Source organism: Mesorhizobium sp. C395A (assembly GCF_030323205.1).
GTDB lineage: Bacteria > Pseudomonadota > Alphaproteobacteria > Rhizobiales > Rhizobiaceae > Mesorhizobium.
On sequence record NZ_CP100473.1, the window covers coordinates 4474391 to 5379351 of the forward strand.

846 protein-coding genes, 5 tRNA genes, 18 pseudogenes and 1 riboswitch (2 of these 870 running past the window's edge) are annotated in these 904961 nt (G+C 63.3%); of the genes and pseudogenes, 438 read left to right on the forward strand and 431 right to left on the reverse strand.

The features are described 5' to 3' along the window. The 3 genes from NLY37_RS21850 to NLY37_RS21860 form a co-directional block, all read left to right on the forward strand. A protein-coding gene (locus NLY37_RS21850; protein WP_023730214.1) for an MFS transporter crosses the window boundary here: on the forward strand, positions 1-290 show its end. Its footprint begins 952 nt before the window's first position; only the last 290 of its 1242 coding nucleotides appear in the window; its start codon lies beyond the left edge, outside the window; the stop codon is at positions 288-290. Between the two features lie 354 nt (positions 291-644). Next, positions 645-1751: an efflux RND transporter periplasmic adaptor subunit gene (locus tag NLY37_RS21855; RefSeq protein WP_023687741.1), complete on the forward strand. Its 1107-nt coding sequence runs from the start codon at positions 645-647 to the stop codon at positions 1749-1751. Further along, the gene (locus NLY37_RS21860; protein WP_023742154.1) at positions 1748-4951 is read left to right on the forward strand and encodes an efflux RND transporter permease subunit; all 3204 of its coding nucleotides are present in this window, start codon (positions 1748-1750) and stop codon (positions 4949-4951) included. The genes NLY37_RS21855 and NLY37_RS21860 overlap by 4 nt, the downstream gene beginning before the upstream one ends. 30 nt (positions 4952-4981) lie before the next feature. Here the strand turns inward: NLY37_RS21860 and NLY37_RS21865 are convergent, their stop codons facing one another. The 8 genes from NLY37_RS21865 to hemC form a co-directional block, all read right to left on the reverse strand. Next, positions 4982-5617, reverse strand: coding sequence for a LolA family protein (locus NLY37_RS21865; protein WP_023742153.1), 636 nt, complete (start codon positions 5615-5617; stop codon positions 4982-4984). Positions 5618-5673: 56 nt separating this feature from the next. Next, the gene (locus NLY37_RS21870) at positions 5674-5937 is read right to left on the reverse strand and encodes a YMGG-like glycine zipper-containing protein (protein ID WP_023670477.1); all 264 of its coding nucleotides are present in this window, start codon (positions 5935-5937) and stop codon (positions 5674-5676) included. A gap of 188 nt (positions 5938-6125) precedes the next feature. Continuing rightward, entirely contained in the window at positions 6126-6842 is a 717-nt protein-coding gene (locus NLY37_RS21875; protein ID WP_286440193.1) for a glutamine amidotransferase, read from the reverse strand. A gap of 14 nt (positions 6843-6856) precedes the next feature. After that, the gene (locus NLY37_RS21880; protein WP_023702389.1) at positions 6857-7336 is read right to left on the reverse strand and encodes a tellurite resistance TerB family protein; all 480 of its coding nucleotides are present in this window, start codon (positions 7334-7336) and stop codon (positions 6857-6859) included. Positions 7337-7413: 77 nt separating this feature from the next. Further along, the gene (locus NLY37_RS21885) at positions 7414-9015 is read right to left on the reverse strand and encodes a heme biosynthesis protein HemY (protein ID WP_023742151.1); all 1602 of its coding nucleotides are present in this window, start codon (positions 9013-9015) and stop codon (positions 7414-7416) included. 10 nt (positions 9016-9025) lie between these two features. Beyond that, complete coding sequence (locus NLY37_RS21890; protein ID WP_023742150.1) at positions 9026-10516, reverse strand: COG4223 family protein; 1491 nt, start codon at positions 10514-10516, stop codon at positions 9026-9028. A gap of 112 nt (positions 10517-10628) precedes the next feature. Next, positions 10629-11342, reverse strand: coding sequence for a uroporphyrinogen-III synthase (locus NLY37_RS21895; RefSeq protein WP_023742149.1), 714 nt, complete (start codon positions 11340-11342; stop codon positions 10629-10631). 1 nt (position 11343) lies between these two features. After that, positions 11344-12267, reverse strand: coding sequence for a hydroxymethylbilane synthase (hemC, locus tag NLY37_RS21900; RefSeq protein ID WP_023683914.1), 924 nt, complete (start codon positions 12265-12267; stop codon positions 11344-11346). A gap of 122 nt (positions 12268-12389) precedes the next feature. On the opposite strand from hemC, the gene tsaD reads away from it, so the two are divergent. Both tsaD and NLY37_RS21910 read left to right on the forward strand, forming a co-directional pair. After that, entirely contained in the window at positions 12390-13475 is a 1086-nt protein-coding gene (gene tsaD, locus NLY37_RS21905; RefSeq protein ID WP_198024951.1) for a tRNA (adenosine(37)-N6)-threonylcarbamoyltransferase complex transferase subunit TsaD, read from the forward strand. After that, a complete protein-coding gene (locus tag NLY37_RS21910; protein ID WP_023742147.1) occupies positions 13472-14488 on the forward strand; it encodes an NAD(P)H-dependent glycerol-3-phosphate dehydrogenase in 1017 nt (338 codons plus the stop codon). Before tsaD ends, NLY37_RS21910 begins: the two co-directional genes overlap by 4 nt. Here the strand turns inward: NLY37_RS21910 and NLY37_RS21915 are convergent. Next, positions 14485-16251, reverse strand: a complete 1767-nt coding sequence (locus NLY37_RS21915; protein WP_023742146.1) for a DUF7056 domain-containing protein — start codon at positions 16249-16251, stop codon at positions 14485-14487. The genes NLY37_RS21910 and NLY37_RS21915 overlap by 4 nt on opposite strands. A gap of 242 nt (positions 16252-16493) precedes the next feature. Here NLY37_RS21915 and NLY37_RS21920 point away from each other — a divergent pair, with 242 nt between their 5' ends. After that, the gene (locus NLY37_RS21920; protein ID WP_156933942.1) at positions 16494-17342 is read left to right on the forward strand and encodes a methyltransferase domain-containing protein; all 849 of its coding nucleotides are present in this window, start codon (positions 16494-16496) and stop codon (positions 17340-17342) included. A 54-nt stretch (positions 17343-17396) separates the two neighbouring features. On the opposite strand, the gene NLY37_RS21925 is transcribed toward NLY37_RS21920, so the two are convergent. The 4 genes from NLY37_RS21925 to NLY37_RS21940 are packed head-to-tail and all read right to left on the reverse strand — an operon-like array spanning position 17397 to position 20742. After that, entirely contained in the window at positions 17397-18020 is a 624-nt protein-coding gene (locus tag NLY37_RS21925; protein WP_023742144.1) for a class I SAM-dependent methyltransferase, read from the reverse strand. A gap of 2 nt (positions 18021-18022) precedes the next feature. Continuing rightward, entirely contained in the window at positions 18023-18514 is a 492-nt protein-coding gene (locus tag NLY37_RS21930; protein ID WP_031246265.1) for a GtrA family protein, read from the reverse strand. 4 nt (positions 18515-18518) lie between these two features. Beyond that, positions 18519-19523, reverse strand: coding sequence for a glycosyltransferase (locus NLY37_RS21935; RefSeq protein WP_023742142.1), 1005 nt, complete (start codon positions 19521-19523; stop codon positions 18519-18521). Further along, positions 19513-20742 (reverse strand): glycosyltransferase family 2 protein, encoded by a 1230-nt coding sequence (locus NLY37_RS21940; protein ID WP_023742141.1) that lies wholly within the window; start codon positions 20740-20742, stop codon positions 19513-19515. The genes NLY37_RS21935 and NLY37_RS21940 overlap by 11 nt, the downstream gene beginning before the upstream one ends. A 388-nt stretch (positions 20743-21130) precedes the next feature. On the opposite strand from NLY37_RS21940, the gene NLY37_RS21945 reads away from it, so the two are divergent. The 4 genes from NLY37_RS21945 (at position 21131) to NLY37_RS21960 (ending at position 23123) form a co-directional block, all read left to right on the forward strand. Continuing rightward, complete coding sequence (locus NLY37_RS21945; protein ID WP_023742140.1) at positions 21131-21427, forward strand: YciI-like protein; 297 nt, start codon at positions 21131-21133, stop codon at positions 21425-21427. Positions 21428-21516: 89 nt separating this feature from the next. Then, positions 21517-21942 carry an EVE domain-containing protein gene (locus NLY37_RS21950; RefSeq protein WP_023742139.1) on the forward strand — a complete coding sequence of 142 codons (426 nt, stop codon included), beginning with the start codon at positions 21517-21519 and terminating at the stop codon, positions 21940-21942. Next, a complete protein-coding gene (locus NLY37_RS21955) occupies positions 21897-22595 on the forward strand; it encodes a class I SAM-dependent methyltransferase (protein WP_084558985.1) in 699 nt (232 codons plus the stop codon). Before NLY37_RS21950 ends, NLY37_RS21955 begins: the two co-directional genes overlap by 46 nt. 105 nt (positions 22596-22700) lie before the next feature. Further along, positions 22701-23123, forward strand: coding sequence for a DUF1761 domain-containing protein (locus tag NLY37_RS21960; protein WP_023742137.1), 423 nt, complete (start codon positions 22701-22703; stop codon positions 23121-23123). A gap of 15 nt (positions 23124-23138) precedes the next feature. Here the strand turns inward: NLY37_RS21960 and gcvA (NLY37_RS21965) are convergent, their stop codons facing one another. Then, positions 23139-24059, reverse strand: coding sequence for a transcriptional regulator GcvA (gcvA, locus tag NLY37_RS21965; RefSeq protein WP_023683901.1), 921 nt, complete (start codon positions 24057-24059; stop codon positions 23139-23141). Between the two features lie 134 nt (positions 24060-24193). Here gcvA (NLY37_RS21965) and NLY37_RS21970 point away from each other — a divergent pair, with 134 nt between their 5' ends. Then, positions 24194-24433, forward strand: coding sequence for a hypothetical protein (locus NLY37_RS21970; RefSeq protein WP_023670491.1), 240 nt, complete (start codon positions 24194-24196; stop codon positions 24431-24433). A 183-nt stretch (positions 24434-24616) separates the two neighbouring features. On the opposite strand, the gene NLY37_RS21975 is transcribed toward NLY37_RS21970, so the two are convergent. After that, entirely contained in the window at positions 24617-25153 is a 537-nt protein-coding gene (locus NLY37_RS21975) for a L,D-transpeptidase family protein (protein WP_245264527.1), read from the reverse strand. A gap of 145 nt (positions 25154-25298) precedes the next feature. Here NLY37_RS21975 and NLY37_RS21980 point away from each other — a divergent pair, with 145 nt between their 5' ends. Continuing rightward, complete coding sequence (locus NLY37_RS21980) at positions 25299-25982, forward strand: response regulator transcription factor (RefSeq protein WP_023670493.1); 684 nt, start codon at positions 25299-25301, stop codon at positions 25980-25982. A 177-nt stretch (positions 25983-26159) separates the two neighbouring features. Continuing rightward, positions 26160-26615, forward strand: coding sequence for a cyclic nucleotide-binding domain-containing protein (locus tag NLY37_RS21985; RefSeq protein WP_023730228.1), 456 nt, complete (start codon positions 26160-26162; stop codon positions 26613-26615). Positions 26616-26774: 159 nt separating this feature from the next. Here the strand turns inward: NLY37_RS21985 and xth are convergent, their stop codons facing one another. From xth to tesB, 6 genes are all read right to left on the reverse strand, one after another. Further along, positions 26775-27581 (reverse strand): exodeoxyribonuclease III, encoded by an 807-nt coding sequence (xth, locus tag NLY37_RS21990; RefSeq protein WP_023742136.1) that lies wholly within the window; start codon positions 27579-27581, stop codon positions 26775-26777. 196 nt (positions 27582-27777) lie between these two features. Further along, positions 27778-28458 carry an outer-membrane lipoprotein carrier protein LolA gene (locus tag NLY37_RS21995; protein WP_023670496.1) on the reverse strand — a complete coding sequence of 227 codons (681 nt, stop codon included), beginning with the start codon at positions 28456-28458 and terminating at the stop codon, positions 27778-27780. A 138-nt stretch (positions 28459-28596) separates the two neighbouring features. Further along, positions 28597-31266: a DNA translocase FtsK gene (locus tag NLY37_RS22000; protein ID WP_023742135.1), complete on the reverse strand. Its 2670-nt coding sequence runs from the start codon at positions 31264-31266 to the stop codon at positions 28597-28599. Positions 31267-31611: 345 nt separating this feature from the next. Further along, entirely contained in the window at positions 31612-33042 is a 1431-nt protein-coding gene (locus tag NLY37_RS22005) for an ammonium transporter (protein WP_023670498.1), read from the reverse strand. A gap of 31 nt (positions 33043-33073) precedes the next feature. Continuing rightward, positions 33074-33412, reverse strand: a complete 339-nt coding sequence (locus tag NLY37_RS22010) for a P-II family nitrogen regulator (protein WP_023670499.1) — start codon at positions 33410-33412, stop codon at positions 33074-33076. A gap of 218 nt (positions 33413-33630) precedes the next feature. Next, on the reverse strand, positions 33631-34506 hold the full coding sequence (tesB, locus tag NLY37_RS22015; RefSeq protein WP_023705020.1) for an acyl-CoA thioesterase II: 876 nt from the start codon (positions 34504-34506) through the stop codon (positions 33631-33633). Between the two features lie 112 nt (positions 34507-34618). On the opposite strand from tesB, the gene NLY37_RS22020 reads away from it, so the two are divergent. After that, positions 34619-35875, forward strand: a complete 1257-nt coding sequence (locus NLY37_RS22020) for a ubiquinone biosynthesis hydroxylase (RefSeq protein ID WP_023705021.1) — start codon at positions 34619-34621, stop codon at positions 35873-35875. 22 nt (positions 35876-35897) lie between these two features. On the opposite strand, the gene plsY is transcribed toward NLY37_RS22020, so the two are convergent. Together plsY and NLY37_RS22030 are read right to left on the reverse strand one after the other, a co-directional pair. Next, a complete protein-coding gene (plsY, locus tag NLY37_RS22025; RefSeq protein ID WP_031246262.1) occupies positions 35898-36536 on the reverse strand; it encodes a glycerol-3-phosphate 1-O-acyltransferase PlsY in 639 nt (212 codons plus the stop codon). A gap of 16 nt (positions 36537-36552) precedes the next feature. Further along, the gene (locus NLY37_RS22030; protein WP_023706709.1) at positions 36553-37083 is read right to left on the reverse strand and encodes a hypothetical protein; all 531 of its coding nucleotides are present in this window, start codon (positions 37081-37083) and stop codon (positions 36553-36555) included. Positions 37084-37485: 402 nt separating this feature from the next. On the opposite strand from NLY37_RS22030, the gene NLY37_RS22035 reads away from it, so the two are divergent. The 9 genes from NLY37_RS22035 to NLY37_RS22075 all read left to right on the forward strand — a co-directional run bounded on the left by NLY37_RS22035 (position 37486) and on the right by NLY37_RS22075 (position 48801). After that, positions 37486-38457 (forward strand): substrate-binding domain-containing protein, encoded by a 972-nt coding sequence (locus tag NLY37_RS22035; protein ID WP_050587743.1) that lies wholly within the window; start codon positions 37486-37488, stop codon positions 38455-38457. Between the two features lie 70 nt (positions 38458-38527). Next, positions 38528-40054, forward strand: coding sequence for a sugar ABC transporter ATP-binding protein (locus NLY37_RS22040; protein WP_023742134.1), 1527 nt, complete (start codon positions 38528-38530; stop codon positions 40052-40054). Between the two features lie 17 nt (positions 40055-40071). Further along, on the forward strand, positions 40072-41058 hold the full coding sequence (locus tag NLY37_RS22045; protein WP_050588435.1) for an ABC transporter permease: 987 nt from the start codon (positions 40072-40074) through the stop codon (positions 41056-41058). Position 41059: 1 nt separating this feature from the next. Continuing rightward, positions 41060-42040 (forward strand): sugar-binding transcriptional regulator, encoded by a 981-nt coding sequence (locus NLY37_RS22050; protein ID WP_023742132.1) that lies wholly within the window; start codon positions 41060-41062, stop codon positions 42038-42040. Continuing rightward, positions 42030-43025 (forward strand): aldo/keto reductase, encoded by a 996-nt coding sequence (locus tag NLY37_RS22055; protein ID WP_023742131.1) that lies wholly within the window; start codon positions 42030-42032, stop codon positions 43023-43025. The genes NLY37_RS22050 and NLY37_RS22055 overlap by 11 nt, the downstream gene beginning before the upstream one ends. 77 nt (positions 43026-43102) lie before the next feature. Next, the gene (locus NLY37_RS22060; RefSeq protein WP_023742130.1) at positions 43103-44827 is read left to right on the forward strand and encodes a glycerol-3-phosphate dehydrogenase/oxidase; all 1725 of its coding nucleotides are present in this window, start codon (positions 43103-43105) and stop codon (positions 44825-44827) included. Further along, the gene (locus tag NLY37_RS22065) at positions 44824-45666 is read left to right on the forward strand and encodes a class I fructose-bisphosphate aldolase (protein ID WP_023742129.1); all 843 of its coding nucleotides are present in this window, start codon (positions 44824-44826) and stop codon (positions 45664-45666) included. The genes NLY37_RS22060 and NLY37_RS22065 overlap by 4 nt, the downstream gene beginning before the upstream one ends. Further along, positions 45659-47197 (forward strand): FGGY-family carbohydrate kinase, encoded by a 1539-nt coding sequence (locus NLY37_RS22070; RefSeq protein WP_023742128.1) that lies wholly within the window; start codon positions 45659-45661, stop codon positions 47195-47197. Before NLY37_RS22065 ends, NLY37_RS22070 begins: the two co-directional genes overlap by 8 nt. Next, positions 47194-48801, forward strand: coding sequence for a GMC family oxidoreductase (locus tag NLY37_RS22075; RefSeq protein ID WP_023742127.1), 1608 nt, complete (start codon positions 47194-47196; stop codon positions 48799-48801). Before NLY37_RS22070 ends, NLY37_RS22075 begins: the two co-directional genes overlap by 4 nt. A gap of 12 nt (positions 48802-48813) precedes the next feature. Here NLY37_RS22075 and NLY37_RS22080 read toward each other — a convergent pair whose 3' ends face one another. Both NLY37_RS22080 and NLY37_RS22085 read right to left on the reverse strand, forming a co-directional pair. Further along, positions 48814-49170, reverse strand: a complete 357-nt coding sequence (locus NLY37_RS22080; protein ID WP_023742126.1) for a YciI family protein — start codon at positions 49168-49170, stop codon at positions 48814-48816. Then, positions 49167-49382 (reverse strand): hypothetical protein, encoded by a 216-nt coding sequence (locus NLY37_RS22085; RefSeq protein WP_023698372.1) that lies wholly within the window; start codon positions 49380-49382, stop codon positions 49167-49169. The genes NLY37_RS22080 and NLY37_RS22085 overlap by 4 nt, the downstream gene beginning before the upstream one ends. Positions 49383-49601: 219 nt before the next feature. On the opposite strand from NLY37_RS22085, the gene NLY37_RS22090 reads away from it, so the two are divergent. Next, positions 49602-50027 (forward strand): OsmC family protein, encoded by a 426-nt coding sequence (locus NLY37_RS22090; RefSeq protein ID WP_023683888.1) that lies wholly within the window; start codon positions 49602-49604, stop codon positions 50025-50027. A 209-nt stretch (positions 50028-50236) separates the two neighbouring features. Here the strand turns inward: NLY37_RS22090 and NLY37_RS22095 are convergent, their stop codons facing one another. The 6 genes from NLY37_RS22095 to NLY37_RS22120 form a co-directional block, all read right to left on the reverse strand. Continuing rightward, entirely contained in the window at positions 50237-50866 is a 630-nt protein-coding gene (locus NLY37_RS22095; RefSeq protein ID WP_023742125.1) for a YceH family protein, read from the reverse strand. A gap of 241 nt (positions 50867-51107) precedes the next feature. Continuing rightward, positions 51108-51887: a succinate dehydrogenase iron-sulfur subunit gene (locus tag NLY37_RS22100; protein ID WP_023670510.1), complete on the reverse strand. Its 780-nt coding sequence runs from the start codon at positions 51885-51887 to the stop codon at positions 51108-51110. Between the two features lie 40 nt (positions 51888-51927). Then, complete coding sequence (sdhA, locus tag NLY37_RS22105) at positions 51928-53757, reverse strand: succinate dehydrogenase flavoprotein subunit (protein ID WP_023706721.1); 1830 nt, start codon at positions 53755-53757, stop codon at positions 51928-51930. 1 nt (position 53758) lies between these two features. Further along, positions 53759-54157 carry a succinate dehydrogenase, hydrophobic membrane anchor protein gene (gene sdhD, locus NLY37_RS22110; RefSeq protein ID WP_023683885.1) on the reverse strand — a complete coding sequence of 133 codons (399 nt, stop codon included), beginning with the start codon at positions 54155-54157 and terminating at the stop codon, positions 53759-53761. After that, positions 54157-54576 (reverse strand): succinate dehydrogenase, cytochrome b556 subunit, encoded by a 420-nt coding sequence (gene sdhC / locus NLY37_RS22115; protein WP_023683884.1) that lies wholly within the window; start codon positions 54574-54576, stop codon positions 54157-54159. The genes sdhD and sdhC overlap by 1 nt, the downstream gene beginning before the upstream one ends. A gap of 239 nt (positions 54577-54815) precedes the next feature. After that, positions 54816-55286, reverse strand: coding sequence for a hypothetical protein (locus NLY37_RS22120; protein ID WP_023742124.1), 471 nt, complete (start codon positions 55284-55286; stop codon positions 54816-54818). A 252-nt stretch (positions 55287-55538) separates the two neighbouring features. Here NLY37_RS22120 and NLY37_RS22125 point away from each other — a divergent pair, with 252 nt between their 5' ends. After that, a complete protein-coding gene (locus NLY37_RS22125; RefSeq protein ID WP_023687709.1) occupies positions 55539-55910 on the forward strand; it encodes a hypothetical protein in 372 nt (123 codons plus the stop codon). 37 nt (positions 55911-55947) lie between these two features. Here the strand turns inward: NLY37_RS22125 and NLY37_RS22130 are convergent, their stop codons facing one another. Beyond that, complete coding sequence (locus NLY37_RS22130) at positions 55948-57144, reverse strand: GGDEF domain-containing protein (RefSeq protein WP_023742123.1); 1197 nt, start codon at positions 57142-57144, stop codon at positions 55948-55950. A gap of 163 nt (positions 57145-57307) precedes the next feature. Here NLY37_RS22130 and NLY37_RS22135 point away from each other — a divergent pair, with 163 nt between their 5' ends. After that, positions 57308-57619 (forward strand): hypothetical protein, encoded by a 312-nt coding sequence (locus tag NLY37_RS22135; protein WP_023670517.1) that lies wholly within the window; start codon positions 57308-57310, stop codon positions 57617-57619. A gap of 106 nt (positions 57620-57725) precedes the next feature. Here NLY37_RS22135 and leuC read toward each other — a convergent pair whose 3' ends face one another. From leuC to rplS, 7 genes are all read right to left on the reverse strand, one after another. Continuing rightward, positions 57726-59135: a 3-isopropylmalate dehydratase large subunit gene (gene leuC, locus NLY37_RS22140; protein WP_023670518.1), complete on the reverse strand. Its 1410-nt coding sequence runs from the start codon at positions 59133-59135 to the stop codon at positions 57726-57728. A 278-nt stretch (positions 59136-59413) separates the two neighbouring features. Then, complete coding sequence (locus tag NLY37_RS22145) at positions 59414-60049, reverse strand: class I SAM-dependent DNA methyltransferase (RefSeq protein ID WP_023742122.1); 636 nt, start codon at positions 60047-60049, stop codon at positions 59414-59416. 58 nt (positions 60050-60107) lie between these two features. Next, entirely contained in the window at positions 60108-60914 is an 807-nt protein-coding gene (locus NLY37_RS22150) for an amino acid ABC transporter permease (RefSeq protein ID WP_023742121.1), read from the reverse strand. Positions 60915-61156: 242 nt separating this feature from the next. Beyond that, positions 61157-61957, reverse strand: coding sequence for a transporter substrate-binding domain-containing protein (locus tag NLY37_RS22155; protein WP_023742120.1), 801 nt, complete (start codon positions 61955-61957; stop codon positions 61157-61159). A 237-nt stretch (positions 61958-62194) separates the two neighbouring features. Beyond that, entirely contained in the window at positions 62195-62692 is a 498-nt protein-coding gene (locus NLY37_RS22160; RefSeq protein WP_023683877.1) for a MarR family winged helix-turn-helix transcriptional regulator, read from the reverse strand. Next, on the reverse strand, positions 62689-63117 hold the full coding sequence (locus NLY37_RS22165) for an organic hydroperoxide resistance protein (RefSeq protein WP_023670524.1): 429 nt from the start codon (positions 63115-63117) through the stop codon (positions 62689-62691). The genes NLY37_RS22160 and NLY37_RS22165 overlap by 4 nt, the downstream gene beginning before the upstream one ends. Before the next feature lie 153 nt (positions 63118-63270). Continuing rightward, positions 63271-63831, reverse strand: coding sequence for a 50S ribosomal protein L19 (gene rplS / locus NLY37_RS22170; RefSeq protein ID WP_023687704.1), 561 nt, complete (start codon positions 63829-63831; stop codon positions 63271-63273). 326 nt (positions 63832-64157) lie between these two features. Between rplS and NLY37_RS22175 the strand changes: the two genes are divergently transcribed. Continuing rightward, positions 64158-64910 carry a sulfite exporter TauE/SafE family protein gene (locus NLY37_RS22175; protein WP_023683874.1) on the forward strand — a complete coding sequence of 251 codons (753 nt, stop codon included), beginning with the start codon at positions 64158-64160 and terminating at the stop codon, positions 64908-64910. Here the strand turns inward: NLY37_RS22175 and trmD are convergent. After that, a complete protein-coding gene (gene trmD, locus NLY37_RS22180; protein ID WP_023726048.1) occupies positions 64892-65590 on the reverse strand; it encodes a tRNA (guanosine(37)-N1)-methyltransferase TrmD in 699 nt (232 codons plus the stop codon). The genes NLY37_RS22175 and trmD overlap by 19 nt on opposite strands. Then, positions 65587-66186, reverse strand: coding sequence for a ribosome maturation factor RimM (rimM, locus tag NLY37_RS22185; protein ID WP_023715860.1), 600 nt, complete (start codon positions 66184-66186; stop codon positions 65587-65589). The genes trmD and rimM overlap by 4 nt, the downstream gene beginning before the upstream one ends. A 96-nt stretch (positions 66187-66282) precedes the next feature. Here rimM and NLY37_RS22190 point away from each other — a divergent pair, with 96 nt between their 5' ends. Then, positions 66283-67221 (forward strand): tyrosine recombinase XerC, encoded by a 939-nt coding sequence (locus NLY37_RS22190; RefSeq protein ID WP_023742119.1) that lies wholly within the window; start codon positions 66283-66285, stop codon positions 67219-67221. Between the two features lie 74 nt (positions 67222-67295). Then, the gene (locus NLY37_RS22195) at positions 67296-68357 is read left to right on the forward strand and encodes a TraB/GumN family protein (RefSeq protein WP_023742118.1); all 1062 of its coding nucleotides are present in this window, start codon (positions 67296-67298) and stop codon (positions 68355-68357) included. A gap of 862 nt (positions 68358-69219) precedes the next feature. Here the strand turns inward: NLY37_RS22195 and lpdA (NLY37_RS22200) are convergent. The 11 genes from lpdA (NLY37_RS22200) to mdh all read right to left on the reverse strand — a co-directional run bounded on the left by lpdA (NLY37_RS22200) (position 69220) and on the right by mdh (position 81167). Further along, positions 69220-70626 carry a dihydrolipoyl dehydrogenase gene (gene lpdA / locus NLY37_RS22200; RefSeq protein ID WP_023742117.1) on the reverse strand — a complete coding sequence of 469 codons (1407 nt, stop codon included), beginning with the start codon at positions 70624-70626 and terminating at the stop codon, positions 69220-69222. 91 nt (positions 70627-70717) lie between these two features. After that, positions 70718-71473 (reverse strand): SDR family oxidoreductase, encoded by a 756-nt coding sequence (locus tag NLY37_RS22205; RefSeq protein WP_023742116.1) that lies wholly within the window; start codon positions 71471-71473, stop codon positions 70718-70720. Beyond that, positions 71470-71976: a hypothetical protein gene (locus NLY37_RS22210; RefSeq protein ID WP_023736766.1), complete on the reverse strand. Its 507-nt coding sequence runs from the start codon at positions 71974-71976 to the stop codon at positions 71470-71472. Before NLY37_RS22210 ends, NLY37_RS22205 begins: the two co-directional genes overlap by 4 nt. After that, the gene (locus NLY37_RS22215) at positions 71973-72710 is read right to left on the reverse strand and encodes a DUF4241 domain-containing protein (protein WP_050588431.1); all 738 of its coding nucleotides are present in this window, start codon (positions 72708-72710) and stop codon (positions 71973-71975) included. Before NLY37_RS22215 ends, NLY37_RS22210 begins: the two co-directional genes overlap by 4 nt. 16 nt (positions 72711-72726) lie before the next feature. Continuing rightward, entirely contained in the window at positions 72727-74019 is a 1293-nt protein-coding gene (gene odhB / locus NLY37_RS22220) for a 2-oxoglutarate dehydrogenase complex dihydrolipoyllysine-residue succinyltransferase (protein WP_023742114.1), read from the reverse strand. A 47-nt stretch (positions 74020-74066) separates the two neighbouring features. Continuing rightward, on the reverse strand, positions 74067-77054 hold the full coding sequence (locus tag NLY37_RS22225) for a 2-oxoglutarate dehydrogenase E1 component (RefSeq protein ID WP_023742113.1): 2988 nt from the start codon (positions 77052-77054) through the stop codon (positions 74067-74069). A gap of 127 nt (positions 77055-77181) precedes the next feature. After that, the gene (gene sucD / locus NLY37_RS22230) at positions 77182-78087 is read right to left on the reverse strand and encodes a succinate--CoA ligase subunit alpha (RefSeq protein ID WP_023683867.1); all 906 of its coding nucleotides are present in this window, start codon (positions 78085-78087) and stop codon (positions 77182-77184) included. A 12-nt stretch (positions 78088-78099) separates the two neighbouring features. Then, positions 78100-78591, reverse strand: a complete 492-nt coding sequence (locus NLY37_RS22235; protein WP_023683866.1) for a DUF1579 family protein — start codon at positions 78589-78591, stop codon at positions 78100-78102. Between the two features lie 2 nt (positions 78592-78593). Beyond that, complete coding sequence (locus NLY37_RS22240; protein ID WP_023683865.1) at positions 78594-78965, reverse strand: cupin domain-containing protein; 372 nt, start codon at positions 78963-78965, stop codon at positions 78594-78596. Between the two features lie 6 nt (positions 78966-78971). Beyond that, positions 78972-80165 (reverse strand): ADP-forming succinate--CoA ligase subunit beta, encoded by a 1194-nt coding sequence (gene sucC / locus NLY37_RS22245; protein WP_023683864.1) that lies wholly within the window; start codon positions 80163-80165, stop codon positions 78972-78974. A 33-nt stretch (positions 80166-80198) separates the two neighbouring features. Beyond that, on the reverse strand, positions 80199-81167 hold the full coding sequence (mdh, locus tag NLY37_RS22250) for a malate dehydrogenase (protein WP_023670541.1): 969 nt from the start codon (positions 81165-81167) through the stop codon (positions 80199-80201). A gap of 233 nt (positions 81168-81400) precedes the next feature. On the opposite strand from mdh, the gene NLY37_RS22255 reads away from it, so the two are divergent. After that, the gene (locus NLY37_RS22255; protein WP_023683863.1) at positions 81401-81829 is read left to right on the forward strand and encodes a GNAT family N-acetyltransferase; all 429 of its coding nucleotides are present in this window, start codon (positions 81401-81403) and stop codon (positions 81827-81829) included. Between the two features lie 205 nt (positions 81830-82034). Here NLY37_RS22255 and zapE read toward each other — a convergent pair whose 3' ends face one another. Together zapE and NLY37_RS22265 are read right to left on the reverse strand one after the other, a co-directional pair. Further along, entirely contained in the window at positions 82035-83219 is a 1185-nt protein-coding gene (gene zapE, locus NLY37_RS22260) for a cell division protein ZapE (protein WP_023683862.1), read from the reverse strand. Positions 83220-83249: 30 nt separating this feature from the next. Further along, positions 83250-83789, reverse strand: coding sequence for a protease inhibitor Inh/omp19 family protein (locus tag NLY37_RS22265; protein WP_023687689.1), 540 nt, complete (start codon positions 83787-83789; stop codon positions 83250-83252). Between the two features lie 441 nt (positions 83790-84230). Between NLY37_RS22265 and NLY37_RS22270 the strand changes: the two genes are divergently transcribed. From NLY37_RS22270 to NLY37_RS22310, 9 genes are all read left to right on the forward strand, one after another. Then, complete coding sequence (locus tag NLY37_RS22270) at positions 84231-84845, forward strand: hypothetical protein (protein WP_286440234.1); 615 nt, start codon at positions 84231-84233, stop codon at positions 84843-84845. A 37-nt stretch (positions 84846-84882) separates the two neighbouring features. Beyond that, complete coding sequence (locus tag NLY37_RS22275) at positions 84883-85044, forward strand: DUF1328 family protein (protein ID WP_023683859.1); 162 nt, start codon at positions 84883-84885, stop codon at positions 85042-85044. 74 nt (positions 85045-85118) lie between these two features. Beyond that, complete coding sequence (gene dapF, locus NLY37_RS22280) at positions 85119-86003, forward strand: diaminopimelate epimerase (RefSeq protein WP_023683858.1); 885 nt, start codon at positions 85119-85121, stop codon at positions 86001-86003. Further along, a complete protein-coding gene (mtaB, locus tag NLY37_RS22285; RefSeq protein ID WP_023683857.1) occupies positions 86003-87322 on the forward strand; it encodes a tRNA (N(6)-L-threonylcarbamoyladenosine(37)-C(2))-methylthiotransferase MtaB in 1320 nt (439 codons plus the stop codon). Before dapF ends, mtaB begins: the two co-directional genes overlap by 1 nt. Before the next feature lie 12 nt (positions 87323-87334). Beyond that, complete coding sequence (locus NLY37_RS22290; protein ID WP_286440238.1) at positions 87335-87631, forward strand: hypothetical protein; 297 nt, start codon at positions 87335-87337, stop codon at positions 87629-87631. 53 nt (positions 87632-87684) lie between these two features. Further along, positions 87685-89304, forward strand: a complete 1620-nt coding sequence (ftsY, locus tag NLY37_RS22295; protein WP_502882114.1) for a signal recognition particle-docking protein FtsY — start codon at positions 87685-87687, stop codon at positions 89302-89304. A 61-nt stretch (positions 89305-89365) separates the two neighbouring features. After that, positions 89366-90037: a septation protein A gene (locus NLY37_RS22300; RefSeq protein WP_023710236.1), complete on the forward strand. Its 672-nt coding sequence runs from the start codon at positions 89366-89368 to the stop codon at positions 90035-90037. A 60-nt stretch (positions 90038-90097) separates the two neighbouring features. After that, the gene (locus tag NLY37_RS22305) at positions 90098-90718 is read left to right on the forward strand and encodes a pyridoxamine 5'-phosphate oxidase family protein (RefSeq protein WP_023742110.1); all 621 of its coding nucleotides are present in this window, start codon (positions 90098-90100) and stop codon (positions 90716-90718) included. Between the two features lie 58 nt (positions 90719-90776). Beyond that, positions 90777-91322 (forward strand): NADPH-dependent FMN reductase, encoded by a 546-nt coding sequence (locus tag NLY37_RS22310; RefSeq protein WP_023742109.1) that lies wholly within the window; start codon positions 90777-90779, stop codon positions 91320-91322. An 83-nt stretch (positions 91323-91405) separates the two neighbouring features. Here the strand turns inward: NLY37_RS22310 and NLY37_RS22315 are convergent, their stop codons facing one another. Continuing rightward, positions 91406-91612: a tautomerase family protein gene (locus NLY37_RS22315; protein WP_013528835.1), complete on the reverse strand. Its 207-nt coding sequence runs from the start codon at positions 91610-91612 to the stop codon at positions 91406-91408. 165 nt (positions 91613-91777) lie between these two features. Then, on the reverse strand, positions 91778-92698 hold the full coding sequence (locus NLY37_RS22320) for an SMP-30/gluconolactonase/LRE family protein (protein ID WP_023742108.1): 921 nt from the start codon (positions 92696-92698) through the stop codon (positions 91778-91780). A 284-nt stretch (positions 92699-92982) separates the two neighbouring features. Here NLY37_RS22320 and NLY37_RS22325 point away from each other — a divergent pair, with 284 nt between their 5' ends. After that, entirely contained in the window at positions 92983-93150 is a 168-nt protein-coding gene (locus NLY37_RS22325; RefSeq protein ID WP_023742107.1) for a hypothetical protein, read from the forward strand. A gap of 183 nt (positions 93151-93333) precedes the next feature. On the opposite strand, the gene NLY37_RS22330 is transcribed toward NLY37_RS22325, so the two are convergent. From NLY37_RS22330 to ccmA, 4 genes are all read right to left on the reverse strand, one after another. Further along, complete coding sequence (locus NLY37_RS22330; RefSeq protein ID WP_023742106.1) at positions 93334-93915, reverse strand: DsbE family thiol:disulfide interchange protein; 582 nt, start codon at positions 93913-93915, stop codon at positions 93334-93336. Then, entirely contained in the window at positions 93912-94103 is a 192-nt protein-coding gene (gene ccmD / locus NLY37_RS22335; protein ID WP_023742105.1) for a heme exporter protein CcmD, read from the reverse strand. Before ccmD ends, NLY37_RS22330 begins: the two co-directional genes overlap by 4 nt. A 122-nt stretch (positions 94104-94225) precedes the next feature. After that, positions 94226-94891 carry a heme exporter protein CcmB gene (gene ccmB / locus NLY37_RS22340; RefSeq protein WP_023742104.1) on the reverse strand — a complete coding sequence of 222 codons (666 nt, stop codon included), beginning with the start codon at positions 94889-94891 and terminating at the stop codon, positions 94226-94228. A gap of 229 nt (positions 94892-95120) precedes the next feature. After that, positions 95121-95729, reverse strand: coding sequence for a heme ABC exporter ATP-binding protein CcmA (ccmA, locus tag NLY37_RS22345; RefSeq protein WP_023742103.1), 609 nt, complete (start codon positions 95727-95729; stop codon positions 95121-95123). Between the two features lie 285 nt (positions 95730-96014). Between ccmA and acnA the strand changes: the two genes are divergently transcribed. The 3 genes from acnA to NLY37_RS22360 all read left to right on the forward strand — a co-directional run bounded on the left by acnA (position 96015) and on the right by NLY37_RS22360 (position 100916). Beyond that, positions 96015-98705, forward strand: coding sequence for an aconitate hydratase AcnA (acnA, locus tag NLY37_RS22350; protein ID WP_023742102.1), 2691 nt, complete (start codon positions 96015-96017; stop codon positions 98703-98705). A gap of 434 nt (positions 98706-99139) precedes the next feature. After that, positions 99140-99919 carry a DUF1223 domain-containing protein gene (locus NLY37_RS22355; protein WP_023683845.1) on the forward strand — a complete coding sequence of 260 codons (780 nt, stop codon included), beginning with the start codon at positions 99140-99142 and terminating at the stop codon, positions 99917-99919. Between the two features lie 610 nt (positions 99920-100529). Continuing rightward, positions 100530-100916 carry a DUF2794 domain-containing protein gene (locus tag NLY37_RS22360; protein ID WP_023742101.1) on the forward strand — a complete coding sequence of 129 codons (387 nt, stop codon included), beginning with the start codon at positions 100530-100532 and terminating at the stop codon, positions 100914-100916. Between the two features lie 120 nt (positions 100917-101036). On the opposite strand, the gene NLY37_RS22365 is transcribed toward NLY37_RS22360, so the two are convergent. The 4 genes from NLY37_RS22365 to NLY37_RS22380 form a co-directional block, all read right to left on the reverse strand. Then, positions 101037-101618 (reverse strand): GNAT family N-acetyltransferase, encoded by a 582-nt coding sequence (locus NLY37_RS22365; RefSeq protein WP_023698867.1) that lies wholly within the window; start codon positions 101616-101618, stop codon positions 101037-101039. Positions 101619-101735: 117 nt separating this feature from the next. Further along, positions 101736-102476, reverse strand: a complete 741-nt coding sequence (locus NLY37_RS22370) for a Bax inhibitor-1/YccA family protein (protein ID WP_023742100.1) — start codon at positions 102474-102476, stop codon at positions 101736-101738. Positions 102477-102715: 239 nt separating this feature from the next. Beyond that, entirely contained in the window at positions 102716-105265 is a 2550-nt protein-coding gene (locus NLY37_RS22375) for an ABC transporter permease (protein ID WP_286440275.1), read from the reverse strand. Beyond that, a complete protein-coding gene (locus NLY37_RS22380; protein ID WP_023742099.1) occupies positions 105265-105966 on the reverse strand; it encodes an ABC transporter ATP-binding protein in 702 nt (233 codons plus the stop codon). Before NLY37_RS22380 ends, NLY37_RS22375 begins: the two co-directional genes overlap by 1 nt. 86 nt (positions 105967-106052) lie before the next feature. On the opposite strand from NLY37_RS22380, the gene NLY37_RS22385 reads away from it, so the two are divergent. Then, the gene (locus NLY37_RS22385; RefSeq protein ID WP_488377138.1) at positions 106053-106715 is read left to right on the forward strand and encodes an arylesterase; all 663 of its coding nucleotides are present in this window, start codon (positions 106053-106055) and stop codon (positions 106713-106715) included. 273 nt (positions 106716-106988) lie between these two features. Continuing rightward, on the forward strand, positions 106989-107585 hold the full coding sequence (gene thpR, locus NLY37_RS22390; protein WP_023671722.1) for an RNA 2',3'-cyclic phosphodiesterase: 597 nt from the start codon (positions 106989-106991) through the stop codon (positions 107583-107585). Here thpR and NLY37_RS22395 read toward each other — a convergent pair. Continuing rightward, positions 107489-108016: a low molecular weight protein-tyrosine-phosphatase gene (locus tag NLY37_RS22395; protein ID WP_033003073.1), complete on the reverse strand. Its 528-nt coding sequence runs from the start codon at positions 108014-108016 to the stop codon at positions 107489-107491. The genes thpR and NLY37_RS22395 overlap by 97 nt on opposite strands. A 104-nt stretch (positions 108017-108120) precedes the next feature. Between NLY37_RS22395 and NLY37_RS22400 the strand changes: the two genes are divergently transcribed. From NLY37_RS22400 to NLY37_RS22420, 5 genes are all read left to right on the forward strand, one after another. Next, positions 108121-108417 carry a 4a-hydroxytetrahydrobiopterin dehydratase gene (locus tag NLY37_RS22400; RefSeq protein WP_023715750.1) on the forward strand — a complete coding sequence of 99 codons (297 nt, stop codon included), beginning with the start codon at positions 108121-108123 and terminating at the stop codon, positions 108415-108417. A 119-nt stretch (positions 108418-108536) separates the two neighbouring features. After that, positions 108537-108899, forward strand: coding sequence for a YkvA family protein (locus NLY37_RS22405; protein ID WP_023671719.1), 363 nt, complete (start codon positions 108537-108539; stop codon positions 108897-108899). 314 nt (positions 108900-109213) lie between these two features. Then, complete coding sequence (locus NLY37_RS22410; RefSeq protein WP_023671718.1) at positions 109214-109717, forward strand: invasion associated locus B family protein; 504 nt, start codon at positions 109214-109216, stop codon at positions 109715-109717. 110 nt (positions 109718-109827) lie between these two features. Continuing rightward, a complete protein-coding gene (gene rlmN, locus NLY37_RS22415) occupies positions 109828-111060 on the forward strand; it encodes a dual-specificity RNA methyltransferase RlmN (RefSeq protein WP_023742097.1) in 1233 nt (410 codons plus the stop codon). Further along, positions 111057-111524, forward strand: a complete 468-nt coding sequence (locus NLY37_RS22420) for a hypothetical protein (RefSeq protein WP_023730266.1) — start codon at positions 111057-111059, stop codon at positions 111522-111524. Before rlmN ends, NLY37_RS22420 begins: the two co-directional genes overlap by 4 nt. Here the strand turns inward: NLY37_RS22420 and NLY37_RS22425 are convergent. Further along, a complete protein-coding gene (locus NLY37_RS22425) occupies positions 111496-112137 on the reverse strand; it encodes a LysE family translocator (protein WP_023742096.1) in 642 nt (213 codons plus the stop codon). The genes NLY37_RS22420 and NLY37_RS22425 overlap by 29 nt on opposite strands. Before the next feature lie 188 nt (positions 112138-112325). On the opposite strand from NLY37_RS22425, the gene NLY37_RS22430 reads away from it, so the two are divergent. From NLY37_RS22430 to NLY37_RS22440, 3 genes are all read left to right on the forward strand, one after another. Then, positions 112326-113558: an argininosuccinate synthase gene (locus tag NLY37_RS22430; RefSeq protein ID WP_023742095.1), complete on the forward strand. Its 1233-nt coding sequence runs from the start codon at positions 112326-112328 to the stop codon at positions 113556-113558. A 140-nt stretch (positions 113559-113698) separates the two neighbouring features. Further along, positions 113699-114118 (forward strand): hypothetical protein, encoded by a 420-nt coding sequence (locus NLY37_RS22435; protein WP_245270973.1) that lies wholly within the window; start codon positions 113699-113701, stop codon positions 114116-114118. Positions 114119-114303: 185 nt separating this feature from the next. Continuing rightward, entirely contained in the window at positions 114304-114612 is a 309-nt protein-coding gene (locus NLY37_RS22440) for a hypothetical protein (RefSeq protein ID WP_023726018.1), read from the forward strand. Positions 114613-114712: 100 nt separating this feature from the next. Here NLY37_RS22440 and NLY37_RS22445 read toward each other — a convergent pair whose 3' ends face one another. Continuing rightward, complete coding sequence (locus NLY37_RS22445) at positions 114713-115510, reverse strand: lytic murein transglycosylase (RefSeq protein WP_023671711.1); 798 nt, start codon at positions 115508-115510, stop codon at positions 114713-114715. 294 nt (positions 115511-115804) lie between these two features. Between NLY37_RS22445 and NLY37_RS22450 the strand changes: the two genes are divergently transcribed. From NLY37_RS22450 to NLY37_RS22480, 7 genes and pseudogenes are all read left to right on the forward strand, one after another. Then, the gene (locus NLY37_RS22450; RefSeq protein WP_023742093.1) at positions 115805-116902 is read left to right on the forward strand and encodes a zinc-binding metallopeptidase family protein; all 1098 of its coding nucleotides are present in this window, start codon (positions 115805-115807) and stop codon (positions 116900-116902) included. A 62-nt stretch (positions 116903-116964) separates the two neighbouring features. Next, on the forward strand, positions 116965-117564 hold the full coding sequence (locus NLY37_RS22455) for a DUF1236 domain-containing protein (protein WP_023742092.1): 600 nt from the start codon (positions 116965-116967) through the stop codon (positions 117562-117564). A 147-nt stretch (positions 117565-117711) separates the two neighbouring features. Continuing rightward, complete coding sequence (locus NLY37_RS22460; RefSeq protein WP_023745438.1) at positions 117712-118662, forward strand: CPBP family intramembrane glutamic endopeptidase; 951 nt, start codon at positions 117712-117714, stop codon at positions 118660-118662. A gap of 383 nt (positions 118663-119045) precedes the next feature. Further along, complete coding sequence (gene ffh / locus NLY37_RS22465) at positions 119046-120641, forward strand: signal recognition particle protein (RefSeq protein ID WP_023702591.1); 1596 nt, start codon at positions 119046-119048, stop codon at positions 120639-120641. Positions 120642-120648: 7 nt separating this feature from the next. Further along, on the forward strand, positions 120649-120975 hold the full coding sequence (locus tag NLY37_RS22470; RefSeq protein WP_023671706.1) for a chorismate mutase: 327 nt from the start codon (positions 120649-120651) through the stop codon (positions 120973-120975). 105 nt (positions 120976-121080) lie between these two features. After that, positions 121081-121482 carry a 30S ribosomal protein S16 gene (gene rpsP / locus NLY37_RS22475; RefSeq protein WP_023671705.1) on the forward strand — a complete coding sequence of 134 codons (402 nt, stop codon included), beginning with the start codon at positions 121081-121083 and terminating at the stop codon, positions 121480-121482. A gap of 87 nt (positions 121483-121569) precedes the next feature. Next, positions 121570-122414, forward strand: a pseudogene (locus NLY37_RS22480) (acyl-CoA thioester hydrolase/BAAT C-terminal domain-containing protein). An 87-nt stretch (positions 122415-122501) separates the two neighbouring features. Here NLY37_RS22480 and NLY37_RS22485 read toward each other — a convergent pair. The 3 genes from NLY37_RS22485 to NLY37_RS22495 all read right to left on the reverse strand — a co-directional run bounded on the left by NLY37_RS22485 (position 122502) and on the right by NLY37_RS22495 (position 123869). Further along, a complete protein-coding gene (locus tag NLY37_RS22485; protein WP_023683830.1) occupies positions 122502-122765 on the reverse strand; it encodes a YMGG-like glycine zipper-containing protein in 264 nt (87 codons plus the stop codon). Positions 122766-122917: 152 nt separating this feature from the next. After that, positions 122918-123445 carry an SRPBCC family protein gene (locus NLY37_RS22490; protein WP_023742091.1) on the reverse strand — a complete coding sequence of 176 codons (528 nt, stop codon included), beginning with the start codon at positions 123443-123445 and terminating at the stop codon, positions 122918-122920. Positions 123446-123458: 13 nt separating this feature from the next. Continuing rightward, complete coding sequence (locus NLY37_RS22495) at positions 123459-123869, reverse strand: DoxX family protein (protein ID WP_023687655.1); 411 nt, start codon at positions 123867-123869, stop codon at positions 123459-123461. Positions 123870-124225: 356 nt separating this feature from the next. On the opposite strand from NLY37_RS22495, the pseudogene NLY37_RS22500 reads away from it, so the two are divergent. Beyond that, positions 124226-124626: pseudogene (locus NLY37_RS22500) on the forward strand (ACT domain-containing protein). Between the two features lie 3 nt (positions 124627-124629). Here NLY37_RS22500 and NLY37_RS22505 read toward each other — a convergent pair. Together NLY37_RS22505 and NLY37_RS22510 are read right to left on the reverse strand one after the other, a co-directional pair. Beyond that, the gene (locus NLY37_RS22505; RefSeq protein ID WP_023742090.1) at positions 124630-125082 is read right to left on the reverse strand and encodes a GNAT family N-acetyltransferase; all 453 of its coding nucleotides are present in this window, start codon (positions 125080-125082) and stop codon (positions 124630-124632) included. A 180-nt stretch (positions 125083-125262) separates the two neighbouring features. Further along, a complete protein-coding gene (locus NLY37_RS22510; protein WP_023671698.1) occupies positions 125263-126297 on the reverse strand; it encodes an aspartate-semialdehyde dehydrogenase in 1035 nt (344 codons plus the stop codon). Positions 126298-126720: 423 nt separating this feature from the next. Here NLY37_RS22510 and NLY37_RS22515 point away from each other — a divergent pair, with 423 nt between their 5' ends. The 4 genes from NLY37_RS22515 to NLY37_RS22530 all read left to right on the forward strand — a co-directional run bounded on the left by NLY37_RS22515 (position 126721) and on the right by NLY37_RS22530 (position 130677). Beyond that, positions 126721-128589: a DEAD/DEAH box helicase gene (locus NLY37_RS22515; protein ID WP_353621606.1), complete on the forward strand. Its 1869-nt coding sequence runs from the start codon at positions 126721-126723 to the stop codon at positions 128587-128589. A gap of 296 nt (positions 128590-128885) precedes the next feature. Continuing rightward, positions 128886-129608: a DUF805 domain-containing protein gene (locus tag NLY37_RS22520; RefSeq protein WP_023730273.1), complete on the forward strand. Its 723-nt coding sequence runs from the start codon at positions 128886-128888 to the stop codon at positions 129606-129608. Between the two features lie 195 nt (positions 129609-129803). Continuing rightward, on the forward strand, positions 129804-130229 hold the full coding sequence (locus tag NLY37_RS22525; protein ID WP_245270971.1) for an SRPBCC family protein: 426 nt from the start codon (positions 129804-129806) through the stop codon (positions 130227-130229). A gap of 70 nt (positions 130230-130299) precedes the next feature. Further along, entirely contained in the window at positions 130300-130677 is a 378-nt protein-coding gene (locus NLY37_RS22530) for a MarR family winged helix-turn-helix transcriptional regulator (RefSeq protein WP_023683823.1), read from the forward strand. 8 nt (positions 130678-130685) lie between these two features. Here NLY37_RS22530 and leuB read toward each other — a convergent pair whose 3' ends face one another. The 5 genes from leuB to leuD form a co-directional block, all read right to left on the reverse strand. Next, positions 130686-131789, reverse strand: a complete 1104-nt coding sequence (leuB, locus tag NLY37_RS22535) for a 3-isopropylmalate dehydrogenase (RefSeq protein ID WP_023742087.1) — start codon at positions 131787-131789, stop codon at positions 130686-130688. 149 nt (positions 131790-131938) lie between these two features. Continuing rightward, the gene (locus NLY37_RS22540; RefSeq protein WP_023742086.1) at positions 131939-132289 is read right to left on the reverse strand and encodes a VOC family protein; all 351 of its coding nucleotides are present in this window, start codon (positions 132287-132289) and stop codon (positions 131939-131941) included. A gap of 13 nt (positions 132290-132302) precedes the next feature. Next, positions 132303-132686: a RidA family protein gene (locus NLY37_RS22545; protein ID WP_023742085.1), complete on the reverse strand. Its 384-nt coding sequence runs from the start codon at positions 132684-132686 to the stop codon at positions 132303-132305. 307 nt (positions 132687-132993) lie between these two features. Beyond that, positions 132994-133917 carry an Ivy family c-type lysozyme inhibitor gene (locus NLY37_RS22550; protein WP_023742084.1) on the reverse strand — a complete coding sequence of 308 codons (924 nt, stop codon included), beginning with the start codon at positions 133915-133917 and terminating at the stop codon, positions 132994-132996. Positions 133918-133981: 64 nt separating this feature from the next. Next, entirely contained in the window at positions 133982-134587 is a 606-nt protein-coding gene (gene leuD / locus NLY37_RS22555) for a 3-isopropylmalate dehydratase small subunit (protein ID WP_023694556.1), read from the reverse strand. A gap of 162 nt (positions 134588-134749) precedes the next feature. Here leuD and NLY37_RS22560 point away from each other — a divergent pair, with 162 nt between their 5' ends. Further along, positions 134750-135175: a GNAT family N-acetyltransferase gene (locus tag NLY37_RS22560; RefSeq protein ID WP_023694557.1), complete on the forward strand. Its 426-nt coding sequence runs from the start codon at positions 134750-134752 to the stop codon at positions 135173-135175. 145 nt (positions 135176-135320) lie between these two features. Beyond that, positions 135321-136052 (forward strand): DUF72 domain-containing protein, encoded by a 732-nt coding sequence (locus NLY37_RS22565; RefSeq protein ID WP_023742083.1) that lies wholly within the window; start codon positions 135321-135323, stop codon positions 136050-136052. Between the two features lie 207 nt (positions 136053-136259). Here the strand turns inward: NLY37_RS22565 and NLY37_RS22570 are convergent, their stop codons facing one another. Genes NLY37_RS22570 through NLY37_RS22585 form a run of 4 tightly spaced genes read right to left on the reverse strand, consistent with a single transcriptional unit; the run spans position 136260 to position 141259 of the window. Continuing rightward, on the reverse strand, positions 136260-137426 hold the full coding sequence (locus tag NLY37_RS22570; RefSeq protein WP_023742082.1) for an NAD(P)/FAD-dependent oxidoreductase: 1167 nt from the start codon (positions 137424-137426) through the stop codon (positions 136260-136262). A gap of 23 nt (positions 137427-137449) precedes the next feature. Next, positions 137450-139045 (reverse strand): sensor histidine kinase, encoded by a 1596-nt coding sequence (locus tag NLY37_RS22575; protein WP_023710262.1) that lies wholly within the window; start codon positions 139043-139045, stop codon positions 137450-137452. Beyond that, the gene (locus tag NLY37_RS22580) at positions 139033-139728 is read right to left on the reverse strand and encodes a response regulator transcription factor (RefSeq protein WP_023742081.1); all 696 of its coding nucleotides are present in this window, start codon (positions 139726-139728) and stop codon (positions 139033-139035) included. The genes NLY37_RS22575 and NLY37_RS22580 overlap by 13 nt, the downstream gene beginning before the upstream one ends. A gap of 4 nt (positions 139729-139732) precedes the next feature. After that, positions 139733-141259, reverse strand: coding sequence for a DUF4153 domain-containing protein (locus tag NLY37_RS22585; RefSeq protein ID WP_023742080.1), 1527 nt, complete (start codon positions 141257-141259; stop codon positions 139733-139735). Positions 141260-141691: 432 nt separating this feature from the next. Here NLY37_RS22585 and NLY37_RS22590 point away from each other — a divergent pair, with 432 nt between their 5' ends. Continuing rightward, the gene (locus NLY37_RS22590) at positions 141692-142573 is read left to right on the forward strand and encodes an HpcH/HpaI aldolase/citrate lyase family protein (protein ID WP_023742079.1); all 882 of its coding nucleotides are present in this window, start codon (positions 141692-141694) and stop codon (positions 142571-142573) included. A 63-nt stretch (positions 142574-142636) separates the two neighbouring features. Continuing rightward, positions 142637-142843 (forward strand): DUF1737 domain-containing protein, encoded by a 207-nt coding sequence (locus tag NLY37_RS22595; protein ID WP_023699283.1) that lies wholly within the window; start codon positions 142637-142639, stop codon positions 142841-142843. A gap of 161 nt (positions 142844-143004) precedes the next feature. On the opposite strand, the gene NLY37_RS22600 is transcribed toward NLY37_RS22595, so the two are convergent. Continuing rightward, a complete protein-coding gene (locus tag NLY37_RS22600; protein WP_023673918.1) occupies positions 143005-143427 on the reverse strand; it encodes a metallopeptidase family protein in 423 nt (140 codons plus the stop codon). A 228-nt stretch (positions 143428-143655) separates the two neighbouring features. Here NLY37_RS22600 and NLY37_RS22605 point away from each other — a divergent pair, with 228 nt between their 5' ends. From NLY37_RS22605 to NLY37_RS22615, 3 genes are read left to right on the forward strand one after another with little or no spacing between them, the layout of a single operon-like run. Then, positions 143656-144708, forward strand: a complete 1053-nt coding sequence (locus tag NLY37_RS22605) for an ImuA family protein (protein WP_023694564.1) — start codon at positions 143656-143658, stop codon at positions 144706-144708. Further along, a complete protein-coding gene (locus NLY37_RS22610; RefSeq protein WP_023742078.1) occupies positions 144650-146128 on the forward strand; it encodes a DUF6504 family protein in 1479 nt (492 codons plus the stop codon). The genes NLY37_RS22605 and NLY37_RS22610 overlap by 59 nt, the downstream gene beginning before the upstream one ends. Beyond that, positions 146125-149397, forward strand: coding sequence for an error-prone DNA polymerase (locus tag NLY37_RS22615; protein WP_023672121.1), 3273 nt, complete (start codon positions 146125-146127; stop codon positions 149395-149397). Before NLY37_RS22610 ends, NLY37_RS22615 begins: the two co-directional genes overlap by 4 nt. Before the next feature lie 120 nt (positions 149398-149517). On the opposite strand, the gene NLY37_RS22620 is transcribed toward NLY37_RS22615, so the two are convergent. The 4 genes from NLY37_RS22620 to NLY37_RS22635 form a co-directional block, all read right to left on the reverse strand. Further along, on the reverse strand, positions 149518-149760 hold the full coding sequence (locus tag NLY37_RS22620; RefSeq protein WP_023672122.1) for a Trm112 family protein: 243 nt from the start codon (positions 149758-149760) through the stop codon (positions 149518-149520). A gap of 30 nt (positions 149761-149790) precedes the next feature. Beyond that, positions 149791-150462, reverse strand: a complete 672-nt coding sequence (locus NLY37_RS22625) for an LON peptidase substrate-binding domain-containing protein (RefSeq protein WP_023672123.1) — start codon at positions 150460-150462, stop codon at positions 149791-149793. Positions 150463-150573: 111 nt separating this feature from the next. Beyond that, the gene (trxA, locus tag NLY37_RS22630) at positions 150574-151581 is read right to left on the reverse strand and encodes a thioredoxin (protein ID WP_023672124.1); all 1008 of its coding nucleotides are present in this window, start codon (positions 151579-151581) and stop codon (positions 150574-150576) included. Between the two features lie 80 nt (positions 151582-151661). Beyond that, entirely contained in the window at positions 151662-152159 is a 498-nt protein-coding gene (locus tag NLY37_RS22635; protein ID WP_023672125.1) for a prolyl-tRNA synthetase associated domain-containing protein, read from the reverse strand. Between the two features lie 216 nt (positions 152160-152375). Between NLY37_RS22635 and NLY37_RS22640 the strand changes: the two genes are divergently transcribed. From NLY37_RS22640 to NLY37_RS22665, 6 genes are all read left to right on the forward strand, one after another. Then, positions 152376-152450: transfer RNA gene (locus NLY37_RS22640), tRNA-Gly, on the forward strand. A 413-nt stretch (positions 152451-152863) separates the two neighbouring features. Then, entirely contained in the window at positions 152864-154459 is a 1596-nt protein-coding gene (locus NLY37_RS22645) for an ATP-binding protein (RefSeq protein ID WP_084558979.1), read from the forward strand. 12 nt (positions 154460-154471) lie between these two features. Continuing rightward, positions 154472-156559, forward strand: coding sequence for a Druantia anti-phage system protein DruA (locus tag NLY37_RS22650; protein ID WP_245270970.1), 2088 nt, complete (start codon positions 154472-154474; stop codon positions 156557-156559). Between the two features lie 241 nt (positions 156560-156800). Next, entirely contained in the window at positions 156801-162983 is a 6183-nt protein-coding gene (locus tag NLY37_RS22655) for a DEAD/DEAH box helicase family protein (protein WP_031246249.1), read from the forward strand. After that, a complete protein-coding gene (locus tag NLY37_RS22660) occupies positions 162983-164698 on the forward strand; it encodes an NERD domain-containing protein (RefSeq protein WP_023742074.1) in 1716 nt (571 codons plus the stop codon). The genes NLY37_RS22655 and NLY37_RS22660 overlap by 1 nt, the downstream gene beginning before the upstream one ends. A gap of 2 nt (positions 164699-164700) precedes the next feature. Then, positions 164701-165669 carry a hypothetical protein gene (locus NLY37_RS22665; protein ID WP_023742073.1) on the forward strand — a complete coding sequence of 323 codons (969 nt, stop codon included), beginning with the start codon at positions 164701-164703 and terminating at the stop codon, positions 165667-165669. Here NLY37_RS22665 and NLY37_RS22670 read toward each other — a convergent pair. From NLY37_RS22670 to NLY37_RS22685, 4 genes are all read right to left on the reverse strand, one after another. Further along, on the reverse strand, positions 165650-168511 hold the full coding sequence (locus NLY37_RS22670; RefSeq protein ID WP_023742072.1) for a DEAD/DEAH box helicase: 2862 nt from the start codon (positions 168509-168511) through the stop codon (positions 165650-165652). The genes NLY37_RS22665 and NLY37_RS22670 overlap by 20 nt on opposite strands. After that, positions 168508-171417 (reverse strand): hypothetical protein, encoded by a 2910-nt coding sequence (locus tag NLY37_RS22675; RefSeq protein WP_023742071.1) that lies wholly within the window; start codon positions 171415-171417, stop codon positions 168508-168510. Before NLY37_RS22675 ends, NLY37_RS22670 begins: the two co-directional genes overlap by 4 nt. A gap of 614 nt (positions 171418-172031) precedes the next feature. After that, positions 172032-172976 (reverse strand): hypothetical protein, encoded by a 945-nt coding sequence (locus tag NLY37_RS22680; protein ID WP_023742070.1) that lies wholly within the window; start codon positions 172974-172976, stop codon positions 172032-172034. 484 nt (positions 172977-173460) lie between these two features. After that, on the reverse strand, positions 173461-175947 hold the full coding sequence (locus tag NLY37_RS22685) for an adenylate/guanylate cyclase domain-containing protein (protein WP_198024947.1): 2487 nt from the start codon (positions 175945-175947) through the stop codon (positions 173461-173463). A 72-nt stretch (positions 175948-176019) separates the two neighbouring features. Between NLY37_RS22685 and NLY37_RS22690 the strand changes: the two genes are divergently transcribed. The 7 genes from NLY37_RS22690 to NLY37_RS22720 all read left to right on the forward strand — a co-directional run bounded on the left by NLY37_RS22690 (position 176020) and on the right by NLY37_RS22720 (position 187859). Further along, entirely contained in the window at positions 176020-177273 is a 1254-nt protein-coding gene (locus NLY37_RS22690; RefSeq protein WP_023742068.1) for a YcaO-like family protein, read from the forward strand. Positions 177274-177560: 287 nt separating this feature from the next. Then, on the forward strand, positions 177561-178019 hold the full coding sequence (locus NLY37_RS22695) for a hypothetical protein (protein ID WP_031246247.1): 459 nt from the start codon (positions 177561-177563) through the stop codon (positions 178017-178019). A 209-nt stretch (positions 178020-178228) separates the two neighbouring features. Continuing rightward, the gene (locus NLY37_RS22700) at positions 178229-179692 is read left to right on the forward strand and encodes a hypothetical protein (protein WP_023742066.1); all 1464 of its coding nucleotides are present in this window, start codon (positions 178229-178231) and stop codon (positions 179690-179692) included. Positions 179693-180257: 565 nt separating this feature from the next. Beyond that, a complete protein-coding gene (locus NLY37_RS22705; protein WP_023742065.1) occupies positions 180258-181979 on the forward strand; it encodes an adenylate/guanylate cyclase domain-containing protein in 1722 nt (573 codons plus the stop codon). Between the two features lie 938 nt (positions 181980-182917). Next, positions 182918-183523, forward strand: coding sequence for a hypothetical protein (locus NLY37_RS22710; protein WP_023742064.1), 606 nt, complete (start codon positions 182918-182920; stop codon positions 183521-183523). 563 nt (positions 183524-184086) lie between these two features. After that, positions 184087-186858 carry an MFS transporter gene (locus tag NLY37_RS22715; RefSeq protein WP_286440321.1) on the forward strand — a complete coding sequence of 924 codons (2772 nt, stop codon included), beginning with the start codon at positions 184087-184089 and terminating at the stop codon, positions 186856-186858. Beyond that, positions 186855-187859, forward strand: a complete 1005-nt coding sequence (locus tag NLY37_RS22720) for an ABC transporter substrate-binding protein (protein ID WP_081731694.1) — start codon at positions 186855-186857, stop codon at positions 187857-187859. Before NLY37_RS22715 ends, NLY37_RS22720 begins: the two co-directional genes overlap by 4 nt. Before the next feature lie 2311 nt (positions 187860-190170). Here the strand turns inward: NLY37_RS22720 and NLY37_RS22725 are convergent. The 4 genes from NLY37_RS22725 to NLY37_RS22740 all read right to left on the reverse strand — a co-directional run bounded on the left by NLY37_RS22725 (position 190171) and on the right by NLY37_RS22740 (position 195352). After that, positions 190171-192303, reverse strand: coding sequence for a phage/plasmid primase, P4 family (locus NLY37_RS22725; protein ID WP_023742061.1), 2133 nt, complete (start codon positions 192301-192303; stop codon positions 190171-190173). A gap of 436 nt (positions 192304-192739) precedes the next feature. After that, positions 192740-192985 carry a helix-turn-helix transcriptional regulator gene (locus tag NLY37_RS22730; RefSeq protein ID WP_245270969.1) on the reverse strand — a complete coding sequence of 82 codons (246 nt, stop codon included), beginning with the start codon at positions 192983-192985 and terminating at the stop codon, positions 192740-192742. 88 nt (positions 192986-193073) lie between these two features. Further along, positions 193074-193862, reverse strand: coding sequence for a hypothetical protein (locus NLY37_RS22735; protein WP_156933937.1), 789 nt, complete (start codon positions 193860-193862; stop codon positions 193074-193076). Positions 193863-194059: 197 nt separating this feature from the next. Further along, positions 194060-195352, reverse strand: coding sequence for a tyrosine-type recombinase/integrase (locus NLY37_RS22740; protein ID WP_031246244.1), 1293 nt, complete (start codon positions 195350-195352; stop codon positions 194060-194062). Between the two features lie 551 nt (positions 195353-195903). On the opposite strand from NLY37_RS22740, the gene NLY37_RS22745 reads away from it, so the two are divergent. Then, the gene (locus NLY37_RS22745) at positions 195904-197931 is read left to right on the forward strand and encodes an SAM-dependent methyltransferase (RefSeq protein WP_245261215.1); all 2028 of its coding nucleotides are present in this window, start codon (positions 195904-195906) and stop codon (positions 197929-197931) included. 20 nt (positions 197932-197951) lie between these two features. Here NLY37_RS22745 and NLY37_RS22750 read toward each other — a convergent pair whose 3' ends face one another. Next, positions 197952-198632: a redoxin domain-containing protein gene (locus NLY37_RS22750; protein ID WP_023742056.1), complete on the reverse strand. Its 681-nt coding sequence runs from the start codon at positions 198630-198632 to the stop codon at positions 197952-197954. A 19-nt stretch (positions 198633-198651) separates the two neighbouring features. Further along, the gene (locus NLY37_RS22755; protein WP_023742055.1) at positions 198652-201936 is read right to left on the reverse strand and encodes an adenylate/guanylate cyclase domain-containing protein; all 3285 of its coding nucleotides are present in this window, start codon (positions 201934-201936) and stop codon (positions 198652-198654) included. A 289-nt stretch (positions 201937-202225) separates the two neighbouring features. On the opposite strand from NLY37_RS22755, the gene NLY37_RS22760 reads away from it, so the two are divergent. Beyond that, positions 202226-203989, forward strand: a complete 1764-nt coding sequence (locus NLY37_RS22760; RefSeq protein ID WP_023742054.1) for an adenylate/guanylate cyclase domain-containing protein — start codon at positions 202226-202228, stop codon at positions 203987-203989. 20 nt (positions 203990-204009) lie between these two features. Here the strand turns inward: NLY37_RS22760 and NLY37_RS22765 are convergent, their stop codons facing one another. The 3 genes from NLY37_RS22765 to NLY37_RS22775 form a co-directional block, all read right to left on the reverse strand. Next, positions 204010-205353, reverse strand: coding sequence for a hypothetical protein (locus tag NLY37_RS22765; protein ID WP_023742053.1), 1344 nt, complete (start codon positions 205351-205353; stop codon positions 204010-204012). A 29-nt stretch (positions 205354-205382) separates the two neighbouring features. Next, positions 205383-205901, reverse strand: coding sequence for a GNAT family N-acetyltransferase (locus tag NLY37_RS22770; protein WP_023742052.1), 519 nt, complete (start codon positions 205899-205901; stop codon positions 205383-205385). Positions 205902-206038: 137 nt separating this feature from the next. Then, on the reverse strand, positions 206039-206860 hold the full coding sequence (locus tag NLY37_RS22775) for a hypothetical protein (RefSeq protein ID WP_023742051.1): 822 nt from the start codon (positions 206858-206860) through the stop codon (positions 206039-206041). 298 nt (positions 206861-207158) lie between these two features. Here NLY37_RS22775 and NLY37_RS22780 point away from each other — a divergent pair, with 298 nt between their 5' ends. After that, a complete protein-coding gene (locus NLY37_RS22780; protein ID WP_023742050.1) occupies positions 207159-208574 on the forward strand; it encodes an adenylate/guanylate cyclase domain-containing protein in 1416 nt (471 codons plus the stop codon). 15 nt (positions 208575-208589) lie between these two features. On the opposite strand, the gene NLY37_RS22785 is transcribed toward NLY37_RS22780, so the two are convergent. The 7 genes from NLY37_RS22785 to NLY37_RS22815 form a co-directional block, all read right to left on the reverse strand. Beyond that, entirely contained in the window at positions 208590-209069 is a 480-nt protein-coding gene (locus tag NLY37_RS22785) for a class I SAM-dependent methyltransferase (RefSeq protein ID WP_023672134.1), read from the reverse strand. 147 nt (positions 209070-209216) lie between these two features. Next, complete coding sequence (locus NLY37_RS22790) at positions 209217-210398, reverse strand: ABC transporter permease (RefSeq protein ID WP_031193182.1); 1182 nt, start codon at positions 210396-210398, stop codon at positions 209217-209219. Beyond that, positions 210395-211393, reverse strand: a complete 999-nt coding sequence (locus NLY37_RS22795; RefSeq protein ID WP_023672136.1) for an ABC transporter permease — start codon at positions 211391-211393, stop codon at positions 210395-210397. Before NLY37_RS22795 ends, NLY37_RS22790 begins: the two co-directional genes overlap by 4 nt. Positions 211394-211395: 2 nt before the next feature. Continuing rightward, positions 211396-213294, reverse strand: coding sequence for an ABC transporter substrate-binding protein (locus tag NLY37_RS22800; protein ID WP_023672137.1), 1899 nt, complete (start codon positions 213292-213294; stop codon positions 211396-211398). Then, positions 213291-215186: an ABC transporter ATP-binding protein gene (locus tag NLY37_RS22805; protein WP_023672138.1), complete on the reverse strand. Its 1896-nt coding sequence runs from the start codon at positions 215184-215186 to the stop codon at positions 213291-213293. Before NLY37_RS22805 ends, NLY37_RS22800 begins: the two co-directional genes overlap by 4 nt. A 151-nt stretch (positions 215187-215337) precedes the next feature. Continuing rightward, positions 215338-216678: an adenylate/guanylate cyclase domain-containing protein gene (locus NLY37_RS22810; protein WP_023672139.1), complete on the reverse strand. Its 1341-nt coding sequence runs from the start codon at positions 216676-216678 to the stop codon at positions 215338-215340. 303 nt (positions 216679-216981) lie between these two features. Beyond that, positions 216982-218160 (reverse strand): DUF3095 domain-containing protein, encoded by a 1179-nt coding sequence (locus tag NLY37_RS22815; RefSeq protein ID WP_031246242.1) that lies wholly within the window; start codon positions 218158-218160, stop codon positions 216982-216984. A 74-nt stretch (positions 218161-218234) separates the two neighbouring features. On the opposite strand from NLY37_RS22815, the gene NLY37_RS22820 reads away from it, so the two are divergent. Next, positions 218235-219323 carry a glycosyltransferase family 4 protein gene (locus NLY37_RS22820; protein ID WP_023742047.1) on the forward strand — a complete coding sequence of 363 codons (1089 nt, stop codon included), beginning with the start codon at positions 218235-218237 and terminating at the stop codon, positions 219321-219323. Continuing rightward, a complete protein-coding gene (locus NLY37_RS22825; RefSeq protein ID WP_023742046.1) occupies positions 219320-220078 on the forward strand; it encodes a polysaccharide deacetylase family protein in 759 nt (252 codons plus the stop codon). The genes NLY37_RS22820 and NLY37_RS22825 overlap by 4 nt, the downstream gene beginning before the upstream one ends. 1 nt (position 220079) lies before the next feature. Here NLY37_RS22825 and NLY37_RS22830 read toward each other — a convergent pair whose 3' ends face one another. From NLY37_RS22830 to NLY37_RS22840, 3 genes are all read right to left on the reverse strand, one after another. Next, positions 220080-220934: an MBL fold metallo-hydrolase gene (locus NLY37_RS22830; protein WP_023742045.1), complete on the reverse strand. Its 855-nt coding sequence runs from the start codon at positions 220932-220934 to the stop codon at positions 220080-220082. A 111-nt stretch (positions 220935-221045) separates the two neighbouring features. Beyond that, on the reverse strand, positions 221046-221513 hold the full coding sequence (locus tag NLY37_RS22835) for a cyclic nucleotide-binding domain-containing protein (protein ID WP_023672144.1): 468 nt from the start codon (positions 221511-221513) through the stop codon (positions 221046-221048). Between the two features lie 34 nt (positions 221514-221547). Next, positions 221548-224262, reverse strand: a complete 2715-nt coding sequence (locus NLY37_RS22840) for an ABC transporter transmembrane domain-containing protein (protein WP_023672145.1) — start codon at positions 224260-224262, stop codon at positions 221548-221550. A 266-nt stretch (positions 224263-224528) separates the two neighbouring features. Between NLY37_RS22840 and NLY37_RS22845 the strand changes: the two genes are divergently transcribed. Next, positions 224529-225200, forward strand: a complete 672-nt coding sequence (locus NLY37_RS22845; RefSeq protein WP_084558991.1) for a class I SAM-dependent methyltransferase — start codon at positions 224529-224531, stop codon at positions 225198-225200. Here the strand turns inward: NLY37_RS22845 and NLY37_RS22850 are convergent. From NLY37_RS22850 to NLY37_RS22870, 5 genes are all read right to left on the reverse strand, one after another. Continuing rightward, positions 225178-226326 (reverse strand): glycosyltransferase family protein, encoded by a 1149-nt coding sequence (locus NLY37_RS22850; RefSeq protein WP_023742043.1) that lies wholly within the window; start codon positions 226324-226326, stop codon positions 225178-225180. The two genes, NLY37_RS22845 and NLY37_RS22850, sit on opposite strands and share 23 nt — an antisense overlap. Next, on the reverse strand, positions 226323-227567 hold the full coding sequence (locus NLY37_RS22855) for a glycosyltransferase (RefSeq protein ID WP_023687620.1): 1245 nt from the start codon (positions 227565-227567) through the stop codon (positions 226323-226325). Before NLY37_RS22855 ends, NLY37_RS22850 begins: the two co-directional genes overlap by 4 nt. Position 227568: 1 nt before the next feature. Further along, positions 227569-228783, reverse strand: coding sequence for a glycosyltransferase family protein (locus NLY37_RS22860; RefSeq protein WP_023742042.1), 1215 nt, complete (start codon positions 228781-228783; stop codon positions 227569-227571). Positions 228784-229013: 230 nt separating this feature from the next. Then, positions 229014-229274, reverse strand: coding sequence for a hypothetical protein (locus tag NLY37_RS22865; RefSeq protein WP_023742041.1), 261 nt, complete (start codon positions 229272-229274; stop codon positions 229014-229016). 100 nt (positions 229275-229374) lie between these two features. After that, on the reverse strand, positions 229375-229815 hold the full coding sequence (locus tag NLY37_RS22870; protein WP_023685065.1) for an Lrp/AsnC family transcriptional regulator: 441 nt from the start codon (positions 229813-229815) through the stop codon (positions 229375-229377). A gap of 146 nt (positions 229816-229961) precedes the next feature. On the opposite strand from NLY37_RS22870, the gene rocF reads away from it, so the two are divergent. Beyond that, positions 229962-230897 (forward strand): arginase, encoded by a 936-nt coding sequence (gene rocF, locus NLY37_RS22875; RefSeq protein WP_023742040.1) that lies wholly within the window; start codon positions 229962-229964, stop codon positions 230895-230897. Beyond that, positions 230894-231950, forward strand: a pseudogene (gene ocd / locus NLY37_RS22880) (ornithine cyclodeaminase). The gene rocF and the pseudogene ocd overlap by 4 nt, the downstream one beginning before the upstream one ends. 6 nt (positions 231951-231956) lie before the next feature. Here the strand turns inward: ocd and NLY37_RS22885 are convergent. Then, positions 231957-232958 carry a LacI family DNA-binding transcriptional regulator gene (locus tag NLY37_RS22885; protein WP_023742039.1) on the reverse strand — a complete coding sequence of 334 codons (1002 nt, stop codon included), beginning with the start codon at positions 232956-232958 and terminating at the stop codon, positions 231957-231959. Positions 232959-233182: 224 nt separating this feature from the next. On the opposite strand from NLY37_RS22885, the gene NLY37_RS22890 reads away from it, so the two are divergent. Both NLY37_RS22890 and NLY37_RS22895 read left to right on the forward strand, forming a co-directional pair. After that, complete coding sequence (locus NLY37_RS22890) at positions 233183-233854, forward strand: winged helix-turn-helix domain-containing protein (protein ID WP_023742038.1); 672 nt, start codon at positions 233183-233185, stop codon at positions 233852-233854. Positions 233855-233911: 57 nt separating this feature from the next. Beyond that, positions 233912-235300, forward strand: a complete 1389-nt coding sequence (locus tag NLY37_RS22895) for a HAMP domain-containing sensor histidine kinase (protein ID WP_286440350.1) — start codon at positions 233912-233914, stop codon at positions 235298-235300. A 308-nt stretch (positions 235301-235608) separates the two neighbouring features. Here NLY37_RS22895 and NLY37_RS22900 read toward each other — a convergent pair whose 3' ends face one another. Further along, entirely contained in the window at positions 235609-236478 is an 870-nt protein-coding gene (locus NLY37_RS22900) for a helix-turn-helix domain-containing protein (RefSeq protein ID WP_023742037.1), read from the reverse strand. Positions 236479-236584: 106 nt separating this feature from the next. Here NLY37_RS22900 and NLY37_RS22905 point away from each other — a divergent pair, with 106 nt between their 5' ends. From NLY37_RS22905 to NLY37_RS22925, 5 genes are all read left to right on the forward strand, one after another. Beyond that, positions 236585-237853, forward strand: coding sequence for an ABC transporter substrate-binding protein (locus NLY37_RS22905; RefSeq protein ID WP_023742036.1), 1269 nt, complete (start codon positions 236585-236587; stop codon positions 237851-237853). 203 nt (positions 237854-238056) lie between these two features. Then, a complete protein-coding gene (locus tag NLY37_RS22910; RefSeq protein WP_023726710.1) occupies positions 238057-238917 on the forward strand; it encodes a carbohydrate ABC transporter permease in 861 nt (286 codons plus the stop codon). Further along, a complete protein-coding gene (locus NLY37_RS22915) occupies positions 238914-239750 on the forward strand; it encodes a carbohydrate ABC transporter permease (protein WP_023742035.1) in 837 nt (278 codons plus the stop codon). The genes NLY37_RS22910 and NLY37_RS22915 overlap by 4 nt, the downstream gene beginning before the upstream one ends. 12 nt (positions 239751-239762) lie before the next feature. Continuing rightward, positions 239763-240842, forward strand: coding sequence for an ABC transporter ATP-binding protein (locus NLY37_RS22920; protein WP_023672165.1), 1080 nt, complete (start codon positions 239763-239765; stop codon positions 240840-240842). Positions 240843-240871: 29 nt separating this feature from the next. After that, the gene (locus tag NLY37_RS22925; RefSeq protein ID WP_023742034.1) at positions 240872-242905 is read left to right on the forward strand and encodes an aldo/keto reductase; all 2034 of its coding nucleotides are present in this window, start codon (positions 240872-240874) and stop codon (positions 242903-242905) included. A 178-nt stretch (positions 242906-243083) separates the two neighbouring features. On the opposite strand, the gene NLY37_RS22930 is transcribed toward NLY37_RS22925, so the two are convergent. Further along, complete coding sequence (locus tag NLY37_RS22930; protein WP_023742033.1) at positions 243084-243512, reverse strand: Lrp/AsnC family transcriptional regulator; 429 nt, start codon at positions 243510-243512, stop codon at positions 243084-243086. A 150-nt stretch (positions 243513-243662) separates the two neighbouring features. Between NLY37_RS22930 and NLY37_RS22935 the strand changes: the two genes are divergently transcribed. Then, positions 243663-244766 (forward strand): saccharopine dehydrogenase family protein, encoded by a 1104-nt coding sequence (locus tag NLY37_RS22935; protein ID WP_023742032.1) that lies wholly within the window; start codon positions 243663-243665, stop codon positions 244764-244766. A 161-nt stretch (positions 244767-244927) separates the two neighbouring features. Here NLY37_RS22935 and NLY37_RS22940 read toward each other — a convergent pair whose 3' ends face one another. The 5 genes from NLY37_RS22940 to NLY37_RS22960 form a co-directional block, all read right to left on the reverse strand. Continuing rightward, complete coding sequence (locus NLY37_RS22940; protein ID WP_023742031.1) at positions 244928-245794, reverse strand: glycosyltransferase; 867 nt, start codon at positions 245792-245794, stop codon at positions 244928-244930. A 206-nt stretch (positions 245795-246000) separates the two neighbouring features. Then, positions 246001-247389, reverse strand: a complete 1389-nt coding sequence (gene lpdA, locus NLY37_RS22945) for a dihydrolipoyl dehydrogenase (RefSeq protein WP_023742030.1) — start codon at positions 247387-247389, stop codon at positions 246001-246003. A gap of 233 nt (positions 247390-247622) precedes the next feature. Next, positions 247623-249026 carry a dihydrolipoamide acetyltransferase family protein gene (locus NLY37_RS22950; RefSeq protein ID WP_023742029.1) on the reverse strand — a complete coding sequence of 468 codons (1404 nt, stop codon included), beginning with the start codon at positions 249024-249026 and terminating at the stop codon, positions 247623-247625. A 2-nt stretch (positions 249027-249028) separates the two neighbouring features. Beyond that, positions 249029-250042: an alpha-ketoacid dehydrogenase subunit beta gene (locus tag NLY37_RS22955; protein WP_023742028.1), complete on the reverse strand. Its 1014-nt coding sequence runs from the start codon at positions 250040-250042 to the stop codon at positions 249029-249031. 2 nt (positions 250043-250044) lie between these two features. Further along, on the reverse strand, positions 250045-251274 hold the full coding sequence (locus NLY37_RS22960; protein ID WP_031246240.1) for a 3-methyl-2-oxobutanoate dehydrogenase (2-methylpropanoyl-transferring) subunit alpha: 1230 nt from the start codon (positions 251272-251274) through the stop codon (positions 250045-250047). A 509-nt stretch (positions 251275-251783) separates the two neighbouring features. Between NLY37_RS22960 and holA the strand changes: the two genes are divergently transcribed. After that, positions 251784-252827, forward strand: coding sequence for a DNA polymerase III subunit delta (gene holA, locus NLY37_RS22965; protein ID WP_023740157.1), 1044 nt, complete (start codon positions 251784-251786; stop codon positions 252825-252827). Between the two features lie 266 nt (positions 252828-253093). Here holA and NLY37_RS22970 read toward each other — a convergent pair whose 3' ends face one another. The 5 genes from NLY37_RS22970 to mnmE form a co-directional block, all read right to left on the reverse strand. After that, complete coding sequence (locus NLY37_RS22970; protein WP_023742026.1) at positions 253094-253981, reverse strand: ParB/RepB/Spo0J family partition protein; 888 nt, start codon at positions 253979-253981, stop codon at positions 253094-253096. A gap of 62 nt (positions 253982-254043) precedes the next feature. Beyond that, a complete protein-coding gene (locus tag NLY37_RS22975) occupies positions 254044-254841 on the reverse strand; it encodes a ParA family protein (protein WP_023672118.1) in 798 nt (265 codons plus the stop codon). Between the two features lie 48 nt (positions 254842-254889). After that, a complete protein-coding gene (gene rsmG, locus NLY37_RS22980; protein ID WP_023742025.1) occupies positions 254890-255522 on the reverse strand; it encodes a 16S rRNA (guanine(527)-N(7))-methyltransferase RsmG in 633 nt (210 codons plus the stop codon). Beyond that, positions 255519-257393: a tRNA uridine-5-carboxymethylaminomethyl(34) synthesis enzyme MnmG gene (mnmG, locus tag NLY37_RS22985; RefSeq protein WP_023742024.1), complete on the reverse strand. Its 1875-nt coding sequence runs from the start codon at positions 257391-257393 to the stop codon at positions 255519-255521. Before mnmG ends, rsmG begins: the two co-directional genes overlap by 4 nt. 330 nt (positions 257394-257723) lie before the next feature. Next, positions 257724-259046 (reverse strand): tRNA uridine-5-carboxymethylaminomethyl(34) synthesis GTPase MnmE, encoded by a 1323-nt coding sequence (gene mnmE, locus NLY37_RS22990; RefSeq protein WP_023742023.1) that lies wholly within the window; start codon positions 259044-259046, stop codon positions 257724-257726. A 36-nt stretch (positions 259047-259082) separates the two neighbouring features. Between mnmE and NLY37_RS30950 the strand changes: the two are divergent. Further along, positions 259083-259259, forward strand: a pseudogene (locus tag NLY37_RS30950) (DUF255 domain-containing protein); the annotation flags it as partial. Positions 259260-259516: 257 nt separating this feature from the next. Here the strand turns inward: NLY37_RS30950 and yddG are convergent. From yddG to hemE, 4 genes are all read right to left on the reverse strand, one after another. After that, the gene (gene yddG, locus NLY37_RS23000) at positions 259517-260443 is read right to left on the reverse strand and encodes an aromatic amino acid exporter YddG (RefSeq protein ID WP_023742022.1); all 927 of its coding nucleotides are present in this window, start codon (positions 260441-260443) and stop codon (positions 259517-259519) included. Positions 260444-260610: 167 nt separating this feature from the next. Next, positions 260611-261876 carry a transcription termination factor Rho gene (gene rho / locus NLY37_RS23005; RefSeq protein ID WP_023672113.1) on the reverse strand — a complete coding sequence of 422 codons (1266 nt, stop codon included), beginning with the start codon at positions 261874-261876 and terminating at the stop codon, positions 260611-260613. A gap of 163 nt (positions 261877-262039) precedes the next feature. Then, positions 262040-262582: a protoporphyrinogen oxidase HemJ gene (gene hemJ / locus NLY37_RS23010; RefSeq protein ID WP_023742021.1), complete on the reverse strand. Its 543-nt coding sequence runs from the start codon at positions 262580-262582 to the stop codon at positions 262040-262042. Next, positions 262582-263613, reverse strand: a complete 1032-nt coding sequence (gene hemE / locus NLY37_RS23015; RefSeq protein WP_023742020.1) for a uroporphyrinogen decarboxylase — start codon at positions 263611-263613, stop codon at positions 262582-262584. The genes hemJ and hemE overlap by 1 nt, the downstream gene beginning before the upstream one ends. A gap of 283 nt (positions 263614-263896) precedes the next feature. Between hemE and NLY37_RS23020 the strand changes: the two genes are divergently transcribed. The 5 genes from NLY37_RS23020 to dnaQ all read left to right on the forward strand — a co-directional run bounded on the left by NLY37_RS23020 (position 263897) and on the right by dnaQ (position 267755). After that, complete coding sequence (locus NLY37_RS23020; protein ID WP_502882083.1) at positions 263897-264835, forward strand: pyruvate, water dikinase regulatory protein; 939 nt, start codon at positions 263897-263899, stop codon at positions 264833-264835. A 58-nt stretch (positions 264836-264893) separates the two neighbouring features. Beyond that, positions 264894-265493 carry a Maf-like protein gene (locus tag NLY37_RS23025; protein WP_023742018.1) on the forward strand — a complete coding sequence of 200 codons (600 nt, stop codon included), beginning with the start codon at positions 264894-264896 and terminating at the stop codon, positions 265491-265493. After that, a complete protein-coding gene (locus NLY37_RS23030; protein ID WP_023742017.1) occupies positions 265486-266313 on the forward strand; it encodes a shikimate dehydrogenase in 828 nt (275 codons plus the stop codon). Before NLY37_RS23025 ends, NLY37_RS23030 begins: the two co-directional genes overlap by 8 nt. Positions 266314-266340: 27 nt before the next feature. Further along, a complete protein-coding gene (gene coaE, locus NLY37_RS23035; RefSeq protein WP_023742016.1) occupies positions 266341-266925 on the forward strand; it encodes a dephospho-CoA kinase in 585 nt (194 codons plus the stop codon). 125 nt (positions 266926-267050) lie between these two features. Next, on the forward strand, positions 267051-267755 hold the full coding sequence (gene dnaQ, locus NLY37_RS23040) for a DNA polymerase III subunit epsilon (protein ID WP_023672106.1): 705 nt from the start codon (positions 267051-267053) through the stop codon (positions 267753-267755). A 262-nt stretch (positions 267756-268017) separates the two neighbouring features. Here the strand turns inward: dnaQ and secB are convergent, their stop codons facing one another. Both secB and NLY37_RS23050 read right to left on the reverse strand, forming a co-directional pair. Continuing rightward, positions 268018-268518, reverse strand: coding sequence for a protein-export chaperone SecB (gene secB, locus NLY37_RS23045; RefSeq protein WP_023672105.1), 501 nt, complete (start codon positions 268516-268518; stop codon positions 268018-268020). A 138-nt stretch (positions 268519-268656) separates the two neighbouring features. Beyond that, the gene (locus NLY37_RS23050; protein ID WP_023742015.1) at positions 268657-269157 is read right to left on the reverse strand and encodes an FxsA family protein; all 501 of its coding nucleotides are present in this window, start codon (positions 269155-269157) and stop codon (positions 268657-268659) included. Positions 269158-269353: 196 nt separating this feature from the next. On the opposite strand from NLY37_RS23050, the gene NLY37_RS23055 reads away from it, so the two are divergent. The 4 genes from NLY37_RS23055 (at position 269354) to NLY37_RS23070 (ending at position 272121) form a co-directional block, all read left to right on the forward strand. Next, positions 269354-270058 carry a Tim44/TimA family putative adaptor protein gene (locus NLY37_RS23055; protein WP_023672103.1) on the forward strand — a complete coding sequence of 235 codons (705 nt, stop codon included), beginning with the start codon at positions 269354-269356 and terminating at the stop codon, positions 270056-270058. A gap of 79 nt (positions 270059-270137) precedes the next feature. Beyond that, entirely contained in the window at positions 270138-271238 is a 1101-nt protein-coding gene (gene mltA / locus NLY37_RS23060) for a murein transglycosylase A (RefSeq protein ID WP_023742014.1), read from the forward strand. Next, entirely contained in the window at positions 271235-271753 is a 519-nt protein-coding gene (locus tag NLY37_RS23065) for a Smr/MutS family protein (protein WP_023742013.1), read from the forward strand. The genes mltA and NLY37_RS23065 overlap by 4 nt, the downstream gene beginning before the upstream one ends. After that, complete coding sequence (locus NLY37_RS23070; RefSeq protein ID WP_023742012.1) at positions 271753-272121, forward strand: helix-turn-helix domain-containing protein; 369 nt, start codon at positions 271753-271755, stop codon at positions 272119-272121. Before NLY37_RS23065 ends, NLY37_RS23070 begins: the two co-directional genes overlap by 1 nt. A 95-nt stretch (positions 272122-272216) precedes the next feature. Here the strand turns inward: NLY37_RS23070 and NLY37_RS23075 are convergent, their stop codons facing one another. From NLY37_RS23075 to NLY37_RS23090, 4 genes are all read right to left on the reverse strand, one after another. Then, entirely contained in the window at positions 272217-272423 is a 207-nt protein-coding gene (locus tag NLY37_RS23075; protein WP_023672099.1) for a hypothetical protein, read from the reverse strand. A gap of 284 nt (positions 272424-272707) precedes the next feature. Then, a complete protein-coding gene (locus tag NLY37_RS23080) occupies positions 272708-273325 on the reverse strand; it encodes a transglutaminase-like cysteine peptidase (protein ID WP_023698094.1) in 618 nt (205 codons plus the stop codon). Positions 273326-273517: 192 nt separating this feature from the next. Beyond that, on the reverse strand, positions 273518-274795 hold the full coding sequence (locus tag NLY37_RS23085) for a polyhydroxyalkanoate depolymerase (protein WP_023742011.1): 1278 nt from the start codon (positions 274793-274795) through the stop codon (positions 273518-273520). 252 nt (positions 274796-275047) lie between these two features. Further along, a complete protein-coding gene (locus NLY37_RS23090; protein WP_023742010.1) occupies positions 275048-275407 on the reverse strand; it encodes a septal ring lytic transglycosylase RlpA family protein in 360 nt (119 codons plus the stop codon). 310 nt (positions 275408-275717) lie between these two features. On the opposite strand from NLY37_RS23090, the gene NLY37_RS23095 reads away from it, so the two are divergent. Further along, positions 275718-275903 carry a hypothetical protein gene (locus NLY37_RS23095; RefSeq protein WP_023742009.1) on the forward strand — a complete coding sequence of 62 codons (186 nt, stop codon included), beginning with the start codon at positions 275718-275720 and terminating at the stop codon, positions 275901-275903. Positions 275904-276225: 322 nt separating this feature from the next. On the opposite strand, the gene NLY37_RS23100 is transcribed toward NLY37_RS23095, so the two are convergent. From NLY37_RS23100 to NLY37_RS23115, 4 genes are all read right to left on the reverse strand, one after another. After that, the gene (locus NLY37_RS23100; protein WP_023742008.1) at positions 276226-277029 is read right to left on the reverse strand and encodes an ATP-binding cassette domain-containing protein; all 804 of its coding nucleotides are present in this window, start codon (positions 277027-277029) and stop codon (positions 276226-276228) included. Positions 277030-277036: 7 nt separating this feature from the next. Then, positions 277037-277813, reverse strand: coding sequence for an ABC transporter permease subunit (locus tag NLY37_RS23105; protein ID WP_023742007.1), 777 nt, complete (start codon positions 277811-277813; stop codon positions 277037-277039). Beyond that, a complete protein-coding gene (gene ssuD / locus NLY37_RS23110; protein WP_023742006.1) occupies positions 277810-278979 on the reverse strand; it encodes an FMNH2-dependent alkanesulfonate monooxygenase in 1170 nt (389 codons plus the stop codon). Before ssuD ends, NLY37_RS23105 begins: the two co-directional genes overlap by 4 nt. Before the next feature lie 69 nt (positions 278980-279048). Continuing rightward, positions 279049-280002 carry a sulfonate ABC transporter substrate-binding protein gene (locus NLY37_RS23115; RefSeq protein WP_023742005.1) on the reverse strand — a complete coding sequence of 318 codons (954 nt, stop codon included), beginning with the start codon at positions 280000-280002 and terminating at the stop codon, positions 279049-279051. 282 nt (positions 280003-280284) lie between these two features. On the opposite strand from NLY37_RS23115, the gene NLY37_RS23120 reads away from it, so the two are divergent. Next, a complete protein-coding gene (locus NLY37_RS23120) occupies positions 280285-280572 on the forward strand; it encodes a GIY-YIG nuclease family protein (RefSeq protein ID WP_023710330.1) in 288 nt (95 codons plus the stop codon). 136 nt (positions 280573-280708) lie between these two features. On the opposite strand, the gene NLY37_RS23125 is transcribed toward NLY37_RS23120, so the two are convergent. The 4 genes from NLY37_RS23125 to tauA all read right to left on the reverse strand — a co-directional run bounded on the left by NLY37_RS23125 (position 280709) and on the right by tauA (position 283789). Continuing rightward, the gene (locus NLY37_RS23125) at positions 280709-280891 is read right to left on the reverse strand and encodes a hypothetical protein (RefSeq protein ID WP_023672089.1); all 183 of its coding nucleotides are present in this window, start codon (positions 280889-280891) and stop codon (positions 280709-280711) included. Positions 280892-280972: 81 nt separating this feature from the next. After that, positions 280973-281833, reverse strand: a complete 861-nt coding sequence (locus NLY37_RS23130; protein ID WP_023742004.1) for an ABC transporter permease subunit — start codon at positions 281831-281833, stop codon at positions 280973-280975. Then, positions 281830-282621, reverse strand: coding sequence for a taurine ABC transporter ATP-binding protein (locus NLY37_RS23135; RefSeq protein WP_023742003.1), 792 nt, complete (start codon positions 282619-282621; stop codon positions 281830-281832). The genes NLY37_RS23130 and NLY37_RS23135 overlap by 4 nt, the downstream gene beginning before the upstream one ends. 154 nt (positions 282622-282775) lie before the next feature. After that, positions 282776-283789: a taurine ABC transporter substrate-binding protein gene (gene tauA / locus NLY37_RS23140; RefSeq protein ID WP_023742002.1), complete on the reverse strand. Its 1014-nt coding sequence runs from the start codon at positions 283787-283789 to the stop codon at positions 282776-282778. Between the two features lie 232 nt (positions 283790-284021). Here tauA and NLY37_RS23145 point away from each other — a divergent pair, with 232 nt between their 5' ends. The 6 genes from NLY37_RS23145 (at position 284022) to NLY37_RS23170 (ending at position 289615) form a co-directional block, all read left to right on the forward strand. Continuing rightward, positions 284022-284183 carry a hypothetical protein gene (locus NLY37_RS23145; RefSeq protein ID WP_023706948.1) on the forward strand — a complete coding sequence of 54 codons (162 nt, stop codon included), beginning with the start codon at positions 284022-284024 and terminating at the stop codon, positions 284181-284183. 415 nt (positions 284184-284598) lie between these two features. Beyond that, the gene (locus tag NLY37_RS23150) at positions 284599-285069 is read left to right on the forward strand and encodes an RrF2 family transcriptional regulator (RefSeq protein WP_023742001.1); all 471 of its coding nucleotides are present in this window, start codon (positions 284599-284601) and stop codon (positions 285067-285069) included. Positions 285070-285085: 16 nt separating this feature from the next. Beyond that, a complete protein-coding gene (locus tag NLY37_RS23155; protein WP_023692935.1) occupies positions 285086-286453 on the forward strand; it encodes an FAD/NAD(P)-binding protein in 1368 nt (455 codons plus the stop codon). Between the two features lie 226 nt (positions 286454-286679). Beyond that, on the forward strand, positions 286680-288113 hold the full coding sequence (locus tag NLY37_RS23160) for a pyridoxal-phosphate dependent enzyme (RefSeq protein WP_023687574.1): 1434 nt from the start codon (positions 286680-286682) through the stop codon (positions 288111-288113). Next, on the forward strand, positions 288110-289291 hold the full coding sequence (locus tag NLY37_RS23165) for a trans-sulfuration enzyme family protein (protein WP_023681210.1): 1182 nt from the start codon (positions 288110-288112) through the stop codon (positions 289289-289291). Before NLY37_RS23160 ends, NLY37_RS23165 begins: the two co-directional genes overlap by 4 nt. Positions 289292-289423: 132 nt before the next feature. Then, on the forward strand, positions 289424-289615 hold the full coding sequence (locus NLY37_RS23170; protein ID WP_196813750.1) for a hypothetical protein: 192 nt from the start codon (positions 289424-289426) through the stop codon (positions 289613-289615). Positions 289616-289654: 39 nt separating this feature from the next. Here the strand turns inward: NLY37_RS23170 and NLY37_RS23175 are convergent, their stop codons facing one another. The 3 genes from NLY37_RS23175 to NLY37_RS23185 form a co-directional block, all read right to left on the reverse strand. After that, a complete protein-coding gene (locus NLY37_RS23175) occupies positions 289655-289960 on the reverse strand; it encodes a UBP-type zinc finger domain-containing protein (protein ID WP_023672079.1) in 306 nt (101 codons plus the stop codon). Continuing rightward, positions 289960-291627, reverse strand: coding sequence for an FAD-dependent oxidoreductase (locus NLY37_RS23180; RefSeq protein ID WP_023741999.1), 1668 nt, complete (start codon positions 291625-291627; stop codon positions 289960-289962). The genes NLY37_RS23175 and NLY37_RS23180 overlap by 1 nt, the downstream gene beginning before the upstream one ends. Before the next feature lie 235 nt (positions 291628-291862). Further along, a complete protein-coding gene (locus tag NLY37_RS23185; protein ID WP_084558972.1) occupies positions 291863-295054 on the reverse strand; it encodes an amino acid permease in 3192 nt (1063 codons plus the stop codon). A 414-nt stretch (positions 295055-295468) separates the two neighbouring features. On the opposite strand from NLY37_RS23185, the gene NLY37_RS30815 reads away from it, so the two are divergent. Continuing rightward, a complete protein-coding gene (locus NLY37_RS30815; RefSeq protein ID WP_348626557.1) occupies positions 295469-296128 on the forward strand; it encodes a hypothetical protein in 660 nt (219 codons plus the stop codon). 47 nt (positions 296129-296175) lie between these two features. On the opposite strand, the gene NLY37_RS23200 is transcribed toward NLY37_RS30815, so the two are convergent. Continuing rightward, complete coding sequence (locus tag NLY37_RS23200; protein ID WP_023672073.1) at positions 296176-296475, reverse strand: DUF1236 domain-containing protein; 300 nt, start codon at positions 296473-296475, stop codon at positions 296176-296178. A 206-nt stretch (positions 296476-296681) separates the two neighbouring features. Here NLY37_RS23200 and NLY37_RS23205 point away from each other — a divergent pair, with 206 nt between their 5' ends. The 3 genes from NLY37_RS23205 to NLY37_RS23215 all read left to right on the forward strand — a co-directional run bounded on the left by NLY37_RS23205 (position 296682) and on the right by NLY37_RS23215 (position 297814). Then, positions 296682-296912: a hypothetical protein gene (locus tag NLY37_RS23205; protein ID WP_081731077.1), complete on the forward strand. Its 231-nt coding sequence runs from the start codon at positions 296682-296684 to the stop codon at positions 296910-296912. 48 nt (positions 296913-296960) lie between these two features. Continuing rightward, a complete protein-coding gene (locus tag NLY37_RS23210) occupies positions 296961-297269 on the forward strand; it encodes a DUF1236 domain-containing protein (RefSeq protein ID WP_023672071.1) in 309 nt (102 codons plus the stop codon). A gap of 200 nt (positions 297270-297469) precedes the next feature. Continuing rightward, complete coding sequence (locus NLY37_RS23215) at positions 297470-297814, forward strand: low affinity iron permease family protein (protein WP_023672069.1); 345 nt, start codon at positions 297470-297472, stop codon at positions 297812-297814. 100 nt (positions 297815-297914) lie between these two features. Here the strand turns inward: NLY37_RS23215 and NLY37_RS23220 are convergent. The 9 genes from NLY37_RS23220 to NLY37_RS23260 form a co-directional block, all read right to left on the reverse strand. Then, positions 297915-297999 (reverse strand) — tRNA-Leu (locus NLY37_RS23220). 299 nt (positions 298000-298298) lie between these two features. Continuing rightward, positions 298299-298919 carry a 2,3-bisphosphoglycerate-dependent phosphoglycerate mutase gene (locus NLY37_RS23225; protein ID WP_023672068.1) on the reverse strand — a complete coding sequence of 207 codons (621 nt, stop codon included), beginning with the start codon at positions 298917-298919 and terminating at the stop codon, positions 298299-298301. Positions 298920-298946: 27 nt separating this feature from the next. Further along, positions 298947-299768, reverse strand: coding sequence for a 4-hydroxy-tetrahydrodipicolinate reductase (gene dapB, locus NLY37_RS23230; RefSeq protein WP_023741996.1), 822 nt, complete (start codon positions 299766-299768; stop codon positions 298947-298949). Next, positions 299765-301624, reverse strand: coding sequence for an ABC transporter ATP-binding protein (locus tag NLY37_RS23235; protein ID WP_023741995.1), 1860 nt, complete (start codon positions 301622-301624; stop codon positions 299765-299767). Before NLY37_RS23235 ends, dapB begins: the two co-directional genes overlap by 4 nt. Before the next feature lie 278 nt (positions 301625-301902). After that, positions 301903-302922 carry a glucokinase gene (locus NLY37_RS23240; protein WP_023741994.1) on the reverse strand — a complete coding sequence of 340 codons (1020 nt, stop codon included), beginning with the start codon at positions 302920-302922 and terminating at the stop codon, positions 301903-301905. 168 nt (positions 302923-303090) lie between these two features. Continuing rightward, positions 303091-304173, reverse strand: coding sequence for a penicillin-insensitive murein endopeptidase (mepA, locus tag NLY37_RS23245; protein ID WP_502882084.1), 1083 nt, complete (start codon positions 304171-304173; stop codon positions 303091-303093). Between the two features lie 46 nt (positions 304174-304219). Beyond that, on the reverse strand, positions 304220-305149 hold the full coding sequence (locus tag NLY37_RS23250) for an SDR family oxidoreductase (protein ID WP_023741992.1): 930 nt from the start codon (positions 305147-305149) through the stop codon (positions 304220-304222). Further along, positions 305146-306300: a tRNA epoxyqueuosine(34) reductase QueG gene (gene queG, locus NLY37_RS23255; RefSeq protein ID WP_023741991.1), complete on the reverse strand. Its 1155-nt coding sequence runs from the start codon at positions 306298-306300 to the stop codon at positions 305146-305148. The genes NLY37_RS23250 and queG overlap by 4 nt, the downstream gene beginning before the upstream one ends. After that, on the reverse strand, positions 306281-306973 hold the full coding sequence (locus NLY37_RS23260) for a glutathione S-transferase family protein (RefSeq protein ID WP_023672063.1): 693 nt from the start codon (positions 306971-306973) through the stop codon (positions 306281-306283). Before NLY37_RS23260 ends, queG begins: the two co-directional genes overlap by 20 nt. Positions 306974-307142: 169 nt before the next feature. Here NLY37_RS23260 and NLY37_RS23265 point away from each other — a divergent pair, with 169 nt between their 5' ends. Beyond that, the gene (locus NLY37_RS23265) at positions 307143-307949 is read left to right on the forward strand and encodes an undecaprenyl-diphosphate phosphatase (protein ID WP_023692943.1); all 807 of its coding nucleotides are present in this window, start codon (positions 307143-307145) and stop codon (positions 307947-307949) included. 142 nt (positions 307950-308091) lie between these two features. Here NLY37_RS23265 and NLY37_RS23270 read toward each other — a convergent pair whose 3' ends face one another. Both NLY37_RS23270 and rsmI read right to left on the reverse strand, forming a co-directional pair. Further along, positions 308092-308469, reverse strand: a complete 378-nt coding sequence (locus tag NLY37_RS23270) for a YraN family protein (RefSeq protein WP_023692944.1) — start codon at positions 308467-308469, stop codon at positions 308092-308094. Continuing rightward, complete coding sequence (gene rsmI / locus NLY37_RS23275; protein WP_023741990.1) at positions 308462-309370, reverse strand: 16S rRNA (cytidine(1402)-2'-O)-methyltransferase; 909 nt, start codon at positions 309368-309370, stop codon at positions 308462-308464. Before rsmI ends, NLY37_RS23270 begins: the two co-directional genes overlap by 8 nt. A gap of 171 nt (positions 309371-309541) precedes the next feature. Here rsmI and NLY37_RS23280 point away from each other — a divergent pair, with 171 nt between their 5' ends. Next, positions 309542-309727 (forward strand): hypothetical protein, encoded by a 186-nt coding sequence (locus tag NLY37_RS23280; protein ID WP_023672059.1) that lies wholly within the window; start codon positions 309542-309544, stop codon positions 309725-309727. A gap of 79 nt (positions 309728-309806) precedes the next feature. Here NLY37_RS23280 and NLY37_RS23285 read toward each other — a convergent pair. From NLY37_RS23285 to rph, 6 genes and pseudogenes are all read right to left on the reverse strand, one after another. After that, positions 309807-309941, reverse strand: a pseudogene (locus NLY37_RS23285) (EamA family transporter); the annotation flags it as partial. Positions 309942-310130: 189 nt separating this feature from the next. Beyond that, on the reverse strand, positions 310131-310454 hold the full coding sequence (locus NLY37_RS23290; RefSeq protein WP_023702417.1) for a low molecular weight protein tyrosine phosphatase family protein: 324 nt from the start codon (positions 310452-310454) through the stop codon (positions 310131-310133). A gap of 6 nt (positions 310455-310460) precedes the next feature. Then, complete coding sequence (gene hemW, locus NLY37_RS23295; RefSeq protein WP_023702416.1) at positions 310461-311618, reverse strand: radical SAM family heme chaperone HemW; 1158 nt, start codon at positions 311616-311618, stop codon at positions 310461-310463. Further along, on the reverse strand, positions 311618-312265 hold the full coding sequence (gene rdgB / locus NLY37_RS23300) for an RdgB/HAM1 family non-canonical purine NTP pyrophosphatase (protein ID WP_023692946.1): 648 nt from the start codon (positions 312263-312265) through the stop codon (positions 311618-311620). The genes hemW and rdgB overlap by 1 nt, the downstream gene beginning before the upstream one ends. After that, on the reverse strand, positions 312265-312675 hold the full coding sequence (locus tag NLY37_RS23305; RefSeq protein WP_023728747.1) for a VOC family protein: 411 nt from the start codon (positions 312673-312675) through the stop codon (positions 312265-312267). Before NLY37_RS23305 ends, rdgB begins: the two co-directional genes overlap by 1 nt. A 190-nt stretch (positions 312676-312865) precedes the next feature. Then, positions 312866-313582, reverse strand: a complete 717-nt coding sequence (rph, locus tag NLY37_RS23310) for a ribonuclease PH (RefSeq protein WP_023672052.1) — start codon at positions 313580-313582, stop codon at positions 312866-312868. A gap of 148 nt (positions 313583-313730) precedes the next feature. Between rph and hrcA the strand changes: the two genes are divergently transcribed. The 3 genes from hrcA (at position 313731) to NLY37_RS23325 (ending at position 316509) form a co-directional block, all read left to right on the forward strand. Then, complete coding sequence (hrcA, locus tag NLY37_RS23315; protein WP_023681233.1) at positions 313731-314816, forward strand: heat-inducible transcriptional repressor HrcA; 1086 nt, start codon at positions 313731-313733, stop codon at positions 314814-314816. A 36-nt stretch (positions 314817-314852) separates the two neighbouring features. After that, on the forward strand, positions 314853-315053 hold the full coding sequence (locus NLY37_RS23320; protein ID WP_023672050.1) for a hypothetical protein: 201 nt from the start codon (positions 314853-314855) through the stop codon (positions 315051-315053). A gap of 106 nt (positions 315054-315159) precedes the next feature. Then, complete coding sequence (locus NLY37_RS23325; protein WP_023741989.1) at positions 315160-316509, forward strand: PQQ-dependent sugar dehydrogenase; 1350 nt, start codon at positions 315160-315162, stop codon at positions 316507-316509. 23 nt (positions 316510-316532) lie between these two features. Here the strand turns inward: NLY37_RS23325 and NLY37_RS23330 are convergent, their stop codons facing one another. Next, positions 316533-317438 carry a hypothetical protein gene (locus tag NLY37_RS23330; RefSeq protein WP_023741988.1) on the reverse strand — a complete coding sequence of 302 codons (906 nt, stop codon included), beginning with the start codon at positions 317436-317438 and terminating at the stop codon, positions 316533-316535. Between the two features lie 178 nt (positions 317439-317616). Here NLY37_RS23330 and NLY37_RS23335 point away from each other — a divergent pair, with 178 nt between their 5' ends. The 3 genes from NLY37_RS23335 to NLY37_RS23345 all read left to right on the forward strand — a co-directional run bounded on the left by NLY37_RS23335 (position 317617) and on the right by NLY37_RS23345 (position 320197). Beyond that, positions 317617-318234 carry a LysE family translocator gene (locus tag NLY37_RS23335; RefSeq protein WP_023741987.1) on the forward strand — a complete coding sequence of 206 codons (618 nt, stop codon included), beginning with the start codon at positions 317617-317619 and terminating at the stop codon, positions 318232-318234. Positions 318235-318412: 178 nt separating this feature from the next. Continuing rightward, complete coding sequence (gene cysK, locus NLY37_RS23340) at positions 318413-319387, forward strand: cysteine synthase A (protein WP_023692952.1); 975 nt, start codon at positions 318413-318415, stop codon at positions 319385-319387. A gap of 183 nt (positions 319388-319570) precedes the next feature. Continuing rightward, positions 319571-320197 carry a glutathione S-transferase family protein gene (locus NLY37_RS23345; RefSeq protein ID WP_023741986.1) on the forward strand — a complete coding sequence of 209 codons (627 nt, stop codon included), beginning with the start codon at positions 319571-319573 and terminating at the stop codon, positions 320195-320197. 9 nt (positions 320198-320206) lie between these two features. Here the strand turns inward: NLY37_RS23345 and NLY37_RS23350 are convergent, their stop codons facing one another. Together NLY37_RS23350 and NLY37_RS23355 are read right to left on the reverse strand one after the other, a co-directional pair. Continuing rightward, entirely contained in the window at positions 320207-321451 is a 1245-nt protein-coding gene (locus NLY37_RS23350) for an RNA polymerase sigma factor (RefSeq protein WP_286440414.1), read from the reverse strand. 7 nt (positions 321452-321458) lie between these two features. Then, the gene (locus NLY37_RS23355; RefSeq protein WP_023681239.1) at positions 321459-321827 is read right to left on the reverse strand and encodes a YciI family protein; all 369 of its coding nucleotides are present in this window, start codon (positions 321825-321827) and stop codon (positions 321459-321461) included. A gap of 235 nt (positions 321828-322062) precedes the next feature. On the opposite strand from NLY37_RS23355, the gene NLY37_RS23360 reads away from it, so the two are divergent. Then, positions 322063-322323, forward strand: a complete 261-nt coding sequence (locus NLY37_RS23360) for a hypothetical protein (RefSeq protein ID WP_245270838.1) — start codon at positions 322063-322065, stop codon at positions 322321-322323. Then, positions 322239-322532 carry a RidA family protein gene (locus NLY37_RS23365; RefSeq protein WP_245270836.1) on the forward strand — a complete coding sequence of 98 codons (294 nt, stop codon included), beginning with the start codon at positions 322239-322241 and terminating at the stop codon, positions 322530-322532. Before NLY37_RS23360 ends, NLY37_RS23365 begins: the two co-directional genes overlap by 85 nt. On the opposite strand, the gene NLY37_RS23370 is transcribed toward NLY37_RS23365, so the two are convergent. The 3 genes from NLY37_RS23370 to NLY37_RS23380 all read right to left on the reverse strand — a co-directional run bounded on the left by NLY37_RS23370 (position 322495) and on the right by NLY37_RS23380 (position 323565). Next, the gene (locus NLY37_RS23370) at positions 322495-322749 is read right to left on the reverse strand and encodes a hypothetical protein (protein WP_031246056.1); all 255 of its coding nucleotides are present in this window, start codon (positions 322747-322749) and stop codon (positions 322495-322497) included. The genes NLY37_RS23365 and NLY37_RS23370 overlap by 38 nt on opposite strands. Positions 322750-322810: 61 nt before the next feature. Further along, entirely contained in the window at positions 322811-323236 is a 426-nt protein-coding gene (locus NLY37_RS23375; protein ID WP_031246054.1) for a thiol-disulfide oxidoreductase DCC family protein, read from the reverse strand. A gap of 179 nt (positions 323237-323415) precedes the next feature. Next, positions 323416-323565 (reverse strand): hypothetical protein, encoded by a 150-nt coding sequence (locus tag NLY37_RS23380; RefSeq protein ID WP_196813601.1) that lies wholly within the window; start codon positions 323563-323565, stop codon positions 323416-323418. 345 nt (positions 323566-323910) lie between these two features. Between NLY37_RS23380 and ku the strand changes: the two genes are divergently transcribed. Both ku and ligD read left to right on the forward strand, forming a co-directional pair. Beyond that, a complete protein-coding gene (gene ku / locus NLY37_RS23385) occupies positions 323911-324777 on the forward strand; it encodes a non-homologous end joining protein Ku (protein WP_023741367.1) in 867 nt (288 codons plus the stop codon). Positions 324778-324788: 11 nt separating this feature from the next. Further along, a complete protein-coding gene (ligD, locus tag NLY37_RS23390; protein ID WP_023741366.1) occupies positions 324789-327299 on the forward strand; it encodes a DNA ligase D in 2511 nt (836 codons plus the stop codon). A gap of 110 nt (positions 327300-327409) precedes the next feature. Here ligD and NLY37_RS23395 read toward each other — a convergent pair whose 3' ends face one another. Further along, a complete protein-coding gene (locus tag NLY37_RS23395) occupies positions 327410-328129 on the reverse strand; it encodes an ArsR/SmtB family transcription factor (protein WP_286440427.1) in 720 nt (239 codons plus the stop codon). Positions 328130-328198: 69 nt separating this feature from the next. Here NLY37_RS23395 and NLY37_RS23400 point away from each other — a divergent pair, with 69 nt between their 5' ends. The 3 genes from NLY37_RS23400 to NLY37_RS23410 all read left to right on the forward strand — a co-directional run bounded on the left by NLY37_RS23400 (position 328199) and on the right by NLY37_RS23410 (position 329185). After that, entirely contained in the window at positions 328199-328402 is a 204-nt protein-coding gene (locus NLY37_RS23400) for a DUF1127 domain-containing protein (RefSeq protein WP_023741364.1), read from the forward strand. 85 nt (positions 328403-328487) lie between these two features. Next, positions 328488-328844, forward strand: coding sequence for an NIPSNAP family protein (locus tag NLY37_RS23405; protein ID WP_023692959.1), 357 nt, complete (start codon positions 328488-328490; stop codon positions 328842-328844). Beyond that, positions 328841-329185: an antibiotic biosynthesis monooxygenase family protein gene (locus NLY37_RS23410; RefSeq protein ID WP_023741363.1), complete on the forward strand. Its 345-nt coding sequence runs from the start codon at positions 328841-328843 to the stop codon at positions 329183-329185. The genes NLY37_RS23405 and NLY37_RS23410 overlap by 4 nt, the downstream gene beginning before the upstream one ends. A 196-nt stretch (positions 329186-329381) precedes the next feature. On the opposite strand, the gene mbfA is transcribed toward NLY37_RS23410, so the two are convergent. Further along, positions 329382-330365 (reverse strand): iron exporter MbfA, encoded by a 984-nt coding sequence (mbfA, locus tag NLY37_RS23415; protein ID WP_023741362.1) that lies wholly within the window; start codon positions 330363-330365, stop codon positions 329382-329384. Positions 330366-330528: 163 nt separating this feature from the next. Between mbfA and NLY37_RS23420 the strand changes: the two genes are divergently transcribed. Continuing rightward, entirely contained in the window at positions 330529-330849 is a 321-nt protein-coding gene (locus tag NLY37_RS23420) for a hypothetical protein (protein WP_023681249.1), read from the forward strand. Between the two features lie 110 nt (positions 330850-330959). On the opposite strand, the gene NLY37_RS23425 is transcribed toward NLY37_RS23420, so the two are convergent. The 4 genes from NLY37_RS23425 to NLY37_RS23440 all read right to left on the reverse strand — a co-directional run bounded on the left by NLY37_RS23425 (position 330960) and on the right by NLY37_RS23440 (position 333117). Then, the gene (locus NLY37_RS23425) at positions 330960-331331 is read right to left on the reverse strand and encodes an endonuclease domain-containing protein (protein ID WP_023687538.1); all 372 of its coding nucleotides are present in this window, start codon (positions 331329-331331) and stop codon (positions 330960-330962) included. 96 nt (positions 331332-331427) lie between these two features. Beyond that, positions 331428-331799 carry a hypothetical protein gene (locus tag NLY37_RS23430; protein ID WP_023681251.1) on the reverse strand — a complete coding sequence of 124 codons (372 nt, stop codon included), beginning with the start codon at positions 331797-331799 and terminating at the stop codon, positions 331428-331430. A 313-nt stretch (positions 331800-332112) separates the two neighbouring features. Next, positions 332113-332460, reverse strand: a complete 348-nt coding sequence (locus tag NLY37_RS23435) for a hypothetical protein (protein WP_023741361.1) — start codon at positions 332458-332460, stop codon at positions 332113-332115. Between the two features lie 276 nt (positions 332461-332736). Continuing rightward, positions 332737-333117: a hypothetical protein gene (locus tag NLY37_RS23440; RefSeq protein WP_023741360.1), complete on the reverse strand. Its 381-nt coding sequence runs from the start codon at positions 333115-333117 to the stop codon at positions 332737-332739. A gap of 67 nt (positions 333118-333184) precedes the next feature. Here NLY37_RS23440 and NLY37_RS23445 point away from each other — a divergent pair, with 67 nt between their 5' ends. Continuing rightward, a complete protein-coding gene (locus NLY37_RS23445) occupies positions 333185-335896 on the forward strand; it encodes an Hsp70 family protein (protein ID WP_156933911.1) in 2712 nt (903 codons plus the stop codon). Positions 335897-335908: 12 nt separating this feature from the next. Here the strand turns inward: NLY37_RS23445 and lepA are convergent, their stop codons facing one another. Continuing rightward, on the reverse strand, positions 335909-337714 hold the full coding sequence (lepA, locus tag NLY37_RS23450) for a translation elongation factor 4 (protein WP_023687530.1): 1806 nt from the start codon (positions 337712-337714) through the stop codon (positions 335909-335911). Between the two features lie 141 nt (positions 337715-337855). Beyond that, positions 337856-338227 carry an endonuclease domain-containing protein gene (locus NLY37_RS23455; protein WP_023741357.1) on the reverse strand — a complete coding sequence of 124 codons (372 nt, stop codon included), beginning with the start codon at positions 338225-338227 and terminating at the stop codon, positions 337856-337858. A gap of 195 nt (positions 338228-338422) precedes the next feature. Here NLY37_RS23455 and NLY37_RS23460 point away from each other — a divergent pair, with 195 nt between their 5' ends. From NLY37_RS23460 to msrA, 3 genes are all read left to right on the forward strand, one after another. After that, a complete protein-coding gene (locus NLY37_RS23460; RefSeq protein ID WP_023741356.1) occupies positions 338423-339124 on the forward strand; it encodes a DUF1223 domain-containing protein in 702 nt (233 codons plus the stop codon). A gap of 79 nt (positions 339125-339203) precedes the next feature. Further along, entirely contained in the window at positions 339204-339488 is a 285-nt protein-coding gene (locus NLY37_RS23465) for a hypothetical protein (protein ID WP_023681258.1), read from the forward strand. Between the two features lie 111 nt (positions 339489-339599). Beyond that, positions 339600-340325 (forward strand): peptide-methionine (S)-S-oxide reductase MsrA, encoded by a 726-nt coding sequence (gene msrA / locus NLY37_RS23470; RefSeq protein WP_023741355.1) that lies wholly within the window; start codon positions 339600-339602, stop codon positions 340323-340325. A gap of 245 nt (positions 340326-340570) precedes the next feature. On the opposite strand, the gene NLY37_RS23475 is transcribed toward msrA, so the two are convergent. Together NLY37_RS23475 and NLY37_RS23480 are read right to left on the reverse strand one after the other, a co-directional pair. Further along, positions 340571-341575 carry a cytochrome d ubiquinol oxidase subunit II gene (locus NLY37_RS23475; protein ID WP_023714440.1) on the reverse strand — a complete coding sequence of 335 codons (1005 nt, stop codon included), beginning with the start codon at positions 341573-341575 and terminating at the stop codon, positions 340571-340573. Positions 341576-341683: 108 nt separating this feature from the next. Continuing rightward, on the reverse strand, positions 341684-343045 hold the full coding sequence (locus NLY37_RS23480; protein WP_023741354.1) for a cytochrome ubiquinol oxidase subunit I: 1362 nt from the start codon (positions 343043-343045) through the stop codon (positions 341684-341686). Between the two features lie 269 nt (positions 343046-343314). On the opposite strand from NLY37_RS23480, the gene NLY37_RS23485 reads away from it, so the two are divergent. Further along, entirely contained in the window at positions 343315-344241 is a 927-nt protein-coding gene (locus NLY37_RS23485; protein WP_023741353.1) for an ABC transporter ATP-binding protein, read from the forward strand. After that, a complete protein-coding gene (locus NLY37_RS23490) occupies positions 344238-344999 on the forward strand; it encodes an ABC transporter permease (RefSeq protein ID WP_023681263.1) in 762 nt (253 codons plus the stop codon). The genes NLY37_RS23485 and NLY37_RS23490 overlap by 4 nt, the downstream gene beginning before the upstream one ends. A gap of 33 nt (positions 345000-345032) precedes the next feature. Here NLY37_RS23490 and NLY37_RS23495 read toward each other — a convergent pair whose 3' ends face one another. After that, positions 345033-346064, reverse strand: coding sequence for a phosphatidylglycerol lysyltransferase domain-containing protein (locus tag NLY37_RS23495; RefSeq protein ID WP_023696073.1), 1032 nt, complete (start codon positions 346062-346064; stop codon positions 345033-345035). 163 nt (positions 346065-346227) lie between these two features. Here NLY37_RS23495 and NLY37_RS23500 point away from each other — a divergent pair, with 163 nt between their 5' ends. The 3 genes from NLY37_RS23500 (at position 346228) to NLY37_RS23510 (ending at position 348966) form a co-directional block, all read left to right on the forward strand. Then, positions 346228-347400: a flavin-containing monooxygenase gene (locus NLY37_RS23500; RefSeq protein WP_023741352.1), complete on the forward strand. Its 1173-nt coding sequence runs from the start codon at positions 346228-346230 to the stop codon at positions 347398-347400. 403 nt (positions 347401-347803) lie between these two features. Continuing rightward, positions 347804-348289, forward strand: a complete 486-nt coding sequence (locus tag NLY37_RS23505; protein ID WP_023741350.1) for a MarR family winged helix-turn-helix transcriptional regulator — start codon at positions 347804-347806, stop codon at positions 348287-348289. Continuing rightward, a complete protein-coding gene (locus NLY37_RS23510; protein WP_023741349.1) occupies positions 348286-348966 on the forward strand; it encodes a GNAT family N-acetyltransferase in 681 nt (226 codons plus the stop codon). The genes NLY37_RS23505 and NLY37_RS23510 overlap by 4 nt, the downstream gene beginning before the upstream one ends. 118 nt (positions 348967-349084) lie before the next feature. Here NLY37_RS23510 and NLY37_RS23515 read toward each other — a convergent pair whose 3' ends face one another. Continuing rightward, entirely contained in the window at positions 349085-349309 is a 225-nt protein-coding gene (locus NLY37_RS23515) for a hypothetical protein (protein WP_023673272.1), read from the reverse strand. Between the two features lie 240 nt (positions 349310-349549). On the opposite strand from NLY37_RS23515, the gene NLY37_RS23520 reads away from it, so the two are divergent. The 4 genes from NLY37_RS23520 to NLY37_RS23535 all read left to right on the forward strand — a co-directional run bounded on the left by NLY37_RS23520 (position 349550) and on the right by NLY37_RS23535 (position 352966). Beyond that, positions 349550-349891, forward strand: a complete 342-nt coding sequence (locus NLY37_RS23520; protein ID WP_023673273.1) for a hypothetical protein — start codon at positions 349550-349552, stop codon at positions 349889-349891. A gap of 4 nt (positions 349892-349895) precedes the next feature. Next, positions 349896-350606: a phosphatase PAP2 family protein gene (locus NLY37_RS23525; RefSeq protein WP_023741348.1), complete on the forward strand. Its 711-nt coding sequence runs from the start codon at positions 349896-349898 to the stop codon at positions 350604-350606. A 288-nt stretch (positions 350607-350894) separates the two neighbouring features. Next, on the forward strand, positions 350895-351164 hold the full coding sequence (locus NLY37_RS23530) for a helix-turn-helix domain-containing protein (RefSeq protein WP_023673276.1): 270 nt from the start codon (positions 350895-350897) through the stop codon (positions 351162-351164). An 80-nt stretch (positions 351165-351244) separates the two neighbouring features. Then, entirely contained in the window at positions 351245-352966 is a 1722-nt protein-coding gene (locus NLY37_RS23535) for a SulP family inorganic anion transporter (protein ID WP_023741347.1), read from the forward strand. 18 nt (positions 352967-352984) lie between these two features. Here the strand turns inward: NLY37_RS23535 and NLY37_RS23540 are convergent, their stop codons facing one another. Further along, positions 352985-353842, reverse strand: a complete 858-nt coding sequence (locus NLY37_RS23540) for an SMP-30/gluconolactonase/LRE family protein (RefSeq protein ID WP_023741346.1) — start codon at positions 353840-353842, stop codon at positions 352985-352987. 115 nt (positions 353843-353957) lie between these two features. Between NLY37_RS23540 and NLY37_RS23545 the strand changes: the two genes are divergently transcribed. Continuing rightward, a complete protein-coding gene (locus NLY37_RS23545; RefSeq protein WP_023741345.1) occupies positions 353958-354728 on the forward strand; it encodes a helix-turn-helix domain-containing protein in 771 nt (256 codons plus the stop codon). Between the two features lie 83 nt (positions 354729-354811). Beyond that, positions 354812-356188, forward strand: a complete 1377-nt coding sequence (locus NLY37_RS23550) for an adenylate/guanylate cyclase domain-containing protein (protein WP_023741344.1) — start codon at positions 354812-354814, stop codon at positions 356186-356188. 50 nt (positions 356189-356238) lie between these two features. Here the strand turns inward: NLY37_RS23550 and NLY37_RS23555 are convergent, their stop codons facing one another. The 3 genes from NLY37_RS23555 to NLY37_RS23565 form a co-directional block, all read right to left on the reverse strand. Then, entirely contained in the window at positions 356239-357066 is an 828-nt protein-coding gene (locus tag NLY37_RS23555) for a C40 family peptidase (RefSeq protein ID WP_023741343.1), read from the reverse strand. Positions 357067-357107: 41 nt separating this feature from the next. Beyond that, positions 357108-358046 (reverse strand): CHAD domain-containing protein, encoded by a 939-nt coding sequence (locus NLY37_RS23560; RefSeq protein ID WP_023741342.1) that lies wholly within the window; start codon positions 358044-358046, stop codon positions 357108-357110. Between the two features lie 85 nt (positions 358047-358131). Then, positions 358132-358629 carry a CYTH domain-containing protein gene (locus NLY37_RS23565; RefSeq protein WP_023681278.1) on the reverse strand — a complete coding sequence of 166 codons (498 nt, stop codon included), beginning with the start codon at positions 358627-358629 and terminating at the stop codon, positions 358132-358134. A 92-nt stretch (positions 358630-358721) separates the two neighbouring features. Between NLY37_RS23565 and NLY37_RS23570 the strand changes: the two genes are divergently transcribed. From NLY37_RS23570 to NLY37_RS23585, 4 genes are read left to right on the forward strand one after another with little or no spacing between them, the layout of a single operon-like run. Continuing rightward, positions 358722-359426, forward strand: a complete 705-nt coding sequence (locus NLY37_RS23570) for a CerR family C-terminal domain-containing protein (protein ID WP_023681279.1) — start codon at positions 358722-358724, stop codon at positions 359424-359426. Beyond that, the gene (locus tag NLY37_RS23575; RefSeq protein ID WP_023681280.1) at positions 359423-360376 is read left to right on the forward strand and encodes an HlyD family secretion protein; all 954 of its coding nucleotides are present in this window, start codon (positions 359423-359425) and stop codon (positions 360374-360376) included. The genes NLY37_RS23570 and NLY37_RS23575 overlap by 4 nt, the downstream gene beginning before the upstream one ends. Beyond that, entirely contained in the window at positions 360373-361293 is a 921-nt protein-coding gene (locus tag NLY37_RS23580; protein WP_023681281.1) for an ABC transporter ATP-binding protein, read from the forward strand. Before NLY37_RS23575 ends, NLY37_RS23580 begins: the two co-directional genes overlap by 4 nt. Continuing rightward, entirely contained in the window at positions 361290-362426 is a 1137-nt protein-coding gene (locus tag NLY37_RS23585) for an ABC transporter permease (protein ID WP_023681282.1), read from the forward strand. Before NLY37_RS23580 ends, NLY37_RS23585 begins: the two co-directional genes overlap by 4 nt. A 4-nt stretch (positions 362427-362430) precedes the next feature. Here NLY37_RS23585 and NLY37_RS23590 read toward each other — a convergent pair whose 3' ends face one another. Genes NLY37_RS23590 through NLY37_RS23600 form a run of 3 tightly spaced genes read right to left on the reverse strand, consistent with a single transcriptional unit; the run spans position 362431 to position 364414 of the window. Further along, on the reverse strand, positions 362431-363030 hold the full coding sequence (locus tag NLY37_RS23590) for a DNA-3-methyladenine glycosylase (RefSeq protein WP_023726779.1): 600 nt from the start codon (positions 363028-363030) through the stop codon (positions 362431-362433). Positions 363031-363047: 17 nt separating this feature from the next. After that, positions 363048-363428 carry a nuclear transport factor 2 family protein gene (locus NLY37_RS23595; RefSeq protein ID WP_023741341.1) on the reverse strand — a complete coding sequence of 127 codons (381 nt, stop codon included), beginning with the start codon at positions 363426-363428 and terminating at the stop codon, positions 363048-363050. 8 nt (positions 363429-363436) lie between these two features. Beyond that, on the reverse strand, positions 363437-364414 hold the full coding sequence (locus tag NLY37_RS23600) for a threonine ammonia-lyase (protein ID WP_023673293.1): 978 nt from the start codon (positions 364412-364414) through the stop codon (positions 363437-363439). A 193-nt stretch (positions 364415-364607) separates the two neighbouring features. On the opposite strand from NLY37_RS23600, the gene NLY37_RS23605 reads away from it, so the two are divergent. Both NLY37_RS23605 and NLY37_RS23610 read left to right on the forward strand, forming a co-directional pair. After that, entirely contained in the window at positions 364608-366629 is a 2022-nt protein-coding gene (locus NLY37_RS23605) for a hydantoinase/oxoprolinase N-terminal domain-containing protein (protein WP_023741340.1), read from the forward strand. 123 nt (positions 366630-366752) lie between these two features. After that, the gene (locus NLY37_RS23610) at positions 366753-368924 is read left to right on the forward strand and encodes a malate synthase G (RefSeq protein ID WP_286440462.1); all 2172 of its coding nucleotides are present in this window, start codon (positions 366753-366755) and stop codon (positions 368922-368924) included. Positions 368925-368955: 31 nt separating this feature from the next. Here NLY37_RS23610 and NLY37_RS23615 read toward each other — a convergent pair whose 3' ends face one another. Both NLY37_RS23615 and NLY37_RS23620 read right to left on the reverse strand, forming a co-directional pair. Further along, positions 368956-370488 (reverse strand): YifB family Mg chelatase-like AAA ATPase, encoded by a 1533-nt coding sequence (locus NLY37_RS23615; protein WP_023687500.1) that lies wholly within the window; start codon positions 370486-370488, stop codon positions 368956-368958. Positions 370489-370738: 250 nt separating this feature from the next. Beyond that, positions 370739-371803, reverse strand: coding sequence for a glycosyltransferase (locus tag NLY37_RS23620; RefSeq protein WP_156933909.1), 1065 nt, complete (start codon positions 371801-371803; stop codon positions 370739-370741). Positions 371804-371987: 184 nt separating this feature from the next. On the opposite strand from NLY37_RS23620, the gene NLY37_RS23625 reads away from it, so the two are divergent. Beyond that, on the forward strand, positions 371988-373061 hold the full coding sequence (locus NLY37_RS23625) for a glycosyltransferase family 2 protein (RefSeq protein WP_023741338.1): 1074 nt from the start codon (positions 371988-371990) through the stop codon (positions 373059-373061). Between the two features lie 92 nt (positions 373062-373153). Here NLY37_RS23625 and gshB read toward each other — a convergent pair whose 3' ends face one another. The 3 genes from gshB to NLY37_RS23640 all read right to left on the reverse strand — a co-directional run bounded on the left by gshB (position 373154) and on the right by NLY37_RS23640 (position 375626). After that, positions 373154-374107, reverse strand: coding sequence for a glutathione synthase (gene gshB / locus NLY37_RS23630; RefSeq protein ID WP_023741337.1), 954 nt, complete (start codon positions 374105-374107; stop codon positions 373154-373156). A 135-nt stretch (positions 374108-374242) separates the two neighbouring features. Beyond that, the gene (locus NLY37_RS23635; RefSeq protein WP_023741336.1) at positions 374243-374617 is read right to left on the reverse strand and encodes a GtrA family protein; all 375 of its coding nucleotides are present in this window, start codon (positions 374615-374617) and stop codon (positions 374243-374245) included. Between the two features lie 4 nt (positions 374618-374621). Beyond that, a complete protein-coding gene (locus tag NLY37_RS23640; protein WP_023741335.1) occupies positions 374622-375626 on the reverse strand; it encodes a glycosyltransferase in 1005 nt (334 codons plus the stop codon). A gap of 124 nt (positions 375627-375750) precedes the next feature. Between NLY37_RS23640 and NLY37_RS23645 the strand changes: the two genes are divergently transcribed. The 8 genes from NLY37_RS23645 to NLY37_RS23680 all read left to right on the forward strand — a co-directional run bounded on the left by NLY37_RS23645 (position 375751) and on the right by NLY37_RS23680 (position 384936). Next, the gene (locus NLY37_RS23645) at positions 375751-377550 is read left to right on the forward strand and encodes a hypothetical protein (protein ID WP_023741334.1); all 1800 of its coding nucleotides are present in this window, start codon (positions 375751-375753) and stop codon (positions 377548-377550) included. Between the two features lie 100 nt (positions 377551-377650). Next, positions 377651-379000: a putative bifunctional diguanylate cyclase/phosphodiesterase gene (locus NLY37_RS23650; protein ID WP_023681311.1), complete on the forward strand. Its 1350-nt coding sequence runs from the start codon at positions 377651-377653 to the stop codon at positions 378998-379000. Positions 379001-379169: 169 nt separating this feature from the next. Then, positions 379170-379937, forward strand: a complete 768-nt coding sequence (locus NLY37_RS23655; protein ID WP_023741333.1) for an SDR family NAD(P)-dependent oxidoreductase — start codon at positions 379170-379172, stop codon at positions 379935-379937. 5 nt (positions 379938-379942) lie between these two features. Beyond that, entirely contained in the window at positions 379943-380887 is a 945-nt protein-coding gene (locus NLY37_RS23660; protein WP_031246042.1) for a 2-dehydro-3-deoxygalactonokinase, read from the forward strand. Positions 380888-380909: 22 nt separating this feature from the next. Then, positions 380910-381551, forward strand: coding sequence for a 2-dehydro-3-deoxy-6-phosphogalactonate aldolase (locus NLY37_RS23665; RefSeq protein WP_023741331.1), 642 nt, complete (start codon positions 380910-380912; stop codon positions 381549-381551). Beyond that, positions 381551-382426, forward strand: coding sequence for an SMP-30/gluconolactonase/LRE family protein (locus NLY37_RS23670; RefSeq protein WP_033003011.1), 876 nt, complete (start codon positions 381551-381553; stop codon positions 382424-382426). Before NLY37_RS23665 ends, NLY37_RS23670 begins: the two co-directional genes overlap by 1 nt. Positions 382427-382529: 103 nt before the next feature. Further along, entirely contained in the window at positions 382530-383591 is a 1062-nt protein-coding gene (locus NLY37_RS23675) for a D-alanine--D-alanine ligase family protein (protein WP_023703813.1), read from the forward strand. Between the two features lie 241 nt (positions 383592-383832). Further along, the gene (locus NLY37_RS23680) at positions 383833-384936 is read left to right on the forward strand and encodes a low temperature requirement protein A (protein WP_245270833.1); all 1104 of its coding nucleotides are present in this window, start codon (positions 383833-383835) and stop codon (positions 384934-384936) included. Between the two features lie 18 nt (positions 384937-384954). Here NLY37_RS23680 and NLY37_RS23685 read toward each other — a convergent pair whose 3' ends face one another. The 4 genes from NLY37_RS23685 to NLY37_RS23700 form a co-directional block, all read right to left on the reverse strand. Beyond that, a complete protein-coding gene (locus NLY37_RS23685) occupies positions 384955-385242 on the reverse strand; it encodes a DUF1330 domain-containing protein (RefSeq protein WP_023741329.1) in 288 nt (95 codons plus the stop codon). A gap of 13 nt (positions 385243-385255) precedes the next feature. Next, positions 385256-385969: an orotidine-5'-phosphate decarboxylase gene (gene pyrF, locus NLY37_RS23690; protein WP_023741328.1), complete on the reverse strand. Its 714-nt coding sequence runs from the start codon at positions 385967-385969 to the stop codon at positions 385256-385258. After that, the gene (locus NLY37_RS23695; protein WP_023741327.1) at positions 385966-386562 is read right to left on the reverse strand and encodes an NADPH-dependent FMN reductase; all 597 of its coding nucleotides are present in this window, start codon (positions 386560-386562) and stop codon (positions 385966-385968) included. Before NLY37_RS23695 ends, pyrF begins: the two co-directional genes overlap by 4 nt. A gap of 121 nt (positions 386563-386683) precedes the next feature. Further along, positions 386684-387154: a LysE family translocator gene (locus NLY37_RS23700; protein WP_084558927.1), complete on the reverse strand. Its 471-nt coding sequence runs from the start codon at positions 387152-387154 to the stop codon at positions 386684-386686. On the opposite strand from NLY37_RS23700, the gene NLY37_RS30820 reads away from it, so the two are divergent. Beyond that, positions 387106-387399 (forward strand): LysR substrate-binding domain-containing protein, encoded by a 294-nt coding sequence (locus NLY37_RS30820; protein ID WP_353621651.1) that lies wholly within the window; start codon positions 387106-387108, stop codon positions 387397-387399. The two genes, NLY37_RS23700 and NLY37_RS30820, sit on opposite strands and share 49 nt — an antisense overlap. 95 nt (positions 387400-387494) lie before the next feature. Here NLY37_RS30820 and pmtA read toward each other — a convergent pair whose 3' ends face one another. The 7 genes from pmtA to NLY37_RS23735 all read right to left on the reverse strand — a co-directional run bounded on the left by pmtA (position 387495) and on the right by NLY37_RS23735 (position 395503). Continuing rightward, positions 387495-388100, reverse strand: a complete 606-nt coding sequence (pmtA, locus tag NLY37_RS23705) for a phospholipid N-methyltransferase PmtA (protein WP_023741324.1) — start codon at positions 388098-388100, stop codon at positions 387495-387497. Positions 388101-388217: 117 nt separating this feature from the next. Then, the gene (gene dnaJ, locus NLY37_RS23710; RefSeq protein WP_023681322.1) at positions 388218-389348 is read right to left on the reverse strand and encodes a molecular chaperone DnaJ; all 1131 of its coding nucleotides are present in this window, start codon (positions 389346-389348) and stop codon (positions 388218-388220) included. A gap of 219 nt (positions 389349-389567) precedes the next feature. After that, positions 389568-391484 (reverse strand): molecular chaperone DnaK, encoded by a 1917-nt coding sequence (gene dnaK, locus NLY37_RS23715; protein ID WP_023673200.1) that lies wholly within the window; start codon positions 391482-391484, stop codon positions 389568-389570. Between the two features lie 371 nt (positions 391485-391855). Continuing rightward, the gene (locus NLY37_RS23720) at positions 391856-392854 is read right to left on the reverse strand and encodes an LLM class flavin-dependent oxidoreductase (protein ID WP_023673201.1); all 999 of its coding nucleotides are present in this window, start codon (positions 392852-392854) and stop codon (positions 391856-391858) included. A 22-nt stretch (positions 392855-392876) separates the two neighbouring features. Continuing rightward, positions 392877-393080, reverse strand: a complete 204-nt coding sequence (locus NLY37_RS23725) for an arylamine N-acetyltransferase (RefSeq protein WP_023741323.1) — start codon at positions 393078-393080, stop codon at positions 392877-392879. A gap of 82 nt (positions 393081-393162) precedes the next feature. After that, entirely contained in the window at positions 393163-394332 is a 1170-nt protein-coding gene (locus NLY37_RS23730) for an AI-2E family transporter (protein ID WP_023741322.1), read from the reverse strand. Positions 394333-394441: 109 nt separating this feature from the next. Next, a complete protein-coding gene (locus NLY37_RS23735; protein ID WP_023741321.1) occupies positions 394442-395503 on the reverse strand; it encodes an LLM class flavin-dependent oxidoreductase in 1062 nt (353 codons plus the stop codon). 234 nt (positions 395504-395737) lie between these two features. Between NLY37_RS23735 and NLY37_RS23740 the strand changes: the two genes are divergently transcribed. Continuing rightward, positions 395738-396166, forward strand: coding sequence for a DUF6481 family protein (locus NLY37_RS23740; RefSeq protein ID WP_023673205.1), 429 nt, complete (start codon positions 395738-395740; stop codon positions 396164-396166). Between the two features lie 85 nt (positions 396167-396251). On the opposite strand, the gene sugE is transcribed toward NLY37_RS23740, so the two are convergent. Next, positions 396252-396566 (reverse strand): quaternary ammonium compound efflux SMR transporter SugE, encoded by a 315-nt coding sequence (gene sugE / locus NLY37_RS23745; protein WP_023681326.1) that lies wholly within the window; start codon positions 396564-396566, stop codon positions 396252-396254. A gap of 204 nt (positions 396567-396770) precedes the next feature. After that, positions 396771-397037 carry a hypothetical protein gene (locus NLY37_RS23750; RefSeq protein ID WP_032889372.1) on the reverse strand — a complete coding sequence of 89 codons (267 nt, stop codon included), beginning with the start codon at positions 397035-397037 and terminating at the stop codon, positions 396771-396773. Between the two features lie 71 nt (positions 397038-397108). Between NLY37_RS23750 and NLY37_RS23755 the strand changes: the two genes are divergently transcribed. The 4 genes from NLY37_RS23755 to NLY37_RS23770 all read left to right on the forward strand — a co-directional run bounded on the left by NLY37_RS23755 (position 397109) and on the right by NLY37_RS23770 (position 400355). Beyond that, positions 397109-397918: a transglutaminase-like domain-containing protein gene (locus NLY37_RS23755; protein WP_023673208.1), complete on the forward strand. Its 810-nt coding sequence runs from the start codon at positions 397109-397111 to the stop codon at positions 397916-397918. A 112-nt stretch (positions 397919-398030) separates the two neighbouring features. Then, a complete protein-coding gene (locus NLY37_RS23760; RefSeq protein ID WP_023741320.1) occupies positions 398031-398984 on the forward strand; it encodes a cation diffusion facilitator family transporter in 954 nt (317 codons plus the stop codon). Between the two features lie 78 nt (positions 398985-399062). Then, the gene (locus NLY37_RS23765) at positions 399063-399467 is read left to right on the forward strand and encodes a GFA family protein (protein WP_023687478.1); all 405 of its coding nucleotides are present in this window, start codon (positions 399063-399065) and stop codon (positions 399465-399467) included. Between the two features lie 81 nt (positions 399468-399548). Next, on the forward strand, positions 399549-400355 hold the full coding sequence (locus NLY37_RS23770; RefSeq protein ID WP_023687477.1) for a class I SAM-dependent methyltransferase: 807 nt from the start codon (positions 399549-399551) through the stop codon (positions 400353-400355). Positions 400356-400553: 198 nt separating this feature from the next. Here NLY37_RS23770 and NLY37_RS23775 read toward each other — a convergent pair whose 3' ends face one another. After that, on the reverse strand, positions 400554-401807 hold the full coding sequence (locus NLY37_RS23775) for a DNA recombination protein RmuC (protein ID WP_023741319.1): 1254 nt from the start codon (positions 401805-401807) through the stop codon (positions 400554-400556). 103 nt (positions 401808-401910) lie between these two features. Between NLY37_RS23775 and def the strand changes: the two genes are divergently transcribed. The 6 genes from def to truA all read left to right on the forward strand — a co-directional run bounded on the left by def (position 401911) and on the right by truA (position 405514). Beyond that, positions 401911-402441, forward strand: a complete 531-nt coding sequence (gene def / locus NLY37_RS23780) for a peptide deformylase (protein WP_023673213.1) — start codon at positions 401911-401913, stop codon at positions 402439-402441. A gap of 105 nt (positions 402442-402546) precedes the next feature. Continuing rightward, on the forward strand, positions 402547-402834 hold the full coding sequence (locus NLY37_RS23785) for a PDZ domain-containing protein (protein WP_023741318.1): 288 nt from the start codon (positions 402547-402549) through the stop codon (positions 402832-402834). Next, complete coding sequence (locus NLY37_RS23790) at positions 402831-403256, forward strand: type II toxin-antitoxin system VapC family toxin (RefSeq protein ID WP_023703800.1); 426 nt, start codon at positions 402831-402833, stop codon at positions 403254-403256. Before NLY37_RS23785 ends, NLY37_RS23790 begins: the two co-directional genes overlap by 4 nt. A 37-nt stretch (positions 403257-403293) precedes the next feature. Beyond that, complete coding sequence (fmt, locus tag NLY37_RS23795) at positions 403294-404244, forward strand: methionyl-tRNA formyltransferase (RefSeq protein WP_023703799.1); 951 nt, start codon at positions 403294-403296, stop codon at positions 404242-404244. Then, positions 404241-404747, forward strand: a complete 507-nt coding sequence (locus NLY37_RS23800) for a GNAT family N-acetyltransferase (protein WP_023741317.1) — start codon at positions 404241-404243, stop codon at positions 404745-404747. The genes fmt and NLY37_RS23800 overlap by 4 nt, the downstream gene beginning before the upstream one ends. A gap of 11 nt (positions 404748-404758) precedes the next feature. Then, a complete protein-coding gene (truA, locus tag NLY37_RS23805) occupies positions 404759-405514 on the forward strand; it encodes a tRNA pseudouridine(38-40) synthase TruA (RefSeq protein ID WP_023741316.1) in 756 nt (251 codons plus the stop codon). Here truA and NLY37_RS23810 read toward each other — a convergent pair. Together NLY37_RS23810 and dapE are read right to left on the reverse strand one after the other, a co-directional pair. Next, the gene (locus NLY37_RS23810) at positions 405511-406116 is read right to left on the reverse strand and encodes a hypothetical protein (protein WP_023741315.1); all 606 of its coding nucleotides are present in this window, start codon (positions 406114-406116) and stop codon (positions 405511-405513) included. The genes truA and NLY37_RS23810 overlap by 4 nt on opposite strands. 2 nt (positions 406117-406118) lie before the next feature. Beyond that, positions 406119-407309 (reverse strand): succinyl-diaminopimelate desuccinylase, encoded by a 1191-nt coding sequence (gene dapE / locus NLY37_RS23815; protein ID WP_023741314.1) that lies wholly within the window; start codon positions 407307-407309, stop codon positions 406119-406121. Between the two features lie 115 nt (positions 407310-407424). On the opposite strand from dapE, the gene NLY37_RS23820 reads away from it, so the two are divergent. Beyond that, positions 407425-408438, forward strand: a complete 1014-nt coding sequence (locus NLY37_RS23820) for a 2-dehydropantoate 2-reductase (protein ID WP_023741313.1) — start codon at positions 407425-407427, stop codon at positions 408436-408438. A gap of 66 nt (positions 408439-408504) precedes the next feature. Here NLY37_RS23820 and NLY37_RS23825 read toward each other — a convergent pair whose 3' ends face one another. Genes NLY37_RS23825 through dapD form a run of 3 tightly spaced genes read right to left on the reverse strand, consistent with a single transcriptional unit; the run spans position 408505 to position 410552 of the window. Then, positions 408505-409275 (reverse strand): hypothetical protein, encoded by a 771-nt coding sequence (locus NLY37_RS23825; protein WP_023673220.1) that lies wholly within the window; start codon positions 409273-409275, stop codon positions 408505-408507. 21 nt (positions 409276-409296) lie between these two features. Then, positions 409297-409701, reverse strand: coding sequence for a DUF805 domain-containing protein (locus tag NLY37_RS23830; protein ID WP_081725464.1), 405 nt, complete (start codon positions 409699-409701; stop codon positions 409297-409299). After that, complete coding sequence (dapD, locus tag NLY37_RS23835; RefSeq protein WP_023741312.1) at positions 409698-410552, reverse strand: 2,3,4,5-tetrahydropyridine-2,6-dicarboxylate N-succinyltransferase; 855 nt, start codon at positions 410550-410552, stop codon at positions 409698-409700. The genes NLY37_RS23830 and dapD overlap by 4 nt, the downstream gene beginning before the upstream one ends. A gap of 148 nt (positions 410553-410700) precedes the next feature. On the opposite strand from dapD, the gene NLY37_RS23840 reads away from it, so the two are divergent. Then, entirely contained in the window at positions 410701-411546 is an 846-nt protein-coding gene (locus tag NLY37_RS23840; RefSeq protein ID WP_023681343.1) for an LOG family protein, read from the forward strand. 80 nt (positions 411547-411626) lie between these two features. Here NLY37_RS23840 and NLY37_RS23845 read toward each other — a convergent pair whose 3' ends face one another. Further along, positions 411627-412346, reverse strand: a complete 720-nt coding sequence (locus NLY37_RS23845; RefSeq protein WP_023687469.1) for a pyrimidine 5'-nucleotidase — start codon at positions 412344-412346, stop codon at positions 411627-411629. 175 nt (positions 412347-412521) lie between these two features. Between NLY37_RS23845 and NLY37_RS23850 the strand changes: the two genes are divergently transcribed. From NLY37_RS23850 to NLY37_RS23860, 3 genes are all read left to right on the forward strand, one after another. Next, positions 412522-413283 (forward strand): GGDEF domain-containing protein, encoded by a 762-nt coding sequence (locus tag NLY37_RS23850; RefSeq protein WP_023681345.1) that lies wholly within the window; start codon positions 412522-412524, stop codon positions 413281-413283. Between the two features lie 177 nt (positions 413284-413460). Beyond that, entirely contained in the window at positions 413461-413631 is a 171-nt protein-coding gene (locus NLY37_RS23855; RefSeq protein WP_023741311.1) for a hypothetical protein, read from the forward strand. Then, positions 413628-415067 (forward strand): GMC oxidoreductase, encoded by a 1440-nt coding sequence (locus NLY37_RS23860; protein ID WP_023693003.1) that lies wholly within the window; start codon positions 413628-413630, stop codon positions 415065-415067. The genes NLY37_RS23855 and NLY37_RS23860 overlap by 4 nt, the downstream gene beginning before the upstream one ends. Positions 415068-415249: 182 nt before the next feature. Here the strand turns inward: NLY37_RS23860 and phhA are convergent, their stop codons facing one another. Continuing rightward, positions 415250-416086: a phenylalanine 4-monooxygenase gene (gene phhA, locus NLY37_RS23865; protein ID WP_023741310.1), complete on the reverse strand. Its 837-nt coding sequence runs from the start codon at positions 416084-416086 to the stop codon at positions 415250-415252. A gap of 139 nt (positions 416087-416225) precedes the next feature. On the opposite strand from phhA, the gene NLY37_RS23870 reads away from it, so the two are divergent. From NLY37_RS23870 to NLY37_RS23880, 3 genes and pseudogenes are all read left to right on the forward strand, one after another. Next, positions 416226-416702, forward strand: a complete 477-nt coding sequence (locus tag NLY37_RS23870; RefSeq protein WP_023732755.1) for an Lrp/AsnC family transcriptional regulator — start codon at positions 416226-416228, stop codon at positions 416700-416702. Between the two features lie 111 nt (positions 416703-416813). Next, positions 416814-418282, forward strand: a pseudogene (bchE, locus tag NLY37_RS23875) (magnesium-protoporphyrin IX monomethyl ester anaerobic oxidative cyclase); the annotation flags it as partial. A gap of 169 nt (positions 418283-418451) precedes the next feature. Beyond that, entirely contained in the window at positions 418452-418850 is a 399-nt protein-coding gene (locus NLY37_RS23880; RefSeq protein WP_023687463.1) for a RidA family protein, read from the forward strand. Positions 418851-418892: 42 nt separating this feature from the next. On the opposite strand, the gene argB is transcribed toward NLY37_RS23880, so the two are convergent. After that, the gene (argB, locus tag NLY37_RS23885) at positions 418893-419786 is read right to left on the reverse strand and encodes an acetylglutamate kinase (protein WP_023693007.1); all 894 of its coding nucleotides are present in this window, start codon (positions 419784-419786) and stop codon (positions 418893-418895) included. 77 nt (positions 419787-419863) lie between these two features. After that, positions 419864-420205, reverse strand: coding sequence for an amidase family protein (locus NLY37_RS23890; RefSeq protein WP_023741309.1), 342 nt, complete (start codon positions 420203-420205; stop codon positions 419864-419866). 302 nt (positions 420206-420507) lie between these two features. Between NLY37_RS23890 and NLY37_RS23895 the strand changes: the two genes are divergently transcribed. The 5 genes from NLY37_RS23895 (at position 420508) to NLY37_RS23915 (ending at position 424955) form a co-directional block, all read left to right on the forward strand. Beyond that, complete coding sequence (locus NLY37_RS23895; RefSeq protein ID WP_023693009.1) at positions 420508-421047, forward strand: sigma-70 family RNA polymerase sigma factor; 540 nt, start codon at positions 420508-420510, stop codon at positions 421045-421047. Beyond that, the gene (locus NLY37_RS23900) at positions 421044-421766 is read left to right on the forward strand and encodes an anti-sigma factor (protein WP_023741308.1); all 723 of its coding nucleotides are present in this window, start codon (positions 421044-421046) and stop codon (positions 421764-421766) included. Before NLY37_RS23895 ends, NLY37_RS23900 begins: the two co-directional genes overlap by 4 nt. 224 nt (positions 421767-421990) lie before the next feature. Further along, a complete protein-coding gene (locus NLY37_RS23905) occupies positions 421991-422548 on the forward strand; it encodes a fasciclin domain-containing protein (protein WP_023693011.1) in 558 nt (185 codons plus the stop codon). Between the two features lie 212 nt (positions 422549-422760). After that, a complete protein-coding gene (gene msrB / locus NLY37_RS23910) occupies positions 422761-423255 on the forward strand; it encodes a peptide-methionine (R)-S-oxide reductase MsrB (protein WP_023693012.1) in 495 nt (164 codons plus the stop codon). Positions 423256-423407: 152 nt separating this feature from the next. Then, positions 423408-424955: an FAD-dependent monooxygenase gene (locus tag NLY37_RS23915; RefSeq protein ID WP_031208456.1), complete on the forward strand. Its 1548-nt coding sequence runs from the start codon at positions 423408-423410 to the stop codon at positions 424953-424955. A 118-nt stretch (positions 424956-425073) separates the two neighbouring features. On the opposite strand, the gene NLY37_RS23920 is transcribed toward NLY37_RS23915, so the two are convergent. After that, entirely contained in the window at positions 425074-426675 is a 1602-nt protein-coding gene (locus NLY37_RS23920) for a DHA2 family efflux MFS transporter permease subunit (RefSeq protein WP_023696025.1), read from the reverse strand. Between the two features lie 21 nt (positions 426676-426696). After that, a complete protein-coding gene (locus NLY37_RS23925; RefSeq protein WP_023693015.1) occupies positions 426697-427878 on the reverse strand; it encodes an HlyD family secretion protein in 1182 nt (393 codons plus the stop codon). Positions 427879-428024: 146 nt separating this feature from the next. Between NLY37_RS23925 and NLY37_RS23930 the strand changes: the two genes are divergently transcribed. Next, complete coding sequence (locus NLY37_RS23930; RefSeq protein WP_023673241.1) at positions 428025-428768, forward strand: TetR/AcrR family transcriptional regulator; 744 nt, start codon at positions 428025-428027, stop codon at positions 428766-428768. A 66-nt stretch (positions 428769-428834) separates the two neighbouring features. On the opposite strand, the gene yihA is transcribed toward NLY37_RS23930, so the two are convergent. The 6 genes from yihA to rpmH all read right to left on the reverse strand — a co-directional run bounded on the left by yihA (position 428835) and on the right by rpmH (position 433689). Continuing rightward, on the reverse strand, positions 428835-429494 hold the full coding sequence (gene yihA, locus NLY37_RS23935) for a ribosome biogenesis GTP-binding protein YihA/YsxC (protein WP_023741307.1): 660 nt from the start codon (positions 429492-429494) through the stop codon (positions 428835-428837). Next, positions 429491-430129, reverse strand: a complete 639-nt coding sequence (locus NLY37_RS23940) for a CatB-related O-acetyltransferase (RefSeq protein WP_023741306.1) — start codon at positions 430127-430129, stop codon at positions 429491-429493. Before NLY37_RS23940 ends, yihA begins: the two co-directional genes overlap by 4 nt. 319 nt (positions 430130-430448) lie before the next feature. Then, positions 430449-431015 carry a fasciclin domain-containing protein gene (locus NLY37_RS23945; RefSeq protein ID WP_023741305.1) on the reverse strand — a complete coding sequence of 189 codons (567 nt, stop codon included), beginning with the start codon at positions 431013-431015 and terminating at the stop codon, positions 430449-430451. Between the two features lie 340 nt (positions 431016-431355). Further along, the gene (gene yidC / locus NLY37_RS23950; RefSeq protein WP_023741304.1) at positions 431356-433170 is read right to left on the reverse strand and encodes a membrane protein insertase YidC; all 1815 of its coding nucleotides are present in this window, start codon (positions 433168-433170) and stop codon (positions 431356-431358) included. A gap of 14 nt (positions 433171-433184) precedes the next feature. Further along, on the reverse strand, positions 433185-433538 hold the full coding sequence (gene rnpA, locus NLY37_RS23955; RefSeq protein WP_023672264.1) for a ribonuclease P protein component: 354 nt from the start codon (positions 433536-433538) through the stop codon (positions 433185-433187). Between the two features lie 16 nt (positions 433539-433554). Further along, positions 433555-433689 carry a 50S ribosomal protein L34 gene (gene rpmH / locus NLY37_RS23960; protein WP_008833937.1) on the reverse strand — a complete coding sequence of 45 codons (135 nt, stop codon included), beginning with the start codon at positions 433687-433689 and terminating at the stop codon, positions 433555-433557. A gap of 367 nt (positions 433690-434056) precedes the next feature. Between rpmH and NLY37_RS23965 the strand changes: the two genes are divergently transcribed. Both NLY37_RS23965 and NLY37_RS23970 read left to right on the forward strand, forming a co-directional pair. Further along, on the forward strand, positions 434057-435589 hold the full coding sequence (locus NLY37_RS23965; protein WP_023728827.1) for an ATP-binding protein: 1533 nt from the start codon (positions 434057-434059) through the stop codon (positions 435587-435589). 195 nt (positions 435590-435784) lie between these two features. After that, positions 435785-435861 (forward strand) — tRNA-Arg (locus NLY37_RS23970). 296 nt (positions 435862-436157) lie between these two features. On the opposite strand, the gene NLY37_RS23980 is transcribed toward NLY37_RS23970, so the two are convergent. Continuing rightward, a complete protein-coding gene (locus NLY37_RS23980; protein ID WP_023741303.1) occupies positions 436158-436706 on the reverse strand; it encodes an autotransporter in 549 nt (182 codons plus the stop codon). Positions 436707-436836: 130 nt separating this feature from the next. Between NLY37_RS23980 and NLY37_RS23985 the strand changes: the two genes are divergently transcribed. Continuing rightward, positions 436837-437565, forward strand: a complete 729-nt coding sequence (locus tag NLY37_RS23985) for a GntR family transcriptional regulator (RefSeq protein WP_023714481.1) — start codon at positions 436837-436839, stop codon at positions 437563-437565. A 30-nt stretch (positions 437566-437595) separates the two neighbouring features. On the opposite strand, the gene NLY37_RS23990 is transcribed toward NLY37_RS23985, so the two are convergent. Both NLY37_RS23990 and NLY37_RS23995 read right to left on the reverse strand, forming a co-directional pair. Next, a complete protein-coding gene (locus tag NLY37_RS23990) occupies positions 437596-438486 on the reverse strand; it encodes a sigma-70 family RNA polymerase sigma factor (protein WP_023741301.1) in 891 nt (296 codons plus the stop codon). Between the two features lie 32 nt (positions 438487-438518). Then, the gene (locus NLY37_RS23995; protein ID WP_023681378.1) at positions 438519-438827 is read right to left on the reverse strand and encodes a hypothetical protein; all 309 of its coding nucleotides are present in this window, start codon (positions 438825-438827) and stop codon (positions 438519-438521) included. A 146-nt stretch (positions 438828-438973) separates the two neighbouring features. Between NLY37_RS23995 and NLY37_RS24000 the strand changes: the two genes are divergently transcribed. After that, entirely contained in the window at positions 438974-439339 is a 366-nt protein-coding gene (locus NLY37_RS24000; RefSeq protein ID WP_023687448.1) for a VOC family protein, read from the forward strand. Between the two features lie 53 nt (positions 439340-439392). After that, positions 439393-440241, forward strand: coding sequence for an alpha/beta hydrolase (locus NLY37_RS24005; RefSeq protein ID WP_023741300.1), 849 nt, complete (start codon positions 439393-439395; stop codon positions 440239-440241). Between the two features lie 85 nt (positions 440242-440326). On the opposite strand, the gene NLY37_RS24010 is transcribed toward NLY37_RS24005, so the two are convergent. The 4 genes from NLY37_RS24010 to NLY37_RS24025 all read right to left on the reverse strand — a co-directional run bounded on the left by NLY37_RS24010 (position 440327) and on the right by NLY37_RS24025 (position 443655). Then, the gene (locus tag NLY37_RS24010) at positions 440327-441313 is read right to left on the reverse strand and encodes a Gfo/Idh/MocA family protein (RefSeq protein WP_023741299.1); all 987 of its coding nucleotides are present in this window, start codon (positions 441311-441313) and stop codon (positions 440327-440329) included. A 78-nt stretch (positions 441314-441391) separates the two neighbouring features. After that, on the reverse strand, positions 441392-441967 hold the full coding sequence (locus NLY37_RS24015; protein ID WP_023681381.1) for a YceI family protein: 576 nt from the start codon (positions 441965-441967) through the stop codon (positions 441392-441394). Between the two features lie 68 nt (positions 441968-442035). Continuing rightward, on the reverse strand, positions 442036-442614 hold the full coding sequence (locus tag NLY37_RS24020; protein ID WP_023741298.1) for a cytochrome b: 579 nt from the start codon (positions 442612-442614) through the stop codon (positions 442036-442038). Positions 442615-442764: 150 nt separating this feature from the next. After that, positions 442765-443655 (reverse strand): LysR family transcriptional regulator, encoded by an 891-nt coding sequence (locus tag NLY37_RS24025; protein ID WP_023687444.1) that lies wholly within the window; start codon positions 443653-443655, stop codon positions 442765-442767. 96 nt (positions 443656-443751) lie between these two features. On the opposite strand from NLY37_RS24025, the gene NLY37_RS24030 reads away from it, so the two are divergent. Beyond that, on the forward strand, positions 443752-444747 hold the full coding sequence (locus NLY37_RS24030; RefSeq protein ID WP_023741297.1) for an aldo/keto reductase: 996 nt from the start codon (positions 443752-443754) through the stop codon (positions 444745-444747). A 148-nt stretch (positions 444748-444895) separates the two neighbouring features. Here the strand turns inward: NLY37_RS24030 and NLY37_RS24035 are convergent, their stop codons facing one another. The 8 genes from NLY37_RS24035 to infC all read right to left on the reverse strand — a co-directional run bounded on the left by NLY37_RS24035 (position 444896) and on the right by infC (position 451983). Next, positions 444896-445498: a nucleotidyltransferase family protein gene (locus NLY37_RS24035; RefSeq protein WP_023725578.1), complete on the reverse strand. Its 603-nt coding sequence runs from the start codon at positions 445496-445498 to the stop codon at positions 444896-444898. Between the two features lie 146 nt (positions 445499-445644). Then, positions 445645-448053, reverse strand: coding sequence for a phenylalanine--tRNA ligase subunit beta (gene pheT, locus NLY37_RS24040; protein ID WP_023741296.1), 2409 nt, complete (start codon positions 448051-448053; stop codon positions 445645-445647). A gap of 2 nt (positions 448054-448055) precedes the next feature. Further along, on the reverse strand, positions 448056-448502 hold the full coding sequence (locus NLY37_RS24045) for a GFA family protein (protein WP_023741295.1): 447 nt from the start codon (positions 448500-448502) through the stop codon (positions 448056-448058). After that, entirely contained in the window at positions 448499-449596 is a 1098-nt protein-coding gene (pheS, locus tag NLY37_RS24050) for a phenylalanine--tRNA ligase subunit alpha (protein WP_023696008.1), read from the reverse strand. Before pheS ends, NLY37_RS24045 begins: the two co-directional genes overlap by 4 nt. A gap of 251 nt (positions 449597-449847) precedes the next feature. Further along, positions 449848-450249: a 50S ribosomal protein L20 gene (gene rplT / locus NLY37_RS24055; RefSeq protein WP_023672281.1), complete on the reverse strand. Its 402-nt coding sequence runs from the start codon at positions 450247-450249 to the stop codon at positions 449848-449850. A gap of 39 nt (positions 450250-450288) precedes the next feature. Continuing rightward, positions 450289-450492: a 50S ribosomal protein L35 gene (gene rpmI, locus NLY37_RS24060; RefSeq protein WP_006201248.1), complete on the reverse strand. Its 204-nt coding sequence runs from the start codon at positions 450490-450492 to the stop codon at positions 450289-450291. A 184-nt stretch (positions 450493-450676) separates the two neighbouring features. Further along, positions 450677-451315 carry a methyltransferase family protein gene (locus NLY37_RS24065; RefSeq protein ID WP_023681388.1) on the reverse strand — a complete coding sequence of 213 codons (639 nt, stop codon included), beginning with the start codon at positions 451313-451315 and terminating at the stop codon, positions 450677-450679. A 131-nt stretch (positions 451316-451446) separates the two neighbouring features. After that, positions 451447-451983, reverse strand: coding sequence for a translation initiation factor IF-3 (gene infC, locus NLY37_RS24070; RefSeq protein ID WP_023744911.1), 537 nt, complete (start codon positions 451981-451983; stop codon positions 451447-451449). Positions 451984-452230: 247 nt separating this feature from the next. On the opposite strand from infC, the gene NLY37_RS24075 reads away from it, so the two are divergent. The 4 genes from NLY37_RS24075 to NLY37_RS24090 all read left to right on the forward strand — a co-directional run bounded on the left by NLY37_RS24075 (position 452231) and on the right by NLY37_RS24090 (position 455710). After that, entirely contained in the window at positions 452231-453001 is a 771-nt protein-coding gene (locus NLY37_RS24075) for an alpha/beta hydrolase (protein WP_023741294.1), read from the forward strand. Positions 453002-453007: 6 nt separating this feature from the next. After that, the gene (locus NLY37_RS24080; RefSeq protein ID WP_023741293.1) at positions 453008-454150 is read left to right on the forward strand and encodes a benzoate/H(+) symporter BenE family transporter; all 1143 of its coding nucleotides are present in this window, start codon (positions 453008-453010) and stop codon (positions 454148-454150) included. A gap of 117 nt (positions 454151-454267) precedes the next feature. Continuing rightward, the gene (locus NLY37_RS24085) at positions 454268-454753 is read left to right on the forward strand and encodes a DUF2852 domain-containing protein (protein ID WP_023672286.1); all 486 of its coding nucleotides are present in this window, start codon (positions 454268-454270) and stop codon (positions 454751-454753) included. Positions 454754-454951: 198 nt separating this feature from the next. Then, positions 454952-455710, forward strand: coding sequence for a M48 family metallopeptidase (locus NLY37_RS24090; RefSeq protein ID WP_023681391.1), 759 nt, complete (start codon positions 454952-454954; stop codon positions 455708-455710). An 18-nt stretch (positions 455711-455728) separates the two neighbouring features. On the opposite strand, the gene NLY37_RS24095 is transcribed toward NLY37_RS24090, so the two are convergent. Further along, positions 455729-455947 carry a hypothetical protein gene (locus NLY37_RS24095; RefSeq protein ID WP_023672288.1) on the reverse strand — a complete coding sequence of 73 codons (219 nt, stop codon included), beginning with the start codon at positions 455945-455947 and terminating at the stop codon, positions 455729-455731. Between the two features lie 109 nt (positions 455948-456056). On the opposite strand from NLY37_RS24095, the gene NLY37_RS24100 reads away from it, so the two are divergent. The 6 genes from NLY37_RS24100 to NLY37_RS24125 all read left to right on the forward strand — a co-directional run bounded on the left by NLY37_RS24100 (position 456057) and on the right by NLY37_RS24125 (position 461762). Further along, positions 456057-456716, forward strand: a complete 660-nt coding sequence (locus NLY37_RS24100) for a phosphoribosylanthranilate isomerase (protein ID WP_023741292.1) — start codon at positions 456057-456059, stop codon at positions 456714-456716. A 90-nt stretch (positions 456717-456806) separates the two neighbouring features. Further along, the gene (gene trpB, locus NLY37_RS24105; RefSeq protein WP_023681393.1) at positions 456807-458057 is read left to right on the forward strand and encodes a tryptophan synthase subunit beta; all 1251 of its coding nucleotides are present in this window, start codon (positions 456807-456809) and stop codon (positions 458055-458057) included. A gap of 2 nt (positions 458058-458059) precedes the next feature. Next, positions 458060-458899 (forward strand): tryptophan synthase subunit alpha, encoded by an 840-nt coding sequence (gene trpA / locus NLY37_RS24110; RefSeq protein WP_023693067.1) that lies wholly within the window; start codon positions 458060-458062, stop codon positions 458897-458899. A gap of 101 nt (positions 458900-459000) precedes the next feature. Then, entirely contained in the window at positions 459001-459927 is a 927-nt protein-coding gene (gene accD, locus NLY37_RS24115; protein ID WP_023672292.1) for an acetyl-CoA carboxylase, carboxyltransferase subunit beta, read from the forward strand. Between the two features lie 62 nt (positions 459928-459989). Then, the gene (locus tag NLY37_RS24120) at positions 459990-461315 is read left to right on the forward strand and encodes a bifunctional folylpolyglutamate synthase/dihydrofolate synthase (protein WP_023741291.1); all 1326 of its coding nucleotides are present in this window, start codon (positions 459990-459992) and stop codon (positions 461313-461315) included. Between the two features lie 27 nt (positions 461316-461342). Further along, positions 461343-461762: a VOC family protein gene (locus NLY37_RS24125; protein WP_023687435.1), complete on the forward strand. Its 420-nt coding sequence runs from the start codon at positions 461343-461345 to the stop codon at positions 461760-461762. A gap of 438 nt (positions 461763-462200) precedes the next feature. Here the strand turns inward: NLY37_RS24125 and NLY37_RS24130 are convergent, their stop codons facing one another. From NLY37_RS24130 to NLY37_RS24190, 13 genes are all read right to left on the reverse strand, one after another. Next, positions 462201-462482, reverse strand: coding sequence for a cupin domain-containing protein (locus tag NLY37_RS24130; protein WP_023681396.1), 282 nt, complete (start codon positions 462480-462482; stop codon positions 462201-462203). Positions 462483-462612: 130 nt separating this feature from the next. Continuing rightward, a complete protein-coding gene (gene trxA, locus NLY37_RS24135; protein ID WP_023672297.1) occupies positions 462613-462936 on the reverse strand; it encodes a thioredoxin in 324 nt (107 codons plus the stop codon). Positions 462937-463008: 72 nt separating this feature from the next. Continuing rightward, positions 463009-466530, reverse strand: coding sequence for a double-strand break repair helicase AddA (gene addA / locus NLY37_RS24140; RefSeq protein ID WP_023741290.1), 3522 nt, complete (start codon positions 466528-466530; stop codon positions 463009-463011). Continuing rightward, the gene (gene addB / locus NLY37_RS24145) at positions 466527-469664 is read right to left on the reverse strand and encodes a double-strand break repair protein AddB (RefSeq protein WP_286440518.1); all 3138 of its coding nucleotides are present in this window, start codon (positions 469662-469664) and stop codon (positions 466527-466529) included. Before addB ends, addA begins: the two co-directional genes overlap by 4 nt. Next, a complete protein-coding gene (locus NLY37_RS24150; RefSeq protein WP_031197320.1) occupies positions 469661-470365 on the reverse strand; it encodes a nucleotidyltransferase family protein in 705 nt (234 codons plus the stop codon). Before NLY37_RS24150 ends, addB begins: the two co-directional genes overlap by 4 nt. Before the next feature lie 14 nt (positions 470366-470379). Further along, positions 470380-471891, reverse strand: coding sequence for a tRNA (adenosine(37)-N6)-threonylcarbamoyltransferase complex ATPase subunit type 1 TsaE (gene tsaE / locus NLY37_RS24155; protein ID WP_023681400.1), 1512 nt, complete (start codon positions 471889-471891; stop codon positions 470380-470382). A gap of 8 nt (positions 471892-471899) precedes the next feature. Further along, the gene (locus NLY37_RS24160) at positions 471900-474464 is read right to left on the reverse strand and encodes a sensor histidine kinase (protein ID WP_023741288.1); all 2565 of its coding nucleotides are present in this window, start codon (positions 474462-474464) and stop codon (positions 471900-471902) included. Between the two features lie 308 nt (positions 474465-474772). Next, positions 474773-476173: an adenosylhomocysteinase gene (gene ahcY, locus NLY37_RS24165; protein ID WP_023681401.1), complete on the reverse strand. Its 1401-nt coding sequence runs from the start codon at positions 476171-476173 to the stop codon at positions 474773-474775. Between the two features lie 207 nt (positions 476174-476380). Further along, entirely contained in the window at positions 476381-476671 is a 291-nt protein-coding gene (locus NLY37_RS24170; protein ID WP_023672303.1) for an HPr family phosphocarrier protein, read from the reverse strand. After that, positions 476668-477069, reverse strand: a complete 402-nt coding sequence (locus tag NLY37_RS24175) for a PTS sugar transporter subunit IIA (RefSeq protein ID WP_023672304.1) — start codon at positions 477067-477069, stop codon at positions 476668-476670. The genes NLY37_RS24170 and NLY37_RS24175 overlap by 4 nt, the downstream gene beginning before the upstream one ends. A gap of 164 nt (positions 477070-477233) precedes the next feature. Then, positions 477234-477695 (reverse strand): HPr kinase/phosphorylase, encoded by a 462-nt coding sequence (locus NLY37_RS24180; RefSeq protein ID WP_023741287.1) that lies wholly within the window; start codon positions 477693-477695, stop codon positions 477234-477236. Positions 477696-477707: 12 nt separating this feature from the next. Next, positions 477708-479489 carry a sensor histidine kinase gene (locus NLY37_RS24185; RefSeq protein ID WP_023741286.1) on the reverse strand — a complete coding sequence of 594 codons (1782 nt, stop codon included), beginning with the start codon at positions 479487-479489 and terminating at the stop codon, positions 477708-477710. An 85-nt stretch (positions 479490-479574) separates the two neighbouring features. Beyond that, complete coding sequence (locus tag NLY37_RS24190; protein ID WP_010912942.1) at positions 479575-480276, reverse strand: response regulator transcription factor; 702 nt, start codon at positions 480274-480276, stop codon at positions 479575-479577. 346 nt (positions 480277-480622) lie between these two features. On the opposite strand from NLY37_RS24190, the gene NLY37_RS24195 reads away from it, so the two are divergent. The 4 genes from NLY37_RS24195 (at position 480623) to NLY37_RS24210 (ending at position 484802) form a co-directional block, all read left to right on the forward strand. Further along, the gene (locus tag NLY37_RS24195; protein ID WP_023741285.1) at positions 480623-482233 is read left to right on the forward strand and encodes a phosphoenolpyruvate carboxykinase; all 1611 of its coding nucleotides are present in this window, start codon (positions 480623-480625) and stop codon (positions 482231-482233) included. An 85-nt stretch (positions 482234-482318) separates the two neighbouring features. Continuing rightward, positions 482319-482753 (forward strand): alternative ribosome rescue aminoacyl-tRNA hydrolase ArfB, encoded by a 435-nt coding sequence (arfB, locus tag NLY37_RS24200; protein WP_023672309.1) that lies wholly within the window; start codon positions 482319-482321, stop codon positions 482751-482753. Positions 482754-482911: 158 nt separating this feature from the next. Further along, on the forward strand, positions 482912-483541 hold the full coding sequence (locus tag NLY37_RS24205; protein WP_023741284.1) for an alpha-ketoglutarate-dependent dioxygenase AlkB family protein: 630 nt from the start codon (positions 482912-482914) through the stop codon (positions 483539-483541). Between the two features lie 124 nt (positions 483542-483665). Further along, positions 483666-484802: a phosphatase PAP2 family protein gene (locus NLY37_RS24210; RefSeq protein WP_023681407.1), complete on the forward strand. Its 1137-nt coding sequence runs from the start codon at positions 483666-483668 to the stop codon at positions 484800-484802. On the opposite strand, the gene coaA is transcribed toward NLY37_RS24210, so the two are convergent. The 9 genes from coaA to hisB form a co-directional block, all read right to left on the reverse strand. Continuing rightward, positions 484789-485748 (reverse strand): type I pantothenate kinase, encoded by a 960-nt coding sequence (gene coaA, locus NLY37_RS24215; RefSeq protein WP_023672313.1) that lies wholly within the window; start codon positions 485746-485748, stop codon positions 484789-484791. The two genes, NLY37_RS24210 and coaA, sit on opposite strands and share 14 nt — an antisense overlap. A 132-nt stretch (positions 485749-485880) precedes the next feature. Further along, complete coding sequence (locus NLY37_RS24220; RefSeq protein WP_023681408.1) at positions 485881-486204, reverse strand: phosphoribosyl-ATP diphosphatase; 324 nt, start codon at positions 486202-486204, stop codon at positions 485881-485883. An 8-nt stretch (positions 486205-486212) separates the two neighbouring features. Then, positions 486213-487019, reverse strand: coding sequence for an imidazole glycerol phosphate synthase subunit HisF (hisF, locus tag NLY37_RS24225; RefSeq protein ID WP_023687423.1), 807 nt, complete (start codon positions 487017-487019; stop codon positions 486213-486215). After that, entirely contained in the window at positions 487016-487852 is an 837-nt protein-coding gene (locus NLY37_RS24230; RefSeq protein WP_023741283.1) for an arginase family protein, read from the reverse strand. Before NLY37_RS24230 ends, hisF begins: the two co-directional genes overlap by 4 nt. After that, positions 487849-488595 (reverse strand): 1-(5-phosphoribosyl)-5-[(5-phosphoribosylamino)methylideneamino]imidazole-4-carboxamide isomerase, encoded by a 747-nt coding sequence (hisA, locus tag NLY37_RS24235; protein ID WP_023694622.1) that lies wholly within the window; start codon positions 488593-488595, stop codon positions 487849-487851. Before hisA ends, NLY37_RS24230 begins: the two co-directional genes overlap by 4 nt. A 3-nt stretch (positions 488596-488598) precedes the next feature. Continuing rightward, positions 488599-488889, reverse strand: coding sequence for a DUF1330 domain-containing protein (locus NLY37_RS24240; RefSeq protein WP_023710435.1), 291 nt, complete (start codon positions 488887-488889; stop codon positions 488599-488601). Between the two features lies 1 nt (position 488890). After that, positions 488891-489541: an imidazole glycerol phosphate synthase subunit HisH gene (gene hisH / locus NLY37_RS24245; RefSeq protein WP_023710436.1), complete on the reverse strand. Its 651-nt coding sequence runs from the start codon at positions 489539-489541 to the stop codon at positions 488891-488893. Position 489542: 1 nt separating this feature from the next. Beyond that, a complete protein-coding gene (locus NLY37_RS24250; protein ID WP_023741282.1) occupies positions 489543-490019 on the reverse strand; it encodes a DUF2628 domain-containing protein in 477 nt (158 codons plus the stop codon). 4 nt (positions 490020-490023) lie between these two features. Beyond that, a complete protein-coding gene (gene hisB / locus NLY37_RS24255) occupies positions 490024-490623 on the reverse strand; it encodes an imidazoleglycerol-phosphate dehydratase HisB (protein ID WP_023741281.1) in 600 nt (199 codons plus the stop codon). A 257-nt stretch (positions 490624-490880) separates the two neighbouring features. Here hisB and hslV point away from each other — a divergent pair, with 257 nt between their 5' ends. The 5 genes from hslV (at position 490881) to NLY37_RS24280 (ending at position 495104) form a co-directional block, all read left to right on the forward strand. Continuing rightward, positions 490881-491432 carry an ATP-dependent protease subunit HslV gene (gene hslV, locus NLY37_RS24260; RefSeq protein ID WP_023672322.1) on the forward strand — a complete coding sequence of 184 codons (552 nt, stop codon included), beginning with the start codon at positions 490881-490883 and terminating at the stop codon, positions 491430-491432. Then, positions 491422-491949, forward strand: a complete 528-nt coding sequence (locus NLY37_RS24265; RefSeq protein ID WP_023741280.1) for a GNAT family N-acetyltransferase — start codon at positions 491422-491424, stop codon at positions 491947-491949. Before hslV ends, NLY37_RS24265 begins: the two co-directional genes overlap by 11 nt. 4 nt (positions 491950-491953) lie before the next feature. Then, positions 491954-492553, forward strand: a complete 600-nt coding sequence (locus tag NLY37_RS24270) for a DUF2585 domain-containing protein (protein ID WP_023695986.1) — start codon at positions 491954-491956, stop codon at positions 492551-492553. A 4-nt stretch (positions 492554-492557) separates the two neighbouring features. Next, on the forward strand, positions 492558-493871 hold the full coding sequence (gene hslU / locus NLY37_RS24275) for an ATP-dependent protease ATPase subunit HslU (protein WP_023741279.1): 1314 nt from the start codon (positions 492558-492560) through the stop codon (positions 493869-493871). Between the two features lie 276 nt (positions 493872-494147). Next, positions 494148-495104: a DUF1402 family protein gene (locus tag NLY37_RS24280; protein ID WP_023741278.1), complete on the forward strand. Its 957-nt coding sequence runs from the start codon at positions 494148-494150 to the stop codon at positions 495102-495104. A 162-nt stretch (positions 495105-495266) separates the two neighbouring features. Here NLY37_RS24280 and NLY37_RS24285 read toward each other — a convergent pair whose 3' ends face one another. The 3 genes from NLY37_RS24285 to NLY37_RS24295 form a co-directional block, all read right to left on the reverse strand. Next, the gene (locus NLY37_RS24285) at positions 495267-496496 is read right to left on the reverse strand and encodes an NAD(P)/FAD-dependent oxidoreductase (RefSeq protein WP_031246034.1); all 1230 of its coding nucleotides are present in this window, start codon (positions 496494-496496) and stop codon (positions 495267-495269) included. 4 nt (positions 496497-496500) lie between these two features. Next, positions 496501-496815 carry a MocE family 2Fe-2S type ferredoxin gene (locus NLY37_RS24290; protein WP_023672328.1) on the reverse strand — a complete coding sequence of 105 codons (315 nt, stop codon included), beginning with the start codon at positions 496813-496815 and terminating at the stop codon, positions 496501-496503. A gap of 85 nt (positions 496816-496900) precedes the next feature. After that, positions 496901-498004 (reverse strand): fatty acid desaturase family protein, encoded by a 1104-nt coding sequence (locus NLY37_RS24295; RefSeq protein WP_286440534.1) that lies wholly within the window; start codon positions 498002-498004, stop codon positions 496901-496903. 174 nt (positions 498005-498178) lie between these two features. Here NLY37_RS24295 and NLY37_RS24300 point away from each other — a divergent pair, with 174 nt between their 5' ends. The 12 genes and pseudogenes from NLY37_RS24300 (at position 498179) to NLY37_RS24355 (ending at position 507718) form a co-directional block, all read left to right on the forward strand. Further along, complete coding sequence (locus NLY37_RS24300) at positions 498179-499210, forward strand: LacI family DNA-binding transcriptional regulator (RefSeq protein ID WP_023672329.1); 1032 nt, start codon at positions 498179-498181, stop codon at positions 499208-499210. A 372-nt stretch (positions 499211-499582) separates the two neighbouring features. After that, complete coding sequence (locus NLY37_RS24305) at positions 499583-500524, forward strand: sugar ABC transporter substrate-binding protein (RefSeq protein WP_023684065.1); 942 nt, start codon at positions 499583-499585, stop codon at positions 500522-500524. A 161-nt stretch (positions 500525-500685) separates the two neighbouring features. Continuing rightward, positions 500686-501762 carry an ABC transporter permease gene (locus tag NLY37_RS24310; RefSeq protein WP_023687413.1) on the forward strand — a complete coding sequence of 359 codons (1077 nt, stop codon included), beginning with the start codon at positions 500686-500688 and terminating at the stop codon, positions 501760-501762. Positions 501763-501764: 2 nt separating this feature from the next. Further along, complete coding sequence (locus NLY37_RS24315; protein ID WP_027049093.1) at positions 501765-502547, forward strand: ATP-binding cassette domain-containing protein; 783 nt, start codon at positions 501765-501767, stop codon at positions 502545-502547. Between the two features lie 113 nt (positions 502548-502660). Then, positions 502661-503656 carry an inositol 2-dehydrogenase gene (iolG, locus tag NLY37_RS24320; RefSeq protein ID WP_023672333.1) on the forward strand — a complete coding sequence of 332 codons (996 nt, stop codon included), beginning with the start codon at positions 502661-502663 and terminating at the stop codon, positions 503654-503656. A 30-nt stretch (positions 503657-503686) separates the two neighbouring features. Next, positions 503687-504481: an SDR family oxidoreductase gene (locus NLY37_RS24325; protein WP_023687411.1), complete on the forward strand. Its 795-nt coding sequence runs from the start codon at positions 503687-503689 to the stop codon at positions 504479-504481. A 72-nt stretch (positions 504482-504553) separates the two neighbouring features. Next, positions 504554-504817: a type II toxin-antitoxin system Phd/YefM family antitoxin gene (locus NLY37_RS24330; protein ID WP_023741275.1), complete on the forward strand. Its 264-nt coding sequence runs from the start codon at positions 504554-504556 to the stop codon at positions 504815-504817. Next, positions 504814-505225 (forward strand): annotated as a pseudogene (locus NLY37_RS24335) (type II toxin-antitoxin system VapC family toxin). The gene NLY37_RS24330 and the pseudogene NLY37_RS24335 overlap by 4 nt, the downstream one beginning before the upstream one ends. A gap of 258 nt (positions 505226-505483) precedes the next feature. Further along, positions 505484-505609: a hypothetical protein gene (locus NLY37_RS24340; protein WP_280938682.1), complete on the forward strand. Its 126-nt coding sequence runs from the start codon at positions 505484-505486 to the stop codon at positions 505607-505609. An 89-nt stretch (positions 505610-505698) separates the two neighbouring features. Then, positions 505699-506790 (forward strand): 3-deoxy-7-phosphoheptulonate synthase, encoded by a 1092-nt coding sequence (locus tag NLY37_RS24345; RefSeq protein ID WP_023741272.1) that lies wholly within the window; start codon positions 505699-505701, stop codon positions 506788-506790. Positions 506791-506865: 75 nt separating this feature from the next. Beyond that, positions 506866-507225 (forward strand): ArsR/SmtB family transcription factor, encoded by a 360-nt coding sequence (locus NLY37_RS24350; RefSeq protein WP_023741271.1) that lies wholly within the window; start codon positions 506866-506868, stop codon positions 507223-507225. Next, positions 507203-507718, forward strand: coding sequence for an SRPBCC domain-containing protein (locus NLY37_RS24355; RefSeq protein WP_023741270.1), 516 nt, complete (start codon positions 507203-507205; stop codon positions 507716-507718). The genes NLY37_RS24350 and NLY37_RS24355 overlap by 23 nt, the downstream gene beginning before the upstream one ends. Before the next feature lie 115 nt (positions 507719-507833). Here the strand turns inward: NLY37_RS24355 and NLY37_RS24360 are convergent, their stop codons facing one another. After that, positions 507834-508469 (reverse strand): LysE family translocator, encoded by a 636-nt coding sequence (locus NLY37_RS24360; protein ID WP_023741269.1) that lies wholly within the window; start codon positions 508467-508469, stop codon positions 507834-507836. A 126-nt stretch (positions 508470-508595) separates the two neighbouring features. Here NLY37_RS24360 and NLY37_RS24365 point away from each other — a divergent pair. Next, positions 508596-509293, forward strand: a pseudogene (locus tag NLY37_RS24365) (helix-turn-helix transcriptional regulator). A gap of 8 nt (positions 509294-509301) precedes the next feature. On the opposite strand, the gene NLY37_RS24370 reads toward NLY37_RS24365, so the two are convergent. After that, complete coding sequence (locus NLY37_RS24370; RefSeq protein ID WP_023741268.1) at positions 509302-510411, reverse strand: Gfo/Idh/MocA family protein; 1110 nt, start codon at positions 510409-510411, stop codon at positions 509302-509304. 317 nt (positions 510412-510728) lie between these two features. On the opposite strand from NLY37_RS24370, the gene NLY37_RS24375 reads away from it, so the two are divergent. From NLY37_RS24375 to phnN, 9 genes are all read left to right on the forward strand, one after another. Continuing rightward, on the forward strand, positions 510729-511574 hold the full coding sequence (locus NLY37_RS24375) for a MurR/RpiR family transcriptional regulator (RefSeq protein WP_023672343.1): 846 nt from the start codon (positions 510729-510731) through the stop codon (positions 511572-511574). Between the two features lie 152 nt (positions 511575-511726). Then, positions 511727-513661, forward strand: coding sequence for a bifunctional 5-dehydro-2-deoxygluconokinase/5-dehydro-2-deoxyphosphogluconate aldolase (locus NLY37_RS24380; RefSeq protein ID WP_023741267.1), 1935 nt, complete (start codon positions 511727-511729; stop codon positions 513659-513661). 33 nt (positions 513662-513694) lie between these two features. Next, positions 513695-515545, forward strand: a complete 1851-nt coding sequence (iolD, locus tag NLY37_RS24385; RefSeq protein WP_286440548.1) for a 3D-(3,5/4)-trihydroxycyclohexane-1,2-dione acylhydrolase (decyclizing) — start codon at positions 513695-513697, stop codon at positions 515543-515545. Between the two features lie 145 nt (positions 515546-515690). Next, a complete protein-coding gene (iolE, locus tag NLY37_RS24390) occupies positions 515691-516608 on the forward strand; it encodes a myo-inosose-2 dehydratase (protein ID WP_023695973.1) in 918 nt (305 codons plus the stop codon). Between the two features lie 9 nt (positions 516609-516617). Further along, positions 516618-516866: a hypothetical protein gene (locus tag NLY37_RS24395; RefSeq protein ID WP_023672345.1), complete on the forward strand. Its 249-nt coding sequence runs from the start codon at positions 516618-516620 to the stop codon at positions 516864-516866. 193 nt (positions 516867-517059) lie between these two features. Beyond that, positions 517060-517872 carry a 5-deoxy-glucuronate isomerase gene (gene iolB / locus NLY37_RS24400; protein WP_023741266.1) on the forward strand — a complete coding sequence of 271 codons (813 nt, stop codon included), beginning with the start codon at positions 517060-517062 and terminating at the stop codon, positions 517870-517872. Positions 517873-518026: 154 nt separating this feature from the next. Beyond that, a complete protein-coding gene (locus NLY37_RS24405) occupies positions 518027-518734 on the forward strand; it encodes a DUF1045 domain-containing protein (RefSeq protein WP_023741265.1) in 708 nt (235 codons plus the stop codon). A 34-nt stretch (positions 518735-518768) separates the two neighbouring features. Beyond that, positions 518769-519923: an alpha-D-ribose 1-methylphosphonate 5-triphosphate diphosphatase gene (locus NLY37_RS24410; protein WP_023741264.1), complete on the forward strand. Its 1155-nt coding sequence runs from the start codon at positions 518769-518771 to the stop codon at positions 519921-519923. Further along, positions 519920-520549 carry a phosphonate metabolism protein/1,5-bisphosphokinase (PRPP-forming) PhnN gene (gene phnN, locus NLY37_RS24415; protein ID WP_023741263.1) on the forward strand — a complete coding sequence of 210 codons (630 nt, stop codon included), beginning with the start codon at positions 519920-519922 and terminating at the stop codon, positions 520547-520549. Before NLY37_RS24410 ends, phnN begins: the two co-directional genes overlap by 4 nt. A gap of 2 nt (positions 520550-520551) precedes the next feature. On the opposite strand, the gene NLY37_RS24420 is transcribed toward phnN, so the two are convergent. From NLY37_RS24420 to NLY37_RS24430, 3 genes are all read right to left on the reverse strand, one after another. Then, positions 520552-521538: an ABC transporter permease gene (locus NLY37_RS24420; protein WP_023672350.1), complete on the reverse strand. Its 987-nt coding sequence runs from the start codon at positions 521536-521538 to the stop codon at positions 520552-520554. Positions 521539-521582: 44 nt separating this feature from the next. Beyond that, positions 521583-523121 (reverse strand): sugar ABC transporter ATP-binding protein, encoded by a 1539-nt coding sequence (locus NLY37_RS24425; protein ID WP_286442939.1) that lies wholly within the window; start codon positions 523119-523121, stop codon positions 521583-521585. Positions 523122-523243: 122 nt separating this feature from the next. Continuing rightward, a complete protein-coding gene (locus tag NLY37_RS24430; RefSeq protein WP_023672352.1) occupies positions 523244-524206 on the reverse strand; it encodes a sugar-binding protein in 963 nt (320 codons plus the stop codon). 582 nt (positions 524207-524788) lie between these two features. Between NLY37_RS24430 and NLY37_RS24435 the strand changes: the two genes are divergently transcribed. After that, on the forward strand, positions 524789-525892 hold the full coding sequence (locus NLY37_RS24435; protein WP_023743543.1) for a LacI family DNA-binding transcriptional regulator: 1104 nt from the start codon (positions 524789-524791) through the stop codon (positions 525890-525892). A gap of 146 nt (positions 525893-526038) precedes the next feature. Beyond that, positions 526039-526293, forward strand: a complete 255-nt coding sequence (locus tag NLY37_RS24440; protein ID WP_198024972.1) for a hypothetical protein — start codon at positions 526039-526041, stop codon at positions 526291-526293. A 358-nt stretch (positions 526294-526651) separates the two neighbouring features. Here the strand turns inward: NLY37_RS24440 and NLY37_RS24445 are convergent, their stop codons facing one another. The 13 genes from NLY37_RS24445 to NLY37_RS24505 form a co-directional block, all read right to left on the reverse strand. After that, a complete protein-coding gene (locus tag NLY37_RS24445) occupies positions 526652-527125 on the reverse strand; it encodes a hypothetical protein (protein WP_286440555.1) in 474 nt (157 codons plus the stop codon). Positions 527126-527780: 655 nt separating this feature from the next. Next, positions 527781-528692, reverse strand: a complete 912-nt coding sequence (locus tag NLY37_RS24450) for an ABC transporter permease (RefSeq protein ID WP_023710456.1) — start codon at positions 528690-528692, stop codon at positions 527781-527783. Next, complete coding sequence (locus tag NLY37_RS24455; protein ID WP_286440557.1) at positions 528689-529789, reverse strand: ABC transporter permease; 1101 nt, start codon at positions 529787-529789, stop codon at positions 528689-528691. Before NLY37_RS24455 ends, NLY37_RS24450 begins: the two co-directional genes overlap by 4 nt. Beyond that, positions 529786-531309, reverse strand: coding sequence for an ABC transporter ATP-binding protein (locus NLY37_RS24460; protein ID WP_023742252.1), 1524 nt, complete (start codon positions 531307-531309; stop codon positions 529786-529788). Before NLY37_RS24460 ends, NLY37_RS24455 begins: the two co-directional genes overlap by 4 nt. A gap of 3 nt (positions 531310-531312) precedes the next feature. Next, on the reverse strand, positions 531313-532410 hold the full coding sequence (locus NLY37_RS24465; RefSeq protein ID WP_198024952.1) for a BMP family ABC transporter substrate-binding protein: 1098 nt from the start codon (positions 532408-532410) through the stop codon (positions 531313-531315). Between the two features lie 26 nt (positions 532411-532436). Beyond that, entirely contained in the window at positions 532437-533816 is a 1380-nt protein-coding gene (locus tag NLY37_RS24470) for an amidohydrolase (RefSeq protein ID WP_023742254.1), read from the reverse strand. A 1-nt stretch (position 533817) separates the two neighbouring features. Then, complete coding sequence (locus tag NLY37_RS24475; RefSeq protein ID WP_023742255.1) at positions 533818-534477, reverse strand: glutathione S-transferase family protein; 660 nt, start codon at positions 534475-534477, stop codon at positions 533818-533820. Next, entirely contained in the window at positions 534474-535319 is an 846-nt protein-coding gene (locus tag NLY37_RS24480) for an aromatic ring-hydroxylating oxygenase subunit alpha (protein WP_023742256.1), read from the reverse strand. Before NLY37_RS24480 ends, NLY37_RS24475 begins: the two co-directional genes overlap by 4 nt. Next, on the reverse strand, positions 535316-535969 hold the full coding sequence (locus NLY37_RS24485) for a Rieske 2Fe-2S domain-containing protein (RefSeq protein ID WP_023742257.1): 654 nt from the start codon (positions 535967-535969) through the stop codon (positions 535316-535318). The genes NLY37_RS24480 and NLY37_RS24485 overlap by 4 nt, the downstream gene beginning before the upstream one ends. A gap of 157 nt (positions 535970-536126) precedes the next feature. Further along, positions 536127-536360 carry an acylphosphatase gene (locus NLY37_RS24490; protein WP_502882085.1) on the reverse strand — a complete coding sequence of 78 codons (234 nt, stop codon included), beginning with the start codon at positions 536358-536360 and terminating at the stop codon, positions 536127-536129. 297 nt (positions 536361-536657) lie between these two features. Continuing rightward, positions 536658-536734: transfer RNA gene (locus tag NLY37_RS24495), tRNA-Arg, on the reverse strand. A 164-nt stretch (positions 536735-536898) separates the two neighbouring features. Then, positions 536899-537801, reverse strand: coding sequence for a DUF1003 domain-containing protein (locus NLY37_RS24500; protein ID WP_023742259.1), 903 nt, complete (start codon positions 537799-537801; stop codon positions 536899-536901). A gap of 430 nt (positions 537802-538231) precedes the next feature. Next, positions 538232-539200 carry a D-alanyl-D-alanine carboxypeptidase family protein gene (locus NLY37_RS24505; RefSeq protein ID WP_023689149.1) on the reverse strand — a complete coding sequence of 323 codons (969 nt, stop codon included), beginning with the start codon at positions 539198-539200 and terminating at the stop codon, positions 538232-538234. Positions 539201-539449: 249 nt separating this feature from the next. On the opposite strand from NLY37_RS24505, the gene NLY37_RS24510 reads away from it, so the two are divergent. From NLY37_RS24510 to NLY37_RS24525, 4 genes are all read left to right on the forward strand, one after another. Beyond that, positions 539450-541261: a methyl-accepting chemotaxis protein gene (locus NLY37_RS24510; RefSeq protein WP_031246303.1), complete on the forward strand. Its 1812-nt coding sequence runs from the start codon at positions 539450-539452 to the stop codon at positions 541259-541261. A 236-nt stretch (positions 541262-541497) separates the two neighbouring features. Next, a complete protein-coding gene (locus tag NLY37_RS24515; protein ID WP_023703725.1) occupies positions 541498-542589 on the forward strand; it encodes a hypothetical protein in 1092 nt (363 codons plus the stop codon). 269 nt (positions 542590-542858) lie between these two features. Next, positions 542859-543479, forward strand: a complete 621-nt coding sequence (locus NLY37_RS24520; protein WP_023671222.1) for a nucleoside triphosphate hydrolase — start codon at positions 542859-542861, stop codon at positions 543477-543479. 85 nt (positions 543480-543564) lie between these two features. Then, the gene (locus tag NLY37_RS24525; protein WP_023683605.1) at positions 543565-543936 is read left to right on the forward strand and encodes a hypothetical protein; all 372 of its coding nucleotides are present in this window, start codon (positions 543565-543567) and stop codon (positions 543934-543936) included. Between the two features lie 25 nt (positions 543937-543961). On the opposite strand, the gene NLY37_RS24530 is transcribed toward NLY37_RS24525, so the two are convergent. The 3 genes from NLY37_RS24530 to NLY37_RS24540 form a co-directional block, all read right to left on the reverse strand. Then, positions 543962-544666, reverse strand: a complete 705-nt coding sequence (locus NLY37_RS24530) for a glutathione S-transferase family protein (RefSeq protein ID WP_023671224.1) — start codon at positions 544664-544666, stop codon at positions 543962-543964. Positions 544667-544818: 152 nt separating this feature from the next. Beyond that, a complete protein-coding gene (locus NLY37_RS24535) occupies positions 544819-546027 on the reverse strand; it encodes a beta-ketoacyl-[acyl-carrier-protein] synthase family protein (protein WP_023671225.1) in 1209 nt (402 codons plus the stop codon). Between the two features lie 5 nt (positions 546028-546032). Beyond that, on the reverse strand, positions 546033-546287 hold the full coding sequence (locus tag NLY37_RS24540) for an acyl carrier protein (protein ID WP_023671226.1): 255 nt from the start codon (positions 546285-546287) through the stop codon (positions 546033-546035). Between the two features lie 235 nt (positions 546288-546522). Here NLY37_RS24540 and NLY37_RS24545 point away from each other — a divergent pair, with 235 nt between their 5' ends. The 5 genes from NLY37_RS24545 to NLY37_RS24565 are packed head-to-tail and all read left to right on the forward strand — an operon-like array spanning position 546523 to position 548879. Next, positions 546523-547344: an urease accessory protein UreD gene (locus tag NLY37_RS24545; protein WP_081726189.1), complete on the forward strand. Its 822-nt coding sequence runs from the start codon at positions 546523-546525 to the stop codon at positions 547342-547344. Positions 547345-547374: 30 nt separating this feature from the next. Further along, a complete protein-coding gene (locus NLY37_RS24550) occupies positions 547375-547677 on the forward strand; it encodes an urease subunit gamma (RefSeq protein WP_023671228.1) in 303 nt (100 codons plus the stop codon). A gap of 10 nt (positions 547678-547687) precedes the next feature. Then, positions 547688-547942, forward strand: coding sequence for a DUF1272 domain-containing protein (locus NLY37_RS24555; protein ID WP_023671229.1), 255 nt, complete (start codon positions 547688-547690; stop codon positions 547940-547942). A 29-nt stretch (positions 547943-547971) separates the two neighbouring features. Further along, positions 547972-548565 carry a HupE/UreJ family protein gene (locus tag NLY37_RS24560; RefSeq protein ID WP_023671230.1) on the forward strand — a complete coding sequence of 198 codons (594 nt, stop codon included), beginning with the start codon at positions 547972-547974 and terminating at the stop codon, positions 548563-548565. 8 nt (positions 548566-548573) lie between these two features. Further along, positions 548574-548879: an urease subunit beta gene (locus NLY37_RS24565; protein ID WP_023671231.1), complete on the forward strand. Its 306-nt coding sequence runs from the start codon at positions 548574-548576 to the stop codon at positions 548877-548879. A 26-nt stretch (positions 548880-548905) separates the two neighbouring features. Here NLY37_RS24565 and NLY37_RS24570 read toward each other — a convergent pair whose 3' ends face one another. After that, entirely contained in the window at positions 548906-549403 is a 498-nt protein-coding gene (locus NLY37_RS24570; protein ID WP_023671232.1) for a hypothetical protein, read from the reverse strand. Between the two features lie 123 nt (positions 549404-549526). Beyond that, a complete protein-coding gene (locus NLY37_RS24575) occupies positions 549527-549889 on the reverse strand; it encodes a hypothetical protein (RefSeq protein ID WP_023671233.1) in 363 nt (120 codons plus the stop codon). 180 nt (positions 549890-550069) lie between these two features. On the opposite strand from NLY37_RS24575, the gene ureC reads away from it, so the two are divergent. The 8 genes from ureC (at position 550070) to NLY37_RS24615 (ending at position 556297) form a co-directional block, all read left to right on the forward strand. Next, positions 550070-551782: an urease subunit alpha gene (gene ureC, locus NLY37_RS24580; RefSeq protein ID WP_031242430.1), complete on the forward strand. Its 1713-nt coding sequence runs from the start codon at positions 550070-550072 to the stop codon at positions 551780-551782. 92 nt (positions 551783-551874) lie between these two features. Continuing rightward, complete coding sequence (locus tag NLY37_RS24585) at positions 551875-552468, forward strand: hypothetical protein (protein ID WP_023742262.1); 594 nt, start codon at positions 551875-551877, stop codon at positions 552466-552468. 42 nt (positions 552469-552510) lie between these two features. After that, positions 552511-553116: a glutathione S-transferase family protein gene (locus NLY37_RS24590; protein ID WP_023742263.1), complete on the forward strand. Its 606-nt coding sequence runs from the start codon at positions 552511-552513 to the stop codon at positions 553114-553116. After that, the gene (locus tag NLY37_RS24595; RefSeq protein WP_023742264.1) at positions 553113-553715 is read left to right on the forward strand and encodes an urease accessory protein UreE; all 603 of its coding nucleotides are present in this window, start codon (positions 553113-553115) and stop codon (positions 553713-553715) included. Before NLY37_RS24590 ends, NLY37_RS24595 begins: the two co-directional genes overlap by 4 nt. Continuing rightward, positions 553708-554379, forward strand: coding sequence for an urease accessory protein UreF (locus tag NLY37_RS24600; protein ID WP_023742265.1), 672 nt, complete (start codon positions 553708-553710; stop codon positions 554377-554379). The genes NLY37_RS24595 and NLY37_RS24600 overlap by 8 nt, the downstream gene beginning before the upstream one ends. After that, positions 554376-554834, forward strand: a complete 459-nt coding sequence (locus NLY37_RS24605; RefSeq protein WP_023689160.1) for a DUF3995 domain-containing protein — start codon at positions 554376-554378, stop codon at positions 554832-554834. The genes NLY37_RS24600 and NLY37_RS24605 overlap by 4 nt, the downstream gene beginning before the upstream one ends. After that, positions 554831-555463 carry an urease accessory protein UreG gene (gene ureG / locus NLY37_RS24610; RefSeq protein ID WP_023689161.1) on the forward strand — a complete coding sequence of 211 codons (633 nt, stop codon included), beginning with the start codon at positions 554831-554833 and terminating at the stop codon, positions 555461-555463. The genes NLY37_RS24605 and ureG overlap by 4 nt, the downstream gene beginning before the upstream one ends. A 66-nt stretch (positions 555464-555529) precedes the next feature. Further along, complete coding sequence (locus tag NLY37_RS24615; RefSeq protein WP_023742266.1) at positions 555530-556297, forward strand: class II aldolase and adducin N-terminal domain-containing protein; 768 nt, start codon at positions 555530-555532, stop codon at positions 556295-556297. 295 nt (positions 556298-556592) lie between these two features. Here the strand turns inward: NLY37_RS24615 and NLY37_RS24620 are convergent, their stop codons facing one another. Continuing rightward, a complete protein-coding gene (locus tag NLY37_RS24620; RefSeq protein ID WP_023671242.1) occupies positions 556593-557225 on the reverse strand; it encodes an HAD family hydrolase in 633 nt (210 codons plus the stop codon). A 220-nt stretch (positions 557226-557445) separates the two neighbouring features. Here NLY37_RS24620 and NLY37_RS24625 point away from each other — a divergent pair, with 220 nt between their 5' ends. Next, positions 557446-558405 carry a sugar-binding transcriptional regulator gene (locus NLY37_RS24625; protein ID WP_023742267.1) on the forward strand — a complete coding sequence of 320 codons (960 nt, stop codon included), beginning with the start codon at positions 557446-557448 and terminating at the stop codon, positions 558403-558405. A gap of 36 nt (positions 558406-558441) precedes the next feature. Here NLY37_RS24625 and NLY37_RS24630 read toward each other — a convergent pair whose 3' ends face one another. Beyond that, positions 558442-558627 carry a hypothetical protein gene (locus NLY37_RS24630; protein WP_023742268.1) on the reverse strand — a complete coding sequence of 62 codons (186 nt, stop codon included), beginning with the start codon at positions 558625-558627 and terminating at the stop codon, positions 558442-558444. 110 nt (positions 558628-558737) lie between these two features. Between NLY37_RS24630 and NLY37_RS24635 the strand changes: the two genes are divergently transcribed. The 10 genes and pseudogenes from NLY37_RS24635 (at position 558738) to NLY37_RS24680 (ending at position 569219) form a co-directional block, all read left to right on the forward strand. Beyond that, positions 558738-559646 (forward strand): LysR substrate-binding domain-containing protein, encoded by a 909-nt coding sequence (locus tag NLY37_RS24635; RefSeq protein WP_023671245.1) that lies wholly within the window; start codon positions 558738-558740, stop codon positions 559644-559646. Positions 559647-559758: 112 nt separating this feature from the next. Further along, entirely contained in the window at positions 559759-560100 is a 342-nt protein-coding gene (locus NLY37_RS24640; protein ID WP_156933952.1) for a hypothetical protein, read from the forward strand. A 242-nt stretch (positions 560101-560342) separates the two neighbouring features. Next, entirely contained in the window at positions 560343-561653 is a 1311-nt protein-coding gene (locus NLY37_RS24645) for an ABC transporter substrate-binding protein (protein WP_023671248.1), read from the forward strand. Between the two features lie 119 nt (positions 561654-561772). Further along, the gene (locus NLY37_RS24650; RefSeq protein WP_023671249.1) at positions 561773-562645 is read left to right on the forward strand and encodes a carbohydrate ABC transporter permease; all 873 of its coding nucleotides are present in this window, start codon (positions 561773-561775) and stop codon (positions 562643-562645) included. An 11-nt stretch (positions 562646-562656) separates the two neighbouring features. Next, positions 562657-563481, forward strand: a complete 825-nt coding sequence (locus tag NLY37_RS24655) for a carbohydrate ABC transporter permease (protein WP_023671250.1) — start codon at positions 562657-562659, stop codon at positions 563479-563481. Positions 563482-563531: 50 nt separating this feature from the next. After that, a pseudogene (locus NLY37_RS24660) lies at positions 563532-564535 on the forward strand (ABC transporter ATP-binding protein). Further along, positions 564532-565302 (forward strand): L-iditol 2-dehydrogenase, encoded by a 771-nt coding sequence (locus NLY37_RS24665; RefSeq protein WP_023742270.1) that lies wholly within the window; start codon positions 564532-564534, stop codon positions 565300-565302. Before NLY37_RS24660 ends, NLY37_RS24665 begins: the two are co-directional and overlap by 4 nt. Positions 565303-565348: 46 nt before the next feature. Continuing rightward, positions 565349-566827 (forward strand): mannitol dehydrogenase family protein, encoded by a 1479-nt coding sequence (locus NLY37_RS24670; protein ID WP_023742271.1) that lies wholly within the window; start codon positions 565349-565351, stop codon positions 566825-566827. A gap of 11 nt (positions 566828-566838) precedes the next feature. Beyond that, positions 566839-567498, forward strand: coding sequence for an HAD family hydrolase (locus NLY37_RS24675; RefSeq protein WP_023683588.1), 660 nt, complete (start codon positions 566839-566841; stop codon positions 567496-567498). Positions 567499-567632: 134 nt separating this feature from the next. After that, positions 567633-569219 (forward strand): FGGY-family carbohydrate kinase, encoded by a 1587-nt coding sequence (locus tag NLY37_RS24680; RefSeq protein ID WP_023714530.1) that lies wholly within the window; start codon positions 567633-567635, stop codon positions 569217-569219. A 53-nt stretch (positions 569220-569272) separates the two neighbouring features. Here NLY37_RS24680 and NLY37_RS24685 read toward each other — a convergent pair whose 3' ends face one another. The 7 genes from NLY37_RS24685 to NLY37_RS24715 form a co-directional block, all read right to left on the reverse strand. Next, entirely contained in the window at positions 569273-570364 is a 1092-nt protein-coding gene (locus tag NLY37_RS24685; RefSeq protein WP_023742272.1) for an ABC transporter ATP-binding protein, read from the reverse strand. A gap of 2 nt (positions 570365-570366) precedes the next feature. Further along, positions 570367-571413 (reverse strand): NAD(P)-dependent alcohol dehydrogenase, encoded by a 1047-nt coding sequence (locus NLY37_RS24690; protein ID WP_023714532.1) that lies wholly within the window; start codon positions 571411-571413, stop codon positions 570367-570369. Between the two features lie 15 nt (positions 571414-571428). After that, a complete protein-coding gene (locus NLY37_RS24695; protein WP_023714533.1) occupies positions 571429-572241 on the reverse strand; it encodes a carbohydrate ABC transporter permease in 813 nt (270 codons plus the stop codon). A 26-nt stretch (positions 572242-572267) separates the two neighbouring features. After that, a complete protein-coding gene (locus NLY37_RS24700; RefSeq protein ID WP_023742273.1) occupies positions 572268-573134 on the reverse strand; it encodes a carbohydrate ABC transporter permease in 867 nt (288 codons plus the stop codon). A 98-nt stretch (positions 573135-573232) separates the two neighbouring features. Next, positions 573233-574504, reverse strand: coding sequence for an ABC transporter substrate-binding protein (locus NLY37_RS24705; protein ID WP_023693095.1), 1272 nt, complete (start codon positions 574502-574504; stop codon positions 573233-573235). A gap of 229 nt (positions 574505-574733) precedes the next feature. Then, positions 574734-575651 (reverse strand): AraC family transcriptional regulator, encoded by a 918-nt coding sequence (locus NLY37_RS24710; RefSeq protein WP_023671262.1) that lies wholly within the window; start codon positions 575649-575651, stop codon positions 574734-574736. A gap of 94 nt (positions 575652-575745) precedes the next feature. Then, complete coding sequence (locus NLY37_RS24715; protein WP_023742274.1) at positions 575746-576555, reverse strand: helix-turn-helix transcriptional regulator; 810 nt, start codon at positions 576553-576555, stop codon at positions 575746-575748. Positions 576556-576668: 113 nt separating this feature from the next. Between NLY37_RS24715 and NLY37_RS24720 the strand changes: the two genes are divergently transcribed. The 6 genes from NLY37_RS24720 to NLY37_RS24745 all read left to right on the forward strand — a co-directional run bounded on the left by NLY37_RS24720 (position 576669) and on the right by NLY37_RS24745 (position 583063). Further along, positions 576669-577805 carry an ABC transporter ATP-binding protein gene (locus tag NLY37_RS24720; RefSeq protein WP_023700452.1) on the forward strand — a complete coding sequence of 379 codons (1137 nt, stop codon included), beginning with the start codon at positions 576669-576671 and terminating at the stop codon, positions 577803-577805. Beyond that, positions 577786-578949 carry an ABC transporter substrate-binding protein gene (locus tag NLY37_RS24725; protein WP_286440580.1) on the forward strand — a complete coding sequence of 388 codons (1164 nt, stop codon included), beginning with the start codon at positions 577786-577788 and terminating at the stop codon, positions 578947-578949. Before NLY37_RS24720 ends, NLY37_RS24725 begins: the two co-directional genes overlap by 20 nt. A 57-nt stretch (positions 578950-579006) precedes the next feature. Continuing rightward, the gene (locus NLY37_RS24730; protein ID WP_023693099.1) at positions 579007-579870 is read left to right on the forward strand and encodes an ABC transporter permease; all 864 of its coding nucleotides are present in this window, start codon (positions 579007-579009) and stop codon (positions 579868-579870) included. Continuing rightward, the gene (locus tag NLY37_RS24735) at positions 579870-580682 is read left to right on the forward strand and encodes an ABC transporter permease (RefSeq protein WP_023742276.1); all 813 of its coding nucleotides are present in this window, start codon (positions 579870-579872) and stop codon (positions 580680-580682) included. The genes NLY37_RS24730 and NLY37_RS24735 overlap by 1 nt, the downstream gene beginning before the upstream one ends. A 28-nt stretch (positions 580683-580710) precedes the next feature. Beyond that, positions 580711-581472: an SDR family NAD(P)-dependent oxidoreductase gene (locus NLY37_RS24740; RefSeq protein ID WP_023700449.1), complete on the forward strand. Its 762-nt coding sequence runs from the start codon at positions 580711-580713 to the stop codon at positions 581470-581472. A gap of 187 nt (positions 581473-581659) precedes the next feature. Beyond that, positions 581660-583063, forward strand: coding sequence for an MATE family efflux transporter (locus tag NLY37_RS24745; protein WP_023742277.1), 1404 nt, complete (start codon positions 581660-581662; stop codon positions 583061-583063). Between the two features lie 52 nt (positions 583064-583115). Here the strand turns inward: NLY37_RS24745 and NLY37_RS24750 are convergent, their stop codons facing one another. The 8 genes from NLY37_RS24750 to speB form a co-directional block, all read right to left on the reverse strand. Continuing rightward, complete coding sequence (locus NLY37_RS24750; protein ID WP_023742278.1) at positions 583116-583919, reverse strand: ABC transporter permease; 804 nt, start codon at positions 583917-583919, stop codon at positions 583116-583118. Next, complete coding sequence (locus tag NLY37_RS24755) at positions 583916-584770, reverse strand: ABC transporter permease (RefSeq protein WP_023742279.1); 855 nt, start codon at positions 584768-584770, stop codon at positions 583916-583918. The genes NLY37_RS24750 and NLY37_RS24755 overlap by 4 nt, the downstream gene beginning before the upstream one ends. Beyond that, positions 584767-585804: an ABC transporter ATP-binding protein gene (locus NLY37_RS24760; RefSeq protein ID WP_023732671.1), complete on the reverse strand. Its 1038-nt coding sequence runs from the start codon at positions 585802-585804 to the stop codon at positions 584767-584769. The genes NLY37_RS24755 and NLY37_RS24760 overlap by 4 nt, the downstream gene beginning before the upstream one ends. 183 nt (positions 585805-585987) lie before the next feature. Then, positions 585988-587076 carry an ABC transporter substrate-binding protein gene (locus tag NLY37_RS24765; RefSeq protein WP_023742280.1) on the reverse strand — a complete coding sequence of 363 codons (1089 nt, stop codon included), beginning with the start codon at positions 587074-587076 and terminating at the stop codon, positions 585988-585990. 68 nt (positions 587077-587144) lie between these two features. Then, on the reverse strand, positions 587145-587792 hold the full coding sequence (locus NLY37_RS24770; protein WP_023742281.1) for an amino acid ABC transporter permease: 648 nt from the start codon (positions 587790-587792) through the stop codon (positions 587145-587147). Continuing rightward, positions 587789-588445, reverse strand: a complete 657-nt coding sequence (locus tag NLY37_RS24775; protein WP_023671277.1) for an amino acid ABC transporter permease — start codon at positions 588443-588445, stop codon at positions 587789-587791. Before NLY37_RS24775 ends, NLY37_RS24770 begins: the two co-directional genes overlap by 4 nt. A gap of 6 nt (positions 588446-588451) precedes the next feature. Further along, positions 588452-589246, reverse strand: coding sequence for a transporter substrate-binding domain-containing protein (locus NLY37_RS24780; protein WP_023742282.1), 795 nt, complete (start codon positions 589244-589246; stop codon positions 588452-588454). A gap of 83 nt (positions 589247-589329) precedes the next feature. Continuing rightward, positions 589330-590391 carry an agmatinase gene (gene speB, locus NLY37_RS24785; RefSeq protein WP_023736903.1) on the reverse strand — a complete coding sequence of 354 codons (1062 nt, stop codon included), beginning with the start codon at positions 590389-590391 and terminating at the stop codon, positions 589330-589332. 212 nt (positions 590392-590603) lie between these two features. Here speB and gcvA (NLY37_RS24790) point away from each other — a divergent pair, with 212 nt between their 5' ends. The 8 genes from gcvA (NLY37_RS24790) (at position 590604) to NLY37_RS24825 (ending at position 599591) form a co-directional block, all read left to right on the forward strand. Continuing rightward, positions 590604-591572, forward strand: coding sequence for a transcriptional regulator GcvA (gene gcvA, locus NLY37_RS24790; protein ID WP_023742283.1), 969 nt, complete (start codon positions 590604-590606; stop codon positions 591570-591572). 168 nt (positions 591573-591740) lie between these two features. Beyond that, the gene (gene pncB / locus NLY37_RS24795; protein ID WP_023683568.1) at positions 591741-593045 is read left to right on the forward strand and encodes a nicotinate phosphoribosyltransferase; all 1305 of its coding nucleotides are present in this window, start codon (positions 591741-591743) and stop codon (positions 593043-593045) included. Between the two features lie 191 nt (positions 593046-593236). Further along, entirely contained in the window at positions 593237-594679 is a 1443-nt protein-coding gene (locus tag NLY37_RS24800; protein WP_023742284.1) for a hypothetical protein, read from the forward strand. Positions 594680-594831: 152 nt separating this feature from the next. Beyond that, on the forward strand, positions 594832-596136 hold the full coding sequence (locus tag NLY37_RS24805; protein ID WP_023689191.1) for an ABC transporter substrate-binding protein: 1305 nt from the start codon (positions 594832-594834) through the stop codon (positions 596134-596136). 158 nt (positions 596137-596294) lie between these two features. Continuing rightward, positions 596295-597176 (forward strand): branched-chain amino acid ABC transporter permease, encoded by an 882-nt coding sequence (locus NLY37_RS24810; RefSeq protein ID WP_023742285.1) that lies wholly within the window; start codon positions 596295-596297, stop codon positions 597174-597176. Further along, complete coding sequence (locus NLY37_RS24815; RefSeq protein WP_023742286.1) at positions 597173-598135, forward strand: branched-chain amino acid ABC transporter permease; 963 nt, start codon at positions 597173-597175, stop codon at positions 598133-598135. The genes NLY37_RS24810 and NLY37_RS24815 overlap by 4 nt, the downstream gene beginning before the upstream one ends. Further along, positions 598132-598857, forward strand: a complete 726-nt coding sequence (locus tag NLY37_RS24820) for an ABC transporter ATP-binding protein (RefSeq protein WP_023739692.1) — start codon at positions 598132-598134, stop codon at positions 598855-598857. The genes NLY37_RS24815 and NLY37_RS24820 overlap by 4 nt, the downstream gene beginning before the upstream one ends. Continuing rightward, positions 598854-599591, forward strand: a complete 738-nt coding sequence (locus NLY37_RS24825; RefSeq protein WP_023736901.1) for an ABC transporter ATP-binding protein — start codon at positions 598854-598856, stop codon at positions 599589-599591. The genes NLY37_RS24820 and NLY37_RS24825 overlap by 4 nt, the downstream gene beginning before the upstream one ends. Here NLY37_RS24825 and NLY37_RS24830 read toward each other — a convergent pair whose 3' ends face one another. Together NLY37_RS24830 and pncA are read right to left on the reverse strand one after the other, a co-directional pair. After that, on the reverse strand, positions 599592-600959 hold the full coding sequence (locus NLY37_RS24830; RefSeq protein ID WP_050588439.1) for a sodium:proton antiporter: 1368 nt from the start codon (positions 600957-600959) through the stop codon (positions 599592-599594). It lies immediately after the preceding gene. Positions 600960-601044: 85 nt separating this feature from the next. Next, positions 601045-601659 carry a bifunctional nicotinamidase/pyrazinamidase gene (pncA, locus tag NLY37_RS24835; protein WP_023695900.1) on the reverse strand — a complete coding sequence of 205 codons (615 nt, stop codon included), beginning with the start codon at positions 601657-601659 and terminating at the stop codon, positions 601045-601047. A 283-nt stretch (positions 601660-601942) separates the two neighbouring features. Between pncA and NLY37_RS24840 the strand changes: the two genes are divergently transcribed. The 6 genes and pseudogenes from NLY37_RS24840 to NLY37_RS24865 all read left to right on the forward strand — a co-directional run bounded on the left by NLY37_RS24840 (position 601943) and on the right by NLY37_RS24865 (position 609237). Then, on the forward strand, positions 601943-602806 hold the full coding sequence (locus NLY37_RS24840) for an FAD binding domain-containing protein (RefSeq protein ID WP_023742288.1): 864 nt from the start codon (positions 601943-601945) through the stop codon (positions 602804-602806). Positions 602807-602817: 11 nt separating this feature from the next. Next, positions 602818-605780: pseudogene (locus NLY37_RS24845) on the forward strand (molybdopterin-dependent oxidoreductase). Next, on the forward strand, positions 605777-607318 hold the full coding sequence (locus NLY37_RS24850) for a hypothetical protein (protein ID WP_023742290.1): 1542 nt from the start codon (positions 605777-605779) through the stop codon (positions 607316-607318). Before NLY37_RS24845 ends, NLY37_RS24850 begins: the two are co-directional and overlap by 4 nt. After that, positions 607318-608202, forward strand: coding sequence for a UPF0280 family protein (locus NLY37_RS24855; protein ID WP_023742291.1), 885 nt, complete (start codon positions 607318-607320; stop codon positions 608200-608202). The genes NLY37_RS24850 and NLY37_RS24855 overlap by 1 nt, the downstream gene beginning before the upstream one ends. Then, positions 608195-608779, forward strand: a complete 585-nt coding sequence (locus NLY37_RS24860; RefSeq protein WP_286440592.1) for an amino acid synthesis family protein — start codon at positions 608195-608197, stop codon at positions 608777-608779. The genes NLY37_RS24855 and NLY37_RS24860 overlap by 8 nt, the downstream gene beginning before the upstream one ends. Further along, positions 608776-609237, forward strand: coding sequence for a MarR family winged helix-turn-helix transcriptional regulator (locus tag NLY37_RS24865; protein WP_023671294.1), 462 nt, complete (start codon positions 608776-608778; stop codon positions 609235-609237). The genes NLY37_RS24860 and NLY37_RS24865 overlap by 4 nt, the downstream gene beginning before the upstream one ends. A gap of 4 nt (positions 609238-609241) precedes the next feature. On the opposite strand, the gene NLY37_RS24870 is transcribed toward NLY37_RS24865, so the two are convergent. Then, the gene (locus NLY37_RS24870; RefSeq protein WP_023742292.1) at positions 609242-610357 is read right to left on the reverse strand and encodes an aminomethyl transferase family protein; all 1116 of its coding nucleotides are present in this window, start codon (positions 610355-610357) and stop codon (positions 609242-609244) included. A gap of 69 nt (positions 610358-610426) precedes the next feature. Next, positions 610427-611197 carry an ABC transporter substrate-binding protein gene (locus NLY37_RS24875; RefSeq protein WP_023742293.1) on the reverse strand — a complete coding sequence of 257 codons (771 nt, stop codon included), beginning with the start codon at positions 611195-611197 and terminating at the stop codon, positions 610427-610429. A gap of 197 nt (positions 611198-611394) precedes the next feature. Here NLY37_RS24875 and NLY37_RS24880 point away from each other — a divergent pair, with 197 nt between their 5' ends. Further along, a complete protein-coding gene (locus tag NLY37_RS24880) occupies positions 611395-612285 on the forward strand; it encodes an SGNH/GDSL hydrolase family protein (RefSeq protein WP_023689203.1) in 891 nt (296 codons plus the stop codon). 22 nt (positions 612286-612307) lie between these two features. Here the strand turns inward: NLY37_RS24880 and NLY37_RS24885 are convergent, their stop codons facing one another. Both NLY37_RS24885 and NLY37_RS24890 read right to left on the reverse strand, forming a co-directional pair. Continuing rightward, on the reverse strand, positions 612308-613990 hold the full coding sequence (locus NLY37_RS24885; RefSeq protein ID WP_023742294.1) for a hydantoinase B/oxoprolinase family protein: 1683 nt from the start codon (positions 613988-613990) through the stop codon (positions 612308-612310). A gap of 1 nt (position 613991) precedes the next feature. Continuing rightward, positions 613992-616076, reverse strand: a complete 2085-nt coding sequence (locus tag NLY37_RS24890) for a hydantoinase/oxoprolinase family protein (protein ID WP_023742295.1) — start codon at positions 616074-616076, stop codon at positions 613992-613994. Between the two features lie 219 nt (positions 616077-616295). Between NLY37_RS24890 and NLY37_RS24895 the strand changes: the two genes are divergently transcribed. From NLY37_RS24895 to NLY37_RS24915, 5 genes are all read left to right on the forward strand, one after another. After that, on the forward strand, positions 616296-617123 hold the full coding sequence (locus NLY37_RS24895; protein ID WP_023700427.1) for a ferredoxin--NADP reductase: 828 nt from the start codon (positions 616296-616298) through the stop codon (positions 617121-617123). A 218-nt stretch (positions 617124-617341) separates the two neighbouring features. Then, positions 617342-618391 carry a deoxyribose-phosphate aldolase gene (gene deoC, locus NLY37_RS24900; RefSeq protein WP_023703681.1) on the forward strand — a complete coding sequence of 350 codons (1050 nt, stop codon included), beginning with the start codon at positions 617342-617344 and terminating at the stop codon, positions 618389-618391. Between the two features lie 226 nt (positions 618392-618617). Beyond that, complete coding sequence (locus NLY37_RS24905) at positions 618618-620990, forward strand: aldehyde dehydrogenase family protein (protein ID WP_023742296.1); 2373 nt, start codon at positions 618618-618620, stop codon at positions 620988-620990. A 292-nt stretch (positions 620991-621282) separates the two neighbouring features. Beyond that, entirely contained in the window at positions 621283-622014 is a 732-nt protein-coding gene (locus NLY37_RS24910; protein WP_023693125.1) for an SDR family oxidoreductase, read from the forward strand. Positions 622015-622160: 146 nt separating this feature from the next. After that, on the forward strand, positions 622161-623006 hold the full coding sequence (locus NLY37_RS24915; RefSeq protein ID WP_023742297.1) for a fumarylacetoacetate hydrolase family protein: 846 nt from the start codon (positions 622161-622163) through the stop codon (positions 623004-623006). A gap of 81 nt (positions 623007-623087) precedes the next feature. Here the strand turns inward: NLY37_RS24915 and NLY37_RS24920 are convergent, their stop codons facing one another. Together NLY37_RS24920 and NLY37_RS24925 are read right to left on the reverse strand one after the other, a co-directional pair. Beyond that, positions 623088-624107 (reverse strand): LLM class flavin-dependent oxidoreductase, encoded by a 1020-nt coding sequence (locus NLY37_RS24920; protein WP_023711345.1) that lies wholly within the window; start codon positions 624105-624107, stop codon positions 623088-623090. Positions 624108-624189: 82 nt separating this feature from the next. Beyond that, on the reverse strand, positions 624190-624387 hold the full coding sequence (locus tag NLY37_RS24925) for a hypothetical protein (protein ID WP_155923605.1): 198 nt from the start codon (positions 624385-624387) through the stop codon (positions 624190-624192). 60 nt (positions 624388-624447) lie between these two features. Here NLY37_RS24925 and msuE point away from each other — a divergent pair, with 60 nt between their 5' ends. From msuE to NLY37_RS24950, 5 genes are read left to right on the forward strand one after another with little or no spacing between them, the layout of a single operon-like run. Continuing rightward, complete coding sequence (gene msuE, locus NLY37_RS24930) at positions 624448-625005, forward strand: FMN reductase (RefSeq protein ID WP_023683545.1); 558 nt, start codon at positions 624448-624450, stop codon at positions 625003-625005. 55 nt (positions 625006-625060) lie between these two features. Beyond that, complete coding sequence (locus tag NLY37_RS24935) at positions 625061-626437, forward strand: LLM class flavin-dependent oxidoreductase (protein ID WP_023683544.1); 1377 nt, start codon at positions 625061-625063, stop codon at positions 626435-626437. A gap of 24 nt (positions 626438-626461) precedes the next feature. Beyond that, entirely contained in the window at positions 626462-627310 is an 849-nt protein-coding gene (locus NLY37_RS24940) for an ABC transporter permease (protein ID WP_023711343.1), read from the forward strand. A 42-nt stretch (positions 627311-627352) separates the two neighbouring features. After that, positions 627353-628351 carry an ABC transporter substrate-binding protein gene (locus tag NLY37_RS24945; RefSeq protein WP_023732650.1) on the forward strand — a complete coding sequence of 333 codons (999 nt, stop codon included), beginning with the start codon at positions 627353-627355 and terminating at the stop codon, positions 628349-628351. 24 nt (positions 628352-628375) lie between these two features. Then, positions 628376-629140 (forward strand): ABC transporter ATP-binding protein, encoded by a 765-nt coding sequence (locus NLY37_RS24950; RefSeq protein WP_023671311.1) that lies wholly within the window; start codon positions 628376-628378, stop codon positions 629138-629140. A 48-nt stretch (positions 629141-629188) separates the two neighbouring features. On the opposite strand, the gene NLY37_RS24955 is transcribed toward NLY37_RS24950, so the two are convergent. The 3 genes from NLY37_RS24955 to NLY37_RS24965 all read right to left on the reverse strand — a co-directional run bounded on the left by NLY37_RS24955 (position 629189) and on the right by NLY37_RS24965 (position 630313). Continuing rightward, entirely contained in the window at positions 629189-629524 is a 336-nt protein-coding gene (locus NLY37_RS24955) for a hypothetical protein (protein ID WP_245259937.1), read from the reverse strand. A gap of 147 nt (positions 629525-629671) precedes the next feature. Beyond that, positions 629672-629747, reverse strand: a tRNA-Ala gene (locus tag NLY37_RS24960). 173 nt (positions 629748-629920) lie between these two features. After that, positions 629921-630313, reverse strand: coding sequence for a TIGR02300 family protein (locus tag NLY37_RS24965; protein WP_023671313.1), 393 nt, complete (start codon positions 630311-630313; stop codon positions 629921-629923). A 206-nt stretch (positions 630314-630519) separates the two neighbouring features. Between NLY37_RS24965 and aroA the strand changes: the two genes are divergently transcribed. From aroA to NLY37_RS24985, 4 genes are all read left to right on the forward strand, one after another. Then, positions 630520-631878, forward strand: coding sequence for a 3-phosphoshikimate 1-carboxyvinyltransferase (gene aroA, locus NLY37_RS24970; RefSeq protein ID WP_023671314.1), 1359 nt, complete (start codon positions 630520-630522; stop codon positions 631876-631878). 240 nt (positions 631879-632118) lie between these two features. Beyond that, positions 632119-632763 (forward strand): (d)CMP kinase, encoded by a 645-nt coding sequence (cmk, locus tag NLY37_RS24975; protein WP_023671315.1) that lies wholly within the window; start codon positions 632119-632121, stop codon positions 632761-632763. Between the two features lie 204 nt (positions 632764-632967). Then, on the forward strand, positions 632968-634665 hold the full coding sequence (gene rpsA, locus NLY37_RS24980) for a 30S ribosomal protein S1 (protein ID WP_023671316.1): 1698 nt from the start codon (positions 632968-632970) through the stop codon (positions 634663-634665). Positions 634666-634912: 247 nt separating this feature from the next. Then, positions 634913-635734 (forward strand): MOSC domain-containing protein, encoded by an 822-nt coding sequence (locus NLY37_RS24985; RefSeq protein ID WP_023742298.1) that lies wholly within the window; start codon positions 634913-634915, stop codon positions 635732-635734. A 136-nt stretch (positions 635735-635870) separates the two neighbouring features. Here the strand turns inward: NLY37_RS24985 and NLY37_RS24990 are convergent, their stop codons facing one another. From NLY37_RS24990 to NLY37_RS25005, 4 genes are all read right to left on the reverse strand, one after another. After that, the gene (locus tag NLY37_RS24990) at positions 635871-636578 is read right to left on the reverse strand and encodes an SDR family NAD(P)-dependent oxidoreductase (protein WP_023742299.1); all 708 of its coding nucleotides are present in this window, start codon (positions 636576-636578) and stop codon (positions 635871-635873) included. Between the two features lie 188 nt (positions 636579-636766). Beyond that, positions 636767-638347: a 5-guanidino-2-oxopentanoate decarboxylase gene (locus NLY37_RS24995; protein WP_023742300.1), complete on the reverse strand. Its 1581-nt coding sequence runs from the start codon at positions 638345-638347 to the stop codon at positions 636767-636769. Then, positions 638344-639012: a TetR family transcriptional regulator C-terminal domain-containing protein gene (locus NLY37_RS25000; RefSeq protein ID WP_023742301.1), complete on the reverse strand. Its 669-nt coding sequence runs from the start codon at positions 639010-639012 to the stop codon at positions 638344-638346. Before NLY37_RS25000 ends, NLY37_RS24995 begins: the two co-directional genes overlap by 4 nt. Beyond that, the gene (locus NLY37_RS25005; RefSeq protein WP_023742302.1) at positions 638982-639854 is read right to left on the reverse strand and encodes a dimethylarginine dimethylaminohydrolase family protein; all 873 of its coding nucleotides are present in this window, start codon (positions 639852-639854) and stop codon (positions 638982-638984) included. Before NLY37_RS25005 ends, NLY37_RS25000 begins: the two co-directional genes overlap by 31 nt. 226 nt (positions 639855-640080) lie before the next feature. Between NLY37_RS25005 and NLY37_RS25010 the strand changes: the two genes are divergently transcribed. The 9 genes from NLY37_RS25010 (at position 640081) to NLY37_RS25050 (ending at position 648148) form a co-directional block, all read left to right on the forward strand. Continuing rightward, complete coding sequence (locus NLY37_RS25010) at positions 640081-640896, forward strand: ABC transporter ATP-binding protein (protein WP_023742303.1); 816 nt, start codon at positions 640081-640083, stop codon at positions 640894-640896. Positions 640897-640948: 52 nt separating this feature from the next. Then, positions 640949-641749, forward strand: a complete 801-nt coding sequence (locus tag NLY37_RS25015) for a transporter substrate-binding domain-containing protein (RefSeq protein WP_023742304.1) — start codon at positions 640949-640951, stop codon at positions 641747-641749. A 208-nt stretch (positions 641750-641957) separates the two neighbouring features. Next, entirely contained in the window at positions 641958-642623 is a 666-nt protein-coding gene (locus NLY37_RS25020) for an ABC transporter permease (RefSeq protein ID WP_032893169.1), read from the forward strand. After that, positions 642623-643432 (forward strand): ABC transporter permease, encoded by an 810-nt coding sequence (locus tag NLY37_RS25025; RefSeq protein WP_023725951.1) that lies wholly within the window; start codon positions 642623-642625, stop codon positions 643430-643432. The genes NLY37_RS25020 and NLY37_RS25025 overlap by 1 nt, the downstream gene beginning before the upstream one ends. A 114-nt stretch (positions 643433-643546) precedes the next feature. Beyond that, positions 643547-644548, forward strand: coding sequence for an Ldh family oxidoreductase (locus tag NLY37_RS25030; RefSeq protein ID WP_023742305.1), 1002 nt, complete (start codon positions 643547-643549; stop codon positions 644546-644548). Positions 644549-644826: 278 nt separating this feature from the next. Next, positions 644827-646020, forward strand: a complete 1194-nt coding sequence (locus NLY37_RS25035; protein ID WP_286440615.1) for an IS256 family transposase — start codon at positions 644827-644829, stop codon at positions 646018-646020. A 111-nt stretch (positions 646021-646131) separates the two neighbouring features. Beyond that, positions 646132-646413 carry a hypothetical protein gene (locus tag NLY37_RS25040; protein ID WP_023671327.1) on the forward strand — a complete coding sequence of 94 codons (282 nt, stop codon included), beginning with the start codon at positions 646132-646134 and terminating at the stop codon, positions 646411-646413. A 197-nt stretch (positions 646414-646610) separates the two neighbouring features. Continuing rightward, on the forward strand, positions 646611-647063 hold the full coding sequence (locus NLY37_RS25045; RefSeq protein WP_023742606.1) for a DoxX family protein: 453 nt from the start codon (positions 646611-646613) through the stop codon (positions 647061-647063). Between the two features lie 104 nt (positions 647064-647167). Further along, on the forward strand, positions 647168-648148 hold the full coding sequence (locus tag NLY37_RS25050; protein ID WP_023742605.1) for a complex I NDUFA9 subunit family protein: 981 nt from the start codon (positions 647168-647170) through the stop codon (positions 648146-648148). 15 nt (positions 648149-648163) lie between these two features. Here NLY37_RS25050 and NLY37_RS25055 read toward each other — a convergent pair whose 3' ends face one another. Next, positions 648164-649534 (reverse strand): cytochrome P450, encoded by a 1371-nt coding sequence (locus tag NLY37_RS25055; RefSeq protein ID WP_023742604.1) that lies wholly within the window; start codon positions 649532-649534, stop codon positions 648164-648166. A gap of 210 nt (positions 649535-649744) precedes the next feature. On the opposite strand from NLY37_RS25055, the gene NLY37_RS25060 reads away from it, so the two are divergent. The 3 genes from NLY37_RS25060 to gyrB all read left to right on the forward strand — a co-directional run bounded on the left by NLY37_RS25060 (position 649745) and on the right by gyrB (position 655638). After that, the gene (locus NLY37_RS25060; RefSeq protein WP_023742603.1) at positions 649745-650314 is read left to right on the forward strand and encodes an NADPH-dependent FMN reductase; all 570 of its coding nucleotides are present in this window, start codon (positions 649745-649747) and stop codon (positions 650312-650314) included. 76 nt (positions 650315-650390) lie between these two features. Further along, positions 650391-653021, forward strand: coding sequence for a caspase family protein (locus tag NLY37_RS25065; protein ID WP_023742602.1), 2631 nt, complete (start codon positions 650391-650393; stop codon positions 653019-653021). Positions 653022-653166: 145 nt separating this feature from the next. Next, entirely contained in the window at positions 653167-655638 is a 2472-nt protein-coding gene (gene gyrB, locus NLY37_RS25070) for a DNA topoisomerase (ATP-hydrolyzing) subunit B (protein ID WP_023732636.1), read from the forward strand. 231 nt (positions 655639-655869) lie between these two features. Here gyrB and NLY37_RS25075 read toward each other — a convergent pair whose 3' ends face one another. Then, the gene (locus tag NLY37_RS25075) at positions 655870-657312 is read right to left on the reverse strand and encodes a hypothetical protein (RefSeq protein WP_023736882.1); all 1443 of its coding nucleotides are present in this window, start codon (positions 657310-657312) and stop codon (positions 655870-655872) included. 331 nt (positions 657313-657643) lie between these two features. Between NLY37_RS25075 and NLY37_RS25080 the strand changes: the two genes are divergently transcribed. After that, a complete protein-coding gene (locus NLY37_RS25080; RefSeq protein ID WP_023700421.1) occupies positions 657644-658561 on the forward strand; it encodes a membrane protein in 918 nt (305 codons plus the stop codon). Positions 658562-658652: 91 nt separating this feature from the next. Here the strand turns inward: NLY37_RS25080 and NLY37_RS25085 are convergent, their stop codons facing one another. The 10 genes from NLY37_RS25085 to NLY37_RS25130 form a co-directional block, all read right to left on the reverse strand. Beyond that, positions 658653-660050, reverse strand: coding sequence for an NAD(P)(+) transhydrogenase (Re/Si-specific) subunit beta (locus NLY37_RS25085; RefSeq protein ID WP_023671337.1), 1398 nt, complete (start codon positions 660048-660050; stop codon positions 658653-658655). A gap of 6 nt (positions 660051-660056) precedes the next feature. Continuing rightward, positions 660057-660482: a proton-translocating transhydrogenase family protein gene (locus NLY37_RS25090; RefSeq protein ID WP_032885960.1), complete on the reverse strand. Its 426-nt coding sequence runs from the start codon at positions 660480-660482 to the stop codon at positions 660057-660059. Continuing rightward, the gene (locus NLY37_RS25095) at positions 660482-661759 is read right to left on the reverse strand and encodes a Re/Si-specific NAD(P)(+) transhydrogenase subunit alpha (RefSeq protein WP_023742601.1); all 1278 of its coding nucleotides are present in this window, start codon (positions 661757-661759) and stop codon (positions 660482-660484) included. Before NLY37_RS25095 ends, NLY37_RS25090 begins: the two co-directional genes overlap by 1 nt. Before the next feature lie 101 nt (positions 661760-661860). Beyond that, positions 661861-662085, reverse strand: a complete 225-nt coding sequence (locus NLY37_RS25100) for an aa3-type cytochrome c oxidase subunit IV (protein WP_023742600.1) — start codon at positions 662083-662085, stop codon at positions 661861-661863. Between the two features lie 164 nt (positions 662086-662249). Continuing rightward, complete coding sequence (locus NLY37_RS25105; RefSeq protein WP_023671341.1) at positions 662250-662399, reverse strand: DUF3096 domain-containing protein; 150 nt, start codon at positions 662397-662399, stop codon at positions 662250-662252. Positions 662400-662498: 99 nt separating this feature from the next. Then, on the reverse strand, positions 662499-663269 hold the full coding sequence (locus tag NLY37_RS25110; protein WP_023742599.1) for an N-acyl amino acid synthase FeeM domain-containing protein: 771 nt from the start codon (positions 663267-663269) through the stop codon (positions 662499-662501). Positions 663270-663435: 166 nt separating this feature from the next. After that, complete coding sequence (locus tag NLY37_RS25115) at positions 663436-665751, reverse strand: putative bifunctional diguanylate cyclase/phosphodiesterase (RefSeq protein ID WP_023714564.1); 2316 nt, start codon at positions 665749-665751, stop codon at positions 663436-663438. 91 nt (positions 665752-665842) lie between these two features. Beyond that, positions 665843-669313 (reverse strand): indolepyruvate ferredoxin oxidoreductase family protein, encoded by a 3471-nt coding sequence (locus NLY37_RS25120; RefSeq protein WP_023746549.1) that lies wholly within the window; start codon positions 669311-669313, stop codon positions 665843-665845. 221 nt (positions 669314-669534) lie between these two features. Continuing rightward, the gene (locus NLY37_RS25125; protein ID WP_023671345.1) at positions 669535-670065 is read right to left on the reverse strand and encodes a hypothetical protein; all 531 of its coding nucleotides are present in this window, start codon (positions 670063-670065) and stop codon (positions 669535-669537) included. Beyond that, positions 670058-670669, reverse strand: a complete 612-nt coding sequence (locus NLY37_RS25130) for a CGNR zinc finger domain-containing protein (RefSeq protein ID WP_023683519.1) — start codon at positions 670667-670669, stop codon at positions 670058-670060. The genes NLY37_RS25125 and NLY37_RS25130 overlap by 8 nt, the downstream gene beginning before the upstream one ends. An 89-nt stretch (positions 670670-670758) precedes the next feature. On the opposite strand from NLY37_RS25130, the gene NLY37_RS25135 reads away from it, so the two are divergent. The 5 genes and pseudogenes from NLY37_RS25135 to NLY37_RS25155 all read left to right on the forward strand — a co-directional run. After that, complete coding sequence (locus NLY37_RS25135) at positions 670759-671664, forward strand: branched-chain amino acid ABC transporter permease (protein ID WP_023683518.1); 906 nt, start codon at positions 670759-670761, stop codon at positions 671662-671664. Between the two features lie 197 nt (positions 671665-671861). After that, a complete protein-coding gene (locus tag NLY37_RS25140; RefSeq protein ID WP_023671348.1) occupies positions 671862-672467 on the forward strand; it encodes a TRAP transporter small permease subunit in 606 nt (201 codons plus the stop codon). Further along, on the forward strand, positions 672464-674242 hold the full coding sequence (locus NLY37_RS25145; RefSeq protein ID WP_023742597.1) for a TRAP transporter large permease: 1779 nt from the start codon (positions 672464-672466) through the stop codon (positions 674240-674242). The genes NLY37_RS25140 and NLY37_RS25145 overlap by 4 nt, the downstream gene beginning before the upstream one ends. Before the next feature lie 33 nt (positions 674243-674275). After that, positions 674276-675304: a zinc-dependent alcohol dehydrogenase family protein gene (locus NLY37_RS25150; protein ID WP_023742596.1), complete on the forward strand. Its 1029-nt coding sequence runs from the start codon at positions 674276-674278 to the stop codon at positions 675302-675304. Between the two features lie 168 nt (positions 675305-675472). Further along, positions 675473-675847: pseudogene (locus tag NLY37_RS25155) on the forward strand (helix-turn-helix domain-containing protein); the annotation flags it as partial. Between the two features lie 216 nt (positions 675848-676063). On the opposite strand, the gene NLY37_RS25160 reads toward NLY37_RS25155, so the two are convergent. Continuing rightward, positions 676064-677173 carry a TRAP transporter substrate-binding protein gene (locus tag NLY37_RS25160; protein WP_023671351.1) on the reverse strand — a complete coding sequence of 370 codons (1110 nt, stop codon included), beginning with the start codon at positions 677171-677173 and terminating at the stop codon, positions 676064-676066. A gap of 294 nt (positions 677174-677467) precedes the next feature. Here NLY37_RS25160 and NLY37_RS25165 point away from each other — a divergent pair, with 294 nt between their 5' ends. Further along, positions 677468-678241 carry a gamma-glutamyl-gamma-aminobutyrate hydrolase family protein gene (locus tag NLY37_RS25165; protein WP_023742594.1) on the forward strand — a complete coding sequence of 258 codons (774 nt, stop codon included), beginning with the start codon at positions 677468-677470 and terminating at the stop codon, positions 678239-678241. A gap of 10 nt (positions 678242-678251) precedes the next feature. Here NLY37_RS25165 and NLY37_RS25170 read toward each other — a convergent pair whose 3' ends face one another. The 5 genes from NLY37_RS25170 to NLY37_RS25190 all read right to left on the reverse strand — a co-directional run bounded on the left by NLY37_RS25170 (position 678252) and on the right by NLY37_RS25190 (position 682782). Then, the gene (locus NLY37_RS25170; RefSeq protein WP_023671353.1) at positions 678252-678662 is read right to left on the reverse strand and encodes a hypothetical protein; all 411 of its coding nucleotides are present in this window, start codon (positions 678660-678662) and stop codon (positions 678252-678254) included. 82 nt (positions 678663-678744) lie between these two features. Next, the gene (locus NLY37_RS25175) at positions 678745-679728 is read right to left on the reverse strand and encodes a 2-hydroxyacid dehydrogenase (RefSeq protein ID WP_023742593.1); all 984 of its coding nucleotides are present in this window, start codon (positions 679726-679728) and stop codon (positions 678745-678747) included. Further along, positions 679725-680747 (reverse strand): LacI family DNA-binding transcriptional regulator, encoded by a 1023-nt coding sequence (locus tag NLY37_RS25180; protein ID WP_023671355.1) that lies wholly within the window; start codon positions 680745-680747, stop codon positions 679725-679727. Before NLY37_RS25180 ends, NLY37_RS25175 begins: the two co-directional genes overlap by 4 nt. A 65-nt stretch (positions 680748-680812) precedes the next feature. Continuing rightward, a complete protein-coding gene (locus NLY37_RS25185; protein WP_032889662.1) occupies positions 680813-681697 on the reverse strand; it encodes a DMT family transporter in 885 nt (294 codons plus the stop codon). A gap of 182 nt (positions 681698-681879) precedes the next feature. After that, on the reverse strand, positions 681880-682782 hold the full coding sequence (locus tag NLY37_RS25190) for a LysR family transcriptional regulator (RefSeq protein WP_023694713.1): 903 nt from the start codon (positions 682780-682782) through the stop codon (positions 681880-681882). Positions 682783-682910: 128 nt separating this feature from the next. Between NLY37_RS25190 and NLY37_RS25195 the strand changes: the two genes are divergently transcribed. Further along, a complete protein-coding gene (locus tag NLY37_RS25195; RefSeq protein ID WP_023711335.1) occupies positions 682911-683699 on the forward strand; it encodes an alpha/beta fold hydrolase in 789 nt (262 codons plus the stop codon). On the opposite strand, the gene NLY37_RS25200 is transcribed toward NLY37_RS25195, so the two are convergent. Beyond that, positions 683696-684103: a DUF2000 family protein gene (locus NLY37_RS25200; RefSeq protein ID WP_023742592.1), complete on the reverse strand. Its 408-nt coding sequence runs from the start codon at positions 684101-684103 to the stop codon at positions 683696-683698. The two genes, NLY37_RS25195 and NLY37_RS25200, sit on opposite strands and share 4 nt — an antisense overlap. Before the next feature lie 46 nt (positions 684104-684149). Between NLY37_RS25200 and NLY37_RS25205 the strand changes: the two genes are divergently transcribed. Then, entirely contained in the window at positions 684150-685013 is an 864-nt protein-coding gene (locus NLY37_RS25205; protein WP_023711333.1) for an AraC family transcriptional regulator, read from the forward strand. Positions 685014-685023: 10 nt separating this feature from the next. On the opposite strand, the gene NLY37_RS25210 is transcribed toward NLY37_RS25205, so the two are convergent. Further along, entirely contained in the window at positions 685024-685494 is a 471-nt protein-coding gene (locus tag NLY37_RS25210; RefSeq protein ID WP_023671361.1) for a MarR family winged helix-turn-helix transcriptional regulator, read from the reverse strand. 421 nt (positions 685495-685915) lie between these two features. Here NLY37_RS25210 and NLY37_RS25215 point away from each other — a divergent pair, with 421 nt between their 5' ends. Both NLY37_RS25215 and NLY37_RS25220 read left to right on the forward strand, forming a co-directional pair. Continuing rightward, positions 685916-686968, forward strand: coding sequence for a CobW family GTP-binding protein (locus NLY37_RS25215; RefSeq protein ID WP_023683509.1), 1053 nt, complete (start codon positions 685916-685918; stop codon positions 686966-686968). A 249-nt stretch (positions 686969-687217) separates the two neighbouring features. Then, positions 687218-688192: a WD40 repeat domain-containing protein gene (locus tag NLY37_RS25220; RefSeq protein WP_023742591.1), complete on the forward strand. Its 975-nt coding sequence runs from the start codon at positions 687218-687220 to the stop codon at positions 688190-688192. Between the two features lies 1 nt (position 688193). Here the strand turns inward: NLY37_RS25220 and NLY37_RS25225 are convergent, their stop codons facing one another. Further along, on the reverse strand, positions 688194-688646 hold the full coding sequence (locus NLY37_RS25225; protein WP_023742590.1) for a hypothetical protein: 453 nt from the start codon (positions 688644-688646) through the stop codon (positions 688194-688196). 155 nt (positions 688647-688801) lie between these two features. Between NLY37_RS25225 and NLY37_RS25230 the strand changes: the two genes are divergently transcribed. From NLY37_RS25230 to NLY37_RS25245, 4 genes are all read left to right on the forward strand, one after another. After that, positions 688802-690187 carry an aspartate aminotransferase family protein gene (locus tag NLY37_RS25230; protein ID WP_023742589.1) on the forward strand — a complete coding sequence of 462 codons (1386 nt, stop codon included), beginning with the start codon at positions 688802-688804 and terminating at the stop codon, positions 690185-690187. Positions 690188-690252: 65 nt separating this feature from the next. After that, positions 690253-691638, forward strand: a complete 1386-nt coding sequence (locus tag NLY37_RS25235) for a glutamine synthetase family protein (RefSeq protein WP_023742588.1) — start codon at positions 690253-690255, stop codon at positions 691636-691638. Positions 691639-691757: 119 nt separating this feature from the next. After that, entirely contained in the window at positions 691758-692993 is a 1236-nt protein-coding gene (locus NLY37_RS25240; protein WP_023742587.1) for a putative DNA modification/repair radical SAM protein, read from the forward strand. 2 nt (positions 692994-692995) lie between these two features. Continuing rightward, positions 692996-694462: a UdgX family uracil-DNA binding protein gene (locus tag NLY37_RS25245; RefSeq protein WP_023742586.1), complete on the forward strand. Its 1467-nt coding sequence runs from the start codon at positions 692996-692998 to the stop codon at positions 694460-694462. A 276-nt stretch (positions 694463-694738) separates the two neighbouring features. On the opposite strand, the gene NLY37_RS25250 is transcribed toward NLY37_RS25245, so the two are convergent. The 4 genes from NLY37_RS25250 to NLY37_RS25265 all read right to left on the reverse strand — a co-directional run bounded on the left by NLY37_RS25250 (position 694739) and on the right by NLY37_RS25265 (position 699539). Continuing rightward, positions 694739-696019 carry a glycerate kinase type-2 family protein gene (locus NLY37_RS25250; RefSeq protein ID WP_023703652.1) on the reverse strand — a complete coding sequence of 427 codons (1281 nt, stop codon included), beginning with the start codon at positions 696017-696019 and terminating at the stop codon, positions 694739-694741. A gap of 168 nt (positions 696020-696187) precedes the next feature. After that, the gene (locus NLY37_RS25255) at positions 696188-696694 is read right to left on the reverse strand and encodes a heme-degrading domain-containing protein (protein WP_023711326.1); all 507 of its coding nucleotides are present in this window, start codon (positions 696692-696694) and stop codon (positions 696188-696190) included. Positions 696695-697002: 308 nt separating this feature from the next. Continuing rightward, positions 697003-698319 carry a guanine deaminase gene (gene guaD, locus NLY37_RS25260; RefSeq protein WP_023742585.1) on the reverse strand — a complete coding sequence of 439 codons (1317 nt, stop codon included), beginning with the start codon at positions 698317-698319 and terminating at the stop codon, positions 697003-697005. 2 nt (positions 698320-698321) lie between these two features. After that, positions 698322-699539, reverse strand: a complete 1218-nt coding sequence (locus tag NLY37_RS25265) for a urate hydroxylase PuuD (RefSeq protein WP_023742584.1) — start codon at positions 699537-699539, stop codon at positions 698322-698324. A gap of 134 nt (positions 699540-699673) precedes the next feature. Here NLY37_RS25265 and NLY37_RS25270 point away from each other — a divergent pair, with 134 nt between their 5' ends. The 3 genes from NLY37_RS25270 to NLY37_RS25280 all read left to right on the forward strand — a co-directional run bounded on the left by NLY37_RS25270 (position 699674) and on the right by NLY37_RS25280 (position 702890). Beyond that, the gene (locus tag NLY37_RS25270) at positions 699674-700594 is read left to right on the forward strand and encodes a LysR family transcriptional regulator (RefSeq protein WP_023671373.1); all 921 of its coding nucleotides are present in this window, start codon (positions 699674-699676) and stop codon (positions 700592-700594) included. A gap of 107 nt (positions 700595-700701) precedes the next feature. Further along, positions 700702-701643 (forward strand): LLM class flavin-dependent oxidoreductase, encoded by a 942-nt coding sequence (locus NLY37_RS25275; RefSeq protein WP_023742583.1) that lies wholly within the window; start codon positions 700702-700704, stop codon positions 701641-701643. Next, positions 701640-702890, forward strand: a complete 1251-nt coding sequence (locus NLY37_RS25280) for an LLM class flavin-dependent oxidoreductase (protein ID WP_023742582.1) — start codon at positions 701640-701642, stop codon at positions 702888-702890. Before NLY37_RS25275 ends, NLY37_RS25280 begins: the two co-directional genes overlap by 4 nt. 12 nt (positions 702891-702902) lie before the next feature. On the opposite strand, the gene xdhC is transcribed toward NLY37_RS25280, so the two are convergent. From xdhC to uraH, 4 genes are all read right to left on the reverse strand, one after another. Then, positions 702903-703922 (reverse strand): xanthine dehydrogenase accessory protein XdhC, encoded by a 1020-nt coding sequence (gene xdhC / locus NLY37_RS25285; protein WP_286440651.1) that lies wholly within the window; start codon positions 703920-703922, stop codon positions 702903-702905. Positions 703923-703996: 74 nt separating this feature from the next. Beyond that, positions 703997-706363: a xanthine dehydrogenase molybdopterin binding subunit gene (xdhB, locus tag NLY37_RS25290; RefSeq protein WP_023742580.1), complete on the reverse strand. Its 2367-nt coding sequence runs from the start codon at positions 706361-706363 to the stop codon at positions 703997-703999. Beyond that, positions 706363-707844, reverse strand: coding sequence for a xanthine dehydrogenase small subunit (xdhA, locus tag NLY37_RS25295; protein ID WP_023742579.1), 1482 nt, complete (start codon positions 707842-707844; stop codon positions 706363-706365). The genes xdhB and xdhA overlap by 1 nt, the downstream gene beginning before the upstream one ends. Positions 707845-707847: 3 nt before the next feature. Further along, positions 707848-708222, reverse strand: coding sequence for a hydroxyisourate hydrolase (uraH, locus tag NLY37_RS25300; RefSeq protein WP_023742578.1), 375 nt, complete (start codon positions 708220-708222; stop codon positions 707848-707850). Between the two features lie 184 nt (positions 708223-708406). On the opposite strand from uraH, the gene puuE reads away from it, so the two are divergent. From puuE to NLY37_RS25320, 4 genes are read left to right on the forward strand one after another with little or no spacing between them, the layout of a single operon-like run. Further along, positions 708407-709825, forward strand: a complete 1419-nt coding sequence (puuE, locus tag NLY37_RS25305) for an allantoinase PuuE (RefSeq protein ID WP_023742577.1) — start codon at positions 708407-708409, stop codon at positions 709823-709825. A gap of 32 nt (positions 709826-709857) precedes the next feature. Then, positions 709858-710715, forward strand: coding sequence for a bifunctional allantoicase/(S)-ureidoglycine aminohydrolase (locus NLY37_RS25310; protein ID WP_373420145.1), 858 nt, complete (start codon positions 709858-709860; stop codon positions 710713-710715). After that, positions 710712-711212, forward strand: a complete 501-nt coding sequence (locus tag NLY37_RS25315; protein ID WP_023695961.1) for an ureidoglycolate lyase — start codon at positions 710712-710714, stop codon at positions 711210-711212. The genes NLY37_RS25310 and NLY37_RS25315 overlap by 4 nt, the downstream gene beginning before the upstream one ends. Positions 711213-711215: 3 nt before the next feature. Further along, a complete protein-coding gene (locus NLY37_RS25320; RefSeq protein WP_023742576.1) occupies positions 711216-711809 on the forward strand; it encodes a nucleoside deaminase in 594 nt (197 codons plus the stop codon). 10 nt (positions 711810-711819) lie between these two features. Here NLY37_RS25320 and NLY37_RS25325 read toward each other — a convergent pair whose 3' ends face one another. Then, a complete protein-coding gene (locus NLY37_RS25325; protein ID WP_023671384.1) occupies positions 711820-712131 on the reverse strand; it encodes a BrnA antitoxin family protein in 312 nt (103 codons plus the stop codon). Positions 712132-712140: 9 nt separating this feature from the next. Beyond that, positions 712141-712366: pseudogene (locus NLY37_RS25330) on the reverse strand (BrnT family toxin); the annotation flags it as partial. A gap of 179 nt (positions 712367-712545) precedes the next feature. Between NLY37_RS25330 and NLY37_RS25335 the strand changes: the two are divergent. The 9 genes from NLY37_RS25335 to NLY37_RS25375 all read left to right on the forward strand — a co-directional run bounded on the left by NLY37_RS25335 (position 712546) and on the right by NLY37_RS25375 (position 723580). Further along, on the forward strand, positions 712546-714531 hold the full coding sequence (locus NLY37_RS25335; RefSeq protein WP_023742575.1) for a CocE/NonD family hydrolase: 1986 nt from the start codon (positions 712546-712548) through the stop codon (positions 714529-714531). Between the two features lie 154 nt (positions 714532-714685). Continuing rightward, the gene (locus NLY37_RS25340) at positions 714686-716272 is read left to right on the forward strand and encodes an ABC transporter substrate-binding protein (protein ID WP_023671387.1); all 1587 of its coding nucleotides are present in this window, start codon (positions 714686-714688) and stop codon (positions 716270-716272) included. Between the two features lie 16 nt (positions 716273-716288). Then, the gene (locus tag NLY37_RS25345) at positions 716289-717248 is read left to right on the forward strand and encodes an ABC transporter permease (protein WP_023671388.1); all 960 of its coding nucleotides are present in this window, start codon (positions 716289-716291) and stop codon (positions 717246-717248) included. A 9-nt stretch (positions 717249-717257) separates the two neighbouring features. Further along, entirely contained in the window at positions 717258-718082 is an 825-nt protein-coding gene (locus NLY37_RS25350) for an ABC transporter permease (RefSeq protein ID WP_023671389.1), read from the forward strand. Further along, complete coding sequence (locus tag NLY37_RS25355) at positions 718082-719737, forward strand: ABC transporter ATP-binding protein (protein WP_023671390.1); 1656 nt, start codon at positions 718082-718084, stop codon at positions 719735-719737. The genes NLY37_RS25350 and NLY37_RS25355 overlap by 1 nt, the downstream gene beginning before the upstream one ends. 64 nt (positions 719738-719801) lie before the next feature. Next, positions 719802-720641, forward strand: coding sequence for an alkaline phosphatase family protein (locus NLY37_RS25360; protein ID WP_023683484.1), 840 nt, complete (start codon positions 719802-719804; stop codon positions 720639-720641). Between the two features lie 287 nt (positions 720642-720928). After that, positions 720929-721495 (forward strand): sigma-70 family RNA polymerase sigma factor, encoded by a 567-nt coding sequence (locus tag NLY37_RS25365; protein ID WP_023742574.1) that lies wholly within the window; start codon positions 720929-720931, stop codon positions 721493-721495. Positions 721496-721509: 14 nt separating this feature from the next. Next, entirely contained in the window at positions 721510-722178 is a 669-nt protein-coding gene (locus NLY37_RS25370; RefSeq protein WP_023742573.1) for a hypothetical protein, read from the forward strand. Then, entirely contained in the window at positions 722168-723580 is a 1413-nt protein-coding gene (locus NLY37_RS25375; RefSeq protein ID WP_023742572.1) for a S8 family serine peptidase, read from the forward strand. Before NLY37_RS25370 ends, NLY37_RS25375 begins: the two co-directional genes overlap by 11 nt. A 26-nt stretch (positions 723581-723606) precedes the next feature. Here the strand turns inward: NLY37_RS25375 and NLY37_RS25380 are convergent, their stop codons facing one another. Continuing rightward, a complete protein-coding gene (locus tag NLY37_RS25380; RefSeq protein ID WP_023696898.1) occupies positions 723607-724953 on the reverse strand; it encodes an NAD(P)/FAD-dependent oxidoreductase in 1347 nt (448 codons plus the stop codon). 166 nt (positions 724954-725119) lie between these two features. Then, positions 725120-726142, reverse strand: a complete 1023-nt coding sequence (locus tag NLY37_RS25385) for a substrate-binding domain-containing protein (protein ID WP_023742571.1) — start codon at positions 726140-726142, stop codon at positions 725120-725122. A 364-nt stretch (positions 726143-726506) separates the two neighbouring features. Here NLY37_RS25385 and NLY37_RS25390 point away from each other — a divergent pair, with 364 nt between their 5' ends. The 5 genes from NLY37_RS25390 (at position 726507) to NLY37_RS25410 (ending at position 733116) form a co-directional block, all read left to right on the forward strand. Continuing rightward, entirely contained in the window at positions 726507-727862 is a 1356-nt protein-coding gene (locus NLY37_RS25390) for an ABC transporter substrate-binding protein (RefSeq protein ID WP_023668892.1), read from the forward strand. Positions 727863-728097: 235 nt separating this feature from the next. Next, positions 728098-729111 carry a carbohydrate ABC transporter permease gene (locus NLY37_RS25395; RefSeq protein ID WP_023668891.1) on the forward strand — a complete coding sequence of 338 codons (1014 nt, stop codon included), beginning with the start codon at positions 728098-728100 and terminating at the stop codon, positions 729109-729111. 1 nt (position 729112) lies between these two features. Continuing rightward, positions 729113-730267 (forward strand): carbohydrate ABC transporter permease, encoded by a 1155-nt coding sequence (locus NLY37_RS25400; protein ID WP_023742570.1) that lies wholly within the window; start codon positions 729113-729115, stop codon positions 730265-730267. A 5-nt stretch (positions 730268-730272) separates the two neighbouring features. Then, positions 730273-731937 (forward strand): beta-galactosidase BglA, encoded by a 1665-nt coding sequence (bglA, locus tag NLY37_RS25405; RefSeq protein ID WP_031246394.1) that lies wholly within the window; start codon positions 730273-730275, stop codon positions 731935-731937. A gap of 66 nt (positions 731938-732003) precedes the next feature. Beyond that, positions 732004-733116, forward strand: coding sequence for an ABC transporter ATP-binding protein (locus tag NLY37_RS25410; RefSeq protein ID WP_023668888.1), 1113 nt, complete (start codon positions 732004-732006; stop codon positions 733114-733116). A gap of 72 nt (positions 733117-733188) precedes the next feature. Here NLY37_RS25410 and NLY37_RS25415 read toward each other — a convergent pair whose 3' ends face one another. From NLY37_RS25415 to NLY37_RS25425, 3 genes are all read right to left on the reverse strand, one after another. Further along, on the reverse strand, positions 733189-733422 hold the full coding sequence (locus NLY37_RS25415; RefSeq protein ID WP_023694259.1) for a DUF680 domain-containing protein: 234 nt from the start codon (positions 733420-733422) through the stop codon (positions 733189-733191). Between the two features lie 71 nt (positions 733423-733493). Beyond that, positions 733494-733697, reverse strand: coding sequence for a DUF680 domain-containing protein (locus tag NLY37_RS25420; RefSeq protein ID WP_023742568.1), 204 nt, complete (start codon positions 733695-733697; stop codon positions 733494-733496). Between the two features lie 66 nt (positions 733698-733763). After that, a complete protein-coding gene (locus tag NLY37_RS25425; protein ID WP_023668885.1) occupies positions 733764-733970 on the reverse strand; it encodes a DUF680 domain-containing protein in 207 nt (68 codons plus the stop codon). 498 nt (positions 733971-734468) lie between these two features. Beyond that, positions 734469-734670, forward strand: a riboswitch (cobalamin riboswitch). A 117-nt stretch (positions 734671-734787) separates the two neighbouring features. On the opposite strand from NLY37_RS25425, the gene NLY37_RS25430 reads away from it, so the two are divergent. The 8 genes from NLY37_RS25430 (at position 734788) to NLY37_RS25465 (ending at position 742628) form a co-directional block, all read left to right on the forward strand. Further along, the gene (locus NLY37_RS25430; RefSeq protein ID WP_023668884.1) at positions 734788-736035 is read left to right on the forward strand and encodes an aromatic ring-hydroxylating oxygenase subunit alpha; all 1248 of its coding nucleotides are present in this window, start codon (positions 734788-734790) and stop codon (positions 736033-736035) included. A 37-nt stretch (positions 736036-736072) separates the two neighbouring features. Then, positions 736073-737173, forward strand: coding sequence for an FAD-binding oxidoreductase (locus tag NLY37_RS25435; protein WP_023690258.1), 1101 nt, complete (start codon positions 736073-736075; stop codon positions 737171-737173). 161 nt (positions 737174-737334) lie between these two features. Beyond that, entirely contained in the window at positions 737335-737757 is a 423-nt protein-coding gene (locus tag NLY37_RS25440) for a PqqD family protein (RefSeq protein ID WP_023696905.1), read from the forward strand. Between the two features lie 152 nt (positions 737758-737909). After that, positions 737910-738959, forward strand: a complete 1050-nt coding sequence (locus tag NLY37_RS25445; RefSeq protein WP_023742567.1) for a hypothetical protein — start codon at positions 737910-737912, stop codon at positions 738957-738959. Then, positions 738956-739699 (forward strand): glycosyltransferase family 2 protein, encoded by a 744-nt coding sequence (locus NLY37_RS25450; protein WP_023742566.1) that lies wholly within the window; start codon positions 738956-738958, stop codon positions 739697-739699. The genes NLY37_RS25445 and NLY37_RS25450 overlap by 4 nt, the downstream gene beginning before the upstream one ends. A 33-nt stretch (positions 739700-739732) precedes the next feature. Next, a complete protein-coding gene (locus tag NLY37_RS25455) occupies positions 739733-740485 on the forward strand; it encodes a glycosyltransferase family 2 protein (RefSeq protein ID WP_023725907.1) in 753 nt (250 codons plus the stop codon). Then, positions 740470-741162, forward strand: a complete 693-nt coding sequence (locus NLY37_RS25460) for a glycosyltransferase family 2 protein (protein ID WP_245260052.1) — start codon at positions 740470-740472, stop codon at positions 741160-741162. The genes NLY37_RS25455 and NLY37_RS25460 overlap by 16 nt, the downstream gene beginning before the upstream one ends. After that, entirely contained in the window at positions 741162-742628 is a 1467-nt protein-coding gene (locus tag NLY37_RS25465; RefSeq protein WP_023742565.1) for a nucleotidyltransferase family protein, read from the forward strand. The genes NLY37_RS25460 and NLY37_RS25465 overlap by 1 nt, the downstream gene beginning before the upstream one ends. 45 nt (positions 742629-742673) lie before the next feature. Here the strand turns inward: NLY37_RS25465 and NLY37_RS25470 are convergent, their stop codons facing one another. The 6 genes and pseudogenes from NLY37_RS25470 to NLY37_RS25495 form a co-directional block, all read right to left on the reverse strand. Continuing rightward, complete coding sequence (locus tag NLY37_RS25470; protein ID WP_023703620.1) at positions 742674-743414, reverse strand: FAD-binding oxidoreductase; 741 nt, start codon at positions 743412-743414, stop codon at positions 742674-742676. After that, positions 743411-744022: a molybdopterin-dependent oxidoreductase gene (locus NLY37_RS25475; protein WP_023742564.1), complete on the reverse strand. Its 612-nt coding sequence runs from the start codon at positions 744020-744022 to the stop codon at positions 743411-743413. The genes NLY37_RS25470 and NLY37_RS25475 overlap by 4 nt, the downstream gene beginning before the upstream one ends. A 134-nt stretch (positions 744023-744156) precedes the next feature. Next, positions 744157-744384, reverse strand: a pseudogene (locus NLY37_RS25480) (PDZ domain-containing protein); the annotation flags it as partial. Between the two features lie 7 nt (positions 744385-744391). Beyond that, entirely contained in the window at positions 744392-745165 is a 774-nt protein-coding gene (locus tag NLY37_RS25485) for an MBL fold metallo-hydrolase (RefSeq protein ID WP_031246393.1), read from the reverse strand. Then, a complete protein-coding gene (locus NLY37_RS25490) occupies positions 745165-746331 on the reverse strand; it encodes a diphosphate--fructose-6-phosphate 1-phosphotransferase (protein WP_023742561.1) in 1167 nt (388 codons plus the stop codon). Before NLY37_RS25490 ends, NLY37_RS25485 begins: the two co-directional genes overlap by 1 nt. A gap of 99 nt (positions 746332-746430) precedes the next feature. Next, entirely contained in the window at positions 746431-747198 is a 768-nt protein-coding gene (locus NLY37_RS25495; protein ID WP_023668871.1) for a L,D-transpeptidase, read from the reverse strand. Between the two features lie 229 nt (positions 747199-747427). On the opposite strand from NLY37_RS25495, the gene NLY37_RS25500 reads away from it, so the two are divergent. From NLY37_RS25500 to xylB, 3 genes are all read left to right on the forward strand, one after another. Then, on the forward strand, positions 747428-748051 hold the full coding sequence (locus tag NLY37_RS25500; protein ID WP_023742560.1) for a LysE family translocator: 624 nt from the start codon (positions 747428-747430) through the stop codon (positions 748049-748051). 24 nt (positions 748052-748075) lie between these two features. Then, positions 748076-749401, forward strand: a complete 1326-nt coding sequence (locus tag NLY37_RS25505; RefSeq protein ID WP_023742559.1) for a tetratricopeptide repeat protein — start codon at positions 748076-748078, stop codon at positions 749399-749401. An 81-nt stretch (positions 749402-749482) separates the two neighbouring features. Next, positions 749483-750937 (forward strand): xylulokinase, encoded by a 1455-nt coding sequence (xylB, locus tag NLY37_RS25510; RefSeq protein ID WP_023742558.1) that lies wholly within the window; start codon positions 749483-749485, stop codon positions 750935-750937. 191 nt (positions 750938-751128) lie between these two features. Here the strand turns inward: xylB and NLY37_RS25515 are convergent, their stop codons facing one another. Next, positions 751129-751491, reverse strand: a complete 363-nt coding sequence (locus tag NLY37_RS25515; protein WP_023689938.1) for a nuclear transport factor 2 family protein — start codon at positions 751489-751491, stop codon at positions 751129-751131. 113 nt (positions 751492-751604) lie between these two features. Between NLY37_RS25515 and xylA the strand changes: the two genes are divergently transcribed. Beyond that, positions 751605-752930: a xylose isomerase gene (gene xylA / locus NLY37_RS25520; protein ID WP_023684279.1), complete on the forward strand. Its 1326-nt coding sequence runs from the start codon at positions 751605-751607 to the stop codon at positions 752928-752930. A gap of 204 nt (positions 752931-753134) precedes the next feature. Then, the gene (locus tag NLY37_RS25525; RefSeq protein ID WP_023668865.1) at positions 753135-753338 is read left to right on the forward strand and encodes a hypothetical protein; all 204 of its coding nucleotides are present in this window, start codon (positions 753135-753137) and stop codon (positions 753336-753338) included. A 61-nt stretch (positions 753339-753399) separates the two neighbouring features. Here NLY37_RS25525 and NLY37_RS25530 read toward each other — a convergent pair whose 3' ends face one another. After that, on the reverse strand, positions 753400-754380 hold the full coding sequence (locus NLY37_RS25530; protein WP_023668864.1) for a GlxA family transcriptional regulator: 981 nt from the start codon (positions 754378-754380) through the stop codon (positions 753400-753402). A 78-nt stretch (positions 754381-754458) separates the two neighbouring features. Between NLY37_RS25530 and bcoG the strand changes: the two genes are divergently transcribed. The 7 genes from bcoG to NLY37_RS25565 all read left to right on the forward strand — a co-directional run bounded on the left by bcoG (position 754459) and on the right by NLY37_RS25565 (position 762202). After that, positions 754459-755382, forward strand: coding sequence for a 3-dehydrocarnitine:acetyl-CoA trimethylamine transferase BcoG (gene bcoG / locus NLY37_RS25535; protein ID WP_023742557.1), 924 nt, complete (start codon positions 754459-754461; stop codon positions 755380-755382). Between the two features lie 14 nt (positions 755383-755396). Beyond that, positions 755397-756020 (forward strand): HD domain-containing protein, encoded by a 624-nt coding sequence (locus NLY37_RS25540; protein WP_023742556.1) that lies wholly within the window; start codon positions 755397-755399, stop codon positions 756018-756020. A gap of 2 nt (positions 756021-756022) precedes the next feature. Further along, the gene (locus NLY37_RS25545; protein ID WP_023742555.1) at positions 756023-757117 is read left to right on the forward strand and encodes a carnitine 3-dehydrogenase; all 1095 of its coding nucleotides are present in this window, start codon (positions 756023-756025) and stop codon (positions 757115-757117) included. Between the two features lie 5 nt (positions 757118-757122). Next, on the forward strand, positions 757123-758286 hold the full coding sequence (locus tag NLY37_RS25550; protein WP_023684275.1) for an acyl-CoA dehydrogenase family protein: 1164 nt from the start codon (positions 757123-757125) through the stop codon (positions 758284-758286). Positions 758287-758289: 3 nt separating this feature from the next. Beyond that, positions 758290-760368 carry an acetate--CoA ligase family protein gene (locus NLY37_RS25555; RefSeq protein ID WP_023742554.1) on the forward strand — a complete coding sequence of 693 codons (2079 nt, stop codon included), beginning with the start codon at positions 758290-758292 and terminating at the stop codon, positions 760366-760368. Continuing rightward, positions 760361-761143, forward strand: a complete 783-nt coding sequence (locus NLY37_RS25560) for a carnitinyl-CoA dehydratase (protein WP_023711294.1) — start codon at positions 760361-760363, stop codon at positions 761141-761143. The genes NLY37_RS25555 and NLY37_RS25560 overlap by 8 nt, the downstream gene beginning before the upstream one ends. A 123-nt stretch (positions 761144-761266) precedes the next feature. Next, a complete protein-coding gene (locus tag NLY37_RS25565) occupies positions 761267-762202 on the forward strand; it encodes an alpha/beta hydrolase (protein ID WP_023742553.1) in 936 nt (311 codons plus the stop codon). 6 nt (positions 762203-762208) lie between these two features. On the opposite strand, the gene NLY37_RS25570 is transcribed toward NLY37_RS25565, so the two are convergent. Together NLY37_RS25570 and NLY37_RS25575 are read right to left on the reverse strand one after the other, a co-directional pair. After that, positions 762209-763072 carry a hypothetical protein gene (locus NLY37_RS25570; RefSeq protein WP_023742552.1) on the reverse strand — a complete coding sequence of 288 codons (864 nt, stop codon included), beginning with the start codon at positions 763070-763072 and terminating at the stop codon, positions 762209-762211. A 6-nt stretch (positions 763073-763078) separates the two neighbouring features. Further along, on the reverse strand, positions 763079-764671 hold the full coding sequence (locus NLY37_RS25575; RefSeq protein ID WP_023742551.1) for an ABC transporter substrate-binding protein: 1593 nt from the start codon (positions 764669-764671) through the stop codon (positions 763079-763081). A gap of 501 nt (positions 764672-765172) precedes the next feature. Here NLY37_RS25575 and NLY37_RS25580 point away from each other — a divergent pair. The 5 genes from NLY37_RS25580 to NLY37_RS25600 all read left to right on the forward strand — a co-directional run bounded on the left by NLY37_RS25580 (position 765173) and on the right by NLY37_RS25600 (position 775022). Continuing rightward, positions 765173-767125, forward strand: a complete 1953-nt coding sequence (locus NLY37_RS25580) for a hypothetical protein (protein WP_245270986.1) — start codon at positions 765173-765175, stop codon at positions 767123-767125. A 10-nt stretch (positions 767126-767135) separates the two neighbouring features. Then, on the forward strand, positions 767136-770993 hold the full coding sequence (locus NLY37_RS25585) for a DUF7929 domain-containing protein (protein WP_023742549.1): 3858 nt from the start codon (positions 767136-767138) through the stop codon (positions 770991-770993). Positions 770994-771370: 377 nt separating this feature from the next. Then, positions 771371-772048 (forward strand): ribulose-phosphate 3-epimerase, encoded by a 678-nt coding sequence (gene rpe / locus NLY37_RS25590; protein ID WP_023742548.1) that lies wholly within the window; start codon positions 771371-771373, stop codon positions 772046-772048. 494 nt (positions 772049-772542) lie between these two features. After that, positions 772543-773280, forward strand: a complete 738-nt coding sequence (locus tag NLY37_RS25595) for a GntR family transcriptional regulator (RefSeq protein WP_023694237.1) — start codon at positions 772543-772545, stop codon at positions 773278-773280. A 230-nt stretch (positions 773281-773510) separates the two neighbouring features. After that, a complete protein-coding gene (locus NLY37_RS25600; protein ID WP_031246392.1) occupies positions 773511-775022 on the forward strand; it encodes a malonate--CoA ligase in 1512 nt (503 codons plus the stop codon). Between the two features lie 74 nt (positions 775023-775096). Here the strand turns inward: NLY37_RS25600 and NLY37_RS25605 are convergent, their stop codons facing one another. From NLY37_RS25605 to NLY37_RS25630, 6 genes are all read right to left on the reverse strand, one after another. Next, positions 775097-777151, reverse strand: a complete 2055-nt coding sequence (locus NLY37_RS25605; RefSeq protein ID WP_023742547.1) for an ABC transporter ATP-binding protein/permease — start codon at positions 777149-777151, stop codon at positions 775097-775099. 71 nt (positions 777152-777222) lie between these two features. After that, positions 777223-778335 carry an NAD(P)/FAD-dependent oxidoreductase gene (locus NLY37_RS25610; protein ID WP_023834395.1) on the reverse strand — a complete coding sequence of 371 codons (1113 nt, stop codon included), beginning with the start codon at positions 778333-778335 and terminating at the stop codon, positions 777223-777225. A 9-nt stretch (positions 778336-778344) separates the two neighbouring features. Next, positions 778345-779520: an N-acetylglucosamine-6-phosphate deacetylase gene (gene nagA / locus NLY37_RS25615; protein ID WP_023742546.1), complete on the reverse strand. Its 1176-nt coding sequence runs from the start codon at positions 779518-779520 to the stop codon at positions 778345-778347. Continuing rightward, positions 779517-780548 carry an SIS domain-containing protein gene (locus tag NLY37_RS25620; protein WP_023742545.1) on the reverse strand — a complete coding sequence of 344 codons (1032 nt, stop codon included), beginning with the start codon at positions 780546-780548 and terminating at the stop codon, positions 779517-779519. Before NLY37_RS25620 ends, nagA begins: the two co-directional genes overlap by 4 nt. Then, positions 780545-781327, reverse strand: coding sequence for a GntR family transcriptional regulator (locus NLY37_RS25625; protein WP_023668847.1), 783 nt, complete (start codon positions 781325-781327; stop codon positions 780545-780547). The genes NLY37_RS25620 and NLY37_RS25625 overlap by 4 nt, the downstream gene beginning before the upstream one ends. Beyond that, the gene (locus NLY37_RS25630) at positions 781324-782202 is read right to left on the reverse strand and encodes a glucosamine kinase nucleotide-binding domain-containing protein (protein ID WP_023742544.1); all 879 of its coding nucleotides are present in this window, start codon (positions 782200-782202) and stop codon (positions 781324-781326) included. The genes NLY37_RS25625 and NLY37_RS25630 overlap by 4 nt, the downstream gene beginning before the upstream one ends. A 198-nt stretch (positions 782203-782400) precedes the next feature. On the opposite strand from NLY37_RS25630, the gene NLY37_RS25635 reads away from it, so the two are divergent. The 6 genes from NLY37_RS25635 (at position 782401) to NLY37_RS25660 (ending at position 789197) form a co-directional block, all read left to right on the forward strand. After that, positions 782401-783348: an N-acetylmuramic acid 6-phosphate etherase gene (locus NLY37_RS25635; protein WP_031246390.1), complete on the forward strand. Its 948-nt coding sequence runs from the start codon at positions 782401-782403 to the stop codon at positions 783346-783348. A 10-nt stretch (positions 783349-783358) separates the two neighbouring features. Beyond that, positions 783359-784618 (forward strand): ABC transporter substrate-binding protein, encoded by a 1260-nt coding sequence (locus tag NLY37_RS25640; protein WP_023668844.1) that lies wholly within the window; start codon positions 783359-783361, stop codon positions 784616-784618. A 241-nt stretch (positions 784619-784859) separates the two neighbouring features. After that, positions 784860-785789 (forward strand): carbohydrate ABC transporter permease, encoded by a 930-nt coding sequence (locus NLY37_RS25645; RefSeq protein WP_023702499.1) that lies wholly within the window; start codon positions 784860-784862, stop codon positions 785787-785789. Positions 785790-786016: 227 nt separating this feature from the next. Continuing rightward, complete coding sequence (locus NLY37_RS25650) at positions 786017-786856, forward strand: carbohydrate ABC transporter permease (protein WP_023668842.1); 840 nt, start codon at positions 786017-786019, stop codon at positions 786854-786856. Positions 786857-787106: 250 nt separating this feature from the next. After that, the gene (locus NLY37_RS25655; protein WP_023732573.1) at positions 787107-788168 is read left to right on the forward strand and encodes a Gfo/Idh/MocA family protein; all 1062 of its coding nucleotides are present in this window, start codon (positions 787107-787109) and stop codon (positions 788166-788168) included. A gap of 30 nt (positions 788169-788198) precedes the next feature. Beyond that, on the forward strand, positions 788199-789197 hold the full coding sequence (locus NLY37_RS25660) for an ABC transporter ATP-binding protein (RefSeq protein WP_023668840.1): 999 nt from the start codon (positions 788199-788201) through the stop codon (positions 789195-789197). A 26-nt stretch (positions 789198-789223) separates the two neighbouring features. Here NLY37_RS25660 and NLY37_RS25665 read toward each other — a convergent pair whose 3' ends face one another. From NLY37_RS25665 to NLY37_RS25690, 6 genes and pseudogenes are all read right to left on the reverse strand, one after another. Then, positions 789224-789658 carry an ROK family protein gene (locus tag NLY37_RS25665; protein ID WP_280799750.1) on the reverse strand — a complete coding sequence of 145 codons (435 nt, stop codon included), beginning with the start codon at positions 789656-789658 and terminating at the stop codon, positions 789224-789226. Positions 789659-789729: 71 nt separating this feature from the next. Then, positions 789730-789789, reverse strand: a pseudogene (locus NLY37_RS25670) (hypothetical protein); the annotation flags it as partial. 150 nt (positions 789790-789939) lie between these two features. Continuing rightward, positions 789940-790743, reverse strand: a complete 804-nt coding sequence (locus NLY37_RS25675) for an alpha/beta fold hydrolase (protein ID WP_023694228.1) — start codon at positions 790741-790743, stop codon at positions 789940-789942. Then, positions 790740-791576, reverse strand: a complete 837-nt coding sequence (locus NLY37_RS25680; RefSeq protein WP_023694227.1) for a sugar phosphate isomerase/epimerase family protein — start codon at positions 791574-791576, stop codon at positions 790740-790742. Before NLY37_RS25680 ends, NLY37_RS25675 begins: the two co-directional genes overlap by 4 nt. Next, the gene (locus NLY37_RS25685; protein ID WP_023694226.1) at positions 791576-792655 is read right to left on the reverse strand and encodes a Gfo/Idh/MocA family protein; all 1080 of its coding nucleotides are present in this window, start codon (positions 792653-792655) and stop codon (positions 791576-791578) included. The genes NLY37_RS25680 and NLY37_RS25685 overlap by 1 nt, the downstream gene beginning before the upstream one ends. Positions 792656-792671: 16 nt before the next feature. Then, a complete protein-coding gene (locus NLY37_RS25690; RefSeq protein ID WP_023742542.1) occupies positions 792672-793907 on the reverse strand; it encodes an ROK family transcriptional regulator in 1236 nt (411 codons plus the stop codon). 139 nt (positions 793908-794046) lie between these two features. Between NLY37_RS25690 and NLY37_RS25695 the strand changes: the two are divergent. Continuing rightward, a pseudogene (locus tag NLY37_RS25695) lies at positions 794047-794226 on the forward strand (ATP-binding cassette domain-containing protein); the annotation flags it as partial. A 77-nt stretch (positions 794227-794303) separates the two neighbouring features. On the opposite strand, the gene NLY37_RS25700 reads toward NLY37_RS25695, so the two are convergent. Beyond that, positions 794304-794570: an oligopeptide/dipeptide ABC transporter ATP-binding protein gene (locus NLY37_RS25700; protein WP_353621653.1), complete on the reverse strand. Its 267-nt coding sequence runs from the start codon at positions 794568-794570 to the stop codon at positions 794304-794306. A gap of 68 nt (positions 794571-794638) precedes the next feature. Beyond that, positions 794639-796084: pseudogene (locus NLY37_RS25705) on the reverse strand (ATP-binding cassette domain-containing protein); the annotation flags it as partial. Between the two features lie 191 nt (positions 796085-796275). Between NLY37_RS25705 and NLY37_RS25710 the strand changes: the two are divergent. The 8 genes from NLY37_RS25710 to NLY37_RS25745 all read left to right on the forward strand — a co-directional run bounded on the left by NLY37_RS25710 (position 796276) and on the right by NLY37_RS25745 (position 804765). Then, positions 796276-797634, forward strand: a complete 1359-nt coding sequence (locus NLY37_RS25710; protein WP_023738074.1) for an LLM class flavin-dependent oxidoreductase — start codon at positions 796276-796278, stop codon at positions 797632-797634. 15 nt (positions 797635-797649) lie between these two features. After that, on the forward strand, positions 797650-798426 hold the full coding sequence (locus NLY37_RS25715) for a DUF427 domain-containing protein (RefSeq protein ID WP_023738075.1): 777 nt from the start codon (positions 797650-797652) through the stop codon (positions 798424-798426). A gap of 35 nt (positions 798427-798461) precedes the next feature. Continuing rightward, entirely contained in the window at positions 798462-800105 is a 1644-nt protein-coding gene (locus NLY37_RS25720; protein WP_023703589.1) for an ABC transporter substrate-binding protein, read from the forward strand. 37 nt (positions 800106-800142) lie between these two features. Next, on the forward strand, positions 800143-801102 hold the full coding sequence (locus NLY37_RS25725) for an ABC transporter permease (RefSeq protein ID WP_031195253.1): 960 nt from the start codon (positions 800143-800145) through the stop codon (positions 801100-801102). Further along, complete coding sequence (locus tag NLY37_RS25730; RefSeq protein ID WP_023742540.1) at positions 801099-801980, forward strand: ABC transporter permease; 882 nt, start codon at positions 801099-801101, stop codon at positions 801978-801980. The genes NLY37_RS25725 and NLY37_RS25730 overlap by 4 nt, the downstream gene beginning before the upstream one ends. A 98-nt stretch (positions 801981-802078) precedes the next feature. Next, entirely contained in the window at positions 802079-802564 is a 486-nt protein-coding gene (locus NLY37_RS25735; RefSeq protein ID WP_023694218.1) for a hypothetical protein, read from the forward strand. 165 nt (positions 802565-802729) lie between these two features. After that, positions 802730-804169, forward strand: coding sequence for an aldehyde dehydrogenase family protein (locus NLY37_RS25740; RefSeq protein WP_023742539.1), 1440 nt, complete (start codon positions 802730-802732; stop codon positions 804167-804169). Positions 804170-804183: 14 nt separating this feature from the next. Further along, the gene (locus NLY37_RS25745) at positions 804184-804765 is read left to right on the forward strand and encodes a DUF1349 domain-containing protein (protein ID WP_023732560.1); all 582 of its coding nucleotides are present in this window, start codon (positions 804184-804186) and stop codon (positions 804763-804765) included. A 19-nt stretch (positions 804766-804784) separates the two neighbouring features. Here the strand turns inward: NLY37_RS25745 and NLY37_RS25750 are convergent. Then, positions 804785-805562, reverse strand: a pseudogene (locus NLY37_RS25750) (helix-turn-helix transcriptional regulator). Between the two features lie 109 nt (positions 805563-805671). On the opposite strand from NLY37_RS25750, the gene NLY37_RS25755 reads away from it, so the two are divergent. From NLY37_RS25755 to NLY37_RS25775, 5 genes are all read left to right on the forward strand, one after another. Next, positions 805672-807831: a hydantoinase/oxoprolinase family protein gene (locus NLY37_RS25755; protein WP_023742538.1), complete on the forward strand. Its 2160-nt coding sequence runs from the start codon at positions 805672-805674 to the stop codon at positions 807829-807831. A gap of 12 nt (positions 807832-807843) precedes the next feature. Further along, complete coding sequence (locus tag NLY37_RS25760) at positions 807844-810048, forward strand: hydantoinase B/oxoprolinase family protein (protein WP_023742537.1); 2205 nt, start codon at positions 807844-807846, stop codon at positions 810046-810048. After that, positions 810045-810530 carry an acetone carboxylase subunit gamma gene (locus NLY37_RS25765; protein ID WP_023742536.1) on the forward strand — a complete coding sequence of 162 codons (486 nt, stop codon included), beginning with the start codon at positions 810045-810047 and terminating at the stop codon, positions 810528-810530. Before NLY37_RS25760 ends, NLY37_RS25765 begins: the two co-directional genes overlap by 4 nt. A 101-nt stretch (positions 810531-810631) precedes the next feature. Then, on the forward strand, positions 810632-811459 hold the full coding sequence (locus NLY37_RS25770) for an SDR family NAD(P)-dependent oxidoreductase (RefSeq protein ID WP_023742535.1): 828 nt from the start codon (positions 810632-810634) through the stop codon (positions 811457-811459). Positions 811460-811747: 288 nt separating this feature from the next. Continuing rightward, positions 811748-813031: an O-antigen ligase family protein gene (locus NLY37_RS25775; protein ID WP_023689977.1), complete on the forward strand. Its 1284-nt coding sequence runs from the start codon at positions 811748-811750 to the stop codon at positions 813029-813031. A gap of 10 nt (positions 813032-813041) precedes the next feature. On the opposite strand, the gene NLY37_RS25780 is transcribed toward NLY37_RS25775, so the two are convergent. The 3 genes from NLY37_RS25780 to NLY37_RS25790 all read right to left on the reverse strand — a co-directional run bounded on the left by NLY37_RS25780 (position 813042) and on the right by NLY37_RS25790 (position 816428). Next, a complete protein-coding gene (locus NLY37_RS25780; RefSeq protein ID WP_023742534.1) occupies positions 813042-814133 on the reverse strand; it encodes an acyltransferase family protein in 1092 nt (363 codons plus the stop codon). 177 nt (positions 814134-814310) lie between these two features. Further along, positions 814311-815534, reverse strand: a complete 1224-nt coding sequence (locus NLY37_RS25785; protein WP_033003147.1) for a polysaccharide biosynthesis/export family protein — start codon at positions 815532-815534, stop codon at positions 814311-814313. A gap of 216 nt (positions 815535-815750) precedes the next feature. Beyond that, the gene (locus NLY37_RS25790; protein ID WP_023668816.1) at positions 815751-816428 is read right to left on the reverse strand and encodes a sugar transferase; all 678 of its coding nucleotides are present in this window, start codon (positions 816426-816428) and stop codon (positions 815751-815753) included. A 607-nt stretch (positions 816429-817035) separates the two neighbouring features. On the opposite strand from NLY37_RS25790, the gene NLY37_RS25795 reads away from it, so the two are divergent. Next, positions 817036-817308 carry an exopolysaccharide production repressor protein gene (locus tag NLY37_RS25795; protein ID WP_023711266.1) on the forward strand — a complete coding sequence of 91 codons (273 nt, stop codon included), beginning with the start codon at positions 817036-817038 and terminating at the stop codon, positions 817306-817308. Positions 817309-817355: 47 nt separating this feature from the next. Here the strand turns inward: NLY37_RS25795 and NLY37_RS25800 are convergent, their stop codons facing one another. The 6 genes from NLY37_RS25800 to NLY37_RS25825 form a co-directional block, all read right to left on the reverse strand. Then, positions 817356-819191, reverse strand: coding sequence for an ABC transporter ATP-binding protein (locus tag NLY37_RS25800; protein WP_023711265.1), 1836 nt, complete (start codon positions 819189-819191; stop codon positions 817356-817358). Between the two features lie 5 nt (positions 819192-819196). After that, positions 819197-820165 (reverse strand): phosphoenolpyruvate carboxykinase (ATP), encoded by a 969-nt coding sequence (locus NLY37_RS25805; protein WP_023715553.1) that lies wholly within the window; start codon positions 820163-820165, stop codon positions 819197-819199. After that, positions 820165-822081 (reverse strand): lasso peptide isopeptide bond-forming cyclase, encoded by a 1917-nt coding sequence (locus tag NLY37_RS25810; protein ID WP_023742532.1) that lies wholly within the window; start codon positions 822079-822081, stop codon positions 820165-820167. The genes NLY37_RS25805 and NLY37_RS25810 overlap by 1 nt, the downstream gene beginning before the upstream one ends. Positions 822082-822084: 3 nt before the next feature. After that, positions 822085-822492, reverse strand: a complete 408-nt coding sequence (locus NLY37_RS25815; protein WP_245260050.1) for a lasso peptide biosynthesis B2 protein — start codon at positions 822490-822492, stop codon at positions 822085-822087. Beyond that, a complete protein-coding gene (locus NLY37_RS25820) occupies positions 822485-822754 on the reverse strand; it encodes a PqqD family protein (RefSeq protein WP_245259933.1) in 270 nt (89 codons plus the stop codon). Before NLY37_RS25820 ends, NLY37_RS25815 begins: the two co-directional genes overlap by 8 nt. A gap of 164 nt (positions 822755-822918) precedes the next feature. After that, complete coding sequence (locus tag NLY37_RS25825) at positions 822919-823071, reverse strand: lasso RiPP family leader peptide-containing protein (RefSeq protein ID WP_023684233.1); 153 nt, start codon at positions 823069-823071, stop codon at positions 822919-822921. A 483-nt stretch (positions 823072-823554) separates the two neighbouring features. Between NLY37_RS25825 and NLY37_RS25830 the strand changes: the two genes are divergently transcribed. The 9 genes from NLY37_RS25830 (at position 823555) to NLY37_RS25870 (ending at position 834199) form a co-directional block, all read left to right on the forward strand. After that, a complete protein-coding gene (locus tag NLY37_RS25830; RefSeq protein WP_023729643.1) occupies positions 823555-824679 on the forward strand; it encodes a nucleotidyltransferase family protein in 1125 nt (374 codons plus the stop codon). A 145-nt stretch (positions 824680-824824) separates the two neighbouring features. Beyond that, on the forward strand, positions 824825-825847 hold the full coding sequence (locus NLY37_RS25835; RefSeq protein WP_023742531.1) for a glycosyltransferase family 2 protein: 1023 nt from the start codon (positions 824825-824827) through the stop codon (positions 825845-825847). A gap of 214 nt (positions 825848-826061) precedes the next feature. Beyond that, complete coding sequence (locus tag NLY37_RS25840) at positions 826062-826370, forward strand: hypothetical protein (RefSeq protein WP_488494595.1); 309 nt, start codon at positions 826062-826064, stop codon at positions 826368-826370. Positions 826371-826491: 121 nt separating this feature from the next. Next, positions 826492-827391 (forward strand): endo-1,3-1,4-beta-glycanase ExoK, encoded by a 900-nt coding sequence (gene exoK / locus NLY37_RS25845; RefSeq protein ID WP_023742530.1) that lies wholly within the window; start codon positions 826492-826494, stop codon positions 827389-827391. Between the two features lie 55 nt (positions 827392-827446). After that, entirely contained in the window at positions 827447-828778 is a 1332-nt protein-coding gene (locus tag NLY37_RS25850) for a UDP-glucose dehydrogenase family protein (RefSeq protein ID WP_023668805.1), read from the forward strand. 31 nt (positions 828779-828809) lie between these two features. Beyond that, positions 828810-829889 (forward strand): glycosyltransferase, encoded by a 1080-nt coding sequence (locus NLY37_RS25855; protein ID WP_023742529.1) that lies wholly within the window; start codon positions 828810-828812, stop codon positions 829887-829889. Between the two features lie 217 nt (positions 829890-830106). Beyond that, positions 830107-831348, forward strand: coding sequence for a glycosyltransferase (locus NLY37_RS25860; protein ID WP_023742528.1), 1242 nt, complete (start codon positions 830107-830109; stop codon positions 831346-831348). 221 nt (positions 831349-831569) lie between these two features. Then, entirely contained in the window at positions 831570-832739 is a 1170-nt protein-coding gene (locus NLY37_RS25865; protein WP_023738095.1) for a glycosyltransferase, read from the forward strand. Beyond that, the gene (locus NLY37_RS25870; RefSeq protein WP_023742527.1) at positions 832736-834199 is read left to right on the forward strand and encodes a lipopolysaccharide biosynthesis protein; all 1464 of its coding nucleotides are present in this window, start codon (positions 832736-832738) and stop codon (positions 834197-834199) included. Before NLY37_RS25865 ends, NLY37_RS25870 begins: the two co-directional genes overlap by 4 nt. A 225-nt stretch (positions 834200-834424) precedes the next feature. Here NLY37_RS25870 and NLY37_RS25875 read toward each other — a convergent pair. Continuing rightward, positions 834425-835591 (reverse strand): annotated as a pseudogene (locus NLY37_RS25875) (polysaccharide pyruvyl transferase family protein); the annotation flags it as partial. A 177-nt stretch (positions 835592-835768) separates the two neighbouring features. Between NLY37_RS25875 and NLY37_RS25880 the strand changes: the two are divergent. The 6 genes from NLY37_RS25880 to NLY37_RS25905 all read left to right on the forward strand — a co-directional run bounded on the left by NLY37_RS25880 (position 835769) and on the right by NLY37_RS25905 (position 843404). Beyond that, positions 835769-836941: a glycosyltransferase gene (locus NLY37_RS25880; RefSeq protein WP_023742525.1), complete on the forward strand. Its 1173-nt coding sequence runs from the start codon at positions 835769-835771 to the stop codon at positions 836939-836941. Between the two features lie 42 nt (positions 836942-836983). Then, complete coding sequence (locus tag NLY37_RS25885; RefSeq protein WP_023694195.1) at positions 836984-837979, forward strand: glycosyltransferase family 2 protein; 996 nt, start codon at positions 836984-836986, stop codon at positions 837977-837979. Further along, entirely contained in the window at positions 837979-838923 is a 945-nt protein-coding gene (locus NLY37_RS25890) for a glycosyltransferase family 2 protein (RefSeq protein ID WP_196813759.1), read from the forward strand. The genes NLY37_RS25885 and NLY37_RS25890 overlap by 1 nt, the downstream gene beginning before the upstream one ends. Further along, positions 838913-839863 (forward strand): glycosyltransferase family 2 protein, encoded by a 951-nt coding sequence (locus NLY37_RS25895; RefSeq protein ID WP_023742524.1) that lies wholly within the window; start codon positions 838913-838915, stop codon positions 839861-839863. Before NLY37_RS25890 ends, NLY37_RS25895 begins: the two co-directional genes overlap by 11 nt. A 75-nt stretch (positions 839864-839938) precedes the next feature. Then, positions 839939-840835 (forward strand): UTP--glucose-1-phosphate uridylyltransferase GalU, encoded by an 897-nt coding sequence (gene galU / locus NLY37_RS25900; protein WP_023668795.1) that lies wholly within the window; start codon positions 839939-839941, stop codon positions 840833-840835. A gap of 190 nt (positions 840836-841025) precedes the next feature. Further along, a complete protein-coding gene (locus tag NLY37_RS25905) occupies positions 841026-843404 on the forward strand; it encodes a polysaccharide biosynthesis tyrosine autokinase (protein ID WP_023742523.1) in 2379 nt (792 codons plus the stop codon). An 89-nt stretch (positions 843405-843493) separates the two neighbouring features. On the opposite strand, the gene NLY37_RS25910 is transcribed toward NLY37_RS25905, so the two are convergent. Both NLY37_RS25910 and NLY37_RS25915 read right to left on the reverse strand, forming a co-directional pair. After that, entirely contained in the window at positions 843494-844195 is a 702-nt protein-coding gene (locus NLY37_RS25910; RefSeq protein ID WP_245259932.1) for a metallophosphoesterase family protein, read from the reverse strand. 71 nt (positions 844196-844266) lie between these two features. Then, positions 844267-846174 carry a propionyl-CoA synthetase gene (locus NLY37_RS25915; protein WP_023742521.1) on the reverse strand — a complete coding sequence of 636 codons (1908 nt, stop codon included), beginning with the start codon at positions 846172-846174 and terminating at the stop codon, positions 844267-844269. A 218-nt stretch (positions 846175-846392) separates the two neighbouring features. Between NLY37_RS25915 and NLY37_RS25920 the strand changes: the two genes are divergently transcribed. The 4 genes from NLY37_RS25920 to NLY37_RS25935 all read left to right on the forward strand — a co-directional run bounded on the left by NLY37_RS25920 (position 846393) and on the right by NLY37_RS25935 (position 849449). After that, a complete protein-coding gene (locus tag NLY37_RS25920; RefSeq protein WP_023689998.1) occupies positions 846393-847190 on the forward strand; it encodes a DUF2259 domain-containing protein in 798 nt (265 codons plus the stop codon). Positions 847191-847735: 545 nt separating this feature from the next. After that, the gene (locus NLY37_RS25925; protein WP_023684213.1) at positions 847736-848023 is read left to right on the forward strand and encodes a PqqD family protein; all 288 of its coding nucleotides are present in this window, start codon (positions 847736-847738) and stop codon (positions 848021-848023) included. Then, complete coding sequence (locus NLY37_RS25930) at positions 848023-848457, forward strand: lasso peptide biosynthesis B2 protein (RefSeq protein ID WP_023668789.1); 435 nt, start codon at positions 848023-848025, stop codon at positions 848455-848457. The genes NLY37_RS25925 and NLY37_RS25930 overlap by 1 nt, the downstream gene beginning before the upstream one ends. After that, positions 848454-849449 carry a phosphoenolpyruvate carboxykinase (ATP) gene (locus NLY37_RS25935; RefSeq protein WP_023694189.1) on the forward strand — a complete coding sequence of 332 codons (996 nt, stop codon included), beginning with the start codon at positions 848454-848456 and terminating at the stop codon, positions 849447-849449. Before NLY37_RS25930 ends, NLY37_RS25935 begins: the two co-directional genes overlap by 4 nt. 8 nt (positions 849450-849457) lie before the next feature. Here NLY37_RS25935 and NLY37_RS25940 read toward each other — a convergent pair whose 3' ends face one another. The 15 genes from NLY37_RS25940 to NLY37_RS26010 all read right to left on the reverse strand — a co-directional run bounded on the left by NLY37_RS25940 (position 849458) and on the right by NLY37_RS26010 (position 863984). Beyond that, entirely contained in the window at positions 849458-850483 is a 1026-nt protein-coding gene (locus tag NLY37_RS25940) for a nucleotidyltransferase family protein (protein ID WP_023668787.1), read from the reverse strand. A gap of 448 nt (positions 850484-850931) precedes the next feature. Beyond that, positions 850932-851918, reverse strand: a complete 987-nt coding sequence (gene dhaK, locus NLY37_RS25945; RefSeq protein ID WP_023694188.1) for a dihydroxyacetone kinase subunit DhaK — start codon at positions 851916-851918, stop codon at positions 850932-850934. Positions 851919-851940: 22 nt separating this feature from the next. Next, positions 851941-852366: a hypothetical protein gene (locus NLY37_RS25950; protein ID WP_023668784.1), complete on the reverse strand. Its 426-nt coding sequence runs from the start codon at positions 852364-852366 to the stop codon at positions 851941-851943. A gap of 10 nt (positions 852367-852376) precedes the next feature. Beyond that, a complete protein-coding gene (gene ptsP, locus NLY37_RS25955) occupies positions 852377-853963 on the reverse strand; it encodes a phosphoenolpyruvate--protein phosphotransferase (protein ID WP_023742519.1) in 1587 nt (528 codons plus the stop codon). Further along, a complete protein-coding gene (locus NLY37_RS25960; RefSeq protein ID WP_023738107.1) occupies positions 853947-854249 on the reverse strand; it encodes an HPr family phosphocarrier protein in 303 nt (100 codons plus the stop codon). Before NLY37_RS25960 ends, ptsP begins: the two co-directional genes overlap by 17 nt. 21 nt (positions 854250-854270) lie before the next feature. Continuing rightward, positions 854271-854660 carry a dihydroxyacetone kinase phosphoryl donor subunit DhaM gene (dhaM, locus tag NLY37_RS25965; RefSeq protein WP_023690004.1) on the reverse strand — a complete coding sequence of 130 codons (390 nt, stop codon included), beginning with the start codon at positions 854658-854660 and terminating at the stop codon, positions 854271-854273. Beyond that, positions 854657-855259, reverse strand: coding sequence for a dihydroxyacetone kinase subunit DhaL (dhaL, locus tag NLY37_RS25970; RefSeq protein ID WP_023742518.1), 603 nt, complete (start codon positions 855257-855259; stop codon positions 854657-854659). Before dhaL ends, dhaM begins: the two co-directional genes overlap by 4 nt. Positions 855260-855329: 70 nt before the next feature. Continuing rightward, a complete protein-coding gene (locus tag NLY37_RS25975; RefSeq protein ID WP_023742517.1) occupies positions 855330-856973 on the reverse strand; it encodes a dihydroxyacetone kinase subunit DhaK in 1644 nt (547 codons plus the stop codon). A 64-nt stretch (positions 856974-857037) separates the two neighbouring features. Beyond that, positions 857038-858051, reverse strand: a complete 1014-nt coding sequence (locus NLY37_RS25980; RefSeq protein ID WP_023742516.1) for an ABC transporter ATP-binding protein — start codon at positions 858049-858051, stop codon at positions 857038-857040. After that, entirely contained in the window at positions 858044-859156 is a 1113-nt protein-coding gene (locus NLY37_RS25985) for an ABC transporter ATP-binding protein (RefSeq protein ID WP_023742515.1), read from the reverse strand. Before NLY37_RS25985 ends, NLY37_RS25980 begins: the two co-directional genes overlap by 8 nt. Positions 859157-859158: 2 nt before the next feature. Then, complete coding sequence (locus tag NLY37_RS25990) at positions 859159-859362, reverse strand: hypothetical protein (RefSeq protein WP_023742514.1); 204 nt, start codon at positions 859360-859362, stop codon at positions 859159-859161. A 214-nt stretch (positions 859363-859576) separates the two neighbouring features. Then, positions 859577-860527, reverse strand: a complete 951-nt coding sequence (locus NLY37_RS25995) for a carbohydrate ABC transporter permease (protein WP_023711245.1) — start codon at positions 860525-860527, stop codon at positions 859577-859579. Further along, on the reverse strand, positions 860524-861471 hold the full coding sequence (locus NLY37_RS26000; protein WP_031198535.1) for a carbohydrate ABC transporter permease: 948 nt from the start codon (positions 861469-861471) through the stop codon (positions 860524-860526). The genes NLY37_RS25995 and NLY37_RS26000 overlap by 4 nt, the downstream gene beginning before the upstream one ends. A 229-nt stretch (positions 861472-861700) precedes the next feature. Beyond that, the gene (locus tag NLY37_RS26005) at positions 861701-863032 is read right to left on the reverse strand and encodes an ABC transporter substrate-binding protein (RefSeq protein WP_023742513.1); all 1332 of its coding nucleotides are present in this window, start codon (positions 863030-863032) and stop codon (positions 861701-861703) included. A 268-nt stretch (positions 863033-863300) separates the two neighbouring features. Continuing rightward, positions 863301-863984 carry a PIG-L deacetylase family protein gene (locus tag NLY37_RS26010; RefSeq protein ID WP_023742512.1) on the reverse strand — a complete coding sequence of 228 codons (684 nt, stop codon included), beginning with the start codon at positions 863982-863984 and terminating at the stop codon, positions 863301-863303. Positions 863985-864010: 26 nt separating this feature from the next. Here NLY37_RS26010 and NLY37_RS26015 point away from each other — a divergent pair, with 26 nt between their 5' ends. The 5 genes from NLY37_RS26015 (at position 864011) to nhaA (ending at position 871175) form a co-directional block, all read left to right on the forward strand. After that, complete coding sequence (locus NLY37_RS26015; protein WP_023694178.1) at positions 864011-864901, forward strand: DMT family transporter; 891 nt, start codon at positions 864011-864013, stop codon at positions 864899-864901. Positions 864902-864942: 41 nt separating this feature from the next. Next, positions 864943-867405 carry an ATP-dependent helicase HrpB gene (gene hrpB / locus NLY37_RS26020; RefSeq protein WP_286440726.1) on the forward strand — a complete coding sequence of 821 codons (2463 nt, stop codon included), beginning with the start codon at positions 864943-864945 and terminating at the stop codon, positions 867403-867405. Between the two features lie 235 nt (positions 867406-867640). After that, on the forward strand, positions 867641-868966 hold the full coding sequence (locus NLY37_RS26025; protein WP_023743182.1) for an ActS/PrrB/RegB family redox-sensitive histidine kinase: 1326 nt from the start codon (positions 867641-867643) through the stop codon (positions 868964-868966). Between the two features lie 86 nt (positions 868967-869052). After that, positions 869053-869616 carry an ActR/PrrA/RegA family redox response regulator transcription factor gene (locus NLY37_RS26030; RefSeq protein ID WP_023672848.1) on the forward strand — a complete coding sequence of 188 codons (564 nt, stop codon included), beginning with the start codon at positions 869053-869055 and terminating at the stop codon, positions 869614-869616. A gap of 371 nt (positions 869617-869987) precedes the next feature. Then, positions 869988-871175 carry a Na+/H+ antiporter NhaA gene (gene nhaA, locus NLY37_RS26035; RefSeq protein ID WP_031246575.1) on the forward strand — a complete coding sequence of 396 codons (1188 nt, stop codon included), beginning with the start codon at positions 869988-869990 and terminating at the stop codon, positions 871173-871175. Positions 871176-871228: 53 nt separating this feature from the next. On the opposite strand, the gene NLY37_RS26040 is transcribed toward nhaA, so the two are convergent. Continuing rightward, positions 871229-871729: an MmcB family DNA repair protein gene (locus NLY37_RS26040; protein WP_023692665.1), complete on the reverse strand. Its 501-nt coding sequence runs from the start codon at positions 871727-871729 to the stop codon at positions 871229-871231. A gap of 337 nt (positions 871730-872066) precedes the next feature. Then, on the reverse strand, positions 872067-872237 hold the full coding sequence (locus NLY37_RS26045; RefSeq protein WP_023685143.1) for a hypothetical protein: 171 nt from the start codon (positions 872235-872237) through the stop codon (positions 872067-872069). Between the two features lie 165 nt (positions 872238-872402). On the opposite strand from NLY37_RS26045, the gene NLY37_RS26050 reads away from it, so the two are divergent. Next, on the forward strand, positions 872403-872723 hold the full coding sequence (locus NLY37_RS26050; protein WP_023807719.1) for a hypothetical protein: 321 nt from the start codon (positions 872403-872405) through the stop codon (positions 872721-872723). 381 nt (positions 872724-873104) lie between these two features. On the opposite strand, the gene cueR is transcribed toward NLY37_RS26050, so the two are convergent. Beyond that, on the reverse strand, positions 873105-873521 hold the full coding sequence (gene cueR, locus NLY37_RS26055; protein WP_023672853.1) for a Cu(I)-responsive transcriptional regulator: 417 nt from the start codon (positions 873519-873521) through the stop codon (positions 873105-873107). A 238-nt stretch (positions 873522-873759) separates the two neighbouring features. Between cueR and NLY37_RS26060 the strand changes: the two genes are divergently transcribed. Beyond that, the gene (locus NLY37_RS26060; protein ID WP_023692663.1) at positions 873760-874377 is read left to right on the forward strand and encodes a L,D-transpeptidase; all 618 of its coding nucleotides are present in this window, start codon (positions 873760-873762) and stop codon (positions 874375-874377) included. 182 nt (positions 874378-874559) lie between these two features. Here the strand turns inward: NLY37_RS26060 and NLY37_RS26065 are convergent, their stop codons facing one another. From NLY37_RS26065 to NLY37_RS26090, 6 genes are all read right to left on the reverse strand, one after another. Continuing rightward, positions 874560-875129 (reverse strand): NifU family protein, encoded by a 570-nt coding sequence (locus NLY37_RS26065; RefSeq protein ID WP_023685140.1) that lies wholly within the window; start codon positions 875127-875129, stop codon positions 874560-874562. 187 nt (positions 875130-875316) lie between these two features. Further along, on the reverse strand, positions 875317-875808 hold the full coding sequence (locus NLY37_RS26070) for a universal stress protein (protein WP_023672856.1): 492 nt from the start codon (positions 875806-875808) through the stop codon (positions 875317-875319). A 101-nt stretch (positions 875809-875909) separates the two neighbouring features. Beyond that, positions 875910-876977 (reverse strand): tryptophan--tRNA ligase, encoded by a 1068-nt coding sequence (trpS, locus tag NLY37_RS26075; RefSeq protein ID WP_023672858.1) that lies wholly within the window; start codon positions 876975-876977, stop codon positions 875910-875912. Positions 876978-877149: 172 nt separating this feature from the next. Then, positions 877150-878757, reverse strand: coding sequence for a murein biosynthesis integral membrane protein MurJ (gene murJ, locus NLY37_RS26080; protein ID WP_023743186.1), 1608 nt, complete (start codon positions 878755-878757; stop codon positions 877150-877152). A gap of 76 nt (positions 878758-878833) precedes the next feature. Beyond that, positions 878834-881629 carry a [protein-PII] uridylyltransferase gene (locus NLY37_RS26085; protein WP_023743187.1) on the reverse strand — a complete coding sequence of 932 codons (2796 nt, stop codon included), beginning with the start codon at positions 881627-881629 and terminating at the stop codon, positions 878834-878836. A gap of 33 nt (positions 881630-881662) precedes the next feature. Next, positions 881663-882505: a glycosyltransferase family 25 protein gene (locus NLY37_RS26090; protein ID WP_023743188.1), complete on the reverse strand. Its 843-nt coding sequence runs from the start codon at positions 882503-882505 to the stop codon at positions 881663-881665. A gap of 176 nt (positions 882506-882681) precedes the next feature. On the opposite strand from NLY37_RS26090, the gene NLY37_RS26095 reads away from it, so the two are divergent. The 3 genes from NLY37_RS26095 to NLY37_RS26105 all read left to right on the forward strand — a co-directional run bounded on the left by NLY37_RS26095 (position 882682) and on the right by NLY37_RS26105 (position 886554). After that, on the forward strand, positions 882682-885189 hold the full coding sequence (locus tag NLY37_RS26095) for a heavy metal translocating P-type ATPase (protein ID WP_023743189.1): 2508 nt from the start codon (positions 882682-882684) through the stop codon (positions 885187-885189). 43 nt (positions 885190-885232) lie between these two features. Beyond that, positions 885233-885616: a CopM family metallochaperone gene (gene copM, locus NLY37_RS26100; protein WP_023743190.1), complete on the forward strand. Its 384-nt coding sequence runs from the start codon at positions 885233-885235 to the stop codon at positions 885614-885616. Positions 885617-885708: 92 nt separating this feature from the next. Further along, the gene (locus NLY37_RS26105; RefSeq protein WP_023743191.1) at positions 885709-886554 is read left to right on the forward strand and encodes an aldo/keto reductase; all 846 of its coding nucleotides are present in this window, start codon (positions 885709-885711) and stop codon (positions 886552-886554) included. Between the two features lie 28 nt (positions 886555-886582). Here the strand turns inward: NLY37_RS26105 and NLY37_RS26110 are convergent, their stop codons facing one another. From NLY37_RS26110 to mutS, 4 genes are all read right to left on the reverse strand, one after another. Then, a complete protein-coding gene (locus tag NLY37_RS26110) occupies positions 886583-887131 on the reverse strand; it encodes a hypothetical protein (protein WP_156933985.1) in 549 nt (182 codons plus the stop codon). A 128-nt stretch (positions 887132-887259) separates the two neighbouring features. Beyond that, complete coding sequence (locus NLY37_RS26115; RefSeq protein WP_023743193.1) at positions 887260-887820, reverse strand: TetR/AcrR family transcriptional regulator; 561 nt, start codon at positions 887818-887820, stop codon at positions 887260-887262. Between the two features lie 66 nt (positions 887821-887886). Then, positions 887887-888351, reverse strand: coding sequence for a nuclear transport factor 2 family protein (locus NLY37_RS26120; RefSeq protein ID WP_023743194.1), 465 nt, complete (start codon positions 888349-888351; stop codon positions 887887-887889). A 67-nt stretch (positions 888352-888418) separates the two neighbouring features. Continuing rightward, positions 888419-891148: a DNA mismatch repair protein MutS gene (mutS, locus tag NLY37_RS26125; protein WP_023743195.1), complete on the reverse strand. Its 2730-nt coding sequence runs from the start codon at positions 891146-891148 to the stop codon at positions 888419-888421. A 165-nt stretch (positions 891149-891313) separates the two neighbouring features. Between mutS and NLY37_RS26130 the strand changes: the two genes are divergently transcribed. The 3 genes from NLY37_RS26130 to NLY37_RS26140 all read left to right on the forward strand — a co-directional run bounded on the left by NLY37_RS26130 (position 891314) and on the right by NLY37_RS26140 (position 896116). Next, positions 891314-892495, forward strand: a complete 1182-nt coding sequence (locus tag NLY37_RS26130; protein WP_031200463.1) for a glycosyltransferase family protein — start codon at positions 891314-891316, stop codon at positions 892493-892495. Positions 892496-892638: 143 nt separating this feature from the next. Next, positions 892639-894918 (forward strand): NADP-dependent malic enzyme, encoded by a 2280-nt coding sequence (locus NLY37_RS26135; RefSeq protein ID WP_023685127.1) that lies wholly within the window; start codon positions 892639-892641, stop codon positions 894916-894918. A 124-nt stretch (positions 894919-895042) separates the two neighbouring features. Then, positions 895043-896116, forward strand: coding sequence for a sensor domain-containing diguanylate cyclase (locus tag NLY37_RS26140; protein WP_023743196.1), 1074 nt, complete (start codon positions 895043-895045; stop codon positions 896114-896116). A gap of 71 nt (positions 896117-896187) precedes the next feature. Here the strand turns inward: NLY37_RS26140 and NLY37_RS26145 are convergent, their stop codons facing one another. Next, positions 896188-897180 carry an adenosine kinase gene (locus tag NLY37_RS26145; protein ID WP_023743197.1) on the reverse strand — a complete coding sequence of 331 codons (993 nt, stop codon included), beginning with the start codon at positions 897178-897180 and terminating at the stop codon, positions 896188-896190. Between the two features lie 215 nt (positions 897181-897395). Here NLY37_RS26145 and NLY37_RS26150 point away from each other — a divergent pair, with 215 nt between their 5' ends. Next, positions 897396-898298 carry a DMT family transporter gene (locus tag NLY37_RS26150; protein WP_023743198.1) on the forward strand — a complete coding sequence of 301 codons (903 nt, stop codon included), beginning with the start codon at positions 897396-897398 and terminating at the stop codon, positions 898296-898298. A 202-nt stretch (positions 898299-898500) separates the two neighbouring features. Further along, positions 898501-899202: a sulfate transporter family protein gene (locus NLY37_RS26155; protein ID WP_023692652.1), complete on the forward strand. Its 702-nt coding sequence runs from the start codon at positions 898501-898503 to the stop codon at positions 899200-899202. A 5-nt stretch (positions 899203-899207) separates the two neighbouring features. On the opposite strand, the gene NLY37_RS26160 is transcribed toward NLY37_RS26155, so the two are convergent. From NLY37_RS26160 to NLY37_RS26185, 6 genes are all read right to left on the reverse strand, one after another. After that, positions 899208-900206: a proline racemase family protein gene (locus NLY37_RS26160; protein ID WP_023743199.1), complete on the reverse strand. Its 999-nt coding sequence runs from the start codon at positions 900204-900206 to the stop codon at positions 899208-899210. A 12-nt stretch (positions 900207-900218) separates the two neighbouring features. Beyond that, positions 900219-901022, reverse strand: a complete 804-nt coding sequence (locus NLY37_RS26165) for an isocitrate lyase/PEP mutase family protein (RefSeq protein WP_023732504.1) — start codon at positions 901020-901022, stop codon at positions 900219-900221. A 76-nt stretch (positions 901023-901098) separates the two neighbouring features. Then, on the reverse strand, positions 901099-901917 hold the full coding sequence (locus NLY37_RS26170; RefSeq protein WP_023743200.1) for a hypothetical protein: 819 nt from the start codon (positions 901915-901917) through the stop codon (positions 901099-901101). Between the two features lie 176 nt (positions 901918-902093). Further along, positions 902094-902753 carry an HAD family hydrolase gene (locus NLY37_RS26175; RefSeq protein WP_023725825.1) on the reverse strand — a complete coding sequence of 220 codons (660 nt, stop codon included), beginning with the start codon at positions 902751-902753 and terminating at the stop codon, positions 902094-902096. Then, the gene (gene dut / locus NLY37_RS26180) at positions 902754-903239 is read right to left on the reverse strand and encodes a dUTP diphosphatase (protein ID WP_023743202.1); all 486 of its coding nucleotides are present in this window, start codon (positions 903237-903239) and stop codon (positions 902754-902756) included. 84 nt (positions 903240-903323) lie between these two features. Further along, positions 903324-903794 (reverse strand): Lrp/AsnC family transcriptional regulator, encoded by a 471-nt coding sequence (locus NLY37_RS26185; RefSeq protein ID WP_023690042.1) that lies wholly within the window; start codon positions 903792-903794, stop codon positions 903324-903326. 114 nt (positions 903795-903908) lie between these two features. On the opposite strand from NLY37_RS26185, the gene NLY37_RS26190 reads away from it, so the two are divergent. Then, positions 903909-904163, forward strand: a complete 255-nt coding sequence (locus tag NLY37_RS26190) for a DUF6356 family protein (protein WP_023685117.1) — start codon at positions 903909-903911, stop codon at positions 904161-904163. Positions 904164-904178: 15 nt separating this feature from the next. Beyond that, positions 904179-904961, forward strand: partial view of a class II glutamine amidotransferase gene (locus NLY37_RS26195; protein ID WP_023743203.1) — the 5' portion only. The gene runs 12 nt beyond the window's last position; only the first 783 of its 795 coding nucleotides appear in the window; it begins with the start codon at positions 904179-904181; the stop codon falls past the right edge of the window.

Genomic DNA, 904961 nt, shown 5'->3' on the forward strand with positions numbered 1-904961 from the left:
TGGCCCTTGCCGGCCTCGGCGCCACCGACATGTTCAGCGTCTATATCCGGGAGACGCTGATCCAGCTGTGGACACCCGACGAGGTTCGCGGCCGCGTCAACGCCGTCAACCAGGTCTTCGTCGGCGCCTCCAACGAAGTCGGCGAGTTCCGCGCCGGCACCATGGCGGCGCTGATCGGCACCGTGCCGGCGGTGGTGATCGGCGGCGTCGGTGCGATTGCCGTCGCCGGACTGTGGGCGGTGCTGTTTCCGCAACTCCGAAGGGTGCGGCATCTCAACAGCCGCAACTGATCGAGTAAGCCGCTGGATCCGGTCCAAATCAGCTTGCGCCGATGACGGCTGAGATGGGTCGGAAGCGGACGGGCCGGTACTGGGCGAACTAGCCAGATGGCGGGGCAGCCACAGGGTGGACATTTCAGTCCATATGGAAAATGATCATGTTGCCATGCACAATACTGCAGTGCTCTGGTCTCGACGAGAAACCTTAAATATAGAAGAGAACCACCCGACCTCCGGGTCCAGCGAGCGGGGACGCAAATGGACACTTCAGGGAATCGGCAATCGCATCGCGACGCAAGCGGGCGACCCAGCCGATGGGCCGGCTGGCTGGCCCGCGCCGCCGTCCCAGTGGCATTCCTGCTCGGTATGGCTTTCAGCAGCAACGCGTTTGCGCAGGACCAGCAGCTGCCCGTGGTGACGGCGGCCAAGCCGGTGGTGCGTGAAATCGTCGAAGACGACGAGTTCGTCGGGCGCTTCGAAGCCGTCGACGAGGTCGCCATCCGTTCGCGCGTCAGCGGCTATCTGGACAAGATCAGCTTCCAGGACGGCGCACTGGTCAACAAGGGCGACCTGCTCTTCACCATCGACCAGCGTCCGTACCAGGCGGCCTACGATGCCGCCAAGTCGCAAGTGGACGTCGCCAAGTCCCTGCTCGAATTCTCCAAGATGCAGCTGGATCGCGCCGATGAGCTCGCCAAGACCGGCAATATCTCGGCCGCGACGGTCGACGACCGTCGGCGGGAATACCTTTCGGCGCAGGCGCAGATGCAAGGCGCGACGGCTGCGCTGACGACGGCCAACCTGAACCTGGAGTTCACCGAGATCAAGGCGCCCTTGTCCGGCCGCATCGACCGCCGGCTGGTGTCGGTCGGCAACCTCGTGCAGCCGGATTCCACCTTGCTGACGACTATCGTCACGCGCGATCCGATCGACTTCTATTTCGACGTCGATGAGCGCCTGTATTTCAGCTACGCCCGCGACGCGAAGGAGCGCGGCGGCAGCATGCAGGAAGGCGCCGGCGGGCTCGAGGTGGTGGTTCGCGTCGCCGACCGCGCGGAGGCGGTATTCAAGGGCAAGCTCGATTTTGCCGAGAACCGGATCGACAACGCGACCGGCACCATGCGGGTGCGTGCAAGGTTTGCCAACGCCGACGGCGTTCTCCAGCCAGGCATGTTCGGGCGCATCAACGTGCCGGGGTCGCTGCCGCATAGCGGCGTCCTGGTGCCCGACGAGGCGGTCGGCGCCGATCAGGATCGCCGCATCGTGTACCTGGTGGATGAGGCCGGGATGGTGTCGGCGAAGCCCGTGCGCACCGGCCCGCTTCTCGACGGCTACCGGGTGATCCGCGCGGGCCTGACCGGCGACGAGACGATCATCGTCAACGGGCTGATGCACGCCAGGCCCGGCACCAAGGTGAAAGTCGAGATGGTGACGTTGCCGCCCAAGGTCGAGACCGCCGGGTTGCAGCAATGAGGTTCGCCCATTTCTTCGTCGACCGTCCGATCTTCGCATCGGTGGTTTCGATCGTCCTCCTGATCCTCGGCGGGATTGCTTATACCCAGCTGCCGATCGCGCAATATCCCGAGATCGCGCCGCCGACCATCGTCGTTCGCGCCCAGTACCCGGGCGCCGACGCCGAGACGGTCGCAGCGACGGTGGCAACGCCGATCGAGCAGGAGATCAACGGCGTCGAGGGCATGCTTTACATGTCGTCCTATTCGTCCGGCGACGGGGCGATGGCGCTGACCATCACCTTCAAGCTAGGCACCGATCTCGACCAGGCGCAGGTGCTGGTACAGAACCGCGTGTCGGTCGCCGAGCCGCGCCTGCCCGAAGAAGTCCGCCGCCTCGGCATCACCACCATCAAGAGCTCGCCCGACCTGATGATGGTCGTGCACATGCTGTCGCCCGACAATACCTACGACCAGCTCTACGTCTCGAACTACGCCCGCTCGCGGGTGCGCGACATACTGCTCAGGTTGGACGGCGTCGGCGACCTCATCATCTTTGGCGAACGCGAATATTCGCTGCGCATCTGGCTCGATCCGGAAAAACTGTCCGCCCTGGGGATGACCTCGGGCGATGTGGTGCAGGCGCTGCGCGACCAGAACGTCCAGGTGTCGGGCGGCTCCATCGGCGCGCCGCCGACCAATACCGGCACGGCGTTCCAGTACACGGTCACCACGCAAGGCCGCTTCAACGACGCACGCGACTTCCGATACGTGATCGTCAAATCGGCCGAAGACGGCCGCCTGATCCAGCTGCAGGACGTGGCGCGCATCGAGCTCGGCGCCAAGGATTACGTCACCAACTCCTATCTCAACGGCAAACCGGCGGTGGCGCTCGCCATCTTCCAGCGGCCAGGCACCAATGCGCTCGCCGCAGCCGCGGAGATCCAGGACAAGATGAAGGAGCTTTCCCAGGACTTCCCGAAGGGATTGAGCTACGACATCGTCTACAATCCGACCGAGTTCGTCGCCGAGTCGATCCAGGAGGTCTACAAGACGATCCTCGAGGCGATGGTTCTGGTCATCATCGTCATCATCGTCTTCCTGCAATCGTGGCGCATGGCGATCGTGCCGATCGTGGCGATCCCCGTGTCGCTGATCGGCACGCTGGCGGTGCTTTACGCCGCCGGCTTCTCCCTCAACATGCTGACGCTGTTCGGCCTCGTGCTGGCCATCGGCATCGTCGTCGACGATGCGATCGTCGTGGTCGAGAACGTCGAGCGAAATATCGCCAGCGGGCTGGCGCCCAATCCGGCGTCGCATCTGACCATGGACGAAGTCGGAACGGCGGTCATCGCGATCTCGCTGGTGCTGATAGCGGTGTTCGTGCCGACAGCCTTCATTCCCGGCATTTCCGGGCAGTTCTACCTGCAGTTTGCGATCACCATCGCGGTGTCGACGGCGATCTCGGCATTCAATTCGCTGACGCTCTCGCCGGCCTTGGCCGCGCTGCTGTTCAAGCCGCACCACACTGCTGCGGCGCCGCCGCGCTTTTTCCTGGCGCGGTTCGGACGGGCGCTCGCCGACGGCTTCAATGGCGGCTTCGACAAGGTCGCCCATTGGTATTCGAGCATCGTGCGCGTGCTGGTCGGCTCGCGGATAGCGATCGCCGCCACGCTGGCCGTTTTCGCGGCCCTCATCTACGCCACGGTCTATATGGTGCAGACGGTGCCGCGCGGTTTCATTCCGTCGCTCGACCAGGGCTATGCGATCGTCGTCGTCCAGTTGCCGGACGGCGCCTCGCTATCGCGGACCGATGCGGTCATCCAGCAGGCGTCGCAGATCATCCAGAAAACGCCGGGCGTCGACTACGCGGTCGCCTTCGCCGGCTTCTCCGGCGCCACCTTTACCAATGCCAGCAACGCGGGCGTGATCTTCGCCAGGTTCAAGCCGTTTGACGAGCGACTGGAAGCCGGCCAATCGGCGACCCAGGTCATCGGCAATCTGTTCGGCAGCCTGCAAAGCATCAAGGAAGCCTTCATTATCGCACTGCCGCCGCCGCCGATCCGCGGCGTCGGCAATGCCGGCGGCTTCAAGCTGCAGATCCAGGAGCGCAACAGCGCCGACATGCGGCAGATCCTGGCGCTTGCCTATGAAATTGCCGGCAAGGCCAACAAGACGGCGGGGCTGACCGGCGTGTTCACCACCTTCTCCGCGTCCAGCCCGCAATTCTTCCTGGCGATCGATCGCGACAAGGCGCGCATCCTGAACGTGCCGATCCCCAACATCTTCGAGACGCTGTCGATCAATCTGGGCACCGCCTACGTCAACGACTTCAACGCTTTCGGGCGCGTCTACCAGGTGCGCGCGCAGGCCGACCAGGCGTTCCGCCTCGATCGCGCCGACATCTTGAAACTGAAGGTGCGCTCGGCGACCGGCGCGCTGGTTCCGCTGGGCACGTTGATCGAGATCCGCGACGTCACCGGCCCGGCGCTGGTCCAGCGCTACAACATGTACGTCTCGGTGCCGCTGCAGGGCAACGCCGCGCCCGGCGTTTCCACCGGCGATGCGCTTGCCAAGATGGAAGCGATCACGGCACAGACGTTGCCGGCCGGTACCTCCTACGAATGGACCGAACTCGCCTATCAGGAGCGTAACACCGGCAATGCCGCTGTCTATATCTTCGGACTGTCGGTGCTGTTCGTGTTCCTGGCGCTGGCGGCGCAATATGAAAGCTGGGTGCTGCCGTTCGCCATCGTGCTGGTGGTGCCGCTCGGCGTGCTCGCGGCGTTGCTCGGCGTGTCGTTCCGAGGGCTGGACAACAACATCCTCGTGCAGATCGGCCTAATCGTGCTGATCGGACTTGCCGCCAAGAACGCGATCCTCATCGTCGAATTCGCGCGGCAGGCGCAGGAACGCGGCCTGTCGGCCGCCGAGGCTGCCGTCGAAGCCTGCCGGCTCAGGCTGCGGCCGATCCTGATGACCGCCTTCTCGTTCATCCTCGGCGTCGTGCCGCTGATGATCGCGACGGGCCCGGGCGCCGAAATGCGCCAGTCGCTCGGCACCGCGGTGTTCTCCGGCATGCTCGGCGTCACCTTCGTTGGCCTGTTCCTGACGCCGGTGTTCTACGTCACGCTCAGGTCGCTGTTTTCACGGCGCAATCCGCATGCCGAGGCCGAGCCTTCGGCACCGGCAGAGGTGCCGTCCGAGACGGCCGCCGAGTAGTGTTACACGGGCAGTTCGTGGCGCTGCCGACTATTTCGTTTTGGTGTTGAATTCACGGTTTGCGGCATAGTCGATAGTGAAGGTGCCCGCAGGAGCGCGAACGCCCTGCTTCACGTTGGATATGGTGACTGTCGAGGTAAGGCCCCTCTCGTCAGTCAGGGTCCATCTGCGTAGATCGAGCGATTCCCTGTCAAACACCATAGTGATATTCGAATTGCCGAAGGCCGACTTGTCGGCCAGCCTGATGATCACCTGGGCGCCATCGTCCTTGATACTTTTGAGGCGATTGCCGGAAAAGTTGACCTGATTGTCGAGGAGCAGCTTGAGCGGCGTCTTCGAGAGAGCATAAAGCCGCGATGTCTTGAGCTTCTTGTTATAGACCACCAATGATTTTCCATCTGCAATTACGCTGACCCCTGATTGGCCTGCATAGTTGAACCGGATCTTGCCCGGCCGCTGGAGGAAAAATTTCCCTTTGGTCCTTTCCGCTCTTGGGCCCGACTGGACAAAGTCCCCGGACATGGACTTTACCGATGAGAAGTGATCGGCAATCGTCTTCGCTTCTACAGGTGCGGCCAAGGCCGCGGTCGAAAGTTCGGCGTTTATCGCGACAGCGCTGACAACGGCGAACCAGAAAGCCAGCAGTCTTTTGCTGTTATATGCCATTCAGTTATCCTACCCCGAGCAGGCGCGTGATCGAAAGAGATCACGCGCCTTTGAGATCAGTAGCCGTCCGGGCACTGAGCAACGTAAACTCGACCGTTCCGACCGCGATATCTGCACTGGCCGGCTTCGCTGGCGTGCCCGATGACCGCCCCGGCCAGCGCTCCGACCGCACCGCCAACAACCGCCCCTTTTACCGGGTCGCCGGCCACTGCTGCGCCTACAGCTGCGCCACCCAAACCACCGACGGCAGCGCCTTGTTCGGTGCGGGAGCATGCCGCGAGCGGAATGAGTAGGCTTAAAATGAGCAGCGTCTTCTTCATTGGTTCTCTCCTGGGGCCGTTATTAGCCGAAGCTTAAATGCGCCACGGAGTTTTTCGATCCATCGGAGTGTTTGGGGCGCAATCCAAATCTGCGGGAACGGGCTAAGGTCCCGGATCCATCGTACACGTCTCCCAGAGGTAAGTCGTCTTTGGGCAAGCTCGGCCGTTCAGAGTAGTTGGATTTTGCTCTATCCCTCAGTAGGCTTGCCGAAGATCAGGCTCAAAAATTCGCTCAGCCAGCGCTTGAGGTGTATATCCCAGATCAGCCGGCCGCCGAGATGGTCGCGGCCGGGCTGCGCGCCGGGCAATTCGAAGCGGTGTGCGCCGCGCACCACCCAGCGCTGCATCATCAACCGGGTCAGTTCGCCATGGAACTGGATGCCCCAGGCATTGTCGCCATAGCGAAAAGCCTGGTTGGGGTAGGTTTCCGCCGTCGCCAGCAGCGTCGCATCCCTGGGCAGCGAAAAGCCTTCGCGGTGAAACTGGTAAACCATGTCGGGCCAGGGCAGCAGCTTTTTGCCGGCTTCGGTCGGCTTCAGCGGATACCAGCCGATCTCGACCAGCCCCTCGCCATGCCCCTCGACCTTGCCGCCGAGATGATTGGCCAGCATCTGCGCGCCAAGGCAGATGCCGAGGAAGGGCCGGTTCTCCTTTAGCGGAACATTGAGCCAGTTGGTCTCGCGGCGGACGAACTCATCTTCGTCATTGGCGCTCATCGGCCCGCCGAACACCACGGCGCCGGCGTGTCCCTCGAGCGACTCCGGCAGGCTGTCGCCGAGAGGCGGCCGGCGGATGTCGAGGTCGAAACCTTCCTCGAGCAGCATGTGGCCAACCCGGCCGGGGCTCGAAGTCTCCTGATGCAGCACGATCAGGATTTTTGGTTTCGAGCTCGGTCTGGGCGGCATGGAAAGGCGGAATCCTATTCGTCGCTCGACGTCCCGCTGGCGCCGGGCGCGGCGGCCGCCGCCTTGCGGCGCGCCTCGACGCGATCCTGGCGCTCGACGCCGATCAGTTCGGCGACGCGCCAGACGGTGTTGTCCTCCAGTTCATGCAGTTCGCCGTCGGCATAGACGATTTCCCACATCAGGCCGATGAAAGCCTTGCGCGCCTCGGCGTCGAGATGGCGCTTCAAGACGCTGGTGAAGGCATAGAGGTCGATCGCCTCATTGTCGGCGCGCTCGCCGGCGGCAGCCAGTGCATCGAGCTCGTCGCCGCTGATCGAATAGCTCTGCGCCAGCACCTGCTTGAACCGCTCCCACTCGACATCCTGGCGCACGCCGTCGGCATTCATCACATGATAGAGCAAAGCCGACGCCGCAACGCGCGGATCGTCCGCATTGGCGCGAGCCCCAGCCCCGGAGGGCAGGTCTTTCAGAAAGGCCAGGACGCGTTCGAACATGGTGCTCACTTCACTTTATTGGAGCATGATCTTTTCCAAAAACCGCTATCCACTTTTTTGGGATCATGCTTCAGGGATCAAAACAGGCGGAAGCGGCGCGGTGACTTGTCGGCTTCGTCGTCGGGGTCGACGCCAGGGTCGTCGGGCAGCCGGGCCAGTTCCTCGGCAGGTTCGACGGGTTCGGCATCGGGCGGTATTGCGGCGAAAGCGGCGGAAGTGACCGGTGTGACCTGGTCGTCGCCCACAGCAGGCTTCGGCTCGATCGGCGCCTCGCTGATCGTCCTAGCGATGGCGGGATGATCGATCACTTCGGCTTCCTTTGCCGGTTTGGCAGGTGCCGCAAGCACCGGCACATCGGCTTCGTCTTCATGGCTGTCGATGAGCTGGCCCAGCCGCTCCATCGGCGCGCGCCAGGCGAAAGCATCGAGCTTGCCGCTGACCGGCGATACCGGCGCCCAGCGTTCGGAGACGACGCCGTCGGCGACCCAGGCCGGATCGCGCGGCGCGCGGACCGCCTTGGACAGCAATTGCCTGATCTTGCCCTGGTCGCCGGTCTCTGCCTCCTCGATATCGGCCAGCAGCAGGTAAGCGCCTTCCCGGCGATCCATGCGGATCGCGGCTTCCGCCTCGCGGCGGGCGGTGGAAAAATCCTGCGCATCGAGCGCGGCGCGCGCCACCGTCATCGACGATTCGGCATTGTTGCGCTTCAGCTCCTGCAGCTTCTTCGCCCGGTTGAGACGATCGACCACGGCATCTCCCGGCCTTGCATGGGTGTAGAGCTCGGCGATCTCGGGATGCGGCTCCGCCTTCCAGGCTGCCTCAAGGATCTTCGAGCCTTTGCGCACATCGTTCTGTTTGAACAGAAGATTGGCGGCTGCAACCGCGGCCGGCGCGAAATCGGGCGCGAGCTTGTTGGCCTCGAGAGCGGCTGCCTTGGCTGCATTGGGGTCGCTGTCGGTCAGCGCCTGCGCCTTGGCGGTCAACAGCACAGCGCGGCGGCGATTGGCGGCGTCGCGTTCGATCTGCCTGGTCGACTTCTGCGCCTCCACCAGCTTCAGCGCGCCGTCCCAGTCGCCGCGCCCGGTCAGATCTTCCAGCGTCGATTCGGCGGCCCAAGCCAGTTGCGGCGCGACGGAAGCGGCGCGCCCGGCATAGTGACGCGCCGCGTTGCGGTCGCCGAGCCGCTCGGCTTCGAGATAGAGCCCGCGCAGGCCGAGCAGCCGCATTTCGGGGTCGTCGAGCATGGCCTCGAATTTTTCGCGCGCGCCCTCATGGTCGCCTTCGAGCAGCGAGGCTTGCGCTTCGAGCAGCTGGATCAGCGGCTCCTGGTCGGAGCGGATCAGTTTGGCGGCTTCCTTGGACTTCTTGCGGGCCAGCGCGCCATCGCCGGCGCCGGCTGCGATCATGCCGGTCGACAGCGCCTGGTAGCCGCGGTCGCGGCGGCGGACGCGGAAATAGCGCGAGATCGTGTACGGGCTGTTCCACAGCGACTTGATCAGCCACCAGACGATCATCACCGCTGCGACGACGGCAACGATCGCCACCGCCGCCACCATCAGGCTGACCTGGTATTGATAACCGTTGAAGGTGACAACCATCTCGCCGGGACGATCGGCCAGCCAGGCAAAGCCGAGACCGAGCGCGAAAACGGCGGCGAGAAAGATGAGAATGCGGATCATCGTGTCGTCCTCATGCCTTCATCGCACCTGCAATCAGCGCGTCGACCTGCGTCTCGACGTCGATGCGCGCCTTCAGTTTGCCGGCAAAGTCGGCGCCGGCAGCCTTGACTGGATCCGGCAGCGTTGCGTATTCGCTGAGCGCCTTGGCGTAGTCGCCCTGATTGACCGCCACTTCGATGCGCGCCACGGTTTCCGGCGCGCCGGCGCCTTCGACGGCGCCGATCGGCCGAACCTTGACCAGCGATTCGGCGCTCGACAAAAGGTTCTGGAAGAAGCCGGCATTTTCATCGACCGGCGTCGCCGCCGCGACCATCGCATTGGCCGCGGCATCGGCCTCGCCGGCGATCTCGGTGCGGGTCGGGACGCCCTTTTCAGCGTAGGGACGCAGCGCCGCAATCTGCGGTGCATCGGGCGAGATCGCTGCGAAGGTCTCCAACTCGGCGGCGAACGGCGCGCCGCGGTCAAGCGCCGCCTTCAAGGCCGAAGCGGCGATGGCCATCGCGATCTTTGGCTGCGAGGCCTGCGCATCGACCTTGCCGGCGAGCTGCGTCACCGACTGCTCCAGCTCGGCGATCTTGCCTTCCTGCGTCTTGGCTGCCTCACCGGCCGATTTCACCAGTGCGTCGAGGCCCGCCAGTCTTTCATTGAGCGGCGCGAGATCGACGGGCGCTGCACCACCGGCCTGGCCAAGGGCGGCAACCGCCGTCTCGATCTGCTTGACCTTGTCGCCAAGCGCTGCAAGCCCGGCATTGTCGCCGGCGCCGCCCTTTTCGACCGCCGATTTCAGCGATGCGACATCGGCCTTGACCTGATCCAGCGCCGAAGACAGCCCGTCGACCTTGGCGGTTGCGGCGCTATTGCCGCTGGCTTCCCTGAGGTCGGCGATTTCGCGCTTCAGCGAAGCGATCTCGCCATTGACGCCGTCGAGCGAGACCGTGCCCGCCCCTGAGCCCGGAGCGCCAAGCATGCCGGCAAACTGCAGCCCGCCGGCGGCAGCCAGCGCGATGACACCGCCGATGATGCCGGCGGCAATGCCGCTCGTGCGCTTCGGTTGCGCGGCCATGGGCTGGTTCCCGGCTGTTCTTGGGGTTTCCTTGGGTGCACCCGGCTTGGGCGAGGCATCCTCGAAATTGTAGTCGGAGGTTCTGGCGCGCGGTGGCGCATCCGAAGCGGTGGGATAAGGCTGCTCCGCCTGGGTGAACGCCTTGGCATCGGCGCTTTCGGGAGCGGCCTGCGCCGCGGCGTCGGAGTGCTCCCACGGCTCGAGATCGGCTTGATCGGCATGAACGGGCTCGTCAGGCGTCTCCGGCTGCGCATTGGCCATGGCAGCCGCATCCTCGGCCGCAACCGATTCTGCCGGGCCCCCGACGTCATCCGAGTTGGCGACATCCGTCTTGGCGGCATCCGCATCGGCAATGCGCGAGACAGCGCCGGGTTCGAGTTCGATGGTCACCGGCTCGCGGCGGCTTTTCGAATGTCGCATCTTCGGCGTCTTGACCATGCCTGGGCTCCGCAATCCTGCTTCGTCTGGGCGCCCGACGGCGCGTGATGGTTTGAAAAATGGTCTAGCACATCATCATCAGGTGAAAAGGGGCGGCGTGATGACACGGGGCTCAGTCGCCGCGGTGCAACAGCTCAAGCAGCGCCTCCTCCTGCGGTTCCCGCGCCATGCGTATTTTTTTGCCGGCGGCATTGTCAAATGCCGCTGCCACGCGCTCGGAGAGCGCAAAAGCCTGCATGTTTTCAAAGAGATCGCGCAGTCCCGCCCGGTTGGTCAAGGCCTGCAACGCTGCCGCCGCCTTGGCTGAATAGAGCAGCACCGCGTCGACCGCCTGATCGGACAGGCGTGCACGGATTTCATCATCGAAATAATCGAGCGAAATCGTGTCGTAGGTTTCGACGGTGCGGACCTCGACGCCGGCCTTTCGCAGCCGCGCCTCGAATGCCGGAAACCGCACGCGCCCTGTGAGATAGACGACCGCCTTGCCGGAAAGGCCGGCAGCAATCGCCTCGGCCAGCCGCTCGGCGTCGCCCGCCCCTTCGCTGACCGACAAGAACCCTGTCGAACGTGCCGCTTCAGCCGTCCTGCGTCCGACGGCATGGCAAGGCAAGGCGGCGAGCGCACGAATGAGTTCTTTCGGCGCATGCCGCACCGCATTTGCGCTGGTCACAGCGACGGCCACGGCATTGTCGCTCGCAGCATCGGCGCCAACCCGCAGTGTCACCGTTTCGGTCAGCGGCAGAAGGAGCGGCTCAAATCCCAATTCCTGCAGCCGCCGCATGGTTCGCGACGCCCCAGGTTGCGGCCGCGTCACCAGGACACGCATATCAGACCCAGCCGTCGAAGAAGGTTTCGCCCGCTTTGACCCGCACCATCCTGGCCGCGTCCGTGCCGATGTCAGCGGCATCCAGCGCCAAGCCTTCGGCCTTGACCTCATGCGATTGCGTGCCATCGGGCGAAATGATCAGCCCGGCGAAAACCAGCCTGCCGCCCGATATCGTCGCATAACCGGCGATCGGCGTGCGGCAGGAGCCATCGAGCGCCGCCAGGAAGGCGCGCTCACAGGCCAGCGCCTGGCCTGTCGGCACATCATGGATGGCCACCAGCATCTTTTCGACCTCGCTGTCGCCGATGCGGGTTTCGATGCCGATTGCGCCTTGTCCCGGCGCCGGCGGAAAAGCATCGAGCGGCATCAGATCGGTGACGACATGGCCGAGCCCGAGCCGCTTCAGCCCGGCATAAGCGAGGATCGTGCCTTCGGCGACGCCTTCCTCCAGCTTGCGCAGCCTGGTCTGCACATTGCCGCGGAACATGACCACGTCTAGGTCCGGCCGCATGCGCCGGATCAGCGCCTGGCGCCTGAGCGAAGACGACCCGACCTTGGCGCCTTGCGGCAAATCAACAATGCGCTCCACCGCCTTGCCGATGAAGGCGTCCCGCGCATCCTCGCGCGGCAGGAAGGCGGACAGCTCCAGCCCGACCGGCAGCACTGTCGGCATGTCCTTGGAGGAATGCACGGCGATATCGATCGTGCCGGCCAGCAGCGCCTCTTCGATTTCCTTGGTGAACAGCCCCTTGCCGCCGGCTTCCGACAGCGGCCGGTCCTGGATGCGGTCGCCGCTGGTCGAAATGACGACGACCTCGAAGGCTTCCGCCGGCATGCCATGCGCTTCCATCAGCCGCGCCTGCGTCTCATGCGCCTGGGCGAGCGCCAGCGGGCTGCCGCGTGTTCCTATTTTCAAAGTTTGCATGGCGCGCGGTCCGTGATAACCCCCGGCTGGCTTTGCGTTTCCGGCGCTCTCCCTGTAGCGAGGCCCGCCTCTACTAACTAGGAAAGTCCGGCGACACAATCTCTGGAGATAGCGACGAATTGATCCGCGTTCTGGGCATTGAGACGAGTTGCGACGAGACCGCCGCCAGCGTGGTGACGCTGGACGGCGATTCCGTGCCGGTGATTGCGTCCAACATCGTGCTCAGCCAGATCGAGGAGCACGCCGCCTTCGGCGGCGTCGTGCCGGAGATCGCCGCGCGTGCCCATGTCGAGGCGCTGGACGGCATTGTCGAGGCCGCTCTTGTGGATTCGGGCGTAGCCCTGGCCGACATCGACGCCATTGCCGCCACTGCCGGCCCCGGCCTGGTCGGCGGGCTGATCGTCGGCCTGATGACGGCCAAGGCGATTGCAGCGGCCGCCGGCAAGCCGCTGATCGCCATCAACCATCTCGAAGGCCACGCATTGACCGCAAGGCTGACCGACGGGCTCGACTTCCCCTATCTGCTGCTGCTGGTCTCCGGTGGCCACACCCAGATCGTCGCCGTGCGCGACGTCGGCGACTACCAACGCTGGGCGACGACCATCGACGACGCGCTCGGCGAAGCTTTCGACAAGACGGCCAAAATGCTCGGCCTGCCCTATCCCGGCGGCCCGAATGTCGAAAAGGCGGCAATCTCGGGCGATGCGACGCGATTTGCCTTTCCACGGCCGATGAAAGGATCTGCGCAGCCCGATTTCTCCTTCTCCGGCCTCAAGACCGCCGTGCGTCAGGCGGCCACCGCCATCCAGCCGCTCAGCGAGCAGGATGTCGCCGACATCTGCGCCTCGTTCCAGGCGGCGGTAGCCGATGCGCTGGGCGACCGCGTGGCCCGCGCGCTGGCCCGCTTTCGCGACGAATTTCCGGACAAGGCCAAGCCGGCGCTGGTCGTTGCCGGTGGCGTCGCCGCCAACAGAGCGATCAAGGCGACGCTGCAGAAGCAGTGCGCCGAGGCCGGCTTCGCCTTTGTCGCGCCGCCGCTGAAGCTTTGCACCGACAATGCGGCGATGATCGCCTGGGCCGGGATCGAGCGGTTGCGGGCTGGCCTGTCGCAAGAGAACGGCTTCGATTTCGTGCCGCGTTCGCGCTGGCCGCTGGACAGCATTTCGGCGCCGATGGTCGGCTCCGGCCGGCGTGGAGCGAAAGCATGAGCGCCGGCAACACAAGCGGCAGGGACAGAACCGGCTGGCGCGTCGCCGTGCTTGGCGGCGGCGCCTGGGGCACGGCGCTGGCGCTGGCGATGCTGCGCGCCGGTCACGATGTCCGGCTCTACGCCCGCGACGAAGAGACGGTTTCCGCGATCCGCCGCGGCGAGAACCCGCGTTATCTCCCCGGCATCGCCATTGAAACAGGCATTGCGGCGACGAGCGATATCGGCACGGCCCTGACCGATGCCGATTGCGCGCTGGCCGTGGCGCCGGCGCAGGCGCTGCGCGCCATGCTGACGACGGCAAAGCCCCATATGCCGAAAGGCATCCCGCTGGTTCTCTGCGCCAAGGGCATTGAGCGCGACACCGGCGCGCTGCTGTCGGCGATCGTTGGTGAGATTCTGCCCGAAACTCCGGTTTCGGCCCTGTCCGGTCCGAGCTTTGCTGCCGACGTCGCCAGGGGTCTGCCGACCGCTGTCGTGGTTGCTGCACGCGACGACGCCTTGGCGGCCGAGCTTGCCGCGCGCTTTTCGGCGCAGAATCTGCGCTGTTATTCCAGCGACGATTTGATCGGCGTCGAGATCGGCGGCGCTTTGAAGAATGTCTTCGCCATTGCCGCTGGCGCCGTCACCGGCGCCGGGCTCGGCGCCAGCGCGCAGGCCGCCATGGTGACGCGCGGCTTCGTCGAACTGCGCCGCATCGGCGCGTCCTTCGGCGCCAAGCCGGAGACGCTGATGGGGCTTTCCGGCCTCGGCGACCTTTTGCTCACCTGCTCTTCCGCCCAGTCGCGCAATTTCGCCTATGGGCTGGCGCTGGGGCAAGGTAAGCCCTTGTCCGGACTGCCGCTCGCCGAAGGCGTGCCGACGGCGGCGATCGCCGCCCGCATCGCCACCGAGCGCGACATCGACGCGCCGATCATCGCTGCGGTGTCGGCGATACTGGACGGCACGATCACCATTCGGCAGGCTGTCACGGCATTGATGACCCGGCCGCTGAAGACCGAAACCGGTATTTAATTGTAAACTCCCGTGAACAGCTCGGTATTGTCCCCGCCAGGCACGATGCGGTTTTCATAGTGACCTTCCGGCAGCAGCAGTGCCTCGGCTGGACCGTTGCGCAGGACAACGTCGCTGGTACCTGCCTCCAAGGATAGGGGCGAAGAATGCGAGGTGCCGTTTATCTCGACCTCGCCGTCTGCAAGCTCCCCGCTGGTCGTGTACAGGCTGTATCGTCCGGCGACAGGCACCTTGAAAACGACCGGACGACCGGAATAGAGGCGACGACCAGCCATTCTGACGTTGGGAGCGATCTGAACGTAGCTGTCGCGGATGAGAGGCGCGATCACGGTATCGATTAAATCCATGCGATATGACCAGAGGACCATCTTGGGCGGGGAATCCGAGAGAACTTTGTAGGCTTCCGATTGCCTGCCTTCCTGCAATGTTTTCAAGACATAATGCTGGTCGAGCCAGAGTGTGGAGGGCTCCTGTCGATTGGGCAGCATGGCGATGCCGTCGAAATACTTCTCATCCGGTGCGAGCAAAGATTCCGCGCGCGAGACCAGTTCAAGCTGGGTCTGATTGTTGAGGCGTAGGTAAACGACATTGCTCGCGTAGCTCATGGCGATGGCTGTGATCAGCACCGCGAGGACAGGAACCCGGTAGCGCGCGTGGGTTGCGGTGCTGTCGAGAAGCTCCAACGACCAGAGCGCAACGAACGGCAACGCCATGATGAAGACATAAGGCCAGGGCTGGTCGTGCGTGAATACCAGCACCGTGATGACGAGTGAAAAGATCAGCGCAATTCGCCTTCGACCATCGAGTTTCATGATCCGCATCAGTGACAGGGCCATACCGGAGAAACAGATCCCGTAAAGAAGGGCGTTCCGCGCCAGTGTCTGTAACACGAACTGCCTCAGTCCCCCGTAGTCACCGCCTCCACGCGTCGCAATCTCGACCGGGCCAAGTATAAGGTTTTTGGCCGCGAGAACAGGGGCGCCTCCACCGAAGATCAAGCAATAGACCATTATCGGAACGGCCCATCCAAGCACGAGCCACCCTCCGCGAACCGCCCCTGTTGCGTAGCGTCTCATCAAGGCTGCGTCAGCAACAAGGCCGATGCCGAGCGCAACGTTGAAGTAGACCGATTTCTGAGTGATGACGAAGGCAAGGCCACTTAGCATGCCGGCGACAACAAGCTGCCTTGCCCTCAACCCAGGTGCGCGCAGGACAACCAGCAACGCCGCCACGGCGAAGAACACTGCCGGCGGTTCGGCGATGGTACGAAAGATGCGCTCCATGAAATTCGAAAAGCACAGGAGAACGAGGACGATCGTCAAAGCGCGCACGCGATCCTCGCCCAGAGCGCGAGCGCATGCGTAGATCAAAGAGATCGTCCCGCAGGCCAGCAACGCAGTCTGCATGCGGCCAGCAAGCAGAATCGACGTGGCATTCCAGCCGATCAGATGAGCAATCTCATAAAAAGCCGCATAGCCGACCGCCTTGGGATGCCAGATCGTATCGAACAGGCCGTTGGAGAAATATTTCGCCCATCCGAGTTGGACGAATTCATCCATGACGAAGCGGATGTTCCAAGCCAGAACGAACAGCAAGATGATCTTGAGTGCGATCAGGATATGCAGAAAAGTTGTTGTTGGGCGCTGCCCGAGAGCGAACAGCTTGTTTGGTCCCGGCTCCTGCGTATTCAAGACAACCCCCTCGATCGTGCCCAGGCAGACCAACGCCAGGCGTGCTGCCTCGCTGGGCGCAACGCCCTTCATCCTCAGACAACAACTTCGAGGCCGGCAGCTCCGCTTGGCGAAGCATGGTTCCACCGCGGTTAATTTTCCGAGACTGTGCGGAACTGAAGCCGTCGCGCTTCGGATTCTTGCAGCGCTCCGCTCCAGCCTGTCTATACGCAGCGGACTTTAGCCGCTGTTAGCCTTTTGCTTGTTAAGAAGGGTTATGTTCAAACACGGCAGCCAGCCTTCTGCGACAATGCGGAGGCTTGAAAGGACATCGCGTGCTACAACCCAAGATGGCATCGGGCCTCGTCTGCCCAGTCTGCTATTCCAGGCTTGGCACAAGCCCGGCTGCCTTGACCTGCGAATCTTGCCCTGCCGCCTATCCCGTGCACAAAGGCGTTCCGTTCTTTGTCGAGTCGGCGGTGAGGGAGGGCTTCGACGCTAGCTTCCATAAAGAGGCGTATGACGGTACCAGCACGCGCGCCCGAATGTACAATTCGCTGAAGCAGGTCATCACCAGCGAATATTCACCTCACGACACGCTGAATTCGTTTCTTGCGTCGATACCTCAGGGCTCGATGGTCGTGGAGTTCGGCTCCGGCGCACGGCGCGTCCGCCCCGATGTCCTCAACATTGACCTGTTCCCCACCCCGAACGTCGATCTGGTTGCTAATGTCGAGCACACGCCGCTTGCGAGCGATTCCATTGACGTCGTCATTCTGGACAGCGTGATCGAGCATGTTCCCAATCCGGCAGCGGTCGTCGATGAAGTGTTCCGTGTCCTGAAGCCGGGCGGAACGCTGCTCTGCATCAACCCTTTCTTGTTCCCCTATCACGGCTATCCCGCCCACTACTGCAACTTCACAAAGGATGGGATCGAGCAGCTTCTGCAGCGGTTCGCAAGGGTGGAGGTCCAGACGCATCAAGGACCGACAAGCGCGATCGTCAACATCCTTTCGGAATATATCGGCGTTGTTATCGGTCGAGAGAACCGAACCCGCTACATGATAGCGAAAGCCGCAATCCTGACGCTGACATTCCCGTTGAAGTTTATCGATAAATTTCTGGTCGATCGCCCGGAGAGTCACCGGATCGCCAGCATGCTCAGCACCATCGCGACCAAATAGCGTGTCGTTGATCCGCGCTTACCGCCTCGTGACACGCCGGGATCCACCCATCTGCTACCAGCTGAGCAGTTCACAATAATTCGGCCGGTCCGGTGATGCCGATACTCTCTTTGCCGTCGGGAAATGCCGCTTTGCCATGGCCGCGAAGTCCGAACGCGAAAACAAGACGACATGCTTGTCTCCGGTAATGTGCCGGTCCGCAAGAAGCGACAAGGTGGCGCGTATTCCACCAGGCTCGATGTCCTTGAGGATAATCTTCCGGCAGGCCCAGCGTTCGCAACTGTTGGCCAGCGATTTGAAGAACGCCTCGCGCCGATCCACCGGTACATGATGAATGACGTCGGAAATCGTGACGACATCGTAAGACCCTTGCACGCTGGAAAGGTCCGTCGCGGGCAGAAGTTCGACCTTCGCCCGATTTGCGTTGCTTAGAAACGCACCGATCGAAGGGGCGAGATCGCACATCGTAATCCTCAGGTCGGGGCGCCGATCGAGCAGCCGGTCGACGAGCGCTCCATCGCCGCCGCCGATATCCAAAACCTTCGCGCCGTTCGGCAATTCGCGATCGAGAAAATCCGCGATTGCATTGAGATTGACGAAAACGCGACGGTAGACGTCTCCGACCGGCTTGAAATGGCGGCCAAGAGCCCTGCGCATGATCTGACCTGGCGGTAGCATTCTTATTCCTCGTTTCCGGAAAATTGTCGTGTGGTTGAGCGAGATGCTGTCGGCGCGGTGGCGGACCGTAGACTGAACCGTGACAAGATAGCCAAATGCGCAACCACAACGTTCCAGATGAGTAACGCCACGGTGGCGATCGGAGACGCGATCGCAACACCAAGGCCAAGCCAGGAACAGAGAAGCACCATCATGGCTACCGAGATCGGGTAGGCCGCAGCCACGCCTGCCGCAAAACGCGCAAATGCCTTGAAGCGCAGCGGTTTGCCGAAGGTGAACCAGCTGTGCAGAGCGTAGCCGGTCGGCGTCACCGCCAGGAATGAAATCATGATGCCCAGCAGGTAGTGCCTGCCCAGCTGATCGACCGTAATCATGATGACATTGTGCGCAATTGCGCATATCGCTCCCACCACAATGTACCGCCGTCCCCGTTCCAGAAGCGGTCTTTCGCTCTGGTCCACTTGGATGTCGGCGATCCTGACAGAGCTGGACATCGCCTCAGAAAGCTCCTGTCAGTTTCGCGCGAAGCCGGCACATGACACGCTCACGCAGCCGCGAATCGCGCAAATAGCGCCTCAATCCCGTCGGCCCGAGCGACAGCATAATACGAGCGGCTCGAAGCAAGGCCTTCAAGTCGCCGGCTGACGCAGCCGCCAGCGACACATTAACGCTGATCGATGCCCGAGCAGCAGATTCGATCCGGCGCCGGCTGCGCGCCGAAAGCCGGTCCAAATGGCGCTCCAGGACAGTCTGCATTTGCGAACGGAATTCGTTCGCATCGCGCGATCCGGTTACGGTCAGCGAATCGCCATGAACCCGGAAGGCCGTGGTTATCTCCTGGTGATAAATGACGGGTCCGGCAACGGCGAGCTTCGCCCATATATCCCAATCAGCCGTATACCAGAGCCTCTCATCCATACCCCCGCATGCCAGCCACGCATTCCGACGAAATATCGGAGCAGGCACGGACACGAAATTCTGTACGAGAAGCCGTTCCAGCAAGAAGTCGGATTCGAGCACCTTGTCGCTCGGCAAGGGACAGTTCCAGCATCCCATTCCCCGGCCGTGGCGGTCGACGATCGCAGTCGGGGCCAAGTGAAGCGCTGCTTCGGGCAGGTCCTCGAGCCAGCGTCGCGTGGCCTCGATGCGCCCGGGCAACCAAAGGTCGTCTTGGTGGAGTATGCAGACATAGTCGGCGGCGGCCAGCTCAACGCCCAGATTGGTCTTCGACTGCCAGGGCGCTAGATCCTTTCGCCGCAGCAGCCCGAAGGCCGGCCGGTGGAGAAATCGCTCGACAATGGCGGAAGTAGCGTTTGTCGGGCTGCTGTCGATAATGATTATCTCCAGGCCATCGCTCGGCTCTGCAGCAAGCGAGTCAAGTGTCGCTCCAATCCATGCCGCCCCGTCATGGACCGGCATGACAACCGACAGAAAAGGCTTTGCGGCCGCGCGGCTTGCCGCTTGAATTTCCGCTCGCAAGGCTGCTGGAGGGCTAGAGCTCACGTCTGCTACTCAACGTATCAAGCAGCAATTTGAGCACGAAGCCGGACAGCACCATCGACATGCCGGCCACGCAGATGGTGGTGACTACAAAGGTCAGGTGCACCGATTGCTCCATGGGGCCGCCAACAAGAATCCAATGTAGCGCGAGTGACACATCGGCCGCGAAGCCGGTTGCCGCGAGTACGCCACCGGAAAAAACCAGCCATTCCAAAGGCCGGCCGCGCGTCAGCCACGGCACAATTCGACCGCTGTAGACCGGGTGGTAGATGGCGATTGCCACCTTTGCCAGCATACCGAACAGGATCGCTGAAAGGCCAATCAACGTCGCCATGGCCGAAAGCGCGACGAAGTGAATTCCAAAGTACCATCCGCCGATGCGAACAGGCCCAGCCGCGAGAACGGCAAGGCCGGCAATGCCAGCGATCAACAAGGTCAGCCCAGGCACGAGATACATGGTATCGGGCGCATGGGCTATGATCAGCCGCAGATGTCGCCAACCGTCCCGGAAGGAACGCAGATGCGGCGCGCGGTTGCGCTTGTCGGGGTAGAGCTTGATCGGCACTTCACGAATGGCGAGCCCAGCGCGATGCGCATTGATGATCATTTCCGAAGCGAATTCCATCCCTGGCGAGCGCGCGCCGATTTTTAGAAATGCCTCGCGCGTGAAACCGCGCATGCCGCAATGGAAGTCGCGGACCGGAGAGTTGTGCAAACAGCGAGCGATGGTGGAAAGGACAGGATTGCCGAGGTAGCGATGCAACGATGGCATGGCGCCCGGCTGGATCCCGCCGGCGAACCGGTCGCCCATCACAAGTTCCGCACCCTGTTCCAACGCATCGACGAAATCGCCGAGCTGGCTCCAATCGTAGGAATCATCGGCATCCGCCATGATGAGATATTTGCCTTCGGCCGCTTCGACCGCGGCACTGATTGCCGCGCCATAGCCCTTTACCGGCTGATGAACGACCCGCGCTCCCAGCTTTTGCGCAATCTCCACCGACTTGTCCGCGGATCCATTGTCGCCAACGACGACTTCCCCCTTGACGCCGCGCATCGAGAAGGCATTGAAGGCTTTGCGAATGCAAATGCCGAGCGTCAGTTCCTCGTTCAGGCAAGGAATGATTGCAGAGACGAGAACACGCTCGGTCCCCATGCCGGCCGTGAAAGCAAGCGCGACGTCGTCGATCCGAACCGTCGTGTTGCGCGCGATGCTCTCCATTGCGACCTCTATTCAGGCGTTCTGAGCAGACCAGCCCATTTCACAATTGACTTGCTGGAGTGTTGCGTATCGAAAATTGATTATTTTTGAATTTACGAAATACTCGGTAGTGTATTTATAGGCGGCGGCAAGCAAAGCTGGTGCGCTGTTGTGGTGCGCGACGCAGCCTGTCGCCTTCGTCCACTCTTTCGGCGAAGCGGGTTGCGTTTGTGATTTTCATCAACCCAGGACTGTCAACTATTTCAACGCCTTGGCTTGAGCCATAGCGGAGATTCAATCCGTCGAGAGATCGTCATTTGGCATTGACCCGAAGCCAGCATAAAAGCAAAACCGCGATTTCGGCAGTTCAAGCGAGCTGTTGTCGCAATCCCGAAACGGAGTTTTAAAAATGCTGTTTGCGTTGATTTGCAAGGACAAGCGGGGCAGCCTGCAGGTGCGGGTCGATACGCGGCCGGTCCACGTCGCCTTTCTCGAAGGCCTGAACGCCGACAACAAACTGGCCTTTGCCGGCCCGTTCCTCGACGCCGAAGGCAAGCCCAACGGCAGCCTCGTCGTCGTCGAAGCGCCCGATCTCGCCGGTGCGCAGGCGCTGTCGGCTGCCGACCCCTATGCCAAGGCCGGGCTGTTCGAAAGTGTCGAAATCCGCCAGTGGAACTGGACCTTCAACAAGCCGGCGGTTAGTTAGTTCCGACGGCGCCTAGAGCGATCCCAGGAAAAGTGTGTAACGGGTTTCCGTCCGGAATTGCGCAAAAAAATAGTAGTTGGAGCAAAGACATGAACTACTGGCTGTTCAAATCCGAACCTTCGGTCTTCTCCTTCGAGGCGCTGAAGGCCAAGGGCAAGGCCGGCACGCAGTGGGACGGCGTGCGCAACTATGCAGCGCGCAACAACATGAAGGCGATGCACATCGGCGATCTCGGCTTCTTCTATCACTCCAATGAGGGGCTGAACGTCGTCGGCATTGCCGAGGTCTGCGCGCTTGCCCATCAGGATACCAGCACCGACGATCCGCGCTGGGAATGCGTCGACATCCGAGCCTTCAAGGATGTGCCGAACCCGCCGACGCTGGAACAGGTCAAGGCCAATCCGAAACTCGCCGAGATGGCTCTGGTGCGGCTTGGACGGCTTTCCGTACAGCCGGTGACGCCGGCCGAATGGAAGGAAGTCTGCCGCATGGGCGGCCTGACGCCGGCTCCGTGAGGGTCCTCACGCCGAACAGCGCGAAAAAGTTCATTCTCGACAACACGGCGCTTATGTCGCCGCCGCATGTGCCGGAGATTGTCGTCAATCTTGCCGACGAAGCGCATGACCTCTGGCAGCGCACGGAGAACGAGCTGATCGAAATCGGCCTGCCGCCGCCGTTTTGGGCCTTTGCCTGGGCCGGCGGTCAGGGCCTTGCCCGTTACGTGCTGGACAATCCGTCGGATGTGCGGGGCAAACGCGTGCTCGACTTCGCCTCCGGCTCCGGCCTTGTCGCCATCGCCGCCGCCAAGGCGGGTGCGGCGCACGTGATCGCCGCCGACATCGACCCGTTCTGCGAAACGGCGATCCGCCTCAATGCCGAGGCCAACGGCGTTGCCATCGAGTTTTGCGGCACGGACTGCATCGGCACCGACGCCGGCTGGGACGTGGTGCTGGCGGGCGACGTCTTCTACGACAAACCCTTCGCCGACACGCTGATGCCGTGGTTTTCGACACTGAAGGCGCGCGGCGCTGACATCCTCGTCGGCGATCCGGGCCGCTCCTACATGCCGAAGGCGGGACTGGAGCCGCTCGCAGTCTACGAAGTGGCGGTGACGCGGGCGCTGGAGGACGCCCTGGTCAAGCGCACCACGGTGTGGCGCTTCGCTTGACGGCATTGCCGAACAGGCGTTCCATCGCGCATTGATTTGAAGAATACGCATGTCGTTATCCCAGAACCGTCAGGCTTTGGGCTGCATGCTTGAGGGGAGGACTTTATGGATTTTTCAGTGGTGAACTGGCTGGCGGTGGTTGTCGCGGCCGTCGCGGCGTGGCTGTTTGGCGCCGTCTGGTACACGGCCCTCAGCAAGCCTTGGGTGAGGGCGGCCAGGATCGATCCGTCAACGTCAAAGAAATCCATATTGCCCTTCATCATCTCCTTCATCGCCGAGCTGATCATGGCGCTGGTCTTGGCCTTGGTCGTCGGCGCGATGACCGGCGGCGAGCCGGTCCTTGTCGCAGGGCTGGTCTTCGGCTTCGTCCTCTGGCTGGGTTTCGTCGCCACGACGCTGATGGCCAACCATCGCTATGAGAATTTCGGCTGGGACCTGACCCTGATCGACGGCGGCCACTGGCTCGGCGTGCTGTTGATCATCGGCGCGGTGATCGGCTGGTTCGGGGCGCCGGTCGTCGCCAGCTGAGGCCTGCAGAAGTCGTCAGGTCTGCGTCCTGGCGACTTCGTCGAGGATCCATTCGCGGAAAGCGATGATGCGCGGATCGTTGGCAGTGCTCTCGGGATAGACCAGGAAGTAGCCGAACTCCGGCCCCACGCGCAGACCGAGTTCAAAGGGCTGCACCAGCCTTCCCTGGGAAAGGTCGTTTGCCACCATGGCGAACTCGGCGAGCGCCACGGCATTGCCGTCGAGCGCCGCCTGCACGGCATCGGTAGAGGTTCCAAACACGATAGTCCGACTGTCGTCGAAATCGTTGATGCCGGCCGCCGCCATCCACATGCGCCAGTTCGGCCATGTCACGCCTTGGCGCGACCATTCGATATGGGCAAGCGTGTGGTTGAAGAGGTCGCGCGGTTCGCGCAGCGGCGGGCCGGAGGTCAGCAGGCTCGGGCTGCACACCGGAATGAGGATGTTGTCGAACAGGCGATGGGCGCGAAGCCCCGGATACTTGCCGACCCCGAACCGGATGCCGACATCGACGTCGTCGAGTTCGAAATCGCGCACTTCGTAGCCGATGTCGAACCTCAGCTCGATACTGGGCTGAAGTTTGCGAAAATCGTCGACGCGCCGCATCAGCCATTTTGACGCGAACTGCGCGTCGAGCGTCACCTTCAGCAATGCCGTGCCGCGCGTCAGCTTGCGCGCCCGCGACACCGCCCGGTTGAGCAGGTCGAGCGCATCGATCGAGGCCTCGAACAGCACCGTACCTGCCTCGGTCAACCGGATGGTACGACTGGTTCGCGTGAACAGCACCAGCCCGAGCTGATCCTCGATTTCCTTGATCTGGTGGCTGACCGCCGCCGGCGTCAGCCCGAGCTCGTCGGCAGCGCGGGTGAAATTGAGGTGGCGGGCGGCGGCTTCCAGAGTCCTCAGCGCGCGCGTTCCGGGCAACAGACGGGACATCACCGTATCCTCAAATAAAACTTGACGATCCGAAAAGAACTACTCGTTTCTCGCATGGATTTCAATGCGGCATGATGCATCCATCGAAACACCATCAAGCCGGATTTGATATCCGGCGGAACACGGAGCGCATCATGTCCATCTTCGTTTTGAACTCGCCAGCAGCTCGCTCGAACTGGTTGCATGCCGTAACGGACTGGCTTCGCCAGGCGAAAGTCGCCATCAACCTGCCGCGCCAGGACGTGGAGGACCTTTCGGATCGCCAACTGCGCGATGTCGGCGCGCAGCGCAAGGACGTGACGCGGGCCGTGGACCGGGAACTCGGCCGGCTTGGATTGCTGGACACTGGGTGGCAGAAGCCGAGAAGGCGTTAGGCAATGGTGAGTAGTGAGTAGTGAGTAGTGAAGGATTGAAACGACGCCGAGACCATCCTACTCCCTACTCCCTACTCCCTACTCCCTACTCCCTACTCCCTACTCCCTACTCCCTACTCCCTACTCCCTACTCCCTACTCCCTACTCCCTACTCCCTACTCCCTACTCCCTACTCCCTACTCCCTACCTCACCACCCTCACCACCGTCCGGTCCGACACCAGCGGCAACAGCCGCGCCATTGTCCGCGCTGTCACCGCCACGCAGCCTTGCGTCGGTGTGAAGCCTGGGCGCGCCAGATGGAAGAAGATGGCGCTGCCGCGGCCGCGCCGGCGCGGCGCCATGTTCCAGTCGAGCACAAGGCAGGCGTCATAGAGGCGGTCGTCGCGCCGCATTCGCTCATGGCTGGCGCCATAGGGGATTTTCACCGGCCGGTTGTAGTTGCGGTCGTCCGGCACCTCGCACCAGCCGAGATCGGCGCCGATCGGCGCCATCGCCAGCTGGGTTTTGCGGCCGGCCGCGAAATGATCGCCCCGAAAATATCCTGACAAAATCCGCATCTCGCCAAGCGGCGTCGCACCGTCGCCTTCGCGCTTATTGGCCGAGATGCCGCCGCGTCCGAGCGCACAGGCAAACACCTTGCTGCCGGCCTGCAATATCCCCTGGCTGGGGTTGCCCGGCCTCGCCCGAACCACCAGCACACGCAGCCTTTTCGGCAAAATTGCGCCGGCTGCATTGCGATCGCGTTTTTTCTTGTATGATCGTGTCACGGAACAAATCACTGTGATCGGACTGTTGCGCCGGTCAGCTTCCGCATAAATGGGAGGCGGTCAACTGAAAATTCTTTTCAAAACAATGGATTGATCCATGACATCACGTACCATTCTGATCGTTGACGATGATGACGACCTGCGCGGAACCCTCGTCGAGCAACTGGCCCTTTACGAAGAATTCGACGTCTTGCAGGAAGCGACCGCCGCCAAAGGCGTCGCCGCGGCGCGCGGCGGGCTCATCGACCTGCTCATCATGGATGTCGGACTGCCCGACATGGATGGCCGCGAGGCGGTGAAGATCCTGCGCAAGGGCGGCTACAAGGCGCCGATCATCATGCTGACCGGCCACGATACCGATTCCGACACAATTCTGGGCCTCGAGGCCGGCGCCAACGACTATGTCACCAAGCCGTTCCGCTTCGCCGTGCTGCTCGCCCGCATACGCGCACAACTGCGCCAGCACGAGCAGAGCGAGGACGCCACCTTTTCGGTCGGGCCCTACACGTTCAAGCCCAGCCAGAAGCTTCTGATCGACCAGCGCGGCGGCAAGGTGCGGCTGACCGAGAAGGAAGCCTCGATCATCAAATATCTCTATCGAGCCGACCAGAAGGTGGTGACGCGCGACGTCCTGCTCGAGGAAGTGTGGGGCTACAATTCCGGCGTCACCACGCACACGCTGGAAACTCACGTCTACCGGCTGCGCCAGAAGATCGAGCGCGATCCTTCCAATGCTGAAATTCTTGTGACAGAAAGCGGCGGCTACAAGCTGGTTCCTTAAACTTTTCATTGTTCGATAAGCGGTCGGGGCGGGACTGTTTCGGGGAGGATCCGGCTGGGGGAGCCTGGATCGGCCCGTTGCGCAGATTGAAGTGTTAGAGCGTCCTTTGCGCGTTCAATTGGACACGCGGCGCTCTAAGGGAGGGATTGGACTGACCGTTCGGGGACGCAGCTAGAGATGGCGCTGGATGACGACATCCGCATCCTGTCCGCCGTGAAGCTCTTTGAGGGTTTCACGCAGGAACAGCTGCGCCTGCTCGCCTTCGGCGCCGAAGCCACCCATCTGCAGGCCGACCGCAAGCTGTACCGCGAGGATGACGAAGCCGACTCAGCCTATATCGTGGTCAGTGGCCGCATCGTGCTCTACCGGGAGCAGGATGGCGACCGCATCCCGATCGGCACCGCCGGCCCCGGCACGATCCTCAGCGAACTGGCGCTGATCGCCGACTCAAGACGGCTGACCAGCGCCTCGGCCGAGACCGATTCGGAAGTGATAAGGTTGAGCCGCAAGATGTTTCGCCGCATCCTGGAGGAATATCCCGAGGTGGCGGTGAAACTGCACCAGCGCATCCTCGATGATTTCCAAGCCATGATCGCCCGCATCGAGAAGCTGGCGCCAAGGTTTGGCGGGTAGGTCCCCGCGACCGCGCTGACGCTTGGGTGTGTCGAGATTCAGGTCAGGCCGAGTCGAAAATGGCTGATACCGAGAACCGGAGCGGGGCGTACTCAAAGTACGCACCGGAAGCGCAGGTATCGGCCATTGCAGGCCGGCCTCACCTGAATATCGGCACGCCTAATCCAGGTCGAACCGCGCAATCACCGGCACATGGTCCGAGGGCCGCTCCCAGCCACGCGCCTCTCGCAGGATCTCATAGCGGGCAAAGCTCGGCACCAGGTTCGGTGACGACCAGACATGGTCGAGCCGGCGGCCGCGGTTCGAGGCTTCCCAGTCCCGCGCGCGATAGCTCCACCAGGTGTAGAGCTTCTGCTCTGGGGGCACGTCGAGCCGCATCAGGTCGACCCAGTCGCCGGCGATCCGCATCGCGTCGAAATTTTGCGTCTCGACCGGCGTGTGGCTGACGACGTTGAGCAATTGCTTGTGCGACCAGACATCGTGCTCCTGCGGAGCGATGTTGAGGTCGCCGACCAGGATCGAGGCCGACACCTCGTCATGCGCGGCGCGGATGGCGTTCATCTCGGCAACGAAATCGAGCTTGTGGCGGAACTTGCGGTTGATCTCCGGATCGGGCTCGTCGCCGCCGGCCGGCACGTAGAAATTGTGGACCAGGATTGCCTTGCCGCCGGCCTGCACCTTGACCGACAGATGCCGGCTGTCATCGATCTCGCAGAAGCGCCGTTTCTCGACAATCTCGATCGGCCGCCGCGCCACCGTCGCAACGCCGTGATAGCCCTTCTGGCCATGGAATGCGATGTGCTCGTAGCCGGCCTTGCGGAACGCCTTTTCCGGAAACAGCTCGTCGGGAACCTTCGTCTCCTGCAGGCAAAGCACATCGGGCGCCTGCTCCGTCAGCAGCCGCTCGACGATCGGCATGCGCAGGCGCACGGAGTTGATGTTCCAGGTGGCGATGGAGAAGGGCATGCGGCGGTCCGAACAAGGTCGCCGATCTACTGCCAGCCTAGCGCCACAAACACAAGCCAGCCTTTGCGGGCGGCGGCTCTGATTCAGGTCAGGCCGAGTCGAATGGCGGTCTCCGAGAACCGGAGCGGAGCGTACTTAAACCACGTGAGCACCGGAAGCGCAGGAGATCGCCATTGGCAGGCCGGCCTCACCGCATCTAGCGCTGGTTGGTGTTCAGCTCGCGGTTCGCCGCATAGTCGATGGCAAAGGTGTCCGCAGGGAAGCTGACGCCTTCCTTGGTGTTGTAGATCATCACCGTGGTGTCCTTGCCCTGCGCGTCGGTGATGGTCCACTGGCGCAGATCATAGGATTTCGGATCGAACATCATAGTGATCTTCGAATTGCCGAACACCGACTTGTCGGCAAGCTGGATGGTGGTGAGGTCGCTCTCTTCCTTGATCGATTTCACGCGGCCCCCCGAGAGGTCGATCTTGGTGTCGAGCAACAGCTTCAGCGGCGTCTTCGACAACGGATAGAGATCGGACGTTTTCAGCCGCTTATTGAGGATGACCACCGACTTGCCGTCGGAAATCACCCGGAAATTCGACTTGCCGTCATAGTTGAAGCGAATCTTGCCTGGCCGCTCAAGGAAGAACTTGCCGCCGGTCTGCTGGTTGTTGGGGCCGAACTGGACGAACTCGCCGCTCATCGATTTGACCGAGGAGAAATGGTCGGCGATCTTTTGCGCCGTCGGCGGCACTGCCGCCTGCGCCGAGGCCAAGAGCTGGAACCCCGGCACGACGTTGATGGCCGCGGCGCCGGCAAGCATCAGGCCAAGGCCGAGCAACTGGCGACGGTTTGGAGCGAAATCGCTGATCGCGGAAAGATCGTTTTTCATGCCGGTCACTCTCGTGTGGTGTGTGTCTCGTTGCAGTCGGTGGACCCCCAGTTAGACTTAAGTTTGGCGGGCCGGACAGCGCTCAGTCGCTGTAACGCGCCAAAAGGTTCAAGGTTGCCGCCGGGCCGTATCGGCTGATCAGAACTTGTCGTCCTCGGTCGGCACCAGGATTTCGCGTTTGCCGGCATGGTTGGCCGGGCCGACAATGCCTTCCTTCTCCATCTTCTCGATGATCGAGGCGGCGCGGTTGTAGCCGATGCCGAGCCGGCGCTGGATATAGCTGGTCGACGCCTTGCCGTCGCGCAGCACGACCGAGACCGCCTGGTCGTAGGGATCGTCGGAATCCTCGAAATTGCTGTTGCCGCCACCGCCAGCGCCGCCCTTGCCCGACGGCTCGTCATCGTCCTCGCCGTCATCCTCGGTGATGGCGTCGAGATATTCGGGCACGCCCTGCAGCTTCAGATGGGCGACGATCTTCTCGACCTCGTCGTCGGCGACGAACGGGCCGTGCACGCGCTGGATGCGGCCGCCGCCGGCCATGTACAGCATGTCGCCCATGCCGAGCAGCTGCTCGGCGCCCTGCTCGCCCAGAATGGTGCGGCTGTCGATCTTCGACGTCACCTGGAAGGAGATACGGGTCGGGAAATTGGCCTTGATGGTGCCGGTGATGACGTCGACCGACGGACGCTGCGTCGCCATGATGACATGGATGCCGGCCGCGCGCGCCATTTGTGCCAGGCGCTGCACCGCGCCTTCGATGTCCTTGCCGGCGACCATCATCAAATCGGCCATCTCGTCGATGATGACCACTATGTAGGGCATTGGCTCGAGATCGAGGTTCTCGGTCTCGTAGATCGCCTCGCCGGTCTGGCGGTCGAAGCCGGTCTGCACGGTGCGCGAGATTTTTTCGCCCTTCTTTTCAGCCAACTGCACGCGCGCGTTGAAGCCGTCGATGTTGCGCACGCCGACCTTGGACATCTTGCGGTAGCGGTCCTCCATCTCGCGCACCGTCCATTTCAACGCCACCACGGCCTTCTTCGGGTCGGTGACCACCGGCGTCAGAAGGTGCGGGATGCCGTCATAGACGGAAAGTTCGAGCATCTTCGGGTCGATCATGATCAGCCGGCAGTCCTGCGGCGTCAGCTTGTAGAGCAGCGACAGGATCATCGTGTTGATGGCGACGGACTTGCCGGAGCCGGTGGTGCCTGCGACCAGCACATGCGGCATCTTGGCGATGTCGACGATCACCGCCTCGCCATTGATGGTCTTGCCCAGCGCCAGCGCCAGCTTGGACTTGGTCGTCTCGAAATCGCGGCTGGCCAGGATCTCCCGGAGATAGACGGTCTCGCGCTTGGCATTCGGCAATTCGATGCCGATGGCGTTGCGGCCGGGCACCACGGCGACGCGGCAGGCAATCGCGCTCATCGAGCGGGCGATGTCGTCGGACAGGCCGATGACGCGCGACGATTTGATGCCGGGCGCCGGTTCCAGTTCATAGAGCGTGACGACGGGGCCGGGCCGTACCGCGATAATCTCGCCCTTGACGCCGAAATCCTCCAGAACGCCTTCGAGCAGGCGCGCATTCTGCTCCAGCGCGTCCTTGGACAGGCTGGCGTCGCGCACCACGTTCTTCGGCTCCGACAGGAAATGCAGCGACGGCATTTCGAATGTTTCCGAGCCGATCAGCGAGGTCTGCGCCTCGCGCTGGACGCGCGCGCCGGGAGCGGGACGCGGCGCAGGTGCGGCGACGCGGGTCGCCGCATCTGACCGGAAGTTCTGCACCTTGGCGTTCGGCGCGGCACGGCGCTGGACCGGCTCGTCGTCGAGTTCGACCTCCTCGTCGCCATTGCCGAAACCGGCATCGAGGACGTCGTCATCGTCCGGATCGACGGAAACGCTGCGGTCATTGACCATGGCGGCGAAGAATTCCGGCTCGACGCGGGCGCGGCCATCCGGGCTCATCCGCGCTTCGGCGAATTCCGCCGATTCGACCCGTTCGGCGGCGCGGCGCCATGCGGTGGAGCGCTGCTCCATCTCCGGCTCGAACTCGTCGCGCTCCTGCTGGCGGCGCACAGCCCGGCGATGCATCCAGGCGCGGAAAGACAGCCACCAGTGGGTAATGGCGCCGAGCGCCAGTATCCCTTCGTCGCCCTCGTCGTCGTCTTCGTCGAAGAGCAGGTCGTCCTCTCGGGGATCGGGCTCCGCGGTGCGCTCCATGACGGCAAAGCCGTTCTTGCGCGCAATCAGCGCCGAGCCATAGGCAAACAGCCACAGCGCCGGCGCAATGAGCACCATGGCAATGATGCTGGCAACGATGCCGGTCGGGTAGCCGCCAATGACCAGGCCCGGAATATTGAGCACCATGTCGCCGAACACGCCACCGAGGCCGGTCGGCAACGGCCACGTCTTGGGCGGCACCACGCAGCCGGCCATCGCCGCCGCGAGCAGCGCGAAGCCGAACCAGGCAAGGCCGCGCTTCGGCAGCCTGTCGACGCCGCGCGCCGAAAACAGAAGAAAGCCCCAGATCACCGCCGGCACCAGGGCGGCAACCGCGGCAAGGCCGAAGAACTGCATGGCGAGGTCGGAGAATACCGCGCCCGCATAGCCCATGGCGTTGGTGACGATGTTGTCGGTGGCGTGCGAGAAGCTGGGATCGGCGACGTTCCAGGTCGCCAGCGCCGCGACGCCAAAGGCGACCAGCGCAAACAGGCCGGCGCCGACCAGCCGCCCGACCTGGCGCCGCGCGAATGCCTGGATGCCGTGCCCCGTATCGGTTAGCGCGAGCGGTGCTGAAGCCCCTGAACGCATGCTTCGTTCCCCGTCTGTCATGGACTGGCCGGGCGCATGACGCACTCCGGCAGATTCGGATGTCAGACTATCGGGGGGAAGTTAAGGCCGCATTAACTATACGGCAGCCGGAGCCACGATCTTGCTCACTCCACTGTAGGCAGTCTCAACAGTTCAGAACCAATCCGGTCGACGTCTCCCCGCCGGCGGCCATCACTAGAACGTGATTGCGCAGGGATCGAGGCCTGCCAGCACGGTTGCCAAAAAGAGAGGCCCGGAATGACCCGGGCCTCAAAGCGTGAACTCCTTTCGGGAGCGTCACGACGGGATGGGAGAATGCGGGGCGGCCGAGCCGCCCCGCAAGGCTTACGAGTGGTAGGCCGCTTCGCCATGCGAAGTCAGGTCGAGGCCTTCGCGCTCGGCGTCGGCTGTCGGACGCAGACCGATGATCAAGTCGACAACCTTGTAGAGGATGGCGCTGCCGATGCCCGACCACAGCAGAGTTACCAGGACGCCTTTGCCCTGCGCCAGGAGCTGCGTGGCCGTGCCGGCATAGCCGGCGGCGAAGTCGGCCGTCGAATAGTCGACGATGCCGGCGCCGCCGAGGGCGGGATTGACCAGAATGCCAGTGCCGAGCGCACCGATGATGCCACCGACGCAGTGGACGCCGAAGACATCGAGGCTGTCATCATAGTCGAACGTGTTCTTCACCACCGAGACGAAGAAGTAGCAGACGAAGGTGGCGACGATGCCAAGCACGATAGCGCCCATCGGGCCGGCAAAACCTGCAGCCGGCGTAATCGCGACGAGGCCGGTGACCGCGCCCGAAACAGCGCCGAGCATGGAGGCTTTGCCGCGCAGCAGCGATTCAAGCACGATCCAGGCCACTGCCGCCGCCGCCGTGGCGACGAAGGTGTTGATCATCGCCAGCACCGCATAGGCGTTCGCTTCGAGGTTCGAACCGGCGTTGAAGCCGAACCAGCCGACCCACAGCAATGAAGCGCCGACCATGGTCAGCGTCATCGAGTGCGGCGCCATGATGTCCTTCTTGTAGCCGATGCGCTTGCCGATCATCAGCGCGCCGACGAGACCGGCAATGCCCGCATTGATGTGAACGACCGTGCCGCCGGCGAAGTCGATGGCGCCGAAGCTGAAGATCAGGCCGGACGGGTCGGCATAGGCGCTCGGGCCGCCCCAGAACCAGACCATGTGCGCGATCGGGAAGTAGATTAACGTCACCCATAGGATAACGAAAAGGATCAAGGCGGAGAATTTGACGCGTTCGGCGAATGCGCCGACGATCAGGGCGGGCGTGATGCAGGCGAAGGTCATCTGGAAGACGACGAACACCAGTTCAGGAATGGCGACGCCCTTGCTGAAGGTTTCCGAAAGCGTCGATACGTTGACGCCGGAGAGAAACATCTTCGAAAGGCCGCCGACGAAGGCGTTGCCCGGGGTGAAGGCGAGGCTGTAGCCGTAGAAGACCCAGATGATCATGACCACGCTGGTGATGGTGAAGACCTGCATCAGCACCGACAGCATGTTCTTGGTACGAACCAGGCCGCCGTAGAAAAGCGCAAGGCCGGGAATGGTCATCAACAGCACCAGCACGGTGGAAATCATCATCCACGTGGTGTCGCCCTTGTCGACAGTAAAAGCCGGCGCTGCTGGCGCTGCCGCCGCGACGGCGGGAGCCGCCTCCTGCGCGAAGGCAGCAACCGTGCCCAATGCTCCGAGCGCTAAGGAGCCCAGCAGCGCGGAGCGTGCCACTGACTTCAAGGTGGAAGGTATATTCATTGAACTCTCCATTGGAATACGTGTTCGCCGCTCAAAGTGCGTCGGTGTCTGTTTCGCCGGTACGGATGCGCACCGCCTGATCGATGCCGAAGACGAAGATCTTGCCGTCGCCGATCTGGCCGGTCTTGGCCGCCGCCGTGATGGCTTCGACGGCCTTGTCGACCAGGTCTGTGCTGACCGCGACTTCGATCTTGATTTTCGGCAGGAAACTGACCGCGTATTCCGCCCCGCGATAGATTTCCGTGTGTCCCTTCTGACGCCCGTAGCCTTTGACTTCGGTGACGGTCAGGCCCTGGATGCCGACGGCGGTGAGCGCTTCGCGCACCTCGTCGAGCTTGAACGGCTTGATGATTGCCATCACGATTTTCATAAGGTTTCACCCTTTGCTGTTGCGGTCCCCCGCGTTTGCACACCTTCACCGATCCCAAAAAGCCCGGAGAGTGCCCAACAGGATTCAAGCTCCGTGCCAGTTGCCGAAGCAGGGTGTTAACTCATTGTAAATAAACGGATTGCTCGAGTCCCGGCGGCACGGTGCGCACTGTCAACGGACAGTCACTGATTAAAAAGTAGGCAATTTTTCGAAAATGCCTATTCGGCAGGCGGCCGTTTCAGCCGGATCAGGCCTTCCTGGGCAACCGAGGCGATCAGCGTGCCGTCGCGGGCAAACAGCGAGCCGCGGGTGAAGCCGCGCGACCCCTGCGTCGAGGGGCTGTCCTGCGTGTATAGGATCCAGTCATCGAGCGGATGGCTGCGATGGAACCACATCGCATGGTCGAGGCTCGCCGCCTGGATGTCGCGGTCGAAAATGGCGCGGCCGTGCGCAAAGGTCGAGGTGTCGAGCAGCGTCATGTCGGAGAGGTAGGCAAGCACCGCCGCCTGGATGCCGCGGTCGGCCGGCACCGGGCCGGTGGTGCGGATCCAGATGTTCTGCTGCGGCTCCAGCTTTTCGCGGCTGGTGTAATGCTCCAGCATCACCGGCTTCATCTCAATCGGCCGGTCACGCTCCCAATAGCGCTTGATGCCGTCCGGCACCGCCTCGCCGAACTTGCCCAGCAATTCGCGCTGCGACAACAGGCTGTCGGGCGGCGGCACGTCGCGCGGCATCGGCAGCTGATGCTCAAGGCCAACCTCATCCTGCTGGAACGAGGCTTCCAGCGAAAAGATCGCCTGGCCGTGCTGGATCGCCACCACGCGCCGCGTGGTGAAGGAGCCGCCATCGCGGATGCGGTCGACCTCGTAGACGATCGGCACCTTGGTGTCGCCGGGCCGCATGAAATAGCCGTGCAGCGAATGCACGTGGCGCTCGGGCTCGACGGTGCGCTGCGCGGCGACCAGCGCCTGGGCGATGGTCTGGCCGCCGAAAACGCGCTGCCAGTCGAGCTTGGGACTGCGACCACGGTACAGATTGTGTTCCAGCTGCTCGAGGTCGAGAATGCTGAGAAGCTCGTCCATGGCCGCCGTCATGCTTCGTGACCTCGCCGTAAGATGCTATGGCGGTTTCCGACAGGAATGGCGGGCAGTCAAGGCCGGAATGCCCCAGTGGGCGGGGATGGTCGAGACTTCGAAAGGAATTGACATGGCGAACCGCAACACGGACGCAAAAACCCCGCTCGACGTGCTGGTCGCTGGCGCCGGCTATGTCGGCCTCGCGGCCGCAGTGTCGCTGAAACAGGCGCGGCCGGGCCTGGCTGTCGCCGTCGTCGATGCCGCGCCCCCCGGCGTCTGGCAAAAGGATGGCCGCGCCTCGGCGATCGCCGCCGCCGCCTGCCGCATGCTCGACCAGCTCGGCGTCTGGCAGGAAATCGTCGGGCAATCGCAGGCGATCACCGAGATGATCGTCACCGATTCGCGCACCGCCGATCCGGTGCGTCCGGTGTTTCTCACCTTCGATGGCGAGGTCGCGCCGGGCGAACCGTTCGCCCACATGGTCGCCAACAAGGACCTGAACGGCGCCTTGCGCCGCCGCGCGCAAAAGCTCGGCATCGACATCATCGAAGGTGTCGCGGTCGCATCGTTCGACGGCAATGGCGCCGGCATCACCGTGCATCTGGCCGACGGCGCGGCGATTGAGGCGCGGCTGCTGGTCGCCGCCGACGGCGTCAATTCCAAATTGCGCGACATGGCCGGCATCAAGACGGTGAAATGGGAATATGGCCAGTCCGGCATCGTCTGCACGGTGGCGCATGAGCGCCCGCACAATGGCCGCGCCGAAGAGCATTTTCTGCCGGCCGGCCCGTTTGCAACGCTGCCGCTCAAGCCGACCGAGGACGGCACCAACCGTTCGTCGCTGGTCTGGGTCGAACGTTCCGAGGATGCCGAAAAGCTGGTCTCGGGCGACGACCTCGTCTTCGAGCAGGAGCTTGAATTGCGCTTCGGCCTGAAGCTCGGCGAAATCCGCGTCACCGACAAGCCGCGCGCCTGGCCGCTCGGCCTGACCATCGCGCGCGCCTTCGTCGCCCCGCGCGTAGCACTTGCCGGCGACGCCGCGCACGGCATCCACCCGATCGCCGGCCAGGGCCTCAATCTCGGCTTCAAGGATGTGGCGGCCCTTGCCGAAGTGGTGGTCGAGGCCGATCGCTTGGGACAGGATATCGGCGCGCTCGACGTGCTCGAGCGTTACCAGCAATGGCGCCGCTTCGACACCGTGCAGATGGGCGTCACCACAGATGTGCTGAACCGGCTGTTTTCCAACGACATCGGCCCGCTGCGCCAGCTCCGCGACATAGGCCTCGGCCTTGTCGAACGGATGCCCAGGCTGAAGGAGTTCTTCATCCGCCAGGCGTCGGGGTTGTCCAACGGCACACCACGGCTGCTCAAGGGTGAGGCGATTTAGACCGGGAATGAGTGCCGCTTTGTCATAGACGCGGCTCGGCTCCTGACATCAGCCGCGCAATGTTGGCGCGGTGGCGCACGATCACGTAGATGCCGCCGGCGATGACCAGCAACCGGTAGGGCAATGGTTGTTCCATGCCGCCGACGAGGGCGATCGCGGTGAGCGCCGCCAGCATCGAACTCAGGGACACAATTCGGGAAACTGCCAACACCACGGCAAATGCCGTCGCCGCGCCTAGACCCACAGGCCAGGACATCGCCAACAAAACACCCAACCCCGTCGCAGCCGATTTGCCGCCGGTGAAATTCAGCCAGATCGAACGGCTATGCCCAAGCAAAACAGCGAGTCCGGCCAGGCATACAACCCGAGGAGCCCAAACGGGCATATCAGATATTGCCGACGGCGGCGTTGCGGAAGACCAGAAACAAAACCAACGGGCAAAGATGACCGCTGCCGCCCCTTTCAGCACGTCCACCAGAAGCACCACCAATGCTGGCCATTTCCCGAGTGTGCGCAATACATTTGTCGCACCGGTGGGCTTGGAGCCGTGCTCCCGGATATCGATGCCCTTAAGCAGTTTCCCCGCCAGATAGCCGGCAGGCGTAGAGCCGATAAGGTAAGCGGCAGCCGATCCTACCACGCTCGCTATCCAGAATGACATGCGCCCGGGCTGTTTCTCAGTTGACCTCGAAACCCAGCTTCTGCCGCAGTCGCAGCATGCGTTGGTCGGCGACCTTGAAACTCTGCTCGCCGCTCTTGGCAACACGATCCAGCATCTGCAGCAGATCTTCGCGCTCATGCGGATCGAGGCGCTCGCGCAGGAAGGGCGCCAGTTTGTCGATGACGATCGTCGGGTCGTCGATCTGCGCCGCGGCCCATTTGGCGTAGACGACGGCTTCATCGGTCTTCTTCTGGTTGTCCGCAATCTGCGAGATCACCTCGCGGATGACCGTTTCACGCTTCGGCAGGATCGGGCCGTGCTCCGCTGCCAGTGCGGTGATCAGCGTTGCCGCCGCCACCACCGGATCGTCGATCGCCGTCAGCGGCGACAGCGCCGCCTGCTTGCGCAGCTTCTTGCGCCTTATGTTGCCCTGGACGCGGCCGACGACGTCGGCGACCTCGCGCGCGGCTTCGTTCATGGCCTTCATGCGATACCACCAGAACGCCCCGGCTCCCAGCACGCCGAGAATAGCAATCAGGAAAGGCATGTCGAATTCCCCCGAAAATTGCGGCGACGATAGGAGAACTCCGGCGTTGCTTCAACACGCAAGAATTGTATCTGATGAGAAAACAGAGCTGGCCCCCTAATCATCCAGACGCCGAGATCGGACGTCCTGTGTTCAGGTCGCTCGTCACGGGCACTAATGACGCAACCGCTTGGCGATAACGCCGACTTCGCATCCACCCCACTCTACCTGCAAGATATTTCACATACTGAAATTTCGTTCGCCATCATTGACATGGCACAAATCCCGCCGTATTCAACCCCGCCAGAGATTTCATTTTATGAAATTTCTTGCAAAGCTGATGCGACGAGGCTTTCATCGTCGGGGAACCCGGAGGAGAGAATGAACAGGATTGGGCTGGTGGGCGCGCTGAGCGCCGCCGTGATGACGTTGACCCTGGCGATGCCAGCGTCGGCAGAGAGCAAGTTTCAGTGCAAGCCGGATGAGACCTACGTGATGAACGTCATGGTCTCCGCGCATCCCTATTGGGTGCCGGTCTATCAGGGCTTCAAGCAGGCGGCTGCGGCGATGGGCTGCAAGACAGTGTTTTCGGGCACGCCGGACTATGACATCGCCAAGCAGATCGCTTCCTTCGAACAGGATCTGATCAAGAAGCCGGCCGGCGTGCTGCTGCACCCGATGCAGGCCGATCCGTTCATCGAGCCGATCAACCGCGCCATCGAGAACGGCACCACCGTCGTCACCTTCGCCGCCGACTCGCCAAAATCCAAGCGCGTCTCCTACATCACCTCGGACAATCTGGCGGAAGCCAAGTTTGCCGCCGAGGAGATCGTCAAGCAGGTCGGCGACGACGCCGAATATGGCGTGCTTGAGAACCCCGGCCAGAGCAACCACGATCTGCGCGTCACCGCCTTAATCGACTATCTCGCCAAGAACTATCCGAAGATGAAGCTGGTCGGACGCCAGGCCTCTAACCAGGACGCCAATGTCGCCAACAAGGCGGTGGCCTCGATGCTGCAAGCCAACCCGAACCTCAAGGCGCTTTGGATTCCGGAAGCCGGTTCAGCCGAAGGCGCGGTCGCGGCCGTTCTCGAAGCCAAGGCCAAGGTGCTGATCATGCACGCCGACATCACCCCGGCGACGCTAGAGCAGATCAAGGCCGGCAACATCCACATGGCGCTGAGCCCGAACCAGGGAATGCAGGGTTATCTCGGCTTCGTCGCCACCTTCATGGCGGCGCATCCGGAACTGATCGACCCGTTCAACGACTACAAGACGTCGGGCCACAACCCGATGAGCATCCCCTTCGCCGATAACGGCTTTGCCGTCATCACCAAGGAGAATGCCGACTCGTTCGACCTGAACAAGTACATGCAGGGCCGCGATCCCAGCTAATCGCGTCCATCAGGCAATCGCGCCATCCGGCGCGGTTGCCTTATCCCTCCCTGAGCAGGTGAGCACACAAGTGGAAATCCCGGCCCTCCTCAAAATATCCGGCCTCCGCAAATCGTTCGGCCCTGTCCGTGCGTTGCGCGATGTTGGTTTCGAGCTGCGCGCCGCCGAAATCCACGCCATTGCCGGCGAGAACGGCGCCGGCAAGTCGACGTTGATGAAGGTGATCGACGGCATACTGCCGCCCGACAGCGGCGACATCCAGATCGATGGCCGCTCCGTTTCGATCCCCTCGCCGCTGGCGGCGCAAAAGCTCGGCATCGGCTTCGTTCATCAGGAGATCGCGCTCTGCCCCGATGTCTCGGTGGCCGAAAACATCTTCATGTCGATCACCAACGCCAGCAAGGCGCTGCTGATGAATTACCGCGACCTCGAGAAACGTGCGACAGCCATCCTGGCGCGACTTGGCAACATCGATCCGACCGCGATGGTGCGCAGCCTTTCGATCTCCCAGCAGCAGCTGGTCGAGATCGCCAAGGCGCTGACGCTCGATTGCCGCATCCTCATCTTCGACGAGCCGACCGCCGCGCTGACCGAGCGCGAGGCCAAGAAGCTGTTCGAGATCATCCACCAGCTTGCCGGCGAAGGCATCGGCATCATCTACATCTCGCACCGCATGGCCGAAATCTTCGAAAACTGCGACCGCGTCACGGTGCTGCGCGACGGCCGGTACATCACCACGCTCGACATATCGGCGACGACGCCAGAACAGGTGGTGGCGTCCATGGTCGGCCGCGTCATCGACAGCCTCTATCCCGAGAAGCTGCGCGGCGACGAGCGGTCCGAGGAAATTCTGCTCGAGGTCAGCAACCTCTGCGAGACGACCACCTTCCGCGACATTAGCTTCCAGTTGCGCAAGGGCGAAATCCTCGGCATTGGCGGCCTGATCGGCGCCGGTCGCAGCGAGATCGTTCGGGGTATCTGCCGGCTGGAGGGTCAGGTGACCGGCAATGTCAGCCTGCATGGCAAGCCGCTGTCGCTGACCCATTATGGCGACAGCATCGCCGCCGGCATCGTCTACCTCTCCGAGGACCGCAAGGGTGACGGGCTGTTCCTCGACATGTCGATCGCCGCCAACATCTCGGCGCTGGCGGTGGATCGGATCTCGACGCGCTTCGGCCTCATCAACGACCGCCGCGAGAAGCAGCGGGCGGAAACCATCGGCAGGCAGCTGTCGCTGAAATGCGGCCATGTCGGCCAGCCGGTTTCGACGCTCTCGGGTGGCAACCAGCAGAAGGTGGCGATCGCCAAGATGCTGTCGGTCGACCCGAAGGTGATCTTCCTCGACGAGCCGACGCGCGGCGTCGATGTCGGCGCCAAGGCCGAAATCCACCGGATCCTGCGCAAGCTGGCGCGCGACGGCGTCGGCATCGTGGTCATCTCGTCGGAACTGCCGGAACTGATCGGTGTCTGCGACCGGGTGCTGATCGTACGCGAGGGACGCATCACCGGCGAGGTCACCGGCGCGGAAATGACCGAAGAAAACATCATGGTCCTGGCATCGCTTGCCGATGACGGCCGGCAACGGAGCGCCGCATGAGCATCGTGGGGGAAAGCATGGACAGCGTGACGCCGCCGGCCCGCATCGAGTTCGGTGAAAGGCTTGGCGGCCTGATCAGGATGCGCGAGACCGGTCTGATCCTCATCATCGCCGTGCTCTTTGCGGTCATGTCGTTCGCATCGCCGTACTTCCTGACCTGGGACAATATGCGGGCGATGGCGATGGCCTTCGCGGTCGAGGGCATCGTCGTCGTCGGCATGACGATCCTTCTGATCTCAGGCGGCATCGACCTTTCGGTCGGTTCGGTCACCGCACTCGCCATGGTCATTGCCGGCCTGCTCTTCCTCGGCGGCGTCGACCCCTGGCTGGCATCATTGATTGCAATAGCGGCCTGTGCAGGCATCGGCGCCTTTATGGGCTTCTTCGTCACCAAGGTGGGATTGCACCACTTCATCGTCTCTCTGGCCGTGATGGTGATTGCGCGCGGGCTCTGCCTGCTCGGCACCGGCGGCCGCCCGCTCGGGCTCTATACCCTGCCGCCCGAGTTCAAATTCATCGGCCAGGGCGCCATTGGCGGCATTCCGGTCGTCATCATCATCTTCATCGTCTTCGTCATCCTGTCCGACTTCATGCTGCGCCGCACGACGATGTTTCGCAAAGTTTTCTACACCGGCAGCAATGAGAAGGCCGCCGCCTATTCCGGCATCCGTACCAAGAAGGTCGTGTTCCTGACGACGACGCTCTGCTCGACCCTGTGCGGCTTTGCCGGCGTGATCTACATGGCCCGCTTCGGCTCGGCCCAGCCGACCTTCGGCGCCGGCATGGAGCTGAACGTCATCGCCGCCGCGGTGATCGGCGGCGCCAGCCTCACTGGTGGCTCCGGCACCATTCTCGGCGCCATCCTTGGCACCATCCTGCTCTCCGTCGTTTCAAGCTCGCTCGCTCTGCTCGACGTGTCCGTCTATTGGCAGGACATCATCCGCGGGTCCATTCTGCTGACGGCGGTCACCGCCGACTACCACTTCAACAAGCGGCGGGGCTGAGATGGCGGACGGCAGGGAAGATTTCGAGGCGATCCGGCAGATCCACACCGTTCTGGTGCTGCACTTCGTCGACGGCATGAAGCAGAACGACATTGCGGCGGCGCTCAACCTTTCGGCGTCGAAAGTCAATCGGCTGATCGCGCAAGGGCGCAAGCTCGGCATGCTGAGGATCGCGGTCGAGAGCCCGTTCCAGCGCCTTGTCGACATCGAAAAGCAGCTGATCGAGGTCGCGCAACTGGCAGCCGCGATCGTGACGCCGACCGTGGCCGGCAGTCCCGACAGCACGCTGCAGCAGGTGGGGCGCGCGGCGGCCAACCAGTTGCTCGAGACCTTGCGCGACGGGGACGTCATCGCCATTACCGGCGGCAAGGCGATCAGCGCGCTGGTCGAAAACCTGCAGCCCGAGCGCGCCTTCGACGTCACCGTCGTGCCGCTGACCGGCGGCGTCCAGGGCAAGCACTATACCGACGTCAACCATCTGGCGACGCGGCTGGCCGAACGCCTCGGCGGCACCAGCATGCTCTTGCATGCGCCACTCTTTGCCGAAAGCCGCGAGCAGCGCGATCTCCTGCTGGACATGGCCTCGGTGCGCGAGATCTTCGACCTGGCGCGCAAGGCGGCGATCGCGCTGGTCGGCGTCGGGTCGATTCAGACGCCGGGATCGAGCTACTACGACCTCCACCCAGGCCTCGATCCCGACCGCGAAAAACTCGCCGCCAGCGGCGCGGTCGGCGAGTTCCTTGCGCATCTGATCCGCGACGACGGCACGCTGGCCGACTACCCGCCCAATGACCGCCTGGTGGCGCTGGCGCCTTCGGAACTTGGCCGCTGCCGGTCGGTGATGGGGGTGGCCAGCGGCGCCGAAAAGATCTGGCCGATCCGTGCCGCGCTTCGCGGCAACTATCTCAAATCACTGGTCGTCGACGAAGAGACGGCCAATGCAGTCCTGAGCAATGCGGGGAGCATACGCAATGTCGCCTGAAATGTTGACGCGCACCATTGGCGCGTCGGGAATATCCGCCTCCGCGATTGGCCTCGGCACCTGGGCCATTGGCGGCTGGATGTGGGGCGGCACCGATGAGGCGCAGTCGATCGACACCATCCGCGCCTCGATCGACGAAGGCGTTTCGCTGATCGACACCGCGCCGGCCTACGGCAAGGGGCTGTCCGAGGAAATCGTCGGCAAGGCGATAAAGGGTCGCCGTGACAAGGTCGTCCTTGCCACCAAGCTTGGGCTGGTCTGGCATACCAAGAAGGGCAACCACTTCTTCGACTATGACGGCGCGCCGGTGCATCGCTATCTCGGTGCCGACTCTGTCGTCTACGAAGTCGAGCAGAGCCTGCGCCGCCTCGGCACCGACCATATCGACCACTACATCACCCACTGGCAGGATCCGACCACGCCGGTCACTGAAACGATGGAAGCGCTCGACCGCCTCAAGACCCAGGGCAAGATCCGCTCCATCGGCGCCAGCAATGTCAGCGTCGCCGATGTGAAGGCCTATCTCGCGGCCGGCCAACTCGATGCGGTCCAGCAGGAATACAGCATGGCTGCGCGTGACATGGAACAGGATCTCTTGCCCTTCTGCGCCGGGAACAACGTGTCGGTGCTCAGCTATTCGTCGCTGTCGCTCGGTCTGCTCTCGGGCAAGATCGGTCCCGACCGCGTCTTTACCGGCGACGACCAGCGCAAGGATAATCCGCGCTTCTCGCAGCCCAACCGCCGCAAGGCGGCAGCGCTGATGGAAGCGATCAAGCCGAGTGCCGAGGCGCACGGCGCCAGCGAGGCGCAGGTGGTCATCGCCTGGACGCTGCAGCAGCCCGGCATCGCCTTCTCACTCTGCGGCGCGCGCAGCCCGCAGCAAGCCAGGGAAAACGCGCAGGCTGGCCGCATCAAATTGTCGGGACAGGAGATCAACCAGATCAGTGAGGCCGCCAGCCGCCATCTGACCAATCTCGACGCCTGACCGCCACCAGTAACCCGAACCAAGTTGAGCTGCCGTCCACCGGACGGCAGAACGGCCCAACCTTGCCCGGCAAAGCCATGCCTGATCAGAGAACCGTCATCCTCGACACGATCCGCCGCAACGGCGCGTTCGATGTCGTCGTCATGGGCGGCGGCATAAACGGCATCGGCGTTTTCCGCGAACTGGCGCTGCAGGGTCTCCGAGTTCTGCTGGTCGAACGCAACGATTTCTGTTCGGGCTGCAGTGCGGCACCCTCGCGCATGATCCATGGCGGCCTGCGCTATCTCGAGAATGGCGAGTTCGGCCTGGTGCAGGAATCGCTGCGCGAACGCGACGCGCTGCTGGCCAATGCGCCGCATATGGTGCGGCCGCTGCCGACGACAATTCCAATCCGCTCCGTCTTCTCCGGGCTGATGAACGGCGCGGCAGGCTTTCTCGGGCTTTCGGAAACGCCTTCCAGCCGCGGCGCGCTGGCGATCAAGGCAGGCCTCGCGCTCTACGACTGGACGACGCGCAAGCGCCGGGTGCTGCCGCGCCACAGTTTCCGTGGCGCCAGGGCGACCTTCGCGCAATGGCCGACGCTCGATCCCAAACTGCGCTTTTCCGCTACCTATTACGACGCCTGGATCAGCTACCCCGAACGGCTCGGCATCGAATTGCTGCTCGATACCGCACGCCTGGCGCCCGTCAGCCTCGCGCTCAATCGCGCCGAGATCGCGCGCGCGGGCTCCTCCTTCGAGCTCACCGATACGGTGGGTGGTGAAGGCTTCACCGTGACCGCCAAGGCGATCGTCAATGCGAGCGGCGCATGGCTGGATTCGGCGATCGCCCGGCTCGACGCCTCCGAAAAGCCCGCGGCGCCCCTGGTCGAAGGCACCAAGGGCTCGCACCTCATCCTCGACAACGAGCCGCTCTACCGTGCGCTCGGCGGTCACATGATTTTCTTCGAGAATGCCGACGGTCGCGTCTGCATCATGTTTCCCTATCTCGGCAAGGTGCTGGTCGGCTCGACGGATATCCGCGTCAGCGAAGCTGGGCGCGTGCGCTGCGAACCGGCCGAGACCGACTACATATTGGCGGCGGCGCGGTTGGTATTCCCGTCCATTCCGGTCCGTGCCGCCGACGTCGTCTTCACCTATAGCGGCATCCGGCCGCTGCCGAAGAGCGACCATGCCTTCACCGGCAGGATATCGCGCGGCCATTCCGTGCATCGCATAGCCGGCGGCATCCCGCAATTCTGCATGATCGGCGGCAAGTGGACGACCTTCCGCGCCTTCGCCGAACAGGCGGCCGACGAAGTGCTGGCCGAGCTTGGCCGCGAGCGCATTCGCGGCACGCTGGCGCTGCCGATAGGCGGCGGCCTCGGTTTCCCCGCAGATCCGGCATCGATGGCAGCCGATCTCGCCGGTGAGTTCGCGATCAGCACCGACCGCGCCGCGTATCTCGTCGATCGCTACGGCAGCGGCGCGCGCGACATCATCCTGTTCTGCCTCGGGCGTCCCGACGACATCAGGCTCGACGACAGGACCGAGACCACGGCGGCCGAGATCGTCTATCTCGCCCGACATGAGTTCGTGACCTGCCTCTCGGATGTTGTCTTGCGCCGCACGTCGCTTGCCATTGCCGGCGACATCTCGATGGTATCAATCGAACGGATCGCCGATGCGCTAGCCGCCGAGCGCGGCTGGAGCGATCCGCACCGCGACGAGGAGATAAAAAGTCTCATCGCCGAACTCGACACCTATCACGGCGTCTCGCAAGAGATGCTCGACCAACGCACGAATCCCAGGAGCAGAACATGAAAGTCAGCGCCAAGGCCCGGATGAACCGGATGTTCACCAACGGCAATTGCCTCGACGTGGCGCTCGATCACGGCGTCTGCAATGAACCGGGGTTTCTCGTTGGCTTGGAGGACATGCCACGTGTCATCGACACGCTGATCGGGGCAGGGCCAGACGCGTTGCAGCTCGCCTATGGCCAGGCCGATCTGCTGCAATCGCGGCCGGACAAGGACAAGCCGGCGCTGGTCATGCGCATCGACATGGGCAACCCTTACAATGCACAGCGCCACCGGGTGATGTGGTCGATGCTGCAGAACCATGACGAGCCGATCATCGGCGCGCTGGAAATGGATGCCGCCTGCGTCGTCGTCAATCTGTTCATGCTGCCCGACGAGCCGGAACTGTTTCGCCAATGCGTCGAAAACATCGCCAAGGTCCGCGCCGCCTGCCATCGCTACGGCATGCCGTTGATGATCGAGCCGCTGGTCATGCTGCCCAACGATATCAGGGGCGGCTACCAGGTCGATGGCGACGCCGAAAAGATCGTGACGCTGGTGCGGCTCGCCGCCGAAATGGGCGCCGATATCATCAAGGCCGACCCGACCGAGCGAGCTGAGGATTTCCACCGCGTCGTCGAGGCGGCGCGCGTACCGGTGCTGGTGCGTGGCGGCGGCAAGGACGATCTCAAGACGGTACTGGCAAAATCGTCGGCCCTGCTCAGGCAAGGCGCCAAGGGGCTGGTCTATGGCCGCAACATCTATCAGCATGCCAACCCGAAGGCGGTGGTCAACGCGCTGATGGCGATGATCCACAACGACGCCGGCGGCGAAGAGGCTTGGGACATCTACAACAATGGCTGATCAAGCCGCCTATCTGCTCGGCCTCGACGCCGGCAACACCATCATCAAGGCGGTGCTGTTCGATCATACCGGGCGGCAGCTCGCCATGCACGCGGTCGCCGGCCGTTCGCACACGCCGCAGCCGGGCTATGTCGAACGCGACCTCGGCGGCATGTGGGCCGATGCGCGCGACGCCATACGCGCCTGCATTGCGCAGGCCGGCATCGATGCCCGCGAGATCGCCGCCGTCGGCTGCGCCGGCCATGGCAACGGCCTTTATCTGGTCGACCGTGCCGGCGAACCGCTGATCGGCATCCAGTCGCTCGACACCCGCGCCGCCCGCATGGCGGCGTCCTTGGCGTCGCGCAATGCCGAGGCACTGCACGCCATCTGCCTGCAAAAGCCGTGGCCGGCGCAGACGCCGACCTTGCTGGCCTGGGTCAAGCAGCATGCGCCCGACCTTTATGCCGCAACCGGCACGGCGATGCTGTGCAAGGATTTCATCACTTTCCGCTTGACGGGCGAGCGCGTCAGCGATGTCTCCGACATGTCCGGTTGCGGCCTCGTCCGCATGCCCGAAGGCGTCTATGATTCCGAGCTTCTCGCGCTCTACGGCATCGAGGACGCGCAGGCCAAACTGCCTCGATTGCTCGACAGCGCCGACATCGCCGGCGCGGTCACCGCGCAAGCGGCTGAAGAGACCGGACTGGCGGAAGGCACGCCGGTCATCGCCGGCTATTTCGACGTCGTCGCCAGCGCCATGGGAGCCGGCGTCGTGCGTCCCGGCGAAGCCTCTGTTATCGCCGGCACCTGGTCGGTCAATCAGGTCTTCTCCACCGCGCCGGTCGTCGACCCAGATGTTTTCATGGTGGCGCGCTTCGGTCCCGGCCGTTTCGTCAACATCGAATCCAGCGCTACATCGGCCGCCAATCTCGAATGGTATGTACGCGAACTCGTCGAGCGCGGTGCCCATTATGACGATCCGTTCGGCCACTGCAACGCGGCTGTCGGCGCGGTGACGCCAACCTGGGACGATCCGATGTTCCACCCGTTTCTCTACGGGTCGGGACAAGGGGCGGAGTTCCGCGCCGGCTTCTACGGCCTCGCCGGCTGGCATAGGGAAGGCCATATGCTGCGCGCGCTGTTCGAGGGCGTGATGTTCGAGCACCGGCGCCACATCGATGTTCTGAAGGACGCCGGTGTCAGCTTCGACAAAGCGGTCCTGTCCGGCGGCGGTTCGCGCAGCGAGCACTGGCCGCAGATCTTCGCCGACGGGCTTGGCGTGCCGATCACCGTCCCTGAAGCACGCGAGACCGGCGCACTTGGTGCGGCGATCGGCGCCGGGGTCGCGGCCGGCCTGTTCGCCGACTATGAGGCCGGCGTCGACGCCATGACCCGGTCAAGCGCCGCCTACCGTCCGAACCCGGCCATGCAGGACCATTACAACAGGCGTTATCGCGCCTATTGCGGCCTTGCCGATACGCTGCGATCGTTCTGGGCCGAACACGCCGCAGAACCGAGTAGAACACCGCCGAGTAAACCACCGCAATGACCCAACGGCTCGATGGCGACTACGACTACATCATTGTCGGCGCAGGCACCGCCGGCTGCGTGCTGGCCAATCGCCTGAGCGAAAACCCGGCGACGCGCGTGCTGCTGCTCGAGGCCGGCGGCAGCGACAATTATCACTGGGTGCATATCCCGGTCGGCTATCTCTATTGCATCGGCAATCCGCGCACCGACTGGATGATGAAGACTGCCCCCGAAGCCGGCCTGAACGGCCGCTCGCTGGTCTATCCCCGCGGCAAGGTGCTGGGCGGCTGCACCTCGGTCAACGGCATGATCTACATGCGCGGCCAGGCGGCGGACTACGATGGCTGGCGGCAGATGGGCAATGTCGGCTGGGGCTGGGACGATGTGCTGCCCTACTTCCTCAAATCCGAGGACCATCATGGCGGCAAGACCGAGCTGCATGGCTCCCGCGGCGAATGGAAAGTGGCGCGGCAACGCCTGTCGTGGCCGATCCTGAACACCGTGCAGGAGGCGGCCAAGGAATTCGGCATCATGCCGCGCGAGGATTTTAACGACGGCGACAATGAGGGGTCCGGCTTCTTCGAAGTCAACCAGAGCAAGGGCGTGCGCTGGAACACAGCCAAGGCATTCTTGCGCCCGGCGCTGCGACGGCCGAACCTCAGGCTGGTCGTCAACGCGCATGTCGAGACGGTGTTGTTCGAGGGCAAGCGTGCTATCGGCGTTTGTTATCGCGTCGGCGGCCAAACCATCGAGGCAAAGGCCAGGAGCGAGGTGCTGCTGACCGCCGGCTCGATCAACACGCCGAAACTGCTGGAGCTTTCCGGGGTCGGCGAGCCGGATCGCCTCGCCGCGCTCGGCATCGATGTGGTTCACGCCAGCCCCGATGTCGGCGAGAACCTTCAGGACCATCTGCAGATCCGCACTGTCTACAAAGTGTCGTCGGCGCTGACGCTCAACACGCTAGCCAACAGCCTGAGCGGCAAGGCGAAGATCGCGCTGCAATATGCCTTTGGCCGCTCGGGACCGATGTCGATGGCGCCGAGCCAGTTCGGCATGTTCTCGAAATCCGATCCGTCGATGGCGACGCCGGACCTGGAGTACCACGTCCAGCCCTTGTCTACCGACCGGCTGGGCGACCCGCTGCACCCGTTCCCGGCAATCACCATGTCGGTCTGCAATCTGCGGCCCGAGAGCGTCGGCTCGGTGCACGCTACGACGCGCGAGCTGGCCGTGCAGCCGGAGATCCGGCTGAACTACCTCTCTACGGCGCGCGACCGCGAGATCGCGCTGCGTTCGGTGCGCCAGGCGCGCAGCATCATGACCGCCAAGGCTCTTGCCGGCTTCCATCCGGAAGAAATCCTGCCTGGTCTCGCCCACCAGTCGGACGAGGACCTGCTGCACCAGATCGGCTCGATCGCCACGACCATCTTCCACCCGGTCGGCACCTGCCGGATGGGCATCGATGACCGCGCCGTCGTCAGCCCGGACCTGCGCGTGACCGGTATCGAGGGGCTGCGGATCATCGACGCGTCGATCATGCCGCGCATCGTCTCCGGCAACACCGCCTCGCCAGTGGTGATGATCGCCGAGAAGGCGGCGGATATGATCCGCCGGCCTGCATGACGTCGCCGCCGCCTATGACCCCGGCACGTCGTAGATCGCCCTGACTTCGACGGTGCCGATTTCAGCCAGCGGAATTTTGCAGGCGATCTCCAGCGCCTTGTCGAGAGTGTCGGCTTCGATCATGACGAAACCAAGCAACTGCTCCTTGGTTTCGGCAAACGGACCGTCAGTGATCAGCCGCTTGCCTTGGCGCCGCCGCACCGTCTTCGACGTCTTCACCGATTGCAGCGCCTGCGCGATGATCAGCTTGCCTTGCTGGTCCAATGACCGGTCATAGGCCATCGAATCGGCGTCGAGTTTGGCCAGACGCTCCGGCGTCATGGCATGGAGGTCCTTTTCCTCGCCGTAGACCAGACAGACATATTTCATTTCCAGCTCCCTTGCTGTGACGAACCATAGGTGATCACGGCGCCGGCGGCATCCTTGCCGGCAGCAGCGTGGTCGAGCACGCAGACCGCAATGCCGATCACGGCGACCGCAGCAAGCAGCCGGCCGAAGCCGGAAGGTCGCGAGCACTCGATCTCGTGTAGACGCGCGCTTTTGTCGGCGTCGTTCCAATGGGCAGAAAACAGATTGTTCATCTTGGATCTCCATCCGCCACGAGAATCCGTGGACGCTCGCAGGACGGCCGGCGCCGATGCAAGTCGACATTTTTGCACGCACATTTTTTCAGAAGAATTTGCAGGGCACGCCGGCGTCGCATCCGGCCGAAACAGCGCGGTGGTCTTCCCCGGCCGCCGCGCTATAGTTGGAGGGAACGCCGCGTGGCCGGCGCTGTCGCTGTAATCAAGGAGAATTCTATGGACCGTACCGCAAACGCCGTCTGGAAAGGCAATCTGAAGGAGGGCACGGGCACGCTCGACAGCCAGAGCGGCACTTTGAAAGGCACGCCCTATTCGTTCAAGGCTCGCTTCGAGGACGAGAGCGGCAAATCCGGCACCAATCCCGAAGAGTTAATCGCCGCGGCACACGCCGGATGCTACGCCATGCAGCTGTCGCATTTCCTGGCCGAGAACGGCACGCCCGCCACCGAGCTCGACGCCAAGGCGGTGGTGACGCTGGTCCCCGGCACCGGCATCACCGGCAGCGCCATCACCCTGGTCGGCAAGGTGCCAGGAATCGATGCGGCGAAGTTCAAGGAACTGGCCGAGAAGGCCAAGGCGGAGTGCCCGGTTTCGAAGGCGCTGGGGGCCATCGCAGTGTCGCTCGACGCGAAGCTGGGGTGATCCGCCGATTTTGCCCGGGGTAGCGATTCTTCGCGCCCCCCTCTGCCCTGCCGGGCATCTCCCGGGGAGATTGGAAGCTCGGTAGCTGGCACTTTCTTTCGACGTTCGTGATTGGCGAAGGCCGGCGTGACATCTGATCTCCCCACTTGAGGGGGAGATGGCCGGCAGGCCAGAGGGGGGTGCTGTCCCACCAACGTTTCGGATAACTATTAGGCGCCCAGCGCATCAAGCCGGGCGCGAAGGGCTGCGACTTCCTGCTCCAGAGCCTCCAATCTCGCTTCCAGGTCGGAAGCAGGCAAGGCCGGCGCGCTCCGCTGCACCGATAACGCCGCGACGTCCACCGGTCCTGCGAGCAGATGCACGTAGCGGTCCTCGCGCTGGCCTGGCCCGCGCGGTATTTCCTGGATAAGCGGCGGTCGGCGGCCGATCAGCATGTCGAGTTCAGCGCGCAGGTCTTCGATCGACGAAAACCGCGCCATGCGCTCAGCTCGCGCCAGCAACTCATGCGCCGTCTGCGGCCCGCGCAGCAAAAGCAGGCCGATCACCGCAGTCTGCGGCCTCGTTAGCGAGAAGCGCTGCGCCATCTGATGCTCATAGCGCTCGACGCGCGAGCCGAACATCTGACGCACCAGCCCCTTCTGCTCGAGCAGCTTCAGCGTCCGATGCACCTCTGTCGGCTCGAGCGCCATCACAGGCTCGCGCGCCGTCTTCTGGTTGGCGGCTACAAGTGCTGCATTCAGCGTCAGCGGATAGACATCCGGCGTCAGCTCCTTCTTCTCGATCAGGCAGCCGAGCACACGGGCTTCGACCGGATTAAGGATTGGAAGCTCTTCGCTCATTGGGTTGAGTATCCTTTCTAGCGCCGGCGAGACAGCGCCCCCCACTCTGTCCTACCGGATATCTCCCCACGCGGGGGGAGATCGGCAGCTTCGCCGACAGCGCGCCATCCTTCAACCTTGGAGATTGGCGAAAGCCGCGATGACGGCCAATCTCCCCACCCGTGGGGGAGATGTCCGGCAGGACAGAGGGGGGCGCGAAGGATCGCCGCGTCCGAGATTGCCGCGAGCGAACTCGCCTCAACTAAACCCGCCGCTCCACCATCATCTTTTTGATTTCGGCAATCGCCTTGGCCGGGTTGAGCCCCTTCGGGCAGGTCTGGGCGCAGTTCATGATGGTGTGGCAGCGGTAGAGCCGGAATGGGTCTTCGAGATCGTCGAGCCGTTCGCCCGTGGCTTCGTCGCGGCTGTCGATCAGCCAGCGATAGGCCTGCAGCAGCGTCGCCGGGCCGAGATAGCGGTCGCCGTTCCACCAATAGCTCGGGCACGAGGTCGAGCAGCAGGCGCATAGGATGCACTCGTAGAGCCCGTCGAGCTTTTCGCGGTCCTCATGGCTCTGCAGCCATTCCTTGGCTGGCTCTGGCGACACTGTCTTCAGCCATGGCTGGATCGAGGCGTGCTGGGCGTAGAAATTGGTGAGGTCGGGCACCAGGTCCTTGACCACCTGCATATGCGGCAGCGGGTAGACCTTGACGGCGCCGGAAATGTCGTCGCAGCCCTTGGTGCAGGCCAGCGTGTTGGAGCCATCGATGTTCATGGCGCAGGAGCCGCAAATGCCTTCGCGGCAGGAGCGGCGCAACGCCAGCGTCGGGTCGATCTTGTTCTTGATCCAGAGCAGCGCATCGAGCACCATCGGCCCACAATCGTCCATGTCGACGAAATAGGTGTCGATGCGCGGGTTCTCGTCATCGTCGGGCGACCAGCGGTAGATGCGGTATTCCCGCAGGTTGGTGGCGCCCTCCGGCTTCGGCCAGGTCTTGCCCGGCTGCACCTTGGAGTTCTTGGGAAGCGTTAGTTCGACCATTACCTCAGGTCCTTTCGGATGACGAGCTTCGGCACCATGGTCAGTACACCCTGGCCTTGGGCGCGATCTTGGCGAGGCTGATGCCGCCGTCCTTTTCCGCCACCAACGGTTCGGTGTGCACGGGACGATAGCTGAGGCTCACCTGGCCGTCCTCGCTTAGCCGGGCCAGCGTATGCTTGCGCCAGATAATGTCGTCGCGGGCCGAGAAATCTTCGCGCGCATGCGCGCCGCGGCTCTCCTTGCGCGCCTCGGCGCCGTAGACCGTGGTGATGGCGTTGGCCATCAGATTTTCCAGCTCCAGCGTCTCGACCAGGTCGGAATTCCAGATCATCGAGCGGTCGGAGACTTTCAGGTCCTTGAGCTCGGTCCATATCTGCGAAATGCGCTTGCAGCCGTTTTCGAGCGACTCCTGTGTGCGGAACACGGCGGCGTCTTCCTGCATCGCCTTCTGCATTTTCTCACGCAGAACAGCGGTTGGCGTCGAGCCATTGGCGTGGCGCAGCCGGTCGAAGCGGTCCATGATCTTTTCGACCGAGGCTTCGTTGGGCGAAGGGATCGCCGAATTACGGTCGATGACCTGGCCGGCGCGGATTGCGGCGGCGCGGCCGAACACCACCAGATCGATCAGCGAGTTCGAGCCCAGCCGGTTGGCGCCGTGCACGGAGGCACAGCCGGCCTCGCCGACCGCCATCAGCCCGGGTGACACCCGGTCAGGATTCTCGACCGTCGGGTTCAGCACCTCGCCCCAGTAATTGGTCGGCACGCCGCCCATATTGTAGTGCACCGTCGGCAGCACCGGGATCGGCTCCTTGGTCAGGTCGACGCCGGCGAAAATCCTGGCCGATTCCGAAATGCCCGGCAGCCGCTCATGCAGCACGGCCGGATCGAGATGGTCGAGATGCAGGAAAATATGGTCCTTGTTCTTGCCGACCCCGCGGCCTTCGCGGATCTCCAGCGTCATGCAACGCGAGACGACGTCGCGCGACGCCAGGTCCTTGGCCGACGGCGCGTAGCGCTCCATGAAGCGCTCGCCCTCGGAATTGACGAGATAGCCGCCCTCGCCGCGCGCGCCTTCGGTGATCAGGCAGCCGGCGCCGTAGATGCCGGTCGGATGAAACTGCACGAACTCCATATCCTGCAGCGGGAAGCCGGCCCGTGCCGCCATGCCGCCGCCGTCGCCTGTACAGGTGTGCGCCGACGTCGCCGAGAAATAGGCGCGGCCATATCCGCCGGTCGCCAGCACCACCATCTTGGCGGAGAAGCGATGGATGGTGCCGTCGTCGAGGTTCCAGGCGACGACGCCGGTGCAGGTGCCGTCCGGTTCCATGATCAGGTCGAGCGCAAAATACTCGATGAAGAACTGTGCATTGTTCTTCAGCGACTGGCCGTAGAGCGTGTGCAGGATGGCGTGACCGGTGCGGTCGGCGGCAGCACAGGTGCGCTGCACCGGCGGGCCGTCGCCATAATTCATCATGTGTCCGCCGAACGGCCGCTGGTAGATCTTGCCCTCTTCGGTGCGCGAGAACGGCACGCCGTAATGCTCGAGCTCGTAGACCGCCGCCGGTGCCTCGCGCACCAGATATTCCATGGCGTCGACGTCGCCCAGCCAGTCCGAACCCTTGACGGTGTCGTACATGTGCCACTGCCAGGAGTCCGGACCCATGTTGGACAGCGACGCGGCAATGCCGCCTTGTGCCGCCACCGTGTGCGAGCGGGTCGGGAACACTTTGGTGATGCAGGCCGTGCGCAGGCCCTGCTCGGCCATGCCGAGCGTGGCGCGCAGGCCGGCGCCGCCGGCGCCGACGACCACCACGTCGAACTTGTGGTCGACAAAGGTATAGCCGGTGGCCGATTTCGCGTCCTTGGCCAAATCAGCCTCCGAATGCCAGTTTGAGCAGGGCGAAGATCGAGGCGACGCCGACCGCTATGGTGAAAAACGTGCTGAGTGCGATCAGCGCCAGCTTCATGCCTTCGGCATGCACGTAATCCTCGATAATGACCTGCATGCCGACACGCATATGGGTGAGACCGGAAACGAGCACCAGCGCCAACACCAGCGCCACGAACGGACTGGCGAGCGCCGCCCGCACCTCGGCGAAGCCGGCGCCATTGAGCGCGATCAAGAACCCGACGAAGAACAGTATCAGCGGGATGTTGGCAATGGCCGTCAGCCGCTGTCGCCAGAAATGCCCGGTGCCTTCGCGGGCCGAGCCCAGACCGCGGACCTTGGCCAGCGGCGTGCGCATATCGTTGTTGTTCGTGCCGCTCATCACAAGGTTCCCCGCGCCATGTAGCCGGCGACCCAGATCAGCAGCGTGAGCAGGATGGAACCGGCGAGCGTCGCCCAGGCGATCTTCGATGCCGTGTGTTTCTCCAGCCCGGCGCCGGTGTCCCAGACGAGATGGCGCACGCCGCCCAGCATGTGGTGCATCAGCGCCCAGGTGTAGCCGAACAGGATGAGCCGGCCGAGCCAGGTGCCGAAGGCCCAGTTGATCCAATCGAAAGCGCCTTGCGAACTCGCCGCCGCCATCAGCCACGCGGCGACCAGCAGCGTGCCGAAATACAGCGCCCCGCCAGTGATGCGGTGAATGATCGACATCGTCATGGTGATCGGTGGGCGGTAAATCGTCAGGTGCGGCGAGAGCGGCCGTTCACGTCTGGCGGTTCGGGTGGCTGGTGATTTGCTCATGGCTGCCCCAGTTCGATGTCCGGAGCCGCGGTGGAAAGCGGCACTTACCGCCTCGATATATGACTTCAGACAGCCGGTTTCTAATGCTCTTTTTGCACCGCGTCAAAGCCGGAAAATCGTTTTGAAAACGTCATTTAGTCTGACAAAGGCTGCTGTTTCGCTTCAATCGATTTGGCCACCGTCGAAAGCCGGCGCACCGTTCGCTGCAGTGCGGCATTTCCTTTGCAATCGACGCCAGGCTATCGTTTGCAGGTCTGTGGTGTCGAGCCCCTCTTCATCACCAGCGCCTCGCGCGCGTCGATCACGATTGCGTCATGCGACGCGGCTTCCTGGTAGCGGCTGGACTGGTTGGCGGGTGATGCGGCAAACTCCTCGGTCGTGCCATCGGGCCTGACAACGCGCAACGCCGTGCCGAGGTTCTGGATGGTGATCATGCCGCCATTGCCGCATCTGTAAGTTGCCGTGCCGACAGCAGACCGCGGCGCGGTAAGGTCGGTGACGATCTTGGCTGAAGGTGCGGCAGGCGCTGTCGGAGCCGTTGCGGAAGCCGGGGGCGCCACAGGTGCGGCGGACTGCTGAGCCGGCACGGGCGCGACAGTGGGTGGTACGGTATTCACCGTCGTCGGCGCGCCGTTCTGCGGCACGCAGGCTGCGGCAGTCAGCAAGGGGATCGACAACAGCGTCACCCGAAACGTCCGGCGTAACGCCATATGCTGTCCTCCTGCGCGGCTAACTAGCCGCGATGTTCCACCAAGATCAAGCTCACCCGACGTCAGCGTAGTAGTGTGCGTCGCGGCCGATGGTGCGGGCAAGCATGGCCGAATGATGACGCCCGGGTTTCCATCCCGTCGGATATTAACCATGTTTGGCGAGAGATCGCCGCCGGATGCGCCTGCCCTCTTAACAAAGGTTAAGAAAAGGTTAATTTCCGATTCGATCGGGTCCACAGCAGAGAGGACACCATGCTTTCGAATTCAGGAAGAGCGCGCCTTGCGGCGCTTGTGCTGGCGACAGCCAGTCTCGGCTTCGCCGCCCCGGCAATGGCCTGGTCGCGCCATCATGACCGCGTCTATGCCGATTCCCTAGGCAATCTCGTCATCGACAGCGCCGCCGGCTACAAGCGCATCATTGTCGGCCAAGGCAGGCTGGCCAAGAAATTGTCCGACTACACCAGCGCCGGGCAGCCGGAAGCGGAACCGGAAGTCCTTTATGAAGACGAGGCGGATCACATCTCCAGGCGTGGCTGCTACCAGCCGCCGGTGTTCGTGAAGGGCCGCTCCTATATGTACGGCCTCTCCGATGGCGAAATGCCCAACCTCAGCCCTTGCCGCTGATGATCCGGCACGGCCGAGAGGCCGTTTAAGCGAGACGCTAACCGACGCTGCCTGTATCCGGGATGAACACCGTTTCCGCCCGCTCATAGGACAATCGCACGCTGTCGCGGCCGTTCTTCTTGGCCTTGTAGAGCGCTTCGTCGGCGCGCCGCACCAGCGGCTCCAGCCCTTCGTCGCCGGTGCGCGCCGCGACGCCGAAGCTCGCGGTCACCCTGGTGCCCGGCGGCAACCCGTTGACACTGCCGGCCGAATAGTGCGTGCGCACGGCTTCGGCAAACAGCCGCGCCGTGGCAAGATCGCTCAGCGACAGAAGCACAGCGAACTCCTCGCCGCCGATGCGGCCGGCAACCGCACGCGTGCCGGCGGCCGCGCGAAGCTTGGCGGCGAAGTCGGCGATCACCTGGTCGCCCGCGGCATGTCCGTATTTGTCGTTGAGCGCCTTGAAGTGATCGAGATCGGCCAGCACCAGCGCGACCGGCACCTTGGTAACAGCGCAATGCTGCAGCACCAGCAAGGCGCGCTCCTCGAAACCCCTGCGGTTGAGCAGGCCAGACAGCGGATCGGTGTGCGTCTCGGTCTTCAGCGCCTTCATCACGTCGAGCGCAGCTGCCGAGAACAGGCAGAGCGCGATCAGCAACGACAGCAGCGCGTGCGTCAAAAGCGCCGTCGTCCAGTAGGACGAGCCATAAAACCCGTCATAGCTGGTGAACGGCCCGTGCGAGATGACGACGAGCAGCGTGCGGCCGATGAAGTTCAGCCCGGACAGCAGCGACAATACGAACAGGATTTTTTCCGTCGGGCCGTTCTTGCGCACGGCGCGCAGCTCGGCGGCGACCAGCAGGCTGAGGCCGCCAAAGCCGAAATTGATCGACAGGATGCGCCAAGTTAAGTCCGGCTGGACGAACAGGAACCAGCAGAATGCGACCATCCCGCCACCCGCCAGAATGCCGATCGCGATATAGGGCACGCGTCTGCCGTAGCGCGAGATGATCGCACCGACGAGGCAGCAGGCGGCGAGCGTGAAGCAGAGGTTGGAGACCAGCTTGGTCAGCACCATGCCGCCGGGCAGCGTGAAATACTGTAGCAGGAAGCCGGGCGCGGACACGCAATAGCTCGCGCCGAGCACAGCCAGATAGGGCCGGTGGCGCTGGTAGAACCACAGCACGAGGAACGCCGCGCCGAGCGCCAGCGCGATCGTCGGATTGAGCAGCGCTATGAACAGGCCGGTGTCCAAAGGACGGTGACTTCCCCGCTTGGCGTCAGGGAAGACCTTAGAGCGCAAGCCCCAACAAGCGGTTAAGCCAGGACGAATATGCAAGTCGCCACTCATGAAGCTGCTGCACGGAACCGGGGCCTGAGGCAGGCGTTTCGTGACAGCAATCAAGGAGAAGTTATTCATGGCCGACACGATCACGCTGACCGACCACGAAGCAATTCGCTCATGGGCCGCAGGGCGCGCCGGATTTCCGGCGATCGTCGATGTATCGCCCGAAACCGGAACGCAGCCGTTGCTGAGGCTCGTCTTCGGCCAGCACGCCTATCAGGACCAGGATCAGCCTGAACGCCCGGTCAACGCAGGCGGCTACGAGCTGGTCGAATGGGACGAGTGGTTCAAGATCTTCGACGAGCGCGAACTGGCGCTGGTGGTCGCGGCCGACGAACCCGGCAGCCGGGAGGAATTTCATGAAATCATCCGGCGTGCCGGCTAGGGCATATACCCCAAGGGTCTTAGAGCGGCGTGCATTAAACAAAACCCCGAACGGTTTTGCCGTTCGGGGTTTGCATAAGCTCAGATCAGGCTTGAAACAGTCTGCGCTATTTCCAGTCGCGGATGTCGACGAAATGGCCGGCGATCGCCGCCGCCGCCGCCATCGCCGGCGACACCAGATGGGTGCGGCCCTTGAAGCCTTGCCGGCCCTCGAAATTGCGGTTCGAGGTCGAGGCGCAGCGCTCATGCGGCTTCAGCCGGTCGTCGTTCATGGCCAGGCACATCGAGCAGCCCGGCTCGCGCCAGTCGAAACCGGCGGCAATGAAGATCTTGTCGAGACCCTCGGCCTCCGCCTGTTCCTTGACCAGACCGGAGCCCGGCACGATCATCGCATCGACATGCGCACTCACCGTCTTGCCTTCGACCACCTTGGCCACCGCACGCAGATCCTCGATGCGGCCATTGGTGCAGGAGCCGATGAAGACGCGGTCGAGCGTGATGTCGGTGATCTTCGTGCCCGGCGTCAGCCCCATATAGTCGAGCGCGCGGATCTTTGACGTCCGCTTGTTCTCGTCCGTGATCTCTTCCGGATTGGGAACGACGCCCTGCACCGAAACGACGTCCTCGGGCGAGGAACCCCAGGAGACGATCGGCGGCAGCTTGGCCGCGTCGAGCACGATCACCTTGTCGAAATGCGCGCCCTCGTCGGACTGCAGCGTCTTCCAGTATTCGAGCGCGGCGTCCCACGACGCGCCCTTCGGCGCGCGCGGCTTGCCCTTGACATAGGCGAAGGTGGTTTCGTCGGCCGCGATCAGGCCAGCGCGCGCGCCGCCCTCGATCGACATGTTGCAGATCGTCATGCGGCCTTCCATCGACAGCGCGCGGATCGCCTCACCGGCATATTCGATGACATAGCCGGTGCCGCCGGCGGTGCCGATCTCGCCGATGATGGCGAGGATAATGTCCTTGGCGGTGACGCCTTCCGGTAACTGGCCATCGACACGCACCAGCATGTTCTTGGCCTTGCGCTGGATCAGCGTCTGGGTCGCCAGCACATGCTCGACCTCGGAGGTGCCGATGCCATGTGCCAATGCGCCGAAGGCGCCATGCGTCGAGGTGTGGCTGTCGCCGCAGACGATGGTCATGCCGGGCAGCGTGAAGCCCTGCTCCGGCCCGATGATGTGGACGATGCCCTGGCGGATATCGTTTTCGGAGTAATATTCGACGCCGAAATCCCTAGCGTTCTTGGCCAAGGCCTCGACCTGGATGCGGCTTTCCTCGTTCTTGATGCCGAACTTGCGCTCGGGCGAGGTCGAGACATTGTGATCGACCACGGCTAGCGTCTTTTCCGGATGCCGGACTTTTCTGCCGGTCATGCGCAGGCCTTCGAAGGCCTGCGGGCTGGTCACTTCGTGAACGAGATGGCGATCGATGTAGAGCAGGCAGGTGCCATCGTCCTGGCGGTCGACGACGTGGTCGTCGAATATCTTGTCGTAGAGGGTGCGCGGTGCGCTCATGTGCGTAAATCCGTCGATTTGCAAAAAAGGGGAGGGGCAGACGCGCCTAAGCCTTCGGCCCAGCGAAAGCGGCTTAGCTAAGTCGGCTGGTGAGCGCGCCGGAAATGCGCGAAGAGAAACGCGACGGCAGGCGTTTTCTGTCCTGCAGCACGAAACCCTTATAGGCCGGATCGCCAAAAAGCTCTTCCATGGCGTGGCTCATACCAATGTTTTGGCTTTTCGGCAATTGCGGCGTGTTTCCCCTTCTCCCCTTGTAAGAGAAGGGGAAGGGGCGGCGCTCAAAGCACCTCGAACACAAAAGTCTTTACCAACGCATCCGGCTCGGCGATCGCATAGCAGCGGAACCATGGGCTTTGCTCGACCGGCCGCCATTTCCCGGCCCGTTCCAACTCATCGAACACGTCCTGGAAGCCGCCGCTGTCAAACACCTGGTCGCGCACGGTGAAGATGGCGTGGCCGCCTTTTCTGGTGATGCGGACAAGCTCGTGCAGGCCGGACGCCGGCGCATGGCTGATGGTGAACACGCCAGTCGAGAAGAAGGCGCGGAAATGCCCGTCTGGCCAGGGCAGCGGCCCGCCGAGCATTGCCTGCTTCAGATCGCCATAGGCATTGCGGCTGCCGGCGATCTTCAGCATGTCGTCGGAGAGGTCGAGCCCGGCAATGTCGTGATAACCCAGCGCCTTCAATGACGGGCCCGACAGGCCGGTGCCGCAGCCGGCGTCGAGCAGCGGTCCTTCGCTCACCTGCACATGGCGCGCCACCCAGGCGGTGATCAGGAACGGCAGCAGATAGCCTAGCGAAGCGGTTTCGCTGTCATAGGTCGCGGCCCAGTCCGCATAGGCCTTGGCCAGCCCTTCCGGCGTGTCGGCCGAATAGACGGTGCCCAGCGCCGCATTGGCCTTGTCGATCGTCATCGCCTGCATCCTCCGGAATCCTGTCCTCCGCGATCGTAGCCGTGCCCGCGTCGGACTTCTATTCCTGCTGCGCCCGCCGCAGTCGTTGCTCCAGCCCCCGCAGCACCAGCGACAGGCTGACGGTGAGGATGAGATAGATATAGGCGACGATCGAATAGGTCTCGAAGAAGCGGAACGAGCCGGCGGCGTAGATCTTGCCCATCTGCGTGATGTCGGCGACGCCGAGCACCGAGACCAGCGAGGAATCCTTGACCATGGCGACGAAGTCATTGCCGAGCGGCGGCAGGATGGTGCGGATCGCCTGTGGGAAGACGATCAGCCGGAAGCGCTGCGTGCGCGTCAGCCCGAGCGCCTTGGCAGCCTCGATCTGGCCTTTCTCGACCGACTGGATGCCGGCGCGGAAGACCTCGGAGATGAAGGCGGAATAACCGATGGTCAGCGCCATGATTGCACGCCACAACAGCGACACGTCGCGCACCAAAAGCTCGCCGAGATACCCGGCGTTTTGCAGCGGCGCGGTCAGCGCATTCCACGCAGCCACGAAGGCCGGCGCGCCGGCGAAGGCGATCCAGAACAACAGCACCAGGATCGGCACGCCGCGGATGATCTCGACATAGAAACGAGCGATCTGCCTGAGCCAACGCGACCCCGACAACGCCATCAGCGCAATGCCGAGCCCGACGGCGGAAGCCAGCGCGAAGGCGACCACGGTGACAAGAATGGTGATGCCGATGCCTTTGGCGACGGTGGCAAAAACCTGGGCGTAGAGATCGCTGGCGGCAATGCAGAGCGCAGCCACGATGGCGAGCGCGATCGCAGCGGCAAGCCACCAGGGAAAATCGGGTTTTGAGGTTGAGGCGAGCATCAATGCCCAACGCTGGTGAACAGCTGCGCTCGCAAGATCTGCCGATCTCCCCCCTTGCGGGGGAGATGTCCGGCAGGACAGAGGGGGGTGCTGTCCCTCCAACCTGTCAAACGGGTACAGTCACAACCTTTGGCCTCTTTGGAAAAGCTCAAAACAAAAGGGAGGCGATCCTTCACACCCCCCTCTGCCCTGCCGGGCATCTCCCCCGCAAGGGGGGTCAGCGGCCGTCGCGCCAAGACGGCCTACTGCCCCATCTTGTAGTCGAGAAACCACTTCTTGTTCAGCGCCTCGATCGTGCCGTCGGCCTTCAGCGCCGCGATCGCCGCGTTGACCGGCTTCACCAGGTCCGAGCCCTTCGGGAAGATGAAGCCAAAATCCTCGGTGCCGAGCGGGCCGCCGATCAGCTTGAGCTTGCCGCCGGAGGCATCGACATAGCCTTTGCCGGCGGTGCCGTCGGTCAGGACGACATCGACGTCGCCGGATTTCAGTGCCTGCACCGAAGCGCCGAAGGTCTCGAACTGCTTGATGCGCGGGTTCTGCTCATTGCCGTCGAGCACGCTGTAGACGGCGGTGTAGAACGGCGTCGTTCCGGCCTGCGCGCCGATCAACCCGTCCTTGAAGGCGGCGAAGGTCTTGGCGTCGGTGAAGCGGCTTTCATCGGCGCGCACCAGCATGAACTGCTCCGAACGCATATAGGGGTCGGAGAAATCGACCTTCTCCTTTCGGTCGTCCTTGATGGTGATGCCGGTCATGCCAATGTTGTACTGGTTGTCGGAAACCGCCTGGATCATCGCGTCCCAGGAGGTGTTCTGGTACTCCACCTTGAAGTTCAGCCGCTTGGCGATTTCGTCCATCGCGTCATACTCCCAGCCGATCTGCTTGCCGGTCTTGGCGTCGATGAACTGCAGCGGCGGATAGGCGTTTTCCGTCACCACCACGACCTTCTTGCCGCCGAGATCGGGCAGCGCATCGGCCGCCCATGCAGCGACGGGCGCGAGGAAACAGGCCGCGAGGGCGGCCAGCAGCAGCTTCAATTTGGTCATGACACGCTCCAGGATGAGGAGCCCGCTTGCAGCCGGGCTCGCATGAAAATCCAGGCGCGACTTTAGCCGTCCGCAGACGGCTTGCAAGCTGGTCCGGTGCTCAGCGTCGGGTGAAAGCGGATTCCGATGCCTTCAACCAACGCGGTTTTAGAACGCCCCGTGGTCGGAATTTATTCCGTGATTGCGCCGCCGGCAAACCAGGCCCCTCCTGGACACGGGAACCCGTCAGATGACGGATCAGGATGGTGACGTAGCCTCACGCAGCTTGGCGACAAATCCGGTCAAGGTCCGGTGCAGCGACTTCAGCTCCTCGACTTCCAGCGGCATGGCGCAGGCAAGGCCCGCGGATACGTCCTTGATGCGGGCGCGCAGCGCCTGGCCCTTGGCAGTCGGTTCGACCAGCACGCGGCGCTCGTCGGCCGGATCGCGACGGCGGGTGACGAGACCAGCCGCTTCCATCCGCTTGAGCAGAGGCGTCAATGTCGCCGAATCCAGCCCCAGCGCCTCGCCGAGTTCGCCGACCGTGCTCGGCGCATGCTGCCACAGCGCCAGCATCGCCAAATATTGCGGATAGGTCAGGCCGAGCGGGTCAAGCAGCGGCCGATAGAGCTTGGTCATCAGCCCGCTCGCCGAATAGAGCGCGAAACAGAGCTGCTGGTCGAGGCGCGGAACGGCGATCCTCCCGGCGGTGTCCGCCGGGACTTCGCTGGCCCTGGTTTCGGTCTTCGTCGTCATGCTGCCTTTGCCGGAAGCGCCACGGTCGAAAGCGCCACCTCGACATTGCCTTTGATCGCATTGGAATAGGGGCAAATCTGATGCGCGGCCGATACAAGCGCTTCCGCCGCCGCCTGATCAAGGCCTTTGGTCTCGGCGGCCAGTGCGACACCAAGTTTGAAGCCTTCACCATTGGGAAGCAGGCTGACCGTGGCGCTCACCGCCGCATCGTCCAGCGGCAGCTTCTGCTTGCGCGCGACGAAGCGGATGGCGCTTTCGAAGCAGGCGGCATAGCCGACCGCGAACAGCTGCTCGGGATTGGTGGCGCCACCCTGTCCGCCGAGCTCCTTCGGCAAAGCGAGGTCGACCTTCAGCAGGCCGTCGCTGGTCTCGCCGTGGCCGGCGCGGCCGCCTGTGACGCGAGCCTGTGTGGTGTAGAGTGCCATGTCAGTTCTCCATTTTATTTGTACACTATCATTTAGTGTACAAGATAATTCGGGTCAACAGCCATGGCCAAACTCTCGGCCGGCAATCGTTCACAGTCTGGTGAAACGAAAAAAGGCGGCCGAAGCCGCCTTTTCAAAATCCTTGGACCAGGTTTATTCGGCCGGGGTCGCTTCCGCCGCCTTTGCAGCCTCGTCGGCGGCCTTGGCGGCTTCGTCGACGGCCTTCTTCTCGGCAGCTTCCTTGGCGGCCGTCTCGGCGGCCAGCGCCTGGGCAGCGGCAACCTTCTCGGCTTCGATGCGGGCCTTCTCGGCGTTCAGCGCGTCGCGTTCCTCATCGTTGAGCTTGCGGGCGCGCACGCCGGTGTTTTCCGAAATACGGGCCGACTTGCCGCGACGGTCGCGCAAATAATAGAGCTTGGCGCGGCGCACCTTGCCGCGGCGCACGATCTCGACGCCTTCGACCATCGGCGAGTAGACCGGGAAAACGCGCTCGACGCCTTCGCCGTAGGAGATCTTGCGGACGGTGAAATTTTCCTGGAAGCCGGCGCCGGCGCGGGCGATGACGACGCCCTCATAGGCCTGGACGCGGGTGCGGGTGCCTTCGGTCACGCGGACCTGGACGCGCACGGTGTCGCCGGGCTGAAACTCGGGAAGCTTGCGCTTGGCTTCGATCTTGGCGGCCTGTTCGGCCTCGAGCTGACGGATGATATCCATCTCAATAGTCCACTTCTTGTTCTTCCGACAGTCAGAGCGTCCGACACTCGCCTTGCAGTTCCATTGACCGCTCGGCTATGCCCTTTGTCCCCGAGACATCTTGTCTTCGAAACATTGGGCAGGGGCGACTACACCGTCATTGTTGACGGGTCCGGGAGATTTTTCTCGCCAGTACGGGCGGGCACATACAGCTATTTCACTGACTTGTCACGCCTTGGCCCTGTCTTTTTTGGCCGCATGCCACCACGCAATCGTCCAGTGCAGGGTTGCGCCGGCCCTTCAAGCTTCCTAATCCGGGAGCAGCACACTTGTCCGGCGGCCTCACAATGTCTGTTTTCGACGCAGTCCTGCTCTTCCTCGCGGGTTTTCTGTCAGGCGCCGTCAACGCGGTTGCCGGCGGCGGCACCTTCATAACCTTCGGCGCCATGACGCTGGCCGGCCTGCCGCCGATCGTCGCCAACGCCACGTCCTCGGTGACGCAGTTTCCCGGTTACATCACCTCGACGCTGGCTTACTGGACCGACATCAAGCATTTCTGGCGCGGCGCGCTGCTGCTTTGCCTGATCTCGGCTTTGGGCGCGCTGGCTGGTGCGCTCATCCTGCTGGCGCTCTCAAATCCGTCGTTCCGCGCCCTCGTGCCGTGGCTGCTGCTGGCCGCAACCGCCTTGTTCGCCGCCGGGCCGTGGCTGAAACCAACGCCGAAGCCTGGGCATGAAGCCACGGTCGGCTCTCTGGCCGGTTCGCTGGCGCAGTTCGCTACCGCCATCTATGGCGGCTTCTTCGGCGCCGGCATGGGCGTCATGATGCTGGCGACGCTCGGCCTGACGCAATCCGGCGACTATCACCGGCTGAACGCGCTGAAGAACATGCTGGCCGTGGTCATCGCCGCCGTTGCCATACTGGTCTTCGTTTCCGGCGGCGTTGTTGCTTGGCCTCAGGCAATCGTCATGATCCCCGGCGGCGCGCTTGGCGGCTATGCCGGCGTCTGGATCGCCAAGCGCGTGCCGCAAAACGCAGTACGCGGCTTCGTCATCGCCGTCGGCCTGTTTCTCGCCGTCTACTATTTTGCCAAGGGCTGAGCGGCGAGCAAATCCGGCCGGCGCTCCCTGGTCAGCTTCTCGGACTCGGCGCGCCGCCACGCGGCGATCTTCTTGTGATTACCGGAGACCAGCACGTCGGGGATGGGGCGGCCTTCGAACTCCTGTGGCCGCGTGTAATGCGGGTGTTCGAGCAGGCCGTTCTCGAAACTTTCTTCCTCGCCCGACACCGCATTGCCCATGACGCCGGGCAACAGCCGCACAACGGCGTCGAGCAGTACGAGCGCCGCCGGCTCGCCGCCCGACAGGATGAAATCGCCGATGGAGACCTCTTCCAGTCCACGCGCCTCGATCAGCCGCTGGTCGACGCCCTCGAACCGGCCGCAAACGATGACGGCGCCTGGCCCGCCAGCCAGTTCGCGCACGTGCGCCTGCGTCAGCGGCTTTCCACGCGGGCTCATCAGCAAACGCGGCCGCGGATCGCCCGCCGGCGACGTGTGGTCGATCGCCTTGGCCAGCACATCGGCGCGCATCACCATGCCGGCGCCACCGCCGGCCGGCGTGTCGTCGACGGTGTGATGGCGATCGCTGGCGAAGTCGCGGATCTGGATAGCTTCCAGCGACCATGTCCCGACTTCGAGCGCCCGTCCGGCCAGCGACAGGCCTAGCCCGCCCGGAAACATCTCGGGATAGAGCGTCAGCACCGACGCCTTGAACGTCACCGGTTGCCTCCGGCTTCGCGCGGCCCGCGCGGTCGGCCCTTCGCGTCGAAATCTTCTTCGCGCGGCGCGTCGCCATCCTCATCCTCGACAAGGCCGGCGGCTGCCGGGTCGACGCGGAGAAAACCTTCGGCGATCGAAACCTGAGGCACGGCGGCCTGGGTGAACGGGATCAGCACGCCTTTGCGCCCGCCGAGGGTAACGTCGAGAATGTCGCCGCCGCCGAAATTATGCACCGCCACCACCTTGCCGATGACCGCGCCCTTATCGTCGCGGACTTCAAGTCCGACGAGATCGGCGTGGTAGAATTCGTCCTCCTCGCCATCGTCGGGCAGCATCGAGCGGTCGACGAACAGCTCGGTTCCGGCCAGCGCCTCGGCGGCGTTGCGGTCGGCAATGCCCTTGAAGCGCACCACCACGACGGTGTTGGCGGGCCTGATGTCGATGATCTGGAAGGCGCGGCCGTCCTTGGCATAGAGCGGCCCATAATCGGCCAGCGCCATCGGCTCGCCAGTGAAAGTCTTCACCCGCAATTCGCCCTTGATGCCGTGGGCGGCGCCGATCACGGCCATTTGCACGGGGTTCTGGGGCTTCGACATGGCTGATATCCTTTGCCCTGCTCTAACGCCCTACCGGCGTCATTTCAATGACAGGTTCTTCACCGCTTCCTAACCCGGCTGCCTGACAATGGCGGCATGCAGGAATTTCTCATCCCGGCAAAACCCGACCTCCAGGCAGCGCGCGAAAGCTGGCTGAAGATGCTGGCGCGCGAGCGCCGGCTGTCGCCGGCGACCGTCGAAGCCTATGAGCGCGACACGCGCCAGTTCCTGCATTTCCTCACAGGGCATTGCGGCGGCTCGCCTGGTCTTTCCGACATCGCCACTCTGCGCCCGGCCGATCTGCGCGGCTTTCTTGCCGCGCGGCGCAACGCCGGCGCCGGCGCCCGCACGCTCGGACGCGGCCTCGCCGGCATCCGCTCGCTGCTGCGCTTCCTCGAACGGCGGGGTCTCGCCAATGCCGCCGGTGCCGCGGCGTTGCGCGCGCCGCGCCAGCCGAAATCGCTGCCCAAGCCGCTGACCGCCAGCGATGCCAAACATGTCGTGTCGGTGGACTGCCAGCTGGCTGAAGAGCCTTGGATCGCCGCCCGCAACGCCGCCGTGCTGACGCTGCTTTATGGATCGGGCCTGCGCATTTCCGAAGCGCTGGGCCTCAGCGCCGCCGACCTGGCATCGGAAGCCGACACCGTGCTGCGCGTCACCGGTAAGGGTGGCAAGACACGGCTGGTGCCAGTGCTGCCGGTGGCGCTCAGGGCAATCGCCGAATACCGAAAACTTTGCCCCTATCATCTCGACCCCAAGGGCCTGCTGTTTCGCGGCGCCCGCGGCGGGCCGCTCAACCCGGCCATCGTCCAGCGCGACATGGCCAGGCTGCGCTCGGCGCTGAACCTGCCCGACACTGCGACACCGCACGCGCTGCGCCATTCCTTCGCCACGCATCTGCTCGGCCGCGGCGGCGACCTGCGCACCATCCAGGAGCTTCTCGGCCACGCCAGCCTGTCGACGACGCAGGTCTATACCGGCGTCGACACGGCAAGGCTGCTCGAGATTTACGAATCCGCGCATCCCCGCGCGTGACACTGTATAAGTCCAGGACAATTTCCCCACGCCCGTTAACCGTTTCGCCGCTTTTCAGCTCTAGAACCGCAACCATGAAACGCGCCATTGCCATCGCCGACCGCGCCGCCCTTGTGTCGCTGAAGCTGCTCGTCGCGCTCAACGCCCTGTTTTTCCTGTCTTTCCTCATCGTGCTGCTGCTTGCCATGGGCAGGGCGCATGCCGAAGCCCCGGCCTGCGCCGGCGCCGATCTGCTGTCGGCCCTGCAGAAGGAAGACCCCGCCACCTATGCCAGGATCGAGACGGAAGCAGCAGCGACGCTGAACGGCAAGGGCCTGTTGTGGAAGCTGGAGAAATCAGGCGAAAAGCCATCCTTCCTGTTCGGCACCATGCACATGACCGACCCGCGCGTGACCACTCTGCCGCCGGCAGCCAGGAAAGCCTATGACGCTGCCGGCACCATCATCATCGAGACCACCGACGTGCTCGACAAGCAGAAGATGATGGAGGCCATGCTCAAGGAACCCGAGCTGATGATGTTCACCGACAACACGACGTTGTCGTCGCTGTTGTCGCCGGAGGATGCGGCGGTGGTGAACAAAGGGCTCGATGCACGCGGCATTCCGCCGGCGAGCGTCTCCAAGATGAAGCCGTGGCTGCTGTCGGCCATGGTCGCGCTGCCGGTCTGTGAGGTCGCCCGTCAGGCAGGCGGCGCACCGGTTCTCGACGTCAAGCTGGCGCAGGACGCCAAGGCTAATGGCAAGCCGGTGGAAGGGTTGGAGACCGCAGCCAGCCAGCTGCGCGCCATGGCCTCGCTGCCGCTTGCGTTCCACATCAAGGGGCTGGTCGAGACCCTGAAGCTCGGCGACAAGATAAACGACATCAACGAAACCATGATAGTGCTTTACCAGCGCGGCGACACCGGCACCTTCTGGCCGCTGTTGCGTTCGATCTCGCCCGACGAAGACGACGCAGGTTACGCCGAATTCGACCGGACGATGATCACCGGCCGCAACAAGGTCATGGCCGACCATGCCGCACCGATCCTGGCCAAGGGCAATGCCTTCATGGCCGTCGGCGCCATGCATCTTCCCGGCCCCGAAGGCCTGGTCGAGGATTTTCGCAAAGCCGGCTATACCGTCACCGCCGTCGACTGAGCAGCGCCCGTCTGAATACCGAATCACGTAAGCCCGGCTCTGTCCGGTGCGCAACTGATTCGCAAAGCGAAGGCGGTTGGCCCTATTTTTGGCGGAAAAGGCCAGCTAAGCTCGTTCTACCTCGTTCGTGATTGATTTTGCGGGGGAAAATACAGGCCACAAGCGGTTGCGAATCAGAATTTTCCTGCGTTCGTCAATTTGAAGGCCTAGTATGAACCCGTTCAACGGTTGCGCGTTGAGGGGTGTTGATTGATGCTTTTCATCCACGGAGGACACTTTTATGGCGAACCCTAACGATCCAGCGCCCAGGTCGGGTGGTGGCAGCGGCTGGCTGATTGCGCTGGTCGTCGTCATCCTTGCGATTGTCGCGTACTATGTTTTCGGCAGAAGCGGCGAACATCCTGCACCCGCAGAGCCGCCGGCAGCCAGCACACCGGCGCCCGCACCTGCACCGGCTGAGCCGATGAAGCCCGCCGAACCGGCTCCCGCACCAGCCCCTGCTCCCGCACCGGCTCCTGCGCCAGCCCCGGCACCCGCGCCTGCTCCGGCGCCGAGCCCGTAATCTGGCCAACTGATCTGGCATCTTGTTCCAGCCAAGAACGGCCTGCTGAAAAGCGGGCCGTTTTGTTTGGGGCACCTATCGGCGAGCGTCGCGATTCTTCACCGCCCCCTCTGTCCTGCCGGACATCTCCCCCTCGAGAGGGGAGATCGGCAGTTCACGAACAGCGCCAGGTTAGAAACGTGAGAAACTTGAAAGCTCGCGACGCGGCGGTGAAGTCCAATCTCCCCCCTTGCTTGAGGGGGAGATTGCCGGCAGGCCAGAGGGAGGCCAGAGGGGGGGTGCTGTCCCTCCAGTGTTTCCTTAAATATGGATCGGCTTGAAGAACGTCGCCAGCGCTGCTTCCTTCACCGCTTCCGACATTGTCGGATGCGCGTGGCAGGTGCGGGCGAGGTCTTCGGAAGAGCCGCCGAACTCCATCAGCACCGCCGCCTCATGGATCATCTCGCCGGCGCCGAAGCCGACAATGTGGACGCCGAGCACGCGGTCGCTGGCTTTGTCGGCGAGGATCTTCACGAAGCCGTCTGTGTGCAGCATGGCGCGCGCGCGGCCGTTGGCGGTGAACGGGAATTTGCCCATCTTGTAGTCGATGCCGGCCTTCCTCAGCTCTTCCTCTGTCTTGCCGACCGAAGCGATTTCCGGGCTGGTGTAGACGACGCTCGGGATGACGTCGTAGTTCACATGGCCGGCCTGGCCGGCAATGGTCTCGGCCACCGCCACGCCTTCGTCCTCGGCTTTGTGCGCCAGCATCGGTCCGGCGATGACATCGCCGATGGCGTAGATGCCGGCGACGTTTGTCCTGAGATGGCTGTCGATCTTGACCCGGCCGCGCTCGTCGACCTCGACGCCGGCTTCCTTCAGTCCAAGGCTGTCCGAATATGCGCGGCGTCCGGTCGAGATCAGCACCGCGTCGGCCTCGATGGTCTCGGCCGCCCCGCCCTTGACCGGTTCGAAGGTGACGGTCGCGCCCTTCTTGGCCTTGGCAACGCCGGTCACCTTGGCGCCGAGCTTGAACTCGAAACCCTGCTTCGAAAGCAGGCGTTGGAACTGCTTGGAAACCTCGCCGTCCATGCCGCCCAGGATGGTGTCGAGGAATTCAACCACGGTGACCTTGGCGCCGAGCCGCGCCCATACCGAGCCAAGCTCCAGCCCGATGACGCCGCCGCCGACCACCACTAGATGGCCAGGCACTTTCTCCAGCGACAGCGCTCCGGTCGACGACAGGATCACCTTCTCGTCGATGCCGACCTTGACGCCGGGAATGCCGGCGACATCGGAGCCGGTGGCAATGACGATGTTCTTGGTCTCGATCTCCTCGACCTTGCCGTCCTCGCCCGACACCGACACTTTGCCGGCGGCGACCACCTTGCCGGTGCCGCGGAACGAGTCGATCTTGTTCTTCTTGAACAGGAAGGCGACGCCGTTGACGTTGGCCGAAACGGTCGCATCCTTGTGCGCCATCATCTTCTTCAGATTGAGTTTCGGCGCCGGTATCTCGACGCCCAGCGTATCGAAGGAATGGCCCGCTTCGGCGAACATCTCCGAGGCATAAAGCAGCGCCTTGGACGGGATGCAGCCGATGTTGAGGCAAGTGCCGCCGAAGGTCGCGTTCTTCTCGACCACCGCGACCTTCAGCCCGAGCTGCGCCGCCTTGATGGCGCAGACATAGCCGCCCGGTCCCGATCCGATGATAACGACGTCATAAGCCATGATGGGTGTCCTTCTTGCCTAGAGGATGATGCCGAAAAGTGTGAAGCGGTTTTCGGAGAACATCATGCTTTATCCCTTTGATTTGTGGCCTTCAGCGGCCGCCGCTGACATTCAGGATCGCGCCCGTCGTATAGGACGCCTCATCCGACAAAAGATAGAGAACCGCATGCGCGACTTCATCCGCCGTGCCGGCCCGTTTCATCGGCAGCATGTCACGGAACCGCGCGACCCGGTCCGGCTGGCCGCCCGAAGCGTGGATCTCGGTGTCGATAATGCCCGGCCGTATCGCATTGACGCGCACGCCTTCGGTCGCGACTTCGCGCGCCAGCCCGAGCGTGAACGTGTCGATCGCCGCCTTGGACGCAGCATAGTCGACATATTCGCCGGGCGAACCGTGTATCGACGCCGCCGACGATATATTGACGATGGCGCCACCCTTGCCGCCATTCTTGCTCGACATGCGCCTGACCGCTTCGCGCGCGCACAGAAACGAGCCGATGACATTGATGCGCATCATGCGCTCCAGCCGCGCCAGGCTCATCTCGTCGACGCGCGCCTTGACGTCGACGACGCCGGCATTGTTGACCAGCGCGTCGAGCCGGCCATAGGCGCGATCGACGGCTTCGAACATGGCGACGATGTCGGCTTCGACGCCGACGTCGCCCTTGACGGCAAATGCCTCGCCACCCGCCGCCTCGATTTCGTCGACCAGCGCCTTGGCGGCAGCCTCGTTCGAGGCATAGTTGACCGCGACCCGGTAGCGCGCCTTTGCCGCAAGCCGGCAGGTGGCCGCGCCAATGCCACGACTGCCGCCGGTGACCAGAAGCACCTTCTTGGACGCGCTCATTCCTGGCAACCTTTCAGCAGAAACACGTCCCATGGCAGTTTTGAGAAACCGTTCGGGCCGAAGGCCGTCGACATCTGCAGCGACGGCCCGAGATCGGGGAAGATCAGGCTCTGCGGCGCGTCCGTGCCTTCCGCCGCCAGGAGCGCGATGTTGCCCTTATCGTCGGCGCTGTAGATGACGCCATGCCAGACCGTGCAGGCGGCAAGCTCGTCACCGGTGACGTCGCCGGTCGGGCATTTGTACATCAGCGACCCTTGCGGTCGCGAAACACCGGATGTCCACATGACAATGCCGTCGAGAACGATGCCCTTGTCGAGCACCATCTTGAACGAGTTGGTGACGGTGACCGCATCCGTCGTCGGCCGGAAATCAATGCCGGCCTCGCTTTCGGCATCGCCATAGACAGCAAGCGCCAGCGGGCAGGCGGCATGCGCCTCGTAACCCGCTGCGAGAACAGCCAGCCCGGCCATAAATCCGATCATTGGCGAAGCGATGTTTGTCATGAATTGCTCGGGCTGCTCTCGCGGCCGTCGGCGTTTTCGATTACCTCGAAATCGGTCATCAAGACCAGCGGCTCGCCGGCCGCATCCAGTCCCCAGAAGGAATAATAGTTCCCATCACCGAAGCCAGTGTCGAACATGGCTATATTGAGCGGATTTCCATCAACCGGATTATCCATGCGGAACTTGTCGAACGAGCATGCAACGTCAGCAAGATAGCTGTCGAGTTCCTCCTGCTCGGACATCAGCGTCAGAACCGACTTGTCCATGAACGAAGCAACATTATCATCGACAATAAATCCAGACTTCCAGGACGATGTGCCGACGTCGCGGACGAAGGCAGCCAACTCCCACCGCACCGGCAAGCCAGTGCCAAACCGCAATACCGCTGCAGCAACACGGCCTTGCGCCTCAAGCAACGTGACTGGATAGCATCCCGGCCTGACCTTACGGCTAAACACAGGCCGTTCCAGCCCGGTAATCAGTGGATCGCAAGCGATGATTTCGCCGGTCGGTAGCTCAAGCTCACCGATCGCGGTGACGATGATCTTCCGCTCCGCCATTTCGGCTTCGCTGAGAGCGAAGACACCGAGATTGCTGCTCGCCGGCGCCGAATCCCATTCAGTCGATGTCGCCGGCGGAGAGATGGCGGCGGAAGCCGCCGGCCGGGAACGCCTCAATACTCTACCCGCTACTCGACCCAGCTTGAACCCAAACCGCGCCAGCCAGCCGCTCATGACGGATCAGCTCCGATCACAAATCAAGCACCAGCCGTTCGGGATCCTCCAGGCTATCCTTGACGCGGACCAGGAAGGTCACGGCTTCCTTGCCGTCGACGATACGGTGATCGTAGCTCAGCGCCAAGTACATCATCGGCCGGATCACGATCTGGCCGCCGACCACGACCGGCCGGTCCTGGATCTTGTGCATGCCCAAAATGCCGGACTGCGGCGCATTGAGGATCGGCGTCGACATCAGTGAGCCGTAAACGCCGCCATTGGAGATGGTGAACGTACCACCCTGCATGTCGGCGACCGAGAGCTTGCCGTCACGCGCGGCGATGCCCAGCCGGCCGATATCCTTCTCGATCTCGGCAATCGACATTTGGTCGGCATTGCGCACCACTGGCACGACGAGACCCTTTTCGGTGCCGACGGCAACGCCGATATGGGCATAGTTCTTGAAGATGATGTCGGTGCCGTCGATCTCGGCATTGACCGAGGGGATTTCCTTCAATGCGTGCGTAACCGCCTTGGTGAAGAAGCCCATGAAGCCGAGCTTCACGCCGTGCTTCTTCTCGAAGATGTCCTTGTACTTGGTCCTGAGCGCCATCACCGCTGACATGTCGACCTCGTTGAAGGTGGTCAGCATGGCGGCGGTCGACTGCGCTTCCTTGAGCCGGCGCGCAATGGTCTGGCGCAATTTGGTCATGCGCACGCGCTCCTCGCGCGACGCATCGTCGCCCGAAGACGGCGCACGCACCGCGACCGGAGCCGGTGCGGCCTTCGGAATTTCGGCCGGCTGCGACGGCGCGCCCTTGGAAATCGCGTCGAGCACATCGCCCTTCAGCACCTGGCCGCGCTTGCCCGAGCCAGAAACCTGGTCGACCGACAGATTGTTCTCGGCGATGAGCTTCGCGGCAGCTGGCGCCGGCGGCATTGTGCGCGGCTCGACCGGCCCGGCATCGCCGGCGATCTTGGCGGTCTCGGCCGCGGCCTGCTTGGTCGTATGTGCCGCGTCGGGGCTCGACGCCTGCGACACAGCTTGCGGCTTGGTCTCCTGCTTGGACGCCGGGGCGGCGGCAGCGCCTCCAGCCGAGATCGAACCCAGCAACGCGCCGACGCCGACGGTCTCGCCTTCCTTGGCGGTGATCTCGCCAAGCGTGCCGGCGGCGGCGGCAGGCACTTCCACCGTCACCTTGTCGGTTTCGAGCTCGACCAGCGGCTCGTCGACGGCAATGGCATCGCCGACCTTCTTGAACCACTTGCCGATGGTCGCCTCGGTGACGGATTCGCCGAGAGTGGGAACGCGGATTTCGGTAGCCATTGTGCTGTCCGTTTCTTCTCTGTCTGTTCTATTCGTCGGGTTTTGTTCTATTCGCCGAGCGCGTCTTCGAGCAGGGCAGCGAGCTGCGCCAAATGCTTCGACATCAAGCCGGTCGCCGGCGATGCCGCCGCTGGCCTGCCGGTATAGCGCACCCGTTGATGCTTGGCGTCGATATGCGCCAGCACCCATTCCAGATAAGGGTCGATGAACGACCATGCGCCCATGTTCTTGGGTTCCTCCTGGCACCACACCATCTCGGCATTGCGGAAGCGCGACAGTTCGGTGATCAGCGCCTTGGCCGGGAACGGGTAGAGCTGTTCGACGCGCAGGAGATAGATATCGTTGATGCCGCGCTTCTCGCGCTCCTCGTAGAGGTCGTAATAGACCTTGCCCGAGCACAGCACGACGCGGCGGATCTTGGAATCCTTGGTGAGCTTGATCGCCTGGTTCTGCAACAGCTGGGCGTCGTCCCACAAAAGCCGGTGGAACGAGCTTTCGCCCGAAATCTCCGGCAGCGTCGACACTGCCCGCTTATGGCGCAGCAGCGACTTCGGCGTCATCAGGATCAGCGGCTTGCGGAAGTCGCGCTTCAGCTGCCGGCGCAGTATGTGGAAGTAGTTGGCCGGCGTCGTGCAGTTGGCGACTTGCATATTGTCTTCGGCGCAGAGCTGCAGGAAGCGCTCGAGCCGGGCCGAAGAATGCTCCGGACCCTGGCCTTCATAGCCATGCGGCAGCAGGCATACCAGGCCTGACATTCTGAGCCACTTGCGCTCGCCCGATGAGATGAACTGGTCGAACACCACCTGGGCGCCGTTGGCGAAATCGCCGAACTGCGCTTCCCAGAGCGTCAGCGCCTTCGGCTCGGCCAGGCTGTAGCCATATTCGAAGCCAAGCACCGCCTCTTCCGACAGCATCGAGTTGATGACTTCGTAGCCGGCCTGCGCCGCCGACAGATTGTTGAGCGGGATGTAGCGGGTCTCGTCGCGCTGGTCGTAGAGCACGGAATGGCGCTGCGAGAAGGTGCCGCGTTCGGAATCCTGGCCGGAGAGCCGGATCGGATTGCCGTCGAGCAGGATGGCGCCGAAGGCCAGCGCCTCGGCCGTCGACCAGTCGATGCCTTCGCCGGAGTCGATCGCCTGGCGGCGGTTTTCGAGGAAGCGGATGATGGTCTTGTGCGCCTCGAAACCCTTCGGCACCTCGGTCAGTTTCTTGCCGATGTCCTTCAGCACCTTGACCGGCACGGCGGTCTTGCCGCGACGCTGTTCGTCCTGGTTGTCGGCGGTGCGCAGGCCGGACCAGGCGCCGTCCAGCCAGTCGGCCTTGTTGGGCTTGTAGTGCTGGCCGACTTCCCATTCGGATTCCAGATGGGCGCGCCAGTCGGCCTTCATCTTTTCGAGTTCGGCCTGGCTGATATGGCCCTCGGCGATCAGCCGCTCGCCATAGATCTGCACCGTCGTCTTGTGGTTGCGGATGTTGGCGTACATGATCGGCTGGGTGAAGGCTGGCTCGTCGCCCTCATTGTGGCCGAAGCGGCGGTAGCAGAACATGTCCACCACCACCGGCTTGTGGAACTTCATGCGAAATTCGATCGCCACCTTCGTGGCATGCACCACCGCTTCAGGGTCGTCGCCATTGACGTGGAAGATCGGCGCCTCGATCATCTTGGCGACGTCGGACGGATAGGGCGACGAGCGCGAGAAGCGCGGATTGGTGGTGAAGCCGATCTGGTTGTTGATGATGAAATGCAGCGTGCCGGCGACGCGGTGGCCGCGCAGGCCCGACAGGCCGAGGATTTCGGCGATCACGCCCTGGCCGGCAAAGGCGGCGTCGCCATGCAGAAGCAGCGGCAGCACCTTGGCGCGCTCTTCCAGCGGCACGATCTCCTCGCGGCTGCGGCCGAACAGATAGTCCTGCTTGGCGCGCGCCTTGCCCATCACAACCGGATCGACGATTTCCAGATGCGAGGGATTGGCGGTCAGCGACAGATGCACCTTGTTGCCGTCGAATTCGCGGTCCGACGAGGCGCCGAGATGGTACTTGACGTCGCCCGAGCCCTCGACCTCGTCAGGAGCGGCCGAGCCGCCCTTGAATTCGTGGAAGATGGCGCGGTGCGGCTTGGCCATCACCTGGGACAGCACGTTCAGCCGGCCGCGATGCGCCATGCCGAGCACGATCTCCTTCATGCCGAGCTGGCCGCCGCGCTTGATGATCTGCTCCAGCGCCGGGATCAGGCCTTCGCTGCCATCGAGGCCGAAGCGCTTGGTACCCTTGTACTTGACATCGATGAACTGCTCGAAGCCCTCGGCCTCGACCAGCTTCTGCAGGATCGCCTTTTTCCCCGTAGCGGTGAAGGAAATCTCCTTGTCGGCGCCCTCGATGCGCGCCTGGATCCAGGCCTTCTCCTCGGGATCGGAAATGTGCATGAACTCGACACCGAGCGTCGAGCAATAGGTGCGGGTCAGAATTTCCAGCATCTGCCGGATGGTGCCGAATTCGAGGCCGAGCACATTGTCGAGGAAGATCGGCCGGTCGTAGTCGGCTGCGGTGAAACCGTAATTCTCCGGCGACAGCTCGTTATAGTCCTCAAGCGGCTTGGCGATGCCGAGCGGGTCGAGATTGGCATGCAGATGGCCGCGCATGCGGAAGGCGCGGATCATCATGATGGCGCGCACCGAATCGCGCGTCGCCTGATGCACGTCGGCATCCGACAGCACGACGCCATTGGTGACCGCCTTGTCCTTGACCTTCTTTTCCAGATGCTTCTCGACGATGCCCCAATTGCCGTCCAGCGCCGACACCAGTTCGCCATTGGCCTGCAGCGGCCAGGAGGGCTTTGCCCAGGAAGCGCCCTTAGCGTTCTTGCGCACATCGCCGGCGTCGTCCTTCAGCCCGGCGAAGAAGTCCTGCCATTCGGGGTTTACCGACTCTGGATCATCCTCATAGGACGCGTACAGCGCGCCGATATAGTCGGCATTGCCGCCATACAGGAAAGAGGTGAGCGAAAATTGGTCGTTGGCCTGATCTTGTCTTGCCATTTTTGTCCGCGGAGCCTGGCTCCGTCTCCTTTTCAAAAGCGAATAGGGAGTAGCGAATAGCGAGTAGGGATTTTCCCGGGTCGCGCCGTTACTCTCTTTTCCCTATTCGCTATTCACTACTCGCTACTCACTTAGCCTTGATCGCCTCGACCAGTGTCGTGCCCAGACGCGCCGGCGATGGCGATACTTTAATGCCGGCCGATTCCATCGCCGCGATCTTGTCTTCCGCGCCGCCCTTACCTCCGGAAATGACCGCGCCCGCATGGCCCATGGTGCGACCGGCCGGCGCGGTGCGCCCGGCGATGAAGCCGGCCATCGGTTTCCTGCGGCCGCGCCTGGCCTCGTCCTTGAGGAACTGCGCGGCGTCTTCCTCGGCCGAACCGCCGATCTCGCCGATCATGATGATCGACTTGGTCTCGTCGTCGGCGAGGAACATTTCGAGCATATCGATGAACTCGGTGCCTTTGACGGGGTCGCCGCCGATACCGACGGCGGTGGTCTGGCCGAGGCCGACATTGGTGGTCTGGAACACTGCCTCATAGGTAAGCGTTCCCGAGCGCGAAACAACGCCGACCGAGCCCTTGCGGAAGATGTTGCCGGGCATGATGCCGATCTTGCATTCGTCGGGGGTGAGCACGCCGGGGCAGTTCGGGCCGATCAGCCGCGAGGTCGAGCGGTCGAGCCGCGCCTTGACCCTGACCATGTCCATCACCGGAATGCCTTCGGTGATGCAGACGATCAGCGGGATCTCGGCTTCGATGGCTTCGAGGATGGCTTCGGCGGCGCCCGCCGGCGGCACATAGACCACCGAGGCATTGGCGCCGGTCTTTTCCTTGCCCTCGGCAACGGAAGCGAAGATCGGCAGGTTTTCGCCCTTGGCGCCGGTCCAGGTCTCGCCACCCTTCTTGGGATGGATGCCGCCGACCATGTTGGTGCCGTGATAGGCCAGCGCCTGCTCGGTGTGGAACGTGCCGGTCTTGCCGGTCAGGCCCTGAACCAGCACCTTGGTGTTCTTGTCGATGAGAATGGACATCGGAGCCCTTTTCTAAAAACCGTTGATCGAGGAAGGCGAAACGCGCCGGTAGACGCCGCTCACCATGTCTTGCCAGCTGTCGCTGCCGGCAGGTTTGAGATGCAGTCGCATCCGGTAGGCATCGACATTGTCGAAAATATACGTCACGCGTGCTGAGCCACGCGGCGACGACCGCTCCAGAACCAGCTCATCGCCGTTCCACGTTCCTGTGGCCGGCGTGGGCGGCACAAAACCCATGGAGTCGAACTGGTGCATGGTGAAGAGCCTGTTTGGCTGGTCGAAGCCGAACACGCTGTGCGAGCCGAACGAGACCGTGCCGTCGCGGCGCTGGCGATAGCGCTGGACAACGAACAGTCCGCCGAACTGTGGCTCTGCCAGCACGTCCGACGTCGCCGGTCCGCCATCGGCCCACTGCGTTTCCGCCACCTCTTCCTCGCCGCGCCACGCGCCGACCAGCGCCTGCAGGCGCTGGTGATCGGCCGAGAGCGAGGAGAACGCGTTCATGATCAGAGCCGCTTCACGTCGGAGACGGTGAGGTCGCTCTTGGCGTTGCCGGTGTTGAGCGTCGTTGCCGGTTCGAACATCAGCACCACCGGCTCGGCGGTCAGCGACCGCGGCCGGTGCTCGACGCCGCGCGGCACGACGATGAAATCGCCCTCGCCGAGCTCGACCGGACCGTCGCGGAAATCGATGGCGATGCGCCCGCGCAGGACGAGGAAGGCTTCGTCCTCATGCTCATGCGCATGCCAGTCGAAGGTCTCGCCGAACTTGGCAACCTTCGCCTGGCTGTCATTGACATCGCCGGCGATGTGCGGATCGAAGACCTTGGTGATCTTCGCGTCCGCCGCCTCGACGAGGTTTATCTTGCGTGGAGGCATTCGCCTTCAGCCCTTCACCGCCGCCACGATCTTCTTGGCTGCGTCGTCGAGATCGTCGGCCGACACGACGTTGAGGCCGCTGTCGTTGATGATCTTCTTGCCGAGTTCGGCGTTTGTGCCTTCGAGGCGCACCACCAGCGGCACTTTCAGGCCGACTTCCTTGACCGCGGCAATGACGCCCTCGGCAATGATGTCGCACTTCATGATGCCGCCGAAGATGTTGATCAAAATGCCTTCGACCGCCGGGTCCCTGGTGATGATCTTGAACGCTGCCGTCACTTTTTCCTTGGACGCACCGCCGCCGACATCGAGGAAGTTGGCGGGTTCCGCGCCATAGAGCTTGATGATGTCCATCGTTGCCATGGCAAGGCCGGCGCCATTGACCATGCAGCCGATATTGCCGTCGAGCGCGACATAGGCGAGGTCGTATTTCGACGCCTCGATCTCCTTCTCGTCCTCTTCGGTGGTGTCGCGCAGTTCCATCAGTTCGGGATGGCGAAACAGCGCATTGTTGTCGAACGACACCTTGGCGTCCAGCACGCGCAGCCTGCCGTTCTTCATCACGATCAGCGGGTTGACCTCGAGCAGGCTCATGTCCTTCTCGACAAAGGCCTTGTAGAGGATCGGGAACAGCGTGCCGGCATCCTTGGCGGCATCGCCGTTTAGTCCCAGCGCTTCCACCAATATGTCGACGTCGATGGTCGTCACGCCTGCCAGCGGATCGATGGCGCGGGTGATGATCTTGTCCGGTGTGTCGTGGGCGACGCCTTCAATGTCCATGCCGCCCTCGGTCGAGACGACGAAAGCGATGCGGCCGAGCGAGCGGTCGACCAGGATCGACAGATAAAGCTCGCGCTCGATGTCTGCGCCGTCCTCGATATAAAGACGGTTGACCTGCTTGCCGGCGGGGCCGGTCTGCTTGGTCACCAGCGTGTGGCCAAGCATCTCATTGGCGTTGGCAACGACTTCGGCAACCGACTTAGCCATCCGCACGCCGCCCTTTGCGTCGGGCGACAGTTCCTTGAACTTCCCCTTGCCGCGGCCACCGGCGTGGATTTGGCTCTTCACCACATAGAGCGGGCCGGGAAGCGCTTGTGCCGCGGCTTCCGCTTCGCTTGCCTTGAACACCGGCACGCCTTCGGCCACCGGCGCGCCAAACGACTTCAGCAGCGCCTTGCCTTGATATTCATGGATGTTCATCTGGATGGTCTCCGGATCGGCTGCTTTGGGGGATTACTTCGAGGCGAGGTGCGGGGCGATCTTGACGCAAGCCTCGGTCAGGCCCTGCACTGTCGCCACCGAAGCGTCGAACATCTTCTGCTCGGCCTTGTTGAGGTCGATCTCGATGATGCGCTCGACGCCGCCGGCGCCGATGACAACGGGAACGCCGACATAGGTGCCCTTGACGCCATACTGGCCCGAGAGATGCGCAGCACAAGGCAGCACGCGCTTCTTGTCCTTGAGATAGGATTCGGCCATCGAAATTGCGGAAGCCGCCGGCGCGTAGAAGGCCGAGCCGGTCTTCAAGAGGCCAACGATCTCGGCGCCGCCGTCACGGGTGCGCTGGACGATCTGGTCGAGCTTTTCCTTCGAGGTCCAGCCCATCTTGATGAGGTCCGGCAGCGGAATGCCCGACACCGTGGAATAGCGGATCATCGGCACCATGGAATCGCCATGGCCGCCGAGCACGAAGGCGGTGACGTCCTCGACCGAGACCTTGAACTCCTCGGCCAGGAAATAGCGGAAGCGCGCGCTGTCGAGCACGCCGGCCATGCCGACGACATGGGTCTTGGGCAGGCCGGAAAACTTCTGCAGCGCCCAGACCATGGCGTCGAGTGGGTTGGTGATGCAGATGACGAAAGCCTTGGGTGCGTATTTCTTCAGCCCGGCGCCGACCTGTTCCATGACCTTGAGGTTGATGCCCAGCAGATCGTCGCGGCTCATACCCGGCTTGCGCGGCACGCCGGCAGTGACGATGCAGACATCGGCGCCCTCGATCCCGGCATAATCATTGACGCCGGTCAGCCGGGAGTCAAAACCGTCGACCGGCGAAGACTGCGCGATATCGAGCCCCTTGCCTTGCGGGATGCCCTCGGCAATATCGAATAGCACCACGTCGCCGAGGTCCTTGAGGCCGATCATGTGAGCGAGCGTGCCGCCGATCATGCCGGAGCCGATGAGCGCTATCTTGTTGCGTGCCATGTGAGGAAATTTTCCCTTTATCTGTGACGACGCCCAAATCTCTGGTGATCTGGTTGACGGCGTCGAGGAAGAGGCCGGAATGCTGTGATCTCAGCGAGATTTCGCGGCATCCAGTAGACCTGGTGGAAAATATATTCAATCGATTATTTTCGAGTGAATGATTTCAATCGGTTAGAAACATCGGGTTTTACGTAAACGTCAAAGCCTGTAAGCCGACTTGAGAGGTTTACACAATGAGCGTGGAAATCAGAAGACTATATCCAGGCGATGACGCCCTTGTGAAGCGCATCGCCGAAGACGTGTTCGATGAACTGGTACGGGCCGACAGACTGTCCGCCTACCTCGCCTCCTCAGGTCATATGATGATTGTGGCACTGGCCGATGGCGTCGTCGTCGGCCAGTGTGCTGCCGTCATCCACCGCCACCTGGACAAGGTCAGCGAACTCTACGTCGACGAGGTCGGCGTCTCACCCGCCTACCAGCGCCATGGCATCGCGCGAAAGATGCTCGACGCCATGTTCGCGCTCGGCCGCGCGCAGGGATGCGGCGAAGCCTGGTTCGGCACCGAATCGGACAATGTTCCAGCGCGCGCGCTTTATGAATCGCGCAAGGAGGTGCATGGGCCGGCGGGGTCGTTTGTGATGTATGTGTACGAGCTTTAGGCGTCGGCGGGACAGCGCCCCCTCTGCCTTGCCAGGCATTTCCCCCACGAGGGGGGAGATCGGACGTCACGCGACCTTTCGCCAATCTCCAATGGCCGCAGGAATGAGCGGAGCGCCGAAACCGCCAATCTCCCCCCGTGTGGGGGAGATGTCCGGCAGGACAGAGGGGGGCGAAGGATCACTACATAATGACCTCTTGGAACCCTCAGACCTGCGCTTCCGCGTTGTCCTTCTGCCGTTCCGCCCAGTCCTCCAGCCAGTCGCGGCTCTGCATTTCGATCAGGCGCGAGGCCGTGCGCTCGAATTCGAAGACCTCGTTGCCGCGCCTGGCCGTATAGAGCTCAGGCGGCGAGGCGTCGGCGCTTACCACCAGCCGCGTGTGATGATCGTAGAGCGTGTCTATCAGGAGGATGAAGCGCTTGGCCTCGTTGCGCTTGCCTTCGCCCAGCACCGGCACGTGATCGATGAAGACGGTCGAGAAGCGGCCGGCAATGGCCAGAAAATCGCGCGCGCCGAGCGGCTTTTCGCAGAGGTCGGCGAAGGAAAACCGCGCCGCATTGCCGGCAGCAGCCGGTATTCTCACCTGCCGCCCCTTGAGCGTCAGCGCGGTCTCGGCCGTCGGCGCTCCACGCGTCATCGCCTGCCAGGCCTCGTCGAGCACACGGTCGGCTTCGGCATCCGCCGGGGTGACATAAACCGGCGTGCGGGCGAGCTTTTCCAGCCGGTAGTCCTTGTCGGCATCGAGCGTCAGCACATGGGCGTGGCGCTCGAGAATGCTGATGAAGGGCAGGAAGAGTTGGCGGTTCAGCCCGTCGCGATAAAGATCCTGCGGCGCGACATTCGAGGTGGCGACCAGAACCACGCCATTGGCGAACAGCGCCGAAAACAGCCGCGACAGGACCATCGCATCGGCAATGTCGGTGACCGAAAACTCATCGAAGCACAGCACCCAGGCCTGTTCGGCAAGCTGAAGCGCGACCGGCGGGATCGGGTCGTCCTCCTTGACATCGCCGTTCTTGCGCGCCTGCCGGTGCTTCTGGATGCGGTCCTGCACATCGGCCATGAAGTCGTTGAAATGAACGCGGCGCTTGCGCCTGACCGGCAACAGCTCGAAGAACATATCCATCAGCATGGTCTTGCCGCGACCGACGCCGCCATGGATGTAGAGGCCCTTGACGGCCTCGCGCGTCTCGCGCTTGCGGGCAAACAGCCAACCGAGCGCGCTCGACTTGTGCGCCAGCCGCTTGACCGAGATCTCGTCGGTCAGCCGGTCGAGCGCGGCGGCGATGCGCTCCTGCGCAGGATCGCGCTCGATGGCGCCGGTTGCGACCAGATGGTCGTAGCGCTGCCTGACGGTCGCATGGGTCTGGAGGCCGTCACGCAGATGCATCGGTCACGTCGCTGTCTAGGGATAGGCAGCCTATCTTGTAAGCGATATCGGCAAGCCGTTGGTAGTCTGGCCGTCGAATTTCGAACCGCCCGAGGAATAGAGCCGCGCCAGCGTGCCGCCATTCTCGTCATAGAGCGTCAGCTGCTTGCCGGCGACGTTCCACGATTTGATGCCGTCGATGGGCGGCGGGCAATGCAGCGGCCCGGCGCGGAAGCCGGCGCCGAATTTGGTCTGCGGCGTCGCCACCTTGCAGCTCTGTCCGGACACGCTGGCGTTCCAAACGCCGGCAACGCTCGCAGCGGTAAGGTCGGAGGCTCCGGCCGGCGCCGATCCGTCCGGCGGCAGCGAGGCGACCTGCGCGCCTGCCGGCGCGGTCGGGAATTGCGACGGGTCGGTGGTGCCCGGCGCTGCCGGGGGAGGCAGCTGGCTTCCGCTCACCGTGCCGGCGGGCGCCGGCTGCAGCGGGGCGGGCTGCTGGTCATCCATCGATGAAAAACGCGAGGTCGAACAGCCGCTCGCAACGAGCGCTGCCAGCGATACGGCCATCAGCCCGCTTCTCGAAAAAATCATTCCAACCTCCGTCGGATCCGGCTGGGGGGAAGCCGTCCGCACAATCTCACCCCTCACCAAGATGGAGAAGGTGGCGAAATTTCAACCCGATATGGTTAAAATAGGGTTTGCACCACGAATTGTTGTAAATTTGTCGCAAAATGGCTGGCGCACAAAAGGCATGTCTTCGCTCTAGCGCGGTTCCAACCGGTACATTGGTTGCGAAAGCGGCACCGGAGCCCGCAGCAGTCGGCGCATCGGCGGTCGAGCGCAAATGCCGGCGCAAAACTGACTGAAGCGCTTGAGGCGCAAGGCCTGGGTGAGCGGTTTCGCGCCTTCCGTCCGGGCGAGATTTGGGACGTTCCCGAGATCGAGCGCGGCTGAAGTCTGCATTTGGCCGTTTACGGCACTGCCGTTTTAGCCGATGGTCTATCGCAACAGGGGGAACAGATGAAATCAATCTTGGCAGTTTTGATCGCGCTGGTAATTTCGACGCCGGCCGCTTTCGCGGGTGAAATCACCGATCGCGCCGCTGAAGCCGAAAAGGCACTGCAGGCGGGTGATGGTGCCGGCGCGCTGGACAAATTCCGCAGCGCCGAGGACGCTCTGTGGCAAGCGATGCCGCTTGGCGTGCAAAATGTGAAGCACATCATGTCGGCCAGCGGGTTCGGGGCCTACGCCGAGCGCCCGAACCATGTCTACAAGCCGGGCGAAGAGATTGTGCTTTATATGGAGCCGGTCGGTTACGGCTACGGCTCGGATGGGCTCGGCAACAACCAGATCGCGCTTTACGTTGACCTTACCGTGCTTTCCCAGTCGGGCGAGAAGCTGGGAACCGTCGAAAAGCTTGGCCGGGTCCAGCTCGCCTCGCGCTCGCATAACCGAGAGATGTTCTTCAAATTAAACGTCTCCCTGGATGGCGTTCCCCCGGCAAATACCGCGCGGATTTCCTCATGCACGACGAGAACTCGCAAAAGACGGCGCCTTTCACGACCGACTTCGAGATTGCCGAATAGCGCGCCCAGTCGGAAAGAGCATCGCGGCAACGGAACCAGAGCGCCGCAGATGCGTTCTTAAGCCGGCTGCAGGCCAGTCAATTTGCGAGGCATTGTCCATGATCAAATGGATCATCATTCTTCTCATCGTTGCTGCCGCCGCCAGCCTGCTCGGCATGCCGGCGCTGGCCGGTGCCGCCGCCACCGGCGCGCGCGTGCTGATCGGCATCGTTCTCGTCATCTTCCTGCTGATCGTGCTCGGCGTTTTCGCGGTAACCTAAACGCAGCCCACACTGGTAATTCCCGCCCGTTTCCGCCATATAGCGGCGAAACGTACAGGAAATTACCTCAGATCATGGCAGGCACTGCCCCCTTCGCCAAGATGAACGGCATCGGCAACGAAATCATCGTCGCCGACATGCGTGGCCGTGCCGATAGGGTCACGGCGGCGTCGGCTGTCGCGCTGAACGCCGATGCGGCGACCAGGTTCGACCAGATCATGGCGGTCCACGATTCGCGCACGCCGGGCACCGCCTTTTACATCGACATCTTGAATTCCGACGGCTCGGGCGCGCAGGCCTGCGGCAACGGCATGCGCTGTGTCGTCCAGGCGCTGGCCGCCGAAACCGGCCAGAAGACTTTCACCTTCGAGACCCGCGCCGGCATCCTCAACGCCGTCGAACATGCCGACGGCACCATCTCGGTCGACATGGGCACTCCGCGCTTTGGCTGGCAGGACATTCCGCTGGCCGAGGAATTCCGCGACACCCGCATGATCGAGTTGCAGATCGGCCCCATCGACGCGCCGGTGCTGCATTCGCCTTCGGCTCTCTCGATGGGCAACCCTCACGCTATCTTCTGGGTCGACAACGATGTCTGGTCCTACGAACTCGAGCGTTTCGGCCCGCTGCTCGAAAACCATCCGATCTTCCCCGAGCGCGCCAACATCACCATCGCCCAGGTAACGTCGCCGGAGACGATGATCATCCGCACCTGGGAGCGCGGCGCCGGCCTGACCAAGGCTTGCGGCTCGGCCGCTTGCGCTTCCGTCGTCGCCGCTGCCCGCACCCGGCGCACCGGCCGCAGCGTTACGCTGATGACGCCCGGCGGCGGCTCGCTGCATGTGGAATGGCGCGACGACGACCACGTCATCCTGACCGGCGCTGCCGAATGGGAGTTTTCCGGCAATTTCGATCCGTCGACCGGCACCTGGGCCCGCGACACCGAAAGCGCGGCCTGATGTCTGCACTTGCCGATACCAAGGGCCCCAACTCCCAAGGCATAGACGTCGTCACCTTTGGCTGCCGTCTCAACACCTATGAATCCGAAGTGATGCGCCGCGAGGCCGAAAGCGCAGGTCTCGGCGCGCTCAAAGGCGGCGCCATTATCTTCAACACCTGCGCCGTCACCGCCGAAGCGGTGCGCCAGGCCAGGCAGTCGATCAGAAGGGCCCGCCGCGAAAATCCGGCGGCGCGCATCATCGTCACCGGCTGCGCCGCGCAAACCGAACCGCAGAATTTTGCCGCCATGGACGAGGTCGACCTCGTGCTTGGCAACGAAGAGAAGCTGAAGGCCAACTCCTACCGCGCGCTGCCGGATTTCGGCGTCAACGACACCGAGAAGGCGCGCGTCAACGACATTTTCTCGGTGCGCGAGACCGCCGGTCATATGGTGGACGCCATCGAGGGCCGGGCGCGCGCTTTCGTGCAGGTGCAGAATGGCTGCGACCACCGCTGCACCTTCTGCATCATCCCCTACGGCCGCGGCAATTCGCGCTCGGTGCCGATGGGCGCCGTGGTCGAGCAGGTCAAGCGTCTGGCCGGCAACGGCTATGCCGAGATCGTGCTGACCGGCGTCGACATGACCTCTTTCGGCGCCGACCTGCCGGGCGCGCCGAAGCTGGGAAAGCTGGTGAAGACCATCCTGAAGCAGGTGCCTGACGTGAAGCGGCTGCGGCTGTCCTCCATCGATTCGATCGAAGCCGACGACGATCTGCTGGACGCCATCGCCACCGAGCCCAGGCTGATGCCGCATCTGCATCTGTCGCTGCAATCAGGTGACGACATGATCCTGAAGCGCATGAAGCGCAGGCATTTGCGCGACCAGTCGATCCGCTTCTGCGAGGATGTGCGCAAGCTGCGCCCCGAAATCGTCTTCGGCGCCGACATCATCGCCGGCTTCCCGACCGAGACCGAGGAAATGTTTCAGAATTCGATAAAGATCGTCGAGGAATGTGGGCTGACGCACCTGCATGTCTTCCCGTTTTCGCCGCGCGAAGGCACGCCCGCCGCGCGCATGCCGCAGGTCCGCCGCGAATTGGTCAAGCAGCGCGCGGCCCAGCTGCGCGCCGTCGGCGAGGCCGCCTATCGCCGCCATTTGTCGTCGCTCCCGGGAACGCGCCAGTCGATCCTGGTCGAGCGCGACGGCCTCGGCCGCACCGAAGGGTTCACGCTTGCCGCGCTAGGCACAGGCGCGCCGGGCGAGATCGTCGAGGCAGACATCACCGGCCATGATGGGGCGCGCCTGATAGCCTCGCCCCTCACTGCCCGCGCCGCCTGAGACGATTGAAGCATGGCCGGTTTTTTCAAGAACATATTTTCGTTCGGCAAGAAGGAAGGCGTCGAGGAGCGCATCGACGAAACCGCTCCCCTGCCGCCGATCAAATGGGATGCGCTTGAGGCGCTGAAGCCGGCGGCCGAGCAGGTCGTTCCGGAGTTCTTGAAGCGCGAGGAGCCCGAGCCGCCGACGCCCCACCCTCCCCTCGATGGGGAGGGTCGCCACGAAGTGGCGGAGAGGGGTGAGAGCGCCGACGCCGGCGCCACTCACCCCCAAGCTTCGCTTGGGGCCTCCCCCATCGAGGGGAGGTAAAGCCTGCGCCGCAGTCGGCGCCAGAAGAACCGAAGCCCGAACCCGCGCCGACCATCCCGCCCGCGCCGGAACCGGTCGTCCCATCCGAGCCGGAACCGTTGCCGGAGCCCGCGCCGGAAGAAGCCCCCGAACCTGAGACGCCTGCCGAGCCGCCGGAGCCCGAGGAAGTTCCCGCGCCGCCGGCTGTTCCGAAGCCCGCGCCCGAACCGCAGCCGCAAGAAGTTCCGGCCGCACCGGCCAAGCCGGAGGTTGAACCAGCGCGCCCGGAGAGGCAGCCGGAACCGGCCCCCGTTGAAGTACCAACGCCTGCCGAGGAGCCGGCCGAAGCACCAGCGCCGATCGAAGTGCCGCAACCGTCCGCGCCTCCCGCACAGCCTACCTCAGAGGTCAGCGCCGCCCCGCCTGCCGGCACCTTCTCCCCGTATAGCCACGGGGAGAAGGACGAGGCGCCCCACCCTCCCCTCGGTGGGGAGGGTCGACGCGAAGCGGCGGGGTGGGGTGACAGCGCTGACGCCAGCGCAAATCACCCCCACCCCCAAGCTTCGCTTGGGACCTCCCCCATCAAGGGGGAGGTAAAGCGCACGTCGGTTGAAGCTGTACCCGCGCCGGTCGAAGCCAAGACCATCGTTGCCGAGCTAGCGCCCGCGCCGGCCCCGCAACCTTCGCCACAGTCAAAACCAGCTCCCGGCAAAGTCACCGTAACCAAAAAGGTCGAGCAGAAAGCCGAGCCGCAAAAGGCGCCCGAACCGGCGCCGCGACGCTCCTGGTTCCAGCGCATGCGCGACGGGCTTGCCCGCTCCTCGAAAGAACTCACCGGCAACATCGCCGGCGTCTTCACCAAGCGCAAGCTCGACGAGGAGACGCTGCAGGATCTGGAGGACGTGCTGATCCGTGCCGATCTGGGCATGGAAACAGCCTTGCGCGTCACCGATGCCCTCGCTGCCAGCCGCTACGGCAAGGATGTCTCCGACGCGGATGTCCGCACCATCATGGCGGCCGAGGTGGAGAAGGTGCTGGCCCATGTCGCCATGCCGCTGGAGCTCGACCTGTCGCACAAGCCGCATGTCATTCTGGTGGTCGGCGTCAACGGCACCGGCAAGACCACGACCATCGGCAAGCTCGCCGCCAAACTGACCGATGGTGGCCTGTCGGTGATGCTGGCCGCCGGCGACACGTTTCGCGCTGCAGCCATCGAGCAGCTGAAGATCTGGGGCGAGAGGACGAAGTCGCCGGTCATCGCCTCGAAGATAGGCGCGGATGCCGCCGGCCTCGCCTACGACGCTTTCGAACGCGCCAAGGAGGCCGGCTCCGACGTGCTGATCATCGACACCGCCGGCCGGCTGCAAAACAAGACCGAACTGATGGCGGAGCTGGAAAAGATCGTGCGCGTGCTGGGCAAGCTCGATCCGGAAGCGCCGCATACCGTGCTGCAGACGGTCGACGCCACCACCGGCCAGAATGCGCTCAATCAGGTCGAGATCTTCCGCAATGTCGCCGGCGTCAACGGCCTGGTGATGACCAAGCTGGACGGCACGGCGCGCGGCGGTATTCTGGTCGCGATCGCGGCAAAGCACAAACTGCCGGTCTACTTCATCGGCGTCGGCGAACAGGTCGACGACCTCGAACCATTCTCGGCCAGCGAATTCGCCAGGGCGATCGCGGGCGTAGCGTAAAAAGCACGATCCCGAAGAGCTGCAGGCTTTTTTGGACAAGATCATGCGTCAGAAGGAAGTCATGAACCCTCCCATCCTCGAACGCGACCCGTCCGACCCGCGAAAGAAGAAAGAAAGCGTCAATCCGCTGCTCAAGCTGGTGCTGGAACTCGGGCCGCTGATGGTGTTCTTCTTCGCCAATGCACGCGGCGCCTGGCTGGTGCAGAAATTTCCTGTCCTGGCCGAATTCGGCGGGCCGATCTTCGTCGCCACCGGCCTGTTCATGGCGGCGACGGCGGTCGCGCTGATCGCCTCCTGGCTGCTGCTGCGCACCTTGCCGATCATGCCGATGGTCTCGGGCGTCGTCGTCTTCATCTTCGGCGCGCTGACGCTCTATCTGCAGGACGACGTGTTCATCAAGATGAAGCCGACCATCGTCAACACCCTGTTCGGCGGCGTGCTGCTCGGCGGTCTGTATTTCGGCCGATCGCTGCTCGGCTATGTCTTCGATTCGGCCTTTCGCCTCGATGCCGAAGGCTGGCGCAAGCTGACTTTCCGCTGGGGCCTGTTCTTCCTGTTCCTGGCTCTTGCCAATGAAGTGGTGTGGCGGAATTTTTCCACCGACTTCTGGGTTACCTTCAAGGTCTGGGGCATCATGCCGATCACCCTGTTGTTCACCTTCAGCCAGATGCCGCTGATCCTGCACCATTCGATCGAGGATAAGGCCGAGAAGGTGGAAGAAGCCGGCAAGTAGAGCAATTCCAGGAAAAGTGTGAAGCCGTCCGGAATTGCGTCAGAATAAACGGAGACGGCCATGGAATTCGTCACCACGCGCGATGAACTGAGGACGATCTACAAGACGCCGCGGCCGACCGACACCTCGATGCGCAAGGAACTCAGGGCGCTCGACGGCCACTGCCGCTCTTTCATCGGCAAGAGCCCTTTCGTGCTGATCGGTTCTTCCGACGGCGCCGGCAATGCCGACGTGACGCCGAAAGGCGACAGGCCCGGCTTCGCCCTTGTCCTCGACGACAAGACCATCGCCATTCCCGACCGGCCCGGCAACAACCGGCTGGATACGCTGGAAAACATCCTGCTCAACCCTTCGGTCGGGCTGCTTTTTCTCATCCCCGGCATGAACGAGACGCTGCGCATCAATGGCGACGCCCGCATAACCGTCGATGCCGGTTTGCGCGAGCGCCTCACCGTCGACGGCAAGCAACCGCAAAGCGTCGTCGTGGTGAGCGTCAAGGCCGCTTACATGCACTGCGCCAAGGCCTTCATGCGCTCCGAATTGTGGAAGCCGGACAGCTGGCACGACCGCGCGACGTTGCCGACGCTCGGTCAGATCCTGTCCGATCAGATGGCGCATGCCGAAACTGCCGACGATTTCGACCGCTCGCTGGACGAAGCCTACAGCAAGACCCTGTGGTAGATTTCGGGTACGATTCGCCATTGCAGTCCTTTGCCGGTTTCCCTAGCCCTGTTTCCCCGTGATCGAACTCCTCGCCATCTCCGGCAGCCTGCGCGCCGCCTCGACCAATTCGGCGCTGCTGGCGGCGCTGTCCGCGAACGCGCCTTCGGATTGCCGCGTAACTGTCTATGACGGGCTCGGCCTGCTGCCGATCTTCAACCCGGATGACGAAGGCGAGCGCACACCGGCCGAGGCCACGCGGCTGATCGAGGCCGTCACCGGCGCCGACGGCATCATCGTCTCCTGCCCCGAATATGCCCATGGCGTGCCGGGCGGCATGAAAAACGCGCTCGACTGGCTGGTCTCACGCGACGCCGCAGTCGAGCCCGCCATGCTGGCCCACGCCTCCGCGCGCTCGCTCTATGCCCGCGCCGCGCTGGCCGAGATCATGCGCACCATGTCGTTCGCGCTTTGTGAGGACGCAGTGCTGGAGATCGCCTTGCTCGGCAAGAAACCGCCGGAGATGGAAGCGATCCTGGTAGAGGACGAGAACCTGCGGGCCATGCGCGAAGCGGTGCAGGTTTTCGCGAGTTTTATACGCGCAAACGTTGCCTCGTCATCCTAGGGCGGAGCAAGGAGCGAAGCGACGCGGCGCAGACCCTAGGATGACGAACGAAAGGGTGCGGCGCACCCCAACGTGCCGCTGTGCTACCCCTTCCGCAACGTCTCGACATCAGTCTTGCCGACATACCAGTCACGCGCATTGACCTCTTCGAACACCACCCAGACGTCGTCATTGCTAAGCCCGGTGGCGTCCATGATGGCCGCCGTGACCTTTTTGGCGATGTCGGCCTTCTTGCCAGCGGGATCAGCGGCGATCACTTCCTTGACGATGCGGATGTTGACGAATGGCATGACGTCCTCCCCTTGAATTGTGTCTGATACCGCCGCCGCTGGGCGGCTTCGAAATCCGCTCCGGCGAACCACTTGGCGGCGGTTCCGGCGGCCGCCGCGCAACAGGCGCCGCGGACATGCGCAGAAACGCCATCAAGGGCCGCCAGAGAAGCGTTTCCAGCAGCCTCAATACGTCTTCGCCCCGTTCACCATCAGCCGCACCATGTAGAGCGACGTGGTGCCGGCGATGTAGAGGCAGTTCAGCTTGTTGCCGCCGAACACGCAATTGGCGGTCACTTCCGGCACCTTGACCTTGCCGATCAGCGTGCCGTCGGGATCGTAGCAATGGATGCCGTCGGCGGCACTGGTCCAGATGCGGCCGGCCTCGTCGAGCCGGAAGCCGTCGAATAGGCCGGCCGTGCAGTCAGCGAACACCTTCCCGCCCGAGACCTTCTTGCCGTGCTTGCCGACGTTGAAGACCCGCATATGCGCGGGGTTCTGCGCGCCATGGGTGCGGCCGGTGTCGACGACATAGAGCTGGCTTTCATCCAGTGAAAAGGCAAGCCCGTTCGGCCGGACCATGTCGGTGATGACGGCCTCGACCTCGCCCGTATCCGGATCGACCCGGTAGACATTGCAAGCGCCGATCTCGCTTTCGGCCTTGTCGCCCTCATAGTCGGTGTCGATGCCGTAGCTCGGATCGGTGAACCAGATCGAGCCGTCGGATTTCACGACCGCGTCATTGGGCGAATTCAGCCGCTTGCCTTTCCATTCGGCCGCGATGGTGGTGACGGAACCGTCATGCTCGGTGCGGCTGACGCGGCGGCCGGAATGTTCGCACGTCACCAGTCGGCCCTGGCGGTCGACGGTGTTGCCGTTGGAATTGCCGGAGGGCTGACGAAAGACGCTCACATTGCCGTCGGTCTCGTCATAGCGCAGCATCCGGTTGTTGGGGATGTCGGACCAGACGACATAGCGGCCGGCGGCGAACCAGGCCGGCCCTTCCGCCCACTGACATCCGGTAAACAGCTTTTCCACCTGGGCGTTGCCGTTGAACAGCCGCGCGAAACGCGGATCGTGAATTTCGTAATAGTCTGCGGTCGCCATGCATTTCCTCCGGGCATCACGTGACGCGCGGATCAAGCCAGCCTGCGGGCGCGATGGCAAGGTGGCGCAGGCGCAATTGTAAGACAAAAGGTGCCCGGCCGGCATGGCCCGCCAGCCTGTCCGGCCGTTTATGGTGCTGTAGCGCTGTATTAACCCGCTATGCGCCCTGTGCAATGGTGCATTGCAACATCTTCTTTTTGCATCGCACCATTCCTATGTCATGGTGCGAACGACCAAGGGAGGAACAATTCACCGCTGATACGCGGTACGAAAGGACCCTTGCTATGGCTTTTGACAACCTCTTCTCCCGCGCGCGCACCTCGATGGCCAAGCGCCGCCACTACAACCGCCTCGTCGCGGAAATCGAAAACCTGACGAGCCGCGATCTGGCCGACCTGCGCGCCGACCGCTCGGAAATGCTCTACCAGGTCCACAAGCAGATCTACGGCTGAGCTTTCGGACGTCAGCGGGGCACCGCCCCCTCACCCGGATTGCCAAACCGAATTGCATGAGCAATTCGGACAATCCGACCTCTCCCCTCGGGGAGAGGAGCTAGCCTGTGCCGATGCTTCCCTCTTCTCCCCGCGGGGATAAGGTGGCCGCGTAGCGGCCGGATGAGGGGCATGGCGCCAACGTCAGCCCGGTACCGCGAGCGCTTTTTCAATCTGCGGCAACAGAACATCCCTCGCCGACTCCCCGGTCAGCGGCCCGACATGCTTGTAGGCAATCTTGCCGTCCTTGCCGATGACGAACGTTTCCGGCACGCCGTAGACGCCCCAGTCGATGGCCGTGCGGCCAGCCTCGTCGACACCTATCGCCTGGAATGGATTGCCGAGATCACCAAGGAACCGGCGCGCGTTTTGCGCTTGGTCCTTGTAGTTTAGCGCGGCCATGACGAAGCGCTTGTCCTGCGACAGCGCCAAGAGCACCGGATGCTCTTCCCGGCACGGCGCGCACCACGATGCAAAGACGTTGACCAGCGTTACCTTGCCGGCGAAGGCTTTCGAATCCAGCCCGGGCAGGTTTGACCCTTCCAGCGCCGGCAGGTTGGTCTGCGGCGCCGGCAGGCCGATCAGCGCCGACGGCACTGCCGCCTCGTCGCGTCCCGACAAAAGCTGCGACAGGAACAATCCGGCGAGGCCGAGAAAAACCAGCAACGGCAACAGCACGATCAGGCGGCGGCGCGGCGACGCCGGCGTTTCGCTTTCCGTGCTCATGGCTTGCTGGCCCCAGTGCTGGCCCCAGTACCGGCTTTGTCCGAGCGACGCCGCACGCCGGCCGCTTCGAGGTCTGCCAGTTCGCGCTTGCGGGTCCGCTGGTCGAGCAGGATCCAGCCGATCAGCCCGGCCAGCACGATCGCCGTGATGCCATAGGCGGCCGCGACATAGATTGCGTGTGCACTCATGCGATTCGCTCCCCTTCCACCGTCACTTCGTCGTGCTCGATCATGGCCTTCCCATAGCTTTGCGGCCTTCTTAGCTTTGCGGCTGGGGCTTCGCAATTGATCGTCGCGCCGGAGCGGTCATATCAATCCGTTCCATGCCGCAGCGCCAGCGCCGCCGCCACCGGACCCAGCACGGCAAGAAACAGCGTCAGCGCGGCAAGAATGAGGAAGGGCTGCAGGAACGGATCAGGGTCGGCCACCGCGCCGTAGCTCGCCGACACCCCGAAGATCAGCACCGGGATGGTCAGCGGCAGCACCAGCACCGAGATCAGCAGCCCGCCACGCGGCAGCGCCACCGCCACCGCCGCCCCGACCGCGCCGATGAAAGTGATCGCCGGCGTGCCGACCAGCAGCGTGAGCGCGGTGGCGCCGATGCTGAGCGGCTCCATGTTCATGAACAGGCTCAGCAGAGGTGCCGCAACCACCAGCGGCAGAACGCTGCCCGCCCAATGCGCCAGGCACTTCACCAGCACCGTCAACGTCAGCATGTGGCCGTCATTGCCCAGCACCAGAAGATCGAGCGAACCGTCTTCGCGATCGGCCTGAAACAGCCGGTCGAGGCCGAGCAGGCAGGCGAGCAGAGCGCCGATCCAAAGGATCGCCGGACCGATGCGGCCCAGCAGCTTCAGGTCCGGCCCGACACCGAAGGGGATGGTGGCGATGACGGCGAGGAAGAAGATCACGCCGGTGAGCGCTCCGCCGCCGGCACGGATTGAGAGACGGACGTCGCGCAGGAAGAGGGCTAGCATTGCCAAGCCGCGCCTGCGGTTTGATCGCCATCTTGCCGAATGTGGCGTTCCTTCACACCCCCCTCTGTCCTCCCGGACATCTCCCCCGCAAGGGGGGAGATTGGCAGCTCCACTGCTGACGCCTTTTTTTCAATGCCGGTGATTGGCGAAAGCCGGCATGACATCTGATCTCCCCCCCTGCGGGGGAGATGCCCGGCAGGGCAGAGGGGGGTGGGCGGGAATGCCGGCATCACCCTGTTGCTCCCATCCTCAATTCCTTCGCCCCATCCAATCCGAGCGGCAAATGCGTCGCCGCGACAATGATTCCACCTTCTGCGCAATGCCTCGCCATCAGCCCCGCAAACCGCGCCTCCGAAGCCTTGTCCAGTCCAGCCGTCGGCTCATCCAGCAGCCAAAGCGGCTTATGACTGACCAGCAATTTCGCAATCGCCGCGCGCCGCCTTTGCCCGGTCGACAGATAGCCGAAAGGCAGGTGGCCGATGCCGCCGAGACCAACCGTCTCCAGCGCCTCTTCGACACCCGACTGCCCATCGCCGTTGAAATCGCGCCAGAAGCGCAGATTCTCCGCCACGCTGAGCGCCGTCTTCATTGCATTGAGGTGGCCGAGATAGTGGATCGCCGAAGCGATCGTCGGAAACGTCTCGCCGCCGCCCTCGATGCGCACGTCGCCTTGCGCCTTCGGCAGCAGCCCGGCGATGACCCTGAGCAGCGTCGATTTGCCCGAACCGTTCGGCCCGGTGACGACCAGCACCTGGCCCTTGTCGAGCGCAAAACCGATGCCGGAAAAGACCGTCTCGCCGCCGCGTTCGCCGCCCAGATTTTCGGCAATCAGCCGCATGCCTGCCCGTCCCGAAAACTTTACCGCGCGATAGCTGCCGCATCGCACAAATTTGCTCCGCAACTGTCTAGAACTATTCCAGAAAATTCTCTATATGCGGGACATCCGTGCCAGCGGTCGGCACGGGAACAGAATTTGCGCCGAACCAGCGCACGCGCCGCCTTGAACGGCTCGGGTTGGCTGGGAACGGACAGCGGAAATGGCCGTACCCGCACCTTTGCGCGTGATTGCATGCCCATCGGCGTCCGTTCCCTTTCAGGCTGAACAGACAAGGACGGACCGCACGTGTCAAAATCCCTCGACAGTTTCAATTGCCGCCGCACCCTCACCGTGGGTGGCGCGGACTATGTCTATTACAATCTGGTCGAGGCCGAGAGGAACGGCCTCACCGGCATTGCCCAGCTGCCTTATTCGATGAAGGTGCTGCTGGAAAACCTTTTGCGCAATGAAGACGGCCGCTCCGTCACCAAGGACTCTATCCAGGCTGTGGCCGGCTGGCTGACCGACAAGGGCACCGCCGGCGTCGAGATCGCCTATCGCCCCGCGCGTGTCCTGATGCAGGATTTCACCGGCGTCCCGGCGGTGGTCGACTTGGCCGCCATGCGCGACGGCCTCAAGGCGCTCGGCGGCGATCCGCAGAAGATCAATCCGCTGGTGCCGGTCGACCTCGTCATCGACCACTCCGTCATCGTCGACGAATTCGGCACGCCACTGGCCTTTGCCAGGAATGTCGAGCTCGAATATGAGCGCAACGAAGAGCGCTATAAATTCCTGAAATGGGGCCAGCAGGCGTTCCGCAATTTTCGCGTCGTGCCGCCCGGCACCGGCATCTGCCATCAGGTCAACCTCGAATATCTCGGTCAGGTCGTCTGGACCAACACGGAAGACGGCGAAACGACCGCCTATCCCGACACCTGCGTCGGCACCGATTCGCACACCACTATGATCAACGGCCTTGGCGTCCTCGGCTGGGGCGTCGGCGGTATCGAGGCCGAGGCGGCGATGCTCGGCCAGCCGGTTTCCATGCTGTTGCCCGAAGTCATCGGCTTCCGCCTTACCGGCAAGCTCAGGGAGGGCATCACCGCCACCGACCTCGTACTGACCGTCACCCAGATGCTGCGCAAGAAGGGCGTCGTCGGCAAGTTCGTCGAGTTCTTCGGCCCGGGCCTGTCCAACATGACGCTGGCCGACCGCGCCACCATCGGCAACATGGCGCCCGAATATGGCGCCACCTGCGGCTTCTTCCCGGTCGACGGCGAGACCATCCGCTACCTCACAATGTCGGGCCGCGAGGAAAGCCGCATCGCCCTGGTCGAGGCCTATTCCAAGGCGCAAGGCATGTGGCGTGACGCCGGCTCGGCCGACCCTGTCTTCACTGACCTGCTCGAACTCGAGCTCGACAGCGTCGTGCCGTCGATGGCAGGTCCCAAGCGCCCCGAAGGCCGCGTTCCGCTCGAAGGCATTCCGGCCGGCTTCGCCAAGGCGATGGAGACCGAGTACAAGAAGGCTGCCGAAATCCACAAGCGCTATGCCGTCGGAGGCACCGACCATGATCTCGGCCATGGCGATGTCGTGATTGCCGCCATCACGTCCTGCACCAACACCTCCAACCCGAGCGTGCTGATCGGCGCCGGCCTCTTGGCGCGCAACGCCAACCGGCTCGGCCTCAAGCAGAAGCCGTGGGTGAAGACCTCGCTGGCGCCGGGCAGCCAGGTGGTCGCCGAATATCTGGAAAAGTCCGGCCTGCAGAAGGAGCTCGACCAGATCGGCTTCAACCTGGTTGGTTTCGGCTGCACCACCTGCATCGGCAATTCCGGCCCGCTGCCGGCGCCGATCTCCAAGACCATCAACGATAAGGGCCTGATCGCCGCCGCAGTGCTCTCCGGCAACCGCAACTTCGAAGGCCGTGTTTCACCTGACGTGCAGGCGAACTATCTGGCGTCGCCGCCGCTGGTGGTAGCCCATGCTTTGGCCGGCACCGTCACCAAGGACCTGACCACCGAGCCACTCGGCGAAGGCCGCGACGGCAAGCCGGTCTATCTCAGGGATATCTGGCCGAGTTCGGCCGAGATCCAGGAGTTCATCGAGAAGAACGTCACACGTGAGCTGTTCGCCCGCAAATATGCCGACGTCTTCAAGGGCGACGAATACTGGCAGAACGTCAAGGCGCCGGAAGGCCAGACCTATGCCTGGGACGACAACTCGACCTATGTGCAGAACCCGCCCTATTTCGCCGGCATGACCTCCGGTTTCGGCAAGATCGGCGACATCAAGGGCGCGCGCGTGCTCGGCCTGTTCGGCGACAAGATCACCACCGATCACATCTCACCGGCGGGTTCGATCAAGGCCGCTTCCCCGGCCGGCAAATACCTCACCGACCATGGCGTCGGCGTTGCCGACTTCAACCAGTACGGCACAAGGCGCGGCAACCATGAGGTGATGATGCGCGGCACCTTCGCCAACATCCGCATCCGCAACCATATGCTGGGCGAGAACGGCCGCGAGGGCGGCTACACCATCCACTACCCGTCGAAGGAAGAGGAATCGATCTACGACGCGGCGATGAGGTACAAAAAGGAAGGCGTGCCGCTGGTCATCTTCGCCGGCGTCGAATACGGCAACGGCTCCTCCCGCGACTGGGCAGCTAAAGGAACGAATCTCCTCGGTGTCCGTGCCGTCATCGCCCAGTCCTTCGAGCGCATCCATCGCTCCAACCTGGTCGGCATGGGCGTCATCCCCTTCGTCTTCGAGGAAGGCACCTCATGGGCCTCGCTCAACCTCAAGGGTGACGAGCTGGTCGAGATCGACGGCATAAGCACCATCAAGCCACGCCAGACGATGATCGCCAAGGTGACCTATGGCGACGGCACCGTGAAGAACGTGCCGATCATCTGCCGCATCGATACGCTGGACGAACTCGACTACTTCAAGAATGGCGGCATTTTGCAATACGTGCTGCGCGATCTGGCCGCGTAGCGGCCAGGGCTTAGGCAGTAGGGATTGGGCGGTAGCGGGGAACGACATCCCCTACTCCCTACTCCCTACTCCCTACTCCCTACTCCCTACTCCCTACTCCCTACTCCCTACTCCCTACTCCCTACTCCCTACTCCCTACTCCCTACTCCCTACTCCCTACTCCCAGTCTTTCCAAAGCATTGCCCGACCCGATCGAAGCCCCGCCCTGTACGACAGGAGTAAAAACCGGCTGGGCTCAGCAAGATCTGCCCCACGCTCCTGATGCCATGCTCCCGATCGAACCGGGCGGTGAAGTGCTCCCCCTGTGATGGCCATACCCATGGTTGCGGCAGCAAAAATTTCACCGCAACGTGACTTCCCGTTGACTGTCGCTTCTGCCACAAATCTGGGCAACCAGAACAAGGCCGGCGTCACCGGCGGGAATCGGAACGATCATGGCACCTCGACACCCTCTGCGGCTTGCGGCTTTTGCGCTGGCCTTCTCGGCGCTTGCCGGGACCGGGTTCGCCGAGGAATCGGGAACGACCCAGACCGACAAACCGCAGATTGACAGGCCCTTGGGCGTGGTCGAGCTGTTCACCAGCCAGGGCTGCAATTCCTGCCCGCCGGCGGACGCTTTCTTTGCCGAGCTGGCGGCCAAGGACAACGTCGTCGCGCTCGCCTACCACGTCAATTACTGGGACTATCTCGGCTGGCAGGACACGCTGAGCAGCAAGGACAATACCGACCGGCAATATGACTATATGCGCGCCTTCGGCACCCGCTCCGTCTACACGCCGCAAGCCGTCATCAATGGTCGCAGCCATGTCAACGGCGCCAGCCGCAAGGAGGTCGACGGCGCGCTTGCCCGCATGGAGAAATCCGGTGAAGGCATGCGGGTCAGCGTCAAGGTCAGCCGCACCAGCGATCGCGTCATGATCGATGCCGGCGACGCCGGTAGCGGCCCCAGCGACGCCCATGTCGTCATCGTCTATTTCGAACCACCGCAGACGGTGACCATCGCCAAGGGCGAGAACACCGGCCGCAGCATGACCTACTGGAACGCCGTCACCGGCATCCAGACCGCCGGCATGTGGCACGGCAAGGCGCAGCGCTACGAATTGCCGATGACCGAGATCGCCAAGAAAGGCGGCTGCGCCGTGCTGCTGCAATCGGTTGGCAAGGACGGCCTGCCGGGGCCTATTCTGGGCGCGGCGTTTATTCACAAGCCTTAAGAGGCTGGTCCATACCTTTTGATATCGGCGGGACAGCACCCCCCTCTGGCCTGCCGGCCATCTCCCCCGCAAGGAGGGAGATTGGCAGCTTCGCCACATCCGCCATCCTGTCCCACGTTTGAGATTGGCGAAAGCAAACGCGAAATCTGATCTCCACCCTTGCGGGGAGATGTCCGGCAGGACAGAGGGGGGTGTGAAGGATCACGACGACAAGTGTCTGGCGCCGCCCAACAAAAAAACCGACGTCAGCTTGCTTCTGACGTCGGTCATTTAGGCTTTGGGATCGTCGCACCCGGTCTCTCCCTGAGGAAAGTCCGAGGTTGGTTCGATCCGACGCAGACCCGTGGGCGGGGGGCTTGGGGTTTACGAGCCGGTGCCGGACCGAACCGTCTCAGGCAACGCCGGTAAATTCGTCGGACATTGGGGCATGAGCGCGGATAAAAAAGGGCGGAAATGTGGCGAGGCATCACCAATTCAAACACCGCGTTTTATAAAAGTGACTGGACGTTGCGAAAACAGCGCGGTCCCGGGATGGTTAGCCGGGCCTTGCAATTCCACGGCGAACACGCCAACTTCTGCAAGCGAGATTCATTTTCAAAGGGATCGCGGGATGACCGATCGCAGCGGTGGGACGGAGGATGGGGACGCATTCGCAATATTGATCCCGCTGCACGAGGCGCGACGCGAACGCCTCGACCAGCCGGTCCGTTTCGACCGGCGTGAACTCGATGAGATCCTGAGGCTGTACGGACGCATGGTCGCCGCCAACGAATGGCGCGACTATGCCATCGATCATCTGTCTGATCGGGCTGTGTTTTCAGTCTTCCGCCGGGCCAGCGAAGTGCCGCTGTTCCAGATCGTCAAGGATCCGAAACTGGCGCGCCGGCAAGGCGCCTTCGCCGTCATCGCCGCCGGCGGCCGAATCCTCAAGCGCGGCCAGGAACTCGGTCGCGTGCTCAACGTCTTCGATGCTAAGCTGAAGATTGTCCAGGCCTAATTGAGAATTGGGGAATTGAAGAATTGAAGAATTGAAGAATTGAAAAAAGAGGATGTAGCGGTCGAAATACCGCCGGGTTTGTTGCTATTCAAATCCTCAATTCTTCAGTTCTTCAACTCCTCAATTCCCGCTCCTCAGGCTCTCACGAAACTTCCGCTCCGGCAGCGAATGCGGATCGGGCGGAACCGTTGCGCCGCCATTCAGCGACAGCTGCATGAACACCGTGTCAAGCCAGCGCCCATGCTTGTAGCCGGAGCCTTCCAGGCGACCGGAATGGCGAAAGCCGAGCTTTTCATGCAGCCGCACCGAGGCGCTGTCTGCATGGCCGTCACCGATCACCGCGACGATCTGGCGAAAGCCCGCCATACGGCAGGCTTCAATCAGCGCCTGCATCAGCAGCAGCCCGACGCCCTGGCCCTTCGCATCAGGCGCGACATAGACGGAATCCTCTACGATGAAGCGGTAGGCCGGGCGCGGCCGGAACGCGCCGGCATAGGCGTAGCCGAGCAGCGCGCCATCTCGTTCCGCCACCAGATAGGGAAAGCCCCCCGCCGTCAGGCTGTCGAAGCGCCCACCCATCTCAGTGCGGCTGGGCGGCTCGAGCTCATAGCTCGCGGTGCCATGCGTCACGGCATCGCCGTAGATCTCGGTGATTCGGCCGAGGTCGCCTTCCAAGGCCGCGCGGATGGAAATAGTGCTCATGATTTATGCAGACGATTCATCTGCCTCCATGACAGCAAAGGCCGGCACAAAAGAAAAGGGCGGCCGTTGGCCGCCCTCTTGATATCAGCTGGTCCAGTTGCCTGATGGGAAGACCGCCTAGCGGCGATCGCCCATGAACTGCAGCAGGAACATGAACAGGTTGATGAAGTCGAGATATAGCCTCAACGCGCCCATGATCGCCTTGCGGCCGGCAACGTCGGCCTGATCGCCTTCGTAGTACATTTCCTTGATGGTCTGCGTGTCATAGGCGGTGAGCCCGGCGAAGATCAGCACGCCGAGCGCCGAGATGGCGAAGCCGAGCGCCGACGACTGCAGGAAGATGTTGATCAGCATGGCGATCACCAGGCCGACCACGCCCATGACCAGGAACGAGCCGAACGCCGAAAGGTCGCGCTTGGTCGTGTAGCCGTAGAGCGACAGCGCGCCGAAGGCGGCCGCCGTGGCAAAGAAGGTCTGAGTGATCGAGGCGCCGGTGTAGACCAGGAAGATGGTCGACAGCGACAGGCCGACCAGGCCCGAATAGACCCAGAAGGTGGTTTGCGCCGCGGCCACGCTCATCGACTGGATCCTGAACGACAGGAAGAAGACGGCGGCGAGCGGAGCCAGGATGACCACCCAGCGGAAGGCGCTGGCATAGATCAGCGTGCCGAAAGCGGTCAGCTGTCCGTCGCCGGTGACGGCGAGCTGGAAAGCGCCCCAGGCGGCGACGCCGGTGATGAGGAGGCCAAGCCCCATCAAATTGTAGACCTTGAGCATGTAAGTGCGCAGGCCTTGGTCGATGTCGGCGCGCGCGCCCGGCACGGCCGAAGTCTGGTAGTTGCGAATGGGCTCAGCCATTGGAATCCTCTGTTGCTTCTGCCCCGTACGGTGTCAGGCCCTTTCGGACCTGGGCGCCGCTGGCGGGGCTCCAGCATGCCTGTGGCGAAATATGATGGTTCTTGACGTCAAGAACAAGACCGTAACGGGCTGCAACGCTTGGTGAATCTCCGGAAGCCGGTTTTCTTGGGCTTCCATGACTGCACATTACCAAGATTTAATCGGAAACGGCAGATTCGGCCAACCTTGCCGTTTGGGGCCTAGAGGTCGCGCAGCACCGGCGCCGCCTTGTGCCCGAGCACCCGCCAGGTGCCGGCAAGGCCGATGCCGACCGTGATCACCAGCGCAAACACCAAGGTCGCCACTGCCACCTCCGGCATGAAATGCGACGGCAGTGTCATGATGCGGGCAACGATGTACCAGGCGGAGACGCCGCCGGCAGCCAACGCGAACACCGCGGTGGCCAGGCCGATCAGCATGTATTCCAGCGAAAACGCCGCGATAAGCGTGCGCCTCGTGGCGCCCAGCGTCTTCAGCACCACGGCATCGTGGATGCGGGCGCGATTTCCCGCGGCGAGCGCGCCGGCAAGCACCAGCACCGAAGCGATCAAGGCAACGCCGGCCGCGGCCCGGATCGCCGTGCCGAGCTGGCCGACCAGCCGGTTGACGACATCGAGCGCGTCCTTGACCCGAACTGTCGTCACCGCCGGGAAGGCGCGGGTGACGGCGTTCAGCAGGCGGGCATCCTCTGCTGCCGTGGCATCCTTTTCGGTCAGCGTCGCCAGCCAGCCATGCGGGGCGCCGGCAAAAGTGTTGGGCGAGAACACCATGACGAAGTTGATGCCCATCGTCTCCCATTGCACCTCTCGGAAATTGGCGATCCTGGCCGTCACATTGCGTCCGAGCACATTGACGGTGACGGTATCGCCAAGCTTCAGGCCGAGCGCCTTGCCTTCATCGTTGGAGAACGAAACCAGCGGTTCGCCGCTGTAATTCTCCGGCCACCAGATGCCTTCGGTCAGTGTCGCATTGGCCGGCTGTTTGGCGTCGTAGGTCAGGCCGCGATCGCCGCGCAGCACCCAGGCGCCTTCCGATGGCACATTGGCCTTGTCGACACTAACGCCGTTCAGCGCCATCACCCGGCCGCGCAGCATCGGCACCTTGACCAGCGTTCCCTTCGGCGCCTCTTTGCCGATCAATGTCGAGAAGGCATCGACCTCGCTATTCTGGATGTCGACGAAGAAGAAATTCGGCGCCCGTTCCGGCAGACTGCCGGAGATCTGCTGCCTGAGATTGCCGTCGATCAGCGCCAGCGTCACCAAAAGCGTCAGCCCGAGCCCGAGCGACAGCACGACGGACGGCGTCAGCGCGCCGGGCCGGTGGATGTTGCCGATGGCGAGCCGAAGCGCGACCGAGCGCACACGCGGGCTTTTGCGCGCCACCCACTGCACCAGAGCACCGACCAGGCGCAACACCAGAAAGGCAAAGATCGTCGCGCCGACGAAGATCAAGGCGATGCGCCGGTCGCCAGAAAACAGGATGGCCAAAGCCGCCAAAGCGAGCGCGATGCCGACCGCCGTGGCAAGATAGGGCAGGCGTGGAAAGCCTCGGCCCTCAAAACCCATTTCGCGAAACAGCGCGGTCGCCGGCACATCGCGGGCGCGGCCGAGCGGCAACAGCGCGAAGGCCAGCGTCACCAGCAGCCCGAACAGCGCGGCAAGAGCCAGCGCACCGGGATAGAAGCCGCCTTCAGCCGGCACCGGAATGACCGACTGGAGCGCAGCGCTGGCTGCAAACGGCATGGCGGCGCCGAGGATGAGGCCAAGCGCGATGCCGAGGCCGGCGATCATCAGGATTTGCACGAGATAGACGGTGAAGACGAAGCCGCCCGAGGCGCCAAGGCTCTTGAAGGTGGCGATGACGCCGCGCTTGCCGTCGAGATAGGCGCGCACCGCATTGGCAACGCCGACGCCGCCGACCACCAGCGCCGTCAGCCCGACCAGCGTCAGGAATTGCGAGAAGCGCTCGATGTTGGCCGACAGCGCCGGCGCCGCATTGGAACGCGTGCGGATCGACCAGCCGGCTTCAGGGAAATCGCTCGCCGCCCGATCCTGGATGGCTTTGAGATCGGCTTGGCTGGCGCCGGCCGGCAGCCGAACCTTGTAGGCATTCTCGACCAGGCTGCCCGGCTGGATCAGGCCGGACGCGGCAAGCCCCGCGGTCGAGACCATCAGCCGCGGCGCGAAGCCGAAACCGTCCGACACCGCATCCGGTTCGCTCACCAGCCTGGCCCGCAATTCGAATGTCGCGCTGCCGACCTTCAGCCGGTCACCGATCTCCACATTCAGCCGGTCGAACAACAGGTCGGGCGCGGCGGCGCCAAAGACGCCTGATTTCTCGCCGAACAAATCCTTTCTGCCAAGCTGCGGCGCGGTCTCGATCGCGCCATAGAGCGGATAGGCGTCGTCGACGGCCTTGGCCTCGACCAGCGCCTGGTCGGAGCCGTCTTCCAGCCGCGCCATCGAGCGCATATTGGCGCTGTGCGACACAGTGCCGAGGCGGTCGAGGAAGGTGCTTTCGGCTGGCGTCGCATCGCGCTGGTTGAGCTGGAAGCGCAAGTCGCCGCCAAGCAGCGTCTGGCCCTGGTCGGCAACGCCTGCGGTGATCGCCTGCGCCACCGAATTGACCCCGCCGATTGCAGCGACGCCGAGCGCGATGCAGGCAAGGAAGATCATGAAGCCGGACAGTCCGCCGCGCATCTCGCGCAGCGAAAAGCGGAACGCGAGCTTCAGCGTCTGCGACAGTGGCATCAGGCCGGCACCTTGACCTGCGCTACCGGCGCATCCTCGATGCGGCCGGAGCGCATCGACACCTGGCGCGAGCAGCGCGCCGCAAGGGCCGGATCGTGCGTGACCAGCACCAAGGTCATGCCGCGCTCGGCCGCTTTGGCGAACAAAAGGTCGGCAACCTGCCGCCCCGTCGCCTGGTCGAGATTGCCGGTCGGCTCGTCGGCGATGAGAATGCGCGGCGACGGCGCCAGCGCGCGGGCGATCGCCACGCGCTGCTGTTCGCCGCCGGACAGCTCGCCCGGATAGTGGGTGACGCGGTCGCTCAAGCCCACCGCTGCCAGCTCGCGCGCGGCGACGCCGAACGGATCGGCATGGCCGGCCAGTTCCAGCGGCACTGCGACATTTTCGAGCGCCGTCATGTTGGGAATGAGATGGAAGGACTGAAAGACGATGCCGATGTTTCGGCCCCGAAACGATGCGATCTCGTCCTCGCTTTTGCCGTTCAGCAATTCGCCGGCGATCCGCACCGTCCCCGAATCGACCTGCTCCAGCCCGGCAAGCACCATCAGCAAGGTCGACTTGCCGGAACCCGAAGGGCCGACGATGCCGGTCGCCTCGCCGAGCGTCACGTCAAGGCTGACGCCTTTCAGCACATGCACGGACGAAGCCCCTTGGCCCAGGGTCAGGGATATGTCTTTCAGCGCGATGACGGCTTCTGTCACAATTAAAGCGTCCTATATCAGGATGAAGGCTCTGCTTGCCGGAAGCCGCCGCCGGAAGAATTCCTCGGGTATATGGGGCCTGCCACATGTCTTTCAAACGCAAGATATCTTTCAAACGCTTGAATGCCGCAGGGCTCGTCCTTTTCGTCACCCTTTGCGGCGCCATTTCGTCCGTGCGCGCCGAGACGTTCACCATCGTCGGCTTCGGCGACAGCCTGATGGCCGGTTTCGGCCTCGGGCCTGGCGATGGCTTTACCGACAAATTGCAAGCTGCGCTGCGCGCCAAAGGCCATGACGTCACCGTAGCCAACGCCGGCGTTTCAGGCGACACCTCGAGCGGCGGCTTGGCGCGGCTTGACTGGTCGGTGCCGGATGGGACAAGGCTGGTTATCCTCGAACTCGGCGCCAACGACATGCTGCGCGGCGTCTCGCCCAGCATTACGGAAAAGAACCTGGACGACATGCTGGCGAAGCTGAAAGCGCGCAAGATCGCGGTGCTTTTGGCCGGCATGCGCGCCGCTCCCAATCTCGGCGCCGACTACCAGAACGCCTTCGATGCGATCTACCCAAAGCTGGCCGCGAAATACGATGTGCCGCTCTATCCGTTTTTTCTCGATGGCGTCGCCGGGCAGTCCGGCCTGCAGTTGGAGGATGGCCTGCATCCCAATCCGAAGGGCGTCGCAGCGATGGTCGAGCGCATCATGCCCGCCGTGGAGAAGGCGATTGCGGCAGTTGAGGGTGGCGGTTGAACGCCGGCCTGACGAGAATAACGCGGCGTTCGCCTCGCGCGAACTTTGAAACAAAAGACCGGGCTGCCGATGACCCGAGTCATCCATGCTGCGCTCGAAGAGCATATGCAGCATCTGGGTAATGCAAGCGCCGAGGCGGCACGGCAATAGTGCTTATTCATCGCTTGGAGGCGCCTGTTCGTAAAAATGCCTGCAACCAACAAACCACTTGCCCCGTTTGACTATCGATGATTCGCTAGGGGCACAGTTCGATTCGAGGAAGGGAGGCTCACCATGCCGCGTCTTTTCACCGCCCTCGAAATACCCCGTGACGCCGCTCTTTCGCTGTCCCTGCTCAGGGGCGGCCTGCCCGGAGCCCGCTGGATCGATGTCGAAAACTACCATCTGACGCTGCGCTTCATCGGCGACGTCGAAGGCCATATCGCCGACGAAATCGCCAACGCGCTCGACCGGGTGCACCGCCCATCCTTCTCGCTCACCCTGTCCGGAGTTGGCGCTTTCGGCCAGAAGAAGCCGCACGCCGTCTGGGCCGGCGTCTTCGCCTCGCCCGACCTTTCGGCGCTGCAGAGCGAAATCGACCGCATCTGCCAGCGGCTCGGCCTGCCCGCCGACCCGCGCAAGTTCACCCCGCATGTTACGCTGGCACGCTTGCGCAATTCGAGCCCGCTCGACGTCGCCCAGTACCTGTCGGCGCGCGGCAATTTTGCGACGCTACCGTTTCGCGTCGGCCGCTTCGTGCTGATGTCGTCGCGCGATTCGGTCGGCGGCGGTCCCTACATTGTCGAGGAGGCGTGGCCGCTCTCCGGCGTCGACGCCCGCGCCACCAATCTCGTCGCCAGCGCCTCCGACGCTTCGCGGATCATGCGGTAGACCGAAGCGAACGCTTCGGCCCCGTCATAATAGGGATCCGGCACGTCGCGGGTTTTGCCCTGCGCAAACTCTGCCAAGAGATGAATACGTTCGCGCGCACCGGCCGGCGCCAACGCCTTGAGGTCGCGGACATTCTGCCGATCCATGCCGAGGATCAGGTCGAAGCGCGAAAAATCCCCCGGCCTGACCTTGCGTGCCCGCTGCCCTGATATGTCGAGGCCGTGGCGGGCCGCAATCGCGATCGAGCGCGGGTCGGGCGCTTCGCCGAGGTTCCAGCCGCCGGTCGCCGCAGAGTCCAGCACGATGTCGTCCAGCACCATGTCGCGGCCGCGTTCCGCCAGCACGGCGCGAAACACGCCTTCGGCCAGGGGTGAGCGGCAGATGTTGCCGAGGCAGACGAAGAGTATGGAATTTATCGGCTTTACGCTCATTCGATATGCGCCGTTCGTGCATTTGGAAGCCCAAAACGCAAAGGACTTTTGGGCGACTTGCATTATGGTGAGGGTCGATATCTGGGATAGCACGGGAAATCATCATGACGAGAGAGAAACTCAGCAACGACGCCATCGCCGGCGCACTGGCCGAACTGGCCGGCTGGTCGCAGGCAGCCGATGGCGCCTCCATCAAGCGCAGCTTCGACTTCAAGAATTTTTCCGAAGCCTTCGCCTTCATGACCCGCGTCGCGCTGGCCGCCGAGAAGATGGACCATCATCCCGACTGGTCGAACGTCTACAAGACTGTCGACGTGACGCTCAACACCCATGATGCCGGTGGTGTCACTGCGCTCGACATCGCGCTGGCCAAGAAGATGAATGGGTATGCTGGCGGCTGAACGCTGGGGCGGCAACGCCAAATCGGCGCCATCCTCTTGCAGTGGACCGGGACTTTCACCACATTTTCCGTGGCGGCCGCGCGCAACGCGTAGCGCGACGGCCGGCAAGGAGAGGATTGATGGCGCAGCAGCCCGGTTTTGATTTCTTCGGCTTCGGCAGCAAGCTCGGCGACGAGAGTGAAGTGCGCGCCAAATTCTGGCGCACGGCCAAGAAGGCCGCCCGGCAGATTCCGTTCATGGAAGAGGTCGTCGCCGGCTATTATTGCGCGCTCGACAGGAAGACGCCTTTGCGTGCCAAGGGCATATTGCTGGCAGCGCTTGGCTATTTCGTGCTGCCGGTCGACGTCATACCCGATTTCGTCTTCGGCCTCGGCTTCACCGACGACATCGCCGTGCTGACCGCCGCGATCTCCACGGTAAGCGCCCATATCACCCCTGCGCACCGCAAGGCCGCCAAGGAGGCGATCGCCGACAAGAGCTGAATCGGCGTCGCGTTGGCAACTGGGTTCAGAAGAAATCCTCCGCTCAAACAGGACGATAGCGGCTTGGCTTCGGGTTCCGCTGCGGCCGTTGGAAAAGTCAAACTCTTGCCGCTTTCGTGGCCTCCAAGTCGCCGCAGGGACATTGCGAAAGCCGTTTTTTCAAGAAGCGGCGCGGAAATGGCGGTGGTTTCCATGGGTGAATGTCCTTTTCCGAGGGAAATTCACCGTTTGGTAACCCAGATTAAATCAAAATGAAGCGACGGGCAGGACGCCAAGCCGGCCTGCCCCGCACCATTTGGAATACGGGAAAAGCGATGCGCGGATTGATTGCACTAGTCTCGAGCCTGGTCCTGGTGGCTTTTGCCGCGCCGGCGCTGGCGCAGCAGGCGACCAAGATCGGCCAGCACAATGCCTGGGGCACCTACAGCTACCAGGCGCAGGGCGGCAAGGTCTGCTATGTGCTCACCGTGCCGACCGACAAGCAGCCGCCGACGCTCGATCACGGCGACATGTTCTTCTTCGTCAGCCAGCGGCCGGGCCAGCAAGTGTCCTACGAGCCGCAATTCATCGCCGGCTACACATTCCAGGAAGGCTCCAAGGCCACCGTCACCATCGACAAGAAGACGTTCTCGATGTTCACCCGCGGCAAGTCGGCCTGGGTCGAGAACGCCGCCGAAGAGCCGGTGCTGATCGCCGCCATGAAGACCGGCACCGACATGAAGGTCTCGGCGAAGTCTGGCCGCGGCAATCCGACGACCTATGTGTTTTCGCTGAAAGGCATCTCGGCCGCGCTGACGTCGATCGCCAAGTGCAAGTAGGCTGGCGCGGTTCCCGCCGCATGACTCTCGCCGCAACCTGTGCTATGCGCCGCGCTTCTTTTCGGCACGATGGATGAAATCGGCCGCAATTCGCTTATATTGGCGCTGATATGACCCTTTCCTTCGATCTCACCACTGAGGGCGCACGCGACGCGTGGCGCGCTCGCGCCACGCCCGAGAAGCCGTCGCTGATCGGCCTGACCCGGGCCGAGCTCGGTGAAGCCCTTGTCAGTGCCGGCATCGTGCCCGAGCGCCAGGCGAAAATGCGCGCCCAGCAGCTCTGGCACTGGATGTATGTGCGCGGCGTCTCCGATTTTGCCGGCATGTTCAACATCTCCAAGGATCTGCGCGCCGAACTCGACAAGCATTTTACCGTCGCCCGGCCCGAAATCGTCGAGGAGCAGATTTCCTCCGACGGCACGCGCAAGTGGCTGTTCCGCCTTCCGCCGCGCGGTGCCGGCCGTCCGGTCGAGATCGAGACCGTCTACATTCCCGAAGAAGGCCGCGGCACGCTCTGCATCTCCTCGCAGGTCGGCTGCACGCTGACCTGTTCGTTCTGCCACACCGGCACACAGAAGCTGGTGCGCAATTTGACGGCGGAAGAGATCCTGGCGCAATTGCTCACCGCCCGCGACCGGCTGGGTGACTTCCCCGACCGCGACACACCCGACGGCGCCATCGTCCCGGCCGAGGGCCGCAAAGTTTCCAACGTCGTCATGATGGGCATGGGCGAGCCGCTCTACAATTTTGAAGCCGTGAAGAAGGCGCTGCTGATCGCCTCCGACGGTGATGGGCTTTCGCTGTCGAAGCGCCGCATCACGCTGTCGACCTCCGGCGTCGTGCCCGAGATCTTCCGCGCCGGCGAGGAGATCGGCGTCATGCTGGCGATCTCGCTGCACGCCACCAATGACGATTTGCGCGACCTGCTTGTGCCGATCAACAAGAAGTATCCGCTGAAGGAACTAATCGAGGCCTGCCGCGCCTACCCGGGCCTGTCCAACGCCAGGCGCATCACCTTCGAATATGTGATGCTGAAGGACGTCAACGATTCCATCGAGGACGCCAAGGGGCTGATCAAGCTGCTGAAGGGCATTCCGGCCAAGATCAATCTGATCCCGTTCAACCCGTGGCCGGGCACCAACTACCAGTGCTCGGACTGGGAAACGATCGAGAAATTCGCCGACTACATCAACAATGCCGGCTATGCCTCGCCGATCCGCACGCCGCGCGGCCGCGACATCCTGGCCGCCTGCGGCCAGCTCAAATCCGAATCCGAACGCATGCGCAAGGTCGACCGCCTGGCGCTGGAAGCCATGATGATTGCGGGGCATGGCGAGGCGTGAGCCGCCTCTTCGCCTATATCCTCCGTTTCGCTGTCATCCTGTTCGGCTATGTCGTCGCCTCATTGGCGGCGAGCGCCTTTCTCAACGTGCTGTTCATGGCTTCCGTCGGTTATAAGCCGGACGATGCGCACCCGATGATGGCCACGGCGCTCTATTTTTCGATTCCGTTCGTGGCGCTGTTTGTCGCCTATTTCGCTTTCATACCAGCGGTGGTCGCAATCCTGATCTCCGAGGTCCTCAGCCGCCGCGACTGGCTGTTCTATGCACTCGCGGGCGGCGTCGTGGCCGCGGCCTTCCTCGGCTTCGTTCATCAGAACGTGGATTTCGACGTCACGAAACCGCACGCCATCGCCGCGGTGATCGGCTGCGGCATGGTCGGCGGCATCTTCTACTGGCTAAGCGCCGGCCGCTGGGCCGGAAGCTGGTGGCAGGCCGCTACTTCGCCTGAGCGGTCAGGATCTTGAGCGCGAAGGCCGAAAACACACCGGCAAAGAGATAGTCTACCACCCGCGTCACCCGCGGGCTGGCCTTCATCGCCGCCGAAAACCTTTCCGCGGCAAAAACCATCGGCGCCGTCACCGGGATCGACAGCACGATGAACATGAGGCCGAGGAAGAACAGTTTTCCCGGCGCGTTCGGATCGTGAGCCGAGACGAACTGCGGCAGAAACGTCATGAAGAACAGGATGATCTTCGGGTTGAGCAGGTTGACGCGGAGTCCGGCGGCCCAGCTGCGGAACAGCGAAATCTGTGGGCCATTCTTCTTCTGCGGTGAAAACGCCGAGCCCTTGGTGATCGCCTGCCAGGCCAGGAACACCAGATAGGCGGCGCCGAAGATTTTCAGCACCAGGAAGGCCATCGGCGAGGCGACGATCAGCGCCGAGATGCCGACCGCCACCAAAGTTGTATGGATCAGCGTGCCGAACAGAGCACCCGCCAGCGAGGCAAAGCCGGCGGCGCGGCCCTGGCTCAGTGTGCGCGAGACGAACAGCGTCATATCCGGCCCCGGCGTGATCGCCAGGATCATGGTGGCGATGGCGAACTGGATCAGTGTTGTGGTGTCGGGAATGAAGGACATCGGTGGCCCCTGGCGAATGATCGTCGGTCTATAACGCAGCCTCCCCGCTCACGCCAGCAACTGACTGGCGTGGCATCTGGTCCAGCGGCTGCGGCGGCCGGCGCCCGTTCATCCCTTGCGCTGGCCGGAAATGCCGTGATACCTCGCCCGCGAAACTCACGCGCGGAACCGCCAAAATGTCCCCAGCAATGCCCAAGACAAAAGACGTCAAGAAGGTCGTGCTCGCCTATTCCGGCGGTCTCGACACCTCCATTATCCTGAAATGGCTGCAGACCGAGCTCGGCGCCGAAGTCGTCACCTTCACCGCCGATCTCGGCCAGGGTGGCGAGCTGGAGCCGGCGCGCCAGAAGGCTGAGATGATGGGCATCAAGGATATCCGCGTCGTCGATGTGCGCGAGGAATTCGTCTCGGATTTCGTCTTCCCGATGTTTCGCGCCAACGCCGTCTATGAAGGCACCTACCTGCTCGGCACCTCGATCGCCCGCCCGTTGATTTCCAAGCACCTGGTCGAGATCGCCCAGGAGGTCGGCGCCGATGCCATTGCGCACGGCGCCACCGGCAAGGGCAACGACCAGGTGCGTTTCGAGCTGTCGGCCTATGCGCTGAATCCCGACATCAAGGTCATCGCGCCGTGGCGCGACTGGTCGTTCAAGTCGCGCACCGACCTGATCAACTTCGCCGAGCAGCACCAGATCCCGGTGGCCAAGGACAAGCGGGGCGAGGCGCCGTTCTCGGTCGACGCCAACCTTCTGCACTCCTCTTCCGAGGGCAAGGTGCTGGAAGACCCGTGGAGCGAGCCGCCGGAATTCGTCCACCAGCGTACCGTTTCGCCGATGGAGGCGCCGGACGCGGTCACCGAGATCGAAATCGAATTCTTGAAGGGCGACCCGATCGCGCTGAACGGCAAGAAACTCTCGCCGGCCGCCATGCTGACGGCCCTCAACGATCTCGGCCGCGACAATGGCATCGGCCGGCTCGATCTGGTCGAGAACCGCTTCGTCGGCATGAAATCCCGCGGCGTCTACGAGACCCCCGGCGGCACCATCCTGATCGTCGCCCACCGCGCAATCGAATCGATCACGCTCGACCGCGGCGCCGGCCACCTCAAGGACGAATTCATGCCGCGCTACGCCGAGCTGATCTACAACGGCTTCTGGTTCTCGCCCGAGCGGCTGATGCTGCAGGCGATGATCGACAAGAGCCAGGAAGACGTCGAAGGCACCGTGCGCCTGAAACTCTACAAGGGCAATGTCATGGTCACCGGCCGCAAATCCAAGAAGACGCTCTATTCCGACGCACTGGTCACCTTCGAGGACGATCGCGGCGCCTACGACCAGAAGGACGCCGCCGGCTTCATCCGCCTCAATGCACTGCGGCTGAGGACGCTGGCGGCAAGGAGCCGCAAGGGTGAACCAAACTAGTGTTCCAGGAAAACCCGGCGGTCACGCAGGGTTCTTATTTGGTACCTCTAATATAAGAGGTCAAGCTGGCTGACATGGTTTCCGTTTGACCTTTTAAAAGCCTCATCTAAATTCCTTCGCGGGACGGAGGGATTCTGATCGTGAAAAATGCCATTTTTCTCCTGCTTGCGGCGGCCATCGTCTTTACCGGATGCCAATCCTCGCAGGCCACGAAACGCGAGCAGGACGGGTGCATCTCCGCTGTCCATTTGTGGAGCATCACGTTCAAGCACGAAATCGCCTCTTTCATGGGCGTCTCGCAGGAGCGCATGCCGGCCCTGTTCTGCCAGCGCATCACCGAAGGAGTACGCAGCGGGCGGATCAGCTACTCCGATTTGAACAGAGTGCAGCTAGACCTGCCGACCGAGATATGGCTGGTCATCAAGGGCAAGTCAAAGGCGGCTGCCAGGGCCGCGCCGGTGCTGCGCAACTCCAAATTCCGGAGCTGCAAAGGTACTGAAGGCGCCTTCGAGGTTCCTATTTCCCAGAAGTGCCCGTTGAGCGGCTACGCACATTATTGAGAGCCCAGGCGCTCAGCCGGCATTTGCGCCAACGATCGAGCAATTCGAGAAAGAGCATGCCCGACTTTGTCCGTAACTGCGTAAAAACAAAGAAATAGAGCGGCGGCAAAGAACTCAGTGCTTTTCCTGCTTGATCTTTTCGGGCCCTTATCTAGCCTCCTCACAATCGATGGGGGCAGCTGACAATGAAGCCGTGGTTTGTGGCCCTGCCTGCAATGGTCGTCATGCTGGCCGGTTGCCAGACTGGGCAGGAGCAAGTGAGTCAGGATCCCGAGGCGGCATTCGATCGCTGCGTCAGCAAGGTGGCCATATCGAATATATCGGCCAAACACGAGATCGCCGCTTTTATGGACGTTTCCCTGGAGCGCATGCCGCCACTGCTGTGCCGCCGCCTTGTCGATGCCATGAAGACCGGCCGGCTGACCTTCTCCGACATAAACCGCCTCCAGTTCGACCAGTCCACGGACATCTGGAAGGTCATAAAAGGCGGGTAGCCGCTTGGCTGCTGAACGGTTTGACCGCCAAACGCTCCAGTCCTTGCAGAAAAGCCCGGCGCATGGCCGGGCTTTCCGTTCTTCGATCTGGATATTTCTGTCAGCCGCCGTCGATCGCGTCGGCGATCTGGGCGATGGCCTGCTGGTAGACGCTGGCGGAATTCCAGCCGGCGATGGCCCCCATATTCGCACTCGCGCTCGCACCCGCCCGCCAGCCATGAGCCTTGAGGAAGTTGGCCGTCGAAGCCAAGGCCGTCGCCTTGTCGCGCAGATTTCCGTTGCCGACGCCATACTTCAGGACATTGCCGGGCAGGAACTGCGTATGGCCGATCTCGCCATGCGCAGCCCCAACCGACGAGGCGCTCAGCGCGCCGCGATCGACCAGCTTCAGCGCCGCAATGGCATGCGGGTAAAAGAACCCCGGGCGACGGCAATCATAGGCAAGCGTCAGAATGGCGGAGACCGTGTTCTGGTTGCCCAGGGAGGCTCCGAAGCCGGTTTCCATGCCCCAGATGGCCAGCAACACGCCCGGCGACACGCCGTAATTGCTCTCGATCCTGTCGAACATCGCCGCATTCGACTTCTTCAGCGCACGGCCCCTGGAAATGATCGCAGCTCCGCCACGGCGCTTCATGAAGGCGTCCACCGAACCGCTGAACGCCTTGTGGATGGCGCGGTCGACGGAGATTGTCTTTGTCGCGTAGCTGGCACCGGCCAGAGCAGCCAGACCCTTCCCGCCGACACCTTCGGACCTGGCCTGCGCGGCAAAGTCCTGCTTCCACGCTTCGAAGCCCGCGCCGGTCTTGCCGCAGCTGGCCGCCGCCTGCGCGCCCGTCGCCAGCGCAAGTACCGCGACCACCGCGGCAGCAATAATCTTTCCCTTGGCAAGCAATGCCATGCTTTTTCTCCTGATTGCCTGAATCACGTCCCGGTTGCGAACTTGCCAGCGAAACGCGCCATTGTCACCGTACCCCCGGCGCTACCCTGGCCAATGCAGCGGAATTTGCTTACGATCAAGTGCTTATTGTGGCCGAAACGCCCGGGCGCCGGGCAGGCGAATTCGCTGCTCGGGTAAAAAGAGGTGACGGGGGCATGGAACGGCGGCCCGTGGCGGGCGTTTGGGCGAGGCGCCGCTCCGCACCATATTCCTCCTCTGACGCCATACGCCAACGCCTGACGCATCGAGATCGACATGAAACTGTTCGACTGCCCGCATTGCGGCCACCGCCTCTACTTCGAGAATGCGCAGTGCCTGAATTGCGGGAGTCTCGTGCTTTACGATCCCGAGCATGCGCGCTTTGCCTTGTCTGACGTCGACGGCATCTTCCACTGCACCAATGCGGATGAATGCGCCTGCAACTGGATGGCCGAACCGGGCCATACCTACTGCCGCGCCTGCTTGCTGAACCAGCTGATCCCCGACCTCTCCGTCGACGGCAACCGCCGCCGCTGGATTCGCGTCGAGGCGGCCAAGAAGCGCGCCGTCTATTCGCTGCTCGCCTTCGGCCTTCCGGTCGCGCCCAAGCACAAGCACGGCGACGAAATCGGCCTCGCCTTCGACTTCATTGCCGATCCGATCGGCGGCGGTCCCGGCGGCGAACGCATCCTTACCGGCCACGACAACGGCCTGATCACGCTCAACGTCGCCGAGGCGGACTCGGCCGAGCGCGAGCGGCGTCGCGTCGAGATGGGCGAAAATTACCGCACGCTGCTCGGTCATTTCCGTCATGAGCTTGGCCATTACTACTGGGACCGGCTGATCCGCGACGAGCCGCAACGGCTCGATGCCTTCCGGGCGCTGTTCGGCGACGAACGCCCCTACTACGAGCAGGCGCTGAAGGCCTATTACGCCAATGGCGCTGCGCCCGACTGGCAGCAGAACCATATCTCCGCCTATGCGACGTCGCATCCATGGGAAGACTGGGCCGAGACCTGGGCGCACCATCTCCACATCACCGACACGCTGGAGATGGTGCACGCGCTGAATTTTCCACTCGGCCAGCTTGAGACGATGGAGACCAATGTGCTGCCGCAAGGCGACACCGGCGGCCGGTTGCAGGCGGCGCCCGCGGAACCTGACGCCGTGCCCGAGCCGTTCGAAAAGATTCTCGCCCGCTGGCTGGTACTCTCGGAAGCCTCCAACTCGATCAACCGCTGCATGGGCCTGCCCGACCTTTATCCCTTCGTCATTTCGGACGTGACGGCGCAGAAACTCAGCTTCGTGCATGAGCTTTTGACCGGTTTGCCGAAAGAAACCGGAACAAATCGTGAGCTGGCGTCGGTATTTTAGCCGGAACGCATGCGTTCTGGTTTCGTTTGGTGTCGCGAGGGACCATGAAAGGGAGAGAAACCATGAGACGCATATTGTTTCCGGCCGTCGCCGGGGCGCTTGTCGCGATGTCGGGTGTGGCACTCGCCGATACCGCCGTCTCGGCCGTCACCGATCTTAATGTGCGCGCCGGCCCCGGCCCGCAATATCCTGTGATCGGCGTGCTCGCCGCCGGCCAGTCGGCGACGCTCAATGGCTGCATCGAAAACAGCAAATGGTGCACCATTGCCGAAGCCGGAGGCCAGGGCTGGGTCTATTCCGACTATGTCACGGCCGATTTCGGCGGCAACCGGGTCGTTCTGACACGCCGCCCCGCCGACGCCGCCATCACCGTGGTTACACCGCCGCAGGATGATTATCCCGATACCTATACCGGTGCGATTCTGTCCGACGACGGCCCCGTCGACGCCATCGACAGGCCACCGGCGGAAGTCGGCACCTATGTCAGCACGCACCGGCTCGATCCTGTCTATCTCGAGGGCGAGGTGGTGACCGGTGCCACCTTGCCCGACACGGTCGAACTGCGCGAAATCCCCGACTACCGCTACCGCTACGTCTATGTGAATGGCCAGCAGGCGCTGGTCGACCCACAGACACGGCGCATCATGTACGTCGTGCGCTGATTTTGCCTGGAAAGAATGACAAGTGAACTCGTGCCGCCCTCCTGCCGAGGCTGAGGGCGGCAAAAGGGTCGCTGAACAGCAGCAATTGCGCGAGAGCCGACGATCCCCTAGATCATGCGATCCGATGCGTTCGGCAGAGGAACTCGCGTGATATCAGATCCAGCCGCCTTCGAGCGCTATAGCAACACGGCCACCGAAAAGACGAACCTGCCGCGGCTGATAATTGGAACGGCAGTCGTCGTCCTGTTCTGGGTGGCGATCACCCTGGTTGTGGTGCTTGGCGGCACCTATGTCGCGATCGTCTGGCATGTATTGCCGGACGATCCGCGCGGGCCGCTTCAGGGCTTTCTGGCCTCGCCCATCGGCATACTCACCGCACTCACCTCGTTTACCGGCATCTGGCTCGGCCTCTGGCTTGCCATGCGTTTCGTCCATGGCGAGCCGCTCTCGGCGCTTTTCGGCGCCAGTCGCCGCGTGTCCTTGTCGGGCTTCCTCAAGGGCCTGGTCGCGGTGCTGATCACATCGGCGCTTTCCGAAATCCTGCTCTACTGGCTACAGCCCGAAATCGCCCGCGGCACGATCAACCTGTCGACCTGGCTGCTGTTCCTGCTCCCGATCGTGGCGCTGACCCTGCTGCAGACCTCGTCCGAGGAGATGCTGTTTCGCGGCTATCTGCTGCGCGGCCTGGCCAGGCGCTTCGAGAGCCCTTACGTGTGGGCGCTATTGCCCGCTTTGCTGTTCACCTCCTTGCATTGGAGCCCGGGCTCGACCGCCGCCATCAACGCCTGCGTGCTGGCCTCGATCGCCGCCTTCGCCTTGCTGTTGACGCTGGTGGTTTATGTCACCGGCAATCTCGGCGCCGCCTTCGGCGCCCATCTCGGCAACAATCTCACCGGCTTCCTGCTGATCTCGCATCAGGAGAACTACAATTCCTTCGCCCTGTTCAACGCCAAGCCGCTGGAAGGTCCGGACTGGACGACGACGGATGCCGTCATCATCGCCGCCATCGGTATCGTCTGCACCTTGCTGACGATCCTGCTGCTTCTGCACCCGCGCTCGCCGCTGAAGGTTACGGCCGACCCTCGGGATGCAGGGTGAACTAAACAGGGACCGATCCAGAGACCGGGAAGCTGCCCTTGTCTTGACTCTTCGGCCGATTTCCTGTCTACAGCCCCGAAATCCGCGACGAGTATCCCTCCGAGCAAGCCGACCAGGACGCCAAAACCTTTTGAGGTGGGTGCTGTAAACAGATCCTGGAGGCCAACACCCGGCAGCGCTGAGCGCCCCCGGGTGCTTTTTGGTTTTGAGCTTTGCTTGGATGAGCGGCGCGAACGCACTACCTCTCGGGCACCATCGGGGTGCCTGAGAAAAAGGAAACGGAATGTTTGAATCGCTGCAGGAGCGCACAAGAGGCGTGGAGGGCCATCGGCCCGACAGGGATCACCATGAATCCAAGGCGCTCTCGCGCGGCGGGTTGACCAATGTTTGAATCACTTCAGGAGCGCCTTGGCTCCATCCTGAACGGCCTGACCGGCCGCGGCGCGCTGTCGGAGGCTGATGTCTCGGCGGCGTTGCGCGAGGTGCGCCGTGCGCTGCTCGAAGCCGACGTTGCGCTGGAAGTGGTGCGTTCCTTCACCGACAAGGTGCGCGAGAAGGCCGTCGGCGCGGCTGTCGTCAAGTCGATCAAGCCCGGACAGATGGTCGTCAAGATCGTCCATGACGAGTTGGTCGACATGCTCGGCGCCGAGGGCGTCGCCATCGACCTCAATGCGCCGGCGCCGGTCGTCATCATGATGGTCGGCCTGCAGGGCTCCGGCAAGACGACGACCTCCGCCAAGATCGCCAAGCGCCTGACCGAGCGCCAGAACAAGAAGGTTCTGATGGCCTCGCTCGACACGCGGCGGCCCGCGGCGCAAGAGCAGCTGCGCCAGCTCGGCGAGCAGGTCAAAGTCGCGACCCTGCCTGTCATTGCGGGCCAGAACCCGGTCGACATCGCCAGGCGCGCCGTCCAGGCAGCCAAGCTCGGCGGTCATGACGTCGTCATCCTCGACACCGCCGGCCGCACCCATATCGATGAGCCGCTGATGGTGGAGATGGCCGACATCAAGAAAATGTCGAGCCCGCACGAAATCCTGCTGGTCGCGGATTCGCTGACCGGCCAGGACGCCGTCAACCTTGCCAAAAGCTTCGACGAGCGCGTCGGCATCACCGGCCTGGTGCTGACCCGCATGGACGGCGATGGCCGTGGCGGTGCCGCGCTTTCGATGCGCGCCGTCACCGGCAAGCCGATCAAGCTGATCGGCACCGGCGAAAAGATGGACGGGCTGGAGGAATTCCACCCCAAGCGTATTGCAGACCGCATCCTCGGCATGGGCGACATCGTCTCGCTGGTCGAAAAGGCCGCCGAAAACATCGACGCCGAGCAGGCGGCGGCGATGGCCAAAAAGATGCAGTCGGGCAAGTTCGACCTGAACGACCTTGCCGGCCAGCTTCAGCAGATGTCGAAAATGGGCGGCATGGGCGGCATCATGGGCATGATGCCCGGCATGGGCAAAATGAAGGACCAGATGGCCGCCGCCGGCCTCGACGACAAGATGTTTGGCCGCCAGCTAGCCATCATCTCGTCGATGACCAAGGCCGAACGCGCCAATCCGGACATGCTGAAACATTCGCGCAAGAAGCGCATCGCCGCCGGCTCAGGCACGGATGCGGCCGAGATCAACAAGCTCTTGAAAATGCATCGCGGCATGGCCGACATGATGAAGGCGATGGGCGGCAAGGGCAAAGGCGGCGGCTTGATGCGCGGCATGATGGGCGGCCTTGCCTCCAAGATGGGCCTCGGCGGCATGATGCCTGGCGGCATGGGCGGCCCTGGGGGCATGATGGGCGGCGGCATGCCCGACCTCTCCAAGATGGATCCCAAGCAGCTCGAAGCCTTGCAGAAGCAGATGCCCGGCCTTGGCGGCATGAAGGGCCCGCCCACCCCGAGCGGCGGTGGCCTGCCCGGTCTGCCCGGCGGCATGAAGCTTCCCGGCCTTGGCGGCGGTGGTCTGCCCGGCCTCGGAAAGAAGAAGTGAGGACGCTATGAACGAAGAAAAAGACATGGCCGACGCACGCACCATCCTGGCCGGCTATCGCGCCTCGATCGACAACATCGACGCCGCCCTCATTCATATGCTGGCCGAGCGCTTCCGCTGCACCAAGGCGGTCGGCGTGCTCAAGGCCGAGCATGGCCTGCCGCCCGCCGACCCGGCGCGCGAGCAGGAGCAGATCACCCGCCTTCGCCAGCTGGCGAAGGACGCTCATCTCGACCCCGATTTCGCGGAAAAATTCCTCAACTTCGTCGTCCGCGAAGTGATCCGCCATCACGAGCAGATCGCCGCGTCCAACGGCGCAAGCAAAACCGGCTAACAAAGTGCATGTCGCCCAAAAGTGCGCAGCGGTTTTGGGACAACGACCTGCACCAGACAAAGCCATTAACCCAACACTGACATCAGAAATTTTAGGAGAAATGAAATGCCCTTGAAGATCAGACTGGCCCGTGCGGGCTCGAAGAAGCGCCCTTACTACCACGTCGTCATTGCCGACGCCCGTTCGCCGCGCGACGGCCGGTTCATCGAGTCGATCGGCTCGTGGAACCCGCTGCTGCCCAAGGACGGCGAGCGCGTCAAGGTCGACGCCGACCGCGTCAAGCATTGGCTGTCGCACGGCGCCCAGCCGACCGACCGCGTGCTGCGCTTCCTCGATGAGGCCGGCCTCCTCAAGCGCGAAGCCCGCTCCAACCCGAAGAAGGCCGAGCCCGGCAAGAAGGCGCAGGAACGCGCCTCTCTGCTGAAGAAGGCCCAGGAAGACGCTGCCGCCGCCGTTGCCGCCGCTGCTGCAGCCCCGGCCGAAGCGGAAGCCGCCACCGCCGAATAAGCATCGCGTCATCGCATCGACAAAACGGCGGGCCTGTGCCCGCCGTTTTGCTAATGTGCGGCGATGTCATATGCGTTCGAACGAAAGATGACTGAGCGGACCGTCACGGAAGAGACCCTTTTCGGCGGCGTAGCCGGAACGCTGTTGCGATGCGCCGGCGCCACGACAGGCGTCGTCGTGCTCAGCGGATCGAGCGGCCGCATCGACGTCACCCGCGCCCGGCTCTTTGCCAAGGAAGGAGCATCCGCTCTCGCGCTGCAATGGTTTGGCGGCGAAGGTCAGGTGCCCGGCATTTGCGAGATCCCGCTCGAAACGTTTTTCGCGGCGACCGACTATCTTGTCCAGATGGGATGCCGGCGCATCGTCTATGTCGGGACCTCGAAAGGCGCCGAGGCCTCCCTGCTTGCGGCGGCTCACGATCCACGCATCGGCCTCGTGGTTGCGATCAGCCCGACATCGGTGGTCTGGGGCAATATCGGGCCGGCCGCGACGGCGTCAGCTGGCCGGAACGATCGTCGTGGACGCTCGAGGGGATTCCTTTGCCGTTTGTCCCAAGCAATCCCGCTTGGAACGCTGAGTATGTCGATGGTCTGGTGTCCTACCGGGGGCTCTTCCTACGTGCCTTGCAAACCTTCAAGGACGCAGCGGCCAAGGCTGCCATTCCCGTCGAAGCTATTTCAGCCGACATTGTTCTGGTTGCGGGCGGCGACGACGCGCTATGGCCATCGCTGGATTTTGCCCAGTCGATCGTTCGGTGTCGCCAGGACACCGCAATGACCACCTGCCTCGTCTCAGTGCCCGACGCCGGCCACCGCATTCTGCTGCCGGGCGAAATCACGCCGCGCTCGAGGCTGCATGCCCATGGCGGCAATGACGACGTCGACACGCGCCTGGGCCGCCTGGCTTGGGAGCATATCCGGGGATTGCTGTAGCGCAGGCAGCCATGGTCCAGCTGCCTTGGGCAACAGCGAAACCGGCGATCTATAGCCGCCGGTTTCCGATGTTGGACCTGGCTGTGTTCAATAACCGTCGGGGCAGCTGGCGATATAGGTGCGCCCGTTGCGGCCGCGGTAGCGACATTGACCGCTTTCGCTGGCACGGCCGATCAGCGCGCCGGCCACGGCGCCGACGGCGCCGCCGACGACGGCGCCCTGAACCGGATCATTTGCCACAGCTGCGCCAACCGCCGCGCCGCCGAGGCCGCCGACCGCGGCACCCTTTTCGGTTTGCGAGCACGCACCCAGTGCGGTCGCCAGTACCAGAATGATCATCGCTTTTTTCATTGTCGTTCCTCTCTCACGCGGATCGCCGTCCTCGCCGCCACGGCTCTAACTCCCAGACAGCTGATTTGATCCCGAAGACGTGAGAGATCCCGGTGCGCGCGCCTGTCACATTCGTAACGACCGCCGCCGAGCTTGTTGAAATGCAGGACGTTTTACCTTTCAGTGGCCTTCTTCAGATTGGCGAGGCCAGCCTCGAAATCCTTGCCGATCAGCGTATCGAAATTCATGAAGAGGCCCAAAAGCTTGGCAATGAAGGGCCGGCTGCCGCGCATTGCCCAGGTGACTGCGGTGGTGTCGCCCGAGGGCTTCAGGGTGAAGTCGACGCTGTTGTTGGCCCGGAACGGCTTCTCGAAGTCAAGCTTCAGCGACACGAGCGAGGATGGCACGGAATTGACGATCTCCATGCGTCCCTTGCCGGCCTTGGCATTGCCTTCCCAGGCGTAGGCGGCGCCCTTGCCGGTATCAGCGCCCGACAGCGTGCGCTTCATCAGCGGGTCGAGCTTTTCGTAGGGTGACCATTCCGGCCAGTGCTTGAAATTGTTGATCAGCGGAAAGATCGCTTCCGGCGCGGCCTTGATGCTGGCGGTGCGGGCGGTGACGAAATCATTCGACCTCGTCGCCGCATAGATGAGCACGGCGGCGATGATGACGACCAGGAGGATGAGAATGGTGCTGAGCATGTTTTCTCCTCGCTTAACGGCTGAACGGGATCAGGGCGCGCACGCTTGGGTCGCGCAGATAGAGACCGCCCCACAGGATGATGCCGAGATAGACGCTAAACAGCGTGTGCGAAAACAACGGGCTGCCGACGCGCATGTTTGTGGCGATGGCGCCGCCGAGATAGCCGGTGAGCAGGATGGCGCCGAGCACCGAGGTGCGGGGCAGCGCATAGAGCGCGGTCGAGATCAGCCCGATAATGCCGAGCGTGCGCGCAACATTGACATCGGCCGGCCAGCCGAGCGGCACCATGGTCTGGGTGACGACATCGAGCGGCGGCAGCTTGATGACCCCGTCGAAGATCATGAACAGGATGATGAGGCCGCTGAGCACGCGGCCGGTCCACAGGGCGCCCGATGAGACGGGCATGGTTTGAGAAATACTCACGGGTGTTCCCTCCTAAGCGGTTCGAGCCGTTTGCCGGCTTCGGACCAAGGACGAGCGATGGGGCGGCGATCCTACAGGGTGCGGATTCTTTTTGGATAGCAGCAAGCAAAAGCCGCTGCGTGGCGATCCTTCACACCCCCCTCTGGCCTGCCGGCCATCTCCCCCGCAAGGGGGGAGATTACACGCTCGACCGCTTCGGCAATGCTCCATGAATGAGCGGAGCATCGAAACCGCCGATCTCCCTGCTTGCGGGGGAGATGCCCGGCAGGGCAGAGGGGGCGCTGTCCCTCCACCTTGACGGACTATCGACATCCACCAGTCACGGCTATTGATAGGGCTGGGCGAGAGACGAGCGAATGGCTGGCGAGACTGATCTGAAAATGCTGCTGGCGGCGATGACGCCGGAACTGCTTCCCGGCGTCCATGTCTTCGCCACCCTGGTCCCCGGTGCACCGGTTCCCGAGACGCTCAATCCGGTGATGCTGTTTCGCGAGAAGGAGGGCACGACGCTGATCTTGCCCGAAGACCAGGCCGCCGGGCTGCAGTCCGCCTTCCGCTGCCGCATGATCACCCTGAACGTCCACTCCTCGCTGGAAGCCGTCGGCTTCCTCGCCGCCATCCCGCCCGGCTGGCCGCCGCCGGCATGGGCGTCAATCCGGTCTCTGCTTTCTATCATGACCATCTGTTCGTGCCCGCTGAGCGGGCCGAGGAAGCGATGGAGTTATTGCGCCAACTGGCCAAGGATAGCGCCGGCTGAGTATCAAGCGCGACGCACGTAGAGGATATCCGGCAGGCCTTCTTCGTTGGTGGTGCCCTCGCCGAACACCTCGGGGCGAAAGCCATGGCGCTCGTAGAAGCGACGCGCGCCGGTGTTGGCCTGGAAGCAATGCAGTTTGACGATCCGTAGCGCGGCGGTCGCTTGCACCAGCAGCCGGCTGCCGATGCCTTGCCCCGTCCAGGCGGGGTCGAGATAGAGCTGTTCCACCCAATCGCCGCTCAGGGCAATGAAGCCGACAATGCCGGTGCCGGCCTCGGCGACCGTCACCTGCTGCCGGGACAGCACGATCTCGCGGATGAAGGCAAGATCCTCATCCGGCGTGTGGATGACCGGCATCCAGGAGAACGAACCAAGTGCGGCCCGCATGACAATGGCGATGGTCGCGGCATCCAAAGCCGTGGCGGGGCGCAGCACGATTTTGGTGGGATCGTTCAAAGGCTTTTCTCAACAGAGGTCAGCGCTGCCCTCATCCCCCTGCCGGGACCTTCTCCCCGTGAACGGGGAGAAGGAAGGCTTCGGCCGAAGGCCGAGCCCGCGACTGCGGGCCGCCGGCTTTCCGGCGCCCCCGCGGGGGGCCCGCCGCGGCAGCGGCGATACGGCCCGTGAGCGAATAAACTATGCCGCCTTCTTCTTCGGCTGGATCAGGCCGCGCTCGACCAGCAGCTCGGCGATCTGCACCGCGTTCAGCGCCGCGCCCTTGCGCAGATTGTCGGAGACGATCCACATCGACAGGCCGTTGTCGATGGTCGAATCCTCGCGGATGCGCGAGATGAAGGTGGCGTCCTCGCCGGCCGATTCCAGCGGCGTGATGTAGCCGCCATCCTCGCGCTTGTCCAAGACCTGGCAGCCTGGCGCTTCGCGCAGGATATCGCGCGCCTCGTCGGCGGTGATCGGCTTTTCGAACTCGATGTTGACGGCTTCGGAATGGCCGATGAACACCGGCACGCGCACACAGGTCGCCGTCAGCTTGATCTTGGGGTCGAGCATCTTCTTGGTCTCGGCGACCATCTTCCACTCTTCCTTGGTCGAGCCGTCGTCGAGGAAGACGTCGATGTGCGGAATGACGTTGAAGGCGATGCGCTTGGTGAACTTCTTGACCTCGACGCCATCGGCGACGAACACCGCGCGGGTTTGTGTAAAGAGTTCGTCCATGCCTTCCTTGCCGGCGCCGGATACCGATTGATAGGTGGCGACGACGACGCGCTTGATGGTGGCAACATCGTGCAGCGGCTTCAGCGCCACGACCAGCTGCGCCGTCGAGCAGTTCGGATTGGCGATGATGTTCTTGCGGGTGAACAGCGAGATCGCATCCGGGTTCACTTCCGGCACGATCAGCGGCACGTCCTGATCATAGCGGAAGGCCGACGAGTTATCGATGACGACGCAGCCCTGCTTGCCGATCTTCGGCGACCACTCCTTCGAGACGTTGCCGCCGGCCGACATGATGCAGATGTCGGTGTCGGAAAAATCATACTGGTCGAGCGTCTTGACCTTCAGCGAACGGTCGCCGAACGACACTTCGGTGCCCTGGCTGCGCCGCGAGGCCAGCGCCACGACTTCGCTTACCGGAAAGCCGCGCTCTTCCAGTATGTTGAGCATTTCGCGACCCACATTGCCCGTGGCGCCGACTACCGCAACCTTGAAACTCATCAGAAATCTCCTGTCCCTCTCCGCTTGGTTTTTGGAGAAAACCCGCCGGCCAATGCGGGTTTCGTCCCCCGGGCCGGACCCGGGAGAGGGTGGTTAGGCCAAGGGAATCACACCGTTTTGGTGGTGGTTTTGGCCATAGTTTTGCTGGAACGGTAAGACGCGCCAACGCGCCCGGCCCCATGATTGTGGCCGGGGAAGTCGAATGCAAGAAGAGCCATCAGAAGGCCGCGCATCGAAAATGATCCCGTTCGATGCCGGCTTTTACGCGGTTTGCGTCAGGAGTCAATTGCGGCCAGGCACACGCCTGCCCTGTACAATAGCGGCCGCAAGAAGTACGAACGCCCAAATAGTGTTTGGCTGGCGTGCGTCAGCCCCGGCATGTGCTCCATGATGAGCCCAGACCCTGAATTCCGAAAGAGTGAGATGTCCAATTTCGAAGCTATTGTTCCTGCGCTGGCAGAAGCGCTGGAAAAACGCGGCTATACCGAGCTGACGCCAGTGCAGAAGGCCGTGCTGGAGCTCGGCGAGTCCGACGCTCTGGTGTCGGCGCAGACCGGCTCAGGCAAGACCGTCGCCTTCGGCCTCGCTTTGGCGCCGACCCTTCTTGGAAGCGCCGAACGTTTTGACCAGGCTGGCGCACCGCTGGCGCTGGCCGTGGCGCCGACGCGCGAGCTCGCTTTGCAGGTGATGCGCGAATTGCAATGGCTCTACGCGCCGACCGGCGCCACCGTCGCGTCCTGCGTCGGCGGCATGGACATGCGCTCCGAACGGCGCGTGCTGGAGCGCGGCGCCCACATCGTCGTCGGCACGCCCGGCCGCCTGCGCGACCACATCACCCGCAACTCCCTCGACATGTCGGCGCTGAAAGCCGTGGTGCTGGACGAGGCCGACGAGATGCTCGACCTCGGCTTTCGCGAGGACCTCGAATTCATCCTCGATGCCGCACCGGCTCAGCGCCGCACGCTGATGTTTTCGGCCACCGTGCCGCGCTCGATCGCCACGCTGGCGCAAGGCTATCAGCGCGACGCCGTACGCATCTCGGCCGGCGGCGAGGAAAAGCAGCATCTCGATATCGAATACCGGGCGCTGAATGTCGCCTATCCCGACCGCGAGAACGCCATCATCAACGTGCTGCGCTTTTACGAGGCGAAGAACGCGCTGGTGTTCTGCAACACCCGCGCCGCCGTCAATCATCTGACGGCACGCTTCAACAACCGCAATTTTTCCGTCGTCGCACTGTCGGGCGAGCTCAGCCAGAACGAACGCACCCACGCGCTGCAGGCGATGCGCGACGGACGCGCCAAAGTCTGCATCGCCACGGATGTCGCCGCGCGCGGCATCGACCTGCCCAATCTCGAACTGGTCATCCATGCCGATCTGCCGACCAATCCCGAAACGCTGCTGCATCGCAGCGGCCGTACCGGCCGCGCCGGCCGCAAGGGTGTCAGCGCGCTGATCGTGCCCAACGGCGCCCGCAAGCGCACCGAGCGCCTGCTGCAGAATGCAGGGCTGAAGGCGACATGGGCGAGCCCGCCCTCGGCCGACGACGTGATCAAGCGCGATGACGAGCGCATCCTTGCCGATCCAGTCTTCGACGAGCCGGTAGCCGAGGACGAGCGCGGTTTCGTCGACACGCTTCTGGCCAGGCATGGCGCCGAACAGATTGCGGCCGCCTTCGTGCGCCAATGCCGCGCCAGCCGCTCGGCGCCCGAGGAGCTTACGGATGTCGCACCGTTCACGCCTTCGCGTGACAAACCGGCGGGCGAAAAATTCGAGCGCCGCGATGAAGCGCCAAGCCGGCGCGACGACTTCGGCGACAGTGTCTGGTTCTCGCTGTCGATCGGGCGCAAGCAAAATGCCGAGCCGCGCTGGCTGATCCCGATGCTGTGCCGCACCGGCAACATCTCCAAGCGCGAGATCGGCTCCATCAAGATGCAGCAGGATGAGACCTACGTGCAGATCGCGGCCGACTGGGCCGATCGCTTCCTCGCCGCCGTCGGCCCCGACAAGAAATTGCAGGGCAACATTGCGGTGAAGCGCCTGGACGGCACGCCCGACCTGTCGCGGGCCGGCTACCAGGCGCCGAAGCCCGACAAGAAGCCGCATCGCGGCAAGCGCCCGTTCGAGGCGCCGCAAAGCGCACACAAGCCGAAATTCGAGAAGCGGGAACGGCCCCCGGCGATGCAAAGCCTTGGGCCGGGAAACCGAAATTCGACAAGGCTGGACCGCCGAAGAACAAGAAACCGAAGAAGCGGCCGGTTTGAGGCTCTTATCGGCCAATTACAGATGTAGGCGCTGCCCCTCATTGCCCTGCCGGGCGTTTCTCCCCGTATAGTGACGGGGAGAAAGGGCTGACCGCAGCCTTGGCGCTCTCTTGCAACGTTGGCGATTGGCGGAATCGTCGATAACAGCGACCCCTCTCCCCGCCACTATACGGGGAGAGGATGCCGGCAGGCAGGTGAGGGGCAGCGCCAACGCACCGGAAAATAAAGCAACTCATGCCTGAACCGTTCGCCCTCCATTTCGTCCACCCCCTTGCAGTCCGCCGCAACTTTGAACAGTCTGTGCCTGCACGGGGGCGAGGCTAAATGCGCGGCGAAGTTCTTCACTATGACGAGGCCCAGGGTTTCGGCTTCATCACCGGGGCGGACGGCAACCGCTACACCTTCGCGCGCGAGGATCTGCGCCGTGATACCGTGATCGCGAACGGCGCTGTGGTCGAGTTTCTGCCGGCAAGCGGTCAGGCGCGCGACGTTTTTTCAATCCGCGCCCAGCCCGCCAGTCCCGCCACCGCTGCGCCAGCGGCAAGCGCCGCGCCGCCCAAGGCGGCTGCCGCTTCAGCCGCCCCACAGCATTTCGGCCGCCTGGCGGAAGACGGCGCGGTTCGCGATAGCGGACTGCCGGGTTATTTCTGGCGAGGCGTGACGCGCAACTACATCAACTTCGCCGAACGCGCCCGCCGCAAGGAATTCTGGGGCTACTGCCTGTTCTGGACCGTCAGCTTCATCCTGGTCGGAATTGCCGGCGCCCTCGCCGACCAGGCCGTCGGCAATTTCGATGCCGGCAACTGGCCGATTGTGATGATCGGCGTCTGGGGGCTGTTTTGGCTAGCGACGTTCCTGCCCTGGGTCGGGCTCGTCGTGCGCCGCTTGCACGACATCGGCCTGACCGGCTGGCTGGCAATACCTTACTTCGCAATCACCTTCATGTTCGCTCCGGCTACGCTGATCCTCGCGCTGATACTCGGATTGATCCCGACCCAGGCCCACGAAAACCAGTGGGGGCCGGTGCCTAGAGGAGGCGGAGCCTAGACCCGCACCAAGAAATGAGCAGCCGGCTGTTTGCGGACAGCCGTGCTATAACAATGGCTTAGGTCGCAGCCGGGAAGGCAGCTGCTGTTTTGACCGAACGAACGAAATATTTCTCTTGCCATTTAGTCTGTGCACAGACAATCTGTGCAATCATCAAATCGACGATCGAAAACGGATGGCGGAGCCAAGACAAATGTGGACCAACGAGTACACCGCAATTTCCCCCTTTCGGCGCAGGCCATCTGGAACGCGCTCAAGGCGCTGCACGAAGGCCGCCTCACCTACGAAGGCTCCGATACCTTCGTGCTGCACGGCCCGTTCGCCAAGGGCACCCGCGTCTCTGTAACGCCCGTCGGGCAGGACACCTTCGAATCGACGATCGTCGACCTCGTCGACGCTGTAACCTATGCCGACGAGACCTCGTTCGGCGACACGAAACTGCTGTTCAGGCATACGCTGACGCCGGTCGAGGGTGGCACTCAAGTGACTCATCGCCTCGAGATTTCCGGCCCATCGGCCGCCGAGGTCGGACCAGAGCTCGGGCCGCAGATCAGCGGCGATTTCGACACTTCGATGGCTAAACTGTTCGAACAGGCAATGGTGTTGGCGAACGGTGGCTGATCAAGGGGATCTGAACACGCGCTTCAGCGGACCATCCGAGAGCCCCGGCTTGCTGCTCTGGCGAACCACCATGCGCTGGCAGCGCGTCATGACGGCGGCGCTGGCCCCGCTTGACCTTACCCATGTCCAGTTCGTGCTGCTGGCTTCGGCGATGTGGCTCGGCCGATATGGCGAGCCGCCCAACCAGGTCCAACTCGCCGCGCAGGCCGGCACCGAGGTGAAGATGACGTCGGACGTCGTCGCCCGGCTTGAGGCAAAGGGACTGATTGTGCGGGACACCGACCCGCGGGATTCCCGCGCCAAGGTGATCCGCGTCTCCACGACGGGGACGGCCGCAGTCCAGCGCGCTATCGTCGCCGTCGAAGCCGCCGACGCTGCTTTTTTCTCAACCGTGGATGAGGCGCAACTCGTCGGCCTGCTGAAACGGCTGGCCGGCGAGATCCGCTGAGTCGGCCGCTAAGCCAGGAACTTGGCGATGATGGCATCGCCCATTGCGACAGTGCCGACTTCGGTCATGCCCTCGGACAAAATATCCTTCGTCCGGAGCCCGTCGTCGAGCACGGCGGCTATTGCGCCTTCGAGCTTGTCGGCCTCATCGACCATGCCGAAGGAATATCGCATGCACATGGCAAACGACGCGATCATGGCGATCGGGTTGGCGATGCCCTGTCCGGCAATGTCGGGCGCCGAGCCATGCACCGGCTCGTACAGCGCCTTGCGCTTCCTGGTCTTCACATCGGGCGCGCCGAGCGAGGCCGACGGCAGCATGCCGATCGATCCGGTCAGCATGGCGGCGATGTCGGACAGCATGTCGCCGAACAGATTGTCGGTGACGATGACGTCGAACTGCTTTGGCCAGCGCACCAGCTGCATGCCGCCGGCATCGGCCAGCATGTGGTCGAGCTTGACGTCGGCATAGCGAGTCTTCTGGGTCTGGGTGACAACCTCGTTCCACAGCACCCCGGATTTCATGACGTTGCGCTTTTCCATCGATGTCACGTGGTTCTTGCGCGTGCGCGCCAGCTCGAAGGCGACGCCGGAAATGCGCTCGATCTCGAACGTGTCGTAGACCTGCGTGTCGATGCCGCGCTTCTGGCCGTTGCCGAGATCGATGATCTGCTTCGGCTCGCCGAAATAGACGCCGCCGGTAAGCTCGCGCACGATCAATATGTCGAGGCCCTCGACGACTTCCTGCTTCAGCGAGGACGACGCGGCCAGCGCCGGATAGCAGATGGCGGGCCGGAGATTGGCGAACAGCTCCATATCCTTGCGCAGCCGTAGCAACCCGGCCTCGGGACGCACCTCGTAAGGCACCTTGTCCCATTTCGGCCCGCCGACGGCGCCGAACAGCACGGCGTCCGCAGCCATCGCCTTTGCCATGTCGGCATCCGAAATCGCCGCGCCATGCGCATCGTAGGCGCAGCCGCCGACCAGACCCTCATCGGTGACGAAATCACTGCCGAGCTTGACGTTCATGGCTGCGATCAGCTTCTTCACCTCGGCCATCGCCTCGGGGCCGATGCCGTCGCCGGCGAGCAGGAGAAGATTTTTCGAAGCCATGGAGAACCGTCCCAACACTGTTTGGAGAAACCGCGGCCTTGCTAAACGCCAAGAGCTTGCGGCGCAAGGGGATGAAGAACGCTACGACGGCGCCCGCCTCTCAGAACCTGGGTTCCTCGCCCTCGACAGAGGCGGGGGAGAGGAACAAATCACTTATGCGACAAAATATTCACCAACCGGCCGAACGGATCGCGCAGATAAAACCGCCGTACGCCCCACGGCTCGTCGGCCGGACCGTATTCGACGGCAAAGCCGGCGGCCTTCATGCCCTGCAGCGCCGCATCGACATCGTCGACCTCGACGGAGAGGTCCGGCACCGGCGTGCCGGAGCCGCCCTGGGCCATGAAGCTGATCTGCACCTGCATCCGTTCGTCGGACCCGTAGGTGACGATCCAGCCCTGATCCATCAGCACATCGAGGCCAAGCACGTCCTGATAGAAGCGTTTCGCCGCCGCCGCGTCCTGCGTCCCGATATTGGCTACGATGCGCCGGACCGTCATGGCTTTGGCCTCCTCAAGCCGTGCGCTGCAGCGCCGTGACTTCGATCTCGATCTTCATTTCCGGCTTGTTGAGCTGGCACACGATCATCGTCGCCGCCGGCCTGATCTCGCCGAAAGCCTCGCCGAGGATGGGGAAGACGACGTCCGCGATGGCCTGGTCGGTGATGTAGTAATGCGCCCGCACCACATCGGCCATGTCGAAGCCGCCATCCCTCAGCGCCTCGGCGATGGTCGCCAGGCAATTGCGCGTCTGCGCCTCCACCGTTTCCGGCATGGTCATCGTCGCATAGTCGTAGCCGGTCGTTCCCGACACGAAGCACCAGTCGCCCTGCACCACCGCGCGCGAATAGCCGGCGGTTTTTTCGAAGGGCGAACCGGTGGAGATGAGTGTGCGCATGGAGCCTCGCTGTGGTTTCGGACACTTTGCAGGGAAAGGGCCGGCTAGGCCATGGGCCAAGTCAGGTGCAAATCTTGGTCGTCGGCGGGACAGCACCCCCCTCTGGCCTGCCGGCCATCTCCCCCTCAAGGCGGGAGATTAGCAGTTCGGACGCCTTTCTCGCTTTCCACATTTGCGATTGGCGAAAGCCAGAGTGACGTCTGATCTCCCCCCTTGAGGGGGAGATGCCCGGCAGGGCAGAGGGGCGTGTGACGGATCGCGACGAAACAAGCATGAACACCGAGTGTTCGCCGCGCTGCCGCGAACTCTAGTTCCCCGACTCCTGCGCCTTGTCCATTGCTTCCTTCACATCCGCAGGCCAGGTCTTCACCGGCGGCCAGGCCTGCGGCTCGCCATTGTCGCCGCGCCGGGCGAAGTAGAGCGTGTGCTTGGCCGGGTCGACCGCCATGAAACCGTCATTGCTGCCGCATGCGTGCGGCACGCAGCCGGTGGCGTAGAAGGGGCCCGACGCCATCTTTTCGGTGCCGCCGCCGACCAGCAGGCTGGTTGCCATGTCGGGCATGGTGTCGCCGAGCAGCGTCTGCGCCGCGTTGTAGACGGCCTCATTGTGGAAGGCGTCGATGATGTTCTGGTATTTGGCCGGATCGACGTCCTTCCAGTCCGTACCCGGCTCCGGCGCGTAGGTCAGGTCGCCCGAGATCGTCAGCCCGTCGCTGGGCGACCATTGCAGCGCTTGCTTCGTATCGCCCGGCAACAGATACGGCACGAAATAGATGGCGTTGTCGGCCACCGCCGCCGGCGGCGCCCCGCATTCGTCCTGTTCGACCTTGAGGCTTTGTATCTCGCCGCCTTCCGGCTTCCAGACGATGACCTTGGCCGGGCCGCACTGGTTGCCGCCGTCGCCGACATCGACCAGCGCCACGTCGACGCCGCCGACCTTGACTGTTCTGTCGAAGAACACGTCATAATTGCTGGCCAGCTGCTTGCCGTCATAGGCCAGCACCTTCTCGCCATCCTGCTCCGGCTGGGTGATGGTCAGCTGCCCGCCCTCGAACGGGACCGGCCCCTGGCTGTCATCGTCCGCCAGGGCCGCATTGTTCGACGCGCCCAGATCGGCGGCGGACGGATCTTCTGCCGGCACGAGTATCTTGTCGGTCTGTGCTTGCGCGCCGGCCACCGGCATCAGCATCCACGCCAGCGCGCAGGCGCCGGCAAGAAGAAAACGTGTCATGACTGTCCCCTCCGTTCAGCCGCCACGAACCCGGCTTTGTGGCGGCCGGGCCATCTCGTACCACTCAGGCCCAAGGACGCTCGGCAGCGTTCTTCTTCTCGAACGAGGCGATGGCGCCGGCCTTCTCCATGGTCAGGCCGATATCGTCGAGACCGTTCAGCAGGCAGTGGCGCTTGAAGTCGTCGAGGTCGAAGGTGACCACGCCGCCGTCGGGGCCGCGGATTTCCTTGGCCTCGAGGTCGACCGACACCGTCGCATTGGAGCCGCGCGAGGCGTCGTCCATCAGCTTCTCCAGGTCTTCGGGGCTGACGGTGATCGGCAGGATTCCGTTCTTGAAGCAGTTGTTGTAGAAAATGTCGGCGAACGACGTCGAGATGACGCAGCGAATGCCGAAATCGAGCAGCGCCCACGGCGCGTGTTCGCGGCTCGAACCGCAGCCGAAATTGTCGCCGGCGACCAGGATCTGCGCCTTGCGGTAGGCCGGCTTGTTGAGCACGAAGTCGGGGTTTTCCGAGCCATCGTCCTTGTAGCGCATTTCGGCGAACAGGCCGCTGCCGAGCCCGGTGCGCTTGATCGTCTTGAGATAATCCTTGGGGATGATCATGTCGGTGTCGACATTGACGATCGGCATCGGTGCGGCGACGCCGGTGAGCTTGGTGAATTTTTCCATGGCTTTTGCCCGTTCTTGATCGAATTCGTTGCGTCAGGGTTTGCTGCGCCCGGTTTACACAAAGCCGCCGGCAAATAAAAGGCAACTGTTGGTGCGCGGCCCGATCGAAAGATCGGCGGCAAACGTCTTTAAAACCGGCCGCCGCTGGTGCACCTTGCGCCCATGACCACACAATCGAATATTATCTATGCCAGTGAGCCTGAGCTCGACGTCGCTGAATTCCGCCGCGTGCTGGTCGAATCCACGCTCGGCGAAACACGCCCCGTCGATGACGACGCCCGGCTGCAAGCGATGCTTTCAGGCGCGAACCTGGTGCTCACGGCGCGGCTCGACATCGAAGGCAGGCCGCTGATCGGCGTTATCAGGGCCATCACCGATTTTTCCTGGGTGTGCTACGTCTCAGAGCTCGCCGTGTCGCAATCGGCGCAAGGCGTCGGCATCGGCAAGGGCCTGATGGACGAGGCCCGCCGGCAGCTTGGGCCTTCGGTCGCCATCAGCCTGATCTCGATGCCCGACGCCGTCGGCTTCTACGAGCGTATCGGCATGAAGCGCATGGCCGACGCGTTCTGGTTCTCCCGCGAGGGCTGACGCCGCATCGGGCGCAATTGCCGACCGGGTTGGGCAGTCAAGGCGGGCAAGGTTATCGGGCAATGCGGAACGGTGTTCTGGACCCTGCTGAGCAACGCCTCCTTGCCGCCCTTGACCCGCGCTTCATCCGGTCCACATCCCCAGCATGGGAAATCGCCGATCTCTCATAGGCACCGCCGGCTGGGGAATTCCGTCTCGATACAAGGCTGAGTTTCCGCAGTCCGGTTCGCATCTCGAACGTTACGGAAAACGCTTTCCGGTCGTCGAGATCGACACCTCGTTCTACAAGCCGCACCGCCGCGAGACCTATGAGCGCTGGGCTCACGCCGTGCCGGAGCACTTCCGCTTCGCGGTCAAGGCACCGAAGAGCATGACCCATGAGCATCGCCTCGCCGATTGCGAGGGGCTGACAGAGGACTTTCTCGGGCAGGTCGAAGGTCTCGGCGAAAAGCTGAGCGTGCTTCTGGTGCAGCTGCCGCCGAGCTTGCCCTTCGAGCCGGAGGTCGCCGGCGGTTTCTTCGACATGTTGGGCAAGCGTATCCGGGCAAGGCTGGCATGCGAGCCGCGCCATCCCACCTGGTTCAGTGCCGAGACGGACGCACTGCTGGCCGGTCACCAGGTCGCCCGGGTCGCCGCCGACCCGGCTTCGGTTCCGGAGGCAGCAGGGCCGGGTGGCTGGCCCGGCCTTGCCTATTTCCGCTGGCACGGCGCGCCGCGCATCTACCATTCGGGTTACGATACCGAAACGCTCGACCGGTTTGCGCGGCAAGTGGAAGCAACGGCCGCTTCCGGTGCCGAGGTCTGGGGGATTTTCGACAACACGGCCGCCGGGCATGCACTGGGGAACGCGATGGCTGTCAGTGCGATGGTTGCTTAGACGCTCGCGGGACAGCACCCCCTCTGGCCTGCCGGCCATCTCCCCCGCAAGGGGGGAGATCAGATGCCGCGACCGCTTCGCCAATCGCCGACGTTGCAAGAATGGCGCCTTCGCCGAAGCTGCCAATCTCCCCCCTTGCGGGGGAGATGCCCGGCAGGGCAGAGGGGGTGGGCGGGAACTCGACAGAGCGATCCTATTCCGCCCGCCTCAAATCACGTTCAATTCCCGAAACGCCCGCCCTTCGACCACCCGTTCGTACCCAAACGCCGAGCAATCCACCGTCCGATACCCGCCATGCACCAAAAGCTCCGCCAGCGCCTTGCCGACGGCCGGCGCCTGCTGCAGCCCATGCCCTGAGAACCCGTTGGCGAAGATGAAATTCTCGACCTCGGGATGCGGTCCGATCACCGCGTTCTGGTCGAGCGTGTTGTAGTCGTAATGGCCTGCCCAGGCGCGGGTCGGCTTGATCGCCTCGAAGGCGGGGATGCGGGTTGCCAGCACGGGCCAGATCACCTCTTCGAACAGCGGCCAGTCGACGTCGAAATCCCGGGGGTCGGCGGGGCCATCGCCCTCCTCCGGCTCGGCGCCGCCGGTGAGATAGACCGAGCCTTCAGGCCGGACATAGATGCCGGATGGGTCGACCAGCAGCGGCATGTCGGCGTATTTTGCCCGCGCCTCGAAGACGAAAACGTTGCGCTTGCGCGGCTCGACGGGCAGCACGAGTCCCGCCATGCCGGCCACCTTGCCGGCATTCGGCCCGGCGGCATTGACGACGATGCCGGCTTGCAGTCTTTCGCCGTTGTCGAGGTCCACGCCGGTGACGCGGTTGCCCTGCCTCTCGATGCCGGTGACGTCGGCGGCGATGAAATCGATTTGTCTGTCGCGCAGCGCCTTGCGGAACAGCGTCAGCATCGCATGAGCGTCGAACCAGCCCTCGCCGCTGCGGCCGAAGGCGCCGGCGCTGATGCCTTCCGTCGACAGCCACGAAAAGCGCTTTGCCAGCTGGTCGGCATCCTCGAGCAGAATGTCGGCGCCCTCGGCGACCTGTGCTTGGTGGTTGGCTTTCAGGATCGGCAACCCGGCCTCGCCGGCCAGGATGAGATAGCCGCCTTCGCGAAAACCGATATCGGCGTCGGTGCCGAAGGTCTCCTTCAGCCGCCGGAACAGGTTTAGCGTGAACTGCGACAGCCGGATATTTTCCGGAATCGAGAATTGCTGACGGATCGAGGCCATGGACAGCGTCGTTGCCGCATGGGCGAATTGCGGGTCGCGTTCGATCAGCGCGATGGAGCCGGAAAAGCCTTCCTCGCGAAGGTAGTAGGCGACCGAGGAGCCGACGATGGCTCCGCCGATGATGACGGTGTCGTAGCGCACTTTGTTCTCCGATCCACCAGCCCTCACGCGGCTGGCAAGGAAATCTCGAAGCGCGTGCCGCGCCCGGAGTCAACCAGCGCGATCGTGCCATCATGCGCTTTCAGGAGGGCCAGCACGATGCCGAGGCCCATGCCGGTGCCGCCGGACTCGCGCCGCGTGGTGAAAAACGGCTCGAAAATGCGCGCCCTGTTGCTCGGCGAAATGCCGGCGCCATCATCGCTGATCGCAATCGTCACTTTGCCGTCGGCGCTGGCAGCCGCCAGCAAAACCTGGGTCGCGCCGTGCCTGGCGGAATTGTCGATCAGGTTGGCAAGCACGATCGCCGCATTCTCGGCCGAGATGCGCAGACCGGTTTCGCCGCCCGTCTCGATGGTCACAGCCAGCCTGCCGTCCACCGGCAGCAATGCCAGCGCCGCATCGAGCGACGTGCTTTCGCCGCTCGGCGCCAGGTTTTCCGCGCGCGCCAGATCGAGCAGGCGCCGTACCAGCAGATTGAGCCTTCCGGCATCGTTGACGATGTTGCCGGAAAACCGCTTGCGCTCTGCCGCGTCCATCGCCTCGCCGGAATCGCGCAAGAGTTCGGCCGCGCCCTGGATCGCCGTCAGCGGCGATTTGAGCTCGTGCGAGACATGGGTGGCAAAGGTCTGGATCGAGTCGGAGCGCGCCTGCAGCTTTTCGGCCATGTCGAGAAAGGCCGCGGACAGCTCGGCCATTTCGCGCGTGCCGTGATGGTCGAGCGGCCGGATCGCGTCGCGGTCGCCGGCGGCGATGCGCCTCGTGCGCTCCATCAGCGCGTAGATCGGCCGGCTCACGGTGCGCAGGAACACCAGCGCGATCAGCAGCATGCCGAAGAGCATGGCGATAGCCGCCAGCGTCACCTTGCCGCGCTCACCATAGAGATGCTTGACGATGTTGTTCGGCGTTCGAGACAGGTAGATCACGCCGGCGACATGGCCGTCGACCGCGATCGGCATGGCGACAAAGACGCGAACTTTCGTGCCGCGGCTGACCGAATAGAGGGGCGGTGGCGGCTGGTCGGGAATTCTTTGTCTCAACACGCTGGCGTAGTGGCCGGCAAGGGCGGTGCGCACCTCTTCGACATTGGCCAGCGATAGTCCGACCTCGTCGCGCCCGGCAATGACGACGCCATGCGGGTCAAGCAGCCGGAAGCCGGCCAGGGTGGTTTTCTGCGTGGTGTCCAGAATGCCCGACAGCCGCGCGCCGATCGCTGCAAAGGCCGGATCGGTGGCGGCAGCGACGCCGGCGGGCCGGGTCGGCAGCAAATAGTCGGAGGCGAGATCGAGGGTAGGCTCGATCGGCTGGTAAGGCGTGTCGTCGCCGCGGCTGGCTTCGCCGCTGTCAGCCTGCATCGGCACCCCAAGCTTCTCCGGGGCAATGGCGGCGTCACTGATATTCTGCGCATAGATGGCGGCGATGACCGCGCCTTGTGCGATCAACTCGCCCTCGGTCTGGCGGATCAGCTGGTTTTCATAAAGCCGGAAGAAGAACAAGCCGACCAGCGGCAGCGCCAGCACCATGATGAGGATGGCGAGAACCACCGTGGCCAGCCTTGGCCGCCATTTGGTGCCGATCCATTTGGCGTCGCTCAGGCGCCGCATCGGCCGAGCCGGAAACCAACGCCATGCACGGTTTCGATGGCGTCGAGACAGCCCGCCGCCCCCAGCTTGGCGCGGATGTTGCGGATGTGGCTGTCGACGGTACGGTCGGCGACATGGATGTTGGCGGCATAGGCGCTGGCGACCACCAGGTCGCGCCCCAGCACATGCGCCGGCCGCGCCAGAAATCCCTTCAGGATCGAGAATTCGATCGCCGTCAGCGCCAGCGCCTTGCCGTCGAAACTGGCGCCGTGGCTGGCCGGCACCAGGCTGAGCTTGCCATGCGCAAAGGCCCTGTCATCGGCCGGATCCGGCGCCAGCGGGCGGGCGCGACGCAGGATGACATTGACGCGCGCCACCAGTTCACGCGGGCTGAACGGTTTCGTCACATAGTCGTCGCCGCCCATCTCCAGTCCAAGGATACGGTCGATTTCTTCGTCACGCGCCGACAGGAACAACACCGGCACATCGGAGCGCTGCCTCAGCCGCCGGCAGACTTCCAGCCCGTCCATCTCCGGCATGCCGATATCGAGCACGACGAGGTCGGGCTCGCGGCCTTCGATCGCCTGCAGGGCGGCTGCGCCGTCAGCGACGGCCTGCGTCTTCATCCCGGCCCTCTCCAGCGCAAAGCAGATGATCTCGCGAATGTGCGGATCGTCGTCGGCGACCAGGATCTGATGCGGCATGGATCTAACGGTCCGGCACTGAAGGTTGCGAGGGCTGGGTAGGTGGAGGAAGCACGAGCGGACCTCTCTTGTCGAGAACCTGCAGGAGCCTCCAGCCGCGAAAGCTCCAGGCGCGCCACTGCTTCTGCTCGGCGATAGTGTCGTCGATCATCATTTGGTCGGCCAGACAGGTGGTTTGGTTTCCGAATTGGTGCATGTAGAGGCGGTCCAGCGCCGGCATGGCGGCAGCGCCGAGCGAGCGCAGATATTCGGTATCGATAGGCGTGCCGTCGCCGGTCATTTCAAGGGAATGGTCGACATTGAAATTGGCGCTCATTGCGGCGAAGTTGATGAAGCAGCAGGCATAAAGCGTCGCCGATAACGTCGCAAGATTGGCGGAGAGCAGCCATTCGTTGGATTTTCCAAGCGCGATGCGGGCAATGATCAGTACAAGCCCTGACGCCACCAACCCCATCCAGACGAAAGCCGCGATGCGCCAGTAGGTCAGTGCATAGACGCCGATATAAAGATCGAGCCTGAGAATCGACGAAATGACCAGCACGATGTTCTGCGCCACCCAGGCATAGACCAGTCGGCGGATCAGCGGATCGCTTGACGTTTCGCTGCCCGGCCGCAGCGCCGCCAGCACGAAGCCGGCGGCCAGCAGCGCGGTGGCGATCAGCGGATAGGCGCCGCGATGCGCATAAGCGGCATAGCTCAACCCGTCGGGAAGGGCGACCCCGCCCCAGAGATAGGCGGCGTCGAGCCCGGTCTGCAGCGCAAACAGGCCGTTGAAGACGATCAGCGCGCGCAGGATCGCGGCCTTGCCGAAGACGACGTCCTCGATCGTCGTGGCGGGTTTGGTCGCAGCCGGTGCGGCCACGGCTGCAGGCGGCGCCAAAGGTGGAAGGCGGCGCAGCAAGCGCGGCAGGCGAGGCCGCAGGAAAGCCCAGACGCCGGCGAGCACGAACAGCCAGAAGACGATCCGCGCCAGCTGGATGAGATCGAGCAGCTTCATCAGGTCGATCAGTGACAGCCAGTATTCGATGACCGGATTTGCGGCGCCGAACGAGAACAGGAACACCGCGCCCAGCGTCACCGGCATCACCCAGACGATGATGGACGCCAGGCGGATGCGGCGGCCGCCAAGCCGGCGCACCGTGCGGCGCCATTGGAAAAAGTCACGGATAAGGCGCAGCGGCGCCGCCAGCAGGAACAGCGCGACCTGGCCGGCAATGCGGGCGATGCCGTGCCGTAGCCGCCCGGACAGGGACAGCGCAAACACCACCAGCGCCACGACAGCTATCGCCACCGACAGCGGGCTGACGTTCTCGGCTAGCGGCAGCAGCGCGACGAACAAAGCGGCCGGCTTGAGCCAGGGTCGGGTGGAATTCAGCGCGGCAGGATGCACAGCGACCACCGCGCCGGCGATCAGGATGGCAAACAGCAGCACCGTGATCCCGGCGGGCTGGCCGTAAAAGAAAAAATCCGCCAGCGCGACGAGCAGGACGGCGATGCCGAAGCGGCTGGAAAAGCTTGCAAACGATGTCATGCGCGGATTTTCCTGATGGGCTGGGTCCGCTCGGCCGGTGGGCGGATAAAAGGGAGCAGGCTCGCTTCCAGGTAAGGGCGGGCCTCCGTCCGGGGCGGATCCACCAACCACCAGCTTTCGCTGCGCAGGCGATAGGGCAAGGACCAACGGTTTCGCTGTTGCATGCCGCTGTTGTGGTGGCTGCGCATGGATACGGCAGGGCGCAGCGGAGGAGGTTTTCCGCAGGGATGTGCAGTTCTCGTGCAGGACCTGCGCTTCCAGCCGAGGCGCTGCCCGCCATCTTTCCGGACGTTGGCGCTGTCCCAGCCAGGCTCCTTTCCTCTCCCTCCGCGGGCAGGCAAGGGGCAGCGCAAGCTTTCGCGGTTGGCTCGATATCAGGAACCGGTCGCCCGCACTCTTGCCTCACCCGCCCCCACGCGGCATAGATCGGCCATGACAAGCGAACCTTACCGCCCGCGCCGCTCAGTGCTTTACGTCCCCGCCTCCAACGACAAGGCGCTGGCCAAGATCGCAACGCTTGCCTGCGATGCCGTGATCATCGACCTCGAAGACGCCGTCGCGCCCTCAGACAAGATCGCCGCGCGGGACAGATTGGCCGGCATTTTCGCCAGCCGACCGAAACGCCGCTGCGAAATGATCGTGCGCGTCAACGCGCTGTCCAGCGAATGGGGCAACGATGACCTGCTGGCCGCGGCGAAATTCGTTCCCGACGGCATCCTGTTGTCCAAGGTCGCCACGCCTCGTGACATCCTCGAAGTCGGCGACGTGCTCGACGATAATTTTGCCCCCGACAGCGTCAAGCTCTGGGCGATGATCGAGACGCCCAAGGCCATTCTCAACATCGGCGCCATTGCCGAACTCGGCCGCGACCCGGCCTCGCGCCTAGTTTGTTTCGTTGCCGGAACGAACGATCTGGTCAAGGAAACCGGCATTCTGGCGACGCCCGACCGCCGCTATCTTGTGCCCTGGCTGATGCAGATGGTGCTGGCGGCGCGGGCCGGCAGCATCGACATGCTCGACGGCGTCTCCAACGATTTTCGCGACCTCGACGCGTTTGCGCGCGAATGCACGGAAGCCGCTGCCATGGGGTTCGATGGCAAGACGCTGATCCACCCCGCCCAGATCGAAACCACCAACCGCGCCTTTGCCCCCGCGCCCGAAGCCCTTGCCGAGGCGCATGCGGTGAAAGAGGCTTTCGCCTTGCCCGAAAATGCCGGCAAGGGCGTGATTGCGCTGGATGGCAGGATGGTCGAACGGCTGCACCTGGCGCAAGCCGAAAAACTGCTGGCGAAGGCCGCCGCCATCGGCGCATGATTGCCTAAGCCGGCTTCGGAATATCCCGCCCTACAAGACAGAACTTGCGACAGGACCTGACCCATGAGACTCTACCGCTTTCTGTCCGCCCCCGATGATTCCACCTTCTGTCACAAGGTAACCGCGGCGCTGAACAAGGGCTGGCATTTGTACGGCTCGCCGACCTACGCCTATGACAAGAAGACCAAATCGATGCGCTGCGGCCAGTCGGTGGTGAAGGATATCGACGGCCAGGAATACGGGCCGGATACCAAGCTGAGCGACTGGTAGCTTTGCCAGGCACCGACGCAGGCTGTGTCGAGATTCAGGTCAGGCCGAGCCGAGAACGGCGGTTTCCGAGAACCGGAGCGGAGCGTACTTGAAGTACGCGAGCACCGGAAGCGCAGGAAGCTGCCGTTCGCAGGCCGGCTTCACCTGAATATCGCACAGCCTTACTCCGCCGCCTCTTCGAGCTTCTCCATATCGTCGTCCGACAGGCCGAAATGGTGACCGATCTCGTGGATCAGCACATGGGTGACGATGTCGCCCAGCGTCTCTTCGTTCTCGGCCCAGTAGTCGAGGATGGCGCGGCGGTAGAGGGTGATGCGGTTCGGGCCTTCGCCGGTCTGCGGGTTCCAGCGCTCGGCGATGCCGCGGCCCTCGAACAGGCCGAGCAGGTCGAACGGCGTCTCCAGCGACAGATCGTCCATGATCTCGTCGGTCGGGAATTCGGCGATCATGATGACGATCTCGCCGGTCAGCTTGCGAAAATCGTCCGGCAGATGTGCGTACGCCTCCAGCGCCAGAAACTCGATCTCCTCGATCGAAGGCGAGAGTTCATCGTGCCAGGTGCGGGTCTTGTAGATGCGGGCCATGCTTTGTCCTTTGATCCGGCATATAGGCTTTCCCTCCGGACTCGGCAAATGGACGGGTACCTGGCCAATGACTGTTTCTTTGCGCCGAATGGCTGCGACCAAAGTCCAAGGTTGGCCTCGCCACCTTTGATCAAGGAATAAATTCCTTCTGACTCCGCTTGACTCTTCCGGCACCCTCTGGAATCTATAAGAACATAACAGGAACAATTATGAGAGAAATTGACCGTCATGGCGACATCAGCCGTGGCGCGGGAGACTGTTTTTGCCCTGCGCCGCCAGATCGCGAAGATCGAGGGAACGCTGCCCGAGCGCCTGGCCGCGCCGGCCGGCGAGCGACCTCGTGCGCGCGCTGACAGCGCTATCGGCGGTGCGCCCGAACCTAATGCCGATGTCACCATCATCCGGCGCGGGCTTGCCGTGGCTTCGCCGAATGCTTTCCTGGCGACCGGCGTCGAGCACCTCGATGCGGCGCTGAGCGGCGGCCTGCCGAAAGCCGCCTTGAGCGAAATCCATGGCCTTGAGACCCGCAATGCCGGGGCCGTCGCCGGCTTTGTGCTGTCGCTGGTCAGCCTGATCCTCAAGGGCCAGCCCTTGCCCGTGCTGTGGATCGGCACATCGGAGATTTTTCGCGAGGCCGGCTTTCCCTATGCCAGGGGATTGCAGGGCATGTTCGGTATCGCACCGGAGCAGTTGCTGTTTTCCGAGGCGCCGAAACTCACCGATGCGCTGTGGGTAGCCGAGGAGGCCGCCAAGATGACGGCGCTCGCCGCAATCATTCTCGAGATCCGTGGCAGCCCGCAGCGGCTCGACCTCACCGCGACGCGCCGGCTGCACGCGCGCGCCCAAAACGCCGGCCGGCCGGTGTTCCTGCTGCGCCAGGCCGGCGAAGCCGAGCCGACCGCCGCCCCGGTGCGCCTCATCGTGTCGGCTGCACCAGCGAAATCGCGCCGGACGATCGCCGGGCCGCTTGCCGGCTCGATCGGCCACCCTGCCTTCACCGTCAGCATCGGCAAGAGCCGCACCGCTCTGCCTGGACAATTCACACTGGAGTGGAACCCCGATGAACACGCATTCGAAGAAAGAAAGCCCCGCGAAAAACGGGCAGAGAATTCTGTCGCTGTGGTTCCCGCATCTGGCGGCAGAACGGATCCTGCGCCAGCGCCTGGGACGGTCGTGGCGTTCCCGGCCTTCGGATCATCTGCCGCCATCTCACCCACCGCTCGTGATCAGCCATCGCGACCGCAACGCCCAGCGCATATCGGCCCTCGACGAGCGGGCTGAGGCGCTGCATCTGAAGCCTGGCATGGGCATTGCCGATGCGCGCGCCATGCATCCCTCGATCGACATCGTCGAGGCCGATCCGGACGCCGATCGCCGGCTGCTCGAAGGCCTCGCCGACTGGTGCGATCGCTATACGCCGCTGGTGGCGCTCGACGGTACTGATGGCCTTTATCTCGACGTCACCGGCTGCACGCATCTGTTCGGCGGCGAGCGCGCCATGCTGGACGACATCCTTGCGCGGTTTTTCCAGCAGGGTTTCGATGTCCGCGCCGGGTTGGCCGCGACGCCGGGTGCAGCCTGGGCGGCGGCGCGCTTCTGCGGCAACCGCATCGTTGTCTCCGGCGAGGAGGAAGCGCTGCTCGCCCCCTTGCCGCTGGCGGCACTGCGCATCGAGGCCGATATCCGCGCCAGCTTGGAAAGCGTCGGCCTGTGGACCGCCGGCGCGGTCATGGCAGCGCCGCGCGCGCCGCTCGCCCGTCGCTTCGGCGCGACCTTGCTGTTGCGGCTCGACCAGGCGCTCGGCCGTCTCGACGAGGCGGTATCGCCGCGCCTGCCCGTGGCCCCGCTTTCGGTCGAACGCCACCTGGCCGAGCCGGTCGTGCTGACCGCCGAGATCGAACGGCTGGTGCTCTTGCTGGCGGTGACGCTGAAGGCCGATCTCGAACGCCGCGGCGAGGGCGCAAGGATGCTGGCGCTGCTTTTGTTTCGCGTCGACGGCGCCGTCAGCCGCATCGCTGTCGGTACCTCGCGACCGTTGCGCGAACCCAAGCTTATCCAGCGCCTGTTCCATGAGCGGCTGGCCGCGCTCGAACAGGACATCGATGCCGGCTACGGCTTCGACCTGGTGCGGCTTTCGGTGCTGGCGGCCGCCGGCTTCGACATGCAGCAGGCCGATTTGACCGGCGAGACCGAGGATGACGGCGCCGACATGGCACTCTTTGCCGACCGCATCCGCGCCAGGCTCGGCGACAGTGCGGTGCTGAAACCGGTCGCCCTCGAGAGCCATCTGCCGGAGCGCGCCATCGCCACCATCCCGTTCTCGGAAGCGCCACAACGCAAAACACCGCTCAGGAAGCCGGGCTCGAAAGACGCGCCGCGCGCAACCATCTTCCCGCCGGAACGGCCGATCCGGCTGTTCCGTTCGCCCGAGCCGATCGAGGTGCCGGCCACCGAAATGCCTGAGGGTCCGCCGATGAATTTCCGCTGGCGCCGCGCCCTCTACCGGGTCGCGCGCGCCGAGGGGCCGGAACGCATCGCGCCGGAATGGTGGCGTGAAACGTCAAGCGATCCGCTCACATCGACGCGTGACTATTTCCGGATCGAGGATGCCGACGGCCGCCGCTACTGGCTCTACCGGCAAGGCCTCTATGGCAACCCGCAGGTGCCGCCGCGCTGGTTCATGCATGGGGTCTTCGCATGAACGCGCTGACCGTCATCCCCTATGCGGAATTCGGCATCCAGTCGAACTTCTCCTTCCTGCGCGGCGCCTCCAAGCCGGAGGAGCTGGTGGTGGCGGCCAAATTCCTCGGCTTTTCCTCGATCGGACTGGCAGACCGCAACACGGTGGCCGGCGTCGTGCGCGCCTGGCAGCAGGCCAAGGTCGAGAAGCTCGCCTATCACCCCGGTTGCCGCCTGGTGTTCGGCGACGGCACGCCGGACATTCTCGCCTATCCGCAGAACCGCAAGGGCTGGGGCCATCTCTGCCGCATGCTGACGCAAGCCAATTTGCGCGATGAAAACGAGAAGGGCGCGACCCTTCTCCAGCGCAGCGACCTGCTCGAATGGGGCGACCTGCTGTCGCTGGCGGTGCTGCCGGATCTCTCGGCGAATGCCGACGATCCCCTGGCATTGGTCCGTCAACTGAAAGACCGTTTCGGCGCTAATTTGCGGCTAGGCATGGCGCCGGATTATCGCGGCAATGACCGTTTCCGCATCGAGCAGGCGGCGGGCATGGCGGACATCGCCGGCGTGCCGCTGATGGCGACCAACGACGTGCTTTATCACAGCGCCGAGCGCCGCTCGCTGCAAGATGTGCTCACCGCCATCCGCCTCAATTTGCCGGTCGCCGAGGTCGGGCTGGAGCTGACGGCCAACGCCGAGCGCCATCTGAAGCCGCCGCTGGAAATGGCCCGTCTCTTCCGCCGCCATCCACCGGCGCTGGCCGAGACGCTGCGCTTTGCCGGCGAACTGACCTTCTCGCTCAGCGACCTCCAGTACAATTATCCCGACGAGCCGACGCAATCAGGGCTTGGGCCGCAGGCCGAGCTAGAGCGTCTGGCCAGGGAGGGGGCCGCCACGCGCTATCCGGCGGGCGTCCCCGCTTCCGTCTTGCAGCGCATCAGTGAGGAGCTCGCTCTGATCGAGCGTCTGAATTATGCGCGCTATTTCCTGACCGTTTACGACATCGTCCAGTTCGCCCGCAATGAGGGCATTCTGTGCCAGGGCAGAGGCTCGGCCGCCAACTCGATCGTCTGCTACTGCATCGGCATCACCGAGGTCGGCCCCGAGCGCATCGACACGTTGTTCGAGCGCTTCATTTCCGAGGAGCGCAACGAGCCGCCCGACATCGACGTCGATTTCGAGCATGAGCGGCGTGAGGAGGTGATCCAGTACATCTACTCCAAATACAGCGCCAAGCGCACCGCGCTGGCTGCCGCCGTCATCAGCTATCGCGGCCGCTCGGCGCTGCGCGAGGTGGCCAAGGCCATGGGCCTATCGGACGATGTCCGCATTGCGCTCTCCAGTTCGATCTGGGGCTGGTCGACCTCGGAGCTCGGCGAGAAGGAGGCGCATGCCGGCGGCCTCGACCGCAACGAGACCTCGACCCGTCACGTGATCGCCCACGCCAACGAGATCATGGGCTTTCCCCGGCATCTGTCGCAGCATGTCGGCGGCTTCGTCATTACCCGCGACCGGCTCGACGAGATCGTCCCCATCGTCAAGACGGCGATGGAGGCGCGCAAGATGGTCGAGTGGGATAAGGACGATCTCGACGCGGTGAAGATCCTGAAGGTGGATATTCTGGCGCTTGGCATGCTGACCTGCCTGAAGCGCGCCTTCACCTTGCTCACCGACCATTATCCGAAGGCCCGGGATGATTACGGCCGACCCTATGTGCTGGCCACCCTGCCGCCGGAAGAGAACGACGTGTACGACATGATCTGCCGCGCCGACACGCTCGGCGTCTTCCAGATCGAATCGCGCGCGCAGATGTCGATGCTGCCGCGTCTACGCCCGCGCGAATTCTACGACCTGGTCATCGAGGTGGCGATCGTGCGGCCCGGCCCGATCCAGGGCGACATGGTGCACCCCTATCTGCGCCGTCGGCAGGGCAAGGAAGCGGCTGAATATCAAAAGCCAGAGCTGGAGGCTATTCTCAAGAAGACACTCGGCGTGCCGCTGTTTCAGGAACAGGCGATGAATATTGCAATCGTCGCCGGTGGTTTCAAACCCGGCGAAGCCGACGAACTACGCCGCGCCATGGCCACCTTCAAGCGCACCGGCACCATCGGCAATTACCGCCAGCGCATGATCGACGGCATGGTCGGCAAGGGATACACCAAAGACTTCGCCGAGCGCTGCTTCAAGCAGATCGAAGGCTTCGGCGAATACGGCTTTCCCGAAAGCCACGCCGCCTCCTTCGCTTTGCTCGTCTATGCCTCCTGCTGGTTCAAGACCTTTTATCCCGACGTGTTCTGCGCCGCGATCCTGAATTCGCAGCCGATGGGGTTTTACCAGCCGGCCCAGCTGGTGCGCGACGCGCGCGACCATGGCGTCGATATCCGCGACGTCGACGTCAATTTTTCCGACTGGGACTGCACCCTGGAGAAAGCCCAATTCGATCCGGGCCGCATCCTGGGGCGCCATGCCGAAATGCGCGGTGTCATCAAGACCCGGTACGCCGTCCGGCTTGGCTTCCGTCAGATCAAGGGCTTGGCCGAGAAGCGTATGGAAGCTTTCACCGCGCGGCGCGGCGCCGGCTATACAAGCGTCAGGGATGTGTGGCTGCGCTCGGGCCTCGATGTCGGCGAAATCGAAAGACTGGCGCAGGCTGACGCCTTCCGCTCGCTCGGCCTCGACCGTCGTGAAGCCTTGTGGGCGGTGCGCGCGCTGGATGGCAAGAGCGCCGCCGAACGGCTGCCGCTGTTCGACCAGCCGGCGATCCGGCTGCGCGAACTCGAGCCCGAGACAAAACTGCCGACAATGCCGCTCGGCGAGCACGTCATCCACGACTACCGCGCGCTCGGCCTGTCGCTGAAGGCGCATCCGGTCGCCTTCCTGCGCGAGCGGCTCGACCGCGCCGGCGTCATTCCCAATGCCAATCTCGGCTCGGTGCGCGACGGCAGGCGGGTCTCGGTCGCCGGCCTGGTGCTGGTGCGGCAGCGGCCCGGCAAGGGCAATGCGATCTTCCTGACGCTGGAAGACGACAAGGCCGTCGCCAACGTCATTTTCTGGGAGCGGACCTTTACCCGTTTCCGGCCCATCGTCATGGGCGCGCGCTTCGTCAAGGTCACCGGCAAGCTGCAGTCGGAATCCGACGTCATCCACATCGTCGCCGAGAAGATCGAGGATTTGACGCCGTGGCTGACGGTGCTGCTGGAAGAGATGACGCCGGCTGCCCGGCCCGACATTGCCACCCTCTCGGACAAAGCTGAAAGGGTCATGCCCAAGGGGCGGAATTTTCAGTAGGCAAGTGCAGGGCGGTCGGGAGCCCATGACATTAATGCCGGCAAGGGCAGAGGGGGGCGCGAAGGATCGCCAACAGAATGGCTTCTTAGGCTGAGGTCCGTTTGAACCACCCCTGGCCCTTCAGCCCGGCCCACCCAATCGCGGCGGCGACAGCACGTCTTCCGCCGAAATAGTCCGCGCCTCCGAGGGCAGCATGATCGGGATGCCGTCGCGCACGGGATAAGCGAGCTTGGCAAGCCGCGAGATCAACTCGCCGCGCACCGGGTCCCAGGCCAGCGGCCCCTTGGTCAGCGGGCAGGCCAGCAGCTCCAGCAATTTTGGATCGACATTGACCGACTTGCCGTCACGCCCATCCGCAGCCATTGGATCCCCCTTCAGCCATCGGCTCAGCCCTTATTGCAGGCTGGAGCCAAAGTCCTCATTCTCGCGCGCCAGCGCCATTTCGGTGATCGCGATCAGCGTCTCCGCGCGGGCTTTCAGGTCGGGCGCCTCCAGCAGCGCCTGTTTCTCGGCCGGTCCGTAGGGCGCCATCATCGACAGCGCATTGACCAGCATGGTGTTCTCGGCGCGGCTGACGCTTTCCCAATCGGCTTCGAGATCGTTGGCCTGCAGATAAGCGCGAAACGCTTTCAACAGCGCCGGCCGGTCGACCTCGCTTGCCGCCTGGTCTTCGGCAAGATCGGTGAGGAACGGCGCCAGCTTGCATTTCCGGAAAGGCGTCTTCACCGGCAATTCGCTGGTGATGCGGAAACGGCAGACGCCCTGCAGCGAAACCAGATAGCGGCCGTCGCCGCTCTCGGCCATCGAGATGATGCGCCCGGCGCAGCCGACATTGCACAGTTCCGGCTCCCCGTCGGCGCGCAACGCGCCATTGAGGCTGGGCTGGACGATGCCGATCAGCCGCGCGCCGGCGATCGCCTCATCCACCATCTGCAGGTAGCGCGGCTCGAAGATGTTGAGCGGCATGCGCCCGCCCGGCAGCAGCAGCGCGCCGGCAAGCGGAAACACCGGAATGGTTGCCGGCAGATCCTTGCCGACCCGGTAAAATGCGTTTCCGACCTGCACCTTCACTCCTCCGACCCGCTTCGGGCGCGATGTTATCGGCCTAATCTGGCGCGGCGGCCGCCGACCGCAAGGCCCGACAGCCACGCCCCGGCAATTTGGCCGGCAAACGGCTCAGGAAAACAGCAGCGACGACAATTTGCGCCGTGCCGCCAGCGTCGCCTCGTCGGTCATGCCCCAGGCCTCGAACAGTTTCAGCAGCTGCGCCCTGGCGCCGTCCTCGTTCCACGTCCGGTCGGCTTTTATAATCGCCAGAAGATTGTCGGCCGCCGCATGGCGCTCGCCCTTGGCGTTCTGGATCATGGCGAGGTCGAAACGCGCCTGGTGGTCGCCGGGATTGGCGGCCAGTCGCTGCTCGAATTCAGCTGGATTGCCAAGTGCTGCCGCTTCCGCAGCCAGCGTCATCTTGGCACGCAGCGCGGCAAGTGCCGGCGCATTTTTCTTGGCCTCCGGCGCCGTTGCCAGCAGCGCCTCGGCGCCGTCGCTGTCGCCGGCCTCGAACAGAAGCTCGCCCAGCCCGGCAATCGCCTCGATCGTCTCCGGCGCTTGCGCCAGGATGGCGTCGTAAATGTCGGCTGCGGTCTGCGCATCGCCCGCCGCATGCGCTTCCGCCGCCGCGGCCAGTGCTTCGGCCACCGGCGGCGCACCATTGCCCTTGCCGCCGACCTTGGTGATGAACTCGGCGATCTGGCTCTCGGGGATGGCGCCCATGAAGCCGTCGACAGGCTGGCCGTCCTTGAAGGCGATGACCGCCGGGATCGATTGGATGCCGAGCTGGCCGGCGATCGAGGGATGATCGTCAATGTTCATTTTGACCAGCTTGACCTTGCCGCCGGCGGCCTTGACCGCCTTTTCCAGAAGCGGCGTGAGCTGCTTGCAGGGCCCGCACCACGGCGCCCAGAAATCGACCAGTACCGGCTGTTTGCGCGATTCCTGGATGACGTCGGCGGCGAAAGTGGCGGTCGTGGTGTCCTTGATCAGCTCGCCAGCGGCAGGTGCTGCGCCGGGTGTCGGGCCAAGTGCCGACTTGGCCGGCTCGGCGCCGCCATATTGCACGGACGTGGTGTACTGGCCAGAATTGCCGCCGAATTGGCCGCCAAACGGATTGTTGTTGTCGCTCATGTCGTCGCCCTTCCGATCGCGCCCAGCGGAGCAGCGCGACGTCCTTAACTAGAGGTCAGTTTTCGCCATCCATGTGGCGATCAAGCCGAGACTTTCAAGATAGCAGCATCATGTCCGGTTGCCTCGACGAATCTGATGAGGTCGGCGGACGCGATCGACGTCGTCGCCTCATTGGTCAGCGGATGCGCGTTGACTGTCGCATGTGCTATCAAATCCTGGTCGAGCACCACTTTGACCCGTCTTTCGGTGTCGTTGATCAGCCCGAACACGGTGACCGCGCCCGGAATGACACCGAGCAGCTCCATCAGCATCTCCGGCTTGCCGAACGACACCCGGCCGGCGGCGCCGATCATCGTGTGGATCTGCTTCAGGTCGACGACCGCCTCCTCGCCGACGCTGACCAGGAAGAAATTGTCCTTCTTGTCCTTGAGAAACAGATTTTTCGTGTGCCCGCCCGGTATCTCGCCGCGCAGCGACTGCGAATCGGCCACCGTATAGAGCGGCGGATGGCGCACGGTCGACACTGATATGCCGAGATCGGCAAGAAAGGCGAAAAGCTCGGCTTCGGTCTTCGGCATTGGTGGTCTTCCCCTGTATCGGCGCGCGGCAAAGCCGTTTACGGCCAATGATGCCGCCGAGACAAGACCGTCATGCGGGAAGTCGATGAACCACCCGCGTGGCCGACAAGGTTCCGCCAAGCGATTTGGCGCGACCAAAAAGCCCGTCATTTCCCTGTTGCAATCGCCGCGCTCTTCAGCCATATAGGCCCGGCTTGCGGCCAAAGGGCCGTGTGAGCGGGTGTAGCTCAGGGGTAGAGCACAACCTTGCCAAGGTTGGGGTCGAGCGTTCGAATCGCTTCACCCGCTCCAAATCTTCTTTAGATTTGAAAAGCTTAAAGGGCCCGGGTAACCGGGCCTTTTTGCTGTCTGGGGCTGGGGAGTGTTGGGGGGAGCGCTCTTCAACATAATTCACGCGAGGTGGTTATCGCCGACGGCAAGCGGGGAACGCGATGTGTTGGCCCAGCGACGACCTAAGCTCGCTGATCGAAACCGCTTCGTGTTGAATAGCGGCCGACTAGTTCTACCCACTCAAACCGGACATGCGACACATACGGTTTCGTTGAATGACCTGCATATTCGCTCCGTTCCGGTCGATGACAATTTGGACCAGGGGGGCAATAGTGCATCCAGTTCCGGTTCGCCTAAACTGCCGATACGCGAACAATGCCGTATAAGACCTGTTAGCTGCGGCAGCAGTCGATGGAACCTGGGAGGGACTGCCAATGGCGAGAGTTGGAGGCATTACCGGTGTCGAATCGGTTTTGTTGGCTCAGCGCAAATACGCAGACTCGAAACACAGGGAAAGCCAAATAGGCCTGACAATACCCGAGGCCTTTGTTCGCGGCATCCGACATATCGGCTATCGCAGCAATGTCGACGCTATCGCTGAACTAATCGACAATTCCATCCAGGCCTATTCACAGCGTGTCGACCTCGTTTTTGGCTACGAAGAGGGCGGCTCACTCAAAAAACCTTCACAGGTAGCGGTCATCGACGATGGGCACGGAATGGCGCCCGAAATGCTCAGGCTCGCGATGATGTGGGGCGGGACCCACCGTGAGAATGATCGCACTGGTCTTGGCCGCTACGGTTATGGCTTGCCGTGTTCAGCGGTCAGCATGGGGCGACGTTTCACTATCGCCTCCAAGGTGTCCGCGGGCCAACTCTTCGCTGTTACGCTGGATCTCGATGCCCTAGATGCTGGGAAATATCGCAATTCCGGAGGAGATGTTGCGCTTCCATCTCCTCTACGAGCAAGGCTCCCGGCCTTCATCCACGAGCACCTAAGACGCACTTTCCCTCAGGGATGGCATTCCGGGACAATTGTCCTCATCGAGAAACTCGACCGGCTTGATTGGGCCACAACGCTGGGGATGCGAACCAACCTTATCCGACATTTCGGAGTGACTTACCACAAGTTGACCAACGGGACTTCGATTCATGTTGACGGTCATCGCGTTCCTCCAATTGATCCTCTGTTCCTGACCCCCGGATGCGAGTTGCACTCGCTAGACGAAGATCGGGCACAACCGCTCGATCGGATTGATATCAAGGTCCGAAATCTTGCCGCAGCCAACCAGGAAGGCTGGATTTCTCTTCGTTATGCGTGGCTTCCGCCGACCTTTGGCGCGGTCGACAAGACACGCGACGCTGTGGGGCTCAACGCGAACGCCCGCTTTCCAATCCTCAAGGACTATCACGGGTTAATCTTCAGTCGGAATGGGCGGATCATCGACGTTCAGTCTCGCGCGCCCTGGACGCTGTTCATTAATAACGATCGTTACATCCGTGTTGAGGTGGAATTCTCCGCTTCGCTCGATGAGATGTTCGGCGTCACGACGTCCAAGCAGCAGGTTTCCGTGTCCTCTGCTGTTTGGGATGCACTCCGCCAGGCCGGCTTGCCAAAAGCGATCGAACAACTCCGCGGGAAAGTTCGATCGGCAAAACTGGAAGGACGCAGTGTTGACGGTCCGCCGGTGGATCCGACGAGCCCGGAGGAGCCAACCAAGCCACCGGTTCTAGTGCGGAACCGTCGACCTGGGCGGGCGCTTGCACTGTTCACCCGAGATACCGCCAGCCTTGTCCTCAGTCCCAGCGACAGGCATCCGCTTTTCAACGGGACGGCTTCAACAATCGAGACCGCTCAGGCGCTTCGGGCGCTCGTGGGCCACATTGTCGATCGCGCAAGTTCGTCAGGAGGCCGCCATCGATCCGATTATGAGTGCCTGCTTGACGATTGGTCAGATGGGTTGGGATTCGCGCTCACTCCCATCACAAAGGCGCCTCAAATAGCAGGCAGCGCAGATGATACGCGCTAGGCGCACTAGCGCATGGCGCGCATTTTTGGCATGAGCGGAGTGGACAGCGAAGCGACTCATGGCAAAGGGGATTCGAACGGAATGTCGGAGCGCAAGGATAGTATTGCTCCAGGTCGATTCCGCGCCTTCTCTCCCTTCCTAGCGCCCGATGAGCGCAAGGAACTCTATTCGCTCCTCAAGTTAGGCGAAGGTACTCCATCGAGCTTTGCCGATGCACTTAGATCACTTGCTCGCCGCTACATCGACGATGGTCTTAGTGCGAAGCTCCGGACAATTTGCCTCCTAATGGCGGACTTGTTCGAGCAGGGATGGCGAATTGCCATCGATGAAAGCCAAATCCTCTTTGAACCCCCTGGCATTGCGCGGACTGACGGGCAGACGGTCGAAGACGTCAAAGCTCGGGTCAGGGCAGCGTTGCAGAGCGCTCGACAGCGGCAACTCAGGGAGCCACCGGTCGCGGCCTTCCTTCGGCGCATGGAACGGCGGACGGCCCGGCCTCCCGGCGTTAGAAGCTCGATCCTCGATTTGGTAGATAATGGCGCCGATCTCGCCATGGAGTTGCGGCGCGTATCGGAACGACCCGAAGCCGAACGAAGCGAAGCGCTTGCCAACGTCGTCGATCCTGTCGTCGAAATTTGCCAGTCTGGCGCCAAGTGCAGCGATACCGGTCTACCACTGATCGATATCTGGCGGTACTTCCGCCATACTTGGGCACACGAGTATCGCCCCGTCCCCGGTCGACAACTCCTTATCCTTGTCCGCAATGCAGCACGTCGAAATCGCCCTGTCATTGGCATCGCCATGCTGGCGAGCCCGGTGATGCGAGTAACAGTTCGAGACAAGTGGATAGGATGGTTGCGAGAAGAGTCCGAGACACGGCTACGCGCTGGCAACTGGGAACCACCGGTGTTCGCGGCGGCGTTGCTCGCCCGTCTCGAGGAATCGATCGCTGCCGTTCGATGGGACGATCTCGCGACCGCCGTCGAGATTGCCGAGCCAGCCGAAAGCACGGTTCTTCGACTTGAGCAGAAAGCATCGGGCGCTGCTTTCGCGCGTGAGTTGCAACTCCGTGCGCATTACGAGATTCAGCGGGAGGCGGGCGACAAAATCAGGCCAATGCGCGGAGCGTTGAAACACGTTACGCAAGACGCTGATTGGCTTGGAGCATCACAAGATCTTCTATTCGTTCGCAAACGCGCCGAACTCCTGTCGCAACTTCTCTTCGCGAAACAGATGTTCCGAGCCGCCGGCCTAAAAAGTGATCCATCCGCTGCGCTCGAACAGTTACTTGCGGCACGCAGTGGGCAGCGCGCCATCGATATTGTGCTCACGGAATTCCGGAAAGCCGGCCTCTCAAGCCGTGTTGCCGATGTCAGCGTTTGCGGCGCTATCCATCCTTACAACGAAATCCTCGGTGGAAAGCTTGTGGCGCTGCTGCTCGCGTCGCGCGAGGTTCATGAGGCCTATTCCGATCGTTATGGTTCGCAGATCAGCGTAATCGCATCACAGATGGCAGGCCGTCCGATCTTGAAGCCTGCAGACCTTCGCATACTCACGACGACGAGCCTCTATGGCATCGGGTCGAGTCAATACAATCGACTTTCGCTAAAAGCGGCCGATCATCCGGGGATTCGCGCGAATGTGTGTTGGAGGGCGATCGGCAAGAGCCTTACCGGCGGGTTCGGCACGCTCCATCTCGGCTCTGAAACTGCCCAGGCGCTTCGCCTAATGGCGCAGACCCGACACGTATCCCGACGCGTCAACAATCGGTTTGGCGAGGGTACGAGCCCGCGCCTGCGGGAAATCCGGGAGGGCTTGGACGCGCTGGGCGTGGCCAGCGACTCCATTCTCAACCACGCAACGCCCCGCCTCTTCTACGCATGTGAACTCGGAACCAACTCTCGCGAAGCGCTCTTCGGCATGGAGGCAGCGAATTTCCGTCCTGAAACAACAGCGGCGATTGGCGAGGCCTGGCGGCGGCGCTGGCTCGCCGGCCGATCGCAACGCGAGAAGACGCTCGAAACCATGGCTGATCTCGGACCGGCCAGTGTGCAAGCTAGTCTCCGTCCAGCGAATATTGTTCTATGGGAGCAAGGTTGATTTGGCAGAAGGAGCGCGGGAGCTCGCCAACATTTGTTGCTGGTTTTCGGGTGTATTCTATCGGTCTCATGCAGTTTGCTTTCAAAGCACTCTTAAAACCTACAAATTAGAATCAATAGTCAAAATACGGTGCCACATGGAAAAGTTTACCGGACAGTAGTCACAACTTTGCGGCAGTGTTAACGTGTCCAGAAGCTCCGATGTCGCTGGAGCTGAAATAAAAAGAATATGGGGGGATTGGGTGCGGACCGAGATTGCCGACATGCGCGAGGCGCTTGCCTCCTACATTGAAGCGACTTACCACCTGTCGCACCCCAAACTTGTCAGCCTGCGCCACCGCCTTCTGATGGAAGGTGGGATTGCACAAACTCCTTACATCGAAAGTACGCCGACATATGTCGGGGATCGTGCATTCTCTACTCTCAATCTCCCCCAAGACATTCGGGACTTCCTGACCGACCTGGCGTCAAAAGACTCTGGGCAACTTCTCTTCAACCCTCCTTACGAGCATCAGGCGCAGGCTCTTGAAGCAACGATGCGCGACGACTCCGGCGGGACGGGCATTGTCGTTACCACCGGTACCGGGTCGGGCAAGACCGAGAGTTTCCTTCTGCCAATACTGGCGCGGCTAGCTGACGAGGCCGCTCATCGGCCTGATCGTTTCGCAACCCGTGCGGTCCGCGCGCTGCTGCTCTATCCGATGAACGCACTGGTCAATGATCAACTCGGCCGCCTGCGAACGTTGTTTGGCTCGTCTGCAGTTCGGGGGTGGTTCACGTCTTCGGCCGGACGGCCAGCCAAGTTCGGTCGCTATACAGGGCGAACGCTTTATCCAGGCCTTCGCAACGGCAAGCGTGATCAGGCTCGGCTCAAAACGCTTGAATACTATCTAAAGATCGAAGACAGCGCGCGTGCGGGGAACGAGGGGGACCAGAAGCTTGTTCGCACACTCAGCGGCAAGGGCCGCTGGCCCTCCAAGCCCGACAGCGCCGTCGGCGCATTTGACGGCCTACGCGATTGGTACGGCAATGCCGGCCAACACTGGTCGGATGCCAACGGCGATCCGCTGCGCGCCAACGAACGGGCTGAGGATCCTGAACTGCTGACCCGGCACGAAATCCAGGAAGCCAGCCCCGACCTACTCGTCACCAACTACTCAATGCTCGAGTATATGCTGCTCCGCCCGATCGAACGCGAGATATTCACAGACACCCGCGGTTTCTTCGAAGCGCACCCGGACGAGAAGTTCTTCCTGATCTTGGACGAGTCGCACCTTTACCGAGGCGCCAACGGCACGGAGGTCGCCTATCTAATCCGCAGGTTGCTGGATCGGCTTGGTCTTCCAGTAGACCGGGTCGTGTTCATCGCCACCAGCGCTTCTTTCACGAACCCCGAGGCGGCCAAGGTGTTCGTTGCCAAGCTGACCGGCCTCACGCCGGCTTCCGTGACGACGCTCGTGGGCGAGAAGCGCGCGGTCACGCCCGCAGGGCCGGGGCCGGCCGACCTCGCTAACGCGTTTGCCGCGGTCCCGCTCAAAGCACTCCAATCGTCCGTGCTCGGTGAACGGTCGGCGGTGCTCACACCTATCGCAAAGCTCGCGCCCAATGCAGTAGGCGCCCCCGTCACGCTCCGGCGGATGGACAGCGGTGCGAAGGAAATTATCGCCAGCGTCCACGGTCTTGATCCCATAGGGGATCGTATCGAGGAACAAGTGCTCGTGCCCCCCGGCGGCAGCGCCCAAACGGAGCAGCCTTTCCTCGTCGTTGACGGCGTCTCATGCTCGGATGGCACCGTTGCGGTACGCCGGCACTATGATCTTGGCACTGCGACGCCGGAGAGATTCTCGCCGGCTAGCGACGATCTGCCTGCTGCCCTAAATGAATTGCTTGACGGGCTCCCGGTGATAGGCCGGTTGCGCAACATAACGTCAGGAGCCGTGTCGCCTTCCGATCCAGTTAAGGCCGAAGGTGCCGCTTGGGCGTTTTCCGACCTGCCACCGGTACTATTCCCGAATTCGTCTGGTCCGATCGCCGTAGCGGCGGTCGATGCGTTGCTCGAACTCGCCTCGCTCGCCAAGCCGAGCCCCAATGACCCGCCAATCTTGCCCGCCCGCATTCACATGCTCTTTCGTGGGCTTCCCGGCCTGTGGGCGTGCGTGAACCCAGATTGCAATCAAGTCGCAGAAGATGAGCGCGGCGGCCCGACTGGAAGGATCTATGCGGAGCCGCGCCAGAACTGTGACTGCGGCAGCCAAGTCTATGAGCTTCACAGCTGCCGCTCATGCGGGCTCGCGGTGGCGCGGGCGAGCATAGGAGCGCCCGCTGGCACCGAACATCTCTGGCAGGACAATGGTCGCGCCTATGCCGGCGAAACGGGACTAATCGAGCCGGTCCATGTCTGCTTGGAAGACCCGATGCCGCAGACCGCGAACATGGTGCGCGCCAACTATCTGGATCTGAGGTCGGGCCGTATAGACGGCGCGGGGCAGTTTGCGCGTGAGGTATGGCTGCCGCCGAAACTCGGCCCCAAGCAACTCTTCGACAATTGTCCCCGTTGCGATGCGCCATGCGGCGATGGCCAGTTGAATGGCATCTCGGATTTGCAGACCAAGGGAGACCAACCCTTCCAGGAATTGATCTCGGTCCAGGTGCTTGAGCAGCCGCCCCGTCCGCAAATCCAGACGGCGCTCCAGGGTCGTAAGGCGCTGGTCTTCTCTGACGGACGACAAACAGCCTCGAGGTTAGCCGGCACGCTGAAAACTTTTTCGTTCCGAGATAGTCTGCGGCCGCTGCTGTTAGCCGGCATGGCTTCGCTCAAGCACCCCACTTACAAAGCTTCGCTCGACGATGCGCCGCTAGCAGTCGCGCTAGGCGCCGCCAAGCATCAGGTTCGATTGCGCCCTATCGGAGATGATGGTGGCCGCATGGATTGGGCCGGCAAGGAGGCGCTAAGGCTTGTCAACGACGTTGATGCGGAGAGCCAAGATTTCAGCGGGCTCACCGGCCAGACTTCCGAGCATCACACGCCGCTTTCAGTCTTTAAAAGTATCTACTCGGTGCTCCAAGACAATCATACCGGTCTCTCCCCTCTCGCGCTGGCGACGCTCAGGCCCAAGCTCACAAAAACTGACCAACGGAAGCTCAGCGAAGGGCTGAAGCTTCCGACCATTCCGGGGTTGGGTGATGACGAGGTGCGCACGGCACTCGTCGAACTCTGGTTATGGCAGGCGACGCGCAAGCATGCGATCAAACTTCAGCACACGGACCAGACGCTTGTAGGTGCTCACGGCTCGTCGACCATCCGCGAGTGGAACGGCAAGTTCTCGCGAAAGATTGCGAAGATTCTTGAAGACCGTGGTCTGAAGGTCTGGCTGAAGGGCGACTATCTCGAAACCTGTGAGCCCACGCTACGCGAAGTGTTCGCATCGGGAGCGACCGGTACTTATTTCATCCAAGCGGGGAAGGTCGCCCTCGAAATCAGCGACAAGACCGAGTGGATCCGTTGCGAGCGTTGTACCGCAGTCTCCCCCCGGAATCCTCTGCTGGGCGACAGATGCGGCTATTGCACCGGGACTGCCAAGCTCATCGATCCGGCCAACGATGCGGTGTTCCGTAGCCGGAAGGCTTTCTACCGGCGGCTTTGGGAGAGGCTGACAGACGAGAACGACGCCTATGCTCCGCACCAACTCGTGGCCGAAGAGCATTCGGCAGCCCTGAACGACAGCGGCCAGGCAAACGCAATGTCGCGGAACGAAGCCTATGAACTACGGTTTCAAGACATTCCTATCGAACAGGACGGTCAGACGAGTTCGCCCATCGACATCCTGAGTTGCACCACCACGATGGAGGTCGGTATCGATATAGGCGGCTTGACTGCGGTCTCGCTTCGTAACGTGCCACCGGGCCGCGCCAACTACCAACAGCGCGCCGGTCGTGCCGGCCGCCGCGGCGCCGGTCTTTCGACCGTGGTCATGTTCTGCGGCGCGGATAGCCACGACCAGAGCTTCTTTCGAGATCCGGCGCCGATCGTCGCCGGGCCGGCGCCCGACCCAATCCTCAATCTCAATAATCCTGTGATCGCCAAACGTCAGGCCTTCGCCTACCTGATCGGGCGTTTCCAACAGGACCGGATCGACACGGTGGGTGCGAGTTCGGACGTATTCTCCTCGCTCGGCGGGGTTACTGCTTTTTTGACTGGCGCCAGGGATGTTTTTTCACTCGTGGGTTTCACGCAATGGATAGCCGATCATCGCGGTGGGCTGCGCGCTGATCTTGACCGGTTGTTCACGGCGTCGTGCCGGACCCTCGATGCGAACGAGTTGCTCAATAGTTTCCCGAACGCGCTCGAAAAGGCCCTGACGCAAGTGCCGGAGGCCGCGCCGCCTCCCAAGATGGCCTCCGTCGCCGAAAGTGACAACGACACTGAAAATGAGGGCATGGAGGACAGTGCCGACGAGGACCATAGGGTCAATGACAACGGCAAGCTCCTCGATCGGCTGTTTGATGCTGGTTTGCTTCCCAAGTACGCCTTCCCGACCGATGTAGCGACATTTAGCGTGTTCGAAGATGGAACGGACCCTTGGAATCCGAAACGGCGCTACTCGCCTCAGCAAGGCTTGAATGCCGCGCTCAGTCAATATGCGCCGGGGCGCGAAGTCTGGGTCGATGGCAAGCGCTATCTATCGCTCGGGCTTTACTCCGAACGCGATGAGGAGCGCGTCGAAGCCTATCGTAACAGGCAACTCTACTTCCAGTGCCGGGTTTGCAACTACGCCGATCTGCTCGAATGGGATAAGGGCCATACCGAGCAGACCCGTGACTGCCCCGCGTGCAGCGGTCGGGCTACGCTGGGACCAGGACGACGCTGGGTGCGCCCAACCGGATTCTCGCACCCGCCAAGCGTCGCCGCCAATCCGCCCGATTTCGAACCTGGCATGCCCTTGCGGCCGACCCGTGCGACCCTTGATGCGCTCCAATTCGCGCCCTCCGCGCACATAGGAGGTGAGCGCTGGTCGATCGGAACCGGATGGGAGGGTTGGAGCGACAGCAAGACTCTGGTCGTAACCAATCGGGGCTCGCTCAGCGCGGCAAAGCCTGGTTTCAATTATTGTACGCAGTGCGGGCGCATTGAGCCGGCTGAATTCGATCAAACCTTGCGTCAACTCGGCAGTGGCCAGCCCCACAATCGTCCGCGGCCCAATCGTCCCAAGGAGCCAGATCAGTGCAGCGGGCAGGTCGCAAAGATCGTCCTCGGCAACGAGTTCGACACCGACGTCGCCGTGTTTCGCCTGGCACTACCGAGGGCTTGGCAACTTAACCCTGACCGGCCGTCGACAACGATCGCCGCGCGTTCGGCGGTCGAGGCGCTAAGACGTGCTGCTTGTAAGCTCGATGATCTCGAGCCAAATGATATTGACGGCGATTTCCGCTTCGCGCCGAGCGATGGCACCAGCCAATTCATCGATCTTTACCTTTATGATCAGGCAACTGGCGGGGCCGGCTTCGTCAAGGCAGCTGCACGCGATCCGCAGCGTCTAGTCAACGTTGCGCTTGACCTTCTCGATCAATGCAATTGCGATGATAGTTGTTACCAATGCCTGCGCTCGTACAAGAACCGCTATGAACATGCGCTGTTCGACCGGCGAATCGGCGCCGACTTGCTGCGTGCCTGCTTCAAGGGGAAGCCTCTCGGGATCGAGCCGGCGCGCGAGGATTATGCACTCGACCGGCTCTGTAATGATCTGATCGAAAGCGGTGCGAAGGTTACGCGAGCCGATGGCGGTTTGATCGATGCCGACGGCCAGGTCATTTGCTTGTCGCACCCGTTCCTGGAAACTGAGCCTTGCTCGCCGCGAGCACGAGCGCTTGCAGAGGGGAAGGACACGATCGCCGTCGATATCCTCCTAGTGTTGCGCGCGCTGCCAATAGCGTCGAATGTTGCTCTGTCGGTGCCGAACGTCGATCCAACCGTCGGTCTCAAGGCGGATCCCGATGGTGTACCTGAAGTGACGCCGGCCATGGTTGTTGCCGGTGACCTGGCGCCAGTTGGCGCTGTGCCACGCTTCACCGTAGCGGGTGCCGAACCTGGTGACATCCTGTTCAGGCTCAACGCCAACACGCTCAGCGGCAAAAATGGCGACGGCGCAGGTGGCGAGGTGGCCAAAGGGACAATGTGCCTGTTCCGTCCGATCAGCGGGGAGCCGAGCAGTAAGGATGTTTATCTGGTCCGCCGGACCGACGGTAAGGCATTTGGCGCGACCAGCGATAGCTGGACAGTCGGTATCCCGCAGCCGGTGAGCAATGGAGGCGGCGTGCGCGTGCGTTACCGCGCATCATCCAAATATGATCTGGAATGTCCAAGCGAACTGATCATGGCGCCGGACGCGGTCGAGCCGATCGCGTTGTTTGTGAGGGCGCTCAACTGATGGCGCAGTTCATCCCTTCGATAGATCCCGACACGATGGAACATGGCTCGGAAGCCGACATCGCGCGAGTAATGCAGACGAGCCTCGGCACTGGCTATATCGTCATGCACTCGCTGCCATGGGTGAATCCCGCACGCGACGATATTGGCGAGCCGGCGCGTGAGGGCGAGGCCGACTTCCTCGTCCTTCACCGGCAATACGGTCTGCTCATTCTAGAGGTGAAAGGCGGCGAGATCACACTCAAGGGCCGGCAATGGTATCGGCATGTAAAAGCGGGACTCAATGAGATTAAGGATCCGGTGCGCCAGGCGCGGGGCAGTCTAAGGACGCTCAAGAAGCGGATCGAGCATATCTGCGGCAAGGCGACTTCCGACCAGACATGGATCTCGGTCGCAGTAGCCTTTCCGCATTGCCTGTTCAAGGACTATCCCCCTGCCGACCTACCCGCTGAGGCGGTCATCACCATGGACGACCTTGATGATATCGAGACTGCAATCCTACGAGCCTTCAAAGCGGGCGGTGGGGGAAAAAAAGAACTGTCGGTCCAGCAGTTCGATGCGGTCCGCCGCGCGCTTGCGCCCGAATTTCGCGTCTACGAGCCGCTTCGGATCAGTGTCGACGCGACCGCCGAGACGCTAGCACGCCTTACGAGCCAACAACTGCGGGTACTCCGCGGATTTGACGCCAATCCGCGGGCGATCATCGAAGGTGTCGCAGGATCAGGAAAGACGCTGCTCGCCATACAGCGCGCACGTTCCTTCGCCGCAAAATACTCTTCAGTGCTCTTTAGCTGCTTCAATGCTGAACTCGCCAAATGGGTGCGCGAGGAGATGGCGGACGATCTCGTCGAGAATGGCGGCAAGATCATCGTCGCCCACTTTCACCGCCTCGCCGCCGATCTATGCAGACAGGCAGGGGTTGACTTCACGGTGAACACCCAGGATCCCGCGCGTTGGTGGGATGAAATTGCGTCCGACCGGCTAGCTGAGGCTGCCATGGAACTTTATCCCGACGGCCAGCCCTTTGCCGCGATCGTCATCGATGAAGCGCAGGATTTTTCACCCAGTTGGTGGGATGCGCTTGAATATCTCAGGGATAGTAAAGGTCCGATCTGGGCCTTCCTCGACAAGGCGCAGAGTTTGCGGCGCGATCCCATTGAGCCTCCGATCGATGGCGCCTTCCGCTTCGCGCTCGATGTGAATTGCCGCAACACCCGCCGGATCGTTGCCTGCGCCAACGTCGCCACTAGAATTGCGAGCGAATCCTTCGAACTGGCTCCGCTCGGGCGTCCGCCCAAAATGATCGTCCCGCAGAACCCCTCTGCAATCAGTGGATTGGTCCAGCAGGAGGTTCGTTCTCTTCTGAAGGAGCATCGACTCGAGCCACGCCAGATCGCAATCATCGGGCCCGCGAGCAAGGCCAAGGGACCGCTCGCCAACGTCGCCGCGATAGACGGCGTGCCGCTCGTGGAGGAGGCCGGCCAATGGCGCGAGGGCAAGGGTGTGCTGTGCAGCACCGCGCGAAGCTTTAAAGGGCTTGAGGCCGACGTGGTCATCCTCTGTGATTTCGCCGGGCTCGGCACGCTGTTCACGGTGAGTGACCTCTATGTCGCACTAACCCGCGCCCGTTCGCACCTTGTAATCGTCACCCGTGACCGCGCTGCCAAAGAAAGCCTAGATGGTGCGCTGGCAGCGGCCGTCGCGGTGGGTTCCTAAAAATGAACGAATTCAAAGACTGGGCTTCCGCGATCGGAATGGAAACCGATGATAAAGGGCTGCCCTCGCTCGGCACGGTGATCGGCCACATCCGGGGCGCCGTCGTCGAGACGGGATTCGTCAGCCGCGGGCGCATCACCAATGGATTGAAGGAGGCTTATCGACCGTTCGCGATCGACGAGACGGCGCTCCGATCGGTCGTTGACGAGGCGCTCCGCATTCTCCTGCTGAGCGGTGACGTCGACGAGTTCACCACCGGTGCTGGCCGCGGCTATGCAACCACCCCGCCGCGACGGGTTCATTGGGGCAGCGATCAGGTCGCGCTACTCGGCGGTGCGGTTGGGGCGGATTCCCACGCAAGCGTTCGCCGGTCGCCAGCCTCCAACGCAGATGAGGCGACGATTTCCAGCGCGCTGGTTGATGAACTCGGGCGGCCCGAATGGCGGTCGGCTCTGGTAGAAATAGGCGCCGCAGATGCATCAGAGGAGGGCGCCTCAGCGCTGTTCGCTTTCGCACAAACGCTAGCCGCCAGCGGGGAGCGCTGTTCGCTAGACGAACCCCAGACGGTCGCGGTTTTGGGCGGCCGAGGCCGGTACTTCGGCCAAGGCGACAGCGCGCCACTTTCAGGCCGCTGGCAGCGCGTTGCCGGTGACGGCTGCTTCCCGGCCGTGATCACATCAGGCTATGTCCGGCGCCAAGTGGTGCTGAGTGTTTTGGGTGGCATGGCAACTCTGTGGGAGCCGCAATCACGGGATCTGTGGAATTGGGTCGCCGTTGGTGCGACATTGGCTGCGGGCGACCCGGCGCTGAGTTTTGATCCCTCTACTGGCAGACTCGACTTCCTGACACCGCCACCGCGGCAAATAGAGCGTGCGGCGCTGCTGACCGGCACGCAACTCGGCTCCTGGTCCTGGGAGATTGACGCGAACAGTTACGCAGTGATCGCCGGCCTTATCGACCCTCGTCGCTAGACGTCCGTGGCGCGATCCAGAACATCCGCATGTTTGTCAGGTGACCGGCATCCTGCATGGCTTCCTCCAGGCCCTCAAGTCGGCTAACACGCGCGGTCCAACTGGTTTCAGCGAGTTCAAGCGCCAAAGCCGCCCCGCGCTGCGCGGCTTTGTTGAACTCATGTGTGGAGTCGAGTCCCTGGGCCGCTGTCAATTCGCTGCGCGCGGCATCGATCAGATTGTTGGCGTCTGCCCGCACAGCGAAGCGTCTCCTCTCGACCGCGTTCCGTACAGCCGCCACGGCTCGCGCCAAACAATCGTGCCGGAGTTTCCCTAGACGATTGGTGGCCATCGAGCGAGCAACCTTAAGACGCTCCCCCGATAGAGACGTCCGCAGCTTGCCGATCTGCCGCGCAACTCTTCCGTCATGGATCGGATCGAGCAGGGCAGAGGCCGCTACGTCCGCCATGACCATATCGTCGCCATCATCGACATAGACGGTGAACAGCATTTCGGGCGGCGCCAAATCGATCATCCAGCGTCGGTCTGCCTGAAACTGCGCCAGCGCATTTCGCCCCGCTTGGTTGCGCGCGTCCTGCTCGGGCTTGGACGCCTTCGAAGGGCTGAGCCCCAGGATCGTTTCGAGATCCAGACTGATCGCGTTGCGCAAATCCAGTTCGGCGGTCGCGACCAGCAGCCGTCGCCCTACCCATTGAAGAGCAGGATGGCCAACTGGATATTCGGCGACAAACTCAGTCATTATGTTGGTCGATGGCGTTTGCATCTCGAACGCTGCGATCGCGCTGTCGTGGAGCGTGCAGCCGTGGTCAAAAAAATGCAGTTGCCGCTTTTCCGGATCTTTATGGACGACATGTGTGCGGGGCGGACATTCGATCGCGGCGCGCCGCGTGATATAGGCTTGGCGGTACCAGGCATTTCGGGTGTCGAGATCTGGTAGGGTTAGATCACCAGGGCCTGGCTGTTTTTTGTACCACATGGTGCTGAAGCGCTGGTCGCCCATTCGGGCGCCGCGCACATCGAGATAGTCTTCGCGCGCGATCTTGATCATCGTCTCAGCCGCGCGCTCGCGCGTTGAATACCAGTTTGGAATACTATCCTCGACCTCGGCCATGGGCGCCGCGTAAGGTCGGCTGCGGTAGCGCGCTTCGCAGCGCGTTGCGATCGCCGTGCGGGGAGACGGCGGTAGCCGCGTCGCCTGAAGCCATGCGTCATAGCTCTCGCCGAGTATCTTGGCCTCGCGCGCCGCGTCGTTCCAGCTAGCGCCGCCGCTTCCGTCGGCGGCGGCTCCGATCGCCTTACTGATAAGCTCCCACTCAGACTCGTCGAAAACCTCGCTCTTCCGGAACACCCCGGTTCCTTCGAGCACCTCGAGGATCTGCTCCTCGATTGATTCATCGATGACAATCGGCGTGATTGCGATACGGCGGTTGGCGGCCACTCCCTTGGTACCGAGGCGGTCTATACGGCCGATCCACTGCTGGATGTCGTGCGGAGACCAGGGTAGCGCAAAGAAGATGATCTCATCGGCAAACTGGAGGTTATGTCCCTCGCGCGCCGCGTCGGCGGCGACGAGCACAGTCGCCTCGCCACTGATGAAGTCGTCGAGCGCGTCCTTGAGACCTGCAATCTGGACCTCAAGAACTTCGGCGGCGCCGATCGAGCGCCGCTTCTTGGCGACCTTCACATCGGCGAGTTTTTCGATCGCGTCGCGCAGATAGTCGGTGGTGGGATTATCTTCGGCAACGACCACGACGCGCGCTTCGGGATCGCGGGCATGGACGCTGCGGAGATGGTCGATCAGCGCATCGAGCTTGGCGTCACCAAATTCCGCCCGCAAGCAACTGTCGATCCGCTGCCACGCGGTCTGGAGCGCCGGCGAACTGCGACGCAGCGTGCTCAAGCGCTCGCGAAGAGACACGGGGCTTCTGCCTCCCACCTGTAGAAGCAGTTCGCGTCGGATGTCGAGATTGCTGCTCTTGGCAGCATCGAGGTAGCCCCGCGTCGTCTGGGCGCGTTCGACGTCGCCATCTGTTGGAGCAAGCCGCACCGGTTGGTAGATTCGTTTGGGCAGCGCATCCGGATAGTCGGTTCGGGCAGTGCGGATGAGATGGCGATAGAGACCGTAAGCCTCTTCGACCGCTCGCCGCGTGCCTGCTTCCTGAAATTGGTTGCCGTAGCGATCGATCGCCAGCGCCTCGCGTTCAGCTAACACTTTCAGGATGTCGCCATCCTCCGCTTTCGCAATCCGGTCGGCCTCGGGCTCAAGCAGCGCCATTAGTTCTCGCCGGGTGGCGGCAAGGTGGAGCGCAGGTGTCGCGGTGAGCGCAACGACATTGGGGATAATCCGCGACGCCGCGATGAGGTCGCTCCGGACTTGCGCCTGGAGCTTGGTGAACTCATCCACCAAGAGCAAGTCGATCCTGGTGGCGGCGATTTTCCCTCCTGCGAGTAGACGGCTCGGGCGCACGAGCCGCATGACCACATTTCCAACGGCGCCACCTTCCTCACCGCTTTCCAGCGCAAGAACGTGGCCGCGGCAGAGCAACTCCTCTTCCCATTGTGAGACAAGATCGTCGGGTACGACCAGAGCGACATTAAGCGGCCGCGGGCTTTGCGCTGCGAGGGCGCGCATGACCATAATCGACTGAATGGTCTTACCGAGTCCGACCTCGTCCGCGAGGAGCCAACGACACGCAGGGGCTGTGACCATCCTGTGTACGCTGTCGACCTGATGCGTATAGGCAATTGCGCCGACGCCGATCGCGCCAAGCAGCGCCTGGTCGCGATCGATCCGGCGTGCCTGAGCGTGGAGCCCAAGAAGCAGGCGGTGGAACTCGCTCATCCGATCGCCTCGACGGTTTCGGCACTGAACCGTAGGGCCGCATAGCGGAGCGCGCGCGACACGAAGGGATCGGCGGCCATTGCATGGACCGCTACGTCGACATCGTCGCACGCAGCAGGCGAAAGCCACAGGTGAAGAGCACCCGCTGCCGCCTCGGGATTGAGTTGGCCGCGAGGCAGCGCCCATTTCTTGGTCCAGGCGACGAGATCCTCTGCCAGTTCGGCTACGCTCAAGTCACCATAAGATCGACGGTCCAATTGCCGACCGCCCTCGGAGGGCGCCAGCAACCTGGCTAACGCCGGTCGCCGAGTCGCCCGGAGAGCGTCGGCTGCGGCGCGCTCCCAGTCCTCGGCCGGGCTGCCGAAGTCGCAATCATCCTCGTCGACATCAAGGAGCGCACGCTTCTCATGAAGTTCGATCACGCTCTCGCTAAACGCCGCGTTCAGTGCTTCGTCCATCGCGCCGTCGATCGGCTCGGCATTGACTAACGGCCATTCTGGATCAAGAAGCTTCGCGTGGCGGCGGAAGGACCGAGCAAAGATATCCCTATCGTACTCTGTCGTGCTTTCCGGGACTGTCGCAAGCCCGCGCTCCAAAGCAATGTGCCACAAGGCTGCATGCGGATCGGACGTACTAGAAAGTGTCGCCTGCTCGGCGAGCGACCAAGAGCGACCGCAGAGACTAATGACTAACGGCTCCTCAAACTGGCGGACGATCCGGGTTTTGGCGGCGATCGCCGAGAGCGAGATGCAACGCGCACGCGCCCAGGCCACGCGCGCACGGGCGATGTCTCCCACGCCGCGACCGCGATCAAACATGCGCCGCGACCCGACGTCCTCGCCAAAATGCGCCGTGAAGTCGCCAAGATCAAAGGTGTTTGAAGTGAAAAGTTGGATTGGATCGGCAATTCGCCCATCGGCCAGTTTGAGGCCAAAAGCGGCGGCGCCTCGGCTCGGCAATTCTATCGCGGAGGCACGCGCGAAGCGATGTGGATGGTGTGCAGTGGCTGTGACCAACTCGGTTTCGAAATCCCCGCCGACTAGTTCAGGCGTGCCATCAACCCATTCAACCGAGGCAGCGGGGCGCTCGAGGTTGATCTGAAGCGTGATCGAGCGGGCAATTGATATCCGCAGCGATCCATGGCCCGCCTCTAAGAGCTTGGCGCGGATACGATCCTCATAGAGAGGTGCAAGCAAGGGCGATGCGCTGGGCACCGTCATCGGCAGCGTCGTCAGACAGTCACGGCCTCGCGCGATGAGGCGCCCACCGATTTCGAGTTCGGCGGTAATTGTGATGTCGGTCAGAAGCAGGCGGCTTTCGACACGCAATTGCAGACGACGTTCGATGAACGCCTCAAAGGCAGCGTCGCGCTCGAACAAAATCAGGTCTGCGACCCCAGTCTCTCCAGGCGAAGCAGCCTCGCTACGAAGCCCTGGTCGGCCCGCCAAGCCTGAAACGGCAGGAATCCGCTCTCCGGCGCGCAGGTGCTGCGGTTTGAACTGCTCGTCTGGATCGCGTTCGGCGCTGTACAGCAGAAAGGGACGATGAGGGCGAACAACCCCTTGCGGCGCGCCGATGGCATCCAGCGGGTGCCGTGAGAGAAATGATCGGCTCTGCGCGCTGAGTAGCTTTTCGCGTTCCAGGATGGCACGATGGTCTGAGTACGCGAGATTGGCTTCGTAAACTGTATAGCCACCGGCGCCGCCAAGTCGCCGAAGCCCGTCCAGCATTATTCCTCCCGCCTTGGTCGCAATCCAGACGAAGCCGGACGTACCGGTGAGCACATCGAAGCGCTGCTCGGCCCGAGTGCGATCGCTATTGGGATCGAACAGCAGGTTCTGGTTCCAGTCGATGAGGCGCGCAGCGAGGGCCGCAGCAGCATCGCTGCCTACCCCAAAAACGTCCGCCGCGCCGGGATAAGCGGGATCATCGTTGGCGGGAACTGCCTTCAACGCCAACTCGAAAGGTCCGGCACTCAACGCATTGTCGGGATGGAGTAAGCCGCCCACGCCCCATAAGCGTGGCCGCCACCCTGCCGCGCGCGCGGTCGCGCGCGCTTCCTCTAGGAGAACGGGCGGCAAGCTTGGCCAAGTCACAAATAACCGCAGAACCGACGAGTCGTTCGACAGGGTTAACCGGCCGGGCGTTTGCTCGGCCCGAATGGTTGTTTTTGCGATACGGGCACGCAGCCGCGCGGCCTTAGCGGCTAAGAAGGCTTCCGGTTTGGCCCCAATTGCATCGCGTAGCCGCGCGTAGCTGGCGTCGGAAATAATGCTTCCGCGGTTTTCCGCAAGGAGCGCATCGAGCACGCGGCCTGTGGGGGCTTCGAATCGGAGCCAATCTGTGAGTCGCGCGCCCTCAACTGCACTTGCCCAGGCACGCAAGCTCGGAAAATTGATCGCACGTCCCGTTCCGGGCAACGCCGCGACGGGCGCGCGGGCCAGGAGGCGGGTGACAGGCCCAATGAGGTCTATTGGTAGAAGCGCATTTGCGATCGGCCAAGCGATAATCGAAAAGTGAGAACTGAACGCGCTGACCGACGGACTGGATATCTTGTAGCGCGCGGCGATAGTGTCGAATGCCTCGCCGATCTTGGCGCGCTGAGCCATGGTGATGGCCAAGCCAAACGCCTCTTCGAGCTTCGCCCAATATTCCGTTCCAACGCCCTCGAAGCGAAACCCGATTTCCGCAGCGACTGCGCACACGAACAACGGAACTCGTGCGATAAGGCGGTTGAGATCCGCAGTGGGTGCGATCGGCTGTAGTCTATCAAAGGCTTCGGGCCAAAGCGCAGCGTCATCCACCGCTTCAATGAGTGTGACATCTCGGATTTTCTTTTTGTTGAGAGTAACGAGCGCCATCCTCAACTGTCGCTCGAAACCATCGATTTCTCCTAACGAAAACATCCTCGCCCATTCCCCCGAGTCTACACTATTCCCCAGCCGTCATGGTTTACGAATGGCGCGTTCTTGTCGAGCCGAAATGGCTGGCCTGGAAGAGGATTGCACAACAGTCGCGAACTACGCCGCCATCTCCACCAATAGACGTTCCTAAGGGCAGCGATCCTCAAGAAAAGTGGCCCCGTCCCAAGTCCACGCGATCGCCGTCGGAATGGCCCTGCGCCACTGCGATTCGAATGAAAATATTGGTAGCTTCAGATTCATAGAAAAAGCACGGCATCACCATGGTAATAGATATGGCAGATTTATTGACCGCTCCGAGGTTCAGCACAAATTCAACCTTTCAGGGTTGGGAGAAGCAATTCAGAAAGCTGTCTTGTTTCAGGGATCTCGCACGGTAGTGCTTCCAAGGTGACTCGCGCCGCCTGTCTGCTCGTGATCGCTTAAGCGTCAGCGTCCAGCAGCAAGCCTGTTGGTGCAGGCGTCTTGCCAGCACGGGTCTCCGGGGAGCGCCGAAGCGCGGCCGCGCCTTTCTTCAGGCCATGGCCCTCCTCGGCAAGGAAACCCGGCGGGAGGGTCAGTGCGGCAGGAACGACGCTCAATGCCTCCTCGATATATGATCAGGAGCGCAGTTGCTGCTCGATCTCGCGGGCAAATTTGACTTGGCTCCAGCCCAGTTTTTTAAGTTCTGGAATCTGGGGGTGCAGCGGAAATTTGTGCAGCACACGCAGCGTCATCAGGGCGGCATTGCATGTCAACTGAATGGTAACGTTGGCTACGTCTGGAAACTCCTCGCACAGCGCGGCGATTTCGGCCGCGTCGTTTGCAGCCAGCGTCATCCGGTGGTCTCCTTCCTCATCGAATTCGAACAACCACTCGATCGAAGCACTCGATGGATGAACGATAGCGCAGAGCCGGTGGTAGAGGGACACAGCCCCAGGAAGCGCCTTCTCGACCAAACGGACGTAGTCGACGTTCGCCTTAGCAGTGAACGCCGGGTTGCTCTGGGGCTTCCTCCCTGTCCAACCCGCATGGATATAGTGATCGAGCGCATGCTCGACGGCGGAGCAATCAACAAGTTCAGTACCGAATTGTCCACCAAGCATGCGGGATAGAGTGCGGTGACGCTCGGCGAGCGTGCCGGCGACGTTGAGTAGTCCATCAACGCTGTCACCTCCATTTTCTACAAGGCCGCGCAACGCACCCGCGAATCCGAGGTAATTTGCGGCGTCATGCATGTGGCAGAGGGCATCAGCCCAGCGCATGATCCGGATCAGCGCCGTCACGGCGGCAAGATGGGACTTCTCCAGCAGATCAAGCGCTATGAAGTGGTTTATCTCAGCGAGAGAAAGGTTCCCAGCATCGACCTGATCCCGAAACCAATCATCGTCGAGGAACGAATAGCGATGCTTCAGCGCCCGCGGCAAGATCTGGTCCAGCAGCGGAAAATACGATGCCGAACCACGAAACAGCTTCGTTCTGGTTAAGTTGGAGAGCAAAGGGGCTATCTCGATTTCGTTGAGGATTATTCGGCGAATATCGACACTAGAAGCTATTCTCTTCATTGTCGCTGGCACGTATCTCGCGAGGGTCTTCCCACAGATCTGCCATCAACGCGCGCGTGGCGAGAGAGCGCCGGCCGCATCGGGCGCCGATCGCCGCCTCTGCCGGCCATGCTTGCAGTTCCAGTGGCAACTGCCCAAGGCACCGTTGAAAGCGGTTACTGGGCTGTCCGGTCGGACAGTAGAAGTTTCTAAGCAGCGGGCAATTGCGGCAGCATACTCTATCAAAGGTTAGGGTGCCGGCCTGCAAAGCCGCGCGGTAGGCCCGGTCCCGTTGGGCCGGAAGCCGCTCCGGGGCGCGCAGGGGGAGCGCCGGCCAAGTTTCGGTACTAGTGTGATCGCCCGATGACCGTTGAGACCATAAAGCGCGGAAACTACGTGCGCTCTTATCGAGAGCTCAGAGTATAGGCTTCTCATTCCGGCAAGCCTCCCCGTCCCGGGTCAAAAACGCTGCCACCGGTTTCGACGGCCTAGTGCGGCTGATGGATCAAGGGAGCTTGTGCATGTGCACATCTACCAGGTATAGCCGTGCCAGGTCACGCCGGTCGTCGTCGCGCTTGATTGGGAAGGCGCCAAGAAACCAGTCCAAGATGTCCTTCAGACTCGGTGCTGCAGGTCCTGCCCAGGCTGCGGCAATAGACTGCTCCAATTGCATCAGAGCCGCGCGAGCTTCGTCTGTTCTGCCCAGCCTGCAGAGGGCGGCCGTCTTCCAACCGGCGGTGTCGACTATTGCGTTTCTGGACTGATCGGCCGCTTCGATTGCGCCTTCGAAGTCTCCGGCAAAATAGCGGATTACCGCGATGTGCGACCACTGATAATCCAAAAACATGGATGTCAGATCCATTGCACGCTCCAGCAGACGCGACGCAGAATCGACGCGGCCCATGAACGCCATGCCCAAAGCCGCCGACACCAGGGTCTTCGGACTGTTGGGGTTGAGTTCGGCGGCCAGTTCGTAGTGCACTTCCGACTGTTCGAAGTGTCGGGTCATGGCTGTCGACCAGGCGACGACCAAATGATTGCGTGCATCCAGGGGATCGAGCGCCACGGCGCGTTGCGCCAGCTCGGCAGCCCTCTCCGTTATGGAAGGATCGGCAGCAATGCCCGGCCGGATGAATTGTCTCGCATTGTGGATGCTGGCCAAACTTGCGTAGGCAGGGGCGAAGTTCGGGTCAGCAGCGATCGCGCCTTCGAACAGCCGTTGGGCTTCGTCTTCGGCATCTGGCGTCCAGCGAGTCAGCAAGTCCTCGCCGCGCAACCAGGCATCATAGATATTGAGATTTTGCGGTAGGCCCCTGACCTGGCGCGACAGCCGGTCATGCGAAAGGTAAACTTCCAATGTGGAAGCAATCCTTCCGACAAGCTGCTTCTGCAAAGCGAGCCAGCTTCCGAGCGAAAAACGAAACGAATCGCTCCAAATGACCTGGTTCGTGTTGGGATCGCTTACCGAGACGATCAACTGCATGTCGTCCTGGTTGTCCACGCATTGGGCTGCCAGGAGGTAGTCCGTGTCGGGGCTTTCGATCGCAGTATCTTTCAGCTCGATGACTGTGAACTCCCGAAATTTGGACAGATTGGCGATTAGTTCGGAGCGGAATCCCCAGACCAAAAGAGAGAGTTTTTTTGTTCGAGCCTCAAATTTTGCAACCGCAAGCGTTGGCGCGGGTCCGCTCGGCCGAGGTGGTTTCTTTCTCCTCGACAATAGCGGCTCCGGACCCTTGAGGGCCTCGGCCAAAGCCGTCGTCTCCATGCTCGGCAGCAACTGATATCGTTCGCGCAGAAGGTCGCGAAGATTTTCGTAGACGCGCATTGCGGCGGCGACATTCTGCAGTTCCGCATGGTGGCGGATGAGGCAGCGCGCAGCGCGCTCATGGCTGGGCTCAAGCACCAAGAGGGCATTTGCTGCCCTGCGCATTGCAGGTTCGCGTATCTCGAAGCGTTCCAGCATGGCCTCCAAGGCCTCCAATGCGTGGTCACGCCAGTTGTGCCTGGTGACGCTCAGCCAGGCGCTGAACAGGTCGCTGGTGTCTTCCAGGCCAAACAGGATAGCATCGGGCCAGTCCGATCGTCTGAGCAGCAGCTCGTCGATCTTGCCCTCTCCAAGATCCTTCAACATGCGAACAGCATCGACGGTTATGCGCGACGGGCTCAACCCGATAATATTTCCGCGCCTGAGAATTCCTGCCGCCGAATTGCCCGCAATTGATCTTTCAGCGATCTGCAGGCAATTCGCCATCGCACGCCGCGCGGCTACCGGACTTCGTTCTGGCCAGATCAAGGTAGCCAACCGGTCATACACCTCCTGAAAATTACTGGACAGTGCGAGATATCCGATCAGGGCCTGCACTTTCGGGGAACGCAATGCGATTGCTTCGCCATCTTCCCGGTAAAGGCCAAGCCCATCGATAACCGAAATCAGTCGCTGATGGCTGTTATCCGGGACATCCGCGAGGTTGGAGGCAACCACGTTGTAGAGCGTCAGCGGCTCTGGCATGTTCTTCAAAGCGGGCCGACCGGCGAATCGAAAACGCCAGCGCCCAGTGTTGCGGGCGGCCCAATAGACGTCCTGGGTCACACACACACCGCCTGACTCGGCCATGGCCTGCACCCGGGCGGCCACGTTTATCGCATGGCCGAATACGTCGCCGTCACGGCGATGAACCTCTCCAATATGCAATCCGATCCGGAATCGACTGTGGAACGCTCTCCTGTCCAGTAGGTCAGCCAGGCAACCCTGAATGAAAATTGCGTAGTCGATGGCGTTCGATACACCGTCGAACAGTATCAGGACCCCGTCGCCTGTCGTCTTGATGAACTCGGCACCGAATTCCTCGCAATGGGTTTGGAAGAGTTGGAAACACTGCGAAACGAGATCCAGCGTTCCAAGTTCATCGGCGGCGGTTAGCCGGCTATACTGAGCCAGGTCCGCAAACAGGATTGAATTAAGGGTCGCTCGCTCCGATCTCGCTTGCATAGTCGCGCCCATGCCCCTCGAATGTGTTATTCTGCTCCCCAATGCGCGCTTAGTCGACGGTACAACGAAGTGATGGCGAATGCTTTCATTGACGGCTCCAGCGAACTCGCCAGGGTGGACGAGTTGTTCGACGTGATTGACCTGCCTGTGGCGGATGTTCCGGCTCATTTCGCCATCGCAATCCCTAAGGATGCTCTGTTGCAAATGCCCGCAGCACCGCGCGCGGCAATGCCCGAAACGGGTCGGCTGGCGAGCGGCCGAGGATTGAGTATCGACGATTGCCGGGCGAGTTGCCTTGGCGAGGCAGCCGAACTCTTCAGTTGCTGTTCGTGGGGTGACGAGCCGTTGATCACCGCCACAGTCGACGAGATCGGATCGGCGGCAATCGCTCCTGAAAGCCTGAACGGCTTCAGTCCCGATCAAATCGCCGCCCGCGCTGTGTGGAACAAGGAAAATAACGGCTTCGATTGGCGACCGCGGATCAGGCATCAATCTGCGGTGCTGGATTGGCTTAGGGTTGAGAATGCATTTGGCGGCGATGAGGCGTTCATACCGGCAGACTTCGCCTTTATTGGACGGCGAGAGGCTGGCGATGAGGACGCGATGGCCGTCGGCGATAGCAGTGGTTGCGCAGCAGGGACTACCGCAGACGCTGCGAAGCTTGCGGCTATCTTGGAGCTGGTCGAGAGGGATGCGACCGGCAGGTGGTGGTATGGCAGAAGGCAGCGCCAGACCATTGATTTGTGCTGCCTTTTGGGCATCGAAACGCTTGTCGACTGGCTGTTGAATCGCGGACGCCGAACTTGGCTCTTCGATATTACCTCAGATATCAATATCCCGGTGGTGGCTGCCGCTTCTGCAGAACCGGACGGCAAGGATGTCTCGCTGGGGTTTTCTGCTGGCCAAAGCCAACAATCAGCAGCTGCAGCCGCCTTGACGGAAATGCTTCAGATGGAGATTTCGCTCGCGGCTGGGCGTACGCTTGGTAACAACGTTGGAAATTGGCAGCGATGGCGAGAGAAAGTCTCAATGGTAACGCGGCCTCTGAAAATGGCCTCGGTCCAACATGTCGCGCCAAATCGATCTCCTCCTGCGGTTGAGCAAGGGCTGTCAGACGTACTTAACGCCTTGGCGCACAGTGGAATCGATTTGTGGTTTGCCGAAATGACACGAGCGGAATTCGGCATTCCCGTCTTTCGCGCTATATCGACCCGCCTTTGTCACTACAGGCCACGGTTCGCAAAAGCCCGTCTCCTTGCCCGCGATAGCCGCGATTTAAGCTATGACGCCGATTCGCCAGCAGACCAGCCGCTGCTTTTGATTTAGTCTTTTAGCGGCAGCCGTGAGCGGTCGGTCCGCTATCCGAACGCGTTTGGCGGATGGCTGCGGCAGACACCTAACAAGGGGCGGTCCGGGCCGTCCGACCATTTCTTTGTTCTAGGCGAGTCGACCACGTGGAAGGGCTAGTTGCGACCCGAGCCGGCCGGACCGATCGGTTCATAATGCAATTTAGGTCCTCGTGGTCCAGCCCAAGGGGGACTCCCACATCGTCTCACTTGCGAGATCCCTTGATCCGGCGCATAGAATGGAAGGCTAGGCTGGGAGGCACGTTTATGGCACGGCTATACATTAAGGACAACGGCGATCCAACTCGCCCGAGCAAGGATGGATATTCCAATTTCGCCCTGAACGCGATCTTAAACAATGGCAACTTTAAGGCGTTTGTCGGCGCTCAAGACGATGACCGGGCTGATCTGGTGCAACAACATGCGGGCAACGATTCGAACGGTTTAAAATGCGTTGTTACTCACCTTTTGATTGGTGGAGGCGAGGAACCTATCGACCATGACAATTGTCTGGTTGAGATAGTGGAAGACTTACAGAAGAAGGGTTCAAAGTCCAAGCACAACATCTCGCTGCCTAAGCAATGGACAAGCGGGGTTGAGATCCCAAAGATCGCCTACCTGGATAAATACGTCACCGCGATTGTTGAGATCGTCAAAGACGAGAAAGATCCGGTCAAGGCAAGAAACTTCCTCTTCGGGTTAATGCTTCTCACACGTTGCAGATAGCACGTGCGCCAGCGCCGCAAGCGGCACGCTGGTGCAACTTCCGCCGTTGTGGAGCCTTTGACCTGGTCATCGAAGGTGGGCCGATGAGAAGGCGGAGCAGTATTGCCGGCGCATTGGTCGCGCTATTGGTTGGTAGTCTCTCTTCTGAAACGGTTGCTCGCGCAAGACAATGCCCTGCGAGCTTAGATCAGATCGTCATAACACAATCCTTGATCGTGACATTGCTCGATTGGCCAAACTTATTCTCGAAGACCGATTTTAGTTTCGCCCACACCATCGATTCCATTCTGGCGAGCCTCAAAGTTGACCCAGATGCCAATCGCATCGGCTTCGTGCAAACTCTCCTCGACACTTACGACATTGACCAGCAGAACAACCCCGACAGTATGCTGCCCATGGCCATCGAAAAGCGGCGCAATAACGATATCCCGAGCGCTTATATGCTCTTGGATGCCAGTTCCGGGCTACAACCCGTCGCTCTGGTCAATCGCTTCGACCGCGCCCCGCGCGACGGGGCGAACTGCGGCGAATACCGGATCGTGTACGCGATGAAGTACCGGTTGCGGACAGGAGGGTGGGGGCGCTTCTTCCTCAACTTTGAGGCAGTGCTACCCAATCCTGAACGCGAGCGCGGGATTGCCGGCTGCATGCCGGTTGCCGAATTCTGGAGCGGTCTGTCTGGGAAATCCGAAGAGCAAATGGCGGCCGATCTTGAAAAATTTTACTACGAAGGTTTAGGATCCGGCTTTGTCGCGACGGTGCTGGCCAAGAACTACGGCATACCGGACGGGCAAGTTCGCGGCAATGCTAACCTTAACGGCGCAGAGCACTGGCAGTTGCGTGAATGGAAGATTGTGCCTCCTTCCAAGACCTCCGGCTCGGCCTTCCGAATCGAAACCGTGAAGAACAATGCCTTGGCAGAGTTTTACCGCGATGACAGTAAAGGCGCGATAAACGGGAAAGCGCAGGAGCATCAACGCATAGACTATCAGCGGGCCTTTGTTGATCAGAACCTGCATCAACTCTTCAGTCCCGAGCTAACATCATCGCCCGCGCCGGGCGACGATTCGGCGATAACGGCCTACATGCTTGGTCTGTTGAACGATTTTGGTGCCGCAATCGACAACCGGTTCAACGAATTTCAGAGCATATCCTCGAACTCCGAGGACGATCCTGAGTTGGAAGCCTCAGGGCTCAAGCCGAGAATTGACGCGGCACTTTCCCAGTTGGGCCTTTCATCGAAAGGCGTCTCATCAGACGAGGCCCTGGCAAGGGCGGGAGCGATTACGTGCGGGGGTTGCCACGCGTTTTCGAATGGCAAGACGGTGGGACACGTCGCCGGTAGGGAGATTAGATGGCCCAACAGCCTCGGTTTCGTTCATATCGACGAAAATGGGAACACCTCTCCGGCGCTCCGGGAATGGAACCTGCCATGGAGGCGGCAAAAGCTATATGAAATGCTTTGCACTGAGCCAAAGTTGCCGGAGCCCGGTTTCGAGGAGGAGCTTGTCTTGCGGAATGAGTTGGCAGAGTTGCTCACCGCGCTGATCGAGAAGAAAACGTCGTTAGACGGCCAAGAAACGGATAACCGATTCCGTTCGTTGGTCGATAGGTTGACGAGTATTGATCTCGAAAAGGAGGGTTACTTCGTCCGTTACCGCCGCACGCACTAGCAGTGGATCACTCCATTGCACCCCCCGGGCCGCTAGATGTTTTTGCCGATGCTCCCCGAGGCGGTCGGGTGGCGCCCCGAGGCCCAGCCGCCAGGGGCGGCTCGTCCACGCGCCGCCCCGGCTATTTGTGGTCAGGGCGGATAAACTCTTTGATCTCGCCAAGCCGGCGCCACGGGTGTGGCAGCTAGTCGGGGCCTTTGCAAACTGCTTCCGGCGCGGGCAGACAAATCTGCCAGTCGCGCGCGCGATCAGACGAACCCACGTCGCGTGCGGCTGTCATGCGCGATTGCTGGCTCCCAAGCGAGAGCCCGGTCCGGGCGGTCCGGCCATTTCCAATTCTAATCGCGATCCAAGGTCAGAGACCGAAGTGAGAGTTAGATAGGATCAGAATTGATTAGAGACCGGACCGGCCGGACCGATGAGCTCTCGCTCGGCCGCCGCCTCTGGATATGGACCATTGCAAGGTCGCCACCGTGCCTGGCGCCGGCCCGATTCCCTCGCGAATGGACTTCTCGGAGGGGCGCAAATACCATCCGCACAGCCGGTTGTCGGAGGTCTGCCCAAATTGGTCAAAGAAAGCTTCACCCGCCGATTGGCCGCCATTGTCGTCGCCGACGTGGTCGGATACTCGCGGCTGATGGAGTCCGATGAAGCAGGCACGCTGGCCACGCTCAAAGACCGCCGGACCTTGATCCTGCAGCCCATGGTGCGCGCAAGGGGTGGCCGCATCGTCAAGCTCATGGGCGACGGCGTGCTCATCGAATTCGCCAGCGCGGTAAACGCGGTGAGCGCGGCGATTGAGCTGCAACGAAAGATGTCGGAAGCCAATACGGACTTGCCCGATCGGCGCCGCATTGTGCTCCGCATAGGTATCAATCTGGGGGACGTCATCGGCGAAGGCGCCGACATCTATGGGGAGGGCGTCAACATCGCCGCGCGGCTCGAGACGCTGGCGGAGCCCGGTGGCATATGCATTTCCGGCAAGGTTCACGACGAGGTACGAGGCAAGGTCGACGCCGCCTTCGAGGACGCGGGCGAACGACAGCTCAAGAATATCAGCACGCCGGTCCGCGTCTATCATTGCGGACCTAGCGTCGAGCCAATGGCAACCCAGACGATCTCACCCGTTTCCAACAAGCCGTCGATAGCCATCCTGCCGCTGGACAACCTCAGTGGCGATCCCGGCCAGAAATACCTGTCAGACGGCATCACCGAGGACATCATTACCGAGCTGTCCCGATTCAAGAACCTTTCCGTAGCCGCTCGTCATGCCTCGTTTCAGCTTGGCGGCAAAGGCCTAGCCGTGCGGGCTGCGCGCGATCTCGGTGTGAACTTTGTTGTCGAAGGTAGCGTGAGGAAAACGGGCGAGCGGATACGCATAACCGTGCAGCTGATCGACGCCGACACTGGCAACCACGTCTGGGCTGAACGATTTGACCGCGAAACACACGACATTTTCGCGGTGCAGGATGAGGTCGTCTCGGCGATAGTTGCGACGCTCGAAGGGCATATGATGAGCACCGCCGTAGCGCAACTGCGCAAGAAGCCCACGTCGAGCTGGACCGCCTACGACTTCTTCATGCGAGGTAGAGAAGTCGCCCGCCGGGCCAGCGACAGGGAAGCTGCACCCTTCTTCGCTCGTGCAATTTCCATCGATCCGGGATTTGCCCAGGCTCATGCCTGGCTCGCAATCGGGCACCTCGGCAGCTACTGGGCCGATGCCGATTCATCGACTCTGGAAGAGGCCCGCCTTGCCGCGCAAAGGGCCTTGGAACTGGACAGCAACGATGCGGCCGTCCAGCAGGCCAACGCGATGGTCGCGCTCTGGCTGGGACAGCACGAACGTGCGAGCATGCACTTCAACCGCGCCGTCGATCTCAATCCCGCTGACGCGGAGATACGCGCCGACCGGGCGGAAGGGATGCGATTTGCCGGCCAGCCAGAACAGGCGTTGATCGAGATCGACGATGCGCTGCAGAGGAGCAAATTTTCACCGAATTGGTTCTGGTGGATTCGCGGTGGGATCTTGATCGACCTAGAGAGATACGACGAAGCGATCGCCGCCCTCGGCAATATCGCACAGAAGGAATACGGCGCCTGGCTTCAGCTTGCCGCCGCCCACGCCCAACTTGGCCATGCATCCGAGGCTGCCCACGCCTTAGCGATGGGACGGAAACTCAAGCCAAACCTCTCTTTGCGAGATGTCGTCGCGATGAGCCCGTATGCGCACAGGGAAGCGGGCGATCCGCTGTTCAACGGATTGCGGAAGGCCGGTCTAGCGGCGTGAAGCGGGCCACCGCTGTTCGAACGGCTGTCTCGGCGCCCCCCATTTGCCCAGCTTACCCCTGTAAGGGTTAGGGTGATTGGCCGCAAAGCCCGTTGATCCTGGCGTCTTGCCGGCACTGGACCGGTATTCGGGGAGCGTCGGGGGAGCAGGCCGCGCTTTTTTACCGGCCATGGCCCTCCCGGTCAACATAGACCTGGGGGAGGCTCAGCGCGACTCCTGAACGCGGCAATCGCGACGAGATGGACGCCAGTCCGCCTGCCGCCAGAACAGCGAAACGCGATGAACCACCACTCGTTCGTCCACCTAGCTTGCCACGACGTGCTACTGGCGGCCGCTTTCTTGAAGATCGCGTTCCAGTCGGCAGCCAGCGCGTCGAGCGTATGGCGTGGCGTTCTGGAACTCGTCCGGCTTCAGCACGGACGCTGCAGGTGTAGCCGCCGAGTGCGGCCCATTTCCTCTGGGGTCCCGCACTTGATGATCAGGCGCCTTGAGCCCGTAGTAGAGGTTTAGATCGGGCAAAACGCGCACCGCGAACGGATCAGAAGGCAGGAATGCTGATTAACGAATGCCTGAAAGGGAGGCTCGCTGTACAAAGCAAGCTATGGGCGACCTCGCCAAGCTGGCGTTCTCCCGGTTCGTTTCCTCGGGCGGTGCACGAGGCGGGCGCCACCGGGCGAAGGCTCCGAATGATCTCGTATGGGCGTTGTGTTCGAGTGTCGACGGGCTCCTCTACGATGTGTATTCTAGTTCCGGCAGCTTGCCGCGGCTTCGAGCACGCGAGGGGCGGAGCCGGCGAGTAATAGCGATCTTTTGTTTTATGCCTGCAGCATGCCGCCTATTTACGGTCTGGAGGGGGAGCAATGCAATTCTGCCGAGAGACCGACCGCGATCTGAATGGGTGGTTCAATTTGCGTATAAACGGCTAAGGATTTGCGACAATGCTCACTGTGAGCGAATTGGGACTCTTCATCGGTCCAGCTCTCCTGGCAGCAGTCGTAACGGCCGGGGTGAACATTTTCCAAAAAAAGCGAGAGCGCATTGAGACAAAATTGGTCTCGGTACTGCTTGTTGCTACACATCTGGAAGATTATGCCTACGCGTGCGCGACTTTCACTTTCATGAGCCACGAAGCGAGACCTGTTAATGAGAAAGTGGCCATCCCTGCGCTCAACGCGTGGCCACTTGATGTGCACTGGGGGATATTACCCGCCATTCCTGCATCTCAGGCGGCTGGAATTCGAATGGAAGTTACAATTGCCACTGGAATGACGGCGGCGACCTCCAACGAAGACGAACTAAGTGTTTGGCAGGCCCGCCGTCTTCGCTGCGAGCTGGGTCTCAGAGCCTGGCAGGCCGCGCGAGCGCTCCGCCAGAAAGCAGGCTTGCCTTTGATCCGTCCAGAAGCGCTTCGCTGGAACATCATAGAGTACCTTTGGCTTGAATACGGAAAGGCGATCCGCGAGCTACGCACGAGGGGGATGTGGAGCGCACAAGAAGAACCACTAAATTTTCCGGATCTCGGTTACTCGTCGGCGGCCTCCTAGTTGGGAGGAGGGTTTTGGCAGGCCCTTCAATCTGTCCTCATGCGCAGGTAGCGGGAAGCGCCGCACGCAATGCTTGCAGTTCCAGGGGCACCTGCCCGAGTCGTCGGTGAAAAGTGGATCCTGACTCCTATCCCACGGTTCCGCGCCCGCTACGGCGGTCCGATCGATCGCTTGCCCTATGGCTCTGCATCTGAGCGCCTTGAGTGCAGCGCCGGTGCTTTTCGGAACGCCACGCTACGCAAATGCCGTAGGTAGCCGCGACGCGGACTTTTCAACAGTATCGACCCAATGCGGACGTTTGCTTCCGGAACGGGGCCAAGGTCCCTGGTTTGCAACCAGCCCTTCGCTGTCTTCCTAATGGAGGGCGTGCTAATGGTTAACTAGCTTGGGGATGAGATCGATTTCGCATTTGATCGCTGGCGCGTGGGCGCCGAGCTGGCAAACATCTAGTAGTAATCCTGGAGGCGATCCCCGCCGCCTCGAAAGCGAGCAAGACGACATCACGACGAAGTAATCGAGGGATAGTTAACCGCCATAGGGCCGCGATAACGGCAGGGGCACAAATGACATTTCTGGTGCGCGTTTGGCTGGCGTTGACGGTTGTTCTGGCAATTGTGGTTACCATCTTAGCGGTGCTGGTTAAGCTACAGAACGAGGCGGTGTATTCGCAGCTTGTGCGGCAACGACTTTCGGTCATTGCAGCGGCAACCGCCGCCCCCTTCCGGTCAGTCTCGGAACTTGGTCTCACGGTGGCGACGGTGCGCAATGCCCAAGAGCTGCTGAACCGGGCTTGGCAGACCGACCCCACGATTTCCAACATTGTTCTGCTTGATGCAGCCGGCGGAGTTATCCTTTCTGTGCCGGATGCTGCTGTTCCATTTAGCGGGCGCCAAATGGGTCGCGCGATGGAAGAGGGCTCCAACAGCCAGTGGGGTCTTGAGACTGCGACCGCGCTGATCAGCGGTGCCACCATAAAGGACGAGAACGACGAGCGGGCCGCTGCATTGGCAGTTATCTACCCGATGAACGAATTGCGGACCCACAATCGCCTTATCAGTTCGCAAATTTGGCTGTCCGCGCTGGCGCTTCTGACCGGATTCTCGACCCTAGCTTACGCCGCATTGCGCTATCGTCTGCGTTCGGCCATCCGCACCCTCGACGACATCGCCAGCCATGCCGAAGACGACAGCACTTTGACTGCCGGCGACTTTGCCGATTTTCGAGCGACGCTCGCCGCAGGCACCGCAAAATACCGTTTGGCAACGACAAAACTTGCTGCGCTTATTGGAGCAGAGCGCGCGGAAGCTCCACCTGCGTGGCCACAGGGTGCCGACGTCATCTCGGTTCCCGATAGCCCCATGGCTGTCACGGTGTCGCGACGGCTTACGGCGCTCATAGCCGTCCTGGTGCTGGGGATTACCGTATCGCTCGGCACTGTCGCCTACCGCAGCATCGATGAGTCCTTTGCTCCCGAACTCGACAAGCGCACGAGGCTTATTGGCAGCATTGCCAATGATGCTATTGCCCGCACGCTAAAGGCGGGTGTGCCACTCGATATGATGGTCGGTGGACGCGAATTCTTCTCGTCCCTGCTTCGCGACTTTCCAGAAATTTCCTACTTCGCGCTGGTCACCAACCGACCCATTTTGGAGATGGGCACCCGCCCGTCCACCACGACGTCGGTGATGCTACAGGCAGGGACCGTCGTACCGATCGTCGTCGACAACAAGCTGGTGGCCAATGTCGTCGTAATCAAGAACGCGGGATACCTTTCGCGTGAATTCCGCGATCTGATTCTCGACCTCCTGGTGGTGACGCTGGTGACAATCCTGTTGGCGGTTGAACTGGTCTCCTTGATGACCAATCACTCGCTAACCGGACCGTTGACCCGCCTCGACTACATCCTGAAGCTGCAGGCGGCCGGCGATTTCTCCCACCGCATCCTGGTGAGCGGGATTAGCGCCGTCGATAGGCTGGGCCAAGCCCTTTCCTTGCGGGCTGAGCGGCTTGCGGCAATGATGGCAGCCGCCCAGGAGCTACCCAAGGGCACCCGTGCCGTGCAACTGGAACCGGACTTCATTATCCCGGCTGGCCGGCCGCTCATCATGAGATTTTGCAGTCTAGGCGATGTGCGACTTCCGCTTTTCCTCATCGCCGCGGCTGACTCATTTCCACTGTCGTTCTTTTCGCTTTATGTCCGGGATGCCGACAATCCGCTGACTTGGCTCAACCCAGGCATCGTTATCAGTTTGCCGCTCGCCGCCTATCTCACAGCCATTGTCTTCGGTTCGCCCTATGCGCGTCCGCTGGCGAAACGCTTCGGGCACCGCAACCTGTTCCTGTTTGCTTCCATCCCAGCGGCCCTCTCGAATTTCGGGTTCTTCATTTCCACCAATGTGCTCGAAATTATCTTTTTCTGTGTGTTCAGCGGCATTGGCTATGCTTTTGCTTCACTCTCTTGCCAGGACTACGTGATCGACGCTGCCCCAAAGGAACAGCGGGCCCAAGCGCTAGGGCTGTTCCACGTGGCGATGTTTGGCGGCTTCTATGCTGGAACGGCACTGGGGGGCGTGGTTGCCGACCGTCTGGGCGAGCGCAGCGTATTTCTGGTTTGTGCCGTCTTGATCGTTATCTCCGCAGCGATGATCTTGCGCATGCTCCCTGGCCCCACCCACGTTTCGGCGCTCACCGAGCGGGGCGGCCGCTCTAAGCTGCGGCAGTTGCTTGGAACAATTGCTGATGGCCAGTTCGCGACCCTGCTGTTTGGCATTATCTTGCCCCAAACGATCCTCGATCAGGTCTTCATCTCCTATCTCCTGTCGCTGCAGATGAACGCGTTGGGCGCCTCCACGGCCGATACCGGACGCCTGATGATGATCTACTTTCTGATGGTGATCCTGTCAGGGTCACTGTATGGGCGACTGCCTGCCGGCAGGATCTCGGCAGTGGGCATCACTGTCGCCGGAGCATTGCTTGGCGGAGTGACGCTGCTCGCAGCAGCGGCAGTTACCAACGGCTGGACAATGGTCGTTGCCGCAATCGGCACCGGCCTTGGCTACGGCCTGGTGAGCGGGCCGCAGACGGCCACGGTGATGGAACTTGCGGAAGGAAGGCTGGCCCATATCGGTTCGGAAAGGGTCCTTGGCGCTGTCAGGGTCATGGACCGAATTGGCAGCGTTGTGGGCCTTGTCGCGATCGCCGGCGTCGCTGGCAGTTTTGGCTATTCCGCCGCAATGGGCTTCATCGCCATCTTGGTGCTGGCCGGGGTTGGCTCGTATCTCATCTACCACGTGGCAAGCCACAGCTTGCCGATCATCGCAGGGAGGAAAGCATGAAATTGACATACCCTATGTTGGCCGGGGCCGCGCTAGCTTCTTGCCTCGTTCTTCCGCCTCGGGTCGAGGCGGCGGAGAAGACCGTTGTGATGATAACGTGGCTGGGCTGCGAGGATGTCTGCAAGGGCCTCAAGGACTCGCTTGAAGAAAAGAAAATTGATGTCAGCTTCGTCGTCGACGATGCGGCACAGGACAAGAGCAAGCTGCCCGACTTTGTCAAGGATGCACGCGACCGCAAGGCTGACGTGGTGGTCACCTGGGGCACCAAGACTACTCTAGGCATGGTCGGCACGTTGAAAGACCAGCAGAACAGCGATCTTCTCAATGACATCCCCGTGGTGTTCACCGTGGTAGCCGATCCGATCGGTGCGGGTATCATCGAAAGCTACGAAAAGACTGGCCGCGCCAATGTGACCGGTACCCGAAACCGAGTTCCCGAAAGCGTCAACATTAAGAGCATCAAGCGCTACCTGCCGAGCTTCGATCATCTCGGCCTCCTGTTCGACCGCAGTGAGCCCAACTCGGTGAAAAAGACGGAGGAACTGACGGCTTTGTCGGAAAAGATGAAGTTCAAATTCGACGCATTGCCCCTGCCGGCGCTTGCCGATGGAACTCCGGATCCAGCCAAGCTCCCCCAGGCTGTCGCTCAGCTGAAGGCGGCCGGCGTGCAATTCGTCTACTTGGGCTCGAGCACCTTCCTTGAAAAGAATGCGGACGTCTTCACCGATGCTGCCGTGGCAAATGGTCTACCGGTGCTCAGCCCCTATGAGCATCTGGTCAGCGAATCCCGGGCGCTGATGTCGGTGGCCGCCCGCGACTACGACGTCGGCAAGCTGGCCGGCGAGCAGGTGGCCAAGATCCTGGCGGAGGGTGCCAAGCCTGGCGACATGCCTGTCGTCGCCATGGAGAAGTTCGCCTATCTGGTTAACATGAAGGTAGCTAAGAAACTCAACTTGTTTCCACCTGTCGAGTTCCTGCAATTCGTTGAGAAGGTGGAGTAACGTTACGACAAAACCAGGGCAAGCAGCGGGGCGAAGGGAACCGGGTCGCTTTGGCGCACGTTCGATTCTGTAACACGATGAATGTCGGCAAATGGCGGATAGTGTTGAAAAAGTCCCACGCACCGCAAAGTGGCCCCTGGGGTCTTTGCGGAACGCCATTCTAAACTGCCCAGACGCGAAGCGACTATCGCCGCACCGCGACGCCCAGCGCGGTCGCCGGCAATGTCCGCTTAAAGGCAGTGGCACAGTTAACTTTAATGACCGAGGTGGTGCGCAAAGCGGTCATATGCGGCACCGCCTTCGGCATCATCCGTGTCCAAGACCTACTTCGGTGCGGTGCCGGGCATTACCCGTTGCGATAGCGCTCGCCTAGGTAGTCGTTCGGTAGCTGGCGAAAAAAGAGTCGGTCCGCCCGGTCCGACCATTTTTCTTATTCTATCGCGGTGCAGAGAAGACGTCGTAGAGAGCTGAGAAGAAGAGTAGTAAGAGGAAGAATTGCTTCTATGTCGGACCGGCCGGACCGGGCCTCTAGCTGAACCGCTGGGCTTCCGCCCTCTCGACTACAATGGGCGGGTCGGCACGCACGCGTCGCAACGCGTGCCGGTCGTGGGATGCAATCCCCAGCGTCGCCTGCGCGACGCTCGCCCCGCTGTCTGCACTGTCCGTGACGCGACCGTCGGGCGACGGTGTGCAAACTCGGCTTCTGTGGGCGGGGCACTGTCGGCGCCGCGGGGCGCAGAACCGACGGTGTGCGTTGCCGTGACGATCAGGGTGAACGCGTCCCAAGGTCGCCCTGAGCGAGCAAGCCGAATCGCTTCCAGCTCGGTGATGGCGATGGTCCTGCCTGGCGCCTGTCTCGACGCTGTCCGCCGACAGTGTCACCTTTGTTGGCCGGACAACCGCCAGAGCGCCCCGGCGTGGCGCTATGCGGCGGGCGTTAGCACCATGGCGCGTCGTTCGGGAGGCCCCCGGTCAAAAAAATTAAGGCCAGGCACGATTTTGCGGGTCCCCTCCTCGGCAATCGCGACCGGCTAGAGGGCAGTCCGCCATGATCGGAAGTCGGTCTGACCAGGAACATGTCCATTTGTCCGAGCGAGCGGCCAGACAAGCCCCAGCAGGGCGCCCCCAACGCGTGGTTTGAAAACCGTCTCGGTATCTTTGGGCGTGGAAAAATCACTGCGGCTTGCCGCTGCGCCCTTGCCACTGGAGAGGAGGCCGGTCCCTAAAATGAGACCGGCCCCAGCATCGCTTGATAGGCTCGCCCGTCATCGAACGAGTTTTTGATCAAACGTCAAAGTTATCGGGACGTTTGTTCATCGCAGCCTCTTGCGAAAGGGCGAGGATATGATGGACCGCCATCGGGTCTAGCGTCGATTGGACCCAGGTGCGAAACGTGTGGATGCCGAATAGTGTCCACTCCATTGGATCATCCGCGAGGACAACGATGGTGTAGCTTCGCCCATCTGCTGTGACTTTGAACCCTGAGAAGCCGTCTCCTCCGAGGGAATTTCGCGATCGGAGAGGGGTATTGTCTCGGATTGCCCATGAAACTTCACGGACGCGCTGAGCAGGGAAGTGATCATGGAACCGCTCCCACTCTTCTCGGTCTTCGGTTCGGCCACGAGCAAGTCGGAGATCTGTGTTTCGAGAACGTTTGCCGTTCATTTGTATGCTCCTTGCGGTGCCCCGACGACCATTCGTCGGGTCCGGGAGCGGTTTGCCATAAGGCCGTAGAGAGTGCATGGGCGCCAACGCCGAGCGCTCCTTTGCGGTTAGCGCGACGAGCGGTCGACGGGCCGACGCTCGTGGGACGAGACGCACCGATGTCATGACGCTGAGCGACAGGAAATCAAAATGCGGACGGAGGAAACAGGTCTTCTCGTGAAGCTTCACGGCATGCCGTGGTCATTCTCGGACTCGGAGAGAATCTGTACCAGCCGGAAAAATCACTTGGCCGGGCGGCTTTGGCCACGCTCCCAATGCTCTCCTGCTGGTGCGGCTTTCAAGATGCTGATGTGTTCTCCCTTCTTCGCGTTGTCGGCGTGCAGCGCCGGGCTCGGCTTCTATCGCTACGAACGGCTCTGCGGATGTACCCGCAATACCCAGTGCCCCGGGCGCCGGCCAAAGCGCGCCGGCCAAAGGGGATCTCGTATTCGCCGTGGCAGGACTCGCCTTCGACAGCCCAGCTCTCGGGGGGAGAAGTAGCAGGTTATGCGCCTTATGCGGACGCCCTGGTTTGCGAATCAAGAAAAGACCTGGCGGTGCTCTCCCTGCTGGGAGAAACATCGTATGCGCATTATCCGCATGCCCCTCAGAACGGGTAGTCGTCAACCACCGACCGAGCGCTTCGCACCGCGGCGCGGGCGTCGGCGGTCAGCCTCAGCCCAATGAACCCGCGTTTTCCGCCGGTGTCGTCATGCCGCTCGCCGCGATCCTTCAAACTTGAGCTGAACTTCTTCTTGGATATGGCGCGTTCGTTAGCCGCTCGGCACCAGAGCATATAGCTGTCGAAGAGGTCAGCGACGGGTTCCTTGTGGGTCAGCTCGCGGTCGCAGCACTCGCTGATCCATCGGCCCAGTAGGTCTTCATCCTGCAGATACTCCTGTGTAGCGGCCTTGACCCGAGCAGGTCGGTCTAGTCCTTGGGCGCGCCACTTGCCATATCCATCAATCATCCAACGGAGGATGGCGGGGGCCTCCTCGCGCAGCTTTTCTTCCAGATTCCGGTCGACGTTGTTTTCAGGAATGGTGAGCGTAAACGGCAGCAGGTGGATACGCCGCCGGATCGCCTCGTCTACCGTCGTGAAACCCGGCCGATGGTTTCCAGCGATCAAAAGCTTGAACTGCGGGGCATACTCGAAGAAGTCCTGCCGCATGAAGCGGGCCTTGATCGGATCGCCTCCAGTCATCTGCTTGATCCTGGCCTCCGCCCATCGCCGACCTTCCTCGGTCTCCTGCACGGTGACGAGCCTCGCGCCGCGAAGGTCGGCCAGTTCGGTCGGGTGCTGCGGCTGGCTGTTCGCGGTTAGCGTGTCAGTCGCGGTGGATGTGCCGTAATCGCCCAGGATGTATCGGACCGTGTTTACGAACACCGACTTACCATTGCGACCTGTGCCCCAGGCAAAGAATAATGCATGCTCCGAAGTTTCGCCGCACAGAAAGTATCCGCACATCCGCTGGAGATAGCCGATGTACTCCTGATCGCCGTCGGTCACTTCCGAAAGGAAGCGGAGAAAACGTTCTGGCACACTCCCTTCGGCTGCAGGGCCGACGCGGGTCATCTTCGTGCAGTGTGCACTCGGATCGTGTGGGAGCACTTCGCCGGAATCAAGCTGGATCATACCCTCTGGCGTGTTTAACACCCTCAGGTCCGCGTCCCAGATCTCTGCCGGCACCGCCAGGCGCCGGTCGGAGCGCGCAAGGCGTTCCATGGCGGCGCTGGTGCTCGCTAGGCAGAGCCTATAGGCGTCAGAAGGCTTCTTTACTCGGCGGGCCGAGTCGCGCGCCAAGTGGCGAACCCGGTCATAAACTTCCAAGGTCTTGTCCTTCACCCACCGCTGGCCACCCCAGACGAGCCACTGATCCCATTCCGGGACGTAGCGAATCGAGCTGTGGTGCGCTTCGGCAAAGGTCAATGCCAAGTGCTCTTGGCTGAATGCCGGCGCACCGTCGACACCTACAACGCGAGGCGCCGGCTCAGTGTTTAGTATTGCCTCCGCGAGCGCCCGCTGCGCCGCACGGAACATGTCCTGCTGGCGGCTGGCATGACCTCCGATCGGCCACTGGGCGTTCACCAGAAAGGAGAGCGCGAGCTCCAACGGGGCGCCGCTCCGGATACACTCTCCCGCAAAGGCAAGAGAAGCCTCGCTCTCGGTATATCCCGCCTCGTCAAGCGGGACCCTGATCGCCTGGCCATCGCCGCTCAGCCTAACGTCCTTCGGTCCCCGCACACCCAGCCGCGCCTGCATCCGGGCCAAATCTGTCGGCAGATTCTCCAGGTCAGGCACCGGGTCCACATCTGCAGGTGTCAGGTGAGACAACTCGTGCAGCAGATCACGCTGCATCGGGCTCGGGTCCGCTCCGCGGATCTTGTCTGCGAAGTTCGGATGGAACGGCTCGTTGTCTCTTGCCGGCACCGGCTGGGCTGTTGCCGCAGAAAAGGCTGCGAAGTGCTCAAGGGAATACGCGCGGTCCGGATTGTGTGAAATGATGGTCGCGATCCGGCCGGTCTTGTGGTTTACGCAGCCCGGAAGCCGCATCATCCGATTCGCGTTTGCAACACCATCGACCTTTACCAACATCGGCGATGTCGCATTGCGCAGCCAGGTGATCAGGGCCTCATTGGCGGATTTAGCTTCCGGTAAGTCGGCTGCCGATTCGACCAAGTCCCAGTGCGCCTGAATGCCGCGACCACTGTCCACAATCATCGTGGGCAGCAGCGGCATGCCGGCTATTACTTCCAGCGCATGTCTGCGGGCGGCCTCGTGGTCCTCGCCTACAGGGTCAAGATCGACCTGAAGCCGGGTACGGAACGCGATCTCAGCTTCCTTGGGCGGGTTTCCGTTCCGGGGTGTCCACCCTTCGGGCGGCGCATTGTTGACGACGTAGATATGATCGCCTTCCAGGTTACTTGCCTGAGCCCAAGCTCTGCCTGGTCGATGTCGTTAAAAACGCGGCAGTAGGTCGATCGCTGATTCGGGCCGGCCCGTTTATCGATTCTTACAAGGGCCAGCGGCAGGCGGCTTGTGAGAAACGCGCGCAGGCTGCCTCCTTCAGGTGAGTCGCTGTTTTCCGAACTCAGCTCGCTGAGGGCTTGCCGCCCGTCCACGTCTCTGACCTTTCCATTCGACAGGCCGAGGTGCCCGACTTCCGACCTGGGGCTCATCGTGCGCCTTTGGCGGCACGAACCGCGCGCTGCCTGCGCTCATCTATCCCCTCGAAAGAGTCCCGGGCGTCCAAGCGCAAGGCCATCCACTGATCGATTTCCCGTTCAAGGAAAGCAATCTTGTGCGGGCCGAGGGGCACGGGCCTTGGAAAGGTGCCTGCTGCGATCTTGCGGTAAATGTGCGTTTTTGAGAACGAAATCCGGTCAATGACCTCGTCCATACTTATAAAGCGATCTGCCACCTTCACCTCCAGTAACCGGTTACTGGGCGGCAGATGCGTTGGAAAACGAGTTTAGGGCAAAGGCGCTAACGCGGCGATTATGTCTGGATTAACGCGGCCGCATAGCAACTGAGCATTGATCGAGTGTGTATCTGTGGTCGATGAGTCGAGCGACCTCGTATACCAACATGAGGGAAAGTGCCGAAGCCTTCTTGCCTGGCCGCGCCGGCGCGGCCTTGCGTGCTGCCTTTTGTTTTTCCCTTAAATTCTTCGCTAGCTTCATGCCGTTGTCGGTGACGGACGCATTCTGTTCCCATTGATCGCTCCAAGGCAGATCAGTCTCGGTTCGGACGTAGTCGAACAGGACGCCGGTCAACGCCTTCAGACCACTTGTCTTAACGCGAATTTCCCTACCCTCGTCATCCTTCACCGGCTGACGACTGGACCTATCCGTGCTCCTCAGGATAAGGCCTTCATTCGCCTTCAACCCGGCAACAGCTTTCCTAAGCAAGCCTGGCAGGTCACGACCATTGTCCATCTGCTCATATGACCCATCCAGGACCAAGTCGATCATGGCCAGGTTGACCGTCGAACTCTCCAAGGCGAGCAGTGCTGCTTCCAATTTTTTCAGCAGCGCTTTGTTTGCCTTTCTCTGGCGCGGGGCATCGCCCGTTACCGCCAACGCGTCTCCGTGAGCCTGTTCAGCCCGCTTGATGGCCTCGAACAGCCTTCTCTCTTTGCCGACTAAGGGTGTATCTCTCCCCGGGTCGCCTTTCGGGTCGGGTCGCCGAACGCGGCGTGCAACCTCAAACGCGTGCTGCAATGTAATTGTCGTGGTCTCTCCATGAGATGTTGCACCATACTGATTTTCCCCAACCTCATCATTTTTTTCTGTCAAGTCGATCCTCCGGCTGCCAGTGATGGACGTTCGGCCGGGTCCTGTCGGACGGTCGATGCTGGCTGACAATCGCATCTAATAAGCTTTCACGGATGTGCAAGAGACCGGTGATGCTTTGGTAGTTCAGGTGTTGAAGGCCATCGACCTGTCCGCTCCGCTCCAGCCATCACCGTGGGTTCGCCGCCGGCTTTTCCGCTCTAGGCGGTCGCCAGTCGCCCTTCGCCGCCACGCATAACGACGGTCAGCAGGTGCTCCGCATAGGCTTGCAACGCCCGGCGCTTCTCCTCCAGGTAATCATGCTTGTTATAGGTTTTCTGCAGGCCCGGCTTGGCATGGCCGAGCACGGCGTCCCGGATTTCTTGGTTAAAGCCGAGGTGCGCCAACCGCGTCTCGCAGGTCACCCGGAAATCGTGGATTCGGTAGTGCTGGAGGATGGCCTCAGGCTTGCCCAGTTCCTTCCGCAGATATTCCTGGGCCAGGTCATCCAGCGCTCGCTTGCCCTGGGAGAAGCCGGCAACCGGAACACGACCATGCCGCGACGAAAAAACAAAGTAGTCGTTGGCGCCGGTCCAAACTGGCAGCCGCTCGAACAAAGCCCAGAGCGGTGCCGATATCGGCACGATGTGTTCGCGACGGCTCTTGAAGCGCTCCTTGCCAAGGTCCAGCCACCGATTGTCTGTATCGATCTCAGAACGCTTGCAGAAGGCCCACTCCGCCCGGCGCTGGCCTGTAAGCATGAGTGTCTGATAGAGCGAGCCAAACGGATAACGCAAATCGTCCGCGGCCATCCAGATCGAACGGATTTCGACGTCGCCAAGCGCACGTCCGGCCTCCGTGTTTCGCGCCAGATCGTTTCGCTTCATGCCGCTAAGTGGGTTGTTAGCGATAAGCTCGCGGTCGGCCGCCCAGTTGAAGATGCGCGACATCTGCTTGCGGACCTCGCGCGCCGTTCCAATCCGGCCGCTTGCAACAATGTTGTCGATGATTTCGTGCACATCGGATCGCCGGATATCCGCAATCGGCGTGTCGCCCAAATGCGGCACAACGTGCAGGCGTAACACCCGCTCGACGTTCGGCCAGCTCGATATGGTCCTTGCTGCGTCCTGCCTGATGTGTCGCTCCAATACCGCCGCGAATGTATTCGCCCGCCGCTCTCGAACGCTAGAGGCCAGCTCGGCTCTCGGATCTGCGCCGGCGCCGGCCTTGCCTAAGATCGCCCTGGCACGTTCTCTGGCGTCGGCCAGGGTGATCACCGGCCATCTGCCAAGCGTGATACGATGTTGTTTTCCGGCTAAATGGCGACCGGATTCGGCCAGACCACCCTCGCCGAGGACCCTGTAGATAACCGAGAACGATTTTGCGCCATGGTCAGAGACACGCAGGATCAAGCCGGGGCATAGATCGTCACCGATCTCCAGTCGCCCTGTTTTGGGCGGCGTCATGCGTTCAAGTATCTGGTTCGTCAGTCGCTTCTTGCTCGTCGTAGCCATTTGCTCCCCCGGGCGTTCGGGTTTATGAGTTGATCGTCCACCGGGTTTCCGAGGGGAGCCGCAAGGCGCGGTTTTCGACGGAACTCCGTGGGACAGAGTGTTCCGCTCCCCAGGGTGCTGGACAATCATTTTCTGGCTGAATAGGTTACGGCTTGTTACGAGAAGTGTCGTGGAATCAATGGGTTGCCAAGGTTGGGGTCGAGCGTTCGAATCGCTTCACCCGCTCCAGTTTCCTCTAGGGGAATCAAGCGATGAAGAGGCGCCTTTCGGGGCGCCTTTTGCTTTTTCCAGACCGGCGATGTAAGCGCGTTGCGGGACACTTGTTCTCCCTCAGAACCAGGCGCGGGTAGTACGGCGTGGCGCATAATCCCTTGGTTTCCAGTTCGGCGAACGGCGGCAGCGCATCCGAAGCGCTTGCTTGGCTGGCGTTGCGGAACGCCGCGTCCGAATGCGGCTCAGGCTCGCGCTTGGTCGACCCGCAGCCCCTGCGCGCACTCCCGGCGGGACGCAAGTGGGCGCATGAGATTGCCAAGGTAATCTTCGATGGCCTCATGGCAGGAAGCCTGTCGGTGCCGGCACAATTGGCTGCCGGATGGGCGAGGTTCGGCAGCGCAACCACCGCGTTGATCATCGAACTCGGCAAGATCTGGGACAATCCCGCAGCAGCTCGCCGCGTCCAGTACCAGCTTGAGCAAATGCTTCTCGAAGCCGACGATCTTGCCGCGCCGCGCAGGCTGGCGCGAACGCTCGGAGTTCGCGTCGACGCTCGCAATCCGACCGCGACCGAACTGCCGGAAGGCATCGATCAGATCTATGCCCATCTGATGCTGGATGGCCGGATCGAGGCTGTCGTGCAGTTCGGTGCACTCGGGACGGTGACGAGCGATCATTGGATTGAATTGATCCTGGATGTAGTGCCTGCTGAGCGGCTTGCGGGAGGATCGCCTGCACCGCAAAAGGGCGCCGGCGCGACCACGTCAAACACGCCTGCAGCCGAGGTATCGTTTGCCATGGCGGGAAGCGAGCCCGATCAGGACAGCCACTTCGGCAAACTCGCGCAATTGGCCGCACAGGCGCATGACCTGGTTCGGTCGAGCGCTGAACCGTCAGAGCCTGTTACGCCGCGCCGCGCACGGGTCGCGGACAAGCACGACAAGGATCGCACGGCGTTCTGGAACAGCTATTTCGCGACCGAGGATCCCTGGAACTACAGCTCGCTCTATGAGCAGGAAAAATATGAGCGGCAGATCGAGATCCTGCCTGCCGGTCCCATCGGCCGGGCGCTTGAGCTGGCCTGTGCGGAGGGCCATTTCACGCGGCAGCTGGCGCCGCGCGTGGGCCATCTGACCGCAACCGACATCTCCGCCATAGCCATCGAGCGAGCCCGCGCCCGATGCAACAATCAGGCGAATGTCGAGTTCGGCGTACTCGATTTCGCTGCCGACACGCTGCCGGGTGAGATGGATCTGATCTTCTGTTCGGAGGTGCTCTACTATCTGGACGATCTCGCCGAGTTGCGGCGCATCGCCAAGAAATTTGCCGAGGCGTTGGCGCCTGGCGGTAGTTTCATCAGCGCACACGCATTCGTGCTGCGTGACAATGTCGAAAAGACGGGCTTCGACTGGAACACATTCGGTGCCCAGGCGATCTCCGAGACGCTGGCAGCGACCGAAGGCCTGGTGCTCGAGCAATCGATCCAGACCGAGCTCTACCGCATAGACCGCTTCCGCCGCCTATCGCCGGGCGATGTGGCGACGGACCCGGTGATCGATCATGTGCCGATCCGCGCGCCCATCGAAATCGGCGTCGCGCGAAATATCGTCTGGGGTGGGGCGCGAGCCTTGCGCCGCGACGTCGCACGTAACGAGCAGCGCCGGCATATCCCTGTCCTCATGTATCACGGCGTTGCCGATGAAGGTCCGGCCGCGCTCGCTCGCTTTCGGCTCACGCCCGCCGCATTCGCCAGCCAGATGGGATGGCTGCGCGCCAATGGCTTTCACGCCATTGGCTCCGAGCAGCTGGAAGCATCCATCGCCAACCGTCAGCCTTTCGTCGGCCGCCCGGTGCTCATCACTTTCGATGACGGCTTCCAGAACTTCGCCGACCATGCCTGGCCGATCTTGCGCGCCAACGACCTGAACGCGGAAGTGTTCCTGGTGACGGACCTGGTGGGCGAAAGTGCAAAGTGGGACACCGACATCGGTCCGCCGACGCCGCTTATGGGCGCCGGGACGGTGCGACGCCTCGCTGCCGAAGGCGCCTTCTTCGGCAGCCACATGGCGACGCATCGCGCCATAGATGGTCTGTCGAGCGCTGACCTGGCCGCCGAGCTCCTGCGCTCTCGTCTGTTCATCGAACGCTGGACCGGCCGGCCAACCAGGGCGTTCGCGGCCCCCTTCTCCGTCACCGACCGACGGCTTGGCCGGCTGGCTAGGGAGTGCGGCTATCGAGTAGGCTTCGGCCGCAGGCACGGGCCGGCGGACCTCCATAGCGATCTCATCGACCTTCCGCGCATCGAGATTCGCGGCGACCGCTCGCTCGATGACTTTGTCGCCACTGTCGAGGCCGTGCTCGGATAAACGGTGAACTTGTCAGTTCATTATTGGGCGACTTGCGACACGGCTGACATCAGCTCCTTCGGGTTTGGGGCGCCAAACATGTATCGCCCACCCTCCGGGACCTCCGTGAAGCTCCAGCGGACGATCCCCTGCCGGTCCAGCAGGAACTGACCAACCAGTTGTCCGTGTCCCGTGGCCATCATCTGCTCGTCGGCTTCGGTCAGTTCGTAGTGGTCCTTCTTGTCGAGGATTGCGGCGGCTGTCATCGGATCCGTGGGACCGGGCAATTCGCCAGGTATGTCGACCCGCATGTCCTGTGCCGCTGCCATCGCGACCTTGTACGGCCAGTTCGTCTCGTTCTCGGTGAATTCGAGATTGGGCAGTCCAAAAGCACGATGTGAAGCGCGTTCCGGGTCCGACGCCGCAAGCAGGTTCGGCATTGGATGGTAGCGGAAATAGAGCCGCGCCCGTTCGATCGGCGTGTTGACCACCGTCAGGCTCTCCACGCCCTTTTCGCGCAGCTCCGGATCGAGACGCGCCTGAGCGGCGATGTGGCGCCGGCAAAACGCACAATGCAGACCTCGAAACAGGCCGACCAGCACCGGTTTTTGCCCGCGAAAGTCGTCAAGCGCAATCTTGCCTTCCTGGGTAATGGCGTCGAGTATCAGGTTCGGCGCCCGGTCGCCCGGTTGAAGCGGTATCAATCCACTAGGCGCGGACATGTCCAACCCCCTATCCCGGCTAGTCGAGAAAAGGCAGCACCACAAGCGCTTCCGGGTCGAGCCCGTGCTGGGCGCATATACCCTGCGCCAGGGAAAAGTAGCGTTCGGCCTCGGCCAGATTGTCGAGGTCGAGATTAAGCGTTGCGAGTCCATCATAGCACGGAAACAGCAGTTGGGGCTCGCCCGTTTCGCGGGCTACCTCCAGTGCTTCGTGGAACAAGCCGATCGCCAGTTCCGGATGGCCGTTGCACTGGTGGATCTGCCCAAGCACGATCAACGGCACTGGCAGGTGCTCGCGCTGGTCGAGCGCCCGGTCAATCTCGATGGCCTTCTCGGCAGCAGGCACGCCCTCCGTTGGACAGCGATCCGTGAAAGTACAACAAGCTACCGCCAGATTGGCGAGGAGGCGCGCCTGGAAACCCAAATCGCCAATACGGCGCGCCACTTCAAGACCGCGCCGACAGACCTCCATCGCCTTCGCCGGATCGATGGTCGTGTAGAGCACCCCGAGATTGGTGTAGCCGCGGCAGGCCGCGCCCAGCAGACCGGCGGCTTCGGCCAATTCAATGCTGCGCTCAACCTCACGCACGGCTTCATGGTTTCGCCCAAGGCGAGCCAGCGCAACAGCCTTGGTATTAAGTGCCTCGGCGGTCACGAGGGTGGCATCATCGGAGACATGTTCCGTTGTCAGAGAGCGTACGCAATCCAGCGCCGCGTCTGCCCATTTTGCCGCGAGAGTGTGATCTCCGCTGCGGAACGCCTGTCGGCCACGTTCTTGCCAGAGATGCGCCTGCTCGATCGGGGCATCCGCTCCATCGAGGAGCGCTGCCGCTTCAGCGTAGCGCGATTCCGCGTCGTCCCGCTTGCCCACGTCCCAAAACAGCCGACCGATCTTGCGCAAAACGCGCGCCGCCGCGACACGATCGGCTGACTCGCGATAGGCCTGCAGCACCGCCTCGTAGTGGCGGTGTGCAATCTCGCGGCGGCCTGCCGGGCCGCTCAAATCGGCAATGCGCTCTGCAATTGCCAGTTTGAGCGGTGTTTGCCCGATCGCGCCCAACGCAGTCAGTGCTCGCTCGTAGAAACGAAGGGCGTCGTCATTGGCGTATATCATGCGAGCGCGATCTCCCGCCGCCTGCAGGTAATGCGCGCCCCTCTCCCGCTCGGCGCTCTGAGCGAAATGATGACCGAGCACGGCCAGATCCTCGAACCGTTCCGGCTTGTCGCCGCACAGTTGCTCCAGGGCGGCACCTACCCGGCGGTGGATGTCGGTCCGGCGTTGCAGGAGCAGATTCTGGTAGATCACGTCCTGCAGCAATGTTTGCGTAAAGCGGTAGCTTTGCGACGAGACCGAGCCTGATCCGGCAACTTCCTCGATGATTTCCGCATCGCAAAGCAGTTCGCAGCCCGCTTCCAGTCGGCCGGGGTCGGCTGCCACGGCTTTCAGAAGCGTGGCATCGAAGCGCGGGCCGATTACCGCGGCTTCCTGGGCCAACCGGCGCACCTCTTGCGGCAGCCGGTCGACGCGAGCAAGCAACATTGCCTGGATCGTGGCGGGGATGCCGGTTGCGACTTCGCCTGCCACGGTCCGCCATTGCTGGCCCTCGCGCACCAATACACCGCGATCGATAAGGCCGCGAACGATCTCCTCCAAGAAAAGCGGGTTGCCGCCCGCGCGCTCGAGGATCTGGTCGAGAAGCCCTCTTGCGGCGTTTACCCAGTTATCGCCGAAAAGCGCCGCCACCAGGCGGCGTCCGTCATCGCTGTCGAGCGGCGAAAGCCTGAGCGCTGTGTGGCTGACCCGACTTGAGTCGAGTTGGTCGTTGTCCGACGCCGGACGATGCGTGACCAGCAACATCAGCCGCGTGCGTTCCAGTCTGTCCATCACGAAACGCAGTGCCTCGAGCGAGACGGAGTCGGCCCAGTGCAGGTCTTCGACGACAATCAACAGCGGCGACAACGCAAGCCGCCATTCCATGATTGTGCGGACCGCGTAGAGAATTTGCCGCCGCAGCTGCTCGGGCTCGACATGCTGCAAGGTGGCATGGGGGTCGCCGAGGCCAAGCACATGGTAGAGCAAAGGCATCAGCCGCTTCGCCTCCTCGCCCTGCAGGCCGAGATCGGCAAGCAAGGCTGCGAGCTTGCCCCGCATTTCGTCCCCATTGTCGTTTTGCATCATCCCGGCAGCGCTGCGCACCACTGCACCCAAGGCGCCAAATGATTGTTCACCCAGCGGTGAGCACGTGGCCTGCCGCACGGCGACGTTGCGAAAACGATCCTCGTCGCCGACGCGGTCGACGAACTCCTTCACCAACCGCGACTTCCCGATACCGGCTTCGCCGACGAGGCGGACAAGCTGGGCCGAGCCGCCGCACGCCAAGTCAAGGCTCGCCAGCATTCTGTTGAGCTCCGCATCACGACCTATTATGGGCGCACTGAGGCCGAGCGCCTCGAGCCCGCGCGCTGCACGCGGCGCCGCAAGCGGTGCATCCAGTCGGTGGACGAGCACACTGCCAGCCTTGCCGCGAAAGACGACATCGCCCAGCGACTCGTACGAGAAGGCATGCCGGGTCAGCCTGTGCGTGAGTTCGCCCACCAGCACCTCACCCGGTGCAGCCAGCGATTGCAGGCGTTGCGCCGTATTCACCGTGTCGCCGGTCACCGAATAGGATTTGGCGGTGCCGATGCCCAATCCGCCAGTAACGACCGGACCCGTGTTTATGCCTATGTGGAGCAGCAGCGGCGAGCCGGAGTGGCGGGTGCTTTCACCGAGCCGCGCCGTCCGGGCGATCATGTCGAGAGCGGCTCGAAGCGCACGTTCCGGATCGTCCTCATGCGCGACCGGCGCACCGAACAAGGCGAGCAGAGCGTCGCCGATGAATTTGTCGACGAAACCACCAAAGCCTTGCACGGCCGCCGTCAATTCCTTGAACAGTTCGTTCTGCAGCGCCTGCATGACCTCGGGGTCGAGCTGCTCGCTGAGTGTCGTGAAGCCGCAGAGATCGGCGAACAGCACCGTTACCGTTCGTCGATCGGCGTCGGAGACGGAATGCGGCCCCTCTTCGCTTTCGATGTTCGGCGACGGAGCTCGAGAGGGCTGCGCAATGGTGCGGCTTGGTGTCGGAGCAGGCCGTTCGGCAGCTTTTGCGGACGCACCCACGCTTGCCCCACATTTAGGACAGAACTCGAAATCAGGTGCGCAGGCGTAGCCGCAACTGGCGCATGGCACGGGCTGGCGGCGGCCACACTTCGGACAGAAGGCGTAACCGCCCTCGATCTCGAAACCGCAGCCAGAGCAGTTCATGGACACCTCACCAGAGCATGATGCCGAAGAGTGTGAAGCGGTTTTCGGACGACATCATGCTCTATCTCTTTGACCTTGGGCCATGACGCGTGATCTCGCCACGCTCGTCACGGCCGGGGTATTCACAAGGATGAACCGATAGTCGTCAACCGGCAAGCGGCAGCACAAATGGGCATCGGTCTGGGTTGGCGGTGGAGCACTGCCGATACGGGCGGCCGCGTGGCCGTGATTTGCGAAAATTCCCTCGTCCCGCCGTCTTCCTGCTATGATGGAGATGAGGAGGCGACCCATGAGCGAGAACCGTAAGCTGGCCGCAATCCTGGCTGCAGATGTGGTCGGATACAGCCGGCTCGCGAGCGCGGACGAAGATCGTACCTTGGCGCGGTTGCGGGCACTGCGCAGCGACCTGATCGATCCGATCATTGCAGTGCACCACGGGCGGGTTATCAAGCGTACCGGAGATGGGGCACTGGTTGAGTTTCGCAGTGTGGTCGATGCCGTGCGCTGCGCCGTTGAGATTCAAAACGGTATGGTTGAGCGCAATGCCGGCGTACCGCAGGAGCGCCGCATCGAGTTCAGGATAGGCATCCATCTGGGCGACGTGGTCGAAGAGAGCGATGGCGACCTGATGGGTGACGGCGTCAACATCGCCTCGCGTCTGGAGGGCGTTGCGGCGCCCGGCGCCATCTGCCTGTCCGAGGATGCCTATCGCCAGGTCAAGGCCAGGCTTGACCTCTCGGTCAGCGATCTCGGCAGCACACAGCTCAAGAACATCGCCGAGCCGATCCGAGTGTATTCGCTGCAAGTCGGCGCCGGGGCCAAGGTGGCCGCGACCTCGCAAACCCCGACGAGCCCTCCGGCTGCGGCAGCGCCGCCGAAACTGTCGATCGCCGTGCTGCCGTTCGCCAATATGAGCGGTGATGCCGAACAGGACTACTTCGCCGACGGCATCTCCGAAGACATCATCACGGCGCTGTCCAAACTGTCACAGCTCTTCGTCATCGCTCGCAATTCGTCGTTCATCTTCAAGGGCCAGAACGTCCATGTGCAGGATGTCGGCACGAAGCTCGGCGTGCGCTATGTCCTTGAAGGCAGCGTACGCAAGTCGGGGAACAAGGTACGCATCACCGCGCAGCTCATCGATGCAATTTCAGGCGGCCATCTTTGGGCGGAGCGGTTCGATCGCGATCTGACCGACATATTCGCCGTGCAGGATGACGTGACGCAGCACATCGTCGGTGCGCTGGCGCTCAATCTGACCGAGGATGACCGTCTGCGGCTGGCGCCCGAACACCAGCGCAACCCGGAGGCGTATGACTGTTTCCTGCGGGGCCGAGAGCTGTGGCACCGGCTGACGAAGGACACGAACGTCGCGGCCCGCGAGCTCTTGCAGCGGGCCATCGAACTGGACCCGAAATTTGCCTCTGCCCACGCTTTCCTAGCCCTCACGTACGGGCTCGATTACCTCAACAGGTGGGGTGCGTCGGACTCGATGGCGCAAGCGGAAGAGGCAGCAACGCGAGCGGTAACGCTGGATGACAGCGATCCCTGGGCGCACTGGGCGCTGGCATCGGCCAAGCTTTACACACGACGGCACGATGAAGCCATCAGCGAGGTCGAGCGCGCGATAGCCCTCAATCCGAACTTCGCCGAAGCGCACGTCGCCCGCGGCGAGGCGCTGTATTATTCGGGTAGACCCGCGGAGGCGCTAGAGAGTTTCGCCCGGGGAAAGACCTTGAACCCATACTTTCCGGATGTGCTTCTGCACTTCCAGGCTTTGGCATCGTTTCAACTGGGAAGGTACGAAGAGGCCGTCGACCTCTTGCTGCAACGGCTGGCTCGCAACGCTGTCACTGACGTCTCGCGTGCGCTTCTGGCGGCATGCTACGGCCATCTGGGCCGTTTGGAGCAGGCCCATGCGGCATGGCAGGACCTGCTTCGCGTCAATCCCGCCTATTCGCTGGAACACCGTCGCAAAGTCTTGCCTTACAAGAACCCTGCCGATTTCGAACTCATGGTCGAGGGGCTCCGCAAGGCCGGCGTGGTGCAATGACGGGCTAAAGCCCGGCCGGATCAGAGGCCTGAGGCCCGGCCGATCTTGCGCCATCGGGCGTTTTCGCGAACCGGTTTCAGGTCATCGGTCGTCTCGGCAAATGTCCGCAACCGGTATTGCCGCAGCAGGTCCGGGAACAGCGCCCCTTCCGGCAGTCCGGCAAGCTGCTCGCGGACCGAGATTTGTTCATCGATGACCCGCATGCCCCAGGCATTTTCCCGAACCTGCAGCTCGGCGGCCAGATCGCGCTCTTCTGGCGCGTTTTCATCAAGCGCAGCCAGCAGGATCGAGTGAAAAAGCGCGACATAGCCAATCTGTCTCAGGCCGCCCACAACCCGCACGCGCGGCAATATGGCAAGGGCAAGGACCATCAGGAACAAGTCCGGCAAAAGCATGCCGTCCAGCAGTGCCTGCTGGAGATGCGGCCGCTCGAACGGGATGGAAAGACCATGCGGCCTGTCAGGCTCGATCAGCCGCCCGTTCTCGAGGACGAGCTTGCGCACGCGCTGCTCGCGGATGCCCCAGAAATAGGCCGTGGCATTGGGCAGGAACCTGCCAAATGGGCCCGATGCGGCTTCTTGCAAGGCATGGTCGAGACGCCGGCGCCTTGCGGGCTCGAGGAGCAGCCTGGAAAGAAGACTGCCTTCATCTTCCAGATGCCGCGCCACGACAGTCGCGGCCAGCCTATCATCGATGAAAACCGGCCGGGCCATGCCGGAACGATCCCAATCGGCGACCAGATGCTCGTTGAGTTCTGTCAGCGCATCGGCAGCTGTTGCAAATACCTTGTCCTGGCTGGCAAGCAGCGTGCCGAGCCAGCTTCTGGCATCCGTCTCATTGCCCACCGTTTCGAGCGCGCGCCCGTTGAGGGCGACGGGACCGGCCGCGCAGGCGCTTTTGCGGCACAGTTTGTGGCGGCCCATGCCAAACAAATTGACCTTGTCGTCGCCGACATCCAGCCATCCCGGCCCCTCCCGGCCGGTTGTCTCCATGGTCATGGTCGTTCCCATGAAGCCGAAAAAAGCCGACAGCCCGTTTTCGACCGCGCCGAGCCAGGCAAGCAGCAGGGCATCGAAGGTGATGCGATCCATCAGAAGCAGGCAGTGCAGGCCGGACTGGATAACCGGTCTGTGGTCGAATTCGTCGAGGGCCTTGCCGATCGCTTCGGGCTGCACGATCGCACCGAGGCGCTGCTGCAGGACGTCGCGCAGGATCGAGCGGGCAGCAATCGACGGGGCCGATCCAGGCCTTGCCACCGGCCGCCACAGATGGCGGGCATAATCGGAAACCGGTGCATTCCAGTTCTGCTCGATGTCACGCACGACCTCCGGGCAGAGCAGCGACAGCACGGCCAAAATGTCCACCGGAGGCGCAGGGGCAGGGACGGCGGTCATCAGAACCGCAGCCGGGCCATGCTCAGGAGGTCGTGGTACTGCCCGTCGGTAAAACCGGCCTTCACATGCCGTCCCTCGACCTCGAAGCCGTGGCTTGTGTAGAGACGGATGGCCGGTTCGTTGTCGGCATAGACAGTCAACTCGACCCGCTTCAGGGCGCGCCAATTGTCGGCCACGTCAAGCAGCGCGCCTAGGATGGCAGAGCCGATGCCTCTGCCGACAAAACCATCGTCAAGACCGATATTGATCTCGCCGATATGCGAGCGGCGCGGCGAACCCTGCGCGACCAGGCTGCCATGGCCGACGACCTTGCCGTCCAACTCGGCAACGATCCAGGTGGTTTCCGGGCCGGACTTGGCGATGCGCCGCTGCACCTGCTCCACCATCTCGAACGGCATCCTGAGCGTGCCCCAGCGGAAGCCCGGCATGTTGAAGATAGCGCAAAGCGCCTCGGCATCGCTTGGCCGGACGGCCCGGAGCTGCGGCTGGATTTTCTCTAGGGGTGGCGTGCTGGTCATGGCTTTTCCGGCTACAGCAATTCCAGGAAAAGTGTGAGCGGTTTTCCGTCCGGAATTGCGTCAGAACAAAGTGACAGAGGCAATATGCCCGGCACGATGCACCGAACGTCACCTGAAAATCCAGCCGTCTCTGCTACCTATGCCGATTGCGCGGCAAAATGCCGGGGGGCGGCGTAGAGTTTGAGGATACCGCTGATGCCGATCCAGCCGAAAAGGGCGAGCCAGCACAATGTCCCGGCCGCCGTCCAGTCGATCCGGTGCACGGCGGCGTCGGTGATGACGAGGCCAAGGACGGCAAGCAGGCCAACCAGAAACTGCGCCAGGCCGAGCACCAGCAATTCCTCACGCGGCGCACTTCTCCAGACGAGATAGGTGCCGCCTGCACCCGCGAGGAAGATGGCGCTGTAGACCTGGGCGTGAAAAGCATCGATCGGCCATGGCCAGAAGCCACCGAATGTCAGGGGAAACAGCAACAGGCCGACGCCGTAGGCCCCGAGGATCGTCATTTCCACCGGTAGGTAGGCGCGCCATGCGGGGTTCAAGATCACGCCTCTTGCAGAAGGGCGGGCCCTTGCCCGCCACAGGAACAGCCCGGATACCGCGGCTGACGCAAGATAGACCAGAAACCAGAGCCAGGGGGCTTTGCGCTCGAAGTTGAAATAACCGAGATTGATGAACGAAGCCGCCGACACGATGACGGTGAAGATGAAGGCCATGACCAGCACGAGCCTGCCGGGCGACCAGCGATTCCAGACCAGCAGCGCCCCCATCACTGCCATTTCGGCGGTGTAGAAGCCGCCGAGGAAGCGGGCATTGAACGGCGTGACGGCCCAGGGCCAGCGCGGCTTGACCAGCGCAGGCGCGAAAAACAGGCCGGCCCCGACGATCAGGACGATGATGACCCCCGCCGAGAAAAGGCGCAGGGCCGCCGGAAATGGCGGGTTGTCGCGTGTCGGCATGGAGAAAACCCCAGAGATGAATGCCCCATGGGCTATCATAGTTTGGAATTCAACAAATGGAAATTGACCTGTCACCAGGCTTGTCCATTCGAATGGCCGTACGGTCCGTTTAGCAGTATGATGGAGCGTTCGGGTCGAAGATCGGTCCGGCCAACACGCCTAGAGCCGGATGATTTCAGGTCTGTCCGACCTGAAATCTGAATCCGCCTCTGAATCAGGAAGAGCATGATGTCGTCCGAAAACCGCTTCACACTTTTCGGCATCATGCTCTAGCGGCGCAATTTCCGGAGCCTGCACGATGACCGAAGCTCAGGATCTGTTCTCGCTTCTGCGGCAATCGACCGATGTCGATCCGCAGGCAATCGACGCAATCCGGCAAACCATCGCCGAGGGCAAGGACCGCGAACTTTGCCGGATCAATGCGCTGGCCTTCGCCAGCAAGCATGGCCTCGACGAGGAACGCACCATAAGCGCCTTTCTCCATGCGGCGCGGGTGGGCATCTTCGACATTTCCTGGAATGTTCTGTGCCCCGGCTGTGGCGGCGTGCTCGACACCAACGCCACGCTGAAAACCATGCAGAAGGACGAATACACCTGCGCGCTGTGCTCCCAGGGCTATTCGCCGACCCTCGACGAGATGGTCGAGGTGACATTCACCGTCAGTCCCCGCGTGCGCAGGATTGCCGCCCACAATCCACACGAACTGCCGTTGGTGGAATATTACCGCCAGATCTACTGGGCGTCCGGGGCCGATCTGCCGGACGAGGATCTGGCGGAAAAGATGGAAGCGTTCTCGCTGGAAGATATCGAGCTTGCGCCCGGTGAAAAGGCGGTTCTGCACATCCAGCTTCCGCCCCAATTTATCATCGTCTTCGAGCCGGTCACACATTCGGCCCAGTTCATCGACGCGAAGGGCGAACCGGCAAAAGAGCGGCGAAACCTCTCTCTGGCCTTCGACCGCGACCATGTCCAGAGCCAGACGCTGGAGATGCAGCCCGGCCCATTGCGCATTTCGCTGGAAAACAGGACCGACGCGCGCGTGCTGCCGACGGTCTTCATCGCCTGCCCGGTATTGCATGATTTCCTGGGCAAGCGCCGGCCCTTCGTGACCGCCAAGCGCCTGCTCACCAACCAGACGTTCCGGGATCTCTATCGCACGGATACGCTCGACATCAACCAGCGCCTGAAGATCACCAGCCTGACCTTCCTGTTCACCGATCTGCGCGGATCGACCGAGCTTTACGAGCGGGTGGGCGATCTTTCAGCCTTCGATCTCGTGCGCGAGCATTTCCAGGTTCTGCACGAGATCGTCGCGGCGGAGGCAGGCGCGGTTGTGAAGACGATCGGCGATGCGGTGATGGCGACCTTCGCGACGCCTGACCGTGCGATTGCCGCGGCGCTGCGGATGCGCGACGCCATGCGGGCGCTCAATGACAAAAGCGGGCGCGAGGACCTTCTGCTCAAGATCGGTGTTCATGCCGGCCCCTGCATAGCCGTGTCCATGAACGAGCGGCAGGATTATTTCGGCCAGACGGTCAACATTGCTTCGCGGGTCCAGAACCTCGCCAACGCACAGGCGATCTTCGCCACGCGTGCGGTGGTCGACGATAATCTCACCGCCGATCTGTTGCACAGGAACGCGCTGACGCCCGTGCCGCACGAGGTCTCGCTGCGCGGCATCGAGCGGGAGATTGCGGTTTATACGATCCCCTGAAGAGTTCTCTACCGCTCACACGCGCTTGCAGAGGAAATAACGGTCGGCGGGCTCCGAAGTGGGCGCCGGGAGGTGTTGCAGCAGCGGGTGATCGAGCGGCGTGCCACTGACCGCGAAGCCGCCGACGCGAAGCAGGCTCGCAATCAGATCGGGAAGCCAGGTAGCGGTCACTGCATCGCGATCGTCATAGCCGGTGCCAATGTCGGCATGAACAAGGGCGGCTTCGATGCCAATGAACTTGCGGCCCGTCTCGCGTATTTCGCCGAGCACGAGGTTTTCAGCTTCGGGAATTGAGCTAGTGTGCGCGCCAACTTCGCGGTCGAACACCACGATCCGGCGCCCGGGCAGAAGCTCGCGCAGATGGTGGAATGTCCGGCCATTGCCGAGGCCGAGCTCAAGCACAAGCCCCTCCATCTTCGCCACCTCGGGGCAGATTCGATTGAGAATGTCGCGCTGCGCGGTCATCCTGCTGATGAAATTATCGAGGCGACTCATATGCGATTGTGTGTCCTGAACCAGCAGCCCCGATCGAGGCTTGCTGCATATAAAGGCGAACGACGAACCCTGCAATAACGCAACCGGCCGCCGACAAGCGTCATACCGGGTGGAGTGTTCGGCAGGCCGGGCGGTGGAACAGCGATATCACTTGTAGGGGTCCGCGGCGTCCCGCAAGCCGTCGCCGAGGAAGTTGAACGCCATGATGACGAGGATGACGGGCAGCATCGGCAAAAGCAGCCATGGATAGAACGCGATCACGCTGACGCTGCGCGCCTCGGTGAGCAGGATGCCCCAGCTGGTTATCGGCGCCCTCAGGCCGAGCCCGAGGAAGCTCAGCGCCGTTTCGCCCAGGATCATGCCAGGGATGGAGAGCGTCGCCGTCGCGATCAGATGCGACATGAAGCCGGGAATGAGATGCCGCCTGATGATGCGGCTGCTTCCGGCGCCCATCAACTGCGCCGCCAGAACGTAATCCTCCTCGCGCAAGGCCAGAAGCTTTGAACGCACGGCTCGCGCCAGTCCGGTCCAGTCGAGCAGCCCGAGGATGACGGTGATGCCGAAATAGATCAGGATCGGACTCCACGTTATCGGCATGATCGCCGCCAGGGCCAGCCATAGCGGAATGCTGGGAATCGATTGCAGGACTTCGATTATCCGTTGGACGATCAAGTCGAAGATACCGCCGTGATAGCCGGCCAGTCCGCCGATGACGATGCCGAGCAGGAAGCTGAAACTGATGCCGACGAGGCCGATAGTCAGTGAAATGCGTGCGCCATAGATCATGCGCGAGAGCACGTCGCGCCCCAGCCTGTCGGTGCCGGCCAGAAACAGCTGCCCGTTTTCGGCAGGACAGACAAAATGCCTGTCACCTTCGATCAGGCCCCAGAACCGATAAGTGTCGCCCTTGCAGAAGAAACGGAGCCGTTGAACGTCGTCGTGGTTCTCGATGTAGTTCCGCTTGAGCGTGTCCATATCCAGCGTCATCTGGCGGCCATAGACGAACGGCCCGACGAACTCGCCATTGTGGAACAGGTGCACGTGCTGCGGCGGCGCATAGATGTAGTCCATGTTGCGCGAGTGCAGATTGTAGGGCGCCAGGAACTCGCAGATCAGTATCCCTAAATACAGCACTGCCAGGAATATGCCGGATATAAGCGCAAGCCGGTGTTTGCGGAATTTCCACCACATCAGCCGCAACTGCGATGCCTGAAAGACCTTCGATTGCTCCGGCGTCATCGCCTCGACCGACTGCAGGTCGAAAGGCGCGCCGGAAATGTAGTGTTGCAGTGGAGCACCCGGAGCGGGCAGCGGCGAGTCCTGCTTCATTTGGTGCTGCCACCCTGCAAACGAATTCGTGGATCAAGCAGCGCCAGCGCCAGGTCGGAAATCAGCACGCCGATAACCGTCAGGAAGGCAAGGAACATCAGGAATGACCCTGCCAGATACATATCCTGGCTTTGCAGCGCCTTGATCAGCATCGGCCCGGTCGTTTCCAAAGACAGAACGATAGCCGTGATCTCAGCGCCGGAGATGATGGCCGGCAGGATCGAGCCGATGTCGGAAATGAAGAAGTTGAGCGCCATGCGCAGCGGATATTTGACCAGCGCCTTGAACGGATGCAGGCCCTTGGCGCGCGCCGTAACGACATATTGCTTGTGCAGTTCGTCGAGCAGATTGGCGCGCAGCCGCCGGATCATGCTCGCCGTGCCGCCGGTGCCGATGATCAGGACCGGGATCCAGAGATGGGCGAGGATCGACTTCGCCTTGGCCCAGCTCATCGGCTCGCCGAGATATTGCTGGTCCATGAGGTGGCCGATGGACGTGCCGAACCAGATGTTGGCGAAATACATCAGGATCAGCGCCAGCATGAAATTCGGAATGGCAAGGCCGAGAAGGCCGAAGAAAGTCAGGCCGTAGTCGCCCCAGCTGTATTGATGCGTGGCGGAGTACATGCCGATCGGAAAGGCGATGAGCCAGGTGAAGATGATCGTGACGAAGGAAACCAGCACGGTCAGCCACATTCGGTCGCCGACGACGTCGCGAACCGGCAGCTCATATTCGAAGGAATAGCCGAAATCGCCGTGCAGCATCCCGCCCACCCAGTAGAAGTAGCGAATGACCGGCGGCTGGTCGAAACCATATTCCTTGCGCATCATCTGGATGCGGTCGGAATCCACCGCTTCGCCCTGGGCCCGAAGCTCAGCGACATAGCTGTCGAAATAATCGCCCGGTGGAAGTTCGATGATGGTGAACACCAGCGCCGATATGACCAGCAGCGTTGGAACCATCACGGCGATGCGCCAGACAAGATATCGAAGCACGCTCAGGAGCCTCCAAGCCAGAATGTGTCCAGCAAATAGACACCGAAATAGGAGGTCGGGTCGTAGCCGTAGAGTGCTTTGTCAGGCAGGTTGCGCAGCCGCGAGGATACCAGAATCGGCTGAAGTGTTTCGTTCACCGTACCGATGGAGAACACCTGATCGGTGTAGATCGACAGCATCGAGTTCCAGATTTCGGCGCGCTCGCTGGATTCGGTCGATCCGTTCCAGCGCTTGAGCAAAGCCATCAACTCGACCACTTCAGGAACATCGGGCGCCTCACCCATCTTGCCATGCGACAGATAGTAAGCGCCCCAGAGCGGCCATTGCAGCTGGTCGTCGATGGTGGGGGCCAGCTGGTATGGATTCATGTCGGCGGTCGGCACGCCATTGTCGATGCCCGACGACATCGACATCAGGATCTGGCCGCCAAGCGCACGGCTGCGGAAGATGTCGCGCTGCGAAGTACGGATGAACAAAGCGATGCCGATCTTGCGCCAGTGATCGGTGATGAGTTCGAGCGCATCGGTTTCCAGCGTGCTTTCGCCGGCCGTTTCCACGATGATCTGCGCCGGGCGTCCATCGGGAAGTAGCCGCAGGCCGTCATCGTCACGGGCCTGAAGCCCGACCTCGTCAAGCAGTGCATTGGCCTGGTCGGGATCGTGGGCGACCCAGGCTTTCGCGAATTCCGGCCGGTAGAGCGGGCTCTCCGGCAAGACCGTATCGGCGCTTTCCTGCGCCAATCCGTAGAAGACGGCCATGTTGATCTCGCGCCGGTCCACAGCGAGCGAAAGGGCGCGGCGCACGCGCACGTCACGCAAAAGGCCGCGCCACACCGGGTCGGCACAATTCAGATTGGGCATGAGCGCCAGCCGCGAACCCTGTGTGCGTTTCCACAGATGCATCTTCACCGGGTAGCGCTTCTCCGCGTCCTTCAGGAAGGAGTAATCGCTGAAGTCGATTCCCATGCATTGCAGGTCGCTCTCGCCCGCACCGGTCTTGGCGGAGATGATCGCCGACGAGCTGACATTCATGATGATCCGGTCGACATAGGGCAGTTGCCGGCCGTTCTCGTCTGTTCGATGAAAGAACGGGTTGCGCTCGAAGATGAACTGCTCGGCCGGCGGCTTGGTCCGGTTCTGCCAGGGGTCGAGTGTCGGCAGATCCGGGTTCTCCGGGCGATACTGCCGCGACATGCGGATGTGCAGCAGCGTCCATTTTGCGGTCCGGTTCTCCTTCATCAGGCCGGCGAGCCGGAATGGATCCTGATATTTCTTGTGGAACTGCTTGAGATAGGCGGCTGGCAAAACAAGCGGTGTCGGCGAAGCAGCGGCAAGTTTGGGCAGGAAGTCGGGATTGGGCGCGTCCCAACTGTAGCGCACCGTCAACGGATCGACGATCTCGAAACGTGGCGGCTTGCCGTCCGCCAGCAGGGCAGGGGCGAGCCCCCCTTGCGAAAGCTCATCGTTCAGCCAGACATCTTCCCAGCAATAACGAAAATCCTCCGGCGTCAGCAGACTGCCGTCTGACCATTTATGGCCTTCACGAATCTTGAACGTGAAGACGCGATCATCCTTTACGTCGAAACTTTCGAGAATGTCGGCCTGAAAGTTAAGCTTTTCGTCATAGCCGACCAGCCGGGAATACCCGTAGATCGTCATCATCCGGATATCTTTCTGGCTGCCGATGATCGTACGCAGCGTGCCGCCATACTGGCCGGGCTGCCGGCCCATCGCCGCGAGGTTCAACGCGCGCGGGCTTTTGGGCAGGCGCTCCGCGAGTGGCGGCAGAGCCCTGGCTTTCAGCTGCGGCTGAAGAAAATCCGGCTCCAGATCGCCGGCGCGCGCCGTGCCCGGCAGAAATGCCGAAGCCATGAGACCAAGGACAGTGCGGCGGCTGATCAATGGCGTAACTCGCTGACATCGGCCGAACGTCGGGCCAGCACGAGATGGCCGCCGCCGAGATCGAGCGGCGACAGCATATCCTCTTCGCCCTCGTCGCGGAATTGCGGGCCCCATGCGCTGGTGTCGGAAGCGCCGCCGAGCTTCAGCGTCTTGAAATCCATCGGCCGGTCGAGATCGGGGAAGGGGACTGCGGCGAGCAGTGAGCGCGTGTAGGGGTGGATCGGTTTCCTGAGCAGAATTTCGCGCGGCGCAAGCTCGACGATACGCCCGCCGCACATCACCGCGATGCGGTCCGCCATGTAGTCCACCACCGCCAGATTGTGGGATATGAACAGGTAGGTCAGGCCCAGTTCCTTCTGCAGGTCCTTCAGAAGGTTCAGGATCTGCGCCTGCACGGAGACATCGAGCGCCGAAACCGGCTCGTCGCAGATCAGCAGTTCAGGCCCCAGCGCCAAGGCGCGCGCAATGCCGATACGCTGACGCTGCCCGCCGGAGAAGCTGTGGGGATAACGCTGGATGAAGCGCGGATCGAGCCCGATTGCCTGCATCAGGCTCTTGACTGTGGCTAGCCGGGACGCGGCATTGCCACGTTGATGGATTTCCAGCGGCTCGCTCAAGATGTTTTCCACGGTCATGCGAGGCGAAAGCGACGAGACCGGATCCTGGAAAACCATCTGGAGTTTCGCCCGCAGCAAGCGCAGGGCGTCTCCCTCGGCTTCCAGGACGTCGATCGGTCCGTCGCGGCCGTTGAAGATCACGGAGCCGCCGGTAGGGGTGACGGCCCGCATCAGGATCTTGCTGACGGTGGTTTTGCCGCAACCGCTTTCGCCAACCAGGCCCAGGCACTCACCTCGCCTGATGTCGAAGCTGACGCCGTCCACGGCGCGAACAGAGGTCTGATGGCTCCCGCTGAACCATCCGGAGTTGCGGATGGTGTAGACCTTTTTCAGATCCCTGACCGACAGCAGAATGTCGTCCGGCCCCTTCGCTTCCGGCGCCGTCTGCTTGCCCAGCAGGGTCCCGACATTCACCGGCACCTCGCGGAGCGCCTTCAGTCTTTCGCCAGGCTTCAGGTCGAAATGCGGAACGGCTGCCATGAGGCCCTTCAGGTAAGGGTGGCCTGGCCGGCGGAATATTGCCTCCACAGGGCCTGCTTCCATGATCTCGCCATGGTACATGACGACCACCTCGTCGGCGACATTGGCGACCACGCCGAGGTCGTGCGTGATCAGCAGCATTGCCATGTTGAGCTTGGTCTGGAGCCCACGAAGCAATTGCAGGATTTGCGCCTGGATGGTGACGTCCAACGCCGTCGTCGGCTCATCGGCGATCAACAGAGCGGGCCGGCAGATAAGCGCCATGGCGATCATAGCGCGTTGCCGCAATCCTCCCGAAAGTTCAAATGGATACATGTCGTAGGCGCGCTTGGGATTGGGAAACCCGACGAGGCCGAGCATTTCCTCGGTCCGTGCCTTGCGCTCCGTCCGATCCATGTGCGTATGAATCTGCAGGGATTCGCTGACCTGGTTGCCGATCGTGTGCAGCGGCGACAGCGATGTCATCGGCTCCTGAAAGATCTTGCCGATGCGGCTGCCTCTCAACGCCCGGATTTCGGGTCCGTCTCGCGGCATCTGCAGGATATCCTGCGTCGTGCCGGGCTTTTTGGGATCGGAAAACAGGATACGGCCGCGAACATGGGCCGTGTTCGGCAAGATGCCCATCACGGCCTGGCTGAGAACCGATTTTCCGGAACCGGACTCACCGACAAGTGCGGTGACCTTGCCGGGCAGGACGCGAAGATTTGCCCGCCTGACGGCATGCAGCGGTCCCCCGACAATGGCAAAAGAGATGCCAACATCCTCGATCCGCAGCAGATCAACGCCTGCATCCATTCCCACACCAGCCCCAATCTGGCGCCTCCCGACCGGCCCCAAAAAGCAAGACTAGCGCATTGTCAGCGCAGAGCAACTTGGATTCGAAACGAATTCCCCGGCGACCGGCGGCCGGACAGCATACCAGGGCGTCCAGATCGGATGGTGGTGACTACTGGAGCTTCCTCCGGTCGCCCGCCGACAGCCGCGCGGCATCGCGATGAAGCAGCATGACCTGCTCGGCGTCCGATATCCGATCGTGAAACGGCTGCAGCGCAGCGTCTTCATCGAGTGCGAGAGCACCCGACAGATCGGGTGAAAGCACCGTCAGCTTCTGCTTGCTGCCCGCCAGTTCCTCCTCGCCGAGCGTCAGCCAGCTGTTGGCCCCGCAATAACCGGCGAAGTCCTTGCTGGCGAGAACGCTGTGCGGATATTTCTTAGTCAGGGTCTGGAGACGCTGGACCTCGTTTACAGCCGAGCCGAAGACGGAGAATGTGAGTCGGTCGGTAAGCCCGACATTGCCGAACATCACATTGCCGACATGCAGGCCGATACCAAATTTTATATCGCCCAGTCCTTGCTCTTTTCTGCGCAGATTGAGCTCCATCATGCGCATGCTGGCCTTGTGCGCAGCCGCAAGAGCAGCCTGGCAGGCGATCTCTGACTGCGCCCGGTGCCTTTCGCAGGGGTAGACGGCAATGAATCCATCCCCCAGGAAACTCATGATCTGCCCGCCTTTGCGATTGAAAGGTGCTGCGATGGCATCGAAAAACTGGTTCAGCGTATCGATATAGACTTCGCGGCCGGAGGTTTCGGCGAGCCTTGTCGACCCGCGCATATCGCCCATCACCAGCGCGGCCCGGATTGTGTCGCCCTCGCCGCGCTTGATCTGGCCGTCCAGCACGCGCCTGCCGGCGTCACCGCCGAGATACGTGGTCATCATGTTGTCGGCGAGCTTGGTGAGCACCGCCATCTTGCTTGCTATGGCGAGATGGTTCTGGATCCGCAGCAGCGCCGAAATCATGCTGTCGCTGAAGCCTGAAGCACTGTCGGTGGACCAGGACCCCAACATGCCCTGACTTGTATCGCCGTTGAAGGGATGGACGAAAGCCATGTAATCGGTGACGCCCATAAGCCTGAGCTCATCGAAAACAGGAAACTCCGACCGCACCGACGGGTCGAGCCGGCGCCGCAGATGGTCGAGCTTGTTGCTGAGCAGATGGTAGTATGGGCTGGTCAGGAATCTGTCGGAATGGACGCCGTTCTCACTCCGGAAGCCTTCCACTTCCAGGCCTTGGCCGCGAATCCAGGTGAAACCGAGCGCGTCATAAAGCGGATGCAGCATCGAAAAGCTCAAATGCACCCGCTTCAGCGGCAGGCCGGCAGCAGCCAGCCGTTCACAAAAACCCTTGACCAATGTTTCCAGGTCGTCGCCCGCCAGCGCCGATTGGGTCAGCCAATCGGCAACCTTATCCATGAGAATGTTGGAAATTTCTGCTTGCGCTGTGCTCATGCTATCTCGAAACCCGTCGAAGACGAGCCATCTCCTTTGATCCGCAAAATTCTCGAAGTCAATGAAGCCGGCTTCGGGGCAGAAGCCGGCGAAGGATATCCCGAATGACTGTCCTTGCAGGAAGCAAGCAGACGTCGACCGCACAAATCACCTGCAACACTATGTGGCGAGGCTGCCGGCGAAGTGCAATCCCGATCCTGACATTGCGCAAATAATTGGTCGGCTCAGGCACCGTCGGGCTCGCCGGGTTTCAAGAACCATGGCCGAGGCGCATTGCGGAAAATCGATTTCCCCAAGCCGTCATCAGACCGGCGCCTTCGCCTTCAGGCTTGCGGCAGCCATTGCATAGCCGCCGGCGGCGCCATCGATGAAGTGAACATGATCGCGCTGCAGCGGCGAGATGACGAGGCATGTCATCAAGGCCGACTTCTGGCGGTGCAGGCCATAGTTGCAGATGCCGGCCTCTTCCGCCTGTTCCAGCCGGTTCTCGATCCGCTGCAACACATCCGCGTCGACGTCGATGGTCATCTTCAAGCCGTCGTCGAACTTGCGGAAATCCGAATTGCTGGCCACCTCGCGTTTGTAGACCTTCGGGTCGAAACCGCCGATCGTCCAGCCCAATTTGTCGGTGACGGCCGTAAGCGTCATCAGGAAGATCACCCACAGCTTGGCCAGCCACCGCCGCCCCGGCGGCGCCGTGGCCCGTGCCTCGACATCGAGACCGGCGGGCAAGAGACTATAGGCCGGACCGTCCACCGGCACCGGGTGGCCATCGCGCTCCTGCCTGCCGGCAAGGGCGATGATGTCGGAAGCCAGAAACTGGAAACCACGCAAGTCGCGCGATGCCCCCGGTACGGCTATGATCGAGACAATTTCGCCATGCCGGGCTTCGATCGGGTTCCAGCGGCAGGAGAGGCCGGTCAGATCCGGCCGCGCGCCGGCCGGGGCGGGGTCGACGCGGTAGCGCCCGGCTTTCATTTCGGCTTCCGCCCAACTGCCGCCGCCGCCGGCGAACATGGCATAGAAGGCTGCTTCGGAGGCCTGGAACCTCGCCACGCGAACGTCGAGGCCTTGCGCTCTTATGTCCTTTATCGGCACGATTGCGGCACGCAAGGTCAGGTCCAGTTCGTCCGCCACCCATCTCTGGACAGAAGCCAGCGCGTTACGGGCGATCTCCAGCGCCGAGCCGGGAAACGCCACGAGCGCGCCGTCGCCGCCGAAGACGAAGGGAAGATCTTGCCGGCCCAGTGCATTGAGCAGCGCCGAAATGACGCTGGCGCCGGCCATATTGACGGTTTTGTAGCGCCCGGCTTCGATCGCCTTGGTCGAGCCGACGATGTCGGCGGTGGCCAGCGCCCAGCCATCGGGGAGAGGCCGATAGTTGTCGATATCGGCAACGCTTTCGAACTTTGCGAAGACCGGCAAAGAAGCGACGAACGGGTCGGACGCGACAGCTGTTTCCATAAGCATCAGATAGCACATTCCAGCGCTTGAAGGTGAAGTCGATCATGCCTCGAAATTGACTTGGGCAGGCTTTGCGATGATAGGATCGCGCGATGCGAATTGCCTTCTACGCCCCGCTGAAGTCGCCCAATCATCCCGTTGTCTCCGGCGACCGCCAGATGGCACGGATGCTGGTCCAGGCGCTGCAGCATGGCGGGCATAGCGTCGAACTGGCATCGGAGTTGCGCTTCTATCTACGCCAGCCGGAACCGAAAAGTTTCGATGCGCTCATGATCGAGGCCCGGGACGAAGCCGCGCGACTGACAAGGCTTTGGGACCGTGACGGCAAGCCCGATCTCTGGTTCTCCTATCATCCCTACTACAAGGCGCCCGACCTGATCGGGCCCGAGCTGGCGTTGGCCTTTGCTGTCCCCTATGTGACGGCCGAAGCCTCCTATTCCGAACGGCGCAACGCCGGTTCGTGGGCCGATAGCCAGGCATTGGTGGCGCGAGCCATCGAGCAGGCGGCGCTGAACATCTGCTTCACGCAAAGGGATCGCCAGGGGCTGGCGGATGCTGTTCCCCACGCCGCACTCGGTATGCTTTCACCCTTCATCGACACATCGGCATTCCACGAAATGCCGGTACTGGATTATCCGACGCGCCTCGTGACCGTCGCCATGATGCGCCCGGGCGACAAGGTCTTGAGCTATCGCATGCTGGCGCAGGTGCTCGGGTTGATCGGCCACCTCCCCTGGACGCTGTCGGTCGTCGGGGACGGACCTGCCCGTGACGAGGTAAAGGCGCAATTCGCCGGCTTGCCCGCCGACCGTATCGAATGGCTTGGCGCGATTGAGCCGGTCGCCGTGCCGGATGTCCTCTATCGCGGGGGAATCTACGTCTGGCCGGGTTACGGCGAGGCCTATGGCATTGCCTATCTTGAAGCACAGGCCGCCGGCCTTCCGGTGGTGGCTCAGGACATTGCCGGCGTGCCGGAGGTCGTGCGGCATGGCCAGACCGGGTTTCTCACCCCGCCAGGCGATGTGGCGGCGTTCGCTTCCGCAATTGCAAGGCTTCTGGCCAATAATGATGAAAGAACCATCATGGCTGCAGAGGCCAGACGTTTCGTTCTCGAAGAACGCTCTCTCGGTGCTGCAAAGGCCCGCCTGGCCGAACTTCTCAAGATGATCCCGTTGTCATGACATCCGACCCGACTTGGCAGCCCCTGGTGGACGAGCTGGCGCACCGGCAACGGGCGGGCCGCAAGGCAGAGTTCTGGCTGCGCGACGATGACGCCGTGGATCCGACGCCGGCGCTCGATCGGTTGCTCGACCTCACCGGTGACTTCGCGGTGCCGGTCACTCTGGCCGTCATTCCGGCCCGGACCGACGGGAGGCTTGTCGTCCGGCTTGACGCGGCGCCGCATGCCACGGTCGCCATTCATGGCTGGGCGCACCGAAATCATGCGCCCGAGGGTCAAAAAAAGCAGGAGCTTGGCGCGCATCGGCCACGCGAGGTGGTGCTGGATGAGCTGGCCGGCGGGCTGTCGCGTGTAAGCGGCCTGCACGGCGCACGTGCGGTTCCGATGCTGGTGCCGCCCTGGAACCGGATCGACGCCGGCCTGGTACCCGACCTCCGATCGATAGGATTTGCGGCATTGTCGGTGTTCGGGCCGCCAAGGCCGGCTTCCCTGGCGGTCATCAACAGCAATGTCGACATCATGGATTGGCATGGCACGCGCGGCTGCCGCGATCATGGTCTGTTGGTTCAGGCCATCGTCGCGCAATTGCAGCGTGCATTCGGCGGCGGCGAACCGGTCGGCCTGCTCACCCACCATCTCGTCCATGATGAATCGGCCTGGCTTTTCCTCGAACGGCTGTTCACGATCACCGCGCGGGCAGAAGGCTGCGCATGGCTTCCGATCAGCACACTGACAGAACGCAGCGCCGGAAAATAGCTCAGCGCTTTTTGTTCACTGAAGTTGGAAATGTGAGCGTCTGGCCATCCCGCGCCGCAAAAGCGCCGGCAAATCTGTCTTTGGCCAGTTTCTCCATCTCGTCCAGCTCATCGTCGGTGCGTGCCGGATCGTGGTGAAACAGCGCAAGCCCGCGCGCGCCGGCCGCCTCGCAGAGCTTGACGCCCTGTTGCCATGTCGAGTGCCCGTTGCCGCGGTAGCGCTCCATTTCCTCCTCGGTGTAGGTGCAATCGTAAATGACGAGGTCGGCATTCTCGATCAGGCCGAGCACCGCCGGATCGAGTTTGCCCGGCTCGTGCTCGGTGTCTGTGATGACCGCCACGACGCGGCCCCCCCATTCGACCCGGTAGCCGATGCAGCCGCCCGGATGGGTAAGACTACCGGTCCGCACAACAACTCCTTCGCGCGGCCGAAGCACGTCTCCGGATGCGAAATCGCGGCAGTCGAGGCTCGCCTTGCAGACACCGAGTGTCACCGGAAACCATGGCGGCCGAATGAATTCATCGACCATCTGCCGCGTCGTCATGCGTCCAGCGAGATGCCCGGACCAAAGCGTAACTTTGATGCCTCGTTCATAAATAGGCTTGAAAGCCGGCAGCCCGATGATGTGATCGTAATGGCAATGGGTAAAAAACAGGTCGAAATCGGTGACGCCCGACGCTCGAAGCGTCCTGCCCGCAGACCGCAGGCCGGAGCCCGCGTCGAACAGAAGCGTATGCTTGCCGCATTGCATCTCGATGCAGATCGTGTTTCCGCCATAGCGAGCAAATTCTGGCCCCGACACCGCAATGCTGCCGCGCACGCCCCAGAACCTGACAAGGAAGAAATCGTCGTCCATGCACCCTTTCGCCCATCGTAGCCAACCAACTGCTGCCAGAGTCGTTCCAGGAAAGGTGTGACACGGTTCCGGAAACTGCATCAAAACAAAGAAACAGAGCGGCTCGCCGCTTCAGTGCAACTGTGAATCGCTCTCGGCCGTTCGTGCGTCGATCAGGTCCGCGGTCGTACTGCTTAGCCTATCGGCAAGAACCCGCAATATTTCGATGGTCATTTCGGGAAACTCCTTCATAAGCCTCAGGAAATGGTCCTTGCGGATTCTCAAGGCCTCCAGCTCACTTGCCGCTTTGACGGTGGCAGTACGGGAGCTGTTGCACAATATGGCAATCTCGCCAACGATCGAATTTGGCAGCAATTCGGCAACTTTGATCGGGCCATTGTCGGAATCGACCAGAATATCCGCGCTGCCCGAAAGGATGACATAGGCCGCGTCTGCCTCGTCGCCCTGCCGGAAAAGAATCTGGCCGGCACTGTAGTTCACGCGATCGGACGTGAACGCGAGCAGCTTGAGCTTTGTCGGCTCGATGCCAGAGAACAAGGGAACGCGTTGCAGCATTCCAACTTCATCCTTGAGCAGCATTGTCGCAAACCTTCCTGAATTCGCGTTTGCCAGACTATGACACAAGTTCCTTGAAGATACCGTTTCCCGCCAAGAGTGTCTCGTGTGTTCCGTCTTCCACCAATTGGCCTGAGTCAAAGACCACAACCCGATCGAACATCGCCGCCATTGCCGGATTCGTCACCACCCACACAATTGCCGGCGAATGGCCGTCGCGTCTGGCTTCGTCGAGCACATTCCGCAACACTTTGTCCTGCACGCGCTGGTCGAGCGCTGACAGCGGCCGATTGAGAATGAGGAAATCGGGACGCTTGAGCAAGGCGCGGGCAACATCGAGCTTCTGTCGCTGTCCGCCGGTCAGCCGCCTGCCGGCGGCGCCGACGTTGAAGTCCAGGCCGACATCCAGAAGCTCGGCATAAAGTCCCAGTTCGTCAAGAATATCATAGACGATGGAGCGAATACGGTCCGGCGCGTCGGGATGGTTGTTGCCGACACGCCCGAACAGGACGTTGTCCATGACGGTGGCCGCGGCGATGTATTTGGCAGGATCAAACCGTTCGACAGCTTTCTCCAGCTCGGCCGGCAGGTTTTCATAGAACTGGTTGCGTGCAGCGATGATCTTGCTCATCAGCTCGTCGGTCAACAGGCCGAAGCGATGCCGGGGCTCGATATAGGCAAAGCTTAAGGTGACCATCATGGCGCGGTCGTTCTCCGAAACCGCATCGTAGGGGCGATTCTTGAGCCGTTGCAGCAAGGTTTCGTAGGCGGGTATCTCCTCGGCGCTCATGAAGGCGAGCTGCTGGAAGAACTGATGTTCGGGCGGCAGGTCGGCAAACAGCTCGATCGCCTGTTCGGCGATCTCCATGCCCATTTCGTAGAGCGTGCGGTCGAGGCCGGCTTGCTTCAGCACGGAAGCAAAATAGGGATTGGACGCCAGTGCCTTGTGAGCCAGTTCGGGGCCGGCCGCAGCGCCGAAGAGCAGGTTCTGGCCGATCGTCGCTTCCTTGTTGTAGGCGCCCGGTTCAAAAGGAACCACCAGCGCGCTCAGGCCTTCTTCCTCCAACCGGGTTCGCAGCGCCGCACGCAATTCGACGATCCGCCCGGCAAGCTTCGTGTGGCGCTTGAGGTCGGCCGAAGAGCGCAAGCCTAAATCCAGAATGTCGCGCGACAGAAGAACCGCGTCGAGCACCCGGCGCACGGCTTCAAAGAGGTCGTGCGGGCCGGTGGCGCCGGCAGAGGCATAGTTGATCCAGTCGCTGCGGATATCGAGATCCGGATTGCCCGACCGGCGCGCCTCGTCGATATTCCAACGGTGCTGGTCCGCCGCGGCGCCGTCATATGTCACCGATGTCAGCGGCGCATGCTTCAACCCGTAGAGCAAATTGTCGCGCAGGCTTGCCTGGAACAGGAAAACATCCGACGAAGCGTAGGACATGCGCCGGCCGGTCACGGCTTCGGGGAGATCGAGCAAGTCATCGGAGCCCGAAACGATCCTTCCACTATCCGGCCAGGTCAGCCGCGCAAAGGCTTCCGCAAGCGCCTCCGCTCCCCCTGTTGCGGTGCTGACCAGCGCCACCGTCTCACCCGGCTTGACCTCGAGCGAGATGCGATTGAGGAGCATTGCGCCGCCATCGTCGGCTATCGACAGGCTGATCGCCGACAGCGGCTTGGTCATCGGATCGGGATCGTCGATCGTCAGTGCTCCGATTTCCGGCGCGATGATATTCTCGACGGTGAACTGTTCGACGACCTGCTGATATTTGACCTGGACATCCTGCCGGTCCTGATCCCAGTCGATCAGTTCCTTCATCGGTCCGGGCAAGTCCTTGTAGGCGCCAATCACGGCCACGAGCTGGCCGACATCCAGCCGCCCCTGGATGACCAGATAGCCACCGATCATGTAGAACAGAAAGGGCGTGAGCTGCGCGAGAAAATTGTTGAGGAACTTTACCATGAATTTCCATTGGTAAAGATCGAAGCGGATTTTGAAGATGAGCCCGAGCCGGGCTGCTATGTCGGCGCGCTCGTAATTCGACGTATCGTGGACGTGAACCGCGCCGATGCCGTCGACGATTTCGCCAACCCGGCCCGACAGCGCGCGCGCCGTCAACTGCCGCTGGCGCCCCAGCACGAGCAGCCGCCGCCGCATTCGCGGGATAAGCACGATCTGGATCGCCACGATCACGACCGCTATCATTCCGAGCCAGACGTTCTGGACCATGATGAACAGCATGGCCGTCAGCGCCTGGCCGCCGAGCAGCACCGGCTGCAGGAAGGCATCGCCGATGAAGCCGCCCAGCGGCTCCACCTCGTCCTTCACCATGGTCGCCACTTCGGCGGATTTCACCCGCTTGAAGTAAACCGGCGGAAACCGCAGCACACGATCGACCAGGTCGAAACGAATACGCCGCAGCATGCGTTCGCCGAGCCGGCCCTTGTAAGTGTTGATGTAGAGCTTGAACAAGCCGTTGATGACGACCAGCAAGAGGAACACAAGGCTGAGCGCAAGCAGGGTCGACGTGCGGTCCAGTTGAAAACCGGAGAAGAACTGGACCTCGCCGATGAACGGCAGGTTATAGTGCAACCGCATGAATGGCAGGGTCGCGCCCGGTTGCTCGAACCCCTTGCCTTGGATCGGGCCGTTGACGATCAGCTTCGGCAGGTCGAACGACATGAAATACGGGACCATCGAAAGCACGACGATCATCAATATCCAGAGCTGCTGCTTCCTGGTGTGCGTCCAGATATAGCGGGCTAGGCTGGTTTCCATATGCGATTGTCAGTTTGAAGGATGCAGAATGTAAAGGCACCTGCTGGCGAATGGTGTATCGGCCATGTCTTCGCCGCCAACGACGATCTCGAAGCGGCAGCTGCGCGCCAGGCGGATGGATGCCGATGGTCCGGACAAATGCAATCGGCCTCCTCCGGGCAATGGCGAAACGGCTTGCGGCACAATCGCGTCCGCAAGTCGAACAGCCTTGCATGAGGCAAGATTGCGTTGTGTCGCCCGAAATCCCAACATAGAAGACGAATATGATGGATGTCACGCAACCACGCAATGCCGGCATGGATGGGCATGAGCAAGCCCTGGACCTCACGCGGGGAATTGCCGCCTATGTCGACCACCCTCTCGTGGCCGGGCTGGCGCGCGTCATCGCCAAGCATCCGCAGGCCAATATCGCGAACGCCTTCAACCACAAGCAGGTCGCCTGCAAGATGTGGGCGCTCGACAGGCTTTTCGAAAGCTGCGGCGGTCGGTTCGAGCGCATATGGGTTCTGGGTGGATGGTACGGCGTATTGCCGGCGATGCTTTTCAACGACGCCCGCTTCGACATCGCGGCGATCGACAGCATCGACATTGATCCCGAAGTCGGCGCGGTCGCCCGGACACTCAACCGGCAAGCCGGCGACCGGTTTCAAGCGCTGACGGCAGATATGTACGCACTCGACTATGCCGCCGGCGGGCCCGACTTGGTGGTCAATACGAGCTGCGAACACATAGCCGACCTCAGCGCCTGGCTTGCCCTGCTTCCGCGGGGCACGAACGTGCTGCTGCAGTCGAACGACTATTTCAGCGAGCCGACGCACATCAACTGCGTGGCGTCACTTGCAGCCTTCGAAGCAATGGCGGCGCTGCGGCAGATCAGGTTCTCCGGCGAATTGCCGACAAAAAATTATACACGCTTCATGCTGATTGGAACTGTTTGAAGCGCTCGCGCAGGATTTGCGCCGAGCGCCGCGCCCCTTCCAGATCGAGGCGATGCGCGGCTGGCGCCGGTCCCGCAAGCGCCTGCTCGGTCGCATGCGCCAGACCTTCAGGCGTCAGGTCCTGTTCCGTCAGCACCGTTGCAAGACCGAGCTCTTCGAGTAACAGGGCGCGACGCGTCTGCTCGGTTTCCCCGCCGGCTGCAAATGGAACGAGCAGCGAGCGACACCCCGCGCGCAGGACATCGCAGACCGTGTTGTAACCGGCCTGCGAGACCGACAGGCGGGCGCCGGTCAACAGGCTGGCGAAATCCTCGCGGAACCGGAAGATGGACAGGCGTGGGGAGGCATCGCGTGAAATCGCGTCAAACTCGTCCTTCGGCAGGTTTGGGCCGGTGATCAAACACCATGTCCAGGCGTTATCGGCATTTCGCGCCGCCGCGACGGTGGATCTGACAAGGCTCTTTCCGGCCGCCCCGCCGCCAACCGACACCAGAACGTCGAAGCGCTCTGAGGCCGCTTGCGTCGGCGGCGCGGCAACGAGCCCGGTGTAGGCGACCTCGGCCCTGATCGCCCCAGCCAGCGGAAATGTCTTGTCGAAGGTTGCGAAAGCCGGATCGCCATGGACCATGACAAGATCGAAATGCCTGTTGACGATATCGACCGTTTCTTCGTTTCGGCTCGGCTTCACGCGCTCCTGAAGGATGTCGCGGACGGACGCCGCCAGCAGCGGTCTGGGCGATGTCGCTTCGATGGCCTCGATCAGTGGCAAGAGTTCGAAACGCATCTGCCGGCGTCCAAAGGGAAACGCCTCGATAATGACGATGTCGGGCCTGTAATCCCGGAAAGCCTGCAGCAGCATCTCTGAGCGCCGCGTCTTGAAATCATCGTCGACGGCTTTGCCCTGCAGGTCGACAAGTCCGGAAAATCCTTCGTCACCGGAGGTGACAGGCGGCAGGGTCACGGATTTTACACCCGATCCCGGAAATCCCGCGATCGGCGCTCCGCCGGTCACGACGGTGACGTCGAACCCGTCATCGACCAGAGCCGCCGCAATGCGGCTGGCGCGCGCGAGATGGCCGATGCCGAGCAGGTGCTGAACATAGAAGAAAGCGCGCAGCCGCTTCATTCGGCGGCCCGCCACTCCCGCTCGAACAGTTCCTTGAGCTGTCCAATGCCTGCCACATGATCGAAATTGCTTCGCACGCGCCGCTCCGCGGCGTCGCCGAGGCGGACGCGCAGGACGGGATCGCGGATCAGGCGCTCCAGCGCCTGTGCCAGGGCAGTCGGGTTTTCCGAGGGAATCAGCAGCCCGGTTTCATCCGACGATAAAAGCTCCGGCACGCCGGAAATATCGGTCGACACGCAGGCAAGCCGCTGGCTGGCCGCCTCCACCAGAACATTCGGCAGGCCGTCCCGGTCGCCATCCGCGGTGATCCTGCAGGCCAAAGCGAAGATGTCGGCGCTGCGGTAGTGCTCAAGCACCTCCTCCTGCGCCAGCGCGCCTTTCCAGGAGACGCGCCCCTCCAGTCCGAGCCTTTGCGCCAGCGCCTTCAGCCGTTTCAGTTCCTCGCCGCCACCGATATGCTCGAAACACCACGCCAGATCGCCAGGCAAGAGGGCAAGAGCCTCCAGCAACGTATCATAGCCCTTCTTTTCAACGGCGCGTCCGACACTCAAGATCATGACCGGTTCGGCCGGCGCCGAGCCGTCACGCTGTTTTCGCGCCTCGCCGAAACTGCCGAAGCGGTCAAGGTCGAGCCCATGATAGCTCAGATGCACGGACGAACTGCCGTTGGCGAGTTTTTTCAGATGGTCGAAGCCGGTTTTCGTGCACGTGACCGTCCAGCGCGCCGAGGAAAGCTTGCCGGCCAGATCCCAGTCCGCCGACGTCCAGATGTCCTTGGCATGGGCTGAGCAGCTCCAGGGCAAGCCACGAAGCTGGCTGGCATAGCGCGTCACCGATGCCGGCGTGTGCGCGAAATGGGCATGCAGCCATCCGGCATCTTGCGGCCATTCGGCCGCCAGCACCAGCGCTTGCCCGAAGCGCCGCGCGCGATTGCGGGTAAAGTCGCGGCGGATATCGGCAGCGAGCGATTTGAGCGCGCGCCAGAAGCCAGGCCGCGGCAGACAGGCAAACAGCGATCGAACCACGCGCAGCGGCTCTCTGTGCAGATATTCCGGCAGATAATGGACGGGGGCCTTGATCTCGTCATGCACGGGATGACGTTTTGCGTCGGTCGGCCGCCTGAGCGCGAAAAGTATCAGGTCGAACCCCGCACGCTCCAGACCGAGCAGCTCCTGCGCGATGAAGGTTTCCGACAGCCGCGGGTAGCCCTTCAGAACCACGACGATCTTGCGGTGTTGCAACTCAGTTCATGCCTTCAATGACCGAAAGGTGATGGCCGGCCCGCCGGTCGAGCAGTTCCGCGACGATTTCGGAAATATGAGGCAGCCCTTCCAGCGTCAGATGCGCATTGCTCTGCGATGGGCGGGGCCGGCCCGGCAAAACCTGCAGCGCATCGGCAAACCGCTGGGCATCCTCGGCTTCCTCAGGCAAAAGCATCTCGATGAGGCCGAGTTCGGCTGCGCGCCGTGCCCGGATCAGCTGTTCCTCGCGCGGCGTGACGCGCGGCACGATCAGCGCCGGCTTGTCGAAAGACAGTATCTCGCAATAGGTGTTGTAACCGCCCATCGCCACCACCGCCTTGGCGCCGGCAATCAGCTCTTCCATGCGGTTGTCGAATTCGATGATCTTGACGTAGGGGATCTTGGCCCCTTTCCTGACCAGCTTGTTGCGCTTGCGCGCCGGCATGTAGGGCCCAAGCACGATCAGCGCCCTGTGCTGCAATCGCGGATCCTGCTGATAGGCCTCGATGACGTTGTGGATCAGGTCGGCGCCGTCACCGCCGCCACCGGTGGTAACCAGGATATAGTCGCCCTCGGGCCGGTGGCCGGGCAACTGGTTCTGCTGCAGGCTCCGTTGCAGGAAACCGACGAACTTCATCTTTGCCCTGACCGCCGGCGGCACGTCCATGCCGGTCAGCGGATCGTAGAAATCCGGCGGGCCATAGACCCAGACCTTGTCGTAGAACAGGCCTATCTTGCGCATCACATCCCTGCGTGCCCACTCCGCTTCGAGCAAATGCGGCGCGTCCATCACCTCGCGCAGGCCAAGCACGAGCGTGGTGCCCCGCGTCTTGAGGTAGGACAGCGTATCCTCGATCTCTCCGCGCAGCCCCAGCGGTTCTTTGTCGACGATGAAGATATCCGGCCGGAAGCTCTCGGCCGTGTGGCGGATAATCGACTGCCGCATCCTTAGCGTCTCATGCAGATCGATGTCCTTTTCCAGCGAGGTGTATTCGCCGTTGCGCAGCTTGATGACGCTGGGGATCTTCACGAAGTCGACGCGGGCGCGGTAGTCGAAGGCGCCGGCGATGGTGGCGCCCGAAATGATTAGCACCTGAAGTCCGCGGAAATCCCCGACCAGCGAATGAGCGATCGTTCGGCAACGCTGCAAATGGCCGAGCCCGAACGTGTCGTGGCTGTACATGAGAATTCGTGCGTCTTTTGCGTGCTGTGTCATTGTGAACGTCTTTTAGAATTCTCGCCGGACCGTGGGCAACCCCGCAGGCTTCGAAACCATTCTCGCGGGTCTATCGACCTGTTTTGAAACATGGGGGCGAGAGGTACGCAACGGCATTCTTCACCTGGGCACGAATGCCAGGGGACGCTGATTGTGGCGCCATGCCTTGTCTTCGCCGATGATAGACGGCGCGAGCACAAATCTCTGTCATGAGGCTTGACCCCGTGGAATTAAATGCCCTGCGGCCTGAGGCAGGCAAAGCGCACATTGCGAAAAATCAAGGGCGACCAAGGCGAAACGAGGCTGCCGCACATTGTGAGGAGAACCCGCACCTTGGGAAAATGCTTCATAATCCATCGAAACACAACGGCCGCCAGAGGCCGCACGTTGCGGCCTTTTATCCTGCCATCAGCCTTGGCCTGTGGCAAGCGTCCGGTCCTTGCACCGTTGAAGCTGGTGCAATCTCGCGTGATGCCGGCTTCCTCCGTCATGTGGAGGATAGCTGCGGCCCCAATGAGATTCGTCAGCCAGGCGACCCATTCGCCAGATCCGTCACAAAGCTTTGCGTGAACACGCCGGCCGGAAGGACGGCTACGCCAACCTTGCCCTTGTCGTCCTCGGCGTTGCCAGCAGCAGACTTGTCTCGCTGCCGGTTATCCCCGGGATGAGCCGTATCCGCCTAAGCACCGCGTCGAAATCGGTGAGCGACGCCGTTCCGAGTTCGACCACCAGGTCCCAGCGGCCATTGGTGGTGTGAATGGTCGAAACCTCGGCGAGGCCGCCGAGCGCCCGGACCACGCGGTCGGCGGCATGGCCCTCGATCTCGATCATCATCACGCCGCGTATCCGCTGGTCGACTGCGTCGGCGCGCAGCACCACCGTGTAGCCGATGATCTCGCCCGTTTTTTCCAGCCGCTCCATGCGCGCCCTGACCGTGGCGCGCGACACCCCGAGATCGACCGCGAGATCGGAGATGCTGCGCCGGGCATCATGCCTGAGCAGCGTGACCAGCCTTTCGTCGAGCAAGTCCATGATTCTATCCACTTTGACCAAACTGATTTATCGAATTTATAAATCATTCTTCTCGAAATGCCAATTTCGCCTGTTCAAACTGCCGGTCCAGGATGGTTCATTCCACGCATCAATTGCCCAATCAATTTGCAAGGACACCAAAAACCATGCGCTGCAGGATCGTTGGCGCGCCGGTGCAGGACGGCGCCGGCAGGATGGGATGCGAGATGGGGCCGAGCGCGCTGCGCACGGCCGGGCTTGCCTCGGTGCTGTCGGAACTCGGCCACGAGGTCGAGGACTGGGGCGCGGTGCAACCGGCCGCCGTGCGCGCAATCGTCCACGGCAATCTCGCGCTGAAGGCCCTACCGGAGATTTCCGCCTGGACGGCGGCGATAGCCGAGACCGCCTATGCGGCTTCGCGGAACGCCATGCCGATCTTCCTTGGCGGCGACCACGCGATATCGGCCGGCACGGTGTCGGGCATAGCCCGCCGCGCCGCCGAACGCGGCCGGCCGCTCTTCGTGCTGTGGCTCGACGCACATCCCGATTTCCACACGCTCGATACCACCGTCAGCGGCAATCTGCACGGCGTGCCGCTCGCCTATGCCAGCGGCCGGCCGGGCTTCAACGGTTATTTCCCGGACCTGCCTGTCGCCGTCGACCCTGCCCACATCTGCGTCATGGGCCTGCGCAGCGTCGATCCGGCGGAGCGCCGGGCGCTGAGCGAAGCGGGGGTTACCGTGCACGACATGCGCACCATTGACGAGCACGGCGTCGCACCTTTGCTGCGCGCCTTCCTGGCCATCGTCGAAAAGGAAAACGGCCTGCTGCATGTCAGCCTCGACGTCGACTTCCTCGACCCCTCCATCGCGCCGGCCGTCGGCACCACCGTGCCCGGCGGCGCCACCTTCCGCGAGGCGCACCTGGTGATGGAGATGCTGTCCGACAGCGGCCTGGTCTCCAGCCTTGATCTGGTCGAGCTCAACCCGTTCCTCGACGAGCGCGGCCGCACCGCCACGCTGATTGTCGACCTCGCCGCCAGCCTGATGGGCCGGCGCATCATGGACCGCCCGACCCGCAGCCATTCCGGAAGCATTGCATGACCCAGCCTTCCCGCCTTGCCATCGTCCCCTTCGTCAGCGTCGACCGCATGATGAAGCTGGTGCTGACCATCGGCGTCGAGCGGTTCCTCACCGAACTCGCCGCCTATATCGGGGAGGATTTTCGCCGCTGGGAGCTGTTCGACAAGACGCCGCGCATCGCCTCGCACAGCCATGACGGCGTCATCGAACTGATGCCGACCAGCGACGGCCGGCTATACGGCTTCAAATATGTCAACGGCCATCCCAAGAACATGCGCGAGGGGCGCCAGACCGTCACCGCCTTCGGCGTGCTCGCCGATGTCGGCTCCGGCTATCCGATGCTGCTCACCGAAATGACGATCCTGACGGCGCTGCGCACCGCGGCGACCTCCGCTGTCGCGGCCAAATATCTGGCGCCGAAAGGCGCGCGCTCGATGGCCATCATCGGCAATGGCGCCCAGTCTCCAGGCTGTCGCCTTCAAAGCGCTGCTCGGCATCGACCGGCTGCGGCTCTACGACATCGACCGCTCGGCTTCCGAGAAATGCGCCCGCAACCTCGCCGGCAAAGGCTTTGACATCACCATCTGCGCGACCGGCCAGGATGCTGTGGAAGGCGTCGACATCATCACCACGGTGACCGCCGACAAGCTGTCCGCCACCATTCTGACCGACAACATGGTCGGTTCCGGCGTGCACATCAACGCGGTCGGCGGCGACTGCCCCGGCAAGACGGAACTGCACCGCGACATCCTTTTGCGCTCCGACATCTTCGTCGAGTTCTCGCCGCAGACGCGCATCGAGGGCGAAATCCAGCAGCTCCACGCCGACCATCCGGTGACCGAGTTGTGGCAGGTGATGACCGGCAAGGCGGAAGGCCGCAAGACGGCGGAACAGATCACCTTGTTCGATTCCGTCGGCTTCGCCACCGAGGATTTTTCCGCGCTGCGCTATGTCAGAGACCAGCTTCAGGCCACCGGCCTCTACGAGGAGCTCGACCTGCTCGCCGATCCCGACGAGCCGCGCGACCTCTTCGGCATGCTGCTCAGGGCAGCGCTGCAGCCGGCCGCCGCCTGAGGGACTTCAGCCGCTCAACGGCGCGCAGCTCTCCCGTTCGACGAGCACCGGGGTGAGCACTTCGCGGCGCGAATGCGCCGCAGGCTCGGCAACCCGCTCGAGCAGCAGGCTGACGGCGCGGGTGCCGATCTTCTCGACCGGCTGTGCGATCGTCGTCAGCGGCGGCCAGGTGGTGACGGCATAGGGTATGTCGTCGAAGCCGATCATCGACATGTCGCCTGGGACCCGCAATCCGCGCCCTCGCAGCACTGTCAGCGCCCCCATGGCCATCAGATCGTTACAGGCAAACAGCGCCGTGATCCCCGGCGCCTGCGCCATCAGCCGCTCCATCGCCGTGCGGCCGCCGGCGAAGTGATAGTCGGAATCCACCACCGAGGCCGGCGGCAGGTCGAGGCCGGCTTCCTGCAGCGCCCTGGCGAAGCCGCGCAGGCGGGCCGGGCTGGAGCTGGAATCGCGCGGGCCGCCGATGACGCCGATCTTCTCGTGGCCGAGCCCGGCCAGATAGCGGCCGGCGAGATAGCCGCCATGATCGTGATCGACCAGCACCGAATCGACATTGACCGAATGGATCTCGCGGTCGAGCAGCACCGCCGGGACGCCGGGCAGAAGGCTGGAGAACACCCGCGCATGATCCGACGAGCCGGCGAAGATCAGCCCGTCGATCTGCTTGGCCATCAGCACCTGGAGGTAGCGCTCCTCCTTCTCGGCGCTGCCGTCGGAGTTGCACAGGATCACAGTATAGCCGGCAAGGAAGCCGGCATCCTCGATCTGGCGCGCCACGCCGGCGAAGAACGGGTTGGAATTGTCCGGCAGCAGCAGGCCGATGGTCTTGGTCTCGCCGCGCCTCAGGCTGCGCGCCAGCGTGTTCGGGCTGTAGCGCAAGGCGGCGATGGCCGAATGCACGCGCTCGGCCGTCTCAGGCTCGACATGGCGCGTGCGGTTCATCACATGCGAGACGGTTGCGACCGACACTCCGGCATGGCGCGCGACATCGGCAATCGTCGTCATTTCTTGTCCCCTGACTCGATTAGCCTAATGATTGCGTAACCGGATGTGTCGCACGCTAGAGCGCAGCTTTCGAGTGTCAATGTCCCTTTGAGCAACCTGCTGAGCGGAGCGATCTGCCGCCAAGAAAAAGCCGCAAGGCTGGGTGCTTGGTGGTCGACCTGTTGTCGCAACCGGATAAGGTTCGAGAGCCGGGAACTGCTCAATCGCCAACGATCGGAACAACGATGCGACTTCTCCTTGTCGAGGACGACCCACGCACCGCCGACTATGTCGTCAAGGGCCTTGGCGAGGCAGGCCATATCTGCGACCTCAGGCGCGATGGCCGCGACGCGCTGTTTGCCGCGACACGCGACGCCTATGACGTGATCGTCGTCGACCGCATGCTGCCCGGCCTCGACGGCCTGTCGATGATCAAGGCGGTGCGGGCGGCGGGCGTGCGCACGCCGGCGATCTTTCTGACCTCGGTCGGCGGCGTCGACGACAGGGTTGAAGGGCTCGAGGCCGGCGGCGACGACTATCTCGTCAAGCCATTCGCCTTTTCCGAACTGCTCGCCCGCATCAACGCGCTCGGCCGTCGCCCTGCGGTGCAGGAGCTGAAGACGACGCTGCGCATCGCAGACCTCGAAATGGACCTGATCCAGCGCCGCGTCACCAGGCAGGGCCAGGCGATCGACCTGCAGCCGCGCGAATTCAGCCTGCTCGAAGTGCTGATGCGCGGCGAGGGCCGCGTCATCACCCGCACCATGCTTCTGGAACGGGTCTGGGATTTTCACTTCGACCCCAAGACCAGCGTCGTCGAAACCCATATCAGCCGGCTGCGCGCCAAGATCGACAGGCCGTTCGAAACCGCGTTGATCCACACCGTGCGCAGCACTGGCTACAGTGTTCACGACTGAAGGCACGGCATGACAGAAACTTGCCATGACTGAAGCTTCCCATGACTGAAACGCACTATGACTGAGACAGGCTCTCGCCTGCTGCGCAGCACGCCGTTTCGGCTGGCCCTTACCTTCGCCTTGCTGTTCGTGCTCGCCTTCATCCTGTCAGGCGCCATCGTCTACCAGCTGATGAGCGCGGATCTTGCCGAGCAGCTCGACCAATCGGTCAAGGAGACCTATTCGGTCGTGGCGGTGACCTATGCCGGAAACGACCGGGAGGATCTGGTTTCGGCAGTCGACAGCCATGCCGCGCTCAGCCCTAGCAAGGAACAGCTGTTCTCGCTCACCGATCCCGCCGGCAATCGCCTGGCCGGGAATTTCACCGCCGCCGACCTTCCCGATGGCTTTTCGGATTTTGCCGCTTCCCTGCCAGGCGTTGCGCCGGACACTATGTACCGCGCCTGGACCGGTTCGGTCGGGCCCAACAGCCTGACAATCGCCTTCTCGCTCTCCGAAACCGAGGAGCTGGAACGCATCGTGCTGATGAGCTTCGGTTGGGCCACCCTGATCATTTCGGGCCTTGGGGTGGCCGGCGGCGCCCTGCTGGCGGCGCGCGTGCAGCGCCGCCTCGACGGCATTGCCGCCACCATGGACGATGTCTCCAACGGCCGGCTCGACGCCCGCATTCCGCTGCTCGGCAATGGCGACGACATTGACGGCGTCTCGCGCCAGGTCAACGCCGCGCTGGAGCGGCTGGCGGCCCTGGTCGACGGCATGCGCCAGGTCAGCGCCGACATCGCGCATGATCTGAAGACGCCGCTCAACCGGCTGCAGATGATTTTGGAGGCTGCCGCCGACAGGACGGCGCGGGGTGAGGCAGTTGCCGATGAGCTGGCGGAGGCACGAGGGGAAAGCCTGCAGATCAACGAGACTTTCGATGCGCTGTTGCGTATTGCCCAGATCGAGGCCGGCGCCCGCAAGGCGCGCTTTGTCGATCTCGACCTCAGCGGCGTCATCGATGCCATTGCCGAAATCTATGCCGGTGTCGCCGAGGATAACGGCAAGTCGCTGTCGGCCACGATCGTCCACGGCACGCCATGCCTGGTTCACGGCGATCGCGACCTGCTGACGCAATTGTTTGCCAATCTGGTTGAGAACGCGCTGCGGCATTGCCCCGATGGCACGGCGATCCTTCTATCGGTGCGGCGGCAAGGCGACCGCATTCTGGCTGAGGTCGCCGACAATGGCCCCGGCATCCCGGCGCAGGAGCGCGAAAAAGTGTTCCAGCGGCTCTACCGGCTCGACTCCAGCCGCACCACGCCCGGCAGCGGCCTTGGCCTCAGCCTGGTGCGGGCCATCGCCGACCTGCATGGTGCAACGATTGCGCTGGAGGATCGCCGGCCTGGGCTGGCGGTAATTGTCGGGTTTCCTCGGGCGGAGGGCACCGGTCCCGGCTTGAAATGACAACGCCAGAGCCAGGTCGACCCCCACTCCGTCGAGCTTCGCTCGACACCTCTCCCCCGATCGACGGGGGAGAGGAAAGGCGCGAAACGATTCCGGCTGGCGCCCTCCGGCTGGCCTTTCCTCTCCCTCCGGAGGGGGAAAGGTGGCGCTGCGAAGCAGCGACGGAGTGGGGGAAGGCGCTCATGAAACGCGAAGTCGCTGACAACTTTCTCCAAGTTGATGATCGCATCCGACAAAGGTGGTCGCGATTAGCCTTGCACATGTTTCCACCCGGAACGGCTGCGGGTTGATCAAGATGACCGTTGAACCTATCGGCCCACCGCACCCCGGCGAAAATCCGAGGGCGACATCCCTGCCAGCTTGCGGAAGGATTTGTTGAAGGCGCTGAGCGAGCCGAAGCCTGAATCCATGGCGACGCGCAGCACATTGGCGTCTTCATGCATCAGCAGCGCCTGCGCGTAGCTCAGCCGCAGCAGATTCATATATTCGTTGAGCGTCATGCCGGTCGATTTCTTGAAAATGCTCATGGCGTATTTGGGATGGATATCGGCCGCCGCCGCGATGTCGACGCAGTCTATGTCGTAGAGGAAATTCTCGGCGATGAAGTCGCACATGCGCCCGACATTGCGCAGCGATTGCTGGTCGAACGGGCCGCCGGGTTCCTGGCCGATGGCGGTTTCCGGCACCAGCTGGTAGGGCTCGAAGCGCACCCGCTCCAACCGCAGCAGCAGCTCGTTCACGGCGTGCTCGGTTATCGCCGGATCGCCCGAGCGGAAATAGCGGTTCCAGCGTTCGAAATTGTGATGGTCGGCCTGGTCGGTCGCCGATGTCACCAGCGTGGCGCCCGTCATCAGCCGGTGGCGGACATCCGTCGGCAGGTGCAGGCGGAAGAAATGCACCAGCGGCAGATGCGCGCCGGCATAGATGGCGTCGTCGGAGAGATCGTCCATCTGGTGCGGCAGCCCGCCCCAGAACAGGCACATGTCGCCGGCCGACAGCGAAATCTCGTGCTCGTTCATGCGGTAATGCACGCTGCCGCGGACGATGAAATTGACCTCGACCTGGGCATGCCAGTGCGGCTTCAGCATCACCAGGGGATGGTTGTGAAACATCTGCAAAGCCATCGGCAGGCCTTCGACGCTGCTGGCGCCAGGCTGGTAAAACGGCCGTTCCGGCATCTTACTTTCCGCCCATCTTTTATTCCCGTTGTCAGGGACAAGCCTTCCGCGCCGCCTAGTCTAGCCATGCTCGCGAAGAGAGAGCAAATGAAATGGGAGGATTTCAATGCGCACGACACTGATCTGTGCCGCGCTGGCGCTTGGCCTGGGCTCAGCCCCGGCTTTGGCGCAGTCCGGCGAAATTACGATCTGGAGCTGGAATATCGCCGCTTCGTCGCTGAAGGCTACGGTGGCCGGCTTCAACAAACAGCATCCCGACGTCAAGGTCACCGTTCAGGATCTCGGCAACCAGCCGACCTATGACAAGTCGATCGCCGGCTGTGCGGCCGGCGGCGTCGGCCTGCCCGATATCGTCTCGATCGAAAACGGCGAGGCCGAGAACTACTGGAGCCAGTTCCCCGATTGCTTCGTCGATTTGCACACGCTGGGCTACACCGCCGACGACCAGAAGAAATTCCCGGATTTCAAGCGCACTGAACTGGAGGTCGGCGACAAGGCCTACGCCATGCCGTGGGATTCCGGCCCGGTCGCCGCCTTCTACCGCCGCGACTTCTACGAGAAGGCCGGCGTCGATCCGGCCTCGATCAAGACCTGGGACGATTTCATCGCCGCCGGCAAGAAGGTCCAGGCCACCAATCCCGGCGTCACCATGACCAATGCCGATTTCAACGGCGACACCGAATTCTTCCGCATGATTTCCAACGAACAGGGCTGCGGCTATTTCGCCGCCGATGGGCAGTCGATCACCGTCAACCAGCCGAAATGCGTCGACACGCTGGCCAAGATCAAGGACATGAAGGACGCCGGCATCATCTCGTCGGCCGACTGGGGCACCAAGATCACCAACAACACCGCCGGCACCGTCGCCACCCAGGTCTATGGCGGCTGGTATGAGGGCACCATCCGCACCGAATCCGCCGGCGAAAACGGCAAATGGGGTGTCTACCTAATGCCGAGCCTGACCGCCGACGGCCCCCGCGCGGCCAATCTCGGAGGCTCGTCGCTCGCCATCACCTCAGCCTCGAAGAACAAGGAGGCCGCCTACGCCTATCTGAAATACACGCTCGAGACCAATGAAGGCCAGATCACCATGCTCAGGGATTTCGGCCTGGTGCCGTCACTGATCTCGGCCCTCGACGACCCCTACGTCTCGCAGGGCCTGCCCTATTGGGGCGGCCAGGCAGTGTGGAAGGACATTCTCGCCACGCTGCCCAAGGTGGTGCCGAGCCGCGGCACGCCGTTCCAGAGCGACGCCGAAATCATCATGCGCGCCGTGCAGACCAAATATCTCGGCGGCGGCTATCCCGATGCCAAGGCCGCCCTCGACGACGCCGCCAGCCAGATCGCTTCGGCGACGGGACTGCCGATCAAGTGACCAAGGCGGTGATGCTGGCGGGCCAGATATAGGGCAATTTGCCGGACTGTTGGCGCTGCCCCTCACCTGCCTGCCGGCATCCTCTCCCCGTATAGTGGCGGGGAAAGGGACGCTCTCGCCCAACAGATCGCCAATTGCCGGCGGCGTCCGCCGGCTAACAACACGCCGGATATCAACCGGGAAAGAGGAAGGAGGAGGAAACCATGCGCTACCAGAACGCCACGGCCTATCGCTTCCTTACGCCCTACCTTCTGATCTTTGCCATCTTCTGGGTGTGGCCGATCATCTCCTCGTTCATGATTTCCTTCCAGGCGACGCGCACAGTGCCCTGGCGCTTTGCGCCGACGTTCAACTGGGGCCGCCTGATCGGCGACCCCGCTTTCTTCAACGCGCTGAAGAACACGCTGCTCATCCTCGTGATCCAGGTGCCGGTGATGATCTCGCTGGCGATCGTCATGGCGGTGCTGCTGAACTCGCCGCTGCTGAAAGCACGTGGCCTCTACCGCTTCGCCTTCTTCGCTCCGGTGGTGGTCGGCGAGGTCGCCTATTCCGCCGTGTTCCGGCTGATGTTCAATCTCGATTTCGGCATCATCAACAAGCTGCTCGCCGGCATCGGCCTGGCCAAGATCGACTGGTTCTCCAACGTCACCCCGGCCATGGCGCTGATCATGATCGCGGTGACCTGGCGCTGGGCCGGCTACAACGCCATCATCCTGCTCGCCGGCCTGCAGTCGATCCCCGAGGATGTCTATGAAGCAGCGACGCTCGACCGCGTCAGCAAGCTCAAGCAGTTCTTCTACATAACGCTGCCGCTGCTCAAGCCGGTCATCGTGTTTTGCGCCGTGCTGTCGATCATCGGCACCATGCAGCTTTTCACCGAACCGTTCCTGATCACGGAGCGCGGCGGTCCCGGCGGCGGCACCGAGACGCTTGGCCTGCTGCTCTACCGCCAGGGTTTTCGTTCGCTCAATTTCGGCTACGCCTCGGCCGTCGCCTACACCATGGCGGGGCTGGCCATCGCCATCACGCTGGTGCAGCTGTGGCTGACAAGAGAGCCGAAATGAGTTCGCTGTCGCAACGCCGGCTCGGCCGCAGCGTCCTGCTGCATCTGGTCCTGACGCCGCTGGCGGTGATCTGGCTGTTTCCGCTGTGGATGATGGTGGTGTTTTCCACCATGCCCGACAACGGCATTTTCAGCCCCGGCATCGAGCTTCTGCCGCACGGCAATTTCGTCGACAATTTCAACAATCTGCAGCGTGACACCAATTTCGTCGGCGCTATCGGCATTTCGGTGGCGGTTGCGGTGACCTACACCTTCTTCTCGGTGCTGCTGACCTCGATGGCCGGCTGGGCGCTCGCCCGCTATCAGTTCTTCGGCAAGGGCGCGGTGGTGGCGATCATCCTCGGCACCATCACGCTGCCCTATGCCGTGGTGCTGATCCCGCAATTCATCATGGTGGCGCGCGACTTCCAGCTCGCCAACACCTGGGTTGCGCTGATCGTGCCACCCTTGTTCAATTCGCTGGGCGTGCTGTTCATGCGCCAGGCTTTCTCGATGATGCCGGCCGACCTCTTCGACGCGGCACGTGTCGAAGGCGTCAAGGAATGGCGCATCTTCCTGTTCGTCGCTTTGCCGCTGGCGCGGCCGATGCTGGCGGCGCTCGCCATCATTCTGTTCCTCGCCTCGTGGAACAATTATCTCTGGCCGCTTTTGATCAACAGCCAGCCCGGCGCGATGACGGCCCCTGTGGCGCTCGGCACGCTGATCGGCCTGACCAAGGTCTCATGGGGCGGCATCATGGCCGGCGCCGTCATGCTGACCGTGCCGATGCTGGTCGTCTTCGTTCTGCTGCAGCGCCATTTCATCGCCGGCATCGCCGCCGGCGCCGTCAAGTAGGGACAACAGAATATGGCGGCAGTCACCCTCACCAATGTCGTAAAACGCTTCGGCGTCTATGAGATCATCCATGGCGCCAACATCGATATCGCCGATGGCGAGTTCGTCGTCTTTGTCGGCCCGTCGGGTTGTGGAAAATCGACGCTGCTCAGGATGATCGCCGGGCTGGAGGATATCAGCGGCGGCGAGATCGCCATTGGCGGCAAGGTGATGAACGATGTCGAGCCGGCCGAGCGCGGCATCGCCATGGTGTTCCAGTCCTACGCGCTCTACCCGCACATGAGCGTGGAGCAGAATCTGAGCTTTGGCCTCAGGATGACCGGCAACCCCAAGGAGGACACCGAGCGGCGGGTGAAGCGGGCCTCCGAAATCCTGCGCATCACAGAGTTGATGGCGCGGCGGCCGAGGCAATTGTCCGGCGGCCAGCGCCAGCGCGTTGCCATCGGCCGCGCCATCGTGCGCGAACCGCAAGTCTTCCTGTTCGACGAGCCGTTGAGCAATCTCGACGCCGAGCTGCGCGTCCAGATGCGGGTCGAAATCTCGCGCCTGCACAAGGAGCTCGGTACGACGATGATCTATGTCACCCACGACCAGACCGAAGCGATGACGCTGGCCGACCGGATCGTCGTGCTGCGCGGTGGCCATGTCGAGCAGATCGGCCGGCCGCTCGATCTCTACGACAATCCCGACAACCAGTTCGTCGCCGGCTTTGTAGGCTCGCCGAAGATGAATTTCATCAAGGGCCGCGTCGTCGGGCGCAACACGAGCAGCGTCACCGTCGAGCTGGTGGGCGAGGAAAAGACCCGCATTATGCAACCGTTGACCGGCGCCGTGCCAGAAACAGGAGCCAAGGTCATTGTCGGCGTGCGGCCCGAACATTTCGGCAATGGCGGCGAAGGCGACGCCGACCTCACAGTCGGCATCGACGTGGTCGAGCATCTCGGCGGCACCAGCTTCATCTATGCCAGGACCGCCCATGGCGAAGACCTGGTGATCCAGCGCGACGCGGCAAAGGTCCCCGACACCCAGGAGATCACCGTGTCCATCCGCAAATCCTATCTGTTCGATGAAAATGGCCAGCGGCTGCGCTGAGCGCTTCCAGCCTTGCAAGGAGAATGACCATGACTGCAACCGCGCCCATCCGCTGGGGGATACTCGGGCCCGGCGACATCGCCAAAGCGTTCGCCCGCGGCGTGGCAGGCTCGCGCACCGGCACGATCGTGGCGCTCGGCGCCCGCAATCCCGGCAAGGCAGGCTTGGCCGAGACGTTTCCCGGCGCCCGCATCCTCGACGGTTACGACGCGCTGCTCGCCGACCCCGAGGTCGATGCCGTCTATATCGCCATCCCGCATCCCGGCCATGCCGAATGGGCAATCAAGGCGGCGGAAGCCGGCAAGCATGTGCTGTGCGAAAAGCCGCTGGCGCTGACCGCCTTCGAGGCCGACGCCATGATCCATGCTGCGCGCAAGGCCGGCACCTTCCTCGGCGAAGCGTTCATGTACCGGCTGCACCCGCAGACGGCGAAGCTGGTGGAACTCATCAAGTCGGGCGTCATCGGCGATGTCAGGCTGATGAAGTCGAGCTTCGGCTTCGCCATGCCGGGCTTCATGCCCGAGCACCGGCTCTACGCCAACGATCTCGCCGGCGGCGGCATCCTCGATGTCGGCGGCTATCCCGTCTCGATGGTGCGGCTGATTGCCGGGGCTGCGACTGGAAAACCCTTCGCCGAGCCGGACAAGGTTGTCGGCACCGCCCATCTCGGCAAGTCCGGCGTCGACGAATGGGCCTCGGCGCTGCTGCATTTTCCCGGTGGCATCGTCGCCGAGGTATCCTGCAGCATCTCGCTCAAACAGGACAATGTGCTGCGCATCCTCGGCACCAAGGGCCGCATCGAAGTGCCGGATTTCTGGTTCGCCGGCGGCGGCAACCGCGATGGCGGCCCTGGCCGGATCGATGTAATCCTCGCCGACGACACGCGCGATACCATCAGCGTCAACGAAACCCGCCATCTCTATTCCTTCGAGGTCGACGCCGCCGGCGAGGCGATCCTGGCCGGCAAACAGGAGTTCGCCTGGCCGGGCATGAGCTGGGCCGACAGCCTCGGCACGCTGCGCGTCCTCGACAGATGGCGCGCCGCCGTCGGGCTCGAATATGAGATCGAAAAGCCGGCTAAGCGAACCAACACCATTTCGGGCCGGCCGCTGCGCACCGGCGGCACGGCCATTGGCAAGCGCAAGATTCCGGGCCTGTCGAAGCCGGCCTCCGTGGTGGCGCTCGGCTTCGAGGATTTCCGCACCTTCTCGTCGGGCGCAATCCTGCTCGACGCCTTCTTCGAGGCCGGCGGCAATCTGTTCGACACCGGCTATGTCTACGGCGCCGGCTACACCGAAACGCTGCTTGGCCAGTGGCTCAGGAATCGCGGCGTGCGCGAGCAGTCGGTGATCATCGCCAAGGGCGCGCACTCGCCGCTCTGCTATCCCGATGTCATCGGCAAGCAGCTCGCCCAGTCGTTGGACCGGCTGCAGACCGACCATGTCGACCTCTATTTCATGCACCGCGACAACCCGGATGTGCCGGTCGGCGAATTCGTCGATGCGATGGACGCCGAGGTCAAGGCCGGCCGCATCCGTGGCCCGTTCGGCGGCTCGAACTGGACGATGGCGCGCATGGACGAGGCGATTGCCTATGCCGAGCGCACCGGCAAGCAGAAGCCCGGCGTGCTCTCCAACAATTTCTCGCTGGCCGAGATGCTGGAGCCGATCTGGGCCGGCTGCATCACCTCGTCCACCGACGACTGGAAATCCTGGTTGACGAAAAGGCAGATGCCCAACTTCGCCTGGTCGAGCCAGGGCCGCGGCTTCTTCACCGACCGCGCCGGCCGCGACAAGCAGGACAATGAGGAGCTGGTGCGGGTCTGGTATTCCGAGAAAAATTTCGGCCGCCGCGACCGCGCCATCGAGCTGGCGCAGCGCCTGGGCAAAAGTCCGATCCACATCGCGCTCGCCTATGTGCTGGCGCAGCCTTTTCCGTCGGTGCCGTTGATCGGCCCGCGCACGCTGGACGAGTTGGAGGACAGTTTGAAGGCGCTGGATATCAAGCTGTCGGCGGAGGATGTGGCGTGGCTGGATAGCGGGCCGGAAAGGCGGCGGGCTTAGCAGCTAATCTCCCCCCTTGAGGGGGAGATGTCGCCGAAGGCGACAGAGGGGGTCGCCTCGCGTGGAGCGCTAACCTCCTTCTGCAGCGGCAGGTAGGCCGAGCCCAGTCGAACCGACCCCCTCTGGCCTGCCGGCCATCTCCCCCGCACGGGGGAGATTAGCGGCTCATGCGTTCCACCTACCGATCGATCCGTGTCGACAAAATAATCGACGACGACGTCCGCTCGACCCCGTCCATCGCCCCGATCTCGTCCAGCAACGCATCCAGATCCCTGATCGACGGCGCGTCGACGATGACGATCATGTCGAAATTGCCGCTCACCGAGTGCAGCGTCCGTACCGGCGGCAGCGCCTGCAGCGCCCGCACCACCTTGTCGGCGAGCTTGGGCGTGACGGTGAGCAGCACATGCGCCCGCACAAGCCCCTGCTCGTAGTCCGGCGCCATCCGCACGCCATAGCCGGTGATGATGCCGCGCTGTTCCAGCCGCTCGATCCGGCTCTGCACTGTCGTGCGCGAAACGCCGAGCTGGCGCGCCAGCTCAGTGGTCGACGCGCGGGCATTGGCTTGCAGCAGGGAAAGCAGTTTTTGTTCGGCGTCACTGAGCATTTCGACGAACCTCGTCGGCGTATCGTTCAATTGCAGGGTTCATTTCGAACGATCCCACGCTTCCTTTCGACAGGCAAGCTGCGATTCTTGAAGGCATCGCGTCCACCGCGCGGCGGTCTGGGCCAAAGAGTTTTCACGAGGGGCAAGGTCATGAAGAAAATCATCGTCGTCGGCGCCGGCAAGATCGGCTCGACCATTGCAGGCATGCTCGCCGACAGCGGCGACTACCACGTCACCGTTGTCGACCGCGCGGCGGCGCAGTTTGCCGCGGCCGAACTTCCCGCCGGCGTCGAGGGGCTGGAGCTCGATATCGCAGCGCCGGGCGCACTCGAGGCCGCCCTTGCCGGCGCCTTCGCCGTGCTGAGCGCCGCCCCCTTCCATTTGACCACGCGCATCGCCGAAGCGGCCGCCGCCACCGGCGTGCACTATCTCGATTTGACCGAGGATGTCGTCTCCACCCGCCGCGTCAAGGAGCTGGCCAAGTCGGGCAACAGCGCCTTCATTCCGCAATGCGGCCTGGCGCCGGGCTTCATCTCGATCGTCGCCAATGATCTCGCCAGCCGCTTCGACACGCTGGAAAGCGTTCGCATGCGCGTCGGCGCGCTGCCGCAATACCCGTCCAATGCGCTGAACTACAATCTGACCTGGAGCACCGACGGCGTCATCAACGAATATTGCGAACCCTGCGAGGCGATCGTCGAGGGCGAGCTGATCGAGGTGCCGCCGCTGGAGGAGCGCGAAGAGTTCTCGCTCGACGGCGTCACCTATGAGGCCTTCAACACCTCCGGCGGTCTCGGCACGCTGGCCGAGACGCTGAAGGGCAAGGTGCGCACGCTGAACTACCGCACCATCCGCTATCCCGGCCACGCGGCGATCATGAAGGCGCTGCTCAACGATCTCGGCCTGCGCCACCGCCGCGACGTGCTGAAGGATATCTTCGAGAGCGCCCTGCCGGCAACGCTGCAGGATGTGGTCATCGTCTTCGTCACCGTCTCGGGCCGCCGCAATGGCCGCCTGCTGCAGGAAACCTACGCCAACAAGATCTATTCGCAGCGCATCGGCAACCAGGTGCGCAGCGCAATCCAGATCACCACCGCCTCCGGCATCTGCGCCGTGCTCGACATGCTGGCCGACGGCACCTTGCCGGCGACCGGTTTCGTCAAGCAGGAAGACATCGCGCTGGATGCGTTTCTCGCCAATCGTTTTGGGCGCGCTTATGCGCAGCACGAGATGGTGAGCCGCCTGGCGAGCTGAGCTACTTCACCCTCCCCCTTGTGGGGAGGGTCGGCGCGCAATCGGAGCGAAGCGGAGATGGCGAGACGGGGTGGGGGGTGAGCGCCGACGGTTGGCGAAGACCCCCACCCTGCTCCGCTCCGCGATCGACCCTCCCCACAAGGGGGAGGGTAAAGCGCCCGCTACTTCCGCAGAGCCATCGGTCGTCCGAGCAGAAACCGGATGAAGTTGCCCGCGGTCCGCGGCGCCATGCGGGGCTGGGTTGCCTGTCGTGGCGCGCTTTGCCTTCGCGCTGGCACCTCGGGTTCGACACCCGGTCGGCCCACCGTAAAGGAGGGCCCCGAGACCGGCTTCCCCCTCAACACGTTGGCGGCGTTGTTGTCATGGATGACGATGCACCATTGCGCGCCCTTCGATGCCGCCACGACGGTGTTGAAGCGCGTCGCCATTTTTGCGTGGTGCTCGCTGTAGACGCCGCTCATCGCCGGCGATCTCCTTTCGACCAGCGTGCCGAACGCCGACGTGACATAGTCGTGGTGCGTGTAGCGTCCGCTTGCCGTGTCGAAATTCTGGCCGTCCGGAAAGGCAATGTAGAGCGGCTGCAGGTCCACCACACGCTTTTCGATCTCCCGGCGCGCGTAGTGCTCGACGCGCTCCATGAAGGTCGGCGCCAGCGCGTCGTCGCTGTCGAGCCGCGTGAGCGAAACATAGTCGGCATCGGTATCGGCCTGGACGAAGGCATTGAAGCGATCATTGTAATCCTCGCCCGCCTCGACAAGGATCGGCCTGACGTCGACACCGGCCACGCAGCTGCACACGGTGCGAATATAGTTCTCGTGCGTATCGGCATCGAACGCCACAAGGACGGTAAAATCCTTCAGCGACTGGCCTTCGAGCGACGACGCGCAATAGGTGTCGAACAACGCCAGGCGCTCGACCAGCCAGACCGGGTCGAGATTGGCGCGGCCCTTTCCGTCCCACTGGCTTGGCTTGAAGCCAGCGGCGATGTTGTAGCGTATGGCGATGTATTTCTTCAGGCCGGTGTCCATGGACCGACACTTAGTACATTCCGCTGATCTGCGACAACCAACGGCTGAGCGGCCACCCTCCCCCTTGTGGGGAGGGTCGGCTCGCGGTCGGAGCGAAGCGGAGATGGCGAGACGGGGTGGGGGTGAGCGCTGACGGTCGGCGAGGACCCCCACCCCGCTCCGCTACGCGGATCGACCCTCCCCACAAGGGGGAGGGTAAGCGCACTTCAAATATGCAGCGCGTGGCCCAGCGCCTTCAGCGCCGCTTCCTGGAAGCCTTCGCCTTGCGTCGGATGCGCATGGATGGTCCCGGCGATATCCTCCAGCCGCGCGCCCATTTCCAGCGCCAGCCCGAACGCCGCCGCCAGTTCCGACACGCCTTGCCCGACCGCCTGGATGCCCAGCACCAGATGGTTGTCCGCGCGGGCGACAACACGAACAAACCCGTCCTCGCCGAGTTTCGTCATCGCCCGGCCGTTGGCGGCGAAGGGGAACTGGCCGATCTTGATTTCGCCTGAAGCCTTCGCCTCCTCCGGCGTTAGCCCTGCCGTCACCAGCTCCGGATCGGTGAAGCAGACGGCCGGGATCGAGCGCTTGTCCCAGCTGCGCTTGTGGCCGGCGACGATCTCGGCCACCATTTCGCCTTGCGCCATCGCCCGGTGCGCCAGCATCGGCTCGCCGGTGACGTCGCCAATGGCATAGATGCCGCGCATCGAGGTGCGGCACTGGTCGTCGATCTTGATGAACTTGCCGGCCATGTCGAGATCGATCTGATTGAGGCCCCAGCCCTCCGTCACCGGCTTGCGGCCGACCGTGACCAGGATCTTGTCTGCCGCGATTTTGGTGCTCTTGCCGTCCGCGGTCTCGACCAGCAGCGCGTCGCCCTTGACCCCCTTGGCCTTGGCGCCAAGCATCACCTCGACGCCGAGCTGGGCCAGCCGTTTCACCACCGGCCGGGTCAGTTCCGCATCATACTGCGCCAGCACGCGCGGCAGCGCCTCGACCACGGTCACCGCGGCGCCCATTTTGGCGAACGCCATGCCGAGTTCCAGCCCGATATAGCCGCCGCCGACCACGGCGAGCTTTTTCGGCACCTCGCCGAGAGCCAGCGCTTCTGTGGATGAAATCACCGGGCCGCCGAACGGCAGGAACGGCAGTTCCACCGTCGCCGAGCCGGTGGCGATCACAACCGTTTCGGCGCGGATGATCTGGGTGCCGGTCTCGGTCTCGACCGCGACGGTCTTGCCGTCGCGGAACGTCGCCCAGCCATAGACGGTCTTGACCTTGGCCTTCTTCAGTAGCCCGGCAACGCCCCCGGTCAGCCGGCTAACAATGCCGTCCTTCCACGCAACCGTCTTGCCGAGATCGAGCACGGGCGCTGCTACCGAGATGCCGAGCGGACTGCTGCCGCCGGCCATATGCGCGACCTTCTCGAACTCTTCCGCCGCATGGATCATCGCCTTGGACGGGATGCAGCCGACATTGAGACAGGTGCCGCCCGGTTTGCCGGCTTCAACGATCACCGTATCGATGCCGAGCTGGCCGGCACGGATAGCGCAGACGTAGCCGCCGGGCCCGGCGCCGATGACCAGCAGCTTGCAGGAGATTTCTTTCATGGCATGACCCTTTGATGCGAGGGAATGTTCCGTCGCGATCCTTCGCGCCCCCCTCTGTCCTGCCGGACATCTCCCCCACGAGGAGGGAGATCAGCAGCTTCGTCGCTTCGCTCATTCCTGCAACGGTGAAGATTGGCGAAACCCTGCGTGACGTCCAATCTCCCCCTTGTGGGGAGATGCCTGGTAAGGCAGAGGGGGGCGCTGTCCCGCCGTCATCTCGCTTGTTCCGCCCCTCAATCCACAAATATCAGCGCCGGCGTCTCAATCAGCGCCTTGATGCGCTGCACAAACACCGCCGCATCCCAGCCGTCGACCACCCGGTGGTCGAAGCTCGATGACAGGTTCATCATCTTGCGCGGGATGAACTGGGTGCCGTCCCACACCGGCCGCACCATCATCTTGTTGACGCCGACGATCGCCACCTCAGGATGGTTGATGACCGGCGTCGTCGCCACGCCGCCCATGGCGCCGAGCGAGGTGATGGTGATGGTCGATCCCGACAGCTCGTCGCGGCTCGCCGTGCCCGACTTCGCCGCTTCGGCCAGGCGGTTGAGCTCGGCCGCGCAATCCCAGAGGTCGCGCGCCTCGGCATGCTTGACCACCGGCACCACCAGGCCCGACGGTGTCTGCGCGGCAATGCCGATATGGACGCCGCCATGCTGATGGATGATGCCCGCCTCGTCGTCGAACAGCGCGTTGATGTTGGGCTGGTCGGCAATCGCCTTGACCATCGCCCGCATCAGGAACGGCAGCAGCGTCAGCTTCGGCCTCTCCACACCCTTGCGCTTTTCCTTGTTGAGCGCCGCGCGCAACTCCTCAAGTGCTGTGACGTCGATCTCCTCGACATAGGTGATGTGCGGGATGCGTGACTTCGCCAGCGACATTTTTTCGGCGATCTTGCGCCGCAGTCCGATGACCTTGATATCCTCGACACTGTCATTGCGCGCCAGACCCGACGCCTTCGCTACCTGCGGTCCGCGTGCCAGGAATGCCTCTATATCTTCGTGGCTGATGCGGCCGGCAGGGCCGGTACCCGACACCTGGCGCAGATCGATCCCCGCCTCCTTTGCCCTGAGCCGGATGGCGGGCGACGCCAGGGGCTTTTCGCCCTCCGGGCGCGGCGCGCCGGAGGGTGCCGCACCTTTAGATGTCGGCGCAGCACCCCCACCCCTGGCCCCTCCCCACAAGGGGGAGGGGGATTCAGTCTCAGCTGCCCGTGCGCTTTTGGCTGCTGGTGCAGGTGCTGGCGACTTGGCGTAGGATTTCGTGGCCGAAACGCCTCCCTCTTGTGGGGGTCCGGAGGACGGGCGAGACCCGTGGCTCGCCCCGGCAGGGGTGGGGGTCGGTGCCGCCGTGACCTCTGACGATTTCGAGCCTTCCGCGACATTGCCCTCCCCCGCCACCTTCAGCCGCACGATGGGCGAGCCGATCGCCACCGTGTCGCCGATCTCGGCGCCCAGCCACAGGATCTCGCCATCGACCGGCGAAGGTATTTCCACCGTCGCCTTGTCGGTCATGACGGCGGCAAGCACCGAGTCCTCGCGCACGAGGTCGCCGACCTTGACGTGCCACTCCACAAGTTCGGCCTCGGCGACGCCTTCACCGACATCCGGCAGCTTGATGATGTGTTCGCCCATCCCTAGGCTCCCATGGTTTCGAGAAGCGCGCGGCCGACACGGGCCGGCCCCGGGAAATAATCCCATTCCTGCGCATGCGGGTAGGGCGTGTCCCAACCGGTGACGCGCGCCACCGGCGCTTCCAGATGGTAGAAACAATTTTCCTGCACCAGCGCCGACAGCTCGGCGCCGAAGCCGGAGGTCAGTGTCGCCTCGTGCACGACGACGCAGCGTCCGGTCTTCTTCACCGAAGCGACTATCGCGTCGAGATCGAGCGGCAGCAGGGTCCGCAAATCGATGATCTCGGCATCGATGCCGGTTTCTTCCACAGCCGCCTGCGCGACATAGACCATGGTGCCGTAGGCGAGCACGGTGACGGCCGAGCCCGCCCGGCGGATCGCCGCCTTGCCGAGCGGCACCGTGTAATGGCCGTCGGCGACCTCGCCCAGTTCATGCTTCGACCATGGCGTCACCGGTCGGTCGTGATGGCCATCGAACGGTCCGTTATAGAGCCGCTTCGGCTCCAGAAAAATCACCGGATCGGGATCCTCGATCGCCGCGATCAGCAGCCCCTTGGCATCATGAGGATTGGACGGCACCACCGTCTTCAGCCCCGACACATGGGTGAACAGCGCTTCCGGGCTCTGGCTGTGCGTCTGGCCGCCAAAAATGCCGCCGCCGGTCGGCATGCGGACAACGATCGGGCAGGTGAAATCGCCGTTCGAGCGGTAGCGCAGGCGTGCTGCTTCCTGCGTCAGCTGGTCGTAAGCCGGGTACATGTAGTCGGCAAACTGAATTTCCACGCATGGCTTCAGCCCATAGGCGGCCATGCCGATGGCGGAGCCGACAATGCCGGATTCGTTGATCGGCGCATCGAAGCAGCGGCTCTTGCCGTACTTCGCTTGCAGGCCTGCCGTGCAGCGGAAGACACCCCCGAAGAAGCCGACATCCTCGCCATAGACGATGACGCGTTCGTCGCGCGCCATCGACACGTCTATGGCGTCGCGGATCGCCTCGATCATGGTCCGTCTCGGCATGGTCAGACTCCCGCCTGCTGGCGCTGGCGCCTGAGATGCGGCGGCATCTCGGCAAACACGCCCTCGAACATCTCGCGCGTCGACGGCTTGCCGCCGGCATGCAGCGTGCCGTGGCCTTCAGCTTCCTTCTGCGCCGCGATCACCGTCTCGAGGATTTCCGCTTCGGCCTGGGCGTGACGCTCGTCCGACCAGACGCCGCGTTGGATCAGATGGTTCTTCAGCCGCATCACCGGATCGCCGAGCGGCCAGGCGTCGGATTCCGTCTTCGGCCGATAGGCCGACGGATCGTCCGAGCTCGAATGCGCGCCGGCACGGTAGGTGACATATTCGATCAGCGTCGGCCCGAGATTCTGCCGCGCCCGCTCCGCCGCCCATTTGGCCACGGCATGCACGGCGAGATAATCATTGCCGTCGACGCGCAGCGCCGGAATGCCGAAGCCGAGGCCGCGCGCGGCAAAGGTGCCGGAGCCGCCACGCGCAATGCCTTGAAACGTCGAGATCGCCCACTGGTTGTTGACGACGTTGAGGATGACCGGCGCCTTGTACGTCGAGGCGAACACCAGTGCGGAATGGAAATCGGATTCGGCCGTCGAGCCGTCGCCGATCCACGCCGCCGCGATTTTCGAATCGTTGCTGATAGCGGAAGCCATCGCCCAGCCGACCGCCTGGATGTATTGCGTCGCCAGATTGCCGGAGATCGAGAAGAAGCCATGCTCCTTCGACGAATACATGATCGGCAGCTGCCGCCCTTTGAGCGGATCGGCCTCGTTGGAATAGATCTGGTTCATCATCGTGACCATCGGATAGCCGTCGGCGATGAGCAGGCCGGCTTGCCGATAGGTCGGGAAATTCATGTCGCCTGGCGCCAGCGCCTTGCGGAAAGCGCAGCTCACCGCCTCTTCGCCCAGATGCTGCATGTAGAACGAGGTCTTGCCCTGGCGCTGCGCCATCTGCATGCGCGCATCGAAGCTGCGCAGCGTCATCATGTGGCGCAACCCCTCGAGCAACTCCTCGTCGGTGAGCAGCCCGGCCCACGGCCCGACCGCCTCACCGGTGCGGTTGAGCACACGGATGATGGAAAACGCCATGTCGCGGATGGTGCGCGGATCGACATCGATGTCCGGTCGCGGCACCGAGCCGGCCTTGGGGATAGGCACATTGGAGAAGTCGGGCGTTCCGCCCGGCCGCACTTCCGGCTCCGGCACATGAAACCGCAACATCCCAGAGGTCATGACCATGGTCCTCCCATTTGCCTGGCGTCGATATTTGCACATCCGCGCGCCCGGCACAGCGCCAATTCATGGGGCGCCGGAACCGATCCGGCGTCCCGGCCGGCAGGCGACCGCAAGATGCAGATATGTCGGCGAAATTTCTTGTCGATGTTGGGGAGCGGCGCGCAATTAGGCGCAAAGTTTTGCAGGATTTCCGGCAGATAGTCACTTCACGGCCTCCGGGAGAGATGAAGGCACCAAGGTCGGCGAACTCGCGCTTTCCTCCCCGTCGATCGGGGAGAGGTGTCGAGCGAAGCTCGACGGAGTGGGGGTCGACCCTTGGGGCCCTAGGCAATGCTTGAGATAGTGCCCTTCCTTTGTCCGTTCGCGGCGATTGCCAGGTGGCTCCCCCACTCCGTCTCGGCTTCGCCGAGCCACCTCTCCCCCTCCGGAGGGAGAGGAAGGGCGCTAGGGTCTCGAACTCTCTGGAGAACGTTCACTCAGCGACCGCATCATGCTAACCACCCTCCATGGCGCAGAAAAAAGGATATGAGGTCGATTCGTGGCTGGCGAAGCCTGACGCGCGCATATCGATCGTCCTGCTTTACGGACCCGACCGCGGCTTGGTCGCCGAGCGGGCCAAGGCCTTTGCCGCGAAAACCGGCCTGCCTCTCGACGATCCGTTCTCCGTCGTCCGGCTCGACGGCGCGGAGGTCGATCGCGACCAGGGCCGGCTGCTGGACGAAGCCCGCACCGTGCCGATGTTCTCCGACCGGCGGCTTCTGTGGGTGCGCAACGCCAGCGGCCAGAAGGCGCTGGCCGACGACGTGAAGGCGCTGACTGCGGAGCCCGCGCGCGACGCGATCATTCTCATCGAGGCCGGCGACCTGAAAAAGGGCGTCGGACTGCGCGCGATCGTCGAGGCCGCCGACACCGCCATGGCGCTGCCTTGCTACGCCGATGAAGCCCGCGACATCGATAGCGTCATCGACGACGAGTTGCGCAAGGCCGGCATGTCGATGGCGCTCGACGCACGCCAGGCGCTGCGCCGCAATCTCGGGGGCGACCGGCTGGCCTCGCGCGGTGAAATCGAAAAGCTGGTGCTTTACGCCCACGGCCAGAAGGACATTGGCCTCGATGACGTCAGGGCGATGTCTGGCGACGTTTCCGGCGCCTCCTTCGACGACGCGGTCGATGCTGTGCTGGAAGGCAAGATCGGTGACTTCGACACCGCCTTCACCCGCCACTGCCTGTCCGGCGGCCATCCTTTCCTGGTGCTGTCCTCGGCGATGCGGCAGCTGCAGCAGCTTCAGGTCATGCGCGGCCAGATGGACACCGCCGGCCGCAACGCCGCCTCGGCCATGGCCGGCGCCCGTCCGCCGGTGTTTTTCTCGCGGCGCAAGCTGGTGGAGAAGGCGCTGGAGCGCTGGAACGTCGAGGCGCTCAGCCGCGCGCTGAACCGGCTGCAATCGGCCGTGCTGCAGACCAGGCGCAGGCCGGATTTGTCGGAAGCGCTGGCACGGCAGGCGCTGCTCAGCATTGCGGTGGAGAGCGCGAGGCTGGCGCAGCGGTGATCTCCCCCCTTGAGGGGGAGATGTCGCCAAAGGCGACAGAGGGGGTCGCCGCGCGTGGAGCGCTGGCGCTTTCGCAACGACAAACGAGGTCGGCGCTTGATGCGAGACGACCCCTTCTTGCCTGCCGGCCATCTCCCCCTCAAGGGGGGAGATCAGCAGTTCGATCCCTTCGGCAATAGCCAATAAAAAGAAGGGCCGGCACCGCCAGCCCTTCATCCTAAGCCAGAACTTCATTCGCCGGCTAAATATGGCGCAACCTCAACCTTCTACCGCTCGTCCTTCAACCGCCGGCATAGCTCGTCGAGCTGCTCCAGGCTGCGGTAGTCCACGCGGATCGCGCCGCCCTTGCCCTTGTGCTCGATGGTCACGATCATGCCGATCGTGTTGGTCATCAGCTTTTCCAGCGCCAGCGTGTCGGCATCCTTGCCCGATACGCCGTGTGATCGTTTTGCCTTGGGCGGCGTGCCGCCCGCCGGCATCTGCGCCAGCGCTTCAGCCTGGCGCACCGAAAGCCCCTCCTCGACAATCTGCTTGGCGAGCCCAGCTGGATCCTGCGCCGTGACCAGCGTGCGGGCGTGACCGGCTGACAGCGCGCCGTCGACCAGCATGTCTCGGATGACGTCGGGCAGCTTCAGCAGCCGCAGCGTGTTGGCGACGTGGCTGCGGCTCTTGCCGATGACATTGCCGAGATCGGCCTGGGTGTAGCCGTGATCGTCGATCAACTGCTGGTAACCCAGCGCCTCCTCGACCGGATTGAGGTCGGTGCGCTGGACGTTCTCGATGATCGCCAGTTCGAGCGCCGTGCGGTCGTTGACGTCGCGCACGATGATCGGAATCTCGGTCAGCCCGGCGCGCTGCGCGGCGCGCCAGCGTCGCTCGCCGGCGATGATCTCATAGCGCCCGGCCTGCGTCGGCGAAGGCCGCGCCACTACCGGCTGCACCACGCCATGTTCGCGGATCGACTGGGCGAGATCGGTGAGGTCGGCGTCGCCAAAGTGCCGGCGCGGGTTTTTCGGGTTCGGGCTCAGGAACTCTATCGGCACCTTGCCGTCCGCATTCAAGCCCGGCTTTTCGGCTGCCACCGGGCGGTCGATCTCGCCGATCAGCGCCGCCAGTCCACGCCCCAGTCTCTTTCTCGAAAGGTCTTCGCTCATCTCAATTCCAGATTCTTGATCGTTTCGGTGACGGATCGGCTTTGTTTATCGACCCTGCCTAGTCAAGCGGCGCGCAATTTGCGCTCGCGGCGGATCACTTCGGACGCCAGCTGCAGATAGGCCTGGCTGCCTGAGCACTTGAGATCGTAGAGGATTGCCGGCTTGCCGTAGGACGGCGCCTCGGACACCCGCACATTCCTAGGAATGATCGTCTCGTAGACTTTGTCGCCCATGTGTGCCCGCACGTCCTGCACCACCTGGTTGGCGAGGTTGTTGCGGCCGTCATACATGGTCAGCACGATGCCCTGGATGATCAGGTCTGGATTGATCGAACGACGCACCTGCTCCACCGTTTCCAGGAGTTGGCTTAGCCCTTCCAGCGCGAAGAACTCGCACTGCAGCGGCACAAGAACAGAATCGGCTGCCGCCATTGAATTTAAAGTCAAAAGGTTGAGCGAGGGCGGGCAGTCGATCAGCACATAGCCGAACGGCGCACCGCGCTCGGTGGCGGCGCGGAGCGCGTTGCGCAGCTTAAGCACGCGATCCGGCGCCGAGGCGATTTCCATCTCGATGCCGAGCAGATCGAGCGTCGACGGCACGATCGACAGGCCGGGCACCGCAGTCGGAATGGCGGCCTCTTCCAGGCCCAGTTCGCCGGTCAGCACATCGTAGGACGAGACGGTGCGGTCCTTGCGGTCGATACCGAGACCGGTCGAGGCATTGCCTTGCGGGTCGAGATCGACGATCAGCACCTTTTCGCCGATGGCGGCCAGCGCCGTGGCCAGATTGATGGCGGTGGTGGTCTTGCCGACGCCGCCCTTCTGGTTGGCGACGGTGATGATGCGAGGTCCGGTTTTCATGGGTCTGTGCCAGGTATTCATTGCGTCGCCAAGGTTGCGAAGGAGAGCTTACGCCGTCCGCAGATCGGTCACTTCGAGGATGACGCCATGGGCGTCGGTCATGCTCGGATGTTCTACCAGATCGAAAGCCCAGCGGTGAGTGCTTTCTTCCACCTCGGAGCGGTAATCCCGGCCTTTGTGGAACAGCGCCCGCGATCCCTTGGTTAGCCACGGCGCCGACAGATCGAGCAGCGCCGGCAGCGCGGCAAGCGCCCGCGCCGTGATGATTTCCGGTGCGGAAACAAGCGCATAGCTGTCGTCGATGCGCCGGGCGACGACCCGTGCCGGCAAACCGAACTGGCCAATGACCGCCTGTAAAAACGATGCTTTCTTGCGGTTGCTCTCGACCAGATCGATCGACGCGCCATCGCGTTCGACCAGCAGGAAGGCCATTACCAGGCCCGGAAAACCGCCGCCCGAACCGAGATCGGCCCAGCATTTGGCCTGCGGTGCGATTCGCGCCAGCTGCGCGCTATCCAGAATATGGCGGCCCCAGACATCGTCCAGCGTCGACGGCGCGGCCAGATTGATGCTGCGGTTCCATTTCAGGAACAACTGTTCGAACGTCACCAACCGATCGAATGTTTCACGTGAAACCGGTCCCGCGGCCTCTTGCAGGCTCGCCCATGAGGCAGCGCTCACGCAACGGCCCTTTGGGCGGCCGATTCGGCGTTGCGGACGTGCGCGACGATGATGGCCAGCGCCGCCGGCGTCATGCCTTCCATACGCTGCGCGTCAGCGATCGACCGGGGCTGACGCGTTAGCATCTTCTGCTTCAGCTCATTGGACAGGCCAGGAACATCGGCGAAATCCACCGACGCCGGGATCAGCCGGCTTTCCTCGCGGCGGATCTGTCCGACATCCGCCTGCTGGCGATCAAGGTAAACCGAATATTTCGCTTCCGTTTCGAGCCGCTCAGCGGTTTTGACGTCGATTGCGCCAAAGGCCGGCGCAACACGGGCCAGCCAGGCTATATCGACGCCGGGATGAGCGAGCAATTCATAAGCGGAGCGGCGCACGCCGTCCCTGTTGATCTCCAGCCCATGCCGCGCCGCTTCGTTGGGCGTCATCGTCGTCGCAACTGCGAGTTCGCGCGCCCTATCAAGATCCTGTGTGACTTGATTGAACCGCTGGGTCCGCTCCGGCGACACGATACCAAGCCGATTTGCCAGAGGCGTAAGCCTTTCATCGGCATTGTCGGCGCGCAGCGATAGGCGAAACTCCGCCCGCGAAGTGAACATGCGGTAGGGCTCGGCAATGCCGCGGCTGGTGAGGTCGTCGACCATCACACCGATATAGGCTTCGGTGCGGCTGAGCACGATTTGGTCGTCGGCCGCCGCCTTGCGCGCGGCGTTGAGCCCGGCGAGCAGGCCCTGCGCTCCGGCTTCTTCATAACCGGTGGTGCCGTTGATCTGACCGGCTAGGAAAAGCCCCGCGATACGTTTGGCCTCAAGCGTCGGCTCCAACTCGCGCGGATCGACATGGTCGTATTCGATGGCGTAGCCGGGCTGCAGCATGGTCGCCCGCTCTAGCCCGGGTATAGTTTTGAGAATGTCGAGTTGCACATCCTCGGGCAGGGAGGTCGAAATGCCATTGGGGTAGACCGTGTCGTCGTCCAGCCCTTCCGGCTCGAGGAATATCTGATGACCTTCGCGATCGCCGAACTTGACGATCTTGTCTTCGATCGACGGGCAATAGCGTGGTCCGACCCCCTCTATCGAGCCGGAATACATGGCGGAGCGGCCGAGATTGGCGCGGATCAGCTCGTGCGTCGCCGGTGTCGTACGCGTGATGCCGCAATGGATTTGCGGATTCTTGATTGTGTCGGTGAGCAGCGAGAACGGCACTGGATGTTCGTCGGCCGCCTGGCTTTCCAGCGACGCCCAGTCGATGGTGCGGCCATCGAGCCGCGGCGGCGTGCCGGTCTTCAGCCGTCCAAGCGCGAAACCGGCGCGGCTCATCGTCGCCGACAGGCCAAGGCTCGCCTGCTCGTTCATCCGCCCCGCGACAATCTTCCTGTCGCCAATGTGGATGAGGCCGCGAAGAAAAGTGCCGGTGGTCAGGACGACTGCACCGCACGCCAACCGGCGCCCGTCGGCCAGGAGCACAGCGGCGATGCGTCCATCCACGATGTCGAAGTCCAGAACCTCGCCTTCGACGACGTCGAGACCGTTCTGCTGCCGAATCGCTTCCTGCATGGCCAGCCGGTAAAGCTTGCGGTCGGCCTGCGTGCGCGGCCCGCGCACGGCAGGGCCTTTGCGGCGATTGAGCAGGCGGAATTGGATGCCGGCAGCATCGGCGATGCGGCCCATCAGCCCGTCCATGGCGTCGATCTCACGCACCAGATGGCCCTTCCCGAGGCCGCCGATCGCCGGATTGCAGGACATGACACCGATCGTGTCGAAGCGCAGCGTGATCAGCGCGGTCCTGGCACCGACGCGCGCGGCAGCGCTCGCAGCCTCGCACCCGGCATGGCCACCGCCCACCACAACCACATCATAGTGATCGATCATTGTCCCTTCCAGATTCAGAGATTTCCCGACACATGTCCCCACGAGAGGACGCTGTCAAGGATTTGCAGGTGATTCGTTCGCGTGGAACGGAGTGCTGAAAGCCGCAGAGGTGTTTCACGTGAGTCATGGAAGCAGCGAAGCCTCGGTTGGCGCTGCCCCTCATCTACCTGCCGCATCTTCTCCCCATGAATGGGGACAATGAGGCGCGGTGCAGGCTTTCGGCCACTTGCCCTTTTGCCAAACGTCTCGTTTCACGTGAAACGCACTTGGGCGGCCCCCCAATGTTTCACGTGAGTCACTCACACCGCGCGCCCCCCTGTTTCACGTGAGTCACTTTCCAATGCAAAACTGCGAAAAAATCACGTCCAGCAGGTCCTCGACATCCACTGCGCCGACAATCCGGCCAAGCCGGTCGGCGGCAAGGCGCAGTTCTTCCGCCCGCAGCTCCTGGCCGCGCTCTTGCCCCGACAAAGCCGAGATCAGAAAGCGCCTGGTCTCATTGAGCAGCTCCACATGCCGCAACCGAGACGGCAGGATGTCACCGGCATCGCCGATAGCAGCCGCGGCGCGCCTGCCGATCTCGGCCAGCAGTTCAGCCAAACCAGTGCCGTCCACCGTCGATATCAACGCATCATACGCCTCAAATCGCGGCGAACCTTTCAAGAGATCGACCTTGGTGCCGATTCTCAAAGCCGGGGCGTCGACAGGCATGTTGCCGATCGCAGTAGGGTCCGCCAGATCTTCCAGCAACAGCACCAGGTCAGCCGTGTGCGCCTTGGCCCGCGCCTTTTCGATACCGATCGCTTCGATCTTGCCGGGCGACTCGCGCAGGCCCGCGGTGTCGGTTACCCTGACCCGCACTCCGTGGAGATCCAGCACCACTTCGAGCAAATCCCGCGTCGTGCCGGGCTCGTCGGTAACAATCGCCGCCTCACGTCTGGCCAGCGCATTGAAAAGGCTGGATTTTCCGGCATTCGGTGCACCGAGGATGACAACCTCAAACCCGTCACGGATGATCTCGGCGGCATGGAAGCCATCGACATGCCGGCCGATCTCGCCCACCATTGCGCGCACATCGGACCAAACCGTGTCCGAAACCGAACCGGGCACGTCGTCTTCGTCGGCGAAGTCGATTTCCGCCTCGATCATCGCCCGTGCATGGATCAGCCGACGGCGCCAGCCAAGATAGAGTTCGCTTTGCACTCCTTCGGCATTCTGCACGGCAAAGCGCCGCTGCGCTTCGGTTTCGGCATTGACCAGATCGGCCAACGCCTCCGTCTCGACCAGATCCAGCTTGCCGTTGAGAAGAGCCCGGCGCGTAAATTCACCAGGTTCCGCATGACGCACGCCGTCAAACCCGGCAATGATCTCCAGCATCTTGCCGGCCACGGCGCGGCCGCCATGGACGTGGAACTCGGCGACATCCTCGCCGGTAAAACTGTTCGGCCCAGGAAAAAACAGCACCAGGCCGTTGTCGATAAGCGAACCGTCCACCGTTCGGAGCTTGCGCAGGGTTGCAACCCGGTCCTTGACCTTGCCACCGGCAACCGTTTCGACGACGAATCGAGTCTTCGGTCCGGAAATGCGGATGACAGCGATGCCGGCGGGCAGGCGCCCGCTGGAAAGCGCAACGATCGAATCGCCTGAAATCATTTGCCCTTCTCACCGGTCGCCTAGCTGTCCGGTCGACAATCCCACAGTGTCGCGGCCGTCATGAACCGGCTGTTCGTCAATATCAAGGTCGATCGCGAGGAGCGGCCGGACATTACCAAATCTGTATAGCCGCCTGTCATCCATGTGCGAGCAGGCGGGTCCTATCCCGACGCCAAGCAGTTCTGGGCGGGCCAGCAAGCCCTACGGCAGGCCGGCATCGTTAATGCCTGTTCCTGGCCCGGAACCGTGAAGCTGGAGCCCATCTCCCCATGAGGCAAGCCTCGTTCCGGTTGCGAATCGGAAATCCCGACCCGCGTCACGCCGATCGTCTCCGCGATCGGAACGGATGCGAATCGATCGAACATTGGCCAGTGGCATCCGGCCGCCAACCGGCAGACCGGAGCTATGCACCGGCTATCCTGCCCGTGGCGCCGGATCCGTAGGAACCGAGCCGCTGTTGCGACGGCAGGTCAACCGGTGTTTCCGTCCAACGCCGAAGGAAGCGGCGTCGCATCACTGGATGGCGACCGCGGCCCGAACAGCAAATCCTTGGCCGCGACCACCGCTCCGACCGTGATCAGGATGCAAGCAACAGCCACCGACCAGTGAAACACACCAAAGCCTGCCAGCAGAAGCACGATGACCGAGAAGAGGGGCGCGGCATAGGAGAGGGCGCCGAGGATCATGATGTCCCCGTGCTTGCAGCCATAGTCCCAGGCGTAAAAGCCGGCGCCTAGCGGTATTACGCCCAAGATGACGATGGCGCTCCACTGCGTCGCAGTCTGTGGCCAGACGGTGGTCTCAAGGGTGAGGTGCAGCACCAAGGCGACCGCAGCCGTGATGAAGCAGTAACCGACGACCACATCGGTCGGCACCTTGCCAAAGCGGCGCGATAAAACCGAATAGCCGGCCCAGATGAAAGCGCAGAACAGCGCGATGACATGCCCCTTCATCACACCATTGGCCAGTCCGATCGTGCCGCCCTTGGTGATCACCACAATGGCGCCGGCAAAGCCGAGCATGACGCCGGCAATGTGATGGGCCCTCAGCTTTTCTCCAGGCAGGAAGGCGGCAAAGACGACGATCAGCAACGGCCAGAGATAGGCGATCAGGCTGACCTCGACCGGCGGCGCCGACTGGATGGCGAAGAAATAGGCGCAGTGATAGATGCACAGCCCCGCTGTGCCGAGCGCCCAGACCTGCCACGGCTGGCGCAGCGACTTGATCGCCGCCGGACGGACAAGCCAGCTCGACGCGCCGACCAACCCGCCAAGCAGAAATGTCATCGCCGCCAGCTGAAAGGGCGGAATCGGTCCCGCCGCCGTCGAAAGCAGCGCCAAGAACGACCATGTCAGGATGGCCGAGAAGCCGATCAGGGTTGGGATTGCTTTCTCCATGCGGCTTCCGATCTTCGAGACGCGATTACTCGCATGACGACAGCTATGGAAATTGCCGCCCAAGGCCACGCCCTGTCGGAAATGCGACCTGTTTGCCCCCGCAATGAAAAACCCCGTCCCAGTTCCCGGAACGGGGCTTCAATGCGAAACGATGGCCGACGAGAAGCTTACGTGTTCATTGAATCGAAGAAATCGGCGTTGGTCTTGGTCTGCTTCAGCTTGTCGATCAGGAACTCGATCGCGTCGGTGGTTCCCATCGGCGCCAGGATGCGGCGCAGGACGAAGATCTTCTGCAGATCCTGCTTGGAGACCAGCAGGTCCTCCTTGCGGGTGCCCGACTTCAAGATGTCCATGGCCGGGTAGATGCGCTTGTCGGCGACCTTGCGGTCGAGCTGGATTTCGCAGTTGCCGGTGCCCTTGAACTCTTCGAAGATGACTTCGTCCATGCGGCTGCCGGTGTCGATCAGCGCGGTGGCGATGATGGTCAGCGAGCCGCCTTCCTCGATGTTGCGGGCCGCGCCGAAGAAGCGCTTCGGCCGCTGTAGCGCGTTGGCGTCGACACCGCCGGTCAGCACCTTGCCGGAGGACGGCACAACGGTGTTGTAGGCACGGCCGAGGCGGGTGATCGAATCGAGCAGAATAACGACGTCGCGGCCATGCTCGACCAGGCGCTTGGCCTTTTCGATGACCATTTCGGCGACCTGGACGTGGCGCACCGCCGGTTCGTCAAAGGTCGAGGACACGACCTCGCCCTTCACCGAACGCTGCATGTCGGTCACTTCTTCTGGCCGTTCGTCGATCAGAAGTACGATCAGATAGCATTCCGGATGATTGGCCGTGATCGAGTGGGCGATATTCTGCATCAGCACCGTTTTGCCGGTACGCGGCTGCGCGTTGATGAGCGCGCGCTGTCCCTTGCCGATCGGCGCCACCAGGTCGATCACCCGCGACGAGATGTCCTTGCCGGTCGGATTGTCGATCTCCATCTTCAGCCGCTTGGTCGGATAGAGCGGCGTCAGATTGTCGAAATGGATCTTGTGACGGATCTTTTCGGGATCGTCGAAATTGATCGTGTTGACCTTGAGAAGGGCGAAATAGCGCTCGCCCTCTTTTGGGCTGCGGATCGGCCCTTCGACGGTATCGCCGGTCTTCAAGGAGAAGCGGCGGATCTGCGAGGGCGAGATGTAGATATCGTCGGGACCCGGCAGATAATTGGCGTTGGCTGAGCGCAGGAAGCCGAAACCGTCCTGCAGCAACTCGACCACACCATCGCCGATGATCTCGACGTCCTGGGCGGCCAATTTCTTCAGGATGGCAAACATCAGTTCCTGCTTGCGCATGACGCTGGCGTTTTCCACTTCGAGCGATTCGGCATAGGCGATCAGCTCTGGCGGCTTCTTGTTCTTGAACTCTGCGAGTTTCATTTCTTGCATAGACGGACTCTGAATCTGCTTTGGGGAAAATATATCGGCTGGATGCGATAAATGCCGGGCGCGGCCGAAAGCAATCAAGGGCGGCGCATGACGGGAAGGAAGACCCGTCTTTTATCGTCGGTCGGGGGAAAGAGCAAGCTGCGTTTTGTCGACCGAAATGGGCCTAGAACGGCTTGACGACAACCAGGATGACGATGGCGATCATCAGCAATGTGGGGATCTCGTTGACGATTCGCCAGTGCCGCGCCGGTTTTTCATTGCGGTCCTCGGCGAATTTCCTGACAGCACCGGCCAGATAGCCATGCACGCCCGACAGCAACAGCACCAAGCCTATCTTGGCGTGCAGCCAGCCGCCGTGAAAGCCAAACACTTTCCAGGCAAGCCAAAGCCCGAACACCCAGGTGACGATCATCGCCGGATTGATGATGCCGCGCAGCAGACGCCGCTCCATCACCTTGAAGGTCTCCGATTGGACGGACCCCTTCTCTGTGTCGGCGTGGTAGACCAGCAATCGCGGCAGATAGAGCATGCCGGCCATCCAGGAGATGACGGCCAGGATATGGATTGCCTTCGCCCAGGGATAGAAACCCTCAGGCGCAAAGAAAAACAAAAGTGCGGTGAGAACAACCAGCACTCCGATGCCGATGGTCATCCGCATCATCGCCCCACGAGTGCTGTTGCCGCCCGTATTATCCGATTGAGCCATCAGCGTGTCGCGCTCCGCACCTGCTTCACCATCGCCTCGACATGCGCCACCGGCGTCTCCGGCGTAATGCCATGGCCGAGATTGAAGATCAGCGGTCCGTCGCCCAGTGCCTTGAGGATCGCATCGACGCCGTCCGACAGGGCTTTGCCGCCAGCCACGAGCCGCAAGGGATCGAGATTGCCCTGGACCGCCCCTGAATGCTGCAGTTCGTTCGCAGCCGACAGGGGCACGGTCCAGTCGATCCCCAGCCCCGTCACCCCGGTCTTCTCACGATAGGTCTCGTAGCGGGCGCCGGCGCCCTTGGGAAAGCCTATGATCGGAACATCGCGATGAACCGCACGAACTTGCCTGACGATCTCCGCCACCGGTTGCACGCAGAACTGCTCGAAAGACGCATCATCAAGCACGCCGGACCAGGAATCGAAAATCTGCACCACGTCGGCACCGGCTTCGATCTGGCGGATCAAATAGGCCGCGGAGTGATCGGCGAGCACTTTCAGGAGATGCTTGAAGGCCGTCGGTTCGCGATAGGCAAACAGCCGCGCCGGCGCTTGGTCGGGTGTGCCGTGGCCAGCGATCATGTAGGTCGCCACCGTCCACGGCGCGCCGCAGAAGCCGATCAGCGTGGTCTCGTCAGGCAATCTTGCCCGCAGCCGGCGAATCGTTTCGTAGACCGGTTCGAGATTCACGTGAAACGTTTCACTGTTGAGAGCCGAAATCTCAGCTGCAGTGATTGGCGTCAGCAGCGGCCCGCGGCCCTCCTCGAAGCGGACATCGCGTCCCAGCGCATGCGGCACGACCAGAATGTCAGAGAACAGGATCGAGGCATCGAAGCCGAAGCGCTCGATCGGCTGCAGCGTCACTTCGACAGCCAGATCAGGATTGTAGCAAAGATCGAGAAAGGACCCGGCGCGCTTTCTGGTCTCGCGGTACTCCGGCAAATAGCGCCCGGCCTGGCGCATCATCCAGAGCGGCGGCGGAAACACTGCCTCGCCTCTCAGCACGTCCAGCACGATGCGGTTCTCGGGCATTGAGCGCTCTCTTCCCTGCCTTCTCTATAATTAAATAGTCTATTTCTAGAATTTTCTGATTCTAAGAGTCTGTTGGTATCGGTGGTTGTCACCTGTCCCGCTTTGCCCTGGAAAAGGCCAGCCAGCATTTTGTCGCGTGTTTCTTCCGCGGGATTGTCAAAGAGTGTGGATGACCAGGATTCCATCACTGGAGTCAATGGTTTGGCGTAGCCGCTGAAAAACCGCCTCTGTGGATGAAGCGCTGGCAAAAACGCCCGTCCCCAGATTTGTCCCCAACCGCACAGTGAAGCTGACAGCGCATCGAATTGTGGACAACTGGCCTTCTGATACAGTCGCCTCCAGCCGGTCGCCTTTGCGGTCCCTATTTATCCACACAAGCCCACAGCCTGAGGCACCCCCTGTGAACAAACCCCAGAGCTTCTTTCACCTGCACCTGATCTCCGACGCCACCGGCGAGACGCTGCTGGCGGCCGGCCGCGCCGCCTCGGCGCAATACAAGGATGCGCGCTCCATCGAGCATATCTATCCGCTCATCCGCACCGAAAAGCAGGTGGCGAAAGTCTTCGAGGACATAGAGGAGGAACCGGGCATCATCCTCTACACCGTCGTCGACCAGAAGCTGGCGCGCGGCATTGACGAGCGCTGCGCCACCATGGGGCTACCCTGTGTTTCGGTGCTGGAGCCGGTCCTCACCGTCTTCCAGTCCTATCTCGGCACGCCGGCCGGCCGCCGCGTCGGCGCCCAGCATGTGCTCGACGCCGATTATTTCCACCGTATCGACGCACTCAATTTCACCATGGAGCATGATGACGGCCAGCTGCCGCTCAATATGGACGACGCGGATGTGGTGCTGATCGGCATTTCCAGGACATCGAAGACGCCGACCAGCATCTATCTCGCCAACCGCGGCATCAAGACCGCCAACATCCCGATCGTGCTCGGCGTGCCGGTGCCCGAAAGCCTGGTCGCTGCCACCAAGCCGCTGATCGTCGGGCTGATCGCCACCGCCGAACGCATCTCGCATGTCCGGCAGAACCGCGTGCTCGGCAACAGCAGCACCTACGAAGCGACCGACTATGTCGACCGTGCCTCGATCGCCGAAGAGCTCGCCTATGCCCGCCAGATCTGCACCCGCCACAATTGGCCGATGATAGACGTCAGCCGCCGCTCGATCGAAGAGACCGCGGCAGCCATTGTTGCCCTGCGGGGGAAGAATAGATGATGGGATGGCAACGCGACCTCCTGCCCCAATCAACCAATATCGACCAGGCCCAGAACCCATGACCGAAAAAATCATCCTCGCCTCCGGCAGCCCGTTCCGCAAAGCAATGCTCATCAATGCCGGGCTCGGCATCGAAGCGGTGCCTGCCGATGTCGACGAGCGTGCGCTCGAGGCGCCGTTGCAGGACAGCGGTGTGTCGCCGGAAGATGTCGCCCTGATACTCGCCGAAGCCAAGGCGACCGAGGTCAGCGAACGCAGACCGGGCGCCCTGGTGCTCGGCTGCGACCAGACTTTGTCACTGGGAGATGAAGTGTTCCACAAGCCGGCCGACATGGAAGGCGCCCGCCGCCATCTGCTGGCGCTGTCAGGCAAGACGCATCAGCTGAACAGCGCCGCCTTGCTCTGCCGCAACGGCAAGGTGCTGTGGCGCCATGTCGGCATCGCCAGCCTTACCATGCGCAAGCTCGATCCGGCCTTCGTCGGCCGGCACCTGGCCCGCGTCGGCGCCAAGGCGTTGTCGAGCGTCGGCGCCTACCAGATCGAGGGCGAAGGCATCCAGCTGTTCGAAAAGATCGAAGGCGATTATTTCACCATTGTCGGCCTGCCGCTGTTACCGGTGCTGGCGGAATTGCGTGCGCTCGGAGCCATCGATGGTTGAGAAAAAAGCTTTCGTCACCGGCCATCCGATCGCGCATTCGCGCTCGCCGAAGATCCACGGCTATTGGTTGAACACATACGGCATCGACGGCAGCTATCATGCGATCGATGTCGCGCCGGCCGATTTTCCCGAGTTCCTCTCTTCCCTCCAGGCCAATGGCTATCAGGGCGGCAACGTCACCATTCCACACAAGGAAGTCGCCTTTGCCCGGGTCGAGCGCCGCGACGAGGCGGCGGAGATGATCGGCGCGGTCAACATGCTGTGGCTGGACGACGGCGTGCTGTGGGGCGGCAATTCGGACTGGATCGGCTTTGCCGGCAATCTCGACGAGCATGCCCCGGGCTGGGAGAGAAACGCTCCGGCCGTGGTGCTCGGCGCCGGTGGCGCGTCGCGCGCGGTCATCCACGCGCTTAAAGTGCGCGGCATTAAAGATATCCGCATCGTCAACCGCACATTGGCGCGGGCGCAAGAACTCGCCGACCGCTTCGGGGCCGGCGTCTCGGCGCATGGCGCGGTCGGCGACTTGCTTGGCGATGCCGGCTTGCTGATCAACACGACGGCACTTGGCATGCATGGCGATGCGACGCTGGCCGCCGATCCGGCCGGCCTGCCAGCTCACGCCATTGTCGCAGACATCGTCTATGTGCCGCTGGAAACGCCGCTGCTTGCCGCTGCCCGCGCGAGAAATTTGAAGACGGTCGACGGGCTCGGCATGCTGTTGCACCAGGCTGTGCCCGGTTTCGAACGCTGGTTCGGCAAGATGCCGCAGGTCACGCCTGAGTTGCGACAGATGATCGTCGCCGACATCCTCGCCAAATGATGGGTCGCAAATGATGGGCGCCAAATGATGACCGTGCTCGGCCTCACCGGATCGATCGGCATGGGCAAGTCGACGACGGCGAAAATGTTCGTCGACGCCGGCGTGCCGGTGCATGACTCCGACGAGACCGTGCATCGCCTCTATGCCGGCAAGGCAGTACCTCTCGTCGAGGCGGCCTTTCCCGGCACCGTGATTGCCGGTTCGGTCGACCGCACCGAGTTGGCGCGCCGCGTGCTCGGCAACGCTGCTGCGCTGAAGACATTGGAGGCGATCGTCCATCCGCTGGTGCGGGCCGATGCCGATGCCTTTCTGGCAAGGCACCGCGCCGCCGGCGCGCCGCTCGTCGTGCTCGACATTCCGCTGCTGTTCGAAACCGGCGGCCGCAACCGTGTCGACAAGGTCGTCGTCGTCACCGCGCCGGCCGATATCCAGCGCGCCCGCGTGCTGGCGCGTCCTGACATGAGTGAGGAAAAGCTGGCGGCCATCCTGGCCAAGCAGGTGCCCGACGCCGAAAAACGCCGGCAGGCCGATTTCGTGATCGACACCGGTGAAGGCATGGACGCCGCCCGCGCCGCGGTCGGCGCGATCATTGCCGAGCTCTCAGGACGCTGAGCTCGCCTGCTAACTCCTGGGGGATAAGTCGCGCCCATCAGGCTCCTGACGGCAGGCTGTCGGCATTGCCCATTGCCATTTTGTTCCGCTCCATGATTCTACTCCTCCAGGAGTGAGTTGATTCTATGCGTGAGATCATTTTCGATACCGAAACCACCGGACTCGACATGCGCGACGACCGCATCATCGAGCTTGGCGGCGTCGAGCTGGTCAACCGCTTCCCGACCGGCCGCACCTTCCACAAATTCATCAATCCGCAGGGGCGCGCCGTCCATGTCGAGGCGCAAGCCGTGCACGGCATCAGCGCCGCCGACCTCGTCGGCAAGCCGACCTTTGCCGAAATCGCCGAGGAATGGCTCGCCTTCACCGACGGCGCCAAGCTCGTCGCCCACAACGCCAATTTCGACATCGGCTTCCTCAACACGGAATTCGGGCGGCTCGGCCAGCCGGCCATAGACACCGGGCGCGTCGTCGACACGCTGGCGCTGGCGCGGCGCAAGCATCCGATGGGCCCCAATTCGCTCGACGCGCTCTGCCGCCGCTACGGCATCGACAACGGCCACCGCACCAAGCACGGCGCGCTGCTCGATTCCGAGCTCCTGGCCGAAGTCTACATCGAACTCATCGGCGGCAAGCAGGCCGCACTTGTCCTCGACGCGGTCGTGGTGCAGCTCAACAGCAATGGCGACGTTGCCGACATCGACATCTCGATCGCCGCCAGGCCAATCGCCCTGCCGCCGCGCCTGACTGAAGGTGAGCGAGCGGCGCATGCGGGGCTGGTGGCAACGCTGGGCGAAAAGGCGCTGTGGCTGAAGGTGGCGGCGGGGTGAACGGATCGCGGAGGTAGCGTTCCGTCACACCCCTCTCTGGCCTGCCGGCCATCTCCCCCTCAAGGGGGGAGATCAGCAGCTTCGCCGCTCCAGCCCATTCCTGCAACGTCTAAAGTTGGCGAAGGTCGCGATGACGGCCAATCTCCCCCCGTCAGGGGGAGATGCCTGGCAAGGCAGAGGGGGTGCTGTCCCGCCAGCATCTCAGTAGACAAAAAGCCCGGCACGAAGCCGGGCTTTCAACTCATGCGCGCGACGCGAGCCTTCAGCTAACCTTGACCTTCGATGCCGCCTGGTCCTCGGCCAGCTTCTGCTGGAACATCTGGGCAAAATCGATCGGGTCGAGCATCAACGGCGGGAAGCCGCCATTGCGGGTGGCTTCGGCGATGATCTGGCGGGCGAACGGGAACAAGAGCCGCGGGCATTCGATGAACAGGATCGGCAGCATGTGCTCCTGCGGGAAGCCGGCGATGGCGAAGACGCCGCCATAGACCAGTTCGACATTGAACAGCACTTCCTGGTCGAAGGACGCCTTGGCGTTCAAGGTCAGATTGACGTCGAACTGCTTGTCGGAGAGCGGGTTAGCATTGACATTGACGTTGATCGCAATGCCGGGGGCCTTGTCGCGGCCGCGCAGCGAGTTCGGCGCGCCGGGGCTTTCGAAGGACAGGTCCTTCACATACTGGGCAAGCACGTTGAGCGACGGCTGCGCCGTTTCGCCGTTGCCGTTGGCGGCGCCGACCGGCGCGTCATCTTTGCTGGCCATGAGCCTTGTTCCTTTTGCCTGGACAGCAGCGCTGACCGAATTGAAATCGGGCGTTGGCTAGCATGGTCGGCATGACAAGACAAGGTTTGCCGCCTTCAGGCCGAAGGGGTCGATAGTCAGTCGTTGGCAAGGTGACGTTCAGTCGTCCTTCAGGCGGCGCCACGGCGAGTTATGGTCGGGACCGCGCTTGAAATCGTCCTCGCGCGAATAGTCGCGGTCGTCGAGGTCGATGACCTTGTCACGCGACCTGCCGCGAAAACCGCCGGCGGTGAAATCGGTCGCGACGACGATGCGGCCCTTGAGCCTGCGCCAGGCAAGGTCGCGCACCGGCGGCAGGAACAGCAGCAGGCCGATAATATCGGTAATGAAGCCGGGGATGATCAACAGGATCGCGGCGACCACGATCATGGCGCCATGCGCGAGCTGGCGGCTGGGGTCGCCGCCGCCGGCCATCTCGGCACGGACCCGCGCCATGACACCAAAACCCTGGTGCCGGAGCAGAAGCACGCCGGCAATGCTTGAAGCCAGCACCAGGCCGACCGTGGCGAGCGCCCCGACCTCGCGGCCGACAATGACGAAACCGGCGATTTCCAGCAGCGGCAGCGCAAGCAGGAACAGAGGAAGGAAGGAAATGCGCAAGTCTTGACCGATCGTTTCCATGTTTGCCGGGCGGCGCATAATCGCCGCTGGCACTGAGGCCGTTAGATAGGTATGCCTGCCTTTGATTTGAATGATTGCGCCATGCGTTCTATATGCTTTGCATGTTTAACGCCATGCGACCGCCGCCCGATTGGCTGGCGGTCCCGGCCAGGTCAGGGATTGATTGGCGAAAGATATGGGATTCTTCGACTTCGGCACCATTTTCTTTCTGATTGCGGCGGTGGTGATCTTTTTCCAGCTGCGCAACGTGCTTGGCCGCCGCACGGGCAGCGAGCGCCCGCCCTTCGATCCGTACACGGCCAGCCGCACCGAGAAGGACGCGACCCAGAAGCCCGAAAATGTGGTTTCGCTGCCACGCAAGCGCATGCCGGGCGAGACGGCTGCCGAGACCTATGCGGCCATCGATGCCTTCGCCAAGCCCGACACCGACCTCAACAAGGGCCTGCGCGCGATCAAGGACAATGATCCCTCCTTCGACCCCAAAGTCTTCGTCGACGGCGCCAAGATGGCTTATGAGATGATCGTCATGGCCTATGCCGATGGCGACCGAAAAACGCTGAAAAACCTGTTGTCGCGCGAGGTTTTTGACGGCTTCGTTGCCGCGATTGGCGACCGCGAGGCGAAAGCCGAAAAGATCCAGTCCTCCTTCGTCGGCATCGACAAGGCCGACATCGTCTCGGCCGAGATGAAAGGCGGCGAGGCCCACATCACGCTGCGCATCGTGAGCGAACTGATTTCGGCGACCCGCGACAAGGCGGGTGCCGTCATCGACGGCGATCCCGAGACGGTGGCCGAGGTCAAGGATGTCTGGACCTTCGCCCGCGACACACGCTCGCGCGATCCGAACTGGAAGCTGGTCGCCACCGAGGAAGAAGACTGAGCCTATGCATGTCGCCCCGTGCGGGCAGCTTTTTTGGGATAGCGACATGCAGGCAAACATGGGCAGTGGCGAGGCTGAGGTGTCGCTCTCGCCGCTTTTTGTGGAAAAGTCCTTCGATGATCTTCCCGGTTGGAATTCCGATGACCATCTGCCGGCTTTCGAAGCCTTCCGCCGTTCGGCCTTTCATGTCCTGAGCAAGCCCTACCGCACCGGTTCGTTGGGCGTCCGGTTCGACGCGTTTGCCGCCGCTTATGACGAGGCGCGCACCGTTTCGCCGGCGAATCGGTCGGCGGCCAAGGCTTTTTTCGAGCGCCATTTCGCCCCAGTCCAGATTCGATCCGAAAACCCCGGCCTGGTCACCGGCTTCTACGAGCCGGAGGTCGAGGCCTCACCAGTGCGCACGGATGAATTCACGGTGCCGCTGCTGGCGCGGCCTTCCGATCTCGTCGACATCGATGATGCCAACCGTCCTCGAGGGATGGACGACTATCTCGCCTTCGCCCGCGATACGCCGCAGGGCCTGGTGGAGTATTTCGACCGCAGTGAGATCGAGAGAGGCGCGCTGGCCGGCCAAGGCCTGGAAATCGCCTGGCTTGCCGACAAGGTCGACGTCTTCTTCATCCATGTGCAAGGTGCGGCCAGGCTGAAGATGACCGACGGCCGGCTTTGCCGCGTCACCTACGCCGCCAAATCCGGCCAACGTTTCAGCGGTCCGGGGAAGATTCTCGCCGAACTCGGCGAAATCCCACTGGAAAAAGTGACGATGCAGTCTATCCGCGCCTGGTTCAGGGCGCATCCGGATCGCGTCGACGAGATCCTCTGGCAGAACCGCTCCTACATCTTCTTTCGCGAAGCCGATGTCGACGATGCCGCACTCGGTCCTATCGCCGCCGCCAAGGTGCCGTTGACGCCGGGCCGTTCGCTCGCGGTCGACCGGCTGCTGCACACATTCGGTACCCCCTTCTACATCGACGCTCCGTCGCTGACCGCCTTCGACGGAAAACCGTTCCGGCGGCTGATGATTGCGCAGGACACCGGCTCGGCCATCACCGGACCGGCGCGGGGCGATCTGTTCGCCGGCTCCGGCGATGCGGCCGGCGAGATCGCCGGCGTCGTTCGCAATGCGGCCGATTTCTATGCCTTGGTTCCACGCGCTCTCGTTTCGGAATCGAATCGATGAGCAAGCGCCCCGATAAACTCAACGAAGACGATCGGGTGCTGTGGAACCTGGTGGCGCGCACCGCCCGACCGCTGAAGGGCCGGACCGCGGTCGAGTTTCCCGACATCGTCGTCGACCCTAGGCCGGCACAGACGCCGGTCGCTGTCGGTCCGGTCCTCGCCGCCAAGCCGAAGGCGCAACATGTATCGCACGCGCTGGACGAGCCGACATTGGACAAGCTGAAGAAGGGCCGGCTGCCGATCGAAGGCCGCGTCGATCTGCATGGCATGACTCAGGACGAGGCCTATTCGCTGCTGTTTTCGTTCCTGCACCGGGCCCATGCCGGCGGCATCCGCTATGTCCTCGTCATTACGGGAAAAGGGTCGTCGTCGGGCGGCGACGGCGTCTTGCGGCGCGCCGTGCCTGCCTGGCTGTCGACGCCTGCCTTCCGGCCGCTGGTCTCCAGCCACGATCACGCCGCCCGCAACCACGGCGGTTCGGGCGCGCTCTATGTTCGACTCAGGCGAACCCGCTGATGACGCCGTTCGGCGAAAAACTGCGGGCGCTTCGAGCCGAGCGCGGCTTGCTCCAGAAGGACATGGCGCAGGCGATCGGAGTCAGCGCCGCCTATTTGTCGGCGCTGGAACATGGCCGCCGCGGCGCGCCGACCTGGACGCTGATCCAGAAGATCATCGGCTATTTCAACGTCATCTGGGACGATGCCGAAGAGCTGGCGCGTCTGGCCGAGGCCTCACATCCGCGGGTGAGACTCGATACGTCCGGCCTCAGTCCTGCCGCCACCGAGTTGGCCAATCTCTTGGCCGAAAACATCGAGAAGCTGGACGAAGCCGAGCTTGCCCGCATCACCGGCTCGATCCGGGCGGCACTGGAGCGGCGTAAGTAGGGCGGCGCCAAGGCCACGAATGCTCATCAATAGCGCCGGCATTTCATCCTGAAGGCGATGCCCGCCGGCCGTTAGCCAGCGGGCATATAGCGAGATTACTTCGCGCCGGCCTGGCCGCCACGGCCGCCAGTGCTGTCATGATCGCCGCCGCGACCGCCACCCAGGCAGTCCGAGGTGAGATCGCAACAGCGATTGCCCCACTGGTTGTTCTTGGCGCAGCCGGTCTGGTCGGCCATAGCGGATCCGGCCAGGGACGATACCGCGATGGCGGCGAGGAAAGCATTACGCAGGAAAGCAGTCATTTGAAGTCTCCATGGTTGGGTTTCTGTTTACGGCTGTGTGTCGCCGCTGGAGACGGTTTGGTTCACGCAGGTAGCGAAATTTTTTGAGGAGGCGTTTCGAGAGATAAGATTTCGAGGGCAGCGCTGCCCTCATCCGCCTGCCGGCACCTTCTCCCCGTAGTGACGGGGGAAGGGAGATAGCCGCTGCGCCGGCACCTATTCCGCAGCGTTGATGAGGGCAGCGCTGACTCATCCTGAAGATGGCGCGCGGGCCGATATCCCGCTCGTTCGAAAGCGTCGTGTCCTTACTGAACCGCGCCGACCAGTACCTGCTGGCCGCCGCGGATCGAGACCCAGCGGCCGGTGTTGTCGATGGCCTGCCGCTTGAGGAAGCGATAGCCGGTGGCGTCCCAGATCTTCACCTTGTCGGTCAGATTGTCGAGGACGTAGTCGCCCCTGTCGGTGCGCACGGTCAGCACGGCATGGCCTTCGCCGTCCGGCTTGCGCACGACGGTGATCAAGAGATCGGCCAGCGACACGCCAGAGCGCGAGAGCAGGCGGCGCTTTTCCAGCACATAGTCTTCGCAATCGCCGACGCCCTTGTCGGGATAGGCCCAGACCTCGTCCTTGCCATAGATGTCGTAGTCGCTCATCGGCTTGACGGCGGCGTTGACCCTTGACGTCACGTTGATCAGCTTGCGCATGAAGGCGTCGGTCATCGCGGCGGGGTTGAGGTTGCTCGGCCGGATCGAGCATTCGCCGGGCTGGGTTTTACAGAAATCATAGTGGCCGATCGGCTGCGAGGTCATGCCGCCCGTCGCCATGGCGCCGCCTGCAAGTGCCGGCACTGCCCAGCACGCAGAGATCGCCAGCCCTGCTGCCGCCCACAAGCGCAGCGTCCGTGCCATCGGTGAGGAAGTCATTGTCCCCGTTCGCCCTTGTTCTTAACGAAAGGTTAAAGGGGATTTACACTCCGTGTCAATTATCGGGGGAGCCAGATTCTTCGGCATGGTTACCCGCGCCCGCCCAACAGCGTCTATTGTGCAACAGAACGCCTGTGGCGCGCAAAATCGCCCCGCTTTTGCGGGCAATGCACGCTGCAGCCGGATCGAGCCTCAGCCTTTGGCGGAGCGGACCAGCTTGGGTTTCACCGCTACGCGTGTTTGGCGGCCGTAGCTTGTGATGAAATCGACGATGCGCGGCACGATTTCCGAGCGGAATCGCGACCCGTTGAAGACGCCGTAATGGCCGACGGCCGGCTGCATGTAATGCGCATGCCGGTCAGCCGGGATGTTGGGGCAGAGATCGTGGGCGGCCTGGGTCTGGCCGAGACCGGAAATGTCGTCGTTCTCGCCTTCGACCGTGAACAGCGCGACATTGCGGATCGCCTTGGTGTCGACAACCTCGCCGCGATGCGTCATCTCGCCCTTGGGCAGCGCATGGCGCACGAACACCGTGTCGACGGTCTGCAGATAGAATTCCGCCGTCAGGTCCATCACCGCCAGATATTCGTCGTAGAAATCGCGGTGCTTCTCGGCATTGTCGCCGTCATGCTTGACCAGGTGCATGAAGAAGTCCTTGTGGGCGGTGATGTGCCGGTCGAGGTTCATGCTCATGAAGCCCGACAACTGCAGGAAGCCCGGATAGACTTCGCGGCCGAAGCCCGGCACCGGCCAGGGCGCGTGCATGATGACGTTGTCGCGGAACCAGTCGATGCCCTTTTCCTTGGCCAGAAGATTGACCGCGGTCGGATTGCGGCGGGTGTCGATCGGCCCGCCCATCAACGTCATGGTCGAGGGCACGAAGGGATCGCCGCGCTTTTCCATCAGCGCCACCGCCGCCAGCACCGGCACCGAAGGCTGGCACACCGCCATCACATGGGTGTCCGGCCCCAGCGCATGCAGCATGTCGATGATGTAGTCGATATAATCGTCGAGGTCGAAATGGCCGTCGGTCACCGGCACCATCCGGGCATCGACCCAGTTGGTGATGTGCACGTCGGCATAGGGAAGCATCGCCTCGACCGTGCCGCGCAGCAGCGTCGCATAATGGCCCGACATCGGCGCCACGATGAGAAGCTTGGGGTCGGCCTTTCGCCCGGCGGGCACCGACCGCTCGAAGCGGGTAAGATTGCAGAACGGCTTCGACCACACCGTCTTTTCGCTGACCTCGACGCTCTTCCAGTCGACCACGGTCTTGCTCAGGCCGAAATGCGGCTTGCTGTAGCGGCGCGTCGTGCGCTCGAACAGTTCGGCGGTGGCGGCGACCGAGCGGCCCCACGGCGTATGCGAAAACGGGTTGAGCGGGTTGGTGTAGAACAGCCGCACCGCATCGGCATAAAGCCGCGCGGGCTGCAGGGCGGCATGGTTCATTTCATAGAGCTGGTAGAACATCAGGTACTCCGCAGCTGCCGTGACCCAAGGGACGACGGACAGCGCCGAGCCTTGAATGTCTCGCGCGGAGGTTAACAAGATATTGCTGCGATGCAATACGTCACGTGGCGTGACATATGCCAATCTTTCGTCCAAGGCATTGAGAAACCGCGTTGGGCGGGTGCAGCCGGCTCAATGTGCACTGCAAAATGCAAGGCTGTTGGACAACGGGGCAGGATGTGTCCGGCCCGATCGGGCCGGACTTGGACAGATCTAGACGCGCGCCATGCACACCGAGGTATGGCCGGAGCCGATGAAGCCGAGCTGGCCGGCGGCGCCCTTGGACAGATCGAGCACGCGCCCTTTGATGAACGGGCCGCGGTCGTTGATGCGCACGATGACGCTGCGGCCATTATTCTGGTTGGTCACTTTCAACTTGGTGCCGAAAGGCAGGCTGCGGTGCGCGGCGGTCAGCGCCGACGGGTTCATGCGTTCGCCATTGGCGGTCCTGGAATGCAGTGCGTACCAGGAGGCGCGGCCGCACTGGCCAGCGGCGGAGGAGGCGGATGCACCGACCATTAGGCCAGCCGCGATCGTTGCCGCGACAAGCGCGGTCTGGTTTGTTTTCTTCATGTTGGGGGGATTGGCTCCGTTTTCGACAGACCCCAGCCGTTAAGTGCCGAATAAGGCGGGAAATGCGGCAAGCATCGGGCAGTTCCGTGGCACCGGCACACGTTTGGAGTCGCTGGGAAACAGTTTGTCAGGCATCTTTCGTGTGGCGCGGCCGTATCGCCGGCGATATTGCGAGCTGTTTCACAGATTCCGTGAGCAAGGCAGGACGTTATAGTACAAGTAGAAGAGAGCGCGATTGGGCGCCGTCCTTTCACTCTGTCATCACGGTCATGGCGCAGTTGACGATCGACTTCGGAAAGGAATCTTGGCGATGAGACTGTTCAGATATCTGCTGGCGCTGATCGTGCTCGCCATTGGCGCGCTGTGGTCGCTGCAGGGCATTGGCGTGGTCGGCGGCAGTTTCATGACCGGCCAGTCGCAATGGCTCTATATCGGCATCGTGACCATGCTGGTCGGTTTCGCCGGGCTGGTATGGGTGAGCCGTTCGCGGGGGTGAGTTGCGACGAAAAATCGACCCACACAGATCGACCCCCACTCCGTCGAGCTTCGCTCGACACCTCTCCCCCGATCGACGGGGGAGAGGAAAGGCGCGAGCCTTGCAGGGGCGCGAACTTATGCGGCCTGGCTCCCTTCCTCTCCCTCCGGAGGGGGGAGAGGTGGCGCCGCGAAGCGGTGACGGAGTGGGGGTAGGCGCTGGTCAAACCCGCAGTCGCAAACAGGGCCAACCCGGCGAGCAAGAAAACAGCCACCCCATATTGCCGGTCCATTCTGTTACCTATCTATCCGGTTCGGATAGAATGCCCTGCCCGCGATAGGCTCTACCCGAACAGCTGATCCAGAATCCTGCCCTCCAGCCTGGCAAGCTCGACCGAACCGCGCCGGCGCGGCCGCGCCACCGACACGTCGAGATCGAGCGCGATGCGGCCCTCGTCGATCACCACCACCCGGTCGGCGAGCGCAACCGCCTCGGCGACGTCATGCGTGACCAGCACGGCGGTGAATTTTTGCTCCAGCCAGATGCGTTCCAGAAGCTGCTGCATTTCGATGCGGGTCAGCGCATCGAGTGCGCCGAGCGGCTCGTCGAGCGCCAGAATCTTTGGCTGTCCGATCAGTGCACGCGCCAGCGCCACGCGCTGCTTCTGGCCGCCCGACAGCACCGAGGGCCATTCGTCGGCGCGGTCGGCGAGGCCGACTTCACCCAGGATGGCGAGCGCGCGCCGCCTGGCTTCCGCACCGGTGGCAAGCCCGGTCAGCCCGACCTCGACGTTTTTCACCACGCTGGCCCAGGGCAACAGCCGCGGCTCCTGGAACATGAAGCGGCTCTCTTCCCCGGCGCCGGCCTTCGCCTCCGGCCCGAATGTAAGGGATCCAGCGGTTGGCCGATCGAGCCCGGCCAGCAGCCGCAACAGCGTACTCTTGCCGCAGCCGCTCTTGCCGATGACGGCCACAAACTGTCCGACGGGCACATCGAGATCGATGCCGTCGAGCACGACCTTGTCGCCAAAGCGCTTTTCCACGCCCTTGAAGGCAAAGGCGCGCTGCCTTTCGACGGCCTCCTCCGGCCGTGACGGTTCCGGCGCGGCGACGAAGGAACGGATGGCGGTCAGGCTGGCGGTTGGCATCGAACCCTCAGGCGTTCTGGAAGGCGGGATGCCAGCCGAGCGACAGCCGCTCGAGCAGGCAGGCGAAGCTGTCGGCAAGCTTGCCGAGCAGCGCATAGATCAGGATCGACAGCACGACCACATCGATCAGCAGGAATTCGCGTGCCTGCATGGCCATGTAGCCGAGGCCGGAACTGGCCGAGATGGTTTCGGCAACGATCAGCGTCAGCCACATGATGCCTAAGGCATAGCGCAGGCCGACGAAGATCGCCGGCAGCGCGCCGGGCAGGATCACCTGAAAAAACAACGCGCGGCGGTCCATGCCGTAGACCCTGCCCATCTCGACCAGCTGCGGGTCGACGCTCTGGATGCCGAGCAGCGTGTTGACGTAGATCGGGAAGAACACGCCGAGCGCCACCAGGAACAGTTTTGCTTCCTCGTCGATGCCGAACCACAGGATGACCAGCGGGATCAGCGCCAGATGCGGGATGTTGCGGATCATCTGCAGCGTCGTGTCGGTCAGGCCGCGGCTGAGCGCCGACAGCCCGTTGGCAAGGCCGAGTGCAAAGCCGATCGAGCCGCCGATGGCAAAGCCGGCCAGCGCACGCAGCGTGCTGACGCCGATGTTTTCGATCAGCTCGCCCGACAGCGTCAGCCGCCAGAAGGCCTCGGCCACCGCGCTCGGCGCCGGCAGCACATTGGCCGGCATCACGCCGGCGCGGCTGGCGGCTTCCCAGCCAATTATGACCAGCGCCGGCAGCAGCCAGCCGATGCCGTTCTGTTTGACGCGCCGGGCAAAACTCACGACGAGGCCTGCAGGCGGTTGGCGCCGTGGAAGCCGACGGCGAATTCATTGGCGATGTTCTCATGCGCCCGTGCCCGCCTGGTGCCCAGGCCGAGACGCGGGAACAGAAGCTCGGCGACGCGGTAGGCTTCCTCGAGATGCGGGTAGCCGGAGCCGATGATGGTGTCGATGCCGATCGCCTGATACTCGCGGATGCGCTCGACGATCTGCTCGGGCGAGCCGACCAAAGCTGTGCCGGCGCCGCCGCGCACCAGGCCGACGCCGGCCCACAGATTGGGCGAAACCACCAGCCTGTCGCGGCGGCCGCCATGCAGTTCGGCCATGCGCCGCTGTCCCACAGAGTCCATCTCCCTGGTGAAGCGGGCCTGGGCATTTTCGATCTGGGCATCGGTGACGTGGCTGATCAGCCGGTCGGCGGCGCGCCAGGCCTCTTCCTCGGTCTCGCGCACGATGAAATGAAGCCTGATGCCGAAACGCAGTTTGCGGCCGCGCCGTTCAGCCTTTTTGCGCGCCGCGCTGAGTTTTTCCGCCACCTGCGCCGGCGGCTCGCCCCAGGTCAGGTACATATCGACGAGATCGGCGGCGAGCTCCTGGCCGGCATCGGACGAGCCGCCGAAATAGAGCGGCGGCCGCTCCTGTTGCGGCAGAAGGTCAAGGCGGCCATTGTCGACGCGGTAATATCTGCCGTTGAAGTTGACGCTCTCGCCCGACACCAGGGCGCGCCAGATGGTCAGGAACTCTTGCGCCTGCGCATAGCGCTCGTCATGCGGCAGGAACACGCCATCGCCGGCAAGCTCGGTCGGGTTGCCGCCGACCACGACATTGAGCAGCAGGCGGCCATTGCTCAGCCGGTCGAGCGCCGCCGTCTGGCGTGCCGCGAAGGTGGGCAACGTCACGCCGGGCCGTAGCGCCACCAGGAATTTGAGCTTTTCCGTCAGCGCTGCAAGGCCGGAGGCGGTGATCCAGGAATCCTCGCAATTCTGCCCGGTCGGCAAAAGCACGCCGGGAAAGCCGAGCCGGTCGACGGCCTGTGCGATCTCCTTGAAGTAAGCGAACTCCGGCGGCCGCTGCTGCTGTTCGGAGCCGAGATAGGAGCCGTCGCCATGCGTCGGGATGAACCAGAAGAAATCGAGCGGGCCGGCTTGCGGGCTTGATGAAGCGGTCATGGCGAAATCCCTGAGTGTTGAAACGGCAAAGGCGCCGGGCGTTTTCCGCCCGGCGCCACACAAGAAAGTTCAATTGCCCGGTGCGGTCCATACGGCGTCGGAGATGCGCACCGCGTTCGGGATCAGCTTGAGCTTGTAGAAGCGATCGGCTGTCGCCTGCTGGCCGGCGATGATCTCGTCGGTGATCGGGAAGATGCCGAATTTGGTGCGGTTGGCCGCGATCGTCTGTGCATCGAGCGGCACGCCGGTCACCTCATGCAGCGCCGCGGCAACCTTGTCGCGGTTCGCGTCCGCCCATTTCGCCGCCACGCCGAGCGCCGCTATCGTCGTGGTGATCGTCTCCGGATGCGCCTTGGCGAAATCCTTGTTGGCGAGGAAATAGGTGTTCACCTTGAGCACCTCGCTGGAGCGCGCCAGCACGCGCGGCTGGTAGCGTGTCTCGGCGATGGCGTAGAACGGATCCCAGACCGCCCAGGCATCGATCTGGTCGCTGGCGAAAGCCGCCGCGGCATCAGCCGGGCTGAGATAGACCGGGGTGATCTGGTCGAAGGGGATGTTTGCTTTTTCGAGTGCCGCGACCAGCAGATTGTGCGCGCTGGTGCCTTTGCCGACGCCGATGCGCTTTCCCTTGAGGTCGGCGAGCGACTGGATCGGCGATGCCGGCTTGACGAAGATCGCTTCGCCGTCGCCATTGGCCGGCAGTGCCGCCGCATAGACGATGTTGGCGCCGGCCGACTGGCCGAAGATTGGCGGTGCGTCGCCGGTCCAGCCGACATCGATGGCGCCGACATTGAGCGCCTCGACCAGCGGCGGGCCGGCGGTGAATTCGACCCATTTCACCGCGACACCCTTGTCGCTCAGCGCCTTCTCGATCACCTGCTGCTGCCGGGCGATGACCGGCAGGCCGGTCTTCTGATAGCCGATGTTGAGCTGCTCCAACTCCTGCGCCGAGGCACTGAGCGAGGCAGCAATGCCCGCCGCCAAAAGGCCAAGGCCGAAAACGCGTCTGGTCAGGCTGAACATGATCCCTCTTCCTTCGCTGCGAACCGGCGCCGGGAAGGGCTCCCTGCCGTGGATGAGAGACAAGGCTAAGTAGGTCTATAAATTTAGTAGAGAAACGATTTTGCGAGTTGGCTGCTTGACGTGGAAATATTTTCTTCAGAACCAGCGCTCGTCATCCTAGGGCGAAGCAAGGAGCGAAGCGACGCGGCGCAGACCCTAGGATCCATGCCGTGGCGTTTGCCGTAGAGTGGAAGGGATCAGAATGTCGCTTGTGAGCGAACCGAGGCTCGATACCCTGAAACCATGACCGGCTACGTCTACATGACTGCAAGCCAAAAACGCGGCACGATCTACATCGGCGTCACCAACGATCTCGCCCGCCGCATGCCTGAACACAAATCCGGCCAGGGCGCAGGCTTCACCAGCCGCTACGGTGTTCAACGGCTGGTCTGGTATGAGGAATTCTTCGACATCACCGATGCCATTCAACGCGAGAAGTCGCTGAAGCGATGGCCGAGACAGTGGAAGATCGAACTGATAGAGAAGGCCAATCCGGAGTGGTTTGAGCTGTTTCGCGGAACCGGGTGGTAGGCGCCCGGTTTGTTGCTCCCCTGGAGCGTAGCATCAGCGTCTCGGCATGGATCCTAGGGTCTGCGCCGCGTCGCTTCGCTCCTTGCTTCGCCCTAGGATGACGAAATCGCGAAGGCTGGCGCTAATCACCATCACCTCACTGCGACCAATACTGCCAGGCCCAGTAAAATCCCTCGTCGCGTGGCGGCAGGCGGTCGCGTTCGGCGTCGAGTTGCACCGGGGCCGGCGATTTCGGCTGCGGCTGCGACGACGAGTTCTCCCGCCAGGCGAGCAGCCAGTTGCCGAGATGGGCGAACAGCACCGCGGTGGACTGGGTCATGACATCACTCCTTCTGTTCCAGGGTCGGCGGTCGCCGTGCTGCGAAGGGAAGCAGCCGGTCAAACCGGCAGAAACTTGTTGTCATTCCTTTCCCGCCCACGGAACCAGCTGACGCTCGATCCGGCGGATGATGAATTCCAGCACGAAGGCTATTGTCGCGATCACCACTATTCCCATCACCACGACATCGGTGACCAGGAACTGGGCGGCCGACTGGATCATGAAGCCGAGGCCGCGCGTTGCCGCCACCAGCTCGGCTGCAACCAGCGTCGACCAGCCGGCGCCGAGCGCGATGCGCAGGCCGGTGAGGATCGACGGCAGCGCGCTGGGCAGGATGACATGGCGCACCACTTGGCGCTGCGTCGCACCAAGCGAACGGGCCGCATCGATGCGCTCCTTTGAGACACCGCGCACGCCCGAGGCCGTCGACAGCGCCACCGGCGCCAGCATGGCAATGGCAATCACCAGGATCTTTGACGGCTCGCCGATGCCGAACCAGATGATGACCAGCGGCAGATAGGCGAGCGGCGGGATGGGCCGCAAAAATTCGAGCAACGGATCGAAGATGCCGCGCCCGACCGTCGAAATGCCGATAGCCAGCCCAACCGGAACGCCGATGACGATGGCCGCGAGCAGCGCCGCGAACACGCGGCCGAGGCTGGCGACGATATGCTGGAGCAAAGTCGCGTCGACGAAGCCGTCCTTGATCACCACGATGAACTTGGTCCACACGGCAGCGGGCGACGGCAGGAACACCGGCGACACCAGTTGCAGGCGCGCAGACAGCGCCCATGCCGCCAGCGCGGCCAGGATGGTGACGGCGCTGATCGCCCGCGAGGAAACCCCGCGCCGCTTCCGCACCGGCCGCGACCACGGCACCGAAATGGCATCGGCCTCGCCGGTCCCGGTGGCCGGCCGCTCGCTGTAGGAGGTGACGCTCATGCCGCCTCTCCTTCGAAGATCGCATCGGTCAGCTCGCCGCGCGCCGCGGCAAAGGCTGGATCGGCCTTGATGGCGCGGATCGGCTCGCCTGCGGCATAGCGCCGGCTGAAACCGGTCTCGAATGTCCGCACCACGCGGCCCGGTCCGGGCGCCAGCACGACGATGCTTGTGGCCAGCACCAGCGCCTCCTCGATGCCGTGCGTGACCATCAGCACGCCAACCCGGCTTGCGGTCCACAGGTCGAGCAGCGTCGTCTGCATGCGCTCGCGCGTCAGCGCATCGAGTGCGCCGAGCGGTTCGTCGAGCAGCAAGAATTCAGGCTCGGCCGCGAGCGCTCGGGCGAGGCCGACGCGCTGGCGCATGCCGCCGGACAATTCCCAGATGCGTTTGTCGCCGACGCCGTCAAGCTTGACCAGCGCCAGCAATTCGTCGGCGCGGCGCGCCCGCTCGGCTTGCGGCACGCCGCGCAGCCTGAGCGCAAAGGCGACGTTTTCACGGGCCGTCAGCCAGGGAAACAGCGCATCGTTCTGGAACACGACCGCCCGGTCGGAGCCTGGGCCGGTGATCGGCCGGCCGCCGATCGTGGCGACCCCGCGCGCAGGCTCGACCAGGCCGGCGGCGACATTGAGCAGCGAGGTCTTGCCGCAGCCGGAGCGGCCGACCAGCACGACGAAATCGCCCTTGGCGACATCGATAGAAACCCGGTCGACCGCCGGCGCTGCCTGGCCGTCATAGTGAACCGAGACCTTGTCGAGTACGAGATGCGGGTCGAGTACGAGATGCGGCATGAAAAGGGGCTCCGGAAGAAAATCAGCCTGCCCCGGCCCTCGTTAAGCGGATCCGGGACAGGCAGCACGCGGCGTCAGGGAAGAAGAAACCGCGCGTGTCACTAAAGCGCCGCGTGCCGCTGGGGCACGCAAGGGACGCTCTAAAACTCAGCTGTCAGTTCGAGGCCAGAGCCTCGGTCACGTATTTCGACGACACGTATTTCGAATAGTCGGGCAGCACGGCGTCGATCTTGCCCTGCTCCTTGAGGAAAGCCGAAGCCGCCTCGATCGCCTTGACCGTGCCGCCGCCGAGGAATTTGCCGGAAGCCTGCTCTTCCAATGTCGGGAAGACGTAACCCTTGAGGAGTTGCGGCACCTCTTCCAGTTTGGCGCCGGTGATCTTGGCGATCTTGGCCGCTTCCGGCGACGAAACCGACCATGCCTCGGGCTTGGCCAGGAACTGGGCATAGGATTCGCCGGTCACCTTGACGAAATCGCGCACGGCGTCCGGGTTCTTTTCGGCGAAGTCGGTGCGCACGATCCAGGCGTCGAAGGTCGGCGCGCCCCAGGCGGCAACCTGCGAGGAATCCAGCACCACCTTGCCTGTCGTCTTGATCTGGCCGAGCGCCGGATCCCATACATAGGCCGCGTCTATGTCGCCGCGGGCGAAGGCGGCGGCTATTTCCGGTGGCCTGAGATTAAGGATTTCGACCGACTTCGGGTCGACGTTTTCGTGCTTCAGCGCGGCAAGCAGGCTGTAATGCGTGGTCGACACGAACGGCACCGCCACCTTCTTGCCGGCGAGGTCGGCGATCTTCTCGATGCCGGATCCGTTGCGGGCGACCAGCGCCTCGGACTGGCCGATCAGGCCGACGACAAAGATGGTCTGGATCGGCAGTTCGCGGCTGGCGGCCGCGGCCAGCGGACTCGAGCCGACATAGCCGATATCGACCGAACCGGATGCGACGGCGGCGATGACATCGGCACCGGAATCGAATTTGCGCCAGTCGATCGTGGCCTTGGTCGCCTTTTCATAGGCGCCGTCGGCTTGCGCTATTTTGGAAGGTTCGACCACCGTTTGGTAGCCGATGGTGATGTTGAGGTCCTGCGCCTGGGCCGGGCCGAGGAAGGCCGCACCCGCCAAAGCTGCCGACGACAGGAGGACAATGCGTCGCGAAATGCTGGACATGAAAGGCTCCATGAAAAATGAGAAAAACCGGATGCCTGTTCATAGTCAGCTAATTCTATCATTCTTGTAGAGTTAAAACGTTCCAAGGAAAAAGCACTTGTTAGAAAAAAACTAACGGCTGATGCGGGCGCGGTGACCGGCCCGTGTCGGACCGTGCACAAACGCAAACGGCGCCCCAAAGGTGCTGAAGAGTTGGTGGTCCTGCCAACCCTCGCTACGGAAGAGGCCTGATTTGGTGCTCGGCGCGCCGCTTGCGGCCTGCCGCAGGATCGATGTCGAGCCGTTGAGCCTCACCGACTTCCGCAGCGACGGCCACCGCTGGATGCTGCGGTCAAGCGGCGTGCCGGTGGCCGCCAAGGCCGCCCGGTCTCAGAGCGGCAAGGCGGCGTCCTGATATCGGGCGCAGGGCGGCGCCCGAGTTGTCGGGAGTCATGTTTCGCCGATCCGCGGGCTGCGACCCAAAATTCCTAGCGAAGCCCCAAATGGCGCAAATCCATGCTGTAAAAGACGGTTGATTTGAAAACACGTTCCGCGTGTTCGAGGGTAAGTATAGTAATCTTATCGACATTGGGAGCAGGAGCCGCCGCTCATCGCCGCAATCTCTCGCGGCTGGCTGTGACCGTAACGGCACAAAGCCTTGCTAAAGTGGCCCCTGCGGCGTGAAAACGAAGCAAAATCAAGGTTTCTCGGCTTGTATATCATGTCAGTAGAATTTATGTGTCGAAGCAGCTTGCACGCGGCGGGAGGCACGTCAGGCGTTTCGCAACCGATGGTTCTGGGCCATCGCCTGACAGAGAAACATTCGGTCTATGCTCACCAAAAAAGGCAAGTACGGCCTCAAGGCGCTGGTCCATCTGGCGCAACTGCCGACGGGACAGCTCGCCTTTGTCGGCGACATCGCCAGCGGCAACAACATTCCGAAGAAATTCCTCGATGCCATTCTGGGCGAATTGCGCAATGCCGGTTTCGTCCAGAGCCGCAAGGGCAAGGATGGCGGCTATCGCTTGGCGCGCCCGGCCGACGAGATCAAGGTCGGCCATGTCGTGCGCGTGCTCGACGGACCGCTGGCGCCCATCCCCTGCGCCAGCCGCACCCAGTATCAGCGCTGTGAAGACTGCAATGAGGCGACATGCCAAGTCCGACATCTGATGCTCGAGGTCCGGCAGGCGATCGCCGAGGTGCTCGACCAGCGCACGCTGGCCGAGATGCGCGACATCGTCCTCGACGACCTTCCGGTCGCAAGGGACGAGCTTGCGCCGGCGCAAAAGGTCCCCGCCTGATCTTGAGCGTGCTCGCATGAGCGTCGCGCGCGCCAATTCGATCATCCCCAGCTCGATCATCATCGTCGGCGGCGGCGCCAGCGGCGTCGTGCTTGCCGCGCATCTGCTGAAGTCGCCCAACCCGGACCTTCGCGTCACGCTGATCGAAAAGCGTCCGCATTTCGGCCAGGGCATCGCCTATTCGACGCTCTTATCGGCGCACGTGCTGAATGTTAGCGCCGCGGGGATGAGCGCCTATGCCGACGATCCCCTGAATTTCTGGCGCTGGTTGCAGGGGCGCGGCCTGATAAGCCAGGAACAGACGCCGCAGACACCCTTCTATGCACCGCGCAGCGTCTATGCCCGCTACCTCAAGGAAGTGCTCGACGAGCTCGAAGCGCGCGAAAAGGAAACCGGCCGTCTCAGGCTGATTCGCGAGGAAAGCCTGTCGATCTCGCCGACATCGTCCGGTGTCGAAGTGGTGCTGGCCAACGGCACCAGCGTCGTCGCGCATCTGGCGGTGCTTGCCACCGGCCATGACGAGCAGCCCGGCGCCGGCCAGGGCCACGCCATCCGTATGGGCACCGAGGCCGACACCGCGCTCGATCCTGAAGCCCGCGTGCTGGTGCTGGGCACCGGGCTCAGTATGGTCGATGCCTTTCTGTCGCTCGAGCAGCGCGGCCATCGCGGCGAGATCGTCGCCGTGTCGCGGCGCGGCCTGCTGCCGTCGCCGCACCGCAAGGGCAACCCGATCAAGCTCGACGTCGCCGACATTCCGCTCGGCACGCAGCTCTCCTATTTCGTCGGCTGGTTCCGCGACCTGATCCGCGAAAACCAGAAGGCCGGCATCGACTGGCGCGACGTCGTCGATGGGCTGCGACCCTTCAATCAGAAGATCTGGCAGAACTGGCCGTCCTCTGCCAAGCGCCGCTTCGTTGAGCACACCAAGGCCTGGTGGGACATCCATCGGCATCGGCTGGCGCCCGAGGTGCATGCCCGCGTCACCGAAGCGGTGCGCACCGGCCGCATCCGCCCGGTCGCCGGCCGTGTCGTCGGCATCGAGGCTGGCGATGGATTCACCGTCGGCATCCAGTCTCGCCACACAAAGGCGCTGGAAACGCTGCAGGTCGCCCGCATCTATGATTGCACCGGCATCGCCCGCGACATCTCGACGACGTCGAACAGCGTCGTGCGTTCGCTGGTCGACCGAGGCCTGGCGCGGCCCGACCCGCTGCGGCTTGGTCTCGATGTCACAGCCAAATGCGAAATCATCGCCGGCGACGGCACCGCATCGGCCAAGATCCTCGCCGTCGGGCCGCTGACCCGCGGCACCTTCTTCGAGATCGACGCCATCCCCGACATCCGCGTGCAATGCGCTAGGCTGAGCAAGCAGCTGCTGGGGTAAAGCTGTTGACGTCGGCGGGATAGCACGCCCTCAGCGGGGGGTGGGAAGGATGGCTACGGAGGGTGTTTGGCTTGAGTCCAAAGCCGGCGTCAAACTGGAATTCCATTCCCCCTCTCGCCGGTTGATTGGCACGATCTACCTTCTTTCCGACTGCAAACGGCCGGAAAAGAAGCTACGCTGCCGCTCTGCCCCCGAGGCGGTCGCTTGTTCAAGGGAGCACATCGACATGAGCGAGCACGGAAAAGCTGCGCCAGGCAGTTCGGACGGCACGTTATCGCGCCTGCGTCCGCCATACGCCTCGGTGCTCGACCTCATCGGCCAGACGCCGGTGGTCGAATTGACCAAATTCGACACCGGCAAGTGCCGGCTGTTCATCAAGCTTGAAAGCCAGAATCCCGGTGGCTCGATCAAGGACCGCATTGCGCTGTCGATGATTGCCGCGGCCGAGAAGGAAGGCAAGCTGAAGCGCGGCGGCACCATCGTCGAGGCGACCGCCGGGAATACCGGTCTCGGCCTCGCCCAGGTCGGCATCCCCAAGGGCTACCGCATCATCCTCGTCGTGCCCGACAAGATGTCGCGGGAAAAGATCCAGCATCTGCGCGCGCTCGGCGCCGAAGTGCGCATGACCCGCTCCGATGTCGGCAAGGGCCATGCCGAATATTACCAGGACATGGCCGAGAAGATCGCATCGGAAACGCCCGGCGCCTTCTACGCCAACCAGTTCGCCAACCCGGCCAACCCCGAGGCGCATGAGACCACCACCGGACCGGAAATCCTTGCCCAGCTCGACGGCGACCTCGACGCCGTGGTCGTCGGCGTCGGCTCCGGCGGCACGCTGACCGGGCTTGGCCGCTACTTCGCCAGAACATCGCCGAAGACCGAGATGGTGCTGGCCGATCCCGTCGGATCGGTGCTGGCGCCGCTGATCAAGACCGGCAAGATGGAAGAGGCCGGCAGCTGGACCGTCGAAGGCATCGGCGAGGATTTTGTGCCGCCCAATGCCGATCTGTCGCTGGTCAGGAAAGCCTATTCCATCCCAGACAAGCAGAGCATGCTGGCCGTGCGGGACCTGCTTTCGAAGGAAGGCATTCTCGCCGGCTCGTCTTCCGGCACGCTGCTGTCGGCCGCGCTTCGCTATTGCCGCGAGCAGACGACAGCAAAACGTGTCGTCACCTTCGTCTGCGACAGCGGCAACAAATATCTGTCCAAGGTGTTCGACGATTTCTGGCTGGCCGAACAGGGGCTGGCCGAACAGGAACAGCATGGCGATCTGCGCGACCTTGTCATGCGCTCGCACCGCACCGGCGACACCGTCTATGTCGGCCCCGACGAAAGCCTGCTCAACGCCTATGGCCGCATGCGCCGCTCCGATGTCTCGCAGCTGCCGGTGCTGGACAATGGCAAGCTGGTCGGCATTATCGATGAGGGCGATATATTGGCCAAGGTCGACGGCCCCTATGACGGCCGCTGGGACCGCTTCAACGCCCCGGTGCGCACCGCCATGACCTCCAATCTGCACACGCTGCAGGCCAGCCAGACGCTGGATGCGCTGCTGCCGGTGTTCGACCGCAACGAGGTCGCCATCATCTTCGATGGCGACGAGTTCGTCGGCCTGATAACCCGTATCGACCTGATCAACCATTTGAGGCGCGCACGATGACTGCTGAAACATCCCCATCGGGCAAGAACCGCCTGGCTTTTTCCACGCGCACCATCCATGGCGGCCAGAGCCATGACCCGCTGACCGGCGCGGTGATGGTGCCGATCTACGCGACTTCGACCTATGGCCAGCAGTCGCCCGGCGTGCACAAGGGGTTTGAGTACGCCCGCAGCCAGAACCCGACCCGCTTCGCCTTCGAGCGCGGGGTGGCCGATCTCGAAAGCGGCTCGGCCGCCTTTGCATTCGCTTCCGGCCTGGCGGCGATCTCGACGGTGCTGGAATTGCTCGACAGCGGCGCGCATATCGTCGCCACCGACGACATCTATGGCGGCTCGTTCCGGCTGATGGAGCGGGTGCGCAAGCGCTCGGCCAATCTGCAGGTGAGTTTTGTGGACTTCACTGATCTGGCGGCGGTGGAAGCAGCGATCCGTCCGGAGACAAAACTGCTCTGGGTTGAAACCCCGACCAATCCGCTGCTGCGTATCGTCGACCTCGAAGGCGTTGCGGCACTCGCCAGGCGCAAGGGCGTATTGACGGTCGCCGACAACACGTTCTGCAGCCCCTACATCCAGCGGCCGCTGGAACTCGGCATCGACATTGTCGTGCACTCGACGACGAAATATCTCAACGGCCATTCCGACATGGTCGGCGGCGTCGCCATCGTCGGCGACAACAAGGATCTCGCCGCCCAGCTGAAATTCCTGCAGAACGCCATCGGAGCCATCTCCGGTCCCTTCGACAGTTTTCTCGCGCTGCGCGGCATCAAGACACTGGCGCTCAGGATGGAGCGGCATTCCACGAACGGCCTGAAGATTGCGCAGTGGCTGGAGGCGCGAAAAGATGTGCGCCGCGTCGTCTATCCCGGCCTGGCCAGCCATCCGCAGCACGCCATCGCCGTCCAGCAGATGCATGCCTTCGGCGGCATGATCTCGGTCGACCTCGACCGCGACCTCGCCGGCACCAAACGCTTCCTGGAACGGACGCAATTGTTCACGCTGGCTGAAAGCCTCGGCGGCGTCGAAAGCCTGATCGAACACCCGGCGCTGATGACGCACGGCTCGATCCCGGCGGAAAAGCGCGCGGAAATCGGCATTTCGGATTCGCTGGTGCGGTTGTCGGCGGGGATCGAGGATGGCGATGATCTGATCGCCGATCTGGACCAGGCGCTGCGGGGGTAGGCGTACCGGATGCGTACCGATGACAATGAGGGGCGGCGCTGACCGTCAAGATTAAATCCCAATCCGCCGCGCGTTAACACATTCAGCAGCCTTTGCTTAACCCTTCGCCGCTATGTCCCGCCTCGGGGAGGCATGGCGAGAGTGAGTGTGATGGACAACAGCCCGGAAAAGCGCAGCGAATGGCGAGCCATCTTTTATGTGCAGGCCCGCGTGGCCATCCTGTTCGTCCCGGTCGTCGCCAGTCTTCTGATCATTGCCGCACTTGCCGGCAACGACCACAGTCCCGACGCCCTCGACCGCACGGTTACTGGCTCGGTGAAATAGCGGCACGGCCGTCGGCTTGCCTGCCCGGGAACGGCCGCCTCAGAAAAACTTCGGGATCGGGCCGTTCTGCGGCGTCACGTCGCCTTCCAGGTCGATGAACGCCTCGTCGACAAAGCACCATGCCCAGCCTTCCGGCGGGTCGTAGCCTTCGATGATCGGGTGCTTTGTGGCGTGGAAATGCTTCGTCGCGTGCCGGTTGGGCGAGTCGTCGCAGCAGCCGACATGGCCGCAAGTGCGGCAGAGCCTGAGATGCACCCACATCGATCCGCTCTTCAGACATTCCTCGCAGCCGAGCGCGCTCGGCGTCACCGTCTTGATGTCGCGCGTGTGTTTGCATTCATCCATTATGCTCTCCTGGCCAGTTCGGGCGCTGCTACGTTGGGTCGCGCGAGATAGGCGTGCAAGGCAGCCACCACCTGGGCGCCTTCGCCGACGGCGGCGGCGACCCGCTTGACCGAGCCTGCGCGCACGTCGCCGATGGCGAACACGCCGCTGCGGCTGGTCTCCATCTGGCCCGCCCCTATGTCGGCGCCGGTGCGCACGAAACCCCTGGCGTCGAGCGCGATATCGCACCCAGCCAGCCAATCGGTGTTGGGGTCGGCGCCGATGAACAGGAAGAGATGCTGGATCGGCCGCATCTCGACGCCGCCGGGGTTGCGCCAACGCAACTGGGTGAGATTGCCGCCTTCGCCTTCCAGCGCCTCGATCTCGGTCTCGCCAAGCACCTCGATGTTGGGTTGCGCCTCGATACGCTCGACCAGATAGCGCGACATGGTTTCCCTGAGGCCGCCGCGGCGCGCCAGCATCGTCACCTTGCGGACCTGGCTGGCGAGATAGACGGCCGCCTGCCCCGCCGAATTGCCGGCGCCGACCAGCGCCACTTCTTGCCCTGTGCATAGCCGCGCTTCGATCGGCGAGGCCCAGTAATGCACCGACGTGCCCTCGAACTCGGCCAGCTTGGCGATGTTGAGGCGGCGGTAGCGGGCGCCGCTGGCGATCACCACCGTGCGTGCGCGCAGGCTTTCACCGTCGCCGACGGTAAGCGTGTAGCCCTCGCCTGCTGCACCGAGCAGCTTGGCCTCGTCGGGGATGACTATTTCGACGCCGAATTTCTGCGCCTGGTTGTAGGCGCGCGCCATCAGCGCCATGCCGGAAATGCCGGTGGGGAAACCCAGATAGTTCTCGATGCGCGCGGAGGCGCCGGCCTGGCCGCCGAAGGCGCGGCAATCGAGCACGATGGTCGACAGCCCTTCGGATGCCGCATAGACCGCGGCCGCCAGCCCCGCCGGCCCGGCGCCGACAATGGCGACGTCATAGACCATGTCGGGATCGATCGGCCGCAGCAGGCCGATGCAGCGGGCAAGTTCGGTTTCGCCGGGATTGTGCATCAGCTTGCCGTTGGGGCAGAGCACGATCGGCAGATGGTGCGGGTCGACATGAAAATGCTCAATCAACGTCTTGGCGCACGGGTCGCTGTCGGAATCGAGCGCGCGGTGCGGCTGGCCGCTGCGGCGCAGAAATCCCTGCAGCCGCAGCGTGTCGCCATTGCCGGCCGGGCCGATGACGACCGGCCCGCTCGAGCCGCTTTCCAGAAGCCCGACGCGGCGCAGGATCAGCGCCCGCATGATCCGCTCGCCAAGGCTTGCCTCCTGCACCATCAGGTCGCGCAGCCGCTGCGAGGGGATGACGAAGGCCTCGACCGGCTCGGCCGCCTCCGCATTGACCAGCGACGGCCGGCTGGAAAGCTGCGCCAGCTCGCCGATGAAATTGCCGGGACCATGAGTGACGATGGTCTCGCGCCGGCCGGGCCTGACATCCTGGGTGATATCGACCGTGCCCGACAGGATGACGATCAGCCCCGGCGCCACGGTGCCGGCGGTGACGATATGCTCGCCGGCGGCATAGGAACTCGCCTCGCCGAACCGGCGCATGCGCTCGATATCGGCGTCGCCCAGGGTGGGAAACATCTGGTCGCGGCGGGTGACGGTGATCGGCTGGGTGGGTGGGGCCATAGGTGCGAGCGTAGCGCCGAGACGGCCGGGTTTGAAGTGGTTTGTTAAGCGCCTGGCCGGGAGGGCAGGTTGGTTCCCGCACCAACTCGTGCGGATGCCTCACATGGCGCCGCGCTGCAAGGCAAACAGTGCGCCGACAAGTGCGACCTTTATAAGGGCGAGCCCGAGCAGTACCGCCAGCAGTCCTCACTCACCAGTATGCTGCAAGAGCAGCGCGCCGACGGTCGGCGCCGGGCTATCGCGTTACGCCAAGCGCCTGAGGTGCGGTGGTATCCTTGGGCTCCCCGAAGGCAGATCCTGGCGAAATCCCATTCGTCACATCTTTGTAGAGCGCTATCGGATGCGGGCGCCCCACCAGATATCCTTGGATTTCGGGACATCCTTCCCTCATCAGGAAGGCACGCTCGTCCTCTGTTTCGACACCCTCCGCGATGACAGGCAAGGCCAGCGCATTCCCCAGGCTGAGTATCGTGCGCACGATGGCGGCCGATTGGACATTCGAACCGACACCCGAAACAAAACTGCGATCGATCTTGATCTTGTCGAATGGAAACGCCTGCAGCGAGGACAGCGAGGCATACCCGGTGCCAAAATCATCCATCGAGACCCTGACGCCCAACGCCTTCAACCTCCGCAAAACCGACAAGGCAGTTGCCCGGTCGCGGATGAGAACCCCTTCCGTGATTTCCAGTTCCAGCCGCCCCGGAGCAAGGCCGGTCTCGTAGAGGATAGAATGAACGAGGCCTACCAGGTCCCCGAAACGGAATTGCACGGGAGAGAGGTTGACGGCGATCTGCAGCGGTGAGGGCCAGGAGGCCGCGTCTCTGCACGCCTGCCTGAGCGTCCATTCACCTATCTCAACGATCGTGCCATCCTGTTCGGCAAGCGAGACAAACGCGTTTGGGGAGATGAGCCCATGCTTTGGATGGTGCCATCGGGCGAGTGCCTCGAAGCCGAAGATTTCGCCGTCCATCCTGGCTTGCGGCTGATAATGAAGCACAAGTTCGCCATGGGCGACCGCAGAGCGCAAATCTCGCTGCAAGGCGTAGCGCTCTCTTAGCCGCTTATCCATCTCAGGATCGAAGAATTGCACCATTCGACGGCCGTCCGCCTTGGCCCGGTAGAGCGCTGCGTCGGCATTTGCCATCAGCGCCGCTGCATTCTCTCCGTCTTTCGGATAGATCGCCGCCCCGATGCTCACCCCGATCGAAATGTGCTGGCCCCGGATTTCGAATTTGCCTGCCGCCGATTCGAACAGACGGTCCGCAACGTCCTTGGCACTCGCGGACCGGTCATCCATGGCCAGGACAACCGTGAATTCGTCGCCGCCCATGCGCGCGATAAAGGCCTCAGGCGCCGCGGTTTGGAGACGCCGGGAAATGGTGCAAAGCAGATCGTCGCCGGCGGCGTGCCCGAAAACGTCGTTCGCCTCTTTAAAATGGTCAAGGTCGATGCTGAAGACGGCAAAGCTGGCGTGCGTTGCTTTTGCGCGCTCGAGCGTCGTGGCCAGGTGTGCTGCAAGCGCGGCTCGGTTCGCCAGGCCGGTAAGCGGATCGTGGTGCGCGAGATGCGCGATTTCCTCGTGCCGTGCCATCAGTTCGGTGCGCGCTACGTTCATGTTCTCGCGCGCGTCGTCCAGGCCGTGGGCGGCTTCCCTCACCTTGTCCTGGAGCAGATTGAAGCTTTCGGCCATCTCTCCAAGTTCGTCACGAGAGTTTACGGTAACCGGCATGATGTTCACGGAGGCGTGCGCCGCCGCGAGGTCTCCCCGCCCCAAGGCGACCATGGCGAGAGAGAAGTCCTTCAGCGTTCCGGATGTCAGACGCTTTGCCGCGTTGCTCACCTCGGTTGCCGAGTGGGTGATCATTCCCGGCAAAATCAGGCCAACGCTGATGGTCAGCAGCGCGACAACGACAAAAATGTCCTCCAGCGCGGCGACCAATGAAGTGTCGCCTTGGGGAACGCTGCCGATCGCCAGGAAATAGCCGGCACCGTCAAGCACGAGCACAAAAAGCATGGCTCCGGTAAGCTTCAGGTGAAGCGTATGTGGCAGCAAGGGTAGACCGAGTGCGTATCGATCCTCCATCGTGCGCCAGGCGTAGAGCGCAGCACCCGAATATGCCAAAGCCAGACCGAACAGGACGGTAGGAAGGCCAAATTGCTGAAATCCCAGTATGGCGGTCAACAGCCATATTGCAGCCGCGCCTACGCCAAGGATGATCGTTCCCCTGGGAGCCCGGAAGGGTCGCTCGGCTTCGGGACTATCACGGCGCAAGAGCCAGACTGCGATGTTTGGCATGCAGATGCTGATCAGGTACGTAAAATTGGCCGCGGCGATCATCCAGAGCGGATACCCGCACAGCATGAAGCCGATAGCCGCGGCAGCTGTGAGCAGCGTTGCCGCCCAGGGACAATCTGTTAAGGTGCGCCTGGCCAGGAAGCTCGGCAGCAGGCCGTCTTCGCTCAGCTGCGCAAGGGTCCGCGCGGCGCCTGCCAATGGCTGCAACGTTCCATGGAACATGTTCAGCATGATGAGCCAGATGGCGGCCGCCTTGCCGAAACTCCCCAACAAGGGCGCAAAGGTAGGCCCGAGAGCTATGGCGAGGTCGGTGCCGAGCGGCTCCGGCCCGAGCACACCCAGCCAGACAACCGGCAGGACCAGGAAATAGACGCCGGCCATTGCCGCGCTGGCCCACATCGCCAGAGGAATGTTGCGGTTGGGATCGATGGTTTCGCCAACATGGCAGGCTGCAGCCTCAAATGCCGGTGCGGCAAACCCGATCAGGTACAGTCCCGCCATCACCGACGTGATGTCGCCGAACAGGCCGGTAAACGGGCTGGTCAGGGCAAAATCCGTCGCCTGCCGCCAGTCGACCGAGCCACTGATGACCGGTACGAGGGATGAGAGAAACGCAAGCGTCGCGGAGGCCGTGGCGATCGGGATCGCCAGTTGGACCACCCACTTGATTCCACACAGGTTCACCGTCGTAAAGAATGCGATAAGCCCGCAGGCGACCGCCTCCACGGGGAGGCCCGGCAGGTACCATTGCTGGATTGCAGACGCTGAAAGAACCGCTGTCAGTCCGCAGGTCGGCACCCAACCCCACCAATAGCAGGTGCCCGTCAGAGCCGAGAGAACGGGACTGTAAGGTCGGAAGGCTTCGGCGCACGCTGCAGAGATACCGCCGACGCGGTTTGGCCACATGAGAACCAATTCGGTCCACGCAGGCGCGGCGGCCCAGCTTAGAAGCAGACCAACAACGAGCAAAGGAACCGCAGCGCTTCCTTGACCGGGAATATTCCCCTGGCCGACAAAAAGGGCGGCAATCAGAAACAGGCTTTGATTGCTGCCACCCATGGCGAGCGCTGTCGTGCCCATCCATCCCAAGGTTCTCGGGTGCGGTCGTGAAGGCGTGAGGCCCGGCATTCAGAGACATCCATTCGAGTGCGGAGCGCTGTCTGACTGGCGAATGTAACCTGCGGAGATATGTCTGTCGAACGTCGCGCTCCCGAAGTCAAAGTTGGACCTTAGGTGAGACGTATTAAGACTTCGTACCAAATCCGATCCCGCTGATGATCACTGTCAACTTCCGGTGGCTGCGGTTCAATCATGCTGATGCCGGTCCGAATGGCTCGATCTCCTCCGATCCGGGATATCATTTCCAATTTTATCTAATCGCCCACTATGGAAGAGCGATCGAATAGTCGCGAATACAGCCTAATATCGCTTATTATCGACAAATCTCGTGATTGCGGAGCGTGACCGCCTTTGACTTCGTACCTCGCCATCGTGGGGGCAAGCACCGAGACTTCACGCCGTGCCTCAAGTTGGAGCTAACTTGTGCGAGCACGCCGCATAGCCGCGCGTTGCAGGGTAAACAGCGCGCCGACCACGCTGGGCGCGGCGGTCGGCCTCGGCGCGCTGGTGGGTCCTTCCCAGGCCGGCGCCCGTACGGTCGAGATGGCGATCGCCCGCTACCATCATCCGATCTGGACCAAACTGGCCTCGGTGACATTTGTGACCATAGGCGTGGCGACGCTCTGGACCGGCTTGCCTGTTCTGCCGGCCGCGCTGATACGGCGCCGGCATCGGCTCGCATGGCCGGGTATCTTCACATGCAGCGACATGGTGTTCTGGACGATGCTTGAGCGCGACGCGACCTCGCCAGCGGGCACGCCTTCGACGCCGGCCCGCAGCAGGAATGTGTTCAGCACCAGAACACTTGGGATCAGCGTTGCGGGAGCCTGCACACGTGAGTACTCCGCCTCACAAGCCTTCCGGCTGGTCCTCGAGGACGAACGACGCTGCAATCAGGTCATCGCCGCTGATGCGGCCACTGCCGCCAACCATGATGGATGCGACTTTCTGAAAGGTCTTCATGTCGGCCTCTGTTATGCGCGCATCGCGCATTCTCGCCCTGAGAGAACCCAGGCGGGTATCGAGGGCTGGCGATGTCTCGACGTCATCGATCATCTTCGATCATCCTGGAGCGCAACGTGAAATCCGCTGCCCGCCGCCATGGCCGGCGGCGGGCGGCAGCTATTCGATCAGTCGTAGACCTTCACAATTTTCCGGGTGCCGGGGTCGACCAGGACGGTGCGGTTGTCGACCACGACGTAGCGGTATTTGACGTTGGGAACTTCGTGCAGCTCGACCGTATCAGGCAAGGCACTGCCGACGTTCAGCTCCACGCCCGGGATCTTCACCGAAGCCAGCGGCTGCTTTTTTACGTATTCGCGGACGACCGTATCCTGCTCCGGTGTGATGACGACATCCTGAGCTGCGGCGGCGCCGACCCCAGCCAAAAGCAACAAGCCTGCAGCGGCACTTGCAAAGTGGATTTTCATGGTTTTCTCCTCGCGTAATCCGGCGACGGCACCACGCCTGTTCGCCGAGGGACCGAACTTGAGATCAGCCAGATTGTTCCTGTGACTTCAGTCCGCGGCGAACCAGACCAAAGTCGGATATCAGCTAAGACCCAAGTCCCGAGGCGGAACGTTCAAGCGGGGCAGGCGTTTCCCAAATGCAACTAAATAAAACAGGAGAGGAACACATGGCCGACGGCCCAACTGTTGTTAATTCTGGTGGTGGCGGCGGCACTGCAATTGCTGTTGTTCTTGCACTTATTGCAGTCGTAGTATTGCTTATTTTTACCGGCGTCATCAATATCCGCGGCGACGGCGGCAAGGATATCGACGTCAAGGTTGAAGCGCCAAAGGTGGAAGCTCCGGCTGCACCTGCAAAGCCTGCGGCACCTGCCCCAGCCCCTGCGAGTGGCGGCTGATCTGCTCGTATCCACGCTTCCGAACTGACCTATGAAAAGGAAATTCCCATGACCAGATATTTCGTCAGCGCCGCCGGCGCCCTCGTCCTTATGGCGGGCATCGGCACCTCGTTTGCCGAGGATGTTATTGTTCTCAAGCCCGAACAACAGACGGTCGTTCGCGAATATATCCATAAGCAGAAGCTGGCCTCAGTCAGTTTGCTCGGCGTCGAACTCAACGTCGGCACGGCACTTCCCGACACTGTCGAGCTCCACGCAATCGACGTTCCGGATGTCCGCTACAAGTATACGGTTGTCGGAGATCATGCGGTTCTCGTCGATCCCGACACGCGCAAGGTCGTGCAGATCATCGAGTAACGCGCGAGCCCGCCGCTCCGATCAGGAGCGGCGGGCTGTGGCTGCGCTGTGAAGGCTCTACGGGCAGCCGTTTTCTGAACGGGAGGATGTCTGATGTTTAGCGACAAGGAAACTTGGGTCCTGGAAGCTGCCTTACTCGCGGCAATTCCAATTTGCGTAGCCGTCACCGCACTCGTGGCATTTTTGACCGCGGCCTGGATATGAATCGCTTCCTGTTTGTGATGGGCGACTTTCTATCCCGGCCACCGGGCTTCTACGTCCTTCTTGTAGCCATGCTGCTCTGTACTGCATTGGTGCCATTCGGCCTGACGAATGTGGTCACCTACGCATTGTCGGTAGCGGCCATCGTGATCACCGGCGTTGTGCTGATCCAGGGTTACCGCGACACGGCCGCCATTCACGCCAAGCTTGATGAGATTATCGTTTCGCTGAATGAGACCAGAAACGATGTCGTCGGCTTGGAGCATGCCGAGCCGGAGGAGATTCGGGAGAAGCTCCAGACACTCGAAGAAGAAGCAATGAAAGCGGTTCGCCCGCCGCATTGACCTCCGCTGGACTATCTGTCATCCATCAGCAAAAAAGCCCGGGAACCGGGCTTTTTTGCTTCGCGTCTAAATCATTTCGGACTTATCCGAAACGGGAATTTGGTGCCCAGAAGAGGACTCGAACCTCCACTCCTTGCGGAACACGGACCTGAACCGTGCGCGTCTACCAATTCCGCCATCTGGGCTGGTGCGGGCTCATGTAAGCGGGCAAACGATATGTGTCAACGCGCTTTTTCGAGGGCCGCTGCCTGCCGGCTTAGTTTCCCGGGGGTCAGCGCCGCCCCTCACCTGCCTGCCGGCATCCTCTCCCCGTACAGTGACGGGGAGGGGGGCGCTCTCATCGATGATTTTCGCCGGTCACCTGCGTCACAAGAAGAGCGCCGAGGCTGCGGCCAGCCCTTTCTCCCCGTCACTATACGGGGAGAAATGCCCGGCAGGGCAATGAGGGGCAGCGCCGACTTGGCGAATGCGTTGGCCGAAAACCTCACCCCTCCAGCACGTCCTTCGACGCCACGGTGGAATCGGCGTTGAGCTTGTAGATCACCGGCACGCCGGTGCCGAGCTCGAGCTTGACGATCTCCTCGCCGCTCTTGCCGTCCAGCGCCATGATCAGTGCGCGCAGCGAATTGCCATGCGCGGCGACCAGCACGGTGCCGCCTTTCAGAACATGCGACTGCATGTCGTGCAGGTAATAGGGCCAGACGCGGGCGCCGGTGTCCTTCAGGCTTTCGCCGCCGGGCGGCGGCACGTCGTAGGAGCGGCGCCAGATGTGCACCTGCTCCTCGCCCCACTTCTGGCGCGCGTCGTCCTTGTTGAGGCCGGAGAGATCGCCATAGTCGCGCTCGTTCAGCGCCTGGTCGCGGATCGTCTTCAAATCGCTCTGGCCGACCGCGTCGAGAATGTGCTGGCAGGTCTTCTGCGCCCGGATCAGCGCCGAGGTGAAGGCAATGTCGAATTTCAAGCCGCGTGCCTTGAGCTTCTGGCCGGCTTCCTTGGCCTCCTTGTGGCCCTGCTCGGTAAGGTCGACATCGCGCCAGCCGGTGAACAGGTTCTTCAGGTTCCATTCGCTCTGGCCGTGGCGCACGAGCACGAGAGTTCCCGACATGTTTGCTCCTTCAAAATTATGGATAGTTTAGCTCAAGCCGAGCACGTCCCGCATGGAATAAAGTCCGGGCTTTTTACCGCGCGCCCAGAGCGCGGCCTTGACCGCGCCGCGGGCAAAGATGGCGCGGTCCTCGGCATGGTGCGACAGCGTGATGCGCTCGCCGGTCCCGGCCAGGATGACGCTGTGGTCGCCGACCACCGAGCCACCGCGCAAGCTGGCAAAGCCGATCGTTCCTGGCTTGCGCACGCCGGTATGGCCGTCGCGTGACCGCACATCGTTGCCGGCAAGGGAAATGCCGCGTCCCGCCGCCGCCGCTTCGCCGAGCAGCAAGGCGGTGCCCGAGGGCGCGTCGACCTTGTGCTTGTGATGCATTTCGAGGATCTCGATGTCGAAATCCTCTGGACCGAGCGCGCGCGCGGCCTGCTCGACCAGCACCGCCAGAAGATTGACGCCGAGGCTCATATTGCCGGATTTGACGATCGTCGCGTGGCGCGCCGCGGCCTCGATCCTGGTGTCGTCTTCCGCCGAGCAGCCGGTGGTGCCGATGACATGGGCAATGCGTGCCTGCGCGGCATAGCCTGCGAATTCGACGGTGGCTGCCGGCATGGTGAAATCGAGCACGCCGTCGGCCTTGGCGAACACCGGCAGCGGATCGTCGCCGATCGTCACATTGAGGATGCCGATGCCGGCAAGCTCGCCCGCATCCCTGCCGAGATAGGGCGATCCGGTTCGTTCGACCGCGCCGACGACGCGGACGCCGGGGATCGAATGGATGGCGCGGATCAGCGTCTGGCCCATGCGGCCGGCCGCCCCCACCACCACCAGGCCCATTTCGCCGGATTCGCTCATGCTGTTCTCCCCACCGCCTTCTTGGCGCGGCTGCGCAGGACCGGAGTTTGGACGGGCTTCGAGTCGTCGACAAGCCCCAGTCCGTTCTTGCCTTGAATGCGGTGGAAGCGGGCGTAGACACTGTTTGGATCGGCCATCAGTGCGGCATGGGTGCCTTCCTCGACCAGGCGCCCCTCTTCAAGCACGATAATGTGGTCGGCGTTGACGACCGTCGACAGGCGATGCGCTATCACGATGGTGGTGCGCCCTTCCATCACATGGGTCAGCGCCTCCTGGACGCGCGCCTCGGCCTCGTTGTCCAGCGCCGAGGTCGCTTCGTCGAGCAAAAGGATCGGCGCGTTGCGCACGATCGCCCGCGCAATCGAGACGCGCTGGCGCTGGCCGCCGGAAAGTGTCGAGCCGCCCTCGCCGACGGGCGTGTCGTAGCCCTGCGGCTGCTGACGGATGAACTCGTCGGCCGCCGCCAGCACCGCCGCCCGCTCGATCTCGGCGTCGGTCGCCGAAAGTCGGCCAAAACGGATGTTGTCGCGTATGCTGCCTTCGAACAGATAGGGCGCCTGCGAGACATAGGCGATCGAGCCGCGCAGCGAGTGCTTGGTGACTTTGGAAATGTCCTGGCCATCGATCTCGATCGAACCCTTGTCGACATCGTAGAAGCGCTGCAGCAGCGCCACGAGCGTCGTCTTGCCGGCACCCGAGGCCCCGACCACCGCCGTAACCTTGCCGGCCGCGGCGGTGAAACTCAGGTTCCTGATCACCGGCATGTCGGCGCTGTAGCCGAACGTCACATTGTCGAAGCGAACCTCGCCGGTGGTGATCCTGGCTTCGACCGCGTCGGGCGCATCGCCCTGTTTAGGCTCCAGGTCGAGCAGCTCGTAAATCATCCGGGCGTTGACCAGGGCACGTTCCATACCGACCTGCGTACGAGCCAGGCGCCGTGCCGGATCGTAGGCCATGATCAGCGCGGTGATGAAGGAAAACACAGCGCCTGGTGGTTGTCCGAGCACCAGCGCCCGGTAGCCGGAATAGGCAAGGACGGAGGTAATGGCGAGACCGCCCAAAATCTCGGAAATCGGCGACAGCCGCTCCGCGACCCGGGCGATCTTGTTGTTACGCTGCTCGGCCGTATCGGCCATGATGCCGATCCGGCGCGCCAGCTCGGCTTCCAGGGTGAAGGCCTTGACGATGGCGATGCCTTGCGTGGCCTCCTGTACGGACCCGTTCAGCCGCGAGTTGATCAGCACCGATTCCCGGTTGATGCGCCGCAATCGGCGGGTGATGTAGACGACGGCCCAGATCAGCGGCGGCCCGATCAGCAGCGAGCTGAGCGACAACACCGGATCCTGGTAGATCATGACGCCAACGAGGGCGATCAGCGAGACCGCGTCGCGGCTGATGGAGGTCAGCGTCAGCGACAGCAGATCGCGAACGCCGCCGACATTCTCGTTGACCTGTGCCGCCAGCCGACCGGAACGCGTATCGTTGAAGAAGTCGACGCCGAGCTTCATCAGATGGTCGAAGCTGCGCTTCTGGTAGCGGGCGACCAGATTGTTGCCGATCTTGGCCAACGCGACCGCCTGGCCGTAACCGGCGAAGCCGCGCAGCACGGAGGCGGCCATGAACCCGGCGCAGATCCAGACGATCATGTCGCCGCGTCGTTCGTAGAAGATCTCGTTGATCATCGGGGCCATGATCCACGCCGTGAAGGCGGTGGTGGCGGAAACAATCAGCAGGCAGCCGACGGCAACGACATAGGTCCAGCGATATTCACTACCGTTTTCGGCCAGGATGCGGCGCAGCACCGCAGTGACCTCAGCTGGCTGGACTTTCAGTTTGAGTGGACTTTGAGCGGTCAAATCGCGGGCGCTTCGTGGTTTGCTAGAGCATGATGCCGAGAAGTGTGAAGCGGTTTTCGGACGACATCATGCTCTATCTCTTTGATTTAGAGCCGGATGATTTCAGGTCGATTCGATCTGAAATCAACCGGCATCTAGGGATGCCAGGCTGGAATTCGGCCCCCTCTTAGCGCCCCGGCTACGGCTTGCCTATGGCGAAACTTCGTCGCGGCTCGAGGTCAGGGTCACGAAAGCGGCAGCCATTTCCAGGAACAGACCCATGTTCGGGACGAAATGGATTACGTGCGCCAGCGCCGCCCCGCGGTCTGGACGCCGAACAGCGACGGGTTGCGGGCATAGGCGGCAAGGCCCAGAAGCGCTGCCAGCGGGTGGGTGATGACATAGACCGGCATCGAGGCCATCAGCGCGCTGTGCGGCGCTTTGTCCTCGAAGGCGGCACGGAAACTGCCTTCCTTCAGTGCCGGAACGATCTTTTGCGCGATGCCGCCGGTCAAAAACACGCCGCCGCGGCTCATGAACACCAGCGCGAGGTCGCCGGCGGTGCGGCCGAGGCAGGTGACGAACAGCGCCAGCGCTTCCTCGGCAACCGGGTCGGTCTTGGCCAGCGCCGCCCCGGTGATTTCGGCCGGCGTGGTGAACGGCGCCGGCTTGCCGTCGGCCTTGGCGACCGCCCGGTAGACATTGACCAGACCGCGCCCGCACAGGATCTGCTCGCCCGAAATGCGGCCGTCCAGCTTTTCGATATGCGGGAACACCTCGAAATCGCGCGGCGTCCGCGGACCGATATCCATATGGCCGCCTTCGCCAGGCACCGGGATCCAGTGGTGGAGGGCATGAACCAACCCGGCGACGCCGAGGCCGGTGCCGGGGCCGAGCACGACGCGTCCGGCATTCTCCTCCGGCGTGCCGCCGCCGATCTTTTCCATATGCTCTTCGCCGAGCGCCACGACGGCCAGCGCCTGCGCCTCGAAATCGTTGAGCACGACGATGTCGCCCAGGCCCAGATTGGCAAACATCTGCTTCGGCTTCACCACCCAGGGACAGTTGGTAAGCGGGATCTCGTCGCCATCGACTGGTCCGGCGATCGCCAGCACTGCCGAATTCGGCCGGATGGACGATCGGTCGAGCACCGCCGCCTGGATCGCCTCGTCTATGGTGGCGAAATCGGCGGTTTGCACGATATGCGGCTCACCGGCTTCCGAATTTGCGTCGAGCACGATCGAAAAGCGCGCATTGGTGCCGCCGATGTCGCCGATCAGCACTGGAAACCGCAACGCGGTGTCGTCGTCGCCTGACATGCTCTTGCTCGTCCCCTTTGCGGCGCCGTTGCGACCGTTTCAATCGCCCGGTTTTTCAATCGCCCGGTTTTTCAATCGCTCGGTGTTCAATCGCCCGGTGTTCAATCGCCCGGTGTTCAATCGATTGACTAGCGCATGGCCCCGGAAAGGGAAAGCGTCAGTTCGCCATCACTGTCCGACGTTTGCCGGCGGCCGTCGCCTTGGCAGGGGAATGCCGATCTCCGGCGTGGCGGTGAAGGCGTTGGCTGCGTTTGGCAAGCCGCCCGCATTGCCCGCAATAGGCGGAGGCGCGTCGGGTTCCGGCGCCCTGGCGGCGATCGGCACGCCGCCGCCGCGATAGGTGACGGCTTCGGCCGTGTCCGCGTCGGGCTGGTCAAGCACGAACTGGCATTGTTTCGGCAGGTTCGCCATCGTCATCAGGTCGCGCGCCTTGGGCGCATCCGGGTTCTTGTTGGGGCGCCACGGCTCCTCGGCAAACCACCAGGCCAGCGGCTTGCCGCAGCCGTCATCGTCGGGCGTCGCTTCCTGTCCCTTGCAGTTGGGCGAACCCGGCTGGCAGCCGATGCGGATGTGGAAATGATAGTCATGGCCCCAGAACGGCCGGATTTTTCTCAGCCAGGTACGGTCGCCGGTGACGGTGTCGCACAGCTTCTTCTTGATGCCTGGATTGACCAGGATGCGCTCGACTTCCGGATAGCTCGCGGCGCGCTTCAACAGCTTGGTATGTATCGGCTTCCACAGCCTGTCCTTCACCAGATGCGTCTTGTCGTCGACCATCAGCGTGGCGCTGATGTTTTCGCGCTCCTGGGTCGTAAGCTTGCGGTCGGGCATCGGCGTCAGCCAGATGTCGGCGTCGAGGCCGATCTGGTGCGAGGCGTGCCCGGTCAGCATCGGGCCGCCGCGCGGCTGCGAAATGTCGCCGATCAGAAGCCCCGGCCAGCCGTCGGCGGCGGCATCGCGCGACAGCTTCTCGATCAGCGCAATCATCGTTGGATGACCCCAGCGCCGGTTGCGCGAGGGACGCATCACCTCCCAGTTCTGGCCGTCCATCGGAATGGCGACGCCGCCGGTGAAGCAGCCCTTTGAATAGAAGCCGAAGGATTGCGCCGCAGCCACCGCCGGCAGCTTCTTGGCGCCGAACAGGTCTTTTGCCCGTGGCTCGGCCGTGATTGCGCCCGCCACCAGCCCGGCCAGCGCCACGATCGCCAGCGCCGCCGTCAGGAACGGCCGTCTGGCGGTCAAGGATCGCATCGAAATCGTCATGAACCCCACTGCAAAAGTCCGCAACACAATCGAATCATATCACCCTCGGGCTCGCGTTTCGATTATCTACCTTCATCGGGCTGCGCGGCTCGCCGTCGCGCCAGCTGCCGTCGGCCCACATCCGATCGAACGCCTGGCGGTAGTCCGGATAGCGGAACCGGTAGCCCGCTGCCTTGATCGCGGCGTTGGCGACGCGCTTGTTCTCGCCATAGAAGGACCGCGCCATGGGCGAAAGTTGGGCGGTCTCGAAAGGAATCTCCGGCGGCGGCTCGACGCCCATCAGCGAAGCGGCATAGGTGACGACATCCTGCGGCGGCGCCGGCTCGTCATCGGTGACGTTGAAAATGCCGCCTCTATTGCCACCGATGAGGTGCCAGAGCGCACCGGCGATGTCGTCGCAATGGATGCGGTTGAACACCTGGTCGGGCTTGACCAGCCGCCTGGCCGTGCCGTTTTCCAGATTGACCAGCGCGTTGCGTCCCGGCCCATAAATGCCGGAAAGCCGCAGGATCGCCACCGGCTTGCCGGTCTCGAGGCCAAGCTGCAGCCAGTCCCGCTCGGCCGCCACTCGCATCGACGAGCGTTTCGACACCGGCCGGCACTCGGCCGTTTCATCGACCCAGGCGCCGTCATAATTGCCATAGACGCCGACGGTCGAGAGATAGCCGATCCAGCGAAGCGCCGGCATCGCCTCGATCGCCTTGCGCGCGGCGAGAAGCACAGGGTCGCCGGCCTCCTCCGGTGCCACGGAGACGACGAGATGGGTGGTCTTTTCCAGCGCATCGCCGATTTCAGGGGTCAGGGCGCCGTCGAACAGCAGCGGCGCGATGCCGACCTGCCGCAATGCCTCGAATTTCTCGGCCGAGCGCGTGGTGCCGAAGATCGTAATCGCCTCCGCATTGGCCCGTGCAAAGGCTTTGCCCGAATAGCCGGCGCCGAAGATAAAAACCTGTTTTTCGCTCATGCGTGCGCCTCAATTGGCAATGCGGACAGCCATTCGTCCTGCACTGTCGTGTCGGTTTCGGTTTTCAAGTAGATCGCCGCCTGCCCGTTGAATTCGGCGGCCGTCACCAGCCGCGCCAGCGCCCAGATCGCCGCGCCGCGCACCAGCGGCGAGGCATCGCCAAGCAGATCGCGCACCGGGCCGGCCAGCGAAACATCGCCGGAATTGCCGGCGGCGGTCAGCACGTTGCGGACAAAGCGATCGCGGCCGATGCGCTTGATCGGCGAGCCGGAGAAAAAGGTCCGGAACGCCGTGTCGTCCACCTGCAACAGTTCCGCCAGCGGCGGTTCGCGCAGTTCATCGCGCGCGGCGAGCTTGGCCTCCGAGGCGGCGCGGGCGAACTTGTTCCACGGGCAGGCGGCGAGACAATCGTCGCAGCCATAGATGCGGTTGCCGATCTTTTCGCGGAATTCTTGCGGGATCGGCCCCTTGTTCTCGATGGTCAGGTAGGAGATGCAGCGCCTGGCATCGAGCCGGTAGGGCGCCGGAAAGGCATCGGTCGGGCAGGCGTCGAGACAGGCGCGGCAGGAACCGCAATGGTCTACCTCGGTCGCATCTGGCGTGAGCTCCGCCGTGGTGAAGATAGTTCCGAGAAACAGCCAGGAGCCGTGCTCGCGGCTGACCAGATTGGTGTGCTTGCCTTGCCAGCCGAGCCCGGCGGCCTCAGCCAGCGGCTTTTCCATAACCGGCGCCGTATCGACGAAAACCTTCACGTCGCCGCCGGCCCGCGCGACGATCTTGCCGGCGATCTCCTTCAGCCGGCCCTTCATCACTTCGTGATAGTCGCGGTTTTGCGCATAGACCGAGATCGCGCCGAGATCGCGCCTTGCCTGCAGCGCACGCGGATCGTGGTCGGGGCCGTAATTCATTGCCAGCACGATGATCGAGCGCACCTCGGGCCACAGCGTCGAAGGCTCGCTGCGGCGTTGGAGCGTCTCCGCAATCCACGCCATCGAACCGTGAAAACCATCGGCGACGAATTCTGCCAATCTGGCCGGCGCCAGCGGGATCGCATCGGGCGTGGTGACGGCAACCGCATCGAAGCCGGCGCGCCGCGCCTCGGCGTCGATCAGCGCGCGCAGGGTTTGGCTTCTAGAAGTCGAGGTCCGCATAATGCGAAACCGGCGACAGGCCGCGAACCCGGTCGGAGAGCAGCGGCCGGAACGACGGCCGCGATTTCACCCGCGTGTACCATTCGCGCGCCGCGGCATGCTCGCGCCAGTCGATCTCGCCGAGATAATCCAGCACCGACAGCGTCGCCGCTGCCGCCAGGTCGGCATAGGTGACCTTGCTGCCGGCCAGCCAATGACGGGTGCCGGCCAGCCAGTTGGTGTACTTCATGTGCTGGCGAATGTTGGCGCGCGCCGCGCGGATCGCCGCCGAATCGGGGGAACCGCCGCCCGCCGTTTCCGGCATCACCGGCTTCAGCACGCGCTCGCGCACCAGATGCCGGGTCACTTCGCTCTCGGCCTTGTTGAGATACCAGTCGGTCAGGCGGCGGATTTCGGCGCGCTGCATCGGGTCTTCCGCAAACAGGCGCTTGTCGCGCTTCAGGACACCACGTGTTTCGTCGAGATATTCAGCGATCACCATGGCGCCGACGATCGGCACGTCGCCTTCGGCCAGCAGGATAGGCAAGGTGCCGGCGGGGTTCAGCGCCAAAAACTCCTTGCGCCGCGTCCACGGTTTTTCCTCGATCAGCGCCAGCTCCTCGCCATATTCGCCGAAGGCGAGGCGCACGAAGCGGCAGGTGGCGAACATCGGGTGATGGAAAAGCGTCAGCATGATTCCGCGATATTAAGGCGCACTGGCGAATCGCCGTCCGCACCGGTAAGTGTTGGCGGCCCGTCATGCGGCCGTCACGGTGCTGCGACCTATAGGGGGACTTCCGCGCCGTGACAAGCAAGCCCTTTTGCCAGCCGTTTCCTTCCGTCCCTTGAATGCCGAGGTTGCCATGGATAGCCACACCATCGTCGAAGCCCTGCTGCTCGGCCTGCTGGAGGGGCTGACCGAGTTCATCCCGGTCTCCTCGACCGGCCATATCCTGCTCGCCGGCCATTTCCTCGGCTTCCATTCCACCGGCAAGGCCTTCGAGATCCTGATACAGCTCGGCGCCATCCTGGCGATCCTCAGCGTCTATTTCCGCCGCCTGTGGCAGATGCTGCTCGACCTGCCGCATGACCGGCTGACGCGGCATTTCGTCATCGGCATCCTGATCGCCTTCCTGCCGGCGGCCATCATCGGCGCGCTGGCGCATGATTTCATCAAGACGGTGCTGTTCGAATCGCCAAGGCTGATCTGCATCATGCTGATCGTCGGCGGCGTCGTGCTCTTGGTCGTCGACCGCATGAAGCTGCAGCCGGTCTACCGCGATGTCGAGCGCTTCCCGACAAGGCTTTACCTGCAGATCGGCCTGTTCCAGTGCCTGTCGCTGATCCCCGGGACGTCGCGCTCCGGTTCGACCATCGTCGGCGCGCTGCTGCTGGGCGTCGACAAGCGCGCGGCGGCGGAATTCTCCTTCTTCCTCGCCATCCCGACCATGGTCGGCGCCTTCGCCTTCGATCTGTTCAAGAACCGCAACGTGCTGAGCAGCGCCGACCTGCCGATCATCGCCATCGGCTTCATCGCCGCCTTTGTTACCGCGCTGATCGTCGTGCGCTTCCTGCTCGATTACGTCTCGCGCAACGGCTATTCGCTGTTCGGCTGGTGGCGCCTAGTGGTGGGAGCGGTTGGGTTGGTGGCGCTTTTCATTTGGGGGTGAGCTTTACCCTCCCCCTTGTGGTGGGGAGGGTCGATCCGCAAAGCGGATCGGGGTGGGGGCGCCACACCCCCGCCCGTTTCGCCATCGACGAGTCGCGTTGCTTGCTCACCGACCCTCCCCACAAGGGGGAGGGTAAAGGCCGCTAACTCCTCCCATAAAACGCGTTCTCGACATGCACCGGCCAGCGCCAGGGCAGCACCGCGATCATGTCGAAGCGCATTGACAATCTGCCGTAGTCCGGCTGCCGCGACAGCCAGATGTCGGCGGCGCCTTCGATGCGGCGCTCCGATTGGTGGCCGATCGCCTCCATCGCTTCCATCAGCGTGCGCCGCGCCTTGACTTCGACGAACAGCACCAGGTCGCCGCGCCTGGCGATCAGGTCGATCTCGCCGAAGCGGGTGCGATGCCGGCGGGCGAGGATGCGATAACCTTTCAGCATCAGCGCCGCTGCCGCCAGCCACTCGCCGCGATGGCCGCGCCGATAGGCTTTTTGGCGGCTGGCGGCCGGGCGCTCAGCCATCTTCGCCTTCTCCAACCGCATCCCTGAGTTCCAGCAGCCGCCGGTAAAGCGCCTGCTTCTGCCCGCCAGTCATCTTCGCCGCCTCCGCCGCCGCCTTGGACGCCGGCATTTCGGCGGCCAGCGACAGCAGCAGCCTGTCGATGTCGGCGGGTTGGTCGGGCTTGATCTCGGCGGGCCCGACGCAGATGACGATCTCGCCCTTCGGCGTGTCAGCCGCCGCATAGTGGTCGGCCAGCGCCTGCAGCGTTCCCGTCCGCATCTCTTCAAAAGTCTTGGTCAGCTCGCGGCCGATGGCGGCCTTGCGCGCGCCGCCCAACGCCTCGACCATGGCGACCAGCGTTTCGGCCAGCCGACGCGGCGACTCGAAGAAGATCAGCGTTGCCGGCACCGCCCTGAACGTTTCGAGCTTTGTCAGCCGCTGCCCAGATTTCACCGGCAGAAACCCGGCAAACAGGAAGGCGTCGGACGGCAGGCCCGACGCCGTCAGCGCCGCCAGCGGCGCCGATGGGCCGGGGATCGGCACCACGCGCAGGCCGCGCTCCAGCGCTTCGCCGACCAGCCGGTAGCCTGGGTCGGAGATCAGCGGCGTGCCGGCATCCGAAATTAGCGCCACGCTCTGCCCGGCCTCGAGTGCCGCGATCAGCTTCGGTCCGGCCTCGCCGGCATTGTGTTCATGATAGGCCGTGGTGCGGCGGCGGATGCCGTAGCGGTCGAGCAGCACGCGCGAGACGCGGGTGTCCTCGCAGGCGACGACGTCGGCGGCCGCCAGCGTTTCCAGCGCGCGCAGCGTGATGTCGGAGAGATTGCCGATCGGCGTCGCCACCAGATACAGCGCCGGCGCCAGCGGCCGGACTGCGATCTCGGTCTGCCCGATCACATAGCTGCGTTTCTCGCCGGTCACCGGGTCTCTCCATTTCGCCCTGTTTGGCATGGCGCGCGCCGGGTTGCAAAACTCCCGACGTCGGGCCAAACCTGACGCCGATGTAACCCGGCGGCCATGTCTTTGCCACAGTGGGGAACGAAAGCGTGGCTGGCGGATTGAATACCTGAGTCTCTTGAGGAGGAGGACAGGATGGACAGCCTGGAATTGCAGGACGTTTTCGAGCCCTATTATGCCGAGCGCAAGCGCTTCACTGCGCGAAAGGGCAAGCGTGCGCTCGCCGAAAGCGACACCGGCCTGGCCAGTCGGACGGCCACCGCCTTGCCGACGAATGTCAGGCTTTCGGACAACAAACCGGACAGCACGACGGAGCACTGACCGTACGATGCCCAATCGTTTCGATATCTTCATCACCCGTCTTGAAACGAAGAGCGCCCGCGAAGGCGCGCCGCCGCATCCGATGAACGACCAGAACAGCGTCCGCCGGGACAAGAGCGACGCCAAGCCGGCCCGGACCGGAGAGGCGCATGCCGAGAAACACCGCGGCAAGCGCCGCTTCAAGCACGACGCTTAGTTTGTCGATCGGTGCAACATCGTCATCCTAGGGCGAAGCAAGGAGCGAAGTGACGCGGCGCAGACCCTATGATCCATTCCGTGACCTCTGCCGAAGGATGCAGCGGCGCAGAATTCTGAACCGCTGCAGCGCCTTAACCTCGCGGTCAAATCCCGGGTGAAGCCCGAGGATGGCGAACGCGGGCGTGGAACGCCCCAACCACATCAGTCAGCCCAGGTATCGCGTCACCCTCACCTCCAGCAATCGCACCAACTCCGGATCCATGAATCCGTAATCATCCGGGATGTCGAGGCAGATGACGCGGGCCTTCTTCAGGCTCTCCTTGAATTTCTTCTGCAGCTTGGTGCGGTGCGCCTTTTCCATCACGAAGACGATGTCGGCCCAGGCGACCAGCTCATGCGTCAGCGGCGTGTGGGCGTCGTGGTTGGTGCCGGCCGACGCGACCTCGATATCCCTACGTTTGGAGAACACCTGCTCGGCGGTCGGGCTGCGCAAGCGGTTCTGGCTGCAGACGAACAGCACGTTCTTCATCGCGATCTACCGCGCCAAATCCGCCACCACGGCATCGAGCACGATCATGCCGGCTGGCGTGGCGCGTAGCCTGGCATTGCCGATCGGCGCCACCAGCCCCTCATCCTGCAGCACGGTCAGCCGGGCGCTCGACAGGCCGCGCCCGGAAAACGCCTCGTAGCGGGAAAGGTCGATGCCTTCGGCCAACCTCAGCCCCATCAGCAGGAACTCGTCGGCCTCTTCGGAGCGCGTCAGGATCTCGCCGCCGGTGACGCCATGGCCCCTGGCCTCCACCAGATTGGCCCAGGTCTCCGGCATCCGCTCGGCGATCGTCACAACACGGTGGCCGTTCTCGATAAAGCGGCCATGCGCGCCCGGTCCGACGCCGACATATTCGCCATACCGCCAATAGGTCAGATTGTGCCGGCTCTCGGCGCCCGGCCTGGCGTGGTTGGAAATCTCATAGGCCGGCAGGCCATGCGCCGCGGTGACCTCCTGAGTCAGCGCATAGAGATCGGCGGCCCGGTCATTGTCGGGAACGGTAAACTTGTGCGCCGCATGCAGCGCATGGAACGGCGTGCCTTCCTCGATGGTCAGCTGGTAGAGCGACAGATGGTCGGCGGCATGGCCGATCGCCTGTTCGAGCTCCACCTGCCAGTCGTCCAGCGTCTGGCCGGGGCGGGCGTAGATCAGGTCGAAGGAAAGTCTTGGGAATATGTCCCGTGCCAGGCCAATTGCATGCAGCGCCTCGTCGACATTGTGCAGCCGGCCGAGGAAGCGCAGATCCTTGTCGTTCAGCGCCTGCACGCCGAGCGACACGCGGTTGACGCCGGCGGCGCGGTAGCCGCGAAAGCGCTCGGCCTCGACCGAGGATGGATTGGCCTCCAGCGTCACCTCGATGCCGTCGGGCACCGTCCAGTTCTTCGCCACGGCGTCCAGCACCGCCGCCACCGTCTGCGGCTGCATCAGCGACGGTGTGCCGCCGCCGAGAAAGATACTGGTCACCTCGCGCGCCCCGGTCCGCTCGCGCATCGTCTTCAGCTCGGTCTCGAAGGCGCGGGCAAAGCGCTCCTGGTCGACCGGCTGGTGACGGACATGGCTGTTGAAGTCGCAATACGGGCATTTGGCCGCGCAGAACGGCCAATGGATGTAGACGCCGAAGCCCGGGCTGCGGTCCAGCGACATTAAGCTGAGCCTAACCTGGCGCGGGCGAATTTCTGGAAGGCGCGGGCGCGGTGCGACAGCGCCGTCGGCTGACCGGGCTTCCAGCCGTGTTTTTCCTCAGCGCTCATCTCGCCGAACGTCTTGTCGAAACCGTCGGGCAAAAACACCGGGTCGTAGCCGAAGCCGAGTTCGCCGCGCGGCGGCCACACCAGCGTTCCCTCAGCCTCGCCGCGATAATATTCAGCCTCGCCATTGGGGAAGGCCAGGCAGATGACGGCGACGAACCGCCCCTTGCGCTGCGCTGGCTTGGCGGCGCCGACCTCCTGCAAGGCCACTTCGGTGCGCTGCATGGCCATGCCGAAGTCGCGGCTGCCATCGGGAGCTTCGGCCCAATTGGCGGTGTAGACGCCGGGGGCGCCGTCGAGCGCGTCGACGCACAGGCCCGAATCGTCCGACAGCGCCGGCAGGCCGGTCGCCTTAGCCGCGGCGAAGGCCTTGATGTAGGCGTTTTCCTCGAAGGTGGTGCCGGTCTCCTCCGGTTCCGGCAGGCCGTAGTCCTTGGCCGACTTCGCCTCGAAGCCGAACGGACCCATCAAGTCGGCGAATTCGCGCAGCTTGCCTTCATTGTGGCTGGCAACGACGATCTTCTTTCCATCGAGAGAATGCATCAAAGGCCCCAGATCCCTGGCTCGGCGAATTCGATCGAATTGCCCGAGGGGTCGCGTATGTAGATCGAGCGCCCGCCCTGCGGCCATTCGAATTCGCTTTCGATGGCGATGTTTTTCGCCTCAAGTTGCGCCTTCCACTGTGCGAGTTCATCCGCACTTGCGGCAAAGCAGAGATGGCCCTCGCCGACCGTGCCATGTGGCGGCACTTTCAGCCGCGCATCGGGCGCCGGCGGGATTTTGGTGGCTTCGGCATTGAAGACCAGCAGCACGCCCGGGCCGCAGCGGAAGAAGAGATGGCGGCCGTCGACCTTGCCGAGGAGAGGGAGGCCGAGGACATCGGAGTAGAAGGTCTCGGCAGCCGGCAAATCAGTGACGTAAAGTGCCGATTCCAGAATCGCGGAGGGAGTCACGAGGCACCCCCCTCTGCCCTGCCGGGCATCTCCCCCGCAAGGGGGGAGATTGGCAGTTCCGCTGGCGGCGTCTCAACGTTGATGGTTGGCGAAAACGGTTGCGACCTCTGATCTCCCCCCTTGCGGGGGAGATGGCCGGCAGGCCAGAGGGGGGTGTGAAGGATCGCCGACGTCATCACGTTAAATTCAATCAGGCCACAGCCATCTGCTGCAAGCTCACCAGCCGCTGAATGCCCTTCTTTGCCAGGCCCATCAGCTCCGCGAACTGCCCTTCCGAGAACGGCTCGCCCTCGGCGGTGCCCTGGATCTCGACGATGCCGCCCTTGCCGGTCATGACGAAATTGGCGTCGGTGCCGGCAGATGAATCCTCGATGTAGTCGAGGTCGATGACCGGCTGGCCGTCATGGATGCCGCAGGAAATTGCCGCGACATGGTCCTTCAGCACCTTGGCAACACTGGCCATCTGCCGCGCTTCCATCCAGCGCAGGCAATCGTAGAGCGCCACCCAGCCGCCGGTGATCGAAGCCGTGCGGGTGCCGCCATCGGCCTGGATGACGTCGCAGTCGACGGTGATCTGCTGTTCGCCCAGCGCCTGCAGGTCGACGACGGCGCGCAAGGAGCGGCCGATCAGCCGCTGGATTTCCAGCGTGCGGCCGCCTTGCTTGCCGGCCGAGGCTTCACGGCGCATGCGCTCGCCGGTCGAACGCGGCAGCATGCCGTATTCCGCCGTCACCCAGCCCTTGCCGGAATTGCGCATCCAGCCCGGCACCTTTTCCTCCAGGCTCGCCGTGCACAACACATGCGTGTCGCCGAATTTCACCAGGCACGAGCCTTCGGCGTGTTTGGAGACGCCGCGCTCGAAGGAGATGGCGCGCATTTCGTCGGCTTGGCGTTTGGAAGGGCGCATCGAGGCCTCTTTCTGTTCTTTTATGGTTGCGTCGGCGGCTTGTAGACGCATGCAGCCCATGGCGCAAAGGAAAAGGCCCCCAGATAGACGCCGGGTTGCGCGGGGGCGATGGAAGTCTATATCCTTGAGCCGGAGGTTTTTGGCTCGAATGACCAAGGCAGTCACCGAACCCAGTTTGCTGGCGCCCGCGCTGCAGTCGCTCGACATGCGTTCGCGCGACATCTTTCGGCGCATTGTCGAGTCCTATCTGAAGGACGGTGAGCCTGTGGGATCGCGCAGCCTGTCGCGCATCCTGCCGTCGTCGCTGTCGCCGGCCACCATCCGCAACGTGATGAGCGACCTCGAGCATCTCGGCCTGATCTATGCCCCGCACATCTCGGCCGGGCGCCTGCCGACGCAGACCGGCCTGCGCTTCTTCGTCGATGCCTTCATGGAGCTTGGCGATCTCTCCGACGAGGAACGCCGCGTCATCGAGGCGCAGGTGCGCGCCTCCGGCTCGGGCGCGACGCTGGAACACATGCTGACCGAGGCCAGCCAGATGCTGTCGGGCATGTCGCGCGGCGCCGGCCTGGTGCTCGCCACCAAGAACGAAGTGGCGCTGAAGCACATCGAGTTCATCCAGCTCGAGCCGACCAAGGCGCTGGCGGTGATGGTGTCGCAGAATGGCGATGTCGAGAACCGCGTCGTCGACCTGCCGGCCGGCATCACCGTCTCGCAGCTGCACGAGGCCTCCAACTTCCTCAACGCCCATATCAGGGGCCGCACGCTCGCCGAGGCGCGCATCGAGATCGCCCGTATCAAGGATGAGACCCGGGCAGCGCTGGACACGCTGTCGCAGGACCTGGTCGAGAAAGGCCTGGCGGTGTGGGCCGGCGCCGATAGCGGCCTGCCGGCGCGCCTTATCGTGCGCGGCCGCGCCAATTTGCTCGAAAACGTCACCGCCCAGGCCGATATCGAATTGCTGCGCCACCTGTTCGAGGATCTGGAGACGCAGGACGGGCTGATCCAGCTGCTCGACCTCGCCGAGGACGGCCCCGGCGTGCGGATCTTCATCGGCTCGGAAAACAAGCTGTTCTCGCTCTCCGGCTCGTCGCTGGTCGTGGCGCCTTACCGCGACAAGGACGCCCGCGTCGTCGGCGCGCTCGGCGTCATCGGCCCGACCAGGCTGAATTATGCCCGCATCGTGCCTATGGTCGACTACACGGCGCAATTGATTACCCGGATGTTAAGATAATTCCGAAGCCGGGATCACCGTAAAGGAGGGCGCAGAATGGCGCTTGAATCGTTCAAGGCCCAGATCAGCATGCTGCTCGAAGAAATGGTCAACCAGCCGGAGGACGAGCACGAAATCCAGGAGCAGCTGCGCGAAAAACTGCGCGAAATGCGCGCTATGGGCTTGCCGCTGCCGGAAGATCTCGTCGCATTGGAAAAGCGTCTCGACGACGATCTGGACGTCGAAGAGGAAAGTTGAGCGGTTCTCTCGTCGAATCTGCGCGCGCACGCTTCTCTTTTGCGGCGGCCGCACAATATCTCCCTTGTCGTGACGCGCCGACCGGCGCGAGTTCGAGGAGAACAGCATGATCCGGATTGCCGGCTTCGCAGGCCTTGCCCTGCTTCTGGCCACCAGCGCCTTCGCCCAGCAGGCTGATCAACTGCTGCTGACCGGCAAGGACGCTTTCGGCGACTGGAAGGCCGACAAGCCAGGTGTGCGCCGGCTGATTAGGCCGGATGATCTGAAAAGACCCAACATCACCGAATCCGCCTCCAACAGCGCCGGCCTTGGCGATCGGCCCGAGGGCGCGAAGCCCGTCCTGCTGCCTGGGTTTTCGGCCGAACTGGTTGCTTCCGGCATTTCCAATCCGCGGGTCGTGCGCGTGGCGCCGAACGGCGACCTGTTCGTCGCCGACAGTGACGCCAACCAGATCCGCGTCTATCGGCTGGCCAAGGGTAGCGCGAAGCCGGCCGAAGAGGGCATTTTTGCCGACGATCTCAACGAGCCCTATGGCATCGCCTTCTACCCGCCTGGCGACAAGCCGCAATGGGTCTACGTCGCCAACAACGACAGCGTGGTCCGCTACGCCTATCGCGACGGCGACCTTAAAGCCTCCGGCGAACCGGAGACGATTGTCTCCGACATCCCTACCGGCGGCCACTGGACCCGCGATATCGCCTTCTCGCCGGACGGGAAGACGCTGTATCTCTCGGTCGGCTCCGGATCTAACGTCGCGGAGGGCATGGGGAAGGCACCGAATAGCGGCGTTGACGCCTGGGCAAAATCACAGCCACTCGGCGCCACCTGGGGTTCCGAGGATGGCCGTGCCGACGTGCTGGCCTTCGGCCCCGACGGCAAGAATGGCCGCATCCTCGCTACCGGCCTGCGCAATTGTTCGGGCATGACCGTGCAGCCGGCGACCGGCGCGCTGTGGTGTGTCGTCAACGAGCGCGACGGTCTCGGCGACGATGTGCCGTTCGAATATGCCACCTCCGTCAAGGACGGCGCCTTCTATGGCTGGCCCTGGTATTATATCGGCGCCAACGAGGACCCGCGTCACGAGGGCGCGCGCCCAGACCTCGCCGGCTCGGTCACCGTGCCCGACGTGCTGATGCAGGCGCATTCGGCGCCGCTCAACATCGCGTTCTATGACGGCGGCAATTTCCCGGCAGAGTACAAGGGTGACGCCTTCGTCGCCCTGCACGGCTCCTGGAACCGTGGTATGAGGACCGGCTACAAGGTGGTGCGGCTGAGATTTAGCGACGGCAAGCCGACCGGCGAGTACCAGGATTTCATCACCGGCTTCGTCCTCTCCGACGACGCCGTCTGGGGCCGGCCGGTCGGCGTCGCGGTGGCCAGGGACGGTGCGCTTATCGTCACCGAGGATGGCAACGGCACCATCTGGCGCATCGCCCATGTCGACGGCCCGTCCTGAGCCGGCGAACTGCGCAACCGGCCCTAATGTACGTCCCGATGGATCACCTTGGGATAGGTATGGATCACCTCGGCCGATGAGACACGGTCATCGAAACCGGTATCCCTGAGATTGAAGAGGCCGACCGAGCCGAAGGACTTCTTCGCCCCTTGCGCGAAGCGGCCGTCGCTGAAATCGTGTTCGTAAAGCGTCACCGTGACGTGGCCGGCATTGAGCTTCGGCACGTAAACACTGCTGATGGTGTCGTTGGCGACGCCAAGCTGGTTGACGTTGAAGCGATAGAGGTCCTGCACCATGCGCCGGGCCGCATTGCCATTGATCATCCAGTATTCGCGGCGCGAAGCGCGGTTCGGGTCGATGAGTTTGAGCGGCGCCTTGCGGCCAAGCCCGAGCCAGTGCTCGAACACCATCACATTGGCGCCCCAGGGATAGGGATAGTTGGACTTGTCGATGATGCGTGGCGGGCCATCCTCGGCGATCTCGGCGGTATCTACATAGTCCAGCCATTGCAGCTGGAACGACGCTTCCACGTTGAGGTCGGTGTTGCGCGGATCGGCAGCGATGATGCGCCAGTCGGAGACCGGCGGATATTTGGTGTCGAGGTCGATGTAGAATTCGCCTTTGGCGGTGTCGTCGGGGTCTATCTTTTGCGGTCCGTCACGCTCCATCGCCACCAGTCGCACCTTGAACCGGTTGTTGACGACCAGCGGATAGATCATCGGACGAATGGGGTGAGCGCCAGGGTCCCGGCTGTCGGTAAAATATCCAGTCTGCGGAACGACATCGCTATCGCCCTTGTCGAACAGGCTGAAAGCCTGACGCCCCTCGAACCACAGATACCATTCCAGCTCGTGGACATGACCGCGTGCTTCGGAATAGTTGTTGGGCATCCACTTCATGAGCTGGATGTGAAGTCTTTTGGCTAACATGGGTGCTCCTGCCGTTCGGAGCCATGCGAGATAGCCGACCGCCTTCGGGGCGTAAGTGAACCATCTCTCGCTTTCAGGCGAGGATGACCGGCGTTCATGTCCTGCTTGGCGCAATCGAATCCGTTTTGCCGTTGCAGGCTTTCATGGCATCAGAGTCGTTTCACGAGGTGCGACCGTCATGACCCTCACCGGCTTCCTTGCCTATAGTGCTGCGCTGGGCATCGCCGCCGCCATTCCCGGCCCCGGCGTCACCGCGCTTGTGGCGCGGGCGCTCGGATCCGGCTTCCGCTCGTCGCTGGCGATGTCGTTCGGCCTGATGCTCGGCGACCTCATTTATCTCACCGCGGTGGTGCTCGGCCTTGCCTTTGTCGCGCAAAGCTTCGGCATGGTGTTTCTCGCCATGAAATGGCTGGGCGTCGCCTATCTCGCCTTCCTCGGCTGGCGTTTCTGGACGGCCGGGATCACGCCAGAGCCTGTCGAGGCCAGGAAAGGCAAGGGCGGCCTGGTACCGAGCTTCCTTGCCGGGCTTACCGTTACGCTGGGCAACCCGAAAACGATGATCTTCTACCTCGCCATCACGCCGACCATCGTCGACCTTAAGACCATCACGCTCGCCGACTACGGCATCCTGGTCGCGCTCACCGTTATCGTGCTCTTCGTGGTGCTGGTGCCATATCTTGCGCTGGCCGCCAAGGCGCGCTGGTTCCTGAAATCGCCACGAGCGCTGAAGGCGCTGAACCGCACCGCCGCCGGCTTCATGGTGGGCGCGGCCGCAGCCATTGCCGCACGTCAGTAGAGCGGTTCAGGCAATCCATTCCGCCGATCGGTCCATCCGGAAGATGCGGCTTCGGAAGGCAAGCGTTTTCAGCAAGCGGCCCACTCGATATTTTCGGCCGGCAGCCTATCTTGCGCGGGCGAAAGCCCTATTCTGTCCGCCGACGCCAATTGCCTGATCTGATTTGGGAGCGAAACCAATGAACAAGCCTTCCGCGCGCGTGCCCGGCCGCGGCCGTGTCTACAACTCGATCACCGAGACGATCGGCGACACGCCGCTGGTGCGGCTCGACAAGTTCGCCAAGGAGAAGGGCGTCGTTGCCAACCTTCTTGCCAAGCTCGAATTCTTCAATCCGATCGCCTCGGTCAAGGACCGCATCGGCGTTTCCATGATCGAGGCGCTGGAAGCGTCGGGCCGGATCAAACCCGGCAAGACGACGCTGATCGAGCCGACCTCGGGGAATACCGGCATCGCGCTCGCCTTCGCCGCCGCCGCCAAGGGCTACAAGCTGATCCTGACCATGCCCGAAACCATGTCGGTGGAGCGCCGCAAGATGCTGGCGCTGCTCGGCGCCGAACTGGTGCTGACGGAAGGGCCGAAAGGCATGAAGGGCGCCATCGCCAAGGCCGACGAATTGGCCGCCACCCTGCCTGACGCCGTCATCCCGCAGCAGTTCGAAAACCCGGCTAATCCGGAGATCCACCGCCGCACCACCGCCGAGGAGATCTGGAACGACACCGATGGCGGGGTCGACATCTTCGTCGCCGGCATCGGTACCGGCGGCACGATCACCGGCGTCGGCCAGGTGCTGAAGCAACGCAAGCCCTCGGTGCATGTCGTCGCCGTCGAGCCGGAGGCCTCGCCGGTGCTGTCGGGCGGCCAGCCCGGCCCGCACAAGATCCAGGGCATCGGCGCCGGCTTTGCGCCCAAGATCCTCGACACCTCGATCTATGACGAGATCGTCAAGGTCTCTAACGAGGATTCGGTCGCCAATGCCCGCCTCGTCGCCCGCCTCGAAGGCGTGCCGGTCGGCATCTCGTCGGGCGCCGCCCTGCAAGCGGCGATCGTCGTCGGCTCACGGCCGGAGAACAAGGGCAAGAACCTTGTGGTGATCATCCCGTCCTTCGCCGAGCGCTATCTGTCGACGATCCTGTTCGACGGGCTGGGAGCTTAGTTTTCGCGGAGCGGGAAGGACGGATAGGTAGCGGTCCGTCACCCCCTCTGTCCGCCGACATCTCCAGCGCTTGCTCCCGTCTGGACCGCACAAAATACCGCGTGGCACCGCACCGACCCGCTTGAGCGCGGCGCTCTGCCGGTGCAAATCTCCAACGGCCCGCGTGGGCCGGGGAGGACATTCATGTACAGACTTTACACGCGCCCAGGCAGTGGCGGTTTCGTCGTCGAGGCCGCATTGGCGCTGGCAAACGCGCAATTCGACCAGATCGACGTGCCGAAGAAGGATCCGCCGGACCCGGCTTTCCTCGACATCAGCCCGTTGAACCAGGTTCCGGTGCTGACCTTGCCCAACGGTCAATCGATAACCGAATCGGCGGCGATCTGCATCCTGCTTGCCGAGCGCCATCCGGAGGCGGGTCTGGCGCCGGCCGCCGGATCGCCGGATCGCGCCGGTTTCCTGCGCTGGATGGCGTTCATGTCATCGGTGCTCTACCCCGCCATCCTGCGCCTCTACTATGCCCATCGCTACACCACCGATGCCGACGGCAAGAAAGCCGTCAAGCAGGCAGCCATTGCCGAGATGGACCGCGGCTTCGCCATTGTCGATGCAGCCCTCGAGGGGCGCGGCTGGCTGGTCGGCGACGCGATGTCGCTGGCCGACATCTACCTCGTCATGCTGGTGGCCTGGCACCCCGATATGGACAAGGCGCGGGCCGACTGGCCGAACATCGAACGCTTATGGTCGGCGCTGCGCGCGCATCCGCTGATAAAACGGCTCAACACCGCGCATGAGATGTGGCCGGCCTGAACGGACGCTTCAATTTCGCAGGATCGCCCGTTTCGCCTGCAGGAAGCGGCGCACGGCGGGGTCGCGTTCAAGGCCGATCGCCCGGTCATAGGCTTCGACCGCTTGCGCCGCATTGCCGAGCCTGGCCAGCAGGCCGGCGCGGGCGGCCCAGTAGGGCTGGTAGTCGTTGAGCCGCTTGTCGTCGCCCAGCACGTAGAGCGCCGCCAGTCCTGCCGCCGCCCCTTCGGCCTCGGCAATCGCCACGGCGCGGTTGATCGAAATCACCGGCGAGCCTGATATCGCCGACAGCGCATCGTAGAAGTTACGGATCGCCGCCCAATCGGTTTGGCCGGTCCGTCGCCGCGTCGCATGCACCGATTGTACCGCCGCTTCGAGCTGGTAGCGGCCGATGACGCCCATGCTGGCGGCGTGGCCCAGCAGCGCCTCGGCTTCGTCGATCAGCGCGCGATCCCAAAGACGGCAATCCTGTTCGGCGAGCGGCACATAATCTCCAGCCGCATCGCGCCGCGCCGGGCGGCGCGCCTCGGCAAACAGCATCAGCGCCAGCAGGCCGAGCGCTTCCGGTTCGTCCGGCATCAGCGATGCCACCAGCCGCCCGAGCCAGATGCCTTCGGTCGCCAGATTGCGCGCTCTCGTCTCGGTCCCTGCCGGGTCGGTCCAGCCTTCGGCGAAAGCCGCGTAGATCGCTTCCAGCACCGTTCCCAGCCGCTCGCCGAGTTCGGCGCGATCCGGCACGCGGAACGGAATGCCGATCTCGCGGATGCGGCTCTTGGCGCGCACCAGACGCTGGCCCATCGTCGCCGGCGAAACCAGGAAGGCCGAGGCGATCGTCGCCGCGTCGAAACCCAGAATGGTCTGCAGGATCAGCGGCGCCCGCACGCTGGCTTCGATCGCCGGATGCGCACAGGCAAACATCAGCCTGAGACGTTCGTCGGGAAGGTCTTCGTCTTCCATGCTCGCCTCCATCTCCTCGGCCATCAGCTTGAGATGGTCGCGGCTCGCCTCGCTGGTCAGCCGACGGCGCACCGCGTCGACGCGCCGCCGGCGCGCCACGGCCAGCAGCCATGCTTCCGGCTTGTCGGGCACGCCGGTCTGTGGCCAGCGCTCCAGCGCCGCGGCGAAGGCCTCGGCCAGCGCGTCCTCGGCGCCGGCCACGTCGCGGGTGCGCGCCGCTAGCCAGGCGACCAGCTTGCCGTAACTCTGCCGGGCGGCCGCTTCGGCCGCCGCCCGCGCGATCTCCGGGCGATTGTCCATCACGGTGTCATTTCTTGGGCATGTAGTCGGCCATTTCCCAGATCGGCCGCAACTCGACCGTGCCGGCGCTCGCCGCCGGACAGCGCGCCGCCCAGTCGATGGCGGTATCGATATCGGCCGCCTCGATCATGTAGAAGCCGGCAAGCTGCTCCTTGGTGTCGGCATAGGGGCCGTCGATCACGTTGGTCTTGCCGTCTGTGATCCGCACCGAGGTGGTCGCCTGGGTCGGGCGCAACCGTTCGCCGGCGAGCCATGCGCCGGATTTCTTCAACGCTTCGGTATAGGCGGCATAAGCTGCGCTCATCTGCTGAGCCTTCTCGATTGGCGTGTTCGCCTGCGCGGCTTCGTCGCTGTTGATCAAAAGCATGTATCGCATGGGTGTTCTCCCGTGGTTTCGAAGGCCGCGTCCTAGCGGGGCCAGACGTATGTCGCGCGGCGGCGGCCGATTTCGACAGGCTTCAGAAAAAACTTTCGCCTCCGCCAGGAGATTTCGCAAGGACCAGATGTTCCTTCGTCTGCTGGCGGATGACCGGCAGCGGACTGGCCGTGGCTCCGCACAGCACTATCCTCTGTCGTTGGCGGGCAGGTCACACGAGGCATGGGAGATGAGAATGGAACTCGTGACCCACAAGAAATTCAAGAACGGCCGGTTGATGCCATGGGGCAAAGGCACGGTCGTCAGCGGTGCGAAAGGCACCGTCTATCTCTGCGGCAACACCGCGACATCGGCTGACTACGATCCGGCCGGCAAGAAGGGTGGCGGCTTCGCCGGCGATGCCACGGCGCAGTGGCGCAGTGGCGGGAAGTTCTCGGCAACATCAAATCGGATCTGGAAGAACTTGGCAGCGGGCTCGACCATCTCATCAGGCTGACCTTTTTCGTCAAAGGGCCATTTCCCGACGGCGGCGTCCTCAGCTCGCCTAATTTTCGTCTCGACGTGCTGGACGCGTTTTTCGCCGAGTATTGTCCGAAGCATTGCAGCGACAACAATCCGCCGCCTTCGGAGGTAATCGGCGTCGCAGCGCTTGCCCAGGCAGACATCGTCATCGAGATCGTCGCCGTCGCGGCGCTGCCGGACTGAGGCGCGAACGAACAGGCCGGCCTTGCGCGAGGTCACCGTTGCGACCGAAGCGCGCCGGCACGAGCTGCGCCGCCGCGCCGGTGCGGGCGTTGCACAAGGCCTCGGCTTTGGCCAGTGAGCGCCCGGCGACGAGCAGGATCAGGCGTGGCTCGCTCTCCAGCAATTGCACGATGCGGCCGCCGAAAATGCCATAGCCGCCAACGACCAGAAGCCTCATCGCGCCGCTCTTTTTGCGTATGTCGTTCCCGGAACCGAGGTCACTTTTGGGTGACATGCGATTAGCCGATCACGCGCGCACGTATCGCGGCGGACAGGATCTCGCAACTGTCCTTGCGGCCGAACATGGCGTAGCGGTTTTTGGCGATGCGTTCGTAGAGCCAGTCACGCAAGGGGCGCGGGATGAGCAGCAGGGCCTTCGCCGCCCGCCACGGCCAGCCGAGTTCGGCCATCACCGCGATGAAACTGTCCAGCCGGATGAAGGGAGCGCCGCCGACAAGGACCAGATTGGTCTCGTAGCTGTCGGTGCGCAGCCCGTATCTCTGGAACAGCGCCTCGCCGAAGGGCGACTGCGCCGCGGCGAAGCGGAAGCGGTTTTTGCGGTCGAGCCCGACCACCGTGCGTACGAAGCCCGAGCACAGCACGCAGACGCCGTCGAAAACGATCAATGGCTGGCTGGCATCGAAGGGTTCAGGAGAAGAAGTCACGGGACGTCCGGCAGCTTGTGTCTTCAGACACTAAGCCCGCCGGCAGCGGGATCAAAGCCGCGGCGTTGTCGCACGGCTTCTCGCGGCCAGCGCGGGGCGCTCGGCGCGATAGGTGGTTGCGCGGGGATCGGCCTCCGGTCTGCAGATCCGGCTGTCGTGACGCGTTTCGAATGTCATGATCAATGCGCGCCGAGCGAGCTGCCGCGACGGGCGCAGGCCGGACCCGGGCCGCGCATGTAGTAGCGCTCCGGCCGATAGGTCGGCGCGATGAACTCGCGGATGGCGGCGGCATAGCCGGCGATGTGGCCCCAGAATTTCATTTTACTCAAGTCCCTGTCCCGATTTTCGGATGTCCCGTCCGATTGCGGGGATCATAGTGTCGAGGCGTGAATAGTCGGTGAACACGATGTTAATCTTTGGTCGAAAACCCCATGCTTCGTGGCCGGAATGCGGCTGTTTGGGGGTCTTTCGGTGTGGTTCGTCGCCATTTCCGGCACTGTGACTTTTGCATCACATATGTTTCGTCTGGATGTCGCTTGGGCGCGGTTCTGTTTCAGATTTGGCGAGCCTCTCGAAATTTCCATGCTCGCTGCCGAAATGCCCCTGGTTGCGCGCCCGGAACCGGAACGGGCCTTGCCCGTTCTCGCTTGAACCGCATCGCGCAGGAGTTCGCCATGGCACCTCGCCCCGCCTGGAAGGGCTATCTGAAACTGTCGCTGGTCACCTGCGCTGTCGAACTGACCAACGTCGTCACCCACGCCGAAAAAGTTTCGTTCCGGGTGCTCAACCGCAAGACCGGCAACACGGTCAAGCGCATCTATGTCGATTCTGAAACCGGCAAGCCGCTGGGCGATGGCGACGAGATCAGGGGCTATGAGGTGAGCCCCGGTGAGTTCGTCCATATCGAGGACGAAGAGATCGAAGCGGTGCAGATCGAGTCCTCGCACACGATGGCGCTGGATGGCTTCGTCGACAAAGCCTCGATAGAGCAGATCTATCTCGACACGCCCTATTATGTCACGCCCGCCGACAAGGTTTCGGAGGAGGCCTTTGCCGTCATTCGCGATGCCATGGCGGACAAGAAGATGGCCGGGCTGGCGCGCGTCGTGCTCTATAGCCGCGAGCGGCCCGTGGTGATCGAGCCGCGCGGCAAAGGCATGGTGCTGACCACCTTGCGGTACGGCAACACGGTGCGGGAGCCGGAGAGCATCTTCGGCGACATCAAGGCGGTGAAGACCGACCAGGAGATGACCGATATGGCCGAACGCATCATCGACAAGAAGAAGGGGAAGTTCGATCCGTCGACATTCGAGGACAAGTATGAGGACGCGCTGCTCGAACTGATCCGCGCCAAGAAGGCCGGCAAGAAGGCTCCGAAAGCGCAGGCCGCGCCCAAGCCGTCCAATGTCGTCAATCTGTTCGACGCGCTGAAGAAGAGCCTGTCCGATGGCGGCCAGGCGGAAGGCCCGGCGAAGAAGGCCAAGCCGGCGGCAAAAAGCGGCAGGGCGAAAGCTTCTGCGCCCAAGCGCAAGTCGGCTTGAGGGTCGGCGCCGTGGTCAGCCTCGAACAATATCAGTCCAAGCGCGATTTCAAGAAGACGGCCGAGCCGGCGGGCAAGGTCGCGCGCGGCAAGCAGCCCGGCGGCATCTTCGTCGTCCAGAAGCACGACGCGACCAGGCTGCACTATGATTTCCGCCTCGAGCATGAGGGCGTGTTGTGGAGCTGGGCGGTGACGCGGGGCCCGAGCCTCGACCCACACGAAAAGCGGCTGGCCGTGCATGTCGAGGACCACCCGATCGACTATGCCGGCTTCGAGGGCACCATTCCCAAGGGCGAGTATGGCGGCGGCACCGTCATCGTCTGGGACGAAGGCACATGGACGCCCGAGATCGACCCGGCCAAGGCGATGAAGAAGGGCCATATCGACTTCGAACTCAACGGCCAGAAGCTGAATGGGCGGTGGCATCTGGTCAGATTAAGACCCCGCCCGGGCGAAAAGCGCGACAACTGGCTGCTGATCAAATCCGACGATGCCGCCGCCCGCCCCGGCGAGGATATCCTGAAGGACGCACCGAAATCGGTGAAGTCCGGCCTGACCATCGAAGAGGTCGCGGAAGGCAAGACCGCCGACGGCAAGAAGCCGAAGGTCTGGCACTCCAACAAGCCCGCGGCATCCAGCAAGGCGAAAGCCGGCAAGCGCCTCGACTTCGTCGAGCCGCAGCTGGCGACGCTGGAGCGCGAGGCGCCGCCCGGCGAGGACTGGCTGCATGAGGTGAAGTTCGACGGGTACCGCATGCAGGCGCAGATCGCCGGCACGGAGGTGCGGCTGCTGACCCGCACCGGCCTCGACTGGACGGGGAAATTCGGCCCCGAGATCGTCGCGGAACTCGCCCAGCTGAAATGCAGCGACGCCATCATCGACGGCGAGATCGTCGTGCTCGCCGACAGCGGCGTTTCGTCTTTCTCGCTGCTGCAGCAGGATCTCTCCGCCAATCGAACCGACCGCTTCACCTACTATGTGTTCGACCTGATGCGGCTTGACGGCAATGATTTGCGCCGCGAGCCGCTGGTCGAGCGCAAGCAGGCGCTGCAGGAGCTGCTCGGCGAGACGGCCGAAAATGCCGCCGTCCGCTTCAGCGACCATTTCGCCGAACCCGGCAAGATCATGCTGCAGCACGCCTGCCGCATGGGCCTCGAAGGCATCGTCTCCAAGCGCGCCGATGCGCCCTACCGCAGCGGCCGTGGCCCAAGCTGGGTGAAATCGAAATGCACGGCCCGCCAGGAATTCGTCATCGGCGGGTATCTGCCCTCGGACAAGACCGGCCGCGGCCTGCGCTCGCTGCTGGTCGGCTACCACGAGGGCGGCAAGCTCCACTACGCCGGCCGCGTCGGCACGGGCTTCACAGCCAGGAGCGCCACCGATCTGAAGAAAAAACTCGATGCTCTGAAGGCAGACGCCTCGCCCTTTGCCGCCGCGGTTCCCAAGGGCAAGGGCCTGGTCTGGGTCAGGCCCGAACTTGTCGGCGAAGTGGAGTTCCGCAGCTGGACCTCGGACCGTATAATACGCCACGCGTCGTTCCAGGGACTGCGCGAGGACAAGCCGGCGGAGGAAGTCGTGCAGGAACAGCCATCGAAGGCGGCGAACAAGGCAAAGCCGGCGGCAAGCGGCGCCGGCAAGGCCGCCGGGGCTAAGGCGCCCGCGACGATCACGACCAGCGTAAAACTATCCCATCCCGACAAGCTGCTGTGGCCCGAGGAAAAAATATCCAAGCAGGACTTGCTCGAACACTACGCGCTGGTCTGGCCGCGCATGGAGCAGTTCATCGTCAACCGGCCGCTCAGCCTGGTCAGGGCGCCGGATGGCATCGGCGGCCCGCGCTTCTTCCAGAAACATGCTTCGGCCGGAATGAGCGACAAGATTGCCCGCATGAAGGACCCGACTGATGGCGAGGAAATCCTGTTCATCCGCGATTTCGACGGCCTTGCCGCTCTGGTCCAGTACGGCGTGGTCGAGGTCCACATCTGGGGCAGCAAGATCGATGAGCTGGAAAAGCCGGATCAGATCATCTTCGATCTCGATCCCGATGAAGGCGTCGACGTCAAGGCGGTGCGCGAGGCCGCACTCGACATCAGAGGCAAGCTTGACGATCTGTCGCTGCCGAATTTCGTCAAGCCGTCAGGCGGCAAGGGCTATCACGTGCTGGTGCCGCTGAAACCCTCGGCGGACTGGGAGGCGGTCAAAACCTTCTCGCATGATTTCGCCAAGGCGCTGGAGCAGGCCGCGCCCGACCGCTACACGGCGACGCTGTCGAAAAAGGCGCGCACCGGGAAAATCTTCGTCGACTATCTCCGCAACGGCAGGGGCTCGACCACCGTCGCGCCCTACTCCTCGCGGGCCAAGAAGGGCGCGACGGTGTCGGTGCCGGTAACGTGGGCGGAGGTTGAAAAAGGGTTGGCGCCGAATTCCTTCCCGATCGGGGGCAAGACGACGCTGAAGGAACTAGCGGAGGCCGATCCGTGGGTGGACTTTTTCAAGCAGGGGAAGGTGCTGAAGCGGGGGTGAGCGTCGCGCGCCTCACCTGCTACGCAAGCGTTCCGTCACACCCCCTCTGTCCGGCAGGCCAGAGGGGGGTGCTGTCCCGCCAGCGTCGCCCAATTAGCGCCGCCGAACCTCTACGCTAAAAACACCCGCTCGAACGCCTGCTTCCCCGGCGGTGAAAACACCACCGCGCGGCTGTCCTTCTCCCGCCTTGCCCATTTCTCCGCCAGGATCTTGTCCAGAATAGCCGCGCCCAGCGTTCCCGCAAGGTGCGAGCGGCGCACGCTCCAGTCGAGGCAGGCGCGGCAGACCGGCCGGCGCGGCCTGGCGCCGACATCGATGCCGATGGCGGAAAAATGCGATGCGGCCGACGGCCCGAGCCTGATCTCCCCCGGCCGGATCTGCCCCGGCCTGATCTCCCCCGACCTGGTCTCAATGTCGTCGCGCAACAGGATGCCGCGCGCGACGAGCCGGTCCAGCATCGCCACCGCCTGCTCGCCGGCGAGGTGGTCGTAGCAGACGCGGGCCACGCGCATGGCGCCGTCGCGCGGGCCGGGCCGCACCCGCTTGGGGCCGACCGCTTCGGCCACCCCGGTGATCGCCTCGATCATGCCGGCAACCTGCGGCCCGGCGAGGCCGTAATAGCGATGCCGTCCCTGGCTGGCCAAAGTTAAAAGCCCGCCCTCCATCAGTTTCGACAGATGCGAGGACGCCGTCGGCAGCGAGACGCCGGCCTCCAGCGCCAGTTCGCTCGCCGTCAAAGCCGTGCCGCCCATCAGCGCATTCAGCATGTTTGCCCGCGCCGGATCGCCGACCAGGCTGGCGATGCGGGCAATGTCGGGTCCTTCACGCATAGTTAGGCCTCCATCGAAGCATTCTCGTCAGATAAGCATTATTGTCGGGCGGGATCAAGGAGAACGCCGATGCCAACCGCTTCCGCCCCACTCGCCAGCCGCCGGCCGTTCCCGTTCGTCACCTGGCTGCAACGGCGGCTTCTCGCCCGCTGGTACGACCGCCATCTGCAGCGGCTAGACCTCGCGGAGGTCGACGACCATCTGCTGCGCGATCTCGGCCTGACCCGTGAGGATGTGCGCCGCGAATGCGCAAAATCCTTCTGGCAGGCCTGACCGCCAGCGCTTTTGCTTAGCAGACCCTGCGGCACAACGTTTCGACGCCGCTCGAACTATCGATGCGAAACCCAAGGAGATCACGATGACCATCACCTGCTTCATCCGCTATGAGATCGACCCGTTCGGCAAGCCGGCCTTCGAGCAATATGCCAAGGCCTGGGGCCAGGCGATCCCGCGCTGCGGCGCCGATCTGATCGGCTACTACGCCCCGCATGAGGGCTCGGCCACCACCGCCTACGCCGCCTACAGCATCGACAGCCTCGCCGCCTACGAAGCATATCGCGCCCGTCTCGCCGCGGATCCGGCGGGCAAGGCCAATTACGAATTCGCCCGCCGCGAAAAGTTCATCTTGAAAGAGGACCGCATCTTCCTGAAGCTGGTGTCGGGGCCGCATGGACCGCGGCAGCTGTTCCAGACCGCGGTCAAGGAGGAGATATGATCGCTGTCATCTTCGAGGTGCAACCGGGTGAGGGAAAGCGCGATGCCTATCTCGGCATCGCTGCGGAACTCAGGCCGCTGCTCGACGGCATAGACGGTTTCATCTCGATCGAGCGCTTTCAGAGCCTGGGCGATCCCAACCGGGTGCTGTCGCTGTCCTTCTGGCGCGACGAGGAAGCGGTGAAAGCCTGGCGCAACACGGAAGAGCACCGGCAGGCGCAAAAGGCCGGCCGTGGCGGAATCTTTGCCGGCTATCGGTTGCGGATTGCGCATGTGGTGCGGGATTACGGGCTGACGGAGAGGGACGAGGCGCCAGAGGATAGCAGGGCGGTGAATGGGTAGAGCTCCCCCTTCTCCCCTTGTGGGAGAAGGTGTCGCCGAAGGCGACGGATGAGGGGTGTTCCAGCTTGGCGAGACGCCCCAATCGAACCGAAACGGCGGCATAGTTGCCAACGTCTCACTCCGCTGGAACACCCCTCATCCGTCTCGGCGCTACGCGCCGATCCACCTTCCCCCACAAGGGGGGAAGGAGAGGCGCTCACGCATTCCCGATCAGCACCCCGGCCGCAAACACCAGCGCCCCACCCAGCACCACCTGAAACGCCGCGCGCAGAAACGGGGTTTGCATGTAGCGGTTCTGGACGAAGGCGATTGCCCACAGTTCGAAGAAAACCACCACGGCCGCCACCGCCGTCGCCGTCCAGAAATGCGGGATGATGTAAGGCAGCGCGTGGCCCAGCCCACCCAGCGTCGTCATGATGCCGACGGTGAGGCCGCGCTTGATCGGCGAGCCACGCCCTGACAATTTGCCGTCGTCGGAAGCGACCTCGGTAAAGCCCATCGAAATGCCGGCGCCGATCGAGGCGGCGAGGCCCACCAGCAGCGTCTGCCAGGTGTCGTGCGTGGCAAACGCCGCGGCAAAGATCGGCGCCAGCGTCGACACCGAGCCATCCATCAGCCCGGCCAGTCCCGGCTGCACATAGGTCAGGATGAACTGGCGCTGCTCGGCGCTGGCTTCCTCGTCCTTGACCTCGCCCGGCACAAGTTTCTGCTCCAGCCGGTGCGCCGAATTCTCATGGCTTTGCTCGGCCGCGGCCAGGTCGCCGAGTAGTTTCCGCGTCGAGGCATCGCCGGTGCGCTTGGCCGCCTCGACATAGAAGCGATAGGCCTGCCGCTCCATCTCTTCGGCCTGACGCCGCACATGCCCGATGCCGAGCGGCCGCACCAGCCAGTCGGGCTTGCGCTCGTAATAGCCTTTCACGTGCTCGCGGCGCAGCAGCGGAATGCGCTCGCCGAAACGCTTGCGGTAAAGCTCGATCAGGGAATCACGATGGCCGTCCTCCTCCTCCGCCATCGCCTCGAACACTTTCGCCGATTGCGGAAAACTGTCCGCCAGCCCGTCGGCATAGGCGCGGTAGATGCGCCCGTCATCCTCTTCGGATGAAATTGCCAGCGCCAGGATCTCCTGTTCCGACAGCGTTTCGAAAGGACGGCGGCCGAAACCGAAGACACGGGAAAGCATGAGAAATTCACCCCAGTTTAGAACAATTCTAAACTAGGCGCTGCAATCTCCGCGGTCAATCACCGGTCAAGAAATGTTGAAGCGCCGGATTGCAACGCGCCCTTCATTATCGGCAAATGTTCACCTATATTGTCGCGACACGCAAGCGAAAGGCATGAGCAAGATGACGGCAAAGCCGCACGACCACTTCGATCCGAAACCCGTCCTCGATCTGATCGCCAGCATCGAGGCCGATTTGCAGCGGCTGAAAGGCCTGGTCGAACAGCAGGTCGAGAAATTCGACCCCGCCAATCCGCACAACAAGGCGCCCGACGGCAAGCTGACCGAGGAGGGCGTCGAGTGCTGCTACCGCCTGTTCGACGAAGGCAAGTCGCGCTACTCGGTCGCCCAGCAGATGAAGATCTCGTTTGCCGCCGCCACGCACCGGTTCAATTCCTGGCGCAAGGCAGGCGGGCCGAAGCGGCAGAGGGCGTTGCTGGGATAATTGGCGAAAGCCGCGGGGAAACCCGATCTCCCCCCTCGTGGGGGAGATGGCCGGCAGGCCAGCGCTGTCCCGCCGACCTTTCCCTGCCTAAAGCCCAGCACCGGCACCGTTCAGGATGCGCCGCCAAGCCCAGCCGCAATCACAATATGCTGGCAGACATTGTCGATGTCGCGGATGACGTCGTCATTCCAGAACCGCAGGACGGTCCAGCCATCTTGTTCGAGGTGCGATGTCCGCGTTTCATCACCGGCAGCCGCGCCGGCGTCCGCATGCTGGGAGCCATCGACTTCGATGACCAGCTTCTTCTCCGGGCAAGCGAAATCGACGATGTAGGCGGCAATCGGAAATTGTCGCCGGAAGCCAAGCCCCATCAGCCGGTGGGCACGAAGTTCGTTCCAGAGCTTGAGTTCGGCTGGCGTCAGGACTTTGCGCATCGATCTGGCGTTTGCGCGATGTCGAGGCGGTAGAGGCGTGTGCGGCATTACGATGCTCGGTGGCTGCCGAGGCTTGCGCTCTATGGCGCCCCCCTCTGTCCTGCCGGACATCTCCCCCACTTGGGGGGAGATTGGCTGTACTTCCTACGGCGTCAGTTCAATTTCCTCCGTCTCGCCGCCATTGCAGGTGTAGCAGCAATCCTCGCATCTTTCCTTGTTGTTGGGGCCGACGCCCCAATAGGTTCCCTCGTCGCCGTCGACCCAGGCGCCGTAGCAGATGGACTCGCCTTCGTCGCACGACACCGGGATCTGCTTGGTCTCGCCATCGTCGAGATAAAAATCCTTGTCATTGCCCGGCCAGACATAGTCGCGGTCCTGGCTGTAGAGCTCGAGGCGCATGGCGTTGGGATGGCTGTTCTTGACGGCGAAGGTGATGTCGGCTGCGTGCGCTGCCGGCGCAAACAGCGCGGCAAGCGAGAGCGCGACGACGACGCGGCGCAGACAAGTGAAAGACATTGAAACCCCCGAGGCAAATCGGCCCCCCGGCCGAGGGAACCAGCATCGCATGATGGCGGCTGACATTGAAGGGGAGCGGCTGACTGATTTTGGGGTGATTGGCGAAGGCGGCGGAGCGCTAATCTCCCCCCTCGTGGGGGAGATGCCTGGCAAGGCAGAGGGGGGCGCTGTCCCGCCGACCTCTCATTCCTGCAGCCACGTCATTTCAATTTTAGGCTTGCTGATCCATACGCTGGCGATCCTTCGCGCCCCTCTCTGTCCCCGGACATCTCCCCCACGAGGGGGGAGATCAGCAGCTTCGGCGCCCCGCCCGTCACTCCACCAGATCGATCGTCTCCGTCGTCTTCTCCACGCAGATGAAACAGCACGTATCGCATGGCTGGTCATTATCCGGCCCGACCCCGGCGGAGACCGCATCATTGCCATTCACCCAGGCGCCATAGCAGATGTTTTCGCCCGAATTGCACGAGATCGGCACCGATTTCTGCGAGTTGGGCTCGATCAGGAACACCTGGTCGCCACCCGGCCACGACATCTTGCGGTCACGGCTGAACAGCTCCACCGCCACCGCCCGGCTGCGCAGGTTCTTGACGAAGAACGCCATATCGGCGGCGTGGGTTGGGGTGGCGAGGAGCAGGGCGGCAAGGGTGAGGCGGAGCATGGCGGGGGTATCCGAATCGGAGACGGGAACTAAAGCATGAGCGGAGAGGCGACGCGAGGCGATCGAGCGGGCAATCTCCCTCCTTGAGGGGGAGATGGCCGGCAGGCCAGAGGGGGTCGGTCCGACCGGGCTCAACCTTGTTGCCTTGTTGCGGCAGATGGAGGCTAGCGCTTCACGCGAGGCGACCCCCTCTGTCGCCTTCGGCGACATCTCCCCCTCGAGGGGGGAGATTAGCGCCAACCTTCACATGCGGCGCCAGCCGCCGGATCGCGGCAATCACCTCGGCGTCTTCAGCAACGTCCAGATCCAGCCGGCAAACGCCAGCACCAGGAACGGATAGCCCGCGGCGGGCAGCGGCGCCGAGGTCGGCAGCAAGGGCGCGCCCCACAGCACCATGGCCACGGTCACGACAAACAGGATGGCGGCGATGAGCCCGGTGAGCCGCATCCAGAGCGCAAAAGTGTTTGCCGCGCCAGTCAGGACGAGCGCCGCTGCCAACAGCGAGATGCCGCCGACATAGGAAGGCACGCTGGCCTCCAGCCCCGCCGCATTGCCGGCCATGATCAAGGTCTCGCCGGCGAGGAAGGTGAGAAACTCGGCCGCGACGCAATCATTGCCCAGCCGCTGGTGACATTGTCCACAGCCGAGTGCCGGCATTAGTTATCCCCTTGCCCTCACCGGCCATTAAATCAAAGATGGCTACGATTCATGGGGGTCGGGTAGGATGGCATCTAATCGAGAGTTATTTGTAAATAGCGTTCGTACAGTACCGGTCGACGGCCTGCACGTTACGCCGACAGTCATCAAATACGGAGCCAAGGGGTTTGTTATTGGGTACGACGCCGTCGAGAGCGATGATACAGATTTTCCGCCAATAGATGACTTCAAAATAGCGCTCGGCGGCGGAGATTATGGAAAGTTGAGCTCGCGGCTTACAGCCGTCTCCAAAGACCTTAAGAGATCTGTAGTCGGTATAGCCCAAGATTTCATGATTTCCGCTCTTTCGTCAGTCGAATCGTGGGCCCTGCACCACTCGATCACCCCACCAAAACACGTTCTAGTGGCTGAACCGCTCGCGCTGGAGGACACGACGCTGCCAGGCGAGTCGTGGATATCAAACTATCGATCGAATATTCGCCGCATCTTACACAAATTCTCGGAGGTTGATTTTCTCCCAGAGCCATTTGCGGTATTTCAGTATTATCGTTACGGGGTGCGTCACCCTTTGATATCGGAAAAGCGCAAGCACGTTGCGCTGGTTTTGGATTTTGGTGGAGGCACTTTCGATGTTTCTGTTATTGAGACCACGGCGCAAGGTGACATTAGCAAAAGTGGTCGAAACCAGCGCCCCTTTGGCGCGAAATCTATAGCCGTAGCGGGCTATTTCATAAACCAGCGTATCGCAGAATATCTACTATTCAAGTCCTCTCCAGAGCATGTTAGAAATAGAGTGGTTCGAAAAGCGCTTGACGCTTATTATTCAAGCCGGCTTGATCCAAATGATCCTACGATAAATCCGGAGATACATACTTTCGTCCGAAATTTTGGCCGGATAGTTCAGGCTGCCGAGAAAGCGAAAATAGCAATCTGTTCCAGTATAATTAATTGGGACCTCTCGGCAAACTTAGGCGCAAAAGTGCCGGTAAGAGTTAGAATACCGATACGGCCGTTCGCCGCCGATCCCGACTACGCGGAGATATCACTTGACGCTGCCGAGCTTAGGGAAATCTTTGAGAAAGAAGTTTGGGTCAAGAAGTTACGATCTGCAATCGTTGACGTAATACGCCGTTCTTCTAGCGATTTGGAAGGAAACCCTATTTCGGTTGTTCTTCTTTCCGGTGGCTCATCTAATATCGGTTGGCTTAAGAAGCTCATAGAGCGAGACCTTGTAGACGATCTCGTTCATGCGGATATCGTGGAACTCTCTGAAAACTTTCAGGAAATCGTTTCGAAAGGCTTGGCCGTCGAATGTGCGAGGCGTTATTACACGGAGGGTGAGGGTGATTTCCAAGCGGTCCTTTATAACAAGCTGTGTCTTCTGCTATCGCCAAATGGTCGCGGGATCGAATTGCGCAAGTTCAAAGTTCTCTCGCCAACCAACTTGATTGAGTCGGGCGAAGACGCTGTACTTCTTCCGTCTGCTAGTAGCCTGCGCGCTCGCTTCAATCAGGAGCTCCGTTGGAAGGTTCGGCTTTCAACCACGCCGAGCCGCCAGCTCGAATATCATTTTATGCGATCCTCCTTCGATCCTAACGACGTCGAAGGCCAACTAAATGTGGTTCAGAAGGTTCTGACTACTCCTAAGGATGCATCGTTCGGACAGGCCATCGACGTGGCTCTAACTGTTCGCGAGGATGGCACTGCGGTGCCAAGGTTCATTTATGGGCGAGGTAATGCGGGGCGCGAGGCTGTCGTAGAGGGTACCCCTTTTTTTCTGGATATGACCTCTGCGATAGGAGATTCTGCCGCTGAGTCGTACATAGGCTTCGATTTTGGAAGTAGCACCTCTTCGTTTTCGTTGGTCTCTCGTGCCGACGTTAACGTCTACAAAGAACGGGATCTAGATCCGAACTGGCGGGAATTGAGCGATCTAGTTCCGATCTTGCCATATCCAATAGCAGCTCGTCTTGCACGTTATTTGGGAGAGACGAACTCCGATAATCTTTTCAAAAGAGGGCGGGCCGTCTTGGAGTCGTCATTGTGCTTTTTAGCATTCTCCGTATACTCATACTATCGCTCTAGGATTGGCCGACAAAATAGCGCGCTACTGAAGAACCTTGCCCATCGATCCGCTGGCCCGCTTTGGGCATTGCTGCGGGAGACGCTAGGAAAGGTACCGCAAGCCGATCGGCGAAACTTGCCAGCGAGCAAGCTTCTGGAGAAACCATACTTTACACTTGTTGACGAAGCTGTAAGTGAAATTCCTAAAGAGAAACACGAAAAAGAAGCAAATGTGGATTTCGGTCGGATATTACGTCCGGTTTGCAATATTGTCTTGGATGGGCTTCGAAACGTCTTATTCGGATATTTTGAGGAGGTTAATCAGCGGGCTTTCTCTGCTGAGTATGAGGGAGTGTTTCGAAATCTCAGAGGAGCCAACGAGCCGTTTGTCGACCTTTACAACTATCGCGGGGGCCTATCCTTCTCCAAAGACCAAATTCTTTTGATTGACGCGGGATCTGGAACAGCATTGGACATGAGCCCGCTGTATATCTGGGGCCTCAACTCATTTTCGGGCGACGGCAAACCGCCAGATCTATATATGTTTGATAGCGTTAAGGCGGAGAACTATGCCTTCAACGCTGTCCAAGAGCGGCCGGAAATTATTGTAAGCGCCGATGGCAACCTAGCTGCGCTTTGGGCGCTGGTGAAGGGCTGCCGGTCACAAGATAAAGAATCTAGGATAAGTCATGGCCTACAAATGACGAAGCGTTGATGCAATTAAGGATCAATCGCCCATCTTCAGCGCCTGGATAAACGCCTCCTGCGGGATATCCACCTTGCCGAACTGCCGCATCCGCTTCTTGCCCTCCTTCTGCTTGTCGAGCAGCTTGCGCTTGCGGGACACGTCGCCGCCGTAGCATTTGGCGGTGACGTCCTTGCGTAGCGCCGAGATGGTTTCGCGGGCGATGACCTTGCCGCCGATGGCGGCCTGGATAGGGATCTTGAACAGATGGTTCGGGATCAGCTCCTTCAGCTTCTCGCACATCTGGCGGCCGCGCTTTTCCGCCGCCGTGCGGTGGACCAGCATGGACAGCGCGTCGACCGGCTCCTCATTGACCAGGATCGACATCTTCACCAAATCGCCTTCCTTGTAGTCGGTCAGATGATAGTCGAACGAAGCGTAGCCCTTGGAGATCGACTTCAGCCGGTCATAAAAGTCGAACACGACTTCGTTGAGCGGCAAATCGTAAATCAGCATGGCGCGCTTGCCGACATAGGACAGGTCGGCCTGGATGCCGCGCCGGTCCTGGCAGAGCTTCAATATGCCGCCGAGATAGTCGTCCGGCGTCAGGATCGTGGCGCGAATCCACGGCTCCTCGATCGCTGAGATTTTCACCACGTCGGGCATGTCGGCCGGGTTGTGCAGTTCCTTCATCGAGCCGTCGGTGAGCAGCAGCCGGTAGACGACGGAGGGCGCGGTGGCGATCAGGTCGAGGTTGAACTCGCGCTCCAGCCGCTCCTGGATGATCTCGAGGTGCAGCAGGCCAAGGAAACCGCAGCGATAGCCGAAGCCGAGCGCCGCACTTGTTTCCATTTCGTAGGAAAAGCTGGCATCGTTGAGGCGCAGTTTGCCGACAGCGGCGCGCAGATCCTCGAAATCGGCGGCGTCGACCGGGAACAGGCCGCAAAACACCACCGGCTGCGCCGGCTTGAAGCCGGGCAGCGCATGCGCCGTCTGGCGCTTGTCCTCGGTGATGGTGTCGCCGACGCGTGTGTCGGCCACTTCCTTGATCGAGCCGGTGAAGAAGCCGAACTCGCCGGGGCCGAGCTCGTCGACATTGATACGGGCGGGCGTGAACACGCCGGTGCGCTCGACCAGATGTTTTGCGCCGGTGCCCATCATGCGGATGGTCGCGCCCTTTTTCAAAACGCCGTCGATGATGCGCACCAGCACGATGACGCCGAGATAGGCGTCGTACCAGGAGTCGACCAGCATGGCCTTCAGGGGTGCTGACGCATCGCCCTCGCGCGGGGGCGGCAACTGGTGGACGATGGCTTCGAGCACATCGGGAATGCCGAGACCGGTCTTGGCCGAGATCAGCACGGCGTTGGAGGCATCGATGCCGATGACCTCCTCGACCTGCTCGCGGATGCGCTCGGGCTCGGCGGCCGGCAGGTCGACCTTGTTCAGCACCACGACGATCTCGTGATTGTTGTCGATGGCCTGGTAGACATTGGCCAGCGTCTGCGCCTCGACGCCTTGCGAGGCGTCGACGACCAGCAGCGAACCCTCGCAGGCGGCGAGCGAGCGCGACACTTCATAGGCGAAGTCGACATGGCCGGGCGTGTCGATCAGGTTGAGGATATAGTCCTCGCCATTGTTGGCGCGGTATTTCAGCCGCACCGTCTGCGCCTTGATGGTGATGCCGCGCTCGCGCTCGATGTCCATCGAGTCCAGCACCTGCTCCTTCATGTCGCGCAGCTCCAGCCCGCCGGTGGACTGGATCAGCCGGTCGGCAAGCGTGGATTTGCCATGGTCGATATGGGCGACGATGGAGAAATTGCGGATGTGGTCGAGAGGCGTGCTCATGATGGGGCGGCTTTAGCAGGGGCGGGTTGCAGGGGCAAGCGGGGTGGCGGTGCCCTTGCCTTCTCCCCTTGTGGGAGAAGGTGGATCGGCGCGCAGCGCCGAGACGGATGAGGGGTGTTCCAGCTTGACGCCGGCGTTCTTTCACCGCCATGGCTGCAAACTGACATCCCTTACATAAGCGATTATCGTGGTGCAGACGCTGTCCATGTCTTTCAGGACATCGTCGTTCCAAAAGCGCAACACACGAAAGCCTCTCGCCTCCAGTTCCGTTCTACGGGCCTGGTCTGACTCTGAGTCCGCATGCTGACTCCCATCGATCTCGATGATGAGGAGTGATTTAAGACAAGCGAAATCGGCGACGTATTTTCCAACAGGAACTTGGCGCCGAAATTTGATCCGATCGAGCCTGCGGTCACGTAGTTCGTGCCACAGTTTGTCTTCCGCCTCCGTCATTTCACGTCGGAGCGAACGGGCAAAGTTTCGTTTGGCAGGAGCGACGGGCTGATGTGGCATGACGTTAGATTAACCAACGTCTCACTCCGCTGGAACACCCCTCATCCGTCTCGGCGCTTCGCGCCGATCCACCTTCTCCCACAAGGGGAGAAGGCAACGACGCCTTCCGCCCCCAATCACGAAGCGGTGAACCATGTAACGAAGCCTCGGGCAGCGGCGAAGTGTGGCATGAACCCGCCGCAACGGAGACCCCCGATGACTGGACTTAACCCAAAACGCGCCGGCATGCTGGCTGCCGCAGGTGCGGCGCTGATGATGCTTGGCGGCACCGCCTTCGCCCAGCCGCTCACCGTGGTCGAATTGTTCACCAGCCAGGGCTGTTCGTCCTGCCCGCCGGCCAATGCCAATCTGATCAAGGTCAAGGACGAGCCGGGCGTTCTGGCGCTGTCGTTCAACGTTACCTACTGGGACTATCTCGGCTGGAAGGACATTTTCGGCCGCGAGGAGTTCACCCAGCGCCAGGTGCGCTATGAGCCGTCGCTCGGCCGTTCCGGCCCGTTCACGCCGCAGGTGGTGGTCAATGGCGGTGCCGATGCGGTGGGCGCAGCATCAGGCGAGATCGAGCAGCTGATTTCCGCGAGCGGTCATACGAACGGGCCGACGCTGTCGCTCGACGGCGGCAAGATCAGCATCGGCGCTGGTTCCGCGCCGGCCGGCCGCGCCGATGTCTGGCTGGTCCGCTACAACAAGGGCGTCGTCGAAGTGCCGGTGGCGCGCGGCGAGAACACCGGCCGCACGCTGCCGCATGCCAATGTCGTGCACTCGCTGGAGAAACTCGGCAGCTGGAGCGGCGACGCCACCACACTGCCGCTGCCGGCGGCAAGCGGCGGGCTGAGCACCGCGGTGCTGGTGCAGTCGCCGGGTGGTGGGCCGATCCTGGCTGCAGCCGCCGACTGATTCTTTTTCTACGCAACGCCGCTAGCGCGGCATAACCGGGCTCGCATCCGCGCGCCCTCTTCAAGGAGGAAATACCATCATGACCAAGACCCTGACCGCGCTCGCCCTTGCGCTTTCGATGACCGGCTTCGCCGCCGGCGCCCGTGCCGACGAAGCGACCAACGCCATGAAGCCGGCGATGGCCACCGATGCGATGAAGCCCGTGACCGATGCCATGGCGCCGGCGACCGGTGCCATGAAGCCCGCCGACCCAATGGCGACGAATGCAATGAAACCCGCCACCGACGCCATGAAGCCGGTTGATGCGATGAAGCCCGCAACGGATGCGATGAAGCCGGCGGACGCCATGGCGCCCGCGCAATAAGGCTTGGTCCCATGGCCCGGCCGCACAATGGCCGGGCCGGCGCACGGCAATTTGAGAAACCAGGCGGGACGTTCTGTCGTATAGTCTTCGCCACCATCAAGGAGATCAGACATGACCGGCATTGCAAGGACGAGAACGCCGATCTTCAAGAGCGCGCTTGCCGCGCTCATCGTCGCCGCCGCCGCGGCCGCCTTCTGGCAGAGCCCGGCGCGCTCGGCCGAGGACGCGGTGGTGATCCCGCCGCCGGCAGTGGACGAGAAGGCCGCCAGCGGCAGCGAGAAGGCTATCTTCGCCGGCGGCTGCTTCTGGGGCGTGCAGGGCGTGTTCCAGCACGTCAAGGGCGTGACCAAGGCCGTCTCCGGCTACACCGGCGGCGCCAAGGATGACGCCGTCTACGAAACGGTGGGCAGCGGCCGCACCGGCCACGCCGAATCGGTCGAGATCACCTACGATCCGTCCAAGGTGACCTACGGCCAGCTGCTGCAGGTCTATTTCTCGGTCGCCCACAACCCGACGCAGTTGAACTTCCAGGGCCCGGACTCGGGCACCCAGTACCGCTCGACCATCTTTGCCGAGAATGGCGAGCAGCAGAAGATCGCCCAGAGCTACATCGCCCAGCTCGACCAGGCCAAGGTGTTTTCAAAACCCATTGTCACCACGCTGGAGACGGGCAAAACCTTCTATCCCGCCGAGGAATATCACCAGGACTTTTTGACGCTGAACCCGACCTACCCCTACATCGTCTACAACGACCTGCCCAAGGTGGCGAATTTGAAGTCGCTGTTCCCGGGGTTGTACAGCGAGAAGCCGGTGCTGGTGCTGGCGGGGAAGAGCTGAGGGGCGATAGGACTTGGCCGGACGCAGAGAGCGGCGACGCCCTACCTGAGACGCCAGCGGGACAGCACCCCCCTCTGCCCTTCCGGGCATCTCCTCCTCAAGGGGGGAGATTGGCAGCGTCGCTGACGGTGCTCATCTTGCAAGGTTGGCGAAGGCCGCAGTGAGAGCTGATCTCCCCCCTTGAGGGTGAGATGGCCGGCAGGCCAGAGGGGGGTGCCTCGCGCAAACCGCGATTAGAGAGCCCTTCAATCATACGTCAGATCCGTCGCCTTGCCCCCGAACACCCGATACGCATAGAACGAATAGAAAATAATCACCGGTAGCACGACCACCGTGCCGGCGAGGATGATGGCCAGGCTTTCCGTCGCCGACGCCGCCTGCCAGATGGTCAGCCTGTCGGGCACCACGAAGGGATAGAACGACCAGGCAAGCCCGGCAAAGCCGAGCGCGAAGATGGCGGCGAGCGTCAGGAACGGCCGCAGCGCGTGGCGATCGTCGGGCTTCGGTAGGTGGAAGGTCTGCCGCCACAGCCACAGGAACAGCAGCGCCGACAGGATCGGCAGCGGCGACAGATAGAGCATTTCGGGCCAGACGAACCATTTGGCGAAGATGCGCGGACTGGCGAATGGGGTCGCCAGCGACACCGCCGCCATGCCGAGCGCGGTCAGCACCAGGGCCGTGCGCAGCCAGGCCACCGCCTTGCTCTGCAATTCGCCCTCGGTCTTGTAGATGACCCAGGCCGCGCCCATCGCTGCATAGGCCGCCGACAGGCAGAGCGCCACCAGCGCGCCGAAAGCGATACCGCCAAAACCGACATCGAGGCCAAGCACATAGACGCCGAGCATATAGCCTTGCGCCAGCGAGGCGATGACGGAACCGAGGAAGAAAATGCGGTTCCAGCGATGCTTCTTGCCGGCGGGCACCTTGGCGCGGAAATCGAAGGCGACGCCGCGCAGGATGAGGCCGACCAAAAGCACGAAGACGGGAATGTAGAGCGCGGTGAGGATGACGCCATGCGCCAGCGGGAAGGCGACCAGGAGCAGGCCGACGGCCAGCACCAGCCAGGTCTCGTTGGCATCCCAGAACGGGCCTATTGCCGCGATCATGGTGTCCTGCTCGGCATCTTCGGCGACCGAGAACAGGATGCCGATGCCGAGATCGAAACCGTCGAGAATGACGTAGATCAGGATGGCGAGGCCCATCAGGCCGGCGAAGATCAGGGGCAGCGCGGTTGGCCAGTCGAAGCTCATCGGTCTGTCATCCCTCTCATCAACGGTTCTGCCCTTCGCTATGGCTCCGGGCGTTCGTCATTCGAAAAGCCAAATCGTTGGCTTTTCGTCCGCTACGCGGACCATTCCTCACTCCGCTGCGGCCGGTTGCGACATCGCCGTCTTCATGACGCCCGGCAGCGGCGAGGTGTCGCCGTCCTTGGCCGCCTTCAGCGCCAGGTGCACCAGCACGCCGAGATAGGCGATCAACAGCAGCACATAGAGGATGAGATAGATGGCGAGCGTCAGCGCGACATGGCTGCCGGCGACTGGGCCGATAGCGTCGGCGGTTTTCAGCACGCCGGTGACCAGCCAGGGCTGGCGGCCGATTTCGGTGGTGTACCAGCCGGCCAGCGTCGCCAGCCAGCCGGAGAGCGCCATCGGCACCATCAGCATGGCCAGCGGCCTCGGCAGGCTGTGGCGGCGCTTGAGGAAGAAGGTCGCCGACCACGAGACGATGAGCATCAAAATGCCGGTGCCGACCATGATGCGGAAGCCCCAGAACACCGGGAAGACCGGCGGATGCAGGCCGGGATAGTCGTTGAGCCCCGGCACGATACCGCTGGTGGAATGGCGCAGCACCAGGCTGGCGCCGTCGGGAATGGCGATCTCCAATTTGTTTTTCTTCGCCGCCTCGTCGGGCAGCGCAAACAGCACCAGCGGCACGTTGGGGCCGGTGTTCCAGTTCGCCTCCATGGCCGCGATCTTCTGCGGCTGGTGCTCCAGCGTATTCAGCCCGTGCTGGTCGCCGGCGAAGATCTGGATCGGGATCAGGATGGCGGCGGTGAAGACGCCGGTGCGCAGCGCCTTCCACATCGATTCCGACCGGTCGCCGGTGAGGTAGCGCAGCGCCGACAGGCCGGCGATCAGGAACGACACCGTCAGGCCGGAGGCGAGCAGCATATGCGTCAGACGGTAGGGCATGGACGGGTTGAAGACGATCGCCCACCAGTCGACGGGATGCGCCTTGCCGTCGATCATCTCGAAGCCGGCCGGCGTCTGCATCCACGAGTTCAGCGCAATGATCCAGAAGGCCGACAGCGTGGTGCCGCCGGCGACCAATACCGTCGCCAGCGTGTGGACGCGGTTGGAGACGCGGCGGAAGCCGAACAGCATGATGCCGAGGAAGGCCGCTTCGAGGAAGAAGGCGGTGAGGATCTCGTAGGCAAGCAGCGGCCCGGCGATGTTGCCTACATGCTCCATATAGCCCGGCCAGTTGGTGCCGAACTGGAAGCTCATGGTGACGCCCGAGACCACGCCCATGGCGAAGGACAGCGCGAACACCTTCACCCAGGTGAAATAAGCGCGCATCCAGGCGGAATCATTGGTGGCGTTGTAGCGGAGCTTGAAGAACAGCAGCACCCAGCCAAGCGCAATCGTGATGGTCGGAAACAGGATGTGGAACGAGATATTCGCCCCGAACTGCATTCGCGACAGGATGAGCGGGTCCATGCGGGCTCCGGCTGCTGTTTGTTGGCGAGAATAGGCGGCGGATGCGGTCCGGTCAAAGCGGCTTGTCGTCACGCGGGGCGCGTTGTCGCAGCAGATCGTATCAAACCGTCAGCGCCTCGACACCCCCATGACGAAACGGCAAAAGGGGAACGTTTGTCCACAATTGTCAGCAGCGGCATTGACTTCCGAGCCTGCGCACCGACATTCAGCGCAATAATAATCCCCGCCTCTTTCAAACAGTCGTTTTCGGCCTCATGTCTTCCACGAATTTGCCTTCCATCATTTCGATTGCCGGGGTCACCAAGACCTACGCCACCGGCTTCAAGGCGCTGAAGGAAATCAACCTCGACATCGAACGCGGCGAGATTTTCGCGCTGCTGGGGCCGAACGGCGCCGGCAAGACGACGCTGATCTCGATCGTCTGCGGCATCGTCAACCGTTCGTCGGGAACGGTGACCGTCGACAGCCATGATATCAACCGAGACTACCGCGCGGCGCGCAGCCTGATCGGGCTGGTGCCGCAGGAGCTGACCATCGATGCGTTCGAGAGCGTCTGGGCAACCGTCACCTACAGCCGCGGCCTGTTTGGCAAGGCGCCCAATCCGGGCTTCGTCGAAAAGGTGCTGCGCGACCTGTCGTTATGGGACAAGAAGGACGCCAAGGCGATCACGCTGTCGGGCGGCATGAAGCGGCGGCTGATGATTGCAAAGGCGCTCTCGCATGAGCCGCGCATCCTGTTCCTCGACGAACCCACGGCCGGCGTCGACGTCGAACTGCGCCAGGACATGTGGGCGATGGTGCGACAGCTGCGCGACGACGGCGTCACCATCATCCTCACCACGCACTATATCGAAGAGGCCGAGGCGATGGCCGACCGTGTCGGCGTCATCAACCGCGGCGAGATCATCCTGGTCGAGGGCAAGGCCGAACTGATGCGCAAGCTCGGCCGCAAGCGCCTGATCGTGGAATTGCGCAACCCGCTCCCCGCCATTCCCGATGCATTTTCGCACTACGCGTTGGAGCTGTCGGGCGATGGCACACAGCTGACCTACACCTATGACAATCAGAGCGAACGCCCCGGCGTCGCATCGCTGCTGCGCGAACTCGAGACGGCCGGCATCCAGTTCCGCGACATGGACACGCAAAACAGCTCGCTCGAGGAGATCTTCGTCAATCTTTTGAGGCAAGAGCCATGAATTGGCGAGCAGTATGGGCGATCTACCGGGTCGAGATGGCGCGTGCGTTCCGCACCGTGCTGCAGAGCATCGTCTCGCCCGTGATCTCGACATCGCTTTATTTCGTCGTCTTCGGCTCGGCCATCGGCTCGCGCATCACCGAGATCGACGGCATCAGCTACGGCGCCTTCATCGTGCCGGGGCTGATCATGCTCTCACTGTTGACGCAGTCGATCTCCAACGCCTCCTTTGCCATCTATTTCCCGAAATTCGTCGGCTCCATCTACGAGCTCTTGTCGGCGCCGGTGTCGTATCTGGAGATCGTCATCGCCTATGTCGGCGGCGCCGCGACCAAGTCGATCATCCTCGGCCTGATCATCCTGGCGACGGCCTCGCTGTTCGTGCCGCTCACCATCCAGCATCCGTTCTGGATGCTGGCCTTCCTTGTCTTGACGGCGGTGACCTTCAGCTTGTTCGGCTTCATCATCGGCATCTGGGCGAAAAGCTTCGAGCAATTGCAGCTGGTCCCGCTGTTGATCATCACGCCGCTAACCTTCCTCGGCGGCAGCTTCTATTCGATCAACATGCTGCCCGAGACCTGGCGCACGGTGACGCTGTTCAACCCGGTCGTCTACCTGATCAGCGGTTTCCGCTGGAGCTTTTACGGCAAGTCCGATGTCTCGGTCGCCGTCAGCCTGGGCATGACGATGGTGTTCCTCGCCATCTGCATCGCCATCGTCGCCTGGATCTTCCGCACCGGCTACCGGCTGCGCAACTGACCCTGCCGCTCTAAAGCGCGTCGCGTTTTCTTGCTAGATCGCCTTGATGAGGCGCAGCAACCCCAGCATCTCGATCAGCCTGCCTTGGCGGAAGGCGATGTAGGTCGGTTCCTCGATGCCGTGGAAGCGGCGCTTGAACGCCGCCTGGCCCTTGAGGTTGAACTTGCTGCGGTTGACCCAGGGCGACTCATAGGCCCGCTCGAAGGCGTTGCGCCAGAAGCTCGATTCGGCAAAGCCGTTGGCTCCGACGTCGAGCATCGGCGACAGGCCGAGCGTGACGACAGAAATGCCCTCATTGCGAAACCGGTCGACGGCGAATTTGGTCAGCCCGATTTCGGCATGCGGCGAGGCATCGATGTGCTTGCGCTTGAACGAGGTGGTGTAGCCGATCACCTTGCCGCCACTGAACATCGGATCGAAATCGAGCAGGGCGACGAGCTCGCCTTCCGGGCTGTAGAGCACGAAACGGCGCATATCGATGCCGAGATGATCGGCAAAGGGCCGGTTGAGGAACGCCATCTCCCAGCGCTTGACGATGCGGTCGGCCCGCCAGTTCTGCGACAGGCGCTGGACCTCGTCGAGATAGACCGCTCCTTCGCCAAAGGAAAACCCCTTCTTCAAGAGCCAGCGTTCGGAATAGCGCACGGTTTCGTTGCGCTTGCCGGAAAAATCGTGAGCCGGCAGCTGCAGCCGCGTGTCGACGCCGAGACGGTTGACCTGGTAGCCGAGCCCGGCCAGAACGCGCGCCGTCGGTTCGCCGATCTGCACGAACCACGGGCTGTCGGCGGCTTCGACAAAGCGCCTGATATAGTCGGGCCGATCAGCCGGATGGGCCACCGGGTCACCGAGCGCGAAATGGTGCTTCATCTTGGTGCCGAAGGCGATGTAGCCGTCGGCGTCGCCGAAATAGGACAGTTTTTGCTGCACGGCGGTCGAATAGGCCAGCGAGAAGTCGCCGTGCTGGCGGACAAGCGCCAGCCGCTCGACATGCGAAAAATCCTGGCGCGGCACCTTGGCTGCGGCGCCCTCCAGCAGTCTGTCGAGAAAGATACGCAAGGAGGGCATGGTCGAGCTTCCGCGTGCCGATGATAAACAGAGGCTTGCCCCCAAGGCCTCGAATCAGTCGCATTGACGCGACCTCATTATCGATCATATCGCCCCTGTGCCATATGGGACGTGCCATATAGGACGGGTCCCCATGGCGCACCTAAAAGGAAATCTCGACCGAATGGCGGCTACGACAAGCGAAACGATGCCTATCGTCCTGGGGCCGAAAGGACCCGACTATACGGTTATCGTCATCGGCGCCGGAGCGGCGGGGCTGGCGGCCGCCGACGCACTTGGCCGGCGCGGCGTGCGGGTCGTCGTGCTTGAAAAGGAGCCGCGGATCGCCGAACCGTGGCGAGGGCGGCACGAGAAGCTGACCCTCAACACGCATCGCGCGCTATCGGCCCTGCCCGGCCTTGCCTATCCGCCACGCACCGCCGCCTTTCCGAACAAGGATGCCATCGTCGGTTATCTCGAGGATTTTGCCCGCGCGCGCGGCATAAGGGTCGAATTCGGCACCGCCGTCGAGCGGATCGAACGCAGAGGCAATGGCTGGCTCGTCCATACGGGCCGGGAAACGCTGAGCGCCCGCAATGTCATCGTCGCCACCGGCCGCGACCGCTTGCCATGGACGCCGGACTGGCAAGGCAAGGCGACTTTCACCGGCAAACTTGTCCACGCTGCCGATTTCGGCACAGCGCAGGACTATGTGGGCAAAAGCGTGCTGGTGGTCGGGGCCGGAAATTCCGGCTTCGACGTGCTCAACCACCTCGCCCGTGCCGACACCAAGGCCATCTGGTTGTCAGCCAGGCAGGGTCCGTCGCTGATGCCGAAACGGATCGGCAAGGTCGCCGTGGCGCGCTTCGGCGGTTTCATGGCGATGCTGCCGACGTGGATTGCCGATGCCGCGATTGCCGCGACGCAGCGGCTGGTGTTCGGCGACCTCACCCGCTTCGGCCTGCCGCCGGCGCCGAAGGGCGGCGCCAGCCGGCTCGGCGTCGAGCAGATCGCTATTGCCGTTGACGACGGCGCCGTCGCAGCGCTGAAGGCCGGACGGATTTCGGTGGTGGCGCCGGTGGCGGCTTTCGAAGGCGCCGGCGTGCGGCTGAACGACGGCACGGTGCTCGAGCCGGATGTAGTGATCGCGGCAACCGGCTATCGCACCGGCCTGGAGGCCATGCTGGGCGATCTCGGCGTGCTCGACGCCAAGGGCGTGCCGAAGGCCAATGGCGGCACCCCGAGCGGCCAGCCCGGCCTGTGGTTCATCGGCATGCGGCCAAGCCTGACCAGCTATTTTCACAGCGCCGGCCTGCAGGCCGAAGCAATTGCCCGTCAGATCGCCAAGGAGTTGTAGACGAGCGCTTCTGGACGGAGAACCACCGCGCACTTCGGGCTGCTGCTGTGGCGGGGACTGGTGGTTCAACGCATCTGCAAGATGGATCGAATATCCTGGCGATTGGCTGAAACGCCGATCCCGTCGTCTTCCACGGGCGAAGCAAGGAGCGTAGCGACGCGGCGCAGACCCGAGGATCCATGCCGTGACTTCTGAGCTACGCTGCGTTGCAGGTTCTGCTCCGCTGCTTCCGCGGCCAAGGTCCCGGCATGGATCCCTGGGTCTCCGCGACGGAGCTTCGCTCCTGCTTCGCCCAAGGATGACGAAGTTGAGATGCTTGCGGCCAACCTCCAAAGCAGGCGCTTGAACTCGTTCATTGCCTGGTTATATAACATATTATGGTTATTCCGCAGGCGGACCACCCATGGAAGACATCATTCGATCCCTTGGCTACCTCACCCTAGGCAGCAGGCTGAAGCGTATCGGCGAGCAGTTGCAGGCCGATACGCAGCGCATGCTCGATGGGCTGGAGGTGCCGGTGCAGTCCAGCCAGTATCCTCTGCTGGCCGCGCTCGACCGGCTCGGGCCGCTGCCTGTCGGCGAGCTGGCGCAGTCACTGGGGATCACCCAGCCGGGGGTGACGCGCAGCGTGGCGCTGCTGGCCGAGTTGGGGCTGGTCGAGGCCGCGCCATCGAACGACGACCAGCGCCGCAGGATGATCTCGCTGACCGCGAAGGGCCAGCGCCTGGTCGATAAGGCGAAGAGGGACGTTTGGCCGCGCATCGAGAACGCCGTTGCCGACTTGTGCAAAGGCCTTGCAGGGCCGCTTCTCGAACAACTCTCGGCAATAGAGGACGGCCTGGCCGCGGCCCCGCTCGACCGTCATGTGAAACAGGATGTCGCGCCATGAGCCATGTCCTCGATCGTCCGGTCTGGAGCGCGCTCGACACGCGGCATCGGATCTTTGCGTATGGCGACAGGCTCGCCAGGCGCTATCCCTCCTCGATCGTCCCCTTCGCGGCTTCCGGGGCAGACGACGCTGAGAGCCTGCAGGCGCTCGCAAGCCTCATTCCTGCAGGTGAGAGCGTGTTCATGCTCCAGGCGGACCCCATTGCCTTGCCGCCGGAACTGACCGCGACCGTGACCGCCTTCGGCGTTCAGATGGCTGCCGAGGCGCCATTGCCTTCCGTGTCGGACGAGCGTGTACAGCAGCTGACGCAGGACGACGCGGCCGAGATGCTTGCTTTGGCGTCACTGACCAAGCCCGGCCCGTTCACGCTCAAGGCGCTGAGCCTCGGCGAGTTCTGGGGCGTGAAGATCGACGGCCGGCTGGCGGCGATGGCCGGCGAGCGCATGAAGCAGCCCGGCTACAGCGAACTCAGCGGCGTCTGCTCGCATCCCGAATTTCGCGGCAGCGGCCTCGGCCGGCTGCTGTCGGTGTTCGTGGCCAACCGAATTTTTGCGCGCGGCGAAGTTCCCTACCTGCATGCCTATGCCAGCAATGCCAACGCGGTTGGGTTGTACGAATCCATCGGCTTCAGGCTGCGGGCAGAGATGAATGTGGCCGTCGTGCAGCGCGCCGGCTAGAGCGTTTCACCGTGTCACGGAAACGGCGAACCGCTCCTAGGCCTTTATTTTTACGCAATTCCGGACGGAAAACCGCTTCACACTTTTCCTGGAATTGCTCCAGGCCGCCTTGCGGGCCTCAGGCTGATTTCGGCTCCAACCTGCGGAAACCCACGGTTTCCATAAGCATATCTTCCTCGACCATGCCGGCATTGTGCAGCGCAAGCAGGTTCAGCGCGATCTCCCGCGCCTCCGCCGAATCGGGATGCACGTCGCGCCTGCGGCAGGCTTCGTCGAACACGCGTTGCAGCCTGGCGATGTCGTCGGGTTTCAGCAGGCCACGGTCATAGACGGACTTTGGCATGGCACTCTCCTCCAGAAGAGGTAGGGCGCCATGTTTAAATGTCCATTCTTTTCCGGGGCTTGGGTGGGCAGCTGCCTGGGTTTGCGTTAATCCGGCCCGAGCGTTGCAATCAGACCGCGATCGTGCTGCCATTCATTCAGCCACCTCTCGTCATCGTCGGGCCTGTCTCGCCGCAGTCTGCTTGACGTGTCGGCGCGCTTGCGAAACAAGGGCTGCCACAAACGACAGCGAGGCACAAAAGTGAGTTTCTGGGGACTGGCGCAGCTCGTCGTTTCGACGGTGATCTTCCTGCTGGCGGCAATCGCGGCCAAGCAATGGGGGCTGGCGCCAAGCCTTGGCAAGATCGTGCTGACACTGGCGCTCTATACGGCGGGCAATCTGATGATGCTGCGGCTGGTTCGTGAGTTCGGCATGTCGGTGTCGTTCAGCCTGTCGGCGGTGATCCAGCTGGTGGCGGTCAATGTGGTGGCGCTGGTGTTCTTCGGCGAACGCGTCAATGCCTTGCAGGCGACCGGCATCGTGCTGGCCATCGCGGCGGTGGTGCTGATCTCGCTCGGGCCTTACCTGCAGGGGCGACTGTAATCCGATGAAGACCCCGAGTGCGTTCACCAACTGGCTTGAATTTCCGGTGCTGCTGGCCGGGCTGGTGATAGCCGCCGGGCTGTGGGGCTTCGAGGAACTGATGGAGGTGGCGCGGGCCACCACGCCGCACGCTTTCGATACTGAGATCCTGCTCGCTTTCCGAAAAGTGGGTCAGCCGGATGTTCCCGTCGGCCCGGCATGGCTGGAAGGCGCGATGCGCGACATCACCAGCCTCGGCAGCTCCAGCGTGCTGGTGCTGATCGTAACGGCGGTGATCGTCTACCTCCTGCTGATCCGCAGGCCGAGGACGGCGCTGCTGATCTTTGTCGCGGTGGCCGGCGGGCAGCTGCTGTCGACCTTGCTCAAGGCCGGCGTCGACCGGCCGCGCCCCGATCTTGTCTCGCACCTGGCCAACGAGACGTCGCTGTCGTTTCCCAGCGGCCACGCCATGCTGTCGGCGGTGACCTATCTCACGCTGGGCTCGCTGGCAGCGCGCTTCCTGCCGGGACGAACGACGAAAATCTATGTCCTCAGCCTGGCGGTGCTGGTAACGCTGCTGGTCGGCGTCAGCCGCGTCTATCTCGGCGTCCACTGGCCTTCCGACGTGCTGGCGGGATGGTGCGCCGGCTTCACCTGGGCGACGCTGTGCTGGCTGGCGGCGCGAATGCTGCAGCGGAACAAGGCGGTGGCCGATGGCAACGAGCCCGAAAACTGACGATCCGGAGCGACATTCAAATCAGCCGGTTGATCAGCCCGTGTCCGCAGCCTGCCAGCAGAAAAACCGCCGACAGCAAGGCTGCCGACGTCGTCAAGGTCCTGAAAATCTTCAACTGATATTTCCCCGCCAATAAGAGCCAAGGCGGTTAACGTAGCATGCTCATCCCGTATCCCGCCATCCGGCTTTGTGGAGAGATCATGTTTCATGTATGCTTTATGATGGTTGAAACATCACTATGATTGTATTACACGTCGTCTCCGCAGACTCAGACGGGGGTTCCGACCGATGATCACTGCCGCGCAGATGCGCGCCGCGAGGGCGCTGGCCGGCATCGATCAGAAGACGCTCGCCGAGCGTGCCGGCGTTTCGCTTCCGACAATCCAGCGCATGGAAGCGAGTGACGGCGTGGTCAGGGGTGTGGTCGATACGCTGATGAAGGTTATCCAGGCTCTCGACGAGGCCGGGGTGGAGCTCATCGGCGAGAACCAAACCAGCGAGCGCGGCGGCCGGGGCGTGCGCCTCAAGCCGGTCGCGCCGCCGAACCCGCAAGGCTGAGCCGGCATATAGTCGCGACGGCGACCGCCGACAGTCCTGCCGACGATCCCGCCGCCTTCACGCAAGCGGAAGGCAGGTCCATGGATCAGATCCGGCGGGCAGTGCATCAACCGGCCCAGAAGTCGGCAAAGCCGACATTTTCAGAGCTGTTCACGCCCAAGCTGGTGACGGTCTGGCGCGAAGGTTACCGCCTGCCGCAGTTCAAGGCCGACTTCATGGCCGGGCTGACCGTCGCCATTGTCGCGTTGCCGCTGTCGATGGCGATTGCGATTGCTTCGGGCGTGACGCCGGAGCGCGGCCTGTTCACGGCCATTGTCGGCGGCTTCATCGTCTCGGCGCTTGGCGGCAGCCGCTTCCAGATCGGCGGCCCGGCCGGCGCCTTCATCGTGCTGGTGGCGGCGACGGTGCAGCGCGAAGGCGTCGACGGGCTGCTGCTGGCGACGATGATGGCCGGCATCTTCCTGCTCGCCATCGGCTATCTCCGGCTCGGAACCTATATCAAATTCATCCCTTACCCGGTGACGGTCGGCTTCACCGCCGGCATCTCGATCATCATCTTCTCCGGCCAGATCGTCGAACTGTTCGGGCTGAGGCTTGCCGGGCCGGAGCCCGGGCCGCTGCTGCCGAAACTGATGGCGATCGGCCACGCGGCCGGCACGCTCAACATCTCGGCGACGCTGGTGGCGGCGCTGACCATCGCCACCATCGTGGGAGTGAAGCGCTGGCGGCCCGGCTGGCCGGGCATGCTGATCGCCGTCGGACTGGCCTCCCTTGTCGTGGCGCTGCTTTCGCTGCCGGCGGAAACGATCGGCACCCGCTATGGCGGCATTCCGCGCAGCCTGCAATTTCCGGCGCTGCCGGCGCTCAGCCTCGACAAGGCGCTTGCGGTGCTGCCGGATGCGGTGGCTTTTGCGCTGCTCGGCGCGATCGAATCGCTGCTCTCGGCCGTGGTCGCCGATGGCATGACCGGGCGGCGTCACCGTTCCAATTGCGAACTGGTGGCGCAAGGCTTTGCCAACATCGCGTCTGCCCTGTTCGGCGGCATCTGCACCACCGGCACCATCGCCCGCACCGCCACCAATGTGCGGGCCGGCGCGCATGGGCCGGTTTCCGGCATGCTGCATTCGCTTTTTCTGCTGGTCTTCATGCTGGTGGCCGCACCGCTGGCCAGCTACATCCCGCTTGCCGCCCTTGCCGGGGTGCTGGCGGTTGTCTGCTGGAACATGTTCGAGAAGCAGGCCTTCGCCACGTTGCTGCGCGCTTCGCGCGGCGATGCCCTGGTGCTGATGGCAACCTTCCTGATCGTCATCTTCCGCGACCTCACCGAAGGCATCGTCGTCGGCTTCGCGCTAGGCTCGATCCTGTTCATCGACCGTATGGCCAAGTCGATCGCCGTGGAGGCGGATTTGCCGCTGGTGCAGGACGATGTCGCCGACAGCAGCGGCCGCGCCTACGATGCAAGCGAGGCAAGCGACGCCGACACCGTCGTCTATCGCATCTCCGGCGCCTTCTTCTTCGGCGCCGCCTCTACTGTCGGCACGGTGCTCGACCGCATCGCCGACCAGCGCAAGAACTTCATCCTCGATTGTTCGGCGGTGCCCTTCTTCGATTCCACCGCGGCCAATGTCATCGAGGGCGCGGCGCACAAGGCGAAACGCGCCGGCGTGCGTTTCATCATCGCCGGCGCCTCGCCGCAGACACGGCGCATGCTGATCAACCACGGCGTCAAGCGGCCGCTGGTGACCTTTGCCGCTTCGATCAAGGATGCGCGGGCGCAACTCAAAGCCGCGCCCGTTGGCTGAGCCGGCAAATGTGCGCCGTCAGTCCAGGCTCAGCACCACGATCTCGCCCTCGTTCATCAGCGGCACGAAAATCCGCGTGCCGTCTGTGCCGATATCGGCGCTGCCCGGCTTGAACTGCTCTACAGCCTCCGGCGCCTCGCCGACTTTGTACCGATAGAGCGTGCCGGTCATGAAGGCGGTGGCGTAGATGCTGTCGCCGATGGCGACGACGCCATCGAGGTCGGCAAAGTTTTGTGCGCTAGGCAGCGGCGTCACGGCTTTCGTCGCGAGATCGACCGACAGCAGGCCGCCGGGCGCGGCAGTGCTGAAGTCCGGCTTGATGCCCTTGCCCCAGGACGCCACGATCAGCCGACCTCCATCGGCAAAGATGCCGTTGGGTGCGGCGAGCTTCGCATCCTTCACGAAAAGTTCCGGCCTGTCGCCGTCAATGCGGTAGATCGCATCGGCAAGCATGTCGGTGACATAAACCTTGCCCGATGAGTCCGATGTCACGTCGTTGAGGAAAACGGCGCCGGGCACATCGATGGTCGAGACGAGCTTGCCGCTGGCGAGATCGACGATGCGCACCTTGGTGACATCGGCGACGTAGAGCTTGCCGCCGGAGATCGCCGAGCCTTTTGGTGCATCCATGCCGTCGGTCCAGTGCTGGCTAATGATCTTGCCGTCCAGCGACAGCACCGAGAGATAGCCGTTGCCGTCGGCCTCCCCGGGATTGCCGACGATGTTGGAGACGATGATGCGATTGTTGGCGGCGTCGAACAGCGCCGATTCCGGTTGCTCGAAGCCCGAGGCGCGCCAGAGTTCGGCGGCCTCGGCCGCAGGTGCGAGCGCGATAGCGAAGGCGGCGACGCAAATCGAGGTGATGAGGGTTTTCATGGCCAGGTCTCCTGTGGTGGATGGCGGAGAGCTAGGAGTTTCGATACTTTTCCGGAAGGGCGATTCGAGCTAGTATCGGAAACCGATACGAAATGGCGCAAAAGAGGTGCATCCCATGAACGGCCTGATCTTCGAGGCGCTGAAGCGGACGCTGAAGGCCAAGGGCGTCACCTATCGTGAGCTTGCCGGGCGGATGGGCGTTTCCGAGCCGACGGTCAAGCGCATCTTCCACGAGCGCAACTGCAAGCTCGACCGTCTCGTCGGGATCTGCGCTGCCGCCGGCGTCGAGCTGGAAAACGTGCTGGGGTCGATGAATCGGGGGCCGGGACCGGTCAACCGTATCGCGCCAGAGGTCGAGCGCAAGCTTGCCGGACGGCCGGCGCTGCTGTTCATCTTCGTCATGCTATCGGAGAAATTCACGCCCGAGGGCGTCATGCGCTCGCAGGGCTTGAGCGAAGCGTCGATGTTCCTCTATCTGCGCGATCTCGAAGCGCTCGGCCTCATTGCGCTGGGCAGCGGGTTGTCGGCACGGCTGCTGGTCGACACACCGATCCAGTGGAATTTCGAAGGGCCGCTCAGGCCGCTGTTCGAGATGACAAACAAGAATTTCATCGGCTGGGCGATCACCCATCTGGAGCGGGAAGCGACCTTCGTCTCATTCTCCAGGCGGATGCGGCCGGAGACGGCGGAGATGGTGAAGCGCGAGGCGGAGGAACTGGCCGAGCGCGCCAAACTGCTCGCCCATCACGACCAGAACACGACGCCGGAAGACGGGCTGACCGGCTACAAATGGACGTTTGCTTTTGGCGCAACCCCGTTTCCGGCGATCATGCCGATCGGCCCGCACCCCAGGGATGCCGGCCGCGTTTCAAAAACGAAACCATGATAGAGTTCGCGCGCTGATTTGCCAGACTGTACGGGGCGGGTTTGCCGAATGCGTGACCGTCCCCGCAAAATCGAAGTGATCCTATGCCGACCGCGCCAACACTTGAACTTCGCCGCTATTCGCGCCTGAAAAATTTGCGGGAGCGGGCAGAACGCCAGGGTGCTGCATTGCAGTTCTGGGCGCGCACGGCATCGCTCGCCGTGATCTCCTGCTTCTTTTCCTTGATCAGCCGCTGGGATGCCTCGCTGCTCTTCGTGCTGGCGGGCCTCGCGCTGTTCCAACTCGTCGGCCTGATCCAGTTTCGCTTTGCGCGCCGTCGCAACGCGCCATGGTGGATCGGTTACCTCGTCGGTACGCTGGACATCATTCTGTTGACCGTTCTGCTGGTAACGCCCAACCCGTTTTCCCTCGAGGTCGCGCCGGCCGCGATGCAACTGCGCGAGGGCAGCTTCAAATTCCTGCTGATTTTCGTATGCCTTGGCGCGCTGACCCTTTCGACGCGATTGGCGCTCTATCTCGGCGCGCTCGCGGCCTTGACGTGGACGATCGGGGTGGGATGGGTGGTTTTTCATGCGGGAACCGTCATTCCGGCAACGAACCTCTATTCGCTGCCGCTGACAGAGCGACTGAATCTCTATCTCAACCCCAATTTCGTCGATACGTTCGCGCAGGCGACCAATGTGTTGGTTGTGCTGATTATCGGCGCGATCATGGCGCTGGTCGTCTCTCGTTCCCGACATCTGTCGGAAGACTATGTCAAGGCGGAGCGCGCCCGCGCCAATCTCGCCCGGCATTTTTCGCCCAATGTCGTCGACCAGCTCGCCACGGATGACGAGCCCTTCGGCCCGGTCCGCCGGCAGGATATCGCGGTGCTGTTCGCCGACATCGTCGGCTTCACACACTATTCCGAGGATCATCCGGCCGAAGCAGTGTTCGAACTACTGCGTCAGTTCCACCGTCGCATGGAGCAGGTCGTTTTCGACCACCATGGCACCGTCGACAACTATATCGGCGATTGCATCATGGCGACCTTCGGGGTTCCGCAAGCCAGCCATGACGACGCAACCCGGGCCATCCGGTGCGCTGAAGCGATGATCGCCGCTATCGAAGACTGGAATGTCCAGCGTGTGTCCAGAGGATATCCGCCGCTGGACGTTCGGATCGGTGCACAATATGGCGCCGTCGTCCTCGGCGCGGTCGGCAGCGAGCGCAACCTGTCCTTCGCGGTGGTGGGCGACACCGTCAACGTCGCCAGCCGTTTGCAGGCGCTCTGCCGTGAGCTTCAGGCGAATATTTGCTTTGGGTCACGACTGATCGAGGCCGCGAAGGCGGAATCGCTCGGGACACAGCTGAATGCGCGCGATCATGGACCGGTTAGCATCCGCGGCCGGGACGAACCGGTCCATATCTGGGTCGAACACAGAGCCGAAAACCAGGGCGCCATTGCGGTTTCGGCGTGATGCCGGCCGCCATGTGAGACGCCTGCACCTCATGACTCAGGCCGAAGCCATCACGTGTCTGAGGCGATTGCGCCAGCCTTCGCGGCTGCGGCGTCGGTGCCTGCCTTGTCCTCCCAGGTCACCGCCCGGTAGTCGAAACCATATTCCAGCGTCGGTTTGACGATGCGGAAGAATGGCGACAGGTCGAAGTCGCGCGGCGTGTAGAGCGAGTAGTGGCGGATGTGCAGGATTTCGCGGCGCGAATAGTTCGACTGCGCCGAGGCGCGCCCGGGCGCGCGGGTGATCTCGGGCAGGATCGGATAGCGGATCTCGCCATAGGCTTCGGCGATCAGGGTCGAGCAGATGGCGCGCGTCGGGTCGCCGGAGCCGAAAGCCAGCATGCGGCGGCGCCAGCGCACCGGCACCGGTGGCGTCGGCAGGAAAAAGCGCAGCATGTCGAAAATGTTCTTGAGATCGTATTTCAGGCCGAGCTTGCCGATCATGAAGGCGACGACATGGTCGCGGTCTTCCGGGGTCAGCCCGCTCGCCCGGCAGATACGGGTATTGTAGGTGCGGTAGCGCGACAGCGGCACGGCGACACAGCCTTCGCCGAGCGTGACTTCGATCAGCCGACGCCGTTCCGATCCGTCCTCCGGCTCGGACAAGGCATCGCCGATATAGAAAGCCGCATGCGACCAGGTCGACTGTGTCAGGTATTTGATTGCCGCCGAGATCTTCTGGTTGCCTTCGATGAGCAGGATGTCGCCGGGCTCGAGCGTGCGCCGCAACGTCTCGGCGTCGGACGGCGTGTAGGGCTCATAGCCGGAGGATTCGTCCTGCAGCCGGCCGGCAAGCCAGCGGCCAAGGCGGTCGAGAAGCGTGTCGCGCGGCGCGGTCATGGCAAAGTGTGACTAGCACGAGGTGACGTCCTCGGCCATGATCAACCGACCGGGACCTCTTCCGACGATGCCGGGCCGGCGAGGTCGTCGCGCGCATTGCGCGCGAGTTTCTTCGTCGAGCGCTTGGGGCTGTCGCCGAACAGCTCGGCCGCTCCGGCAAGGCAGCTCTTCTTCAGGCTTTTTTCCGAGCGCTTCAAAAGCTTGCCAAGAAGCCTTGTGTCCTGCGCATCGCCGAGCGGCTCACCGTCGGCCTCGAGCAACACGCGCATGACGAAGACGTCGTGCAGTTCGCCGAGTTTTTCGCCAAGTTCATCAACTGCCTTGCGCCGCACCTTGATCGGCGTCGGCCATAGCCGGCCGAGCAGCGACAGATGCATCGAGTGGGTCTTGGCAGCCTTGCGCAGATCGTGGAAATCCTCGGCTCCTCCGTGGGATCCGGCCTTGTCCAGCGCCTTCCTGGCCCGGCGCAAGGTCTTGCGAGCGCCTTCCGCAAGCACATCGGCTGCATGCTCAGGCAGATCGGGGAGCAGCAGCCGCTCTATCCTGATGAGGCCTTCCTCGCAGGCGGCGGTGGCCGCGCCTATGGCGGCGTCGAGGCCGGCGCCGGCATGCATTTCATGCTGGCGGGCAATCAGCCGGTCGCGCACGCTGTCGAGGCCGCCGCCGGCAACCTGCTCGGGAAAGGCGGCTGCCAGCCGGTCGACGGTCTCGACCAGCGCGGTCGCCTCGCGCGGCCCGGCAAGCAGCGCCGCCACCTGACGGTAGCATTGGTTCTCAGTCCGACAGAATGTTTCATTTCCGGAACGGACCAGCCGCAGCAAGGCGCGCGCGCTCTTCAGCCGCTTGCGGCATTTGTGCAATGCCTGCTCCGGCTGGTCGCGCGCGACGGCCAGATGGGCAAGCGCCTTGCCGATCTCCTCGCCAAGGATACGCCTGACCTCGCCGGTCAGCGGCAGGCGCGGATCGATGCGAAAGCTCATGCGGCGATCTCCGGAATCCCCCTAGAGCATGATGCCGAAAAGGTGAAGCGGTTTTCGGACGACATCATGCTCCATCTCTTTTGATTTAGAGCCGGATTCCGATTTTAGGTCGACCCGACCTAAAATCATCCGGCTCTAGGGCGAGCGACGCGTTGTAAAATCTCTGCTCGCCGGTCACTTCGCGGCCGAGCCAATCAGGCAGCATTTCGTCAGGTACATCCTCCGGCGTCTCCAGTTCGGCCACCACAAGGCCGGCTAGGATCCCGCCGAAAACATCGACTTCGTAGAGATAGCCGCGATGCCTAACATGGTGGCGTGTCTTCTCGATGACATGTCCGATGGCGAAGGCCAGCATCTCCTCGGCATCAGTCAGAGGAATTTCATATTCGTATTCGTCGCGCTCGCGGATCTTGCTGCCGAATTTAAGCGTCAGCTTCGCCGAACTGCCGTCGCTGATGCGTACGCGCACGGTGCGGCCAGGTGCTGCGGCAAGGTAGAACTGGCGAATGCGTATATTCGCCTCGGCCATTTCTAGCCATTCGGCGCTGGAGACCAGGAACTTGCGTTCGACTTCTTTGCCCATGGCCGCGCACTAAAGCGTCTGCGGCTCGACATGGCAAGCGGCCGTAGATAATCAATTTGACTTTAATCAATCGATTGATTAAAGAGGCCGACATGATCAAATCCGCGCCCGACAAAATGCCCCGCCAGGAGACATCGCCCGCCGAGCAGACGCGCGCCGCACTGGTGCTGGCCGCGCTCAAACTGTTCGGGCGGCAGGGCTTCGACGGCACCTCGACGCGCGAGATCGCGGCGGAGGCGAAGGCCAACATCGGCTCCATCGCCTATCATTTCGGCGGCAAGGAAGGGCTCCGCGGGGCCGCCGCCGACCACATCGTCGAGACCATCCAGGCGGTTGCTGGCCAGGCGCTCGGCGGCATGCAGCTGCAAGGTCAAGCCAGTTCAGAGACGGCGCGGGCGCAGCTCTCGACCGCATTGGAGCGGATGGTAGGATTTATCGTCGCCCGGCCGGAGGCGGGCGATATCGTACAATTCGTACTTAGAGAGTTGTCGCATCCGACGGCCGCCCTCGACCGCATCTATGACGGGGTGTTCGAACCGACGCATCGCCGCCTCTGCCAGATCTGGGAACAGGCGACGGGCGAGCCGGCCGAAAGCGAGGCCACCAAGCTCGTGGTCTTCACGCTGATCGGCCAGGTCATCTATTTCCGCATCGGCCGCGAAGCAGTGATGCGTCGTATGGGCTGGCGCGAGATCGGTAACGCCGAAGCCGCCAAGGTGGTGGCGGCGGTCACAAGCAATCTTGGCGCCATACTGGCGGCCCGAAATCCGGTCGCCCGCAAGGAGGGCAAGCGATGAGTTTTCTCTGTTCCCTGCCGCTCGCGGCCCAGCTGTTCGGCGCCTGCGCGCCGGCAGCGCCGCTTGCCGTCGGCTATGTCGAGGGCGACTATGTCTTGCTGGCGCCGATCGAAGTGGCGCAGGTCGAGACCGTCGCGGTCAAGCGCGGCGACCGTGTTGTATCAGGCACGCCGGTGGTGACTCTCGAAAGCGCCGACGCAAAAATCGCCGTCGCCCAGGCAGAGGCCGCGCTCGCCCAGGCGCAGGCGCAGCTTGCCGACCTGCAGATCGGCAAGCGGCCGGAGGAGATCGCGGTGCTGAAGGCCGAGGTCGACATGGCCAAGGCCCAGGCCACGGATGCCAAGCGCAAATACGACCGCGCCGCCGACCTGTTCAAGCGCGGTGCCGGCACGCAGGCCGACTACGACACGGCCGCCGCGACGCTGGAGACCGCCAATGCGCAGGTCGGCCAGGCGCAGGCCAACCTCGCCGTCGGCGGTCTGCCTGCGCGTCCCGAAACGATCAAGGCGGCAGACAATCAGGTCAAACAGGCGCAGTCGGCGTTGGAACAGGCTGAGTGGCGGTTGTCGAAGCGCGTGCTGGCGGCACCTTCGCCGGGCCGCATCAATGACGTCATCCGCAATTCCGGCGACACCGCCGGTCCGACCGCGCCTGTCATTTCGATGTTGCCGGACGGTGCGGTGAAGCTCAGCGTCTATGTCCCGGAAAGTGCGTTCTCGTCGATCAAGGTCGGCACGCTGCTTGTCGTCCATTGCGACGGCTGCGGGCCGGAGGTGAAGGCGCGCGTCAGCTATGTCTCGCCCGACCCGGAATTCACCCCGCCGGTGATCTACTCGCTCGAGAACCGGCAGAAGCTGGTCTACCTCGTCGAGGCGCGGCCTGAGGGCAAGGCGCAAGCGCTGCAGCCGGGACAGATCGTCGATGTCGAGCTGGCGGCCTCCGCAAAATGAACGCCATCGACGTTCATGGCCTGGTCAAGCGTTTCGGCGACAAGACTGTCGTCGACCATGTGACGATGACGGTGGCCGAGGGCGAGATCGTCGGCTTTCTCGGGCCCAACGGGTCCGGCAAGACGACGACCATCCGCATCATGTGCGGCCTGCTGACGCCCGACGAGGGCGAAGGTAGGGTGCTGGGTTTCAACATCCGCACCGAGTCGCTCCGCATCAAGCGCGAAGTCGGCTACATGACGCAGAAATTCTCGTTCTACGAGGATTTGACGATCGGCGAGAATCTCGAATTCGTGGCGCGGCTCTACCGGCTGAAGTCGGTCGAGGAGCATGTGTCGAAAACGCTGGAAGAGCTTGGCCTGACGAGCCGCCGCAACCAGCTCGCCGGCACGCTGTCGGGCGGCTGGAAGCAGCGGCTGGCACTGGCCGCCTGCATCATGCACAAGCCGAAGCTGCTGCTGCTCGACGAGCCGACCGCCGGCGTCGATCCGAAGGCGCGGCGCGAATTCTGGGACGAGATCCACCGGCTGGCGAGCGGCGGTCTGACCGTGCTGGTGTCCACCCACTACATGGACGAAGCCGAGCGCTGCCACCGCATCAGCTACATCTCCTACGGCAAGATGCTGGCCACCGGCACGGTGGACGAGGTGGTGACGAATGCCGGTCTGACCACCTTCGTGCTGCAGGGACCGCGCCTCGACCAGGTCGCCGATGCACTCAGGGACCGGCCCGGCGTCGACCAGGTGGCGCCGTTCGGCGCGACGCTGCATGTCGTCGGCTCCGACAAGGCAAAGCTCGAAAAGGCGCTCGCCGATGTCGAGAAGGAGCACAAGGGCGTCAGCGTAAAACCCGGCGAGACCAGCCTCGAGGACGTCTTCATTCAGTTCATGTCCGGCTCGAAGGACAATATGGCATGAACAGCGTCTTCTCCTTCGCCAGGCTCGGTGCGCTGCTGATCAAGGAATTCATCCAGATGCGGCGCGACCGCATCACCTTCGCCATGATGCTGGGCGTGCCGCTTTTGCAGCTGGTGCTGTTCGGCTACGCCATCAACAACGATCCCAAAAGCCTGCCTGCCGCACTGGTGGCGACCAGCAATGACCCCTACACCCGCGCCATTGTCGCGGCCCTGCAGACGACCGGCTACTACCGCTTCGACCATGTTGCGCAAAGTGCCGAGGCTGCCGAATTCCTGATGGCGCGCGGCGATGTCGCCTTCGTCGTCACCATCCCGGCCGATTTCGGCCGCCGGGTGGAGCGCGGCGACAATCCGCAGATACTCATCGAGGCCGACGCCACCGACCCGGCCGCCGCCAGCGGCGCCATCTCGACGCTAAGCAAAGTGGCCAGCCAGGCGCTGCTTCGGGCGCAAGGCATGCAGGAGGCGGCGAGTGAGGCCGCCAGGGGCCAGCTCGATGTGGTGGTGCACCAGCGCTACAATCCGGAAGGCATCTCGCAATACAACATCGTGCCCGGCCTGCTCGGCGTCATCCTGCAGATGACCCTGGTGATGATGACCTCGATCGCGCTGACCCGCGAGACCGAGCGCGGCACGATGGAAAACCTGCTCGCCATGCCGTCCAGCCCGTTCGAGATCATGCTGGGCAAGGTGCTGCCCTATCTTGTGGTCGGTGGCGTCCAGGTGGTGGTGGTGCTGGCGGCGTCCAAGCTTCTGTTCGCCATTCCTTTCACCGGCTCGATGTCGCTGCTGCTTACCGCCGTGCTGGTGTTCGTGCTGGCGCTGGTGCTGCTTGGCTACACCATCTCGACCATCGCCCGCACGCAGATGCAGGCGCTGCAGCTGACCTTCTTCTTCTTCCTGCCGTCGATCCTGCTGTCCGGCTTCATGTTCCCCTATCGCGGCATGCCGGGCTGGGCGCAGACCTTCGGCGAGATTTTTCCGCTGACGCATTTTCTGCGCATCACCCGCGCGGTGATGCTGAAGGGCGCTGAACTGCCGGCGGTTGCGGGCGAGATCGCCTGGCTGGTCGGGTTCGTGGCCCTGTTTGCCGGCGTCGCATTGGTGCGGTTCAGGCGCACGCTCGACTGAGCGTTCAGGAATTGAGCGATCGTGGACCGCTGACGAACGGACTGCCCCTCACATAGAACCGCAGCGGGCGGTCCGCATCCTTCGTGATGCCGATGCGGATGCCTTGGCCGATGTCGCCGGGCTCGTGCTCGTCGGCTGCCAGCCATAGCGGTCCTTGGCGGCAAAGATCGAGGCCGTCCAGCGAACGGTCGATCCGCAATGCCTGTGCGAGCCGTCCCGGCCCGCGCGCCACGTCGCGCAGGCGTTCGACGCCCCGGTTCTGCCGCATGATGGCAATGCCTTCGAGCGGTTCGAGCGCCCGGATCAGCACACCGGTGCCGGTCCCTGGCCCCTCGCTCGAAACATTGAGCATCCAGGAGACGCCATAGGCGAGATAGACATAGGCGTGCCCGGCCTCAAGAAACATCGAACGGTTGCGCGGCGTCATCCCGCGATAGCCGTGACCGGCGGCGTCGCCGGTGACATAGGCCTCGGTCTCGACGATACGGCCGCCGACGATGCCTTCCGGCAATTCCCGCACCACGAGCTTGCCGATGAGATAGCGGGCGAGATCGGCCGTATCATCAGGCAGTTCGGCACGATCGAGCGGATGGTGGCTGGTCATGCTACCGCCGCCGTGTTTCAAGGTATCCGTTCGACCCATTGCGCGCGCGACTGCCCCGGCTCGAACGGATCGCCGAAATACTGGGTCTCGCGAACCACCTTGCCATCGACGAACTCCATGATGCTCACCGTATAGGACGGAATCCCGTCATAGGTCAGGACATACTCGGTGATCCAGAGGTCGCCTGACCCGGTGATCCGCCGCACGGCAAAGCGCTTCCGGTTGGGCTGGGCGGCGCGCGACGGCTGGATGTTGTGCCGTCCGCTGATGCGCTCGCCTGACTGCGGATAGTCAAGCACCGCGTCGTCGCGATAAATCTGATGCTCCGTCTCGAAATCATTGGCATCGGAGGCAGCCCAATGGCGATCGAGAGCCGCCCTTATCTCAGCGTCTGCCATATCGGTTCTCAGGCCGCGGCCATGATCTCGGCGTAGGTGGTGAAATCGACATTGCCGCCTGACAGCACGACGGCGACGCATTTGCCCGACAGTTCGATCTCGCCTGACGAGAGCGCCGCCAGCGCCACGCAGCCGCCGGGTTCGACCACCAGCTTGAGATGGGCCATGGCGTCGCGCACCGCCTGTGCGGCCGCCTTGTCGGAGACGGCGATGGCGCCGGCGAGGTTCTTGCGGTTGATCTCGAAGGTGATCGCGCCGGGCTCTGCGGTGAGGATCGCATCGCAGATCGAACTGTGGCCGGGCTCGTTGGAAACCCTTTTTCCTTCGATCAGCGAGCGGCGGGTGTCGTCGAAATGCTCGGGCTCGACGGCCCAGACTGCCGTGGCCGGCGAGGCATCCTTGACGGCGATCGAAATGCCGCTCGTCAGGCCGCCGCCGCCACAGGGAATGACGACCGCGTCGAGGCTGACGCCGAGCGCTTTTGCCTGGCGCATCAGTTCGAGACCGATCGTGCCCTGGCCGGCGATGATGGCCGGATCGTCGAAAGGAGGCACCAGCACCATGCCCTTGTCCATGTAGGGTCGCACCACCGTCATGCGGTCGTCGCGAAAGCGGTCGAACGGCACCACTTCGGCGCCCATCTTGCGGACATTGGCGATCTTCATCGCCGGCGCGTCGGCCGGCATGGCAATGACCGCCTTGACGCCGAACATGGCAGCCGCCGCGGCGACGCCCTGAGCATGGTTGCCGGAGGAGAAGGCGACGACGCCGCGGCTGCGCTCTTCTTCGCTCAGCGAAGACAGTTTGTTGTAGGCGCCGCGGAACTTGAACGAGCCGGTGCGCTGCAGCGTCTCCGGCTTGAACAGGATGCGGCCGCCGAAGCGCTTGTTGAGTTCCAGCGATTCGATCAAGGTCGTTTCGGCGATCAGGCCGGAGAGCCGCGCGGCGGCGGCATGGATGTCGGCGATGCCGGGAAGCGTGGTCATGGCGAAGTCCTGAAAGCGATGAGTTCGGAGCATGGTGCACGCAAAGGCAGGCCACGCACCAATGAAAAAATGTGACCGTTACAAAGTTTGGCGGGCATGAGCGGCGACGAGGTCAAACTGGCCCACCTCTCCCGCCTTTATCCGCCGGGCCGTATCGGCTAAGGGCGGGGAGCAGAATTCCGGACCGCCAGAAATGACCGCCAAGCCAAAACCCCTGTTCCTCGGTATTGACACCGGTGGCACCTATACCGATGCCGTGCTGTGGTCGGAACAAGGCGGGCCAAAAGGCAATGTGCTGGCCAAGGCCAAGGCGCTGACGACGCGGCACGATCTTGCCGTCGGCATTTCCGGCGCGGTCGATGCGGTGCTGGAAAAATCGGCCACTGATCCGGCCGCCATCAAACTCGTGTCGATGTCGACGACGCTCGCCACCAATGCGCTGGTCGAGGGCCAGGGTGGGCGTGTGGCGCTCATCATGATCGGCTTTACCGGGGCCGACCTTGCGCGCGACGGGCTGAAGACCGCGCTCGGCACCGATCCGGTGGTGTTTTGTCCGGGCGGCCATGACGTGCACGGCAATGCGGCCAAGCTCGATCTGTCGGATCTGGAAGCGGCGATCCCTGAACTCGGCGCCTCGGTGTCGGGCTTTGCCGTCTGCGCCTATTTCGCCACCCGCAACCCGGCGCATGAACTCGCCGCGCGCGACTTCATCCGCGAAAAGACCGGCCTGCCGGTCACCGCCAGCCACGAATTGTCGGCCAAGCTCGGCGGCCCGCGCCGCGCGCTCACCACCTTGCTCAACGCCAGGCTGATCTCGATGATCGACCGGCTGGTGGCGGCAACCGAAGGATTTTTGGAAGCCCGCAACATCGCAGCGCCCCTGATGGTGGTGCGCGGCGATGGCGCGCTGGTTTCGGCGGCGTTTGCCCGCCAGCGGCCGATCGAGACCATCCTCTCCGGCCCGGCCGCCAGCCTGGTCGGCGCCCGCCACATGACGGGCCTGGACAACGCCATGGTGTCCGACATTGGCGGCACCACCACCGATGTCGCCGTGCTCGACGGCGGCCGTCCTCGGCTCGATCCCGAAGGCGCCACTGTCGGCGGCTTCCGCACCATGGTCGAGGCGGTCGCCATGCGCACCTTCGGCCTCGGCGGCGATTCCGAAGTGGCGCTGGAAGATGGCGCGCTCAACCCGAAAATCCTGCTCGGGCCGCGCCGCCTGGTGCCACTGGCGCTGGCCGGCATGATGCATGGTGTTTCCGTGACATCGGAGCTCGAGCGCCAGCTCAGGGCGCCCAACCCCGGCCGCATGGACGGCCGCTTTGCGTTGCGCACCGGCGTGCCGGACAGGCTCGCCGCCGGCCTGACCGCGCCCGAGGCGAAACTGTATGAACTGATTGGTGCCGTGCCGCTCGCCATCGACAGGCTGCTCACCTCGAACGCCCAGAACGCCACGCTGAACCGGCTGGTCTCGCGCGGTCTTGTGCATATCTCGGGCTTCACCCCCTCGGACGCCGCCCATGTGCTCGGCAAGCAGGCCAACTGGGACCCGCTTGCGGCCCGGCTCGCCGCCGAACTGTTTGCCCGCAAGCGTGATGGGCGAGGCCAGTACATCGCGCCGTCTCCGGAGGTGATTTCCGAACGCGTGCTACTGACGCTCACGCGCTGGTCGGCCGAATACATTCTGGAGACAGCCTTTGCCGAGGATGGGCTGGATGGCGCCGCCACCGTCGCGCATGCGCTGGTGCAGCGCGCCGTCGATTCCCATCCCGGCATCGCAAGGCTCAGCGTCGCGCTCGATCGTCCGGTCATTGGCCTCGGCGCCTCGGCGCCGCTGCACTATGCCGGCTTGGCCGAGCTGGTCGGTAATGAGTGCGTGGTGCCGGAGGATACCGATGTCGCCAACGCGCTCGGCGCCGTCGTCGGCCAGGTCCGCGTCTCCGCCGAAGCCCGCGTCAGCCAGCCTAAGGAAGGTTTGTTTCGTTTGGCGTCGGGGCAAACGGTGCGCGACTTCACGGACGAGGCCGAGGCGATCGCGGCAGCGGAGGCTGATGTGCGGGCGATCGTAGCCGCGCGCGCGAAGGATGCCGGCACGGATAATGCCGAGATCGACGTTTCGACCGAGTTCAAGGTGTCTACGGTTGAGGCCCAACGGATGTTTATCGAAGCGCATGTGGTGGCGGTTGCATCGGGTCGGCCGAGGATTGCGGTTTAGGTGATCTCCCCCACGAGGGGAGAGATCAGCAGCTTCAAATTCCCCGCCTTCACCCTAAGCTGAATTGACCCTTCACCCCTGACATGCCAAAGGCCGCAAAGCCTTTCATCTGGAGAAGCCCTGATGACCGATCGCGTCGAGATCGCCGGATTGCGGATTGCCCGCGAACTGCATGACTTTGTCGGCGAAGCGCTGCCGGGTACCGGCATTGCCGCCGACGCCTTCTGGAACGGCTTTTCGGCTATCGTCCATGATCTCGCGCCGAAGAACCGGGCGTTGTTGGCCAAACGCGACGCCATGCAGGAACAGATCGACGCCTGGTACCGCGCCAATGGCGCGCCCATCGATATGGAGACCTACAAAAGCTTCTTGCGTGAGATCGGCTATCTCGTGCCCGAAGGGCCGGCCTTTTCCGTGTCGACCGACAATGTCGACCCCGAGATCGCCACCGTTGCCGGGCCGCAGCTGGTGGTGCCGGTGATGAATGCGCGTTATGCGATCAACGCCGCCAATGCCCGCTGGGGCTCGCTCTACGATGCGCTCTACGGCACCGACGCCATTGCCGAGACCGGTGGCGCCGAGAAGGGTAAAAGCTTCAACCCCGTGCGCGGCGCCAAGGTGGTTGCCTGGGCGAAGAGTTTTCTGGACGAGTCCGTGCCGCTCACCTCGGGCAAATGGGCCGGCGTGAACGGGCTGACGGTTTCGGGTGGCACCTTGCGGCTCGGCGCCGGCGCCGGCGGCACCACGCTGGCCAACCCGAAACAATTTGCCGGCTATCGCGGCGACGGCGCCAACCCGGAAGCCATCCTGCTGGTCCAGAACGGCCTGCACATCGAGATCCTCATCGACCGCACCAACCAGATCGGCCGCACCGACCCGGCCGGCATTGCCGACGTGATCCTGGAATCGGCGCTGACCACCATCCAGGACTGCGAGGATTCGGTCGCGGCGGTGGATGCCGAGGACAAGGTCATCGTCTACCGCAACTGGCTCGGCCTGATGAAGGGCGATCTGGCGGAGGAAATCAGCAAGGGCGGCAAAACCTTCACGCGCAAGCTCAATCCGGACCGCGCCTGGACCGCGCCCAGTGGTGGCGCGCTGAGCTTGCCTGGCCGCTCGCTGATGCTGGTGCGAAACGTCGGTCACCTCATGACCAATCCGGCCATCCTCGACCGCGATGGCAACGAGGTGCCGGAAGGCATCATGGATGCGGCGCTGACGGCGCTGATCGCGCTGCACGATGTCGGCGCCAAAGGGCGGCGGATGAACTCCCGCGCGGGCTCGATGTATGTGGTGAAGCCGAAGATGCATGGGCCGGAGGAAGTCGCCTTCGCAGTCGAGATTTTCGACCGCGTCGAAGCGCTGCTCGGTATGGCGGCAAACACCATCAAGATGGGCATCATGGACGAGGAGCGGCGCACCACCGTCAACCTCAAGGAGGCGATCCGCGCCGCGAAGGAACGCGTCGTGTTCATCAACACCGGCTTCCTCGACCGCACAGGCGACGAGATCCACACCTCGATGGAAGCCGGCCCGATGATCCGCAAGGGCGACATGAAGCAGGCCGCCTGGATTTCCGCCTACGAGGCGTGGAATGTCGACACCGGGCTCGAATGCGGGCTGGCCGGCCACGCCCAGATCGGCAAGGGCATGTGGGCGATGCCCGATCTGATGGCGGCGATGCTGGAACAGAAGATCGCGCATCCCAAGGCCGGCGCCAACACCGCCTGGGTGCCGTCGCCGACGGCGGCGACGCTGCACGCCACGCACTATCACAAGGTCGATGTCCACGCCGTCCAGGCGGCGCTCAAGAGCCGGCCGAAGGCGAAGCTCGATGATATATTGTCGGTGCCGGTGGCGGTGCGGCCGAACTGGACCCCCGACGAGATCCAGCGCGAGCTCGACAACAATGCGCAAGGCATTCTCGGCTATGTCGTGCGCTGGATCGACCAGGGCGTCGGCTGCTCGAAAGTGCCCGACATCAACGATGTCGGCCTGATGGAAGACCGCGCCACGCTGCGCATCTCCTCGCAGCACATCGCCAACTGGCTGCACCACAAGGTTTGCTCCGAAATTCAGGTGATGGATTCGCTGCGGCGCATGGCAGCGATCGTCGACCTCCAAAATGTCGGCGACCCGCTCTACCGCCCGATGGCCACCGACTTCGACGCTTCAATCGCCTTCCAGGCCGCCTGCGATCTGGTGTTCAAGGGCCGCGAGCTGCCCAACGGCTACACCGAGCCGGTGCTGCACAGGCGGAGGCTGGAGCTGAAGGCGAAAGAGCGGGCGAATTAGCGCCTGCGTTTCCCTCCCCTCAAGGGGAGGGTTACGCCGCCTGCGCTACCCGCTCCGACATCATGCGGTAGGAAATCGCCTCGGCCAGGTGAATGCGGCCGACGGTTTCGCTGGCGTCGAGGTCGGCCAGTGTGCGCGCCACTTTAAGCACCCGATGATAGGCGCGCGCAGAAAAGCCGAGTTTCTCGCTGGCGTCTTTCAGCAGCGACAGGCCGGCTGCGTCCGGCGCGGCGATGTCCTCGATGACAGAAGGCGAGCAATGGGCGTTGGTGGTGGCGCTGGTGACGCCCAGCCGCTCGAAACGTTCGCGCTGGATGGTGCGGGCGCGCGCGACGCGCTGGGCGACGGCGGCACTTTTCTCCGCCCGGTCGGGCCGGATCAGGTCGGCGGCCGAGACCGCCGGCACTTCGATCCTGAGATCGATGCGGTCGAGCAGCGGGCCGGAGATGCGCGCCTGGTAGTCGGTGCGGCAGCGCTCGCCGCGCAGGCAGCGATAGCCGGGCTCGCCGGCCATGCCGCAACGGCACGGGTTCATCGCCGCCACCAGCTGGATGCGCGCTGGATAGGTGACGCGGTGGTTGGCGCGCGCGATCATGCAGTCGCCGGTCTCCAGCGGCTGGCGCAGCGCATCCAAGGTCTGCGGCGTGAATTCGGGAAACTCGTCGAGGAACAGGACGCCGTTATGGGCAAGCGATACTTCGCCCGGCCGCGCCCTGATGCCGCCGCCGACCATTGCCGCCATCGAAGCCGAATGGTGCGGTGCGCGGAACGGCCGCCGGTCGGTGAGCTTGCCTTCGCCGAGCTCGCCGGCCACCGAGGCGATCATCGAGACTTCAAGAAGTTCCTTGGGCGCCAGTGGTGGCAGAATTGAAGGCAGCCTCTGCGCCAGCATCGATTTTCCCGAGCCGGGAGGCCCGACCATCAACAGATTGTGGCCGCCGGCCGCCGCCACTTCCAGCGCCCGCTTGGCGCTTTCCTGGCCCTTGATGTCGGAAAGGTCGGGCAGGTCGCGGGCCGAGACATGGATGCCGGGCTCGGGCCGCGACAGCACCTGCGTGCCGCGAAAATGATTGGCGATGGCAATCAGGCTGCGCGGCGCCAATATGTCGAAATCCTTGCCCGCCCAGGCCGCTTCCGGCCCGCAGCCGAACGGGCAGATCAGGCCTTTTCCCTCGGCATTGGCGCCGATCGCCGCCGGCAGCGCACCGGCGACCGTGGCAATGGTGCCGTCGAGCGACAATTCTCCGAGCACGACATAGGAGGCCAGCATGTCGCCCGGAATGGCGCCGAGTGCAGCCATCAGGCCGAGCGCGATCGGCAGATCGTAATGGCTGCCTTCCTTGGGAAGATCGGCAGGCGCCAGGTTGACCGTCACCTTCTTCGACGGCATCGACAGCCCCGACGCATGCAGTGCCGCCTGCACGCGCTCGCGGCTTTCGGCCACCGCCTTGTCGGCCAGCCCGACGATCTGCATGCCGACCTTGCCCGGCGCGATCATCACCTGGACATCGACCGGCACGGCCTCGATGCCCTGGAAAGCCACCGTGCGAACCCGCGCCACCATCTTGCTCTGCCCCCGGATACCGGCTCGCCTCGGCCTTGTGGTTCAGACCGCGAGCGACGTCAGGACAAGACAACCATAGATTTTAGGCCAAGGCAAGAACATTACAGGAACATGCATTCGTGGTGGTTGCAGCGCGCTGTGCCGGTTGCAAAAACGGAAGATGGTTAAGCAAAATGGAACGGCTGCTCCGCCTCCTCGACCGCGTTTAACAAGGGCGACTAGGCCCTTCGGCAATCTGAGGGTGTTGCTTCTAAGCGGTGATGAAGGCATCGACCGAACCTGAAAGCGATCGATCGATCGCGACCTGCGGTGGAAGCCACTCCATGACAGGATATCGGAAAGGCCAAGGCATGGCGATCCGGCGCGAAGAGCCGCTCTCCAGAAAAATCTCGTTTACAAGGTCTATGAACCGCCCGCGGTCTCGTTCGATTCGTTTCAAAGTTTGCGAACGAATGTAATCCCGGGGAATTCGTCGCTCCTTCAGCGCTAAGACAGCCTCCGCGATGGATCGAGGATCGGGTGGAACTGTGAGCGAATAGTCGTCATCCAGATAAAGGTCTCGGCCGCCATGGTTCGGCGTCGTGACCACTGGAAGGCCCGCGAGAAGATATTCCGTGCTGGCGAACATTGGTCCTTCCAGGTGAGAGAGACAGATTCCCACGGCTGCACGATTTAGATGCGTGTTCACCTGAGCCGGTGCCAATCGGACCGGCTTGCCGGTGCCGTCAAACTCGTTGATAAAGACGTGATGCGGCGCGAGCTCCCTATGCCGATTTATTCGCGCTCTTTCCGACTCCGTCGTGGAGGATCCGCTTGAATCTCGATAGAAGACAAATGCGCAACGCTGGATGCCAAGCGACAAGTCATGGCGCTTCCACGGAGCCAGCTGCGCATTGTAGATTGCATCAAATTCTACAGGGACGTCATCGAGAGGCCTGAATATGTGTTCGGAGGTTGTTGACGTCTTGTTGTGCAGGACGGCGGCCTCGCCGGACTGGTTCAACAGATCAGCCTCTGACTGAGTGTTGGATAGGAAGATTAGCGCGTGACGGGGGTTCTTGAGTCTATGCAGAACGGCATAGGTCCGGATGGTTTTGACGCTAGCACTGTTTTCGATGGACCAGGTTGGCGAGATGAGAAACCAGGCGCGGTGGCCGCGTGGAAGAAAAGGCATATGACTTGCTAATCCGAGCGGCGTACCGGACATTCCCGAATAGGATATGAACGGATCGTTCGACAGCATACTGGCCTGAAGAGCAGGTTGCGACTTCGCGGAAGGGTGCCCTTTTCTGAGCTTGTGGCCATGACGCAGCATGGCTCTGACAATCTCGAATTTGGTAGGAGGGCGATACCCGTGCTGTAGGGTCAACATGCGGCAATTGCGATCTTGAGTGCGGGGCAAAACTCGCTTCGACAGAGAGAAATTTGGCAAAGAAACATCGCCAGTTGATCGACGGAATATCTCAGGCGATCAAATCTGGTGTACGGAGAAGCGCCTCTTGAAAGAAAACATCGTCCCAAGCGGGGCTGGTTCTCACATCGCGCTACCAACCGTATCCGTTTGCGTAGGCTGTTTCAATCAAGAGGCATTCATCGACACTGCGATCCGATCCGTAGCGGCGCAGACGTACACTGCGTTCGAGTGCGTGGTGGTCGATGATTTTTCGACTGACGGTTCCCGCCGAAGGATTGAAGAGTGTCTGTCCCAGCTTGGCGACAGTCGTTTCCGCTTTCTGCCCCGACTGCAAAATGGCGGGCAGTTGGCAACAATGATGACCGGGCTTGACGCGACAGCCGGGCCCCTGATCTCGTTTCTTGACGGTGACGATGCTTGGCATCCTGACTTCATAGAATGCCATGTGAGAGCGCATCTCAGCCACACCCGTATCGCGGCAATGTCGAGCTCCGATGAGGTGGTGATAGATACGGCCGGCAACCTGCTTGCGGGCGGTCATCCCGTATTCCACCTGAATGACCCGCGATCGATGCCGAAAATGAGCGGCTACCTGCATGTCGACACCGAAGCTGACCCGACATTATTATTTATTGATCGGGGTACCGTGGGTTGGTTTTGGTCAACCACATCGGGGATGATGTTTCGTCGAGCTCCGCTTGAAATCATGCGTCCATCCGATCCGGACGAAATAAAGATATGTGCCGATGGTTATATGGCTCGTGCCGCCCATATGATCGGCGGAACCGTGAGGATTGGGCGGGCTCTTGGCAGTTATCGGCTTCACGGCGGCAATGGCTGGGCGGACGGGCGCATCCTGGGTACCGGAGTTGGCCTCGGCAGGATGTCGCCTGATACTGAAATAGCGATACGGCGGGCACTGGCCAATCGTTGGTGCGAAGTGGCGCCGGGACTGGCGCATTTAATCTCCCGCCACTCAATGCGCAGGACCTTGGTCGACCTGATCGGACTGTCTGCGGCTTTTGCATTGCTGGAAAAGAACTCCGATGCGGGTTTTCTGCTGAAAGACTGGGCAACACCACAGCGAAAATTGCAGACCAGGCTTATCGGTCTCCTTCCTCCGAAACTGAGGCCTCGGCGCTTCCGGGACATAGTTTGATTTGATGAGCCGCTTGCTCGGCAGTCTCACCCGATAAAGAGCATCTTTCGATGCTTCTCTGGACCCACCAAAGTCCTCCGTAGCAACGCACACTACGCGGCCAAATTCCGCCGCTTCGCCTCTACCGCGTCCCAGAACAGGCTGGCGATATCCGCGCCACCAAAGCGTTGCACTTCGCGCACGCCGGTTGGCGAGGTCACGTTGATCTCGGTCATGTAGTCGCCGATCACGTCGATGCCGACCAGGATGAAGCCGCGCTCTTTCAGCGACGGGCCGATGCGGGCGCAAATCTCGCGTTCGCGCTCCGTCAGCTCAGTCTTTTCGGCGCGGCCGCCGACATGCATGTTGGAGCGAGAATCGTGGTCGGCCGGCACGCGGTTGATGGCGCCGACCGCCTCGCCGTCGATCAGGATGATGCGCTTGTCGCCCTTGCGCACATCCTTCAGATAGCGCTGGACGATATACGGCTCGCGTGACAGCTGGGCGAACATTTCGAGCAGTGAGGCGAGGTTGCGATCGTCTTCCTTGAGATGGAAGATGCCGGCGCCGCCATTGCCATAGAGCGGCTTGACGATGATGTCGCCGAATTCCTTGCGGAAGGCCGCGACCTCCTGGGGATCCTTGGTGATCAGCGTTTCGGGCATCAGATCGGGGAATTCGGTGACGAAGATCTTTTCCGGGCTGTTGCGCACCCAGGCCGGGTCGTTGACGACCAATGTCTTCGGGTGAATGCGCTCCAGAATATGCGTCGTGGTGATGTAGTTCATGTCGAAGGGCGGATCCTGGCGCAGCAGGATCACATCCATCTCCGACAGGTCGGTGCGCACCTTGTCGCCCAGCGAAAAATGATTGCCCTTCTCGTCGCGGAGCTTCATCTCCTCGATGCGGGCAAACACCTTGCCGCCCAGCATCGACAGCCGGTCCGGCGTATAGTGGAACAATTGGTGCCCGCGCCGCTGCGCCTCCAGCGACAGCGCAAACGACGTGTCGCCGGCGATCGAGACGGTGGAGACATGGTCCATCTGGACGGCGATCTTCAGGGTCATCTTCTGGTCTCCAGCGGGTCGAGCAAGTCCAGGAAAAGTGCGTAGCGGTTTTCCGTCCGGAATTGCGGCAAGGCAAGTCGCCGATATACGGAACTTGGCGGCTTCTGCCAATCGCGCTTGCTTGGCCCAGACCCCCTAACGGTCGAAGACCAGCCGGGAGTAACCGAGGAAGGACAGCGCCATGGCGAACAGCGAGGCGACGGCAAGTGCTGCCAGCGGCGGCATTGCCGGCAGCGCGAACAGGATGGCGCAGTAGACGAGATAGTTGACGATGCTGGTGGCGATGCCGACGCCGCCATAGCGCGCACCCTCGCTAGCCACGCCGCGGCTCGATGGTGAGAAGGTCAGGTGCCGGTTGATCTGCCAGGTGACGCAGAGCGCAAAGCCGATCGACAGCACGCGGGCGACGAAGGGACCGAGCGGCGTCACCGCCAAAAGCAGCCAGAGTGCGGCGGCATCGGCGACGAAACCAACGCCACCGGCAAGGACGAAGCGGGCGAGCCGGCTCACGGCCTCAGGCGGCCCGGGGCGTCTTGCCCGGTTCGGCCTTCGGGATTTCACCAGTGCGTTCGCGCCGTTCGACCCGGCCCGACGGAACCGAGAGATAGAAAATGCGTTTCTGCTCGGCGCGTCCGCGCGATACCGAATCGAGGATCAGTCCGGTCACCATCGCAAGCATCGAGAGCAGCAGCAGGCCGACTGACAGCACCCAGGTCGGCATGCGCGGCACGAGGCCGGTCTGGGCGAATTCGATCAGCACCGGCGTCATCAGGGCAAGGCTCGACGCCAGGACGAAAATCGCGAAGGCGCCGAAGAAGCGCAGCGGCTGCGTTTCCTTCATCAGCATGGCGAACATCCACAGGATCCTGGCGCCGTCGCGATAGGTCGACAGCTTCGACGACGATCCCTCAGGCCGGCGGCCATAATCGAGCGCGATCTCGCTCACCGGCAGTTTGAGCTGCGAGGCATGCACCGACATTTCGGTCTCGATCTCGAAGCCGCCGGAAACGGCGGGAAAGCTCTTGACGAAGCGCCTCGAGAAGACGCGGTAGCCGGAGAAGATGTCGGTGAAGTCGGCGCCGAACAGCCACTTGTAGAGGCTGTTGAAGATGCGGTTGCCGAAGGCATGGCCGGAACGGCCGGCATCGTCGGTGACGCCGCGCCTGGTGCCTACCACCATGTCGCAGCGCTCGGTCTGCAGGATGTTGATCAGCAGCGAGGCATCTTCCGGCGCATAGGTGCCGTCGCCATCGGCCATCAGATAGATGTCCGCATCGATGTCGGCGAACATGCGCCGCACGACATTGCCCTTGCCCTGGCGCGGCTCGCGGACGACGATGGCGCCCGCTGCGCGCGCCTTGAGCGCGGTCAAATCCCTGGAATTGTTGTCATAGACATAGATCTCGGCCGACGGCAGCGTCTCGCGAAAGCGCCGCACCACCTCGGCGATGGTCAGTTCCTCATTGTAACAAGGCAGGAGCACGGCAATGGCCGGCTCATGGCGGACTTCGTGCGGCATTTCCGTCTCCCGACGCCCGGCGGAGCCTCCGGCCGCGCTCATATGCGGCCTCGCTCAGGCGACTTTACTATTTATTGAAGCTGTTAAGGCTAGGTTTAAGGCCGCAGTCTTTCCGACGAAGGTCATGATGATGAACGCAGCCAAGGCGGGTGCTTCCTCCTGGAAGTCCGATATGACGCTGGCGTTGCTTGCCATGCTGGTGGTGCTGGCGGTCAATGCCGCCACGGGCTTTCGCGAATTGAGCAATGCCGGCGGCGACAATGACAGCCTGCTGCGGCTGGTCGAGGTTCGCGACATGCTGGCCGGCCAGGGCTGGTTCGACCTGCATCAGTACAGGATGGGGCCGGAAGGCGGTTTCGTCATGCACTGGTCGCGGCTGGTCGACGCACCGCTCGCCGTCATCATCCTCGCCGCCTCGGCGCTGACCCGCAGCATGGCCATGGCCGAAGCGATCGCACAGGTGCTGTGGCCGTCGCTGCTGTTTTGCCTGGCGGTGTTTTTTACAGCCCGTGCGGCACGCAGCTTCGCCGGCGTCGGCGCCGTGCTGCCCGCTATCGTCATCGGCGCGGCGGCGCTGCATTTCATCGGCATTTTCTTGCCGGGTGCGCTCGATCATCACAATGTCCAGCTGACGCTGACCATGGCCAGCCTCAGCCTGCTGCTCGAGGCGCCGGCGCGTCGCTGGGCGGCGCTGATTTCCGGGCTGTGTGCGGCCCTGACGCTGGCCGTCGGCATGGAAACCGCGCCCTATGTTGCCACCATCGGCGCCTGCATCGCTTTGCTGTTCGTCGTCGATCCCGGCGGCGAACGCCGGATCGCCAGGGATTTCGGTCTCGGCTTTGCCGGGGTTTCAGCCCTGGTCTTCGTCACCACCATCCCGCCATCGGCCATGGGCCAGCCGCAGTGCGATGCCTTCTCGGCTGTGCAGTTCGTGGTGGCGGCAATCGCCGGACTGGGCCTTGCCGCCGTGACGTCGCTCACGGTGTCCAATGGCACGGCCAGCCGCCGCCTGATCTCGCTTACCCTGCTCGCGCTTGGGCTGGGCGCCGTCGTCGTGGCGCTGTTTCCGCAATGCCTTGCGGCTCCCTACGCAAACCTCGATCCGCGCCTCAAGGAATTGTGGCTCGATCACATCGACGAGGCGCAGTCGCTGTTCAGTATTGCCGTCAATGAGCCGGCCTCGCTGGCGGCGCGCTATGTCACGCCGCTGGTGGCGATCGCGCTGATGGCGCTTCGCCTGCGCGGACCATGGCGCCGCCAGGACAGCCTCGTCGGCGCCTTGCTGGTCGGCGCCTTCATCGTCAGCGCCTGGCAGGTCCGCGGCTCGACATTCTCGATCGCCTCTGCCGCCATCCCGCTGTCGGCCTGGATCGCAAGCTGGCGCGAACGGGCGAGGATCAGCCCTGCGCGCAGCGTATCGCTGCGCATGGCGGCGGTCTGGGTGGTGTCGGTGAATGCCGTCTGGGCCGGTGCTGCCGCCGCGACGTCGAGCGTATTCGAGGCCAACAAGGTCTCGGTCGAGGCACGGGACACCGACAGCGATCCGTCCTGCGAGCGCAAGGCCTCCTTCGCGGCGTTGGCCCGGCTGCCGGACACCACGGTGCTTGCCATTTCCAATCTCGGCTCGCCCATCCTGGCCTATTCCGGGCACCGCGTCTTTGCCGGCCCCTATCATCGCAACATCGCCGGCGACCTGCTTGCGCTCGATGCCTTCCTCGGATCGGCGGACCAGGCGAGGATGATCGCGGCGGCTCACCACGTCGGCCTGATGGCGCTCTGCCGCGGCAGCGCCGAAAGCAAGATGCTTGCCGCCAAGGCGCCGCAAGGCTTCCTGGCCAGGCTGATGCAGGGAAGCGTCCCCGATTGGCTCGAACCGGTGGCCGAAACGCGCGGAACCCCGGTCGAACTCTACCGCGTCCGCTAAAGCATCATTCGCCAGCGAAAAATCGATTTCGCGATACGCTTCCTAAACGCTTTGCTGCCAGTCTCAGCCTAAATTTCGGGCGTCACAAACAGGGATACCGATGCAAACGACGTTTGGCACCGGGCAGGCAAGCAGGGAAAACTCGGATCTGGCGTTCACCGATGCGCTGACCGGGCTTGGCAACCATCGCCGCTTCTTCGACAAGGTCGATCGCCTGATCAGCGACCGTGCAGACGATCCCGCGCCGTTCACGGTCGGCATTCTCGACCTCGACGGCTTCAAGCCGATCAACGATCTGTTCGGCCACAAGGCCGGCGACGACATATTGATCCAGGTGGCGATGCGGCTGCGCGCCTCGATGGACAGCCACTCCACCGTCTGCCGCATCGGTGCCGACGAATTCGCCTTCCTCTACCCGATGGTGTTCTCGGAGGAGGCGGCGGCCGAGAAGTCGCGCATGATGATCGAAATCCTGTCGGCGCCCTACGATGTCGGCGAACGCACCGCCAGGCTTTCGGCCTCGGTCGGCTGCTCGCTGTTTTATTCCGGCGACGAAACCACGGAAATCCTCGTCAACAAGGCCGAAACGGCGCTCTACCACGCCAAGCGTTCGGGCCGTGGCCGCGTCGTCGTCTACACCCGCGAAATGGAAGAGGCGGCCAAGCGCGTCACCCGCATCGAACAGGCGCTGCGCCGTGCCGTCTCGGCCGGTGAGGTCGAACCGCATTTCCAGCCCATCGTCGATTTGACCACCCGCCGCACCATCGGCTTCGAGACGCTGGCGCGCTGGACCGATCGCGACCTCGGCGTGGTGCCGCCGACCGTGTTCATCCCGATCGCCGAAGAGCGCGGCATCATCGGTCCGCTATCGCAGCTGGTGCTGCGCAAGGCGACCGAAGCGGCGCGCAGCTGGCCGAAGGACCTGTTCCTGTCCTTCAACCTGTCGCCCTCGCAGCTCGTCGACCAGAACACCGGCCTGCACATATTGTCGATCCTCGACCGCACCGGCTTCGATCCGCGACGGCTGGAGATCGAGATCACCGAAACCGGCCTGATGAACGATCCGGCCTCGGCCGAGAAGATCGTCGAGGACCTGCGTCGCGTCGGCATCCGAGTCTCGCTCGACGATTTCGGCACCGGCCAGTCCTCGCTCGGCCGCTTGCGCGAATTCCATTTCGACAAGCTCAAGATCGACCGCGCCTTCGTCTCCTCGATCCTCGACGACCGCCCGTCGGAACACATCATCCGCGCCATTCTGGCCATGTGCGAAGGGCTCGGCATGGATGTCGTCGCCGAAGGCATCGAGGAGGAGGCGCAGGCCGACCGCCTCGTCCAGTTCGGCTGCGCCGGCGGACAGGGCTATCTCTTCGGCAAACCGGTCGATGCCGACGCCACGCTCGGCTACCTCCGCGATTCCTACCGCGGCGCCCTCTACGCCAAGGCAGTCTGACCGGCGGTCTGGCCTGCGTCGAGCAGGTCAGCGGCGCGAGCCAAGATCGACTGTGGCCGCCATCTTGCGGCCTTTTGTCTGACATAAGCCAATCAAATCGCCGTTTTCGCCCTTGCTCCCCGGACTTGGCTGGATAGGATGCGCGCCGACCGGACCGGGAGATGAAGATATGATGCCATCGGCCGATTTTGCCGACCTCAGGGGAGCCTCGGTGCTGATCACCGGCGGCGGTTCCGGAATTGGTGCGGCACTGACCGAGGGCTTCGTTCGCCAAGGCGCCCATGTCGCCTTCATCGACATCGCCGATGGCCCAAGCACGCTGCTTGCCGACCGCGTCGAAAAAGAACTTGGCCGGCGACCGCTCTACCTCAAGACCGATTTGCGTGACGTCGAGGCGTTGCGCGCTTCGGCCGCCAAAGCGGCTGAGGCGCATGGCGACGTCACCGTGCTGGTCAACAATGCCGCATGGGACGAACGCCACGACGTCGCCGACGTTACCGTCGAGTTCTGGGACAACAATCTCGCCGTCAATCTGCGCCCGCATTTCTTCACCGCACAGGCGGTGGCGCCGGGCATGAAGCGGGCCGGCGGCGGGTCGATCATCAACTTCACCTCGACCTCCTATCTGATCAACCATCCTGATATGCCGGCCTACACCGCCGCCAAGGCCGGCATTCTGGGCCTCACCAAGGGGCTGGCCGGCAAGCTCGGCGTCGACGGCATTCGCGTCAACGCCGTTGCGCCGGGCTGGGTGATCACCGACCGGCAAAGGGAACTCTGGGTCACCGAGGAGAGGCTCGCCGCCCATGTCGCCAAGCAATGCATCAAGCAGGTCATGCAGCCCGACGACATCGTCGGCACGGTGCTGTTCCTGGCCTCCGACGCCTCGCGTATGCTGACGGCGCAGATGTTGATCGTCGACGGGGGTTTCCTGTGAGCCCGGTGAATCAAAATCCGGCAAAAGGCACGCCAGCAGTCGCCACCGTCGACTGGGGCACGACCCGCATGCGGGTCTGGCTGGTCGACGAGGCGGGCGGGGTGCTTGCCGAGCGTCGCGGCGATGATGGGTTGATCACCGCGCAGCAAAAAGGCTTTTCGACCATCCTCGAGGGCCATCTGGCGGCGCTCGGCGCACCTGACACACTGCCGGTCATCATCTGCGGCATGGCCGGCTCGCGCCAGGGTTGGCTGGAAGCGCCTTACGTCACCGTGCCGGCGCCGCTCAGTGCCATCCTCGCGGGGGCCGCCCGCATTCCCGGCCAGCGCCGCGACATCCGCATCGTGCCTGGCCTGGCGCAGCGCCTGGAAGATGCGCCGGACGTAATGCGCGGCGAGGAAACCCAGCTTGCCGGCGCCGGTTTGCCGGCAAAAGGTCGCCATCTCGTCTGCATGCCCGGCACCCATTCGAAATGGGTTCTGGTCGAAGACGGCGCGGTCGACGGCTTCTGCACCTGGCCGACCGGCGAGCTGTTTTCGGTGCTGGCCACTCACTCGATCCTGCGCCATTCGCTGGGCGAGAGCCCGAAGCCGGTCATTCCGGACAATCCGTTCTTCCAGGAATGGTGCCGCAAGGCTTTGGCCGAGGGCGGCGATGTCACCTCGCGGCTGTTCTCGATCCGCGCCGCCGGCCTGCTGCAGGACCTCAAGGCCGACGATGCCGCCGCTTGCCTGTCCGGCCTGCTGATCGGCGGCGAGATCGCCTCGGCGGGCCGCCGCTATGGCGAAAGCACCACCGCAATCGTGCTGGTCGCCTCGGGGTCGCTAGCAGCCCTCTACCGCCAGGCGCTCGACCTTGCAGGGCTTGCCGTCAGGACAGTCGACGCCGACGAGGCGGTGCGTGCCGGCCTTATCGAGGCAGCGCGGGAAAATGGCATGATCGCCAAATGACTCACCAGAGTGGAGTGACAGCGTGACCCAGACCGCCCCCTTCCCGAAGCTCAAGCGTGGTCTTATCGCCATTCTGCGCGGCCTCAAACCCAGCGAGGCGGTTGCCATCTGCCAGGCGCTGTTTGACGCCGGCATCGAAGCCATCGAGGTGCCGCTCAATTCGCCGGAGCCGTTTTCATCGATCGCCAGCATTGTCACCGCAGTGCCCAAGACAACGCTGGTCGGCGCCGGCACGGTGCTGACTTCAGCCGATGTCGACGCCCTGGCCAAGGCCGGCGGGAGGCTGCTGGTCAGCCCCAACATCGATGCCGAAGTCATGGCCCGCGCCATGCACCATGGCATGGTGACGATGCCAGGCGTGTTCACCCCCACCGAAGCTTTTCAGGCGATTAGGCTTGGGGCTTCGGCGCTCAAATTCTTCCCGGCAAGCGTGCTCGGGCCTAGCGGCATTTCGGCGATGCGGGCCGTGCTGCCGGCCGATACCGTGGTCGGCGCCGTCGGCGGCGTTTCCGACAAAGACTTTGCCGGCTACAAAGCCGCTGGGGTGACTGCTTTTGGTCTTGGCTCCAGCCTGTTCAAACCCGGCATGAGCGTCGACGAGGTGGCCTCGCGCGCGCAGGCGGCGGTGACGGCCTGGGATGCGGCCTTCGGCGGAGCGGCATGATGGACAAGGTTTCGGTTTTTTCGGACCATGTCTGTGAACTCGGCGAGGGGCCGAGCTACGATCCCGCCACCGACACGCTGTTCTGGTTCGACATCGTCAACGGGCTTTTGCTGGAGCAGGGTGTCACGTCCAGCGCGCGGAAGGTCCATGAGCTCGGCCAGATGGCCAGCGCCATCGCCATTATCGACGACAATCGCCAGCTCATCGCCACCGAGACCGGCCTGCATGTCCGCGACGTCTCGACCGGCAAGCTGACGCTGCATACGCCTATCGAGGCCGACAATGCGCTGACCCGCTCCAACGATTCGCGCGTCCACCCTTGTGGCGCCTTCTGGGTCGGCACGATGGGCAAGGGTGAGGAGAAGGGCGCGGGCGCCATCTACTGGTTCTTCAAGGGAGAATTGCGCACGCTTTACACCGGCATCACCGTGTCGAACTCGATCTGTTTCTCGCAGGATGGAACGATCGCCTACTACACCGATACCTCGACCGGCCTGTTGATGCGCGTCGCCTGCGATCCGGCGACGGGTCTGCCGATCGGCGAGTCCAAAGTGTTCGTCGACCATCGCTCGTCGCGGGGCTATGTCGACGGCTCGGTTGTCGACCGTGACGGCGTGCTGTGGAACGCGGTCTGGGGCGGCAAGGCAGTGAAGGCTTATGCGCCGGACGGCACATTGTTGCGCGAAATTGCCGTGCCGGCGGGGCAGTCCTCGTGCCCGGCCTTTGTCGGCGCCAAGGCCGATCGGCTGGCGGTGACCTCGGCCTGGAAAGGCAAGGACGACAAGCAGCGCAAGCTCGACCCACCGGCCGGCATGACCTTCCTGCTCGACATCCCCGTCAACGGCCGCTTCGAGCCGCGCGTGGTCATCGCCTGAGCGTACCGGTTGTCGTGCAGGCGGCGGGCGCGGGTCGATTTCGCGCAAGCCGATCGCATTGGCCGTGCGATGGTGTGGCTGCATCACCGAGAAGCTTTGACCCATGCCGCGCCCGACCTTGATCCTCGTCCACGAGCCGGAAAAGGCCTGTTTCGACAGGCTGGTCGCCGACGGCTTTCCCGCCGAGCGCGCCTTGGAAATCTCGTCTTATCTGGCGCAGTCGACCGATCTCGCTCCTGAGTTCGATCAACTGGCGACCGCTTGTGAAAAGCGCGGCCTCGCCTTTATGCCGGTTGCACTCGACGATGCGGCAAGCGCGCTGGCGAAGGCCGATCCCGCAACCACGCTGGTCTGGACGCTGACCGACGGCATTGCCTATTTCCGCGGTGCTGCAGCGCCCGCACTTGCCAGGCTGAATGGGCTTAGAACCATCGGAGCCGACGATGCGCTGTTCGCGCTTTGCCAGGACAAGTTCCGTTCCGGCGCCGTGCTTTGCGCGCTCGGCCTGCCGGCGCCGCAGGCAGGCCTGGCCCGCGACGGCCGCTGGCTGGCCGACCCGCCAGCTTCGGAAGCCGGCTGGTTCGTCAAGCCGAACCGGCTCGGCTCCAAGGTAGGCATCTGGCCGGATTCACGCTGCAACGACCTGGCCCATGCGCTGGAGCTTAGCCGGCGGGTCTATGCCGCTTATCGCGACGATGTCGTCGTCCAGCCCTATGTCGGCGGTCGCAATGTCCGCGCCAGCTTCCTTGGGCTGCAAACGGATGCCGGGGCGGAAGCGCTCGGCGTTGCATTCGTCGACTCCGGCGGCGATTTCCAGACCATGGCGGACTCGATGGCGCTTTACGGCGACACCGGCGAGGCCGCCAAGGCGGCTGGACTATACAGCGAGCCGGTGCTGGAGGCGGTTGCCGACACCCAGCCGGCAGCCGCGGCAACCATCCGCCGCATCGCCGAGCGGCTGGTCAGCGGGCTCGGCCTGCGAGACGTGTTTTCCCTCGATTTCAGGGTCGAGGCTAACGACCATGTCCACCTCATCGAGTTCGAGGTCTGTCCCGGCCTGCCCTGCTTCGATTTCCGCGCCTATTGCCTGATGCAATGGGGCATGACGCTGGCCGATGCGGTTGCCGAGACGGCGGCGAACCGACTGAACCGACAGGCGATCTGAACGGTCGAGGGACCAGCGCGACCTACCGCGCCTTGACGGCTTTTGCTCCACCTTTAGTGTCGCGGGACAGTCATCAGGCAAGGCCGCGCTATGAGCACACCAGCAAGCTCCCTCCATCATCACATAAGGCGCATGACCGGGCGCGATCCGCATGAGGCGCATCGCGTCGCCACGCCGCTCGAGCTGCTGTTCGATCTGACCTTCGTCACCGCCTTCAGCCTTGCCTCGTCGCAACTGGCGCATGCCTTTGGCCGAGGGCCACTACGCGGCGGCGCTGATCGGCTTCGGCTTTGCCAGCTTCGCCATCTGCTGGGCGTGGATCAATTTCTCCTGGTTTTCCTCCGCCTATGACACCGACGATTGGATCTTCCGCCTCGTCACCATGGTGCAGATGATCGGCGTGCTGGTGCTGGCCATCGGCCTGCCGCGCATGTTCGCCTCGATCGAGCATGGCGAACACCTCAACAATTCGGTCATGGTGCTGGGCTGCGTCATCATGCGCGTCGCCATGATCTTTCAATGGCTGCGCGCGGCGCGGCAGGACCTTGGGCGGCGGCGTGCCTGTCTCACCTATGCCATCGCCATCGCGATCGCCCAGATCGGCTGGGTGGTGCAGATCCTGGTCGATTTCTCGCTGGCGACGAGCCTGGCTTTCGGCGCGGTCCTGCTTCTCATCGAGCTTGCCGGACCGGTCATCGCCGAACGCCGGGATGGCGGCACGCCCTGGCACGCGCATCACGTCGCCGAGCGCTACAGCCTGTTCGCCATTATCGCGCTGGGCGAAGGGGTGATCGGCACGCTGGCGACGCTGTCGGCCGTGGTCGAGGAGCAGGGCTGGAACCTCGATGCCGCCTTGATCGGCATTGCCGGAATGGGTCTCACCTTCGGCATGTGGTGGGTCTATTACATGCTGCCCTCGGGGACGGTGCTGCACCAGCACCGCAGCCGTTCCTTCGTCTGGGGCTATGGCCAGATGGTGATCGTCGCTGCCATCGTCGCCACCGGCGCCGGGCTGCATGTCGCGGCCTATTTCATCGAGCACAAGACCCATAACGGCCCGGTAGCGACCCTGCTGTCAGTCGCCATTCCGCTAGGCGTGTTCCTGGGGGCGATCTATGCGCTGTATTATTATCTCGTCCAGCGCTTCGATCCTCTCCACGTCTGGCTGCTGGCGGGAACGGCTGCGGTCGTCGCACTTGGCATCATCGCCGCCATTGCCGACGTTGACATGGCGGTCTGCCTCATCTTACTCACGCTAGCGCCGGCCGTCACTGTTGTCGGCTATGAGCTGTCGGGGCACCGCCATCAACTGGAGGTGCTGGCGCAGGAGGAAGCGCCGCACTGAGCAGAGCAGCTTCGCGCGTCAGATACCCTCGACCAGCACGATCTCGCCATCGGCCACTTTCTGACGGATGGCGACGGCGCGCTGGTACTCCGGCGAGTGGTAGCAGTCATGCGCCATCGCCAGCGATTCGAACTCGATAATGACATTGCGGGCGCGGCCAGGCCCCTCGGCCTTTTCATGCTCACCGCCACGGGCCAGGAACTTCACGTCGAAACGGTCGAAAGCGAGCTTGGCGGCAGCGACATAGTCCTTGTAGCCTTCAGCATCGCGCACATCGACGCGGGCTATCCAGTATCCCTTGGGCATTTTCTTCTCCTCGCTACGCGGCGCGCATCTCTTCCAGTATGGATTCGGCAGCCGCGCGCCTGTCGCTTGCCGCCACGATCGGCCTGCCGACCACGAGATGGCTGGAGCCGTTGCGGATCGCCTGGCCGGGCGTCACCACGCGTTTCTGGTCGCCATGGTCGCTGCCCTTGGGCCGTATCCCCGGTGTCACCACCGCCAGGTCGGGTCCGACGATGCGGCGCACCGCTTCCGCCTCCTCGGCCGAGCAGACGACGCCGCCCATGCCGGCATGCAGCGCCTGTTCGGCGCGTCTCAGCACCAGCGTGTGCGGGTCGTATTCATAGCCGGCGTCGATCACGTCCTGCTCGTCCATCGAGGTCAGCACGCTGACCGCCAGCAGGCAGAGGTCGCTGCCCCTGGCGGCCTCCACCGCGGCTCGCATCGCCTTGGGATAGGCGTGGATGGTCAGCATGGTCATGCCCATGCGCACGATGTTCTCGACACCCTTCGCCACGGTGTGGTCGATGTCGAGCAGCTTCATGTCGAGGAAGATTTTCGTGCCGCCGCTGGCCAACTCCCTGGCGAAGTCGAGCCCGCCGGCGAAGGCCAGCTGATAGCCGATCTTGTAGAAGGAGACGACGCCGTCGAGCTCCTGCACCGCCTGTTCGGCCTCTTTCACCGTCGGCACGTCGAGGCCGACGATCAGCCTGTCTCTCATGGTATGGGCCTGCATGGCTGTGGAAATCATGCCCCGGTCCGGGTCGATAGCATGCGCGAGGTTTCGATCAGCGTGCGGCATAGGTGCTCCATCGATTTGGTCAGTCTATCATCCCTGAAATTGCCGTCGCCGTCGAAGGCACTGCCGCCATCGGATACCGAGCATTCCGGCGTCACCATCTCCAGCTGGCAGCGCACCAGCACGGCGCGCAGATGGTTGATGCAGCGGATCCCGGCGAAATGTCCGTTCGAAGACGAGCACAGGCCGGCGACCTTGCCGACAAATGGCCTCACCGGCCAGCCGCCATCGAGGCGCACCCGGCTTACCCAGTCGATCGTGTTCTTGAGCAGTGGCGGGATCGAGCCATTATATTCCGGCGTCGCGATCAGTAGCCCGTCATGGGCGGCGATCAGCCGGCCGAGCTTCACGGCGTTGTCGGGAACGCCTTTTTCCTTTTCGAGGTCCTCGTCGATGATCGGCAGCGGATAGTCGGCCAGCGAAATGCGCGTCACCTCGGCGCCTTGCATGGCCAGCTCCTTCTGCGCCACATCGGCGGTCCTGCCGCTGAAGGCGCCGCTGCGCACCGAGCCGGCGAAGACGAGGATTTTCGTGATCACAGCCATTGGCCACTCTTGTTCCCGGACAGGTACAGCCAGAGGCCGCGCAAATCAACGCACTGGCTCAAAAAACGGAAACGATCGGGGGGCAAGCGCGTGAAGGCTGTGCCGAGCAGCTGGGCTATTGCTAGTGGGTGACCGCAATTCTTGCACTCAGCGCGATGAGTGCAACTCCGAGCAAGGCATCTATCGGCCTGCGGACGCTGCCATATACCGACCGAACCCTTCTTGTGGAGAACATTAGCGCGACAAGCCCAAACCACGCCATCGCGACCAGCCCGATTATGGCCAGCGACACTGCCTGGACCCAGATCGGAGCCTGCATCGGCAATACCGATATGAACAGGCTCGCGAAGAAGGCGGCCGTCTTCGGATTTGTAATTCCGACAACGAAGCCGCTTCGCCAGGGAGCCGTGGTCTCTGCGCCACTGACGGCCAGCGGTTGCCGCGCCTGCCAAGCCGACAAAAGGATCTTGCTGCCCAGGTAACCGAGATACACGGCACCGGCGATCCGGACGGCGGCCAGCCATTCATCATGTCGAGCGGCGGCTGCGGACCAATGCTTGCCGAATGTTCCAGGATTTTGGCGTTGCGCCAGTTGTCATCCTGTCGGCGAGCGATATGGCGGCGCTGCTTGCTCTGGTGGGGGCCGGGCGCGGTTTGTCGATTGCGCCAGGCCTGGCGTTTCCGGCCGATTGGCAGCGAACCGTTGCGAGGCGTCCTCTTGAGCCGCGTGCGCGTCGGCCTCTGCTGCTTCTGTTCTCCAGCAGCGCCGAAGCAACGGCCGTGCGGGCCATGTGCGCGGCGATCAGAGAGGTCGCCACGAGTTTGCGAGGCGGATAACAGTCAAGGATGTGGATCGACCCTCAATCGAGCTTCCTTCGGGAGACGGCGATCCTCTACAAGGCGCCAGAGACTTCTCCCGCCCCCAATACCAGCTAATGCGCTTCGCGCCGGTAGATCCACAGCTGCGTCGGCGGGATGTTGCGGAAGATGAAGTCGAAATGCTTGACCGTGTAATTGCCGCGGCCGGGCGGGATCGGCGACAACGGCCCATAGGTCAGTTGCACGATCGGCCGTCCAACCGGGATGCGGTCTAGCAGGCTTTCAATATAGGCGATCCGCTGTGCGACCGGGAAATTGAGCAGCGGCACGCCGGAGACGACGGAATCGAAAACCATCCCGCTCTTCTCGCCAAGCGTGGCGTTGAGATTGAAGGCATCACCCTCGATGACGTTGACGCCGGGATAGAGCTGGCGCAGATGGCGCACGAAATCGGTGGAATATTCGACCGCGTAGAGGTTTTCGGGCTTAACGCCCTGGGCGAGGATTGCACGGGTGATGACGCCTGTGCCGGGGCCGACTTCAAGCACCGGCAGGCCAGACTTCGAATTGACGATGGAAGCCATCTTGCGGGCGGTGACGGAGCTTGTCGGCACGATCGAACCGACCGACTTCGGCTTGTCGATCCAGCCTTTGAAGAATTTGAGTTCGTCGTCGAACTTTTCCGCCAGCGCCTTCCGCAATCCCGGACCACGTGCCATGCAAGTTCTCCTCAACACTCCCCGAACGCTACTTAGCAGCTAACAGGTCCAAGGCAAGGCGCGATCTGGCATAAGATGTTGATGACGTTCGGGAAGCGTGGCGGCCTTAGTTTGGGTTCAGTGCTCGCCGAAGGATTCAAAAAAGTCCTTCATGCGGGCGAAAAAGCCGCTCGACTGGGGCGAATTGTCCTTCGACGACAGCTGCTCGAACTCTTCCAGCAACTCGCGCTGGCGGCGCGACAGATTTTGCGGCGTTTCGACCGCGGTCTGGATATAGAGGTCCCCGACATTGGGCTGGCGCAGCACCGGCATGCCCTTGCCCTTGAGGCGGAACTGGCGGCCGTTCTGCGTGCCTTCGGTCACTTTCACCTTGGTCTGACTGCCGTCCAGCGTCGTCACCTCGAACGAGCCGCCAAGGGCGGCCGTCGTCATCGATATCGGCACCTTGCAGTAGAGATCGGCGCCGTCGCGCTGGAAGAATTCATGCGGCTTCACCGCCAGAAAAATATAGAGGTCGCCCGATGGGCCGCCGCGCAGGCCCGCCTCGCCCTCATTGGCAAGCCGGATGCGGGTGCCGTCCTCAATGCCGGCCGGGATATTGACCGACAGCGAGCGTTCCTCGGTGACGCGGCCTTGGCCGGCGCATTTCGGGCACGGGTCCTTGATCGTCTGGCCGCGGCCTTGGCATTGCGGGCAGGTACGCTCGATCGAGAAGAAGCCTTGCGTCGCTCGTACCTTGCCGTGGCCATGGCACATCGAGCAGGTCACCGGCTGGGTGCCGGGCTTGGCGCCGGTCCCGGAGCATTCCGTGCATGAGATCGAGGCCGGCACGCGGATTTGCGCGGTCTTGCCGGCAAACGCTTCTTCCAGCGTGATTTCCATATTGTAGCGCAAATCGGCGCCGCGTTCGCGGCCGCCCGACGAGCGGCGCTGGCGCCCGCCCATCATGTCGCCGAAAATATCCTCGAAAATGTCGGCGAAGCCGCCGGCGCCAAAACCTTGCGCGCCGCCATTCATGCCGCCCTGCTCGAAGGCGGCGTGACCGAAACGGTCATAGGCCGCGCGCTTCTGCGGGTCCTTCAGCGTTTCGTAGGCTTCGTTGATTTCCTTGAACTTGTGCTCGCATGAGTGATCGCCGGGATTGCGGTCGGGATGGAACTGCATGGCCAGCTTGCGGAAAGCGCTCTTGAGCTCCTTCTCGTCGGCGCCCTTCTGCACGCCCAGCGTCTCGTAGAAATCAGCTTTCATCTTTTCCCGCAGTCCGGATGCTCAACGTCTTGATGCATGTTGCGTCGTTTGCCGGCACGTTGTCTCGATTTAGGAGCGGTGCTGCCCGGATGCTAGGGCCGGCGCGCTTGTGCCTGTGTTTTTCAGTGACTTTTTCGGCAAGGCCCGCACTTTTTCAGCGAGGGTTGCAAAAAAGCCCGGCTTTGCGCCGGGCTTTCCGCTTTATTTGCCGTCAACCGGTCAGGCCGACTTCTTCTTCTCGTCGTTTTCGTCGATTTCCTCGAAATCGGCGTCGACCACGTCGCTATCCTTGGCCGCGTCCGCCTTGGCGTCGGCTTCCGCCGCTTCCTTCTGCGAAGCTTCGTACATGGCCTGGCCGAGCTTCATGGATGCTTCGGCAAGCGTCTGCGACTTGGCCTCGATGTCGGCGGCATCGTCGCCTTCGGCAGCAGCCTTCAGCGCCGTGATAGCCTCCGATATCGCCGTGCGCTCGGTTTCCGAAACCTTGTCGCCATATTCCTTCAGCGATTTCTCGGACGAGTGCACCAGCGCCTCGGCCTGGTTGCGGGCCTCGACCAAAGCACGCCGCTGCTTGTCGGTCTCGGCATTGGCTTCGGCGTCCTTGACCATCTTCTCGATGTCGGCGTCCGAAAGGCCACCAGAGGCCTGGATGCGGATCTGGTGCTCCTTGCCGGTGCCCTTGTCCTTGGCCGAAACGTTGACGATGCCGTTGGCGTCGATGTCGAAAGTGACCTCGATCTGCGGCACGCCGCGCGGCGCCGGCGGAATGCCGACCAGGTCGAACTGGCCGAGCGCCTTGTTGTCGGCGGCCATTTCACGCTCGCCCTGGAAGACGCGGATGGTCACGGCCGACTGACTGTCTTCAGCGGTCGAGAACACCTGGCTCTTCTTGGTCGGGATCGTCGTGTTGCGTTCGATCAGGCGGGTAAACACGCCACCCAGCGTCTCGATGCCGAGCGACAGCGGCGTCACGTCGAGCAGCAGCACGTCCTTCACGTCGCCCTGCAGCACGCCGGCCTGGATGGCGGCGCCGAGTGCGACGACTTCATCCGGGTTGACGCCCTTGTGCGGCTCCTTGCCGAAGAACTGCTTCACGATCTCCTGGATCTTGGGCATGCGGGTCATGCCGCCGACCAGGACCACTTCGTCGATCTCGCCAGCCTTCAGCCCGGCATCCTTGAGCGCCGCCTTGCAGGGCTCGATGGTGCGCTGGACGAGATCGTCGACCAACTGCTCGAACTTGGCGCGGGTCAGCTTCAGCGTCAGGTGCTTGGGGCCGGTCGCGTCGGCGGTGATGAAGGGCAGGTTGATTTCGGTCTGCGTCGTGGACGACAGCTCGATCTTGGCCTTTTCAGCCGCCTCCTTGAGGCGCTGCAGCGCAAGCTTGTCGTTCTTCAGGTCGATGCCCTGTTCCTTCTTGAACTCGGCCGCCAAATATTCGACGAGACGCATGTCGAAATCCTCGCCGCCGAGGAAGGTGTCGCCATTGGTCGACTTCACTTCGAACACGCCGTCGCCGATTTCGAGCACCGAAATGTCGAACGTGCCGCCGCCAAGGTCATAGACGGCAATGGTCTTGCCATCCTTCTTGTCGAGGCCGTAGGCAAGTGCTGCAGCCGTCGGCTCGTTGATGATGCGCAGCACCTCAAGGCCGGCGATCTTGCCGGCGTCCTTGGTGGCCTGGCGCTGGGCGTCATTGAAATAGGCCGGAACGGTGATGACCGCCTTCTCGACCTTCTCGCCGAGATAGGCCTCCGCCGTTTCCTTCATCTTCTGCAGGATCATGGCCGAGATCTGGCTGGGCGACTGCTTCTTGCCGCCGGCCTCGACCCAGGCATCGCCATTGTCGCCCTTGACGATCTTGTAGGGGACAAGCTTCTTGTCCTTCTCCGTCACCGGGTCGTCATAGCGGCGGCCGATCAGGCGCTTGACCGCGAAGATGGTGTTTTCAGGATTGGTGACCGCCTGGCGCTTGGCCGGCTGGCCGACGAGACGTTCGCCGTCGCCCGAGATGGCGACGATGGAAGGCGTCGTGCGCGCGCCTTCCGCATTTTCAATGACCTTGGGCTCCTTGCCATCCATGATGGCGATGCAGGAGTTGGTGGTGCCGAGATCGATACCGATTACTTTTGCCATTTTTCTAGTCTCTCCGCTAAGCAGGCTCTCAGGACCCGTAAGGCGTTCCGACGAAAGCCCCTGTTCACAAGAAATTCCGCTCCGGCAACCGGCATTCCGGCACTGGGCGGCTTGGCGCGTATATAAGAACAGGCGGCATCGGGCGCAAGCATTCTGCGCATGGCATCCACCGTGCCGCGCTTGGCGCCTTTGAACAGCCGCCCGGCGGCCCGGATGTGCTCAAACCGCGCTCAAAACCCCAGGATCTGCGCGATCCCCCGGCGAAGCGCCCAGTCAGGGCTTCGAAACCACAAGAAAACGTCACCTATGCGTGAGAGAGGCGGCTCCTGGCTGAGGAAGGCGCCTGCCCACAGCAGACACAGGCAAAAGCGTCACGCGGCCTGCGACAGCGATTTATGCGCCTCGGCCAGGATTTCGAACGAGCGCACGCGTGCCGCATGGTCGAAGATCTGCGCGGTCACCATCAGCTCGTCTGCGCCGGTGCGGCGCACGAACGCGTCTATGCCTTGCCGGACCGTTTCGGGAGAGCCGACGACGGCGCAGGACAGCGCCTGCGAAATCATGGTTTTTGCCATCGGCTCGAGCGTCTGGTCATAGCCCTCGACCGGCGGCGGCAGGCGGCCGGCCCGCCCGGTGCGCAGATTGACGAAGGCCTGCTGCAACGAGGTGAACAGCAGTTTGGCCTCTCCATCGGTCGGTGCGGCGAAAACGTTGAGGCCGAGCATGACATAGGGCTTGTCCAGCTGTTCCGAAGGCTGGAAGCGCGAACGGTAGATCTCCAGCGCATGGTCGAGTTCGGCCGGCGCGAAATGCGAGGCAAACGCATAGGGCAGGCCGAGCATGGCGGCGAGCTGCGCGCCATAGAGGCTGGAACCGAGGATCCAGACCGGCACCTTCTGGCCTTCGCCGGGCACGGCGTGGATACGCTGGCCTTCCGCGGCCGGCTGGAAATAGCCCATCAGCTCGACGACATCCTGGGGGAAATTGTCTGACGCCTCGAGATTGCGGCGCAGCGCGCGCGCTGTTCCCATATCGGTGCCGGGCGCGCGGCCGAGGCCGAGGTCGATGCGGCCGGGGTGCAGTGCCGCCAGCGTGCCGAACTGCTCGGCAATCACCAGCGGCGCATGGTTGGGCAGCATGATGCCACCGGCGCCGACGCGGATGGTCTTGGTGCCGCCGGCGACATGGGCGATGACCACGGCGGTCGCCGCGCTGGCGATGCCCGGCATGTTGTGGTGCTCGGCCAGCCAGTAGCGCCTGTAGCCGAGCCGCTCGGCATGGCGGGCCAGGTCGAGCGAATTTGCCAGCGATTGCGAGGCGTCGCTGCCTTCGACGATCGGCGACAGGTCGAGAACGGAAAGTGCGGTCATGGGCCTCAAGCCTTTACGATGTTCAACTGCCTGACCCTGGTTTCGAAGGCGCGGTCGGGAATGACGATGTCGAGCTGGTGCCAAGCAACGGGTCCATATTCTCGAACGGGATCGCCTGCGGACGCTGGCGATGCGACGCGCTCAGCGTGCCGAGCGGAGCATCGATCGGGCCGCGATAGCCGATGCGGTCGAAATAGGCGTCGAGGTCGAAGGAGGCATCGTTCATCGCAGGGTCCGGCTTGACCGGCTCGATATAGGCACTCCGCCTGAAGACAACAAATGCGAGATGACGGACAGGCGCGGCAAGCTTATGGCGCGGCCTTTCCGTTCTCTTCGGCCGCTTCCTCCTCCACCACGGCCGTCTGCTGTGCGGCGAGAAAATTGCCGACATGGCTGAGGCCATCGAAATGATCGCAGAACACTTTGACGACGACCAGCAGCGGCACCGCCATCAGCGCGCCGACAAAGCCCCAAAGCCAGGACCAGAAGGCGATGGCGATGAAGATCGCCACGGCGTTGATCTCGAGGCGTCGGCCGACAACCATCGGCGTAACGAACTGGCCTTCGGCGATGTCGCACAAAAGCACGAAGCCCGGCGCCAAAAGCGCGTAGGTGATCGAGTCGAAGCTGATCATCGCAATGACGCTGACCAGCACGATGGTGATCAGCGCGCCGACATAGGGTAGGAAGTTGAGTAGCGCCGCCATCGTTCCCCAGACCAGCGGGTTGGGCATGCCGAGCGCCCACAGGCCAAGGCCGATAACCGCGCCGAGACCGGCATTGATGACGGTGACGGTGAGCAGATAATGCGAGATTTCGCGCTCGACGTCATAGACGACGCGCAAGGCCCGCTTCTTCTCGCTGAGGCTGGCGAAGGACTGGATGATCTTCTCATAGAACATCGTGCCCGACGCCAGCAGGAACAGCGACAGCACGAAGATGATGGTCAGGCTTGTCCCCGCCGACAGGACGTTGCTGGCGGCGGCCGACAGGACGCCGGACTGCGCCATCGCCACCTTCTGGATGCCCGGCTCCTGCGAGGTCTCCGTCATCTGTTCAATCTGATGCGAGATCTGCATGATCCTCTCGAGCGGACGCCGCAATTGCGCCAGCCGTTCGGTAAGTTGTTGGCCGATCGACGAGGTGTTGTTGAGAAGGTCGATGACCGGGCCGCTGAGCAGATAGCCGGCAACGCCGAAGACGCAGATCGACAGCACGACCAACATTGTCGCCGAAACCACTTCCGGAATGCCGCGCTTGCGCAGGAAGCGCACGATTGGTGTCAGCGTCAGCGTCAGCAGGAAGGCGAGGATGACCGGCATGAAGAAAGCACGCGCGAAATACAGCGCGTAGATGGCCATGAACAGGAAGATCCCGATGAGCAGCGAACGCATCAGATGCGTGTCGGCACGCGCCACAACTCTCGCCTCTTCGGTCTCGGCAAGGCCAGCACCCAAAGCGGCGGGTTCGGCTTTCATGATTTTCCCTCAGCGGCGCACCGCAATTGGTGCTTTCCCCTGACGGAAACGCCTCTGCAAGCCCAAGGTTCCGTTAGCCGGCAAGGCCTCAATCCGGGCCGCCCGTCGCTCAGGCGGCTGGCGCTGCGACGGCGACGCCGGGCTTGGCGGTCTCCTTGCGTACGATCGGCGCCACCTTGGTGCCGTACAGTTCGATCGCCTTCATGATCTTGGCGTGCGGCATGGCGCCGATCGCCATCTGCAGCAGGAAGCGGTCATTGTTGAAGATCTTGTGCTGGGCGACGATCTTTTCCGCCACCTGCTCCGGATCGCCGACGAACAGCGCGCCGTTCGGACCACGCGACTGATCGAAATGCGCCCGCGAGGTCGGGCCCCAGCCGCGCTCGCGGCCGATGCGGTTCATCACTTCGGCCTGCGGGCCATAGAAATCGTCGGCCGCCTGTTCAGTGGTGCCGGCGATGAAGCCGTGCACATTGATGCTGGTGGCAAGGCCCGAGGGGTCGGTACCGGCCCGCCTTGCGGCATCGCGATAAATGTCGAACAGCGGTGCAAACCGCGCCGGCTCGCCGCCGATGATGGCCAGTGCCAGCGGCAGACCGAGCACGCCCGCGCGCGCCGCAGATTGCGGCGTTCCACCTATTGCGATCCAGATCGGCAATTTGTCCTGCAGCGGCCGCGGATAGACGCCGCGGTCGTTGATCGGCGCGCGCAGATTGCCGGACCAGGTAACTTTGACGCCGCCGCGTATGGCCAGCAGCAAATCGAGCTTTTCGGCGAACAGCTCGTCATAGTCCTCGAGATTGTAGCCGAACAGCGGGAAGGATTCGATGAACGAACCGCGCCCGGCCATGATCTCGGCCCGGCCGCCCGACAAAAGGTCGAGCGTTGCGAACTGCTGGAAGACGCGAACCGGATCGTCGGAGGACAGCACGGTGACCGCGCTGGTCAGCTTGATGCGCTTGGTGCGTTCGGCGGCAGCGGCCAGCGCCACCACCGGCGCGGACGCGGCATAGTCGGGGCGGTGATGTTCGCCCAGACCAAAGACGTCGAGGCCAACCTGGTCAGCCAGCTCGACCTCCTCGATCAGATTGCGCAGCCGCTGATGCGGGCCGATCGCGCCGGGGCCGGGCTCCGGGCTGACGTCGGCGAAAGTGTAGAGACCGAGTTCCATGGCATGTCATCCAAATGTTCTGATTTGCCGCTAGAGGTAGCGGCGAGCCGCCCCGGCCGCCAGAGGGGCGGATAGTGAACAGTGCATGTCGGTTTCGGCCGGCTTTGTTTCAGGGAAAACGCGTCTCCCGGCTGCAACAGCCTAAACTTTCATGGCTGGCATACCGTTTTGGCGCTTGAACTCTCGGTTTTCGCGCGTATGTAAGCGTCGCGAATTGACTTCAGGGAAGTGGACTTGGCTATCTACAGGGAAAAAGACATTTTCGAGCGGCGCAATGCCGCGAACGAGGCAAAGAAGGCGCTTCTGGAGCGCTTCAAGTCGAAGCCGGCGGCTGATGATCCTGCGGTTCTGGCCAAACAGGCCGAACGCAAGGCGATTCTTGAGGCTCGCGAAATACGCGAGGCCGAAAAGGCCAGGCTGAAGCAGGAAAAGCTGGCACGCGAGGCGGTCGAGAAGGCCGAGCGCGAGGCAGCAGCCGAAGCGGCGCGTATTGCGGCCGAAGAGGCAGCGCAGGCTGAAGCGAAGATCAAGGAAGCCGAAGAAAACGAGCGCATCGCCCGTTTGCTGGCCGACGAAGCCGAACGCAAGGCCAAGCGCGACGCACGCTATGCGGCGCGCAAGCAGCGTACCGGCAGGACGCCTCCGGGCTTCTCCGCCCGCTAACGCTTCGATCGAAACGATCGGACATCAGGGTCGCCTTCCAGCGGCCCTGAATGTGTTTGTGCGTCGATTTCCTTGGTTGCTTTGCTCAGGCGGCGAGCTTCAGCCCCATAATGCCGCAGACGATGAGCGCAATGCAGGCGAGCCGGATGGCCGTCGCAGGCTCGCCCAGCAGCCAGATGCCAAGAAGCGCCGTGCCGACCGTGCCGATGCCGGTCCACACCGCATAGGCCGTCCCGACAGGCAGCGTCTTGAGCGCCAGGCCGAGCAACCCGAGGCTGATGATCATCGAGGCGACAGTGAGCACCGTCGGCAGCGGCTTCGAGAAGCCGTCGGTGTATTTGAGGCCGATCGCCCAGCCGATTTCGAACAGGCCGGCGAAAAACAGAAAAATCCACGACATCGGGATGCACTCCATTCCATGAGCATGGCGGGCCGTCCCGGCCGATTTATGGGAAGGCGCGAGGTCGTCCTCGCCGCTTCGACACAAGCGGCTGCCGGTGCGATCAACAAAAACACCGGCCGCATCGTTCATGCCGCCGGTGTCAAAATCTGCGCCGAAACGGTTTGTCCGGATTTCAACCGTCCAAGATCTTCCGAGGCGGGCTTACTTTTCCTTGAGCCTCATCGCCTTGACGGGCGGCGCCTTGAGTGCCGGAGCCGCTGCGGGCTTCTTGGCGTCTTTTTTCGGCTTCCGAGCTTCCTTGCCCGCCTTCATCGCACCTTTAGCCATGATTCGTTCCTCCAGTTGCTGGGAGGCCAAGTGAAACAAGAGAAACGCCGGACTGCAAGAGGGCTGCGTCTGTCGCCGGCGCCGTCGGGCCGCTTTCAACCGGTTTCTAATTTGCTCGTAAACCATTCCGGTCCGTGCCATGGTTGCCTTCGCACTGCAGCATCGGCCATGCCTTCGCCCGGCGATGATCAGGCAGTGCGGTCAGGACGACAATGCGAATCCGCATCGGCAGCGAGATGAGTTTCGATTTTCCGCAGGAAACGCCGCTCATCGCGATGCTCAACGTCCACTACTCCAGGGCCTCCGATCTCGAGCGCCCGGATTTCCTGACCTCCAGCCCGCCGGTGCCGATCCAGAGCTACCGCGACAGTTTCGGCAATTGGTGCAACCGTTTCGTCGCCCCGCCCGGACGCTTCACCTTCGGCACCGATTCGGTAATCCGCGACCCCGGTACCTTCGAGATGGGCGACCTGATGGCCTGGCAGCATGAGGTGCGCGACCTGCCGTCGGACACATTGCTGTTCCTGTTGCCCAGCCGCTTTTGCGAGAGCGATCTGCTGGCCAGCGAAGCCTGGCGGCTGTTCGGGCACACTCCGCTCGGTATTGCCCGCGTCCAGGCGGTCTGTGATTTCGTCCACAACCACATCGTCTTCAGCTACGGCAATGCCCGACCGACGCGCACCGCGGCCGAAGCCTATCGCGAGCAAAGCGGCGTCTGCCGCGACTTTGCCCACCTTGCGGTCACCTTCTGCCGTGCGCTCAATATCCCGACCCGCTACTGCACCGGCTACATCAGCGACATCGGCCTGCCCAAACCTTGGGCGAGCATGGATTTCGCAGCCTGGATGGAGGTCTATCTCGGCGGCCGCTGGCATGTCTTCGATCCACGCAACAATTCGCCGCGCATCGGCCGCATCCTGATCGCGTCGGGCCGCGACGCCGCCGACGTGCCGCTCACCCACATCTTCGGACCGGGCACGCTGGCTGGTTTCAAGGTGTGGACGGACGAGATCATCGAATAGGGGCGTCTTTCCGCAAGCTGGTCTTCAACCTGAACGACCAGGCGATTCGTGCGTTGTGATGCCTGTGGAGCTCGGCGGCAGGCCGTTACATTGGGCGCCTTGGAGGGACAGCATGGCAGCACATGGCGGGTCGAAGACGGTCATCTACGCGGCACTCGCCGGTAATCTCGCTATTGCTGTGACCAAATTCGTCGCCGCCTTCTTCACCGGCAGCTCGGCGATGCTGTCGGAAGGCGTGCACTCGCTGGTGGATACCGGCAATGGCGGGCTGCTGCTCTACGGCATGCACCGCGCCGCCCGTCCGCCGGACCGCACGCATCCGCTCGGCCATGGCCGCGAGCTGTATTTCTGGAGCTTCATTGTCGCCCTGCTCGTCTTTGCGCTCGGCGCTGGCGTGTCCTTCTATGAAGGCGTCGTCCACATCATGGCGCCTGAGCCGGTCGCCAATCCCAAAATCAACTACATTGTGCTGGGCCTCTCAATGCTGTTCGAGGGCAGCTCCTGGTACGTGGCGCTGAAGGAGTTCCGCCAGCAGAAGGGCAAGCAAGGCTGGCTGCAGGCCGTGCAATCGAGCAAGGATCCGAGCGTCTACACGATCCTGTTCGAGGACAGCGCCGCCCTGCTCGGTCTCTTCGTCGCCTTCGCCGGCATATTGGCGGCCGAACTCCTCGACATGCCCGAACTCGACGGCGCCGCCTCGATCGGCATCGCGATGATCCTCGGCGCCACCGCCATCTTTCTGGCGCGCGAAAGCAAGGGATTGCTCATCGGTGAGCCGGCCTCGGCGGAAGTGCAGGCCAAGGTGCTGGCCATCGCCCAGCAGGATCCGGCGGTGCAGCGGGCCAACGGCGTTCTCACCGTCCATCTCGGCCCGCAACAGATCGTCGCTGGGCTGAGCATCGAATTCGAGGACCATCTGACGGCGCCTGAGATCGAAGCCTGTGTCGAGCGCATCGAGGCGCTCTTGAAAAAAGAAATGCCGGAGATCACCAGACTGTTCGTCAAGCCGCAGACGACCGGAACCTGGGAGCACCGGCGCAAGCAGGTCGAGGCGGCGTCGGACTAGTTCTTGGACCAGCAGTCCACCGTTGGCCCCATCGCCTGGTCCCGCTAAGATCACTCGACGGATTTCGGAGAATCAACCATGAAAATCGATGGTGGGTGCCATTGCGGCGCCATAACTTATGAAGCAGACGTCGACCCGGAAAAGACCTCTATCTGTCATTGCACCGACTGCCAGCAACTGACCGGCACCGCCTTTCGTGTCACTGTTCCCGCGCCTGAGGATCATTACAGGATCACCAAGGGCACACCGAAGGTCTATATCAAGACGGGATCGAGCGGCGCCAAGCGTGCCCAGGCGTTCTGCGGCGACTGCGGTTCGCATCTTTACGCAACGTCGGTTGACGACGGGCCGAAGGTCTATGGGATCAGGGCGGGGACCGCGCGGCAACGCGAGGATCTCGTTCCGACCCAACAGAAATGGCACCGATCGGCCCTGCACTGGCTTCCGGAATTCGAGGGCGTAAGCATCGTAGAGGCGCAGTAGCACCTGCCTCCCGGTTAAACGCGGCCCAAACCAGCCAATTATGTGCTAGGCTCGCCATCAAACGGATGGCGGGGGATAGCAATGTCGGAAACGGACAAAGTGTTTGCCGGCTCGATTCCGGAAAACTACGACCGCTACATGGTGCCGTTGATCTTCGAGCCGTTCGCCGCGGATTTGGCACGACGGGCAGCGTCCTTGTCGCCCGGCGCCGTCCTGGAAGTCGCCGCCGGCACCGGCGTTGTCACCCGCGCATTGGCGCCGAAACTGTCCCCTGGCGCAAGCTATGTCGTGACCGACCTCAACCAGCCTATGCTCGACTACGCGGCCTCGCGACAAGCTCCCGACAGTCGCATACAATGGCGTCAGGCGGATGCTCTGGCGCTGCCGTTCGAAGATGCGGCTTTCGATCTCGTTTGCTGTCAGTTCGGCGCGATGTTCTTTCCCGACCGAGCCGCCGGCTATCGCGAAGCAAAGCGGGTCCTGAAGACCGGCGGCCATTTCCTGTTCAACGTGTGGGATCGCATCGAAGAGAATGTATTCGCCAATGATGTGACGAATGCTCTTGCGGAGATTTTTCCGAACGATCCGCCCCGCTTTCTCGCCCGCACGCCGCACGGCTACAATGACACTGCATTGATCCGCGGCGAGTTGGAAGCCGCAGGTTTCTCCCGTGTGGTGATCGAGACGAGGGCCGAACAAAGCCGTGCCTCCTCGCCGCGCCTTCCGGCGGTTGCCTATTGCCAGGGAACTCCGCTTCGCAATGAAATCGAGGCCCGAGGAAAATTGGAAGCCGCAACCGATCACGCCGCGTCCGTGATTGCAGCCAGACACGGCAGCGGCGAGGTTGCGGCCAAGATCCAGGCACACGTGATCGTGGCTACGGTCTAATGCATGGCGCCAGAAGTGTGCCGCGGTTCCGGGGCATGCATCAAAACAAAGACTTAAGGCGCGTCGTATGAATCCGTTTCAGCGCGACGCGCTTTAATGCATGCCGCCCAGAAGTGTGCCGCGGTTCTGGGACAACGACATGCATCAAAACAAAGACTTTAAAGCGCGTCGTATGAGTCCGTTTCAGCGCGACGCGCTTTAATCGTCGCCTTCGACGACACGTAGCCTGAGCTGCCCCGTCTTGGAATCCGCCACCCGCACCCCGGCTTCGGCCTTGGCGGGTCCGCCACCGCGCACTTCGGCTTCGCTTTCGCCAAACTCCAGCGCTTCGATCTTTTGGCCGCGCTTGGTCACCTTCGACGTCGACACCAGTATCTCGTCGACATCCTTGGCCGACTGGCCAAAATGCGTCTGCAACCGGCGCACGCGTTCGTCGACGCGCGCGACGTCCTCCATCAGCCGGATCACCTCGCCCTGGATCAGATGCGCCTGTTCGCGCATGCGGGCGTCCTTGAGGATGGCCTGGATGACCTGGATCGACAGCATCAAAAGCGACGGCGAGACGATGATGACACGCGCCCGGTGCGCCTTCTGGACCACGGCGTCGAAATTCTCGTGGATTTCGGCGAACACCGATTCGGACGGCACGAACATGAAGGCGGTGTCCTGCGTCTCGCCCTGGATCAGGTATTTTTCCGAGATATCGCGGACGTGAATTTCGATGTCGCGGCGGAAAGCCTGGGCCGCGAGTTTCTGTTGTTCGGCGCCATCGGCGGCGCGGATGGCGTTCCAGGCTTCCAGCGGAAACTTGGCGTCGATGGCAAGCTGCGGCGCACCGTTCGGCATCCTGACCAGGCAGTCGGGACGGCTGCCGTTTGACAGCGTTGCCTGGAACTCGTAGGCGCCCATCGGAAGGCCGTCGGCGACGATCGCCTCCATGCGCGACTGGCCGAAGGCGCCGCGCGTCTGCTTGTTGGACAGGATCGCCTGCAATTGCACGACCTGGCCGGCCAGCGACTGAATGTTGCCTTGCGCGGTGTCGATGACCGCCAGCCGTTCCTGCAGTTTGGCGAGGCTCTCATGCGTCGATTTGGTCTGTTCGGTCATGGTTTGGCCGAGCCTGCCGGTCATGGCGTCGAGGCGCTGGCCGATCGACTGGTTGAGTTCGGCCTGCCTTGCGCCGAACACGTCGGCGATGGCGCCCATGCGGCCCTGCATCTCGGCCTGGCTTTGCAAAATGCCGGCCATCCGCGCCTCGGCGTCGCGGGCGTGGTCGGCGGCTTCCGCCGCGGCGATGGTGCGCGCCTTGGCCGATCGCCACAGCGCCACGACAAGCGCCAGGAACAGGCCGAGAAACACCAGCGCGCCGAGGGCCAGTGCATGGCCGAGCGTGATCGTCGTGGCGCCAAGCCGGGCAACGGGTTCGGAAAGGATGGTGCTCAGGTCGTTCATCCCGCTAGCATAGCCGATTCGCAGACCTGCCACAGATCAAAACGTGAACGAGACCGATTCGCACCGGTTGACGCTTCTCCTGCGACGTTTTAGGTGAGGCGCCATGTCGATCAAGCCGCTCATCATCCTTCCCGATCCCATCCTGCGCCAGGTTTCCAAACCAGTCGAACGCGTCGACGCGCCTTTGCGCAAACTGGCCGACGACATGCTGGCGACGATGTATGATGCGCCGGGCATCGGCTTGGCCGCAATCCAGATCGGCGAGCCGCTGCGCATGCTGGTCATCGACCTCGCCAAGGAAGACGAGCCGCCGGCGCCGCATGTGTTCATCAATCCCGAAATCCTCGAAAGCGCCGACGCCCGCTCGGTCTACGAGGAAGGCTGCCTGTCGATCCCGGACTATTACGCCGAGGTCGAGCGTCCCGCCTCGGTGCGCGTGAAATATCTCGACCGCGACGGCAAGCTGCAGGAGATCGAGGCCGAAGGCCTGATGGCGACTTGCCTCCAGCACGAGATCGACCATCTCAACGGTGTGCTGTTCATCGACCACATCTCGAAGCTGAAGCGCGACATGGTGGTCAAGAAGTTCAAGAAGCTCGCCAAGGACAAGGCGCCGGGCAAGCTGGTGGGATAGGGATAGGCCCTGCTTTCGGCGACTCGCACAAGATCCCGTCTCGACCCGCCCCTATTGAGAGACGCTTCCTTGCGTGATATCATTGATATCAGACTGGAGACTCCGATGGGCGATATGTTGATCAGAGATATTCCCGAGCCGTTGAAGCGTGAAATCGAGCATGCGGCACGCAAGGGCGGCCAAAGCCTCTCGATCAAGGCGATCGATCTGTTGCGAAAAGGCATGGTTGCGGAAAAAGAAGGCAAGGCCGAGCCTGGACTCACGGCTTGGGATGCGATTCGCGCTGCCTTCGCCTTGGAAAATGCAATCAGCGACGAATTTGCGCAGATGATGGATGAGATCGAAGCGGAACGGAAACGCGACTTTGGCCGCACCATTGAGAATTTCGAGTGATAATCCTCGATACCAATGTCGTCTCGGAAGCGAGCCGGCCCGCGCCCGATCCAAACGTCGCTAAGTGGTTTCGCAGACAGGACCTGCTCGACCTCTATCTCTGCGGTCCTGTTGTCATGGAGCAGTCCTTTGGAGCCGAAAGGTTTCTGAACAAGACCGGCTCGGACCGCCACGTCCGTGCACTTGACCACCTGGTTTCGAAGCAGTTTTCGGGACGTGTCGTCGAATTTGCCGGTCCCATTCCCCGTCTGGCGGGCAAGCTCCGGGCAATGCGGGAAACTATCGGCCGGCCGATCAGCCTTTCCGATGCCATGATCGCTGCCATCTGCCTGTCGCACGACGCTATGCTGGCGACGCGCAATATCAGGGACTTCGAAGAGCTTGACCTCAAGATCGTAAACCCGTTTGAAGCAGACGCTTGAGCGGACTGCCGCGCGCAGAACAGGATACTGGACGAAAATGCCGCTTCGCGTCATCTTCATGGGCACGCCGGAGTTTTCGGTGCCGGTGCTGCGCGCGATTGCCGAGGCCGAGCACGAGATAGCAGCCGTCTACACCCAGCCGCCGCGCGCCGCCGGCCGCCGCGGTCTGGAGCTGACACCGTCGCCGGTGCAGCGCGAGGCTGAGCGGCTGGGCATCGAAGTGCGCACGCCACTGTCGCTGAAGGGCGAGGGCGAGCAAGCTGCTTTCCATGCGTTGCGTGCCGATGTCGCAGTCGTCGTCGCGTATGGTTTGCTGTTGCCGAAGGCTATTCTGGAGGCTCCGCGCCTCGGCTGCCTCAATGGCCACGCCTCGCTTTTGCCGCGTTGGCGTGGTGCAGCTCCCATCCAGCGAGCCATTATGGCCGGCGACGTCGAAACCGGCATGATGGTGATGCGCATGGAAGAGGGCCTGGACACCGGTCCGGTGGCACTGGTTGAAAAATGCGCCATAGAGCCCGACATGACGGCCGGCGATCTGCACGACCGCTTGATGAATATTGCTGCCACGCTGATGGTGGAAGCGCTGTCCCGATTGGAGACAAATACCCTGGCATCGACGTTGCAGGCGGCTGACGGGGTGACCTACGCCAGGAAAATCGATAAGTCGGAGACACGTGTGGACTGGACGCGCCCGGCTGCGGAGGTCCACAATCACATTCGCGGCCTGTCGCCATTTCCCGGCGCCTGGTGCGAGGCCGACATCGGCGGCCGCACGGAACGGCTGAAACTGCTTCGCTCGACGCTTTTGGAAGGCACGCTTTCTGAAAGCATGGGCGAGTCGGGAGGAATTCTCGATGACCGGCTGACGGTCGCCTGCGGGTCGGGCGCGGTCAGGCTGGTCGAAGTTCAACGGGCGGGCGGAAAGCCCGCTGCCGCGCAGGAGTTTCTGCGCGGGGCCAAGATCGAAAAAGGAATGAAGTTCTCATGAGCATGATGTCGATACGCGGCGCGACGCCGCGGGACCGCGAGGCCATACGCCTGGTCGAGGAACACGCATTCGGCCAGCAGGCGGAGGCCGGGCTGGTCGACGCTCTGGTCACCGGCGGCGACGCCGTTGTCGAACTGGTGGCGGAAGAAGACGGCCAGGTGGTCGGCCACATCCTGTTTTCCAGGCTGTTCGTCCAGAACGGCGGCAAGCAGTTTGCAGCCGTGGCGCTGGCGCCGTTGGCGGTGGAACCTTCGTTCCACGGCTCGGGCATTGGCGGTGCGCTGATCCGCGAGGCGCATATCCGCCTCAGGGATGGCGGCGAGACGCTCGCCGTTGTGTTGGGCGATCCGGCCTATTACGGCCGCTTCGGCTACAACCATGCGCGCGCCGAAAAGTTCGAGAGCGAATATCAGGGCGAAGCGCTGCAGGCGCTGGCCTGGGGTGACGCACCCGAAAAAGGCAAACTGGTCTACGCCCAGGCCTTTACCGCACTCGCCGCCTGAACGAAGGGTGTATGCCGCGTTTTCGTCTCGATATCGAATATGACGGCAGCCTCTTCGCCGGCTGGCAACACCAGGCGGATCAGCCTTCGGTGCAGCAGGCGATAGAGCAGGCGATCGAGAAATTCTGCGGTGAGGCGGTGCGGATACGCGCCGCCGGCCGCACCGACGCCGGGGTGCATGCGACCGCCCAGGTGGCGCATGTCGACCTCGCCAAGGCATGGCCAAACGACAAGGTGCGCGACGCCGTCAACGCGCACCTGCAGGCGGCAGGCGCGCGCATCGCCATCCTGCAGGCCACGGTTGTCCCCAATGATTTCGACGCCCGTTTCTCGGCCACCGGACGCCACTATCTCTACCGCATCCTCAACCGGCGCGCGCCTGCAGCGATGGAAAAGGGCAAGGTCTGGTGGGTGCCGAAGCGGCTCGATGCGGACGCCATGCACGAAGCGGCGAAAGTCCTGCTCGGCCGACATGACTTTACCACCTTCCGCTCGACGCAATGCCAGGCCAACAGTCCGGTGCGGACGCTGGAGCGGCTCGATGTAAGCCGCCAGGGCGACCTGATCGAAGTCAGGGCCTCGGCGCGCTCTTTCCTGCACAACCAGGTGCGCTCCATGGTCGGTTCGCTGAAACGCGTCGGCGACGGCGGCTGGACCGCCGCGGACCTCAAGGCCGCGCTCGCTGCGAAAAACCGCGCCGCCTGCGGCCAGGTGGCGCCGCCCGACGGGCTTTTTCTCGTCGGTGTAGACTATCCGGAAAAGTTCTAAGCCGGAGCGGCGGTCGGCACCGTGATGCCGAGCAGCGCCACCAGGGCGAACAACACGGCTAGAGACACCACCAACATGCCTGCGAACACGGCACTGCCGACAGCCGCGCCCTTTCCGATCGCGGCGTTGGTCATCCGCCAGGAGAGTACCAGCGACAGCACCACCAGAACCAGCCACACCAATTCGGCAACCGGGTTGCCGGACGGCAGGAAAAGCCTGATCAGCGCTGAAGGCAGCAGCATCCAGGCGGTGATCGCCGACGCCCAGTTGCTGGCGACGACATAGTGGACGAAGCGGTCGCCGATGCCGGCGCGCGATGCGACCAGGGCAAGCACAACCAGGGGCAGCAGCCACGAGCCGAGGTCGACGGTCGCCAGGCGAATCAACATGCCCAGCCGGCCGGCGAACGCATTGGGATCGCCGATCTCGTTGGCCGTGCCGACCCAGCCGACGATCATCGCCGGCGCGGCGACGACGATGGCGAAGAAGGAATTCCAGAAGCCGTCCGCCGAAAGGTCGAGCAGCCGCAAGCCGTCGGCCTTTCCGAGCATCAGCCGCCAGGCGCCGTTAAGCGATGAAGAGGTCTCGTCAACCGAAAGCATGATCAGCCCTGCTCGAACCAGTCATCGATGAAGCGCTGGTAGATTTGGGTCAGCGTCTCGAGGTCGGCCAGTGCGACGCGCTCGTCGACCATGTGCATGGTCTTGCCGACGAGGCCGAACTCGACCACCGGGCAATAGTCCTTGATGAAACGCGCATCCGAGGTTCCGCCCGAGGTGGACAGCGCCGGCTCCTTGCCGACTGTCGCCTTGATCGACCCGCGCAGCGTCTCGATCAGCTTGTCGTCGCGCGTCAGGAAGACATGGCTCGGCCGGTCGCGCCAGATCAGCTCGTAGTCGACCGGCGTCTTGCCGGTCCGGTATTTCTTGCGCTTCGCCGCCTGGTCGAGGCGGTTATGGATCTCGGCCTGCACCGTCTCGGCAGTCCATGTGTCGTTGAAGCGGATGTTGAAGGTAGCTGTCGCCTTGGCCGGAATGACATTGGTCGCCGGGTTGCCGACATCGATCGAGGTCACTTCCAGATTGGTCGGCTGAAAATCCTTCGTGCCCTTGTCGAAGACGGGCGACAGCAAGGCGTCGACCAGGCTGATCAGGCCGCGCACCGGATTGTCGGCGAGCAATGGATAGGCGACATGGCCCTGGCGGCCGTTGACCGTGACACTGCCCGACATCGAGCCACGCCGGCCGATCTTGATCATGTCGCCGAGCGTGTCCGGATTGGTGGGCTCGCCGACGATCGCGGCGTCCCATTTCTCGCCCCTGGCCGCCGCCCAGTCGAGCAGTTTTGTCGTCCCGTTGATGGCCGGCCCCTCCTCGTCGCCGGTAATCAGCAGCGAGACCGAGCCTTTCGGACCACCCTTGTTCTCGACATGGCGCGCCACGGCAGCGATGAAACAGGCAATGCCGCCCTTCATGTCGACGGCGCCGCGGCCGTACATCTCGCCCTTGGCGATCTCAGCGGCAAAGGGCGGATGCGTCCACGACGCCTCGTCGCCCGCCGGCACCACGTCGGTATGGCCGGCAAACATCAGATGCGGCCCATTACCGGAGCGGCGCGCGTAGAGGTTCTCGATGTCGGGGGTGCCGTGTTCGGAAAACACCGGGCGTTCGACGGAAAAGCCGAGCGGCTTCAGCATGCCTTCCAAGGCAGCCAGCGCGCCGCCCTCGGCGGGCGTTACGGAGACGCAGCGTATGAGGGTCGCGAGGTTGGCGGCGGGATCGGTCGGCAGTTTCATGGGCAAAGCGATAGTCGAAAGCGAAAGGCCTGTCACGGCCAGAGATGATGACCGGTCCTGCCGCCGACATTATGGTTTTCCTGTCGTATAGTGCAGGCCAACACGAGATAATCGCATGGCCAACGCCGAAAAGACCATCGTCATTGCCGGCGCCGGCAGCATCGGCTGCTATGTCGGCGGTTGCCTGGCGCTGGCCGGACGCAAGGTGGTGTTTTTGGCGCGGCCAGGCATAGCGACGGCCTTGCTGGGCGGTGGCCTGCGCATCACCGATCTCGATGGTCGCGACCGATCCATCCGGCCGGAGTCCGTCACCACCGATCCCGCCGCTGCCCTCGCCAGCGCCGACGTGGTGCTGGTGGCGGTCAAGAACGGCGCTACCGAGGAGATGGCGTCGCTTGTTGCCGGACATGCGCGCGGCGACGTCGTGGTGGTCAGCCTCCAGAACGGCGTCGGCAATGCCGACCGGTTACGCGCCGGGCTCGGTGGTCGGACTGTGCTCGCCGGCATGGTGCCGTTCAATGTCGTCCAGTCGGCCATAGGCAATTTGCCGCTTCACGTGCATCGCGCCAGCGACGGCAAGGTGATGATCGAAGACGGTATGGCCGGGCTTGCCGGCCTTCTCGATGTCGAAGGGCTTGGCGTGGAAACCCATCCCGACATGAAAGCCGTTCAGTGGGGCAAGCTGCTGATCAACCTCAACAACGCGCTTGTCGCCTTGTCCGGCCTGCCGCTGGCGAGCGAACTTGCCGACCGCCGCTGGCGGCGGATCCTGGCCGGTCAGATCGACGAGGCCCTGGCGGCGATGAAGGCGTTACATATCGCGCCGGCGCGGATCGGCGGCTTGCGTCCCGGCCTGCTGCCGAAACTGCTCCGGCTGCCGGACTGGCTGTTCCGGCTGGTCGCCCGCCGCATGCTCGCGATCGACCCGCAGGCGCGCTCGTCCATGTGGGACGACCTCCAGCGTGGTCGGCCGACCGAGATCGGTGACCTGCAGGGGGCCGTCCTGAGCCTCGCCGACAAGGCCGGCACGCCGGCGCCTCTGCTGAAGCGGGTCACCGCGCTGGTGCGGCAAGCCGAGCGGGAAAAGCGCGGCTCACCCGGGCTGACGCCGGAAGCCGTCACTGGATAGTCTACTTGCCGCGAGCCTCGGGCCTTGGCCCGCATAGCCCGAAAACAGGCGCGTGGGCCCGCCGCATCACAGCTTCGGTGCGCGCCTCGGAGCCGGCGCTTTGCTCGCCGGGCCTGGCGCCGGCACGGGCTGCGCCGCCGGGTGGTTCTCGATCAGCGTGATCTTCTGCCAGATCTTGCGCGACAGGTTGGACGCCAGGTTCTCGACGTCGTTGACGCCGTCGATGACCACATCGTCATTGACGGACTGCGCAAACAGCGCCGCGATCTTGCCGGTGATCGACAGCATTTCCGAGCAATAGTCGAGGTAGCGCGCCAGGTCGGCGGCATTGGTGATGCGAGCCGGCGAATGCGCGGTCGGCCTGAAATTAGCGGACAATGCTGCCGGATCCTTGGTCAGCTGGTGCATGTCGATGACATGGATCAGCGATCTCAACCCATGCAGCTGGCGAAACACCCGCTTGCGCTTGATGCGCTCCTCGGTGCGGATCAGCGCCAGCAGGCCGAGCACGGCAAGGATCATCATGTTGATCGTGGCTTCGATGCCTTGCACCGACTGCACCGCATCGTCGGCCTGCGAGATATGGATGAGCGGCAGGATGGTGCCGACGAATAGGAAGATCAGCGCGCCGGCGGCAACAGCGGCGACGATGGCGCCGCGCAGCCACCAGATCGGCGCTTCCAGCGCCTGCGCCGCCTTGGCCAGGTCGCGCGACAGCGACACCAGTTCGGCGGCGACGCCGCGCAGGCCGGCATCGGGAAAACGCTCGGCGACGCGCTCTTCCAGCCGCTCGGCGGTGTCGATGATCAGTTTCGGATCAAGCGTGCGGTAGCGCATGGCGAGATATCCGGTCGGCGCTCATGGTTCAGCAGGCGCGTTGCTGCGTTTGCCGTAGCGGTTCGGACCGGGGTCACCGCGGAAACACGCTAGAACGATGAGAAGAATGGGGCCGATGATAAGAGAGATCAACGCGTAATAAGTCGGCTTGCCGAAATCATGAAACCGCTTTGCGGTTACCGCAAAGCTCGACCATGTCGAGATCAGCAAAACGACCCAGAACACAAGTGCCCAGTTCTGGCTGGTTGCGGTGCCGGGTTCCAGTCTCGACAACTGGTAGAGCGGGAAAAACTGTGCAAGCACCAGCAGCAGCCCGGCGAGCACGTAGGCACTTGGGCTGACGCGCCCTGAGAGGCTGAAGAAAAGCCAGGGAAGTGGTGGTGTGTTGGGCAATCTGGAGCGCTCTGGTTGCTCGGACAGGATCAATCACGCAGCAGTTCGTTGATCGAGGTTTTCGACCGGGTCTTGGCATCGACGCGCTTGACGATGACGGCGCAGTAGAGGCCAGGGCCCGGCTCGTTGTTCGGAAAGGCCTTGCCCGGCATCGAGCCGGCGACGACGACCGAATTCGGCGGCACCTCGCCATAAAACACTTCGCCGGTGGCGCGGTCGACGATCTTGGTCGACTGGCCGATGAACACACCCATTCCGAGCACCGAGCCTTCGCGCACGATGCAGCCCTCGACCACTTCGGAGCGCGCGCCGATGAAGCAATTGTCCTCGATGATGGTCGGGCCGGCCTGCATCGGCTCCAGCACCCCGCCGATGCCGACGCCGCCCGAGAGGTGCACATTCTTGCCGATCTGGGCGCAGGAGCCGACCGAGGCCCAGGTGTCGACCATGGTGCCGCTATCGACATAGGCGCCGACATTGACGAAGGACGGCATCAGCACCGCGCCCGGCGCGACATAGGCCGAGCGGCGCACGATCGAAGACGGCACGGCGCGGAAGCCTGCCTTCTCGAAATCGACCGCGCTCCAGCCGTCGAACTTCGACGCCACCTTGTCCCACCAGGCCGCCTGGCCGGGGCCGCCCTTGATGATCTCCATCGGATAGAGCCGGAACGAGAGCAGCACCGCCTTCTTCAGCCATTGGTTGACATGCCATTTGCCATCGGCCTGGCGCTCGGCAACGCGCACGGTGCCACGGTCGAGCAGGTCGAGTGAGGACTGGATGGCGTCGCGCGTTTCGCCCCGGGTCGCGGTCGAAATCGTGTCGCGCTCCTCGAAGGCCTTCTCGATCGTCTTTTCGAGGCTGGCCAGATCAGGCTTCGACATGAATTCGCTCCGTTACCACGCTGTTAAGGCCGTCGGCCTTAACCTTGTTTTGAAAGTCGCGCGGACCCTATGTTAAGGCGTATTGGGGGTCAATCGCGGGTGCGCCATGGGACGGCGCAAGTGAACTGTTGGGACGGGTAGAAAGCATATGACTCCTATGGAAAAGGCGGGATGGACGCCGCTGCCGCATTCGGACGAGGATCTGGAGCGCTCGAAAAGCGTGCCCGACACGCCGCAGACTCGCGCCGAAACCTACCGGCTGGCCTGGAACGATCCCGACTTCATGACGCGCCGGGAGTTGCGCGCTGTGCGCTTGCAGCTTGAGCTCTTGAAGCCCGAAATGATCCTGGCCGAGCGCGGCATCCGCTCGACGGTGATCCTGTTCGGCGGCGCGCGTATTCCCGAGCCCGGCGGCGAGGCCTGGGCCGCCAAGAACGAGACGCAGAAGAAAAACCTCGAGGAAAACAGCAAATATTACGAGGAGGCGCGCAAATTCGCCCGCCTCTGCTCACAGCAATCGGCCACGTCCTACTACCGCGAATTCGTCGTCGTCACCGGTGGCGGCCCAGGCGTGATGGAGGCGGGAAATCGCGGCGCCGACGATGTCGGCGCGCCGTCGATCGGCCTCAACATCGTCCTGCCGCACGAGCAGGCGCCGAACGCCTATGTGACCCCGGAGCTGTGCTTCAACTTCCACTATTTCGCCATCCGCAAAATGCATTTCGTGATGCGCGCCAAGGCCGTCGCGGTGTTTCCGGGCGGCTTCGGCACCATGGACGAGTTCTTCGAGACGCTGACGCTGATCCAGACCGGCCGCATGGAACGCGTGCCGGTGATCCTGTTCGGCAAGGCGTTCTGGCAGCGCGCGATCGACCTCGATTTCCTGGCCGAACAAGGCACCATCACGCCCGGCGACCAGGATATCATCGACTTTGTCGACACCGCCGACGAGGCCTGGGGGATCATCAGCCGCTTCTACAAGTTGGGGGAGTAGGGGAACCGGGAATTGAGGAACTGAAGAATTGAGGAAAAGGAGGTCCGGATCGGTCTTCCTTTCACCAGTTCTTCAATTCTTCAGCTCCTCAATTCCTCCACCCCCTCCACTATCCCCGTCAGAAACGTCGCCAGATCGTCGGTGACGAAATCGACGTCGTCCTCATTGGCCGGATCGCGTTCCCAGATTTCGGCAAAGGTCGGCTCGAAATTGCGCGGCACCACCAGCACCGTGGTCATGCCCAGTGATTTCGGCACCTCGAGGTTGCGGGCGAGATCCTCGAACATCACCGCATTGTGTCCGGTGACGGCGTGCAGTTCGGCAAACTTCTCATAGGTCTGCCGCGACGGCTTCGGCGTCAGTCCGGCGGCGACGATATCGAAAATGTCGTCGAAATGGTCGAGTATGCCGAGCTGGCGCGCGGTGCGCTCGGCGTGCCTGCGGTCGCCATTGGTGAAGATGAACTTGCGGCCGGGCAGCTGGCGGATAGCGGTGCCCAGCACCGGATCCGGCACCAGCCACGAATAGTCGATATCATGCACCTTTTCGAGAAAATCGTCGGGGTCGATGCCGTGACGCGTCATCAGCCCGTTCAGCGTCGTGCCATATTCGAGATAGAGTTCCTTCTGCAGCTTGCGCGCTTCCTCGCGCGGCAGCGTGAGCAGTTCTCCGACATAGGCCGTCATCTTGACGTCGATCTGCGAAAACAGATTCGAATGGTGCGGATAAAGCGTGTTGTCGAGGTCGAACACCCAGTCGGTGACATGGGCGAAGCGGGCGGGATCGGGCAGCGTGGTCATGGCGTCCTTATGGCATGAAATATCTGCCGTTCGAACCCCTTTCTGATGTAGAGCTTATCCACAACCTATGTGCATCTAGAGTTGTAAAAATGGGCTCACCATTCAAATTTTAGCCATCACGGAAAGGTGGCCTTCAGGGCTTGCTGGCACAGAGACGGTTCAGTGGGAGCCAGCGATGAGTCGCATAGTCTTAAAGTCCGCCGCGGTCGCATTCGGCTCGGTAGCCATCTCGCTTTTGCTGACGCTGATCATCGTTCCCGCCATGGGTTTTCCGGTCGACCGCACTGTCTGGCTGACATCGACGGTGTGCCCGCTGGCGCTCGCCTGGATCGCCTGCGCCAGCACCTTCTGGCAGAGCGACCGACTGAAAAACGCGCATCGCGATCTCGCCCGCGCGCATGCCCAGCTCGCCGCCGCGCATCGGCGCCTGTCGGCGAAGGCGAGCCGCGACGACATGACCGGCATGCTCAACCGCGAGAGCTTCTTTGCCGCGTTGGACGGCTCGCGGCGCAAATCCGATCGCGGCGCGCTGCTGATCATCGACGCCGACCATTTCAAGGCGATCAACGACAGTTTCGGCCATCTGACCGGCGATGACGCACTGGTGTTGATCGCCAGCGCCATCGAGCGCGGCGTCCGCAGCGGCGACGTGCTCGGCCGCATTGGCGGTGAGGAGTTCGGCGCCTTCCTGGTCGGCGCTACGGAAGCCGAAGCCCGGCGCGTGGCCGAGCGCATCCGCCGTGAAGTCGAGCTGGTCCGCTTTCGTCCGGTCGACGAGCGCACGGTGCCGCTGACCGTCTCGATCGGCGGCATCACCTGTGCGCAAGATGCCGATGTCTCGGACCTGATGCGCGCCGCCGACCGCCGGCTCTACGAGGCCAAGCACCGCGGCCGCAATTTGTCGATCCTCGACCGGGACATTTCCGAAGCTGCCTAGGTGTTGGTGGTGGGGCTGTTAACGGTTCGCCAACATTGTTTCCACGCAACTGCGCCGTTTACCGGGTTGTAACTCGTTTACAGGCAAGGCTTGGCACGGGAATGGCATGTCTGGCCGGTACCTGTGCCGTTCAGGGAACGCCATGCGTGGATCGAAGCCCCCATCCAGAGACGTGTCATGAGTTTCTTAATCAGGAAAATGTCGCGCCGCACCATCGTGCAGGCGCTGATTGCGATGCCGGCGCTACAGCTTTTTCGCAAGCTGCCTGACAGCGACCGCCCCCCGGCCGATCCCGACGAGATCGTCGTGGTCAATGGCTGGATCCTGAAGCGGAGCGACCTGGCATGATCTTCGACAGCTATGAGGCGTTTCGAGCCTCGGATTTCAAGCCCAAGGTCTGCATTCTCGGCTCCGGGCCGGCCGGCACCACCATTGCCAGAAAGCTCGGCGCCGCCGGCATTCCGGTCGTGGTGCTGGAGGCCGGCGCACGCGAATTCAGCGACGAGTCGCAGGATTTCTACCGCGGCTCCACGGTCGGCGATCAATATTTCGATCTCGACATCACCCGGCTGCGCTTCATGGGCGGGTCGTCGAACCACTGGGCCGGCTGGTGCCGCGTGCTAGACAAGCAGGACTTTGAGCCCAAGGCATGGGCGCCGGACACCGGCTGGCCAATCGCCCGGACCGACATCGAGCCCTATCTGTCCGAGGTGCACGACATACTCGAGCTTCCCGACTTCAAGCCCGATGTGCCGATTTCAGACGACATACGCTGGGTGCAGCTGATCAAGAGCCCGGCCGTGCGCTTTGGCGAGAAATTCTCCGACGAGCTCGACAAGAGCAAGAACATAGCGCTCGTCCTCAACACCTATGCCACCGAACTTGCCGGCGACGGCAAGCGAGTGACCGGCGCCAGGCTGTGGTCGAACGGCAAGGATGCTGGCGCTTTCAGCGCCGATTATTTCATCGTCTGCGCCGGCGGGCTGGAGAATTCGCGGCTGCTTCTATGGTCGAACCAGCGCTCGAATGGCGGCGTGGTGCCGAACGCCACGGCACTTGGCCGCTACTGGATGGAGCACCCGACCTTCGAGGGCGGCAATGCCATCCTGGCCGATTACAGCGAGTTCGAGGTCGATGCCGTCAACGAGGCGTTCTTCTCGCCGACGCTCGCCGCCATGGAGCGGCTGCAGATCATGAATTTCGGCATACGCCTGATCGAGACGCCCTATGCCGGCGTCAAGAGCCTGATTGCCGACCTTGCCTGCACCGCGCCCGAGGCCGCCGAATGGGTCGCCTACCAGCTCAGCCAGAACCTGCGCTGCGCCGCCCAGCTCTACGTCGCCTGGGAACAGGCGCCGCTGGCCTCGAACCATATCGAATTGTCGAAGACCGATGTCGACCGTGCCGGCGTGCCGCGCATCGAGCTGCACTGGAAGAAGTCGCCGTTGGAGCGCCGCACCATCCTCGAGGGGCTCAAGTTGTTCGGAACGACGCTGATCGAGAAGGACCTCGGCCGCGTCCGCATCATGGACTGGCTGACCAATGGCGAGGACTACCCGACGGATGAGGAACTGGCCGGCCACCACCACATGGGCGGCACGCGCATGGGCACCGATGTCGTCAAGAGCGTGGTCGACGCCAACTGCAAGGTGCACGGCATGGACAATCTCTATGTCGGTGGTTCCTCGGTATTCTGCACCTCTGGCGAATGCAATCCAACGACGACGATCACAGCGCTTGCCTGCCGGCTAGGCGACCATCTGACCAAAGTAATCACGGTGTGACGAAGTCATCCACGGTGTGACGAAGTCATTACCGTCTGATTGTCAAAAAAGCGAACGGCGCGACAGGATTCCATGCCTTGGTGTCGAAACCCTCGGAAATCAGCGCCAACGAGATCTCCGTCCTCCTTTGTGGGGAGGGATTAAGGGTGGGGGTAGGTGCCGCGCAAACCCTTCAGGATTTGCTAAACCGTCGCTGGATCCAGCGCCGGCTGCCCCTTGCGGCGGGCGACGATCGCCTTGAAATCGGCGGTCCGGAACGCATCGCGCAACACGTCGAAGGACGGCAGCACGAAATAGGCGCGCTGGAACTTGTCGATCTCGTAGCCGGTGCGCATCACCGTTTCGAGGTCGAAGGGCACGTGGTGCGCGTCCGTGCTCGCGACGGCGAACTGCAATTCGGTGAACGACGACATCAGCCCGGCGCCGAAAGCTTTCCGCTTCTGGCCCTCCTCCTGTATCAGCCCGTATTCGGCGGTGTACCAGTAGAGCCGGGTGATCATCTCGTCACCGCCCAGTGCAATCACGCTCTCGGCCTTTTCGCCATACATCTGCATGAAGTCGGCAAACACCGGCTGTGTCAGGATGGGCACATGGCCGAAGAAGTCGTGGAACATGTCGGGTTCGACGATGTAGTCGAGCTCGTCCTTGGTGCGCAGCCAGTTGGTCACCGGAAAGCGCCGGTTGGCGAGATGGTCGAAGAAGGGCGCGGCCGGGATGAGGCCAGGCACGGCGACGATTTCCCAGCCGGTCAGCTTGCGCAGCTTGTCTGAGACCGCGCCGAAATCCGGGATCTTGTCGAGCAGGCCGAGTGCGGCGATCCCATCGAGATAGGAATGGTGCGCCAGCTTCTGCGTCAGCTTGGTCTGCCGGTCGCACAACGTGCGCCACACCGCCTGTTCGTCGGCGCTGTAGTTGTAGCCCTGCGCCACGGTGAAGTCGGAACGGCACACTGAATAGTCGCCACGCAGGCCTTGCGCCGCGCAATCACGGGCATATTCGGCAACGCTCATCGTCGTCATGGTTCTTCTCCCCTGATCGTGACACTTGAATATGTCCGCAGAGTCTAGCGGCGGCCGGCGAGGCAATTCAGCTTTGATGATGGCTTGGGTCCATGATTTGAGGTAAAAATCACCAAGCAGAAGCTGAAAGAGAGTGAAAATGCCTCAGTTCGACGATTTCGAGATCAAGATGCTGGATGTTCTTCAGCGCGATGGACGCAAGCCCGTGTCCGAACTGGCGCAGGAGATCGGCCTGTCGACGACGCCTTGCGCCCGCCGCTTCGAGGCGCTGCAGGAGGCCGGCATCATCAAGGGCTTTGCCGCCGTGCTCAACCGCCGCGCCGTCGGCCTGATGGTCGAGGTGTTCATCCAGGTGCGCCTCACCAGCCACAGCGACGGTTCGCCCGAAAGCTTCATCGCCGCCGTGCAACGCATGGACGAAGTGTCGTCATGCTGGACGATGACCGGCGACCACGATTTCCTGCTGCACGTCATGGTGCCGTCGGTCGACGAACTCAACGCCTTCGTCATGCACCGCCTGATGCGCCTTGCCGGCGTGCGCGACGTTCACACCCAGCTGGTGCTGCAGAACATCAAGGGCCCGGGCCACGTGCCGCTCGCCCACCTCAGGCGGTAGGACACGCATCGCCATTTCTGCGGAAAAGCTGCACGCAAACTGCTGAACGGAGCCCAAATGCGAAACTGAAACGCCGGCTACGCCATGCGGACCGTCGCTCAAAGGTCCGTCATGAACATCGTGCTGATCAATCCGCCGCACACTGCCATCGGCAGCCGCGTGCCCGATGACCATCTGCCACCGCTCGGCCTGCTGGCACTGGGCGGCCCGCTTATCGACGCCGGCCATAAAGTCCGGCTGGTCGATGCCGAATTCGGGCCAATGCCGTTGGAAACGCTGGTGCGCGATGCGCTCAGCGGCCAGCCCGATTGCATCCTGATCGGCCACTCCGGCTCGACCTCGGCGCATCCCACCGCGCTCGCGATCACCCGCATGGTCAAGGCGCTCGAGCCAGCGACGCTGGTGATCTATGGCGGCGTGTTCCCGACCTATCACTGGCGCGACATATTGGCGGCGAGCGATGTCTTCGACTTCATCGTGCGCGGCGAGGGCGAGGCAACCATCCTTGCCCTGGTCGTGGCACTGGACAATCGCCGGCCGCTGGGCGATGTCGCGGGTATCGCCTATCGCGACGATCTCGGCCGCCCCCTCGCGACGCGGCCGGCCGGGACCACTGCCGATCTGGACGAGTACCGCGTCGGCTGGGAGCTGATCGATCACCGCCGCTACAGCTATTGGGCGGCAAGCGCGCCGTGGTCATGCAGTTTTCGCGGGGCTGCCCGCATCTGTGCAACTATTGCGGCCAGCGCGGTTTCTGGACCCGCTGGCGGCACCGCGACCCCAAGAAATTTGCGCAGGAGATTGCCTGGCTGCACCGCCAGCACGGCGTCGAACTGATCAACCTCGCCGACGAAAACCCGACCGTATCGAAGAAGGTTTGGCGCGCCTTTCTCGATGCGCTGATCGCCGAGAACGTGCCGGTGCTGATCGTCGGCTCGACCCGGGCCGACGACATCCTGCACCTCTATCGCAAGGCCGGCGTCATCCGCTGGCTGCTCGGCATGGAAAACACCGACGAGCAGACGCTTCAACTGATCCGCAAGGGCGGCAGCACCTCATCCGACCGCGAGGCGATCCGGCTGCTCCGCCAGCATGGCATACTGTCCATGGCGACCTGGGTGGCGGGGTTCGAGGATGAGACCTTTCGCGATCTGTGGCGCGGCTTTCGCCAGCTGCTTGCCTATGACCCCGACCAGATCCAGGCGCTCTATGTCACGCCGCACCGCTGGACGCCGTTCTTCCGCATCGCCAAGGACCGCAAGGTGATCCAGACCGATGCCCGGCTGTGGGACTACAAGCACCAGGTGCTGCAGATGACCCGGCTGAAACCGTGGATGCTGTTCTTCTCGATCAAGCTGATCGAGGTCGCGGTGCAGTCGCGGCCGAAGGCGCTGGCGCGCATTCTCTTCCACCCCGATCCCGAACAGCGCCATTCGATGCGCTGGTACACGCAAATGGGCCGCCGCGTCTGGTTCCGCGAGGTCTGGGGTTTCCTGGCCCGCGACCGCCGCCTCAAGGATGGTCCGACGCTGGCTGAGTTCTGGGGCGCGCCGCAGGATGCCGATGAGGAATCCATGGTCGTCATGCGCCCGCCCGCTCAAGCCGGCCGAAGCGGCTGTCGCGATCTCGGCCGGCGCCTGACGGGCTCGCTGCCCTTCATACCTACCGTATGCGTATTGACATACGCAGCGTATGTACCCACCTCATGCATACGGGACGTATGTGAGTGCCCCGGACAATGGAGTGAAAATGACCAAACGTGACGCGATCTTTCCTGCCGGCCGGCAGGCTCTCTACGAGATAAATCGCTATTCTGCTGCAATCCGATCAGGCGATCTTTTGTTTGTCTCGGGCCAGGTCGGCAGCCGCGAGGACGGGTCGCCCGAACCTGTCTTCGAAAAGCAGGTCCAGCTTGCCTTCGATAATCTCGCGGCAGTGCTGAAAGCAGCGGGCGCCACGTTCGACGATATAGTCGACGTGACCACCTTCCACACCGATCCGGCAACGCAATGGCCCGTGATCGATGCCGTTCGGCTGAAGGTGTTCGGTGAACCGCCCTACACCAATTGGACGGCGGTCGGCGTCAACTGGTTAGCCGGCTTCGACTTCGAGATAAAGGTCATCGCGCGCCTGCCCCAGCCTGCCTAAGGGCTGGCCAGCCGACCAACTGGCCGCCAAGCCAGTTGCCGATCAGGGCACGATTAGCGTGCCGGCGCCGTGTTCGGTGAACAATTCCAGCAGCACCGCATGCGGCGTCTTGCCGTTGAGGATGACGACGCCTTCGACGCCGCGCTCGATCGCCTCGATGCAGGTCTCGACTTTGGGGATCATGCCGCCCGACACCGTGCCGTCCTTGATCAGCGCCTTGGCTTCGGCCACCGTCAGCTCGTCGATCAGCTTCTTGTTCTTGTCGAGCACGCCGGGCACGTCGGTCAGGAACAAAAGGCGCGTCGCCTGGCAGGCGCCGGCGATGGCGCCGGCAAAGGTGTCGGCATTGATGTTGTACGTGTGGCCGTCGCGGCCCGGCGCCACCGGCGCCAGCACCGGGATCATTTCCGAGCGTGCCAGCAGGTCGAGCAGGGTGCGGTCGACCTCGACCGGCTCGCCGACGAAACCGAGATCGAGCACACGCTCGATGTTGGAGTCCGGGTCGATCATGGTCCTGCGCGCCTTTTCGGCGAACACCATGTTGCCGTCCTTGCCGCACAGGCCGATCGCCCATTCGCCCTCGGCGTTGATCAGCGCGACGATCTCCTTGTTGATCGAACCGGCCAGCACCATCTCGACGATCTCGACCGTCTTCTGGTCCGTGACGCGCAGCCCGCCTTCGAACTTGGATTCGATTCCCATCTTGGCCAGCACGGCGCCGATCTGCGGCCCGCCGCCATGGACGACGATCGGGTTGACGCCGGACTGCTTCAGCAGCGCGATGTCACGGGCGAAAGCCTTGCCGAGCTCGATATCGCCCATAGCATGACCGCCATATTTTACCACCACCGTCTTGTGCTCGTAGCGCTGCATATAGGGCAGGGCCCGCGAGAGCAGGGCGGCCTGCATTTCGGCGGTGGCGGTGATCTCCGTCATCGGCATGGTTCCCTGGATGTGGGTAAGGACGGCGGCGTCTTAGCGGGAATTGGCGCAGGCCGCAAACAGCTTTGCTATCACGATGATGAAATCTGCCGGATCAGGCCGGCACCTTGAGCGGCGCCCGCCGCGTCAGTCACCCGGAAATCTTCTCCATCTGCGCGGCGAGCGACAAAAGCGTCCTGCTCGTCGCCGGGGCGGCCGACGGCCTGGATGCCGAGCGGCAGGCCGGCATCGGTGACATGGACCGGCAGCGCGATCGACGGCTGGCCGCTGACATTCTGGATCGCCGGCCGGTGGGTGAACCACAGGCTCTTGTCCATCAATTGCCCAAACAGGGATCTGATCTCCAAGAGACGGGTCAAATGCAATTTGTCGAGCAGGCTTTCGATGAGCTCGTCGGCCCCCTTCGGGTCCATGGCGCCTCAGGCAAGCGGCGGATGCGCAATGATCGGGTTGCCTCGGCGCGCGCGATCGCAGCATCGACAAGGTCCGGCGGCGAGATCTCGCCTCTATGCACCAGCTCCGCCAAGCCGGTTGCATCGTTCTCCCACAGCATCTGTTCGGCCGACATTGCTGTTCCCCTTTCTGCGGGAGGCTAACGACAGCCGATTTCCTTGGCACCGACCGGCGATTACTGGCGATCGGGCGCGGACATCGTTTGCGTGGACAACAAGATTTCTGCCTTTGCAAATAAATCGTGATCGCTTAGCTTGTCCGTATGACGCCGCAGGATATCTCCACCCTGATTGTCCGGACCTCGATGAAGGATCGGACTGCGTTCGATCTGCTTTACCGGCAAACCAGTGCGAAACTTTTCGGCGTGTGCCTTCGTGTATTGAAGGATCGCGGAGATGCGGAAGAAGCGCTGCAAGAGGTCTTCGTCAAGGTATGGACGAAGGCGGACCGTTTCGCTGTTTCCGATCTAAGCCCAATCTCCTGGCTGGTGGCCATAGCACGCAATCATGCGATTGATCGCATCCGGTCGCGACGCAAGCCCGCTGCCGATATCGATGCCGCGCTCGACGTGGCTGACCCCGGTCCGGGGCCAGAGGCTATGGTTGTTGCGGGTGGTGAATCCGAGCGCATCTATCAGTGCCTTGAAGAGTTGGAACAAGACCGGGCGCAAGCCGTTCGGGGTGCTTATTTGAACGGCGAAAGTTACGCCGAGCTCGCGGTACGTCACAAGGTTCCGCTCAACACGATGCGGACATGGCTGCGCCGCAGCCTGTTGAAACTTAGAGAATGTCTGGAAAGATGACCCTGGCAGAAGAAAATGGACCGGAACGTGGAGGCGACGACCTGCTCGCAGCCGAATACGTTCTCGGCGTGCTGCCGGCGGATGAGCGCCAGATAGCCTCCGGACGCATCGACGCGGAGACCGGCTTTGCCAGTCTCGTCGATTCCTGGGAAGTGAACCTCTCGCCGATGGCTGCCGCTTATGCTGAGGTAGAGCCGCCGGCCACCATCAAGCCGGCTATCGATCGCCGGCTGTTCTCCTCCACCGCGGCGTCGACGACGGCCCCGAGCGGCAGCCTGTGGTCCAGCCTTAGCTTCTGGCGCGGCCTCACCGCAGCGGCTCTCGCGGCCCTGGTGCTCTATGTCGCCGTGCCTTACGTCAGGTCGCCGGTCGTCGTGCCGCAGGAGCGCCTCGTCGCCTCGCTGGCTGCCGAAGGCAGCGATGTCAAATACCTTGTCGTCTACGACGCTTCCCGCCGCGATGTCGGCCTGTCACTGGTTTCGGGCGAACGCGCCGCCGGCAAGGACTTCGAACTGTGGATGATCGAAGGCAAGAATGCGCCGGTCTCGATGGGCGTCATTCCCGCCGGCCAGGTCACGCACATTCCGGTTACCCCGGCAGTGCAGCAGAAGCTGGCGCAAGGCGCCGTGCTCGCCGTCAGCGTCGAGCCGACGGGCGGTTCGCCGACCGGACAGCCGACCGGACCGGTCGTTGCCGCGGGCGACCTGAAGGGCATCTGATAGATCGTAAAACCATGACGTGATAATGAAGGCAGCGGAAGTACATCTTCCGCTGTTTTCGTTTTGGATACGCTGCTGGAGATTAGAGATTCGATCTCCGGAGATAGTTCGCCGACAAGATAAAGGATAAATTTTTCCCGGCGCGCGGAAACTCAGGCAGTTCTATTCCGTATCTCCTCATGTTCCCGAAAGAGGAAACAATAACCCCGAGGAGTTCGAACACTATGCGTAGAATCGCCACCCTTTTGCTCGCCGGTACCATTGCCGTCTCCGCCCTCGCCACAATCGCCTATGCCGAGAATCCGATGGTTGGCGGCGCCGCCATGTACGCCAACAAGAACATCGTTGAGAACGCCGTCAATTCGAAGGATCACACGACACTGGTCGCCGCCGTCAAGGCTGCCGGCCTGGTCGAGACGCTGCAGGGCGCTGGCCCCTTCACCGTCTTCGCACCGACCAATGAGGCCTTCGCCGCGCTTCCGGCTGGCACGGTCGAGTCGCTGCTCAAGCCCGAGAACAAGGACAAGCTCACCAAGATCCTGACCTGCCATGTCATCGGCGCCAAGGCGATGGGCGCCGATGTCGCCTCGATGGCCAAGGCCGATGGCGGCACCCATAAGGTCAAGACGGTTGGCGGCTGCGAGCTGTCGCTCAAGGCTGACGGCGGCAAGGTCACCGTAACCGACGAGAACGGCAATGTCGCCAATGTCACGATCGCCGATGTCGAGCAGTCGAACGGCGTCATCCACGTCATCGACAAGGTCCTGCTGCCGAAGATGTAACAAAGCCCCTGCCGCCGACGAACAGGCGGTAAGCTCCTGCAGATTGCGCGGCCCCGCCCCCGTGGGCCGAGCAAACGACCGAGCGCTCCATCCCGTCCGCAACAAGCGCGGAGCCGGTGTGGAGCGTTCGTTTGCAGGACAACCGTCACCGGCTTTTGATTTTCCAGTGGCGGCCAGATCTGGCAAAAACAACCCGCAGGAGGATTTCTGTCATGAACCGTCGAGATTTGCTTTTGAGCGGCGCCGCCATCGCTGCCGTGGCCGGCGCGGCGGCAACGTTGCGCATGGGCGGGCCCGCTAAGGCTGCCGAAACCTTCGAGGTCACCAAGACCGACGCCGAGTGGCACGCCATCCTGTCCGACGAAGCCTTCAACGTGCTGCGCAAGGAAGGCACCGAATATCCCGGCACCAGCCCGCTGCTCAACGAGCACCGCAAGGGCATTTTCGCCTGCGCCGGCTGCGACCTGCCGGTCTATTCCTCAGAGACCAAGTTCGATTCCGGCACCGGATGGCCGAGCTTCTGGCAGGAGATCGCCAACGCCGTCGGCAAGACCGAGGACCGTTCGCTCGGCATGACCCGTACAGAGGTCCACTGCCGCCGCTGTGGCGGCCATCTCGGCCATGTCTTCGACGATGGCCCGCCGCCGACCGGCCTGCGCCACTGCATCAACGGCGTTGCGCTCAGCTTCAAGCCGGCCACTGCCTGACCGTTCGGCGTCTTTAGCGGGGTGGGGATTTGGAGCCGGCGTGACGACCGCCTCTTATCTCTTGAAATGGGGCGAAAACAGTCAACTTCAAGAATTGGCAGACGGCTTTTTATGCGTAGATTCCGCAGCCCTTAACGAGAGGGCCAGAACCTATGCAACGAACTGAAGCACGGGCTCGCGACGGCGAGCCCAAATCGACCGCCAAATCGACCGACGGTGTTGATGCGGACCGGCCGCGAATATCCCATTCCGTGGTGATCGCCGGCGGCGGCCCGACCGGGTTGATGCTGGCCGGCGAGCTTTCCCTGGCCGGCATCGATGTCGCCATCGTCGAGCGGCGCGAGAACCAGGATCTCGCGGGCGCGCGCTCGGGCGGCCTGCATTCGCGCACCATCGAGATTTTCGACCAGCGCGGCATTGTCGATCGGTTCCTGTCGCAAGGCCAGACCGCCCAGGTCGCGGGTTTCGCCGGCGTTTCGCTTGACATCAGCGACTTTCCCACCCGCCACAATTACGGGCTGGCGCTGTGGCAAAAGCACATAGAGCGCATCCTTGCTGACTGGGCCGAGGAGCTTGGCGTCACGGTCTACCGTGGCCGCGAGGTGACTGGCTTAGTGCAGGATGGCGGCGGCGTCGATGTCGCGCTGAGCGATGGCAGGTCGCTTCGTGCCGATTATCTTGTCGGCTGCGACGGCGGCAGAAGTCTCGTGCGCAAGGCGGGGGGCATAGAGTTCCCCGGTTCCGAGCCGACAACCAGCAATTTGATCGCCGAGATCGAGGTAACAGAAGAGCCGCAATGGGGTATCCACCGCGATGCCATCGGAATTCACGGCCTCAGCAGACTGGAAGACGGTACGGTACGGGTGCTGGTGACCGAGCGCGAGGTCGGGGCTGGCGGCGAGCCAACTTTGCGCGATCTCAGCGAGGCGCTCATTGCCGTCTACGGCACCGATTATGGCGTCCACAATCCGACATCGCTGGCCCGCTTCACCGACATGACCCGGCAGGCAGCCGCATACCGCAAGGGGCGGGTGCTGCTGGCAGGCGACGCCGCGCACGTGCATCCACCGGACGGTGGACAGGGGCTGCAGACCGGCGTGCAGGACGCGGTCAATCTGGGCTGGAAACTTGCCCAGGTGGTCACGAAAACAGCGCCGGAAAGCCTGCTCGACACCTATCAGGCAGAACGCCACCCGGTTGCCGCGCGCGTGTTGAAAAACACCATGGCGTCAGTCGCGCTGCGTCGCGAAGACGAGCGTACCAAAACGTTGCGCGATACAGTGTCGGAACTGCTCGCTATGGAAGAGCCGCGCAAGCGTTTTGCCGGGATGTTGTCCGGCCTGGACATCCACTACGATCTTGGCGAGGGGCATCCGCTGCTGGGCCGTCGCATGCCGGATCTCGACCTCGTCACCGCTGCCGGTCCGCTGCCGGTTTTCGCGCTGCTGCACGACGCCCGGCCGCTGCTGCTTAATCTTGGTGAGCCCGGCGCTTTTGATATCGGCCCGTGGGTGGAGCGGATTCAGCTGGTCGACGCCAGGTACGATGGCGCATGGGAGCTTCCGGTGCTGGGGGCAGTCGAAGCTCCACGCGCAGTGCTGGTCCGGCCTGACGGTTATGTGGCCTGGGTCGGCGGCCCTGAAGCAGCCGGGCTTACCGACTCGCTGACCAAATGGTTTGGGTCGCCTGCCGCAGCATAGCGCGCCGGGTGTTCGACCAAGGAGCTTGATAACGATCGATGCTTAAGCGTGACCCCGGAAATCGGGGGTGATTTCCGGGGTCACACATGAGGGCGCCAGGCGGGGGGGTCCGGCGCGCTCAATGGCCTCCGCCACCGCTGCCCGCGGGCGGCGCCGGCTTGGCGATGACCAGGGTGAAGACCGCCATGGTCGCGAACAGCACGGTCAGCATGGTGAACACATCCATGAACGACAGCAGCGACGCCTGCTGCTGGACCATGCCCGACAGTTTGGAGATCGCCGCCTTGGTGGCGTCGAGACCAGGCGTCTGCTGGAAGTCGAGCGTCATGTTCTGCAGCTTGGTCTGCGCCGCCGCACTGCCCCATTCCACATGCTCGGCCAGCCTGGCGTAGTGGAAGGCGCTGCGATCGATCAGCACGGTGTTGATGACGGCAAGGCCGACCGCACCGCCGAGGTTGCGGGTCAGGTTGAACAGGCCCGACGCGTTCTTCAGCCGGTCCGGCGGCAAGGTGCCGAGCGCAATGTTGTTGATCGGCACCATGCACAGCATCATCGAGCTGCCGCGCAGGATCTGCGGGATCAGCAATTCCCAGAAATCCCAGTCGGCGGTCAGATGCGTCATCCACCATGTGCCGGCAGCGAAACCGAACAGCCCGATCATCATCATGATGCGCAAATCCATCTTGCTCGACAGGATGCCGGAAATCGGCGCAGTGACGAACATCGCCAGGCCGCTGACGAACAGGGCTTCGCCGATCATCAAGGAATCGTAGCCGCGGATGCGTCCGAGGAACACTGGATAGAGATAGGTCAGACCGTACAGGCCGATGCCGATGACGAAGGAGAACAGCGAACCGAAGGCGAAATTGACGTTGGTGAAGGCCCTGAGATCGACGATAGGCTCCTCGGCGGTGAAGGCACGCCAGAAGAACAGCGCCGCACCGACAACCATGATGATGGCGCAGATGAACACGGCCTGTTCCTGCAGCCAGTCATGGTTAGGACCTTCCTCGAGCACATATTCCATGCAGCCGAGAAACGCCGCCATACCGGCAAGGCCCCACCAGTCGAACTTGCTGAACAGGCCGAGATTGGGCTTGTCGAAATCGATCAGGGTCCAGGTCGTAACCGTCACCAGAATGCCTGGAATGACATTGATGAGGAACAGCCAGTGCCACGACATGGCATGGCTGATATAGCCGCCGACGGTCGGGCCGATGGTCGGCGCCAGCGTCGCCACCAGGCCGATCATCGGCGACACCATGGCGCGGCGCGACGGCGGGAAGATGGTGAAGGCGGCGGCGAAAACGCTCGGGATCATGCCGCCCCCGATAAAGCCCTGGATGGCTCGGTAGACGATCATCTGGTCGATGTTGGTGGCGGTCGCGGCCAGCGCGCTGGCCGCCGTGAAGCCGGCCGCGGCGCCTGCAAACAGCACGCGCGTCGACAGCATCCGGCTGAGGAAGCCCGACAGCGGGATCATCACCACTTCGGCGATCAGATAGGCGGTCTGCACCCATGGGATTTCATCGGAACTGGCGCTGAGGCCGGCCTGGATCTCGGCCAGCGAGGCTGAGACGATCTGGATGTCGAGGATCGCCATGAACATGCCGAACACCATCGCCAGGAAGGCGATGAGGCGGCGCGTCGAGATGGTCGTCGGTACCGCCGGCATGGCAGGCACCGGCGCCGCTCCTGCTGTTATGGTTGCGGTTGCCATGGCTTTGCTCCCGGCGTTCGCTCAGTTAGCCGCGGCCGGAGCCGTGCGGCTGTCGACGGCGACAACGACGCTCAGGCCGGCGCGCAGCCTGCCTGCCTTCAGCACATCGGCCGGCACGTCGATGCGAACCGGGATGCGCTGCACCACCTTGGTGAAGTTGCCGGTGGCATTTTCCGGCGGCAGCAGCGAGAACACCGCACCCGAAGCCGGCGCCAGCGACGACACCGTGCCTTCGAAATCATGGCCGTCCGTGGCGTCGACCGAGACCCGCACCTTCTCGCCGGGCACCAGCTTGGCCAGCTGCGTCTCCTTGAAGTTGGCAACGATGTAGAGCTTGTCCAGCGGCACCACGACGGCGAGCTTCTGGCCGGGGCTGACGAGGTCGCCCTGCTCGACCGAGCGGTTGCCGACGACGCCGTCATAAGGCGCCTTGAGCACGGTGAAGGACAGATCGCGCGCGGCCTTGTCGCGGTTCAGCCGCAGCGAAGCCAGCGTGCTGGCCGATTCGGCGCGCTGCGCTTCGAACACGCCGATATTGGCCTGTGCGGCTGCAATCTGCGCGTCGGCGCCGACAAGGGCTGCATTGGCCTGGTCAAGAGCGGTCTGGGCATCGTCCAATTGCGCCTGCGTGCCGACATGCGTCTTGACCAGTTGCGCGGCGCGCTGCTGGGCGCGAGCGGCGTTGTCGGCTGCCGCCTGGTCGGCGACCTTCTGCGCCTGCGCCTGTTGCAGCGAAGCTTGCGCCGCCTTGGTCTGCGCGTCGATACGGTCGAGCGTCTTGGCCAGCGTGGCGATCTGCGCCTCCGCCTGGGCAACGGCTATTCTGTAGTCGCCGTCGTCGATCGTCAGCAGCGGATCGCCGGCCTTGACCTGCTGGTTCTCCGAGACCTTGACTTGATCGACATAGCCGGAAATCTTCGGCGAGACGAACGACATGTCGGCCTGGACATAGGCATCGTCGGTCGAGATCAGGAACCGGCCGTCGGTCCAGTAATTATAGCCATACCAGGCGCCGGCGCTGAGCAGAGCGAGGCCGATGATCGGCAGCATGAACGAGCGAGCCGACCGCTTTTTCTTGGCCGGCGCCTCGGCCAAAACTTCGGCGGCAGGCTTGATGGGCGCTTCCGGCGCTTCGATAACCGGCGAGACCTTGGCGTTGGGAAAGGGGCGGACTTCGGCGGTGGTTGGCGTGTTCGAGGACATGATATCTCGCTACCGTAGCTACATAAGGAAAATGTGTTATACTGAACCGTTCGGTTCGATGCGAACGTTGACATAGCGCTAAAGCAGGCCCATATCAAGAGCAATCGAACCGCTCGGTTCGAATTATTTCGCGAGGTGTGACTTTAATGGCCGACACGTTACCCGACGTCGAAAATGATCGGTGCGATGTGCTGGATAGTGCGCGTCGCGGCCGCCCGGCGGCGGGCCAGGATCCGGTCAAGCGCAGCCAGATCATTGAGGGCGCGCGGCGCGTGTTCATCGACAAGGGCTTCGAAGCGGCGTCGATGAACGACATTACCCGCGAGGCCGGCGTCTCCAAGGGCACGATCTATGTCTACTTCGCCAACAAGGAAGAGCTGTTCGAGGCGCTGATCGAGGAAGAGCGCGGCACCATCTTCAAGAACATGTACGACATGCTCGACCGCGCCGACGATCTGCGCCAGACGCTGGTGAAATTCGGCAAGGTGCTGTCGATGAAGATCACCTCGGCCAAGGTCATCCAGGCGCAACGCACCGTGATCGGCGCCTCCGACAGGATACCGGACATGGGCGCGCGGTTTTACGAACGTGGCCCCAAACGCGGCCACGACAAGGTGGTCAAGTTCCTCAATGCAGCCATCGAACGCGGCCTGCTCAAGATCGATGATGTCGATCTTGCCGCCTATCAATTCACCGAACTGTGCCTCGCCGGCCTGTTTCGCCAGTGCATCTTCGCCTACCGCACCACGGCGCCGAGCCAGGATGAAATCGACCACATCGTGCGGTCGGGCGTCAGCCTGTTCCTGAAGTCCTACGGCACCGAAAAGCTTGCCGAGGAAGAAAGCCATCAGATGATCGCGCTCGAGGCGAAGTCCAAGGCAAAGGCCTAGTTAGCCAAAGGTCTTTTTTCGCAACTCCGGACGGAAAACCGCTTCACACTTTTCCCGGAGTTGCTTTTAACCGCCATTGGCCGCCAGCACGATCGCCGCGCGCAGTTCGTCCAGACCCTCGCCCTTTTCCGACGACGTGGCGAGCACGAACGGAAACGCCGCCGGCCGCTTCTTGATCTTCAGTAATGTCTCTTCGATCAGCTGCGGCACGCCGGCGGCCTTGATCTTGTCGGTCTTGGTCAGCACGATCTGGTAGGACACCGCCGCCTTGTCGAGCAGTGACAGCACCTCGTCGTCCTTGGCTTTGATGCCATGCCGGGAATCGATCAGCACATAGACCCGCTTCAGCGTCACGCGGCCCTTGAGATAGTCGAAGACCAGCTTGGTCCAGTCGTCCACTTTTTCCTTCGGCGCGCTGGCATAGCCGTAGCCCGGCATGTCGACCAGCGCCATTGGCGGCAAGTCGGTGCCTTCGCCGGAAAACCCGCCCGGCACGAAATAGTTGAGCTCCTGCGTGCGGCCCGGCGTGTTGGAGGTGCGCGCCAGCCCGTTATGGCCGACCAGCGCATTGATCAGCGACGACTTGCCGACATTGGAGCGGCCGGCAAAGGCGATCTCCGGCGGCCCCTCCGGCGGCAGGAACTTCATCGCCGGCACGCCGCGGATGAAGATCCACCCCTTGGTGAACAGGTCGGTTCCGATGACGGCGTTGCCCAACGCGTTCAAATTGCTGCCTCCAGCCTGGAAATATCGGCGCCTCGGATGGCGTTGAGGTTGCGGCCGATCTTGTCCACGGGCCAATTCCACCACGCTGCGGAAAGCAGTCGCCTGACCGTCCTGTCGTCGAAACGCATCTTCACCACCTTTGCCGCATTGCCGGCGACGATCGCATAGTCCGGCACGTCATGCGTCACCACCGATTTCGCCGCCACGATGGCGCCATTGCCGACCGACACGCCGGGCATGATCACCGCATCCATGCCGATCCATACATCATTGCCGACCACCGTGTCGCCGCGCACTTCCTGCGACCACGTCTTCGGGTCGAAGCCTTGCTCCCAGCCATGGCCGAAAATGTTGAACGGATAGGTGGAAAAGCCGGACATGGCATGGTTGGCGCCGTTCATGATGAAGCGCGCGCCCCCGGCGATGGCGCAGAACTTGCCGATGATCAGCTTGTCGCCGATGAAGGGATAATGATGCAGCACGCATCGCTCGGCGAATTTGTCCGGTCCGTCAGGATCGTCATAGTAGGTGAACTCGCCGATCTCGATATTCGGTGCGGTGACCAGGGGCTTGAGGAAGCCGACGCGGGTGTGCATCGGGATCGGGTGTTTGATGTCTGGGTTGGGTCCGTCCATGGCGAGATCCGTCGAGAGTGGCGCAAATTAAAGCCGCCATTCTAGATGGCGTGATCCGCCCTATAGCACCAATCGCCCGATGAGCGAGCCCTGCTGGGCTTCGATGTTCAGTTCGTGCCGCGGCAGATCACGATCAGGTCGACCGCCGCCGTCGGCTAAGGCGCCCTGAAACCCAAAAAAACGGGGCCCTGCGAAGGACAAGCAGGACCCCGGTGGTGTCGAAGACGGCTTCAAAAGAATGGCACCTCCTCGTGAGGTGGGGAAGGCAGACCGAGAAAGCCCGTCGCAGCCCGCCGTCATTCCCCGTTGCGTAAAGCCGTTACTTCGGCAACAGCACCTTGTTGACGACGTGGATGACGCCGTTCGACTGGTTGACGTCGGCGACCGTCACCTTGGCGGCGCCGCCGGACTCGTCGACGATGTAGAGCGAGCCGCCCTTGACCTCGGCGATCAGCGTGTCGCCGCTAACGGTCTTCATCTCATACTTGCCGCCCATCGCCTTGGCCTTGGTCATCATCTCCTTGGCCGAGATCTTTCCAGCCACGACATGGGCGGTCAGGATCTTGGTCAGCTTGTCCTTGTTTTCGGGCTTCACCAGCGTGGCGACGGTGCCGGCCGGAAGTTTCTTGAAGGCGGAATCGGTCGGCGCAAACACCGTGAAGGGTCCCGCGCTTTCCAGCGTGTCGACCAGGCCGGCGGCCTTGACGGCGGCAACCAGCGTCTTGTGGATCGGCGAGTTGAGGGCGTTCTCGACGATGTTCTTGGAGGTCAGCATCGCAGCGCCGCCAACGGCGGGATTGGCGAGCGTATAGGCCGTCGTCGCTGCGAGGGCCGATAGAGCCAGGCCGGCGGAAAAGCATAATGCCTTGAGGATGGACTTTGCCATTGGAGAACCCTTCTGGTGCGACAATTGTTGATTCGATTGTCGGGAAGAGTTACGCGGCGATTGCGGGAAAGTTTCGGTGCAGAGTAAAAAATGATAATGATAACAAATACTTAAAGGCGAATGCCCATTCCACGCGCCGCATCCCCGCGATGGACATGACGGGGTCACGGATCAAAAACAACGGTCTTCGGATTAGGGCTGATCGGTGTTGATCGGCCTTGGCGGTACAAGCAGCAGCCACGCCGGTTGCACGCCGCAAGTTTCGCGCCTCACGGGAACGTGATGCGCGCCTCGTCCACAAAAAACACCGGACGAGCCGGGGCTTTGATTGCCACGCCGTTTATTCAGCCGGCGAGGGTTTCTTTCGGAACAATGCCGTCAGATTGTCCCACAATTCGATCTTGGCGCCCTGGCGCTTCATGATCACGCCCTGCTGCAGGATCGACAGCGTGTTGTTCCAGGCCCAGTAGATGACGAGGCCGGCCGGGAAGCTGCCCATCATGAAGGTGAAGATCACCGGCATCCAGGTGAAGATCTGCGCCTGCGTCGGATCCGGCGGCGTCGGGTTCATGCGCATCTGCAGGAACATGGTGATGCCCATGACCACCGCCCAGGCGCCCATATGCGGCAGGAATGCCGGCGGCGCGAAGGGCAGCAGGCCGAACAGGTTGAAGACCGAGGTCGGATCGGGCGCGGCCAGATCCTGGACCCAGCCGAAGAACGGCGCGTGCCGCATCTCGATGGTGATGTAGAGCACCTTGTAGAGCGAGAAGAACACCGGGATCTGCAGTGCCACCGGCCAGCAGCCGGCGAGCGGATTGATCTTCTCGGTCTTGTACAGCTCCATCATCGCCTGTTGCTGCTTCATCTTGTCGTCCGCGTATTTCTCGCGGATCTCGAGCATCTTGGGCTGCACCTTCTTCATGTTCGCCATCGACGCATAGGATTTGTTGGCGAGCGGGAAGAAGAGGGTTTTGACGACGACGGTGGTGGCAAGGATGGCCAGACCGAAATTGCCGAAGAATTTGTACAGCGTGTCGATCAGGTAGAACATCGGCTTGGTGATCCAGATGAACCATCCCCAATCGATCAGCCGGTCGAACAGCCTGATCTGGCGGTCCTGGGCGTAGGCGTTGATCTTGTTGACTTCCTTGGCGCCGGCGAAGATCTCGGTCTCGACCGTCGCCGACTGCCCGGCGGCAATGGTGATCGGGTCGGTGAGGAAGTCCGACTGGTAGCGCGGGCGGCCATTGTCGTAATAGGCATAGTGCGGCTGGAACGGCTGCTTCTCGGTCGGCACCAGGGTAACCGCCCAATATTTGTCGGTGATGCCAAGCCAGCCATCGGTCGATTTGCTCGGCGTATAGAGCTTGTTCTTCTCGATGTCGGCGTATTTGTGCTCCTGCAGGCCTTCGGTTCCCGTGACGCCGATCAGGCCTTCATGCAGCACATAGGAGCTGGCGACGGCCGGCTTGTCGAAACGGATGACGCGGCCGTAATTGGACAGCGTGACGGGGGTCGAGGCTGAATTCTGCACCGCATCGGAAACGGTGAACATGTAGTCGCCGTCGACGGAGATCGTGCGCTTGAAGGTCAGGCCCTTGTCGTTGGTGAAGGTCAGCGTCACTGGCGTCGCCGGCGTCAGCGTCGCATTGCCGTCGACGCTCCAGACCGTTTCCGGGCCCGGCACCGTGCCGGTCGTGTCGCTGCCGACAAAGCCGATCTCGGCATAATAGCCGGTGGGCAGCGCCTGCGGATTGAGCAGCTGGATCTGCGGCGATGTCTTGTCGACCGTCTCGGTGTAGTGCTTGAGCTTTAGGTCGTCGAGGCGGGCGCCGGTGAGGTTGATCGAGCCCGACAGACTCGGCGTGTCGATGTTGACGCGGGCCGTCTTGGCCACTTCCTGCGCGCGGCCTTCCGGCGTCGTGACATAGGTGCCGGGCGCGTTTGGAATGGCGCCGGGCGCTGCGGGCGCCGGCGTGCCGCCGGGGTTGGCGGCCTCGGCCGCCTTCTTCTGCTCCGCCGCCCGCTGCTCTTCGATGCGGGCCGCCTCGCGCTGCTGTTCGCTGCGCGGCAGCACATAGAAATATTGCCACAGCCCGAGGATCAGCACCGACAAGACGATGGTGATGTAGAAGTTCCGGTTGTTTTCCATCGAAAGCCCTTGGCCTATCGTGTTCCGCTGAGACGGCGGGAGAGTTCGGCCTTCAACTGGCCGAACGGAATGGTGAGCACGTCTTCACGCCCGACGATGACATAGTCATTGCCGGGCGCCATGTCACTTGCGGCATGGGTGCGCACGGCTTCTTTCAGCCGCCGCCTGACGCGGTTGCGGACAACCGCATTGCCGACCTTCTTGGTGACGGTGAAGCCGACGCGCGGCGGCAGGCCGTCATTGCGGTCGAGAACTTCGACGAGAAAAAGCCGCCCGCGCCGCTTTTCACCGCGGCGGACGGCCAGGAATTCCGCACGTTTCAGAAGCCGCTTGGGGTTTGGTCCCACTGGCTTGCCGGTTGCGGGCAACGATCTCGTCTTCCGTTCAGGCGCTGAGCCGCTTGCGGCCGCGGTTGCGGCGAGCTGCGACGACGCCGCGACCACCCTTGGTGGCCATGCGAGCACGGAAACCGTGCCGGCGTTTGCGGACGAGTTTGGACGGTTGGTAGGTACGCTTCATTTGTTTTAATACCGCGGGGTGCGGCCCTTCTTGATTCTGTCACTGTGTAACAGGAGCTTTGCCGGGCCGGCATTGGCGCGATCGAAACCGCGCCGGGACGAATGGCCCGAGCGTGAGCGGCTTATAGAAAGAAGGGTTTTGGGAGTCAATCCAGCGCGAACTATGAGTTCGTCGCAGCGCGAACGCCAGTTCGTCGCAGTGCGAACTGCCAGTTCGTCACGACGCGACACCCCGTTCGTCGCAGCGCGAAAACCCAGTTCGAGGCGATCTTTATTTCTGGCACCATCGTCCAACGAAGGATGAAATTGGCAAAAAAGCCGCAATCGCCTAATCTCAACCGATCAAGCGTTTGTGAAGACAGGCCTTAATGAGCGAAGTTGCATCAGCGGATGAAGGGAGCGGCCCGGCGACAGCCGATGCCAGCCCGGCGACCGTTCGCCCGGTTGCGAGCCGTTCGGTGCCCAATCGTTCAGTGCCCTTGGCGCGCGGCCTGTCGACCAAGCTGCTCTTGCTCACCATTGTCTTCGTGCTCCTGGCCGAAGTCCTCATTTTCCTGCCCTGGATCGCCAGCTACCGCCTGGCCTGGCTGAAGGAGCGGCTAAGCACCGCTGCCGCGGTGTCGATCGTGCTGGTGCAGGGCGAGCCCAATTCCCTCTCCCGCGCCGCCCAGAACGACGTGCTGATGGCAATCGGCGCCAAGGCGATCGCGGTGCGCGACGGCGGCGTGTCGCGCCTGCTGGTGGTGGCCGAGATGCCGCCGCAGGTCGACGAGCATATCGATATCGCCAATGTCGGCATGATCAAGGGCATGACCGGGGCGCTGGATACGCTGTTCTTCGGCGGCAAGCGCATGCTCAGGGTGTTCGGCCCGGTCGGCGACAGCGACAAGGAATTCGAGCTGATCATGCCCGACTATTCCCTGCGCAACGCCATGCTGCGCTATTCGCGCAACGTCGCCTTCGTCTCGCTGCTGATCTCGTTGTTCACCGCAATGCTGGTCTATGCCGCGATCGACCTGATCATGATCGGCCCGATCCGCACCATGACGCGCTCGATGCTGTCCTTCTCCGAGGCGCCCGACGATCCAGGGCGCATCATCCACCCGGCCGCCCGCGCCGACGAGATCGGCGTTGCCGAGCGCGAACTGTCGCAGATGCAGGAACGGCTGCAAAAGATGCTGTCGGAGCAGAAGCACCTTGCCGACCTTGGCCTCGCCGTCTCCAAGATCAACCACGACATGCGCAACATCCTGGCCTCGGCGCAGCTGATGTCGGACCGCCTGCGCCTGGTCAAGGACCCGACCGTGCAGGCCTTCGCGCCAAAGCTGTTGCGCGCGCTCGACCGCGCCGTCTCCTATTCCGAAGGCGTGCTCCACTATGGCCGCACGCAGGAGCCGGCGCCCTCACGCCGCCGCTTGCGGCTGCGCCAGCTGGTCGACGACGTCCACGGCCTGCTCGACATCGAGGACGGCATCGAATTCGTCAATGCCGTCGAGCTCGCCTTCGAGGTCGATGCCGATTCCGACCAGCTGTTTCGCGTGCTCACCAATCTGTGCCGCAATGCGGTGCAGGCGATGGCGGCCGACGCCGAGAGTGCGCTGGTGCGCCGGCTCGCCGTATCGGCCGAGCGCATAGGCAGCGTAAGCCGCATCATTGTCACCGACACCGGTCCCGGCCTGCCGGCGAAAGCGCGAGAAAACCTGTTCGCGGCGTTTCGCGGCTCGGCCCGCAGCGGCGGCACCGGCCTTGGCCTTGCCATCGCGCACGAACTGATCCGCGCCCATGGCGGCACGGTGGAGCTGGTCGAATCGATCGGCGGACGCACCACCTTCGCCGTCACCATCCCCGACCAGCCGGTCCGCCTCGACCAGGCCCGCAGCGGCCTGCGCCGCCCGGCCTGAGCTGTATTTGAACTTCGGCCGAAGCCGGACTTAGCTGAATCTCAGCACCCCTTGATCGGCACCGTCGAAAGCAGCTGCGACAAAACTTTTGCCGGATTGGCTTGCTTTTCGGAAATTCAGTCGCTAGGGAACACGTCTTGTCGCGGCCGGTCGTCAGGATCGGTTAGCGGGGCTATGTAAAGCATGGCCTGTTGCGCGCCCGTAGCTCAGCTGGATAGAGCACCAGACTACGAATCTGGGGGTCAGGAGTTCGAATCTCTTCGGGCGCGCCATTTCCGCCGAAACTGTGATTTCCTGCGATCCGCTAGCCGGTCTTGGGCTCGCATATGAAGAGCAGGTCGCGGAACACGTTGCCGAGCACCGCCTCATCCGAGTGCTGGAGAACTGGACGCCGCCTATTCCGGGCTTCTTCATTTATTACCCCAGTCGTCAGCCTGACTGCGCTATAAACGCGCTGCGATGTTCTTGAAACGGGAGAGTACGCGGCGACCGTTATCTGGGCGCAGCGACGCTGAATGCTCATCACGCCGCCGCGCAGCACGCTCACTTTTCTTCCGCCTTTCCCGGATCAGGGCCCAATCGGCCTCGCCCCAGCCAGATACCGCTCATTGTCGAACGGCTCGGCGTGGGTGCTGTCCGGGCTCCACATGTGGCGGTGGGTCTCGGTAAGATTGCCGAGATAGACATGCAGTGCGCCTGAGCGGGCGCTGCCGGTGTTGGCCACCGCGTGCACAGTATCAGGGGTCATGTGCACCGCGGGCGCCGCGATGTCGTGGCGTTCCGGCGCATCGATCTCGCTGCCGTCGACGGGATAGATGAAGTTGGTCTCGCTGCCCTTGTAGATGCCGATCAGCGCATCCATCAGATGGTTGTGCGGCGGGTACTGCAGGCCGGGCGACAGCGTGATGTGGTAGATGGTCAAGTCAGGGCTGGCATGCAGCAGCACCTCATCGTCGTCTTCCTCATGCGCGAGCACGCCTGATGCATGGAAGCGGTCGGTGTGTTCGCGCAGCACCGCCTTGACCCGTTCGAAGGCATGAGCACCTTTGGCTGCGTTGACGATATCGGAGGTTACGGCGTAAAGAGGCGAGTTGGCGTCATTTGTCGTCATCTCCATTGGGAAGCTCAACCAATACAACTGAGATGCTCAGGCTAGCGAATGCCGGCAGACCCGTCAACCGGATGGTCGAACGGGCAAGCAGACTACGCGGGCAGACCACGCGGGCAGACCAAACGGGCAGGCAGATATGGCTCTTCCGAAATCAGTGTCACCGTCCGCCGTCAAGGCGCCGTCGACCGCCGACATATTGCGCAGCGAGGAAGCTTATGAGCAGCTGAAGAGCGACATCGTCGCCTGCGTCCTGCAACCCGGCGAAAGCCTGACCGAAAAGCAGATCGGCGACCGCTACCAGATCAGGAAGGCGACGATCCGCTCGGCTTTGGCCCGCCTGACGCAGGAAGGGCTGATCAAGAGCGAGCCGCGCCGCGGTTATGTCATCGCACCGCTTAGCCTGCGCGACGTCAACGAGATCTTCGACGTCCGCAGCCTGATCGAACCGGAAGTGTTCCGGGTGGCCGCGGCAAACCTCACCGAACGCGGGCTCGACGACATCAGGCTGGCGGCGCAGAAGGTGCTGAAGCCGGAGACGCTGCGCAGCCATGTCGCCTTTCTGGCGGCCGACCGCGCCTTTCGCCTGGCCCTGGCTGAACTCTCCGGCAATCTGCGGCTGGTTCGCCTGCTCGACCAAACGCTCGACCAGTCGGAGCGTGTCCTACATCTCGGCTTCAAATCGCGCGACTTCACGCAAGCGATCATCGGCCAGCAGAAGGAGTTGGTGCTTGCCTGCGAACTGGCCGAAGTCTCGGCCATCGCAAAGCTTGCCCGTTCGCAGTGCCTGTCGCTCAAGAAGCAGGTGCTCGAGGCCTTGCTCGCCGGCTCCAAGCTGCAGGACGCCAATTTGCAAAGCTTCGCCTGAGGCGCGAAGCCCGCGCTCTCTGGCCGATGCTTACCCGTCGATGAAGCGGATGTCCGCATCGGCAAGGCAATAGGGCGCGTAGCGGAAATCGCGGATATGGCTGACCTTTCCATCCTGCCAGTCGACCAGCATGAAGCCGCGCACGGCGTCATCTCCCGCTTGCGGGCTGCGGATCAGGATGGCCGGCCTGCCGTCGACGAAGCCGAGCGACAGCGCCCAATCCTGGACACGGTCGTAATTGCCGAAATAGTTGGAAACCTGCGCCTTGCCGCGCATGCGGGTGCGATTGACGACTTCAAGCTGGATGTCCTCGGCGATCAACGCGCGCACGGCGTCGAAGTCGCGCGCGTTGAACAGGTCGACATAGCGGCGCAGGCGCCGCTCGTCGTCGGCGTCGAGTTTTGGGGCAGGCGCCTGCTCGTCCTGTGACGCCAGCAGGCGCAGCTGCGACCGCCCGCGATGGAGCGCTGCCTTGGTCGCAGCCAGGGTCGCGCCGGACACTTCGCAGGTTTCGTGCAGGCTGAGGCCAAGCACGTCGACAAGGATCACGGCGCTGCGCTGCACTGTTGCCAGCTGCATGAAGCTTCGCAGGCTGGCGGCGGTGGCGAGCCTCGCATCGGCGCTGGCGGAGGGGTCTTCGATCGTCGTCATGTCGGTCTCGCTCATGCGCGCCTGCTCCCGCTGGCGCCGGCGCAGATGATCTTGCGCGGCATTGTGGGCTATGCGGAACAGCCATTGCTCCGGATGCTCGACGGCGGCGTCGCCGTCGATGGCCTGCAGTGCCTTGATCAGTGTCTCCTGGACGATGTCCTCGCCATCGATCACCGAGCCGGCCATGCGGGCGCAGTAGCGGTGCAGCTTCGGTCGCAAGGAGCCGAGCATCGCCTCCAGGGCAACGCGGTCGAGTTTTGCTGTGTTCATCCTGTCCGTTCCCAAAATGCCGGTCTTTGCATTCAAGCCGGCACGACCTCGCCGGCCAGCATACGATAATTGCCGACGATCTTTGCCGGCGATCTGGCAAGCGGCGTCGAGCGGCGTCCGGCATGATCGGCGCTGAAGGCCTTGAAGGCTGCGAGCCCCGTCAGGCCGTCGCCATCCTGGCTGACAAGATGGATGAACTCGCCATTCTCCAGTTCCAGGACGAGGTAGCGCACGGATTGCGGCTTCGTGTCGTCGAGTGCCTCGAACACCTGTGCAACCAGCATACGGTTCTCGGCGATGCTTTCGTCCTTCACGCCGTAGCGGATGAGATTGTAGCCCATTGTCGTCTCCTATTTTCAACTCTGCACGGAGAAGACGTTTCGCGGCCTCGAAAAGATTCGTCGCCCGGCGAATCTTTTCGATCGTCCGGATCGTCTTTCCCGTGGACGGTTGCGCGGCAGCCATCGAGGAGCAGGAGAGATCCATCATGCACATCCAGTTTGCCGAATTGCCGGTGTTCGACCAGGACCGCGCCAAGGCCTTCTACACCGGCCATCTTGCTTGCCAGGTGGCGGAGGACCAGCTGATGGGCGACAGCGGCTGGCGCTGGATCGAGCTGACATTTCCCGGCGCCGTCACCAATTTGCATTTCGTCAAACGCCCCGATGACACGCCGGGCACTGAGCCCGTGCTGGTGCTCGTTGATGGCGATGTCGAGGCAACGGTCGCGGGCCTGAAGGCGCGCGGCGTCGAAATCATCACCGAGCCGCAGGAAGCGCCTTGGCAGCCGGGCCGCACGGTCGCCGAATTCCGCGACAGCGAGGGCAACCGCATGGTTGTCGCCGGCAAATGATCGGACCCGGCGCAAAGCCGAACTTTGACATGAGAACAACAGGAGAGATGGACATGACCCCCCAAACGTCGACGCTGAAAGTACCGGGCGCCAGCCTCTATTATGAGATGCGCGGTTCCGGCCCCGTACTGTTGATAATCCCCGGCGGACCGCAGGATGCCGGCGTCTTCGCCGATGTCGCGGGCTACCTCGCCGACCGCTACACGGTGGTCGCCTATGATCCGCGCGGCAATTCGCGCAGCACCTTCGACGGAGAGCCGCAAGAGCAGGACCTCAATGTCCATGGCGACGATGCCGCGCGATTGATCGAGGCGCTTGGCGCCGGACCGGCCTATGTGTTCGGCACCAGCGGCGGCGCCCAGATCGGGCTCAACCTCGCCGCCCGCCATCCCGGCCGGGTTCGTGCACTGGTGGCGCATGAGCCGCCCAGCATGATGCTGCTCGACGACCCGTCGCCGTCACTGGCCGGCATGCGCGACCTGCACGACACCTATCGCAGCCAGGGTGTCGAGGCGGCGATGCAGAAATTCTTCAGCGAGAACAGCCTGTCGGAAGGGCCGGGTCAGGATGAAGCCGGGCCGCAGGACGGACCGCCTTCGTTCGAACCGTCGCCGGAGGAGGCCGAGACCTCTGCCAGGGTCAGCGGCAATTTCGAATACTGGCTGGCGCATGGCGTCATGCCGCTGTCGCTCTACCGTCCTGATATCGAGGCGCTGCGCGGCCGCCCGGTCGTGGTCGGCATCGGCGAAGAGTCCATCGGCCAGCCGATCGACGGCATGGGCAAGGCGCTGGCCGACAGGCTCGGCAGCAAGCGCGCCGCCTTCCCCGGCGACCATATGGGCTTTGCGCCCTATCCCGATCGCTTCGCCGAGACCTTGCACCTGACGCTCAGAGGCGCGTGAGATCGTCAGTCCAATAGGAAAGGAGCGTCCGCATGCACAATGCGGACGCCCTTCTCCCATGAAATTACCGGCTAAGATTGGTGTATCAGACGGCCTCCCAGCCTTCCTTGGCACCGGCGCGGAAGATGGCGTCGATGACCTTCTGGTTGAGTACGGACTCCTCCAGCGTGAAGATACGCTCCTTGCCGCCCTGTGCCGCCCTGGCAAACGTCTCGACCTCGCGCCGGTACTGTTGCGTGCCGGGAAAGCGGAACACCTGCGCCTCGGTGTGGTTCTGGTTGTGCAATTCGATGCGGTGATGGTCGTAGAGCCCGGCATTGAACGGCGAGAACACCTCGATGAAACCCTTCTCGCCGTGGAACACCATCACCTGCCGCGCCGCCATCTGCGTCGACAGATAGAAGGACAGTTCGAAATCGCCGAAATCGGCGCGGATCGAGGAATAGATGTCGGTGCCGAATTTCTTGTCGCGCTCGATCGTCGCCTGCACGCGCAGCGGCTCCTTGCCGCTCGAAAACCGCGTCGACACCGTCGGATAGACGCCGATATCAGGCAGCGCGCCGCCGCCGAGATCGAGCTGGTTGCGCATGTTGGTGGGATCGACATTGTAGTAGGAGAAGGCGCCCTGCACATGGCGCAGCCGGCCGATGGCGCCATCGGCGATGAGATCGCGCACCTTGATCCATTGCGGGTGGTAGATGACCATGAAGGCCTCGCAGACCAGCACCTTCTTCTGGTCGCGCAGCTTGATCAGCGGCGCGATGTCCTTGGCGTCGAGCGCCAGCGGCTTCTCCACCAGCACATGTTTTCCCGCTTCGATGGCCTTGGCCGTCCATTCGACATGCTGCGAGGTCGGCAGCGGGATGTAGACGCCGTCGACGTCTTTCGAAGCGAGCAGCTCCTCATACGAACCAAAGGCATGTCTGGCGCCGAACCGCTCGCCCAGGGCCTCGGCCTTCGACAGGTCGCGGCTGGCGATCGCGGACAAAACGCCATTCTCGGCCTCGACGATTGCCGGCAACAATTGCTCGCGGCCGATCTTGGCCGTCGACAAAACACCCCATCGGAACATCAGGCTTCTCCTATCGATTTACAGGCGAGGAGGTTTGCCCGAAATTGCGGGAAAAGCCAATGCGGATCGCTGGTCCTGCTAGCCTCGCTTGCCCGTCAGCGTCATGTCGAAATTGACGATATTCGAATAGATCGGCGTGCCGACATCCATGCCGTACCGGGAGCGCAGCACCTTGCCGGTGACGTGGAATTTAATGACGCCACCCTTCAGCCCGCCGAGCTCGGCAGTGAACTTTTCCGCAAACGTCTTGCCGCGCGCCGTCAGCCGGCCGCTGACCAGCGCCGTGGTGTCGCTGGTTCGGGTTACGCTGGTCGAGCGGAACTGGATTTCGGGGCTGTTGGCCACGTCGAACACCGCATCGGAGCGCAGGAAGGCGTCGATGCGGCCCTGGCCGGTGCCGACGCTTTCGGGATAGATGGTGAAGTTGACCGCGGAACGGCCGACATCGCTGTTGTCGATGCGGATGGAGCCCTTGAAGCGGCCAAAGGCGCCGTCGAGGCCGCCGCCACCGACCTTGCCGATGGAGAAGCGAATGCTGGAGCTGGCCGGGTTGACCGTGTAGCTGCCGGCAGCGTCGCCGAGGTCCACAGCGGCGGAGACAGGCATGGCAAGGCAAGCGGCAACAGCCGCCAATCCGAAGATGCGCGCATACATGGGTTTTGTCCTTCTGGGGCAGGCGAAGTGTTGCGCCCTCACTCCAATGAACGAATGCGCGGCGCCCGCTATTCCATGTCCTGATCTGACGAAGGCGTGATCATGCGCGTGAGCACGCTGTCGCGCAGCCAGAAATGATGCCGCAGCGCCGCCAGCGCATGCAGCGCAACCAAGGCAATGCCGGCATAGGCGAGATACCAGTGTGCTGCCGCCCAGAAGTTTTCCGCCGCATCGGACACGCCGAGCGGCAGGTTCGGCATCACGAAAAGGTTGAACGGCATGCTGGGGATCTCCAGCATCGACACCGAAACCAGTGCCCAGCCGGACAGCGGCACCGCGAGCTGGCAGCCATAAAGTGCCAGATGCGCCAGCGGCGCCGTCCGACGCTCCAGGCCTCCGACCGAGGCCGGCAAGGCCGGGGCCGCATTGCCGAGCCGCCAGGCAATGCGCAGGATGAGGAGGCCGAGCAGCAGGAAGCCGAAGGATTTGTGCAGCTGGATCAGCTCGAAGGCGGTGCGCTGGCTGGTCAACCGCACCATGATGAAGCCAAGCATGAACTGGCCGATGAACAGGATGCCGATCAGCCAGTGGAGGACGATCGCCGCCCAGCCGTAGCGGGTTGAGTTGTTGGTGATGAATGCCGGCATGGCTGGTGAACGAATGGCAGCTGGGCTTTCTTCCACCCTCCCCCTTGTGGGGAGGGTCGGCGCGAAGCGACGGGGTGGGGGGTAGCGCCCTACGAAGACTCCCACCCCGATCCGCTACGCGGATCGACCCTCCCCACAAGGGGGAGGTGGCTAAGCACCGACCTTGAAGAAATCCACAAACGCCCGCAGCGCCGGGCGCATCTGGCGGCGGCTGGGGTAGTAGACGAAGAAACCGTCGAAGGGCGGACACCAGTCTTCCAGCACGCGGATCAAGCGACCGTCGGCGAGCGGCGCGCGCACATAATCGTCGAAGACGAAGGCGAGCCCAGCGCCGTCGACCGCCGCCTGGGCGATCAGATGGTCTTCGTCGAGGATCAGCGGCCCTTGCGCCGCGATCTCGATCTCTTCGCCATCCTTCTCGAATTCCCAGCGGTAAAGAATGCCGCTGGAAAAACGGAAGCGGATGCAGCGGTGGTCGGCAAGATCGCGCGGATGGCGGGGTCTTGGCATGGTCGCGAAATAGGATGGCGCGCCGACCACGGCGCCGCGAAGGTCCGGTCCGATGCGCACCGCGATCATGTCGCGCTGCAGGCTCTCACCGAGCCGCACGCCGGCATCGAAGCCGCCTTCGACGACGTCGGTGAAGCGATCCTCGATGACGATTTCCAGCACGATGTCGGGATAGGCCGCGGCAAAGCCGCCGAGCCTGGGCGTCAATGCCAGGTGGGCCGCGGTGCGTGGCACGGTCAGCCGCAGGTTGCCGGCCGGCCGGTCGCGCGCCTCGATCGCCGTTTCCAGCGCCAGATCGATCTCGGACAGCGCCGGCCGCAGCCGTTCGAGCAACTGCGCGCCCTCTTCCGTTGGCGCTACGCTGCGGGTGCTGCGCGCCAAAAGCCGCACGCCGAGCCGCGCCTCCAGGCTGGACACGGCATGGCTCACTGCCGAGGGCGCGATGGCCAGTTCGCGCGCCGCGCCACGAAAACTGCCGCATTGGGCGACTGTTGCCAGTACAGCGAGTTGAGAAAGATGCGCTCGGTTCATTGCTCTATTTTATAGAACAGCCCGTGCGAATGACAGCCAATTATCGAACGTAAAGCCAGGCGCTATCTCTCTTTCATCGCAACAAGGAGACGCGCCATGAAAACCCGCAAACTTGGTACTGAACTCGAAGTCTTCCCCGTCGGCCTCGGCTGCATGGGCATGAGCTTCGCCTATGGCGGTCAGGCCGAGGCGGACGCAATCGCCACGCTGCGCCGCGCTGTCGAGATCGGCGTGACGTTTTTCGACACCGCCGAAGTCTATGGTCCCTTTGAGAACGAGATCCTTCTCGGCAAGGCGTTGAAGCCGGTGCGCGACAGGGTGACGATCGCCACCAAATTCGGCTTCAAGATTTCCGAGGAAGGCTCAGGCCTCGAACGTATGGTTGGCGTCGATAGCCGCCCGGAGCACGTCAAGGCAGTGGCGGAAGCCTCGCTGAAGCGGCTCGATACCGATGTTATCGACCTCTACTACCAGCACCGCGTCGATCCCGACGTGCCGATAGAGGACACGGTCGGTGCCATGGCCGAGCTGGTGCGCGATGGCAAGGTGCGGGCGCTCGGCCTGTCGGAGGTGAGTGCCGCCACCATCCGCCGGGCGCACGCCGTGCACCCGATCGCTGCCGTGCAGAGCGAATACTCGCTGTGGAGCCGCGACCCCGAAGATGAAGTGTTCGACGTCTGCCGCGAACTCGGCATCGGCTTTGTCCCCTACAGCCCGCTCGGCCGCGGCCTGCTCACCGGCACCATCGCCAGGCCCGAGGCCCTGAGCGACGACGACTGGCGCCGCACCTTGCCGCGCTTCCAGGCCGACGCCATGGCGGCAAACGCCAAGGTCATTGCGACGCTGGAGAAACTGGCGGTGGAAAAGGGCGTCACCTCGGCCCAACTGGCGCTGGCCTGGGTACTGCACCAGGGCGACTTCATCGTGCCGATCCCCGGCGCAAGAAAGATCCGCCATCTCGAGCAGAACACAGCGGCGGTCGGGATCGAGCTGAGCGCGGCTGAGGTCGCGGCGATCGGCGATGCGCTGTCGCCGGACAAGGTGGTTGGCAAGCGCTATACGGAGGAGCTGTTGGCGCTGGTGAATGGGTGAGTGCCTTTACCCTCCCCCTTGTGGGGAGGGTCGATCCGCGAAGCGGATCGGGGTGGGGGTCCTCGTAGGGCGCACCCCCACCCCGTCTCTCTGTCTCCGCCTCGCTGCGACAGCGAGCCGACCCTCCCCACAAGGGGGAGGGTAAGTCTTACCAAGGCACCACCGTAATCTCCGGCCAGCACGCCTTCGCCCTCGCCCCCTTGGCCTCATGCGTGCGCCTGTTATCCATCAGCCGGTTGGGCGTGATGCGAAACGCGAAGAGGTCATCCAGCCCGAACGGCGCCACGACCTCAAGCTGCCCGTCGGCATCGTATCGCACCCCGACCGCATGCGTCTTCGAGGCGAAATAGCTCACCGACTCGCTGGAGCTCGTATAGCGCGGGCAGGGCTGGCCGAATTTCTGCGGATACCACAGATGCACCCGTGCCTGGTTGCGCACCTCGGCCGGCAGAGCTAGCCCCTCGAAATGCTGCGCGGCCCGGCGGATGACCGCGTCCTCGGCCTCGTAGGACAGGTCGCTGTCATCGAAGTAGAAGAGATCGACATCCTTGATGCCGTAGCCCGGCGGCTTGCCGGTCAGGTGGTTCCAGACGCTGTTGTAGAGCGCACCGGACACCACCAGCCAGTCCGGCAACGCCAGCGTCCGTGCCCGCTCCAGCGCGTCGCTGACGAGCGCATCCGCCAACACCATGGCGAGAAACGCTTCGCGCTGGGCTTCGAACGGCAGACCGGAATAGCGCAGATGGTCCATCGCCCTTTGGAGAGCGATTCGCCACCAGACGGCAATCCTCAGAAGCAATTCCAGGAAAAGTGTGTAGCGGTTTTCCCGGGAAAGCGCGCCGCGCTTTCCCTAAGAATTGCGTGAAGGCGAAATATGTAGGGCGGGCGTTAGCCGCTCTACGTTCTCAGCAAGCCGCCCGTTTGCTTGCCGACATTGTCGACGATGCGCTTGGCCAGCGCCTCGAAATCCTCGTCGGTGAGCGTCTTTTCAACCGGCTGGATAGACACTTCGATGGCAATCGACTTCTTGGCGACCCCGAGAGATGCCCCCTCGAAGACGTCGAACACCGAAACGCCTGTGATGAGCTTCTTGTCGGCAGCGAGCGCCGCGCGCACCAGCGTACCGGCCTCGACCGCCTTTTCGACGACGAAAGCAAAGTCGCGCTTCACCGCCTGGAAGGCGGACAGCTCGAGCTTCGGCTTGGTTTTCGTCGGCTTGGCCTTCGGTTCCGGCACGGCGTCGATATAGACCTCGAAACCGCAGATCGGTCCGGAAACGTCCAACCCCTCCAGCGTCTTGGGGTGGAATTCGCCGAAGGTGCCGAGCACGGTCTTCGGGCCGAGCTTGATCGTGCCGGAGCGGCCGGGATGGTACCAGGCCGGACCGCCTGGCTCGATCTGCAGCCTGTCGACCGGGGCGCCGCAGGCTTCCAGCGCTGCAATCGCGTCGGCCTTGGCGTCGAACACGCCGACCGGACCGGAATTGCCGGCCCAACTGCGGCCGGAACCGTCGAGCTTGGCGGTGCCGCGGCGCACACCGGCGGCAACGCGCCGCTGCTGGTCGGGGCCGTCGCCCTCATAGGTACCGGAGACCTCGAACAGCGCGACATCGCCGATGCCCTTGTCGGCATTGCGCTGCGCGGCGACGATCAGGCCGGGCAACAGCGAGGGCCGCATATCGGACATGTCGGCTGCAATCGGATTGGCGAGCTTCAGCGCCGTCTGGCCGCCGCCGAACAGTTCGGCGTGTTTGGCCGGGATGAACGACCAGGTGAGAACCTCCAGCATGCCCCGCACGGCGAGCGAGCGCTTGGCAGTGCGGGTGCGAACCTGCAGCGTGGTCAGGATCCTGGAGTTGACCGCGTCATGCGCGCCGAGCGGCTGCGGCGCGATGTTGTCGACGCCGTGGATGCGCATGACTTCCTCGACCAGGTCGGCTTTGCCGTCGACATCCGGCCGCCAGGACGGCACCGCCACATCGACGATGTCGTCCGAGCCCTGCGGCTCGAAGCCGAGGCGCGACAGGATGTCGAGGCTCTCCGCCCTGGGCACCTCGATGCCGGTCAGCCGCTTCACTTCCGAAAGCGGGAAGGAAACGGTCTTCGGCGTATGGCCGGCGTAGCCGACGACCTCGATTTCCGTCGGCTCGCCGCCGCAGAACTCCAGCACCAGCTTTGTCGCCAGTTCGACGCCGGGCACCATGAATTCCGGGTCGACGCCGCGCTCGAAGCGGTAGCGCGCATCGGTGATGATGCCGAGCGTGCGGCCGGTGCGGGCCGTGGTGATCGGATCCCAAAGCGCGGATTCGATCAGCACGTCGGTGGTGTTCTCGTCGCAGCCGGAATGCTCGCCGCCCATGACGCCAGCGATCGATTCGACGCCGTTGTCGTCGGCGATCACGCACATCTGCGGCGTCAGCGTGTATTCGCGCCCGTCGAGCGCCAGCACCTTCTCGCCGTCGCGCGCGCGGCGCACGACGAGATTGCCGGCGACCTTCTTGGCATCGAACACATGCAGCGGCCGGCCACGGTCGAAGGTGACGTAGTTGGTGATGTCGACCAGCGCGCTGATCGGGCGCAAGCCGATGGCGATCAGCCTTTGCTGCAGCCATTTCGGCGACGGCCCGTTCTTCACGCCTTTCACCAGGCGCAGCGCGAAACCGGGGCAGAGCTCCGGCGCCTCGATGGTCACCTTGACCGGCGTTTCACCTTTGCCAAGGACCGCTTCGACCGGCGCGGTCTTGAGCCGGCCAAGCCCGCTTGCCGCCAGGTCCCGGGCGACGCCGTAAATGCTGGTCGCATCCGGCCGGTTCGGCGTCAGATTGATCTCGATCACCGGATCGTCGAGATGCGCGTAAGCCGCGAAGCTGGTGCCGACAGGCGCATCGGCCGGCAGGTCGATAATGCCATTGTGCTCATCCGACAGCTCCAGCTCGCGCTCGGAACACATCATGCCATGGCTCTCGACGCCGCGGATCTTGCCGACGGTCAGCGTCACGTCGATACCGGGCACATAGGCGCCGGGCGCGGCGAAGGCGCCGATCAGGCCGGCGCGGGCATTCGGCGCACCGCACACCACCTGGACAGGGGCTGCGCCATTGCCGGTGTCGACGGTCAGCACCCGCAGCCGGTCGGCGTCGGGATGCTGCACCGCCGTCAGCACCTTGGCGATGACGAACGGCTTCAGGCCGGCCTTGTCGTCGACATGCTCGACTTCGAGGCCGATCGAGGTCAGCCTCTCGACGATCTCGACGAGCGTGGCGTCGGTGTCGAGATGATCCTTGAGCCAGGAAAGGGTGAGTTTCATCACTATGTTCCGTTTTGTCTGTACCCGACCGGACCTTGTCCATCGGGTCTGGGCACGCTTGTCTTCAAATGGCGCGGCAAGTCGTCGGGCATATGCACGAAGGGCAGCTGCTCGCGCACATAGGCATGGTGCGTCGGCCGGAAATAGGCCGGCATGTCCATGGCGCCCAGCATGAAATAGATGTGGTCTTCCAGCCGCTCGTCGACATAGGCGATAGGCGAGCCGCAAATGCCGCAGAATGAGCGCGTCACCGGCCCGTTCTCGTACATCTTCAGCGCCTTGCCGGTGAAAGCCACCTGCTCGGTCAGGAAGCCGACAAAGGCCGACACCGGCGCGCCGCTGGCGCGCCGGCAATCGCCGCAATGGCAATAGCTGATATGGTGCGGTTCGACTGATGCCTCGAACCGTACCGCGCCGCAGCGGCAGCCACCCGTGTGCGGCGCCGTCATGCGGAAAGACCTCCGAACAGCGTCGGCATGTCGAGCGGCCTGAAACCGTAATGCGACAGCCAGCGCACATCGGCGTCGAAGAAGGCGCGCAGGTCCGGCATGCCGTATTTCAGCATGGCGATGCGGTCGATGCCCATGCCCCAGGCAAAGCCCTGATATTCGTCGGGATCGAGCCCGCCGGCGCGCAGCACATTGGGGTGGACCATGCCGCAGCCGAGGATCTCCATCCAGTCGGAGCCTTCGCCGAATCGCACTTCGCCGGGCCGCGAGCGGTCGCACTGGATGTCGACCTCGAGGCTGGGCTCGGTGAACGGGAAAAAGGACGGCCGGAAGCGCATCTTGACCTGCGGCACCTCGAAGAAAGCCTTGCAGAATTCTTCCAGCACCCACTTCATGTTGGCGACATTGGCCGATTTGTCGATCACCAGCCCCTCGACCTGATGGAACATCGGCGAGTGGGTAGCGTCGGAATCCTGCCGGTAGGTCTTGCCAGGAATGACGATGCGGATCGGCGGCTTCTGCTTCTCCATGGTGCGGATCTGTACCGGCGAGGTGTGCGTGCGCAACAGCTTGCGCTCGCCCTTTTCGTCCGGCTGGAAAAAGAAGGTATCGTGCATCTCGCGCGCCGGATGCCCTTCGGGGAAATTCAGCGCGGTGAAATTGTAATAGTCGCTCTCGACATCGGGACCTTCTGCGATGGCAAAGCCGAGATCGCCGAAGATCGCCGCGATCTCGTCGATGACCTGGCTGATCGGATGGATGCGGCCGCGCTCGGCCGGCGATTGCCGCACCGGCAGCGTCACGTCGACCGTCTCGGCGGCAAGGCGCGCCGTGACCGCCACATCCTTCAGCTCGGCCTTGCGTGTCGTCAGCGCTTCGGTGACGCGGTTCTTCAGGCCGTTGATCGCGGGGCCCTTGACCTGGCGCTCCTCGGCGCTCATCGCGCCCAGTGTCTTCAGCAATTCCGAGATCGACCCCTTCTTGCCGAGAGCCGCGACGCGCACGGCTTCGATAGCAGCCTCATCGGCGGCCGACGCGACGTCGGCAAGCAGGGAGTTTTCGAGAGTATCCAAGCCGGTAGCTATGTCGTTCACGGTCAAACTCGCTGTGTTGGGAGTCAACTTTGAGGTGAAAGTCACTTTCAAGTTGAAAGTTCAGCCATAAGAAAAACCCGCGCCAGCCGTGCCAGCGCGGGTTCCCCAATCAGAATTGCGAATGCTGGGAAGCGCTGGGCTCGGAGCCCGATCCCGAAAAGTTGCAGACTTTTCGGAAAGATCGCGCTCCTCGCTAAATTTCCCAGAGCATGATGTTGTCCAAAAAGTCAGCAACTTTTTGGCATCATGCTCTAGGCGACAGCGCTTTCAAAAGCATTCGGGGTGGTGTTCTTCAGATATTCGAGCGCGACCTTGGCCTTGGCCACGAGTGCGGCGAACGCCTGCGGTTCATGGATGGCCATGTCGGACAGGATCTTGCGATCGATCTCGATACCGGACTTGTTGAGGCCGTCGATGAAGCGGCCATAGGTCAGGCCATGCTCGTGCGTCGCGGCGTTGATGCGCTGGATCCACAGCGCGCGGAACGAGCGCTTGCGGTTCTTGCGGTCGCGATACGCATACTGCATCGACTTTTCGACCGCCTGCTTGGCGATGCGAATGGTGTTCTTGCGGCGGCCGTAGAAGCCTTTCGCGGCTTTCAGGACCTTCTTGTGCTTGGCGTGCGAGGTGACGCCTCTTTTTACGCGTGCCATGTCATGATCTCCTTAAACGCTGTTCCTGAAACCGAATGCTCAGAGGCCGTTCGGCAGAAAATTCTTGATGACCTTCTTGCCATCCGGTTCAGCCAGAACCATCGTGCCGCGGGCATTTCGAATGAACTTGTTGGAACGCTTGATCATGCCGTGACGCTTGCCGGCCGCAGCCGACAGGACTTTACCCGTACCTGTGATCTTGAACCGCTTCTTGGCGGCCGATTTGGTCTTCATCTTGGGCATTTTGCTACTCCGTATTGGTGGCGCACAATCGCGCTTCTTGTTCGCTTCGGGCGGACCAAAAGCCCGAAAAGCAAATGAAACCGCCACGGCATGCCCTGCCGGGCGGTTTTCTTGGAACGGCGGTCCTATACGTCAAAGCGGGCTGGCGCGCAACACCCGAGCGGCTGCGACGCTCTCTCCGCGATCAGGGCAGCCTAAACAGCACCGGCAGAATGCCCGATTGCTGGGCGCCATCGATGGTCTCGAACACCGGCAACGCCACCAGAAACACCAGCCCGTCGAGCAAGGTGGTCAGCAAGAGGCGCGGCTTGAAGCTGCCGGTGTCGCCTTCCTGGTAGAGCGACAGCTGGGGGAAGAAACGCGGCACCCGCGCCAGATAGGCTGTGTAGGGCGCGCCGAGAACCTCCTTGAGATACCGTTCCTCGCGCAGGATGACGATGTGGAAGGCGCCGGCGCACAACAGCGCAAACAGGACGATGCCGGAGAACGAGCCGATCTGCGCCCCGACGCCGGCGGCGGCAACGGTCGAGAACACGTAGAGAGGATTGCGGGTGATCGAATAGGGTCCGCCGGTGACCACTTCGGAGGATTTGCGCCCCCCGATATAGAGTGTCGACCACAAGCGGCCGACGACGCCAAGGAAGATCAGCAGCACGCCGACCATCTCGATCGTTTCATGCACCGGGGTATCGGGCGGGAAGGTCGACTGGCCGAACAGCAGTGCCGCAAACAGCACCACCACCAGCACCGCAAGCACCATGCGGCGCATGTGCTGGTAGCCGCCCAGCTCCTTGATGGGCGCAGGGTTGATTTCATTGGCCATGTCGGGAATCCGATCGTCGAGAAGCTTTGCCGGCGATCGCGGCGTCTGGACAGGAGAATCGGCGTCCGGCCGATCGCCGGGACGCATGAGACAGGATTCAGGCGGATTTAGAGCGCAACGCCCGAACTGATCTAGCGCGGGGCCAGCACCATCATCATCTGGCGGCCTTCCAGCTTCGGCTCGGCTTCGACCTTGGCGATGGTAGCCGTCTCCTCGCGCACCTTGTTCAGGAGCTGCATGCCGAGTTCCATATGCGCCATCTCGCGGCCGCGGAAGCGCAGCGTCAGCTTGACCTTGTCACCTTCCTCGAAGAAGCGCCGCACGGCCTTCATCTTGGTTTCGTAGTCATGGCTGTCGATGTTCGGGCGCATCTTGATCTCCTTGATCTCGATGACCTTCTGGTTCTTGCGCGCCTCGGCCGCCTTCTTCTGGTTGGCGTATTTTAGCTTGCCGAGATCGAGGATCTTGACGACAGGCGGCACCGCATTGGGCGAGATCTCGACCAGATCTAGCCCTGCCTCTTCGGCGAGCAGCAATGCGTCGTTGATGGAAATATCGCCGCGGTTCTGGCCATCGGCGTCGATCAGCTGGACCCGGGGAACCCGGATATCACGGTTTGAGCGCGGGCCATCCTTGGTGGGCGCCGCTGCTTTGAAAGGTCTGCGAATGGTCGTGGTCTCCTTGGCCGTTTCGTTCAGGGTTCAAATCTAGAAATGTTCGGAACGCGCCAATGTGGTGAGCGCGCGGGCGGAGTCAATAGCACAGCGCTGACAGAAAATCACCCTGATCGCAGGCCTGCACCAAACAAAGGAGGTCGCGAGCACTTTCCGCCTCGCCTGTGCCTGTGTCAAAAGACCGGCGAGTAAAATTAGGCTCCCGCAATCAGGCCCCCAGAACCAGGATTGATCCACAGCCATGACCGCGACCACCCCAACCCTGCTGGATGTCGACGGCATCGATATCGCGGTTCGCCATTCCTCGGGCGCAACGCCCGGCGTCGTCTGGCTCGGCGGCTACAAATCCGACATGCTGGGCACGAAGGCGCAAACGCTGTCGGATTGGGCGGCCAGGGAAGGCCGCGCATATCTGCGCCACGACTATTCCGGCCATGGCGAATCCGGCGGCGCCTTTGCCGACGGCACTATCTCGAAATGGCTTGGCGAGAGCCTCGCCGCCTTCCGGCATTTCACCGAGGGCAAGCAAATCCTGGTCGGCTCGTCGATGGGCGCCTGGATCGCGCTGCGCATGGTGCAGGAACTGCGCAAGGCGGGCGACAGCAATGTGGTTGGCCTGGTGCTGCTCGCGCCGGCGCCGGATTTCACCGCCGAGCTGGTCGAGCCGGCTCTGACGGAGGAACAGAGGCGCGACCTCCGGGAGAAAGGCTTTTTCGAAGAACCTTCGGACTATTCCGCCGAGCCTTACATCTACACAAGCGCGCTGATCGAGGACGGCAGGGCGAACCGGGTCATGACCGGGCCGATCGATACCCATTGCCCCGTCCACATCCTGCAGGGCCTGGCCGATGCCGATGTGCCGGCAAGCCATGCGCTGAAGCTGGTCTCGCTGCTGCCGGCCGACGACGTCACCTTGTCGCTCATTCCCGACGGCGACCACCGCCTGTCGCGGCCGCAGGATCTCGACATGCTGCTGAGGGCGGTGGGCGACATGGTTCAGCGGGCGGGGTAGGCGAGAATGCGCATTTCCATCCCGATATCCGCCTTTGTCGCGGCAATCGTCGGCTTCGGCGGCACGCTGGCCGTCGTCATTGCCGCCGCCAAGGCGGTTGGCGCCACGCAAGCCGAAACCGCGAGCTGGGTGACGGCAGTGTGCGTGGCGATGGCGATCGAATGCTTGTGGCTGTCCTGGCGCACGAAAATACCCATCATCACCGCCTGGTCGACACCGGGCCTGGCGCTGATGGCGGCATCGAGCGGGTTTACCATGGCCGATGCGGTCGGCGCCTTCATCGTCACCGGCCTAATGTTGATCGCCACCGGCCTGTTCAAGCCGCTGACCCAGCTGATATCAAGGATACCGGCGTCAGTCGCGTCCGGCATGCTGGCGGGCATCGTCGTCACCTTCGCGCTCAATGCCGTCAAGACCATTCCGGTCGACCCCTGGTTGATCCTGCCGCTGATCGCGGCCTTCTTCGTCATTCGCCTGTTCAACCCGGCGCTGTCGGTGCTGGCGGTGCTGATCGGCGGCGGCATCGCCGCCTTCCTGACAGGCCGCGTCGGCGGACTGCCGGCGCCGGAACTGTCGACGCTGACGCTGATTGCCCCGCATTTCAGCGCCGCAGCTGTCATCGGCCTGGCGCTGCCGCTCTACCTCGTCACCATGGCGTCGCAGAACCTGTCGGGTCTCGCCGTCCTGCGCGCCGCCGGCTATCACCCCGAACCCGGCCCGCTGATCGGCGTCACCGGCCTGTTCTCGCTGCTGTCGGCGCCGTTTGGCGGCTCGACCACCAATCTGGCCGCGATCTCTGCGGCGATCTGCACCGGGCCGGACGTCCATCCCGACCCGGCCGAGCGCTGGAAGACCGGACCCTTCTATGCACTTGCCTATCTGATCTTCGCGGTTTTCGGCGCCTCGCTGGTGGCGATCTTCGCCGTCCTGCCGCAGAGCCTGATCGTTCTGGTAGCCGGCCTGGCGCTGATGGGATCGCTCGCCAACGCGCTGTCGATCGCGCTCAAGGACGAGGACCAGCGCATGGCCGCCACGGTCACCTTCGTTGTCACCGCGTCGGGGCTGACTTTGTTCGGCGTTGGCGCCGCCTTCTGGGGCCTGGTCGCTGGCCTGGTCGTGCTTTTCCTCGAAGCGCTCAAAAACCGATAATCATTTCAGGCCCTTGTCCGGTTTTGGCCGACGTTGTCTTGAATCGCCGTTTTTCTCATCCCATTTCGAATCCACGCAGCCGCTCTTGGCTGTCTCCAACCGAAGGAATGGGAGAAAATGAACACATCCGCATTGATCCGCCCGGCCTGGACGCCGGCGACCATCGCGCTGATGGTGATCGGCTTCATGGTGTTCTGGCCGCTTGGCTTCGCCATGCTCGCCTACATCATCTGGGGCGACCGGCTTGACGGCTTCAAGCGCGACGTCAACCGCGCCACGGACGGCATCTTCGCCGGCTGCCGCCGCGGTTCCGACAAGGCCGCGCGCTGGGGCCACGGTTCGGCCCGCACCGGCAATGTCGCTTTCGACGACTGGCGCGAGAAGGAACTCGAACGCCTCGCCGAAGAGCGTCGCAAGCTCGACGAGATGCTGAGCGAGTTCGATGAGTACGCCCGCGAATTGCGCCGCGCCAAGGACCAGGACGAGTTCGACCGCTTCATGGCCAACCGCAACAAGTCGACGGCGCCTGCGAAAACAGGCTCGGCCGAAACGGCCAAGCCCGCGACGCCCAAGCGCAAGGGCCCGAACCTGCTTGACGACTGAGGCTGCGCGCATGACCCCGAAAATCGAAACCGATTTTCGGAAAGGTTCATGCGCCGAATTAGAGTGCTACAGCGTCCTTTGCGCGTCAGAGACGCGCGGCGCTCTAAGACAGGCCTTGGCATGATGGACGGCGTCGCGCGAGCGGCGCCGTTTCTTTTTTGTTCTGGTCGTTTTCCTGGAATCGCGTATCGTTCAGCCATGTCCTTCGGCTTTTTCCGCAACCTGACCAAACCAAAACCCTCGCCTGTCGAAGAGCGAGAGCACGTCGTTGCCGGCCGCACACTGCCGCTCAGGATCGTCGAGAGCGCCCGCGCACGGCGGCTGACGCTGCGCATCGATTCGGGCGGCCAGGGGCTGCGCATCACCGTGCCGCCGGGCCTGCGCCGCGGCGAGGTGGAGAAATTCCTTCACCGCCATCAGGGCTGGCTGGAGCAGCGTCTGGCCAAGGTACCGACACGGCCGCAAGTGCGCCCCGGCATCAAGATCCCGATACGCGGCGTCGCGCATCGCATCGTCCACGAACCGTCGAAACGCGGCACCGTCACCGTGTCGCGCGACGAGCGCGGTCCGCTGCTGATCGTCCATGGCGAGCGCATACATTTGCCGCGCCGCATCGCCGATTTCCTCAGGCGCGAGGCCAAGAAGGACATCGAGAAGCTGGTGGTCAAGCATACCGAGGCCATCGGCAAGCGCGCCAAGGCTATCCGCTTCAAGGACACGTCGAGCCGCTGGGGCTCATGCACTTCCGACGGCAATTTGTCCTTCTCATGGCGCATCATGATGGCGCCGACGCCGGTGATAAACTACTTGGTCGCGCATGAGGTGGCGCATCTCAAGGAGATGAACCACGGCCCGAAATTCTGGAAACTGTGCGAGCAGCTCTGCCCCGACACCGACCGCTGCAAGGACTGGCTGAAGCGGAATGGTGGGGCATTGCAGGCGATTGTGTTCGATTAGCCTTCGCCGGCGGCGCGCTCAATCATCATTGGCCGCATTAAGCTCTTCAGGCCGCAGCCCTTCGTCGCCATGGCGCGGCCATGGCAGGAAATTCTGCTCGAACGCATCGCTGCCGAAATAATCCAGGACCCGGTGCGCTTCCGCCCCGTCGAAGGCGGCCTTTTGCATCAGATGGGCGATGACGTCGCGCGCTTGCGCGATCTTCTGCCTGAGTTCGGCTATGCTCTGGTCGGCCATTCGTCTGCTCCGCCTTGCTTCTCCCATCAATAGGTAGCGCCTTTGGCGTTGCCGGCAAACAGCATGCTTTTTCTCGACTCTTGGCCGGTTTCGTGCCAAGCCCCGCGCCATGGCGCTCGATATCAAGATCTGTGGATTGAAGACCGATGAGGCAATGGCCGCGGCCCTGGCCGGCGGCGCCAGCCATGTCGGCTTCATCTTCTTTGCTAAAAGCCCGCGCTATGTCGAGCCTGCGGCAGCCGGCCGCCTGCGCGAGGCGGCAATCGGCAAGGCCAGGGCGGTCGCCGTGACGGTCGATGCCGATGACGCGTTCCTGGATGAGATCGTCGCAAAGATGCGCCCCGACATGCTGCAGTTGCACGGCACGGAGACGCCCGAGCGGGTGGCCGAGGTGAAAGCTCGCTACGGCCTGCCTGTCATGAAGGTGTTCTCCGTCAGTGAGGTAGCCGATCTCGAGCGGCTAAAGCCGTTCACCGGCGTTGCCGATCGCTTCATGTTCGATGCCAAGCCACCAAAGGGCTCGCAACTTCCGGGCGGCAATGGCGTCGCCTTTGACTGGCGCATCCTGGCCGGCCTTGACGCCGGGCTCGATTACATGCTTTCCGGTGGGCTCAACGCCGCCAATATCGGCGACGCCCTGATATCAGCCAATCCGCCCGCGATAGACATTTCGTCGGGGGTGGAAAGCGGCCCGGGCGTCAAGGATCCGGCGCTGATCGAGCAGTTCTTCCGGGCCGTCAGGGCCGCGCGCGACGACCGCGCTGCCTGAGGCACTTCTTTCGAACCCGAGCATGTTCCGGAGAAGTGGGAACCGGTTTTCCGATAAGACATGCTCAGAACCAAGACCAGGAGATCGGCGATGAACAAGCCGGCGACACCCAATTCCTTCCGCACGGGACCCGACGAACAGGGCATGTTCGGCATCTTCGGGGGCCGCTTCGTGGCCGAGACGCTGATGCCGCTGATCCTCGACCTCGAACGGCACTGGAACGAGGTCAAGAACGATCCGGACTTCAAGGCCGAACTGACCGACCTGTCGACCCATTATGCCGGTCGGCCATCAAAGCTGTATTTCGCCGAAGGGCTCACAAAACACCTTCGTGAGGTTTCCTCGGCGAAGGGCCTCGGGGGCGGCGCCAAAGTCTACTTCAAGCGCGAGGATTTGAACCACACCGGTTCGCACAAGATCAACAACTGCCTCGGCCAGATCCTGCTGGCCAAGCGCATGGGCAAGAAGCGCATCATCGCCGAGACGGGCGCTGGTCAGCACGGCGTTGCCGCGGCCACGGTCGCGGCGCGCTTCGGCTTTCCCTGCGTCGTTTATATGGGCGCCACCGATGTCGCCCGCCAAAGCCCCAACGTCTTCCGCATGAAGCTGCTCGGCGCCGAAGTGCGGCCGGTGACCGCCGGTCACGGCACGCTGAAGGACGCCATGAACGAAGCGTTGCGCGACTGGGTCACCAATGTCGAGGACACTTATTACCTGATCGGCACTGCCGCCGGCCCGCATCCCTATCCGGAGCTGGTGCGCGACTTCCAGTCGGTGATCGGCATCGAGGCGCGCGCCCAGATCCTCGAACAGGAAGGCCGGCTACCCGACACCATCATCGCGGCTGTCGGCGGCGGCTCGAACGCCATCGGCCTGTTCCATCCGTTCCTGGATGACAAAGAAGTCCGCATCATCGGCATCGAAGCCGGCGGCCGCGGCCTTGACGGCATCGAGCATTGCGCCTCGATGAATGCCGGCGCGCCCGGCGTGCTGCACGGCAACCGCACCTATCTCTTGCAGAACGCCGACGGCCAGATCCTCGACGGCCATTCGATCTCAGCCGGCCTCGACTATCCCGGCGTCGGCCCCGAACATTCCTGGCTGCGCGATTCCGGCCGCGTCGAATATGTGCCGATCCTCGACGACGAGGCGCTGGAAGCCTTCAAGCTGACGACGCGCGTCGAAGGCATCATCCCGGCGCTGGAATCCGCCCACGCCATCGCGCATGCGGTGAAGATCGTGCCTGATATGGACAAGGACCAGATCGTCATCGTCAACCTGTCGGGACGCGGCGACAAGGATGTGCACACAGTGGCCTCGATGCTGGGCATGGAGATCTGATCATGGTGACCCGCATCGACCGCCGCATGGCAAAACTGAAAGCCGAGGGCCGCCCGGCGCTCGTCACCTATTTCATGAGCGGCGACCCCGACTATGACACCGCTTTGTCGATCATGAAGGCGCTGCCCAAGGCCGGCGCCGACATCATTGAAATGGGCATGCCGTTTTCCGATCCGATGGCCGATGGACCGGCGATCCAGGCCGCTGGCCTGCGGGCGCTGAAAGGTGGCCAGACCCTGGTCAAGACGCTGAAGACGGCGGCTGATTTCCGCGCCACCGACAATGAAACGCCGATCGTGCTGATGGGCTACTACAACCCGATCTACATCTACGGTGTCGATCGCTTCCTCAAGGACGCCATCGCCAGCGGCATTGACGGGCTGATCGTCGTCGACCTGCCACCGGAGATGGACGAAGAACTCTGCATTCCGGCGCTGAAGGCCGGCATCAACTTCATCCGCTTGGCAACGCCGACCACCGACGACAAGCGCCTGCCCAAGGTGCTGCAGAATACGTCGGGCTTCGTCTATTACGTGTCGATGACCGGCATCACCGGCTCGGCTTTGGCCGACACCGGCAAGGTTGCCGCCGCGGTCAAGCGCATCAAGGGCCACACCAATCTGCCGGTCTGCGTCGGCTTCGGCGTCAAGACCGCCGAGCAGGCGCGCATTATCGGCGCCAATGCCGATGGCGTCGTCGTCGGCACCGCGATCGTCAACGCGGTCGCCAATGTGTTGGGACCGAAGGGCGAGAAGACCGCCGACCCGGCCGAGGCCGTCGCCACCCTGGTCAGCGGACTGTCTCAGGGCGTGCGTTCGGCCCGCCTTGCTGCTGCCGAATAGTTTCCCTACTTAGGCCTTGTGCAAGTCGTTATCCCAAAACCGGTTCCCACTTTTGGGCGACATGCACGAGCCAACTCTTCGTCAGGACAGGAGCCGAAGCGATGAACTGGATCACCAATTACGTTCGCCCGAGGATCAATTCGATGCTCGGTCGGCGCACCGACATGCCCGAGAATCTCTGGATCAAGGATCCCGAGACCGGCGAGATGGTGTTTCACAAGGACCTGGAATCCAACCAGTTCGTCATCCCGTCATCGGGCCATCACATGAAGATTTCGGCCAAGGAACGGCTGAAATTCTTCCTCGACGACGGCAAATACGAGCAGCTTGAGAACCCCAAGGTCATGCAGGACCCGCTCAAGTTCCGCGACGAGAAGCGCTACACGGACCGGCTGAAGGACGCCAAGGCCAAGACCGGCCTGGAAGACGCCATCATCAACGCGCTGGGCACGGTCAAAGGCCTGCCGGTTGTGGTGACGGTGCAGGATTTCGCCTTCATGGGCGGCTCGCTCGGCATGGCCGCGGGTGACGCCATTGTGCACGGTTTCGAGGTCGCCTTGCAGCGCAAGCGGCCGCTGATCCTGTTTGCCGCCTCCGGTGGCGCGCGCATGCAGGAAGGCATTCTGTCCCTGATGCAGTTACCGCGCACCACGATCGGCGTCGACCGGCTGAAGGAAGCCGGCCTGCCATACATCGTCGTCTTGACCAACCCGACCACCGGCGGCGTTACCGCCTCCTACGCCATGCTGGGAGACGTCCACATTGCCGAGCCCGGCGCGCTGATCGGCTTTGCCGGCCCGCGCGTCATCGAGCAGACCATCCGGGAGAAACTGCCGGACGGTTTCCAGCGCTCCGAATATCTGATGGAGCACGGCATGGTCGATATGGTGGTGTCGCGGCTGGAACTGCGCGAGACGATTTCACGGCTGTTGAAAATCCTGCTCAAACTGCCGCAGGAGCAAAAGCCGCTGGAGCCGGAAATCCTGCCGCCGTCGGTCATCCCGACGGAAGCCCGCCCGCAAGCCTGACGCGACATTTCTGGCCGCAAACCGCGATTGCGTGCACCTGCGCGCATGCGTAGGATTCGCTCATGACAACGCTTGCCGCAGATCGTGAAATCGAAGCCCTGATGGCGCTGCATCCGAAAGGCTTCGACCTTTCGCTCGACCGCATCACAAGGCTGCTCGAACGCCTCGGCAATCCGCAGGAGCGGCTGCCGCCGGTCATCCATATCGCCGGCACCAACGGTAAGGGCTCGTGCGCGGCCTTTTCGCGCGCGCTGCTCGAAGCCGGCGGCCACCTTGTCCATGTCCACACTTCGCCGCATCTGGTGAACTGGGCCGAGCGCTACCGGCTGGCGGCCGAGGGCGGCGGCCGGCTGGTCGACGACGAGACCTTCGCCGAGGCCATCGCCCGCGTCGCCCGGGCCAATGCCGGCCAGAAGATCACCGTCTTCGAAATCCTAACCGCCGTCACCTTCATCCTGTTTTCCGAGCATCCGGCTGCCGCCGCCATCATCGAGGTCGGCCTTGGCGGCCGCTTCGACGCCACCAATGTCGTTGCCCGGCCGGCGGTGTCGGTGATCATGCCGGTGTCGATGGATCACGAAGCCTATCTCGGCGACCGGGTCGAACTGATCGCCGCCGAAAAGGCCGGCATCATGAAGCGCGGCTGCCCGGTGGTCATCGGCGCGCAGGAGAGCGAGACGGCGCTGCAAGTGCTGATCGAAACCGCCGAGCGGCTGGATTGCCCGACCTTCGTCTACGGCCAGGATTTTCTCGCCTTCGAGGAGAGCGGCCGCATGGTCTATCAGGACGAGGACGGCCTGATAGACCTGCCGCCGCCGCGCCTGCCCGGGCGCCACCAGTTCGCCAATGCGGCGGCGGCGATTGCCGCGGTCAAGGCCGCCGGCTTCGAGATCAGCCATCGCGCCGCTGAAAAGGCGATGGCAAAAGTCGCATGGCCGGGCCGCATGCAGAAATTGGCACAGGGCCGGCTGGCGGACCTCGCTCCCAAGGGCGCCGACATCTGGCTCGATGGCGGTCACAATCCGGGCGCCGGCGTGGTGGTGGCGGAAGCCTTGGCCGAGCAGGAGGAAAAGAACCCGCGGCCGCTGTTTTTGATTGCCGGCATGATCAACACCAAGGACCAGAGCGGCTATTTCCGCGCCTTCAAGGGCCTGGTCCGCCATGTCTACACCGTGCCGGTGAGCGTGAGCGACGCCGGTGTGCCGAATGACGAACTGGCGATCCGGGCGACCGAGGCCGGCCTCACCGCCGAGCCGGTCAGCTCCGTCGCCAGCGCGCTGATGCTGCTGCGCGACACCTGGGACGGCCCGGCGCCGCGCATCCTGATCGGTGGTTCGCTGTATCTCGCCGGTGCGGTGCTGGCCGAAAACGGCACGCCACCGACCTGAATCCACACTTTCGCGAGGGAGCCGGTGATGATCAAGGTGAAGCAACTCGCCCATGTCTGCATCTTCGCGCATGATCTGGAAGCGACGCGGGCCTTCTACCGCGACGTGCTCGGCCTCGACACGCAGTTCAACTTCCTGCGCGACGGAAAGGTGTTCGGCTTCTACCTCAATTGCGGCGATCGCAGCCATGTCGAGGTGTTCCAGAAGGACGGCACCAGCCATAGCGAGCTCAACCAGATCAACCATTTCTGCCTTGAGGTGGAAAACATCGATGCGGCGATCGCCCACATCAAGTCGAAAGGCATTGATATCACGGCCAAGAAGCATGCCTGCGACGACACGTTTCAGGCCTGGATCCGCGACCCCAACGGCGTGAAGATCGAGCTGTTCGAATACACCGCAAAAAGCGCGCAATTCACCGGCGGGGATCGCATCGCCGACTGGTAGTATTTTGGCCCGGGGAATCTATCGGGCGGTTGCCCCTCGGGCAGAAGCCCCGATATGCTTGGCGAAGCATGGAGGCAAGCTCGAATGGTTGTGAAGTGTCTTGTTACCGTCGACAACGACCCGCCGGAGGAGCTGATATTTGAATATGCTCCGCGGGTCGGCGATCATGTGATGTTACCGGGAGCCATCGAGCCACCGCACCCAATTGTTCGAGTGGCCCACAGACCGACGCGCCCCAATGATGCATCCGGCCAGCCCAGTGTCGCGTATTTCGTAAGCCGAGAGACGTTTCTCTATCGTGTGTATACGGGCGCTATAGAGGGATATGGGCAGGTCCTGAAGCCCGCGACCGGACGGAAGCCCGGCAAGCCTAGGCAGGCCAAAAAAACCGTGGCTCAAACTAAATAGACATCGGCGGCCGCGGCACCAGTCTGAGGCCTATTTCAGCTCGATCTCGATGAAGGCGTATTCGCCGTCATTGGCGCTGATGACGTCGTGCTCGACGCCTTCCTTGCGGAAGTAGGGCGCGCCCTTCTTCATTTCAGCAAAACTCTCGCCGTCCTTGGTCACCAGCTTCACCTTGCCGTCCATCAGCGGCACCACGACGTAGTCATGGCCATGCCGGTGCCAGCCGGTGTTGTCGCCGGGCTGGAAGCGGTATTCGGTGACGATGACGCGCTCATTGTCGATGAAGACGGTGGCCTTGGCGGATCCGGTCATTCTGTTTCTCCTGTCCAGCCTCAGCAGAAGACATGGAGGCTTCAGGCGCGAGTGCCAGAGAGGTCAGGCGATAACGCCAAAGAAAAGCCCGGCGCGAGGGCCGGGCTTAACGTCTGAAATTTCTACAGGATCAGGCGAGGCTGCCATTGATCCAATGCGACAGCGCGGTCTTCGGGGCGGCGCCGACCTTCATGTCGGCGACTTCGCCGCCCTTGAAGATCATCAGCGTCGGGATCGAGCGCACGCCGAACTGGGCGGCAAGCTCGGGGTTCTCGTCGATGTTCAGCTTGGCGATCTTGATCTTGTCGCCGAGTTCGTTGGCGATCTCTTCCAGCGACGGACCGATCATCTTGCAGGGGCCGCACCATTCGGCCCAGAAATCCACGACGACGGGCTGCGAGGCGTTGAGCACATCGGCCTGGAAATTGCTCTTGTCGACCTTGACGGTGGCCATGCGAAATCCTTTCGAAATTTATCTCGCACCAAATGTGGTGGTTGAGCAGCCCTTCTTCAAGCAGAACTTGTGTCACGCTCCCGTGAGTCGGGCAAGGGCGTCATCCATCGCCTGCGCCGGCAGTTCGATAAGCCTCGGTGCCTCGGTGAACAGCAGTGCTGCCGTCACCGCGCGGCCGGGGTAAAGCGGCTGGAGCAGCGCGCGGTAGAGCGCCAGCTGCAGTATATAGGCCGGCGGCACCTGGGCCAGGCCTGCGGGCGCCGGCCGGTTGGTCTTGTAGTCGACGATCGATACGCGCCCGGGCGTCACCGCCAGCCGGTCGATCTTGCCGGAGATCGAGCGCAGCCTGCCCTTGACCTCGATACTGCCCATGACGGCCACTTCGGCGCGGGACGACGGCGAAAACAGCCCGGCAAAACGCGAATCTCTGAGGATCGCCATCACCGAAGCCAGCGCCTTGTTGCGCTCGGCCTCCGACCAGTCGGCGCCGGCTCGAATGAGATACTGCGCCGCCGCGCCTTGCCGTTCGTCTTCGGCAAAACCGGGCAGCATCTGCAGCAGCTTGTGCAGCGCCAGCCCGCGCATCACGGCAAAACCGGGCTCCGCTTCGCTGTCCAGCACCGGCGAACGCGTATCGACGACCGCCTCCTTGCCCTCGTCGATCAGCGCCGAAGCGCCGGAAGGCGATAGCGGGCGCGGCAGTTCTTCATAAGGCGGCAAAGGGCGAAACAGGTTTGCCGGCAAGAACGGCAAAAGCGGTTGCGGCAGCCGCGCCTCGTCGGCGGCTGCCAGCGCCACCGGCGGCAGCTTGGTGATGACGAAGCGATGCACCGGCTCGCCGCTGGCGGGATGATGGCGCTCCCTGCTTTCCGGCGCTGCCAGCAGCGCGCGGCTGACGATCGAATGCCAGGTGCCGGTGCTGGGCTGACGCTTGCCGTGATAGCCGCAGACGATCAGCCGGTCCTCGGCGCGTGTCATGCCGACATAGAGCAGCCGCCGGTATTCGTCGTCGGCAAGCTCCCGCGCCCTGGCCGAGGCCGCCTTGGAGAAGCCGTTGGCGACATCGGCGGCCGAGCGCCAGAGATAGCCCTTGCCGTCGAAATTGCGGCCCGAAGCGTCGAACGGCATGAGCCGCGGCAGATGCTGGTCGCTGAACGGCGCCGAACCGCCATCGACCAGGAAGACAACAGGCGCTTCCAGGCCCTTGGCGGCATGCACGGTCATGACGCGGACCTCGTCGCGCGTCTGGTCCATCTCGCGCTTGATCTCCGGGCCGGTGTTTTCCAGCGTCGCCAGGAAAGCCTCCAGCCCCGGCAAGCCGGTGCGTTCTTCGGCCAGACAGAAACTCAGGAACTCGTCGAGAATATCGCCGGCTTCCGGTCCAAGCCGGGCGATCATCTTCTTGCGCAGGCCGTCGCGCGCCAGCACCCCGGCGTAGAATTCGAACACCGGCCGGAACGCCGCCTCGTTGGCCCAGCCGTCGAGCCGGGCAACGACATCGGTCAGCGCGGTATTGTCGCCAGCATGCTGGCGTAATGAGGCGATCAGCGATGTTCCGGCTGGCCGTCCGGCGCCAAGCGTAAAAAGCGTCTCCTCCGACACGTCGAAAACCGGGCTGCGCAGCACGGCGGCGAGCGACAGGTCATCCTGCGGCTGGATGAGGAAATGGCCGAGTGCGATCAGGTCCTTGACCGCGATGTGGCCGGGCAGGCTCAGCCGGTCGGCGCCGGCGACGGGAATATCGCGGTCCTTCAGCGCGCGCGACAGCGCATGGACGAAGCGGTCGCGCTTGCGCACCAGCACAAGAATGTCGCCGGCCCTCAGCCTGCGTCCCTTGCCCTCGATGATCTCGCGGTCCTTGAGCCAGGTCTGGATGGTCGCAGCCACGTGCTCGGCCACCCGCACAGCCGGCGCGCTGGCATGATTGACCGGCAACGTCCAGTCGTCGGGCTCCTCGACGGCGTCAGCGCCGAGCGACGGCCAGACCTCGACATAGCCAGGCGCGTCGTTGCGGATCGCCTTGTGGTCGAGCGGATCGGGGTCATGGCTGATGCCGCGCCGCACGCCCGGATCGGCAAAGACGCGGTCGACGGCGGCAAGCACGTCGTCGGTCGACCGGAACGACCAGGTCAGTTTCAGGTCGGCAAACGAAGCATTGGCGGCGTTCACGCGTCCGGAAAACAAGAGCCGGCTGTCGGCGAAGGAATCCGGCGCGGCACCCTGAAAGGAATAGATCGACTGCTTTTCGTCGCCGACGGCGAACACCGTGCGATTGGTCGTGCCGCGCTGGCCGTGGCCGGCAAAGAACTCCTCCGCCAGCCGCTTCACCACCTCCCATTGGTCGGGGCTGGTGTCCTGCGCCTCGTCCAGCAGGATGTGGTCGATACCCTGGTCGAGCTTGTACTGCACCCAGGGGCCGGCATCGGGCCGCGCCAGAAGGTTGACGGTGCGGGTGATGAGGTCGTTGAAATCGAGAAAGCCGCGGCTGCGCTTCAGGCGCTCGTACCGCACGATCAGCCAGTCGGCTATGGTCAACGCCGCGACCGTGCCTTCCAGCATCCGGAACAGCGCCAGCCGGTCGGAGACGTCTGTTATCGACTTGACGGCCGCCAGATAGCGCTCGGGAAGGTCGGGCAGCCGGCCGAGCAGCGCCTTCTTGAACAACTTTGAGGGATCATAGGGGTCGCCATCGGCCTTGAGAAAGGCTTTGCCGAGCATCTGCAGCCGGCGGGTCGGGTCCGTCTCGGCAAAGGCCAAGCGGGCATAGGGCAAGAGATTGTTGAGCACGGTGCGGGCGTCGGTGGCCTCGGCGGCACTGGCGAACACTGCAAAGAAGTCCGGCAGGAAACCCGGCAGCGGCCATACCGATGCCGCTATGTCTTCGGCGCTCTGCCCGGGGCGAAAATGGAATTCGTCGAACAGGGCCTGAAAGCCGCCGCCGTCGCGCCGGACCGCACCGATGAAGCCGCGTAAGCCGTCGCGCTTGCGCACGATTTCGGCGAGCAGCGCATCGAGTCCGTGTTCGCCGCCGCGCTCCAGCACGGTGGCAAAGGCCTCGGCCAGTCCGGTGTCTCCGGCTGACGTGCCCGAAATCATGTCCCGGCGGGCGCCAGCAAACAGCGAGGCCTCCATCTGCGGATCGAGCATTTCGAAATGCGCCGGGATGTTGGCCTCCAGCGGAAACTGGTGCAGCACCGATTCGCAGAAGGCGTGGATGGTCTGGATCTTCAGCCCGCCCGGCGTTTCCAGCGCTTCGGCAAACAGCCGGCGCGCCCGCCGCATCGTGTCGCGGTCGGGTCGGCGGCCGTCCACCGCCTCAATCTTTGTGGCAAGCTCGGCATCGCCGAGCGCCGTCCATTCCGACAGGGTCGAGAACACGCGGTTCGACATGTTGGCGGCGGCCGCCCGCGTATAGGTCAGGCACAGGATCTTCGACGGATCGGTGCCGTTGAGCAGCAGCCGGATGACGCGCTGGGCCAGCACATGCGTCTTGCCCGAGCCGGCATTGGCGGACACCCAGGCCGAGTTCTTCGGGTCGGAGGCGCGCGCCTGGCTGGCGGCGGTTTCGCTGGGGATGGGATAGGCTTTTTTCATGCCTCCCCCGCCTCGTCATCGCTGTCGCCGCCGGCCGACCATTCGAGCACGCGCGCCAGATGGTCGTAATCGCCATCGCTCTCGCCCTCGCGAAAAGGCAGCGCCCGCGACAGATAGCCGGTCGTCGGATCGGCATAGTGGACCAGCAGCTTTTCCAACCGCGCCCAAGCCTCCTCGGCGAGGTCTTCGGCGGTCCGAGGCTGGCGGTTGTAGTCGAGGATGGATTCCTCGAACACTTCGCCATTCGGCTTCAGCCGCACGAATGCGAGCTGGGAGGGCTCGCGCGCGCCAAGCCCCTTGAAGGCGCCGCGCCGGAGCAGCGCCCCTTCGAGCGCCAGCTGTGGCGCCAGCAGCGTGTGGGCCTGCGCCTTGGACGGGGACGAGCCGGTCTTGTAGTCGAGAATGTCGGCCATGCCACCGGCCAAAAGGTCGACGCGGTCGGCATAGCCGGACAGCGTCACGCCGGTGCGGCCGACAGCGGTCTTTTCGGCGCGCTCCTCGGCATGCCGCCGGGCGACGGCGGGAGCGCGGCCGCGCTCCCATTCGATGATGTTGGCGGCAAGCTTTTCGAAGCGCGGCCACCACACAGCCTCGACGTCGGCGGGCAGGGCGATCTCGGCAAAGCAGGTCCGGCCGGCAGCGATGAGGCGTTCCAGAGCTTCGGGCGCGCGGGGATCCGCCACCTCTGTCGAGAACAGATGCAGGATGTCATGAAACAGCGTGCCGCGCTCGGCCGCACCGGGATCGCGGATCACCGGTTCGAGCGGCAGAAGGCTCAGAATACGCCTTGCATAGACCGCATAGGGGTCGCGTCGCAACGTCTCGATCGCGGTCACCGAGAAGTGGGTGGGCCGCATGCTCAGCGGCGGTTTCGGCTGCGGTCGCGGCGCGAAATGCTGCCGCTCGCCGGCATCGAGCGCGCGCGCCCAGGCAAGCAATTCGTCGCCGCGCCCGCGCAATGCGGCCGCCGGATCCTTGCCGATGAAGGTGAGGATGCGCTGCAGCCAGCGCGACGGCACCGCCGGTGCGTCGCCGGCTCGGGCGGAGCGCGTCAGCACCACCTTTTTCGCCCCCATCGCCATCTGGAAGTCGTGGGCGGCAAGGCCGATACGGCGCTCTGGCGGCTCGAGATCGATGCCGGTCTTCATCAACCGCGACATGAAGCGATCGCTTTCCGGCTTGCGTGGCCACACGCCTTCGTTCAGCCCGCCAATGACAAGCGTGTCGACGCTCTGCAGCCGTGCCTCCAGCGCGCCCCATATCGCGATGTTGCGGTCTGTGCCTTGCCCCGGCTTGACCGTTTCCGGTGCTACCAGCGCGTCCATCACATCAGGCCATTCGTCGGCCGGGAAGTCGAACGATGCAGACGCGGCGACCACACCGCGCAACAGCTCGGCGAGTTTCTCGCCGGCGTCGCCGGCATAAAATTCAGCCAGGCTGCCCTCCGCCGTGCGGCCGAGATTTTCCAGCGCGGCGACGCTCGCTCTGGTCAACGCGACGAGATCGGCGTTCTCTTCACCGCGAAAGGCGGTCAGCGGCGCCAGTGCCGTCACAAGCCGGCTCAGCATATCGCGGGCATCGTCGATGCCGCGCCCGCTCAGGCGCGAAAACCAGAAGGGCTGGCGCTTGTCCCCGCTCAGCCCGGCGAGACGCTCCTCGAACAGTGCTGGCAAAGAGGCGATGTCGGGGCGTCCGGTGCCGCCGCGCAGCGCCACGAGTTCGATGAGCTCGGCGGCATGGCGCACGCCGGTGCGCTCAAGTCCGAGCCCGAGCAGCGGATGCTTGAGCAGCGACAAAAGGCCGACGGGATCGCCGGGCCGGAATACCGCTTGAAGTGTGAGCCGCAGCAGGCTGGCGGCAGGCGTGTTGGCGAGCGGCGTGCCGCCGGAATCGTCGGCGATCACGCCGAAGCGCAACAGCTCGGCCGAGACGCGCCGCGCCAGCCAGCGGTCGCCGGTAACGAGCGCTGCCCTTAGTCCCGGCTGTTCCACGGCGGTTTTCAGCGCGATGGCGATCGCCGCCGCCTCGTCGCGTTCGCTGGCGGCTTCGATCAGCGTCACGTCGGCGAAGGCCTCGGCGATGTCTACGGCGTTGAAGCATATGCGGGTCTCGGCCCATAATTCCGTGGTCTCGGCCGGCCGCAGCGCCTCGCCGACAAGGGCCGCGCGGAGCGCCAGTGCGGGCTCGGCGGAGACCACTTCCTCGACATCGCCACGCAGCACGCCAATCTTGCCGATCAGCTTGGCCATGCCGTATTGCGGGTGGCCAAGCAGTGCCGGCCGCGCACCGGGCGCCCCAATCGCGGCAAAAGACGGTTCGTCCAGCATCCCATCGAGCCCGGGCAGCACCACGGCGCCGTTGGGCAGGCTGGCGACCGTGGCAAGCAGTTCGGCCGTGGCGGGAATAGAGCCCGTCGAGCCGGCGGCGATCACCGGGCCTTTGGGCGGGTTGCGTTCCAGCCGCTTCGCCTCGCGCCGGATCAGCGCATTGCGGTGCGCGGCCGGGTTGGAGCGGTCGCGCTCCTCCAGCAATTTCGGCCAGGCCTCGGTGACGATACGGAGGAAATCGAGCGTCACAAGCCACCATCCGGCAAGATTGCCGGTGACCAGATCGGCAAGCCTGGTCCAGTCCGTGCCTTCGGTTTCGATCTCGTCCATCAGCCGGGCGAGGTCGCGCGCCAGCCAGATCGCATCGGCGGCGGAGGCCGGCACGACGATCTCTTCGTTGAACATATCAAGGACATGCGCCGGCAAGGTGCGCTTCCAGGCCCGCACCAGCGGCGCCAGTAGCAGCAGGCGTTCGATGGCTGCGATCGGCGGCGCCATTTCAAGCTCGGTCGGCGTGCCGGCGTCGAAGGCGGCTTCGTCCTCGTCGAACTCTCCGAGCGGGCGGATGACCGGCAGGATCGCCGAACGGCGGCTCCCCCCCGGTCCCGAAAGCGCGTCGACAAAAGCGCCGCGCAGCGCACGGGCCGCGCGCCGTGTCGGCACATAGATGGTGACATCAGCCAGCGCCAGCGGATCGCCGTCGAACCGGAAGCCGGGCACCAGCCGTCCGGCCAGCAAGGCCTCGGCCAGAGTCGGCAGGAATGGCGCTCCGGGCGGGATCGAAAGAACGCGGCGCGCGCCGCTCATACCACCTTCGCGAGAGCTTCGGCGGCGGCCGCTTCCGCCTGCGGAATGGCGTCGGGAGTGCCGACGGTGATCCAGCTTCCGCGCATCTGCATGCCGAACAGACGGCCAGAGGCGATTGCCTTGTCGAAATAGGTGTTGAGCGAATGCGCCCCGGCCGGCGCATCCCTGAAGATGGCGGGATTGACGATTGCCGCTCCGGCATAGATCAACCCGGCCGGATCGCCTTTCGAGCGCCGCAGGCCGCCATCCGGCGCCATCAGGAAATCCGTGCCGACACCGTGTCCGGTGGCCGAGTCGAGATCGGTAAGCATCAGCAGAATATCCATTTTCGCGCCGTCCCATGCAAGGGCAAGGCGCTCGAGGCTGGGCTGGCCGCTGTCGATCCAGAACGTATCGGCGTTGATGATGTAGAAGGGGTCGCTGCCCAGCAGCGGCAATGCCTTGACGATGCCACCCGCCGAATTCAGCAGTGCGTCGCGCTCGTCGGAAATGACGATCTTTGGCGCCCGCCTGTGGGCGATATGGGCGACGATCTGGTCCGGCAGATAGTGCACGTTGACGATGGCTTTCTCGACGCCGGCCGCTTCGAGACTGTCCAGCCCCCAGTCGAGCAAGGTCCTGCCGGCGATCCGCACCAGCGGCTTCGGCATGGTGTCGGTGATCGGCCGCATGCGCTTGCCAAGACCCGCCGCCAGCACCATCGCTGTGGTCAAGGTCACGGGAGCCGTTCCTCCAGCAGGCCATGTGCCATGTAAAACTCCTTCAGCTGAGCCAGCGCCGGGTGCGCCAGCGCCCGCCTGAGATAATCGCGGATGCGCGGCAGGTGTCGGAGATAATAGGGCTTGCCGTCGCGCTTTTCGAGCCGCACGAAAATGCCGAGGATCTTCGAATTGCGCTGCGCCGCCATGATCGCATAGGCCGCGCGGAAGGCGTCCTCATCGAAGCCGCCGGCGGCGTGGCGCGCAGCGACATAGGCGTCCACGGTCCGCTGCTCGATATCGGGCGAAACGGTGACGCGGGCATCCATGGCCAGCGACGCAACGTCATAGGCCGCCGGACCCATCAGCGCGTCCTGGACGTCGACGATGCCGAGGCGGTCGTGGCCTTTGCGGTCACCGCGCCAGATGATGTTGGGCGAATGGAAGTCGCGCAGCATCAGCGTGTATTCCTGTGTGTCCAGCCGATCGAGAACCGCGTTCCATTCCCTGTGATAGCCGGCGCGTAAAGCCTCGCTTGCCGGGCTGCCGGTCACCATCGGCACATACCAATCGACCAAGAGATCGGCTTCGATCAGCATGGCGTCGCGATCGAAGGGCGGCACCTCGTGGAAGACGCCTGGGACGGCTTCCATGCGCTGCAGCCAGGTCTTGCCATGCATCATGGCCAGCAATTCGGCTGCTGCCGTGTAGCGCTCGGCCGCCGGCTCACCATTGCCGTCGAGAAAACCTTCCGAGCCCAGATGCTCCAGCAGCAGAAACCCTTGCTCGAGATCCTCGGCATGGATTTTTGGGACACTGACACCTTGCGCCAGCAGCGCCTTGTCGATGGCGACGAAAGCGGTGACCGACTGCGCGGTGTGGGCGATCACGGCATAGGGCTTGCCGTCGCGCACCGGCGGCCCCAGCACCAGCCGCGGCGAATTCATCAGCACGCGCGGCGCAAGGCCGGCGCGCGAGACGATCTCATAGGAGCGCGCCGAGGCGTCGCCGACGAAATGGCGCCGCGCGGCGTCGCCCCAACCGGCCGTTTTGAGGAAATCGCGCATCGCCAGCGATCGGGCCACGCGTTCGAAGGCAACGCCTTGGCCCGATAGTTTCGCCAGGCGGCCTTCGCCCTGATGGACGAGTTCGATCCAGATCGACGTCCTGGGCAGAGCGGCCTCCGCCCGTTCCGGCCACTCGACAAGGGCAGCGCCCTGCAGCAGCGCCTCGTCGAAACCCAGCTCGTCCATCTCGCCGGCCGAGGACAGGCGATAGAGATCGAAATGGTGCACGGGGATGCGCGTGTCGTAGCTTTGCACCAAGGTGAAGGTAGGGCTCGGCACATCGAGGCCGGCATCGTCGGCCAGCGCCCTGATCAGGGCCCGCGCCAGCGTCGACTTGCCGGCGCCGAGATCGCCCTTGAGCGCCAGCACGTCGCCCGGCCGCAGCGCCATGGCCAGGTCCTCGCCGAGCCTTGCGGTCGCAGCCTCGTCGGCGAGAAAACGCTCCAGCACAACAACGGTCATCGAGCGCGCTACTCGGCCGCGGCGCGGATGCCCGACGGTGCATCGGGGAAGGTGCAGATGACGGTGGTGCCCTTGTCCTTGCCGGTCTCGATGCGCACGCTGCCGCCGTGCAGCTCGACAAAGCTCTTGACGATCGACAGGCCTAAGCCCGCACCGCGCCGGCGCCCGCCATTGGTGCGCGGCTCGAAGCGGCGGAACACCGAATCGAGCAGGTCCGGCGGCATGCCGGGGCCGTTGTCATGGACGGAGAATTCCACACCTTGCTCCAAATGCCGGCAGGCAAGCGTGATAGTGCTCGCCTCCGGCGCGTAATTGGCGGCGTTGCTGAGCAGATTGTAGAGGATCTGGCGAACCCGGGTCTCGTCGCCGTGAAAACTCTTCGGCGCCGCAGCGGCGTCGATCCGGAGCTTGATCGAATGCTCTTGCAGCCGGTCGGCGACCAGTTCGGCCGCGGCCTCGATGGTGCGCTCGACGCTTACTTCCGAAATGTCGAGCTGCATGATGCCGGCGTCGACGGTGGCGAGGTCGAGTATGTCGTTGACGATGGTGAGCAGCACCGAGGATGACGAGCCGACATGCTCGACATATTCGCGCTGCTTTGGGCTGAGCGGCCCGGTCGCCGGCAGCGACAGAAGCTCGGTGAAGCCGATGATGTTGGTCAGCGGCGAGCGCAGCTCGTAGGAGACATGCTGCACGAACTCGTTCTTCAGCTGGTCGGATTTCTGCAGCGCTTCGTTCTTGTCCTTCAGCGCGCGCTCGACATTGACGCTGTCGGTGACGTCCACAAAGGTCATCATCACCTGGCCGTTGGGCAGCGGGATGACGGCGTAGCTGAGCACTGTGCCGTTCTTCAGTTCGGTCTGGCCATGGCGGTCGCGGCGCTCGTCGTCGAAACCGGTGATGGCGGCGACGAACCCGCCCCACGGGCTGTCGACGGCGCGCTGGTCGCTGAGATCGCGGATCGCCGAGACATGGACGTTGGGCTTGATCACATCCTGGCTCAGTCCCCACAGCGCGACAAAGGCCGGGTTCGACAGGCGCAGCCGCCCATCGGGACCGAACACGGCGACGCCTTCGGCCAGATTGTCGAGCGTTTCGCCCTGGACCCGCACCGCCGTCTGGTAGCGGCTTTCGAGGTCCATCTTCTCGGTCAGGTTCTCGAACACCCAGGTCACGCCGCCCTTCGGCTGCGGGTTGGCCACCACGCGGATGGTCTTGCCGTCGGGCAGATGCCACCAATGCTCTTGCGATTCCACCGCGCGGTAGGCGCCAAGCAGGCCTTCTTTCCAGCGCCGCCATTCCGGCTGCTCGGCGATCTTGCCTTCGCTGCGCAGCCGGTCGAGCAGCAGCGCATTGTCGGGCGCGCTGTGCAGGAAGCCCGGGTCCAGCCCCCACAGTTTCTGGAACGCCTGGTTGAAGAAGCGCAACTTCTCGTTGGCATCGAAGATCGCCACCGCCGTGTTGAGCTGGTCGAGCGTGTCGGCATGGCTGCGCACCGTGCGCTCATATTCGCCGCGAATGGTTTCGGTGGCGCTGGTGTCGCAGGCAAGACCGGCCGAGCCGTCGGCACCGGCGAAGTCGGTGACGGCGAACACCCGGCGGTCGCCCTCGATCACCGTCGACAGCGTCTGTTCGAAGATCGGGCGCGATTTGTGCTGCGCGGCGATCTGTTCGCGCGCTTGGGCGCCGAGGAATTCCTTGGCTTCGCGCACGGCGGTCTCGGCGTTCGGTGCCTCGACCGCTCCGGCATAGGCACGGTTGACCCATTTCAGCCGCCCGTCGGTGGCGCGCAGCCAGGCCGGCATCGGCAAGGCGTCGAGCAGGCCGATCATGGTCTCGTAGTCGGCGGCCAGACGCTGGTTCTCGATCTTCAGCCTGGCTTGGCTCCTCTGAGTTTCCGACAGCGAGACGAAGCGCACCAGCACATGCGCGGCGCTCTTGCGGCCATGCACTTCAAGCGGCGCCCCGGCCTGCGATTCGATCACGAGATCAAAGGGTTTCGCTTTCTCGCGCAGACCAGCGACGGCATTTTCGAGCGCCGCCGCCGAGCGCGGCATCAGCCAGCGGCCGAAGGCGAGGAAGGCTGCACGGTCGTCCGGCGCACCGCTTTCCAGCGGCAGCGTGCCGATCAGCTCCGGCTTCTTGTTCTCCGACGCCCAGACGATGACGCGCTGGTCACGCAGATTGAGCAGCGCGTCGGAGCGCTGCAGCGCCGCATTGATGTCGGCAATGCGGGCTCTGAGTTCGACATTCTGCGCCGAGGTGCGGGCTCTTTCGCGGATCAGGAAGATGGCCGAGACCAGTGCCGCGCCCATGACGCCGACGAACATGGCGAGCTGGATGACTTCGACCGCGCTGACCGACAGTCCGGCCTTCTGCGCAATGGCCGGCTCGGCATGGGCGGCAAACGAGGTGAGCGGGCCGGCAAGAGCTGAGGTGGCAAGAAAGCCGGCGGTGCGGGCGCCAACGCGCCTCTTCAGGCCACCGCCTGTCGTGACGGAGCCATTGCTATCGGAATCGTCATGGCCGCCGGAAACGGCCGATCCCGCGCGAGGCGGGTTTTCCCCCGGCATGCCTTGGTCCTCTTCGCCGCCTGAATGCAAGACCGCCTAGATCAGGATCACGTTTGATGGAAACGCCCTTCTGACCTAACTCTTTTCTAAAGAGCATGATCTTTTCCGAAAACCGCTTCCCACTTTTCGCTGACGCGGTCCTTCGGTTCGAATCATGCTCTCGATGCGTACGCCGGCCTCGTTCCCGGCCCACGAATCAGCACAATAGCGCGTGCTGGAATCGGCGTGAAGAATCATCCGCGCAAAAAAGAAGCCGGGCGAAAAGTCAATCGCCCGGCTTCAATATCTAGTGGTAAACGCCGCTTTGGCTAATAGCGGTAGTGTTCCGGCTTGAACGGACCCTGCGGGGTCACGCCGATATAGGCGGCCTGTTCGCCGGAAAGTTCGGTCAAGCGGGCTCCTAGCTTGTCGAGATGCAGACGCGCCACCTTCTCGTCGAGGTGCTTGGGCAGCACATAGACCTGGTTCTGGTACTGGCCGGGCTTGGTGTAGAGCTCGATCTGCGCCAGCACCTGATTGGTGAACGAAGCCGACATCACGAAGCTCGGATGACCGGTCGCGTTGCCGAGGTTGAGCAGGCGCCCCTCGGACAGCAGGATCATCCGCTTGCCGTCCGGGAAGGTTATCATGTCGACCTGCGGCTTGACGTTGGTCCATTGCAGGTTGCGCAGCGACGCGACCTGGATCTCATTGTCGAAGTGGCCAATATTGCCGACGATCACCATGTCCTTCATCGAGCGCATGTGGTCGAGGGTGACGACATCCTTGTTGCCGGTGGTGGTGATGACGATGTCGGCGGTCGGTGCGGCATCTTCCAGCGTGACGACTTCAAAGCCGTCCATCGCCGCTTGCAGCGCGCAGATCGGATCGACTTCGGTGACCTTGACGCGGGCGCCGGCGCCCTTGAGCGAAGCCGACGAGCCCTTGCCGACGTCGCCATAGCCGCAGACGACCGCAACCTTGCCGGCCATCATGGTGTCGGTGCCGCGGCGGATGCCGTCGACCAGCGATTCCTTGCAGCCGTATTTGTTGTCGAACTTCGACTTGGTGACCGAGTCGTTGACGTTGATCGCCGGGAAGGGCAGCAGGCCCTTCTTCTGCAGCTGGTAGAGCCGGTTGACGCCCGTCGTCGTCTCTTCGGTGACGCCGCGAATGGCTTCCTTCTGCTTGGTGAAGAAGCCGGGTGAGGCCTTCAGGCGCTTCTTGACCTGGGCGTAGAAGTATTCCTCTTCCTCGCTCTGCGGGTTGGACAGCACGTCCTCGCCGGCCTCGGCGCGGGCGCCGATCAGTATGTACATGGTGGCGTCGCCGCCATCGTCGAGGATCATGTTGGAGAGGCCGCCATCGGCCCACTGGAAGATCCTGTCGGTGTAGTCCCAATACTCCTCGAGCGACTCGCCCTTGACGGCGAACACCGGGATGCCGGCCTCGGCGATGGCTGCGGCCGCATGGTCCTGGGTCGAGAAGATGTTGCACGAGGCCCAGCGGATATCGGCGCCAAGCGCCTTCAGCGTCTCGATCAGCACCGCAGTCTGGATGGTCATGTGCAGCGAGCCGGTGATGCGCGCACCTTTCAACGGCTTCTTGTCGCCGAATTCCTCGCGGCAGGCCATCAGGCCCGGCATTTCGGTTTCGGCGATATCGAGTTCCTTGCGGCCCCAGCCGGCAAGCGAGATGTCGGCGACCACATAGTCCTTGCTACCTGTCATGGCAGTGCTCCGGTGTGATTTGTCTTCAGAATGCGCCTGCGCCACACGGCGCGTCGAAGGGCGCGGAATGCCGGCCTGACTAGCAGATCGCCGCCAAGACGACAATGGGATATAAAGAAATCTTTATGCGCGTATGTGTTTTACGGGGATGCATGCCGCCCAAAAGTATCCCGCGGTTTTGGGACAACGGCGTTCAAAGCAAAAACTTCAGCACTCTTCGCCGAAGCGCGAGGCGACCAGCTGCTCCAGCGCGTCCATCGCCGCTGCGGCTTCAGCGCCGCTGGCGGTGACGCGGATCGAATAACCGGGGCTCGCCGCCAGCATCATCAGCCCCATGATCGAGGTGCCGCCGACCTTGAGACCATCCTTCTCGACATGGACGGTGGCGTCGAAGCCGCTGGCGACCTGGACGAACTTCGCCGAGGCGCGCGCATGCAGGCCGCGCTGGTTGACGATCGGGAACTCGCGCACGATCTCACCGGGCGACAGCGCGTTCATTTGCTGCTCAGCAGCTGACTTGCGACGTTGATGTATTTGCGCCCCGCGGCCTGCGCCTCGTCGAGCGCGGTCGCCATGTTGTCGCCCTTGCGGATCGACGACAGCTTGATCAGCATCGGCAGGTTCATGCCGGCGATGACCTCGGTGCGACCGGATTCCATCACCGAAATGGCGAGGTTGGAAGGCGTGCCGCCGAACATATCGGTCAGAACGATGACGCCGGTCCCGGTGTCGACGCGGCCGACGGCGTCGACGATATCGCGCCGACGCTGCTCCATATCGTCATCGGCGCCGATTGCCACGGTTTCGAAATTGTCTTGTGGCCCCACGACATGTTCCACGGCATGGCGGAACTCGGCGGCCAGTTGACCGTGCGTTACAAGCACGAGTCCGATCATTCTATGGTGGCTCCCGTCATCGCCGCTTCACAGGCGCTTTTTATGCTCGCCGGCCATCCCAGGCGGCGGGAGCGCTATCTTGTCGACGCGCGGCGCGTTGACAAGCCCAAAATTGCGTCGGCCATGGCCAATTTGACGCATTGCAGCAAAAAACCGGCGGCGGATCATACGAAAGGCGCAATCGCCAACCGCGCCATTACCGCCGGCAAAGCCGCAGTGACGTTGCGCTGAACGAGGTCGATGCGCGGCACCACACAGCCGGCAATGGTCGCGCTCGACTCTTCCTGGAAACGCTCCACAGCGTTTGCGGAAACCATCCGGATTGCCAGGTCGATGACTCCCACAGGTTGGAACAAAAGCGGCTTCGGACCAAGTCCGGGCACCTCTGTGAGGCCGGCAATGCTGGCGGGCGCATGGCAGACCAGCCGCCCGAAACGCGCCGCGACAAACAGCTGGTCGTCGCCGATCAGCCGCGCAAACAGCCCGAGCCGGCTGAAATGGTCGATGAGCGCCAGCGCCAGCGTTGTCTTGCCCGAGCCGGACGGCCCGGTGATCAGGACGCCCCGCTCGCCAATCAGGACTGCGGTGGCATGGATGTTCTCGGGTTCCGCGGTGGGATCGGGCATGCGCAGCCGCGATCAGCCTTCGGCCGGCAGCGTAACGACGAAGCGCGCGCCCTTGATGTCGCCGGGCTTGGTGCCGGGGATGTTCTCGGCGGTCAGCGTGCCGCCATGGGCTTCGACGATCTGCCTGGATATCGACAGGCCAAGCCCCGAATTCTGGCCGAACGCCTCGCCCGCCGGGCGGTCGGTGTAGAAGCGCTCGAAGATGCGGTCGATGGCGTCGGCGCGGATTCCGGGGCCGTTGTCGTCGACGGTGACGATGTTGACCTTGCCCGAGCGTGCCAGGGAAATGGCGATATGGCCGTGGTCCTCCGGCACGAAGGAGCGGGCATTCTCGATCAGATTGGTGATGACCTGGCCGATCCTCAGATCATGGCCGGTGACGAAATAGCCTTTGACGCCTTGCGGCAGCTTGGCGGCCTTGAATTCGATCTCGACAGCCTTTTTGTTGCGCGTCGCTTCGCGCGACACGGCGACGAGATCGGTGATGAATTTCTTCAAATCGACCGTGGCGGCATCCTCACGCGCCAGTTCGGCGTCTAGGCGCGAGGCATCGGAAATGTCGGTGATCAGCCGGTCGAGACGCCGGACATCGTGCTGGATGATCTCCATCAGCCTGCCGCGTGAATTGTCGTTCTTGGCCAGCGGCAAGGTCTCCACCGCGCTGCGCAGCGACGTCAGCGGGTTCTTCAGCTCGTGCGAGACATCGGCGGCGAAGCTTTCGATCGCCTCGATGCGGGCATAGAGCGCATTGGTCATATCGCGCACCGCGACCGACAAATTGCCGATCTCGTCCTGGCGGTCGGAAAAGTCGGGGATCTCCTCGCGGCTCTTGACGCCGCGCCGCACCCGCACTGCCGCCGCCGATAGCCGGCGCAGCGGATTGGCGATGGTGGATGCGAGCAGCATCGACAGGATGGCGGTGACCAGGGCGGCGATGCCGAACACGCGCAAAATAGCCTTGCGTTCGGCGGCGACGATCTTGTCGATGTCGCCGCCTTCCGTCGACAGCATCAGCACGCCGAGAACGGCACGGAAGCGCTGGATCGGCACCGCCACCGAAACGATCTGCTCGCCCTGTTCGCTCACCCGCACGATCGTCGATGGACTGCCGGTCAGCGCCTTGACCACTTCCGGGAAGGCCGCACCGTTGCCGCCCGGCTGCTCATGGTAGACGGGCAGGTCCTTGTTGCGGAAGAAGTCGAAGACGAATTTCTGCACGCGCTCCAGCATATCCGGCTGCTCGTCCTCGACCGGCGGCAGGTCGTAGCGCAGGATTTGGCCGCGCGAATAGAGATGGCGCGAATCGAGCAGCAGATTGGCGTCGCGGTCATAGATGCGGGCCCGGGTGCGCGTCGGCGAAATCAGCCGCCGCAGCACCGGCGCGACGCGCTCGGGATTGATCGGGAAATCCAGATTGTCGAGCTGGTCGGAGCCCGGCCCCAGGCTTTCACCGGCCTGCAGTTCGAGTAGTTTTTCCGGATCGATGCTGATCGAATCGGTCTCGACCGTCGCCGACGCGGCAATGGCGCCGGCGATGATCTCGCCCTGCGTCATCAGGCTTTCGACGCGGGCGTCGATCAGCCCGTCGCGGAAGGTGTTGAGATAGAGGATGCCGGTGACCAGCACGGCGAGGCCGGCCAGGTTGAGGAACAGGATGCGCCGGGTCAGGCTGGAAAAGATGTGGTGGCCGAGGAAGCGGCGCATCGGCACCGTCAACCTCGACAGGAATGCGGGCAGAACCCGCGACCGCCTGACAGCGCTCGTTCGTCTGCTCCGCTGTACATCCACTGCCATCGAATAGCAGCTCCCGCCTAGTCTTTGGTTTTATGCATGTCGTCGTCCCAAAAACCGCGACCACTTTTGGGCGACATGCATCAACTCAAGCTTCGCGGAACCGGTATCCGACTCCGTAAAGGGTTTCGATCATTTCGAAGTCGTCATCGACGGCCTTGAACTTCTTGCGCAGCCGCTTGATGTGGCTATCGATGGTGCGGTCGTCGACATAGACCTGCTCATCATAGGCGGAATCCATCAGCGCATCACGGCTTTTTACCACGCCGGGGCGCTGCGCCAACGAGTGCAGGATGAGAAATTCGGTGACCGTCAGCGTCACCGGCTCGCCCTTCCAGGTGCAGGTATGGCGTTCCTGGTCCATGACGAGCTGGCCGCGTTCCAGCGAACGGGCCTGCTGGCTGGGCGCCTTTGCCGCAGCTTCGCGGGCGCTGGCGCGGCGCAGCACGGCGCGCACCCGCTCGACCAGCAGGCGCTGCGAGAACGGTTTGCGGATGAAATCGTCGGCGCCCATCTTGAGGCCGAAAAGCTCATCGATCTCATCGTCCTTCGAGGTCAGGAAGATCACCGGCAGGTCGGACTTCTGCCGCATCCGGCGCAACAGCTCCATGCCGTCCATGCGCGGCATCTTGATGTCGAGGATGGCGAGATTCGGCGGCCGCGCCGCCAGGCCTTCCAGCGCCGACGCACCATCCGTGTAGGTCTCGACGCGATACCCCTCGGACTCGAGGGCGATCGACACCGATGTCAGAATGTTGCGGTCGTCATCGACAAGCGCGATTGTTGCCATTTCAAGCGGCTCCCTCATGAGCTGTCCCTTCTGTCTTAGAGAAGGGGCTTTTGCAGGACAAATTAGGTACAAAATGTGGCACAGGCTCCACCCGCTGTCGCGGACGGCTTGCCGGCGGCCCCATCGGAACCTCTACACGGGTTGGACGAACACTGTGTGCCAATCCTTTGGGCAACCACCGTGATTTTTTGCACATATAAACGATTTAAACAACTTTCAAAATTTTTAAATCGATTAATGATTTGATATCATTCGAGTTTTCTGGTTCTCACCGTCTCAGCCCCTAACGCGGGCTCGCCGGAAACGCGCCGGCAAAGTGCGGCGAATCCAGAAGAAGGGACCCTTGATGTCGGAAGTCGGCAAACGCAATTCTGCTTGCGCGATCGATCGTATCGGCCTGAAAACCACCGGCACGGTGCATTATAATTTTGGTGCGGCCGCCCTTTATGAGGCAGCGATCCGTCGTGGCGAGGCCCGGTTGACCGCCGGCGGCGCGCTGCTTGCCGAGACCGGCCAGCACACTGGCCGCTCGCCCAAGGACAAGTTTGTCGTCCGCGATGGCGCCACCGAGCCCCATGTCTGGTGGGACAACAACAAGGCGATTTCGGCGGGCCAGTTCGAAATGCTGCTCGCCGATTTCCTTGTCCACGCCGCGAATAGCGATCTCTATGTGCAGGACCTCGTCGGCGGCGCCGATGCCGAGCTGAAGCTGCCGACGCGGGTCATCACCGAATTCGCCTGGCACTCGCTGTTCATCCGCAATCTTTTGATCCGCCCGCAGGCCGCCGAGCTCGAGGATTTCGTGCCGGAGATGACGATCATCGACCTGCCGTCCTTCCGCGCCGATCCGGCCCGCCACGGCAGCCGCACCGAAACGGTGATTGCGGTCGATCTCACCCGCAAGATCGTGCTCATCGGCGGCACTTCCTATGCCGGCGAGATGAAGAAATCGGTGTTCACCATGCTCAACTATCTGCTGCCGGAAAAGGGCGTCATGCCGATGCACTGCTCGGCCAATGAGGGTCCGGGCGGCGACGCAGCGATCTTCTTCGGGCTTTCCGGGACGGGCAAGACGACGCTGTCGGCCGTTCCGTCACGTACGCTCATCGGCGACGACGAGCACGGCTGGGGACCGCACGGCATCTTCAACTTCGAAGGCGGCTGCTACGCCAAGACGATCCGGCTGTCGGCCGAGGCCGAGCCGGAGATTTTCGCCACCACGCAGCGTTTCGGCACGGTGCTGGAAAATGTCGTGCTCAACGCCGACCGCGTGCCGGACTTCAACGACGGCCGGCTCACCGAAAACACGCGCTGCGCCTATCCGCTGGATTTCATCCCCAATGCCTCGAAGAGCGGACGGGCCAGCCACCCGAAAAACATCATCATGCTGACCGCCGATGCCTTCGGCATCATGCCGCCGATCGCACGGCTGACCCCGGCGCAGGCGATGTACCACTTCCTCTCCGGCTACACCGCCAAGGTGGCCGGCACCGAGAAGGGCGTTACCGAGCCGGAAGCGACGTTCTCGACCTGCTTCGGCGCCCCGTTCATGCCGCGCCACCCCAAGGAATACGGCAATCTGCTGCGCGAGCTGATCGCCCGCCACGGCGCCGATTGCTGGCTGGTCAACACCGGCTGGACCGGCGGCGCCTACGGCACCGGCAAGCGCATGCCGATCAAGGCGACGCGCGCCTTGCTGGCCGCAGCGCTTGACGGTTCGCTGAAGGCGTCCGGTTTCCGCACCGACGCCAATTTCGGCTTCGAGGTGCCGGTTGCTGTGCCTGGCGTCGACAGCGCCATTCTCGACCCGCGTTCGACCTGGGCCGACAAGGCAGCCTATGACCGGCAGGCAGCGCGATTGGTCGGCATGTTCGCCGTCAACTTCGAGAAATTCGAGAGCCATGTCGATGCCGTCGTGCTCGGCGCAGCACCCCGCCTGCAGGAAGCTGCGGAATAGTCGAGGCGTCTTCACCGAAGCATCCTTGAAAGGCGCGGTCTCGATCGGGCCTTTTCTTTTTGGTCCGCCGCGCCATGACTGCGGCATGCCGATCGACGACATCATCATATCAGACGAAGCCGTAATCCATCCGGGCGACCTGCACGAGGATTTCATCCGTTCGTCGGGTCCCGGCGGCCAGAACGTCAACAAGGTGGCGACCGCGGTCCAGTTGCGCTTCGACGCCGCCAATGCGGCTGGCCTGTCCGAACGCGTGCGCGCGCGCACGATCAAGCTCGCCGGCCAGCGCGCCACCAAGGACGGCGTCATCGTCATCGAGGCCGGCCGCTTCCGCACCCAGGAGCAGAACCGGGCCGATGCCCGGGCAAGGCTGACGGCGCTGGTCGCCAAGGCCGCGGAACCGCCGCCGCCGCCGCGCAAGAAGACCAGGCCGTCGAAAGGCTCGGTGGAGCGGCGGCTGCAAAGCAAGGCAGGGCGCGGCACGATCAAAAAGCTGCGCGGCCGGGTAGAGAACGACTAAGGACCGTGCCGACTGCGTGCATAAAGCGGCCTCCCCTTCGGAGCCGCAGCCGCAAGGTTTCACCATTGCCACAGAAAGGGAGACCGACAACGGTGGCTTTCGGGTCGCTGTTTCTGATTGGCGGTGGCATGGTTTCAGTATCAACCGGAGGCGAAGTCATGCTCGTTCTGCCCAAAGGCGTCCGCCACATGCCTGGTCATCTGTCCCGCGCGGCGCAGGAAGCGCTGGTCGAAGAGGTGAGGACCATTGTACAGCGCGCGCCGCTGTACGTGCCGGCGATGCCGCGGACCGGCAAGGAGATGAGCGTGCGCATGACCAATTGCGGCACGCTCGGCTGGGTCACCGACAAGGAGCTGGGCTATCGCTACCAGCCAACGCACCCACTCACCGGAGAGCCATGGCCGCCGATCCCGGACGCGCTGCTGCAATTGTGGCGGGAGGTCGCCGCCTATCCGAATCCGCCGGAGGCCTGCCTGGTCAATTTCTATACGCAGGACGCCAAAATGGGTCTGCACCAGGATCGCGACGAAGCCGATTTCTCGGCCCCAGTGGTCTCGGTGTCGCTTGGCGACGATTGCCTGTTCCGGGTCGGCCAAGTGACGGGCAGGGGGGCCACACGCGACGGCGGCACCAAATCGTTCCGCCTGAAAAGCGGCGACGTCGTCGTGCTCGGCGGCGAAGGCCGGCTCTGCTTCCATGGCGTCGACCGCATCTACCCGTCGACCTCGGCGCTGCTGAAAAATGGCGGCAGGATCAATCTGACGCTGCGGCGGGTGACCTTGCCTTGAAGAGGTGAGAGTGCATTCTTGCACTTACTGAACCACTGACCTTGCGAATGAAAAGTCCCTAACGGAATTTAAGGTTTCGGCCGCTAGTCTGCGCCAAAACGTCATCATTCCCGGTGTGGATACCATGCTCGAAATCGAATCCGAAGTGATTTGGCGCTACATTCGAAATGCCGCATGGCGCACGGTTTCGATCGCCCGCTCGGATGCATCGCTCTACCTGTTCATTGGCATCTACACTGCAACGGGGCTGGGGTTTCTGGCTTGGGTCGGCGCGCTCCATCGCACCGCATACCAGACCTACGTGCCGATATGGCTTATGGTTTTCGGTTTCGTGCTGCCGGCGGTATCGCTTCTCCTGGAAACCGGCTGGCTTTTGCATCGATTTGAGCGTCGGCGGAAATTTGCTGCGGGCAAGATGTTCTCAGCCGAGCGGATGGCGGTTCTCTTTTCCGGCATATGTCTGTTGATGGGCATCATGATTTTCCAAAGCACCTTCACCTCGGTCAAGAACGGCATGTCCGTCCTGTGGAAAGGTTTCCCCTATGATCGCGCCTTGGCAGATATCGATGCCTATCTGCATTTCGGCACTGATCCGTGGCGATGGCTCTACGTTATCGGCAAGCATGACTGGGTACGGGAATCCGTCGGATGGAACTACGACATGCTGTGGTTCATCATTTGCTACAGCATGCTGTTTTTCATGGTCACGTCACCACGCACCACGCATCTGAAGAGACGCTATGTGCTGTCCTTCATGGTGGTGTGGGTAGTCGTCGGAAACATCCTGGCCGGGCTGTTCATGTCGGCCGGACCGGCGTTCTACGGCTATGTCACCGGCGATGTGCCACGCTTCGGTGAACAGCTTTCGTTTCTTGCGCAAAGCCCGTCGGCGAGTTCCGCCGCCGTGTACCAGCAGTATCTGTGGACGCTCCAGACCGAGGGTGTGACTGGACTCGCGTCGGGAATATCGGCATTTCCAAGCGTTCATGTCGCCTTGATCACCCTGAATGCGGTATATACCTGGGAGTACGACCAGCGGTTGGGCGCCATCGCATTTCTGTATGTCGCCTTCATAGTCGCGAGTTCGGTCTATCTTGGTTGGCACTATGCGATCGATGGTTATGCGGCGGTCGCGCTCACGATCGCCCTATGTGCGGCCGTCCGCAAGCTGGTACCCGACGGCGAAATCCTGATGCCAGGCCCGGCCCGGCAATCGGCGGCTGGCGGCAGCCGCCCGGAGGCGGCCGTCACAGTTTCCTGAGCGCCACTTCCTCGACCAGATGATTGGCGCCCTTGCGCAGGATGAGGTCGGCCCGCGCCCGTGTCGGCACGATGTTCTCGCGCAGGTTTTTCAGGTTGATGTTGGCCCACAAGCCTTCCGCAATGGCGCGCGCGGCGTCTTCCGAAAGCTGCGAATAGCGGTGGAAGAAGGAGTCCGGATTGCGGAAGGCCGTCTCGCGCAGCCGCATGAAGCGGGCGATGTACCATTGGTGGATCAGCTTTTCGTCGGCGTCGATATAAATGGCGAAATCGAAGAAATCCGACAGGAACGGCACGATCTTGCCGTCCTTCGGCAATTTGCCGGGCTGCAGAACGTTGATGCCTTCGAAGATCAGAATGTCGGGCCGGTCGATGGTGACGAACTCGCCGGGAATGACGTCATAGGTCAAATGCGAATAGACGGGCGCGCGGACATTGCGCTGCGCCGACTTGATGCCCGAGAGGAAACGCAGCAGCGCACCGACATCGTAGCTGTCGGGAAAGCCCTTGCGCTCCATCAGATTGTCGCGTCGCAACACCTTGTTGGGCAACAGGAACCCGTCGGTAGTGATGAGATCGACCTTGGGGCTCGACGGCCAGCGCGCCAGAAGCTCCTTCAGCACGCGCGCCGTGGTCGATTTGCCGACCGCAACCGAACCGGCAATGCCGATGATGAACGGTGTCTTGACCACATCCAGCGCGTTGAAGAAGGCCTGGCGCTGGCGAAACAGCAACTGGCTGGCCTCGACATGCGCCGAAAGCAGCCGCGAGAGCGACAGATAGATGCGCTTGACTTCTTCCAGGTCGACCGGATCGTTCAGTGAGCGCAGACGGTTGATCTCGTCTTCGCCCAGCGTCATCGGCGTGTCGGCGCGGAAGTTCGACCATTGCTCGGCCGAGAAGAAACGATAGGGGGAATATTTCTCGGTCGGAGCGAGCTGGTCCATCGAGTTTCCTGCCCTCTAGAGCATGAGGCCGAAAAGTGTGAAGCGGTTTTCGGGCGACATCATGCTCCCTCTATCAATTTAGAGACGGATTCAGATTTAAGGCCTCGGCCCGAAATCATCCGGCTCTCGCGGTCAGCCTTTCGGCCGGGATGCCTTTTCAGTGACGCCCGAACGGCCGGTGCGGCCCTCAAGCTCCTTCAGCACCTCGCCCAGCGAAACGCCGGCCATGCCAAGCACGACGAGCCAATGATATATGAGATCGGCACTTTCGGAAACGAGGGCTTTCTCGTCGCCCTTGACGGCGGCAATGACGGTCTCGACTGCCTCTTCACCAAGCTTCTGCGCCGCCTTGTCGATGCCTTTGGCGAACAGTTTTGCCGTCCACGAGTCCGGGTCACCGGAACGGGCGCGTTCGCCAATGATCGTTTCCAGATCGGACAGCGAAAATTCAGCCATGGCGCAGTCTACAGCCTTTGTGGAGTGGATTGAACCGGATAGTCCAGCCGCATCGGCAGCCCGGCCTCGGCCATATGCGCCTTGGCTTCCGTAATCGTGTAAGTGCCGAAATGGAAGATCGAGGCGGCGAGCACGGCGCCGGCATGGCCGTCGCGAATGCCCTCGACCAGATGATCGAGCGTGCCGACGCCGCCCGACGCGATCACCGGCGCGCGCACCGCATCCGCTATCGCGCGGGTCAGCGCAATGTCGTAACCGGCCTTGGTGCCGTCACGGTCCATCGAGGTCAAAAGAATCTCGCCGGCGCCGCGATCGACCATTTTTCGCGCAAACTCGACCGCATCGATGCCGGTCTTTTCACGGCCGCCATGGGTGAAGATCTCCCAGCGGTCGGCTTCATTGGGTGCCGACACCTTCTTGGCGTCGATGGCGACGACAATGCACTGGTTGCCGAACTTGTCGGCGGCTTCCGCGACGAAATCGGGGTTCTTCACCGCCGCAGTGTTGATCGACACCTTGTCGGCGCCGGCCAGCAACAGTTTGCGAATATCGGCCACCTGGCGCACGCCGCCGCCGACGGTCAGCGGCATGAAGCATTGTTCGGCGGTGCGGGCGACGACGTCGAAGATGGTTTCACGGTTGTCGGACGACGCGGTGATATCGAGAAAGCAAAGCTCGTCAGCGCCGGCCGCGTCATAGGCTTTGGCCGCCTCGACCGGATCACCGGCATCGATGAGGTCGACGAAATTGACGCCCTTGACGACGCGGCCGTTCTTGACGTCGAGGCAAGGGATGACTCGGGCCTTCAGCATCAGCCCTTCTCCATCGTCGCCAGCAACTCGCTGAGCAGTTCGCCGACCAGCGGCGGAACCTCGGCCTGCGCATCGAACGCCGGATCGTAGGCGGAAATGGTGATGCCGGAAATCGGCAGCAGGCCGGCCATGCCGCAGACAGCCTGGCGCAGCTGTTTCGGCTCCGGGCCGCCGGGCGTGGTGTAGCGGTTGGCCTGCAGCGCCCCGGGGTCGTGCACGTCGAGATCGAGATGCAGGTGCACCCGCTTCGCATCCGGCGCCTTCAGCCTGGTGCTCGCCGTCGCCCAGTCCGGGCATTCGGTGCGGATGACCGGCAACGTCTTCAACAGCTCTGTTTCGGCCGGATCGAGATCGCGCGCGTTGACCAGCACGCAGCGCGCCGGATCGATCGGCTTGAAGCCGGGGATGGCCGAGGCCATCGGCTTCCAGCACAGGCCGAGAACCGTGGCCAGCGCCATGCCGTCGAGAAAGCCGAAGATGGACGTCTCCGGCGTGTTGAGATCGCCATGCTGGTCGGCCCAGATGATCGCATCGGCATCCTCGCCGGCAACCGCACCGGCCGATGTCAGGCAATTGCCGGCCAGCACGATGGGAAGCCGGCCGCGGTCTATGGCGATGCGGACCTCGCCGGAGACGGCGCCGCACACGGCAAAGCCGGTGGCGATCTCGCGCTGCTGTTCGTCGCCAACCCTGCCGATATCGGTGACGACGACGTCATGCCCGGAGAGCGTCAGCGCGTCGACCAGCCCGCCGGCGACGAGTGCATCCGGGCCTCGGCCCATGCCGCCGTGATAGTGGCCGCTGTCATAGGAGGCCAGGATGATGGAAATTTTCACGGCCGGGTCTCCATCGCCTTGCCCTGCAGCACCGCAAGCGCCTCGGCCGGGTCGATGCGCCCGTCATAGAGCGCGCGGCCGGAGATGGCGCCTTCCAGTTTCTTCGCATCGGGCATGGTCATGCGCACGATGTCGGCGATCGAAGCCAGCCCGCCCGAGGCGATGACCGGGATCGAGACCGCGTCGGCGAGATCGATCGTGGCATCCCAGTTGATGCCGGTCAGAACGCCGTCGCGGTCGATATCGGTGTAGATGATGGCGGCAACGCCGGCGCCCTCGAATTTCCGCGCCAGTTCGATGACGCCGAGGCTGGAGGCCTCGGCCCAGCCTTCGACCGCCACCTTGCCGCCCTTGGCATCGATGCCCACGGCGATCTTTCCAGGAAATTCCTTGCAGGCTTCCCGGACCAGGTCGGGATCGCGCACCGCCACCGTGCCGAGGATGACGCGGGCCAGCCCGCGGTCGAGCCAGTCCTCGATCTGCGCCAGCGTGCGGATGCCGCCGCCGAGCTGCACCGGGTTTTTCGTCGCCTTGAGGATGGCGCCGACCGCCGCGCTGTTGACGCTCTGGCCCTTGAAGGCGCCGTTGAGGTCGACGACATGCAGCCATTCAAACCCTTGCTCTTCGAAGGCCTTGGCCTGGGCCGCAGGGTCGTCATTGTAGATGGTCGCGGTCGCCATATCGCCGTGCTTCAGCCGCACGCACTTGCCGTCCTTGAGGTCGATGGCCGGAAACAGGATCACCGTTCAGACCCCTTCCACAATGGCGAAATGCGAGGTCGAATAAGCGCGCCGGAATTTCAGCGCTGCCTGGTATTCGGGGGAATGGAAGCAAGCCAGCGCGATCTCGTAGCTTTCGAACTCGACGATCACATGGCGATTGCCGGATGGCCCTTCCGGGCATGACGACTGACCGCCTCGCGTCAGGAATTTCGCGCCGTATTTGTCGAACGCCGCTTTGTTGGCGGCGATGTATTTCGGATAGTTTTCCGGATCGGTCACATCGACCATCGCCATCCAGTAACCCTTCTTGCTCATCTCAAGGCCTCCAGCGCAGGAAGTTGGTGATCAGTGCCAGGCCGAGCGCCTGGCTCTTTTCCGGATGGAATTGCGTGCCGGCAAGGTTGCCGCGCGCGACCGCCGCCGTTACCGGGCCGCCATAATCGGCGACGGCCAGCACCTCGTCCGGCTTTGTCGCGTCGAGATGATAGGAATGAACGAAATAGGCGTGCAGACCCTTGGGTCCGGTTGCAATGCCGGAAAACAGCGGGTGCTTGCGCTCCAGATCGATGGTGTTCCAGCCGATTTGCGGGATCTTCAGTGCCGGATCGGCGGGCGTGATCTCCGTGACGTCGCCGGCAATCCAGCCGAAGCCCTTGGTCACGGTCTTTTCCAGGCCGCGCTCCGACATCAGCTGCATGCCGACGCAGATGCCGAGGAACGGCCGCGCCTTGGCGATCGCTACCTCTTCCACCGCTTCCCACATGCCGGCGACGCCGCGCAGGCCCGCCGCACAATCGGCATAGGCGCCGACGCCGGGCAAAACGATGCGGTCGGCGCTGCGCACACGCTCGGCATCGGCGGTCAGCTCGATGGCAGCGGCAATGCCGGCTTCATGCGCGGCGCGCTCGAAGGCCTTGGTGGCCGAGCGCAGATTGCCCGACCCGTAATCGATGATGGCAACCCGCATCTCAGGCTTTTCCCGGCGTATGGCTCAGGCCCAGCGTCAGCCCGGTCTGCGTCGGCCGGGCCAGGCTGGCGTCCGGCACGATGCGCGGCAGCGGCGCCGGCTCGTCGGCAAGCGCCTCGGCGTCCAGTGACTGGCGAATGTCGGCATCGTCAGGATTGTCGGCTTCGACGACGCCCCATTCATGCCAGCCGCGGCGGCGCAGCGCTGTGATCCGCAGCCCTTGGCCTTCCAGCCCTATATAGAGCGAGACCAGTAAAGACAGTGCGGAGCCGGCCCAGTCCAGTCCCAGCCATTGGCCGAGCACCGAGATGAGCCCCATGGCGACGAAGGCGAGCGCCGCCTCGATCCACAGCCTGTGCCAGGCGAGCCACAGCGGCGCCACCAGGAAAGCCAGCCAGGAAAAACCGTCGCGGACAAAAATGGGTGCGTCGGCCGCCTCGGTGCGGCCTGGCGGTTCCATCACGACATAGATGGCCATCAGCCTACCCTTTCAGAGATCCCTTGGTGGAGGGAACTGCATCGGGCTGGCGCGGGTCGCGCTCCAGTGCGAAACGCAGCGCGCGCGCCACCGCCTTGAAGCAGGTCTCAGCAATATGGTGATTGTTGGCGCCATAATGGTTGGTGACATGCAGCGTGATACCGGCATTCTGCGCCAGCGCCTGGAAGAATTCACGCACCAGTTCGGTGTCGAACGTGCCGATCTTCGGCGAAGAGAAGGCGACATTCCAGACCAGGAACGGACGGCCCGACACGTCGATCGCGGCCCGCGTCAGCGTCTCGTCCATGGCAAGGTCGACAGAGGCATAGCGCATGATGCCGCGCCGCTCGCCCAGCGCCTTGGCCAGCGCCTGGCCGATCGCAATGCCGGTGTCCTCGACCGTGTGGTGGTCGTCAATGTGCAGGTCGCCCTTGGCCTTCACCGTGATGTCGATCAGCGAGTGGCGCGAGAGCTGGTCCAGCATATGGTCGAAGAAGCCGACGCCGCTCGACATCTCGGATTTTCCGGTGCCGTCGACGTGGACCGAGACGCTGATCTCGGTTTCCTTGGTCTTGCGGCTGACTTCGGCGGTACGGGACGCCATGACCTTGTCCTTGTCTTTGGGCATACGACACTTTTGGCAACTGACCGGGGCGAAACGAAAAGACAATGCCTCCAGGCGCTCATTTGCTTGAAAACGAAAGCCTTCTAGCAGCATGATCCTGCGATGGCCAGTTGCGATGCGGACCGCTATCGGCCCATGGCGGAGGCGGTTTGCAATCGTTAGCCCCATGCATACATATGGCCGATCGAAATCCCGCGCCAATCGCCTTATCGGGATCGCGCGAATCGGAGCAGCAGATGTCCAATGAACTGAGCATGCACGCCACGACCATCGTGACGGTGCGTAAGGGTAACAAGGTGGTGATCGCCGGCGACGGCCAGGTCAGCCTTGGCCAGACCATCATGAAAGGCAACGCCAAAAAGGTGCGCCGCATCGGCAAGGGCGGCAATGTCATTGCCGGTTTCGCCGGCGCCACAGCGGACGCTTTCACCCTTCTGGAGCGGCTGGAAGCCAAGCTCGAACAATATCCGGACCAGTTGACGCGCGCCTGCGTCGAGCTCGCCAAGGACTGGCGCACCGACCGTTATCTGCGCCGGCTGGAAGCGATGATGCTGGTGGCCGACAAGTCGGTTTCGCTGGCGCTCACCGGCACCGGCGACGTGCTAGAGCCCGAATTCGGCGTCATGGCCATCGGTTCCGGCGGCAACTATGCGCTGGCCGCTGCCCGCGCGCTGATGGACAGCGACAAGGATGCCGAGGAGATCGCCCGCAAGGCGATGCAGATCGCCTCCGACATTTGCGTCTATACCAACAACAACTTTGTTGTCGAAACGCTCGATGCCGGCTAACCCGCCGGTGCTCTATGATTTTCGACCGGTTACCGAAAAAGACCTGCCGATGATCGCCGGCTGGCTGGCCGAGCCGCATGTCGCCGGATGGTGGGACGATCCTGAGACGGAAATCGCCGAAATCCGGGAGCACATTGACTCAATTTCTGTAGAGCCGCTGATCGTCGAGTTCGACGGCAGGCCGATCGCCTATCTGCAGAGCTACGATCCGCATCTGGAAGATGGCCATCCCTATGCCGACCAGCCGTTGGGCACGCTCGGCATCGACCTGTCGATCGGCGTGCCGGACCTGGTTGGCAAAGGTCATGGCTCGGCGATCGTCAGGCAATTCGTCGAGCAACTGTTCGATGAAGGCGCGCCGCGCATCATCATCGATCCGCATCCCGACAATGGCCGCGCCATCCGCGCCTATGAAAAAGCGGGCTTCAGGGCTATCGATCGCAGGCACTCTAGATATGGGGACGTCGTGCTGATGGCTGCCGATGCCGAAGACGGCGACGCGGAAGAAGGGGAATGAGTTGATGGCGACACCGGGAACTGCCAAAAATTACTCGGCCTACGAAGACAGCTGGCGGATGGGGCTTCTGCTCGTGCTCGCTCTGCTCATCTTCCAGGCCGGCGCGCTTTACGGCATGGGCCGCACGCCGATCTGCACCTGCGGTTACGTCAAACTCTGGCACGGTGTGGTGAACAGTTCGGAGAATTCCCAGCATATTTCCGACTGGTACACGTTCTCGCACATCATCCACGGCTTCCTGTTCTACGCCTTGGCCTGGTTCCTGTTCCCGCGCTCGCCAATCGGTCTGCGCCTGGCTTTCGCCGTCGTCATCGAGGGCGGCTGGGAACTCCTGGAAAACAGCCCGTTCATCATCGAGCGCTACCGCGCCGGTACCATTTCGCTGGATTACTATGGCGACTCGATCATCAATTCGGTGTCCGACACACTGGCCATGGTGCTGGGATTTGTGATGGCGCGAAAGCTACCTATATGGAGCATCGTCGGCCTCGCCCTCATCTTCGAACTGGGTGTCGGCTACCTCATCCGGGACAATCTGACGCTCAACGTGATCATGCTGCTGCATCCGTTCGAGTCCATCAAGCAGTGGCAAAGTGGAATCTAGTGATATGACCACCTTCTCTCCCCGTGAAATCGTTTCGGAACTCGACCGCTTCATCATCGGCCAGAAGGACGCCAAGCGCGCCGTGGCCATTGCCTTGCGCAACCGCTGGCGCCGCCAGCAGTTGGAAGGCCAGATGCGCGAAGAGGTGATGCCGAAGAACATCCTGATGATCGGCCCGACCGGCGTCGGCAAGACCGAGATCTCGCGCCGCCTGGCGCGACTCGCCGGTGCGCCTTTCGTCAAGGTCGAGGCCACCAAGTTCACCGAAGTCGGCTATGTCGGCCGCGATGTCGAGCAGATCATCCGCGATCTGGTCGAGATCGCCATCGGCCTGGTGCGCGAGAAGATGCGCGAGGACGTGAAGGCGCGCGCGCACCTCAATGCCGAGGAGCGCGTGCTGGAAGCCCTGGTCGGCAAGACGGCGAGCCCGGCGACCCGCGATAGCTTCCGCAAGAAGCTGCGCGACGGCGAGCTCGATGACAAGGAGATCGAGATCGAGGTTGCCGACGCCGGCACCGGCGGCATGCCCGGCTTCGAGATCCCCGGCATGCCGGGCGCCAATATCGGCGTGCTCAACATCAACGACATGCTGTCGAAGGCGATGGGTGGCAAGAAGACCAAGGCGCGCAAGACGACGGTCAAGGAATCCTACGCGCTGCTGGTCAACGACGAGTCCGACAAGCTGCTCGACCAGGACGAAGTCGTGCGCCGGGCGCTGGATGCGACCGAAAATGACGGCATCGTCTTCCTCGACGAGATCGACAAGATCGCCTCGCGCGAAGGTGGCATGGGCGCCGGCGTCTCGCGCGAAGGCGTGCAGCGCGACCTGCTGCCGCTGATCGAAGGCACGACGGTTGCGACCAAATACGGACCGTTGAAGACCGACCACATACTGTTCATCGCCTCGGGCGCCTTCCATGTCTCCAAGCCGTCCGACCTGTTGCCGGAATTGCAGGGCCGCCTGCCGATCCGTGTCGAGTTGCGGGCGCTGGAGAAGGACGATTTCATTCGCATCCTCACCGAGACCGAGGCCAGCCTCATCAAGCAGTATATCGCGCTGATGAAGACCGAAGGCGTCGACCTCACCTTCACCGACGATGCCATCGATTCGCTGGCCGGCATCGCTGTCGACCTCAACGCTAGCGTCGAAAACATCGGAGCGAGACGCCTGCAGACGGTGATGGAGCGCGTGCTGGACGAGATCTCCTACGACGCGCCCGACCGCAACGGCACCAGCGTCGCCATCGATGCCGCCTATGTGGAAAAGCATGTCGGCGACCTCTCGCGAAACACAGATTTGTCGCGATTCATCCTTTAAACGAGGGCGCCGGTTCATCCGGCGCCGGTATTAGAGCGCCGCGCGTCCTTTGGACGCGCAAAGGTCGCTCTAACAGTATTGAATCGACGCATCGGACTTTCCAAAAATCGGTTTCGATTTTTGGGCCGATGCTTAGGCAACAGTTTCCGGCAAACATCATCGTGTGTGGCCGGATGGTATCATGCGGCCACCTTTCGTCTTGCTGGCTGCAAGGGCGCTCTCGACTCGACCGGGAGCTTTACCTAATTTGCGCGGCAATTCTCTAGGCGGCGGCGCATGAAAAAACTGATCCTGCTCATTCTCGGCTTGACGCTGGCGGCGACGCTGTTCGCGGCTGACGCGGCGACATTGGTGCCGGCGGGCAACCGCAATGTCGTGCAGCCTGACATACCGGGCGCCTCCAGCCGCCGCACCCAGGCCACCAACACCACCTTCCAGGCCAAATACCGCAAGATCTACGCTCTGTTGCAGAACGACGCCGAATTGCGCGCCAAGATCAGGAAGGCGGCTGCCGCTTACGGCATCAACCCCTCGCACATCGTCGGCGCCATCGTCGGCGAGCACACCTACAATGTCGATGCCTACGACCGGCTGCAGACCTACTACGTCAAGGCGATCTCCTACCTCTCCAGCAAGCTGTCCTTCGCCTATGACGGCGAGGACATCACCGATTTCGTGCAGCGGCCGGAATTCAAGAAGTGCACGATGTCGGACAGCTACGACCTGTGGGAATGCCGCGAGCAGGTGTGGAACCGCTCCTTCCGCGGCAAGACCGTCGGCGGCACCAGCTTTCCCAACGACCGTTTCGGCGCCACCTTCTTCCAGCCCTATTATGCCGGCCAGACCTTTGGCCTCGGCCAGCTCAACCCGCTGACCGCGCTGCAGATGAGCGATCTCGTGCACAAGGTGTCGGGGCTGCCCGAGCTCGATGTCGCCGATCCCAATGGGGTCTACAAGACCATCATGGATCCGGATCTGACATTGCCCTACGTCGCAGCGACGATCAGGAAGTCGATCGACGCCTACAAAAACATTGCCGGCTTCGACATCTCAGGCAATCCGGGGCTGACCGCCACGCTCTACAATGTCGGCAATCCCGAGCAGCGCGCCTATGCGCTGAAGGCCGAGAACGACAAGCGCCGCGCGGCGGGTGAGGCGGTCAAACTGCCCGAGGAGAATTATTACGGCTGGCTGGTCAACGACAAGCTGGACGAGCTGAAGGCGCTGTTTTAGGTGGTTTGAAGCTCAAGGCCCCTACCTCCCCCTTGTGGGGAGGTCGGACCGAAGGTCCGGGTGGGGGTCTGCGCCGCCCCCACCTCGCTGCTTCGCAGCGACTTGCCGAGGCGAGCCACGGGTCTCGCCCGTCCTTCGGACCCCCACAAGGGGAGGGTGGGTTCACGCCGCCAGCAGCGACTTCAATTTGACCGCCTGCGATCCCAGCGCCTCCGGCGCCGGCTGTGCCCGTTTCGCGATCAGCATCTCGGCCAGCCTGATGTCGCGCGCCACGGCATTGCCCGTACCGATGCCGCTCGCCGCCACCAGCGTGCCATCCTCGGCCAGATGAAACAGAATAAAAGCACCGTCGCCGAGATCGCGGCGGACCGTGCTTTTGCCCTCGTCGGGAAGGCCGGCGATCTGCAGCGACAAACCATGCTGATCCGACCAGAACCATGGCACCGCGGCATGCGCCTCGCGGGCGCCCAGCATGTTCTTCGCGGCCAGCGCACCCTGTTCCTGCGCATTGCGCCAGGCTTCCAGCCTTACCCGCCGGCCAGCATAGACAGCGAGCGGAAACGAGCAGCAATCGCCGGCGGCGAAGATGTCGGGATCGATTGTTTGGAGTTCGCCATTGACGGCGATGCCGTTATCGACGGTCAGGCCCGCTTCCGCGGCAAGCCCGGTCACCGGCACGGCGCCGATGCCGATGACGGCGAGATCGGCGACGATGTCCTGCCCATCGGCGAGCATGATGTGCACCTCAGCGCCGTCGTCGGCGATATCAGCGATGCCCTGACCGGTGAGCACGGTCACGCCTTCGGCCTCATGCGCCTGATGGATGATTTCAGCGATCTCCGCCGGCACCCCGCGCATGAGGATGCGCGGCTGCGCCTCAATGACCGTGACGCTGGCCCCGAGCTTGCGCGCCGAAGCGGCGAGCTCCAGGCCGATAAAGCCACCACCAATGATGGCGATGCGGTTTGCCGGGCTGAGGTGGGCGCGAATGGCCAGCGCGTCGGCAAAGGTGCGGAGGTAGACGCAGCGCGACCCCAATCCCGGCATCGGCAGCTTGCGCGGTGTCGAGCCGGTCGCCAGCAGCAGCTTGTCGTAGGGCAGGGCCGAACCGTCCGACAGCCGCACCATATGCGCCGGGCGGTCGATCGCCACCGCTTGAACGGAATGGATATGCCGGATCGATTTCTCGGCCAGAATTTCGTCGCTGGCGATCGTCTTGATCTCGGCCGCGTCGCTCGTCATTGCGTCCTTGGACAGGGGCGGCCGCTCATAGGGCAGATGGGGTTCGTCACCCACCAGCGTCACCGGCCCGTCATAGCCCAGCTCGCGCAGTGTCAGCGCTGCCCGCCCGCCGCACTCGCCGGCGCCAATGATGACCATTCCCGCCTGCATGGTCCTATCCGATCTGGATCAGCACTTTGCCGGCCTCGACCTTTACCGGATAGGTGGCGAGATTGACGCAAACCGGCGCGCCCCGTGCCGCCCCCGTCTTGTAATTGAAGCGGCCATTGTGCTTGGGGCACTCGATGATGTCGTCCATCACCAGCCCGTCGGCCAGATGCACCTTTTCGTGCGTGCACAGGCCATCCGTGGCGAAATAATCGTCGTCAGGGCTGCGATAGATGGCGAAGGTGCGGCCGCCATGGTCGAAGCGCATCACATCTTCTTCGTCGATGTCGCCGGCAGCACAGGCTTCGATCCAGTCGCTCATGTGTTCCTCCCAAAAGCAATTCCAGGAAAAGTGCGTTGCGGTTTTCCGTTCGGAGTTGCGTCGAAACAAAAGCTTAATCGCGCGATCATTCCGCCGCGGCGGCGACGGCGTCGTTGTGGAGTTCCTCGCGATAGGGCCGCGCCGTTGGCGGCAGTTCGCGCTTGAGGAAATAGTCCTCGTTGCGCAGCTGGCGCAAAAAGGCCGGGATCATCTCACGATAGCCGGCCAGGATCGACGGCGTCGGCGTCGGCAGATCGTGCTTGATCAGCGCATGCAGTTTAGGCAGCGCATGATAGGGCACCATCGGGAACATGTGGTGTTCGACGTGATAGTTCATGTTCCAGTAGATGAAGCGGCTGACCGGGTTCATGTAGACGGTGCGGCTGTTCAGCCGGTGGTCGATGACATTTTCCGCCAGCCCGCCATGCTGCAGCAGGCCGACCATGACATGATGCCAGGCGCCGTAGAGCCGGGGCAGCCCGACCAGCATCAGCGGCAGCCATGAGCCGAAATACAGTGCGATCGCGATGGTCACGGCATAGATCGCCGTCCAGATGCGGGCGATGCGAATGGCCTTAGGCTGCTCCTGTTCGGGGATAAAAGTCTTTTCCGCCGCGCTGATATTGCCGGCGGCATTGCGCAGCATGTCCGACATCGCATGCCAGGCATCCAGCACGCCGATAAAGCCAAGCGCGACCCGGAACAGATCCGGCGGCCGCATGACGGAGATTTCCGGGTCGCGGCCGACGATGATGGTGTCGGTGTGGTGGCGGGTGTGGCTCCAGCGCCAGGTCACCGGATTGCGCATGATCATGAAGCAGGCGATCTGGTAAACCGCGTCGTTCATCCACTGGGTGCGGAAGGCGGTGCCGTGGCCGCATTCGTGCCAGCGTGAGTCGGTGGAGGAGCCGTAGAGCACGCCATAGACGAAGAAGAACGGCACGCACCACCAGCTGCCCCAGAACCAGGCGCCGCCGGCGGCACTCAGGATCAGCGCGGCCAGCCAGATCGCGGTGTCGCGGATCGCCGGCCCGTCGGAGCGCTGCATCAGCTCCTTCATCTGCTTGCGCGGAATATCGGTGTGATACCACTCGGCCGCCGCCAGCCCGGTCTCGACGGCGAGCTTGGAATCGCGGCCCATCAGGCTGTAGTCGCGCCGAAACGGTAGTGTGGATAGTGTCGCTTCCATAGGGGCTGCCTCCGTCGGCCACAGCATCCGTCAGGACGGATATGTCCATTACAGGCGCTTGTGTCCGAGCGCAAAATAGCGCCATGCGGTGATAGTCTCAATATCACAAAGATAGTTTCTATCATTTTCCATCAGAACGATGTAAGCAGTTGCAGGCACTCATGCGGGACAGTCATGGCAAAACGGCCAACCATCACCGATCTGGCGCGCATCTCCGGCGTTAGCGTCGCCACTGTCGACAGGGTGCTGAACAACCGGCTGCCGGTGCGCGAGGAAACCGCGCGCCGCGTCTATGAGGCGGCGACCGGCATCGGCTACCACGCCGCCGGGCTGATCAAGCGGCGCATGCGCCAGGAATTGCCGGAATACCGCCTCGGCTTTCTGCTGCTGCGGGGCAATGATGTTTTTTACGGCGATTTCGCGAGGGAGCTAGAAATGGCGGTCTCGCAATCGCAGCGCTTCCGCGGCGTCGCCACCATCGATTTCGCCAGCTCGCTAGCCGCCGACGAGATCGCCGCCCAGATGCGCAAGCTGGCAGCGAAATCCAGAGCAATCGCCGTTGTCGGTCCGGACCATCCGACGCTGACGGCGGTCGTGGAGTCGCTGAAAGCGAGGGGGCAACCTGTCTTCTCGCTGCTGTCCGACTTTGCCGCTGGCATCCGTGAGGGATATGTCGGCCTCGACAATCGCAAGGTCGGTCGCACCGCGGCCTGGATGATCGCCAGGGCGGCAAAGAACCCCGGCAAGGTCGCCCTTTTCGTCGGCAGTCATCGCTTCCACGGTCATGAACTGCGCGAGATCGGATTTCGCTCCTTCTTCCGCGAACATGCGCCGGACTTCACGGTGATGGAAACGCTGGTCAATCTGGAAGCCAACCAGGTCACCCACGATGCGATGATCGATCTCCTGGTGCGGTATCCGGATCTTGCCGGCTGCTATGTCGCCGGCGGCGGCATGGAAGGCGCGGTCTCGGCGCTGCGGGCTGCGAAGCCCGCAAGCATGCCGGTGGTCGTCTGCAACGAGATCAACGCCGAATCGCGCGCGGCACTCGCCGACAACATCCTGACCATGGTGATCTCGACGCCGCTCGCCGCCTTGTGCCGCGAGCTTGTCGACCTGATGGCGCATTCCATCGAGGCCGGCGCCGCCAACGCGCCGGGCCAGACCTTTCTGCCCTTCGACATATATCTGCCGGAAAATATCTAACGCGTTGCCGCGCCGACCCGTTCGGCGCGGGCTCTCCGGCGATGATAGAATCTATCAGAGTCTGCCTTCAGACACGGCCTGTGCCGCTGCCGGCCTTGATTCGACGTGAAATTGCGGCGAGGCGACCGAAAATCCGCTTTCCGACTTAGGAATCGCTCTTGACGTCTCGCGAAAAAATGGAATAAATATTTCATCAGATTGGTATTTTGGTTCTTTCGTTCCGGAACATCTGTTTCAAACTGGGAGCCTGGCGTTCCATCGCTTGGACAAAACGCCATACGGAACAGGAAGGCATCAGGGAGAGATTCCTCGGGCTATCGGGGATTCCGGGTAGATCGGTGCAGCCGGACACCAATGTGGAGGAGAAACACAATGAAGAAACTGATTTTGGGCGTCGCCTTTGCGGCGCTGATGAGTTCGTCCGCTTTTGCCGCCAAGGTCGGCGTGTCGATGGCCAAGTTCGACGACAACTTCCTCACCGTGCTGCGCAACGGCATGATCGAGCAGGCCAAGGGCATGAGCGGCGTGGAACTGCAGGTCGAGGACGCGCAGAACGACGTCGCCAAGCAGCTCGACCAGATCAAGAACTTCGCCGCCTCGGGCGTCGACGCCATCATCGTCAACCCGGTCGACACCTCGGCCACGCAGGCGATGTCGGACGCCGCCGCAGCCGCCAAGATCCCGTTGGTCTATGTCAACCGCCAGCCGGTCAATGTCGACACGCTGCCGGACAACCAGGCCTTCGTCGCGTCGAACGAGGCCGATTCCGGCACGCTCGAGACCAAGGAAGTCTGCCGCCTGTTCACCGAGGCCGGCAAGAAGGAAGCCAATGTCTATGTCATCATGGGCGAGCTTTCCAACCAGGCCGCCGTGCAGCGCACCAAGGACATCGAAGAGGTGATCGCCACGCCGGAGTGCAGCTTCATCAAGATCATCGACAAGCAGACTTCGAACTGGAACCGCGACGAAGCGCAGAACCTGATGACCAACTGGCTGTCAACCGGCAAGCCGTTCGACGGCGTCATCGCCAACAATGATGAAAGCGCCATCGGCGCCATCCAGGCGATGAAGGCCGCCAACATCGACATGAAGACGGTCGTCGTCGGCGGTGTCGACGCCACGCAGGACGCGCTTGCCGCCATGCAGGCCGGCGACCTCGATGCCACCGTGTTCCAGGATGCGGCCGGCCAGGGCGCCGGCGCGCTCGACGCGGCACTGAAGCTCGCCAAGGGCGAGAAGGTCGAGCACAAGGTCTACGTGCCCTTCCAGCTGGTTACGCCGGCCAACATCGACAAGTTCCTGAAGAAGAACTGAGCCGGCAACCCACGCGTAAGCAATTCCAGGAAAAAGTGTGAAGCGGTTTTCCGTCCGGAATTGCGACAAACAAACAAGAGAGCGGCGCAACCGCGCCGCTCCCGCTTCCCCCACCGCCCTGAGGGGCGGAAGGGCAAATGCGGCCTCACGGAGGACAAGGCATGTCACAGACATCTCATGGCGTCGGCGGGGTCAGCTATGACGCGAAGAGGCGGACATGGCCGGCCGAATTCAACGTCTTCCTGGCGCTGGTCATTCTGGTCGTCATCTTCGAAATGATCGGCCGCATCTTTCTTGGCGACAGCTTCCTGTTCAACACGCGCGACAACGTCGCCGGGATCTTCAATGAGGCCCGCCTGCAGATCATCATCCTGCAGGTGTCGATCGTCGGCATCATCGCCATCGGCGTCACGCAGGTGATCATTTGCGGCGGCATCGACTTGTCCTCGGGCTCGATCGTCGGCGCCACCGCCATGATCGCCATGAGTTTTGCCCAGGTGGCGACGGTCAACGGTAACCCCAACCCCAAGGCGATGTTCCTGGCGCAAGGCTGGACCGACCTGCCGGTCATCGTGCCGGTGCTGGTCGCCATCGGCTGCGGTCTGCTCGCCGGTCTCGTCAACGGCTCCTTGATTGCATACACGCGCATTCCGCCGTTCATCGCCACGCTCGGCATGATGGTGACCGCGCGCGGCATTGCCAAATGGTGGTCCAAGGGTCAGCCGATCTCGTTTCCGACCGAAAGTTTCGCTGGTATCGGCAAGGGCCTGATGCCGGTCATCATCTTCCTGTCGCTGGCGGTGCTGTTCCAGCTGATCATGACCTACACACGCTACGGCAAGCACTGCTACGCCATCGGCTCCAACGAGGATGCCGCGCGCATGTCGGGCATCAAGATCGCCAACCACAAGATCCTCGTCTATGTCATTGCCGGCATCCTCGCCGCGCTGGCCGCCGTCGTGCTATCCTCCAAGAACCTGACGGCACAGTCCGGCATGGGCGTCATGTACGAGCTCGACGCCATCGCCATGGCGGTCATCGGCGGCGTCTCTTTGTCGGGCGGCCGCGGCTCGATCGTCGGCACGGTGATCGGCTCGCTGATCTTCGGCGTCATCATTTCCGGCTTCACCTTCCTGCGCCTCGACGCCTACTATCAGGAGATGGTCAAGGGCGTGATCATCGTCGGCGCGGTCGTTCTCGACCAATGGCGCCAGCGCATGCGGGCATTGAGGGCTTGACCATGCCAGATATCTCCACGACAGACATCGTCCTGAAGACCGAAAACCTGACCAAACGCTATGGCGGCGTCCATGCGCTGGAAGGCGCGAATTTCGAGCTGCGCAAGGGCGAGCATGTCGCCATCATGGGCGACAATGGCGCCGGCAAATCCACCTTCGTGCGCCAGATCACCGCCGTCGAGCAACGCACCAGCGGCCAGATCTGGTTCGACGGCAGGGAAGTGAATTTTGCCGGGCCGATCGAAGCGCGAACGGCGGGCATCGAGACCGTGTTCCAGAATCTGGCGCTGGCCGACGATCTCGACGTGCCGTCGAACCTGTTCCTCGGCCGCGAAAAGGTGCTTTTCAATCTCGGGCCGTTCTCGATCCTCGACCGCAAATACATGCGCAAGGCGACCGAGGCGGCGCTGATCCGCACGGCAGTGAAAATCCCCAATTTGTCCAACACCATCCGTCACATGTCGGGCGGCCAGCGCCAGTGCGTTGCGATCGCCCGGACCGCGACCTTCGCCTCCAAGCTGATCATCATGGACGAGCCGACGGCAGCCCTTGGCGTGCAGGAGACGGCGCAGGTCGAAAACATCATCCGCACGCTGAAGGACAATGGCGAGCCGCTGATCCTGATCAGCCACAACATGCGCCAGGTGTTCGACCTGTGCGACCGCATCGTCGTCTTCCGGCGCGGCCGCATCGTCGCCAACCTGCGCAAGGAAAACACCGACGGCAACGACATCGTCTCCTACATCACCGGCGCCAAGACCGGGGAGGCGGAACTCGCGGCCTGAACAGGATGGTCATCCTGTTTTCTGGCGTGCTCGAAAAATTATCTTGCCACCTTTCTCAAAAGGAAGGTGGAGACACAACTCTCTCGAACCCATCCCCCTAGAGGAAATACCCCATGACTGTTCGTTTCGCCCTCCTCGGTGCCGGCCGCATCGGCAAGGTCCATGCCCGCGCCGTCGGCTCCAACCCGCAGGCCAGACTGGTGGCCGTTGCCGACGCTTTTGAAAAGGCGGCGACCGAGTTGGCAACCGCCTATGGCGCCGAAGTGCGCACCATCGACGCGATCGAGAAGGCCAAGGACATCGACGCCGTGGTCATCTGCACGCCGACCGACACCCATGCCGATCTGATCGAGCGTTTCGCCAAGGCCGGCAAGGCGATCTTCTGCGAGAAGCCGATCGACCTCGACGTCAAGCGTGTCGAGAAATGCCTGGCCGTGGTCGACAAGGCCAAGGCGACGCTGATGGTCGGTTTCAACCGCCGCTTCGATCCGCATTTCGCCGCCGTGCGCAAGGCGATCGACGACGGCGCCATCGGTACTGTCGAGATGGTCACCATCACCTCGCGCGATCCGGGCGCGCCGCCGGTCGATTACATCAAGCGCTCGGGCGGCATTTTTCGCGACATGACCATCCACGATTTCGACATGGCGCGCTTCCTGCTCGGCGAAGAGGTGGCGGCGGTCAGCGCCCATGCTTCGGTGCTGGTCGACAAGAAGATCGGCGAGGCCGGCGATTTCGATTCGGTCAGCGTCATCCTCGAAACCGCGTCCGGGAAGCAGGCCGTCATCTCCAATTCGCGACGCGCCACCTATGGCTACGACCAGCGCATCGAGGTGCATGGGTCCAAGGGCATGGTCGCCGCCGAAAACCAGCGGCCGGTGTCGATCGAAGTCGCCAACGAGAAGGGTTACACCCGCCCGCCGCTGCACGATTTCTTCATGACCCGCTATCTCGACGCCTACGCCATCGAGATTGCCGCCTTCATCACTGCTGCAACCTCGGGCAAGAAGGCATCGCCGAGCGGCGCCGACGGCCTCGTGGCGCTGAAGCTGGCCGATGCGGCGCTGAAATCGGCGACATCGGGCAAGACCGTCCGCCTCGACAAGTAAGAACCGAAACCAGGGCACAGGAGCAGAGCGATGAGCACATCAGCCGATCGCAATTCGAACACGCGCGCCATCGTCACCGGCGGCGCGCAAGGCATCGGCTTCGCCGTTGCCGAGGCCTTGGCCGACGAAGGCTGCAAGGCGCTGGCGCTGATCGGCCGTTCGCAGGAGAAGGGCGACAAGGCTGTCGCCCACTTCAAGAAGGCAGGCGTCGATGCGATCTTCATCAGCGCCGACGTCTCGAAAGTGGCGGACTGCAAGCGCGCCGTGGCCACCGCCGTCTCGCATTTCGACACCATCAACGCGCTGGTCAACGCCGCCGCCACGTCCGCGCGTGGTTCACTTGTCGAAACTTCGGAAGAGGTGTTCGACCAGATTTTCCACACCAATGTGCGTGGTCCCTTCTTCCTGATGCAGGGCGTGGTGGCGCATCTGCTGGACAAGAAGGCGCCGGGCTCGATCGTCAACGTGCTCTCTATGTCGGCGCATTGCGGCCAGTCGTTCCTGGCGCCCTATTCATCGAGCAAGGGTGCACTGGCGACACTGACCAAGAACGTCGCCAACGCCTATCGCTCCAACCGCATCCGCTGCAACGCCGTTCTGCCGGGCTGGATGGACACCGAGGGCGAGGACATCGTGCAGAAGAAATGGCACGGTGCCTCCGACGACTGGCTGGCAAAGGCAGAGGCCGGCCAGCCCATGGGCCAACTGGTGAAGCCCGACCAACTGGCGCGGCTGATCAGCTACATGGCCAGCCCGCAATCCGGTGTCATGACCGGCTCGCTGGTCGACTATGACCAGAACGTCGCGGGGACCTCGCCGGAGTAGCTTCAAACCCTGTTGCAGCAACATCGCCATTCCCAGATAGTCATGATAGTCAGGCTAGTCACGAGGGATGCGATGCTAACGTCATCCAAAGACACCAACTGGACGGTTGCCGGGGCAAAAGCCCGGCTCTCCGAGGTCATCGAGCGCGCACAGTCCTCGCCGCAGACGATCACCAAGAACGGCAAACCAAGCGTGGTTGTCGTCTCGGCCGAGGAATGGCAGCGCAAGATCGCACGCAAGGGTACGCTTGCCGAGTTCCTGCTGGACTCGCCGCTGCGCGGCGCCGATCTCGAGCTTGAACGTCAGCGCGACGAACCGCGTGACCTGCCGCTGTGAGACTGCTGCTCGACACGAATGTCCTGTCCGAGGCCAGCGCCTGACGCACGTGTCCTGGGCTGGCTGGACGAGCTTGATGAGGACCGCTCCTCATCAGCGTAGTATCGATCGCCGAGATCCGGCGCGGCGTCTCTCTGATGGATGAGGGCCGCAAACGCGAGGCGGTGGCCGAATGGCTCGCCCGGGACCTGCCCCAGCGCTTCGAACAGCGGGTTTTGCCGGTGGACGATGCGGTTGCCTTGGCCTGGGCGACCTGATGGGTTTGGCAAGCGCCGCGGTCGTGGTCTATCGTCGATGGACGGCCTGATCGCAGCAACTGCGATTGCGCACGAGCTCACCTTGGCAACGTGCAATACGAAAGATTTCGAAGGCTTTGGGCTTGAACTCTTCGATCCCTGGACCGCATGAGCGCGCTCCGCGTTATACGTGTTGGCGATTGGCGAACCGCCGGCACTTCGTCATCCACGGGCGGAGCAAGGAGCGTGGCGACGCAGCGCAGACCCGAGGATCCATGCCGCGACTTCAGAGCGCTGCTACGGTCCAGAATTCTGCTCCGCCGCACTCCACGGCCCAGGTCACGGAATGGATCCCAGGGTCTCCGCGACGGAGCTTCGCTCCTGCTCCGCCCAGGGATGACGAAATCGCGAGGATTCGGCCCATCCCGAATTGTCTCCGCATACCCCACGTGACAAGCGCCTCGGCATCGACTATATGAGCCTCATGATCAACCTGACCGCCACCTATTGGTACTTTACGAGCTCGCTGGCGGCGGGAGGATTGCGCTCGATCTGAAGATTGCAGCAACAAGTCCGAACAGCCGCCAGACCTGGCGGCTTTTTTGTATCAGCCGGCAGGTCTCCTAAAAACAGGAGCAGAAAGCCGTGTTGACCACCACAGACGATCTTCGGGTCAAGGAAATCCGAGAATTGAGTACGCCGGACGAGGTGATGCGGGAGATCCCGCGCACGCTGACGGCAACGCGCACCGTGAGCGCATCACGCAACGCCACCCATGCCATCTTGAACGGCACCGACGACCGGCTGCTTGTCATCGTTGGCCCGTGTTCGATCCACGACCCGGTCGCGGCCGTTGACTATGCCAGCCGGCTAGTGGCGCTGCGCGAGACCCTGTCCGACCGGTTGGAGATCGTCATGCGGGTCTATTTCGAAAAGCCGCGCACGACTGTCGGCTGGAAGGGCCTTATCAACGATCCCGATCTCGACGGCAGCTTCAACATCGACAAGGGGCTCAGGATGGCGCGCAACGTGCTGTCGGCGGTCAACAATCTCGGCCTGCCCGCAGCGACCGAATTCCTCGACATGACGACGCCGCAATACATTGCCGACCTCGTCGCCTGGGGCGCCATCGGCGCGCGCACCACCGAGAGCCAGATCCACCGCGAACTGGCTTCCGGCCTGTCCTGCCCGGTCGGCTTCAAGAACGGCACCGACGGCAATCTCAGGATCGCCGCCGAGGCGGTGAAATCCGCCGCCCAGCCGCATCATTTCATGGCGGTGACCAAGGGCGGACGCAGCGGCATTGCGACTACTACCGGCAATGAGGACTGCCACGTCATCCTGCGCGGCGGCGTTCAGCCGAATTACGATGCGGCGAGCGTCGAGGCGGCCTCGGTCGAACTTGCCCGCATCGGCGTCGCCCCCCGTCTGATGATCGATGTCAGCCACGCCAACTCGAGCAAGAAGCCGGAGAACCAGCCGAAGGTGGCGGCCGATGTCGCCGGCCATGTGGCAGCAGGGGACGAGCGTATCATCGGCGTCATGATCGAGAGCAATCTCGTCGCCGGCCGGCAGGACGTGGTATCAGGCAAGCCGCTCGTCTATGGCCAGAGCATCACAGATGGCTGCATCGACTGGGCGACCACAGAGACGGTGCTGCACGGCCTCGCCGGCGCCGTAGAATGGCGCCGCTCAGCCCGCCGCGCCATGATGGAGAACCGGCCGGGCGCCGCCTGATACGAGGCGATGCGCGGGAAGGACGCTGCGGCTCCCCTTGCACCTCGGCAACCGGTCTGCTAAATACTGAACCGTATGGTTCAGTATACCGACTTGGATTCCTCGTTCGCCGCGCTCTCGGACGCCACCCGGCGTGGCGTTCTGGAGCAGCTCGGACGCGCAGACGCTTCGATCACCGAGCTTGCCGGAAAGTTCCACATGACCCTCACGGGCATGAAGAAGCACGTCGGCGTCCTGGAGCAGGCGGGGCTCGTCACCACGCAGAAGGTTGGCCGCGTGCGGACCTGCAAGCTCGGCCTGCGCGGACTGGAGGAAGAGGCGGCCTGGATCGAGCGGCACCGCCTGCTCTGGGACGCACGCTTCAACGAGTTGGACAAGGTTGTCGAGGAATTGAAACGGAAGGAGAAAGCCAATGCGCCAAAGAACCGAGAGTGAGCCCACGAACAGCCGCACCACGGTCGAACGGAAGTCCGAACGGGAGCTGGTCGTCACGCGAACGGTCAACGGTCCGGCGCGCATCGTGTTCGAGGCGTGGACCAAGCCCGAGCTGTTCAAGCAGTGGTGGGTGCCGAAGTCGATGGGCATGTTCCTGCGTTCATGCGAGATGGATGCTCGTACCGGAGGCAGGTACCGCCTGGTGTTCGGCCACGACGACTCGGACCTTCACGAATTCTTCGGCAGGTATATCGAAGTGACACCCCACTCACGCCTCGTCTGGACCAATGAGGAAGGTGGTGACGGTGGACCCGTCACCACGCTGACCTTCGAGGAAAAGGGTGGCAAGACGCTGCTGGTCATGCACGAACTCTATCCCTCGAAGGAGGCTCTCGACGCGGCCGGTACCGGGGCGGCGGATGCGATGGGCGAGACGTTCGAGCAATTGGACGAGCTTCTCGTCGTCTTGGGCGAGGGCGTGAGGCGGTCATGACGTCATCGGTCTCGCGGACGGGGTAGCTGCCGCCCTCGACGACGAAAAGACCGGGACAGTGATCCGCAAGCGCCGCGCCGAGGCGAAGAAACGCGGCGTCATCGCTTGATCGGGATCACGCTGCCCTCAACCCTTCCCATGCCGTAAACACCGAGACCGCAAACAGCAGCAGTCCGGCCGCCCGGCCCGCAAAAGCGGTCGCCCGCGGATTGGCCACCAGCAGATTGCGGCTGCGGCCGGCGGTGATGGCGAGCCCGCCATAGATGGCGGCCTGCGTCAGCATCGTCAGCAAGCCCATGACCGTCGCCTGCATCCAGATCGGGCCGTAATCCGGCTTCAGGAACTGCGGATAGACGGCAAATATGAAGAGATAGGCCTTCGGGTTGATCAGGCAGGTCACCAGTCCCTGGCGAAAGGCCTTCCAGGCCGTACGGCTGCCGGCGGGCCCGTCGTGGCCGACGGTGATGGAACTGCGCATCAGCGAGATGCCGATGAAGGCCATGTAGGCGGCGCCGGCTATCAGCAGCGGCTTGTACAGGATCGGTACGAAATGCATCAGCAGGCCGACGCCGATGGCGCCGTTCAGCGTGTGCACGATGCCGCCGACCATGATGCCACCGGTGGCGGCGAGGCCCCGGTCGCGGCCGCCGGTGAGCGCATTGGCAAGCACGAACAGCATGTCCATCCCGGGTACGATGATGATGCCGGACAGCAGGATAAAGAACAGCCAGAGATTTTCCGTGTAGCTCATGTCAGTTGCCTGTCGCTTCCTGCTGGGGTGCCGTGGAGGAATTTGTTGATTTTCAACCCGATAGGCAGTCCAATAAATCATCCCAACTGACGGGGATGTGTCAGTAGCGTTCATCAGGGAGAGGAAATGCGCAAGGCGTCGCGGCTGTTCGAGATTATCCAGATCCTGCGGCTGGCGCGGCAGCCGGTGACGGCAGCCATGATCGCCGGGCAGCTGGAAGTCACGATGCGTTCGATCTATCGCGACATCGCCGCACTGCAGGCGATGCGCGTGCCGATCGAAGGCGGGCGCGGTATCGGTTATATATTGCGGCCCGGCTTCGACCTGCCGCCGCTGATGTTTTCGATCGAGGAGATGGAGGCGATCGTCCTGTCGCTGGCGCTGCTGGAGCGCACGGGAGACAGCGAGCTCAAGCAGCGGCCAAGCGCGTCAGCGCCAAGATCGCCGGCGCCGTGCCGCCGCCGTTGCGCCAGGCGTTCGACGCCAACGCACTGCATGTCTGGGGGTTCGCTGCACCGGCAATCGGCACCATCGATCTGGCGCTGGTGCGCCGCGCAATCCGCGACGAGGAAAAGCTCGACCTGTCCTATCGCGACGAAATCGGCCGCGCCTCCGAGCGGCTGATCCGTCCGATCGCGCTGATCTACTATTCAGAGACCGCCAACATCGTCGCCTGGTGCGAATTGCGCCAGGCCATCCGCAATTTCCGCAGCGACCGCATCGCGGATTGCCGGGCGACCGGGCTGCGCTTCAAGGGCGAAGGCGATCGCCTGCGGCAGGTCTGGGTCAGTGGCTGGGAGGCGAACGCTGTCGCTGGCGGCTGAAGCGGATCTTACCGCACATCCACCCAGCGCTTCTCCTCGAACGACCTCGCCATCGCATGCACGGTGCGCTCGATCTCCAGCCCTTCGGCAAATTCGATGACCCGTGCCGGCTTGCCGGCAAGCCGCGTCAGCAATTCGTGGCACTCGATGATCTTGAGGTCGTTGAACCCGAGGCCATGGCCAGGCGCCGGGAGGAAGGCGTCGTAAGGCTTGTGGTGCGGCGCGACCAGTATGGTGCGGTAGCCCTGTTCGGTCGGGCGATCGGCGGTGACATAGAGCTGGATTTCGTTCATCCGCTCCTGGTCGAACAGGATCGATCCCTTGGAGCCGAAAATCTGGATGGCGATGCGGCCCTTGCGGCCCCAGGCCGAGCGGTTGACCAGCAGCGTGCCGGCAATGCCGTTTTCCAGATGCATCAGCACGCTGGCGATGTCGTAGGTCTCGACGGCGCGGCGGCCGCCGGCGGCCAGCTTGCGGTCGGCATACGGCTTGGCCATGTCACAGATGACTTTTGCGACGCGGCCGAACAGCGTCGAGACCAGCGACAGCGGATGCACGGCGAAATCGTCGAGCGCGCCATAGCCGGATGCGGCCTCATGCTTCCAGAAGAACAGCGCTTCGGGGTCGGCCATGAAGTCCTCGTCCATCTCGATGCGCAGATGGTTGACCTCGCCGATGATCTTTTCCTCGAGCAGCGCGCCGATGTGGCGGATGGCCGGGCTCTGTATGTAGTTGTAGCCAAGGGCTGCGACCTTGCCGGACTTCTTCGCCGCGGCCGCCATCGCCGCTGCTTCGGCAAAGCTCGGCGCCATCGGCTTTTCGCACCACAGATGCTTGCCGGCTTCGAGAATGGCGATGGCCATTTCCGGATGGAACTGGTTGGGCGTGGTCAAGGAGACGATGTCGACCTCGGGGTCGTTGACGACCGCGCGCCAGTCGCCGGACGCCTTGGCGAAGCCGAACTCGCCGGCCTTGCGCTTGGCCAGCTCCTCGTTGACCTCGCCGAGATGGACCAGCTTCGGCTTGGCGACATAGGGAAAGACGGCCCCGACGGCGCTCCACGCAATGGCGTGGCATTTGCCCATGAAACCCGTGCCGATAAGACCAACGCCGACCATTTCTTTCTCCCAATACCTGAAGCGATCGATGGATGAATTAGTCCATTTCTTCTCCGAATGGAATGTCTGCCTCATTTTTTATGGCCTTCTTGCGCAGGCTCGCTATGATGGGGCAGAGAGGACGTCACTTGAGTTAAAGAGAGCATGATGTCGTCCGAAAACCGCTGCACACTTTTCGGCATCATGCTCTAATGCATGTCGCCCAGAAGTGTGCCGCGGTTCTGGGACAACGGCATGCATCAAAACAAAGACTTAAAGCGCATCGCACGAATCCGTTTCACCGCGACGCGCTTTAAGTGAGCTTGGACGGGGCGACGATGGACGAACGGGTACCTCGCGACTTCGAGACGCTGCGCGCCACGATCCTCGATCGCCGTGAAACCTTGCCCAAGCGCATCGCCCAGATCGCCGCCTATGCGCTCGACAATCCCGATGACATCGCCTTCGGCACCGCCGCCAGCATCGCCGCTTCGGCGGGCGTGCAGCCGTCCACCTTGATCCGCTTTGCCCAGCAACTAGGCTTCGACGGCTTCACCAGCCTGCAGCAGGTGTTTCGCGAGCGGCTGCGCGAGCGCAATTCCTCTTATGACGAACGCCTGCAGGCGCTGCGCGCCAAGGCCGATGCGGGTGCTGGACACCGCGCCATCTTCGACGGCTTCGTCGCCGCCGCCAGCACTTCGCTCAACGACATCTCACGCTCGCTGGACGAGGCCCATCTGGAAGACGCAATTGCGCTGCTGGCCAAGGCCGAGACCATCTATGTCCTGGCCAAGCGCCGCTCCTATCCGGTGGCGAGCTACATCGCCTATGCGCTGGGCAAACTGAAGATCCGCAACCAGCTGATCGAATCCGCCGCCGGCCTCAATGCCGAAATGGTCGCCTTCGCCACCCCGGCGGACGCCGTCATCGCCATCAGCTTCTCGCCCTACGCACCGGCCACCATCGAGGAGGCCCGCACCATTTCCGAACAGGGCGTGCCGATCGTCGCCATCACCGACAGTTCGTTTTCGCCACTCGCCCAGTTCGCCAAGGTCTGGTTCGAGGTCGCCGAGGCCGATTTCGCCGGCTTCCGCTCGCTGTCGGCCACCATGGCGCTGGCCATGGCGCTCACCGTCGGCGTCGGCGAGAAGCGGCGCAGCACCGGAAAGAAGCGTAAGGCCTAGGCCGGCGCCCGGCGCTCGAATTCGCGGAGGAATGCTCATTCCATATTGACTATGGATTGGAATTATTATTTCATATTCCCGGCGCCACGCTGCCGCTCGCGCGTGTCCCCCAACTACGTTGCTCAAGACAACAAGACCGACGGGAGGTTCCAATGAGCGAAGCCATGGACGCCAAACAGGCGACGCTCGATGTCATCACCATCGGTCGCGCTTCCGTCGACCTTTACGGCCAGCAGATCGGCTCGCGGCTGGAGGACATCACCTCCTTTGCCAAATCGGTCGGCGGCTGCCCGGCCAACATCTCGGTTGGCACGGCGAGACTAGGCCTGCGCTCGGCGCTGCTCACCCGTGTCGGCGACGAGCAGATGGGCCGCTTCATCCGCGAGCAGCTGCGGCGCGAAGGCGTCAATGTCGACGGGCTGAAGACCGACAAGGAACGGCTGACGGCTCTGGTGCTGCTTTCGGTCGAGAGCGAAGGGGTCTCGCCGATGATCTTTTATCGCAGCGACTGCGCCGACATGGCGCTCGCCGAAGAAGATATCGACGAGGCTTTCATTGCCTCGGCCCGTTCCATCGTCGTCACCGGCACGCATTTTTCCCGACCCAACAGCGACGCCGCCCAGCGCAAGGCGATCCGCATCATCAAGGCCAGGGGCGGCAAGGTGGTGTTCGACATCGACTACCGCCCCAACCTCTGGGGACTCGCAGGCCATGCCGAAGGTTTTGAGCGCTATGTCAAATCCGACCGCGTCTCAGCCCAGCTGAAGACGGTGCTGCCCGATTGCGACCTCATCGTCGGCACCGAGGAAGAGATCATGATCGCCTCGGGCGCCGACGATTGCCTGAGCGCGCTGAAGACGATCCGCGCGCTGTCCAAGGCAACCATCGTACTGAAGCGCGGCGCCATGGGCTGCATCGTCTATGACGGGCCGGTCAGCGACGATCTGGAAGACGGTATCGTCGGCAAGGGCTTTCCGATCGAGATCTATAATGTGCTGGGCGCGGGCGATGCCTTCATGTCCGGTTTCCTGCGCGGCTGGCTGGGTGGCGAAGATCATGCGACAGCGGCGACCTGGGCCAATGCCTGCGGCGCTTTCGCCGTGTCGCGGCTGCTCTGCGCGCCGGAATATCCGACCTTCGAGGAATTGCAGTTCTTCCTCAGGAACGGCAGCAAGCACCTCGCTCTGCGCAAGGACGAGGCGATCAACCACATCCATTGGGCGACGACCCGCCGCCGCGATATCCCCTCGATGATGGCGCTCGCCTGCGACCACCGTGTGCAGCTTGAGGACGTCGCGGCAAAGACCGGCGCCGATCCGGCGCGCATCCGCGATTTCAAGGTGCTGGCGGTCAAGGCTGCGGCGAAAGTCGCCGCCGGCCGCGACGGCTATGGCATGCTGATCGACGAGAAGCATGGCCGCGAAGCGATGTTCGAATTCGCCCGCCACCCCTTTGCCTGGCTCGGCCGTCCCGTCGAACTGCCGGGCTCGCGGCCGCTGCGCTTCGAGTTCTCGCAGGACATCGGCTCGCAACTGGTGGAATGGCCGGTCGACCACTGCATCAAATGCCTGTGCTTCTATCACCCCGACGATCCGGCAGCGCTCAAGGAAGAGCAGCAGCAGAAGCTGCGCTCGCTGTTCGAAGCCGCGCGGAAGGTCGGCCGGGAGCTTCTGGTCGAGATCATCGCCGGCAAGCACGGCAAGCTCGACGAAACGACCATCCCGCGCGCCCTGGAAGAACTCTATGCGCTTGGCATCAAGCCGGACTGGTGGAAGCTCGAACCGCAGGCGTCGGCCGGCGCCTGGGCCAAGATCGAAGCGGTGATCCTGAAGCACGATCCCTGGTGTCGTGGCGTCGTGCTGCTGGGTCTCGAAGCGCCGCAGGACGAACTGGAAGCGGCCTTTGCCGCCACCGCCAAGGCGCCGATCGTCAAGGGCTTTGCCGTCGGCCGCACCATCTTCGTCCACGCCGCCGAACAATGGCTGGCGGGCAAGATGACGGATGACGAGGCTATCGCCGACATGGCCGCGCGCTTCGAACAGTTGACCGAAGCGTGGCTTGCCGCGCGTGGCCGTAAAGCAGCATAAAGGCGCGGCAAGAGGACTGCGGAGGAAAACACCATGAGCAAGACAATCCGCCTGACGATGGCGCAGGCGCTGACCCGCTTTCTGAGCAAGCAGATGACCGAGATCGACGGCAGACGAGTGCCCATCTTCGGCGGTGTGTGGGCGATCTTCGGTCACGGCAATGTCGCCGGCATCGGCGAGGCGCTGTACCAGCTGCGCGACGAATTGCCGACCTTCCGCGCCCACAATGAGCAGGCGATGGCGCATGCGGCGATCGCCTATGGCAAGGCCAATTTCCGCCGCCGCTTCATGGCCGCGACCTCTTCGATCGGCCCCGGTGCGCTCAACATGGTGACGGCGGCGGCGCTCGCCCACGTAAACAGGTTGCCCGTCCTGTTTTTGCCGGGCGATGTCTTCGCCAACCGCATTCCCGACCCGGTGCTGCAGCAGGCCGAGGACTTTTCCGACGGCACCGCGACGGTCAATGACTGCTTCCGTCCGGTGTCGCGCTATTTCGACCGCATCACCCGTCCCGAGCAGATCATCCCGGCATTGGCGCGGACCATGCAGGTGCTGACCGATCCGGCGGAATGCGGCCCGGTGACGCTGTCGCTCTGCCAGGACGTGCAGGCCGAGGCCTATGACTATCCCAAGAGCTTTTTCGCCGAGCGCGTCTGGCACCAGCGCCGGCCGCGTCCGGACCGGCATGAATTGGCGGCGGCGGTCACCGCGCTGAAGGGTGCGAAAAAACCGCTGATCATCGCCGGCGGCGGCGTGCTGTATTCGCAGGCTTCGGATGAACTGGCGAAATTCGCCGAGAGCGCCGGCATTCCGGTCTGCGAGACGCAAGGCGGCAAATCCTCGCTGCCCGACACACATCCGCTCAACATGGCGGCAGTCGGCGTCACCGGCACGTCCGCGGCCAACCGGCTGGCGGAAGAGGCCGATGTCGTGCTGGCGATCGGCACCCGCCTGCAGGATTTCACCACCGGCTCATGGGCGCTGTTCAAGAATTCCGGCAAGACCATCATCGGACTCAACGTGCAGCCTTTCGATGCCGGCAAGCATCGTGCGCTGCCGCTGGTCGCCGATGCGGCCGAAGGGCTCGCCGAACTCGGTGCTGCGCTGGGGAACTGGAAAGCACCGGCGACATGGACCGACAATGCGACCCAAGGCAAGAAGGCTTGGCAGGCCGAAGCCTCCAAGGTGACGGCGTCGACCAACGCCGCCTTCCCGTCGGACGCGCAGGTGATCGGCGCCGTGCAGCGCGCGCTGGGGTCCGGCGTGACCTTGCTGAACGCGTCGGGCGGCCTGCCGGGCGAGTTGCACAAGCTCTGGCAGGCAGGCGCGCCCGGCTCGTACCATGGCGAATATGGCTTCTCGACCATGGGCTACGAGATTGCCGGCGGGCTCGGCGCCAAGATGGCCAAGCCCGACCAGGAGGTCGTCGTCATGGTCGGGGACGGCTCCTACCTCATGATGAATTCCGAAATCGCCACGTCGGTGATGCTTGGCCTGAAGCTGACCATCGTGGTGCTCGACAACAGGGGTTATGGCTGCATCAACCGGCTGCAGATGGCCACCGGCGGCGCCAACTTCAACAACCTCCTGAAGGACGCGCGCCACGAGATCCTGCCCGACATCGACTTCGCCGCGCATGCGGCCAGCATGGGCGCTATTGCCGAGAAAGTGCCGTCGATCACCGGCCTGGAGACTGCGCTGCAAAAGTCGAAAACCAACGACCGCACCACCGTGCTGGTCATCGACACCGACCCGCTGATTTCCACCGATGCCGGCGGCCATTGGTGGGATGTCGCGGTGCCGGAAGTCTCCGCACGGCCGCAGGTCAACGCAGCCCGCAAGGCCTACGACGAAAAGCGGCAGATGCAGACAATCGGCGATTGATGTACATGCACCCGCCACCTACCTCCCCCTTGTGGGGAGGTCGGACCGAAGGTCCGGGTGGGGGGCTCGCGCCGCACCCCACCCCGCTGCTTCGCAGCGACCCTCCCCACAAGGGGGAGGGTGAACAAGAAACCGGAGCTAAAACTTGAAAGCCAAACTGGGCATGTCCCCCATTGCGTGGTGGAACGACGATCTTGCCGAACTCAGCGACGACGTCTCGCTGGAAGAGTGCCTGCGCCAGTCGCGCTCGGCAGGTTTCACCGGCATGGAAATGGGCCGGCGTTTTCCAAACGACCCCGAAATCATGCTGCCGATCCTGAAGCAGGCCGACGTGACGCTGTGCGGCGGCTGGTTCTCCGGCACCCTGGTCGATGAGGACATGGGCAGGAACAAGGATCGCATCCAGCCGATGATCGACCTGTTCAAGGCGGTGAATGCGCCTTGCATCGTCTATGGCGAGGTCGGCCGCTCGATCCAGGGCGATCGCTCCAGGCCTCTCGCCACCAAGCCGAAATTGTCGAACGACGAGATGAGGGCCTATGCCAGGCGCCTCACCGAATTCGGCGAATGGTGCGCCGAGCAAGGCATGCCGCTGTCCTATCACCATCACATGGCGGCAGTGGTCGAGACTGAGCCGGAGCTCGATGCCTTCATGCGCCATTCCGGCGAAGGCATTCCGTTGCTGCTCGATGCAGGGCATCTCGCCTTTGCCGGCGGCGACGTGCTGCGCGCCATCGACAACCACCACAAGCGGATCAGCCATGTCCATGTGAAGGATGTGCGCATGGGCGTGATCGACGGGCTCGACCGCACGAAGCAGTCCTTTCTCGACGCCGTGGCGCTCGGTGCCTTCACGGTGCCTGGCGACGGTTCGCTCGATTTCGGCGCCATCGTGCAGCGCTTCGCCGACCATGGCTATGAAGGCTGGTTCGTCGTCGAGGCCGAGCAGGACCCGAAGAAGAACCCGCCGCTGAAGATGGCCCAAGTGGGTTACAAGGAGCTGATGCGGGTGATGACGGCGGCCGGCTACACGGTGGAAACGCAAGGCTTTCCCAATGCGTAAGCCGGTCCGATGAAGGATTACGAGCACCCGTTCTTCCGGCCGCTGTGGCGGCGCGTTGCCGTCGTCGCCGTCTGCGTGATCTGGGCCGGAATAGAATTCGCCTCCGGCACCCCATTCTGGGGCATCATTGCGCTCGGCTTTGCCGCCTACGCGGTGTGGCAGTTCTTCTATCTTTACAAGCCGGTGGAGGAGAGCAAGGCTGCGCCTGATCGACCAAAGACCGGCGAAGCGAAGGCGGACGCCGAACCGAAGGAATGAAGCGGCCGCGGCTCGGAAGGAGCTTGCGGGTCGGACACTCGACACCTGGCGTATCGCCTACGTCGCTGATTGGCCGGAACGTCCCTAGCTTCGTCATCCTAGGGTCTTCGCGACGGAGATTCGCTCCTGCTTCGCCCTAGGATGACGAAGTTGAGAGGCCGACCTCGAAGACTTGCGATAGGAGAGACAAAACATGTCGAAACTGCTCGTCAAAGCCGACAAGGGCCATGGCCGCGTCGCCCATGTCACGCCCAAAAGCGCCGGATGGACCTATGTCGGCTTCGACCTGCACCGGCTGAAGCCGGGCGAGACCGCATCCGGCAAGACGCAGGATCGCGAAGTCTGCCTGGTGTTCGTCACCGGCAAGGGCACGGCAAAGGCCGGCGGCCAGGAACTCGGCCTGCTCGGCGAGCGCATGTCGCCCTTCGAGGGCAAGCCGTGGTCGGTCTATATTCCGGAGGGTTCGGACTGGTCGGTCACCGCCGACACCGATCTCGAACTCGCGGTCTGCTCGGCGCCGGGCCTGGGCGGCGGCTTGCCCGTTCGCGTCATCGCACCCGACGACCTCGGCCAGGAGACTCGGGGCAAAGGCACCAACACGCGCTACGTCACCAACATATTGCCCGAGGGTAAGCCCGCCGACTCACTGCTGGTGGTCGAGGTCATCACGCCCGGCGGCCATACATCGAGCTACCCGCCGCACAAGCACGACCAGGACAATCTGCCGGCCGAATCCTATCTTGAGGAAACCTACTACCACCGCCTCAACCCGCCGCAGGGCTTTGCCTTCCAGCGCGTCTACACCGACGCCGACAACACCGGCGCCCGCGAGCTGGACGAAGCCATGGCGATCGAGGACGGCGACGTCGTGTTGGTGCCCAAGGGCTATCACCCCTGCGCCGCCTGCCACGGCTACGACCTCTATTACCTCAACGTCATGGCCGGGCCGACGCGGACGTGGAAGTTCCACAACGCGCCCGAGCACGAGTGGCTGACGAAGGCCTGATCGGCCTTCGCTTGCGCCGGAAGCGGTTGGTCCAGCAGCAAAAAATCGTCGGCTAACGATCCATGGGGTCGATTTGCCTTCGAAAACCCGCATAAGCTTCGTCAATCCGTCATGGAAATCACCTATGGCAGCGGGCTGACGAGGATTTTTTTCGATGCGCTACGCCATCTATTTCACCCCAAGGCAGGACGAGCCGTTGGCGCGGATCGCCGCCAACTGGCTGGGCCGCGACCCCTTTGGCGCCGCCACCAGGCCGGTCGAGGCGGTGGGCGAGCTGTCGGCGGCCGAAGTCGCCTTTCACACCGCATCGGCGCGGCGCTACGGTTTTCATGCGACGCTGAAAGCGCCCTTCCGGTTGGCCGCCAACGAAACCGAAAGCTCGTTGCGCGCGGCGCTGGACGCCTTTGCCGAAGCAACGCCGACGGTCACCATCCCGCGCCTGGTCGTCAGCCAGATCGATGGTTTCTTCGCTTTGGTGCCGGAAGGCCCGCTGCCGCCGCTCAACCGTTTCGCCGATGATGTCGTGCTTAGCTTCGACCGTTTTCGCGCGCCGCTCACCGAAGCGGAAATCGAACGGCGCAGCCCGGATTCGCTGAAGCCGGCCGAGTTCCGCAATCTCTGTCAGTGGGGCTACCCCTACGTGTTCGAGACCTTTCGCTTCCACATGACACTGTCCGGCCGGGCCGGGCCGCAGGAAAGCCAACGTCTGCGCGCGGCAATTGACAGCCTGTTCGCCGATGTGCTGCAGCAGCCGGTGCTGGTGGATGCGCTGACGCTGTTCGTCGAAACCGAACCGGGCGCTCCGTTCATGGTGCTTTCGCATCATGCGCTCGGCCGCCGCGCTGCCCGAAAAACCGCCTGACCGCAATTCGTCCGAGTAAGCAAGGACTGCCTGAATGACTGCCGAAACTGTTCTCCACAACGCCCGCATCGTGCTTGCCGATGAGATCGTCGAAGGGTCGCTCGTGCTGCGCGACGGTTTTATTTCCGGCGTCGACGCCGGCACCGGCCACACCGGCGGGAACATGGCCGGCGAGGACATGGGCGGCGACTACATCATTCCCGGTCTGGTCGAGCTGCACACCGACCATCTCGAAGGCCACTATGCGCCGCGCCCGAAAGTGCGCTGGAACCCGATTGCCGCCGTGCTCGCCCATGACGCGCAGGTGGCCACCGCCGGGATCACCACCGTGCTCGACGCGCTGCGCGTCGGCATGGACGAGGACGCCGATCTTACCTCCGACGACATCCGCAAGCTGGCCGACGCGATCGAGGACAGCGTCGCGAAAGACCGGTTGCGGGCCGACCATTTCCTGCATCTGCGCTGCGAGGTCTCGGCGCCGGATTGCTTGCGGGCTTTCGCCAATTTCGATGGCGACGAGCGGGTCAAGCTGGCCTCGCTGATGGACCATGCGCCGGGACAGCGTCAGTTCGTCAATCTCGAGACCTACGCCTATTACTATCAGCGCAAGCTGAAGTTGACCGATCGCGACTTCCAATTGTTCTGCGAAAAGCGGATGTCGGAATCAGCGAAGAATTCGGGACCGAACCGGGTGGCGATATCAGCCGCCTGCAACGAGCGGGGCATTGTGCTGGCGAGCCATGACGACGCCACATCAGGCCATGTCGACGAGGCGATCGAACAAGGCGTGCGCGTCGCGGAATTCCCGACCACGCTGGAAGCCGCCAAGGCCTCGAAGGATGCCGGGCTCGGCGTACTGATGGGCGCGCCCAACGTCATGCGCGGCTCCTCGCATTCGGGCAATGTCTCGGCCCGCACGCTGGCCGGCGACGGCCTGCTCGACATATTGTCGTCCGACTACATTCCCTTCAGCCTGATCCAGTCGGCCTTCTTCCTCGGCGACGTCGTCGAGGGCATTTCCCTGCCGCAGGCGGTTGCGATGGTGTCGAAGAATCCGGCCGAGGCGATCGGCCTCAACGACCGCGGCGTCATCGAACAGGGCCGCCGCGCCGATCTGGTGCGTGTGCGCGTCGACGACCATGTGCCGGTCGTGCGCACTGTCTGGCGCCAAGGGCGCCGGGTCGCCTGATGGTCTCGGCGTCGATCGACCGCGAACTCAGCAGCGAGGCCTTTCCGCTCCGCAACGGCGTGTTTGTCGCCGTCGTCGGCCCGAGCGGCGCCGGCAAGGATACGGTAATCGGCTATGCCCGCACCTTGTTTGCCGACGAGACGAGGCTGGAGTTCGTCCGCCGGGTCATCACCAGGCCGAGCGACGCCGCAAGCGAGGATCACGACACGCTGGCCGACGCAGCCTTTGCCGAAGCCGAGGCCGACGGCGCCTTCGCCATTTCCTGGGAGGCGCACGGGCTGCGCTACGGCATTCCGGCCGATGTCGACTGGTCCATCGCCAATGGCCATGTCGCGGTCGCCAATGTCTCGCGCGCAGTCATCCCGGTGCTGCGGGAGCGCTATGCCAATCTGGCTGTCGTCGAGATCACCGCCTCGCCGGAAATCCTCGCCGAGCGTCTCGCCCAGCGCGGCCGCGAATCGCGCGGCGAAGTGCTGGCTCGGCTCGCCCGCAGCGCCAATATCGCTTTGTCCGGCTCCGGCGTCACCTCGATCGACAATGGCGGCCGGCGCGAAGCCGCCGGAGAACGCTTCGTCGAGGTGCTGCGCAAGGCGATGGCCTTCTCGGATATATCCGGCGTGATGTAGCGCTACTCCGCCGCGACAGTCTTCCGGCTGGCATCGAGCATCAGCCGCCTTGCGCGGAACACGCCCCATTGCTGGTCGACCAGCACGCCGATCAGGATCACGCCGCCCATCACCGCGAAGTTGAGCGAGGACGGGATGCCGAGCAGATTGACCAGGTTCTGCAACTCCTGCAGCAGCACGGTGCCCAGGATGACGCCGACCAGCGAGCCTTCGCCGCCGCGCAGCGAGAAGCCGCCGAGAACTGCGGCGGCAATGGCGTAGAGTTCGTAGAATTGGCCGTGGCTGGCCGGCGAGATCGAGCGCGTGTACATGGCGAAATAGATCGCCGACAGCGCCGTCAGAACGCCGCAGATGACATAGGCGGCCATCACGACGCGGCCGGTGCGGATGCCCGAATATTTAGCCGCCTCTTCGTTCTTGCCGATGGCATAGAGGTAGCGTCCGAACACCGAGCGGTGCAGCACCACCCACATGACGATCGAAATGACGATCAGTGCGATGAAACTGTTGGGCACGCCATAGCTGCGGCCCGCGGTGAGGAATTCGAGCTCGGGAAAATTCTGGCCGAAGGCGAAGCCGGCGGTGCCGTCGGCGGTATAGAAACGGGCGACCCCGCGATAGATCAAAAGGCCGCACAGCGTCACCACGAAGGGCTGCAATTTCAGCCTTGTGATCAGCCAGCCATGCGCCAGCCCGATGATGCCGCCCAGCACCAGGATCAGCGGCAGCGCCAGCGGCCATGGCATGTCGCGCACAGCGATGAAATCGATGAACAGCGTGCCGAGCAGCGCCACCAGCGACCCCACCGACAATTCGATGCCGCCGGTGATGATGACGAAGGCCTGGCCGATGGCGAGGATCCCGAACAGGCCGATCAGGTTCGAGGTGTTGGCGAGGTTGATCGGCAAAAGGAAGCGCGGGTTGATGGCGGTCACCACGGCGCCGACCACCAGGATCAGGATCAGCAGGCCGAGATCTTTTTTGCTCATCGTCTTCTCCCCAATGCGCCGGACCGGCAATCGCCTGAAGCCCGCTAGTTTGCCGGCTTGCCGACCGCCAGCAACAGCACGTTTTCCTGGCTGAATTGTTCCTTGTCGAGAATGCCCGAGATCTGGCCCTCATGCATGACGGCGATGCGGTCGGACACGCCGATCACCTCTTCCATGTCGCTGGAGATCATCAGCACGGCGACGCCGGCATCGGCCAAGGCTCGCATCAGCCCGTAAATCTCGGCCTTGGCGCCGATATCGATGCCGCGCGTCGGCTCATCGAGGATCATCACCTTCGGGTTCATCGCCAGCCATTTGCCCAGCACCACCTTCTGCTGGTTGCCGCCCGACAGCGTGCCGGTTCGCGTCTGCACCGACGGCGCTTTGATGCCGAGATTCGTCTTCTGCTTCTCTGCGGTGGCGGCCTCGGAGCTTGCCGACACCAGTCTACGCTTCGCATGCGCCGGCAGGTTGGGCAGCGAGATGTTCTGCGCGATCGACAGGTCAAGCAAAATGCCGGTCAGCTTGCGGTCTTCCGGAACCAGGAAAATGCCATGCGCGACCGCATCGGCCGCCGAACCCAGTACAAGCGGCTTGCCGTCGAGTTCGAGCCCACCGCCAAGCGTGCTGTCGATGCCGAAGAACACCCGCGCCAGTTCGGTGCGGCCGGAGCCGACAAGGCCGGCGAGGCCGAGGATTTCACCGCGCCTGATGTCGAGGTCGACCAGCCGGGCAGGGTAGGCGGGGGTGCGGATGGCTTTGGCCGAGAGAGCCGTGGCGCCCGGCGCCCGCGCCGCCTCGGAGGCCTTCTCGCGCTCCTTCAGCATGCGGCCGATCATCAGCTTGACCATCTGGTCGTGGTTGATGGCGCTCTTCGGCAAGGTGCCAGCCAGCATGCCGTCGCGCAGCACCACGACGCGGTCGGCGACGCGCTCGACCTCATGCAGCCGGTGCGAAATGAAGATGACGCTGATGCCATCTGCCTTCAGCGCCTTGATGACGTCGAGCAGCTTGTCGGTTTCGGCGAGCGGCAGGCTCGACGTCGGCTCGTCGAGGATCACCAGCCGCGCCTTGATCGACAGTGCCTTGGCGATCTCGACCATCTGCTGCTGCGCCAGCGACAGCGAGGCAACCGGCGTATCGGCGGAGAAATTGGCGCCGACGCGCTTCAGCAGTGGCGCCACCATTTCGCGCAGCTTGGCGCGGTCGACCAATCTCAGCGGCCCGCCGCGCAACGGCTCGCGGCCGAAGAAGATATTGGCGGCAACATCGAGGTTTTCGAAGAGATTGAGTTCCTGGTGGACGAAGGCGATGCCCGACCCCAGGCTGCCTTCGACGGTGAGCCCGTCATGCGCAACGCCGTCGACGGTGATGGCGCCGCTGTCCGGCCTGGTGACGCCGCCGAGGATCTTCATCAAGGTCGATTTGCCGGCGCCGTTTTCGCCGACCAGGCCGATCACCTCGCCCGGCCTGACCTCCATGGAAAAGCCGTCCAGCGCCACCACGCCCGGATAGGTCTTGCGCACGTTCTCGAGGCCGAGGAACGGGGTGGTTGCGAAGATGGATGGGTCGGAATAATTCATCACGCCATATTTGATCAGGCTTGCCAGCAGCCGGTGGGCTACAGACTGACGGGCCTTGGCCGACCCGTCAACACGATCGCCGGCTCAAGGCGAACCCTGAGCCGGCGCAACTGCTCGTGGTCTCAGTTTCCGGACATCGCCTTCAGATTGGCGGCATAGGTGTCGACATCGTCCTTACCGATGATCTTGGTCGGGATGATGATCAGGCCGCCTTCCGGAATGCCTGATTTGTCGCCCTTGAGATAGGCGGCCATCAGCTTCATGCCCTGATAGGCCCATTCGAAGGGCTGCTGCACGACGGTGGCCGCCACGGTGCCTTCCTTGACGCCGCCCAGCGTGATCGGATCGTCATCGAAGCCGACGACGGTGATCGAGCCGAGCTTGCCGGCGTCGCGCAGCGCTTCATAGATGCGCGGCGTGTTGTAGGAATAGAAGCCGACCATGCAGGTGATGTCGGGGCTGGCGACCAGCGCGTCCTCGACATTCTTCTTGGCGCGCGCCTGGTCGATGTCGTCCCCGCGCACGTCCACCAGTTCGATCTTGCTGCCGGCGAGGCCGTCCTTCATGCCCTGGATGCGCTCCTTGGCATTGTCGGCGCCGAGCAGGCCGACGAAGCCGAGGCATTTGCCGCCGTCCGGCATCGCCTTCTTGGCGATCTCGGCCGCCTGCTTGCCGGCGTCGACATTGGACGAGCCGATATAGGCGACGCGCTTGGTCTGCGGGGCATCGGAGTCGGTGGTGAACAGCGCCGTTTCCGACGCGATCTTGTTCAGGCCGTCGGTCGAGGTCTTGGGGTCGACGGCCGAGACCATGATGCCCTTGACGCCGGCGGTCACCAGATCGTCCATCAGCCGCTGCTGGATGGCGACCGAGGACTGCTCGGGATATTTGAGTTCGAGATTGTAGTCGGGCAATTCGGCCTGCGCCTTCTTGACGCCGGCTTCGGCGGCCTTCCAGAAATCGGAAGCGCCGTTGACGACGAAGGCCAGCGTCGGTTTGTCGTCGGCGCGCGCAATGGCTGTCGCGGTCAGGCCGAGCAGCAGGGCTGCGGTGGCCACGGATGCATGTCGTATCAAGGATTTCATGTTCAACCTCCCGTTTTGGCTCAGTCGTCGGACTGAACCGATCTTGCATTCACTGACTTGCCGCTCGCGATTTGGACGCCCTCCTCCTCAGGGGTTCCCGGCGCTGAAGAATGGCGTCGTCGGTCGCGATCACGGACTTTAGAGACTCATCCCGTGCTCGTAAATAGTCTGATTTGTCTGACATATCACATGTCCGAGACCAGGCTTGCGGAGGCAAACCCCGCTCACCATCGGGCCATTCACGTGCACTTCTCGCCGCACGGGTCCCACCTGACCGGACACGGCGGATTGACGTTACAGCGTCGTTTTGTATTAGTAAACAGTATTAGCAAAGGTCTCGCGCGGACACTCGGCGGTAGCCTTAGGGCTAGTTTGCCCGAATAGGTGCAGCCATCGGTTCCGCGCAAGCAGATGCCTTGCAGTCCTCGAATTTCACGCGGCCCGCAGCGGCATGGCGGGGAACTTCAAAGCTGCTAATAAAGATAAACGCCTTCGACTATTTCCATCGGTCGACGGCGCGACACCATCTTGTGGGTGTGGCAGGCTTGCGACTAGACAGGCTGGGGATTGGGACGCAATGCCATGAGCGAGACGAGGGATCCGGACGACACGGCGAAGCGGCGCAAGGCGCCGGCGAGAGCCGCCAAGGGCGGCCGCGTCACCATGACCGACATCGCCAGGGCAGCCGGGTGCTCGCAGGCGACCGTCTCTTTCGTGCTCAACGATTCGCCCGGCATCCGGCTGTCGCAGCAGACGCGCGAGCGGGTGATCGACGCCGCGCGTGCGCTCGGCTACGCAGCACCCGCCTTCTCGGCGCTGCGCAAACCTGTTGCCGCCTTCGATGGACTTGACGGTGTCATCGGTTTCGCCGTCGACCAGCTGGCGACAAGCCCGGAAGCCGTTGTCGCCATCGAGGGCGCGCGCCAGGCATCGTGGAACGCCGGCAATGTGTTGCTCGTGGCGCAGACCATGGGCGACGCCGTCATGGAGCCGCGCGCCATTGCGGCGCTCACCAGGCGCGGAATCTCGGCGCTGATCTACATGACCATCTTCACCCGCGAGATCACGGCGCCGGATTTCCTCTACGGCCTCGACATCCCGGTCATCCTGCTCAACTGCTACACGGCCGATTATGCCTTCCCGGCCGTGGTGCCTTCCGAGATCGCCGGCGGCCAGAACTCGACCCGGCATCTGATCGGCCACGGCCACCGCCGCATCGCCATCATCACCGGCGAGCCGTGGATGCAGGCCGCGCAGGACCGGCTGAAAGGCTACCGCAGGGCGCTCGCCACCGCCGACATCCCGTTCGATCCCGAACTGGTGGTCGAGGGCGACTGGTCGGCGAGCGCCGGCTATGCCGCGACCGTGAAGCTTTTGGCGCTGAAAGAGCGCCCGACCGCCATCTTCTGCCAGAACGACCGCACGGCCATCGGCTGCTACGAAGCGCTGAAGGAGGCAGGCCTGCACATCCCGCAGGACATCTCCGTCGTCGGCTATGACGACGAGGAGATCGCCCGCCATCTGTTCCCGCCGCTGACGACATCGATCCTGCCGCACATGGCGATGGGCCAATGGGCGATCGAACAGCTCGAAGTGCCGCCGCCTGCCGGCCGCGGCCGCTATCCCATCACCAAGCTGGAATGCCCGCTGGTGCAGCGGGATTCGGTGGCAGCGGTGGCTGGATAAAGCTGAACCAGCCCATCCCGATGCAAATCGGGATGGGTCTGTTTGGTGTTTGCGCCTCAGGGCAGGGTCTATCCGGGAACGTGCCGCGGTTAGAACCGCAAGACGACGAAGGAGCGCCTGCGATAGCAGCGCCGGCGCAACCGGCCATGCCGCCAGAACGTGCGGCAGTGCCGTCTCCAGACATGCCGCCTGTGGTGGCGACGATGGTGCCATCGCCGATGCGAGATCTGCTCAACATCGCCAGCGCCTTCGTCGTCATCAAACGAATTGGCATCCTGCTTGTCGAGTTCATCGAGAATGCCGTTGCCGACATTGGGAACCCCGGCCACGGCCTCGAGAGGCCGAACCGCGGTAGCAAGCGCCGCGGCCCCCGCAACGCCAAACAATGCTGTCAAGAATGATCGCCGATCCATCAAAACCTCCATCAGCAAGACAAGGCTAACATGACGAGCCTAACACAAAGCAGCTAGAGCGGGTGATACAAAAGGCCAGAGGCGAATCTTCGAGCCGGCCCAAACGGGTGACCGGACGGACGGCAGAGGTCAGATTAAGGCCGCAACCGGGCGGCGCGCTTCCTTCGGCTCGGCGACCAAGCCATGCAGAATGCCGCCGATGAAAGCGCACAGCCTGACCGGTTCCGCCTTTCCGCGAAACGCTGAACCGCTCGGCAAAGCTCTCTCCCTAAGAATGCCCGCCACCTTGCGGCATTGGGGCTGGCTGAGAGACTGATGCACCACGGCACATGCGATGTTGCGGTACTCAGCGCCGCGCCAATATCCGGCAGAGCTCCTTCAGGTCCCGGTCGTAGGTGCCCTTGCCGCTGAGCACGCTGGCGCAGCGTTTCTTCATCTTGGCGATCTGGCCGGCCGACATGGCGCTGATGGCAACCACCGCCGGTCGCGTCGGCACCGCCGGCGTGTTGGGATCCCGAGGGCTGGTGGGCGCGGTCGGTGCGCCAATGCCGACCCCGACCCCGGCCGTCACCCCATTGCCCACCCCGACACCGGCGCCGACCCCGACACCGCTGCCGACGGTTGCGCCGACCCCGACCCCGACGCCCGTGCCCACCGATGCGCCGACGCCGGCGGTAACGCCGCTGCCAACCGAGGCGCCGACACTGGCGGTGGTGCCGCTGGTGCCTCCGACCGTCGCTCCGGCATTGACGCCCTTGCTCCCGCCGACCGAGACACCGACGCCAAGCCCGCCGCCACTGCCGCCGACCGAAACACCCACCCCACCGCTGCCGCCGATGCCCACACTGAGCCCGCCCGCGCCAGCCGGAAAGCACAAAGCCAAGGCAACAGCGCCGCCGGCCAAGACCTTTGTTAAACTTTTAAAGAAACCCATAACCCGCTCCCCGTGTTGGTTGCCTGGACGCAGGTTGAACAGCATCCGTTACCAATATGATTACGCGAGCGTAGCGTTTTTAGTTTCTGCGAGAATAGGTAGTATTGGAAATCGTTGTTATGGCTGCTTGCGGAGATCGAAATATATATTTTGGAATTGGCCGAAAAAATCGAGGATTTGCGGTTAGACTCGGAACCTTAGACAGGCAGGACGAGTGCTCGCATGCGGGAATTTACCGGGCGCATGCCTCAGGCCATCTTGCGACGCCGCTTCGCTAGGCTGCGGTGGAGAATGGACCCTCGAGAATGGGCTCGTACTGGGGAAAGGGGACGATCCAAGAACCCGCGACGATCCACCGGTGTCGGGCGCGTTGAGCGTCACATCGTTCCCCTGCTCGCAGTCGACGGCGTCAGCGCTACCCTTGCGGAAATACCTTCGCCCCGTTTGGCGTTTCTGCCCTTTGGATCGGATGCCGATCGTCCGCTGGCGTTTCGATCTCTTCAACTTACGTCGAGTTTCGCAAATCCACTTTGCATCCCGGCTAACGTTCGAAGGGTTCGCCAAGCGAGGCGACACCGTTCAGCCTGAGCAAGCGGCGGTCCGCCGAGATGACACCGAGCACGACGATCGTAACGAGATAGGGAAGGCTGGAAAGCAGTTGCGATGGCAGGTCCAGACCGGTCGCCTGGGCGGCGAGGCTCATCAGCGAAACCGCGCCGAAGAGGCAGGCACCCAGGAAGATGCGGCCAGCGAGCCACGTACCAAAGACAACGAGTGCGATCGCGATCCAGCCACGTCCGGCAATCATACCGTCCGCCCAAAGGGGCGTGTACACCGCCGCCGCATAGGCGCCGGCAAAACCCGCCATCATGCCACCAAAAGCTATGGCCGCGATACGGATAGCGATGACCGGATAGCCGATGGCATGGGCTGCCTTGGGATTCTCGCCGATTGCCCTCACGACAAGGCCGACTCTCGTATAGGCAAACATCGCCCAGATCGCAAACGTCACGGCAAGGGAAAGCCATACGACGACGTCCTGGACAAACAGCCTGCCGACTACCGGGATTTCCGAGAGGCCGGGAAAGGCAAGTTTCGGGAGCCCCTTGACCGTCAAGCTCTCGTAGCTTTTGCCGAACAGCGCCGAAAGGCCCTGGCCGAGAATGCCGATCGCAAGGCCTGTCGCGACCTGGTTTGCCCGGAATCCGAGTGCCAGCACTGCAAAGACGAGGGACAGGACGGCGCTACCGAGGCCGGCGGCAACGAACCCCAGCAGGTGTCCACCGCCGTGGTAGACGACGATGAACGCGAGCACCGCGCCGAGGGCCATCAGGCCCTCTACGCCGAGGTTAAGAACACCGGCGCGCTCGACCACCAACTCGCCGAGCGCGGCAAGGAGAAAGGGGGTTGCCGCTGCGAGCATGCCCGAAATAATGAACTCGACGGCGTTCATGGCGGGCTCAGGTGATGGGGTCGGCGCCACTCGATGCGGTAGCGCACGAAGGCCACAGCGCCGAGATAGGCGAGCAGCAAGCTGCCTTGGAAGACGCGGACGGCGGCGATCGGCAGGTTTGCCGACACCATCGCATTGTCGCCGCCGATATAGAGGACAGCCATGAAGAGCGCGGAAAAGATGATGCCGACTGGATGCAACCCGCCGAGATAGGCGACAATGATGGCCGCATATCCGTAGCCGGTCGAGATCGAGCGCTGCAACTGGCCGAGCGGACCCGCGACCTCCGCCGCGCCTGCCAGTCCCGCCGCCAAGCCACCGATCAGAAGCGATAGCCAAATCGCACGCCCTTCGCTGAAGCCGGCGTAACCGGCCGCGCGCGGGGCAAGGCCGCCGACCTTGAGCTTATACCCCATGAAGCTTCGCTGCATGAAAACCCAGGCCACCAGCGAGAGCGCAAGTGTGATGAGCAGCGAGACGTTGACACGGGTACCGGTGATCAGGGTCGGCACCATCGCGTCGTTCTGAAACATGACGGATTGTGGGAAATTGAAGCCGGCCGGGTCCTTCCATGGGCCGAGCAGCAAGTAGTTGAGGACTTGCGCCGCAACGAGGCTCAGCATCAGAGAGACCAGGATCTCGTTCGCATTGAGGTTGACGCGCCAGAAGGCGGTGATAGATGCCCAAAGCGCACCGCCGAGGGCACCGAGAAGCAGCATCAGCGGCCAGATCCACTGCCCGGTCGCCTGCGGAAACCAGACGGGGATCGCCGAGGCGAAAATAGCGCCCAGGATAAACTGGCCCTCCGCGCCGATGTTGAACACTTTTGCGCGGAAACCGATCGCCAGCCCCTGAGCAATGAGGAGAAGAGGCCCCGCCTTCAGCAGCACCTCCGCGAACGATGCCCAGGAGAGGAACGGCTCGAGAAGCATCGCGTACAGGACGGCCGCCGGATCTCGGCCTATCAGCACATAAAGGCCCAGATTGAGGATGATCGCCATGCCAAGCGCGGCAGCCGGGGCCAGCATGGCCGCGACGACCGAGGCATGCTCCCGGCGGACGAGCGCGGGGAGGAACGTCGCGGCCCGAACGCTCATGCAGGAACCTTCTCTGGCGAGGCATGTGCCCCGATCATGTATCTGCCGATGTCTTCGGGGCGCGTGTCCCGCGTGACCAGAGGCGGACTCAGCATTCCATGATGGAGCACCTGGATGAAATCGCAGAGTTCGAAAAGTTCCTCGAGTTCCTCGGAAATTACGAGGATCGCCACGCCCAGGTTGCGCAACGAGATGAGCCGCCTTCTGATGGCGGATGCAGCGCCAATGTCTACACCCCAGGTCGGCTGCGCCACGAAAAGCAGTTTTGGCGACAGCATCATCTCGCGACCGACGATGAATTTCTGCAAGTTGCCGCCGGACAGCGAGCCCGCTTCGGCATCCGGGCCGGAGGCGCGGACGTCGTACTGACGGATGCATTCGCTGGTGAAAGCCGTCGCTGCGGCGCTGTTGACGAGGCCGCGCCTCACGAGATCGAAAGGATGGGCGGTAAGAACGGTGTTGAGCACGAGCGACATTTCAGGGACCGCGCCGCGTCCCAGCCGGTCTTCGGGCACGAAGGCGAAGCCAAATCTCCTGCGCGCGGCCGCATCGAGTGTGCCTACGTCGCGGCCCATCATGTAGATCCGATCGCGTTGTTCCTTCAGCAGCATCGCTTCGCCCGAGATAAGCGCGGCAAGCTCGCCTTGGCCATTGCCCGATATTCCGGCTATGCCAAGAATCTCGCCTGATCGTACCGTGAGGCTGATGCCGGAGAGCGGCGTGGCAAAGGGGTCGTCCGGCGTGTAGTCCATGTCGATGATTTCCAGCCGCTTCTCCCCCTCGGGCATGGCCAACGCGGGCATCACCTCGGGCATGTCGCGGCCGATCATCATGCGGGCGAGGTCGTGCGCATCATAGTCGCGAGGGTCGACGGTGCCGATAACGCGCCCTCCACGCAAGACCGTCGCCTGGTCACAGATCGTGCGAATTTCCTCCAGTTTGTGGGAGATGAACAGGATGGACACGCCGCGGTCGCGAAGGCGCCTGAGCGTGTCGAACAGCTTCTTCACCGCCTGCGGCGGCAAGACCGAGGTCGGCTCGTCGAGAATGAGCAGCTTCGGGTCCGTCATCAGGCAGCGGATGATCTCCACCCGCTGCCGTTCGCCGACCGAGAGCGCGTGCACATCGGCGAGAGGATCTACTTCAAGGCCAAAATCCTGGCCGAGGCTGCGGATGCGCCCCGCCAGCTCCGCCTTGCCGCCGGGGACGACGAGCTGGATGTTCTCGACGACAGTCAGCGTCTCGAACAGCGAGAAATGCTGAAAGACCATGCCGATGCCCCTGCGCCGTGCCTCAGCCGGCGAGGCAAGGCGCAGAGGCTCTCCGTTCCAGACGACGGTGCCTTCGTCCGGCTGTTCAACGCCATAGATGAGCTTCATCAGCGTCGATTTGCCCGCCCCATTCTCCCCGAGAATCGCATGGATCGATTGGTGCGCCACGTCCAGATCGATGGCTTGGTTGGCCCGGATCTGGCCGTAGCTCTTCGAGATGCCGCGGAGCGACAGAAGGGGCGGGGTCATGACTTACTTCGGCAGTGGTGTGGTGACACCCTTGACGTGCCAGTCCATCGCGACGATCTCGGGATCCGCTATCGTCGCACCGGCGGCGGCGGCTTCGCTGCCGTCGGCCTTGGTGATTGGACCTGTGAAGGGCGAGAAGCTGCCGTCGGCGATCTTCGCCGCCACTTCCTTGATCTTCGTCATCGTGTCGGCTGGGATATCTGAGTTCCAGTCCACGACCTCCACCACCTTTTCGGCGACGCCGAGGAAGGTGTTGGCGCCCTTGAAGGTTCCGGCCAGATGGGCATCCACGGAAGCCTTGAAGAAGGGCGACCAGTCCGTCGCGATGCAGCCGAGATATTTCTTCGGTGCATATTTCTTCATCGACGAATTGAGGTTGAACGCGTAGACGCCAGCCTCCTCGCAGGCCGAGATCACGGAGGGTGTGTCCTGCGCGTTCGAGAAGATCACGTCGCAGTTCTGTGCCATCAGCGCCTTGGCGGCTTCCTGTTCCTTGGCCGGGTCGAACCAGGAGTTCACCCAGACGACCGATACCTGGATATCGGGATTTACGGTCTGTGCGCCGAGCGTAAATGCGTTGATCGAGGTGATCAGCTCCGGAATGGCGAAGGCCGAGACGGAGCCGAGCTTGCCGGTCTTGGAAAGAGCCGCGGCGGCTATGCCGAGCAGGTAAGTGCCCTGGAAATACTTCGCCGCGAAGGGCGAGAAATTCGGTGCGGTCTGGAAGCCGGAGGCATGCAGCACGGTGACCCCAGGATCGCGGCGGGCGATCTGTAATGCACCATTCTGGTAGCCGAATGAGCCGGCGATCAGGAACTTGTTGCCGTCGGCGACGGTCTTGTTCATGATCCGGTCGGCGTCCGGCCCTTCGGCGATGTTCTCGATGACGGTGATCTTCACCTTGTCGCCGTACGCGGCCTTGACCGGCTCGAGCCCGGCGGCGAGCGCATGGCCCCAGCCGACATCGCCGACCGGCGACGGGAGCACGAGCGTGATACCGAGCGGCTCGTCGGCCGCAAAGGCGGGACGGCTGCCAAGCGCGCCGGCAAGCCCTGTCGCGGCAAGGCCCTTCATCAGAGTTCTGCGGGTCAGATAGTTCAGCATGTCAGTTCCCCTGTCTTAAGTTGTTAGAATTCCACCGCGGCAAAAGCGGCTTCCGCGTCCGCAGCAAGCCGGGTCTCGTTCAGCCCGGTAAACGCACCCTTCTCCCAGACGATGCGGCCGTTGATCATGGTCATGTCGGTGGGCATGCCGATGCCGACCTTGGCGATCAGGCTCAATGGATCGTGGCGCGTGCCGACATAATCCATGCGGCGCGTGTCGATCGCGAAGAGGTCGGCGGCCATGCCGGGCGACAGTCGGCCGATGTCATTGCGGCCCAGAAGCGCGGCCCCGCCCGTTGTCGCATAGCCGAGGAAATCGACCGGCGCAGGCACGGGATGAGCGCGCGTCGAGGCAGCCAGGCATTGCAGCATGTAGGCGGAATGGATGCAGTGCATGAGGTTGGAATTGTCGTTCGAGGCAGCACCGTCGCAGCCGAGACCGACGCGCAGGCCAAAGGCGGACATGGCGGGAATATCAGTCACCGCCGCACCCACCAGATAGACCGGCTCCGGGCAATGCGAGACACCGGTGCCGCTCGCCGCCATCAGCCGCAGTTCGTCATGCGTCAGCTCCCAGCAATGGGCATAGAAAGTGTCTCGGCCGGCAAATCCGAGGTCCTCGAGATAGTCCACCGTACGCATGCCATGGCGGGCCTCGATGATCGGGCTTTCGCCCTCGCCGACATGGGTGTGCATCCGCACCCCGCGATCACGCGCCAGCGAAACCGATTCCACGAAGGTCTCGCGGTAGCAGTTGACCGGCTGGCAGGGAGCGACCGCGACCTGACGCATGCTGAAGGGACCGGTGTCGTGATAAGTGTCGATGAGGCGTGCACAGTCGGCGATGAATTCGTCCGTGGTCTCCAGCATTTCGTCTGGAATGGTCGAGCCTTCCGATTTTGGCAGCGTGTTGCCGCCGCGGCCCGCGTGGAAACGCATGCCGAGAAGGTCGGCCGCTTCGAACTGCCGGTCGATGAGCCGTTTTCCGGCATGGAGCGGAAAATTGTACTGGTGGTCGAAGGCCGTCGTGCAACCGTGCTTTATCAACTCTGCCATCGCCGTGATCGAGGCGTGGTAGAAACAATCCTCGTTGAGCCGGGAGAAGATCGGATAGATCCGGTCGAGCCATTCGATGACCGACAGCTTCGTCCAGTCGAGGTCGGCACGGTTGCGCACAAAGCACTGAAAGAAGTGATGGTGAGTGTTGACGAGGCCGGGATAGACGAACCAGCCGTCGGCATCCTGCACGACAGTACCGGCCGGCAACTCGCTTCTGTGCAGGCCTTCCCCGATTGCCTCGATCTGCGGGCCATTCGTCAGCACATCGACATTGCGACGGACGCTCGGACCCCTGCCCTCGTCGGTGATGACCGCTGCGCAATTCTTCAGGAGATAGCCGGTCACCTCACGCCTCGTCCAGCATGGGTCGCGGTTCGCGCTTCAACTCGTGCAGCCGGTGGATACCGGGCATCTCGATGAAATTGTCGAGGCTGCGGAGCGCTCGCGACCAGAGCCGGATCGTGGGATACGGATCGAGGGAAACGCCACCGTCGGGCGCGAGCGCGACATAGGGAAAGCAAGCAATGTCGGCGATCGTCGGCCGGTCGGATGCGAGAAACCGATCGCCACGCATTTTTTGTTCGAAGAGGCCGGCTTCCAGCTCACGTAGTGCCGCTATGCCATTGGCCTGAAGCGCACCGATGTCACCGGGGCGCAGCAGCATCTCATGCAGGCGCGCGCCGCCGAGGTTGGCGGTCAGCCTGTGCGAGAAGGAAAGCCATTGCTGGATGCGCGCCGTCTCCTCGGGGGCGCCGCTGCCGAGCCAGGCCGGTGCTGCCTTCGCGGCGAGATAGCCAAGCATGGCGGAAGACTCGGTCAGGATCAGGTCGCCGTCTTCAAGGATCGGGATGGAGCCTCCCGGATTAAGTGCCATAAGCTCGGGGCCGCGATGCTCGGCGCCGGGATGGAAGTCGACCGGGCGAATTTCGAGCTTCACACCTGACAGCGTCGCCATCAGGCGCACCTTGTAGCAACTTGGGGAGAGGATGTAGTCGTAAAGCTTCACTGTGCCACCAATTGCGCGCCGTAGGTATAATTGTGGCGCTTCAGCCAGCGGCGATAGGCGACCGAGGTCAGGTCGGCGCGCGTGGGGATTTCCATGCCGGGATCGAGCGGCAGAAGACGCGGGATCTGGTTTTCGAGGATCGAGCGGTCCTGCAGGAAAATCGTCTGCTGGAAATGGATGAGATCGGTCAGTGGCGTCTCGTCATCGAAAAGCGCCATCCATGGCCAGACGTCGCAGAGATCCTCGGCAAGCGGCTGGACGAATAGCGTAATGACATCCCATTCGTCCGGGCGCGGCGGGCAGGTCTTGTAGAGGACTGAGCAGGTCGGAGCCGGCACGCGGTACATGTATTCCGTCGTGATACCTCCACTCGCGGATTTCGCCGCCTGCGGCTGGTAGAACTTCACCTGGGTCGCCCAGACCTCGTCCTCTTCCTCGCGGATCTCGACCTTGTAGTTTTCGACCTCGGTATGCGGCTCCGAGCCGAGGATGTCGGTATGGACGAAGGGGAAGTGTGCGATGTCGAGGAAGTTCTCGACGGCGCGGAGCGGCGAGCAGCGCACCCGCACCACGCCGACATCGACGAAGCGGCGCCCGGGCTGGTCTGCCTCGGGAATCGGAAAGACCGGTTTCTTCGGTTCGCCGAGCGACGACCAGATATGACCATAGCGCACCGAAACCGGCAGCACGCGCCCGTTTTCGCCTGTCACTTTCGCCGCGCCATTGGCGTCGAGCGCAACCTTGATCGGCTCGTCCATCAGGGTGGTCTCGCGCCCATAGCGGTCGAGCCGGCTGAAAAGCCCGACCGGATACCATTCGTGGCGCATCGCATCGTCGATCATGGCACAGTCCCTTTCGCCTCGATCCCTTCGGCCATGCGCCGAAGGCTCTCGGCGGCTCGCGAGGCCGCAATGCGCTCGGACGCATCGCAATCGGCTGGAACAAGGACGTGGATCAGCGTCTCGCCGGCTTCCTGCGGGATAGGCAGCAGGCGAATTGCCGGCGCGCCGGGTGCCTGCCAGACGTATCCTTCAACGGTGGCCTTGGTACCGGCAGCGACCGAGAGCGCCGAATGTCCGGCACGGGCCGTCAATGAACGGAGCGGCCCGTAACCCTCAAAAAGGGGTGGGTTGCCGTCAGGCTCTCCATCAGCGACCCAGATGATCCCGCCGGCCTCTTCGACCAACCGGGTCGCAACGCGAATCGTCTCCGGCGGCGTGAGGCTGGGATGGGCAGGAATGCGCAGGCACTGACCGGCCTGCGAATAGGTCCAGCCGTGATAGATGCAGGAGAGCGCCTCGCCGCGCACGAAGCCATGGGAGAGGCGCATACCGCGATGCGGACAGCGATCGGCCGATGCCGCCAAGCGCCCCGATTGGCTTCGCCAGAGGGCAATGGGACCGGCGGGCGTCCGCGCCGGCATTACCTGTCCTGTTTGCAGATCCTGGGAAAGGGCGACCGGCACCCAGGTGTCCGTCTTGTCGGACAGCATGACCTTACTTTCCGTACTGATACCACTGTTTCCCGACCAGAGAGATGCCGGCGCAAGGAGTTGGCGAACCGCTCGATGCGGCTGACGTATGCATAATTATTTCGCAATTGCAATATTGGTTAAATTAAGTGCAAACGGACGGTAACCACACGCAAAGCTACATGTTTTTTTGCTCGACAGGCGCGCGGTCGATCGTCTCGACCCAGACCTCAATGGGCCCAAGCGAACATCCCATCTCCATCATGTCGATCAGTTCCGCCGCACCGGCAATATCGAGTTCTATGCGATCGGTGCTTGCATGAGCGATGTGGTGCGCGAGACCGAGCTTGGCCGCATGGCGCATGATCCAGGGCAGGAAGGACGCGGGTTCGAGGTGGCCGCGAATGGTCATCCGCTCATGCAAGCGGTGTTGACTTTGCTTCATCACGGACGGAACGCGCACCTTGGTGTCATGGTCGGCAGCATAGCGTCAGACTGAATGGGCGGAAGTGGTAATCGACGCGCCAATAACACCGAATATCGACTGATCGCCCGTGCCTAGACCCGGGCACTCATGCATGTCGCCCAGAAGTGCCGCGGTTCTGGGACAACGACATCCATTAAAACAAAGACTTCAAGCGGGTCGCATGGATCCGTTCAGCGTGACGCGCTTAAGGGTTATCTCAGCTATTGTAATACATGGGTAGATTGGCGCACCCGACAGGATTCGAACCTGTGACCTCTGCCTTCGGAGGGCAGCGCTCTATCCAGCTGAGCTACGGGTGCCTTCAGGGAACCTGAAAACGAACCAGCCGATAGGCCGGCCAGCCACGGCTTCTTAGCGGAAGCCGCGCCGGGCTTCAACGGGCAATTGGCGTGGCGATATTTTCGAAGCCACGTCGCGCGACTTGGCAAGTTCGCGTACGCCCTGCAATCTCAGCCCTAGCCTCTCACCCCGCCACCTCCACCTTGGCCACCCGCCTGCGCACCCTGCGTGGCGCACGCTTCGCCTTCTTCGCGCCGGTCAGTTCGTGCATCGCATCGAGCTGCATCTGCTGCATTTCGGCCAGCCGCGTCCATTGGCGCGAGATCAGATAGTCGAGCTTTTCGTGCAAATGGCGCACTTCCAGCTCGGCTTTCAGGTTCACCCGGTAGTCGTTGAACGAGCGCAGGCGGTCCTTGGCCTCCGTCCGTCTCTGGCTCATCATGATGATCGGCGCCTGGATGGCGGCGATGCAGGAGAGCAGCAGGTTGAGCAGGATGAAGGGGTAGGGGTCGAAGGCGCTGCTCACGCCCGCGATCAAATTGATGCCGATCCACACCGCAAGCACGCTGCCGAACGAGATCAGGAACCACCAGCTGCTGCCGAAAGCCGCCATATTGTCGGAGACGCGGTCGGCGAACGAGCGGTGCTCCTCGAACTCCTCTTCCGAGTTTTCCGAAATCGTGTCCTGCCTGGCGATCGATTCGACCACCTGGCGGTCGAGCTCGGAGAATTCGCCATGCTCCTGCTGCAGCAGCTCCTCCATGTAGCGCATGCGGTAGCGGCCGAGCTCCTCGCGGCTGATGCGGGCGCCGCGCGGCAGGTCGGGATGATCGGAGCGGATGCGGTCGGCCAGGCTCGGCCTCAGATCGTCGATGCGCACCAGGTCGCGCTTGCGGAATTTGCGGCCCGAAATCGCCGACGGCTTTCGCTTCGGCTTCAGGCGGCCATGGGGTTCGGAGTCCGGCACATCGGGCGCTTCCAGCGCCTCGTCGGCCGCCAGCTCGGCGTCGTGGTCGGTCGGCGCCTCGAAATACTCGCCGCCGCTGTCGTTTTCATTGGCGGCCTGTTCGGATGGTTTTGGGCTCATGATGCCGGCTCCTGCTGTCGCGCCCACGATACGCCAAGCCGGCACGCCATAGCCACTGTGGCGGTGAAGATTGGGGGCTTGTGCAAGCGCTTGTGATGAATGCCTGCTGCAATTGCCTGTGGCGGCGCAGCCCCCCGGGGCCTCGCTCGCCTGCTGGTCGGCAACCAGACCGCCGAAGTGCTGTTGCCGACGGAGGTCGCGCCTGCTGCAGAGTTAAGATGAGGCAGCGATCCTTCACGACCCCCCTCTGTCCTGCCGGACATCTCCCCCTCAAGGGGGGAGATCAGATGTTGCCATGGCTTCGCCAAACACGAAAAAGAGGCGAGACGCCGAAGCTGCTAATCTCCCCACTTGAGGGGGAGATGGCCGGCAGGCCAGAGGGGGGTGCTGTCCCGCCGCGTTTCAGAGTTCCTCCACCCAACGACGGGTTCTATTGCGGCGGTAAACCAGGCAACTGCGACCCCTGCGCCGGCAAACCAGGCGGCGGCAGGCCGGGCGACGCGGCCGGCTGATCTCCCGCAAACATCAGCCGCGTCTTCGTATCGGCCATGGCGGGCGACAGACTGCGCTGGATCAGCGCTTCGACATGGTCGTTGCGCTGGCGTGCGCTGTCGGCGCCCATCACCACGACGATCAGATGCCGGCCGTCGGCATTGTAGGACGTGACGATATTGTAGCCGGATGCCCTGATATAGCCGGTCTTGATGCCGTCGACGCCGCGCACCCGGCCGAGCATGTCGTTGTGGCCGCGCACCAGCCGGCCGCGGAACATGAAGTCGCTTTCGGAGAAATAGTGGAACTGCTGCGGGAAGCGGGCGCGCAGCGCCATGCCGAGCGTCGCCATGTCGCGCGCCGATGTGTGCTGGCCATCGTCGGGCAGGCCGGAGGCATTGCGGAAGACGGTGCTGCTCATGCCGATCTGGCGCGCCTTGGACGTCATCATGGCGGCGAACTGGTCCTCCGAGCCGCCGAGATATTCGCCCACCGCCACCGCCACGTCATTGGCCGACTTGACCACGATCGCCCGGATCGCCGAATCGACATCGATGCTCTCGCCGCGCTTGAAGCGCAATTTGGTCGGCGGCTGCCGGGCGGCATTGTCGGAGACCGGAATCTGCGTTTCCTTCGAGACGCGGCCGGACTCCAGCGCCTCGAACAGCAGGTACAGCGTCATCATCTTGGTCAGCGACGCCGGATAGCGTTGCGCCCTCGAACTGACTTCGAACAGCGTCTTGCCACTGCCGGCATCGACGACGATGGCCGCATATTTCTCCTGCGGCGCCGGCACCGCCAGCACGCTGTCGGGCGGTGCGGTGGTGCTGCAGCCGGCCACGAAGACAAGCAGCAGGAGGGCTGCGAGAAATTTCTGGGCGGGGGAGGGGAAATGGAAATTTGGCAAGTCAAGTCCGGCGTTGCTGAGAGGGCCGGAACCTAGCCTAACCCATTTTGTTCGTCCATTTGGTTAACGGCGGAGCTGCCGATGACGCTGCCAATCTCCCCCGCAAGGGGGGAGATCAGATGTCGCTTCGGCTTCGCCAACCATCGGCGCTGAAACGGCAACCTCCCGAAATCGCCTGCTTCCTGTCCTGTTTTGCCTGCGGGGTCGCGGTGCTGCTATAGAGGCGGCAATTGCTTGGGGGATTTGACAATGACCGGTGACATCGGCGCGGCTGCGCCATCTCTTATCAGGGCTTCGCTCAGCCGCACCGGCAAATGGGCCGGCAGCGTCGCTTTCATCGGCGGCGCCGCATCCGACATCCTCAATCCGCTGGCGCCGTTCGCCGCCTATATCGCGCTGGTCGCTTCGGTTGCCGCCGCCGTCATCGCCATTGCCATCGTTCTGCGGCTGGTGCTGGCCGCCAAGGCGCTGCCGGCGCTGATCTTTGCCACCAGCGCTGCCGCCGTCGCCGGCGGCGTCTATGGCCTGCAGCAGCAGTCCAATTCGCAGAACGGTGTGATCGCCGGCCTGGTGCCGGCCATCGCCCAGTTGCAGCAGCAGATGGGCATCGTCTCGGCCAGGGTGGCCAGGATCGAGCAAACGGTAACCGAGACGAAGCTGGCGGTCGACCAGGTCAAGCAATCGACCGACGCGGTGGCGAAGAAGACCGAGGAAATTGCGTCGACCCAGCAGCAGCAGGCTGAGCAGGGCGCGCAGACGCAAAAGTCGGTAGAGGCGGTCAAGCAGACGACCGAAACGCTCGCTGCCGGCCAGCAGAAACAGGCCGAGCAGGCGGATAAGCTTCAGGCGACCACCGAGCAGATCGCCGCCTCGATCGACACCATCGCCAAGGGCTTTGCCGCATTGGCCGCGCAGGGCGGGACGATCGCCGAGCCGAAGCGGCCGGACGAATTCTATCACAATGCCCGCGTCTACGAGCTTTCCGGCGACATGCTGAATGCGCGGCGCTCCTATCTCGCTTTCGCCGGTTTCGACGTCGACGCCGTCGATCCCTACACACGCTTCGCCACCCTGCTGCGCGTGCAGGACGGCAAGGCCGGCGCCCGCGAAGTGTTCGGCGCCCTGGCCGACAAGGCCAAGGCGCTGTCGATCAAGCTGGTCCATATCCTGCAGTTCGACGATGCCCAGCGTCTCGACAAGCTCAACGCCTTCATCGCCGCCAATCCGGATTTCGCACCGGCCTATTACCTGCTCGCGCAGGAGTTTTCCGAGGATCGCCTCGGCGTCCAGTCGCTGTCCGACAAGCGCAGCGAGGCCGAGGCGCTGACCAGGTTCGTCTCCTATGAAAAGGAAGGCGGGCTGCTCAAATATTTCGTCGACCAGACGCAGCTCGCCGACTGGCTCGACCGCAGCCGTACCCGCCTGACGGCGCTTGGCGACGTGCTCGACCCAGCACGCTTTGCCCCGACGCTGACGCCGATGCGCTCCAATGCCGGCTGGATGATCTCCATCTCGCTGCCCGAGGCCGCGACCGGCATTTCCTGGCGCATGGGTGTGTCAGGTCCGTTCACCGACACCGGGCTGATGGCGATGAACGACCAGCGCACCGGCAAGCCGATGCCCAATCCGAGCTTCGAATTGCCCGACAGCACCACGGCCACCACCATCGGGGTCAAGTATCTCGATCTCAGGGGCCGCGAGACCGGGCCGTTCGACATAAGTTTCGATCCGGACGCAGCGCTGCAACAGGGCAACAAACAGATCCTCGACCAGTTCTGGACGTCGTGGATCGCCTTCGACGCCAGCGGCAATCATGGCCTGGTCTATTTCTCCCAGATGCTGTCGTTCCGCTGCGGCATCAAGGAGGTGCGCTACAGCCTGAACGGCACGGCGCTCGACAGGGAGATCAAGGTGCCGCCTTGCGACAAGAAGGACCCGTACGCCATTCCTTATGACTACCAGCCTTACTTCAAGGTCGCCGACAACGTGACGTCGATGGCGGTGCAGGTCACCTACACCGACGGCACCAAGTCGCCGGTGCGCGAGTATAAGCGGCAGTAGGCGCCCACCCTCCCCCATGTGGGGAGGGTCGATCCGCGTAGCGGATCGGGGTGGGGGTCCTCGTAGGGCGCTACCCCCACCCCGTCGATCGATCTCCGCTTCGCTCCGATCGCTCGCCGACCCTGCCCACAAGGGGGAGGGTAAAAATCGCCCTGATGCAAAATGCCGGTCGCTGTGCTTGCGCATCCCTCGCGGAGCGGGTTTGTTCGCTGCCATCAGAATCAGCAGGTGCGCGGATGGATACGGTCACGATCAAGGCAAAGGGCATTTCGGTCACGCTCGATCTCACTGTCGGCCATATCGCCGACATGACGGTCGACAGCGATGGCCGCCAGCTGAAGCCGCTGCACCGCGCGCCCTGGATCGATGCTGGCGAGACGCTGCCGCCGGACCTGCCTGAAGGCACGGTGCGGCTGTCGGGCGATTTCCTATGCGCACCGTTTTCGGCCAGCGACATCGAGGCCGCACCGCTGCATGGCTGGCCGGCCAACAGCCCCTGGGATGTCACCGTCAGCGAAGCGACATCCGACGGCTGGCGGGCCGTCTTCCGGTTGCGCCGCACGGTGATGGGCGCGACGGTCGACAAGATCTTCACGCTCCGCAACAGTCATCCCTTTCTCTATCAGGAGCATGTCTTTTCCGGCGGTTCCGGAGCGGTCTCCGCCGCCCACCATCCGATGGCGGCGATGCGCGATGGCGGCCGGCTGGCCTTTTCGCCGAAGCGCTTTGCCGGGACACTGGACGCACCGCTGGAGCCCGATCCGGCCCGCGGCCGCTTCAAGCTTTCCTATCCCGCCCGCTCGACCGATCTGACGCGCTTTCCAGCCACTGGCGGCGGCACGCTCGATCTCACCGACTACCGCATGGAGGATGAGCGCGAGGATTTCATCACCCTGGTCGAAGCCGATCATGACGGTCCGGGCTGGACGGCGCTGGCGCGCCGGGCCGAACAGGATCTGGTGCTGGTGCTGAAGAACCCGGCGGAGCTTCCGGTCACCATGCTGTGGTTCAGCAATGGCGGCCGCGACTACGCGCCGTGGAGCAGCCGCCATCGCGGCGTGCTCGGCATCGAGGACGGCCGCGCCGCCATCGGCCATGCCGCATCGATCGACGACAATTGGCTGAAGCGCGAAGGGGTCGCGACCGCTTTTACCCTCGGCGGCGAAGTCTCCTTCCGCCATGTCATCGGCACGCTGCCGCTGGCGAGCGGCGAGCCGCCGCGCGCTATCGGGACAGCCTCAGGTCACATGCATCTCACCGGAGCCGATGGTTCGACCCGCGATGTCGCATTCGACAGCGATTTCCTGCGGATCGGCCAGCCCGGCTGATTTTCGAACGCTGGCCCTGCCCCTCACCTGCCTGCCGGCATCCTCGACACACGGCACATGGAGCTTGTCCGCCGCACCGCCGCGCCAACCAATCTGCTTGGCGCTGCGGCGGACGCATAGGGGGAGAAGTGTTACCCATCTATCGGCTGCACACCGGCAGGGCGACGAGGGGCAGCGCTGACGTGGCGGATGTCGTGAGATTGCCCAAATCGCGGTTTGAAATTTCCTCAAACTGCCGACAAGATGCAAAGCATAACTGGAAGCGCCCAATGTCCGAAATCGCCCATCTCGCCGCCACCATCTTCAAGCGCGCCGGCAAGGCGAAACGCTTCATCGTCGCCATTGCCGGCCCGCCCGGCGCCGGCAAGTCGACGCTCTCGGCCGGCCTGCATGATCTGTTGCCGGAGGGCGCGGCTGAAGTCGTGCCGATGGACGGCTTCCACTATGATGACATCGTGCTCGACCAGCGCGGCCTGCGGTCAAGAAAGGGCGCGCCGGAGACTTTCGACTTCGCCGGCTTCGAGACGCTGTTGAAGCGCATCCGTTCGGGCGAGCCAGACATCGCCATTCCGGTGTTCGACCGCAGCATGGAATTGTCGCGCGCCGCCGCCTCCATCGTTGCCGCCGAGACCAAGTTCATCCTGGTCGAAGGCAATTACCTCCTGCTGGACGAGGAGCCGTGGTCGCGGCTGGCGCCGCTGTTCGACTTCACCATCTTTGTCGATGTGCCGCGTGCCGAACTCGAGCGCCGCCTTCTGGTGCGCTGGCACGAGCATGGCCGCTCCGACGAAGACGCCCGCGCTTGGATCGCTTCCAACGACATGCCCAACATCGATCGCGTGCTCGGCCGTCGCAGGTCCGCCGACCTGGTTGTTGGCGATCCCGCATAGTTCGCTGGACTTCGGAACGGGAACCTTAAGACTTTCAGGTCGTTATCTCTCATCGGCAATCGTGCCGCCGTGAGGGAACCGTCAGATGGCAACCAAGGCAAAAACACCCGCCAAGAGCAAGACCGCTCAACCCAAAGCCAGGCAGGCAAAGGCCACGCAGGCGAAGGCAGGCGCCGGCCCGGCGATCGCCGAGCGGTCCAAGGACGCAAAGCCGGCTTTCGGCAAAGCGGCGCCAAAGAAGGTAGAACCGGTGGCGACGGCAAAGGTGACGGCGAAAACCGCCAAACCCAAGAAGCCGGCAAGCAGCGGCTCGGTGGCCGGCGGCGCGATGCGCACCGTCAAGGCGACCGCCAATGTCGCCGCTGGTGCGGTGGCGGCGACAGCCAGGGGCGCTGCGTCGCTCGCTGCGTCCGTCATCGGCAAGGGCGGCTCGAAAAGCAAGGCCAAGGCGAAATAGACCCGGCTGCTTCGGCTGGCCGAGGTCAATTCCTGGCGGGAATGGTCAGGCCGCGCTGCACCGCGGGCCGCGCCAGCCCGCGCTCCAGCCATGCCGCGACGGTGGGGAAGTCGTCGAAGCCGACGAGTTCGCGCGCCTCGTAGAAGCCGATCAGATTGCGCACCCAGCCCAGCATCGAAATGTCGGCGATGGTATAGTCGTCGTCCATGATCCAGGTTCGACCCTTCAGCCGCGTCTCCAGCACCCCGATCAGCCGCCGCGATTCATTGCGGTAGCGATCCAGCGGCCGCTTGTCGGCGATCTCGCGTCCGGCGAATTTGTTGAAAAACCCGACCTGTCCGAAAATCGGCCCGATCGCCGCCATCTGGAAGAACACCCATTGGATGGTCTCGTAGCGCCGCGCCGGATCGGCAGGGATCAGCTTGCCGGTCTTGTCGGTGAGGTAGAGCAGGATGGCGCCGGATTCGAACAGGCCGAATGGCCTGCCGCCCGGCCCGTCGGGGTCGATGATCGCAGGTATCTTGCCGTTCGGGTTCAGCGACAGGAATTCCGGCGTCCAGCTCTGGTCCTTGCCGATATCCACCAGATGCGCCTCGTAGGGGAGGCCGAGTTCTTCCAGCGCGATCGAGACTTTCACCCCATTCGGCGTCGTCGCGGAATAGAGCTGCAGGCGGTCGGGGTGGCTGGCCGGCCAGCGCTTGGTGATCGGAAAGGCGGACAGGTCGGTCATCGAAAGCTCCGGTCGGGAATTTGGCGCGGTATCGCGCCGTCTGGCGAGTTGCGAAGGATTATCCTCGGCTTCTTTGCCGATCAACCGGTCGAAGGTGCACACACCGTCTTCGCAGTCATTCAGGGCCAGTCGCTCAGGCCAGTCGCTTGCCGTCAGACCGCCTTGAACGCCACCACGGCATTGGTGCCGCCGAAGGCAAAACCGTTGCTGATCGCCGCGCGCACCTTGCGCTCGCGCGCCACATTCGGCGTGATGTCGAGATCGCAGTCGGGGTCGGCCTGCCGGAAATTGGCCGTCGGCGGCACGATGCCTTCGCGGATCGCCATCACGCAGGCGATCATTTCCAGGCCGCCCGAGGCGCCGAGGCAATGGGCATGCATCGACTTGGTCGACGACACCGACAGCTTATAGGCATGGTCGCCGAAGACGCGCTTGATTGCCGCCGTCTCGATCTGGTCGTTGGCCTTGGTGCCGGTGCCGTGGGCGTTGAGATAGTCGACGTCCTCGGGATTGAGCCCGGCGTCCGCCAGGCAGGCGCGCATCGCCGCCGTCGGTCCCTCGACAGTCGGCGCGACGATATCGGAAGCGTCGGCGGAAAGGCCGGCTCCGGCAAATTCGGCCAGAATGGTCGCGCCGCGCGCCATGGCGTGTTCATACGTTTCCAGCACCGCCATTCCAGCACCTTCGCCGAGCGACAGGCCTTGGCGATCGGCCGAGAACGGCCGGCAGGTATCGGGCGCCAGCACCCGCAGGGCCTCCCAGCCCTTCAGGATGCCCCAAAGCAGCGGCGCGTCGGTGCCGCCGGCGACCATGACATCGGCGCGGCCGAGCCGGATCTGGTCGACCGCCGAGGCAAAGGCGTGATTGGACGAGGAGCAGGCCGAAGTGACGCCGAACACCGGCCCGCGCAGGCCGAGATTCATGCTGACATGGCCGGATGCCGCACTCGGCATCACTTTCGGCACGGTGAAGATGCCGGCCCGGTTCTTGCCGTCGACCAGGATGGCGCGATAGTTCTCCTCGATCGCCTCCCAGCCGCAGACGCCGACGCCGACAACCGCGCCCATCCGGTAGGTGGTTGCTTCAGTCGATGTCAGGCCGGCATGCTGCATGGCTTCGCGCGCGGCAATCGTCGCCAAAAGGCTGAAGCGGTCCATCGACACGGTCTGCTTGTGGCTGATGCCATGGTCGGGCAGCGTCTTGATTTCGCAGCCGACCTTGACCTTCAAATCATGCAAACCGGGATTGCTGATTTGACCGATGGCCGATCGGCCGGCCCGCATTTCGTTCCAGATTGCAGGCGCATTGGCGCCGAGCCCGCATATGCCGCCGATGCCGGTAATGACGACGCGCTTTTGCATTCAGCTCAGGCTTTTTTCGCAATCAGCGCGCGAACAGCCTCAACCATATCGCCGACATTCTTGAGATTGCTCCAGGCATCGACCGTGTTCATCTCGATCTCGATGCCGTACTGCTCCTCGAGATCGAAGATGATCTCGGTCAGTTCCAGGGAATGGATGCCAAGCGCGGTCAATTCCGTATTGGTGGTGATCTCTTCGCCACCGGGCTCCGCATGTGCCCTGATCTTGGCGATGATTTCCGTTGCCAGCTCGTCAGCCATTCGATTCCTTCCCCAATTTTATAACGTCGCGGTGCCGATTGGTTGGCGCCCCTGTTGCCTGGACTGAAATCGCCGTCGCCTTCAAAAACCCGCCAGGCGCAGCATGACCGTTCCAAAGAGGCTCCCTCTATAGAAACGGAAACGCTGTCAAGCAACAAGCTATATCAACAAGCACCATATCGACAAAGCGCCGGGAGTGCTTAACGTTAGCGCCGTGGATACGTTGCAGCATGTCTTGATCCCAGCTCTTCCGGCCCAGCGCGCGGCCGGGGCGGCCCGGCTTGCGTGCGGCGTCAGGGATGGACGCACCCGGCTTTTGCGCCTCTATCAGGACGGCTCGGCCAAAATCCGCATGCCGGCCGTTGCGGCCGATCCGCTCGAAGCCGTGCTCATCAACACCGCCGGCGGTCTGACCGGCGGCGATCGGCTCGGCTGGGAAATCGATGTCGGGCCAGGTGCCTCCGCCTCGATAACCACCCAGGCCTGCGAAAAGATCTATCGTGCCGCTAGCGACCGCGCCGAAGTTCGGGTGAAGCTCAGCGTCGGCGCGGGCGGGCGTATCGCCTGGCTGCCCCAGGAAACCATCGTCTTCGACCGCTCGGCCTTTGCCCGCACGCTCGAGGTCGAGCTTGCCGCAGGCGCCGAGGCATTGCTGCTTGAAGCCACCATATTCGGCCGCCTCGCCATGGGCGAAGAGGCCGCGCACGGCCATTTCCACGACCGTTGGCGTGTCCGCCAGGATGGTGCGCTCGTTCATGCCGAGGATTTCCGCATCGGGCCGGCTATCGCGGCGGCACTTGGCCGCCCGGCGGTCGCCGGCGGCGCCATTGCCGCTGCGACGCTGCTGATGGTCTCGCCGCAGGCCGAAGCCTTGCTCGATCCGGCCCGCGACATCGTCGGCGCCGACGGCGATGCCAGCGCCTGGAGCGTCAAAAAATCTGGCAAGCTTCTTGCGAGGCTGTTTGCCGAGGACGGCTATCAGCTGCGCAAGCGGCTGGTTCCGCTCGTCGAACTGCTCAACGGGCGGGCGGGTCTGCCCAAATTATGGTCACTCTGAGCCAAATACAGGCCAAATCCAGGAAAGCGCATGAACCTGACGCCGCGTGAAAAGGACAAGCTGCTCATCGCCATGGCGGCGATCGTGGCGCGCAAGCGGCTGGAACGCGGCGTCAAGCTCAATCACCCCGAAGCGATCGCGCTGATCACCGATTTCGTCGTCGAGGGCGCCCGCGACGGCCGCCCGGTCGCCGAACTGATGGAGGCCGGCGCCCATGTCATCACCCGCGCGCAGGTGATGGAAGGCATCGCCGAGATGATCCACGACGTGCAGGTCGAGGCGACCTTTCCCGACGGCACCAAGCTGGTGACCGTTCACGAACCGATCAGGTGAGGAGAAAACGATGCTGGAGCTGCGACCGAATTGCGAATGCTGCGACAAGGACCTGCCGCCGGAAGCGGCGGACGCGCTGATCTGCACCTTTGAATGCACCTTCTGCGCTGACTGCGCTGAACATGTGCTGGGCGGCGTCTGCCCGAACTGCGGCGGCAATTTTTCCGCACGCCCGATCCGCCCAGTGGAGAAACTGGTGAAATATCCGGCCTCGACCCAACGCGTGCTCAAGGCCGAGGGCTGCGGCCCGCGCAAGGCTGCGTGATTGTTTTCGTGACTTCGAAGGGAAGACCGATGATCTCTGCTTCAACCAAACGCACCACGCTTGCAGCGATCCTGCTGCTGGCGGCGGCGATGCCCGCCTATGCCCATGTCGGCATCGGCACGACCTCGTCCTTCGCGGCGGGCTTCGCGCATCCGCTGTCCGGCCTCGACCATATGACCGTCATGGTAGCCGTCGGCCTGTGGGCGGCGCTCAAGGGCGGCAAGGCAATCTGGGCCTGGCCGCTGGCCTTTGTCGGCGTCATGCTGGTCGGCGGCGCGCTCGGCATGCTCCACGTGCCGGTGCCTTTCGTCGAACCGGGCATCCTTGCCTCCGTCGTCGCGCTTGGCTTGCTGGTGGCGTTGGCGGTCGATCTGCCGGTCTCGGCCGGAGTCGCCATCATCGGCCTGTTCGCGCTGTTCCATGGCCATGCCCACGGCACCGAAGTGCCGGAAAATGCAGGTGGGCTTGACTATATGGCCGGCTTTGCCGTTGCCACCGCACTTCTCCATGCCATGGGCATCGCTGCCGGCCTTGGCCTCGGCATGCGCTTTCGCGGGCTTGCCCGTGCCGCTGGCGCCGCTTGTGCTGCAGTCGGCGGCGGCCTGGTCTTCGGCGTTTTGTGAGGCTAACGATGATTCCCGGCGAAATCATCACCGCAAGCGGCGACATCGAGCTCAACAAGGGGCTGCCGACGGTGACGCTGAAGGTCGCCAACAGCGGCGACCGGCCGATCCAGGTCGGCAGCCACTACCATTTCTTCGAGACCAATGAGGGGTTGAAATTCGACCGCGACAAAGCGCGCGGCATGCGTCTGGACATTGCCGCCGGCACCGCGATGCGCTTCGAACCGGGACAAGAGCGGGACGTCACGCTGGTGCCGTTCGGAGGAAAACGCGAGGTCTACGGTTTTCAGCAGAAGATCATGGGCAGGCTGTGAGATCGACGGGGTCGAGCGCCCTGAGGTCAGTTCGACGGCCTGGCCGCCGCGTAGATGACGATTCTTGCCGAGCCGTCGAATTCCACCGCAAGGACGTCTTCCGTAAGCACGCGCCGCGAATCGATGGCGTTGAACAGCAAGGCGTTGGCGTCGATCTCCTTGCGCAGTTCCGCAATGTCGTCCTGATGCTGTTCGACCTTGCTCTCGACGGCCGGCGGCGGGCCGCCTTCGCTGCGCGCCGCGTCGGTGAGGAAGACGATATCTACTGTATCGAGCTTGGACGTCTTGCGCACGGCGCCGATGTTCTCACGCGTCCGCTCGATCGCGGTGATGATCTTGTTGGTCTGTGGTTCCGTCCGCGCCTCCTCCTGCCGGACATCGGAGCCGACGATCCTGTTGACGGTGTCGGCCCGGTTGACGGCGTCAGCGCTTTCAAGACCTTGCGCGGCTTGCGGGCCGAAAGCTGCGAGAAATGCGCAGGCAGCAAGGCTCTGGAGCCATCTGGTGTCGGCAAAGACAGGCATTGCTCGCTCCTGGTGGACTTTTCTGTGCAACGCCGTTCGGCGCCAAAGGGACGAAACGCCTCCTGTCGGGCGAAGGTTCCCTGTGGGCTGGCGGGCCGGGTGCCGGCCCGCCAAGCGCTTCTTTCAGCTTGCCTTCTTGGTGACAAGGGTCAGCGCGCCATCGGTGGTCATGCTGGCGGCGACCACCTGTGCCGAGGTGAGCCCCTTGGCTTCGAGCGCCGACTTGATCTGCGGCGTCGCGTCGATCGAAGAGCGCAGTTTCTGCAGCCCGGCATCGCCACGCTGGGCGATCACCTGATTGACCTGCGTCTGGGTGGCTTTGGGCAATTCGCTGATATCGACGATGTTGACCTTCTGGATCGCCGGCGCCGCCGGCTGAGCGCTGGGCGCTGCCGGCTTCGGTTGCGGCGTGGGCTGCTGCTGGGCGCCGGCTACGGTTGCGGAGGCCAGCGTGGCGGCGGCTGCAAGAACGATGATTTTGCGCATGTATTTTCCTTTCATCGATTTGGCCAAGGGTTTGGCAAACGGGCGGTTTGGGGTGGCACGGCCACCTCAACGGCCAAATGGGATCAGAAGGTGTCGCCGGGCGGGTCATTGCATGACCATTGGATGGCGACGATGTGGAGTTCGGCTGCGGCCGGCCTCTCGTTTGGGGAGCATTGACTGATGGCTAGAATTACCCGCGCCGCCTACGCGCAGATGTATGGCGCGACGGTCGGCGACAGAGTGCGCTTGGCCGACACCGAGCTGTTTATCGAGGTCGAAAAGGACCTCACCGTCCATGGCGAGGAGGTGAAATTCGGCGGCGGCAAGGTCATCCGCGACGGCATGGGCCAGAGCCAGGTGTCGCGCGCCGGCGGCGCGGTCGACACGGTCATCACCAACGCGCTGGTGGTCGATGCCACGGCCGGCATCTTTAAGGCCGACATCGGTCTCAGGGACGGCCGCATCGCGGCGATCGGCAAGGCCGGCAATCCCGACACGCAGGAGGGTGTCACCATCATCATCGGCCCCGGTACAGAGATCATCGCCGGCGAGGGCAAGATCCTAACCGCCGGCGGCTTCGACGCGCACATCCACTTCATCTGCCCGCAGCAGATCGACGAAGCGCTGATGTCGGGCATCACCACCATGCTCGGCGGCGGCACCGGCCCGGCGCATGGCACGCTGGCCACCACCTGCACGCCCGGACCCTGGCACATGGCGCGCATGATCCAGTCCTTCGACGCTTTCCCGATGAACATCGGCCTGTCCGGAAAGGGCAACGCCTCGCTGCCGGCTGCGCTGGAGGAAATGGTGCTGGGCGGGGCCTGCTCGCTGAAGCTGCACGAGGACTGGGGCACGACGCCGGCGGCCATCGACTGCTGCCTGTCGGTTGCCGACGATTACGACGTGCAGGTGATGATCCACACCGACACGCTGAACGAATCCGGCTTTGTGGAGAACACCGTCGCCGCCATCAAGGGCCGCACCATCCACGCCTTCCACACCGAAGGCGCCGGCGGCGGCCATGCGCCCGATATCATCAAGGTCTGCGGCCTGCCCAACGTCATTCCGTCTTCGACCAACCCGACCCGGCCCTACACCGTCAACACGCTTGCCGAGCATCTCGACATGCTGATGGTCTGCCACCATCTGTCGCCGTCGATCCCTGAAGACATCGCCTTTGCCGAAAGCCGTATCCGCAAGGAGACCATCGCGGCGGAAGACATTCTGCACGATATCGGCGCCTTCTCGATCATCTCGTCGGACTCGCAGGCCATGGGCCGTGTCGGCGAGGTGGCGATCCGCACCTGGCAGACCGCCGACAAGATGAAGCGCCAGCGCGGGTCATTGCCGCAGGAGACCGGCAACAACGACAATTTCCGCGTCCGCCGCTACATCGCCAAATACACCATCAACCCGGCCATCGCGCATGGGCTCTCCAGGGACATCGGGTCGATCGCGGTCGGCAAGCGCGCCGATCTGGTGCTGTGGAACCCAGCCTTCTTCGGCGTCAAACCGGACATGGTGCTGATCGGCGGCATGATAGCCGCAGCCCCGATGGGCGACCCCAACGCCTCTATCCCGACCCCCCAGCCCATGCACTACCGCCCGATGTTCGGCGCCTATGGCAAGGCCAGGACCAACTCGTCGGTGACCTTCGTTTCCAAGGCGGCGCTGGAGTCCGGCCTGCATGGCAGGCTCGGCGTCGACAAGCAGTTCGTCGCGGTCGAAAATACCCGTGGCGGCATCGGCAAGCACTCGATGATCCTCAACGACGCCACGCCGCATATCGAGGTCGATCCCGAAACCTATGAGGTTCGCGCCGATGGCGAACTCTTGACTTGCGAGCCGGCAACCGTGCTGCCGATGGCGCAGCGGTATTTCCTGTTTTGAGGCGAGGGGCGATTTGATCGACCCGGCAAATTCCATTGCGAGCCGGTCGGTGCCGCCGCAATATGCGGCTCAAAGAAACCGCGTAGCAGGTCATGGCCACCGAAATAGCCTCCGCCCACGACATCTTCCCGCATATCCGCATCGTCATGGGCATGGTGATCGGACTTGGCGTCGCTCGCCTGCTGTCGGGGGTGGCGCGCATCGTCCAGCATCCCGGCCAGTACAGGCTCTATCCCGTGCACCTCGGCTGGGTCGCCTCCATGCTGTTGCTGCTGGTGCATTTCTGGTGGTGGGAGTTCGGCCTCTACACCATAGAGGTCTGGACTTTCGGCAAGTACCTGTTCCTGATCTTCTACGCCATCACGCTGTTCCTGCTGTGCGCGCTGCTGTTTCCGGATTCGATGCTCGACTACACCAGCTACGAGGATTTCTTCTATTCGCGCCGCGGCTGGTTCTTCGGCCTGCTGGCGGCCACCTATCTGCTCGATGTCGTCGACACGCTGCTGAAAGGTCCCGAGCATTTCGCCCGCTACGGCAATGAATATCTGTTCCGAACGCCGGTTTTCGTGGTGTTGTGCATCGCCGCCATACTGGTGCGTGACCGCCGCTTCCACATCGCATTCGTCGCCGGCACGCTGATCTATCAGGTGTCGTTCATCCTGCGGCTCTTCGACACCATCGTCTGAACAGTGGCTATGGTTTAGGGTCGCAGGAAAGAGGGTTCGACCATGTACAAGGCTATCGGATCGCGTGGCTCCCGCGTCAGCCGCGTTCTGTGGATGCTTGAGGAACTCGGGCAGCCCTATGAATTCGTCGAGGTCAAATTGCGCTCGCCGGAAGCCTATGCGCTCAACCCGTCGGGCAAGGTGCCGATCCTGATCGATGGCGAACTGACGGTGACGGATTCGGCGGCGATCTGCGTCTATCTCGCCGACAAGCACGCCGACAAGGGTTTGGGCGCCAATCCCGGCCTCGCTGGCCGCGCCGAGATGGATTCCTGGATGCATTTTGCCCAGTCCGAGTTCGAAGCGCCGCTGTGGAACAAGCTGCGCCACCGCTTCCTGTTGCCGAAGGACGTGCGGGTCGATGTCGGCCCCGCCGCCGCCTACGATTTCGCCTCGGAGGCCAAGGCGCTCGACGGCCGGCTGGGGGATCGGGAGTTTGCGCTGGGCGACCGGTTTTCCGCCGTCGACGTGCTGTTGGGCGACATGGGCGGCTGGGCCCGCGCCGGAAAATTTCCGATCGAATCCGAGCGCGTCAACGCGTATTTCGACCGCGTCCTGGCGCGGCCTGCCCGTGCGAGAGCCCAGGCTAACGGTGGAGCCATGCGATGAAACTCAACCTGAACACCGACTTCACCAAGTTCCCACGCGCCGTCTCGGTGGTGGCTGCCGGCACTGCCGGAACCACGGCCCCATCCGGCCGTGCCGTCCTGCCCCATGACGAGCGTCATTTGCGCCGCCGCGCCATCGAGCTTGCCGACGGCAGCAAGGTGCTGGTCGACCTGCCCGAACCCGTGACCTTGAACGATGGCGACCGGCTGGTGCTGGAGGATGGCGGCCAGGTCGAGATCACCGCGGCACCCGAAGAGGTCTACGACATCCGCGCCCGCCACGCCGTGCATCTGACCGAACTCGCCTGGCATATCGGCAACCGCCATCTGGCGGCAGCGATCGAGCCCGGCCGCATCCTGATTTTGCGCGACCATGTCATCAAGGCTATGCTGGAAGGGCTGGGCGCCACGGTGCGCGAAGTCTCCGAACCGTTCAAGCCGGTGCGCGGCGCCTATTCCGCCCAAGGTGCGCATGGTCACGATCATGGCCATGCGCATGCGCACGCCGAAGCGCATTCCCATGATGGACGTTCCCACGCACACAGCGAGTCGCATTCGCACAGCCATTCCCATGACGGGCATCATCACGATCATGACTGACCAGCCATCCGGCATCGCTTTGCTGCGGCTCATGGCGTGGCTGTCGCCGGCCTTTCCGGTCGGCGGCTTTGCCTACAGCCATGGTCTCGAACGCGCCGGGCAAGACGGGCTGGTTGCCGATACCGCCAGCCTCGCCTTCTGGCTGGAGACGCTGGTCGAGATGGGCTCGGGCTGGAACGACGCCGTGCTCTTCACGGAAGCCTGGCGCCGCGCCCGCGACGGCGGCGATCTCCATGAAATTGCCGATCTCGCCGAAGCGCTGGCCGGCTCGCGTGAGCGTCACACCGAAACCATGCTGCAAGGCGCCGCCTTCCTGAAAGCGGCAGCGGCTTGGGCGAATCCGGTGTTGGGCCGCCTGCCGGCCGAATGCGCCTACTGTGTCGCCGTCGGCGCCGTTGCCGGCGGCAACGGCATCGCGCTTCAGGACGCGATGTCGGCCTTCCTGCAGGCCTTCTTCTCCAACCTCGTCCAGGCGGCGATCCGACTCGGAATCGTCGGCCAGACGGACGCCATGGCCTTGCTCGCCGGCTTCGAGCCGTTGGCGCTGTCGACGGCCGCGTGCGCCGCCGGCTCGACATTGGACGATCTCGGCGGCTGCGCCTTCATCTCCGACATCATGGCGATGAAGCACGAGACGCAGTATTCCAGGCTGTTCCGCTCATGATCGTCCTCGCCTTCGCCCTCTCGGCCGTCCTGCTGCTGATCACCGCGCTGCATGTCTATTGGGGCCTTGGCGGCATCTGGCCGGGCAGGGACGGCGTCTCCTGCGCCCACGCCGTCGTCGGCTTTCGCGGCATCGACGAGATGCCGACGCCGTTTGCCTGTTTCGCCGTTGCCGCGTGCCTGTGCCTCGCAACCCTGTGGCCGCTGGCGCTGACCGGGGTCTTCGCCACCCCCTTTCCAAGGGAAGGCCTTGCCGCCACAGCGCTGCTCATAGGGCTGGTCTTCCTCGGCCGCGGCATTGCCGGCTTCACGCCGTGGTGGCGCCGTCTGGCGCCGGAACAGCCTTTTGCGCGGCTCGATGTCAGCTTCTATTCGCCGCTCTGCCTGTTGATCGGGCTCAGCTTCGCCATCCTCGCCATCACGGAGTTTTTCGGCATGACGGATTTTTCGCTATGACTCAGGCCAACGGTCCCCTGCGCATCGGCATCGGCGGTCCCGTCGGCTCCGGCAAGACGACGCTAACCGAAAAGCTCTGCAAGGCGCTGCGCGACGATTTCTCCATCGCCGTCGTCACCAACGACATCTACACCAAGGAAGACGCCATGATGCTGGCTCGCCTGCAGGCGCTGCCTGAGGACCGCATCGTCGGCGTGGAGACCGGCGGCTGCCCGCACACCGCCATCCGTGAGGACGCCTCGATCAATTTGCAGGCGATCGCCGAGCTGAACAGGAAATTCCCCGATCTCGACATCGTCTTCATCGAATCCGGCGGCGACAATCTTGCCGCCACCTTCTCGCCGGACCTTGCCGACCTGACCCTCTATGTCATCTCGGTTTGCCAGGGCGAGGAAATCCCCAGGAAGGGCGGGCCGGCGATCACCCGTTCCGATTTCCTGGTCATCAACAAGAGCGATCTGGCGCCCTATGTGAACGTCAACCTCGATGTCATGGAGAGCGACGCCGCCCGAATGCGGGGCAAGCGCCCGTTCGGCTTCACCGACCTGTCGCGCGGCAAGGGACTGCAGGAAGTCATCGACTTCATCGTCGAACATGGCGGGCTGCAGTCGGCCCGCTCGGCGGCCTGACCCAGTACTTACCGGTTGCTGGTCGGCATTGGGCGCGGCATTCTTGGGGAAATGGAGGATTTTTTGATGAGCATCGCCCGTTTGCAGAAAGAGCCGCTGACCAACCTGCCCTATTATGAGGAGCGCGTCGACCTCGCCGCCGCCTTCCGCTGGACGGCGCGGCTCAACATGCATGAAGCCGTGGCCAACCACTTCTCGCTGTCGGTCAACGAGGACGGCAGCAAATTCCTGATGAACCCCAACCAGGTGCATTTCTCGCGCATCAAGGCGAGCGACCTTTTGCTGATCGACGCCAACGATCCCGAGACGCTGACCGGCCCCGACGCGCCCGACCCGACTGCCTGGGGTCTGCACGGCGCCATTCACCGCAACGTGCCGCATGCGCGCTGCGCCATGCATGTGCATTCCATTCATGCCACTGTGCTTGCATCGCTGGCCGACTCGACTCTGCCGCCGATCGACCAGAACTCGGCCATGTTCTTCAACCGCCACGTCGTCGACGCCCATTATGGCGGGCTGGCCTTCGAGGAAGAGGGCGAGCGCTGCTCGCAACTGCTCACCGACCCTAAGGTCAAAGTGATGGTGATGGGCAATCACGGCGTCATGGTCATCGGCGACACCGTTGCCGACGCCTTCAACCGCATGTTCTATTTCGAACGCGCCGCCGAGACCTACATCAAGGCGCTGTGGACCGGCCGGCCGCTGCGCACGCTCTCCGACGCCATTGCCGAAAAGGCCGCCAGCGAAATGGACGACTATCCCGGCCAGGCGGAGCGTCACCTGGCCGGGCTGAAGGCGATCCTCGACGAGGAGGAGCCGGTGTACCGCAGCTAAGCGGACCATCCGTGCTTCTCCCGTTTACGCTACGCACTCACTTTCTGTGATTTGTTATGACTGATCGGCGTAAGGCTTGCTTGCCAGGTGGTTCCCCCAATCCGTCGCTGCTTCGCAGCGCCACCTTTCCCTCCTCCGGAGGGAAAGGAAGGGAGCTTTCTGGACGAGCGTTTGACGGCAAAAAGCTTGGCTCGGCGAAGCCGAGACGGAGTGGGGGTCGACCAGCGCAACATTAGACAATGCATGGCCAAGCTGAAGGGAGGATGAGGGGCAGCGCCGACGTTCATAGGCTCACTCAGAGTCCCAACTGAGCCCGCAACTCTTCCGCACTGTTGATCACGACAGCGCCCTTCGGTCCTGCCATCGGCGCTTCCGGCCAGAAGATCGTCCGCATCCCCGCGGCCAGGCCTGATGTGGCGCCGGTAACGCTGTCGTCGACGGCCACCGCGTCTGAAGGATCGACGCCGGCCAGCCACGCGGCGCGCAGGAATGGTTCGGGATGCGGCTTGCCTTCGCGCACGTCGTTTCGGCTGATCGTGCGCATGCCGGGATAGATCAGGCCGACGGCGCTCAGATTTGCATCGACGATCACCCGGTCGGAATTGGACACCACCGCCTGCTGCACGCCGAGCGCGCGCAACTCGTTGAACACTTCGATCGCGCCGGGGCGCGGCTTCAGCGTCTCGGCCATCGGCATGTAGTGATCGTATTTGCGCACGATCCAGTCGTCGAAGGGCAGGTCGAGGCCGAACTCGCTGCGCAGCATCTCGTAGACCGGTGCGGCGGCGACGCCCAGCACCCGCTCATGCAGGTCGGCCGGCGGCGTGATACCGACGCTGCGCAGCGCCGCCACCAAGGCCGCCTCGTGCAGCGGCTCGCTGTCGACCAGCGTGCCGTCCATATCCCAGAAAACCGCTTTCGGCGTCATGCGAGGCTCCTTTGCCGATCCCCTTAAAGCGTTTGTATCAGGAGATAAACTGCCGAGCCCGTCCGCTGGCGATTTTCGCTGGGTTGGTTGCCGCGCGGCGGCCGGATCGAAGCAGCAAGCAATTGTCTTCCCGATTGAACAATTGCGCGCCGACACATTCCCTGCAAGACTACGACGCTTCGCCCAAGGGCGCGCAAAGGGGCAGGGCTGGAGGCACATTTTGAATTCGCGGCAAGATGGCGGCAGCAGCAGGCTGGACGAGGCAGCGCGCGCCGGCTGGCTTTACTATGTTGCCGGCAACACCCAGGACCAGATCGCCGCCACGCTCGGCATTTCCCGGCAGACGGCGCAGCGGCTGGTGTCGCTGGCGGTGTCGGAGGGGCTGATCAAGGTGCGGGTCGACCACCCGATCGCCAATTGCCTCGACCTTGCCGCAAGGCTGAAGTCGCGCTTCGCGCTCGACCTGGTCGAAGTGGTGCCGAGCGATCCGACCTCATCCTCGACCACGATCGGCATTGCTGAGGCGGCCGCGGCCGAGATCGAGCGGCGGCTGCGGTCACCGACGCCCATCGTCTTGGCCATCGGCACCGGCCGCACGCTGAAGGCGGCGATCGAGCAATTGCCGCCGATGGAATGCTCGCAGCACAAGGTTGTGTCCTTGACCGGCAACATCTCGCCCGACGGTTCGGCCGCCTTCTACAACGTCATCTTCACCATGGCCGACCGGGTCAAGGCGCGCTCGTTCCCGATGCCGCTGCCGGTCATCGCCTCGTCGCCGGAAGAGCGCGAGATGCTGCTTGCCCAGCCGATGATCCAACCGACGCTGGCGCTGGCCGCGGAAGCCGACGTGACCTTTGTCGGCATCGGCGATCTCGGCCCGAAGGCGCCGCTCTACGAGGACGGTTTTATCTCGGAAAGCGAGTTGAAGGCGTTGCAAAAGGCTGGCGGCGTCGCCGAGATCGTCGGCTGGGTGTTCGATCGGGAAGGCCGCATGATCGAGGGCATCACCAACGACCGGGTATCGTCGGCAGCCTTGCCGTCACGCGAAAAGTCGCTGGTCATTGCGCTCGCCATGGGCGAGCGTAAGTTGCCGGGCATCCTGGCCGCTGTGAACCGCCGGCTGGTCAATGGCCTCATCACCGACGAGCGGACCGCCACGGCTTTGCTCGACGGTCCCTGATAGATTAAGCGGCCCATCGATAAAATCCAACACGTTTTATTTGCAGCGCCCGGACGGGTCGTTGCCGTCGAGAAAACCCATGTCGCGCTGCAAATGCGACGACAGCTCCCGGACGTCGACGTAGCCGCGCCGGCGGTGCACAAGCAGGGAAAATTCATGCACCAGCAGGGAAAACCAGCTCTGCGCCGGGGTCGAATGGAGCTTTTGCTGTACCGTGGTCATGATCTTCAGCCTCCGCTATGCTTGAACTTGATTGATCGTTGACACCAGATATCGGCCTGATTGCCTCTTGCCGCCAATCAAACGTCGATCACGACCCATAAGGAGGGCTTATGCCCGATCTCAAGGCACCACAGCTCGCCCAGTTGCCGCCACTGCAGGCCATCAGGGTGTTCGAAGCCGTCGCGCGGCATCTCTCCTTCACCAAGGCCGCGCAGGAACTCGGCATGACGCAGGCCGCCGCCAGCTACCAGATCAAGCTTCTGGAAGAGCGCATCGGTTCGCCGCTGTTCCTGCGCCAGCCGCGCCAGATTGTGCTGACGGAACCCGGCCAGCGCCTGGCGCCCGCCGTCAGCGAGGCGTTCAGCCTGCTCTCAAGCGCCTATTCCGCCGCGCGTGGGGGCGCCGATGGTGTGCTGTGCGTCTCGACGCTGCTGACCTTTGCCTCGAACTGGCTGGCGCAGCACCTCGGCTCCTTCCAGGTCGCGCATCCGTCGCTGGCGGTGCGCGTCGATACCTCGAACAGGGTGATCGATTTTGCCCGCGAGGACATGGACATCGCTATCCGCTCCGGCAGCGGCAAGTGGCCTGGAGTGGAGACCCATCTTTTGTTCAAGGCCGATTTCACCCCGGTGCTGAGCCCGGCACTCGCTGCCACCATAGGTGGCGTCCACGAACCCGCCGACCTGTTCAAGCTGCCCATTCTCGATCCCGGCGACATCTGGTGGCGGGAATGGTTCGCCCTTGCCGGCGTCCCGGCGGACGAACTTGCCAGGCGCACCGGCACCAGCATGGGCGCGCAGGCCTATGAGGCGAACGCGGCCATCGCCGGCCATGGTGTGGCAATCCTGACCACCGCATTGTTCAAGACCGAGCTCGCCGCCGGCCGCCTGATCCAGCCCTTCGACCTGGTCGGCGACGACGGCCACGCCTATTGGCTGGTCTACCCGACGGCGCGTCGCAACGTGCCGAAGATAAAAGCCTTCCGGGACTGGATCCTGGCCGAGATCGCCTGCGCCTGAGGGCGAGCGATTCGCGGATTGATTTCCGAGATGCAAAGCGAGCCATGGATCCGCGACGAATGCTCGCTTTCGCGGACAAACAGCTGCGATCGGGCCACCCGGTTAACCAAGCTTGACAAAAACGCTGTCGATATCACTCGCCCGGCATAGGCTTGTGCTTGTGACGACCCAATTGAGCAGGATCAATCGTCTGCAGATTGAAACAGGGTCGATCAGCCGGCTGATGAAAGTCTATCGCGTCGAAGGAATCGAAAACAACACCGTGCGCACGACGCAGGTGATCGAAGCATTTACGCCGTTTCAAGCTGCCGTGAAGGCAATCGGCCGGGAAGTTAGGCTGCGCAAGGACGAACCCAGCTGGATCCAGGTGACGGAAGTGCTGACCAGAGCCAAGCAAACACGCGACGGCAGGGTTTTCGAATATTCCGTCGGAAGCTACCCGTCCCACGGCTGACGGGCTGGGCCCTATCGCTCCCTTGGCGCCATGATTGGGTTGCGATGGGTCGGCATCAACCCGCTCTCACATCCCGTGCAAACAGCTTCCCAAATCCATTCAATATCCTCTACGCGCGCAACGCCGCGCTCCGCCTTGCGTGCTGCGCTGCAGCATCGAATCTGGCTTGACATAATTTATGCCAAGTGAGTAATTGCCCATTACCAAGGCAAATGCTCATCTTGGTTCATGGGAGGAATTTGATGAAACTGCGCACGCTCACTTTGGGCTTGTTGTCGGCCAGCGCTTTCGCTTTTGCCGCACACGCCGAATCCATCACCATCGCCACGGTCAACAATGGCGACATGGTCCGCATGCAGAAGCTGACGGACGACTTCACCAAGGCGAACCCCGACGTCACGCTCAACTGGGTCACGCTCGAAGAGAACGTGCTGCGCGAGCGCGTCACCACCGACATCGCCACCAAGGGTGGCCAGTATGACGTTATGACCATCGGCACTTACGAGGTTCCGATCTGGGCCAAGCAGAACTGGCTGTTGCCGCTCGACAAGCTCGGCGACGACTATGACGCCAAGGACATCATCCCGGCCATCGCCGGCGGCCTGTCGGTCGACGGCAAGCTCTATGCCGCGCCCTTCTACGGCGAAAGCTCCTTCGTCATGTACCGCAAGGACTTGATCGAGAAGGCCGGGCTGAAGATGCCCGACGCCCCGACCTGGGACTTCATCAAGCAGGCCGCCGACAAGATGACCGACCGCGCCAATGGCGTGAACGGCGTTTGCCTGCGCGGCAAGGCCGGCTGGGGCGAGAACATGGCCTTCCTCACCGCCATGTCGAACTCCTTCGGCGCCCGCTGGTTCGACGAGAACTGGAAGCCGCAATTCGACCAGCCGGAATGGAAGAACACACTGCAGTTCTATGTCGACCTGATGAAGGCCGACGGTCCCGAGGGCGCCTCGTCCAACGGCTTCAACGAAAACCTGGCGCTGTTCCAGCAGGGCAAGTGCGGCATGTGGATCGACGCCACCGTCGCCGCCTCCTTCGTCTCCGACCCGAAGAACTCGACCGTCGCGGACAAGGTCGGCTACGCACTGGCCCCCGACAATGGTCTGGGCAAGCGCGGCAACTGGCTGTGGGCCTGGTCGCTGGCCATCCCGGCCGGCACGCAGAAGGGAGACGCCGCACAGAAGTTCGTCTCCTGGGCGACCAGCAAGCACTACGCAGAACTGGTTGCTTCGAAGGAAGGCTGGGCCAACGTTCCTCCGGGCACGCGCTCCTCGCTCTACGCCAATGCCGAGTATCAGAAGGCGGCTCCGTTCGCCAAGATGACGCTGGACTCGATCAATGCCGCCGACCCGACGCATCCGACCGTCAAGCCGGTGCCCTATGTCGGTGTGCAGTTCGTCGCCATTCCTGAGTTCCAGGGCCTCGGCACAACCGTTGGCCAGCTGTTCTCGGCGGCGCTCGCCGGCCAGACCAGCGTAGACGACGCGCTCAAGCAGGCGCAGGACGCCGCCACCGCGACCATGACCGAAGGCGGTTATATCAAGTAAGGCTCCTCCCGGTGCCGAATGCCGGCCGCCTCCTTGGCCGGCAACGGCCGCCCGAATCCCAGTTCGGGCGGCCCCTTTCACACACCTGAAAATTTGGCTGACCTTGAAGGGTGACCGTCATGGCTACTCAGCAGACCCGTTCGCTTGCCCGCTTTATGTTGGCGCCATCCGTGGTGCTGCTGTTCGTCTGGATGATCGTGCCGCTGGCACTCACGATCTGGTTCTCCTTCCAGCAGTACAATCCGCTCAATCCGATCCGCGACGGGTTTGTCTGGTTCTCGAATTACTCGCTGTTCTATTCCAACCCGGCATTCCTGCAGTCGATCCTCAACACGCTGGTCCTGGTGGGCAGCGTGCTGCTGATCACCGTCATCGGCGGCATCATGCTGGCGCTGTTGATCGATCAGCCGATGTGGGGACAGGGGATCGTCCGCATCCTCGTCATCTCTCCGTTCTTCGTCATGCCGCCGGTGGCTGCACTTGTCTGGAAGAACATGATCATGCACCCGCAATACGGCGTCTTTGCCGACATTGCGCGCTTCTTCGGGGCTCAACCGATCGACTGGTTCGGGCAGCATCCGATGCTTGCCATCATCATCATCGTCGCCTGGCAATGGCTGCCCTTCGCAACGCTGATCCTGCTGACCGCATTGCAGTCGCTCGACGGCGAGCAGAAGGAAGCCGCCGAGATGGACGGCGCCGGCTTCGTCAGCCGCTTCATCTATCTGACGCTGCCGCACATGTCGCGCGCCATCACCGTCGTCATCCTGATCCAGACCATCTTCCTGCTGTCGGTCTATGCCGAAATCCTGGTCACCACCAATGGCGGACCCGGCTATGCCTCCACCAACCTGCCCTTCCTCGTCTACCAGAAGGCATTGCTGGAGTTCAAAATCGGCCAGGCATCGGCCGGCGGTGTCATCGCCGTCATTCTCGCCAACATCGTCGCCTTCTTCGCCATGCGCGCGGTCGGCAAGAACCTGGACAAGTAAGGGAGGATACGATGGCACGTGCAGTCACCACCCAACACAAGGTCATTGCGACAGGCGCCGCCTGGATCGTCGCGCTGCTGATCTTCTTCCCGATCCTCTACACGATCATCACCTCGTTCAAGTCGGAGCAGGAGGCCATCCAGGGCTTCGCGCTGATCCCGTCGGGGACGTTCGAGAGCTATACCGAGGTCCAGGCGCAGAGCGGCTACTTCAAGTTCTTCTTCAACTCGGTGCTGCTCTCGGTCGGCTCGACCATCCTGGCCCTGATAGTCGCGGTTCCGGCCGCCTGGTCGATGGCCTTCTCGCCGGGCAAGTGGACCAAGGACATCCTGATGTGGATGCTCTCGACCAAGATGATGCCGGCGGTTGCCGTGCTGTTCCCGATCTACCTCATCTTCCGCGATGCCGGACTGCTCGACAGCCGCATCGGCCTGATGATCATGCTGATGCTGATCAACCTGCCCATCGTGATCTGGATGCTCTACACCTACTTCCGCGAAATCCCCGGCGAGATCCTGGAAGCGGCACGCATGGACGGCGCCACCTTGTGGGGCGAGATCGTCTATGTGCTGACCCCCATGGCCGTGCCCGGCATCGCATCGACCATGCTGCTCAACATCATCCTGGCGTGGAACGAAGCCTTCTGGACCATCCGCCTGACCACCACCGAGGCAGCGCCGCTGACGGCCTTCATCAGTTCGTTCTCGAGCCCGCAAGGCCTGTTCTGGGCCAAGCTTTCGGCGGCCTCGACGCTGGCCATCGCCCCCATCCTGATCATGGGCTGGTTCAGCCAGAAGCAGCTGGTGCGCGGCCTGACATTCGGCGCGGTAAAATAACGGACGTTGCCTGAAGCAATCCGGCCAAATAACCCCTCGGGGAGGAAACCATGGGAAACATCACGCTCAAGAACGTCTCCAAGCATTTCGGATCGACGTCATCATTCCAGGCCTCGACCTGGTCATCGAGAATGGCGAGTTCGTCGTCTTCGTCGGGCCGTCGGGTTGCGGCAAGTCCACGTTGCTGCGCCTCATCGCCGGGCTCGAGGACACCAGCGGGGGCACCATCAACATCGATGGCCGTGACGTCACCGGCGAGGCGCCGGCCAAGCGCAAGCTGGCCATGGTATTCCAGTCCTATGCGCTCTATCCGCATATGACGGTGGCCAAGAACATCGGCTTCCCGCTGAAGATGGCGGGCGAAGATGTGGCGACGATCGACAAGAAGGTGAAGGACGCAGCCCGGGTCCTCAATCTCACCAACTATCTCGAACGCCGGCCCGGCCAGCTCTCCGGCGGCCAGCGGCAACGCGTCGCCATCGGCCGCGCCATCGTGCGCCAGCCCTCGGCCTTCCTGTTCGACGAGCCGCTGTCCAACCTCGATGCCGCACTGCGCGGCACCATGCGGCTCGAAATCAGCGAGCTCCACCATCAGCTCAAGACGACGATGGTCTACGTCACCCACGACCAGATCGAAGCCATGACCATGGCCGACAAGATCGTCGTGCTCAACGCCGGCAACATCGAACAGGTCGGCTCGCCGATGGAACTCTACAAGTCGCCGAAGAACCTATTCGTGGCGGGCTTCATCGGTTCGCCGAAAATGAACCTGATCGAAGGTGCGCCGGCGGCCAAATACAACGCCAAGACCATCGGCATTCGTCCTGAGCATATGGGGATATCGACCACAGCGGGTGACTGGAAAGCCCTCGTCGGCGTCGCCGAGCATCTGGGCTCCGACACCTTCCTGCATGTCCAGGCCGACGGCGTCGGTCCGCTGACGGTACGCGCCGATGGCGAACTGGCCGTACGCCACGGCGACACCATCTATTTGACGCCGGACAAGGTCCGCATGCATCGCTTCGGCCCCGATGGAAAGGCGCTGACGCAGTGAGACTGAAAGGCAAATCGGCGCTGATCACCGGATCCGCGCGCGGCATCGGCAGGGCTTTTGCCGAAGCCTACACCCGCGAGGGCGCCACGGTGGCCATTGCCGATATCAATCTGGCGGCTGCCGAAAAGACGGCCGCCGAGATTGGCGCCAACGCCTATCCGGTCAGGCTCGACGTCAGCGACCTCGCTTCGATCCAGGCGGCGGTCAATGCGGTCGAAACAAAGACCGGCGGCCTCGACATACTGATCAACAACGCTGCTTTGTTCGACCTGGCGCCGATCGTCGAGATCACCAAAGCAAGCTACGACAAATTGTTCTCCGTCAACGTCGCCGGCACCTTGTTCATGCTGCAGGCAGCGGCGCGTTCGATGATCGCAAGGGGCAAGGGCGGCAAGATCATCAACATCGCCAGCCAGGCAGGACGCCGCGGCGAGCCGCTGGTCGCCGTCTATTGCGCCACCAAGGCCGCGGTGATTTCGCTGACCCAGTCCGCCGGGCTCGATCTGATCAAGCACCGCATCAACGTCAATGGCATCGCGCCCGGCGTCGTCGACAGCGATATGTGGGATGAGGTCGATGCGCTGTTCGCCAAATATGAGAACCGGCCGAAAGGCGAGAAGAGGCGGCTGGTCGGTGAGGGCGTGCCCTATGGCCGCATGGGCAAGCCGGAGGACCTGACCGGCATGGCGGTATTCCTGGCCAGCGACGACGCCGAATACATCGTCGCCCAGACCTACAATGTCGATGGCGGCCAATGGATGAGTTGATGGGCCGGGATCACGAAGGCCGCAGCCCGGCCAAAAGGGTAAAAAAATGACCGTGAAACTCTCCTCCTCGATCCTCTCGGAACTCCCCGCCAAGGTCGCCGGTCCCAGATATGATCGCTCCAGGCTCAAACCCGGTATCGTCCATTTCGGCGTCGGCAATTTCCATCGCTCGCATCAGGCGGTCTACCTCGACGATCTCTTCAATTCAGGCATCGGCCATGACTGGGCGCTGGTCGGCGCCGGGGTCTTCGAGGGCGAAAAAATCGGCCGTTCCAAGCTGCAGGAGCAGGACTGGCTGACCACCGTGGTCGAGCAGGATTCCGACCATATGAGCGCCCGCGTCACCGGCGTCATGATCGACTTCCTGACGCCCGGCGATGCCGATGCCATCATCGACCAGCTCGCCGATCCGGCGATCAAGATCGTCTCGCTGACCATCACGGAAGGCGGTTATTTCATCGATCCGGCCTCCGGCAAGTTCAACCCGACCCACCCCGACATCGTCGCCGACGCACAGGCAGGCACGACGCCGAAGACGGTGTTCGGCCTCATCCTGGCCGGGCTGAAGCGCCGCCGTGCCGACGGCATCGTGCCGTTCACCGTCATGTCTTGCGACAACATCCCTCACAACGGCCATGTCACCTCGGATGGCGTCATCGGCCTCGCCCGCCTGATCGATGAGGATCTGGCGAACTGGGTCAGCGACAATGTCGCCTTTCCCAACGGCATGGTCGACCGCATCACCCCCGCCACCTCCGACCGCGAGCGCGGTATTCTCGCCTCGGAGTTCGGCCTCGAGGACAACTGGCCGGTGTTCTGCGAGCCGTTCAAGCAATGGGTGCTGGAAGACCGTTTCACCGACGGCCGCCCGCCGCTGGAAAAGGTCGGTGTGCAATTCGTGAGGGATGTCGCGCCCTATGAGCTGATGAAGATCCGCATCCTCAATGGCGGTCATGCCACGATCGCTTATCCCGCAGGGTTGATGGACATCCATTTCGTCCATGAGGCGATGCAGGAGCCGCTGGTGCGCGGCTTCCTCGCCAAGCTCGAGCATGACGAGATCATCCCGACCGTGCCGCCGGTGCCGGACACCGTGCTGGAGGATTATTACCAGCTCATCGAGCACCGCTTTTCCAACCCGAAGATCGGCGACACCATCCGCCGGCTTTGCCTCGACGGTTCCAACCGGCAGCCGAAATTCATCATCCCGACCATCGCCGACCGGCTGAAAGCCGGGAAGAGCGTTGCGGGTCTCGCGCTGGAATCGGCGCTGTGGTGCCGCTATTGCTTCGGCACCACCGACAGCGGCGCCGACATCGAAGCCAACGATCCCAGCTGGGACCGGCTGCAGGCAACCGCCAAGGCGGCGAAGGATGCGCCCGGCGCCTGGCTTGCGATGGAGGACATCTATGGCGATGTCGGCCGCTCGGCGGCGTTCGCCGAGGCCTTTGCCCATGCGCTCAAGGTCTTGTGGGCGAATGGCACGCGCGCGACGCTGACGCGCTATATCTCCGGCAAGCTCTGACGCCAGCCGCAATGACGCCCGAACTGGTCATCTTCGACTGTGACGGCGTGCTGGTCGACAGCGAGGCGCTGTCGGTTTCGGCTCTGCTCGGCATGATCTCTGCCGCCGGGGGCTCGGTCAGCGAGGATGCCGCCTACGAGCATTTCCTCGGCAAGAGCATGAAGAGCGTGCGCGAGATACTTCTTCGCGATTTCACCATCGACATCACCGACGTGCATCTGACCGATATGCGCGTCGAGCTGATGCGCAAATTCCGCGAGGAGCTGAAGCCGATTCCCGGCATCAGCGACATCCTGCCGAGGCTGGGCGTGCCCTGCTGCGTCGCTTCCTCCGGCACGCTCGACCGCATTCGCTATGCGCTCGACGTTACCGGCCTGCTCGGCCTGCTCGAGCCCCATCTGTTCAGCGCTGCCATGGTCGCGCGCGGCAAGCCGGCGCCGGATCTTTTTCTCCATGCCGCCGCTGCTATGCGCGCGCATCCCGGTAATTGCATCGTAATCGAGGACAGCCCTGCCGGCATCGCGGCGGCGCGTGCGGCCGGTATGCGCGTCTTTGCTTTCACCGGCGGTTCGCACGCCGGCAACCCGGCCTTGAAAGCGCGGCTTGCGTCGAGTGAACCGGACTTTATATTCGCGGACATGCTGCAATTGCCCGATCTGATTGCAGGCTAGAGCATGATGCCGAAAAGTGTGAAGCGGTTTTCGGACGACATCATGCTCTACTTCTTTGATTTAGAGACGGATTCAGATTTCAGGTCGAACAGACCTGAAATCATACGGCTCTAGGGAGCGAGAGTAAAAGCATCTTGACGAAGAGCTTCGTTTGCGCGGTCGATGTCGGCACCGGGAGCGCCCGCGCGGGCATTCTCGATACGTCAGGCACCTTGCTCGGACGCGCCGAGCATCCGATCGTCATGAACCAGCCGAAGGCCGATCACGCCGAGCACAATTCGCAGGATATCTGGTCGGCTGTGTGCATCGCGGTGCGTGCCGCGCGCGAAAAGGCCGGTGTGTCAGCCGACGATATTGTCGGCATGTCGTTCGACGCCACCTGCTCGCTGGTGGTGCTGGACAGGAATGCCGGCCAGCTCAGCGTCTCGGTGACGGGCGAACGGCGCTGGGACACCATCGTCTGGCTCGACCATCGCGCCATCGCCGAGGCAGATGAATGCACCGATAGCGGCCACGCCGTACTCGACTATATCGGTAGCGTCATGTCGCCGGAAATGGCGACGCCGAAGCTGATGTGGCTGAAGCGCAATCTGCCGGGAACTTGGCATGAAGCCGGCTACCTGTTCGACCTCACCGATTTCCTGACCTGGAAGGCGACCGGGTCGCTGGCGCGCTCGCAATGCACGCTGACCGCCAAATGGACCTATCTGGCGCATGAGGAAACCGGCTGGCGCCGTGACTTCTTCGACAGGGTCGGGCTTGGCGATCTGTTCGAACACGGCAGCCTGCCGGAGAAGGCAAGTGCTGTCGGCGCAGACATCGGCACGCTCACCCCTGAAGCGGCGGCTGAGTTGGGCTTGAGCGAAAACTGTCGGGTCGGCGCCGGCGTCATCGATGCCTATGCCGGCGCGCTTGGCGTGCTCGGCGGCTTTGCTGGCGACGAGCAGAATATCGGCCGCCATCTGGCATTGATCGCCGGCACCTCGTCCTGCGTCATGGCGATGTCGCCCGACCCGCAGCCTTTCGCCGGCGTCTGGGGTCCATACTATGGCGCCGCACTGCCAAAGCTCTGGCTGTCGGAAGGCGGCCAGTCGGCTACCGGGGCTTTGCTCGACCACATCATCCGCTGGCATGGCGCCGGCGGCGAGCCGGATGCGGCCATGCATGCCAAGATCGCCAGGCGCGTCGCTGAACTGCGCAGCACCGAAGGCGACAAGCTGGCGGCGAGGCTGCATGTGCTGCCGGATTTTCACGGCAACCGCTCGCCGCTTGCCGACCCGCATGCCGTCGGCGTGGTCAGCGGGCTGACGCTGGATTCCTCCTTCGACAGCCTGTGCAAGCTCTATTGGCGCACCGCCGTCGGCATCGCACTCGGCGTGCGCCATGTGCTGGAGGCGCTGAACGAGAACGGCTATCTCATCGACACGCTGCATGTCACCGGCGGCCACACCAAGAACCCGTTGCTGATGGAGCTTTATGCCGACGCCACCGGCTGCGCGGTGATCGAGCCGCTGGCCGACGAAGCCGTTCTGCTCGGCACCGGCATGGTCGCCGCCACCGCGGCCGGTCTGTTCCCGGACCTGAATGCCGCTTGCGTCGCCATGCAGCAAGGCGGCAGGGCGCGCACCTCGAACCCGGCCGCGTCAGGCCGCTTTGACCGCGACTACAGGATCTTCCTCGAAATGCACCGCCAGCGGCAGGAGCTCGACGCCATCAGCTAGAGCAATTCCAGGAAAAGTCTGAAACGGTTTTCCGTCCGGAATTGCGTACAGACTTAGGCTTCTCGCCGGCGCAAGGATGCGCCGGTCGCCGCGTCGAACAGATGCACGCTCTCCTCCTCGAACGTGTAGCGCACAGGCGCGCGCAACGCCGAGCATTCGCGGGCCGATACCAACGCGCCGACCTCCTTGCCGCCGCAGGCGAACGTCACCAGCGCGTCATTGCCATGGAACTCGATAAGGTCGGCGGTGCCTTGCAGAAGATTGATGCTCTGAGCGCCGGCGGTCTTCAGGTCCGGCGGTCGGATTCCAAGCACGGCGCGCTGGACGCCGCGCAGATCGAAGCCCGAGCCTTCTATGAAGAAGGTCGAGCCGCCGCCTGTCAGCGTCCAGCGTTCGTCCTTCCGCCCGACAGCCACGTCGATGAAATTCATGTTCGGCGTACCGATGAAGCCGGCGACGAACAGATTGCCCGGCTGGCGATAGATCTCGGCCGGCGGGCCGATCTGTTCGATGACGCCATCCCTGAGCAGCACTATCCGGTCGGCCAGCGTCATCGCTTCGAGCTGGTCGTGGGTGACATAGACGGTAGTGGTCTTCAGCGACTGGTGCAGGCGGGCGATTTCGACCCGCATATGGTTGCGAAGTTTGGCGTCGAGATTCGACAGCGGCTCGTCGAACAGGAACACTTTCGGCGTCTTGATCATGGCGCGCGCAATCGCTACGCGCTGCTGCTGCCCGCCGGAAAGCTCGGTCGGTTTGCGGGCGAGGTAAGGTTCGAGGCCGAGCGTCTTTGCCACCGCCTCGACCCGCTTCCGGATCTCGGCCGGGGGCACTTTCTGTCGCTTGAGCCCAAAGGCGATATTGTCGAAGATCGTCATATGCGGGTAGAGCGCATAGTTCTGGAAAACCATGGCAATGCCGCGCTCGCCGGGCTCGAGATCGTTGACCACTTTGCCGCCGATCGACACTTCCCCGCCGCTGATATCCTCCAGTCCGGCCAGCATCCTGAGCAAGGTCGACTTGCCGCAGCCGGACGGGCCGAGGAATACGACGAATTCGTGCTCCTCGATCGAGAGATTGAGGTCGCGGATGACGGTGGTGGCGCCGTAAGCCTTGTCGACATGGGAGCAAACGATCGCGGACATGGTCAGCCCTTCTCGCCGGTAAGAAGGATTTGCAGCTTGACGTCTTGCGGCTTGCCTTGCGCCGCCCGCTCGAAGGCCTCGATGCTGTCCGAGAAATCATAAGTGCCGGTGATCAGCGGCTTGAGGTCGACCTTCCCCGAGGCGATCAGCTGCAGCGCGCGGTCGAAGATGTTGGCGTAACGGAATACCGTCTCGATGCGCACTTCCTTGGAGATCGCCGCCGGAACGTTGAGGCTGACCGGTTCGACCGGCAGTCCGACCAGCACCACCGCGCCGCCCGGCCGCACGACATCGAACAGGTCGGCGAATGCCTTCGGGCTGCCGCTCGCCTCGAACACGATATCCGCGCCCCAATTGTCGGTCGCGGCGGAGACTGCGTCGACCAGCGATTGCTCACCTATATTGACCGGCACGATGCCGGGATATTGCGCGGCAATCTCGAGCTTGGGTGCGGAAAAATCGGAGATCAGCACCTTCGAGCAGCCGCCGGCCAGCGCCGCCAGCGCGATCATGATGCCGATCGGGCCGCAGCCTACGACGACGGCGACGTCGCCAGGCACGATGCGGGCGCGGCTCGCCGCCTGCATGCCGATAGCAAAGGGTTCGACCATCGCGCCTTCGGCGAAGGTGACATTGTCCGGCAGTCTGTAGGTGAAGGCGGCCGGGTGCACCGCATAGGGCGCCAGCACGCCATGCACCGGCGGTGTCGCCCAGAAGCTGACATCGGGATCGACATTATAGATGCCGAGCCTCGTCGCGCGCGACGACAGGTTCGGCACGCCCGGCTCCATGCAGACGCGGTCGCCGACCCTCAACGTCTCGACATTGGCGCCCACCTCGACAACGGTTCCGGCGGCTTCGTGGCCGAGCACCATCGGGGCCCGTACGACATAGCTGCCGATGGCGCCATGGGTGTAATAGTGCACGTCGCTGCCGCAGACGCCGACCGTGTGGATGGCTATCTTGACATCGCCCGGTCCGACCTCGAGCGGCAGCGCGATCTCGCGCAACGACAGTTCGCCTTTTTTCTCAAGCACCAGTGCCCGCATCGGTAAGTCCTCGCATCAAGTCTTTTTTTGCCGGAAAACGGAATTCAGGAAGCCGCTGAGCACGCCGAGGAACAGCAGCGGCGGTAGCGACAACAGCATGACCGAGGCGTTGAGGATTCCCCACGGCACGTTCATGCCTTGCTGTGAAAGTTCGGAAGCGACGATCGGCAATGTCTTGGCGTTGGAACTGGACAGCATCAGCGCGATCAGGAATTCGTTCCACACCAGCACGAAGCTGAAGGCGACGGCGCCGATCAGCGAGCGCGCCGCTACCGGCAGCGCAATCCGCCAGAACACCGAGTAAGCGCCGTAGCCATCGACGAAGGCGGCTTCCTCGATTTCCTTCGGCACGGCCTGGAAGGCGGGAATGGCGAGCCACATGATCACCGAGATGGTGAGCAGCGAATAGGTGACGATCAGCGCCGGCAGCGTGTCGTAGAGGCCGATCTGCAGCCAGATCACCATCAGCGGAATGGCGACTGCCACCGGCGGCAGGAAGCGCAGCGACAGCACGAAGAACTGGATGTCGGCGGCGAAGCGGTTGGGATAGCGCGCCACGGCATAGGCCGCCGGCAGGCCGAGCACGACGCCGATCAGCACGGCGCAGCCGCAGGCGATGACCGAATTGTAGAGCCCGGTCATGACGCTGTCGCGGCCAATGATGTAGCTGATATTTTCGAAGGTCGGCGTAAACACCAGGCGCGGCACGCGGGTGATGATGTCGACATTGTTCTTCAGCGAATTGACCGCCGTCCAGGCGAGCGGAAACACCGCCATGAAGCCGGCGAGGGCCAGGATGATCTTGCCGATGAGGCGGCCCGGTCTCATGCGATACGGTCTCATGCGATTCGACTTCATGCCTGCACCCGCTTCCACAGCATGGTGAACGTGATGACGGTGGCCATCATCATCAGCACCGCCATGGCCGAGGCGTAGGACACCTTGCCGGACTCGATGAAGCCTTGCGAGAAGGCGTACATGTCGAGTGTCTCGGTCGCCACGCCCGGCCCGCCGCGCGTCATCACATAGATCAGGTCGAAGGAGCGCAGCGATTCGATCATCTTGACGAACATCAGGCTGATCAGCGGCGCCTTCAGCATCGGCAAGGTCACATAGGCGTGGATCTGCCAGCGCTTGGCATGGTCGAGCCGCGCTGCCTCGATCGGCTGCGGCGGCAGCGTTTCCAGCAGCTTCAGCACGATGACGGCAAAGAACAGTCCCCACTGCCACACATCGACCGAGGCGACGGCAAACAGGGCCGTCGCTGGCTTCGAAAGCGGGTCGACGATCAGCCCGCCGGTGATCAGCCGGTAGGGGTAGGTGGCGATGCCGTAGAGCGGATGATAGGCGAACTTCCACACGAAAGCCGCCGACACGCGCGGCAACAGCACCGGGATGATGAACAGCAGGCAGTAGAGGTTGCGCAGCCGCGGCGACGCCACTTCGAACATCAGCACGCCGAGCCCGATGGCCACCATCATCGTTGCCACGACGGTGACGATTTCCCACTTCACCGAAACCCAGACCGCGTTGAGGAAACGCCGGTCGGCGAACAGGTCGATGAAGTTCGACAGCCAGACCCAGGAATAGTTCGACGAGCTCAGCTCGCGGTTCTGCAGCGCAATGACGATGGCGTACAGCGTCGGCACCATCGACAGCACCAGAAGAATGGCGAGCGTCGGAACCAGAAACGTCACGGGCAGGGAAGAGCGTCGGCGCATTGCCTATCCTCGGGCTGTGCCTTTTTGGGGAGAACCCGCGGCGCACAGGTCCCGGCATCCGGTCGAATGCCGTGGACCGCGCGCCGCGGGCGGGAGGATTACTTCTTCTTCACCAGCTCGTTGGCGTAGGCCTCGAGTTCGTCGAGGCCGCCCTTGACGTCGGTGCGCGTGCCGGTGACCAGCTCTTCCAGGATGATGCCCCAGCGGTCGCCGAGATCCGGCCAGCGCGGATCCTGCCAGAAGTTCACCGCCGTCACCTTGCCGGTATCGGCAAGCGCCTGGCCGAGATCGGCGCCATAGATGTCGGCGAACTCCTTGCTGGACAGCACGCTGGTGCGGTTGAGCTCGCCGAATTGGTGCGCGTCGAGCCGGCGCTTCTCGTTCTCCTTCGACGTCGCCCAGGCGATGAACAGGCCGGCGCATTGCTTCGCGGCGTCATCGGCATTGGCCTTGGCGGCGATGGCGAGGCCGTGGCCGTAGCCGCCGCCGGTCAGTGGCGAGGGCGGCGGCAGGAAGCCGATCTTGCCGACCACTTGCGAGGTCTTCGGGTCGACCGCCATGCCCGACAGCGGCGTCGATTCGACCAAGATGGCAACCTGGCCCGACAGGAAGGCGCCGGTCGATTCATCCCAGCTGCCGGTCTGCGTGCCGGGCGCTGAATCCTTGAACAGTTTAAGATAGGTCTCGGTCGCTTTGACCGCGGCCTCGGAGTTGAAAGCCGGCTTGTCACCGTCGAACCATTTTCCGCCATAGGCCTTGAAGAACGGCATCCAGCGCCAGACATTGGCGCCCGAGCCACGCGCGCCGCGCAGCGCGATTCCGTACATGCCCTTGTCGGGATCGGTCAGCTTCGGCACGTCGGCGATCAACTCGTCCAGCGTCTTCGGCGGCTGGATGCCGGCGGCTTCCAGAATGTCCTTGCGGTAGACCATCAGGTCGCCGCCGCCGGTCAGCGGCGCGAACCACACCTTGCCGTCATAGGTGGCGACCTTCTGCCGGCCCGGGTCGAAATCGGCGTAGTCGTAGTCAGCCGGGTAATAGTCGGTGAGCGGCACGATCCATTTCGACGAGGCGAACAGCGCGACATTGGCTTCGTCGACATAGTAGACGTTGTAGTTGCCGACCGTGGACGCATCGGCGCGCGACTTTGCCCGGCGGTCGTTCTCGTTGAGATAGTCGATCTGGAAGCTGGCGCCGGCCAGTTTCTGGAACTCGTCCTTGGACGCTTCCAGCAGCGTCAGCCCGTCACGCGGTTGCGCCAGCACCTTGACCGGCGCCGAGCAGACCGGCGCCGCCAGCGCCATGGTCGAGAGGGTCGTGGTAAGCATGAAAGCTGCGCTTATGCTCGCAGCGAGCCGAATTGGTTTCATTGATTTTCTCCTCCAGGAACAGTCGCAGGAAGCGTAAGTCTTCGGTTGCGCGATCCTCGCCATCGCCCGAGCGACAAGCCACCCATCGCCAAAATGAGGAGTTGCTAAAGGCCGCGCTAGAAGCCCCGTTGCAGCAGACCTGTACTTTTATGCATTGTGCGCTGCAAAATCCGGCCCGCCTGCACGGCCTCTGTCACATGAGTACCGATGGAGTGAGGAAGGCCGGTTTTCAGGCGCGCATCGTCATCCGCTGCTTCGACAGCTTGCGGTAGGATGACGGCGTCATCCGGTGCTTGCGCAGGAAGGCGCGGTTGAAGTTGGAGATGTTCATGTAGCCGACCTGGAAGCAGATGTCGGTGATCGGAATATCGGTGTCCGCCAGCAGCTTGCAGGCTTGCCAGAGCCGGAGCTTGGCGATGTGGTCGCTGAAACTGTTACCGGTGTTTTTCTGGAAGAAGCGCGAAAACGTGCTTTCGCTCATCCCCGCCAGCTCCGCCGCCTCCGGCAGCTTCAGGTCCTCGGCGAAGTGCTGGAAGAGATAGGTCAGCGTGCGCTGGATGATGTCCAGCGAGGTTGCATCGAGCGCGGGTGAGAAATCCGGCGAGGACAAAAGCTCGTATTCGTCTGTCCTGGCCAGCAGATCGACCAGTTCGAGGAAGAGGCAAAACCGGGCGAGCCCGTGCACGGTGCCCATCCGTTCCATCAGCGCAGCGCCGTCGAGCGCGGCGCGGCCATGGAAGACGATGCCGCGCAGCGATCGCTCCAGGAACGGTTCTAGTTCGCGCAGCTCAGGCAGCAGTCCCGCCGAGCCGCGCAGCCGCTGCGGATCGAATTGCAGCACGATGTCGCGTCCTTCGATCAGCTCGCCGGGTTGCACCGATGTCACCCAGTCATGCGGCAGCCCGCCGCCGACGATGCTCAGGTAGCCCGGCCCGAATTCGCCGATGTGATCGCCGACCAGCGCGACCCCGGAAGACTTCCTCAGGAGATGGATCTCGTATTCCGGATGAAAATTCCAGACATTGCGCTCCCAGGGATAGTCGTCGAGCCGCCACAGGAAACTGTCGCTCGCCTCGGTGACGATGTGCTCGAAAGCCGGCACCGTGCGAGGGATCGCGGCCGTGTTCTTTCTGCGCCTGAATGCCATCGTCTGCTCTCCGGGGCGTATGAGGAAGCGACTGGTTTCGGGCAATCCGTAGCAGTCTGTCGCCCGCAAGTGAACGATGTCTGCCTCAGCGATTTCAACGCCGGCTCTCGATGATCTCAATGAAGCGGGCGAACAGCCCGGCCTGGGATTTGATGCCGAGTTTGCGGTGGATGTTGCGGCGGTGAACCTTCACCGTTCCCGGCACGATGCGCATGGCTCTTGCGATCGACTCGGTGGAATGCCCCTGCAGCACCAGATCGACGACATGCTTTTCGCGCGGGGTCAGCGACAGGCTTTCCCAAATGTGGGCGCGGTCGAACTCGTTGACGGCGGCGATCGTCTCGCCCTGCTCCGCTTCGTCCTGCTCCTCGGCCGAAAGTGCGGGCCAGCGCAACCGGGCGAAGTTGATGACCGCCGGCGCCATGTCGCGCAGCAGCCTGGCATCGGCGGTGCCGAAGGGACCCGAGGCGTGCAATCGCATCAGCGACAGCACCAGGGCATCCTTGCCGGGCAGCGGCACGAAGAAGCCGACCTCCTCGGCCAGCCTTGTCTGGCTATAGTAGGTGCGAAAATACTCGCTGGCATAGAAGCGGTCGGGCGCCAGTTCGCGCATGCGCCAGAACCCCTCCTTGCGCTCCACCGCCGCGTGATGAAATGGGTCGAGAAGATAAGGTCCTTCCTGATAGAGCGTGACGAAGACATGGCTCTCGGCCGGCGAGAAGGTTTCGAACAGCAGCGGCGGTCGCGAGGCGCCGCGGTAACCGAAGATCACGCAGTGGTCGAAGCCGACATGCTGGCTCAACCAGCCGACCATTGCCTTGCCGAACAGGTCGCCGCTCGTCTCCCGTGTCGCCGCGACAAGGGCTGCGAGCCGGCTGTATTCGTCGCTGCGGGACGCACTCAATCTATACCCCCTTAAACGAGAAAATAGATCAGATATACCACCAGCGAGGTATATACTAGACGCCATTGGCTCTGGTAGCGTCCTGGAATAGCCCTGTTGCTGGAGCCAGCACTTTGACCGCAGTGCCCGACATCGAGTTTCGCGGCGTCACCAAGCGCTATGGCGCTGTGACCGCCGTCAGCGGCATCGATCTCGCTGTGCCGCCCTCCGCCTTTGTCGCCCTTCTCGGACCGTCCGGCTGCGGCAAGACCACATGCCTGCGCATGATCGGCGGCTTCGAGCAGCCGAGCGAAGGCCAGGTGTTCATCCGTGGCCGGGACATGGCCGGAACGCCGCCCTATCGTCGGCCGGTCAACATGGTGTTCCAGCAATACGCGCTGTTTCCGCATCTCGATGTCGAAGCCAATGTGTCCTACGGGTTGCGCCAGGCACGGCCGCGCCTGTCGTCGCAGGAAATCGGCCGGCGCGCCGGCGAGGCGCTCGAAATGGTGCGGCTCGCCGGCTATGGCCGCCGCAAGATCCACGAACTCTCCGGCGGCCAGCAGCAGCGCGTCGCGCTGGCGCGCGCACTGGTCAACAAGCCGGCCGTGCTGTTGCTCGACGAGCCGCTGGCAGCGCTCGACAAAAAGCTGCGCACCGACATGCAGATCGAGCTGCAGAACCTGCAGCGCGAGATCGGCATCACCTTCGTGCTGGTCACCCACGACCAGGAGGAGGCGCTGTCGATGAGCGACTTCGTCTGCGTCATGAACGGCGGCCGCATCGTACAGCTCGGGCAACCAAGCGAGATCTATGACGAGCCGGCCGACCTGTTCGTCGCCGACTTCGTCGGCAAGACCAATCTGTTGAGCGGCAAGGTTGCCGGGCATACAGGCGATCTTGTCAATGTGGCGCTGGCGGACGGAACCGTCATTGCCGCGCGCAAACGAACCGCCTTGCAGCAGGGCGAGACCGTTTCCGTCAGCCTGCGTCCTGAATCGCTAAGCCTCGGCGCCACCAAAGGCAGCCCTTTCAAGGGCATCGTGCGCAACCGGATCTTCCTGGGCTCGACGGCGGAATACGCTATCGAGGTGCAGGGCATCGGAACGCTGCTGGCCAAGGCCGACCATGTGATCGGCCATGGCAATCTCTTCAAGCCGGGTGAACCCGTCGCCATCGGCTTTGCCTCCGGGACGCCGCTGGCGTTTCCGGAGACCAAGAACAACGGGACCAACCAGAGGGTAGCAAAAAATGTCGAAATCATATCGTGACGGACTGCCGATTAGCTCTGAGAACTTCGTCGACCAGCTGATGCGCCTGAAGCGCGGCTCGATCGGCCGCCGCGATTTCCTCGGCCTCACCGGCCTGGGCATCGCAACCGCGGTGATGGCGCGCGAGCTCGGCATCATGCCGACGCCGGCCTTCGCCGCCGAAAACCTCGGCGACCGCATGTCGATCGCCACCTGGCCGAACTATCACGACCCGCAGACCTTCGAGAATTTCAAGAAGGACACCGGCGTCGCCGTCGAGGTCAACGTCTTCGGCTCCAATGAGGAGATGCTTGCCAAGCTGCAGGCCGGCGCCTCGGGCTGGAGCCTGTTCGTGCCGACCAACTACACGATCTCGACCTACAAGAAACTCGGCATCATCGATCCGCTCGACATGGCCAAGCTGCCGAATTTCGACGGCTCCCAGGAGGACCCGCGCTTCACCTCGGAAGGCACGATCGACGGCACGACCTACGCGGTGCCGAAGAACTGGGGCACCACGGGCTTTGCCGTCAACACCAAGAAGCTGGCCAAGCCGATGACCAGCTGGAAGGAATTCTGGGACGTCGCCATGGCCGAGGGTGATGGCCGCACCATGGTGCATGACTACCAGCTGACCACCATCGGCAACGCGCTGAAATATTACGGCTATTCCTTCAACTCGCTGAAGCAGGACGAACTCGCCAAGGCCGAGGAACTGCTGCTCAAGGTCAAGCCGCATCTGTTCGCGGTCTCTTCGGACTACCAGCCGGGCATGCGGGCGGGCGACGCCTGGATGACCATGTGCTGGACGAATGATGGCGCACAGCTGCATCGCGATATTCCAGAGATCGCCTATGTCTTGGGCAAGGAGGGCGGCGAAATCTGGACCGATTTCTACGCCATCCCGAAGGACGCGCCGAACAAGCCGGCCGGCTATGCCTTGCTCAACTATCTGATGACCCCGGAGGTTGCTGTGAAGGAGCATCTCGCCAACGGCGCGCCCTCGACCGACGCACGCGTCAACAAGCTGCTGCCCAAGGAAGTGCTCGACAATCCGATCCTTTACCCGGCGGCCGACCTGTTGACACCGCTTGAGTTCGGCGCGGCGGCAACACTGACCGATCCGGGTCGCGCCGAGCTGATGGCGCGCTTCAAGTCGGCTTGAGGCTGGCCTGACGCAAACGGAAACCGGCGGGCCTCCGCCGGCATCGGGGCGGGTTCCATGCACGGCAACAGATTTCGGTATAACATCCTGACAGCGCTGCTGCTCGCTCCGGCTACAGCGTGGCTGGTGGTGTTTCTGGTGTTGCCGTTCGTCGCCATTGCCGTGTTCAGCGTCGGCGAGCGGGCGCCGGAGGGCGGCTACCAGGCCGCCTTCACGCTGGCGCAGTATGCCAATCTTCCGGCGCGGGCGACTGCTTTCTGGAACACGATGATGCTGGCGCCGGTGGGCGCGCTTGCCTGCCTGCTCGTCGCCTACCCGGTTGCCTACTACCTCGCCCTGAAGGCGCCGCAACGCTGGCGACTGATCCTGCTTGCGCTCGTCGTCATTCCCTTTTGGACCAGCCTTTTGATGCGCACCTATGCCTGGATGTACATTCTGGGCGGACGCGGCATTCCCGCACTGCTGGCCTTTGTCGGCATCGAGGATGTCAGGCTGATCAACACGCCGGGCGCCGTGCTGCTCGGCATCGTCTATGGCTATTTGCCCCTGATGATCCTGCCGATCTATGTCAGTCTCGAGCGGCTCGACCGAAGGCTGCTGGAAGCCTCCGCCGATCTCGGCGCGACCCCGCTCTCAACCTTTCTGGGGGTGACGCTGAAGCTGTCGCTGCCGGGCGTGATGACCGGCTTCTCGCTGGTCATGATCCTGTTGCTTGGCGAATACCTGATCCCGACCCTGCTTGGCGGCGGCAAGGTGTTCTTCATCGGCAACGCGCTGGTCGACCTGTTCCTGCAGTCGCGCAACTGGCCGTTCGGATCGGCCATCGCCATCACGCTGGTGGCGGTTTCGGTGGTGGTGCTGATCGCGGCAAACCGCATTTCGACACGGGTGTCGGGCGCCCGCAGGGTGGATCTGATCTGATGCGCGCCTTCGTCACAGCCGTCTTCGCCTTCCTCTATCTGCCGATCGCGTTGGTCGTGCTGTTTTCCTTCAACGCCGGCCGCCATGCCAGCGAGTTCACCGGCTTTTCGGTGCAGTGGTACGGCACGGCGCTGTCGAACCCGTTCCTGGTCGAGGCGTTGAAGAACAGCCTGTTCATCGCCACCACCAGCGCCCTTCTGGCGGCGGTGTGCGGCACGGCGGCGGCACTCGGCCTGGCGCGGGTCGGGCTCAGAACCCGCGCCGTCTTCGACGCGCTGATGGGTGCCGCGATCGTCGTTCCCGGCGTCGTCATCGGCATCTCGACGCTTGTCGCGCTGGTCCAGTTGTTTGGCGTGCTCAACCCGTTCCTCGCCTCGATCTGGCCAAACGACCAGCCGCCGCGCCTGTCGCTCGGCTATGGATCGATCATCGCCGCCCACGGCCTGTTTGCGATGGCGTTGGTGACGATGATCGTCGGCACGCGTCTCGCCAGCCTCGACCGCAACCTGGTCGAGGCCTCGAGCGATCTCTACGCCACGCCGCTGACGACGTTTCGCTCGATCGTGCTGCCGCAGATCATGCCGGCGGTGATCGCCGGCTTCCTGCTCGCCTTCACCTTCTCCTTCGACGATTTCATCGTCGCCTTCTTCGTCGCCGGCGCGCAGACGACGCTGCCGATCTATGTCTTCGCCTCGATCCGGCGCGGCGTGACGCCGGAAATCAACGCCATCGCCACCATCGTGCTCGTCGCCTCGGTTCTTCTGGTGGTGCTTGCCCAATGGCAGCTGCGCCAGCGCCAGCCGTCAAACTGAACAAGCCATCCAGCTGAAAGACAAATTCATGATCCTTAGAGACCGCATCGCCGTGGTGACGGGCGCCGGTTCCGGCATCGGCCGCGCCGGCGCCATGATCATGGCCAGGGAAGGCGCTGTGGTGGTCATCGCCGACCGGGATAAGACCAGCGGCGAGACGACAGCGGCGGACATCCGGGCAGTGGGCGGGCAGGCCGAGGCCGTTGTCACCGACGTCTCTGACGACGCCGCGGTCGGGCAGCTCATCACCGGCACGCTCGGCAAGTATGGCCGCATCGACGTTCTGCACAATCACGCCGGCATCCAGGTCGGCGGCACGCTGACCGAGGTCGAGGTCGATGGTATGGATGCGTCATGGCGCATCAATGTACGGGCGCAGTTTCTGGCCGCGCGGCTGGTCATGCCGGCAATGGTCGCGCAAGGCGGCGGCGTCATCCTCAACACGGCTTCGAATTCGGGCGTCTTCTACGACCGCGAGATGATCGCCTATGCCACGTCCAAACATGCCGTGGTGGCGATGACCAGGCAGATGTCGCTCGACTATGCCCGGCACAATGTGCGCGTCAACGCGCTCTGCCCCGGCTGGGTCGACACCCCCTTCAACGAGCCGTTCATCGCCCAGATGGGCGGGCGCGAGGCGATCGAGACCTATGTCCGCACCAAGATCCCGATGGGGCGCTGGGCGAGCGCCGAAGAGATCGCCGAAGCGATCCTGTTCCTCGTCTCCGACCGCTCATCCTTCATGACCGGCCAGGCGCTGGTGATCGACGGCGGCGAAAGCATCGGTTGATCCAAGGGCAGCCGGATAGGAGGGTTCCCGCCTCTGGCTCAATCGCCGGCTGCCCGTCCTCCCTTGCCTTCATGCCGCATTTCGTCCAATAGAACGACGCAAACGCTGCGAAACCGAAGGTTTTGCCGTTTGGAAGTGCGGCTTCCGGCCTCGTTGCCGACGCGCCGCAATCGGAAAGAGCAGGACAATGTCTGCGATCGAAGCCGGCGCTCGTGCGCCGGAAAATCTTTGGCGTCAGGAAATCAGGGCGACGCTGGCGCTGGCCTGGCCGATGGTGCTGACCAATCTCGGCCAGACCGCGATGACCGCCACCGACGTCATGATGATGGGGCGTCTGGGCGCGGACACGCTGGCCAGCGGCGCGCTTGGCGCCAATCTCTATTTCATGCCGCTGATCTTCGGCCTCGGCCTGATGCTGGCGACCTCGCCGATGATCGCCACCGAGCTTGGCCGCCGGCGCTATTCGGTGCGCGATTTGCGCCGCACCGTGCGCCAGGGCCTGTGGCTGGCGATCCTGATCTCGATCCCGATCTGGATCGTGCTGTGGCATGGCGAGGCCATTCTGCTGGCCATCGGCCAGGAGCCGGCATTGGCACATCAGGCCGGCATCTATCTGCGCTGGCTGGAATGGGCGGTGCTGCCCTTCTACGGCTATATCGTGCTGCGTTCCTTCATCTCGGCGCTGGAGCGGCCGGGCTGGGCGCTGATCATCGTCTTCGTCGCTGTCGCCTGCAACGCCTTCTTCAACTGGGTGTTCATGTTTGGCAATCTCGGCGTCACCTCGATGGGAATTGCCGGTTCGGGGCTGGCGACCACGCTGTCGAGCACGCTGATGTTCTGCGGCCTGGCAGCCGTAGTGATGCTGGAGAAGAAGTTCCGCCGCTACCGCCTGTTTGGTCGCTTCTGGCGCTCCGACTGGCCGCGTTTCAAGGGTCTGCTGCGGCTCGGCATGCCGATCGCCGGCATCCTCGCCTTCGAGGTGACGATCTTCAACGCGGCAGCCCTGCTGATGGGCCTGATCGATGCGGATTCGCTGGCCGCGCACGCTATCGCCATCCAGATCGCCTCGATCTCCTTCATGGTGCCGCTCGGTCTCAACCAGGCCGTCACCGTGCGCGTCGGGCTGGCCCACGGCGCCGGCAATCCGGCAGGCGTTTCGCGCGCCGGCTGGACCGCCTTCGTCATCGGCGTCTCGTCCATGGCGCTGATGGCGCTGGTGATGGTGCTGTGGCCGCATCTGTTGATCAGCGCCTTCATCGACATGACCGATCCGGCGAACGCCAGGGTGATCGCGCTGGCCGTGTCGTTCCTGGCCTTTGCCGCGCTGTTTCAGATCTTCGACGGCGCGCAGGCCGTTGCCGCCGGCATGCTGCGCGGCCTGCACGACACCAAGCTGCCGATGATCTATGCCGCGATCGGCTATTGGGGCATCGGCCTGCCGCTCGGCGTGCTGCTCGCCTTCCATTTCGGCTTGCACGGCGTCGGCATCTGGATCGGCCTGGCGTCGGGCCTGGCCGTGGTGGCGGTGCTGCTGCTTGCGCGCTGGCTGCGGCGCGACCGCATCGCACCGCCACTCGTCTTCAGCCATTAAAAGCAAAACGGCCGCCGGGTTCGGCGGCCGTTCTCGTTTGGCGTGGCTGCGCTCAGCTCCCGTCCGACGACATCGCGCCGAGCAGCCTGCGTATATCGCCGAACCTGGCGATCGAGCCGAACACCAGTGCCGCCACCGCGACGAAGAACACCGACACCGAAGCCATGGTCGGTGTGTAGCCGTAGCGCAGCGCGTTGAAGATCTTGATCGGCAGCGTCTCGGTGGTGAAGCCGATCGTCATATAGGCGACGATGTATTCGTTGAGCGACAAGACGAAGGCGAAGGCGTAACCCGAGACGAGGTAGGGCAGGATCAGCGGCAGCACCACGGTCTTCAGCACCGTGCGATCATCGGCGCCCATGGTCGCCGCAGCCTCGACCAATGAGCGGTCGATCGAGGCAAAGCCGAGCGACAGCGTCACCAGCGGCAGCGTCACGAAGAAGATGGCGTGGCTGATGATGGCGGTGAAGAACTGGCCGAACAGCCCGACCGTCGCCCAGAAGGAGAGGAAGCCGAGCGCGGTGATGACCGGCGGTAGGATGAAGGGGGCAAGCCCCAGCACCTGGAAAATGTTCGCCCATGGCGCGATGCGCCGCCACAGGAACCAGGCCAGCGGCAGCGCCACCGCCACGGCAATCGCGGCCGAACAGACGGCCAGCGTCACAGAATGGATCAGCGCCAGCCGCCATTCCGGGTCGGTGAAGATCTGGGCGTACCAGGCGAGCGAGAAGCCGACCGGGGGGAAGCTGAGCTCCTGCCGCGAATTCACCGACACGCCGGCGACGACGATCAGCGGCGCCGCCAGAAACAAAGCGACGATGGTAAAATAGACACGGTGCAGCAAGGTCGCGGTCATAGGGCGTTCTCCCTTCGTCCGACGAGCAGTGTCAATCCGACCAGCGCCAGCGAGATCAGCACCAGGAACACCGCCATTGCGGCTGCGAACGGCATGTTGGACTGGTAGATCGCCTGGTCGGTGATCAGCACCGACAGCGTCCAGTGCTGCGGCCGTCCCAGAATCTGCGGCAGCAGGTAGGAGCCGAGGGCGAACACGAAGACCATGATCAGCGTCGCCACAATGGTGTTGCGCAATGCCGGCGCGACGACGTTGAAGAAGGCGCGGATCGGCGAGGCGCCGAGCGTGCGCGCTGCCTCGAGCAATGTCGGGTCGAGGCGCACGAGGGCGGGGTACAGCACCAGGATCGTATAGGGCAGCGCCTGGTAGACCATGCCGGTCAGCACCGCGCCAAAGGTCGGCAGCAGCGCCACCGGCTTGTCCATCAGCCCGATCGCCACGAACAAATTGGTGATGCCGGCGGTGCGCGAAAACAGCGTCGACCAGGCAAAGCCTATAATGACTTCCGACAGCGACAGCACCGACAGGAGGCCGACCAGCCACAGCGTCTGCACGCGGCGCGGCCGACGGGTCAAAAGGTAGGTGAAGGGAAAGGCGATGGCCACGCAGCAGACGGCGACCAGCACCGCCAGCAGCAGCGAAAAGCCGAGCACGCCGCCGAAGAACACCGACAGGAAGCGGGCGTAATTGTCGAACACGAAATCCGGCGTGTAGAAACCGGACGGGTTGCGCTTGAAGAAGCTCACCGCGATCATCGTCGAGAACGGCACGACGAAGAAGACGATCAGCATCAGCGCCGGAAAGAACAGCGGCGTGTAGTCGGCTAGCGACTTCGGAGCCTCGCGTCTCATGCGCCGAGCACCACGCAGCTTGCCGGCGGCAGTGTGACGCCGACCTTGGCGCCGACCGGCACGTCATGCCGCTCGCGCGGCGTCGTCACCGCAATGATGCTGGTGCCGCCGACGTCGACGAAGGTCTCGATGGTGCCGCCGAGATCGCGCACGAAACTCACCTCGCCGGTGATGGCCGAGCCGCCGGGGCTGCCGAGATGCACATCCTCGGGGCGGACCGATACAGACGCTTTAGTCTGACCCGCCGGCATGGCAAGACCTGGAATGGCTGTGCCCAGAATGGTGGTGCGCCCGGTGCTGTCGATCTCGGCCGGCAGCAGATTGGTGATGCCGATGAAGTCGGCGACGAAGGCGTCGGCCGGCTTGCGGTAGATCTCGATCGGCGGCGCCGCCTGCAGGATCCTGCCGTGGCCCATGACGACGACGAGGTCGGCCATGGTCATGGCTTCGCGCTGGTCGTGGGTGACGACGATGGTGGTGATGCCCAACCGCTGCTGCAACTGGCGCAGTTCCACCTGCATGGCCTCGCGCAATTTGGCGTCGAGCGCCGACAGCGGTTCGTCGAGCAGGAACAGCTTTGGTGACAGCGCCAGTGCCCGGGCGATCGCCACGCGCTGGCGCTGGCCGCCCGATAGTTTGGCCACCGGACGGTCGGCAAAGCCGGTCAGATGGATCAGGCCCAGCAACTCGTCGACGCGTTTCTTCTGCTCCTCGTTCGAGGCGCCGCGAATGCGCAGCGCATAGGCGATGTTGTCGCCAACAGAGAGATGCGGAAACAGCGCCAGCGACTGGAACACCATGCCGAGATTGCGCTTGTGCGTCGGCAAAGGCGTGATGTCCTCGCCGTCGAGCACGATGGCGCCGCTGGTCGGCTCCTCCAGCCCGGCGATCATGCGCAGCAGCGTGGTCTTGCCGCAGCCCGACGGGCCGAGCAGGCACACGAACGTGCCGTGCGGCACGTTGAGCTGCACATTGTCGACGGCGGCGAAGTTGCCGAATTTTTTGGTGACGGCGTTGATGTCTAGTCCGGACATGCTCATCCCTCTCAGGCTGTGCGCTGGAGCAATTCCAGGAAAGTGTGTAACGGTTTTCCGTCCGGAATTGCTTACAAACAAGAAAGTTGGAGTAGGTCGCCGTTTCCATGAAACGGTGAACTGCTCTAACTGGCCGCCGGAAGAGGTCCGGCGGCCGATCAGTTTTTAAGCGGATCGAACGGCTCAGCCGACGATCAGCTCGGTCCACTTCTGGTTGATCCAGTCGGCCTTCGACGTATAGAGGTCGTAGCGCGGGATGATCGGATCGATATCCGACGACACGGCTGCGAACTCTTCCGGCTTGAGGTCGAGCACCTCTTTCTTCAGCGTCGGCGTGGTTCCGACCTTGCGCGACATCAGGCCCTGCATCGACGGCTGGCTCATATAGTCGATGAAGGCATGCGCCTCGTCGACCTTGGTCGAGGCGCGCGACAGCACCCAATTGCCGGAATCCTGGATGCCGCCTTCCTTCGGGAAGGTCGAGCGGACATGGAAGCCGTCGGCGACCGCGAGGCCGGTGACGTCGTGATAATACTGGCCCATCGGGATCTCGCCCGACTTCAGCGCCTGCTCGAACTGCGCCTCGTCGCGATACCACAGCCGGACGTTCGGCTTGAGCTCGGCGAGCTTTTCGAATGCCTTGTTCAGTCCGTCCTCGGTGTCGAGCGCATTGGTGCCGCCCATGAAGGTCTTTGCCGTCACTTCGAGCAGGAACGAGTTCGAGGCAAGCGCCAGCAGGCCAAGCTTGTCCTCATTGGCCTTGTCCCACAGCGTCTCCCATGAGGTCGGCGCATCCTTGTAGACGTCGGTGTTGGAGACCAGCGTGATCCACCAGGCGACGGCGCCGATGCCGGCGACGCGACCATCCGGATATTTGTTGACGAAGCGCGGCAAGAGGTCGTTGTAGTGCTTGAACCTCGACGTATCGAGCGGCGTCCACAATTCGGTCGACTGGCCCTTCAGCGTCGAGGTCTGCGACATCATCGAAAGGTCGGCCGGGGCTTGGCCGGCCTTGGACGCTTGTTCGAGCTGCACCAGCCAGGCTTCGCCGGTCGGCTCGGCGACCGATTCCACTGCAATGCCGGTGGCCTTGGTAAAATCTGGGAAGACGTGCTCGTCAAAGGATTTCTTGAAATAGCCGCCATAGACGCCGACCTTCAGCGACTTGTCCTGCGCGCGCAGGATCGACGGCATGGCGAGCACGCCGGCTGTAGCGAGGCCCGCACCAAGCACGCCGCGCCGTGTCAGGGATTTTCCAATCAGTCTGTTCATCTGGTTTCTCCTCAGTTGATGCCGTTCTATTCCGGCAGGTTCCCTTCACGCACTGTCGCCGCCTGGCGTCAGTGGGCCGCCGCTCGTTGTTCGAGCGTACGGGCGTATTGCGTCAGTGGAAAGCACATGACGAAGAAGATCAGCGCCACCAGCCCGTAGACCTTGAACGGTTCGAAGGTGGCGTTGTTGATGGCGTTGGAGGTTCTGACCAGCTCCTCGAAGCCGATGATCGAGGTCAGCGCCGTCGATTTGATCAACTGCACCAGGAAGCCGACGATCGGCGCCCTTGTGATCGAGAAGGCCTGCGGCAGGATGATCAGCCGGAGCTCCTGCAGACGGTGCAGGCCAAGGCTGGCGCCGGCGTCCCACTGCCCGCGCGGCAGCGCATCGACGCCGCTGCGCCAGATCTCGGCCAGATAGGCGCTGGCGAAGAAGGTCAGGCCGAGCACGGCGGCAGTCCATGGCTCGATGCGCAGGCCGAGCATCGGCAGGCCGAAGAACATCAGGAACAGCTGCATCAACAGCGGCGTTCCCTGGAACAGGGCGATGTAGCCGGAAGCGACCCGCTGGCTCCATTTATTCTCTCCGATCCTGAAGAACAGCACGATCAGCCCGACCAGCGCGCCGCCGACAAAGGCCGCCAGTGACAACAGCACCGTCCAGCGGGCGGCGAGCAGCAGATTGCGAACGATGTCCCAGAAGGTGAATTCGATCATGTGACACCTGCCCCCAATACGCGGCGCCCGCCTGTGACCAGCAGCCGGCGCAAGGCCATGGACAGGACGAGGTAGACCAGGGTCACGACGAAATAGGTTTCGAAGGACCGGAAGGTGCGGGCTTGCAGCATGTCGGCCTCATAGGTCAGCTCGCGCACGGCGATCTGCGACACCACGGCCGATTCCAGCATCATGATGACGATCTGGCTGGTCAGCGCCGGGTAGATCACCTTGAGCGCCTGCGGCAGCACGATCTTGATGAACACCTGGCGCGGTCTCAAGCCCAGTGCAAGCGCTGCTTCCGTTTGTCCGCCGGGCACGGCATCGAGACCGGCGCCGACGATTTCAATGGTGTAGGCTGCCATGTTGAGCGTCATTGCCAGCATGGCGGCCAGGATCGGATCGAGCCTTATGCCGAGGCTGGGCAGGCCGAAGAAGATGAAGAACAGCTGCACCAGGAACGGCGTGTTGCGCATCACCTCGACATAGACCGCGATGGCGCGCTTCACGAATACCGGGCCGTTGCGCCGGCCGGCAGCGCCCAGGATGCTGAGCAGCGTGCCCACGAGCGTGGTCACGACGATCAACAGGATCGTCGTGGCCGCGCCGCGCGCGATGTCGCCCACAGCGCCTGGGAGCCAGGCAAAGGCCACGAGAACTCAATCCTTGAGGTTGTCGGGATTGAGCGGCGTCTTCAGCCAGGCCTTCGAGCTCTCATCGAGCTTGCCGTTGGCCAGCATCTTGGCAACCGCGTCGTTGACCGCCGTCTTCAGCCGGTCCTCTTTCTTGTTGAGGCCGATATGCGAAGGCGAGGTCAAGAGCTGGAACTTCTGCTCCGGCTTCAGCGCGTCCTGCTTGGCCAGCACCTGGGCGCCGACATCATTGCCGACCACCATCAGCTGGGTCTGGCCCGAGATGAAGGCCTGGATGACGGAATTGTAGTTGTCGAAGCGCTTGATGTCGGCCGATGCCGGCGCCGCTTCGGTCAGCGACGTATCCTCCAGCGTGCCGCGATTGACGGCGATCGACTTGTCGGCGAGATCTTCCTTGCCTTTGATCGAAAGCGCTGCCGGACCGATGACGGCGATGTAATAGGGCGCATAGGCGGCGGCGAAATCGATGACCTCCTCGCGCTCCTTGGAATAGCCGACGCTCATCAGGATATCGACGCGCTTGTCGGTGAGATACGGGATGCGGTTCTGGCCGGTGACGCTGACCAGATTGAGCTTCACCTTAAGTGAATCGGCGATCGCCTGCGCGACGTCGACGTCGTAACCCTTGATGCTCATATCGGCGCTGGCCGAGGAGAAGGGCGGAAAGTCGGAGAAGATGCCGACATTGATGGCGCCGGCCTTGGTGATGTCGTCGACGGCGTCGGCATTGGCCTGGGAGGCGAAGCCGAGGCCGGCGAGCATCAGCGCAGCGGCGATAATTGATTTCATATGGATTGTCATTGGTATTCCCCTTCTGGAAGCTTGTTTGTTTTGGAAACGGCCGCCGGCTCCAGCGCGGCGGCCGCCTTTGCATGTGAAATCCGTCAGGCCCCCTTGCCGGTGATCGCCGGGCTGAACACCATCAGGCTCAGGATCTCGAACAGGACCTGGGCGCCGACATGGGCGGTGTTGGTGGTCGCGTCATATTGCGGCGCCACCTCGACGACATCGCCGCCGACAATGTTGAGGCCTTTCAAGCCGCGCAGCAGTTCGAGCACCTCGCGCGTCGTCAGGCCGCCTATTTCCGGCGTGCCGGTACCCGGCGCGAAGGCCGGATCGACACTGTCGACGTCGAAGGAAATGTAGGTCGGGCCGTCGCCGACTATTCTGCGCGCCTTCTCGATGATGGCCGGAATGCCGAGACCCGTCACCTCTTCGGCATGCACGACCGTCATGCCGGATTCATAGGTGAACTCCCACAGATACTCCGCCGAGCCGCGGATGCCGATCTGGATGGTGCGGGTGGGGTCGAGCACGCCGTCCAGCACCGCGTTGCGGAACGGTCCGCCATGATGGAACTTGGTCATGTCGAACAGCCCGCTTGTGTCGCAATGAGCGTCGATGTGGATCATGCCGACCGGCGCCTTTTTGCCGACCGCCTTCAGGATCGGATGGCTGATCGAGTGGTCGCCTCCGACCGAGAGCGGCAGCACGCCGGCATCGACGATCTGGTTGGTGCGGCGCTCGATATCCTCGTGGCTGATCTCCAGCCGGTAACGGCTGCGGAACGGCGTATCGCCGATGTCGGCGACGCGAAGCTCATGTGTCGGCGCGCATTCCAGCACATGATTGTAGGGGCCTATGCGCTCGATGGCGCGCAGCGCCCTGGGTCCAAAGCGCGAGCCGGGCCGGTTGGTGACGCCGAGATCCATCGGCACGCCGATGATCGCCACCTGCAAATCGCCGAAATCGGGATTGTCGGCTGCGATTTCGCGATAGGGCGCGGCGAGGAAGGTCGGGATGCCGGCATAGGGCGCGAGTCGGGTGCCGCTCTTGGAGAAGATCTTGTCGGCGACCTTGCGGAACTTCGGGTCGAACATCTCGCCGCCATGGCTCTCGCCATATTTGCGGCGCAGCGCGTCGAGCTTGCCTCTGTCATAACCCATGTCGGTCTCCTCCTGCGGGCTGATGCATGCGGCCGTGGCGACACCTGCGAACTGACCATCATCCGGCCGGGCCGCTGTCCCGCTGGCTGCCTGTAGATTTCACGTCATTGATGCTGTTGACCTGCCAAAGTGTCCGGCAGCCGCATTGAAAAATCAATTGATATTGTTACGGTGCTGATTGTGAGAAAATCTCACAGAGTATCCGGTTGCTCATGGCCAAGCGTCTGCCCCCCTTGAATCCCTTGCGCGCCTTCGAGGCGACGGCGCGGCATGCCTCGCTGACCAAGGCGGCGAGTGAGCTCAACGTCACCCACGGCGCAATCAGCCACCAGATCAAGGCGCTCGAGCAATCACTCGGCGTAAAACTGTTCGAACGCACCGGACAGCGGGTAAAGCTCACCCCGCACGGCGCCGAATTGCTGCCGGCGGTCTCGACCGCCTTCGACGGCATCGCCGCCGCCACCCAGCGCATGACCAGGCCAGCCAGCGCCGGTACGCTGTCGGTCTCCTGCGTGCCGGCGCTGCTGCTTCTGTGGATGACGCCGCGGCTCGGCAGCTTCATGGCGCAATATCCTGATATCAGGTTGACGCTGATCCCGTCCAACGACCCCAAGGACATCCGCGCCCCACAGGTCGATGTCTGCGTGCTCTATGGCGACGGCAGCTGGACCGATTGCTGGATGCGCAAATGGTCGGGCCTCGAACTGTTCCCGGTGGTCAGCCCGACGCTGATCAACAACCGGCCGCTCCGCATCTGCCGGGATCTTGCTGGCCATGTCATCCTGCATGGCGATGATGGCCGCGAATGGCACACCTGGCTGGCCGCCGCCGATGGGCTCGACCTCGAACGTGGCCGCCGCCACCATCTCGGCGACGCCCGCACCGCGATCGAAGCCGCGGTGCACGGACATGGCGTGGCGCTCGGCGATTCCGTCACCGCCAGCATGCTGCTCGCCAGGGGCCTGCTGGTGGCGCCGTTCAGCCTGTCGGTGCCGGCGGTCGATGATTTCTACGTCGTCTGCCGCAACGAGATGCGTTCGGCGCCTATCGTGCAATTGTTCGTCGACTGGCTGTTTGCCGAAAAGGAACAGGCCGACAGCCGGGCCGACGCGCCGGTGGCCGGCCGCATCAGCAGCCGCAGGAAGCGTCCGGCGCTGCGGGTGGTGGGCGCCAAGAGTTGAGGCTGGACCTGAGCGGCTGCTTTTTGTCGGGCCAGCCCGGAAAGCGGGAGGCGCTTTCAAAAATTCAATGCTAATAAGCTCTTGCCCGGCAATTCCAGGAAAACTGTGCGGCGGTTTCCCGTCCGGAATTGCGTAAGAAGACGTGAGCAGCGAAGGCGACGGCAGGACATGGCAAGAACCGATATAGCGCGGCGCGTCTACAACCACACCTGGAAGCTGGACCCGATCGTCCGCAGCCTGCTCGACACCGATTTCTACAAGCTTCTGATGCTGCAGATGATCTGGGGCATGTACCCCAAGGTCGACGCCACCTTTTCGCTGATCAACCGCACCACCTCGGTGCGCCTGGCCGACGACATCGACGAAGGCGAATTGCGCGACCAGCTCGACCATGCCCGCACGCTGCGCTTCTCCAAAAAGGAGATGATCTGGCTTGGCGGTAACAATTTCTATGGCCGCAAGCAGATCTTCGAGCCGGAATTCCTCGCCTGGCTGGAAGGTTTTCGGCTGCCCGACTACGAGCTGTCCAAGCGCGACGGTCAGTACGAGCTCTCCTTCAGCGGTCCCTGGATGTACACTACGCTGTGGGAAATCCCGGCGCTGGCGATCATCAATGAGCTTCGTTCCCGCGCCGCCATGCGCGCCTTCGGTCCCTTCGCGCTTGACGTGCTCTATGCACGCGCCAAGGGGAAGATGTGGGCCAAGACCGAACGCTTGAAGGCGCTGCCCGGCATCCGCATCTCCGATTTCGGCACCCGCCGCCGCCATTCCTTCCTGTGGCAGCGCTGGTGCGTCGAGGCGCTCAAAGAAGGTATTGGCGAAGCCTTCACCGGCACCTCCAACGTGCTGCTGGCGATGGACAACGACCTCGAAGCGCTCGGCACCAACGCGCATGAATTGCCGATGGTGTTTGCCGCCCTTGCCAAGTCGGAAAAGGAATTGAAGGAATCGCCCTACAAGGTGCTGCAGGACTGGCAGCGCTATTATGGCGGCAACCTGCTGATCGTGCTGCCCGACGCTTTCGGCACCGCATCCTTCCTGCGCGACGCCCCGGACTGGGTCGCCGACTGGACCGGCTTCCGCCCCGACAGCGCGCCGCCGATCGAAGGCGGCGAAAAAATCATCGACTGGTGGCGCGAGAAGGGCAAGGACCCCAGGCAGAAGCTGCTGATCTTCTCCGACGGTCTCGAGGTCGAAACCATCGAGGAGACCTACAGGCACTTCAAGGGCAAGGTGCGCATGTCCTTCGGCTGGGGCACCAACCTCACCAACGATTTCGAAGGCTGCGCGCCGACCGAAACCAACAGCCTCGATGCGATATCGCTGGTCTGCAAGGTGACGGAGGCCAATGGCAGGCCGGCGGTGAAGCTGTCGGACAATCCGGCGAAAGCGACGGGCGACAAGAAGGAGATCGAGCGCTATCTCCGGATTTTTGGGGCGAAGGACCGCGTGGAGCAGCTGGTCAAGGTTTGAGGGTCGGCGGGTGCCTTGCTGGACGAAATGGAAATCGCGATAGCGTGAGTTCCCGCCCACCCCCCTCTGTCCTGCCGGACATCTCCCCCGCAAGGGGGGAGATTGGCAGCGTCGAGTACCGCGCCTCTTTCTTCACCCTTGAAAGTTGGCGAAAGCCCCGGCGACATCCAATCTCCCCCCTTGCGGGGGATATGGCCGGCAGGCCAGAGGGGGGTGTGAAGGATCGCGTCAGGCTGACATATGTCGCCTGCTCCCCCACCCTCACACTCCTCCCCACCCCTGCCTTCGCCCACGCCTCCGACCGCGGCCACGTCCTCCTCCTCCCGACCGGCTACTACATCGCCGGCGGCGCGCTCGCCGTCGCCGTCAGCTTCCTCGTCCTCGCCCTGCTGCCACCCGCAACCCTCGACCGCTTCTGGCGCCGCCGCCTGCCGCTCTTCCCATTCGCCGACACCGCCCGCATAATCATCAGCCTCATCTCCTTTGCCGGCTTCGCAACCCTCATCGCCGCCGGCCTGTTCGGCAGCCGCGATCCGCTCTCCAATCCGCTGCCCCTGACCATCTGGACGCTGCTCTGGGTCGGCCTTGCCATCGCCCAAGGCCTGTTCGGCGATCTCTGGTCGTGGCTGAACCCATGGTATGGCCCGTGGCGAATCGTAAGCCGCCTGTTCAAGCTTCGTGGCGGTGAGGGACAGGAATCGCGTTTGCCTTCATGGCTCGGCTGCTGGCCGGCCGTTATCCTGTTCTTCGCCTTTGCCTGGTTCGAGTTGATCGACCCGGCGCCCGACGACCCGGCGCGGCTGGCCTATGCCGCCGGCCTCTACTGGTTGCTTACCTTCATCGCCATGCTCGCCTTTGGCTACCGCGATTGGAGCCGGCGCGGCGAATTCCTGACGATCTTTTTCGCCATGGTGGCTCGTTTCGCCATCGTCGAGCGCGATGAACACGGTCGCCTCACTCTCTGCTGGCCGGGCTCAAAACTGCTCAGCGCAGCGCCCCTGCCGGCAAGCGGCATCGCTTTCCTGCTGCTCAGCCTGTCATCGGTGTCCTTCGACGGCCTGTCGAAAACCTTCTTCTGGCTCGGCCTGTTCGGCATCAACCCGCTGGAATATCCCGGCCGCACCGCGCTCATCGGCATTAGCAGCTTCGGCCTCGTGCTGACCTTCGTCCTGCTCGCGGCGGCATTCCTGCTGGCCGTCATACTCGGCCAGCGCCTTGCCGGCAGCCGACATTCCCACGGCGAGGCCGCCGGGCTGCTGGTCTGGTCGATCGTACCGATCGCGCTCGCCTATCATGTCGCGCACTATCTGACGGCGCTGCTGGTCGACGGCCAGTATGCGATCGCCGCTCTGTCCGACCCGTTCGCGCTGGGATGGGACCTGTTCGGCGCCGCCGACATGCAGATCGAGGCCGGCATCGTCGCCGGGGCCGACTCCGCCTGGTGGCTGTGGAACCTGCAGGCCGGCATCATCATCGCCGGGCACATGCTGGCGGTGCTCGTTGCCCATGGACTGGCCTGGCGACTGCACCAGGTGCCATCGCGCGCCGCCCTCAGCCAGTTGCCGCTCACCATGCTGATGATTGCCTACACGATCTTCGGCCTGTGGTTGCTTGCCACGCCGACGGCCGGATGAGACAAGCTGATCCACATGCCTTTGCGGAAAGCCCGCTTGCAAGCTCTGTGCTTTGGTGATTTAGTTTGTACACATGCAATTTCTGCCCCTCCTGCAAGGGAGTGGCCTTGCCTCGTTACAGACAGTCAAAACTCAAAAACAGGGGAACTGCCGTGACTGACAAGAATGGGTTTTTCGATCTCTCCAAATCCACCCTTAGCCGCCGCACCGCGCTGAAAGGTCTCGCCGCCGGCGCCGGGCTGACGCTCGCGCCCGGCTTCGTCCGCTACAGCCAGGCGCAGAGTTCAGCGCCAATCAAGATCGGCTTCCAGTCGCACCGCACCGGCATCGGCGCCGCCTATGGCCGCTGGTATGAAAAGACCAGTGCCGCCGCGGTCAAGGCGATCAACGACGCCGGCGGCATCAACGGCCGGCCTGTCGAACTGGTGATCGAGGATGACGGCACCGATCCCGGCCGTGGCGCCGAGGTGGTCGGCAAGTTCGCCACCCAGCACAAGACCGACATCGTCTTCGGCACGCTGTTCTCGCATGTGGTGATCGGCTCGGCGCCGGCCGCCGGCGAAAACAAGATCCCGTATTTCGTCGTCAGCGAAGGCCACCACGTCGCTTCGACCAAGCTCAACCGCTACGTCTTCCAGCCTGGCATCACCGATGTGAAGAGCCAGATCCAGTCAATGGCGCCGTGGATCGCGGCCAATGCCGGCAAGAAGGTGACGCAGATCTTCCCGGATTTCGCCTTCGGCTACGACCATCGCGACTACCTGCCGCCGGCGCTGAAGGCGCAAGGCGCCGAGGTCATCGCCCAGATCGCCATCCCGCCGACAGAGTCGTCTTTCACGAAATACTTCCCGCAGATACCCGCCGAGACCGAAGTCATCTACCACGTGATGGTCGGCCCGGCCGTGCTCACCTTCGTCAAGGAACTCGGCGAGTTCTACGGCTCCAACCGGCCGCAGCTGTTCGGCTTTATCGATTCGCTCGAAGCCACCGACATAAATAGCCCCGGCCTCGAATTTTTGGACGGCAGCCATTTCTGGGAAGGTTCGCCGCGCTATGCGCAGGCCAATGACTCGGCCGCGCAGAAAGCCTACCGCGCCGCCGTCGGCATCGACGAAAATGGCGCTGCCGTCGGCGACCCCAAGGACGTCTCCACCGCCGCCCACATGTTCGGCTGCTGGGAAACGCTCTATGTCGTCAAGAAGGCGATGGAAGATGCCGGCTACAAGGGTCCGGAAGACCGCGCCAAGCTGGTCGAGGCGACCGAGGCTCTGACCGAATTCGCCGAAGGCCCGGAGCATCCGCAGGGCCCCAAGACCTTCAACGGCAAGATCCACCAGTGTTTTGGCATCCAGAACATCTCCAAGGTCGAAGGCGGCAAGCTGAATGTCGTCCACAAGACCAAGATCGAGGACGGGCTTTACGAGGCCGAAGGGGATTATACGACGCAGGCGCTGTGAGGCGCCTTACCCTCCCCCTTGTGGGGAGGGTCGGCATGCAAGCTTCGCACTTTTCGAAGCTTGCGAGACGGGGTGGGGGTCGCGACGGCCCGTGCCCAACCCCCACCCGACCGCTGCGCGGTCACCCTCCCCACAAGGGGAGGGTAAGGGCGCCCTGAATGCATTTCGGACCCCATCTCCTCCTCGCCGCCCTCGAAGGCCTTGTCACCTCAGCCGTATTGGCGCTGACGGCGCTTGGGCTGTCGCTGGTGTTCGGCGTCATGCGCGTCGTCAACGTCGCCCATGGCGAGTTCTTCATGCTGGGCGCGGTGCTGGCCTGGGCGATCTCGACGGCGATACCCGGCCATCCCACGCTCGGCTTCCTGGCGGCGCTGGTGATTGCGCCGCTGATTGTCGGCGCCATTGCGCTGGTAGCCGAGCGGCTTGTGCTGCGGCGGCTCAATTACAATCCGGAAGCCACCATCGTCGCCACGATCGGCATGCTCTACATCATCCAGCAGCTGGCGTTGAGCTTCTATGGCCCGGAAGCCCGCCCGGTGGAGCCGCCCTTCAGCTACCGCATCCTTTTGCCCTGGTTCGGCTATTCCGGCTACAAGCTGTCGATCATTGCCGCTTCGGCCCTTCTGCTCATCGCCACCTGGCTGGTGCTGACGCGCACCAAGATCGGCCTCATCATGCGCGCCACCCAATATGACAGCGAGACGGCGCAGGCCTTCGGCATTCCGGTCGACCGCGTCTATGCCGGCGTCTTCGGGCTCGGCGCCATGCTGGCGGCCATCGCCGCCGTGCTGATCGTGCCGATCAGTCAGGCGCATTATCTGATGGGACAGGACCCGCTGCTGTTGTCCTTCATCGTCGTCATCATCGGCGGCCTCGGCTCGCTGCGCGGCACCGTCGTCGCCGCCGTGCTGATCGGCCTGTCCGACGGCATCATCTCGGTGTTCTTTTCGCCGACTTTGGCCAAGATCATCTGCACGCTGCTGGTGGCCATGGTGCTGGTATTCCGGCCGCAGGGCCTGTTCGGGCAGGCGTCGCGATGAGCGAAGCTTCGCCGGCAAAAGCCTATGCATTGCATCTCGGCGTCATCGCGCTGCTGTTTGCGCTGAGCTTCGTCCTGCCCGACTACCATCATGGCCTGCTGGCCCGCATCATGGTGCTGGCGGTGTTCGCCATGGGCTACAACATTCTGTTCGGCTATGTCGGCCTGCTCAGCCTCGGCCACGCCATGTTCTTCGCCGCCGGGCTCTATGGCGCTGGTCTCGCGGTCATCCATCTCGGCTGGAGCGTGCCTTTGGCTTTCCTCGCCGGCATCGCCTGCGGCGCGCTGCTGGCACTGGTGATCGGCCTGCTGGCGCTGCGCACCACCGGCGTCGCCTTCATGATCGTCACCATGATGTTCGCGCAGGTGTTTTACCTCGTCATCCTCTATTTCGCCGCCTGGACCGGCGGCGACCAGGGTCTGGTCGTGCCGCAGCCGGCGCGGGTTCTGGCCTTCGGCGCGACATCGCTCGACCTAACCAACCCGACCGTGCGCTACATGAGCGCGCTGGCGCTGTTCTCGGTCGTGCTGCTGATCACCCTCGCCATCGTCCGCTCCCGCTATGGCCGCGTGCTGGTCGCGGTGCGCGAGAACGAGGAGCGCACGAAAATGCTGGGCTACGACACCTTCTCCAATAAGCTGATCGCCGTCGTCGTCTCCGGCACCATCTGCGCCGCCTCGGGTGCGGCCTATGCGCTGCTGTTCGGCTATGTCGGCTCGAGCTTTGCCTCGGTGCAGTATTCCATCCTGCCGATGCTCTGGGTGCTGCTCGGCGGCGCCGCCACGACGCTGGGCGCGCTGCTCGGCACGGTGTTCATGTACTATGTCATCGACACCGCCAGCGGCTACACCTCCGCCTATCTCCTGATCGTCGGTATTGCGCTCATCCTGCTGGTGCTGTTTTTCCCCAAAGGCATTCTGGGCACCATCCGCCAGCGCTGGCTCGGGTGGCTCCCATGATGCCGTTGCTGACCACCAAAGGCCTGGCGCGCAGTTTCGGCGGCCTGCGCGCCGTCGACGGTGTCGATTTTCAGCTGATGCCGGGCGAGATCCGCGCCGTCATCGGTCCCAATGGCGCTGGCAAAACCACCTTCGTCAGCCTGGTCAGCGGCCGCATTCAGCCATCATCCGGCATGATCGTCTTCGACGGCGCCGACATCACCAGCCAGCCGGCCTATCTCAGGGTGCGCCGGGGCATCGCCTACACCTTCCAGATCACCAGCGTCTTCGCCAACCTCTCTGCCTACGATAATGTCGCGCTGCCGGTGCAGCGCACGCTGACCGATGGCCGCTCGAAAGGTGCGGTGCGCACCGGCGTCATGGCCGCGCTGGAACGCACCGGACTGGCCGGCCGGGCCCATATGCCGGCCGGCCAGCTTTCCTACGGCCATCAGCGCCTGCTGGAAGTGGCAATGGGCCTGGCGCTGAAGCCGCGGCTTTTGATCCTCGACGAGCCGACGCAAGGGCTGGCCGACAGCGAGATCGACAATTTCATCGAACTGGTGCGCGAGATCGCCAAGAGCGCCACCGTGCTTTTGATCGAGCACAACATGCCTGTCGTCATGCAACTGGCCGACCGCATCACCGTCTTCAACGCCGGCAGGATCCTGGCCGAAGGCACGCCCGAACAGGTCCGCGCCAACACACAGGTGCAGGAAGCCTATCTGGGAACGGCGGCATGAGCGAAGCCCCCAAAACTGATACCCACACGACTGAAGCGCTGACCATCTCCGGGCTCGACTGCTTCTACGGCGAGGTTCAGGTGCTCTACGGTCTTGATCTCGTGCTCAACAAGGGCGAGGTGCTGTGCCTGTTCGGTCGCAACGGCGCCGGCAAGACGACGACGCTGAAAGCGACCATGGGGCTGGTTCGGTCGAGCGCCGGTTCGATCCGGCTCGCCGGCAAGGAGTTGACCGGCCTGCCGGCGCATGAGGTGCCCAAGGCCGGCGTCGCCTATGTGCCGCAAGGCAGGCGGCTGTTCGCCGAGATGACGGTGGCGGAAAACATCGAGATCGGCCTGATGGCGCGCGGCAAGGGAAGAGCGACGCGCGAGAGCGTGCTCGATCTCTTCCCGCTGCTGCGCCAGCGGCTGCGCCAGCGCTCCGGCACTTTGTCGGGTGGCGAACAGCAGATGCTGGCCATGGCCCGCGCGCTTTGTCTGGAGCCGCAGGTGCTGTTGCTAGACGAGCCGACGGAGGGGCTGATGCCGTCGATGATCGCCAAAATCCGCGAGACGGTGGTGAAGCTGCGTGAGCTAGGTGTCTCCACCATTCTGGTCGAACAGCGCGTCGACGCCGTGCTGTCCGTCGCCGACCGCGTCTGCTTCATCGAGAACGGCCGCAACCGCGAGACCGTCGATGTCGAGCAATTGCGCGCCGACCCATCGGCAGTCAGGCGCTATGTCGGCGTCGGCTGATCAGCCGAAAAACAGGAACCCGGCGATCAAAAAGATCGGGATCAGCACCAGCCCTGACCATGCCATGTAGCCGAAGAAGCCCGGCATCTTCACACCGCGGTGTCGGGCAATGGCGTAGACCATGAAGTTGGGTGCATTGCCGATATAGGTGGTGGCGCCCATGAACACCGCGCCGGCCGAGATCGCGGCCAGCGTCGAGGCCGCCTCCGTCATCAGGTGCCGCGCGTCGCCGCCTGCGAGTTCGAAAAACACCAGATAGGTCGGCGCATTGTCGAGGAAGGACGACAGCCCGCCGGTCAGCCAGAAATAGGCGAGATCATTGGGCTGGCCGGTGGGTGACGTCACCAGCGCCACCAGCGGCGCCAGCGCGCCGTCATGGCCGGCGCGAAGGATGGCAATGACCGGCACGATGCAGATGAAGATGCCGGCAAACAGTTTTGCCACCTCCGCGATCGGGCCCCAGGTGAAGCCGTTGGCCTCGCGATGGCTCTTGAGGGAAACGACAAGCGACAGCCCGGCGAGCGCCAGGATGATGGCATCGCGCACCAGGTTCTGCAGTTCGAGGCCGACGCCGAGGATGGAGAAAGTCACGCCCGGCTTCCAGGCAGCTGAAAGCAGGATCGCGGCAATGACGCCGGCCAGCAACGGCAGATTGGCCAGGCCGCGAAGGCGCACCTTCGTATCCGGCGTCGGATCCTTGATCTTCGGCGCGCCGCCTTCACGGCGATGCAGCATGATGTCGATGGCCAGGAAGACAAGCAGCACCAGGCCGCCGGTAAACAGCGTCTCGCGCCAGAGGTTCGCCGTCGTCCAGAAGAAGTCGACGCCGCGCAGGAAGCCGACGAACAATGGCGGGTCGCCCAAGGGCGTCAGCGAGCCGCCGATGTTAGACACCAGGAAGATGAAGAAAATGACGACATGGGCGTTGAACTGCCGGTTGTCGTTGGCGCGCAGCATCGGCCGGATCAGGATCATCGAGGCGCCGGTGGTGCCGATCACCGAGGCCAGCATCGCCCCGACGAGCAGCAGCCCGGCATTGACCAGCGGCGTGCCATGGATGTTGCCGGCGACAAGGATGCCGCCCGAAATGGTGTAGAGCGCGAACAGCAGGATAATGAACGACATGTATTCGGTGAGCAGCGTGTGCAGCACGGCTTCACCGGCTACCGGAACGCCGAATGCAACCATCAGCGGGATGACCGCCAGCGCTCCCCAGCCGGCGGCGATCTTGCCGTAATGATGCTCCCAGACATGGTGGAACAGCAGCGGTCCGGTGGCGATCGAGAGCAGCAGGCCGGCGAAAGGCAGCGCCCACCACAGCGACATGGCAGCATCGGGCAGGCCGCGGGCCTCGGCCGCGAAGGCCATTTGCGGAGACACAGCGGAAGCGAGTACACCTGCCGCGAAAGCCTTCCCCAACTGTGTGCAGCCCCCTCGCTGCGTCACGATCCAGTCACTCCGAGATCGGGTCTTCGAGCTTCACCCCGGCATCGCGCATCCTCTTCAGCATCGCCTCGACCGAACCGTTTAGATCGATGCCGCGGCACGCGTCGAGCCGCACCGTCGTCTTGAAGCCTTGCTTGACCGCGTCGAGGGCCGAAAAGGCAACGCAGAAGTCGGTCGCCAGGCCAACCAGGGTCACACTGTCGATGCTGCGCTCCTTGAGGTAGCCGGCGAGCCCCGTCGGCGTCTTGTGGTCGTTCTCGAAGAAGGCGGAGTAGCTGTCGATATCAGGGCGAAATCCCTTGCGGATTACCAGCTCGGCCTTGGTCCAGGCGAGCCCCGAGTGAAAATCCGAGCCGAGGCTGCCCTGGATGCAATGGTCCGGCCACAGCGTCTGCGGCCCATAGGGCATCTCGATCGCGCTAAAGGGCTGCGCCCCCGGATGGTTGGAGGCAAAGCTCGAATGTCCGGCCGGGTGCCAGTCCTGCGTCAGCACGACATGCTCGGCATGCCGAATCAGATCGTTGACCAGCGGCACGATTTCGTCGCCGCCGGCAACCGCCAGTGCGCCGCCGGGGCAGAAGTCGTTTTGCAGGTCGATGACAACAAGCGCTTCGTCGGCCATGGCGCCTCTCCTCTTCTACGTCTCGAACGGGGGATCGAGTGAAATACGCCGCTGATGCGACCGGATGCTGAAACTTGACCGGATGGCCGCCTGCGTCAACCTCTGCAAGCGTAAGAAATGCTTGGCGGCCGGGTTCCCTTAAACTCCGGCTTTGACAATTTCCGCCAGCTTGATATCATTTGCATACGAATGAATTTGGCCTGATCAGACATTGGCGGGGTTCGGGAAGACCCCACCTTTTGAAGGTCCCAATGGGAAGGCCTATTTTTTTGGAAGGCAAAGCGTGATCCGTTACGCGAAACCCGCCACGCTCGACGAGGCGCTCGCTCTGCTGGGCGAGGGCGCCTGGCGCGTGCTTGCCGGCGGCACCGATTTCTATCCGGCGCAGGGCGCCAAACCGTTCCGCGACAATGTTCTCGATATTAACGGCCTGGTCTCGCTGCGCGGCATTGCCGAGACCGAAACCCATTGGGTTTTGGGCGCCCGCACCACCTGGACCGACCTTGTCCGCCATCCATTGCCGGCGGCTTTCGATGCGCTGAAGCAGGCCGCGCGCGAAGTCGGCTCCCTGCAGATTCAGAATGTCGCCTCGATCGCCGGCAATCTCTGCAATGCTTCGCCTGCCGCCGATGGCGTTCCGGGACTGCTGGTGCTGGACGCCGAGGTCGAGCTGCGCTCTGCAGCCGCGACGCGTTATCTGCCGCTGCAGGAGTTCATTCTCGGCAACCGCCGCACCGCGCTGCTACCGGGCGAGCTGGTTACCGCCATCCGGGTGCCGAAGCCCAGGGCCACCGGCACGTCGGCCTTCGTCAAGCTCGGTGCGCGGCGCTACCTCGTCATCTCCATCGCCATGGTGGCGGCGCGCCTCGTTGCCGAGGATGGCATGGTCATGGAAGCCGCTGTCGCGGTCGGGTCCTGCTCGGCCGTGGCCAAGCGGCTCGCCGCTGTCGAAGCCGTGCTGGTGGGCAAGCCTGTCGGCCCGGCACTCGCCGATGCGCTCCTGTCCGCGCCGATGGCCGAGCTCTCGCCGATTGCCGACGTGCGCGGCAGCGCCGAATACCGGCTCGACGCAGCGCGCGAGCTTGTCGCCCGCGCCGTGCTGAGGGCTTGCGGACTGACGAACGACAACAGCATGGTGGCGGCATGAGCCACTCCGAGATGATTGAAGCCCTGCCCGACCTCGTGCCGGGCGTCGGCCTCGATCGCGCCGAGATCGCCTTCGCCGTCAATGGCGCCGCCGTCTCGGTCAATGTGCCGCCGCTGCGCCGTCTGTCGCAGGTTTTGCGCGACGAATTGCAGCTGACGGGCACCAAGGTTGGCTGCGATGCCGGCGATTGCGGCGCCTGCACGGTGCTGGTCGACGGCGACGCCGTCTGCGCCTGCCTGATGCCGGCGGCCTCCGCAGCCGGGACGTCCGTAACGACCGTCGAAGGCCTCGCCAATGGCCGGCTCTCGGCTCTGCAGGCGTCCTTCCTGGCACATGGCGCCGCGCAATGCGGCATCTGCACGCCGGCGCTGCTGGTCGCGGCAACGGCGCTGGTGGATGGCACGCCGAATCCGACCGAGACCGAGGTGCAGGATGCGCTGGGTGGCATCCTGTGCCGTTGCACCGGGTACAGAAAGATCATTGCGGCAGTGATGGATGCGGGACGGTTCGAGACGTCGACCGACGGCGCTGCCCCTCATCCGCCTGCCGGCACCTTCACCCCGTATAGTGACGGGGAGAAGGGATGTGCTCCAGCGCCGACGCTCCCCTCTCCCCGTTCTTCACGGGGAGAGGGTAAGGGTGAGGGGCAGCGCCAACGTCATTCGTTGGAATTCAACTTTGAACGTAGAATGCCAACCACAGGGAATGCTGTAGGCGCCTCCCCGGTCCGGCTCGACGGCGTGCCAAAAGTCACCGGCGCTGAAAAATTCGGCGCCGATGCCTTTCCCGCCGATGCGCTGGCCGTGCTGGTGGTCCGCTCGCCGCATTATCATGCCGGCTTCGCCTTCGGCGACCTGGAGGGCTGGGTGAAGTCGCATCCCGGCATCGTCGGCGTCTTCACCGCCGCCGACATTCCGGGAAAAAACTGTTTCGGCGTCATCGGTCCGTTTGCCGACCAGCCGGCGCTGGCCGAAGGCTTTGCGCGGCTGCGCGGCGAGGCAGTGGCGCTGGTCGCCGGCGAGCGCGAGGCCATGCTCGATCTCGACCTCCAGGATTTCCCGGTCCGCTGGACCGAGCTGCCGCATTTTCTGCAGCCCGGCGACGCGCAGGCAGAAGGGGCGGCGCTCATCCACGCGAACCGCCCGGCCAATTTGTTGACCAAGGGCTTTGTCGAGCGCGGCGACCCCGAGGCGTCGCTTGGCGAGGCTGCCTTCACAGTGTCCGGTGCCATCGACACCTCCTATGTCGAGCACGCCTACATCGAGCCGGAAGCCGGCCATGCCTACATGGACGGCGACACGCTGGTCGTCGTCGCCTGCACCCAGGCCCCCTACATGGACCGCGACGAAACGGCGAAGGTGCTCGGTCTTGCCGTCGACAAGGTGCGCATCGTGCCGACCGCGACCGGCGGCGGCTTCGGCTCGAAACTGGACGTTTCACTGCAGCCGCTCATCGGCCTTGTGGCGCTGAAGACCGGCCGGCCGGCAGCACTGGCCTACACCCGCAACGAATCCATGATGTCGACCACCAAGCGACATCCCGCCGAGATGAAGGCGACCATCGGCGTAGATGCCGAGGGCCATGTCACCGGCATGGTCTTCACAGGCGATTTCAACACCGGCGCCTATGCCAGCTGGGGCCCGACCGTCGCCAACCGCGTGCCGGTGCATGCCTCCGGTCCCTATGCGACGCCGAACTACCGCGCCGAAGGCCGCGCCATCCACACCCACGGGCCGATTTCCGGCGCCTTCCGTGGCTTCGGCGTGCCGCAGGCGACGATCATGCAGGAGACGCTCTATGATGAGCTCGCCGGCAAGCTTGGCATGGACCGGCTCGATTTTCGGCTGAAGAACTGCCTTCGGAACGGATCCGAAACGGTTACCGGACAGCGACTGGAGTCGGGCGTCGGCATATTCGAGTGCCTCGACTCCTTGCGGCCGCATTGGGCTCGCGCGACGGCCGACGCAGATACATTCAACAATGCCAATACGAGCAAAAAGCGCGGCGTCGGCATCGCGTCCTGCTGGTATGGCTGCGGCAACACCTCGCTGCCCAATCCGTCGACCATAAGGGTCGGTATCTCGCCAGAGGGGGAGGTCATCCTGCATCAGGGCGCCGTCGATATCGGCCAGGGCTCCAACACCGTCATCGCCCAGATCTGCGCCGACGCACTCGGCCTGCCGCTGGAAAAATTCAAGCTGAAGAGCGCCGACACTGCGATCAGCCCCGACGCCGGCAAAACATCGGCCTCGCGCCAGACTTTTGTCACCGGCAAGGCGGCCGAAAAGCCGGCCGCGCCTTGCGCGAAAAGATCCTGCGCTTTGCCAATGTCTCGGAGAACGCGGCCCTGCAATTGGACGGCCCGGCGATCGTCATTCGTGAGGGCGAAGCCACTCGGCGTATCGATCTCGCCGCGCTCGATGTCGATGCGGACAGTTTCGTCTTTCGCGCTGAGGAGACCTACGATCCGCCGACGCTGCCGCTCGATGCCAAGGGCCAGGGCAAGCCTTACGCCGTCTACGGCTATGGCGCGCAGATCGCCGAACTCGAGGTCGACCTCAAGCTCGGCACGGTGAAGCTCTTGAAAATCACCGCCGCGCACGACGTCGGCAAGGCTATCAACCCGCTGCTGGTCGAAGGCCAGATCGAAGGCGGCATCGCGCAAGGCATCGGCATGGCGCTGATGGAGGAATACATCCCCGGCCGCACCGAGAATTTGCACGACTATCTCATCCCGACCATCGGCGACGTTCCTGAGATCGAGCACATTCTGATCGAGGTTCCCGATCCGGAGGGACCGTTCGGCGCCAAGGGCCTGGGCGAGCATGTGCTGATCCCGACCGCACCCGCCATCCTCAACGCCATACGCCACGCCACCGGCGTTCTCATCACCAAGGTGCCGGCGACGCCGGCTCGCATCCGCGCTGCTATCCGCGAAAAAGATGGCATCGACGACCAGGAGGCACGCCGATGAGCGAGCTTGCCGAACGTTTCGAAACCCACGATCCCGGCGAGAAGCTGGTGGCGGAGAAGATCCGCTGCGATGCCTGTCCGGTGATGTGCTACATCGCCGATGGCCGCACCGGCGCCTGCGACCGCTACGGCAATGTCGGTGGCCGCATCGTGCGTATGGACCCGCTGACCATCCTCGACCATGCGGCGGAGACCGGCGCCGCGGTCGTGCCCTTCACCGCCGAGGGCGAGCAATGGGACGGCGAACTGGTCAACACCGGCCGCCGCTTCGTCACTGCAATCGGCGCCGGCACCACCTATCCCGACTACAAGCCGGCTCCCTTCATCGTCAGCCAGGAGGTCGAGGGGGTCGATCTGGTGACCGTGGTCACCGAAGGCATTTTTTCGTACTGCGGCGTCAAGGTGAAGATCGACACCGACCGCCATCTCGGTCCCGAAACGGCAATCGTGCGCGCGCAAGGCGAGCCGATCGGCCACGTCACGACAGGCGAATACGGCTCGCAGATGCTGTCGCTCGGCGGAGTGCATCATTTGACCGGTGGCTCCAAGGCCGAAGGCCGGGCAACCTGCGACGCGATGCTCAGTCTGTGCAATCGCAAGCCGGTCGAACTGACCATCGATGGCGGCGCCACCATCATCGTCGAAGCCGGCAAACCACCTGTCATCGACGGCAAGCAGGAACACCGTATGCGGGTCGGCTGCGGGTCGGCCACCATCGGCATGTTCGCCACGCAATGGCGCGGCCTTGTCGACGAGGTGGTGGTGGTCGACGACCATATCACCGGCGTCGTCTCCGAGCATCAGGCCGGCAAGGTGCTGGGCTGGCAGGATACCGGCATCAAGATCATCGGCCGCCGTTCGACGCCGGGCCGCTATTTCAAGGTTTCCGAGCCCGGCCTCGGCTGGGGCGGCACCTCGATTTCCGACCCGCTGTCGATCCTCGGCGAATGGAACGCCAAGAAGGGCGCCCGCCCCGGCCTGTCGCTGCTGATGGTGTCGACCACCGGCGAGCAGTTCGCCTATTACGAGCTCGACGACGAGTTGAAGCCGGTGGAAAAACCGTTCCCCGAGCGGCTGCAGAAATCGGTCGGCCTGATCGAGGACAATTGCGAGCCGGCGCTCTGCACCGTGCTGTTCATCGGCGGCGCCGGCGGTTCGCTGCGCGCCGGCGTCACCGAAAACCCGGTCAATCTCACCCGCTCGGTGCAGGGCTTGAATACCTATGTTACCGTTGGCGGCGCGCCGGTCTATGTCTGGCCGGGCGGCGGCATCACGCTGATGGTCGACGTCATGCGCGTGCCGGAAGGCGCCTTCGGCTATGTGCCGACGCCGGCGCTGGTGGCGCCGATCGAATTCACGCTACGCCGCGACGACTATGTCCGGCTGGGCGGCTACGAGGCCGAGATACGCAGCGTCGAGGATATCGTTGCCAAAGGCGGCGAATATCTCAACCCGCGCCGCGGCTCAGGCGCCGAGGCCCACAATCCATGGCCGCCGCTGGCGCAGTTGCGCCGCGTCGGCTCGAACGGGGCCTCTTGATGCAAGGCCCGCAAGTCCACCGGCTGCAGGACGGCAAGCGGCTGCACCTCAACCACGGGCCGATCGACCTGATCGTCGAGGCCTTTGGTGAGGCGGCTGAGTGTCGTGCCGCCTACGATCAGGCGATCGAGCGCTTCCAGACGATCCTGATCGAGTTGGTCGAGGAGCTTCCCGAATTGCGGCTGCCGGCATTTTTCCTGGCGCCGCGCACCTTCGCCGGCCCGACCGCGCGGCGCATGGAAGCAGCCGTCATGCCGTTGGCGGAATGCTTCATCACGCCGATGGCCGCCGTCGCGGGATCGGTAGCCGACGAAATGCTCTCGGCATTGCTTGCCGGTCGCAAGCTCGACCGGGCCTATGTCAACAATGGCGGCGACAGCGCCCTCCATATCGGCAAGGGCCAGTCGATGAACCTGGCGATCGCCGGCACCGGCAACGGCATGGCCGACCGCCTCACCATTCGCTCGGCGGACGGCGTGCGCGGCGTCGCCACCAGCGGCTGGCGCGGCCGTTCGTTCTCGCTTGGCATCGCCGACGCCGTCACCGTGCTGGCGCGCACCGGCGCCGAGGCCGATGCGGCGGCGACACTCATTGCCAACGCCGTCGACCTGCGCGGCAATCCCGCCATCAAGCGCATTGCCGCGCAGGAACTGGCGCCCGACAGCGATCTCGGCGCACGGCTGGTGACACAAGCCGTCGGCATGCTCGCGCGTGACGATGTGGAGCGGGCGCTGGACAATGGCCTTGCCGTCGCCGAAGATTTTCGCCGGCGCGGCCTGATTGCCGCATCGGCGCTGTTTCTAGGTGGGGAAGCGCGCATCAGTGGTTCCATGGCGCTTGCCGCGCCCAACAAAAATCCAGGGAAGGAAGTTGCCCATGCCTGAGTTTCCGATCCGCAAGATTGCGGTTCTGACCGAAGAGATCTTTCATGATGGCGGCCCGGCCGCAGCTGTGCCGCGCCGCCGCGCGGCGGCCGTGGCGCTGGTGAAGAACCCGTTCGCCGGCCGCTACGTCGAAGAACTGCAGAGCGCCATGGACGATCTGAAGCCGCTTGGCCTGCTGCTCACCGACAAGCTCATTGCCGCATTGGGCGGCGACATCAAGCAGATCGACGCCTACGGCAAGGGCACCATTGTCGGCTCGTCGGGGGAGCTGGAGCACGGCGCGCTGTGGCACGTTCCTGGCGGCTATGCCATGCGCGAGCGGCTGGGCGACGCCAAGGCGATCGTGCCGTCGGCAACCAAGGTCGGCGCCTTCGGCTCGCGGCTTGACGTGCCGCTCGGCCACACCAACGCCGCCTATGTCCGCAGCCATTTCGACGCCATGGAGGTCGGCCTCAGCGACGGGCCGCGTGCCGACGAAATCCTGTTTTGCCTCGCCATGAGCTGCGGCCCGCGCGTGCATGACCGCATGGGCGGCCTGGCTGCAGGCGACATCAAGGTCTGGGATGGCTTGCGATGAGCGGCGGGGACAATCTGCTGAAACTGGTCGAGGCCGAAGAGCCCGACGAACATGATTACCGCCTGCAGGAGCAGGTCGGCTTCATCCTGCGCAAGGCGCATCAGCGCCATGTCTCGATCTTTGCCGCCCAGATCAGCGACCTGACGCCGCCGCAATTTGCTGCACTTGCCAAGCTGCACGATGTCGGCGAGACCTCGCAGAACCAGTTGGGCACGCTGATCGCCATGGACGCGGCGACGGTCAAGGGCGTCATCGACCGGCTGAAGGCGCGAGGCCTGGTAGACCTGACCAAGCACGAGGTCGACAAGAGGCGGCTGCTGGTCAACCTCACGCCAGAGGGACGCGAGGCGATCGAACGGCTGATCCCGTTGGCCCGCGCCATCACCCAGGAAACGCTGGCGCCGCTGACCGCCAAGGAAGCGGCCACCTTTATGCGGCTGCTGGCAAAGTTGGCCTGAGCAATCAGGCGCGCAGCCTCGCGCCTTCGGGATCGAAGAACGGCATCGGCGCCACCACCGCCCGTGTCGGCTTGCCGTCGATGTCGATGCTGAGCTCGGTTCCGATGGCGGTGAACGGCAGCCGCAAATGCGCCGTCACCAGAACTTTGCCTAAGGAATAGCCGTGATCGCTGTAGGTGACGACGCCGGCATCCTCGCCGTCGGCGAAAACCCTGGCATCCGTCGCGGCCGGCTTGTCACCGTCGAGAATCAGCCCGGTCCAGCGTTCGTCGAGCCCCTTGTCGCGAATTTTGAGCAATGCCTCGCGGCCGATGAACTCGCCCTTTTCGAACTTGATCCAGCGATCGAGCCCGACATGGAAGGGCGTACGGCTCTCGTCCATGTCGATGCCATGCGCCGGATAGGCCTTTTCCAGCCCGAGCGTGAACATGGCCAGCACGCCGTATGGCTTCAAGCCGAAATCGCCGCCGGTCCGCATCAGCGCGTCCCAGACCGAAGCCGCCTCGTCCGCCGGCACGAAGAGTTCGAAGCCGAGCTCGCCGGTCACCCCGGTGCGTGAGATCAGGACTTTGGTCTCGCCGACGCGCCCTGAAGTGAACGCCCAGCGTTTCAACTCATCGAGATCGGCATCCGAAACCAGTGCTTTCAGCAGCTCGCGTGAGCGCGGCCCCTGTATGGTCGGGAAGGCGACGGCCGCGGTGATGTCGGTGACATAGGCCTTTCGCGCTTCAGCATGATGCTGCAGCCAGGGCAGCATCTTCAGCCGGTTGACCGAACCGGTCACCAGCATGAAATGCTCCGATCCCAGCCGGAACACGGTGAGGTCGTCCATGATGCCGCCATCGTCGCGGCAGACGGTGGAATAGCGCACCTGGCCGGGCTTCATCGCGGCGGCATCGTTGACGATGATGTGGTTGACCAGCGCCTCGGCTTCCGGCCCCTTGATGTCCATCTTGCCCATGGTGCTGAGATCCTGCACGCCGACATTCTTGCGCGTGTTCAGATGCTCGTCGGCGATGCCGGAATAAGTTTTGGCCGAGACGAAGTCGCCGCCGACCCGGCCCATCGTGGCGCCGAGGCCAACGATGCTGGTGTAGAAAGGGGAGCGCCGCTCAACCAAGAAACTTCTCCGTCATGCATGAAAACGGCAGCGCCGGATGGCGCTGCCGAGGTCGGGTTGGCTGAGGGGTTAACCCCCGTAGACGTCGAAGGCGAAGTACTTGTCGTTGATTTCCTTGTACTTGCCGTTGGCGCGCAGCGCCTCGATTGCGGCATTGAACTTGTCGGCCAGTTCCTTGTTGCCCTTTTGCAGGGCGATGCCGACGCCGGGGCCGTGAATGGCCGGATCGGCGGTCAGCGTGCCGAGCAATTTGCAGCAGGCGCCATCGGGCTTCTTCAGCCATTCGGTCAGGATGATCGAGCCGTCCATCATCGCGTCGAGCCGGCCATTGGCCATGTCGGTGCGGGCGTCGTCGCCCGTCGGATAGGCTTTCACGGTCGAGCCGGAGTATTTCTGCTCGGCGAAATTCTGGTGGATCGTTGCGCTCTGCACGCCCAGCACCTTGCCCTTCAGGTCGTCCGGCGATGTGCCGGCGATGGTCGAATCCTTCGGCACGGCGATGGCCGGCGGCGTCTGGTAGTATTTGTGGGTGAACTCGACCTTCTCGGCCCGCTCCGGCGTGATGGTGATGTTGATGATGGCGTCGAACTTGCCGGCCTGCAGCGCCGGAATGGAGCCATCGAAATCCTGCACGGAGAACTCGCACTCGGCCTTCATCTCGGCGCACAGCGCCTTGCCGAGGTCGACGTCGAAGCCGCCCAGCGTGCCGTCCGAATTGGCATAGTTGAAGGGCGGATAGGCGCCCTCGGTCCCGATCCTGAGTTTCTCGGCGGAGGCAGCACCGGTCCCAAGCAGCAGGGCGGTGGAAGCGGCAAGCACGAAACGACCGAAAAGATGCATGTTCTGGTTCCCCGTTGATAGGCGAAGTTTATGGGCTTTTACTGTTGCCACGGAGACGGAAGCGACATGCTCTGCGGCGATCACGGCGCGGCAAGCCGTCCTTCCCCAGGAATCTTACTGTGATCTAAATTACAGACCGATCATGGACATGGGCGCATGCTCAGCTGGAAGTAGACGGTCGTGGGAGGGACCTGGGGATGGACCAGCAGGAATTCGTGCAGGAAGCCGCGCAGCGGCGCATAGACGACGACATCGCCAAGCGCATCAGGGTTCACCAGGCCAACATCGAGCGGCTCGAAACCGCAAGGGAAAGCGCCGGCAATCTCGAGGCGGCCGTCGCCAACCGGCCGCTGGTGATGCTGGCGCAGGGCGATTCCTGGTTCGACTATCCGCTCACCGGCAACGGCTTTCCGTTCGTCGACACCGACGTGATCGCGCAGCTGCGCCGCATCGGCTCGATGCCGCCGACCATCCTCAACCTTGCCCATCATGGCGATGCGGCGACCGACGAGATGTCGCTGCCCAAGCAGCAGCGCATGATCGCCGCCCTGCGCAACAAGGCCAACTGGCTGGACGGCAAGCCCGATGCCATCCTGTTCTCTGCCGGTGGCAACGACATTGCCGGCGACCAGTTCTGCATCTTCCTCGACTTCAATGACGGCCACGCCCCCGGGCTGAACAAGAACCGCTTCACCAAGGCGCTCGGCATGGTCGAGGCCTGCTATCTCGATTTGTTCGCGCTGCGCGACCGCGTCGCGCCAGGCGTGCCGATCTTTGGCCATTGCTATGATTTCCCGATCCCGAACGGAGCGCATCCGTCCTGTGTCGGCCCGTGGCTGAAACCGTCGCTCGATTTCTGCAACTGGACGGTCGCCAAGGGCACGGTCATCGTTCACGACGCGCTGGCGGCGTTCCGCGATGTGGTGAAGCGCCTGGCCGACGATCCCAACAACAATTTCCATCTGGTCGACACGCAGGGAACGTTGAAGGTGGCCGACTGGGCCAACGAACTGCATCCCGATCCCGCCGGCTTCAAGAAGATCGCGCAAAAATTCGCCGATGCGCTGAAGGCCAAGCTGCAGACCTGACGCGGCTCGGGCCTGTCGGCTGTCAGGTTCCGAACAGCTCTTTGGCTTGTTCATCGGTGTAGTAACCAAGTCTGATGTCTTCGGCGACCAGTTTCGGGTCGCGCTGACGCGGATCGCCATAGCCGCCACCGCCCGGCGTGCCGACGCGCACGCGGTCGCCGGCCTTGAGCGCGATGTCCTGCTCCTTGGACAGATGCGGCGGCACATGTGCCTCGCCGTCGCGGAATACGGTCACCGTGTTCACCGCGCCGTCCTTGCCGCCGAGCGCGCCTTGCGGGCCGAAACGGCCATGGTCCATGACGAAGGACGCGCGCGCTTCGCCTCGCAAGATCTCGACCTCATAGGCGAGGCCGAAGCCGCCGCGCTGCTTGCCGGCGCCGCCCGAGCCTTCGCGCAAGGCATAGTGGCGGTAGAGCACAGGAAACGCCTGCTCCATGATCTCGACCGGCGGCGATTTGGAAATGCCGATGGTCGAGCAGCCATTGGTCAGGCCGTCATGGCCTGAGTTGCCGCCATAGCCGCCGCCGGAGATCTGATACATCACATAGTCGCGGCCGCGCGCCGGATCGTTGCCGCCCAGCGCGAAATTGCCGCTGGAGCCGGCGGGCGCGGCCGTCACCTTTTCCGGCAGCGCCTGCACCATCGCCGCGAACACCGCCTCGGCGATGCGCTGCGAGACTTCAGCCGCACAGCCGGAGACGGGACGCGGGTATTTGGCGTCGAGGAACGTGCCTTCCGGCCGCTTGACGATCAGCGGCTCGAAAGCGCCGGCGCTGATCGGCACATCAGGGAAAATATGGCGCATGGCGAGATAGACCGACGACAATGTCGTCGCCAGCACGCTGTTCATCGGCCCGGCACAGGGTTTTGACGAACCTGTGAAATCGAAGGTCAGCGTATCGCCCTTCTTCTCCACCGCGAGCGCGATGGTCAGCGGCTCGTTGACCACGCCGTCCGAGTCGACAAAGGCCTTCGAGCTGTAGGTGCCGTCGGGAATGGCGGAGATGTTGGCGCGCATCTGCTCGGCGGCGCGGCGACGCAGTTCGGCGATCGCCCCGACGACGGTTTCGTCCCCGTAACGATCGAGGATTCCATTGAGCCGGTCCTGACCGATCAGCAGTGCCGCGGCTTGCGCCCTTATATCGCCGATGCGCTGGTCGGCGACGCGGATGTTGGAGCAGATGATGGCGTAGATTTCGGTGTCGAGCACGCCCTTCTTGAACAGCTTGACCGGCGGCAGCCGCAGGCCTTCCTGCTCGACGGCTGTGGCGGAGGCGGAGAAGCCGCCCGGCACCGAGCCACCGATATCGGGCCAGTGGCCGGTATTCGATAGCCAGCAAAATATCTTGCCGTCGCGGTAGACCGGCATGGCGAAGCGCACGTCCATGAGATGCGTGCCGCCGAGATAGGGATCGTTGACGATGTAGATGTCGCCCGGCTCAGGCGGCAGGCAACGGCCGTCGGCGATCATCTCGATCACCGTTTTGGTCGAATACTGCATGACGCCGACGAACACCGGCAGGCCCTGGCTGCCTTGTGCGATCAGCGAGCCGTCGACGGCCGAGTAGATGCCGTCGGAGCGGTCATTGGCTTCGGCGATGACCGGCGAGAAGGCCGCGCGGGAGAAAGTGAGATCCATCTCGTCGCAGACCTGCTGGAGGGCAGCCTGCAGGACCGAAAGCGTGATGGCGTCGAGCTTTTGCATCTCAGGCCTCGCCGATATCGATGATGATGTTGCCGTCGGCGTCCGATCTTGCGCGGTCGCCGGGTTCGAGCACGGTGGTCGCATCCATCTGTTCGAGGATCGCCGGCCCTTCGATGACGGCATCGAGCGGCAGCTTTTCACGCGCATAGATCGGCGTATCGTGCCAGCGTCCGGCATACCAGACCGGCCTGATCTCGCGCCGTGCCTCGTCAAGCGTCTTTGTACGTCCGGCCGGGTCGATCAGCCGTGACAGGTCGATTGCCGGCCGCACGCCCGTCACCGACGTGTTGAGGTTGACCAGATTGGCGCGGATCTCCGGCAACTCGACCTTGAAGCGGGCGAAATAGGCTTTTTCGAACAGCGCCTGCAACTCCTGCCTTGTCACCGATGAAGACGGCAGCGCCACGTTGATGATGTGGGTCTGGCCGACGAACTGCATGTCGGCAGAGTGCGTAACGCGGATCGTTTCCGGCTTCACCGCTTCCTTGCCGATCAGTTCCTCGCCTTCCCCGCGGTGACGTTCCAGCACCTCGCGAAGCCGGGCTTCATCAAGCACGGCGACCGGCTGGTTGATGGTGTTGACGAAGTCATGGCGCAGATCGGCCACGACGCAGCCGAGCGCGTTGGTGATGCCCGGACGGGCCGGCACCAGCACGCGGGGCAGGCCGAGTTCGCGCGCCAGCGCGGTTGCATGCAGCGGCCCGGCGCCGCCGAAGGCGAACAGCGCGAAATCACGCGGATCATGGCCGCGCGACACCGAGACCATGCGGATGGCGCCGGCCATTTTCATGTTGCCGAGCCGCAGGATTGCACCCGCCGCCTCGACGCCGGAGAGGCCGGTGGCCTTGCCTATTCTGTCTTCGAAGATGCCGGTGACGCGCTCGACGGTGACCGGATTTTCGACCGCCAGCAGTTTTTTCGGCGCCAGCCGTCCCAGCACCAGATTGGCATCGGTGATGGTCGGCTCCAAGCCGCCGCGGCCGTAGCAGATCGGACCGGGATTGGCGCCGGCACTTTCCGGGCCGATCTGGATCAGGCCGGCCGCATCAACGCGCGCGATCGAGCCGCCGCCGGCGCCGACCGTATGCACCGCCACCATCGGCACATGGATCGGCATCGCATATTCGATCTCGATCTCGTTGGAGACCGCCGGCTCGGCGTTGCGGATCAGCGCCACATCGGTCGAGGTGCCGCCCATGTCGTAGGTGACGAGGTTTTCAAAGCCGGCGCGCTTGCCCGTATAGGCGGCCGCGATGACACCCGAAGCCGGGCCTGACATCACGGTCTTGGCCGACTCGCGCGTGACGAAGCGGGCCGAGATCATGCCGCCATTGCCGTTCATGATCAGGAAGTCGCGGGCATAGCCCTTGGCAGCCAATTCCTTGCGCAGCCGCTCGACATAACGCTCGAGGATCGGCTGCACCGAGGCGTTCACCGCGGCGGTCACGCCGCGCTCGAATTCGCGGGCTTCCGACAGCAGCGCATGGCCAGTCGTGATGTAGCCGTTCGGCCAAAGCTCGGCGGCGATTTCGGCCGCGCGCCGCTCATGCGAAGGGTTGGCGTAGGAATGCAGGAAATGGATGACCAGGGACTCGCAGCCGGCCCCGATCAGCGTCTTCACGGCGTCGCGCATCTCGGCCTCGTCGAGCGGCGTGCGCACCGCGCCCGACGCCTCGACGCGCTCCGACACTTCGAGCCGGAGATCGCGCGGGATGATCGGAACGAAGCTTCCGGTCATGCCGTAGGGCTGCGGCCGTGTGCGGCGGCCAAGCTCGATCACGTCGCGAAAACCGCGCGTGGTGATCATGCCGGTTTTCGCCAGCCTGCGTTCCAGCACCGCATTGGTGGTGGTGGTCGTGCCATGCACGATGAGGTCGATGCCGTCTATGGCAAAGCCTGTGGCGCCCAGCGCTGAAACCACGCCGAACGCCTGGTTGTCGACCGTCGTCGGCGTCTTGGCGATATGCACCTTTCCGCCGTCATTTCCGTCGATCAAAATGAGGTCGGTGAAGGTTCCGCCAACATCGATGCCGGCAACGACGTCGCCTGCGGAATCCGGCTGCTTCACCGAAAAATTCTCTTTCATTGTCGAAATCCGAAATGGCGGAACTACGAATATGCCGCAGTTTGGAAAGCTGTTTTAGCGTGGTATCTTGACACAAATATCGTTTGTATACTAATAAATTTGGGACACAAGAGCTCACTGCTTTGGAGTGTGTGAACGGCTCGCCGGGACCTGAATGGTCTGGGCGCGCAGGAAACGGTTTGGCGCCCGCACAGGCGTGGGCAAGACAGAGTTGGATTGATGAACACCACATCCGCACTCAACACAGCCGGCGCCCGTCCGCTGCAGTTTCCGATTCCGGCCAATGTCTATGCCGAAACCGTCGTCTCGGTGAAGCATTACACCGACCGCCTGTTCTCGTTCCGCATCACCCGTCCGCAGTCGCTGCGCTTCCGCTCCGGCGAGTTCGTCATGATCGGGCTGCCCAATGCCGAAAAGCCGGTGTACCGCGCCTATTCGGTCGCCAGCCCGGCCTGGGACGAAGAGCTGGAATTCTTCTCGATCAAGGTGCCGGATGGTCCGCTGACCTCCGAACTGCAGAAGATCCAGGTCGGCGACACCGTCATCATGCGCCAGAAGTCGACCGGCACGCTGGTTGTCGACGCGCTGACCCCGGCAAAGCGCCTGTTCATGATCTCGACCGGCACCGGCATCGCGCCCTTCGCCAGCCTTCTGCGCGACCCCGATACCTACGAAAAATTCGATCAGGTCATCCTGACCCACACCTGCCGCGACAATGCCGAACTGACCTATGGCCAGGAACTGGTGGCCGCGCTCGAGAACGATCCCCTGATCGGCGAACTGACCGGCGGCCGCGTCACCCTCTACAATTCGACGACCCGCGAAGAATCGGCGCGCATGGGCCGCATCACGGCGCTGATCGGCTCGGGCAAGTTCTACGCCGACCTCGGCATCGAGAAGCTCAATCCGGAGACGGACCGCATCATGATCTGCGGCTCGATGCATATGCTGAAGGACGTCAAGGAAATGGCCGAAGGCCTCGGCTTCCATGAGGGCTCGCTCAGCCATCCCTCGACCTTCGTCGTCGAGCGCGCTTTCGTCGGCTGACATCAGCAGGCGCCTCGGCGCCTGCTTCTCGATTGGAATTTTGACCATGCGGTCAAAATTCAGCTGCTTTCGCCGCCTTTTTCCGCTATGACCGCTTGAAGGACTCGTGAAGCGATGCTTCACGGGCTATCTTCGGTGTGCGTCGCCTAAAGCCGCCGTGCGGTCCGGGAGCAACGACACGCACCACGACGTAAAATCGTCGAGCGAAAGGGCAGGAGATGAGCAGCACAATCCGCGAAGCCGATCTCGGCGCGTCCAAGGTCACGCCGCTGCCGGCGCGTGCCGCAGCCAACACGCCCGTTCCGCAATCGCATGGCATCGCCCGCAACACCGGCATGCGGCTCGATCTCGGCTTCATGGAATCGGTGCGCTCGGTCAATCGCTCGGCGCTGGAGCGCCGCGTCGCCAGCCTGACCAAGCGTCGTTCGATCAAGGCCGACAACCAGGCGGCATGGCTGCTGCGCGCCGTCTCCTGCATGGATTTGACGACGCTGAATTCCAACGACACCGAAGAGCGCGTGCGCCGCCTGTGCGCCAAGGCGATCAACCCGTTCCGCCGCGACATCGTCGAGGGGCTTGGCATCGAGGGCGAAAAAATCCGCCCGGCGGCGGTCTGCGTCTATCATCCATTCGTCGCGACGGCTGTTGATGCCGTGCGCGGCACCGGCATCCATGTCGCCGCCGTCTCCACCGCTTTCCCGCACGGCCTTGCGCCGCTGTCGACCCGCCTGCAGGAGATCGAGGCATCGGTGCGCGACGGCGCGGACGAGATCGACGTCGTCATCCCGCGCGGCCTGGTCTTCGGCGCCAAGTGGCAGGAGCTCTACAACGAGATCGTCTCGATGCGCGAAGCCTGCGGCGATGCGCATCTCAAGGTCATTCTCGGCACCGGCGACCTCGCCACGCTGCGAAATGTCATGCTAGCCTCGATGGTGGCGATGATGGCCGGCGCCGATTTCATCAAGACCTCGACCGGCAAGGAAAGCGTCAACGCCACGCTGCCCGTCGGCCTTGCCATGGTGCGCGCCATCCGAGCCTATTTCGAGGAGACCGGCTTTCTCATCGGCTTCAAGCCGGCCGGCGGCATCTCTACCGCCAAGGCCTCGCTCGACTGGCTGGTGCTGATGAAGGAGGAGCTCGGCCGGCCCTGGCTGGAGCCAGACCTGTTCCGCTTCGGCGCCTCGAGCCTCCTCACCGATATCGAGCGCCAGCTCGAGCATCATCTGACCGGGCATTATTCGGCCAATCACCGCCACGCAATGGCGTGAGGCGGATGAAGGCCTTGAACGTCGTGTTCCTTCGCGCCTCCCTCTGTCCTGCCGGACATCTCCCCCACTTGGGGGGAGATTGGCTAACGTCGGCGATTTCGCCAATTGTCGACGTTTCAGAGCCGACAGGCGCGAAGGCTAATCTCCCTCCTTGTGGGGGAGATGTCCGGCAGGACAGAGGGGGGCGCCACAGAGCGCCTGCCAAGACGATTATCTGGAGCGCGTCATGAACATTCTCGAACGCTATCACGCCATGGAATACGGCCCGGCGCCGGAAGCCCGCACCGAGGCCGATGCCTGGCTTGCCGGACGCGATTTCGGCAAGGCGCTGTTCATCGACGGCGGCTGGAAGGCAGCAGGCGGCGGCAAGACCTTCGAGACCAGCGAACCCTCATCCGGCAAGCTGCTGGCCAAGATCTCCGATGCCGGCGCCGCCGATATCGACGCAGCCGTCGCCGCAGCCACCAGGGCGTTGCCGAAATGGTCGGCATCCTCGGGCTACCAGCGCGCAAAAGTGCTTTACGCCATTGGCCGCGCGATGCAGCGTCATCAGCGCCTGTTCGCAGTGCTTGAGTCAATCGACAACGGCAAGCCGATCCGCGAAAGCCGCGACATCGACGTGCCGCTGGCCATCCGCCATTTCATCCATCATGCCGGCTGGGCGCAGGCGCTGGACAAGGATTTCCCAGGCCACAAGGGTGTCGGCGTCGTCGGCCAGATCATCCCATGGAATTTCCCGCTGCTGATGCTGGCCTGGAAGATTGCGCCGGCGCTCGCCGCCGGCTGCACGGTGGTGCTGAAGCCGGCCGAGTTCACGCCGCTCACCGCCATCCTGTTTGCCGAGATCTGCGAGCGTGCCGGCGTGCCCAAGGGCGTCGTCAACATCGTCCAGGGCGGGCCGGAAGCGGGCGTCGCCATCGTCAACCATCCCGGCATCCAGAAGATCGCCTTCACCGGCTCTTCGGAGGTCGGCAAGATCATCAGGAAAGCCACGGCTGGATCGGGCAAGAAGCTGTCATTGGAGCTTGGCGGCAAATCGGCCTTCATCGTCTTCGAGGACGCCGATCTCGACAGCGCCGTCGAAGGACTGGTCGACGGCATCTGGTTCAACCAGGGCCAGGTCTGCTGCGCAGGCTCGCGGCTTCTGGTGCAGGAAGGCATTGCCGACGCGTTGATCGCAAAGGTCAAGGTCAGGATGAGCCGGCTTCGCGTCGGCAGCCCGCTCGACAAGAACACCGATATCGGACCGCTGGTCGACGCCACACAGCTCGACCGCGTCAAGGGCCTGGTCGCAGAAGGCGCCAGACAGGGCGCCGTCTGCTGGCAGCCCGACGCGGTGCTGCCGTCTTCCGGCTACTACCACCTGCCGACGCTCGCCACCGGTGTTTCGCCGGCAAATATATTGGCGCAGGAAGAGGTGTTCGGCCCGGTTCTGGCCACCATGACCTTCCGCAACACCGAGGAAGCGGTCGAACTCGCCAACAACACGCGCTATGGGCTGGCCGCCTCGGTGTGGAGCGAAAACATCAACCTCACGCTGCATGTCGCGCCGCAGCTGAAGGCCGGCGTCGTCTGGGTCAACGGCACCAACATGTTCGACGCCGCCTGCGGCTTCGGCGGCTATCGCGAAAGCGGCTTTGGCCGCGAGGGCGGGCGCGAGGGCATGTTCGAGTATCTCTCGGCAAAGCTGCCGCTCGGCCCGGTGATCAAGCCGACGGCGGCTTCGGCGCAGCCGGTCGAGCAATCGGATGGCGGCGCCATCGATCGTACCGCAAAGCTGTTCATCGGCGGCAAGCAGGTGCGGCCCGACGGCAATTATTCGCTGGCGATAGCCACTGCCAAGGGCAAGCTCGCCGGCGAAGTCGGTCTCGGCAGCCGCAAGGACATCCGCGACGCCGTTGCCGCCGCCCGCGCCTGCAAGGCCTGGCCGGAGGCGACCGCCTACAATCGCTCCCAGGTGCTATATTATCTCGCCGAAAATCTGTCCGGCCGTGCCGGCGAGTTTACCGCACGCTTGACCGAACTGACCGGCGCCAACGCCAAGGCCGCGCGGGAGGAAGTGGAACAATCGATCGAGCGCCTGTTCCTCTATGCCGGCCTTGCCGACAAGTATGAGGGCAGGGTGCATCAGCCACCGGCCCGCGCCGTCACGCTCGCTTTGCACGAGCCGGTCGGCGTCGTCGGCATCGTCGCCCCGGACAGCGCGCCGCTGCTCGGCTTGATCTCCCTGATCGCACCTGCGCTTGCCATGGGCAACACGGTGGTGGCCGTGCCGTCGGAAAAATACCCGCTGCTCGCCACCGATCTCTACCAGGTGATCGAATATTCCGACGTTCCGGCAGGCGCCATCAACATCGTCACCGGCCGCACGGCGGAGCTTGCCGGCGTGCTGGCCAAGCATGACGATGTCGACGGGTTGTGGCTGTTCGCCGATGCCGACACCTGCGCCAGGGCGGAGGCCGATTCCATCGGCAATCTCAAGCGCGTCTGGACCGGAAACGGCCGCAGCCTCGACTGGGCCTCCGACGAGGCCGCCGGCGATGCCCTGTTGCGGCGGGCCATCGAAGTGAAGAACGTCTGGGTGCCATACGGCGACTAATGCCGCCTGAAACGCGCTGTGCTTGAGCGAACCATGGCAGCGTCACTCGTTGCCCGGTTGTCATACATGTTGTTGCATCAGAGCAAGCGATGTGCATTACATCGGCCGTCGTGAAGGTGATCGCGTTCGGGCTTGACGCCCGGACGTGTGTTCTTTAACCAGAAAAAACATTTGTTATTTTGGACTGATGGATTGTGCAGGCCGCATAGTCTCGCCTGTCTGGCACAGGACGCCCCGGTCAGCCGGCATTAAATCGGGCCGAGAAGTGGCCAAAGAGGGCGAGGAGAAACGCATGGCGGATCTGGCAGGCAAGGTCGTTGTCGTCACGGCGGCGGCGCAAGGCATCGGCAGGGCGAGCGCATTGGCCTTCGCCAAGGCAGGCGCCGTCGTGCACGCCACCGACATCAACGAGGCGCTGCTGGCCGAACTCGCCAAGACCTCCGGCATCAAGACCCGCAAGCTCGACGTCCTCAACGATGATGCCGTCACATCGGGCTTCGCTGAAATCGGCCGCGTCGACGTGCTGTTCAACTGCGCTGGCTTCGTTCATTCCGGCTCGATCCTCGAGATGAAGGATGCCGATCTCGACTTCGCCTTCAACCTCAATGTCCGCGCCATGATCCGAACCATTCGGGCCGTACTGCCCGGCATGCTGGAACGCGGCGATGGTTCGATCATCAACATGTCGTCCGTCGCCGGCGCCGGCAAGGGCGTGCCCAACCGCTTCGCCTATGGCGTCTCCAAGGCGGCCGTGATCGGTCTCACCAAGGCGGTTGCCGCGGACTATGTCGCCAAGGGCATTCGCTGCAACGCCATCTGCCCCGGCACCGTCGAGAGCCCGTCGCTGCAGGACCGCATGCATGCGCAGGGCGATTACGAGGCGGCCCGCGCGGCCTTCATTGCCCGCCAGCCGATGGGCCGTCTCGGCACGCCCGAGGAAATCGCCGACCTTGCCGTCTACCTCGCCGGCGCCACGTACACCTCAGGCCAGGCCTATAATATCGACGGCGGCTGGTCGATCTGAGCAATAGCCTCGATCCGCAGGTCCAGGCTCGAACAGTTCTAAAGTCCGGCTTGCCCCAGGTCGGGTCCGATAGCCAGAGTCCGCCCAGTCATCGCTTGGCGGAGCGAGTTTTGAAAACGGCCTTGGGCCGCAATTTGGAGAGCAAGATGAAACTGCTGCGCTATGGCGAGATAGGGAGCGAACGCCCCGGCCTGCTCGATGCGGATGGAACGATCCGCGATCTTTCGGGTCATGTCGCCGACATTGCCGGCAAGGCGCTCGATCCGGCGTCGCTCGAGACATTGTCGAAGCTCGATCCGAACTCGCTGCCGGCGGTTTCCGGCAAGCCGCGCCTCGGCGCCTGCGTCGCCGGCACCGGCAAGTTCATCTGCATCGGCCTGAATTATTCCGACCATGCCGCCGAAACCGGCGCCGCCGTGCCGCCGGAGCCGATCATCTTCATGAAGGCGAGCTCGGCCATCGTCGGTCCCGACGATGATGTGCTGATCCCGCGCGGCTCGGAAAAGACCGACTGGGAGGTTGAACTCGCCGTGGTCATCGGCAGAAAAGCCAAATACGTCACCGAAGCCGAGGCGCTGGATTATGTCGCCGGCTATGCCGTTGCCCATGACGTGTCCGAGCGAGCCTTCCAGGCCGAGCGCCAGGGCCAGTGGACCAAGGGCAAGAGCTGCGACACGTTCGGTCCGACCGGGCCGTGGCTTGTCACCAAGGACGAGGTTGCCGATCCGCAGAACCTCAAAATGTGGCTGACGGTCAACGGCAAGACGATGCAGAACGGCTCGACCAGGACCATGGTCTACGGCGTCGCCTATCTCGTTTCCTATCTCAGCCAGTTCATGTCGCTGCATCCTGGCGACATCATCTCCACCGGCACCCCGCCCGGCGTCGGTCTCGGCATGAAGCCGCCGGTGTTCCTGAAGCCCGGCGATGTGGTGGAACTGGGCATCGAGGGGCTCGGCCAGCAGAAGCAGACCTTCAAGGCGGATGCCTAGCCGCCTCTTCCCTTAGAGCGTTTCACCGTTTGCCGGCGAAACGGTCTATCTCTTTGTTTGCTGGGCGGCTGGCGCCTCTTGTCAGCGCCAGCCCAGAGCCGGCGCGACGTGCTTCAGGATCGCCTCGATGACGTGGGCGTTGTACTCGACGCCAAGCTGGTTGGGGACGGTCAGAAGCAGCGTGTCGGCCTCGGCGATCGCTTCGTCCTCTTTCAGCTGATCGATCAGCACATCGGGCTCCGCGGCATAGGAGCGGCCGAAGACGGCAAGCTTCTCAGGCTCGATATAGCCGAAATGATCTTCGCTGCTGCCGCCGCCGAAATAGGCGCGGTCGCGGTCGTTCACCAGCGCAAAGATGCTGCGGCTGACCGACACGCGCGGCTCGCGTGTGTGGTCGGCCGCCTTCCACGCCGCGCGATAGGCGCGGATCTGTTCGGCCTGCTGGATGTGGAGCGGCTGGCCGCCCTCATCGAACTTCAGCGTCGAACTTTGCAGGTTCATGCCGAGCTTGCCCGCCCATTCGGCGGTCGCGTTGGTAGCGGCGCCCCACCAGATCCGGTCGCGCAGGCCGGCCGAGAATGGCTCGAGCCGCAGCATTCCCGGAGGATTGGGGAACATCGGCCGCGGATTGGGTTGCGCGAAACCTTCGCCGTGCAGCACATTCAGGAAAACCTCGGCATGATTGCGCGCCATGTCGGCATCGCTTTTGCCGTCCTGCGGCACGTAGCCGAAGTAGCGCCAGCCGTCGATCACCTGCTCCGGCGAACCGCGGCTGATGCCAAGCTGCAGCCGGCCACCGGCGATCAGGTCGGCAGCACCCGCATCCTCGGCCATATACAGCGGATTCTCATAGCGCATGTCGATGACGGCGGTGCCGATCTCGATGCGGCTGGTGCGGGCGCCGACCGCGGCCAGAAGCGGAAACGGCGAAGCGAGCTGGCGGGCAAAATGATGGACGCGGAAATAGGCGCCGTCCGCGCCCAGCTCCTCGGCGGCGACGGCCAGGTCGATCGACTGCAGCAGCGCGTCGGACGCCGAGCGCGTCTGCGATTGCAACGAGGGCGACCAATGGCCGAAGGAAAGAAAGCCGATCTTCTTCATGCGCGTATCCTGTTCTTTGATTGCAGTTGCCTACTTCGTCGCCCACGCGATCGGGTTCAATCGACACTGACACAACGCAGTGTCAATGCCGCCGGCCCTTGACGGTTTCGCGACGATACCCATCGGTGCGCAAAGGACCAAGGCCATGGTCCCCGGCGATGCCCTGCGCGACCGCGTCAGCATCTGCCGCGGCGCTTTTGGGGCCAAATGAACCAACCAAAGGCGATGTACCGCAAACTCCATTCGCTTCAGAGCCCGGTTTTGAAATCTTCTCGCTCATTTAATTCTACAAAATCGGTAGGCTTAATGCGGATAGTGCGTTTGCGAGAAGGAGCCTCGGATGTCAAAAAAGCTGGTGGTGGGGTTGTCCGGCAACCTGACCCGTCCGTCCAAGACGAAGGCATTCGTCAGCCACATCGCCGGTGAGGTGGCGAGCCGGGCCGGCTCGGCTTTGAGCGTTTTCGACATCGAGGATCTCGGCCCGTCCTTTGCGCCTGCAAGACAGCTTGGCGATCTCGATCCGGCGGCGCGCGGTATTATCGAGCAGCTGCTCGGCGCCGACGTGCTGGTGGTCGGCTCCCCGACCTTCAAGGGCAGCTACACCGGGCTGTTCAAGCACTTCTTCGACCTGCTCGACCCGTCGTCACTGCGCGGCAAGCCGATCATCCTGGCGGCAACAGGCGGCGGCGAGCGTCATTCGCTTGTCGTCGAACACCAGTTGCGGCCGTTGTTCGGCTTCTTCGAGGCGCAGACCCTGCCGACCGCGATCTACGCCTCGGACAAGGACTTTGCAGATGGCGTGCTGGTGTCAGAGGCAGTCAAGGCGCGAGCCCGGCAGGCGGTCGCCGAGGCATGCCGGGTGGCCGGCGTGCCCTACAGCGTCGTCCTTGCCGCCTGAAACCACGATCCGCGACGCAATATTCCATCCCGCATAGACCAGAAGGACGCCTGCAATGACTCGAGCCAGCAAGTCCGATAGCAGGCCGCGGCAGATCAAGCTAGGCGCTTTCCTGCCCGGCGGCGGGCAGCATATCGCCGCCTGGCGTCATCCCGATGCGCCGGCCGACGGCGCCACCAATTTCGAGTTCCACAAGCAGCTGGCGCTGACCGCCGAGCGCGGCCTGTTCGACGCCTATTTCCTGGCCGACAACCTGACCGTCGGCCTCGGCGCCCGCGAGGGCGGCAACGCCAAGATCGCCGGCTTCGAGCCGGTGACGCTGTTTGCGGCGCTGGCGCCGCTGACGACGCATCTCGGCTTCATCGCAACGGCGTCCACCACTTATGAGGAGCCTTACACGCTGGCGCGCAAATTCGCTTCGCTCGACCTGTTGTCGAACGGCCGCGCCGGCTGGAACGTGGTGACCTCGGCCGGCGACGAAACGGCACGCAATTTCAACCGCGACGTCCAGCCCAGCCATGCCGAGCGCTATGCCAGGGCGCATGAGCATGTCGAGACGGTCAAGGCGCTGTGGGACAGCTGGGAGGATGACGCCTTCATCCGCGACAAGCAGTCGGGCCGTTTCTACGACAAGGACAGATTGCACGACATCGACCACAAGGGCGAGCATTTCAGCGTCAAGGGTCCGCTCAACGTGCCGCGCCCGGTGCAGGGGCATCCGGTTGTCGTACAGGCCGGGCAGTCGGAAGACGGACGCGGGCTTGCCGCGCACTCGGCCGAGGTCATCTTCACCGCCCATCAGAAGCTCGAGACGGCGCAGGAATTCTACCGCGACATCAAGGCGCGCGTGGCTGAAGTCGGCCGCGATCCCGACCAAGTGCTGATCATGCCGGGCGTCGCGCCCTTCGTCGGCCGCACCGAGGACGAGGCCCGCGCCAAATACCAACAGCTCAACGACCTTATCCTGCCCGAGGACGGTGTTGCGCTCCTCAACGGTCTTGCCGGCCAGACGCTCGACATCAGGGGCTATCCGCTCGACGGCCCGTTGCCGCCGAGCAAGGAAACCGAAGGCATGAAGAGCCGCCAGGCGCTGATCCGGCAGATTGCCGACGAGCACAATTTCAGCATCCGCCAGCTTTACCAATGGGTAGCGACGGCGCGCGGCCACTACACCATCGTCGGCAGCGTCACGCAGGTCGCCGATCAGCTGGAGGAATGGTTCACCAGCGAGGCGGCTGACGGCTTCAACATCCTGCCGCCTTGGCTGCCCGGCGCGCTCGACGATTTCGTCGACCTGGTCATTCCCGAACTGCAACGGCGCGGCCTGTTCCGCACGGCTTACGAAGGCCGCACGCTGCGCGAGAATCTCGGCCTCAGGCGCCCGGAAAATCCATGGACCGTCGCCCGCTCGACCGTCCTTGCCGCCGAATGACCTTGGCATCGAAGGGGTGAAGCAATGACGCTGCAGCACATCGATCGGCAGATCACGGTTCGCCGCAGTGGTGGCGAAACCGGGCTCGGCACCGACTTCCTGAACCTCGGCAGCAAGGCGGCTGTTCGCTTCCTGAAGCGCTACGGCGTGCTTGCCGGCTTCCTGGCGCTCTGGCAGGTGGCGAGCAGCGTCGGCTGGGTCAACGCGGCGGTGCTGCCGCCGATCGACATGATCGTCGTCGCACTCTGGAAGGGGCTTGCCGGCGGCAGCCTGCTCGGCGACATCGCCATCAGCCTGCAACGCGCCGGCATCGCCTTTGCGGCGGCTGTCGCCGTTGCCATTCCGCTCGGCCTGTTCATGGGCCAGGTGCGCCCGGTCGAAACCGCGCTCGATCCGATCCTGCAGGTGTTCCGGCAGACGTCGGCGCTGGCGCTCTATCCGGTGTTCATCCTGCTCTTGGGACTTGGCGAGACCTCGAAGATCTTCGTCATCTTCTGGGCGACGCTGTTTCCGCTGCTGCTCAACACCACCAGCGGCGTCAAGGAAGTCGATCCCAAGCTGCTTGAAATGGCGCGCGTCTATGGTGCGAGCCGGCTCACCGTGTTTCGCCGCGTCGTACTGCCGGGCGCCGTGCCGTCGATCTTCGTCGGCTTGCGGCTGAGCGCCACCACGGCGCTGCTGCTGCTGATCGCGTCCGAGATGATCGGTGCCAACAAGGGCATCGGCTTCCAGGTGATGAACGCGCAGTACAATTTCCAGATCCCGCTGATGTTTGCGGCAATCGTCATCCTCGCCGGGCTTGGCCTGATCGCCAACCAGGCATTGGTCACCCTGCAGCGGCGGCTCTGTCGCTGGAGCAATCCTGTCAACTGAGCAGTCCGCCCCTCACCGTTTACCTCCAGGAAGGACCCGATCATGAAAATCACCCGCCGTTCGCTGCTTGCCGGCGCGCCGCTTGCCGCCGGCCTCATCGCCGCCGGCCTGCCGCGCATGGCCTTTGCGCAAGCCGCAGCCGTCAAGTTCCGCTACCTCGCCAGCCGTGGCAGCATCTCCCCGCACGAGCTGGCCGACGAGCTTGGCTACTTCAAAGGGCTCGGCGTCGAGCTGGAGAATGTCGGCTATTCCTCGGGTGGACCGGAATCGCTGTTTGCGCTGTCTTCCGGCAGCGTCGACATCGGCTCGGCCGCCACCGCGGCGGTGATCAACTCGATCTCCGGCGGCAACGACTTCGTCGCGGCGTATCCGAGCAACGGCATCAACAAGGATGTGAAGAGCGTCTTCTACGTGCTGGAAGACAGCCCGATCAAATCGATCGCCGACATTGCCGGCAAGACCATCTCGGTCAACACGCTCGGCGCTCATCTCGACTATACGGTGCGTGAGGCCCTGCACAGCGTCGGCCTGCCGCCGACCGCCGCCAACCTCATTGTCGTGCCCGGCCCGCAGCTTGAGCAGACGCTGCGCTCGCGCCAGGTCGACATTGCCGGCCTCGGCTACTGGCAGGCGACCTTTGCCGGCGCGCTGGTCGCCAACGGCGGCGTGCGCGGCGTGTTCGACGACACCCAGGTGCTCGGCGAACTCGCCGGCGGCTTCGTCGTACTCAGGCGCGACTTCATTGCCGCCAACCCGGATGCGGCGCGCAACTTCGTCGAACAGTCGGCGCGCGCCTCGGACTGGTCGCGCCAGAACCCGGACGAAGCCCGCAAGGTGCTGGCCACTATCCTCGACAAGCGCGGCGAAAACGGCGATCTCGCCCGCTACTGGACCGGCTTTGGTCTGCGCGAAGGTGCGCAGGCGACCGATCGCGACATCGACTTCTGGGTCGCCGTGCTGGAGCGCGACGGCCGTCTAGCCAAGGGCAAGCTGAAAGCCGCCGACATCCTGTACCGGCCCGGCGAAACCAAGATCAACTGAGCTTTGAAATAGCTGAGAGACAAGATGGCCGGTTCCAACCGTGGCGGAGAGGTCTCGATCCGCGACCTGTCCAAATCCTTCAGCCTCGGCGGGCGCCAGCTTGCCGTGCTGCGGACGCTCAACCTCGACATTCGTTCGGGGGAATGCCTGGTCATCGTCGGCGCCAGCGGCTCCGGCAAGACCACGCTGCTGCGTATTCTGGCCGGGCTGGAGGCGGCCGACAGCGGCGGTGTCGCGATCGACGGCCAGCCGGTGCATGGCGTCGGCGCCGAGCGTGCCGTGATTTTCCAGGAGCCGCGGCTGCTGCCGTGGCTCAGCGTGCTCGGCAATGTCGCGTTCGGCCTCGAAGTGCGCGGTGTTCCCAAGAGGCAGGCCGAGGAACGCGCCCGCTTCTACGTCGCACTGGTCGGTCTTGCTGAATTCGCGGATGCTTTTCCGAGCCAGCTTTCCGGCGGCATGGCGCAGCGCGTCGGCATCGCCCGGGCGCTCACCGTGCAGCCCGAAATCCTTCTGCTCGACGAGCCGCTGGGGGCGCTGGACGCCATGACCAAGATAGGCATGCAGGAGGAACTGGCGCGCATCTGGAGCGAGGAGAACGTCACCATGGTGATGGTCACCCACGATCTGGAGGAGGCGATCTATCTTGCCGACCGGGTGCTGATCCTGCCCAAGGAGAAAGGCGGCGCGGCGCGGTTGATCGACATCGACCTGCCACGCCCGCGCGAGCGCAGCGAGAGCCGCTTCGTGCGCTATCGCGAAGAACTGCTGCGCGAATTCGGCCTGCACTGATCGGGGAAGGGGCCAGCCGTGGCTCCCCCGGAAGATTAGCTCTCGCGATTATTGCTTGGTGAACGTGCCCGTATAGGTTCGGTCGGCAAGCCCATAGGTGACGGCCAGCGTTCCGTCCGCCTGAATGACCGCGCTGACGTCCGCGCCATTGGGAAGGCGCCGCAGTTTCAACGTGTTGCCGAAAATCTTGCCTTCGCCGTCGGCCACGCCCGGTTTGTTGTCGGCGACATCGCCCCAGGCATAGGTGGCGGTGACATTGCCGCCGCGCGTAATCGTCAGCACGGCGAGCTTGCCGTCATACATCCCGTCCAGCTGTCCGCCCCATATGCCGGAAAACGCGACATATTTGGCCGGGACGCCTTCGCCGGGCGGCATAACCCGCACGGATGGATCGAGGACCGCCGCACCATCAGGAGCAGAGATCGCGGCAGGCTCCATGGGCTGAGGTGCGGGCGGCGATGATGGTTCAGGCGCCGACTGGCAGGCGACAAGCATGAATGCCGCGAAACCGAGCGTCGGAAAGAGACTGTTTGGTGGAGCCAATCGGGATCGAACCGACGACCTCTTGAATGCCATTCAAGCGCTCTCCCAACTGAGCTATGGCCCCACTCCGGCAGTCAGCCGTCGCCGTTGCCGGCGAGAGGTCCGGCGCGGGTTTCAGGACCGCGCCGTTTAGTGCAGGCGGCTTCTAACCCCGCCTTCCCTGAAGATCAAGCCTTCGAGGGCCGCTTTTTCGTCATAGCCCGTGAACGCCGCTAAATGCATGCGTTCGAAGCGTTCTTAGACTTCGTCGTCGTCGTCGCCGACGCCGATCATGTCGGCGACATCGTCGTCTTCTTCCTCTTCGTCGGCAAGGAAAGTATCGTCCTCATCGTCGCCTAGATCGACATCGTCCTCGTCGTCGCCCAGGTCGGGAAGCTCGTCGCCGGCCTTGACGTCTTCGTCGGCCTCTTCAAGCGAGACGACTTCAACGCCTTCTTCTTCCTCGGCGTCCACTTCCTTCTCGGCCACTTCCTCTTCCTCTTCGAGGGCGGCGATCTTGCCGTCCTCGAAATAGGAACGCGGATACGTCTTGCCCGTATAGGGCGAGACGACAGGGTCCTTGTTCAGGTCGTAGAATTTTCGGCCCGTTTCAGGGTCGACACGCTTTGTGCCAAGTTCGTTTTTTGCCACGTCAAGCCTCGTCAGTAAAAGAGTGGTCCCCTTAACCACAGTTTACCGCGCTGTCAAAGCGAAAAGCCGGCGTCACAAAACCAAGCACTGAAAGGCCTCGCGCCAAGCGACGACCATGGGGATGACCATTCGTGCCCGCCGTGATACGAGACCGCCGCAACAAATGAAAAGCGCCGGTGCGCCGGCATTCCGTCCAGGGAAATTCCATGTCTCACGCCGCCGCTGCCAAGCCGGCCACCGCCCGCAAATCATCCGCCCTTTCCGGCACCGCTCGCGTGCCGGGCGACAAGTCGATTTCGCACCGTTCCATGATGTTCGGCGGCCTTGCCTCCGGCGAAACCCGCGTCACCGGCCTGCTCGAAGGCGAGGATGTGATGCGCACGGCGGCCGCCATGAAGGCGATGGGCGCGCATATCGAGAAGCGCGGCGCCGAGTGGGTGATCCGCGGCACCGGCAATGGCGCGCTGCTGCAGCCGGAAGGCCCGCTCGATTTCGGCAATGCCGGTACCGGCTCCCGCCTCACAATGGGCCTCGTCGGCACTTACGACATGGAAACGACCTTCATCGGCGACGCATCGCTGTCGGGACGGCCGATGGGCCGCGTGCTCGAACCCTTGCGCCAGATGGGCGTGCAGGTGCTGAAGGCGACGCCGGGCGACCGCATGCCGATCACGCTGCATGGGCCGAAACACGCCGCACCCATTACCTACCGCGTGCCGATGGCCTCGGCGCAGGTGAAGTCGGCCGTGCTGCTGGCAGGCCTCAACACGCCCGGCATCACCACCGTGATCGAACCGGTGATGACGCGCGATCATACCGAAAAGATGCTTAGGGGATTTGGCGCCAATCTCTCGGTCGAGACCGACGAGCGCGGCGTGCGCCACATCTTCATCGAGGGCCAGGGCAAATTGACGGGGCAGACCATCGCCGTGCCCGGCGACCCCTCCTCGGCCGGCTTCCCGCTGGTCGCGGCACTGATCGTGCCGGGTTCGGACATCGTCATCGAGAACGTGCTGATGAACCCCACCCGCACCGGCCTGCTTCTAACGTTGCAGGAAATGGGCGGCCAGATCGACATCTTGAACCCGCGCAATGCCGGCGGCGAGGATGTTGCCGATCTGCGCGTGCGCTACTCCGAGCTCAAGGGCGTCACCGTGCCGCCCGAGCGGGCGCCGTCTATGATCGACGAATATCCGGTGCTGGCGGTTGCCGCGAGCTTCGCCGAGGGCGAGACGTTGATGCAGGGGCTGGAAGAGCTGCGGGTGAAGGAATCCGACCGACTGGCAGCGGTTGCCAATGGGCTGAAGCTCAACGGCGTCGACTGCGCCGAAGGCGAAGCTTCGCTCGCGGTGCGCGGAAAGCCCGGCGGCAAGGGGCTGGGCGGCCATCCCAATGGCCAGGACACGACGGTGCAGACGCATCTCGACCATCGTATCGCCATGAGCTTCCTGGTAATGGGGCTGGCAACGGAAAAGCCGGTGACCATCGACGACGCCGCCATGATCGCGACGAGTTTCCCGGAGTTCATGGGTCTGATGACGGGGCTCGGTGCGGAGATCGGGTAGGTTGATGCCAAGCGCAAAGCAAGCAGAGATGTCGGCGGGACAGCGCCCCCCTCTGTCCTGCCGGACATCTCCCCCTCAAGGGGGGAGATCGGCCGTCACAGCGGCTTTCGCCAGTTTTCGAAATTGCAGGAAAGAGTGGGGCGCAGAAGCTTCTGATCTCCCCTCTGGAGGGGGAGATGTCCGGCAGGACAGAGGGGGGCGCGAAGGATCGCGGCGTCTGTCTTTCGTGTTGGCCCGCCAATGACCTTCACCATCGCCATCGACGGTCCCGCCGGCGCCGGCAAAGGCACGCTGGCCCGACGGCTGGCCGACCACTACCGCCTCAACCTGCTCGACACCGGCCTCACCTACCGCGCCGTCGCCTATGCGTTGATCCGGCACGCGCTGCCACTCGACAATGTCTCAGCAGCCGAAACCGCCGCACGCCAGGTCGATCTGGCAAAGCTCGACCGTGCGGTGCTGTCGGCGCATGCGGTTGGCGAGGCGGCCTCGAAGGTCGCGATTTACCCTACCGTCCGGCGCATCCTGGTCGAAAAGCAGCGCGATTTCGCCAGGACACCGCCAGGCGCGGTGCTCGACGGGCGCGACATCGGCACGGTTGTGTGCCCTGACGCCGACATAAAGCTCTATGTGACGGCGAGCGCCGAAGTGCGGGCGCAGCGCCGGCTGGCCGAGATCGAAAGCATCGGCGGCACCGCCGATTTCGCCGAAATTCTTGCCGATATTGTGCGCCGCGACGAGCGCGACATGGGCCGCGCCGACTCGCCGCTGAAGCCGGCGGCGGACGCGCACTTGCTTGATACCTCCGAAATGGCTATAGAGGCCGCGTTTCTGGCGGCCAAAGCGATCATCGACGACGCCCTGGCCAAGAGAGACAAAGCCTGATCCAGGGTTTTCCCGCTCCACCGATTGCCGGAAGCGAAGAAAATACCCATATCGGGCACGAACCAGCCTGCCAGCATTCTTCATGCGCCGGAATTGCCGCTTAGGCGGCCCAGGGCTTTTGTAGCCCGGAACGCCGGCAGGCCAACGCAACGCTAACCCACGGCGCCCGTCCCGCTTCAGATGCGGGGCACTCCAGGAGAAAATATGTCAGCTGCAAATCCCACTCGCGACGATTTCGCGAGCCTGCTCGAAGAATCATTTACCACCGGTCACTCCGGCGAAGGTCAGGTCGTCAAGGGCACGATCCTGGCGATCGAAAAAGACATGGCCATCATCGATGTCGGCCTCAAGGTCGAAGGCCGCGTGCCGCTGAAGGAATTCGGCGTCAAGGGCAAGGACTCGACGCTCAAGGTCGGCGACACGGTCGAGGTCATGGTCGAGCGCATCGAAAACGCGCTGGGCGAAGCCGTCCTGTCGCGCGACAAGGCCCGCCGCGAAGAGAGCTGGGTCAAGCTCGAAGAGAAGTTCACCAAGGGTGAGCGCGTCGAAGGCGTCATCTTCAACCAGGTCAAGGGCGGCTTCACCGTCGACCTCGACGGCGCCGTGGCCTTCCTGCCGCGCAGCCAGGTCGATATCCGCCCGATCCGCGATGTCTCTCCGCTGATGCACAACCCGCAGCCCTTCGAGATCCTCAAGATGGATCGCCGCCGCGGCAACATCGTGGTGTCGCGCCGCACCGTGCTCGAGGAAAGCCGCGCCGAACAGCGTTCGGAAATCGTGCAGAACCTCGAAGAAGGCCAGGTTGTCGAAGGCGTCGTCAAGAACATCACCGATTACGGTGCGTTCGTCGACCTCGGCGGCATCGATGGCCTGCTGCATGTCACCGACATGGCATGGCGCCGCGTCAACCACCCGACCGAGATCCTCAACATCGGTCAGACGGTCAAGGTGCAGATCATCCGCATCAACCAGGAAACCCACCGCATCTCGCTCGGCATGAAGCAGCTCGAGAGCGATCCGTGGTCCGAGATCGGCACCAAGTTCCCGATCGGCAAGAAGATCAAGGGTACCGTCACCAACATCACCGACTACGGCGCGTTCGTCGAGCTGGAGCCGGGCATCGAAGGCCTCATCCACGTTTCGGAAATGTCGTGGACCAAGAAGAACGTGCACCCCGGCAAGATCCTGTCGACGACGCAGGAAGTCGACGTGGTCGTGCTCGAGGTCGATCCGGCCAAGCGCCGCATCTCGCTCGGCCTCAAGCAGACGCTCGAGAATCCGTGGCAGGCTTTTGCCGCGAGCCATCCGGTCGGCAGCCAGGTCGAGGGCGAGGTCAAGAACAAGACCGAGTTCGGCCTGTTCATCGGCCTTGAAGGCGACGTGGACGGCATGGTGCACCTCTCGGACCTCGACTGGACCCGTCCGGGCGAGCAGGTCATCGAAGAGTACAATCGCGGCGACATGGTCAAGGCGCAGGTGCTCGACGTCGACATCGACAAGGAGCGCATCTCGCTCGGCATCAAGCAGCTGGCCAAGGATACGGTCGGCGAAGCGGCGACTTCAGGCGAACTGCGCAAGAACGCGGTCGTCACCTGCGAAGTCACCGGCATCAAGGATGGCGGCCTGGAAGTGCGGCTGGTCGACAGCGGCATAGAGACCTTCATCAAGCGCAACGACCTCAGCCGTGACCGTGACGAGCAGCGCCCCGAGCGCTTCTCGGTCGGCCAGAAGCTGGACGCCCGCGTCATCGCCTTCGACAAGAAGACCCGCAAGCTGCAGGTCTCGATCAAGGCGCTGGAAATCGCCGAAGAGAAGGAAGCCGTCGCACAGTACGGCTCTACCGACTCCGGCGCTTCGCTGGGCGACATCCTTGGCGCCGCGCTGAAGAAGCAGGGCAGCTAAGCCGCTTTGCGCGCAGCGCGTAAGCCGCTTCGCGCAAGCGTAAGCCTCGGCTGCGCCTCGCGCGCAGCCTGAACAAGAAAACCCGCGGGCCGCAAGGCTCGCGGGTTTTTCATGCTCGGCTGCGCGATTGGCACTAGACTAAGACTGTGCAACCCCTTCAATTCCACACGCGCGGTTGTAGGCTCGGCCGTCGTTGCAGACGTAAACACGGAAGTCCGGCCCTTCGGGCAACGGAGAAGCATGCGGGATGAAGGTCGTCGAACTCTATCGCTATCCGGTCAAGAGCCTGCGCGGCCATGCCGTGCCGAGCGCCGACATCGAGACAATGGGCATGGAAGGCGACCGCCGCTGGATGGTCGTCGACAAGGATGGGCAGTTCCTCACCATTCGCCAGATACCTGATATGACGACGATCGACGTCGAGCATCGCGGAACGGGCATCCTGTTGAAACATGACAGGCATGGCTCGCACTTCGTCGAGGCTCCGGCTCCCGGCACCGCGCTCCGGCAAGTCAAGATCTGGAAGGATATGGCTGCCGCGCGGCCGGGCGATCCGGCCGCCGGCGCCTATCTCTCGGCTATTCTTGGCCGGCCTGTCGATCTCGTCTATTTCGACGATCCGCAAAACCGGCCGGTCGATGCGGAATTCGGCCAGCCCGGCGATTTCGTCGGCTTTGCCGACGGTTTTCCGCTGCTGATCGCCACGACAGGCTCGCTGAACCATCTGAACAGCCATCTTGCCAGGCCCATCGAGATGGCGCGGTTCCGGCCAAACATCGTCGTCGACGCAGAAGGCGCATGGCCTGAAGACAGCTGGAAGACGATCCGCATCGGCACGGTGGAGTTGCGGATCGCAAAGCCCTGCTCGCGCTGCGTCATCACCACCCGAGATCCGTTGAGCGGCGAGCAGCCGGACCCGCGCGAGCCGTTGCAGACGCTTGGCAAACTCCACTGCTCCGCCAAGGGCGGCATCATCTTCGGCCAGAATGCGATTCCCAACAACGCCGGCGCGATCGCCATCGGCGACGCAGTCGAGGTCGTGGAAGCGGGCGTCTCGAACCTGACGTAGTCGCAGGCCTTCTAATGCCGTGGAGGCGTCGGCGGACGCCATGATTGAATGGCCAACCTCCGCTGTAGACTCAGGCGAGGTCGGCAAAGGCCGCCATCGGAAGCCAAACCAAATGAGTCGCCTGCGCGGCGGAACTTCAGGCGCGGCCGTAAAGTGGCGCCAGCGTTCCGCTCATTGCCAGATTGGCCGGTGATGCCAGATAGGCGATTGCCTCGGCGGCGGCTTCGAGGCTGACCCATTTGCCGAAATCGGCATCCGGCATGTCGGCGCGGTTGGCCGGCGTATCGAGCGTCGAGGGCGCCACCGCGTTGACCAGTATGCCTTTGTGCTTCAGCTCTTCCGCCATCGCCACGGTCATCGCCGCCACTGCCGCTTTGCTCGCGGTATAGGCGACCATGCCGGCGCCTCGGCGCGGGTCGAGCCCGGCGCGTGCCGTGACATTGACGATGCGGCCCGCTGTGTTCGAGCCCAACATGGAGCGCACTGCCGCGCGGCAGCACAGAAAGGCGGTGCGGGCGTTGGTGTCCATCATTTCGGCAAAGGATGCGGATTCGATTTTCTCGACGGGGGCCATGGCAAAGCCGCCGGCCAGATGGATGGAGGCCCACAATTCGGGAACGCTGTCATAGAAGGCATCGACCTTGGCAGGATCGGCGAGATCGACATTGTGCGCCAGCCGGACGCGATCATGGGCCGCGAAGGGGAAATGCGTGGGGGCCGACGCGTGGGCATTGGGCACATGGCAGATCGCGCCGTCCGCCAGCAATTTGCCGACGACCGCGGCACCCAGCGCCCCGGTGCCACCGGTCACCACGATATGCTTGCCCTGAACTGTTTCCGTCATCCTGGACGCTCCTGTCGTTTCTTATGATTATGTCGCTTGTCGTGCCGACCCGACGCAGAGCGTCGCGCCTTTTGCACGATCACTCAACCGACATCTCGACATGGCAGTTGTTGCGTCTTTGCATCGCTCGAAGCCGCCGACCGCCCCTTCCGACCCCCGCGCATGGACGTACGGCGCGCGGCCAGGCGTCAGTCGATGGTGATTTCGATGACGTGAGGCATGCCCGTTGCGCGTGCGCGTTTGAGCGCATCGGCGAGACCGGCAGTACCGGCAAGCCGTTCGGCTGATATGCCGTAGGCATCGGCCAGCTTGCAGAAATCCGGCGGCGCCGGGGACACGCCGACCGGCTCGACGCCGACATCGAGCATCGACGTTTCGATCTCGCGATAGCCTCTGTTGTTCCAGACGACGAAGATGACCGGTGCGGGTGCATCGAGCGCCGCGCCCAGCTCCGGCAAGGTGAACTGAAAGCCGCCGTCGCCGGTGAGGCAAACCACCGGCACGCCGGGCGTGGCGAGCGCTGCGCCGATCGCCGCCGGCGGCCCGTAGCCGAGCGCGCCGAAACCGGTGGCGGCGTTGAACCAGCCGCCTGGCCGGTCATGGTCGTAATAGAGATTGGCGGCGTAGATCGGCTGCGTGGAATCGCCGACGATGATGGCGCCCGGCAGTGCGTCGCGGATGGTTTCCACCGCACGCACCTGCGCGGCATAGGCCGGGCTGAGCTCGGCAAAGGCCGCCTTCCTCGACGCGGCTGCGCGGCTCTCGCCGTCCTTCGCTGCGGCATGATCAGGGTGGAGCGCGCCTAGCAGTGCACCAAGCGCCTCCGCGCAATCGGCCTGGATGCCGACGCTCACCGGGCGGCGGGCGAGCTGGTCGGCGCCGATATCGATGCGGATCAGATTGGCGGGCAGCACGAAGCCGCCGTCGCTGTAACCGTCATAGTCGGTCGGGCCGAATTCGGTGCCGGCGGCGATGACCAGATCGGCGTCTGCCATCAGCGCACGCACCGCCTTCAGGCTGGGGCTGGCCGGCACGCAAAGCGGATGCGCGTGCAGCAGACCGCGCGCATTGGCGGTCTGGACGACAGGTGCGCCGAGCCGCTCGGCCAGGCGCTGCAGTGGCTGTTCGGCGCGCTTGGCGCCGCCACCGGCAAGGATCAGCGGCCGGCGCGCGGCTGCGATCAGTTTGGCTGCCTCGGCAATGGCTGCGCCATCCGGCGCCGGCGGCGCTGCATTGGTGAGCGAAGCAGCGATGCCGTCGGCCGGTTTGACCATGACGTCGGTCGGGATCTCGATATGGACGGGGCCCGGCCGCGACGACGAAAACAGCGCGAAGGCCCGCGCCAAAGCGCCAGGCAATTCGCTGGCCTCGGTGACACGCTGCGAAAACAGCGCCACCTTCTCCATCATGCCGCGCTGGTCCGGCAGTTCGTGCAGGAAGCCCAGCCCCTTTCCCAGCGTCGGCATCGCGTTGACGCCCGAAATCACCAGCATCGGCACCGAATCGGCGCGCGCCTGGCCCAGTGCGGTGATGGTGTTGGTCAGCCCCGGTCCGGTGATGACAAAGGCAACGCCCGGCCGGCCGCTGGCACGGGCATAGCCGTCGGCCATGAAGCCGGCGCCCTGTTCGTGACGCGGCGTGACATGGCGCATCTTTGAACGCGCCAGCCCGCGGTAAAGCTCGACAGTGTGGACGCCAGGAATGCCGAAAACGGTGTCGACGCCATGCGCTTCGAGCAGCGTGATCAGCGCTTCGCCGATGGTGGTCATAGCTTCTCTCCCTTTTGCGGCGCGAGGCCGAGCTCGGCCTCTATGGCTTTGACGCCGATCGCCGCCAATTCGCCAGGCGAGAACATCTCTGCGGCCAGACAGCCTTCGATCCAGAGCCCGTCGATGATCGCGTTGATGGCAATGGCATGGCGGCGCAGTTCATTTGCGTTTGGCCTGCGCTGCTCGGCCCCGAGCACTTCGGCAACGACTGCTTCCACCTCGTTGCGAAAGCCAAGATAGCCTTCGCGGTGGGCGCGAGCCAGGCTCGGATCCGCGCCGGCGCGGCCGATGAAGGTTGCCCAGAGCGAAAACACGCGTGCATCGGTGATCGGGGCGTTGAGGTTGGCGGTAACGAAGGCCGCAAGGCGCTGGCGCGGCGCGGCGTCTTCCATGAGCAATGCTGCCTTCGCCTGCTCGGTCATACGGCCCATCAGCGCCGCGTACGCTTCCTGCAGCAAGTCTTCCTTGCCGGGGAAATAGTGCCGGATCAGCCCCGCGGTGACGCCGGCGCGCAGTGCGATGGTGCGCAGGCTGGCGCCCTCCAGCCCATGTTCGGCCACGCTGTCCAGGGTCGCGTCGATCAAATCCTGCCGCCGCCGCTCCTCGCCCTCGCGGCGGAACTTGCGGCGCTCATTCATTGCCGCAGGATGGGCCGCGTCAGGCATGTCGGCCCACCTTCGCAGGCGATGCAGAGGGCATCCGCCTCGAAGATTTGAACCGTGCAGCCGGCGGCTTCCATCGCGGCCTTGGTCTTGGGAAAGCCGGCGACGGCAATGACTTTATGCGGGCTGGTCGGCAGCACGTTCAGGCTGAGGCCGTTGGACGCGGCAAACTCTTCGGCGTCGCCTTCCACCAGCCGGATGCCGCGCGCCTTCAGCAACTGATAGAACGGCGCCGGCAAAAGCGGTGAATAGACCAGGGCCAGGTCATCGGCCAGCGGGCTGATCACCGACATCAGATGCAGGCACGCCTCCTCGCCCTGCCACAGCGGCAGATCGAAGCCGTAGACGGAAATGCCGAGCGGCGTCAGCAGGTTGGAAACCTGCTGTATGCCTTCCTGGTTGGAGCGCACCCCGCGCCCGATTACCAGCGTGTTTTTATCCAGCCATACGCAATCGCCGCCTTCGACCTGGCCGGGAGCCTCGACGCGGCCGAGGATAGGAATACCCAGGCGTGTGTAGGTTTCCTCATGCAGCGATGGCTCCCGGGCGCGCAATGGCTTGCCCATGGACAGGATCAGCGCGCCGCGGTCGGTCATCAGCGACGGGTCGTGGGTGAATACGGAATCCGACAGCCCGTCGGCCTTGTCATCGATCCATTCGATTTCGGCGCCGGACGCCGTCACCAGCTCAGCGAGAGCCGCGTGCTGCGCCGCCGCTTTCGCCGGGTCGAAACCCGGGCCATAGTGCCAGATAGCCCGGTCGGCACCGCGCATGGCATTGGCCGCCGACCGCATCAGCACGCGCCGCAACGGCGCCGCCATGGACTGTGATCCGAAAGCGCTCATCGGTGCCCTTTTCAATGCCGTGTTCAGGGTGAAAAAAATGGAAGAAATTTCATCGGAGGCTATTTATACACTTGCACAATAAGGCCGCAAGTGCCGTAATGAGCGGGATTGACGGGCTCGCGCTGTTGGGTCCATGCTGAAGTCTGGAGTGGGCATTACAGCGTATGTTGATTAGCCGGATAGACGTTCGACGATCTGCCGTGGACCCTGTGGCAGAGGTTCCCCGGTGAGCGCGGCGGGAACCGCCGCAGTCCAATCCGGCAAGGCGCAGGACGGCGCCGCCGAAGCCATCCATGTCGAGAACCTGCACAAGAAATTCGGCCAGCTGCATGTGCTGAAAGGCGTTTCGCTGTCGGCGCGCGACGGCGAGGTGATCGCCATTATCGGCGGCTCGGGTTCCGGCAAGTCGACGCTGCTGCGCTGCATCAACTGCCTGGAAAACCCGACCAGCGGCATCATCCGCGTCAATGGCGAGGAGATCAAACTCAAGGCCGACAGCCACGGCCACACCGTGCCCGCCGACCGCCGGCAGATCGAACGCATCCGCGCCAAGCTCGGCATGGTGTTCCAGAACTTCAACCTGTGGAGCCACATGACGCTGATCGAGAACGTCATCGAGGTTCCGGTGCATGTTCTGGGCGTAAGACGCGACGTGGCGATCAGGGAAGCCGAAAAGCTTTTGGCGCGCGTCGGCCTCGCCGAAAAGCGCGACGTCTATCCGGCCTATCTCTCCGGCGGTCAGCAGCAGCGCGCGGCGATCGCCCGCGCCCTGGCCATCAACCCGCGCGTCATGCTGTTCGACGAGCCGACCTCGGCGCTCGACCCGGAGCTGGTTGGCGAGGTGCTGAAGGTGATCGGCGACCTGGCGCACGAGGGCCGCACCATGGTGCTGGTCACGCATGAAATGAAATTCGCCCGCGAGGTCGCGACCCATGTCGTCTACCTCTGCAACGGGCTGGTCGAGGAAGAGGGGCCGCCGGAGCAGATATTCGGCGCACCGAAATCCGAAAGGCTGAAGCAGTTCATCCGCAACATCGGCTAGGAAGCCGGGACGGAAGAAAACCGGGAACCAACAACAAACTGGGAGTCGTGACATGAAGACTATTCTGAAAACATTCGCCGCAGCGCTGCTGCTCGGCGTCGCCGCCATGGGCGTGGCCAAGGCCGATCCGGTCAAGATCGGCGTCGCCGCCGAGCCCTATCCGCCCTTCACCTCGCCGGACGCTTCCGGCAAATGGGTTGGCTGGGAAATCGAGTTCATCGACGCCGTCTGCGCCGAGGAGAAGCTCGACTGCGTCATCACGCCTGTCGCCTGGGACGGCATCATCCCGGCGCTGACGACCAAGAAGATCGACGTCATCGCCAGTTCGATGTCGATCACCGCCGAACGCGAGAAGACCATCGACTTCTCGGATAAGTACTACAACACGCCGACCGCCATCATCGGGCCGAAGGACCAGAAATTCGGCGCCACGCCGGACGATCTCAAGGGCAAAGTGCTCGGGGTGCAGGTGTCGACCACCCATTCGGCCTATGCCAAGAAGCATTTCGGCCCCACGGCCGCCGAGATTAAGGAATACCAGACGCAGGACGAAGCCAACAACGATCTGGCCGCAGGCCGCCTCGACGCCGTCCAGGCGGATTCGATCGCGCTCGACGCATTCCTGAAGTCGGACCAGGGCAAGGCCTGCTGCGATCTGAAGGGCATGGTGGCTCCGGACGATGAAGTGCTCGGACCGGGCGTGGGCGCCGGCGTGCGCAAGGAAGACACCGACCTTAAGGCCAAGATCAACGCCGGCATCAAGGCGATCCGCTCGAACGGCAAATATGACGAGATATCGAAGAAATACTTCGATTTCGACATTTACGGTGGTGGCGGCGCGCAGTCGAACTGACGATCCTCGCATGAGCTGAGGGGCACGGCGCCAACGCCATGCCCCTCCTGCCCGACCTTTCCCAGACATGCTGCCACCGACGCTGCCGTCGGCGGTGGTTGAAGCCAGCAATCCGGGGGCGACGCTGATCGACGCACTTCTTTCGGCCTCGGCGGCCGGCATCATAGAACTTCTCTCGCCCAATCCGCCGGGCTGGGGCGGCACGCTGTTGCTTGGGCTGCTCCATTCGATCGAGATCGCGCTCGGCGCCACGGTCCTTGGTCTCCTGATCGGCACCGGTGGCGCCTTTGGCAAACTTTACGGCGGGCCGGTCGTACGCGACTTGCTGGCGGTTTACACCACCATCGTGCGCGCCGTGCCCGAACTGGTGCTGATCCTGCTGCTCTATTATGCCGGAACAGACCTGATTAACCAGGCGCTGACGGCAATGGGCTACCAGCGCGTCGACGTCAGCGGCCTTGCGGCAGGCATCGCCGTGCTCGGCTTTGTCCAGGGCGCCTATTCGACCGAAGTGATCCGTGGCGCCATCCTGGCCATACCGCAGGGCCAGATCGAAGCCGCTCGCGCCTATGGCATGTCACCCGGGCTCATGCTGCGGCGCATCACCTTGCCGGCGATGCTGCCCTTCGCCATACCCGGGCTCGCCAATCTGTGGCTGATCGCCACCAAGGATACGGCCCTTCTGGCAGTCGTCGGCTTTTACGAACTGGCGCTGGCGACGCGGCAGGCGGCGGGCGTCACCAAAGCCTATTTCACCTTCTTTTTCGCCGCGGGCGTGCTCTATCTCATCTTGTCGCTGGTCTCCAACCTGCTCATCGGCCGCCTCGAGGCCTGGTCGCGGCGCGGTATGCCGTCGCTCAAGGATGCGCGCTGATGGCCGGAGAAGCGACCATCATCAACGCTGCCGCGCGCACGTCGCTGTGGCTGCAGCCGCATCGCATCGTGCTGATCCTGGTCGCGATCGCGCTGGTTTTCGGCGCAGCCTTCTTCATGCGCTGGGATTGGCTGCCGCAATATTACGAAATGGGGCTTCTCGGCATCTGGCGGTCGCTGTGGATCCTGGCCGTCACCTGCTTTCTCGGCTTCCTGCTCGCCGTGCCGCTCGGGCTCGCGCAGGCCGCCGGCTCTTTCTGGTTTTCCGCGCCCGCCAGGACATTCTGCACCGTCATCAGGGGCACGCCGCTGCTGATCCAGCTATGGCTGCTCTATTACGGGCTGGGCTCGCTGTTTCCGCAATTTCCCTGGATCCGCGAATCCTGGATGTGGCCGTATCTGAGGCAAGCCTGGCCTTATGGCGTGCTGGCACTGACCTTGTCCTTCGCCGGCTATGAGGGCGAAGTAATGCGCGGCGCCTTTGCCGGCGTGCCGAAGGGGCAGTTAGAGGCGGCCCGCGCTTTCGGCATGAGCCGCTGGAAGATTTTCCGCCGCATCTGGCTGCCGCAGGCCATCTACCGGGCGCTGCCGACGCTGACCGGCGAAACCGTGCTGCAGCTGAAGTCGACGCCGCTGGTGGCGACGATCAGCGTCATCGACATCTTCGCAGTCTCGTCCAAGGTCCGGCAGGACACCTACCTCACCTACGAACCCTTGCTGCTTTTGGCGCTGATCTACATGATCATCACCGGCATACTGGTGTTTGCATTCAGCAAGATCGAGGCGCGCATACCGAACAAGGTGGGCTAGGGAATAGTGAGCAGGCAGTAGTGAGTAGTCAGCATATGACCGGGAAACCGCTTGCTTTCGCTACTCCCTACTGACTACTCCCTACTCACTCTCACCACCAATCGGGTCCGCACCATGCAACTCTCTCTCGACCAGGCAACAGGGCTGTGCCGGATGGCGGCGCTCGGCGCCGGCGCCAATGAGGAGGCGGCGAGGTCGCTCACCGCCTCGATCATTGCCGCCGAGGCGGAAGGGCTTTCGACCGTCGGGCTGACCCATTTCATCGATTACCTCGAAGCGCTGGAAGCCGGCCGCATCGACGGCAATGCCGATCCCGTGATCACCAGGCCGGCGCTCGCCGTCTATCTCTCCGATGCGCGTGGCGGCCTCGCCCATACCGGCTTCGACCGCACCATCGACGACCTCGCCAAGGCGGCAAGGCTGTTCGGCGTCGCCATCTTCTCGCAGAAGAACGCTTATACCTGCGGCGCACTAGGCTATTTCACCGGGCGTCTGGCGCAATTGCGATTGGTCTCCTTCGCCGCCACCAACGGGCCGGCGGTGCTGGCAGGCTCGGGCTCGGTCAAGCCGGTCTATTGCACCAACCCGATGTCGTTTGCGGCACCCGCCGCTGATGGCGCGCCGCTGGTCATCGACCAGTCGTCGAGCGCCACCGCCTTCGTCAACATCCGCAAGGCGGCCGAGGACGGCAAGAAGATCCCCGAAGGCTGGGCGCTGGACGCCAGCGGCAACCCGACCACCGATCCGGCCGCGGCCATGAAGGGCGCCATGCTGGCCTTCGGCGGCCAGCGTGGCGCCAACATCGCGCTGATGGTCGAAGTGCTGGCGGCTGGCCTGTCGGGCGCCAACTGGTCGCTCGACGCGCCATGGTTCAGCGGCGGACCGGACAGCCCCGGAACGGGCCTGTTCGTGCTCGCCGTCGAACCCAAGCTGCTCGACCCGGATTTCGAACAGCGCATGAAGGATCAGCTCGACCGGCTGCGCCGGCGCTTTGGCGTGCACGTGCCGGGCCGGGCGCGGGCCGAAGCGGCCGAGAAGGCGCAGGCGCGCGGCATCAATGTCCCCAAGGCGGTGGTGCAACGCATTTCCGAATTCGCCGAGCGCTATTCGGGCTGAAGAATCCTTCTTTATCAAACAATTTAAACTGACCTTCCGGTTGGCGAGGGGCAGGCGCGCATTTGCGCCGCCTGCTGAACCTTCTTGCGTCTTGCGGCGACCCATCCTTGTCCAGGGCAAGGTGAGCTTGCCCGAACCAGACCGGAGGAAACACCCAACCAAATCGAAAGCCTGCTTCACGGTAGTGTGCTGAGAGTTCTGCAAATTCGCTGAGAGGGGGCGGTCATGGCAGGCTGGTGATTGTTCACGTCACCTGATTCCCGCGAAGGAACGCCACCATGACCAAGACTGAAGTTAAGACCGCCAGCGCTGCCGTCAAAGACATTTTGCTTTCGAACCCGGATGGATTGCACGAAGTGCTCCGTGCGGTGATGCAGGAGGTGCTTGAGGCCGAGATGGACGAGGCGCTGGGTGCCTCGAAGAGCGAGCGCACGCCCGAACGGCTTGGCTATCGCTCGGGCTATTACGGCCGCACCCTTGTGACGCGGGTCGGCAAGCTCGAGCTGCGGGTTCCGCAGGACCGGGCCGGGCGCTTCTCCACCGAGCTGTTCGAGCGCTACCAGCGTTCCGAGCGGGCTTTGGTGGCGACACTGGCGGAGATGTATGTGCAGGGCGTGTCGACCCGCAAGGTGAAGGCGATCACGGAAGAACTGTGCGGCCATGCCTTCTCGGCCTCGTCGATCTCGGCCATCAACAAGCGGCTGGACGAGAGCCTCGCTGCCTTTGCTAGGCGCCCCCTTCAAGAGCCGTTTCCTTACCTCATCCTCGATGCGCGCTACGAGAAGGTGCGTGAAGCCGGTGTTGTCATGAGCCAGGCGGTGCTGATCGCGGTCGGTATCGACTGGGACGGAAGGCGCCAGATCCTGGCCGTGGAGATGGCCAATCGCGAGAGCCGCTCGGCCTGGAGGGACTTCCTCGTCAGCCTCAAGGCGCGCGGCCTCAAGGGCGTCGAGTTGGTTGTGTCCGACGATCACGCCGGCCTGGTGGCAGCGATCGGCGAGGTGATCCCCGAAGCCGCCTGGCAACGCTGCTACGTGCACTTCCTCAGGAACGCGCTCGATCATCTGCCGAGGAAGCACGGCGACGACTGCCTGCAGGAATTGCGCTGGCTCTACGACCGGCGCGATCTCGCAGAGGCCAGGGCTGATCTTGCCGCATGGCTTGCCAAATGGTCGGCACGCTATCCGCGCCTGACAGGCTGGGCCGAGGATGCCATCGAACAAACCCTGACCTTCTTCAGGCTGCCGAGACAGCACCACAAGCATCTCAAATCCACCAACATGCTGGAGCGGCTCAACGAGGAAATCCGCCGGCGCACCTATGTCGTGCGCATCTTCCCCAATACCGAAAGCTGCCTGCGCCTGGTCAGGGCGTTGGCCGTCGAGACCAATGAAAACTGGATGGAGGCCAACCGATACAATATGGACGACCTGAGCGAGCACAAGAAGCTCGCTCTGCGCCAAGCCGCATGACCAGCATCATGGCCGCCCCATTTTGCAGAACTTGACGCACACAACCTGCTTCACGCGAAGGGTGTGCCCTTTGCGCTCCGGAAACATCAACCGCAATCAAAGGAAATCATCATGACCAACACCAAGACCACCTTGCTGATAGCAGTCCTTCTGCTCGGTTCTTTCATGGGCGCCACCCAGGCGGCCTCCCTGAAGGCCGCGCCGGTCAAGCCATCTTCGGCCGGCGTCATCACGGCTCCGAGCGGCGGTGCAACCGAGGACCATTACTGCAAGAACGGCCACGCCAAATTTGCCAATTGCAGCGCCGACTTCATCGCGGCCTGCAAGCAGGTCGGCGGCACCATGTCGGATGTCCAGGGCTGGGGTGGGCGTACTTGCTTCACGCCCTCCTGATACCGTCTCAGGTCAGGCCGCTCCGTCGGCCCCTGGCTTCGTCATGATGCTGCCCGGAAAACCCCGCTTCGGCGGGGTTTTCTGCGTTTCATCCCTCCGTGAGCAATAAACATGACGGTGAAAGTTAACTTTTGTTAACTTGACTTGATGGGACCATCGGGCGTTTGCGAGAGGTCATCACAACAACAGGAGCTACGATGTCCGCAACCACCGACGCCTCCCGCGGCAGACTGATCATTCCGGTGTTTGGCCGCCTGTACTCGTCGCTGCATGACGGCGCCGAAACCCTTCTGCGCGTCGTCGCCGGCGGGTTTCTCACCATTCACGGCTCGCAGAAGATCACCAACCCTTTCGGCGCCGCCGAGATGGTCGAAGGCCTCGGCTTCTATCCCGGCGCGTTCTGGTCGTTGCTTTTGTCCTGCACCGAATTCTTCGGCGGCATTCTGATCGCCATCGGCCTGTTGACTCGGCCCGCCGCCTTTGCCGGCATGATCGTGCTGCTGGTCACCGTCTGGTTCCACTGGATCACTGTCGGCCAGGGCTTTTCCGGCGCTGAAAAGTCGCTTCTATGGGCGGCGATCCTGCTGTTCTTCGTTATCCGCGGCGGCAACCACCAGTCGGTCGACGCGCGCATCGGCAAGGCGTTCTGAAGGGTCTATAAGAGGGTGGCAGCGACGACGCGTCACCCTTTGCCTTTGGCCCAAAACGGACTATGAAACGGCTTCAGCCAAGCTTTCGAGCGCCGGAGCCAGCCATGACCGAAATCCTGCAGATCCCCAAGCTCGTGGTCGTCTTCGGCGGCTCCGGCTTCGTCGGCCGCCACATCGTGCGGGCGCTGGCCAAGCGCGGCTACCGCATCAGGGTGGCGGTGCGCCGGCCCGATCTGGCGGGACATCTGCAGCCGCTCGGCAATGTCGGCCAGATCCAGCCGGTGCAGGCCAATGTGCGCGTGCGCTGGTCGGTCGACCGCGCCGTGCAGGGCGCCGACCATGTCGTCAATCTGGTCGCCATCCCGCATGAAAGCGGCCGGCAGAAATTCAACACCGTGCACGAATTCGGCGCCCGCGCCGTCGCCGAAGCCGCACGCTCGGTCGGCGCAGGGCTCACCCACATCTCGGCGCTGGGCGCCGACCTCAACGCCGAATCCGACTATGCCCGCACCAAGGCGCTCGGCGAAAAGGCCGTCCTGGAGACGATCCCGGACGCCGTCATCTTCCGTCCGTCGATCAATTTCGGACCGGAGGACAGTTTCTTCAATCGCTTCGCCGACATGGCGCGCTATTCGCCGGTGCTGCCGCTGATCGGCGGCGGCCAGACCAAGTTCCAGCCGGTCTATGTCGGCGATGTCGCCGAAGCCGTGGCGCGTTCGGTCGAGGGCAAGGTCAAGGGCGGCCAGATCTATGAACTCGGCGGGCCGCAAGTGCTCACCTTCAAGCAGTGCATGGAAGAACTGCTCACTGTCATCGAGCGCAAGCGGCTCCTGGTACCGGTGCCGTGGTGGATGGCCAATCTGCAGGCCTCGATCCTCGGCCTGCTGCCCAACCCGTTGCTGACCAAGGACCAGGTGCTGCTGCTGCGCCAGCCCAACATCGTGTCGGAGGAAGCCAACAAGGCCAACCGGAACCTTGCCGGCCTCGACATCCAGCCGCAGTCTATCGGCACCATCCTGCCCAGCTATCTCTGGCGCTTCCGCGCCGCAGGCCAGTTCCAGCGCAAGCCCGCCGGTATCGCGTAACAAGGCGTTGCGCCGTTAAACGCGCCGCGTCACCTGCATCGGCAGGCCGCCTTGCGGCTGTGTCGTCAGTTTCTGCACCGGCCACGGCTTGGTCTCGGCGGTCACATCGAAGCGGAAGCGCGACAGCATGATGGCCAGCGCAATGATCGCCTCCTGCATGGCGAAGCTGGCGCCGATGCAGATGCGCGGACCGGCGCCGAACGGCAGATACTGGAAGCGGTCGATCTTCTCGCGGTTTCCCGGATGGAAGCGTTCGGGCATGAAGGCGTCGGGCATGTCCCACAGTTTTCTGTGGCGGTGGACGACCCAAGGCATCACCAGTACGGCCGCGCGCTTGGGGAGCACCAGATCGTTCCAGGTCTCCGTCTCGATCGGCTCGCGGTTGATCGACGGCGCCGGCGGATAAAGCCGCAGCGCCTCCTCGAAGGCGGCGCGGGTGAACGGCATTGCGTCGAGCCATTTCGTTGGGTCGGGTTCGCGCGCCAGCACGGCCTCGATCTCGCGCTCGACCTTTTCACGCTCCCACGGCGCTTCGGCGAGGCAGTAGATCGTCCAGCCCAGTGCCCGCGCGGTGGTCTCGTGGCCGGCGCCGATGAAGGTGATGATGTTGTCCTCGACTTCCGCCCGCGTCAGCCCGTCGGGGCCTTCGGCGCGCAGCAGAAGCGTCAGGAAATCCTGCGGCGCGGTGTCGGGGTCGCGCTTCAGCCGCTCCTCGCGCATCTTGACCGTATCGGTGACGATCTTGCGGAAATAGGCCATGGTCTTGCGGCCGCGGATGCGGGTCAGCCGCGGCAGCCATTCGGGCGCGCGCAACAGGTCGAGCGGATCGACACGGCCCATCGTTTCGAACAGGCGGTCGATCTCCTGCGCGAAACTGCCGGGCTCGCCCGCAATCTCGCCCGAAAACAGCGTCTCGGCCAGGATATCGTAGGTGAGCAGCGTCATGTCATGGGCGACATCGGTCATGCCGCCTTCGTCATAGCGGGCGACGAACTGCATCGTGCGGCGCAGCATCGGCTCGGCGAAGCCGAAGATATGCCGCGGCGTGAACACCGGCGCCATCGCCTTGCGCGAGCGCTTCCACACCTCGCCTTCGGCGGTCAACAGCCCGTCGCGCAAGATCGGTCGCAGGATCATCTGGCGCACCGTCGCCATCTTGTAGTTCTTGGCGTTGTCGATCAGCACGTGGCGGATAAGGCCGGGATCGTTGGCGACGATCAGATGCCCGCCGACGCCATTCGCCGAAATCCAGGGCTCGTTGTAGGTGTGCTCGCCCCACAGTTCGAGCGGATTGCGGTAGACGATCCGCATCATCTCCAGCGTCGAAGGCGGCGTCGTGCGCGGCCTGGGCGCCGGCGGCACGAAGGGGACGGGCTGCGTGTCCATGAGGTGCTCCGCTGATAGCTCAGATGTAGTGGCTGGCAATCCGGGCGTCCATGTGACCGAACGGCAAACTGAAACGCTGTAGCGAGAATGCCTCGACAGACAATCTGTTCATCGGATCGTGACCGCCTGTGAAACGCTCGCGCCTTGTCCAATAGGGCACTCTGCCGTAGGTGATAGTCACTAACAGATACTGCCACCAGGAGAGCCCGCTTGAAGCACCAGCTGAACATCATCATCGGCAGCACGCGGCCGGGCCGCGCCGGGCCGGTCTTCGCCCATTGGCTGGAGGATTTTGCCCGCGAGCACGGCAAATTCGAACCGGTGCTGACCGACATTGCCGCATTCCAGCTGCCGGTTCTGGACGAACCGCACCATCCGAAACTCGGCAAATACGAGAAGGACCATACGAAGGCCTGGTCGAAGGCAATCGACGCCGCCGACGCCTTTGTCTTCGTGGCGCCGGAATACAATTATTTCGTCGCTCCGGCGATCGTCAACGCGATCGATTATCTATCGCGCGAGTGGAAATACAAACCTGCCGCCATCTTCAGCTATGGCGGGGTTTCCGGAGGCCTGCGCGCCGCGCAGGCGCTGAAGCCGCTGCTGACCGCGGTGGGCGTCATGCCCATCTCGGAAGGCGTCGCGCTGCCGATGTATCAGAAACTGCTGGAGAGCGACGGCTCCTTCCAGGCTAGTGAGCAGGTAGAGGGTGGGACCAAGACCATGCTGGACGAGCTCTCGCGCTGGAGCGGGGCGCTGAAGCCGATGCGGGCTGCGTAACGCAGCCGGCCCCGGCTTGCTCATGCCATAAAGAGGTGGAATGGTCGGCAGGTGACTGAGCCGGGGGCGGTTCGATTTGCGCCTGTTGTTTGCCTTGCTGTTGATGCTTGCGACCACCGCCACGGCGGTGGCGGAGCGGCGCGTGGCGCTGGTCATTGCCGATAACGACTACCGGCTGGTGCGGAAGCTCGCCAATCCGGTCAATGACGGCGAGGCGATGGAAGCGGCGCTGAAGACGCTTGGATTCGAGGTCGTTCTCGAAACCAACCGTGATCTCAGGCGCATGCGCCGTGCGCTCGATGATTTTCGCGAGGATGCCAAGGGCGCCGACGTGGCGCTGGTGTATTTCTCCGGCCATGGCGTCGAAATCTCCGGCGACAACCGGCTGCTGCCGGTCGATGCCGATGCCTCCTCGCTCGATCGGCTGGAAAAGACCAGCCTGCCGTTGGAAGAGGTGCGCGACGCGGTGGCCGCCACGGCCAAGGTCGGGCTGATCGTGCTCGACGCCTGCCGCAGCGATCCGTTCACGGGCGGCAGCGGCGACGGACGCGGCGCGACATCGCTGATCAAGGGCCTTGTGGACAAGATCAAGCCGGGCCTCGGACGCGTCGGCAAGGCGGAAAACATCCTGTTCGCCTTTTCGGCGGCGCCCGGCGAGACGGCTGCCGACGGTACCGGTGCGAATTCGCCCTTTACAGCGGCGCTGACCAAATATCTCGGCACCGACGGGCTCGAAATCCGCTCGGTGCTGACGCTGGTGCAGCAGGAGGTCTACGACCTTTCGCGCGGGAAACAGCTGCCCTACGTCGAGAGCGGGCTGCCGAAGCTGTTCTTCGCCTCGGCGGCCAAGGAACAATTGCCGGAGCGCGAGCGGCTGCTGCTTGCCATGGCCGATGTGACGCCGGAAATGCGCGGCGCGGTCGAGCGTGTCGCCAGCGATGCCGACATGCCGCTGGCGCCGCTCTATGGCGCGCTGATCAGTTCCGACACCAGCCATCTCTCCGGCGAAAGCCTGGACGCCAAGCTGCGCGAGGCCGCCGACGCCTTCGTCAAGGTGCGCGGCGAGATGAAGACGCTGGCCGCCGACGACCCGCAGGTGACCGAACTGCGCCGCCAGGCCGAGGAACAGTTGGCGCTCGGCGCTTTCGATGGTGCACGCGTGATCCTCGCCAAGGCCGCCGACGTCGACAATGTCTCGCGCCAGGCGTTGAAGGCCAATTTCGTCAGCCGCACCCTGTCCGAAGCCGCGACGCTATTTCTCTCGGGCGCCGCGGCGCGCGCCACCCTCGACTATGCCACCGCCATCAAGGACTATGAAACGGTGCTGGCGCTCTATGGCGAAGCCGGACAGACCTCTCTCAGCCTGGAACAGGCCGACCGCCAAAGCCGCACGCTGGAAGAGCTCGGCATCCTCTACACAACGATTGGCAAAACCGACGCCGCCGGCCGCGCCTTTGCGGCGCTGGTCGCCAATCTTGAGCAGCGAGCGCGTCAAGAAACCGATCCGAGCGTCAAGCGGGACCTCGCCATCGGCCATATCAAGTTCGCCAACATCAAGATGGCGCAAGGCGATCTGCCGGCCTCCCTGCAAAACTATGAGGCGGCCAGGGACATGCTGCAGGATCTGACTGCAAGGGTCCCTGACAAAAAAGACTGGCTCGGCGATCTGGCCATGGCCAATGACAAGATCGGCAACGTACTGGCGACGCAAGGCGATGCGGGTGCGGCAGCCCAAGCCTATCGGCAAAGCCTGTCCATCAAGCAGCAATTGGCCGACGCCGAGCCGAACAGCGTCTATCTGCTGCGCGGCCTGACCATTACCTACGACGAAATCGGCGGTCTTGCCCGCACCGCCGGCCAGCTGGATGGCGCCCAGACTGCATTCGAAGAGAGCCTGAGAATTCGGCTGGCGCTGGCGCAGAACAACCCCGACGACCCCAGGCATCAGCGCGCCGTCTCCGTCAGCTACACAAGGATCGGCGACGTCCTGCGCGAGCGTGGCGACGCTGCGGGCGCGCTCGACGCCTACCACAAGAGCCAAATAATCGCCGAAGCGCTGGTGCGCCGCGACTCAAACGACACCGATTTGAAGCGCGACCTGTCGGTCGGTTACGCCAAGATCGGCAATGCTTACGGCGACCAGAAGGACTGGCCACTCGCGTTGGAGGCCTACCAGCAAGCGCTGGCCACGGCGCGAGACCTTGCCGCAAGCGACCCAGGCAACACCGACTGGCAGCGCGACCTATCGGTCTGTTTGGAAAAAATTGCCGGCGTGTTTGATGCCCAGGGCAATATCGCCGGTGCTTTGCAGAACTATCAGGACAGTCTCGTTATTGCCAACCGGTTGGCAAATCTCGACCCGGGCAATTCCGACTGGCAGCGCGACCTGTCGATCACGTTCGAGGAAATAGGCCTGCTGGAGACCAAGCAGCGCCACTATGATGGCTCGAAGAAGGCCTTCGAAGCCAGCCTGGCCATCCGCCAGCGGTTGGCCCTGTCCGATCCGGACAATGCGATCTGGCAATTCGATCTGGTACAGGCCTACATCAACTATGCCTATGTGGCGAAGAATCCGAAGGCTGTGTTGTCGCAGGCGCTAGACCTGACGCTGGAGCTTGACCGCACAGGCAAACTGGCGCCGAGGGACAAACCCACGATCAGATATCTGCGCCGACTTCTGGCCAAATTGAAAGCCGCGAAAAAATAGCCGGCTGCCAGCTCGGGATTCAGCCCTGAAATCCCCGCAAACCTTGGAAAAATCGCCTTTTGCGCCTATATCTAGGACATCAAAGCGGCGTGATTCGAAGCCATTTTTTCGCGCTGAGCATGCGGCATCAATCAGACAGGTTTTCATGAGCGATCAAAGCGACAACGCCAACGGCGCTGAGGCCGAATACGGCGCCGATTCCATCAAGGTTTTGAAGGGGTTGGACGCTGTCCGCAAGCGGCCGGGCATGTATATCGGCGACACCGATGACGGCTCGGGCCTGCATCACATGGTCTATGAGGTGGTCGACAACGCCATCGACGAGGCGCTGGCCGGCCATGCCGATCTGGTCACGGTGACGCTCAATCCCGACGGTTCGGTCACCGTTATCGACAATGGCCGCGGGATTCCGACCGATATTCACACTGGCGAAGGCATTTCGGCGGCCGAAGTGATCATGACGCAGCTGCATGCCGGCGGCAAATTCGACCAGAATTCCTACAAGGTGTCTGGCGGCCTGCACGGCGTCGGCGTCTCGGTGGTCAACGCGTTGTCGGCCTGGCTGAAGCTGAAAATCCGCCGCAACGGCCAGATTTTCGAGATGAGCTTCACGCATGGCAATGCCGATGCGCCGCTCAAGGCGACCGGCAGCTATGAGCAGAACAAGCAGCCCGGCACCTATGAGGGCCGCAGCGGTTCCGAGATCACCTTCTTTCCGTCGTCCGAAACCTTCACCATGGTCGAGTTCGACTTCGGCACGCTGGAGCACCGGCTGCGCGAGCTCGCCTTCCTGAATTCCGGCGTGCGCATCATTTTGACCGATGCCCGCCATGCCGATCTCGTGCGCCACGAGTTGCACTATGATGGCGGCCTGGAAGAGTTCGTCAAATATCTCGACCGGGTCAAGAAACCGCTGATCGACAAGCCGATCGCCATCAAGGCCGAGCGCGACGGCATCACCGTCGAAGTGGCGATGTGGTGGAACGACAGCTACCACGAGAACGTGCTGGCCTTCACCAACAACATCCCGCAGCGCGATGGCGGCACCCATCTGGCCGGCTTCCGTGGCGCGCTGACGCGCCAGATCACCGGCTATGGCGAATCGTCGGGCCTGACCAAGAAGGAAAAGGTGGCGCTGATCGGCGACGACTGCCGCGAAGGCCTGACGGCGGTGCTGTCGGTCAAGGTTCCCGATCCGAAATTCTCCTCGCAGACCAAGGACAAGCTGGTCTCGTCAGAGGTGCGGCCCGTGGTCGAAGGCCTGGTCAACGAGGCGCTTGGCACCTGGCTGGAAGAACACCCGACCGAGGGCAAGGTGGTCATCGACAAGGTGATCCAGGCGGCTGCGGCGCGCGAAGCCGCGCGCAAGGCCCGCGACATCACCCGCAAAAGCTCGCTCGGCGTCACCTCTCTGCCCGGCAAGCTTGCCGACTGCCAGGAACGCGACCCGGCGAAATCCGAAATCTTCATCGTCGAGGGTGACTCGGCCGGCGGCTCCGCCAAGGGCGGCCGTTCGCGCCAGAACCAGGCGATCCTGCCGCTGCGCGGCAAGATCCTCAATGTCGAGCGCGCCCGCTTCGACCGCATGCTCGGCTCCGAGATGATCGGCACGCTGATCACCGCGCTCGGCACCTCGATCGGCAAGGACGAGTTCAACGCCGACAAATTGCGCTACCACAAGATCATCCTGATGACCGACGCCGACGTCGACGGCGCCCATATCAGGACCTTGCTGCTCACCTTCTTCTTCCGCCAGATGCCGGAGCTGATCGAGCGCGGCCATCTCTACATCGCCCAGCCGCCGCTCTACAAAGTGACGCGCGGAAAAAGCTCGCAATACATCAAGGACGAGAGCGCCTTCGAGGAATTCCTGATCGGCTCCGGGCTGGAAGAGGCGTCGCTGACGCTTGCCTCCGGCGAGGCGCGGGCCGGACAGGATCTGCGCGGCTCGATCGACGATGCACTGGCAGTACGCCAGCTCATCAACGGGCTGCATACGCGCTACAACAGGGGTGTGGTCGAACAGGCGGCGATCGCCGGCGCGCTCAATGCCGACGTGTTGAACGATCTCGGCCGCGCCAACGCCATGGCCGAGCGCGTCGCCCAGCGCCTCGACATCATTGCCGAAGACACCGAGCGCGGCTGGACCGGCCGGCTGTCGACCTCCAATGAGGGCGTCGGCGGCTACGTGTTCGAACGCACGGTGCGCAGCGTCAAGGAATTCGCGCAGCTCGATGCCGGGCTGATAAATTCGGCCGACGCACGCCAGCTCGACCGCTATGCCCCGCGCCTCATGGAAGTCTATGGCGAGCCGCCGGTGCTGCGCCGCAAGGATGTCTCCGAAGTCATTTCGGGGCCGCTGGCGCTGCTCAACGCGGTGTTTGCGACCGGCCGCAAGGGCCTGACCATGCAGCGCTACAAGGGCCTCGGCGAGATGAATGCCGAACAGCTCTGGGAAACCACGCTCGACCCGAATGTGCGCTCGCTGCTGCAGGTCAAGGTGAATGACGCAACCGATGCTGACAGCTTGTTCTCGCGGCTGATGGGCGACGAGGTCGAGCCGCGGCGCGAATTCATCCAGGACAATGCGCTGTCGGTGGCCAATCTGGACATTTGATGGCTGCGCGCCCATCGCTTCGTCATCCTAGGGCGGAGCAAGGAGCGCAGCGACGCAGCGCAGACCCTAGGATCCATGCCGTGAGGTTAAGGCCTTGAAAACGGTGCAGAATTCTACGCCGCTGCATCATTCGACCGAGGTCACGGAATGGATCCCAGGGTCTTCGCGACGGAGCTTCGCTCCTGCTTCGCCCTAGGATGACGAAGTTGAGGGGCTTCAGTCAATCTCCACTCAACTCGGTTCCAGCTTTCGCCCGAGGTCCACCGCGTCGCGCAGCACTTGCAGATGCGAGCGCGGCGCGGTGCCCGCCGGCAGGGCGATTTCGACGCCGTTTGCCGTCGATGACCAATAAAGCGTGTGGGTGAAGATACGGCCAAGTGAGCTGCGAAGCTCGATCTGGATGTTCTCCACACCGGGGCCGAAGTTTTCCGTCATCGGACCGGAAATCGGATCGCCTGTCGCCCAGCCATTGCCGCGGTCGTAGACGTTCGTCCAGCGCGTTGCCGCAAACACCGCGCCATGATGCACCGCGCGCTGCGCCTTGCCTTGGCTGTGTCCTTCCCGGTAAAGCACGGTGCCGCCGGGGCGCCCGTCATCGGCAATCGGCGGGCAAGCCGAGAACAGGCGCTCGGCAAGGCCACGCCTGAATTCCGCGAGATTGTAGGTCACCAGGAATTCGCTGTGGGAGAGCGGACTGCCAAGCGTGACGAAATCGCTGATCTTCCAGGGCAGCGGGTGGTCGGCGTCCTTGGCCCGAAGCTGCTGGTAGAGCGCCCATTGGCCGCGCCGGAACCCGGCGAGGTCTTCAAGGTTCTTTGGCCACGCTGACCCATCAGAGCCGAGCGTTGCCTTGTCGATGGCCTCGACCGCCGCCAGTTTGGCCTTGTCGCGGACCGCTTCCAGCCTTCGCGGCCGGAACTCGGCCCACAGGATCTGCAGCAAATCATAGGCGATGATCGACCCCAGGCTGTGCGAGACTAGCACGATGCGGTCGTAAGCATCGTCCTTCATCAGCGTCTTGAGCAACGTCAGGCCGCGGTCGCGGATCAGCGCACGCTTCTCGATCGTCGCCGCCTCGGCGCGCACATAAGCGGCGACGTCACCGAAATAGGGCAGGGCGAACTGATCCACCGCCCAGATGACAAAAGAAGCGAGGGTGGTGATCATCAGGCCGGTCGTCAAGGTAACGGCCTGTTGCCAGACCGATGTTGCCAGCACGAGTGCTGCGCCCAGAATGACGATAACGATCAGAAGTGTGGCGACGTAAAGCTTGCGGGCGTCGAGCGGAATGTCGGCGGGCTTGCGCCACAACAGGTTCGTAACCCAGGCGGCCAGCCGGCCGCGCGTCGTGCCTTGCGTGATGTCGGCCCAATAAAGCTCGTAGAAATCGGTACGGCGGCCATCGACGTCGTAGGGCGTGGTGATGCGGCGCAGCTCGTGTGACTTGGTCCGGCTGTCGGGCGTGATCCAGCTCTGGTTGATCGTGGCGCCGGAAACGGCCGGATCGGGAATCTGGGCGTAGGGTGGAGCACGGGTGGGATCGCTGCTCCAGACCGCCTGGACGAATCCCCTCAGCGTACCCATCGGCCGCTGCTCGCCCATGCCGTGCACGATCACCACCGCCTGGCCGGGCTGCGCCTTTTTGTAAGCCAGCGATGCGACAGTCTTGGGCATCAGCGTCTCCGTTGACGACATCCGACGGCGGGATCGCTCATGCTACCCCCGGCTCACCGAGCCAACAATACACGGCAGCCCATGTGGAACTCCGTGAACCAATCCACAGTTTCGCAGTTGTGCCTCGGGCCGCGCGGAAAATAGTTCCGTTCCCGGCAAGCAAATCATTTCATTGCCCTTCGGAACGGAAATCGCTCAGGAACATTGTGACGACATCGATCAATTTCTCGCAGGGAGGCTCTTTATGGGACGCGGTATTTTGCTCTGGTTGCTCGGTATTCCGATCCCGATCATCATTCTCATCATGCTGTTCGTACGGTAGGAGGCGTCGATGCAGTCCACCGTATCGGCTGTCGACGTATCCGCCTCAACGGAATCCTCCGCCCCGGCCGTCAGCTGGGGTCCGATCATCGCCGGCGCCTTCGCGGCCTCGACGCTGACCTTCATCCTCATGCTGCTCGGTTCGGGGCTGGGGCTGACCATGGTCTCGCCGTGGTCCGGCGCCAGTGCCTCGCTGACCACCTTCGCGGTGTCCGGCGCCATCTGGCTCATCATCGTGCAATGGCTGTCCTCCGGGGTCGGTGGCTATCTTGCCGGACGCCTGCGCACCAAATGGGTCGGCATCCACACCGACGAGGTCTATTTCCGTGACACCGCGCACGGCCTCCTCGCCTGGGCGCTGGCGACATTGCTGGTCGTCGGCATTCTCGGGTCGGCGCTGTCGGCAGTGCTTGGTTCAGGCGTGCAGGCGGCTTCTACTGTTGCCTCAGGCGCCGCCATGGGTGCTTCGGCCGGCGCGTCCGCCAATGCCGGCAGCGCACCGGCCGACAATGCAACGTCCTATCTCGTGGATACGCTGTTCCGTCCGGCTGATGCCGCCAGGCTCGCGGCGGCCAATCCGGACAGCGATGCGGCTGCGGCCGGGCAGGCTTCGCGCATCCTCATCGCCAGTGCGGCGGCAGGCGAAGTTTCGGCTGACGACAAGACCTATCTGTCGCAGCTGGTCGCCGCCCGCACCGGGCTTTCCGAGGCCGACGCCAAGGCGCGTGTCGACGCCCTGGTGGCCAGGGTCGAGGACGCCAAGGTCAAGGCAAAGCAGGCCGCCGACGCCGCGCGGAAAGGCAGCGCCACCTTCGCCCTGCTTGGCGCCCTGTCGCTGGTTATCGGCGCCTTCATCGCCAGCGCTGCGGCAGCCCTGGGCGGCAGGCAGCGCGACGACGAGGAAGCGGTTTTCCTGACCAGCCGCTGAACCGGTCTTCAACATCAAAAAGCCCGGTCGAACCGGGCTTTTTTGTTTCCGATGATGGACCGACAACCTTCCAGTGGAAGGTTGCGGCGGCTTAGTGATCCATGGCCTTGACGATTTCCTCGGTCATCTTCTTGGCGTCGCCGAGCAGCATCATGGTGCCGTCCTTGTAGAACAGCGTGTTGTCGATGCCGGCGTAGCCCGAGCCGAGCGAGCGCTTGACGAACAGGCAGGTGCGGGCCTTGTCGACGTCGAGGATCGGCATACCGTAGATCGGCGACGACTTGTCGTCGCGGGCGGACGGATTGGTGACGTCATTGGCGCCGATGACATAGGCGACATCGGCCTGCGCGAACTCGGAGTTGATGTCTTCCAGTTCGAACACTTCGTCATAGGGAACATTGGCTTCGGCGAGCAGCACGTTCATGTGGCCGGGCATGCGGCCGGCCACGGGGTGGATGGCGTATTTGACATCCACGCCATTGGCCTTGAGCTTGTCGGCCATTTCGCGCAGCGCGTGCTGGGCCTGGGCGACCGCCATGCCGTAGCCCGGCACGATGATGACCTTCTGTGCGTTCATCATCAGATAGGCAGCGTCGTCGGCCGAGCCCTGCTTGACCGTGCGTTCGATGCCGTCATCGGCAACCGCCGCGGTCTCGCCGCCGAAGCCGCCGAGGATGACCGAGATGAACGACCGGTTCATGCCCTTGCACATGATGTAGGACAGGATGGCGCCGGACGAGCCGACCAGCGCGCCGGTGATGATCAACGCCAGATTGCCAAGCGTGAAGCCGAGTGCCGCGGCGGCCCAGCCGGAATAGGAATTCAGCATCGAGACGACGACCGGCATGTCGGCGCCGCCGATCGGGATGATCAAGAGGACGCCGAGCGCCAGCGAAGCCGCGACGATCAGCCAGAACACCAGCTTGGCCTCGGTGGTGACCAGAAGCACGATCAGCACGATCAGCGCGATGCCGAGGACCGCGTTGATGATGTGACGGCCGCCGATCATGATCGGCTTGCCCGACATGCGGCCATCGAGCTTGAGGAAGGCGATGACGGAGCCGGTGAAGGTGATGGCGCCGATGGCAACGCCAAGGCTCATCTCGATCAACGCCTGGGCGTGGATGTCGCCATTCGTGCCGATGCCGAAACTTTCCGGCGCGTAGATGGCGGCTGCCGCTACCATGACGGCGGCAAGGCCGACCAGCGAGTGGAAGGCGGCGACCAGCTGCGGCATCGAAGTCATGGCGATGCGGCGCGCTGTAACGGCGCCGACGCCGCCGCCGATGGCCAGACCAAGCACGATCAGGCCGAAGCGCCCGGCGGACGGAGTCGCCAGCGCCAGCGTGGTGGCAATGGCAATGCCCATGCCGATCATGCCGTAGAGATTGCCTTGGCGGCTGGTGGTCGGATGCGACAGGCCGCGCAGCGCCATGATGAACAGGACGCCGGAGACCAGGTAGAGGAAGGACGCGAAGTTGGCGTTCATGGCTCTCTACCGGTCCTTCTTCTTGTACATGGCCAGCATGCGCTGGGTGACCAGGAAGCCGCCAAAGATGTTGACCGAGACCAGCATCAGCGCGACGAAGCCGAAGCCGGTGGCAATGCCGGAGGCCGAGATGCCGACGGCCAGCAGCGCGCCGACGACGATGACCGAGGAGATGGCGTTGGTGACCGCCATCAGCGGCGTGTGCAGCGCCGGCGTCACCGACCAGACGACGTAGTATCCGACGAATATCGCAAGTACGAAGATGGCGAAGCGGAAGACGAAGGGATCGATGGCGCCGCCGGACAGTGCGTGCGCGGCATCGCCCGCCGCATCGGCGCCACCGGGCGCGTTGGCCAGGTTCTGCACAGCCAGCCGGACGGCGGCACTTGCCTGGTCGAGCTGATCGAGGGCTTTCTGCAAGGTCTGATCCATCACGCGATCCCCTTCGGCTTGGCGGCGGACTTGCCGGCAGTGGCTTTGTCGGACGCCTTTTTCGGTGCAGCCTTCTTCGGCGTGGCATCAGCCACCATGGTCTCGGCCGGAATGGCCGCCGGTTCGATATGGGGCTGTTCCGCCGCCTTGGCGAAGGCCGGATGCACCACGCGGCCAGCGTCGGTCAGCATCGTCGCCTTAACCAGATCGTCTTCGCGGTTGATGGCGAGCGTCTTGCTGGTCTTGTCGACCAGCGTCTCGAGGAAGGCGAACAGGTTCCTGGCGTAGAGCAGCGAGGCCGATGCGGCGACGCGGCCGGGCACGTTGAGGTGGCCGACGATCTTAACGTTGTTGGCCGTCGTCACCACCTGACCCGCAACCGCGCCTTCGACATTGCCGCCGCGCTCGACGGCGAGGTCGACGATCACCGAACCCGGCTTCATCGAGGCGACCATCGCCGCCGACACCAGCTTCGGCGCCGGCCGGCCGGGGATCAGCGCCGTGGTGATGACGATGTCCTGCTTGGCGATGTGCTCAGCGGTGAGCGCTGCCTGCTTCGCCTGGTACTCCTTCGACATTTCCTTGGCGTAGCCGCCGGCGGTCTCGGCCGCCTTGAACTCCTCGTCCTCGACGGCGAGGAACTTTGCGCCAAGCGACGCCACCTGTTCCTTGGCGGCGGGACGAACGTCGGTGGCGGTGACGACAGCGCCGAGACGGCGCGCCGTGGCGATCGCCTGCAGGCCGGCAACGCCGACGCCCATGATGAAGATCTTCGCCGCCGGCACGGTGCCGGCCGCAGTCATCATCATCGGCAGCGCGCGGTCATACTCCGATGCGCCGTCAATCACGGCCTGGTAGCCGGCGAGATTGGCCTGCGACGACAGCACATCCATCGACTGCGCCCGGGTGATGCGCGGCATGAACTCCATCGAGAAGGCGGTGACCCCAGCCTCGGCAAGCGCCGCGACCGCGGCATCATTGCCGTAGGGATCCATGATGGCGATGACCGCCGCACCCGATTTGTAGCCCTTCAGCTCGGCGTCGGTCGGCCGGCGCACCTTCAGCACCACATCCGCCCGGCTCGCATCCGAAGCCTTGCCGATCGCGGCGCCCGCCTTGGCGAACTCCTCATCGGGAATGCGCGACCTGGTGCCGGCGCCTGTCTCGACGGTGACGTCGAAGCCCAGCGCCGCCAGCCGCTTCACGGTATCGGGCGAGGCCGCGACACGAGGCTCGCTGGCATCGAGCTCGCGAGGGATGAAAACCGTCTGTCCCACCGCATGATCCTTTCGGCTGGAACCTGTTTGCGCAAGAGTGCGGCTTTGCGAAAGAGTGCGGCCGGATGTCCGGCTACGCCCTTGGCAAGGGTCTGAAGAGACTATCGGAGAATGAAGGCGCCGAGGGCGAGGATCAGCACGAACAGGGTGGTCGCGGAGAAGAAGCCGCCTGCGAAGAAGCCGAAAGCCATGGCCAGGAGCAGGGCGCCGCAGAACAGCGAGCCGTATTTGGCCAGCGCCAGAAAGCCATGATAGGTGCGGTCATGTTCGGCATAGTCCATCTTCGCGCCCAGTTCGACAGGACCGGTCGGCGTGTGATCAGCCATAGGAATACCCCTTCGAAGACATCTTTGAGGCACATAGCGAAAAGCCGGGCCAAGAGCAATGGCGCTATTGCCGCACGACCAGTGACAACAGCCTCAAAGGAATGTTGAAAGCCGGCGGTAGGGCTTGTCGGCGGCCTAACGTCGAACGTTGAGGGTTTTGCGTTTCAACCGGCTAGATGCGGAAACAGCCCGAGCAGCCCAATGACGATCAGATAGAGCGCGACGATGTAGTTGAGCAGCCGCGGCATCACCAGGATCAGCACGCCGGCAATCAGCGAGATCAGCGGGGTCAGTGCTAGCTCGGGAATATGCATGTCGGTTCCTTTCTATGGCCGCGTCGGCGTCGTCCAGAACGCGGAAGCGGCGGGAAAGCTCCAGAGCTCGCGTGCCGAATTACGCAGGCTTCAGTGGTGTCAGGCGGCTTCGCGGAAAAACTTGGCGGTGGGCAGGATGGTTAGCGGTGCGAGTTCGCCGCTCTTGGGGCGTTGGAAGAGCATGCGCTGCTCGAACGGCGTGGAGTTGAAGAACGGGAAGCGATCCAGCGTCGCCTGCATGTTTTCGGAGCACTTCGACTGGAACAGATGCACGGGAACGGTGAGACCGGGATAGATGCGCGGGGGCACCGCCTGCTCGGAACGGAAGATGCGATGATAGAAGCCGGCATGCTCTTCCTTGACCGCCGTCAGGCAATATGTCGGTTTGAAGTGGCTGCAAGCTACGACCGCAAGCCTGAGCGTCACGTAGGGCAGCACGCGCAGGCTGGTCGACCACTCGATATCGGCAGCGAAACGGCTTGGATCGACGAACGTCTCGCCAACTGCCAGCCGCCGCGCAAGCGTGTCGCCGAACACGGCGGTGCTGGGGGAAACAGGGTATTTCGCGCAGGCGTAGTGGATTCTGATGGTGCTGACCAGAACACCATCGAAGAACACGCCAAATCGGTAGGAATTGCGCAGATCGTCGAAGTCGTCCTTTACCATACGCGAGGCATCGGGCTTCACCATGCCAGCATGAAGGTAGGATTTGTAGCGAAGTCGATAGATGGCTTCCAAATCCTCGGCACCGTCGCAAAGGCGATACTCGACGTGCTCCAGGACGTCCATGATATGACGAGAAAACACCGAAGGAGACTGAGCGGTGGCCCTAGAAGCCACCAGAGGCATACCTGCTAGCTGAGTCTCCATTGTTACCCTCGTGCCGTCGCAACTAAACCATACCGGACGACCGAATGAACAAGAAGATGAAACTCTAATCGTCTGTGTTTACCGAATATTAACGTTAACAATAGGTTAACGTTTTGGCAATACACAGCTTTTTGACGGCTTTCAAGCGCGATTTAAAGGTTGGGCTTCATGTGGTCGCGAGTTTGGCGACGGGCCGCAATTCCGCGGCGAAGGGCCAGGTCACATTGGACATCGTTTCGATGCCGGACGCGCTGAGAGCTGCGCCGAAGAGGAAGCCCTGGACGAGGTCGGGTTTCACCGAATGCACCAGGATCTTCAGCTGTTCGAACGTTTCCACACCTTCGATGGTGACGGTCAGCCCGAGCACGCGGGTCAGGTCGACGATGCCCTTCAACAAATCGAGCGAACGCTTGTTCTGGGTCACGTCCATCAGGAACGAACGGTCGATCTTGATCTTGTCTAGCGGCAGCTTGTGGAGGTAGCTCAGGCTTGAATAGCCGGTGCCGAAATCGTCGAGCGCGATGCGCACGCCAAGCTGCTTCAGTTCCTCGATATACTGGCGCGTCAGCGATTTGTCGTCGAGCAGCGCGGTTTCGGTGACTTCGATCTCGAGGCGGCCAGCGGCGAGCCCCGAAGTGGCAAGCGCGTCGCGAACCTTCTGGACGACGTCGCGGCTGCGGAAATCCTTGGCCGAAAGGTTGACCGACACGCTGGTCTGTGCGGGCCATTTGGCGCATTCGGCGCAGGCCGCCGCGAGCACGAAGGTGCTGATCTCGGAAATGATGCCCATTTCTTCGGCCAGCGGAATGAAGACGCTGGGCGAAACCGGCCCGAGGTCGGGATGATCCCAGCGGCACAGCGCCTCGCAGCTGGCGATGCGCATGGTGTTCATCGCCACGATGGGCTGATAGACCACCCGCAAGGCCTTGCCCTCCACAGCCGTGCGCAGGTCGGCCTTCATCATCTGGCGGTTGCGGAACGCCGCATCCATCGCCGCCTCGAAGAGTCGCCAGTTGTTCTTGCCGAGTTCCTTGGCCTTGTAGAGCGCCAGATCGGCCTTGACGATCATGGCGTCGACATCGGTGTCCTCGACCCTGGACAGCACGGCGCCCGCGCTTGCCTGGATGCGCAGGCTGTGACCAGCGACATCGACTTCGCCCTGCAGATCGGCAAAGATCTGGTCGAGCAGGCCGGTCAGATGGCTTTCATCCTCGACGCGGTCGAAGAAGATCATGAACTCGTCGCCGCCGAAGCGGCTGACATTGACGCCTTGCCCGGCGACGGCCGCCAGTCGCTCGGCAACGGCATAGATCAGCCCATCGCCGACTGGATGGCCAAGTGTGTCGTTGACGCTCTTGAAATCGTCGAGATCGAGCACCGCCAGGGCGCACAGCCGGTCGCGGCTGCCCGACGCCATGGCCTCGCCGACGAGCTCATGGAAATAGGCGCGGTTCGGCAGGCCGGTGAGGCTGTCATAGCGCGCCATGAAGCGGATCTTTTCTTCGGACTCGACGCGGGCGGTGACGTCCTCGAACGTGATGACGCCGAGGTCCTGATTGCCCTCGCGGGCCGAGAACTCGTAGTGCTGGCCATTGGAGAAGGAGACCAGCACCTTGCGGTCACGGCCTTCGCGCAACGCGCGCGTCAGCTGCGCTTCGACATAGCGGCAGTCTTTCGGCGCCAGCATGCCGCCCGCAACGCCGCGCAGGAGCAGCGAATGGATCGACCGCCCGAGCAGCTGGTCGGGCGAGCGCAGCGACATCAGATGCGCTGCTTCGGCATTGCCGACCACGACCTTGCCGTCGGGTCCGAGCATGACCAGGCCATGCGACATGGTGTTGAGTGCGCGGTTGAAGCGCTGCGCGATTTGCCTCGCCTGCTTATGCCCGACCACGGCCGAGAACAGCACGTTGCGCACATGGTCGGCACTGCCCTTGATGATGAACATGAACGGGATGATGAGCAGCCCAAGCACGACACTGGGGATGTCAAACCTGAGGATAAGGGCTGCTGCGATCGGCCCGACGAAGGTTACCGCGAAGATCGTGACCATGCGGGGCGAGCCGTAGTTTCGGCCTACGACCGTGACCAGAGAGCCAAGCGTTATGGCGAGCGCTGCGATCTCGGCATACGCATCCGAGTAGACATAGATCGAAATGAAGCAGAACAGGCCCAGCATCAGCCCCTGGATGCTGCCGTTCAGGATATATTCGCGCTCCCATCGTGTCGCATCCAAGGCATCGTGGATGGAACCACCCAGGCGATGGAACCGCCGCAAGCTGAAATACCGCCAAACGCCGATGCCAAGCAGTGCTCCGGCAAGAACCAGGAAGACAGGCTGGCCGTTGCGCCAATAGACCATAAGGCTGGCGGTTGCGTGGCAAAGCGCGCCAATGACCAGCATATGCGCGTTGTCAAACAACGAGCGCACAAACTGGATATAAACATCCACAGGGATGTTATCGGTCTTTGTTCTGCCCATTACTGGCGCCCAACTGAACCACAGCCTTGGCATAGTCCCATTAAAAAACCTTTAGCTCGCGCTGAAGGGCCTGTTTTTCCGGCCCTTTTGGCTACTCAGCGGCTTGTAATGCGCTTGGCTGCACCGGCAACTTGAATCGTTCAAGAAGGCGATTTCGTTCATCCGCCGCCTTTTCGGCGCTGGCCTGCCTGACATGGCCGTAGCCGCGAATGAGCGCCGGCACCGAGGCAAGGGCGATGGCGGCCTCGATCCTGCCTGGCGCAAGTGCTTTGGCGACAAGCTCCAGATCGGCCTCATAGCCGGCCAGAAGCTGCCGCTCCATGCGCCGCTCAGTGCTGTAGCCGAACACGTCGAAGGCCGTGCCGCGCAGGCCTTTCAGCGCCGCCAGCAGGCGAAATCCCTTCATCATCCACGGGCCGAAGCTCGATTTCCTCGGCTTGCCGTCATTGCCGCGCCTGCCCATGATCGGCGGCGCCAGATGAAATTCGAGCTTTTCGTAGCTCTGGAACTGTTTTGAGAGCTCCATAGCGAAGGAGCCGTCGGTGTAGAGCCGCGCCACCTCATATTCGTCCTTGATCGCCATCAGCTTGAACAGGTTTCTGGCGGCGGCCTCGGTCACCGCGGTCGAGCCAGGCACGGCCTTGGCCTCGGCAGCACGCAAAACCGCCAGCTTCTCGGCGTAGCGCCTGCCATAGGCGGCATTCTGATAGGCAGAGAGGAAAGCGACGCGGCGGGCGATGATATCGTCCAGCGTCTTGGCGATCTCAGTGGCCTTGCCCGGCTGGGCGACCAGGCCGCGCACAAACTCCGGCTGATGCGCGGCGCGCCGGCCCCAGCGGAAGGCGGCGATGTTCATCGCCACCGCCTCGCCGTTCAATTCGATTGCATTTTCAACGGCTTGCGCCGACAGCGGCAGCCCGCCATGCTGGAAGGCGAAGCCGAGCATGAACATGTTGGCGCCGAGCGAATTGCCGAACAATTGGGTGGCGGTGCCCGTCGCGTCGAAGAAATGCGTCTTGTCGTCGCCAGCGGCAGCGCGGATCGCCTTCTTCAGGCGCTCGATGGGCAGCGAGAAATCGGCCGAGCGGGCGAACTCGCCAGGCATGATCTCGGCGGTGTTGGCAAGGAAGATGGTATGGCCTTCGCGCACCGCGCCAAGCACCTTCTTGGCGCCGGACACGACAAGGTCGCAGCCGAGTACCAGGTCGGCCTTGCCGGCCGAAACGCGGATCGCGTGGATGTCGTCCGGCGTGCGGGCGATGCGGACATGAGTGAACACCGAACCGCCCTTCTGGGCGAGGCCGGCCATGTCGATCATGCCGCAGCCCTTGTCCTCGAGATGGGCGGCCATACCGAGCACAGCACCTATGGTGACGACGCCGGTGCCGCCGACGCCGTCGATGATCGCCGCCCAACCCTCGCTACCGAGCGGGAATTCGGCTGGCACCGGCACGCCGTCAAGCGGGTCGGAGCGCCCGGCAATGCCTTCGGCCTTCCTGATCTTGGCGCCGTGCACGGTGACGAAGGACGGGCAGAAGCCGTTGACGCAGGAGAAGTCCTTGTTGCAGCTCGACTGGTCTATTCTGCGCTTGCGGCCGAACTCGGTTTCGACCGGCTGGATCGAGACGCAGTTCGATTGCACCCCGCAATCGCCGCAGCCCTCGCAGACCAGTTCGTTGATGAAGACCCGCTTGTCGGGATCCGGGAAGGTGCCGCGCTTGCGGCGGCGGCGCTTTTCGGCGGCGCAGGTCTGGTCGTAGAGCAGCACCGAGACGCCCTTGACGTCGCGCAGCTCGCGCTGAACGAGGTCGAGGTCGTCGCGGTGGTGGATGGTGGCGCCGAAGGGGAATTCGGCCTTCCCCGCATATTTGTCCGGCTCGTCGGTGACGATGGCGATGCGCTCGACGCCTTCGGCGCGCACCTGCCTGGCGATCATGTCGACAGTCAGGCCGCCCTCATGCGGCTGGCCGCCGGTCATGGCGACGGCGTCGTTGTAGAGGATCTTGTAGGTGATGTTGGCATCGGTCGACAGCGCGAAGCGGATCGCCAGCGTGCCGGAGTGATTGTAGGTCCCGTCGCCGAGATTCTGGAAAATGTGGCCGCGCTTGGAGAATGGCGCCTGGCCGACCCATTGTGCGCCCTCGCCGCCCATGGCGGTGAAGCCGACCGTGTTGCGGTCCATCCACAGCGCCATGAAATGGCAGCCGATACCGGCGGCGGCGATCGAGCCGTCCGGCACCTTGGTCGAGGAATTGTGCGGGCAGCCGGAGCAGAAGAACGGCGTGCGCGAACCGATATCGCTGGTGTCGGCAAGCATCGCCTGGAACTGGCGCAGCTTTGCCACCTTTGCAGTGATCTCTTCCGAAGGGCCGATTGTGCGCAGGATGCGCTCGCCCAGCGCAATGGCGATCTCGTTGGGGTCGAGCGCGCCCTTGGCCGGGAACAGCCAGTCGCCGCGCTCGTCCTTCTTGCCGACGATCATCGGCTGGGTGGCGGTGCCGTAGAGGTTTTCGCGCAGTTGCACCTCGATCAGCGAGCGCTTCTCCTCGACGACGACGATGGTATCGAGGCCGCGGGCGAATTCGGCGATATGCTGCAGGTCGAGCGGCCAGGGGCAGCCGACCTTGAACAGGCGGATGCCGATGCGGTTGGCGGCGGCCTCGTCGATGCCGATGTCTTCCAGCGCCTGGCGGACATCGAGATAGCTCTTGCCCAGCGTGATGATACCGAGCTTCGGCGCGCGGCCGCCCGAATAGACGATGCGGTTCAGGCCGTTGGCATGGATGAAGGCGGATGCAGCGGCGCGCTTGTATTCATGCAGCCGCTCCTCCTGGCCGAGCATGTCGATCTCATCGCGGATGTTGAGGCCGCCGGGCGGCATATCGAACTCCGGCACGACGATGTTCAGGCGCTCGAGCGCGGCATCGACGGAGGCCGTGGATTCGATGTTGTCCTTGACGCATTTGATAGCCGCCCAGGTGCCGGCGAAGCGCGACATGGCAAAGCCGTAGAGGCCGTAGTCGATGATCTCCTGAACGCCGGCCGGGTTGAGGATCGGCACCATGGTGTCGACGAACAGGAATTCGGTGGCGTGCGCATTGGTCGATGATTCGGCCATATGATCGTCGCCCATCAGCGCAAGCACGCCGCCATACTTCGACGTTCCCGCGAGATTGGCGTGGCGGAAAACGTCGCCGGAGCGGTCGACGCCCGGTCCCTTGCCGTACCAGACCGAAAACACCCCGTCATGCTTGCCTTCGCCCATTAATTCCGTCTGCTGAGAGCCCCAGCAGGCGGTGGCGGCAAGCTCCTCGTTGAGGCCGGGCTGGAAGACGATGTCGGCCTGCGCCAGCTGCTTTTTCGCCCGCCACAGCTGCATATCGAGGCCGCCGAGCGGCGAGCCGCGATAACCGGACACGAAGCCGGCCGTGTTGAGGCCGGCCCGGCGGTCGCGCTCGCGTTGCATCAAAAGCATGCGGATGACCGCCTGTGCGCCGGACAGGAAGATGCGCTCCTTACCAAGATCGAACTTGTCGTCGAGCGCGACGTCGTGCAGCGTCATCAGGCATTTCCTCTGCGGAGACAGCACCGGGGGCGCGCAGCCAACGTAGGAGTGAGATGGCGCAGTCTTTCTCCGCTTGCAAGGCAGGTCAAACGAAATCGAAAGTGCCAGGCAAAGCGCAACGAACGATCCGCTGCCGTCGCGTATTCGGCACGAAATCGGTCCGCGGCGGTTGTCCGGCGACCAGAAATTTCCACGCAGTCGCGCCGGGCAAAGACGCGTCAGCCTTTCGAGCAATCCGGCTTCGGCTCACCCGGCAGCTTGCCGTCGGGATGGCCGGCAAGATCGGGATTGGCCGTATAGAGCTGGTCGACCACCAGCGGCCGGTCGGGAAGGATCGACTGGTCCTCGCTCGACATCAGCGTCGTGTCGATCTTCTGCAGGAACGTGCCGTCAGGACCCCTGATGCTGATCGAAATCGCATAGGGCTTGTCCTTGACGATACAGGTCAGCGCCGGGCTTTCCAGGCTGACCTTGTCGAGCTTCGGCCAGACCTTCTGCTCGATCACCAGGGGAGGACCGCCGGCCGGATTCTGGAAACTGGCGACCGCAACCTGGCCTTCGCCCATCGGCTGCAGGGGCCGCAGCGTCACGACATAGGTCGCCCGGGCGAGACGGTAGTTGAAGACGACGACCTTGCCGGAAACCTCGAACAGCTTGCCGTCGCCGCCGGTGTCGCGGCAGGCGCCAAGCGCAACGGCTGCAATGAGCGCAGCACCGACAAGGATCGAACGAAAAACAACCCTAGGCATTGTTGACCTCATGGGGCGCCGTGCGGCGGCGGCGATAGTGACGGCTTGCTTTCTGGCGGTTGCCGCACACAGCCATATCGCACCAAAGGCGGCTGGAATTGCGGCTCCTGTCGACGAACAGCCAGCTGCAATTGGGACAGATCCTGAGCCTGGCGACCGTGTCGTCGCGCAGCAGCGACAAGGCCGAAACCGCCAGCGCCGCCTCGAACGCGATCGGCGTCGATGGGTCGCCGAACGGTCTACCCGGTGCGCCGATTTCGGCCAGGCTCCGGTCGAGGCCGTTGGCGCAGGCCTTGAGAAAAGCGGCGAGGTCGCCGGCGGCAAGCGCACCTTTCGACACCGCGCCGCGAAACAGGCAGTCGGTCGTCTCGCGGATCGCCAGCACCACCGGGGCGATCCTGTCCGGCGAGGTCGCCTCCAGCGGTCTGCCGCCAAGCTCGGCACCGCGAAAGCCGCTTGCGGCATCGGCGAAGCGCGCGATCTCGGCCGGATCGTCAAAACGGTCGAAGGTCTTTTCCGGATCGTTGCGCAACACCACGGTGTTGGCCGTATCGAGCGCAAGAATGCCGCCGGTGAAGCGATGCGGGGTCCAAGATACCGTCATATCAGAAATCTAACCGATAAACCGCATTTGACAAGTTAGATTCTAGGATGCAAACATTGGCGCGGGCTCCAGCGCCCGGAAAGCTGTCTATGCTCTACTTCTTCCAGCAGGTGCTGAACGGGCTGCATTCCGGCGCGCTCTATGCGCTGCTTGCCTTCGGCTACGTGCTGACCAACGGCATCCTGCACCGGACCAATCTCGCCTATGGCGCGCTGTTCGCCTTTTGCGGCCAGACGATGATCCTGACCGTGGCCTTCGGCTATCAGGTATTGTGGCTGACCTTGCTGGCGGCAGTAGTGCTCGGCGTCGTCACGGCTTTCCTTTATGCCGCGCTGATCGGCCACGTGCTGTCGCGCAGCGTCTTCGAACCGCTGGCCGACCGCACGCCCAATGCCATTGTGGTGACGACGCTCGGCATCCTGCTCGTGCTGTCGGAAGCAAGCCGTATCGCCGCCGACACGCATGACTGGTGGCTGCCGCCGATGCTGGCGCAACCCATTGTCTTCGCTCAGGATGCCGGCTTCCAGGCGACGCTGACGCTGATCCAGCTCATCGATTGCGCGGTGGTTCTGGCAGCGATCATGCTCGCTGCATGGGCGTTTGCCCGCTCAGGCTTCGGTCGCCGTTGGCGCGCCGTCTCCGACGATCCCAAAGCGGCTGCCATGTGCGGCGTGGACGTGCGCGCAGTGTTCCGGCATGCGGTGCTGTTCGGCGGTTTCTGCGCCGCGCTGGCCGGAATCATGGCCGCCCTTTACTACGGCAATGTCAGCTTCGGCTCCGGCCTCGTCTACGGGCTGAAAATCCTGTTCGTGACGGCGGTGGGCGGCTATCTCTCTCCGCCTCGGGCGGCGCTCGGTGCGGCCGCCTTCGGCATGACGGAGTCGCTATGGGCCGGCTATTTCCCGATCGAATGGCGCGATGGCTGGATGTATCTGTTCCTGGTCGCGGCACTTGTGCTGATCGGTCCCGGCCGCGACCAGCAGAAGATCGCCTGATCGCCGCATCCGCTGTCAGACTTTGGTTGCATGACGCAGCAGCCGGTCGGCACTTATCCCCTGCCTCCCGTCACGACGGCGTTGATCGCGCCCATGCCATGTTGACCCGCCGAACCACGCACGGCATACCGTTGGGCCACAGCGGCGCGACGGAAAATAGGGGAGCCGGCGCGCCTTCGACCTCAGGGAGGAAATGCATGGCAGGGCTGCTCGCTCTATCCAGAACGATCGACCGTATGAACGAGTTCATCGGCCGGTGGATATCGTGGCTGATCCTGCTGGCAATCCTGGTCAGCGCCGCCAATGCCATCATCCGCAAGGTCTTCGACGTCTCGTCGAATGCCTGGCTGGAACTGCAGTGGTACCTGTTCGGCGCCGCCTTCATGCTGGCCGCCGCCTACACGCTGAAACAGAACGACCATATCCGCATCGACATCGTCTACGGCATGTGGTCGCGCCGCGTGCAGCACTGGATCGACCTGCTCGGCCATGTCTTCTTCCTGATGCCGTTCGTGACGCTGATGGTGATCTATTTTATACCCTACGTGTCGCTGTCGTTCCGCAGCGGCGAAATGTCGAACAATTCCGGCGGCCTGATCATCTGGCCGGCCAAGGCGATCCTGCTCGTCGGCTTCTTTCTGCTGGCGCTGCAGGGCATCTCCGAGATCATCAAGAAGATCGCCATCATGCGCGGCGACATGGACGATCCCAATCCGTTCATCTCGGTGCACGAACAGGCCGAGCTCGAGGCGAAAGCCCTTGCCGAAGAAGCCAAGGCGCTCGCCCAGGAGGCGCGCCCATGATCGAGTTCATCGCCCAGAACATGGCGCCGATCATGTTCGCTTCGCTGATCATCTTCCTGCTGATCGGCTATCCCGTCGCTTTTTCACTCGCCGCAAACGGCCTGATGTTCTTCTTCATCGGCGTCGTGCTGTCGCCCTATTCGGGCGGCTCGATCAACCTGGCGTGGCCGCTGCTGCATGCGCTGCCCGACAATTTCTACGGCAGCCGGGTGATGTCGAACGACACGCTCTTGGCAATCCCGTTCTTCACCTTCATGGGCATCGTGCTGGAACGATCGGGCATGGCCGAGGACCTGCTCGACACGATCGGCCAGCTGTTCGGCCCGGTTCGCGGCGGCCTTGCCTATGCGGTGATCTTCGTCGGTGCGCTGCTGGCAGCAACCACCGGCGTCGTGGCGGCGTCGGTCATCGCCATGGGACTTATCTCGCTGCCGATCATGCTGCGCTACGGCTATGACCGACGACTGGCGTCGGGCGTCATCGCGGCATCCGGCACACTCGCCCAGATCATCCCGCCGTCGCTGGTGCTGATCGTTCTGGCCGACCAGCTCGGCCGTTCGGTCGGCGACATGTATGCCGGCGCGCTGATCCCCGGCCTGGTGCTGACCGGCCTTTACACGCTCTACATCCTGATCATGTCGATCGTCCGGCCGAACTCGATGCCGGCGTTGCCGCTGGCGGCCCGCACGCTTGGCCACGGCGTGCTGTCGCTGCTCGCGGCACTGCTGGTGGCAGTCGCGGCTTCCTATGCGGCCTATCGCTACCTTGCGCCGGCGCATGGCGACAATGCCGATATCCTTGGCGCCAGCATCGGCGTGATCCTGATCTATATCGTGGCGATCGCCGACAAGGGCCTGAACATCAACATGATGTCCAGGCTGGCGCAGCAGGTGATCATCGTTTTGATCCCGCCTCTGGCACTGATCTTCCTGGTGCTGGGCACCATCTTCCTCGGCATCGCAACCCCGACGGAGGGCGGCGCCATGGGCGCGGTTGGCGCCCTGGCGATGGCGGCAATGAAGGGGCGGTTGTCGCTGGAGGTCATCAAGCAGGCGCTGGCTTCGACGACCAGGCTTTCCTCCTTCGTGCTGTTCATCCTGATCGGCGCGCGGGTGTTCTCGCTGACCTTCTACGGCGTCAACGGCCACGTCTGGGTCGAGCATTTGTTGACGTCGCTGCCGGGCGGCGAAGTCGGCTTCCTGATCGGCGTCAACATCCTGGTCTTCGTGCTCGCCTTCTTCCTCGATTTCTTCGAGCTCGCCTTCATCATCGTGCCGCTTTTGGCGCCGGCAGCCGATAAGCTCGGCATCGACCTGATCTGGTTCGGCGTGCTGCTCGGCGTCAACATGCAGACAAGCTTCATGCACCCGCCTTTCGGCTTTGCGCTGTTCTACCTGCGCTCTGTCGCCGCGCGCGTGCCCTATCTCGATCGCCTCACCGGCAAGCAGATCGCGCCGGTGACCACCGGCCAGATCTATTGGGGCGCCGTGCCCTTCGTCTGCATCCAGGTGATCATGATCGGGCTGACCATCGCCTTCCCGCAAATGGTCATGCGCTACAAGGGTGCGGCCGTCGATCCGGGAACGATCGAGATCAACTTGCCTGATATGCCAGGCCTTGCGCCTCTCGGCACACCACCACCAGCCAACGGTGGCCCATCACTCGCGGCGCCACCGTCGAACGATCTCTCGCAGCCGCCGAATTTCGGCGAGACGCCGCCCGCCAAGCCGGCGGCGCCGGCGACCGACCTGTCGCAGCCGCCGAACTTCAACTGATGTGTGAACACTGAGAACCTGAGTGAGGATGTTATGAGAGCCGTGCGCCTGGAAGCCGTGGGCAGCATTGCGGTACGGGAGGTCGACAAGCCTGTTGCGGGACCGCAGGACGTTCTGGTGCGCGTCGAAGCCTGCGGCGTTTGCGGCACCGACCGTCACCTCCTCCACGGCGAATTCCCTTCAAGCCCGCCGGTGACGCTTGGTCACGAATTCTGCGGCATCGTGGAGGCTGTCGGTGATGCGGTTTCCGGCATCGCCATCGGTGACCGTGTTACCGGCGATCCCAACATCTTCTGCGGACGCTGCAGTCATTGTCGGGCTGGCCGGGTCAATTTGTGCAGCAATCTCAGGGCCATCGGCATCCATCGCGACGGCGGCTTCGCCGACTATGTCGTGATGCCGCAGAGCCAGGCCTTTCTTCTGCCTGCGAACCTCGAGCCAACGCATGGCGCCTTCTGCGAGCCGCTGGCCTGCTGCCTGCACGCTGTCGACCTCGCCGGAATCAGACCCGGCGCTGCCGTGGTGGTGCTTGGTGGCGGCGTCATCGGCCTGCTTACCGTGCAATTGGCGAGGCTCGCAGGAGCGGCGACCATCATCCTGTCGACGCGGCAGGCCTCCCGCCGTGCGCTCGCCGAAGAGCTCGGTGCAACGGCGACGGTCGACCCAAGCGCGGTCGACCCGATCGAGGCGATCGCCGGCCCAGCCGGCCTTGTGCCCGGCGGGGCCGACGTGGTGCTCGAATGCGCCGGTGTCCCCGATACCGTCGAACAATCGATGCGGCTGGCGAAGTCCGGCGGCACGGTGGTGATCGTCGGCGTGATGCCGCAAGGCGTGAAAGTGCCCTTCGAACCGTTCGACATCCTGTTTCGCGAGCTGAAGGTTCTCGGCTCGTTCATCAATCCCTTCACCCACAGGCGGGCGGCGGACCTTGTCGCGTCCGGCGCAATCGAGATCGACAAGCTCATCTCAAGGCAGGTCGGCCTGGAGGAAGCCGCCTCGGTGATCGCCAATCCGGCAGCGCCCGGCGAGGTCAAGGTGTTGGTGGTGCCGGGCAGGGAATGAAGGGCAGCCTCAATCCTGCGGCGTTGGCGATTGGCGAAACGGCGATGACCGCGCCCCTCTCCCCGTCACTATACGGGGAGAGGATGCCGGTGTCCGAACCGGATAGATAGGTAACAGAATGGACCGATAGCATGGGTGACAGTTTTCTTGTCCGCCGGAGGACGGGCGATGGTTTGGCGAGAGACTGGCATCATGGACGAGCGGCTACGGTTTGTTGTGGAGTGTCTTTCTGGGGATGAGACGATGGTTGCGCTTTGTGCGGCCTACGGGATCTCACGCAAGAACGGCTACAAATGGCTAGGACGCTATCGGACGTTTGGGCCTGAGGGTTTGCACGACCTGCCGCGAGCCCCGCTCAATCATGGCCGGGCGACAGCTCAGGATCTGGTTGAGCGGATTGTGGCGGCCAAGGAGTTGCATCCGCTCTGGGGGCCAAAGAAGATCGTGGCGCGGCTCAGGCGCACGGCTCCCGAGTTCATGTGGCCTTCAGCCTCGACGGTCGGTGCGATCCTTGCGCGACATGGGCTTGTCAGCGCTCGCAAGCGGCCACGGCTATGTATCCGGTTCAAAGTGTTACCCATTTATCGGCTGGACACCGGCAGGCAGGTGAGGGGCAGCGTCAACGCTTGGAAAGATAAGCTATATTTCGGGGCGGCTACCAAGCCCAAGGCGATCAATCGCCGAAGTTTGCGCCGCCCCTCATCCCCCTGCCGGGACCTTCTCCCCGTATAGTGACGGGGAGAAGGGGCAGATCCCAGCCTACAGTTTGCCGTTGCGTTGCTGGACCATCATGAAGGTGTCGTAATTGTACTCGGCCACCTGGGCCCACAGATAGTGCTCCTTGCGGAAGCCCTTGATCGAGTCCCAGATCTTCTTGAACGGCGCGTTGGTGGCTTCCATTTCGGTGTAGACCTCATTGGCCTTCTCGAAACAGGCGGCCATGATGTCCTGGCTGAACGGGCGCAATTTCGCGCCGCCGGCCACCAGCCGCTTCACCGCTGCAGGATTGAGAAAATCGTATTTCTGCAGCATGTTGGCATCCGCCGCCTGCGCGGCGGTGTGCACAAGCGACTTGTAGGCGGGCGACAGCTCCTCGTACTTGGCCTTGTTGAACAACAGATGGACGGTCGGGCCGCCTTCCCACCAGCCGGGATAATAGTAGTAGGGCGCGACCTTGTAGAAGCCGAGCTTCTCGTCGTCATAGGGGCCGACCCATTCGGCGGCGTCGATCGTGCCTTTTTCCAGCGCCGGATAAATGTCGCCACCGGCGATCTGCTGCGGCACGACACCCAGCTTCTGCACAACTTTGCCGGCAAAGCCGCCGATGCGCATCTTTAGGCCGGAGAGGTCGGCGACCGTGTTGATCTCCTTGCGGAACCAGCCGCCCATCTGCACGCCGGTGTTGCCGCCGGGCAGGCCGAACAGGCCTTGCGTGGCGAGAAACTCGTTGAACAGGTCGATGCCGCCGCCATGATAGTGCCAGGCATTCATGCCGCGCGCGTTGAGCGAGAACGGCACCGCCGCACCGAGCGCCCATGTCGGGTCCTTGCCCCAATAATAGTATGACACCGTGTGGCAGGCCTCGACGGTGCCGGCCGTGGTGGCGTCGGCGGCCTGCAGGCCGGGTACGAGTTCGCCGGAGGCGAAGACCTGGACCTGGAAATTGCCGTCCGTCGCCTCAGACAGCATCTTGGAGAAGACTTCGGCGCCGCCATAGATCGTATCGAGTGACTTGGGGAAAGATGACGCCAGCCGCCACGTCACTTTCGGATTGGACTGGGCGATTGCCGGTGCGGCTAGCGTCGCGGCAGCCGCCGCTGCGCCCACGCCGGTGACCCCGGCCTTGCGGATGAATGAACGACGATCCATGCAGAACCTCCCTTTTGGACCAACAAACCGACATCAGGGACGTCTCCTCACGCCCGGTATCGATTTGCCGAAACAATACACGGGCAAGGGGTCGAGTCCAGCATGGCAGCGGGATTTGACGGCGGCGCTGGCGACAAATCCGCGGGCCGGCCGGCCAGCCTGCAACTATAGTCTAACGTTCGCCGCGTGGCCCATGCGAGATGGCGAAACTTGCCATGGAAAAGCGCCTTCGGATCGCCTATTTTGCAGGCACAATAGATAATTCGCTTCGCTCCAAATGGAATCCGGACCCAAATGCACCAGCCGCTCGTCGCCATATCCACCGACGTCCGTCAGTTTGACAACTACACTTGGCATGCCGTCCCGCAGCAATATATCGAGGCAGCACTTTCCGGCGCCGGCGTGTTCCCGCTTTTGGTGCCGTCCTTCGGCGACCGGCTCGATTTCGACGAGCTGTTGTCCTCGGTCGATGGTGTCATGGTCACTGGCTCGAAGTCCAACGTGCATCCCTCGCTCTATGGCGGCGACGCCAGCGAGGCCAACGGCCCCTACGACCCGGCGCGCGATTCCACCACGCTGCCGTTGATCTGCAAGGCGATCGAGCGCGGCGTGCCGCTGCTTGCCATCTGCCGCGGCATCCAGGAGTTGAACGTTGCGCTGGGCGGCACGCTTGGCACCGAGATCCAGGAGCGCGAAGGCTCGCTCGACCATCGCGCGCCGGTGAGCGACAACCAGGACGAACGCTTCGCCATTCACCAGACCATTTCGATCAAGCCGGGCAGCTGCCTGGCCGGCGTGTTTGGCGCCGGCGACATCAAGGTCAACTCGCTGCACCGCCAAGGCATCGACCGGCTCGGCTCGAAGCTGCAGGTCGAGGCGGTTGCCGGCGACGGCACGGTGGAGGCAGTTTCGGTGAAGGACGCCCGCGCCTTCGCCGTCGGCGTGCAATGGCACCCCGAATACTGGGTCAAGTCGGACAACAACTCGGCCAAGATCTTCCGCGCCTTCGGCGATGCGGTGCGGCTGCATGCGACGGCGAAGGCCGGTGCACGGGCGGCGGCGGAATAAATCCCGGCGATCAATTGCCGGCGGATTGATCCCGTTCGCCGGTTGTCGCCAGCGACAGCAGTGGCGTGGCCGGAGCGTAGGATTCGTAGCCGTCGCCATCCGCAACCGAGAAGGTGACGATCGGGTCGGTGCCGTCGGCGCTGAACGCGATCGTGCCGTCCTCGCCCTCTCGCCAGAATTTTGCCCGCTCGATGCCGGGCAGCAGCCCGCGGCAATTCGGCGCCACGGTCAACAGCGACAGGCCATCGTCAATCGCGGCGCCGCGGCTAACCGCGCAGTCGCCTTCGTCGCCATTGGCGACCAGCCTGAAGGTGGTTGCCGGCCTTGCTTCATTGGCCGAACTTTCACTGCTGCCGCCGTGAAACAGCTGAAAGCCGGCGAAAAGTGCCGCTGCCGCAATCGATGCCGGAAGTTTCGTCATCTTGCACTCCGCGCCCCCCGGCGCAGATGCAGAATGATTTCAAAGCGTTAAGCCGACGTTAACGAGTGTGGCAGAGAGCCGCTCAGCTTCGTGGCTTGACTTGCGCCGTCTCCGGCACCGGGGTCAGTGGCCGGCGCTCGCTGAACCAGGATACCAGATTGTCGACGCACAGATCCGCCATGGCGCGGCGCGTGTGGTGCGAGGCCGAGCCGACATGGGGCAAAAACGAGGTGTTGGGCGCCTCCAGCAAAGCCTTGGGCACATTCGGTTCATCGGCGAAAACATCGAGCCCGGCGGCGGCAATGGTGCCGTTGGCAAGCGCTGCGGCGAGGTCTGCCTCGTCGACCGTGCTGCCACGGCCGATGTTGACGAAAACGCCGTTGGCGCCAAGCGCCGCCAGGATTTCGGCATTGACCGCCTTCTCCGTGGAAGCGCCGCCCGGCACTACGGAAATCAGCGTATCGACCGCTTCGGCAAGGCCCTTCAGCGTCGGGTGGTATTCATAAGCCAGACCTTCGACCCTGCGCCTGTTGTGGTAGGCCACCGGCAGCCCGAACGCTTCCAGCCGGCGCGCAATGGCAAGGCCGATGCGGCCCATGCCGAAAATGCCGACATGCCGACCGCGCAAGGTCAGCCGGCTCAGGGGATAGTTGCCCTTCTTCACCCAACTGCCGTCGCGCAGCCATTTCTCGGCCTTGTAAAGTTCACGCACGGTGTTGAGCAAAAGGCCGATCGTGGTGTCGGCGACCTCCTCGGTCAAAACATCGGGGGTGTTGGTGACCATGATGTTTTTCTTGGCCGCATGGCCGGCATCGACCGAATCATAGCCGACGCCGAAGGAGGCGATGAGTTCGAGGTTGGGCAATGCATCCATCAATGCCGCATTGACGCCGGCGAAGGACGCAATGGCGCGCACGTCATGGCGCATCTCGTCGGTGACCAGGGCGGGATCGGCGCGCTCTATCTTGACCCGCTTGAAGGTGCGGTCGATGCGCTCGACCGCATGGTCGTTGAAATGTCCTGGCACCAGAACGGCGACGGTCTGCAACGCATCAGTCTTGGTCATGCACGCTCCACCGGCTTGCCGGTCGACTGGCGCACATGCAGTTCCGGCTTGATCAGTTCCTGTGACGGCCGTACCGCCTGTCCGTTCAGCTTGTCGAGCAGCGCGCTGGCGGCACGGCGGCCGACCTCTCGCTGGCCATTCCAGACTGTGGTGAGCGCCGGTGTCGCGATTGCCGCCTCCTCGAGATCGTCATAGCCGGTCACCGAGATGTCGGCGCCCGGCACCAGGCCGGCGCGGGCAATGCCGTTCATCAGGCCGATGGCGACCAGATCATTCCAGCAGCAAGCGGCGGTTGGCTTGTCTTTAAGCGCCAAAAACTGTCCAGCCGCCTCGAATCCGCCCTGCTTGGTGCGCGGCCCGGCGATGCGCCAGGACGGCCTGACCTCAAGCCCGGCGGCCTCCATGGCGTTGAGATAGCCCTGGTAGCGGTCGCGCCCTGTCGAGGTCTGGTCGGTGCCGCCGATCATGGCGATGCGCTTGTGCCCGAGCGAGATCAGATGATTGGTGGCAAGTGCCGTGCCATAGGCATCGTCACCACGAAACACCGGCACGTCGGCGCCTTCCACGCTGCGTGCGATCAGCACCGCAGGCAGGCCGTTTTCCTCGGCCATGACGATGTCGGAGGCCGGCGTGCCGATGGCCGGGGACATGATGACGCCGTCGGCGCCGAGCTGCAGCAGCGTATCGATGAAGGTGCGTTGCTTTTCCAGCTGGTCGTAGTGATTGGACAGGATGAAGGTCTGCCGGCTGCGATCGAGTTCGCTTTCGATGGAGCGCAGGATCTCGGCGAAGAACGGGTTCATGATGTCGTGCACGACGACGCCGACAATCCCCGAGCGCGAGGTGCGCAGTGAGGCGGCGCGGCGGTTGTAGATATAACCGATGGCCCGCGCATGCTCCTTGATGCGGTCACGCGTGGCGCCTGCGACCAGTGGACTGTCGCGCAAGGCGAGGGAGACCGTGGCCGTGGAGACGCCAAGCGCATCCGCGATCGTCGAAAGCTTGATCTTTTGTGCCAGCCCTTCGCTCCCCGAGTTTTTTAAATTTTTTAAATGCGGCGTTATGCCATCGGATTCGGAGCAAATCAAAGTTTTTTCGCCAGAGCCTCCGCCTCGACATCGACGGTCGTGCGATTGCGCAGCCGCAAACGGTGCTCGCGATGGATGATGTAGAGGCCGCTGGCGACGATGATGGCAGCACCCACCAGCGTCCAGCGGTCGGGGAACTGATGGAAGATGATCCAGCCGGACAGGATCATCCAGACCATCTGCGAATACGGGTAAGGCGCCAGCGCCGTGGTGGTCGCCAGTCGGTAGGCCTGAACCAGCAGCCAGTGGCCGCCGGCGCCGAACACACCCAGCATCACAAGGATAAACCAGTGCCAGCCATCCTGCGGCAGCCCATGCGAGAACGGCAGCATCGGCAGAAGCAGCACGGCCGGCGCCAGCGCTGAAAACAGGATCAGGCTCTCCGAGCTTTCGCTGGCCGACATGCGCCGCGTCATGATGACGTAAAAACTGTTCGACAGCATCGAGCCGAGCGCAAAGAGGTGGCCGACGCCGAACACGCCGACGCCAGGCCTTGTGATCACCAGCACGCCGACAAAGCCCGACAGGATCGCCAGCCAGCGCCGCCAGCCGGCCCATTCACCAAGCAGCGGTCCGGCAAGGGCGGTGATCACCATCGGGCCGAAGAAGTAGATCGAGGTGGTCTCGGCCAATTGCAGTGTCTTGAGCGCCATGACGTTGCACATGGTCGAGCCGAACAGCAGTCCGCCGCGCAGGATGTGGGCCGACAGATTGTTGGCGCGGAAGCGCGACGGCTCGCGCCAGCCGCGCAGAAAAACGCCGACAAGCAGGACATGGACGGTGAAGCGGGCCCAGGCGACGATCAGCGCCGAGACGCCGGCCAGCACCAGATATTTGCTCGATGTGTCGAGAAAGGTGAAAAAGACATAGGTGGAAAGCATGAACAGCATCGCCGCGGGCGGCGTTGCGCTTTCGTCTGATCTTGCGGGAACGTTCAAATGTCAGGCCGGGCAGGGAGGATCAACGCTTAACCTTTGCGGCAATCTCCAGCGCCCGGCAAGCCAAAAGCGACTGGCACAACAGGAGCCGCGCGCAGGCTCAGCGCGGGCCGATCCTATGCCGGCTAAAGCGCCTCGCCGGATGCCACTTGCGCCTGGAGATGAAGCCACAACGCCTGGGCGACGGGTCCATGCGGTCGGTCGCGCCGGCGCACCGCCGCCAGGGTCTCCGTCCGGCCGGGCAGATGTGCACCAGCGATCGAGATCAGCCTCCTATCCCGCAGTTCGTCCTCGATCAGCCATGCCGGCAGATGGCCCCAGGCCAATCCGTGAAGGATCAGTTCCTTCTTCATCAGATGATCCGGCACCGAGCACTGATGCGCACCGTCGACGAGGAAATAGCTCTCCGGCGACGGCCGCCGCGCCGTGTCGCGGATCACGCACTGGGTGAAGGGCCGCATCTGCTCCGGCGCAATCTCGCGGCCAGGCGCGAACGGAAGGAACCCAGGTGCCACCACCGGCACGAGGGGCACCGCGCAGAGATGGATCCGCTCGAGATGCGGATCGGAAGGATCCGCGCGATGGAAGATGAGGTCAGCCTCGCCTTCCATCAACCGTTCGAGCGGACCGCCGACCGCCTCGTACTCCAGGTGCAGGCGTGTCCCGGTGCGTTCGGCAAAGAAGCCGCTGAGCATAGGCAGGATTTGCGGTCGCGGGCACAGATCACCCACGACCACACGCAGGACCGTCTCCTCGCCACTCGCCAACTGGCCCGCATAGGTTCGCAGATGGTCGAGCTCGCGCAATGTCAGCTGCGCTCGCGCGTGAAACTCGCGGCCCGCCTCCGTCAGCCCCACCCGATATCCGCTGCGGTCGAGAAGTGTGAGCCCGAGCAACTGCTCGAGGCGTGCAACAGCGGCGAAGACGGATGGATGCGATCGGTTCAAGGCAAGGGCGGCCGCCTGGAAGCTGCCCTCGCTTGCCACGGCGTCAAAGCACCGTAGGTCGTGGAGTTTCAGACCATTCATTATAGTCAAAACCTACTGAGATTGTCCAATCATAGTAATTTTCCTGGATAATTACGAGGCCTAGGGTGGCTCATTCAAAGGGCGGCGGGAGCATCGAACTCCTTTCGCCAGGGTGAGATGAGGACCAGATGACTGACACGCTTTATTTTACGACGGGCGACGGCTGCCGGATCGCCTATCAGCTGGCGGGGGCCGGCCCTGTGCTTGTGCTCTCGAATTCCATTGCGACGAACCTGCATATGTGGGACCGGCAGCTTGCGGAATTTGCCGGATCTTTCCGGGTGCTGCGCTATGATCTGCGCGGCCACGGCAGTTCCGATGCTCCGGCCGGAGCCTATTCGCTCGATCGGCTGGGCCGCGACGTCCTTGAGCTGCTGGATGCGCTTCAGATCGCCCGCGTGCATTTCTGCGGGCTGTCGCTGGGCGGCTTCGTAGGGCAGTGGCTGGGTATCCATGCCCCGGACCGCATCGAGCGTCTCATCCTTTCCAACACCTCGCCGCATCTCGGGCCGGCGTCTTACTTTGATGAGCAGATCGGTACTGTCCTTGCAGCGAGCAACATGTCGGCCACCGCGGACATGTTCATGCACAACTGGTTTCCCGCCTCGATGCTTGTCGGCCCAAACGAAACCGTCGACGCGTTCCGCGCGATGGTCCTGGCGACGCCGCCCCAAGGTCTCGCGGGATGCTTCGCCGCCGTACGCGATTGCGATCTGCGCCGGACTGTCTCCCTCATTACCGCGCCCACCCTGGTGATCGGTGGAGAAGACGACAAGGTAACGCTGGCAAGCCACAGCGAGGCGATCGCAGCCAGCATCCCCGGCGCCACGCTTACACTGCTTCCGGGCGTCCATATGCTGAACGTCGAGCGGCCGACTGAATTCATGAGCGCCGTTACACGCTTCCTGCTGAATTAGGCGTGCATGCGGGCGCCCTTGGTGATCTTGTCGACGAGTTTCTTGTCGGTACGCAACGCGATGCCGACGATCTTGGCGTCCTCAGGCCCGAACTCGGCGAAGACCGCGCGGTTGGCCGCATCGAAGCCGGTGGCAAACATCTCCTCGACATAGGCTGACCCCGTCACGCCCCGCTCCAGCGCCTTCCGGTGGATGGAGTTGAGCGTCGGCCCATCGGCCGAAAGCACGATGACCGGCTGGATCGACAGAGGATTGTAAAGGTTGCCGGCGCGGTCGCGGTAGGGTTCGCCGATAATGGCGGGGAATTGCGCGACGATGCCGCTGGTCAGGAAGGCGGCGACGTTGAGCTTTTGCCAGACGGCGAGATCGTCCCGCAGCACGATTGCAAATTTCGTATCGAACACCAAAATGAGGACTCCGGAGCACGCCCATGAAGGGCAGGGATAGGTGATGACGCACGATCTAGAAGGTGAGGCGACGCAGGGTCTTGAACGTTCGTGCGCGGATGAAGACCGGATCGTGTCGGCGCCTGTTACCGCTGGCATCGAGCGCATCGAGGCGCATTTCCATGGCAACGCCTTCGACCTGCACCGTCATGATACACTTGCCGTCGGCGTGACGCTTTCCGGTGTGCAGCGCTTCCACTACAGGGGCACTGTCAACCACAGCCTGCCCGGCCAGGTTATCGTGCTGCATCCCGACGAAGTGCACGATGGCGGCGCCGGGACCGAGGATGGTCTGCGCTACCGGATCCTCTATCTGGAACCGTCACTGCTGCTCGACTGCCTCGACGGCGCGCCGCTGCCTTTCGTCAGGGATGCTGTGGTCAGCGATCCTGCCTTGCGTGGCACGCTGCTTTCGGCTCTGGCGCCGCTCGACGAGGAACTGGACGAGCTGTTCGTCGCCGATTTCGTTGCGGAGCTGGCGCAGCATCTGGGGCGTCATGCGGGACAGAAGGCAAAGCCGATGGGGAAGTCGGCCTCGCGTGCGGCGGCGCTGGCGCGCGGCTATCTCGAGGAGAATGCCGAGCGGTCCGTTCGTTCCGATGAGCTGGAAGCCGTCACCGGGCTCGACCGCTATGCGCTGTCACGCCATTTTCGCGCGACCTATTCCACCAGCCCGCATCGGTTCCTGCTGATGCGCCGGCTGCAAAAGGCAAGACGGATGATCGAGGTGGGCGAGCCGCTGGCCGAGATTGCCGTTGGCGCCGGCTTCAGCGACCAGAGCCATTTCAACAGGCATTTCAAGAAAGCATTCGGCCTGACGCCCGGCCGCTGGTCGACCCTGGTGCGCGGGCCTTCGGTAGCCGCCTAGGTCAGGAAGATCAATCGTCGATGTCGCCATCGTCGTCGACAAGCACCAGCTCCTCGTTCGACAAATTGGCCTCGATGCGGGCGAGCAGCTTGAACAGCGTCTTCTGTTCTTTCTTGTCGAGGCCCTTCAACGCCTGCTTCTCGGTCTTCTTCACCGACTTCTCGATGGCGTGGATGATCTCGCGGCCGGTGTCGGTGAGAAAGATATGCGCCTGGCGTGCATCCGCGGAAGAGGCGCGCTTTTCCAAAAAGCCCTGGGCCTGCAGCCGGTTGATGGTCTTGGTGATGGTCGGCGGGCGCACGCCGAGGCGGCCGGCGAGATTGCCGGGCGTCTGGCCGTCCTCGCGGTCGAGCGTCAGCATGATCTGGTCCTGGCCGGCATAGAAGCCGTGCGCCAGAAGCCGCGCCGCCAGCGCGGTCCTTGCCAGCCTTGCCGCCGAATGCAGCCGGCTCATCGTTGCAGTCTTGTCCGCCTTGGCCATGGTGATCCCTCTTCGGCCGTACCGGTGCGTGCAGCATAGACGCAGCCGGCCGGTTGGCAATCGACGATCAAAAAGATTCCGGCTTTCGAAACAGCTTTGCCGGCAAGCATTTGTGGTGCTCGAAATGGTGATGCCAGATGTTTATTTCAGTTAGATGACAAACGAGTTTCCGCCAAGGCGATTGCAACGGTTTGACGCGGCGCGGCTTAGCACAGATCAACGAAGAGGCGTTTCCAGCGACACGTTGATGGTCGGCATCCCTCGCACTCGGCCTCTCGGGTCTACCCATCCGCTTCGTCAATCCTGGGTCAAACACCCAGGCGGTTTGCCTCGTGCAAAAGGCCGGCACACATCCTATATCAGGCCAACAATCCCTTCTTGCGGCCCGCAATTCCGTGGCCCAGCCATTTCGAGGCAAGATATGAGCGAAGCACAGACGCAAATCCCCGTGACCGTTCTCACCGGCTATCTCGGCGCCGGCAAGACGACGCTGCTCAACCGCATCCTGTCGGAAAACCATGGCAAGCGTTATGCCGTCATCGTCAATGAATTCGGCGAGATCGGCATCGACAATGATTTGATCGTGGAATCCGACGAGGAAATCTACGAAATGAACAATGGCTGCGTCTGCTGCACGGTGCGCGGCGACCTGATCCGCGTCGTCGAAGGCCTGATGCGCCGTCCCGGCCGCTTCGACGCCATCGTCGTCGAGACCACCGGCCTCGCCGATCCTGTGCCGGTGGCGCAGACCTTCTTCATGGACGACGACGTGCGCTCCAAGACCAAACTCGACGCTGTCGTGGCCCTGGTCGACGCCAAGCACCTGCCGCTCAGGTTGAAGGATTCCAAGGAAGCCGAGGACCAGATCGCCTTCGCCGATGTTGTCGTGCTGAACAAGACCGATCTGGTGACGCCCGAAGAGCTGGCCAAGGTCGAAGCCACCATCCGCGCCATCAACCCGGCGGCCAGGATTCACCGCACCACGCGCGCCGGCGTGGCGCTGTCCGAAGTGCTCGACCGCGGCGCCTTCGACCTGTCGCGCGCATTGGAAAACGATCCGCATTTTCTCGAGGCGCACGATCATGATCACGACCACCATGATCACGACCACGATCACCACGACCATGATCACGACCATCATCATCACGATCACGCGCATCCCTCCGACATCCATGACGTGACCGTGCAGTCGGTGTCGCTGCGCGGCGCCGAGATGGACCCGAAGAAATTCTTCCCGTGGATCGAGAAGATCACTCAGATGGAAGGTCCCAACATCCTGCGGCTGAAAGGCATCATCGCGCTCAAGGGCGACGACGAGCGCTATGTCATCCAGGGCGTGCACATGATCATCGAAGGCGACCACCAGCGCGCCTGGAAAGACGGCGAAAAGCATGAGAGCCGGCTGGTGTTCATCGGCCGCGAGCTTGACGCCGAACGGCTGAAGAAGAGCTTTGACGCCTGCCAGGCGGCTTGATTTCCGGACTCTATGGCGCTAGCGCTGCCCGCTCTTCCTTCTCCCCTTGTGGGAGTAGGTGGCCTCGCGAAGCGAGGTCGGATGAGGGGTGCTCCAGCTCGGCACCGACGGCGATCCGTCCAACACCCCTCATCCGTCTCGGCGCTGCGCGCCGATCCACCTTCTCCCAAAAGGGGAGAAGGTTGACGCCAGGCCTGGCCGCCTCAGTGGCTTCCCGGGAGTGGTGACAGCTTCATTGGAATGGTCCTGATGCCCACAGTTGCTCCCCTCGACCTGGAAGGTCACTGCCTTGCCGCCGTCTTCCTCGACAACGTGCCGCATTTTGCGCTGGCCGATGGGACAGTTCATAGGCTCGACAACGGCCACAAGACAATTCAGGCCAATGACGGCCTGCTCTCCACGTTCCATGACGCCGCCAACGACCGCCTGATCACCGGCGGCGAGGACGGCAAGATTTTTGCCGTTGCCGCCGGCGGCAATGTCAGCGAACTCGCCAGCGTGGGCAAGAAGTGGATCACCAGCGTTGCCGCCGGGCCGCAAGGCGCTATCGCCTATGCCACAGGCAAGACTGCCTTCGTGCGCTTTGCCGACGGCAAGACCAAAGAGTTTGCCCATCCACGTTCGGTCGAGGGGCTGGCCTTCTCCCCCAAGGGCATGCGCTTCGGCGTCGCCCGCTACAATGGCGCGACGCTGCATTTCCCGGCCGCCGAGGGCAGACCGGTGGAGCTGGAATGGGCCGGCGCCCATACCGGCGTGACCTTCTCGCCGGATGGCGCCTTCCTCGTCACCACCATGCAGGAAAACGCGCTGCATGGCTGGAAGCTCGCCGACGGCAAGCACATGCGCATGACCGGCTATCCCGGCAAGGTCAAAAGCCTGTCGTGGAGCGTGAAGGGCAAGTGGCTGGCGAGTTCCGGCGCGCCGGCGGCGATCGTCTGGCCGTTTTCGGGCAAGGACGGCCCGATGGGCAAGGCGCCGCTGGAGCTCGGCACGCGCGGCAACGCCATGGTGACATCGGTTGCCTGCCATCCGAGCCAGGATGTCGTCGCCGTCGGCTATGATGACGGCATGGTCATGGCGGTGCGCTTTACCGATGCCAAAGAGGTGCTGTTGCGCCGCCCAGGCATGGGCGCCATCACCGCGATGGTGTGGGACAAGGAAGAGCGCCGGGTCGCCTTCGGCAGTGCCGCCGGCGACTGCGGCGTCATCGACATCTCGGCGTGACCTATTCGGCTCCGCACGACACCTTGCCGGTCAATTCTTTCGGCTTGCCGTCCTGTTCCGTGTCGGCGGCGTTGTCGTAGACGGCAAGCGTGTACCGGCCGCCATAGACGCCCTCGTCACTGGTCTTGGTCAGGATCGTCAGTTCGACAGAGTTGAATTTATCTCCGAGCTGATGCTCGTGGTAGATGTTCAGCCGCAACTCCTTGACGTCCAGCCAGTACTGGGTGAGGTCGGAATCCTCGAAGACGGTCTTGCGCAGACTGTCGCCTTCCGGCCGGCCAAGTATCTCGAGATCGCCGCGAAAATTGAAGGTCGGGCCGCCCATACCTCTGGTGACCCCGGCGCCGACCTCGAATTGCACCGCTTTGTCATCGACGGAACACCAGACGCCGCCCGATGCGGAAGCCGCAGCGGCCGACAAGAGTAGCGCAATAGCGCAGATGATCGTCCGCATTTTTCTCCCCAAACCACAGACCCGATCGCATTGGCGCCCGACTGCGCCGGAAGGTCAAGTCTGCCGAACTTGCTGCTGACCCAATGCAGCGCACCAACACGGCCAATTGCGGTTGCCGTCGCCAATTGGGTAGTGTGCCGGCCGAGAGGGATTTCATGCACAGCACGAACAGTTATTCAAAGGCGTCCATCGGCGGTATCAGCCGTGACCGCATCGCTGCATTGCGGACAAGCGAGGCGAACACCTTCCGCAAGGCGCGGCCGAAATCGCAGGCCAAGGTCGGTAACGGCCTGCCAGGCTTCTTCGGCGGTGTGCCGATGCACTGGATGAACGACTGGCCGACGCCATTCCCGATCCTGGTCGAAAGCGCCAAGGGCGCCGCCATCACGGATATCGACGGCAACAGGCTGGACGATTTCTGCCTCGGTGACACCGGCTCGATGTTCGGCCATTCGCCGCCGCCGGTGGCGCGCGCCATCCGCCGCCAGGCCGGGCGCGGCCTGACCTATATGCTGCCTTCGGAAGATGCGCTTGCCATCGGGCCGCTGCTCACACAGCGTTTCGGTCTGCCGTTCTGGCAGATCGCCACCACCGCCACCGACGCCAACCGCTTCTCGCTGCGCGTCGCCCGCGCTATCACCGGTCGGGAAAAGATCCTGGTCTTCAACGGCTGCTATCACGGCTCGGTCGACGAGACGATGGTCCGGATGGTCGACGGCAAAGCTGTCAACCGGCCCGGCCTGGCGGGCGAATTCCGCGACCTGACCAGGACGGCGAAGGTCATCGAATTCAACGATGTTGCTGCACTGGAAGCGGCGCTCGCCGACCGCGATGTCGCCTGCGTCATCGCCGAGCCGGTGCTGACAAATTCCTGCATGGTGCTGCCCGATCCGGGTTTTCACGACGCGTTGCGCAAACTGACGCGCGCGGCCGGAACGCTGCTGCTGATCGACGAGACCCACACCATCTCGACCGGCCCAGGGGGCTACACCAGAAAATTCGGGCTCCAGCCCGACCTTTTCGTGCTGGGCAAGCCGATCGCCGGTGGCGTGCCGGCAAGCGTGTGGGGCATGAGCGACGAGGTCGCCTCGCGCTATGCCGACTACAATCGAACCAAGGAGCCGGGCTATTCCGGCATGGGCACGACGCTGTCGGCGAACCCGCTGCAGTTCGCAGCCATGCGCGCAACGCTCGAAGAGGTGATGACGCAGGAGAATTATGCCCGGGCGGATCGCCTGGCCCTGCGGCTCGATGCAGGGCTGACCGGCGTCATCGACCGCTACAATCTGCCATGGCATGTCGCCCGTGTCGGCGCCCGCGTCGAGTTCATCTGCGCCCCCGGCCCGCTCAGGAACGGCGCCGAAGCCGAGACTGCGCATGCGCCGGAGCTTGAGGCGGCTATCCATGTCGCGCTGGTCAACCAAGGCGTGCTGATCGCGCCTTTCCACAACATGATGCTGATCTCGCCAGCTACCACCGCCACCCAGGTCAACCGGCTGATCACCGCCTTCGCCACGGTTGCGGCAAGGCTGACGGCATGAGACAAGCAGCCAACAAGCAGGCGATCAACAAACAGGCGCCAAAGCAAACCTTGAGTACAGTAATCATGACTTCACCTTCGGGCTCGACGCCCGCCGAGGCGCAAGCCTTTCTCGCTGCTCATCCGGAAATCGAAGCCTTCGATATCGTCTTGACCGACGCCAACGGCGTCGGCCGCGGCAAGATCGTGCGCCGGCATGAGCTGAAAAGCATCTTCGAGGGCGGCCGCCACATGCCGATCTCGATCCTCGGCCTCGACATCACCGGCGAGGATGTGCACGAAACCGGGCTGATCTGGACGACAGGCGATGGCGACCTCAGGGCCTGGCCGATCCCCGGCACGCTGGTGCCGCTTTACGGTACCAACCCGCCGCGCGGCCAGTTGCTGATGGCGATGTACCATCTCGAGGGACAGCCAATGTCGTCGGACCCACGGCTGGCGCTGGCCAGGCAGGTCGACATATTGGCCGCCAAGGGCCTCTATCCCGCCGGCGCCTTCGAGCTCGAATTTTTCCTGCTCGCCAATGAGCGCGATGCCGACGGCAAGGTGAAGCCGGCGGACGCGGTGCTCGACGGCCGCCGCTCGGCCAAGACGGAAGTCTATTCCGTCGACCATCTGCACGGCATGGAGCCGCTGTTTTCCGACATCTATGCCGCGGCTAAGGCGCAAGGCATTCCGGCCGAAACGGTGATTTCCGAATACGCGCCCGGCCAGTACGAGCTGACGCTGAATTACCGCAAGGATGTCATGCGGGCGGCCGACGACCTCGTCATGTTGAAGCGGCTGGTGCGGGCGCAGGCGCGCCGCCATGGTGTTACCGCCTGCTTCATGGCCAAGCCGATCGAAAAATATGCCGGCTCCGGCATGCATTTCCATGTTTCGCTGCAGGACAAGAACGGCCGCAACGTTTTTGCCGAAGCAGGCGGCGAAAGCTGGTCGCTGCCGCTGCTGCAGGGGCTCGGCGGGCTGATCCAGACCATGGCCGAATCGATGCTGGTGTTTGCGCCGCACGCCAATTCCTGGCGGCGCTTCGTCTCGCAGTCCTATGCGCCGGTGGCGCCGACCTGGGGCGTCAACAACCGTTCGGTGGCGCTGCGCGTGCCGGCCGGCGACGCCAAGAATCGGCGCATCGAGCACCGGCCGTCGGGCGTCGACGCCAATCCCTACCTGATCGCGGCAACGGTGCTGGCCGGCATCATCAAGGGTCTGGACGAAGGCCTCGACCCCGGCCCCGAAACCACTGGGAATGGCTATGAAGCCGCCGTCACGCGCACGACCATGCCGGTCGACTGGCGCGCCGCGATCGAGGCGGCGCGGGCCTCGAGCTTCCTGAAAGAGGCGCTTGGCGAGGATCTGCATCGCACCTTCGTGGCGATCAAGCAGTCCGAGTATCTGCGCGTCGCCCGCACCGTCAGCGAGCTGGATTACCACCTCTACCTCCATGAGGTCTGAGAGACCGCCTGGAACTCGGACAGTCGTCCTGCTAGCCCGACGATCAGGCGGCGATCACTTTTTCGCCGCCTGCATCAAATGAGGTGGCGCTGCAGCCGTCTAGAACATAACATGAACGGATGAGCGCACGCACCGTCCGTGAAAAGCTGGCGATCCTGTCAGACGCCGCCAAATACGATGCTTCTTGCGCCTCGTCTGGGTCGGCGAAGAAGGATTCGCGCCAATCCGGCGGTATCGGCTCCACCGAAGGCATGGGCATCTGCCATTCCTACGCGCCGGACGGCCGCTGCATTTCGCTCCTGAAAATCCTGCTGACCAATTTCTGCATTTACGATTGCAGCTACTGCATCAACCGCTCGTCATCGAATGTGCGCCGCGCCCGCTTCGGCATCGACGAGGTGGTGAAGCTGACCATGGACTTTTATCGGCGCAACTACATCGAAGGCCTGTTCCTGTCCTCCGGCGTCATCCGTTCGCCCGACGAGACCATGGCCGAAATGGTGGAAGTGGCGCGGCGGCTGCGGCTGTACGAAAAATTCTCCGGCTATATTCATCTGAAGACCATTCCGGAAAGCTCGGCCGAACTGGTCGAGCAGGCCGGGCTCTACGCCGACCGGCTGTCTATCAATGTCGAACTGCCGACCGATGAAGGCGTGAAGAAACTAGCGCCGGAGAAGAAGCCGCAAACGATCCGGCTTTCCATGGCGAACCTGCGCCGGAAGATGGAGGAAAAGGCCGAGCCGACGTTGCGGACCAAGAAGCGCGAACGCTTTGCGCCCGGAGGTCAGTCGACGCAGATGATCGTCGGCGCCGACAAGACATCCGACGACGGTATCTTGCACTCCAGTGCGCGGCTCTATGGCAGCTACCATCTGCGGCGCGTCTATTACTCCGCCTTCAGCCCGATCCCGGATTCGTCATCGTCGCTGCCGCTCCAGAAACCGCCGCTGATGCGCGAGCACCGGCTCTATCAGGCCGACTGGCTGATGCGCTTCTACGGCTTTTCGCAGCCGGAAATCCTCGCCGGCAGCAGCGACGGCATGCTCGATCTCGCCATTGACCCCAAGCTCGCCTGGGCTTTGCGCAATCGGGCGAGGTTTCCCGTCGACATCAACCGCGCCGACCGCGAAGCGCTGCTGCGGGTTCCGGGTCTGGGCACCAAGGTGGTGGCGAAGATCCTTGAAACCCGCCGCCACCGACGCATGCGGCTGGAAGATGTCGGACGGATCTGCCATTCGATCGCCAAGCTGAGGCCCTTCATCATCGCCGAAGGCTGGTCGCCGGGCGGACTCACCGACAAGACAGGCCTGCGCGATACGATCGTAAAGTCCTGCGAACAACTGTCGCTGTTTTGACCATGCAGCCGGCCCAGCTCGACCTTGCCCGATACACTGTCCGGCTAGCGAGCCAGACCGATTTCGCCGGTTGGCGCGATGCGGCACGGCGTCTGGCGCTGAATGAGGTCCGGCCTGAGGATATTAGTTGGGGTGTCGGGTCCGACGCCAATGATCCTCAAGATGCCTTGCCGGCGGTGCCAGAGGGCGCGCAGCTTACCGTCCCGCGCGAGTTCATCGCCCATGCCGAAACCGCCTTCTGCCACTCCGACCCCGGCCGGTTTGCCTTTCTCTACTGGATGCTTTGGCGCCTGCGCACCGAGCCGAAACTGCTGGCGATCGCATCCGATCCCGACACCAGGCGGCTCGAAGCCATGGAAAAGGCGGTGCGGCGCGACAGCCATAAGATGCATGCCTTCGTACGCTTCCGGAATATCAGCGACGGCGAGAACGAGCGCTACGTCGCCTGGTTCGAGCCGGAGCATTTCATTGTCGAGCGCAACGCGGATTTCTTCGTCCGGCGGTTCACCGGCATGCGCTGGACCATCCTGACGCCCTATGCCTCCGCCGACTGGAACGGCGAAAGGCTGGCGATCGGGCCGGGTGCGGCCAAGGGCGATGCACCCGATCAGGACGACACCGAGGCGTTGTGGCTGACCTATTTCGAAAACATCTTCAACCCGGCGCGGCTCAAGGTGAAGGCGATGCAGAAGGAGATGCCGAAGAAATATTGGCGGAACCTTCCCGAGGCCTCACTCATTCCAGATCTGATCGCAGGAGCGGACGAGGCCGCCAGGGATATGATTGCCAGACTGCCGACAATGCCGGCGCCGCACCACGCCAAGCTGCAGGCGAAACATTGGCCGAAGCGCGAGCCGGCCGAGGCGCCGGACGATGACGCCAACACCATTTCCGAGCTACGCGAAGCCGCGAAAGGCTGCCGCCGCTGCCCGTTGTGGCGCGACGCGACACAGACCGTGTTCGGCGAGGGGCCGGATGATGCCAAAGTGGTCTTCGTCGGCGAACAACCGGGCGATCAGGAAGATCTCGCCGGCAAACCTTTTGTCGGGCCAGCGGGCAAAGTGTTCGATGCAATTCTCGATGACGCAGGCGTCGACCGGCAAAAAGTCTACGTCACCAACGCCGTCAAGCATTTCAAGTTCGAGCCGCGCGGCAAGCGCCGCATCCATTCGAAGCCAAATGCCGGTGAAGTCCAGGCCTGCCGCTGGTGGATCGGCCGGGAGCTTGAGCTGATCAAGCCGGACCTCGCCGTGGCGCTTGGGGCAACGGCGGCGTTGTCGCTGCTGGGCAAGGCCATTGCCGTGACGAAAATGCGCGGCCAGGTGATCGAGCGCGAGGACGGTTTGCGCGTGTTCATCACCATCCATCCTTCCTTCATCCTGCGTATTCATGAGCCGGCGGACAAGGAGGCAGAGCGCGAGCGGTTTCTCAGCGATATGAGAGAGGTGAAGCGGCTTATGGGGTCGTGAGATGAGCGAAAGCCTCAGCGACATGTCATCCACGGGCGGAGCCAAGGAGGGAAGCGACGCAGCGCAGACCCGAGGATTCATGCCGCGACGTTTGGACGCTGCTACGGTGCAGAATTCTGCTCCGCTGCGCTCGACGGCTAACATCACGGAATGGACCCGGGGCTTCGCGACGGAGCTTCGCTCCTGCTTCGCCCACGGATGACGAAGCTGAGTGGCTTCAGCCAATCACCTACGGTCGTGAATCCAACGTTGGAAACTTCGGCCGCCACGGCCGAATTAACTGATTAGGATTGCCCTCAGATCATTCACATTCGTACCCGTCGGCCCCGGCACGAACAGATCGCCGATCGCGTTGAACGCCGTCCAGGCATTGTTGCCGGCCAGCATCGCCTTGGCGTCGATGCCGGCGGCACGCATGCGCGAGACAGTCGAGCCATCGGCAAAGGCGCCGGCATTGTCTTCAGAGCCATCGATGCCGTCGGTATCGGCGGCCAATGCATGAATACCTTCCGCGCCGCTGATACCGATGGCAAAGGCGAGCAGGAATTCGGAGTTGCGGCCGCCCTTGCCCCTTTTTCCGTCAACAGGGGCCCGCAAGGTCACGGTCGTCTCGCCGCCGGACAGGATCAGCACCGGCTTTTTGAACGGCCGGTTGCGCGTCGCCACTTCGCGCGCAATGGCTGCATGCACGCCACCGACCTCGCGCGCCTCGCCCTCGATGGAATCGGAGAGGATGACGGCTTCGATGCCCTGCCGTTTTGCCTCAGCGGCTGCCGCTTCCAGCGACACGCCAGCCGAGGCGATCAGGTGCACTTCATTGCGTGAAAAGCGCTGGTCATCCGGATCTGGCGCATCGGCCTCTGGCGAGTTGATGTGCGCCATGACGGCGTCGGGCAGTTTCATGCCGTAGGCCGCTATCGAGGCCAGCGCATCGGCGCGGTTGCCGGAGTCGGGCACGGTCGGGCCGGAGGCCACCAGCGCCGGGTTGTCGCCGGGAATGTCAGAGACAACCAGTGATACCAATTTGGCCGGCCAGGCGGCAGCTGCCAGCCGGCCGCCCTTGATGGTCGAGAGATGCTTGCGGATTGTGTTCATCGCCGCGATCGGCGCGCCGGAGGCAAGCAGCGCCTCGTTGACGGCGATTTCGTCGGCGAGCGTCAGGCCGGCGGCAGGCGACGGCAGCAGCGCCGATCCTCCGCCCGATATCAGCGCCACTACCAGGTCGTCCGCAGTCAGCCCTTGCACCTTTTCGAGCAGGCGCCGCGACGCCTCAAGACCGGCAGCGTCCGGTACCGGATGTGCCGCCTCGATGATTTCGATGCGCTCGCATCTGGCGCCATAGCCGTAGCGGGTGACGACCAGCCCTTCGATTGGGCCATCCCACACCTTCTCGAACGCGGCCGCCATGTGCGCCGAGCCCTTGCCGGCGCCAATGACAATGGTACGGCCCTTGGGCCTGGCCGGCAGATGATCCCTGATGGTCCGTTCAGGATCGGCAGCGGCAACAGCGGCATTGAAGATCGAGATGAGAAAGGATTTGGGATCGAGCACGGTTATCCTTGGCCGTAACTGGCGGTTTTCAAAATGAGCAAACGTTGGCGCTGCCCCTCACCCTCACCCCGTGAAAGACGGGGAGAGGGGATCGCAAGCGCTCGAGCTTGTCCTTTCTCCCCGTCACTATACGGGGAGAAGGTGCCGGCAGGCGGATGAGGGGCAGCGCCAACGTCACGATTTACCTTCCGGCGGCAGCGCCAATTGTGTCCGATCGACGCCGAGATGATCGCACAGTGCATCGACGACGACGCCATGATCCTGGCGTTCCGGCAGGCCGGAGACGGCGATGACGCCGATGACGCCGGCACCCTTTACAGTCACCGGAAACCCGCCGCCGGCCAGTACGTAATCAGCAATATCCAGCCCCTCGCCGACCTTGAAGGTGCGGTCCGGTCGCTGCTGTTCCAGCACCAGACGATAGGTGCTCCTGAGGTAGCGCTTGACCACATTGATCTTGCGTCGTGCCCAGTCGGGGTTGGAGGCGTTTGAACCGGGCATCGCGGCATAAAACAGCGGCCGATCCCACAGCCTGATATCGACAATGATGGGCAGCTTTTCGGCCAGCGCCCGCTCGCGGATCGCCGCGCCGACCTTGAAGGCGACGGCCTCGTCGAAGGCCGGGAAGACCAGCGTCTCTTCCTGTTTCTGGATCAGAGCGATGTCGTCCGCGGCGGCCATTTTGTTCTCCGAAATCGTCACAAATCGTGTGTACGACAAGCTCCGCCCGGTCAAGGTCTCGTCGCGGTGGTGGTCTTGCCCCGCCAGGGTCGACCCCCACTCCGTCGAGCTTCTCTCGACACCTCTCCCCGATCAACAGGGTAGAGGAAGGGCGCCAAGCTGTCCGAACCGGCGCCCGTCCTCCGAAGCAAAGGCTCCCTTCCTCTCCCTCCGGAGGGGGAGAGTTGGCGCCGCAAGCGGCGACGGAGTGGGGGAACCACTTGGCAACCAGGCGGAATCATCATCTTGTCCCGCGCGGATGATGGGTCCTACCCCACGATCATATCGATCTTGGCCGGCCGCCCCGCAACATAGACCTCGCGCACCGCGCGGTCGTCGCCCAATGTCTGCAGCAGGAACAGCTCCTCCGCCAGCGTCTCCACAGTCTCCATCCTCAGCCGCATCGCCGGCGTGGCGCGGGCGTCGAGCACGGTGATGTCCGCGTCGGTGCCTTCATCCAGCGTGCCGACCTTGTCCGCCACAGACAGCGCCTCGGCATTGCCACGCGTTATCTGCCAGAAGGACTGGAACGGGTTCAGCTTTTCGCCATTCAGCGCAATCACCTTGTACCCCTCGTCCATGGTGCGCAGCATCGAATAGTTGGTGCCGCCGCCGACATCGGTGGCGGCAGCGATCCTGAGCGGCTTGTCGCGGCGACGAAAGCGCTGGTAGTCGAACAGGCCGGAGCCGAGGAACAGGTTCGAGGTCGGGCAGAACACCGCCACCGAGCCTGAGTCCGACAGCGCATCGGCCTCGCGTTCCGAGAGATGGATGCAGTGGCCGAACAGGCTCTTTGGCCCCAGCAGGCCATACTGCTCGTAGACATCGGTGTAGTCGCGCGCCTGCGGATAGAGTTTTTGCGTGAAGGCGATTTCGGCGTGGTTTTCCGACAGATGCGTCTGCATATGCAGATCGGGATGCTCGCGGCAGAGCGCGCCCGACATCTCCAACTGTTCGGGCGAAGAGGTGATGGCGAAGCGCGGCGTGATCGCATAAAGCTGGCGGCCCTTGCCGTGCCATTCCGCAATCAGCGCCTTGGTGTCGTCATAGCCCGATTGCGGTGTGTCGAGCACGCCTGCCGGCGCGTTGCGGTCCATCATCACCTTGCCGGCAATGTTGAGCATGCCGCGCGCATGCGATTCGGCAAAGAACGCCTCGGCCGAGGCCTTGTGCACCGAGCAATACGCGGCGACCGTCGTCGTGCCGTGGCGCACCATTTCATCCAAAAACAGCCGCGCGATGCGGCGGCCGTGCTGGGCATTTGCGAATTTGGTCTCTTCGGGAAAGGTGTAGGTGTTCAGCCAGTCGAGCAGTTCGGCGCCATAGGAGGCGATGACCTGCATCTGCGGAAAATGCGCGTGCGCGTCGATGAAGCCTGGCAGCAACAGATGCGGCCGATGATCGATCTTTTTCGCACCGTCGCCAGCCTGCCTTTCCACATCAGCGTAGGCGCCGGCGGCAACGATTCGGCCATCGCGGATCAGCAGGCCGCCATCCTCCTCATAGCGCCAGGCGGCATGGTCGGTGATGGCTTCGGGCAAGCGCAAAAAGCTCAGCGTGCGGCCGCGCAGAAGTGTCGAAGTCATGCTTATTTCCCTGCGCCTTCGAACCAGGCGACCAGCAGCGCCCGTTCCTTGTCGCTGATCTGGGTGACGTTGGCGGGCGGCATGGCGTGGCTGCGCCCGGCCTGCAAATAGATTTCACGCGCATGCTCGGCAATGCCGGCGTCGGTGTCGAGCATCACGCCCTTCGGCGCATGGTAGATGCCTTCATAGACCGGCTCGGCCGTATGGCACATCGAGCAGCGGCCAAGCACGGTGTCGCGCACCGCCGGGAAATGCGACGAGGCGATATAGACTTCGGCCGCGGCGGATGCCTTGGGCTCGCCGGTCAGTATTTTCGGCGCTGTCGACAGCCACATGATGATGACGAATAGCACCGCAGCCGCCATCCAGGTCCAGTGGGGGTTGCCGGCACGCTTATGCACGGTGTTGAAATAGTGCCGGATCAAGACGCCGATGATGAACACCAGCGAGGCGATGACCCAGTTGAACTCCGTCGCAAACGCCAGCGGATAGTGGTTCGACAGCATCAGGAACAGCACGGGCAGCGTCAGGTAATTATTGTGCAGCGAGCGCTGCTTGGCGATCTTGCCGTATTTCGGGTCGGGCTTGCGGCCGGCAATCAGGTCGGCGACGACGATCTTCTGGTTTGGAATGATCACCATGAAGACATTGGCCGACATGATCGTGGCGGTGATGGCGCCCAGATGCAGGAAAGCGGCGCGGCCGGTGAACAGATGCGTCAGACCCCAGGCGATGAACACCAGCACGCCATAGAGCACCAGCATCAGTCCGGTGTCACTTTTGCCGAGCGGCGAGCGGCAGAGCAGATCGTAGACTACCCAGCCGACGCCGATGGTGGCCATCGACAAAAGGATGCCGACCGGCACCGACATCGGCAGCACATTGGGGTCGATCAGGAACAAATCGGCGCCGGCATAGTAGACCACGCACAGCATGGCGAAGCCGGACAGCCAGGTGGCGTAGGATTCCCATTTGAACCAGGTCAGGTGTTCCGGCATTTCGGCCGGCGCCACCAGATATTTCTGGACGTGGTAGAAGCCGCCGCCATGCACCTGCCATTCCTCGCCGAATGCGCCGACCGGCATGCCGGGGCGCTGGCGCAGGCCAAGGTCAAGCGCGACGAAATAGAAGGACGAGCCGATCCAGGCGATGCCGGTGACGACGTGCAGCCAGCGGACGGCGAAACTCAGCCAGTCCCAGAAAATCGCGAAATCCATCATGTGAAATCGTCCCTGCCGATCGGCTGACTTTACGGTGTGGGGCGCAAACGAAAAGAGGCGAGGTGTACGATGACTTTCAAAAAAAATGGAAAATACTAGGCTGACCACGTACGCCGCCACATAAAGAGCCATGAATGGCCTATCTCGACAACATCGCCGTCTTCGTCCGCGTCGTCGAGCTTGGTAATCTGTCGGCGGCGGGCCGCGACATGCGCATTTCGCCGGCGGTCGCCTCCAACCGCATCAAGGAGCTGGAAAAACACCTCGGCGTGCGGCTGTTCAACCGCACCACACGGCAATTGATGCCGACGGAGCATGGCACGGTGTTCTACTCCGGCGCCAAGCAGGTGCTGGAGGCGATCACCGAGGCGGAAGCCGCGGTCTCGGCTCTTTCCGGCCAGCCGCGCGGCACCATCAAGGTGACCGCCCCGCTCGGCCTTGGACGGCGGCTGGTGGCGTCGGGCATTCCGGATTTCCACGACAAATACCCCGATATCGAGGTGCGGCTGAGGCTCTCCGACCACAATATCGACATCATGAAGGAAGGCATCGATGTCGCCTTCAAGCTCGGGATCATCGAGGATTCCAGCCTGAGGATGCGCGGCATCATGGAATGTGAACGCGTGCTGGTGGCGGCACCGAAATATCTCGAAGCGCGCGGCGAGCCGGTGGAGCCACAGGAGCTGATCGGCAAGAAGCACGACTGCCTGATGCTGCGCTATTCCGGGGCGCGCGAATATGTCTGGACGCTGCAGACGCCGTCCGGGCCGCAGAAATTCGAGGTGCACGGCCCCTACGACACCGACGATGGCGATGTGCTGACCGGCTGGGCGCTGTCGGGGCGCGGCATCATCAACAAGCCGCGCTTCGAAGTGGAACCTTTCATCCGCGACCGGCGGCTGCAGGTCATCCTGGCCAGCACACCGCCAACGCCGGTGCAGTTCGCCGCCGTCTATCCGCACAAGAAGCTGCAGGATCCAAAGGTGCGGCTGTTGCTCGACTTCATGGCCGAGCGTTGCCAGCGGCTGATCAAGGATTTGCTGGCCGGCAAGTGAGGGGCTGTTGGCCCAGTCGCCAGGGTTGTCTTACAAGCAGGTGACCTTAGGTTCGCATACGCCGCCCTATGATCGATGGTCCCATGCCGACTGACCAGCAAGCCACAATGCATCTTGCCGTTTCGCTCAACATTACTTCCGGGCAGCCGCTCGGGTTCAGCGACCTGGCCGGCTTTGCCAAGCAAGCGGAAGCGGCGGGGCTGGACATGATTGTCCTCGATGATTCCGCGCCGAACAGCGCCGGGTCGAGTTCTTTCGAAGCGACGACCTTGCTGGCGGCGCTGGCGACGGTGACAAGTCGGATCGGCCTTGTCGCTGCAGCCTCGACGGTGGCTCACCAGCCGTACAATCTGGCGCGCCGTTTAGCTTCGCTCGACATCATCAGCCATGGCCGCGCCGGCTGGCACGCGACCATGGCGCAGGCGCCATGGGAGGCCGCCAATTTCAGCCGGCCGGATGGATTTTCCGACGATGTGTTCCGCCGCCGCACGCAGGAATACATCGGCATCGTTCAGCGCCTGTGGCAGGGCTGGGATGCCGGCGCGCTGCTGTTCGACAAGGCCGGCGGCCGCTTCCACGATCCCGAAAAAATGCACCTGCTCGACCACAAAGGCGAATTTTTCTCCGTGCGCGGGCCGCTGAACGTCGCGCGCTCGCCGCAGGATACGCCGGTGCTGGTGCTGCCCGGCCTGTCCGAGGCCGACCTGGATATCGCCGCCCGCACCGCCGATGTCGTCCTGCTGGACAGACCCACAGAGGACGCCAAGGCGCGCCATGACGATCTCAAGCGCCGCGTTGTGGCCTGCGGACGCGATCCGGGTGCGGTCAAGCTGCTGCTGAACGTTGGCGCAGATGTCGCTGCTAACGCGCTCGAAACATTGTTCAGCTCGCAAAGCTGCGACGGGTTCAACATCGCAATACCGCCTGCCGCGATTGACGGTTTCATCGGCCGCGTGCTGCCGGAATTGCAGCGCCGCAGCCTCGTCCGCCCGGATTATCCCGGCACCACCTTGCGCTCGCATCTCAGACTTGCCGGAGGAGCGCAATGACCCGCCAGATGAAGCTTGGCGCCTTCCTGTGGGCGACGGGCCACCACATCGCCGCCTGGCGTCACCCCAAGGCGCATGTCACGGCAGGCATCGACATCGATCATTACATCCGGCTGGCGCGCACGGCGGAAGCGGCGAAGTTCGACATGGTGTTCTGCGAGGACGCCGCCGGCCTGCGCGAAGCCAATGTCGGCATCGCCAGCCAGACCTCACGCTCGATCGGCTTCGAGCCGATCAGCCTGCTGTCCGCGCTCGCCGTCCAGACCAGCCGCATCGGCCTCGTTTCGACGGCCTCGACCAGCTACAACGAGCCCTATGGGCTGGCGCGCACCTTTCTGTCGCTCGATCATCTGAGTGGTGGCCGGGCTGGCTGGAACCTGGTGACGTCGGCCAGCCCCATCGAAGCCGCCAATTTCGGCGCGACGGGCCTGAAACCCCATGCCGACCGCTACGAGCGGGCGCGCGAATTCGCCGAGGTGGTATCGGGACTTTGGCAAGGCAGTGGCTTTCACTGTCACAACGGCCAGAGCTTTTCGGTGCGCGACCCGCTCGACCTGCCGCGCTCGCCGCAGGGCGCGCCGGTGATGGTGCAGGCCGGCGCCTCGGATGTCGGCCGCGACCTTGCCGCACGCACGGCCGACGTGGTGTTCACGGCGGCGCAGACCCTCGAGGAAGCCAAGGCCTTTTACGACGACCTCAAGGGCCGTATGGCGGCCTATGGGCGGGAACCCGACGACATCAAGATCATGCCCGGCGTCTCCCCGGTGGTGGCGGAAACCGAGGCCGAAGCGCGGGAGAAACAGGAGGAATTGCAGGCGCTGATCCCTGACGATGTCGGCGTGGCGCTGCTGTCCAGCTATCTCAGCATCTCCGATCTCGGGAGCTATCCGATCGACGGACCGATGCCCGAGCTGCCGGAGACCGAGGGCATGAAAAGCCGCCAGGCGCTGGTCATCGAACAATCGCGCCGCGACGGCCTGTCGATCCGCCAGCTTGCGCGCCATTTCGCCGGCGCACGTGGCCATTGGCGTATCGTCGGCACGCCGGCGCAGATCGCTGACGAATTGCAGGCGCGGTTCGAGGGCGGCGGCGCGGACGGCTTCAACGTCATGCCGTCATACTTCCCCGGCGAGCTCGATGCCTTTGCCACGCTGGTGGTGCCGGAACTGCAGCGGCGCGGACTGATCCGTCGGGAATACGAAGGCAGCACCTTGCGAGATCATCTTGGCCTGAAGCGGCCTGCTTAGCCGCGCCGAAGCTTAGCCGGCCATCATCTTGTGCTGGACTTCATGGTCGGCATTCGGCGCGGTGTTGTGAACGACCAGTGCCGTCACGATCTCGGCTGCAGCGAGCGCCGCGATCACCGGCGGGCGCTTGTCCCTGACGGCGTCGCCGCCGATCGGGGAGACGAGGCGGGCGAACTCAGCCTCCGTGCCATCCGCCGATTTCAGGAACCAGTTCCTGAACGTCGCTCTCTTGGTTTTCGAGCCGATCATGCCGACATAGGCCGCGTCGTCGCGCTTCAGCGCTTCGGCGACGATGAGGAAATCCAGCGCATGGTCGTGGGTGAGGATGGCGAAGGCGGTGCCGGCGGGGGCGTTTCGCACCTCGGCCTCGGGCATCGGCGTCAGCCGCGTCTCGACGGTTTCCGGCATGCCTTCCAGCGCTTCGGCCCGCGTCTCGATGACGACACCACGCACGGGAAGAAGTGCAACAGTCGAGGCCAGCGCCCGGCCGACATGGCCGCCGCCGAAGATATAGACATGCGGCAGGTGGGCTTCCTCGGCTTCTGCGGCCGCGATCAGCTCGGCAGTAAGCGCGGCATCGACGACACGGATCAAGACTTCGACGCGCCCGCCGCAGCACTGGCCGATCTCGGGGCCTAGCGGCACGTCAAGCGTGGCGCAGACTTCGTCGAAGCCGATGCGGGCTTCTTTACCCTCCCCCTTGTGGGGAGGGTCGGTGAGCGGACGCCGTGTGGCGGCGTCAGCGAAACGGGGTGGCTTGGCACGATCGTCCGCACCCCCACCCCGGCCGGCTTCGCCGGCCGACCCTCCCCACAAGGGGGAGGGTGAAGACCCCACCATCTGCCTCGCCTTGTCGATCGCGATGTACTCGAGCTGACCGCCGCCGATCGTGCCAAAAGTCGCCGCCTGCGAGACGAGCATGAAGGCGCCCTTCTCGCGGGGGGTCGAGCCCTTGGTACTGGCCACTTCGACCAAGGCAAACCGGTCGGCGCTGGCGAGAAAAGCTCTGAGGCTTTGCACTTTCGACTTCATATTTCGCATTCCCGTACGGGAAATATAGGGTTTTTCAGTCTGAATTGCACGTTTTGCCAGAATCCAGGTCAGAGTCAGGCGCTATTCTTGGCTTCACCCTTCAGCCGTTCGATCGCCATCAGCACCCGTTCTGGTGTTGCAGGAGCGTCGAGACGCGGACAGACCTTATGATCGGCCACACTTGCCACCGCGTCCGACAGCGCATGCAGCACAGACATGCCGAGCGGGAAGGGCGGTTCGCCGACCGCCTTGGAACGGTGCACCGTCGGCTCGTTGGCCTCCGGCCAGTCGGCCAGCGTGACGTTGAATATCTTCGGCCGGTCGGACGCGAGCGGGATCTTATAGGTCGACGGCGCGTGCGTGCGCAGCCGGCCCTTGTCGTCCCACCACAGTTCCTCCGTCGTCAGCCAGCCCATACCCTGGATGAAGCCGCCCTCGATCTGGCCGAGATCGATGGCGCGGTTCAGCGAGCGGCCGGTGTCATGCAATATGTCGGTGCGCTCGACGACATATTCGCCGGTCAACGTGTCGACCGAGACTTCCGAGCACGAGGCGCCATAGGCGAAATAATAGAACGGACGGCCCTCGCCCTTGTCACGGTTCCAGTGGATTTTCGGCGTCTTGTAAAAACCCGCCGCCGACAGTTGGATGCGGGCCATATAGGCCTGCTTGACGAGGTCGGTGAAGGCGATCTCCTGATTGCCGATGCGCACCCGGTTGGGCAGGAAAAGCACCTGCTCGCGCGGCACCTGGTATTTTTCGGCGGCGAAGTCGGTCAGCCGTTCCTTGATCTGGCGGGCGCCGTTCTGCGCCGCCATGCCGTTGAGGTCGGTGCCGGACGACGCCGCGGTGGCCGAAGTGTTCGGCACCTTGCCGGTGGTCGTCGCGGTGATCTTGACCTGGTCGAGGTCGATCTGGAACTCTTCCGCCACCACCTGCGCCACCTTGACGTAGAGGCCTTGCCCCATCTCGGTGCCGCCGTGATTCAGATGCACCGAACCGTCGGTGTAGACATGCACCAGCGCGCCGGCCTGGTTGTAGTGGGTGGCCGTGAAAGAGATGCCGAATTTGACCGGCGTCAGCGCCAGGCCGCGCTTGATGAAGCGGCTGTTGGCGTTGAAGGCCTGGATGATGCGGCGGCGCCCCGCATAGTCGGCGCTCGCCTCCAGCTCGGCGACGATGCGGTGGATGATGTTGTCCTCGACCGTCTGGTGATACGGGGTGACGTTGCGGCCCCCGTCTTTATCACCACTGGTGCCATAAAAATTCTGCTTGCGGATTTCGAGCGGGTCCTTGCCGACGGCAAAGGCAACCTCGTCGATGACGCGTTCGGCACCGACCATCCCTTGCGGGCCGCCGAAGCCGCGAAACGCCGTGTTCGACACGGTGTTGGTGTAAAGCGGCGCCGATTGCGCATGCACCGCCGGCCAGAAATAGGTGTTATCGCAATGGAACAGCGCGCGGTCGGTGACCGGGCCGGACAGGTCCGATGAAAAGCCGCAACGCGCCGCGAACATGAAGTCGACGCCAAGAATGTTGCCGGCGTCGTCGAAACCTACTTCGTAGTCGACGAGGAAGTCATGGCGCTTGCCGGTGGCAATCATGTCGTCGTCACGGTCGGGCCGAATCTTGACCGCGCGATGGTGTTTCTTGGCGGCGATCGCCGCCAATGCCGCAAACTGGTTGCCTTGCGTCTCCTTCCCGCCGAAGCCACCGCCCATACGGCGGATTTCCACCGTGATGGCATTGCTCGGCACGCCCAGCGCATGGCTGACCATATGCTGCACTTCGCTCGGATGCTGGGTCGAGGAATAGATGGTGACGTCCTGGTCCTCGCCGGGAATGGCCACGGCGATATGGCCTTCCAGATAGAAATGCTCCTGGCCGCCAATGCGCATCTTGCCCTTCAGCCGGCGCGGCGCCGCCTTGATCGCGGCGGCGGCATCGCCGCGCTTCAAGGTCAGTGGCGGCGTGACCAGCTTGTCCTTGCGGGGGTCGAGATCGCCAATGTCGGTGACGAAAGGCAATGGACTGTATTCGACCTTGGCCAGCCGGGTGGCGCGGCGCGCCTGTTCGCGCGTCTTGGCAATAACGCAGAAGATCGGCTGACCATAAAACTGGACCTTGTCGTCGGCCAGCACCGGCTCGTCGTGTCGACCGGTCGGCGAAATGTCATTTTCGCCCGGAACGTCCTTGGCCGTCAGCACATCGACGACGCCCGGCGCCGCGCGCACCGCCGACAGATCCATTTTGCTGATCGTCGCATGCGTCGCCGTGGACAGGCCGAGGCAGCCATGCAGCATGCCCGCCGGTTCCGGCATATCGTCGATATAGACCGCGCTGCCGCTGACATGCTTGTGCGCGGAATCGTGGCGCTGGTCGGCGGCGACGCCACCGGAAATCTTCTGCGCCTTGAGATCTGGAGAGGCGTGCTTGTTCATCAGGCCGCCTCGTTGCGTGACACCTGGAACGGCGCCTTGCTGCCGCTGGTTTCGGCAAAAAAGCGCAGCAGCAGGTTCCTGGCCGCCAGCGCCCGGTATTCGGCCGATGCCCGCATATCGGTCAGCGGGGTGAAATCGCCGGCATATTCAGCCATGGCCGCTTCCACCGTTGTCTCCGTCCACGGCTTGCCGAGCAGCGCTTTTTCGACACCGAAAGCCCGCTTCGGGGTGGCCGCCATGCCGCCATAGGCGATGCATATATCGGCCACGGTTCCGTCCTTGGCCAAGTCGAGGAAAAAGGCGCCAAGGGCTGCGGTGATGTCCTCGTCGCGGCGCTTGGTGATCTTGTAGACGGCAAACTTCGTGCCCTTGGCCGGCACGGGAACGTGCACGGCCTCGACGAATTCGCCTGGCTGCCGGTCCTGCTTGCCATAGGCGATGAAGAAATCCTCGAGCGCAATGGTGCGCCGCTTCTTGCCGCGGCGCAGCGTCAGTTGCGCACCAAGCGCGATCAGGGGCGGCGGCGTGTCGCCGATCGGCGAGCCATTGGCGATGTTGCCGCCGATGGTGCCCATGTTTCGTACCTGTTCGCCGCCGATGCGGTCGAACAATGGCCCGAGCGCGGGGATGCGCTTGGCCAGTGTCGCGAAGGCGTCGGTGTAGGTGACGCCGGCTCCGATGGTGATGACGTCATTGTCTTCGGAGATCGCGCACAGCCCCTCGAGATTGCCGATGAAGACTACCGGTGAGATGTCGCGCATGTGCTTGGTGACCCACAGGCCGACGTCGGTCGAGCCGGCGACAACAGTGGCGTCGGGTTCCTTATCCAGTACAGCGGCGAAATCATCGGCGTTGGCCGGGACGACCAACCTCAGCTTGCCGGCGCCGATTTCGACGCGGGCACCGTCATGCATAGCCTCGAGCCTGGCGGTGATCGCCTTGCGCTCGGCCGCCAGCGGATCCTTCGCCGCCTTGCCGTAGCTGGAGATGGCACGCGCGGCGCGCATGATTGCCTCGTAGCCGGTGCAGCGGCAAAGATTGCCTTGCAAGGCCTTTTCGATCGCGGCATTCGACGGGTCCGGCGACTTCATCCACAGGCCGTAGAGCGACATGACGAAGCCCGGCGTGCAGAAGCCGCATTGCGAACCGTGGAAATCGACCATCGCCTGCTGCACCGGATGCAATTGGCCAGGCGCGCCGCGCAGATGCTCGACGGTGACGACATGGGTGCCGTCGAGCGAGCCCAGGAAGCGGATGCAGGCATTGACGCTTTCATAAACCAGCTTGCCGGCGGACAATTTTCCGACCAGCACCGTGCAGGCGCCGCAATCGCCCTCGGCGCAGCCTTCCTTGGTGCCGCGCAGCGAGCGGTCGAGCCGCAACCAGTCGAGCAAGGTCGCGTCGGGCGCCACCGACGACAGCGCGACATCCCTGCCATTGAGGATGAAGCGGATCTCGTTGCGTATGGTGATCTTGGCCATGCGTCAGCTCCCCCTGTAGGTCGAATAGCCATAAGGAGAGATAAGCAACGGCACGTGATAATGCACGGATTCCGCCATGCCGAAGCGGATCGGCACACTGTCGAGGAAGGCCGGTTCCGGCAGTTTGGTGCCCTGGCCGCGTAGATAGTCACCGGCGGCGAACACCAGTTCGTATTCTCCAAGGCGGAATTCCGCTCCTGCCAGCAGCGGCGCATCGCAGCGGCCGTCGGCATTTGTGACGACGGTCTTCAAATGTATCCACGCGTCGCTCTCAAGATGATAAAGCGCGATCGACAGGCCCGCCGCCGGCTTGCCGGTCGCGGTGTCGAGCACATGCGTCGTCAGACGTCCGCCATCGGCTTTCGACGTTTCTGCCACTGGCGCCTCCCATTTCCGATACAGCCGAACAAAGCAGTGAATTGTGCGCCAATTAAAGGCGATGCATAAGTCCCGGTCGAGCGGAGTGGCACAAAAACACTTTCAAAAATTTCGGGGGAATGCGCGAGCAACCCTTTCGACTATCCTGATCATAACTTCCGGCGGCGTCCGGCGGGGAGGGGCAATGCGTTACTCTAGAGACATGCGCGGCTACGGAGCCAATCCGCCGGATCCGAAATGGCCGGGCGGTGCGCATGTGGCCGTCCAATTCGTCGTCAACTACGAGGAAGGCGGCGAGAACTGCGTGCTGCACGGCGACAAGGCCTCGGAAGCCTTCCTGTCGGAAATCGTCGGCGCCGCGCCCTGGGTCGGCCAGCGCCACTGGAACATGGAATCGATCTACGAATATGGCGCGCGGGCAGGCTTCTGGCGGCTGCTGCGCCTGTTCAGCGAGGCGCAAGTGCCGGTGACCTGCTACGGGGTCGCCTCAGCATTAGCCCGGTCGCCCGACCAGGTGGCGGCGATGCAGGAGGCCGGCTGGGAAATGGCCTCGCACGGCCTGAAATGGATCGACTACCGCGACCACAGCGCCGAGGACGAGCGCCGCGACCTCGAAGCGGCGATCAAGCTGCACTACGAGGTGACGGGCCAACGGCCGACCGGCTGGTACACCGGCCGCACCTCGGTCAATACGGTGCGGTTGGTGGCCGAAGAGGGCGGCTTCGACTATGTGTCGGACACTTATGACGACGAACTGCCCTACTGGTTCGAGCACAGCGGCGGCGCGCAACTCGTCATCCCCTACACGCTCGATGCCAACGACATGCGTTTCGCCACGCCGCAGGGTTTCAATTCCGGCGACCAGTTCTTCGCCTATTTGAAGGACAGTTTCGACACGCTCTATGTCGAGGGCAAAGCGGGCCGGCCGCGGATGATGAATATCGGCCTGCATTGCCGCCTCGTCGGACGTCCCGGGCGGGTGGCGGCGCTGAAGCGCTTCGTCGACTATGTCAGATCGCACGACAAGGTCTGGCTGGCGCGGCGCATCGATATCGCCAGGCACTGGCAGGAGAACCACCCCTACCAGCCGGCGGCGCTCAAGCCGTCGAAGATGGCGTTCGAAACCTTCGTCGACACTTTCGGCGGCGTGTTCGAACATTCGCCCTGGATCGCCGAACGTGCCTATGAGCTGGAGCTTGGGCCGGCGCATGACAGCGCCGGCGGCCTGCACAATGCGCTCTGCCGCGTCTTCCGCGCCGCCAGCGAAACCGAGCGGATCGGTGTCCTCAACGCCCATCCCGATCTCGCTGGCAAACTGGCCGAAGCGAGACGCCTCACTGCGGAATCCACACGCGAGCAGGCCTCCGCCGGCCTCGACGCGCTGACCGACAAGGAGCGCGAGCTGTTTTCCAAGCTCAACGCCGCTTACGTCACCACCTTCGGCTTTCCCTTCATCATCGCGGTGCGGGGCAAGACCAAGGAGGAGATCCTCGCCGAGTTCGAGGCGCGCATCGGCAACAGCCGTGGCGTAGAACTCGATACCGCCTGCAAACAGGTCGAGCGCATCGCGCTGCTCCGCCTGAAAGACATGCTCCCGCTCTAATGAAATGACTGAGGGGTCAGGACCCAATGGATATGATCAAGACTGACCAGAAAACCTATTATGCACCGCATGGCGGCCATCCCGGCCAAACTGAGCTTTTGACCGGCCGCGCCGTCTTCACCGAGGCCTATGCCGTCATACCGAAGGGAGTGATGCAGGACATCGTCACCAGCCCACTGCCGTTCTGGGACGAGACCAGGGCCTGGATCATCGCCAGGCCGCTTTCGGGTTTCGCCGAGACATTTTCGCAGTACATCGTCGAGGTCCTGCCCGGCGGCGGCAGCGACCGGCCCGAGCCGGACGCCGGCGCCGAGGGCGTGCTGTTCGTGGTTGAGGGCGAGTTGACCGTTTCGCTGGCCGGCAAGAAGCACGTGCTGCAAGCCGGCGGTTTTGCCTTCCTGCCGCCGGACAGCGGCTGGACGGTGCGCAACGAAGGTCGCGACGCCGTACGCTTCCACTGGATCAGGAAGGCCTATGAGGCCGTCGACGGCATCGACGCGCCGGAAGTCTTGTTCAGCAGTGACCAGCAAATGGCGCCGACGCCGATGCCCGGCACCGAGGGTCGCTGGGCGACGACCCGTTTCGTCGATCCAGCCGACATGCGCCACGACATGCATGTCACCATCGTTACGCTCGAGCCTGGCGCCGTCATCCCATTTGCCGAGACGCATGTCATGGAGCACGGGCTCTATGTCTTGGAAGGCAAGGCGGTCTACCGCCTCAACCAGGACTGGGTCGAGGTCGAGGCCGGCGACTTCATGTGGCTGCGCGCCTTCTGCCCGCAGGCCTGCTACGCGGGCGGCCCAGGCAAATTCCGCTATCTCCTTTACAAGGACGTCAACCGGCACGCCAAGCTCGGCGGGGCGGGCATTGGCGGTCGCGCGCGGTGACCCGCATCACAGCGCGGCCGCTGACCCGCGAAAGCTTTGCCGGCTTCGGCGATGTCATCGACATGGGCGGCGGCAATCACTACCCGATCAATGGCGGCAAGACCGAGCGCTACCACAATCTCGCCACCGCTGAAGCCGCGGGACCGAATGCCCGCGTGCTGATCTCGATGGCGCGCGGCACGCCTTACGACCTGCCGCTGAAGCTGAGCATGGTCGAGCGCCATCCCTTGGGCAGCCAGGCGTTCATCCCGCTGTCGCCGCGGCCTTTCCTGGTCGTCGTCTGCCATGACGGCAAGGACGGTCCGGGCGAGCCGCACGCCTTCATCACCGCACCCGGGCAAGGCGTCAACTATCCGCGCAATCTCTGGCACGGCGTGCTGACGCCGCTCGGCGAAGCGCAGGATTTCGTCATCGTCGACCGCGGCGGTGACGGCTCCAACCTCGAAGAGTTCCATTTCTCGCACCCCTACGAAATCCATCTCCCCAACGAGACCTGAGAAATGACCGACATATCGCTGATCGACCGCCTGCTCGATGTCATCGAGCACGACATCGTGCCGAAAACGGCAGAGGGCGTGGCCCATGGGAACAAGCTGTTCGGCGCCGCCATCCTGCGGAAGGGCGACCGCTCGCTGGTGCTGGCCGAAACCAACAACGAGATGGAAAATCCGCTCTGGCATGGCGAGGTGCACTGCCTGAAGCGTTTCTATGAAATGCCGAAAGCCGAGCGCGTCGACACCAAGGACGCCATCTTCATCGCCACGCATGAGCCCTGCTCGCTCTGCCTGTCGGCGATCACCTGGACCGGCTTCGACAATTTCTACTACCTCTTCAGCCACGAGGATTCACGCGACAGCTTTGCGATCCCGCACGATCTGAAAATCCTGAAAGAGGTCTTCACTCTTGATCCCGGCGGCTACAATGCCGAGAACGCTTATTGGAAGAGTTTTTCCATTCGCAGGCTGGTGCGGACGCTGCCCGAGGCCGAGCGCGGCCGGCTTGAGGCAAGGATCGGCAATATTTCCGCCCGCTACGACGAACTGTCCGGCGCTTATCAGGCGCGCAAGGCCGAAAACGACATTCCGCTGAACTGACGCGGATTGCCTAGCCTACCTTCGCGTTTTTCAGCACCTCGTTGATCCTGGCCTGCCAGCCCTTGCCGGTCGCCTTGAATTTACTGATGACATCCTGATCCAGACGGATGGACACGACTTGCTTAGGCTTCTCCACGGCTGGCCGGCCACGAGCACGCCTTATGCTCTCGAAAAGTTCTGGAAACACTTCCGCGAAAGGCCTGGCTTGCGCCAACTGTTCGTCTGTCGTCTCCGCATCGTCGGGATCATCAACAATTTGTCTTTGAATTTCCACTTCCTCCGCATCGGTAAGCGGTCGAACACGCGATTTAGGATTGTTCATATACTGACCTTTCCTTTCGGCTGGCACGGCGCGCATCGAGATCACCTCCGAACCAAGCGGCTTGAAAATCACGGCCAGGATGATCTCTCCGAATTCGCCAATCGCCTTGAACCGGTCGGCCTTGGCTGGAAGGACGGTTGAAGTCGCAAAAAAACTCAATATCGAGTTCGGCAAAATCGAGACCCCGGCTGTCCAGGTTCGTCACGCGCTTTGGCTCATCCCAAACGATTTTCAGGCGAAATCCTCATCACGTTGGGTTCAGCTAATAAATGTAATACATTAATTATAATCCTGCAACATCAGGGCAAAACAATCGGGCTACATATCGTGGCGTCGTCGCGGCGACACCGGCCGTCGCCCGTTTGACTTCATGACATGCCCGCTCCATGCGTCACTGACATCCTGGAGCATCGCATGAAAACCATCACCGAATTTCCCCGCAAGGTCGTCGAATTCCCCGATATGGGCATCGTCATGCCGGATGGTTGCCGGCTGTCGGCGCGGGTTTGGATGCCGGAGGACGGCAGCAGCGATCCGGTGCCGGCGATCCTCGAGCACCTGCCCTACCGCAAGCGCGACGGCACCATCTTTCGCGATCAGCTGACGCATCCCTATTTTGCCGGCCACGGCTACGCCTCGATCCGCGTCGACATGCGCGGCAATGGCGATTCCGAAGGTCTGATGGACGACGAATATTCCGAGCAGGAATTGCAGGACGCCTGCGATGTGATTGCCTGGGCGGCAGCACAGCCCTGGTGCAACGGCAGTGTCGGCATGATGGGCATTTCCTGGGGTGGCTTCAACTGCCTGCAGGTGGCGGCCAAGCAGCCGCCGGCGCTGAAGGCGGTGATCAGCCTGTGCTCGACCGTCGACCGCTACGCCGACGACATCCACTACAAGGGCGGCTGCCTTTTGACGGAAAATTTCGGCTGGGCCTCGACCATGTTGTCCTATTCGTCGCGACCGCCGGATCCGCTGCTTGCGGGCGACAATCGCTGGCGCGACCTCTGGCTGACGCGGCTGGAGAACCAGTCTTTCCTTCTGCCGCTCTGGCTCAGCCATCAGCATCGCGACGCCTATTGGAAACGCGGTTCGATCTGCGAGGATTTCTCCGCCGTCAAAGCTGCCGTGCTGTCGATCGGCGGCTGGCATGACGGTTATCGCAACACGATCTCGCACCTGGTCACCAACATCCAGGCGCCGGTGAAGGGCATTGTCGGGCCATGGATCCACAAATATCCGCATTATGCCGAACCCAAACCCGCCATCGGCTTCCTGCAGGAGGCGTTGCGCTGGTGGGACAGCTGGTTGAAGGGCGTCGACACCGGCGTCGAGGCCGACCCGGACTACCGCGCCTATGTCATGGACAGTGTGCGGCCGGCGCGCTGGCACCCGGAGCGGCCGGGCCGTTGGGTGGCCGAACAGGAATGGCCGTCTCCCAACATCAAGGTCGGGGCGATCGAACTCATTGCTGACGGCGTCAGGCCGGCGATCGTGGCGACCCCGCAAAGCTGCGGGCTCGCCGGCGGCGAATATTTTCCTTTCACCTTTGGCCCGGAACTTCCGGGCGACCAACGCCCGGACGATGCGCTGTCCGTCTGCTTCGATCAGCCTGTGCTTGCCGAGACACTCGACATCGTCGGCGCGCCGGAGCTTCTCATCCGGGTGTCGTCCGATCGCCCGCAGGCGAACATCGCGGTCCGACTGTGCGACGTGCACCCCGACGGCGCCTCGGAACTGATCTCCTACGGCGTGCTCAACCTGACGCATCGCGCTTCGCACGAACAGCCGCAAGCGCTGGTGCCGGGCGAAACGGTTTCGGCGCGCGTTATTCTCGACCAGTGCGCCTACCGCGTGCCGGCCGGACACCGCCTGCGCATCGCTGTTTCCAACGCTTACTGGCCGATGATCTGGCCGTCGCCGGAGCCGGTGCGGCTCGACCTTTCAGCGGCGACGCTGAGGCTGCCGCTGCGCCCGCTCGCAAAAAGCGACGAGACCTCGTTCCAGTCTCCCGAAGGCGCAACACCCTGGGCAACCGAGACAGTTCGTGCAGCGAATTCCGAGCGTCACGTCGATCGCGATGAGAAGACCGGCATCGTCACGCTGTCGATCACGGATGATTTCGGAGAAGTGCGCGATCTCGCGCATGGACTGGCCAATGGCAGCATTGCCCGCGAGAGCTGGACGATCCACCCCGACGACCCGCTGTCTGCCTCGGGCCGCACGCACTGGACGCAGACCTTGTCGCGAAACGGATGGTCGGTGCGCACCGAGACGTCGGCTGAAATGCGCTGCGATGCGCAAAACTTCATCGTCAGCGCCAGAATCGAAGCCTATGAGGGCGAAACGCGGGTTTTCGAAGGCGATTTCGAAGAGACGATCCCGCGCGACCTGCTCTGAGCGTCCACCCGACTGGTCCAGTTGCGACGCACGATTTACGCCACGGCATGTCGCATTCCGTCTTGCTTACCGCTTTGCCTTCCGGTCAATATCCCTTTGGTAACAACAAGCAAAAAACGACCATAAGGTCGAACCAACAGAGTGAGGAACTCAAATGTCCAACGAACTCGAATATCTGAGCCGGCGCGTTGCGTCCGGCAAGCTGAGCCGTCGTGATTTCCTCGGCCGCGCCGCAGCACTCGGCGTCACAGCGCCCTTCGCCAATATGCTGCTTTCCAGTGCGGCTCGCGCGGAAGGCCCGGTCAAGGGCGGCACGCTGAAGGCCGGCCTCGTCGGCGGCGAATCCACGAACAGCCTGGACCCGGCTTTGTTCATGACGCAAGTGCCGTTCGCTTTTGGCAAGATGTGGGGCGAACTGATCGTCGAGCTGTCCCCGGAAGGCAAGCTCGAGAACCGCATCGCCGAAGAGATCGGCTCGTCGGACGACGCCAAGGTGTGGACGCTGAAAATCCGCGACGGCGTCGAATTCCACAACGGCAAGACGGTGACCGCTGAGGATGTGGCGGCAACGCTCGAGCGCCATTCCGATGAAAAGTCGAAGTCCGGCGCGCTGGGCTACATGAAGGGCATCGACAGCATCAAAGCCAGTGGCAAGGAAGTCGTCCTGACGCTGAAGGAGGCCAACGCCGACCTTCCCTATCTCCTCAGCGACTACCACCTCATCGTCCAGCCCAACGGCGGCAAGGACAAGGCGGATGCCGGCATCTCGGCAGGACCCTACAAGGTCACCACCAACGAGCCCGGCGTGCGCCATGGCGGCGAGCGCTTCGCCAATTACTGGCAGGCCGACAAGATGGGCCATGCCGACCAGATCGAGATCATCGTCATCAACGACGCGACCGCGCGCACGGCGGCCCTGCAGGGCGGCCAGGTCAACATGATCAACCGCGTCGAGCCGAAGATCGTCGACCTGATCAAGCGTGTACCGGGCGTCACCATCCGCAACCATGCCGGCCCCGGCCACTATGTCTTCATCATGCATTGCAACACCGCGCCCTTCGACAACAGCGACCTGCGCATGGCGCTGAAGCTCGCGATCGACCGTGAGGAGATGCTGAACAAGGTGCTGCGCGGCTACGGCTCGCTCGGCAACGACTTCCCGATCAATTCGTCCTATCCGCTGTTTTCCGAGATCGAGCAGCGCAAATATGATCCCGACAAGGCCAAGTTCCACTACAAGAAGTCGGGCCATGACGGCACCGTGCTGCTGCGCACCTCCGACGTCGCCTTCCCGGGCGCGGTCGACGCCTCGCAGCTCTTCCAGCAGAGCGCGGCCAAGGCCGGCATCAAGATCGAGCTCAAGCGCGAGCCCGGCGACGGCTACTGGAACGAGGTCTGGAACAAGCAGCCCTTCTGCGCCTCCTATTGGGGCGGCCGCTCGACCCAGGACCAGATGTACTCGACCGCCTATCTGTCGACCGCCGACTGGAACGACACCCGTTTCAAGCGTCCGGACTTCGACAAGCTGGTGCTGGCTGCACGCGCCGAACTCGACGAGACCAAGCGCAAGCAGATGTACCACGACATGGCCGTGCTGGTGCGCGACGAGGGCGGCCTGATCCTGCCGATGTTCAATCAGTTCATCGATGCGACAGGCGCCAAGGTCGGCGGCTGGGTAGACGATCCGCATCAGGAGCTGATGAACGGCTACGCGCTGGCGAAGTGCTGGCTCGAAGCCTGAGCCCGGCTTTGCGGATATGTCCTCACCCGTCGTGAAACTTGTGGCCCAGCGCGTTGCGCTGGGCATCGTCCTCTTGCTGGCCGTTTCGGTCCTGATCTTCGCCGGCACCCAGATCCTGCCCGGCGACGTCGCGCAAGCCATTCTCGGACAATCGGCGACGCCGGAATCGCTCGCCAATCTGCGCGAGCAGCTCGGCCTGAATCAGCCGGCTTACATCAGGTATTTCCATTGGCTAGGCGGTGTGCTCACCGGCGATCTTGGCACGGCGATGTCGAGCGGCCAGGATATTGCCACGTCGATCAAGGGGCGGCTGTGGAACACGCTGTTCCTCGCCTTCTGGGCTGCGATCGTGGCCGTGCCGCTGGCCATCATCCTCGGCCTGATCGCCGTGCGCTACCGCAATGGCTGGGTCGACAAGCTGATCTCCGGCCTGGCGCTCGCCTCGACATCTTTCCCGGAATTCTTCATCGGCTATGTGCTCGTCTATTTCTTTGCCGTGAAGTATCAATGGTTCCCGGCCATTTCCACGGTCTATGACGGCATGCCGTTCGGTGAGCGCATGCAGGCGATCGCGCTGCCGGCCACCGCGCTAACGCTGGTTGTGCTGGCGCATATGATGCGCATGACCCGCGCGGCCATCCTCAACGTCATGCAGTCGGCCTATGTCGAGACGGCGGAACTGAAAGGCCTGTCGGCCTTCAACGTCATCCGCAAGCATGCTTTCCCCAATGCCATAGCGCCGATCATCAACGTGGTCATGCTCAACCTCGCCTACCTCATCGTCGGCGTCGTCGTGGTCGAGGTGATCTTCGTCTATCCCGGCATGGGACAATATCTGGTCGACCACGTCACCAAGCGCGACGTGCCGGTGGTGCAGGCGGTCGGCCTGGTCTTCGCCGCCGTCTATATCAGCCTGAACATCATTGCGGACATCGGGGCGATTGTCGCCAATCCGCGCCTCAGACATCCGAAATAGGCGGCGGGCATGCTCGACATCAAACGCATCCCCATCCCCGCACTGATCGGCATCGTGCTGACAGCTATGTTCGTGCTGGCGGCAGTTTTCGCACCGTTGATCGCACCGTACGGCAATGCCGAAATCGTCGGCGATGTCTGGGAACCGATGACGGCGGCACATTTGCTGGGCACCGACAATCTCGGTCGCGATCTTCTGTCGCGCATGATCTACGGCGCTCGCATCACGCTGTTCATTGCGGTGCTGGCCACCGCGCTGTCATTCTCGCTCGGCGCCATCCTCGGCTTTTCGGCGGCGGTGTTCGGCGGCTGGTTCGACACGCTGCTGTCGCGCCTTGTCGATCTGCTGATGTCGATCCCGACCTTGATCATGGCGCTCGTCGTGCTTTCGGTGCTGCCGACCAACCTGGTGACGCTGATCCTGGTGATGGGCGTCCTCGACTCGACCCGCGTCTACCGGCTGTCGCGCGCGGTGGCCGTCGACATCAACGTCATGGATTATGTCGAGGCCGCCAAGCTGCGGGGCGAAGGCAGCGGCTGGATCATCTTCCGCGAGATCCTGCCCAACGCGCTTTCGCCGCTGGTCTCGGAACTTGGCCTGCGCTTCATCTACGCGGTGCTGTTCTTGTCGACGCTGTCCTTTCTCGGGCTTGGCGTGCAACCGCCGGATGCCGACTGGGGCGGCATGGTCAAGGAGAACAAGGACGGCATCGTCTTCGGTATCGGGGCGGCACTCATTCCCGCCGCGGCGATCGCAGCACTGGCGATTTCGGTCAATCTGGTCGCCGACTGGGTGCTCAACCGCACGACAAGCCTGAAGGGAGGACGCGGGTGATGGCTGACACAAAAGCAAAGCCCGGCCTGCTGCTCGATATCCGCAATCTGCGCATCGAAGCGACAGTGTTTCCGCCCGGCGAGGCGCCGAAGAACATCGTTTTGGTCCACGATGTCTCGCTGACGCTGGAAAAGGGCAAGGTGCTCGGCCTGATCGGCGAGTCCGGCGCCGGCAAGTCGACCATCGGCCTGTCGTCGATGGGCTATGGCCGTGGCGGCGTGCGCATCACCGGCGGAGAGGTGCTGCTCAACGGCCGCGATATCCTCAAGGGCGGCAAGGAAGGTTTCCGCAAATTGCGCGGCCGCGAGGTCTGCTATGTCGCGCAGTCGGCGGCCGCCGCCTTCAACCCGGCGCACAAGCTGATGGACCAGGTGGTGGAAGCAACGCTGCTGCACGGCACGGCGACACGCGCCGAGGCAGAGAAACGTGCCGTGGCGTTGTTCAAGAAGCTCAGCCTGCCAAACCCCGAAATCATCGGCGAACGCTTCCCGCACCAGGTCTCCGGCGGCCAGTTGCAGCGCGTGATGACGGCGATGGCGCTGTGTTCGGAACCCGACCTGATCGTCTTCGACGAGCCGACCACGGCGCTCGACGTGACGACGCAGATCGACGTTCTGGCGGCGATCAAGGACGCCATCCGCGACACCCATGTCGCGGCGCTCTACATCACCCACGATCTTGCCGTCGTCGCCCAGGTCTCGGACGAGATCATGGTGCTGCGCCATGGCAGGTTGGTCGAATGGGGCGGCACTCGCCAGATCATCAAGGAGCCGCGCCAGGAATACACCAATGCGCTGGTCTCGGTGCATGAGATCGAGCATGCCGAGCAGAAGCCCGGCGCCGCGCCGTTCCTGTCGGTCAAGAACGTCACCGCCGCTTACGGCGGCAGCCACGTCAAGGTGCTGAAGAACGTCTCGGTCGACATCTATCCGGGACAGACGCTGGCGGTCGTCGGTGAATCCGGCTCTGGCAAGTCGACGCTGGCGCGCGCCATCACCGGGCTGTTGCCGCCCGAGGAAGGCACCGTCACCTTCGATGGCAGGCCGCTCGCCAACCGGCTTGCCGACCGGCCGAAGGAGGATCTGCGCCAGTTGCAGATGATCTATCAGATGGCCGACGTGGCGATGAACCCGCGCCAGACCGTCGGCACCATCATCGGCCGGCCGCTGGAATTCTACTTCGGCATACGCGGCCGCGAGCGCGACAAGCGCGTCGCCGAACTGCTCGACGAGATCGAGATGGGCAAGGGCTTTCTCGATCGTTATCCGGCCGAACTCTCCGGAGGCCAGAAACAGCGCGTCTGTATCGCCCGCTCGCTCGCCGCCAAGCCCAAGCTGATCATCTGCGACGAGGTGACATCGGCGCTCGACCCGCTGGTGGCCAACGGCATTCTCAAGCTGCTGCTCAACCTGCAGCAGCACGAGAAGGTCGCCTACCTCTTTATCACTCACGATCTGGCGACGGTGAAGTCGATCGCCGATTCGATCGCGGTGATGTACCGCGGCGAGGTGGTGCGCTACGGCGCCAAGAGCAAGGTGCTGACGCCGCCCTTCGACGCCTATACCGACCTGCTGCTGTCGTCCGTTCCCGAGATGGAGATCGGCTGGCTGGAAAAGGCGATCAAGGGACGGCGCATGGCGAGCGCGGGGAATTAGTAGGGAATTCGCGGCCTTTGTCGCGAAAACTTCCTTCAACGGCAAAAGCTTTCCGGAGCCGCCCATGGCGCTCAAGACCAAACTGCTGCTCATCATTCTCGATGGCGTGCCCTACCGGAACTGGCGCCGGCTGATGGGCAATCTCGAGGGCTGGGTGCAGTCGGGCGAGGCGCAGGTGTGGAAGATGCGCTCGGTGCTGCCGTCGACCTCGGCCTGCTGCTATGCCTCGATCCACACCGGGGTTTCGCCGCAGGAGCACGGCATCCTATCCAACGAGAACCGTTTTCTCGTCAACAAGCCGGATATTTTCTCCGAGGTCAGCAAGGCCGGCGGCAAGACCGGCGCAGTGACGCATTCCTACTGGTCCGAATTCTTCCGTTCCTATCCGTTCGATCTGGTCGAGGACATGGAGTATGACGAGCCCAACGGACCGATCGCGCATGGCCGCTTCCACACCATGACCGGCTACAATGCCCGCAACCAGATGACGCCGAGCGATGTCGACCTGTTTGCGACGCTGACCATGCTGACCCGGCGCCATGCCATCGACTACGGTATCCTGCACACCTGCACTCTGGATTCGATGGGCCACCGCTTCGGCCATGACTGCCACGAAATGGACCATGCCTGCTATGCGATGGACGGCATGCTGGCAGCCTTCCTGCCGGGCTGGCGGCAGGCCGGTTACGAGGTGATCGTAACCGCCGACCACGGCCAGACAGACCGCGGCCATCATGGCGGCCGTGACGATGAAATGCAGGATTTCGCGCTGTATTATTTCGGAGCCGGCAAAGGGCCGGATCCGGACACGCTGCTTGATCAACTGCAACTGGCGCCGACGGTGCTGAAGCGGCTGGGTGTGCCGGTGCCGGAGACCATGAAGGCTAAGCCGTTTTTGGGGTGACGGAGGTCGTCGCTGAGCCGCCGTTCGCTACCCCCTCTCCCCGTCACTATACGGGGAGAGGGTAAGGGTGAGGGGCAGCGCTAACATCAAAATAAATACCCCAACGCCGGCGCCGCCCCTCATCCGCCTGCCGCCACCTTCTCCCCGTATAGTGACGGGGAGAAGGGAGACACTCTGGCAACACTCACCTTCTTCGGTTAGCTTCGCCAAAATTCCTTGGCGGAAGGATGAACCTTTTTGAACCTATCGGCGACAGAGCAGACAGGAGCCAGGCGGCTCGACCGGCCATGACGGCAGCGACCGAGACTGATCGCGCGCTTGTCGACCGGGTCGCGAAGGGCGACCGTGCCGCTGTTCGGCTGCTGTTCATGCGTCACCACGCGCGGGTCTACCGCTTCGTGGTGCGCCAGACGGGATCGGAAATGATGGCCGACGATATCGCAAACGAGGTCTTTCTCGAGCTGTGGCGCCAGGCGCCCGGTTTCGAAGGGCGCTCGGAAGTCTCGACATGGCTGCTCGGCATCGCCCGGTTCAAGGCGCTGTCGATGCTGCGCAAGAAAAAAGAAGACTGGATCGATGACGATGATGCGGCGCAGGTTCCCGATGGCGCCGACACGCCGGAAGTCGCCGCCATGAAGGAAGACAAGGGCGCCGCCTTGCGGCGCTTCGTCGATGCTTTGCCGGAGGAACACCGCTCGGTGATCGACCTTGCCTATTACCATGGACAGTCGGTGACGGAGATCGGCGAGGTGCTCGGCATCCCGGTCGCCACTGTCAAGACCCGAATGTTCTACGCCCGCAAGAAACTCGGCGAAGCCCTCAAGGCCGCCGGTTACGACAGGGGGTGGCCATGAGTAATCCTGAAGATATGAGCGCCGCTGAAAAGATGTCACGCCGTGACGAAATGGAAACGCTGCTGCCATTCTACCTGAACGGCTCGCTGGAAGGCTCGGACCTCGAAGCTGTCGAGGAATGGCTGGCGAGCGATCCGGCGGCGATGGCGGCGCTTGGCGAGGCTGAGGCGGAATTCTCCGGCGCCACCGCCGCCAACGAGGCGATCCGGCCACCGGCCGATGCGCTCAGCCGCTTTGCCAGGGCGCTCGACGCCGAAGCCGGATCGGTCCGCGCTCCCGCGGGCCGTTCCTGGCTGGCGCAGGCACTCGGCCGGTTCACGGCGATGCCGGCCACGGTCGGCTGGGTGGCAGCGGCGGTGCTACTGGCGTTGGTCGTGGTGCAGTCCTACGTGCAGACCGGCGGCAAGAGCCATGATTTCGAGGTTGCCGGCGCCGAGGATGATCTGGCGAAACTGCCGTTCGCGCTGGTCAAGTTCAAGCCGGATGCGAAGATGTCCGACATCGCCGTCTTCCTCGACCAGAACGCGCTGAAGATCGCCGGCGGGCCGACCGCCTCGGGCGTCTTCCGCATCGCTATCCCGGTCAAGACCGGAGCAGGCTACACCAGGCTCGTCGGCCTTATTGCCGCCCAGCCTTTCGCGGAGACTGTGATCGAGGGAAGGAAACCGGTTGATGGCAGCTAGGGCGGTCATTCGATTTGCGGCGATCCTGGTGGCGGCGATGACAATCGTCGCCGTGCCGGCGTCGGCGCAGACCAATGATCCCAATGCCGGCCGGGCCGACTGCACCGATGCGGCCGGAGCGGCGGCTGCCGACTGCCCGAAAGACGGCAATGAGGCCAAGGTCGGCGGCGAACCAGGCGCTGTTACCCTTCCGGCCCTGATCTTCGACTTGTTTCCCAACCCACCGGCTCCCGCAGCACCCGTGCCGACGCCACGACCGTCAACGCCGCCTGCCGACACGCAGGCTGGACCACCCGCCCGTGGGGCGATCGTTTCGCCGACCGATCTTGTCGCGACCGCGCCGCGCCGTGCCATCGCCGGCGAGTTCGTGCCCGACGAGGTGCTGGTGACCGTCGACGGCGATGCCGGCGCCGTCCAGCAGATCGCCGCCTCCTTCGGCCTTGAAGTGCGCTCGCAGCGCCAGTCGCGGCTGCTCGGCACCACGCTGGTGCGCTTCGGCATTCCCGACGGCCGCCCGGTCGGCGCCGTGCTGGCGCAGCTGGCCGCCGATGGACGCACCCTGCGGCGCGAGCCAAACCATATCTATTCGCTGCAGCAGGCGGCCGGCATCGTCAACTATGCCTTCGAGCGCATTCAGCTCGACAACAAGCAAGCCAGTGGCGAAAACGTGCGCATCGCCGTCATCGACACCGGCATAGACGACACCAATCCGGCGCTGTCCGGCGTCATTGCCGACCAGTTCGACGCCATGCCCAACGTGCCGGTCGAAAAGCGTGACCACGGTACCTCGGTCGACGGGCTGATCGCCGGCGTCGGCGCGCTCGAAGGCATGGCGCCCGGCGCCAGGATCTATCACGCCCGCGCCTTCGAGGACGGCAGGTCGACCATGGATGTCATCCTGTCGGCGCTCGACTGGGCGGCGGACCAGAATGTCAGCATCATCAATATGAGTTTCGTCGGCCCCAAGAACGATCTGCTCGCCACCGCCTGCCGCAATGCGCGCGGGCTCGGCATCATCCTGGTCGCTGCTGCCGGCAACAACGGGCCGAAAGCGCCCTATGGCTACCCCGCCGCCTATGACGGCGTGATCGCGGTCACCGCCACCGACGCGAAGGACGGGCTGATGCAGCAGGCCAATCGCGGCGCTTATGTCTTCATCTCGGCGCCCGGCGTCGAGATGGTGGCGCCGAGCGGCGCCGGCTCTGACGTCGTCACCGGCACCTCATTTGCCGCCGCGATCGTGTCCGGCGCAATCGCCAACCTGATCCACGCCTCACCCGAGCGCTCGGCCGACGATATCGAAAAGGCGCTGGCCGCCACCGCCAGGGATCTCGGTCCGAAGGGACGGGACAATGATTTCGGTTATGGGCTGCTGGATACGAAGGCGGCGGCGAACAAGTAAACCGGGCGAATTTCGCGCCACCCAATTCAGAGCGCCGGACCCAGCCGAACAGGGCTGCCATCATGGAAGCGCGACAGCCGGAAGCGGCTGAGGTCGTGCCCGGTCTGGTTTCCCTGGATCATGTCGGCAACGACCCGGCCTATGCCAGGCCCGATACCGAAGCCGTGACCGCTCATTCCCGTCGCGACGAAAAGACCGCCGACGGCCTGCACATGATCCACGATGGGGACGACGTCCGGCATGGCGTCGATCATGCCGCCCCAGCCTGCCTTCAGGCGAACTGTTTCGAGCTGTGGAAAAAGACGTCCGAAATTGCGTTCTATGGAACGCAGCCCGGCTCGTTCAGGGGGCGGGTTCAGCACCCGCATTTTTTCGAAAGGACTGACGGAATCCGGCGCCCAATCGCGCGGCGTCGACCAGGCGTCAGGGTAGCCTGACGGGGCGAACGGAAAGTAGCGTGTCCCGAACGGATTGTCCCTGAGGGCGGGAAGGTAATTGGTGGCGTGCCGGAATGCGTCAGGCCCCAGGTAAAGCAAATGGCTGCCGCCCGCGGCGAGCGTATATCCGCCATCCTGCCTGCGCCGGAACGCGATGTGTTCGTCGGCGGCCGCACCTGCATAGACCTCAGGCATGGGCTCCGTTGCGGCTGCGGTTACTCTGACGCTGAGCTGGGGGATGGAGATGCCGTGTCTGCGCAAGAACAGAGATGACCAGGCGCCGCCGGCGACCAGCACGCTGGAGGCCTCGACATACCCCGCCTCGGTCCACACGCCCTTGATCTTGCCGCCTGAGATTTCGAGGGTTCGCGCCGCACAATTCTCGACGATTTTGACGCCTTTTCGCGCGGCGAGCCGGGCAAGTGCGGGCACCGCCAGCCAAGGCTCCGCCCGCATGTCGGAGGGCGTCGTCATCGCGCCCTTGAATTTGCGCGACATGCCTTTGATGAGTGCCGCGGTTTCGTCTGCATCCAGGAGACGGGTGTCGAGCGCATGCGTCGCAGCGATCTTCATGAATGCTTCGAAGCCGGCCATGTCCTTGTCGGTCTTCGCCAGGTAGGTCACACCTGTCTGGGTCAGGCCGATGTCCTCGCCGCATTCCTCAGCCAGTTGCCGCCACAGGCGAATAGCCTCTATGACGATGGGCAACTCGTCGGCGTCGCGTCCCTGCTTTCGGATCCAGCCCCAATTGCGGGACGACTGTTCGGCCGCAATGCGTCCTTTTTCCAGCAGCGTCACCGGGATGTTCCGCTGTGCCAGGAAAAGCGCCGTCGTCACACCGATGATGCCGCCACCGACAATGACCACCTCCGACGTTTTCGGCGGTGGGCCAGGATGCCGGATTGGATCCGTTTCGGAGAACGGGAATATGGGCAAGTGGCGCACCCTGAGGACTGGTTGATGGCTCTGGCTTACTGGTTGCCACCCACTCGAAGCCAAATCAAGGACAGGTCCAGGCAGACCGTTGTCCCAACGAAGTCAATCTATCTGCGGGCAACATCCACATGGGTGAACTTGCCCAGCGGAGCAATTGGATTAATCCCTAAACCGGCGCGCCGGCGACCGAGCCTCTCACCACCAGGTCGACAGGCCAGACCTCGCCCCGCGCCCCTTCTTCCAAGCCGGAAATGCGCGCTGCCAGGCGTTCGGCGATGCGGGCGCCGGCGAGGCGGATCGACGAGCGCGTCGTCGACAGCGGCACGGAAAAATTCTCCGGCTTCAGCCATGGAAAGACGTCGTCATGGGCAATCAACGACAGGTCGCCGGGAATGGTCAGGCCAAGGTCGCGCACGGCACGCACGACGCCGAGCGACATGATCAGGCTGGAGCAGGCGATCGCGGTTGGTGGTTCGCTCTGTTCGAGCAGGCGCCGGGCGGCTCGGTAGCCGTTCTCCTCGGTCATCGTCACCGAGCAGACATGGTGCTCGCCAAGCGTCAGGCCGCTGGCGGCCAGCGCGCGGCGCATACCGCGTTCGCGATGGATGGCGAAGGTCTCGCGGTCGTCGCCGTTGATCAGTGCGAGGCGCCGGTGGCCGAGCTGAACCAGCAGCCGGGCGGCCTCGTGGAAGGCGCCCTCATTGTCGATGTCGGTGAACGGGTAGTCGAAGTCGAAGCCGTCGCTGCGGCCATGGACGATGAAGGGAATGCCCAGCGTGTTGACCAGCGCCACCCGCCGGTCGACCGGGCGCGGCGAGGAGATGTAGACGGCGTCGACCTGGCGGTTGGCGACGATGCGGCGATAGGTGGTTTCCTGGTCGTCGGCATCGGCCGGCGACAGCACCAGGTCGAGCTCGTGCGAGCGGGCATAGTCGCCGAGACCCGACAGGAACTCGACGAAATGCGGGTCGATGTCGACGGAGGCGCCCGTCGGCAGCACATACCCGATCATGCCCGTCTTGCCGGTCGCCAGCCGGCGCGCGCTCGGGTTGGGCCGGTAGCCGTGGCGCTTGGCGGCATCCACCACACGCCGGCGGGTTTCCTCGTTGACCTCGGGATAGCCGTTTAGCGCACGGCTTACCGTTGTCTGCGACAGGGCCAGCATATGAGAGAGCTGCTTCAGGTTCACTGGGAGGCCTCCAAGCCTCAAAGCGCTTTTAATTTTGAAGCCAGGCGGCGCCACAACGGGCGCGGCCAAGCTGGTCGACCATACGCACTGGTCCGGCCAGTTTGAAGCTTAATACGCTGCTGCACCGCCGTAAAACTATGCTGCAGTGCACTTTACCAAGTCTTCCAGCTCGAAATTAAATCGATTAGCTCACCGCCCTCTTGACTTGCAGCCGATTCAATGGCGAGATCAAAAAGACCAAAGCGCTTTGGAAGACTCTTCGAAAGGTTGCGGTTCCTTTCTGAACGAGTCACAGTCCTGCAGCGTCGGCGGGCGGAATGGAGGTTCCGTCCGGGTGTATGTGTCCACACTGGGAGGAATACCGATGAAGAAGATGCTTCTGCTTGGCGCAGCGTTTGCCACGCTCGCCTTGTCCCTGCCGGCGCAAGCCGAACTGAAGTTCAAGCCCGGGGAAGACAAGCGCTTCAACTGGGCCAATTACGAAGAACTGAAGAAGGTCGATCTCAAGGGCGAGACACTGACCATCTTCGGGCCCTGGCGCGGCGAGGACGAAGGCCTCATCCGCACTGTTCTCGAATATTTTCAGGAAGCCACCGGCGCCGAGATCAAATACTCCTCGTCGGAAAATTACGAACAGCAGATCGTCATCGATACCCAGGCCGGCAGCCCGCCCAATATCGCCGTACTGCCGCAGCCGGGCCTGATCCAGGATCTGGCGTCCAAGGGCCTTTTGACGCCGCTGGGCGACGACACCGCCAAATGGATCAAGGACAATTACGGCGCCGGCCAGTCATGGGTCGATCTCGGCACCTTCAAGGACAAGGACGGCAAGCCGGGCTTCTTCGCCTTCCCCTACAAGGCCGACGTGAAATCGCTGGTCTGGTATTCGCCCGACAATTTCGAGGAAGCCGGCTACAAGGTTCCCAAGACCCAGGAAGAGCTCGCCGACCTCGAGAAGAAGATCATCGCCGACGGCGGCACGCCGTGGTGCATCGGCCTCGGCTCAGGCGGCGCTACCGGCTGGCCGGCGACCGACTGGGTCGAAGACATCATGCTGCGCACCCAGGCGCCCGACGTGTATGACAAGTGGGTAAAGAACGAGATCCCGTTCAACGATCCGGCGGTGGTCAACGCCATCGACATTTTCGGCAAGATCGCGACCGACGACAAGATGGTCGACGGTGGGGCCAAGGCGGTTGCCGCGACCGACTTCCGCGACAGCCCGAAGGGCCTCTTCTCGGTGCCGCCGAAATGCTACCTGCACCATCAGGCATCGTTCATCCCGACCTTCTTCCCGGAAGGCACAAAGGTTGGACAGGACGCCGACTTCTTTTACTTCCCGCCCTATGCATCCAAGCCCGAGCTGGGCACGCCTGTGCTCGGCGCCGGCACGCTGGCCATGATCACCAAGGATTCGAAGGGTGCACGCGCGTTCATCGAATTCCTGAAAATGCCGCTGGCACATGAAATCTGGATGGCCCAGGGCGGCTTCGTCACGCCGCTCAAGTCGGTCAACAAGGATGCCTATGCCAGCGACGCGCTGAAGAAGCAGGGCGATATCCTCGCCAATGCCTCGACCTTCCGCTTCGACGGTTCGGACCTGATGCCGGGCAAGATCGGCGCCGGCGCCTTCTGGACCGGCATGATCGATCTGGTCGGCGGCAAGTCGGCGCAGGATGTCGCCACCGACATCCAGAAGAGCTGGGACGCTATCAAGTAGTCAGCTGGCAAGCAGTCAGCTGGCAAGTAACCACTGCCAAGTGTTCAGCCGCTTTGGCGGCAAATTCAGGACTTCCTCCACAGACTGGATCCGGGCCGCTATGGCCCGGATCCGACCGGCGCCTTACGCCGGACCGATTTGCGTTCGTTCGTTTCAGAATAACTTAAATCGGCGCAGAGCCACATCGCCAGGGCTGTTCAAGGCCCGGCCGATCATGCGCAGGGAAGAGGGACCCATGGCTGCTCAGATCTTATCGGCCATTTTTGTCATCATCATCGGCGTCGGCGGCTGCGTCGCCTATTTCTGGGGCGCCAACAAGCTGGTCGACCTGATATTCCCGTCGCGCGGCGTGGCCGGGGCTGCGGCCATCGACAATCTGCGCCGGCAAGGACTGGTCCGTCCGTGGCTGTTCGTCGGCCCGGCGATGATCATCCTCACCGTCTACCTGATCTATCCGGTGGTGGCGACGCTCTGGCTGTCCTTCCTCGACCGCGGCGGCCAGCATTTTGTCGGCTTCGCCAACTATGAATGGGCGTTCGGCGACCGCGAGTTCCGCAACTCGATCCTGAATAACATCATCTGGCTCGCGGTGGTGCCCGCCGCCTGCACCTTTCTAGGGCTGATAATCGCCGTGCTCACTGACAAGATCTGGTGGGGCACGATCGCCAAGAGCCTGATTTTCCTGCCGCTGGCGATCTCCTTCGTCGGCGCCAGCGTGATCTGGAAATTCATCTACGAATATCGCGGCGAGGGCCAGACGCAGATCGGTCTGCTCAACGCCATCATCCAGTATTTCGGCGGTCAGCCGCAGGTCTGGATATCGCTGCCGTTCTGGAACAATTTCTTCCTGATGATCATCCTGATCTGGATCCAGACCGGCTTTGCCATGGTCATCCTGTCTTCGGCGTTGCGCGGCATCCCCGAAGAGACGCTTGAAGCCGCGGTCATCGACGGCGCCAATCCGTTCCAGATCTTCTGGAAGATCATGGTGCCGCAGATCTGGGGCACCATCGCCGTGGTCTGGACGACGATCACCATCCTGGTGCTGAAAGTGTTCGACATCGTGCTGACCATGACCAATGGCCAGTGGAACAGCCAGGTGCTGGCCAATCTGATGTTCGACTGGATGTTCCGCGGCGGCGGCGATTTCGGCCGCGGCGCCACCATCGCCATCATCATCATGATCGCGGTCATCCCGATCATGGTCTGGAACATCCGCCAGGCGAACAAAGAGACGGGAGGACATTGAGATGGCCGTCGCGACCGGAAAGTCCTTTGCCAGCCGCTTCGGCGTCCACATCGCCGTGCTCGTCTTCGTCGCCATCTGGACCGTGCCGACGCTCGGCATCCTGGTCTCGTCGCTGCGCGACAAGGACCAGATCATCGCCTCGGGCTGGTGGAACTCGTTCTCCAGCTCCAGCCAGACTGAAGCCGGCCGCCTGCCGCCGGCCTCGGCGCAGGTCGAGAAGGACGGCAAGTTCCTGCTTGCCGGCAATATCTTCGGCGACGGTGCTGCGCGCAACATCAGCGCCTTCGGCGTCAAGTCGGCGGCACCGACGCAATATCCGGCCGGCACCACTGCCGATCTCGGCGACGGCGTGACCTTGCAGCTCAATGCCGACGGAACGTTCGTCATGAGTTCGCCCAAGGCTTTCGAAGGCGACCGTGGCCAGCGCGTCTATTACGCCTCGTCGGCGCCGCCGAAATTCACCACCGACAATTACAAGACCGTGCTGTTTTCGGAGGGCATCGGCCGCTCGTTCATAAACTCGCTGACCGTCACCATCCCGGCGACGGTCATCCCGATCCTGATCGCCGCCTTCGCCGCCTATGCATTGGCGTGGATGCGTTTTCCCGGCCGCGCCTTGCTGATCGCCACAATCATCGGCCTGCTGGTCGTGCCGCTGCAGATGTCCTTGATCCCGCTTTTGAAGATCTACAACGGCGTCGGCATCTTCTTCGGTGTGCCGTCGAAAACCTATCTCGGCATCTGGCTGGCGCATACCGGCTTCGGCCTGCCCTTCGCCATCTATCTCCTGCGCAGCTATATTGCCGGCCTGCCGCGCGAGATCATGGAATCGGCGCGCATAGATGGCGCCAGCGATTTCGAAATCTTCGTCAAGATCGTGCTGCCGCTGTCCTTCCCGGTGCTGGCGTCCTTTGCAATCTTCCAGTTCCTGTGGGTGTGGAACGATTTGTTGGTGGCAATGGTTTTCCTCGGTACCGAAGGGGACCAGATCGTGCTGACCGCGAAGCTCAACGCGCTGCTCGGCTCGCGCGGCGGCGACTGGGAAATCCTGACGACATCGGCCTTCGTCACCATTATCGTGCCGCTGATCGTGTTCTTCTCGCTGCAGCGCTATTTCGTCCGCGGGCTGCTGGCCGGCTCGGTCAAAGGAGGTTGAGACTTATGCAAGCCGCTTTGAAGGCGACCTCGAAGCCCGATCTCGCCGTCGATCGCGACTGGTGGCGGGGCGCGGTGATCTACCAGATCTATCCGCGCTCCTATCAGGACTCCAATGGCGACGGCATCGGCGACCTCAAGGGCATCATCCGCAGGCTGCCCTACATCGCCTCGCTCGGCGTCGACGCCATCTGGATTTCGCCCTTCTTCAAGTCGCCGATGAAGGATTTCGGCTACGACGTCTCGGACTATTGCGACGTCGACCCGATGTTCGGGACGCTCGCCGATTTCGACGCGCTGGTTGCGGAAGCCCATCACCTCGGCCTCAAGGTGATGATCGACGAGGTGCTGTCGCACACCGCCGACAACCATCCATGGTTCAAGGAGAGCCGCGCCAGCCGTAGCAATCCCAAGGCCGACTGGTATGTCTGGGCCGGCGCCAGGCCGGACGGCACGCCGCCCAACAACTGGCTGTCGATCTTCGGCGGCTCGGCCTGGCAGTGGGACACCAGCCGCCAGCAATATTATCTGCATAATTTCCTGTCCGAGCAGCCGGACCTCAACTTCCACAATCTGGAAGTCCAGGACGCGCTGCTCGACGTCACCCGCTTCTGGCTGGAGCGCGGCGTCGACGGCTTCCGCCTCGACACCATCAATTTCTACTTCCACAGCCAGGGGCTGGAGAACAATCCGCCGCTGCCGCCCGAAGAGCGTAACGACCAGACAGCACCTGCGGTCAATCCCTACAACTACCAGGACCATATCTACGACAAGAGCCGGCCGGAAAACCTTGCCTTCCTCGAACGGTTCCGGGCGCTGCTCGACGAATATCCGGCGGCCGCCGCGGTCGGCGAAGTCGGCGATTCGCAGCGCGGGCTGGAAGTGGTCGCCGCCTACACCGCCGGCGGCAAACGCGTCCACATGTGCTATTCCTTCGATTTCCTGGCGCCGGAAAAGATCAGCGCCGCCAAGGTGCGCCAGGTGCTGGAAGCCTTCGGCAAGGTCGCCAGCGACGGCTGGTCGTGCTGGGCCTTTTCCAACCACGACGTGATGCGTCCGGCCTCGCGCTGGGCCGCCGACGAGGCCGACCCGGCCGCCTATCTGAAGGTTATCTCGGCGCTGCTGATGTCGCTGCGCGGTTCGGTCTGCCTCTATCAGGGAGAGGAGCTTGGGCTGGGCGAAGCCGAGTTGCAGTTCGAGGATCTGCAGGACCCCTACGGCATTCGCTTCTGGCCCGAATTCAAGGGCCGCGACGGCTGCCGCACGCCGATGGTGTGGGATGCAACCGCCAGCAATGCCGGCTTTTCGACGGCCAAGCCCTGGCTGCCGGTGCCGGGCAAGCACTTGTCGCAAGCGGTCAATGTTCAGCAGGGCGACGCGGCCTCGCTGCTCGAGCACTACCGGCGCTTTCTCGGTTTCCGCCGCCAGCATCCGGCCCTGGCCAAAGGCGACATCGAGTTCATCGAAAGCGAGGGCGACACCGTCGCCTTCACTCGCCGTGAGGGCAATGAGCAGATCGTCTGCGTCTTCAATCTGGCCAGCAAGCCGGCCGAGGTCGATCTCGGTGGTCAGGCGCTGCTGCCATTGGCCGGGCACGGTTTTTCGGGACAATCCGGCACAGGTTCCATCCGCCTCGGCGGCTACGGCGCCTGGTTCGGGCGCATCGACTGAGTTTTTGACGAAACTGGATTTTTTGAGGAAATCCAGGTTCTCTAGGGAAATCACTGGGAGGAAATTATGGCCGATGTCACGCTGAGACAGGTGAAGAAATCATACGGCAATCTGCACATTCTCCACGGCATCGACCTCGACATAAAGTCGGGCGAGTTCATCGTCTTCGTCGGCCCGTCGGGTTGCGGCAAGTCGACCTTGCTGCGGTCCATCGCCGGGCTTGAGGAGATCACCTCCGGCGAGCTGAAGATCGCCGGCGAGGTGGTGAACGATGTGCCGCCTTCCAAGCGCGGCATCGCCATGGTGTTCCAGTCCTATGCGCTCTATCCGCACATGACCGTCTACGACAACATGGCCTTCTCGATGAAGATCGGCAAGGAAAGCAAGGCCGAGATCGACAAGCGGGTACGGCAGGCAGCGGAGATCCTGCAGCTGACCAAATATCTCGACCGTCTGCCCAAGGCGATGTCGGGCGGCCAGCGCCAGCGTGTCGCCATCGGTCGCGCCATCGTGCGCAATCCGAAAGTGTTCCTGTTCGACGAGCCGCTGTCGAATCTCGACGCGGCGCTGCGCGTCGCGACCCGCATCGAGATCGCCAAGCTCAAGGAATCGATGCCTGCCACGACCATGATCTACGTCACCCACGATCAGGTCGAAGCGATGACGCTCGCCGACCGCATCGTCGTGCTGAAGGATGGCCATATCGAGCAGGTCGGCACGCCGATGGACCTCTACAAGAAGCCCGGCAATCTGTTCGTTGCCCAGTTCATCGGCTCGCCGGCCATGAACATCCTGCCGGCGACAATCGACAGGACGGGCAACCCGACAATCGTCAGCCATGTCGGCGGCCGCAAGGCAACGGTGCCGATCGCAACGCCGGCGTCAGCAAAGGGTGCGGCAGTCAGCTTCGGCGTGCGGCCGGAGGATCTGTCGGCCGCCACCGGCGCGGAATATCTTTTCGAGGGCGTGGTGGACTATGTCGAGCAACTCGGCGAGGTGCAGCTTGTCTATGTCGATATCGGCCGCGCTGACCTGCCGTTGGTGACCAAGCTGCCCGGCAATGTCGAGGTCAAGCGCGGGGCAAAGCTGCGACTGACCGCGGATGCCGGGGACCTGCACATCTTCGACGCCGATGGGCACTCCTTCTCGCTCAAGCCGGTGGAAGTGAAGGCGGCTTGAGATAGCTGCGTCGTACAGGCATAAAAAAAGAGCGGCGGGCCAGGCCCGCCACTCTTTTTTAAGCTTCGGCTGTTAGTTGTTGCCGAACCGATCCCTGTCGCTGCTCTGAGGAACGAACTTCTGTTGGTCGTCCGACGAGTTCAGCAGCTTGTAGACCGCCGAGTTGGTGCCGGTCGACGAAGTGCGGGTGGTGTCGACGGCAGCGGCCGGCTGGTTGGCGCCATTGGAGCCATAATTGTCGCTGCCGGCAAAGGCAGCGCTCGAAACAGCCAGAACGGCTGCGGTGGCGAGAACGATCTTCTTCATTTTAGTCTCCTGAATTTTTCTGATGCTGCCAGCTGCAGCGGATAAGCCCGCCACGTGCTGGAAACCGGCTTTTAGCGGCCGAAAAGGTTACGGTCGGCACCGTGGGCAGGCGCCTGCTCGGCTGGAGTCGACTTCTCAACCGAAGCCGTATGGCCACTATCGGTCGACGTAATCGCAGGCTGGTTGGCGCCGTTCGAACCGTAGTTGTCGCTGCCGGCGAAAGCGCTGCCGGAGATGGCCAAAACGGCGGCGGCAGCAAGGATGATCTTTTTCATTTCAAATACTCCTGAATTTTTTGGGATCCCGAGAGCGACGGGTTAGCCGCCCTTCTTTGGTCGGGATCAGCGATTGCCGTAGAGGTCGCGGTCGGCGCCCTGAACGACAGGCTGCTTGTCAGCGTGCGCCGGCTTCTGAATGGAAGCCGTATACGAGCTGTCGACCGAGACGGCTGGCTGGTTCGCACCATTGGAACCGTAATTGTCGCTACCGGCGAAGGCGCTGCCGGTGATCGCCAAAACGGCTGCGGCAGTGAGGATGATCTTTTTCATTTTTAGTACTCCAGTTTGTCTGTCCGTCTAGCGGCGTGTCTTGGGAGGAATTCGCGTCGTTCGGACAGCCCCGATGTGGGAAAGCCATAGGCTGGTTTCCAATCACGAAGTTGTTCCGTGTGGACCACGGTCCTGCACCTTGAAATTGTGCTAGGAAGTTCCTCTATGGTCATTTATCGCATTGTTTTCAGTTGCTTATGTCGAACCGAGTGGTTCGCTCCGGTGTCGGTTTCCGGGCCGTCGTTCACACCGTCCTGCACGCATTGTCAACAGAAACGAACCGTTCGGTTCGATTAGAGATTGCTAATAGTAACTTTTCGATACCGTTGAGCCCTTTTTGCCCCCGATCGGAACTGGATCCGCAGCGATTCGAAACGGCGATGATAGCGCCGCAAGACAGGATCTCAGCCCTTCGGTGGTCGGCGGGGCGTATGCGCGCGTGTCGCGCCGCATGGATATGATGTCGCTTTCATGCCGACGTCGCGATCGCTGCCGTGATTAGATGATCGCATCTCAGGTGCCGCTTCGTGACGACGCAGCGGAGAATTGGGAAGCCGGTCAGAATCCGGCGCTGCCCCCGCAACGGTGGTGGAGTTGAAGTCGCAACGGGAGACCACTGGGCAAGAGCCTGGGAAGGTGTCGCGATGGTCCGCAAGGACAACTCCAGAGCCCGGAAACCAGCCCGAGATGCATAGACTCGACTGATCGCGGTGGGCGGTCAAGAGGTGGATAGTGCATGTCCGGCGCCGCGCCGGCCTGCGTCCGATCCTTCCTCCATCACCACCAAGTTCAGTCCTTAAACCACGAGGACAGAACTATGGATACGCGCAACGACATGCTGAGGCTCCTGAACGGCCGCAAGCAAGGCTTTTCGCTGGAACAGCCCTTCTACACCGACCCGGACTATTTCAAGCTCGACATGGAGCTTATCTGGTATCGCGACTGGCTGTTCATCGGCCATGATTGCGAACTGCCGAAGCCCGGCAGCTATATCACCGTGCAGATCGGCGATTATCCGGTGGTGCTGGTCCGCGACCAGAAGGGCAACATCAACGCCTTTCACAATTCCTGCCGCCATCGCGGCAGCCGTGTCTGCAACACTGAGAAGGGCATGGCGGCAAAGCTTGTCTGCCCCTATCACCAGTGGACCTACGAGCTTGACGGCCGGCTGCTGTTTGCCCGCCAGATGGCCGACGGTTTCGACAAGAGCCAGTTCGGCCTGAAGCCCGTCGCCTGCGAGAGCGTCGGCGGCTACATCTTCATCTGCCTGGCGAAAGAACCTGCCGACTTTGCGCCGATGCGCGCCATGATAGAGCCCTACCTCAAGCCGCACCGGCTGAATGAAGCCAAGGTCGCCTTCGAGAGCACCATCATCGAGAAGGGCAACTGGAAGCTGGTCTGGGAAAACAACCGCGAATGCTATCACTGCGCCGGCAATCATCCAGAGCTGTGCAAGACATTCCCCGAAGCGCCGACGGTGACCGGCGTGCAGGGCGCCGACAGCGATCCGGAGATGCTGGCGCACTGGGCGAAATGCGAGGCGGCGGGCCTGCCGAGCAAGTTCCGCATCGATCCGGCCGGGCAATACCGCGCCACCCGCGCGCCGCTGCTGCGCGATGCCGTCAGCTACACGATGTCGGGAAAGCGCGCGGTGACGAAGAACCTGTCCGACACTGTTGCCGCCGACCGCATCGGCACCTTGATGCACTACCACTATCCGACGACCTGGAACCACATACTGATCGACCATGCGGTCACCTTCCGGGTGCTGCCGATCAGCGCCACCGAAACCGCGGTGACGACCAAGTGGCTGGTGCACAAGGATGCGGTCGAGGGGGTCGACTACAACCTTGAGGAGCTCACCCATGTCTGGACCGAGACCAACGACCAGGACCGCCGCATCGTCGAGGAAAACGCCTTCGGCATCCTGTCTCCGGCCTATGAGCCCGGCCCCTATTCGGAGCTGCACGAGGGCGGCGTGATCCAGTTCGTCGAATGGTACGCGGCCTTCATCGGCCCGCGCCTTGCCGAAGGCGGCCGGCCGGCGCTGCGCAGCGTCGCGTGAGCTGGAGCAGGCGAAGAGGGACCAGAGGATGAATGCGATGACGGATCTTGGGCTCTATCGCCATCTTGACCAGATGGCGCCGTGGAACGATAGGCTGCAGGTGCTGGAAGTGATCGGCGTCAGCGACGAGGCGCCCGACGTCAAGACCTTCACCTTCCGCTCCGACAACCAGACCTGGTTCCGCTACAAGCCGGGCCAGTTCCTGACGCTGGAACTGCCGACACCGGACGGGCCGCTGATGCGCACCTACACGCTGTCGTCGTCGCCATCGCGGCCGTTTTCGATCGCGGTGACGATCAAGGCGCAGGCCGGCAGCATCGGCACGCGCTGGATGTTCGACCATCTGGTGCCCGGTTCGCATGTCAAGGCCTACGGACCGGCCGGCGACTTCTCGTTGCACAGCCACCCGGCGGCCAAATACCTGTTCATTTCCGCCGGCTCCGGCGTGACGCCGATGATGTCGATGCTGCGCTGGCTGAACGACTGCGCGCCATGGACCGATGTCGGTTTCGTCAACTGCGCGCGGCGTGCCGAAGAGATCATCTTCCGCAAGGAACTCGAACTGCTCGGCGGCCATATGCCCGGCCTGTCGCTCGGCTTCATGATCGAGGAACGTTCCAGCCGCGAAGGCTGGTACGGCCATATGGGCCGCATCGATGCGATCCGGCTGCCCTTGCTGGCTCCGGACTTCCGCGAGCGCGAAATCTTCTGCTGCGGCCCCGATCCGTTCATGCGCGCCGTGCGCGGCATGCTGGATGCCGCCGGCTTCGACATGACGAAATACCATCAGGAGAGCTTTGCCGCGCCTGTGGTGGAGGAAATTCCGGCGCCGTTTGCCTCCCCGGTCGAGGACGGCATCGCTGCACCTGTCGAAGCCGTGACGCCGATCCGCTTCTCGCTTTCGGAGGTCGACGCCGGCTGCGTCGCCGGCCAGACCGTGCTGCAGACCGCGCGCAGCTCGGGCGTGCGGATTCCCGCCGCCTGCGAGTTCGGCCTGTGCGGCACCTGCAAGGTGAAGAAGGTCTCCGGCGAAGTCGAGATGAGCCACAATGGCGGCATCCTCGACCACGAGATCGATGACGGTTTTATCCTTGCCTGCTGCTCGAAACCATTGTCGGCGCTCGAAATCGAGGCTTGAGCCGGTCGACTTCGCCGCAACGGTCGCCGACGCAGGCGTTGTATTCGCGGGTCTTTGTCTTGCCAACCAACGGCCAAGTGATTTAGACGCACTTAGGAAGGGCTTGGCAGACCGTGAAGCCGGCGCATCCCTTCAGGGCGCATGGGACGGGGGACACAGCGATGCAACAGCGGGTCTACGCGGTCGCAAGCAAGGACATCGTTTTCGAATCATTCGATGGCGAAGCCGTCGTTCTCGATCTTTCGAACGGCAAGTATTTCGGCTTTTCCGATTCCGGCAGCCGGGTCTGGCAGGCTTTGTCGTCCGGCGTCGCCACTGAAGCGCTGGTCGGAGCTGCCGCGGGCGCCGCAAAAATAAGCCTGGCCGACCTCGAAAGCTTCGTTGCCCGACTGCTCGATTTCGGGTTGCTTGCGCCAGCCGAAACACCGGCACAACCGCTTTCGGGCGAGCTGTCGTCTGCGCTTGCTGCCAGCAATGAGCCGCTCAAGGTCGATGTCCATGACGACCTTGCCGATCTCATCATTGTCGACCCGATCCATGAGGTCGAGGAACCTCTCGGCTGGCCGGCGGTGAAACAGGCATAATCGTTTCCCTAAAGCGCGTCGCGTTTGAACGGACTCAGGCGACGCGGTTTAGATCTTTTATTTTATGCATGTCGTCGTCTCAAAACCGGGGCCACCCCGAGCGACATGCATCAGGCGACCCGGCGCAATTCTGGACGCTGAACAACCAACACATGCCTTTGATCACGCTGCAAACCCTGCCGGATTATGCCCGCCATGTGCTGGCGGCCGCGGAAAGCGCCGCCGCATTCTATCCCGTTACCGCCAGCGTGCGGTTGCCGGGACTGGAGCTGAGTGTCCACCTCGACCATGGCACGCTGGCGGAAGCCATGAGCCATGCCTTCATACCGGCCCCGGAAAATCCGTCTGCATCTGACGGCTGCCGCATTTTCGTCGCCCACCCGGGCATCGATGGCGTCCTCGCCCCGGCCACCTGGGGCCGAGGCGATTACAACCATCATGCCTTTGCCAACCGGCTGGAAGAGGCCGGATTGCGCGGCAGCTACTATCATGACCTCGATTTCTGGCAGTTCCATGATCCGCAACGCCATGTCGGGGCGCAGCTGATGATGGCGGCCGAGGCCTTTCCGCCATGGGAACAGGCGGCGCCGCTGCGCGCCTTCCTGCATTGGGAATATGCGGCGCGCGGCATGCGGCTTACCCATGCCGGCACGCTGGGCATCGATGGCAAGGGCGTGTTGCTGGCGGGCTCCGGGGGAGCCGGAAAATCGGGAACAGTCGTCGCCGGCCTGCTCAATGGGCTCGATAGCGTCGGCGACGACTATGTGCTGATCGACCGGACCGGGGGGGTGACGGCCTATCCGCTGTTTGCCACGCTCAAGCAGGATCCGGAGGGCTTCAAGCGGCTGAAGCTGGAGGAGCGGCTAAAGTCGTACCAACCGCTGAACTGGCAAGGCAAGCATGCCTTTCACATCGACGAGATCGCGCCTCGACCAACTCCTCCAAGTCTGGACATTATTGCTTTGATAGTGCCCCATATCAGGGGAGGTGCGAGAAGCTCGGTCATGCCCATATCGCGCAAGGATGCCATGATCGCCCTGGCGCCGTCAGGAATCGTGCAGATGCCGGGCGAGCGGGAAGCGGGCTTTCGCTTTTTCAGCGAGCTTACCCGCGATCTGCCATGCTACCGGCTGTCGCTGGGGACCGAGCCGCGCGAGATCGCCGGCACGATTGCGGATTTCGTCCTTCGGGGCTCCGCATGAAGTTGAGCGTCATCGTGCCGGTCTGCAATCGGGAGATCTATGTCGTTTCGACGTTGCGGTCCCTGCTCAGGCAACGCGACGATGCCGATCTCGATATCATCGTTGTCGACGATGGCTCGACGGACAGCTCCGTTGAAGCAGTCCGCGCCATCATGCGGGAAGCGTCGTGCATCCGCCTGTTCCAGCAGGCAAACCAGGGCGTGGCCAACGCGCGCAACACAGGGCTGAGGCAGTTGCTGCCGCAAACCGAACTGGTGTCGTTCCTGGATTCGGACGACGTCTCGCCGGCTGGACGATTCAAGACTGGCCTACCCCTGTTCGCGGCCGACCCTGCGCTCGAGCTGACCTACTCGCTGATGACGCGCGTCGATCTCATGGACGACGAAGCCCTTCAGCCGGCACCGGGCGGCGCAGGTCCCACCGTGCGCGGCGTCAGCCTTAGCGCCGGGATATTCCGCAGGGCACTCATCGACCGTACAGGTGCTTTCGACGAGGAGTTCCGGCAGGGCGAAGACGCCGACTATCTGCTGCGCATTTTCGAAACCAGCCCAAAGCACATTTTTCCCGACACCGTCGCGGTATACTACCGGCGCCACCCCGGCAATTTGACCAAGCAAAGGGATGTGGCGGTGCGCGAATACCTACGTGTAATTCAGAAATCCTTGCGGCGGCGCAAGGCCGATCCGTCGCGGCGCCCGGTCGAGGGGCTTTTCGAGATCAAGCGCCCGGCAGAGTGGTGAAAGAATGAATAGATCACAGCCTGGAATGCGTGCGTGAAGCTGAGCGTGATCATGCCGGTCTACAACCGCGAACGCCATGTCGGCTCGGCGCTGCGCTCGCTGCTGAGGCAGCGCGATGCCGCCGATCTCGACATCATCGTTATCGATGACGGTTCGACCGACAGTTCGGTGGCGGTCGTGCGCTCGCTGATCGCGGAGGCGCCGTGCATTCGCCTTTTCCAGCAGCAGAATGCCGGGGTGACGCGGGCACGCAACGCGGGCTTGCGGCAATTGCTGCCGCAGACCGGGCTGGTATCGTTTCTCGATTCCGACGACATTTCCCCGCCGGGCCGCTTCAAGGCGGATCTGGCCTGTTTCGACGCAGACCGCACCCTCGAGCTCACCTATTCGCGCATGACGCTGGTCGACGACATAGATGACGATACGCTGGAGCCGACAGCCGACAGCCACTCGGTGACGGTTCGCGGCATTCACCTGTCTCCCGCTATCTTCGTCCGGCGATTGGTCGAACGCATCGGCAGCTTCGACGAGGATTTCCACCAGGCCGAGGACACCGACTATCTGCTGCGCACTTTCGAAAGCGGGCCGAAATTCACGATGCCCGACACTGTTGCGCTCTATTACCGGCGCCATCCCGGCAACATGACCAGGCAGGCCGATGTTCCTTTTCGCGAATTCATGCGCGCCGTCTACAAGTCGATGAAACGGCGCGAGGCCGACCGCTCCTTGCACCCTGTCGACGGCATCTTCGATTTCAAGGAACTTGCGAATTGGCGTTTCCTGTGATGGCCAGCTACGGCGTCGTCATTCCGGCCTTCAACGCGACCGCCACCATCGCCGAGACGCTGCGATCGGTCGCGGCCCAGACGGTCCAGCCCGACGCCATAATCGTCGTCGATGACGGCTCGACCGACGATACGGTCGCGGTGGTCAATGCGCTGGGCATGCCGGTGCAGGTGTTGCGCCAGGACAATGCCGGACCAGGCAGCGCCACCACCAGGGGCATCGCCGCGCTGGCGACGCCCTTCGTCGCCACGCTCGATGCGGACGATCTGTGGCTGCCGACCAAGATCGAAAGGCAGCTGGAGCATTTCGAGCGGTTTCCCGCGACGGCAGGAGTCTTTGCCCACTGGCGGACGTTTCGCGATGACAAGCCCGATGTGCAACAGGACGTGGCCGTGGCGGGCTGGTCGCGCACGACGATGATGATCCGCCGGGAGGTAGCCGAGGCCGTCGGTCCGATCATCGACCCGCAAGGCGGTCGCGGCGACATGGTCGACTGGATCGCCCGTGTCCGCGAGGCGGGCTTTGCGCTTGCCATGCTCGACGATGTCCTAACCTTGCGCCGCATCCGGCCCGACAGCATGTCCTATGGACGCGACCCCGTGCGCGACCGCGGTTATGTCGAAGTCGTAAGGCTGGCCATGCAAAGGCGAGCAGCGAAAAAGGCGAGCGCCGACTGATGGCCAATGCCATGCGCCGTATCGGCCGTCGGTTTCCGGACTATGGTTGGTCATGGCCCACTGGCGGCCTCGACCAGTTGCTGAAGGCCGCATTGCTCCCCGATGAAGAGGCGGCCGGGGGCTATGCGGCGCGCTGGCTCGACGAGAACGATATCGACCATGCTGCTTTCCGCGAGCATCGGCTGCTGGCCGCGATCTCCGACAGGTTCGGCCGCAAGCTCGCTGGGCATCCGGCCTATCCACGTCTTGTCGGCCTGCAAAAGATGCTGTGGACCAAATCGCGACTGGCTGCGCGCGAGGCCGAGCCGGCGCTACAGGCCATGATCGACGCCGGCTGCGCGGTGATGCTTATCAAAGGCGCCAGCCGCATCGCCGTCAACGCGTCGGCGCAGCGCGGCCGGGTGGCGCATGACATCGACATACTGGTGCGCTCGCAGGCCATGATTGCCGCCTTCGATGTGCTTAGCGAACGCGACTGGCAGATCGCCACCGGCGTCAGTCCGCAATATCTGCGCACCAGGCTGGCGTCCTTGCGTTCGATGAATTTTTTCAAGGGCAGTTTCGGCGACATCGACCTGCACCAGCTCGCTTATGACGGGTCGCAGCAAAGCGCGGAAGATGATCTGGCGATCTGGCAGCGGGCGCTGTCAGCCGATTTCAATGGCGTCCGCGTGCTTGTGCCCTCTCCGGCCGACCGCATGGCGCTCGCCATCGCACATGGCGGCCTCGATGCCCACACCCACAGCGACTGGCTGGTCGACTGTGCGGTCGCCATCGAGAGTGGCGCAGTCGACTGGGGCGTGTTCGCCGACATCGTCGCCAAGCGGGGCCTCGCCGTCGCCGCGGCGGTGGCGCTCTCCTATCTCTGCCTGGAGATCGGCATTGCGGTGCCGGAGGCCGAACTTGCAAAGACGATTGAGTTGGCCGACCGCGCCGGCCTGTCGCGCTGGTCCTCGGTGCTGCAGGCCAAGCCGCGCACCGATTTCGGCGGCCTCGTTTGGCTGTCGCGCGGCTTTGCCAAGCAGTTGCGCCTCAAACGCAAAAAGGGCCGCCTGCAGCAGCCGACGCCCGCCGTCTGGCGCGGCAGGCCGACATTGCGCAAGGCAAGAGCGACGTCGGCGCCGTTTGCACTTTCCCAGCCCCTGCCGCGTCCGGACAGGACTGGAGCGATGGTGCTGGACGTCACCGTCAGGATCGTCGTTCCACCAATCCGGCGCCGCATTGAGATGGAAATCAATGCCGGCGGCGGCCATGTCGCCCGCCTGCGTTCCATGGTGATCAGCCGCGCCGGCGGCGGACGTGTGCTGCGCTTTCGCGGCAAGGTAACGGTGGACGACACCGGCCGGCCTCTGGTGATCGAGGCACGGCCATCGCGCCAGTTCCGCAACTGGGACAATGAGGCCGAAGTCGCCGCCTATGGCGCGCTGCCGTTCCAATTGCTGTCGGCAAGGTTTTCACCCACCTGAGAGCGGGTGGCTGTTTCCATGAAACGGTGAACCACTGTGGCCCTCTCAGACGCCATAGCGCTCGGTGCGGATGATTTCCGCTGATATGCCGGCGTCGATCAGCGCCTGGGCAGCCGCCGAGACGAAGGCGTTCGACCCGCAGACGAAGGCGAGCGCCGGCGGCCGCGGCAGCCGCGTGAGCGCCTGCATGACCATTGCCGTGTCGATGCGCCTCGAATAGTCGGACGGGCGCCGTACGGCCTCGCGCGTCAGCGTCAGCACCAGCTCGAACCCGTCGCGGCGGTCACCGAGACCGATCAGCTCGTCGCGGAAGATCACCTCGTCCCAGACCCGCACCGAAAACATCAGCGCCACCGGCACCGCCGATTTGCGCAAGGTTCGATGCCGCACCATCGCCATCAGCGGCACCACGCCGGAGCCGCCGCCGACCAGAAGCAGCGGCCCGCCATCCCCATCGGACCAGACGAAATGGCCGCCGAGCGGCCCGCGCAGTTCGATCTCGTCACCGACCGCGGCGACGTCGTGGAAGAAGGGCGAGACTTCACCGTCGTCGAGCTTCTCGATCGCCAGCTCGATCGTGGCGCCGCTCTCCGGCGCCGAGGCGATGGAGTAGGAGCGGCGTGCCTGGTAGCCGTCAGGCGCGGTCAGCCTGACATCGACATGCTGTCCGGCGCGATAGGCGAATCGCCGTGACAGCGCGAAGAAGAAACTGGTAACGCGTGGCGTCCGCTTTTCGATCCGGGTGATTTTCGCCGTCTGCCAGGGAGATTGCGGCGCTTCGCTCATGGATCGCCGCTATAGCGCTGCTCGCGCCACGGGTCGCCATAGATGTGATAGCCGCGCAATTCCCAGAAGCCCGGCTCGTCGCGCTCGGTGAACTGCAGCCCGTTCAGCCATTTGGCCGATTTCCAGAAATAGAGATGCGGCACCAGGAGCCGCGCCGGGCCGCCATGGTCGGCCGTGATCGGCTTGCCCTCATAAAGCAGCGCCACCATCGCCTTGCCCGCGGTGAGATCCTTGGCCGGCACGTTGGTGGTGTAGCCGTCATAGCCATGCGCCAGCAGGAAGCCGGTCGGCGCTTCGATGCCGGCATCGGCAACGATGTCGTCGACCAGCACGCCTTGCCAGGCGGTATCGAACTTGGTCCAGGCGGTAACGCAATGGATGTCGCGCGTCATCTTGGTCAAGGGCAGCGCGTTGAACTCGGCCCAGTTCCATTTCTTGATCGGGCGCGGCCCGTGCTTGAGCGTGAACGACCAGTCCTCGGTGCGCACGCGCGGCGTCGGCCCCGCCGACAGCACCGGAAAGCCCTGTTCGAGATACTGACCGGGCGGAATGCGCGCATCGGTCTCCGTCGGAGGCTTTCGACCGGAGGAAAAACCGCGAGTGACCATCGGACCGTCCGTTTTTAGCAGGCCATCGCCGGCCTGCCGTAATGTTCTCGAAGATGTCGCGGCGGGCAACAGGAATTTTGGCGGGGCCGTGCGGCAGGCCTGCCGATCGTTCAGCGAGCCCGCCGAATCATGTCTCAACCGGCGGCGAAGGGTACGGCGACGAAGATTTGTGTGTCGCCCCGGTCGACCAAAAGCAGCACCGACTTCCGGCCCGATCTGCCGGCCTCGGCGATCGCCTGGTTGGCTTTCCGCGCATTCCGCACCGGCGACTGGTCGACGGCGACGATGACGTCGCCCGGCTGCAGGCCCGCATTGGCGGCTGCCTTGTCCGGATTGACGCGCTCGACCACGGCGCCACGCTGGGTCCGATCACAATGTCGTCAGCGGCCTTCGGTGCCTGAGATAGGTTGTGGCGATCTCGCGCATCCGGTTGCCGTCGAAGCTCGGCCCATGGCCGCCATGGCCGAGGCGAACAGGCAGGTCAAGGAGCCGCTGCATGGTACGGCGATAATCAGGCCGGGAGGAATCCGGCAGGTCGTCGATCAGCGTGGAATCGTAGATGGCGTCGCCGGCAAAGAACAGGCCGTCTGCCTCGTCGAACAAAGCGATCGAATCCGGCGAATGTCCGGGCAGATGCAGGACGCGGAACTGCCGGTCGCCGAGGTCGACGGTGTCGCCCTCGTCCAGCGTGCGCGTCAGCGGCGCCGGCGGAATCTTGTAGTCGGCCGCCGTCCAGCCCGGCGCCGGCAATTTCGAAACGGCGCCGTCGAGATTGCAAAACATGTAGGCGTAGGTCACTGCCTCATTCATGGTCTCGAAATGCTCGGCACTGTGCCGCGGCCCGGCGCGCAGCGGAAACTCGTGCAGCGAGCCGACATGGTCGAGATGGATGTGGGTGGCGACAACAATGAGCGGCTTGCCCTCGGGCGTGTCGATCTCAGGCGCCAGCGGGCAGATGCCCATGCCGGTGTCGACCAGCAGGTCGGCGTCGCGTCCCCTGAAATGCCAGATGTTGGCGCGCACGAAATCATGCACGAACGGCTCGGTCAGCATCGTCGTGCGGTCGTCGATGATCGTCTTGCCGAACCAGTCGCCGACAACGCGCTCGCCACCAAAACGGGTGCCGCCAAAACGGCCGCCCATCAGACGAAGGGCTTTCCCACCTTGTATTTTTCCGGCACCAGCCGCTTCAGGTAAGCCATGCCCGCTTCCGACAGCTGGTTGACATCGGGCTTCATGAAATCGTCGGGCATATGGCGCGTCTTGCCGGCGACGTTCTTCAGCGGCACCTTCTTCAGCACAGTTTTCGTGCCGTCATATTGCAGCGCCACCGAGCCACCGCCTTCGTCGGCAACGGCAACCGCGAAGGCGCCGGCGTCGAAAGCCTCCTGCGCGTCGACGGCGCTGATCGCGCCGACATAGCCGCGCGGCATGTAGCCAAGCGCATCGACGCGGGCGCGCTTGCCGGGGAGGCCTTCGGCGAGCGCACGTTCCAGAGCTGACGGCAGGTCGCTGCCCGACAGTTTGACGTTGCCATGCGCGTCGCGCTCGAGCTTGTCCGGCGGCACCAGGCTTTCGACCAGCGCCTTGCCGTCGGCGGTGCTGACTCCTTCGGAGACGGCGACGATGCAACGCTTGTGGCGGTCGAGCGTGGCGCGCACGTCGTCGATGAAACCGGCGGCGGAGAACGGCCGTTCCGGCACGTAGACCAGATGCGGGCCGCTGTCGGGATCGAGCTGCCAGGCTGCAGCCGCCGCGGTGAGGAAGCCGGCATGCCGACCCATTACGATGCCGACATAGATGCCGGGCAATGCGCGGAAATCGAGATCGACGGACAGGAAGGCGCCGGCGACGAATTCGGCCGCCGAGATGAAGCCCGGCGTGTGGTCGTTTTCCTCGAGGTCGTTGTCGATGGTTTTTGGCGCATGGACGAAAGCAATGCTGCCGCCGGCGGCGTCGGTCAGAATCTGCTGCGTGCCCGACGTGTCGTTGCCACCGATGTAGATGAAAGCGTCGGCGCCGGCCTTCTTCAACCCGTTGAGGATGACTTCGCAATAGGCAGCGTCGGGCTTGTCGCGTGTCGAGCCGAGCGCGGCACTCGGCGTGCCGGCGATCAGCCGCAGCCGGTCCTCTGGGATGGCGGAGAGGTCGACATAGTTGCCGTCACGAATGCCGCGTACGCCGTGGAGCGAGCCCAGCACCTTGGCGCCGGGATGGCGCTTGCGGACTTCCAGCGTGGCCCCGACAACCGTCTGGTTGATGACGGCGGTCGGGCCGCCGCCCTGTGCGATGACAAACGTTCCAGCCATGCTCGATCTCTCCCGGCGCTGTGGTTTTCAAGGCACCTTGGCCTAGCTTGCCGCATCGCGCAACGGGAGTTTCCAGCGGCGCCAAACCGCCGCACAGGATCAGACGACCACGACCGGGTTCTTCTTGGAAACGCGGCTGTAGAGGTCGATGATATCCTGGTTGATCAGGCGCACGCAGCCCGACGACATCGCCTGGCCAATGCTCGCCCATTCCGGCGAACCGTGTATGCGGTAGCCGGTGTCCTTGCCGTCCTGGTAGATGTAGAGGGCGCGTGCGCCGAGCGGGTTGGTGAGGCCACCGGGCTGGCCGTTTTGCCATTTCACCAGTTCCGGCTTGCGCTGGATCATCTCCGGCGGCGGCGTCCAGGTCGGCCATTCCTTGCCGTACTGGATGTTGGCGCGGCCGGACCAGCGGAAGCCGTCCTTGCCGATGCCGACGCCGTAGCGGATGGCGTCGCCGCCCTCCTGCACCAGATAGAGCTTTCGCTCCTGCAGATGCACGACAATGGTGCCGGGCGCCTCGCCGGTCTCGTTGACGACGATCTGGCGGCGGAACTCCGGCTTGACCTTCTGATAGGGCACCGCCGGCACTTCGAAGCCGCCATCGTTGAGCGAGGCGTACATGACATCAGGGCCGGTGACGTTCTTGTCGACGCTGATCGCCGGACGGATCGGCCGCACCGAGCCGGTGACCGTGTCATCCAGCTGGAATTGCGGCAGCTCGAGCGTCGAAGTGCTGCAGCCGGCCATGCCGAGCAGCGTCATGGCGCCGGCCCCTGACAGGACGAAGCGGCGGGAATAGAGATGTTCGGTCTCGTTTGCGTCGCCATTTGCTGGCGGCGTCACATTCTGCGGCAACTCACGCATGCACCCAAACCCTACGCTGTCGGCGGGAAACACGGTCCGGCCGGATGGCAGGCAGTTTCGCCAAACATGGTTGAAAAAGGGTGAAGGCCCAACGACCGGTCTTAAGCCTGTGCCGCCAATAGCCGCAGCGATCTGGCGAAATGGTCCGCCGTGCATTTTTGGGAGAGGGCTCTTTACATTCCTCCGCACACGAGGATTTATCCTTTTCTTTGCGCTCAAGGAGACAAAGATGTCGTTCGAAAACTGGGCCGCCTTCGCCGCCGCCTCCACCGTTCTGCTCATCATTCCCGGCCCGACCATTCTTCTGGTCGTGTCCTATGCGCTGGGCCAGGGCTGGCGCACCGCCTTGCCGATGGCCGTCGGCGTGGCGCTGGGCGACTTCACCGCCATGACCCTGTCGATGCTGGGCATCGGCGCGCTGCTGGCCGCGTCGGCGACCGTGTTCACCATTCTGAAGCTGATCGGCGCCTGCTATCTGATCTATCTCGGGGTAAAACTGTTTCGCGCCGGCGGCGCGCTCAAAGCCGAACCACCCACAGATGCCGTCTCGGCCGCCAAGATGATGGCGCACGCCTGGCTGGTCACCGCACTCAACCCGAAGAGCATCACGTTCTTTGTCGCCTTCCTGCCGCAGTTCCTCAATCGGGAAGCCGATTTCTGGACACAGATGCTGATCTTCGAAACGACCTTCCTGGCGCTCGCCTTCGCCAATGCCTTCGGCTACGCGCTGATTGCGGCGCGCGCCCGCAACGTCGTACGCAACCCCAAGGCGATCCGCATCTTCAACCGCACCGGCGGCACGCTGCTGGTCGGCGCCGGGATCGCCACGGTGGCGATGCGCTCGGGCCATTAGGAACTGCGGAGCATCAGGGCCGATATGGCAGTAAGAGATCCATTCGGCCTAATGTTTTCGGGCGCGACCGAGGCCGGGTTTTCACCCTACAGCCAGGCCGTTCATGAATTGCAATGCTTCGTCGGCGACCCGGTCGGCTCCGTTGACCGCGCCATATCGGCGGATCCCGGTTTCGTCATGGCGCATGTCTTCAAGGGGTATCTGTTCGGCCTCGCCACCGAACGCGAGGCAACGGCGGTCGCCCAGGCATGCCATGCTGCGGCACTGCCGCTTGCCGCGACGCCGCGCGAACAGGCGCATGTGGCGGCCCTTGGCCACCTTGCCGAGGGACGCTGGCATGACGCCGCGCGCCTGCTCGAAGATATCGCCATCGACAACCCGCTCGACGCGGTGGCGTTGCAGGTCGGCCACCAGATCGACTTCTTCACCGGCAATGCCCGCATGCTGCGCGACCGTATCGGCCGCGCGCTACCGTCCTGGCAGAGCGGCATGCCAGGTTATCACGCCATTCTCGGTATGCAGGCCTTCGGTCTCGAGGAGATGGGCGACTATATCAGAGCCGAAAGTTTCGGCCGACAGGCGATCGAGATCGAGCCGCGAGACGGCTGGGCGCAGCACGCGGTCGCCCATGTCATGGAGATGCAGAGCCGGCAACGGGACGGCATCGCCTGGATGCGCGCCAATCCCGAGGCGTGGACCAAAGAGAGCTTCCTGCAGGTGCATAATTGGTGGCATCTGGCGCTGTTCCACTACGATCTCGGCGAGACCGACGAGGTGCTCAAGCTCTATGACGGGCCGATCTATGGCGAGCGTTCGACGCTGGCGCTGAACATGGTCGACGCCTCTGCGATCCTGTGGCGGCTTTATCTCGGCGGTGTCGATGTCGGCGACCGCTGGGCAGCGCTCGCTGCCAACTGGGCGCCGAAGGCTGGAGCCGGCAATTACGCCTTCAACGATGCGCATGCGATGATGGCATTCGTCGGCGCCGGTCTCGAAGCGCCGGTCAAGATCTTGCTCGAAGCCCAGCACGAGGCGATGCGCGGCAGCGACGACAACGCCGCCTTTACCCGGGATGTCGGCCAGCCACTGACGGAAGGCATCAAGGCATTCGGCGAGGGCAATTACAGCGAAGCGGTGCGCCTGATCCGACCGATCCGCGCCATTGCCCATCGCTTTGGCGGCAGCCACGCCCAGCGCGATGTGATTGATCTCACGCTGATCGAGGCGGCGTTGCGCGCCGGCGACACGGCGCTTGCCTGGGCGTTGACGGCCGAGCGCGCACTGGTCCGGCCGGACAGTCCGCTGTCGGCGCTGTTTTCGCAACGCGCCGCCAATTTGTCAGAGAATTGACCCGCGGCGGATCTTGTTTTAAAAACTGGCAAGCCAGATTTTTTCGAGACCCGAAAAAATTAATGGCAATGGGAGGAATGCATGTATCTCGGCCTCGATCTCGGCACGTCGGGCGTCAAGGCGCTGTTGATCGATGCCGGGCAGAAGATCATCGGCTCCGGCCATGCTTCGCTTGACGTATCGCGGCCGCATCCCGGCTGGTCCGAACAAAACCCCGCCGACTGGATCCGCGCCTGCGAGACGGCCATCGCCGAGCTGAAAACGTCGCACCCGAAAGAGCTTGCCGCGGTCAAGGGCATCGGCCTTTCCGGCCATATGCATGGCGCCACCTTGCTCGATGCCGGCGACCAGGTGCTGCGCCCCTGCATCCTGTGGAACGATACGCGCAGCCACGCTGAGGCCGCCGCGCTGGATGCCGACCCGCGCTTTCGCCAACTCACCGGGAATATCGTCTTCCCCGGCTTCACGGCGCCGAAACTCGCCTGGGTGAAGAACAATGAGCCCGCGGTTTTCGCCAAGGTTGCAAAAGTGCTTTTGCCGAAGGATTACCTTCGGTTCTGGCTGACCGGCGAGCATATCTCAGAAATGTCGGACTCCGCCGGCACCTCCTGGCTAGATGTCGGCAAGCGGCGCTGGTCCCCCGAATTGCTTGCGGCGACATCGCTCGACGAAAGGCAGATGCCGTCGCTGGTCGAAGGCACGGAGAAGGCCGGAGCCTTGCGCGCCGAACTGGCCGCCAACTGGGGCATAGCATCAGGCGTCCCGGTAGCCGGTGGCGCGGGCGACAATGCGGCTTCAGCCTGCGGCATGGGCACGGTCGGCGCCGGCCACGCTTTTGTGTCGCTGGGCACATCTGGCGTGCTGTTTGCTGCCAACGCTTCCTACCTGCCCAATCCGGCAAGCGCGGTGCACACCTTCTGCCATGCCCTGCCCAACACCTGGCACCAGATGGGGGTCATCCTGTCTGCGACCGATTCGCTGAACTGGCTGTCGGAGATTTCAGGCAAGAAGGCCGGCGAATTGACCGCCGAACTTGGCGATGTGCTGAAAGCGCCGAGCGGGGTGTCGTTCCTGCCCTATCTCTCGGGCGAGCGCACGCCGCACAATGATTCCGCCATTCGTGGGTCCTTCACCGGACTGGCGCATGAGTCGAGCCGCGCGGTGCTGACGCAGGCCGTGCTTGAAGGCGTCGCCTTCGCATTCCGCGACAGTCTCGAAGCCTTGAAGACCGCCGGCACGGATTTGACGCGGGTGACGGCAATCGGCGGCGGCTCGCGCTCGCGCTACTGGCTGAAGGCGATCGCTACGGCGCTGCAGGTGCCCGTGGACATTCCGGCCGACGGCGATTTCGGTGCTGCCTTTGGCGCGGCGAGGCTTGGTCTGATCGCGGCGACAGGGGCTGATCCGCTGGCGGTGTGCACGGCGCCGAGGACGGATGCGACGATCGAGCCGGATGCTGCGCTTGGCGGGGCGTATGCCGATGCGTACCAGCGCTACCGGGCGCTATACCCGGCGATCAAAGGCATGACCGCGTGAGTCGGCGCGAGGCACCCCCCTCTGCCCTGCCGGGCATCTCCCCCGCAAGGGGGGAGATCGGCAGCGTCGGCGGGTATGCCAGTCTTGTAAGGTGGGTGATTAGCGAAGGCGTGGATGCCAGCCAATCTCCCCCCTTGCGGGGGAGATGCCCGGCAGGGCAGAGGGGGGTGTCTCGCGCCACCCTTAATCGATCACTGCGCCGGCACCTTGTCCAGAAACCCGGTGACGCTCTTCAGGCGCCCATTTTCGATAACACCGATATCGGTGCCTTCGATAACCGACGGCACGCCTTCCGGCCCAAGATTCCACGAGAAGCGGATGCGGTCGCCAAACCCGTCCGGCGTACCCTTCAGCGAGAACCGGAAGCCGGCGAAGCGCTGCTGTACGCCGTCGATCAGCCCAGCAACGCCGGCGTGGCCGTCGCCCTGCATGAGCGGATCGCGGTAGCTGACGTCTTCGGTGAAGGTGGCCTTGAGCAGTTCGGCACGGCGATCCGCATCGGCCTCGTTCCAGGCGGTGATGTAGTTCTGGGCGATCGTATTGAGGTCGGTCATGGTCTGTCTCCTTCGTTGAGTGGCTTTGACACGAGGCTTTTCACCCCAAGCGAGAGCGAAACCAATTACGCCTGAGGTAATCAGGGTGAACTATTCGAGAGAGGACAGAAATCATGAGCAGCGGATTTTTCGGCGACATCAAAGCGATCAAGTATGAGGGGCCGGATTCCACCAATCCGCTGGCCTACCGCTTCTACAATCCCGACGAGGTGGTGGCCGGCAAACGGCTGGAAGACCATCTGCGCTTCGCCGTCGCCTACTGGCATTCTTTCGCCTGGCCGGGCGGCGATCCCTTTGGCGGCCAGACCTTCGACCGGCCCTGGTTTCCCAAGGCTGGCGGCGTCGACACGATGGAACTGGCCAAGCTGAAAGCCGACGTCGCCTTCGAGATGTTCTCGCTGCTCGGCGCGCCCTATTTCTGCTTCCACGACGCCGACGTGCGGCCGGAAGGCAAGGATTTCTCCGAAAGTGCCGCGCGGCTCGACGAGATCGCCGACTATTTTGCCGCCAAGATGAAGAAGACCGGCGTCAAACTGCTCTGGGGCACGGCCAACCTGTTCTCCAACCGCCGCTTCATGTCGGGCGCCGCCACCAATCCCGATCCGGATGTCTTCGCCTATGCGGCGGCGACGGTGAAAAGCTGCATCGACGTCACGAAGCGGCTGAAGGGCGAGAATTATGTACTGTGGGGCGGGCGCGAGGGCTATGAAACGCTGCTCAACACTGATCTTGCTCGCGAGCAGGAGCAGGCCGGGCGCTTCCTCAGTCTCGTCGTCGACTACAAGCACAAGATCGGCTTCAAAGGCACGATCCTGATCGAGCCGAAGCCGCAGGAGCCGACCAAGCATCAGTACGACTACGACGTTGCCACGGTCTACGGTTTCCTCAAGCGCTTCGGGCTGGAGAAGGAAGTGAAGCTGAACATCGAGCAGGGCCACGCGATTCTTGCCGGCCATTCCTTTGAGCACGAGCTGGCGCTGGCCAATGCGCTCGGCGTCTTCGGCTCGATCGACATGAACCGCAACGACTACCAGTCGGGCTGGGACACCGACCAGTTCCCCAACAATGTGCCGGAGATGGCGCTGGCCTATTACCAGGTGTTGCAGGCCGGCGGCTTCAAGACCGGCGGCACCAATTTCGACGCCAAGCTGCGCCGCCAGTCGCTCGACCCGCAGGACCTGCTGATCGGCCATATCGGCGGCATGGATTCCTGCGCACGAGGTCTCAAGGCAGCCGCCAAGATGGTCGAGGACAAGGCGCTGTCGGGTCCGCTGGCCGAGCGCTATGCCGGTTGGAACACGGCCGAGGGCAAGGCGATGCTGTCGGGCAAGCGCTCGCTGGAAGACATCGCCGAGCGCGTGGTGAAGAAGAAGATCGAGCCGCAGCCACGCTCCGGCCGCCAGGAGTTGCTGGAAAACATCGTCAACCGCTACGTCTGAGGGCGGAAAGCCGATTCGTTGTGCTCAAGGGTGGCTGGATAACATTCCGGCCGCCCGGAATGGGGTTTGCGCAAGACCCTATCCGACGACAAGGGTTTGCCCTTTGGCGCCCCTCAATGACCTCGCTCTTGCCTTCAAACTGCCGTCACGTATCTCGTATAAGGATGCGGTTGTGGCGGGTGAAAAGGAAGGAGGCGAACCGATATGCAGCATGAACGCGAAATCGACGCCCTGCTCTCATCCGGCGAGACCGGATCGATCATCGACCGGCTGATGGCGCTGCCGCGGCCGACCGACAGCGTGAAAAACGAATGGGATCGTGCTGTCAGCAGCCGATTTGAAGTCCGTCTGGCGAGGCAGATGCGCTCGCAGATGGACGCCGGCAGCGATCGACAGAACGCAGCCTGATCTCCATTTGTCCGTGCATGTCGTAATCCCAAAACCGCGACACACTTTTGGGCGACATGCATCAACCTCGGCGCAGCCTGACCGGGGCTTCGCCGAACGCTCTTGAAAACGCTCTGGAAAATGCCGCGGCGGACGAGAACCCCGTCCGCCCGGCAATATCCGCCATGGCGATCCGCGTGTCGACCACCAGCCGCCGCGCCGCGCCCAGCCGCAGCCTGAGATAATATGCGCCCGGCGTCTCGCCGATCGACTTGCGAAAAATGCTCTCCAATGTCCGCGCCGTCACCCCGGCGCGTTTTGCCACCGCGTCGATGGTCAGCGGCTGGTCGACATGCGATTCCATCAGCCGGATAGCCTGCGCCAGACGCGGGTCGTAGCCGTCGAGCCGGCCGAGCGAGACCAGCGGCTGCGCGTCGGTCGCGGCGCGCGCCTGGTCGTAGATGAAGACGCTGGCGACATCGAGCGCGACGGCCATGCCGAGCCGGGTGCGGATCAGATGCAGCATCAGGTCGAAGGTCGGCGACGCCCCGCCCGAGGTGAACACCGGTCCGTCGATGACGTAGCGGTCCGGACGCACGTCGACGCCGGGAAAGGCGGAGGAAAAATCCTCCATGTCTTCCCAATGGGTGGTGGCGCTGCGGCCTTCGAGGAGGCCGGCGCGCGCCACCAGCCATGTGCCGGCCTCGACGCCGCCGCAGGCGCGAGCCGCGCGGGCCGCTCGCCGTAATCCGGAAAGCAGAGCCGATGTCGCGTAATTCTGGGTGCCGAAGCCGGCGACGACGACAAGCACATCGGTCGGCTCGGCCGCATCGAAGCGGCCCCTGACCGCCACCGGCAGGCCGCATGTGGTGACCGGCGCCTCGCCGGTGACCGAGACCAGTTTGAAATCGAACAGCGTCTCGCCTGAGATGCGGTTGGCGGCGCGCAGCGGGTCGACGGTCGACGCCACGCACATGATGGACGAGCCTGAAAACACCAGCAGCGTCACCTTGAGCGGCGATCGCTCAGCGCGAAAGATGGTCGGTTTTTCGCTTTTGATCACGAGAGCTTCGTAAATTGCAAAACAGTTTCCGGCAAGTCGGTCATTGTTAGGGTCTGTTTCTATGGGGAGGAGATGTCCATGCCGCTCGCGATGAACCGTGAGGTTTTCATTACCTGTGCCGTGACCGGGTCCGGCGGCTCGCAGGACCGCTCCCCGCATGTGCCACGCTCGCCCAAGCAGATCGCCGATTCGGCGATCGATGCGGCCAAGGCCGGTGCCGCCATCGTCCACTGCCATGTCCGCGACCCCGAGACCGGCAAGCCGCGCCGCGATGTCCATCTCTACCGCGAAGTGACGGACCGCATCCGCGCGGCAGAAGTCGACGTGATCCTGAACCTGACCGCCGGGATGGGCGGCGACATGGTGTTCGGCTCACCGGAAGCGCCGCTGCCGCTCAATGAAAAAGGCACCGACATGGGCGGCGCCACCAACCGCATGGAACATGTGCGCCAGTGCCTGCCGGAAATCTGCACGCTGGATTGCGGCACCATGAACTTCGCCGAGGCCGATTATGTCATGACCAACACGCCCGGCATGCTGCGCGCAATGGGCGGCATGATGACGGCGCTCGGCGTCAAGCCGGAGATCGAAGCCTTCGATACCGGCCACCTCTGGTTCGCCAAGCAGCTGGTCGAAGAAAAGGTCTTGAATCCCGACGCGCTGGTGCAGCTCTGCATGGGTGTGCCGTGGGGGGCGCCGGACGACCTCAACACGTTCATGGCCATGGTTAACAACGTGCCGTCGACCTGGAACTGGTCGGCCTTCGCCATCGGCCGCAACCAGATGGCCTATGCAGCCGCTGCAGTGCTCGCCGGCGGCAATGTCCGCGTCGGTCTTGAAGACAATCTCTGGCTCGACAAGGGCGTGCTGGCCACCAATGCGCAGCTGGTCGAGCGCGCCGCCAGCATCGTCACCAATCTCGGCGCCAGGATTCTGGGACCCGAGGAAGTGCGCAAGAAGCTCAACCTGACCAAACGGGCGCCGATCGCAGCAGCTGCGTAAAACGGGAGCGGATCATGGCTACCGTCAAATTCACTGCGATGAAGGATGGCGACAGGCAAGACTACGAGTTCCTGACCGCCCATGAGATCGACTATGCCGCCAGGACCGGCGAGCGGCTGCTCGACGCTTTGGTGCAGCTCGACGAAGGCCTGTCCGGCTACAAGATCACCCGGCTCGGCCATTCGCTGCAGACGGCGACTCGTGCCTGGCGCGACGGCGCCGACACCGACTGGATCGCCTGCGCGCTGCTGCACGACATCGGCGACATCTACGCTCCCTACAATCACGACGAGTACGCCGCTTCGATCCTGAAACCTTTCGTGCGCGAACAATGCACCTGGGTGGTGGAAAAGCATGGCGACTTCCAGCGGCTCTATTACGCGCATCATCTCGGCGGCAACCGCCATGCTCGCGACCGCTTCGCCGGCCATGCCTATTTCGACGATTGCGACCAGTTCTGCGAACGCTGGGACCAGTCGAGCTTCGACCCGGACTACGACACGCTGCCGATCGCATTCTTCCGCCAGTTTGTGCTCGAAGTCTTCGCCCGCAAGGCCTACGACCCCTCCGTGATCCGCGTCGGCGAGCGCGTGCCTCTCATCGACCCTCAAACAGCCAAGACAAGAACCGGAGCCTGACCATGAGCATCATCAACAAGGCAGCCGCCATTGGCGGCGGTGTCATTGGCGCCGGCTGGGTGGCGCGGCTGCTGCTCAACGGCATCGACGTGTCGATCTTCGATCCGGACCCGGAAGCGTCGCGCAAGGTCTCGGAAGTGATGAAGGGCGCGCGCCGCGCCTACAGGCAGATGGTTCCCGGCGGCCTGCCCAGGGAAGGCAGACTGACCTTTGCCAAGACCATCGCCGAGGCGGTGGCCGACGCCGATTTCATCCAGGAGAGCGTGCCGGAGCGGCTCGACCTCAAACACCGCGTACTGGCCGAGATCGATCTCTACGCGCCGGCCAACGCCATTGTCGGCTCGTCCACCTCGGGCATCAAGCCGACCGACATGCAGGTGGCGATGAAGAAGCATCCGGAGCGTCTGGTTGTCGGACATCCCTTCAACCCGGTCTATCTGCTGCCGCTGGTCGAGATCGTCGGCGGCGAACAGACCTTTCCAGAGGCGATCGAGGTCGCAAAGGAGATCTATGCATCGATCGGCATGAAGCCGGTGGTGATCCGCAAGGAGATTGAGGCCTTTGTCGGCGACCGCCTGCTCGAAGCGGCGTGGCGTGAGGCGCTGTGGCTGATCAAGGACGGCATCTGCACCGTTGAGGAACTCGACGACATCATGCGCTATGGCTTCGGCCTGCGCTGGGCTCAGATGGGCATGTTCCAGGTCTACCGCGTCGCCGGCGGCGAGGCCGGCATGCGCCACTTTATGGCGCAGTTCGGGCCGTGCCTGAAATGGCCGTGGACCAAGCTGATGGACGTCCCGGAGTTCAACGACGAGCTGGTTGATCTGATCGCCACCCAGTCGGACGACCAGGCGCATGGCCTGTCGATCCGTGAGCTGGAAAAGATCCGCGACGACAATCTGGTCGCGATTATGGATGCTCTGTCGAAACAGAACAAAGGCAAGGGCTGGGGCGCCGGCGCCTTGCACAAGGACTATACCAGGCAATTGGCCAAGCTGGCGGCGAAGAAGCCGGCCGCATCCAGGGCCGCCGAGAAGTCCAAGGCATCCAAGCCGGTAAAGAAGGCGGAAAAACCGAAGAAAAAGAAGAAGGGCTGAAGACCATGGATTTCGGGCTGTCGGAGGAACAGAAGCTCATTGTCGAGACGACGCGCGCTTTCGTCGAGAACGAGCTTTACCCGCATGAACGCGAGGTCGAGCGCACCGGCGTGCTGCGCCGCGAGCTGATCGAGGAGATCAAGGTCAAGGCAATCGAAGCCGGGCTCTATGCGGCCAACATGCCGGCCGATGTCGGTGGCGCCGGCCTCGATACGGTGACTTGGCTGCTCTACGAGAAGGAACTCGGCCGCGCCAACTATGCGCTGCACTGGACCTGCGTCGCGCGCCCCTCCAACATCCTGCTCGCCGGCACGCCCGAGCAGCGCGAAAAGTACCTGTTCCCGTGCATCCGCGGCGAGAAGTGGGACTGCCTGGCGATGACCGAGCCCGGCGCCGGCTCCGACCTGCGAGGCATGAAGGCGACCGCGGTGCAGGACGGCGACGACTGGGTCCTTAACGGCACCAAGCATTTCATCTCCCATGCCGATCTCGCCGATTTCGCGATTTGTTTTATGGCTTCGGGCGAGGAAGAAACGCCGCGCGGCAAGCGCAAGAAGATCACCGCCTTCTTCGTCGACAAGGGCACCAAGGGGTTCACCGTGCGCGACGGCTACCGCAACGTCTCGCATCGCGGCTACACCAACGCCATCCTCGAATTCGACGATTGCCGCCTGCCGGCAAGCCAGGTGCTGGGTGAGGTCCACAAGGGCTTCGACGTCGCCAATTCCTGGCTCGGCGCCACGCGCCTGCAGGTCGGCGCCACCTGTCTCGGCCGCGCCGAGCGGGCACTCGGCCACGCCATCGAATACTCGGCGCAACGCCAGCAGTTCGGCCAGCAGATCGGCAAGTTCCAGGGCGTGTCGTTCAAGCTCGCCGACATGGCGACGGAACTGAAGGCGGCGGACCTGATGGTGTTCGAAGCCGGCTGGAAGTACGATCAGGGCACCGTCACCGATCAGGACATGGCCATGGCGAAGCTGAAGGCTACCGAAATGCTCGCCTTTGTTGCCGACGAAGCAATCCAGATCCATGGCGGCATGGGGCTGATGGATGACCTGCCGCTGGAGCGCATCTGGCGCGACGCCCGCGTCGAGCGCATCTGGGAAGGGACGTCGGAAATCCAGCGCCACATCATTTCGCGGGCGCTGCTGCGCCCGTTCGGGGCATAACCCATGCACAAGCTTGAGCGTCTGTTGCGCCCAAAATCCATCGCGGTGTTCGGCGGGGCCCAGGCCGCCGCCGTCGTCGCCCAATCGATCAAGATGGGCTTTGTCGGCGAAATCTGGCCGGTGCATCCGAACAAGGACGAGGTCGCCGGCCGCAAGGCCTATCGCTCGGTCGCCGACCTTCCCGACGCGCCCGACGCCGCCTTTGTCGGCGTAAACCGGCATCTCACCATCGAGGTGATCAAGGCGCTGGCCAAGCGTGGCGCCGGCGGCGCCGTCTGTTTTGCCGCGGGCTTTCTTGAGACCGAGGCCTATGACGATGACGGCGAGCGGCTGCAGGCCGAACTGGTGGCTGCCGCGGGCCAGATGCCGATCATCGGGCCGAACTGCTACGGCCTGATCAACTATGCCGATGGCGCGCTGCTATGGCCCGACCAGCATGGCGGCATCAGGCTGCCCGAAGGCGCCAAGGGCGTCGCCATCATCACCCAGTCCTCCAACATCGCCATCAACATGACGATGCAGAAGCGCGGCCTGCCGATCGCCTTCCTGATGACCGCCGGCAACCAGGCGCAGACCGGCCTCTCCGAAATGGCGCTCGGCCTGATCGAGGACGAGCGCGTCACCTCGCTCGGCCTGCACATCGAAGCCTTCGATTCGGTAGCCGGCTTCGAGAAGCTGGCGGCGCGGGCGCGCGAACTGAAGAAGCCGATCATCGCCATGAAGGTCGGTCGCTCCGAACAGGCGCGGCAGGCGACGGTCTCGCACACGGCATCGCTGGCTGGCTCGGACGCTGCCTCGGGCGCATTCCTGCGGCGGCTCGGCATTGCCCGCGTCGATTCCATCCCCGCCTTCATCGAGGCGCTGAAGCTGCTGCATGTCACCGGGCCGCTGCCCGGCTATCGTCTGTCGTCGATGAGCTGCTCCGGCGGCGAAGCCTCTGTCATGGCCGACAGCGCCGAAGGCCGCTGGGTCAATTTCCCGGAGCTCACCAGCAAGCACCGCGCCCATGTCAAATCGACGCTCGGGCCGCTGGTCGCGGTCGCCAACCCGTTGGACTATCACACCTTCATCTGGAACAACGAGCCGGCGATGACCGCAACCTTCACCGCCATGGTGTCGGGTGGCTTCGACCTCAACATGCTGGTGCTCGATTTCCCGCGCCCCGACCGCTGCTCGGTCACCGACTGGTGGGCGACGCTGCGCGCCTTCGAATCGGCGCTGAAGACCAACAAGGCGCATGGTGCGATCGTCTCCTCGCTGCCGGAGAACCTGCCGGAGGAATACACCGCCGAACTGATGGCGCGCGGCATGGTGCCGTTGTTCGGCATCTCCGAGGCCATGGATGCCGCAGGTGCGGCAGCCTTCATCGGCTGGGCCTGGGCCGAGCCGCAGGCGCAGTCTATCGACACGTCGGCTGCAGGTGCGGCCGGAGGTGACCATGTCACCCCTGACGAGGCCGAAGCCAAGGCGCGGTTGATCAAGGCCGGCTTGCCTGTGCCGAAGGCAGAACGTGCCGCCAATGCTGTCGAGGCCGTCATCTCATCGATGGCGCTCGGCTTCCCGGTGGCGCTGAAGGCGCTCGGAGTCACCCACAAATCGGAAGTCGGCGCGGTCAGGCTGAACCTCAAGGACGCCGAATCCGTGAGCACGGCGGCGCATGATCTGCTGCCGCTCGGCACCGGCCTCTATCTCGAGCGCATGGTGCGCGACGGCGTTGCCGAGTTGATCGTCGGCTTCACCCGCGATCCGATGTTCGGCGCGGTCATGACGCTGGGCACCGGAGGCGTGCTGGTCGAGCTGTTGCGCGACAGCGTCACGCTGATGCTGCCGGCGACGCGCGACGACATCGAGGCCGCCCTGCGTGGCCTCAAACTGTTTCCGCTGCTCGACGGCTATCGTGGCCGGCCCAAGGCCGATGTCGGCGCTGCCATCGACGCCATCGCGGGCATTGCCGGCTTCGTGCAGACGAATGCCGGAGAGATCGAGGAACTCGACATCAATCCGCTGATCGTCTGCGCCGAGGGCAAGGGCGCCTGGATCGCCGACGCGCTGCTGGTGCTGGGAGAGAAGAAGAATGTCTGACGTCATTTCCACCCGCCGCGAGGGCACCATCCTCGAGGTCACGCTCGACCGGCCCAAGGCCAACGCCATCGACCTCAAGACCTCGCGGCTGATGGGCGAGACCTTCAAGGCGTTCCGCGACGATCCCGGATTGCGCGTCGCCATCGTCAAGACCGCCGGCGACAAGTTCTTCTGCGCCGGCTGGGATTTGAAGGCAGCCGCCGGTGGCGACGCGGTCGACGGCGACTATGGCGTCGGCGGTTTTGCCGGCCTGCAGGAGCTGCGCGACATGAACAAGCCGATCATTGCCTGCGTCAACGGCATGGCGGTGGGCGGCGGCTTCGAGCTGGCGCTGTCCTGCGACCTCATTTTCGCCTCCGACCATTCCTCCTTCGCCCTGCCCGAAATCCGCGCCGGCACGCTGGCTGATGCCGCGACGATCAAGCTGCCCAAGCGCATTCCCTACCATGTCGCCATGGACCTTCTGCTCACCGGCCGCTGGATGGATGTGGCGGAAGCGCATCGCTGGGGCCTGGTCAACGAAGTGCTGCCCAAGGACAAGCTCGAGGAGCGCGTCTGGGAGATCGCAAGGCTGCTCGCCAGCGGCCCGCCGCTGGTGTTCGCCGCGATCAAGGAGACGGCGCGGGTGGCGGAGGCGCTGACCTTCCAGGACGCGATGAACCGCGTGACGCGCCGGCAATTGGCGACGGTCGATGCGCTTTATGGCTCGGAGGACAATATGGAAGGGTTCCGGGCTTTTGCGGAAAAGCGCGACCCGGTGTGGAAGGGGAAGTAGCCTCTTTACCCTCCCCTCGATGGGGAGGGTCGGACCGAAGGTCCGGGGTGGGGTGATGCGCCACCACCCCCACCCGCCGCTTCGCGGCGACCTCCCCCATCAAGGGGGAGGTAAAGGAGCTGCATGACCGACTACAAAACCCTCATCGACGCCGAGACCTGGGCCTTCATCGAGAAGACCAACTCCTACTATCCTCCCGACACGATCGACTACACCATCGCCCAGCAGCGTGCGATCTATGACAGGATGTGCCGCGAGTTTTTTGCCGGCTATCCCGATGGCGTGACGGCGGAAACGACAATCATTGCCGCCCACGACATCCCGATCCGCATTTATCGCAGCACGACACCGGGCCATGCCGCGATGGTGCTTTACATCCATGGCGGCGGCTTCATCCTCGGTGGGCTGGACAGCCATGACGATGTCTGCGCCGAGCTGTGCGCCCGGACCGGCTTCGAAGTGGTCTCCATCGACTACCGGCTGGCGCCGGAGCATCTGCACCCGGCCGCCTTCGACGATGCGCTGCATGCCTTCGAATGGACGGCCTCAAACTACGACTGCCCTATTTTGCTCTGCGGCGACAGCGCCGGCGGCAATCTCTGCGCGGCTCTCGCCCACGCGACGCGCAGCCATGCCAAAAAGTCGATCGGCCAGGTGCTGATCTATCCCGGCCTCGGCGGCGACCGTTCGCAAGGCTCCTATTTGACGCATGCGGAAGCGCCGATGCTGACGGTGCGCGATCTCGACTTCTACAGGGATGTCCGCACCGGCGGCCTCGATGGGACCGGCGACATCACTTTGTATCCACTGGCCGACGCAGATTTCATCGGCCTGCCACCGACAGTGCTGATCACCGCGCAATGCGACCCGCTGTCGTCGGACGGCGAGGCCTATCGCGATCGCGTCCTCGCTGCCGGCGGCCATGCCGCCTGGTTCGAGGAGCCGGGACTGGTGCACGGCTATCTCCGGGCCAGGCACACGGTTGGCCGGGCCCGCGCCAGCTTCAACCGTATCGTCGAAGCGGTGTCGGTGCTGGGCAAGGGCGACTGGATCTGGTGATCCGGCTCAACCGCGGACAAAGGCGATCAGTTCCTCAGCCATGCGATCGTTGAATTCCTGACGAAAGCGATTCTTCTTCAGCCATTCAGGGTTTGAGCCGACGGTCTTGTTGGCATCCACGACAACGCCTTTGCCATCGACAATGAAATAGTCGATGGCGCCGAAGTCCAGGTTGAGCCGCTGCCGCACCGCCAGCACTTCCGGTGGCACGGCGCCGCCCACCTCATTGCTCAGGATTTTTGAGCCGGCGCACAACACATCGTCGTAGACCTGCCGCATGTTGACCTCGGCACCGAGCAGGAACATGTAGCGGTGCTTGACGATGGGCAGGTCGAGGGTATCGAAAGCGAACTGTTCCACCATCAGGCGATTGTTGCGCCATACATCCCGCGGAACCTCGCCGATCGTCTGGTAGACCTTATAGGGCGGGCACAGGCGGTCCTTGTAGCCGGGTTCGAAGAGCTTGCGGATGGCATGCGCGCTCCTGGTCAGGCCGTTGCGATGCTGCCACCAGCGCTGCTCTGGTCGGCCCCTGGAGTTGAGGACCGTCTTGACGACAACCGGCCCCTTGTGGCTGTCGCCGGCCTCCAGCTTCAGTGTCGAATAAAGGTGCCGGTGGATGGACAGCGCGCGGCCATTGATGGTGCGGTCGTAGAGGTGGCCGAGCCCGCGGTACGTTGGCGGCACGACTGTCAGGTCGACATGCAGAAAGGCCACCGGCGCCCGATCTCGGCCGGCTGGCCGGTCGAGCAGGCGCACTTTCAATCCAGCCTGTTCCAGGTAAGGCAGCAACTGCGCGATGCTATAGCTCCGCACCAGTCGGAAATTGCGCAGGCTCTCTACATAGACATCGAGATCGGCGGCAGACACCGAACGCTATTCCTTGATATCGACGCCCGAGAAATCATGGTGATCAAAGGGGTCCATGACATAGCCCGTCACCTGTTCGCGCATCGGGATCGAGACCACGGAGTGGGCGATAGCGACCCACGGCATCTGCTCCCTGAAGATCGTTTGCGCCTGCGAATAGAGTTTTGCGCGGGCAGCGGGATCGACGATCCCGGCTGCCTGCTTGAGCAGATCGTCGAAGGCCGGAAAACACCAGTTGGCACGATTGGTGGTGCCGACGCCGGCACAGCCAAGCGGCACCGACAGGAAGTTATCGGGGTCGCCATTGTCGCCGGTGAAGCCGAACAGCATGGCGCCGTCGCGGTCGCGTGACTTCGAGCGGGCAAGGTATTCAGTCCACTCATACGTCACGACTTCCACGGTGACACCGATCTTTGCCAGGTCGGACTGGATCATTTCGGCCATACGCTGCGCATTCGGGTTATACGGACGCTGCACCGGCATCGCCCAGATCTTCATGTGCAGGTCTTTTACGCCGGCATCGGCGAGCCCCTGCCTGGCGGCAGCGGGGTCGAAGACATGATCGGGGCTCGTCTTGTCATAGGCCCAGGAGGTTGGCGGCAGCGGATTGCGTGCGACTTCGCCGGTGCCGCGGAATACGACGTCGACCAGCGCCTGCGTGTCGATGGCAATGGCGATCGCCTTCCTCACCCTTGGATCGTCGAAGGGCTTCTGCAAGGTGTTGAAGGCGAGGTATCCCGTATTGAGGCCCTCCTGCCGCATGACCTTGATTCCGGGCGTCGCCTTGATCGCCTCCAGGTCGGCCGGATTTGGATAGGGCATGAGATCGCATTCGCCGGCGCGCAGCTTTTCCATGCGAATGCTGGCATCGGTGGCAATGGCGAAGACGAGATCGTCGATCTTCGGCTTGCCGCGCCAGTAGTCCGGATTGGCCTTGTAGCGGATGACTGCATCCTGCTGGTAGTCGACAAGCTGGAACGGACCCGTCCCGACCGGCTTCAGCGCCAGGTCGAGAAGCCGCTTCTCTGCGACGAGCTTGTCGGCATATTCCTTGGAAACGACCGAAGCGAAATCCATCGCCAGGTCGGCTAGCATCGGCGAATGCGGCGCCTTCAGCGTCATCACCACAGTATGGTCGTCAAGCTTGCGCCAACCGGCGACAAGATCCGGCATGCCGATGCCGTCGAAGTAAATGTACTGGCGTTTGGCGTAATTGTTGAACGGGTTCTGCGCGTTGGCCTGCCGGTCGAAGGTGAACAGCACGTCATCGGCATTGAAGTCGCGACTAGGCGTAAAGCCCTCGACGCTGTGGAATTTCACGCCCTGCCGCAGGTGGAATGTGTAGGTGAGGCCATCGTCGGAAATCTCCCAGCTTTCGGCAAGGCCGGGGCGCACCTTGGTGGTGCCGGGCTCGAACTCAACCATGCGGTTATAGAGAGCGGTGGCCGAGGCGTCGCGGGATCCGGAGGCGAGTGCGGGATCGAACGTATCGGGGCTAACCTCGGTGCAGTAGACCAAGGTCTTGGCTAAGGATTGATGGACCGGCAACGCACATGGAAAAAGCGCCGCCAGCAATAGAACGAAGTGCCTGCGTGTCATGATACCCCCCAGGGTTGGGAAGACGCTAGCAGAAGCCGGCACTGACGGTAAGTAAGCCGGCCGGTCTTTCGCGCGCCAAGACTGTTTTCCACCTGAGTTGACACAAGGAATTAGCCGCGCCTCTGTGAAATGGCGGACAGACCCGGCCGCCGTTTTGCATGAACCTTTCTGCTCCAGCCGGCGACTGACGACCAGGCGCCGCATGGTGCGGGCCGGAAAGGATGCCCCATGACCAGGACCCCAGAGGCTCCACGGTCTCCGGGACCAACGCAAGCTCAGCGCGACCACCGCCTTCGGGATGGAGTCGATGCGCTGGGCTTTCGGCTGATTCCGTTGACCCTGCGCAGGAGCAGGCGTATCGTGAAGATGAGGAAAGCAGACAATTCGATCAGGGACGAACGTGCCGGAACGCCGCGCCTTGCCCTGTTTCGCGCGGCCGGACCGGATGTTCCTCCCGAAAACTTCGGGGGGAGTTTTATGTCCTGCGATCGCGGCGCGTCCATGTCGTTTCCAAGCGGTTTCCGCCGTTCGCTCCATCTGGGCGGCGGTTTGCTTGCCCTGGCGCTGAGCGCCACGCTCTGGTTGGGCACAGCCGCCCAAGCGCAGGAAACCCAGATCGTCTATCCCGGCTCGATGGCGGTCACCGGATTTTCCGGCACCGTCATTCCCAATTTCGACTCTGCCGATTCCGAAAGGGGGGGGCTGCCGCCCGGCGTCGACCCGGTCGACGAAACCTTCATCGACACGACGCGCGCCACCTTGCGCGTCTTCGACGTTTCGGCGCTCGGCGGACCGGCTTCCGGCCAGCTCGTCTACACGCCGCCGCCTTTCGAGGTGACGGCCGAACAGATCGGCCAGGTATTCGCCATCACCTATGATGACGGTATGCGCGACGGCGTTCCCTCGGGCGTCCCCAATCTCTATGCCGGCGCTACCTCGCTGCACGGCATCCGTATCGTCACCCCGGACGAAGATGCCGACGGTCGGCCCGAGCGACAGCGCCGCGGCACCGCAGGCGCCGTCTTCATGGACGGCCAGTTCGGCACCGAAAGCGGTGGCGGTCCGGGCACGATCTGGAAGATCGACGGCATCACCGGCGCGGTCTCCAAATTCGCCGACATAGACACCAACAGCGGTTCCGGCATCGGCGACATCAGCTTCGACAGCAATCACCGCGAGTTCTTCGCCAGCGATCTCGACACCGGCCTCATCCACCGCCTCGACGCCAACGGCACGCTGATCGACACATTCGATCACGGCGTTGCCGGGCGGCCGGCGCATGGGCCGGCTCCCGTCGCCGATGACGGTGCGGTGATGGACATACAGGGTGCTGCCTTCGACTCGGAAGACCCCGACACATGGGGCTACACGCAGGACGAACGCCGCGTCTGGTCCGTCGCCTATCATGGCGGCCGGCTCTATTATTCGGTCGGCGAAAAGGCCGAGATCTGGTCGGTTGGCATTGCCCGCGATGGCAGCTTTGCCGGTGATCCGCGCTGGGAGCTGACGGTCAAGGCCGACAAGGACTACGCCGTCACCGACATCGCCTTCGACAACCAGGGCTTCATGTATCTGGCGCAGCGCGGCCCGGTCGAGAATCGCTACGATTACAGCCAGTTCGCCGATTCCGGCAAGGGCGAGGTCATCCGCTACTGGCGCGAAAACCCGGACGATCCGGCGACGGAATCGGTCTGGGTGGAAGAGCCGCAGGAATATGCAGTCGGCTTCCCGCAAGGCAACCGGCAGTCGGCCGGTGGGCTCGACCTGCAATATGGCTATGACGCCGACGGCAATCTCGACACCGGCGTGTGCACCGACACGCTGGTCAACACCGGCGACAAGCTGCGCGACAACCCGACACTTGCCGACCAGCTCGCCGCCGGCGGGCCGCTTGCCGTGCACGGCGTGCAGATCACGCCGACGCCGTTGGTCAAGCCGGCCAACGTGCCGCCTTTCGGCTCGTGGTTCGTCGACTTCGACGGCTATTTCGAAGACCCAGAAGTGGAAGGCCATGTCGGCGACGTCGAGGTCTGGCACCCCTGCGACGGCCGTGCCGGCTATTATGAAGAGATCCCAGGCGGTTATCTGCCGCCGTTCTATCCGCCGGGCTTCCCACCGCCCGGCGATCTGCCTCCGTGCATCGATGTCGAGGATGTTCAGTTCTACTGCACGCCTCGCGGCCTCCAGGCCGACCTCTATCTCCATGACCATGCCGGCTTTGGCGGCGATTCGATCAAGGTCCAGTCCATGACACCAGGCGTCGGGGTGACATCACCCCAGTCGCATGCTCCCGGTAAGCCTTACACGGTCGACATCACCGGCCATTCTCCGGGCGACAGAGTCGATGTTGGACTTTGCTTCTACAGGCAGTCCGACAAGGACAAGGGTGGCTACTACCCTTGCTGCAAGATGACTTTGCCGCTCAGAACCCCAGCCGTCAGCTGCGAACGTTGAGGAGGGGAAGATGAAAAATCTCGCACTTTCCCCGACCGCGAACAGCAGTCAATCCAACGTCATGGAGACCATCATGAAACCCCTGTCATATGCCAGGCGCGGCGCGCGCTGGCTGATGGCGGCCGGTATCGCGGTCGCCATGTTCACCCCTGTGGCAAGCCACGCCGAAGATGCAGTCCCGATCACTCCGGAACTGCGGCTCGACCTCGACAATTCAAAAATCGTCAATCCGAGGCCGGAACGGATCGTGCCGTTCTTCACCAAAACAGGCACACAGAGGAGCTGCGACTACGTCGTCTACTCTCTGAGCTTTGGCCTGCGCGGCGACTCGCAAGGCTTTGCCGACCCAAGCTTTTCGGCCAGGCTGAAGAAACTCCAACTCGACTTCAAGGATCAGCTTCCGCACGGTCTTGCGATCGTCAACGTCAACGTGTCCGGCGACGGCACGGATGCGTCTGGCGGACCGCTGCCGGGTGCGACAATCAGCACCTCGGCTAATCCGAACGATACGGCAACGGTTTCCGATTTCCGGATTTCCACCACCGATCTCGACGGCGCTGGGGCTGGCAATGAACGCGTCATCAATTTCAAGATCACCGCCAAGATCGACCATGCGGCGTTTCCTTCGCCGACCATCGTCGACAACCAGGGCATGATCAAGGTGACGCCGGGCGTCGGCACGGGGGCCATCATCCCGTCGCAGGATCCGGGCAAGCCCGACGACGGCGACTACAAGACCGGGGCCAAGACCTCGATCAAGATCGACCTCACCAATTGTGACAAGCGGCCTCCGCCTCCCGACCGGGAATGTTTCAAGGTGGAGCGCGGCACGGTCGATTGCATGCAAGGCGGCGGCGCGTTCATCTACCACATGCCTGTCGGCCCGGAGATGGGCGGCAAATGGGTGCAGGTATCGACGACGACCCCAGGCATCACCATCATCCCCGACACGCAAATGGTGCCGGCGGGCGGCGGTGTGCTGAACTGGAAGATCGTCGGTGCGTCGCCCGGCGACGTCATCCACCTCATCGTCACCGGCATCGAGACCTATGCCGGCCCGAAGGAGGGCTGGGGACTATGCTGCACGCAGACCATCGACATCGTCATCCCGCGTGACTTGAGATGTCCGCCCAAGGACAAGGAACCGGACCTCAAGGTCGAGAAACGCGCCGACGTGACGCGTTGCACGATGGGCGGCGGCTGCGACTTCACCATCAAGGTCACCAATGTCGGCGACGGGCCGTATCACGGCAAGATCGTGCTCGACGAGGTGACGCTGCCGGCCGGCTCGACTCTGGATTCAGGGCCCAATCCGCCCTGGGTATGCATGCCCGGCGTGACCCCGATGACGTGCACCTATCCGGTGACCACGCTCAATCCGGGGGCCTCCATCAACCTCAAGCTCGGCTTCAAGCCGGCGGGTGGTTGGCAAGGCAGCGCGCTGCGCAACTGCGCCACCTATAACTACGGCGCCAGCGGCAAGCCGCTGTTCGGCAGCCAGCAGAACGATCGCGGCTGTGCCTCGATCCCGATCTGCCGGCGTGGCGACCGCGACCGCGATTGCCGGCCCCCGGTCGACAAGAAGGTCGACCTGATCCTGAAGAAGCGTGCCCGCATCCCGGTCTGCACGCCCGACGGCATCTGCTACTTCGTGATCGACATCATCAACAATGGCAGCGTCCCCTATAATGGGCCGCTGACGGTTATCGACAATTACCCGGGCGGCGCGCCGGCCTCTTCGACCTTCGGCCCGTCTCCGCCCTGGACATGCGGACCGAACGGTCCCGGCCAGTTCCGCTGCGACAATGCCGGCATCGTGCTGATGCCGGGCGCCTCGACGCCGATCGTCGTCAAGGCGGTCATGCCGGCCGGCTACCAGTCGGATTCGGTCGAGAACTGCGCGGCGCTGAAGCCCGTCCCCGGTGAGGTCGACCTCACCAACAACAAGGCCTGCGCCAAGGAACGCTTCCGTCATCCCAATGGGGGCAAGCCGACCCTGCGCATAACCAAGGTGTGCAACGGCTCGCTCGCCGGTGCGGCGGTGGTTTCCTGCCGCATCACCGTCATCAGCCTTGGCACCGCTGCCCCCACCGGTCCGGTGCGGGTCAACGATGCTGCCACGCTGATATCGGGTGGCGCGCCGGTCCAGATCCAGACCGTCACACCCGACGGCGCGGAATGGGCCTGCGGAGCGGTTCCGGCCAACGCGCTGTCGTGCCAGATACCCGGCGCCGCGATGACTCCCGGAACATCGAGGCACTTCGATGTGACGGTCTCGGCCAATGGCGCGTTCGAGAACTGCGCACGCGGCTCATACGGCCCGGCCCCTGGAGACGATATCGTCTACCCGATCGGCCAGGCCTGCGCCAAGGGCGGCGGCACGTCCACCATCAGCGTCAAGAAGACCGGCGATGCCGAGTGCCAGCCCGGGCAACCCTGCTCGTTCGAGATCACCATCACCAATGATGGCCAGACCGCCTTCTCCGGTCCGGTCCGCATCGGCGATGCGATCGGGGTGGACGGGCTGGGGCGGCTGCAAGGCGTCGCGATCACCTCGATCGAACCGCCCTTTGGCTGCTCGCCCGAACCGACGACCTTGCCGTTGACCTGCATTGCCAACCTGACGCTCGGCGCCGGGGAAAGCCATGTGCACAAGGTCACCGCGGTCCTTCCCGACGCTCCCCTGGTCAATCTGCGGGGCAACGTCAGCGGCCAGAACTGCATCGGCGTCTTGTCTCCCGACACCAGGGTGCAAGGCGGCGGCGACGTACTGCCCGGCGACCTGACCAACGTCCAGGGCGATCGCGGCAAGGCCTATGCCTGCCATCCGTTCACCATCAAGCGCGAGGTGAAGAAGGAATGCTCGCCAGGCTTCGTCATGAACGATGCCGGCCGGTGCGTGTGTCCGGAAGGCACGACGTTCCGCAACGGCCAGTGCTCGCCCGACGGCGGCGTCATCATCCAGCCGAAGGATCCGAGGCCCTGTGTGCTGCTCAAGGGCCAGATCCGCACCGAGGATGGACGCTGTGTCTGCCCGCGCGGAACCGAGCTTGAGAACGGCGCGTGCGTCAAGACCGACAAGCCTGGCTGCACCATCCCCGGTTCGGTCCCGACGTCGGACGGCAATGGCTGCTACTGCCCGGAAGGTACGCATCTCGACCGACAGGCAAATGCCTGCGTGCGCGACAAGCAGAAGCCTCAGGAGTGCAGCATACGCGGCCAGGTTCATGACGCCGATGGCGATTGTGTCTGCCCGCGTGGGACAGAGGTGCGCAATGGAGCCTGCCGGCCGATCCGGCCAAAGCCTGAACAATGCTCGATCCGTGGTCAGATCCAAAACGCCAATGGCGATTGCGTCTGCCCGGACGGCACAGAAGTCAGGGGCAAGGTCTGCCGGCCGATCCGGCCGAAGCCCGAGCAGTGCTCGATCCGCGGCCAGGTCCACGACGCCAACGGCAATTGTGTCTGCCCGCGGGGTACCGAGGTGCAAGGCAATGCCTGCCGGCAGAAGAAGCCTGTGCTGGAACAGTGCGACATACGCGGCCAGGTGCACAACAAGCGCGGCGAGTGTGTTTGCCCGCGCGGCACCCAGGTGATCGACGGCGCATGCCGCAAGCCGAGGCCGCAGGTGGGAGACTGCGCCCCGGGCTCGCAGATGGTCGGCGGCCAGTGCGTGCCGATCATCAGGCGGCGCTGCCCCGAAGGCACGGTTGGTCGGTTCCCGAACTGCAGGGCGATCCGGCAGCAGCCGTCGCTCGATCCGACCCTGTTGCTCAATCCAGGTGTCCTTCAGCAGTTCATACCGAAGCGCACGCCGCAGACGCAGGTACAGCCGCAAAGGGATCCGGCGGCCAACTTCAAGCCATAGGATCTGATACGAGTCAAAATTCAGAACCCCGCCGGAGCGATTCGGCGGGTTTTTTTTCGTCAGCGCGATCGGGGTCCGCCGCATCTCGTCGTTGAAATGCCGGTGCAATCTTCCTCGGACACCAGCAAGCCGCTGTCGCCCGACGGTCCCTCGATAAAGCCGTCCAGCGACGTCAGCATGGAAGAGACGGTCTTTCCCGTCTGAGCTCTCCTTTCTGTTTTCACCAATTGGGCCATAACCGGAAGCGAGGCCGAGCAGGTAAGGCATCAGCCGGGCCGCTCCTAGCACAACAAATACCGACTTTCCCTTTTCGGGATCATGGTCTAGGCAGACGTTTGGATCGCGCCCGCAAACAGGGCGCCCAAAGGGGCCGCATCATGAGCAGGAAGACCCTGATCGCGCCATCGGTGCTGGCGTCGGATTTCTCGAAGCTCGGCGAGGAGGTCGAGGCGGTGACGGCGGCCGGCGCCGACTGGATCCATCTCGACGTGATGGACGGGCATTTCGTGCCCAACATCACCTTCGGCCCGCCGGTGATCAAGGCCATCCGCAACCGCACCAAGGCCTTTTTCGACTGCCATTTGATGATTGCGCCGGCCGATCCTTATCTGGCCGCCTTTGCCGATGCCGGCTGCGACGGCATGACCGTGCATGCCGAGGCCGGACCGCATCTCGACCGCTCGCTTCAGACCATCAAGGGTCTCGGCAAGAAGGCCGGCGTATCGCTCAATCCGGCGACGCCGGAAAGTGCGATCGAATATGTGCTCGACCGGCTCGACCTGATCCTGATCATGACCGTCAATCCGGGCTTTGGCGGCCAGGCCTTCATCCCGGCCATGGTCGACAAGGTCAAGCGGGTGAAAGCGCTGATCGGCAACCGGCCGATTCGCATCGAGATCGACGGCGGGGTGTCGCCGGAAACCGCCCCCCTGGTCACATCAGCCGGCGCCGATGTGCTGGTGGCAGGCGCCGCCATCTTCAAGGGCGGCAGCGTCGAAGCCTACCGGGCCAATATAGAAGCCATCCGAACCGCGGCCGACCGGGCTGCCGGCTGACATCAGTTCCAGGGCAAGTTCCCGGCTGGTCGGTTCTCCTCGGCCTGATCTCCCTGCCTGATCCTTCGATCTCCCAAGAAGCCGTCAACGGGTGGCAGCCGCAAGGGCATCGCGGCAAGCGACAGGATCGCGGCATCCGGCACTAGTTTTGGCCCATAAATCTAGTGGATAACTGCCGAAGTGATCTGCATGCGGGGAGAGGTCAATCCGGCGGCATGACGCGCGTTAAGAAAAAATTATCCGTATTCGGGATCTCGAAGCTGTTTCTCGAGGGCACCTGCCATGCTGGGAGACAAACTTTCTTCAGAAGAACAAGTTTTTCACGATTTTAGTTACTTCCGGGGGATAAGATGCGGTCAACCTTCCTCTTTAAGTCGAATATCGTGATCTTTCGCTTGAGGGGTGGATGCCTTAGGAGTTACAGTAAATTTACAGGGGAAATCGTTTGCTTCGCGAACGGGCTAGCGGAGCTTGGGAGAGCTACAGGAGTCATATTGACCTACGGATCTGCCGATGTGAGCGAAGGCGCGGGACCCAAGAGCACACTCGCTAGTACGGTCTATCAACAGCTTCGCGACGATCTCCTGCGCGGCGTGTTTGAAAGTGAAAGCAAGCTTCGTGTCGAATGGGTGGTTTCCCGTTACGGCGCCGGCGCCTCACCGGTTCGCGAGGCCCTCAACCGACTTGCTTCGGAGGGTCTGCTCGGCCGCCACGACCAGCGCGGTTTCTTCATCATGCCGGTCAGTGCCCCGGAACTCGAGGAATTGACGCGCACCCGCTGCTGGCTGGAAGAGCGGGCGCTGCGTGAATCCATTGCCAACCGCACCGGCGAATGGGAAGAGCAGCTCGTGCTGGCCTTGCATCGCCTGGCGCGTGCCCCGCGCCGCTTGCCGGAGGATCCGTCCTCGAACAATCCGGAATGGGAAAAGCTGCACCGCGCCTTCCATAGGGCCCTGATCGCAGGCTGCCGATCGCATTGGCTGACCGGCTTTTGCGACCAGCTTTCGGATCAGGCCTCCCGTTACCGGCTGATCTCCCAGGACGGCAGCGAGCGCGACGAAATCAGTGAACATCGGCTGATTGCGGAGCGCACGGTGGATGGCGATGCCGACGGCGCCGTTGAAGCCCTCCTCAACCACTACCGTCTGACGGCAGCCATGTGCATGGAGCGCTTCAACGACAGCGGCGATCCACGCGTGAGCGCCACCAAGGCGCTGCGCAGCCGCAGATAGAAGCGCTTCCGGTCCGCTATCCAAAATCCGCCCGCTATCCAAAATCGCCCGTTATCCAAGTCCGCTTGCCTTCATCTGATCGGCGGCAAACCCGATTTCACGTTTTTGCCGGACGGAGGCGAAATCGTTTCCTTTGTTCCAAGGCCATCCGGCTCTAAATCAAAGGGATAGAGCATGATGTCCTCCGAAAACCGCTTCACACTTTTCGGCATCATCTCTAGGGAATGCGCATGACCAATCACCTGTTCGACGCGTTCCGCAGCCGGATTTCAACCTCCGAGCGCATTCTGATGGCGACCGATGACGGACGCGCGATCGCCTATGGCGACATGCTGGCGCAATCAGCACAGCTGGCACATGCGCTGAGGCATTTCGGCGTCGAGCCTGGCGACCGCGTTGCCGTGCAGGTCGAAAAAAGCCCCGAATGCATTTTCCTTTACCTCGCCTGCCTGCGCGCCGGCGCGGTCTTCCTGCCGCTCAACACCGCCTACACGCTGGCCGAGCTCGGCTATTTCTTCGGGGATGCCGAGCCGCGGCTGGTCGTCTGCGACCCGGCCCGCGCCGGCGCCATCGCGCCGTTGGCGCAGGCGTCGGGCGCTGTCACCGTCACGCTTGGCAGCAACGGTGAAGGCTCTCTTACCGAACTGGCGGCACAACAGCCCACGGATTTCGACGCCGTGGCGCGCGGGCCGGACGATCTGGCCGCAATCCTTTACACATCCGGCACCACCGGACGCTCCAAGGGCGCCATGCTCAGCCATGAAAACCTGGCCTCCAATGCGCGCGTGCTGGTCGAGCAATGGCGTTTCACCGGGGACGACGTGCTGATCCACGCGTTGCCGATCTTCCATACGCACGGCTTGTTCGTCGCCACCAACGTCACCCTGATGGCCGGCGCCTCGATGCTGTTCGAGCGGAAATTCGACGCCGGCCGCATCGTCTCGCTCTTGCCCCGCGCGACAGTGCTGATGGGGGTGCCGACCTTCTATACCAGGCTCCTGCAGCAGGACGGGCTGGATGCCCAGGCGGCGAAGAACATCCGCCTGTTCGTTTCCGGCTCGGCGCCGCTGCTCGCCGAAACGCACAAGGCCTGGCGCGAGCGCACCGGCCACGACATTCTCGAGCGCTACGGCATGACCGAGACCAACATGAACACGTCGAACCCCTATGAGGGCGAGCGTCGGGCCGGCACGGTCGGCTTCCCGCTGCCCGGCGTTTCGCTGCGCATCGCCGACCCTGACAGCGGCGATGCGCTTGGCCAGGGTGAAGTCGGCATGATCGAGGTCAAAGGTCCGAATGTCTTTTCCGGCTATTGGCGCATGCCGGAAAAAACCAAGGCGGAGTTTCGCAAGGACGGCTTCTTCATCACCGGCGACCTCGGCATCATCGACGCGGACGGCTACGTCCACATCGTCGGCCGCGGCAAGGATCTCATTATCTCCGGCGGCTACAACATCTATCCCAAGGAGATCGAGAGCGAGATCGACGCCGTTGCCGGCGTCTTGGAAAGTGCCGTCATCGGAATTGCCCATCCCGATTTCGGCGAAGGCGTCACCGCTGTCGTGGTGCGGGCGCCGGCATCGCAGATCACCGGGGCCGAGATCGTTGGCGCCATTGCCGGCCAGCTGGCCAAATACAAGCACCCGAAGCAGGTGATCTTCGTCGACGAGCTGCCGCGCAACACGATGGGCAAGGTGCAGAAGAACCTGCTGCGCGAGACCTACAAGGGTCTCTACGGCTAATCCATAGCCGGCTAGTTTCTTTGCCCAAGCGCTTCGCCTGGACATCTCTGTTCGCGGTTCGGCAGTGGCGCCTTTTACGTGCGCGGCTTTTTCACCCGAGTGCTGGAACCCCACAAAGCGCGGTTCAGCAGGCTGCGTTTGCGCCTGCGCGGGATGAGGTCGACGTCGCTGACGAGCTTGGCGCCGCCCTCCCGCCGCTCCAGGATGATCTTGCGGCTGTGGAAGGCTTCGAGCTCCGCACGATGCGCCACGCTGATGATGGTGACGTCAGGCAGTTCGCGGATCACCGTCAACATCATCGTGTCCTGGCTCTTCTCGTCGAGCGCCGAAGTCGCTTCATCCAGCACCACGATATCGGGGCGATGCAGCAGCAGGCGCGCGAAGGCGAGGCGTTGCTTTTCGCCGCCCGACAGCGTCTGGTCCCATGGCGCCTCTTCCTTGATCCTGCCGGTGAGATAGCCAAGCCCCACCTTGTCGAGGGCAGCCTTGATTTGCTTGATGGTCCACTTGTCCGCCGCCGCGGGATAGGCGACCGCGCGGCGAAGCGTTCCGGAAGGGATGTAGGGGCGTTGCGGCAGCATGAACAGGCGCCTGTCGGTGTGGAAATTGACGCTGCCGCCGCCCCATGGCCACAGGCCCGCGACGGCCCGCACCAGCGTCGACTTGCCTGAACCGGATTCGCCTGAAACCAGCACCCGCTCGCCCGGCTCGATCACGACCTCGGTTTCCTTGACTACGGAGGTGCCGTCGTCGAGTGTCACGGAAAGATTGTCGAGGCTGAGGATGGCGCCGTCTTCCGCTTCGCCCCGGTTGATGCGTCCGAGCGCATCGCTCTGCTCGGCGCGCTCGAGCCCGTCGAGCGACATCATCAGCGAGGCAATGCGCCGCGCGGAGGCGTTCCAGTCGGCGAGGCGCGGATAGTTGTCGACCAGCCAGCCGAACGCGCCTTGCACGATGCCAAAGGCAGACGCCGCCTGCATCACCTCGCCAAGCGTCATCGAGCCTTCGAGGAATTTTGGCGCGCACAAAAGGATCGGCACGACCGGCGCAAACAGGCTCGATCCCTGCGACACCGCGGCCGTGCGCATGTGCTGTCCGGTCAGCAGCGCCCATTGCCTCAGCACATGGCCGAAATTCCTGTCGATGCCGCTGCGCTCCTCGTCCTCGCCTCCCAGCAAGGCGATGCTCTCGCCGTTTTCGCGCACGCGCGTCAGCGTGTAGCGCAGTTCGGCCTCCGCCTGGTTCTTCCGCTCGGAGAGCTGGACGAAGTCGCGGCCGATGACCACCATCGAGGTCGAGGTGATGGCGGCATAGATGATCGCGGTGATGACCAGAAAGCCGGGAATGGTGATGCTCTCACGGCCGATCGGCAGGGTGAGCGCGCCGCCGATGGTCCACAGCACGACGATAAAGGTCGAGGCCGACAGGAACGCGTTGAGGACGCCGGCGGTGAAATCGACCGGCGACTCGGTGGCGATGCGCAGATCCTCGGTCATGCGGGCCTCGGGGTTCTGGTGGTCGCCGCCCACGAGGTTCAGCTGGTAGTAGCGGCCGTTTGCCAGCCAGCGCGCGACGACCCCGGTGGTCAGCCAGGAACGCCAGCGGCGCTGGATCGTCATGCGCAGATAGACCTGCGCGACGACAAGGCTGCCGCTGCAGATCACCAGCGGCACGAATACGGCGCTGAGGAGATAGACTGTGCGGGCGTTGCGCTGCTCGAGGGCATCGAACATCGAGCGGTTCCAGACGTTGATGCCATACTGGAAACCGATGTTGATGCAGAGCAGCAGCAGCACTCCGATCGTCAAAGGCCAGGCGAGCTTGTCGCCATGCCTCCCCCAATAGCCGCGCCCGCTGATCCAGAAACGCCGCAGCAGATATTTCTTCCGCGCCTGCTCGGCCTGCTCAGGCGTCAGCTTGGGATCGGGTTCGACGGCATCCGGCGGCGGCGCGGCCTCGCCAGCGGGCTCGGACGCGGCTTCGGCGGCCGATGTTTTTTTCTCGCGCGGCGTGTCCTCGCGCGGTCGATCTCCGCGCGTTTGCCGTGACGGCTTTTCCCGGCGCGACTTCGGGGCATCGCGCGCTTCGATGCCGTCGGCCGGTTCCGATTTGGGTTTTGCCTCGGACATATGCCCCGACAACGACCTCCATATCAAAAGGTTTCATGGTATGCGCCTGCCCGACGTTTCAGGAACGCCCGTCATTGCGGATATAAAAGCCCAACGACATGTTCTGCGATGGCGAGGCTGGCGGTAAGGCCAGGGCTCTCGATGCCGAACAGATTGACGATCTGACCGCCCCCGTGGTCAGCCGGTCCCTGGATGACGAAGTCGGCGGCCGGCTGGCCCGGACCGGACAGTTTCGGCCTGACGCCGGCATAGGCCGGTTGCAGGGCGCCGTCCGCCAGGCCGGACCAGTAGCGCCTGATTTCGTCGTAGAAGGCAGCGCCTCGTGCGGGATCGACGGTATAGTCGACGCGATCGATCCATTCGACATCCGGGCCAAAGCGCGCGCTCCCCGACATGTCGAGGGTCAGATGCACGCCGAGGCCGCCATGGACCGGCACCGGATAGATCAGCCGCGAAAAGGGCGAGCGGCCGGAAAGCGCGAAATAATTGCCGCGCGCCAGCCACAGCGGCGGAACACGGTCTTGCGGGAGGCCTTCGATGCGGCCGGCGAGCGCCTGCGCGTCGAGGCCGGCGGCGTTGATGAAGGCGCCGGTCTTCAAGGTGAAACCCTCGCCATCGGCGTCGCGCGTGTCGATCCGGATGCCGTCGGCTTCGATGCTCGCGCCTGAGACAACGGTGAGCAAGGCGAAAGATGCGCCGGCCGCTTCCGCGTCTCCGCGCAATGACAGCATCAGCGCCTGGCTGTCGACGATGCCGGTTGACGGCGACAGCAGCGCGCCGGCGCAGCTCAGCGCCGGTTCCAGGCTTTCGGCCTCTGCGCGCGTCAAAAGCTTGAGGTCACCGACTCCGCATTGCGCCGCGTTGATCTGGATCGCCTGCAGTTTGTCCAACTGGTCGGGTTCGACGGCAACGATCAGTTTGCCGGTGCGATGATGGGCGACGTCGTGCTCGCGGCAATAGGCATAGAGACGCTCGCGGCCGTTGACGCAGAGACGGGCCTTCAGGCTGCCCGGCGTATAATGAAGCCCGGCATGGATGACTTCCGAATTGCGCGAACTGGTGCCCGTGCCGATGGCTGCGGCCTTCTCGACCACCAGCACCTCGCGGCCCGACAGCGCCAGCGCGCGGGCAATGGCGAGGCCGACAACACCGGCGCCAGCGACAACGCAGTCGACATCATGCATAAGTGGACTTTAGCGCGAACTTCCCGCGCCTGCAAAAACCTTGTCGCCGCCAACCCACGCACCGGTGACGTCGAGGTTGTCCGACAAAGCGACGATATCGGCAGCCGTGCCATTGGCGAAGCGGCCGAGCCGGTGTGCCTGGCCGACCGCCTGCGCCGGATAGAGCGAGGCCATGCGCAACGCTTCCGACACGTCCAGCCCGACGATCCTGTGCATGTAGCGGACGGCCGAGATCATATCGAGATCGGCGCCGGCCAGCGTGCCGTCGGCCAGCCGCAGACTGCCATCCTTGCGATAGATGATGCGGCCGTTGAGGGTGAACGACGTCATGTCGGTGCCGATCGTCGCCATGGCGTCGGTGACCAGCACGATCCTGCCCGGCCCCTGCTTGGCGCGCAGCGCGATCAGCATGGTGGCGGGATCGACATGGATGCCGTCGGCAATGATCCCGGCCGACAGACTGCCTATGTCGATGGCCGCACCCGCCAGCCCCGGCTCACGGTTGCCGATCTGGCTCATGGCGTTGAACAGATGTGTGACCACGCTGGCGCCCGCGTCGGCAAAGGCTCTGGCCGTGGCATAGCCGGTATCGGAATGGCCGAGGCTGACGACGATGCCGGCCTTGGCCAAAGCCGCAACACGGGCGGGCTCGACGGATTCGGGCGCGATCGTCGTCAGCAGCACCGGCAGGTCTTTGCGTGCCGCGACCAGCGCCGCTTCATCCGCATCCGTCATCGGCCGGATCAGAGCCGGGTCATGCGCCCCCTTGCGGGCGACCGAGAGATGCGGTCCCTCGAGATGCAGGCCGAGAAACCCCGGCAGTTTTTGCCGTGCCGCCTCGGTGCCGGCGGCAATGGCCGCGGCGGTGATGTCAGGCGTATCTGTGATTAGCGTCGGCAGCAGTGCGGTCGTGCCGAACGGCGCATGCGCCCGGCAGATTGTTGCCAGCGAGGCGACATCGGGATGGTCGTTGAGCATGACGCCGCCGCCGCCATTGACCTGCAGGTCGACAAAACCCGGCACCAGCATGCCGCCCCCGGCGTCGATGCGGGCAACGCCCGACGGAATGGCGCCGACGGGATGAATGCCTTCGACCACATCGCCGTGCACGACAAGGGCGGCGTTGTCATGCCAGTCGTCGCCATCGAAAATTCGGGCGCCAGTCAGGGCAAAACGGTCGCTCATACGGTTTCCGTCACCTTGCGCAGATTGCGCGGTACATCCGGATCGAGGCCGCGATGGCGGGCGAAGGCTTCGACGAAGCCGTAGAAGGAGACGATCAGCGTCAGCGGGTCGGTCAAGGGATGACCGGTGGCGACATGCGGCAGCCGCGCCGCGCTGTTGGCTTTGTCCGAGGTTACAAAAACTGCTGCACCCTTGCCGGCAAGGTTGTCGGCAGCCTCTGCCACGGACGGCTCGGAGGCATCGCGGGCGGCGAGCGCCAGCACCGGGAAGCCTGGCCCGACCAGCGCCAGCGGGCCGTGCATGACTTCGGCTGCACTGTAGGCCTCGGCATGCATGCCGCAGGTCTCTTTGAATTTCAGCGCCGCCTCGTCGGCCATCGCCGCCGACGGGCCACGGCCGAGGATGAACAGCGATTGCGGCGTCTCCAATGCGCCGGCCAGCGCCATCCAGTCGCAGGCGATCGCCTTGCTGAAATGCTCGGGCAGGCGGGCAAGGGCGGCCAGCAGTCTGTCGTCGCCGGTGCAATGCGCCATCAGCGCCAGGCCGGCGACCGCCGAATTGACGAATGTCTTGGTCGCCGCGACGCTGCGCTCGGGGCCGGCCAGAATGTCGATGGCAAAATCCGAAGCCCGCGCCAGCGGCGAATCGGCGGTGTTGGTGATGGCGACGGTGAGCGCACCGCCGGCCCGTGCCGTCTCGGCCATGGCGACGATGTCAGGGCTCATGCCGGATTGCGAGATGGCGAGGCACGCGGAACCGGCGAGCTTGAGCTTGGCGCCGTAGATCGAGGCGATCGACGGACCGACCGATGCCACGGCCAGGCCGGCGGTCAGTTCGACGGCATATTTCATGAAGGTGGCGGCATGGTCGGACGAACCGCGCGCGACGGTAACGACGAAGCTCGGATCGCGCTCGCGAATGCCGCGTCCGGCCTCGGTCAGCACCGCCGCCGAGCCATCGAGCAGACGCGCGACGGCTTGCGGAATTTCGTCGATCTCGCGCCGCATATGGGTGGTCTTGGGGATCATGGTCGGCCCTCTTCGCTCGGCCCTGTCAGGCGCAGTTCGGCGACGAAATCATAGGCGTCGCCGCGGTAGATGGAGCGGGTGAACTCGATCACCTTGCCGCTCGCGAGATAGGAAATGCGTTCGATGTGCAGGCCGGCAATGCCGGATGGCACTTCGAGCAGACGCGCATCGGCGTCGCCGAGATTGGCGGCGGAAATGCGCTGCACCGCCCGCACCGGCCGGTTGCCGGTCAGTTGCAGCGCCGCATAGAGTGACGAGCCTATCCCGGCCGGATCCGGCAGCACGCTGGCCGACAACGAGGCGCGCTCGATGGCCAGCGGCGTGTCGTTTGCGATGCGCAGGCGCGCCACGCGCGCCACCAGCTCGTTCGAGGACAGGCCGAGCACCATCATCTCGTCGGGCGAGGGCGGGTAGAGGTCGCGGTCGAGCCAGGCTGAACGCACCGCCATGCCGCGCCTTGCCATGTCCTCGGTGAATGAAGTGAGCCTGGACAGCGACTGCTCGACGCGCTCCATGCGCGGCGCCACGAAGGTGCCGGAGCCGTGGCGCTGCACGAGGATGCCGCCCTTGACTAGGTCCTGCACCGCCTTGCGGACGGTGACGCGCGAAATGTCGGCCTTGGTGGCGATGTCGCGCTCGGAAGGCAGCGCATCGCCCGGCCCGATCAGGCCGCGATTGACGGCGTCCTCGATGCTTTTCCTGAGCTGCAGGTAGAGCGGGGCGCCGCTCTGCGACGACTGCCTCAGCGTGGCGAAGATCTGGTCGGCGGCATCGCTCATCGCGTCGCCTCTGCTTTGACGAAGATGCGGGCCGCCATCTGCACGGCGCCGCCCAGCGCATCGTCGAGCGGCGCTTTCAGCAGCGCCTGGTAGCGCTGGGAAAGGCGCGGCCCATAGAGCGGCGCCAGCCCGCCGAGCAGGCAGAGCGGGGCGTCATCAGAGAGGTCGAGCGCGTGGAGCGACGCCTCGACATCGGCAACCGACTTGTCCACGATCCAGTTGGCGACGCTGTCGCCCTTCTCGGCATGCTCGAAAACCTTGGGCGCGAAGCCGCCGAAATCGCCGGGCTTGGCATTGGTGGTGAACTCGACCACGTCTTCGGGATTGTTGCGGAAAATGACCATCATGCTGTCGGTCAGGGCTGAGCGCGGCCGGACGCCGTCATGGGCGAGCAGCGTCTGCTCCAGCAGGTCGCGGCCGATCCGGGCGCCGCTGCCTTGATCACCGACCTGAAAGCCCCAGCCGCCGATGGCGCGCGACATGCCGCCCTTGCGCGCCATATAGGCGGTGCCGGTGCCGAGGATGGCCATGGCGCCGTCACCAGAGCCGACTGCCCCTTCGAGCGCGATCTCGGCGTCCGTCTCGACGCGGCTGATGCTGAACGGCAGGATTGCTTCAAGCTGCTGGCGGTAGGTGCCGACATTGGCGCCGGCAAGGCCGAGAATGGCTGGTGTCTGCGGGATCAGGTCCGGATCTTGCCCGGCGGCGATGAAGGCCTGACGAGCAGCCTCGACGATGTGGGTGCGAGCGCCGGTGAGATCGGTGCGGATGTTGGCGGCGCCGCTTTTGGCACGGCCAATGACAACGCCATCGCCTGTCGCAAGGGCTGCCCTGCAGCTGGTGCCGCCGCCGTCGATACCGAGCACGAATTTCACGCGATGTCTCCTCCGGGCGGATAATACCAATAAAATACCAATAGCCAAGGGATTAATTTCCGTTTCAAAAAGATTAAGGCGTATCAGGTTGAAAAACCCGGGAATTTCGCCGGCTCAACGATTTCCAGTTCGCAATTCGTTAATGCGTGTGGACAAGTGGTATTTTTTTGGTATTGTTCTTCCATCGGAGGGACAGGGATGGCCGAACCGCGCACCGAAGCGCTTCACAGCAATGCCGAGGGACTGGACATCCAGGCCCCGGACGCCATCCTTTCTTCTTTGGTCAATGCGCAGATCGAGGCCGCCAAGGCTGTGCGCGACGCCATTCCCGCCATCGCCGCCGCAGCCGAAATCATCGCCGGGCGGCTGAACGGCGGCGGCAAGCTCGCCTATGCTGCGGCCGGCAGCTCCGGCCTGATGGCGCTGGCCGACGCGCTGGAGTTGCCCGGCACCTTCGGCATCAAGCGCGAACGCATCGCCATCCTCATCGCCGGTGGCGACGACGCTTTCAAGACCCTGGCCGGCGGATCGGAAGACGACACCGACGAAGCCTCGACGGCAATTGCCGGCGCCGGCATCGGCAAGGGCGACTGCCTGATCGCGATTTCGGCCAGCGGCTCGACGCCCTATGCGGTGCAGGCGCTGAAGGATGCGCGCAGCCGGGGCGCGGCAACCATCGCCATTGCCAACAACAAGGACACGCCCCTGCTCAGGCTGGCCGACGTCGCCATCCTGCTCGAGACGCCACCGGAGGTGATTGCCGGCTCGACGCGCATGGGCGCCGGCACTGCCCAGAAGATCGCGCTCAACATGCTGTCGACGCTTACCGCCATTCATCTCGGCCATGTCCATGACGGCTACATGGTCAATCTCACCGCCGACAACATCAAGCTGCGCGACCGCGCGGCTCGCATCGTCGCCGCTATCAGCGGCCGCGACCGGCAAGACGCCGTGCGGCTGCTCGAAGCGAGCGGCGGCGTCGTCAAAACAGCCATTCTGCTCGCCGCCGGCGCTGCCAACGCCGTTGCGGCCGAGAAGATACTGGAAGGGACCGGCCAGAAGCTGCGGCCAGCCCTTTCCGCGATCGAGGGGAACAAGGGCGCGAAGGCCCCTGTTCTCAAAACCGAACCTGAAAAAGGTCAATAGGGAGACTAGCATGACAACGAAATTACTGACGGCACTGCTTCTCGGCACCAGCATTCTCGGCACCGCCGGGTTGGCTCACGCCGATGACGTAACGCTCAATATCGAAAGCTGGCGCGGCGACGACCTTGCCATCTGGAAGGACAAGCTGATCCCGGCTTTTGAGGCCAAGAACCCGGGCATCAAAGTGGTGTTCGCACCGTCGGCGCCGACCGAGTATGACGCCGCACTCGGCGCCAAGCTCGCCGCCGGCTCGGCTGGCGACCTGATCACCTGCCGCCCGTTCGACAAGTCGCTCGAACTGTTCAAGAAGGGCAACCTTGCCGACCTGTCGGCGCTGCCCGGCATGGAAAACTTTTCGCCCGTTGCCAAGGCGGCATGGCAGACCGACGACGGCAAGGCGAGCTTCTGCGTCCCGATGGCCTCGGTCATTCACGGCTTCATCTACAACAAGGACGCCTTCGACAAGCTCGGCCTCAAGGTGCCGACGACGCGTGACGAGTTCTTCGCCGCGCTCGACAAGATCAAGGCCGACGGCACCTACATCCCGATGGCCATGGGCACCAAGGACCTATGGGAAGCCGCGACCATGGGCTATCAGAACATCGGTCCGAACTACTGGAAGGGCGAAGAGGGCCGCGCAGCGCTGATCAAGGGCGACCAGAAGCTGACCGACAAGGACTGGGTTGCTCCCTATGAGGAACTGGCCAAGTGGAAGCCTTATCTCGGCGACGGCTTCGAGGCCCAGACCTATCCGGACAGCCAGAACCTGTTCACGCTTGGCCGCGCCGCCATCTACCCGGCGGGATCGTGGGAGATCGGCCTGTTCAACACCCAGGCGCAGTTCAAGATGGGCGCCTTCCCGCCGCCGGTCGAGAAGGCCGGCGACACCTGCTACATCTCCGACCATACCGATATCGGCATGGGCCTGAATGCGGCGTCGAAGAATGCCGACGCGGCCAAGACCTTCCTGTCCTGGGTCGCCTCGCCGGACTTCGCCACCATCTACGCCAACGCTTTGCCGGGCTTCTTCAGCCTAAATTCCACCCCGGTGAAGATGGAAGACCCGCTGGCGCAGGAATTCGTCTCCTGGCGCGACAAGTGCAAGTCGACGATCCGCTCGACCTACCAGATCCTGTCGCGCGGCACGCCGAACCTCGAGAACGAAACCTGGGTTGAATCGGCCAACGTCATCAACGGCACCGACACGCCGGAAGCTGCCGCCAAGAAGCTGCAGGACGGCCTCGACAGCTGGTACAAGCCGGGCAAGTAAGCTCAGGACAGACAGGCCCCCAAGTGGACGGCCCTGCGTTTTTCGATAGCATCATCGACTGCGAACGACGGCGCCGCCCCTCATCCGCCTGCCGGCACCTTCTCCCCGTATAGTGACGGGGAGAAGGATCAGCCGAAACGCAGGCGCCCCCTCTCCCCGTCCTTCACGGGGAGAGGGTAAGGGTGAGGGGCAGCGCTGCCGTCGAAGGCATTGCTAAACCTGATCGGCGGGGACCGCACTCATGGCCGCACAAACACGACCGAAGCGACCGTTCCGCTGGCATATCGGCGTCTTCCTGGCGCCGGCGCTGCTGGTCTATACGGCGATCATGATCCTGCCGCTCGCCGGCACGCTGCAGCTGTCGCTGTTCCGCAATGTCGATCAGCATCAGGTGTTCGTCGGTTTCACTAATTTCCGTACGTTGTTCGGCGACCCCAACTGGTCGGTCGGCTTCTGGAACGCGCTGCGGAACAATACCTGGTTCTTCATCATCCACATGGTGGTGCAGAACCCGATCGGTGTCATGCTGGCGGCATTGCTGTCCAGCCCGAGGCTGAGATTCGCCGCCTTCTACCGCACCGCGATCTTCGTGCCGACCATCCTGTCCTTCGTCATCGTCGGTTTCGCCTGGAAACTGATCCTGTCGCCGTTGTGGGGCGTGGCGCCGCATCTGATGGATCTGGTCGGCCTGAAAAGCCTGTTCACGCCGTGGCTCGGCAAACAACAATATGCCCTGACCGCGCTCAGCCTGATCTCGGTCTGGCAGTTCGTCGGCATTCCGATGATGCTGATCTATGCAGCACTCCTGTCGATCCCCGAAGAGGTGATCGAGGCTGCCGAATGCGACGGCATCACCGGCATGTCTCAGTTCTGGAAGATCAAGCTGCCGCTGATCCTACCCTCGATCGGCATCATCTCGATCCTGACCTTCGTCGGCAATTTCAACGCTTTCGACCTGATCTACACCGCACAAGGGGCGCTTGCCGGGCCGAATTATTCGACCGATATTCTGGGCACTTTCCTCTACCGCGCCTTCTTCGGCTTCCAGCTGCAGACCGGCGATCCCAATATGGGTGCGGCGATCGCCACGATGATGTTCCTGATCATCCTCGGCGGCGTCTGCGTCTACCTCTTCCTCGTCCAGACGCGCCTGCGTCGCTACCAGTTCTGAGAGGGGCGAGATGTCGAGCTTGAACACCCCCCTCTGGCCTGCCGGCCATCTCCCCCGCAAGGGGGAGATTGGCAGCTCTGGCCTTGCCGCTCGGCTTGCAACGTTGGCGATTGGCGAAAGCAGTCGCGGCATCTGATCTCCCCCCTTGCTGGGGAGATGTCCGGCAGGACAGAGGGGGGTGCCTTGGCGCCAACCTCGCCTGCCTTGGCTCGTCAGGAGACCTTCCAATGAGCACCGCCACTCGTTCGCTGCCCCGCACCATCGGCGCCCACGCGATCCTGCTGACCTACACGGCGATCGCGCTGTTTCCGGTGATCCTGGTCATCATGAATTCGTTCAAGTCCCGCGCCGGCATCTTCAGCGAACCGCTGACGCCGCCGACGCCAAAGACCTTCGACCTGATCGGCTATACCACCGTGATCGGGCAGGGCGACTTCATCCACTATTTTCAGAACAGCCTCGTCGTCACCGTCGCCTCGCTGTTCTTCGTGCTTCTGTTCGGCGCGATGGCGGCGTTCGCGCTCTCGGAATACCGCTTCCGCGGCAACACGCTGATGGGGCTTTACCTCGCGCTCGGCATCATGATCCCGATCCGGCTCGGCACCGTCGCCATCCTGCAATTGATGGTGGCGAGCGGGCTGGTCAACACGCTGACGGCGCTGATCCTGGTCTACACCGCGCAAGGGCTGCCGCTGGCCGTCTTCATCCTGTCGGAATTCATGAAGCAGGTGTCGGACGATCTGAAGAATGCCGGCCGTATCGACGGGCTGTCGGAATACACGATCTTCTTTCGGCTGGTGCTGCCGCTGGTGCGGCCGTCGATGGCGACGGTCGCCGTCTTCACCATGATCCCGATCTGGAACGATCTGTGGTTCCCGCTGATCCTGGCGCCGTCGGAAGAGACCAAGACGGTGACGCTCGGCGCGCAGTTGTTCCTCGGCCAGTTCGTCACCAACTGGAACGCCATCCTGGCCGCACTCTCGCTGGCGATCATGCCGGTGCTGACCCTCTACGTCATCTTCTCGCGGCAGCTGATCCGAGGCATCACATCCGGAGCCGTCAAGTGAGCGGAGCCCTACAAATCTCTGCTGGAGCCTTCACCCCACCCGGCGCTGCGCGCCGACCTCCCCATCAAGGGGAGGTAAAAGGTCGTGGCTTCATTCACGACCGCCAAAGGGCGACTTTCGGAGAAGCTTCTTTGGCAGTGAGGGTGTTCGCGCCAACGTCCTACCTCCCCTCGATGGGGAGGTCGGCGCGAAGCGCCGGGTGGGGTGACACCCTCTCAGAAGGAACAACTGGAACATCTGGAGTAGTTAGGTGACCTCTAAATCGCCCCTTCGCGTCGTCGTCGCAGGCCTCGGTAATATGGGGCGTAGCCATGCGCTGGCCTACCACACTAATCCGGGCTTCGAGATCGCGGCCCTGATCAACCGCTCCGACGTGCCGTTACCGGACGGGCTGTCGGGCTATGACATCCGTCGTTCCTTCGACGATGCATTGCGCGATGAAAAGCCCGACGTCGCCTGCATCGCCACCTATTCCGACAGCCATGCCGACTATGCGGTGAAGGCATTCGAGGCCGGCTGCCACGTCTTCGTCGAGAAGCCGCTCGCAACAACGGTGGCGGACGCCAAGCGCGTCGTCGCGGCGGCCAAGGCCAATGGCAGAAAGCTGGTGATTGGCTATATCCTGCGCCATCACCCGTCCTGGGTCCGGCTGATCGCCGAGGCGCGCAAGCTCGGTGGCCCTTACGTGTTCCGCATGAACCTCAACCAGCAATCGTCAGGCCCGACCTGGCAGACGCACAAGCAGTTGATGCAGACGACGTCGCCGATCGTCGATTGCGGCGTGCACTATCTCGACGTCATGCTGCAGATCACCGACGCCAAGCCGGTCGAGGTGCGCGGCATGGGGCTGCGGCTGACCGAGGAAATCGCGCCGACCATGTACAATTACGGCCATCTGCAGGTGCTGTTCGATGACGGTTCGGTCGGCTGGTACGAAGCTGCCTGGGGACCGATGATTTCGGAAACGGCGTTCTTCGTGAAGGACGTGATGTCGCCCAATGGCTGCGTGTCGATCGTCATGAAGGAAGGTGTGAAGTCGGACGACATCGACACCCACACCAAGACCTCGACCATCCGCCTGCACAGCGCTGCGACGGGTGCGGACGGCAAGTTCGCCAGGCCGGACGAGATGCTGTCGATGGACGGCGAACCCGGCCACCAGGATCTCTGCGACCTCGAACAGGCCTTCGTGCTGAAGGCGATCCGGGAAGACATCGACCTGACCCGCCACATGGACGACGCGGTGAAATCGCTCGCCGTCTGCCTTGCCGCCGATGAGAGCGTGCGCAGCGGCGCCCCAGTTAAGCTCTAGTAGGGCAAACTCTAGAACAAGGACGAAGCCGTGGGCTCGCTGGTAATCGAGAATGTGAAGAAGGCCTTCGGGCCGGTCGAGGTGCTGAAAGGCATCAACCTCGAAGTGACCGACGGCGAATTCGTCGTCTTCGTCGGCCCATCTGGCTGCGGCAAGTCAACCTTGCTCAGGGTCATCGCCGGGCTGGAGGATTCGACCTCCGGCAGGGTGGTGATCGACGGCGCCGATGTCTCGGCCACGCCCCCGGCAAAACGCGGCATCGCCATGGTGTTCCAGACGTACGCGCTCTACCCGCATCTGACGGTGAAGAACAATATGGGCCTCGGCCTCAAGCAGGCCGGCACGCCCGCCCCGGAGATCGAACGCCGCATCGGCGTCGCCTCGTCGATGCTGTCGCTGGAACCGTATCTCGAGCGGCGGCCGGCGGAACTGTCGGGCGGCCAGCGCCAGCGCGTCGCCATCGGCCGCGCCGTGGTGCGTGAGCCGAAACTGTTTCTCTTCGACGAGCCGCTTTCGAACCTCGACGCTGCGCTTCGCGTCAACACGCGACTGGAGATCGCGCAGCTGCATCGCCGGCTGAAGGCAACGATGATCTACGTCACCCATGATCAGGTCGAGGCGATGACGCTGGCCGACAAGATCGTCGTGCTCAACGCCGGCCAGATCGAGCAGATCGGCGGCCCGATGGAGCTTTACAATTCGCCGGCAAACGAGTTCGTCGCCGGCTTTATCGGCTCGCCGAAGATGAATTTCATCGACGGCGCCAGATTGGGCGAGACGGCCAAGACGATCGGCGTGCGGCCGGAGCATCTGACCGTGGATCCAAGGTCCGGTGCCTGGAAGGGAACGGTAGTGCACGCCGAACATCTCGGCGCCGACACCAACCTCTATCTCGACTGCGAAAAGGCCGGGCTGATCACGGTGCGCATTTTCGGTGTCTACGACGCCGAGCCCGGTGCGACGCTGTATGCAACGCCCGAGCCGGGTAAGACATACCGGTTTGGGGCGGACGGCAAGACGATCAAGTAATCCTTCGCCGACAGCAATCACGGCGATCACACCGCGCCGAGCAGCACCGCGCCATGGATCGCCGCCTGCCAGCCCAGGGCCGCCCAGCGTATGTCCAGAGGCTCTACAACAAGCGAATGCGGCAGGCTGTCCGCGATGCGCTGCTTGAGCGTCTGGCGGGGATAGGACTTCATGTCGACGATACCGCCGCCGATCAGGATCGTCTGCGGGGAAAACAGGGCGGCTGCGGTTGCGACGGCCACCGCCTGCTGCCAGACGATTTCGTCGAGCCATTCGCGCAGCGATGGCGGCTGCCCGGCCGCCGAAAACAGATCGGCCACCGGGATATCGTAGTCTGTCGCGAGTTCGACGAGCGTTGCCCCTGAGGCATAGGTCTCGACCCGGTTTGGCGGACCGCTTTCGTCGGGCCGGTAGATCGGCATGTGGCCGATCTCGAGCGCCCAGCCGCCACCCCTGAAAATGCCGTCCTTGCCGAGATAGGCGCACCGATGCCGGTGCCGAGATAGACCGCCAGCACCTCCTTTTGCCGCTTCACTGCGCCGGCGACGCTTTCACCCAGCAATTGCAGCACGACGTCGCGTTCGAGCCGCACGGGAACGCGGAGCCGCGATGCCAGTTCCGTACCCAGCCGGATGCCGTTCAGCTCGGGAATCCACCGGGATGCCGTGGTCGGCAAAGCCAACCTTGACCGACGTGCCGCCGATCTCGACCACGGCGATCGTGTCGTCCATCGTTTGATGCGTCATGCGAGCGGTTCCAGGAATTCCGAAAGACAGGCGCGGAATTCCAGCCGGTAGGCGGCGCGATCCTGCGATTTGGCTGTGATGGTGCAAAGCCGGGCCGACGGAATGAGTCCGGCCAGCGTCTGTGCGTCGGCCAGGCGATGGACGAGGTCATGGTCATGGCCGATGACAAGAGTCGGCACCGCGATAGCGCGGATGTCCGCCTCGCTCACGCCGGGACCATCGCCGGCGATCGCCGAAAGCAGCCTGCCGAACAGAACCGGGTCCGGGCGAGTGAAGAAGCCTTGCAGGCTGCCGAGATTGTCCGGCGCCAATCTGGCCAGTTCGCCGGCAACAGCGCTGTCATCGAACAGACGCCTGGCGTCTTCAGGCGAATGCCGCATCAAGAGATCGCCGACGACGGCATAGGGCCTCATATTTTCCGGAGCCGCCTGGGCTACCCAGGCGGGCCGGGCGAGCACCAAAGCGCGCACACGGGCCGGCCTATGCACTGCCAGGCGCAGCGCCAGCGCCGCACCCATCGAAATGCCGCCGACGACGGCCGGACCGATGCCGAGATCGTCGGCGAGCGCTTCGACATCTTCAGCAAAAGTCGCAATCGAAAGCCGCTCGACCGGCCCGTAGCCGGATCCACCCTGGCCACGGCATTCGAGCGTCACCCGCCGTGTCTGCGGCAGGTCGGGAAACACGTCGGCGACCTGCGCTTCATCACCGCCCAGCCCATGCTGAAAGATGACGGGGAAGCCGGCGCCGACGTCCCGGTAAGCAAGGTCGGCACCGTCGCGGCTGAAGGTCTGTTTCACGCTCTTCCGCTTTCTTCGAGCGCAGAGCGAAGGAAGGCGCCCACGCCGGGCGCCTCGGCCTCCATCAGGCCGTGCGTGATCAGGGGGCCGTCGAACCCGGCAGCTTGAAGGCGGCTAATGAAATGCGGGAAGTCGACAACGCCCTGTCCGGCGGCGGCAAAACTGCCGTCGGCATGGCGGTCCTTGGCATGGGCCATGCCGATCTCGGCGGCCAGCAGGTCGACGGCCTCGTCGATCAGGCGATGACGCTCCGCGCTGTCAGCCACTTCGAACAGATTGGCCGGGTCGAGCACAATGCGCAGGCGCTTGCTGTTCACCTCATCGAGCAGGCGGCGTGCGGCCCGCGCGCTGGAGACGACATTGGCAAGTTCCGGTTCGATGCCAAGCTCGATGTCGAAGCGCTCGGCAATCGCGATCGCGGCTTCCATCTCCACCCGAAGATCGCTCCAGGCGGCGTCAGTGGCATTGTCGGCATGCCAGCGCCACTGATCCTCAGCATCCCTGGTGCCGGTGCACAGCGTAATCAGCCGCGTGCCCATGTCAGCGCATGACGCAGCCAGTACCTCGAGCCGGGCGAGTCCCTGATCGCGAACCCTGCGATCGGGATGGATCATGTTGTAGGTTCCAGACACTGCTGCAATCGAAACACCGGTCTGGCGGCTCGCCTCAACGACGGATCGGGCCGCATCCGGCTCGATGCTGTCCGGCATCGACGGCAGTCCAAGGCACGCCAGGTTGAACTGCGCCGCCGCGTAGCCGGCGTCCGCGACCGCGCGCAGAACCGGCAAGGCGCCGGTGGTGGTGAAGGTCTTGGCGAAGATCCCAAGCTGCATCACACGACCCCGTCGACGTCGGCGAGGCGGACGGCGCGGCCGCCGGCAGCGGCGGAGCGGGCGATGGCCGCCATCCCCCTGACCGATGCGATGCCGTCGTCTATGCCGGCGCCAACCATGGGCGCGCCATTCAGCACGACATCGGCAAAGCCTTCGAGCTGGCGGCGATAGAAGTGACCGTCTGCGCCAAGCGTGCGATGCCAGCTGCCATCGGCCTCGCGGAAAATGTCGACCTCGCTGCTCTTGTAGTACCAGGGGTTATAGGTCTTCGCGAGAACGCTGCCGTTCTGACCATAGATCTGAAACCCTTCGTGCCAGTCCATGCGCACGGCAACCGTCAGGTCGAGATGGCCGACCGACCCGTCGGCGAAGATGGTGGTGATGAACCAGCAATAGGCGCCGTAGCGCTCGGTGAGCCGGGCCTCGACAGCCTCGATTGGGCCGTGCAGATGGCGCGCCGTGTCGATGAGGTGGCTGCCATGCGCCAGCATGTAATACTGGCGCAGATCCGCCTTGGGATTGACGGAAGGCTTGCGCGCCTTGGTGCTGGTGATGATCAGCGGCTGGACCGCATCGGTCATCGGGTAGCGATGGGTGCTGTCGCAATACCAGCCCTTGAACGCCAGCCGCTCACCCATCTCGTCGTCGACGAAGGCCTTGGCCGCCTGGATGCCGGGATCGAAGCGCTTCATATGACCGACCTGGAGCACCTTGCCGCTCCTGTCGACCGCCGCCCGCAAGCCTTCGACTTCCTCGACCGAAACGCCCAGCGGCTTCTCGCACAGCACGTGCTTGCCGGCATCCAGCGCCAGTTCCGTGGCCTTGACGTGGAACGTGTCCGATGTCGCGATGATGACGGCATCGAGGTCGGGATCGGCCAGCATCTGGCCATAGTCGGCATAGGATTTTTCGGGCGCGTAGGTCGCCGCCATCCTGTCGCGCAGATCGTCGGCGACATCGCAGATGGCATAGAGATCGGCATTGCGCGCCTTGGTGCAGGATTCGAAATGCGCCGCCTGCGCAATCGGACCGCAGCCGAGCACGCCGACACGCAGCCGCTTTTCATCTTTGCGAGGCATGGAATCTTTCTCCTGATTAGCGCGCGGCGAGGCCGCGAAGTTGAAATTGCGGATCGCCCGACAAAGCTGCCTGATGCAGCAGGCAGGCAGCGCCCAATGCCGGACCGTCGGCGCGGACGCGCGCCAGTTCGATCCGGGGAACGGGATAGCCTTCGGCGAGGAAGTCCGACAGGAAAGCCTCGACCTGCTCAGCGACGAAAGGATAGACGGCATTGACCGAGCCCGAGAGGATGATGCGCTCCGGCTGCAAGGTGCAGGCAAGTGTCGCCAGGCCGCGGCCGAACCAGAGCGCCCAGTCGCGCGCGGTGGCAACGGCTGCCGGATCGCCGGCGGCCAGCGCTGCGACAAACTCATCCACGCCGGCGCGCAGTCCGCTTATGTGCAAATAGCGAGCCAGTAAAGCATCCTTGCCGACATAGGATTCCAGTCGGCCCGGGCGCTTCGCGTCGAAGACAAAACCTTCGTCGCCGATGCGCAGATGCCCGATTTCGCCGGCGCCGCCGAGCCGGCCGCGATGCAGCCTGCCGGCATTGATGATGCCGCCGCCAACGCCGTTCTCGATCAGGATGACCAGAGCATCCTCATGGTCCTTGCCCGGCTGCGCCCGGTATGTCTCGGCCACCGCCACGGCATTGGCATCGTTTTCCAAGAGGATCGGAAAGTCCGCGCCAAAGGCAGTGCGCAAAAGCTCCGCCAGATTGACCCCGTGCCAGCCAAGGATGGTGGCATGGTATGAAATCCCGTCGGCGGCGGGGAAGCCGGGCACGGCGACATTGAGCCCGTAGGGGCGCGTGCCCGCAGGCAATTGTGAGCGGATCTCGGCGACGAGTTCCCCGATGATGTCGACCGCGGCTTCGGGCGTGCTACCGGGGCCGGCAAATGCCCTAGAGGCGCTCGCACGCCGCGCGCCGGCAAGGTCGACAGCCACGGCTGCGATCCAGTTGACGCCGATATAAGCGCCAAGGAAGAAGCCGCCATTGCCGTCGATCTCGACAAGGATACCGGGACGGCCGACCCGACCCTCGCTATCCTGCTCGTCGTCCGTTCCATCCGACCGCTCGCGCGCCAGACCGGCTTCGGTCAGCCCCAGCACCAGGGCGCCGGTGGTCGACCGGGTCAGGCCGAGATCGCGTGCGAGCGCCGCTCGGCTCAACGCGCCGACACGAAACAGCGCCGCAAGTGCCCGCGTTTCGTTCGGCCGAAGATCGGTCGACACCAGCACGTCGTTCTCCACAATTTGTTTGATTATCATACTAATAGAATTTCTAGGCGGTTTGAAAGGCCCAAGGTTGGGTGCATTGCAACAAATATTCAGCATCCCCAGGCCCATTGACCCAAGTTTCAAACGATGATTTGTATCAGAAACTTACAAATTGGCATGGGAGGATGCGATGCCGGTTCTAGCGCGTCTCGAACACATCGTGAAGGATTTCGGTGCCGTCCGCGCGCTGGACAATGTCTCGCTCGACATCAACGAGGGCGAGGTTCTCGGCCTGATGGGCGACAATGGCGCCGGCAAATCGACGCTGGTCAAAACCATCGCCGGAAATTTCCAGCCGACATCAGGCGCCTCCCAAGCCTGTCCTCCGGCCGCATCGGCCGGGGGACATCTCCTCGAAAGAAGGCTTGTCAGTTGCCCGCTTCGCAATCAGAGACTGCTTGCGTCTCTCCAGCAGGCGATCAGATGACCGTCGCCGGCCTGCCTGACGGGTGGTTGCGCCTTTCGGCAATCGGGCAGCGCGACAGGACAGCGGGCGGCAAAGGAGCATCCGGAGGTCTCGGCATCGTGTGCCGCGACGTGGAGCTGAGCCGGAGCCCTCGGCGCCGTCTCATCCGAGGACGCGGCCAGAAGCAGCTTCGTGTAGGGGTGGTTGGGGCCACGGAAAATCTGCTCGGATGACCCCGTCTCGACCAGCCGGCCGCGGCCATATAGCGCACCACCCTGAGGTCGTGGCTGATGAACAGATAGGTGGTGTCCTTGTCGCGCTGCAGGTCGTTGAGCAAATTGAGCACGGTCGCCTGCACGGAAACGTCGAGCGCAGAGGTCGGCTCGTCCAACACCACGAGCTTCGGCACGCCGGCAAAGGCGCGCGCAATCGCCGCACGTTGGCGCTGGCCACCAGACAGCGATCTCGGCTTCTGGTCGACGGTCGTAGCGGCAAGACGAACCGAGGCCAGGAGATCGGCGACACGCTGCTTCACCTCGCTGCGGCCAAAGCCGGCGAGCCGCCGCAGCGGACGGCCGAGGATCCTGCCGATCCGCTGGCGCGGATTGAGCGTGCGGTCGGGTGACTGGAACACCATCTGCACGTCGCGCCGTTCGCTCAGGCTTCTTTTCTCGACGAGCGGCGCGACAGTGCTGCCGAACAGCTCGACCGACCCAGCGTCCGGCGTCTGGAGGCCAGTCACGATCCTTGCCAATGTCGACTTGCCGGAGCCGGATTCGCCGATCAGCCCGAACGTCTCGCCCTGGGCTATCTCCAGGTCGATATCGTGCAGGACGGCCTGGCAGCCGAAGGCGTGGCTGATGCCTTTGCAGGCGACGGCGATCGGACGTGCGGCTTCCGGTTGATCGCTGCGGACAGGCTTCGACGGGCCGGTTGTGTGCATCTCGGCCAGCCTGCCGTCGCGCTTGGTGAAGTTGAGCGCCGGGATCGAGGCGATCAGCGCCTTGGTGTACGCGTGAACAGGGTTCTCGAAGACATCGTTGGCGATGCCGCTTTCGACCACCGTCCCCGACTGCATCACGGCCACCCGATCGCAGGCCCGGCGGACCATGTTGATGTCATGGCTGATCAGCAGAACGCTGGTTTGGTGATCGCGGCGCAAGTCCTGCAGGATGGCGACGATCTCGGACTGGACGCTGGCGTCAAGCGCCGTCGTCGGCTCGTCCAGCACCAGCAGCGACGGGTCGAGCGCAATGGCAATCGCGATGTTGGCGCGCTGCTGCATGCCGCCCGACAATTCGTGCGGATAGAGATCGAGCACCCGCTCCGGATTGCTCACCCTGACGCGGCCGAGCAACTCGGCGGCGCGGGTGCGTGCTTCGTCCTGCCGAACCGGGCGATGCCGCATGATCGTCTCGGTGATCTGCCGGCCAATCGTCATGGCCGGATTGAGCGCCGCACCCGGATGCTGGTAGACGGCCGCGATGCGATCGCCCCTTAGCCGGCGCAGCTGTTCGCCGGAGAGATTGCGGATCTCGCGGCCCTGGAACTCGAGCGCCGACGCGGCGATCCGGGCGTTACTCGGCAGATAGCGCAGAATAGCGAGTGCCACCGAGCTTTTGCCCGAGCCGGACTCGCCGACAAGGCCGAGCGCTTCGCCTTCGCCGATGGTGAGCGACACGCCGTTGACGGCCGGATGCGATCCTCGGCGTTCATCATAGGCGACGGTGAGCTGCTCGACGTTCAGAACCGATGACGACATGTCTTGCTGAAACCACTTTCTTTCGGCGCGGTCTTCGAGGGCAATCGCTTCCGCTTTCGCGCCGCACAATCTCTATAAAATTACTCGAATTAAGCTGGAGCGCAATCTACCTTTCACCGCTCAGGAGAGATTGTCGCAGCCGGTCGAGGCATCGCGACGGTCGCCTGAAGCAGTTCTGCAAGGAGACCGGCATGGCACGCGACCACATGATCCTCAGCGCGTTTTTCTTCAATCCGCAGGGCGATCATCGCATGTCGTGGCGCCATCCGCGCGCGCCGGGCCGCGAAGTGCTCGACTTCGACTTCTACCGCGATCTCGTCCAGTCTGCCGAGCGCGCCAGGATCGATACGATCTTCGTCGCCGACCATGTCGCGATCTGGGATTCCGTACAGAGCGGCGTAGCCCATTACGCCAATGCCCGCCTGGAACCGCTGACGCTGTTGTCGGCGCTTGCCGGCGTGACCAGGCATATCGGCCTCATCACCACCGCCTCGAGCTCCTACAGCGAGCCCTACAATGTCGCCCGCATGTTTGCCACGCTCGACCATATCAGCAAGGGCAGGGCGTCTTGGAATGTGGTGACGTCGGCCATGGACGAGGAGGCCCGCAATTTCGGCCGCGACGGCAATATCGAGCACGCCTTTCGCTATGAGCGCGCCACCGAATTCCTCGATATCGTCAAGGCACTGTGGGACAGCTGGGAAGACGAAGCCCTGCTTATCGACAAGGCATCGGGCTATTTCGCCGATCCCGACAAGGTCCATGCGATCAACCACAAGGGCCCGCACTTCAAGGTGCGCGGACCGCTCAATGTCTCGCGCCCGCCGCAGGGCCATCCGCTGATCGTCCAGGCCGGCTCGTCCGAAGACGGCAAGAATTTCGCTACCGCGCATGCCGATGCGCACTTTGCCATCTACAGCACCAAGGAAGACGGCATCAACTATAGGCAGGACATCAACGAGCGCCTCGCCCGTTACGGTCGCAAGCCCGAGAGCTTCAAGATCCTGCCGGGCATCCTGCCGATCGTCGCAGCTTCCGAAGCGGAGGGACGCGAGCGGCAGGAGTATCTGCAGAGCTTGCTTCCCGATAGGGTCGGCATCGACCTTCTCTCGAGCTGGAGCGGCGTCGATCTCTCCGTATATCCGCCGGACGGCCCGCTGCCGCCGCTGCCGGACGAGAGCACCTTCAATGGCGGCCGCACCTCGCTCAATCGCGTCAAGGAATGGTCGAAGCAGAACCTCACTCTGCGCGAGATCGCTCGCAAGCTCGCCAACAGCGGTTCGGTGCCGACCGTCGTCGGCACACCGAACCAGATCGCCGATCAGCTGCAGGACTGGTTCGAGGCAGGTGCCGCCGACGGCTTCAACCTGATGTTCCCGCTGCTCCCGGAGGATTGGGTGAATTTTGCCGAGCAGGTCGTGCCGGAACTGCAGCGCCGCGGCGTATTCCCCACCGAATATGCGCCGGGGACGCTGCGTGACCGTTTCGGCCTGGCTCGGCCGGCCAACCGCTTCGCCGAACAGCGCGACAATGTGCGCGCCGTATCCTGACTTGGGGCAATTGATATGACCGCAGCGCCAAAACTTCAGCCCCGCGAAGCCACGGCTCCGCAGCTCATCAATGTTCTGCACAGCCCCAAGCGCATTCGGGTCAAATTCGCCGGCCGCACCATCGCCGACAGCCGCAACGTCCTGGTGCTGCGCTCCAACCATTTTCTGCCGATCTATTTCTTCCCGGCCTCCTCGGTGGACCGCTCGCTCTTAAAGCCGTCCGAGCATAGCCAGCGCCATCCCGTCGGTGGCGAAACCACCTATTGGAACCTGGAGACGGGAGAAAAAGCTTCGCCCAACGCGGCCTGGTCGCTTGTCGCGCCGCCGGATGAAAATCTGTCGCCGCTGGCCGGGCGTATCGCCTTCACCTGGAAGGCGGTCGACCAATGGTTCGAGGAGGAAGAAGAGGTCTTCGTCCACGCCCGCGATCCATACGCACGCATCGATGTGCTGCAGAGTTCAAGTCACGTCCAAATCTGGTTCGACGGCGAACTGATCGCCGACAGCCATCGCCCGGTGCTGCTGTTCGAAACGCATCTACCGACGCGTTTCTACCTGCACCCGGACGATGTCAGGCTCGACCGGCTGGTCGCTTCGGACAGCACGACGCGCTGTCCCTACAAGGGCATCGCCTCCTACTGGTCGGGCCGGCGCGCCGACGGCTCGGTAAGCCCCGATGTCGCCTGGAGCTACCGCGATCCCATTGCCGAAATGCCCAAGATCAGGGGCCTCATCGCCTTTTACCCGCAAGCCGTCGACCGCATCCATCTCGACGGCGAACCAGTCGCTTAAGCCATTCAACAGTCATTTCAGACAGGGGTTTCAAAATGACCAAACGCAACGACATCGATACGCTTCGCAATCTGTCCGGCGACATCTGGAACGTCGCCGTCGATGAGCACCAGGCCGGCTTCCTCAAGCGCCGCGATCTGCTGAAATACGCAGCCTTGATCGGCCTCACCGGCTTTGCCGCCTCGCAGGGACTTGCTGGTTTCGGCACTGCGCGCGCTGCCGGCGCCGGCGGCACGGTCCGCGTTGGGCTCGGACAGCCGACCAAGGCGATCGATCCCGTCTCCATCACCGATCCGGCCAGCATCGGCGTCATCAGCCAGGTCGGCGAATATCTCATCCTCGACGATCCCAAGGACGGTCTGCAGCCCAAGCTCGCTCTGTCGTGGGAGGCCGACGAGACCGCCAGCCGCTGGACCTTCAAATTGCGGCCGGGCGTGAAATTCCACGACGGCCGCACCGTCACCGCCAAGGATGTGGTGGCGAGCTTCGAGCGGCTGGTCGATCCGGCCAGCGGTTCGTCCGCTTTGTCTGCCTATAAGGGCATCCTGTCCAAGGGCGGCGCCAAGGTCGTCGACGACCAGACAGTCGCCTTTGATCTCGACGGGCCCAACAGCAACTTCCCCTTCTATGTCTCGTCCGACGTCTACAATGCCGTCATCCTGCCGGCCGACTATGCCGGCGATTTCGAGAAGAATTTCAACGGCACCGGCCCGTTCAAGCTCGAATCCTTCCGCCCCAAGCAGGGCGCCAGCTTCGTGCGCAACCCTGACTATTGGGGCGACAAGGCGCTGCCCGACCGCGTCGAAATCAAGTTCTTCGACGACGAGCAGGCGCAGGTGCTGGCGCTGCAGGCCGGCCAGCTCGACGTCATCCCGAGCACGACCCGGCTGGAATTGGCGATCGAGGGCAATCCCAACTTCAAGCTGCTCAGCGTGCAGGCAAGCTCGCATGACGAGGTGCATCTGCGGACCGACCAGGCGCCGTTCACCGACAAGCGCATCCGCCGCGCCTTGGCGCTCACCATCGACCGCGAGGCGGTGGTCAAGGGCTTGCTCAAGGGCCGCGCCATCATCGGCAACGACACCCCGTTCGCGCCGATCTTCCCCTCGGCCGATCCGTCGGTACCGCAGCGCAAGCAGGACATCGCCGAGGCCAAGCGCCTGCTTGGCGAGGCCGGCGTGCCGAACGGCTTCCCGGTGACGCTGACCACCGAGCGCGCCTATGACATTCCCGATTATGCCGTGCTGATCCAGAATTTTGCCAAGAAGGCCGGCATCGACATCAAGCTCAACGTGCTGCCGCAGGACGCCTATTATGGCTCGGCGAAGTTCGGCTCGTCGCCATGGCTCGATTCCAATCTCGGCATTACCGATTTTGGCCATCGCGGCACGCCCGACATCTTCCTCAACGCGACGCTGAAGAGTTCGGGCGCCTGGAACGCCGCGCATTTCAACAACCCGGCCTATGACGGGCTGCTGCTCGAATACGGCAAGGCCCGCGACCTTCAGGCGCAACGCCTTGCCGCGGGCAAGATCCAGACCTTGCTGCTGGACGAGACGCCGCTGATCATCAGCTACTTCTCGCAATACAGCCGCATCGTCTCGTCGAAGGTCGAGGGCGTCCGCTTCACGGCAATCTCGCATCTGCTGCTCGACCGCGTGACGTTCGCCCAGGCATGATTGCGAGACGTCCAGCCACTCCGGGCACCGGAATCCGATGCTGACCGGCCGCACTGTGTCGGTGCGGGCAGCCTCGCTTCTGCTCACGCTGTGGTTGGTCAGCATGCTGGTGTTCTTCGCCGGGCAGGTTCTGCCCGGCGATGTCGGCCGCCTCATGCTCGGACCGTTCGCCGATGCCGAGGCCGTCGCGGCGCTGAACAGGCAGCTCGGCGCCGACCAGCCGGTGCTCGTGCAATACTGGCACTGGTTCAGCAGCGTGCTGTCAGGCGACTTCGGCACCTCCCTGTCGCTGCGTTTGCCGGTGGCGCCCTTCGTTCTGGAAAGCTTCAAGCGCTCGGCGGCCCTTGCCGGAATTATCCTCGTCTTTCTGCTGCCGCTGGGCATCGGCGCCGGCATCGTCGCCGGTCTCAACCAGGGCCGCTTTATCGACCGCCTGATCGTACTCGCCGGCGTGTCCTTCGGCATTGTCCCGGACTTCGTCTCCGGCCTGCTGTTGCTCATCGTCTTCGGCCTGTGGCTGAACTGGTTCCCGATCACCGGCGCTGCTCCCGATGGCGCCGGGCTCTGGGTCAGTGGCTATTACCTGATCCTGCCGGCGCTGCCGCTGGTGCTGAACCTTGCCGGCTACATCGCCCGCATGACGCGGGCCGGCGTGATCGAGGCGCTGGCCGCCGACTATACGCGCACCGCCGTCCTGAAGGGCCTCGAGCGTCGCGAGATACTCATCCGGCACGTGCTGCGTAATGCGCTGACGCCGACCATCGCCGTGCTCGCGACCCAGACCGGTTACATGCTGGGTGGTCTGGTGGTCATCGAAGCGCTGTTCGGCATACAGGGCCTCGGCAACCTTGTCCTCAACGCCGCGAAGGCGCGCGATTTCCCGATGCTCGAAGCCGGCGTGCTGGTCATGGCGACCATCTTCGTGCTGTCGGCCGCGGCAGGCGATCTCGTGAATGCCTTGCTCGATCCGCGGCAGCGCCGCCGTGTCTCGCCATGATGGAACTGATGGAATTGCCGGAGCGCCGTACGCTGCGCTGGCGGGCAGCAAGTCGCATCCGCGAGACTGTTTCGCAGCTGCCGCCCTCGGTCATCATCGGCTCGCTGATCCTGCTGTTCTGGGTCGGCTGTGCCGTGTTCGGCAGCCTGTTTGTGCCCTACGATCCCTATGCCGAGGATTTCCTCGTCATGCTGGCGCCGCCCGACGCGGCGCACTGGTTCGGCACCGACCAGCTCGGTCGTGACGTGCTGTCGCGCATCGTCGTCGGCTCGCGTGACATCCTGCTGGTCGCGCCGGCAGCAACCCTGCTCGGCGTAGCCGCCGGCAGTGTGCTTGGCCTCGTGCTCGGCTATTTCGACGGGCTGATCGACGCCATCGGCGCCAGGCTGCTCGACACGCTGATGGCTTTTCCCTTCATCGTGCTCGTCACCATGACGCTGGTCGCGCTCGGGCCGTCCAACCTCACCGTCATCCTGGTGATCGGCATCGCCTATGCGCCGCTGGTGGCGCGAACGGTGCGCGCCGCCGTGCGCGAACAGCGCGACCGCGACTATGTCAGCGCCGCCCGTCTCGGCGGCGAGAGCGCTCTTGCCATCATGTTCCTCGAGATCCTGCCCAATGTCAGGGAAACCATCCTCATCGAGCTGGTCACAAGGCTTGGCTACGCCTTCTTCTCGATCGCGACGCTGAGCTTCCTAGGCCTCGGCATCCAGCCGCCTTCCGCCGATTGGGGGCTGGCCGTTGCCGACGGCTACGGCTTCCTGACCGGCGGCAAATGGTGGGTGGTGATCTTCAACTCGGCGGCCATCGTCTCGCTGGTCATGGCCACTAATCTGATCGCGCAAGGCATGGGGGCCTTCGAAAACAGCGACCGGTGAAGATCGGCGCTCACCAAAGCTGACGCGCAATCGCGGACCGTGCGCTAAAATCGTTCCTCGTGATTCGGCTCTGACAGGGCCTTAAAGCAAGGAACGGCATGAGCAAGGCCCTCATTACATTCGCATTGGTCGCGGTGCTCACCGCATTGCTCATGGCGCTCAGCCTGGCGGTCGCCAGGCACGGCTATCCCTATGGCGCGATCGGGGTGAGGCGGCTGGACGGCATCGCCGATGCCGGGTCGTTCCTGCCGCTCGCCGCCGTCTATTTCTTCGGCGCCATGCTGATGATGATCCTGCCGATCCGCGCCGCCGGCATCGTCTTGACCCATGCTGCGGATGCGCTGTTCTGGGCGGTGATCGCCTTGTTCGCGACCATTGTCGGCTGTCTCGTCGCCCGCTGGGCCTTCGGACAGAGCAGCGTGCTGTGGGCACTGCTGAACTGGCGTTTCCTGTTTGCCGCGGCCATCGTTGGCAGCCATTTCACCATGAACGAGCTGCGCCGCAACATCCTGCTCAGGAGCCTGTTTTTCGTCATCTTCGCCGCGGCGACGCTGGCTTGCCTGTTCTGGACTTTTCCGACCTGACAGGGCCGCTTCATATTGTCCATCTTGAGGTCGCGGCTTTCATAGCCGCGCGCCATCGGCTATCCAGTCCGCAGCCAGATTTCAGCCCTCACAGTGTCGTCATTTGTCTGATAAATAATTCAGGCATACGGCACCCCCAGCGAACCAATACAAGGAAACCGCGACATGAGCCTGTTTCGTAAAAATCTGATCGATGGCGAGTGGGTGGGCGAGGCCGGCTCGCGCAACATCAATCCCTCGAACACGGGGGATGTCGTTGGCGAATATGCCTCGGCCGGCGCCGAACAGGCAAAGCAGGCCATAGCGGCGGCCAAAGCCGCCTTCCCGGCCTGGTCGCGTTCGGCGCCGCTGGTGCGCCACGCCGTGCTGAAAAAGGCGTCGGACGAGATCATGGCGCGCAAGGACGAGATCGGCCGCGCGCTGTCGCGCGAAGAGGGCAAGACGCTGGCCGAGGGCATTGGCGAGACCATCCGCGCCGCCCAGATCTTCGACTTCTTCGCCGGCGAGACGCTGCGCCTGTCGGGTGAATTGGTGCCCAGCGTGCGCCCGGGCGTCGGCGTCGAGATCACCCGCGAGCCCGTTGGCGTCGTCGGCATCATTACGCCGTGGAATTTCCCGATCGCCATTCCCACCTGGAAGATCGCGCCGGCGCTCGCCCACGGCAACACCATCGTCTTCAAGCCAGCCGAACTCGTTCCCGAAAGCGCCTGGACCATCGTCGACATCTTGCACCGCGCCGGCCTGCCGAAAGGCGTGCTCAATTTGGTCATGGGCAAGGGCTCGGTGGTCGGCCAGGCCATGCTCGACAGCCCCGACCTCAACGCCATCACCTTTACCGGCTCGGTCGGCACCGGCAAACGCGTGGCCGCGGCAAGCGTCGAGCACATGCGCAAGTTCCAGCTCGAAATGGGCGGCAAGAATCCGATGGTCGTGCTCGACGACGCCGACCTCGCCACGGCTGTCGAGTGCGCCATCAACGGCGCCTATTTCTCGACCGGCCAGCGCTGCACGGCATCGTCGCGCCTGGTGGTGACCGAAGGCATTCACGACCGCTTCGTTGCCGCGCTCAAGGAGCGCCTGGAAAAGCTCGTCATCGGCGATGCGCTCGATGCCAAGACCCAGATCGGGCCCGTCGTCGATGCGAGCCAGCTGAAGCAGGACGAGGACTATATCGCCGTCGGCAGCCAGGAAGGCGCCAACCTCGCCTTCGGCGGCGAGCGGCTGGACCGCGAAACACCCGGCTTCTATCTCAGGCCGGCGCTGTTCACCGAGAGCACCAACGCCATGCGCATTTCGCGGGAAGAAATCTTCGGGCCGGTCGCCAACGTCATTCGCGTCAAGGACTATGACGAGGCGCTTGCGGTTGCCAATGACACCCCCTTCGGCCTGACCTCCGGCATCTGCACCTCTAGCCTCAAGCATGCCACGCATTTCCGGCGCAATTCCGAGGCCGGCATGGTGATGGTCAATCTGCCGACCGCCGGCGTCGATTTCCACGTCCCGTTCGGTGGCCGCAAGGGATCGAGCTACGGCCCGCGCGAGCAGGGCCGCTATGCCGCGGAGTTCTACACTACGGTGAAGACAGCCTACACCTTTGCCGGCTAATCGACGGTGAACCGATGACAGCGGCGAAAGAGGAACTGACCTGGCTCAACCCGCCGCCGCACCATGCTTTCGGTAATGGCATCGTGCATGTGCGCACCGGCGGGGAAACCGACTTCTGGCGCGAAACCTTTTACGGCTTCTGGCGTGACAATGGCCATTTCCTCTATCGTCCGGTTGAGGGTGACTTCAGCGCCGAAGTCACCGTCAAGGGCGACTACAAGGTGCTCTACGACCAGGCCGGGCTGATGCTGCGGCTGAGTGAAACGCACTGGATCAAGGCCGGCATCGAATACACCGACGGGCTGGCTTACTTTTCGGTGGTGGTCACCAACGACACCTCGGACTGGTCGCTGCTCAGCATTCCCACCGGCCCCGACGGCGTGCGCATCCGGCTGACCCGCCATGCCGAGGCGATCCGCATCCAATATCTTGATACCACCGATGGCAAGTGGAAGCCGGTGCGGCTGGCTTATTTCCCGATCTCCAAATCCGTCGATGTCGGCATGATGTGCTGCTCGCCGCAGCGCGAAGGGTTTGAGGTAACATTCTCCGGCTTTACTGTCGGCCCGCCGATTTCCAGGCAATTGCACGACTGACGGCCATATCGATGGCGGACTAACCGTCTGCCCGATGCTGGAAGAACTGCAAAAACAGCTCCCGTTCGGTGGTTATGTCGAGCTTCTCGTAGATGCGGCGGCGGTGGTTCTTCACCGTGCCGACGGCGATGCCGAGCCGTTCCGCGATGTTGGCGGTCGGATGTCCCGCCAGGATCAACTGCACCAATTCCCGCTCGCGCAGCGACAGCTCCGGCCACAGGCTCGCCGGGATGGTCGGCTCCTGCCGGGGCGAGGCGCCGGGGCCGGTCGGCGCCGATGTGCGGGAGAACTCGGTGCCGCGCGCCTTGATGTCGAGCGCATGCAAGGCCTCGAACACCGGCAGCCGCTCGTCCAGCAGGGCGATCTCGCTCTCCTTGAAGGTGGAGGTCGAGCGGTCGAGGAAGATGCCGAGGCACCAGTCGCCGCCATCGGCCAGCATGATGCCGACCTCATCGCAGATTTCCGACTGCGCCAGGAAGCCGGCTATGTACTGGCCGCGCTTGGCCTCGTCATCGGCAAGCCGCTTCAGCGGCAGGATGCCCAGCCTCTGCTCACGCCGCCACGGCATAGAACGGGTCGAAGACGTAGTAATTGTCGAGATAGCGCCGGACCATCTCGTCGGAGAAGCGCCGGTGCTTGATGAATTCCGGCGTCTTCGTCGCCGAATATCGGGTCACGGTGACGAGATCGTGCTCGATGTCGGCGCCGATCAGGTCGATCAGGCAGTCGACATGCCTGTCCGTACCGGTGGCGGCAATCGCCCTGGCGAGCGGCCCCCAGATATTGCCCATGCGCATGCCCTTTTCTCAGCGATCCCGGTCCGGCGGTCATTGTGTCTTTTGGCACATGGCGCAAGGCCGCCCAAGGAATCTAGCTTGAGCATCCTAGAGCAATCCCGAGGCGACCGTGACACAACCCAACCTCACCAGTCCCATCGTCGGCAATCCAATCGTCATCGGCATCGACGCCGGCGGCACCATGACCGACACGATCCTTGTCGACCAGGACGGCCACTTCAAGATCGGCAAGTCGGCAACCACGCCCAAGAACGAGGCCGAAGGCTTCCTCGCATCGGCCGAAGACGCGGCCGACGCCTGGGGCATCTCGCTGGAGCAGCTGTTCTCCGGCGTCAACGTCGTGCTCTATTCCGGCACCGGCATGCTCAACACGCTGTTGTCGCGCACCGGGCGCCGGCTTGGCCTGATCACCACCAAGGGTCTGGAAGACATGATCCTGATGGGTCGGGGCCTGCAGGCCTGGGCCGACTATTCCTATGCCGACCGGCTGCATGCGGTGACCCACCATCATCCCGATCCGCTGGTGCCGCGCCGTCGCACCCATGGCGTCACCGAGCGCATCGACCAGTTCGGCGACATCGTGCTGCCGCTCTACGAGCATGAGGTCGCGACTGCAGCCAGGAAGCTGATCGCCGACAAGGTCGAGGCGATCTGCATCATGACCATCTTCTCGCACGTCAATCCGGTGCACGAAAAGCGCATCGCCGAGATATGCCGCGAGGAGGTGCTGAAAGCCGGCGCCGACATCCTCATCTACACCAGCCACGAGGTCCGCCCGGTCATCCGCGAACAGTCGCGGCTGAACTCGGTGCTGATCGAAGCCTACGCGACGTCGCGCGGCCGCAAGCAGCTTAGGGGTATCGAGGACGTTTCGAAAAAATACGGCTTCAAATACGGCGTGCAGACGCTGCTGTCCTTTGGCGGCCTGACCTCAATCAACCATCCGCGCCTGCACGAAACCATGATTTCCGGCCCGATCGGCGGTATTCTCGGCGCGGCCTATGTCGGCAAGCTCATCGGCAACGACTCCCTGATCTGCTCGGACATGGGCGGCACCTCCTTCGACATGGGCGTCATTTCGCGCGGCCAGACGCGGATCGAGAACGAGCCGCTGATGGACCGTTTCAAGCTCAACGTGCCGACGCTGCATCTCGACACGATCGGCGCCGGCGCCGGCATGATCCTCAAGGTCGACCCGCTGACCAAGAAAGTCTCGCTCGGGCCGGAAAGCGCCGGTTCCGACCCCGGCCCCATCTGCTTCGCCAAGGGCGGCACTGAACCCACCATCGCCGATTGCGACGCCATACTAGGCCGCCTCAACCCGTATTATTTCCTCGGCGGCAAGGTCGTCTTGCAGGTCGAGAAGGCGCGCAAAGCGTTTGAGGAAAAATGCTCCAGCATCCTTGGCGTCGGTGTCGAGGAGGCTGCCGAAGGCATGATCGACATGCTGGAAGCCGATGCCAACAACGCGCTGCGCCGGGTCATCTCCGGCCAGGGCATCCATCCCTCGGAATTCACGCTGCTGTCCTATGGCGGCTCGGGTCCGCTGCATCTGGCCGGCTGCTCCAGGGGCATCGGCTTCAAGGACATCATCACCTTCCAGTTTGCCGCCGCCTTCTCGGCCTTCGGCTGCACCACCGCCGATTTCATGCGTCGGCATTCGGTCTCGACGCAGCACGACATCGGCGCCCGCGCAAGCGATGACGAGCTGCTCGCTTTCGGCAAGAAGGTCACCGACGTCTGGAATGATCTCACCAAGGCGGCGGTCGACGAGATGATCAGCGACGGCCATATCAGAGACAAGATCAAGACCGTGCCGTTCCTGATGATGCGCTACACCGGCCAGCTCGAGGATGTCGAGGTCATGGCACCGCTTGCCGAGGTCAATTCGGCTGACGACATGCGTAGGGTCATCGACGAATTCGAGGCGGTCTACGCCAAGGTCAACCATCGCGTTTCGCGCTATGGCGAAGCCGGCTTCACCATCACCGAGCTCGGATTGATCGCCACCGCCGACAAGGTCAAGCCGGTGCTCTTGAAGCGCCCGCTCGGCAGATCGGCCCCGGCAGCAGCGCACAAGGGCGTGCGCGAGGCCTATATCGGGGGACGCTGGCACAAGGCCAATCTCTACGAAATGGACCTACTGCAGCCCGGCCATGAGGTGATCGGTCCGGCCATCATCGAACATCCCGCCACCACGCTCGTTGTTCATCCGCAGGACCGTGTCCATGTCGATGAGTGGACGCTGCTGCATTACACCCATTCTTGAAAGGGGACCGCCATGTTGGACAAACCTGCCTCGGCCCTGCGCCTGCGCGAACGGCTGCTCGAATCAGAACGGCTGATGGAAGAGACCGGCTGCTATGACGGCATCACCGAGCTCACGCTACGCAACCAGGACCCGCTGAAATTCGAGACGCTGCACACCAAGCTGCGCGCCTATTGCGTCTCGGCCCGCGAAATGGCCCGCCGCATCTCGGCCTCGCCCGGCGTGCGCGAAGTCGGCGAAATGGTGGTGGCGATCTATACGCCCGAGGGCGATGCGATCGCGCTGTCCAACGGCATCATGGTCCACGTCCACACGATGAGCCGCTTCATCAAGTGGATGATCAAGAACGATTACGAGGAAAACCCGAAGATCCGCGAAGGCGACATCTTTGCCAACAACGATGCCTTCATCGGCACCGTGCAGGTGCCCGACGTCATGGACGTGGTGCCGATCTTCCATGAAGGCACGCTGGTCGGCTGGGCCGGTGCGGTCTGCCACGAGCTCGAAGCCGGCGGCATCACGCCCGGCGGCGACGTCTGCCTGGCGCAGGAGCGCTTCACCGAAGGCCTGTTCGTCTGCGCCGAAAAGATCGGCGAGAATGACGAGATCCGCCGCGACTACGTCATCCGCTGCGAGCGCAATCTGCGCATGCCGATCTACTGGGTGCTCGACGAGAAGGCCAAGGTCGCCTCCTGCATCGACATGCGCGAAAGCGTCAAGCAGCTGATCTCCGAGATCGGCCTCGACTACTGGATGAAGGTGTCGAAGGAGTTCATCGAGGAGGGCCGTCGCGCCCAGCTCGCCCGCACCCGCCAGCTCACCGTGCCCGGCATCTATCGCGGCCACACCTTCTACGGCCATGTCACGGCGGGCAAGCCCGGCTTCCAGCTGCTTGGCGATCCCGACTGGCTCTACAACATCCCGATCGAGATGGAGATCACCACCGACGGCAAGATCACCATGGACTTCGAGGGCACGCAGCCCTGGGGGTACCATTCGATGAACTGCACGCCGGCCGGCATGGATGGCGGTATGTTCGTCACCTTGACCCAGCACATGAATTTCGAGGGCCTGGTCAATGACGGCGCCTGGATGGCGACCGAGCTGAAGCTGCCGCACGGCACCTGGACCAACCCCGACAATGAGATGGTGGCGACCGCCACATCCTGGGCGCTGCTGCTGCCGGCCTATGGCGTGTTCCAGCGCCTTTTGTCGCGCGGCTTCGTCGCGCGCGGCTTCGTCGAGGAAGCCTTCGTTGGCCAGGTCAACAGCCCGATGATCGAGATGGGCGGCGAAAGCCAGTACGGTACGCCGTTCGGCATGGCGCATTTCGAATGCGCCGCCGCCGGCTCCGGCGCGCTCGCCATCGCCGATGGCCTCGACACCGCCTATGTCGGCTGGAATCCGGAATCCGACATGGGCAACATTGAGGTCTGGGAACAGTCGATGCCGATGGTCTATATCGGCCGCTCGATCATGCCCAATTCGGGCGGCGCCGGCAAATATCGCGGCGGCTGTTCCTTCGTCTCGACCTGGCTGATCAACAAGACCTCGCACCTGCGACTGCACACTTCGGAACACTCCTCGCGGGTATTCGACAATGGCGGCATGTGCGGCGGTTATCCCGCGCCCACCTGCCAGAAGCATCGCGCGGTGCGCAACTCCAACATCCACGAACTGGCGGCAAAAGGCGAACCGCTCGCGCATGCCCCAGGTATCGATCCGCATGTCTCCGACTACGAGAAGAACATCGGCGGCGACCATGCCGTGGTCGAAGGCCCCTACATCACCTCGCCGCACAAGTCGGGGGACATCTTCAGCCATTCCTACAATGGTGGCGGCGGTTATGGCGACGTGCTGGAGCGCGATCCGGTCAAGACCGCCTGGGATGTCGAGAACGGTTTTCTCACCCGCCAGGCGGCCATCCAGATTTTCGGCATCGTGCTGAAGGACGACGCCGAGGGTTATCCGGTTGCCGATATCGATGCCACGGTCGAACGCCGCGCCGCAATGCGCAAGGAGCGTCTGGCCAAGGCGATCCCGGTTTCGGACTGGATCGCTGCCGAACGCGGCCGTGTCGAGAAGGCCGACTTCGCGCCCGAGGTGAAGAAAATGTACGCCAGCGCGATCAAGCTGTCGTCGCGCTTCACCAGGGATTTCAGTGATTTCTGGACCGTCGACGCCAAATCAATCTTCATGGCGGGAGCAAAGCCATGACCTCATACAGCAAGGAAGTCCTCGGCGATCTCTCAGCCGGCAAGCTGCCCTGGCCGCAGACAAAGCGCATCATGAGCGCCTACAAGGACGACGACCGCCTCTTCAAGATGCTCGCCGTCTATCAGGACCGTGTCACCTGGAAGGACCCGATCCTGCTGCCGGTCTCGGATCATTTGTTCATCTGCCAGAGCGGCGACGAGCGCATCACCCGCTGCCAATGCGGCCATTCCTTCGGCGACTACCGCAAGAACTGGAAGCTCAAGGCCGCGATCAACGTGCGCAACACCGAGGCAGCGCTGCGCGAGATCTATCCCAATAGCGATATCCCCGATCCGCAATGGATGGAAATCCGCGAATTCATCTGCCCGCAATGCGGCACCATGCACGAGGTGGAAGCGGCGGCTCCGGGCTACCCCATCGTCCATGATTTCGAGCCAGATCTCGAAGGCTTCTACCGCGAGTGGCTGGGCAAACCGCTTTAGCGAAACTCGATGTTACGGCCGCGTTGCCGGCAAGGTAGCGCTCCTAGCCGGCGACGGACTATGAATAAACGCATCAGACGTCGCATCGGAGACTGCCCACCATGACAGACCTTTCCGGCCGCAGCGCCATCGTCACCGGCGGGTTTTCCGGCATGGGTTTCGCCATTGCTACGGCCCTGGCGCAAGCCGGCGCCAATGTCGCCGTCGGCTCCTACATCGCGCCCGCCGGCGCCGACAGATCCGACGCCGCCTATTATCCCGGCGCCGACGAAATCGAGCGCGTGCGGTTGGCCCTGTCGGCACACGGCACCAGGGTTTATGCCGCCCATCTCGATGTCCGCGACAGCGATGTGACCGACCGGTTTGCGGCTGACGCACAAGCCGCCATCGGCCCGGCCGACATACTGGTCAATGCCGCGGGCACCACCGCCGAACAGCCGGTCTGCGGCCATTCCGACGCACTGTGGGACAAGATCGTCGACACCAATCTCAGCGGAGCGTTCCGCGTCACCCGAGCTGTGCTGCCCGGCATGATCGCGCGCGACTGGGGCCGTATCGTCAACATCGGCTCGACAGCGGCTTCCGTCGGCTGGAAGGACAACCCGGCCTACTGCGCCTCGAAGGCCGGGCTGCTCGGCCTTACCCGCTGCGTGGCGCTGGAAGGCGCCGCGCACGGTGTCACCTGCGTCATGATCAGCCCCACCTGGGTCGAGACCGAACTGATGCGCCGCAACGTGGCGCAGGTCGTCGAGCGTGAGGGCAAGGGCAGAACCGCCGAGGAAGCGGTGGCCGAGATCGCCAAGGGCAATCCCCAGCAGCGCCTGCTGCAGCCGCAGGAGATTGCGGCACTAGCCGTGTTCCTGTGCTCGGATGTGGCCAAGGGCATCACCATGGAAAACATTCAGGTCACCGGCGGAGCGCTGTGGTAGCGGTCACCGTTTGAATTTTCGAACGAGCGAGCCGTATTAACGCCATTTGTCGGTTGCATGGTCGTTTTGGCCCTGCCCGCGGCAACTTTACCCCTCGCGGCAAATTTACCATTGAGTGACAGGCGATAGAGGTTATATTGTGCACTGCACAATGGATGCCCGCTGATCGGGTCCGGCAAGGGCAGGTTCCGGCGATCGCGCATGCAAGGGCGGACCTGACGCAGAAAAGCCGACCATGGGCGCTTCAGCCCAGCCGAAAGGCGGTAGCATGAGAAATCCGGTACGGATATGAAGATCCCGAAATCCATTCTGATCGATCCGGACAACAACAAGGCCTATGCCGCCTTCGCCGTTGCGGTGTCGGTGTTTGCCTTCGCCTACTCCACCAATTTCGGCCAGATCCTGATCCTCGCCTACTATCTGGTATGGCTGCCGCTGCTGTTCGTCGATTATCGGCGTTTCGCCCGCGATCTCTCCAGCGCCTGGCTGCCGCTGCTGTTTGCGGCCTATGTCTGCCTGTCGCTGTTCTGGTCGCAAGCGGCCGGCACCAGCGCGCGGGCGGGGCTGCAATATTTCTCCCACATGCTGTGCGCCTACATCGCGGCGCGCACCATCAGCACGCGCACGCTGGTGCTGGGCTCGCTGATCGGCATCTTCATCGTGCTGCTGTATTCCCTGAAGGTTGGCGCCTATGCGCTCGACACTATCGACGGCACCACCAATTTCGTCGGCGCCTTCGGCTCCAAGAACCAGATCGGCTTCTTCGCCTCGCTCGGCATCTTCTTCTGCTTCGCTTTTCTGGCCTTCTACCGGCGCAACTGGATGAGCTTCGTCTGGACCGCGCCGATCATCCTGCTGTCGGTCTATATGCTGGCGATCGCCCACTCGGCGACGTCAGTCGCTTCGCTTCCGGCGGTGATCGGTGTCGTTGCTTTGCTTGCCATGAGCAAGGTTCTGTCACGCCGCTACCGCCGCGTGCTGTTCGTCGTCGGCGCTACGGCGCTGGTCGGCGGTGTGATGGCTGCGCTGAACCTTGGCCTGCTCGATGTCGTGCTCGGCATCTTCGGCAAGGATTCGACGCTGACCGGCCGCACCTATCTCTGGGAACAGGGCTGGGCCGCCGCGCAGCAGCGTCCGGTGCTCGGTTATGGCTATGCCGCCTACTGGATCCAGGGTTTTGCCGATCCGGAACGGCTCTGGGCCGAGTTCTACATCTCCACCCGCACCGGCTTCCATTTCCACAACACCTATATCGAGACGCTGGTCGAGCTCGGCTTCATCGGCGTGACGATGCTGGCGCTGATCATCCTGCGCTCCTTCTGGGGCCATGTTTCGAAGGTGGTGTTCGGTGACTGGAGCGCCGATTCAGTGGTGCTCGCCGGCGCGGTCGGCATGATGCTGATCCGCTCCTTCTTCGAGGTCGAGATCCTCGGCCCCTATTTCATGGCCTCGTTCATCGTCTATTACGGCCTGTTCAAGCTGCGCCCGGTGCCGCTCGCCAGGGCAAGGCGGGCCTATGTTCCGGTGCCGGACGAGAACACCGCCAACGGCCGCATGCCGGCGCGCGTCTGACTTGCTTATCTCAGGCGGCGGCGCGCTTGCGCAGCATCAGCCGCTGCAGGAAGCGGCGCAACGGCTCGTCATAGACGCGCGTGGCGATGTCGGCGATGACGATGACCGAAACCGCCATGACGATGCCGAACCAGGGATGATGCGCGAACGGGTCGATCGCTGCGGCCTTGCCCGCCCCGGCGATGATCATCAGCAGCGGCGTGTGGATGATGTAGATCGGGTAGGAAATCCGCCCCAGCCAGCCATAGAGGCCTGACAGGCGCGGCGCCGTCGTCGCAATAGTGCCGACCACCACCAGCGCCGGGAAGACCAGGACGACGCAGGCGAGATCGTAGGCGACGCGCGCGCCGCCGGCCGGCGCGATGGCAAAGACGATGAGCGTCAGCGCGATCGCACCCTCGACCCACCAGCCGCGCCGCAGGAAGCCGAGGGCGCTTTGATAGCGTGTCATGGACCGGCAAAGCAGCACGCCCAGGAAGAACGAGAAACAGACGCGCGGCAGGCCGCTGATGATGGTCGAGCCGGTCATGCCGAAGTCGAGCGTGCCGGCAATGATAGAGGCGACCACCAGCAGCACCAGGCTGACGGCGATGAGCACGCTCAGCACGCGTTTCGTCAGCAGGAAGAAGACGGCGACATAGGCGATGTTGACGATCAGCTCGAAGAACAGCGACCACGACGCGGGGTTGAGCGGAAAGATCGTGTGATAGGCATCGCTGACCAGCGGGATGAAGAACATGCCGGTCGTCAGCATGGTGCCGATCTCGGAGATCGGCATGTATTCCGCCGGAATCAGCCGGTTCTTGACGACGAGATAGAAGAAACCGAGCAGCGTGCCGGCGAGGTAGAGCGGGTAGAGGCGTATCAGGCGGATCGCCACGAACGTGCCGAAGCCCATGCCGTTTTCGATCTTGCGGTCATAGGCATGCGCGATGACGAAGCCGCTGAGCAGGAAGAACAGGTCAACCGCCAGATAGCTCGACGGCAGCACCTTGCCGGCGGCCAGGAACGGCGAGAAGTGGTAGAGCATGACGCTGATCGCCGCGACGCCGCGGATGGCATCGAGATTGAGGTAGACGTGGCGCGGTGCGGCGGGCTGCATGGAATGCCTTCAAGCGGTCGAAAAACGGAAGTTCCCGCCCGCACCCTGGCGCGAACGAGCCGAACTGGTTCCTCCCGCCTCCATCGCGCGGGCCTCGCCGAGCGAGCCCGAGCGCTAGAGCAATTCCGGGAAAAGTGGGAAACGGTTTTCCGTCCGGAATTGCTCCAAACAAACAGGTTACTGGCTGGCCGTCGGCGCCAGCTTCACCTTGATGACGTCGCCCGGCAGCACCGGCGTATCTTCCTTGGCGTCGATCTCGCTGGTCTTGCCGTCGGTCACGCGCACCAGCGAATAGATGAGCGCCGGCTCTTCATTGTTGTTTGTGATGGCGGCGGTCGTGGCCGGGTCCGATGCCTGGGCCATCAGGCCCTGTTGCATGTTGACCCTGAGTGCGGCTTCGTTGAGGTCTGCTTCGACCTGCTGCCGGTCGGCGGCAAGTCTCGAGTTCAACGTGTTCTGGGCATCGATGGCATCCTGCGTCGCCTTGCTGACCGACTGCTTGGCGGTGAGGATCGCCGTCTCATAGTCCAGGATCTTGCCCTGCAGATCGGTGACCGACTGTTGCGAGGAAAGCAGGCGTGCGTTGGCGACCAGGCCCTTTTGCGCCAGCGGACCGATACTGTCCGCCTGCTGCTGCGCCAGGTCGACCTGTTTTTGCTGGTTGACGATCTTTTTCTGCAGCGCCTCGATTTCGGACTGCAGGACCCCTTTCAGATCGTCAAGCGCCTGCAGCTTCAGCTTCAACGCTTTCTGGTCGGAGATCAGGATCTGCATTTCGTCGGAGACGATTGTCGCCAGGCGCGGGTCGCCCTCGACTTCCTTAGGCGCCTCGAAACTCTCCTTGCCGGCGAGATCGGCATCGATGCGGGCACGCTTGACGATCAACCGCACGCGCTGGTCGTCATAAATGTCGAAATTGCCCTTGGCGGTGATCAGGTCCTTGCCGAGCTGGATGCCGAAATCGGCGTTGCGCCGGATGCCGCCGGCGATGCTGATCGCCTTGAGCACGGTCAGCTCCGGCACATAGGGAAACTGGCCAGGCGTCTGGATCTCGCCCGAGATGTAGAACGGCCGGAACTGCACCATTTCCACCGAGGCTTCCGGCTTGTCCGACAAGGCAAGCTTGCGCTGCAGGGCGACGCTGATCGCGGCCGCAACCTCCGACGTGGTCTTGCCGGCGGCCGGCAGTTCGCCGACGAACGGCACCGACAAATTGCCGGCTGGACCGACCGAATATTCGCCGTTTACCGCCGACCAGTCACGGAACGTGCCTTCCACCGTCTGCCACTCGGCGACGCGGATGTTGAGCTTGTCTTGCGAGCCGAGCCGGTACTCGTCGGCCATGGCCGGAACCGCGAGCGACAGAGCGAGGCACGTGGCGACGAGCCGTGCCGGCCGCATCGGGCCGGCAAGGCGAAAATACGCTGATATGTCTGTTTTCAACTGAACGTTTCCGATCCGTTTTGGCCCCATCCGCCCGATAGACCTGCTGCCGAGTGCCTCCTTCGGAACCTGGCAGAATTATGGCTGCAATGCGAGACCGGCCCATCGCCGAATAGCTTTGGACCGGATTGGCTTCGGGCCGTACCGGCCCGATTGCTGACCAGTTGCGGTCGGTCAGTAGGAACCGCGCGACATCCACACCGCAGGCACGGTCTTGAGGATGATGCGAACGTCTTCGAACAGCGACCAGTTCTCGACATAGTGACGGTCGAACGCGACGCGGCTGTCATAGGAGACATCGTTGCGTCCGCTGACCTGCCAGAGCCCGGTCAGGCCCGGCCGCGACTTCAAATAATAGACCGCGGCGCTGCCGTAGATCTCAAGCTCGTCACGCACCACCGGGCGAGGCCCGACAAGGCTCATATCGCCCTGCAGGATGTTGATGATCTGCGGCAGCTCGTCGAGGCTGAGCTTGCGCAGAACGGCGCCGACGCGGGTGACGCGCGGATCGTTCTTCAGCTTGCGGGTCGCGATCCATTCGGCGTTGGCTTCCGGATTGGCCGCGAGATAGGCGGCCAGCACACGTTCGCCGTCTTCGACCATGGTGCGGAACTTGAGGCAGGGGAAAATCCGCCCACCGCGTCCGATGCGCTTGTGGCCGTAGAAGATCGAGCCGCCGTCGGAAAGCTTGACCAGAAGGGCCACCATCAGGAACAGCGGGCTAAGCGCCACCAGGCCGACAAGTGAACCGAAAATATCGAAACTGCGCTTCAGCAGCCCGCCGATGGGTGGCGGAAAATCTACGCCGACATGCGAAAATGCCGCATTGGCCGACTTGGCAACGTCCCTCATGCAAAAGCTCCATACGTTGAACGGATGGTTTATGCCACGATACCAAAAAAATGCTGCAGCGCAACACACAATTTCCCATATGGCTGAAATAGTCACGTCAGGAATTGACTAAATAATAAACGCTCCTTGCCCAAATTTTGCCCTTTATGGCGGGTTTGTGACGAATAATTAGCAACCCTAGGAAATGTAATGCCTTTTTTCGGCGGGTTTTGGGCAAATCGTCCTTTGCCGCAGAGGGAACGGCTTTAACTGATTTTCGAATCACTGGCTTTGCTAAATTAATCAAGTAAAATACTAATCAACATTGTAGATTCTACTGCAGTATAAAGCGCATGACGAGTTAGGTCACCACCCCTGCGTGTGCATCGCAGCATGGCGGAGTCCAAGCCGCCGCCAAGCCGAAAATTATTGCAGGTTGCCCTTGCCGTCAGTTTCGCGCCTTAATAGAGTCGCAAATTATTCCTGATAGAGTCTGGATGGGTTGGGAAGGCCGGAAGCAACCGGCCGAAAAAGAGCAGCTAAATAAGCTCGCATGGCGAATGGGGAGATACTCGGGTGGGTAAGTCATCGCTTTTGCATGCTCGGGCCGGTTGACGGGCCGCCGAACATGTCATTACCAAAATTCGTCATTGGAATGGTTTTCGCCCTCGCGATCGTGGTCGCGTGGTCCTATGTCGACGGCGCGACGGTCACCACAACGGTGCTTCGCGTCATCGGCTGCGCTGTCCTCATCCAAGTCGGTTATTTCCTGTTGGTGTATGTTATGATCGCCAGGAGCGCGCCGACATCGGCCGACAGGGCTCGCGACGCCGAAAGAAGCCTCGGCGCCGACAAGGCGGTTGAAGGCGAGAAGCTCTCGGCGAGGCGCAGCGTGCATTGAGCAGTCTGAAGCCGCAAGGTCGGCCTCGGATCATCTTGCTGCCGGACTCAGCCTGCTTCGGCCGGCTCGGGTTCCGATTGCTCGCCTGAAAGCATTTTCGACAGGCGGCTGCCGGCCTTCGCTTTCAACCTCTGATATTGCCCGACTTCGACGATTCGTCCGTTTTCGACTGCAACCACCCAGTCGGCGAAGGCGATCATCGATGGCCTGTGCGCAATGGTCAGGATCGTCATCGATCCGCGCAAGCCGTCGATCGACTTGGCGATCAGGGATTGGTTCTGCCAGTCGAGCGCGCTGGTCGCCTCGTCGAGAATGAGCAGCGAAGGTTTGCGCAGCAGCGCGCGCGCCAGCGCGATGCGCTGGCGTTCGCCGCCCGAGAGCCGGACGCCGCGGTCGCCGACCACCGTGTCGAGCCGCAACTCCAGCCGCTCGACGAAGTCGGCGCCATGCGCAGCGCGCAGTGCAGTCCACAGCTCCGCGTCACTGGCTTGCGGCGCGGCAAGGCGCAGATTGGCGGCGATCGTATCGTGCAGCAGGAACACGTCTTGCGGCACATACGCCACCTGGTCGCGCCAGCGCCGGCGGTTGGCCGCGCCGATCTCGACGCCATCGGCCAGGATTTTGCCCTCGCTCGGTTCGAGCAGGCCAAGCAGCATGTCGGCAAGCGTGCTCTTGCCCGAGCCTGACGGACCGATCAGCGCCGTTACCTTGCCGGCGGGAAGGCCAAACGTCACATCGCTCACCACCGGCTTGCCGCCGGCCTCATAGGCAAAGGAGACGTTGCGGATGTTGAGCCCGACATCGAGCGACAGCTTGGCATCCGATTCGAGGTTTGCCGGCTCGCGTTCGGCATCGAAACGCGCCTGCATGTCGCGCATCGAGGCATAGGCCGGCAGGTTGATCAGCACCTGCTGCGCCTGCATCTGCATGTCCATGAAACGCGGCGCGATGCGCATGAACACCAGAAGCAGGACAACGATCTCGGCCAGCGAGAGGTTGAAGCGGACCAAAGCGACATAGATGAACAGGCTCAGACCAATGACGCTGGCGACCTGGAACAGAGCGGTGCCGATGGTGCTGTTGCGCACATAGTTGATGTTGTCGGCCTTCATCTTCTCCAGCGTCGCGCGAAGCTGCGCGTAATAGGTCGCCTCGACATTCAGGCTCTTGGCGACCTTGATGCCGCCGAGGAACTCCGAGACCGTTCGGTACTGCTCCTGGCGATTGCTGGTCAAAACCCGGCCGAAGGCGCTGGCTCGTGCCCGAAACGGCTGCAGTGCCAGGAAGGTGACGATGCCGACGACAATGGCAAACGCCGTCATTACTGTCGAAATGAACAGCGAGACAACGAGATAACCCGCCAGAAGCACGGCGATCTGCACCAGCATCAGCAGCGAGAACGCCGCCGACTGCACGCGGTCGATATCGCCGGTCAGCGCATGGTCGAGATCGGAGCTGCGCATGCGCGCGAATATCCCCCACCGCGCCTTGCCGATGCTCTCGAACAGGTTCATGCGCAGGCGATTGATGAAGTCGAGCAGCAGCCGCGCCATGTAGACGGATTTATAGCGGTTGAACGCTGCCTGCAGCGCGACAAGCCCGACCAGCAGGCAAAGCACCGTGGTCAATTGCAGCGTTCCGTCCGGAGCCAGCCAGCGCACCCAGTCGCGGTCAGGCAACCTGACCGCGAAATTCTGCTCGGGTCGCCCGACCAGATGCAGCAGCGGCACCAGAAGCAGGATCGAGATGCCTTCGGTCAGGCTTCCCAGGATCAGGAACAGCAATGCCGTGAAGGTCCTGCGCCCGCCGATCCGGGCCATGGCGGCGCCGAAGCCGGCGACATCGCGGTAAAACGAAAAGCGCAGGATCTGCGATGCGGACATGTCAGTCACCGCGGCCCTTTGTCGGCCGCCAGATCGTTTTCGATCAGGGCGACGGCTTCGCCGATACGGTCGAGCCCGGTGGGCACTTCGAGGCGGCAGACGCCGATCTGGCTGGCCAGGGCGGCGCATTGGCGAAGATGTGTCGTGGCAAAATCGCCGACCAGGGCTGGACGGCCGAAACGCGTCACATAGGAAAATTTGATGATTGCCGGCAGGGCGCCGATGCCTGGCAGCGGCGTGATCGCTGCCTTGTCGCTGCGCTCGAGGATATAGATCCGGGTCGCCGGCACCGCGTCTGCCGCAAATCCGGCGTGCAGGCGGTGCTGCATCTTGTCGATCGCCGCATGCACCTGCGGGCGTATCTCTGCCTGGCGGATGGGAAACGCGGCGGCGGCATCGGCGGCGAGCTTCAACTGCGGAAAACCCGGAACGATCATCGGCCGGTCCGTGAGATCGAGCGCCACGACATCGTCGGTCAGCAATCGATGCCCGGCACGGATCATCGCGCTCGCCGTCGTCGATTTGCCGGCGCCCTTGTCGCCCATGAAGACAGCGCTCTTGCCGCCGACCGCAATGGCGCTGGCGTGCAGGATGAGCAGGCCGCGCTGGTGCAGGAGCAGTGCCATGACCGGACCGAGCAGCGGAAACGCCAGCAGCGCATCGTCGACATCGGGCGCCGGCTCCACCTCGATGCGGCAGGCATCGGTGATCAGGAAGGCGCCGACCGTCTGCCATGCCAAATATTGCTGCCGCGGCTCGAAACGGAAAGCAGTTCCGGTCTCGGGCGAGGGTTTTGGCAGGTCGATCGGGCCGACCGTGATCAGCACATCGACGCAAGCTGGTTCGCTCGGCTCTAGCTCAGGCAGTTCGACCTGCGAAGCGATCGTCAGCCCATAGGCTTTGTAGAAGTGCTGTGCGCGAGCAGCAATTGCATGGCGGTCATCAGCGGCAAGAGGCATGTTGGCCGGCATCATCAGTGGCTCCCGCGCTGTTGCACCTGCCGCAGCCACAACGATAGCGAAATCGAACGCCATACATACTGGACATCGGGCAAGGTCGCGGCCTCGGGTTGGCTGGAAATACGGCCATAGGCGGCGGTCACCTCAGGCAGGTTGACGTAAGGGGCAATCCGCGCCGCATCTTTCACCAGCACCTTGTCCAGGAGATCGCGGTGATTGCCCAGCATGCCTTTGACCAAATTGGAGGTGAAATCGATCTTGTCGCGCCGCCACTGCACCGCCGGGGGCAAAATTCCTTCCATGGCACGGCGCAACACCGAGCGGCCAAAGCCCTGGTTCAGCTTTTCCGCGCCGGGCAGTGCCAGGCAGAACTCGACCAGCGGCTTGTCCCAGAAGGGGTAGCGCGGCTCGACGCCGAAATTGGCGGCGGCCTTGTCGAGAACCTCGAAGGCGTGCGGCACCATGCCGTTCGACAGCAGCCAGCGATGGGTCAAGGTCTCGCTGGCGCTGACCGCGGGCGGCATATAGCCGGCCCTGCGGAACCGTTCGACGAGGTCGGTACGCATCGCCAGGTCCGGATTGATCAGGGCGCGCCAGCTCGTCGCCGGCCGCCCAGTGGGATGGCGCCGCAATTTGCCAAGCACGCGGTTCGCGAACCGCTTGATTCTCGCGATGCGCCAGGCCGGCCCGTAAAGGGTAAGGAACTGGTAGTAGAGGCCGAGCATGCCATCGCCATAGGTGTTGGAGGCGCTGCGCAGCTCGCGCCACAGCTCCATCCATTTGCCGGCATAGGCGAGTTCGTGCAGGTGGCCGTGGCCCTGCGAAACCACCTCGTCGCCGCCATGGCCGTCCAGCAGCACCTTCATGCCCTTGGCGCCGGCGGTCCTGTAGATGTCGCGGGTCAGCGACAGGCCGGGGGCCAGGAACGTTTCCTCCTGCTCTTCCAGAATGCGTTCGAACTCGGCGAAGGGCGCGTAGTTGCCGACGGAAATCAAAGTGCCGTCGACCTTCTCCTGTCCAAGCACTGCCTCGATGAAAGGCCGCTCGTCCATCGGCGAACCCTTTTCGAACACCAGCGAAAACGTCGGCAGCCTCGGCTTTCGCTGCGCGGCATTCTGCAGGCCCGCCACGCAGGCGATCGACGAGGAATCGAGGCCTCCGCTCAGCATAGCACCGACCGCAGGCGTGCCGCGCATACGGTTGCGGACCGATTGCGAAAACAGATGCCGGAATTCCTCGGCCGTATCCGATCGCATCGGCCTTGGCGAGGGTTCGATCTGCCAGTAGCGGCGCAGCACCACCTGGTTGCCGGTCACTGTCAGACTGTGGCGCGCCGGCAGGCGGAAGATATCGGCATAGGCTGTCGACTGCGGATCGTCGGGCAGCCCGGCCAGGAATCCCGAAATCTGGTGTTCGCTGATGCGCATGTCGACGCCGCCGGCATCGAGGATCGGCCCGATCTCCGAGGCAAAGACGAAGCGCCGGTCGCTCGAATGATAGTAGAACGGTTTGACGCCGAAATGGTCGCGCACGCAAAACAGCTGCCGGCGCTCGCCATCCCAGATGGCAAAGGCGAAGTCGCCTTGCAGATGCTCGGGGCAGGCTTCGCCCCAGCGCAGATAGGCGCGCATCAACAGCACGGCGTCGGCAACCGAACTGTCCCTGATGCCAAGCCTGGCCAGCAATTCGTCGCGATTGTCCAGCCGGCAGTCCGCGGTGATCGCGAGCTTGCCGCCGGCCATGGTCAGCGGGCCGGGGCCGGCTTCATCGGTGGTGTTGAGCCAGGCGTGGCCAAGAACGACGCCCTCGTCCATCCACCACGAACTGCCGTCAGGCGCGCGATGTTGCATGCGGGTAAGCATGCGCTGGATGTCGGCCGCGGCGGCCTGCCTGCCTTCCTGCCTCAGCAGAATTCCGGCGACGCCGCTCATCGCTCACTGGCCGTGGTCGACGAGATGGTTAAACCTGCCAAGCGAGCCGCCGAGCACGATGTGGTCGCCACTGACCAGCCAGGCATGCGCCTTCAACTCGGTCCCGGTATCGCGCTCGATGCCGATGCGGATTTTTGAGGCGTTGCCCTGGCGGGCAAGCAAATACTGGCCGGAAAGCGCTTGGGTCAGACAGCTTGCGCCAGGCACCAGGCGGGCAGCCGCAGCCACGCCCCAGGCGACACGCCTGAGATCGCCGATGTCAGCTGTCTCGCTTGCATCGAGCCGCGTCACTATTCGGCGAATCCTGTTATAGGAAAGCAGCGTCAGCCCCAGCCGCACCGCCACGACCACCGCAAGGCAGTGGGCGAGAAAGAGCATCTCCGGCCCGCTCAGCGAGAAAGCTCTAGACAAGTTCCTCATCATGGAGCCTCGCAAGCCCGGCGTCCGCCAAGCCCTTCAACAATCCATCGACATCGGCCTTGCAGCGTTCCGGATCGACATTGTAGCGATCCAGCACGGCGCTGCGGATTTCGGAAATCGGCCGCGGCTCCTGGATCAGCTCCCAGATATAGGCGCCGACGCTGTTCAGGCTGTAATAGATGTTGGACCTCATATCGAGCAGCGCCAGGCCGTTGCCGAATTCGCAGGCCACGGCATCCTTGCTCGCGCTCATCCGATCGTGGTCCGTGGGGTTCCAGTCCATTCCTAAACCTCGCTCACAACACCAACGCTTCGGCAATTCCGGACAAAGACGCGAGAGCCGGGGTTTGACCCCCGACTCTCCTTAGTGCGCTCTGTTTGCAGAGTCCGGACTTTGTCACCCCAACGAGAGAAGACTCAGGAGAAGGTGAGTTCGCCGACCGGCGTATGTGCCGGAAACGAGGCGTCGAGTGCCGTAGTACCGCTACCGCCTTGCGTGATGGTCTCGATCGAGCCGTGGACCGTCAGGCTAGGGGTTTCGTACTCATGCTTTTCAACATTCTGTTCCAATTTACTCTCCACTTGTGGACTGGAAGCGGCCTGTCGATTGCCGGCAGCGAGCTATTGCTGCACCGCAATAGCTGCATGGCAGCATTTATGAGTCAAGCCTGATTTACCCGCCGTTAATCAATTCGCGGTTGCGGTAGCCTTCAATGGTGATCAAAACGGCTTGCATTTTCACAGCCTAGGTGATTTCAGCGGAGTGACCGTGGTTCTTAGTTACGTAGCTGATTTTATTACATTAAATTTTCTAGTCGAACGCTCGTCATTTGGGCGCCGGCGCGTTCCCACAAGATTGTTGCTGACGTGTCGGCAGAGGCTCCGATCAGGCGACGCCTTGCATCGTTGTACGACTGTGTCGCCAGACGTCCAGGTTGCAGGAAAATTGTCTCCAAAGGAAAAACTGGACGCGGCGCATGAATTTGGCGATGCTTTGCTTCGCAGTTGCAATATAACGCGCCTGGCGAATTTTTTGCGGAGATGCTGCAGCAAATGGCATTGCAGGAAGGGACCTTCGAAAGGTTGCGCGCCGCTGGCTGCGCCGACGAAGTGGCCTATGTGCAGGCTTGCCTGCGGCTGTTCTTCGCCTCCGGGGCGAGCCCCAGCGCCGCGCCTGCACCGGCCGTCTCCGTTGCCGATGTTTGCGATATCGCAAGGCTGAACAAGGTCGCCACCTTCATGCTGAAGGCGCTGTCGCGCCCACCGGCGGGCGAGACGCCGCCGGGATTGCTCGAGTGGCTCGACACTTATCGCCGGCGCACGATTGCGATGAACTCGTCCGGCATCATGGATTCGATGGCCATCGACAAGGCGCTGCGCGGCAGCAGCATCGATTTCGTCTTCCTGAAGGGCCCCCTCCAGCAGCAACTGCTCTATGGCGACCATTTCATGAAGCCGTCCGGAGATGTCGACATATTGGTGTCGCCGGCCGGCTTCTTTAGAGCTCGTGATGCGCTGCGCTCGATCGGCTACGAGGTCGCCGGCAAGTCCCGCTCCGTCTGGTGGGTGCGCTTTCTGGGCGAGCAGCACATGGTTCGCAGCCAGGGTCGGAAATTGTCCACCGTCGATCTCCATTACCGGCTCCAGCAGCCGGGATCGCCCAGCCCGCGCGATACGGAAGGGTTCCTGCGCCGCAAGCGCGCGCTTGCGATCGCCGGCTCCAGCGTGCCGTTCATCTCGGCCTCCGACACTTTGCTTCTGTCCTGCATCAGTGTCGCAAAGGCGCTGTTCAACCGCGAGCCATGCGCGGGCTATGTCTGCGATATCCGGGCCGCTGCCAGTCGGCTGAGCGAGGCCGAGCAGCAGACTGTGCTCGACTACGCGGCCGAGCAGGGGCTGGCTGACACCCTGCTGCTGGGCCTGCGCGCCGCCGATGTGCTGCTTGGTGGCGCCGGCACGCTGCTGTCGGATCGGGCCACCAGGATCCTGTCACGCATCGGCAATGAAGACCTGTTCCACATGGTCATCGCGCCGTGGCTGTCGTCGCTCAGATGGCCGCAACGGCGCACCGTTTTGTGGGAATTGTGCGGCCGCGAACCTGTCCGCTACCTGACCGAGGCCGGGTGGGCCGCGTCAGCCGACCTCAGCCGGCGGATTTTCGAGCGGGAAAGCCGGTAACGATGAGGGTCGTCAGACAGCAGGCAGATAACGTTCCGTCCCGATCCGCTGGGGATGGATCATGGGAGGATGGATCGGGGTCCGGCGCCGCGCGCCGGGAGGGCGAGGGGCCTCGCGACACTTTATGCAATCGAAAGGCCACCCTATGTCCATGACAGAATCCCGGGTCTGCGTGATCATCGCGGCGCGCAACGCGGCCCGGACCATTCCCGCAGCCATCGCCTCGGCGCTGCGCGAGCCGGAGGTGGCGGAAGTCGTTGTCGTCGACGACGCCTCCACCGACGACACCGCAAAAGTGGCCAGCGCTGCCGACGATGGCAGCGGTCGGCTTTCGGTCATCCGGCTCGACGTCAATCGCGGCCCGTCCTTCGCTCGCAATGCCGCCATTGCCGGGTCGAAATCGCCTTTCATCAGCATTCTCGACGCCGACGATTTCTTCCTTCAGGGACGGTTTCGCCAGCTGTTTGCCAGCACCGACTGGGATTTCGCCGCCGACAACATCATGCTGATCCGTGACGATACGGCGACCGACGTCTCTAAGATCGTCGCCCCGTCCTTTTCGGCGGACCCGGAATTCCTCGACTTCGAGCGGTTCATCGAGGGCAACATCTCCAGACGGCGTGTCCAGCGCGGCGAACTCGGCTTTCTCAAGCCGGTGATATCAAGAGCTTTCCTCGACAGGCATGGGCTGCGTTACGACGAGAACCTGCGTCTCGGCGAAGATTATGAACTGTACGCCCGCGCCTTTGCCCTTGGCGCACGCTTCAAGGTCATCCGTTCCTGCGGCTATGGCGCGATCGTGCGCGCCGATTCGCTGAGCGGGCGCCACAAGACACAGGATCTGAAGCGCCTCGCCGATGCGGATCTGGCACTGCTCAAGATCGACAGCCTGCCGGAAGGCTCCAAGGCCCTGCTGCGCAAGCACGAGCGGCATGTGCGTGACAAATACCGGCTGCGCAATTTTCTCGATGTGAAGGCCGAGCGCGGCATGGCGTCTGCCGCCGCCTACGCGCTGGCCAGCCAGTCGAACTTCATTCCCATCGTTGTCGGCGTGGCCGCCGACAAGCTCGATGCGTTGTTTCGCCACGCCGGTCTGCCCCCGCGGCAGCAGCCGGTGCCGCCCTTGCGCTTCCTCATGGCCGCTACCAGCACGGCGGCGCAAAAGTAGGCTCCGCCAAGTCCGGGACGGCGGCCGCAAGGCTGAAAAAATTGCCTTTCTGAAACTCGGAGGTTGCCTACACGCCCCGACGATGGCACTGTATGTTGCGGTGCAGCAATTTTGGAAGGCCAACCGGATGGCTTCAATTTTCGGCTTCAGGTCCAGGGACCCAGCGCGCGACAAGCAGACCGATCTGGCGCGTTTCGACCGTCTGGCAAAGCTGTTGGATCAGATCACGGCCGAGATTGCGGCCGAGAAGACCGGGTTGGAGGCCCGCTACCGGTCGAAGTCCACCAACGCGGCCTTCCTGGTCGAGTCGATGGAGAACGGCTCGGCGTCGGCAAGCAAGCTGTCGGAAGTCGGCGAGCTGACGAAGTCCATCCTGAACTGCGAACAGCGCATCGCCGAGCTGGTGCGCCAGACGAGCCGGATGAAGGAACTGCGTCATTCACTCGACGCGATCGTCGGCGAGGATGGCCAGAGTTCTGACTCGCACGGGGAATATGTCAAACCCGCAGGTCGCTTCGGCTGAACACGGTCACACGAGACACAGAAGAGAAAGTTCGGGGACGGAGGATCGGGATCGGCCCGTTAGCAATGTGGGCCAATCGGTGACTTTGGGTTGGGGCGGAACAGCACAAAGGTGAATTGATATGAACGCAGATCCGAAGACGACGCCCATGGCGGCAATCGATGCCATGATTTCGACGCGGCCAAATCGGCCAATGCGTCTTGTAAACCCAACGCGTCTTCTATCCATTGATGCGCTTCTGTTGGCGGCAGCCGCAGCTCTGCTCGGCGCCGCCCACCCCTCCCGCGCCCAGGACGCCTCCCCGGAGATGCAAAGCGCACCGTCCTTCGTCGACGATTTCAAGAGTTTCGATCGTTCGCGCTGGTATGTCTCCGACGGTTGGTCGAACGGCAATCACCAGAACTGCACCTGGTCGAAAAGCCTGGTAAAATTTTCCGACAACATGCTGACGCTCGGCTTCGAAAAGCGCAAACTGAAGGACCGCGAGTTCGCCTGCGCCGAGATCCAGACCAAGCAGCGCTTCGGCTATGGGACCTATGAAGCACGGATGAAGACCGACACCGGATCCGGTCTCAACGCCGCTTTCTTCACCTATATCGGCCCTGCCGACAAACAGCCCTGGTATGAGATCGACTTCGAGGTGCTGACCAAGGATACATCCAAGGTGCAGGTCAACAGCTACATCGCCGGCAAACCCAAAAACGAGAAGCTGGCCGAGGTCGAAGGCGGCGCCGACAAGGGCTTCAACGACTATGCCTTCATCTGGGAAAAGGACCGGCTGCGCTGGTACGTCAACGGCAAGCTGGTCCAGGAAGTGACCAATCCCGAGCAATTGCCGACCCACTCGCAGAAGATATTCTTCAGCCTCTGGGGCAGCGACACGCTGAAAAACTGGATGGGCGCCTTTTCCGACCCCGGCCGCCAGGTGACGATGCAGGTGCAGCGCGTCGCCTTCACCGCGCTCGGCCAGCCGTGCCAGTTTCCGGAATCGCTGGCATGCAGTGTAAGCAGCATAAAGTAGATCTGAACCGGCCCGGCCATATAAGGCCAAAGGGCGTGAACAGGAATTAACCCGAATGAATTTGACGGTCTTTGGAATTGGCTATGTCGGTCTCGTGCAGGCCGCGGTGCTGGCGGAGGTCGGGCACCAGGTGGTGTGCGTCGATGTCGATGAAAAGAAGGTCGAGCGGCTCAACCAGGGCCTGGTGCCGATTTTCGAACCGGGACTGGAGGCCCTGGTCAAGGAGAACCACGCCGCCGGCCGCATCAAGTTCACCACCGATGCCGCCGCCGGCGTCAAGCATGGCGAGATCCAGATGATTGCGGTCGGCACGCCACCCGGCGAAGATGGTTCGGCCGACCTCAAATATGTGCTGGCGGTGGCCGAGACCATCGGCCGCGAGATGGACGGTCCCAAGATCGTCGTCGGCAAGTCGACCGTGCCGGTCGGCACCTGCGAAAAGGTGAAGGCCAAAATCGCCGCGACGCTGAAGGCGCGCGGGCGCCAGGACCTGGCTTTCGACGTCGCTTCCAATCCTGAGTTCCTCAAGGAGGGTTCCGCCGTCGCCGACTGCATGAAGCCTGACCGCATCATTGTCGGCACCAACAGCGAGGGCACCGAGGCGGTGATGCGCGAGCTCTACGCGCCGTTCAACCGCAACCACGAGAAGATGATCGTGATGGACGTGCGCAGCGCCGAATTCACGAAGTACGCCGCCAACTGCATGCTGGCGACCAAGATCTCCTTCATGAACGAAATGGCCAATCTGGCCGAGCAGCTCGGCGCCGACATCGAGGAGGTACGCAAGGGCATCGGCTCGGATCCGCGCATCGGCTACCACTTCATCTATCCCGGCCTCGGCTATGGCGGTTCGTGCTTCCCCAAGGATGTCCGCGCGCTGATCAAGACCGCCGAAGGTGTCAAGTTCGACGCCAAGCTGCTGCGCGCCGTGGAGGAGCGCAACAATGCCCAGAAGTCGGTGCTGTTCGACAAGGTGCACCGTTATTTCAAGGGCAGTCTCAAGGGCAAGACCTTCGCGCTCTGGGGCCTCGCCTTCAAGCCCAACACCGACGACATGCGCGAGGCGCCGGCGCGCGTCCTGATGGAGGCGCTGTGGCAGGCCGGCGCCAATGTGCAGGCCTACGATCCCGAGGCGATGCAGGAATGCCAGGCCATCTACGGCCTGCGCGACGATCTGCTTTTGTGCGGCACCAAGGAGGCGGCACTGCGCGGCGCCGACGCGTTGCTGATCGCCACCGAGTGGAAGAGTTTCCGCGCCCCGTCCTTCGACGCGGTGAAGGATGCCCTGACCACGCCGGTCATCTTCGATGGCCGCAACCTCTATGATCCCAAGGTCATCGCCCGTCACGGCATCGAGTATTTCTCGATCGGCAGGATGGCGGCGTGAAGGCAGGGCGGCACAACGCGGAGCCAGGTTCATGAAAGTTCTGTTTGCAGGCGGCGCCGGCTACACGCCGCAATTCAGCGGGGGCGTCCAGTCGAGCACCCACCACCTGGTCGAGCAATTGCGCGAAAACGGTCACGAGGCATCCGTTCTGGCAGCGCTGTTCGGCGACGGCATGTTCGGCTTCCGGGCGCGCGCCAAGATGAAGCTCCTTCGTCAGCGCGCGGTCATCGACAATTTCCCGGGCTATCCGGTTGTACGGGCGTGGTTCCCCTGGGAAGCGGCCGACTTCGCCGTCAAAAAGTTGAGGCCGGATGTCGCGGTCGTGCAGTGCCACAATTCGGTGCCGATCGGCAGAGAGTTGCAGAGGCTTGGCGTGCCGCTGACCGTCTATCTGAGGAATGTCGAATTCGACGAATTGGCCGGCGATCTGCGTGAGCTCCATTCGGCGGTCTATATCGCCAACTCCGAGTTCACCGCGCGCGCCTATAAGGCAAAATTCGATATCGATTCGACGGTTATTCCGCCGACCATCAATCCCGCGTTCTACAGCACACCGACGACCGGTGAATTTGTCACGCTCATCAATCCATATGAGGAAAAAGGCTTCGATCTTGCGGTGCGCATTGCCGCCGCCTGTCCCGAGATCCCGTTCCTGTTCGTCGAAAGCTGGAAGCTCGACGACGATCATCGAGCCCGGATCGAAGCAACAATCTCTACCCTCCAGAACGTCAAGCTGGAAAGCCGCACCAGCGACATGAAGACGGTCTACGGCCGCACGAAAATCCTGCTTGCGCCCAGCAAATGGGAAGAAGCCTGGGGCCGGGTGGCCTCGGAAGCGCATTGTAGTGGCATTCCCGTGGTCGGCTCGCGGCGCGGCGGTCTGCCGGAAGCGATCGGCGCCGGCGGCGTGGTACTGGACTACGACGCCCCGCTCGACGACTGGGTCGCAACGGTCAGGCGGCTGTGGAGCGATGAGGCCGAGTACAAGCGGCTGTCAGCGACAGCACGTCAGTTTTCGGAGCGGCGGCAAATGAACCCCGACAGCCAGTTCGCAACGTTCATGGGCGTTCTCGACCGCGCAAGACGTGTCGGTTTGGAGCACGCAGCCTAAACGCGTCGTGTTGCAGTTCAGCTGAGACGCTGCACGACCGTGGTCGCGCAAAGTTCCCGTTAGCCGTCGTGCGCCTATCCCTCCGGATCACTTTTAATTGCTGCAGTGCAATATTTTGTGGCACTGCAGCAATCAACGTGTATTCTGCCTGTCTACATTAGGGCTTGTGCGATATGGACCGCTTGGTTCGAGCAAGCCCCAACCTTATGGGCGGGTCATGCGCGTGGGCTTTGTCGTCGGCGAATTCCCTCTGCTTTCGGAAACCTTCGTCGTGGACCAGATGGCTGGGCTGCTGGCGCGGGGCTTTCAGGTCGAAGTCGTCTGCGAAAAGATGCAAGGTGACCACCGAATTGACCGGCAAAGCGAGCCGATGGCGACGCTGCTCGCCAGAACCCGACATTGGTGGCGATGGGCCGCTGGAATCAGCAAATTTGTACAACGTCTGCCGCCGCGTCTGCGATACAAGGCCTCGACCGTTCTCGACATCGCCTTTGCACGCCGCCTGAACCGCTGCGACGTGATTGTCGCCCACTTCGGACAGAACGGCGAGAGAGCAGCCGCACTGAAGAAATGGAAGGTGCTCAAACCACCGATCATAACCATCTTTCACGGCGCGGACGTGGCGATCCCGGCGCGGCAGGCAGTGCTCGCGACACAATATGCCGGGCTGATCAAGCATGGGACCCTGAACCTGCCCGTCAACGATTACTTCCGCACGATGCTGCTGGAAGCCGGCCTGTCGCAGGCGAGCACGACGGTCCACCATATGGGAATTGACGCCCGCGAAATCGGCTATCGCTGGGAATCGTGGGAAGGCACCCAACTGGTCGTGACGACGGTTTGCCGCCTGGTCCAAAAGAAAGGCGTCGAGTTCGCCTTGCGAGCCCTGGCCTCCCTCAACGCCTCCCAGCCGCAGCTAGACTGGCGTTACGACATTGTTGGCGACGGTCCTCTGCGGATGAATCTGGAGAAGCTGGCCGTAGAGCTGGGCTTGGCTGGTCGCGTAACGTTCCTCGGCAGCCTCCCTCACGCGGAGGTGAAAAGACGGCTTCGCATGGCCCATCTCTTTTTGCTGCCAAGTATCACTGCCAGCGACGGGGATATGGAAGGCATTCCGGTCGCGCTCATGGAGGCCATGGCCGCCGGATTGATTGCGGTCAGCACGTATCATTCGGGAATCCCGGAGCTCATCAAGGATGGGGAGACGGGGTTGCTTGCGCCCGAGCGAGACATTTCAGCGCTTGCCGGCAAGCTTGCCTGGGCCGCGGAGCACCCGACTGAATGCGAGCGTATCGCGCTTGCCGCACGCCGCAAAGTCGAGGACGACTTCAACGCAGATGTTCTGAATGAACGTTTTGCGCAGATCGTTACCCAACTGGTCACATCGAGCCCTGCGCATGAACCTGCCGGTCATGTCGGCGTTTCCGATGGCTTGGCGGATCCTTCCTCTGCCGGCTGACACTGCTCCTCTGCGTTTGATCGGCAGGCACGCCAAGTCGATAGAAATCTTGCTACACTGCACCAAAAATGTTGCAGTGCAGCAAGACCTGTACTAACGTTCCTGCGGGTGGGCCAACAGCGGTAGAGTTCCATGCTGCATGTCTTGTGCTTCCGCCACCCTGTCTTCGGCCCGGCTTTTGTCAAAGGGACACCGGCTCCCCGGACGAGCGCATCCTGCCGATGAAGATCTGCTTTGTAGTCGACAAGTTTCCCTCATTGTCCGAAACCTTTGTTCTCGACCAGATAGCCGGATGCCTTGAGCGCGGCATGGAAGTCGGCGTCGTCTGCAACGAGACGTCCTTCGGCAGGGACAGCAACATCGATGATCCGCGCTGGCAGGCGTTGCCAGGAAAGGTCGTATGCTGGTGGGGTGGCCTGGGTCGCTATCGCCCGCTGCTCAGGAAGTGGTCCGGCAGGTTCTGGGACAAGCTCTCGACCGCCATCGACATTGCTCATGCGCGAAAACTGCAGGGCGCCGACGTCATCGTTGCCCATTTCGGCAACAACGGCATGCGCGTGGCCCGCGCCATCAAGCGCGGGAGGATTTCCGCTCCCCTGGTGACGATATTTCACGGCCGTGATGTCGGCGAACCGCTGCATGACGATACGCTCGCGCGCTACAAAGTTGTGTTCGAAAAGGGCGTTCTTCAACTGCCGGTGAATGCGTTTTTCCGCGACGCCTTGATTGAGGTCGGTGCATCACCGGAGCAGGTTGTGGTTCACCACATGGGGGTGCGGCCGAGTGAGATCGACTATCGGTGGCGTTCATGGGAGCAGGCCACGCTCTCTTTCATCTCGGTCTGCCGCCTGACTGAAAAGAAGGGCATCGAATATGCGCTTCGCGCGCTTGCTGGCCTGCCGCGGCGAGACTGGATCTACTCGGTGATCGGCGGCGGAGAACTTCTCGAGGAGCTGAAGGGGATCGCCGCAGAGCTCGGCATTGCCGACAGGGTGAATTTTCTTGGGCCCCGGCCGCACAGCGAAGTCAAACAGCGTCTGCGCGACGCGCATGTGTTCCTGCTGCCCAGCGTCGGCGCCCGCGATGGCGATCTGGAAGGCATTCCGGTTTCCCTGATGGAAGCGATGGCCGCCGGCCTGACGGTGGTCAGCACGTATCATTCCGGGATCCCTGAACTGATCGATGATCACAAGACGGGTTTTCTCGTGGCTGAGCGGGACGTTGCGGCGCTGACCGGCAAGCTTGCCTGGATCGCCGAGAATCCGAAGCCGTGTGAAGGGATCGCTCTCGCGGCGCGCAAGAAGATCGAGGCCGAGTTCAACTCCGATCTGCTGAACCAACATTTCGTGGAAATCGCCATGCGGCTTGGCGAAACGAGGTCGCTTGCATGAACGCCAATCCGCCCCCCCAGTTCGGTCGTGTCGCCCTGCGCGGCGGGCTGGTAACCATCGGCGCCCAGGGCTTCAAGATGGCGATCCAGTTTCTCTCCGTCATCGTGCTGGCCCGTCTGCTGGTCCCCGAGGATTTCGGTCTGGTGGCTTCCGTCGGGCCGATCGTGGCCTTCGTCGGGCTGCTTCAGAATCTGGGCCTGCAGCAGGCTGTGGTTCAGCGCAAGGACATCAGCAACCAGCAGCTCAACCAGGTGTTCTGGATCAGCGCGCTCGTCGGGCTGGGTAGTGCCGTGGTAGTGGCCGGCCTGGCGCCTGCCATCGCCGCGTTCTATGGCGATCAACGTATGTCCGGCATCACCCTTGGCTCCGCCCTGCCGCTGCTTCTCGGCAGTCTCGCCGCAGTGCCGCTGGCGTTGATGAACCGGCACCTGCAGTTCGGCCAGCTCGCACTGAACGACGTGATAAGCGCCGCCGCCGGACTTCTGGCCGCCGCGATCGCGGCCTATGCGGGGTTGGGCTACTGGTCGCTGGTCATCGGCCCGGCGGTTTCGGCAGCTATCGCCCTGGCTGCCGCCTGGCTGGTGGCGCGTTGGACGCCTTTGCGGCCGGACCTGAAGGTCGATGCCGATATATTGTCGTTCGGCGCCAACCTGACCGGCTTCAACCTCGCCAACTTCTTCTCGCGCAATCTCGACAACATTCTCATCGGAAAATATTCCGGTGCGATCGAACTCGGCTATTACGACCGCGCCTACAAGCTCCTGTTGTTCCCGCTGCAGAACATCAACCAGCCGCTGACACGGGTTATGGTGCCGCTGCTCAGCCGCATCCACGATGACAAGGCCCGCTTTCGCGATATCTATGTGCGCACCAACTGGATGCTGGCGGCCGTTACCATGCCGGGCATCGCGGCGCTGACGCTGACCTCCAATCAGATCGTCGGACTTCTCTTCGGCGCGGGCTGGGCACCGGTCGCACCGATCTTTGCCTGGCTGGGCATCGCCAGCCTGGTCCAGTCCGTTTCAAGCACGACGGGATGGATATTCATCTGTCAGGGCAAGACGAAGACCATGTTCCATTGGGGCATCTATTCGTCGCTGACGACCGTCGCTGCCTTCCTCGTCGGCCTGCACTGGGGCGCCGTCGGCGTTGCCGCGGCCTATGCCATCAGCGGTTACGTGCTGCGCGTTCCCGTGCTCGCGCTACTGGTCCATCGCGTCGGTCCGGTGACCGCCGCCGACTTCCTGCTTATGCAGGGGCTTTTCATCGCCTCGTCCCTGCTTGCCTGGTTCTTGTACCTGTGGTTGCCGGCGTCTCTAACGGGCCAGTCAGACCTGCTCGCGGTCTTTTTGGCGCTTGCCCTCAACTACGGCATCGGTCTCGTTTTCATGCTTGCCGTCCCGCAGTCGCGACGCGCCTTGTTCACCACCCTGTCCAACGCCGCGCGCAATATCCGCTGAGCGGCCGGCGATCAGCGGCGCCACCAGGTTTGTGGCCGACATTGCCGAAGCATGTTCTTCGAGCACGGCCTGAAGGCTTGTCTTGCGATAGCGGTCGAGATTTCCCGCAAACCGGCCGAGCTTTTCGCGCGCCTCTTCGGGCGTCACGGTGTCGATGTCGAGCAGCACATCGTCGACACCGATTCGCTTGGCCACTTCCTTGGTTTTGAACTCGTAGGCGATCGGCAGCACCGGCGTGCCGACGCAAAGCGACATGATCATCATATGCATGCGCGTCGCGACGACGAAGTCGAAGCCCTTCACCAGCCCCATCAACTGGTCCGGCGTGTGGAACGAAGCGTCCACTGTCACGTGGCTGGCGATCTCAGGATCGAGCTCGGCAACGATGGCCTGCGCGGTCTTGGAATCGTCATGGGCATATTCCGGTACGCCCTGACACGTGGAGACGAAGGTCACCTCCTTGCCAAGGTCCCTGACAAGAATTGTGGCAATCTCGCGGATCGAATCCAGATAGCGGCGCATGCCGCCCTCACCGTCGCTGACGTAGTTCCAGTGGCGGACCGAAATAGCGACGCGGCCCGTCGACGCCGGCGGCTGGCTGGAAGCGAGACGCTTGCCGATCCTGTCGGTATCGGCCAAGGCGAATACGGCATCGGCCACCACGTGGCACTTGCCGAGATCCTTCACCAAGTCCCGGATATGGGTCCGCGACCGTTCGTCGCGCAACAGGATGAGCGGACTGCGGTCAAAGATCGGGCCGAGCTCCTGGCGGTTGTAACTTTTGTCGAACGGACCGAGGGATTGCGTGAAGAAGACCGGATCTTTGCCAAATACGGCATCGAGCCTGAACTGATTGAGGCGTCGTTCGAGATTGTAGTTCTCGACGAGATAGGTTCCCCCTGTGGTGACCACCATGTCCGCGTCGGCGTAGATATCGAGACCGCGCCGGTCGCGATGGCTGGAAAAATTGCCTAGCGCGCTGCTGCCAAACCAGCGCAGAGCCTGGAGAACGAGCCGATTGTAGATCGGCTTGAACCGGTCCCTCAGCCCGCTGCCATTCTTGTATCGGAACAGGGATTCCGACAGCAGCTTATGAAATTCGAGGTCGGGATAATCCGTCTTCGGATAGAGTCGTTCCGCAACCTCGGGCTGGCTGTCGAAGACGGCAAACCGCACGTCGCCTTGCACGATCGTCTTCAGAATGTGGCGGATCGCCAGCAGAATCGCCGCATCCCCGGTATTCAGGCAGACTGTGTTTTCAACGACGATCTTCATGGGATACCTCATTTCGTCAGCAGATTCCGCGGCGGGGCCTGCGGTGCCTAGGACGGGCATGGTGACCGAAAACACCAACGCCAGGACGATCCCGATGCGGCTCGCGTCACAATTCATCGCTGCATCGGGCTGGGTGACCAGTCAGAGCGGCGCTCAAGCCCGACGGAGGGTAACGCATCAATTTTGCAGTGCAACAAAAAACGTGCACTTATGCTACGGCGCACCAAAAATGTTGCGATGCAGCAAAAGCTGGGTTAGCATTCCCGTGGGTGGGCCAACAGCGGTCGAGTTTTCATGCTGCATGTCTTGTACCTTGTGCACGATGTTTCCGACCCGGCGGTGCGCCGGCGGATCATAATGCTCAAGGCAGGCGGCGCGCGGGTCACGTTGGCCGGCTTCCGTCGGACCACAAATGCTGTTGCCGACGTCGAGGGGCTGCAGCCGGTCGACCTCGGCGCGACGCGTGACGGCCGATTCGGCCAGCGTCTGGCGGCGATCGCCAAGGCGGCGCTGTCGATAGGCTCGAAGCTTGCGGCGATGCCGAAGCCCGACCTCATCATCGCGCGCAATCTGGAAATGCTGGCGCTGGCCAGGCGCGCCAAGGCCGCCTTTCGCGGCGGCGTGCCGATCGTCTACGAATGCCTCGACATCCATCGCCTGGTGCTGCGCAATGACATGCTGGGCAAAGCGCTGCGCACAGCGGAGCGTTATCTCGCCCGCGACGTGAAGCTTCTGGTGACGAGCTCACCGGCCTTCATCGCCAATTATTTCAAGCCGTTCGGGCAGGTCGCCGCACCGGTGGAACTGGTCGAAAACAAATACTTCGAAACCACGCCGATCGCCTTGGATGACAGGTCAAAGGCCGAAAACCCTGCAGCACCCCCGTGGCGCATCGGCTGGTTCGGCGCGCTGCGCTGCCGCCGCTCGCTGGAGCTGCTGGCCGACTTCACGCGCCGTCAGGGCGGGCGCTTCGAGGTCGTCCTTCGGGGCCGTCCGGCACTCTCGGAATTCCCGGATTTCCATGCTTTTGTCGAGGCCGAACCCTATCTCTCCTTTCGTGGCCCCTACCGCAACCCGGAAGACATGGCCGCGATCTACGGCGAAGTGCATTTTTCCTGGGCGATCGATTTCTTCGAGGAAGGGCAGAATTCGGAATGGTTGCTGCCCAACCGCCTCTATGAGGGCTGCCGCTTCGGCGCCGTACCGATCTCGATGGGCACTACCGAGACGGGGCGCTTTCTCAACCAGCAGGACATTGGCATCCTGCTTTCTGCTGCCACGCCCGAAATCCTGGAAACCGCGCTCGGCCGCATGGACCAGGAGCACTTCGGCAAGGCCAAGGCGCGTGTGCTGGCCCGCAACCCACGAACCTGGAGCTACGACCGCAGCGACTGCCGCGCCTTTGTCGACAGGCTGCGCGGCCTTGCGGTTGCCCCTGGTTCGTTCGCCACCGAGGCACTGGCCTGAAGGATGACCAATGACAAAAGTGCAGTTCATGGAAAGGCGCCGATGACGCAAACCGAAGCGCTGCCGCCAAGCCTGATCGTCATTCCGTGCCTGAATGAGGCAGCCCATATCGGCGCGTTGCTCGAGCAGCTCAGGCCGGCAGCGCTAAGGCTCGGCGCCCGCATCGTCGTTGCCGATGGCGGCAGCACCGATGGTACTTTGGCCATTGCCGAAGCGGTTGCGGCCAAGGACCCTCAGGTCGTCCTCCTGAACAACCCAAAACGTATCCAGAGCGCGGCGATCAATCTCGCCGTCGCCAGCCTCGGTGACGGCGCCGAATACCTGATCCGCATCGATGCCCATGGCGGCTATCCCGCCGATTATTGCGACCGGCTGGTCGAGGAGGCGCTCGCCACTTCAGCCGATTCGGTCGTCGTCTCGATGCTGACCAGCGGCAGCGGCGCGGTGCAGAAAGCGGTCGCGGCGGCGCAGAATTCCAAGCTCGGCACCGGCGGCTCCAAGCACCGGCACCTTTCCGCCGGCGAATGGGTGGACCATGGCCATCACGCGCTGATCCGGATCTCGGCCTTCACCGCGGTCGGCGGCTATGACGAGACCTTCAGCCACAATGAGGATGCCGAACTCGACTACCGCCTGCGCCGGGCAGGCTACCGCATCTGGATGAGCGGCAAGACGCAGATGGTCTACTATCCGCGTTCGTCGCTGAAGGGCCTGTATTTCCAATATCTCGGCTATGGCCGCGGCCGCGCCAAGAATGTGCTCAAGCACCGCATGATCCCGAAAGTTCGGCAGATGATCCCGCTGCTGGTGGCGCCGGTCGTCCTTCTCGCGGTATTTTCCTTTATCCACTGGCTGGCGGCGGTGCCGCTGCTGGTCTGGGCTTCGGTCTGTCTGGGCTACGGCGCTGTGACCGCCATCAGCCAGCGCAATCCCAACAATGTGCTGGCGGGCATTTCGGCGATGGTCATGCATTTCGGCTGGTCGCTCGGGTTTTGGCTGCAACTGCTCGGCTCGCGATCGCAGCGCGGGGTGGCATGATGGTCGCCGACAGCCGCCGAATCGACATCTGCGTCTGCACGTTCCGGCGGCCGGAACTGGCCGACACGCTGCGGTCGCTCGCTGCCATGGATATGCCTGCCGGTTTCGGCATCGGCGTCATCGTCGCCGACAATGACGACGAGCCGACCGCCGAGCCGCTGGTGACCGCGCTGGCGAGCGAATTGAAGCTCGTGGCCCGCTACCGGCACGCCCCGGCGCGCAACATCTCGGTTGCCCGCAACGCCTGTCTTGATGCCAGCACGGCCGATTTTGTCGCCTTCATCGACGACGATGAAACCGCTTCCCGGCAATGGCTGGCCGAACTGATTGCTATCGCGGAGACAAGCGGCGCCGAGGCCGTGCTCGGTCCGGTGCGGGCGCTCTACCGCTCGGATGCGCCGGACTGGATGCGCAAGGGCGATTTCCATTCGACCTTGCCGGTCTGGGTGCAGGGCGAAATCCGCACCGGCTACACCTGCAACGTCCTTTTGAGGATGAGCGCCGACAGCTTGCGCGACCGTCGTTTCAGCCTGGCGCGCGGCCAGAGCGGCGGCGAGGACACCGAATTCTTCGACCGCATGGTCAAGGCAGGCGGTCGCATCGCCTTTGCGCCGGAGGCGTGGGTCGAGGAAGTCGTGCCGCGTTCGCGAGCCGCTTTCGACTGGCTGCGCCGCCGCCGCTTCCGCTTCGGCCAGACGCACGGCCACCTGATCGGCCATGACGCAGGCGTGATACAGCGTGCGAAGGCTGTCGGCCTTGCCTCGGCCAAGGCCGCCTATTGCTTCGGCATGGCGGCGTTGACTGCGATTAGCCCGGTCCGCCGCAACCGCAGCGTGCTGCGCGGCATCATGCATGTCGGCGTCGTCAGCGGCCTGGTCGGTATCAGCGAAATTCGCCAATACGGACTGTCTTCCCCGCAGCAAGGAGGCAAGCGTGCAGCCTGACGTCTCCTTTGTCATCGCAGCCCACAATGCCGCGGCCACGCTCGACCGGGCGATCGCAAGCGCCATGGCCCAGCGCGATGTCAGCGTCGAAATCATCGTCGCCGATGACCAGTCGCGCGACAACACGCTCGACGTCGCAAGAGCCTATCCAAAAGATGTCGTCAAAGTGGTTGCGCTGCCGGCAAATCGTGGCCCTGGCGGCGCCAGGAATGCCGGCCTCGACCTCGCCACAGGCCGCTGGGTCGCGGTGCTCGATTCCGACGATGCCGTCCTGCCCGGGCGGCTCGCCGCCATGATCGCGCGAGCCGAAAGTGCGGGCGCTGTAATCGCCGTCGACAACCTCCAGGTGGTGCGCGAGGACGGCATTGCCGAAGCGACGATGTTTCCCGCCAAATATCTGGAGGGCCTGCGTGAAATCACGCTCGCCGACTACATCGCTGGCAACATCGTTTTCGAATCCACGTTCAACCTTGGCTATCTCAAGCCGATCTTCCAGCGCCGTTTCCTGATCGAAAACGGGCTTCGCTATGATGAAAGTCTGAGCATAGGCGAGGATTACATCCTGCTCGCCAACGCGCTGGCCAAGAGCGGAAAATGCGTCGTCGAGCCGACGACCGGCTATATCTACCACATCCGCACGGGCTCGATCTCGCGCGTGCTCGAGCTTCACCATATCGAGGCGATGCGCAAGGCCGACGCGGTCTTCGCCGAGACCAATTCCATGGACGCTGCTGCTGCGGCCGCCTTCGCCAAACGCGCCCGCAGCCTGCGCAAGGCGGCATCGTTCCTGTCGCTGGTCCAGCACATCAAGGCGCGTTCGCCGTTGAAAGCGATACGCACCGCGCTAAGTGATCCGGCGGCTGTCAGGCACATGTCGATGCCGGTCGCCGTCCGCCTCAAAAGGGTGGCGGCGCAGTTTGCCGTCGGCGCGGAGAGGTAAGGAGGGCGAGTACATGAAGACGTTTGTTCGTGGCCTGCAACAGGCTGAAATCGATCTGCTCAGAAGGAATTTGCGATGAAGAAAATCAGGAAGGCAGTCATCCCTGTGGCGGGGCTTGGAACACGGTTCCTGCCGGCAACCAAGTCGATTCCGAAGGAGATGCTGCCCGTGGTCGACCGGCCGGTCGTCCAATATGCGGTGGACGAGGCCTTCGAAGCCGGCATCGAGCACATCGTGTTCGTCACCGGCCGCAACAAGGCTGTCATCGAGGACTACTTCGACCTGCACCCCGAACTGATTGGAACGCTCGAACAAACCGGCAAGAAGACCCAGCTGGAGGCGCTCGAAAGCATGCTGCCCGTGGCCGGCGCCACCAGCTTCATCCGCCAGCAGTCGCCACATGGTCTCGGCCATGCGGTGTGGTGCGCACGCGAAGTCATCGGCGACGAGCCCTTCGCCCTGCTGCTCCCCGATATGGTGTCGTTCGGTCGCCGAGGTTGCCTGGCTGAAACAGTCGATCTCTATCAGCAGACCGGCGGCAATGTGATCGCCGTCGAGCGCTGTGATCCCAGCGAGACCAGCAAATACGGCATCGTCGGGCGCGGCGCCGAGACAGGCAGCGGCTTCGAGGTGACGGCCATGGTCGAAAAGCCGGCGCCGGCCAATGCGCCGTCGAACTATTACATCAACGGCCGCTACATCCTGCAGCCCGAGATCTTCTCGCTGCTGGGCAACCAGCAGCGCGGCGCCGGCAACGAAATCCAGCTTACCGATGCCATGGTGCGGCTGGCGAAAAGCCAGTCTTTCTTTGCCCAGCCTTTCAATGGCCGCATGTTCGACTGCGGCTCCAAGGAAGGCTTCATAGAGGCGACCATCGCCTTCGCGCTGGCGCGCGACGACATGAAGGGACCTGTGCTGGAAATGCTGCAGGCGTTCGTGCGGTCGCATGAGCGTCAGGAAGTGGCCGCATAATGCCCATCTTTCGAGGGCATATGCGTTTGGACGATGGCGCGGCTCATGCCTGCACGCCTGGCCGCTCAGGCCCGGCGCCGGATGGCATGAAGCTTGCGTTGCATATCTTGCCCCCGATCTCCGCAGCTTCGGACGAGGTGGGACCTGACCCGTCTCGCTCCGGCGCCTGTAACCTAGAATTGGATCGAAGATGAATTATGCCAGCTTTCCTCTCGACAAGAGGATGCCATTGCCCAACCCCGATCAGGAAAAGGGTGAAGACTTCATCGACGTCGAGCGCCTGCTTGGCATGGCGGCGCGTCAGGTCAAGGTGGTGGCGGTCTGCGCCATCATCGGCCTGTTCCTGGGGTTGCTCTATCTGCAGACCACGCCCAAGCAATACATGTCGGTCGCCAGCGTGCTGATCGACGAAGGCCTGAACAAGGTCATCGACGACATCTCGGCTGCATCCGTCACCATGCAGACCGACGCCGCCCTGCTCAGCCAGATCGAAATCATCACCTCGGCGCGGCTGGCCTCGGTGGTGGTCGACAAGCTGAAACTCGACCAGAACGCAGAGTTCATGAACCCGCCGCAATCGGCGCTGGTCAAGGGCATCGGCTTCGTGCGCGGCGTGATCGGCTATTTCCGCTCAAGTTCCGCCGAGCAGATTCCCGGCATGGAAAACGTCGATGAGGCGACACGCCAGGCCATGATGCAGACGGCGCGCCACGACTATGCCGTGCTGAAGCTGCAGAGCGAGGTGCTGGCGCAGCGCAACGGCCGCTCCTATGTGCTCGCCATCGGTTACCAGTCGACCAATCCGGCGCTCGCCACCGCCATCACCAAGGCCTATGCCGACGCCTATCTCGCCGACCAGCTCAACGCCAGTTTCGACGCCACCGAACGCGCTGCGGTCTGGCTGCAGGGCCGGCTGACCGAGCTTCGTCAGAACTCACAGGCGGCCGCTATGGCGGTCGAGAAATTCAGGGCCGAGCATGGTCTGGCCGCCAACAGCGACGGCCAGCTGATCAGCGACAAGCAGATTGCCGATCTCACCGCGCAACTGATCGTCGCGCAGGCCGATACGGCGCGCGCCAGCGCCCGCTATCAGCAATACAAGACCATCGTCGAAAGCGGCTCGGACAATGCCTTCAACGATTCCGCCATCTCAAGCGATCAGCCGGCAAGCTCGGTCATTGCAACGCTCAAGACTCGCTATCTCACAGTCGCCAAGCGGCTGCAGGACGTGACGGCCAATTTCGGCGCCGACCATCCGCAGGCGGTGGCGCTGGCCAAGGAAAAGGCCGATCTGTCGACCCAGATTTTCGGCGAGTTGAAGCAACTGACCGAAAGCTATCGCAATGAATATGAAGTCGCGCTTTCACGCGAGACCTCACTGAGGCAGAAGATCGCCGACGCGGCCGGCAAGAGCTCCATCGACAACCAGAGCCAGGTCAAACTGCGCGAGCTCGACCAGCAGGCGCAGGCGCTCACTACGCTCTACCAGACCTTCCTTAGCCGCTACGAGGAGGCCTCGCAGCAGCAATCCTTCCCGGTCGGCAAGGTCCGCATCATCTCGGATGCCTCAACGCCGCTTTCCGCCTCAAGCCCGCGCACCTCCAGGGTGCTGGCGCTGTCGCTGGTGCTTGGCGTGCTGCTTGGCGCCGGCTTTGGGGGCCTGAATGAGTTCAACGAGCGCTTCTTCAGGACCGGCGAGGACATTCGCGATCGCGTCGGCCTCAAATTCCTCGGCTATTTGCCGATGATCGGCGGCAGGCTCGGCAAGGACGCCGACGACGGTGCGGCGGATGCCAAAGGCGCCAACACATTGTCGGCGGCCGAGAAACGGGCGCGCTTGCGGGTCAGCGTCGATGCGCCGGCATCGATGTTCTCCGAAACGCTGCGCAACGCCAAGATCGCCTTCGACGTTGTCATGGAAGGGCAGGGCAGCCGGGTCATAGGCGTGGTCTCGATCCTGCCAGGCGAAGGCAAATCGACGGTCGCCGCCAATCTCGCCGGATTGCTGGCCGCCAACGGCTCGAAGACGCTTTTGATCGATGCAGATCTGCGCAATCCTGGCCTCAGCCGCAACCTCGGCATGGAGGCCGAGCAGGGATTGATGGAAGCCGTGGTCAACGGCCAGACCTGGCAGTCGGTCGGCAAGGTCGACCGCCAGACCAAGCTGGCGATCATCCCGGCCGTGCTGCGTGGCCAGTTCTCGCATACCAGCGAGCTGCTGTCGTCGGCCGGCATGCGGCGCTTCATCGACAACGCCAAGGAGACGTTCGAGTACATCATCGTCGACCTGCCGCCGCTCGGCCCCGTGGTCGACGCCAAGGCGTTTGCGCCGCTGGTCGACGGCTTCGTGCTGGTTGCCGAATGGGGCCGCACGCCGCGCGCCATGGTGCGCTCGCTGCTGGAGCAGGAACCCTACGTCGCAAGCAAGGTCGTCGGCGCCGTGCTCAACAAGGTCGATCTGAAGAAGCTGCCGAAATACGGCTCGCTCGGCGGCTCGGAAAAGTTCTTCGACCGCTATTCGACCTACTATCTGGAGAAATCGGACGTGCGGGCGAAGACCGCCGCCTGAACGGAGCGCGATCCTGAAAAGGAGCGTGATCCGGAAAAGCGGATCCGGTTTTCGGAAAGGATCACGCTCAAACGAAGAAGCACGGCATGTCAGGAAAAGATCAGCTTGCCGAATTTACCCACGATCCTGAGCGCTGTCAGCCGGCCGCTTTGAAAGGCGCCGGTGTCGATGCCGAGCCTTCGCCCGTCAAGCCTGGGGATATCGACCGGCGTGTGCCCATGCACCACAAAGCGGTCGAGCAGATGGGCGGCGTTGAAGAACTCGTCGCGGATGTTGAGCAGATCCTGCTCATCCTGTGCGACCAGGTCGATACCCGGCCTGATACCGGCATGGACGAAAACGAATTTATCCGAACAGAGCAGCACCGGCAGGCTGCGCAGAAAGTCGATATGGCTGGCCGGAATGACTTCCTTCACGCGCCGGTCGACCTCGTCGCTCGAGGCATAGAGGCTGGCAAGCCGCGCCGGATCGACCCCATAGGAAAACAGCGTCTCGAGGCCGCCGACCGCCAGCCAGCGGTCCCGCGACAGATATCCGTCGAGATAGTTCAGCATTGCCACTTCGTGGTTTCCCGCCAGGCAGACGCGCAGGAAGCCTTGTGGCGGCGCCGCCAACAGATGGTCGAGCACGCGCGCCGATTGCGGCCCGCGGTCGATATAGTCGCCAAGCATCACGATGATCTTGCGGCCGCTGAACTGCTGCGCGTCGCGCTGAACATTCTGCTCAAGCGACAGCAATTCCTTGTAGCAGCCATGCACGTCGCCGACCGCGTAGACGATTGCGTCCTCCATATCCATCTCCAGGCGCTCGCGCGGCGCCGGCCGGGGAGGTCTGGACCGCTGAAACAACGCCACTGGGACCGTCAGACCCCGATGCCGCGGGCTTTGAGCGCCGCGGTGATCTCGTCAAGAATGGCGGGATCGTCGATGGTCGCCGGCATCGTCCATTCTTCCTTGTCGGCGATCTTCTGCATGGTGCCGCGCAGGATCTTGCCGGAGCGCGTCTTGGGCAGGCGCTTGATCGTCACCACCATCTTGAAGGCGGCGACCGGGCCGATCCGTTCGCGCACCAGCCCCACCACTTCGCCTTCGATGGCAGCGGTATCGCGCGACACACCGGCATTGAGCACGACGAAGCCGAGCGGAACTTGGCCCTTCATCACATCGGCGACGCCGATGACGGCGCATTCGGCAACATCGGGGTGCGCTGAAAGCACCTCCTCCATGGCCCCGGTCGACAGCCGGTGTCCGGCGACATTGATAATGTCGTCTGTGCGCGCCATGACATAGAGGTAGCCGTCCTCGTCGATCATGCCGGCATCGGCCGTCTTGTAGAAGCCGGGAAATTCCTCGAGATAGGCTTGCCGGAAACGCTCGTCGGCATTCCACAGCGTCGGCAGGCAGCCGGCCGGCAGCGGCAGTTTCACCACCACATTGCCAAGCGTGCCGCGCGGCACTTCATGGCCGGCATCGTCGAGCACGCGAATGTCGTAGCCCGGCATCGGCACGCCGGGCGAGCCGTATTTCACCGGCAGCAGGCCGAGGCCTGCCGGGTTGATGGTCATCGGCGAGCCGGTCTCGGTCTGCCACCAATGATCGACCACCGGCACGTTGAGTTTCTGCTCCGCCCATTTGATGGTTTCCGGGTCTGCGCGTTCGCCGGCCAGGAACAGAGTGCGGAATTTCGACAGATCGTATTTCGGCACGAATTCGCCCTTGGGGTCCTGCCCCTTGATGGCGCGGAAGGCTGTCGGCGCGGTGAACAGCGCGACCACGCCGTGTTCTGCGATCACCCGCCAATAGGTGCCGGCGTCGGGTGTGCCGATCGGCTTGCCCTCGAACAGCACGCTTGTCGCACCATGCAGCAGCGGTCCGTAAACGATGTAGGAATGGCCGACCACCCAGCCGACATCGGAGGCCGCCCAGAACACTTCGCCCGGTCTGACGCCGAACTCGTTTTCCATCGTCCATTTGAGCGCGACCATGTGGCCGCCATTGTCGCGCACGATGCCCTTAGGCTGGCCGGTCGTGCCGGAGGTGTAGATGATGTAGAGCGGGTCGGTGGCGAGCACCGGAACGCAATCGACGTTGGCGCCCGCGGCGCGCTCGCGGGCAACGGCGTCGGCAAAATCGATATCGTAATGCTCCCTCAGATCGCAGCGCAGCTGGTCGCGCTGCAGGATCAGGCAGGCGTCCGGCTTGTGGCGGGACATTTCGATCGCCTTGTCGAGCAGCGGCTTGTAGGCCACGACACGTCCAGGCTCCAGGCCGCAGGACGCGGAGATGACCAGCTTCGGCTTGGCGTCGTCGATGCGGGTGGCGAGCTCGTGCGAGGCAAAGCCGCCGAACACCACCGAATGCACCGCGCCGATGCGGGCACAGGCAAGCATCGCGATCGCCGCTTCGGCCACCATCGGCATGTAGATGATGACGCGGTCGCCTTTGCGAATGCCGCGGTTCTTGAGCACCGAAGTCAGCGCTACCACTTCGCGCTTCAATTCGGCATAGGTGAATTTCTTGACCGTGCCGGTGATCGCGCTGTCGTAGATAAGTGCGATCTGGTCGGCGCGGCCGCCTGCGACATGGCGATCGAGAGCGTTGAAGCAGGTGTTGCAGCTGGCGCCGTTGAACCAGCGCCCGTAAACGCCCGCCTTGGCATCGAAGACGCTGGTCCACGGCGAATACCAGTCGATCGCCTCGGCCGCATCGGCCCAGAATTGTTCCGGGTCGCGTTTCCAGCCGTCATAGACCTCGTGGTAGCGTGACGCCATTCATCCCTCCTCGGGAAAGCTCTCTATCTTGCAATAGCCTATGCGGGTTTTCCCGGCCACGTCTTTCCCCAAATGCCATGTCTTTCCCGAAATTTGGCGCTTGGCCGATCTCGCCTTGGCCATAAATTGCAGGCACCATGGCCGGGTTTGAAATCCGGGCAGGGCGCGCAATGACGGTACGATACGGGGTTGGATCTGCCGTTGGAGCAGCGCTGCTGTTGACGATCGTTTCCGCCGCCCAGGCCGGCGATGCCGCCGCGCGGCGCATCATCGGCTTTTCCCCCGACGGCAAATATTTCGCCTTCGAGCAATATGGCGAGCTCGACGCTGCCGTTTCCGGCTGGTCGCAGATCGACATCATCGACACAAGCACAGACGAGTTCGTCGGCGGCAAGCCGATCCTTGTCCTCGACGAATCGGAAGAGGCGACCACGACGGTGGAGCAGGCACGGGCGCAGGCCGCAAAGCAGGCCGCGCCAATCCTGGCCAAATACGGCATCGCCGAGCGCGGCACGCGCACGGCCTCCGACAGGTTCACCTTCCCGGACGACACGGTCGAGTACAACGACATTTCCCGCCTCGAGCAGGCCGCGCAGAAATGGCTGTCGCCGTTCTATGGCGAAACACAGATTTCGACCATCCAGCTCGATGAGATTTTGGCCGACAGCAAGACGGACTGCTCGGCAAGCTTTGATGACGCCAAGCCAAGCGACCAGGCTCTTCCGAGCGACAAGACACTTCAGGGCGAAAAGAAACTTCAAGGCGCCAAGACGGGCAAGGCGCGCGGCTTCCGCCTGTCGCTGCAGGGGCAGGACGGCAAGCCGTTCAAGGTGCTGCACGAGGACAAGGCCGTGCCGGGCTCGCGCAACTGCCCGACTTCCTACAGCCTGTCGGAATCCTACGAATACACCCCGCCCGGCAGGCCGGCGGTAGTGGCGGTGCTGGTGCAGCGCTTCAGCCAGGGCTTCGAAGGACGCGACCGCCGCTTCATCGCCGTAACCGGCCATGCACGCTAAGCCGCGGCCCGTCTTGTGGCAGGCAGAAAAAGCTCATGCGCCCGGAGAAAGCAGGGCGTTCGTGTCGGATATCAGGTCTTAAAGCGGCAAGGCCGCCAGCATCAGCCCGACGCCACCCGCGATCAATATGGCGGCTGCCAATGCTTTTCGATGACGTTCGAACGCGGTCGGAGCCCGCTCCCAGTTGTAACGCATACCCAATGCTCTCCCAAAACCCCGCGACTCCATAGCTTACTTTAGGTAAGAAAAGCAAGACCTTGACCCTGCGAGATAGCTGGCTTGACCGTTTGCGGCGGTGATTCCCAGCTGCAATCACCGACTATTTCTGGGGTGCTTCCCTGTTCTCAGGCTCTGAATGATGTGGAAGTTACCACAATCTGAAATTGGATGTCTCCATTAGGCTTCGGTTGCCTGTGTCGTGAGGATGGTGGCGTTGCCGGATTGCCACAGAACGGTCAGGCCGGCCTGTTCTCCCTCTCGTCCGCGCAATGGACAGACCCGCATCGCCGCGCTATCTGCTCTCCAGGAAAATGGTGGAGGGCTCCATGGCCCAAATCGGTTCTGAAATGGTTCTGCGGCTGGCGGACGACGCCTCGGTCCAGCATGTCGGCGATGGCGCCGTCGTGCTCTTGGCGCGCAGCGGCCAGCTTTACACCTGCAACGGCACCACCGAAGCCTTTCTCGACAAGGTGGACGGCGCCCGCAGCCTTGACCAGATCGTCGTCCTGTTGTCTGACGAGTTCGAGGTCGACAAGGGCACGCTCGACCAGGACATGGCGGCGCTGGCCGCCGAACTGGTGAGCGAAGGCATTCTCGCCGACCCGGCTCCCTGATGGTGGACGGCGTTCTCCTGCGCGCTTTGTTTCGTGTCCATTTATGGGCAAGCGCGCGGCTGATGCCGACCCTGATCGGCCGCCGCAGCTTCGAATCGGTGCTGAAATGGGCGCCGCTCAGCGCACCCACCCCTTATCGCGGCCTGTCGTCAGCCTACATCGTCGCTGCCGTCAACCGGACCGTCCGGCACCCCTGGCTGATGCGCGACCGCAGATGCCTGCGCGAGGGCCTGCTCGCCCACCGCTTCCTGCGCTTTGCCGGCTTCGATCCGGATCTGCGCTTCGGCGTCGATCCGAAGTCGATGCAGGCGCCGCGTATGTCTGCCCATTGCTGGGTCTGTCTCGATGGCCGCCCGGTGGTCTCGGACAGCCTCCCCGGCATGGTGCAGATCTATCGCCATCACGCCGATGCCGGAAAGGCGCACGCTGCTTGACCGGTCCGGCGACCACCTTCTGCTATGATCTCCAGGGCCAGGTCATCAGCATATCGGCCTCGCGGGCCGATCTGTGGCCGAGCTTCGACCTCTTGCTCGGCACGTTGCGCGTGAGCGGGCCGGTCGAGCCCGATTTCCGCGTCGACATCGTCGAGACGCGGGAGTTACCGGAATCGCCTGCCGGAAAACTCGCTTTCGACGGCGAGGTGCCGGAGGACGGCCATTGCCGGCTGATCGACGGTGGCGGCACCGTTCATCTGGTCTTTCCCGGCCTGCAGACCGTCTCGATCAATGCCGATGGAGGCTGGGCCGAGATACGAGTCCATCCCGATGCCAAGGTCAAATGGACGGTGCTGATGATGGTGCTGGATGCAGCACTTGATGCCGGCGACCAGCACATGCTGCACACCGCCGGCCTGACATTGCCCGGCCGCGAGGCGCTCGTGCTGATCCATGCGCCGAGCGGCACCGGCAAGTCGACGACGTCGCTGGCGCTGGCGTCGCAAGGTTTCGGCCTGTGCTCGGATGACGCCATGATCCTCAAGGTTTTGGCCGGTGGCGGCATCACGGCCTGGGGCTTGCCGCGCAAGGTGAAGGTCCACCGCCACACCGCGGCAATGCTGCCCTTCGTGGCGCCTTGCCTTGGCGACAAATGGGACGCCAATGGCGAGCAGGCCGTCTCGCTGGAACGTCTCGCCGAGATCATCCGCATCGAGGAAACTGTCGGCAGACCGGTTGCGGCACTGTTTCATCTCGCCCGCTCGGCGGACGCGCAAACCCGGCTCGTGCCCATGACCAGGACAGACGCCATGGTGGCGCTTGCCACCGACAATGTCAGGACCGGCATGACCGGCCTTTTGCCGGCGCAGAAGCGCCGCATGGCAACCATCGCAACGCTGGTCAAAGCCGTCCCGACATTTACCCTGGAAGTCGGCGCGAACCCGGCCGAGGCGGCCCCGCTGATCCGCTCGGCGCTGGCGGCGCGGGACTAAAGCACACTTCAGGCAGAATGCGGCTTTGGCCTGGCGAGGCGCTGGATCCAGCGGAAGGCGTCGCGGCGCAGGCGCGAATGCATCTTGTCCCTGGAATTGACGCCGAGCAGCGTATCGCCGGTGATCAGCCATTTGGCCAAAAATATCGAGAGGTCGGGCTTGATGCGGTCGGCCAGTTCGATCGCGCGCGGTGCATCAAACAGCCGCCCCGTCACATTGAGAACCGTCGCCAGTTCGAGCTCGATGCCGCTGATGCGCGCCGCCTCGAAAAGCCGGTCTTCATCCGCGGGCGACCGCAGCGCGCGCACGCCCTGCAGCACATCGACGCAAAGCTGCAGCCGGTGGAACTTGTGCCCGCCGGCGGCGTGGACAATGGCGATGGTCAGCAGCGCGGCCGGCGTGTCGGCCTCGCTGCCGTCGATGATCTGCAATTCGCGAAAGCCCAGCGACAGCCGCCGCCGCATGCCGGAATCATGCACCAGGTTGCCGTGCAGTTCGATCAGCAGGCTGGTATTCTCCTTCTCCAGCCACTTGAACTCCTGCAGATCCTGCGACTGCGCCTCGCCGCTCCAGAGCTCGAAGCCGCATCCGGCAATCACCGTGTTGGCTTCAATGATGCTGGCCGGCTCGACCAGAATGTCGATGTCGGTGAACGGCCGGTCAGCGGCGTGGCGGTAAAGTTTGCGTGCGAAGACCGGACCCTTGACGATGCGGGCCGGAACATTTTTCGCCGCCAATGCCTTCATGATGCGGTCGCCATGATATTGCAGCAGCATCGATTGGCCGGTCGCCAGCGTCGAGCGATCACGCAGTTCCGACAGCTTTTGCCGCAAGGCTGCGTCCGCAGGCAGTTGGGCGTCGCCGATCTCGCTGAGCTTGCGCAGCATGATCGGCAGCACGCCGTGGAACTCGGCATTGGCGAGCAGTGCCAGCAAGCTTTCGGCAGCAACGTCACGGCCAATGGCAACCGTCGCCTCCGGGTCGGCGAAGGTCAGCAGCAGTTTTTCATCGGCAGGCGCAAGAGATGGCAGCATCAAACCCGGATTGCGTTCGCCCACATCAGCAATTCCCGTCCGGAATTGCGTCAAACAACCAACTCAGAGGAGCGTATGTTGCAGAAAAGCATGCATGAAGCCAGCGTGTGGTGGCAGAACCAGCTCATGAATTGACTTTCCACGGTTTCGGTCCATTCTTTTGCACTTGACTGAAAAGGGTGTTTGGAATGGCCAAGAAAAAGTATGAAGCGCCCGTGCTGCGCAAGGCAGGAAAGTTGTCCAGCGTGGTGGCCGGGCCGTCGCTGCCGATACCGCGATAAGACTTCTACGGCTTCGGTTTGGATGAAGCCGGAGCGGTCGGCCGCAAGGCAAGCCGCGCTGCAGGCGGGCAATCTGTCGGCGTGACTGCGGGTAACGGTCCGTCCGGTCCCGCAGGCTAAGGCAAGTTCATAAGCCGCCTGTTCGGGATATGGGCAAGGCCCCTCCGTTACAGTCCCCAGCGCAGCGCGGCTGTGTGCACCGGCGCGTCCCACATTGACGTTACCTCGTCATCCAGCATGGTCAGCGTGATCGAGCAGCCGGCCATGTCGAGCGATGTCACGTAGGACCCGACCAGCGAGCGGGTCACCGTCACGCCCTGTTTTTCGAAGATGTTTCGGGCGCTGTTGTACATCAGATAGAGCTCCATCAGCGGCGTGCCGCCAAAGCCGTTGATGAACAACAGTGCCGGGCCTTTCGCCCTGTCGCCGAGATCGCCCAGGATCGCGGCGCAAATCTCTTCGGCGATCGCATCGGCGCTTTTCAACGTGTCGCGACGCCGGCCGGGCTCGCCATGAATGCCGACGCCGAATTCCATCTCGCCATCACCAATCTCGAAGGTCGGCCTGCCGGCCGCCGGCACCGTGCAACTGGTCAGCGCCACGCCCATCGAACGCGTCGCGCTGTTGATGCGACCGCCGAGCGCCTTGAGATCCGCCAGCGCCATGCCTTGCTCGGCGGCGGCGCCGACGATCTTCTCCACCACCAGCGTGCCGGCGACGCCGCGCCGGCCGGTCGTAAAGGACGAATTCTCGACGGCGACGTCATCATTGATCACCACCTGCAGGACGCCGTCGGCCATTTCGCCGGCCATGTCGAAATTCATCACGTCGCCTTCATAGTTCTTGACGATGAACAGGCAGCCGGCGCCGGTATCGACGGCGGCGGCCGCCGCCAGTATCTGGTCCGGCGTTGGCGAGGTGAAGACCTGGCCGGGGCAGGCGGCGTCCAGCATGCCGTGACCGACAAAGCCGGCATGCAACGGCTCGTGGCCGGAACCGCCGCCCGAGATCAGCGCCACCTTCCCCGGCTTCATCACCTTGCGGCGAATGAATTTGTGCTCCTCGCCCAGCACCAGGATGTCGGCGTGAGCTGCAACGAAGCCGTTGAGGCTTTCGGTCAGCACCGTGTCGACGGAATTCATAAACTTCTTCATGTGTCCTCCCGACACAACACGATCAGCCGCCACTCCTGCCGGTGATGCTGGTGATCTTCTGGATGAATTCGTTGATCGCCTTGTCGAGCGCTGCATTCTGCTTGTCGTCGCCGAAATCGGGCACGATCAGCGAGACATGCCGGGTCTTGCGCATGCCTGCCGCAACCGACATCTTGCCGGGATGCGCCAGATGATAGGCAGCCAGAAACTGATCGCGCTCGGCCGGACTGAAATGGCAGACCGAAAAAATAGCCGGCAGATGTTTTGACGGGATCGGGGTCGAATAGGCCGCGCTGGAAATCTGGGTGACGAAGCTGCGGTGCTTGCCAAGCGCGTCGGCAAGGCGTTGTCGCATACCCGACGGTCGCTGGTCGATGACCTGCGACAGGATCGTCTTGTAGGCGCGGATCGCCTCTTCGGAGCCGGCTTCTGGTGTCTTGTCGGCCATCTCAGTCATCCTAGACCGATGCATCCGAGATGGCCGCCTTGGCCATGGCGAGTTGGGCGGGAGCCACCGAGAGATCCCGCAGGCCGGCCTCGAGCAGGGCCGGGATCGATGCCGGATCGCCGCCGGCATCGCCGCACAGGCTGACTGGGATTTTCGCGCGCAGGCCAAAAGCGGCAACCGAGCCGATCAGCCGCAACACGGCGGGATGGCGGACAGAATTAAGATGCGCCACGGCTGCGTTATCGCGGGCAGCCGCCATTACATATTGGGTCAGATCGTTCGAACCGATCGAGAAGAAGGCGACATCGGCGAACGCCTCCGGCGCGATCGCCACCGAAGGCACCTCGACCATGATGCCGAGCGGCGGCATTTTTTGCGCGATGCCGCGCGCGGCAAGCCCGGCCTGCTCCTCCACGAACAGAGCGGCGGCCCGTTGGTATTCCTCCGCGACGGCGATCATCGGAAACATCACCTTCAGATTGCCGTGCACCGCCGCGCGCAGCAGCGCCCTGATCTGTGCGCGAAACACCTCCGGCCTTGCCAGCGACAGCCTGATGCCGCGCAGGCCGAGGAACGGGTTGCTCTCCTCGACGGTGAAGCCCGGCACCGGCTTGTCGCCGCCGGCATCGACGGTGCGGATGGCCACCGGCTTGTCGCCTGCCCATTCCAGCACCTTGCGATAGGCCTCGTATTGCGTCTCCTCGTCCGGCGGCGCCTTGCCGAACAGGAATTCGGTGCGCATCAGCCCGACGCCATCACAGGTCGAGATGTCGATGCCATCGACCTCGGACGGATCGGCGATGTTGACCTGCACGCGCACTGTCGTGCCGGCCCGGGTTACCGCCGGTTTCGCGAGATAGGCTCCGGCCTTGTCTAGATGTGCCACAAACGAGGACGAGGACCGGTGGAACGCTTCGATCTCGGTCATCGTCGGCGAAACCACGATACCGCCATGCTCCGCATCGAGCAGAGCCAGACCTACGGGATTAGCCGGCGAAGCGCCAAGCCCCACCACCATCGGCACACCGCGCGAGCGCGCCAGCATGGCGACGTGGCTGGCGGCGCTGCCGGCCCTCAGCGCGATGCCTCCGCCGGTGCTCCAGTCGGTCTCGAGAAAGCGCGTCGGCGCGATGTCCTCGCCATAGAGAATGGCGCCCGCTGGTGGAGCGCTCTCCTGCTCCTCGGTAAGGGCGCGCAGCACGCGGTCGCGGATATCGCTGATATCGGCGGCGCGAGCCCGGAAATAGTCCTGGTCTGACGTTTCGTAGCCGGAGATCTCGGCGTCCAGCGCCTGTCGCCAGGCCATGTCAGCCGGCATGCCGGACGCGATCGCGGCAAAAGCCGGGCCGGTCAGTGCCTCGTCCCCAAGCATGGCGAGCTGGAATTCGAGAATTCCGGCGGCCTCGTCATCGGCGGTTTCGATCAGGGTCGCGAGCCGGTCCGTCGCGCTGGCGATAGCTGCTTCCAATGCGGCCTTCTCGTCCGCGGCGCTCGCCTTGCCCGTGTAGTGCGCGGTGCCGTTGTCGAGGTTGAACAACGGCCCCTCGGCATAGCCGGCCGACGCCGAAATGCCTTGCAGCCTAAGCGGTTCGGGCATGGCCCGCATCCTCGTCGAAACCGCGTCGCACCAGCTCGGCCAGCGCTCTCACGGCATCATCGGCGCCGTCGCCTGTGGCCCGGATGTGCAGCATGGTGCCTTTCGGCGCCCTGGCCGCCATCACCTTGACGATGCTCTTGGCGTCGAACCATGGGCCGTTGGCGGCAAGCGCAATCTCCACCTCGGCGGCAAAGCTCTTGGCAAGCTTGGTGAACTTCACCGAAGGGCGCGCGTGCAGACCTACCTCGTGGGTGATCAGGACGGCGGCCTCGGCAAATGCGGACATGCGCTCAAAATTCCCGTTAGCTCACGACGGCGACAATTCATGCGCCGTCGCCACCACTTCCTTCAGTGAGGCCCCGCCGGACGCCTCCGTCGCAGCCATCACCGCGCCTTCGACGATCGGCGCGTTGCAGACGACGATCTTCTGCGCCCGCGGCTCGCCGATCATTTCCACCGCCATTTCCGAATTGGTCTCGGCGCCGCCGAGATCGACCAGTATGGCGACGCCCGCCTCCGACCACGCCTTGTCGATGGCGCCCATGATCGCTTCGACGCTGGTGCCGAGCCCGCCATGGCCGTTTCCGCCGCACCATGCAAGCGGCACTTCGTCGCCCACCATCTGCCGCACCATGTCGGCCGTGCCTTCGGCAACCAGCGGCGAATGCGAGACGATGACGATGCCGACATTGCTCATGCTTCGACCTCGACGGTTTCGGCGACGGTCCGCACCAGCAGCGCGACCGAGCGTCCGCCGGCATCCATGTGGCCGATAGAACGGTCGCCGAGGAATGAAGCGCGACCGCGTGTTGCCTTCATCGGCACGGTCGCTTCGGCAGCCGCGTCGGCGACATCTGCGATTTCCATGGCCGTCTTTCCTTTGACCAATGCGTCATGCACGGGTTGCAGCACATCGAGCATGGTCTTTTGACCAACCTGGGATTTGCCTCTAGCGGCCACCGCCTCGATTGCCTTGCCGAAAGCAGCCGTCAGCTTGGGGCGATCCGGCTCTCCTGAAATCTCCTTGCCCAGCGCCAGGAACAATGTACCGAACAGCGGCCCGGACGCACCGCCAACCGTCATCACCAGCTTGGTGCCGATCGCCTTCAGCGCCTCGGGCAGCGGCTTTGCAGCGAACGCCCCGGCATCGGCGCGCACAGCCTCGAAGCCGCGCTTCATGTTCAGCCCATGGTCACCATCGCCGATCGCCTGGTCGAGCGCGGTCAACTCTTCCGAGTGAGCGGCGATCGTGTCCGCGGCGGCGGTGATCAGCCTGGCAAGGTCGAACGCTGCCATGTCCAGATTCCCGGTTTCGATCCTGCCGGCAGTATCGCAAGAGTTTTCATTCGACAATCGAAGCATGCCGTCAGGCCGTTGCATGCAGCGCGGCGGCGGCCGCGAACACTTCGGCCACGGCATGGGCGCCAGGGTCGACTACGCCCTGCAATTTGGTGCCAACATAGGCGGAGCGTCCGGCCTTCGCCTTCTCCATGGCAGCGGTCGCCTCGGCGCCGTGCCGTGCCGCTGTAGCCGCGGCATCCAGCCGCTTGGCATCGAGCGCCTTCAGCGCCGGATCCAAGGCATCGACCATGGTGCGGTCGCCGACCTTGGCGCCACCGTAAAAAGTCATGCGGTCAAGCCCGGCAAGCAGCGCCTTGGACAGGGTTGCTCCGCCGTTCGAAGCCTGAGCCGCCGCCGTGAAGAAGATCGACAGCAAGACGCCTGAGGAGCCGCCCATTGCGACGCCCAGACTATCGCCTATAGCCGCAAGCGTGGCGGCAGGGTCGGCCAGCGGCAGCGCATCGAGCCGTTCCAGCACGCTGCGCGCGCCGGTCGCAACCGTCGAACCGGTATCGCCATCGCCCGCCTTGGCGTCGAGCCCGTTCAGTGTCTCTTCGAGCTCGATCAGCCGTTCGCAGACCGTGACGATCAAACGCCTGGTACCGGGATCCTGACTGGCCTTTTGGGCTGCGCTGTTTCCAGCCGCTTTCGCCATAGGCACGATAGCCGGCGCGACGACGGTTTTGGCCGGCATCCAGGCATGTGGGCCGACAGGCGCCAGCAAGGCTGCCTCGCGCGCCGCATCGAGCTTGATCAGCGACAGCGAAAAGCCGTTCATGTTGAGCGCCGTCATCAGCGGTCCGGGGCCGATCGCAAGTTTGACGGTTTTGGCCAGCGGCGAGGCCAGCACGGCATTGGCGACCAGCGACATCTCAAGCGGCGGCACCGAGCCGAGATTGTTGATGAGCAACGCGTGGCTGGCGTTCGGGTCGAGCCGCGCGGCCAGCCGCTCCGCCATGATCGCCACCAGCTTGTCGGCGCTTTGCACCGCGATGCGCTCGACGCCCGGCTCGCCATGGATGCCGAGGCCGAGTTCGCCGTCATTTTCGCCGAACCGCTCTTCATGTGGCTGGCCGGGGATCGAGCAGGACGACAGCGACATGCCGAGCGAGACGATGTCCTTCGCCGCCGCGCGAGCGGCTGTAGCAACGGCTGCCAAGTCCTGACCGGTCTCCGACAAATGGCCGGCGATCTTGTGCACGAACAAGGTGCCGGCGACGCCGCGCGGCTGGTTGATACCCGGCAGGGCGATGTCGTCGGCAACGATCGCCATCTCGACGCGAAACCCCTCGGCGCGCGCCTTCTCGGCCGCCAGGCCGAAATTGAGCCGGTCGCCGGTGTAGTTCTTGACGATCAGCAGGCAGCCGGCGGGGCCGGTCACCGCGCGGATGGCCGCCAGCACCGCCTCGACGCTGGGCGAGGCAAAGATCTCGCCCGAAACCGCCGCCGTCAGCATGCCCTTGCCGACAAAGCCGGCATGGGACGGTTCGTGTCCGGCGCCGCCACCGGAGACGACGGCAACTTTCGCCTTGTCCCAGTCGGCGCGCAGCACGACCTTGATCTCGGGGTAACCGTCGAGGCGCGCGAGATCGCCGGAACCGATAGTCCGCAACAGCCCGTCCAGCGCCTCGGTGACGATCGTTTCCCTGCGGTTGAAAAAGTGCTTCATCGAATTCGTCCTGTATTCGTCAATCAGAAGCCGGTGCCGTGCCCTTGGCGAGACACCGAAAACCTCACATCAGTCTTTGTCCGTCGGCGCCGAAATAAAGTGGCGAGCGGTAGCGGATCACCACTTTGTCGCCCTCGGCCAGATCCGTATCGGGGTCGGTGAGCGTCACCAGTTTCTTCGGGCCGACCGTAACATGCAGATGGTTCTGGTCCCCGAGATGTTCGACCCAGTCGACGACGCCGTCGGCATGGCCGTTTGCGGTCTTCTCGATCGACAGATGCTCGGTGCGCGCGCCGATGGTCTTGGTTCCGGTCGGCGCCCCACCATCAGGCAGCAGTCCCGCTGGCAGCAGATTGATCGCCGGCTGGCCGAGCCGTGCGGCGACATGAAGGTTTGCCGGCTCGGAATAGATGGTGCGCGGCGTGCCGATCTGCACCAGCACGCCGTCATTGAGGATGCCGATGCGATCGGCCATGGTCATCGCCTCGATCTGGTCGTGCGTGACATAGAGCATGGTGGCGCCGAGTTCGGCCTGGATGCGCTTGAGTTCGAGCCTGAGATCGGCGCGCAATTTGGCATCCAGCGACGACAGCGGTTCGTCCATCAGATAGATCGACGGTTTGCGCACCAACGCTCGGCCGATGGCGACGCGCTGCATCTCGCCGCCCGACAGCTTGGTCGAGCGGTTGGCGAGCTTGTGATGGATGCGCACCATCTTTGCCACCTCTTCAACGCGGCGGCGGATCTGGTCCTCCTGTATTCTCCGCGCCGGCGAGCGCAGCGGAAAGGCGAGGTTGTCGTAGACCGACAGATGCGGATAGAGCGAATACTGCTGGAACACGAAAGCCGTGTCGCGCTCGGCCGGCGACAGCGTCGTCGCATCGTGGCCACCAATATGGATCGTGCCGCCATCCGGCCTCTCCAGTCCGGCGATCAATCTCAGCGTCGTCGTCTTGCCGGCGCCGGTCGGGCCGAGCAGCACGACGAATTCGCCGTCGGCGATGTTGAGGTCGAGGCAATTGACGGCGACATGGTCGCCGAAGCTTTTGGTCGCGCCCTTGATGTGCACGTCAGCCATGCTGCGCTCTCCCTTGAGAGGCCGTATCGTGGACCGCGGTGCGCACGGCACGGCCCGAGCCCTTGTCGAACAGCGACAGTCGCGCGCTGTTCAACGTCAGCCCGACATGATCGCCGGCGGCGAGCCGGATTTCGGCCGGCACCCGCGCCTTGATGATGCCGTCCGCCGTTTCCACGGCCACGATCTGCGTCGTGCCGAGATATTCGGTGCCATAGATGGCGCCGCGCAGTTTCGAGGCGTCGTCGAAGCGAATGTGCTCGGGGCGGATGCCGAGCGCCATGTCGGCCGGCGCGATATCCTCGCGCACTTCCGGCACCGCCACCTTGGCGCCTTGCACTACGATCTCCTTCGCCCCCTTCGCCAATCCGCCGTCAAAGCCGAGAAAGTTCATTGGCGGCGAGCCAATGAAATCGGCGACGAACATGGTTGCCGGGCGGTCGTAGATTTCGCGCGGGCTGCCGAACTGTTCGATGACGCCATGGTTCATCACGGCGATCTTGTCGGCCATCGACATCGCTTCCATCTGGTCGTGCGTGACATAGACGGTGGTGGCGTGGATGCGGTTGTGCAGCTCGCGCAGCTCATGCACCATCAGATCGCGGAATTCGGTGTCGAGCGTGCCGAGCGGCTCGTCCATCAGGAAGCATTTTGGCCGTCGCACGATGGCGCGACCGAGCGCCACGCGCTGGCGGTCACCGCCGGCAAGGCCCGAGACCGATTTGTTGAGCAGATGGTCGATGCGCAGCAGCTTCGCCGTTTCCTCGACACGGCTTCGAATCTCGGCCGAGGGCATGCCTTGCGCGAGAAGCGGGAAGCCGATGTTCTTGCGCACGTTCATATGCGGATAGAGCGCGAACAGCTGGAAGACGAAGGCGATGTCGCGTTCGCGCGCCCGGCGCATGGTGACGTCCTCGCCGCCGAGCAGGATCTGGCCGCCGGTCGGCAATTCGAGGCCGGCGACCATGCGCAGCGTCGTCGTCTTGCCGCAGCCCGAGGGACCAAGCATGACGAAGAACTCACCATCTTCGACGACGAAGCTGGAATCCTGCACCGCGACGAAATCGCCGAAGGCCTTTCTCAAATGTTGGACGCGGATTTCGGCCATGATTATTCCGGGAACTTCGAGACGATGATGAACATCACCGTGCCGGCGAGCATGGTGATGAAGGAGTAGGTGTAGAGCGCCAGCGCGAAGGGCTGGAACAGCATCACGAATCCAATGGCGATCAGCGTCGTGGCGATGTTTTCCAGCAGGCCGCGCCGGGCCCAGCGAGGCCAGGATGACTTTTTGGAGATGGCTGGGCGCGTCATGCGCAGCTTCCTTCCTTCTGCCCGGCAACCGGGCGAGACGGTTGCCAGGTGGTTCCCCCACTCCGTCGCTGCTTCGCAGCGCCACCTCTCCCCCCTCCGGAGGGAGAGGAAGGGAGCCTGGCTGAATGAAGTTCGCGTCCTTCCTCTACCCCGTCGATCGGGGGAGAGGTGTCGAGCGAAGCTCGACGGAGTGGGGGTCGACCTGGCACACCAATCATTTGCGCACCGCCCCAAAAGTGATGCCGCGCAGCAATTGTTTGCGAAGCAGGATGGTGAAGACCAGGATCGGCACCAGGAAGATGGTCGTGCCGGCCGCCACCGCCGGCCAGTCCTGGCCGCCTTCGCCGATGATGGTCGGGATGAAGGGCGGCGCGGTCTGCGCGGTGCCGGAGGTCAGGAGTGCGGCGAACGCATATTCGTTCCAGGCGAAGATCAGGCAGAAGATGGCGGTCGCGGCGATGCCGGTAGTCGCTTGCGGCAGCACGGTGCGCCAGAAGGCCTGCAGCCTGGTATAGCCGTCGATCATCGCCGCTTCCTCATACTCGCGCGGGATCTCGTCGATGAAGCCTTTCAGCAGCCACACCGCGAGTGACACGTTGACCGCGGTGTAGAGCAGGATCATGCCCAGCGCGGTGTCGGACAGGCCGAGCTCGCGGTACATCAGGTAGATGGGAATCGCGACCGCGATCGGCGGCATGAAGCGCGTCGACAGGATGAAGAACAGAAGGTCATCGGCCAGCGGCACCTTGAAGCGCGAGAAACCATAGGCAGACAGCGTGCCGAGGAAGACCGCGCAGAAGGTCGAGCCGAAGGCGATGATCAGCGAATTGACGAAGCGCGGCAGGAAATTGGACGGGCCGGCAATCACCATGTTGCGCTTGCGCGAGGTCTCGTCGCAGAAACCGGTCGCGGGTCCGAGCGAGTTGATATACTCGGGCGTTTGCCTGGTGCGCGTCGTGAACAGGTTGCAATAGCCCTCGATGCTCGGCTGGAACAGAATCTTGGGCGGATAGGCGATCGAATCCGGCGGCGTCTTGAAGCTGGTGGCGAAGATCCACAGCAGCGGCACGATCGAGATCAGCGCGTAGAGCACGATGATCGTGCCGGCGATCCGCTTCGAATTGGCCGAGGGGGCGACGACGGAGTGGGCGGTGGTCAGGCTCATCTCTGCTTCACCTTGTTCAGCGCCTTGACGTAGATGTTGGCCAGCCCGAACACCGCGACGAACAGGATGATGGCGAAGGCCGAGGAATAGCCGGTGCGCCAGCTCTCGAAGGCCTGCCGCTTCAGCGTGATCGAGGCGACCTCGGTGGTCGAGCCCGGCCCGCCGCCGGTCAGCAGGTTGACCATGTCGAACATTTTGAAGTTCTCGATGCCGCGAAACAGCACCGCCAGCATGATGAAGGGCAGCGCCATCGGCAGCGTGATCGACCAGAACTGCCGCCAGTTGGACGCGCGGTCGACCTCGGCGGCTTCATAGATGTATTCGGGGATGGAGCGCAGGCCGGCGAGACAGATAAGCATGACATAGGGCGTCCACATCCAGGTGTCGACGATGATGATCGACCACGGCGCCAGCGACACGTTGGACAGCATCTGGATGTCGGTCGGTGGTATCCGGGTGACGAACGAGATGGCGTAGGCGAACAGGCCGATCTGCGGCTCGTAGAGGAAACGCCAGAAATTGCCGACCACCGCCGGCGACAGCATCATCGGCACCAGGATGATGGTCGTCCAGAAGGCGTGGCCGCGAAACTTCCTGTCGATCAGCCACGCCAGCGTGAAACCGATCAGCGTCTGCAGCAGGATCGTCCAGAACACGAAATGCGCCGTCGTCTGCATGGCGATCCAGATGTCCTGGTCGCCGAGGATGCGCTGGTAGTTGGCGAAGCCGAGGTTTTTCACCACCTCGTTCGGGCGGTTCGCCCGGAAGTTGGTGAAGGACAGGTAGATCGCCCAGAACAGCGGGAAGATGTTGATGGCCAAGAGCAACAGGATCGTCGGCGAGATGAACAGCCAGGCGAGGCCCTTGTCGCTGATGCCCCGGACCTTGCGGGCCAACGGCTCCGGGGTCGCCCGGGCAACGTTCTCCGCAGTCCGATTGAGCATGGTGAGTCCTGCTTCGGTCACGTCAAGTCTCGACACTGGAATTTATCTGAACTGCGTCCCGTGCCAAGGGCAGCACGGGACCAAGAGCATGATGCCGAAAAGTGTGAAGCGGTTTTCGGACGACATCATGCTCTCTCTCTTTCTAGCCCTGAGGCGGATGATTTCTGGTCGATTCCGCCTGAAAATCATCCGCCTCTGGGGTCAGGCTCGGGAGGAGCCGTTGGTCCGGTTACATCTTGCCGTCGTCCTGGAACACTTGCGTCCAGTCCTTGACCAGGCCGTCAAGCGCGTCCTTGGCCGAACCCTGGCCGGCAACGACATAGTCGTGGAAGCGCTTCTGCGACGCCTGCAGCAGCGGTGCGTAGCTCGGCTCGGCCCAGAAGTCCTTCACGATCGCCATCGAGTCGAGGAAGGTCTGCGCATAAGGCTGGCTGGACGGGAAGGCCGGGTCCTTGACCACCGCGTTCAGGCAGGAATAGCCGCCGAGCGACCACCATTTGGCCTGCACATCCTTGTTGGCGAACCACTTGATGTATTTCAGCGCCGATTCCTGCTTGTCTGAATAGGACACCACCGAAATGCCCTGGCCGCCAAGCTGCGCAAACTGGGCGCCACCGGGACCCTTCGGATTGACGAAGTAGCCGATCTTGTCGCCGCCGACATTCTCGTCCTTCTGCAGGCCGGGCCATGTGAAGGCGAAGTTCATGTGCATGGCCACCTGACCGGATTTGAAGGCGTCGACGCCTTCGCCCATATAGCTGTTCGAGGCACCCGGAGGCGTGCAGCAATCGTAGAGCGACTTGTAGAACTCCAGGCCTTTGACCGCGTCTGGCGAATTGACGAAGCCTTCCATCTCGTAGGGCTTCTTGGGGTTTTCATACTGGAAGCCGTAGCTGTAGAGCACGTCCATGGCGCCCATGGTGATGCCTTCCGAGCCACGCTCGGTGTAGATCGAAGCGCCATAGACGGTCTTGCCGTCGATCTCGCGCTTCTGGAAGAACTCGGCGGCCTGCTTCAGTTGGTCGAAGGTGGTCGGCGGGCCGAGATCCCAGCCATATTTTTCCTTGAATTCCTTTTGCAGCTCCGGCTTGGAGAACCAATCCTTGCGGTAGGTCCAGCCGACGACGTCGCCCATGGCCGGCAGCGCCCAGTAGTTCGGCGTGTTCTTCGGCCATTCGGAATAGCCGACGACTGTTGCCGGCACAAAGTCGTCCATGCTGATCTTCTCCTTGTCGAAGAAGTCGTTCAGCTTGACGTAGTGGCCGTTCTCGGCCGAGCCGCCGATCCACTGGCTGTCGCCGATGATCAGGTCGCACAGTTTGCCGTGCGAGTTGAGCTCGTTGAGGAAGCGGTCGGCATAGTTGGTCCACGGCACGAATTCGAATTTCATGCCGATGCCGGTTTCCTTGGTAAAATCCTTGGACAGTTCGACCAGCGCGTTTGCCGGATCCCAGGCGGCCCAGCAAAGCGTCAGGTCTTCAGCGTGCGCCGCGTTCGAGACGGCTGTCGACGCGGTAATCGCCGAGGCCAGCCCCAACGCCAGTTTCAAGCTCGATTTCATGCCTTCCTCCCATTTGCGAAACGCGCCCGGATGGCCGTTTCAAGAACCCCTCAACCCTCGCTCCTCCGAGGGGCTAAACACGGCGCGCTATGCGTCGCCAGGGCGGCGCGGTGCGCCGCAGATGTTTAGTAATTTGTTTAGTGATGCAATTTTTACTAAACAAGGCAAGCGAATTCGTCGCTGCGCCGCAACATGGCGAAACGGCGATTGAAATCGTTGGGAAATGATTGCCGGACGGCTCGCCCGGAAGTTGCTTAGCCGGGGTCGCCTATAATTTCGTCTGCAGCGTCACCGGCCGAACAGGGGGCGCGGGCGGCAGCAGCGCGCGGATGTCGGCGAAGGGAAATGTCGGCTCGAATCGGAAGGCCTCGGCCAGGGAGCCGGGAACGCTGTTGCATTGCCCGGCGCGAAACTCATTCTGGACGCGCGCTCTGTCGACATATTGCTCCGGCCACTGCGACTGGTGCGCTCGGATCGCCTGCGTCTTGATATCGCCGTAGGCGGAAATGTCGACGTAATGCGTCGGCGCAAAGCCGGTGCCGCCCATCGTGTCGGCATGCAGCACGGGGACGCCGAACGAGGCCGCGATGCGCACGCCGTCCGACAAAGCACGATGGTCGGCGTGATAGTCGTTGGGGGCATGCGTGATAACCAGATCCGCCGCGGTCTCGCGTATCAGCGCTTTCAGCGAAGCGATCAGTGCCGCATCAGCCACCAGTTCGCCGTCGGGAAAGTCGAGAAAGCGAAGGGTTGCGCCGAGCAGCGCCGCAGCGGCCGCCGCCTCGTCGCGGCGGACACGAGCCAAAACGCTCGGGTCGCCCATGCCGCCCCTGGCGCCATCCGTGGCCACGGCAAAAGTCAGTTCTGCGCCTTGCGTGGCATAGGCAGCCAGCGTACCGAACATGAATATCTCGATGTCGTCGGGATGCGCGCCGAGCGCCAATACCTTCACTGCACTCTCCCCGGAAATGGAAAAACGTGACGAACGGAATCCTGCTCGCCCTCATCGCCTATGCAAGCTATTCGTGCAGCGATGCCGTTATCAAGAGCCTTGGCGGACAGTTCACCGTCTTCGAGATCGGCTTCTTCATCACGCTGTTTGCCGGCTGCTTCCTGTTTTTCAGCCGCCCAGTCGATGAGCGCTGGCGCGACTTCTGGCGCACCGGGCGGCCATGGGCGGTGCAGGCCCGCGCCTGGGCCGGCATCGCCTCGGGCGTGCTCAGCGTCTACGCCTTCACCACCATTCCGCTGGCCGAGACCTATGCACTGATCTTCCTGGCGCCGCTTTGCGTTACCATTCTCTCGACCGTCATCCTGAAAGAAAAGGTCGGTCCATGGCGCTGGCTGGCGGTGGTTGCCGGCTTTGCAGGTGTCATGCTGGTGGTGCGGCCAGGTTTTCGCGAGTTGCATCTCGGACACCTTGCCGCCTTCACGGTGGCCTTCCTTGCCGCGGCCAGCGTCATCCTGATGCGGTCGCTCGCCCAGCAGGAAAAGCGCACCACCATGCTCGGCGTGCTCATCGGTTACGGGCTGCTGTTCAACGGGGCCGGCACCATCGCCACATCGTTTACCCTCCCCAACGCCATGCAGCTGCTGTGGCTGGTGCTGGGCGGCGCCTTTACCGCCGGCGGCCAATTGCTGCAGCTGCTGGCCGCCAAATACGCACCGGCCAACCGCATCGCGCCGACGCATTATTCGCAGATCGTCTGGGCGGTGATCCTCGGTGCGTTGTTCTTCCAGGAGTATCCGGACTGGATATCGCTGGTCGGCTTGGCCGTCGTTGGCGCGTCCGGCCTGCTCACCATGGTGCGCGAGGAGGTGCGGCTGGGCACGGTGCGCTGGAACCCGTTTGCGCGCACGAGGCTTTGATCCGGTTGCATGGCCATAGTGACCGCTGATATGCGGACGCAATGACGACGAGATCCTTGCCGGAGCTTCCGGTATCCGCCGTGCTGCCGGCCCTGAGCGAGGCGCTCGGCTCCGGCAACAGCGCCGTCCTGGTGGCGCCGCCTGGCGCCGGCAAGACGACGCTGGTGCCGCTGGCGCTGCTCGATGCGCCCTGGCTGGTCGCCGGCAAGATCGTCCTGCTCGAACCGCGCCGGCTCGCCGCCCGCGCCGCCGCCCGCCGCATGGCCGAATTGCTTGATGAAGAGCCCGGCGCCACTGTCGGCTATGCCATGCGCATGGAAAACCGCACATCGGCCCGGACAAAAATCCTGGTCGTCACCGAAGGCGTCCTGGCGCGCATGATCCTAGACGATCCCGAGCTGCCCGGCGTCTCGGCGGTGATTTTCGACGAATTCCACGAGCGCTCGCTCGACGGCGATTTCGGCCTGGCGCTGGCGCTCGACGTGCAGGGCGCGCTGCGGCCGGATTTGCGGCTGCTGGTGATGTCGGCAACGCTCGATGGCGCGCGCGTCGCGAAACTCCTGTCCGGCGCCCCGGTGATCGAAAGCCAAGGCCGTGCGTTCCCCGTAGATGTCAGATACGACGAGCGGCCAGCCGGCGTTCCCATCGAAGACGCCATGGCCAAGGCGATCCGCTCCGCTCTTGCCGGCGAGAGCGGCAGCGTGCTCGCCTTCCTGCCGGGACAGCGCGAGATCGAGCGCACCGCCGAGCGGCTGCAGGGCCGGCTCGGCGCCGACACCGACATCGTGCCGCTCTACGGCCAGCTCGACAACAGGGCGCAGGATGCCGCCATCAAACCGGCGCCGCCCGGCCGCCGCAAGGTGGTGCTGGCGACGTCGATCGCCGAGACCTCGATCACCATCGACGGCGTGCGCGTCGTCATCGATTCCGGCCTGTCGCGGCTGCCGCGCTACGAACCGGCGAGCGGCCTGACCCGGCTGGAGACGGTGCGCGTTTCCAGGGCGTCCGCCGACCAGCGCGCCGGCCGCGCCGGGCGCACGCAGCCAGGCGTCACCATCCGCCTCTGGCGGGCCGAGCAGACGGCGGCCCTTCCCGCGTTCACCCCGCCCGAGATTCTGGAAGCCGACCTGTCCGGCCTGCTGCTCGATTGCGCCGCCTTCGGCGTCGCCGATCCCGCAAGTCTCTCCTTCCTCGATCCGCCGCCCATTCCCGCGCTTAACGAGGCGCGGGCGCTGCTCACGGCGCTGCACGCCATCGACGCGGCCGGACGGCTGACGGAGGCAGGCGGCGCGATGCGCAAGCTGGCGCTGCCCGTGCGGCTCGCACACATGGTCGCTGAAGCCGCTGGCGGCGGCCACGCGCTCGAAGCTGCGATGCTAGCCGTCCTGCTCACCGAGCGTGGCCTTGGCGGCGACGGCGCCGACCTCGAACGGCGCCTGATGCGCTTCCGCACGGAAAAGTCACCGCGCGCCGTTGCGGCAAGGCAGCTTGCCGGGCGATTGGCGAAGCAGGCGGGCGGCGCCAAGAGCAGCGAAACCGCTTCTGCCGGTCTTCTCCTCATCCACGCCTGGCCGGACCGTGTCGCCAGAGCGCGCGGCGAGCGCGGGCGTTTCGTGCTCGCCAACGGCTCCGGCGCCATGCTCGATGCCGCCGATCCGCTGGCCGGCGAGACCTGGCTGGTCATCGCCGATCTGCAAGGCAAGGCGCAAAACGCCCGTATAACCGCCGCGGCCGCGGTCCACGAGACCGACATCCGTGCCGCTCTCGCCGACAGGATCGAGACGCGCCGCGAGACAAGCTTCGACCGCGAGCGGCGCGCGGTGCGCGTGCGCGAGACCGCCAGGCTCGGCGCCATCACTTTGTCGGAGCGCATGCTGCCCGCACCAACTGGAACAGACGCCGACCGCGCCATCCTGGATGCCTTGCGCGAGCACGGCCTGTCGCTGCTGGAATGGAGCAAGGACGGCGAGACGCTGCGCCAACGGCTTGGCTGGCTGCATCGCGGCCTAGGCGCGCCTTGGCCCGATGTTTCGGAAGCCGCCCTGCTCGAACGCCTCGACGACTGGCTGCTGCCGTTCCTGTCGGGCAAGGCGTCCTTCGCCGCCATCGATCCCGGCACGCTGTCGTCGGGCCTGATGGCGCTGGTGCCGCATGATTTGCAGCGCAAGATCGGCACACTGGCGCCGACCCATTTCGACGCGCCGTCCGGCAGCCATGTGCCGATCCGCTATGACGGCGAATGGCCGGTGCTGGCGATCCGCGTGCAGGAGCTGTTCGGCCTTGACCGCCATCCAGCAATCGCCAACGGCACCGTGCCGCTGACGCTCGAGCTGTTGTCGCCGGCGCACCGGCCGATCCAGACGACGCGCGACCTGCCCGGCTTTTGGCGCGGCTCCTGGGCCGATGTGCGCACCGATATGCGCGGCCGCTATCCCCGCCATGTCTGGCCGGAAAATCCGCTGCTCGCTGCGGCGACGGCAAGAGCGAAGCCAAGAGGCACCTAACCTTGAACCAATGCCTGGCGAGCCGCTTGCTTCAACGGGCGGCACACATTGGCGATTAGCGTAAAACATTCATCGCGTCGTCATCCACGGGCGTAGCAAGGAGCGAAGCGACGCGGCGCAGACCATAGGATGACGAAAGCGCGAGTCTTAGCCCATCCCATCAACGGTCCGCATCTATGAAACCCCTGCTGCAGCGCTACTAGCGCTCGTCCTTTCCCGGCTATAATCCTTGGCCATGATCAACATCGTGCACGCGCCAGACTTCCAGCAAAGCCAGCGGCTGCGCCTCAACACGCTGATCCGGCTGCGCTGGCTGGCCATCGTGGGCCAGAGCCTGGCGGTGCTGGTGATCGCCTATGGGCTCAAATTCCCGCTGCCAGTCAGCCTCTGCTTCGCGCTGGTCGCCTGCTCGGCCTGGCTCAACCTGGTGCTGACCTTCCGCTATCCGGCAGCGCACCGGCTGACCCCGTTCTCAGCCTTTTTCATCCTGACCTTCGACAGCCTGCAGCTTGCCGGCCTGCTCTTTTTGACTGGCGGCCTCACCAACCCGTTCTCGGTGCTGATGACCGTGCCCGTCGTCATCTCGGCGGCGTCGCTGCCGCTGCGGCTAACTGCGGTGCTCGGCGCGCTGGTCATGGCGGCGGCCACGTTGCTGGTCTTCTTCCACCAGCCGCTGCCATGGTATGAGGGCGCGCCGCTGCCCATGCCATTCATCTATGTTGCCGGCATATGGATGGCGGTGTTTTCCTCGATCGCCTTCACCGCCATCTATGCCTTCCGCGTCGCCGAGGAAGCCCGCCTGCTCGCCAATGCGCTTGCCGCCACCGAACTGGTGTTGCAGCGCGAGCAGCATCTGTCGGCGCTCGATGGCCTCGCCGCCGCCGCCGCGCACGAACTCGGCACGCCGCTCGCCACCATCGCCCTTGTCTCCAAGGAAATGGAGAAGGCGCTGGGTAACGATCCGAAATATGGTGAGGATGTGAAGCTGTTGCGGTCGCAGAGCGAGCGCTGCCGCGAGATCCTGAAGCGGCTGACCAGCCTGTCCTCCGAGGGTGAGGCGCATCTGTCGCGTCTGCCGCTGACTTCGCTGGTCGAGGAGGTGACGGCGCCGCACCGCGATTTCGGCATCTCGATCAAGCTTCGGCCGGGCGAGCGCGTCGGCCCCGAACCGGTGGGACGGCGCAACCCCGGCGTCATCTACGGCCTCGGCAATCTCGTCGAGAACGCGGTCGACTTCGCCCGCAACAGTGTGACGGTGCGATGGAGTTGGGACGAACTCGACGTCACCTTCTCGATCATCGATGACGGGCCGGGCTTTCCCCCCGAAATCATCGACCGCATCGGCGAGCCCTATATGTCGACGCGCCAGGGCAACGAAGCCGGCGGTGGCCTTGGACTCGGGCTCTTCATTGCCAAGACCTTGCTCGAACGCTCCGGCGCCACGCTCGATTTCCGCAATTCGAGCGGGCTGGGCGAGGGCGCCATCGTGCAGATATCGTGGCCCCGCACCGTCTTCCTCAACCCGGAATCGGTGGGGATCTCGATGTTCGACACCGCGTAAAAGCCTTGGCGGAGGCGGCAAAATTGGACAATGGCGTTCAGGAACTATATCTGCGTAAAATTAAGGCAGCAGGATTTTTTAAGATAATGACTGGCGAAGAAGCAATTGGCGCAATGGTCGAAGGCGAGGACACCTCGCTGCTCATCGTCGACGACGACAAGCCGTTCCTGACGCGGCTGGCCCGCGCCATGGAAACCAGGGGTTTCGTGGTCGAGACGGCCGAGAGCGTCGAGGAGGCGGTGGCCAAGGCGCGCGCCCACCCGCCGGCCTATGCGGTGGTCGACATGCGGCTTGGCGACGGCAACGGCCTCGACGTCGTCGCCGCCATCCGCGAGAAGCGCGACGATGCCCGCACCGTCATCCTCACCGGCTACGGCAACATCGCCACCGCGGTGACCGCGGTGAAGCTCGGCGCCATCGACTATCTGTCGAAGCCGGCTGACGCCGACGACGTGTTTGCAGCGCTCACCCGCACCGCCGGCGAACGCGCCGCACCGCCGGAAAACCCGATGTCGGCCGACCGCGTGCGCTGGGAACACATCCAGCGCGTCTACGAAATGTGCGACCGCAACGTGTCGGAAACCGCGCGCCGGCTCAACATGCATCGCCGCACGCTGCAGCGGATACTCGCCAAGCGCGCACCACGCTGAGGTTCACGCGCCGGCGGCGCCGGCCGCCAATTGCCGAACCTCAGCGCTGCCCCTCACCTGCCTGCCGGCATCCTCTCCCCGTATAGAGACGGGGGAGAGGGGCGCTCTCATCGCCGGTTTCGCCAATCGCCGGCGTTGCAGGAGACGACGGCGAGGCTGAAGCTGCCTCTTTCTCCCCGTCGCTATGCGGGGAGTTGAGGAATGGTCCGCGAAGCGGACGAAAAGCCAACTGCTTGGCTTTTCGAATGACGAACGTCCGGCAGGACAATGAGGGGCGGCGCCAACGCTGGAAACAGTTGCGCTTGCCGTGCCATCGACCTTTGCCCATCATCGGCAATAACGCCGCCGGAAAACCCGGCAACGGAGCACAGATGCGCGACAAGCAGCCGAAATCCATCCTTCGCGAATTCCTCGATGGCGAGGCGGCGGGCGGCATCATCCTGATGGTTGCGGCAGCCCTTGCGCTGATCGTCGCCAATTCACCATTGGCCGAAACCTATTTCGCCGCTCTCCACGCCTATCTCGGCCCGCTCAGCGTGTCGCACTGGATCAATGATGGGCTGATGGCGGTGTTCTTCCTGCTGGTCGGCCTCGAGATCAAGCGCGAGATGCTCGACGGCCAGCTCTCGACCTGGCCGCGCCGCGTGCTGCCGGGCGTCGCCGCCGCCGGCGGCATGCTGGTTCCCGCGCTGGTCTATGTCGCCATCAACCGCAACAACGCCGCCGCGCTCTCCGGCTGGGCGATCCCGACCGCCACCGATATCGCCTTTGCGCTCGGCGTACTGTCGCTGCTCGGCAACCGCGTGCCGGCGTCGCTCAAGATATTTCTCACCGCGCTCGCCATCATCGACGATCTCGGCGCCGTCATCATCATCGCCATCTTCTACACAAGCGGCCTGTCGCTGGCCTATCTCGGTGCGGCCTTCGCCGTCATCGCGGTGCTCATCGTGCTCAACCACATGCGGGTGACGAGGCTGACGCCTTACCTCGTGCTCGGCGCCGTGCTGTGGGTGCTCGTGCTGAAATCGGGTGTGCATGCGACGCTGGCCGGCGTGGCGCTGGCGCTCACCATTCCGCTGAAAACTTCTCCCGGCAGCGGGCACGATCTCGACCATTCGCCGCTGCACCGGTTGGAGCACGGCCTGCACAAGATCGTGCCGTTCTTCGTCATCCCGATTTTCGGCTTTGCCAATGCCGGCGTGTCGCTGGCCGGCCTCAGCGCCTCTGCCCTGGTCGAGCCGCTGACGCTCGGCGTTGCCGCCGGCCTGGTGCTGGGCAAGCTGGCCGGCGTCTTCGGCTCCTCGGCGCTGGCGATCCGGCTCGGCTTCGCCGACCTGCCGGTCAATGCCGGCTGGCTGCACATGATCGGCATTTCGCTGCTCTGCGGCATCGGCTTCACCATGAGCCTGTTCATCGGCCTGCTCGCCTTCGCCAACGACATGGCGCTGCAGGACGCCGTCAAGGTCGGCATCTTGGCGGGCTCGTTCGTTGCAGCGCTGCTGGGTGCCGCCGTGCTCCTGATGGCGCCGGCGGCAGGGGTGGAGGAGGTGGTGGAGTAGGTGTTCTTGGGTTCCTCGCCCCCGCAAAGCGGGGCGAGGAACTTGAGCTTCGTCTACTCGCTCTCTCCCGCCAGCGCCGGCACCGCCACACCCGCCAGTTCCGCCGCCAGCAGCCGCGCCGCACCCGCCCGTGCGATGCGCAGCATCAGCGCCTTGCGCGTTGCCGCCGCCATCCGGTGCTCGGGCGCATCGCGCAGAATCTCGGCGCCGTAGCCGTCGGAGAGGATGAAGCCGCATTCCTCGGGGAAGATCTCCGATGGCACGCCCGGATGGGTGGCGAAGAAGAAGCGGTCGGAGTGTAGCCGGTAGTCAGGCCATTTGCGGTCGACGCGGAAATCCTCGATCGAGGATTTGACCTCGATGATCCAGATATCGCCCTGCCGGGTCAGCGCCACAAGGTCGGCGCGCCGCCCGGTGGCCAGCGACAGTTCGGGCAGCACATGCATGCCCATTTGCATCAACAGCCTCTGCACGCCGCGCCGCACCAGCATGGCGCGTTCGGACTGGCGGCCGTCGATGAGGGGATTGAGGGGAATCGGCGAAATGATCGGCATGGCACCCACCATGCCAGATTTTGTTCACGGTTTGAACCCATGGGCAAAATCCGATTGACAAATTCGGCCAGATAGGAATATAATCCTGCTACGGTTGATGATCCGAGAGGCATGTCACGTCATGGGCCAGGCGCTACGGGAAGTACTGCGGACAATACTGCGTTGGATCGAATCTCTGATCGGTGTCATCTCCGCGTTTGTGAGAAGCGGGATGGCCGAAAAGGTCCTGAAGTCTCGGATGAGCGAGGTCCGGCCGCTTATGTCACTGCCCGAAGCGGCCTTGTCTTCGCCCGGCCTAAGCTCCGAAATTGGTAACTTCCCTACGGCTGGGTAGCTCCTAGAGCCATTTGATGGCTCCCAGGATCAGCACGACAATAACTGCCATCACTAATTCCAGACCAGGCCTGACCTGCGCACGAAGTTGCGGTGAAAACCGGCATGCCAGCAGGACGCCAAGCCCGCCACCGAGCGGCGTTAGAACCTTGTCGATAAACTCAACGGCATTCATGTCTTGACCCCCAAACCCAAGCGCGAGACTAGCAGGGCCAAGGTCGTGAGCAAATGGGTTTGTCAACCATACAATCGCCTTTCGCAGGGCGACTATATACTTTACAACGCGCCCTGCGGATTGATCCCCGCTATGCTTGAGATAAGCTACCGGGAGGCAAAGCATATGAAGCGTAGAACCGCACTCACCGCGCTGCTCGTATCGTTGGGCACGATAGGCCTAATCTTGCTGGGGATTGGCCTTCTTGCTAGCGCGGGAATCGTAGCTGAGAAGGGTACTTGGCCGCATATTGTCGGTGGCTTCACTGCGGTATTGATGATGCCGATAGCTTTTGTGGCGTTTCTGTCCTGTATGTTTTCAGTTCTGACCACCCTTCTTTTTGCGGCTCTGCCGCGAGAGAAGCTGATCCCCTATCTCAGAGCGTGGCCATTCAAGTTTTTGCTCTGGAAGGAAGTCAGAGAAGAGTTTGAACCTACCTCAAGCTAGGTCTGCTTCTTACTCGTTCCGTCTGAAGGTGGCGGTCGCTTTCGGATTTTGACCCCAGCATCCGCGCGCCTCATCAGACGATTATTCGGTTGACAAACCTGGGTGACGGCTTGGTCCGAGCGTCTTCCGCGATCGCACTCTATTAGTCTGGGTGCAGTCTGGTATTGATCCGCAGCGGCCCTATGTCGTGCCGATCGACTTCCGTTCTTAGCTATAAATCGGCCGGACTAAAGTCTTACGTCGTGAGCGCAAAGGTCTGATGTAACCGCTTTGGTTCCGTTCTTGTCCATTGGACGTTCCGTAATTTTAGCCAAATGAGATATAGACCTTTGGAGGTTTTTCTTGCGCGTCCGGCGCCCAGTCTATCCCGGCGCCCGTGCTTCAAACCGTGGCCCGCCTGTCTGCGGCCTGCGCAGCCCCCGCAATGTCATCCAAAATCGGGCAATCCGGCCGGTCGTCACCATGGCAGGCCTGGATCAGCGTCTGCAAGGTCGTGCGCATCGACTGCAGCTCGCGCACCTTTTCCTCGATGGCGCTCACATGGGCGGCGGCAATCTCGCGCACATCGTGGCTGGCGCGGCTGCGGTCCCGGTAGAGCGCCATCAGCTGCCGGCAATCGTCGATTGAAAAGCCGAGGTTGCGAGCGCGGCGCAGGAAGGCTAGCCGATGGATGTCGTCGCTGGAATAATCGCGATAGCCATTGCCGGCGCGCGCCGGGGCGATCAGGCCGATCTCTTCATAGTAGCGGATGGTCTTGGCCGGCAGGCCGGACCGCGCCGCGGCATCGCCTACATTCATTGTGATTCCTCGATGTGGTTCCCTGATTCTAGGCTATCCGACAGGACCGACCATTGTTTTTCCTTCACAATCCCGTGAGTCCTGTTGCCTAAATGCCATAGTTGCCGGCTTACCGGCACGTAAGCTCCTGCATATAGGCATCGCGCGCTTGGCAAGCAAAGCAAATGCCAGCATGAATGATTTCAGGAAAAGCGGCCGTAACGTGTCGCGACATCTTGGCGGGGCATCGGACCATTTCATGCGCATGAAGTCATTTGCAATCGTCGCCGCACTTGCGTTGTCGGCCGCGATCTCGGGTTGCAGCACGATCGGCTCGCAACTGTTCACCAACAACTACGGTTCGGTGAACGATGCAGGCTACCAACTGCCGCGCATCCCGATCGAGAGGGTGCCGCTGAAGTACCACCGGCAAGAGGTGAACTACGACACCTCGGAAAAGCCGGGCACCATCGTCGTCGATACCCAGAACAAGTTTCTCTACTTCGTCGAAGGCGACGGCCGGGCGATCCGCTACGGCATCGGCGTCGGCCGCGAAGGCTTTGAATGGCACGGCACCGCCCATATCGCGCTGAAGCGCGAATGGCCGACCTGGACGCCGCCGCGGCAGATGATCCAGCGCCAGCCGGAGCTAGCGAAGTTCGCGAGCGGCATGGAGCCGGGCTTGAAGAACCCGCTCGGCGCGCGCGCCATGTATCTGTTCAACAAGGGCGGCGACATGGGCTACCGCCTGCACGGCAGTCCGGAATGGAATTCGATCGGCAAGGCGATGTCGTCAGGCTGCATCCGGCTGATGAACCAGGACATCATCGACCTCTACGACCGCACGTCGGTCGGTGCCAAGGTCATCGTGATGTAGGACCATGATCCGGAACCGAGGTCCACGAAAGCGAAAAGTGGAACCGGTTTTCGGGAAGATCATGGTCAAAATAGGCGTTACCCTTCGTACGCGGACCGTCTAGGCAACAACGGACGTCCAAAACAGAAAACCGGGCAATCTGGCCCGGTTTTTTGTTGCTCGCTCGAATGCGTGAAGGGGTCTTAGGAGACCTGCTCGACCTGCTGTACTTCCGGCACGAAGTGGCGGAGCAGGTTCTGGATGCCGTGCTTCAGCGTCGCCGTCGAGGACGGGCAGCCGGCGCAGGCGCCCTTCATGTGCAGGAACACGGTGCCGTTCTCGAAGCCGCGGAAGGTGATGTCGCCGCCATCTTGGGCAACCGCCGGGCGCACCCTGGTGTCGAGCAGTTCCTTGATGGTGATGACCAGTTGCTCATCGGCCTTGTCGTAGAATTCGCCGGTCTGGCTGGTCTCGGCGGCGGGGCCGGCGTTGACCATCACGGGCGCGCCCGACATGAAATGCTCCATGATGGCGCCCAGGATCGCCGGCTTCAGGTGCTGCCAGTCCGGGCCGTCCTTGGTCACGGTGATGAAGTCATAGCCGAAGAAGACGCCGGTCACGCCGGGGATCTCGAACAGCCGGCCGGCCAGCGGCGAGGCGCTGGCTGCACTGTCGGCGTCGCGGAAATCGGCGGTGCCTTCAACAAGGACTTCCTTGCCGGGCAAGAACTTCAGCGTTGCCGGGTTCGGCGTCGATTCGGTCTGGATGAACATGGCCGTCTCCGTGCCCAGTCGGGCAGCTAGTTTGGAATGGTTCTAAATAGGCTCAATCGGCTGGACATTCAAGCGAAACGCGTCGCTCAAAATGGCTGGCTGGCGGAATGTTTTGCTGGCTGGGAATGAATCCCGCGCGGGCTATAAAATCCATCCGAAACCGCTTCACACTTTCCGGCATCACTCTTTATGCGAGGCTGTCGATCTCCTCGTCGGAAAGGTTCTGCGGCACCACTGTGACGGGAATAGGGAAGGCGGCGCCCTTGCCGGCAACAGCCCCGACCAGCGGCCCGGGTCCTTCCTTGCCGGCACCTGCCGCCAACACCAGGATGGCGATGTCCTGATCTTCCTCGATCAGCTTGTGGATCTCTTCGGTAGGCTTGCCTTCGCGCACTACCATCTCGGGCTCGATGCCGAGCTTCTGGCGCACCTTGTTGGCGTAGCCGTCGAGTGCCGCGCGTGCCGTGGCATTGGCCTCCTCGCGCATGATCTTCTCGACGCCCAGCCAGTGCTGAAAGTCGTCAGGTGTGATGATGTAGAGCAGCACCAGCGTGCCGCTGGTGCTCTGCGCCCGCTTGGAGGCGTAGGCGACGGCGCGCTCGCACTCCGGCGTGTCGTCGATGATCGTCAGGAATTTCCTGCGATGGCCGGCTTCGCGACTGAGGCGTTTGGAGACCATGTCTATCTACTCGATGTTTTCGGCCGCAATCTGCCACCGCGACAGACCGGCGGCAAGCCGCCGGCCTTGGGCCAGAATGGTGCGGTGCACTGACGGTAGGATCAGCCCTGCAACAGGCCGATAATGTCGCGTACCGTCTTCATGGTGGTCTCAGCCAGCGCGCCGGCGCGTTCGCCGCCGTCTCTCAGCACCGCGTCGACATAGGCGCGGTCGCCCTCGATACGGCGCATCTCGCCGGCGATCGGCGCCAGTTTTTCCACGGCAAGGTCGGCGAGCGCCGGCTTGAACACGGAAAACTGCTGGCCGCCGAATTCCTTCAGCACGTCCGCCTTCGACATCTCGGCCAGCCCTGCATAGATGCCGACCAGGTTTTCCGCTTCCGGGCGGCTTTCCAGGCCGTCGACTTCGCTTGGCAACGCTTCCGGGTCGGTCTTGGCCTTGCGGATCTTCTTCGAGATGGTGTCGGCATCGTCGGTCAAATTGATGCGGGACAGATCCGACGGGTCCGACTTCGACATCTTCTTGGAGCCGTCGCGCAGGCTCATGATGCGCGCCGCCGGCCCGCCGATCACCGGTTCGGTTATCGGGAAGAACCCGTTTACCGTCTCTTCGCCAACCTGCATCTCGACGCCGACGCCAAGACTGGCGATGCGGCTCGAAAAATCATTATTGAACTTTTGCGCGATGTCGCGGGTCAGCTCCAGATGCTGCTTTTGGTCCTCGCCCACCGGCACATGGGTGGCGCGGTAGAGCAGGATGTCGGCCGCCATCAGCGAGGGATAGGCAAGCAGGCCCAGCGAGGCGTTCTCGCGGTCCTTGCCGGCCTTGTCCTTGAACTGCGTCATCTTGTTCATCCAGCCGATGCGCGCCACGCAGTTGAAGATCCAGGCAAGCTCGGCATGCTGCATCACCCGCGACTGGTTGAAGACGATGTGCTTCTTCGGGTCGATGCCGGAGGCAAGGAAGGCCGCGGTAATCGAGCGGGTCTGGTCGGCGAGGTCGTCATGGACGAGTTGTGCCGTCAGCGAATGCAGGTCGACGACGCAATAGATGCAGTCTGACGTGTCCTGCAGGGCGACGAATTTCTTGATGGCGCCGAGATAGTTGCCGAGATGCAGATTGCCGGTCGGCTGTACCCCGGAAAAGACGAGCTGTTTGAAGGCGGTCATGGGTTCCTCATGGCTTGTGGAGGGCCGTATAAGCGTGATTCCGAAAAGTTGCAGACTTTTCGGAGCCAATCACGCGGCTGGAAACCACGCGCGGCGAAAGTCTTGCGACGGCGCGCTTATGGACGAAGGGGCGGAGAGGATCAAGACCGGTGTTGCTGTTAGCTCGCCCGGACTATTCGTCCAGATCGGCGTTTGGCGCTGGCGCCGCTGCCTTGCCCGAGCCGCGTTTCACATTGCGCCGGATCATTCCGAAATCGGCGCCGCCGGTGGCGAAAGCCGTGACGAAGTAGAGCAGCGCCCCGCCGGCCACCAATGAGAGAAGCGTCACGGCTTTGATCACCAGTGGCGAGCCGGGGCCGAGCCTGACGGCCAGCCAGTGCTCGGCGAAGTAGAGTGCCACCGCCATCACCGCCGCCGACAGGACGAGGCGGGGGATGCGTTTCATCAGCGGCACGTCGCGGCCCCAATGGCCGCGCCGGATCAGGACGGCCAGCAGCATCACCGCGTTGACCCAGCCGGCGACGGCCGAGGCCACCGCGATACCGGGCGCACCCATCCTGGGAAACAGCGTCAGTGCCGTGGCGACGTTCACGCCCACCGAAATGGCGGCGAACATCATCGGCGTGCGCGTGTCCTCGCGGGCGAAATAGCCGGGGGTGAAGGCCTTGATCAGCACGAAGGCCGGCAGGCCGAGGCCGAAGATCGCCAGGATTGCCGCCACGGTCGGCGTCGAGCCGTTGGCGGCGAAGGCGCCGCGTTCATAGACCAGCCGTACGATCGGTTCCGCCATCACCCACAGTGCCGCCGCCGCCGGCAAGGTCATGAACAGCGTGAATTCGACCGAGCGGTTCTGCAGGTTGGCGGCCTCGACCAGATTGCCCGATTTCAACGCCCGCGACAGTTCCGGCAACAGCACGATGGCGACCGCCACGCCGACGACGCCGAGCGGCAATTGGTAGATGCGATCGGCATAGGCAAGCGAGGACACCGCACTGTCCTGCGCCGAAGCGATCGCCGTGCCGATCAGCTGGTTGATCTGGGTGATGCCGCCGGTGATCGCCGCAGGCAGCGCCAGGATCAGCAGCCGCTTGACGTTGGGCGTCATCTTCGGCCGGCGAAAGCCGATTGCGATGCCGGCATTGCGCACCGCGACCCAGACGATGGCGAGTTGCACAATACCCGCCGCCAGCACGCCCCAGGACAGGCTGAAGCCAACCTCACGCGCATCCATGCCGTGGTACCAGGCATAGCCGAGCACGCTGATCAGGATGATGTTGAGGAAAGCGGGTGCGACGGCTGCCGCGAAATAGCGGCGCAGCGAATTCAGCATGCCGGCCATCATGGCCGCCAGCGACATGCAAATGAGATACGGGAACATGATCGTCGCCAGCAGGACGGTCGTCTCGAATTTGCCCGGCGTGTCGGCAAAGCCCGGCGCCACCAGATAGCGCACGATCAGCGGCATCGCCAGTTCCATGACAATGGTCAGCGCCAGAAGTGCGGTGAACAGGACGCCGAACACTTCCTCCGAGAAGCGCTTGGCGCCGTCGGTGCCGTGAGTCTCGATCTCCTTGGCAAACAGCGGCACGAAAGCGGCGTTGAAGGCGCCTTCTGCAAACAGCCGGCGAAACGTGTTGGGAAACTGAAAGGCGGCGTTGAAGGCGTCCGCCACCGGCCCGGTGCCGAGTGCGGCCGCCATCAGCATTTCGCGGCCAAAGCCAAGGGCGCGGCTCATCAGCGTGCCGGACGCAACCGTGGCGAATTTCTTGACGAGGCTCATGCGCGGGGAGATTGCCTGGATGATTGGGACAAAGGGGATGATTGGGACAAAGGGGGTGATTGGGACAAAGTGATGGTCACTCGGCCGCCGCCTTGGCCTTGCCGGAGCGCTCCGGGACAACGCCTTCAAGTGCCGCGATCAGCCTGGTGTGGATGGCGGCGGTGCGCGCCGGATTGTCGATCTTCTGTCCCGTCAGGTCGGTGACATAGAAAGTGTCGATCACCTTCTCGCCGAAGGTGGTGATGTGGGCCGAGGCGATGTCGAGCGAGAGGTCGGACAACGCACTGGTGATTTCCGACAACAGGCCGGGCCGGTCCAGCCCCTCGACCTCGATCACCGAAAACCGGTTCGACAGCGTGTTTCGGATTTCGGCGCGCGGCGGAATCTTGAACACCTTGGCGCCGCGCCGCGGCCGGGTGCGCTTCTCGATCATCTCCGGCAACCAGCTCTTGCCCGACAGCACGTCCTCGATCAGCCGGCCGACGCGCTCGGCGCGGCGGCGCTCGTCCTCGTCGCGGTCGAATTCCCGTGAGATCAGGATAATGTCCAGCGCGCGGCCGTCGGACGTGGTGAATATCTGCGCGTCGACGATGTTGCCGCCGGCGCCGGCACAGGCGCCGGCAATGACCGAAAGCAGGCGCGGATGATCCTGCGCCAGCACGGTGATCTCGGTCACCGCCTCGAATTGGTGGGTCCTGACCACGGTGGCGAGCTTCTTGCCTGCCGCGTCGGCTTCGCGGATGAATTCGGCATGGCGCAGCTGATCGGGGAGGTCGACCGTCAGCAGATAGTTCTCGTAATGCAGGCCGACATAGCGCTTGCGGGCCTTGTCCGGCCAATCGGCCAGCGCCTCGGCCAGCCGCTCGCGCGCCGCCGCCGTTCGCTTGGCGCGCGACACTTCCGAGAAGCCGCCGGTCAAAAGCAGTTCGGTCTCGTAGTAGAGCGTGCGCAGGAGCTGACCCTTCCAGCCGTTCCACACGCCCGGCCCGACACCCCTGATGTCGCAGACGGTCAGGATCAACAGCATTTTCAGCCGCTCGACCGATTGCACGATCGAGGCGAAATCCTCGATCGTCTTGCGGTCGTTGAGGTCGCGCGTCTGCGCCGTCATCGACATCACGAGATGGTTCTCGACCAGCCAGGCGACGGTCTCGGTGTCGGCCGCCGACAGCCCCATATGCGGGCAGATGCGGCGTGCGATCCGGGCGCCGGCCTCTGAGTGATCCTCCGGCCGACCCTTGGCGATGTCGTGCAGCAGCACCGCGACATAGAGTGCCTCTCGGCTCTTCTCTAGCCCCGGCATCAGCGTGTGCGAGAGCGGATGCACCTTTTCGCCGTCGCCGCGCTCGATCTCGGCCAAGACGCCGATGCAGCGGATCAGGTGCTCGTCCACCGTATAGTGGTGGTACATCGAGAACTGCATCATGGCGACTATTCTGCCGAAATCGGGGATCAGCCTGCCGAGCAGGCCGGCCTCGTTCATGCGCCGCAAATTGAGCTCGGCATTGCGGTCCGAGGTCAGGATGTCGAGGAACAGCCGGTTGGCCTCGTCGTCGCGCCGCAGCGACTTGTTGACCAGACCGAGCGAGCGGGTGAGCAGCTTCAGCGCATCGGGATGGAACTCCAGCCCGTGCTTGTCGGCGAACCAGAACAGCCTGAGCAGATTGACCGGGTCGCGCTCGAACACGCTGTCGTCAGCGACGTTGATGCGGTGATTGTCGACAATGAAGTCCGACGTGCCTGCCAGCTTGCGCTTGCGGCGCTGGAAGGTGAGGAAGATGCGGTTGAAGCCGGGCACATGCTTGGCCTGCTCTTCCTCGAGCGCGGCGCAGAAGATGCGGGTGAGGTCGCCGACATCCTTGGCGACGAGGAAGTAGTGCTTCATGAAGCGCTCGACCGCCGACAGACCGGGATGCATGGTGTAGCCGAGACGTTCGGCAATCTCGCGCTGGATGTCGAAATGCAGCCGTTCCTCGGCCTTGCCGGTGAGGAAATGCATGTGGCAGCGCACCGCCCAGAGGAAATCCTCGGCCTTGAGGAATTCCCGGTATTCGGCCTCAGTGAACACAGCCTTGTCGACTAGTTCCTCGCCTGTGCGCACGCGATAGAAGTATTTGGCGATCCAGAACAGCGTCTGCAAATCGCGCAGGCCGCCCTTGCCGTCCTTGACGTTGGGCTCGACCAGATAGCGGCTTTCGCCGGCCTTGGCATGGCGATCGTCGCGTTCGGCGAGCTTGGCCTGCACATATTCCGGTCCGGTGGTGCGCACCACTTCATGGTCGAAGCGGGTGAGCAATTCGTCGAAGAGCTTCTGTTCGCCCCACAGGAACCGCGCTTCCAGGATCGTGGTGCGGATGGTGATGTCGCTGCGCGACAGCCTGAGACACTCGTCGATGTTGCGGGTGGCGTGGCCGACCTTCAACCCGAGGTCCCACAGCATATAGAGCATATATTCGACGATCTGTTCGCCCCACGGCGTCTGCTTGTAGGGCAGCAGGAACAACAGGTCGATGTCGGAGCCCGGCGCCAGCGTGCCGCGGCCATAGCCGCCGACGGCAACGACCGCCATGCGCTCTGCGGCCGAGGGGCTTTTCACCCGGTAGACGTGGGTCGCGGCGAACTCGTAGAGGGCGCGGATGATCTCGTCCATCAGATGCGACAGCCGGGCGGCGCAGGCCGTGCCGCTGCCATCGTCCATCAGCATGCGCTCGGCAACCTTGCGGCCCTCGGTCAGCCGATCCTTCAGCAGCCGGAGCGCACCGACGCGCGCGCCGGGCTCGGCGCCGCTGGCCGCCGAGATCAGCGCCGTCATGTCGCGGCGCAAAGCCTCGCTGTCGATCAGCGCGTCGAGCTTGAGGGAGATTTTTGCCATGGATTGCCGGTGGGCCTCGCCTTTGCGCGGCGTCTATAGCGCGTTTTCACGGCGCTGTGTATGGGGCGGACGGACGCGTCGGCCGCGATACCAGAAAGGGATGATCATCTCGCGCCGGAGCCGGAAGAGATCGGCGATCTGCCGCGTCAACCGCCTGGCCTCGATCCTTGCCTTGGCGGTGATTGGCTTCTGGCGCTGTTTACCTATCCCGCTTGCCACCCATTCCTCTGTTCGCTCCTGCTTGAGCAGGCTTGGCAATCTCACCGGAATGTCGCCGAGGAATTGTGCCTGCAGGCACAATGCCGGGACGAGTTGGTAAATGACCTTGTCGGACGAGGTCGCAAAACGCGGATTGAAGATGAGGTGATCGACGGGAATGCTGATCTCGTTCGTTGCCGCAAGAAGGTCCCGCGCGGCCTGTCTGGACAGGATGTATCCCGCTGTACCGATATGGAGCCCGTGCAGTCTGCTCGCGGAAAAACCGTGGCCGCAGGCGACTTGCTTCCGTGAAATTACGGTTCGGTTGAAGAACGTTTCCAACTTGACGATGTCCGCATCGGCGGGAATCCAGCTCGCATCGGCAAGCAAAGCACCGGCTTTGTCCGGGAAAACGACATCGTCCTCGAAAATCGCCGCGTAAGCATCCTCACCTGTCGCGATCATCGACCAACACTGTTGGTGGCTGAGCAGGCATGCAATCTCGGCGTCGGCCAGACGCAAATGCTTCTTGCCCTGCGGCATTTCGGCCAGATCCGGCCGATCTCGCGCATCGATGGCGGCGACCCGCTCGAAGGCGGTGCCGATGCGCGCGAACTCCGCCGTTACATGGGCGAGGCGATCGCGGGACCGATCGAGATTGATAATCAGGCATTTCATTTGGGTGGGATCGATGCAGTGGGACGCGCGTCCATAGCATGGGAACAAAGTTGCGTAAGCGATTTTCCCTCGATGTGTGCGATGAGGGCCATGATCGAAAAGTGGAAATCGCCCCTTGACCTTCCAGTTACTGGAAGCACTACCTCCTCACCGAGACAGATATAAGGCATTTTTCGATGGCGCATTCCGAGCATCACCACCACGCGGCCGATGGCAGCTGTTGTGCGGCAAAGGCTGCTGAGCCGGCCGCCGAAGCCGTGGTGCGCGATCCGGTCTGCGGCATGAGCGTCGATCCGGCCGCGGGCAAGCCGACGGCCGAGCATGGCGGCCGTCTCTTTCACTTCTGCAGCGAGGGTTGCCGTACGAAATTCGTCGCCGGGCCCGAAAAATACCTGACCGCCACCGACCCCGTCTGTGGCATGAGTGTCGACCGCGCTACCGCCAGGCATTTTTTCCGCCACGAAGGCCAGGGTTTCTATTTCTGCTCGGCCGGCTGCCAGGCGAAGTTCCAGGCCGAGCCACAAAAATATCTCGGCGACAGGCCGGCGGCGTCGCCGGTGCCGAAAGGCACGCAATACACCTGCCCGATGCACCCCGAAGTGATAAGAGACAAGCCCGGCTCCTGCCCGATCTGCGGCATGGCGCTTGAGCCGATGGGCGTTCCCACTGGCGATGAGGGCCCGAACCCCGAACTGGTAGACTTCACCAGACGGTTCTGGGTCAGCGCGGTGCTGTCCGTGCCGCTGCTGATCGTTGCCATGGCGCCGATGCTCGGCCTGACGTTCCAGGCGTTTGTCGACGGGCGGACGATGGTGTGGCTGGAACTGGCGCTGGCGAGCCCCGTCGTGCTGTGGGCGGCATTCCCGTTCTTCCATCGCGGCTGGGAGTCGCTGGTCAACCGCAGCCCCAACATGTGGACGCTGATCTCGCTCGGTGTGGGTGCGGCCTACCTCTACAGTGTCGTCGCCACGCTGTTTCCCAACATCTTTCCGCATCAGTTCCGTGGCCATGGCGGCGCCGTCCCGGTCTATTTCGAGGCAGCTTCCGTCATCGTCGCGCTGGTATTCCTCGGTCAGGTGCTCGAATTGCGGGCGCGCGAAAAGACCGGCTCGGCCATCCGTGCGCTGCTCGACCTGGCGCCGAAGACGGCAAGGCTGATCGGGGAGGACGGCTCCGAGACCGACGTGCCGCTGGATGCGGTCAAGACCGGCGACCACCTACGCATCCGTCCGGGCGACGCCGTGCCGGTCGACGGCATTGTAACGGAAGGCCGTTCCGCCGTCGACGAATCGATGATCTCGGGCGAGCCGCTGCCGGTTGAAAAAACGAAAGGCGATGCCTTGACCGGCGGCACGCTCAACAAGAACGGTTCGCTGATCATGCGCGCCGAAAAGGTCGGCGCCGAAACGACGCTTTCGCGCATCGTCGAGCTGGTCGCAAAGGCGCAGCGTTCGCGCGCGCCGATTCAAGGTTTAGCCGATCGCGTCTCCTTCTACTTCGTGCCGGCCGTCGTGCTGGTCGCGCTCGCGGCCTTTGCCGCCTGGGCGATCTTCGGTCCCGAACCCAGCTTGATCTTTGCCATCGTCTCGGCGGTCTCGGTGCTGATCATCGCCTGCCCCTGCGCGCTCGGCCTGGCGACGCCGATGTCGATCATGACCGCCACCGGGCGCGGGGCGCACGCGGGCGTGCTGATCAAGGACGCGGCCGCGCTCGAGCGCTTCGCTTCGGTCGACACGTTGATCGTCGACAAGACCGGCACCTTGACCGAAGGCAAGCCTCGCTTGACCGATGTCGTCGCTGCCGACGGCCTGTCCGAGAATGAGTTGCTGGCGCTCGCCGCCGGGCTGGAAAAAGGCTCGGAGCATCCGCTGGCCGAGGCCATTGTCGGCGGCGCCGGCGAACGCGGGCTGACGCTCATCGAGGCCAGCGGCTTCGACGCCGTCACCGGCAAGGGCGTATCCGGCACGGTGTCTGGCAGGAAGGTTTCTCTCGGCAACGCCGCCATGATGGCCGACGTGGGCATGGACACCGCTTCCCTTTCGGCGAAAGCTGAGGCGCTGCAGGCCGAGGGCAAGACGGCGATGTTCGTTGCGGTGGACAAAAGACTGGCCGGCATTGTCGCGGTCGCCGATCCGGTCAAGGCAACGACAGCCGAGGCGATCAGGGCGCTGCACGACAGAGGCTTGCGGATCATCATGGCGACCGGCGACAATGAACGCACGGCGCGCGCCATCGCCAAAAGCCTTGGCATTGACGAGGTGCGCGCCGGCCTTCTGCCGGAACAAAAGGCAGCCCTTGTCGAGGAGTTGCGTGCGAAAGGTGCCGGCATCGCCATGGCCGGCGACGGCGTCAACGATGCGCCGGCCCTGGCCAGCGCCGATGTCGGCATCGCCATGGGCACCGGCGCCGATGTCGCTGTCGAGAGCGCCGGCATTACGCTGGTCAAGGGCGATCTCAACGGCATCGTCAGGGCGCGAACGCTCGCCCAGGGGACGATCCGCAACATCCGCCAGAATCTGTTTTTCGCCTTCCTCTACAATGTGCTTGGCGTGCCGGTTGCCGCCGGCGTGCTCTATCCGCTGACCGGCACGCTTTTGTCGCCGATGCTGGCGGCGGCGGCCATGAGCCTGTCTTCGGTTTCGGTCATCGCCAACGCATTGCGGCTGCGGACGTTGAAACTCTGAGCAAAGCCCCCAGATACGAATTTCAATCAACAGGAGATCATGGATGACCTTGGCTAAGAAAATCGTGCTTTTGATGATGGCGGCGGGAATGCTGCTTGCCGTTTTCCTCGAAAGCGTCCCGGCGCAATCCGAAGAGATGAAACACGACATGGGCGCGATGGGCGCGCAAGGTCCTTCGACCGACGGCTACAAGGCGGCGATGGACAAGATGCACACCGACATGATGATCGAATATTCCGGCAATGCCGATGTCGATTTCGTGCGCGGCATGATCCCGCATCATCGGGGCGCGATCGACATGGCCAAGGTGGAACTCGCCAATGGCAACGATCCCGAAATCCGCAAGCTGGCCGAAGATGTCATCGCCGCGCAGGAAGCCGAGATCGCCAAGATGCAGGCCTGGCTCACCGCCCATCCGGCGAAGTAAGGCAGCAACGGCCATGCCGGAGAGATCCATTCTGGATTTCTCTCCGTGGTTGTGATGCCATTCACATCGATTACACGGCGCCAGGAGCCCACATGCCATCGACGATAAGAACCACCACGCTGCCTTCGGGCGAGGCCGTCCAGGTGCTGGGACAGGGCACATGGAAGATGGGCGAAGATTCCCGCCGCCGCGCCGGGGAGGTCAATGCCCTGAAGCTCGGGCTGGACCTCGGCATGACGTTGATCGACACCGCTGAAATGTATGCCAGCGGCGGCGCCGAGGAGGTGGTGGCGGAAGCCATTGCCGGGCGCCGCGACGAACTCTTTCTTGTCTCCAAGGTATTGCCGTCCAATGCCTCGCGCACCGGCGTGGCGCGGGCCTGCGAAAACAGCTTGAAGCGCCTGCGCACCGACCGCATCGATCTCTATCTCCTGCATTGGCCGGGCAGTGTGCCTCTAGGCGAAACGGTCGACGCTTTCGAGGCGTTGAAGAAGGCCGGCAAGATCCGTCACTGGGGCGTCAGCAATTTCGACACCGACGAAATGGAGGAACTGACCGGTCTGTCGTCTGGCGATCATGTCCAGACCAACCAGGTACTCTACAATCTGTCGCGGCGCGGCCCCGAATTCGATCTCGCACCGTGGAGCCGGCAGCGCGGCATCCCGCTGATGGCCTATTCGCCGGTCGAGCAGGGCGCGCTGGCGCGCAATTCCAGGCTGGAAACCATCGCCGCCCGCCACAACGCCACGGCAGCACAGATCGCGCTTGCCTGGGTGATGGCGCAGCCCGGTGTCATCGCCATCCCGAAGGCGAGCAGCCAGGAGCATGTCCGCCAGAATGTTGCCGCGCTCGACATCGAGCTGACGGCCGAAGACCTCGCCGAACTCGACCGCGCCTTTCCACCGCCGACGCGCAAGCGCGGGCTGGAGATGATCTGAATTGATTGCGGTTGGTCAGACTGGCCGTCTACTTGCTGCCCAGTCGTAGGTTTTCGATCTCGCGCGCTGCGTTTCGCACATCGCGGACACCGACAAAGCTCACTGTGGTTGTGGTTGGTTCGTCGCCCGTATCAACCGTTTCCCGGCGAAAGGTAATCGATCCTCTACCGTTCGAGCGTTCGTTTCGCTCAATGGTGTTTATGGCATTAGGGGCCATTGCGAGGACATGCCGCCACCACAAATCGCTGATGATAAGGATTCGACGGTCGGTCACGGCGTAGACCGTTCGCCATACAGCCAAAGTATTCCAGACGGCATTGCCGAGCAGGCATAGTCCAAAGCCAATAGCGACAAACCACGTGATCAGCGAGAGTGAATTCCACCCAATGTGCTTAAGGAATGGTTCGCTTAGAGCGCTGAGGAGAGGTGGAGTACAGAAACAGGTCAAGGCGATGGCAAAAATAATCGGAAATAACTGGGTCCGAAGCATACCCATAAAGGATGGAGATCCAGTCCAGCGCACGGTTTCTCCAGGTTGCAATTCAGTCTTGACGACCTCGTGCGGAGTCCAATTCATGTGGGCAGTATCCTCACGGCAATGCTTCATGAGATCGCGCCATTTGCCTTCCCAATTTTGTTATAGATGGGCCTAGGAGGTGGCAATGAACAACTCGCATTCTGAATGCCAGACGCCCATGCAATTGGCTAGGTGGTTTCCAGCGCCGCCCGCGCCCGTTGCAGCGCGCGCGAAAACACTGCGGTGTCGTCGAAGGCGCGCGCCAGCGTGAGCGCGCCCTGGATGACGCCGACCGTCTCTTCGGCGAGTTCATCCGCCTTGGCCGGGTCGTGTCCGGCGCGCGTCAGCGCTTCGGCAAGATGCGCCACCCAGCGGCCGAAGTAGCTTTTGATCGCGATGGCGAAGAGGTCGCGGGATTCGTCCAGCGCGAAGGCGCCGATCAGGCACACCCGGCGCCCCGACCGGAAATAGCTCTCCGTCGCTTCGAACATCCGATCGATGCCCGTACTAGGGTCGGCCCTGTCCTGCAACGGCACGAAGACATTCTCCTCGAACCAGCTATCTATATGGGCAATGACAGCCGCCGCCATCTCTTCCTTGCCGCCGGGGAAGAAGTGGTAAAGGCTGCCTTTGCCTAGGCCGGTCGCCGCACCGATCCGCGCCAGGCTCGCCCCTTCATAGCCGTGTTCGCGGAAAACCTCGCCGATGATGGAGAGCAAATCGGCGCGATCGGGCGCGATCCTGCGCATGCGCTAGTTTTTCCGCTTGAGCATGATCTTTGCCGAAAACCGCGACACAGTTCTAGGGATCACACTCTAAAGTCCGAGTTCGGTCAGGCCGGGATGGTCGTCCGGCCGGCGGCCGAGCGGCCAGTGATATTTGCGCTCACCCTCAGCGATCGGCAGGTCGTTGATGCTGGCGACGCGCCTACGCATCAGTCCCTCCGCGTCAAATTCCCAATTCTCATTGCCGTAGGAGCGGAACCAGTGGCCACTGTCGTCGCGCCATTCATAGGCAAAGCGCACCGCGATGCGGTTGTCGTTCCAGGTCCAGACCTCCTTGATCAGGCGGTAGTCGAGCTCGCGAGCCCATTTGCGCGTGAGGAAGGAGACGATCTCATTTCTGCCCGAGACGAACTCGGCGCGGTTGCGCCAGGTGCTGTCCTGCGTATAGGCGAGCGAAACCCGTTCGGGATCGCGGCTGTTCCAGGCGTCTTCGGCAAGCCGAGCCTTCTGCGCGGCGGTCTCGGCGGTGAAGGGCGGCAGCGGCGGACGGCTCATGTCATTCTCCCATCGGCAAAGGCGAGCATTGTACCAATCGGTACAATTGGTCAAGGCCGAAATCGGGCTAGGTTTTCCCCGCCAGCCCCTTCAGCCGGTAGAGCGCTTCCAGCGCCTCGCGCGGCGTCATCTCGTCTGGGTTGATCTCACCCAGCGCTGCGCCCAATGCGTCGCTCTTCGCAGGCTTTGCCGCTTCCCGCTTCATTGCCACCGAAAACAGCGGCAGATCGTCGACCAGTCGGTTGGCCTTGCCGGAGACATCGCCTTCCTCGAGCTGATGCAGCACCTCTTTGGCGCGGCCGACCACCGCTTCCGGCAGACCGGCAAGGCGAGCGACCTGAACGCCATAGGAGCGATCGGCGGCACCCTTGCCGACCTCGTGCAGGAAGACGACGTCGCCTTCCCACTCCTTAACCCGCATCGTGACATTGTGCAGTCGCGGCAGCTTGCCGGAGAGTGCCGTCATTTCGTGGAAATGAGTGGCGAAGATCGCCCGGCAGCGGTTCTTCTCGTGCAGATACTCGACTGCCGCCCAGGCGATCGACAGGCCATCGAACGTGGCGGTGCCGCGACCGATCTCGTCCAGGATCACCAGCGCCCGTTCGCCGGCCTGGTTGAGGATCGCCGCCGTCTCTACCATCTCGACCATGAAGGTCGAACGGCCGCGCGCCAGATCGTCCGAGGCGCCGACCCGCGAGAACAGCCGGTCGACAACGCCGATATGGGCCGACGTCGCCGGCACGAAGGAACCGGTTTGGGCGAGGATGGCGATCAGTGCGTTTTGCCGCAGGAAGGTCGACTTACCGCCCATATTCGGACCGGTGAGCAGCCAGATCGCGCCGGCCTTGGCCCCGTCTTGCGGCGACAGATCGCAATCATTGGCGACGAACGGCCCTTCGCCCGAACGCCGCAGCGCCTGTTCCACCACAGGATGGCGCCCGCCCGAAATGTCGAAGGCAAGGCTGGAATCGACCAGCGGCCGGCACCAGGCTTCGCTCTCCGACAACAGCGCGAGCGCCGCCGACACGTCGAGCACGGCGAGCGCATCGGCGCCGGCGCGGATCTTCTGCGCCTCGCCAACCGCCTCAGCCGTCAGCGTATCGAAAGCGGCAAGCTCGATGCTCAGCGCCCGGTCGGCGGCATTGGCGATCTTGGTCTCGAGTTCGGCAAGTTCGGTCGTGGTGAAACGCATGGCATTGGCCATGGTCTGGCGGTGGATGAAGCGCGCCTTGGCGCCGTCGCTTCCGGTCATGATCGAATGGTGGTTGGCGGTCACCTCGATGTAGTAACCCAGCACATTGTTGTGCCGGATTTTCAGCGAGCGGATGCCGGTCTCCTCGATCAGCGAGCGCTCCAGTCCGGCGATCACCTTGCGCGATTCGTCGCGCAGCGCCCGCATTTCGTCGAGTTCGGCATGGTAGCCGCCACGCACGAAGCCGCCGTCGCGCCTCAGCAGCGGCAGTTCCTCGCCAAGAGCCTGGGTCAGATGCTCGGCCAGCGCGCGCGGCAGCGCCTTTATCGCGGCAAGTGCCGCGGTCAGCTCAGCGGGCAGGACGGTCGTTCCGAACAGTTCGGCAATGGTGGCCGCCGCTTCGAAGCCGGCACGCAGCGCGCCGAGATCGCGCGGACCGCCGCGGTTGAGAGCCAACCGCGACAGCGCCCGCGGCATGTCGGCGACGCTCTTCAGGCTTGACCGCACAGCCTGGCAGAGCCGCGTCTCGGTGCGGAAGAACGATACCGAATCAAGCCGGGCAGCAATCGCCGCCGGATCGGTTAGCGGCGCCATCAGCCGGTCGGCGAGCAGCCTGGCGCCGCCGCCGGTGACCGTGCGGTCTATAGCCTTGAACAGCGAGCCGTCGCGGCTGCCCGACAGCGTGCGCAACAGTTCCAGATTGCCGCGTGTCGCAGGATCGATGAACAGCGTCGAGCCCTGCTCCTCGCGTTCGGGACGCGACAAAGGCGGCCGCTCGGCCTTCTGCGTCTTTTCGACATAGGCGATGGCGCCCGAGATCGCCGACAATTCGGCGCGCGAGAAGGCACCGAAACTGTCCGGCGTCGCCACTTCGAAGAAGCGCGCGATCCGCCCCGCTGCCGAAGCCGAATCGAAAAGCGACGGCGGCTGCGGGCTGGCGACGCGGCCGATGAAGTCGAACGCCGGCTTCAGCTCGGGATCGTAAAACACCGGCTCGGCGACGATCAGCTCGCGCGGGTCGACGCGGAAGACATCGGCCAGCAGGCGGTCGGCCGTGGTTTCGGCGACGCGGAAGACGCCGGTCGAGATCTCGATCCAGGCCAGGGCGAAGGCGTCACCGCTGTTGCCGCCCTTCACCCGCCCTAGCGCCATCAGGAAGCTCGATTCCGACGGCGCCAGCAATTTATCCTCGGTGATGGTGCCGGGCGTCACCAGCCGCACCACGTCACGGCGTACGACCGATTTGCCGCCGCGCTTCCTGGCTTCCGCCGGGTCCTCGACCTGCTCGCAGACGGCGACGCGGAAACCCTGGCCGATCAGCTTCTGCAGATAGTCGTCGGCCGCATGCACCGGCACGCCGCACATCGGAATGTCATGGCCCTGGTGCTTGCCGCGCTTGGTCAGGACGATGCCCAGCGCGCGGCTCGCCTTCTCGGCATCGTCGAAGAACAGCTCGTAAAAATCGCCCATGCGGTAGAACAGCAGCGAGTCTGGGTTCGCCGCCTTGATCTCGATATATTGCTCCATCATCGGCGTGACGCTGCCGACGGGCGCAGGCGGTGTCACCTCGGGGGCGTCGGTTTCTGCTGAAGTGTGCATGTTCATGCCCGCACGCTAGCAGATGTGGGTGCGGGGTTTAATGCCGGCGGCCCGAAAAGCAGGGGACGACCGGCCTCGACGGCGGCTTGTGCTCCCTCTACGCCGGGTGAAGCCGTTGGTTGCTTCGGGCGCCAACCAGACCCTATGATCGCCATGGCGGGGATAAGCGGCATGGATCAGGACAAACAGGAGGCGTTCGAAGAGCTGGTCGGTCCGGCTGGATCGGCGCTTGAGCGCCTGCTGCTGTTGGCGGCGCGGCGCGTCCACCGCACCAAAAGCAAGCTTAGGGGGACAGTGCGCAAGCGCGTCCCCTTCCTCCTGCCGACACGGGGACCGCTGTCCGATCTCGATAGCGGCATCGAGATGTCGCTGCATGTGCTCAGCCGCGACCCGCTGGTGCTCTATGTCCCGATTGGCGGAGCCCGTCCGCTCTATCCGCTGGCGGCCCTTGGCCGGCGCCTGGCGGGACGGCGCGTCACCTTCCTGACGATGCAGACCTGGACCATGGAGCGGCCGGCTGTCATCGCCCGGATGGGCCGCGATCTCGCCTGGTATGCCGGCCGGTTTCCGCTGCACGAAATCATCTTCCTGTGCAACACCGAGGAAGAGCGCCGTCTCGTCGCGGCTGCGGGCGGCAATGCCATCTTCTCCAACCACAATCTGATGGTGTCGGAGGATATATTCCGGCCGCTGCCGGACGTGCCGGTCGAATTCGACGCGGTCTACAATGGCCGCATCTCGCCGATCAAACGCCATCACCTGGCCTTCGACATAGAGCGGCTGGCCCACATCACCTATTCGATCGGCGAATTGCCGCCGGTTGCCGCCCGCGCCTTTGTTCGGCGACTGCAGGCGCGTTCGCCGCTCCACCAGATCGCCAATCCGCTCGTCGACGGCTGGCCGGGCAAGCTGACGGCGCAACAGGTCAACCACGTCTACAACCAGGCCGCCGTCGGGCTGTGCCTGTCGGCCGTGGAAGGAGCGATGTACTCCTCGATGGAATATCTGATGGCCGGCCTGCCGATCGTCAGTACGCCGAGCCTTGGCGGTCGCGACGTCTATTTCGATCCGGATTATTGCATCGTCGCCGATCCGGAACCGGCTGCCATTCGCCGCGCCGTCGAGACGCTGCGAGATCGTGCCATACCGCGTCAGCACATCCGCCGCCGCACGCTGGAGAAGGTTCACGCCCAGCGCATCGAACTCATGGCGTTCCTGACTGCATTGCTGCGGCGCAAGGGAAGCCGTGCGCCACCCATCGAGACGTGGCCTTTCCCCGGCACAGACGGCATGATGCGACGGGGAACGGTGCGCGAAATCGCTGCCTTCGTCAGCGAGCCAGAGCCGACGTGACGCCGTTCGACCTCGGGAGATTTCGCTGCGGGCGTGAAGATCGCTTGGCGATTTACAGCGGTGGCGTGTAGCCTTGATCCAGAAGTTTCAAAAACACGCACCCGTCTCAAGGGGGCGACACCGGCGAGGAATTCAAAAGCATCATGGCCAAGAAAACCGAAAATAGCGGCCCCTCCGTCAGCGCCGAGGAGGCGCTGGAATTCCACGCCATGGGCCGCCCCGGCAAGCTGGAGATCGTCGCCACCAAGCCGATGGCGACGCAGCGCGATCTGAGCCTCGCCTATTCGCCGGGTGTCGCGGTTCCTGTGCTGGCCATCGCCGAAGACCCCAGCCGCGCCTTCGACTACACGACGCGCGGCAACATGGTCGCCGTCATCTCCAACGGCACCGCCATTCTCGGCCTCGGCAATCTCGGCGCGTTGGCCTCCAAGCCGGTGATGGAAGGCAAGGCGGTGCTGTTCAAGCGCTTCGCCGATGTCGATTCCATCGATCTCGAGGTCGACACCGAGGATGCCGACGAATTCATCAATTGCGTGCGCTTTCTCGGCCCGTCCTTCGGCGGCATCAACCTGGAAGACATCAAGGCGCCGGAATGCTTCATCATCGAGCAGCGCCTGCGTGAATTGATGGACATCCCGGTCTTCCATGACGACCAGCACGGCACCGCCATCATCTCGGCCGCCGGGCTGATCAACGCGCTGGAGATCACCGGCCGCGACATGAAGACCACGAAAATGGTCTGCAACGGCGCCGGCGCCGCCGGCATCGCCTGCATCGAACTGATGAAGGCGATGGGCTTTGCCCCCGAGAACATCATCCTGTGCGACACCAAGGGCGTCGTCTACCAGGGCCGCACCGAAGGCATGAACCAGTGGAAGTCGGCGCATGCGGTCAAGACCGACACGCGCAGCCTGGCCGAGGCGCTGGACGGCGCCGACGTCTTCCTCGGCCTGTCGGCCAAGGGCGCATTGACCACCAAGATGGTGCAGTCGATGGCCAAGAACCCGATCATCTTCGCCATGGCCAATCCCGACCCGGAGATCACGCCGGAGGAAGTGGCCGAAATCCGCACCGACGCCATCATGGCCACCGGGCGTTCGGACTACCCCAACCAGGTCAACAATGTGCTGGGCTTCCCCTACATCTTCCGCGGTGCGCTGGATGTCAGGGCCACCACCATCAATGACGACATGAAGATCGCCGCAGCGAGAGCGCTGGCCGACCTGGCGCGCAAGGACGTGCCCGATGATGTCGCCGCCGCCTATCAGGGCAACCGGCCGAAATTCGGCCCCAACTACATCATCCCGGTGCCGTTCGATCCGCGCCTGATCTCGGCCATCCCGCTCGCTGTGGCCAAGGCGGCGATGGAGTCAGGCGTCGCCCGCAAGCCGATCCTCGACCTCGACCGCTACGCGCAGGAACTGTCGGCCCGCCGCGACCCGATCGCCTCGACCTTGCAGCGCATCTACGACCGCGTCCGCCGCCAGCCCAAGCGCATCGTCTTTGCCGAGGGCGAGGAAGAACAGGTGATGCGCGCCGCCGTCTCCTATGTGAACCAGAAGCTCGGCACCGCGATCCTGCTCGGCCGCGACGATGTCATCAAGGAAAACGCCAGGCACGCCGGCATCGACCTCAACAAGCAAGGCATCGAGATCATCAATGCCAGGCTGTCGCGCCGCAACGGCATCTATACCGATTATCTCTACGAGCGCATGCAGCGCAAAGGCTTCCTGTTCCGCGACTGCCAGCGGCTGATCAACAACGACCGCAACCATTTCGCCGCCTGCATGGTGGCGCTGGGCGATGCCGACGGCATCGTCACCGGCGTCACCCGCAACTATTCCACGGCGCTCGACGATATCCGCCGCGTCATCGACGCCAAGCCCGGCCACCGCGTCATCGGCGTCTCCATCGTGCTCGCGCGGGGCAAGACAGTCCTCGTCGCCGACACCGCCGTGCACGACATGCCCAATGCCGAGCAGATCGCCGATATCGCCGAGGAGGCCGCGGGCTTCGCCCGCCGCATGGGCTACGAGCCGAGGCTCGCCATGCTTGCCTATTCGACCTTCGGCCACCCGCAGGGCGAACGTTCCGAGCGCGTGCAGGAAGCGGTGCGCATCCTCGACAAGCGCCGCGTCGATTTCGAATATGACGGCGAGATGGCCGCCGACGTGGCGCTCAACGCCCGCGCCATGGCCCAGTACCCGTTCATCCGGCTGACCGGCCCTGCCAATGTGCTGATCATGCCGGCGTTCCACTCGGCCTCGATCTCGACCAAGATGCTGCAGGAACTCGGCGGCTCCACCGTCATCGGCCCGCTGCTGGTCGGCCTCAACAAGCCGGTCCAGATCGTCTCGCTCAACGCCAAGGATTCGGACATCGTCAACATGGCTGCGATCGCGGCCTATAGCGCGGGAGCCTGATTCGCGGCAAAATCGCCAACCCATAAGAGATTGATAATATTCGGCTGCTATAGGGAACGTTCTCGCCCCCTATGGCCTTATGGCATTGGCGGCGCGCTCAGACCGCCAAAACGGGGGTGCGGCCATGAAGCATGACACGGCATCTGTGGTCGGCCACGGGGTCTACCACGACGAGCGGCTGGACGCGCTGCTCAGCATCACCGGCCGCATGGACGGTTATCTCTACCGTTGCCGCAACGATGCGTCCTACACCATGCTCTACATCAGCGACGGCATTTTCACCGTCAGCGGTTATCGGCCGAGCGACTTCATTCAAAATGCCGTGCGCGACTATGTCTCGGCCATCCACCCGGATGATCTCGCTGCCGTCTATGCCGCCGTCGATACCGCGCTCGAGGCGCGCTGCAACTGGAACGTCGACTACCGCATCGTGCCGCAGGTCGGCGAGCCGCTCTGGGTCCGCGAGATCGGCGGCGGCGTCTGGGACGAGGCAGGCGAACTCGAATTCCTCGAAGGTTTCGTCGTCGACATCAGCGACCGCAAGGTCGTCGAGGATCTCAACGCCGAGCTGCTGCTCGAACTCAAGGCCGCCAATGAGGAACTCTCCGTACAAAAGCGCGAGATCGAGCTGGCCAAGCAGCACAGCGACCACTCGGCCAACCACGATGCATTGACCGGCCTGCCCAACCGGCGCGCCTTTCACAACGAGCTGAGGTCGGTGATCGACCGCTGCGACAGCACCGGCCAGGCGGCCGGCCTGCTGTTCATCGACCTCGATAGGTTCAAGAAGGTCAACGACACGCTCGGCCACGAGGCCGGCGACGCGCTGCTGCAGGAGGTGGCGGGTCAGCTTCGCACCATCCTGCGCAGCGCTGATTTCGTGGCGCGGCTCGGTGGAGACGAGTTCGCATTCCTGTTTTCAGGAGAGGCTAGCCGGGCCCGACAGAAGGCCGTGGGCGTCGCCGAACGTATCCTGGAAAAGCTGCGGATCAAGGTGCCGACGCCGAATGGTGCCATCCATGTTGGTTGCACCGTTGGCGTCGCCATCTACCCGGCGGAAGCGTCCGATTCGGAGGCGCTGATAACGCTCGCCGACCGACTGATGTACATCGGCAAAAAGAGCGGCCGCAACCGGCTGGTCACCGCCGGGGCTTTGGAACCCGGGCCTACGTCCGACGACCTTCGCCGCACCGCCTGAGCGGAGCGCCGGACAGCCTCAACCGGCGGGCACCCCTCATCTGGCTCGGCGCTGCGCGCCGAAAGACGGCCCTACAGCAACCCCGCCAATTGGGCCGCGCTGCGCAGGTTCTGCCGCGGCCTTGGCCCAAGCTGCTGGATCACCAGCCCGGCGGCTAGCGAGCCGAGATCGCCGCAATCCTTCAGGCTGCGCCCGCTCGTATAGCCATAGAGGAAACCGGCGGCGTAGAGGTCGCCGGCGCCAGTGGTGTCGACCAGTTCGCGGATCGTCGTCGCCTGAATGGTGACGGTCTCGTCGCCGCGCACGATCACCGAGCCTTTTTCGGAGCGGGTGACGGCGGCAATCTTGCAGTCCTTGCGGATCTGAGCCAGCGCCTCGTCGAAGGATTTTGTCTGGTAGAGCGACTTGATCTCGTGGCTGTTGGCAAAGACGATGTCGACAGTGCCCGAGCGCATCAGCTCGAGGAACTCGTCCCGGTAGCGGTCGACGCAGAACGAATCCGACAACGTCATCGACACTTCGCGCCCGGCCTCGTGTGCGAGCTTCGCCGTCTGCCGGATCGCCTCCTTGGCGCGCGGCGGATCCCACAGATAGCCCTCGAAATAGGTAACCTTGGCGCCGGATGCCTTGTCGGCCTCGACGTCTTCCGGGCCGAGTTCGACGCAGGCGCCGAGATAGGTATTCATCGAACGCTCGCCATCGGGGGTGACGAATATCATCGAGCGCGCCGTCGGCGGCTGTCCCTCAAGCGGCCTGGTGTCGAAGGCAACGCCCTGGGCATGGATGTCATGGGCGTAGATTTCGCCGAGCGGATCGTTCGACACCTTGCCGAAGAAGGCGGCGCGGCCGCCGAAGCTGGCGACGCCCGCCGCCGTGTTGCCGGCGCTGCCGCCCGAGGCCTCGATCGCCGGCCCCATGCGGCTGTAGAGCAGCTCGGCGCGCTTGGTGTCGATGAGGTTCATCGCACCCTTGATGATGCCGTTGGTCTCGAGAAAAGCGTCGTCGCACTGGGCGATGATGTCGACAATGGCATTGCCGATGCAAAGCACGTCAAAATCCGGCATCAATGTCTCCGCCTCGGAACCTGCCGGCTTTCTGCCGCGCCCGGGCGGGTCTACAGCATCACCCCGAAAAATGGCAACCGATTTCCATCCTTTGCCGGCCCAAGCCGGCGCGCGCACCTGGGACGAGGCTCCATCACAGTTCGACCGTGGCCGAAGCATCTGACCGCCGGGTCGCCTACAAGCTTGGCCTCAAATCAAGCGCTGGAAGCACCCGCATGCAAGCAAAGACCGACATGACCACCGAACTGGCGCTGCTTGGCGTGCTGGCCGCCCTGTGGGGCGCGTCCTATACCTTCATCAAGATCGGTGTCGAGACGATCCCGCCGATATCCTTCATCGCTGCCCGCACCTTGATTGCCGGCGCCATCCTGCTCGCGCTGATCCGCTGGCGCGGCCTCGCCATGCCCAAGGACAGCGCGACCTTGTGGCGGTTCATGGTCCAGGCCTGCCTCAACAGCGTCGTGCCGTTCACGCTGATCGCCGCCGCCGAGCGTTCCATCGATGCCGGCCTGGCCACCATTCTCAACGCGACCTCGCCGATCTTCACCTTTCTGCTGACCGCGCTGATCACCCGCCACGAATCCGTGACCGCACGCAAGCTGTTCGGCGTCGGTGCCGGCATCGCCGGTATTTGCCTGATCGTCGGCACCCAGGCGCTTGGCGGGCTCGGCCATCAATTGTGGGCGCAGCTTGCCGTCATTGCCGCCACGGTCTGCTATGCCGGCGCCGCCATTTTCGGCCGCGGCTTTAGGGGACTCGACCCGATGCTGCCGGCCGCCGGCTCGATGCTGTGCGGCGCAGTCATCCTCGTCCCCTTGAGCCTGGCCTTCGACCGCCCGTGGACCCTGTCGCCTTCAATGGCGTCGATACTGGCCTTGTTGGCATTGTCGGTGTTCTCCACGGCGCTGGCCTTCTGCATCTTTTTCCGCCTCATCCACACTCTGGGTTCGGTCGGCACGACGTCGCAGGCCTATCTGCGCGTGCCGATCGGCGTCGGCATCGGCGTCGTGTTTCTCGGCGAAAGCATCGGGCCGACGGCGCTCTGGGGCATGGGCTGCGTCGTCGCCGGCGTTGCGGCAATGACCATCCCAGCCCGCTCCCGGGCGCTGGCGCGCTAGATCATTATCAGATTTGGTTGAAATCTCATCATGATCTAACCCTTTGTTGGAGTATGATCTTTTCCAAAAACCGGTCCCCATTTTTTGGGATCATGCTCTAGTTAGTTCCCGTCCGGAATTGCGCCCGCTCCAGCAGGCTTGCGGCTGATAGGGTCTCCGCCTATGTCGGAGATGTCCGTTTGTTCCTGGGGGTGGAAACGCCGTGATCTCCAACGCTGCCCGCGCCGCCTTCAGCCGGCTGTTTTCTCCCGAATTCCGCGCGGTTTTCCTGAAGACGCTGGGCTTGACCGTCCTGGCGCTGGTCGCCTTGTGGTTCGTCTTGACCGGGCTTGTCGATTGGCTGGCGCTGCCATGGGTTCACTCCTTGTTGCCCGGCCTGCCGTCCTGGGCCGGATGGCTGGGCGGCATTATCGCGGCCATCGCTCTTGCCTTCGGGATGGCGCTGCTGATCGCGCCGGTGACGGCAATCGTGGCGGGCCTGTTTCTCGACGACATCGCCGAAGTGGTCGAGCGCACCGACTATCCGGCCGATCCCGTCGGACGCGCCATGCCGGCGCTGCGCTCGCTCGTGTTGTCGGTGAAATTCTTCGGCGTCGTCATCCTGGGCAACATCGTCGCCTTGCTCCTTCTGTTGGTTCCAGGCGTCAACATCGCCGCCTTCTTCATCGTCAACGGCTATCTGCTCGGACGTGAATTCTTCGAATTCGCCGCCATGCGCTTCCGCCCGGAAGATGAGGCGAGGGCGTTGCGCCGGAAATATGCCGGCACCGTCTTTCTGGCCGGGCTGCTCATCGCTGCCTTCCTCGCCGTGCCCCTGCTCAACCTGCTGACGCCGCTCTTTGCCGCCGCCATGATGGTGCATCTGCACAAGGCGGTCGGCGCGCGGGAGAGCGCCGGGCGATAGGCCTATCAACGCAGAAGAAAACCGCGTCCCAATTCGTCATCCGGCTCGACGGTGAATTCCGCCCGGCCCGAATAGTAGGCGCGGCCGCCGACGCGGGCGATGATCGCATCATGCGGGCCGGCCATGGTCGTGCGCGCCACCGCTCCGGAAAAGCGCGAGCCGGCGATGCTTTCGAAGGACCGCTCCTGACCAGGGTTGATCTCACCCTTGGCATGCATTGCCGCCAGCCGCGCGGTGACGCCGGAGCCGGTCGGCGAGCGGTCGACCTCGGCATCGGCAAAGACGCAGATGTTTTTTGTTGCCTCGCCGGAGAACGCATCGTGTCCATCGGTGAGGATGGTGCCGTAGAGGAAAGCGAGATCGGCATGGTCGGGATGCGATAGAGGGAACGCCGCCTTCAGCCGCTCGGTCAGCGCGGTTGCCGCGTCGACGAAATCGCGCACCCGGCTGCGGCCGAACTCCAGGCCGAATTGATGGCAGTCGGCCAGCGCGTAGAAGGCGCCGCCATAGGCGATGTCGAACGCAATCTTGCCGTATCCCCCCAATTCGATTTGTTGGTCATGGGCAAACAGAAAGGCCGGCACGCTTTCGAACGACACCGATCCCGCTTTGCCGTCCTTGACCTCCACCGAAGCGACGACCAAGCCGCACGGCGCCTCGATGTTGACCATGGTGATTGGCTCCTGTTTCGCCACCAGGCCTTCGTCGACGGCGTAGCGGCCAAGCGCAATGATGGCGTGGCCGCACATCGTCGAATAGCCCTCGTTGTGCATGAACAGCACGGCCAGCTCGGCGCCGGGCAGGTCGGGCTCCACCAGCAGCGCGCCATACATGTCGTAGTGGCCGCGCGGCTCGAAGATCAGCAGCTTGCGCAAATGGTCGAGGTGGTCGCGCACATAGGCGCGCTTTTCCAGGATCGTGCCTTTGGGAATGTCTGGATAGCCGCCGGTGACGATCCTGAGCGGCTCGCCGCCGGTGTGCATGTCGACGACGGTGAGCGTCATGCGCCGGGACCCCTAGCCTGAGGATTTGGAAAACAGCGCCTGCAATTTGCCGAACGGGATGGCGGCCCGGGTGAAGCCGAACGTGCCGTCCTGCTGGATCTCGCGCGCCGCGGTTTCCAGCATGCCGAAGGCGAAATTGGTCAGCCACGGACCGAGCGAGATGCGCTTGACCCCGGCCATGGCAAGGTCGGCGATGGTGAAGGCCGGGAGTGCCATGACATTGACCGGCCTGCTCACCGCCGAGCAGATGTTCCGGATGGTCTCGACATCTTTGAGGCCGGGCGCATAGAGCACATCGGCGCCGGCCTTTTCGAAGGCCTGCAGCCGCTTGATCGTGTCGTCGAGATCCGGTTTGCCCCAAAGGAAATTCTCGGCCCGTGCGGTGAAGACAAAATCATGCTTGAGCGCCCGTGCGGCCTCAGCAGCAGCTGCAACGCGCTCGACGGCGTGTGAAAACTCATAGATGGGCTTGTCGGGATCGCCGGTATGGTCCTCGATCGAGCAGCCGGCGAGACCTGCCGCTTCGGCCGCAAAAACCGTCTCGGCGGCACTCGTCGCGCTGTCGCCCTTGCCTTTCTCGAGATCGGCCGACACCGGCAGGCTGGTCGCCGCCGTCAGCTCGCGGCAATGGTGGATCATCGCCTCGAAGGTCACTGCGCCATCGGGCAGGCCGCGCGAGAAGGCAAAACCGGCGCTGGTCGTCGCCAGCGCCTTGAAGCCGAAGGAGGCCAGGAGCTTGGTCGTGCCGACATCCCAGGGGTTGGGCATGACGAAGGTCGAGGCGTGCAGGTCGCGAAAGATCTTGCCCTTGTCCATGAGTGCTCCCTTCAGATGCGGAATATCGGCAGATTCTATCGTGCAGAAATGCACCGGGCAAACGAATGCGGTTGGCTCAGAAGCGTTTGGCGTTCTCTCCTGCCAATCTGTCCAGCGCGTCGGTATCCTTGACGTAGTGCAACGTCTTCTTGTCCCAATGATCGGCAACGGAAATTGCGTGGGCTTCAGGCTTGGGCGGCTGGCCGTCGCAGCTCTCGCCGTTGAGCACCGTGGCGTCGGTCACCGTCACTTTGACCGCGGCATAAGGCTGCCCGTCAGCGATCGTCTGGAAAGCAACGTCCTGCTTGCGGCTGTAGGCGCACAGGTTCTCATCGAAGGTGAAGATCATGTCGATCAATTGGAATTTGTCGTCGCGCACCATGATCAGCGGCGTGATCGCGTAGTTTTGGCTTGAATTGAAATGCGCGCTCATGGTGATCACGATGTCGTCGTTCGGCCCAACGGAAAGCTTGCCCGGTTCACGGAAATAGGTGCCGCGGTCGAGCGCGACATTGACGGCGTCGAGCAGCTTCGGCTTGTCTGTGATGTCGTAGAGCGCCAGCACGGCATAGCCTTCGGCGCTGTCGGGAGAGTCGCCGAGGTCGTAGAGCATCGCCAGCCGGTCCTTGCCCCCGGCCTTGATGGCGAGCACGCCGGCGTTGGAGAGGCCCGATGTCTCAGGCGGCGAACCGCCGCCATCCGGTCCCTCGATGTGGCGCATCTCGATCGGCAATCCACCCCGGTAGAAACCGTTGCTGTCACCTGCGAGGCCGGGAATGACCATCCTTGCGAGGTCCAGATAGGTCACATCCATGTGACCGGGGATGGCGCTGCCGAATTCCGGGAAGCTGACGGCTTGCGCGCTGGCTGCGGTCCAAAGCCACGGCAGCAGCACAAGCGCTAGAGCAATTTCAGGAAAAGTGTGTGCGGTTTTCCGGCCGGAAATTGCGACAAAACAAAAAGATAGAGCGGTTCGCCGTTTCCATGAAACGGTGAAACGCTTTAGGATGGAGCGAAGCAGGTTCGTTGGCATGGGTGCCTCAGGCTGGCCGCGCGGAACCTAACACAGCTTCAGTGGATCGGCACCAGCCCGGCAAGTTCGCGCATGTCGTCGAACAGGACGCCGCCAGCGCCGGCTAGGCCATCGCGGTCGGAATAGGGATCGCCATGATAGGAATAGACACGCATGCCCGCGGCAATGCCGGCCTGCGTGCCGGCAACGCTGTCCTCGATGACGATGCAGTCGGCCGGCGCAAAACCCATGGTCTTTGCCGCATGCAGGAACAGGTCCGGGAACGGCTTGCCGCGGCTGACCATGGTCGAAGAGAACATGGCATGCTCGAACAGCGGCAGCAGCCCGGTCTGGCCGAGCGTGATGTGCATCTTCGAGATACGCGCAGAAGTGGCGACGCAATAGGGAATGCCGGCCGCGCGAACCGCCTCGATGAAGTCGCGCACATAGGGGATCGCCTCGACGCCATGCGCAAACAGATCGGGCAGGCCGGCATTCCAGCGATCGACGAAATCGGCGCCGAGCCGCACCGTGGTCGTCTCTTCGATTTCCTTCTGCACCGAAGCCATGCTGCGGCCGGAAAAATATTTGCGGCAATATTCGAATGTGGTGGGATAACCGGCGGCAACAAACCACTCGGCAAGCCGCCGGTTGGCAAGGTTCTCGGTGTCGACCAGGATTCCGTCGCAGTCGAAGATGACCAGTTTCGGTATGCTCATTCAGGCGGTGCCGGTCGATCCGAACCCGCCCGCGCCGCGCGTCGTGGCGCCGGCCAGCGAGCGCTCCTCAACCGTCACCTGCGTCACCGCGGCAAAGACGATCTGGGCAATGCGCATGCCGCGCGTCACCGCGAAATCCTCGTCGCCGAGGTTGACCAGCAGCACCTTAACCTCGCCGCGATAGTCGCTGTCGACCGTGCCTGGTGAATTGAGGACGGTCAGCCCATGCTTGAAGGCAAGGCCGGAGCGCGGCCGCACCTGGCCTTCCATTCCTTCGGGAATTTCCAGGATCAGACCGGTCGGCACCAAGGCGCGCTTGCCAGGCAGGATCAGCAGCGGCCGGTCTTCCGGCACCGCGGCGCGCAGATCCATGCCGGCGGCGCCGGTGCTTTCGTAAGCGGGAAGGGGAAGTCCATCGCCATGCGGCAACCTGACGAAGCCGATAGTGGGACCAATGACGGAGGAATTTTGGAAGGCTGCGCGCATAAAATCGATCCTATCGGCGCGAACGGCGATTCGGTCAACTCGTCCGCAGGCCATCAACGGCTTTCTTTCAGGCGTCAGTGTGACCTAGCGCAATTCCACCGGAACGACGGTCGTCTCCTTGATCTCCTCCATGACGAAGGAGGCCGAAACGTCCGACAGCGCCACCTTGGCGATCAGCCGCTGATAGAGCCGGTCATAGGCCTTCATGTCAGCGACGCGGGCGCGCAGCACGTAGTCGAGATCGCCGGACATGCGATAGACCCCGGTGATCTCGGGAAAACCAGTCACCGCCGCACGGAACTTCTGCAGCCAGTCCGGGTCATGATTGGAGGTGCGGATCAGGATGAACACCGAAAGTCCGAGCCCGAGCTTGTCGGCATCGACCAGCGCCACCCGTCCGGTGATGACGCCGTCCTCTTCCAGCCGCTTGACCCGGCGCCAGCAGGCGTTGCGCGACAGCGACACTTTTTCGGAGAGCTGATCGACCGACAGTGTGCCGTCGCGTTGCAGCTCGGCCAGCAATCTTCGGTCGATTTCATCAAATTCAAGCGCCATGTTGGGATGAATGTCCCGAACCACGGCGTTAGACAAGGACAAATTGAGACCGATGAACCTTTACCCCGTGGCAGGATACCCACATCGGGGCTTATCCCGGCAGGAGGGATCACCATGACGACGCTGTTTTCGAAGCTGTTCACCTCTCACCCGGCCAAGGTGGGCGAGACCTATTTCAGCCATATGGCCTTTGCCGCCTGGTTCTGCTCGCGCCTCCTGATGGCCGCTGGTGCGGCACTCGTTCACGCTTTCTTGCCGTTTCTCTTCGAAACTACGGCAAGCCGAATCGTTCGCGAACTCTACGAGCGGACGCACAACAGAGGCTCGCACGCGGTGAAGGAGCCCCAGGCTCTCTTGGATCGCGCCTAGGATTGGTTAGAAGCGATGTGCCGATGGGCGGCCTATCTGGGTGAAGCGGTCTTCCTCGAAGACGTCGTCACCGCGCCTTGCCACTCGCTGATTGCCCAGAGCCATTGCGCCCAGGAAGCCAAGTCGCCGACCAATGGCGACGGTTTCGGCCTTGCCTGGTATGGCGACCGGCCCGAGCCCGGCCTCTACCGCGACATCCTGCCGGCCTGGTCGGATCCCAATCTGAAAAGCCTGTGCCGGCAGATCAAATCCGGCCTGTTCCTCGCCCATGTCAGAGCGTCGACCGGCGGCGCCACCAGCCGCATGAACTGCCATCCCTTCATCTCCGGCAGCTGGTCGTTCATGCACAACGGCCAGATCGGCGGCGTCGAAAAGATCCGCCGCGCGCTGGAGAACTCGCTCTCTGACGCCGCCTTCGACCAGCGCGAGGGCACCACCGATTCCGAATTGTTTTTCCTGCTGATGATCGACGAGGGTCTTGCTGGCGACCCGCAAGGGGCAGTATCGCGCGCCACCGCTCGCGTCATCGAGGCATCGCGCCGCGCCGGTCTGGAGCCAGCCTTGAAACTGACCGCAGCGTTCTCGGATGGGCAGGCGCTCTATGCCGTGCGCTACGCCAGCGACGCCCACGCGCCAACGCTCTACACCTCGCTCCGCAATGGCGGTCGCTGCATCGTTTCCGAACCCTTCGACCGCGAAGGCAGCGACTGGCAGGCCATTCCGCCGGCGAGCTTTGTCACGATCAGCGGCGATGGGATGGTTATTCGGCCGTTCGTGCCGGCAACTGCGAAGCTCCCG

Excerpts from the sequence above, each read along its gene's own strand:
- mnmG (WP_023742024.1), bottom strand. The coding sequence starts at position 257,393 with ATGATCGATCACTATGATGTGGTTGTGGTGGGCGGTGGCCATGCCGGG.
- NLY37_RS22840 (WP_023672145.1), bottom strand. The coding sequence starts at position 224,262 with ATGGAAACCAGCCTAGCCCGCTATATCTGGACGCACACCAGGAAGCAG.
- NLY37_RS22490 (WP_023742091.1), bottom strand. The coding sequence starts at position 123,445 with ATGCTCAGCACCATTCTCATCCTCCTGGTCGTCATCATCGCCGCCGTG.
- NLY37_RS23435 (WP_023741361.1), bottom strand. The coding sequence starts at position 332,460 with ATGCTCCGCCTCACCCTTGCCGCCCTGCTCCTCGCCACCCCAACCCAC.
- NLY37_RS24325 (WP_023687411.1), top strand. The coding sequence starts at position 503,687 with ATGAGCACATCAGCCGATCGCAATTCGAACACGCGCGCCATCGTCACC.
- NLY37_RS23185 (WP_084558972.1), bottom strand. The coding sequence starts at position 295,054 with ATGCCGGGCCTCACGCCTTCACGACCGCACCCGAGAACCTTGGGATGG.
- NLY37_RS23555 (WP_023741343.1), bottom strand. The coding sequence starts at position 357,066 with ATGACCGCGCCGCGCGACACGCTTCTCGACCGCCTTGGCCGCTGGCTT.
- NLY37_RS24760 (WP_023732671.1), bottom strand. The coding sequence starts at position 585,804 with ATGTCCGGACTAGACATCAACGCCGTCACCAAAAAATTCGGCAACTTC.
- NLY37_RS24770 (WP_023742281.1), bottom strand. The coding sequence starts at position 587,792 with ATGATCGAATTCACCTTCTGGGACATCGTTCGCAATCTGCTGCTCGCC.
- NLY37_RS23785 (WP_023741318.1), top strand. The coding sequence starts at position 402,547 with ATGGGCGATATGTTGATCAGAGATATTCCCGAGCCGTTGAAGCGTGAA.
- NLY37_RS23460 (WP_023741356.1), top strand. The coding sequence starts at position 338,423 with ATGACTGGACTTAACCCAAAACGCGCCGGCATGCTGGCTGCCGCAGGT.
- NLY37_RS23695 (WP_023741327.1), bottom strand. The coding sequence starts at position 386,562 with ATGGCTGTGATCACGAAAATCCTCGTCTTCGCCGGCTCGGTGCGCAGC.
- NLY37_RS25490 (WP_023742561.1), bottom strand. The coding sequence starts at position 746,331 with ATGGCTGGAACGTTTGTCATCGCACAGGGCGGCGGCCCGACCGCCGTC.
- NLY37_RS21970 (WP_023670491.1), top strand. The coding sequence starts at position 24,194 with ATGTCCATCTTCGTTTTGAACTCGCCAGCAGCTCGCTCGAACTGGTTG.
- NLY37_RS24180 (WP_023741287.1), bottom strand. The coding sequence starts at position 477,695 with ATGCCCGATCCCACCGCGGAACCCGAGAACATCCATGCCACCGCAGTC.
- NLY37_RS25165 (WP_023742594.1), top strand. The coding sequence starts at position 677,468 with ATGCACCAGCCGCTCGTCGCCATATCCACCGACGTCCGTCAGTTTGAC.
- NLY37_RS21895 (WP_023742149.1), bottom strand. The coding sequence starts at position 11,342 with ATGCGTGTCCTGGTGACGCGGCCGCAACCTGGGGCGTCGCGAACCATG.
- mbfA (WP_023741362.1), bottom strand. The coding sequence starts at position 330,365 with ATGCTTTCCCGTGTCTTCGGTTTCGGCCGCCGTCCTTTCGAAACGCTG.
- NLY37_RS23495 (WP_023696073.1), bottom strand. The coding sequence starts at position 346,064 with ATGCCCTCCTTGCGTATCTTTCTCGACAGACTGCTGGAGGGCGCCGCA.
- guaD (WP_023742585.1), bottom strand. The coding sequence starts at position 698,319 with ATGACTTCGACACTTCTGCGCGGCCGCACGCTGAGCTTTTTGCGCTTG.
- NLY37_RS22695 (WP_031246247.1), top strand. The coding sequence starts at position 177,561 with ATGGCACGGCTATACATTAAGGACAACGGCGATCCAACTCGCCCGAGC.
- NLY37_RS24595 (WP_023742264.1), top strand. The coding sequence starts at position 553,113 with ATGAAACTCAACCTGAACACCGACTTCACCAAGTTCCCACGCGCCGTC.
- NLY37_RS24285 (WP_031246034.1), bottom strand. The coding sequence starts at position 496,496 with ATGCAGGCGGGAATGGTCATCATTGGCGCCGGCGAGTGCGGCGGGCGG.
- iolB (WP_023741266.1), top strand. The coding sequence starts at position 517,060 with ATGTCGAAACTGCTCGTCAAAGCCGACAAGGGCCATGGCCGCGTCGCC.
- NLY37_RS23530 (WP_023673276.1), top strand. The coding sequence starts at position 350,895 with ATGATCACTGCCGCGCAGATGCGCGCCGCGAGGGCGCTGGCCGGCATC.
- NLY37_RS23075 (WP_023672099.1), bottom strand. The coding sequence starts at position 272,423 with ATGACTGCTTTCCTGCGTAATGCTTTCCTCGCCGCCATCGCGGTATCG.
- NLY37_RS25855 (WP_023742529.1), top strand. The coding sequence starts at position 828,810 with ATGAAAGTTCTGTTTGCAGGCGGCGCCGGCTACACGCCGCAATTCAGC.
- NLY37_RS21995 (WP_023670496.1), bottom strand. The coding sequence starts at position 28,458 with ATGAAAAACGATCTTTCCGCGATCAGCGATTTCGCTCCAAACCGTCGC.
- NLY37_RS23260 (WP_023672063.1), bottom strand. The coding sequence starts at position 306,973 with ATGCTGACGCTTTTCCATCACCCGATGTTCGCCACCTGCCGCTTCGTG.
- NLY37_RS22375 (WP_286440275.1), bottom strand. The coding sequence starts at position 105,265 with ATGCCACTGTCGCAGACGCTGAAGCTCGCGTTCCGCTTTTCGCTGCGC.
- NLY37_RS24690 (WP_023714532.1), bottom strand. The coding sequence starts at position 571,413 with ATGCGGGCACTGGTGCTTGAGAAAAAAGGCGAACTGTCGTTGCGCGAG.
- NLY37_RS23370 (WP_031246056.1), bottom strand. The coding sequence starts at position 322,749 with ATGAGGCTTCTGGTCGTTGGCGGCTATGGCATTTTCGGCGGCCGCATC.
- NLY37_RS25230 (WP_023742589.1), top strand. The coding sequence starts at position 688,802 with ATGCACAGCACGAACAGTTATTCAAAGGCGTCCATCGGCGGTATCAGC.
- NLY37_RS22370 (WP_023742100.1), bottom strand. The coding sequence starts at position 102,476 with ATGGCTGAGCCCATTCGCAACTACCAGACTTCGGCCGTGCCGGGCGCG.
- NLY37_RS25275 (WP_023742583.1), top strand. The coding sequence starts at position 700,702 with ATGCATCTTGCCGTTTCGCTCAACATTACTTCCGGGCAGCCGCTCGGG.
- NLY37_RS22615 (WP_023672121.1), top strand. The coding sequence starts at position 146,125 with ATGAACGCGCTGACCGTCATCCCCTATGCGGAATTCGGCATCCAGTCG.
- NLY37_RS25045 (WP_023742606.1), top strand. The coding sequence starts at position 646,611 with ATGTCCGCAACCACCGACGCCTCCCGCGGCAGACTGATCATTCCGGTG.
- NLY37_RS23320 (WP_023672050.1), top strand. The coding sequence starts at position 314,853 with ATGGCGCTTGAATCGTTCAAGGCCCAGATCAGCATGCTGCTCGAAGAA.
- deoC (WP_023703681.1), top strand. The coding sequence starts at position 617,342 with ATGAGCAGCACAATCCGCGAAGCCGATCTCGGCGCGTCCAAGGTCACG.
- NLY37_RS23905 (WP_023693011.1), top strand. The coding sequence starts at position 421,991 with ATGCGTAGAATCGCCACCCTTTTGCTCGCCGGTACCATTGCCGTCTCC.
- trpA (WP_023693067.1), top strand. The coding sequence starts at position 458,060 with ATGGTGACCCGCATCGACCGCCGCATGGCAAAACTGAAAGCCGAGGGC.
- NLY37_RS25130 (WP_023683519.1), bottom strand. The coding sequence starts at position 670,669 with ATGACGGTATCTTGGACCCCGCATCGCTTCACCGGCGGCATTCTTGCG.
- sucC (WP_023683864.1), bottom strand. The coding sequence starts at position 80,165 with ATGAACATCCATGAATATCAAGGCAAGGCGCTGCTGAAGTCGTTTGGC.
- NLY37_RS25715 (WP_023738075.1), top strand. The coding sequence starts at position 797,650 with ATGACCGCAGCGCCAAAACTTCAGCCCCGCGAAGCCACGGCTCCGCAG.
- NLY37_RS26070 (WP_023672856.1), bottom strand. The coding sequence starts at position 875,808 with ATGGTCTCCAAACGCCTCAGTCGCGAAGCCGGCCATCGCAGGAAATTC.
- NLY37_RS24650 (WP_023671249.1), top strand. The coding sequence starts at position 561,773 with ATGGCTACTCAGCAGACCCGTTCGCTTGCCCGCTTTATGTTGGCGCCA.
- rdgB (WP_023692946.1), bottom strand. The coding sequence starts at position 312,265 with ATGCATTCTCTCGATGGAAAGAAGATCGTCGTTGCCAGCCACAATGAA.
- NLY37_RS21960 (WP_023742137.1), top strand. The coding sequence starts at position 22,701 with ATGGATTTTTCAGTGGTGAACTGGCTGGCGGTGGTTGTCGCGGCCGTC.
- NLY37_RS24435 (WP_023743543.1), top strand. The coding sequence starts at position 524,789 with ATGAGCGAGACGAGGGATCCGGACGACACGGCGAAGCGGCGCAAGGCG.
- nagA (WP_023742546.1), bottom strand. The coding sequence starts at position 779,520 with ATGAGCGACCGTTTTGCCCTGACTGGCGCCCGAATTTTCGATGGCGAC.
- NLY37_RS26160 (WP_023743199.1), bottom strand. The coding sequence starts at position 900,206 with ATGACGCTCACCGTCGTCGACATGCACACCGGCGGCGAGCCGCTCAGG.
- NLY37_RS22660 (WP_023742074.1), top strand. The coding sequence starts at position 162,983 with ATGGCGCAGTTCATCCCTTCGATAGATCCCGACACGATGGAACATGGC.
- NLY37_RS24315 (WP_027049093.1), top strand. The coding sequence starts at position 501,765 with ATGCCAGATATCTCCACGACAGACATCGTCCTGAAGACCGAAAACCTG.
- NLY37_RS24295 (WP_286440534.1), bottom strand. The coding sequence starts at position 498,004 with ATGGAAGCGACACTATCCACACTACCGTTTCGGCGCGACTACAGCCTG.
- NLY37_RS23395 (WP_286440427.1), bottom strand. The coding sequence starts at position 328,129 with ATGCGTGAAGGACCCGACATTGCCCGCATCGCCAGCCTGGTCGGCGAT.
- NLY37_RS24015 (WP_023681381.1), bottom strand. The coding sequence starts at position 441,967 with ATGTATGCGCGCATCTTCGGATTGGCGGCTGTTGCCGCTTGCCTTGCC.
- NLY37_RS23085 (WP_023742011.1), bottom strand. The coding sequence starts at position 274,795 with ATGTTCTACCAGCTCTATGAAATGAACCATGCCGCCCTGCAGCCCGCG.
- NLY37_RS25910 (WP_245259932.1), bottom strand. The coding sequence starts at position 844,195 with ATGGAGGACGCAATCGTCTACGCGGTCGGCGACGTGCATGGCTGCTAC.
- NLY37_RS22895 (WP_286440350.1), top strand. The coding sequence starts at position 233,912 with ATGACTGAGACAGGCTCTCGCCTGCTGCGCAGCACGCCGTTTCGGCTG.
- NLY37_RS25710 (WP_023738074.1), top strand. The coding sequence starts at position 796,276 with ATGGCACGCGACCACATGATCCTCAGCGCGTTTTTCTTCAATCCGCAG.
- trpB (WP_023681393.1), top strand. The coding sequence starts at position 456,807 with ATGAACAAGCCGGCGACACCCAATTCCTTCCGCACGGGACCCGACGAA.
- cueR (WP_023672853.1), bottom strand. The coding sequence starts at position 873,521 with ATGAATGTAGGCGATGCCGCGGCGCGGTCCGGCCTGCCGGCCAAGACC.
- NLY37_RS24265 (WP_023741280.1), top strand. The coding sequence starts at position 491,422 with ATGCCGGCTAACCCGCCGGTGCTCTATGATTTTCGACCGGTTACCGAA.
- NLY37_RS25240 (WP_023742587.1), top strand. The coding sequence starts at position 691,758 with ATGAGCGCACGCACCGTCCGTGAAAAGCTGGCGATCCTGTCAGACGCC.
- NLY37_RS24125 (WP_023687435.1), top strand. The coding sequence starts at position 461,343 with ATGATCAAGGTGAAGCAACTCGCCCATGTCTGCATCTTCGCGCATGAT.
- NLY37_RS23360 (WP_245270838.1), top strand. The coding sequence starts at position 322,063 with ATGGAACTCGTGACCCACAAGAAATTCAAGAACGGCCGGTTGATGCCA.
- secB (WP_023672105.1), bottom strand. The coding sequence starts at position 268,518 with ATGGCCAGCAAAGATGACGCGCCGGTCGGCGCCGCCAACGGCAACGGC.
- NLY37_RS23925 (WP_023693015.1), bottom strand. The coding sequence starts at position 427,878 with ATGTCCTCGAACACGCCAACCACCGCCGAAGTCCGCCCCTTTCCCAAC.
- NLY37_RS24630 (WP_023742268.1), bottom strand. The coding sequence starts at position 558,627 with ATGACCACGGTACAGCAAAAGCTCCATTCGACCCCGGCGCAGAGCTGG.
- dapF (WP_023683858.1), top strand. The coding sequence starts at position 85,119 with ATGGCAGGCACTGCCCCCTTCGCCAAGATGAACGGCATCGGCAACGAA.
- ptsP (WP_023742519.1), bottom strand. The coding sequence starts at position 853,963 with ATGCCCGAACCGCTTAGGCTGCAAGGCATTTCGGCGTCGGCCGGCTAT.
- NLY37_RS24555 (WP_023671229.1), top strand. The coding sequence starts at position 547,688 with ATGCTGGAGCTGCGACCGAATTGCGAATGCTGCGACAAGGACCTGCCG.
- NLY37_RS23335 (WP_023741987.1), top strand. The coding sequence starts at position 317,617 with ATGACCCTCACCGGCTTCCTTGCCTATAGTGCTGCGCTGGGCATCGCC.
- NLY37_RS26030 (WP_023672848.1), top strand. The coding sequence starts at position 869,053 with ATGACTGGCGAAGAAGCAATTGGCGCAATGGTCGAAGGCGAGGACACC.
- NLY37_RS24035 (WP_023725578.1), bottom strand. The coding sequence starts at position 445,498 with ATGGACCATCTGCGCTATTCCGGTCTGCCGTTCGAAGCCCAGCGCGAA.
- NLY37_RS24100 (WP_023741292.1), top strand. The coding sequence starts at position 456,057 with ATGGCGCTCGATATCAAGATCTGTGGATTGAAGACCGATGAGGCAATG.
- NLY37_RS22960 (WP_031246240.1), bottom strand. The coding sequence starts at position 251,274 with ATGACCTCTGGGATGTTGCGGTTTCATGTGCCGGAGCCGGAAGTGCGG.
- NLY37_RS22255 (WP_023683863.1), top strand. The coding sequence starts at position 81,401 with ATGAGCGTGGAAATCAGAAGACTATATCCAGGCGATGACGCCCTTGTG.
- NLY37_RS22900 (WP_023742037.1), bottom strand. The coding sequence starts at position 236,478 with ATGCCGGAACGGCCGTTTTACCAGCCTGGCGCCAGCAGCGTCGAAGGC.
- NLY37_RS26095 (WP_023743189.1), top strand. The coding sequence starts at position 882,682 with ATGGCGCATTCCGAGCATCACCACCACGCGGCCGATGGCAGCTGTTGT.
- NLY37_RS24185 (WP_023741286.1), bottom strand. The coding sequence starts at position 479,489 with ATGGCAGTGGATGTACAGCGGAGCAGACGAACGAGCGCTGTCAGGCGG.
- NLY37_RS25090 (WP_032885960.1), bottom strand. The coding sequence starts at position 660,482 with ATGGATCAGACCTTGCAGAAAGCCCTCGATCAGCTCGACCAGGCAAGT.
- NLY37_RS25055 (WP_023742604.1), bottom strand. The coding sequence starts at position 649,534 with ATGGACACGCAGCCCGTCCCCTTCGTGCCGCCGGCGCCCAGGCCGCGC.
- NLY37_RS24855 (WP_023742291.1), top strand. The coding sequence starts at position 607,318 with ATGCAAGGCCCGCAAGTCCACCGGCTGCAGGACGGCAAGCGGCTGCAC.
- NLY37_RS25835 (WP_023742531.1), top strand. The coding sequence starts at position 824,825 with ATGTCCATGACAGAATCCCGGGTCTGCGTGATCATCGCGGCGCGCAAC.
- NLY37_RS25980 (WP_023742516.1), bottom strand. The coding sequence starts at position 858,051 with ATGGCTGACGTGCACATCAAGGGCGCGACCAAAAGCTTCGGCGACCAT.
- NLY37_RS24460 (WP_023742252.1), bottom strand. The coding sequence starts at position 531,309 with ATGACCCCGCCCCTTCTGTCGCTCCGCGGCATCTCGAAGAGCTACGGC.
- NLY37_RS23685 (WP_023741329.1), bottom strand. The coding sequence starts at position 385,242 with ATGCCCAAGGGATACTGGATAGCCCGCGTCGATGTGCGCGATGCTGAA.
- NLY37_RS25770 (WP_023742535.1), top strand. The coding sequence starts at position 810,632 with ATGACAGACCTTTCCGGCCGCAGCGCCATCGTCACCGGCGGGTTTTCC.
- NLY37_RS25120 (WP_023746549.1), bottom strand. The coding sequence starts at position 669,313 with ATGACGCTGCACGACGTCGCGCTCGACGACAAGTTCGATCTTGGTAAG.
- NLY37_RS23325 (WP_023741989.1), top strand. The coding sequence starts at position 315,160 with ATGATCCGGATTGCCGGCTTCGCAGGCCTTGCCCTGCTTCTGGCCACC.
- dapE (WP_023741314.1), bottom strand. The coding sequence starts at position 407,309 with ATGAAACTGCCGACCGATCCCGCCGCCAACCTCGCGACCCTCATACGC.
- NLY37_RS23730 (WP_023741322.1), bottom strand. The coding sequence starts at position 394,332 with ATGAAAGCCGAACCCGCCGCTTTGGGTGCTGGCCTTGCCGAGACCGAA.
- dhaM (WP_023690004.1), bottom strand. The coding sequence starts at position 854,660 with ATGAGCAATGTCGGCATCGTCATCGTCTCGCATTCGCCGCTGGTTGCC.
- NLY37_RS23640 (WP_023741335.1), bottom strand. The coding sequence starts at position 375,626 with ATGCCGCACGAAGTCCGCCATGAGCCGGCCATTGCCGTGCTCCTGCCT.
- NLY37_RS24270 (WP_023695986.1), top strand. The coding sequence starts at position 491,954 with ATGGCGACACCGGGAACTGCCAAAAATTACTCGGCCTACGAAGACAGC.
- NLY37_RS22300 (WP_023710236.1), top strand. The coding sequence starts at position 89,366 with ATGAACCCTCCCATCCTCGAACGCGACCCGTCCGACCCGCGAAAGAAG.
- leuD (WP_023694556.1), bottom strand. The coding sequence starts at position 134,587 with ATGGAAAAATTCACCAAGCTCACCGGCGTCGCCGCACCGATGCCGATC.
- NLY37_RS22940 (WP_023742031.1), bottom strand. The coding sequence starts at position 245,794 with ATGGACACCGGCCTGAAGAAATACATCGCCATACGCTACAACATCGCC.
- NLY37_RS22125 (WP_023687709.1), top strand. The coding sequence starts at position 55,539 with ATGCTTTCGAATTCAGGAAGAGCGCGCCTTGCGGCGCTTGTGCTGGCG.
- NLY37_RS25915 (WP_023742521.1), bottom strand. The coding sequence starts at position 846,174 with ATGGCGTCACGCTACCACGAGGTCTATGACGGCTGGAAACGCGACCCG.
- pmtA (WP_023741324.1), bottom strand. The coding sequence starts at position 388,100 with ATGGCACGTGGTCCGGGATTGCGGAAGGCGCTGGCGGAAAAGTTCGAC.
- NLY37_RS24065 (WP_023681388.1), bottom strand. The coding sequence starts at position 451,315 with ATGGCCAATGAAATCAACCCTGCGCCCATCAAGGAGCTGGGCGGCTAC.
- ku (WP_023741367.1), top strand. The coding sequence starts at position 323,911 with ATGGCACCTCGCCCCGCCTGGAAGGGCTATCTGAAACTGTCGCTGGTC.
- NLY37_RS23135 (WP_023742003.1), bottom strand. The coding sequence starts at position 282,621 with ATGCCGCATCTCGTACTCGACCCGCATCTCGTACTCGACAAGGTCTCG.
- NLY37_RS21985 (WP_023730228.1), top strand. The coding sequence starts at position 26,160 with ATGGCGCTGGATGACGACATCCGCATCCTGTCCGCCGTGAAGCTCTTT.
- NLY37_RS23455 (WP_023741357.1), bottom strand. The coding sequence starts at position 338,227 with ATGCCACATCAGCCCGTCGCTCCTGCCAAACGAAACTTTGCCCGTTCG.
- NLY37_RS24810 (WP_023742285.1), top strand. The coding sequence starts at position 596,295 with ATGCATTTCGGACCCCATCTCCTCCTCGCCGCCCTCGAAGGCCTTGTC.
- NLY37_RS22530 (WP_023683823.1), top strand. The coding sequence starts at position 130,300 with ATGCGCTGGCAGCGCGTCATGACGGCGGCGCTGGCCCCGCTTGACCTT.
- NLY37_RS25950 (WP_023668784.1), bottom strand. The coding sequence starts at position 852,366 with ATGGCCGACAAGACACCAGAAGCCGGCTCCGAAGAGGCGATCCGCGCC.
- NLY37_RS25160 (WP_023671351.1), bottom strand. The coding sequence starts at position 677,173 with ATGGATCGTCGTTCATTCATCCGCAAGGCCGGGGTCACCGGCGTGGGC.
- NLY37_RS22745 (WP_245261215.1), top strand. The coding sequence starts at position 195,904 with ATGGCAGGAAGCCTGTCGGTGCCGGCACAATTGGCTGCCGGATGGGCG.
- NLY37_RS25465 (WP_023742565.1), top strand. The coding sequence starts at position 741,162 with ATGGCCAATGCCATGCGCCGTATCGGCCGTCGGTTTCCGGACTATGGT.
- NLY37_RS22160 (WP_023683877.1), bottom strand. The coding sequence starts at position 62,692 with ATGACGACGAAGACCGAAACCAGGGCCAGCGAAGTCCCGGCGGACACC.
- NLY37_RS23150 (WP_023742001.1), top strand. The coding sequence starts at position 284,599 with ATGCTCACCAAAAAAGGCAAGTACGGCCTCAAGGCGCTGGTCCATCTG.
- NLY37_RS25080 (WP_023700421.1), top strand. The coding sequence starts at position 657,644 with ATGCAGTCCACCGTATCGGCTGTCGACGTATCCGCCTCAACGGAATCC.
- NLY37_RS25370 (WP_023742573.1), top strand. The coding sequence starts at position 721,510 with ATGAGCGCCGCTGAAAAGATGTCACGCCGTGACGAAATGGAAACGCTG.
- NLY37_RS22365 (WP_023698867.1), bottom strand. The coding sequence starts at position 101,618 with ATGAGCACTATTTCCATCCGCGCGGCCTTGGAAGGCGACCTCGGCCGA.
- NLY37_RS23545 (WP_023741345.1), top strand. The coding sequence starts at position 353,958 with ATGAACGGCCTGATCTTCGAGGCGCTGAAGCGGACGCTGAAGGCCAAG.
- NLY37_RS25360 (WP_023683484.1), top strand. The coding sequence starts at position 719,802 with ATGGCGCTCAAGACCAAACTGCTGCTCATCATTCTCGATGGCGTGCCC.
- accD (WP_023672292.1), top strand. The coding sequence starts at position 459,001 with ATGAACTGGATCACCAATTACGTTCGCCCGAGGATCAATTCGATGCTC.
- NLY37_RS24750 (WP_023742278.1), bottom strand. The coding sequence starts at position 583,919 with ATGACCGCGACCTTGCTGCACCGTGTCTATTTTACCATCGTCGCTTTG.
- NLY37_RS25050 (WP_023742605.1), top strand. The coding sequence starts at position 647,168 with ATGACCGAAATCCTGCAGATCCCCAAGCTCGTGGTCGTCTTCGGCGGC.
- cysK (WP_023692952.1), top strand. The coding sequence starts at position 318,413 with ATGAACAAGCCTTCCGCGCGCGTGCCCGGCCGCGGCCGTGTCTACAAC.
- NLY37_RS22515 (WP_353621606.1), top strand. The coding sequence starts at position 126,721 with ATGTCCAATTTCGAAGCTATTGTTCCTGCGCTGGCAGAAGCGCTGGAA.
- NLY37_RS25725 (WP_031195253.1), top strand. The coding sequence starts at position 800,143 with ATGCTGACCGGCCGCACTGTGTCGGTGCGGGCAGCCTCGCTTCTGCTC.
- hisB (WP_023741281.1), bottom strand. The coding sequence starts at position 490,623 with ATGGCGTCCCGTACCGCCGAAGTCAGCCGCAAGACCAAGGAAACCGAG.
- ureC (WP_031242430.1), top strand. The coding sequence starts at position 550,070 with ATGGCTAGAATTACCCGCGCCGCCTACGCGCAGATGTATGGCGCGACG.
- NLY37_RS25015 (WP_023742304.1), top strand. The coding sequence starts at position 640,949 with ATGAAGACTATTCTGAAAACATTCGCCGCAGCGCTGCTGCTCGGCGTC.
- NLY37_RS24725 (WP_286440580.1), top strand. The coding sequence starts at position 577,786 with ATGTCGAAATCATATCGTGACGGACTGCCGATTAGCTCTGAGAACTTC.
- NLY37_RS23240 (WP_023741994.1), bottom strand. The coding sequence starts at position 302,922 with ATGTCAGGCGACGACGACACCGCGTTGCGGTTTCCAGTGCTGATCGGC.
- NLY37_RS24455 (WP_286440557.1), bottom strand. The coding sequence starts at position 529,789 with ATGAGCGTTCGGGCCGCGACGTTCCTCCCCGCGCTCGTCCGCCGGGAG.
- NLY37_RS25040 (WP_023671327.1), top strand. The coding sequence starts at position 646,132 with ATGACCAACACCAAGACCACCTTGCTGATAGCAGTCCTTCTGCTCGGT.
- xth (WP_023742136.1), bottom strand. The coding sequence starts at position 27,581 with ATGCCCTTCTCCATCGCCACCTGGAACATCAACTCCGTGCGCCTGCGC.
- NLY37_RS21870 (WP_023670477.1), bottom strand. The coding sequence starts at position 5,937 with ATGAAGAAGACGCTGCTCATTTTAAGCCTACTCATTCCGCTCGCGGCA.
- NLY37_RS25585 (WP_023742549.1), top strand. The coding sequence starts at position 767,136 with ATGAAAAATCTCGCACTTTCCCCGACCGCGAACAGCAGTCAATCCAAC.
- NLY37_RS22750 (WP_023742056.1), bottom strand. The coding sequence starts at position 198,632 with ATGTCCGCGCCTAGTGGATTGATACCGCTTCAACCGGGCGACCGGGCG.
- NLY37_RS24520 (WP_023671222.1), top strand. The coding sequence starts at position 542,859 with ATGTCCGAAATCGCCCATCTCGCCGCCACCATCTTCAAGCGCGCCGGC.
- NLY37_RS22845 (WP_084558991.1), top strand. The coding sequence starts at position 224,529 with ATGGATGTCACGCAACCACGCAATGCCGGCATGGATGGGCATGAGCAA.
- NLY37_RS23155 (WP_023692935.1), top strand. The coding sequence starts at position 285,086 with ATGAGCGTCGCGCGCGCCAATTCGATCATCCCCAGCTCGATCATCATC.
- NLY37_RS25035 (WP_286440615.1), top strand. The coding sequence starts at position 644,827 with ATGACCAAGACTGAAGTTAAGACCGCCAGCGCTGCCGTCAAAGACATT.
- NLY37_RS24865 (WP_023671294.1), top strand. The coding sequence starts at position 608,776 with ATGAGCGGCGGGGACAATCTGCTGAAACTGGTCGAGGCCGAAGAGCCC.
- NLY37_RS25860 (WP_023742528.1), top strand. The coding sequence starts at position 830,107 with ATGCGCGTGGGCTTTGTCGTCGGCGAATTCCCTCTGCTTTCGGAAACC.
- NLY37_RS24175 (WP_023672304.1), bottom strand. The coding sequence starts at position 477,069 with ATGATCGGACTCGTGCTTGTAACGCACGGTCAACTGGCCGCCGAGTTC.
- NLY37_RS24585 (WP_023742262.1), top strand. The coding sequence starts at position 551,875 with ATGGCCACCGAAATAGCCTCCGCCCACGACATCTTCCCGCATATCCGC.
- NLY37_RS24730 (WP_023693099.1), top strand. The coding sequence starts at position 579,007 with ATGCACGGCAACAGATTTCGGTATAACATCCTGACAGCGCTGCTGCTC.
- rpmI (WP_006201248.1), bottom strand. The coding sequence starts at position 450,492 with ATGCCCAAGATGAAGACCAAATCGGCCGCCAAGAAGCGGTTCAAGATC.
- NLY37_RS23100 (WP_023742008.1), bottom strand. The coding sequence starts at position 277,029 with ATGCCAACCGCCAGCCTGACCGCCATCCGTTCCTTCGTCGCCGCGCCG.
- iolD (WP_286440548.1), top strand. The coding sequence starts at position 513,695 with ATGAGCAAGACAATCCGCCTGACGATGGCGCAGGCGCTGACCCGCTTT.
- NLY37_RS24310 (WP_023687413.1), top strand. The coding sequence starts at position 500,686 with ATGTCACAGACATCTCATGGCGTCGGCGGGGTCAGCTATGACGCGAAG.
- NLY37_RS22915 (WP_023742035.1), top strand. The coding sequence starts at position 238,914 with ATGAGTTCGCTGTCGCAACGCCGGCTCGGCCGCAGCGTCCTGCTGCAT.
- NLY37_RS25580 (WP_245270986.1), top strand. The coding sequence starts at position 765,173 with ATGTCGTTTCCAAGCGGTTTCCGCCGTTCGCTCCATCTGGGCGGCGGT.
- NLY37_RS22540 (WP_023742086.1), bottom strand. The coding sequence starts at position 132,289 with ATGACGGTCCGGCGCATCGTAGCCAATATCGGGACGCAGGACGCGGCG.
- trpS (WP_023672858.1), bottom strand. The coding sequence starts at position 876,977 with ATGACCGCCTTCAAACAGCTCGTCTTTTCCGGGGTACAGCCGACCGGC.
- NLY37_RS22930 (WP_023742033.1), bottom strand. The coding sequence starts at position 243,512 with ATGCTCAGTGACGCCGAACAAAAACTGCTTTCCCTGCTGCAAGCCAAT.
- NLY37_RS23900 (WP_023741308.1), top strand. The coding sequence starts at position 421,044 with ATGACCCTGGCAGAAGAAAATGGACCGGAACGTGGAGGCGACGACCTG.
- NLY37_RS22890 (WP_023742038.1), top strand. The coding sequence starts at position 233,183 with ATGCGACTTCTCCTTGTCGAGGACGACCCACGCACCGCCGACTATGTC.
- NLY37_RS24530 (WP_023671224.1), bottom strand. The coding sequence starts at position 544,666 with ATGACCGACCTGTCCGCCTTTCCGATCACCAAGCGCTGGCCGGCCAGC.
- ffh (WP_023702591.1), top strand. The coding sequence starts at position 119,046 with ATGTTTGAATCACTTCAGGAGCGCCTTGGCTCCATCCTGAACGGCCTG.
- NLY37_RS22085 (WP_023698372.1), bottom strand. The coding sequence starts at position 49,382 with ATGAACAATCTGTTTTCTGCCCATTGGAACGACGCCGACAAAAGCGCG.
- NLY37_RS26040 (WP_023692665.1), bottom strand. The coding sequence starts at position 871,729 with ATGCCGATCATTTCGCCGATTCCCCTCAATCCCCTCATCGACGGCCGC.
- NLY37_RS22470 (WP_023671706.1), top strand. The coding sequence starts at position 120,649 with ATGAACGAAGAAAAAGACATGGCCGACGCACGCACCATCCTGGCCGGC.
- NLY37_RS22075 (WP_023742127.1), top strand. The coding sequence starts at position 47,194 with ATGACCCAACGGCTCGATGGCGACTACGACTACATCATTGTCGGCGCA.
- NLY37_RS23855 (WP_023741311.1), top strand. The coding sequence starts at position 413,461 with ATGAGTTTCTTAATCAGGAAAATGTCGCGCCGCACCATCGTGCAGGCG.
- NLY37_RS24095 (WP_023672288.1), bottom strand. The coding sequence starts at position 455,947 with ATGGCCGACCAGAGCATAGCCGAACTCAGGCAGAAGATCGCGCAAGCG.
- NLY37_RS22215 (WP_050588431.1), bottom strand. The coding sequence starts at position 72,710 with ATGAGCGGCTGGCTGGCGCGGTTTGGGTTCAAGCTGGGTCGAGTAGCG.
- NLY37_RS23965 (WP_023728827.1), top strand. The coding sequence starts at position 434,057 with ATGAGCGAAGTTGCATCAGCGGATGAAGGGAGCGGCCCGGCGACAGCC.
- NLY37_RS23845 (WP_023687469.1), bottom strand. The coding sequence starts at position 412,346 with ATGACCACGCTGCCCGATCCCGCCCGCTTCGCCCATGTCACCGACTGG.
- NLY37_RS22400 (WP_023715750.1), top strand. The coding sequence starts at position 108,121 with ATGACGAGAGAGAAACTCAGCAACGACGCCATCGCCGGCGCACTGGCC.
- dnaJ (WP_023681322.1), bottom strand. The coding sequence starts at position 389,348 with ATGAAAGCTGATTTCTACGAGACGCTGGGCGTGCAGAAGGGCGCCGAC.
- hemE (WP_023742020.1), bottom strand. The coding sequence starts at position 263,613 with ATGCCCGAGAACCGCATCGTGCTGGACGTGCTGAGAGGCGAGGCAGTG.
- murJ (WP_023743186.1), bottom strand. The coding sequence starts at position 878,757 with ATGAGCCTCGTCAAGAAATTCGCCACGGTTGCGTCCGGCACGCTGATG.
- hrcA (WP_023681233.1), top strand. The coding sequence starts at position 313,731 with ATGACCAAGGCAGTCACCGAACCCAGTTTGCTGGCGCCCGCGCTGCAG.
- NLY37_RS23570 (WP_023681279.1), top strand. The coding sequence starts at position 358,722 with ATGATCAAATCCGCGCCCGACAAAATGCCCCGCCAGGAGACATCGCCC.
- NLY37_RS23680 (WP_245270833.1), top strand. The coding sequence starts at position 383,833 with ATGCCTTTGGCCGAGGGCCACTACGCGGCGGCGCTGATCGGCTTCGGC.
- NLY37_RS22485 (WP_023683830.1), bottom strand. The coding sequence starts at position 122,765 with ATGAAAAAAGCGATGATCATTCTGGTACTGGCGACCGCACTGGGTGCG.
- NLY37_RS22815 (WP_031246242.1), bottom strand. The coding sequence starts at position 218,160 with ATGTGCTATCTGATGCTTATGGAAACAGCTGTCGCGTCCGACCCGTTC.
- NLY37_RS23610 (WP_286440462.1), top strand. The coding sequence starts at position 366,753 with ATGACCGATCGCGTCGAGATCGCCGGATTGCGGATTGCCCGCGAACTG.
- def (WP_023673213.1), top strand. The coding sequence starts at position 401,911 with ATGTCGATCAAGCCGCTCATCATCCTTCCCGATCCCATCCTGCGCCAG.
- NLY37_RS21910 (WP_023742147.1), top strand. The coding sequence starts at position 13,472 with ATGAGCGCCGGCAACACAAGCGGCAGGGACAGAACCGGCTGGCGCGTC.
- NLY37_RS23615 (WP_023687500.1), bottom strand. The coding sequence starts at position 370,488 with ATGGTGGCGCGGGTTCGCACGGTGGCTTTCCAGGGCATCGAGGCCGTG.
- NLY37_RS24350 (WP_023741271.1), top strand. The coding sequence starts at position 506,866 with ATGGTTCAGTATACCGACTTGGATTCCTCGTTCGCCGCGCTCTCGGAC.
- NLY37_RS22065 (WP_023742129.1), top strand. The coding sequence starts at position 44,824 with ATGAAAGTCAGCGCCAAGGCCCGGATGAACCGGATGTTCACCAACGGC.
- NLY37_RS23595 (WP_023741341.1), bottom strand. The coding sequence starts at position 363,428 with ATGGCAGACGCTGAGATAAGGGCGGCTCTCGATCGCCATTGGGCTGCC.
- NLY37_RS26130 (WP_031200463.1), top strand. The coding sequence starts at position 891,314 with ATGGATCAGGACAAACAGGAGGCGTTCGAAGAGCTGGTCGGTCCGGCT.
- ahcY (WP_023681401.1), bottom strand. The coding sequence starts at position 476,173 with ATGACAGGTAGCAAGGACTATGTGGTCGCCGACATCTCGCTTGCCGGC.
- NLY37_RS25885 (WP_023694195.1), top strand. The coding sequence starts at position 836,984 with ATGACGCAAACCGAAGCGCTGCCGCCAAGCCTGATCGTCATTCCGTGC.
- NLY37_RS26005 (WP_023742513.1), bottom strand. The coding sequence starts at position 863,032 with ATGAAATCGAGCTTGAAACTGGCGTTGGGGCTGGCCTCGGCGATTACC.
- NLY37_RS23650 (WP_023681311.1), top strand. The coding sequence starts at position 377,651 with ATGCAAACGACGTTTGGCACCGGGCAGGCAAGCAGGGAAAACTCGGAT.
- NLY37_RS24910 (WP_023693125.1), top strand. The coding sequence starts at position 621,283 with ATGGCGGATCTGGCAGGCAAGGTCGTTGTCGTCACGGCGGCGGCGCAA.
- exoK (WP_023742530.1), top strand. The coding sequence starts at position 826,492 with ATGAACGCAGATCCGAAGACGACGCCCATGGCGGCAATCGATGCCATG.
- NLY37_RS23200 (WP_023672073.1), bottom strand. The coding sequence starts at position 296,475 with ATGAAAATCCACTTTGCAAGTGCCGCTGCAGGCTTGTTGCTTTTGGCT.
- NLY37_RS25220 (WP_023742591.1), top strand. The coding sequence starts at position 687,218 with ATGCCCACAGTTGCTCCCCTCGACCTGGAAGGTCACTGCCTTGCCGCC.
- NLY37_RS25565 (WP_023742553.1), top strand. The coding sequence starts at position 761,267 with ATGACCGACTACAAAACCCTCATCGACGCCGAGACCTGGGCCTTCATC.
- NLY37_RS25185 (WP_032889662.1), bottom strand. The coding sequence starts at position 681,697 with ATGCTTTCCACCTATGTCTTTTTCACCTTTCTCGACACATCGAGCAAA.
- NLY37_RS24905 (WP_023742296.1), top strand. The coding sequence starts at position 618,618 with ATGAACATTCTCGAACGCTATCACGCCATGGAATACGGCCCGGCGCCG.
- NLY37_RS23880 (WP_023687463.1), top strand. The coding sequence starts at position 418,452 with ATGACCAAACGTGACGCGATCTTTCCTGCCGGCCGGCAGGCTCTCTAC.
- NLY37_RS24005 (WP_023741300.1), top strand. The coding sequence starts at position 439,393 with ATGACCCCCCAAACGTCGACGCTGAAAGTACCGGGCGCCAGCCTCTAT.
- NLY37_RS23840 (WP_023681343.1), top strand. The coding sequence starts at position 410,701 with ATGACTCCTATGGAAAAGGCGGGATGGACGCCGCTGCCGCATTCGGAC.
- NLY37_RS25335 (WP_023742575.1), top strand. The coding sequence starts at position 712,546 with ATGAAAACCATCACCGAATTTCCCCGCAAGGTCGTCGAATTCCCCGAT.
- NLY37_RS25115 (WP_023714564.1), bottom strand. The coding sequence starts at position 665,751 with ATGGGCAGAACAAAGACCGATAACATCCCTGTGGATGTTTATATCCAG.
- NLY37_RS22715 (WP_286440321.1), top strand. The coding sequence starts at position 184,087 with ATGACATTTCTGGTGCGCGTTTGGCTGGCGTTGACGGTTGTTCTGGCA.
- hemC (WP_023683914.1), bottom strand. The coding sequence starts at position 12,267 with ATGCAAACTTTGAAAATAGGAACACGCGGCAGCCCGCTGGCGCTCGCC.
- NLY37_RS24565 (WP_023671231.1), top strand. The coding sequence starts at position 548,574 with ATGATTCCCGGCGAAATCATCACCGCAAGCGGCGACATCGAGCTCAAC.
- NLY37_RS22620 (WP_023672122.1), bottom strand. The coding sequence starts at position 149,760 with ATGGCTGCGGATGGGCGTGACGGCAAGTCGGTCAATGTCGATCCAAAA.
- NLY37_RS21950 (WP_023742139.1), top strand. The coding sequence starts at position 21,517 with ATGAACTACTGGCTGTTCAAATCCGAACCTTCGGTCTTCTCCTTCGAG.
- NLY37_RS25030 (WP_023742305.1), top strand. The coding sequence starts at position 643,547 with ATGCAACTCTCTCTCGACCAGGCAACAGGGCTGTGCCGGATGGCGGCG.
- NLY37_RS26060 (WP_023692663.1), top strand. The coding sequence starts at position 873,760 with ATGCGCATGAAGTCATTTGCAATCGTCGCCGCACTTGCGTTGTCGGCC.
- NLY37_RS24920 (WP_023711345.1), bottom strand. The coding sequence starts at position 624,107 with ATGAAGAAGATCGGCTTTCTTTCCTTCGGCCATTGGTCGCCCTCGTTG.
- NLY37_RS23160 (WP_023687574.1), top strand. The coding sequence starts at position 286,680 with ATGAGCGAGCACGGAAAAGCTGCGCCAGGCAGTTCGGACGGCACGTTA.
- NLY37_RS24210 (WP_023681407.1), top strand. The coding sequence starts at position 483,666 with ATGCTCGAAATCGAATCCGAAGTGATTTGGCGCTACATTCGAAATGCC.
- NLY37_RS24735 (WP_023742276.1), top strand. The coding sequence starts at position 579,870 with ATGCGCGCCTTCGTCACAGCCGTCTTCGCCTTCCTCTATCTGCCGATC.
- NLY37_RS22970 (WP_023742026.1), bottom strand. The coding sequence starts at position 253,981 with ATGAGCGAAGACCTTTCGAGAAAGAGACTGGGGCGTGGACTGGCGGCG.
- NLY37_RS25210 (WP_023671361.1), bottom strand. The coding sequence starts at position 685,494 with ATGGCCAAGGCGGACAAGACTGCAACGATGAGCCGGCTGCATTCGGCG.
- NLY37_RS24080 (WP_023741293.1), top strand. The coding sequence starts at position 453,008 with ATGCGCATTTCCATCCCGATATCCGCCTTTGTCGCGGCAATCGTCGGC.
- NLY37_RS22205 (WP_023742116.1), bottom strand. The coding sequence starts at position 71,473 with ATGAGCGCGTCCAAGAAGGTGCTTCTGGTCACCGGCGGCAGTCGTGGC.
- NLY37_RS22785 (WP_023672134.1), bottom strand. The coding sequence starts at position 209,069 with ATGAGTCGCCTCGATAATTTCATCAGCAGGATGACCGCGCAGCGCGAC.
- mtaB (WP_023683857.1), top strand. The coding sequence starts at position 86,003 with ATGTCTGCACTTGCCGATACCAAGGGCCCCAACTCCCAAGGCATAGAC.
- NLY37_RS24490 (WP_502882085.1), bottom strand. The coding sequence starts at position 536,360 with ATGACCATTCGCGGCCACCTCGAACCCGCGTCCTTCCTGCCCTGGATC.
- NLY37_RS23330 (WP_023741988.1), bottom strand. The coding sequence starts at position 317,438 with ATGTTAGCCAAAAGACTTCACATCCAGCTCATGAAGTGGATGCCCAAC.
- NLY37_RS22360 (WP_023742101.1), top strand. The coding sequence starts at position 100,530 with ATGACCGATCGCAGCGGTGGGACGGAGGATGGGGACGCATTCGCAATA.
- NLY37_RS23175 (WP_023672079.1), bottom strand. The coding sequence starts at position 289,960 with ATGGATGAATGCAAACACACGCGCGACATCAAGACGGTGACGCCGAGC.
- NLY37_RS25690 (WP_023742542.1), bottom strand. The coding sequence starts at position 793,907 with ATGATAATCAAACAAATTGTGGAGAACGACGTGCTGGTGTCGACCGAT.
- NLY37_RS22240 (WP_023683865.1), bottom strand. The coding sequence starts at position 78,965 with ATGCCTCCACGCAAGATAAACCTCGTCGAGGCGGCGGACGCGAAGATC.
- NLY37_RS24020 (WP_023741298.1), bottom strand. The coding sequence starts at position 442,614 with ATGCCGGCATTCATCACCAACAACTCAACCCGCTACGGCTGGGCGGCG.
- NLY37_RS22385 (WP_488377138.1), top strand. The coding sequence starts at position 106,053 with ATGTCTTTCAAACGCAAGATATCTTTCAAACGCTTGAATGCCGCAGGG.
- NLY37_RS22030 (WP_023706709.1), bottom strand. The coding sequence starts at position 37,083 with ATGCCTTTCCTGATTGCTATTCTCGGCGTGCTGGGAGCCGGGGCGTTC.
- NLY37_RS22405 (WP_023671719.1), top strand. The coding sequence starts at position 108,537 with ATGGCGCAGCAGCCCGGTTTTGATTTCTTCGGCTTCGGCAGCAAGCTC.
- NLY37_RS21915 (WP_023742146.1), bottom strand. The coding sequence starts at position 16,251 with ATGAAGGGCGTTGCGCCCAGCGAGGCAGCACGCCTGGCGTTGGTCTGC.
- NLY37_RS22355 (WP_023683845.1), top strand. The coding sequence starts at position 99,140 with ATGGCACCTCGACACCCTCTGCGGCTTGCGGCTTTTGCGCTGGCCTTC.
- NLY37_RS24570 (WP_023671232.1), bottom strand. The coding sequence starts at position 549,403 with ATGCCTGTCTTTGCCGACACCAGATGGCTCCAGAGCCTTGCTGCCTGC.
- lepA (WP_023687530.1), bottom strand. The coding sequence starts at position 337,714 with ATGAGCACGCCTCTCGACCACATCCGCAATTTCTCCATCGTCGCCCAT.
- mepA (WP_502882084.1), bottom strand. The coding sequence starts at position 304,173 with ATGCGATCCTTGACCGCCAGACGGCCGTTCCTGACGGCGGCGCTGGCG.
- NLY37_RS25470 (WP_023703620.1), bottom strand. The coding sequence starts at position 743,414 with ATGAGCGAAGCGCCGCAATCTCCCTGGCAGACGGCGAAAATCACCCGG.
- NLY37_RS25820 (WP_245259933.1), bottom strand. The coding sequence starts at position 822,754 with ATGAGCGCGAGCAAGGATGCCGTGGCCTGCGAATTCGGCAACGGCCTG.
- NLY37_RS24010 (WP_023741299.1), bottom strand. The coding sequence starts at position 441,313 with ATGTTCCGATGGGGTGTTTTGTCGACGGCCAAGATCGGCCGCGAGCAA.
- NLY37_RS24000 (WP_023687448.1), top strand. The coding sequence starts at position 438,974 with ATGCACATCCAGTTTGCCGAATTGCCGGTGTTCGACCAGGACCGCGCC.
- tsaE (WP_023681400.1), bottom strand. The coding sequence starts at position 471,891 with ATGACCGTTGTTGTGCTGGAGCGTTTTCTCGCCGACGAGGCTGCGACC.
- hrpB (WP_286440726.1), top strand. The coding sequence starts at position 864,943 with ATGACGACGAGATCCTTGCCGGAGCTTCCGGTATCCGCCGTGCTGCCG.
- NLY37_RS26025 (WP_023743182.1), top strand. The coding sequence starts at position 867,641 with ATGATCAACATCGTGCACGCGCCAGACTTCCAGCAAAGCCAGCGGCTG.
- thpR (WP_023671722.1), top strand. The coding sequence starts at position 106,989 with ATGCCGCGTCTTTTCACCGCCCTCGAAATACCCCGTGACGCCGCTCTT.
- NLY37_RS24590 (WP_023742263.1), top strand. The coding sequence starts at position 552,511 with ATGTACAAGGCTATCGGATCGCGTGGCTCCCGCGTCAGCCGCGTTCTG.
- gcvA (WP_023683901.1), bottom strand. The coding sequence starts at position 24,059 with ATGTCCCGTCTGTTGCCCGGAACGCGCGCGCTGAGGACTCTGGAAGCC.
- NLY37_RS25740 (WP_023742539.1), top strand. The coding sequence starts at position 802,730 with ATGAGCCTGTTTCGTAAAAATCTGATCGATGGCGAGTGGGTGGGCGAG.
- NLY37_RS24800 (WP_023742284.1), top strand. The coding sequence starts at position 593,237 with ATGGCCGGCAGGCCAGAGGGGGGTGTGAAGGATCGCGTCAGGCTGACA.
- NLY37_RS22455 (WP_023742092.1), top strand. The coding sequence starts at position 116,965 with ATGAGACGCATATTGTTTCCGGCCGTCGCCGGGGCGCTTGTCGCGATG.
- NLY37_RS22820 (WP_023742047.1), top strand. The coding sequence starts at position 218,235 with ATGCGAATTGCCTTCTACGCCCCGCTGAAGTCGCCCAATCATCCCGTT.
- NLY37_RS25415 (WP_023694259.1), bottom strand. The coding sequence starts at position 733,422 with ATGAAGAAGATCGTTCTCGCCACCGCAGCCGTTCTGGCTGTTTCGAGC.
- NLY37_RS25515 (WP_023689938.1), bottom strand. The coding sequence starts at position 751,491 with ATGACCGACCTCAATACGATCGCCCAGAACTACATCACCGCCTGGAAC.
- NLY37_RS23890 (WP_023741309.1), bottom strand. The coding sequence starts at position 420,205 with ATGGACCCGAAGGGGGCCGACGAGCTCATCGAAAGCCTGCTCGACAAA.
- NLY37_RS22155 (WP_023742120.1), bottom strand. The coding sequence starts at position 61,957 with ATGACCAAATTGAAGCTGCTGCTGGCCGCCCTCGCGGCCTGTTTCCTC.
- NLY37_RS22950 (WP_023742029.1), bottom strand. The coding sequence starts at position 249,026 with ATGGGCGAACACATCATCAAGCTGCCGGATGTCGGTGAAGGCGTCGCC.
- NLY37_RS22440 (WP_023726018.1), top strand. The coding sequence starts at position 114,304 with ATGAAGCCGTGGTTTGTGGCCCTGCCTGCAATGGTCGTCATGCTGGCC.
- aroA (WP_023671314.1), top strand. The coding sequence starts at position 630,520 with ATGTCTCACGCCGCCGCTGCCAAGCCGGCCACCGCCCGCAAATCATCC.
- NLY37_RS24305 (WP_023684065.1), top strand. The coding sequence starts at position 499,583 with ATGAAGAAACTGATTTTGGGCGTCGCCTTTGCGGCGCTGATGAGTTCG.
- NLY37_RS24170 (WP_023672303.1), bottom strand. The coding sequence starts at position 476,671 with ATGAACGCGCTGTCGCCCGGTGAGATCGTGCGCGAGTTCCCGATCGTC.
- NLY37_RS26165 (WP_023732504.1), bottom strand. The coding sequence starts at position 901,022 with ATGGACAAGGGCAAGATCTTTCGCGACCTGCACGCCTCGACCTTCGTC.
- NLY37_RS25110 (WP_023742599.1), bottom strand. The coding sequence starts at position 663,269 with ATGGAGACTCAGCTAGCAGGTATGCCTCTGGTGGCTTCTAGGGCCACC.
- NLY37_RS26175 (WP_023725825.1), bottom strand. The coding sequence starts at position 902,753 with ATGAGCATACCGAAACTGGTCATCTTCGACTGCGACGGAATCCTGGTC.
- NLY37_RS24480 (WP_023742256.1), bottom strand. The coding sequence starts at position 535,319 with ATGATCGACGATGCGATGCGCCACGAATGGTATCCGGTCGGGCTTTTC.
- NLY37_RS23095 (WP_023742009.1), top strand. The coding sequence starts at position 275,718 with ATGAGACTGTTCAGATATCTGCTGGCGCTGATCGTGCTCGCCATTGGC.
- NLY37_RS23030 (WP_023742017.1), top strand. The coding sequence starts at position 265,486 with ATGGTTGAGAAAAAAGCTTTCGTCACCGGCCATCCGATCGCGCATTCG.
- NLY37_RS25255 (WP_023711326.1), bottom strand. The coding sequence starts at position 696,694 with ATGGCCGCCGCGGACGACATCGCTCTGATCCAGAAACAGGAAGAGACG.
- mutS (WP_023743195.1), bottom strand. The coding sequence starts at position 891,148 with ATGAACATGCACACTTCAGCAGAAACCGACGCCCCCGAGGTGACACCG.
- NLY37_RS22020 (WP_023705021.1), top strand. The coding sequence starts at position 34,619 with ATGGCGAACCGCAACACGGACGCAAAAACCCCGCTCGACGTGCTGGTC.
- NLY37_RS24985 (WP_023742298.1), top strand. The coding sequence starts at position 634,913 with ATGAAGGTCGTCGAACTCTATCGCTATCCGGTCAAGAGCCTGCGCGGC.
- NLY37_RS25430 (WP_023668884.1), top strand. The coding sequence starts at position 734,788 with ATGGATACGCGCAACGACATGCTGAGGCTCCTGAACGGCCGCAAGCAA.
- NLY37_RS23420 (WP_023681249.1), top strand. The coding sequence starts at position 330,529 with ATGACGGCAAAGCCGCACGACCACTTCGATCCGAAACCCGTCCTCGAT.
- NLY37_RS25075 (WP_023736882.1), bottom strand. The coding sequence starts at position 657,312 with ATGCCCAAGACTGTCGCATCGCTGGCTTACAAAAAGGCGCAGCCCGGC.
- NLY37_RS23750 (WP_032889372.1), bottom strand. The coding sequence starts at position 397,037 with ATGGCACGGACCGGAATGGTTTACGAGCAAATTAGAAACCGGTTGAAA.
- NLY37_RS23500 (WP_023741352.1), top strand. The coding sequence starts at position 346,228 with ATGGCGGCTACGACAAGCGAAACGATGCCTATCGTCCTGGGGCCGAAA.
- NLY37_RS25785 (WP_033003147.1), bottom strand. The coding sequence starts at position 815,534 with ATGCGGCCGGCACGGCTCGTCGCCACGTGCCTCGCTCTGTCGCTCGCG.
- NLY37_RS25850 (WP_023668805.1), top strand. The coding sequence starts at position 827,447 with ATGAATTTGACGGTCTTTGGAATTGGCTATGTCGGTCTCGTGCAGGCC.
- NLY37_RS22210 (WP_023736766.1), bottom strand. The coding sequence starts at position 71,976 with ATGACAAACATCGCTTCGCCAATGATCGGATTTATGGCCGGGCTGGCT.
- NLY37_RS24995 (WP_023742300.1), bottom strand. The coding sequence starts at position 638,347 with ATGACCACCATCGGCGAAGCGCTGATCACGCTGCTCGAAGCGCATGGC.
- NLY37_RS23290 (WP_023702417.1), bottom strand. The coding sequence starts at position 310,454 with ATGAAGAACGTGCTGTTCGTCTGCAGCCAGAACCGCTTGCGCAGCCCG.
- NLY37_RS22560 (WP_023694557.1), top strand. The coding sequence starts at position 134,750 with ATGACCACACAATCGAATATTATCTATGCCAGTGAGCCTGAGCTCGAC.
- NLY37_RS25940 (WP_023668787.1), bottom strand. The coding sequence starts at position 850,483 with ATGCTGCCATCTCTTGCGCCTGCCGATGAAAAACTGCTGCTGACCTTC.
- NLY37_RS22710 (WP_023742064.1), top strand. The coding sequence starts at position 182,918 with ATGCTCACTGTGAGCGAATTGGGACTCTTCATCGGTCCAGCTCTCCTG.
- NLY37_RS22045 (WP_050588435.1), top strand. The coding sequence starts at position 40,072 with ATGGACAGCGTGACGCCGCCGGCCCGCATCGAGTTCGGTGAAAGGCTT.
- NLY37_RS22060 (WP_023742130.1), top strand. The coding sequence starts at position 43,103 with ATGCCTGATCAGAGAACCGTCATCCTCGACACGATCCGCCGCAACGGC.
- NLY37_RS23025 (WP_023742018.1), top strand. The coding sequence starts at position 264,894 with ATGACCGAAAAAATCATCCTCGCCTCCGGCAGCCCGTTCCGCAAAGCA.
- NLY37_RS26190 (WP_023685117.1), top strand. The coding sequence starts at position 903,909 with ATGACGACGCTGTTTTCGAAGCTGTTCACCTCTCACCCGGCCAAGGTG.
- NLY37_RS26185 (WP_023690042.1), bottom strand. The coding sequence starts at position 903,794 with ATGGCGCTTGAATTTGATGAAATCGACCGAAGATTGCTGGCCGAGCTG.
- NLY37_RS22055 (WP_023742131.1), top strand. The coding sequence starts at position 42,030 with ATGTCGCCTGAAATGTTGACGCGCACCATTGGCGCGTCGGGAATATCC.
- NLY37_RS23995 (WP_023681378.1), bottom strand. The coding sequence starts at position 438,827 with ATGGGCTACAATCTCATCCGCTACGGCGTGAAGGACGAAAGCATCGCC.
- NLY37_RS26085 (WP_023743187.1), bottom strand. The coding sequence starts at position 881,629 with ATGGCAAAAATCTCCCTCAAGCTCGACGCGCTGATCGACAGCGAGGCT.
- NLY37_RS24635 (WP_023671245.1), top strand. The coding sequence starts at position 558,738 with ATGCCCGATCTCAAGGCACCACAGCTCGCCCAGTTGCCGCCACTGCAG.
- NLY37_RS22120 (WP_023742124.1), bottom strand. The coding sequence starts at position 55,286 with ATGGCGTTACGCCGGACGTTTCGGGTGACGCTGTTGTCGATCCCCTTG.
- NLY37_RS23070 (WP_023742012.1), top strand. The coding sequence starts at position 271,753 with ATGACGCCGTTCGGCGAAAAACTGCGGGCGCTTCGAGCCGAGCGCGGC.
- NLY37_RS25610 (WP_023834395.1), bottom strand. The coding sequence starts at position 778,335 with ATGCATGATGTCGACTGCGTTGTCGCTGGCGCCGGTGTTGTCGGCCTC.
- copM (WP_023743190.1), top strand. The coding sequence starts at position 885,233 with ATGACCTTGGCTAAGAAAATCGTGCTTTTGATGATGGCGGCGGGAATG.
- NLY37_RS23620 (WP_156933909.1), bottom strand. The coding sequence starts at position 371,803 with ATGCTGCGTCATGGCCACAAGCTCAGAAAAGGGCACCCTTCCGCGAAG.
- NLY37_RS23345 (WP_023741986.1), top strand. The coding sequence starts at position 319,571 with ATGTACAGACTTTACACGCGCCCAGGCAGTGGCGGTTTCGTCGTCGAG.
- NLY37_RS24030 (WP_023741297.1), top strand. The coding sequence starts at position 443,752 with ATGAAAACCCGCAAACTTGGTACTGAACTCGAAGTCTTCCCCGTCGGC.
- NLY37_RS24075 (WP_023741294.1), top strand. The coding sequence starts at position 452,231 with ATGACCGCGACCACCCCAACCCTGCTGGATGTCGACGGCATCGATATC.
- hslU (WP_023741279.1), top strand. The coding sequence starts at position 492,558 with ATGACCACCTTCTCTCCCCGTGAAATCGTTTCGGAACTCGACCGCTTC.
- rpmH (WP_008833937.1), bottom strand. The coding sequence starts at position 433,689 with ATGAAGCGTACCTACCAACCGTCCAAACTCGTCCGCAAACGCCGGCAC.
- NLY37_RS22145 (WP_023742122.1), bottom strand. The coding sequence starts at position 60,049 with ATGACGATCGACAAGGCCAATGCGGCGCTGGGCACCGTCTATTCGGCC.
- NLY37_RS22410 (WP_023671718.1), top strand. The coding sequence starts at position 109,214 with ATGCGCGGATTGATTGCACTAGTCTCGAGCCTGGTCCTGGTGGCTTTT.
- gyrB (WP_023732636.1), top strand. The coding sequence starts at position 653,167 with ATGAGCGATCAAAGCGACAACGCCAACGGCGCTGAGGCCGAATACGGC.
- NLY37_RS23265 (WP_023692943.1), top strand. The coding sequence starts at position 307,143 with ATGGATAGCCACACCATCGTCGAAGCCCTGCTGCTCGGCCTGCTGGAG.
- sdhC (WP_023683884.1), bottom strand. The coding sequence starts at position 54,576 with ATGAGCAAATCACCAGCCACCCGAACCGCCAGACGTGAACGGCCGCTC.
- NLY37_RS22870 (WP_023685065.1), bottom strand. The coding sequence starts at position 229,815 with ATGGACTTGCTCGACGAAAGGCTGGTCACGCTGCTCAGGCATGATGCC.
- NLY37_RS25440 (WP_023696905.1), top strand. The coding sequence starts at position 737,335 with ATGCAACAGCGGGTCTACGCGGTCGCAAGCAAGGACATCGTTTTCGAA.
- NLY37_RS25475 (WP_023742564.1), bottom strand. The coding sequence starts at position 744,022 with ATGGTCACTCGCGGTTTTTCCTCCGGTCGAAAGCCTCCGACGGAGACC.
- NLY37_RS26140 (WP_023743196.1), top strand. The coding sequence starts at position 895,043 with ATGAAGCATGACACGGCATCTGTGGTCGGCCACGGGGTCTACCACGAC.
- NLY37_RS25175 (WP_023742593.1), bottom strand. The coding sequence starts at position 679,728 with ATGACCAAGACTGATGCGTTGCAGACCGTCGCCGTTCTGGTGCCAGGA.
- NLY37_RS25145 (WP_023742597.1), top strand. The coding sequence starts at position 672,464 with ATGATCGAGTTCATCGCCCAGAACATGGCGCCGATCATGTTCGCTTCG.
- yddG (WP_023742022.1), bottom strand. The coding sequence starts at position 260,443 with ATGGAGAAAGCAATCCCAACCCTGATCGGCTTCTCGGCCATCCTGACA.
- NLY37_RS25505 (WP_023742559.1), top strand. The coding sequence starts at position 748,076 with ATGGCAGTAAGAGATCCATTCGGCCTAATGTTTTCGGGCGCGACCGAG.
- sdhD (WP_023683885.1), bottom strand. The coding sequence starts at position 54,157 with ATGAGCGGCACGAACAACAACGATATGCGCACGCCGCTGGCCAAGGTC.
- NLY37_RS22445 (WP_023671711.1), bottom strand. The coding sequence starts at position 115,510 with ATGGCATTGCTTGCCAAGGGAAAGATTATTGCTGCCGCGGTGGTCGCG.
- NLY37_RS24025 (WP_023687444.1), bottom strand. The coding sequence starts at position 443,655 with ATGAACCGAGCGCATCTTTCTCAACTCGCTGTACTGGCAACAGTCGCC.
- NLY37_RS21865 (WP_023742153.1), bottom strand. The coding sequence starts at position 5,617 with ATGGCATATAACAGCAAAAGACTGCTGGCTTTCTGGTTCGCCGTTGTC.
- NLY37_RS25645 (WP_023702499.1), top strand. The coding sequence starts at position 784,860 with ATGGCCGCACAAACACGACCGAAGCGACCGTTCCGCTGGCATATCGGC.
- NLY37_RS25525 (WP_023668865.1), top strand. The coding sequence starts at position 753,135 with ATGCAGCATGAACGCGAAATCGACGCCCTGCTCTCATCCGGCGAGACC.
- NLY37_RS25500 (WP_023742560.1), top strand. The coding sequence starts at position 747,428 with ATGTCGTTCGAAAACTGGGCCGCCTTCGCCGCCGCCTCCACCGTTCTG.
- iolG (WP_023672333.1), top strand. The coding sequence starts at position 502,661 with ATGACTGTTCGTTTCGCCCTCCTCGGTGCCGGCCGCATCGGCAAGGTC.
- NLY37_RS24485 (WP_023742257.1), bottom strand. The coding sequence starts at position 535,969 with ATGCTGTCCGACAAGACGGACACCTGGGTGCCGGTCGCCCTTTCCCAG.
- NLY37_RS23480 (WP_023741354.1), bottom strand. The coding sequence starts at position 343,045 with ATGGACCCGCTCATCCTGTCGCGAATGCAGTTCGGGGCGAATATCTCG.
- NLY37_RS22805 (WP_023672138.1), bottom strand. The coding sequence starts at position 215,186 with ATGGATGCAGGCGTTGATCTGCTGCGGATCGAGGATGTTGGCATCTCT.
- NLY37_RS25245 (WP_023742586.1), top strand. The coding sequence starts at position 692,996 with ATGCAGCCGGCCCAGCTCGACCTTGCCCGATACACTGTCCGGCTAGCG.
- NLY37_RS24560 (WP_023671230.1), top strand. The coding sequence starts at position 547,972 with ATGATCTCTGCTTCAACCAAACGCACCACGCTTGCAGCGATCCTGCTG.
- NLY37_RS25930 (WP_023668789.1), top strand. The coding sequence starts at position 848,023 with ATGGTGGACGGCGTTCTCCTGCGCGCTTTGTTTCGTGTCCATTTATGG.
- NLY37_RS23120 (WP_023710330.1), top strand. The coding sequence starts at position 280,285 with ATGACCGGCTACGTCTACATGACTGCAAGCCAAAAACGCGGCACGATC.
- trxA (WP_023672124.1), bottom strand. The coding sequence starts at position 151,581 with ATGAGCGACAACAACAATCCGTTTGGCGGCCAATTCGGCGGCAATTCT.
- NLY37_RS23165 (WP_023681210.1), top strand. The coding sequence starts at position 288,110 with ATGACTGCTGAAACATCCCCATCGGGCAAGAACCGCCTGGCTTTTTCC.
- NLY37_RS23515 (WP_023673272.1), bottom strand. The coding sequence starts at position 349,309 with ATGCCAAAGTCCGTCTATGACCGTGGCCTGCTGAAACCCGACGACATC.
- NLY37_RS22760 (WP_023742054.1), top strand. The coding sequence starts at position 202,226 with ATGAGCGAGAACCGTAAGCTGGCCGCAATCCTGGCTGCAGATGTGGTC.
- NLY37_RS23930 (WP_023673241.1), top strand. The coding sequence starts at position 428,025 with ATGGCCGACACGTTACCCGACGTCGAAAATGATCGGTGCGATGTGCTG.
- NLY37_RS24820 (WP_023739692.1), top strand. The coding sequence starts at position 598,132 with ATGATGCCGTTGCTGACCACCAAAGGCCTGGCGCGCAGTTTCGGCGGC.
- NLY37_RS25685 (WP_023694226.1), bottom strand. The coding sequence starts at position 792,655 with ATGCCTCGCAAAGATGAAAAGCGGCTGCGTGTCGGCGTGCTCGGCTGC.
- NLY37_RS22100 (WP_023670510.1), bottom strand. The coding sequence starts at position 51,887 with ATGGTCGAACTAACGCTTCCCAAGAACTCCAAGGTGCAGCCGGGCAAG.
- NLY37_RS23820 (WP_023741313.1), top strand. The coding sequence starts at position 407,425 with ATGGCCAACGCCGAAAAGACCATCGTCATTGCCGGCGCCGGCAGCATC.
- NLY37_RS25495 (WP_023668871.1), bottom strand. The coding sequence starts at position 747,198 with ATGCGTGAGTTGCCGCAGAATGTGACGCCGCCAGCAAATGGCGACGCA.
- NLY37_RS24605 (WP_023689160.1), top strand. The coding sequence starts at position 554,376 with ATGATCGTCCTCGCCTTCGCCCTCTCGGCCGTCCTGCTGCTGATCACC.
- argB (WP_023693007.1), bottom strand. The coding sequence starts at position 419,786 with ATGACGGAGATCACCGCCACCGCCGAAATGCAGGCCGCCCTGCTCTCG.
- NLY37_RS23945 (WP_023741305.1), bottom strand. The coding sequence starts at position 431,015 with ATGGCAAAGTCCATCCTCAAGGCATTATGCTTTTCCGCCGGCCTGGCT.
- NLY37_RS25365 (WP_023742574.1), top strand. The coding sequence starts at position 720,929 with ATGACGGCAGCGACCGAGACTGATCGCGCGCTTGTCGACCGGGTCGCG.
- NLY37_RS22825 (WP_023742046.1), top strand. The coding sequence starts at position 219,320 with ATGACATCCGACCCGACTTGGCAGCCCCTGGTGGACGAGCTGGCGCAC.
- NLY37_RS22090 (WP_023683888.1), top strand. The coding sequence starts at position 49,602 with ATGGACCGTACCGCAAACGCCGTCTGGAAAGGCAATCTGAAGGAGGGC.
- NLY37_RS22790 (WP_031193182.1), bottom strand. The coding sequence starts at position 210,398 with ATGAAGCAGGACTCGCCGCTGCCCGCTCCGGGTGCTCCACTGCAACAC.
- NLY37_RS22330 (WP_023742106.1), bottom strand. The coding sequence starts at position 93,915 with ATGAGCACGGAAAGCGAAACGCCGGCGTCGCCGCGCCGCCGCCTGATC.
- NLY37_RS23430 (WP_023681251.1), bottom strand. The coding sequence starts at position 331,799 with ATGTCTTTCACTTGTCTGCGCCGCGTCGTCGTCGCGCTCTCGCTTGCC.
- NLY37_RS25795 (WP_023711266.1), top strand. The coding sequence starts at position 817,036 with ATGTCATTACCAAAATTCGTCATTGGAATGGTTTTCGCCCTCGCGATC.
- NLY37_RS22755 (WP_023742055.1), bottom strand. The coding sequence starts at position 201,936 with ATGAACTGCTCTGGCTGCGGTTTCGAGATCGAGGGCGGTTACGCCTTC.
- NLY37_RS25310 (WP_373420145.1), top strand. The coding sequence starts at position 709,858 with ATGATCAAGACTGACCAGAAAACCTATTATGCACCGCATGGCGGCCAT.
- speB (WP_023736903.1), bottom strand. The coding sequence starts at position 590,391 with ATGGGTTATGACAGAGGCAAGCTCGACGCGCTGCGCCGCAAATATGGC.
- NLY37_RS21880 (WP_023702389.1), bottom strand. The coding sequence starts at position 7,336 with ATGTTCGAACGCGTCCTGGCCTTTCTGAAAGACCTGCCCTCCGGGGCT.
- NLY37_RS23180 (WP_023741999.1), bottom strand. The coding sequence starts at position 291,627 with ATGGCCCCACCCACCCAGCCGATCACCGTCACCCGCCGCGACCAGATG.
- NLY37_RS25420 (WP_023742568.1), bottom strand. The coding sequence starts at position 733,697 with ATGAAAAAGATCATCCTTGCTGCCGCCGCCGTTTTGGCCATCTCCGGC.
- NLY37_RS21855 (WP_023687741.1), top strand. The coding sequence starts at position 645 with ATGGCTTTCAGCAGCAACGCGTTTGCGCAGGACCAGCAGCTGCCCGTG.
- NLY37_RS24925 (WP_155923605.1), bottom strand. The coding sequence starts at position 624,387 with ATGAGCGAGAAGATTTCAAAACCGGGCTCTGAAGCGAATGGAGTTTGC.
- NLY37_RS25605 (WP_023742547.1), bottom strand. The coding sequence starts at position 777,151 with ATGTCCGAGGCAAAACCCAAATCGGAACCGGCCGACGGCATCGAAGCG.
- NLY37_RS22135 (WP_023670517.1), top strand. The coding sequence starts at position 57,308 with ATGGCCGACACGATCACGCTGACCGACCACGAAGCAATTCGCTCATGG.
- NLY37_RS24375 (WP_023672343.1), top strand. The coding sequence starts at position 510,729 with ATGGACGAACGGGTACCTCGCGACTTCGAGACGCTGCGCGCCACGATC.
- lpdA (WP_023742030.1), bottom strand. The coding sequence starts at position 247,389 with ATGAAAGAAATCTCCTGCAAGCTGCTGGTCATCGGCGCCGGGCCCGGC.
- NLY37_RS22605 (WP_023694564.1), top strand. The coding sequence starts at position 143,656 with ATGGCGACATCAGCCGTGGCGCGGGAGACTGTTTTTGCCCTGCGCCGC.
- NLY37_RS21885 (WP_023742151.1), bottom strand. The coding sequence starts at position 9,015 with ATGATCCGCATTCTCATCTTTCTCGCCGCCGTTTTCGCGCTCGGTCTC.
- NLY37_RS25735 (WP_023694218.1), top strand. The coding sequence starts at position 802,079 with ATGAGCAAGGCCCTCATTACATTCGCATTGGTCGCGGTGCTCACCGCA.
- tauA (WP_023742002.1), bottom strand. The coding sequence starts at position 283,789 with ATGTCCAGCATTTCGCGACGCATTGTCCTCCTGTCGTCGGCAGCTTTG.
- NLY37_RS25975 (WP_023742517.1), bottom strand. The coding sequence starts at position 856,973 with ATGAAGCACTTTTTCAACCGCAGGGAAACGATCGTCACCGAGGCGCTG.
- NLY37_RS24540 (WP_023671226.1), bottom strand. The coding sequence starts at position 546,287 with ATGGCTGACGAGCTGGCAACGGAAATCATCGCCAAGATCAGGGCACAT.
- coaE (WP_023742016.1), top strand. The coding sequence starts at position 266,341 with ATGACCGTGCTCGGCCTCACCGGATCGATCGGCATGGGCAAGTCGACG.
- NLY37_RS21955 (WP_084558985.1), top strand. The coding sequence starts at position 21,897 with ATGGAAGGAAGTCTGCCGCATGGGCGGCCTGACGCCGGCTCCGTGAGG.
- NLY37_RS23475 (WP_023714440.1), bottom strand. The coding sequence starts at position 341,575 with ATGAGCTTCGACTGGCCAACCGCGCTGCCCCTGATCTTCGCCGGCCTG.
- NLY37_RS26120 (WP_023743194.1), bottom strand. The coding sequence starts at position 888,351 with ATGAGCCGTCCGCCGCTGCCGCCCTTCACCGCCGAGACCGCCGCGCAG.
- NLY37_RS26115 (WP_023743193.1), bottom strand. The coding sequence starts at position 887,820 with ATGCGCAGGATCGCGCCCGATCGCGCCGATTTGCTCTCCATCATCGGC.
- mdh (WP_023670541.1), bottom strand. The coding sequence starts at position 81,167 with ATGGCACGCAACAAGATAGCGCTCATCGGCTCCGGCATGATCGGCGGC.
- trxA (WP_023672297.1), bottom strand. The coding sequence starts at position 462,936 with ATGGCCACCGTCAAGGTCGACAAGAGCAATTTCCAGGCCGATGTGCTC.
- NLY37_RS24500 (WP_023742259.1), bottom strand. The coding sequence starts at position 537,801 with ATGAGCCCAAAACCATCCGAACAGGCCGCCAATGAAAACGACAGCGGC.
- NLY37_RS24205 (WP_023741284.1), top strand. The coding sequence starts at position 482,912 with ATGCTCGTTCTGCCCAAAGGCGTCCGCCACATGCCTGGTCATCTGTCC.
- NLY37_RS22520 (WP_023730273.1), top strand. The coding sequence starts at position 128,886 with ATGCGCGGCGAAGTTCTTCACTATGACGAGGCCCAGGGTTTCGGCTTC.
- NLY37_RS22070 (WP_023742128.1), top strand. The coding sequence starts at position 45,659 with ATGGCTGATCAAGCCGCCTATCTGCTCGGCCTCGACGCCGGCAACACC.
- NLY37_RS25890 (WP_196813759.1), top strand. The coding sequence starts at position 837,979 with ATGGTCGCCGACAGCCGCCGAATCGACATCTGCGTCTGCACGTTCCGG.
- NLY37_RS24420 (WP_023672350.1), bottom strand. The coding sequence starts at position 521,538 with ATGAGCAAAAAAGATCTCGGCCTGCTGATCCTGATCCTGGTGGTCGGC.
- NLY37_RS24740 (WP_023700449.1), top strand. The coding sequence starts at position 580,711 with ATGATCCTTAGAGACCGCATCGCCGTGGTGACGGGCGCCGGTTCCGGC.
- NLY37_RS22005 (WP_023670498.1), bottom strand. The coding sequence starts at position 33,042 with ATGAATATACCTTCCACCTTGAAGTCAGTGGCACGCTCCGCGCTGCTG.
- NLY37_RS22290 (WP_286440238.1), top strand. The coding sequence starts at position 87,335 with ATGGCCGGTTTTTTCAAGAACATATTTTCGTTCGGCAAGAAGGAAGGC.
- NLY37_RS23535 (WP_023741347.1), top strand. The coding sequence starts at position 351,245 with ATGGATCAGATCCGGCGGGCAGTGCATCAACCGGCCCAGAAGTCGGCA.
- NLY37_RS25550 (WP_023684275.1), top strand. The coding sequence starts at position 757,123 with ATGGATTTCGGGCTGTCGGAGGAACAGAAGCTCATTGTCGAGACGACG.
- NLY37_RS21890 (WP_023742150.1), bottom strand. The coding sequence starts at position 10,516 with ATGGTCAAGACGCCGAAGATGCGACATTCGAAAAGCCGCCGCGAGCCG.
- NLY37_RS22395 (WP_033003073.1), bottom strand. The coding sequence starts at position 108,016 with ATGAGCGTAAAGCCGATAAATTCCATACTCTTCGTCTGCCTCGGCAAC.
- NLY37_RS24705 (WP_023693095.1), bottom strand. The coding sequence starts at position 574,504 with ATGAAACCAATTCGGCTCGCTGCGAGCATAAGCGCAGCTTTCATGCTT.
- NLY37_RS22905 (WP_023742036.1), top strand. The coding sequence starts at position 236,585 with ATGCGCACGACACTGATCTGTGCCGCGCTGGCGCTTGGCCTGGGCTCA.
- NLY37_RS25720 (WP_023703589.1), top strand. The coding sequence starts at position 798,462 with ATGACCAAACGCAACGACATCGATACGCTTCGCAATCTGTCCGGCGAC.
- NLY37_RS23205 (WP_081731077.1), top strand. The coding sequence starts at position 296,682 with ATGGCCGACGGCCCAACTGTTGTTAATTCTGGTGGTGGCGGCGGCACT.
- xylA (WP_023684279.1), top strand. The coding sequence starts at position 751,605 with ATGAGCAGCGGATTTTTCGGCGACATCAAAGCGATCAAGTATGAGGGG.
- NLY37_RS24620 (WP_023671242.1), bottom strand. The coding sequence starts at position 557,225 with ATGACGCCGAAAGCGGTTTTCTGGGATATGGACGGCACGCTGGTCGAC.
- NLY37_RS22780 (WP_023742050.1), top strand. The coding sequence starts at position 207,159 with ATGACCGAAGCTCAGGATCTGTTCTCGCTTCTGCGGCAATCGACCGAT.
- leuC (WP_023670518.1), bottom strand. The coding sequence starts at position 59,135 with ATGAGCGCACCGCGCACCCTCTACGACAAGATATTCGACGACCACGTC.
- NLY37_RS24525 (WP_023683605.1), top strand. The coding sequence starts at position 543,565 with ATGGCAACCAAGGCAAAAACACCCGCCAAGAGCAAGACCGCTCAACCC.
- NLY37_RS25635 (WP_031246390.1), top strand. The coding sequence starts at position 782,401 with ATGGCCGAACCGCGCACCGAAGCGCTTCACAGCAATGCCGAGGGACTG.
- NLY37_RS23215 (WP_023672069.1), top strand. The coding sequence starts at position 297,470 with ATGAATCGCTTCCTGTTTGTGATGGGCGACTTTCTATCCCGGCCACCG.
- dnaK (WP_023673200.1), bottom strand. The coding sequence starts at position 391,484 with ATGGCAAAAGTAATCGGTATCGATCTCGGCACCACCAACTCCTGCATC.
- NLY37_RS25265 (WP_023742584.1), bottom strand. The coding sequence starts at position 699,539 with ATGATGGATTTCGCGATTTTCTGGGACTGGCTGAGTTTCGCCGTCCGC.
- rpsP (WP_023671705.1), top strand. The coding sequence starts at position 121,081 with ATGCCCTTGAAGATCAGACTGGCCCGTGCGGGCTCGAAGAAGCGCCCT.
- hemJ (WP_023742021.1), bottom strand. The coding sequence starts at position 262,582 with ATGGCTCAATCGGATAATACGGGCGGCAACAGCACTCGTGGGGCGATG.
- addA (WP_023741290.1), bottom strand. The coding sequence starts at position 466,530 with ATGAAAAAAGCCTATCCCATCCCCAGCGAAACCGCCGCCAGCCAGGCG.
- NLY37_RS25170 (WP_023671353.1), bottom strand. The coding sequence starts at position 678,662 with ATGACGAAACTTCCGGCATCGATTGCGGCAGCGGCACTTTTCGCCGGC.
- NLY37_RS21980 (WP_023670493.1), top strand. The coding sequence starts at position 25,299 with ATGACATCACGTACCATTCTGATCGTTGACGATGATGACGACCTGCGC.
- rph (WP_023672052.1), bottom strand. The coding sequence starts at position 313,582 with ATGCGCCCTTCCAAACGCCAAGCCGACGAAATGCGCGCCATCTCCTTC.
- NLY37_RS26110 (WP_156933985.1), bottom strand. The coding sequence starts at position 887,131 with ATGAATTGGACTCCGCACGAGGTCGTCAAGACTGAATTGCAACCTGGA.
- NLY37_RS23800 (WP_023741317.1), top strand. The coding sequence starts at position 404,241 with ATGAGCATGATGTCGATACGCGGCGCGACGCCGCGGGACCGCGAGGCC.
- NLY37_RS25650 (WP_023668842.1), top strand. The coding sequence starts at position 786,017 with ATGAGCACCGCCACTCGTTCGCTGCCCCGCACCATCGGCGCCCACGCG.
- NLY37_RS21925 (WP_023742144.1), bottom strand. The coding sequence starts at position 18,020 with ATGCTACCGCCAGGTCAGATCATGCGCAGGGCTCTTGGCCGCCATTTC.
- rlmN (WP_023742097.1), top strand. The coding sequence starts at position 109,828 with ATGACCCTTTCCTTCGATCTCACCACTGAGGGCGCACGCGACGCGTGG.
- NLY37_RS25025 (WP_023725951.1), top strand. The coding sequence starts at position 642,623 with ATGGCCGGAGAAGCGACCATCATCAACGCTGCCGCGCGCACGTCGCTG.
- NLY37_RS22910 (WP_023726710.1), top strand. The coding sequence starts at position 238,057 with ATGCGCTACCAGAACGCCACGGCCTATCGCTTCCTTACGCCCTACCTT.
- NLY37_RS23090 (WP_023742010.1), bottom strand. The coding sequence starts at position 275,407 with ATGAAGAAAACAAACCAGACCGCGCTTGTCGCGGCAACGATCGCGGCT.
- NLY37_RS22050 (WP_023742132.1), top strand. The coding sequence starts at position 41,060 with ATGGCGGACGGCAGGGAAGATTTCGAGGCGATCCGGCAGATCCACACC.
- NLY37_RS22810 (WP_023672139.1), bottom strand. The coding sequence starts at position 216,678 with ATGAGCACAGCGCAAGCAGAAATTTCCAACATTCTCATGGATAAGGTT.
- NLY37_RS23720 (WP_023673201.1), bottom strand. The coding sequence starts at position 392,854 with ATGACCGCACTTTCCGTTCTCGACCTGTCGCCGATCGTCGAAGGCAGC.
- NLY37_RS26135 (WP_023685127.1), top strand. The coding sequence starts at position 892,639 with ATGGCCAAGAAAACCGAAAATAGCGGCCCCTCCGTCAGCGCCGAGGAG.
- NLY37_RS25640 (WP_023668844.1), top strand. The coding sequence starts at position 783,359 with ATGACAACGAAATTACTGACGGCACTGCTTCTCGGCACCAGCATTCTC.
- NLY37_RS24360 (WP_023741269.1), bottom strand. The coding sequence starts at position 508,469 with ATGAGCTACACGGAAAATCTCTGGCTGTTCTTTATCCTGCTGTCCGGC.
- NLY37_RS23920 (WP_023696025.1), bottom strand. The coding sequence starts at position 426,675 with ATGGCAACCGCAACCATAACAGCAGGAGCGGCGCCGGTGCCTGCCATG.
- NLY37_RS23585 (WP_023681282.1), top strand. The coding sequence starts at position 361,290 with ATGAACAGCGTCTTCTCCTTCGCCAGGCTCGGTGCGCTGCTGATCAAG.
- hisH (WP_023710436.1), bottom strand. The coding sequence starts at position 489,541 with ATGCGGGTTGCCATCATCGATTACGGGTCGGGCAATCTGCGCTCGGCC.
- NLY37_RS26105 (WP_023743191.1), top strand. The coding sequence starts at position 885,709 with ATGCCATCGACGATAAGAACCACCACGCTGCCTTCGGGCGAGGCCGTC.
- NLY37_RS24450 (WP_023710456.1), bottom strand. The coding sequence starts at position 528,692 with ATGAACGCCGTCGAGTTCATTATTTCGGGCATGCTCGCAGCGGCAACC.
- NLY37_RS21875 (WP_286440193.1), bottom strand. The coding sequence starts at position 6,842 with ATGCCGCCCAGACCGAGCTCGAAACCAAAAATCCTGATCGTGCTGCAT.
- NLY37_RS25790 (WP_023668816.1), bottom strand. The coding sequence starts at position 816,428 with ATGAGGGACGTTGCCAAGTCGGCCAATGCGGCATTTTCGCATGTCGGC.
- NLY37_RS25375 (WP_023742572.1), top strand. The coding sequence starts at position 722,168 with ATGGCAGCTAGGGCGGTCATTCGATTTGCGGCGATCCTGGTGGCGGCG.
- leuB (WP_023742087.1), bottom strand. The coding sequence starts at position 131,789 with ATGGCTTCGAAAAATCTTCTCCTGCTCGCCGGCGACGGCATCGGCCCC.
- truA (WP_023741316.1), top strand. The coding sequence starts at position 404,759 with ATGCCGCGTTTTCGTCTCGATATCGAATATGACGGCAGCCTCTTCGCC.
- NLY37_RS22865 (WP_023742041.1), bottom strand. The coding sequence starts at position 229,274 with ATGACGGAGGAAGCCGGCATCACGCGAGATTGCACCAGCTTCAACGGT.
- NLY37_RS22425 (WP_023742096.1), bottom strand. The coding sequence starts at position 112,137 with ATGTCCTTCATTCCCGACACCACAACACTGATCCAGTTCGCCATCGCC.
- NLY37_RS24130 (WP_023681396.1), bottom strand. The coding sequence starts at position 462,482 with ATGACCGGATCCGCCAAGGCCACCGTCTTCATCGACAATGAGCGCGTC.
- NLY37_RS25880 (WP_023742525.1), top strand. The coding sequence starts at position 835,769 with ATGCTGCATGTCTTGTACCTTGTGCACGATGTTTCCGACCCGGCGGTG.
- NLY37_RS22590 (WP_023742079.1), top strand. The coding sequence starts at position 141,692 with ATGACAAGCGAACCTTACCGCCCGCGCCGCTCAGTGCTTTACGTCCCC.
- NLY37_RS23770 (WP_023687477.1), top strand. The coding sequence starts at position 399,549 with ATGTCGGAAACGGACAAAGTGTTTGCCGGCTCGATTCCGGAAAACTAC.
- NLY37_RS24430 (WP_023672352.1), bottom strand. The coding sequence starts at position 524,206 with ATGAAATCCTTGATACGACATGCATCCGTGGCCACCGCAGCCCTGCTG.
- NLY37_RS23440 (WP_023741360.1), bottom strand. The coding sequence starts at position 333,117 with ATGCCGGCACTCGGCTGTGGACAATGTCACCAGCGGCTGGGCAATGAT.
- NLY37_RS24425 (WP_286442939.1), bottom strand. The coding sequence starts at position 523,121 with ATGAATTATTCCGACCCATCCATCTTCGCAACCACCCCGTTCCTCGGC.
- NLY37_RS22920 (WP_023672165.1), top strand. The coding sequence starts at position 239,763 with ATGGCGGCAGTCACCCTCACCAATGTCGTAAAACGCTTCGGCGTCTAT.
- NLY37_RS23065 (WP_023742013.1), top strand. The coding sequence starts at position 271,235 with ATGAGCAAGCGCCCCGATAAACTCAACGAAGACGATCGGGTGCTGTGG.
- NLY37_RS23445 (WP_156933911.1), top strand. The coding sequence starts at position 333,185 with ATGGCATCTAATCGAGAGTTATTTGTAAATAGCGTTCGTACAGTACCG.
- NLY37_RS23860 (WP_023693003.1), top strand. The coding sequence starts at position 413,628 with ATGATCTTCGACAGCTATGAGGCGTTTCGAGCCTCGGATTTCAAGCCC.
- NLY37_RS21940 (WP_023742141.1), bottom strand. The coding sequence starts at position 20,742 with ATGGAGAGCATCGCGCGCAACACGACGGTTCGGATCGACGACGTCGCG.
- NLY37_RS25105 (WP_023671341.1), bottom strand. The coding sequence starts at position 662,399 with ATGCATATTCCCGAGCTAGCACTGACCCCGCTGATCTCGCTGATTGCC.
- NLY37_RS25805 (WP_023715553.1), bottom strand. The coding sequence starts at position 820,165 with ATGATGCCGGCCAACATGCCTCTTGCCGCTGATGACCGCCATGCAATT.
- NLY37_RS23915 (WP_031208456.1), top strand. The coding sequence starts at position 423,408 with ATGCAACGAACTGAAGCACGGGCTCGCGACGGCGAGCCCAAATCGACC.
- NLY37_RS22320 (WP_023742108.1), bottom strand. The coding sequence starts at position 92,698 with ATGGCGACCGCAGACTATTACGAAATTCACGATCCGCGTTTCGCGCGG.
- NLY37_RS24510 (WP_031246303.1), top strand. The coding sequence starts at position 539,450 with ATGACCGGTGACATCGGCGCGGCTGCGCCATCTCTTATCAGGGCTTCG.
- dhaL (WP_023742518.1), bottom strand. The coding sequence starts at position 855,259 with ATGGCAGCGTTCGACCTTGCCAGGCTGATCACCGCCGCCGCGGACACG.
- NLY37_RS23775 (WP_023741319.1), bottom strand. The coding sequence starts at position 401,807 with ATGAACGACCTGAGCACCATCCTTTCCGAACCCGTTGCCCGGCTTGGC.
- dut (WP_023743202.1), bottom strand. The coding sequence starts at position 903,239 with ATGCGCGCAGCCTTCCAAAATTCCTCCGTCATTGGTCCCACTATCGGC.
- NLY37_RS22510 (WP_023671698.1), bottom strand. The coding sequence starts at position 126,297 with ATGAGTTTCAAGGTTGCGGTAGTCGGCGCCACGGGCAATGTGGGTCGC.
- NLY37_RS24875 (WP_023742293.1), bottom strand. The coding sequence starts at position 611,197 with ATGCATCTTTTCGGTCGTTTCGTGCTTGCCGCTTCCACCGCCCTGCTG.
- NLY37_RS24675 (WP_023683588.1), top strand. The coding sequence starts at position 566,839 with ATGACGCCCGAACTGGTCATCTTCGACTGTGACGGCGTGCTGGTCGAC.
- NLY37_RS22235 (WP_023683866.1), bottom strand. The coding sequence starts at position 78,591 with ATGAACGCGTTCTCCTCGCTCTCGGCCGATCACCAGCGCCTGCAGGCG.
- NLY37_RS22175 (WP_023683874.1), top strand. The coding sequence starts at position 64,158 with ATGTCTGTTTTCGACGCAGTCCTGCTCTTCCTCGCGGGTTTTCTGTCA.
- NLY37_RS22690 (WP_023742068.1), top strand. The coding sequence starts at position 176,020 with ATGGCGAATGCTTTCATTGACGGCTCCAGCGAACTCGCCAGGGTGGAC.
- bcoG (WP_023742557.1), top strand. The coding sequence starts at position 754,459 with ATGCCGCTCGCGATGAACCGTGAGGTTTTCATTACCTGTGCCGTGACC.
- NLY37_RS25215 (WP_023683509.1), top strand. The coding sequence starts at position 685,916 with ATGAGCGAAGCACAGACGCAAATCCCCGTGACCGTTCTCACCGGCTAT.
- NLY37_RS25100 (WP_023742600.1), bottom strand. The coding sequence starts at position 662,085 with ATGGCTGATCACACGCCGACCGGTCCTGTCGAACTGGGCGCGAAGATG.
- NLY37_RS24890 (WP_023742295.1), bottom strand. The coding sequence starts at position 616,076 with ATGAAAGAGAATTTTTCGGTGAAGCAGCCGGATTCCGCAGGCGACGTC.
- NLY37_RS25355 (WP_023671390.1), top strand. The coding sequence starts at position 718,082 with ATGGCTGACACAAAAGCAAAGCCCGGCCTGCTGCTCGATATCCGCAAT.
- NLY37_RS22150 (WP_023742121.1), bottom strand. The coding sequence starts at position 60,914 with ATGCTCGCCTCAACCTCAAAACCCGATTTTCCCTGGTGGCTTGCCGCT.
- NLY37_RS25765 (WP_023742536.1), top strand. The coding sequence starts at position 810,045 with ATGACCTCATACAGCAAGGAAGTCCTCGGCGATCTCTCAGCCGGCAAG.
- NLY37_RS22725 (WP_023742061.1), bottom strand. The coding sequence starts at position 192,303 with ATGCCGCTGCTGCCCACGATGATTGTGGACAGTGGTCGCGGCATTCAG.
- NLY37_RS24745 (WP_023742277.1), top strand. The coding sequence starts at position 581,660 with ATGTCTGCGATCGAAGCCGGCGCTCGTGCGCCGGAAAATCTTTGGCGT.
- NLY37_RS23080 (WP_023698094.1), bottom strand. The coding sequence starts at position 273,325 with ATGACTTCCTCACCGATGGCACGGACGCTGCGCTTGTGGGCGGCAGCA.
- lpdA (WP_023742117.1), bottom strand. The coding sequence starts at position 70,626 with ATGGCTTATGACGTCGTTATCATCGGATCGGGACCGGGCGGCTATGTC.
- NLY37_RS26090 (WP_023743188.1), bottom strand. The coding sequence starts at position 882,505 with ATGAAATGCCTGATTATCAATCTCGATCGGTCCCGCGATCGCCTCGCC.
- NLY37_RS24370 (WP_023741268.1), bottom strand. The coding sequence starts at position 510,411 with ATGGTCGGCGTTGGTCTTATCGGCACGGGTTTCATGGGCAAATGCCAC.
- NLY37_RS25195 (WP_023711335.1), top strand. The coding sequence starts at position 682,911 with ATGACTGACACGCTTTATTTTACGACGGGCGACGGCTGCCGGATCGCC.
- NLY37_RS24195 (WP_023741285.1), top strand. The coding sequence starts at position 480,623 with ATGTCGGAAGTCGGCAAACGCAATTCTGCTTGCGCGATCGATCGTATC.
- NLY37_RS22860 (WP_023742042.1), bottom strand. The coding sequence starts at position 228,783 with ATGACACAGCACGCAAAAGACGCACGAATTCTCATGTACAGCCACGAC.
- NLY37_RS25280 (WP_023742582.1), top strand. The coding sequence starts at position 701,640 with ATGACCCGCCAGATGAAGCTTGGCGCCTTCCTGTGGGCGACGGGCCAC.
- NLY37_RS25775 (WP_023689977.1), top strand. The coding sequence starts at position 811,748 with ATGAAGATCCCGAAATCCATTCTGATCGATCCGGACAACAACAAGGCC.
- NLY37_RS23980 (WP_023741303.1), bottom strand. The coding sequence starts at position 436,706 with ATGGAGATGACGACAAATGACGCCAACTCGCCTCTTTACGCCGTAACC.
- rocF (WP_023742040.1), top strand. The coding sequence starts at position 229,962 with ATGCGCTGCAGGATCGTTGGCGCGCCGGTGCAGGACGGCGCCGGCAGG.
- NLY37_RS24160 (WP_023741288.1), bottom strand. The coding sequence starts at position 474,464 with ATGCCGGGGGAAAACCCGCCTCGCGCGGGATCGGCCGTTTCCGGCGGC.
- NLY37_RS25135 (WP_023683518.1), top strand. The coding sequence starts at position 670,759 with ATGCTCTACTTCTTCCAGCAGGTGCTGAACGGGCTGCATTCCGGCGCG.
- NLY37_RS23870 (WP_023732755.1), top strand. The coding sequence starts at position 416,226 with ATGCCTCAGTTCGACGATTTCGAGATCAAGATGCTGGATGTTCTTCAG.
- NLY37_RS25575 (WP_023742551.1), bottom strand. The coding sequence starts at position 764,671 with ATGACACGCAGGCACTTCGTTCTATTGCTGGCGGCGCTTTTTCCATGT.
- NLY37_RS25000 (WP_023742301.1), bottom strand. The coding sequence starts at position 639,012 with ATGCCTGACGCGGCCCATCCTGCGGCAATGAATGAGCGCCGCAAGTTC.
- NLY37_RS23505 (WP_023741350.1), top strand. The coding sequence starts at position 347,804 with ATGGAAGACATCATTCGATCCCTTGGCTACCTCACCCTAGGCAGCAGG.
- NLY37_RS24935 (WP_023683544.1), top strand. The coding sequence starts at position 625,061 with ATGACTCGAGCCAGCAAGTCCGATAGCAGGCCGCGGCAGATCAAGCTA.
- NLY37_RS22545 (WP_023742085.1), bottom strand. The coding sequence starts at position 132,686 with ATGCGCACACTCATCTCCACCGGTTCGCCCTTCGAAAAAACCGCCGGC.
- NLY37_RS24380 (WP_023741267.1), top strand. The coding sequence starts at position 511,727 with ATGAGCGAAGCCATGGACGCCAAACAGGCGACGCTCGATGTCATCACC.
- NLY37_RS25350 (WP_023671389.1), top strand. The coding sequence starts at position 717,258 with ATGCTCGACATCAAACGCATCCCCATCCCCGCACTGATCGGCATCGTG.
- NLY37_RS24090 (WP_023681391.1), top strand. The coding sequence starts at position 454,952 with ATGTCCTTCGGCTTTTTCCGCAACCTGACCAAACCAAAACCCTCGCCT.
- nhaA (WP_031246575.1), top strand. The coding sequence starts at position 869,988 with ATGCGCGACAAGCAGCCGAAATCCATCCTTCGCGAATTCCTCGATGGC.
- NLY37_RS24685 (WP_023742272.1), bottom strand. The coding sequence starts at position 570,364 with ATGTCCGCGATCGTTTGCTCCCATGTCGACAAGGCTTACGGCGCCACC.
- NLY37_RS24600 (WP_023742265.1), top strand. The coding sequence starts at position 553,708 with ATGACTGACCAGCCATCCGGCATCGCTTTGCTGCGGCTCATGGCGTGG.
- NLY37_RS23725 (WP_023741323.1), bottom strand. The coding sequence starts at position 393,080 with ATGAACGATGCCTCCTTCGACCTCGACGCCTATTTCGACCGCATCGGC.
- NLY37_RS23565 (WP_023681278.1), bottom strand. The coding sequence starts at position 358,629 with ATGGGCAAAGAAGTCGAACGCAAGTTCCTGGTCTCCAGCGCCGAATGG.
- NLY37_RS25325 (WP_023671384.1), bottom strand. The coding sequence starts at position 712,131 with ATGAACAATCCTAAATCGCGTGTTCGACCGCTTACCGATGCGGAGGAA.
- arfB (WP_023672309.1), top strand. The coding sequence starts at position 482,319 with ATGCCGATCGACGACATCATCATATCAGACGAAGCCGTAATCCATCCG.
- NLY37_RS24850 (WP_023742290.1), top strand. The coding sequence starts at position 605,777 with ATGAGCGAGCTTGCCGAACGTTTCGAAACCCACGATCCCGGCGAGAAG.
- NLY37_RS24085 (WP_023672286.1), top strand. The coding sequence starts at position 454,268 with ATGAACACATCCGCATTGATCCGCCCGGCCTGGACGCCGGCGACCATC.
- NLY37_RS25140 (WP_023671348.1), top strand. The coding sequence starts at position 671,862 with ATGGCAGGGCTGCTCGCTCTATCCAGAACGATCGACCGTATGAACGAG.
- NLY37_RS25225 (WP_023742590.1), bottom strand. The coding sequence starts at position 688,646 with ATGCGGACGATCATCTGCGCTATTGCGCTACTCTTGTCGGCCGCTGCG.
- NLY37_RS23990 (WP_023741301.1), bottom strand. The coding sequence starts at position 438,486 with ATGAACACAGCAAAACTCGACCGCGTTGCCCTGGAGGCGATGCTCGGC.
- galU (WP_023668795.1), top strand. The coding sequence starts at position 839,939 with ATGAAGAAAATCAGGAAGGCAGTCATCCCTGTGGCGGGGCTTGGAACA.
- NLY37_RS22225 (WP_023742113.1), bottom strand. The coding sequence starts at position 77,054 with ATGGCAAGACAAGATCAGGCCAACGACCAATTTTCGCTCACCTCTTTC.
- NLY37_RS23405 (WP_023692959.1), top strand. The coding sequence starts at position 328,488 with ATGACCATCACCTGCTTCATCCGCTATGAGATCGACCCGTTCGGCAAG.
- NLY37_RS25435 (WP_023690258.1), top strand. The coding sequence starts at position 736,073 with ATGACGGATCTTGGGCTCTATCGCCATCTTGACCAGATGGCGCCGTGG.
- xdhA (WP_023742579.1), bottom strand. The coding sequence starts at position 707,844 with ATGGCCAAGATCACCATACGCAACGAGATCCGCTTCATCCTCAATGGC.
- NLY37_RS22775 (WP_023742051.1), bottom strand. The coding sequence starts at position 206,860 with ATGCCGACACGCGACAACCCGCCATTTCCGGCGGCCCTGCGCCTTTTC.
- msrB (WP_023693012.1), top strand. The coding sequence starts at position 422,761 with ATGAACCGTCGAGATTTGCTTTTGAGCGGCGCCGCCATCGCTGCCGTG.
- NLY37_RS25810 (WP_023742532.1), bottom strand. The coding sequence starts at position 822,081 with ATGAGCGGCGTCGCCGGAATTCTGCTGAGGCAGGAAGGCAGGCAGGCC.
- tesB (WP_023705020.1), bottom strand. The coding sequence starts at position 34,506 with ATGACGGCGGCCATGGACGAGCTTCTCAGCATTCTCGACCTCGAGCAG.
- NLY37_RS25830 (WP_023729643.1), top strand. The coding sequence starts at position 823,555 with ATGGCATTGCAGGAAGGGACCTTCGAAAGGTTGCGCGCCGCTGGCTGC.
- NLY37_RS22190 (WP_023742119.1), top strand. The coding sequence starts at position 66,283 with ATGCAGGAATTTCTCATCCCGGCAAAACCCGACCTCCAGGCAGCGCGC.
- NLY37_RS25085 (WP_023671337.1), bottom strand. The coding sequence starts at position 660,050 with ATGAACGCCAACTTCGCGTCCTTCCTCTACCTGGTCTCCGGCGTCCTG.
- NLY37_RS25680 (WP_023694227.1), bottom strand. The coding sequence starts at position 791,576 with ATGCAGCTTGGGATCTTCGCCAAGACCTTCACCACCACCGGCGCCTTG.
- NLY37_RS24220 (WP_023681408.1), bottom strand. The coding sequence starts at position 486,204 with ATGGCTGAATTTTCGCTGTCCGATCTGGAAACGATCATTGGCGAACGC.
- rho (WP_023672113.1), bottom strand. The coding sequence starts at position 261,876 with ATGCAAGAAATGAAACTCGCAGAGTTCAAGAACAAGAAGCCGCCAGAG.
- NLY37_RS24190 (WP_010912942.1), bottom strand. The coding sequence starts at position 480,276 with ATGGCAACAATCGCGCTTGTCGATGACGACCGCAACATTCTGACATCG.
- NLY37_RS24150 (WP_031197320.1), bottom strand. The coding sequence starts at position 470,365 with ATGGTGCTGGCGGCGGGTCTTGGCAAGCGCATGCGGCCGATCACCGAC.
- NLY37_RS24950 (WP_023671311.1), top strand. The coding sequence starts at position 628,376 with ATGGCCGGTTCCAACCGTGGCGGAGAGGTCTCGATCCGCGACCTGTCC.
- NLY37_RS23115 (WP_023742005.1), bottom strand. The coding sequence starts at position 280,002 with ATGTTCAGCCTGACCAGACGCGTTTTCGGCCTTGGCCTTTTGGCGGCG.
- NLY37_RS23465 (WP_023681258.1), top strand. The coding sequence starts at position 339,204 with ATGACCAAGACCCTGACCGCGCTCGCCCTTGCGCTTTCGATGACCGGC.
- NLY37_RS23985 (WP_023714481.1), top strand. The coding sequence starts at position 436,837 with ATGGCTCTTCCGAAATCAGTGTCACCGTCCGCCGTCAAGGCGCCGTCG.
- NLY37_RS23810 (WP_023741315.1), bottom strand. The coding sequence starts at position 406,116 with ATGCTTTCGGTTGACGAGACCTCTTCATCGCTTAACGGCGCCTGGCGG.
- NLY37_RS24670 (WP_023742271.1), top strand. The coding sequence starts at position 565,349 with ATGACCGTGAAACTCTCCTCCTCGATCCTCTCGGAACTCCCCGCCAAG.
- NLY37_RS23055 (WP_023672103.1), top strand. The coding sequence starts at position 269,354 with ATGGGATTCTTCGACTTCGGCACCATTTTCTTTCTGATTGCGGCGGTG.
- pncA (WP_023695900.1), bottom strand. The coding sequence starts at position 601,659 with ATGGCCGACGAAGCGCTTGTTGTCATCGACCTGCAAAACGACTTCTGC.
- NLY37_RS22635 (WP_023672125.1), bottom strand. The coding sequence starts at position 152,159 with ATGCCGAAGACCGAAGCCGAGCTTTTCGCCTTTCTTGCCGATCTCGGC.
- NLY37_RS25390 (WP_023668892.1), top strand. The coding sequence starts at position 726,507 with ATGAAGAAGATGCTTCTGCTTGGCGCAGCGTTTGCCACGCTCGCCTTG.
- dapB (WP_023741996.1), bottom strand. The coding sequence starts at position 299,768 with ATGAGCGAATCCGGCGAAATGGGCCTGGTGGTGGTGGGGGCGGCCGGC.
- NLY37_RS23765 (WP_023687478.1), top strand. The coding sequence starts at position 399,063 with ATGAAAATCGATGGTGGGTGCCATTGCGGCGCCATAACTTATGAAGCA.
- NLY37_RS23645 (WP_023741334.1), top strand. The coding sequence starts at position 375,751 with ATGATGATGAACGCAGCCAAGGCGGGTGCTTCCTCCTGGAAGTCCGAT.
- cmk (WP_023671315.1), top strand. The coding sequence starts at position 632,119 with ATGACCTTCACCATCGCCATCGACGGTCCCGCCGGCGCCGGCAAAGGC.
- NLY37_RS25400 (WP_023742570.1), top strand. The coding sequence starts at position 729,113 with ATGGCCGTCGCGACCGGAAAGTCCTTTGCCAGCCGCTTCGGCGTCCAC.
- NLY37_RS23355 (WP_023681239.1), bottom strand. The coding sequence starts at position 321,827 with ATGCGATACATGCTTTTGATCAACAGCGACGAAGCCGCGCAGGCGAAC.
- NLY37_RS22675 (WP_023742071.1), bottom strand. The coding sequence starts at position 171,417 with ATGTTTTCGTTAGGAGAAATCGATGGTTTCGAGCGACAGTTGAGGATG.
- NLY37_RS22585 (WP_023742080.1), bottom strand. The coding sequence starts at position 141,259 with ATGACATCGTTTGCAAGCTTTTCCAGCCGCTTCGGCATCGCCGTCCTG.
- ccmA (WP_023742103.1), bottom strand. The coding sequence starts at position 95,729 with ATGCGGCTGATTGCCGAAAATCTGGGCGGCGAACGCGGCGGCGAGACG.
- NLY37_RS26000 (WP_031198535.1), bottom strand. The coding sequence starts at position 861,471 with ATGCTCAATCGGACTGCGGAGAACGTTGCCCGGGCGACCCCGGAGCCG.
- ccmB (WP_023742104.1), bottom strand. The coding sequence starts at position 94,891 with ATGCTAGCCCTCTTCCTGCGCGACGTCCGTCTCTCAATCCGTGCCGGC.
- NLY37_RS25990 (WP_023742514.1), bottom strand. The coding sequence starts at position 859,362 with ATGACGCGCCCAGCCATCTCCAAAAAGTCATCCTGGCCTCGCTGGGCC.
- rplT (WP_023672281.1), bottom strand. The coding sequence starts at position 450,249 with ATGGCACGCGTAAAAAGAGGCGTCACCTCGCACGCCAAGCACAAGAAG.
- NLY37_RS23400 (WP_023741364.1), top strand. The coding sequence starts at position 328,199 with ATGCCAACCGCTTCCGCCCCACTCGCCAGCCGCCGGCCGTTCCCGTTC.
- NLY37_RS24575 (WP_023671233.1), bottom strand. The coding sequence starts at position 549,889 with ATGCGCAAAATCATCGTTCTTGCAGCCGCCGCCACGCTGGCCTCCGCA.
- rpsA (WP_023671316.1), top strand. The coding sequence starts at position 632,968 with ATGTCAGCTGCAAATCCCACTCGCGACGATTTCGCGAGCCTGCTCGAA.
- NLY37_RS26045 (WP_023685143.1), bottom strand. The coding sequence starts at position 872,237 with ATGAATGCCGTTGAGTTTATCGACAAGGTTCTAACGCCGCTCGGTGGC.
- NLY37_RS23280 (WP_023672059.1), top strand. The coding sequence starts at position 309,542 with ATGGACAGCCTGGAATTGCAGGACGTTTTCGAGCCCTATTATGCCGAG.
- NLY37_RS23590 (WP_023726779.1), bottom strand. The coding sequence starts at position 363,030 with ATGACCAGCCACCATCCGCTCGATCGTGCCGAACTGCCTGATGATACG.
- NLY37_RS25125 (WP_023671345.1), bottom strand. The coding sequence starts at position 670,065 with ATGCCTAGGGTTGTTTTTCGTTCGATCCTTGTCGGTGCTGCGCTCATT.
- NLY37_RS23425 (WP_023687538.1), bottom strand. The coding sequence starts at position 331,331 with ATGCCGCACACGCCTCTACCGCCTCGACATCGCGCAAACGCCAGATCG.
- NLY37_RS22430 (WP_023742095.1), top strand. The coding sequence starts at position 112,326 with ATGCCCAAGACAAAAGACGTCAAGAAGGTCGTGCTCGCCTATTCCGGC.
- NLY37_RS25745 (WP_023732560.1), top strand. The coding sequence starts at position 804,184 with ATGACAGCGGCGAAAGAGGAACTGACCTGGCTCAACCCGCCGCCGCAC.
- ureG (WP_023689161.1), top strand. The coding sequence starts at position 554,831 with ATGACTCAGGCCAACGGTCCCCTGCGCATCGGCATCGGCGGTCCCGTC.
- bglA (WP_031246394.1), top strand. The coding sequence starts at position 730,273 with ATGCAAGCCGCTTTGAAGGCGACCTCGAAGCCCGATCTCGCCGTCGAT.
- NLY37_RS25985 (WP_023742515.1), bottom strand. The coding sequence starts at position 859,156 with ATGGCCGAAATCCGCGTCCAACATTTGAGAAAGGCCTTCGGCGATTTC.
- NLY37_RS22575 (WP_023710262.1), bottom strand. The coding sequence starts at position 139,045 with ATGCGGCGCCTGAGCGACGCCAAATGGATCGGCACCAAATGGCGGCCA.
- NLY37_RS22035 (WP_050587743.1), top strand. The coding sequence starts at position 37,486 with ATGACGTTGACCCTGGCGATGCCAGCGTCGGCAGAGAGCAAGTTTCAG.
- NLY37_RS24895 (WP_023700427.1), top strand. The coding sequence starts at position 616,296 with ATGAACACCACATCCGCACTCAACACAGCCGGCGCCCGTCCGCTGCAG.
- ssuD (WP_023742006.1), bottom strand. The coding sequence starts at position 278,979 with ATGACCGCTTCATCAAGCCCGCAAGCCGGCCCGCTCGATTTCTTCTGG.
- NLY37_RS22850 (WP_023742043.1), bottom strand. The coding sequence starts at position 226,326 with ATGAAGCGGCTGCGCGCTTTCTTCTATGTTCAGCACCTGCTCGGCATC.
- gcvA (WP_023742283.1), top strand. The coding sequence starts at position 590,604 with ATGGCCAAGCGTCTGCCCCCCTTGAATCCCTTGCGCGCCTTCGAGGCG.
- NLY37_RS24410 (WP_023741264.1), top strand. The coding sequence starts at position 518,769 with ATGACTGCCGAAACTGTTCTCCACAACGCCCGCATCGTGCTTGCCGAT.
- msrA (WP_023741355.1), top strand. The coding sequence starts at position 339,600 with ATGACCGGCATTGCAAGGACGAGAACGCCGATCTTCAAGAGCGCGCTT.
- NLY37_RS22275 (WP_023683859.1), top strand. The coding sequence starts at position 84,883 with ATGATCAAATGGATCATCATTCTTCTCATCGTTGCTGCCGCCGCCAGC.
- msuE (WP_023683545.1), top strand. The coding sequence starts at position 624,448 with ATGTCAAAAAAGCTGGTGGTGGGGTTGTCCGGCAACCTGACCCGTCCG.
- NLY37_RS24250 (WP_023741282.1), bottom strand. The coding sequence starts at position 490,019 with ATGGCCATCTATGTCGTGATGGAACCGCCAGGCCGCACCGAGGCGGCC.
- hemW (WP_023702416.1), bottom strand. The coding sequence starts at position 311,618 with ATGTCGCTGGACCGCAGCCCGGGCTTCGGCGTCTACATCCATTGGCCG.
- NLY37_RS25780 (WP_023742534.1), bottom strand. The coding sequence starts at position 814,133 with ATGCAGCCCGCCGCACCGCGCCACGTCTACCTCAATCTCGATGCCATC.
- NLY37_RS22665 (WP_023742073.1), top strand. The coding sequence starts at position 164,701 with ATGAACGAATTCAAAGACTGGGCTTCCGCGATCGGAATGGAAACCGAT.
- sugE (WP_023681326.1), bottom strand. The coding sequence starts at position 396,566 with ATGTCGTGGATTTTTCTGTTTTTCGCCGGCCTGTTCGAAATCGGCTGG.
- NLY37_RS23755 (WP_023673208.1), top strand. The coding sequence starts at position 397,109 with ATGCGAATCCGCATCGGCAGCGAGATGAGTTTCGATTTTCCGCAGGAA.
- NLY37_RS24860 (WP_286440592.1), top strand. The coding sequence starts at position 608,195 with ATGCCTGAGTTTCCGATCCGCAAGATTGCGGTTCTGACCGAAGAGATC.
- queG (WP_023741991.1), bottom strand. The coding sequence starts at position 306,300 with ATGCGGACCTCGACTTCTAGAAGCCAAACCCTGCGCGCGCTGATCGAC.
- NLY37_RS23675 (WP_023703813.1), top strand. The coding sequence starts at position 382,530 with ATGCCGCGCCCGACCTTGATCCTCGTCCACGAGCCGGAAAAGGCCTGT.
- NLY37_RS24815 (WP_023742286.1), top strand. The coding sequence starts at position 597,173 with ATGAGCGAAGCTTCGCCGGCAAAAGCCTATGCATTGCATCTCGGCGTC.
- dnaQ (WP_023672106.1), top strand. The coding sequence starts at position 267,051 with ATGCGTGAGATCATTTTCGATACCGAAACCACCGGACTCGACATGCGC.
- NLY37_RS24765 (WP_023742280.1), bottom strand. The coding sequence starts at position 587,076 with ATGAACAGACTGATTGGAAAATCCCTGACACGGCGCGGCGTGCTTGGT.
- NLY37_RS23410 (WP_023741363.1), top strand. The coding sequence starts at position 328,841 with ATGATCGCTGTCATCTTCGAGGTGCAACCGGGTGAGGGAAAGCGCGAT.
- NLY37_RS21930 (WP_031246265.1), bottom strand. The coding sequence starts at position 18,514 with ATGTCCAGCTCTGTCAGGATCGCCGACATCCAAGTGGACCAGAGCGAA.
- NLY37_RS22195 (WP_023742118.1), top strand. The coding sequence starts at position 67,296 with ATGAAACGCGCCATTGCCATCGCCGACCGCGCCGCCCTTGTGTCGCTG.
- NLY37_RS22315 (WP_013528835.1), bottom strand. The coding sequence starts at position 91,612 with ATGCCATTCGTCAACATCCGCATCGTCAAGGAAGTGATCGCCGCTGAT.
- puuE (WP_023742577.1), top strand. The coding sequence starts at position 708,407 with ATGCGTTACTCTAGAGACATGCGCGGCTACGGAGCCAATCCGCCGGAT.
- NLY37_RS25425 (WP_023668885.1), bottom strand. The coding sequence starts at position 733,970 with ATGAAAAAGATCATCCTCACTGCCGCAGCCGTTTTGGCGATCACCGGC.
- NLY37_RS22595 (WP_023699283.1), top strand. The coding sequence starts at position 142,637 with ATGAGACTCTACCGCTTTCTGTCCGCCCCCGATGATTCCACCTTCTGT.
- NLY37_RS22740 (WP_031246244.1), bottom strand. The coding sequence starts at position 195,352 with ATGGCTACGACGAGCAAGAAGCGACTGACGAACCAGATACTTGAACGC.
- hslV (WP_023672322.1), top strand. The coding sequence starts at position 490,881 with ATGTCCAATGAACTGAGCATGCACGCCACGACCATCGTGACGGTGCGT.
- NLY37_RS23940 (WP_023741306.1), bottom strand. The coding sequence starts at position 430,129 with ATGGACGGACCCAACCCAGACATCAAACACCCGATCCCGATGCACACC.
- NLY37_RS22770 (WP_023742052.1), bottom strand. The coding sequence starts at position 205,901 with ATGACCAGCACGCCACCCCTAGAGAAAATCCAGCCGCAGCTCCGGGCC.
- NLY37_RS26065 (WP_023685140.1), bottom strand. The coding sequence starts at position 875,129 with ATGTTCATCCAGACCGAATCGACGCCGAACCCGGCAACGCTGAAGTTC.
- pncB (WP_023683568.1), top strand. The coding sequence starts at position 591,741 with ATGGCAAGAACCGATATAGCGCGGCGCGTCTACAACCACACCTGGAAG.
- NLY37_RS24240 (WP_023710435.1), bottom strand. The coding sequence starts at position 488,889 with ATGAGCAAGAAGGGTTACTGGATGGCGATGGTCGATGTGACCGATCCG.
- NLY37_RS22885 (WP_023742039.1), bottom strand. The coding sequence starts at position 232,958 with ATGACGACGATTGCCGATGTCGCGCGCCATGCCGGAGTGTCGGTCGCA.
- NLY37_RS26145 (WP_023743197.1), bottom strand. The coding sequence starts at position 897,180 with ATGCCGGATTTTGACGTGCTTTGCATCGGCAATGCCATTGTCGACATC.
- NLY37_RS23655 (WP_023741333.1), top strand. The coding sequence starts at position 379,170 with ATGATGCCATCGGCCGATTTTGCCGACCTCAGGGGAGCCTCGGTGCTG.
- NLY37_RS22830 (WP_023742045.1), bottom strand. The coding sequence starts at position 220,934 with ATGGACGACGATTTCTTCCTTGTCAGGTTCTGGGGCGTGCGCGGCAGC.
- NLY37_RS25450 (WP_023742566.1), top strand. The coding sequence starts at position 738,956 with ATGAAGTTGAGCGTCATCGTGCCGGTCTGCAATCGGGAGATCTATGTC.
- NLY37_RS23580 (WP_023681281.1), top strand. The coding sequence starts at position 360,373 with ATGAACGCCATCGACGTTCATGGCCTGGTCAAGCGTTTCGGCGACAAG.
- NLY37_RS22935 (WP_023742032.1), top strand. The coding sequence starts at position 243,663 with ATGAAGAAAATCATCGTCGTCGGCGCCGGCAAGATCGGCTCGACCATT.
- NLY37_RS22580 (WP_023742081.1), bottom strand. The coding sequence starts at position 139,728 with ATGCCGCATCAGATCCTGGTCGCCGACGACGATCCGCACATTCGCGAG.
- holA (WP_023740157.1), top strand. The coding sequence starts at position 251,784 with ATGGCGCAGAAAAAAGGATATGAGGTCGATTCGTGGCTGGCGAAGCCT.
- NLY37_RS22835 (WP_023672144.1), bottom strand. The coding sequence starts at position 221,513 with ATGCTGCTCAAGGATGAAGTTGGAATGCTGCAACGCGTTCCCTTGTTC.
- NLY37_RS24615 (WP_023742266.1), top strand. The coding sequence starts at position 555,530 with ATGAGCATCGCCCGTTTGCAGAAAGAGCCGCTGACCAACCTGCCCTAT.
- NLY37_RS22550 (WP_023742084.1), bottom strand. The coding sequence starts at position 133,917 with ATGACACGTTTTCTTCTTGCCGGCGCCTGCGCGCTGGCGTGGATGCTG.
- NLY37_RS24940 (WP_023711343.1), top strand. The coding sequence starts at position 626,462 with ATGACGCTGCAGCACATCGATCGGCAGATCACGGTTCGCCGCAGTGGT.
- NLY37_RS24440 (WP_198024972.1), top strand. The coding sequence starts at position 526,039 with ATGCCGCCAGAACGTGCGGCAGTGCCGTCTCCAGACATGCCGCCTGTG.
- NLY37_RS25925 (WP_023684213.1), top strand. The coding sequence starts at position 847,736 with ATGGCCCAAATCGGTTCTGAAATGGTTCTGCGGCTGGCGGACGACGCC.
- ccmD (WP_023742105.1), bottom strand. The coding sequence starts at position 94,103 with ATGAGTGCACACGCAATCTATGTCGCGGCCGCCTATGGCATCACGGCG.
- pyrF (WP_023741328.1), bottom strand. The coding sequence starts at position 385,969 with ATGATTTCCACAGCCATGCAGGCCCATACCATGAGAGACAGGCTGATC.
- NLY37_RS22165 (WP_023670524.1), bottom strand. The coding sequence starts at position 63,117 with ATGGCACTCTACACCACACAGGCTCGCGTCACAGGCGGCCGCGCCGGC.
- NLY37_RS23825 (WP_023673220.1), bottom strand. The coding sequence starts at position 409,275 with ATGCGCTACCGCACGCTTGATCCGAAACTGATCATCGACACCGCCGAG.
- NLY37_RS23560 (WP_023741342.1), bottom strand. The coding sequence starts at position 358,046 with ATGAGCTTTCGCATCGATCCGCGCCTGCCGCTGACCGGCGAGGTCAGG.
- NLY37_RS23510 (WP_023741349.1), top strand. The coding sequence starts at position 348,286 with ATGAGCCATGTCCTCGATCGTCCGGTCTGGAGCGCGCTCGACACGCGG.
- NLY37_RS25600 (WP_031246392.1), top strand. The coding sequence starts at position 773,511 with ATGACCAATCACCTGTTCGACGCGTTCCGCAGCCGGATTTCAACCTCC.
- NLY37_RS23525 (WP_023741348.1), top strand. The coding sequence starts at position 349,896 with ATGAAGACCCCGAGTGCGTTCACCAACTGGCTTGAATTTCCGGTGCTG.
- NLY37_RS25540 (WP_023742556.1), top strand. The coding sequence starts at position 755,397 with ATGGCTACCGTCAAATTCACTGCGATGAAGGATGGCGACAGGCAAGAC.
- NLY37_RS25960 (WP_023738107.1), bottom strand. The coding sequence starts at position 854,249 with ATGTCCGCATTTGCCGAGGCCGCCGTCCTGATCACCCACGAGGTAGGT.
- NLY37_RS23350 (WP_286440414.1), bottom strand. The coding sequence starts at position 321,451 with ATGGACAATCGCCCGGAGATCGCGCGGGCGGCGGCCGAAGCGGCCGCC.
- NLY37_RS22645 (WP_084558979.1), top strand. The coding sequence starts at position 152,864 with ATGGCGAGAGTTGGAGGCATTACCGGTGTCGAATCGGTTTTGTTGGCT.
- NLY37_RS25730 (WP_023742540.1), top strand. The coding sequence starts at position 801,099 with ATGATGGAACTGATGGAATTGCCGGAGCGCCGTACGCTGCGCTGGCGG.
- NLY37_RS24945 (WP_023732650.1), top strand. The coding sequence starts at position 627,353 with ATGAAAATCACCCGCCGTTCGCTGCTTGCCGGCGCGCCGCTTGCCGCC.
- odhB (WP_023742114.1), bottom strand. The coding sequence starts at position 74,019 with ATGGCTACCGAAATCCGCGTTCCCACTCTCGGCGAATCCGTCACCGAG.
- mnmE (WP_023742023.1), bottom strand. The coding sequence starts at position 259,046 with ATGATTTCAGGCGATTCGATCGTTGCGCTTTCCAGCGGGCGCCTGCCC.
- dapD (WP_023741312.1), bottom strand. The coding sequence starts at position 410,552 with ATGTCGAAGCCTGATCTGGCCAGCCTCGAAAAGACGATCGAGAAGGCC.
- pheT (WP_023741296.1), bottom strand. The coding sequence starts at position 448,053 with ATGAAACTCACCCTTTCCTGGCTCAAGGATCATCTCGACACCGACGCC.
- NLY37_RS23605 (WP_023741340.1), top strand. The coding sequence starts at position 364,608 with ATGACCGCCAAGCCAAAACCCCTGTTCCTCGGTATTGACACCGGTGGC.
- NLY37_RS25395 (WP_023668891.1), top strand. The coding sequence starts at position 728,098 with ATGGCTGCTCAGATCTTATCGGCCATTTTTGTCATCATCATCGGCGTC.
- NLY37_RS22265 (WP_023687689.1), bottom strand. The coding sequence starts at position 83,789 with ATGATTTTTTCGAGAAGCGGGCTGATGGCCGTATCGCTGGCAGCGCTC.
- NLY37_RS22095 (WP_023742125.1), bottom strand. The coding sequence starts at position 50,866 with ATGAGCGAAGAGCTTCCAATCCTTAATCCGGTCGAAGCCCGTGTGCTC.
- NLY37_RS22720 (WP_081731694.1), top strand. The coding sequence starts at position 186,855 with ATGAAATTGACATACCCTATGTTGGCCGGGGCCGCGCTAGCTTCTTGC.
- xdhB (WP_023742580.1), bottom strand. The coding sequence starts at position 706,363 with ATGAACAAGCACGCCTCTCCAGATCTCAAGGCGCAGAAGATTTCCGGT.
- NLY37_RS25190 (WP_023694713.1), bottom strand. The coding sequence starts at position 682,782 with ATGAATGGTCTGAAACTCCACGACCTACGGTGCTTTGACGCCGTGGCA.
- NLY37_RS21945 (WP_023742140.1), top strand. The coding sequence starts at position 21,131 with ATGCTGTTTGCGTTGATTTGCAAGGACAAGCGGGGCAGCCTGCAGGTG.
- NLY37_RS25800 (WP_023711265.1), bottom strand. The coding sequence starts at position 819,191 with ATGTCCGCATCGCAGATCCTGCGCTTTTCGTTTTACCGCGATGTCGCC.
- NLY37_RS24550 (WP_023671228.1), top strand. The coding sequence starts at position 547,375 with ATGAACCTGACGCCGCGTGAAAAGGACAAGCTGCTCATCGCCATGGCG.
- NLY37_RS24830 (WP_050588439.1), bottom strand. The coding sequence starts at position 600,959 with ATGGCCTTCGCGGCCGAGGCCCGCGGCCTGCCCGATGCTGCCATGTCG.
- NLY37_RS24655 (WP_023671250.1), top strand. The coding sequence starts at position 562,657 with ATGGCACGTGCAGTCACCACCCAACACAAGGTCATTGCGACAGGCGCC.
- NLY37_RS24405 (WP_023741265.1), top strand. The coding sequence starts at position 518,027 with ATGCGCTACGCCATCTATTTCACCCCAAGGCAGGACGAGCCGTTGGCG.
- NLY37_RS23550 (WP_023741344.1), top strand. The coding sequence starts at position 354,812 with ATGCCGACCGCGCCAACACTTGAACTTCGCCGCTATTCGCGCCTGAAA.
- NLY37_RS22000 (WP_023742135.1), bottom strand. The coding sequence starts at position 31,266 with ATGCGTTCAGGGGCTTCAGCACCGCTCGCGCTAACCGATACGGGGCAC.
- NLY37_RS23490 (WP_023681263.1), top strand. The coding sequence starts at position 344,238 with ATGAATTGGCGAGCAGTATGGGCGATCTACCGGGTCGAGATGGCGCGT.
- NLY37_RS23125 (WP_023672089.1), bottom strand. The coding sequence starts at position 280,891 with ATGACCCAGTCCACCGCGGTGCTGTTCGCCCATCTCGGCAACTGGCTG.
- rimM (WP_023715860.1), bottom strand. The coding sequence starts at position 66,186 with ATGTCGAAGCCCCAGAACCCCGTGCAAATGGCCGTGATCGGCGCCGCC.
- NLY37_RS25320 (WP_023742576.1), top strand. The coding sequence starts at position 711,216 with ATGACCGACATATCGCTGATCGACCGCCTGCTCGATGTCATCGAGCAC.
- sucD (WP_023683867.1), bottom strand. The coding sequence starts at position 78,087 with ATGTCCATTCTCATCGACAAGAACACCAAGGTGCTGGTTCAGGGCCTG.
- xylB (WP_023742558.1), top strand. The coding sequence starts at position 749,483 with ATGTATCTCGGCCTCGATCTCGGCACGTCGGGCGTCAAGGCGCTGTTG.
- NLY37_RS24710 (WP_023671262.1), bottom strand. The coding sequence starts at position 575,651 with ATGGCATTCAGGCGCAGAAAGAACACGGCCGCGATCCCTCGCACGGTG.
- NLY37_RS24355 (WP_023741270.1), top strand. The coding sequence starts at position 507,203 with ATGCGCCAAAGAACCGAGAGTGAGCCCACGAACAGCCGCACCACGGTC.
- NLY37_RS23170 (WP_196813750.1), top strand. The coding sequence starts at position 289,424 with ATGGCGAGAGTGAGTGTGATGGACAACAGCCCGGAAAAGCGCAGCGAA.
- NLY37_RS22955 (WP_023742028.1), bottom strand. The coding sequence starts at position 250,042 with ATGCCGAGACGGACCATGATCGAGGCGATCCGCGACGCCATAGACGTG.
- addB (WP_286440518.1), bottom strand. The coding sequence starts at position 469,664 with ATGAGCGGCGCGCGCCGCGTTCTTTCGATCCCGCCCGGAGCGCCATTC.
- NLY37_RS25545 (WP_023742555.1), top strand. The coding sequence starts at position 756,023 with ATGAGCATCATCAACAAGGCAGCCGCCATTGGCGGCGGTGTCATTGGC.
- NLY37_RS24780 (WP_023742282.1), bottom strand. The coding sequence starts at position 589,246 with ATGACAATCCATATGAAATCAATTATCGCCGCTGCGCTGATGCTCGCC.
- yidC (WP_023741304.1), bottom strand. The coding sequence starts at position 433,170 with ATGGAAAACAACCGGAACTTCTACATCACCATCGTCTTGTCGGTGCTG.
- gshB (WP_023741337.1), bottom strand. The coding sequence starts at position 374,107 with ATGACCCTGAAGATCGCCGTCCAGATGGACCATGTCTCCACCGTCTCG.
- NLY37_RS25340 (WP_023671387.1), top strand. The coding sequence starts at position 714,686 with ATGTCCAACGAACTCGAATATCTGAGCCGGCGCGTTGCGTCCGGCAAG.
- NLY37_RS23575 (WP_023681280.1), top strand. The coding sequence starts at position 359,423 with ATGAGTTTTCTCTGTTCCCTGCCGCTCGCGGCCCAGCTGTTCGGCGCC.
- NLY37_RS22565 (WP_023742083.1), top strand. The coding sequence starts at position 135,321 with ATGGGAAATCGCCGATCTCTCATAGGCACCGCCGGCTGGGGAATTCCG.
- NLY37_RS23130 (WP_023742004.1), bottom strand. The coding sequence starts at position 281,833 with ATGAGCGTCACCTCCTACAGCGAGCGGCCGGCCACCGGGACCGGCGAG.
- NLY37_RS24290 (WP_023672328.1), bottom strand. The coding sequence starts at position 496,815 with ATGAGCGACTGGATCGAAGCCTGTGCTGCCGGCGACATCGACGAAGAA.
- NLY37_RS23600 (WP_023673293.1), bottom strand. The coding sequence starts at position 364,414 with ATGACCACGCTTCCCGGCATCGCCGACATCCATGCCGCCGCCGCGCGG.
- NLY37_RS22685 (WP_198024947.1), bottom strand. The coding sequence starts at position 175,947 with ATGCAAGCGAGATCGGAGCGAGCGACCCTTAATTCAATCCTGTTTGCG.
- NLY37_RS25905 (WP_023742523.1), top strand. The coding sequence starts at position 841,026 with ATGAATTATGCCAGCTTTCCTCTCGACAAGAGGATGCCATTGCCCAAC.
- rplS (WP_023687704.1), bottom strand. The coding sequence starts at position 63,831 with ATGGATATCATCCGTCAGCTCGAGGCCGAACAGGCCGCCAAGATCGAA.
- NLY37_RS24695 (WP_023714533.1), bottom strand. The coding sequence starts at position 572,241 with ATGAGACCGGGCCGCCTCATCGGCAAGATCATCCTGGCCCTCGCCGGC.
- dhaK (WP_023694188.1), bottom strand. The coding sequence starts at position 851,918 with ATGAAGAAGTTTATGAATTCCGTCGACACGGTGCTGACCGAAAGCCTC.
- NLY37_RS22305 (WP_023742110.1), top strand. The coding sequence starts at position 90,098 with ATGGAATTCGTCACCACGCGCGATGAACTGAGGACGATCTACAAGACG.
- NLY37_RS24825 (WP_023736901.1), top strand. The coding sequence starts at position 598,854 with ATGAGCGAAGCCCCCAAAACTGATACCCACACGACTGAAGCGCTGACC.
- NLY37_RS25205 (WP_023711333.1), top strand. The coding sequence starts at position 684,150 with ATGACGCACGATCTAGAAGGTGAGGCGACGCAGGGTCTTGAACGTTCG.
- NLY37_RS23735 (WP_023741321.1), bottom strand. The coding sequence starts at position 395,503 with ATGGAACTCGGTCTCTACACTTTCGCCGACGTCAGCCCGGAGCCCGGC.
- NLY37_RS25870 (WP_023742527.1), top strand. The coding sequence starts at position 832,736 with ATGAACGCCAATCCGCCCCCCCAGTTCGGTCGTGTCGCCCTGCGCGGC.
- NLY37_RS24535 (WP_023671225.1), bottom strand. The coding sequence starts at position 546,027 with ATGCAAAAGCGCGTCGTCATTACCGGCATCGGCGGCATATGCGGGCTC.
- NLY37_RS24880 (WP_023689203.1), top strand. The coding sequence starts at position 611,395 with ATGGACCAGCAGGAATTCGTGCAGGAAGCCGCGCAGCGGCGCATAGAC.
- NLY37_RS25235 (WP_023742588.1), top strand. The coding sequence starts at position 690,253 with ATGACTTCACCTTCGGGCTCGACGCCCGCCGAGGCGCAAGCCTTTCTC.
- NLY37_RS23670 (WP_033003011.1), top strand. The coding sequence starts at position 381,551 with ATGGACAAGGTTTCGGTTTTTTCGGACCATGTCTGTGAACTCGGCGAG.
- NLY37_RS24330 (WP_023741275.1), top strand. The coding sequence starts at position 504,554 with ATGCTAACGTCATCCAAAGACACCAACTGGACGGTTGCCGGGGCAAAA.
- NLY37_RS24915 (WP_023742297.1), top strand. The coding sequence starts at position 622,161 with ATGAAACTGCTGCGCTATGGCGAGATAGGGAGCGAACGCCCCGGCCTG.
- NLY37_RS24700 (WP_023742273.1), bottom strand. The coding sequence starts at position 573,134 with ATGCGCCGACGCTCTTCCCTGCCCGTGACGTTTCTGGTTCCGACGCTC.
- NLY37_RS25485 (WP_031246393.1), bottom strand. The coding sequence starts at position 745,165 with ATGGGCGGCCGTTTTGGCGGCACCCGTTTTGGTGGCGAGCGCGTTGTC.
- NLY37_RS25555 (WP_023742554.1), top strand. The coding sequence starts at position 758,290 with ATGCACAAGCTTGAGCGTCTGTTGCGCCCAAAATCCATCGCGGTGTTC.
- NLY37_RS25620 (WP_023742545.1), bottom strand. The coding sequence starts at position 780,548 with ATGATCCCCAAGACCACCCATATGCGGCGCGAGATCGACGAAATTCCG.
- NLY37_RS24120 (WP_023741291.1), top strand. The coding sequence starts at position 459,990 with ATGACAACGCTTGCCGCAGATCGTGAAATCGAAGCCCTGATGGCGCTG.
- NLY37_RS25410 (WP_023668888.1), top strand. The coding sequence starts at position 732,004 with ATGGCCGATGTCACGCTGAGACAGGTGAAGAAATCATACGGCAATCTG.
- xdhC (WP_286440651.1), bottom strand. The coding sequence starts at position 703,922 with ATGAAGTCGAAAGTGCAAAGCCTCAGAGCTTTTCTCGCCAGCGCCGAC.
- coaA (WP_023672313.1), bottom strand. The coding sequence starts at position 485,748 with ATGGACCAGCTCGCTCCGACCGAGAAATATTCCCCCTATCGTTTCTTC.
- NLY37_RS24045 (WP_023741295.1), bottom strand. The coding sequence starts at position 448,502 with ATGACGGCGCCGCACACGGGTGGCTGCCGCTGCGGCGCGGTACGGTTC.
- NLY37_RS24885 (WP_023742294.1), bottom strand. The coding sequence starts at position 613,990 with ATGCAAAAGCTCGACGCCATCACGCTTTCGGTCCTGCAGGCTGCCCTC.
- NLY37_RS23225 (WP_023672068.1), bottom strand. The coding sequence starts at position 298,919 with ATGTCGGGAACTCTCGTGCTCGTGCGCCACGGCCAGAGCGAATGGAAC.
- NLY37_RS25625 (WP_023668847.1), bottom strand. The coding sequence starts at position 781,327 with ATGAGCGATGCCGCCGACCAGATCTTCGCCACGCTGAGGCAGTCGTCG.
- NLY37_RS24755 (WP_023742279.1), bottom strand. The coding sequence starts at position 584,770 with ATGAGACGCGAGGCTCCGAAGTCGCTAGCCGACTACACGCCGCTGTTC.
- NLY37_RS25995 (WP_023711245.1), bottom strand. The coding sequence starts at position 860,527 with ATGAGCCTGACCACCGCCCACTCCGTCGTCGCCCCCTCGGCCAATTCG.
- NLY37_RS23850 (WP_023681345.1), top strand. The coding sequence starts at position 412,522 with ATGAGTCGCATAGTCTTAAAGTCCGCCGCGGTCGCATTCGGCTCGGTA.
- rpe (WP_023742548.1), top strand. The coding sequence starts at position 771,371 with ATGAGCAGGAAGACCCTGATCGCGCCATCGGTGCTGGCGTCGGATTTC.
- NLY37_RS22600 (WP_023673918.1), bottom strand. The coding sequence starts at position 143,427 with ATGGCCCGCATCTACAAGACCCGCACCTGGCACGATGAACTCTCGCCT.
- NLY37_RS22450 (WP_023742093.1), top strand. The coding sequence starts at position 115,805 with ATGAAACTGTTCGACTGCCCGCATTGCGGCCACCGCCTCTACTTCGAG.
- NLY37_RS23270 (WP_023692944.1), bottom strand. The coding sequence starts at position 308,469 with ATGGCTGAGCGCCCGGCCGCCAGCCGCCAAAAAGCCTATCGGCGCGGC.
- NLY37_RS23540 (WP_023741346.1), bottom strand. The coding sequence starts at position 353,842 with ATGAAAACCCTCATCACCTCGATTTGCGTCGCCGCCTTCGCTATCGCG.
- NLY37_RS26050 (WP_023807719.1), top strand. The coding sequence starts at position 872,403 with ATGAAGCGTAGAACCGCACTCACCGCGCTGCTCGTATCGTTGGGCACG.
- NLY37_RS23760 (WP_023741320.1), top strand. The coding sequence starts at position 398,031 with ATGGCAGCACATGGCGGGTCGAAGACGGTCATCTACGCGGCACTCGCC.
- NLY37_RS24645 (WP_023671248.1), top strand. The coding sequence starts at position 560,343 with ATGAAACTGCGCACGCTCACTTTGGGCTTGTTGTCGGCCAGCGCTTTC.
- NLY37_RS22670 (WP_023742072.1), bottom strand. The coding sequence starts at position 168,511 with ATGAGCGAGTTCCACCGCCTGCTTCTTGGGCTCCACGCTCAGGCACGC.
- NLY37_RS22975 (WP_023672118.1), bottom strand. The coding sequence starts at position 254,841 with ATGAAAACCGGACCTCGCATCATCACCGTCGCCAACCAGAAGGGCGGC.
- NLY37_RS24395 (WP_023672345.1), top strand. The coding sequence starts at position 516,618 with ATGAAGGATTACGAGCACCCGTTCTTCCGGCCGCTGTGGCGGCGCGTT.
- NLY37_RS24280 (WP_023741278.1), top strand. The coding sequence starts at position 494,148 with ATGAAAAAACTGATCCTGCTCATTCTCGGCTTGACGCTGGCGGCGACG.
- NLY37_RS22680 (WP_023742070.1), bottom strand. The coding sequence starts at position 172,976 with ATGAAGAGAATAGCTTCTAGTGTCGATATTCGCCGAATAATCCTCAAC.
- NLY37_RS25560 (WP_023711294.1), top strand. The coding sequence starts at position 760,361 with ATGTCTGACGTCATTTCCACCCGCCGCGAGGGCACCATCCTCGAGGTC.
- NLY37_RS22010 (WP_023670499.1), bottom strand. The coding sequence starts at position 33,412 with ATGAAAATCGTGATGGCAATCATCAAGCCGTTCAAGCTCGACGAGGTG.
- NLY37_RS21860 (WP_023742154.1), top strand. The coding sequence starts at position 1,748 with ATGAGGTTCGCCCATTTCTTCGTCGACCGTCCGATCTTCGCATCGGTG.
- fmt (WP_023703799.1), top strand. The coding sequence starts at position 403,294 with ATGCCGCTTCGCGTCATCTTCATGGGCACGCCGGAGTTTTCGGTGCCG.
- NLY37_RS23895 (WP_023693009.1), top strand. The coding sequence starts at position 420,508 with ATGACGCCGCAGGATATCTCCACCCTGATTGTCCGGACCTCGATGAAG.
- NLY37_RS25865 (WP_023738095.1), top strand. The coding sequence starts at position 831,570 with ATGAAGATCTGCTTTGTAGTCGACAAGTTTCCCTCATTGTCCGAAACC.
- NLY37_RS24300 (WP_023672329.1), top strand. The coding sequence starts at position 498,179 with ATGGCAAAACGGCCAACCATCACCGATCTGGCGCGCATCTCCGGCGTT.
- NLY37_RS25345 (WP_023671388.1), top strand. The coding sequence starts at position 716,289 with ATGTCCTCACCCGTCGTGAAACTTGTGGCCCAGCGCGTTGCGCTGGGC.
- NLY37_RS22650 (WP_245270970.1), top strand. The coding sequence starts at position 154,472 with ATGGCGCGCATTTTTGGCATGAGCGGAGTGGACAGCGAAGCGACTCAT.
- NLY37_RS25005 (WP_023742302.1), bottom strand. The coding sequence starts at position 639,854 with ATGAGCGCTTTCGGATCACAGTCCATGGCGGCGCCGTTGCGGCGCGTG.
- NLY37_RS24515 (WP_023703725.1), top strand. The coding sequence starts at position 541,498 with ATGGATACGGTCACGATCAAGGCAAAGGGCATTTCGGTCACGCTCGAT.
- phhA (WP_023741310.1), bottom strand. The coding sequence starts at position 416,086 with ATGACGACGATGAGCGTTGCCGAATATGCCCGTGATTGCGCGGCGCAA.
- NLY37_RS22925 (WP_023742034.1), top strand. The coding sequence starts at position 240,872 with ATGACTGCAACCGCGCCCATCCGCTGGGGGATACTCGGGCCCGGCGAC.
- NLY37_RS25150 (WP_023742596.1), top strand. The coding sequence starts at position 674,276 with ATGAGAGCCGTGCGCCTGGAAGCCGTGGGCAGCATTGCGGTACGGGAG.
- NLY37_RS22080 (WP_023742126.1), bottom strand. The coding sequence starts at position 49,170 with ATGAAATATGTCTGTCTGGTCTACGGCGAGGAAAAGGACCTCCATGCC.
- NLY37_RS26150 (WP_023743198.1), top strand. The coding sequence starts at position 897,396 with ATGCAAGCAAAGACCGACATGACCACCGAACTGGCGCTGCTTGGCGTG.
- zapE (WP_023683862.1), bottom strand. The coding sequence starts at position 83,219 with ATGCATCTGCGTGACGGCCTCCAGACCCATGCGACCGTCAGGCAGCGC.
- NLY37_RS23210 (WP_023672071.1), top strand. The coding sequence starts at position 296,961 with ATGACCAGATATTTCGTCAGCGCCGCCGGCGCCCTCGTCCTTATGGCG.
- NLY37_RS24990 (WP_023742299.1), bottom strand. The coding sequence starts at position 636,578 with ATGACGGAAACAGTTCAGGGCAAGCATATCGTGGTGACCGGTGGCACC.
- NLY37_RS22325 (WP_023742107.1), top strand. The coding sequence starts at position 92,983 with ATGGCTTTTGACAACCTCTTCTCCCGCGCGCGCACCTCGATGGCCAAG.
- NLY37_RS23250 (WP_023741992.1), bottom strand. The coding sequence starts at position 305,149 with ATGAGCGAAAAACAGGTTTTTATCTTCGGCGCCGGCTATTCGGGCAAA.
- NLY37_RS25270 (WP_023671373.1), top strand. The coding sequence starts at position 699,674 with ATGGCCTATCTCGACAACATCGCCGTCTTCGTCCGCGTCGTCGAGCTT.
- NLY37_RS25760 (WP_023742537.1), top strand. The coding sequence starts at position 807,844 with ATGTTGGACAAACCTGCCTCGGCCCTGCGCCTGCGCGAACGGCTGCTC.
- NLY37_RS25445 (WP_023742567.1), top strand. The coding sequence starts at position 737,910 with ATGCCTTTGATCACGCTGCAAACCCTGCCGGATTATGCCCGCCATGTG.
- plsY (WP_031246262.1), bottom strand. The coding sequence starts at position 36,536 with ATGTCATTCTGGATAGCGAGCGTGGTAGGATCGGCTGCCGCTTACCTT.